The organism is Marinobacter salinus, from assembly GCF_001854125.1.
GTDB lineage: Bacteria > Pseudomonadota > Gammaproteobacteria > Pseudomonadales > Oleiphilaceae > Marinobacter > Marinobacter salinus.
The window spans coordinates 2,521,230-3,440,996 of sequence record NZ_CP017715.1 but is presented as its reverse complement, the minus strand read 5'-3'; the positions used below and the strand labels follow the sequence as shown (position 1 = coordinate 3,440,996).

The following is a 919,767-nucleotide window of genomic DNA, read 5'->3' as shown; positions in this document are numbered from 1 at the left end:
GGAAGCCACCGGCCACGACGCTATCGCCCACATCCCGGAGGCGCTTGAGCTGTATTATACCGGTCCGCGCATCGGCTCCATTGATGCCGCGCCCGCGGCCGGCGATTACTTCAACATGCGCAAGCTGTCGATCTTTGGCGGATCGAACGAGATCCAGCGCAACATCATCGCCCAACTCGTGCTTGGTTTGTAAGGAGGCGCTATGAATTTTGAACTGACTGAAGAACAGCAGATGCTGAACGACTCCCTGCGCCGCTTCGTGACCAACGAAGTCGGGTTCGAAAAACGTAGGGAAGTGATCAAGTCCGGCCGGGGCACCGACCCGGCAATCTGGGCCGCCCTGGCCGAGATGGGGCTGCTGGCGTTCACCTTCCCGGAGGACTACGACGGGCTCGGCGGCAACGCCGTCGACACCATGGTGGTGATGGAGAACTTTGGCCACAGCCTCGTGGTTGAACCATATCTGGCCACGGTGGTGCTGGCCGGCGGCCTGATCCGCGACCACGGCAGCGAGGCCCAGAAGGCCGAGAGCCTGCCGGCGATTGCCAGTGGCGAGCGGCTGATGGCCTTTGCCCACAGCGAGCCCGGTGCCCGTTACAACCTGAGCCACGTGCAGACCACCGCGCGCCAGGACGGCGACAGCTACCGGATCAGCGGCCATAAAACCGCTGTGCTCCATGGCGGCCAAGCGCACCAGCTGATCGTCTCCGCCCGCACCGGCGGTGCCAGTGGCGACGAACAGGGGCTGTCCCTGTTTCTGGTGGATGCCGACGCCGAGGGCATCAAGATCCACGATTTTGCCACCCACGACGGTCACCGTACCGCTGACATCCGGTTCAACAATGTAGCGGTCACCGCCGACAACCTGATCGGCAACCTCGATGAGGCCTTCCCGGCCATCGAAAAGGCCGTGGACCTCGGCATCGCCGCACTGTGCGCCGAAGCCGTGGGCGCCATGGAAGCCATGAACACCAACACCCTGGACTACATCAAGACCCGCAAACAGTTTGGTGTCGCCATCGGCAAGTTCCAGGTACTGCAGCATCGTATGGCGGATATGTTCATCCAGGCCGAGCAGGCAAAATCCATGGCCATTCTTGCCGCCACAGAAGCCGACTCGGATGATCGTGAGCGGCGTCGCGAAGCCTTGTCCATGGCCAAGACCCTGGTGGGCCAGGCGGCCCGCTACGTTGGCCAGGAAGGCGTGCAGCTGCACGGCGGTATGGGCGTGACGGACGAGATGTTCGCCGCGCACCTGTTCAAGCGCCTGACCCTGATCAACCTGTTGTTCGGCGATGCCGAGCACCATCTGGCCCAGGTCAGCGACGGCTTGCTGGCCGCCAGCGCCTGATTCCGGCAGCACCGAAAAAAGGAACCGATTATGAGCGTAAAACAGTTACTGGACCTGACCGGCAAGGTCGCCTTTATCACCGGCGGCTCCCGAGGCCTGGGCCTGCAAATGGCCGAAGCCCTGGGTGAACTGGGTGCCAGCGTCGCCATTAGTGCGCGCAAGCAGCATGAACTGGATGCCGCGAAAGAGCATCTGGAAAGTCTGGGCGTGAAGGTAGTCACCATCGCCGCCGACCTAGGCAATCTTGAGGGCATTCCGGGCGTGGTCGATCAGGTTGTCGAGCAGCTGGGTGACATCGACATTCTGGTCAATAATGCGGGCGCCACCTGGGGCGCACCGGCTGAGGACTACCCGGCCGAAGGCTGGATGAAGGTGATGAACCTGAACGTCAACGCCGGCTTTTTCCTGACCCAGGCCGTCGGCAAGCGCTGCATGATTCCCCGGAAAACCGGCAAGGTGATCAACATCGCCTCCATCGCCGGCCTGTCCGGCAACCCGGAAGGCATGCAGACCATCGCCTACAACACCAGCAAGGGCGCCATGGTGAACTTCACCCGTGCCCTGGCTGCGGAGTGGGGCCGATACAACATCAACGTGAATGCCCTGTGCCCCGGCTTCTTCCCCTCGAAGATGTCCCAGGGGCTGCTGGATGCCCAGGGCGACACCATGCTGCAACGCATTCCCCTGAATCGCTTTGGCGGCGAGGAAGACCTGAAGGGCGCAGCGGTGCTGATGGCCTCCGAGGCGGGGCGCCACATCACCGGGCAATGCCTGGCGGTGGATGGTGGAACACTAGTGAGCTAGGTTGCACGAGCCAGACCGTTACGGTGGTATTGGCCACCGTAACGGCGACACCCTGCGTCAAACCGGACTATGCTGAAAGGGTCAAGGAATGCCCGGAACAGGATGGTGATCCGCAGGGTAACAGCATGCCGCCAATACCAAACGACACAGCATTCCGTCTCGGCCCGATCCTGATGTTCATCGCCGTGTTAATCTTGTCATCGCGAGCCGAAGCGGAGTGCCATGAGCCCATCGCGCCAGACGATCAGATCCGCCGTACCCTGAGTGTGACAGCCACCGGTGTGGGCGTGATTACCGCCTGGGGAATCGCGAACTGGGATTACTTCACAAAACGGCCCAAGTCATCGTCAGAGGGCTGGTTCGGGCAGGATACTACGGAAGGTGGGGCCGACAAACTGGGGCATCTGTTCACCACCTACGCTACCGCCCAGGGCGTTTCCAGTCTGTTTGAGTACTGGTGCTTCTCTCCGGAAGACGCTGCCTTGTATGGCTCCCTGTCTTCCTTTGCCATCCTTGGCTATATGGAGCTCGGGGACGCCTTCAGCGACTATGGGGTTTCCTACGAGGACCTGGTCGCCAATGCCATCGGCGGTCTGGCGGGGTACTATCGGTACCGTTATCCGAGTCTGGCACGAAAAGTCGATCTGCGCTGGGAAGTAGGTTTTCAGCCAAATCAGGCGGATATCACCACCGACTATGAAAACTCAAAATACCTGGTGGCACTCAAACTGAACGGCTTCGATACCTTGAGCAACAGTTTTCTCCGACACGTCGAACTGCACGCCGGCTATTACGCCAGAGGCTACTCAGAGCCGGACGAGCGCAATGAGCGAACCTTGTACATGGGCATCGGCCTGAACCTGACGGATATGTTCCGGCGCCACGGTCATAGGAAAACCGCCACCTTCCTCAACTATTATCAGCCACCGGCCACTTATATCCCCGCAGAGAAAAGACTGGGGCACTGATAACCGCCCTACTGCGTTCTGCAATCCTCGAAAATATTGAGCGACGGCTTCACAGTCTCGCTCTCAACGTTCATCAGCCCCAGCATGGAAGAGAACAGGTTATCGTGGCTCAGCGGCTTCAGTCCGGCCTGAGCCAGACATTCAGCATCAATCCGATTGTCCACCCGGAAACCGTCTGACAGCCACATGACCATGGGCACATGAGTCTGGGCCTCTGGTGCCAGCATGTAGGGGATTCCGTGCAGGTAGATGCCACCCTCACCCAGTGACTCGCCATGGTCGGAGACATAAACAAGGGCGGTGTTATAGTCCGATTGCATGGATTTCAGCATACGCACGGTTTCAGCCAGCAAATGGTCCGTCACCAGAATGCTGTCATCGTAGGCGTTGATAATGGTCTCTTGGTCACAGGTCTGCAGTTCATTGCTTTCGCATTCCGGCAGGAACCTTTTCTGGTCGGGTTTACTGCGCTTGAAGTACTCGGGGCCATGACTGCCTAACTGGTGCAGCACCATGAAATGGTCGTTATTGTCTGCTGCATCAAGCTGTTCATGGGCTCCCTTCAACAAAACCAGATCATCGCAGTATTCCCCCTGGCACAGCTCAGTATCCTCCGGGCGAATCGTGGGGATGCGATCGCACATCCCCTTACAGCCGGAATTGTTGTCCAGCCACGTACTGACAATGCCCGCCCTGGTCATGACGTCAAGGAAGTTATCGCTGTTTTTTGCCAACCCTTCGTCGTAATCCGAACGCCCAAGCCACGAAAACATACAAGGCACTGACAAGGCCGTTGCGGTTCCACAGGACGACACCTGAGGGAAGTTTACGAGTTTTCCACCAGGTTCCCGTGCCAGCTGACTAAGCTCTGGCGTGGTATTTCGCTCATAGCCATTGAGCCCGAAATGATCTGCGCGCGCAGTCTCACCCAGGACAAAAACCACCAGATTGGGCTTGGTGCGCTCGGCCACCGGGAGAGAAACCGTTGCATCCAGCCCGACCTGCTGATACTCCCGGGGGAACTGCGCTGCAGCCACCCTGTTACCCACCGATGCCAGGGCAGCCACACTGTTCACAGGCACCACAAGATCCTTGATATCCCGGTGATTGCGAAACGTTGAGGCCATTTCCTGGTAGCTGGTCAACGCCAAAACCAGAATCAGCGCCATATCAATGGCGATCGGGGCCAGCCAGTGGGTGACCTTTCTCAAACCGACTGGCCACGTCACCCGAATGAGAGACAGCACAACTAAAGGAATCACGAAGAAAATCGCCATGTGAATGAGCAACCCGCTACTGAGCAGGCCCCGGACCTCATTCACATCGGTTTCCAGCGCATTCTGTAGCATATGCTTGTCGATCAGCACCCCGTAGGCATTCATGAAATAACCACTGAGCGCGGCACTGAAAAACAGGAATATCAGTATCGGTTTCAGGGCAAACCGAACCGAAAACAGGCTGATCAGGAGATGGTTGACCAGCAGCAACAAAAAGACGAGCTTGACCATAAGCATCGGCTGTTCAAAGCCAACGTATTGCTCAATGGCGGAATAGAAAGGAAAGTTATACAAACCGGTCAGGGCAATGGCGCTGATCAACGCCATCCAGTGGGGCTTGATTGCAGGCCATTGAAACCGACCGGTTGCCCCATGCGTTGCAGACAGTGAGTGGAACGAACGTTGTGAGGACAATGCCATGAGTTTACCCGGTAAAACCTGATTCAAGATGCAGGCAGTATCGGCCCTGCACCTTAATGCAAACTTAAACCCTCCACCCGGTTCACATCGTTGCACCCTGACAGCCGGGCTCAACTAGCATCGCCGAAATCGCCCGCAATCAGGCAGGTTCCGAAAGTTGCACTAGGATGTAGTTATCACACACCTGGTTCATCGGTTTAACCGGAGGACGCGTGCACTATGAAAATTGGCATCCCCACAGAGATTTTCCCCGACGAACGACGGGTTGCGGCGACACCGCCCTCCGTCCACAAGCTCATCGACCTGGGTTATGAGGTCATTGTCGAAGCTGGTGCCGGCGAGGCCGCGCACTACCATGATGAAGCCTATGAGGCGGTTGGCGCCGCCATCGCGGTGGATACCCGATCGCTCTGGGGTGAGGCGGATTTCATTCTGAAAGTGCGGGCACCCATGGAGAATCCCTCTCTCGGTGCCCACGAGGTTGATCTGATGAAGGAAGGTGCCTTCCTCGTCAGCTACATCTGGCCCGCCCAGAATCCCGAACTGCTTGAGAAACTGTCGGCAAAGAAAATAACCACCTTTGCCATCGACAGCCTGCCCCGGATCAGCCGTGCCCAGAAGATGGACGCCCTCAGCGCCATGGCCAATATTGCCGGCTATCGGGCGGTGGTCGAGGCGGCCAATCATTTCGGCCGTTTCTTTACCGGTCAGGTGACGGCGGCCGGCAAGGTGCCGCCGGCCAAAGTGATGGTGATCGGCGCCGGTGTGGCCGGCCTCGCAGCTGTCGGCGCGGCCAACAGCCTCGGTGCGATAGTCCGCGCCTTTGACACCCGCCTGGAAGTCAAGGAGCAGATCGAAAGCATGGGCGCCGAATTTCTCCAGCTGGACTTCGGCGAGGAGGAAGGCAGCGGTACCGGCGGCTATGCCAAGCAGATGAGCGATGAGTTTATCAAGGCGGAGATGGCGCTGTTCGCGGAACAGGCAAAAGAGGTGGATATCATCATCACCACGGCGCTGATTCCGGGCAAACCCGCACCCAAGCTGATTACCGCCGACATGGTAAAGTCCATGAAGCCCGGCAGTGTGATTGTCGATCTCGCCTCCGAACGGGGTGGTAACTGCGAACTGACCGAGCCGGGCAAGATTGCTCAGCAGCATGACGTTACCCTGATTGGCTATACCGATCTGCCAAGCCGGATGGCCAAGGTCGCCAGTGATCTGTACGCCACCAACCTGTTCCACTTGCTCACCGAGCTGACACCGGAAAAAGACGGCCAGCCACAGGTGAACATGGAGGATGATGTCATTCGCGGCCTGACCGTGGTGCTGGATCAGGATGTGACCTGGCCACCACCCCAACCGCAGTCACCCGTCAGCCCCAAACCTGCGCCAGGCACGGAAGAGCCCTCAGCGGAACAGAAGGAAGCGGCACGCAAGGAATCCGAGCGAAAGGTTCTGGTTGGCAAAGGGGCGCTGTTGCTGGTCACGGTTGCCGCCCTCTATGGCATCGGTGCCTATGCGCCGGAAAGCTTTCTGCGCCACTTCACGGTGTTTGTGCTGGCCTGCTTCATTGGCTGGCAAGTGATCTGGAACGTCACCGCATCACTGCATACCCCGCTGATGAGTGTGACCAACGCCATCAGCGGCATCATCGTGATAGGTGCCATGTTGCACCTTGCCCAGGCTGAGAATATTGCGGTCGGGATAATGGCGTTTGTCGCGGTGCTGATTGCCAGCATCAACGTGGGGGGCGGCTTCCGGGTCACCCACCGCATGCTCAAAATGTTCCGCAAATAGGAGGCTCCCACCATGAGCACAGGACTCGTCAGTGTGGCCTATGTGGTGGCCAGCGTATTGTTTATCCTCAGTCTCGGTGGCCTCAGCCATCAAGAGTCAGCCAGGCGCGGCAATCTTTACGGGGTTGCCGGTATCGTCCTCGCCCTGGCCGCCACTCTGGCAAGTGTCAGCAGCGATGGTGTCATTGCCATCGTGGTTGCCGTGTTACTGGGCGCCAGCGTCGGTATCGCCATCGCCAACAAGGTTGAAATGACACAAATGCCGCAGCTGGTGGCACTGTTGCACAGCTTTGTAGGCCTGGCGGCGGTCCTGGTGGGCTTTGCAGGCTATATCGAGCCGTTAACCGATACCACCGGCACCGAGCACACCATCAAACTGGTGGAAGTCTTTGTGGGAATCTTTATCGGTGCCATTACCTTCACTGGCTCACTGGTGGCCTGCGGCAAACTGGATGGCCGGATCGACAGCAAGGCACTGACCCTGCCCGGTCGGCATTTGATGAATCTCGCCGCCGTCATTGTCTCCGTGCTGCTGGGCGCCTGGTTTCTGGGCACCGACAGCCTGGCCCTGGGCCTGATTGCCCTGGTACTGATGACCGTGATTGCATCGGTTCTCGGCATCCATCTGATTATGGCCATTGGCGGTGCCGACATGCCGGTGGTGGTCTCCATGCTGAACAGTTACTCAGGATGGGCCGCCGCCTCGATCGGCTTCATGCTCGGTAACGACCTGTTGATTGTGACCGGGGCCCTGGTCGGCAGTAGCGGTGCCATTCTCAGCTACATCATGTGCAAAGCGATGAACCGGTCCTTCATCAGCGTGATCCTCGGCGGATTCGGCCAGACCAGCAGCAGCTCTGCCGTGGCCGATGCCGACCAGTCGGTTCATGAAACCAGTGTCGACGAAGTTTGCGAGGAGCTGCGTAATGCCCAGTCCGTGATAATTGTTCCGGGTTACGGTATGGCGGTGGCTCAGGCTCAGAGCGGCGTCAGCGACATGACCAAACTGCTCCGGGAACGGGGCGTGAATGTCCGCTTTGGCATTCACCCGGTGGCGGGTCGTCTTCCCGGCCATATGAATGTGCTGCTGGCAGAAGCCCATGTGCCCTACGACATCGTGCTGGAGATGGACGAAATTAATGAGGATTTCCCGGACACCGACGTGGTTCTGGTGATTGGAGCCAACGACACGGTCAATCCGGCGGCCGCAGAGGACCCGGGTAGCCCGATTGCCGGGATGCCGGTGCTGGAAGTCTGGAAGGCCCACCAGGTAGTGGTCCTGAAACGGGGCATGGCGACAGGCTATTCCGGGGTAGAAAATCCGCTGTTCTTCAAAGACAACGCCCGCATGCTGTTCGGGGATGCCAAGGACAGTATCGACAAACTGGTGAGCGGGTTACGCGCCTGAATCAGGGTCGGTGTGGCAGCGGGGATGCCCCGCCCACCACACCTTCTCGACGATTATTCAGTGGTATTGTAAACGTAGGATGAGACGGTACCGTCGTTGTTGAACCGCACAACCAGATCGGTGGTTTCCGCATCGCCAAACGCCGACCAACGGTACTTGCCATAGGTCCAGGTGCGCTTGCCATCCTCAATGCCGGTGCGCCAGGGCTCGCCAAACAGGGCCTGAATATCGGAGCGGGTGGTTTCGCCGATGGTGATTTCATCAACGTTGTGGGTCGCAAAATCACGGCCCACCGTGGCACACCCCGCCAGGGTCAGCAGGGCGACCAGGGCGGTGATTTTCAATATGGCTGAGTTGAACATGGCTAACTCCCATTCAGTGAACGATATGCCCCAGCATAGTGGATCTGCCGGCAAACGCGATTACCAATCAGAAAGATAGCTTCGACTGGACAAAAAAAGCCCCGGATAACCGGGGCCGAAGGGGTCAATCAACTCAGTAGAGTTTTGCGAGGGACTTTTTGGCGAAGGGCTCAACCTCTCCGATCCGCCCTTCCTTCACTTTCACAAGCCATTCCGGATCCTGCAACAAGGCACGGCCAACGGCGATCAGTTCAAACTCGTGATTGCTCATGCGTTCCACCAACTCGTCGATACCGGCCTGTTCAACCGCTTCTTTCTTGCTGGCGAAGGTGCCGCTGATGAAGTCCTCGGTCAGCCCGACACTGCCTACCGACATGGTCGGCTTGCCACTCAGTTTCTGGGTCCAGCCGGCCAGGTTCAGATTGGAACCCTCGAACTCGGGCTCCCAGAAACGACGGGTGGATGCGTGGAAAATGTCGACACCAGCCTCCACCAGCGGTGCCAGGAAGGCTTCCAGTTCTTCCGGGCTGTTCACCAGCTTCGCCTCATAATCCTGCTGCTTCCACTGGGAGAAACGCAACATGATCGGGTAATCAGGGCCCACGCGGTGACGCACGGCTTCAACAATCTCGACCACAAAGCGCAGGCGGTTCTCCATGCTTCCGCCATACTCATCTTCACGCTGATTGGTTCCTTCCCACAGGAACTGGTCCAGCAGGTAGCCATGGGCACCGTGGATCTCGACACCGTCGAATCCCAGCGCCTTGGCATCCTGTGCCGCGTCGGCGAATGCGGTGATCACGTCATCGATATCGTCCTTGCTCATGGCCTTGCCATTCGGCTTTCCTGGTGCAAACAGGCCGGACGGGCTGTATCCCGGCACCGAGGGATCCGGCTCTGTCCCTTCCTTGCGAACCGAGCCCACATGCCACAACTGCGGGAAAATGGCACCACCAGCCTCGTGCACGGCATCCACCACCTCTTTCCAGCCGGCAAGCGCGTCGTCACCATGGAACGCAGGCACATTGGGGTAGCCATTGGCACCCGGATGATTCACCGTGGTGCCCTCGGTGATCAGCAGACCAACACCATTTTCTGCGCGGCGGCGGTAGTAACTGACCACGTCCTCACCCGGCACATTGCCTGGCGAGAAGTTTCGAGTCATGGGTGCCATGGCAACGCGATTACGTAGCTTGAGGTTGTAGAGCTCGAATGGGTCGAAAAGGGGGCCAAGATTCATGGTCATGAGGTAACACTCCTCAGCGGAAAAGCAGACTGGGGATGAGCTTGCGGTTTCAACATAGCAACCTCATCAATTTGGTTTCGTAAAGCAACCCTATTCAATTTGGTTTTAAAATGCAACCCTATTCGGTACACTCCTGCCATGGCCAGAAAACGTTTTGATGACTCCAGCTGCTCCGTCGCCCGCGCCCTCAATGAAGTGGGGGATTGGTGGTCGCTTTTGATTGTGCTGCATGCGATGTACGGCACCCGCCGTTTTGTCGATTTCCAGCAACAACTCGGCATCGCCAAGAACATCCTGTGCGACCGTCTGGCACGGCTGGTGGCCAATGAAGTCCTGCAAAAAGTGGATGTGGGCGAACACGGTTCCCGGTTCGAATACCGCCTGACAGAAAAAGGTCGTGACCTCTTCCCGATAGTTACCGCCCTTCGCCAGTGGGGTGACAAGTGGAATCCTGCACCGGATCAGACACCGCTTGATCTCAGAGACCGCGCCACGGGCCGTCCCATACACAACGTTGAAGTCCAGGATGCTGACGGCAAGCCGTTGACTATCCGCGATGTGTTTGTCCCCGAAAATGCCCTGCCCGAAGGCAAGAAAAACAGCGCCTGACAATCGGGAAAACCCCTACATTGGCTTGTTTTCTTGAGTTGAATCAATCCCTCTGTAGAAGGAATCACTCTGGCTGGCGATTCTTGCGCCAAGTCAAGTTTCCAATCTCCACGGCCATTAACCTGAAGTCATCAAACTTTCAGGTTAAGGAGATGGATATGTCCCGTACATTCAAACTTGGTGTTCTTGCTGCAGCGGTTATGGTTGCGGCTCCGGCTGTTCAGGCTTATGAGGCCGGTGATTTCATCGGCCGCGTTGGTGCCGCAACTGTTGCACCGGATGCCTCAAGCGATCCAATTACCAACATTGGCGCTGACGCTCGAGTTGACGTAGACAACAACACGCAGCTTGGTCTGACTCTGAGCTACATGCTTACTGATCAAATTGGTCTGGGAGTTCTTGCCGCGACGCCATTCAGTCACGACATTAAAGGCGCAGGTGATCTGGCAAGCCTAGGCAAGTTGGCAGAAACCAAGCATCTGCCGCCTACGGTCACACTGCAGTATTTCCCAATGCCCAGCGGAAGCAAGCTCCAGCCTTATGTTGGCGCAGGTGTGAACTATACGGTTTTCTTTGATGAAGAGACTGCAGGCGCTCTGGCCGGCACCGACATCGAGCTGGATGACAGCTTCGGCTTGGCTGCTGAGGCGGGTATTGATTATATGATCACTGAAAATGTTGGCGTTAACGCAGCAATCTGGTGGATCGATATCGACACCGAGGCGAAAATTGAGGCGGCCAACCAGACAGTAGACGTAGAAATTGATCCCCTGGTCTACATGGTAGGCGTGTCCTACAAGTTCTGATCCCCGTGCCCCCGGCAGCCTCCATGATCTGTGGGTTGCCGGAAGGTACATTTTTCTGCGGGGCTTTGGCCCCGCTTTTTTGTGCCCCCTCCGATAACTACCGCTGGCCCGTCCGCTTATTCGACATACCCTGAACGTCTTATTGAACCTGAAAGGTGGCAGACGCCAGCACTTCCGCTGGTGGCGGATTCAGGGTCACTACACCGTGAAATTCGTCGATCCATGGGTGGTCCCCATGCAGCCCCTCAATGAAGGTCGGGCGGATGCTCTGATAATACAGAGTGGTTTCAACCGTCAGTGGCGGCACCGCCGCCTCCGGGACGGTCAGACGATAGGCAATGGTATCCTGACCACTGTTGTTCAGGTTGAAATCCGTATCATCATCCACCCCCGCCGGCTTGGCCGTTTCCGGCACTGTCGTACTGTCGAATCCACGGGGCGGAATCCGGTTATCCTTCAGTGACTCCGATGCGTAGAGCAAGATGTGGGTTATTGCGTCTGTGGTTGAACCCAGTACAAGCTCGTAGACTGGTATATCGCCAGGCGAATTGACCTGCGTGACATGGCTTTGGTAACAATCTGAAGAATCAAAACTTTCCGGTTTTTTGGGGGCCATACACTCGGCACTGGTGTATTGAGCATCAGACGCCAGATGGTAGTTCTCATCCGGGAAGCCACTACTGAAAATCACAACGCCATCACTGTCTGTCACTTGCGTGGCAACCCAGACCCGGCGCGAGGGAAAACTGGTGGGGAGCTTATGACCAGTATTGTTCTGAATGGTCAGATCAAACGCCAGCTCGTTCGCGGAAAGATTCTGGGCAGACGGAACCAGATCGGCAGCCGTTTTCAAGAAATCCCTGGTTAACTCTGCCGTATCGGCAAACTCCCCTTCCTTGTTTATTTCTGCCCGACCAAGCTCTTCGCGGAACAGCTCCAGAGTGTCCAGTAACCAAGTGTTCCCCCCCACCATCACATGGGGGAAATAGGGCTGACGCTCTGGCCAGTTCGGATTCACCGTACCATTGGAAGTCAGTGCAATCCGGGTCAGATAGTTTTCACTGATTTCCGGGCGCGCCATATGGCATTGCTGGCATGACGTCGTGGTACCGCCATCAGGCCCGAAATCACTATTAACCCATTCGGTATAGGGTGCCTGTTCCGGGAAGACTTCCCCATTGGGCTGATCCGTCTCCATATCGATAGTCGGCGTGAAAAGCTCATGGCAACTGGCGCAGTGTGTGGAGTCAGACATGTGCTGACCAAACCGAGGCTCGTAACCAACACGATCCTGCATCGCCCGCCCCACGGGGTTTTGGTAAGGCCCGAAGATCGTAAATGCATCCGGGTGGTCCGCATCGGCGATTTCATAGTTGCCGGAATTTATATCTCCAGACAGCACAGAATCCGTAATCTGGTGACAGGCCGTACAACTGATGCCCTCGCGGGCATGGGGGTCTGCCATTGCCTGCTCAGCTCGGTAACAGCCATCCTCCAACGGGCAGCTGTCGTCCTGCTCCAGACTAACGCCGGTTTGATGGGCATGGGTTCTCGCCATGGGGCTGTGACAAGTCAGACAGGTGTCCTCAATCAGTCCCTCCAGATGCGGAAAAGTTTCGGCTTCGTGCATCATGGTGGCCCGGAAATAGGGGTCCGTGAAAGCGTTTGCCATTACGCTGCTTTTCCAGTCATAAAAGGGACTGATATCCGCCCCCTGCGGTGACGGCTGGTTCTCCGAAATCAGGGGATCCGGCATACGCATGGCGGCCGGACTTTCCCCGGTCGCGCTGGCACTATGGCACTGACCGCAATCGGCCGCCGCCAGAAACACGCCGGTCTTACTCCAGTGCTCGATCTGGGTAGTCAGTGATGGCAGTACAGTCTCATCCCCCGGATCTGGATCAGTCCCATCGGTGACGCTCCCACCGGGATCATTACTGTCACTACAGGCGGCTAAGAAGAGCACCGTGAGTGCGACAAATGGCCGCAGCACTTCACCTTTGGAGAGAGGAATTTTCATTGCGACCTCTTGCAATAATTTGATTATTCAGCCTGATACAGAGCCAGAATGCGGTACTTGATCCTGATCAATAACTTGTCCGGATCAGTGTTTTACCTATCGCAAAATTCATATTTTTAATTATAAGCTAAGGCCTGAAAGCTTTCAGGAGCAAGCGGTACCTGATTTGAAGGTAAAGCGTCCAGGAGGGGCATCCAGTGAATCAAAAACTTCTTGCTATCGCCATTATCGCGGCTGTTGGCTCGTCCGGAGCAGCCTGGGGAGCGACCGGTCTGAGCTTTGGGGACACCGTTCAACTGAATTCTAACGGTGGCGCCAACAAGACCAAACTGGTGCGGCTGACCAGCGGCCGCCTGGTTACCGTTTATGGTGACTATCTCGACCCCAACGATAACACCGTGTATGACGTGAAGGCCCAGGCCGAACGGCCGGCGCGGGATATTTTCGCCCGCTATTGCGACGCCGAATGCGACGATATCGCCAGCTGGTCGACACCGGTCAATATCTCCGGCACTGCCAGCCAGTCCTCCATTGACACCGACTGGAATGGCGACGGAACCCGCACCGCTTTTGCCGGCGATTCCGACAAGCCCAACGTCTTTAACAGCGGCTCACGGATCGCTGTCACTTGGGTGGACAAATATTGCGAAGGACCAGATGGCACACCAGAGACCACACTACAGAGAACCGTCAGTTATCTGACCCTCGAAGATCGCGAGATTCCCTTCAGCTGCACACATGTCGTAACGGGTATCAGTGAATCGGAGGGCATTACGTGGAATGAACGTGTGCAGCTATCCAGTGGCGAGCGCGATGCCAAACAAGACGTTAACCGTGGCGTGGGAACTGGCCAGTGGGCCATCACCTGGCAGGAGGATCCCCGGGGTCTTCAGCGCGGTGAAGCTGGCGGTCCCGGTGATGGGGCATCAGGTGCCAAAGTGAGCCATGGCACGGACATCTGGTACAGCTATGCGGTGGCCGGCTGGGCTGATCAGGGTGCTGGTTACGGCCTTTGGGCTGCGCCGGTGAGGGTTACCGACAACTACGACAGCCAGACAGCGTCCGGCAACTTCGATGTTATCAAGGACAGCGGCGGGGCCGTTGTTGCGGATGATCAGATCGAGAGCGGCAGAGCAGGTGCGTCCCGCGCCAACCTTGCCCTGCAGTTCGGCTCACTGGACGCTGCACCCCAGGCGATCGTTGCTTACGAGGAAACCAAAGGTTCAGAAGGTGTGTACGAGGGCAAGTACGTTCGCTATCAAACCTTCGACTGGAATACTCCCGGTGAGCAGGCGGGCTGCATTATCAGCAATCCGGCCTTGAATGGCCGCCGTGTTCGTTTCGTTCCACAGAAAACCCCCGGTGCAGAAAGCGGGCTGAGACTGGCTATCTTCTGGAAAGAAGGTGAATTTACCCAGGGTGGCCCGTCCGACATCATGTTGCGCAAAGGTGTTGTGAACGAAGGGGGCAACGGTTTCTCTACGGCGGAAATGGTGCCGGCTGTGGATCATGCCGCCTGCGAAACCTCGGATTACCTGACGGCCATTGGTTTGAACAACGAGCCTGCACTCAACATGAGCAGCCGGACTTTGGAAGCGCAGGCAACTTCTGACGCGGATATCCCGACGTCAACCCTTTCCGATGACACTTATCAGAAGGTTGAAGAGAACGCCATTGCGCACCGTGCTCAGCTGCGTGGCGATGACCTCTATGTTGGCTACACCTACACCCCGGTGCTGGCAGAACTGCTCTATACCAACACCAAGAACTATAACTTCTATCTGCGTCACTATGATGCGGTGGCCGGTACCTGGTCTGCTCCTGAAAATCTGAGCAACATTGAAGACACAACGATCAATGTGAGGGAGCCTCGTCTGGTGGGTGCGCCCGGCAGTACACCGGCATGCACGGCCCCAACTCCGAACCCGGAAGAATGCCAGGACAAGAGCAAGTTCTACATTGCCTGGGGCACCCAGACCAACGTCTCAGACTGGAGCCTTGAGGAGCCCGAAGAACTGGATCTCTATGCGGCAAGGGCCGAAGACAAGGGTGCCTACGTGACTCCAGTGGTGACCTTTGCAGGGGAAGCTGAGGGTGTGGAAGCCTTCGAATCCCAGGTCCGGATGACGCCGGCCGGCAACCAGCTGTTTGCAGTCTGGAATGAAAACCGGGATGGAGGCACCCATGCCATGTTCCGTCAGTCTACAACCGTTGAAATCCCCGATGATGGCACTGATGACGGCATTGACGACGGCGACAGCACATCTTCATCCAGCAACGGCGGCGGCACGATCTTCGGCTGCAGCTACAACCCGGGCGCGCCCTTCGACCCGACCCTGTTCCTGCTGACCGCTCTGGCTATTGGTGGTCTGACCGTACGCAGATTCAAACTCCGGGCTTGAACCAGCCGGAAACAACAAACCCCGGCCGGGATTATCCGGCCGGTTTTTTTGCGCCTAATACAACAGATACCACCCAGGCAGCAGGAGCGACGCGTTGTAAGCGGCATGCAGGATTACGCACGGCAATAGTGAGCCATGTCGATCCCTGAAATAGCCAAACACGAGAGCGGGCACGAAGACCAGCCAGGCCATAACGTCGGTTCGGTAAAGAAGGTGCCAGCCAGTGAAAAGGCAGGCGGCGATGATATTTGCCAGTGACAATCCGGCCAACCTGCGCCTGCCACTCTCGGTTCCGGACAGCCAACCCTGCACCACACCCCGAAACGCCAGCTCTTCGACAATCGGCGCCCAGAAAACCAGTGACAGGATTGATAGCAAATCCGCATCCTGCCACCCGCTTCTACCTGCCAGCATTGTCAGCACAACACTGATCAGACAGCCTACAACCAGTGCCAGCAGAAACCGGCCATCCGCCATCAACCGTCTCGGGCGGGTGAAGCCCATCTGTACCCGAAGAGAGGTTAATTCACGCATACGCTGGAGATACCTGCAGGCTGGATTTCAGACCCAGAATACTAGTGCATCTCCGGGCAAAAAGTCAGGCGGTAGAAACAAAAAGGCGGAGCATCTGCTCCGCCTTTCTATATGGTCTCAGTCAGCCTCAAGCGCTTTGGCGCCGGCCCTGCTGGCCACTGCTCTGGCCGCGGCCAGCACTTCGACCGCCCGGCTTGGCGCCGAAACTGCGAGGTTTGCCAGCCGGCCTGCCGTTGCCGCTGCCGTTACTACTGCGACCACGAGCCTTGCTCGGGTCCGCTTTGGCTTTCGGCTTCAGCGGCAGGTTATTGGTAGGCTCAAAGCCTTCCATACTCTTGCGCGGCAGCTGCTTCTTGATCAGCCTTTCAATGCCCGCGAGCATTTTTCCTTCATCGGCACTCACCAGTGAAAGGGCGTGACCACTTTCGCCGGCGCGTCCGGTACGACCGATACGGTGCACGTAATCTTCCGGTACGTTCGGCAATTCAAAGTTTACTACCTGGGGCAGTTGCTTGATATCCAGACCACGGGCTGCAATGTCCGTCGCCACCAGCACACGCACTTCGCCGGCCTTGAAGTCAGCCAAGGCACGGGTGCGGGCACCCTGTGACTTGTTGCCGTGGATAGCGGCGGCCGTAATACCATCCTTCTCCAGCTTCTGGGTCAATCTGTTGGCACCATGCTTGGTGCGGGTAAAGACCAGTACCTGGTCCCAGCTGTTGTCACGAACCAGCTTGCTCAGCAGTGCCGTTTTCTGGCTCTGATCTACCGGGTAGACAGACTGCTTGATGTTTTCCGCAGCGGTGTTACGCGCAGCAACTTCAACCTGCACCGGGTTATTCAGCAGGCCTTCCGCCAAGGTGCGGATTTCGCTGGAGAAGGTGGCAGAGAACAGCAGGTTCTGGCGTTTGGCCGGCAACAGCGCAAGAATCTTGCGGATGTCGCGGATAAAGCCCATGTCCAGCATGCGGTCCGCTTCATCCAGCACCAGGATCTCCACTTCGTTGAAGCGCACCGCATTTTGCTGATAGAGATCCATCAGGCGGCCCGGCGTGGCGACCAGTACATCCACACCCTTGCGCAGCTTCATCATCTGCGGATTGATTTTCACACCACCAAAGACCACAGCAGCCTTGGTAGGAACGTATCTACTGTAAAGGTTCACGCTGTCGTGAACCTGTGCGGCCAGCTCCCGGGTAGGCGTCAAAATCAATGCACGGGGGCCTTTACCAGTGCGGGGATTCTCAGCCAGGCGCTGCAATAATGGCAGTGTAAAGCCGGCGGTTTTGCCTGTGCCCGTCTGGGCTGCAGCCATAACATCCTTGCCTGAAAGTACGGCAGGAATGGCCTGAAGCTGAATGGGAGACGGGGTATCGTAACCCTGGTCGGTGGTTGCACGGACCAGTTGCTCGGACAAACCGAGTGAAGAAAAACTCATATAAGATCAACTCTTGATTGTTCTGCCTCCACGAACACCGTTCTCGGCGAATGCGGGCAGATGCCATGAAGATTCATGGAGTAAAAGACGACTACGGTCACGCGCCGTTTAACGGGGTGACGTCCTCTGACAGGTCGTATGGATGGTTCGCATGAGGGTTTTAAGCCTGAAACTGCGGATCCCTAGAGGCAGGATGCAGGCACATTAACAGAGGCCCGGAGGATTAGCCATAGGTGATTATAATAAGCATCCGATGGAACCTGATCCTTATTTGGCCGTCCTACCCGTTTTTCATACCCTCCAATTCCCTAAGCCACCACCGGAGACAACATGCTGAGCTTCAGCCTGGGTCCATTAAGCTTATCCATCGGTCACCTTCTCCTTATCACTGCGTTTGCATTGGCGTTACTGGTCGGCGGCGTTCTGGGGCGTCGTTACCAGCTGCCGGTCGCCGGTTCTGTGGCCGATATTTTTTTGGCGACCATGATATGTGCCCGGCTGGGCTTTGTTATCGGTTATTTTGAACACTACCGGCATGACCTGTTTGGCATCCTCGATATCCGTGATGGCGGGTTTGATGTGATCTGGGGATTGGCGGGCGCGGTCGGATTTACCGCTTTTCTGCTCTGGCGGCGGAAATTGGTGCGACGTCCCCTGGCAATTGCCTCGATCACCGGATTGCTGTTTTGGGGCGGAACCGCCGGTACCATTGCGCTTATTGAACAACAGGCCAGAGGCATTCCGCCGGTTACGCTAACGGCACTGAATGGCGACACCATCGCCGTAAATCAGATAGCGCAAGGTCAGCCGATGGTTATCAACCTCTGGGCGACCTGGTGCCCACCCTGTATCCGTGAAATGCCGGTTCTGGATGTGGCCCAGAACCGCTATCCCGGCGTGACCTTCGTTTTTGCCAACCAGCGTGAGCAAGCCGAAACCATCCGCGCCTTTCTGGACAAACAGAATCTCAAGCTCAACAACCTTTACCGGGATAGCCAGGCCGATCTGGCCCGTGCAGTAGGCAGTCAGGGTCTACCAACCACACTGTTCTACAACGCCAAGGGCCAACTGATGGACACGCATATGGGGGAGTTATCAAACGCTACTCTCGCCAAAGGTCTTAAGAAAATCATACCAGGGCAGCCGTGAGCCCGGCGGCCATCAGGCTGGCCGCAGTCAGGCCGGACAGGGACAGCGCCAAACTCCAGCGAAACGAGGCATCTGCGGCCCGATAGCCGGTTAACCGCTCCATGATCAACGCATTCGCAGCAAACGGCGTGCCGAATGCCGTAATGCCCCAGCCGGTCACCATGCCGATGCCAAGACCAATGAGAGCACTCTCCGGCCAGATGGAACCGAGAATACCACCGGCAAGGGTGCCGATCACAATAGGATTCACGCCACCAAGCCCGGCCAGGAAGAAAACCCAGGGAATAGAAGCTGCCAGCAATGGCCAAAGCCAGACTGGCAGGGCGGCATCACCCTCTATCTGGCCGAGAACAACGCCACTGATCACGGCACCGATGAAAGCAGAGCCACCGACAATGGCGAGTTCATTGCTGACATTCGACATGTTGGTTAACGGAGGATTCTGTTTCCGGCTCCAGACCAGCAAACGCCAACCAACCACCACACCCAGACAGCTTAGTGTTACCGCATGGGCATAACTAAGCTGGAACTGGTGGCCGAGCAGAAACACGCCCGTACAAATAACAAGGATCAGGGCGCTGAATCGAAGCCAGGTCGCAAACCCTGCCTGATCCTCCGGCGCAACCGTTTCCTGTCCGGATTCCGGTTCCCGCCAGAACAGGCCGGCAAGCACCAGAACAATCGAGAACGGAACCGAGAGCGAGAGTAACTGAACACTGCTCAGGCCCGGCAGCAGGGTAAGAGTGAGCACCACGGAAATAGACAGCGGCGAAAAGGTCGGCGATACGCCGAAGCCTCGCAACACTGCACGGGTGGCATTTCGAGTGGCCTCCGAATCGCCACTGCGGCGAACTCGCTCACCAACCAGGCTACCCACGACGGCCACAGAGCCGAAATTCAGCGGAACCGAGACAAGCGACGTACCGAAGGACAGGCTCAGATATCTCGTAAGGGGCTTACCACCAAAAAGACTGGCCGAAATACGCTGGAGATCCCGTGACCGCCCGAGCACAGAAGACAAGAGCATGACCGCCAGAACCAGCCCTGCGAGACGGCTCATGTTACCGGCAGCGCCGACAATCAGGGCCGGATCACGCCCCAGCGCGAAAACCAGGGCCAGCACAGCGACCGAAAACACCGCCCGCGGCACCCGCCGCATCTCCCGCCAACCCAGGATAACCGTGAGACTGACCGCAACAGCACCCAGGTATGCCGCTCCCGGCAGAAACGCCAGCACGGCTGCCAGCAAAGCGGCATAAGCTAAAAAGTTGCGGATAATGGCGATCATGATACTTCCTGAACATGAGACAAGCACATTATAAGGAAGCTATATACCATCTGCTATCCACATTAGTGGAGATAGCACTCAATAAACGCTGGTAGCGCCTGCCGGGCGGCTTTTGAACCGCTTGTGCAGCCACAGGTACTGGTCCGGCTGTTCACGAATGGTGGTTTCGATAAAGCGGTTCCAGACTTCAGCATCCTTTTGCAGGTCGTCACCAAACTCTTCCCGGATCGGTGAAAAAACCACCCGGTAACTGCCATCCGGCATGCGCAGGTGACTGACGCAGATAACCGCGGCGCCGGACTCTCTGGCAATATAGCTGGGAGAGGTAATACAACCAGCCTGGACCCCGAAAAAGGGCACGAACACTTCGGATTTTTTGCCAAAATCCTGATCACAGGCAAACCAGACCTGCCCACCCTGCTTCAGGAACGACAGCATCGGTCTAAGCTCACGCTTGGTAAACGGCCGGATATTGAAATGACGACGACGACCACGCTCAATCATCCGGTCAATGACAGGATTGTTATTCGGGCGGTACATATAGCCCGGCTTCTCGAGCTTGCAGGCAATCAACGGCAATGCGAAATCAAAAATACTGTAATGGCCACCAATCAGCAGCACACCCTTGCCACGTGCCTTTGCTTTCTCAAGGTGTTCGATTCCCTGTATTGAGGCTCGCTCACAGTAGGGTGCCATATCCCGCCACCAGGCATGGGTGCTTTCCAGGAACCCGCGGGCCGAGGCAACAAAGGTGTCCTCAACCAGCTGCTTTCGCGCAGTTTCATCCAGCTCCGGCATGCAGGCCTTCAGATTGGCATCCGCCACTCTGGCGCGGGATTTCAATTTTCGGGCAAGGAGCCGGCCCAGTGAGCCACCCAGGCGCTGTTTGGCACCCATCGGCAGGTACGCCAGCAGCCAGAGAACAAACACCAGGGCCCAGGAACCCCAGAAAGCGGGGTGCCAAAGGGGACGTTTTGCAGTCTTGCGACGGGAAGCCATACAACAAACACCTGTGCAGTGATAATGACCGGACCGTCAAAACGGAAAGAACAACCGGTATAAGAACCCGACACCGTGACACACCCGCCTCCGGTTTGGTACCGGCATTTTTCCGCAACGCCCGCCAAAAAGGCAGGCGTTAACGCGGCGAATCAGCGGGTCGCCGCGGCAGCGAAGCTGGCCAACGCTCCACTCACCTTCGCCAGTACCTCATCGCATCCCTCAATGCCATGCCTGGCTTTCAGGTAGGCCGGATCATTGTAGCCCAGCCAGACCTGGCCATTTTCGTCCTGCCAGATCAGTGCTTTCTGGGGAAGATCAACAGCGACGCTTTGGGCACACTGCATCAGCGGCGTACCGACCTTCGGGTTTCCGAAAATCACCAGCTGCGTCGGGCGCAGGCTCATGCCCGCCGACTCTGCCCCGGCAGCGTGGTCAATCCGGTTCATGATTTTCATGCCCTTCTCGCTCAATACCGCTTCGAGCTTGTCTGCAGTGGCCGCCACACTGTGGCTGCTTTTCACCATGATCAGGCCATCTGCGGCTTGCACAACACCCGAGACCAACAGGAACATAAGGGGCAGGGCAATCATCCTGAAAACGTTCATAACGCGCGTCCTTCTTGTTGATGTTCAGACACCATACTAGACCAACAAGGCACCGCAGGCAGATCCAAATAACGGATAAGGGAGTAGGTTTTCATTCAACTACGTGGTAATACGTAGACACTGCACCGTGCCGGGGAGTCATTCTCATGTCCCGACCAGACTGGAAGTCCGCTTTGCTCATCCTGCCTTTATTGGTGGCAGGTAGAGTGGACCATGATGGATTCCACCAGCGCGGTGCTGAGCATGCTTGAATCTGGCAAGACACACGTCGCTGCGCCCGGGGCTATGAGCCGGTGCATTATGTGCAACGTATCCGGAATTACCGGGACGTGATTCGTTCAGCCTTCGAGTAACCTCACCCTATACCGCACGGAGCGCCTCCAATTTGAATCGGTGTCCATGGATTTCAGCAAGCTGCTCTCCGGCACCAGAGCCGCGCTCAGGCTCCGAACAGGGCTGAGCGCAACGGCCTCAGAAAACCGGATGGCGCCCGATCACTGGCATGGGATCGTATGCCGTCAAACTCCAGGTACCCGTCTTCGATTGGCTCGAACCGCAGAATTTTTACATCTTCCAGATAGTTCTGTGTCGACTTCCAAGGACCCTTCGTGCCCTGCCTCGGCAGCCGGTCATCGGCGCGCCGGATATAGCCGGCGTTGAGGGAGCCCAGAATGGTGTCGTCACCCCGACTGTTCTCGGTGTCCCTGGCCACCACCGTATGGATTCCTCGCTGATCCATCAGATTCATCAGCCGGCACAGGTACTCGGCGGCAATATCCACCTTCAGGGTCCAGGAGATATTGGTATAGCCGAAAATCATCCCGGCGTTGGGTACTCCCTCAACCATGACGCTCTTGTAGATAACCTTGTCTCTCATCGCCACTTCCTCACCATCGACCCGAGGCCTGATGCCACCCAGCATCTGGATGTCCAGGCCGATGGCGGGAACGATAATGTCGGCCGCCAGCTCCTCACCAGACGTCAGGCGGATGCCGGTTTCCGTGAATTGCTCAATGCGGTCGGTTGCGATGGAGGCCTTGTCCGCTTTGAGCGCCCTGAAAAGATCGCCATCTTTCACCACGCACAGGCGCTGATCCCAGGGGTTATAGTCGGGAGTGAAGTGACGCATATCGGCCTTGCCGTCCACCTGGCGCTTGATGATGCCAAGAAACAAACGGCGCATGGTATTCGGGCTTTTTCGGGAACGCTGAAACAGGAATCGGGAGATGGCGATATTGCGAGCCCGGGTAATACGGTAGGCGACCCTCGCGGGTAAAACCTTTTGCAGAAACAAACTGACTTTGTCCGTCGATGGCAACGGCATGAGGTAAGTCGGTGACCGTTGCAGCATGGTGACATGGGCCGCTTTCTCCGCCATGGTCGGCACCAGGGTGATTGCGGTGGCGCCGCTGCCAATCACCACTACCTTCTTACCAGCGTAATCCAGGTCTTCCGGCCAGTGCTGCGGATGCACGATCTGACCCTTGAAATCACTTTCACCCGGGAAATCCGGTTTATAGCCCTGGTCATAGTTGTAATAGCCGGTACAGCCGATCAGAAAATTCGCAGTGAAGGTAGCAACCTCTCCACTGACCTCCTTCTCCGCAGTCAGCGTCCAGCATTGATCGACACCGGACCAGTCCGCCGTTTTGACCGCCAGGCCATAACGGATATGGCGCGCCACATCGTTCTCTTGCGCCGTTTCCTGCACGTAGTTTTTGATGGAGGCACCGTCTGCCAATACCTTGCCACCCGTCCAGGGCCGGAAATTGTAGCCGAAAGTGAACATATCGGAATCGGACCGAATCCCCGGATACCGGAACAGATCCCAGGTGCCACCCAGTGACTGGCGACGCTCCAGAATGGCAAAGGTTTTCCCCGGGCATTCCCGTTTCAGATGGCAAGCCATACCGATACCGGACACACCGGCGCCAATAATCAGGACCTCAAAGTGGTGTTGGCTCATGATTTTTTCTCGCCTGGATGAACACTTCCCGGCCCGCCTGTTTTAGAGGGGTTCCGGCTCATTATGGTTCAACGTTAACGGGTTCCCAAGCTGTGGGAATTGGCCTGTCTCACATTTTCTGGCTGTTGGCACAGTCAATCCTGCGGCAACCTCAATGGACCAGGCTTTTCAAAAGGACTCGTAAACGCGTCGCTTCTCTTCTCAGTGATTCACGGTTCAGCATACCGATTCCCAAAATCAGTCCTCGGCGAGAGTCACCAGCTACGCACACGACGCTGAGTGGTTTGACGATGAAATGGTGTCGCAATAACTGTCTGGTGACAGACACGTCATCCACTGTGTCCGCAAACCGCGCACAAAGGCTGATAGCGTGACTGGGAGAGGACAAGTCCTCAATGGCCGGAACCTGGCTGAGCTGGTCGTGCATTACCTGCTGCCGGGCCAGATATTCTTTCTGGATGCGCTGATACCAAAGGTCCAGGTCACCATTGGCGATAAAGGCAGCAAGAACGGCCTGATCGAGCATGCGGCCCTCCCGGAAGACCTCACTGCGAAGCCGGCTGATGGTCGCCGCCAGATGATGCGGCACCACCAGATAGCCGAGCCGCAACCCCGGAAACAGGAGCTTGGAGAATGAGCCCGCAAGGATGTGCTTCTCAGATCGCGGGTCGAACACCAGCCGGGTGTCTCTCTGGCCGTTGAATTCGTAGTCGTCTTCGATGATGTAGTCGGGAGAAAGCCACCCACACAAAGCCTGCTTGTCGGCCTTTGAAGTAGGCACGCTTAGCGGGTAGTGCTGGGAACCGGTCAGATACAGCAATTTTGGTGACGGCGCTACGCGCCCCCTGTGCCCTTGCTCTGGATACCAGGGAAGCATCTCAATTGTCAGTCCACAGGCCGTGAAAACATTCCGCGCCCCCCAGTAACAGGGCGACTCCATTACCACCCGATCACCGTTGTCAGCCAGCGCCAGAGCACAGAGTTCCAGCCCATTATGGGTTCCTTCGGTAATAATGATTTGTTCGGGATCGCAGTCAAAATGTCGCCAGCGTCGGAGAAAATCCCGAATTGCTCTTTTTAGCGGTCCATAGCCGCCGGTGGAGTATGACAACAGCAGGGCGTTCCGGGGCACAGTGACACTGGTATAGAGCTGTCGCCACTTGCGCATGGGGAACTGGGCAATATCAGGAATGCCCGGCACGAAAGCGCCACTCTGGATCTCCGCCGCACCGGGCTGGCTAAGCAACTCACGGGCCCTCCTCGAGACTCCACTGAGGGCTGGGCGCACGGGTAGCTCAAGATTTTCCCCTGGCCGGTGGGTCCAGGTGCCCTGGCCATGACCAGTGATCAATACCCCCTCCTCCACCAGCATGCTGATAGCTCCGGCGAGTGTATTACGTGCCAGCCCAAGCGCATGGCACATTTGACGGTGGGAAGGCAACTTCATACCGGACGGCCAGTCTTGCTCGATTAAATGGCGCAGGGCCTGCTGTGCACGCACCTGCTTGCTGAGACTCTTTGGCTGCTGCTGGTAGCGACGCGCAAGGCTCGCAAGCGGATCGTTTGGTTTGAGGTCTTCGATCATGGGGGCTCTTTACCGGATGGACTCGCAAAACAAGTGGTCCAGTTGAACTCGAAAGTGGTTCATATTCAGCTCATAGCCTACCTGCTAGGGTGCAGAGCATTCCAGTTACTTTCGAGAGGAATTGCTCCATGTCCGCAACAAAAACCCCTTTACTGGCCAGCGTGCTCAACAACCAGGTTCCCGCCCTTATCAGCGGGCAGTGGTGTCAGCGAGATGCACGATTTGAGGTCACCAACCCCGCAACGGGCGAGATACTGGCCCAAGTGGCCGAGTGCACTGCTGACGACACCCGGGATGCCGTCGCCGCCGCGGAGCGAGCTGGCCGGTCCTGGAGGCAGGTACCAGCCAAGGAACGCTCTGCCGTGCTACGTCGCTGGTTTGAGCTGGTCAGCGGACACAGCGATGAGCTGGCACGTCTGATGACCCTGGAACAAGGCAAGCCACTTGCCGAAGCACGGGGTGAAGTCACCTATGGCGCATCCTTTATCGAATTCTTCGGCGAGGAAGCCAAGCGAATGGCGGGGGAAACCCTGCCGGGCCAGGGACCGGACAAGCGGATTCTGGTGATGCGCGAGCCTGTAGGCGTAGTGGCCGCCATCACTCCCTGGAATTTCCCCCTGGCCATGATTACCCGCAAATGTGCTCCCGCCATTGCTGCCGGCTGCACCGTAGTAATCAAGCCTGCAGAAGCCACTCCACTCACCGCTCTGGCTCTGGCCCGGCTGGCACTTGAGGCAGGCGTTCCTGCTGGCGTCATCAGCGTAGTAACGGCCTCTTCACCCGTGGCGGTCGGTGAGGTGTTGAGCACTGACCCCCTCGTGCGGAAATTGTCCTTCACCGGCTCCACCGCGGTGGGTAAGAAACTGCTTGCGCAGTGCGCGTCGACGGTCAAGAAAACTGCCATGGAACTGGGCGGCAATGCACCATTCATCGTGTTTGACGATGCCGATCTGGACGCCGCCGTGGAGGGTGCAATTGCCTCCAAGTTCCGCAACGCTGGCCAGACTTGTGTCTGCACCAACCGCTTTCTGGTACAGGACGGCGTCTATGAGGAGTTTGTCAGCAAACTGACGGCGAAGGTTGCCGGCCTGAAGGTTGGCAATGGCCTGGATGACGGCATCAGTATCGGACCGTTGATCAACCGGGGTGCCATCGACAAGGTACGGGGCCACGTGGAAGACGCCATCGGCAAAGGCGCTCGCGTAGCCAGTGGCGGCCAGCCACACGAACTCGGCCCGAACTTCTTCACCCCGACCGTGCTCGCCGATGTGACTCCGGACATGGCGGTGGCAGGAGAGGAAACCTTTGGCCCTCTGGCACCAGTGTTCCGTTTTCACACAGCAGAGGAGGCCGTTGCCATGGCCAATGATACGCCGTCAGGGCTGGCCGCCTACCTCTACGCCACCGACTATCGGCGTATCTGGCACACCCTTGAAGCTCTCGAGTACGGGATGGTGGGTGTCAACGAGGGTCTGATCTCCACCGAGCTGGCACCATTTGGCGGGGTGAAGGAATCCGGCCTCGGGCGGGAAGGCTCGCACCATGGACTGGATGAATTTACTGAACTCAAATACGTCTGCCTGGGCGGCTTGTAATGCTGCCGATACCATCGAGAGACCACACATGAACAATGCAGAATTTAACGCGCTAAAAGAAGAATACGTAGCCTTCGGGGCTGCCACGCCAACGACCCAGTATGCCGACAGGGCAGAAAATGCCGAAATCTGGGATGCCGACGGTCAGCGCTGGATTGATTTCGCGGGCGGTATCGGCGTGCTCAATCTTGGGCATCGTCATCCGAAAATCGTTACAGCCGTCCGGGAACAACTTGATAAGGTGATGCACACCAGTGCGGCGGTTATGTCATACGGACCTTATGTTCAGCTCTGTCAGAAACTGTGCCAGCTGACACCGGTGCGCGGCCCGAAGCGAAAGGCAATGCTGGTCAACACCGGCGCCGAAGCTCTGGAAAATGCCGTCAAAATTGCCCGCGCCGCTACCGGGCGCTCGGGGATCATCACCTTTGACGGAGCCTTCCATGGCCGCACCATGATGACCCTCGCCATGACAGGTAAAGTCCTGCCCTACAAGAACGACTTCGGCCCCATGCCCGGCGATGTATTCCGCGCGCCCTACCCCAATCCGCTCCATGGCATCAGTGACGAAGCTTCTCTGCAGGCCCTGCGCACCCTGTTCAAAACCGACATTGCACCACACCGGACCGCGGCCATCGTAATCGAGCCGGTTCAGGGCGAGGGTGGTTTCTACATTGCGTCTCCGACCTATCTGAAAGCATTGCGTGCACTGTGTGATGAACACGGAATCCTGCTGATTGTGGATGAAGTGCAATCCGGCTTCGCCCGTACCGGCAAGCTCTTCGCTCTGGAGCACAGCGGTGTGGAGGCGGACCTGCTGACCACCGCCAAGAGCCTGGCTAACGGCATGCCGTTGTCTGCCGTGGTTGGCAAAGCCGAAGTGATGGACGGCTCCGGCCCCAACTCACTGGGTGGCACTTACAGTGGCAACCCCCTGGCCTGCGCCGCAGCGCTGGCAGTGATCAAAGTCATTGACGAGGAGAACATTCTTGAGCGCAGCACCGCTCTTGGTGCACGGCTCGCCGAGCGCTTTTCGGTCTGGCAACAGCGTTTTGATCGGGTGGGCCACGCCCGCAACCTGGGTGCCATGGCAGCGTTTGAACTGCTGGATAACCATAACAACCCCGACCCGGATCTGACCCAGGCGGTATGCGCCAAAGCCAGGGAACACGGACTGATCCTGCTCTCTTGCGGCTTTTACGGTAATACCATTCGCATCCTGGTGCCAATTACGGTCGAAGACGACGTTCTTGAGGAAGGCCTGAACATGATCGAAGGCGCTCTCGAAGCATTGTGCTAACGGCATGGGCACGCACTCTCTGCTCACTGGTTGGCGTAGGTCTGACCGTTAATTTCAATTCCTCGGGGTCGTAATCCCGTGTTCGGTGATGTTCAGGCCGTCGACTCAATTCGCCGGACCGGCAATGAACTTCTGAAAACCTATCCGGACTGAGGACACTGACCGAAATAGACCCCATACTGAATGGCATTCAAATCTTTCAATCAGGACCTTGGCCCCATGAAGACCGTTTTTTCACCCCTTCACAGTCGCCGCAACGTCAAAACCGAACTGGACGGTGGACTGTTGATTGAGCCCCACGAAAAACCGTCCCGGGCAGAGACCATTCTGTCCCGGGTGAAAAGTCAGGCGCTCGGAGAGATTCTGGCACCCGAAGAGTTTGGCCTGGAACCCGTGAAACGGGTTCACACTGCCGACTACGTGACCTTTCTGGAAAACTGCTGGGAAGAATGGGTGGCGGCTGACAAGCGAGGTGAAGCCATTCCCACCTTTTGGGTGGGGCGCGGTATGCGCCATCGTGTTCCCAAGGACATCGATGGTCGCCTCGGTTTTTACAGCATGGGCGCGGACAGCTCTATTTCCGAGGGCACCTGGGAGGCAGCAAGAGCCTCGGCGAACGTTGCGCTTACCGCACAAAAACTGGTAGCGGGTGGTGAACGGGCTGCCTTTGCCCTGTGTCGTCCTCCCGGTCACCACGCCCATGCTGACGTGTTTGGAGGCTATTGTTTCTTCAATAACGCGGCCATTACCGCTCAGGCCTTCCGCGACCAGGGCTATGAACGCGTTGCCATCCTCGACGTGGACTTTCACCATGGCAACGGCACACAGGCCATCTTCTATGATCGCAGCGATGTACTGACCATCAGCCTGCACGGCGACCCGGATCTGGTCTTTCCCCACTTTCTCGGGTTTGAGGAAGAAACCGGTGAAGGCGAGGGCGAAGGGTATAATCTCAATATCGTTTATCCGCCCGGTACCCCTTACAGCAAATGGAGCATGGGCCTTGAAACCGCCTGCCAGCGCATTGAGACGTTCAGACCGGAAGCGCTGATTGTCGCACTGGGCGTTGATACCTTCGAGGAAGACCCGATTTCCTTCTTCAAACTGAGGTCGGCGGATTACCTGGCGCTCGGCAAACGCATTGAGCAGTTGGGACTGCCCACGGTGTTCACCATGGAGGGCGGTTACGACGTCGATGCCATCGGCGTCAACGCGGTGAATGTCATGCAGGGATTTGAAGGCGTCTGAGGCGCCTTCGGATCAATAGAGTCAGCCCTTGAACCCTTTGCCTACAATGTAGACTTCCCGGGAGCGGGCGCGGGAGGAATCCGGCTTGCGCACAACCACCTTGTCGAATACCGCCCTTACCGACTTCAGATACTCGTCGTAGCCCTCGCCCTGAAAGACCTTGGCCAGGAAACTGCCTTTTGGCTTGAGCACCTGGCAGGCCATGTCCAGAGCCAGTTCCACCAGATACATGGAGGCTGCCTGGTCGGCAACGGTGACACCGCTGATGTTTGGCGCCATGTCAGAAATCACTACGTCCACCGGGGTCCCCCCCAATGTCTCCATGATAGCGTCGAAGACGTCGTTCTCGGTGAAATCACCCTGAATAAACTCTACACCTGCAACCTGGTCCATTTGCAGGATGTCAGAAGCGATAACCCGGCCATTGTGTCCCACCAGATTTGCGGCCACCTGGGACCAGCCTCCGGGCGCTGAGCCCAGGTCCATAACCACCATGTTAGGATGAATCAGCCGGTCCTTCTTGCTGATCTCCAGGAGCTTGTAACTGGCACGGGAGCGGTACCCGTCCACCTGCGCCTGTTTCACGAAGGGGTCGTTCACATGCTCTTCAAGCCAGCGGTTACTGCTTTTGGATCGGGCCATAGGAACTCATCAATGGGGAAGATGTCGGACCGTTATTGTACGTGTCGCACCCTCGGGCGGCAAAGTCCTGACAACGGGCGCGGGCGCACGTACAATCACATCACTTTTATTCACCCGAATTTTTCACCCGGCAGCTTCAGCCAGCACTTTGCATGGTGGGCTTACGGGCAGGACAGACCATGATCCGCCTTACCGAACTCGCCCTGCCACTGGACCATTCTGACAGCGCACTGCGAACCGCCATTGTTGAACGGCTGCAGATAGCTGACGCAGACCTGATCGATTTCACTGTATTCAAGCGCAGCTACGATGCCCGCAAGAAGAACACCGAGATCAAGTTCGTTTATATCATCGACCTCAATGCACGCGATGAAGCGGATATTCTTGCCCGCTTTGAGCAAGACAACCACGTGCGACCGGCCCCGGACACGAGCTACCATCCTGTCGCGCAGGCACCGGCCAACCTCACCGAACGCCCTGTCGTTATCGGCTTCGGTCCCTGCGGCCTGTTTGCCGCCCTGCTGCTCGCGCAGATGGGATTCCGGCCCATCGTCCTGGAGCGGGGCAAGGACGTCCGCCGTCGCACCCGGGACACCTGGGCGTTGTGGCGCAAAAAAAAGCTGTCGCCCGAGTCCAACGTGCAGTTTGGTGAAGGCGGTGCCGGTCTGTTCTCCGATGGCAAGCTGTACAGCCAGATCAAGGATCCGAAGTTTTACGGTCGGAAGGTCATGCACGAGTTTGTCCGGGCCGGCGCGCCGGAGGAGATTCTGTATGTCAGCAAACCTCACATCGGTACCTTCCGTCTGACCGGCGTCGTTGCCACCATGCGTGAGGAAATCATCCGGCTCGGCGGGGAAATCCGCTTTGAAAGCAAAGTGACCGACCTGCACATCCGTGATGAGCGCATCGAAGGTGTGGAACTGGCCGGTGGTGAACGCATCGACAGCCGTTATGTGGTGCTGGCGCTTGGGCACAGCGCACGGGAAACCTTCCGCATGCTGCAACGGGACGGCGTTTTTATTGAGGCCAAGCCGTTCGCCATTGGTTTTCGCATCGAGCATCCCCAGTCGCTGGTCGACAAGGCCCGCCTCGGCAAATACGCCGGCCATCCCGCCCTGGGTGCGGCGGACTACAAACTGGTCTATCACGCCAGCAACGGCCGCGCGGTTTATAGCTTCTGTATGTGCCCGGGCGGTACTGTCGTAGCCGCAACCTCCGAACCGGAGCGAGTGGTCACCAACGGCATGAGCCAGTATTCCCGTAACGAGCGCAATGCCAACGCTGGCATCGTTGTGGCCATCCATCCGGAACAGGATTTCCCGGGCGGCCCGCTTGCCGGTGTGGAGCTTCAGGAAAAGCTGGAATCCGATGCCTATCGCCTCGGCGGCAGCGATTACTGCGCACCCGCCCAGCTGGTGGGAGATTTCATCAAAGGCAAGGCGTCCACCGAACTGGGCAAGGTTGAACCCTCATACAAACCGGGCATCAAACTGTGCGACCTGGCGCCCTCCCTTCCGGCCTATGCCATCGAAGCCATCCGCGAAGCCCTGCCCGCGTTTGGCAAGCAGATACGCGGCTATAACCGCGACGATGCAGTCCTGACAGGTATCGAAACCCGCACCTCCTCGCCGGTGCGCATCACCCGGGATCGCAACAGCCTGCAAAGCCTCAATACCAGAGGGCTATACCCGGCCGGCGAAGGTGCCGGTTATGCCGGCGGCATTCTTTCGGCCGGAGTGGATGGCATCAAGGTCGCCGAAGCACTGGCCCAGGCCATGCTGGATGATTGTGAAAACACCGGCGGGCAACCCTCGTGAAGCTGGACGACATCAAAAAACTGCACCAGAAAAAATACCGCCAGACGCTGGGGCATTACCTGGTGGAGGGTGAACATCTGATACTGGAGCTGCAAAAAGCGGCAACTCGTCAGCCGGCACTGAGGCAAGCTGAGATCTACGTTACCCCTGCCTATGAGCACTGGCAGAGCCCGTTCAGAGTCCACCTCATCAATGACCGTCAGATGGCACAACTGGCCGACACCCGAACCCCACAGGGCATTCTGGCGGTCGTGCCTATGCCAGTGCCGGCTAATAATGTTGAGGCTACTTCGGTTCCGGACGAAAAGGCCATTTACCTGCACGAAGTTCAGGACCCTGGCAATCTTGGTACCATTTTACGGACTCTGGCCTGGTTCGGCGGCTTCCGCTGTTTACTGAGCCCCGGCAGTGTCGACCCTTACAACCCGAAAGTAGTGCGTGCCAGTATGGGCGCGATTTTTCATGTACCCCTGGAAACCGATATAAGCCTGGATAACCTGGCCAGCCGCTACGCCCGCATTGCCTGCCTGGACCTCAACGGCGCACCACTGACCTCACCAGCGTTTCATCAACACGACTGCTACCTGTTCGGAAATGAGGCCCGTGGAGTGCCGGCAGAGGCCCTCAGTCATTTAGCGGCAACAGCCTATAGCATTCAGGGACGGGGTGAGATCGAGTCCCTGAACCTGGCCTCTGCAGTCAATATGTGCACCTATGAATTAATGCGGAGCCAATAAACAGGGCCTGGTTTGAGCAATTTCGACAGTGATTGTGGCGGATATCGTCATTGCCTGTAGCTTGCTAATTAGCGACGATCAAAGCCTCATGCCACGACTCTGAGCCATCACTATGGAACGCTATCTCCAGCCCACCGCATTCTTTGACTATGAGCAACCCGAGCTTAAAGCGTGGATTGCCAGGCAATTGACTGGCGTGCCCGACGATCCTGTTGAGCAGGCGAAAGTCCTTTATCTGGCTGTACGGGACAGCGTGAGCTACAACCCCTATGTGTTCCGGACCGACCCCAGGACCTTCAGCGCCAGTTATGCACTGACCAACGGTGAAACCTACTGCATCCCCAAGGCGGTACTGCTCGGTGCCGCGGCTCGATCCATCGGCATTCCGAGCCGGCTCGGTCTGGCCGACGTGCGCAATCATCTGTCCAGCCCGAAACTGATCGAATGGCTTCAGTCAGACATTTTCCGTATGCATGGCTTTATCGAGCTGTATCTGAACGGGGAATGGGTAAAAGCGACACCGGCCTTTAACAGGCAATTGTGCGAAATGATGAAGGTGGAACCACTGGAGTTCGACGGTGTCCACGATTCCGTGTTTCAGGAATACACCGAATCCGGGCAAGCACACATGGAATACGTCAATGACCATGGCCTGTTCGACGACGTACCCCATGATTTTATCGTCGCCGGCGTCCGTGCTGCATACAGCCACCTGTTTCCGGACCAAGAAAAAGAACAACATTTTGACGGCAGCCTTGAGGAGGACCTCAAGTAAAAGCCGACACCCGACTCATCCGGAAAAGCCCGGAAGCGGCGCCCTGACTGAATGCTTAGCGCTTGCCCATGACCGCATTGCTGTCGAAGTCCAAGTACAGCGGGCCGGCGATCTCCTGATAGTCGCCAGCCCCCTTGAGTCGTCTCAACTCCCCGGACAAAGCCTGCAAAAACGCACGGTTACGCTCCGTGTTATGGCAGGTAAGCCGGTCGAAACTCTCCAGCAATGGCTGTTCCGGGGCATAAGAAAGCTTATCCAGGTGTGGCCGGATATCTGGAATGGCCGCAATCATGTAATCAAAGCGCCCGTGCTCAAGCATGGCGACATTCAGGGCATCATTTCTTGACCAGTTGACGTCGATGTCATGCCCGTCAAGGACAGTATCCAGATAAGTCTCGTGTCCCATTACTGCCCCAACCTGTTGCCCCTCAAGTCCCGCAAGGGATAAGGGAAGTGCTTTTCCTTTGAGGGCGAAAAGGTAATAGCTGAACTTTCCCAGTGGAAAACTGGCAATGATCGCCTCTTCACCCAGTTGACCTTCGAGCACTTCCGTAAAAGAATAAACACAGTCTGCCTCACCATATTTGAAAGCCAGCATGGTCCGTTTGTAGGGATAGAAGGACTCCTGAATTTCAGTGTCCAGGGCCTGAAGGGCGCGCCTCATGATTCTCTGGTAAACGCCGTCCTGATTCTCGGTCAGCAGGCTGGAGATATCGGGGACAGCCACACGAATGGGCTCTACCGAATTGGCATAGCTAACGGGCGGGAGGGAACACAGCAAAGCGGTGATCAGACAGAGAGCTGCGCATTTCATGGGGAAGGCGTGGGTCCGTATCGAGCAAAAATGGCTATTTTTTATACACACCCCGATTATGGCAAGACCATGACAATGTAGCCAGAAAAACCTTATTAAACCTTTTGGTCATCGGACTCAGTCCCGACTGACCAGGCAGTCACCGGCTCTGGGATGTTGCACAAAAAAGGCACCGGATTGCTCCGGTGCCTTCGCTTGTCTAACCCCTCTCATCAGGGTCAGAATTCTCAACGACTCATGTCAGGCCGCCTGTTCTTCGTCCTCTTCCACAGAGTTCCGGATCAGGAAGTCGAAGGCACTCAGCGCGGCCTTTGAACCCTCGCCCATGGAGATCACGATCTGCTTGTAAGGCACCGTGGTTGCGTCGCCAGCAGCGAAAATTCCCGGAATGGATGTCTCGTTGCGCTCGTTAACGATGATCTCGCCGTGCTGGCTCAGCTCGATATCGCCTTTCAACCACTCTGTATTCGGAACCAGGCCAATCTGGACGAACACCCCTTCAAGGGCGACATGGTGCTCTTCACCGGTGGTGCGATCCTTATAGTTAAGACCGCTGACCTTACCATTTTCACCGGTAATCTCGGTCGTCTGGCCAGACGTAATGATCTCTACGTTCTTGAGGCTCCGGAGCTTCTTCTGAAGAACCTCGTCGGCACGCATCTCCGCACCGAATTCGATCAGTGTTACGTGACCAACAATGCCAGCCAGGTCGATCGCCGCTTCAACACCCGAGTTACCACCGCCGATCACGGATACCCGCTTCCCTTTGAACAACGGGCCGTCACAGTGGGGGCAGTAGGCCACACCCTTGTTCCGGTATTCTTCCTCGCCTGGAACGCCCATCTGGCGCCAGCGGGCACCGGTGGAAAGCACAAGCGTACGCGACTTCAACGACGCGCCATTCGCCAGACGCACTTCATGCAGGCCGCCGGTTTTGGCCGCCGGAATCAGTTTCTCGGCACGCTGCATGTTCATGATGTCCACGTCGTACTCTTTAACGTGCTGTTCCATCGCAGCCACCAGCTTCGGCCCTTCAGTGTAGGGCACGGAGATCAGGTTCTCTATACCCATGGTGTCGGCCACCTGGCCACCGAAGCGCTCAGCGGCTATACCGGTTGCAATGCCCTTGCGAGCGGCGTAGATAGCCGCTGCGGAACCCGCCGGACCACCACCGATTACCAGGACTTCAAAGTCATCCTTCTGGTTGATCTTCTCTGCCTCTTTCTCGTCGGATTTCGTGTCGAGCCTGGCCGCAATCTCTTCTATCGTCATTCGGCCCTGGCCCCAGGGCTCACCATTCAGGTAAACGCTGGGCACAGCCATCACTTCCCGTTTTTCCACTTCGTCCTGGAACAGCGCGCCGTCGATGGACGTGTGCTTGACGTTCGGGTTCAACACGCTCATCAGGTTCAGCGCCTGAACCACATCCGGACAGTTCTGGCAGGACAGGGAGAAGTAGGTTTCGAACTCGAAATCTCCCTCCAGTGACTGGATCTGTTCAATCACGTCCTGAGACGCCTTGGACGGGTGGCCGCCCACCTGCAACAGGGCCAGCACCAGAGACGTAAACTCATGGCCCATGGGAATGCCAGCGAAGCGGACACCGATATCGGAGCCAACACGATTGATAGCAAAAGACGGGCGACGAACGTCCTGAGCCTCTTCTGTGCGAAGGCTGATCTTGTCCGACATCGGCTCAAGCTCTTCAAGCAGCTGCTTCAGCTCCTGGGATTTATCACCGTCGTCGTAGGCTGCAACCAGCTCAATCGGCTGCTGCAGCTTTTCCATGTAGGCTTTCAACTGTTCCTTGATACTGGCATCCAACATACTGCGTTTCCCCTTGAGATGTCTTAATACGGAATGTCTGAGTTCAAAACGAACTATGATTCGAAGATGACTGAACGATACGGGGTGGTAATAAAATGCTCAAATTAATTGACCCAAAGTGTTTGATAGGCCTTTGCTATACGCCGACCCTTATCCCGGACAATCGCTGGACCAATAGCGCATATCCATTCGCGCTGCTGCCAAGTACCATGGTGTAAGGCGTCACAACCTAATCCGTTGCACTCAGAATAGGCAAAGCATGTTTCTAGATCGTTTCTACTCCATCCAGGACGGGTGTGTATATATTACTGCACACCAGGCCAGCCGGTTTGCCAAGGAAATCGCCGGGGACTTCAATCCCATCCACGATCCGGAGGCGCGACGCTTTTGCGTGCCGGGAGACCTGTTGTTCGCGGTTATCCTGTCCCGTTTCGGGCTGTCGGAGAACATGACTTTCAAGTTCCGCAGTCTGCTCGGTGACGGTGTTCCTCTGGAGTTCCAGGAAAGCGAAGACGGAACCATTGAGGTATGCGACCAGGCCGGAAAGGTCTACCTCGAAGTTAGCCGGAGTGGTGAAAAGACTCTGGACGAAAAAGCCATTGAGGACTTTACCCGCAGCTACGTAGCCGCCTCCGGCAAGAATTTTCCCCATACTCTCAAGCCACTCATGGAGTCCCGAGGCGTGATGTTCAATCCCGACCGCCCCATGGTGATGTACGAGAGCATGAGCCTGGCCCTGGACAGCCTGGACATCCCTTCCTCTGAGCTGGAGTTGCACAAAGCCGACCTGGAACCTGCTGGCAAGCGGGGAAACGTCACCCTTGAATACCGGCTGATGACTGACGGAAAGCCAGTGGGTGACGTCGCCAAACGCCTGATCCTTGGCAGCCTTCGGCCCTACTGCCCGGACGCCATGGCAGGTGTGATTGAGGAGTTTTACCGGCTCAAGGCCCGTGGTTTACAGGTTGGCAGCGATACCTCCGATTCCTGATACAGATCGCCTTTCCGGACATTACTTCTGTCTACAATGATCCTTGTGACCCTCTGTTTCACAAGGATCGACAAACATGGCCAGTAAACCAACACCCCAAGAGCAGATGGCGCCCTACCGGTTATCTCCGGGCGCCGTCGTCAACGCGTTGGGAAGCAACGAGCATCAAGGCCTTGGAGACAATGAAGCCAAAGCCCGCCTGGAACGTGACGGCCCTAATGAACTGACCACCGTCAAGCCGGTTCCCGGCTGGCGAAAACTGCTCGCCCAGTTCACAGACACCCTGGTCATCCTGCTGCTGGTCGCGGCCGGCGTATCGATGGCACTCTGGCTGTTTGAGCGGGATTCGGATTTGCCTTACGAAGCCATTGCGATCCTGGCCATTGTGCTGCTCAACGCCGGCATGGGCTATGTCCAGCAGGCACGGGCAGAGCAGGCCGTTGCAGCGCTACGTCGGATGGCTGCCGCCAAGGCTCTGGTGATCCGGGATGGCGAACAGCGCAGCATACCGGCCAGTAATGTCGTTGCAGGTGACATCATCCTGATGGAAGAAGGCGATACCATTCCTGCCGACGCCCGTCTGATCCATTCCGTTGCCCTGCAAACCTCCGAAGCCGCTCTCACTGGCGAAAGTCTGCCCGAAGCCAAGGAACCGGAAACCATCGTCGGCGAAGCGGCCATTGGCGACCGCCAGAACATGGTTTTCAGCGGCACTGCCGTCACCTACGGCCGCGGCACCGCCGTTGTGACCGCCACCGGCATGCGAACCCAGATGGGGCAGATTGCCGGCATGCTGGACCAGGCTCCACCCGAAACCACCCCGTTGCAGCAGGATCTTGCCCGGGTAGGTAAGCTGCTGGGACTGGTGGTGGTCGCCATCGCAGTGGTGATGATCGCAACTATTATTCTGCTGGAGCACATCAGCGGCTTCTCTGCCATATTCGATGTCCTGATCCTTGGCGTCGCACTGGCAGTCGCGGCCGTGCCAGAAGGGTTGCCAGCGGTGGTTACCGCAGTGCTTGCCCTCGGGGTTCAGCGCATGGCACGCCGCAACGCCATTGTCCGCCACCTGGCGGCCGTAGAGACCCTGGGTTCGGCCAACGTGATCGCCTCCGACAAGACCGGCACCCTCACCCGCAATGAGATGACGGTTCGGGCCGTGGTGACTGCCAGCGGCCGGGTCACCCTGGCTGGCACAGGCTATGAACCAGTTGGCGAGGTCACAGCCCATCGTGCCTCCAACGGCGATGGCGCAGACACAATTAACCAGGCCCTGCGGCTGGAACTCGAACGCGCCCTGACCGTCGGCGACCGCGCCAATAATGCGGAGTTACAGGAAGAGGGCGGCGAATGGACCGTCCAGGGCGATCCTACCGAGGGGGCGCTGATCGTCGCCGCTCGCAAGGTGGGACTGGCTGAAGAGATACTGGACGCCCGATACGAGCGGGTTGGTGAGGTGCCGTTCTCGTCGGAGCGGAAACTGATGTCGACGCTCAATACGGACAGGCAGCAGCGGGAACACATCCAGGTATTTACCAAAGGCGCTCCCGATGTCCTGCTGGGACGCTGCACCCGCGAGCGGGTCGGCGATTCCACCCGCCCACTCACCCCCGAGCGCCGGACCGAAATCCTCCAGACCAACGAGCAACTGGCCCGCGAAGCCCTGCGCACCCTGGGCGTCGCCGCCAAGCTGTTACCCGCTCACAGCTTCGAGCCTGACGATGTCGACGAGGCGCTGGAAGAGGATCTGGTGTTTGTCGGGCTGGTCGGCATGATTGACCCGCCACGTGAAGAAGCGAAGCAAGCGGTTACCCGCGCCAAGGCTGCCGGAATCCGGCCCGTGATGATCACCGGGGACCATCCGGTCACCGCGGCGGTTATTGCCGGGGAGCTGGGGATCTGCAGTGATGGCCGTGCAGTATCCGGTGCGGATATCGACAGAATGCCGGATGAAGAGCTCTATCAGACCGTCCGTGAAGTGTCAGTCTATGCCCGGGTAAATCCTGAGCACAAGCTTCGAATCGTCGGTGCGCTGCAGAGAGACAAGGCGATCGTAGCCATGACGGGAGATGGTGTGAACGATGCGCCGGCCCTGAAGGCTGCCGATATCGGGATTGCCATGGGCATCAGCGGAACAGACGTCTCGCGAGAAGCTTCGGATATCATTCTCGCAGACGACAACTTTGCCTCAATCGTGGCAGCAGTAGAGGAAGGCCGCACCATCTTCGCCAACATTCGCAAATTCCTCCGGTACCTGCTGTCATCCAACATTGGCGAGGTAATGACCATGTTTTTTGGCGTGGTTCTGGCAGGCACCATCGGGCTGACTGAAAGCGTCAGTGGCCTCGCTCTGCCGTTGCTGGCTACTCAGATCCTGTGGATCAACATGGTTACCGATGGAGCGCCCGCCCTCGCTCTTGGCCTTGATCCGGGAGGGGCAGACGCCATGACTCATCCGCCAAGACCCCGGGATGAGGGCGTGATTACGGGCAGGATGTGGGCCGGTATTATTTTTGTGGGCACCGTAACTGCAGCAGGCACCCTGTTTGTGCTGGATGCTTCCCTCCCCGGCGGCCTGGTGGCCGGCGATGGCAGTCTCGAGTATGCCCGGACCATGGCGTTCACAACCCTGGTGCTGTTTTCTCTGTTTACTGTGTTCTCTTCAAGGTCTGATGAAGAAAGCGCCTTCGAGGGACTGTTCTCCAATGCCTGGCTTTGGGGCGCGGCTGCGCTGTCCATAGCCCTGCAAGTGTCGGTGGTCTATCTGCCGTTTCTTCAGAAAGCGTTTTCCACCGTTAGCCTCAGTCTTCACGACTGGCTTTTTTGCACCGTTGTTGCCAGTTCCGTGTTGTGGTTACGGGAACTGAGCAAACTGATTACCCGGATCAAGAATCCGCCGCTTGGTCCGGCCGCAGAAAACAGCGTATAAAAAGGACCGCAGAATAATTAGCTAATAAACCCAGTGGAGATGACAACGATGGCGATCAAGATCGGCGACAAGTTACCAGATATCGAGCTGCAGGTGATGGGCGAGAAAGGCCCCGAAAAAGTGCGCACCGGGGACCTCTTCGCCGGGAAAAAGGTTGTGATATTTGCCGTACCGGGCGCCTTCACACCGACCTGTTCCAAGGCACATCTGCCCGGCTTTGTCGTCGATGCCGACAAGATCAAGGCCAAAGGTGTGGACAGCATCATCTGCACCTCCGTTAACGACACCTTCGTCATGGATGCCTGGGGCAAGGCCCACAACGCCGAAGATCTCATTATGCTGGCCGATGGCCTGGGGGAGTTTGCCAAAGCCCTGGACCTGACCCAGGACCGGACCGCCAGCCAGATGGGTATTCGCAGCCAGCGCTACGCCATGATTGTGAATGACGGTACCGTGGAACTTCTGAACATCGATGCCCAGGGCCTGGACCAGACCAGCGCCGAAACCATCCTCGACTCACTCTGAGCCACCTTTTCCCCAAACACAAAAAACCCCGGAAAGTCCGGGGTTTTTTGCTCTTGAACGTCTCTCGGGGAGGCGCTTAGATCTTGCCAACCAGGTCCAGAGACGGAGCCAATGTTGCTTCGCCTTCTTTCCACTTGGCGGGGCATACTTCGCCTGGGTGCTTACGCACGTACTGAGCAGCTTTGACCTTATCCATCAAATAGTCAGCGTTACGGCCAACACCTTCAGCACTGATTTCCACGGACTGGATAATGCCATCCGGATCGATCAGGAAAGTGGCACGATCGGCCAGGCCCTGACCTTCACGCATAACCCCGAAGTTGTTGGTGATGGTGCCGGTCTGGTCGCCAACCATGAAGTAGTTGATCTTGCCGATGGTCTCGGAGCTGTCGTGCCACGCCTTGTGGGTGAAGTGAGTGTCAGTAGACACGGAGAACACTTCTACGCCCAGCTTCTGAAGCTCTTCGTACTTGTCTGCAACATCGCCCAGCTCGGTCGGGCACACAAAAGTGAAGTCGGCCGGGTAGAAGAAAAATACAGCCCACTTACCTTTTACGTCCGCCTCGCTGATCTCGACGAACTCACCGCTCTTGAAAGCAGTAGCGTTAAACGGCTTAATTTCGCTGTTAATAATGCCCATTAAAGATAACTCCTTGTTGATGGATTCATAAGTTCATGAATTAACGCCACCCAAGATACGGGTATTGGGCGGCGGGATAAAATTAATAATTTCCAACCCAAAGATAGGTTCTGCCTATACGTTGGGGCTTAACCGGCAAATTCAATCTTATGGAAGTCGAGAATATTCTCTTCCGGTGACGCTTTGATGGCAGCGACTTCCGCTCGCCTCTTCGCCAGAATGTAGACAAAGCAGGCGAAATAAAGACCAATGACCAACGCCCCCACCCACTGAATCCGCAGGAAATCCAGCTGGAACAGCATGGTCAGACCACACATGGCCACCAGGTTACCCAGTACATAAGACACCTGACCAAACCGCTTCGCAGTCAGGTTGAGGTTGTCGGTGTAAAGCCGGATCAGGGAATCCAGCGAGTTCACAACCATCAGAACCCCCACCGTAATCATCGCAACATTAATGAAGCCGGCGATGTTCATGCCCTCTGCGTGATAGTGATAAAGAATGGTAAACCACGTACCTATAGCGATGGAGGGTACAACCAGCATGGCAATCAGCAACTGCCACGTCCGTACACCGCTGACAAAGCGCGCCGTAAACTGGCCAATCATGATGCTCCAGGAGAACCACCAGAACAGGTAAAACTCATGGTAGTCATTCAGCGGCAGCATGAACTGGTGCAGATTGGTGAAGTATTCACCGATCAGACCCACGGTGTTCAGGAAGTCTGACGGGCTGCCGTTTCCCATCAGAAACGCACGTCCCCACATGACCGCAATCAGGCTAATGAATAGCACGCTTGAGCCGATGCTGAGAATACGCACGTATTTGATCTTACTGCTCGAATACACTGCCAGGGCAATGGAGGCCAGCACAATCAGATAGAACGAGGGCACCACCGATTCACCGTCACCGATTTGTGGCAGGTACCAGGGCAGGTTGACCAGCAGCAAGTAGGCCGTAAAGGCACAGGTGCCGATGATCACCACGTTGTTGATTACCTTGACCAGCGGGATTTCGAAAAACTTCACTCTCGGTTCGATGATGCAGAAGTAAAAGCAGGTCAGGAAATAAAAGCCCCAGATCAGAAAGGCCCAATAACCGAACTCAATCGCCAGGGGATTGGCAAAACTGTATTCCGGGTTGTCCGTGAGATTACCATAGCCGCCGAATTCGGTGAGCGGGAACATGATCAGCCCCACGTCGAGCCCCGAGGTAAACAGAATGGCAATAAAGGTAAACGTGCGGACCGGCGTTACGCCGATGCACTGCACATCCCACCACTTGTACATAATCATCACAATAGTGGCGAAGGTAAAGATCAGGCCGGTGGATAACCAGAGGGTCATAAGGTTCTCCGGTTACTTTCTTTCATAGTAATGAACAGCATGGGTGTTCCTCCTCTACTTTGAAGCTGTTGCTCGTTCGAATCGGACACAAACCCAGGACTTGCCTATCGGGCGCCCGAAAACGGCAGAACACCGTCGCGCTGATAGGGAAATCCTGAGGGCTTGCAAAACCCCGGGCGCGTTGCACGCCCGGGTGGGATGACGACGCGCTAAACCAGCGCGCGCTTTGCCTGTCCCGGTCGCTGACGTGCCTGCCACTGGTCGTCCATCACCACAGGCGCGTCAGAAGGTTGCAGGGGCTCCCTGCCCCGGATCAGGTCGGCTGCCCGCTCGGCCACCATGATGGTGGGTGCATTCAGGTTGCCGTTGGGTATGGTCGGGAAAATGGACGAATCCACCACCCTGAGATTTCGGATGCCGTGCACCCGGGTGTCCGGGGTCACCACCGCCAGCTCGTCGGTGCCCATTTTGCAGGTGCAGGACGGGTGGTAGGCGCTTTCCACCGCCTGGCGGACGAAGGCATCGATTTCCTCGTCGGTCTGGACCTCGGCACCGGGCTGGATCTCCGCTCCGCGGTACTCATCCATGGCCGGCTGGTTGATAATTTCCCGGGTCAGACGCACACAGTCCCGGAAACCTTCCCGGTCTGCCTCATGTTCCAGATAGTTGAAGCGAATACACGGGGCCTGTTTTGGATCGGCCGACTGCACATGCACGAAACCACGGCTCTTGGGCTTGTTGTGGCCAATGTGCAGCTGGAAACCGTCACCATCGAAGGCCTCCTTGCCGTCGTAGCGCATGGCTGCCGGCAGGAAGTGATATTGCAGGTCGGGCCACTCAACCCCGGCCCTGGAGCGGATAAAGCCACAGGATTCGAAGTGATTGGTGGCGCCCAGACCGTCCTTGCGGAGAATCCACCGAACACCGATCTTCAGCTTGTTCCACCAGTCCAGCTTGCCGTTGAGCGAGACCGGCTGTTTGCAGCGATACTGGAAATAGAATTCCAGGTGGTCCTGCAGGTTCTCACCGACGCCGGGTAACTCGTGTTTGACCTCAATACCGGCTTTGTCCAGCACCTCACGCTTGCCGATCCCGGACAGCTGGAGCAGGTGTGGTGACCCGATCGAGCCGGCCGAGAGAATGACCTCCTCGGCGGCCTTCGCCTCGTGTACCTTGCCACCTTGTTCGTAACGGACACCGGTGGCGGTTTTGCCATCCAGCAACACCTTGTGGACCAGGGCATGGGTCACCACAGTCAGGTTCGGGCGCTCCATGGCCGGGCGCAGATAGGCGTTGGCGGTGGACCAGCGACGACCGTTCTTGACGGTCATGTGCATGGCGCCGAAGCCTTCCTGCTGGGTACCGTTGTAATCGTCAGTCTCTAGATATCCGGCATCGGAACCCGCCCTGATAAAAGCCTTGTAGAGCGGATTCTGCATGTTGTTGCCGTTATTCACGCCGAGCGGGCCTTTATCTCCGCGGTAGTCATCACCGCCAAACGCCCAGGTTTCGGCCTTCTTGAAATACGGCAGGACATTCCGGTAATGCCAGCCGGTGGCACCTTCGGAATCCCATTCGTCAAAATCCCGGGCGTGGCCACGGACATACACCATCCCGTTGATGGAGGAAGAACCGCCCAGAACCTTGCCCCGGGGGCAATGCATGCGGCGATTGTCCAGATACGGCTCCGGCTCGGTCTCGAACTGCCAGGCGTATTTTTTGGTATTCATGGGAATGGACAGGGCGGTGGGCATCTGAATGAAGATGCTCTTGTCGCTGCCGCCGGTTTCCAGCAGCAGCACCCGGTGGCGCGCGTCCTCGGTCAGGCGGTTGGCCAGCACGCAACCGGCGGAACCCGCACCCACAATGATGTAGTCGTAGCGGTTTTCTGTCATACGCGTTCTCCTGTGTGGCCTGCGGGATTAAAACGGGGCATCGAGGTCTTCCATCCCCACATACACCGACTTAATCTGGGTGTAGTGAGCAAGGGTCTCGCGCCCATTTTCGCGGCCGATTCCGGAGAGTTTGTAGCCGCCCACCGGCATTTCCGCCGGGGAGGCGCCGTAGCTGTTAATCCAGCAGATACCGGCCTGGATCTGGTGAATGACCCGGTGGGCCCGGCGGATATCGTTGGTGAACACGCCGGCGGCCAGGCCGGTGTCGGTATTGTTGGCCCGATCAATCACCTCGTTCTCATCTGAGAAAGTCAGCACCGACATCACCGGCCCGAAGATCTCTTCCTTCACGATGCTCATGTCATCGGTGCAGTCGGTAAAGATGGTGGGCTCGACAAAATAGCCACCTTTGGAATCCTCCGGCTCAAAAGCCCGGCCACCGTGGCTAAGGGTGGCGCCTTCGGAGAGCCCCTTGGCGATGTAATCCAGCACCAGATCACGGTGTTTTTCGGAAATCAGGGCGCCGAAGTTGGTGTTCGGATCCATCGGATCACCCGGCTTGATATTCTTGCGAATGCGCTCCAGCAGGCGTTCCATAAAGCGCGGATAAAGGTCTTCATGGACAAACACCCGAGTACCGTTGGTGCAGATCTCTCCCTGGGTGTAGAAGTTGCCCACCATGGCAGCGGAGATTGCATTTTCCAGGTCCGCATCATCAAAGATGATCAGCGGGGATTTACCACCCAGCTCCATGGTGACGTCTTTTAGCGTGGAAGCCGCAGCTGTCATCACTTTCTTGCCGGTAGCCACTTCGCCAGTGAAGGACACCTTGGCAATCTCCGGGTTGTGGGTCAGCCAGGATCCAACCTCGGCAGCACCCTGGACCACATTGAATACACCCGCCGGAACACCGGCCTCTACATAAATCTCCGCCAGCTTGATCGCGCCCATGGGCGTCTCTTCCGACGGCTTGAAAATCATGGCATTACCACACGCCAGCGCGGGACCCGATTTCCAGCAGGCAATCTGGATCGGATAGTTCCAGGCACCAATTCCGGCACAGATACCGAGCGGCTCACGACGGGTGTAGTAAAAGTCGCCGCCAAGATCCTGCTGGGTGCCCTCAATGGACGGAGCCAGGCCAGCGAAGTATTCAACAGTGTCCGCACCTGTCACCACATCCACGGCCTCCGCTTCCTGCCAGGGTTTTCCCGTATCCCGGACTTCAGTCGCAGCCAGTTCGTCGTTACGTTCACGAAGCAGTGCTACCGCCTTCAGCAAGATCCGGCTGCGCTCCACTGCGGGCATCGCAGACCACTCGGCAAAGCCGGCACGAGCACTTTCAATGGCAGCCTGCTGCACGGATTCATCCGCCACTTCCACTTCATAGATCACTTCACCCGTGGCAGGATTCACAACCGGGAACGCCTCACCGGTGCTGTTGGCAAGGAAACGACCGTGAACAAAGTTCTGGAAACGGGGTACTGAATTGGACATAAACCGTAAAACCTCGAAATAATGAATTCGTTATCTGTATCTGGTGCGTCGACGTCTACGCCAGGGCTTCCTGTACAAAGCGCTTACACAAGGTCTGTCCGGCCTCGAAACCCTCTTGCGGGTCAAGGCTGAGCGCACTCCGCAGCCAGAAGCCGTCGATCATCGCCGCCGTTTGCCGGGCAGCGTCCGTCGCTGCCCGGGGCTCGAGTACCTGTGCGAAGGAGTAACGCAAGTTGCTGTAAAGCCGGGCATTGTTAATCTGCTGCAGCCGCTTCAGCCCTGGCTCATGCATGGACCGGGCCCAGAAGCTCAACCAGGTTTTCGCCGCCAGCTCCGAACGCTGGAAGCCCGAGAAGTTGGACTCAATAATGCAGTTCAGGCGCTCTTGCGGCGAACCGTCCGTCTTCGCCATACCCTCGCGCAGCTCTTTGCCCAGTTGATCCAGCAAATACCGCAGCGCCGCTTCAATCAGCCCCTGCTTGCCACCGAAATAATGGCTGATGATGCCCGAGGACATCCCGGCCCGTTTGCTGATACTTATGATGGTGGTCTTCTGCATTCCCAGCTCGGCGATGGAGGCCATGGTGGCTTCGATCAACTGCTGCTTTCGCGTGTCTTTCATTCCGACTTTTGGCATCGCGACGTCTCTGATAAATCTTTTCGGTTTTTATTAATTGAACGTTCAATTAACAATCAGGCTACAGAAAAGATGACAGGGTTTCAACTTTGGTCAGAAAACGAACGGAATTTACTTTCTTCGATAGCCCGGATCGGTCCAGCATAACGGCAAGGGTTCGCCAGACGGGAAGCTCAGCTCGTCCTTCGGGTAAAACTCCGCATCCTGAGCTTCCTCGCCATAATGCAGGCTGCCTCGGACCCGGCTTTCATGGGGGTCGAACAGTGCCCGGGTATCCAGTACCTCAATCAGGTGCCCGGTGGATTTCTCTGCCACAAACATATCGCTCTCCTTATCTTATAGTTACATGCAGGTGAGTCACTCATCAGGGAGTTCGTCGGAAAACGCGCTCAGGTGGAAGGCAATGGCCTCCTCCACCTCTTCTATCCCACACACTTTGGGTTCCGGTACCGGTCCGCCGGCAAGAACATCCAGAACAGCGCGCACCCCATGGGCTAGCGACTCCGTGTTGTAGCCGCCCTCCAGGACAAAGGCCAGGCGCCCCTCACACAGTCGATCAGCCAATGACTGCACGATGCCCGTCATGGCAGCAAAGCCCTCAAAAGAAACATTCAGGGCAAGGTCATACCAGTGCGCATCGAAGCCTGCGGACACCAGAATCAGATCCGGTTTGAAGTACTCCGCTGCCGGCACCAGAATCTCGTTGAGAGCCTTGAGATAGGCGACATCGCCGGCGCCTCCGGGAATGGGTACATTCACCGTCGTGCCCTCTCCAAGCCCTGCTCCCACGTCCTGCAGATTGCCGCTACCCGGATAAAACGGTGAGGCCCGATGGATATCGAAAAACATGACATGGGGATCTGCCCAGAATATATCCTGGGTACCATTCCCATGGTGTGCGTCCCAATCGATGATCAGAATTCTTTTGCAACCAAGCTCGGCCTGGGCATGGGCGGCCGCGACAGCAACATTGTTCAACAGGCAGAACCCTCTGGCACGTACCGGTTCGGCATGGTGACCAGGGGGGCGTACCAGCGCAAAGGCGCTTTCGGTGCTGCCCGAGACCACGGCTTCAACGGCGGCAACAGCCGTGCCCGCAGCAACTTCGGCAGCCTCGATACTCCCCGGTGAAACAGCGGTGGTGTCCACGTCGAGCCAGGCGTTTTTGTCACGCAGTGAAAACACGTCATCCAGATAAGAGGTGGTGTGAACCCTGGCCAACTGCTCCCTCGTGGCGGCCTTGCCCGGTTCAAACCGGACACCCCTGATCGGCTCCTGCCTGAGCAGCTCCAGAATCGCCTCAATACGCCCCGGGTGTTCGGGGTATTTCCACTGCACATTCAGGCCAGCCAGGATCCCCCTGATACGCTTATCCAGCCGGCCGGGAAGAAAGGCCGCATTTACATCGGGGGCGTGATTAAGAACCCGTTCATCGTAAAACACGGTGACATCTTTATACTCTGCCACGGCAAGCTCCATGATTCCGTCCAGAGGCGATGGCGCCCCTTGAGTCGACGAGACCTCACTGTCAAAAGCATAGTCAAAGAACCCTACTCCCGACAGCACGCCGACACACGGCGGCCAAACAGGGCCCTTTGAGCTATTCTGTTTTTGACATCCATCCTCTGTATGGACACATCCAGATGGCCTATTTCAGCAAGCACTACCATAGCCCCGGTACGGCCCCGGGAACCCTCATCGTAAGGGGCGCGGCAGCTCAGCCATTATCCATCAACCTGATTGATTACACAGAGGCAGGCGTTGAGGAGCACCAACTGGATTCGCCGGAACAGTGCCGGAGCTTTCTGGAACATGATTCCCGGACCTGGGTTCAGGTTAATGGTGAGGTCAACCCGGACATGCTCCGCAACCTGGGTGCGGTCTTCAATCTTCACGATCTTGCCCTGGAAGACGTCATCAATACCGGGCAGCGCCCAAAAGTCGAGCTCTATGACAACCAGGTCTTCATCATCACGACAATGCCCGTATACGACGGAACTCGCCTGGAACTGGTTCAGGTCAGTCTGTTCATGGGCAAGAACTACCTGATTTGCCTGTGCCCGCTGGCAGAGGATCCATTCGAGCCTGTCCGAAAGCGTATGCGCCAGACCAGCAACGTACGTTTTGCCACCCGCGGAATCGACTACCTGCTGTATGCACTGCTGGACCTGATCGTCGACGCCGGTTTCCCGGTTCTTGAACAGTTCGGGGACCAGTTGGAAGATCTTGAGGCCGAATTACTGGAACGACCAAGCCAGCAAACGTTATCCAGTATTCACAGGCTTAAACGGGAACTACTGATTCTGAGGCGCGTGCTCTGGCCCCAGAGGGAAGTGATTACCACGCTGATGCGGGGCGAGGATGAATTTATCCACACCGAAACACTGGTGTATTTCCGCGATTGCCACGATCACAGCATACAAATCATGGAGCTTCTGGAAAGCTTTCGCGACATGGCCACCAGCATGCTGGATATCTACCTTTCCAGCATCAGTCAACGCACCAACGAAACCATGCGGGTATTAACGATTATCGCCACCATCTTCATTCCGCTGACCTTCATTGCCGGCGTATACGGTATGAATTTCCATAACCCTGCCAGCCCCTGGGCCATGCCGGAACTCGGCTGGTATTACGGCTACCCGATGGTATGGGCCATTATGATATCCGTCACGGTGACGCTGGTCTGGTTTTTCAAGCGGCGCAAATGGATGTAGCTGATCCACCCGCTACCGGGTTTTGCCGATTGAGGGTGTACCGGGACTTGCCTTTGCACCCGGCTTCCGGAACAAGACATAGTTGCCGAGCAGCGCAAGACAGGCTCCAGCCAGTGCGGTACCGCTCCAGACAAAACCTTCCAGCCAGGTTGATACACTCAGGGCCACCACCGGGAATAGCACGGTCGCGTAACCGGCCTTGTCTGCCCCAAGGGTGCGAATGACAGTGATGTAGCTAAAAAAGGCCACAATCGATCCCGGAACCGCGAGGAACAGAGTGGCGCCCCAGAACACCGAACCCTGTGGAACCACCCATTCAGTGCCATTCATCAGGCACCAGCTCCCCAAAGCCAGGGCACCGTAGAACATCGCCCAGGCATTGCCCGCCAGCAAGGGAATCTCTGCAGTCCGGACCTTCAGGCTGATCAGGTTGCCCAGCGAAAACCAGAAGGTCCCGGCCACCGCAAAAACCAGAGCCACCAGCGTGGCATTACCGATCTGCAGGTCGTGCCAGAACAGCAGGGCGACCCCGGAAATTCCGAGTGTCACCGCCGGATAAATTCTGGGGTTGGGCCGGATGCCCATAAACACCCTGCCATTGAAGGCATTGAACAACGCGGCCAGTGAAAACACCACGGCCAGGAGTCCGCTGGTCATGTGCTCCGCCGCACGATAGATCAGCAAAAAGTTAATGCTATAAAGCGTTAACCCCTGAAGTACCAGCCAGCCGTGTTGCCGGACCGTGAACCGTGGCAGGCGCCGCAGCAAGGAAAGCCCACCCAAAGCCACGGCAGAGGCGAATACGAACCGGTAGAATACGGAAATGTCCACCGCAGCCGATTCCACCTGCAAACGGATCGCAGTCCAGGTCAGGCCCCAGATCAAAACAGTCAGGGCGTAGTGGGCACCGATAGGCATGGCAAAATACTCCGAAATCCAGCAGGGATCCGGGAGCATAGCCTGCGTCACCAAAGACAGGCTTGTCACATCTTGCTAAAGGGTGGAAGATTCTTGCGACAGGGTCGGACGATCAGGAACGGAGCAGAATGACTGCAGGCCGGGGCGAACCAAGAGACATCGTACATGCGCTGACCGCAGCCGGCGCCGCGCCCCGCCGTGTTCTGGAGTTAAACGATGGCCGGGCACTGGCCCACTGGCATAACCATCATGGGGAAGCTTGCTACGAACGCCCTCGGCATCATGCTCTCAGCATCTACACCCAGGGAGGTGAGCGCACCACCCGACAGGTGAACCGCCAGGCAGTCAGCGGACAATTCTCCCGGGCCAAAAAGCGCGCACTGGCAAACCGAATTGAAGAGAACCTGGCGCAGCCACTGGACCTGGCAACCATGTCTGAATGGACGAGTCTCAGCCCCTACCATTTTGCCCGATTATTCCGCGCCAGCTTCGGACTCGCCCCCTATCAATACGTCCAGGAACAGCGTCTGTTGCAAGCGAAGCACCTGTTGCACCGGCGCTCAGCCAAAATTACTGCCGTGGCGCTTGAATGCGGTTTCACAGACCACAGCCAGTTTTCACGGGCATTCCGAAAGCGTTTTGGAATGTCACCCTCTCAATATCGCAACCCCGAATGCTGATTGCCTTTTCCGGCAAAGACTATTTTGACCCAGTCCAGCTGTCGGAAATAAGTTGCTTCTCGGTAGTCAGAGTACGTTTCATCATCGTAATTCCTACAGATTTCTGTTGTCTTCACCCGGATAACGAGTCAGATCCGTTTTTATTCCCAACAAAAGGTGCCGGCCCCGAAATCACCATGCGTTATCAAATTCATCGAAATGATGATACATTTTCACCTACCCCCGATTTACTTAGCTTCAGGAACTATTAATGCCGTTGCTTCCTGTTTGTGCTCTCCAGACATGGTATTCAGCGGCATACTTGCCACTGATGCTTCTCATCGTCCTGTCGATGGTCCCGGCCACTGCCCTGGCCGAAAAACCGGTTTGCACATCCCTCAACGTCAGCGGTAATGCCGAATACCCACCCCTGCTCTGGACAAACCCAAACGACTCTGGAGAACTCATTGGAGCTGTCCCTGCTCTGCTGCGTGAAATTCTCGAACCCCTGAAAATAGAGGCACACATCCACCACAGAGGGTCCTGGGCGCGGGTTCAGCACCTGGCGAAGGCGGGTGAAATCGACATGATTGCGGGTGCATTCATGACCCGGGAGCGATTTCAGTATATGGACTACATTTTGCCACCCATCATGCACCTGCCTACCGCTATTTGGGTGCCGAAAGGGCAGGAATTCCTCTATCGCCACTGGCCGGACCTGAAGGGCAAGGTCGGCAGCACCCTGATCGGGAACAGTTTTGGACAGAACTTCGACCGGTATGCGGATGAGCAACTGTCCATCGAGCCCGTACGCTCCATTGATCAATCGTTCCTCATGGCCGAAGCCGGGCGTGTGAATTACGTGCTCTACGAGTTACTGCAAGGACAGGTGAAACTGGCTCGTGAAGGGCGGTCCGAAAAGTTTGTGGCGCTGGGGAAACCGATCAGTACCGAAGGACTGTTTTTCACCTTTCCCAAAAAGTCCAGGTGCAATACCTTCGAGTTTCGCGAACAGGTGGCAGACCAGCTTTACACCCTGGTCACCAACGGCCGCGTGGATGAGCTGGTTGCGGAATATACCGCCCGCTACATTACCGGTGGGTAAGCCGGGCTGAAACTGATGCCTTCCTCCATGCCCTTCCACGCCTCGAACAACTCATCTCGTGGGCTTACTCGTACACATCGTGCAGTGTCAGCATTTTGAAATCCGGCACCACCCCAAGGCCCGGGCGGTCACTGAGGGTCATCCGGCCGGCAGAAACCTCCGGCGCCCCGGAGGCCAGTTGAACCGTATTGTAATTGTGAAGATCGGTGGTATTTAGCAAGGCTCTGGCCGGGGTACTGGCGGCAAGATGGGCGTAAGCGGCGGTTGCTATGCCACTGCCCCAGGCGTCTTCTATGGTCATGGCAACCCCCGCATCCACACACACGTCCCGAATAATGCGGGACGGCGTCAGGCCGCCGAACTTACTCACCTTCAGGGCAATCGCATCCATCGCATCGTCCCGAACGGCCCGTTGCACATCGGCCAGTGAATTCAGGCTCTCGTCGAGCTTGAACGGATGCCGGGACCGTCGCCGGACCGACAGGCACTCCTCATAGCTTCGGCAGGGCTGCTCAAGATACAGGTCCAGATCTTCCACTGCCCGAGAAAACCGCATGACCTGATCCCGCCGCCAGGCCGCGTTGATGTCGCCAATCCAGAGTTCATCCGGCTGTTTGAGCTTGCTTAGAGTACGGACGAGCTCGATATCTTCTTCAACGCTGTGTCCCAGCTTGATCTGAATGTGGCGAAAACCCTCCGACCGATAACGCCGCAACGACTCCTCCATCTCGGCGGGTTCCGCCAGGGGAACAATCCGGTGCAACGGCATGGATGGCGATAGCAGCCCACCCAGCAAAGTGTAGACCGGCAGCCCGGTGTCCTTGCCCAGTAGATCCCAACAGGCAATATCAATGGCAGCCTTGGCAACGGCATGTCCGGTGAGCGCCTGATCCATGCGCTCATGGATCAGACTGACCTGCCTCGGATCCGCACCAATCACACTGGGCGCCAGCATCGACAGGCAAGAGGGAAGCCCCTCGGAAAACGCCGCCATGTAGTTTGGCCCGCAAGGACAGACCTCACCGCACCCGGCGAGCCCCGTATCTGTGGTAAGGACTACCACCGTGCTGGTAAATACCTGATGTGATCGCCCGCCAGCAAAGGCGTATGCCTTACCCGTGTATGGCAAGTCGGCGGTGTACACCGCGATACTCTCGATACGCATGATGTGCCTCCCTTCCAGGGCCTTTCAGCTTTTCTCAGCATAGCCGCGGTATGGGAGTGGTGCCGGTATTTGTGAAAAAGCAGTGAACAACTTGTCAGTCACTCATGGGCGGGTTCACTATAAGAAAACTCTAGGAATCAGGGAGCGACCCACATGCCTCTTATCGGATGGATTTTTCTCATTGTTGCTGTCGTGCTTGTGCTGGGTAGCCTCATCATACTGCGCGACTCCGCTCACAGCATGAAGATCTCACCGGAAAAAATGGAGAAGATCAAAAAGCGCAAGGCGGAGCTGGAAGCCGAAGAAAAAGCGGAAGATGAGTGGAAGTGAGCCTGAGCCCATCACCTTGAAACACGGAGCCCCGACCATGACAAACCTGCCGCCATTAACCGACGCCCTGCTCACCCTGGAAGATCGGGTCGCGGTCCTCACCCTGAACCGCCACGATCTGCGCAATGCTCTTACAGGGTCCCACCTGATTGACGATATCGTTACCACCACCGAGTGGGTTAACCATTGCGACGAGGTGTCGGTACTGGTGATCACGGGCGCCGGTTCCTCATTCAGCGCAGGCGGAAACATACGCGACATGGCCAACCGCAGTGGAGATTTCGCGGGCGACGTGGCCGAGTGTGCCGATCGCTACCGCAAAGGCATCCAGCGCATTCCCCTTGCCATGCAGAATGTTGAGGTGCCCGTTATTGCCGCGGTGAACGGGCCCGCTATTGGTGCCGGCTTTGACCTGGCAAACATGGCGGACATTCGCATCGCTTCCGAAAAAGCCAGGTTCGGCGAGACGTTCCTCAATCTCGGGATCATCCCGGGCGACGGCGGTGCCTGGTTCATGCAGCGCCTGATCGGATACCAACGCGCCTTCGAACTGACCCTCACCGGTCGGATCGTGGATGCAAAGGAGGCTCAGGAGCTGGGCATCGTCCTGGAGGTGGTCAGCCCGGAAGAACTCCTGCCAACCGCGCTGGATATGGCAAAGCGAATGGCCAGCCAGCCCCCCAAAGCTACCCGTTTAACCAAACGCCTGATGAAAATCGCCCAACGTATGGAACTGAAAGACTTCCTCGACCTGTGCGCCTGCTTCCAGGGGATGAGTCACAATGAGCCGGAACACCTGGAGGCAGTGAACCGGATGCTGGAAACCATGGCCCGGAAGTAACCGGCGACTACAACGCGACAATCGTCCATGTCCCGGTCGTTGTTAAGATACCGTGCACATTTTTACACGAAGATTTCACCCTGACGCCCGATAAGCGATAGGATCAACACTGTAACCAGGACGAAAAACAATAAAGGGAAGACTCAATGGCAGAACTTCAGGGGTTAGCTGTTCGTGATTCTATCCCAAGCTTTACGCTTCATTCTGGCCATGATGCTACTGTGTGTCTGGCCGATGGCCCAGGCCCAGGCCAAAACCACACCCATTACCATCAAGCCGCCCGCGTCATCCATTCAGACCCGTTTTCAATACTGGGAGGACCCTGAAGCCCAGGCTGACATTGAACACGTTATTAATCTGCCGGAAAGTCAGTGGCAATCGACGCTCAGTGATAATGCAACCTTTGGCATAACCCCATCCGCTTACTGGCTGCGGTTTTCCGTTGACAACCAGACAGCGCAGCGCCTGAACCTGATTGCTGAACTCGCCTATGCCCAGCTGGACGACGTAATTTTCTTTGAATTTGCGGGCGGCACCAGAATTCACGAGTTCAAAACCGGCGATACGCGCCCCTTTTACCCGAGGGAAGTTGATCATCCGAACATGCTGCTGCGCTTCCAGTTGGCGCCCGATCAACTCAAAACTGTGTATATTCGGGTGCAAACCGCAGGGTCCATGATTCTGCCCCTTAAGGTTTGGCGCGAGCATCAATTCTTTGAAGCCGCAGCCAATGAGCAGAAACTGCATTTCTTTTACTACGGCAGTCTGACCGTCATCATCCTGATCAACCTCGCAGTTTTTCTGACCCTGCGGGAAAAGCTCTACCTGTATTACGCGCTGGCGATTGCCGGCTACCTGCTGTTCTTCACCTCCATCATGGGCTACAGCTTCCAGCACTTTTACCCTCAGTTCCCCGATCTCCACGCCCGGCTTTTATTGGCATCGATGCCGGTTCTGGCCTTGTTTTCCATTCTATTCTGCCGGGAATTCCTGAAGATCAGATCCCACAGCCCGCGACTAGACATCGCCATTCGAGGGATGATGTATTTTGAGATCTTCAACTTCATTGCCGCCCTGACGCTGAATTACAACGCCGCGGTTACACTCTCATCCATCTCCGCCCTGTTCTTTTTCTCCCTTCTGTTTATCGCCGGCCCCATTACCTGGGCCGCCGGCGTCCGGGCAGGCGCTTTCTTCACCTTTGCCTGGACACCGCTCACTATTGGCGTACTGGCCACGTCTGGCCGTGCCCTCGGCTTTTTCCCTGAAAACTTCATGACCGAATACGCCATGCAGATCGGCTCCGGCCTGGAAGCCTTTATTCTGACACTGGCCCTGGCGGATCGCCTTTATCGCGAACGGGAAGACAAGATCAAGGCGCAAGCCGACAGCTTGCAGAAAGAAAAAGCCCGGAACGAAGTGCACAACAAGCTGACTGAAGCGATGATGCACGATCCGGTGACGGGCCTGCCCAACCGAAACCGGTTTGAGTGGATGGTGGATCAACAGTTAAAGCGGGATCCGGACGGCCAGTACATGGTGGGTGTGGCTCGAATTACCCGCCTGGACGAAATCAACCGTACCCTCGGCCTGAACCGCAGCGAGCGCCTGCTTAAACGGATTGCCGAGCAAATGACCGAACTGGCTGCCCAGCTTCCGGTTGTCCACGGAATCCGAAGCGAGCAGGGGCACGATGAGTACGTTTATCAACTATCCGGTGACAGCTTCGGCCTGCTGGTCGACTCACGCCATGTGAATGACAATTTTGAGGGATTGAATAACGCCCTCAAGCTTCTGTCTGAACCAATCCTGCTGGACAACCTGGCAATTGAGCTCCACCCAAAATTCGGAGCGGCCAGCTATCCCCTGCACGGAGACAACGCAGCATTGCTGATCCGAAATGCTCACGTCGGCATGGAAATCGCGCCCAAAGGCCCGTTCGAAACGGGCTTTTACTCACCGGACTACGACATCTACAGCGAAAGTCGACTGACCCTGATGTCCGACCTCCGGGACGCGTTGCAACAGAACCAGACACAGCTCTACTACCAACCAAAGGTCTGCCTGGCCACTGGTAATATTATTGGCCTGGAAGCTCTCATTCGCTGGCATCATTCGGAGCGTGGATGGGTTCACCCGAGTGATTTCATACCTCTGGCGGAAGAAACCGGTGTGATCACACAGTTGACCCGATGGGCTTTTGAAAGGGGTATCGGGGACCTGGCCCAACTGCTGACGGACTATCCCGGGCTGGACATATCAATCAATATTTCCGCCCGTGACCTGACTTCCCGCCAACTCAAGAACCTGATCCAGGACAGGCTGGCGCATCATAAGGTCAGTGCCGAACGACTCACCATAGAATTAACAGAAACCGCTGCCATGGAAGATCCGGACAAAGGGCTTGAGGCTCTGAAAGCCCTGGCTGGTATCGGCCTGGGCATCTCCATTGATGATTTCGGCAGCGGCTACTCCTCACTGTCCTACCTCAAGCAATTGCCAGCTACCGAGATCAAGCTGGACCGATCATTAATCATAGATGTCGGCTCCAGTAAAACCTCAAAGGTTATAATCGAAACCGCGATTAATATGGCCCACGGCCTGGGTTATCCGGTTGTTGCGGAAGGTGTCGAGGATGAGGAAACAGCGCACCTGCTCCGGGACATGGGATGCGACCGGCTTCAGGGTTACTGGCTCTGTCATCCACTGCCGTTACCAGAGCTGAAACAGTGGCTTTCGGAGCCCCGTTCGGCAATCTAAAACCATCTTCGAGCCTCGGCAATCACCGTATTCACTCTGCCCGGCAGAGTTTTGTGACGATTGACACCGAGGTACAGGGTCTCACTGACCGGGTGGGGAAGCCGATGGATCCGGACGAGGTGTTTCTTTTCAAATGCCTCGACCGCATAGGCGGGTAAGACCGTAAACCCCAGGCCCATGCTGACGGGCTCAAGAATCAGACTGATCTGATTGGAAAAACCCTTCTTTTCAAACAAGTGGCTATTCTCAAACTCAGGGTAATTCGCGCCCAGCAGCAGACGGGTATGGTGAGCGCCATCAGGATGATCAATAAAACCGAGCTTAAGCAATTGCTCCCAGCCCGGATCAATGACATCGGCCGGGGTCACCAGAAGCAGTGATTCTTTGGCAACCGGACGACAGCTCACCTCATGAAGGGAGGACGGGCTGGTCATCAACCCAAAATCAACGCCAAACCCGGCAATTGCCGCCTCCACATCGGAGTTCGGTGCAAACCGGTAATCAATCACCAGCTTGGGATGCTGCTGCTGCAGCTCCAGAAGGTGGGGATAAAGCTTGAGCCCCACGCTGCCCGGCGACATGATCCGGACCAGCCCTTCGTACGCAGGATCTTCCCCAACCCGTTGCTCCAGGTTCGACAGGGACTCGACAATCACCCGCGCATCGTTGTAGAGGTGTTCGCCCGCATCTGTGAGCGTGAACTGCTTCCCATGCCGGACCAGTAACGCCCTACCCAGGTGGTCTTCGAGCTTGCGCACATGCTGACTCACACCCGACTGGGTCATGTGCAGGCGCTCGGCAGTGCGTGTGAAATGACCGACTTCTACAAGCGTACAAAAACTGCGCAACCAGACCGGATTAATCATAACAAAACATACTCATAAACATGATATATGATAATTTTACGTAATCTTTTGATCCTTGTAACCTGCTTTCAACGTCACAGCAGGAGAACAGGTAATGAACAACGTCTACCCAAGAAACTTTTCACACATTGGTATTTCAGTCCCGGATCTGGAAAAAGCCGTCGAATTCTATACCCAGGTCATGGGCTGGTATCTGATCATGAAGCCGACCGATATCGCAGAGGACGACAGCCCCATTGGTGAGATGTGCACTGACGTATTTGGAGCAGGCTGGGGAAGTTTCCGCATCGCCCATCTATCCACCGGTGACCGGATCGGCGTCGAGCTGTTTCAGTTCAAGGATCAGGTGAACCCGGAGAACAACTTTGAATACTGGAAAACGGGCGTTTTCCACTTCTGCGTGCAGGATCCCAACGTTGAGGAACTGACAGAGCGCATTGTCGCAGCCGGTGGTAAAAAGCGGATGGAGAAGCCCCGGTATTACTACCCTGGCGAGAAGCCCTATCGCATGATTTACATGGAAGATCCGTTTGGGAACATTCTGGAAATTTACAGCCACAGCTATGAATTGATTTACAGCGAGGGTGCCTACTAAGGCAGAAAGCCATCCAGGTGAATGAATAGGCCCCGGCAGAGAAAGCGACAACTGCCGGGCCAATCCCTTTTCAACGCTAAACGTCCCGGGATGCCACTCACCTCAGGCCGGCGTACCGCCTTTGCCGGGGGCGCAACGCCAGAAGAAGCGGGAACAACAAAATCAGCCAGCCCATGGCGCCGCTACCCCCGCTGCCAGCTTTTGCCTTGGTTGCTGTTTCCAGCACAGCCACACTCCGTTCGACCATACCCAGCAAAGCCTCAATCTCATCCAGACGTTCGTGCTGCTCCTGAAACAAACCACTGTCCATCTGCGATTTGATCAATACATCGGAATCCGCCAGGGCACTCGCCACATGCACCAGCCGCCGACGGAGTTCCGCACTGCCCAGGCTTACTTCGCCATCTGCGAGTGTTGCACCTGTTCCCAAAGCAACACCGTCGCCTGCAGCACCGCCAAGTACAATGCCATTGATCTGCAGGGTCTGTTTTGCTGTTAGTAGATCACACGTTACTTCACTCTCCAGAAACTCCCCTTCAGGTATCGTACCGACCACCGGTTTGGGAATAGCATTCAAGTCTGAGCAATCATAATCCGGCGCTGTCCCGTCACTCAGCACATCATAGGTCTCAAGGCTTTGCTGATTGATGTAAAAGGCATTAGCGCCCTCATTGTTGGACTGGTTGGCGTCCATGCGCCAGGACTCTCCAACGGTTCCCTCAATGTAGGCGTTGGGCAGCGCCTGGCGCACCAGGTCGCCCGGTACTGCTGAGGTGTCATGCCAGCGTAAGCGGGTATTGTTTTCTTTGAGTTTGAGCGTACCCAGAGAAAAATCTTCTCCATCGACACAGTCAAAACCCACGCACAGATTGCCCTGTACAATCAGATCATCGGGTTTCACCTGATCCGCGGAAGACGGCATAGCCATCACGGTACATAGTGCAAACAGGCCAAAATGAATCTTTTTCATGAGCTTGGATTCCTCGCTGAGACTACTGGACCTTGGCCGCGACGGCCTCAAGGCGGTCAACCAGGTCTGCTAACCGACCTTCCAGCTCCGCTACCCGACTATCCAGTGCATCCACTTCCGTCGAAACAGAACCCGTGGCACTTGCTTTGAATACATTGAACTGAGCCAACGTGACGGCATCCGTGTCATCAACTGCGTCAGCGACATGACTGACTCGACGCTCACTGCCGAGATCGCCAACCGACACCGAGTCCGCGACGATTTCTGCGCCCGCTCCCAATGCCACGTCACCGTCGGCCGAAATAACCAATGCGTCCAGGCCCTGGGTCAGGTTCCTGATAAAAAAGGACGTCTGTGTTGCGGAACCACCGTCGGTAATACCAACCATCCAGTCCTCGGTCGGAAAAGCCGAGGAGTTGCTGGTGTCCTGAAAGACAATCTGGGGTGTGGGGGATTTGAGGGCAAGCGTGTCAAAACCGAAGTCTGCGTCCGGAACGCAGTCGACACCGACGCAAAGACTTTCATTATTAACGATCAAATCGTCGGAAATTACTTCATCCGCGATTGCAGGTAGAGAGAGAAAGAGGGCTGGGACCAACAGATAATGGATGCGCATTGCGTACTTCCTTCCTTGTCATCAAACCGAGTTTCCCGGCAACAGCGAAAACCGTTAGCCCCTGCCGGATACCACTGCCAGTTCTCAATGGTGCTCGTTTAATGTTATGTCAATAGGCCAATTAATGCTTGCAGTTTCGCAGCGCCTAAACAGCGAATTGCAGAAGGTACTTGAACCGTCCAGGCAGTTGGTGCAGTTTAATCAATATCAGCGTCGCAGCCCTGCGGATCGCTCGTAGATCAGTCTGGATGCGCAGAGATGCCGGATCGCTTGAATAGATTCAAAACCTTTGGCCGATACTGGGGCCTCCCTCTGCTGCTCAGCGCCAGTCTCTTACTGGTTTGGGTGCTGGGGGAGCCGGCAGCCGAGCTGCTGATGTACCAACGCTTTGATATTCAGTCCGGGCAAATCTGGAGGCTGGCGACGGCTCACTGGGTTCACCTGAGCTTCCAGCACCTTTTGCTGAACCTGATGTCGCTCGCCCTGGCCTGGTGGCTATTCCATCAGGCATTGGCTGGATTCACGGGGTATCTCCTGACAGGCCTGATCTCACTGGGGGTGACGCTCTCGCTGTTCGTGCTTCATCCGGATATTGGCTGGTATGCCGGGTTTTCAGGTGTTCTCCATGGGTTTCTGGTCGCTGGCGCGCTTCTATCCCGACGCCAAAACCCAATGCTCTCACTGGCCACACTATTAATCGTGGCAATCAAGCTGGTCATAGAACTGGTTCGGGGCGCCGAACCGGGCCTCGCGGAATTTATCAACAGCCCGATTCTCATACATGCCCATGTCTATGGCGCCCTCTTTGGGGGCCTGTATGCCATTTGCATGAGGGGAGCGTCACCCCGATAACTGTCGCTCAACTCTCGGACGGTGGCGATAACAACCAAATTTGTGTCAATTATGACTGTCTGATTTTTCGCCCACTTATGCCACACTCGGAAGTCCAATAACGACAACACCACGACCGAGCCTTTTGATATGAGCGACACCAAGACCCACTACCGGACCTGCAACATCTGCGAAGCCATGTGCGGCCTCGAAATCAGGCACCAGGGCGGAGAGATCTTGTCGATCAAAGGGGATCAGGACGATCCGTTCAGTCGTGGTCATATCTGTCCCAAGGCGGTGGCCCTGCAGGATTTTTACAGCGATCCGGATCGCCTGAAGACACCGCTCAGGCGCACCGCCAATGGCTGGCAGGAAATGAGTTGGAGGCAGGCGTTCGAGGAAATTGCCTCCCGCTTTCGTGGCATCCAGCAGGAACACGGGCAGAATGCGGTCGGTGTTTATCTGGGCAACCCGAACGCCCACAACTTCGGCAATGCCATTATGCTGCCCCGGTTCTTCAAGGCCCTGGGCACCAACAACCGCTACAGCTCCGCGTCCGCCGATCAGTTGCCTCACCATGTGGCGTCCAATTACATGCTCGGCGCCGGCATGCTGATCCCCATCCCGGACATCGACCACACCGATTTCATGCTGATCATCGGAGCCAACCCGATTGTTTCCAACGGCAGCCTGATGACGGCCCCGGGCGTCGGCAAACGCCTGAAGGCGATTCAGCAAAGGGGTGGCAAGGTAGTGGTGGTCGACCCCCGCCGCACCGAAACTGCGAAAAAGGCCGACCAGCACCTGTTCATCCGCCCCGAGACCGACGCCCTGTTCATGCTCGCGCTGGTGCACGCCCTGTTTGACGAACAGTTGGTGACCCTTGGCCACCTGGAGTCCCGGATTGATGGCCTGGACCTGCTGGCCGACGCTGTTAAACCCTATGCGCCGGAAACCGTGGCTGAGGCCTGCGGCATGTCAGCTACTGCCATTCGGAAGCTGGCGCGTGAGATGGCCGCCGCCAAAAGCGCCGTTTGCTACAGCCGTATGGGAGCTTCCACCCAGTCTTTCGGGGGCCTCTGCCAGTGGCTGAACAACGTGCTGAACATCCTCACCGGCAACTTCGATCGCCGGGGTGGTGCCATGTTCCCGCAGCCAGCGTTCGATCTGGTGCGGGATAAAAAGGGCAAGCCCAGCTCCTATGGCCGTTATGAATCCCGGGTCAGAAAACTGCCCTACTTCAACAATGAGTTCCCGGTCGCCGCCCTGGCTGATGAAATCCTCACGCCGGGCGAAGGCCAGATCCGGGCGATGATTACTATCGCCGGTAATCCGGCGCTCTCCGCGCCTGGTGGGGTTCGCCTGGAGGAAGCGTTTGATTCACTGGAGTTCATGGTGGCGGTGGACATCTACCTGAACGAAACCACCCGCCATGCCGACATCATCCTGCCGGCCACCACCGGCCTGGAGGTGTCCCATTTCGATGTCTTCTTCAACTCTTTTGCCGTACGCAACACCGCCAAATTCTCGGAGCCAATGTTCGAGAAAACGCCTGACCAGAAACACGACTGGGAGATTCTGCGGGATCTGGCCCTGCACCTGACCGGGCTGGAAGACGACGGAGTAACACCCGAGGCGATGTTGGACCTTGGCCTCAGGCACGGCGCCTATGGCAAACACGGTATGAGCCTGGAGAAGCTGAAGGCTACTCCCCACGGCGTTGATCTTGGGCCGTTGCAGCCCTGCCTGGAGCAACGCATCCAGACCGAAGACGGCATGATCCGGATTGCACCCCAACTATACCTGGACGATCTGAAACGCCTGGATGACTCGGGCCTGCTGCAACTGAACCAGAACACCGACTACCCGTTCTCCATGATCAGCCGCCGGCTGCCGCGAAGCCACAACACCTGGACCCAGAATTCCCATCGCCTGGTCAAAGGCAAAAATCCGTGCACCATGCAGATGCATTCCGCCGATGCGGAAAAACTGGGCCTGGAGGACGGACAAACGGCCGTGGTTGCCTCACCGACCGGCCAAATCCAGCTGCCCGTAGAAATCAACGACGATATGTTCGAAGGGGTGATCAGCATCCCTCAGGGCTGGGGCCATAACCGTGCCGACACCGCCATGTCGGTCGCAGAGGGGCAACCGGGGGTGAGCATGAACGACGTAACCGATTCGCAGCGCATTGATGCACTGACCGGAAATGCGGCGTTCAACGGCACGCGGGTAGCGGTACAGGCGGCCTGACTTAGCCAAAAGTGGTGCGCCAGGCTTCAGCCCGGCGTTATCGCGGGCATGCTCCATAACAGTTGTGGAATTCAAGCGCCCCGGAAAGACCGGACGATCAGGCACCTATGGTTGGCGAGCCTCCCGATAGGACACCATTCGTTGTTTTTTTTCGTCCCAAAGAGCGCACCGGAAACAATCCATAATGTCTCTTGGGGCCAGCGTTGTCGTTAACGGTGCCTGCAGTTCAGGAACCGCAGCCATCACTTCGGGCAAGCGGTAGAAGGGGATCCGGACATTAAGATGGTGAATATGGTGGTAGCCGATATTCCCGGTGAACCACTGCATCACCGGGTTCATCCGCATGAAACTTGAAGACTCCATCGCCGCCCGATAATAGGTCCACGCTTCGGGCGAAGCGATCTGCATGCGCCGGAAACTATGCTGGGCGAAGAACAGATAACACCCCATCGCTGAAGCCAGGGTCATGGGCAGCAGAATGACAAAAAAGACCAGACTGAACCCGCCTGCCGCCCACAACAATGCAATTAACCCGAAATGGCTCAGGAGTGCGATCAGGGAGTCGATGTGTTTGCCGGGGTCCTTCAACAAAGGTATCAACGTAATGTTAATACCGAAAACAATAGGGTAGCTCAACAGCACCACCAGTGGATGCCGCTGGGCGCGGTAGGCAAAACGCTGCCATCGGGTCGATGACTGCCACATGCGAGCGGTTATGAGCGGGAAAGCGCCCACACTGGCGGCCGTAATCTGCCCCGTATGGCCGTGGTGATAATTGTGACTGGCAAGCCAGGAGCGGGTTGGCGTCAGGGCCACAGCGCCATAGGCATGAAAGAGCCAGTAAGCCATTCGGGAATCTTTAAGAATCGCGCCGTGCAAATAATCGTGGAAAGTGATGAAGGCCCGAACCATCAGCAGGGCACCCAGCACCGAAAATACCAGACGCAAGGGCCACCACGGCACCACCCCGGCGGCGGTCAGAGCGGCAATCATCAAACCAAAGGTAGATCCGACGTACCACCAGGATTTTGCGGAAGATTCTTCAACGTAGGGCTTGGTGGCCTCAAGCAATGCCCGACCTACCCGGATATCTACGCTGTGGTCCGGCAAACTGGTATCCGCTTCCTGAACATGGTTCTGACTCATCACCCGACCCTCCTTCCTGTAAAAATAGATCTTTTGACAGGAGACTTCCAAACTCTCGGACCACTATTCCTTGAGGAGAGACACACCCTCGATTTCAGCCACAGTTTTGGCATCCGCTCGTTCAATAATCTTCACCAGCGTCGACTGGATTGTCTCGTCCTCTCGAGCGTCGTTTTCACTCACAAACTTTTGTTGCTGTGGTTCTGCGTTCTCTTCCATAGTGAATGAAATAATGACTTCCGTTGCAAAATCTGGCGTCTTGCCAAAGTATTCCAGCGAAATCAGGGGATAGCCGTTAAAGCCTTTCCTGACCTGCTTTGCGATACGCTTTTTTGCTTTATCCACATTCATAATTGGAGCCTGGAGGTAGCTAAGTCCACCAGCTGACCAACTGAAGCAGAACGCTACAAGTTGGACTATATAAGCTGGGTCAAGATAAATGCCATTGACGCCAATCTTGATCTATATTTTTAATGATGCAAACCTGATAACGCATGCTACAGGCATTCAGGCCCGACAACCCGCTTAGCTTTGATGGTCAGACTTCCGTAAGGCTCTCGCAAGCAGGTGATTTTTGCTTGAAAATGAGGGGCAGCAGCGAATGACCAGAAATGACAACATTAAAAATATTTTCGTCGTCGGCTTCGATGAACGTCATGGAGCAGACCTGCTACAAATTCCGGATGCCTGCAGCTTTAATTTTCTCCCGCTACTCAGATCAGAAGAAATCGTTTACCAGCAGAAATACGACATTGAAGAAATGCTGGACAAGGCCCGTGGCATCCTGCGCAATTTTGATGGTTCCATCGACGGGATGGTCTGCCACTGGGATTTCCCCGCCACGTCAATAACGGCGATTCTGTGTCAGGAATTTAATCTGCCATGCCCTTCTCTTGAGGCCATTCTCAAGTGTTCACACAAATACTGGAGCCGTACCGAACAACGCCAGGCTGCTCCCGAAAACACGCCCGACTTCTGCGCTTTCGACCCCTTTGACGATGACGCCCTCAGCAAGGTGACGCTGGACTATCCCTTCTGGATCAAACCGGTCAAAGGCTACGGCTCACTACTGGGCTTTCGCATCAATGATGCAGGGGATTTTCACCGGGCCATAGGCATCGTACGTGAGCGCATTCACCGGCTGGGCGACCCGTTCAATGCGATTCTTGCCAAAGCCCGGCTGCCCAAGGCAATCGCCGGTATCAGTGGCAATTATCTGATCGCCGAGGAACTGATCCACGGCCTTGAAATTGCGCCGGAGGGAAGCATTCAGCATGGCCGTTATCGTGTTCACGGCATGATCGATATGGTGCGCGATCACAATCACAAGAGTTTCCTGCGCTACGAATACCCTTCAAAGGCCCCTAAGCGGGTACAGCAACGTGCCATCGATGTGGCCGAGCGCGTACTGCAACATATCGGGTTCGATAATGGCTGTTTCAACATGGAGTTTTTCTGGGACAGGGACACCGACAAACTTCAGATCATTGAGATCAATCCACGCATCTCCCAGTCCCACTCTTACCAGTTCGAAAAAGTTGACGGCATGTCGAATCACGAGATTGCCGTGCATGTGGCGGTCGGCGATGAGCCACACTTTGTTGAAGGCAAGGGGCCATATAAACATGCCGCCAAATTTTTGCTGCGGCATTATACCCAGGATGACGCAGTAGCAATCCGGGTGCCGACCAAAAAGGATCTGGACCTTTTACTGAAGGAACAGTCTGATACGGATGTCATCCTCAAACTGAAAAAAGGCCAGCGACTGTCATCGCTAATCGATCAGGATGCCTATAGCTATGTATTGGCAGAGGTGCATGTCGCCGCACAGACTACCCACGAGATGCTGGAAAAATATCATCGGGCCGTGGAATTGTTACCCTTCGAACTTGAACCTGTGGATGAGGAGGCGTCAGCATGAGCCTTACCACAGTGCATCCCGATTCCCTGCCCCACAGAATCGAAACGGTTGAAAACGTCTGGATTCCTCTGGCTGATGGCAGTCGGTTGGCAGCGCGCCTATGGCGGCCACTATCGGCCTGGCATCACCCGGTACCAGCCATCGTAGAATATATCCCCTATCGCAAACGGGACCTGACACGCGCCCGGGACGCCATTACCCACCCCTACCTGGCTGGGCACGGTTACGCCTGCGTGCGGGTCGACTTGCGGGGTAGTGGCGACTCGGATGGCGTTATGATTGACCAGTACCGGGAACAAGAGCTGGATGACGGACTACAGGCGATCCACTGGATTGCCGAACAACCCTGGTGCGACGGCAATGTCGGCATGATGGGCATTTCCTGGGGCGGCTTTAACGCACTGCAGATTGCGGCACGGCGATCGGAAGCCTTGAAAGCCATCGTCACTGCCTGCTCTACCGATGACCTGTACACGGACAATATGCACTACATGGGCGGTTGCTTGCTGACCGACAATCTTTCCGAGTCGACAACAATGTTCTCAGTGAACAGCTGCCCGCCTGACCCTGAAATTGTGGGCGAGCGCTGGCGCGACATGTGGCTGGAACGACTGGAGGGCAGCGGCCTTTGGCTGAATACCTGGTTACGGCACCAGCGTCGCGACCCATACTGGCACCATGGATCCGTCTGCGAGGATTACACTGCCATCCAGTGTCCGGTTATGGCCGTCGGCGGCTGGGCGGACGGCTATACCAATGCCATTTTCCGGTTGCTTGAGCACCTTGACGTTCCGCGCCAGGGGCTGATCGGCCCCTGGGGACACAAGTATCCACATCAGGGCATTCCGGGCCCGGCGATCGGCTTTCTACAGGAAACGTTACGCTGGTGGGACCATTGGCTGAAAGGCCACGACACCGGAATCATGGCCGAACCCATGCTGCGCGCCTGGATGCAGGACAGTGTACCGCCCACCACATCCTATAGTGAGCGGCCCGGCCGCTGGGTTGCGGAGCCAAACTGGCCCTCGCCACGCATCACCGCGCGCCAATTCAGGCTCGGTCCCTGGCAGCTGGTTGAGGAAAAAGGACAGAGTGAGAAAGGCGAGAAGGTGGACATGCCCATCCAGTCGCCACTCAGTGTGGGCCTGTTTGCCGGCAAATGGTGTTCGTACACTGCCGCCCCGGACCTGCCTCACGATCAGCGCGAGGAAGATGGTGGTGCGTTGGTTTTCGAGAGTGCTCCGCTCACAGAAGACCTGGAAATTCTGGGCGCGCCGGTAGTGGAGCTACAGGTGGCCAGCAACCAGCCGGTAGCCATGGTAGCCGTACGACTGTCTGACGCAGCCCCGGATGACAAGATTACACGGGTGACCTACGGCCTTATGAATCTCAATCACCGCCAGGGGAGTGACCGACCAGAAGCACTCGTGCCCGGCGAGTTCTTCCAGGTTCGGATACCAATGAATCATGTCGCCCAGGTATTCCCCCGGGGGCATCGGCTTCGCCTTAGTATCTCCACCTCCTATTGGGCGCTGGCATGGCCGCCCCCGGAAGCAGTGCGACTCACTGTTCGCTCCGGCAATTCCCTTCTGGAGCTACCGGTGCGACCTATAAGCGACACAGATACCGCCATAAGTTTTGAGCCGCCGGAGGGCACCCCGCCAATCGGTATCACACGACTTGAACCCTCCCATCACAACTGGCTGGTGCACCGGGACCTGGCCGAGGATTTGTCGATACTGGAAGTTATTCAGGACCTTGGAGAGTTCCGGATTGACGAAATTGATATGACAATCGCAGATTGTACACGCAACTGGTACACCTACCGGGACGACGACTTCACTTCGCCAAAGGGGGAGACCAAAACCGAACGCCATTTTGAACGGGGTGACTGGTCCGTTCACACGCGCACACACACCATACTGACGGCAGATACAGAGAATTTTTACGTATGGGCGGAACTGGATGCATGGGAAGGTGAGAAACGAATTTTTTCCCGCGAATGGGACCTGAAGATTCCTCGCGACTTCACATAGTTTCTCTACCTTAAAGCCACCGACGGACCTGAGACATATAGTGCAGGTAGGCCTCCCCGAACAATGCCCGCATGTGCCGTTCCTCAGGCAGGATCTGGAAGCGGTTCATGTAGATGATGAATAGCGGCAACAGCAGGGCGGCAAAAACACTGCCCAGGAAAAGTCCCCAGGCGACAAGCATCAGCAAGAAACCCAGGTACATCGGGTTTCGGGTGTAACGGTACACACCCTTTACCACCAGGCTGTCTGACTGATGCGGCGTGCGAGGGTCGACAGTCGTACCGGCAGTCCTGAACTCCAGAACACCCAGCAGAGCGATGCATGCCCCGACAGCCAGAACGGCAGCAGAGAGCCAGAGTCGGGTGGGAATGGCGAAATTACCCGCTGGCAGGAGACGAGACACTGCCCACATGGCTCCGCCGAACAATATGACCAGCAACAAGGGTGGGACCTTGAGTTCGAGTACGTTCATGATTAATCAGCGTCCGGATTGTCGTGTGCCTGTTTCAGACCGATATCGGGGCGAGGCTTCCAATATGCGGAGCGTCGTTTCATCGACGCCCAGTTCGGTCATCGCACCGGGGACGCCATTCTCTTCCAACCATTTCATCTGCATCCTGAGTGCCCTGGCCTCCATGGCGCCCTTGGAGTCCCGGCTGCGGCGGGGCACATTTTGCACCTGGAAATGATGCACCAGCTCATGCAAGAGATAACTGATATCCAGGAGGCTGTCGAAATCAAAGTCCGTGTTCAGATAAACGACCACGGATCGGGCATCATACGCACCCCGAATGCTGGGCAGGAGATCATGGGAAAATCCCGGAAAACACAGCTCTTCCAGCCCCTCCTGGGTTTTAAACTGGATGCCAGGCAGGTCAGTGTCCGAGTACTCGGTTTGCCCGAGGATCCAGTCGCTCAATGTGCCAGCCAAAGCTGACAGTTCAGCCTGGTGATCTTCCCGAATTTCCGCACTGGTAGGGGGTGCCGTCACCGGAACCACCAGCAACCACAGTAAAAGCACACGCAAGGTGATGGCCGCCCGCCAAGCCACAAAAGTCCGCTCTGATGTTTCAGCCACGCTCCATAACATGACAATTTCCTTCCACAAGAAGCATTCGTGGATGGTGGCCTGTCCCGTAAGGCTAGCACGAGATTGCCGTGTTGCCGTTCTGAAAACGCCGGAGTTGATCATGAAACGGTCCGTCCCCCATCAAATCAAGGCTACGGGCAATCCGTTGGCGATCCCCGTGTCGGGACAGATGCGCCAGTGCATCAAAAACACGCTCGACTTCCTCGTCGCTGATCCGACCGGTCAAGGGGTGCCCCAGGCCCATGATGAATTTGGCACGCTGAAGGTCGGCAAAATGTCCGGGATCGTCCTGCATTGCACGAAATATGACGTCGGTCGACTGCTGCGCCGCCGCAACTTCATCCCAGTCTCCGCGCGCGACAGCGTCCAGAATATGCAGGTACTGATGCACCGCCAGCGACATCAGGCCCGAGGTAATGCCGGCCCGTTGCCTGCCCTCAACATCGAAACGCGGACCATCACGCAGGGCACGACTCAGGTGGGGATCCCAGCCCTGAACGATTTTCAGGCGACTTAACGCCGGGTGAGCGAGGAACCGTGCTGTGCTCTTATCGTAATCGGTCTCGGTCACTTTGACGGCGACGATGTGCTCGCCACCCTCGCAACTGAGCACTTTCGCCGCGGATTCGGCACTGAGCGGCAGGCCACTGACATCGGAAATGGAATACAGCCCGATGGCCAGGCCCCGTTCAGCTGCCGCTGCAATGATCGGCGCCAGGTTGTCGCTCACCTGCTCATCGCTGGCCTGTCCGGGCAGGTCGGTCCCCGGGCGCAAAAAAACCACGGGATAATGAAGGTCCGCCAGCAGGTCCAGCAACCGTCGATTGGCATCGATGCCGTCTTCCGGCCTCAACAGCCCCATGAGCAGCATGTCGCGGGTGCTTGCCTCCGCGGCGCAACGAAACCACGCTGCCAGTTCATCCACAGTGCGCAGATGCCCCTGCCCGGTGGACGAAGCAATGAGCGCAGCGGGCGCCCCGGCAGCGGCCAGACATTCAAGAAATGTTCGGGTCCGGGTTTCATCCAGCTGTCGACGTGGCAGGTCGCCACGAGTTGGATCAAAACAGGCCACGGTCGCTTGTGGATAACAACCGATGGGATCTGCAATGAGTTCGGCACTACTCAATGGCATGGACACCTCCTTGTTACACCCTTTCTGGACTTGTGTGCTAATAGTGAAGGATAGCCCAAACAACTCAGAACAAGAGGCAGTGATGGACAATCTGGAACAGGCGCTCGAAGAACTCGGTCTCCCGGCCCATGACAACAATCAGCTGCCATCATCAGATCTACGCTTCCCCGATGGTGGCCACTACCGCATCGAAATATCCGGAGTCGAGAGGGTCTCCGCCCTCGAGGCGATGATCAAAGAGGCGGAGCGCCAGAAGGTACCGGTACATCGCATCATCGCGACCGTCGGTGGCGCCACGTATCTCACCCAGCCGGAGCTGCGGGATTTTGCACAGCTGGCCCGTGAACAGAAGATCGAAGTGGTGATGACACCCGGCCCACGCCGCAGCTGGGACGCCGGTCGCCAGATGTCCACACCGGAGGGCCTGGTCTCCGGCATGCGCCTGCGTGGCATGGATGCCGTTCGGTACTGGTTGAAAGATATCGAACGATGCATGAATGCCGGGTTTCGGGGTTTTCTGATCACCGATGAAGGCGTGCTGTGGCTGGCCAACCAGCTACGTCAAAAAGGCGTCATTCCCCAGGACGTCCTCTTCAAGCTCTCGGTCTTTGCCGGCCAGGCCAACCCGGCAGGCGCCCTGGTTGCCCAGCAATTGGGCGCCAACACGTTCAACCCCCTCGCCGATCTGAGCCTGCCGATGCTGTCGGCGATCCGCAGCAGTATCCAGATCCCGATGGACGTGTACCTTTGCCTGGTCCAGTCCATGGGAGGCTTCGTCCGCTTCTACGAGGCTGCAGAGATCGCCCGGATCGCGGCTCCCTGTTATTTCAAGATCGAGCCCGGCCCCTCGGAGGAAACCCTGTACGCGCCGTGGAACCCGGACAGCTACCACAAAGAGATGATGCGGGACCGGGTGCGCAATGCCGCCGTGGCACTGGAGCTGATCGACCGGGAAAACCCGGAACTGAAATGCTCACCGACCGGCGGTGCTGACCTGGCGATACCCACCTAACACCAGCCGCGCAGGTGCATCGCCTCTTCAATGCGTTTGAGCGCATTAATCCACGCACCCAACCGGACCGATTTTAATTGATGTTCAGCCGCCGTAGTCACGGCTTCCCGATAGCTCCTTGCCAGGCGCTTCTGCCGCAGGTGGTTAATGGTATCGATATCCCAGTAATTATCGGAGAGCCCCTGACTGCGTTCCATCTGACACAACTGCACGCTACCGGCATTAGCCAACACATCCGGAACGATGATTACACCTCTTTCCAGCAGCATCGCATCGGCTTTTATGGTCGTTGGAGCGTTGGCTGCTTCCACCACCATCCGGGCCTGGATCCGGTCCGCATTGTCTGCAGTAATCACCCCCTGGACCGACGCCGGCACCAGCACGTCGCAGTCGCATTCGAGCACCTTCTCGCTGACAATCGGCTCGCTGCCGGCAAAGTCCGAGACTTTCCCCGTGGATTTCTTGTGCGCCAACAAGGCCGGAATATCCAGCCCGTCGCTTGAATAAACGCCGCCACGACTATCGCAAACCGCCACAACATCACAGCCGGCTTCGTAGAACATGGTCGCCGCCACCGACCCGACCTGGCCAAATCCCTGTATAGCCACACGGGCGTTCTCGATGTCGAAGTCGGCCTGCTCCGCAGCCTCCCTGAACACATCAAAGACCCCACTCCCGGTGGCTTCATAGCCGCCGAGCGACCCGCCCAGGATGGGTGGCTTGTCATTGACGGCAGCCGGTTCATGGTAACCGGTGACCGACTCGTATTCGTCCAGCATCCAGCTCATGGTTTGCAGATCGGTGCCGATATCCGCGCCGGGGACATCGTACGCCCGCCCTCTCGGGCGCAGGTTGCGGATATAGGCGCGGCAAAGTGACTCGAATTCCCGATCACTTAATTCACGGGGGTCGGCCACGATTCCCCCCTTGCCACCACCGGCGGGGATTCGCCCGGCCGCGTGTTTGATCGACATGATCAGGGCGAGGGATTTCACCTCATCAAGGTCCAGATCCGTAGAAATGCGCGTCCCATCGCGGCTCGGCCCGAGCGCATCGTTGTAGCGGACGCGATGGGCATCAAACACCCGGAAGCTGCCATCGTCCATTTTCATCGGAATACGAAACGTCACCACTCGCCCTGGTGCCGCGAGAAACTCGATCACATTGGGATCAATTTTACCGAGACGGCCTGCCTCACGAAGAATCTGTCCGCTTTCATCCAGAAAGTCGTAATTCATGGCACTCCCCATACCTGGTGTGTACGAAATGGCTCCCTGTCTGGCAGGGCGCCCCAATTTGCCACCCCCGGTTCATCCTCGGCTGAATGGTAATCAAGCGGGGCGGGGAGGCTCCTTAGCCTAAAACGTAGCAGTTACCGGCATTAATGTGGAATGGAAGTGCCTGCTATATACAGAGGGCTTTTTACGCAGTAGGTTTTTGGGTACGGTGGCGAAGCCACCCCCAAAGTTCAATGAAGCGGAAGATGTCATTTCAAAAATTGTTAAGTGTTTCGGTACCAGACACCGAACTCATCAGCTACTTTTCAGGTTAATCTGCTTTGAACCTGCAGAGGCGATTTGTCCACTTTTACCCTTGCCCACATACTCAATAGCTCCGCCAGACTTTAAGAAAGCAGCCGTTTGCTCCTCAATGGTGGCAGTAGTAATGTTGTTGTCTTTTGTGGCTTTCTTACTCATTGTATTCTCCCGGTAAAGAGTTGGCTTATTCGCCAACGTCAACACTTTAGTATATCCGAAGTAAGAAAATATTGTTGCATTACCAACCTCCCTTGCAATAGACAGGATTTTCTCCTGTTCTTCTCGCAACATACGCGCCGCCGACTGCATGCGCCAGAGGGTCAGATACTGCATTGGAGGCACGCCAATCAGCGCATGGAAGTGCTCTGCAATGGTAGACCGGGAGCTCCCTGATTCAGCGGCCAGTTTTTCCAGTGTCCAATCTTCCGCGATACGGCCATGCAATAACGACAGGGTTTTGGCGACCAATGGATCAGCTAAGCCTTGTATCCAGGCATTGTGTTTATCTCTGCAATCCAATAGGTAGTGTCTGAGCACTTCAATGAACAGTAACTCCCCCAGGCGAATCATCATGCAACGGCTACCAACTGGTTATGCTCTGGCACTTTCACGACTATGTGGTATGAAATGATCTGTTCTGTAGACGGCAGGATCAAATCCCGAAAATACCGCCCTTCCGGCACGCCTTTGGCAAAGGCCACCTCGGTTGCCATGAAAAAAACACAGAGCCGCTGAAATTTACCACTCCCGGTTTGTGCCTGCGTTGTTTGGTCAGTGGGGGCCCAAGCTGACAAGGCAGGCGCAGGTTCAGCCCGGAATGAAAGTGGTCGGGTGGAGTTTTCCATGCCGGTGCTAACGGTCCTGGCCAGAAAAACCTAACCGGGCCAGTTCCGATTGGGCAGCGCCCCCAGAATGTCGTAAAAGACCTCTGGGAGTGGACCGAAAGAATCGATATAAAGCCACGTAACGGCATTTTTGAATTTAGGGCCGATCTCCGTGAAAACCGGCCCCAACAAATGTGTTTCGAAGGCATCCCTATCCCGGTAGACTTCAAACAGCTTACCGCTGGCCTTATCCTCAGCCACATACCAGTCATACGCCAACGTGCCCTCTTCATGACCGGAAACAAACTCGCAACAAACCATAGGCTTGAGATTTCGCAGTGATGGCTGAGCCGGAAAAATTGTTTTCCCGCTCAGGGGCCTGCATGACCTCGCCGCCTTGCCAGTGCTCCGGCCAACTGCCGGGCCTCTTTTACCCTTGCGTAGATATTGCCTTCCAACCTGGGGCGCATGCCGAAGAACCACAGGCCCGGATATCGCTCGTCAGCATCCGGCGCATCCACTTTGGGTCGACCACGCTCATCCAGGACAGGCGCGGAGTCCAGTAATGCTGGCAGCCCCGTGCGGTATCCAGTAGCGAAAATCACGGTATCGCAGACCAGATTTGAACCGTCGGTGAACTCGACCAAATGCGCCGGACAGCCGCACCGTAGCGGATTTCAATACCGTGTCTATTCACCAGCCAGTTGGCGTAACGCTTCACGTACTCTAAATAATCATCCCGGTGAACAAAGGTCCCGAGCCGTCTTGGCAGCGGCTGACCAGGGAGCGCGGATCGACGGCGATGGGTGTTCAACCGCAACTGCTTATGCCGGCGGCTCCATGAGCTTCCCGCCGTATCAGCAGCTTCCAGAATCACCGGCGAGATATTACGCCGCTTCAGGAAGTAAGCCAGTGAGAGCCCCGACGTGCCGGCACCGATAATGGTGACCTGTTGTCGCGATAAAACATTGCTTTGATTGCCTTGCATGGAATCCTCCCCAGACTGGCAGGTCGCTTCGACCGCCGGTCTTTAGCAACGGTGGCTTTACGTCATTCCGGACGGCGCGGCACCGGCAGGAAAGCCCTTACCCGCTTCCGGTAAGCCCGGTACGGCTCGCCCAGTTCCCGCAGAAGATCGGCCTCTTCTATGGGGGTCACGGCGGCGATATAGAGCGTGCAGATCAACGCCATGGTCAGGTGTCCGGCCGTCATCTGCGGTGTTGCATACAGGACAATCAGCCAACCCAGACTGATGGGATGTCGGGTCACGCCGTAGAGGTAACGCGCGGTGAACGCCGCAGGTCGGGGGGCCCGACGCAGCGCCCAGGTCCAGACCTGACGCACGCCAAAAAAGTCGAAATGGTCAATATTGAAAGTCGCCAACACCATCATGCTCCAACCCAGCGCATACAGCGCGTACAGGGCAACGGCGGCGTAGACGTTTTCAATGGTCCAGACCGATGTGGTCATGGGCTGCCAGGCCAGCAGGAACAACAACAGCGTACCGCCGGAAATCAGGATGTACGTGCTCCGCTCCAGTACAGGGGGGACAATGTGGGCCCACCAGCGCTTGAAACCTGGCCGGGCCATCACGGAATGAACCGTCAGATAGAGGATCAGCCCGGCCAGATTAACCTCGAGTCCGTAGTCGATGGAAAAAGCCGTCCCCACGTCGACCGTTTTGGGCACCCACAGGTTCTGCAGAAACAGCATGAAATAGAGCAGAGAACCCAGTCCGACGGCATAGCAGATCAGCGCATAGATAGAAAAGAACAGGCGTTTCATGGTGGTATTCCTCCCGGTCGGGGCTTTATAGCCCTGTATTTCGGTTCTCTTCAGGTGTCGGGCCGACGTCCTCCCGGCGGGCAACGAAGTAGACATTGAAGGGATCGTGTTCCAGCCGGTGGGCGCATATATCCTCAAAGCCGGCCCGCTTCAGCATGACAGTCGCCAATTCCTCACCCCACATGGTGCCCAGCCCCGGACCGCCCTGATAGAGTGAAACCGGCGTACAGTGGGCGCAGGAAATGCTGTAGAGCAACGGCCCCAGCGGATGATCCAGATTGTTTTGCAGAAAGCTGGAACCGGCGATGTCCTGCATCAGGTAAACACCGCCCGGTCGCAACGCCGTCGCGATCCCTGCCAACAGGGCCTGCGGATCGGCCTGGTCATGCACGGCATCGAAGGACGTGATCAGGTCATAGTGCCCGGGCTCATGGAAATCCCGCAGATCCCGCGCTTCGAATGTCAGGTTGGTCAGACCTCGCTCTGCCGCCTCCCGTGCGGTGTTCTCGAATGCAGCGGAACACAGGTCGTAGCCCGTGAAACGGCTGCTGGGAAAGCATTCGGCCAGAGTCAACAATGCCCGCCCGGCTCCGCAGCCCGCATCCAGCACATCAATGCCGTCGTCCAGGCGACGCAGCAGATCAGGCACCAGCGGCAGTATGTGATCATGCAGTGCCGCCACAACGGTTTGCCCGCTGTCTTCACTCATCACCTGGTGGAAACAGGGATAAACGTGATAAGGCAGGCCGCCGCCATGGCGGAAACAATCAATCAGGGCGTCCTCCATCCTGGCGATCAAAGGCACAAACTGGGCATTCACGGCCACATTGCCCGGGGTCGCCTTTCGGGTCAGGCAAGCGGCGTGCGCCTCCGGAAGCTGGTAATGGCCGGGGACGGCGTTGTAGATCACAATCCTCGCGGTGGTCATGACAGCCAGCCATTCCCGGACATAGCGCTCATCCAGCCCAGCCAGCTTTGCAATGTTCTCGCTGCTGGCCGGAGGCAGTTCCGCCAGAATATCGAAGAGTCCCAGCCGGTGGCCCAGCGAGATCATGGCCACGGTTGCCCCGTGGTTGAGCATGGTTACGAGCGTCTCGGCGAAAGTTTCCTGCTCGGAAGCAAGAGTGTGAGTGTTGGTTGGTTCAATAGCGTTCATGGGTCAATCCAGTTGTTGGGTGTTCACGATCCATGCTATGGCGGACCAGCCCGGTCGCCTTAAGTGAAAAACACCCAAAAACAGCCAAATCTGCCAAAAAGCATGTACCGAGGGAGGACGTTGGGACGGGTTTGCGGCTAATCTTTCTTTAGGGAGGGCTGTCCTGAAGCTGACAACTCAGAAACGTGGATTGGCCCGGATGCATGCATTGCGAGGGAAGAGCACGCCTATGGCTTCACCCCTGACCGACCGGCCAATGGAAATTGCCATTCTCACTGTGGCGGAAACCACGTCATCCACCGTCTATGGCATGAACGACCTGCTGTGTTCGGCAGGGCGTGACTGGGGATTGATCACTCAGGGGCAACCAGGCACTCCCCTCATCAGACCCACGATTGTTTCGACCAGCGGAGAACCGATGCAGGTGGCCAACAACGGCTGGATCATGCCGCACCGTTCTCTCGATGCCGATTTCCATCCCGATGCGGTCTGCGTACTGGAAATCGCGATTGCGCCACACAGCGATTTCGCGATTGGCATGTCGGAGGAGATAGACTGGCTGCAGCACTATTGGCGTAAGGGCGGGATAATCGCGGCGGCCTGCACCGGCGCATTGCTGCTGGCAGAAGCCGGTCTGCTGGATGATCAGGACGCGACCACCCACTGGGGTTTTTGCGATTTCGTGAGCCGCCGTTATCCGAAGGTCAGGCTGCATCCCAATCGCGCTCTGGTGACATCGGGAGAAGAGCAGCGTTTAATCATGGCAGGCGGTGGTACTTCCTGGATGGATCTGGGTCTGTACCTGATCGCCCGGTTCTGTGGTGTGGAAGAAGCAATTCATGTTGCAAAGGTGCATTTGATTGACTGGCATGAAGTTGGGCAACAACCCTATGCCGTTCTCTCGTGTGGGCGTAAGGCGGAAGATGCGATTATTGCCAAGTGCCAGGTCTGGGCGGCTGAACACTACGATCAACCCTCACCTGTTGCCAATATGATGGCATTAAGCGGCCTGAGCGAGCGCTCATTCAAGCGTCGTTTCAAACAGGCGACCGGCATGACGCCCATTGAATATGTACTGACGTTGCGATTGGAGGAATCAAAACAGATACTGGAAACCTCAGACATGCCTATTGAAGCCGTGGCCGAGGCCGTCGGCTACCAGGATGCCGGCTTTTTCGGCCGGAAGTTTTTACAGCGTGTGGGAACGACACCGACTCAGTACCGTCGGAAATTTCAGAACCTGCGACGGCATATGGGCGCAGGCAAGCGATGTCCGGCGTCCCTGTGTTCCCCGCACCCCGGCAAATACCAATAGCGAATATGACATGCTGTGGATTTGCCTATATTCTAGACAATTCGACGTTACTCGGTAGATTGCATCGTGCGACCGCATGGCCTCTTCATTTTCCTCCTGACCATTCTAAGTCTGACGACGCATGCTCTGGCTGAATCCGCTCCCAACGCTGGTTTCGTTCCGGTTATCGACGCCCAAACGGACCGTCAGGATTCCATCGTCGACCGAATGGCTTTTCTGGTTGAACAAGAGCAAGCGCTCTCCGTTGGGGATGTTCAGTCACTGATTCGCGCTAATCCCGATATCCTGCAACGCCCTGAAACCAGTGTATTAGCCAATGGCATCAACTCCGGTACGGTTTGGCTGATAGCCAACGTTATCAATCCGACCGACAGCCGTATCGTGCGGCGTGTGTCTGTCGGAACCGGCTGGCTGGAACAGGTCGATTTTTTCCTGGTGGCTGAAGACGGACTACTACAACACTTTGTTGCCGGCGATCGTATCGCGCTGAATGAACGCTCCCTGGCCAAACGCCTGCCCAGTGCCGATTACCCGTTTCCACCCGGCGAGACACGTCTGTTGCTGCGAGTTGAAACAGCGGACCCTTTGAAAGTGCCGTTCTATTTTTCCAGCATTGCCACCAGCCATAGCCGCGAGCAGTCACAAACGGCATTCTACAGTTTCGTCTACGGCATAATGTTCGCGCTGTCGGCCTATACCCTGATGTTGTTCGTCAGCCTCAGGCAGCGGCGTTATCTCTACTACTCGCTCTATACGGGCAGTTTTGTGGCCATGACTGCGTCCTACAATGGGATCGCAATGACCCTGCTCTGGCCCGAGGCGGTCGTTTGGCAGCAGTGGGCGCCCCCTCTACTGATGCTGTGTTTCACCAGCTCCGGCCTGGCATTTGCGACGAACTTTCTAAACACCCGACGCCACCGGCCATGGCTTCACAGAGCCACCCAAACCCTGTGCATAACCTATTTTGCCCTCTTTGGGATCTGTTTCATGCTCAACGAGCAGGGCCTGGCACTGCGCCTGGCATTCCTGGTGGTACCGGTATTCAGTGTGCTGATGCTTTACATGGGAGTGTCGAGCTGGACGAGGGGCAACAAGTCCGCGCGCTATTTCATGCTGGGCACCCTGGCTTCCGCAGTGGGTGCCACGATCACGGCTTTGACGGTAACCGGTACCGTTACCTATACCCAGGTTGGCTATTACGCTGTGGACCTCGGCATGGTGGTGGATGCCATGCTGTTGATGCTGGCCCTGGCCGATCTCGTTCGTAAAAATGTGGATGCCCGGGTGGAAGCCGAACGAACCGCCCAGATTGATCTGCTGACCGGCCTGAACAACCGGCGCGGTTTTCTGCCTGTCGCCGAATCACTCTGGAGCCTGGTCGCACGCAACCACCGGAACATCGGTGTGGCGATGATTGATATCGACCATTTCAAGAGTATCAACGACCGACATGGCCATGCCGTAGGCGACAGGATATTGAAGAAAATTGCCGATGAGCTGGATCGCTCCCGTCGCCACGGCGATCTCCTCGCGCGCTGGGGTGGTGAGGAGTTCATCCTGTTGCTGCCAGAAACCGACCCGGCGGAAGCTGTTATCGTAGCCGAACGTTTCCGCAACAACATTGAGCAACTGGCCGTTAGTGATCAAGGCAAAGTCATTCGATGCACCATCAGTGTTGGTGTAGCCAGCCGCCACTCGAAGAGCGTCACCTTGGACGAGGCGATTGCAGCGGCCGATGAAGAGCTCTACCAGGCCAAGATTCGGGGTCGCAATCAGGTTTCCTCCGGCCTCACATCAGACGAGCCCGAGAGCAACCGGGCAGCTTCCACAGAACGCTGTTAGCCTCTCGTCACCACTCATGCCGAGCCCCGGCAATCGCGTCAGACGACGCATATCGGCCCCGAGGCCCCGGGAAAGGGATGGGGACATCGCGGTAGTCGAGCCGTTCGTACCCGCCGTTACCAGTGGTCACCACCGCTTTCATCACCCGAAAACCGGGACAGAACTATTTCAGGCCATAAATAAATCTGTCCCGGTTTCTGTTTTCGGATTCAACTGATGGGCGTGCCGGGGATGTTTTTCAGAAGCTCGGCATTTGTGGGGTACTTCTCAAGCAGCTCAACCAGCTTTTTTGTGCCCTCTAGCGGTTTGAGACCGCCAAGCGCCCGGCGCAATGCTCTTATTTTGTCTAAATCTTTTGGATCTAACAGCAGCTCTTCACGGCGTGTACTGCTTTTCGAAATGTCCAGCGCGGGGAAGATTCGCTGATTCGCAACGTCTCTTGATAAAACCAGCTCCATGTTCCCCGTGCCCTTAAATTCCTCAAATATAACCTGGTCCATACGGCTGCCGGTATCAACCAAAACGGTTGCCAAAATGGTAAGCGAGCCGCCATTCTCAAGGTTTCGTGCAGCGCCAAACAACCTCCGCGGGATCTCCATCGCTCGAGCATCAATCCCGCCAGACATAGTACGACCGCTGCTCTTTCGCTCCGCATTATGCACACGCGAAAGCCTCGTGAGAGAATCAATCACAATCATGACGTTGTGACCCGCGCCAGCCTGTTGGCGGGCAATATCAAGAAGCTCATTGGCAACGCGAACGTGATGAGCATAGCTTTCATCCGAAGAAGAAGCGTGTACCTCAGCCGGGACGCTACGCTTGAAATCAGTGACCTCCTCGGGTCGCTCATCTATCAATAACGCGTAAAGTTTAATGTCGGGATACGCCTTTCCCACCGCCTGGCAAATATCTTTTAAAATCGTCGATTTTCCGGACCCCGGCGGTGCAACTATCAAACCTCGCTGCCCCATTCCAATCGGCGTGATCAAATCCATCGCACGCACCGTGAGTTTTTCTGAACCTAACTCCAAGCGAATCCCCGGCGTTGGATTGATAACCACACCGTTTAAAAAACGTTTTTGTGGATCAGCCTCACCTTCAACCTCAACCATAGCTTCGGCTTCCGTAGCCACCGGTTTAGGGTCTTTTTTTCGTCTTCCGGTTAAACCTAATGTCTTTCTCGTCATGGTTGTTTGATAGCTCTTTTTTAATAGATATTTTTCGAAATGGGCTGATAACGCCAAAAACCAGAAGCCCTAACAGATTGCTGAAGACCATGTTCGACAAAGCCAGCCCACGGCAAAAACCAGTATGCACAAAATAAGTCTGTCCCGGTTTTTGCGCGTGCCCGCTCGCCCCGGATGTACCACACCTCGTATCGGGTTCCTGTTCGTCGCCCCGCCGCTTTGGATTGGGCTTCCTCCGGACCCCACCTCGCGATGACGCCCTTGCCCTTCTCCTAGCCTTCGGCTCTGCGAACACCTGGCAGGAGGACTTTCACCTCCCTAGTTCTGTGCCATGCCCGGCACACACGCGAAGCTAAGCGGCGGCCCGTCAGGGGCGTCCGGTGGACGGCCGCCAGGCCGGGAACAAACTTGAATGACTGGTTAAATGCCATACTCGCGCTCCACCTTTGCCACCCGCACTCGAAACTCTGAGTACCATTTTTGATGGCCGAGCCGCTGGGCTTCGCAATGCTCGGCATTCTTCTTCCAGCTGGCGATGGACTCCAGGCTCTCCCAGTAAGACACCGTGATACCTAATCCTTCCCGCACGGATTCCATTCCCAGAAATCCGGGCTGGGAAGCTGCCAACTCCACCATGCGATCAGCCATTTCCCCGTAACCATTGTCCCCTTCGGTGCGGTGACTGCTGAAAATGACAGCGTAATATGGTGGCTCAGGGGTTTTGGCTATCTCTGACATAGCTCCCTCTAACATTTAACGTTTTGCTCACCGGTAAATTAGGAGCGTAGCGAATAATTTGTCCGCGTGTAGCACCTTGATACTGATTGAGCCTTCTCCCCAGCCTAGCGGCGGACCGCTAAGCTGGAAGGCGACCAAGCTTTACAAGGGAGAAGACTCATGAATTTCTACAATAGCACTCACCGTCACTACTGTGGAGTCGACCTCCACGCACGCAGCCTGTAGGTCTGCATCATCGATCAATCCGGCGAGGTACGACTTCACAAAGAAATCAAAGCCCAACGCTATCTAAAGAAACTCCAGAAACGCATGAACAAGGCCAAGGCCTTGTCTGCACTGGCCCACAAGCTGGGCCGGGCCGCCTACTTCATGCTCAAGCATCAGAGGGTGTTCGATGAACAACGTTTCCTGAAGGGTTAGTCACGCCACGGGGTGAGCATGACGTCTAACTGGATCAAACAGGAAGATGAATGAAAACGGGAAGTCCGCTGACTGGTACCCGATACCAAACCGGTTTTCTATCACCGAAGTTGAAACCAGCCGCCTTGATTAGCCACCCCGTGGGCGTGCCTTTAATACCATGAACCAGTGTACTTGCACCGGTGCTGAGCCTGACCCTAACTGGAGCCATGCAGCCCGTCGCTTGAATAGTGCCAGTGACCGGTTAACCGATGAATGTCTGGTGCCCCTGATCCACCGAGGGAACGACTGATCAGGCAGTGGCCAAAAGCCACGTAAGAGAGCCCCTATATGTGTTTGCTGTGAGTACCTGACAGCCCTGCGAGACTCGCGAAGATAGGTGCTCTGGTTCATGGATTTAAATTGGCCGCTGGCGCGGCCAAAAAAATGACTATTACCTATTGATCGGGAGAAGGCTCATATGTGTTATACGTTTCTATGAAACAGTAAACATGCTTAATTTTTGGATAAATATAGGCATTAGTCGTTCTCGTTCTACACTGTACTGCCACAATGATTGGCCGAAGGCTCTTATTCGGTCATTTTCATCCAGCTGTTCAAACTGCTCATCCGTTATAAGCGAGAACTTAAGCCACAGTGTTAAAAACTGCAGCCTTCTCAGATTTCGATCTTCTTGATCATGCTCAGATAGCCCAGTCTTTTGGCAAAGCTCTTCGTAGGTTATTTTTTGATGTAAAAGAGCTTCATACACGGATGGATCAACTACTTTTATAACGGCCAGAAAAGAAATTACTGGAACAAGCCTAAGCTGATTCTCTGATGAAGATGCGTAAAAAACAGCCAGATTTGTGTAGACCCGCTCAAGTTGGCGCAACGATAAATTAAAGTGTATTGCGAGCACGTCCAAAGAATCCACTAGGTTGCGGCCATCTCCCCACGTTTCTATTTCATGTAAAGCGAAAAGTCTTTTATTGTACTGTTTGATGTCGCTATCGTGACGGTCTCCAATTTTCTTGGGGATCGTAGTTTCTATGTTAATGAATTTTTGAAGATAGGTGTGCGCATCTATGTTTGCTCCATAAACACACTTAACGGCTTCTTCAAGCTGCTTTTTATGCATGACTAGCACAAATACCACATTCTTTACAGAAAATAGATGCTTAACTTTTTCGATTAGCTCTACGGCGTAAGTGGGTTTACATCGATCCAGTTCATCGATAATTATTACGAGAGGCTTATCGCCTTCTGGACTAAGAAGGCTTGGCATCTCCGATAGTAAGCTTTTAAATGATTGAAGCAGCTCTACATCTTGCTTGTGCGATGCTAGCCTTTCACCGACAAAGTCTCCTACGACTGTAGACAACCCTTTAGCAACATCAGATTGAATATCTCTCAATTCTTCTATGTCACTATCCTTTATTGCACCTAATGTGGCTGCTTTAATTCCGACTTTAGCAGTCCAGGATAACAATTGAACCCCAACGTGCTTTGCCTTTTCACTAAATTCCTTTGACTTTTCAGCATCCGGGTTTACAGAATTCTCTTCAATATATGTTGTAATTGCACTAGCAACAGCAATAAATGCATCGTCTATATAATCATTAGCAAATGCATCAATATAGATGCTAGGAATCTCCGCTTGGTTAAGCATGCCTTGCCACATTTTTACAAACGTAGTCTTTCCTTCACCCCACTTTCCATCCAGAGAGATAACAAGCTCATCGCTTGACTGAGAAACTAAATTTAATAGAGATTGACCAAAATTACTTCGGCCAAGAACATCTTGCTCGAATGCCTCATCTTCTCCGACGAGAATCGGTGGGGTAACGATATTCATTTGTACTCCTTTACGTATAACGAGGCTGTAGAAAAACCCGATTGCGAGTCGCTCCCAGCGCCTGGTTCCTAAAATTTTTGTCGCAGCCATCAGCTAGCCGATTATTGCCATTGCGATGTTCAGCCATCAGTTTCGGCCCGTTGACGGTCTTAGTGCCGGTATTACTAGCATTCAGCGGCCACATTTCTGGCCTTCCACCCTCGGCATTACGCCGCTAACCGCCCGTAATTCGCTAACTTCTCAATATTGTGCACCAGGCAGTACAGCTGCCACTGGCCCTGCACCTTCTTCTTGCCTCGCAAGCTGAAACGGTTCAGTCGCTTCGTGGTACCAATGTTGCCAAATACCGGCTCTACCACCGACATCCGGTGACTGTATATTTCCTTGCCCTGCGGACTGTCCACCCGGTGTTTCATCCAGTCGGTGTAGTTTGGCAGGCGCTTGTTTTCGATGGTAAACGAGACCTGTCTTCCGGAGCCTTTGCGATGGTTGGCGGACGCGGGGTTCTGCATACACTGATGCTTCTTCGGGCAGTGCCGGCATTGCAGCAAACGCCCTTCGAAATGCACCCGCATTTTGCCATTCTCGGCTTCGCGTGTGGCTTGGTAGCTGATGGAATTACCTGCCGGGCAGATGCACGTCATGGTTACCGGATCGAACTGGAACTCACTGGCCGGGATGGTCTGCTTCCAGCCTGTATCCGGCAGATTCTGATGACGCTTGCCGTATTTGTCTTTCTGGTTCTGGAACTTCGGATCCCGGCTGCGGAACCGATTGTCTGGCACGTAGCCGTTGATCTGTCGTTCGTGCAGGTACTTCATGTTGGCTTCGTTAGCGAAGCCGGTGTCGGCGGTGACGACCGTGCCTTGCTGGTAAATACTGTCAGCGATGCCCAGTTTCCGGAATCGGGATTCGACGGTTTCCAGTACCGGTTGCAGGGTGTGGTGTTCCTGGCCTTCGCCGAAGGCCTGGGCGTCGATGACGATCTGGTGTTTCTTATCCACCGTGGCTACGCCGTTATAGCCCTGGATCGTGCCTTTGCTGGTGGTCATCTTGGCACTTTCGTTGTCAGTCAGGTTGCTCTTCACTTCCTTGCTCCGCTTCCCACGGCCCATCCTTGGGCGGTTCGTCTTTAGGAAGCGGTCCACTTTGTTCATGGCTTCATCCAGCGAGAGGATGGTGTTTGCCCGACGGATATCCCGATCCAGTTCGGCTTCGGTCTCCGCCTCGTCCCGTTCGTAATGCTCCTTCAAGTGGTGGCGGATCAGTCGTCGCAGTTTCTCTCGCTTTTCGCCCAGTTCCTTAAAGGTGCCCGACCATTCTTTGGCGGCGTTGGAGGACATCTTGCAGCCGTCGATAGCGAAGAGTTCGTTGCCCAGCAATCCCTGTTCGTGGCACACCAGCAGTACCTGTTCGAACAGCTCTTCGATTTCCTCGGCATGGCTGCTGACGAACTTCGCCAGGGTGGTGAAGTGGGGAACCGTATCGCAGGACAAGGCTTTGAAGATGATGTTGGTCTCGCAGCACCACTGCATCTCACGGCTGGAGGTGATGCCCTTGGAATAGGCAAACAGAATGATCTTCAGCAGGATGGCCGGATCGTAGGCCAAACGGCCAGTGTCTTCGTTGCGGTATTTGGGATGGAAAACTGACAGGTCTAGCTTATGTTCGATCAGGTAGTGCACCGCGTATTCAAAGGTGCCGGGTTGAAGCTGTTCCTGGTAGTTGATCACGACCATGGCGTCCTGGTCGTAGTTGTAATGCTTGAAGCGGGGCATGCCAACAACTCCTTGTCCGTTTGCCTGATCCTACCAAACCGGGGTGGAGATTTCGGGGTTTTTCTACAGCCTCAACGCCAGCCAGCATGCGCGGCTACGGTATGAAGGCGAAGCCGCAATGTAGTAGACGTCGCCGTGCCTGGCCTTGTTAGCTACTTTTCTCTTCACAGGAGCTCATCTTCTACGACCTTGGCTCCCTTTGGGGACAAGTAGACGAGCTCAGATTCTCGATCATATTCAATCAGCCTTTTCTGATGAAGGTCATCTAGCACCCTTTTTGCAAACATACTCGGGGTATATTCAATCCAAGAGCATAGGTCTTCTGTAAGTACTGCCGATTCAGTTTCTGAGTAAAGCAATAAGAGGGCCTTTTGCTTCGCATTTAGGCCGTCCTTCAGAACCCGCTTTTTTCCTGCAACTTCCCAGACAATCGGGAGACTCTTTACCGATATACCGTCGATTAAATCCTGCGCTTCCTCTATTGGCATTTTGTGGAATACACGAATTAACTCACAAAGAATCCAGTCTGCGGTTCTCGCTATCGTCGCACCATCAATTCGATTTGCGTCAATATCTCCACCAATATGTCCTATACCACGCTTATTTCTCATGGTGTATAGGAATACTAAAGCGCGAGGGATTATGCTTTTCACAGATTCCGGAACGCTATTGTTCGAAGCGGTAATAATCTTTCTGCACTCATCCGCCATATTGGGCACTGGCTTCCCAAAAGGAGTATGCGAACCGGTTACTTCATGCTGCAACAGCCGTATCAACACCTCACAGAACTTACCTGCGGCCAACCCAGCAGCCTCAAAGTCAGATTCAACGCACGACCTCTTAATATCAAGGTAAGTATCAATAAGCTTTTGCCTGAATGTCTTCGATACATTCGCAAGAGATAGATCCAACAGCGAATTATTTACTTTGGTATTCATACTGGTTCTCTGAGTTTTTAGTCCGGGTCAATGTACCCTCTCGTACAAGCCTGCCCAGCTTCCCGGAAAACTCATTAGCTTTAAATTTTCTAGCTAAATTATGATCACAGTGCTCGACTATATTTCCAATAGACTTCGGCTCTTTAAAAAAACCATCGTCAACGAGCTTAGTCAGTGTTGCAACAGCTCCCTGGCCGTTTGCCTTTTTGCTGCTGGTCTTTTTGGGAGTATCTTCCTCGGGTTTCTTAGCTGCGCGTTTTCTGCGTGCAGTTTTTTTCCTGGGTTTTTCGGGTGTTTCATCCTGATCATCTTGCTCGTGCTCAGCCTCCATGCCAAAAACCAATTCAACTATTCTTAGCTGGACGGCTTCCGACTTAAAGCTATTTACGATATCGGAGAGCTCCATGAGCTGCAGTTTTATCTCTTCGAAGTTCTTAATCACTCTACTCTCCTCGTTTTATGTATATATCCTGATGGTCAGCTAACAGCTAATTCAGCGACAAATGACATATATCCCGCCCGCGCCTATTTCCGTAGCAGCTTTCGCCATCCTTTCGCTATAAGTTTTATAAATCAATGTGGTACAGCATAGACCAAGGAAACGCCCCGTGGAAATAGGCGTCATTTGTCTTCTATTTGCGAAGGTTCTCTGTCTTTTAATCACGAAGCCCTCGCTAATTTATGCAGTTAACTCAATGGGTTGCAGTTGTACCCCGGAGTTTTGCGTCATTTGTCGCTGATCTCCGGGGCAAAGCCTCTACCACTCCAGCTGCGCTCCGGTCTGGTACTCAATCACCCTCGTCTCAAAGAAGTTCTTCTCCTTGCGCATAGTGGCCTGCTCGTCCAGCCAGGGGGAGACGTTTTTCGCGCCGGGGAATGGCTCGTCCAGGCCCACGGTGCGGGCACGGCGGTTGGCCACGAAGCGGAACTGCTCGCTGTGATACTCCGCTGAATAACCCAGAATCGGATCCCGCAGGATGTAATTGGCATAGGCGGTTTCTGCAGCTTCGGATTCGTCCCACATTTCCCGCACGGCTTTCGGATCGAAGGCGATGTTTTCCTCCTCCACAATCTGGTTGACCACCTTCAGGCCGAAGGAGAAGTGCATGGCTTCGTCCCGCAGGATGTACTGCAGCTGTTCGCCAGTGCCGCGCATCAGGCCACGGCGCTGCAGAGCGAAGATGGGGCTGAAGCCGTTATAGAACCAGGTGCCTTCGAAGACGGCCGCGAAGAACAGGTAGGACATGATGAATTCCTGCAGGTCGTCCTTGTTCCGCAGGTTCATGTCCGGGCGCATGGCGGCGTCCAGCCGGCGATTGGCGATCTGGATCTTGCCATTGATGGCCGGCACCACGCGGTAGCGGTTGTAGATCTCGCTCTGGTCCAGGTTCAGGGTTTCGATGCAGTGCTGGTACGCCCAGGTGTGCATGGCCTCTTCGTACACCTGCCGGGCCTGGTAGATCTGCAGTTCCGGCGCGCTCATTTTTTCCATCACTGCAAGGCCGATGTTGCGCATCGCCAGGATGTCGGAGGTAGTGAGGTAGGCGAGTACGTTTTCATACACATGCTTTTCTGGTGCTGTCAGCCGGTGGTGGTAGTCGTGGACGTCCTGGGCCATGTTCACATCCAGCGGGGTCCAGTGGTTCTTGTTGGCGTTCATGAAGTACTCCCAGGCCCAGGGGTACTTGAAGGGTGCCAGTTGGTTGATGTCGGTGTTGCCATTAACCACCCGTTTGTCGTCCACGTTCACGGGGGCCGGGCCGCTGCTCGCGGCCGGTTTGCGTTCGGTTTTCAGTTCGTCGTCCCAGTCCAGCATGGTTGTGCCTCCTGAAGGTGAAGTAAGGGATTACTGACAGGCTTCGCAGTCCGGCTCATCAATGCTGCACACCTGCGGCTGCGGTGCAGCAACCGGGGCAGTTTTTTCAGCGCCGGTAGCACCGAGAGAGCGCAGGTAGTAGGTGGTTTTCAGACCACGCTCCCAAGCCAGCTGGTAAAGGGCATCCAGCTTCTTGCCACTGGGTTCCGCCATATACAGGTTCAGGCTCTGGGCCTGATCGAGCCATTTCTGCCGGCGGGCAGCGGCTTCCACCAGCCAGCGGGCGTCAATCTCGAACGCGGTGGCGTAGCGGGCTTTCAGTTGAGGTGAAATGCGGTCGATCTGCTGTACGGAGCCATCGAAGTATTTCAGGTCATTGACCATCACGTTGTCCCACAGGCCTTCGGCTTTCAGATCGCGGACCAGTGAGGGGTTCACCACAGTGAACTCACCGGAGAGGTTCGATTTCACAAACAGGTTCTGGTACGCCGGCTCGATGGACTGGGACACGCCCACGATGTTGGAGATGGTGGCGGTGGGGGCAATGGCCATCACGTTGCTGTTGCGCATGCCGTTTTTCTCCATCAGGTCCCGCACCGGGGTCCAGTCCAGCCGGGCGTTGGTGTTGACGGCGATGTCCCCTTCCCTGCGCGCTTTCTTGAGCAGGCTGATGGAATCGATGGGCAGGATTCCCTGCTGCCACAGGGAGCCTTCGTAGCTGTCGTAGGCACCCCGCTCTCCCGCCAGCGCTGCGGAGGCACGGATGGCGAAGTAGCTGAGCTGCTCCATGGCCACGTCCGCGAATTCCACCGCTTCCGGGCTGGTATAGGGCAGGCCCAGCTGATAAAGCGCATCCTGAAAACCCATCAGTCCCAGGCCCACCGGGCGGTGCCTGAGGTTGGAGTTGCGGGCCTGGGGCACCGCGTAGTAGTTGATGTCGATAACATTATCGAGCATGCGCACGGCGGTGGTCACGGTGCGCTCCAGGCGCTGCACGTCAAGCTCGCCATTGACGATGTGGGCAGCCAGGTTCACTGAGCCCAGATTGCACACGGCGATTTCATCGGCGCTGGTGTTCAGGGTAATTTCGGTACACAGATTCGAGCTGTGCACCACGCCCAGGTGCTGCTGGGGCGAACGTAGGTTGCAGGGGTCCTTGAAGGTGATCCACGGGTGGCCGGTTTCGAACAGCACCGTGAGCATTTTGCGCCAGAGCTGTTTGGCCGGAATTGTCTTGGAAAGGGCAATCTTGCCCTGCTCCGCCAGCGCCTCGTAATGCTCGTAGCGTTCGCGGAACTCATTGCCGTAGAGGTCGTGCAAATCCGGTACGTCGCTAGGGGAGAACAGAGTCCAGTTCCGGTCTTCGCGCATGCGTTCGATCAGCAGGTCCGGCACCCAGTTGGCGGTGTTCATGTCGTGGGTGCGGCGGCGTTCGTCACCGGTATTCTTTCGCAATTCCAGAAATTCTTCGATGTCCAGGTGCCAGCTTTCCAGGTAGGCGCACACCGCGCCCTTGCGTTTGCCCCCCTGGTTCACCGCCACAGCGGTGTCGTTCACCACCTTCAGGAACGGCACCACGCCCTGGCTCTGGCCGTTGGTGCCCTTGATGTGGGAGCCGAGCGCACGCACCGGCGTCCAGTCGTTGCCCAGGCCACCGGCCCATTTCGAGAGCATGGCGTTGTCGCGGATGGCGCCGTAGATGTCTTCCAGATCATCACCCACAGTGGTGAGGTAGCAGGACGACAGCTGGGAGTGGCGGGTGCCGCTGTTAAACAGCGTTGGGGTGGAGGCCATGTAGTCGAACGAAGAGAGCAGGTTGTAGAACTCGATGGCGCGGGCATTCGGGTCGTCTTCCCGCAGGGCCAGGCCCATAGCCACGCGCATGAAGAACACCTGGGGCAGTTCCAGGCGGGCTTTGTTCCAGTGCAGGAAGTAGCGGTCGTACAGGGTTTGCAGGCCAAGGAAGCCGAACTGCAGGTCACGCTCCGGTTTCAGGGCGGCGCCCAGGCGCTCCAGATCAAACTCGGCCAGCGCTTCGTCCAGTAATTCGTAGCGGATGCCGGCGGCAATGAAGGCCCTCAAAGCCTGTGGATAAATCTCCGCCAGCGGCAGGTCTGTGGATAAGCTCAACGCGCTGGCGTTCTCCAGCCGCAGTTGTTCCAGCAGCAGTCGGGCGGTGACGGCGCTGTAGTCCGGCTCCCGTTCAATGCGGCTTCGGGCGGTCATTACCAGGGCAGAGAGCACGTCTTCCTCGGCAATGCCGTCATACAGGTTGGTCAACGCGTCTTCGACCAGGGAATCACCGTCAATGCCTTCCAGGCCGGTAGCGGCCTGCTCCACCTGCAGTTTCATCAGGCCCAGGTCCAGCGGGGCGATCTCGCCACTGGCTTTTTTCACGGTCAGGTGCGGGTGGGCTTCCATCGGATCGTCGTGGGCGCGCTGCCGGGCGTGTTCTTCCCGGTACAGCACGTAGGCCCGGGCGACTTTCTGTTCTTCTGCGCGCATCAGCGCCAGTTCCACCTGGTCCTGGATGTCTTCGATATGGACCTTGCCGCCAGCCTTCAAACGCCGGCTGATGGCCTGGACTACTTGTTCGGTGACCCGGTGCACGGCGTCGTTGATGCGGGCGGAGCCGGCGGCCTTGTCCCCTTCCACGGCCAGAAACGCCTTGATGACGGCGACGGTGATCTTGGACGGGTTGAAGCCAACGAGAGTGCCGTTGCGCTTGATGACCTGCAGGGATTCGGTGTCGGTTGGGGCGGATGGCTGGGGTTCAGCCAGGGCAGAGTTGGACATGTCTGTACTCCTGAATACGCGTTAGGTTCCTTGCACCATCGCGTACGCAGGGGCAAACCTTGCCCAAGAGACGGGCAGGCACTACCGATCTGCTCACCTTAAGACGCGAAGGTGCAGTTATATCCCTGGCAGGTCTTCGGACTCAGGAGCGTGAATCGTTCGATTCGGCCTTGCGTGGCGACTTCCCGGTTCGGAGCCCCTGTAGGGGCTCCTTGCCAGTGTCTTGATGCCACGCTCGTTCTCCAATACCGCTGCGCGTCAGTTCCGGATTCTCACCGGATTCCCGATACCGAGATGCTCAAAAAAACAACATCTGGTAGTTGACCAAGGATGAAAGCACTATATACACGATTTAAAGGAGGGACAAGGCGGGGCAAAAAAAAAGGCCCCGGAAGGGGCCAAACACGTGACAGACGTTACTTCAGTTACTCAGTGGCTGATCATCCAGGGCCGCATGGAGGGGAACATTTTTTTCCCGTCGGCGGTGTAGAACAGCATCGACTTACCGGGTTTGGGGGAACCACAACCGCAACTGCGGCTGTGCTCTTTGTCGTTCGCCCGTCGGTCGGCGGTTGAGAACACCGGCTCGTGGCGGGAACGTTCGTTCCTGTCCTGGGCCTTGCGTTTTGCCGGGTCCATGGCCGCAATTTCCGGCGGCAACACAATCACTCTGGGCGACAGCACCTTGCAGGTGGGGCACTCCGCCGGCTTGGCGGCGTCATCCATGGTCGCCAGTGTGTTGAACAAGCCATGGTCACGACACTTGTAGTCATACACAGGCATGGCGGTTACTCCTTATCTTTCGACAGCGGTACGTCCATTCCTCCGCTGACCATCTTCTTCGGCCCGTCGGCAGAAGGGTTGATGTCGAAGTCAAAGATGCCCGTTGGCAGCCAGAGGGTGGCGCAGGCGTTCGGGATGTCCACCACGCCGCTGATATGTCCTTCCACCGGTGCACAGCCCAGAATGGCGTAGGCCTGGGCCTTGGTGTAGCCGAACTTGGTCATGTACTCGATGGCGTTCAAACAGGCCTGGCGATAGGCCACGTGCACGTCCAGGTAATGCTGGCCGCCGTCTTCGTCGACCGAGATGCCTTCGAAGATCACGTAGTCGTCGTAACGGGGCTTGATCGGGCTGGGCTTGAACACCGGGTTCTTGATGCCGTACTTCTTCACGCCGTCTTTGATCAGGTTCACCCGCAGGTGGATCCAGCCAGCCATCTCGATGGCGCCACAGAAGGTAATCTCGCCGTCGCCCTGGCTGAAGTGCAGGTCACCAACCGAGAGACCAGCACCGTCCACGTAAACCGGGAAGTAAACCTTGGAACCACGGGAAAGATCCTTGATGTCACAGTTACCGCCGTGCTCACGGGGCGGAACGGTGCGGGCCGCTTCGGCGCCTGCGGCTTTGGCGGCATCACCGGTCATCTTACCCATGTGGGCGGTATCGCCGTTGGGCAGGGCTGCCAGTTCCGGCACCCGCTCCGGGTCAGTGGCGACCAGTCCAGCCTCACGCTTGTTCCAGGTGTCCAGCAACTCTTTGGACGGCAGGCAGCCGATCAGGCCCGGGTGAATCAGGCCGGCGAATTCCACATTGGGAATGTGGCGGGATTTGGTGAACATGCCGTTGAAGTCCCAGATGCTCTTCTGGGCTTCCGGGAAGTGTTCGGTCAGGAAGCCACCACCATTCTGCTTGGAGAAGAAGCCGTTGAAACCCCACTGGCTCTCTTCGAAGGTGCCGATGTCGAGGATGTCTACTTCCAGCAGGTCGCCGGGCTCCGCGCCTTCCACACCAATGGGGCCAGACAGGAAGTGCACCTGGCTGAGATCCACATCGCGCACATCGTCCGCGCTGTCATCGTTCTTGATCTGGCCGCCGGTCCAGTCGTAGCACTCCACGATGAAGTCGTCGCCGGGCTTAACCGTCGCCACCAGCGGAATGTCCGGGTGCCAGCGGTTGTGAATTTTGTCGTTCTCGTAGGCCGACTTGTTCAGATCGATCTTGATAATGGTTTCAGCCATAGCGGAGGCTCCTAGGTATTGTTGGCTTACACGTTGAAGTAACAGCTTCACTATCCGAAATCCGGCCCCGGGGAGGTATTCGCGAAATGCCCCCGGTACCTACGTCATTCGACGTATTGGTTCACGGTGACCTCTCTGTTTTTCACGCTGGCTTCAAACCGGTGGCAATCCGGGTACGCCAGCAAAGCCCGGGCAATCGCCGGCTCCAGGCGCTGCCGGAACGCCCGCAGCATTTCCCGGGCGCCATAGCGGGCGTCGTAGCCACGGCACAGTTCCTCGCGCAGCTCCGGCGACAGCGACAACTCGGCATGCTTTTTGGCCAACCGGCGATTCAGGCCCGCCAGCTCGATGTCCAGTAGGGATTCCAGCCAGTTGTCGGTGAGGCGATTGAAGGTGAGGGTCTGGTCAATACGGTTGAGGAATTCCGGGTCGAAATGCCGGCGCAGGGCGGTATCCCGGATGTCCTCGCCCTTGCCGGGCGATAACCCGAGCCAGCGGCGCCAACCCCGTTGGTAACGCTGTTCGTGCGTCTCGGCTTCCAGGGCCCCGGCATTGCTGGTCATGAAGATCAGGGTATTGCGGAAGTCGATCTCCCGGTTGCCGGAGGGGAACACCAGCCGGCCGGTGTCCAGCACGTTCAGCAGCGTGCGCACCACTTCCTTGCTGGCTTTCTCGATTTCATCAAACAGCACAATGCCGGGTTTGCTGAACGAGCCCTGTACCTTGTCCAGATCGAACAGGCTGTGGCCTTCCTTACTGCCCACATAGCCCGGCGGCGCGCCGGTGAGTGCGGCGGCGTAGTGCTCCTGGGCGAGGGTGTTCATGTCGATGCGGCACAGTCCATCCCGGTTGCCATGAATGGCTTCAGCGATCAGGCGAACGGTTTCGGTTTTGCCGACGCCGGTAGGGCCCAGGAACAGGTGCACCGCCAGCGGCCGGTTGTCTTCGCCGATGTCGGCTTTCACCCGCACCAGCATGGCTTCCATGGCGGCCAGGGCGTCGTCCTGGCCAACAATGTTGTCCCGCAGGCGGGACATGACAGTCTCTGGCTCAAAGCGGAACCGGGAAGCACGAACCGGGCCTGAGGCGGCCCGGTCCTTTTCAATGGATTCCCGGTTGGCTTCCAGCCGTTCGTTGATAAACGGCACTGGCGCCTCCCGGCTTTAAGCCCCTGCGGATTTTTCCTTGCCGTCTGCGGGCAGGTCGCCCACCGGGCATTCGGCGGTACCCACGGTCTTGCGGGTCATGGCCTCGACGTTTTCCTGCGCCTTCTGGGCATCCATCACCCAGGTACGGTAGAACTCGAACGGGCAGTCCGCCACGCCCTTGTCGCCATCACCCGAGGCATGCACGCCGGTGTAGCCACGGTGCAACAGCTTGAACAGATGGTTCTGGGACTGGTCGTTCTTGCGGGCATCGCGGATCTGGCTGACGGAAAGCTGGGCGTACTGGATACCCATGTCCTCCTCGCCGCACTCCCCGAGGGTACGGCCATCGAAGCCGATAATGGCGGAGTGGCCGAAATAGGAGTAAACGCCATCGAAGCCGGAGGCGTTGGCCACTGCCACGTAGCAGTTGTTGGCCCAGGCCATGCTCTTGGACATCATCACCTGCTGTTCCTTGGCCGGGTACATGTAGCCCTGGCAACGAACAATCAGCTCGGCCCCCTTCATGGCGCAGTCGCGCCAGATTTCCGGGTAGTTGCCGTCGTCACAGATGATCAGGCTGATCTTCATGCCCTTGGGGCCTTCGCTCACGTAGGTGGTATCACCCGGGTACCAGCCTTCAATGGGGCACCAGGGCACACACTTGCGGTACTTCTGTACGATCTCACCCTCGTTGTTGATGAGGATCAGCGTGTTGTAAGGCGCCTTGTTCGGGTGATCTTCGTGGCGTTCACCCGTTAGCGAAAAGATGCCCCAGGTATTGGCTTCGCGGCAGGCGGCAGAGAAGATAGCGGTTTCGTCACCGGGAACGGTGGCCGCGGTTTCCATCATCTCCTCGTTGTCGTACATGATGCCCATGGTGCTGTATTCCGGGAACACCACCAGATCCATGCCCGGCAGGCCAACCTTCATACCCTTGATCATCTCCGCAATGTTGCGGGCGTTGTCCAACACCTCGGCCTTGGTATGCAGCCGGGGCATCTTGTAGTTCACCACCGCCACGCCGACGGTATCGTTACTGCTGGAAATATCACCGTGTCTCATTGTTCGTCTCCTATTACTCAATCAATCAAACCGCCAGATAACTGGCGATCTTGTCCTGGTCTGCTTCGGCCCGGCTCTCTTCGTGAACGATGGCCCCCTTCTCAATCACCAGAATCCGGTCCGCCGCATCCATCACGAAGCTGAGCACCTGCTCCGACACCACAATCGACAGGCCACGCTCATCCCGGATACGCCGAAGGGTCTGGGCAATCTCCTTGATGATGTTGGGCTGGATACCTTCGGTGGGTTCGTCGAGCAGCAGCACTTTAGGCCGAGTAGCCAGTGCCCGGGCGATGGCCAGCTGTTGCTGCTGGCCGCCGGACAGGTTGCCGCCGCGCCGGTTCTGCATTTCCTTGAGTACCGGGAACATCTCGTACAGATCTTCCGGCACCTTCTTCTCGCCCACGGCAGCCAGGGCGGTCTCAATGTTTTCCCGCACCGTCAGGGTGGGAAAAATCATCCGGCCCTGAGGCACAAAACCAATGCCGGCACGGACGCGCTGGAAGCTCTTGAGTCGCGAAAGGTCCGTGCCATCGAGGCTGACTTCACCGCCCTTGGTGGGGGTCATGCCCACCAGGGATTTCATCAGGGTGGTCTTGCCCATCCCGTTACGGCCAACCACCGCGACGATCTCGTTTTTTTCCACATCGAGGTTCAGGTCCTCGATGATGGTACTTTGGCCGTAGGCCACCGAATGATGTTTGATGCTCAGCATGATCAGTGCCCCAGGTAGACTTCGATGACTTTCGGGTCCGACTTCACGTGCTCGATGGACCCTTCCGATAGAACCTTGCCCTGATGCATGACCGTCACCCGGTCGGCAATGTCGCCAACAAACTGCATGTCATGCTCGATCACCAACACCGTATGGTCCTTGGTGATCACCCGAAGCAGTTCAGCGGTTTTCTTGCGCTCCGTGACCGACATACCCGCCACCGGCTCATCCAGCATCAGCAGGTCCGGCTTCTGGATCAGCAGCATGCCGATTTCCAGCCACTGCTTCTGGCCGTGGCTGAGCGACGCCGCCGATTCGTTCAGGACATCCATGAGAAAGATGGTTTCGGCCACTTCTTCCACCGCTTCAATGACCACCTTGTCCCGCTTGAACGCCAGGGCACCCATCACGCTGTGGCCCTGTGGGTAGGACACTTCGAGGTTTTCGAACACGGTCAGGTCCTCGAACACCGAGGGCGTCTGGAATTTCCGACCCACACCGGAATGAACAATCTGGTGTTCCTTCAGTTTGGTCAGTTCCTTGCCGGCAAACTTGATGGACCCCGTGGTGGCTTTGGTCTTGCCGCAAATCAGGTCCAGAACCGTGGTTTTGCCGGCGCCGTTGGGGCCGATGATGACCCGGATTTCCTTGGGATCGAGGTAGAACGACAGGTCATCCACGGCTTTGAAGCCATCGAAAGATACGGTCAGGCCTTCGACCGCCAGCAGGAAATCACCGCTTTTGCTTTTGGCTGCACTCATCACGATTTCTCCGGGCTATAGGAATCGATCATCGGATCGTAATCATCGGTCTTCTCAGCGGTCGGCTTTGGCTCAGCGGCTTTTTCAGCAGGCTTGGTGTCCAGCTTTTGACCCTTGTTGCGCTTAAAGAGGCGGTCTTCCAGGGGCATGACATAACTCTGGTAAAGACCGGCCATGCCATTCGGAAAGGCCAGTACCACACCGATGAACAGGGCACCCATGGCGAAGGGCCAGAGTTCCGGGAAGGATTCGGAGAAACCACTCTTGGCTGCATTCACCAGCAGCGCGCCATAAACCGCGCCAAGGATGGACAACCGGCCACCCAGGGCACAGAAGATGACCATCTCGATGGAGGCGACGATGCCAATGAACGACGGCGACATGAAGCCCACGATCAGGGTAAACATGGCGCCACCGACACCGGCAAAAGCCGCGGCCAGACAGAACACGAAAATCTTGAAGGCGGCCACGTCATAGCCGGAGAAACGCACCCGCGTTTCCTGGGCATTCATGGCCACCAGGATGCGGCCAAGCTTCCTGTTCTGAACAAAGCGCGCCACGAACAGGCACAGGAACAGCATGCCAACGCAGACGAAGTACAGGGTGGTTCTGGCCTCATCGGTCCGGATATCCCAGCCCTTCAGAGTCTGCAGATCGGTAATGCCGTTTACGCCACCGGTGAAGCCCTGTTGCCCGATAATCAGGATGGTCAGAACCGCGGCGATGGCCTGGGTGATGATCGCGAAGTACACACCACCCACTCGTCGGGTGAACATGGCAAGGCCGATGACGAAGGCCAGCAGAACCGGCACACCGATGACCGCAATCAGGGTGAAGGAGAAGCTGTGGAACGGTTCCCAGAACCAGGGCAGTGCGGTGAGCTGGTTCCAGTCCATGAAGTCCGGAATACCGGGGGTTGACTGGATGGCGGTCGCTTCCGGTGTGGACGCCTCCAGTTTCAGAAACATGGCCATGCAGTAGCCACCCAGGCCAAAGAACACACCCTGGCCCAGGCTGAGGATGCCGGCTTTACCCCAGCACATAACCAGACCAACCGCGACGAAGGCATAAGTGAGGTACTTGCCCACCATGTTCAGGCGGAACGGATCCAGTATCAGCGGCAATATGATGACCAGCAGCGCCGCCAGTCCCAGGTAATACAGTCCCTCGCGGGTGGCAAACCATTTCATTGGGGATGAAGTTTTCATCACAATCTCCTAACGACGGACCTTGAGGGCCATGAGTCCTTCGGGACGCAGCATCAGAATGCCGATGACGACCAGCAGGGTGAGTACCTTGGCCATGGAACCACTGAGGAAGAACTCCATGGTGGACTGGGCCTGGGAGATGCCGAAGGCCGAAACAATCGTGCCAATCAGGCTTTGCGCACCACCAAACACCACCACCAGGAAGGTATCAACGATGTAGGCCTGGCCGGAGGAGGGGCCTGTTGACCCGATCATGGTGAACGCAGCACCCGCCACACCGGCGATGCCACATCCAAGGGCAAAGGTTGCCCGGTCGATACCAGCGCTGTTGATACCCACTGCTTCGGCCATGGGGCGGTTCTGCACCACAGCGCGTACTTTCTTGCCATAACCGGAGCGGTACATGAGGAGGTAAAGCCCGACAGCAATAGAAAGCGCAATGATCATTACGAACAGGCCGTTAATCGGCAATTGAACCAGATCGGTGACATTGAATGCGCCCAGCATCCACTCCGGCAAATCGACACCCACTTCCCGGGCGCCAAAGATGGAGCGATAAGCCTGCTGCATGATCAGGCTGAGGCCCCAGGTCGCAAGCAAGGTATCGAGAGGTCGGTGATAGAGGTGCCGTATCATGAGCCACTCTACGAGTGCCCCTAATGCGGCACAGACAAAAAAGGCCAGGATCATAGCGACAAAGAAATAGCCGCCGAAAAGGCCTGGAAGGTAAGACTGGAAAAAGCCCGAAGTCAGATAGGTTGTATAGGCACCGAGGATCATAAACTCCCCGTGGGCCATATTGATTACTCCCATCTGACCAAAGATGATTGTCAGGCCCAGGGCCATCAGTACGAACACTGAAAACAGGGAGAGCCCGGCAAACCCCTGCATGGCAAATATCGACATCAATTCACTGCTGGTGTAGCCATCAAACATGACCCTATCTCCCGTTCAAACCAACGTGCTTTGCGTTGTAACGACAATGGATGCCGGCGCCCGAAGGCGCCGGCTATCCGGCCTTACTGGTAACCTTCCGGGAAAGGATCGGGTTCCATCAGTTCTTCGGTCTCGTAGACAACTTTGTACTGGCCATTTAGCTGAGCCTGGCCGATACGGGTCTTGGACCACAGGTGATGGTTCTCGTGGATGCGCACGTAGCCTTCTGGCGCCTTCTTGAACTCGATGCCTGCGAACTCTTCGCGGATCTTGTCGATATCGAAGGAGCCGGCTTTCTCAACCGCTGCTTTCCACAACCATGGGCCGAGGTAGGCCGCCTGGGTAACGTCGCCGATGACCATGTCATCGCCGTAAGCTTCTTTAAAGGCCGCAACAAATTCTTTGTTGTTGGCATTATCGAGGCTCTGGAAGTACTTCATTGAGGCGTAGATGCCGTCAACGTTCTCACCACCGATTCCGCGGATTTCGTCCTCGGTCACGGAGATGGTCAGCAGCAATGGCTTCTCATCGGTGAAATCGATACCGGCCGCTTTCATCTGCTTGTAGAAGGCGACGTTGGAGCCACCTACGACCGAGGCAAAGATCACGTCGGGCTTACGCAGCTTGATCTTGTTGATAACCGAGTTGAACTGGGTGTGGCCCAGCGGGTAGTACTCTTCACCGGAAACCTTCAGGCCCAGTTTGTCTTCGATGTGCTTACGGGCAATCTTGTTGGAGGTACGCGGCCAGATGTAGTCCGATCCGAGCAGGTAAAAGCTTTTCGCGCCTTTCGTTTCTGCGGCCCAGTTAAGACTGGCAAGGATCTGTTGAGTTGCTTCCTGGCCGGTATAAACTACGTTCGGAGACTGCTCAAGACCTTCATAAAAAGTCGGGTAGTAGAGCATGCCGTTGTACTGCTCCATGACCGGCAGTACCGCTTTACGTGATGCCGAGGTCCAAGCACCGAAAATGGCTGCAACGTTGTCCTGGCGCAGCAACTTACGGGACTTTTCAGCAAACGTGGGCCAGTCGCTGGCTCCGTCTTCCTGAACAAAGTCAATCTGCCGACCGAGCACGCCGCCCGCGGCGTTGATCTGATCAATGGCGAGTTTTTCCGCCTGAACAGAACCAATCTCACTGATGGCCATTGTGCCGGTAATGGAGTGCAGGATGCCCACCGTGACCGTGTCGTCAGTAACAGCCAGTCCGGTAGTGTTGACTTCAGCCGTGCTCGGCGTAGCCGCTTGCGCGGAAGTGGCCAGCATGACGGACGCCGCCAGTGTCATCAGGCTCTTTCGAAACCTCAGTCCTTTGCCAAACGACCGCTCGCTGGCGGTTGTATCTGTCGTACCCATGGTGATTCCTCGCAGTGTTTGAAAGCCGGTACCGCGCTTCCTTCCGAAAGCACAGCGCCCACGACAAACATTCTGCTCGGCCCCCTCATGACTGCCCATTCGGCATTCACCCCAGCGCACTACGTCATTTGACGCATTCCGGTCCCCGGCCACACAGGCTAAAACGCAGGTACACGAAATAAATGTGACTGTTTCTTCTGGCGCACCAGGCTATGGCACGGAACTTGATCATACTTTCAGGTCCGGTGCGCTGAACCAAAAAACCGCACTAAAACCGGGCACCTCCCCAGGTTACACAGGCAAGGCAGCAATGGCCGCAAGACAGAACATTTTCCGGGTTCGGCGCAGTTACAACCAATGGGTCGCCAACCAGACGCTGGAAGACTACGCCCTGCGCTTTACCGCCAAGAGTGCCCGGCGCTGGTCTGCGGCACGCGTAAGTAATACCGCTTTGGGAGCCATCTCGTTCCTTGCCATGGAAGCCATTGGCGGTGCCATCACCCTTCACTATGGCTTCGACAACGCCGTAGCGGCCATTCTGATGGTCAGTCTGGTGATCTTCCTCACCGCTATCCCGATCAGCTACTACGCCGCACGCTACGGGGTGGATATTGATTTGCTCACCCGAGGTGCGGGCTTTGGCTATATCGGCTCCACCATTACCTCGCTGATCTACGCGTCGTTCACCTTCATCTTCTTTGCCATTGAGGCGGCGATCATGGCTATGGCGCTGGAGATGCTGTTCGATATCCCCCTGGTGCTCGGTTACCTGATCTGCGCGGTGGTGATCATTCCCCTGGTCACCCATGGCATTACCACCATCAGCCGGTTCCAGGTCTGGACCCAGCCGGTGTGGATTCTCCTGCAGTTGGCTCCCTTTGTGTTCATTATCTACGCCGATGCCTCCTCCATCAGTGACTGGACTCAGTTTGACGGTCTGGGTGTGAACGCCGGTCAGGGCCTCAATGTGGTGATGTTCGGTGCCGCCGCCGCTGTGGTGTTCTCGCTGATTGCCCAAATTGGCGAGCAAGTCGATTTTCTGCGTTTTATTCCGGAACCCCAGAACCAGGCGGAGAAACGCCGGTGGTGGCTGGCGGTCATGTCCGGTGGTCCGGGCTGGATCGTCATTGGCATGCTGAAAATTCTGGCCGGCTCCTTTTTGGCTGTGCTGGCCCTGAACCAAGGCATCTCGGCCGCAGAGGCAGCGGATCCGACCCAGATGTATCTGGTGGCGTTCAGCTACATCACCCACTCCCCGGAGATATCCCTGGCGATGGCGGGCATCTTTGTCATTCTGTGCCAGCTCAAGATCAACGTCACCAACGCCTACGCTGGCTCCATCGCCTGGTCAAACTTCTTCTCCCGTCTGACCCACAGTCACCCCGGCCGGGTGGTCTGGCTATTCTTCAACGTGGGTATCGCTCTGCTGGTAATGGAGCTGGGGGTTTATCGCGCACTGGAGGAAACCCTCGGGTTTTACGGCATTATCGCTATCGCCTGGGTCGGTGCACTGGTGGCCGACCTGGTGATCAACAAGCCACTGGGGCTCAGCCCCAGGCACATCGAGTTCAAGCGGGCCCATCTTTACGACATCAACCCGGTGGGCGTGGGTGCGATGGTTATTGCTTCGGTGGTGGGCATTACCTGTCATTCCGGTGTACTTGGTGACGTGGCCCAGGCGTTATCCCACTTTATTGCTCTGGGTGCTGCTCTGGTGACGGCCCCACTGATTGCCTGGAAGACGGGAGGGCGGTTCTATACGGCTCGCCCCTTTGTTCCACTGGCGACGGACCATCAGCTGGTGCAATGCACCATTTGTGAGCACAAGTTCGAGCCGGAAGACGTCACTTCCTGCCCGGCCTACGATGGCACCATCTGTTCTCTGTGCTGTTCACTGGATGCCCGCTGTGGCGACGCCTGCAAGCCCGGTGCTGGTTATCAGGAGCAACTCCAGCAGTTTCTCGGCAAGCTGCTGCCCCAGTCGGTGCTCAGCCGCCTGCACTCCCGACTGGGCCACTTCCTGACGCTCCTGTTTCTGATCAACGGTTTGTCCGGGCTCCTGCTATGGCTGATCCACTCCAAGACACCGGTGGCTTCGGCACCTGAGGCCCTGCTGCTGTCGGTTACCCTCTGGAAAGTCTTTTTTATCCTTTTGATTGTCACCGGGGTGGTCTGCTGGCTGTTTGTCCTGGCCCATGAAAGCCGGGTGGTGGCCGAGGAAGAATCCGGACGGCAAACCCGGTTGTTGATGGAGGAGATCGTCGCGCACGAGCGCACGGACCAGGCCCTGCAACAGGCAAAGGAGCAGGCCGAGGCGGCCAACGGTGCGAAAAGCCGTTATCTGACCGGAATCAGTCACGAGCTCCGGTCACCACTCAACGCCATCCTGGGCTACGCCCAGCTAATGGAAAACGATGAAACGGTGCCTGCCCATCGCAAGGAGGCCCTGGGTGTGATCCGTCGCAGTGGCGAATACCTCGCCGACCTGATTGAAGGGCTGCTGGATATCTCCAAGATCGAAGCAGGGCGCCTGGACCTTCACCGGGATCAAGTGCGCATCGGGTTGCTGATGGAGCAGCTGGTGACCATGTTCCGGTTGCAGGCCGAAGAGAAAGGACTGGCCTTTGATTACCACTGCCCAAACCCGCTGCCCGAAATGGTGACCACGGACGAGAAACGCCTGCGCCAGATCCTGATCAATCTGCTTTCCAACGCCATCAAATACACCGACCGGGGCAGCGTTTCCCTGACTCTGCGTTACCGGAGCCAGGTGGCGGAATTTACCGTACGGGACTCGGGTGAGGGTATCGCCGAAGAAAACATCGAGCGGATTTTCCGCCCCTTCGAACGCATACGGCTGCCCGGAGAGAGCCGTGTCGGAACCGGCCTCGGCCTGACCATCACCCGCCTGCTGACAGAGATCATGGGCGGCGACATCAGCGTGGAAAGCGAGCCCGGCCAAGGCAGTACCTTCAAGGTCAGCCTGATGCTTTCCAGCCTGCACAGCGCCAGCCCCCGTTCCATCTCGGCACCGGCCCGCCGGATTTACGGCTACGAGGGCACCCGGCGCAAAGTCCTGCTAGTGGACGATGACATCTCACACCGTCAGGTCATGCGAGCCATGTTGTCCCCCCTTGGCTTCGAAATCTTCGACATCGGCAATGCTCTTCAGGTTCTGGAAACGGTTGAAGCCAAGCGCCCGGACCTCGTCCTTCTGGACGTCTCAATGCCCGGATACACTGGCTGGGAGGTTCTGCAGCAGTTACGGGCGGACACGCATACGATGCCGGTGGTGATGGTGTCCGCCGATGCCAATGAAGGCCACCACTCGGTCGACTCACCCCGGCTGCACGATGGCTACATCATCAAGCCGGTGCGGCTCAACCTGCTGCTGGACACCATCGCCCGGGTGCTTGAGCTCGAGTGGCGATTCGAGAAAAGCGCCGAGCCACTGGCAGCCATTCCGGTATCGGATACCGGCGACCTGCCTCTTCCGACCATGGCGCATCGTCAGGCGCTGGCGGCTCTCGCCCGCATCGGTCACCGCAAGGGATTGCTGGAAGCCCTGCACGACTTGAAGCACCAGGGCGAGGCGGTTGAGCGCTTTACCGACGAGCTGACCCAGCTCACCAATGATTTCCAGTTTGAAAAAATTCTTGAATTACTCGAGGTAGCCGAACATGAAGCTTCATGATGACCAGAAAACCGTTGTGATGGTCGTGGATGACGCAGTCGACTCCATTCGAATGATTAACGATGCCCTGGAAGAGGCTGGCATGACAGTATTGGTAGCGCTTGAAGGCAACCAGGCACTGACCATCAGCCGTAACATTACCCCGGATGTGGTGCTGATGGACGCCCTCATGCCTCACATGGACGGCTTCGAAACCTGCCGCAGACTGAAGGAAAATCCGGCCTTTGCCGACATTCCCATTATTTTCATGACCGGCCTGAGCGATACCGAGCATGTGGTGATGGGACTGAGCGCCGGTGGCGTGGATTACGTAAACAAACCCATCAACACCACAGAACTGCTCGCACGCATGGACGTGCACCTGACCAATGCCCGGATGACCAAGAGCGCCCGCTGCGCCCTGGATACCGCGGGCCAGAACCTGTTTGCCGTAGACCGTGAAGGCAATCTGCTCTGGGGCACCCCCCAGGTATGCCGGTGCCTGCCGGACAGCAATCACCCTGAATTCCACGAGGTAAAATCCCGGCTTGAAGAGTGGCTTGGCCATAGCCTGGAGCCGGGACACAGCATGCCGCTGAGGATCATGGATACACCCCGTTCGGTGGAATACCTGGCCCTGGTGGACGATCGCGAATACCTGCTTCGGCTGAAAACGCCCCAGAATCAGAACAGCGCAGCGGCCGCGCTCAGGGAACGCTTCCAACTGACCTTGCGGGAATCGGATGTACTATTGTGGATTGCCAACGGCAAAACCAACCGGGAAATCGGCCAGATTCTGGATATGAGCCCCCGCACTGTGAACAAACACCTGGAACAGGTGTTCCGCAAACTGGGAGTTGAGAACCGAACGGCAGCCGCCGCCAGCGCGATTCGGCTGTTGGCAACTCAATAGTCGCTTTTTGCCTCCTTATCCGGCACTTTTCAGCGTTCGGGCTGTCACCCCGGTAATACCAAACGACTTCTGGGAAGGGGACATTTTGTGCGCCCGATAGCGCTGAGATTACTGTTACCTGGTTTACTGCTTGCCTGTGGCTCGTGGCTGGTGCCCGTCGCGCTTGCAGACAGCACCGTGCTTCCGGCGTTTTCAGAGATTCAGTCGCTGGACCCGAGTTCCAGCTGGGAACCGCTGGAATTTCCCAAAATCGATCAGCATTCCCGCTATGAACTGGTCACCGAAAGCGGCGTGCAGGTGATTCGGGCGCAAACCGCAGGCGGTGCTTCCGGCCTGATTGCCCGGCTGGACCTGACGCCATCGGATTCGCTGATCCTGAGCTGGCGATGGAAAGTCTCCAACGTATTCGAGAAAGGGGATGCCCGGGAGAAATCCGGCGATGATTATCCGGCGCGTATCTATGTGGCCTTCGCGTTTGAGCCCGACAAAGCCGGCTTCTTCGAACGGGCCAAACGCAAGGCTGTGGAAGTGGTGTTCGGTGAGACCCTGCCCGGCAACGCCCTGAACTACATCTGGGCCAACGCCTTGCCGAAGGGCGATATCGTGCCGAACCCCTACACCGACAAGACCATGATGGTCGCGGTCAATTCCGGCACCGGACAGGTGGGCGAGTGGGTAACGGTGGAGCGGGATATTGTCGCCGATTACCGTAAGGCCTTCGGTGAGGCACCGCCCCCTCTGGTGGGCATTGCCATCATGTCGGATTCGGATAACACTGGCGAAACCGCTACCGCCTGGTACGGCGATATCAGTCTGTCTGCGGGAATACTCCCATCGGACGCTACCGGTATTTCTCGGGAAAACCCGGAATAACGAACCCTGGTGCCAGTGTCCGCACCTCGGGCACTTCCCGGGACTCTACCAGCCTCAGGTAGGCATCATCGAACTCATCCCGAAGTATCGCTGCGCGGGGGCTGGCCAGTGAAAACAGCCATGCCAGATTGCGGGTGCGCACTTCCGATTCCCGTATCATATGGTCCGAGGGTTCGTTCAGGACTTCATGCACCGGCTGGCGATAATCAAGCAGATAATCACCGCGTTTGCGCTTCAGCATGTCAATGGCGGAACGATGATTGGGCGCTTCGGTGACCCGGATGTTCCCGACCTGGTTCAGCCAGTTGATCAATCCGGCATAGGTATAGCCCCCGATCACAATCACGGTCTTGTCGTGGAGCTGGCTGAAGTGCTCCAGTGGCTCCCTTCCCTCAATGTACCAGGCACTCAGCTGAATCGGCATCGGGCTGACCCAGCTTTCCAGTACTTCGCCGCCAAGGCTCGGAATCTCCGTCAATCCGGGCCAGACATCGATCTGCCCTTTACTCAGGTACAGATAGACCCGGCTTACAGGCAGGTATATAAAATCCGGGGTGTAACCGGCTTCTTCGGCTACCTTGCGGGTGATTTCAATGAAGCTGCCCGCCGCCTCGCCATCGTTGGTTTGATAGGTAATCGGCGGAAATTCGACGTAGGCAATTCGAAGGGTTTTCGGCGAGGCGGCCCTTTCGGCCGGTTCCTCGCTGGCCACTGTCGTGCTGAAAAGAAAAACTACAAAAAACAGGGCTAACCAGTTCAGGTCCCTGAAGTGGCGGGAAAAGACCCTGTCGGCGACATTGATTGAGCGGCTGTGCATGGAGTCCAATTTTATTTTGTCTGTTTGATGGAAGATTAACAGACCAGAAAAATTGTGCACTGACAGCCACCGCAAAATGACGAACGGTTAGTCAGATATGGTTGACCACCATGTAAAGGCCTACCCCGCCCATTACCAGAGTATAGGGGAACGCCATGACCACCATCCGCCCATAGGACAGGCGTACCAGTGGGGCGATGGCCGAGGTCAGCAGGAACAGGAAGGCCGCCTGGCCATTCGGCGTGGCGACGCTTGGCAGATTGGTACCGGTATTGATCGCCACCGCCAGATTCTGAAAGTGTTGCTGGCTGATGCTGCCCGCATCCAGCGCCTGCTTTACCTCACTGATGTACACGGTGGCCACGAAAACATTGTCACTGATCATGGAGAGAATGCCGTTGGCGATGAAGAACATACCCGGTTGCTGACTCTCTGGCAGGGACAGCACGTAATCAATAATCGGCTTGAACAGGTGCTGTTCATGAATCACGGCAACGACGGCGAAAAACACCACCAATAGTGAGGTAAAAGGCAGGGATTCCTGGAACGCCTTGCCAATCTGGTGCTCATCGGTGATACCGGTGAACGAGGTGATCAGGATGATGACCAGCAAGCCAATCAGCCCCACTTCGGCCAGATGGAATGCCAGACCCACCACGAGAATGGCTGCGGCAACAGCCTGGACCCACAGGGCAGCCTGATCGGCCTTGGTGCGCTTGGAGCGCTCGTTCTCGGCGAATTCTTCCAACACCTGGCGAACCGGTTTCGGCAGCCGCGTTCCGTAACCGAACCAGCGCAGCTTCTCCAGCAACCAGCAGGTCACCAGCCCGGCGCCCAACACCGGCAGGCTGACTGGCGCCATGTGCACGAAGAAACTGGCAAAGTCCCATCCTACAACCTTGGCAATCAGCAGATTCTGGGGCTCACCCACCATGGTTGCCACCCCTCCCAGTGCTGTACCGATAGCACCGTGCATCAACAGGCTGCGCAGAAATCCACGAAATTTCTGCAGGTCCGACCGGTGCAGCTCGATGACGTGTTCATCACTGTTGGCGTTGTGATCACCGTGGTGGTAACCCTTGCCGGAGGCCACCTTGTGATAGACCGAGAAAAAGCCCACAGCCACACTGATGATGACCGCGGTTACCGTGAGGGCATCCAGAAACGCGGACAGGATCGCAGCAACGATACAGAACAGCAGGGACAGGGCGGATTTTGAACGCACGCCCACCAGAATCTGGGTGAAGGTAACCAGCAACAGCTCCTTCATGAAGTAGATTCCCGCCACCATAAACATCAACAACAGGATAACCGGGAAATTGGTCAGCACTTCCAGATAAACCGCATCCGGCGTCGTCAGACCGATCAGCAGGGATTCAACCGCCAGCAGTCCGCCAGGCAGCAGCGGGTAGCACTTCAGCGCCATGGCCAGGGTAAAGATGAATTCGGCGATCAACAGCCATCCCGCGACGCCCGGCCCCAGCAGATACATCACGATCGGGTTGGCAGCCAGAAACAACAGGATGACCTGTTTGTACCAGACCGGCGCCTTGCCTAGGAAGTTGTGGGTGAAACCGGAGATGACAGTATTGGGCATTGCGGAAATCTTCTGAGTTAACGTGCTAAAAAAGTATGCGGCAACGGGCCCCTATGTTCCTTGATATTTGTGCAGCAGGTAATGACACAAAAGTACCGGACGAGGCCCTATTTGGTCTCAATCACGGCAAGAAAGCATGAAAAGGGGCCAGCCGCCCCCAAGAACTGTTCGCAATCGAATTCAGGCATTACGAAGGGAGCGAGCGCATTCTACCCTAAACTGGCATAAATGCGGTCAACATCTACACAAAAGGTCTATTTCAGACAGCTACCTGCAGGTCCTTCTGGCCCACGTCTCTCCTCCGAACACTCTTGCAAGCAATTCCTCACAGTTAATGTTTTATAGCAATATGTTGACATAGTTTTCAATTAAGAACTATGTTTAAAAAAACAACAAAACAGGCACAACAGGAGAATCAAATGGAAACAGGCATCACACTCAACCCGGAACGCCGCGCCGCCATGGTTCAAACCGGCGCCTGGAGCGACAAGCTCATTACCGACTACCTTGAGCAGGCTGCGGCCAACACCCCGGACCGGGACGCCATCGTTGGCTACCAGGTCACCGAAGACTCCCGAACCGCGCTCACTTACCGTGAGCTCAATGACACAGTCACCCGTATGGCTGCAGGTCTGGCTCAAACAGGTATCAGAAAAGGTGATGTGGTGGCGTGCCAGCTTCCGAACTGGTGGCAAACCACCGCCCTCCACCTGGCTTGCATGCGCATTGGTGCCATCCTGAACCCACTCATGCCCATCTTCCGGGAGCGCGAGCTGCGCTTCATGCTCAAGCATGGGGAGGCGAAACTGTTGGTGATCCCCAAGGTATTCCGCGGCTTTGATTATCAGGCCATGATCGACGGAATTCTCCCGGAACTGCCGAGCCTGGAAACGCTGCTGGTCATTGGTGGCGACGGTGACCGCAGCTTTGAACAACGTCTCCTGACAACGGCCTGGGAAGATCGGCAAGACACGTCGGTGCTATTCAGCGAACGCAAACCCACTGCGGATGACATTATCCAGATCCTCTACACCTCGGGCACCACCGGCGAGCCCAAGGGGGTTATGCATACCTCCAACACCCTGTTTTCCAACGTGCGTCCTTATGCCGACCGGTTGCACCTGACACCGGAAGACAAAGTACTGATGGTCTCGCCCCTGGCCCACCAGACCGGCTTCCTCTACGGAATCATGATGCCCGTTTACCTGGGCACTACGGCCATCCTTCAGGACATCTGGGACGCCGAGTACGTATGCAAGGTAATTGCCGCCGAGAAACCTGCCTTTACCATGGCGGCCACACCCTTCCTGGCTGATCTGGTCAAGGCGGCACCGCACCACCAGGGCGAGCTGGACTCCCTGCGCATCTTTGTCTCAGCCGGTGCGCCCATACCCAGTGTCGTGGTGGAACAGGCCGGCAAGGTCCTGAACGCAAAGATCGTCTCTGCCTGGGGCATGACCGAAAACGGCGCTGTCACCATGACCTGCCCGGAGGACCCCGCGGAACGTGCCAGCCAATCGGATGGCAAAGTGCTGCCCTACATGGAAATCAAGGTCACTGACTTTAAGGGCAACAAGCTGCCGTCAGGACAGGAAGGCAATCTGATGGTGCGTGGTGCAAGTCAATTCGTTGGCTACCTGAAGCGCCCGGAACTCTATGGCACCGACGAAGACGGCTGGTTCAGCACGGGGGATTTGGCCCGAATGGATCCGGACGGCTATATCCGCATTACCGGCCGCACCAAAGACGTCGTTATCCGGGGAGGGGAAAACATTCCTGTGGTTGAAGTGGAGAACCTGCTTTACAAGTTCCCCGGCATTGCTGATGTGGCTCTGGTGGGCTGTCCCGACGAGCGGCTGGGCGAGCGGCTGTGTGCCTACGTCACTCTTGATGAGACCGCCACCGACCTGACCCTGGATCAGGTCAAGGCCTACCTGACCGAACAGCAACTCTCGAGAAACTATCTGCCGGAACACCTGGAAGTGATCGAGGCCATGCCCCGCACCGCCTCCGGCAAGATTCAGAAATTCAAGCTGCGCGAGCAGGCAAAAGAAGTACGCCTGGATCCGGCCAAACGCAGCTAACTCATTCATCGAACACCACAGGAGAAAATCATCATGAGAGGCCTGAACGGGAAAACAGTCATCGTCACCGGCGGCGGTGGCGGCATCGGCCGAGCTGTATGCCAGCGCTTTGCCGAGGAAGGGAGCCTGGTCGCCGTGCTGGACCGCGACGCAAGAACAGCCCAAGCCACGGTTGACTTGATTTCAGAAGCCGGGGGCACGGCCAAAGCCTATGCTGCCGACATCACCGATTACGCGGCAATTACCGAAACCGTAGCCGCCATCGAGAGCGACCTTGGCGTGCCTGCCGTGTTGGTAAACAACGCCGGTTTTGACCGCTTCATGCCCTTCCTGAAAACCGAGCCGAAACTGTGGGACCAGTTGATTGCGGTGAACCTCACGGGTGCCCTGAACATGCACCATGTGGTGCTGCCAAAGATGATTGCAGCAGGGGGTGGCAAGGTCATCAACGTCGCCTCCGATGCAGCCCGGGTCGGCTCCTCTGGAGAATCCGTCTATGCCGCCTGCAAGGCTGGCCTGGTGGGCTTTAGCAAGACTGTGGCCCGGGAACTTGCCACCAAGAACGTGTGCCTGAACGTGGTCTGCCCCGGCCCCACCGACACCGCACTGCTCAAAGGTGTTGCCGAGAGTGCGCCGAACCCGGAGAAACTTCTGGAAGCCTTCCGCAACGCCGTGCCCATGAAACGCCTGGCCCAGCCGGACGATTACCCCGGCATCATCGCGCTGCTGGCCAGTGACGACGCCAACTTCATTACCGGCCAGGTGATCAGTGTATCCGGCGGCCTGACCATGGCCGGCTGAACGGTCACTTTCACGAATACGGAGAATACACCATGAATTATGAAGACATCCTGTACGACGAAAACGACGGCGTGGCCACCATCACCATCAACCGCCCGGACCGTTACAACGCTTTCCGCGGCCAGACCTGCATGGAACTGATTGATGCCTTTCACCGCGCCGGCTGGAACAAGGACATTGGCGTGATTGTGTTTACCGGTGCCGGCGAAAAAGCCTTCTGTACCGGCGGTGACCAGGGCGCCCACGAGGGCCAGTACGACGGCCGCGGCCTGATCGGCCTGCCCGTGGAGGAACTCCAGCGTCTGATCCGGGAAGTGCCCAAGCCGGTGATTGCCCGGGTCAACGGTTTTGCCATCGGCGGCGGCCACGTGCTGCATGTGATCTGTGACCTGAGCATCGCCTCGGAAACGGCCATTTTCGGCCAGGTCGGCCCCAAGGTCGGCTCCGTCGATCCCGGTTTCGGAACCGCCTACCTGGCGCGGGTCGTGGGGGAGAAACGGGCCCGGGAGATCTGGTACCTGTGCCGCAAGTATTCCGCCCGGCAAGCACTGGAGTGGGGGCTGGTGAACGCCGTGGTGCCCCCGGAGCAGCTGGACGAGGAAGTGCGCAAATGGTGTGACGAGATCCTCGAGAAGAGCCCGACTGCCCTGACCATCGCCAAGCGCTCATTCAACGCCGACAGCGACAACATCGCCGGCATCGGCGCCCTCGGCATGCAAGCCCTGAGCCTGTACTACGACACCGACGAGTCCAAAGAGGGCGTCAACGCCTTCAGGGAAAAGCGCAAGCCGGAATTCCGCAAGTACTACAAGTAACGGCCCGATCGCCTGGAGAACACCATGAATTTCGGATTCAATGAAGAACAGAACGCGATTCGCGAGGTTGTGGCCCGCTTCAGCGCCGAGGTGCTGGCTCCGGGCTACCGCAAGCGGGATCAGGAAGGGATCATCGAGAAGGATGTCATTCGCCAGCTCGGCGAAATGGGTCTGCTTGGGGGCGAACTGCCTGAGGAATTCGGCGGCAGCGGCATGGACTGTGTCACCAGCGGCCTGATCATCGAGGAAATCTCAAAAGGGGATTTCAACGTCGGCTACATTCCGCTGCTCACGTCCCTGAACGGCCAGATCATTGCCAGCCATGCCGCACCGGACCTGGCGAAGGAATGGCTGCACGGCATGACCACCGGCCAGAAGGTGGCCTGTATTGCCCTGACCGAGCCCCACGGCGGTTCCGACGCCGCCAACCTGCGCCTGAAGGCGGAGAAGAAGGGCGACGTTTATGTGTTCAACGGCGAGAAGACCTCTATTTCCATGGCCGACCAGGCCGACGTGGCGGTGGTGTTTGCCCGCACGGGCAAGGTGGAGCAACGTGCCTCCGGCATCAGCGCGTTTCTCGTGCCCATGGATAGTCCAGGCATCACTACCACCCGGTTTGAGGACAATGGCCAGCGCGCTATCGGCCGCGGTTCGATCTTCTTCGACAACGTGGAAGTGCCCGCCAGCCACATGATGGGGGACGAAGGGAAAGGCTTCAAACAGGTCATGCAGGGTTTCGACTACAGCCGTGCGCTGATCGGTCTGCAGTGCCTGGCGGTGGCCCAGCAGTCCCTGGAGGAAACCTGGCAGTGGCTGACCGAGCGCACCGCCTTCGGCCAGAACCTGTCTGCCTTCCAGGGCCTGACCCATCCACTGGCGGAATACCAGACCTACGTTCATGCCGCGCGTATGCAGTGCTACCATGCGCTCTGGCTCAAGGATAATAACCTGCCCCACAATGCAGAAGCCGCCATGAATAAGTGGTGGGGCCCAAAACTGGCCTTCGATGTGGTCAAGCAGTGCCTGCTGGCTCATGGTCATACTGGTTGGGGCGAGGACCTGCCCTTTGCCCAGCGGTTACGGGATGTTCTGGGCCTCCAGATCGGCGATGGTACCGCGCAGATCATGAAGAACATCATTGCGCGGGAGTACCTGCCCAGTTGAAGCGCCCCATGGCCGTCGCGATTCGGGTTGGCGGACACAGCCTGGCCCAGCGTGAACGCCTGGCCGGCACTACAGGAGCAAAGATGATCGTTAATGAATCCGGAGGCGTACCTAACCGACTGTTTTTCCGCCTGTTTCAGACTGGAAATATCCTGCAGCGTCAGGTCCAGAATGAAATGGGCATCAGCGCCGTGCAATGGGCAGTGCTGGGTGCGTTGTCCCGGGAAGGGTTTGAGGGGGGCACTTCATTCAACCAGCTCAAGGAATACCTGTATGTCAGCCGTCAGAACCTGGACGGTGTCCTCAAGCGCATGGAAAGAGATGGCCACGTGATACGGATTCCCGCCCCCCAGGACCGCCGGGCCAGATTAGTGGTTCTCACCGATTCCGGGCGGGACTTCTGGGGCCGGCTGCAGGACACCATTACCGAATTCTACCGGCAAGCGTTGCATAGCATGAGCTTCGACGACAGTGTCAGCCTGCTGCACCTGCTCAAAAAACTACAGCATGATATGACAGAGATATCTCTGAATTCCGAAGAACCAGAGATATCTGAGACTAGATAAGCGGGCTAAGCCCGCTAGTTAACCAGCAGGGCTCAGACTCAGGCCCGACGTGACCGTCTCAACGGCATCGGCCAGCATCTCGGCGGTAATCGCCGAAAGGGTCCAGCCCAAGTGGCCATGGCCGGTGTTGTAGAACACCGTTGGCAGACTGCCCGGTCCCACCCGCGGCATCATGTTGGGCAGCATCGGGCGCAGTCCCGCCCAAGGTACGACACGTCGGGTACTGACCCCGGGGAAGCATTGCTCAACCCAGCGGGTGAGCGGCTTGATCCGGTCATCCCGGATATTGCGATTATACCCGTTGAATTCAGCCGTTCCGGCAACACGGAACCGGTCATCGCCAAGCCGGCTGGTCACGAGCTTGGTGGCGTCGTCCAGCAGACTGACGGTCGGCGCGGCCTGCTGAGAGGCTTCGTCGTCGAGCTCAACCGTGATGGAATAGCCTTTGACCGGGTAGATGTTGACCCGGTCTCCCAGCTTGGCAGCGAGTGCCCGACTGCCAACGCCCGCACAAATCACGACGCCATCAAAGGTGTCCCGGTTTTGCTGTTCGCCATCGTAGGCGGTCACCCAGGCGCTGTTCTGATCCGCGCTGAGTTCGGTCACGGTGTGTCCGTAGCAGGTTTTAACCCCTAAACGCTGGATCGCCTCAGCCAGACCATTGGTGAACTTGTGGATATCACCGGTAGAGTCGCTCTCGGTGAAAAAACCACCGTAATAGGTGCCGGCCAAGGTGGGTTCGATCGCCTTCATCTCTTCGGGGGTAACGGGCCGACGCTCCAGGCCTCCGGCGGCCAAAAGCTTCGAGACGTTCGCGGCATGGTCGAAGCCGGCCTTGTCACGATAGATATGCAGGATGCCCTGCTTCTTCAGGTCGAAATCGATGCCTTCTTCCTGCGCCCATGCAAACAGATGGTCGCGAGCAGCAATTGCCAGGCGGGCAGTTTCGGTGGTGTTGTTCTCATACTGGGGGATCGCGGCGACGAACTCCGCAAACCAGCTCAGCTTGTGCCAGGAAGGCTTGGGATTGACCAGCAGGGGCGCATCACTGTGGAGCATCCACTTCATGCCCTTGGCCACGGTCTGCCAGTTGTTCCAGACCTCGGCATTGGAGGCCGACAGCTGACCACCGTTGGCGAAGGATGTTTCCATCGCCGCATAACGGTGCTTTTCGTAAACGGTGACATCCAGGCCACGCTTGGCCAGAGTGTAAGCGGTCGTGATACCGGTGATACCACCGCCGATAACTGCAATTCTCTTCATACAAATCTCCAGGGAGCGTCCAGGGTCCCCTCTCTACACAACGCGGTAGAAAGCACCCCTTCCGTCATGGAACCTGAGAGATTCACACGCCGATTCAACAGAATCGGCGGTTTGCTCCTTCGGTGTACCGACTGACGCGGTCGTCGGCAGCTCTTCGGAAAGTAAGCATGTTAGCGGTCCGTTTGCCTGAGAGTTTCCGGGGCAGTTGCTCCTTCGGCGCCGTGTCACACAGTCTTTGTGGCACGGTCTCTCCCGCTAACACGTCTGATTTGCAGTTGCTGCAAAACTGACCTGCTTCGCAAAATAGCAAATATCAATCAGTTTCACAAAAGCTCTATTCCACGGTCACACTCTTGGCGAGGTTCCGTGGCTGGTCCACGTCCGTACCTTTCAGGACGGCAACGTGATAGGACAGCAACTGCAGCGGTACCGTGTAAACGATGGGAGCGGTAATCTCGTGGACAGACGGAAGCTGCATCACGTGGATGTTCTCTTCCGCTTTTACATCCGCTGCACTGTCGGCAAAAACAAACAGCTCCCCTCCACGGGCGCGGACCTCTTCCAGGTTGGATTTCAGCTTTTCCACCAGGTCATTATTCGGCGCCACAGTCACCACCGGCATTTCACTGTCCACCAGCGCCAGCGGTCCATGCTTAAGCTCACCGGCCGGATAGGCTTCGGCGTGGATGTAAGAGATTTCCTTCAGCTTGAGGGCGCCTTCAAGCGCCACCGGGAACTGGGACCCGCGGCCCAGGAACAGGCTGTGATTCTTGTCCATAAACGCCTTGGACATTTCGGCAATATCGCCGTCCAGAGCCAGCACCTGGTCGACCTGACCGGGTAACAGGTGAATTGCCTTCACGATGTCCGCTTCCCGTTCCTCGGACAGGCCATTATGGCGCGCCAGGGCGAGGGTGAAAATCAGCAGCGCGGTGAGCTGGGTGGTGAATGCCTTGGTGGATGCGACACCAATTTCCGGGCCAGCCTGGGTCATGATCACCAGATCGGATTCCCGGACCAGAGAGCTGCCCGGGACATTGCAGATGGCCATCGCGGCACGGAAGCCAGCTTTCTTGGCCTGCCGAAGCGCCGCCAGCGTATCGGCGGTTTCACCGGACTGGGAGATGCACAGGAACAGAGTGTCCTTCTGAATGACGTGCTTGCGGTAGCGAAACTCCGAAGCCACCTCAACCGAACAGGCCACACCGGCCAGTTCCTCAATCCAGTATCGGGCGACCATGCCGGCGTGGTAACTGGTGCCACAGGCAATGATCTGAACGTGATTGACGTTCTCAAGCAAGTTGGCTGCCTCGGTACCGAGCGCCTGCTCGAGCACGCGGGTATCGGTAATCCGGCCTTCCATGGTGGCTTTGATCACTTTTGGCTGCTCGTAGATTTCCTTGAGCATGAAGTGACGGTATTCGCCCTTGTCGGCCGAATCAGTGCCATGCTCGAAGCGGGTAATCTGGCGCTCGACCGGAGTCCCTTCACGGTCATGAATGACGATCTTGTCCTTGCGGATATCGGCAATATCGCCCTCTTCGAGAAACATGAACCGGTCGGTTACCGGCAGCAGCGCCAGCTGGTCCGAGGCGATAAAGTTTTCTCCGATACCGACACCAATAACCAGCGGGCTGCCCTCGCGGCAAACCACGAGCCGATCTGGCTCATCGGCATGGACGACGGCCAGCGCATAGGCACCGCGCAGACGCGCAATGGCGGCTTTAACCGAATCATAGAGGCTGCCGAGTTCGCGGTAGGTCTTCTCGATCAGATGGGCCACAACCTCGGTATCGGTCTGGGAAGTAAACTCGAAACCGTCCGCCTTCAGTTCTTCCCGGAGCTCCTGATAGTTCTCAATGATGCCGTTGTGAACGATGGCCAGACGATCCCCGGACATGTGCGGGTGAGCGTTAAGCTGCGAGGGCTCGCCATGGGTGGCCCAGCGGGTATGGGCAATACCCAGGTGGCCGGAAAGCGGGTTGGCGTCAATCGCTTCCGCCAGTGAGGCCACCTTGCCAACCTCACGGGCACGCTGGACAATGCTCCCGCCGTCAATGATGGCCATACCGGCAGAGTCATACCCACGGTATTCAAGACGGCGCAGACCCTCGAGAAGAATGCCCTGAACGTCCCTTTCCGAAACCGCACCTACTATCCCACACATGCTGTTTTCACCTGTCTGTTAACGTTTCAATCAGTTTTCTTCGGCCGTTCCCAGCCCGAGATATTGCGCTGACGACCCCGTGCAACCGCAAGCTCTGTGTCTGCGACGTCACGGGTAATGGTGGAGCCTGCACCAATGGTTGCGTCTGTGGCCACCGTCACCGGGGCAACCAGAGAGGTGTTCGAACCGACAAAGACGCCGTCACCAATAACGGTCCGGTATTTGTTCACACCATCATAATTGCAGGTGATGGTGCCCGCACCCACATTTACATTACGGCCCAGTGAGGCATCGCCGACATAACTGAGGTGATTGATCTTGCTGCCTTCACCCACCACGGCCTTTTTGGTTTCCACAAAGTTGCCAACTTTTGTATTTGCCGCCAGTTCCGTTCCCGGGCGCAAACGGGCAAACGGTCCGATCTCGGCGTTGGCACCAACACTGGCGCCCTCGATAACGCTGTGTGCCCGGATCCGGGCTCCATCGGCGATACGGGTATCCTTGATCACACACCCCGGTCCAATCGAAACCTGGTTGCCAATCTCAACCTTGCCCTCGAACACCACATTCACATCGATCAGGATGTCGTTGCCGATGGTGAGCTCTCCCCGGACATCAACACGGGCCGGATCAGCCAGGGTAGCGCCCTCGGTCATCAGCCGTTCCGCTTGCTGACGCTGATACCAGCGTTCGAGCTCAGAGAGCTGGAGCCGGTTGTTCACACCCTGAACTTCAAACGCGTCACCAGGCTGGGACACCGAGATCGACAGGCCGTTGTCCACAGCCATGGCAATGATATCGGTCAGGTAATACTCCCCCTGGGCGTTCGCGTTAGACAGGGCTGGAAGCCAGGACTTCAAATGTTTGGCAGAAACCGCAAGAATACCGGTATTGACCTCCCGGATCGCCAGTTGCTGGTCACTGGCGTCTTTCTGCTCGACAATCGAAATCACCTGGCCTGCGTCGTCCCGGATAATCCGGCCATAACCATTGGGATTGCCCAGGGTCACGGTCAAAAGCCCGAGAGTCTGATCGTCCAGTTCTCCAACCATGGCTTCCAGGGTTTCCGGACGGGTAAGGGGCACATCACCGTACAGAATCAGTACCCGCGCGTCATCGGGCAGATCCGGGAGCGCCTGGGCGACGGCGTGTCCGGTGCCCAGTTGTTCGCTCTGGACAACCCAGTTCACCGACGCCTCGGAGGTTATGGCACGGACTTGATCGGCGCCATGGCCAATCACAGTATGAATTTTCTGCGCGCCAAGCTGCTTAGCGGTATCAATGACATGGTGCAGCATGGGCTGACCTGCCACCGCATGCAGGACTTTGGGCAACGCGGATTTCATTCGCGAACCCTGACCCGCAGCCAGGATCACAACGTGTAACGGGCTCATGGACAATTCAGACTCCCGGTGTATCTGGATTCTTGTGTTAATAAACAAAAAAACCGCAACCCAGGGGGCCGGATTCCCAACGCAGTTCGTTGGTTTTCCAGCCGCTCAGGATGCGGCTTTGGTGTTCGGCAAACCCGAAACAGAAACGCTTAGCGCATTTTGTTGCGCAGCTGCTGGATGGTGCGAAGCTGAGCAACAGCTTCGGCCAACTCTGCAGCGGCACGGGAGTACTCGAATTCACCGGTCTTGTTGGCAAGTGCTTTCTCGGCTTCTTTCTGTGCCTCAAGCGCTGCGGCTTCGTCCACATCCTTGGCGCGAACCGCAGTATCAGCCAGCAAAGTCACCAGATTGGCCTGGACTTCCAGATATCCGCCGGACACGTAAAGAATTTCTTCTTCACCACCCTGCTTGATGATCCGAATGGGGCCCGGCTTCAGCTGGGTCAGCAGCGGAGCGTGACCCGGGGCAATACCCAGGTCACCTTCAGTACCCGCTGCGATCAGCATTTCAACCAATCCGGAATAGATCTTTGTTTCGGCACTTACCACATCACAATGCACGGTCATACCCATGTCAGTTGCCTCTCTGATCGATCCGGAAACAAGCGCAACGGCTCAGATTACTTCGCAGCCTTGCTCTTCATTTCCTTCGCTTTCTCGACCGCTTCCTCAATGGTACCAACCATGTAGAACGCCTGCTCAGGCATATCGTCATAGTCGCCATTCAGGATGCCCTTAAAGCTGCTGATGGTCTCCTTCAGGGACACATACTTACCGGGAGAACCGGTAAATACCTCAGCAACGTGGAACGGCTGGGACAGAAAACGCTCGATCTTACGGGCACGGGATACAACCAGCTTGTCATCTTCCGACAGCTCATCCATGCCCAGGATGGCGATGATGTCTTTCAGCTCCTTGTAGCGCTGCAAGTTGGTCTGCACGCCACGGGCCACTTCGTAATGCTCGTTACCAATCACCAGCGGATCCAGCTGACGCGAGGTGGAATCGAGGGGATCGATCGCCGGGTAAATACCCTTGGAGGCGATGTCACGGCTCAGTACCACGGTTGCGTCAAGGTGCGAGAAGGTGGTCGCGGGCGACGGATCCGTCAAGTCATCCGCAGGCACGTAAACGGCCTGGATAGACGTGATGGAACCGTTCTTGGTGGAAGTGATCCGCTCCTGGAGCTGACCCATCTCCTCAGCCAGTGTCGGCTGGTAACCTACCGCAGACGGCATACGACCCAGCAGTGCCGAAACCTCGGTACCCGCCAGGGTGTAACGGTAGATGTTGTCCACGAACAACAGTACGTCACGACCTTCGTCGCGGAACTTCTCGGCCATGGTCAGGCCGGTCAGCGCTACGCGCAGACGGTTTCCGGGAGGCTCGTTCATCTGGCCGTAGACCATCGCTACCTTATCAAGGACGTTGGAGTCCTTCATTTCGTAGTAGAAGTCGTTACCTTCACGAGTCCGCTCACCAACACCGGCGAATACGGAGAGACCGGAGTGCTCTTTCGCGATGTTGTTGATCAGTTCCATCATGTTGACGGTTTTACCAACACCGGCACCACCGAACAGACCAACTTTACCACCCTTGGCAAACGGGCAAATCAGGTCGATAACCTTGATGCCTGTTTCCAGCAGGTCGGCAGACGCAGACTGGTCTGCATAACCCGGTGCCTTACGGTGAATCGCCCAGCGCTCTTCTTCGCCGATTTCGCCCTGTTCGTCGATGGGACGACCCAGAACGTCCATGATACGGCCCAGGGTCTGGGTACCAACCGGTACCGAGATTGCCTTGCCAGTGTTTTCTGCTTTCAGGCCACGCTTCAGGCCTTCGGTGCTGCCCATGGCGATGGTACGAACAATGCCGTCACCCAGCTGCTGCTGGACTTCCAGAGTTGTTTCGCCACCTTCAAGCAGCAGTGCGTCATATACGTTGGGTACGGAGTCACGTGGAAATTCCACGTCGATAACCGCGCCAATGATCTGAACGATTTGTCCGCTACTCATGCTCGGTTCCTCGTTATCTTAGTAGTCAATAAAACCAGTTGGATTGCTTGCGGGATCAGACCGAAGCCGCGCCGCTCACAATCTCCGAAATCTCTTGGGTGATAGCTGCCTGACGCGCCTTGTTATAGGCCAACTGAAGCTCGTCCATAATGTCACCGGCGTTATCAGTTGCGCTCTTCATGGCGATCATCCGGGCAGCCTGTTCACATGCCAGATTTTCTACCACACCCTGGTACACCTGGGATTCAATGAAACGTGGCAGAAGGCCATCGAGGATCTGCCTGGCATCGGGCTCGTAGAGATAATCCCACTGGTTCTTGATCTCTTCTTCGTCATCGCTCTCGGGCAGGGGCAGTAACTGCTCCACCTTCGGGCTTTGAGTCATGGTGTTAACGAATTCGTTGCTCACCACATAAAGGCGATCAATCTTGCCTTCAGAGAACGAATCCAGCATGACCTTGACGTTGCCGATGAGTTTTTCAGAGCTCGGGCTGTCTCCCAAATGGGTCAATGCCGCAACGACATTGCCACCATAGCTCTGGAAAAAGGAGGCGCCTTTCTGCCCGATGGCGCACAGATCAGCCTCCACTCCTTTCTCTTTCCACGCTCGCATTTCACGGACAAGCGCTTTGAACAGATTGGCGTTCAGACCACCACAGAGGCCACGGTCAGTGGACACCACAATATAGCCAACGCGCTTAACCTCACGGTCGACCATAAAGGGATGCTTGTACTGAGCGTTCGCCTTGGCAATGTGCCCGATCACCTGACGCATCTTTTCGGCATACGGGCGTGTTGCCTGCATGCGTTCCTGAGCTTTACGCATCTTACTCGCCGCTACCATTTCCATGGCGCTGGTGATCTTCTGCGTGCTCTTGATGCTTGAAATCTGGTTACGTATTTCTTTGCCGACGGCCATAACTCACTGCCTTCTCAAGTTAGACACTCATTGCTACGAAAATCGGCCCGCGACCAAGGTCGCAGGCCCGTTTTCTTACCAGCTCTGAGTGGTCTTGAATTTCTCAAGTGCAGCTTTCAGGCCGGCAGCGATTTCATCGTTGAAATCGCCTTTCTCGTTGATTTTCGCGAGGAGGTCTTTCTGCTCGGCGCGCATCCAGTCCAGCAACTGCGCTTCGAACTTAACCACCTTGTCGACATCAACGTCGTCCAGGAAGCCTTCGTTGGCTGCAAACAGAACCGTACCCATTTCAGCCACAGACATCGGGCTGTACTGGTTCTGCTTCATGAGTTCCGTAACACGCTGACCGTGCTCAAGCTGCTTCCGGGTTGCTTCGTCAAGATCCGAAGCAAACTGGGCGAACGCAGCCAGTTCACGATACTGGGCCAGAGCCAGACGGATGTTACCGCCGAGCTTCTTCATGATCTTCGTTTGAGCGGAACCACCCACACGGGATACAGATACACCCGCGTTCATTGCCGGACGAATACCGGAGTTGAACAGGTTGGTTTCCAGGAAGATCTGCCCGTCGGTGATGGAGATCACGTTGGTCGGTACGAACGCAGAGACGTCGCCGGCCTGGGTTTCGATGATCGGCAGCGCGGTCAGGGAACCGGTCTTGCCTTTCACTTTACCGTCGGTGAACTTCTCAACGTAATCAGCGTTAACGCGGGACGCGCGCTCCAGCAGACGTGAGTGCAGGTAGAAAACGTCACCTGGGTAGGCTTCACGGCCCGGCGGACGACGCAGGAGCAGGGAGATCTGACGATAGGCGACAGCCTGCTTGGACAGATCATCGTAAATGATCAGTGCGTCTTCGCCACGGTCACGGAAGTATTCCCCCATGGAGGTACCGGCGTAAGGTGCCAGGAACTGGGTAGCGGCGGGATCCGCAGCACCGGCGGCAACCACAATGGTATGGTCCATGGCGCCGTGCTCTTCCAGCTTGCGCACAACGGCGGCAATGGAAGACTGCTTCTGACCTACGGCAACATAGATACACTTGATGCCGGAGTCTTTCTGGTTGATGATCGCGTCGATAGCAACCGCGGTCTTACCGATCTGACGGTCACCGATGATCAGCTCACGCTGGCCGCGACCGATTGGCACCATGGTGTCAATCGCTTTCAGACCAGTCTGAACCGGCTCATCAACGGATTGACGCTCGATAACGCCCGGCGCAACCTTCTCGATCGGGGAGGTCAGGCTAGTGCCCAGTTCGCCCTTGCCGTCGATCGGGTTACCGAGTGAGTCGACAACGCGGCCCATCAGTTCCGGACCAACCGGAACTTCCAGGATACGACCGGTACAACGTACCTTCTGGCCTTCTGCCAGACCTTCGTAGTCACCCAGCACAACCGCACCTACGGAATCGCGCTCAAGGTTCAGCGCCATACCGAAGATGCCGTTGGCAAATTCAATCATCTCGCCGTACATAACGTCGGCAAGACCGTGAATCAGCACGATACCGTCGGAAACGGACAGGATCGTACCTTCGTTTTTTGCTTCGGAAGAGATGTCGAGTTTCTCGATTCTCTTCTTGATGATGTCACTGATCTCGGATGGATTCAGTTGCTGCATGCCAATATCCTCAAACCTTGTGCTGAAATCAGGAGCCCAGAGCGTCGGCCAGTTTGGTCAGCTTTCCGCGTACAGATGCGTCTATGACCAGATCGCCGGTGCGAATGACTGCACCGCCAATCAGAGACTTGTCCAATGACGCTGCGAGTGACACTTTCCGCTCGAGTTTAGTCGAGAGTGCCTGGGCGAGCTTCTGTTGCTGTTCGTCCGTCAGCTCGAAAGCTGCGGTAACTTCGATATCAACAGTGCGCTCCAGATCAGCCCGGTACATGTTGAAGAGCGCTGAAATCTCGGGAAGAAGAGTCAGCCGACGATTTTCTGCCAGTACCATGAAGAAATTGCGAACCTGCTCGGTGACGCCCTCTTCGGCGACCTCAAGGACCAGCTCGGCTTTCTTCTGCTCTTCCAGACCCGGATTCGCGAGAAGCTGTCGAATGCTTTTGTTCGCGGTGACCTGTCCGGCAATCGTCAGCACTTGGGACCACTCAGCCAGTTGTTCGTGCTCCTGGGCGGCCTTGAATGCTGCTTTTGCGTATGGACGGGCCAGCGTTCTCAGTTCTGCCATGATGAACCTCGTCGTTTAAAGTTCTGCCGCCAGTTTTTCCAACATTTCGTTGTGCTTGGAGGCATCGACAGAGGTCTCCAGGATCTTCTCAGCGCCAGCAACAGCGATTGCGGCAACTTCTGCTCGCAAGGCGTCACGAGCCTGATTACGCTCCTGTTCAATTTCGGCCTTGGCCTGCTCAATCAGCTTTTCACCTTCCTTGCGGGCGTCATCTTTTGATGCTTCCACAATTTGGGCTGCACGCTTGTTGGCCTGTTCAATAAGGCCGGCGGCTTGCTGTTTGGCTTCACGCAGTTCCTGAGCTGACTTTTCCTGAGCCAGTTCCAGATCGCGCGAAGCGCGGTCTGAGGCAGCCAGTCCGTCAGCGATCTTCTTTTGACGTTCCTGCAGTGCGGCCATAATAGGTGGCCACACATATTTCATGCAGAAAACGACAAAGATAAAGAACGCGATGGCTTGACCAATCATCGTCAAATTAATGTTCACGTCTTCACCTCTCGCCTGTGTTGTTAAGAATCATCTGACCGGGTTATGCCCGGCTGGCGACTCGATTAACCGGCGATCTGGCCGACAAACGGGTTGGCGAAGGTGAAGAACAGAGCGATACCAACACCGATCATGGTTACGGCGTCCAGCAGACCAGCAACAATGAACATTTTAACCTGCAACATCGGGGTCATTTCCGGCTGACGCGCGGCGCCTTCCAGGAATTTACCACCGAGAATACCAAAGCCAATCGCAGTACCCAGGGCACCCAGACCAATCAGCAGTGCAACAGCAATCGCGGTCATTCCAACTACAGTTTCCATGATAACTCCCAGTTTTCAGTTTAGGTTTTCAGTTTAAGGGTTACGGTTTTCAAACTACGGCTTAATGGTGTCCGATCAGTGACTGTCTTCGTGAGCCATGCTCAGGTACACGATCGTCAACATCATAAAGATGAATGCCTGCAGGGTGATAACCAGAATGTGGAAGATCGCCCAGGGTACAGACAGCGTCCACTGCGCCCACAGGGGCAGCAGCGCAATCAGGATAAACAGCAGCTCACCGGCGTACAGGTTACCGAATAGACGCAAGGCCAGTGAGATTGGCTTGGCAATCAGGCTCACACCTTCGAGCAGGAAGTTCACCGGTACCAGCAGGATTTTCAGGATCAGGTTGTCTGATGAAAACGGGTGCATGGTCAGTTCGCCCATGAAGCCGCCGACACCCTTTACCTTGATGCTGTAGAAAATAATCAGGAAGAACACAGACAGGGACATGCCCAGCGTAACGTTCACATCAGTGGTCGGAACCACCTTCATATATTCCAGACCCATCAGATGGAAAAGCTGGGGCAGGAAGTCAACCGGCACCAGGTCCATCAGGTTCATCAGGAATATCCAGCAAAAAATGGTCAAGGCCAGCGGCGCAATCACTTTGTTTTTGCCGTGGAAGGTCTCTTTCACACTGTTATCGACAAACTCGACCATGACTTCTACGAAGTTCTGAAGACCGCCGGGCTGGCCTGACGTAGCTCTCTTGGCAGCCAAACGGAAGAAGAACAGGAACAACACACCAAGGCCGACGGACCAGCCCAGAGAGTCAACATGGAATGCCCAGAAGCCCATGTCTGACGCTTCTTGCGCTGTTCTCGCCATTGTCCAGGTTGCGTCCTGAATGGTGCTGACGGAACCGTCTGCCGCCACTCGCTCATATCCGGCCGGAAGTTGGCCGTAAGTCAGGTTCTGGAGGTGGTGCTGGATATATTCAGATGAGCTGCCTGCCATAACGTTCTCTCAGGTCCTGTTAGCTTCGCTGCGTATTGCTGCCCGCCAGAAGCGGCGTCAACCAGTTGGTGACCAGCATGATCGCAAATGTTAAAAAAAGTGCCGCGACATCGAGCGGCTGAATCCATTTGAAAGCCATCGTAAAGAAGATGGCACACAAGATGAGCTTACCGGCCTCACCCTGGTAAAAAGAGCTTATGATCTTCCTGGCAGACCGCGCGCCAGAGTAGCGGAATGCCTTGAGCGCAAAAAAACCGTGGGGCACTAGAAAAATAAGACCACCCACCAGCGCTGAGTACCCGGAAACCTGACCGCGTAGCAGCAGAAACACCACGCAAACGAAGACAAGTATCACACTTTCTATTACAAACCATCGTGCGATGGGCGGGCGGCCTATGCCACTCAGAGCTGCCTTCGTCATTTTTGTCCCGGGGAGTACGGTGCGTTTACCGATTCAGTTTAAAAAATATACAAATACACCGACACGAGCGCCGCAGATTATATGTGTTCAATCTGCACGAATCAACAAAACCCGGCACCACAGAATCCGTTCCAGCCTGCATAACAACGGGAACTTGAAGGAATTCGTCACAAATAGACAGGCAGCTGCATTAACAACACTACATGTTGTGTGAATGTGAGAATACAAACTTTCGTAGGGGAGACCAAGGAAGCAGAAAACCGGGCCGGATTACTTGATATGGCCCAGAATGCCGTCCAGCTCGTCGAGGGAGCTGTACTCAATAACCAGCTTACCTTTGCCACGCTGACCATGGGCAATCGAAACCCGGGCACCCAGGCGCTCAGCCAGATCGTCCTGAAGGGCACGGATGTTCGGGTCCGGAGCTGTTTTCTTTCCGGCCTTGCTCTCAGGGGTCTCCTGCTGGATACGTCGCACGAGCGCTTCGGTCTGACGAACCGACAGGGATTTGGCAACGACCTGTTTTGCCACCTGCATTTGCTGTTCCGGTGGCAGCGTCAGCATCGCACGTCCGTGGCCCATCTCCAGGTCTCCGTGTTCAAGCATCAGACGGACATCTTCGGTCAGCCCGATCAGGCGCAGGAGGTTGGTGATCGTGGTACGTGACTTACCCACAGCCTCGGCAACCTGGGCCTGGGTCAGGCCAAATTCGTCCTGAAGCCGCTGGAGGGCAAACGCTTCCTCAATGGGGTTGAGGTTTTCACGCTGGATGTTTTCGATGAGCGCCATGGCAATGGCGGCTTCATCAGGCACGTCACGAATGATGGCGGGGATGCTGTCCAGCTGGGCCATCTGGGTGGCGCGCCAGCGGCGCTCACCGGCAATCAGTTCGTATCGACCTTCGGCAATGGGGCGCACCACCACAGGCTGCATGACCCCCTGCTGACGAATCGAATCCGCCAACTCCTGCAGAGCCGCCGGATCCATGTCGCGCCGGGGCTGAAAACGGCCGCGCTGGATGAGATCGATGGGGACTTCGCGCAGTTCGCCGTCGTGGTCTTTCAGCTCCTGGTCCAGGTTGACCTTGGAGCCCGCCAGCAATGCGCCCAGTCCACGCTCGCCCAATCCTCGTTTCTTCGCCGCCATGGTGTCAGTCATTCTTCCCGTTGAAATTCGTTATGCATTATTGAGTGACAGGGCGGTATGTTACACCGCAACCGGCGCGGATGTCTTTTTCGAGCCATGACGACGAACCATCTCACCGGCCAGAGCCAGGTATGCCACGGCTCCCTTTGAGGCGCGATCGTATTTCAGGGCGGGCATGCCATAGCTCGGCGCCTCGGCCAGCCGGACGTTCCGCGGGATAACGGCCCGGTATACCTTGTCGCCAAAAAATTCGGTGAGCTGGGCCGACACGTCCAGAGTCAGGCTGTTGCGCGGGTCATACATGGTGCGCAGGATGCCTTCAACCTGGAGATTCGGGTTTACCGTCTCCTGAATCTGCTCGACGGTGTTCATCAGCGCCGCCAGACCTTCCAGTGCGTAATACTCGCACTGCATGGGAATCAGCACGGAATCCGCCGCAGACAATGCGTTAACGGTCAGCAGACTCAGGGACGGCGGACAATCAATCAGAATGTAATCGTAATTGTCACGAACGGTATTGAGGGCCAGGCGCAAGCGATGTTCCCGGCCAATCTCGTTCATCAGCTCTACCTCTGCTGCGGTCAGGTCCCCATTGGCAGGCAGAATATCGAAACCGGAGGCTTCCGCCAGAAAAATCACCTGCGCAGCGGTGGCGCGCTTGGTCAGCAAATCGTAACCGGAGAGTTCAAGTTCATTCTTGCTTACACCGCTGCCCATGGTGGCATTACCCTGGGGGTCCATATCCACAAGCAGTACCCGGCGCTTGGTAGCGGCCAATGAAGCTGCAAGGTTGACGCAGGTGGTGGTTTTACCCACACCGCCTTTCTGATTGGTCACTGCAATCACGCGCGCCATGTCTTGCCTCCTATTGGGGTTTCTGGGAATGATCTGCCCGGGCGACCACCAGCAGATGTCGCTCACCATCCGCTCCGGGAACTTCCAGGAAATGATGGGATTTTACCTGCCAGCCGGCCGGGAGTGCAGCCACTTCATCATCCGGAAACTGACCTTTCATGGCAAGGAACTCGCCCTCATTTGCCAGCAGATCCGAGCACCAGTGCACCAGATTTTCCAGCGCCGTAAAAGCCCGGCTGCTGATCTGCGTGAACGGTCGCTCGGGTTTGCAGTCTTCGGCACGACCATGAATCACGTCAACATTCTCAAGGCCGAGTTCCAGCACGCACTGATTGAGAAACCGGGTCTTCTTGCCGTTGCTGTCCAACAGCGTGAACTTGCGCTCGGGCAGAGCAATGGCCAGGGGAATGCCCGGCAGGCCGCCACCGGCGCCGACATCCAGAAGATGGCCGGTGGTTACCCAAGGCAGGATACTGAGGCTGTCGAGCAATTGCCGGGACACCATGTCACGCTCATCGCGAACAGCGGTCAAATTGTACGCCCGGTTCCATTTGTTAAGCAGGGCCAGAAAATCCAGCAGCTGACTTTGCTGAGCATCGGTGAGGGACACGTCCATTGCAGCCAGCCCGTCCCGGAGCTGGCGTTGCCAGAGTTCGTTGGTCATGGGGTCAGATCAGGCACTCTGTTTGCGCAGCAGGTCGCGCTTTTTCAGATGTACCAGAATCTGGCTCACCGCAGCGGGGGTGACCCCCTGAACCCGGGAGGCCTGCGCCACGGTTTCCGGACGCACCGTTTTCAGTTTTTGCTTGATCTCGTTGGACAGGCCACCGATGACGTCATAGTCCAGATCCACAGGCAGCGCCGTGTTCTCATTCCGGCGCAGGCGCTCAATCTCATCTGCCTGACGGGAAATGTAACCTTCGTATTTGATCTCGATTTCAACCTGATCAGCCACGTTCGGATCCTCTGCGTGTTCGGCACCGATCTCGGCAATGTGGCTGTAGCCCATCTCCGGTCGACGCAGCAGTTCAGCCAGGGTCTGGTCACGGTTCATCGGCTGCTTCAGGAACCCGTTGGCACGCTCCCCGGCGTCGGTGTCGGGGTGGATCCGTGTGGATTCCAGACGGCTGCGCTCCATGGCAATGGCTTCACGCTTATCGTTGAACTTCTGCCAACGATCGTCGTCCACCAGGCCCAGGTTGCGCCCGGTCTCGGTCAGGCGCAGGTCGGCGTTGTCTTCACGCAGGATCAAGCGATATTCCGCCCGGCTGGTGAACATACGGTAGGGCTCGCTGGTACCCATGGTGATCAGGTCATCCACCAGCACACCCAGATAGGCCTCATCACGACGAGGGTACCATTCCTCTTTCTCCTGGGCCCTCAGTGCGGCGTTAATTCCCGCAAGCAGGCCTTGGGCTCCGGCCTCTTCATAGCCGGTGGTGCCATTGATCTGTCCCGCAAAATACAGCCCCTGGATAAACTTGGTTTCCAGGGTATGACGCAGGTCCTGAGGATTCAGGAAATCATACTCAATGGCGTAACCGGGCCGGGTGATGTGGGCATTTTCGAAACCCGGGATAGAGCGAACCGCTTCCAGCTGGACATCGAACGGCAGGCTGGTGGAGATGCCATTCGGGTAGAGTTCATTGGTGGTCAGACCTTCCGGCTCCACAAAGATCTGATGCGAGTCCTTGTCCGCAAACCGATTCACCTTGTCCTCGATAGACGGACAGTACCGGGGGCCCACCCCCTCAATATTGCCGGCGAACATGGGCGATCGATCAAAACCGCTGCGAATAATGTCGTGGGTACGCTCGGTGGTCCGGGTCACATAGCAGCAGATCTGTTCCGGATGCTGATCGCGGCTGCCGGTAAAGGACATCACCGGTGCCGGATTATCTCCCCATTGTTGCTCCATAACCGAGAAATCCACGGTACGGGCGTCGATGCGGGGTGGCGTGCCGGTTTTCAGACGGCCTACATTGAACGGTAGCTCCCGCAGACGTTTGGCCAGCGCGTTGGCCGGTGCATCGCCGGCACGGCCGCCGGAATGGTGCTGCATACCGATGTGGATAACGCCACCGAGGAAGGTACCGGTCGTCAGCACCACCGTTTTGGCGTTGAAACGGATGCCGGTTTGGGTCACTACGCCGGTGACCTCGTCGTTTTCTACAATCAGGTCATCCGCCGCCTGCTGGAACAGGGTCAGGTTGGGCTGATTCTCCAGCTCGTGTCGGATCGCGGCCTTGTAGAGCACCCGGTCAGCCTGGGCGCGGGTCGCCCGAACCGCTGGCCCCTTCCGACTGTTAAGAACCCGAAACTGAATACCCGCCAGGTCAGTGGCATGAGCCATGGCACCGCCCAGGGCATCAATCTCTTTCACCAGGTGACTCTTGCCAATACCGCCGATGGCCGGGTTACAGGACATCTGGCCCAGAGTCTCAATGTTGTGGGTCAGCAGCAGGGTTTGCGAACCCATACGTGCCGCTGCCAGCGCGGCTTCAGTACCGGCATGGCCACCACCAATGACAATGACATCGAAACGGGTCGGAAAATCCACAGCTCACCTCGGAAATCGGGGGATAAAATCAGGGCGGCGAGTATAACGCCTCACCCGGGAAAATGCAGTCTGAATGCACAAATTTTAACCAGAGCGACGCACGGTTGAAACCCGCACAATCCGAACCCCGGGAAAATATTGCTGGAAACGCTCATTTTACCGGTAGTGGAAAACCGAAATTATCTGCTTTTCAGGGGCTTGGAACGGCCTTCTCAGAAAAGTTTTCAAGAAAGTTATCCACACCTCGGGAGGGTATTCAAGCACCTGAATATTTACCTTAACTATTTGTTTTTATTAGTATTTAATTTATTCATTCAGAGCTTATCCGTAGGTTGTTCAATCAATTATCCACAGACTTCCCCGCTTCCGAGCGCCTCAAACGCCACACCACCAGCAATACCAGGGCATTGAGCAGAGACAGCAACAGGAAAAAACCGGGAATGCTTACCTTGAGAACACCAAGAACCAGAATCCCGGCCAAGGCACTGACAACCATGAACAGCGCATTGATCACGTTAAGGGCGGCGATGATACGCGCGCGCTTATCCCGCGGCGTTTCATGCTGGATAAAGGCATAGAGCGGAACAATAAACAGGCCCCCACAGACACCAATACCCATCAGATCCAGCAGCACCCGCAGATACACCGGATCGGTCACGAGTGTCCACCAGGTAGAGGACACCGGTGTATCCGGAACGGCAAAGAACAGATCAATACCCAACAGGCTCAGGCCCAATGCCCCCCATGGCACCGGCACAAGGGACACACGATGTTTGGTCAGCCGTTCACACAACATGGAGCCGATGGAGATACCAATGGTGAACATCGCCAGCAGCAAAGTAACGACGGTTTCATCACCCAGAAGATTGGTACGGGCAAAGTTGGGAAACTGGGTCAGGTAGGCCGCGCCCAGGAACCAGAACCAGGAGATAGCCAGAACCGCAAGCAACACCGGACGACGCTCGGCGGCAACGGCCATCAGGTGCCAGGTTTCCTTGACGGGTCGGAAACGGACCACAATATCCGCGCCGTGATTGCGGGTGGGCGGCACTTCGCGCGCGGCCAGGTAACCGATCACCGCCATGACCAGAACGGCAACGGCGGTCAGTTTCGCCGCCGTTTCAAACCCCATGAGCAGGCCCGCAGCAATCGTTCCCAGAAGAATGGCGACAAACGTGCCCATGCCTACCAGGCCGTTACCGCCGACCAGCTCATCATCCGCCAGCACCTGCGGCAGGATGGCGTACTTCACCGGCCCGAAAAAGGTGGATTGAGCACCCATCAGGAACAGCAACACCAGCAACATTTCATACCAGCCAAACCAGAGACCGATGGCTGCCAAACCCATGATCACAATTTCCGCCAGCTTTACGTTGCGGATGATACGGGATTTCTCATAGCGGTCCGCCATCTGGCCTGCGATGCCGGAAAACAGAAAGAAAGGCAAAATGAACAGGAAAGCGGCGACATTGACCACAACGTTGACGGAAAGCCCCATCAGTCCGCCCGCACTGTAGGTAACCAGTAATAGCAGGGCATTCTTGAACAGGTTGTCGTTGAACGCTCCGGAAAACTGGGTGAGATAAAACGGCAGGAACCGTCGTTGCCCCAGCAAAAGGAACTGACTGTGTGTACTCATGAAGGGTCCTGTTTAGGTGCGTAAGACAGGCAGGCCATGCCGACTGTGCACTAAAATTGTGCCGACTACCCGCGAGCCCGGCTAAACCATAACTGATAAAACCAATGGTATCCGCTATCTAGGACGTTGTGGCATGAAATTCGCCTGAGGTCTCTGTTCGATCATTTTAATTTCTGGCCAGGACGGCTCCAACAGAAACAGCCATGTAAAGGTTCTGACCATGAGCAGCGTAGTCCGACTTTCCAGCCACGGCCATACCAGCACCGGCGGAAAAACCGAGCCAGGCATTATCCCCAGCCATGATTTCAGATCCGTTTACCAGCCGATCCTGAGCCCTACCCACCAGAAACTCGTTGGTTATGAGGCTCTGGTTCGCGTCAGCCGGAACAAACACCCGGTATCCCCGGTAAGCCTGTTCGAAGAAGCAGCGAGTCTTGGCCAAATCCCGGAGCTGGACAGCCATCTGCTGCATTTGCACCTGTCCGGCTTCTCCGCAGGGGACAACCCGGTCTGGCTGTTTCTCAACATCAATCCGCACACTTGTGTTCATCCTGACGCATCGTTGGAGCGGCTGGCCCTACAGTGCCAAAGCAATGGGCTGAATCCTGAGAGGATCGTGCTGGAGCTGGTGGAAACCGCCTCGGACAATCCCGAAGCACTGATGGAGTTTATCCACAAGGCCAAAGAACTTGGTTTCCAGATCGCCATTGACGACTTTGGCATGGGGGACTCCAATTTCGAGCGCCTGTGGCGTATCAATCCCCTGATCGTCAAACTGGATCGGAGTCTGCTGGTTAACGCGGAAAACAACAACCGCGCCCGGTTACTCCTGGAAAGCCTCGTGCGGATGATTCGCGAGAGCGGAAGTCTGGTGTTGCTCGAGGGTATTGAAAACGGCGCCCAGGCGAGAATTGCGCTCGATACCGAAGCCGATCTGCTGCAGGGCTTTCTGTTCGCCAGGCCAGGAGCCATCGCCCGGGACACTGTGGAGAAATCAGAAAGCCGTTTACGCACCGCCGTAGCCGATTGCGACGAGTGGTGGCTGCAGGACAGCAAGGACCAGGACAGTTACCTGCGACTGCTGCGTTTCGAAATCATGGATGCCTGCCACCAGGTCATGCGCAACAATCCGTTCAAGGAAACCTGCACTCGACTGCTGCAGATGGATGGCGTAAAACGCTGTTTCCTGCTCAATGGCAATGGCGTCCAGCAGGGCAATCTTGCCCACGCCCCCACCGACAGTCACCGGGGCGGGTTCAACCCGCTGCATCATTCTGCCGGCGCCCGCTGGGGCCATCGGGAATACTTCCGCAACGCCCTGGAACGACCCCAGCACATCAACAGCTCAAGGCCCTATGTCGCTCTGCCGGATGCCAGGCGCACCGTCACCCTGTCCACAACCTTGCCGACCGAATCCGGGCAGCAGGTTTTCTGTGTCGATGTCCATCCCGATGAGGTCTTCAACGGGCAACTGTGCTTTCCACCCACACTCTGACCATCACCGGACCGGTCAGAAGTCATCCGCCTGTTTGTTCGGTGCGGTCGCCAGACCTGAACCGCCGGCCGCACCGCTTGCCTGGTGCTCCAGTTCACGCTCCACGGCATTAGCAGACTTGGCAAAGCGAGCCAGCAGGTTGTACAGCACGGGAATAATAAACAGTGTCAGGGTCGTGGCGAAAATCAGCCCGCCCAGGATCACCATACCGATGGCCGCACGGCTTTCAGCGCCGGCACCAGTGGCGATCACCAGCGGCACGGCTCCGAAAATGGTGGAAATGGTGGTCATCAGAACCGGTCGGAAGCGCAGACAGGCACCCTCGAGAATAGCCTCCTTCACCTCGTAGCCCTTGTCCCGAAGCTGGTTGGCAAACTCGACGATCAATATGCCGTTTTTGGCCATCAGACCCAACAGCATGATGATGCCAATCTGACTATAGATATTCAGGCTGATGCCCGACCACCAAAGCGCCAGTAATGCACCAGTAACCGCCAGTGGCACCGACAGCATGATGATCAGGGGGTGAATCCAGCTTTCGAACTGGGCCGCCAGAACCAGGAAGACAATTACGAACGCCAGTCCAAACGTCAGATAGATGGCCGCCGAGGATTCCTCGAACTCCCTGGACAAACCCTTGTAGCTGACCCTGGCTTCCGGGGGCAGGTTATCGACCGCCAGATTATTCAGATAAGTCAGAGCCGAGCCGAGGTCGTAGCCATCCGCCAGTGAAGCGCTGATCACCACCGCCGGCAGCCGGTCAATCCGCCGAAGATCCGGATTGGCACCAATTTCCTCAACCGATACCAGAGCCTGGAGGGGGATCAGCGTACCGCCTTCCCGGGGCCGCAGAAAAATCTGGCCCAGATCGGCGGGCGTGGCCCGGTCAGCATCCGCGGCCTGAACAACAACGTCATACTCTCGGCCACGGTCCAGATAGGTCGTTACCTGCCGGGACGCCAGCATGGTTTGCAGGGTCAGGCCCACCTGCTCCACAGTAATGTCCAGGTCCGCAGCCCGTTCGCGGTCGATAGTGACCCGAAGTTCCGGCCGGGTCAGTTCAAAATCGGTTTCCAGATTCAGCAAATCCGGATTTTCCTTCGCTCGTTGAACGATTTCCTCGCTCCAGGCCTGAACCGATTCGTAATCCGGACCGGCAACAACAAACTCCACCGGCTGGCTGAAACCACGCTGGCCAAGGCCGGGCGGATTCACAGCCACGGTACGGATACCGGAAATCTGGCTCAGCTTGCCGCGAAGCTCGCTGGTGACCTGTTGCTGCTTGATATCCCGCTGCTCCCAGGGAACCAGCCCCATGATCATGAACGCGTTGTCTTCCTCATCCCGAAAACCGACGATGGAGAGCAGGCGGTTGGCAACCCCCGACTCAATGTAAGGCATCAACTGCTGTTCCGCCTTGCGCACATAGTGGTCGGTGAATTCCACGGTCGAGCCGCGGGGCGCGCTGGTAGGCATGATGATCACACCTCGATCTTCGGTTGGAGCCAGTTCCTGAGGCAGCTTCGGATAGATCACCACCGCGATGATCAGGCCGACCACCCCTAGACCCAGCAACAGCCCGGGCTGATTCAGTGAAAAGCGCAACAACCGCTCATAACCCCGGGTCAGGCCATTCAACACCTTCTCGCTGGCTGCCCACAGACGATGACCCTCAGCCGATTGCGGGCTATGCCTGAGCCATTTCGAGCACAACATGGGTGCCAGGGTCAGCGCAACCAGACTGGACACCACAACGGCAGCCGCCAGCGTGAAACCAAACTCAGCAAACAGACGGCCGATGTTGCCCCCCATAAAGGAGATCGGCACAAACACCGCCACCAGAGTCAGGGTGGTGGCAATAACGGCGAAGGCGACCTGCTTCGCACCACGGTATGAGGCCAGCAATGGCGGCTCGCCATTGTCAATCCGGCGCTGGATATTTTCCAGCATGACAATGGCATCATCCACCACCAGACCAATGGCCAGAATCACCGCAAGCAAGGTCAAAACGTTGATGGAAAAACCGAGGAACCCAAGCCCGATAAACGCCCCGATAACCGCCACCGGAATCGTCACCGCAGGAATCAGGGTTGCGCGCCAGGAACGAAGGAACAGGAAAATAACCAGAATCACCAGGGAGACGGCAATCGCCAGGGTGATCACCACTTCCTTGATCGACGCCCGGATAAAAATGGATTCGTCGTAGCTTTCGGCAATGGTTACCTCCGGAGGCAGGGTCTCCCGGATTTTCTCCAGTTCGGCCTGGACTGCATCGGAAACCGCGACCGTGTTGGCCTTGGACTGGCGGATAATGCCCATGCCAATGGCCGTCTGGCCGTTGGCCCTCAAACGGCTGACGTCCGATTCCACACCCATCTGGACATTGGCCACCTCACCCAGACGCAACAAATCATTGCCATTGCGACGGATCACCAGCTCCCGGAACTGCTCAACATTGGATAACCGGCCTTCGGCACGGACAGTAAAATTCCGGGTGGACGAATCCACCGAGCCGGCCGGCAACTCCACGTTGTTGGAACGCAGGGCACTCTCCACCTCAGCAACCGTGATGTTGCGGGCGGCAAGCCGTTCCCTGTCCAGCCATACCCGAATGGCGTAGCGACGTTCACCACCAATACGAACATCGGCCACTCCATCAAGCACCGACAATCTGTCTGCCAGAACGCGGTCAGCGAAGTCACTGAGTTCAGCACTGTCCCAGACATCACTTTTCAGGGTAACCCACATCATCGGGCGGGCGTCGGAATCCGCCTTGCGCACAACGGGCGGGTCCGCTTCGTCAGGTAGCTGATTGGCGACCCGGGAAACCGCATCACGCACATCATTGGCCGCAATATCCACATCCCGGGCTGTGGAAAACTCAATGCTGGTCCTGGATTCTCCCTGTTCTGTCGAAGATTCAATGGAGCGGATACCTTCAATGCCGCTGATCGCCCCTTCAATCACCTGGGTGATCTGGGTATCCACCACTTCCGCGGCCGCACCGGTGTAATCGGTGGAAATGGACACCACAGGTGGATCAATATCCGGATACTCACGCACCGGCAGACCCAGCAGGGCGGACAGACCAAACACCACAATCAGCAAGCTGAGAACCGTGGCAAAAACGGGCCGTTTAATCGAGACGTCAGACAGAATCACGGTCAGGACCCCGCAGACTGGGCGAAGCGGTTATCCGGTATGGCATTTTCTTCATCGACGACCCGGATACGGTCACCACTGCTGAGGCGGTCCTGTCCGGTGACAATCACCGCATCCTGCAGAGTCAGGCCCTCGGCCACTTCCACCCTGCCAGGCATTCTGGAGCCCAGAACTACTGACATACGTCGCGCAATTCCGTCTTCGGCAACAAACACATACTGTTCGTCGCCCCGGATCATGATGGCCTGCTCCGGAATGACCAGAGCTTCCCGCTCACGCAGAGTCAGCGTTGCCGACATGAATTGCCCGGGGCGGAGCTTGCCATCGGAATTGTCGATGAGCGCCCGCACGGGCAAGGTCCGGCTCAATTCATTAATGCGCGACCCCAGCTCCACCAGTTCACCGTCAAACGTAGCGTCCGGATAGGCTGGCGAGGTTCCCCGAACCTGCTGGCCCAGACTGACCTCCCCCAAAAACCGCTCCGGAATGGCAAAGCCGAGTTCCATGCGATCGGTGGTGTCGAGGGTGGTAATGCTGGTGCCAGCGGTCACATAGGCCCCAATGCTGATATCGCTCAGGCCGACAACACCGGCGAAGGGGGCTTCAATCCGGTGGTTTTCCAGGCGGACCCCAGCCGCCTGTCGTTGCGCTTCGGCCACATCGACATCGGTACGCAATTCATCCACCTGGGACTGGGAGATGCTGTTGTTGGACCGGAGACGGAGGGCACGCTCAAGCTGTCGGCGGGCATCCGCGAGCTGGGCCTCGATCACTTTGAGATCCGCCGCTGCCTGGCGGTCATCAAGTTTCAGCAAAACCTCGTCCTGCTCGACCCGCCGACCAGCTTCGAGGTTAAGTGCGACCACTCGGCCGCTGACCTCCGTGGTCAACTCCACCGCATTCAGGGCCCTGAGGTTACCAACCGCCTTCACCACATCGCGCACGGTCCCCAGCTCGGGCAAAAGCGTGTTGACGACACTGGCAGGCCGCTCCCGACCGCTTTGGGCCGTGTCCGCGCTCTCCAGGGACCGATAGGTCATCGCAGCCCCCGCAGCAAATGCAACCAGTACCACTCCAATCAGCCATTGCTTCCACATAGATCTTCCAGTGCCCATCAGGTTTGGTCAGATATTCTCTACTGTTTCTGAATCACCAGGACGATCTCTCCGACATCAATCCCCCATTTACTCATGGTGGTCTGATTAATCAGTGTGTCCGGTGTAATCAGGTACATCCAGTCGTCCATGCGTACATTCAGTGTGCCATCACCATAGGCCACCTGGAGGACATAGTTCATATGAATGGCGTTCCCCCGCCATTGCATCGTGCCCGGTTCCACAACATCTCCGGCAGTCGCCAGATAACCCTGTTCGGCCGGGGTGAGATTCCAGACGCGTGTCTGCACTTCGCCGTCATCGAATCGGAAAATCTCATCGAGGGTTCCGGTGCCATCGTCAGCCCAGGAGGCAGTGATGTCGGCATCAAAAGTACGGATGACTTCACCCGTGAAATCCTTGACCACACCGCGGGCCGAAAGTTCGCCGGTAAAGAACTGTTCCGGAATCAGAGCCGGGGCGCGATTCCGGTAATCCTCCAGTGACTGGCCGGCACATCCGGTAAGGAGCCAGACTCCCAACATTAACCACAGAAATCGGATTGGGCCAGCTGAGTGGACGCTGACAAAGGGAATTTGCATGACTTTTACACTCCCGTCGGAGGATTGGGGATTAAATTGCGCTCGATAACATACGCGCCACCCGGCAGCTTCGATCAAACCCATTGCCACGATGAAGATCCATGCGTCATTTCGGTCAATTGTCCTTTCTGACACTCTGGCCGGCGGTTTTCGTCAATGGCATCGGTGCGGGAATGCCGTAATACTGCTGGTCATGGAGGATCAGAATCTCCCCGCGAATAAACAACAGGTCTTGAGGATACGTTATGCCGGTTTATAAGGCGCCGCTGCGCGACATGAGATTTTTGCTTAATGAGGTGTTTGATTACCCCAGGCACTATGAGGGTCTCAAGAGCGGTGAAAATGCCACTCCAGACATCGTTGACGCCATTCTGATCGAGTGTGGGCGCTTCTGCGAAGAAGTGCTCAGTCCTCTTTATCAGTCAGGCGACGAGGAAGGCTGCAAGCTGAAAGATGGCGTTGTTACAACTCCCGCAGGCTACAGGCAAGCCTACGATCAGTATGCGATGGGTGGCTGGCAGGGACTGTCTGCGCCGGAAGCGTTCGGTGGCCAGGGCCTGCCTGCCTCCATGGGACTGCTCAAGCAGGAGATGATGGGTACCGCCAACTGGTCATTCTCCATGTACCCGGGCCTGTCAATGGGTGCCATGAATACCATTTTCCTGCACGGCAGTGAGGACCAGAAACAGACCTATCTCACACCGCTCACGGAAGGCCGGTGGGGCGGTACCATGTGCCTGACCGAGCCCCAATGCGGAACGGATCTCGGCCAGGTAAAAACCAAAGCAGAGCCCCAACCCGATGGTAGCTACCAACTGACCGGAACCAAGATCTTCATTTCTTCCGGTGACCACGACCTGACCGAAAACATTATCCACATTGTGCTCGCCCGGCTGCCGGATGCACCAAGGGGCACTCGCGGCATCAGCCTGTTCATAGTGCCCAAGTTCATGCCAGACGGTAACGACGGTATTGGCGAGCGCAACGCGGTGACCTGTGGCAGCCTGGAAAAGAAAATGGGCATCAAGGCCTCCGCCACCTGCGTGATGAATTTCGATGGTGCCACCGGATTCCTGATCGGACCGGAGAACGAAGGCCTGAACTGCATGTTCACATTCATGAACACCGCCCGGATCGGTACGGCCATTCAGGGTGTGGGGCCGGCCGAGCTGTCCTACCAGTGGGCGCTGGATTACGCCAAACAGCGCCGTTCCATGCGCGCGCTCTCCGGTAAAAAGGAGCCGGAGCAGGTTGCGGATGCCCTGATCTACCATGCCGATGTCCGCCGCATGCTGCTGACCCAGAAAGCAATCGCAGAAGGCGGTCGGGCCATGCTGTATTACGCAGCACGACTGGCGGATCACATGGTCGAGGGCCATTCTGAAGGCGATCAGAAGAAAGCCGACAAGTACGACGACAAGCTCGGTTTCCTAACGCCTATCCTGAAAGGGTTTCTGACCGAATTGGGCTATGAGGCGTCCAACCTCGGCATGCAGGTGTTTGGCGGCCATGGCTACATCCGCGAGCATGGCATGGAGCAGATTGTCCGTGACACCCGGATTGCCACACTTTATGAGGGCACCACCGGTATTCAGGCCCTGGATCTGCTGGGCCGAAAGGTACTGCTTATGACTCGGGGTGGCGCAGTAAGGGAATTTACCGCGAAGATCGCCAACTTTGCCCGCAAACATCTGACCGACAAGCGTCTGCGGCCCTATGCGATAGAGCTGTTGAAGCTGACCGCCCAATGGAATGTGCTCACAGTGCGGGTCATGCTGGCGGCGCGCAAAGACCGGGATGTGGTCAGTTCCGCGGCTCATGATTTCCTGATGTACAGCGGCTACGTCACCATGGCCTACATGTGGGCACGACAGGCTGCCGTAGCTGCAGAACGGATAGACAATGGCGGCTCGGAATCCGAGGCTTTTTACCAGGCCAAGCTGGCAACCGCCGAGTTCTACTACGAACGCCTGCTGCCACGGGCGCAGTCGCACGCCACCAGCATGCTCAGCCCAAGCAGGAATCTGATGCAGATGCCCACGGAAGCGTTTGCGTTCAACCACTGATAAGACTCAGCCAACGGGAATTTGCCTGCAGAGGCACCCATCATTCTCAGGGGGAAGGTCTGGCCATGCCAAAGTATTCGCCCTGGGAAAAATCGATGCCCAGTTCTTTTACACGGGCCTGAACCTGCTCGTTGTGGACAAACTCTGCAACCGTGCGGATATTCAGGCTGCGGGCAAACTGGACAATACCCCTGGTCACCAGAAATGCTGTCTCATCTTCATCCAGGTGGCGGATGAGACTGCCATCAATCTTGATGAAATCCACATGAAGGCTGAGCAGGTGGGCGAAATTGGAATAGCCTGTACCGAAATCGTCAATGGCGATCCGGCAACCGTATGGTTTGACCTGTTCAATGAATGAGCGAATTTCGTCATAGTTCGCAATACCATCGGATTCCAGGATCTCAAAAATCACCCGCTCACCGATCCCGGAACGGTCCAGGGCGTCAAGAATCCGTTTCACGGTGGGCTGGTGGGTGATGTCCCCATATGACAGGTTCAGCGAAAATTCTTCTTCACGTTCGCTGAACTCGCGAAAACACTGCTCCAGCATCACGGCCGTAAGGGTCCTGTTGAGGCGAAGCTTATTCGCAATATCAACAAAACGAGAAGCGCTGATCACATCGCCATTCCCCTCCACCATGCGCACCAGGCATTCAAATTTGGTTACCCGGTCAAGCTGGTTATCATGGATGGGCTGGAACCAGGCAATCAACCGCTCCTCATCAATCGCCTCTTTCAGTCGATTAGCCCAATTCAGGTTGTTTTCAAAGGTTTCTTCAATGCCCACGAACGGGTCATAGAGCAACTGATGGCGACCCTGTTGCCGGGCTCTGAGTATAGCGGTCGTAGCCTGACTGATCAGCTGGTCCGCCGGATCATTTGCCCGGCTTTCCTGTCGAATTGCTACGCCAACGCTCGCGTCGAGCGTCAGTGGCTGGTTTTCCCAGTAAACGCGCTGGTCGGTGACCAGGGTCCTCATGTCTGCCGCCAGCTCTTCAATCGCGCTCTGGGACTGGGGACTGGTCAATAAGGCAAATTCGTCGCCAGGCAAACGATAAATGGTTCGTGATTCCGAACCACGGCGCAGGCGGGCTAATCGCGCCGCAACAACCAGCAATACATGATCACCGCACGCTGTGCCCAAGAGACTGTTGATCTGGTTAAACCGGTCCAGATTGAGAATCAACAGGGCGGCTCCCTCACGGGTTTGCAAATCACGCTGCAACCGGACCCGATTCGGCAATGCTGTCAGTTCATCGGTGTAGGAGGCCTGCAATTCACGAATCAGCCGGACAATACGCCAGATCAGAAACACGCTGATAAGCAGGAGTATGCCCACTGTGCCCAATAGAATCTGCTTGTTTGTGGTCACCATGGTGCGCAGTACGGCATTAATTTCATCTTCAGGAACGCCAGCGCCATAAACCATACCTCCGGCGGTACCGGCAAAGTACAACTCGTAGTCCCGGCCATTCACCATCATCCGCTGAGTCGTCAGCGGCGGGCGCTCACCACTGGCTGCTTCGGGTAATCGCTCAGCCAGGTTCAGACCAAGAATGGCATCGATCAGCGCCTGTTCCTCACGGCTATCTTCACCCTGACTCAGACTCGACAGGTTGCGATTGTTCCGATCGTTGAGGAAGGCAAAGCTCTGGTCGGTGACGCTCACCTCACTGACCAGATCGATGATCTCATCCGCTGACCAGGCTGTGGTGGCGATGCCAAGCAATTGGCCATCACGGTTGTACATCGGGCTTGCCAGCGCGAGCAGCGCCCGCTGGGTATCGAGATCAAAAAAGACCGGTGACCAGTAGACGCTGCCTGCCTGCTGCGGATCCGGCTGCCAGTCCGGCCCGAGGGTGCGGGAGAACCAGGGTGAATTGCGGTACTTGCCAAACCGGGACTCGGTATCGAGACGTTTCGGAACCGCTGTCACTGATTGACCAGTGACTGATGGCGTGACCGATTCCAGGGTGTAATAGGGCATATAACTGCGGTTTCCATCAGCGAGGATGCCCGGCTCAAACCAGAGACCTGCACCCGAGGCCCCTTCAAAATCCTCGAGGTGCTGCTGGAGGGCATTTTCCAAATCGGATTTCAGGGTAGCTTCACTGCCTGTTGAGCCGGTGTCGCCAAGCCGATAGAAACTTTCGCCAATATTGGCAAGCATGACGGTATAACTGGCAAGAGCCGATTGCCGGGCATCAATTCGTGTCAAACCGCCAGACACCACTTCCTTGATCTGTTGCCGGCGAAGGTCCGAAATCGCGTCCTTGGAATAGTTGAGGTTGAGATGAGAAAGCAGAGTCATGCCGACCAGAAAGACCAGCAACAGGCTGGCAAGAAGCCAGAGAATGGAGTTTCTCAGCGTGGGCGCCCGCAGAAACTGAAATGGCATAGACTGACCCCGGAGCGCGAACTCCCATTATCCATTAGTGATGATTAACCGTCGTCTGGTTCGGCAACCGAGGAAAGCCTCTGGAGCGCCCCCTGTGCGTCCCTGTGCCCCCCATCAACAGCCTGCTGATACCAGTAGGCAGCTTTTTTTCGATCCACTTCAACAACCTTTCCACGCTCATAAAGTCTGCCCAGCAGATAGCTGGCATCGGCCGATTCCGGCGCCGCGTGACGGGCCCAGACAAGTGCCTCATCGAACTTCTCGAACGCGTAGGCAATCATCCCCATGCTGGCCTGGGCACGAGTATCACCGTTCTCTGCCGGTGTGGAACACACCTTACTGGCCGCGCTGAAGTTCTTTATGCTGGTGAGCAGATAGCAATCACTGAGCGCTTTCCTTTGCGCTTCGGCAGCCTCGGTTTGATCTTCCTCCGCTGCCTGCGCCAGTTCAGGTTTACTGGTGCGGGTGTTCACCCGCTCAGCAAATGCCGCGACGTCTTGCGGGCAAGAGTAGTCGTAACCCGCCCGATAGTTTTGAAGATTGTCTTCTGTGGCCGCCCTGGTTTGATAGTCCCGAGCAATGGCGTCACAACGGGCATCCCGTTCCCGCCGGACATCTGAAAGAATCGAGGGAGGCGTCGTGTCGTTCTGGTGTTTACGAAGGTAATTCGTCAAAGGGTCTATGTAGGGTTGGTCCAACAGGGCCTCGCGTTCCTGCTCCGACGTTTCCCTGATCTGGCTCAGGCCGTTTCCAGGTGCGTCCTGACCGACCTTATCAACCGGGCCGTAGGTCGGTGTGACTGCCCGCTCAATGAACGCACAGCCGCTCAGCAATGTGGCAAGCAGAAGCGCGACGCGCGCAAGGCGCTGCTCGGGGAAAGAGCGAATCGGCATTTTGACCATGACCCTGTACCAATACAGATACTGCTGAAAATCTTGAACGGCAGATCACCAGGTGTTATTGCGTCGGTAATCTGCCCCAGAGCATCCTGCACGGCTTTCAGGTCTTCGGCCAGCAAATACCCATCACCGTATTCCTGAAGTTAATCCTTTCGCTGGAACATAACAGCTTTTGCCCTTTAACGTGCGCCAGCCATAGATTTACCGATCAATAGCAGAGGGGTATCTGTAAGCACAGATCGCACTTACAGCATCCTATCACGTATCACGGCTGCCTGGGGTTGAAGCCGACGGCAGCCGTATGCTCAGTCCATAATTTACCGGTAGGGGTGAATGCACCACAACCCAGAGGTCACGGCGAACTGGCTTTCTCACACAAACCCGTGCTTTCACGACACGGAAACGGTGTCGTGAACTCTTGCCGTTTGGCGGGAGCCTGACAAGAGGCTTTTTGCTGGTCGGGGCCCAGGAGGTACCATGAGTCACGGTGGGCAACACCCAGTTTGGGAGCCCCCCCATAACCAAAGCAGGCAAGCTCCAGGCCATTCTCCACCAGCAAGTACCGTTCGGCACCCTCGTTCATCCATCGCCAGGCATTACGTTCCATATCCTGCTCGCTACTGAAATAACTGAACTGGGTTACATCAAGCCGTGAGAACAGGATGAACTGTTCACTGAAACGAAGCAGCCCCAGTTCCGCATCCGGTGGCAGTCTCTGCTCTGCGGCGGCGAGTATGTTCCGTGGCGTACGAAGGGGTTCCATGATGCTATAGCCCCAGGTAGAGAACAGCAGCCAGCCCAACATCAACGCCAGAAACCAGCGAAAGATGGCATGGCTGCGCCAGAAAATGACCAACGACGCCAGCCAGAGAATACCGAACGTCAGAAAGAAACTTCCAGCTTCGTGGAGGCGGGCAGGATCCCGGCTGTAATCACTGAATTTGTCCACAAGCCTGGGGTGATCGTTTAACGCCAGAGCTCCGACCGCAATCAACGCCACTGCCATTACGCCGTGTAGCGCTGTCATTAACGGCCCGAACCAGGCGGCCGTGCCTTCGCGGAGGCCGGGTAAGCTGTCCAGGATCACAGCAATGCCAAGTGCGAACATCGGCAACGCGGGTAACAGGTAAACGCCGCGCTTACCGGGGCTGAGACTGAAAAACACCACAACCAGAATGACCCAGACAAACAGCACAATGAGTTCCGGCTGCTGGCGCAAGCGCTGAATAAACGGGCGCCAGGCGGCCAGGATCAGCAAGGGAAGTGGGAACCAGAGCGACGGAATCACATTGACGATAAAATAGTACCAGGGCTGCAAATGCCCCCAGGAATTGGCGTATCGCTCACCCGTCTGTTTGAACAATATATTGTCCCGATAGGCGAGTGCGGCATCGGTACCAATACTGTCCACATACATCACCATGGGCACCAGCCAGGCAGCAGCAACAAGCAGCATCACCAGTGGGCCCAGGGCGCAGCGCCAGGTCAGTGCGCCACCAAACCGGGTACGTTCCCTGATTGCCAGCGCCAGTATTGGCAGAAACATGAAGATGGGGAGGAATCCCACGCCCTTGGTAATGATGCCCAGGCCCATAAAGCCCCAGGCCGTAAAATACCAGCCCCAGGCGGGTCGCTCGAAAAAGTGTCTGAGCAAGCCGTAACAGGCAACAGTTATCCAGCAGGCGACCATGCCGTCGATCTGGGCTCTCTTGGCCTGAATCAAGAACTGGGGGGCAAGGAACAGCAAAGCAACGGCGATCGCACCGGTACGGGGGTTCCAGAGCCGGCGGCCCAGATCAAAAACCAGTGCCGTGCTCAGCAAACCGCACAGGGCATTGGGCAGCAGGAAAGCAATTTTCAGATTGCCGGTGAGCCAGTAAAACAGGGCGATGGCCCACATGAACACTGGAGGCTTGTCGGGATAATACTCACTACCCCGCATCGGAATCAGCCATTGCCCCGAGTCCACCATTTCCCGGGCGACTTCCGCGAATCGGGGTTCATCTGCCGGCCACGGCGAACGCAGGCCTACCCCCATGAACACCATGAACGCGGCAAACGCCATGAGCAGCAGGAATAGCTGCCGTTCCGATAAGTGGCTTACCCGGTCAGCAAGATCATCAAGAAAACGGGACACAGACATAGGACGTATCAGAACTCTTCAGATAAAGGATCGGAGAGATTTCGTATTCGCCGGTTGCGGTAAAGCATGGCACCAATCGTTGCGACAATCAGAAAAAGGGCAGCACCCAACAACAATGGATATTCATTGGCGTTGCCGATACCGGCACCGGCCAGCGCGAAGATCATCATCTGGGGTAGATAGCCCAGGGTACTGCCGATAAGGAATGGCAACACCCGGATACCTGAGGCGCCCGCCAGAAGATTGGTGAGCAAATTGCTGCCAACAGGCAATAACCTGATCAGCATGATCTTTAACAATGGATCCAGAGCAATGGTTTGGTCAAAAGCTGTCATCCGGCGCTCAAACCGCCTGAGCAGCGTGGGCCTGAGCAGGAACCGGGCGGTATAGAAGCACCCTGCGGCGCCCAAGGTGGTTGCCAGGGTAGAAAAAACCGTGCCCATGGAAGCTCCCATGGCGAAACCAAACACAAACGCAAGCAGTTGCCTGGGTGCGCCAAGCCCGGTGTAGACTGCACCAGCGACCGCAATAAGCAGAACACCGGTCAGGCCATGGCTGTGGAGGTAAGCGGTAAGCTCCTTCTGGTCCGCCAGAAGGTCAAGCCAACCCTGATTGACCGCCAGGGCGCCGGCGACTGCCAGAAACACAAATAACAATGGCTTAAGCCAGTTTTTCATATCAGGACTGGCTCAAGTCATGGTGTTCACTGATACGAATCATCGGTGTGCGGCGAATCAGCCAGATCACACCCATCAAATCGACAATGCCTACCCAGGCCCGGTTCCAGGCAGAGTATTTTGAAACGCCCTGCTCACGATGCCGGTGATTCACTTCAACAATCTCGACGATCCCACCCACCGCTTTGACCAGAGCGGGGATAAAGCGGTGGCCATGATTGAACCAGGGCAGTTTCAGGAAAGTTTCCCGGGGGAGTAGTTTCAGCCCGCAACCGGTATCCGGAACACCGTCATGCAGCAAAGCATTCCTTACCCGGTTCGCGAGCCGTGACTGAAAACGTTTCCAGGAGGTATCCCTGCGGTTCTTACGGTAACCGGCAATGCAAAAATCTTCTTCATCGATTTTTTCTGCTTGTCGCACCATGGCGGGAATATCCGCCGGATCGTTCTGACCGTCACCATCAATGGTAACGATCAGCCGACCACGGGCATACCTGACGCCGGTTTTTATCGCGCAACTCTGACCGGCATTGCGTTCGTGGCGTACCGTCTGAATTGGGCACTCAAGATTGCCGGCAACGGACCGTGCCATGGCCAGTGTCTGGTCGCTACTCCCGTCGTCGACCACCACAATTTCAAAACCGGGATACTCCCGCAACACCGAGTGAATTTCGGTAATGAGCTTACCGATGCTGTCTTCCTCGTTCATTACGGGAATAACAACTGATAGAGATCTTTCTGAATCCATAGTCACGCAACCAACCTTGAGCCGGCACACCGTCAAAACCAGAGACGGTGACCTTATGATTGACGAGATTTTGGACTAAAGAGCTTAAGAAAGGCTTAAGACAGGATCAATAACACAATCAACAGCCGGAATCCTGAAAGAAAAATATCGCGACTATCTGAAAAACCGGAAAATAGTCGCAAAACCGGTTGATGAGGACCAATGGTGCAGAAACGGCGCCTCGCGCCTATTTTTTTCTGTCGACAGCGGCGGTCTGGCCAAATAACAATTTCTTTCCTTCATCCGTGACCGCCGAACGGCTGGACCAAGGCGTGCCTTTCTCGTAGGCAGCAATCATCAATCAGCTCCAGGGGCTGATTCCAGAGTCTCCTCCAACAACTCGATGCGATCCTGCCCCCAGAACTGCTCGCCGTTCAACACATAAGCGGGGGCACCAAGAACGCCATGATCGACGGCATCTTCGCTGTTGCGATCATATTGGTCTGCAACATCCGTTGACTGTGCTGCTTCAATCAAGCCATCCGTGTCCAAATTGAGGGCGTTCAGAATTTCACGAATCACCGCTTCATCCGCAATGTTTTTCTCCTCGGCCCAACAAGCTGCAAGCACGCGCTGCACAAATTCGCCAGGATCTTGGCCGGCCTGTTGGATTGCAATGACACAACGGTCTGCCAAGCCAGGATCTGTCGGAAAGTGCGCCGGTTTCAGGTTGACGGGCAAACCGCGTTTTTTCGCCCATCGTTCAATCTCAAGCAGACGGTAGGCCTGACGGCAAGCCGGGCGTTCAGGAACAGGTTTCGCACCGGAATTGGCAAACACTTTTGCCAGTTTTACCGGCCTGAAATTGACGTCAGCGCCGTGCTTTCGGGCTGTTTCAAGAAATCTCTGGTGTCCAAGATAGGTGAACGGGGAAATGCAGGTGAAGTAATAATCGACCTTCGGATTCATCGCTTTCGGCTCCTGGACAACTGCGGGGATTTTTACGTGTCCAGTACTTTAACTATTATTGAGTGATCACTCAATATAAAGTTCAGCACGTCTTTATGGTCATCGGAATCTCCGAAAGACGCCCTGGTTACTTCCCAATACAGAAACTGCTGAAAATCTTGCCAAGGAGCTCATCTGGGGTCAGATGCCCGGTGATTTCACCCAAGGCATCCTGAGCGGCTCGCAAATCTTCAGCCAGCAATTCACCGGCGCCGTAGCCTTCGAGCTGATTCTGACCCTGCAACAGAGATTCCCGGGCCCGCTCCAGGGCATCAAGATGCCGGCGCCGGGCCAGAAAACCACCTTCGGTGGTGCTGGCAAACCCCATGCATTGCTTGAGATGGTCTCGCAGGATTTCCAGCCCTTCGGCAGACTTTGCAGCCAGTCGGATGACCGGCGCACTCTGGTGGTCTTCGGCGCTGATACCCACCGTTTCACCGGAAAGGTCTACTTTGTTGCGGATAACCGTCACCGGGGCGTTCGCCGGTAACTGGTCAATGAAGTCCGGCCAGATTTCATGGGGCGAAGTCTTGTCGGTAGTGGTCGCATCCACCATTAACAGAATGCGGTCTGCCTGGCGTATCTCTTCCCAGGCCCGGGCGATCCCGATCTGTTCCACTTCATCCGGGCTGTCTCTCAACCCTGCGGTGTCAATGATGTGCAGGGGCATGCCATCAATGTGTATATGTTCCCGCAAGACATCCCGGGTTGTTCCTTCGATCGCGGTCACTATAGCCGCCTCGCGGCCGGCGAGGGCGTTCAGGAGACTGGATTTTCCGGCGTTCGGCCGACCGCCAATGACTACTTTCATGCCGTCGCGCAAAATGGTGCCCTGCTGAGCTTCGGCCAGGATTGTCTCAAGACGCTCAAGCAGCGCCTGCAGATCGCCAGCAACCTTGCCATCAGCCAGAAAATCGATCTCTTCCTCGGGAAAATCGATGGCAGCTTCGACGTAGATGCGCAGATGCGTCACGGCATCGACCAGATCGTCAATTCGACGGGAGAATGTCCCTTGCATCGAGCGCACCGCACAACGGGCGGCTTGTTCAGAGCTGCTTTCAATCAGATCGGCAATGGCCTCGGCCTGGGCGAGATCCAGTTTATCGTTAAGAAACGCTCGCTCGGAAAACTCCCCGGGGCGAGCCAGACGGGCACCAAGGCTGCAGACTGCTCGAAGCAGCAGGTCCAGAATAACCGTACCACCGTGGCCCTGAAGTTCGAACACATCCTCCCCGGTGAAAGAATTCGGATTGGGAAAAAACAAGCCGATACCTTCATCAATCAGCTCGCCTTTGTGGTCCAGAAAAGGACCGTAATGGGCGTATCGCGGTTTGGGTTTGAAACCCAGTACCTGCCGGGCAATGTCCGCCGCGCCGGGGCCGGATACCCGAATGATTCCCACGCCGGCCTGGCCGGGCGCCGTGGCAATGGCGGCAATGGTGTCAGAACTCTGGTTCATTTCAGTTCCTTCGGTCTGAAACAACAAAGGCTCCGTGAAGGAGCCTTTGTATCGGTCGTCAGGTGCACTGGTCAGTGCTTCTTGGCCGCCGTCTCTGCTTCAATCTTGCGGGTAATGTACCACTGCTGACTGATCGACAGAATGTTGTTTGTCAGCCAGTACAGTACCAGACCTGCCGGGAACCACAGGAAGAAAACAGTAAAGACCAGTGGCATCATCTTCATGATCTTCGCCTGCATCGGATCCGGGGGTGTCGGATTCAGGTGCATCTGAAGGAACATGCTTGCGCCCATCAGTATCGGCAGGATGAAGTAGGGATCCATTTGGGAAAGGTCATTTATCCACAACATGAACGGGGCATGTCTCAGCTGTACGCTTTCGAACAGAACCCAGTACAGGGAGATGAACACCGGCATCTGGACCAGGATCGGCAGACAGCCACCCAGCGGGTTTATCTTTTCCCGTTTGTACAGCGCCATCATTTCCTGGGACATGCGCTGACGATCATCGCCATACAGTTCCTTGAGCCGGGTTAGCTGCGGCGCCGCTGCGCGCATCTTGGCCATGGACTTGTAACTGGTGGCGGACAAGTGGAAAAACACCGCTTTCACCAGAACGGTCAGCAGGATGATAGCAACACCCCAGTTGGCCACGATACCGTGGAACCACTGGAGAATGTAGAACAAGGGCAGGGAGATGAAAAACAGCCAGCCAAAATCTACAGTCCGGTCCAGGTTGGGGGCCACGTTCTCCAGGCGGTCGATGATCTTCGGACCAACGTAGGCATTCGCACCAACTTCAACCGTTTCGCCCGGAGCTACTGTCGTGGCGGGATAAACGAAACCCATCACGTTCAAGGGCCCACGGCTTGTCGTCTGAAACTGAGCGGGTTGATCACGTTCAGGTACCCAGGCCGCCAGGAAATAGTGCTGCAGGAACGCCAGCCAGCCATTGGTTACAGATTGGTTGACCGGTGTTTCCTTGAGGTCGCCAAAATCGAATTTTTCATACGGATCTTCCGGAGAACTCATGACCATACCCAGGTAAGCCTTGATACCCATGCTGGTCTGCGCCGTTGGATCGGGCGCCTCGTCACGCACGATCTTGCCGGTGAAGTTGGCCTGAAAGTCCTGTTGTGACTGGTTTTCAATGAGGTAGCGGACACCGATTTCGTAACTGTTCCGTTCAAACTGGTAGCGCTTGGTGATTTTGACGCCAGTGTCGGTGGTGAAGGTCAGGTCAACCGTCAACTGGTCCTGCCCTTCAGTCAGTTCATAGCGATCAGAGCCAGTCTGATAAACCGGAGCAGTTCCGTTTTTGCGGCTGTCAGGACCATCCTGGCCAATCAAACCGCTTTCCATGACGTAGGTGCGGTTATCAGTGTTGGTCAGCAGCTTCAGAGGTTCTTTGCTGTTCAGGGATTTGTCGTAATTGAGCAGAGAACTTCTGACCAGGTTACCGCTTACCCGGTCGATGGTCAGGTCGAAAACATCAGTGCGAATCGTGACAAACTGGTTTTCAACGGCGTTGTTGTCGGTGGCAGAGTTTGATTGTGCGATCTGACCGCTTTCCGGCGTGGCAAATTCTTCACTGCCTGGCTGGGCCGGGTTGTCTTCCGGAAGCACCATACCGTCTGCAGAGCCGGATATCTGCGTTGAAGCAGCTTCCGTTACCTGTGCCGTTTGTTGGGGTTGTTGATGATAGTCCTCATTCCAGGCAAGCACCATCAGATAACTGACAATTGCCAGGCCGGCGAATAATACGATGCGTTGAATATCCATAGAGTTACTGTCTGGTCTGGGTTGTGATATGGGAATGATCTGCCTGAACGCAGTTGGTTTCGGACTCAGCGCATGCGGATTGTGCCGTGCCTGGTACGGGATCATAACCGCCTTCGGCCCAAGGATGACACCTTAACAGTCGTCGAATTGCGAGAGAAATTCCTTTTACTGCGCCATGGTGCTCTACGGCTTCAACGGCATATTGCGAACAGGTGGGGTAGTGGCGGCAGTGACTGGCCATCAGGGGGCTGATTGCGTACTGGTAAAAGCGGATTGGCAGGATTAAGAGTCTGCGCATTAATCCGTTCCCCTGCTGACAGTCTCTGGAGCAGTGTTTCCGGTTGGCTGAGTCTGGCGATGCTTTTTCAAAAGCCGACGCCAAAGATCATTCAGAGAATCGCGGACGAGCGGATTCTCCAGGTCTGCAAGACCCTGTCTACCGAGGACAATGATGTCCAGAGCGGGAAGATCGGTCTGATGCCTGAAGGTTTCTCTGACCTGTCGCTTTATCCGGTTTCTCTGAACAGCCAGCTTCAGATTCTTTTTGGAAAAAATCAGACCGACCCTGGCATGACCGAGTTTATTCGGCGTTGCCAGGATCAGAAAATTCCGGTGCGGAACTTTCAGCTGTACGTCATCAAAGACTTTGCCGTAATCAGCTGGCCGCAGAAGGCGGTGCGATTTCGGAAAATTCAAAGCCTTCATGAGGCGGACAACAGGTTACGCAGACAGACGTGCGCGGCCTTTGGCACGACGACGGGAAATAACCTTACGGCCGTTTGCTGTGGCCATACGGGCACGAAAACCGTGGACGCGCTTACGCTTCAGGACGCTTGGTTGAAACGTTCTTTTCATGGTGATGATCTCACAATTCGTCAGTTGGTAATTCAGTCATTGGCTGGAAAACGTACAGCCAAAACAGGAGCGGCATTCTATGCAAATACCGGGGGGAATTCAATGTTTATCGATAGGGGCTTATGCCGATGGGATGGGTACGAGTTGTTCACCGCTGAATAATTACATTAGTAGGTCTTTTTAGAATTCTTTTAAAGATTAATTATTACTGTTATTAGGGAAGGCGTTTTCTGTGGATAAGCGATTTTAAAGACTGATAGTCAAAGGGTTAGGCGGTTGACAATAGTTCTGAAAACACGGGGTGAGCCCTGTGGATGACTGGATAACGAAATGTGGGTAAGTGAGTTTTGGTAAGCAAGGGTGAGTTATCCACCGAGGGTTCTTGTGGTTTCACACAGGGTTGAAGGCAAGGTATACACACAGGGGTGTGGGTAACTCCCACGACAAGAAATTTCTGTACACAAGGTTGTAGGTAAGTCTGTAACTATTTGAAAAGAATGTTTTAAAATTTCCACAGGCTGTTTATGAAAGGCGCTGGACTCTTTCACTGAAGGGGCCGTCAGGTTAGAATCCGTCTTCATATCTTCAGACCGCAGTTTATTTGGGCCGGTCTTGGACATTTCTGGGTTATCGGGAGCAGACGGTCGTGCCGAACAGTATGTGGCATCAATGTCTTGAGGTACTTCGGGATGAATTTCCCGCGCAACAGTTCAATACCTGGCTCCGGCCCCTGCAGTCCGATCACCGGGAAGGCCAGCTGATGCTGTTTGCACCAAACCGGTTTGTGATGGACTGGGTCAACGAAAAGTACCTGAGACGTATAGAAGAAGTCTTAAAAGATCTGAATGGAGGCCAGGCGCCTCGGGTGAACATGAAGGTCGGTTCGGCGCCCCGTGAAAGCGAGCCGGTCAAGCGGTCCCAGGCTGAGTCTCAGGTAAACGGAACATTTCAGGAAGAAACCGGCAGACGGGTGACGGAGGAAGAAAGAGGTGTTGCTGTGTCCGCCGGGGGCGCCGCCGTTCGACCGAAAGCCGGGGGCTGGCGTCGAGAGGTGCAGGTTGAAGGTGATATCAAGCATCAGAGTTTTCTGAACGAGGGGTTCACCTTCGAGACGTTCGTGGAAGGCAAATCGAACCAACTGGCCAGGGCGGCATCGATGCAGGTGGCTGAAAACCCAGGTGGAGCCTATAACCCGCTTTTTTTATACGGTGGTGTGGGTCTGGGTAAAACGCATTTGATGCATGCGATCGGAAATGAAATCGTACGTCGCAATCCTCGGGCGAAAGTGGCGTATTTGCGATCTGAACGGTTTGTCGCCGATATGGTGAAGGCGTTGCAGCTGAATGCCATAAACGAATTCAAGCGCTACTACCGGTCAGTGGATGCCCTGCTGATTGACGATATCCAATTCTTTGCGCGAAAGGAACGTTCTCAGGAAGAGTTTTTCCACACCTTCAACGCGTTGCTGGAAGGCGGGCAACAGGTGATTGTCACCTGTGACCGGTTCCCTAAAGAAATAGTGGATATGGAAGAGCGACTCAAATCGAGATTTGGCTGGGGATTGACGGTGATGGTGGAACCGCCGGAGCTGGAAACCCGTGTCGCGATTCTTATGAAAAAGGCCGAGCAGGCAAACGTCAAACTCAGCAGCGAGGCGGCGTTTTTCATCGCACAAAAGATCCGGTCGAATGTGCGAGAGCTCGAAGGTGCGCTTCGTCTCGTGATAGCGAACGCTCACTTCACCGGTTCAGAAATTACTCCTCCGTTTATCCGGGAAAGCCTCAAGGACTTGTTGGCGTTGCATGAGAAACAGGTGAGTATCGATAACATCCAGCGTACCGTGGCGGAGTATTATAAAATCAAGGTGGCGGATTTATTGTCCAAGCGCCGCACCAGAACCGTTACCCGTCCGCGCCAGGTGGCCATGTCCCTGTCCAAGGAGCTGACCAACCATAGCCTGCCGGAGATCGGCGATGCATTCGGTGGCCGTGACCACACAACTGTGTTGCATGCCTGTAAGAAAATCGTGGAGCTGCAGGAGACCGATCCGGGTATCCGCGAGGATTATCAGAATTTTATGAGACTGCTTACCACCTGACGCCAGGTGCTAGCGAATAACATTCACCCTTCCAACATAAAGAAAGCTGAGTGCCATGAAACTGACGATCAGCCGTGAATCCTTGCTTACCCCACTGCAAAGTATTGCCGGTGTGGTGGAAAAAAAACAGACCATGCCGGTGCTCTCGAACGTATTGCTGGTGGCGGAAGAAAATACTCTGACCCTCACCGGGACCAATATGGAAGTGGAGTTGGTTGGCCGGGTTACACCGGTACATGTAGACCAGCCCGGACAAATTACGGTGCCCGCGAGAAAGCTCTCGGATATTTGCCGTGCCCTGGGGGATGAAGCGCCGATTGAGTTGTCGCTGGAAGGCGATCGCCTGCATCTGCGTTGCGGCGCCAGTCATTTCACGCTGTCGACTTTGCCGGCGGAACACTTCCCGAATGTGGAAGACGAGGCGGAGAGTTTCCGTCTGGAACTCCCGCAGAAGGAACTGGGCAGGATGCTCGACGCCACGGCGTTTGCGATGGCGCAGCAGGATGTCCGGTATTATCTGAACGGTTTGCTTTTGGAGGTGGATAAGGATCATGTCCGCACGGTAGCGACCGATGGGCACCGCCTTGCCATGGCACACCAGGAATTGTCCACAGGTTGCCCGGAACTGCGACAGGTGATCGTACCGCGCAAGGGTGTGCTGGAATTGGCGCGTTTGCTGGATGACGTGGAAACGCCCGTAACGTTGGTGATTGGCGATAATCACCTGCGGGCGACGGTTGGAGCTTATACCTTCACCTCGAAACTGATCGAAGGGAAATTCCCGGATTACAACCGGGTTGTTCCCCGTGGTGGAGACAAAGTGGTGCTTGCAGATCGGGCGACACTGAAGAATACGCTGCAGCGGGCCGGGATTCTTTCTCACGAAAATATCCGTGGTGTTCGTTTGAATCTGGCGCCCAATGAGCTTCAGGTGTTTGCCAACAACCCGGATCAGGAACAGGCCGAAGACGCGCTACCTGTGGATTACCAGGGCGAATCGTTGCAGATCGGTTTTAATGTAGGCTACCTGGTGGATGTCATGAATGCTCTGGATGAGGACCAGGTCAAGATCACCCTGTCTAATCCAAACAGCAGTGCGCTGATTGAGGCGCAGAATGATAATCGCTGTCTCTACGTTGTTATGCCGATGAGGTTATAGGAGGAGATACATGGGCACCGTTTCGAATGGAATCAAGGGCGCGTTCAGGATTGGGCAGACACTGTCTGTACTTGGGCGCACCGGTGTCAACTGGGTCAGGGGCGATCGCCCCCCGGCTCCAAAGCTTTTGCGGCAGACGTTTGAGTCACTGGGCGCGACCTATATAAAGCTGGGTCAGTTTATTGCCAGTTCCCCGACGTTTTTCCCGAAGGAATACGTAGAAGAGTTCCAGTATTGCCTGGACAGGACACCGAACCTTCCCTTCGGTGTCATTAAAAAAATTATTCGTGAGGAGCTGGATCGGCCCCTGGAAGATGTCTTTTCAGAGATTGATCCGGTCGCCCTGGCATCGGCGTCCATTGCTCAGGTTCATGCTGCGCGATTGGTGACAGGAGAAGATGTTGTCATCAAGGTGCAGAAGCCGGGAGTTGAAAACATCCTGCTGACCGACCTCAACTTTCTTTATCTGTCGGCAAAGATTATTGAGACGTTGGCACCCAAGCTGTCGTGGACGTCCATGTCTGGGATTGTGGAGGAAATTCAGCGGACGATGATGGAGGAATGCGACTTCATCAAAGAAGCCAATAATCTGAAAGTCTTCCGGAGTTTTCTTCAGGAGACGCATAACGAAGACGCGACGGTCCCGAAAGTGTATGAGCAGTGCAGCACCCGACGTATTCTTACCATGGAACGTTTTCACGGAGTACCGCTGACCGATCTGGAAAGTATTCGTGGCTACGCCCGCGATCCGGAAAGGACGCTGATCACGGCGATGAACACCTGGTTTGCAAGCCTCACCCAGTGTGAATTCTTTCATGCTGATGTGCATGCGGGAAACCTCATGGTCTTGAAGGATGGTCGCGTTGGTTTTATCGATTTTGGAATTGTGGGCCGGATCAGGCCTGATACCTGGCAGGCGGTGAGCGATTTCATCTCGGCCGTTATGGTGGGTAATTTCGAGGGCATGGCCGACGCCATGATTCGAATTGGTGTGACACGCCAGACGGTGATTGTCGAGGATCTGGCGGGGGATTTACGTCGCCTTTACCAGCAAATGGACAAGATGGTACCGGATGAAGTGGCCTACGAAGCAGAACAGGCCGAAGATGACGTGAATCACATATTGATGGACATGGTGAAGATCGGCGAAAGTCATGGTCTCCATTTCCCGCGGGAATTTGCCTTGTTGCTGAAACAGTTTCTTTATTTTGACCGGTACGTGCATATTCTTGCGCCGGAAATGGACGTGTTTATGGACGAGCGGCTGAACATGCTTCATTGAGGCTGTCGCCTTCGAGGTCCGGCTTTTGTACACTAAGGTAGCGTTACCGTAGAGTTAACGCTGCCTTTTTCATTGGCATACCGATTATCTCCTGCCGCTCTGAGTTTCCTTTCTATGGCGCTTGTTAAACTGCAAACCGAGCATTTCCGGAATCTTTCGTCGGCGCCTGTTCACTTCTCCCCTTCTTTTAATTTGCTGTACGGCGAAAACGGGAGTGGAAAGACCAGCGTCCTTGAAGCGATCGCCTACCTTGGGCTGGGGCGCTCGTTCAGGGTAAGTCGCCACCAGGCTGTGGTTAGTCACGGCGAAACCGGGCTCACGGTGTTTGGCGGGCTTGATCGTGGTGTTGATGGAGAACCCGGTGGCGGTGGAAACAGCGTCGTGCATCGGTTAGGTATTTCACGGGATGTGGTCCGAAAGGAGACAACTCTGCGCGTGGATGGCGAGAGTGTTCGAAGCCTTTCGGCGCTGGCGAAGTTTCTACCGGTGTCTGTGATCGATCCCGGCGTATTTGAGATCGTCGCGGGTGGACCCGGGAAACGACGGCAGTTTCTGGATTGGTCGGTGTTCCACGTGGAACCTTCGTTTGCTTCCGTGTGGCAGCAGTGTCAGAGAGTCACATCGCAGCGGAATCAAACGCTGAGAAATGGTAGACTAGACGACGCGCTTCTACGGGTCTGGGATACACAGTATGCAGCTCTCAGCGATCGTATCAGCGACGCCAGGAAAGCAACGTTCGAGCGCTTCAAGTCTGCCTTCGAGACCTTGGTCGAAGAAGTCGATTTGAACTGGACGAAAGGTCTCAAACTTGAATTTTATCCAGGCTGGGATACCGGTCGGTCGCTGGTGGAGATCCTGGCCAGTCATCGGGAACAGGAACGTAAGGTCGGGCATACCTTGTATGGACCCAATCGCGCGGATATCCGGTTGAAGTTTCAGGGGCGCCCGGTTGCTGAGACCTTTTCCCGGGGGCAGCAGAAAACCCTGGTTATTTTAATGAAGATTGCCCAAGGCATGGTTCTGAGTGAGTTGGGCAAGCAAGTGACCTTTTTGCTCGACGATATTAACGCCGAGCTGGATGTGAGCCACCGGGCCATGCTGGCGAAGAAATTACAGACATTGCGATGTCAGGTGTTTATTACCTCCATTGAGCATCCGGAACCCGGTGTGCTGTGGCCGGAGGATGATGCACCGCAGTACAGGATGTTCCACGTGGAACATGGAAAATTGACGGAAGAATAAAACCGGCCACGGCTGACCTGGACCTGCCACAATGGATCAGACCTGCCGGCCAGTCCGGTACACCTTTCAGGAGTCTCTAATGAGCGAATCGAGTTATAATTCCTCCAGTATCAAGGTCTTGAAGGGACTTGATGCGGTGCGGAAGCGGCCAGGTATGTACATCGGCGATACCGATGACGGTACCGGCCTGCACCACATGGTCTTTGAATTGGTGGATAATTCCATCGATGAAGCTCTTGCGGGCCACTGCTCCGAAATCGGGGTTATCATTCATCCAGACGAATCGGTGACCGTTAAGGACAATGGCCGCGGTATCCCGGTTGATCTGCATGAAGAGGAAGGTGTCTCTGCCGCAGAGGTCATAATGACCGTTCTACACGCAGGGGGTAAGTTTGATGATAACTCCTACAAGGTTTCTGGCGGTTTGCACGGTGTCGGTGTTTCCGTCGTCAACGCCCTGTCGTCTACCCTGACCCTGACTATTCGTCGTGATGGCAAAGTCTATGAGCAGGGTTACACCCATGGTGTGCCTAATGCTCCTTTATCTGCGGTAGGCGAAACCGAAGCGTCTGGTACCAAGGTGCACTTCATCCCTTCCCCGGAGACTTTCACCCACATCGAATTCCATTACGATATCCTCGCCAAGCGTTTACGGGAGCTTGCCTTCCTGAACAGTGGCGTGCGAATCCGACTGACCGACGAGCGCAGCGGCAAGGAAGAAGTGTTCGAATATGAGGGCGGTCTTCGGGCCTTTGTTGAACACCTCAACACGAACAAAACGCCCATCAACCGCGTCTTCCATTTTATTCATGAACGGGAAGATGGCATCGCAGTAGAGGTTGCGATGCAGTGGAATGATGCGTTTCAGGAAAATATCTACTGCTTTACCAATAACATTCCCCAGCGGGATGGCGGCACGCACCTTGCCGGTTTCCGCGCTGCCCTGACCCGCTCCCTGAATAACTACATTGAGCAGGAAGGAATTGGCAAGAAAACGAAAGTCAGTACTTCCGGTGACGATGCCCGAGAGGGCCTTACCGCTATTATCAGCGTCAAGGTGCCTGACCCGAAGTTCTCCTCTCAGACCAAGGACAAACTGGTGTCGTCAGAAGTGAAGACGGCTGTTGAGCAGGATCTTTACCAGAATTTTGCCGCGTACCTTCAGGAACAGCCCAATGAAGCCAAGCTCATCGTCAACAAGATGATCGAGGCGGCCCGTGCCCGTGAAGCAGCGCGCAAGGCGCGGGATATGACCCGTCGTAAGGGCGCCCTGGATATTGCAGGATTACCTGGAAAACTGGCTGACTGCCAGGAAAAAGACCCTGCCCTTTCAGAACTGTTCATTGTGGAGGGTGACTCGGCCGGCGGTAGCGCCAAACAGGGCCGGGACCGGAAAACCCAGGCTATCCTTCCGTTGAAGGGTAAGATCCTGAACGTCGAAAAAGCGCGGTTTGACAAAATGTTGTCGTCTGCGGAAGTTGGCACTCTCATTACCGCCCTGGGTTGCGGTATCGGCCGTGAGGAGTTCAACCCGGACAAACTCCGTTACCACTCGCTGATTATCATGACCGACGCAGATGTTGACGGCTCCCATATCCGAACCCTCCTGCTGACCTTTCTCTTCCGCCAGATGCGGGAAATCATTGAACGCGGTCACGTGTTCATCGCCATGCCGCCGCTTTACAAGGTCAAGCGTGGCAAACAAGAACAGTACCTGAAGGATGAGAAGGCGAAGGAAGCCTACCTTACCCAGACGGCTCTGGAAGGTGCCCAGCTCTTTGTGAATCCCGAAGCACCGGCGATCAAGGACTCCGCACTCGAGACCATGGTCAAGGACTACCAGTCGGTGATGGCAATGATTGAGCGCCTGTCCCGGGCATATCCCGCCAAGGTCCTTGAGCAGATGCTGCACAACGTGACCCTGAAATCGGCGGACCTGAAGGACGAATCTGCGGTTGCGCGCTGGGTTGGCCGTCTTGGCGACGACCTGAACCTGGACACCCGCACGGGCACCAAGTACACCTTCTCGGTTACCCGCGATACCGAACGGGGTCTTTATCTGCCGATGGTAACGATCTATGTGCACGGTATTCCCCACGAGCATGTGTTCGGGCACGAGTTCTTCGAATCCTCGTCTTACGCGGCTATTGCCCGGGTGGGTGAGACTCTGGAAGGACTGGTAGAGGACGGGGCTTACATCCAGCGAGGCGAGCGCAAGCAGGCGATACTCTCGTTTGAAGGGGCGTTGGACTGGTTGATGAAAGAAGCCCAGCGTGGTCTCAGTATTCAGCGCTATAAGGGTTTGGGTGAAATGAACCCGGATCAGCTTTGGGAAACCACCATGGACCCGGAAACCCGCCGGATGATGAAGGTGACCATTGAGGATGCGTTCGCTGCGGATCAGATTTTCACCACATTGATGGGAGACGATGTTGAGCCACGTCGGAACTTCATCCAGACCAACGCGCTGCAGGTGACGAACCTGGACGTGTAAACTGCCGGTTTCACGCGGGCAAAAAAAAGCGGCAGGGATTTATCTCCCTGCCGCTTTTTTTATGACTGACCCCTCTTGTTACTTCTCCGTGGCTGACCCGGACGATGATTTCTTTTTCTCCTTTTCCGCCAGATGCGGCGCCATAACCTCTTCCAGGCTATAGCCGGTTAATCTTCGGATTGTGCGCCACAGGTAGTAGAAAATCAGCATCATCATGATCATTGAGGGAATGGCAATCATTGGGTAGCTGACCAGCGTCATCCGGCCCAGCTCCTCATTGAATGCCTGTGTGCCCGAGGGACTAACGACAATCCAGCGGGCAATGACATAGTTCATGATGGACGAGAACAAAAAGGTAGCGGCGAAAAAGTAGCTCGCTTTCAGTAGCCGTTCTTCAAACTCATCCACACTACCGGATTCTTCCAAGGACTGGTGGATTTTGCTTACATCCAGAACCGACGGGTTGTAGAGAAGGGTTCTGACCAGTGGGTATCTGGTTCGTGTGGATATCAGTACCGCAAGGCCAATCACCGCGGGCACCGCAGCTTCCTTGATTGCCAGCCAGCCCGCATCTAGCTCCAGAAGACCAATGCCGCCGGTAAGCCCGACACTGATGAGGCCGAGCACCGCAATGAAATTCTTCTTGTGGTAGCGAATCAGCTCGAACAGTCCCCAGCTCAGAGGAAAGGCCAGGCCAATAATCAGGGCATTCACGTTACCCAGGTACTCCTCCCCGCTGAATTTCATCAGAATCACGGAAGGGATCACGATACTGACCAGCAGATCGACCCAGGGTCTTGGTTTGTGATCGGGGGTAGCGGAGTTGCTTGGTGAGGTCATAGATCAGCCTGATTGGAATAACGGAGGCAAGCCTGGAAGCACTGCCGGAAACGAAGTGTCCCGGCAGTATACGATAAATTCAGATGGTTCCGAAGATCCCAGGCTTTGTTGCGGCTCCGGGGTGAAGTCCGGAAGTCCAACCTTGGACCGCGTGAGTCGCGGTTGGTTCACGGTAGCCGGGAAGGCCCACGTTCGTCGGGGCTCAGACCAAAAAAAAGCCGGACCCAGAGGACCGGCTTTCCTTTCCTACCTGAATTTGACTCAGTGCTGAGCTTTACGCACCGGTCTCCTTCAGGCATTCCTCGACAATCGCAAGTCCCTCTTCGAGAACCTCATCTTCGATGGTGACAGGCATCAGGAACCGCAGGGTGTTGCCATACATCCCGCAACTCAGCAGGATCAGGCCTTTCTCTTTGGCCTTCTTGGTGATCGCCGCTGCCAGCTCGGGCTTCGGTTCATGGCTGTCCTTGCTGCCAACAAGCTCAAACGCTGCCATCGGCCCCAGGTTGCGCACGTTATCCACATGCTCAAACTTTTCCTGCCACTGACTGAAGCGCTGCTTGAGCTTCTCGCCCAGGCGCTGGGCTTTGCCAAGGATATCCTCTTCCTTGAACACATCAAATACCGCCAAGGCAGCGGCACAGGCCGTGGGACTACCGGTGTAGGTGCCACCCAGAGAGTTAGGCCCGGAAGCGTCCATGTGCTTATCGGTACCAACAATGGCGGAGATCGGCATACCGTCCGCCATACTCTTGGCCACGGTCATCATATCGGGCTCAACACCGCTGTGCTCAATGGCAAACATTTTACCAGTCCGGCCAAAACCACTCTGGACTTCGTCGACGATCATCAGGATGCCGTGCTCGTCACAGATCTTGCGAATCTCTTTGAGGAAGCTCGTGGGCGCGGCATAGAAACCGCCCTCGCCCAGCACCGGCTCAATCACAATAGCGGCGGTGTCTTTTTCCGGTGAGTCCGCTTTCATGGCCATCTTCAGGCCGCGCAGTGCTTCCTCTTCGCTCACCCCATGGTACGGTACCGGATAGGGCGCGCGATACACGGTTCCGGGCATAGGGCCGAAATCGGTCTGGTAGGGCGCGGCCTTGCCGTTCATGGCCATGGTATAGAAAGTACGACCGTGGTAGCCGCCGTCGAAACAGATGACATTGGTACGGCCGGTTGCCGCCCGGGCAATCTTGATTGCGTTTTCCAGTGCCTCGGCACCGGAGTTAGCGAGCATCACCTTGGCATGACCGCGAACCGGCGCCACGCCGCTCAGTTTTTCAGCCAGTTTCACATAGCCCTCGTAGGGCATTACCGTCTGGCAGGTGTGCATCAGCTTGTCCAGCTGGGCTTTGACGGCTTCAACCACCTTCGGGTGCCGGTGACCGATGTTCAGGACGCCGATACCACCGGCGAAGTCGATCATGCGCTTGCCGTCAGCGTCCCACAGTTCTGCGTTGGTTGCATGGTCGGCAAACTGTTCATTCGGGCTTGCCGCGCCTGCCGCAACATAACGTTCTTTCAGTGCCTGCAACTCTTTATTGCTCACTTTGCCATTCTCCATGGGTTCAGGTTGGAAACTGTTACCTATACAGTGTAGGGAGTACTGTCAAAGGACACAAACCGACTAACGTAGCCGGCTACCGGTTTCTCGTCCCGGTTCTTCTCGAAACTGCAGTTTGGCCAGCCGTCGGTACAATTCGTTTTCTTTCATCAACTCTCCATGGGTTCCCACGGCCAGCAGCCGTCCCTGGTCCAGAACCGCGATCCGGTCGGCATCTCTGACCGTTGCCAGCCGGTGGGCAATGACGAGTGTGGTCCGGCCAGCGGTAAGTGCCGGCATTGCCTGTTGGATCAGATGTTCACTTTCCGCGTCCAGGGCGCTTGTCGCTTCGTCGAGCAGCAGAATAGGCGAACCTGCCAGCAAAGCACGGGCTATGGCCAGTCGTTGCTTCTGGCCACCGGAAAGCCCCAGGCCGGCATCGCCGAGAGGTGTGTCGTACCCTTGAGGCAAGGACTGGATGAACTCATGGGCGTGGGCGATCCGTGCCGCCTGTTCAACGTCTTCCTGGCTGGCTTCAGGCCTGGCATACCGGATGTTATCCACAACGGAGCCATGGAACAGGGCGGGATTCTGGGGTACCAGGGCGAAACAACGCCGCAGGTCCTCCAGCGTCATCCTCGCGGTGTCCAGCTCGTCAATAAGAATCCGACCGCTGTCGGGTTGGTAGAAGTGAAGCAACAGATCAAACAGGGTGGATTTCCCCGCACCGGAAGGCCCGACCAGAGCAAGCGTCTCGCCCGCCCTGATGGTCAGTGACAAATCGGACACGGCTGGCGTTTGTGGTCGCCCGGGGTAATGGAAGGTCAGGTGATCAATGGTAATGGCACCCGTAATATTTTTCGGGAGCCTTTGAATTCCTGCCGAGTCCTCCCGGCGCACAAACGCCGGTTCCGTTTGCAGCAGTTCGAATAACCGGGCGGCAGACCCAGCAGCCCGCTGCAGTTCGCCAATGACCTCACTGATTGCACCTGCGGCGACGCCCACCAGCAGGCTGTAAAACACAAAGGCCGCCAGTTCGCCGGGTGTAATCCGGCCTTCGATGACATCCAGTCCGCCAATCCACAGCACAATGCCGACGGCTCCCATCACTAGTGAGATAGCCAGCGTCGTCAGCCAGGCACGCTGCCGAATCCGGTCCCGGGCAATATCGAAGGCTTTTTCGGATACGGCGGCGAAAAACCGCCGGTCATGGTGTTGATGATTAAACGCCTGTACCGTTTTTATCTGAGTGAGGTTCTCTCCCACATAGCTTCCAACGTCTGCCACACGGTCCTGGCTCAGGCGTGATAGTTGCCGGACCCGCCGACCAAAAAACAGGATGGGCGCGATGACCAATGGGAAGCCCAGCAGAATAATACTGGCCAGTTTGGCATTGGTAACGAACAGCAGGAGCAGGCCCCCGGCCAGCATCAGGGTATTGCGCAAGGCAATGGACACTGTAGAGCCGATCACTGATTGCAGCACCGTGGTGTCGGAGGTGAACCGGGACTGGATCTCAAGTGCCCGGTTTTGTTCAAAGAAACCGGGATGGAGGTCAATCAGGTGGTTAAACACTTTTTTGCGAATGTCTGCCACCACCCGTTCGCCGATCCACGAAACCAGATAGAAACGGGCAAAGGACCCGAATGCCAGACCGATCACCAGCACAAAAAACAGACCGATCGCGCTGGCGAGCATCTCGGGGGATTCTGTCGCCAGTCCCTGGTCCACTAGAATCCGCAAACCCTGCCCTAATCCAAGCGTAATGCCGGCGGTGAAGACCAGGGCCACCATCGCGCCGACCACGGTTTTGCGGTAGGGGCTGATGAATTCAATAACCAGTTTCAGGGCCTGACGATGACGGGTGTTAATGATCTGACTCCGTGGATGGGCGTAAACCTGCGTGACTTTTGAAATTCGCGAATGCTGTACACTTGAGGGCTCTTGATCATATTTTCCGGCCCGTTTTCATCATACGGCTCATGCTTATGATTTTCCCTGTCATCCAAGGATATTTCTGTGCGCGCATACGCCGACAACGATTACCCCAGCAACCACAAGACTGACTGGAAAGTGATTGCCGGCCTCTGGCCCTACCTTTCCGAGTTCCGTGGCCGGGTCGGGTTGGCCCTGGTTCTGCTGGTACTGGCCAAACTTGCCACGGTGGCAACGCCGGTGGCACTCAAATATATCGTTGATTATCTCGACCAGAATCGCGGCGGCGAGTTGTTACTGTGGATTCCTGTGGTGCTCGTTGTTGCCTACGGCCTCTTGCGTTTCGGCGCTACGCTGTTCAGCGAACTTCGGGATGCGGTATTTGCCAGAGTGGCGGAGCGCGCCATGCGACGGGTTTCCCTCCGGATCTTTCGGCATTTACACAACCGGGAGCTGGCCTTTCACCTGGATCGAAAGACCGGAGGCCTGGCCCGGGATATCGAACGGGGCACCAATGGCATCAGTTTCCTGCTTCGGTTCACACTGTTCAATATTGTCCCCACCCTTTTGGAAATCCTGATGGTGGCCGGCATCCTGCTGGTGGTGTTCAACATCGGTTATGTTCTGGCCATTCTGGTCGCAGTGGTGGTTTACGTCCTGTTTTCCATCAAGGTAACGGAATGGCGGACCCGGTTCGTGCGCGAGGCCAACGCCCGGGACAACCAGTCGAATTCCCGGGCGGTGGACAGCCTGCTTAACTACGAGACGGTGAAATACTTCAACAACGAAGCCTTCGAGGCTGATCTGTACGATCAGGACCTGCAGGACTGGGAGCAGGCGCGGTTGAAAAACCGGTTGTCACTGGCGGCATTAAACACCGGGCAGGCGCTGATCATCGGTGTGGCACTGATCGTGATCATGGCGATGGCGGTGCGAGAAGTTGCCAGTGGCGAGATCACCCTGGGTGATTTCACCATGATCAATGCCTATCTGATTCAGCTGTTCATCCCCCTGAATGCTCTGGGTTTTGTCTATCGGGAAATTCGTCAGGCGCTGGTAAATGTCGAGCGTTTGTTTGGCCTGCTTGGCGATAAACCCGCCATAGAGGACGCCCCGGATGCAGCCCCGCTGAGGGTCACCAGCGGAGAGGTGACGTTTGAGCATGTGCACTTCGCGTACCGGCCTGACCGTCCCATCCTTGAGGATGTGGATTTTCGTATTCCCGCGGGCCACACCGTGGCTGTCGTTGGGGCCAGCGGCGCTGGCAAGTCGACGCTGGCCAGACTGTTTTTCCGGTTCTTTGATGTCGACGCCGGTCGCATCACCATCGATGGCCAGGACATCCGGCAGGTCACGCAGGACAGTTTGCGCTCGGCGATCGGTGTGGTGCCCCAGGACACGGTGCTGTTCAACGACACCTTGTACCGTAATCTGGCCTATGGCCGGCCCGACGCCACCGAAGCAGAAGTTTATCAGGCGGCACGCATGGCTCACCTGGAAAGCTTTATCCACAGCCTGCCGGACGGCTACGAGACCCGTGTGGGAGAGCGCGGCTTGAAACTGTCCGGGGGTGAAAAACAGCGGGTCGCAATTGCCCGGGTGATCCTGAAAAACCCGCCACTGCTGATTCTCGATGAAGCGACATCGTCTCTTGACTCCCTGTCAGAGCAGGCGATTCTTGGCGCTTTGAAAGAAGTCAGCCAGCAACGTACCACCCTGGTCATTGCTCACCGGTTGTCCACGATCCGTGATGCCGACACCATTCTGGTGATGGAGGGGGGGCGCATAGTAGAGAGCGGCCATCATAATGACCTCCTCGCCCGGGCTGGCCATTACGCCAGGTTGTGGGAACAGCAGCACCACGGCGGTGAGGATGGTGGCACTGAAGCCGATGTTACGGTTGACTGAGCCGCTGCGCCAGACCGGAAGCACGCCTTACCTGCTGATGGACACTGTCCCGCAGCACGCTGGCGTCACCGGTAATCAGGCTGAACCAGTTCCTCGCCCGGGTGATGCCTGTGTAGATCAGTTCCCGGGTCATTATCGGGCTGAGCCGGTCCGGTAACACCAGGCAAGTGTGATTGAATTCCGAGCCCTGGGATTTGTGAACGGTCATGGCGTACACAGTTTCCAGTTGCTGCAGCCGGCTTGGCGAAATCCACCGAATGCCATCGCTGCCGTCTGTGGCCGGAAATGCGACCCGCAACGTGTCTTTGGGCTCACCCTGCTGGTTTCGATCCCAGGGCACACTAAAGGTAATGCCCACATCCCCGTTCATCAGTCCCAGATTGTAGTCGTTACCGGTCACCAGCACCGGGCGCCCCGGATACCAGCCTTCCGCGCGAGTAATGTGTTTTTCCGCCAACAGGTGTCGTGCCACCAGATCGTTGATGCCTTCCACGCCCCACGGCCCTTTGCGAAGGGCACACAGAATCTGGAAGTCCGAAAATGCTTCCAGCACCTGCAGGGCCAGGCTGTCCCAGTCTACTCTTGGACTCCTTTCATCCAGTTCGTGGTTGTTCAACAGGCTAAGGTACTGATGGTAGCCCACCGGTGGCGGCAGCGGCTGGTGGTTGGCGATGCGGCCCCGGCCCTGTTCACGGAAGGCCTCTGGTGTGCCGGAAACCGCGTGGGAACAGATCATGGCCAGTGCGTTGCTCGGTTCCGGCGTCGGATTCCGGCCATTCAGCCAGATAACATCGTCAAATTCACCGTCCCTGCAGGCCCGGAGGATTCCGGCGTCCAGCGTATCGGTATTGACGGCCTCCGCCAGGGTACGAATACCGCTGTCCTCACTGAAACGGTGACTTTTACGGAGCATGGCCACGGCCTGGTCGAGGGGCTGTCCGCTGGCATCGCTAAGGTTGTCCGGTATCGAATGGCCTGTAATCGCCTCAAGCCAGCACGACGTCTCGGGGGTGTAATGAGCGTCGGCCGCGCGCTGACACAGCTCGCCCAATACGGCGCCGGCATCCACTGAAGCAAGCTGATCCTTGTCCCCCAGAAGGATCAGCTGGGCGGTGGCCGGCAGCGCATCAAACACCGAGGCCATCAGGTCCATGTCGATCATGGATGCTTCATCGATCACCAGGATATCCACCAGCAGCAGGTTATCCCGGTTATGACGGAAACGGCGGGTATCGGGCCGGCTGCCGAGCAGTCGGTGCAGGGTGGTTACCCGGGTGGGGATATCGTCCGGGGTTACGTTGCCGGGCAACTGGCTGAGCGGCAGTCGGCTGACGGCACCCCCAATGGATTCATTCAGGCGGGCTGCGGCTTTGCCGGTTGGCGCCGCCAGACGGATCCGGTGCTTACGGCCGCCACGTTGTCCGGATTTTCCGGCAATCGCCTGGAGCGCGGCGAGCAGTTTGACGACGGTGGTTGTCTTGCCGGTGCCCGGCCCTCCGGTGATCACGGAAAACCGGCTGCGGGCTGCCAGGGCACAGGCGAGTCTCTGGAAATCGATATCGACAGGGGGGCCAAAGAGCGCGGTTAGAGCCAGGCCGAGGGTGGTAGCCATATCGGAATGAGCGTCTTGCAATGGAGAAGACATCGCCAATCGCGCCTGAATGCCCTCGGCAATGCGTTGTTCGTAACGCCAGAATCGACGCAGGTACAGCCTGGTTTCATTCAGTACCAGCGGTGTCGTCAGTGAGCCATCACTTACCGCCTGAGCTTTATCTAATAGGGCTAAGGAGTCCTCCAGGCTGACCCGCGCCAGGATGCTGTCCGGTTCGGGACAGACTGTCTCGCCGGTTCTGAGCCCGCCTGCGGCCTCAACCGAATCCTCCGGTGGCAGGGACAGAATGCTGCCGGCATCGGCAAACAGGTTGGCAAGATCGATACACACGTGGCCCCGGCCGACCTGATGCGAGACCAGGGCCGAGAGCAGCAATACCAACGGATGGAGCGCCTCACCCTGCTCTGCTGACAGGGTTCGGATAAGTCGGGCAAAGCCCACATCCAGCGGACGGATCCATTCCATCTGCTGCCACTGATCCAGCAGCGCATCCATCTTGTCCGGACTTGCCAGAAGCGCGTCTGTATCGTGGGCCCGAGTTGGAGCTGACGGGGCCGGTTTGTCATCGGGTTCATTGCTCAAATCCAGGGAGATCTGCTGGTCAGACTGTCGGGTTTTGCTCATGCGGCGGCCTCCCCTTGTCCGGGCTGGCCATCGAACATGGCATCCAGCACCTCGATCAGCTTCTTCGGCGGTTTGTCGGTAAAAGCCCCGGCGGTTGGAGCCCGGTAGCCACGGAGGAACAGGTACACGGCACCGCCAATATGGGTGTCGTAATCGTAGTCGGGTAATCTCGCCTTCAGCAGACGATGCAGTGCCAGCAGGTAAAGCACGTACTGCAGGTCATAGCGTTTTTCCAGGATGGCCTCCCCCATGGCCTGGTCCGTATAGGCTGTGTCCTTGTCACCCAGGGTATTGGACTTGTAGTCCAGCACGTAATACTGACCGTTGTGTTCGAACACCAGATCGATAAAACCTTTGACCATTCCGTTAAAGCGGCCGGGTTCGGCCTGGGGACGATCCGCCTGGTTGAGCGTGTGGATTTTTACCAGTTGATCCATGGCGCGGGTACTGACGTTACGACTTTCAAACCAGAATTCCAGTTCCGGCCGCAAGATGCCGATGTCGGCCAGGCATACTTGCTCGGTTGTGCCCCGCTGTAAAGGCAATGGTTGAACGAGCAACCCGAGCAGCCACTGCTCCAGTGGCTGGACCCAATCGCTCCAGCCGCGGGTGCTGCAACGGCGGGTAAGCATGTCCCGCAACAGCGGAGGGTTTTCGACGATGGTGCGGAAACCCTGTTGCGTACACCATTCCAGTATTTCGTGCAGGAAGGTTCCGGGCCCTGCTCCTTTCGGGAAATGATGGTGATCGAGTGCTGTGGTGAATTCCGGTTGCTCGCCCTCCGATGTCTGGGCGCTTTCCTCCAGCAGGTTCTGGGTCTGGGCGTCTTCCACCTCGCCACTGAAGACAATACCGGTGCCAGCCATGCCGGTATATTCGATGGAGGAGTAACTGGCAATCCACCAGTCTTCCCTGGCCTCCCGGGTCGAGACCAGGGCCGGACCCAGGGATTCCGGTGCAGGCTCAGCGTAGCTCGCACCGGAAGGCTCGGGTAAGACTGCCACTGCGATGGCCGGCTCGGCTTTGGCCATCGGCTCCAGGTGCCCGGCCAGCGACTGTTGAGGGCTGTCCTGGGCGCCCAGCATGTAACCAAGGCCACTCCGGTGCCACTGATCGATCGCGGCGACACCGACCCATGTGGCAAAGCGTGCCCGGGTCAGAGCCACGTAAAGCTTACGGATATCTTCCCCCAGCCGCTCTCGGTCTGCCTGGGCAATATCGCCCGGCGTTGGGTCAAACACCGTCACCAGGCGACCGGTGTCGTCGTGGTAACGTACCCACGCCTGCTTGTCACTCTCTGCCCGGAACGACGTACCAAAGGGCAGGAATACCAACGGGTATTCCAGACCCTTGGATTTATGCACCGTGATCACCTGAACCAGTCCGGCATCGCTTTCCAGCCGCAGGGTCCGGTGTTCGTCTTCTTCATCGGCAGCTCGCAGGATCTGGGTAAAGTGGTGAACCAGAGCGTGTTCACCGTCCAGTTGCAGGCTGTCCTGCTGCAGTAGCTCAGCGATGTGCAGAATATCCGTTAACCGCCGTTCGCCATCGGGGCGCTGCAGCAGTCGCCCGGGCACGTCAAAGTCCATCAGGAAACTGCGCAGCATGGGCAGTACACCCTGGGCTTGCCATTGTTGCTGGTAACCCATGAAACGTTCGATTTCCCGCTCCAGTGCGATTTCATCGGTCAGGAGCTGGTTCAGAGACTGCCAGGACTGGGCCAGTGTCGGCGTCGCCAGTGCCGCGCGTGCCAGACCAAGCTGGCGGGGCTCCGCGAAGGCTCTGAGCCAGCAAAGCACTTCCGCGGCTTCTGGAGACGTCAGTACCGAATCGCGGTCTGACAGGTAGACACTTTTGATGCGGCGCTGGCCCAAGGCATTACGGACGGCGCTGGCCTCGTTTCGGTTGTTCACCAGAACGGCAACATCACCGGGCGCCACGGCATTCATATCCGCGGGGTTATCGGTCAGGGCGAAGCCCGCCTTGCCCTGCTGGCCCAGCGTCAGCAGCCGGGCAATTTCACTGGCGCAGGCCTCGGCCAGATCGCTGGTGGCGGCTCCCTTGGCCAGCCCTCTGGGACTGCCGCTCTTGTCCTCCTCCTGGCGTTCCAGCATCCAGAACGTGAGGCTGGGCTGGAATTCGCCATTCACTGACCACAGCCGTTTGGTGCCGTTGGCGTTTACACCCTGGAACGGCAGCGGCGAGGTGTCGCCCCTGCCAAACAGAAAGGCGCCGCTGAGGGTGTTCTGATCCGCGAATTCGAACACACGGTTCACTCCTTTGACCATGGGTTCGGCCGAGCGGAAGTTGCGTCCCAGTGTCCAGGTCCGTTCCCGGGCGCCCTTACGAGCTTCCAGATAGGTGTAAATGTCCGCGCCCCGAAAGCCATAAATCGCCTGTTTCGGATCCCCGATCATCAGCATGCAAGTGTGGGAATCGTTATCCTTGACCCGATATATGCGGTTGAAGATGCGGTACTGAATCGGGTCGGTGTCCTGGAACTCGTCGATCAGTGCTACCGGGAACTGCCGACGAATGGTGGCAGCGAGTTGGTTGCCACGGGGGCCGTGCAGGGCTTCGTCCAGCCGGGTCAGCAGGTCATCAAAACCCATTTCCGAGCGCTTCTGCTTTTCGGATTCCAGCCTTCGGGCGATCCAGCCAGTGGCGTGTTTGAGAATGTCGGATTCTGCACTCGGCAGGTTCTGGCTGAAGGTGATCAGTTCGGCAATGGCGTCAAAGGCCGGATGCGATGGTGCCGGGTCTTCGCCTTTGAGTTTTGTGGGCAGGACCTCCGGCGTCTGGTTCTGGAAGCCGGCCTTGTCCATGCCCTCCGGATACAGCGCATCGTCGGTCTGCCATTCCAGTAATGTGTCCCAGGCTACGACCATGGTCTTTTTGCTGCCGCCGTGCAGACGCTTGCTCTTATGCAGACTGTCCAGAAGCTGCAGTACCTCGCTCTTCCAGTCGCCCCAGGGATAGCGCTTCAGTTTCAGAGCCTGGTTCAGACGCCGTTGCCGGACCGCTTCAATGGCGTCCTTCACATCACCGGACGGCGCGCCAAGACTGTCGGCTTCGGGAATCAGATTGCGAACGGATTTACGCAAATCAGCCGGGGTTTTCCAGTGGCCCAGAGCTTCGTCCATCAGAGCCTCAGGCAACGGATAGATGAACGTGCGCCAGTAGTCCCGGACCACGTCATCCAGCAAGTCCGTCTGATCTGTCTCCAGGGTCAGTTTGAACAGGCTGCCACTGTCGAAGGCATGCTCACTGAGCATGCGGTTGCACCAGGCATGGATAGTGGAAACCGCGGCTTCATCCATCCATTCTGCGGCCAGCAGCAGTTTTTTCCGGCAGTCGGGCCAGGTCGCCGGATCGGGATAACTCTCGTCTCGCAACTGGTAAATCAGTGCAGTTTCCGGCGATGCTGCGCTGCTGTCGGCGGCGTCCGAGAACGCCTCGGCGGCCTGGGTAAGGCGGGTGCGGATGCGATCACGCAATTCTTTGGTGGCGGCGTCAGTAAAGGTCACCACCAGCAGGTTCGGTGGCAGTATGCCCTGGGCCAGCGGACTGCTCTCCGGTTGCTGATGCCCCAGCACCAGGCGCACGTACAGGATGGCAATGGTAAACGTTTTGCCGGTACCGGCGCTGGCCTCAATCAGCGTGCTGCCATGCAGGGGCAGAGTTAACGGATCAAGGTTCGGGTTGCGGTTGCTCATCTCGGTGCTCATAGGTGTCCCTCGATCTGTCCGGCCGCCGATTTGCCCTGCTCCGCTTCCCATAAGGGGACATACAGTTCGTGCACCAGGGCCTCGAACTCGCCACTGGCCAGCAGAAGTTCGGCCGTTTCATAGGTGCCGCGCAGATAGCCGGTGTCCCGGTCCAGGGCGTGGCTGAAGGCCTGTTCAGAATCGCTGATTGCACGCTCATGATCCCCCAGAAATTTCTTACTCTGGTAGAAGCTGTAAATCCACGCAAAGCCCGCCTCGCAGTGCAGTGGCAGGGCGCGTGTGGTGGCGTCCATCCAGCGGGCGAGAATGGCATCCAGCTGGGCCTTGGCCAGATCCGGTGGTAGCGGCTCGAAACGGAACTTCCGGCCTTCCTCCTTGCCGAGGATAAGGGTTTCAAAAGGCCGTTCAGTGAGCTGGCCGGCCAGGTGAATCACCCAGTCCCGCATCAGGTTGGCGTAGCGGACTCTCTTGCTGGAGCCGGAGCCGGTCAGCAGGCTCGAGCCTGCCACCACCAGGCGGCACAGATGCCCGTCGGGATTGCCGCGAAGGTTATCGATCAGGTCCAGCACTTCCACAGACCCTGTCGCGCTTTTGAACCGGTAATCAAAGGCCAAGGGCTCGACGACAGCTTCCGGCCATTGATTTACCGAGTCGCGGTAGCGTTGAAACAGATCCGGCAACCGGCCAGCCAGTTCGGTCCGCAGTCGCTGTTCGGTCACACCCATACCCAGGTCGCCGCGGCGGGCCATCCGGTCGAGAGTGCTCTCAAGACGTTCTTGTAGGTCTTCTTCGGACCCCGCTTTCAACAGGCTGTCCTGGATCAGTTCGTTATCCAGACGCCAACGGTCCAGGCCATTCAGGTCGAAATTCTCGTTATCGGTATCGTCGTCTTCGACCGCCTCAAACCGAACCTGCAACCGGCGCTGGTAAAAAGTGTCGATGGGTTTTTTCAGAAATTGCGCCAGATCGTTGAGGGCGACCGGCTCTTCCGGTTCAAGATACGGCAGGGCCTCCTGTTCCCGCGCTACCGATTCGCGGTTGTGGGCGAGCCGCCACTCGCGTTCATAGGTAAACAGATTACGTGCCTGCAGTACCGAGCTCAGGGGTTTCGGCAGGGTGTCTTCACCCGCTTCCATGCCGTTGGCCCGGGGGAAGTAGTCCCGACTGAACGGCTGGAGGGGGTGTTGGGTGGTCAGGGCTTGGGTCACCGGTCTGTCGGGGTTTTCGGGCAACCGCCACAGGCTGTCGAGATGATCCTGAAGCTGAGCTACCAGGACCGACGGCGGTCGCTCGGAGTCGTCCCGGATACTGCGGCCGACCCAGCTGATATACAGCTGTTCCCGGGCCGACAACAGGGCCTCCAGAAACAGGTAACGGTCGTCTTCCCGGCGGGAGCGATCGCCGGGACGATAATCCTCTGCCATCAGATCAAAATCCACCGGCGGCCGTGAACGCGGGTAGTCGCCGTCGTTCATACCCAGCAGACAGACTTTGCGGAACGGAATGGCCCGCATTGGCATGAGGGTGGCGAAATTCACTTTACCGGCCAGGAAGCGCTGGTTCAGGCCGCCCTCGTCGAGGCCATCCAGCAACACGTCCTTGACGATATTCAGGGGTAAGAGCTGCGTGTCCAGGCCTGCGGCCAGAGCATCGTCCAGCCATTGCTCAAGCTGACGTCGGAAGCGATTCAGCAACAGCAGGTCCGTGCCCTCTACCCTGTCGAAAAACTGTTCCAGCATGTCGGAGAACAGGGCTTCCCACCCTGCCGGCGAACGCGGTGACTGCAGTGCCAGCCAGAGCTGTTCCAGTTTGTGGATGAAGTCGTTCAGCCGGCCAGCCAGGCTGGCTTGCAGGCCTCCGATTTCGCCATAGGGTTCGATTCCGGCCCAGGGTTCGTCGTCGCCCATACCGTACCCCAGTAACATGGCGCGCAGGCCCGCCTGCCAGGTATTTCGTTCAAGGCTCGCGGGCAATTCCAGGCTTTCCCGGTGCTGGCCGTGCAGGCCCCAGCGAATATTCGCCCCCTCAACCCAGCGTCGGGCCAGGGGAATCTCATCCTCGGTGATGCCGAAACGCTCCCGGATACCCGGAACCTCCAGCAGGCTGATGATCTCGCTCACCGCAAACCGGCTCCGCGGCAGAGACATCAGCGTTTCCAGCGCGATCAGAACAGGCTCGTGATGGCGCTGACCCTGATCCGAGATGGTGAACGGGATGTGGCGCCGGCGACCGGGCTGGTAGCGCCCGAACACGGCCTGAATGTGCGGTGCGTAGACGTTGATGTCTGGCATCATGACAATGACATCCCGTGGCCGGAGGGTCGGGTCCGCGTTAAAAGCGGCGAGCAGTTGATCATGCAGGATTTCCACTTCCCGCTGTGGGCTGTGGGCGTCATGAAAAACCAGGGAGTGATCCTGTTCGAGAGCAACCCGTCGCTGCTCGTCGCGAATATCCTGCAACGGCGTCAGGTTGTAGATGTCGTTCTGAAGCTGGTGCAACAGGCAGGGTGCTCCCGCATGGCCGTGTTCCGAGAAGATGTCGATTTTCTGATCCGGGGTCTGGAAATGGCCGCGGTACTCGTCCGGGTTATCAAATTCATCCAGCAGCCGGATATAGTCCCGGCCCTGCTTGCCCCAGGCGGCCAGCAGCGGATTGGCGTGTTGGTGCAGCTGGTCCGGATCGCCCATTTGCGACAGCGTCGGGTGGGCGACACCTCGCTTGCGCTCGGCCCTGAGCAGGTCCCTGTCACTGATAATGTCGGCCCAGTAAAACTGACAGGGGTTGTGGACGCACAGTACCACCTGACTGAACCGGCTCAGAACGTAGAGCGCTTCCAGAGCTTGTCGGGGCAGCGACGATACGCCGAACACCACAATGCGCCGGGGCAGCCGGGCGGGGTCGGTCGGCACTGTCAGTGTTTTGCCCACCGTCATGAACCGGGTGTGAATCCGTGAGCGACTGGTGTGGGCGTCGACGCCGATGTCTTCCACCAATCGCCGCCACAGGACCGGCTGCCAGCGTCGCTCTTCGTTCAGCGGCCGTTCCTCATTGCGGGCGCTAATCACCACATCGCGGCCCTGCTCCCAGGCGCTGAGCCAGTCGGCCCGGAACACCTGATACTGGTCAAACAGGTCTGCGACCTTTTCGGCCAGCTGGAAATCCCGAAGGTCAGGGTCGGTGCCGTCAAGGAATCGGGCAAGGGGGGTAAACACGTCATCCTGGCTGACCAGCTCCGGCAGTAGCCGGTAAAGCCGCCACACCAGCCGGCGCTTGTCGAAGGGGGATTGTTCCGGCACCTCTCCGGCCGGCAACACGGCCCGGTAGGCCTGCCAGATAAACCGCGCAGGGAACAGAAAATCCATACCGGCAGCAATGCCGAGGCCACCAGCGTTGCCGTCTTCGGACCGTTTCTCTGCCAGTGCCAGTTTCAGCCACTGGGCAATGCCGTTGCTCTGCACCAGAAAGGTTTCGTTCTCCAGCGGCGGCAGAGGCGTTTGCTGACAGATAAAAACCACGGCGCGGCGCAGGTCTTCCAGATGATTGGCATGAATGGCGTGAAAGCCCGGTTCAATGGCGGAATGGTCGGCCATGGAGATCCTTGTCGCGTGATAAGTTTATTCCCGATTCGTCAGGTTACCGTAACTGGTAACAAAATCGGACCTTTTACATCGGAAAGGGGCGTTAACAGAATCCAGCGGCCCGCCCGTGCCGTATTGTTTAAAATATGAACAGGAGGGTCGCGACATGGTTGCAACGGTTTTGAGAGCGTGGGTACTCCCCGCGTCTTTGGTCATCAGTCTCTCGGCGTCCTTGCTGCTGCTCTGGCCGACGCAGCCTCTGGCAGATGACACCGACCAGGAAATCCGGGAAACGATCCTGATGCAGATTGAAGCGTTCGCCAACAATGAGCCGGAGGCGGCCTGGGCGTTTGCTTCTGAAGGGATTAAGCGACGATTTGGTTCGTCAGACGTGTTCATTGATATGGTACGACAGGCCTACCCCGCGGTTCATCAGGCTACGGCCATTGAGTTCGATGAGCGGGTTCCGCATGGCACATTCGAAATCCAGGTTGTGAAGCTGCAGGGACCGGACGGTAAACGCTGGGATGCCTATTACCGAATGGTGTCGGTGGATGGTTCCTGGAAGGTTGCCGGCGTGCAACTGTATCCCTCAGAGGTTGGCATTTGACCCCCGTCACATCAGGTGACGGCCTCCGTCCAGTGACAGCGTTCGACCTGTGATATACGGATTGTCTAGCACGAACAGGAGTGTTTGCACCGCCACATCCACACCCGGTTCAATTCCCATCAGAGACTTTTTCAGTGTCTTTTCCCGATAGGCTACGTCGTCGTTCTTATTGAACATGATCAAAGAGGGGGCAACGCTGTTCACTTTGACCCGCGGTGCCAGCAATCGTGAAAAGGACAGCGTCAGGTTTGTCAAAGCCGCCTTGCTGGCAGCGTAAGCGATGTGCTTTGCGCTGCCTTTTTCGACCACATAGTCGGTCATGTGGATAATGTCTGTTGGTGTGTTGCCGTTCTCCAGTAAACCCCGACAGGCCAGGTTGATGCGGTAAGGAGCCATGACATGAACATGCAGCATGGCGTTCATGACATCGGTCGGATCCGTGTCATCACTTTCGGGCATCCAGTCCGACGCATTGTGAACAATGGCTCTGAGGCAATCGGTTTTTTTCGTGAGAGTGGCAATGAACGCATTGATGCCTGCGTCCGTGGCAAAATCGGCATAAATGCAGTCGGCGCCCGCTTTCTGCAGCGCATCGACTGCCGGACGGTAAGTGCGATAGGTGGCAATGACGGGCTGGCCTTTTGCAAGACAGGCTTGGGCAAAGGCCAGACCGATACGCTGGCCGGCGCCGGTAATCAGAATGGGTGCGGTCATGGGCTTCTCCTGTAATCGAACATGTCGATACGACAGCACCGCGCTCCCGGGTCAGTGCGACTGCTTCAAACCCGGAACCACTTACTGGAGAACTGAACCAGGTTATGGCATTACAGAGTCCGAAGGACACCAGGCCGGGTACGGCGGATCTCGACAATCCGCTGTATTACCTCGAAAACATGGAAACCGTGATTGGTTGGGTGCAGAGTCACCACGCTGATTTGCTGACCGGGGAGGAGCAGGATCGACTCAGTGCATTCCGGGAGCTTTCCGTGCCCGCCCGGGCGCTGCTGACCCGGATGGTAATGCGCACGGGTGAGCTGTTTCGTGCCGAGAAACTGCATTATCCGGAACTTGGCGTACCGGAGTCCGAGGCTCTTGAAGAACTGGTTGCCGGCAACTGGCTGGATACCAGCCCTGTACTCACCATCGATCAACTGTTTCGCCTCTACACGCTGGGTGAGTTGCGCCCGGTGTTTGCAGGGGCGCTGCATGATGCGGGATGGCCCAAAACGCTTCCGAAGGGGCGCATGCTGGAGGCGTTGCGGCCCTCCTTCCCGGATGTCTGCCCGCTGGCGGACTGGCTGGGCAAGCAGATGCCCCCTGTTGTCTGCATCAACCACATGGCGCTGTTTGACCGGGTCCGTTTGATGTTCTTTGGCAATCTCCGCCAAAGCTGGTCCGATTTCGTTCTGGTGGAGCTGGGGCACCAACGCTATGAACCAGTGACCTTCACCCCGGATTCCCGGGCTTTTCAGAGTCGCACGGAGGTGGACCTGTATCTCGCCATGCATCAATGCCGGGAATGGCTGGATGAGGGTGTACCCGCCCGTGAAGTCTGGCCGGAAGTGCCGGCGCCTTCGGACAACGCCTGGCTGACCAGTCGCCGCGACCGTTTGTTGCTGGAGCTGGGTCGTCAGGCTGAACGGCAGGGCGACCGGGAGCTGGCGTTGCAGGCGTTTGGTGCCAGTGGCCATCGGGAAGCACGACTGAAACAGCTCCGGCTGCTGGAGCGGATGAAACGTCACCGGGAAGCCTGGACCATCGCCGCCCGGTGGCAGGCGCAGCCACTGAGCGATGCCGAGGCCCAGGGCCTGGCTCGTATCCTGAAACGTCTGGCGAGCAGGCTCGGCAAGCCGATGCCGCCCACTTCCGCGCACCCCTCAATCCAGGAATTCACACTGACTCTGCCAAAACCAGCGCTGGGCTCGGTTGAATTCGCCGTACAACAGCACCTGTGGCAGGATGATGCCCCGGTCTTTTATGTAGAGAATACCCTCATCAATGGTCTGTTCGGGCTGCTCTGCTGGCAGACCATCTTTGAGTCTGTGCCGGGGGCCTTCTTCCATCCGTTTCATGTGGGGCCGGCTGATCTGACCCGGGAGGATTTCGTGGGCCGTCGCCAGGCATCTTTTGACCAGTGTATTACCCGCCTTCATGACGGCAGTTACCGGCACCGTATCCTGGCAAATTATCTGGCAAAGCAGGACACTACCAACCCCTTCGTGACCTGGCCGGTGATCAATGAAGAGCTGCTAAATCTGGCGTTGGACTGCATTCCCGCGGAGGATCTCGAGTGCCTGTTCCGGCGCCTGATGCTGAATATCCGGGAGCATCGCAGCGGCTTTCCTGATCTGATCCGGTTTTTTCCCGGCAATACTACCCCTGATAAACGTTACGAGATGATCGAAGTTAAGGGTCCGGGGGATCGGTTGCAGGATCACCAGATGCGCTGGCTTGAATTTTTCGCGGGTGAGGGAATTTCCGCGAGTGTGTGCTATGTCCGCTGGCTGGGCAATAGGGTGATGGAATGACGGTGAAGGTAGCCGTCCGCACCCTTTGTGAGTTTGCCGCCCGCGAAGGCGATCTGGATTTCCGTTATACGCCGGCACCCAGTGCCGAGGAGGGCATCACCGGCCATCAGGCAATCCAGTCCCGGCGCGGCTATGGCTATAAAAGCGAGTATTTACTTACTGGTGAATGTTTGGGGTTGGAGCTTTCAGGGCGAGCCGACGTCTATAATCCACATCGTGGCCGGCTGGAAGAAATCAAGACCCACCGAGGTGATCTGTCCCGCATTCGAGAGCATCAGCGGGCGCTCCACCGGGCCCAGTTGAGGGCCTACGGTGCCCTGCTGTGCCGGCAGGAAAGTCGGAAAAAGCTGGAACTGGCGCTGATTTATTACGACACCGGCAAGGACAAGGAAACGCCGGTGGTGGAAACCGCCAGCGCCGGGGAACTCTGGCAGGAACTGGAAAACCTGTGTGGCCTCTACAAGGCCTGGGCCGAACAGGAAGCGCACCACCGGGAGCAACGGGATGCCCTGCTTGCCGGCCTTACGTTTCCCTTCCCTGAATTCCGACCCAGACAGCGTCAACTGGCCGAGACCGTTTACAAGAATGCGATGAAATCGGGCACCCTGCTGCTCGAGGCTCCGACGGGTCTGGGCAAAACCCTGGGCACCCTGTTCCCGGCGTTAATGGCGATGCCGTCGGCCAGGCAGGACCGGCTTTTCTACCTTACCTGCCGAAACACGGCGCGCCAGCTGGCCATGGATGCGGTGACGCGGCTGCGATTGGCCCAGACTGTCCCGAACTGGCCCCTGAGAACCCTGGAACTGGTGTCGAAAAACGACGCCTGTGAACATCCGGACAAGGCCTGCCATGGTGACTCTTGCCCTCTGGCGAAAGGCTTCTTCGACCGGTTACCGGACGCCCGGGCCGAAGCAGCGCGGACCGAGGGTATCCTGAATCAGGACACCCTCGCGAAAATCGCTGCCGGTCACGACATCTGCCCCTATTTTCTGGCCCAGGAAATGGCTCGTTGGAGCGATGTGGTGATCGGTGATGTGAACCGGCTGTTCGACCAGTCTGCCCTGCTCCATGGTCTGACCCGCCAGAATAACTGGAAGGTCAGTGTATTGGTGGATGAAGCCCACAACCTGGTAGACCGGGGCCGGGGCATGTATTCCGTTCGGCTGGATCAGCAACGACTGCTGAGGACCAAGAAAACAGCACCCAAGCCGCTGAAGTCGTCGATCGACCGCGCAGCCCGGTCGTGGCAGAGCCTGATTCGGGATCACCAGGCCGATCACGAAAAACCTGTGTTTCTCGAGTCTCTGCCCGCCCAGCTGCTTGGCGCCCTGCAGGCGATGGTTTCCAGCCTGACCGATTACCTGGCCGACAATCCACCGGACCTGGCGCTTCAGGAACTGCTGTTCGAGAGCGTGGCCTTCATGAGGCTGGCGGAGTCCTTCGGGGATCACTCCCTGTGTGAGTTCCAGCGGGCCGGCCGGGGCCGGGCCAGCCTGACTATCCAGAACCTGATACCGGCGGACTTCTTGCGGGAACGGTTTGAGGTGGCGCACTCGGTGCTGCTGTTCTCAGCAACCCTGAGCCCCGGGATCTATTATCGGGATCTGCTGGGCCTGCCCGAAGACAGCCGCTTTATCTCTCTGCCCAGCCCGTTCACGGCAGATCAGCTACAGGTGCATTTCACGCCCGGGATCAGTACCCGCCAGGCACACCGGCAGGCGTCGGCTGAACCCATTGCCGAGCTGGTCGCACAGCAGTACCGGCAGCGGCCCGGCCACTATCTGGCGTTTTTCAGCAGTTTCAAATACCTGAATGATGTCAGTGAGGCGCTTGCCCGGGAAGCGCCGGATGTTCCGCAACGGTCCCAACAGCCGGGTATGAGCCCACAGCAACGCGCCACGTTTCTGGCGGAGTTCCGGGAAGGTCGCGGCAGCGTGGCGTTCGCGGTTCTGGGTGGGGTATTCAGTGAAGGCATCGACCTGCCTGGGGACCAGTTGATCGGAGCCTTTGTCGCCACCCTCGGCCTGCCACCGTTTGACCCTTGGCATGAGATTCTCAAGGAGCGACTGCAGCAACGATTTGGTGCGGGATATGACTACACCTACCTGATTCCGGGCCTGCAAAAAGTGGCCCAGGCGGCTGGCCGGGTGATTCGGACGCCGGAGGATCAAGGGGTGATCTGGCTGATTGACGACCGTTTTCTCAAGCCACCGGTTCGGAATCTGTTACCCGGCTGGTGGTTTTAGTCAAAGGCCCTCTTCCGAGGGCCTTCCGCGTTCTTTAACCGAAGTGGAAAAACGCCAGCTTGTTGCCGTCAGGATCTTTCACGTAGGCGCCGTAGAACTGATCAGGAATCCGTTGTCCGGGCTCGCCATCGCAGGTGGCGCCCAGTTCAATGGCCTTGCGGTAATGGGCATCCACCGCTTCTTTTGGACCGGGATGAATGGCCAGCATGTTGCCATTGCCCGGGTGATTGGGCTCGCCATTGAAGGGGGTGCAGACGGCGAGCATCGGGGAGCCCATGCTTTTGCCGATAAACGCGATGCGGCCCATATCCAGCAATACCTTGGCACCCAGATCGCTGAGCAGTTCCGAGTAAAAGGCCTTTGCTTTTTCCATATCACTTACGCCGATGGTGACGTATCCAATCATAATATTCTCCACTGATGGTTATTCTGGCTGAATAAATACGAGACGTTTCCGGTGAGGATCAGTTCGGGTTTGTCCCGCCCCTGACCGCCACACGGTTCCGGCCTGCCCTTTTGGCTTCATACAGGGACCGGTCACACACCGAAAGCAGGTCCCGTACCGAAGCCGTGTCATCCGACCAGCTTACCACCCCCGCACTGAGTGTGACGGTGAATCTTTCCCCTTCGTCGCTGACAAAGTCCTCCGCGGCCAGGGCCATCCGGAGGGCGTCTGCAACGTGTCGGGCATCGGCTAATGCTGTATTGGGCATCAGCACGATGAATTCCTCGCCGCCGGTTCGGGCGACAATATCGGACTTTCGGGTTCGTTGCTGGATCAGCTTTGCGATGGTCTGCAGCACGGAATCCCCCGTTGGATGTCCCCAGGAATCGTTGATCGCTTTGAAGAAATCGATATCCAGTGAAATGACCGAAAAAATGCCCCCGTAACGTTCATTCTCTGCGGCAGCTTCTTCGAGCTTGTGGAGCATGTACCGGCGATTGAAGAGCCCAGTGAGCTCATCGGTGATCGACAAATGTTCCAGTTCCAGCTCAAGACGTTTCTGATCGTTGATGTTGGTGATCACCCCATGCCAGGTCACCCTTCCGTCGGTATCCCGTTCGGGTCTGGAGACACCCCGGACCCAGGTGATTCGATCCTCGACCAGCACCCGATAATCACACACCCATTCACAAAGAGATTCTGCGGAAAGGCCAATGGAGTCCTGAACGCGTTGTAGATCATCCGGGTGAACCACATCGAACATTTTCTGGGGATCGGCGATGGCCTGGTCGGAGTGAATTCCGTAAAGGTCTTCGGTTTTCCGGCTGATATAGGAAAAGTGAAACTGCCCATCCGGCTCCATTACGAAGGTGTAAATAATGCCAGGAAGAGATTCGGCCAATTGCTCAAGTTGATGTTGGCTGGTTTTTTCCTCGGTTACATCAAGGTGGGTGCCCATCAGCCACCGGGTTCCATCATTCTTGCCGTTGTTGAGCAGCATTCCGCGCGAATGAATGTGCCGCCATTCGCCGTCTTTGTGCATCATCCGAAAGACGCACTCGAATTGGGGCCCCTGTCCATTCAGATAGCTGGCCAGAGCTTCGTTTGCAGGACCAAGGTCCTTGGGATGGCAGAGGCTTTCCCAGGTCTGGAAAGAGATTGGTGCGAGCTCTTCCAGGCTGTAACCCAGCATGCTTGCCCACCGGTCATTGAGTATGATGTCACCGGTGTCCAGATTGTATTCCCAGGTACCGGCACCAGTACCATCCAGGATGGCCTTGAGCCTGGTTTCCGCGGATAATGGCATGTATTCCCTCACTTTTTGGGCGCGCTTATCAGCTAATCAACGCTATAATGGCTACCCCATATAAAACCCTTCGCCCACTCCAATGCTTCGGAAAGGGGGAGTGGCCGACTGTATAAAAAGCCCTGGCCGGTTTCACAGCCCAGCTCAATCAGCCGGGCTTCCAGTTCAACGGTTTCAATCCCTTCGGCAACGGTTCTTCGCTTGAAGCTGTGAGACAGACTGAGAATAGCTTCTACAATCATGCTGTCATCGTCACACCTCAGCATATCCTGTACGAATGACTGGTCAATCTTGATTTCCTGAGCGGGCAGTTTTCGGGAATAACTCCGAGAGGAGTAACCCGTGCCAAAATCATCCAATGAGATATCAGCGCCAAGGTCGCGGCACACCTCAAGGTTCCCGATAACCGTATCGGCGTCCAGGATCGAGAAAAGGGCGGTTTTCACCTTGTAGTACTGGCGGGCAATTCGGGTCAGGCGCTCAAAGCGCTCTTCCGGGGGAGTATCAAGAATACCGAGACGTTCCAGGGCAGCCAGCCGTTGTCTTTCGATGGAAGTTCCGGTCATTCAGGCGCCCTGGATTCAAAAAGTCTGTGCCGTTTACTCTCCAATTAACAGTTTCACTGATAAAAACCGATCAGAAAGGAAGACTATCCTGACACAGATTACAGCCCATGACTCCAGGCCCGTCCAGTATGGGCTTGTATTCTACCTCCGGGCTGGTTTCGCCAGCCACTCATGCCCCTTCAGCATGCCATGCCAATACAGGGCGGGCAGTTGTTTTGCCTTCAGCCACCAGGCAGCTCTGGTTGCCTTGGTGCCATCGTTGATCCATTTCGGGAAGCTGGGCTGGAGTACACCGCCATAGCCGAATTCCGCCAGCACGATTTTGCCGTTTTCCACAGTCAGCGGGCAGGAACCATAGCCCAGGTAGGCGGCCTGGAGCGGCTGGTTTCTGAGCGTGGCGACCAGGTTCTCGGCCACCACTGGTGCCTGTTTGCGCACCGCCGCAGCGGTTTTGGCGTTGCCGGTTCCGCTCACGTCGCCAAGGCCAAAGATGTTGGCGTAGGTTTTATGGCGCAGGGTGTCGTCTTCAAGATTCAGCCAGCCGCCTTCATTGGCCAGGTCGGATTCCCGGATAAGCTTGGGCGCACGCTGGGGTGGTACGGCGTGCAGCATATCGAAGGTGACTTCGCGGTCCTGGCTGTTGCCCTCGCCATCCGCCGAGCGGAAAACCGCTGTTTTCGTGGGGCCATTCACTGCAACCAGAGTGCTTTGGAAATTCAGGTCAATGCCGTATTTCTGGATATAGGCTTCCAGTGCCGGGACGTAATCGGCTACACCGAAGAGAACTGCTCCGGCGTTGTGGAACTGGACATCCACATTGTTCAGGACGCCGTGCTTGAGCCAGTAATCGGCGGACAGATACATGGCTTTCTGGGGCGCACCGGCACACTTGATTGGCATTGGTGGCTGGCTGAACAGGGCCCGGCCTTTCTTGAGGCTCTGGACCATTTCCCAGGTGTAGCTGGCCATGCCTTCCCGGTAGTTGGAGGTGACGCCGTTGGAGCCCAGCGCCTCTTCCAGGCCTTCGATGCCGCCCCAGTTCAGCTCCAGACCGGGCGCCAGCACCAGTGCCTTGTACTCCAGTGCTGAGCCGTCTTTCAGAAGCACCTGATCATTATCCTGGTCTACTGAACTCACTGCCTGTTGGTACCAGGAAACAAAACGGGGCATCACGTCCGCCATCGGCCGGGAGGTCACCTCTGGCCGGAAAACACCACCTCCCACCATGGTCCAGCCGGGTTGGTAGTGGTGCGTATCCGCAGGCTCAATAATGGCAATGTCGATGCTGCTGTCCCGTTTGTGAATGCTGGACGCAACCGATATACCCGCGGCTCCGCCGCCCACGATTACGACGGTGTATGTTTTGACGTTACCTGTGACGGTGGCGTTGCTGGTCATGCCTTGAACCTCTTGTCTTTGTTTGTTGCGCGCCTGGCGCTTGAGATATACCAAAGCCTACCAAACAATAAGTTCTAACGTTAGACTATTTGGTAATATAACGGTTAAGTCCTCTGGCTCGCAGGTATAGGGTCGAAAGTGACTTTGTCACTGAAGCAAACCCTTGCTTTTCTTTTCGCCCTCTTTGGCGCCACTCCCTTGTGATGTAGGGAGGTTCAATATGAATTAAAACGATGCAGTTAAAGGTTTGACCGAAATCAAAGCGGAAAGGGTGCCTGCCAACCGGCAAGCTCCCCACTCTATCCGCAAGCCAGATTAAAGCTTGGTTGTTCGAAGGTAAGGACGGATTTCGTTCCAGCCGTTCGGAAACAGGCCTTTGGCCTCCTCATTGGAGATAGAGGGCGGAATGATCACATCGTCACCCTTGCGCCAGTCAGCTGGCAGAGCGCAGTTGTTCGCGTCACTGGTCTGAAGCGCATCAATCACACGCAGAATCTCATCAAAATTCCGGCCGACAGCCATCGGATAGGTCATGGTCAGGCGGATTTTCTTGTTCGGGTCGATAATAAACACGCTGCGCACGGCGGCGGTTTCGCTTTCACCGGCATGAATCATTTCATACAGCTCGGCCACTTTGTGGTCTGCATCGGCAACGATCGGGAACTGCAGGTCGCAGTTCTGGGTATCGTTGACGTCTTCAATCCACTTCACGTGCTCTTCCACAGTGTCTGTGGACAGACCCAGGGGCTTCACATCGCGAGCTTCGAACTCTTTTGCAAGCTGGGCAGTACGGCCCATCTCAGTGGTGCACACCGGGGTGAAGTCGGCCGGGTGGCTGAAGAAGAACACCCACGAGTCACCTGCCCAGTCGTGGAAGTTGATCTGGCCGGCGGTGCTGTCGATGGTGAAGTTTGGTGCGGTATCGCCAAGTCTTAAGCTCATGGTGGATCTCCTGTCGGGCTTTGCTGATAGAGGTTGGATTCCCCGTTATGTCCAGCTAACGATACCCCGCACATTCAATGATATGCAATAACGTTATATCTATAGAACAAATAGATTTAACAAATAAGAGGTGTGACGAGAGTCACGAGTTGTCATCGAAATGCCATACCCTCCTGATAGCTTGTCGACCCATTGGTGGATCATTGGGTCTACCCTCTCTCTGATCCAGGATCGCGAAAGTTGCCAACGGAAGGCTTGCCGAACTGCCCGTTAAACGCCATTCCGCCCGAGTAACGCCAATGCAGCAAAAGCCCGCCTCTTCTCTCAGTGCCGTCCAGGTTGCCATGTTGGCTCTGGGAGCGTTAACGGTGGTCTTTATCTGGGCTCTGTTCGTTTACCAGACCACCACGTCCCGGACAGAGGCGCTCGAGGCGCGGCAGTCAGAGCACCGCAACCTTGCTTTGGTCGTTTCAGAAAGTCTCAAGCAGATGACAGAACGTGCCAAAATCATGGGCAGCCTGGTGATCGACGATCCAAAACAGGAATTGGCAGGGTTCGAGAGATTGCTGGCGTTGCTGGCCGAGGACCCTGTGTTCAATCGGTTGAGTATATACGATGGCAACGGGACCCTGCTTTATGCCAGTCACCCTGACTCTGCCCGAACAAATCTGTCGAGCTGGCTCCTGCAACTGGAGCTTCATCTGGAAAATTACGGCTTTGTGCCCCAGTTGCCCCTACGGTCGGAAGATCCCGAGTCTGACAGGGATACCCCAGGCTGGCGTTTGCCATTCCTGGTGCCTGCGGGCGAGCGGGTCCCTGCCGGTTTGGCCAGGTTAATACTGATCGAACTGGATATCGGCTACCTGGCAGGCCTGCTCCAGCATGTGGAACTGGGGCCAAAGGGGTTCATCCAGGTATTGGATGCTCAGGGCGATGAATGGATGCGCGCCGATACCAGCGGTGTCATTGTTGGTGGTATCCCGGTGCCGCGCATTCAGCCTGCATTGAATGGCCGGGTAAACAGCGGGCAGTCAACGTTCCAACAGGGCGACGAGCGTTATCAGTATGTCTTCGTTACCCGGGCCATCCACGGCTTCACCGTAAGTGTGACTCAGCCCTACGGTGAGATCCTGGGACCGCTACGGAGTGATCAGCGTAAACAACTGGTGCTGAACATTGTGATGACCTTGCTGGTGGGCGCTATCGTGTTCTGGCTGGTTAGGGCCCTGAAACAGCAGCAGTCTGTATTGCATGCCCTGCAGTTATCGGAACAAAAGAATCAGCAGCTCATCGAGCGACTGGAAAGCGAGCATGCCCGCAGCAGCAGGGCGGCGTCCATTGATCATCTCAGTGGCCTCTATAACCGCCGGCAGTTTCTCGATATTGCCTCGGATACTCTTGGCGACCAGCGGCTGAATCGGCGGCTGGCTGCCTTGATGTTCATCGATCTGGACCGTTTCAAGTCGATCAACGACTCTCTCGGCCACCAGGTGGGCGATCTTTTGCTACAGGCGGTTGCCGGCAGGATTCAGCGATTATTAGGCCCCCAGGATGTGGCCGCCCGCTTTGGCGGTGATGAATTTGTGGTGTTGCTGGCGGATGATCGCACCGAGAGCGATATCGAACAGTGGGCGGCCGGCCTCACCAGCCATTTGTCTGCCACATATGAACTCAACGGGACCGAACTGAACAGCAGCCCCAGTATTGGTATCGCAATATGTCCACGGGACGGCCAGACCATTGAGAGTCTGGTGCGCTGCGCGGATGCGGCCATGTACTCGGCCAAGAAGGTGGGGCGAGGCCAGTATCGGTTCTTTGACCAGTCTCTCAATCTCAAGGATGTGGAGGAGTTTCACCTTGAACAATCCTTCTCCGAAGCCCTGCGTAACCGGGAGTTCGTTCTTCATTACCAACCCCAGGTTTGCCTGGACTCCATGGAAATCATCGGTTACGAAGCCCTGGTGCGCTGGCAGCATCCCGAGTTTGGTCTGCTCTTTCCGGACCGCTTCATTCCGGTGGCGGAAAACAGCGGGTTTGTCATACCCCTGGGGCTCGAGGTATTGCGCCTGGCCTGCGCCCAGATAGCCCAATGGCAAGTTGAAGGTATTTCCGCGCAACCCGTTGCCGTCAATGTCTCGCCGATCCAGCTGACCCAGGCTGAGTTCTGCCGGCAGGTACTTGAGATGATCAGCGAGTATGACCTGAAGACGGACCAGCTGGAGCTGGAAATCACTGAAACTGCGATGCTGGATGCCAATGCCGTGGAGAGTCTGCATTGCCTCAAGGCGGCCGGCGTGAAACTCAGTCTCGATGACTTTGGCACTGGCTATTCCGGATTTGCACACCTGGATGCCGTGCCCGTGGACAAGTTGAAGATTGACCGGAGCCTGATTGCCAAAATCTGCAATAGCCACGACGATAGTCCGATCGTCTCGTCCACCATTATTCTGGCCAAACGGATGCAACTGAAGGTGGTGGCCGAGGGGGTGGAAACCCGTGACCAGCTGGTACATCTCAAGGTTGCCGGGTGCGATATTGCTCAGGGTTACCACCTGAGCCGACCGATGCCGCCGGCTGATCTGCCGGATTTTCTCCGGGCGTTTACCGGGCAGCTGAAAGAGTACCAGCCTCTTATGGAGCTTTTCGGTGAGGGTCTGGGTGGTGCCGGTCGAGATAGTTCGGGCCAGCTCTTATGAGAGTGTCATCGACTCGGTAGTGTCCGGGGCTGTCGATGTGGCGGTATTAGGGCCGGCAGCCTACATGATCGCTCACCGCCGCTGCATTACGATCCTTTCGTTTTCCGCAGTGACTTGTGCCACTCTGTTCGTCAGACGGTTCTGGAAGTGATGACAACACCCTCTCCACGCCTGCGGACCTTTCTTGATAGTCAGCACGCGTCTGGAGTTACCAGGGTGACCCATGGTGATTATGAGGGGCTTGATCGTATGATGTAAGCCTCCGGTGCACCCTTGGCAAGGCAACCGATGAACGGGAAAGGTCTATTGCTGCAAATTATCAATCGGCGAACCAGTCTTACTTTCGCAATCGTCATCCTCCTGTTTGTCCAGACCGGTTGCGCCTTACCACCGCTGAAAGGCAGAACCCAAAGTGAAGCGTTCTCGCAAGAGCAGACTGCGGATACACGACTCGGCGAGGTGGTTAATTCTGAGGCGGGAAAGCATCCCGGCCTTAGTGGTATCACGACCCTCGAGAATCCGATTGACGCCTTCACCGCCAGAGTCCTGCTGGCCGAGGCCAGTGATCGATCCCTGGATGTTCAGTACTACATCTGGCAGTACGACATCACGGGCAAGCTGTTGCTGTATACGCTATACCGGGCCGCGGAGCGTGGCGTTCGGGTTCGGTTACTTCTGGACGACAATGGCATAGGCGGAATGGACAGGCCCCTGGCTGCTCTGAACAGCCACAGCAACATTGAAGTGCGATTGTTTAATCCGTTTGTGGTCCGACACCCCAAGTTGCTGGGTAACCTGTTGGCGTTTGATCGCCTGAACCATCGGATGCACAACAAGTCCTTCACTGCCGATAACCAGGCCACCATTATTGGCGGCCGCAATATCTCCGATGAATACTTCGGAGCGGGCACGGGAATTCTGTTTTCGGACCTTGATGTACTGGCGATCGGGCCGGTAGCCAACCGGGTGTCAAAAGATTTTGACCGCTACTGGTCCAGTGCCTCTGCTTATCCGGCAGAGCGGCTTTTGCCGGCGGTGCGTGAGGAAGCCCTGCCGGAATTCGTGTTGGAAGTGAAAGCCCTGGAGCGAAGCGCCGAAGCCAGAAGGTTTGTTGCGGCCGTTGAGGCCTCGGAAATGCTTCGGGATATATTGGCCCAAGACCTGACGTTTATCTGGGCACCGGTAGAAGTGATGAGTGACGATCCGGCCAAGGCGCTGGATGAGCACTCCGCCACTGGTCTCTTAAGCCAGCAATTGGCCCGGGCCATTGGCACGCCCGAAACCTCGCTCACGCTGGTTTCCTCGTATTTTGTGCCCGGGAACGCCGGTGTTGCATTGTTCCGGGATCTGGAGGAATCGGGTGTACAGGTCCGTATTCTGACCAATTCTCTGGCAGCCAACGATGTTGCCCTGGTGCACGCTGGTTATGCGAAATATCGGAAACCTCTGCTTCGAGCCGGTGTCGAGCTGTATGAGATGCGGAAATTGGCGCCTGAGCGTTCGACGGACCCGGGGCTTTTGGGCAGCTCGGCATCCAGCCTGCACGCGAAAACCTTCGCGGTCGATGGTGAGACCCTTTTCGTCGGTTCATTCAATTTCGACCCCCGATCAGCCCACATCAACACAGAACTGGGGTTCCTGATAAAAAGCCCGGAGCTGGCCGAAGCCCTGGAATCCGGGTTTGCCGAGCAGGTTCGGTTCACCGCCTATGAGGTGGTGCTTAATTCCGATGGAGATCTTCGCTGGCTGGAGTTTACTGGCACAGAAACCATCCGGCACCGGCACGAGCCAGACACTGGATTATTGAAACGGACGCTGGTTTTTCTGCTTTCGTTGTTGCCGGTTGAGCCTTTGCTTTGAAAGGTATTAATGGCAAATTTGCGCACTGGGGATATAAGGTAAAAGCGGGAAAGTGGTCGGCGTGGCAGGATTCGAACCTGCGACCCCTTCGTCCCGAACGAAGTGCGCTACCAAGCTGCGCCACACGCCGATCAACGGCCGGTATTATACGGATTCGCTTTGGTTTTACCAGCCCTCTGCCGCTAAAAGCGTGTCCGTGAATTTGCTGAGATTGTCGTAGATGGTGACCGCGGCACCAGGGATCGGTCGGGCTTCCAGATGACGTTCGGTGTCCTTCCCGTTCCCGGTTCGTACCAGCACCGGCAGACAGCATTCGGCAAAACCCGCTTCCAGGTCCTTGCGGCTGTCCCCGACCATAATGGCGCCCGCAAGTGACTCCAGGTGGAAGTGGTCGCGGATCTGCTCAAGCAGCCCCGTTAGGGGTTTGCGACAGTCGCACTGGTCGTCCGGATGGTGGGGGCAGTAAGCGATGAAATCGATGCACCCCCCCTGTGCTTCGACAAGCTGCTCCAGCTTTTCATGCATGGCATCGAGCTCGTCGGTGTCGTAGTAACCCCGGGCAATGCCTGACTGGTTGGTGGCGATGGCAATACGGTGGCCCGCATTGCTCAGCCGGGCCACTGCTTCGATGCTGCCGGGAATAGGGTGCCATTCATCGGCGGAGCAGATGTAGTTACCATCGTACTCATTGATGACCCCGTCCCGGTCAAGGATGATCAGCATCGCTCTCTGGCCGCTCCCGCCTTTTCGCTTTAGCCTGTTGTCGGCAACAGGGAAATATCCGCTACCCGCAGGAACAGGTTGCGCAACCTGTTCAGCAGTGCGAGACGGTTATTCCTTACGGCCTCATCATCGGCCATTACCATGACTTCGTCGAAGAAGTTATCCACGGGCTCCCGCAGGGCCGCGAGTGACCGAAGTGCACGGGCATAATCGCCGTTCTCGAACAGTGGCAGCACTTTGTCAGCCTGCTGATTCACCTGCTCAGCCAGGGCTTGCTCAGCGCTGTCCTGAAGCAGCTTGCTGTCTACCGTTTCACCGATACTGTCACCGCCCTGCTTGGTCAGGATGTTCGACACTCGCTTGTTGGCGCCAGCCAGGGCCTGTGCTTCCGGCAGTTGGCGGAAGGCTTCCACGGCTTTGACGCGGCGGTCAAAATCCAGCGGACGGGTCGGACGGCGGGCGTGCACGGCCAGATAGACTTCGGCGCCGATACCCAGCTCGTCATAGTGGGCGCGGAACCGCTCCAGCATGTAATCGACCACGGTTGAAGCGGTGTTGTCCTCGGTCAGTACTGTGAAGTTCTCTTCTGCCCATTCACAGCAGGCCTGAAGATCCAGCGGCAGTTCCCGCTCAATGATGATGCGCAGGACGCCCAGGGAGGCGCGGCGCAGGGCGAACGGGTCGCGGGTGCCGGACGGTGGCTGGTTAATGCCGAACAGGCCGACCAGGGAATCCAGACGATCGGCGATGGCAATGGCACAGCCGGTCAGAGTGGTGGGCAGATCATCACCGGCAAACCGTGGCATGTACTGCTCGTTCAGAGCTTTGGCAACATCTTCTGCCTCACCGTCGTTGGCGGCGTAGTACTGCCCCATGATCCCCTGCAGGTCGGTGAACTCCAGCACCATCTCGGTAACCAGGTCGGTCTTGGCGAGCATGGCTGCGCGCTCGGCCATCACCGGGTCGCTGCCAATAGCATCGGCAATTCTCTTTGCCAGAGCGGCGACGCGTACGGACTTGTCGTAGATGCTCCCAAGCTTTTCCTGGAATACGATGGGCTTGAGCTGGTCGACACGATCTTCCAGCCGGGTCTTCCGATCAGTTTCGTAGAAGAAGGCGGCGTCGGACAGGCGCGGCCGTATCACCTTTTCATTGCCCGAGATGACCTGGGAGGGATCCTTGCTCTCGATATTGGCAACGGTGATGAACAGCGGCAGCATCTCGCCATCCGCAGCGACCACGTGGAAGTATTTCTGGTGTTCCTTCATGGATGAAATCAGTGCTTCGGCCGGAACGTCCAGGAAGCGTTCTTCAAATCGTCCCATCAACGGCACCGGCCATTCGTTCAGGGCGGTAACCTCGTCAAGAAGGTCTTCGTCAATCACCGCCTTACCGCCAGCCTCCTTCTCGGCAAGCTCGGTTACGCCGGCACGAATCAGTTCACGGCGCTCGGCAAAGTCAGCAATGACATAACCTTCCTGTTTGAGCACGATTTCATAATCGCCGGGTGTGGGGACGATCAGCGCCTTCGGACAATGGAATCGGTGGCCACGGGTCTTGTTGCCCGGGGTCAGCCCCATGATCGGCGACTCAATCACCTTGTTGCCAAACAACAGGACTACCCAGTGCACAGGGCGAACGAACTCGGTCCGGTGTGCGCCCCAACGCATGCGTTTGGGGATCGGCAGTGCTGCCAGGGACTGTTCTACCAGATCCGGCATCAGTTCAACCGTCGGCTTGCCTTGCTCGACGGTGCGGTATACCACCCAGGCGCCTTTGTCAGTCTCCAGAGTATCAAGCTGATCAGGCGTGACACCGAGTGATGTGGCAAAGCCTGTCAGTGCCCGGGTCGGATTGCCCGCATCATCAAACGCGGCCTTCACTGCGGGACCGCGCTTCTCAACCGGTTTGTCCGGCTGCGCATCGGTCAGATCACGAACACGAACGGCCAATCGACGGGGTGCGGCAAAAGCTTCCACTTTGCCGAATTCGATACCTGCGTCTTCCAGACCTTTGGTGATGCCTTGCGTGAAGGCATCGGACAGTCGTTTGAGCGCTTTCGGGGGCAGCTCTTCAGTGCCCAGTTCGACCAGAAAATCCTGTGTTGCCATGATTATGCGTTCCCCTGTTCCTGCGGTGCCTTCTTCGCTTTTTTGCCTTTCTTGCCGTTAGCCTTGGCATCGGCGGCGTCCGCGTCCGCCGCGGCCAGTACTTCCTCTCTCAGGGCCTCGGGAGCCAGAGGGAAGCGGAGTTTGCGGCGGCTGTCGAAGTAAGCCTGAGCAACCGCCCGGGCCAGGGTACGCACGCGAAGGATAAAACGTTGGCGCTCGGTGACCGAGATGGCGTGTCGGGCGTCTAGCAGGTTGAAGGTATGGGAGGCCTTGAGCACCTGCTCATAGGCTGGCAGGGCCAGCCCGGCTTCGATCAGGCGGGCACTTTCGCGCTCGTGCACGTCAAAGCTGTGGAACAGGAACTCGGTGTCGGCATGTTCGAAGTTGTAGGTGGACATCTCCACTTCCTGCTGGTGGAACACGTCGCCGTAGGTCACCACACCATCCGGGCCTTCGGTCCAGACCAGGTCATACACGCTGTCCACACCCTGCAGGTACATGGCGATTCGCTCAAGCCCGTAGGTGAGCTCACCGGTAACCGGGAAACATTCGAGACCCCCAACCTGCTGGAAGTAGGTGAACTGGGTCACTTCCATGCCATTCAGCCAGATTTCCCAGCCCAGCCCCCAGGCACCGAGGGTGGGGGATTCCCAGTTATCTTCCACAAACCGGATGTCGTGAACCAGGGGGTCTAGCCCCAGAGCCTTCAGGGAATCCAGGTAGAGTTCCTGGATGTTGTCCGGTGAGGGCTTCAGTACCACCTGAAACTGGTAATAATGCTGCAGGCGATTGGGGTTCTCGCCGTAACGTCCGTCAGTGGGTCGGCGGCTCGGCTGAACATACGCGGCATTCCAGGTTTCTGGCCCAATGGCTCGCAGGAAGGTGGCCGGGTGGAAGGTACCGGCGCCCACTTCCATGTCCAGTGGCTGGAGTACCACGCAGCCGTGCTGCGCCCAGAAATTCTGCAGGGCCAGAATCAGGCCCTGGAAGGTCCTGATATCCGGTGTTGTGCTTTTCGTTGCCTTGTCTGTCACGACGTCTGCCTACTGATCGGTCTGTGTGTGGCGCTCCGATATTCCCTCGGGGCACTTTGAAAAAAGGCGCATTATACGCTTGCCAAAGCGGTATTTCTAAGTGGTCTTCATACCCTTGTTTTTGAACTAGAAGAAGGTGAGGCCCACCTGGAACAGCTTCTCAACATCCCGTATCCGGGTTTTGTCCACCAGGAACAGGATAACGTGGTCGTCGGGCTGGATACGGAGGTGATCGTGGGCGATCAGAACTTCGTTGCGCCGGACGATGGCACCGATCGTGGCGCCCTCTGGCAGGTTGATTTCATCCAGACGTTTGCCGACTACCTTGGAGGATCGGTGATCGCCATGGGCGATGGCCTCGATCGCCTCTGCCGCACCCCGGCGCAGCGAGTGAACGTTCACGACATCGCCTCTGCGAACATGGGTCAGCAGGCTGCCGATGGTGGTTTGCTGAGGGGAAATGGCGACATCAATGTCGCCACCCTGAATCAGATCCACGTAATCCGGGTTGTTGATCAGCGTGAGCACTTTACGGGCCCCGAGCCGCTTGGCGAGCAGTGAGGCCATGATGTTGGCCTCATCGTCGTTGGTCACCGCACAGAACACATCGGTATTCTCGATGTTTTCTTCCAGCAGAATGTCTTTGTTGGCAGCATTGCCTTCGAGAACCACGGTTTTTCGGAGGTTTTCCGACAGCATCACACAGCGGTCATGATTCCGCTCCAGAAGTTTTACCTGGTAACGGTTTTCCAGCGTGTGGGCGAGCCGCTGACCGATGTTGCCGCCACCGCAGATGAAGATGCGCTTGTACGGCTTTATCAGTGGCTGCAATTCGCTCATCACGGACCGGATATGATCGGACGCAGCGATGAAGAACACCTCGTCGCCATCCTCAATCACCGTGTTTCCCTGAGGCATGATCGCCCGGTCTTTCCGGAAGATGGCAGCTACCCGGGTATCAATGCGCGGCATGTGGGTGCGCAGGTGAGACAATTCATGACCGACCAGAGGGCCGCCCTTTCTGGCTCGAATAGCAACCAGGCGGGTCAGACCTTTGGAGAATTCAAGTACTTGCAGAGCGCCCGGGTTTTCAATCAGGCGGGTGATATGTTTGGTCACCAGGTGTTCCGGACTGATCAGAACGTCGATGGGAAAGCCGCGCAGGCTGTCCAGGTCTTTTGTCTGGTCTTTCTGATAGAACAGGTCTGATTTAGCCAGGTAGGCATTGGCACGCACCCGACAGATAGTCGTTGGCGTCTTGTAAAGAAGCTTGGCGACCTGGCATGCAACCATATTGGTTTCGTCGCTGTTGGTAACCGCAATCAGCATGTCGGCATCTTCTGCCCCGGCCTGCCGGAGTGACGTCGGATAAGACGCCTCGCCCTGGACAGTGCGAATGTCGAGACGATCCTGAAGCTCACGAAGCCGCGCACCGTTACTGTCAATGATCGTGATATCGTTGGCTTCATTTGCCAGGTTTTCTGCCAGTGTGCCACCGACCTGGCCGGCACCAAGGATCAGGATCTTCATGATTCGGGTTTCTCCAGTACGGCATAGAAAAAGCCGTCATGGCTGTTCGGATCGGGGAGCAGTTGCCGCCCCGCGCCCATATCCCTTCCCCACTGAACCTCTGGCTCAACGAGGATGGCACTGTCCTGCTGTTTACGGAAACGTTGGATTATACGGTGGTTTTCCTGGGGGAACACCGAGCAGGTCGCATACACCAGCCGCCCGCCGGGCTTGAGGATAGACCACATGGCGTTCAAAAGGCCAAGCTGAATCGCGGCCAGCGGAACAATGTCCGATTCCCGGCGCAGCAGCTTGATGTCCGGGTGGCGTCGGATGACGCCACTGGCACTGCAGGGGACATCCAGCAGTATCCGGTCAAACGCCTGGCCGTCCCACCATTGGTCAACAGCGGCCGCATCGGCCTGCTTGAGGATGGCCTGCAGATCCAGCCGATCCAGGTTTTCCTGGACCCTGGGCAGCCGGTCGGCAGACTCGTCAATGGCGACCACCTCGGCCAGTTCGCCACAGGCTTCCAGAATCGCGCACGTTTTTCCGCCCGGTGCAGCACAGGCATCGAGTACGCGCTGCCTCGGTGCCAGGTCCAGTATTGTCGTACACAGTTGCGCAGCTTCATCCTGAACGCTGACGGCACCGTCATCAAACCAGGGAAGCCGGTCTACCGGAACTGGACGGGCAAGCTGGATGCCGTGAGGCGCCAGGCGGGTTGGTGTGGCGTCGATGCCTGCTTCCTGCAAAAGGTTCAGATAGGCGTCGCGGCTGAAGCGGAGCGCGTTTACCCGAAGCGTCATCGGTGCCTGGGCATTATTGCCCTCAAGAATGTTCCGCCAGTCTTCAGGCCAATTGTGGCGAAGCTTTTCCACCATCCATGCGGGGTGGCTGTAACGGGCAGCATCGTCTTCGGGCTCCGGTGCCCCTTCACGTTCCGCGGCGCGAAGAACGCCGTTCACGAGACCGGTGAGATGGGGCTTGTCGAGGGCACGGCAGGCTTCGACGGATTCGTTCAATATGGCATAGGATGCGTGCTGGCTGAAGCGTAACTGAAACAGTGCCACCAGCATCAGGTGATGGACGATGCGGTCCGGCTTCCGCAGCGGTTTCTTCAGTCTGGTCTGGAGCTCACCATCGAGGCGATGAAACCAGCGGCACGTTCCGTAGCAGAGTGCCTGCAGAACTGGCCGGTCATTGGGAGGAAGGTCATTCAGCGCCGGGGGCAGGCACTGCGACAGGGACTGACCGTTTTCCACGGCCAGCATAACGTCGGCGGCAAGGGCACGGATGGGCTGGTGGTGGTCGCCCATGTCAGTTCAGCTCCTGCCCGGGCATCAACAGTTGTTTGCCCCCGTTGATGAGGTCATTCACGCTCTGGGCGCGGGCTCCCGGCAACTGCAGGCGCGTGATACGCAGGGTGCCGGTGCCACAGGCAACATCAATGCCTTCCCTTTCCCGTCGAACCACTGTGCCGGCCGGCTGGTGGCTATCGTCGCCCAGGGCCTGCGCTTCGTGAATCCGGATACGTAGACGATCCAGGTCCGTGTAGGTGCCGGGCCAGGGGTTAAATGCCCGAACCAGACGCTCAATGTCGAGGGCATCCCGGGTCCAGTCGATATGCCCCTCCTCCTTGGACAATTTATGGGCGTAGCAGGCCAGCTTGTCGTTCTGCGCCTCGCCGCTCAGTTCGCCTTTTTCCAGCAAATGGAGCGCATCAAGTATGGCCCGACCGCCCAGTTCGGCGAGGCGATCATGCAGACTGCCTCCGGTATCTGTCGGGCCGATCGCGGTGAGTGACTTCAGCAGCATGTCACCGGTATCGAGGCCTTCATCCATCTGCATAATGGTGATGCCGGTTTCGTCGTCACCTGCGGCAATGGCCCGCTGGATCGGCGCAGCGCCACGCCAGCGAGGCAGCAGCGAGGCGTGAATGTTAAGGCAGCCGTGAACTGGAATCCCCAGCACAGTTTTCGGCAGGATCAGACCATAGGCTGCAACGATCATGACATCGGGCTTGAGATTCGCCAGTTCCCGCTGGGCCTCATCCGTTTTCAGGTTCTCCGGCTGGAACACCGGAATGCCGGCCTCCAGAGCCACTTGCTTGACCGGACTGGGCATCAGTTTGCGTCCGCGACCTGCGGGCCGGTCTGGCTGGGAGTACACGCCAACCACTCTGTGATGGGTGCCGAGAAGGGCTTTCAGCGCAGTGGCGGCAAAATCGGGGGTTCCGGCAAAAACGAGTCGCACGGTTGTGATGTCTCTGTTCCGTTGAATACGAAAAGACCGGGTTATAACCCGGTCCGAAGTCTGGTCAGTTGTCCTGGCGCTTTGCCAGGCACTGTATCAGGCACTCTGCTTGTGCTGCTTTTCCAGCTTCTTGCGAATCCGGTTGCGTTTCAGGGCACTGAGGTAATCCACGAACAGTTTGCCGTTCAGGTGGTCCATTTCGTGCTGGATACACACGGCAAGCAGACCGCGAGCCTCAATTTCAAAGGCCTTGCCGTCCCGGCCCATTGCCCGAATCATGCAGTGTTCGATGCGGCTTACGTCTTCATAGAAACCGGGTACCGAGAGACAGCCTTCCTGCATGTCTTCCAGGTCGCCGTCGAGGACTTCGATCTGCGGATTAATGAACACGCGGGGTTCACTCTTGTCCTCGGACAGATCCATGACAATGATCTGCTTGTGCACGTTCACCTGAGTAGCCGCCAGGCCAATGCCGGGCGCATCGTACATGGTCTCGAACATGTCGTCGATCAGCTTGCGGATGTCATCCGTCACCTCATTCACCGGCTTGGCGATGGTGCGCAGACGCGGATCCGGGTATTCGAGAATTTCTAGTATCATGTGACTCGTACTTTTGACCTGTGTGGCTGAATTCCGGCGTTAACGTTTGCATCTCGTGTAACTTGTGTAAATTTCTGCAAGCAAGTGAAAGCGATCGCGAAAATGCGAAAGCGTACTGCGCAAAAAATCACCCTTTATCTGATAATCGGGTCGTATCCGCAGGTTTCAACGGCTGCTGGCAGTGTTAACGCCACATGACTATTATCCAACAATTCGTCGATTGAGTACAAACTGATCACTTAATAGTTAAAATCTTTCGCCGGCGGGATAGAATTTACTGGAAGAACAAAAGATAACATCACAAATTCCGGGACTTCTTCTATAGTAACAGGAATAACAACGTAATAAGCTGCAGGCAACAGGCTGCATCCCAACAGAATGCAAAGCATCAAGGCACGCGATCAAGGACTTACACAATGAGGAAACTGCTGTACGCTCTGGCAGCATTTACGCTGCTGTTCACCTCCTGGGCTCAGGCTGCACCGGAGCTGCGGGCCGATCATCCCGAGCGTTACACCGTCGTGAAGGGTGACACCCTCTGGGATATTTCGGGCCGCTTTCTGAACAACCCGTGGTATTGGCCGGAAATCTGGCATGTGAACCCGCAGGTGGCGAACCCTCACTTGATCTATCCTGGCGATCGCCTTGCCCTGGTCTACATCGACGGCAAACCCCGCATCACCAAGGTGGCGACCAGTGACGTGGTGAAGTTGTCCCCTCAGGTTCGCTCCGAACCGATTGATACGCCTATTCCGGCAATCCCCCTGGATGCCATCAGCAGCTTCCTGACGGATACCCGGATCGTGTCACCGGAGGAGCTGAACGGAGCACCTTATGTGCTCGAAGGTGAAGACGGCCGGATCATTACCGGTGCCGGTGATCGCGTCTATGCGCGCGGCGACAAGCCTGCCGACAAGGTAGGTATTTTCCGCCGCACCAAGGAATTCATTGATCCCGAAACCGGTGAGTTCCTGGGTCTCGAAGCCCGCAGCGTCGGTGCCGGCCAGATAACTGCGGAAAACGGTGATGTCCTGACGTTGAGGCTGACCAAGTCCAATCAGGAAATCCGTATCGGGGACCGTCTGCTGACCAACGTTAATCGCCCGATTTCCACCAGTTTTGTGCCGAGCTCGCCGGATGACCAGGTTGACGGTCAGATGATCGCGGTTGATGGCGGTGTTACCCAGATCGGCCAGTTTGATGTGGTTGCCGTCAATCGTGGCAGCCGTGATGGTCTGGAGCCTGGCAACGTTATGGCGGTGTTGAAGAGTGGCAATATGGTTCGTGATCCGGTCACCGGTGAGACGATTGAGCTGCCGTCTGAGCGTGCCGGCCTGATGATGATTTTCCAGGCCTATGAAAAAATGAGCTACGGGCTGGTGTTGCAGGCGACTCGCCCGCTTTCTGTTGGTGACAAGGTTACCAACCCGTGATTCGCTGAAGGTTAAGGTTCAGATCGTCGCCGGGCCAGGATGGCCCGGCTTTTTCGTTTTCAAGGATGACATCGTGACACAACCCATTCTCACTGGACCCTCTGGCCGGTCCGGATGCATTGATCTTTTTTCCTCCCCTGCTGCTGCCTGGTTGCTGCTTTCGTGCCTGCCAAAGTTTGGCGTCCGCCGACGGCGTGCCGTGCTTTCGGCAACTCCGGTGCTGACCGATTTTCTGGCCATGAACGTGGCCTCGCTTAAAGCACTCGGTCTTCCGATGGAGGTGATTGACCCGATCCGGTCCTGGCAACGGCGGGACCAGAGCGATCCGGTGGTAGCCGCTGTTTTTCGCATCTGGCACGATTGCGACCGGCTTGGTATCGGTATTGTTTCCCCGGAAGAGGAGCACTACCCCGAGGCGCTTCATCATATCCACGATGCACCGCTGGTCTTGTATACCCGAGGTGATCAGACCTTACTGAACCGGGACCAGATTGGTGTCGTTGGCAGCCGAAATGCGACGCGAGCCGGGCTGGACCATGCCCGGAAATTTGCGGCTGAACTCGGGCTGCGAAACCTCCTGGTGACGAGCGGTCTGGCTCTTGGAGTGGACGGCGCTGCGCATGCCGGCGCCCTGGACGCAGGGTTTCCGACGGTTGCCGTCATTGGTTGCGGCCTGGACCGGATCTACCCGAACCAACATCGCCGGCTTGGTGAGCGCGTGATTGAGCAGGGCCTGATGGTCTCTGAATACCCGCCAGGTACGCCGGCACGAGCCGCCCACTTCCCCCAGCGTAATCGTATTATCAGTGGTCTGAGTCGAGGCGTGCTGGTGGTTGAAGCCGGCTTGAAAAGCGGCTCACTGATCACCGCCAGGATGGCTCTTGAACAAGGACGTGAGGTGTTTGCGATTCCGGGATCTGTCCACAGCCCGGTTGCCAGGGGTTGCCACCACCTGATCAAGCAGGGCGCCCGGTTGGTGGAAACGGTGGACGATATTCTCGAGGAGCTGGGCACCTGGTGGTCCCTCCAGGGCGCCGTCGATGGCTCGGTTGAGGCATCTCCCACGGCTGTGCAACAAGAACAGGACAGGCCTGGGCTGGTTGGCCTGGACAGTCGGGAAATCGCGGTATTTGAGGCTTTAGGGTATGATCCTCTGTCAACAGACGCACTGAGCTCAGCAACAGGCCTGCCCGCCGATCAGCTCATGCAGTCCCTGCTGCTGCTTGAGTTGCAGGGGCTTGTGAGCTCGGCTCCGGGAGGTTTTCAGCGAATTGCCTGAGTCCGGTTTAATGATCAACCCCACTTCAACTCCGACAACATCAAACATGGCTGTCTCCCAACCGCTAAGCAAATGGCAGTTACACCTTGCCCGCCGCGCCCTGCTCCGGGGCGGTGTTATCGCCTACCCCACGGAAGCTGTATGGGGGCTGGGCTGCGATCCCTGGGATCCGGTTGCAGTCGAACGTATCCTTGAGCTGAAGCAGCGTCCGGTTGAGAAAGGTATGATCCTGGTAGCTTCTTCGCTGGATCAGGTCCGTTTCCTGCTGGATGCCCTGCCCGTCGAATTGCAGCGTGAGGCTGAGCGCCACTGGCCTGGCCCTGTCACCTGCCTGTTGCCGGACGTGAAACGGCAAATCCCGGATTGGGTGCGGGGGCGCCACAGTTCCATTGCTGTGCGGGTCAGCAGCCATCCGGTGGTGCGCGCCCTGTGTGAGGCCGCCGGCATGCCCCTGGTGTCGACCTCCTGTAATCCGGCGGGTCGGCAACCGGCCCACCATTCCTGGCAAGTCCGTCGTTATTTCGGGGGCCAGCTGGACCGGATTGTGCCTGGTGCGCTTGGTGGCAATCGCAGCCCCAGCCGTATTATTGATATTGTTACTGGTCAGCAGCTTCGTTAGGAGAATTCATGTCACAAGAGCCCGACAGCCGTGCCGTCAAAGAGTATTTGCTGCGCTTGCAGGAAGCGATCTGTTCGCGTCTGGAAGCGGTGGACGGCAACGCTTCGTTCATTCGCGATGTCTGGGACCGTCCGGAGGGCGGAGGGGGTGTCAGTCGTGTTATTACCGAAGGCCGGGTTTTTGAGAAAGGCGGGGTAAATTTTTCCCACGTCATGGGTGAGACCATGCCGGCCTCTGCCACGGCGCATCGCCCGCATCTGGCCGGCGCGCCCTGGCAGGCCATGGGTGTGTCGCTGGTGATGCACCCGAACAATCCCTATGTTCCCACGTCGCACGCCAACGTCCGTTTCTTTATCGCAACGCCAAAAGACGCCGAGCCGGTGTATTGGTTCGGTGGCGGTTATGACCTGACTCCCTACTACGGTTTCGAGGAGGATTGTGTGCACTGGCACAAGACGGCCAAGGCCGCATGCGATCCGTTTGGTGACGAACTCTATAACCGCTTCAAGCACTGGTGTGATGACTATTTCTACCTAAAACACAGGGATGAACCCCGCGGTGTCGGTGGCCTGTTCTTCGATGATTACAATACCGGTGATTTCGAGAAAGACTTCGATTTCATGCAGGCCATCGGGAACAGCTATATTGAAGCTTATGAGCCTGTCGTCAGACGCCGAATGGATCACGCCTATGGTGACCGGCAACGGAATTTCCAGCTGTATCGCCGCGGACGCTATGTGGAGTTCAATCTGGTCTACGACCGCGGGACCCTGTTCGGCCTCCAGTCTGGCGGGCGCACTGAGTCTATACTGATGTCTTTGCCGCCTCTGGTGCGCTGGGATTACAACCGGGTAGCGGAGCACGGAACGGAAGAAGCAAGATTGACGGACTATTTTCTGACCGGCCGTGACTGGCTTGGGGAATGAGGTGGAGAGTGCGAAATGAATAATGATCTGTATGCAGTTGTCGGCCACCCCGTCAGCCACAGCAAATCCCCCCGTATACACAGCCTGTTTGCCAGTCAGACCGGGGAGCCGGTGGAGTACACTGCTATTCAGGCGCCACTGGACGGGTTTGCGGCTACGGTACGGCAGTTTTTCGATCGCGGTGGCAAGGGCGTCAACGTGACGGTGCCGTTCAAAGAACAGGCGTGGCAGCTGGCTGATCGGCGAACCGGGCGCGCGGAAAAGGCCGGAGCTGCCAATACACTCTATTATGACAGTGAAGGTTTACTTACCGCGGACAATACGGATGGTTGTGGGCTGGTGCGGGACCTGGTTGGAAATCACGGCGTAACCCTCAGGGGTGCCAATATTCTGGTTCTTGGCGCCGGTGGCGCGGTTCGCGGTGTAATTGGTCCCATTCTGGCTGAGCAGCCAGCGGCGCTCACGATTGCCAACCGGACAGTAGCCCGGGCCGACGCCCTGGTAGATCTGTTCTCCGATGAAGCCGGTGATACGGTCCTGACCGCCTGCGGGTTCGAGCAGCCGGATCAGCCGTTTGATGTCATCATCAATGGCACCAGCGCCAGCCTGCAGGGGGACTTGCCCCCGCTCTCTGCAAATGTGATCGGCACCGATACGGTAGTTTACGACATGATGTACTCTTTGCAGACGACCACGTTTAACCAATGGGCTCTGGAACAGGGGGCAACCAACGTTTTCGATGGTCTGGGCATGCTGGTGGAGCAGGCAGCGGAATCCTTCCGGGTCTGGCGGGGTGTCACACCGGAAAGCGCAACGGTGATTGACACATTGCGTAACGACTGAGACCACGGCCAGGGTTTAGGCGATACTCAGAATCTTTCTGTAAGGGTTTTCCATGGATATTCTTACGCTTGTAGGGCTTATTGCTGGCGTCCTGATCGTCGGTCTGGCCATGCTTGCCAATGCGTCTCTGCTTACTTTCCTGAACCTCCCCGGCCTGGCCATCGTGCTTGGTGGAACCTTTGCCGTCACCCTCATCAAGTTTCGTATGGCATCGGTCATGAACGCATTCAGGCTGGCGTTCAGTGCCGGTTTTACCGACCGGATGCCCAAGCCTACAGAATTGATCCGTGAGGCCGGGGTATTGGCCATGGTGGTGCGCAAAGAAGGTGTTCTCGGGCTGGAGAATCACAACACCGAGAACAGTTTTTTGCAGAAGGCCATTAACCTCTGCGTCGACGGCCACCCACCGGAGCTTGTAGAAGAGGCTCTGGCCCAGGAAGCTCAGCAAACCGCGGAACGGTACGAGGTTGCTGAGCGGGTATTCCGGGGTATCGGGGATTCGGCTCCTGCCATTGGTATGCTTGGAACCCTTGTGGGACTGGTGCAGATGCTGAATACCCTTGATGATCCTGCCTCTATCGGTCCGGCCATGGCCATTGCCTTGCTAACGACACTGTACGGCGCCTTTATCGCCCAGCTGATTGCCCTGCCACTGGCCGACAAACTTCAGCTCAAAGCTGAGGATGAAGCCCGAAACCAGGTGCTTATTACCACTTCGATCAAGAACATCATGCGAGGCGAGAACCCGCGGGTCATGACCGAGCTTCTGTCGTCCTTTGTCCACCCGGACCAGCGCACTGGCCTGGCCCCGGAGCGGGAGGCCTGACGCTTTGGAGGTTATTCAGCAGAAAAACAAGAAACGGCTGCGGAACTCGACACCCGCCTGGATTGTCACCTTTGCTGACCTGGCCACCCTGCTGCTGACCTTCTTCATCCTGCTTTTGTCCTTCGCCGAGATGGACGTGGAAAAATACCGTGCCATGGCCAACTCAATGGCCGTCGCTTTCGGCTCCAGTAACGTTCTGGGTGACAATGTGGGCGGTTCGCCCATTACCATGATCGAATCCGATACCGTCTCTCTGCCGGAACCAACGCCATCTCAGCGAGAGGAGCCGGCATTTATTGATGAGCGGGCTGACGGGGCTGCCCCGACGAAAATTCCCGGCGGGGTGATTGACCTGGCCAGTCAACTGATACTTGAGCTGGAGTCCGAGGTCGCCTCTGATGCCCTGAGCGTCAATTACGACGAAAGACAGGTGGTGATCCGGTTCTCGGAAGAAGCCACTTTCCGGTCTGGCGACGCGGCCATCAAGCCTGAAATGGTCCCTATCATTGAGCGGGTGGTCAAGGTTCTGTCTGCCTGTGCCGGAGACGTCCTTGTGTCCGGGTACACCGACGATCGCCCCATATCCAGTAGTCGCTACCGCTCCAACTGGGATCTTTCAGCGGCCAGAGCGGTATCGGTTGTCCATGAACTGGTACTCAACCGGCAGGTCCCTGCCGAACGTGTTGTAGCTGCCGGGCGAGCAGAAACCAACCCGCTGGCTCCCAACGATTCACCGGAAAACCGCGCGCTTAACCGACGGGTGGAAATCGCCATCCGGGATCCGGAATGCAGTAATGCTGTTTCCACCGAAGAGCTGCCGGTGGAAATTCTGCCCTGAGCATGAGGAATTACTCCATCCGCCTTATGCTTGTGGTGAAGACTCTCATGCTGAATTCATATAACTGACGTTGTTTCAGGGCTTTATACTGTCTCGCCTGTGGCTGGTTCACGCAATGCGTGAGTCGATTGCCGAACGTATCCAGTTATGAGAGAGCGACAATGAGCGGACCAGACAAGCCTAAAGTCATTGGTGAGGAATGGAGCGATGAACGCGTTAAAAGCTTTCTCGCTATTGAGCCCTATGACAAAGGAGAAAACACAGATTTCAATGCCTTGTTGAAAGCCTATCAGGCCATGCGGGCAGAGGATTTTGAGCGTTTCATCGGTTTTTTTGTGGAAGCGGGCCGGAATCTCGATGCGGTGAATGAACAGGGTGAGACTATGCTGGACCGAATCACTGAACATCGTAAGAGCGCAGACTATGCCCGTGCGTTGGAAGCTGCGGGTGCACAACGACGTGCAGCGGCCGGGAGCTGAGTCCCGGCACAGCTGCGGTTCTGATGTTGGCGCGGACTACTGGATGTCTACTTCAATTGCCTTGGGCTCCTTGGGTTCGGCCTTCTGCAATGTCAGCTTTAGCAGCCCATCTTTGAAGTTCGCTTTCACGCTGTTCTCGTCGACATTGTCGGGCAGCGTGAAGCGACGGGTGAAGCTGCCGTAATACCGCTCAATGCGATGCAGCTTCTCGTCTTTTGTTTCCTCTTCGTGTTTGCGCTCACCTTCAATACTCAGCACACCGTCATGTACCGTGATTTTCACGTCTTTCTTGTCCATACCGGGTAGTTCGGCTTCGATGGTGAAAGTTTCCGGTGTTTCTTTGATATCAACAGCTGGTGCCCAATCGCTGCGGCTGAACAGGTCCTTGCCTTCACCTTCGGTGCGGGACAGGCCGAACATCCGGTTGTAGCGACTCATAAGATCTTCGAACTCATTGATTGGGTTCCAGCGGGTAAGATTGCTCATAAGGATCTCCTTCTTGTCGACGAAAACGAATCTGAATAGTGATGTTCAGCTTCGTTCGCGGAACAGATCCATCCCGGGAATCGCCCGGATGGTCATCCGTGAACTGTTGCTATTTCTCAATGTACGATCGCTGTTCGTATTTTCAAGATCTCGTTGAGCAATTTTTGACCTGCATCATCGATTGGATTCGGTGATATAAGACTCTTTCAGTTTCACGTAATTGGCTGCGGTGTATTTGAAAAAAGTGCGCTCCTTATCGCTCAGTGGCCGGGCCTGTTTTGCCGGCGAGCCAACGTAGAGGTACCCCGATTCCAGTGTCTTGCCTGGTGGCACCAGACAGCCCGCCGCGACAATTACTTCGTTCTCGACTACCGCGCCGTCCATAATGATACAGCCCATACCCACTAACACCCGACTGCCTACGGTGCACCCGTGGAGCAGGGCCTTGTGGCCAACGGTAACGTCATCGCCGATCGTTAGCGGGTAGCCGCCGGGGTTAAAGTCGCTGGCATGGGTGATATGAAGCACCGAGCCGTCCTGAATGCTGCACCGGTTGCCAATGCGTATCTGGTGCATGTCGCCACGCACCACGGTCATTGGCCAGATGGAGCAATCGTCGCCGGTCTGGACATCTCCGATCACCACGGCACTGGGGTCAACCCAGGCACGTTCACCAAATTGTGGCATCTTACCCTTGTGTGAGCGTACATTCGTCATTACATATACCTTTGCTGGACTTACCCGGAGGATCGGGGTGCCTGCGGGAACATTCTTCCAAAACTGTGCGGAGCCATGGATGGCGGAGCTCAAGCGTCACATGGACGTGCTTGAGCGGGTTTTGGAAGAATGTTCCCGCAGGTGCCTTGCCCCGAGGAATGATATAAAGACGCTACCTGACAAATTCCTGGCTGAGAAGGGGAACTATGAATAACCCGTTACTGACTGACGACCTGTTGCCGAAGTTTGACCATGTTCGTACTGAGCACATGGAGACGGCTATTGACCAGATTCTCAGCGAAAATCGCGTGAAAATTGCCAGTCTTGCCCAGAATGAAGATCCGACCTGGGACACCCTGGCCCAGCCCATGCAGGCACTGGAAGACAAGTTGAGCAATGCCTGGTCGGTGATTTCGCACCTGAATGGCGTCATGAACAACGACGACCTGCGCAAGGTGTACAAGAACTGTCTGGAAAAGCTGACCGAATACAGCACAGAAATCCGCCAGAACACGGCCCTTTGTGACGCCTACAAGCGACTGAAGGCCCGTGACGATTTCAAGGATCTGACCGAAGCCCAGCGCAAGTCAGTGGATAACACCCTTAGGGATTTTCACCTGGGTGGTGTTGATCTGCCCGACGAAACGAAGAAACAGTACGCAGCCTTGTCGCAGGAACTGTCAGAACTGTCTAACCGCTTCAGCGACAATGTACTGGATGCCACCCAGCACTGGTACAAGCACATCACCGATGTTAGCGAGCTGGCGGGGGTGCCGGAAACTGCCATTGAGGGCGCGAAACAGGCCGCCCGGCAGAAAGAGCTGGACGGCTATGTGATCACGCTGGACTTCCCGAGTTTCTACCCGGTCCTGACCTACTGCGACAACCGCGAGTTACGCCGGGAGGTCTATGAGGCCTTTGTAACCCGGGCCTCCGATCAGGGGCCGGATGCCGGTACCTGGGATAATACTCCGTTGATGGCGGAGATTCTCAAGCGCCGCCATGCTCTCGCCCAGCTACTGGGGTTCAACAACTACGCTGAGCGGTCCCTGGCCACCAAAATGGCACGTAATACGGACGAAGTGCTGGAATTCCTGAATCAGCTGGCGGCCAAGTCCAAGCCTATGGCCGAGAAGGAGTTTGCCGAACTCAAGGCGTTTGCCAAAGACGAGCATGGTGTTGATGACCTGCAAGCCTGGGATGTCGGCTATTACAGCGAGAAACTGAGTCAGCAGCGGTATGACATTTCACCGGAAACCCTGCGCCCGTGGTTCCCGGTCGACAAGGTGGTGCCCGGTCTGTTTCAGGTGGCCGAAAAGCTCTTCGACGTCCAGATCGAGGCCCACCCGGAGGTGGAGACATGGCATGAGGATGCTACCGCCTATTGTATCAGTCGTAACGGCGAACCCCTTGCCTGGTTCTATCTGGACCTGTTTGCCCGTCAGGGTAAGCGTGGTGGAGCCTGGATGGCCGATTGCCGGGTTCGCTGGCGCAATCAGCGTGGGCAGCTTCAGCTGCCGGTGGCGTTTCTGACCTGTAACTTCACCCCGCCGGTGAATGGCAAGCCGTCGCTTCTCACTCACGATGAGGTCACCACCCTGTTCCACGAATTTGGCCATGGCCTGCACCATATGCTGACCCAAGTGGATGTACTGGACGTGTCCGGCATCAACGGCGTGGCCTGGGATGCGGTCGAGCTGCCCAGCCAGTTCCTGGAAAACTGGTGCTGGAACCCGGAATCGCTGGCGTTGATTGCCTCCCATCACGAAACCGGCGAACCCCTGCCGGAGGATCTGCTGCAGAAACTGCTGGCGGCCAAGAATTTCCAGTCCGGAATGGGCATGGTGCGCCAGTTGGAGTTCTCTCTGTTCGACTTCCGCCTGCATGCGGAATTCAGTGGCGAGGCGCCCACCAACCCGCTTGATATGCATCGAAAGGTTCGGGAAGAGATTGCTGTGGTGGAAGCACCGGCGTTCAACCGATTCCCGAACTCCTTCTCGCACATCTTCGCGGGTGGTTACGCGGCCGGTTATTACAGCTACAAGTGGGCGGAAGTACTGGCGGCGGATGCCTTCTCGATGTTTGAGGAAAAAGGCATCTTCGACCCCGAGACTGGCAAGGCCTTCCTGCATAACATTCTGGAGAAGGGTGGCTCTCAGGAGCCGATGGAGTTGTTCAAGGCCTTCCGTGGTCGCGAACCGCAAGTAGACGCCCTGTTGAAACAATCCGGCATCACGGATGAAGCTGCCTGAGCCAATGTGTTCCGGCAGTCGTAATGACTGCCGGGTACTTACTTCCGGAGTTTAGTTATGGCGAGTCCGAAACGCTTTATCGCCGGCGCCGTCTGTCCCCGTTGTGTGGAGATGGACAAGATCATGATGTTTACCACCGATGACGGTGATCAGGTGCGTGAGTGCGTGGCCTGCGGATTTACCGATGCGGTGTCCGATGCTGAGAAGCCGGCCGATCCAGAGTTAGAAACGCGGGTGAACACGCGCAGTAACGAAGACGATCATACTGTTAAGCAGGTGGTGTTTTTTAAGGCCGGGTCTGAGGACTGAGTTTTGTTCGCCTAGCCTGTTGGTTGTGGAAGGGGCGAGGTCGCGGGGGTGCTTTTCTTCTGGGAAAAACAACTCGCTGCGCTCAGACATCTTTTTCCCGGCAGAAAAGCATCCCCACACCCTCTCCACTTAACTTCACGGATATATCTTTGTTGATCTGACGTGAGGGGGGTGGGGGATTTTTTCCCGCCAGAAATGGATGTCTGAGCGCAGCGAGTTCCATTTCCAAGGGGAAAACTCCCCCTGCCCCCTCGCAGCCCGCCAAACCCGCAGGCTACGACCTAGAGGTCAAACTCCGAAGCTTAAAGCACCATAGCCGCCAACCAACCAAAGCCTAGCAAAGGCAGGTTATAGTGCAGGAAGGTCGGAACAACGGTGTCCCAGATGTGGTTGTGCTGGCCGTCGACGTTCAGGCCGGCGGTGGGGCCGAGGGTGGAGTCCGAGGCTGGGGAACCGGCATCACCGAGGGCACCGGCGGTGCCCACCAGGGCAACGATGGCCAGCGGGCTGAAGCCCATCTGCAGGGCCAGGGGTACGTAAAGCGCGGCGATGATCGGGATGGTGGAGAAGGACGAGCCGATCCCCATAGTGATCATCAGGCCCACGACCAGCATCAGCAGGGCGGCCAGAGGCTTGTTTTCGCCGATGGTGGCAACGGAGCTCTGGACCAGAGTGGCGATCTCGCCGGTTTCCCGCATTACTTCCGCAAAGCCGGACGCCGCGATCATGATGAAACCGATCATCGCTAGCATTTTCATGCCCTCGGTGAACAGGTCATCTGCCTCTTTCCACTTTACCACGCCAGACAGATTGAACAGGACGAACCCCGCCAGTGCGCCCAGGATCATGGAGCCGAGCCAGAGCTGAACCACGAATGCCGTAACGATAGCAATCAGCGCCATGATCAGGGTGCGTGGGCTGTATTTTACGTCGACCCGTTCGGTGCGGGTGATGGCTTCCATGTTGTATTTGCGCTCGCCCCGATAGCTGAAAAACACCGCAACAAGCAGGCCGCAAAGCATCCCGAGTGCCGGCAAGGCCATGGCGGACATGACGTTGAGGCTGGATGCGTCAACCCCGTTTTCGGCGACGTTGGCCAGCAGAATCTCCTTCAGGTAAATACCACCGAAACCAACGGGCAGGAACATGTAAGGCGTGATCAGGCCGAAGGTGAGCACACAGGCGACCAGGCGGCGGTCCATGTTCAGCTTTGCCATTACGTATAACAGCGGCGGCACCACCAGCGGAATAAACGCTATGTGTATTGGCAGGATGTTCTGGGAGGAGATGGCGATGGCCAGGAGCAGGCCGATGATGAGGAAGCGAATTCCGGTAACAGCTGAACCGTCGCCCTGTCTGCCGACCAGGGCCAGGGCCCGGTCCGCCAGGGCATGGGCCAGGCCGGATTTGCCGATGGCGACGGCAAACGCACCGAGCGTGGCATAAGATAATGCGACGGTCGCACCGCCCCCGAGACCACTATTGAAGGCTTCGATCGTGGCTTCCAGGGACATACCCGAGATCAGTCCACCGGATACGGCACCGATTATCAGGGCAACAACAACGTGAATGCGGCACAAACTCAGGACGAGCATGATGGCAACCGCGGCAACAACGGCGTTCATGGCAGACTCCGGATAGGAATAACTGGGTTATCCGACCCCTTGTGAGGGCCGGGTTCACGAAAAGCGCGCTAATGTGCAGGAAATGACCGCGACAGTCAAAGCGGGATTGTGGCTATCAGTTGTCGCCGATGCGGTAAAATCGGGGTACCTGTTCACCTGCCAGTTCGACGGTTTCCCGGAACATGGACAGTGGGCGGACCCAGAGACTGTGATCGCCGTAAAGACAACGGTAAACTACCATCCATTCCTCGGTTTCGCTGTGGCGGGCCAGGTCAATTACCTGGTAATCCCTGCCCTTGTAATGGCGATAGCGCCCGGGACGGATATCCTGTTTTTTTTCGGTCATGTTGTGCCTCTCCGGAAGGACGCCGGGTTATCTCTTTTGCAACGGGACGTGACGGTCTCAACGGTCTAAACTTGGTAAGCTGAGCAGCGGGAATACCTAAGAAATCTGCTCAGGGCTTACGCAGTGTAGTCTATGTCACTGGGCCCGAAAACCGGAACCTGCTATGAAACAAACCGCTTACCTTGCGGTCCTGTCCCTGGTCATTCTGGTCGCCGCGCTTTTCAGTGGCCGGGTCTCGGCTGATCAAGCCGAATTTCTCTGGCTGGAGGATCCGGTCGGCGGGTTGAGTGTTGACGATGTCCGGGCTCTGGACCCCACGGACTGGACAGCCTTTAGTGCCGATCAGGTGCTCAATCTCGGCTTCAGTGATGGTGCCTTCTGGCTTCGTGTCACGGTACCGCCCAACTCCGCCAACCGTGTGCTGGAAATCGGTTACCCCCTGCTTGATGTGGTGGATGTGTTCTGGGCAAGGAACGGTGAGGTGATCCTCCAGTACGCAACGGGCGACACCCGGCCATTTCACAGTCGCCCTATTTATCATCGCAATTTTGTCTTTCTGGTTCCGTCCAATACCGAGACGGTTACAGCGTTCGTCCGGGTGAAGACCCAGGGTTCGGTACAGATTCCCGTATCTGTCGTCCCCTCCGCTGACTTTCTGGCCGGTGAGCAGTTGTCTTATGGCTGGCAGACCGTGTTCCTGGGCATCATCCTGGCGCTGGCGCTTTATAACCTGTTTCTTTTTCTTATTGTTCGCCAGCCAACCTATTTATGGTACGTACTGACCGTTGTTACTTCAGGGCTGGTTCAGCTGAATTTCCACGGGTTACTGTTCCAGTGGCTCTGGCCGGAGCTGCCGGGTATTAATCGTTACTTCACTGTCTCGATCATTGGTCTGGCGCTCATGGCCGCGATTATGTTCAGCATTCAGTTTCTGGCAGTACGACGGTACAGCGAGAGCGGTTACCGGATTTTGCTGGCGCTCCTGTTCTGCTCCGGGCTGAGTGTCCTCTATGGCTTCGTGGGCGGATACCAAACCGGGATTGCCATCGTCAGTATTCTGGCCGCGATTGCGACGCCCGTTACCTGGCTGGTGGGCATCTATGTCTGGTGTCGTGGGCAGAAGCTGGCAGGTTTTTATGTGCTGGCATGGACGCCGTTGTTGCTGGGCCATTTGATTCTTGCGGTCAGCAAACTCGGTTACATGCCCCGCACCTTCATTACGGAGTTTGGTCCCCAGATCGGTGTTGCTCTTGAGGTCATTCTGCTTTCCTTCGCCCTGGCCTATCGTATCAATCTCGAACGCCATCGCAGACTGAAAGCCCAGGAGCATGCTCTGGAAATCCAGCGCCGGGCCAATCTGACACTGGAAGAGCGGGTTCGCGAACGCACAGAAGAGCTGGAGCGGGCCAACGAACGGCTCAAGACCATCAGTCTTACTGACGGCCTGACACAGGTAGCCAATCGACGCCGGTTCGACGAACAGCTGCGGATGGAATGGAAACGGGCCTTAAGGCAGGGGGAGCCTCTTAGTCTGTTGATCCTGGATATCGATTACTTCAAGTCAGTGAATGACCGGTTCGGACATTTGGTGGGCGATGATTGCCTGATTACGGTGGCGGCGATTTGCGCCAATGAAATTCAGCGTTCGGGAGACCTTCTGGCACGTTACGGGGGTGAGGAGTTCAGCGTTGTGCTGCCTGCAACATCGGAAGATGGCGCGGGCCAGGTCGCGGAACGCTTGCGGAACGCAGTTGCCACTTCAGCTATGTACCCCGGGGCACAGGAAACGCCGGTCAGCCTGAGTATCAGTGTTGGGGTGGCGACCATGAGGCCAGGCCAGGATGACCGGCCCGGAGAGCTCGTCCGGCGTGCGGACGAGGCCCTCTACGGAGCCAAGGGGGCAGGCCGAAACAGGGTTATGTCATACCGGGATTTCCGGGCGGTTTCAGCGGGCAGTTCCTGACCAGCCTAATTTTTCAGCTTGTAACGGCCGGGGCCCAGGAATACCACTGCAATGGCGGTAAACAGGAAAAAGCCCTGAAGCTCCAGTGACCAGCCGCCGCTGCCTCCCAGTGACAGTAACTGCTGACTATGGACGAGTACGATGGCAACCACCATGTTGAACGCAATCAGCAACGCACCAATCCGTGTCTGGTAGCCGAGAATTACCATCAGTGGCGCGATCAGCTCGCCGATGAAAACGCCGTAGGCCAGAAATGTTGGCAGGCCATGGCTGGCCAGTTCACCCTCAATGAATCCCACGCCGTGTAGCAGTTTGGCAATACCGTGAAACAGCATGAGACCGCCCAGTGTCAGGCGGATAATCAGTTTTCCCAGATCAGCGTTCTCGAGCAAGTTGATGGTCTCCCGAATTCAATGATGAAAAAGCCGCAACAGCATACCCGCTTATGACAGGACCTCAAAGGTTACGAATGTCCGAATACAGTGGCACGATCCGTTTGAGAAGGCGGTTCTGGGCAGCGGTTGGGATGTTGTTTTCTTCCATGGCCAGAATCAGATTCTCGGCCAGTGCATTGAACTGGGTATCCGTGATCGCCATATCGGAATGAAGTTCGCGCATCGAGCGGCCGCTGTAATTGCAGGGCCCGCCGCTCAACTCGCACAACTGGTCGGTCAGATTGCGATGAAACTGGGCAACGTTCACGCCCTTGAACTGATGATTGATTCGCTCATCGTCGACGATCAGGTAGAGCAGGTCCTCGACCACGTTTGCGATGCCGGGTCTTTCTCCCAGTTGCTGATACAGGGTCGGTCCGGAGTCCGCCGGCATCGACTGGCAGCCTGTGAGTGCCATCAGGCTGCCGAGCAGAAGCAGCGCGAGAACCGCAGGCTTCACAGTGAAATTTATCATGTCAGAAGCTCCCCTGCAGGGAAAGATACACCCCCTGTTGATCTGTCAGCGTAGCGACGTCACCCAGATTGACCAGTGCTGCAGTGACCGCCAGTCTACGATCAGGTACCCAGGCCAGGAACAGATCCCACCAGTCGTCTTCTTTCGCAAAACCGAGGTTGTCCGGCTTCTGCCGGTACTCGGCACCCACCAGCCATTGCCGGTTCAGGAACAGGCCGATACTGCCCTCGGCCATGATGTCGTACCCGTTATTGCGATCTCCGCCAAAACCCAGCAAACCACCCTGATTGGCTTTGGTCGCCCGGGCAGTGGCATTCACCAGCAGGTTGCGTTCCAGCAGGGCGGCAAAGAACAGTTTGCTGCCACTCAGATAAAAATCGGTGCCACTGTCGTCCCGGGCTCCGATGGCCTCGGGCACCACGAAATCCCGTTGCCGCTTGTATTGCAGTCCCGCGGACCACTGCCCCCAGGGACTGTAGAGAACGTCTCCCGTGAGCCGGACTTTGGCGCCAAAAATATCCTGATTGAGCTCGTCCTGTTCCAGCCCAAAGCCGTTTTTGAGAGTGAAAACCAGAGCGTCGAGGTCAAGAGACTGCCGGACCACCGTGAGTTCGACGCGATTGTTCCAGTTTACCCCCGCACCGGTGACCGACAAGCTGTAATCGTCCACTTCCGCCCGGCTCAGCGCCAGAGTGCCGCCCCACTCTTCATCACTGGCGTAGCTGCCCAGTAAGGCCCAGGGCACCAGGCCACCACCGGCACTGCCTTCGATAGTAGTGACGCCTCCGGTTGCCCATATCCGGCTGCCAATGTCAGCCATGGCCCAGGAGGAAGTCAGGGCCAGCAGGGCCGCCGTCAGAGGCCAGTGTTTCATCGTGAATGCTCCGGAGCGATTTGGGTCAGTTCCTGACGGCGTGCCACCAGGGATTTTGCTGTTTCGGGAAGATCGACCGGTGCCACAGGCCGGCTCAGGTAGAATCCCTGGCCAAGATCGCAGCCCCATTGCTGCAGCAGGTGCCACGCGTTCAGGCTCTCAATGCCTTCGGCTACGACTTTCAGGCCCAGGCCATGAGCCATATCGATGGTGGACTTCACGATCAACTGATCCTGAGGTTCGGATTCCAGTTTCAGCACGAAAGATTTGTCGATCTTGAGCTCCTGCACCGGCATTTTGCGCAGCTGGGATAATGACGAGTAACCGGTGCCGAAATCATCCACCGAGAGTGTCACCCCAAGCTCCCTCAATTTGTTCAGGGTGGCCAGCGCCTCTTCCGGATCTTCCATCAAGGCACTCTCAGTAACTTCCAGGGTGATTCGCTCAAGCCCTTGATGCCAGTTTGCAAAGGCTTCGGCAACGTGGCCGGTCAGGGCGGGCCAGGTCAGGTCCATGGCAGACAGGTTGATGGCCACGCTCACATCCAGGCCCACAGCCGCCCACTGACGGGCATCGCCGGCCACCCTGTTCAGAATATGGGCGGTCAGGTCGTGGATCTGCCCCGACTGCTCAGCCAGGAAAATGAACTCTTCCGGAGATATAAAGCCCAGTTCCGGATGAATCCAGCGTACCAGAGCTTCCACCTGAACCAGCCGCCCTGACCCGATGTTCAGTTTGGGCTGGTAATTCATGTGCAGGTGATTTTCCGCAATGGCTGTGTGCAGGTCGGAAATCAGCTGCAATTCCCGCAAATGGCTTTCGTCCTGCCCCGGCTGGTAGCGTGTTACCGGTTCGGGGCGTTGCTGTGCCATTTCAAAGGTCAGGTTGAGCCTTCGACGCAGTTCATGGGTATTGGCCGCATCGGCCGGCAGCTCCATGGTAACCATGGTGACCCGCAGTGAAAACGGCGTCCTGTTGATGTGCAATGGCGATTCGATGACGTCATGAAGCTGTCTGGTCAGGCCGTTCAGGGTATCTGCACCGTGGGCGGGTATCAGAGCCAGGAACTCCGCACCGCCGGTGCGGGCAACAATCCGTGCATCGGGGAGTTCGGTCTGCAAGCGTTGCGAAACCCCGGACAGCACCTTGTCGCCGAACTCCAGACCCAGCGTATCGTTAATGTCCGATAGATCGTTCAGGCGCAGGCCTATCAGGGTGCAGTGGTCTTTCCCGGCAAACAGCTCCTGTGCGGACTGCATCAGGGCATTGCGGTTGCCTAGCCCGGTGACATCATCGTGGGTGGCCGCATATCGGATCTGGGCTTCCCGTTCACGAAGACGAACCAGCATGTCCCCCAGGGCATCCCTGAGTTGTCTGAGTTCGCCGCCCGCCCGGATCGCCGGTGGCTGAGGCGTCTCACCTTCTCCGACGGCTCTGGCATAGTCTGCAAGCTGCAGGACCGGTCGGCCCAGATTGCGGGCAATGATCAGTGCAAGCAAGATGGCGAAGACCAGAATTGCGCTGACAAGCAGGGCAAGTTCACCGGCCCGTTTATAATAATTGCGCAGGCTGGCTTCGCGGCTGATCAGCAAGGTAGCCTGCATGTCATCGGTACCCTGGTCGCCAAGATCGATGATCCGGGTGAAATAATGGACATTCTCAAGAAAATTCCGGTTTCCGGAAGACTCTGCCAGCGCCTGCTCCAGGTTGAGGTCGAGTCCTTCGGATGTGGCGAACAACTGGAAGCTGGCTTCAGAGGAGGTGCGTGCCCGGAATGTTACGTCGGTGCCAGAGAGGCGAGCGATACTATTTGCCAGCGCCTGGTCCAGGGCGAACCCGGACACCAGCCAGGCTCTTAACCCCGGACCTTCTACCGGGATTACCAATATTTCGTAGCCTTGCCCGTCCATAAAGGAGAGTGTCCGGGTAAATCCCCTGGACCTTGCTTCTTTGAATGATGATTCGGGCATCTCGGGAGGCCGGCGGCTGAGCGTCGAGGCGAGCAGGTCGCCGGAGTTGTTTATCAGCAGTGCGAAGTCGGCCCCGGCCCGGCGGCTGTGGTTCTCCAGGGCACTGTCAATGGTGGCGGGATCTCCGCTTGCAACGGCGGACCTGAAACCGAAATCTTTCACGACCACGTCCAGGCGGGAAAGAACCAGGTCCGTGCGGCGCGCCAGGACTTCTCTGGTCAGTCCTTCTCCAATACTGAGTTTTTCCAGGGCCCGGCTTTTTTCGTCCTCAAACAGGTACACCATCAACAGGGCGCCAATCACCAGGCCGACCAGCAAGACCAGCGCGATCATGGCAGCAATCAGGCGACCCCTGAAACCGGGGCGGAATCCGCTTGACATTAAAGCTCCCGGAAACGTTGTTGCAGGAGATTCATGGAGCCGTCCGCGGTGGGTTCGGGTTCCAGCTCAATAGTTATCGCGTCTGGATTGATCGATTCCAATGTCCGCCTGACCGGTTTGGTATTGTCGGTCAGGCGTGGATGCCAGATATTAAGAGTAAGGGGGCGCTCAGGCGAGGGGCTCTGCTCAAGCGACAATGTCACCCTTCCATTCCCATTGGTGCGCCCGATCTTGCTGGTAGCTGTGACCACGATGAACGCCTGCATATGGTCGTGGATGTTGCATCCCAGTTCCACGATACCCGGCTTGTCGAATAAAACCGGAGCTTCGGGTTTGCCGGCATAAAGTTCGATATTGAAAGTTTTGGCTGGAGAAAAGGAGTAGACGTGGTGCTGGGTATTGTCCCGGTTGGGAAACTCCACATGGGAGCCGACCGGAATAACCGTTACATGGGGGTGAAACCTGCGATCCTTCTGGTAAATTTCGGCGGAAACCGGAGTTGTTGTATCCGGTTTGTCCAGATAAACCAAAGCGTCCGCAACCGGCGTGTTCCCGCCAGTGAGGTTAATCATTACGTTGAGTTCTGCTGACAGAGCGGGAGACGATGCGAGCGCGGACGCCAGACACACAGCTAGGATTGATCTCATCTGAATTGTGAACCTTTCAGGCCAAACCGGAACCCAGAGAAAATCGGATATGGTTCCTAACCAACAGATTTTCCCAGTAATGACGCATCCAGTCCCAGGCGGCGTTGTTGACCTGATCAACAAATGGATCCAGGTTCAGCTCATAATAATCCGGTGTCCCGGCAATTTGTAGCACCGTAACGGTGATCGAATCATCCAGTTCATTAGCGAAGGGCTCGCCGATCAGCTGGTGCGTCAACAGGTTAGCACGGGTCGCCTCAAGATCCACCAGTTCACTGGCTCGAATCGAGCGATTGTTTTCATACATTTCTTCCATCAGGCGGTGGCATAAGTAGGCACGAATCAACAACCCGTCCAGGCCGTCGTATTTGACGAGAAGGGCCGACGGCTGGGTGAAATAACGGATGGCGGCACTGATAAAAGGGGCGAACAGGTCGGCCTTGTCGGCTTCCCGGGCGCAGGCTTCCACGCATTCGATCAGTCGTGGGGCCATTTCAATGTATTCAACGGCGAACTGGAACAGGCAGGTGGCAGGTTGGTAGCCTTCAATGGTCACAGCTGCAGGCAACCCGGCAGCTTTCTCCCGGAGCTGCCGGAGAAAAGTACCAGAACGGGCTTCCTTGCGCCGTGCCTGATCTATGATCTCGAGAACTACCTGTGGTGTCATTTCAGGAGATGCCAATGTCTGAACGAGTTGAGGTCGCAAGGCGCCTCCCGTTGTCCGGAGCCAGTAACGGGGCAGGAGAGCAGGGTTGAAGGACCACAACAGGCCTGCCGTTTCTGACAAGTGTAGTCGACATTTTTCGCCTTGCCGGCCTGCCAGGGTTAAAAACAGAAGATGAAATGTTACAGATCGCATCCCGCCTCAACGCCCGCTGAACCAGCGGTCCTGCCGTGTGTGAGACCAGCACAGCCAGCCCATGCTGACCGCCCGCGCCAGCATCAGACAGATCAGTGAAAACCAGAGCCCGTGATTTCCCCAGCCGGTGGTAAGCCACCAGACGGGCAGGAATACTCCCAGGGCGGAGAACAGCATTGTGTTCTGCATATCCCGGGTGCGAGTGGCGCCAATGAATACGCCGTCCAGTAAAAATCCCCAGACCGAGGCGAACGGCAGCAGCCAGAGCCATGGCAGGTATCGCCAGGCCATAGACCGGACTTCTTCAATGCCGGTCAGAAGGGTGATCAAAGCCTTTCCGCCAAGCACAAATATGATCGTTAGCAACAGTGCACCCCAGAGTGACCAACGTAATGCGCTCTGGAAAACCACTCTGAACCGGCGTCGGCTGTCTTTACCGATGGCTTCGCCAATCAGGGCTTCCGCCGCATTGGCAAAGCCATCCAGCGCGTTGGAAATAAGGAGCAGGAAGGTAATCAATACCGCATTGGCTGCCAGTATGGTGTCCCCCTGCCGTGCCCCCTGGGCGGTAAAGAAAGCGAGCACCAGCAGCAGGGCGATGGTGCGAACCATGATGTATCGGTTCACCTGCAGGATTTTAAGGTAGTCGGCCAGTTCACCAAAAAGTGCGCGGGTAAGCCTCTGGCCTTCGGGCATGCGGGAAAGCACGATGGCAAAGCCAATGCCGGCAGCACCATATTCGGCGATCACCGTTGCGATTGCGACCCCACGACTGTTCCAGCCCAGACCGGTTACGAACAGAACATCCAGAACGATGTTCAGCCCGTTGGCGACAATCAGCATAATCATAGGGCCCCGTGGAAACTGGGTGCCAATCAGCCATCCCACAAGGGTGTACTGACACAGCACCGCTGGCGCACTCCAGATCCGGATGGCTGCGTATTCAGCGGCCAGTTCGGTGACGTCCGGACTCGGGTTCATCAGGGTCAGTCCCAATTTGATCAGGGGCTGATGGAACAGAATAAGCAGCAGTCCGATGCCCGCGGCCAGCATCACCGAGCGCAACAGCAGGGCAACTTGCCCGAAACTGTCGCGCTTGCCCCACGCCTGAGCTGCCAGCCCGGTCGTGCCCATGCGCATAAAACCGAAAGTCCAATACAGGATGCTGAACAGGTTGGCGCCGACGGCCACGGCTCCCAGGTATTCGGGGCTTTCCAGGTGGCCAAGGACCGCCGTGTCCACCAGACCCAGAAGAGGGACGGTCAGGTTGGTCAGCATCAGTGGCCAGGCGAGGGTCCACAGTCGCCGGTCAGTGGCGGACAGGTTAGGTGCCATATTTCAATATCTTCTAAAAAATGAATAAATAGAGCTTTTGGATTTAAGCGATTTTTTAGTCTTTTCTTGATCCGTGTCTATACTCGAATCTGAAGTATCCGTAAGCAGGCTTTCACCCTGACGCGAGACGGTGTATGCGAGCGCCGTTATAAGGTTCAGGGGGATAACGCAAAATCCGACAAGAATAACACTCTGTGGAGACACAGTATGCGCGTGCACGCTCAGCGGGCAGGTGCCCTGTTAGGCGGTCTTATGTTCCCTGCCCTGTCCATGGCGGACTGGACGTTGAACATGACCCCCGGGGTAACCGGCACCAGTAATGAGATATTCAGCCTTCACATGATCATTCTCTGGATCTGCGTCGCCATTGGCATCGTGGTCTTCGGGGTAATGTTCTGGTCCATTTTTGCCCACCGAAAATCCCAGGGCCACAAGCCGGCGAATTTTCACGAAAACACGTTGGTGGAAATTCTTTGGACCATCATACCGTTTGTCATTCTGGTCGTTATGGCCATTCCGGCCACCGCCACTCTGGTAGACATGTACGACACCACCGAGTCGGATGTGGATATCAAGATAACCGGTTACCAGTGGAAATGGCAGTACGAGTACCTCGATGAAGACTTCGGCTACTTCTCGAACCTTGCCACGCCCGCTGACCAGATCAGCAACCGGCAGGCGAAAGGTGAGAACTATCTGCTGGAAGTCGACAACCCTCTCATTATCCCGGTTGGCAAGAAAGTACGTTTCCTGCTCACCGCCAACGATGTCATCCATTCCTGGTGGGTGCCGGACTTCGGCGTGAAAAAGGATGCTATTCCCGGTTTCATTAACGAGACCTGGACGCGGGTAGACGAGCCCGGAACCTATCGCGGCCAGTGCACCGAACTTTGTGGCAAGAATCACGGTTTCATGCCTGTGGTGGTGAAAGCCGTCCCGGAAGAAGAGTACAAAATCTGGGTCGCAGAGCAGAAAGCCGCCGCGGAAAAAGAGCGTGAACTGACCCAGAAAGACTGGAGCATGGCCGAGCTGATGGAGCGGGGCGAGAAGGCGTACCAGACTGCCTGTGCCGCATGCCACCAGGCTGATGGCAGTGGCGCGCCCCCGGCGTTCCCGGCCCTTAAGGGCAGTCCGATTGCCACCGAAGACATGGCTGCCCACATCGACATTGTGGTGAACGGCAAGTCCGGCACGGCAATGCAGGCTTTCGGCAACCAGTTGAGCGAGGTGGACCTGGCCGCGGTGATTACCTACGAGCGTAATGCCTGGGGTAACAACACCGGTGAAATGGTCACGCCCAAAGAAATTTTTGATTACAAGAGCCAACAGTAATCAACGCCAGCTAACAGATATCACCGCCCACTATTAATGGCGGTAACGGGGGTTTTCATGAGTGCGGTTGCAGATACCCACGCCCAGGATCATCATCACGGCCCGGCCAAAGGCTTTAGCCGCTGGCTGTTGACCACCAATCACAAAGACATAGGTACCATGTACCTGATCTTCAGCTTTGCCATGTTCCTTCTGGGCGGAACCATGGCCATGGTTATTCGTGCCGAGCTGTTCCAGCCGGGTCTGCAGATTGTGCAGCCGGAGTTTTTTAACCAGATGACCACCATGCACGGATTGATTATGGTGTTCGGTGCGGTCATGCCGGCCTTTGTGGGTCTTGCGAACTGGATGCTGCCGTTGATGATCGGTGCGCCCGACATGGCATTGCCACGGATGAACAACTGGAGTTTCTGGCTGCTACCCTGCGCCTTCCTGATCCTGGTTTCCACGCTGTTCATGGAAGGTGGCGCGCCGAACTTCGGCTGGACCTTCTACGCACCCCTGTCGACGACCTACGGACCACCGAGTACCACCTTCTTTATCTTTGCCGTGCACATCATGGGGATTTCCTCGATCATGGGCGCGATCAACGTCATTGCCACCATCCTGAACCTGCGGGCACCGGGCATGACCCTGATGAAAATGCCGCTGTTCGTCTGGACCTGGCTGATCACCGCGTTCCTGCTGATCGCCGTGATGCCGGTACTGGCCGGTGTGGTGACCATGATGCTGATGGATATCAACTTCGGCACCAGCTTCTTCGACGCCTCCGGCGGCGGTGATCCCGTCCTGTTCCAGCATGTATTCTGGTTCTTCGGGCATCCGGAGGTCTATATCATGATCCTGCCTGCATTCGGGGCGGTGTCACACATCATTCCGGCATTCTCCCGCAAGCCGCTGTTCGGTTACGCCTCCATGGTGTACGCGGTAGGTGCCATTGCGCTGCTTTCATTTGTTGTCTGGGCGCACCATATGTTCACCGTGGGTATTCCCATCGCCGGTCAGCTGTTCTTCATGTACGCCACCATGCTGATTGCGGTACCGACCGGGGTGAAAGTGTTTAACTGGGTTGCCACCATGTTCCGGGGTTCCCTCACATTTGAGGCGCCGATGCTGTTCGCAGTCGCGTTCGTGATCCTGTTTACCATTGGTGGTTTCTCCGGCTTGATGCTGGCCATCGCTCCGGCTGACTTCCAGTACCATGACACCTACTTTGTGGTGGCGCACTTCCACTATGTTCTGGTGCCCGGTGCGATCTTCGGTATCTTTGCCTCTGCTTATTTCTGGTTGCCCAAGTGGACCGGTCACATGTATGACGAAACCCTGGCCAAAACCCATTTCTGGTTGTCGTTTGTCGGTATGAACCTTGCCTTCTTCCCCATGCACTTCCTGGGGTTGGCCGGAATGCCGCGGAGGATACCGGACTATGCCCTTCAGTTTGCAGACTTCAATATGGTTTCCAGTATCGGGGCCTTTATGTTCGGGGCTACTCAGCTACTGTTCCTGTTCATCGTGGTGAAGTGTATCCGCGGTGGTAGGGAAGCGGCCGCCAAGCCTTGGGACGGAGCAGAAGGTCTGGAGTGGACAGTGCCGTCTCCGGCGCCCTATCACACCTTCGCTACACCGCCGGAGGTTAAATAGCGGCCCAGGGCTCGAACCGATTGGGTTTATGAACGCTCGGGCTGAAAAAACAACAAATGAAAACGGCTAAGCCATCGGAGAATGTCATGGCGGATAACCAGAGCTACTACGTTCCGGAACAGAGCAAATGGCCCATCATTGCCACTGTCGGCTTGGGTGTCACCCTGTACGGTGTGGCATCCATTATGGTGAACAGCAATCAGGGCGAGAGTACAACCGGTGCCTGGATTATGTTCATGGTTGGCGCCGTGATCATGGCGTACATGCTGTTTGGCTGGTTTGGTAATGTTATCCGAGAGGGCCGGGAGGGCCTCTATAGCCCGCAGATGGACCGCTCTTTCCGCTGGGGGATGAGCTGGTTCATTTTTTCGGAGGTGATGTTCTTTGCGGCGTTTTTCGGAGCGTTGTTTTATGTTCGGGTTTTTGCCGTTCCCTGGCTGGGTGGCGAGGGTGACAGGGGCAGTTCTGCAATGCTCTGGGATGGTTTTCGCTCCACTTGGCCGCTGATCAACAACCCGAGCCCGGAAGCTTACCCAGGACCAAAAGAGGTCATCAGTGCCTGGGGCCTGCCGTTGATGAACACCATCCTTCTGGTAACGTCCTCGCTTACCATTACCGTCGCTCACCACGCCTTGAAGGCGGGCAACCGGGCGAAAACCAAGCTCTGGCTAGGTGCTACTATCGCGCTGGCGGTTGTATTCGTTTTTGTTCAGGGCTACGAGTATATGCATGCCTACCAGGACCTGAGTCTGACTCTCCAGTCCGGTATCTATGGCAGCACGTTCTTCATGCTGACGGGGTTTCATGGTGCTCACGTTATTCTTGGCACCCTGATGCTTATTATCATGTTGATCCGCATTCAGAAGGGTCACTTTACCGCAGACAATCACTTCGGCTTTGAGGCAGCCTCCTGGTATTGGCACTTTGTGGATGTGGTCTGGCTGGGATTGTTTGTGTTCGTATATATCATTTAAGCGGGTGCCTCAGGGAGTCGGATTCATCGTCAGGCTCCCTTGCCAGAGTGCAATCAGAATAACTGCCAGGAGAAGTATGCTGAGCGTGACCCGTATCGCCAGGGAGTTTACGACCCGATTGGTTTTCCCCCCATCCTTGATGAGAAAAAACAGGCCACTGAAAAGGCTGACCACCACAGCAAGCATTAAGACAACGATGACGGCTTTTAGCATGGGATTTCCTGTTTTTATAAGAAGGGTCAATGAGGCTGGCCTGTTTTTACGACAGACCCCAAGGGTCACTATAGCAGAGCATGTCTGATCCACAGGACAAAGCTCGTCAGTGGCAGTTCGACTGGAGGTTGCTGTTGTTTGCCGGGGTGTTTCTGCCACTCCTGACTGGCCTCGGTCTGTGGCAGCTCGATCGGGCTGGTCAGAAGCAGCAGATGCTGGATCAGTGGCAGCAGGATGCGCTGGATATGACCTGGCCAGAGATGGTTAGGCAGGGCCTTGAGCCAGGACGACCGGTAACCGTAACGGGCATGTACGGAGAGCAAAGCTGGCTGCTGGACAATCGAACCCGGGATGGTGCACCGGGTTATGAAGTACTGACTGTGTTTCATCCACTGAAGGGGCCGCCGGTTCTGGTAAACCGGGGTTGGGTACAGGCCCCCAGAACCCGGGACCGGCTGCCGACTTTTGATACACCAGAAGGAATTTTCAGTCTGGCCGGGCGCCTGAGCCACTACCCGGAACCCCCGGTGTTGGCCGACCCGCCGGCAGCGGAAAGCGGGTGGCCCCGCCGAGTGCAGAGCCTGCCCCTGGAAGTTGCCCTGAAGGAGTTGCCGGCTTTGCCAAAAGCCCTGGTAAGACTGTCGGGCACTGACCAGCCCGGTGCCTTTCGCGCTAACTGGTCACTGGATCTGATGGGGCCGCAAACCCATTATGGCTACGCTGCCCAATGGTTTGCGCTTGCTGTAGCTCTAACTATATTGACGGTAGTGGCGAGCTACCGAAAGACAGGAGCCAATAATGACAATGACAATGGCTAACGGACTATCTGATGATCACGACGGCCCCACCCCCGAGCAGGTCAAGAGGGGGCACCGCACCGCGTTACTGCTCTTTGCGATTGGTTTCGGGCCAATGCTCTTTGCCACCATCATGTTCTATACCGGCTGGTTGAATCCGGCCGGCCATACCAATAACGGCACCCTGATCCAGCCGGTGGTTCCGGTTCAGACTCTCAATCTTGAAACCGCTTCGGGTAAACCTCTGGAACAGCGTTTTGGTCTGGACAAGGACGACCCCCAGTGGATGCTGATGGTTGTTGCCGCTGAATGCGACAGCAGGTGCGAGGAAATGCTGTACCTCGCCCGGCAGGTCAACATTGCGCTTGGCAAGAATGCCAGTCGGGTCTCACGCGCGGCCGCCCTTGCTGACATTCCTTCGGATCTTGCCAGTCGCTGGCCACAGGAATATAACCTGATGGAGAAGTTGTCACCGGCACCTGGTACAACACCGTCCTGGCCGGTTGGAGTCAACCCGCTCAAGGAGCCCAGAATCCTGTTGGTGGACCCGATGGGCAATATGATGATGCATTATGGCTTGGATAATACCGGTAAAGAGATGCTCGAAGACCTCAAGCATCTGCTCAAGATTTCCCAGTTGGGATGATGAATCGCTCGGAGGTTAGGGCCTTGAATCAGCATTCTTCCGAACCGTCAGCCCAGGCAAGCCGCATGGCCAAATGGGCGCTAATCGCCACGTTACTGGCGGTTGTTGTGATAATGCTCGGTGCCTGGACACGCCTGGTTCATGCCGGACTGGGTTGCCCGGACTGGCCCGGGTGTTATGGATTTCTGACAGTGCCTCAGAGTGATGCGCACATCGCGATCGCGAATGCCCGCTTCCCGGAAACCCCTGTGGATGTATCAAAAGGCTGGCCGGAAATGATTCATCGGTATGCTGCTGGCACCCTCGGCCTGATTGTATTCGGCCTTGCGGCCTATGGCCTTCGTTATCGCAAAACCGGTGTGCCGGTGAAGCTGCCGCTTTTTATTGCCGGTTTCATCATGCTGCAGGGGGCCTTCGGCATGTGGACGGTCACCCTCAAACTCTGGCCACAGGTAGTGGCTCTGCACCTGTTGGGTGGTTTTACCACCCTCAGCCTGCTGACCCTTCTGACCCTGCGTCTGAAAAGCCGGGCCAGGCAGCAGAAGGCAGAGTTGTCTGGCAATGCCTTGGCGGCATTCCGCCCGTGGCTTTATGGCGGCTTATTGCTGGTAGTGCTGCAAATAGCGCTGGGTGCCTGGACAGCGGCCAACTACGCAGCTGTGGCCTGTACCGACCTGCCCACCTGCCAGGGCCAGTGGTGGCCCCAAGATATGGATTTCCAGCACGGTTTTGATGTTACCCAGCACGTTGGACCGAATTATCTCGGCGGGCAGCTGAACGCTGACGGTCGGGTCGCGATTCATGTTACCCACAGGCTGGGTGCCATGATTGTGCTCGGCTATTTCGCCATCCTGTTAACCTTGATGTGGCTGCGACGGACAGTCTCTGGCCTTGCTCGTCCGATTGCAGTTGTGGCCATTGTTCTTTGCGCCCAGATTGCTCTGGGCCTCGCCAATGTCCTGCTTCATATCCCGATCAGTATTGCAGTCGCACACAACGCCATGGGTGCGGGGCTGCTGCTATCAGTGATTCATCTGATCTGGCAACATCACCGATTACCCCATGCGTATATCGCCAATGCAACACACACAACAACAATTAACCGGGAGGTTACGGCATGAGTGAGCAAGTGGAAGCACTGCCGGCCCAGATTTCTGCGAGCGAATCCAGCAAGTCCATTTCCTGGCGTGACTATCTGGAGCTGACCAAGCCCCGGGTGGTTGCGTTGATGATTCTGACTTCCGTAATCGGCATGCTGCTGGCGGCCCCCGGGGTGCCCGGCTGGGAGGTGTTGCTCTACGGCAATCTGGGTATTGCGTTGCTGGCAGGCGCCGCTGCAGTGGTCAACCATGTGGTGGACCATAAGATTGATACCGTGATGGCCCGCACCCGTAAACGGCCGGTCGCGACTGGCAAAATCTCCACGGTTGATGCCATCCTGTTCGCAACTATTCTTGCCTGCATCGGTATGGTCGTGCTGATGTGGCAGGTAAACCACCTGACGGCTTGGCTGACCCTGGCGTCGCTAGTGGGTTATGCGGGCGTGTACACGTTGTTTCTCAAGCGCGCGACGCCGCAGAACATCACCATTGGCGGTCTCGCCGGAGCCATGCCGCCACTGCTGGGCTGGACCGCCGTCACCGGACAGGTGGAAGGTCATGCCCTGCTGCTTGTGCTGATCATCTTCGCCTGGACCCCGCCGCATTTCTGGGCCCTGGCCATTCACCGCAAGGAAGAGTATGCGAAGGCCGGCATTCCGATGCTCCCCGTCACTCATGGCAACAAATACACTGAACTCCACATCCTCCTTTACACCTTCATGTTGCTCGCCGTCAGCCTGCTACCTTTTGTCACAGGGATGTCCGGTGGCATCTATCTGATTGGCGCCCTCGTCCTGGGCTTGCGTTTCCTCCAGTACGCGATTCGCCTGCTGAAGGGCGATGACCGACGGGTTGCGTTGAATACCTTCAAGTATTCCATTACTTACCTGATGGCATTGTTTGTGGTATTGCTAGTGGATCATTTTGTATTCTTCTGAAGCAGACACTGTGCATACGCACGCGGGAATGGCTTTCCAAAACACGCTGTGAATACCTCCGTGTACGCTCGGCTCCGCCATCCATGGCTCCGCACGGTTTCGGAAAGCCCATCCCGCCTGCTTTTCTTTCCACTGTACTGGAACCCTGATGAACAGCTCGATTCGCCTGACACTTTTCCTGTTATTGCTATTGGTGGTTCTGATTTTCGGACTGGTGATCGGGCGCCAGGTGTATATCGTCGGCGGGCAAGACCCTGAACCGGCGCCGGATCTGGCGGATCTGAATACCTACGTTTATGACCAGCCCCGTGAACTGGTGGAGTTCACCCTGACGAATGAGAACGGTGACACGGTTACGCGGGAGAGCTTGAGAGGCCGCTGGACCTTTGCGTTTGTCGGCTACACCAATTGTCCCGATATTTGCCCGGCCGCCATGGCCAATCTGCGGCGCACCGATCAGCTCATTTCCAACGAGCTGCCGCAACCCGATTATCTGCTGGTGAGTGCTGATCCGGAGCATGACACCCCTGAAAAGCTCAAGGCCTATACTGGCTTCTTTGGTGAAAACTTCCACGGCCTGACTGGCGATCTGGAAACCCTTCGCGCACTCGCCAAAAGCCTGAGTGCGGTGTTTGTTCATCGTGAGGTGGATGGCGAGTTGCTGGTCGATCATAGCGGCCACTTTGCCCTGCTCAACCCCGACGGAAAACTGGCGGCCCTTATCCAGCCGCCTCACGACCCGGAAGCGCTGGCTGAAGCCTTCAAGCGAATCTATGAATGGGCGCGGGATAATCGTTTGAAAGCCGAATCCTGATACTAGCGTTTGGGGACTTTGTAGGACTGCAGGTTGTGGGGATTGATCGGGGTGTTGGGGTATTTTTTCCTTGGAAATGGAACTCGCTGCGCTCAGACACCCATTTCTGGCGGAAAAAATACCCCAACACCCCGCTCTAGCTGACAACGCCGATATCTCGACGAAAAGATAAAAAGGATTAGTGGGGCAGCCGATGGCCTCAATAAAAGCTTTTCAATGAGAGTCAATTCTTCGGTAGAGTTCTTCGTATTGGATTAACCCAGGTATGACCGTGGTAACCTTTCGCGATAACTGGAGATTCATAAGGGTGTGGGGGTGTTTTATTTTTTTACCGGACAAAGGTGTCTGAGCGAAGCGAGTTCTTTTCCGATCAAAAAATAAAACACCCCCGCGGCCCTCCTCCATTGCTTGCCGTCTTACCCATAACACGAGTCAAAGCCAAACCATCGTGCTCCCAATCGATCAAATACTCCCAGAGCTAAAACAAACCCTGGAACAAACCACCACGGCACTGCTGCAGGCGCCCCCGGGTGCCGGTAAGACCACCCGGGTCCCGCTGGCTCTGCTGGATGCCTCCTGGCGGGGCGAACGGAAGATCCTGATGCTGGAGCCGCGGAGGCTGGCGGCCCGTTCTGCAGCGCGTTTTATGGCGAAACAGCTGGGGGAACGACCGGGCCAGACGGTGGGGTATCGGACACGGCTGGACACCAAAGTGTCCGGAGCCACCCGGATTGAAGTGGTGACCGAAGGCATTCTCACACGGCTGATCCAGAACGATCCCATGCTGGATGACTATGGGGCAGTGCTGTTCGATGAATTCCACGAGCGTTCCTTGCAGGCGGACCTCGGGTTGGCGCTGGTCCGGGAATCCCAGCAGGCATTGCGGGAGGATTTGCGACTGCTGGTGATGTCGGCGACGTTGGATACTGCGCCCATAGCTCGGGTCCTGGGTGATGTGCCGGTGATCAGCAGTGAAGGACGGGCGTTTCCGGTGGACGTCATTTACCGTCCTGCGCCTCCTCAGGCTCGAAGCACCCGGATTGTCGATCGCGTAGTAACAGTCGTTCATGAGGCTCTGGAGCAACAGACCGGTTCGGTGTTGGTGTTTTTGCCGGGTGCCGGAGAGATCCGCCGGGCAGAGCAGCAGCTGTTAGGACAGGTGCCAGGGAATGTGATGGTGACGCCTCTGTACGGCAATCTGAAATCGGACGATCAGGACCGGGCGATCTCACCTGCTCCGGAAGGCCAGCGCAAGGTGGTGCTGGCAACAGCCATTGCCGAGACCAGTCTGACCATCGAAGGAGTTCGGGTGGTGATCGACAGCGGCCAGCAGCGGCGGGCAGTATTTGATCCGAACAGTGGGATGACACGGCTGGTCACGGGGCGGGTGTCGAAGGCTTCGGCGGAACAGCGAAAAGGCCGGGCGGGCCGGATTGAACCGGGTGTATGTTACCGGTTGTGGAGTGAGGCCGAGCAGTTTGGGCTGGCGGAGTTTACGCCACCGGAGATCCAGGAGGCAGATCTGGCGCCGCTGGTGTTGGAGCTCGCTCAGTGGGGGGCGAGGGAGCCGGGGCAGGTGGACTGGATTGATGCACCACCGGATGCACACTGGCGCCAGGCCGTGGCGTTGTTGCAGTGGCTGGATATGCTCGACGACCAGGGCGCGATCACGGATCACGGCAAGGCCGCCCGGGAGCTCGGTGTGCATCCGCGACTCGCCCATATGGTGTTGCGGGGGCGAGAACTGGGCCTGGCTGGTTTAGCGGCGGAGCTGGCAGCCCTGCTGGGAGAACGTGATTTGCTCGGGCCAGGTGCCGGGGCAGACATGCATGAACGGGTGCGGGTTCTTCGGGGTGAACGCGGGCACCGGGGCATGGACCCGGGCCGGATGAACTCGGTGCGTCAGGCGGCAAAACGATTGGCTGCTGGTGAGTGGGCAGCTGCGCCGATGCCGACGGAAACCGAGGTTGGACGTTTGCTCGCACAGGCCTACCCGGACCGGATCGGACGCAGGCGTTCAGGCCAGGCGCCGCGGTATCAGCTCAGCAATGGCAAGGGTGCGACGCTGAGGGAAGACGATGCTCTGGTACGGTATGACTGGCTGGTTGCCGCGGACCTGGATGGCAAATCCAGGGAGGCGACCATTTATCTGGCCGCCCCGGTGGAGGTTCCAGACCTGGAGCAGGATCTGGTGGCTCACATTCACGAAAGTGAGGAAGCGGTCTGGGACGACAAGCGTGGAACCGTGATTGCTCGCCGTGTCCGGAAACTCGGTGAGTTGGTTCTGGAAGAAAAAGCGTTGCCACACCCCGATCCGGAGCTGATACAACAGGGGCTTCTGGGTGCCGTGCGGAAAAAGGGGCTCGTCAGTCTGCCGTGGTCCGCTGCGGCAAAGCAATGGTGTGCCCGTGTGAAGTTATTGGCCAGCATGTTTCCGGAAGAATGGCCGGACGCCAGCGATGCCGCCTTGTTGGGCACTCTTGAAACCTGGCTCGCGCCGTTCTTGCCCGGTATGCGGCGCTGGTCGGATCTGGGAAAACTGAATCTGCTTCCGGCTCTCAACAGCCTGCTGGATTACCCGCAACAACAGCAGCTCGATGTGCTTGCGCCCGTTACGCTTACGATCCCGACCGGTCAAAGAGTGAGTCTGGACTACACCGCCGATAATGGCCCTGTACTGGCTGCCAAACTGCAGGCGTTATTTGGCTGGACAGAAACGCCGAGGGTGGCGGGAGGCAAAGTGCCAGTGGTCCTTCACCTGCTCTCCCCGGCACAGCGACCTTTGGCGGTAACGGCGGACCTGGCAAGCTTCTGGCGCAACGCCTACCCCGACGTTCGCAAGGACATGCGTGGCCGATACCCGAAACACCCCTGGCCGGAAGACCCGTTCACCGCGGAGGCCCAGCAGGGCACAAAGAAACGCCCTGCTCGCTGATCCTGCCGGTGACCAGGTGTGCGGGAGTGGGTTCGAAATAGATATTGCGGGGCGTGATCCACGGTCCTGGCGGAGCCTGGAGCTCACTCACTGGCAACTCCTCGAGTTCTACCGAATGGCAGGTATCCAGACTGTCGCGGAAGGTGTCGGCCAATACCCAGAATGGCACGGCGTGTTCCCGCGCTGACAATGCCAGCAGGTGGGTGCCACTCTTGTTCACAAAGTGGTCATCCGCCAGCCAGGCATCACAACCGGTGATCACCAGGTCGGCCTGGGGAGCAAAGAGAGCAATCTGGGCGTCGGTGATCAGAGTTACCGGTACCTCCAGTTGATTCACAGTGGCGGCAAGCTGGTGGCCTTCCATCCCGGGACTGCTCTGGGTACAAATCACCGAAAACGGACGCTGTTCCCTGGCCAGCTGGCGGAAGAGCCGGGCCAGAAGGGAACTGGCACTGTGAGTCATGATCACCGCGCCTGCGGGCACCTGGTTCAGTGCGTGCTCCAGCAGCCGGTCACCGGCTTCCTCCAGTTCGCGGATCACTGCAAGAGCAGCCGCTTGAGCCGGGCCTCCGTTTTCTGTCCAGCGGGTTTCCACTTTCTCAACTGCGTTGCCAATGACGACCATACTTGGCCGGGCCTGTTTCAGTGCCTCTAACAGTCGGGAAATTTTCGCTGAATCCGGTTTGATGGCATCCAGGTAGTCCACCAGCTCCTTCAGGGTGCGCAACGCGAGCTCGGTGGCGCCGGATTGCCGGTCGTTCCGGAGCCGGGATAACAGAGAGTCGGTCTGTGGATCGGAGTTAGCCATGGGTTTTCCGGACTGGTTCTTTTCAGTGGTCTTATCAGCTTAGCAGCTGGTTTTTGGGGCAGGCCCCCTGATTCGTGGAAAGAAGCGTAAATACCGCTTGCCAGTAATCCCCCGCTGTATAAAATGCGCACAACTTTAACCAGTACGACAGCAACCATGCACCTTGTCTCCTTCGATGTTTTTCGTACCCTGGGATTCCCCGATACCACCGTGCTCAAACCGGAGCATTTCCTGAAACACAAAGAGTTGTTACGGGAAGCGGACTGGGTGTTGTTCCCGGAGTACTGGCAGCTCAATGCCCTGGTGCATGGCCTGAAATGCCGGGTGTTTCCGAGCATCGCCAGCTACCGTATTGGTCACGACAAGGTGGAGATGACCCGTGCCTTCCAGGCCATTGCGCCTGAACACACGCCCTGGACCTTGATTGAGGCAAACGGCGTTCAGGAACGGGAGATGGTCTGGGATGCCATGAGCTATCCGTTCGTGGCCAAGCTGCCCAAGGCCAGCATGGGTGAAGGCGTGTGGCTGATTGAAACCCGTGAGGACTGGCAGCGCTATTGTGACCGCACGGATGTGCTGTATACCCAGGAATACCTGCCGATCGACCGGGATGTCCGTGTCGTTGTCATCGGTGACCGGGTGTTGACCGCCTACTGGCGTACCCAGGCCGACCAGGGCTTTTACAATAACGTCGCCCAGGGTGGCCGCATCGACACGAGTCCGGTGCCTGAGGCCGCCACTGGCCTGGCCTTGCGGCTGGCGAGGGAGCTGGGGGTGGATCATGCCGGTTTCGACATTGTGATGGTGGAAGGTTACCCCTTCGTGCTGGAGTTCAATCGGCTGTTTGGCAACCAGGGACTGACTCAGGGTGGTGAGTTGCAGGCGGCAATTTTGGAGTACCTGATGCGCCAGACTGACCCCCGGAATCCCGAAGGCCCCACCGATCCTGGACCACTCTGGCCGATTGCCGTTTAACGCTGTTTTTCATGCCAGAAATGGATGCTCCTGCGCCCCTGACCCATGGGTAGATATCCTCATATCCGGGCCCCGGGAAAAGCCTGATGATCACGAAAATAACGGGGGTTGCAGCCATGCTGTAGCCCCCTTTTTATATCCATTTTCCCTGTGGAGGGACACACCATCCATGACCGAGCCAGCCAACGCCAATATTGCTGATTACTACGACGCCGAGACTTTTAGCCGGATCAAGGCCTTTGCCGATACCAGGGAAACGCCTTTTGTGGTGATTGATACCGCTACTGTCGACCGTCAATACAGCGAGCTGGTGGAAGGGTTTCCTTATGCCAAGGTCTTTTATGCAGTAAAGGCCAACCCTGCTCCGCAGATTCTGACCATGCTGCGTGACAAGGGCGCAAGTTTTGATATCGCGTCGGTGTACGAGTTGGACAAGGTGATGGCCCTGGGTGTGACCGGTGACCGTATCAGTTTCGGCAACACCATCAAGAAGGCGAGGGATGTTCGCACTTTTTACGAAAAAGGTGTTCGCATGTTTGCGACGGATTCCGAAGCCGACCTTCGCAATATTGCCAAGGCAGCGCCGGGGTCAAAGGTGTATGTGCGGATCCTGACCGAGGGCACTTTGACGGCTGACTGGCCGCTGTCCCGCAAGTTTGGCTGCCAGACCGATATGGCTATGGATCTGCTGATCCTGGCCCGTGACCTGGGGCTGGTGCCCTATGGTGTGTCATTTCACGTGGGTTCCCAGCAGCGTGAGATCGGCGCCTGGGATGCGGCACTGAGCAAGGTGAAGGTGATTTTCGAGCGTCTGAAGGAAGAAGACGGTATCGAGCTGAAGATGATCAATATGGGCGGTGGTTTTCCGGCCAACTACATCACCCGCACAAACGAGCTAAAGGTGTATGCCGAGGAAATTTCCCGTTTCCTGCACGAGGATTTCGGAGCGGATCTTCCGGAGATTATTATCGAGCCTGGCCGGTCTCTGATTTCCAATGCCGGTGTGCTGGTGAGTGAGGTGGTGCTGATTTCCCGGAAGTCGCGCACGGCGTTACACCGCTGGGTGTTCACCGATGTGGGCAAGTTTTCCGGTCTGATCGAGACTCTGGATGAGGCGATCAAGTTTCCGATCTGGACGGACAAGGTGGGTGAAGGTGAAGACTGTGTGATTGCGGGTCCGACCTGTGACAGTGCGGACATCATGTATGAGCATCACAAGCACCCGTTGCCGCTGAATCTGGCGATCGGGGATCGGATGTACTGGCTTTCGACCGGTGCTTATACCACGACTTACAGTGCTATTGAGTTTAACGGGTTTCCTCCGTTGAAGGACTACTACATCTAAGCTTGGTGGCGGCTGCGGGGTGAGGGTACATTTCCCTTGGAAATGGAACTCGCTTCGCTCAGACATCCATTTCTGGCGGGAAATGTACTCTCACCCCACGGCCTGTCAGCGTGGATGTGGGTTTCTTTTGAAAGGGTCAGCCTTCGGGCTGGCCCTTTTTTCGTTCCAGATCCAGGGTGAAGGCCAGGGGCAGGACCAGCAGGCTGTAGCTGATGATGACCAATAAGGCGTGGCGGGCGTCGCCGGTCCAGTCGGCGAGGACGCCGCCGAGCATGGGGACGGAGAAGGCCAGGGTGTAGCCGACGAGAAACGTGCCAGCTGAGAGGCGGCCGGTTTCGGCCGCTGAGACGACAAGTGGCGGTATGGCCACGAGGAGGATCAGGAGCATGCCGGCGACCAGGCTCATCAGTGTGGCGCTGATGATGGACCACCAGCCGGAGAGGATGACGGCGCCGATGGCTCCCAGGATGCTGATGCTGGCCAGGGCGGCGATGACGCTGCGGCGGCCCACCCAGTAGCGGGCCATTTTCAGCATGATCAGGGAGGCGAATACCTGGGCAAGGTTGTACCAGAACAGGGCATCCGGGAGTTTTTCGAATTGCCCCTGTCGTTCCAGCAGGTTTCCCATGTAGGCGTTGAGGCCAAAAAACATGGAGCCGGAGAGGCCCAGCAAGAGTCCGATTCTCAGGGTCAGAGGGTTGTTCCAGTCGGGCAGCCAGGCGACTTTCCGGACGGGTCTGGCCCGGTCCCGTTTGGGCAGGAACAGGGCTGCAGCGACCAGCAGTGCGGGTAAGGACCACGCCAGAAGGGTTGCTCGCCAGCTATTGTCCAGCAGTGGCATGAGCACCGGCAGGGTGATGCCGGCACCGATAAACTCGCCCATCAGCATACCGTTCATATAAATCGCTGAGCCGAGAGCCAGGTGGTGCGGTTCAAGCCATCTTGGTAGTAACGCAGGCAGGGCCGGCTGCATCATGGCAACACCGAAACCCATCACCCCACTGGCAATCATCAGGGTCAGGGTGTCGGGCACCAGGCCACGGCCGGCGGAACCTGCAACCATGATCACCATGGCCAGTGCCAGGGTGTTGCGTGGTCCGATTCGGGCGATGGACAGAGAGCCAGGCATGGAGCCGATGGCCAGCATCAGGATGGGGAGGGTGGTCAATGCGCCCGTCAGGGCCTGGGATAAACCCAATTCGTCACTGATGAAGGGCGCCAGGGGGGGAGCGACCAGAACAGGAATACGGAGGTAAACGCCTGCCAGCCATAGCAAAACCGCCACCGGCAGCAGTCGGGCTGGCGGTGGCGGTGTGTGTGCGGCTCCGGAATCAGCCACAGCGGACGGGATCAGTCTTCGCCGGTATCCGGGAGATAGGCACCATCTTCGTCGTGGACTTCGCGACCCGTAACTGGCGGGTTGAAGGCGCAGATCAGACGCATGTCTTCGGTACCACCGTACAAGGTGTGCTGATCGTGCTTGTCGAGTGCGTACAGGGTGCCGTCGGTGATCTCGTGGGTTTCACCGGTGGCCTTGTCCAGGATTTTGCCGTTACCGGCAACGCAGTACACGGCTTCCAGGTGATGCTTGTACCAGAGGTTCAGTTCGGCACCTGCCGGGATGATGGTCTCGTGAAACGAGAAACCCATGCCGTCTTTTTTCAGCAGCATCCGGCGGCTGGTCCAGCCCGGGCCGGTCACTTCGCGCTCGGTACCGATAATGTCTTGCACTCGTACGATTTTCATTAGCATTCCTCATTGCGTGATGGAATAGCCCGACAGTATAAACATCCCTTTCAGGTCTGATTCAAGCGCCATTCGTCGTAAGCGGCCATGCTTTGCCCGATAGCGGCGATGAACTTACGGCGCTGCCGGTCATCGAGCGGCCGGCCTTTCCGGCGCTTGTCGAAGGCCTGCTGGATATCCTGCCGACTTTTCTTGTCGAGGCTTTCGAGCCAGTGATGATCCGCCGGTTCCAGGTCCAGAAAACCGCGTCCGGCATGGTTCCGTTGGCTGATATGCCACCAGTGATCCACCGCCCTCCCCAATACAACATAGCCGAATTGACTGTCCTGTACAGGCCCGAACGTGGCGGTTTTCAATCCGTCTTTCAAAACTCCGATGTTCAGTGCCGGCAACATAAGCCGGTCGCCATAAAAATAACTGCCGGCGGCGCCGATCAGTCCGCCCACCAGGGCGCCGGTGCCCAGGGAGTGGCCCAGAGTGAGCGCATCAATCCCGGCACCGCTGACCGCGCCGGCGCCAAAGCCAGCTGTCGCGAGATAGCGCTTGCTGACAGCCCAGGTTCTGCGGCTGTCTTCAGAGAACAGGTCGTGCTTACTGTGCCATTCCAGCTCGGCTTCCTGGCGATGGATGCGCTGGTGCTGGTAGAGATGCTCAATAGCCACACGCAGGGCCTGCTCCCGTTGTCGCTGATGGCGGTACCAACTCTGGCGTAACTGCCTGGCAAGGGAGCCATCACTGACGTCAGCGGCCTGGCCACTGGTCAGGGTGCGCTTTTCCCGGAATGACATCATGTCTTCCAGAGCACCAGCGATCAGTGCGGCGGACTGCTGGCGTCGATATTGCCGTTGTTCGGACAGGAAATGGGTCGCCTGTTCCAGGGGGTGTTCCCAGTCCGGTTCCAGTTGGCCAAATGCCCGCAACAAGCCGAGATGTTGCTCGAAAGGGGCGCGAACAGCATCGAACTTGCGTACCACCTGAAAAAACTGGCCAAGGGCCGCCTGCCAGATGTCGCTGTAATCGTCGGCACCAATACTATTAATCAGCGCGAGGCTCGGGCGTCCGGTCCAGCGCAGTATCGTCATTTCTGCTTCATGCTCCGCGCTGTAGGGGACTGAACCGTCCACCACATAGATGATACCGGCACCTTCAACCAGAGGTTTGAGCAGTTCGCATTCGTCGGTAAACCGGCCGTCACCCTGATGCTGGGTAACAAAAGACCTGACGGTTTCGGCGTGGTCGGACGCTGAAATGCTGTGAGCCTCCAACCACTCCAGCACCCGTCGTGGGCGCTGAAAGCCAGGCGTGTCTACCAGGGTGTAAAGGATCCGGCCATCGACGGACAGGGGGTAGGCCTGTCGTTTCCGGGTGGTGCCCGGTTCCAGCGCAACGGCGATTCCATCATTCTGGGAAAGGGTGGCGACAACACTGGATTTGCCCTTGTTGGGGTGCCCTACAACCGCAAAGGTGGGTGCCGATGTCATGGTAACTCCTTGCTGGCTGCATCCTGGGTCTGCAAGTCCAGCTCAGGCAGTGAGACCATCACAAAATCGTGTCCCAGACGCTCGGCAAAACGCAACCATGGCTGGATCTGATGGAGTGGAGGCACCTGGTTGATGTCAGCAGCGAGTGGCACAAGCACCACCCGGATTCCCGCCGGCCAGAGCGTTTGGCCAGCTTCCAGAAAGTCCTGAAGCTCGCCGGTTGGTGGTTGCCAGCAGCGGGTTACTACAAGGACAGCTTTATCCGCTGTATGTGCTGCCTGCTCTGCAACCTGGTTCAGGACCCGCTGGTCGTCGGTGAGGCTGGCACGGCCTCCGGCCTTGAGGATCAGGTGTTTTCCGGAACGGAGGGGCTCGGGCAGTTCCGGTTCACAAGCCCCTGCCCAGCACACCAGCGTGTCACTATCCGGAAGAGGGCGCAGGTTGCTGCGAGTGTCGGTATCAGGGAGGTCGCGGGCATCGTTGCGTTCGATACCCGTGTCCAGGGCCGGCGTTTCCATGCGATAAAGCAGGGCGTGCATGGCCGGATGGCTGTTCAGCTGCTGGCGGGCTTTGTGCCGAATCAGCGCAGAGGCCAGAATGAACAGGAGCAGGCGGGGCAACAGGACCCAGGTCGCCCAGAGCATGGTGACAAAAGGCCACCACTGCCCCCAGACCTCGGGATTGAGTCCCCCGCTGCCGGGTTCGGCGCGGAAAAAGCGGGTGGCTTCCACCAATCCGGGATCCGGTACCGCAGCCGGCCATAACCAGGCCCAGGGGGCTGCCACGGCCGTTAGCAATCGGTGGTAGCTTCCAGAGCCCGTGTCCAGCGTCGTACTCCAGCCAAAGGCGAGGTCCTGAACCACCACCAGCACCAGCAAGGTGAACAGACCGGCGAGAGCAAAGCAAAACCCGCCCAGATGTGCAGCCCGGGCCATCAGAGCTGGGTGTAGCCTGTGGGCAACACCTTTTGTCGGGCTGCTGTTCAGGCGCCGGAGCAGCCAGTGCCACGGCTGCCATCCTGCCAACGACTGAATACTGGTGAACAGTGCCAGTACCAGCTGGAACAACACGAAGGCAAGAAACAGGGTAATATTTATGCGTTGGCCGCCGTCATAAAAGAGCAGACCCAGCATCGTAAAAATGCCAAATACGACCCCTGTGCCGGCAAAGCCGGCGTTTATGCGGCGCCATAATGTAAGCGTATGCTCGCCGGCTTGCGCTGATGCGCCGGGCCCGGCCAGACGCTTCATATGGTTCAGCCACCGGGCTGCGTCCGGGGCAAATCCCTGTTCCTTGCAAACCAGCGCAAACTTCCGGTCCCGGCGATGGAGAAACGCTGGTGGCTGTTCCTTGTCCCGTTGCGCTTGGGCGTCAAAGTCCAGCAGCAGGCGGAGGGGTCTTTCGGTCATGCGGTGGTCCGGTTGTGAATTCGGTCAGTCAATCATTGATGCTAGGATATAGGCATTCCCGCTCCCGATACCAGACAACGAGTTACCATGCCTCACCACTTGATGAACCTGCGCTTTGTGCCTGACGACGAGGCGGACGAAATCCGTGCCCTGCTTGAAGCTCATGAGGTGCCGTATTACGAGACTCCACCCAGTCGCTGGGGCATCAGTATGGGGGGCTTCTGGGTGCATGATGATGATCAGGCGGCACGGGCAAGAGCTCTGCTTGAGGACTATCAACGGCAACGTTTCGAGAATCAGCGGCGCACTTATGAGGAACGCCGGGCACGGGGTGAAACCGGTGGCTTCTGGTTTATGCTCAGTCGCAAACCCTTGCGAACCCTCGCCGCCTGTATCGCCATTCTGGTCATCGTCGGCCTGAGTCTCCTGCCTTTTATTCGTCTCGGTTAAACGGCTGAAACGGCCCGCAGAGGCGGTCCTCTGCGGGCGATTGTCCGATTATCCATACGGCGTCCGGAATACAGGACATTTTGTCCTGAGCGCCTGCTCGGGAAGACCTTTCTCTCTCAATGCGACCGTTGACTGTCCGGATTTCCGGATCAAGCCGTCCTTTATTTCAACGAGTTGTGAAAATATCTTATAAAAATCAATGTCGTAAGGTATTGGCATAGGATCCGCATGGCGTTTCTCCGGTCCTGGCCTGGTGCCTGGCCCGATTATTAAAAACAACAAACAGGGAACGACCATGAAACGTTTAATACTCTGCATTCTGATCGGTACTACAGGGTTCACCCTGAGTGCCTGTAAAGAAGACCTGACACCCTTTAACAAAGTACCTGACTTTGTCATGGGCGAGATTGAACAGACAGGGTACGATGGCATTACCGATGATTTGCTGACCGCCGGTCTGGGGGCTTCGGGGCTTGCTGGTGCCGCGCCGTCGTTCGATGATCCAGTCAATCCCACTTCTGCCGAGCTGCGGCGACTGGCCATTTACAATAACTACCGTGCGCTGGTGGACATCAGGGTACCGGGACCGGTTCGCACAACCTGGAAACCGATTCTGCCCAGAGACTGGATGGAACACTGACCAGCGCCGACGAAACAGTCCAGTTCCGTGCAGATCTGACTGATAGTGAAAGGGCCGATTTCAGTGCCAGCTGGCCTGATCGTTTCGCATGGAAACACGCTCACTCCAAAGCCAATCCCGAAGCGGACTGGGGGCTTCATGTCCTGCAGTCCATTGAGTTCGGCTTCTATGTGCTCAATGCAAAGTTTGGCCGTGAGCTGGGTAACGGGGAAACCCTGATCACAATCACACCGAAGAATACGCTGGTGATTGCATCCAGTGTCTCCAATGGTGGCGGCTCTTCGGTCCGGGCCGCGGAACAGGACAAGCATGACCTGATCGACGGTGTGGCGGTGTCGGAGCCAAATGTGAATCCGGAGGTTGATACCGGCTTCAGTATTCGTCAGGGCGACGGCCCGGTCATTTCCAATCACAGCCGTAGCCTGCTGGATTACACGACCGCACTGGCAGTGTGGCAGGGGTGCGCTAATCAGGCCCCGGCCATTCGTGATGATGCGCCCCTGAACGGTGTTTTCAATCCTCCCGCCATTGGCGAGAACATCTGTAACTCGCTCGCCAACAAGGGGCTGGTCAGCGGCGCGACTCTGGATGACCGGGCTACCGATGCACTCCGCATGCTGAACGAGGAGTTCGCTATCCAGCCGGAGCAGAACCTTCTCGCCCCGGTGCACTTCGGCCTGGCTGTTGCCCAGAGCATTTCCATGACCTACGCCAATGCCTATGGCCGGGCGGCCGTCGAGGCCCGGCTATGTGACCTGAGTCTGGCGGCGACCGATGGCGCCGGAGCGTTTCAGCCCCTGCCGGCTGGAGCGGAAGCAGCGCTTTTCTCGGCCAGCAACGGGATTCCACCGACGGCTGGTGTCAATATCGTATACGACGGGGCCGAGGGGCAGCCAACCCACCTGGCCGCCAGCGTCTCTCCCAGCTCCAGTCAGCCGGACTATGGTCTGGACGCCCTGTTGTGTCTGCGGAGCCTGGCCCAGGATAGCAACGCCGTAACCGGTGCGCCGCTTGAGGGTGAGGAGGCGGTCCGTGCCGATGCCATTGCCGGGGGAATGAACGGGTTCCCGGGCGTAGCCGATCGTTATGTGCCACTCCACCACTACTACTTCCAGGCACTGGACCTGGTATGGGCGACGTTAAAAAACAAACAGCCATTGCCGCCTAGTCAGGTCGTCAGAACCCTGCCTCGGGGTGACATTGGCACGCCTTTGTCTGAAGCCAATCTGCCGGACATTGATCCTGACCCGGAGTCCGGTGACCGGATCGTGTTTGTGAATAACCAGCTTCGCATTCCGGAATAACCGGGGCTGCCGGCCCGGACCGGATTCGGACCGGCTTCGTTTGCCCCCTCTTCCGGGGGGCCATATACTTCCGTGACTGCACCTGGCCCTGCCGGGTGCCGGGGCTTTTACCATGAACGAAATACAACCCGGTGGTGCGCGGTACATGACTGAGCTGTTTACCGAGAATAACAAGAGCGGCCTGACCAGGGATCTGATTGAAGCCCTGTTCCCCATGTTCGAGGAAGCCAGTGCCGGTGCTATCGCTGTAGACAGCAAAAGCCGGATTACCTGGATCAATAGCAGCTACTCACACTTGCTTGGCCTTGGTGATCCCGCCCTGGTTATTGGCAAGCCCGTCCGGCAGGTTATTCCGCAAACCCGCATGCCCGAAGTGGTGGAGAGCGGAAAACCGCTGCTGCTGGACATCATGGAGCATAACCAGCAACAGTTGGTCGTAACGCGCCTGCCGTACTATGACGAGGGAGGAGAGATTGTCGGTGCTGTGGCCTTTGTGCTTTACGACGACCTGCAACCGCTGACACCGCTGGTCTCCAAGTACCGACGATTGCATCAGGATCTGGCGGCCGCCCGCAAGGCCTTGGCCCGGTCTGCTCGGGGTACCCGTTACAGCCTGGGTGATTTTGTCGGCGCCAGCCCAGCTGCGCTAGAGGTCAAGCGCCGTGCACGTCTGGCCGCGGGGCGTGAAATGCCCGTTTTGCTGCTGGGTGAGACCGGAACCGGCAAGGAGGTTCTCGCTCAGGCAATCCATTCGGTCTCCGCCAGGGTCGAAAAACCGTTCGTCGGGGTTAACGTGGCTGCGATTCCCGACAATCTGCTCGAAGCAGAATTCTTTGGCGTGGCTCCAGGTGCCTATACCGGCGCGGATCGCCGCACCCGTGAAGGCAAGTTTCAGCTTGCCAATGGCGGGACCCTGTTTCTGGACGAGGTTGGTGATATGCCGCTGCCCCTGCAGGCAAAGCTCTTGCGGGCTCTGCAGGAGGGCGAAATTGAGCCATTGGGCTCGAACAAGGTTGCAAGGGTCGATGTGCGAGTGATTGCCGCCACCAGCCGGAATCTGGAGGCCATGATCGCCGACGGCAGCTTTCGTTCGGATCTCTATTACCGTCTCAACGTCCTGGAAATCCCCATTCCGCCTTTGCGGGACCGACTGGCAGATTTAGGAGTGCTTTGTGAGTCGCTGCTGGGTGAGATTTGTGAAGGGCTCGACTTGCGTGGCGAAATCACCGACGCAGGTGTTTCCGCTCTGGGCAGTTATGACTGGCCGGGAAACATCAGGGAATTGCGCAATGTTCTGGAGCGAGCCCTGACCATGGGTGAGGAGGGCGGATTGCTGGATGCAGATGCTATTTTCAAGGTACTCCCGCGCAGTGGTAACCGACCGAGTTCGTTGCTGGCTCCTCAACCGGTGCGCCCCCTGGCCCAGACCCTTGCAGAGGCCGAAGCCGAGGCAATCGAAGATGCACTGGTTGCCAGTCGTGGCAACCGTACCCGGGCCGCCAAATTACTGGGTATATCCCGTTCGGTACTTTACGAAAAACTCTCGAGAATGTCCTGAATTCAGGACACTTGTCCCGATATCCGTACAAGCACCTACGACTGATGTCTTAATGCGTCCGGGATTCCGGACGCATTGTGCCAGACTCTCTCTCGCAGGATTAATTAATATATTGAAAATAAAGGACTTTTATTGGTTGGCATGTTGTCTGCTTTTGTCGGGGTGCAGACGTCAGAACAACGCAGAAAATAAGGCTGGCGCTCAATGTTGGACCCCCTTTTTACTCATGTCCGTCTGTTTTCTGTGATGTCTGACTATACTCAGACCAGGCCTGTTTGAGGTTGCATCCACCAGGCCCGAAAAAACAACAATGTTAGGAGACTTGCCAATGAAACTCATCAAGGCCATCACCGGTATCGCCGGTGCGATTGCCCTTACGACGGGTTCCGCTTTTGCAGACGACCTTCGCTGGAAAATGCCTGTTGCCTTCGCCACAAACTTGCCTGGCCTCGGCTCCCCCGCTGCCTGGGTTGCCGACAATCTGACCACTGCCTCCGATGGCAGCATTCAGGTCCGTGTTTACGAGCCTGGCAAGTTGGTTCCGCCATTCGATATTCTGCAGTCTGTTTCCGATGGCAAGGTTGAAGCTGGTTACACCTGGATTGGTTACGACCAGGGCAAGGTGCCTGCTATTCCGCTGTTCGCAGCGGTGCCGTTCGGCATGAAGCCCTGGGCCTATACGGCTTGGTACTACTACGGTGGCGGCCATGAAATGCTGCAGGAAGTCTATGCCAACAAGGGCTTCGACGTGCACGCCCAGCTGTGCGGTATTATCGGGCCTGAAACAGCGGGCTGGTATTCGAAGCCAATCAAAACACTGGAAGACTACAAAGGCCTGAAGATTCGCTTCGCGGGTCTGGGTGGCAAGGTTCTGGAAAAACTGGGCGCCTCCGTCACCATGATGCCTGGTGGTGAGCTTTACCAGGCACTGGAAAAAGGCACCATCGATGCCACCGAATTCTCCATGCCCGCCATCGACCAGATCCTGGGCTTCAACCAGGTAGTCAAGTACAACCTGTTCCCGGGCTGGCACCAGCAGTTCACTGCCCAGTACATGCTGATCAACAAGGAGCAGTGGAACAAAACCACTGACGCACAGAAAGCGCTGGTTGAGGCCTCCTGTACTGCGGCAACAACTCTTGGCCTGGCCGAGGGCGAGTACAAGAATGGTAAGGTCCTTGCCGAGTTCCAGGACAAGGGCGTTCAGGCTGACCAGATCCCCCGTGACGTTCTGAAGCAGTTGCAAGCGGTCACCGAGGAAGTGCTGAAAGAAGAGGCCTCCAAGGATGCCGACTTCAAGCGCGTTTATGAAAGCCAGAACGAGTTCCTGGAAACCTACAAGGTGTGGGATACACGGGCCTACGTTCCGACGGACCTGTAAGGTCAGGGGCCGATCCTGAGACACCGGGACAAGTACCGGTGTTCTCCGACCAAGTCTGGATGGCCCTTCGGGGCCATCCTTGTTTCACAGTCGGCTTTTTGAGCGAGGAACTCTTTAATGACCGTGTCTGATCAAGGCTCGCCTGACAATAGGCGGGCAGGCGTGGCTAATGCACAAGACTTAATCCACCACCATACCGAGCTACCTACAACCCGGATTAGCCAATGGCTTGATGGCGGGATTGCCGCAATTGGCAAGAGTGCCTCCTGGCTCTGGTTTATTGTGACAGGGGTAATTATCTATGCGGTTATCGGCCGCTATGTCTTTGGCCAGGGCTCAGTCTTGCTGGAGGAAGTTCAGTGGCATCTGGCCGGCATCGGTTGGTTGTTGGGGCTGTCCTACACCCTTGTGGTGGATGATCACGTGAGAGTGGATGTGCTCCATGAGCGCCTGTCCCTGAGAGGCCAGGCCTGGGTTGAACTGTTTGGCCTGCTTGTTCTGTTGTTGCCCTTCCTCGGGCTGGCAGTCTACGAGATGTTTCCCTACGCCTATCACTCCTGGCAGCAAGGCGAAACCAGTCAGGCGCCGGCAGGGCTTCCGTATCGCTGGGTGCTCAAGGGTATTCTGGCATTGTCCTTTTCCTTGCTGATCGTGGCGGCGCTGTCCCGCTTGCTGAAAGTAACGGCACTGCTATTCGGCTTTCCGAAGCCAATCCGGGTCGAATCCGGCAATAATAAGAAAGAGGATGCGTCCTGATGGAGCTTGAAACCCTGTTTGTAATCGGAATGTTCCTGACCTTCGGGACGTTGTTGATGACCGGTTATCCGGTTGCCTGGGTGCTGGGTGGCACTGCGGTCATCTGGACCGTGGTCGGTGTAGTGGCCGTCGAAGATTTTGGAGCCAACCTCTGGTTTGATTACCCCTCATCCATGGGGCTCGTGCCCGAGCGAATCTGGGGTATCGTCAACAGCGAGACCCTCGTCGCCCTGCCCATGTTCATATTCATGGGCATCATGCTCGATCAGTCCGGCGTCGCCGAAAGACTGATGAACAGTATGGTAAAACTCTTCGGTGCAGTCCGCGGAGGGTATGCTGTAACGGTGGTTGTCATTGGCGTTTTGCTGGCGGCCACTACGGGTATCATCGGTGCGTCCGTGGTGCTTCTGGGCATGCTCTCCTTGCCAGTCATGATGGAAAACAAGTACGACAAAGGATTTGCCGTGGGTACTGCCTGCGCCACAGGTACCCTCGGCATCCTGATCCCTCCTTCTATCATGCTGGTACTGATGGCTGACCGGCTGGCGGTTCCAGAAGCATCCGTGGGTGATCTGTTCATGGGTGCGTTCCTGCCTGGTCTGCTTCTGGGCTCCATGTACGTTGCCTACGTGATGATCCGCCCGGTGTTTCAGCCACACATTGCGCCAGTTCCGGAGGGTACCCAGAAAGTATCCTGGAGCATTGTCTGGGAAGTAGCCAAGGCAGTGGTGCCTACGGCTGCGCTGATTCTGGGCGTGTTGGGTTCGATCTTTGCCGGCATAGCAACGCCGACGGAGGCGTCCGGTGTCGGTGCCCTTGGCGCCCTGCTGCTGGCTCTGATGGCGGGCCGTTTGAACCTGAAGGTTCTTAATTCCTCGATGCAGCAAACGACACGTACCGCGGCGTTCATCTTTGCCATTTTCCTGGGTGCAACGGCGTTCTCTGTGGTACTTCGGGGTCTGGGTGGCGATCAGGTGATCGAAGATGCACTGCTGGGGCTGCCCTTCGGGCCCTACGGCGTGATACTGACCATTTTGTTCGCGGTGTTCCTGCTTGGCTTTTTCCTGGACTGGGTCGAGATTACGCTGATCATCCTGCCGTTGGTCGCACCGGTAGTTCAGCATCTTGGCTTTGATCTGGTGTGGTTCACCATCCTGTTTGCCATGTGCCTGCAGACCTCGTTCCTGACGCCGCCGGTGGGCTTTGCCCTGTTTTACATCAAGGGCGTTGCGCCGCCGGAAATCAAGGTGACAGATATCTATAAGGGCGTCATACCCTTCATCATTATTCAACTTGTCGCGCTGGCTATCGTGTTCCTGGTTCCGGAAATTGCGACCTGGCTGCCGAGTGTGGCTTACGATTAAGGAGATAAACACAATGCGTCTGGAAAACCGGATTGCCCTGATTACCGGTGCGGGTCGAGGTATAGGCCGGGCCATCGCCGAGCACTATGGCCGTGAAGGTGCTCGGGTGGCGGTGGCCGACCTGACCGTTGAGGGTGCGCAGGAAACCGTCGATGCCATCGAAAAAGCGGGTGGTACTGCCATGGCTCTGGCCATGGACGTCACCGATGAAGCCGCCGTGGATAAGGGTGTCGATGCTATTGTTAAAAAGTGGGGCAGGCTCGACATCGCCCTTGCCAATGCCGGAGTCCAGCATATTGACCCGGTGCATAAACTGTCCTTCGCGGACTGGAGCAAGGTCATGAGCGTGCATTTGGACGGGGCCTTCCTGGTGACCCGGGCTGCCCTTAACCAGATGTACGCCAATGGTGGCGGAACCATGCTGTACATGGGGTCTGTCCATTCCCTTGAGGCTTCTCCATTGAAGGCCCCCTATGTGGCCGCCAAGCATGGCATGCTGGGGCTGTGCCGGGCGGTGGCGAAAGAGGGAGCCGAGCATGGTGTCCGTAGCAACATCATTTGCCCCGGGTTTGTCCGCACGCCACTGGTGGACAAGCAGATCCCCGAGCAGGCAAAAGAGCTGGGGATTTCCGAGGAAGAGGTCATCAGCAAGGTCATGCTGAAAAACACTGTGGATGGTGAATTCACAACCGTGGAAGACGTTTCCGAGCTGGCGGTCCATCTGGCGGCATTCCCGTCGGCCGCTCTGACAGGTCAATCGATTGTTGTCAGCCACGGCTGGCACATGCAGTAACACAGGAGAGACGGATGAGTAATACAGAACAATCACCAGTAGTCTGGTCTCCCTCGGAAGAAACCCTGAGTGACTCTCGTATGGGTCGTTTCAAGTCCTGGCTGGAAGACCAGGGGTTTGGCCCGTTTGCGGATTACCATGCCCTGCATGAGTGGTCGGTTGATGATCTTGAGACTTTCTGGGACAAGGTGTGGGACTACTGCGGTCTGGTGTGTGACACCCCCGCCAAGAAAGTACTGGGTAAGCGGGAAATGCCGGGTGCCGAGTGGTTTCCGGGTATGAGACTGAACTTCGCGGCCAACCTGTTGAGGCTGGCGGATGGCAGTCACGGGAGCCGTGAGGCAGTGGTCGCGTATTGTGAGACCCGCCCTGTCCTGCGCCGGACGTACGCCGAGCTGAAAGCCGACGTGGGTGCTCTTGAGGCGTTTCTGCGCAGCAAGGACATAGAACGGGGCGACCGGGTCGCGGGTGTCGTCACCAATGGCTATGAAGCCCTTGTTGGCATGCTCGCAACAACCAGTCTCGGCGCTATCTGGAGTTCCGCCTCCCCCGACTTCGGGGTTGGCGCTATCCTTGACCGGTTTGGCCAGATTGAACCGTCTGCGCTGATTGCGGTAAACGGTTATGGTTATGGCGGTAAGGTCTTTTCGCGTCAGGAGGAATTTGCCGAACTGATTGACGGTCTGCCCACCCTGAGGTGTGTGGTCAGCGTTCAGCAGTTGCCGAACCAGGCGCCGATTAGTGGCGCACTGGTCACTCCCTGGGAAGACGCCATGAACTTTGGTGCCGGTAAGTCACCCTCGTTTACACCGCTGGCTCCGGATCATCCTGTTTACATCCTGTATTCGTCTGGTACCACCGGAAAACCGAAGTGCATCGTTCACGGCAATGCCGGGTTGCTGGTAAATCACGCCAAGGAATTGATGCTGCATGGCGACGTCGGTCCGGATGACCGGTTCCTCTACTTCACCACCTGTGGCTGGATGATGTGGAACTGGCAGGCCTCTGCGCTGATGACGGGCGCGGCGGTTATCACCGTCGACGGCTCCCCAGGTTATCCGAGCCTGAGTTATCTTTGGGAGACGGTGGCAGAAGAAAAAGTGACGCACTTTGGCACCAGTGCCAGATTCATCGCCGGTTGCCGAAAGGCAGAACTCCAACCTGCGAAAAACCTGGATCAAAGTGATCTCCGGGTCGTGTTCTCAACGGGCTCCCCATTGCTTCCGGAAGATTACGACTGGGTCTACGATGAAGGTTCTCCTGGCGCCCTGCTTGGCTCCATCGCCGGTGGCACTGATATCTGCGGCTGCTTTGTTGGCTCGACTCCGCTGTTGCCGGTGCGCCGAGGCGAAATCCAGTGCCGCTTCCTGGGTGTGGACGCTGTGGCCTACGGCGACGACGGCCAGCCGGTCAGCGCAGGCCGCGGCGAGCTCGTCTGCCGTCAGCCCCTGCCCTCCATGCCGGTATACTTCTGGGACGACCCAAAAGGTGAGCGTTACCGCGCCGCCTACTTTGAAACCTTTCCCGGCGTCTGGGCTCACGGAGACTTCATTGAATTCACCGAACACGGCGGCGCCATCATCTACGGCCGCTCCGACGCTACCCTCAACCCGGGCGGGGTAAGAATCGGTACTGCGGAAATCTACCGCCAGGTAGAAACCGTCGCGGAAGTAAAAGACAGCCTCGTGGTCGGTCGCCAGATTGATGGCGATGTAGAAGTGGTTCTGTTGGTGGTGCCGGCCGACGGACAGGCCATCACCGATGATTTGAGAAAACAGCTCAAAACCCGCATCCGAGAAGGCGCCAGTCCACGCCACGTGCCCAAGCACATCGTGCAGGTGAACGACATCCCGTACACCCGCAGTGGCAAGAAAGTGGAGTTGGCTGTAGCACGGTTGATTAATGGCTCCAAGAAGGCTGATAACCGGGACGCATTGGGCAATCCCGAAGCGCTGGACCATATTCGGGAGCGATTGTCGGCAGTTGGATTGTTGCCGGAGTAATCTGGGAGCCAAGGATGGCGGAGCTCAAGTGCCACAGGGATGTGTCGCGAGGAGCGGGTTTTGGACAGGGTTCCCTCTGTTTCTCCTACTCCTTGGCAATGTTAGAAAGTTTCGTAAATTCCCGCCATTTCATCGTCTTGTAACGGAAGATAAGGCATTTTTAGTCCGTTCTTATACTAAGATCGTAACCAAAAATACCTGGAAAATGGTATCTTAGTAGGTCTATCAAAAGTTCCCTGATCAGTCATTGCCCGGGTTGGACGTTCACAAGACGCCTGACCTCGCCATGACCGTCCTGAACCCACCCATTAGCCTGAGGACGAAAATGACATCATCCAAAGCAAAGATTGTCTATACCCTGACCGACGAGGCACCTGCCCTCGCCACGCGGTCTCTTCTTCCGATTCTGGAAACCTTCGCCAAGCCGGCTGGTATTGAATTTGAAACCAGTGATATCTCCCTGGCGGCACGTATTCTGGCGAATTTTCCGGACTACCTCGAAGAAGATCAGCGGGTTCCGGATGCCCTGGCACAGCTTGGTGATTACACCAAGGATCCCGATGCCAACATCATCAAACTGCCCAATATCTCAGCCTCTATTCCGCAATTGCGCGCGGCCATCAAGGAGCTGAATGACCAGGGTTACAAGTTGCCGGAGTACAAGGAAAACCCGGAAACTGACGAAGAGAAAGAAATCCAGTCACGCTATGCCAAGGCTCTGGGCAGTGCCGTCAACCCGGTTCTGCGTGAGGGTAACTCCGACCGCCGGGCACCGGCCGCGGTCAAGGCGTTTGCCCGCAAATACCCGCATTCCATGGGTGAGTGGAGCCCGGCATCCCGCACCCACGTGGCGCACATGCGTGGTGGCGACTTCTACTCCAGCGAGCAGTCCGTCACCCTGGACAAGGCCACTACCGCCCGCATCGTTTTCGAGAACAAGCAGGGCAAACAGACCGTCCTGAAATCCGAGCTGCCGCTGCAGGAAGGCGAAGTGCTGGACGGCATGTTCATGAGCAAGAAAGCGCTGGTGAAGTTCTTCGAAGACGCTATCGAGGACTGTGAAAAAACCGGCGTTATGTTCTCGCTGCACGTGAAAGCGACGATGATGAAAATCTCCCACCCGATCGTGTTCGGTCACGCGGTGAAGGTTTTCTACAAGGACCTGTTCGACAAGTACGGTGACCTGTTTGACGAAATTGGTGTCAATCCGAACAACGGTCTGTCCAGCGTCGTCGAGAAGATCAAGCAGTTGCCGGAATCCAAGCAGGAGCAGATCCAGGAAGACCTGCACGCCTGTTACGAGCACCGTCCGGAAATTGCCATGGTGGATTCCGTTAAAGGCATCACCAACCTGCACGTACCGAGCGATGTGATCGTCGACGCGTCCATGCCTGCGATGATCCGTAACTCTGGCAAAATGTGGGCCCGGGACAACAAGCTGAAGGACACCAAGGCGGTTATGCCGGAGTCCACCTACGCGACCATCTACCAGGAAGTGATCAACTTCTGTAAGACCCATGGCGCCTTCGATCCGACCACTATGGGTACTGTGCCGAACGTCGGCCTTATGGCTCAGAAGGCCGAAGAGTACGGCTCCCACGACAAGACGTTTGAAATCAAGGAAGACGGTGTTGTGCGCGTGATTGCCGAGGATGGCACCGTGCTGACCGAGCATAATGTTGAGCAAGGTGATATCTGGCGCGCCTGCCAGACCAAGGACCTGCCGATTCGGGACTGGGTCAAGCTGGCAGTCAGCCGCGCCCGCGCTACCGGTATGCCGGCAGTCTTCTGGCTGGACGACGAGCGAGCCCATGATGCCCAACTGATCAAGAAAGTTGAGACCTACCTGAAGGACCACGACACTGACGGTCTGGACATTCGCATCATGTCTCCGGTCCGCGCGATCCGCTGGACCATGGAGCGCCTGATTCGTGGTCTGGATACCATTTCCGTGAGCGGCAACGTACTGCGTGACTACCTCACCGATCTGTTTCCGATCCTGGAGCTGGGTACCAGTGCCAAGATGCTGTCCATTGTGCCGCTGCTTAACGGTGGTGGTCTTTACGAGACAGGTGCTGGCGGTTCCGCACCGAAGCATGTACAGCAGCTGATTCAGGAGAACCACCTGCGCTGGGATTCGCTTGGCGAGTTCCTGGCGACGGCGGTATCCTTGGATGAACTGGGTGAGAAGCATGGCAACGACCGTGCCCGTCTGTTGGGCCAGACCCTGGACAAGGCCACCGAGCGCCTGCTGGAAAACAACCAGTCTCCCTCCCGTGTCACCGGCGAATTGGACAACCGCGGTTCCCACTTCCACTTGGCACGGTACTGGGCAGAAGAGCTGTCCAAGCAGGATTCTGACAAGGAATTGAAGGAGTTCTTTACCAAGCTGTCGAAGCAGCTCGAGGAGAACAAGGACAAGATTCTTGAGGAAATGACCGTTGTTCAGGGTCACCCGGCGGATATCGGTGGTTACTACCACCCACCGGCAGAAAAGGTCTGCAAGGTGATGCAGCCGAGCGAAACCTTGAACAAGATCCTGGCCGATGCCCGCGCATCAGTGAAGTAAGGCCGAGGATTCCTGGCCTGCCCCCTGGTCAGGTCAGGGGAATCAGAAACCCGGACGGTCATTAAAGGCCCTCCGGGTTTTTTTGTGCCCCTTTCTAATAGTCGTCCGGCTCTTCCTCGTAGCCCTTGCCCGCTTCTCCGGCCCGGCGGAGCTGATACATGGTAATTGGCGGGCCGATCAGCTCGAACAGCACCGTCGAACCGATAATAAGCGGCAGAATAAAGCCCACTTCCGGCAAACGGTGAGTGGCAACCAGAGCAAGCCCCATGGCCACCCCGGCCTGGGGTAACAGGCAGGCACCATTGCGAACGCGTACGGTGTGAACGGAGCCTGCAAGAACGCCGCCGGTATAGCCGCCAAGAACCCTTCCAGCAACGCGAGCTACGATGTAAGCCGCTCCCAGAGCGCCAAGTGTCGGCAGCGCTTCCCAGTCCAGACCGAAGCCCGCCAGGAAGAAAAACGTCGCCAGGAATGGTTCGATGATGCCTTCAATGGAGCGGAATGGGCGCACATGATGGTGAGCCCTGTTCGCCACCGTTATCCCGAGGCTCATGCAGGTAAGCAGGTAGGATATCTCCAGAGTCCCGGCAATACCGGCCGCCAGGAAGACAAACCCTGCGGACTCCAGAAGCATTGGCTCGCCCGGTTTCAGGCGGCCGGTCATCCAGGCCATCGGTATGCCCAGAAGAATGCCCAGAACCATTGCTCCCAGAACCTCGTAGACCCCATGCCCGATGGTTTCATACAGATGTACGCCATTGCCTGAGACCAGCTCGGCGAACACCAGCATAATGCTGAACAGGATGGCCCCCCAGGCATCGTCGATGGCCACGACCTGGGCCACGACTCGGGTCAGTGGCCCGCGGGATCCAGTCTCCCTCATTACATCCAGGGTGGCAGCAGGATCCGTCGCCGTGGCAATGGCGGCGAGCAGCAAAGACGCTGGCAGGTTTTTCGTCACCGTCCAGGTAACTGCAAAAATCAGCAAAGCCGTCACCAGGGTCACCGCGAGGCTAACCACGATGGCTTCGCGTCCCTGCCTGAGATCGCGAAATGACATGCGCTCGCCGAGCAGGAAACCCACCATTGCGAGGGTAAGCTCGGTGACCAGGCGAAAGCTGTCGCTGACCCTGGCCGGAATGAGATCAAACACTTCGGGACCGGCCAGTGCGCCCACCAGCAACAACAGGGTTACCCTGGGCACGTGCAGGCGCTGGCCCAGAGTGTGAGCACCCAGGGCCAATAACATGATCCCGCCAATTAACAGAAGATCGAGCGCGTGGAACACGCGTTACTCCTGCTGGAGCGGTGCGAGTCGCCCGCCGGTCAGCTTTCTCAGGTCCTGTGGGGAAAGCTCTATCTCGAGTCCCCTGCGCCCGGCGCTCACGTATATGGTGTCAAAGGCATCGGCTGAACTGTCGAGAAAGGTTTTCAGCCGCTTTTTCTGTCCGAGCGGGCTAACTCCGCCGAGCACGTAACCTGTGCTACGCTGAACATCCTCCGGATCTGCCATGGAGGCTTTCTTGCCCCCGGCGGCCCGGGCGATGAGTTTCATGCTCAACATACCGGTAACTGGCACAATACCCACCGCCAGCTCCTTGCCATCAATGGCGACCACCAGCGTCTTGAATACCCTTTGAGGGTCGGCACCGGTCTTGGTGGCGGCTTCGGTGCCGTAGCTTTCACTGGCCGGGTCATGATCGTATTCGTGAATGGTATGCGCGATCCTCGCTTTCCTGGCTGCGTTGATACCGGGGGTCATGTTGTCTCCTGCCCTGGGATGTAAACCGGAAAAACTTACCACAGTATCTGCATCGAATGGAGATACTGTTATCACACGGCTCTCGACTATTGCCGCTGAAATGACTATTTTCTGGTCATCACCCTCAAGAAGTTGAACAGGCTACAGCCATGCAGCCCTCGCCGGCACCCAGTCAGGAACTCGCCCAGCTCTCCGACAAGAAGGCCCCTCTCCGGCGCGCGCTTTGGGCGGCGTTTGTGTACCTCCTTGCGGGGCTAGCGTGGATCGCCTTTTCAGACTCCATTGCTGAATCCTGGTTTACCGACCCGGAAACCCTGTCGAGTGTACAAACGTGGAAAGGCTTCTTTTTCGTCGTGACCACCGGGCTGGTGTTGTTTATCGCCCTTTTGCGACAGCTTCGTAAAGACCGGGCGCTGCTGAGACTGCAGCACGACCAGAGTCAGGCGTTACGCAGACGGGAGCGACAGCTCAGGGTCTTAATGGATAATTTGCCGGGAATGGCCTATCGCTGTCGCTATGACGAACAGTGGACCATGCTGTTTGTTTCCGAGGGATGTACGGCGCTTACTGGCTATGAACCCTATGAGTTGACCAACAACCGGTGGGTCAGCTTTGCTGACCTGCTTGATGAGGACAATAACACCAGACTGAGCCGCGAAGTAAAAGCGGCACTGGACAAAGGAGAGTCTTACTCCGTTGAATACGCCCTGACTCGTAAAGATGGTAGTACGATATGGGTGTGGGAGCGAGGACGCTGTGTCGAGGAGGATCCGGGTGGCCTGGTGCTGGAAGGGATCATTCTGGACATCTCTGATCGCAAAAAGCTGGAGAAGGAGCTGGAGGAGTTAGCGATACGGGATTCGCTCACGGGACTTTTCAACCGTCGGGAAATGACGCGGATCCTGGAAGAAGAACTGGCGCGGGCCAAGCGCTACCAGCGGCCCATGGCGGTTCTCTGGATTGACTTTGACCATTTCAAGGATGTGAACGATACCTATGGCCATGCTGCGGGTGATTCGGTCCTGGTCTCGGTCAGCAGATTGCTGAAAGACAGTGTTCGCAGCGTGGATTCGGTGGGACGTTTCGGGGGGGAGGAGTTTGTTGCCGTGTTGCCCGAAATGGATGTGCCCGGAGCAACAGAGGCAGCCGAGCGCCTTCGCAGGCGCGTAGGAAAGGAGCCTCTGCCTCTTGGCAAAGGTACTAGTGTCCCCTTGACCGTCAGTGTGGGAGTGGCGGTATACCCAAATCATGGCCTGACCGCTTCCAAACTCTGCGCCGCTGCGGACCAGGCCATGTACCGGGCGAAAGAGCGCGGTCGGAACTGCGTTGCCCTGGCGCACCTGTCCGAGCAGGCTCACAATGAACTATAACGAGGCATCACTGTATCCGTTGTCACAGGGTGGAAGGATTGACACCAGTGTTTGTAGCTTTTGGCCAATGCATAAGCGTGCAACTATCTAGAAAATATATAAAAACAGAAAAAGGTCTACCCTCATGAATCGACTTGCCCGCCGCGCGCTGCACACCTGCCAGATTCCCCGCGATCTGACGTCTGTCACTTTCCGGGATGCGGCGGGAGAGAAACCGGCCAAGGTTGGTCTCAGTACGGAATCAGTGGAGGCTATCTGGCGCAGCGTGGAAGGGCTCTACCGTACCGGTGTTCATCCGGGCATCCAACTGTCTGTCCGCCATCGTGGCGAACAGGTGCTGCATCGAGCCATTGGCCATGCCAGTGGCAACGGTCCTGATGACCGGGCCGACGCGATCAAGGTTCCGATGACCACGGATACGCCAATCTGTTATTTCTCCGCGTCCAAAGCGGTGACTGCCTTGCTGATGCATATGTTGTCGGAGCAGGGACTGGTTAACCTGATGGATCCGGTTTCTTATTACTGCCCGGAATTTGCGCAAAACGGCAAACGCACGATCACTGTCCACCAGATCCTCGTCCACCGGGGCGGTATACCGGCCATTCCCCGGGAGACTCCGATTGATGTCTTGTGGAATCGGGACGAAGTCTGGCGCCTGTTATGTGAGGCCAGACCGGTCGAAGTCGACGGGGCCAAGGTGGCCTACCATGCCATTACCGGCGGCTTTGTTCTTCAGCGCGTGTTGGAAAAGGTCACAGGCACCTCCATTGAACACTACCTGGATACCCACCTGCGCCAACCCATGGGTATGAAGTGGTTTACCTACGGTATTGCACCGGAACATGTGCCCGACCTGGCCGCCAACTATGCCACGGGCCCGAGACCTCGTTTTCCGGTCTCGTGGGTGGTAAACCGCGCTCTCGGCGGAGACATCCGTACCGTTGAGCAGGTGACCAACGATCCTCGCTTTCAGGAAGCGGTGATTCCGGCAGGTAATCTGTGCGGGACAGCGGAGGAAATGGGGCGGTTCTTCCAGATGATGCTCAACGGTGGCATCTGGAAAGGCAAGCGTATCTGTAGTGAGATGACCATCCGGCGGGCGATCCAGCAGTTTGGCTCGCTCCAGATTGATCGCACCATGATGATTCCGATGCGCTTCAGCGCCGGCTTGATGCTTGGTGGCAATCCGGTTGGGTTATGGGGTCAACACAGTCGCTATGCTTTCGGACACGTCGGTCTGATCAACAAGCTGTGTTGGGCCGACGCTGCCCGGGATATCTCCGTCAGTTTGTTGAATACCGGCTTTCCAATCGTGGGGCACCATTTACCGGCGCTCGCGAAATTTGTTTACACCGTCTGTGACCGGTTTCCGCTCATTCCAGAGGGGCAGAGGCCCCTGGTAGCGGCCTGACATAAGGTGTCACAGGGTTCGCAGTTGCGCCTCCAGAATGCCGAGTACGGATGACAGTATGTCCCGAAAATCGGTCAGGGTCTGGGTTCGCTGAATCACCTCATCCCGTTTTTCATCAAGCCGTTCCAGCTTCGGGACGACCCGGCGAATACCCTCGGTAATTACCTCATAGGGGTAGTGGTGGTCCTGGACGCTGAGTTTGTTCATCTCCGCCACTTCCTGGCTGAAGATACTGATGATGTCGTAGAGCATATCCTTGTGTTGGATGCTGCTGGCTTCCCAGTAGGCGTCGTCCAGTAATTCAAGCAGCGAAAGGTACTCACGCAGGGTGTCGGCGACTGAGGTCTGATTCATGATCATGCTCGTTTGTTTGTAAGTGTCAGTGTCAGGTCAGGAAAACGGGTGCTAAAGGAAACTATAGCAGGGGATTGACCGTGTGAAGGATGGGCCATCGTCGAGGGCGGAAACAAAAATGAAACTCTATTCATTTTTGTTGCGCTTTGCCCGGCGGTTGTGCAGACTTCGAAATGGGAAAAGGACCTATCACGACTCAACGGACGAGGAGCCGAATGGACAAGCCCACACACTCTCCCCAGGAACAACATGAGCGAGCGGTAAAGCTTGATCACCACGACAGCGTTCGCAACCACGTGCACCAACAGGTCAGCTCGGAAGTGGAGCGTCTGGAACGCCGGGTTGAAACCCTTCGTCTGATAAAAGCTCCCCATGCGGAGATCATGATTTCCACCTATGAGCGGCTGATCTCCCGGAAGAAGGGTTTTTTGCAGAACTGGGACATGAAAGACGGTGGTTTTTACTGACGCCCCGGAATGGCAACCGTTGCCCAGCTGATACTTGCATCACCATCCACCTGATGGCTGCAGTAGTCGGGGTTGTTTTCAGTCTTGTCGGGATCGTCCGGCGTAGGTGCTGGAATCATTGAAGGTTCGCCATCGGAGCTGAAAATTCTTACTATCTGCATAGAGTAGTCGAGCTCTACCCTCAGGCAGTCGGGGCTTCCGTCTGCCGGTTCGTTCACGCCGTGCCGGCTCAGGTCAAGGACTTGTTTATCGGGGCTTTTGATAAACAGGGTGTCGGTTTTGTCAGTAACAAAATCCTGCCGTAGCTCAATGCTTCCGGCTGTTCGGCTGAGATAATCGGCCGTGGCGAACTCGGGCGCGTTGTAGCCAAGTGTAACAAAGTCATTTGCACCGAAGCGGCTACCGGCCAGAACGCTGACCAGTTCCGGCTGCGCGCTTTCATCTTCCGGATCAACACTTCGGCTGACGTACTGGATGGTCCGGTACACCTTCTCCTGGACATCACCGCCCTCGGCGCCATCGGGCAAATAACGCCAGTCCAGAGTCGGGTAGATCCAGATTTTGTCGTTCAATGCGGCATTCTCGAGCACCGCCGCCTGGTCTGTAAACCGGATGGCCGCACCGTTTCCGCGACTGTTATAGGTTCCCGCTAGGCCGCTGGCAATCCGATCAGCGATATACTTCCGGCCGTCCTGAAAGTTGAGGACCTCTCCGGAAGCAATCACCTGATTCATCAGATCCAGAGGGTTTCGTACCTTTGAAAAGCTTTTGCCATCTTCGGCAGGCGTTGCCCGGATGAATGCGTCAATGTGGCTACGAATGTCGGTTGTCGTTTCTCCAATGTCAGCGTTGTCCCCGTTGGCTGGCTCAATACCGCGATAGAAATCATCAAACCGGGTGTGCGCTATCGTGTCCGGGGCTCGCTCGGTATCCTCAAGATCGAAGCTTGAAAATGTCAGGTCTACGTCCGTAGCGGGATTGAAGGCAGTCGGACCGGTATCTTCCATGCCACAGCCACTTAAGCCTGTGATAGCGAGGGAAACTGCTGCGAAAATGCAGGAATGTCTCATTTCAGATGGCCCTGAGGTGCGCAAAAGTACGTAAACGGCTAAAGTAGAATTCTGCGGGTCCGTCCGCCCGGGCCCGAGTGCTGACAATAAACGATAAAACAGGCATCTACCCTTGCGGAGATCACATTTTGCGGCAACAGTTTAAGCGGGCATTGGCTGCGGTTATTTCTGGACTGATGGTCACACTGATATTCCTGGCGTCTGTGATGCCGGCAATGGCCAGTGTCCAGGAGCGCTGCCAGGATGGCGCCATTGTCCTTAATGCCGGTACCTCCAGCGTCCGCGATCTCGGTAGTTGTATCTGGTATCGGGAAGATCCGGGCCATGAACTGACAGTGGAGGATATCCAGGCTGATGGGCGGGCGACATTTACCCGCCATGAAGGTGGCGTGCTCAATTTTGGCTATACCGAGTCTGCTTACTGGATCCGTTTTGACTTGCGGACCCTCGACGATGGCGCGGATAACGACTGGATTTTCGAGCTAGCCCTGCCACTGGTGGACGAAGTCACGCTCTACCTGGTTCGTGATGACCAGCTGGTAGATCAGCGCAAGACCGGGTATTCGGACAGCTGGGCCCAACGCGATCTGGAAGTTCCCAATCCGACATTTCGCCTGAAGCTGGCACCGGATACCGTAAACACCGTCTACCTCCGTATTACCAACACCAATACGTTCCGTCTGCCCATCAGTCTCTGGCACCCGGACAGCTACATTGAAAAGGTCTCAGTAGACGAAGCTGTCCGGGGTATTCTGCTTGGCGCGATTCTGGCAATTCTGGCTTACAACCTGTTTGTCGCGGTGTCTGTGCGCGAACGCAGCAACATCTACTACGTGCTCTATCTGGTGTCAGCGACGATCTTTATCGGCACGGAGCAGGTTCATGGCATTCAGCTGCTTGACAGCAGGCCGATTATTTTCAACAAGGAATTCTTGCATTTCCAGATCCTGATGACCTGGTTCTGGGGCTTGTTAATGGCCCGCTCCCTGCTGGAAACCCGTGAGCGTTCAGCCGATCTGGATCAGGTTATCCTGCTGTGCCTCTATTCGGTTGGTGTCACTTTTTTACTGTCAATATTCCTGCCCTATCACATCGCCATGCAGTGGATTGTGGTGGGCTCGCTTTTACTCAGCGTGATTCTGATTATTGTCAGTTACCTGTCCTGGCGTTACTACAATCCGGCGGCACGGTCCTATTTCTTTGCCTGGACCCTCGCGCTTCTCGGCTTCGGAATTTATGCTCTCACCGTGATGGGAATCCTGCCGCTCAACACCTTCACGAACTACTCACCCCAGTTTGGTTTGACGGCACAGATCATCCTGTTCTCCTTTGCGATTGCGGACCGGATCAAACAGGTGCAGGGCGAAGCCCTCGGCTGGAGCCAGCGGGCGCTGTCGAACCTGCAGCGTTACCAGTCCCTATTTGATAACGCTATTGAAGGTGTTTTCCAGATGTCGCCGGACCGCCGGTTTGTAACCGCAAACCCGGCGATGGCAAAACTGATGGGGTATGGCAGCAGTCGTGAACTGCTCAAGCACAGCCCCGATGTCCTGGAAACCTGCATTGCCGATGAACGGCTACGTCGCCTGGTGGTGGAGCAACTGGAGGCAAAAGGCACCGTCAAGGGTATTGAGGCACGCTATTTCACACGAGACGGCGAGGAGCGCTGGGCCACCATCTCGCTGCACACTGTGTACGATCACGAGGGCGAGCCGACGCACCTGGAAGGTACCTGTATTGATGCAACTGAGAGCCATCAACGCCAACGTATTGAGCGGGAACGAGAGCAGGAACGGCTTGAAAAGGAGCTGGCCCGGAATTCTGCCGAAGCCAAGAGTCAGTTCCTTGCAAACATGAGTCACGAGATCCGGACACCGCTTGCAGCCATCATAGGCTATGGGGAGGCCCTCCTGGATCCGGACCTCAGTGAGCCGGAAAAGCAGAGCAGCGCGGAAACGGTGGTTCGCAGCGGGCGGCACCTGCTTGATCTGGTCAACGATATCCTGGACCACTCCAAGATTGACGCGAACAAGCTGGATGTGGACGTGGTATCGGTCAATCTCCCCGAACTGCTCGATGAGATCCGCGCGTTTTTTGCACCCCGGGCACGGGAGAAGGGTTTGGACTTCAGCATCATTTGCGAATTCCCTCTGCCGGAGAAAATCCTTACAGACCCCACCCGGCTCCGGCAAATCATCATTAACCTGTGTGGAAATGCGCTTAAATTCACTGAAAAGGGTTCGATTTCACTGGTCATTCGGTGTGATCGTGAACGCGAAATGCTGATTGCCCGGATCGTGGACACCGGTATCGGTATGAAGCCGGAGCAGCTGGGCCGGCTGTTTGATCCGTTTGCTCAGGGCAGTGCTGCGATTTCCCGCCAGTACGGCGGCACCGGTCTAGGGCTAAGCATCTCCCGACGGCTGGCGGAAATGCTTGGGGGAAACATTCACGTCAACAGCACCTACGGCGAGGGCAGTGAGTTTGAGCTGTCGATTCGAACTGGCGCCCTGGACCATGTGCATTTTTTGCGGGACGCTTCCGAATTGAGTCAGAGGCGCCGTGCCCTTCCCATGGTGGTGGCTCCGCAGCTAAGTGGCAGAATTCTTTGTGCGGAGGACAACGAGGTGAATCGCCGTCTGGTATCCCTGCTGGTTTCTCGGACCGGTGCCGAACTGGTTCATGTCGGCAATGGTGCCGAGGCTTTGGATGTTGCTCTTCACGAGCCGTTTGACCTGATACTGATGGATATCCAGATGCCGGTGATGAATGGCCGGGACGCCACTGCAGCACTCAGGGAAGCGGGAATAAATACCCCGGTCATTGCCCTGACGGCCAATGTCATGGTGGAAGATATTGCCGACTATCGTCTGGCGGGCTGTAATGAGCATCTGGCCAAACCCATAGACAAACAACGATTCTATGAAGTGCTTGCCCGCTACCTGGTTGTCCGTCCAGACACCCTGTTGGCTCCCGCCCACACTTTCAGTGGCCGGGTGCTGGTGGCGGAAGACAATGAGGATAACCGGCAACTGGTGGAACGGATGTTGCGCCGGCAAGGCCTGGAGGTGTCGCCGGTTAACAGCGGAGAGGACGCCGTGCGCAAGGCGCTGGCAGACTCCGTCCAGCTGGTGTTGATGGATCGTCATATGCCGGGAATGGATGGTGTGGCGGCGACGCAGTTGCTGCGTCAGGCCGGCTTCCGGCGTCCGATTATTGCTTTTACTGCCGGTGACCAGAAGGAAACCGATGCTCTGCTTGAGGCCGGTTGCGATGGTGTCCTTAACAAACCCATTGACCAGGTCCACTTGCAGTCCCTGCTGGATCGTTTTCTTCAACGGACGAGCGGAGAACCGGTGGGCGAGCAGGAAGATGAGGAAATCGGTGGTCTGGTAGCGCAGTTCCTTGAAGGGTTGAACGGACGCCAGCAAAGGATTCGTCAGGCATTATCGAATCAGGATGTGGAGATCCTGAAGACGGAAGTTCACCAGATCAAGGGCACGGCAGGTGCTATGGGGTATCCGAGTATGACGCGCCAGGCAGGGGTTGTTGAAGCCCTTCTGAGGGGTGACGATCCGGACTGGGACCGGGTTCGCAGCGAACTGGGTAGCCTGAATGAAATGATAGCCCGCGCGCTCTCAGCCGCAGCGACATCCACGTGACAGAAAACACTGAACAATGACAGGAACAGGCCAATGAGTGATAGCCAGAATCGCAGTGAACACCATTCTCTGAGTATGATGTATGGAACCTATGCCGATGTTCTGTTTGTGCTTTTCCCGTTCCTGGTGATTGGTATGCAGCGTCTGTGGGATGGTCGACTCTATGAAACCCTGATGCGCCCGGACCTGAGTATCGCTGCCGCCATTCTCGCCGGGTTGGCGATTGGTAAATTTGTGCTGGGGCTGGTCACCAACCGGGACCTTGGTCGCTACAAGGAACGGATCGTGTTCTTCATTGCCCTGACGCTGTTTGTGGTTCTGGGGCCGGCTATTATCCTGATGCTGAGTATACTGGGCAGTGCGGAGGTTCCCGGATTCGTCGCATTTATCCAGCCGATTCTGCTGATTATTGCCATTTCCCTGTATACGACGGCCGTAAGCATCAGCAATATTCTCACCCGTCATGGTACTGAAGAACCGGCCTCTGGCTCTGCGGAGCGCATGACGGACTCTCCGGGCGCACCGATACCCAGGCCGGCGCCGCTGGATCTGCCGCGGCGTTCTGGCAGTGACTCTGTGTAAATGGGGTGGGAAAATGAACGGGTACAAGAGAGTGACAGGAGAAAATCAATGAGTGACCTGAAGGTTCTGGTGGTGGAAGACGAGCCGGTCATGAGGGCCAGGCTGGTGGATATGCTCTACAAGGCTGGAGCAACCGAGGTGTCCGAATGTGCAGATGCTGCTTCCGCAAGAGCTGCCTTCGCAGCCGGGGAGTTTCAGATTATCCTGCTGGATCTCGGGTTGCCGGACGGTGATGGTCACGAGCTCATGCAGGAATTCAAGCGAGCACGGGAGGAGCAGCATATTGTTCTGGTTACCGCTGATGACTCCATCGACAGCATTCAGCGAGCCATCAGTGCCGGAGCCAACGGCTACGTGGTCAAGCCGTACTCCCAGGAGAAAATTCATGATGTGGTCAATAATTACGCCATGGTTCACGGTGGTGAGATGGCCATGATGCAGGGGCTGAACCGGCATCACTGACCGGGCCAGCCCTCTGTGGTAGATCAGCAGGCAAGGGCTCAGGCGACCTGGCGTGCAATCCAGGAATTATATCGGTTAGCCAGGGCCCGGACATAACGGGCCTCGCCGCTGTCGAGGTTGCCGAGCACCCCCTTGAAGATCCAGCCCCGCTCATAGAGGCCGAGCACCCGTTGCTCGTCATCCAGGTTGACGCGCTGATTCAGTTTTTTGCAAATAGCATCCAGCAGTGGCAGTTTTTCCGGGCGCTTCAGCGGCCCCTGACGACCATTTTGGGGCTGGTTGGCTGCACGTGAGATTGGATGTCTTTTCATAATGTTCCCCTTATCGTTTTGCGGCTGCCAAAACAAAACCCCGGAGCCGAGGGCAACCGGGGTTTGGCGGAGAAGCTGACCCGGTCGCTGCAAAGGCTCCCGGGACTGACCGAAAGCCGTTAGATGTCTTTTACCATTGCGCGTGCTGACGGCCCTGAAAGGCAATCGCTGGCGATTTCAAAAATGGAGTGTGGAATCATTCGGATCGTACCGGCTGTTTTGGTTCGGTTTGATGTCCAGTGTATAGGCTATCGGACGGTTTGCAAGAGCAGGACGACTTCGGCAAACCCTTACAGACGCTATGGTTCCCCGCGGCCATAATTTACTTCGTCACGTGTTTTACGTTGTGCAATCCAAAGAAACTGCCGCGCCAGTTTCTGTATGGATCTCTCCTTTCTACGCAGCCCTCAGGGCTGCGTTTTTTTTTGCGTAGTGGAAAATTCGTAGCCACTTTTCCGTACAGTTTTCCGAATGCATTTTGACGATAATTCGCACACTAACATGTCATTCATTTCATCAGACGATCAGAGGTTGAAACCTAAGTAAATGTCGGATAAATCCGGATCTGTGCGAAACAAATTCCGATCTCATTTTTTAATTGAAGTAGCGCTGGTTGCCGCATTGGCAATTTACCTGGCGGTGGCCGAGGGGCAGGCGGTAGGCGATAATCTCGCATTCACAGTCGCAGGCGCGGGCCTGATGTCCCTGGTTACCTACTGGACACTGAGCACCCTGAGGGGCGGGCTTGAGGTCATAGCGGTGCGGGTAAGCCGCCCGGGACACTGAGCTTCCTGCCCGCAGGGTCAAAGCTGATGGCTGTGGCCCTGGACCGCCGGGGACTGTTTGTCCTGTTGGAGGAGTTGTTTCCAGGTCTTGTGTAGTATCAGGGCGTCATTGGCAGCCCGGTGTACCGGCAAACCCAGATCGGCAATGACCTGTTGCCGAAGGGCGGACCATTTTCGGATCTGCTGCGGGTTCAGCAGCATGGAAATGGATTCGAGTTGGAATTCCGGTCGCACTCGGGCGGCCCGGAACAGACGGTGCAGCCAGAAGCTGTCGAAGGTCCAGGCATCGCAGAATACCTGCTCCGGTAGCAGCTCATTCAGGCTGTGCGCCACCTCACTGACGGCTTGCCCGTCTGTTTCCAAAGTCTGGCGTGAAATGCCATGAATGCGCTCGGCGCTTTCAGACCAGTCCTGCCAGAGTACATGCGGAGAGATTAGCCAGCTATGGAGCTCACCGTCCGGCATGCAAATGCCGACCTCAATCGGGTAGCTTGCAATCAGATCAAGGCTCGATGCTTCAAAATCAATGAATGCCGGGCGGATATCGGTGGTCATTGGCTCAGTGTAGTTGATGTGTTGTTTTTAGCTGAGTTTACCCGCCCCGAACCCGAGACGCGAACCCAACCTTTGCCTTCACTGTTACAATATGTCCATTCATTGTAAAAGTCCGATGACAGACAACTGTTTCGAATCGGTCAGCAGCCCAGCTCAATCTGCGTCACACCCTATCAGGAGCCCGAATGACTGACACCGTGGTTGTAATCTATTCCGGAGGCATGGACTCATACACCTTGCTGCACCTAGCCCGGGCCCGTGGCTATAAGGTCCATGCACTGTCATTCAACTACGGCCAGCGGCACGTCAGGGAGCTTGAGTGCGCAAGCGCAGTGTGTGAATCCCTGGCTATCCCGCACAAGGTGATTGATATCCGGGCCATGAGTGAGGTCATGGCTGGCTCCGCTCTTACCGGTGACGTGAACGTGCCCGAAGGTCACTACGAAGAGGACAGCATGAAGGCGACGGTTGTACCTAACCGAAACATGATTCTGTTGTCACTGGCGACCGGTTACGCCGTGACCACGGGCGCCGGTGCAGTCTGGTACGGAGCACACGGGGGTGACCATGCCATCTATCCCGATTGCCGTCCGGAATTTGTCGAAAAGATGGATGCGGTATGCCGCGTGGCCAACTATGAGCCGGTAGGCATCGAAGCGCCATTCATGGCTATGACCAAGGGTGAGATTCTGGCCGAAGGGCTGAAGCTGGGGCTGGATTACCTCCAGACCTGGACCTGCTATAACGGCCGGGAGAAAGCGTGTGGCCGGTGTGGTTCTTGTGTGGAGCGATTGGAAGCCTTCGCAGCCAACGGTATGACAGATCCCCTTGCCTATGAGGTGGAGCGCTGATGTACCGGGTAAAGGAAGCGTTTTACACCTTGCAGGGTGAGGGTGCCCAGGCGGGTCGCGCCGCGGTCTTTTGCCGGTTCAGCAAGTGCAATCTCTGGAGTGGCCGGGAAAAGGACCGGGCCAGTGCCGTCTGTAATTTCTGTGATACCAATTTTGTCGGTACGGATGGCCAGAATGGTGGCCGTTTTGAGACACCGACCGCACTGGCGGCCCATATTCGCCGTCTCTGGCCCGATGCACCGGGGCAACCCTATGTGGTGTGCACCGGTGGTGAGCCTTTGTTGCAGCTGGACGAGCCATTGATCGAGGCCTTTCACCGGGAAGGCTTTGAAATAGGGGTGGAAACCAATGGAACCCTACCTGCGCCGAAAGGCATCGATTGGCTGTGCGTCAGCCCTAAGGCGGATGCTGCCGTGGTCATCGAAACCTGTGATGAGCTCAAGCTGGTGTATCCCCAGCCTCAGGCTATGCCCGAGCGCTTTCTGGCTATTCGGGCCAGGCACTATTTCCTGTCTCCCATGGCATCGCCGGTTGCTGAGGAGAGTGGTGGCGACCCGGTCCAACTGAGCAATACCCGCAAGGCCACAGACTACTGCCTCGCCCACCCCCGGTGGCGTCTGACGCTGCAAATGCACAAGATCATCGGTATCGACTGATTCAGATGGTCAGCGCCAGAGGCTCCCTTCCCGGCCCCGTGGCTTGCCGTGCCTTTGTCCGATAGTGACTCGGGTTGATGCCTGTCCAGCGCTTAAAGGCGCGGGTGAAGTTCGCGGCATCTGCGTAACCAAGGGCATCGGCGATCTGGCTGAGATTCATGCCGGTATTGCTCAGCAACTCTCCGGCCCGTTCCAGCCGCACCTGGTCCACCAGATTCTGAAAGCTGGCACTTTCTTCCTGCAGCCGCCGCTTGAGAGTGCGCTCTGACATGAACAGTGTCCGAGCGACCCGCGCCAGTTTGGGGGGGAACGGATAACTGGTTTCTATCACCCGCCGAACCCGACAGGCGAAGCCGGCATCTTCGGTCAGTTGCCTCAGGGCTTCTTCACACTGTGCCCGTGAAGAGGCTGCCAACTGGTCGTCCGTGAAACGGACAGGCCGGTCCAGTTCGGTGACCGGAATTACCAGCGCGTCGTCTGTGGCATCATACTCAACTGGAACGGCTATCCGCTGGCGGAAACGGTGGAAGTAAGCGGGCTCCGGGCCCCGACGCATAATTCGCGACCCTTCGATAATTGCGCCAGTCAGTTGTGTGCCCATGGAAACGCAGCCGAACAACATGGCATCCAGAATGAAGCTTTGCAACGGCCCCAGGTCGATATCGCACGTGACTGTATACCAGGCGTTTCCGCCCAACAGTTGTCTGTTGACCTGCAGGTGCGGTGCCCGAAGAGTCAGGTAGCGGGCAATCAGTTCCAGCGCCTCTTCGAGGGTCCGGCTGCTCATGACGGCGGTCCCCAGGGCACCATGCAGGGACAGCTTCAGCTTTCCCGCAAGCATGATTCCGAGCGCCGGTTCGCCGCTCTCGACAATTGCCCGCGTCACAAATTCGCTGGCCTGGGTCTGGCTTACCCTGCGCTCCGTAGCGTTCAATCGCGCAGGATCAAGCCCGACCCGGAGCAGCAGGTCCCGTTCGTCAACACCGATGGTATGAAGAAGCTCTGCCAGCAAATGCAGATAGATGGCTGGCATACCCAGGTCCTGTGCAGCAGAGACTGAGGCGCGCATGGGGTTTCCTCGTTAGGTTGATTCTTGTTATGCAAGGGAGTCGGAAATCCATGTTGATTATGACGTGTCCGGGGTCCTTCCCCCATGACTGTGCTGACGGGTCAATGGGCCATAGGGGCCAATTGACCCGCCGGACCGGGGTGGGAGAAATATCTCTCAGAGGCCGATATCGGTGATGACCGGATTGTGGTCGGAGGAGCGCCAGGGAAGAGGCTCAACGGGATTCAGCAAACTTTGATAACCCATCGCGCGGGGTTCGTCGGCGTTGATCAGCCAGGTATGGGCGCTCAGAATGTGGGGCTTCAGGGAGTCGGACGCCAGGGCATAGTCGAGCGATCCTTTTTCACCCTTGTAGCGATAGGTGTAGTGAGGGCATGAGCCGGCATCGCATGGGTGGAACCGGTGTACCATGCTGGTGAATCCTGCGTTTCGGAACACCTCCAGGGTGTTTTCCCTCGTGTAGCTGTTGAAGTCTCCGGTAATAAGCGTGCCTGCCAGGGTCTTTGTTGCCGCAACTGTCTTCAGCCAGTCCGCAATGGCCAGCGCTGCCTCGGACCGTCGCTGCGCGTAGCAACCTTCACCGATGCCTTGGTCCAGGTTAGCGCCGGTTGCGCCGCGGCAGGATTTGGATTTCAGGTGCAGCGCCACTATCCGCACACTGGCTCTGCTCCCATGGCGCTGAAACGCCTGTACTACGGGTGGCCGGCCATGGATCCGGAAGGGGCCCGAGGTCAGCCTGGCGGGTTTGCCGATCGTCATGATCCGATCGTTTCGGTACAGCAGGACGGTGCGGATCTGGTCGCTGCCATCAAGTCCGGGCGTAGCAACAACTCGCCAGTCAGGCCCCAGTGCTTCGGCCAGCGAGCCGACGGCACTATTGGGTCCGTAACCGTCATTCTCAATTTCCGTGAGAGCAAGGATGTCCGGGTCCGGCGTCAGCAGTGCGTTCACAACGCGACGGTGCTGTTCCTTGAAATCTGCCTGAGTCGTTGCGCCTCGCGATGTTGGAAAACCTTTCCCATCGCCATTGCCGTTAAAATAGTTCTGCATGTTCATGCTCAGTACACGAATATGGTTGCCAGAGGGGAGCGGTGGCGGCGGCAGGCGCGGATTGGCGCTAGTGAAATCGGGGCTGGCTTCCGGCTGGACTCGCCAGTCGCCATAGCGAAAATCCAGGACACCGGCGAGGCCGGTGACAGTATCTCCGGCCCGGACTGTCCGTTCGGGAACGAGGCCGCCCGGCGGCCAGGGTACCGGCATCGGATTCTGCTCTCCCTTACCATCGTCCAGTAACACACGTTGCCGGCTTTGCTGTCTGCTGACCAGTTTGGTGGGCCGGGACGGAGATCGGTACTCGGTGGCGATGACCTGGTCGCCAGCGGCAAGGGTCAGCTCGCCATAACGGGCGAGGTCGTAGTTGTCGATAATGGTCAGTGGCTGGCGAAACTCCACCCGCATGTTTTCCCGCGTCTCGGGATTATCTTGCCAGGGCAGTGATAGCGGGATCGGTTGGGGCAGCGTTTCTCGACCGCAGACGATCAGTGTGCTGATTTTTGTCAGCTCGGTGAGGCCATGATATTCCTTCACCGTGCCGGTTAATCTCAATCGATCACCGGGTTTCCCGGGTTGTCGGTTCGTATAAATGAACAGTGCTTCAGACGTCAGCGGGCTGTCGTCAGCCTGGTGATCGGCCTGCTGTAGATAAAAACCGCGAAAACCGCCTTCTGCTCTGGAGTCCAGGGTAAGAATCCCTTCGACGCTGACGGTCTGGCCTGCCATTGGAGATTGATCGCCGGCGCCCTGGATCCGGGCAATGGGGGTTGCCGGTTTGCCACAATCAGCAGCTGCCGGCTCTACCCAGGGCAGGACCAGCAGGATGAGAGCATGGATAAGGAAGCGGGCACTGACGACTGTCACACCTGCATACTAGCAGACGCCCGCGACCGCTTTCAGGGCCCGCTCCCGTTTGCTGCCAAAGCCCAACTGGTCAGGGTTGGCCAGTTCAAGCTGTTGGACAAGAGGGTCGGGATGCTGGTTGTCCAGGGTGATCCCGAGGCGGGACAGAACATACGGTGCCAGTGCTGCGCGTGAGCTGACCTCAAGGCAGCCCTGTTTCATGCCGTAGTCCCGGGCAATGATTTCCTGCTGTGCTTCGGTCAGGCGTGGGTCGGGCGTGACTACCATGGTCACTTCCCGGTTCCAGTCGTCGTCGTGCTGGCGGGTATGCTTGGCACGCTGGCGCAATGCTTCTGGCGGTCTGTGGAAGCGGCTCAGGGCAAAGTCCCGGAATTCCCGGTTGGAGTCGCACCAGGCACGCAGGTGCCAGCTGTTTCCAGTACATACCAGAGTGTGTGGTTCCAGAATGCTTTCCACCGCTTCCGGCCGGCTCAGTGATACATAGCTTGCCTTCATCTGGCGACCGTAGCGTGTGGCGGAGACAACCGCCCGCATTGTCCACGGGGAAATTACCCGGTTTGGTCCCTGGACGACGGCACTGTCAGGTAAGCCGATATTGAGAGATTCAAAGGTGCTGCTCAGGTTCTGCTGTCGTGCCAGCAGATCCAGGTATTCGCCAACCTGACCGTGGGTGACCACCGGTCGGAATAGCTCTGCAGGAACATAACCTTTAAGGTGACGATCGTAGACGAGGTTACCTGGAGCCAGTTCGCGCAGGTAGGTGTTGATGTCCTTGGACGCTTGCTGACGACCGATGCCAAAGCTATGACAGATGTGGTTGGTGGTCAGTCGACCCTCCCACAAGGCAATGGTTTCAATCAGTCGATAGCGAAGTAGCAAATCCCAGCGGATGGGCCAGTCCGTTTTTTTCATAACCAGGCGCTCATGAGTCCAATGAATAGCTCGCGTCAATGTTACCTGCTCTGGCAACGACGGTCTGTTACGGCACATTAATGTAAAACCCTGTTAAACCGCGCCGCGAAAGCCTTGTAGCCGTTTTGAGACACCGTCCACAGATTTCGGGAAGTGCCTAGTGGTCCTTGTCAGTTCCTGCTGGTCTAATACGTGCCCGGCAGAATTCGGGTCTCAATGCTAACCTATTTCCTTCAATCATAGTTTCTCCCGAACCACCCGGAGCATCTGCAATGACCCGAATGGTCACCTCCCTGTCTGCCCTTATCCTGAGCATCGTTTTGCTCGTCAGTGGCAATGCCTTCCTGATGACGTTGCTGGGTATTCGGCTGAGTATTGAGTCTGTCTCGCCCGATATCATTGGCTGGATTCTGGTGTGCTATTCCATCGGTTTTGTTCTCGGCACTCTTTACGTTCACAGGATTATTGGCCGGGTAGGCCATATTCGCGCATTTGCGGTGTTTGCGGCCATCTCGGCGGTTGCTTCGCTACTGTATCCGATGGCTGTTTCCGAAATTTTCTGGGCAATTCTGAGGGTGATTTCGGGCTTTAGCATCGCTGGAGTTCTTGTGGTCATTGAGAGCTGGTTTTCCAGTCGGGCCACCAACGCCAACCGAGGCGCACTTTTTGCTGTCTATCAAATTGTCTTCTATCTCTCGGCTGCGGGCGGTCAGCTCATTATAAATATTGGCGATCCGTCCAGTTTCATGCCCTTTTCCATTGCCGCAATCCTTCTGACTCTGGCGCTGGTACCGCTGTCGATGACCAGGATGGAGGCCCCGGCCATTGAACAGGTTCAGCGGATTTCCTTTTTCACTCTTGCCCGAGAGTCTTTTTCCGGTATTGCTGGTGCTCTGACCTGCGGTGTCATGATTGGTGGGTTTTATGCGCTGGGCCCGGTATATGCCACGCTGGTCGGCTTGGAAGTGGCCAAGATTTCCACATTTATGGCCAGCGCGATCGTGGCTGCGATGCTGCTGGCATGGCCGCTGGGCCGGTTGTGTGACCATTTTGACCGCCGGCGGGTTATGTTCTGGGTGGCTGTGCTGGCCGCGGCTTCGGCGACCGCCGTGGCCGTTCTGGGTGCTGGCAATATCTGGTTGCTGACTCTGTTTGTCGGGCTTTTCACCGGTTTGTCCGCGACCCTGTACCCCGTTGCAGTTGCCATCACTAATGACCGTATGGAAAGCAACCGGATTGTAGCGGCCAGCGCCACCCTGCTGCTCAGTTACGGCGTGGGTAGTGTCATCGGCCCGGTCGCGATGGCGGAGCTGATCAATCTTCTGGGTCCTTCGGGACTGTTCTTCGGTAATGCCGGATTCCTGCTGGTTCTTGCCGTTATCACCAGTTATCGCATCAGCCATACCGAAGATATTGCGGTAGCCGACCAGGAGCACTTTGTTGCCGCCATGCCAGAGACGTCTGTTGTCCTGACAGAGATGGATCCGCGTAATGAGGATTTCCACGCTGCGCCGGACGATGGCGGAATTGAGACCGAGGAGCTGCGCCAGCACAGCTGAGGGCACTCTCGGTTTTCCCGGATTTTGATTTTGTATGCATATCTGTATTTATTTAAATGGTTAGCATACTATTGGTGACTTTCCGATAATGTAAGCATTGGCCGATCGCCGGAACTGAGAGTCGGCGTCACCCTGGCCCCTTTAAAACGGAGTGTTGGTACATGAGAGATCAGTTTCCCTTTGCTGTAGCCCGGGTTACCCGCCGCTGGAGGAAAATGCTGGATGAGCGCCTGAAGGATCTGGGCGTAACACAGGCCAGATGGAGCACTATGGTTTATCTGGAAAAGGGCGGTGAAGGCCTCACACAGAGAGAGCTGGCCAGCCTGATGGCGATCGAGAACCCGACACTGGTTCGTTTGCTGGACAGCCTGGAGCAGCAGGGGCTAATCGAGCGCCGACCCTGCCCCAATGACCGTCGTGCCCGCCGACTGCACCTGACGGATGCGGGCCGCAAGTTCATGGATGTTCTTTCCGACCGGGCTGAGAAGTTGCGGGAAGAAATGCTGGAAGGCATCAGCGACGAGGAAATCGAATGCACCGTGAAGGTGTTCCAGCGCATCATGGAAAACGCTGAAAAACAGCGGTAAAGGGAGTCAGCTGGTTTGTCCTGCCTGAGCAATAACTGGTGGCACGTAAGCGAGCACGGGAGTGGTCACTCTGACTGACAATACTGTTGAGGGGCTTAAGGCCCGCTATGGTGATCGCTGGCGTTGGCTGGCTGTGACTACAGTGATGCTTGGTACCATGGCCACGGTGCTGAGCGCCACTGTCGTGAATGTCGCGCTCCACGACATCATGCTGGAATTTGGCATTCGTCAGGGGCAGGTTCACTGGCTTGCAACCGGTTTTATAGCGGCCATGACCACCACCATGCTGGCGTCGACCTGGCTGCTTGACCATTTCGGTGTTCGCAAGACCCTCGCCGGTGCGATGTTCATGTTTACTGTTATCTCCATCGCGGGTGGTTTCGCCGTTTCTCCTGAACAGCTGATTGCGGCCCGCGTCGGCCAGGGCGCCATGGCGGGTTTGATGCAGCCGATGGGCATGTACCTGGTGTTCAGGATCTTTCCCCGTGACAAGCGTGGTCAGGCCATGGGCATTTATGGCATGGGAGTGATCCTGGCTCCCGCGCTGGGGCCGGTACTTGGAGGCTTTCTGGTTGACCAGTTAAACTGGCGCTACGTCATGTTTGCGCCGGCACCGGTGACCATAATCGGTGTTTTCATGGCCTGGCGTTTTCTGCCGCTGCCGCCCTCCCGCCCCAAACCCTATCGATTTGACCTGGCCGGCCTGCTTTTGCTCGGCGCCACGATTGGTCTCTCGCTTGATACCTTAAACCGTTTGCAGGATCTGTCCGGCCAACAGCTTCGTGTGGCCATCGGGGGCGGTCTCGCTGCTCTGTTCCTGTTGCTGTTTGTTATGCGCGAGCGGCGTACCCGCCACCCGCTGATTAATATCACCCTGCTTCGCAAGCCGACCTTTTTGTTTGCCAACATCGGTGCCATGGCGCTCGGGCTGGCGCTGTTTGGTTCAACCTATCTGGTGCCCCTGTTTGTCCAGACTGCCCTGGATTTTAGTGCCACCGAAGCCGGTTTGCTGATGTTGCCCGCCGGGATTGTGCTGGGGATGACCTTTCCCCTTGCGGGACGATTGGCGGACAAGCAGAGTGCCCGGAAACTGGTGATTTTTGGCATTGCCCTGTTTGCCTGTTCGGCGGTTCTGTTTGCCCTGTCCGATCTGTCTCTTGCATTCGGGTGGCTTGCGCTCTGGACCATTCTCGGGCGCATCGGCATCGGATTCATGCTGCCTGCTCTATCCACCGGGGCACTGAATCCTTTGGCGCAGGAAGAGTTGGGGGCTGGCTCCAGCACCATTAACTTCACGCGTCAGCTGGGAGGCGCCTTTGGTGTGAACATGGTCGCGCTGACTATTGAGTTCGGGGAGCACAGTGGCGGCATGCCCACCATCAATGCATTTCATTCGGCGTGGTGGCTGGTGGCGGCCTTTGTGGCGGTGGCTGCGATTCCGGTTTGGAAGATGCGGGCGTAATCCGAGACAGGTTCACCTCCATTGGGCGGAAGGTGGGCTTCCTCAAGTCTGACTATCCGCCCTGGAGTTTTTCATGGACGCTTTTCTTGCCTCAACCGTTGCTGTCGCCATTGCTGAAATCGGTGACAAGACCCAACTGCTATCGCTATTCCTTGTTGCCCGCTATGCGAAGCATCTGCCCATCATCCTCGGGATTTTTGTTGCGACAGTCCTCAATCACGCACTGTCTGCATGGCTTGGCGCCTGGATAGCCGGATTGATTCCGGAAGCCTGGCTGCCGTGGATACTGGCTGGCAGCTTCATTGCCATTGCGGCGTGGCTGCTGATCCCGGACAAAGATGATAGCGAAGATTCGAAATTCCTCGGTATGGGGGCCTTTATGGCCACTACCATCATGTTTTTCCTTGCGGAGATAGGCGACAAGACCCAGATTGCCACGGTTGTGCTCGCCGCACGTTTCCCGGAGACCTTCTGGGTGATAATGGGTACAACCGTGGGGATGTTGATTGCCAATATACCGGTTATCATGGCAGGACGCTGGCTGATGGAAAGACTTCCCCTGGCCACAGCGAGAATCAGCGCGAGTATTCTGTTTGTAGTGCTCGCAGTTGTGACGCTTGGGGCCACCTTCATGAACTCCTGACGCTGGTCGCTGTCACTGTACGCGGGAAGTTAAGACTTTTTGGAACGGTTTCTATGTGGCTCAGACTTATAACGGTATTCCTGGTGGCCTTCAGTATGCCCATTTCGCCCCTGCAGGCGGCCCCGGGTGGTCAGGAAACGAAGGCAAAGCCCGATGATCTGGCATCCGGTGATGCACCGGACCGCTCACCTCGTGTGCCTACCTTCAAACTGAAAGGGGATGTTGCCGGCGAGCTGGGTACATTTACCACGCGCTACGAAGATACCTTTGCCGGTATCGGCAACCGCATTGCCGTTGGGTATCTGGAACTGGTTAAAGCCAATCCCGGTGTTGACCCATGGCTGCCCGGAGAGGGCACAACTATTACTCTGCCACGCCACTACGTCATGCCTGAGGCACGTCGCGAGGGTATTGTTATCAACCTTGCGGAATACCGGCTGTACTACTTCACCGACGAAGGCGTGCAGGTGTACCCGGTCGGTGTGGGCACTGAGGAAAATCCGTCACCCCTGACCAGCGCGAAGGTCACCATGCCGCTGGAATCCCCCGCGTGGTATCCGCCGGCCAGCATTCGTGCCGAGTACGAAAGATCTGGTGATTTTTTGCCCAGGATGATTCCGCCGGGCCCTGGCAATCCACTGGGCACCCATGCGCTTCTGTTGAGCGAGAAAGGCTATCTGATTCACGGTACCAACAAGAAATTTGGTGTCGGTATGGCCGTCAGCCACGGTTGTTTCCGTATGTACAACGAGGACATTTCCCGGTTTGTGTACCAGGTCGAGAAGGGTACTCCGGTGCAGGTCGTGCGGGATGCGGTGAAAATTGGCTTGTCGGGTGGCGAGGTCTGGCTGGAGGTGCATCGTCCCGATGAGGATTATCCCCGGGAGGACCGGGAGCATCTCTGGCGCCAGGTTTTCGAAGAAGTTGAAGCGTTCCGCTTGAAGCATCCGGGGGTGGAGGTGCAACGCCGAGCTATTGAAATTGCGGTGGACCAGGCGGATGGTATTCCGACCATGATCGGCGAGCAGGTTACCCAAATGGCCGCCGACGAAACTGCGGAAGATAAGACGCCAGAAGCGGCGGGAGAGCCGGAGCAGACACTGTATTTCTGAGTGTTTTAAACCCGTATCGGGGGTCAGGGAGACATTATGCTGACAGGGCAATCGATGGTTTCAACCCGGGTCGCACGGCTCAAGGTCTGGGGGGCTGTTTTTCTGGCCGGAGCCCTGCTGGCACTTGGCTCCCTTGCGCATCAGGTTTCTGCTCAGCAAAAATCTTCTGGTCAGGCGTTGGTGCTTACTATTCAGGGTGCCATTGGTCCTGCGACTATGGATTATGTCACCCGGGGCATTCGTCGGGCGGAATCCGAGGGCGCCGGGCTGGTAGTACTGGAAATGGATACGCCCGGTGGCCTGATGGATTCGATGCGGGAAATCATCAAGACAATCCTCGCCTCCGAGGTGCCGGTGGCAACCTACGTTTCCCCGCAAGGGGCCCGAGCCGCAAGTGCAGGCACTTACATCCTCTATGGCAGTCATATTGCCGCCATGGCGCCGGCAACCAATTTGGGCTCCGCCACGCCTGTTCAGATGGGCGGCCTGCCTGGTGTTCCTGAGCCGGCGTCAGAACCTGAACAGAAGCAACCAGAGAACACCGACAGTCCCGGTGATGCGACAGACAAGGCAGCCAGCGGTAGTGACAAGACCAGTGACGACAGCAAGCGTCGCGGTAAAACCGCCATGGAACGCAAGGTCCTTGAAGACGCGGTCAGTTATATTCGGGGTCTGGCCGATCGCCATGGACGGAATGCCGACTGGGCAGAAGAGGCTGTGCGCGAAGCGGTAAATCTGGGGGCCAGCGAGGCCCTGGAAAAAAATGTCATTGATGTGGTTGCCCCGAATCTGCAAGACCTGCTTCGTCAGATCGACGGCCGTACCGTGCCGCTGGTCTCCGGTGAGATAACCCTGAAAACCGCCGACCTTGAGATTGTCCGGTCGCAACCGGACTGGCGTACCAGTCTGCTTTCCGTAATTACGGATCCCAACGTCGCTTATTTCCTGATGATCATCGGGTTTTACGGCATTATCTTTGAGCTCGCTAACCCGGGCGCTATCGTGCCGGGCGTGATCGGTGCCATCAGTCTCATCCTTGCCCTCTTTGCGTTTCAGGTCCTGTCGGTAAATTACGCTGGGCTTGCACTGATCATGCTTGGTTTGGCGTTTATTGTCGGAGAGGCGTTTGTGCCCAGCTTCGGCATGCTTGGAGTGGGCGGAATTGTTGCCTTCGTGTCCGGTTCCGTGATCCTCATGGATGGCAGCCATCGGGAGATTTCGCTGCCGACGATCGGCGGAACCGCCCTGGTGGCTGGCGGATTTATCTTGTGGACGGTCACCAAATTTATCGGTCTGCGACGCAAGCATCCGGTTAGCGGCAGTGAGCAGATTACCCATGAGGAAGGCCGGGCTCTGGATGATTTCACCCGTGAGCGGGAGCATTTCAGAGGCCACGTTCGGATCAGTGGGGAACGCTGGAATGCAGTCAGCGCCCAACCGGTCAGTAATGGTGACCGGGTAAAAGTAACGAATATGGATGGTTTAACAGTAACCGTCGAGGTCATTAACGAAATCGACTGACCTGGCGCGGATGAAGGCAACGGCAAACAAGGAGGCCGTATGATTGGCGAACTGATTCCCTATCTTGCACCTACCGTAGTGTTATTACTGATTCTTGGCTCGGCGATCAAGATACTGCCGGAATACCAGCGCGGTGTGGTGTTTTTCCTGGGCAGATTCCAGGGAGTGAAAGGTCCGGGCCTGATCATTGTGATCCCCGGTATCCAACAGATTGTTCGGGTCGACCTGCGGGTCATTGTCCTGGATGTCCCCAGCCAGGATGTGATTTCCAAGGACAACGTCACGGTGCGGGTGAATGCTGTGCTGTACTTCCGGGTGGTGGATCCGGAGCGGGCGATTATCCGGGTCGAGGATTTCAACTCGGCCACCAGCCAGCTGGCACAGACGACACTGCGTTCGGTGCTGGGCAAGCATGATCTGGATGAAATGCTTTCGGAGCGGGACAAGCTGAATTCTGACATTCAGGAAATCATTGATGCCCAGACCGAGGAGTGGGGCATCAAGGTCGCCAACGTGGAAATCAAACATGTGGACCTGAACGAATCCATGATTCGTGCCATTGCCCGTCAGGCAGAGGCCGAGCGTGAGCGGCGGGCCAAGGTGATTCACGCCGAAGGCGAATTGCAGGCGTCGAAGAAACTGGTCGAGGCGGCGGACGTGATGTCCGGGAATTCGGGGTCGATGCAGCTTCGGTATTTGCAGACGTTGGCGGACATGAGCAATACCAACAGTGCCACCATCGTTTTCCCGTTGCCGATGGAGTTGATGACAACGTTCCTGAAGGAAAGCAAGCCGGCATCACCGAAAAAGCCGGAGCCGGAGGCATAAAAAAAGGCCGGAAAATCCGGCCTTTTCAACGTCGGCGCAAGCCTTACTTCATGCTTGATTGCTGAAGCATGCGCTTGGCGCGCTCGTTTGCTTCGTCAGCAGCCTTCTGGGCTGCCTTGGCTGCGGCCAGCGCTTCTTCTGCAGTCTGCTGAGCAGTACGTGCAGAGCTTGCAGCGCTGTTGGCGGTGTTCAGTGCATTTTCAGCCGTTTGCTCAGCGGAGCTTGCGGTTGCATTTGCCTCGTCGAGAGCCGCTTGGTTGGTCGCACAGCCTGCGGTCAGGGCAGTAGCCAGTGCAATCCCGGCGATCGTCAGTTTACGCATTGTAAATCCCCTTATTGGTCGTGTTATTTCCTGTGATCCGAAAGTCAGTATAGACGACTTCCTGTCAACTATCCCGATAGGCGTTGACTACCGGAGTCGTTAAACAGTGTAAAACACTCAGGGACAAAATGTTAACTAAGGATACGTATATTTATTCGGCTTATGACAACAACTTAATCCGGCTGTCATAACTGTTTCAGGGGAGAATACGAATGGGTGTTCCGTCAGCCACCAACTGCCAGATTTCGTCCATTTCTTCATTGGTCAGGGCGATACATCCGTCGGTCCAGTCCAGGCCCCGGTAAGCAAAGGCCATATCGCCGACGTCATTGGGCAGGCCGTGAATCATGATGCTGCCGCCTGGGTTGAGCCCCCAGGCCCGGGCCAGCTCACGGTCTTTCTCGCTGGGATAGGAGATGTGGATCGATTTGTAGAAATCGCTGCCGGCATTGCGCCAGTCAAGGGTGTAATCACCTTCAGGGGTGCGCTCGTCGCCTTCATAAAGCTTGTGCCCTTCCGGGTTGTCCCCGAGGGAAACGCGGTAGCTTTTTACCACCTGGCTCCCATCCATCAGGTAGAGCCGTCGTTCACTCTTACGAACCACCACCTTGTTGATGTCCAGTGCGTCTTCCTGAGCTGGCCTGACAGCGGGCAGCCGCAAGTCGGCTCTGGCCAGCAGATCCCCCGCCGAGGCTGAGAGCGGGAGCAAGGCCGGACATGTGAACAGGCAGAAGGTAATCAAATAACGGGCGAACATGATTTTTACTTACCAATGGTTAATCTTCATACAAACCCGTTTATAACATAGCCCGCGGGCTTGCTGTTAAGAGGTTTTGTTACCTTTTTTAGCTATCTCTTTCCCTGATCACCTGTTTTGTGAGCTGTCCATCTTCAGCCCTACCTTGGTGACCTGATCCGCATTCGTTGCTCTCGCGACCAGAGTGACCGGGCCCAGCGTCACAATGTCTCCGACGACCGGGTGGCCCTTGGTGCGCCTGGCAAAGCATTCTGCCAGGGACAGCTCCGGGGGAAGGTCGTCGAATTCAATGCCATAGACCTGTTCGACGTCGCCCAGCAGCGCGTCTCCGTTTAGGACGAAGTCCCCGAAAAATGCCCGCTCGGCAAGATATTTCGGCGCATGCCGTCCACTGAGCGCCTTGCCGAGCTCGGGCAGCACACCTGGCGTCGCGAACATGGCGACCATGTCGCCACTGGAAACCTCCAGGTCCCCTTTGGGTTGAAGACACACACGGTTGCGGAATACACCGGCAACGGCAGTATTCTCCGGGAATCGCAGCTGGCTGAGGCGGCGAGGTGTTTCCCAGGACTCGCCCCGCAGCGGAAACAGCATCAGTTCGTGGTCGCCTGCGGCAGGCGCATCGAGGGGCAGACGACGGTAGGGGTCCTCGCCGGCCGGGACTTCCAGGCGCAGTTTCCGGGCCAGGGGTGCCATTGTGGTGCCCTGAACCAACAGTGAAACCAGCACAATAAAGAAGGCCGCATGGAAGACGAGTTGGGCTTCGGGAAGGTTGGCCATGATTGGAAAAAGTGCCAGCACGATAGGCACGGCGCCCCGTAAACCAACCCAGCTGATGAAGCTCAATTCCCGGCGATTGAAGGCAAAGGGCCAGAGTGTAAGCATGACGGTCAGCGGGCGGATGATGAAGATAAGCGACAATGCGAGAATCAGGCCGCTACCCAAAAGCGGCAACAGGTCTGATGGGGTGACCAGCAGGCCAAGCATCAGGAACAGGCAAAGCTGTGCGAGCCACGCCAGTCCATCGTGAACCTGCAGGATCATTGGCATCATCCGAACGTGGCGATTGCCAATCACCACACCGGTCAGATAAATCGCCAGAAAGCCGCTACCACCCAGTGCGTTAGTGGCTGAGAAAACAGAAATGCCTGCGGCTGCGACCAGAAGCGGATAGAGAGATGGGGTCAGTCGAATCCGGTTGGCCAGTTCCACCACGGTATAACCGCCCAGGATACCTGCCAGACCACCAATGCCGAATTGCTTGATCAGCATGATGAGGGCCGCCCACGTTGCGCTTTCGCCACTATTTCCGATTAAAGTCACCAGCATCAGGGTCAGGAAGATCGCCATGGGATCGTTGCTACCGGACTCGATCTCCAGTGTGGCGCTAACCCTTTCGTTGAGGTGCAGTCCCCGGCCCTGAAGCAATGAGAATACGGCGGCCGCGTCGGTGGACGAAATAATGGCGCCCACGAGCAGCGCCGTTAGCCATTGCAGATCAAACACCCAGCGGGCAACGACGGCCGCTCCGGCCGCGGTCATGAATACACCGATAGTGGCCAGAACCAGTGCAGGTCGTAAACCTACGCGGAAGGTCTCGGCCCGGGTGCGCATGCCACCGTCAAGAAGAATGACGCCAAGCGCCAGATTGGCAATCAGGAAGGCCAGCTCAAAGTTGTCGAACTGGATACCACCGGGTCCGTCTTCGCCCATGATCATCCCGACGCCGAGAAAAATCAGCAGCACCGGCATGCCAACCCGGCTTGATAACGGACTGAGCACAATACTGATGACCAGCATGAGGGCGCCAATCAGGGTAAGGATGGGATCCATTGTTGCTCCAGACAGAATGCTTGCCCCCAAGCGGGCAGACCGCTTATATTGCTCACGCGGCCATCGCCAATGCGGGTGTAGTTCAATGGTAGAACGGCAGCTTCCCAAGCTGCATACGAGGGTTCGATTCCCTTCACCCGCTCCATCTCAATAATAAAATCAAAAACAATAGGTTATGGCCTATTGGTAGTACACTTTTCCCTGGTCCGCTAGGGCAGAAGCTCCTATTGATAGAGTATGGGCTACTGAATCATTCGTGCTCAAGGAGTAATTGGCGCCAGTCTCTACCTCAACATCATCATCGCCGTGCTCTAGTCAGATGTCGTCTATCAGTGCGAAACCATGATATGCCGAAGTACAGAGTAATCATCCAAGGCAAACGCCGAGAGATCGTTACCGTATCCAGACGCCCTTAAGCCTCCGTGTGGCATTTCGCTGGCTAGCAGGAAATGGCTGTTAATCCAGGTCGCACCGTACTCTAACTCCGAAGCCACGCGCATCGCCCGACCGATATCGCCTGACCAGACTGAAGACGCGAGACCGTATTCGGAGGCATTCGCCCAGCTTACGGCTTGCTGCTCGTCGTCACAGCAGGTGACCGATACTACCGGCCCAAAAACCTCGGCCTGAACAATCTCATCGGACTGTTGAGCTCCGACAATCAGCGTTGGAGCATAAAAATAGCCTTCCAAGTCAGGAATATAACCACCCACTGTCACATCGATATGAGACTGTTCCCGCGCTCGTTCCACAAAACTGGCAATGCTATTGCGCTGGCGATCACTGATCAGCGGGCCAACATCATCCTGGTGCCGAGACACCCCGAACCGGAGTCCACCAACCCGCTCTGACAGCATGTCAACAAACTGGTCGTAAATCCCTTTCTGAACGAAAATGCGACACGCGGCCGTGCAATCCTGCCCCGCATTGTAATAGCCGTAGCGCGCAACGCCGGCCACGGTCTTTTCAACATCGGCATCGTCAAGGACCAGCACTGGCGCTTTGCCGCCAAGTTCAAGGTGGGTTCGTTTAACACTTTTATGAGCTGCCTGAAGGATCTTCTGGCCCGTTGGAATGCCGCCTGTGAGAGAAATCATACGGACCCGGGGGTTCGTGATGAGCTGGCGACCCACACTCTCACCCCGCCCGGTGACAATGTTCAAAACACCCGGAGGCACCACCGACGCAATCAACCGGGCGAGCGCAAGCGCAGTGTAGGGCGTCAGCTCGGACGGTTTGAAAACGACGGTATTGCCCGCCGCGAGAGCTGGAGCAATTTTCCAGGCCGCCATCATGATGGGATAGTTCCATGGCGCGATGGCGACAACGACGCCGACGGCTGATCGCCGCACAAAGCTGGTCTGCCCCGGGCAGTACTCGCCGGCCATAGGGGCCGCCTGGTTGCGAATCAGGCCCGCGTAGTAGCGAAAGGTGTCTGCAGCGGCCGGGAGCTCTTCATCCAGCGCCTGACCGGGATTTTTGCCACAGTTGATCGCCTCCAGGCCGGCAAGCCATGGCTTCGCCCGTTCTATCGTTTCAGCAATCGACAGTAGCAACCTGGAGCGTTGGTTAATGGCCATTCGCGACCACGCATGAAAAGCGTCGCTGGCCTGCGCTACGGCGTCATCGGCCTGATTGGCCGACGCTTCAGGCACTGCGCCGAGTGATTGGGCGGTCCGCGGGTCATAGATGGTTTCCGCTGCACCCAGGCCAGTACAAAGCTGGCCGCCGATCAGTAACTCTGTAGGCCAATCATCAATCATTGTGCACAACTCTCTATATAGGCAGGGCGGATCCTGAAGCCGAAGGCAGTTGCTCCCGTGCCACCGACACAAAATATTCAACCAGTGCATTGCGGCGACCACCTCGACGCCAGGCCAGTCCAATGTCCAGCGTGTCGGAGAGATCAATGATCTGCCGCGCTTCGACACGATCACCCTCCAGTGACCATGGGCGGTAGGTCATATCCGGCATCAGAGAGACTCCCATTCCGGCATAAACCAGACTTCGCACCGCCTCCACAGAGCCGCTCTGAATGGCGATCTCCGGTTCCTGCGAAAAGCCGCGCCACAGACTCCGGATCTGGTCGCTGAGATCATCAACCCTGAGCAAAATCTGGGGTTCCCGCAACAACTGGTCCATGCTGATGGACTCTTCCAGGAGCAGAGGGTGGTGCGGCGGTAGCCACGCCCGGTAACGGGAATAGGTCAGAACTTCGGTGTTGAGCGCTTTATGGTTCTCGATACTGGAGAGAAGAAGCACCCCTACGTCCAGTTCACCATTGACCAGCAAATGCTCGATATAGGAACGGTCATCCTCGAAAACACGCAGTTCCACGTTGCCATAGATTTTCTTGAAACCGGAGAGCAGGTCAGCGAGATAGTAGCCTGAAACCAGGCTTGTCACGCCAATGTTGAGGGCGCCAATGACTTCATCGGTCGCCTCGGTCAGGCTGCGTTTCGCGTTGTCGACGGCCGACATGATCTGGTAAGCCTGACGCAGAAACTGATGGCCGGAATGGGTCAGCTCCATGCCCTTGGAATGCCGGGAGAAAAGACTGACGCCGACATCGTCCTCAAGCTGTTTGATGGCGGTTGTGAGCGTCGACTGGGAAATATGGACGGCATTGGCCGCCGATGACACCGACCCAGTCTCTGCCACCGCAATGAAGTATTGAATCTGCCTGAACGAAAACATGTCGCCATGCTCCTGCAGGGTATCTGTTATGCCGGGCCCGCAATTCGATGATTCGTTATGGGAAGTTCATTATTCAACGAGATATCGATTTTTTCAATGGCAGGCTTCTTTATTTTGTATTGGCTATGCCCCGCGATTGCTGAATAAGCTTTAGGTAAGAACTCAGGAAAAAAGAATCTTCAATAACAAGTAAATATATTGTGCCAACAATGCGGCTCACTCAGACGACAGGTACCGGTCATGAAAATAAAGAATCTGAAACTAGCGGCGCTTTCGCTCACCCTTGTTTGCACCAGCGCTCATGCTGCCGAGGGCTTAGAGGACCAGGTCAACATTGTGGCTTGGCCGGGGTATATTGAACGTGGGGACACTGATCCCAATTACGACTGGGTTACCCAGTTTGAACAAAATACCGGCTGCTCGGTTAACGTAAAAACCGCAGCGACTTCTGACGAAATGGTCAGCCTGATGGCAAAGGGTGGTTATGACCTGGTCACCGCATCCGGTGATGCTTCGCTTCGCCTGATCTATGGCAAGCGCGTCCAGCCTATTGATATCAGCAGAATAACGGCCTGGGACTCGATAGACCCTCGCTTGCAGGATGGTGCCTGGTTCACCGTTAACGGTGAACACTACGGTGTGCCTTTCCAGTGGGGCCCCAACCTGCTGATGTATAACACCGATGTATTCACTACACCGCCAGATAGCTGGGATGTGGTCTTTAAGCCCATGACACTGCCGGACGGCAAGTCCAATGAGGGTAGGGTTCAGGCCTACGATGGACCGATCTATATCGCTGACGCTGCGCTTTACGTCAAAGACAAGAGGCCTGAGCTCGGCATCACCGACCCCTACGAGCTGAATGAAGAGCAATACCAGGCTGTTCTGGACGTGCTGCGTACACAGCATGATCTCCTGCATCGGTACTGGCACGACTACAACGTGCAAATGAGTGATTTCAAGAACGAAGGGGTGGTTGCTTCCAGCGCCTGGCCTTTCCAGGCCAATGCCCTGAAAGCAGACGGTCAGCCTATTGCAACAAGCTTCCCCAAGGAAGGTGTGACCGGATGGGCAGATACCACCATGCTGGCCACAAATGCTGAAAATCAGGAGTGCGCCTATGCCTGGCTGAACTGGTCAATCACGCCCAAGCTGCAGGGTGACCTGGCGTCCTGGTTTGGTTCCGTACCCGCCGTACCCGCCGCCTGTGACGACAACGACCTGCTGGGCAAAGACGGCTGCAAGGCCAATGGTGCAGACCATTTCGAACAGGTCTCGTTCTGGAAGACTCCGAGAGCTCAGTGTGACGGCGACAAGGAATGCGTGTCATACAGTCGCTGGACGCAGGATTACATCGCCATCATGGGTGGCCGCTAACGCTTCCCTCCCGGGAGCCTGTTCCCATGAGTAACGGGAACAGGCTCGATTGACGTCAACTCCAGAAATCCGGGTCATCTATGTCAGTGATCTTTGAGAATGTGAAACGTCACTTTGGCGATGTTAAGGCTGTCGATGACGTATCTCTCACCGTCAAAGAAGGTGAGTTCTTTTCCATGCTTGGGCCTTCGGGATCGGGCAAGACCACATGCCTTCGCCTGATGGCGGGGTTTGAGCAGCCAACGTCGGGCACCATTTATATCAATGGTGAAGACGCCACGTGGCTCCCTCCTTTCAAACGCAACGTGAATACTGTCTTCCAGGATTATGCGCTGTTTCCTCATATGACCATCGAAGACAACGTCGGTTACGGGTTGATGGTCAAAGGGGTACGACGCAAAGACCGGGCAATACGGGTAAAGGATGCGCTCAAACTGGTGGATCTGGAGCATCTGGCCAATCGCCGGCCTAATCAGTTGTCAGGTGGGCAGCAACAGCGTGTGGCACTGGCGCGGGCACTGGTGAATCAGCCAAAGGTGTTATTGCTGGATGAACCACTGGGCGCCCTGGATCTGAAGCTCCGCGAACAGATGCAGGGTGAACTCAAGGCCCTGCAGAAACAGCTGGGTATCACGTTTGTCTTCGTCACGCACGATCAGGGCGAAGCCCTTTCCATGTCAGACCGGATTGCGGTATTCAACCAGGGCAGGATTGAGCAGGTCAGCACTCCGGAAGCACTCTATGAGTCGCCGAAAACCCGCTTTGTTGCCGACTTTATGGGAACGGCCAATATCATTGACAGCAAGCTGTTTCCCGAGCTTGTCGACGGTCCCCAGGTTTTCGCATTGCGCCCGGAAAAAATCCGACTCAACAATGGCCACGGCGATATGACCTTGCAGGGCCAGGTATCCGAAATTTTCTACCAGGGCGCGGTAACCAAAGTTGAAATCCGACTGCCCAACCATCGTACGTTACTGGTCCAGCCACCCTATGCCTTTGATCGCAACTCGCTGGGCGAGCAGCCCGTCAGTATCAGCTGGGATCGCGCGGATATGGTGAGGCTGGAGGAGCCGGGGTCATGATGCCTGCTACCGCTGAAAACCGGGCCGCCGTGAGGAAATCGGGATCCCTGTTCAACCGGCCGCGCCTGAAGCTGATACTGCTGCTCGGACTGCCCGCCGTCTGGTTTCTGGTGATTTACATCTACCCACTGCTGCATTTGCTGAGCCAGTCCTTCTACACCTTCGATGATTTCACCATGACTGTGGTCAGGGATTTCAGCCTCGAGAACATCAGGAATCTGTTCTCGCCGGCCAACGCCGACATCATTATCAGAACTGCCACCATGGCACTGGCGGTGTCGGTATTCAGCGCGGTTGTCGCCTTTCCTGTGGCCTACTACATGACACGTCATGCCTCGGGGAAGATGCAGGCGTTTCTGTATATCTCCGTCATCCTGCCCATGTGGACCAGCTATATCGTCAAGGCGTATTCCTGGACCCTTATCCTCTCGCAGGAAGGTGTGGCTTACTGGATCATTGATGCACTGGGCCTGACCAGCGTACTGCATGCGATCCTTGATATACCGTCCATCGGTGGCAATACCCTGTCCACCTCCAATGTGGGACGTTTTCTGGTATTCACCTATATCTGGTTGCCGTTCATGATATTGCCGATACAGGCGGCTCTGCAGCGGCTGTCGACGAGTTTGCTGGATGCGTCAAATGACCTTGGCGCACGCCCTTTCCAGACGTTTCGCCATGTCATTCTGCCGCTCTGCATTCCCGGTGTTATTGCCGGCTCCATCTTTACCTTTTCACTGACGCTCGGTGACTACATCGTTCCACAACTCGTGGGCCCGCCAGGCTTGTTTATTGGCAACATGGTGTACGTCCAGCAGGGCTCAATCGGCAATATGCCAATGGCAGCGGCTTTCACCCTGGCCCCGATCCTGATTATCGCGGTCTATCTCTACTTTGCGAAAAGGGCGGGGGCGTTCGATGCACTCTGATAAATCGACCTGGCTGCTGAAAGGGCTTGCGCTGGCGGGTATCTGCTTTCTGTATTTCCCGATACTGATCATCCTGATCTACGCCTTCAATACCGAGGAATCGGCGTTCTCGTTCCCGCCCAAAGGGTTCACGGTCGAGTGGTTTTTCAAGGCCGCCGAGCGTGATGACATCTTTCAGGCGCTCGGATTTTCCCTGCAGATTGCGGCGATATCCACGCTGATCGCCCTGTTATTGGGATCATTGGCGGCGCTGGCGCTCTACCGGAACAATTTTCCGGGCAAAAACGCCTTCACACTGATCATGATCCTGCCTATCGCACTGCCGGGTATTGTCACCGGCCTCTCGCTGCTGAGCACCTTCAAGTCAGCTGGCATTACCCCGGGTATGGCGACCATTACCATCGGGCACGCAACCTTCTGTGTGGTGATCGTCTACAACAATGTTGTCGCCCGACTGCGCCGAATTTCATTCAACATCGTCGAAGCTTCCTATGACCTGGGTGCGACCGCCTGGCAGACGTTCTGGTACATCATCCTGCCCAACCTGGGCGCATCCCTGTTTGCCGGGGGGCTGTTGGCATTCGCGCTGTCTTTCGACGAGTTGATTGTGACGATCTTCACTGCGGGTCATGAGCCGACCCTTCCGCTGTGGTTGCTCAACCAGCTATCCCGGCCGCGTGATGTGCCCATCACCAATGTAGTGGCACTGCTGGTCATGATGATGACCATGCTTCCTGTACTGCTTTCCTACTGGCTCACCAAAGACCGATAAGGACCAAGCCATGAACCAAATGATCAAAGATATTGAACACCAGATGCTCATCAACGGGATGCTTGTGGCTGGACAGGGCGAGGCCGTTGATATTGTGTCCCCCCATAATGACGAACGGGTTCTGAGCATCAGTGAAGCAACCGAAGCGCAGGTGGATGAGGCGGTCAAGGCGGCACGGGCTGCCTTTGCCGGCTGGTCGGAACTGACCCCCAAGGACCGGTCGCTCCACATGCTGGGCATTGCCGACCTGATCGAAGACAATGCCGAGCTGTTTGCGAAGCTGGAATGCCTCGACACAGGGAAACCGTACCACCTGATGCTGGATGAAGAAATTCCTGCCGTCGTTGATATTTTCCGATTCTTTGCCGGTGCGGCCCGCTGCATGAACGGCTCTGCCGGTGGCGAATACCTGCCTGGTTTCACCTCCATGGTTCGCCGTGACGCGATTGGCGTTGTTGCCTCAATTGCCCCATGGAATTACCCGTTGATGATGGCCGCCTGGAAGCTGGGGCCAGCACTTGCAGCCGGGAATACCGTGGTTCTCAAGCCGTCTGAATTAACACCGCTGACAACCCTGCAGCTTGCCACCATGCTCAAGGACAAGTTGCCGGCCGGCGTTCTCAATGTCGTTTTTGGCCGTGGCCAGACAGTCGGCGCGCCGCTGACATCACATCCGGACGTCGACATGGTGTCACTGACCGGATCGATCCCTACCGGCCAGGCCATTGTCAGTAGCGGCGCGGCCACGATGAAACGGACGCACATGGAACTGGGTGGCAAAGCCCCGGTTATTGTCTTTGAGGACGCGGATATTGAGAAAGCGGTTGATGGCGTGAAGAATTTTGCGTTCGCCAATGCGGGACAGGACTGCACCGCAGCATCCAGGGTTTATGTCCAGGAATCCATTTACGACAAGTTCGTCGATGCACTGACCGACGCCGTTCGCACCCTCCGGGTGGGAATGCCGTTTGACGACGAGAGTGAGATTGGACCGGTAGTCAGCAAGGCTCATCTTGAACGGGTCGAAGGCTTCGTAAAACGCGCCGAAGCACTGGACCATACCAGAGTTACCATCGGTGGTGGCAGGCTGGATCAGCCCGGTAACTTCTTTGCGCCAACCGTGATTGCAGATGCCCGTCAGGCTGATGAAATTGTCCAGAAAGAAGTCTTCGGCCCTGTCGTTTCCGTCACATCATTCGAGACGGAATCCCAGGTGCTCAACTTTGCCAACGACTCCATTTACGGCCTGGCATCTTCAGTCTGGACGCGGGACACTGCCCGAGCCACCCGCCTGGCGGCAAAACTCCGCTACGGCTGCACCTGGATCAACACCCACATGCTGCTGGCCTCGGAAATGCCCCATGGGGGCGTGAAGATGTCGGGCTATGGTAAAGACATGTCCATGTACAGCCTGGAGGACTACACCGTCGTGCGTCACATCATGATCAGCCACGACTAGGGTCGAAGGCGACTGCTCCAGGTCGCCTTCCCCGACCTATGTATCGCTTTCTCCAGATCCTTTGTATACGGCTTCCCTCGCCCCGTCCGTCCGGGGCAGTCGTATCGACGGGGTGACTCACCCGGTAATGGCGGAAGCGATGCTGGTCCCCAGCATCTACCCGGCGCCGATGATTGACTGGGTTCGGTGCCGGCTGAGGCCAGCCTGTGCTAATGGAGCTTGAGACGCGGCTGCATCGCACGGCTGATTTTATCCATAAGCCAGATAATGCCAGTACGGACAAAGCCATGAAGGGCGACCTGATGCATGCGGTACAGCGAAACGTAGAATAATCTCGCCACTTTGCCTTCAATATACATGCTGCGCCCGGACAGATTGCCCATCAGGTTGCCGACCGTCGTGTAGCGGCTGAAATTGATCAATGAGCCGTGGTCGTTGTAGACGAAGGGCACGGCCTCGCCGCCGCCCAGGCGATTGCACAGGGTTTTGAACAGCGCCGCAGCTTGCTGGTGTGCTGCCTGGGCTCTGGGGGGAACCGGCCGGTCGGAATCGGGTTGGGGGCAGGCTGCACAGTCTCCGAAAGCATATATGTCCGCATCCTGGGTGGTTTGCAGGGTCTGCTCCACCACCAGTTGATTGCTTTTGTTGACTTCCAGGCCGTCGAGCTCTGCAAGGAACGCGGGCGCTTTGATGCCTGCGGCCCAGATAGTCATCTCAGATGGCAGTTCGGTGCCGTCTTTCATGATAATGCTGCTTTCCCGGACTTCACTCACCGGCTGGCCCGTCAATACCTTCACATGCTGGTGTTCCAGTTCCCGGGTGGCGGCTGCGGACAGACGCCCCGGAAGGGCGGGCAAAATGCGGTCCGCGGCTTCAATCACGGAGATGGATACATCCGAGGATTGCAGGTGGTTCATGCCATAGACCGGCAGTTCCCGCGAAGCCAACCGCAACTCCGCAGCCAGTTCAACACCGGTGGCGCCAGCCCCGATAATACTGATGTTCAGGATGTGGTCCTGTCCCTCAAGCGCTTCATGGTTCTTGCGCAGAAACGCATTCAGCATCAGGTTATGGAAACGTCGTGCCTGTCTCAGGCTGTCCAGGAAGAGGCAGTTGTCCTGGGCGCCAGGCGTGCCGAAATCGTTTGCAGTGCTGCCTACGGCGATAACCAGGGTGTCGTAGCTGACGTGTCGCTCCGGAACCACTTCCACGCCTTCTTCGTCATGAAACGACGCAATGACCAGTTTTTTGGCCTTGCGATCAAGACCCCTCATACGGCCGAGCTGGAACTCGTAGTGATGCTTCCGGGCGTGGGCGCGGTAATTGATCTCGTTGGCACTGGCGTCCAGGGAACCGGAGGCGACTTCGTGAAGCAGGGGTTTCCAGACGTGGGTCAGGCCAGCATCGACCAGGGTGATACGGGCCTTGCGTTTCTTGCCCAGTTTGTTGCCAAGACTGGTGACAAGCTCAAGACCGCCAGCGCCACCGCCAACCACTACGATATGATGAAGGTTGTCCATAACAATCAGACCTTTAAATGAAGAGAGCCAAACACTTTGGCACAAAGCGCTTGGCTGTCCTCACTGCGATGCACTGAAAGGTAGGGTGCTAATGCTGCAGCTTTAATATTAACGCGGTCAGGATGGTTGATACAATTCGACAGAAGTGCCTATTCCATTCTGCCCCAAGGCTTGTGCCTCACGACATTTCAATAGGCTGCGCCGCATCCGTCGCCAGAATGTGCGGCTTGCCTTTCCTTTTGCTTTGCAGTCGTTTGTCCACACACTGGTCTTCATCCCGAAGGATCACCACGCACTCAAGACACTGGATGCACTCATCGTAGTCAACCCGCCCGTCTTTGCGAATGGCATTGATGCCGCACTCATTTTTGCAGTGCTGGCAAGGGTTACCGCAGAGTTCCACACGGTCCAGCCAGCTGAACAGACGCAAGCGCCCCAACACGGCCAGGCCCGCACCAAGCGGGCACAGATAGCGGCAGTAGAACTTGTGGATGAACATGCCGATCACCAGCAGACCTATGGCATAGGCCACAAAGGGCCAGTAGCGAACAAACAGAAGTGTGATACTGGTCTTGAACGGCTCCACCTCCGCCAATTGCTCCGCCAAGGTCAGCGAGTAAAAGGCCGTGCCCACAAGCCCGATCAAAATCGGGTACTTGAGCAGGATCAGCCGCCGATGCAAGTGCTCAGGTACCCGAACCTGTTTGAATTTCAGCTTTTCCCCGAGCCAGGCTGCCATTTCCTGCAGGGCGCCAAAGGGACACAGCCAGCCGCAAAACAGGCCGCGCCCCCAGATGAACAGCGTGATGAAGGTATAGGTCCAAAGAATGAAAAGGACAGGATCAAGCAGAAAAACATTCAGTGAAAAGTCGTCCCACAAGGCCAACAACAGGGTGTAGATGTTGACCACGGAAAGCTGGCCCTGGGCATAAAAGCCGATGAAAAACAGAGTGAAGAACAGGAAGCCCCAGCGAAAGCGGTGAACCAGTTTCGGATGACGGCTTAGTGACTTCTGGCGGGCAAAGAAGACCGTTAGTACGGCAAGACCTGTGACCAGCAGGGAGATCTGCCACCAGCGCTCCTTCCACAGACCGACCCATACTGGCTGACGGGTATGCTCCGGCAGTGGAGCGACCTCGACTGTCTCAAACAGGTCGCTGGAAAAGCTCACAGGTACATCCAGGGTGGTCCGGTCCGTTATCAGGTGATTGCGTTCAAGCTCCACGTTCAGTCTGAGTTCCGCGTTGGCACCGGGGTTGAAGCCGGCGTTGCCACCAATCCGGAACAGGGTTTGTCGGGCAAAGTCCGGCATGCCCTCTGCCTGCAGCGCAATAGTGCCATCGAACATGTTGAGGTCCCGCATCTCCACCGCCAGATTATTCTGGACCATGCCCAGCCGGTCGGGCGCGCTGGCGGGCACAAAGTCGTCTGACAGGTGGGTAAACGGTCCGCGGGACATCACTGCCAGAATCTGGGCGCCGTCGCCGGCTTTTTGCAGCAGACGGTTGTAGCCGTCGTCTCCCAACAGGTTTCGGCCCACCATGGGGGAGTTGATGTAGCCAAAGAAGAGATCAGTGAACGGCTCTCCCGGCATGACGTCCGGCGCTTCCGGATAGTCCGACAGTGGTCGGCCAACGCTCTCCTCAATCTTGTCAGCCTGGACTTGCCAGTGGACGACGTAACCCCGGTTTACCAGCTCTTGCCACGTAAGTGGCTCAAAAAAGTCGGCCCGGGCGCGGGTTGGTGCTGCCTGGGTAAAGCCTGGCAGCCTGGTGCGGGCGACTTTCAGGGCGGATGAGAGGACCGTATCGTTGATGATCAGTACCGATACGGTGGCTTTACTGACGCCGTCAAAGTGCACAACGTTTCCTTGGGTGTCCTTGCCGCTTCGCCTGGAGTTTGAGGTGTTGACGATGATCTGTTCACGCAGTGAGCGGCCCTCATACTGGTCTACAAATCCGAATAGTGGTTCTTCTCCAAGCCCATGCAGAAAGACAGGCTCGTGATGGCTTAGTATCTTGACGCCGGTGAACCGGCCACGGGCATCCAGGCCAATGAGCATGCTGATTGGTTTGCCGGCAAAGCCCTGAAGCCGACTCAGGTCCACCGACTCATAGGCATAGCCGAGCAGCTCCTGGAGCTGGTACACCGGGTAAACGGGAAAGTCCGACAGCTTGTCTTCAATCACCGTGGCTTTCGGAAACAGTTCCTGAATCAGCGCCCGCTTGCTGTCCGTCAGCTCCGCATGGGCCGAGGGCAACAACATCAGGCAGGCAAAAAGGAGCATGACACGCCCTGCCATGGGGTACTCCTGCGATTTTTTGTTGTTTGAACCTACATGCTAGAGTTTTCAGGCACATGCTCAATGCGACCTCGGAGCCAGCTGTCTGCTACTTTATGAGGAGACTGCAAAATGGCGGGCCGGGTTAAACGTTGTATGAAACAAGAGATACCCAAATGAAAATAGCCGTTTACTGTGGTTCCCGGTCCGGAAACGATTCCCTTTATGCGGATAAAGCCCGTGAACTTGGGCGGTTCTTCGGCGCCAATGGTATTGATCTGGTGTTCGGTGGTGGTCACGTAGGACTGATGGGCATAGTTGCCGACTCAGTGCTGGCAAATGGCGGTAAAGTCTATGGCGTAATCCCTGAACACTTGCGGGACCGGGAGCTGGCCCACAGCGGCCTGACCGAGCTGTTTGTGGTGAAGGACATGCATGAGCGCAAGGCCAGGATGGCAGAGCTTGCCGACGGCTTTGTCGCCCTGCCCGGTGGCATAGGTACCCTTGAGGAGATCTTTGAGGCCTGGACTTGGGGGCAGTTGGGGTTTCATCACAAGCCCTGTGCCCTCTATAACATTGACGGGTTCTACGAGCCGTTGCTGACGATGGTGAGAACCATGGAAGCGGCCGGATTCGTGAAGCAGGAGTACATCGACATGCTGGTTCTCGCAGAGACGCCTGAGGACCTGGTCAATGGTTTCAGGACCTATGTCCCACCTCATGAAAAATGGACCTGACTGGCGCCATGATGGCGCCAGTCTTTGTCAGTACCACCACGTCAACCAGATGCAGGACCGCCGTTTTCGTCACGTGCTTTCTTCAGTTGTTCCAGTTTTTCGTGCAGCAGTGCCTCCAGTTTGATTAGTTGCTCACGGTTCTTTTCGTTGGGTTTGTTGGAATACAGATCAACATAGGTCTGTGTGACCTCGCTGAGGATCGGGTGCAGCTTTTTGTAGTCTTCATCGGCCATGAGTCTTCTCCTTGTCTTTATGGATATCGTTACTAGTACTATGGAGCATTCTGCCTATTGATCAAGGGCCTGGCTCAAAGGCGGGTGACTTTTGCCATCAATCGGCGCCAGTCGATAGGCAGGCGTTCCTCCAGTTTGGCCAGCCGGGGATCCCTGGAATGCATCGCCTCGAAAGGTCGTTTGCTGGCGTAAATGACAGTGTTGTTACTTTTACTCCTGAACATCAGGAGTACAGAAAAATGCTTCTTGAGCTGTCGGAAATAGGGCCCGTCCGGATCCGGCGTGCGATGATAGTTCAGCGCCAGCCAGCCGCCGGGGCCGAGTACACGACTACAGTGATCAATGAACATCCGCTGGGCCTGCGCCGGGCTCATTCGATCCGAGTTGTACAGGTCGGCCAGAATCAGGTCCGTGCTGGCTTCCGGCATTTGCTCAAGAGCGGCCCGGGCATCACCGATGGTGACGGTCAGCCGGTCACTTTCCGGCAGATCGAAGAACTCCCGGGAGACATCCAGCACCGCTTGCCGTAGTTCAACTGCATGAATGTGGCAGTCCGGGTAAAGGTGATGAAAGGCACTGGCCATGACACCTCCGCCAAGCCCAAGGATCGTGACGTGCCCGGGCTCGTTGAACGCCGCGGGTAAGATCATGGCCCGGTTGTATTCGTGGACAGGCAGGTGCGGCCAGCGCCGGTCAATCTTGCTCTGCTCAAAGACGGAGTTGAAGGTCAGAACCCGATGTTTGCGGTAGTCGATCACCAGAATGCTGCCGAGAGAATCCCGGGCATGGTGAATAATTTCTCCCTGGTTGAACATTCGGGATTACTGGCTCCAGTCGCTGATCAGGCTTCGGATGGTGTCTGACGTTGCGAGGCTCGAAGCGGATTCGCCCTGATCGTTGAGGGTCTCCGGGTCTGCGCCGCTTTCCAGTAGCAGCCGAACCGTCTCAAGGTGCCCATTGCGGCTGGCGAGCATCAGTAAGCTGTCACCCTCACTGGTACGCATGTCTACCGGTACACCAGCATTCAGCATAACGCTGAGCGGACCCGCGCCGCCATTTCGTGCCAGTTCGAAAATGCCGCGGGCAAAAGCAACGGCGTCTTCGTCCTTCTGACTGGTGGGCTGTTGCGGCTGGCCGGGTGTTTTTTCGCTCATTGGCGCTCCGTGGTCAGGTTAATCGATTTTGTGTTAAAACCGTATTATCACAGAACGCGACTGTCCCAGACACAGTCAATGAATCCAAGGCCAATAATCGATAGGAGGCAGCGGTATGAAACTGGATGTTCGAGGCATTGAAGAGGGCCAGCCAATACCGGAGAAATTCGCATTTGGCGTCTACAGCGAAGAGGACCACATGAGTTTCGGGCCTAACCGTAACCCCGAAATCATCTGGGATGATGCGCCGGAAGGCACCCAGAGCTTTGTGGTAATGATGTTTGATCCGGACGTGCCCAGTGTGGCGGATGATGTTAATCAGGAAGGCAAGACGGTGCCCGCGGACCTGCCCAGAGTGGATTTCTTTCACTGGTTGCTGGTGGATGTGCCCGCCAACACCGGCCGGATTCCCGAAGGCGAGGACAGTGATGGTGTTATTCCCAAGGGCAAGGATCCCGGGCCGGGCCCCATCGGCCTTCGCGGTGTAAACAACTATACCCAGTTTCTTGCCGGCAACCCGGATATGGCCGGTACCTATGCAGGTTATGACGGCCCCTGCCCGCCCTGGAATGACGAGATTGTTCACCACTACCATTTTGAAGTGCACGCCCTTGATGTGGGCAGTCTTGGCCTCGAAGGAGAGTTCGACGGCAACGATGTCCGGGAAGCCATGGCCGGGCATGTATTGGCGAGCGCGCGGGTGACGGGGACCTATACCCTTAATCCGGAGCTGCGTTAATCTTTTAAGGTGTAGCTTTCTCCTATTTACTCTATTGCCGGAACCACTGAACCTCGGTTCCGGCGATTTACTGCCGATTCACGGAATTGTCTCTAGGTTGTCACCTTGTCGTCATTCGGTTTTGTGATGCTTCGGTTATCCGGGCAGGCTGAGGGCAGGAGAAACGATGCAACACTACCGGAGCATTTTCATTTCTGATGTGCATTTGGGTACCGCGGATTGCCAGGCAGATTACCTGCTGGATTTTCTGAACCAGGTGCAATGTGAAACTCTGTATCTGGTAGGCGACATCATTGACCTTATCGCCATGCAGAGGCGGATACACCTTCCCTCTGAACATCACGCGATTGTGCGTCGCCTGATTGAAATCGCGGCGACGGATACAAGGGTGATCTACATCCCGGGTAATCACGATGACTTCTTCCGCGCGTTCTGTGGACAGACCATCGCGGGCATAGAGCTTAAGCATAAGGCGGTTCACACCACAGCGAATGGACGCCGGTTCATGGTCTGCCATGGCGACCAGTTTGATCAGGTAGTTCGCTGCAGTCCGCTAATGCTGCTGGTGGGTGATCGTGCCCACGGGTTGCTGTTACGGCTGAACCGCTGGTTTAACGCATGGCGGCGCGTGCAAGGGAAACCCTACTGGTCGCTGGCGGCCTGGGTAAAAAGCCGGATAGGCCGGGCCCGGACGTTTATCAGGCGGTTTGAAATTGCGGCGCTCACTGTCGCGGAAAAGGGCCATTACGATGGATTTATTTGTGGCCATATCCATTCGGCCGGGTTCCTGCGTAGCGAAGAGAGTCTTTACTGTAACGATGGCGACTGGGTCGAACACTGCACGGCGCTGGTTGAGCAGGCGAATGGTCGGCTGGAACTGCTACATTGGTCCGAATCGCCTGTAACCCTGGCGTCGGAGCCAGATGTCCCGCATCCAGATGTTTGCGGGGACGCTCGGCCGGCAATTGATAATGTTCCTGCAGGGTTTGTGGAGCAGGTAAACCGCTTGGCCAGCTGATCTTTGACTAAGCCTCAGCCCGCCCGATAAGCATCCAGTATGTGGGCCATGTCATCGCCCAGGGCATCGAGTTCTTCGCCAGAGAGGTTGCGCTCCGCAATGGAACGCAGACCCATGATCTGGCTTTGCAGCAGTCGGGCCAGGCGGCTGCAATCCGTAGCGTCTTTAAGTTCGCCCCGTCGTTTGGCTTCCTCGAGCAACTCAGAGAAAGATTGCTCAATGGCTCCAAGGATTTCCCGGGCCTGCTTTGAATGCCCTGTATGGGTATTGCTCGACTCCAGAAGGGTTTTGACGATGAGGCAAGCTCGCGAGGGCACTTCATCCTTATCGACACAGCTTGTTGCGATTTTGCGGAGATAGTCTTTCAGACCGTCCAGAATGGAATCATAGCCCGCCATATGCTTCGCCATCTCCGCACCGCCAGCCTCGGCATAGCGGGCCAGGGCCTCCGAATAGAGGCCATCCTTGCTGCCAAACGTTGCATAGATGCTTCCGGGGCGCATATCCAAGGCCTGCTCAATCTGCTTCATTGAGCTTCCGTGATAACCCTTTTGCCAGAAAAGGCCGATGGCCTGGCCAAGGGCGGCTTCTCGGTCAAAATTTGGACTTCTCGCCATGGTGTCACCGTTACCTGCAACTTTGAATGCGCGCTCAATTATATCTTGAGTGATCGCTCAGTAACAGTTACCGTGAACTCGTAATTGAATGATCACTCATTAATTTGGAGATGAACATGGCTGACTTTAAGAAGCACGATATAAACACGGCACCGGAAGGGGCGAAGCCTTTCCTGGAAAACTCCCGGAAAAGCTTCGGTATGATCCCGGGGCTTCATGGGGTTATGGCGGAATCACCTCAGGTGCTTGAAGCGTATCAGAAACTGCACCAGCTGGTTCTGGACAGCAGCTTCGATAACGATGAAAAAACCGTGGTCTGGCAGACCATCAACGTTGAGAATGCCTGCCATTATTGTGTGCCTGCGCATACCGGCATCGCGAAAATGATGGAAGTGTCCGATGACATTACTAACGCTTTGCGGAAAAAAACGCCGCTGCCCAGTGAAAAACTGGAAGCATTGCGTACCTTCACGCTGGCCGTCATGAACAAGCAGGGCAATGTCAGCGAGGATGACCTGGCCGCGTTCTCCCGGGCCGGATATGACAACCGCCAGGTGCTGGAAGTCATTCTGGTGTTGTCACAGAAAGTGATGAGCAATTACATCAACCATATCGCAGAAACGCCGGTAGACGAGCCGTTCAGGAAGTTTGCCTGGAGCAAGAACCAATAAGACGATCGCACAGACCGTGTGGCGGTCTCCGCGCGGTCTGCAAATTCTCACCAATGCTTCCCGCTTTTCATTTGACGGGTAGAATACCCCCATGAACCATTCAAAATGGGTTTTCCGTCTTTCCATTCTGGTCATTGTAGCGTTGGTGATGGCTGTAATCTGGCTGGTGCTTCGCCAGCTGGGCATGCCCGTCAGTCTGGCGCCCTCAGCGCTGTCTGACTGGCTGGGCCATCAGGGCGTGTCGGGGCCACTGCTGCTGATGCTGATGATGATCCTTGCTGTAGTGGTCGGACCCATTCCCACGCTGCCGATCAGTGCCGCCGCCGGGCTTGTTTATGGCATGTTCACAGGAACCGCAATCGCGGTGACGGGGGCTCTCGCGGGGTCCATCATTGCTTTTTACCTGGCGCGGATCCTCGGGCGTGAAGTGGTTCGGCGCAAACTGGGTGATCACCCGGTGTTCTCGGCCAATGGCTCCCAGCGCTTCTTGTTTATCGCGGTGACGTTGACGCGCCTGGTTCCTCTGTTTTCGTTTGCGCTGATCAGTTATGCCGCCGGTGTCACTGCAATCTCCCTCTGGCGTTATGCGCTCGCGACAACCATCGGCATGCTGCCGATGACCTTCGTGTTTGCCGGGCTGGGGCACAGCTTTGAGCTCAGTCCTGTGCTGACGGTCGTGGCCGCTGCCATAATTCTTATCGTCATGAGCACCTTGCCGCTGTATCTCAGCAGGCGTCCTCACTCCCGATTGTCGCGTTTTCTGCATCTGGGCACTGAGACCTGAGGTTTCAGGCCTGCGTCTGCTCGTTACGCTTCCATTCTTCGCCCACGAGGGACTCAATATCCTTGATAATAGCGTCGGCATTTTTCACCCGGGTAAGCCAGCTAAGGGGTATACCTTGCTCACCTCCAGCGCCGTGGACGGCCGCCATGGCCGGACCGATGATCCAGGCCCGCCCGCAGGAATCGCCTCCGCACTGAATATTGGCGCGAATGGCTTCGGCGTAGCTGCTGGCATGGCTAAGGATGTGAAAGATTACCGGCATGGCCTCATGCAGGTAGCAGGTGCGGCCATAGGTGTCGCCTGCAGTTACAGCGTCCATCGAGGAATCAGTTTGGGCGCTGCTTAGTTTTTCCCGGCTTGGTGCTTCATTACTGGCAGCCTCCAGTGCTGTCGACATCGGTGTGCCTTGGAAGAGGTGGTCGAGAAGTCGCGCTGCGCATTTTGCCCAGGCTACGGCTTCATCATTGTTATTGGTCACGCGGACAGCGGCTTCTGTAATCTCCATCAGGTTTTCTTTACCACAGTAGGAGGCCACCAAGGGCGGCAGTTTGGAAACCGCCGGCAGTTGCATGTCGTCGGCGCCGCTTTCCGGCAGCAGGTTACGGTCGATGGTTTCGGCGAGGTGAACGCCAGCCTCCTGAACCGCGGGTTCGTGATAGGTGAGATTGATGGCGTTGCGGACTGGTTCAGCCAGTTGACTGCCGCTCAGGTACCGGGTGTAAGGCAAGACCTTCTGAACCAGCACTCTCTTCTGTTTATCAGTCAGCTCAGTTGTGGTTGTTGATCTGGCCTGCTCAATGGATTCACGTTCGATGCTGTTGAGATTGTCGAGTGTGACCCGGGTCGGATTATCAATGTAACCCTGCCAGAGGCCGCCGGGGCCAAAGAAAGCACGAAAGCGTCGCTGGTAATCGCGGATATCCAGTCTACCTGCGCTCGCCAGCAGGCTGTCGGTCAATATCCCCGTTGCTGCTCCATAATGGCTGACATCACCAGGCTGTTTGCCTTCATGAGCAAAGTAGCCGAACCCGCCTTTGAAATAGTCGGCCTTTGGCGGCAAAAATTCCGGAGACTGGTCACCCACCTCAAGAATACGTTGGCTGTCATAAAGCCAGTGCAGGCCAAGGCTGGCCGCGTCACCAACCCAGCCCCCTGCCAAGGCGGCGATTATTGCAGCTTTTCTGTCATCGGCCAGGTTGCTGGTCATCGGGCATCCCCTTTGGTTAAGTTCAGTGTTAGTGGGTGTAATAGTTCAGGAACTCCTGTGTCTCTTATGAAGCCGCCCTTTCAGGCGGTGATGGGCTCTGACGGTCCAACCAATAACTCCATAATCAGGGAGAGAGACAATGTCCACAATACATCCTCTGAGGAAAGCCATTCGCAGTTCCTGTGAACATCGGTGCACTGCCTGGTGGTCTGCAGCTCTGATGACTGCCATGCTCGGCCACGGCGGGCTGGCGGTTGCGGCCTGCAGCCCGTGTTCCCTCTGTAAGAGCAAGTGCAAAGCCGGGCAACACTGTAAGGCCGGTTGCAATCCATGCGCGGCCAAAAACCCATGTGCGACCAAAAATCCCTGTGCCACGAAGAACCCGTGCGCCACCAAGGGCTGTAATCCCTGTGCAGTGAAGGGGTGCAACCCGTGTGCAGCAGCGGGTAAGTGCGGCGCCAAACCCAATCCCTGTGCGGCTAAAAAGGTGACCCGGCCTGTCAGCTATCAGCCGTATGAGGGCAATCCGTGCAAACTGATGGCAATGGGCGAGAAGCTGTTTAACGACCCCTCCCTCAGCGCTAATGGCCTGTCATGCTCGACCTGCCACAACAACGGAGCGGGCTACAACGCGACCTTCGCCAACGCCTACCCGCATTCTGTAGCAATGGCCCGTGATATCTTTGGTCTGGATACGGTGCATCTGGATGAAATGGTCCAGATTTGCATGGTGCAGCCGATGGCAGCCGAGCCTCTTGAATGGGACGGAGAGCAACTGGCGGCCCTGACAGCCTATATGGGTAAGGTCCACAAGCAGCTTGCAACTAATCCCTGTGCTCTTAAAAGAGGCAAATGCGGAGGCTGCAATCCGTGCGCTGGAAAAAATCCCTGTGCGACGAAAAACCCATGTGCTACAAAAAATCCCTGTGCGGTTAAGAACCCCTGTTCAGCACATGCAGGACAGGACCTGACAGGTTCAGCTGCATAGCTTGGCGAAAAAGGCGGACAAGCGCGGCCTGCGGTTATGCCGGGGCCGCATTACAAGGAGACGAGAGATGGTGACAGAGCTTGAGGTCCCCAAACTGGCGAGCCTTGGTCGGAGCCAGTTATTGAGTAGCCTGGCGGCGATTGACGATATTCGGGAATGCTACCGGGTACTACAAAAAGGGGGATTGAATATAGTCGGTGAAGTACTGAGGGGGCAGGGTCCATTTTATGAAATGGATCATTACCCGAAGGACGACGTCTATGATAGTGATACAGCGTCCCAGTATTACTATCATGCCCATCGGGACGATCATGATGAGCACGGGCATTTTCATCTTTTCCTTCGCAACCCGGCACTGCCCGAAGGTCTTGAGCCGGCTTTGGGCCCGACCGGAGAGGATCGTGTCGCTCACCTTGTTGCCGTTTCCATGGACGCCTGGGGCTACCCGACCGATTTGTTTGCGGTTAACCGCTGGGTGACGGATGAAAGCTGGCTGCCAGCGGGGGTGATCGTGACTGCACTCGACCAGTTTGCCATGGACCACGCCTATCCGAGCTGGCCGGTGAATCGTTGGCTGACGGCGATGGTGCGTTGTTTCAGACCACAGATCGAAGCCTTGCTTCATCACCGGGACGAGGTTGTCTCAAAATGGCAGGAAGAGGGTCTTGAGCAGGTGCTTGAGGACCGTTCACTGGAGATTACAGGGACAGTACCGATTGACGTTGAGAGCTGGGCAGAAAAACTGGAAGCAGAACTTCAAACAAGGACTCAATCGGGCGATATTCACCAGGGGTAGCTGTCAGGGGCTCACCGCAGGCAGTGATCAACCCTTCCCATGGAAACGGTTACCCATCGCCACTATCTTCTTTCCTGGCCTTAAGGGCTTCGGCGACCCGCTCATCAATCCGACGCATAAATTCCTCATCCGGACGAATGGAGGAGTGCGCCTTCATGAGTTCGGTGCTCGCCCGGAGGTTGCCAATAAAGGTTCGGCAGTCCCTGCACATCATCAGGTGCATCTTAACGGACAGGTTCTGCAGACCGGCCAATTCGCCATCGATGTAATCACTGGCAACCACAGCCAGATCCCTGCACATCAGCATTCGCCAGTCTCCTGGAAGGTTTCGACCATCAGAAAGATTTTCTGCCTCGCACGGTGTAAAAGTACACGAAGGTTAGAGGCGCTTACATCCAGAATGTTACAGACATCATCGGATTTGTGCTGGTGGGCTTCATACAGCATCAGGGCTGAGCGCTGGGTTTCTGGCAGGGCGGAAAGGTGTTTATCCAGGCAATCGCTGAGGGCGCCGTTTTCCATCAACTTGTCTGCGGAGTCGTGGAATTGCATCTTGGGCGGCAGATCCCATCGGCCTTTGGCGTTGAAACGTCCCGCCAGTTCCGGCTCGAGGCTCTCGGAAAAATCCGTGGGGACTTCCCGGTTGCTGGACCGAAGCCGGTTCTTGCAGCGGTTGGCGACGATGCGGTGCAACCAGGTTTTCAGACCGGAGCGGCCTTCGAACTTGTGGATGGCATCAATGACGGTGACCCAGCAGTCCTGGACGATTTCCTCGGCGCTTGAGTGGTCCAGGTAGAAACGGGCGACCGCCAACATACCGGGCGTAAAGGTGCGCACGGCCTCCTGATAGGAATGATCGTCTCCCGCTTTCATGCTCTGAATCAGTGCTTCCTCCCCGAGGGGGGCTGGAGCGGCCATGGCAGTTCCCTTTTGTGAGCAATTGTTCAAGAATGGCAGTAAGTTCTGAAAGCTGCCGAAAAGTTCCCTGGGGGGCACACCATCAGGGGACCGTGACCAAATTGTTAGATATTCATGAGCAATCGTTGACACAATGCCGGCAAGAACGACGTACAACACCATTAGACCGGTAAAGTAAGCAAAACCGACAGGGCTGGTGTAACACTTCCGAGACTGGCGTGTCTTTTCAGCATCACGTTCAGGTTAGCAGGGATTATTTCATGACATTGAAAAAATGGATTCTGGTCGCGTTGATTGCGGCTGTCGTCATCGGTTTTATCGCCAGCGGTGGTGGTGAGCTTCTAACGCTTGAGAATCTCAAGGAAAACCAACAGGTTCTGGATAACTGGATCAGTCAGAACCTGGTGGTTGCGGTGTTTGGTTTTGTCGCGGTCTATGTGGTGGTTACAGCACTGTCACTCCCCGGGGCTACCATTATGACCCTGGCCGGTGGTGCTTTCTTCGGTAACCTTTACGGTTTGGCCGCGGTTTCCATCGCCTCAACCGTGGGGGCATCCCTCGCATTTCTGGTGGCTCGCTTTCTGATGCGCGATACCTTGCGCAGGCGCTATGCCGAGACGGTGGCGAAAATGGATCGTGGCATCGAAAAGGACGGGGCTTTCTATCTTGCGACCCTGCGCCTGGTGCCGGTCTTTCCGTTTTTCCTGATCAACCTGGCCATGGGCCTGACTGGCATGAAGCTGCGCACCTACGCTCTCGTGAGCTGGGTTGCCATGCTGCCGGGCACCTTTGTGTATGTGAACGCCGGCACCCAGCTTGGCCAGATCCAGTCCACCGGTGATATTGTTTCTGCCGATCTGCTGCTGTCTTTTGCCCTGCTTGGGCTCTTCCCCCTGATTGCCAAGTTTGTGGTCGGTTTTATTCGCCGCCGCAAAGTGTATTCCGGCTGGCAGAAGCCTGAGCATTTTGACTACAACCTACTGGTTATTGGCGGCGGCTCTGCCGGGCTGGTTTCCGCCTACATCGCTGCAGCCGTTAAGGCCAAGGTGGCCCTGATCGAAAAGCACAAGATGGGTGGCGACTGCCTCAACACCGGTTGTGTTCCCTCCAAGGCTCTGATTCGAAGTGCCAAAGCAGCGGATACGCTTCGTCACGCCAACCGTTACGGTCTGGAGTCAGTGCCGGTGAAAGGCTCGTTCAAGAACATCATGAACCGCGTTCAGGACGTGATTGCCAAGGTCGAGCCCCACGATTCCCCTGAGCGCTACCGCAAACTGGGCGTGGATTGCATCTCTGGTGAGGCAAGCTTCGTATCCCCCTGGGAGCTGGAGGTCAGGCACACCGATGGTCACACTGAACGGTTGACGGCGCGGAGTATTGTTGTTGCGACAGGTGGCAAACCGGCCATGCCACCGATTCCAGGGCTTGCTGACATGGATCCTTTGAATTCTGACAACCTCTGGGCTCTGCAGGAGCAGCCGGAGCGTTTGCTGGTGCTGGGCGGTGGTCCCATCGGTTCCGAGCTGGCCCATGCCTTTGCCCGTCTGGGTAGCAAGGTGATTCAGGTGGAAATGGGCGACCGGTTGTTGGCGAAAGAAGACAGTGATGTATCCGAGCTGGTGAAATCCCGGTTCGAAAATGATGGAATTGACGTTCGCCTGGGACATGCGGCGAAAGAGTTCGCCATCGAAGAAGGCGAGAAAGTGGTCTACTGCGAGCATAAGGGCGAGCGGGTTCGTATTACCTTCGATAAGGTGCTGGTGGCGGTGGGGCGTGCAGCAAATACCAAAGGCCTCGGGCTCGACAAAATTGGTATCGAGCCCCTGCCTAACGGCACCGTGCCGGTGGAAGAGGACATGAGCCTGCGTTATCCGAACGTGTTTGCCTGTGGCGATGTGGCCGGCCCCTATCAGTTCACTCATGCGGCAGCGCATCAGGCCTGGTATGCCGCGGTGAACGGCCTGTTCGGTCAGTTCAAACGGTTCAGGGTGGACTACCGGGTGATGCCATGGGTGACTTTTACCTCGCCGGAAGTGGCCCGGGTGGGGCTGAGCGAAGCCGAAGCCACAGAGAAAGGCATTGCCTTTGAAGTTACCCGATACGGCCTGGACGATCTGGATCGGGCGATTGCGGAGAGCGAAGACTATGGATTCATCAAGGTGCTCACACCCCCAGGCAAGGACAAGATACTGGGTGCGGTGGTGGTTGGTGCCCATGCCGGTGAAATCCTGGCCGAGTTTACTTTGGCCATGAAGCACGGTCTGGGCCTGAACAAGATTCTGGGTACCATCCACCCCTACCCGACCTGGAACGAATCCGCAAAATTCGCCGCCGGCGAATGGAAGCGAGCCCACGCCCCTGCCGGCATTCTGAAATTGCTGGAAAAGCTGCACGGCTGGCGCCGTGGCAAAGACACGAAAACACCGAGGAGTCTCTATGTCCCAGATTGAAACCCCGACGGCCCGCAGAAAACGTATTCCGGCCGTGGAGGTCCTGGAACCCAGGGCATTCGACAGCTGGACTCATACCCGCAACGGCGACCCGCGTGGATACATTGATGCGAACAGGCTGAAAGAGCTGTGGATCCACACCGGCACGGCCTGCAACCTGGCCTGCCCATTCTGCCTTGAAGGCTCCCATCCCGGCGATGGCCGGATTCCGGGAATGAAGTTGAGTGATGTGAAGCCGTTCATCCATGAAGCCATCGACATGGGCGTGGAACAGTTTTCCTTCACCGGCGGTGAGCCATTTGTGATCCGGGATTTTGTCAATATTCTCGATTATGCCAGTCAGCACCGTCCCTGCTTCGTACTTACCAACGCCACCGAGCCGTTGCTCAAGCGCCGGGCGCAGGTGCTGCCCTTGCTGGAAAATCCCTACCCGATCCACTTCCGTGTCAGCCTGGATTTTCCGGATCGCGCCCGTCATGACAAGGATCGGGGGAAGGCAGTTTTGATCAGGCCCTGGAGGGTGTTCACTGGCTGATCGAACAGGGTTTCAAGGTTTCAATCGCCCGCCAGACGGATCCCGAGGAAAGCCCCGCGGACGTCGAGGCGGCATTCCGCGACATTTTCCGGGCCTGGAGCATTCCAGAGAATCTGGCGTTCACCGCGTTTCCGGACCTGGGCACACCGGGGTCGGAAGACGGTAGCCCGGAGATCACGGAAACGTGTATGGAGAAGTATCCTACGGAGGAGGCACGTTCCCACTTTATGTGCACCTATACACGGATGCTGGTCAAGAAGGGAGACCAGGTTCGGGTCTATGCCTGTACTTTGGTGGATGACGATCCGCAGTACGATTTGGGTGGGTCGCTGGCGGAAAGCATGGATGAGCGCATTATGTTGCGGCATCACCGGTGCTTTTCCTGTTACCGGTTTGGGGCCAGTTGTTCGGCGCCCGGTTGAGTTTGTTAGGCCTGCTGGCTGGGAGTTGGCGGCCTGCGGGGCGGGAATTAATTTCCACCCCACAGACCGCGCGGTTCACCGTGCTGTTCGTAAATAACAACGTGGATTTATGCGATGACGACGTTTGAGGGTGCCCTGTTCTGGGGGTTTCTGGTGGTTTACGGCATTGTGATGTATGTACTGTCGCCTCGGAGCAAGAACGCGAATTCCTTTTACAAAGGTGCCGATGATCAGGGTAATCCGGTGGGTCAGTGGTCGCTGACCGCGAGTATTTTTATCAGCTGGATTTTTGCCAAGTCGGTGACCAACGCGGCTAACCTGGGCGCCGCCTATGGCGTCACCGGGGGGCTGGCCTATGCCAGTTACTGGCTGTCAATTCCGGTGGCCGGTTACATCATCTATCTGATCCGGACCCAGACCGGGGCCCGGAGTCTGCAGGATTTCCTGACCTCGCGGTTTGGCCGGCTGGCGTCTCTGGCGTTCGCGGCGGCGATTCTGATCCGGCTTTATAATGAGGTGTGGAGTAACACTGCGGTGGTGGGCGGTTACTTTGGCCTGCCGGGCGAATGGGAGTACTACGCCGCCGCCATGCTATTCACCGTTTTTACGCTTGCCTACAGTCTCAAGGGCGGGTTGCGTTCGTCGATTTTCACCGATGTGATTCAGGCGTTTGTCTTCGTGTTCTTTGTCGGCGCGGTGCTTTTCCTCATTGTCCCGGCGAACGACACCAGCGTGTTGCTGAGCAACGGCGAATTCAGGCTGGATGCGGGTTTTGATCTGTTGCTGGTGGCGCTGCTGCAGATGTTCAGTTATCCGTTTCATGACCCGGTGCTAACCGATCGGGGCTTTGTAAATAAAGAAAAAACCATGCTCAAAAGCTTTGTGGTTGCGGGTTTGCTGGGTTTTGTGGCGGTGTTTATTTTCAGCCTGGTCGGCGTGCATGCCCGGATCAATGGTATTGATGCGATGGGCAATGCGCCAGCGGCGGTCGGGCAGTCCCTGGGGCTCGCAGCCTTGTTTTTCATGAGTGTGGTGATGATGACATCCGCAGGTTCAACGCTGGATTCCACCTTTACATCGCTGGCCAAGTCGCTGGCGGTGGACCTGCCGCGCCTGGCTCAGCGGGCAAAGGACACGCTGCCCAGTGTCCGTGTCGGAGCTGTGGTGATGATTATCTTCGCTTTCGCGGGCAATCTCCCGATGTTTGCCGGTACCGATATTCTCAAGGCCACCACAATTTCCGGCACGATGGTGATGGGGCTTGCGCCGGTGTTCCTGTTCTACGGTTTTACCAAATGGTCGCCCTGGAGTTTTCATCTCAGTTTCTGGACAGGACTGGGCCTTGGGGTGTTGCTGGCGGTGGGTCTGATTCCGGACGGCTGGGCGATCGGGGATGGCAAGTACGCCATGCTGCTCGGGGTGAACGCGTATGGTTTCCTGATCTGTACCGGCGGTTTTTTTCTGCCGCTGGCTTTCCGGCGTTTGGCCGGGCGTTCGCTGGCGGCTGGAGAAGTGTGAGGTGTCACCATGAGTGAAGGCCGTAGTTGTCCCCTGGCTTATCGATACGCGCCGGAGTCGCTGTGTCGGGAGCCGACCGAGGTGTCGGAAGATGTGCTTTATATTGTTGGCGGGCTCTACGGTAATCCCTTCGCTCTTGATGCTATTGAGCAGATGGCGCTTGCCGAGGAACGCCAGGGCCGTAGGGTAAGGCTTGTTTTCAATGGCGATTTCAACTGGTTTAACGCCGATGACACGCTGTTCCAGGATATCAATAAACGGGTGCTGGCCCACACCGCAAGTCTTGGCAATGTTGAATACGAACTGGCGAATGCCAGTGCCGGTGCCGGGTGTGGTTGCGCCTACCCTGAGTTTGTCGACCAGGGCGTGGTAGAGCGCTCCAATCGCATCATGGAGAAACTCCAGGGTGTGGCAGAACAGCACCCGGATATACAAGAGAAGCTGGCGCTTTTGCCACGGTATCAATGCTTGATGTTTGGAGGACTAAAGGTTCTTGTTCTCCATGGTGATCCGGAATCTCTTGCCGGTTGGGGGTTGGCCCATGAATCCTTTAGCGCCGCTAATGAATCAGCTCTGTGCGGGTGGCTGCGGGACACCGGGGCCGATGTAATTGCCTGCACCCACACCTGCCTTCCCGTGCTCTGGTCCGGTGAGGTTGAAAACTGCGCTCGTGTGGTGGCCAACAACGGCTCTGCCGGTATGGGTAACCTGCAGGCAGATCCTCGCGGCCTGATCACCCGCATAGGGTTGTCCGCTCCCGCCACTGAGCCGGTAGTCGCTTTCGAACAACGCGGCGTCCACATTTCCCTGCTGCCTGTCAGCTTTGATGTGGCAGCCTGGCTGGCCCGATTTGACGAGCTGTGGCCAGCGGGTTCGGACGCTGCTGTGTCCTATCGCAGCCGCATCCTGAACGGTACTTCCCTGAACCCGGAGCAGGTTGTTTTTCCTTCCGGTTCGTAACGAATTTGTCACTGGCGAAAGTGTGAATCCGGTCTATTCTGAAAAGAGGAGTGGAAGGGTTTTGGTGTGAGTCCTGTAGGCCTGACTTGAAATATATTTTGTGGTCTATATAATTCAGCACTAACTTTTTGAGGCAAATTGATCACGTTATGACATCGAAAGGATCGAATACCACCGCCATCACACTTCGCACACCCGTGAAAGATGATGGCTTCAGGCTCCACCAGCTGGTCGCAGAATGCCCCCCGCTGGACCCCAACTCTATTTACTGCAACCTGTTGCAGTGCAGCCACTTCGCCGAAACCGGCGTGGCCGCGGAGAAGGAAGGCGATCTGGTCGGCTTTATCTCCGGATACATCCCTCCCCAACAGCCCGAGACCGTGTTTGTATGGCAGGTGGCGGTTCACGAGAAAGGTCGTGGGCAAGGCCTCGCCAAGCGGATGCTGAAAGAGATCGTTAGCCGTGACGCGTGTAAAGATGTGATGCACATGGAAACGACGATTACAGCAGACAACGAGGCCTCATGGGCGCTGTTCCGTTCATTCGCGCGTGACATGGGAGCCGAGCTCACCTATCACGAGCACTTCGAGAAAGAGACCCACTTCGGCGGCCAGCACGATTCCGAATTTCTGCTGCGCATCGGTCCCTTCACGAAGCCTGTCTGAGAGCCCGGTCACCGCCGCCGAAAGTCGGCGCTGACTTAATAAGACTGTGTTTTGGGCTAGCCGGCGGACTACTGAGGTAGGTTCGCCATGGCGCTTAAACCAATGCACGGCGGGCTTGTTGTGACCGAATTCGAAATAACCCGGTAAGTCCCCGCGCATCTACCTCGAACCTGACATGCTAAGAGGCAAGACAATGGAAATTTTCAAGTCAACTGAATCCGAAGTACGTGTATACAGCCGTGCTTTTCCGGTGATTTTTAATCGTGCCAAGAATGCGCACCTGTACACCGAAGACGGCAAGGAATACCTGGACTTTCTGGCCGGTGCCGGTTCACTGAACTACGGCCATAACAACGATATTCTCAAGAAAGCCCTGCTGGAATACATTGAAGCAGACGGTGTAAGCCAGGGCCTGGACATGTTTACCACGGCCAAGCACGACTTCATTGAGTCGTATAAGAAATACATCCTCGACCCGCGGGGCCTGGACTATAAAATGCAGTTTACCGGCCCGACGGGCACCAACTGCGTGGAAGCGGCCCTGAAGCTGGCCCGTAAGGTGAAAGGCCGCAATGGCATCATTTCATTCACCAACGGGTTCCACGGTGTAACCATGGGCGCTGTAGCCGCCACCGGTAACAAGCATCACCGGGGTGGTGTCGGTACACCACTGGGCAATGTCGACTTCATGTTCTACGACGGCTACCTGGGTGACGACGTGGATAGCCTGGCGATTATGGACAAATTGCTGAACGACGGCTCTTCCGGCTTTGAGCTGCCGGCCGCTGTTATCGTAGAAGCGGTTCAGGGTGAGGGTGGCTTGAACGCCTGTCGTGCGGAGTGGCTGAAAGGTCTTTCCGAGCTCTGCAAGAAGCACGATATCCTGCTGATTCTGGATGACATCCAGGCAGGCAACGGGCGCACCGGGGAATTCTTCAGCTTTGAATTCGCTGGCATCAAACCTGACATCGTAACGGTGTCCAAGTCCCTTAGTGGCTACGGGCTGCCGATGGCTCTGGTGCTGTTCAAGCCAGAACTGGATGTTTGGGACCCGGGCGAGCATAACGGTACTTTCCGTGGTAATAATATGGCGTTCATCACGGCTCGGACGGCGGTTGAAACCTACTGGAAAGACGATGCCTTCGCCAACGAAGTGAAGGCCAAAACCAAAGTGCTTGGCGATGCCCTGCAATCAATTTGCGATAAGTATCCCGGCGAGTTCAAAATGAAAGGCCGTGGTCTGATGCGCGGTATTGAGGCGAAGAACGCCGATCTGACTGATCCGATTACCAAGCGTGCGTTTGAACGTGGTCTGATTATCGAGACCAGTGGTCCGAACGACGAGGTTATCAAGTGTCTGATGCCGCTTACCACCAGTGAGGATGATCTCAGGAAAGGTGCTGCCCTGCTGGCGGAAAGCGTTGATGAGATCATGCAGGAAGGGATCAGCGAGGCGTCGTGAGACGCTCCGCAACTCAGGAAATTTATTCCGCAGGATAGCGAAGGCAAAATTATGACTACCCAACAACATACCGTTGAGAAAATTGGCGGTACCTCCATGAGCAATTACGAGGCTGTCCGCGATAACATCATTATTGGTAATCGCACCAAGGCAGACCTCTACCAGCGCATATTCGTGGTTTCGGCCTATGCCGGTGTGACGAATGAACTGCTGGAACACAAGAAGACGGGCGAGCCGGGGGTTTATGCACTGTTTGCCGATGCCGAATCCGACTGGGCCTGGGGCGATGATCTCACCAAACTGGTGAAATTTCTCACCGACATTAACGGTGAACTGTTTGAAGATCCCATGCTCAAGCAGCAGGCGGATCAATTCATCACCGACCGCGTTGAAGGTGTGCGCGGCTGTCTGATTGACCTCCAGCGCTTGTGTTCTTATGGCCAGTTTCAGCTCGAGGAGCACTTACTGACCGTTCGGGAAATGCTGGCGGGTATCGGCGAAGCCCACAGCGCGTTTAATACCGCACTGAAGCTTCAGCAAGAAGGAATCAATGCCCGGTTTGTCGATCTGACTGGCTGGCGCGATTCCGAACTGTTGCCCCTCGATGAGAAACTCAAACAAGCCTTTGATGCCGTTGATCTCACCCGGGAGCTGCCGATCGTTACCGGCTATGCCCAGTGCAAGGAAGGTCTGATGCGGACCTTCGACCGGGGTTACAGCGAAATGACGTTTAGCCGTGTGGCGGTCATCACCCAGGCCCGTGAAGCCATCATTCACAAGGAATATCACCTGAGTTCCGCTGATCCCAATATCGTCGGTGCAGACAAAGTGGTGCCGCTGGGGCGTACCAACTACGACGTTGCTGACCAGCTGGCGAATCTTGGAATGGAGGCGATCCATCCCCGTGCGGGCAAGGGTATGCGCCAGAACGAGATTCCGTTGCGGGTGATGAACACGTTCGAGCCGGAGCACACGGGCACGCTGATCACAGGTGACTACGTCAGCGAAACGCCGCAGGTGGAAATCATTGCTGGCGCCAAGGGCGTTTTTGCTATTGAGGTGTTTGATCAGGACATGCAGGGCGAGCCGGGTTCTGACCGTCGTATCCTGGATGTGCTGAGTCGCTTCAAGGTGCGCTTCATGTCCAAGGACACCAATGCCAATACGATCACCCACTACGTTGGCAGCACCCTCAAGCACGTCAAGCGTGTGGTCAAGGAGCTCAAGGAAGCGTTCCCTAATGCTGAAATCAGCACCCGCAAGGTGGCCCTGGTCTCCGCCATCGGCAGTGATATGAAGGTGCCGGGCATCCTCGCCCGTTCGGTGAAGGCACTGTCGGATAACGAAATCAGCGTCCTTGCCATTCACCAGTGCATGCGGCAGGTGGATATTCAGTTTGTCGTGGATGAGGATCATTATGAAAAGGCTATTGCAACGCTCCATGGTGCGCTGATTGAGCCGCACAAGCATGAGTACGCAATCGTTGCCGCCTCGATAGAGTAAGCAATTACCCCATTACCCAAAGGCGGAACCGGTCGCTCCGCCCTTGGGTAATAACCAGTGTTTTGCTCCCCCCTCTTTCGCGCAAATCCATCACTGCCCCGAAAACGTATCCTCTGTAAATTTGCAACCGGTACCTTAGCCATGGGTAAAACTGAGAGGCTGGGGCCGTCTCCGACCACGTCCAATGATGGAGAAAGGGATTCCCTGGTTGGGCTGTACTTCAGGGATGCGTCCCGGTATGAACTGCTAAGTAACGAGGCTGAGAAGCGTCTCTCCCGCAAATTGACACTGTGTTACCGGATCATCAGCGCCGAACTGGCCCTGCCGGACGAAACGCCGCAGACCTTTCGGGAGATCATTGGCAGTCTGGGAGACGCGTGTGCCTTTTCGACTCGCTGTCGCCGCGCTTTCCACCTGGCCACTGCCTGCCGCCGTAAGCTGATCCAGAGCAATCTTCGCCTGGCGGTGCATATCGCGCGCCGGTACAGCCAGTATGGAATTCCGATGTCGGACCTGATTCAGGACGCCAATGTCGGCCTGATAAAGGCTGTGGAACGTTTCGATCCGGGCAAGGGCTTCCGGTTTTCCACCTATGCTTACTGGTGGATCAGTGAAGAGGTCAAGCGCTGCCTGCAGCGGGGAACGCGCCTGGTGCACACGCCGGAGAACGTTGTTGACGAGATCCGTCAACTGCACAAAGTCTCCCTGAAGATGCATCAGAGCCTTGGCCGTACCCCCTCGCAGACGGAGCTGGCCCGTGAAATGGAGGCCTCGCCATCGCGCATTGGCGAACTGCGAGCGCTGGCCGCCAGGGAAGTATCCACCGACGTCCCGCTGGTAGACGACGGCTCAGTGACTCTGGGTGACAGTCTGAAAGGAAGAGAACAGCTGACGCCTGATCACCCGATGTTCCATAGGGACCGGAGTCGTACGCTGAATGCCATGCTGGGCAAACTCACGGATCGGGAGCAGGAAATCCTGTCCCGTCGCTACGGTCTGGGCTTGCCAGAACCTGAGACCTTGCAGGTCATTTCCGACGATCTGGGCATTAGCAGAGAGCGGGTACGACAAATTGAGAAAATGGCTTTGAAGAAACTACAGGGGCAGTTCAGCAGTCCCGAGGACGCATTTCGCGCCTGATCTTGGATCAGGCGCCATGGATCAGGAAATACCAGCAGCCAATACTAATCTGACACGCCATCACGACGGATGTGAGCACCAGACGCATTTTCAGGTACCAGGCTGGCCAGTAAATCCGCATCCATTTTGCGTCCGTTATGTACAGTCCGATGTAGGCCACGGTGTAGAGAAAAATCTGAGCAGGCGTCGAGAGCAGCAGACCAATACCGGCTGTCACGAAGAAGGTCTGGCTGAGAAGCATGGTGACCAGCGGGGATTGGGGGTAGCAGCAATTATCCAGCTGCATGGCGATGGGCCAGTAAATGCCGGCCATAAACGCGAGTATGCCGGCGCTGTAGAGGTAAAACCAGCGCAGGATTGTCACGCTGTGCTCCGGCATCATGAACAGGCCCGCGACGCCCGCCAAAAACGGAATCAGGCCGGCGATACCTACCAGAATGGCAAGTCGCGCTACTGAAATCACGGTTTCTGCCTCTGGACCCTGATTCGCATGGGCTCGATGTCGGAAGGCTCCATTCCCACCATTTCATGATAGGCAGAAGGATGGACAATCTGGGTTTCCCGGATGGCGAAGGAGGCCAGTGTATCCTGAATCTGCCAGGCGCCGCGGAACAGACTTGTAATGCCCTGTTTGTCGGAGAGCAGGAGTATTTTGTCACCTATGTTAAGCCGCGCCATATAATGCTGGCCTTCCAGGGAAATAATCTCCAGCAAATCGATCACCGGGTCCGGCGCGTTCCTGAGTTCTTCGAGGGTAATTCTCACAATGGAGCTCCGGAATGGTTGTGTTGCCAGACTTACGACTCCAGAGCGCTTTGGGATCATTTACCGAGTGAATGACACTCCCGGTGCTGGGGGCAATTGACGAGGTGATCATTGACCATTCCGGTCGCTTGCATAAAGGCATAAACGATCGTCGGGCCAACAAAATTGAAGCCGGCTCGTTTCAGCTCACGGGACATGGCTTCAGATTCAGGGGTACTTACCGGTACCTGATCAAAGTTCTGCCACTGATTCTGTATCGGCTGGCCATCAACAAACGACCACAAAAACTCACTGAAACAGACGCCTTTTTCCCGGAGGTCGAGAAATCCTCGGGCATTCCTGATGATGGAGTTGACTTTCAGGCGGTTGCGGACAATAGCGGGGTTTGTCATCAGTTCTGCGATCTTGTCATCCTTGTATCGCACGATTTTTTCCGGGTCGAAATCATCGTAGGCCTCCCGGTACCCCTGTTGCTTGCGGAGGATGGTCAGCCAGCTCAGCCCCGCCTGCTGGCCGTCCAGGCACAGTTTTTCGAAAAGTGCCAGATCGTTATATTCTGGTCTTCCCCAAACCGTATCGTGATAGTGAACATATAACGGGTCAGTCCCGCACCATGGACAACGTTCCGGGTGTGTCATCGGCTCTGGTTTCTCCTTTCCTGCTTGGTGTGTATGGGAGCGTGCAAGACCGCGACGTCTGAACCGGCAAGGTTGTCGGGACGGACGAGAGAAAAGTCGTCGGGTGGTGCAGTCAGCAATACGAGTTTCGGGGGCTGCAAGTCCCTGCTTTGAACCGGCATCCGATACACCAGGGTCACCAGAAAGCCCTCGGCAATACAGCACCAGGCTTGCCAGCCTTGTTCCTGGCGATCGCCGAGCAGCTCGAATCCGGGTCCCACCTCCAGGGTTTGCAGGTTGTCGGCAATTCCCCGCTCAGTGGCCTTTAACCAGGCTTCCTTGAGGGTCCATACCTTCAGGAAGGTCTCCGGGTTGTCATCGCGGAGTAACCATTGCTGTTCTTGGGTGGTAAACCAGCGTCTGGTCACCTTCTGCCATTGGGGGTGTCGCTGGCACGGCTCTATGTCCAGGCCAATTGGGCTGTGCTGGCTGGTTGCGCAGGCTGAGAGGCCATGGCTATGGCTTAGTGACAGACGCCAGCCGGCAGGCGTCCCGGAGTGAACCGGTCGGCCGTCCACGGGGCTGCATGATGAGGCGCTTTGTCCGCTGGCACCGGCGATGGCCTGGCGAATCAGCCAGCGGCTAGCGAGATACTCCCGCTTCCGCGGGCCACTGAACTTCGCCACGGTCTCTCGTTCGTAGGCAGTCAGCCAGGCAGGTAACCGGGATGTTGCCTCGCCGCCTTCGTGGCAGAGCCAGATGGTCGGTGATTGCTCAGGGCTGCAGTCGTTGTATGAGCCAGCCATCCTCCTCCCTCACATATTCGAAACGGTCATGAAGCCGACTCGGGCGCCCTTGCCAGAACTCGATACGTTCGGGAACGATCCGATACCCGCCCCAGAAGCCCGGCAGTGGTATTTCGCCCTCACTGAACTTGCGTTTTATTTCGGCAACCTTTTGTTCAAGAAGACCCCGGGAGGTGATGGCCTTGCTCTGTTCGGACACCCAGGCGCCAATCTGGCTTCCGCGGGGACGCGACGCAAAATAGCGCAGGGATTCGGCCTTGCTGACTTTCTCTACCACGCCCTGGATTCTCACCTGACGGTTTAACCCGAGCCAGGGAAACAACAATGCGGCCCGGGGATTTTCGTCAATCTCCCGAGCCTTTCGGCTGCCGTAGTTGGTGTAGAACACGAAGCCCTGCTCGTCGAAATATTTGAGCAGGACCGTTCTCAGGTCGGGCATTCCACTGTCTCCGGTTGTCGCCAGAGACATGGCATTAGGCTCCAGTATTCCTGCCGCTCGGGCATCCTCAAACCAACTCTGAAATTGCCGCACCGGATTGTTATCAAGGGCATCGCGGTCAAGTCCCTCACTTTCAAAATCCCGACGCATATCGCCGATGTCCATAACTCCTTTCCTCACGATTAAAAGCCTGGAGCGGTTACGACTGCCGAGCATATCGGGTTCAGTCATGGCTGTCAGCGCCACATGTGCAGCTGCTGGTTACATAATTAATACAAAGGAATGAGAGCGGATTCACAAATTGCGCGTATTTCAATCCCAATTCATGGCGCTTCAACAAATGGCCGTGCCAGACATCTTAAATGAATAACGAGAGAGTTGAATACGATGATGGCTGAATATGACCCGTCACTGGTGGCTGCATCTTATGTGGTCGCCGTCCTAGCCGCTTACACCGCGCTGTATTTCGGGACCAGGCTGAACAGTGCAAAGGGAGCCGAACGCCGGCGCTGGTTGGTTACCGGAGCCCTGATTATGGGTTCGGGTGTCTGGACCATGCATTTCGTTGGTATGCGTGCCATGCCCATGGACGTTGCGATGTCTTTTGACTCCACCATGACGCTCATTTCCTGGCTGGCTGCCATCTCGGCCTCGGGCGTGGCCTTGCACATCATTGGACGTCAGGATATCAGCGGGGGCCTGTTCGCCGGGGCCACTCTGGCGATGTCAGGGGGTATTGTAATCATGCACTATCTCGGCATGTACGCTCTGCGGATGTCGGAAGATCCGGTCTTTAATATGGGGTTCTTTGCGCTCTCGATTGCTATCGCAGTGGGTGCCTCGGGGGCCGCACTGGCGATTTGCAGAAAACTCCAGAACATGACCGGCCGAACGGTCATTGTGACTCAGTTTGCTGCTGCGCTGGTCATGGCCGCTGCGATCTGCGGTATGCATTATACCGGCATGATGGCCATGATGTTCCCGGCAGGTGCTGTTCCAGCCGCAGATAACGGTTTGACGGGGGAGTGGATAGGTATTCCGTTGGCGGTTGCCTGTGTTGCTCTTCTGGCCGTAGCACTTGCGGTCACCATTATGGATGTTCGGGCACGTCGCCGGTTTGAAGAACGTAAGGCTGAACAGAATGAATGGGTTGAGAAAATGGCGTTCGTGGACTTGGCGACCGGCCTGCCGAATCGCTCCGGACTCGAACAGAAACTTCTGGATATACTCGCCCGCCAGAATGCCTGCGAGAACCCGTTCGCACTGATCTATCTGGATATCGCCAATTTCAGAGAGCTCTCCGACAAGCTGGATGCCGTCAAGATGAAAGGAGCGATTCGGGACGTCACCGATGCGCTCAAGGAGAACCTGACTGAAAACGTCTTTCTTGCCCGTTACTCTGCCAGTTCCTTTTTTGCAGTGGTGCCGGATCCTGACAACACTGACCACGCCTTCATGTACAAGCGCCTGCGGCAGCTTGATACAGCCATTCAGTCGGGTGAGACAGCCGTTACCTGGCGTGCGGGGCAGTCAGTGTACCCGGTGACTGGTAATTCCAGCCGCAAGCTGATCCGCGCAGCCATGATTCCCCGCGATCTGAACCAGATCGGGCATTTCTCCGGTATGAAGGCAGACCCGGAGCTGGTACTGCCCAGTCAGATCAACAGCTGACAAAACGGCTCGCGGGCGACTATCCTTGTAGGCAGGCTGGGGGCCGAGACGGCCTCCGGAACCCGCCGCCCACGAGGAGATAGTTGTGGCCGAGAGCCGTCAGCGCAGTCATTTGACGAGGAACCTGGTTATCGGGTTTCTCATTCTTGTTGTTCTCTACGCACTCGCCGGATTCCTGCTGCTTCCCTGGTGGATAGAGCGGGCCATACCGGAGCAACTCGCCCAGCGGATGGGCTGGCAGAGCCAGATTGAAAGCGTCAGAGTGAATCCGTTCGCACTCAGTGTCGAGACCGTGGGCCTGTCTGCCCAGGATGCCGAGGGCAAAGAGGTGGTCGGGTTTGATCGCCTGTTCCTTGATCTGGGTTTTTTCCAACTGCTCCGTGGCATCGTTGGTTTTCAGGCGATCCAGTTACAGGAACCCTTCATCCGGCTGGACCTGCTAGAGGATTACAGTGTCAATTTTGCCAGGGACTGGCAGAACCATAACTCACCGTCGGACCAGCCCCAAGAGACCGGTGCAGAACCGCCGAAGCTCTACTTTCAACAGATCGTTGTTGATGGCGGCGAACTGCTGTTCCGGGATTTCAGCCAGAAAACGCCGGCGGAATTTCAGATAACCCCCCTGGATCTGACTCTGAATGATCTTGCGACCTGGCGCCGGGACGGTCGCGACAGCGATTATTCCCTGCTGGCGGCGATCGGTAGCCAGACCATTGAGTGGGAAGGCGACCTGAGTGTTGCTCCGCTCTATTCCAAAGGTTCCCTGCGTATCGTCGGTGTCGGGTCCGATACCCTGAAGCACTTTCTGGCACCCTATTTACCCTACGATCTTCGCGGGGGCGCGTCACCCTGCGCTCTGATTACGAACTCCAGGCCGGCGAAGTGTTTTACCTGACAACCCGTAACGGCACCCTGTCACTGGATGACCTGGCCGTCGCGATTGATGAGCAGAGCGAGGAGCCCCGCCTGACGTCCAGCAACATTGCTGTGGACCAGATGGGGTTCGATCTCAATGCCATGCAAATCAGTGTGGGTCAGGTTAGCCTAGAGAATCTGGATGCCGCTCTGGCACGGGATGAATCGGGCATTATTGACTGGTTGGCGCCGTTGGGTGCGACGGATGGTGACTCCCAGGCGCCTGTCACCGAAGCGGCCTCGGAGACTGCGGGCGCGAGTCAGCCTGTTCGCTGGTCGGTTGAAGGCATTTCCGTATCCAATAGTCGGGTTCACTGGCAAGATCGGCAACCGGATACTGCCGTGGATCTGACCCTTGAGCAGTTGTCGCTGTCCAGTGGCCGAATGAGCGACCGGCTTGAAGAGCCCGTGACCTACCAGGCGAAGGCCACTCTCGCCAGCGGTGGCCGGTTGTCCCTGAGCGGTCAGGTCACACCGCAACCCTTTACCCTTGAGGCGGCCATTTCCGGGTCTGATGTTGCCCTGGCGGCGTTTGAACCCTACATGCAAGAAGGCGCCAATCTTGCCGTTGGTGGCGGCCGTTTGACGGTTGATGGCAACCTGGATCTGGACGGTCAGCAGACTCCCCTTACCGGCACGTTCAGTGGCACCGCGGAAGTCACCGGGTTTTCTTTGCGGCTGCCGGGAAGGGATGACCAAATGGTTTCCTGGACCTCCCTGCGTCTGGCGCCCATTGAATATAACGTTAACCCTGCCCGGCTTGAGATCGGGACCGTTACCCTGAGCCAACCGGTTATCAACGTAGTGCGTGACTCAGACAACATCCATAACCTGCAAAGAGTTGCCAGAACCGGCCAGCCATCGGGCACTGGCACGACCTCTGCCGCTCCCTCCGATAATAGTGGCGATGGAGAAGCTGACTTTATCTTCCGGATCGGCCAGTTGATGCTTGAGGATGGCTCGGTAGCCTATACCGACCGCACCCTCAATCCGGCCGTTACCACATCATTTGACGCGCTGACCGGCTCCGTCACCGGGCTGAGTAATATTCCGCCGCAGCAGGGCAAGGTGTCGATCAGTGGTCGTGTGGGCCAGGTTGCCACTGTGGATTTTCAGGGCACCATCGGGACACTGGGGACTGAGGACGTAAGTGACCTGAAACTGACAATGAACGATCTTTCGCTCCCTGTGCTATCGCCCTACTTCGGACGCTACGTGGGCTATGGTGTCGATAGTGGCAAGCTGAACCTGAAACTGGACTATAAGATCGCCGGTACCCGTATTGATGCCAGTAATCTGGTGGTCATGGATCGCCTGGAACTGGGGCAGCCAATTGCCAGTGAGGAAGCGGTGAACGCACCGGTAAAGCTCGGGCTGGCACTGCTCCGGGATCGGGACGGTATGATTGAAGTGGACCTGCCTATCAGTGGCGATCTTTCGGATCCGGACTTCAGCATCGGAAAAGTGGTTATGCGCGCCTTTGTAAACCTTCTCGCCAAGGCGGCGGCATCACCATTCAGTATGCTTGGCTCCATTGCGGAGCTGGCCGGATTGAGCGGCGATGAACTGGGGAAAGTCAGCTTTCAGCCTGGCAGCATTGCATTGGCGGAAGGTGAGCCCGCCAAACTTGCGGCTCTGGCGGACGCTCTGCTGGAGCGCCCGAATCTGCTGCTTAATATTCGAGGCGGTATTGCACCAGAGGCCGACGGTCTGGCGCTATTGCGCGATGAGCTGACCAGCGGTGGAGCGAAGACCCTTTCTGATGAGGCGTGGGCGGCTGCGCGGGAGGACTACCTTGCGGGTGAGCGTGACCTGGCACCCGAGGCTCTGAATAACCTGGCCAGTGCCCGGGGCATGGCCATCCGGAAGGTCTTGCAGGACACCCATGAGGTGCCCGCAAATCAGTTGTTCTTGTCGGATCCTTCTCGAAGTGCTGATGTTAACGAGAGCGGCGAGGTGACGGTCAGGCTGACCCTCGACGTACGTTAGAGGGACTGGAAACCATTGAGAAATTCGGGTGGGAGATGCAGGCCCCAGTCCTCCACCATCTTTTGGTAGGAGCCGTTGTGTATCAGGGGCGCCAGAAGCTCCATCATGTCCGTGGCGCTTACCGGGCCGTTCTTACGGGCGATGATCCTGAGTTCGTACTGCTGATCAGGCTTGTCGGAGATCAGCAACTTTGACCGGTCATCGGGGTGTTTTGACAGATGCATCTGAAGGTAGGAGTGGCTGATGACGGCAACTTCCGCCACAGAGGGACGATCCGCCATGATCAGTTGCAGATTACGGTTGTGACTGTCAGAGAACTCGACATTAAATTTCTGCTGAAGCTTCTGGCTATCGACCTCCAGATCCGCGAAACCGTAGTGGTAGCCGGACATAGCCACGATGGCGTGACTGGCAATGTCATCGAAGAAGGAAAGGTTCCGGCCCGGTTTTTTCAGGGCGACATAGAGTTCTTCGTCCGTCAGAATCGGACGACTGATGGTTACGTCCCGGCCTGACCAGCCCCAGTTGGCACTTTGAAAGAAAATAACGTCGTACAGGCCGGCCTCGTAATCAAGGTAACGGCGTTTGGGCGATGTGTAAAAAACCTGGAAGGACACATCGTTGTGAACTTTCCGGAGTTCCCTGAGAAGGTCACCCAGCAAGCCGGTCGGTTGGTTATCGGGGCCCACACCCGCGACTGGCGGAAAATGGTAGATGCCGATCCTGACTTTCGTTTCCGGATAGGCAGAGGGCATCCATGTGGTAAAAAGCACGATGGCGAGCAGAGCGAGTGTTCTTGTTGTTTTCTGCATGACTGACATGCTGGATCCAGAATGTGTAACAAGTGAATACATATTCAGATTACCATTGTAGTGCTGGTGGCTGAAAGCCAAAGCTTATAAAGTTATGCAAAATAGGAATTTTCCCTATGCCTCACTCTGTCAGCCATTTTTTTGCTTATGTTTCCCGACTTCGCTGGATCAAGCGTTGGGGGCTGATGCGAAATGCCATCGAAGAAAACGTGGCGACTCATTCATGGGAAGTGGCGACACTTGCGCATGCGCTGGCGCTGATCCGTAATCGGCATTTTGGCGGACAGGTCAATGCTGACCGCATTGCGGCAGCGGCGCTCTACCACGATGCAACGGAAGTGATTACCGGGGATATGCCTACACCTGTGAAATACCACTCCCGGGTTATGCGGGAGGCGTTCGGCGATATTGAGCACAAGGCGGAGGCAGAACTGCTGGCACTGTTACCAGAAGATCTCAGGGATGATTTTTCTCCGTATCTGAGGGAATCCCGACTACCTGCGGAGGATCGGGAGCTGATCAAGGCGGCCGACCGTTTGTCCGCATGGCTCAAATGTCGGGCTGAGATACGGGCCGGCAACAAGGAATTTGAGCCGGCCGAGAACCAGATCCGGGCGCGCCTGGAAGAGGACGGCTTGCGGGAAGTGGCGTATTTCATGGAAGTATTCGCGCCCAGCTATGAGCAGCCATTGGATAACCTGCTGGGGCGATAGCCCCGGCAGGTTGCTGCGCTGTGTCAGGCGTCGGCAGCAGAACCGACCAGGCCGCCTCTCAAACCATCCCGACGCAGTGACTGGCGGACAACGTCGTCCGGGCTGCCGGCCAGTTCCCGGAACATGCCCATGGAACCCAGAAGAGCAGAGGACTCATAGGGCACGAAGACCCGCTCACCGTCTTTCGCCATGTTCGGCAAGACTTTGATGTAGCTCTGGCCAAGCAGATAACCGATAACAGTCTGTTTGTTGTCTTCGGAGTCGCCCATGGCACTGAGTACCAGTCGAATGGATTCCTGCTCGCCCTGAGCCCGCAGAATCGCCGATTCCTTATCGCCCTGGGCATTGAGGATAGCGGATTCACGCTGGCCCTGAGCCATGGCGATGGCTGCGGATTTCTCCCCTTCGGCTTCTGTTACCGTGGCCCGCCGCTTACGCTCGGCGGCCATTTGCAGGCGCATGGCCTCCTCGACTTCCTCCGGCATGCTGATGTCCTGAACCTCGACCCGAGTGAGCTTCACACCCCACTTGGACGCCGGTTCTTCCATCTCGGCCTGGATGGCGTTATTCACTTCGCTGCGGGATTCAAACAGCTTGTCCAGTTCCATCTTGCCGACAACGGAGCGCAGGGTGGTCTTGGCGAGAACTTCCACGGCCTGGCTCATGTTGGCGACTTCATAAACCGCGCGTCGTGGATCGATGATCTGGTAGTACAGCGCACCGTTGATTTTCACCGTGACGTTATCGGTGGTAACTACCGGCTGGCCTGGAAAGTCCATGACCGTTTCTCTGCGGTCGATGCGGGTTTCATCACTGCTGACCGGATGGTATTCCTCACCCATACGAACGTAGCGGATCATGGTGATCGGACGAGGCCGTTCGATGAACGGAATGATGATGTTAACGCCGCTTTCCAGAACCCGGTTAAAGGAACCCAGGCGTTCGATCACCATGACCTCGGACTGGCGGACGATAACCAGGCCCTTGGCAATGATGAAAATGCCAATGACAACAAATACCAGACTAAGAACAAGCCCCGGCGAAATGAACGATTCCATGCTTACTGCTCCTTGTGTGTGATCGTTTCAACAACGGCAGTCGTGCCGTCGAATTCTCTGAAGATAACCTCGGTTCCTTCGGGGAGGTCCGTGGTTCCTGTGTTAAAGACGCGCAGGCGGTAAAAGTCGCCATTGACCTTGATGCCGCTGGCGCCATCAAAGTCCCGTTTCAGTGTGCGATAACGCTCGCCCTGTTCCACGCCGGTGCCGGTGGTTCCATAGGCAACGCCTTTGGGGGAAAACCGGGGACGGATCCAGCGGATGGCGACGGGAATCAGGATGCCAGAAAACACGCCCATGCCTACCAGTTGCCACTCAAAGGGCATGCCGAAGGAGGCAAGAACAGACGTGAGGGCGGCCGCCACGCCCAGGGCAAGCAGGAGCAGGACCCCGGAGGTAAGTTCGGCCAGGCTCAGGACAAGGGCCAGAATCAGCCAGAAATGCGTGAGACTCCATTCCATACGGTGTATCCATTGATCCAGGAAAGAAACGGACGGCGGGTTGCCGGTCAGCGGACATCGATTGTACCCAAATCCTGCCGCCGCGTCAGAGGGTGGCTGTAATGCCTGGGTGAAGTGTCTGTTTTAGCCATATCAAGGGGGCGGCAACTGTTAGAGTATCTGCTTTAATTAGCTGTGGCCGGAGTGCTTTGAGTCACCAATCCACTTGTCAGCGCAGGCTGTTTTCGGACGAAACGACAATAAGGGGTCTTTGACCATGAAGGATCTGAAGAACAAGGTTGCTGTTGTTACTGGCGCAGGCTCGGGCATTGGGCGTGCCCTCGCTTTGGCATTGGCGGCGCGGGGCTGTCGATTGGCACTTTCGGATGTGAATGAATCCGGGCTGGCCGAAACGATCGTTGAACTCAAGGGTTCCGACGTGAAAAGCTATCGACTGGATGTGTCAGACCGGGACGCTATCTATACCCACGCAGAGGAAGTGGCAAGCGACTTCGGGCAGGTGAACCTCGTCATTAACAATGCTGGGGTGGCGCTATCGGCCAGCGTTCGGGAAATGACCGATGATGACTTCAAGTGGATCATGGATATTGATTTCTGGGGTGTTGCGCACGGCACCCGTGCCTTCCTGCCACATCTGATTGCCTCGGGTGACGGCCATATTGTTAATATTTCCAGCGTCTTTGGATTGATTGGCGTACCCAAGCAGAGCGCTTACAACGCCGCCAAGTTTGCGGTCCGTGGTTTCACCGAATCCCTCCGTCAGGAAATGAAACTGGAGGGTCAGCCGGTGTCGGTCAGTTGTGTGCATCCCGGTGGAATACGCACCAATATCGCGAACTCCGCACGCATGGGTAAGTCTGAGAATGCAGCCGCCCAGCGGAAAGGGTTCGACAAGCTGGCGATGACCACGCCGGAAAAGGCGGCGCAGATCATTGTTAAGGGTATTCTGAAAGACGAGTCGCGGATTCTGGTGGGCCCGGATGCCTGGGGCATCGAAGCTATCAACCGGATACTGGGCTCTGCCTATCAGCCTCTCGTTGAGCGTTTCTCGAAAAAGAACCTGTATATTTGATGCAGTAAATGTGGCGGCAAGTTGCGGCTCAGTGGCCTGCTGTACATTTTACATACAGTCAAAACAGCCTATAATTGCTGCTTATCTAGGGAAAGAGCCAGCATGAATACGCCTGACCAATCGGACCTGGGGGCCACTCTGGAAGAGAGCCGCTCGGGTCTGCGAGACAGCCATCGCCGCTCGTTGATGCGGCTTCTCTTTTTCGTAACCGGTACCGCTCTGGTGGTATTCGCTTGCCTGCAGATCCTTAATGGATTCTGGTGGGTCGGCGCCGGCGAGTTGACGGCCAGTGTCATCCTCTATGTCGGGGTCTGGCGGCTGCGCAGTACCTCCTACCTGCAACAATGGGTCTATGGCTACCTTGTAACTCTGTTTTTCTTTTTTCTGGTCATCATGCTGTTGCCAGAGGCCTCAGTAGCGGCCTTTGTCTGGGTGCTGATGATGCCGGTGCTGGCCTACCTCCTGCTGGGCAAGCGCGAAGGCATGATTCTCAGTGTGCCGTTCATGCTCGTGGGCTGTGTTATCTACTATTACTATTTGGGCAGTGTTGGCAGTCCTCATGCCATGATTGATCTGCTCAATATGGTGCTTTGTGCCGCCTTGATGCTCGCATTTATCCACCTGTATCAGGTGCGCCGTGAAGAGGCGGAGCAGCGGCTGGTGGACATGGCCCAGACGGACGCGCTGACGGGACTGGCCAATCGCAATAATTTCCAGGGCACCCTGGCCCGGACTATTGCGGAATGTGAGCGAAGCGGGGCAGGTTTTGCGTTGGTGGTTATGGACATCGACCATTTCAAACTGGTCAATGACACCCTCGGACATGATGCCGGTGACTATGTTTTGCGACAGATTGGCCAGTGCCTGATCGAGCGTTTGCGTATTACGGATTTTGTCGGTCGTCTAGGCGGTGAGGAGTTCGGACTGATTCTCCGGGACGTAAAATCCGCCGATGCCTTTGAGCTGATGGATGAATTACGTCAGCGTATTTCTGAGCGTCAACTGTCTTATGGCGAGGCGAAGGTCCGGATTACAGCTTCTTTCGGTATTGCCCAGTGGCCGGAACACGGCCGTCAGGCCGAGACGCTGTTTTGTGTCGCGGATCGTTGTTTATACAGTGGTAAGCGGGCGGGTCGTAATCAGGTGGCCCGCGCTGGTGGCGGAATCAATCCCAACCAGGGTGATCTTCTGGCTGGCAGCACCGGCTGAATCCGGTACCCTTGGAACCTCACTTGCAACTCCCAGGAAGATGTCCGGTCCATGTGTGAATTACTGGCCATGAGTGCCAATACCCCCACCGATCTATGCTTCAGTTTCACCGGCCTGACCCGGCGCGGGGGCGATACCGGCCCGCACAAGGATGGATGGGGGGTCGCGTTTTACGAAGGCAAGGGTGTTCGTGCCTTCCATGATTCAGACGCCAGCGCCAACTCACGTATTGCAGAAGTAGTGCAAACCCACCCGATCAAAAGCGAGGTGGCGGTCTGCCACATACGCCAGGCCAATGTCGGAGAAATCTGTCTGGCGAATACCCACCCTTTCATGCGTGAACTATGGGGGCGTTATTGGGTATTTGCCCACAATGGCCAGATCTCGGGGTTCCGTCCCGGACAGGGGTTTTACGAACCGGTCGGAAGCACAGACAGTGAGTCACTCTTCTGCGATATCCTCAACCATCTGAGGGTCCACTGCAATCGAGATACCCCGACCGAAGAAATCATCGAACGCCTGGTAACCTTGTCACAAGCCTACGCCCGCGAAGGTGTGTTCAATCTGTTGCTCAGTAACGGCGACTGGCTGTTCACCTATTGCTCGACCAAAATGGCCAGTATTACCCGCCGGGCTCCCTTCGGGCCAGCGCGCCTGAAAGATGCCGATGTTATTGTCGACTTTGAATCGGAAACGACGCCGGACGATGTGGTCAGTGTGATTGTCACCGAACCCCTGACAACCGATGAAACCTGGGATGTTTACCGACCGGGAGAATGGCGGTTGTGGCGAAAAGGGGAAGTGATCATGAAGGGGCCGGCAGGCCCCGGATAGGTCTGGATGCCTGCCGGCTGGCAGGAAAAGACACCCGCTGCCGGATCAGAATTAGGAGCCAGAAGGAAACCATTATGGAAGCCAGATCAGACACCCACAGCAAACTCTTCGGTTACCTCCTCTGGATCTTCGGATTCCTGGGTTCCCACCGCTTCTACTACGGCAAGCCCATCACCGGCACCATCTGGTTCTTCACCCTGGGCCTGTTCTTCATCGGCTGGATCATCGACCTGTTCCTGATTCCGTCCATGGATAGGGAAGCGGATTTTCGTTTCCGCGAGGGTGAGGTCAGCTACAACATCGGTTGGCTGCTGCTGACCTTCACCGGCGTGTTCGGCCTGCATCGGATGTACATGGGTAAATGGATCAGCGGCATTATCTACCTGCTCACCGGTGGCCTGTTCCTGCTGGGTGTGCTCTATGATTTCTGGACCTTGAACGAACAGATCTCCATTCGAAATGAGGAACAGCGGTTCGGCTGATCACAGCGCTGCCGCCTGCTCAAGCTCCGCCAGGCCATCTTCGAGGTGATCGAGCATGCGCTGGAGGCTGGGCAGGGTCCGGCGGCAGCCGATAAGCCCGAACTCGACCTGATCGTTATAACTGGTCAGCGTCATATTCAGAGCCAGACGGTCCATAGCAATGGATACCGGGTACATGCCTTCAAGCTTGGCGCCGTTCCAGTAAGACGTTTCTTTTGGGCCGGGTACATTGGAGATAACCACGTTGAAAGTCTGCCATTTTGGCGCCATGCCGGTAAGAAAATTGAAAGCTGCTGGAGCCAGGGTGAGTGCGGTGTAGTTGATGATTTCATCGGATGACATTTTGGCATATCGATCTTTGGCTTCCTGTATGCCCTGATGAATCTTCCTGAGGCGTTCACTGGCGTCATTTTCATCGGTGTAGAGGTTTGCCAGGATGACGCCCACCTGATTTCCCTCGGAACTATCGTCCTTTCGCAACGACACCGGGACCATGGCGATCAAGGGCTTCTGCGGTAGGGTATCCTGATTCATCAGATAGGTGCGTAACGCGGTGGCGCACATCGTGGTGACGACATCGTTCACCGTGACACCGAAGGCCTGGCACACCTTTTTGATCCGCTCCATGCCATAGGACTGGGCGGCAAAGCGTCGAGAACCGGTAATCTTCTGGTTCAGGACGCTTGGTGGTGCATGGAAAATAGAATCATAGGTCGGATCCTTGCGAGCGCTATTGATCGTGCGTAACAGCTCCCGTGCAACCGCGGGTACCGTGCTCAGTTGTTTGCCCGACTCTCCCAGCAGGTGCGCGATATTGCGCCAGAGTGAGGAGCCGCTATCATCACAGTCATCAGGGTCGGAGCGCCTGGGCAGATCCCAGATTGGCGGCATATTGCGTTGTGCCGGATCCGTGGACAGCATGCGTTGGATCATCCGCATGGCGGAAATTCCATCCACCAAGGCATGGTGCACCTTGATGTAAACCGCAAATTGCCGCTCTCCCAGACCCTCAATCAGGTGAAACTCCCAAAGTGGCCGTTCCCGGTCCATGAGGTGCGAATGCTCGGCGGAAATAAAGGTCAGTAGCTCACGAATCCGGCCGGGGCTGGGCAGGGCCTCGAACCGGAAATGGTGTTCCAGATCCAGGTGCTCGTCGTGCACCCACACCGGTTGTGCCAGACGGGTGTCGAGGCGCCGGTCAAACGGCGGCGTCACATGAGTGTGCTGGCGGAGTTGCTCAGCCAGCCGGGCAACATAGTCATCCGGGGCATCGTGCGGAAACGAGAACAGCTGCAACCCGCCCACGTGCATGGGTTGCTGGCGCTTTTCCAGCCAAAGGAACAGCTGATCGGTGGGGCTGAGAGGCTTCACAGAGGCATCCTTGTTCTTGATGTTTTCTCTGATCTTAGACTAGTTACCGCTCTCACGTGATCGTCGAAAAATCAAAAAAAGCCGGAGCATCTCGTCCCGGAAGGGAGTTGATAGTCCGGCGCCAATGCCAACAACAATGATCTGATGGTCCAGCCAGGTCCTTGGCCGGTCGTTCATCCTTGATTAATGCTTTGCGATCTTCATGCCAGCTTTTAGTGTCTTTTAAAATCAATAACATGAGATTTTCTTGTAATGAGAGGAGATAAGGAAAGCCTGATTGGACGCCCTGTGCTGGGGCGGTTTGCACGACTTTGATGCCTTTTATTGACGGGAAAATTTCTGAGCGAATTGTCAGATAATGCGGTGGATGAAGCCTGACCGAAGCAGGTGACTGGCCCGTCCCGATCGCGCTGTCAGTTGACTCTTCGTAGCATCTGGATCGGAACCCGGTAACGCGCGCTTCGGGCATGCCCCGTTGCCCTGACGGTACAGGTCTTGCGGTTGACCCGGAGAATGTTGCCGCGGACCTCCCGGGGGCCCGAGCCAAAGGCGACGGCCTCGCCCACCTGCCAGTGGGATCGCTCCACCACCGGATCCGGTAATTCGAACGCGACATCGGACAAGGCCACTCCAGCCCCGGCGGCCCGGTCAGCCAGTGCCTGCCGGGTTGCATCGGCGCCACCGCTCTCGTACAACCCATCCAGAATGCCGTAGAAGTGCCGGTTATGCACCGAGCCCCGGAATCGTTGCCCGGCGCTCTGCTGCAGCAGATGGGCAAATTCATGGCAGCAGGTGTGTGCCAGCAGGTTGAGTGGGCTCAATTGCCCGCCGAAATACCCCCGACGCCGGATTTCCCGACTGGATAGCCAGCCACTGGCGGTGTCGGGCTGGTGCTTGGCCTCAATCATTCGCACACCGTAGGTGATGAGGTGTTGCTGTTGCTGCGGGTCAAAGCGATGGTAAGTGGCCTGGCCAGAACCCACCCGACAGATCAGGAAACTGCCCGGAGTCCGGTCCCGGACCCAGCCAGCGGCAGGTCGCCAGAGCACATCAACGGTGGTGTCGCACATCAGTTGGCCGACTTGCCGGGCCTGGGCACTTTTCATCAAGCGGGTACTTCATTCAATGGCATTGGACTCCATGATACCCGTTGCCTGTGTCGGGGTAAAAATCAAAGCGGCCAGCCCGGGGCGAGTTTCAGCCATAGGGCCTGAGCCGTGCTGAGCAAGCGCCTTATCGCAGTTGAAATCGGACTGGCAGGGCATATCTGAAGTGAAGGCCCGTCATCTCAGCCGGCACGGCCGGCAGCGGTGCTGCCTGTTGCAGCATGTCCAGGGCGGCTTCATCCAACAAGCGGTGCCCTGAGCTGGTCTCAAGGTGATGCTCGATCAGTGAGCCGTTGCGGCGAAAACTGAACACAACCACGGGTAAACCTTCCTGCCCCAGCCTTCTGGCCCGCCTGGGGTAGTCGTAAAAGCCGCTGAGGTGCCGGCTTAGGCGGGTCAGATAGTTGTCGACCATGTCGGAGTGTCCCGCGTTCAGCTCCACCCGTTGGCTGTGGGGTGGTAGGGCCGTGTCGGAAGCGGCTGTGTCCGGCGCCGGTTCTGGTGATGGCTCCGGTGCTTCCTTCATTGGTTCGGGTTTGGGTTCGGGGGCCTGAGCCGGGGCAATTTCTGGCTCTGGCTCTGGCGCAGCTGGGGGTTGGGGCGAAGGCGCCGGTTCCACCCCAGAGGTTGGAGCAGGTTGTGGGGCCAGCTTGATCCTGATCGCGGCCATGTTATCGGTAGTCGTGTCGCTTGAGGGTGCCAGCAACGTTAGCTGGTCCGGGCTCGCCAACAGGGCTGTCAGTAAGGTGAGTGAGATGGCGGTTAGCAACAGGCCGGCGCGTACGAGACCGGGTGAAGCTGTCATGATGATGGCTCTGTCAGCAGTATTATGTCGGTGTAGCCGCTGCTCGCCAGTACCCGAAACAGAGTTTCCAGTTGCGCCATGGATATAGCGCCTGCGGCGGCAACCTTCAGGGGCTGCCCGGATTGCGCCCCGGGTAGCCTGCCGGGCAGGGTTTCGCGCGTCAGTGTCTCGCCAGCTACCTGCCAGTCGCCGCTGGCCGTCACCAGCAGATCGGCATAGGGTTGTTGGGACTGGCTGGCACCGGTAGAAGGTAGCTCTGGTAGCGGTTCGTCGGCAAGCTGGCCGGCGACGATAAAGAACATGAGCAACAGGAACACCAGGTTGATCAGCGGAAGCAGAGCATCCTCCACGCGACTCATTAGAGTTTTGCCAGAGGTTGATGGTGGGGGAACCATATCGGTCATGGTGTCTCTTGGGTGGTTCGTTTCCAGTGGGTTTTAATACCGGCGTTGTTGAGCCGGCCGAGAGTCCGGGTGAAATGTTTAAGCCCGGTTTCTGGCCGGGTGCTCAGGCTAACCTCGGATATGCCGGCCGAAGTCAGTTCGATGACCAGCACCTGCAACGTCCGGGGCTGGCTCCGCCAGAGTACGTTGCCATCCGGGATGACAGTCAGTTCAGGGATCGGGTGGTCGGTGAGGAAGCTACGCCCCGGATGGGTGTTGCCGAGTTCCAGAAAGCTGACCGGCAGCAACCTGCTGGTGAGCATGAAGAACACCAGCAGGATAAACACCACGTCTATCAGTGGTGTAAGACGAATGGGGATCGGCCGGCCAGGGCGGGGCTCAACCAGTTGCATGCGCCAGCCCTTGCCTGTCATACCGGGCGGTTTCATTCGCAGTTCCAGGGTCTTCCTGAACACTATTCGTCTGGGGAGAGACGCTGGATGGAGGCTCCGATACAAACGCCTCCTCCGAGTCTGCTACGCTCAATACGGTGATCAGCGTATAGTTAACGGTTTGGTGAATACGTCGTAATCGGAACTCGATCCAGGCTGCAATCGCGGCAAAGGGGATGGCGATCACCAGGCCTGCGGCGGTCGTGGTCAGAGCTTCATAAATACCACCACTGAGCTGTGTGGCGTTGGCTCGGCCCTCAGCTGCGGCCATGGTGCTGAACGCCTCAATCATGCCCATTACGGTTCCCAGTAACCCCAGTAAAGGAGCAAGGGCTGCGATTACCTCAATAATTTTCAGTGGTGCCTCGAAGGGTTCCAGCGCTTGCTGAGCGTCAAGGGCAACCGTCTTGCGAATTTGCTCTCGGTCCCGCCTTTGCTGGCAGGCCAGCATGGTACTGGTAACAAGGCGAAGTAACGGGTTCAGGCGGCCATATGTACCCACCCGTAACTGCAGCTCCCGGGGGTTCACTCTGGCCGGCGTTTGTTGCCAGATCGTCATAATTTTTTTAAGTCTGCTGGTCAGGCGGGGTGCGTAAAAAATCCCAAGCAGCATCAGATAGACGAAGGTGATAACGCCGGTCATTGCGATCACGACGAGGGCCATCATTACCGGCCCGCCCATAGCGAACAAACGGGAAACCAGGTGACCGAGCGGCTCAGTTGTGTGGAGCAGGGCAATATCTGGCATGGATGTGCACTCGCTAATGAGAACTAGATCTAAATGATATACATTCGCAGTAAGTTTTCAAGGTGTAACCTGAAATTGCCGAAAGCTCTGGTAAAATTCAGTCAACGAGTTGTGATTAAAACATCGTGCTAACAGTGGCTGAACAGCGAACAACGGAGTATCTCTATCTGCCGTAACACCCCAGTACACGGAGCCGGAACGCGGTGATGATCAAACGCTGGTTTGGAAGCCTTGTTAATCGGGCAGTGGCTCTGGTTGTCGTTGCTATCGTGCTTTCGGCATTGATGGTCACCATTGCCGGTTCCCTGCTCAGTCAGGGCGAGCTTGAGCAGCAGGCGGAAATTCAGGTTGAAACCATTGCCCGGCTGGTGGCGGGGGAACTGGACGACAAACTGGCCCTGAGGCTGGAGGCGCTTAATCACGTTGCCGAAAGCTTCACCATGGACGAAACGGCGTTCAGTGCCCGGGCAAAGATCCTCATTCGCCAGCAAATTGCTCTCCAGCACCTCTTTGATGGTCTCTACCTGATCGGCGCGAGTGGTCAGGTTCTGGCCGAGTATCCTGAAGCCTTCCGACAGACCGGCCTCGATATCAGCCATCGAGGCTATTTCCGGGACGTTTCCCAGCGTTTGACGCCGGTGATCAGCGAGCCCTATGCCGCCAACTATGAGGAAAGCCCGACGATCATGATCGCAGCGCCGGTTTTCGATCATCGGCAAAAGTTCATCGGCATGATCGGCGGCGCCATTCTCCTCAAGGGCGAGAACTTCATGGAAGAGTTCGCCAGTATCCATGTCGGCAAGACTGGGTATCTGAGCGTTGCCACCCGGAGCGGGGTCGCGCTGGCCCATGGTCGAACGGGCGAAGTTATGGTGCCAGTGAGGGTGGAGAATCCTGTGCTGCGGGATGCCATGGAGGGTTTTGAGGGTACGCGGCCAACCCGCAATGACAGTGGCGATAAAACCATCATGTCGGTGCAGCAGATGGCCCAGGTGCCATGGTTTGTAGCAGCGGAGTGGCCAGCCCGGGAGGCCTTTGCCCCGATTACCCGCATGGCGGACGCGTTCGTCTGGACACTGCTCGGTGTCATTGCCCTGTTTGCACCCCTGGCGTTGTGGAGATTCCGCCGCCTGATGGCACCACTGCAGACACTGGGTGTGCAAATCAATGAGCGTCACCTGGGGATTCGAAACAATCCTGTCGATGTGTCCGGAGGCCGGGAAATCCGTCAGGTCGCGCAAATCTTCAACACGGTGATGGACGAACGGGACGAAGTGCTGGGATCACTGGCGGAACGAGAGGCCTTTTTCCGTTCACTGACCCAGAGTGCTCCAATCGGCATCGTTCAGACCGATGTTCTGGGGCGAATCGATTTTGTGAACCCGGCATTCGAAAACCTCATCGGGCGCCCGGCTTCAGAGCTTCAACATACTTACCTGATCGCCGGGGTTTACGAGCCGGATCGCGAGGTTGTTCTGGCTGGTTGGAAGCAGGCTCTGAAGAACAATGAAGTCTTCCGGGGGCGGTTCCGGATTCCGAGTCGTGGCGACCGTGAGTTGATCTGGGGGGATGTCATGACATCGGTGATCGAGACGCAGGACAAGGCGCTGGGAAGTATCACCGTGGTGCGTGATATTTCCCGCGAACTGGAAGTGGAAGAAGCGCTGAGGGAAGAGCAGTTGCGTGCGGAAAACATTCTGGGAGTGCTCCAGGAAGGGGTTCTGATGGTGGATGTGCAGGGCCGGATTCGTTACGCCAACCACGCGGCCTGTCAGTTCCTTGGCGCAGAGGGTGACTGTGCCAGGCAGAATTTCTTTGATCTGGTGGTGATTCTGGCCAACGAGAAGGTCCTGTCCCTCACCGAGTTTCTGGACGGTGAAAATGTTGACAGTCTTTACGCCACATTACGCAATCAGAATGGCCGGATATTTGATATCGATCTGACCATGCTGCATATCCGTCAGGGCAGACACAACGAGCGCATGGTGTTTGTGATCAGGGATGACAGCGAACGCCGGCGCGAGGAACAGCGACTGTCCTGGGAGGCAACCCATGACAGTCTTACCCAGTTGCTCAATCGCCGGGCGTTCAGCGCCTCCCTGGTCAAATGCATGGGTGAAGTGTCGCATCAGTCTGCTCGATCGGTGCTGATGTTGATTGATCTGGACTATTTCAAGCCAGTGAACGATGAAGGCGGTCACCTGCTCGGGGACGATTTGCTGAAACGCCTGGCGGACCTCTTCAAGGATGCGGTGCGGCAGTCCGACACCGTTGCACGGCTGGGTGGTGATGAATTCGGAATTATTCTTCCTGCCTGTGGTCTTGAACGAGCCGAGGCTCTGGCAGAGAGCATTCGAGCCCGCGTTGAGGGTTTGCGGATAGAGCGGGATGGTCGGAGTTTCGGCGTTACTGCCAGCATTGGCCTTACCGGGCTCACCTCCAGTGACAGTGGCCCAAGAGAGGTGATGTCCCGTGCTGACGAAGGCTCGTACATTGCCAAATCCCGTGGTCGCAATGCGGTTGTCGTGGTTCCTGCGCCGCCCGACGACCCGGAACCCGCCGTGTCCTGATTGTCAGGCTCACCCGCCAGCGGCGCTCCCAGCCTGCCAGAGCAATCGCAGCGCCAGGAGTGTCAGAACCAGGTTAAAGGCCTGATGAAACCATCGGTTGCTCAGTGAGTTGAGAACATGAAGCCCGAGCCAGGTGCCGGCAAAGCCGCTGACGATCATGGCCAGTATGAACGGCAGCCAGTCCGGAAAGACAAAACCCGCTACGCTGAAGACCAATGCCTTGGGGGCGTGCTGCAGGGTCATGGCGGTGGCAAAGGTGGCGACTGTGGTGAACCGGTCTGCGTGAATCTGCTTGATGAAGGCCGCCACCAGCGGGCCTGTGGCACCGACAAAAAGGCTGACGAAGCTGGTTAGTGTTGCGGCCAGAAAGATTCCAGCCTTGCCCAGGGATGCCTTTGGCAGCGGCGGTCCCCAACACAGACAAAGCACAAAAAGGGCGATGGTCAGTTGCCAGACCGGCGCGGGTAAATCAATCAGCAGCCAGGCGCCGAGAGTCGCGCCGGCGACCACGCCGGGTGCAAATACAGCAATCACTTTCCAGTCCACTTTTTTTCGGGTCAGGAAGGCGCGGCCGCTGTTAGAGCCCAGCTGGATCATGCCATGGACCGGAATAATGGCGGCTGGCGGCATCCAGTTGGCCATTAACACCAGCAAGAGCACACCGCCACCGGCGCCGAGGCTGGCGGTGATCATGGAGGTCAGGGTGGAGCAGGCCAGCAGAAAGAGAGCGACAGGCAGGCTAAGGCTCTCGGGTAACAGGGTTAATTCCATTTACAGAATTCCGTTGTACTTAACCGAGGTGACCGGCACAGAGCTTCTGTGGCCAGTTGAACATCGGCCACGTAGTAAAGCGATGCCAGCCCGAGGCGATCTCGCCCCAGATTATGGAAGACCATGCCAAAGGCAATGTCGCCTGCGGAAAAGCGTTCCTGGTGTTCCGCAAAGTACGCCGCCGGCCGGGACAGGTTCTCGTCATCCAGCAGGGCTTGTACGCGACCCGCTCCGCCATGGTAGGCCTGCACCAGCAAAAGCGTGAATAAGCGATCGCGCTTGGCCTGCGGGAGGTGGCCGAAACGTTGCTCGAAAGCCGGGCGCAGGTTGCGGGCATTCTGGTTCATAAGCTTGAATGCGCAGTCGATTTGGGCCAGTCGGTGCCAGTAATTGCGAGGTTTTATCTGGCAGTCGGACAGTGCCGATGGTGACAGCTGGAGAATACCCCGGGCGTTGGCCTCCGAGTGTGCCCTGGCCTGGCCGCCACTCTCAATCAGGATTTGCCCGGCGAGGTAGCGAGGCAAGGCCTCAGGAAGCTCCAGCCGGTTCTGGCTCATCCGTCGCTGGTAAACATACATGAGTGCTTCGTGCAGAGCTCCCGGCCGTTCAGTGCTGCCGAACGACAGATCATCCCAGTCTCCCCAGATCCGGTCTGCCGGTATGGTGCCCAGATAGCGAGCAACAGCTTCATCGAGGTTTACGTGGGGTTGGTCGCAGGCCAGGGCGAACGGGTAGCCCGTTTCTCCCTCTTGCCCCGGAACCCAGGTTTCGACGGTTTTCTTTTCGTGCAGGGATTGCCGGGTGGTGTTGAGCAGGGCCTGGGTGTCGTCGCGATCGGCCCCGTCGGAAATCCAGGCGAGAAATTGTCCCCGCATGTCGAACAGGATGTGGCGGTCCGTGTCATCGCAATAACCGCCTTCCCTGAGGACCCAGTCCCGGATGGTGAGGATGTTGCTGTAAACGCCCTGGCTGACCCAATAGGGCGAGGACCGGATGACTTGCATCCAGTCGTTTCCGGATGGCTGAGAACCGGTGTCCGCCCGGACATGATTCAGAACCGAACCGGTCAGGATGAAAAACAGGGCGAGCTGGCGTAAGCTCTTGAGTCTACAGTTCATACACGTTCAATCCGTGACCTTCCTGATAACACAATAACAAACGGAACCGATCATGAAACAATCCGAATACCTGCGATACGACGCCACGGCACTGGCCGACCTCATTCAGCGGGGAGATGTGACCTCCCGGGAAGTCTGCGAAGCCGCTGTGGAACGGGCAACTTCTGTCAACGGTACTCTGAATGCCATTTGTTATCCCCAGTTTTCCGAAGCGCTGGCCCAGGAGTTTCCGAAACAGTCAGAATTCGCAGGCGTGCCACTGTTGCTGAAGGATCTGGCCCAGGAACAGGCGGGCCACCCCTGTACCTATGGCAGCCGAGGGCTGACGAAGAACGTTGCGCCCCGGAATTCTGAGTTTGTCCGTCGCGCAAGTGAGGGTGGACTGGTATTTCTGGGGCGCACCGCGACGCCGGAATTCGGCCTCAAGGCTGTCACGGAGTCGGAACTGTGGGGACCGTCCCGCAACCCGTGGAATACCGAACTGACGCCGGGCGGATCAAGTGGCGGCTCCGGGGCTGCCGTGGCGGCGGGTATTGTACCGATGGCAGGTGCCAATGATGGCGGTGGCTCTATTCGTATCCCGGCGGCCTACTGTGGTCTCTTTGGCATCAAGCCTTCCCGGGGGCGCATTTCCAGCGGTCCGTTCATGGGTGAAGCCTGGACCGGCGCTTCGACCGACCACGTAGTCACCCGCACTGTCAGGGACAGCGCCAGGATGCTGGATGTCCTGAGCGGACCTGCGTGCGGAGATCCCTTTCAAATCGGGGCGCCGGGAGGCAAATACTCCGAGCTGATGCAGCAAGCGCCGGGCACGCTGAAAATTGGTGTATTCACCTCCTCACCCTATGACACCGACGTCGCGCCGGAGTGTGTGGCGGCCGTGGAATCCACGGCCCGGATACTTGAGAACCTGGGGCACAAGGTCGAATATGCCCGTCCGGAGTTTGATGGCATGGCTCTGGCTCGCTGCTACCTCGGGCTGTACTTTGGGGAGGTGTCCGCGCTCATGGCGAAGGCCAAAGAACAGTTTGGTGCCCGAGATGAGGATTTTGAACTCGATACCCGGCTGATTGGCATGCTGGGCAATACCATGCCGCTGCCCGATTATGTCCGGCGCCGGCAGCAGTGGAACGACTTTGCGCGGGCGCTGGGCGCGTTTTTTGAACGCTACGATCTGTACCTCTGTCCCACCACCGGCCAGTTGCCGGCCCGTATTGGTGAACTGGATACCCCCGCCCACCTCAAAATGATGGCCAAGATCATGCTGACCCTAAGGGCCGGAAAACTGGTGCACCGCACGGGCCAGGTGGATCAGATGGTCATAGAAAGCCTGGCCCGGACCCCGTTCACTCAGTTGGCCAATCTCACCGGTACCCCGGCCATGTCGGTGCCAATGCACTGGACGGCATCGGGCTTACCGGTGGGTGTGCAGTTCGGGGCCGGTCACGGGCGTGAAGAAAGGTTGCTTCAGCTGGCGGCCCAACTGGAGGAGGCAAACCCGTGGTTCGGCCAGTATGAGCACCTCGACAAGATAACTGACGCCGGGGGGTTGTGATCCGCTTGTCGAAACTCCACGTTTATCTTTGAGTGCCGAACAGGCTATGCTGTTACTCAGGGGGAGCAACTTCTCCCTGACAGACCCTGATGGCATCGAGGAGGCGAGCGTATTATGAACCAACCGATGGCAATCGATGAACTGGTATCAGTAGCACAGGCCGAGGCCATGGGGGAGCTTGATGCCCCGATGATGGCGATTGTCCTGTCCAGCGAGCAAAGCTACGACTTGCCCATCAATTCTCTTGAAACCGATGCCGACAAGGCCCGCTGGGGGTTGATCCTCCGCGCCGCCCGTGAGCATGTGGAGGCAGATGCCGTGGCGGTGTTGTACCCGGCCTGGACCACCATTCGCCACAAGAAGCCTGCAGCCGAGGCTGAAAGTGCCACAGTTGAGGTCCCTGAGGAACCCGAAGACGGCGATAACGGCCCCATAGACACCCTGTTTGTTCAGCTCCACACACGGGAGCACGTGTATTGGCGCGGTTTCGAGCAGATTCGTGATCCCAAACACCAGCGTATCATCGGCTTCCGACGCATCAAGGCGCTGTCTACGGATTATAAGCGGGACGAGGCGCCGTCTGTCGCCTCCTGGCTTAGCACCCTGTTTGAGCCGCTGCCGGATGAAGGTGAAGAAACCGCCATTGATCGGGAACTGGCAGACCTGCTGGAGGAACCGGAGGTGAGCGCCGCATTGTACCCCCGTCAGATGAGAGCACTGCACTGATCGGTTTTCGTCACGACGATGCGATCAGGTTGAGGCACAGCTGGGCGTTCTGGATAAAATGTCCGAACGCCGTCAGCTGCTGTTCCGATGGCACATAGTCGCCGGCAGCATTGTCGGCGTAAAACAGGCCAATCAGGCGACCGTTAGCCCTGAGAGGGCCGACCAGCGCAGGCACCCGGCCCAGCCAGCGGTCGTAGGGAACGGCTTCGGCATTGGGTTTTGGCTGGTACACGGAACAGCTGGCATGGGGCAGGAGACTGCCCAGAGGACCGGTGCCGTCCCGGCTGATCGCAAAGTTGTCCCGCCACTCATCCGTGCCGCGACCGCTGAGCTTGCGAGGAACCAGCTCCCGCCCGCTTCGATCATTCATTAACAGGGCAACCCGCTGCATGCCGATGGCCCGCTGAATGCCTTCGATCACCAACTGACAGATCTCGTTGATGTCCGGCTTTTCAGCAAGACTCTGGGTCAGGTCACGGAGAATCTGTAATTGAAGCTCCGGGTCCATATCCGGTGCCTTGCGGACCGCACTTCCGTTGTCTTGCTGATTGCCGGGCATCAATGCAGTAACTTGCGGAATCCCTAGGGAAACCGCCACCCGGGTTGCCTCGGTGGCATTGACTTTGACTTGGTCACGCACTGCCGCGGGCGTTTCACCAATATCCTTGCCAAGCCGTTCAAGTACCTTGTCCATGTCGTCGCCGCGCCATCCGTTTTCCGACAGCCGTGCCATTTCCACGGAGTTTCGGACCAGGCTGGCTGCGGGAGAATTGGCTTGCCCTGGCGAAACGACATCGCTGATAAACGGTCCCAATGACCAGGCATCCACAAGGCCCCGGGTGATTTCCGTGAAAGTCGTGTGCAGAACCGCTTTCTGGGCTTCCACTGGAGGCTCTTCCAGTCGGAGTCTCTGTTCCAGCTCGGTGGCCTGTTCGGTCTCGCAGGACCAGAACGCCAGCTCCCCGATATTCATCAGCAAGGCGCCGATAAACACTTCTTCGAGCGCCGTTTCATTGCGTTTTGGCATCAGGCAGCGGGCCTGAACGGCGGCGTGAATGGCACGGGCCAGGCAGCGCAGAAGATGTGGCCGATCGTTTCGTTGCAACAGGGAGTCGACGATCAGGGATGAAATGGCCATGGATTTCACCGCATCGAACCCGATCAGGGTAATGGCACGGCTCACGGTGCTGACCTGGGTTCGGGTCTGGTTATAGAACACGGTGTTGGACAGTCGCAGCACCTGAGACGTGAGCTGGGCATCATTGAGAATCACGTTGGCGAGTTCATTGACCGTACTATTGCGGCTGTCGGTCAGTTCACTGATGCGCCTGAGTGTGTTGGCCAGTACTGGCAGTTCCACTTTGCTCAGGTAGGCAACCCATGCCTGGGTTGAATTCATCCGTGAAGGCGTAGTGTCGGTTGGGGTGGTCAATTGAATAGCCTCAGGGTAGCCCGGCTCGGGAAATTTAAGATGCGTGTAACAAGCGAGTTTAGTGCACATCCGGAGACGGTGTCAGGTAACCATTTGTGTAAGGGCAACTACCAAGCCGGTCAGTTCGGGTTTGGACCCTGAATGAGCTATAATCGCCCGCTTTTAACGCTGCACCCACAAGGCGCTGACCGTGATTGTATTTGACCAGGTACAGAAGTCGTATCAGGTAGGTGGCCGGGCGATCCCCGCGCTGCATCCGACCGATATGACCATAGAAACCGGCGAGGTGTTCGGTATCGTCGGCCACTCCGGCGCGGGCAAATCCACGCTGGTACGTCTGATCAATCTGCTTGAACCGCCCACCGGTGGTCGCATACTGATCGACGACGAGAATATTACCGATTACAGCGCTGCGGAATTGCGCGCATTCCGCCGCAAAGTCGGGATGATTTTCCAGCATTTCAACCTGCTGTCATCCAAGACCGTTACCGATAATATTGCCTTCCCGATGAAACTCGCTGGCATCTATTCCAAAGCCGAGATCCGGGATCGGGTGCAGGAATTGTTGGCGCGGGTAAGCCTGAGTGATCATGCCGACAAATACCCGTCCCAGCTTTCCGGGGGCCAGAAACAGCGGGTCGGAATTGCCCGGGCGCTGGCCTGTCGTCCGACCATTCTGTTGTGCGATGAAGCCACCAGTGCACTTGATCCCCAAACAACCCAATCAGTGCTCAGACTGCTGGCGGACATTAACCGGGAACTGGGTCTGACGATTGTGTTGATCACCCATGAAATGGATGTGGTGCGACGTGTCTGCGACCGGGTCGCGGTTATGGATGCCGGCCGTGTGGTCGAAATGGGGCCGGTCAGTGATGTGTTCCTGCACCCCACGCATCCGACTACCCGGGACTTCGTGTTCGAGAGCGAGAGCATCGACGGTGAGGAACTGCAGGAAGACTTCCAGAAGGCTGATGGCCGTATCATGCGCCTGACCTTCAAGGGCGATGCGACGTATAAACCATTGCTTGGCAGTGTAGCCCGCCAGTCCGGCGTGGATTTCAGTATTCTCTCCGGCCGTATCGACCACATCAAAGATACGCCCTATGGCCAGCTGACACTCTCGCTGGTGGGTGGTGACCTGGCGGTTGCCATGCAGGCGCTGGAAGCGGCCGACGTTCATGTGGAGGTGCTGCGCTGATGGAAGCCCTTTTGAGCAATGTAGACTGGAGCGAGATTGGCTGGGCGAGCTGGGACACACTGATCATGGTAGGCATGTCCCTGCTGTTCAGTGTGCTGATCGGCTTGCCTGTCGGCGTGCTGCTGTTTCTGTTTGGCAAGCGTCAGCTGCTTGAGCAGCCGGTGGCGTATGCGGTGCTGTCGTTCGTGGTGAACGTGCTGCGGTCGGTGCCTTTTATCATCCTGTTGATTGTGATGATTCCGTTCACCGTCATGCTGATCGGTACTTCTCTTGGCGTTGCCGGTGCCATTCCTCCCCTGGTGGCGGGCGGGGCGCCCTTTTTCGCTCGGCTGGTGGAAACCTCTCTGAGGGAAGTGGATCGCGGCATCATCGAAGCGACGCAGGCCATGGGCGCGAGCGTGAAACAGATCATTTTCGGAGCCTTGTTGCCAGAGGCCCTGCCGGGCATCATCGCCGGTATTACCGTAACAGCCATCACCCTGGTGTCGTACGCGGCCATGTCCGGCGTTATCGGCGGCGGTGGCCTGGGTGACCTGGCGATCCGCTTCGGGTATCAACGATTCCAGACCGACGTCATGGTGATTACAGTCGCCTTACTGGTTATTTTCGTACAGGTATTGCAGATGGTCGGTGACCGTCTGGTTTTGTATTTCAGCCGCAAATAACCACAGCTTTATGTAGGCGCGCGGTTGGAAACACCTTCCGAAAACGTGGAGCGCCAGGGATGGCGCGACCGAGCCCTACAGGGATGTATTTATGGGCGTTTTTCGGAAGGTGTTTCCAACCGTGGGCCGTACTCCCCGACATTGAATTCACATCGTCCAAGATGTTTAACAGGAGAACTGATTTATGAATCTGAAGAAAACAGTCGTGGCACTGGCCGCCGCAGCAACCTTTTCTGGCACTGTCGCTGCAGAAGAGCTGTCCGTTGCAGCAACCCCGGTTCCCCATGCGGAGATTCTGGAATTCGTGAAGCCACAGCTGGCCGAACAGGGTGTGGAGCTGGATGTGAAGGTATTCACGGATTATATCCAGCCCAACATTCAGGTGGATCAGAAGCGGATGGACGCCAACTTCTTCCAGCACAAGCCGTATCTGGATGAGTTCAATGCAGGTCGCGGTACCAACCTGGTTACTGTCACCGGTGTTCACGTCGAGCCGTTTGGTGCTTATTCGAGCAAGATTGATTCTCTGGACGAACTTGAAGAGGGCGCTGTTGTTGCCATCCCGAATGATCCGACCAATGGTGGCCGTGCCCTTCTGTTGCTCCAGAAAGCAGGCCTGATCAAACTTGAGGATGCCAGCAAAATCACCGCGACTCCCCGCGATATCGCTGAGAACCCGAAAGATCTGGACTTCAAGGAGCTGGAAGCGGCAACCCTGCCCCGGATCCTGAACCAGGTGGATGTAGCATTGATCAATACCAACTATGCGCTGGAAGCGGGTCTGAACCCGACCGAAGACGCGCTGGTAATAGAAGGTTCTGACTCCCCGTACGTGAACATCCTGGTTGCCCGCCCGGACAACAAGGATAGCGAAGCCATGCAGAAGCTGGCAGCAGCACTGAATTCCGAGGCAGTGAAGGACTTTATCCTGAAGAACTATGAGGGTGCCGTTGTTCCGGCATACTGATGAAGTCCGGCCCCGGGGCCGGACCGCTGTGACAAAAAAAAGGCCGGGCAGCTTCGCTGCCCGGCCTTTTCAGTATTTGTGGCTAGTTAAAGCACTCAGTCACCGCTCCAGTTGGACTTCGGATCCGGCGTCATGCGCAGGTAAGACTTCACCGTCTTGTAACCCTGCGGGAACCGCTGCTTGATCTCTTCTTCGTCCTGTAGCGAGGGCACGATGACCACGTCGCCACCACGTTCCCAGTTGCCCGGCGTGGCGACTTTGTGCTCGTCCGTCAGCTGCAGGGAATCGATGACCCGAAGCACTTCGTTGAAGTTGCGGCCGGTGCTGGCCGGATAGGTGATGATCAGGCGCACCTTCTTGTTCGGATCAATCACGAACAGGGAGCGAACCGTCAGACTACTGTCAGCGTTGGGGTGGATCATGTCATAGAGTTCGGACACTTTCCGGTCCTGATCGGCAATGATTGGAAAATTGACCGAGCAGCCCTGGGTCTCCTCAATGTCCTTGATCCACTCCTTATGGGAATCGACCGGGTCCACGCTCAGGGCGATGGCTTTGACATTGCGCTTGGCGAACTGATCCTTGAGCTTGGCAGTCAGGCCCAGCTCTGTTGTGCATACCGGTGTGAAGTCTGCCGGATGCGAGAACAGTACGCCCCAGCTGTCACCCAGCCAGTCGTAAAACGATATCCTGCCTTCATTGGAGTCCTGTTCGAAATCCGGTGCGGTATCTCCCAGACGTAAACTCATAGTCGTTCTCCTTTTGATGCTACTCCAAAATTCCTGTCTGACCGGCATGATCAATGGCCGGAACGTTTTACTGAGTCTATACCACAAACGTGGGTCGTGTTCGCCCGGAATACAAGGGCCTGTTTCTCAGTCACTGACCTTCTGTTTTTCAAAGTGCTCTCTGGTCAGTTTGAAAACCACCGGGCCTAGCAACAGCAGAGCCACCAGGTTGGGCAGTGCCATCATGGCGTTCAGTGTGTCTGCCACCAGCCAGACGAAGCCGAGATTCAGAGTGGCGCCGACGGGGATGGCGATAATCCAGGCGATCCGATAGGGCAGGATGGCCTTCACGCCAAACAGAAACTCAATGCAACGTTCACCATAAAAGGACCAGCCCAGAATAGTTGTAAAAGCGAAAACCGCCAGCGCAATCGCGACAAGGTAATTACCGACGCCCGGCAGCGCTTCGGCAAAGGCCATGGAGGTCAGTTCCGCACCGGAGATCCCGGCGGTCCAGGTGCCCGAGGTGATGATCACCAAACCGGTGATGGTGCATAAGATGATAGTGTCAATGAAGGTGCCCAGCATGGCCACCATGCCCTGACTGATCGGGTTTCTGGTTTGTGCCGCTGCATGGGCAATGGGTGCGGACCCGAGGCCCGCCTCGTTGGAGAAGATTCCGCGGGCAACGCCGAAACGTATGGCGGCCCAGACTGCGGCACCGGCAAAGCCGCCTTCTGCGGCGATCGGGCTGAAAGCATGTTCAAATACCATGGCAAGGGCCTGGGGAATGGCGGCAGCATTGATGCTTAGAACCAGAAGCCCGGCCAGCAGGTACGATATCGCCATGATCGGCACCAGCGCACTGGCAACGTGACCAATCCGGCGGATACCGCCTATCAGAACCGCACCGACCAGTACCATCAGGATGAGCCCGGTAACCCAGTTTGGCAGGCCGAAGCTGGCTTCCATCACGTCAGCGACTGAATTGGCCTGTACGGTATTACCGATACCGAATCCGGCAATAGCCGCGAAAATGGCGAACAGCACGCCCAGCCACGCCCACTTGCGGCCAAGCCCATTGCGGATGTAATACATCGGTCCTCCCACATGGGCGCCGCGCTCATCCACTTCCCGGAACTGAACTGCGAGCACGGCTTCCGAGTATTTCGTGGCCATTCCCACCAGCGCCGTCAGCCACATCCAGAACAACGCGCCGGGCCCGCCAAGGAACACCGCCGTTGCAACCCCGGCAATGTTGCCGGTTCCGACCGTTGCGGACAGCGCCGTCATCAGAGCCTGGAACGGGGGAATCTCACCCTCGGATTCGGCGCCCTCGGCCTTGCGGCCCTGCCACATCAGCCGAAAGCCCGCTCCCAGTTTCAACACAGGCATCAGTTTCAGCCCCAGGCTTAGAAACAACCCCACGCCGAGGATGAGAACCAGCATGGGTGGGCCCCATACCAGTGAATTGATCTGGCTGACAAAGGATGAGATGGCGTCCATGGGGTCTCCCGGAGTTTTCGGTTGCGCCCTTGTGAGGCATAACTGACGGATTCTAATAAATATTGTTCACCTGTAAACCATTGGCTACCGGATCGATGCGCCGCAGGTGAGACATTCGGGCCTCGGGAAACGGGAAACTGATCCGGATCATAACCCGTGCAAAGAGCCGTTTTTAGGTTTTCATTTATCTTATGCATTGCCTATGTTTATAGGCAAAGGCCCCGTTTTCGGGGCAGTATGAAGATAACCAACGGGGAGAGGGCTGCCCATGCGTTCAGTGAAGGTTTCTGATGTTATGTGGAATCACATCGAGCCGGTTCGGTGTGGAACGCCACTGACCAGTGTTGTTAAAACACTCTTGCACAATCACGTGTCCGGCTTGCCGGTTGTCGATGATCACCGCCGTGTACTCGGTTTCGTGTCGGAGCAGGATTGCATCCATTCCTTGTTGGTCAGCAGTTATCACTGCGAGGGTGACCCTATCGTGGACGATGTCATGTTTCGGGAACCGGTCACTATCTCTCCGGAGATGTCGGTGGTGGATCTGGCCCAAAACCTCGGCGCCGGGAAGCCGAAAGTGTACCCTGTGGTGGATCATGGCAAACTGATTGGCATTGTTACACGCAGTGCCATTCTGTCCGAACTGGCGCGTGTCGGTTGCGGGGTTGAACTGCCCAGATACGCCGACGCCGAGGACTGACTTCACTTCTTGTGAACCGAGGATATTATGGAACTCTTATCCACGAACGTGAGTTTCGACGGCGAACACCGTCGATATCGTCACCATTCCGCGACCCTGGAATGTGACATGGAGTTTGCGGTCTACCTGCCACCGTCAGCTGTGGGCCGGAATCCGCGAAAAGTGCCGGCCCTTTACTGGTTGTCAGGGCTTACCTGTACCGACCAGAACTTTATGCAGAAGGCTGGTGCACAAAAACAGGCAGCGAAACTGGGTCTGGCCCTTATTTGTCCGGACACCAGTCCGCGCGGCCTTAATCTGCCGGGTGAAGACGACAGTTACGATTTTGGTTCCGGCGCAGGTTTTTATATCAATGCGACGCAACAGCCGTGGGCACCCCATTACCGGATGTACGATTATGTAGTAAAGGAGCTGCCTCAGCTGGTCGAGAGTGAATTGCCAGTGACAGAGAAGCGCTCTGTGAGCGGTCATTCCATGGGCGGTCACGGCGCACTGATCTGTGCGCTCAAGAATCCCGGCCTTTATGCTTCAGTGTCTGCGTTTGCGCCGATTGCCAATCCCACCGAATGCCCATGGGGGCAGAAAGCGTTCAAAGGCTACCTCGGAGACGACACCCGGGCCTGGGAAGAATGGGACGCCACCCTGTTGATTCCGACCGCGCGTGAGCGGCTGCCGATACTGATTGACCAGGGTACAGCGGATGAGTTTCTGGATAGCCAGCTCAATCCGGACGCGTTGGCTGATGCCTGTGAAAAGTTCCACCATCACATTAATCTTCGAATGCACCGGGGCTATGATCACAGCTATTTCTTTATCGCATCATTTATCGACGAACACCTGAATCATCATGCGGAGGCGCTGGAGCTGCGGTAATCCCGCTGGAATTTCACGGGTCAGGAGCGATAATTCCAGATCAGGCTGAAATCCATGGAGGGCATGACTTCGGGCTCTTCGAGAGCCTGTATGTTGAACTCTGGCACACTGCAGTCTCTCTCGAATGTTCCGCTGTAACGGTTGCCCCCGGGGCCCAAAATCGCTTTCGCGAACGGGCCGAAGGCACGGACTGGCCGCCTTGTTATCACTGCGACCTCGTTGTTGTCCAGTCGCACCAGAGTCCCCGGCGGGTATTCGCCAAGTACCTGTAACAAGGCCTTCGGAATTGCGGGTCGGAATTTGCCATCTGCCAGGGTGGCGATCATCTTCCTGGCGTCCGTCACATTCATGCGGTTTCGATAAGCCCGCTTGGTAATCATGGCGACATAGCGTTCAGACAGCGCCAGAATTTCCGCTTCTGGCCGGATGCCCGTCCCGCTCAGCCCCTCGGGGTAGCCGCTACCATCAGCCTGTTCGTGATGCTGGGCGATGATCGTGAGCATGAGCTTATTGTCGATGCCGGCAGCCCGCAGGGCCTGAATGCTGCGTTCAGGGTGCTTCCGGATGACGCCTCGCTGTTCCGGGGTTAGCACTTTGTTGGAAGCGTTCAACTGGTTGGCAACAGGAGCGAGGGCGAGATTGGCCGTGAGTGCGGCAGCGGTCAGTACGCTGATGCGTGATTCGTCCAGGCCGAACTGCCGGGCTATGAACTGGCAGAGGATTGCATAAAACAGAATCTGCTCATGAATGGTGGGTCCCAGGGAATACAGATGCACCAGGGCAAGGCTGGCATCCGGGGATTCCATGCAGGTTCGTTCTATTATTCGGGTCAGCCCCATTAGCTGCTTCTGGGCAGAGGGGTCGGCGTTGGTGATGGCGTTAAGAGTTGCCTCAAGTGCCTGGAGCAGGTCCGGGTAGTCGGCAAAGGGGTTTCGTTCCCGGTTGTCCTCGACGATTTCTTCCTGAGGCCGTTCAATCTTCCGGGGTTTGAAACGCCCCCGTTCAAACAGCTGCTCCAGCTGGGAATTGGTCTGAATCACATAGCCCTGACGTAGCAGCACATTGCCGTCAGCGTCGTAGACGTTCCACGGCAGGGGGCGGCCCAACTCAAGGGCACCGGGTGCGATTCGTACAAGGTTGTTCAAATGCGGACGTCCTGATGTCAGATTCATTCTTGGACAAGTGTAACCTTGAATGACCTGTTCTCTCTATATTCCCGTGGCAGGCGGTGAGTCTTTTACCTTATTTGACAGCGAGTCAGGCCGATTCTGATAAGGAGTGGGTGTCCTGACCGGGAGCATACCTGAACAGCCGCCAGCCAAGCAGAATGCTCGCTGAAATGAGCCCGCCGGTCAGGCCTGCCCAGAAGCCCGCCGCGCCCATTGTCGGTATCAGCCAGTCCGTGAAGGTCAGAGCATAGCCCAGGGGCAGGCCCACACCCCAGAATGAAAACAGCATGATGAACATCGGGATGCGGGTATCCTTGTAACCCCGCAGTGCACTGATGCAGGTTACCTGAATAACATCGGCAATCTGGAAAATTGCGGCGAACATCAGCAGCTTGATGGTGACCGCCTGAACCTCACTGTCGCTGGTGTATAGCGCTGCGATTTCCCAGGAGAACACAAACAGCAGCCCCGCGAACACCAGTGCCGTTGCCGCAGCCAGGATCAGCGAGCTGCGGGAAATCAGACGCGCGGTATCGGCGGCATGGGCGCCTATCAGAAAACTGACCCGCAATGTCAGCGCCATACCGATACTCAGTGGCAGCATGAACAGCAATGACACCACATTCAGGGCAATCTGGTGTCCCGCCACAATGACCGGCCCGAGCGGTGCAAGGAACAGGGCAATGACAGAGAACAGGCTGGCCTCGACAAAAATGGTAAAGCCAATCGGCACGCCGATTCCCAGAATGTAGCGGATACCTGCCAGGTCCGGTTTTACCCAGTCGGAGATCAGATGGAATTTTCGGTAAACACGGCTGCGATTGAGGTATACCAGCAACGCGATGGCCGCGACACCGTTGGAGATTGAGGTGGCCCAGCCACAGCCGATACCGCCCATGGCCGGCAGGCCGAGTTTGCCGTAAATGAAGATGTAGTTCAGCGGCAGGTTGATCAGCGTGCTGAGCACGGAGAACGCCATGATCACCCGGGTATGGCCCAGGCCATCGGTGAGCCCCCTAAGTGCTGTGATCATCAGAAGCGCGGGCACGCCCCAGGCGAAAGCGTCGAGATAGCCCTGGGTAATGCGTGCCGTATTGGCCTCAAGGTTAAGCAGAGTCAGGACCGGATGAACATGGGTGAGCAGAAGGATCATGATCAGCGAGCCAGCGGCAGCGATATAGAGCCCCTGCCAGGTGGCTGGCATGATTTTATGGTGACTCCGGGCACCGTTGTATCCGGAAATGATCGGCTGCAAAGCCCCCAGCATGCCCATAAAAAACAGAAACAGAGGCATCCAGAGACTGCTGCCAATGCCGACGGCCGCCAGGTCCCTGGCGCTGGCGTGGCCCGCCATCACCGTGTCGATAACACCATTGGCCATCTGCGCTAGCTGGGCAACCAGGATAGGGCCGCCGAGAAGCGCCAGGGTGCGCCACTCTGTCAGGGTTCGGGTTACCAGGGGCTGGCGTGCTTCCGGTAATGGCTGGTCGGCTTCGTCCATAAGAGGCTGTGGTTCGCTTCCGGGTGTCCTTGAATGATGGTTCGCTGTGGCTCTGCCTGGCAGGCCCGGAACGCATGGTACCCGATTGAATGAGGCCGTGGCATCGGTGTTTGTGCTCGCCCGTGGCGCTGCAAGTTTTTCTGAAAACCGGTAAAGTACGCGCCTTCATTCAAGCGGATGGCAGTTACAATGGCACTTCTGGTTTTCGTTACAATTCTCTGGGCTTTTTCATTCAGCCTGATCGGTGAGTTTCTGGCCGGCCAGGTGGACAGCGATTTTGCGGTGCTTACCCGTGTCTTGCTCGGTGCCCTGGTGTTTCTGCCATTTACCCGCTGGCGGGGGGTGCCGTCCGGTATGAAGCTGGGTATTCTGGCGACCGGGATGCTGCAGTTTGGCATCACCTATTTGTGCCTGTACCGCTCCTTCAGCTACCTGACGGTACCGGAAGTTCTGCTGTTTACCATCTTCACGCCGCTTTATGTCACCCTGATTGACGATGCCCTGTTCCGGCGCTTTTCTCCGTTTGCACTGGTGGCTGCGGGCATCGCCACGGTGGGCGCAGGCATTATCCGTTATGACGGGCTGAGCGAAGACTTCATTACCGGTTTCCTGTTACTTCAGGTGGCCAATTTCACCTTTGCGGCGGGACAGGTGGGCTATAAACACGTCATGCAGCATTATCCGGTCGGAATCCCCGCGTTTCGCACCTTCGGCTACTTCTTTTTCGGTGCATTGATTATCGCCCTGCCTTCGTTTCTGGTCTTTGGTAACGTCGACCGTTTGCCCACCACTTCTCTGCAGTGGGGTATTCTTGGGTGGCTGGGGTTGGCCGCTTCGGGCATGGGGTTGTTCCTCTGGAACCGGGGCGCGTGTCACGTGGATGCCGGTACGCTGGCGATCATGAACAATGCGCTGGTGCCCGCCGGATTGTTGGTGAATCTTCTGATCTGGAACCGGGATGCGGATCTGCTTCGCCTGGTTATCGGAGGTGGCGTCATCGCTTTTTCACTCTGGATCAATGCCCGCTTCCATCCTCGTGCCCGTCTGGTGGCGACGGCATAGGGATCAGCACCTCCTAAGGTTTCGGGCTCTGCTGCCGATACAATTCCGAACGCAGTTTCACGTTTGATTAATATCAATAGTATCCGCCAAACGGTATGTTTGCGGCCCAATAAATGATCCGTCCCAGGCCCGAATTGAAGAGTAGGTATGTCTATGCGCAAGAATCTCCCGGTAACCCAGCGTGAAGTGAAAATGCGCAAAGGAGGTCGGCTGATCACCACCACCGATCTCAAGGGAGTGATTACCTACTGCAACGAGGAGTTCGTGGAGATCAGTGGCTTCTCCCGAGAAGAGCTGATTGGCCAGGCGCACAATGTGATCCGCCATCCGGACATGCCCCGGGCCGTGTTCCAGGGCATGTGGGATTACCTCAAGGCCGGCAAGGCCTGGATGGGTGTGGTAAAGAACCGGGCCAAGAACGGTGATCATTACTGGGTCAGTGCCTATGTAACGCCGATCCGCGAGAATGGCCAGATGGTCGGCTATGAATCGGTACGGGTCGAGCCCACCCGGGAACAGGTTGCCCGTTCAGAACGGCTTTATGGCAAGATTTCTGCCGGCAAACTGTCATCCCCGTTCCGTAACCGGGCGTTGTCCATGTTCCGGTCCGGATGGCCTTTCATTCTCTCGCTCGGGTTCAGTCTGGTTGCGCTTCGGCTTGATCAGCCGTGGCTCGCGGTCTCGCTGGTGGTGGTTGGTCAGGTTCTTGGTTTCTCGCTGGTATTCGGCTCTCTCTCCAACCGGCTGAGAGCACTGCTGGATCTTCGACCGGATGCCTTCCACGATCCCGTTGTGGCCCGGACCTACAGCGATGAGCGTGGCCTGCTGTCTCAGGTATCGATGATGCTCGTCAGCGAGGAGGCGCGCGTGCGCACGGCCCTTGCCAGAATAGATGATCAGGCCGAACTCCTGTATGAGCAGGCCCGTGCATCCCATGGTTACATCAGAGACGGCGCTGCGGCGATCGCCCGCCAAAGGTCTGAAACGGATCAAACGGCGTCTGCGATAACGGAAATGACCGCGTCTATCCAGGAAGTTACTGAATCGGTAACGGGTAACGCCCGGGAAGCCGAGGAGGCAAATCGTCTTGCCGGTGTCGGCAGTGAGCGCAGTGCGGAAGCCCTGGTGGCGATTGAGCAGCTTGTGAATCGCGTAAACGGTATTGGCACCACCATCAGCAAACTGGGCGAGTCAACCAACAGCATTGGTGAAGCGGCGAGCCTGATATCGGAGATTGCCGAGCAGACCAATCTGCTGGCTCTGAATGCGGCCATCGAAGCCGCGCGCGCCGGTGAGCAGGGACGTGGTTTCGCCGTCGTCGCCGATGAAGTGCGTTCGCTTGCCAGCCGTACCCGTGAGTCCACCGTCCGTATCCAGGAGGTGATCAACGATTTCAAACAACAGGTTGAGGAGGCTGTCGAGGCAACCCGCGAAGGTGAGGCCGTGGCTGGTCAGGGCCTTGACAGGGTCCGTGACGCAGAGACTTCCCTGCGGGATATTGTCACGTCCATACAGACCATTTCCGACAGTTTCATCAGTATGTCGGCAGCGTTTGAGGAGCAGGGCCAGGTCTCGGAAGAAATCAATCGCCAGGTTATAAATATCGCCGAGCTGGCGGATCACAGTGATGACCAGGCCAACTCCGCCAAGCAAAGCAGCGATCAACTCAGCGCCATGTCGCGTGGTCTGAAAGACCTGGTTGCGCGCTTTATCAGTAAAACCGGCTAGTTAACTTTCCTCTCAACGGCAACGAATCGGGCACCACCCGGGGCCATTGTCTTTGTCTCCAACCTGATCTCCTGATCAGGCCCGCATAACCGGTTGTGTACAAAAAACCCGGCCTGGGAAGGGCCGGGTTTTTTATGGTTGCACCATATGTGCGACAGGGTAGTACTCCGTGGTCAGTGTCAGAAAAAGAGGTCGGGCAGCCAGGTTGCGATCTCCGGAAATACCATGATCAGGCCAATGCCGATTATCTCCACGATGACGAACGGGATAATCGACTTGTAGATGTCTTTCATGGTGATGCTCGGCGGCACAATACCTTTCAGGTAGAAAAGGTTGAAGCCGAATGGCGGGGTCATGTACCCGATTTCCATATTGATCACGAAGAGGATACCGAACCAGATTGGATCGAACCCCAGACTCTCCACAATCGGCATGAACACCGGCAGGGTGATCAGCATGATGCCTACGGGATCCAGTACCATCGCCAGCAGGAAAACGATCACCATCATTGCAATGATAATGCCCCATGGACCACCGGGAATCATGTTCATCAGGCCTTCAATAAGTTCCTGGGCGCCCATGCTTTGATAGGCGGCACTGAAGGCGTGGGCGGCGAACAGAATCCACATGATCATGCCGGTGAGTTTGAAGGTCCGGATTGCCGCTTCCTTGAGAATGTCCCATTTGAACTGGCGATAGACTGCCGCGGAAATCAGGGACCCAAGTACACCCATGGCAGCCGCCTCTGTCGGGGTGGTAATACCGCCGATGATCGAGCCGAGGACCATAACAACCACCCCAATGGGTAGGAGCACGGCCCGTAATGCGCGCAATTTTTCGGGCCAGGTACCACGTTCCTCTTTGGGAAGGGCCGGCGCGAGTTCCGGTTGGAGATGGCATCTAACCAGGATGTAAATGGCGGTAAGCACCATCAACAGAATGCCGGGCATGATACCTGCGGCAAACATTTTGCCGACGGACACACCGGTAATGAGGGCGTAGAGGATCATCAGGATGCTGGGCGGGATCAGGATGCCCCAGCCACCACCGGTGTTGATGACGCCCAGCGCCATGCTCTTGTCGTAGCCTCTTTCTAACATCGAGGGCAGAGCAATCGTGCCCATGGCGACCACGGCGGCGCCACTGATACCAACCATCGCGGCGAATACGGCGCAGATGCCTAGAGTCCCAAGGGCAAGTCCGCCCCGGAGACCGCCGCACCAGAGGTGCATCATCCGGTACAGATCCCTTGCCACACCGGTTCGTTCCAGGATCATGGCCATGAAGACGAACAGCGGAATGGCCACCAGGGTAAAGCTGCCCATGGTGCCCCAGATTTGCGAGGCGACCATATAAAAGGAGTCAAACCCCCAGGTGAAATAGAGAAAAACCACGGACACGCCGCCAAGAACAAACGCCAGTGGCAGCCCCAGCAGCAGGAAAAACAGCAGTGCGCCAAAGAACAGCAGGGTCAGGACTTCAATACTCACAGCTGTTCTCCTTCGGATTCGCTCTCTTCAGGGGTGTAATAGTCAAGGTCAAAGGCGATGGCGATGTCCTCAAGCAGTTTGACCAGTCCCTGCAGTACAAGAAGTCCTGTCCCCAGGGGTATGGCAAGCTTTACTGGCCAGACGGGAGGGTTCCAGGCCGAGTAGGAGCTTTCCCAGCTGGAGATGGACTCACTGGCCATATCGATACCGAACCAGAGCAAAGCCAGAGTGAAAATGAAAAACACCAGGGAGGTTGCGATATCCATGACCGCGCGTTTGCGCGGCGCAAGATGGGAGTGCAGAAGGTCAACGTTGACATGGCCCCGATGCGCCATGATGTAGCCACCTGACATAACAGCGTATACCCCGAACAGCATCTGGGTGAGCTCGTTGGTCCAGACTGTTGGTGAGTTAAGCAGGTAACGGAACCCAACCTCCAGTAGCAGGAACACGAACATGGCAAAAATGAGGAGGGCTATCCAGCGCCCGACAAAATCATTGAGACGGGTAACCCCTCTCATGAATGCGGTGATCACACCCATGGTATTCTCCAGGAGGACGTTGGTTCTATTCAGGGATAAAAAGGCCGGAGACGATTGGCTCCGGCCTTTTTTGCTTTCTTAAACGGCCAGGATCAGAGGTAGCCGAGCTCAGCCAGGTAGCCTTTCAGCATATCGAGTGCCTTCTGGGCGTTTTCGCTGCGCTTGCCTTCCTCGTCCCACATCTTCTGTGCGGTTTGCACCAGCTTTGACTGCACGTCATCAGGCAGAACATTGACCTCCACGCCCTCTTCGGCAATCGCCTTGGCCAGAGTGATTCGCTCCTTGTACTGGTACTCGTTGGTACGGATCCAGAACTGCTCGCTGAGGGCATCCTTGACGGTCTTCTGCATATCTTCCGGCAGTTTGTCGAGGGCCTTCTGGCTGACAATGATGGCGTCAGTACCGGCAATGTTCAGGGCCGGTTGTACGTGGTACTTGGCCACTTCATAGAGGCCCATGCTGTAGGCACCCTGGGCAGCACCCCAGTGGGCACCATCAACAATTCCGGAATCCAGCGCAGAGTACAGCTCGCTGCCCGGAATATAGGAAGCGGCGGCGCCGGCCTCGGTCAGGAACGTTTGCAGGGCACCGGAGGACCGGATTTTCAGGCTGGTGAAGTCTTCCCAACTCTTGATCGGCTTCTTGACCACCATCTCGGTGGGATAGACCTTGTCGGTTGCCCAGTAAACGCCGTGCTCGGCAGCTTCATCACGAAGCATCTGCTCAAAGCCCATGTTCTGATGGAAATAGGCTGCTTCCCAAACGTTGCGGAAGGCGAATGGCAGGCCAGAGGCGATGCCTGCAACAGAAACTTTGTCTTGGGCGTAAGCCGGAGAGATGGTTCCCATTTCCAGGATTCCGCGGCTCACGGCGTTAAAGATTTCCTTTGATTTGAACAGTGCGCCGGCTTCGTACAATTTCAGTTGCAGGCGGCCATCAGTGCGCTCGTCCAGAACCCGCTGCAGTCGAACCAGACTGTCCGTGTAAGAACTGCTGGAGCCCGGCCAGTGAGACTGGACTTTCCATGTATACGTTTCCTGGGCGGCTGCCGGCGCGGCGGAAAGTGCGGCGGAAATCCCGAGGGTAAGGGCTGACGCATAAAGGGTCAGGCTTTTGCGTGCGTTGGCGAAGAGATTCATGACTTGGCCTCGTTCGTTATTGTAGTGGCATTTCTTTGGTGTTTCACTGTGCAGAATAGGCGACTGCATGGTGAATCTTGTTATTTGAATCTATCACAAGATTGGCTTTTTGCAATAGGATGTTTTCAGACGACAACAACAGAATGTTTCCAGAAGGATAGTTCAATGATCGATGTTCAGCAGTGTGACGGTGTGCTGCACCTGATTATCAACCGCCCGGAAAAGAAAAACGCCCTGACCCGTGACATGTATGAACGCCTTGCTGAGGCGATCACAAGGGCGAATACCGACGATCAGGTGAGCGCCATCGTTATTTCCGGGAAGGGAAATGTGTTCACGGCAGGAAACGATCTTGACGACTTTCGGGCACGGGCCACGGACGATCGTCCGAAACCATCGGCGGGCCTGGCGTTTATCGAGACGCTGATGAACTGCGATACTCCGGTTATTGCCGGTGTCGAGGGGCTGGCTATTGGCATTGGAACGACTCTGCTATTGCATTGTGATTCGGTAGTGACAGGGCGGAATGCAAAGTTCAAGACCGCGTTTGTGGATCTGGGCCTGGTGCCAGAGGCTGCCTCAACGGTGACCATGCCGCTGCACCTTGGCATGCGCAGGGCGATGGATCTGTTGCTATTTGGTGAAGTGATTACCGGTGAGGAAGCCCGGGAGAGCGGGCTGGTCAGCACCGTGGTGGCAGATGGCGAGGCGGTGGCACAGGCGCTGACCCTTGCCCGTCGCCTGGCGGACAAACCCCGTGATGCCTTGAGGGCCAGCAAACGGCTGATTCGTGCGCCCTGGCGCGAGCAGATCAGGGAAGCTCTGGAGCGGGAGCGCTCGGTGTTTTCCGAGCGCCTCCGGTCCGAGGACTGTCGGGCTGCCCTTGAGCGACTGGCGCAGCGCTAACGGCACCTACTGCACTGTCTTGTTCCAGTAAGGGCTGCGCAGCTCCCGTTTCAGCACCTTGCCGATGGTAGAGCGTGGCAGTTCCTCTCGGAACTCGATGCCGGCGAGGCGCTGGCCTTTACCCAGCTGTGTGTTGGCCCAGGCCAGTATTTGCGCTTCGGATTCGTCGTGCCCGCCCGTTCGAACCACAAGCCCCAGAGGTGTTTCTCCCCACTGCTCGCTGGGAATCCCGATGACTGCGGCGTCAGCGACTGCTGGATGGGCCAGCAAGACCTTCTCCAGGTCAACGGCATAAATGTTGAAACCGCCGGAGATGATCATATCCTTGCGGCGATCAAGAATGTAGACAAAGCCATCCTCGTCGATTCGGCCCATGTCGCCGCTACGATAAAAAACCTCGCCGTCAGGGCTGGTCCAAAGCATTTCCCGGGTTTGCTCAGGCCGGTTGACGTAACCACGCATCATCGAGATAGCCCGACCGACCAGTTCGCCCGTTGCTCCCCTTGGTAATTCTTTTCCATCCTCGTCAATAACCCGTACGTCGGCGCCTTCCGTAGGTACGCCAACCGAGTCCCACTTGTCCGGATGTGCGGCACAGTCGAGGCTGGTGGAGATGCCGCCCTCGGTCAGACCGTACACCTCCCGGATGTTGCCGGGCCAGCGGGCCATGGCATTGGCGATGACGTCCGCGTGTAGTGGCGCGCTGGTGCACAGTTTAAGTTTGAAGGTGGAGAGGTCAAAGCGGTCAAAATCCGCTTCAGCCAGAATGCGCTGATATTGCACGGGCACGAGCATGGCATGGGTAACCCGGTGCTTTTCCGCCAGTTCCAGGAACCGGTGCGCGTCGAACTTTGCCATGATCACCAGGGTGCCGCCATGAAACAGCGTGGGTAATACGGAAACCAGCGTGGTGTTGGAATACAAGGGGGTAGAAACAAGATTGATGGCATCGCCATCCAGACCAAACCGGCTCATACGGACCATCTGCCGCTGGCGAAACCGGTAATCATGGAGGATGCCTTTCGGGGTTCCTGTGGTCCCTGAGCTGTAAATAATGTTGAAAGGATCATCCAGGGAAAGCTCTACCGGTTGCGGGTCGGCTGGTTCCTTGCCGAGCCATTCAGGCAAGTCCGGGCCTATGCCTTCTCCGTGCTCGCCGAGGGCAATGATCCGGTTGTCCGGGAGTGACGGGAGGCCCACCCGGAACGCAGACAGGAGATCCCGGTTTTTCGGAGAGACAAACAGGAACTGTGCCCTGCAGTCTTTCAGCATCAATCCGAGAGCCTCAGCACTGGCCATACCCGACAGGGGAACCATGCAGCCGCCTGCGGTGAGTGTGCCCAGATAGAGGGCCACATAGTCGGCGCTGTTTTCCGACAGCGCAGCCACGCAATCCCCTTTTCGCAGCCCCGCTGATCGCAGGCGGTTAGCAATCCGGTTGACCTGAGTTATCAACGTTCGCCAGCTGACGGTTCCCTGGTCGCTGATCAGTGCCGGCTGAGTGCCACGACTCAAGGCGTGGTCCTGAATTTTTCGCCCGATGGGCTCCATCACTTCGCCGGGGGCCACTGGGGCATAGACTGGCATCGCATTCACATCATTTTCCATTTTTTGCCCTTCCGGTGTTATCGTGTTTTATCTAGTGAAATTAACTTCCGAATATATTGACTCAAAACCGGAAGGCGTGACAAATTATTGAAGCAGTAAAAACCGCGAAGACAAGAACAAAACAGGAAACACAAGGAGTAGCGGCATGGGGCGTTTTGAGCATCGGGTAGCGATTGTGACCGGAGCGGGCAGTGGAATTGGCCGTGCAACGGCGTTGCGGTTGGCTCGGGAAGGTGCGCGTGTGGTGATAGCAGATACCTCCGAAGCGGGCCTGATTGAAACCGAGAACAGGCTGCCCGAAGGCGCTGAGTGCCTTCGCCGCGTGATTGATGTGGCGGACGAGGACCTGGTGAGGGAGTTGGTGGATGAAACCATGGCCGGTTTTGGAAAAATCGACGTTCTGTGCAACGTTGCCGGCATCGCCAGTACCGGCAATGGCCATCCTCCGGTGACCGCGAATGATCGCAATGAATGGGACAAGGTCCTGTCGGTTAATCTCATCGGAACCATGCTGTTCATAAAACATGTTGCCCCGCATATGCAGGCACGCAAGCTTGGCGCTATCGTCAATACGGCGTCGGTCGCGGGGATCCGGTCTGGCGCGGGAGGCAATGCTTACAGTGCTTCCAAGGCTGGCGTCATCAATCTGACCATGACCGCTGCCTGCGATCTGGGTAATGATAATGTCCGAGTGAATGCTGTTTGCCCCGGCCTGGTGGAGACCGGGATGACCCGAGCGGTATTCGATTACGCACGGACTCACGAAAAGGCCCACAAACTGGGCTCCCGCTGTGAGTTACGCCGTTATGGTGATGCTGAGGAGATTGCAGCCGCCATACTGTTTTTCGCCAGCGACGACGCCAGTTACATCACCGGCCAGGCGTTGCCAGTGGATGGCGGCAATACGGCTTCCCTGAACCTGCCAGGAATGAAGGTGTAATGAGTACCCAAGAGACTGATTTCATTGATGGAAAAGATTTGCCCGGGTTTCACAGCCTGCTGGGTTACCACCAGGCGTCCTGGGAAGAGAATGAAGCGGTGATCGCGCTTGAGCTCCAGCCCCGGCACCTGAATCTCGGTGGTGTCATTCACGGTGGCGTCCTCACTTCATTGCTCGATATTGCCATGGCCCAGGCGGGTACTTACTGCCCATACCCCGGGCGTATGCGCAAGGCTATTACCCTGTCGCTGACCACTACCTTCACCGGTCAGTGCTCCAGCGGCACCATCCGCGTAACCGGGCGCAAGCGTGCCGGTGGCACCCGGATTTTTAACAGCACAGGTGAAGTACATGATGATCAGGGCAACCTGCTTGCCATCGCAGAAGGTACCTTCCGGATACGATCTGGCAGTGACAAGCCGGAAGGCGTCCCGATCTGATGGTTGGAAAAGCATAACAACGGAGATGATCGCCCCTGAAGGCTGGTCACTGTATCAATGCCAATATAAATAAGAGGAAGCGGGCATGTTTGAGCTGTCTGATAAAGCGAAAAAACTGCAGGCGCAGTTGAATGAATTCATGGATGCGCACATCTATCCGAATGAGCACAAGCATCACGAACAGGTTGAACAGGCTGAAAATCGCTGGGCTCCGGTTCCCATTATTGAAGAGCTCAAGGTCAAGGCAAAAGCCGCCGGCCTGTGGAATCTGTTTTTGCCGGAGAGTGACTTCGGCGCCGGCCTGACCAACTTCGAATACGCCCATCTGTGCGAGATTATGGGCCGCTCCGAGATGGCACCGGAAGTATTCAACTGCTCCGCCCCGGATACCGGCAACATGGAAACCATTGCACGCTACGGTAATAAGGAGCAGCAGGAGCAGTGGCTTAAACCTTTGCTGGCGGGTGAAATCCGTTCCTGTTTCTCCATGACCGAGCCGGATGTGGCCTCATCGGATGCAACCAATATTGCCTGCGAGATCCGTCGCGAAGGCGACGAGTACGTGATCAACGGGAAGAAGTGGTGGTCGTCGGGTGCAATGACGACGACCTCGAAGATTGCCATCGTGATGGGCAAGACCGATCCGGATGCGCCGAAACACCAGCAACAGTCGATGATTCTGGTGCCGCTGGACTCTCCGGGCGTGAAGATGGTTCGTCCCCTGACGGTGTTTGGGTATGACCACGCCCCTCACGGCCATGCCGAGATCCATTACGAGAACGTGCGTGTGCCGGTCAGCAACATGCTGCTGGGTGAGGGCCGCGGTTTTGAAATTGCCCAGGGTCGTCTTGGGCCGGGCCGTATTCACCATTGCATGCGTACTATCGGTGTTGCCGAGCGGGCATTGGAATTGATGTGCAAGCGTGCCAATGAACGCGAGGCGTTCGGCAAGCCACTGTCCAGCTTTGACTCCATTCGCAAGGACATTGCCCGCAGTCGTATTGAAATCGAGCAGGCCCGCCTGATGACCCTGAAAGCGGCGCACATGATGGACACCGTAGGTAACAAGGTAGCTCGTCAGGAAATCGCCATGATCAAGGTGATTGCTCCGAGTATGGCGCTGAAAGTGATCGACCGTGCCATTCAGGTACATGGTGGCGCCGGCGTAAGTCAGGACACCTTCCTGGCATCGGCCTGGGCGAAAGTGCGCACGTTGAGGCTGGCGGATGGACCGGATGAGGTGCATCTGGATTCTGTGGCCAAGCTTGAGCTTCGCCAGTACCGCCAGTCTTGAGTAAGAGGATCGAATGATGAACAACCCGCTTTTTGATATGACCGGCAAGGTTGCCCTGATTACCGGCTCCACCAAAGGGATTGGCCGCTCGATCGCCGAGGAAATGGCCCGTCTGGGTGCAAAAGTCGTGATCTCCAGCCGCAAGCCTGACGCCTGTGAACAGGTGGCGAACGAACTGAAGGAGCAGGGTTATGAGGCCATCGCCATTCCCTGTCATGTGGGCAAGAAAGACGACCTGCAGAACTTGGTAAACAAAACCAACGAAGCCTGGGGATCCATCGACGTGCTGGTCTGCAATGCCGCTACCAATCCGGTCTATGGCCCGACCTCTGAAATGACCGATGAGGCCTGGGACAAGATCATGGACACCAACGTCAAAGGCACTTTCTGGCTCACCAACATGGTGCTGCCGCAGATGGCTGAGAGAGGCGAAGGTACGGTGGTGCTGCTGTCCAGCATCGCAGGCATTCGTGGCAACACCACTATCGGTACCTACGGCATCTCCAAGGCGGCGGAAGCGGCACTGGCACGTAATCTCGCGGTGGAATGGGGTCCGAAAGGCATCCGCGTGAACAGCATTGCCCCCGGCCTGATCAAGACCGACTTCGCCAAGGCCCTGTGGGAAGATCCGGTGCGGGTAAAGCGTGCGGAAGATAAGACGCCGCTCAGAAGAATCGGCGACCCGGTCGACATTGCCGGGCTGGCGGTTTTTCTGTCCACCAAGGCCAGTGCCTATATCACCGGGCAGGTGATCGTCGCGGATGGTGGCGAAACCATTTGTTGAGGTAGGGCCTTATGAGTGGCGGGGAGGCCGGTGGGTGGGGAGCCTTTCTTTCGGGAAAAAGAACTCGCTGTGCTCGGACATCTTTGTTCCCTGCAGAAAGGCTCCCCACCCGCCGTCCGCTGAACTCTTTGCGGGCTGTCACACATAAAGATTAAAGAAGGTTGAGACGAGCAATGAGTATGGAGCCGGAGTTGGTGGAGGTTTTACCAGCGCACAAATTTGATGAGTCCGGGCTTTTGGTTTGGCTGCGAAAAGAGTTGCCAGAGATTGGTGATCGCCTGGACGTCAAACAATTTCAGGGTGGTCAGTCCAACCCTACGTTCCTGCTGGACACCGACAGCGGCCGTTATGTTCTGCGCAAGAAACCACCTGGAAAGACGCTGCCATCCGCCCACATGGTGGAACGTGAATACAAGGTGATGCGCGCACTGTCGGAGCACACAGTTGTGCCTGTTCCGAAGGTTCGGGTGCTGTGTGAGGACAGTTCGATTATTGGCACGCCGTTTTACGTCATGGACTATATGGAAGGCCGGATCGTCAGCCATTCGGCCCTGCGGGCATTGGACCGTAGTGAGCGACTGCCTGCTCACCAGTCCGCTATCGATACCCTTGCCAAGCTGCACTCTGTGGACGTGAACGCCATTGGTCTCGGCGACTTTGGGCGCCCGGAGGGCTATGTGGCGCGTCAGGTTTCACGCTGGACCAAACAATATCTGGCGTCCAAGACCGATGATATGCCCGCCATGGACAAGCTTATGGCCTGGCTGCCGGAAAACCTTCCGTCCACGGACGAATGCGCCATCGCCCACGGCGACTACCGGTTCGGCAACCTGATGCTGGCGCCGGACAAGCCCGAGGTGATCGCGATTCTGGACTGGGAGCTTTCGACACTTGGGCATCCGCTGGCGGACCTTGCCTACTTCTGCCTTCCTTATTACCTGCCGTCAGATCTTGAGGGCATGCGGGGGCTTCAGGGTGAGGATCTGGAGGCTCTGGGTGTGCCGAACGAGCAGGAAACCATTGCCCGTTACTGTGCCAGAACCGGCAGAGACAGTATCGATGACTGGCACGTCTATCTGGCGTTTTCCCTGTTCAGGCTCGCGGCTATTCTGCAGGGCGTTTACAAACGGGCACTGGACGGCAATGCCGCCAATGCCAACGCCCTGGACGTTGGCAAGCGTGCCAGCCTGCTGGCCCAGGTGGGCTGGAAAATCGCCAGTGAAGGGAAGCAGCCATGAGTGATCTGTACGTCACGTCACAGCCAATCGTTCGGCGCATTCTGATCACCAACGATGATGGTATTAATGCACCGGGGTTGGCGGTTCTGGAAAAGATCGCCCGCAACCTGGCGGAGGAAGTCTGGATTGTCGCGCCGGAGCATGACCGCAGCGGTGCGGGCCAGAGCATCTCGATCCATGATCCCTTGCGGGTCTACGAGACGGGGCCAAAGCGCTATGCGGTTTCCGGTACACCGGCAGATTGCGTGCTGTATTCCCTCGCCCAGTGGTTCGGTGAAACGCCGCCGGACCTGGTGCTGTCGGGAGTAAATTGCGGCGCCAACATCAGTGACTCCGTGCAGTACTCCGGAACGGTCGGTGCGGTGCTCAGCGCCCTGCACATGAACATTCCGGCAATCGCCCTGAGCCAGGCTTTTCTTTCCCGCGAAGGTATCCATTGGTCGCCGGTTGAACGGTTCGGCGAATCGGTGATTCGAAAGCTTTGGCAGGCAGGGGAAGTACGCGCCTGGAATGTGAATTTCCCCGCCTGTGACGCAGATGAAATTACCTCCGCACGCTGGTGCCGGCAGTCTACCGGCTCCATTCAGCGCGCCCGTCTGCTGGCGGGTCGCGATGCCCGAAGCCTGCCTTACTGGTGGCTCGGTTTTGAGCGTAGCTCCCGCCATATTGTCGCGCCGGATGCCGACGTCACGGTGCTGCGAGACCGGGCGATTGCGATTACACCGTTGCGACACGAAGACCCCCTGCCAGGGGGCACCGATGAATTTGATTTAGCCGCATGGGCGGATAACTGAATACACCCCGGGGAGAATAACAACCATGTTCACACGCCATTACAACGTCTGGCCGAAGGAACTGCCCAAGACCATGACTCTGCCGAAGACCAGTGTTTTTACCAATCTGGAAATCTCGGCCCAACGCTATCCGGATCATACTGCGCTCATTTTTTATGATGCACCGATGACCTACCGTCGCCTGCTGGCGGAGGTCAAGGCCATGGCTGGCTACCTTCAGGCCCAGGGCGTCAAGAAGGGGGACCGGGTGCTGTTGTACATGCAGAACTCGGCACAGTATGTGATTTCCTACTACGCCATCCTGCGAGCAGATGCCGTGGTGATTCCGGTCAATCCGATGAACCGGGCTGCAGAACTTGAGCACTACATTGCCGACACCGGCGCTGCTATGTGCCTGGCAGGCCAGGAGCTTGCCGGCTTCATCGCGCCGATGCTGGCGGAGACAGATCTTGAGCAGGTAGTGGTGGCGTCGTACAGCACCTACATCAAAGCCGATACCGATCTGGACCTTCCGGCTGAAGTCGCCGAGCCCGCCTGGTCAAAACATATTCCGGGCGTGGTGACCTGGGAAGCGGCAATGGCAGAAAAGTGCGCACCTCTGCCCCACACGGCGACGCCGGAAGATCTGGCGGTGATTCCTTATAGTTCCGGCACCACGGGTGCGCCCAAGGGGTGCATGCACACTCACCGTTCTGTCATGGCAACCGCTGTACACCGGGTGTTCTGGAACCTGACCACGCCAGACAGCGTTCAACTGGCCACCTTGCCGTTCTTTCACGTAACCGGCATGACTGGTTCGATGAACGGCCCCATTTTCAGTGGCTCAACGTCGGTCATCATGACCCGCTGGGATCGTACTACGGCGGCCAGACTTATCGAACGCTACAAGGTCACGGGCTGGACCAACATCGTGACCATGGCAGTGGATTTTCTGTCCAATCCGGACCTCTCAAAGTACGACCTCAGCAGCCTTAATATGATCGGTGGCGGTGGCGCCGCCATGCCGGTTGCAGTCGCCGAGAAACTGAAAAAAATGACGGGACTGGATTACATCGAGGGCTACGGCCTTTCGGAAACCATGGCAGCCACGCACATCAACCCCAACGCACACCCCAAAGCGCAATGCCTCGGTATCCCGGTGTTTGATGTAGACAGCCGCATTATTGACGTGGAAACCCTGGAAGAAAAAGCGCCGGGAGAAACCGGCGAGATCGTGTCCTGTGGCCCCCAGGTCACTATTGGTTACTGGAACCGACCTGCGGAAACCGAAGCTGCCTTTGTAGAAATTGATGGCAAGCGGTTTTTCCGCACCGGCGATCTGGGTTACTACGATGAAGACGGCTATTTCTTCATGGTGGATCGTGTGAAACGGATGATCAACGCGTCCGGGTTCAAGGTATGGCCGTCCGAAGTCGAAGGGCTGATGTATCGTCATCCTGCGATCCACGAGGTATGCATCATTTCCTCTCCAGATCCCAAGCGGGGCGAGACAGTGAAAGCCTGTATCGTGCTCACTCCGGACGCACAGGACACTACCACTGCCGAAGATATTGCCACCTGGTGTAAGCAGCAGATGGCTGCCTACAAGGTGCCTACCATTGTTGAGTTTGTGGACTCCCTGCCCAAGTCCCCCACTGGAAAGCTGATGTGGCGTGCGCTTCAGGAAGAAGAATGGAAGGAGGGCGGGCAAAGATAGGTTAAATGCAACTATAAGTCCGCACAGCGAAACTGCATTTTAAATTATTGACACGCGAGACGAACAGTGTAATTGTTTCATTCGAATGTGCAGGGCAGGAATGCCCTGCGGATTTAAGCCTCAAAGATTCCCGATAAAAACAAGCAACGGAGGGGCATAATTGAACCTTTTCTTCCAGCAAATCATCAACGGATTAACTCTGGGGAGTATCTACGGTCTGGTAGCCCTGGGCCTTACTCTCGTCTATGGCATTCTCCATATTCCGAACTTCGCACATGGCGCGCTCTACATGGTCGGTGCGTTCATGTCGTACTTCTTCATGGTCGATGTCGGTGTTCACTACTGGGTTGCCATGGCCGGCTCCGCAGCCGTTATTGCGGTGCTGGGCATTATCTGTGAACGCCTGGTTTTCCACCCCCTCCGGCACTCGCCTCCAATCCACGACAAGATTGCCGCCATTGGCATTCTTCTGTTCCTGGAAGCGCTGGTGCAGATGTTCTGGGGCTCGGACTTCCGTCGCATGAGTTCACCATTTACCGGCATCATGAATTTTGATGGCCTGATCATCCCGGAACAGCGTCTGCTGATCATTGTAGGGGCCTTCGTCCTGGTGTTTGTTTTGCAGATGTTCCTGCGTAAGACCATGACCGGTGCCACGATTATTGCCATGGCCCAGAGCCGGGAAGGTGCTTTCCTGGTCGGCATCGATGCCAATCGCGTGGCGATGATGACCTTTGCGATTTCCGGTGCCCTGGCCGCCATTGCCGCCACCCTCTATGCCCCGATCAACCTGGTTTATCCAGCCATGGGGCATCTGGTCATCATGAAAGCGTTCGTCATTATTATTCTGGGAGGAATGGGGAGCATTCCCGGTGCCATCGTCGGCGGCATGATCATCGGGTTTGCCGAAGCGTTTGGCGGTTTCTACATCTCGACCGCTTACAAAGACATCATTGCCTTCGGCCTGTTGGTATTGATTCTCTCCATCCGCCCGCAGGGCCTGTTCGCGAAGGGGGCGCACTGATCATGTTGTTCAAGTTTGGAGCCTTGTTAATGAAGCCAGGCGCGAAACTGACGCTGCTGGCATTTGCGATTGTCTTCCCGTTTCTGGCCAGCAATGAGTATCAGGTGTACGTGATGGCATCGGCCTTCGTCTGGGCGATTGCTGTCTATGGTCTGAATATCATTACCGGTTTCTGTGGTCAGCTGAACCTGGCCCATGGTGGCTTCTTCGCCATTGGCGCCTACGCCCTCGGTCTGCTCACGGCGGATGCGGGCTGGAGCTTCTGGCCGGCGTTTCTGGCCGCACTGGTGGTAACTGCGGTTTTGGGCTTTTTCGTGGGTATAGTATCCCTGCGTCTGAAGGAGCATTACTTCGCCATTTTCACCCTGTGTGTCGGCTTCATCATTTACCTGCTGATCGATAAGTGGGAAGAACTCACCCACGGCCCTATCGGTGTCCGGGACATAGCCGAACCCTACGGGTTTGGCCTGGTCGATTTCACTGAAACCACCCCCTTTTATTATCTGGTGCTGGCGTTCCTGGTGTTCGCCATCTGGTTCATGGGCAGATTGTCCCGTTCCCTGCTGGGCCGCACCTTCATTGCCATCCGTAATGGCGATGAGCTGGCGCAGTCCCTGGGCATCAACCTGATGCGAAATAAGGTGCTGGCATTCGTGCTGTCCACCACCTATGCCGGTCTGGCGGGTGCGCTTTATGCGGGTATGGTGCGGTTTATTGGCCCGGAAGAGGCCAACATCGTTCATACCTTCGACATGATCACCTACCTGCTGGTGGGCGGCATAGGCACCATCACCGGTCCGCTACTGGGGACCGTGGGCATTATCTGGATCACCCAGTCCCTGCAGTTCCTGGAGGAATACCGGATGATCATCTTTGGTCCGCTGCTGGTCATCCTGGTGATCTTTTTCCCCAGGGGAATCACTGGCTCATTCCTTACCTGGATGCACCACAAGGCCCAGTCCCTCGCTCCGGGGAAAAAGCGCAAAGAGAGCAAAGTTGTGACCGCTCAGACCCGGGAGGCCGAAAACAATGCTTAAGGTAGAACATCTGACCAAAATGTTCGGCGGCCTGGCCGCAGTGAACGATGTGTCCGTGGAGTTCGAAACGGGCAAGATCAACGCCATTATCGGCCCGAACGGCGCTGGCAAGAGTACCTTCTTCAACCTGATTTCCGGTCTGCATCAGCCTACCTCGGGGCACATTCTGCTCGACGGTGTGGATGTCACCAACATGCCCTGCGACAAGGTCGCCCGGCTTGGTGTTGGCCGGACATTCCAGACCACCAACCTGTTTGAGCAGGCGTCGGTGCTGGACAACCTTATTGTGGGGCATCGCCTCCGTACCGAGTCAGGTCTGTGGGATGTGCTGATCAACAGCAAGCGTTTGCAGCGTGAGGAAAAAGCGGCCCGTGACAAGGCGATGGAAGCCCTGGATTTTGTCGGCCTGACCCATGTTGCCGGCCAGTTCATTGCCGACATTACCCAGGAAGAGCGCAAGCGTGTTGCCTTCGCCCTTGCCCTGACGACCGATCCGAAAATTGTGCTGCTGGACGAGCCGGCCGCCGGTGTGAATCCGGAGGAAACGGAAGGCTTTGCGGCGCTGATGCGCAAGATGGTGGATAACGGCCTGACCGTCTGCCTGATTGAGCACAAGATGGACATGATCATGAGCCTGGCGGACAAGATCATGGTGCTGGATCACGGCGAGAAGATTGCCGAGGGCACACCGGAGGAAGTTCGTAACAATCCGGTAGTGATTGAAGCCTATCTGGGAGGTGATGAAGATGCTGCAGCTTGAGAAGGTTGATGTCTGTTATGGCAGCTTCAAGGCCCTTACTGATATTTCCATGACCGTGGATACCGGCGAACTGGTGGTCCTGCTCGGAGCCAATGGCGCTGGTAAGACATCCCTGTTCAATGCCATCAGCGGGCTGATTAAACCCACCGCTGGCGAGATACGTTTTGAGGACAAGACTCTCAATGGCATGAAGGCCAGTGCTATCGTTTCCAGCGGAGTGGTGCAGTGTGCAGAAGGGCGCAAGCTATTTCCCCAGATGACGGTTCTGCAAAACCTGATGATGGGGGCCTTTGTTCATCGTGGCGACCGGCAGGGCAACAAGAAACGTCTTAACGAGGTTCTGGAGCTGTTCCCGATCCTTGAAGACAAGGCCCAACAACCCGCCGGATCCCTTTCCGGGGGGCAGCAGCAGATGGTTGCCATTGGCCGCGCCATGATGAGCCGCCCGCGACTGCTGATGCTGGACGAGCCGTCCCTCGGTCTCGCACCACTGGTGGTAAAGCAGATGTTCGAAACCATCAAACAGATCAACAGCCTTGGCACTACCGTGTTGCTGGCTGAACAGAATGCCTTTGCGGCCCTCAAAATCGCCCACCGCGCCTACGTCATGGAAAACGGCCACCTCGTTATGGAAGGTGACCGGGAAGCCATGCTGGGTAACGAGCAGGTTCGCAAAGCATATATCGGGGCCTGATGGTCCCCGGAAACTGATTAACGACGAGCGCAATAAACCAGGAGAAAACAATGAAAATAGCAAAAACACTGGGTCAGGCTGTCGCCGCAGCAACCTTGGGCATGAGCCTTGCCGCTGGCACCATGGCGGGTGAAGTGAACATCGGTTTTACCGGCCCGCTTAGCGGCGGTGCGGCACTGTATGGTGAAAATACCTTATCTGGCTTGCGGATGGCCGCTGAAGAAATCAACGCAGCGGGCGGCTTCGACCTGAATGGCGAAAAGACCACCATCAACCTTGTCTCCCTGGACGACCGTTATTCTCCGGCTCAGGCCGCCACCAACGCCAAGCGCCTGAAGCAGGAATCCAACGTTCCGGCCATTTTCATTCCGCACTCCGGTGGTGTCTTTGCTCTGCAAGACTTTAATGAAAAGGACAACTTCCTCATCATGGCGTACACCAGTGTGCCCACGGTTACTGAAAAGGGTAACTCCCTGACGGTACGAATTCCGCCAACCTTTGACGGTTATGTCCGTGCGTTCACGGACTATGCTCTGGAAAACCTCGGCACCACACTGGGTATGGCTGGCGCGACCCACGAATACGCCAAGATCTGGGGGTCCATGATCGAGAAAGAGTGGACGTCCAAGGGCGGTAAAGTGGTGGCCAATAATCCGATGGATTACAACAAGTCTGCCGACTTCTTCACTGGCGTGAGCCGCATCATTGCCGAGGATCCGGAGGTGATGTTTGTGGGCGGTGCATCCGAGCCAACCGGCCTCGTGGTTCAGCAGGCCCGTCAGATGGGCTTCCAGGGAGGCTTTATCGTCATGGACCAGGCCAAGATTGACGAAGTGGCCAGCGTTGCCGGCGGTCTGGACATGGTGGAAGGCGCCGTTGGCGTTGTGCCTCTGAGTGTTTATGAAACCGAGCCCGCCCAGGACTTCATCAAGCGTTATAAAGCCGAGTACGGCAAGACTCCGGGTTCGGAAGCGGCCTATAACTACCTGGCCCTGCATGGCCTTGTTGAAGCCATGGACGCCACCGAGTCCACGGACCCGAAGGTGATCCGTGCCGCCATTGGCAAAGCCCTGAAGAACATGCCGACCAGCAAGAACCCATACGAAGTGACCGACGTCACGGAAAAAGGCGGTTTTGTTACCGACACCACCCTGGCAGTGGTGAAAGACGGCAAGATTGTTCAGGTAGACATCGATTGACCGTCACAGTGTTGAAACGGGGGCAGGTCATTTATGGCTTGCCCCTTTTTTATCGGGCGTCGATCAGGCGTGTGCCGAGAAAATACTGTGACCTGTGAGAAACGAAAATTATGAGCGATAAACCACACATTCTGATTGTTGGCGCCGGCGCCATCGGCAGCTTTTACGGTGCCATCCTCAAACAGGCCGGATGCCCGGTCGACACAGTGCTGCGTTCCGAATACCAGGTGGTCAGAGACAACGGTATTCGTATCACCAGTCGATTGGGGGATTTGTCTTACCAGCCTGATCATGTATACCGTGACGGCGATACGCCGGAGGTCTGGCCGGACTACCTTATTCTGTGTGTGAAAGTGTTACCCGGCGCCAACCGGGCCGAAGTGATCAAGCCCTGGATGGGGCCGGACACCCGCCTGGTATTGATCGAAAACGGTCTGGACATCGAGCGGGAGCTGGCGGAGGCGTTTCCTGCCAACCCGATCATCAGCTGTCTGGCCTTCATTGCCGCCAGCCGGATGGAGCCGGGCGTGGTTGAGCACAAGGCCTATGGCAAGCTGATTATGGGGAGCTACCCGAAGGGGATTGACGAGCATTGCCGGACCCTGTCGGAGCTGTTCATTGAGGGCGGAATCAAGGTGGACCTGACAGAGGCGGTAGTAGGTGAGCGCTGGCGCAAATGCCTGTGGAACACGCCATTCAATCCGCTGTCGGTGATTGCTAACGGTGCAGACACGAAAACGATTCTGGAGACCGAAGGTGGAGAGGCGCTGATTCGGGAGATGATCGGCGAAGTGATGGCCGTGGCTGCGGCTGAGGGTTATCCCATGGACGAGTCCCTGATTGATCAAAACATTGAGGGGACCCGGAAAATGCCTGCCTACAAGAACAGTATGGCTCTCGACTATATCAATGGTCGCCCCATCGAAAGGGATGCGGTATTGGGCAATGTGGTAACCATCGCCCAGCGTCATGGAATCCCCGTCCCCCACCTGAATACGGTGCTCGTTACCCTTAAAATGCGGGCCAGGCTGGAGGGCTGTGAATAATTAGCCCACCGTCGGCCTGAGGGGTATCAAAGCCGTTCAGGCTACGTACATGGCCAGGTTTTCCGCCACGCAGGCGGGCTTGTCCTCGCCCTTGATCTCTATGGTGGTTCGGTAGGTCGCCAGCGTTCGGTGTTCGTCCACCTGGGCCACATCCAGCAACTCCACCTTGCTGCGGATATCGGATCCGGATTTAATCGCAGACGGAAATCGCAACTTGTTCAGGCCATAGTTTATGGTAGCCGTGGGCCCAGTCACCTTCAGGGCTTGGGGGTTCAGCCTCGATATTAATGACACGGTCAGATAGCCGTGGGCGATGGGGCTTTTCCAGGGTGATTCCCTTTTCGCCCGTTCGACATCAACATGAATCCACTGATGATCGCCGGTGGCATCGGCAAATGCTTCAATCATGTCCTGGGTGATGGTCAGCCACGGGCTGTGACTCACAAGAGTGCCCGTGTGCTCTGACAGCTCTTCAAGCTTCACTTCAATCATGGTATTCCGCTCCTTACACGCCATAGCCCGGGCTTTTGCTGTCCAGCAAGCGCATCAGCGCCGGCCAGGTCAGTTTTGCGGCTGCTCCCAGGGATTGGGACTGTTCTGCGGTTGTTTGGATGGCCTGCTCAGAAGGCATCCAGGTGGGGCCGCAACTTTGCGCCTTTACCTGTATCTCACAGGCCTTCATCAGGAAATAGAGATAAGTAAATGTTTCGGGAACGTCCTGCCCGGCGGTCAGAACACCGTGGTTGCGCAGCAGCATCATGGATTTGTCACCCAGGTCCCGGATCAATCGTTCACGCTCGTCCAGGTTCAGGGCCACGCCTTCGTAATCATGGTAGCTCAGGTGATCAAGGCAGAGCATGGCGGTCTGGCTGAGTGGCAGCAGGCCGTCCCGGTGAGCAGAAACAGCAACACCATCAGCAGCATGGAGATGCATCACCGCGCCGGCGTCCTCGCGCCCCATATGTACGGCGCTGTGAATGGTGAAACCGGCAGGATTGACGCGTGCAAGACCTCCGGATTCCACCACCTGGCCGTCGCGATCCACCTTCACCAGGGACGATGCCGTAATTTCATGGAAGAGCAGGCCATAGGGGTTGATCAGGAAATGATGTTCCGGGCCAGGTACCCGTGCGGACAGATGGGTAAACACAAGGTCGTCCCAGCCAAACAGGGCGACCAGGCGATAGGCCGCGGCCAGCTCTGTACGGACTTTCCATTCGGCCTTTCTCAGGGTTTCCGTCTCGGTCGTTGCGGTGCTTGTTGTCATCGTGTAGTCACCTTGTTGTTATCCGGCTATAAAAAAGGGGGTAGCCAAAAGGCCACCCCCGAACAAGGCCTCTGACTGGTATAGAGAGAGGCCTCAGGCTCACTGATGAAGGGTTTTAGCTGGCCTGTAAAAGGGTAGCGTAACGCTCCAGATGGAAGTCATCGTCGCCCAGCTGGTGGTTGATCATAATCAGGCGTTTGGCGTAGTGGGCAAAGTTGTATTCCCAGGTCATGCCAATACCGCCGTGGGACTGGATTCCGTTTTCGGAAATAAACTGTCCGCTGCGCCCAATAACGTTTTTGGCGGCAGCCAGAACCCGGCGACGCTCATCGCTCTGTTCTTCGTCCGCCACGCTGGCTGCCAGAATGGACATGGAGCGGGCCTGCTCCAGCTCCGACATCATGTCGACCATGCGGTGCTGCAGCACCTGGAATTTGCCGATGGGTACACCAAACTGCTTACGCTGTTTGAGGTAATCGAGTGTCAGATCGTTTGCTACTTCCATGACGCCCACCGCTTCGGCACAGAGTGCGGCGATGGCCCGGCCTGCCTGATACTCAATGACCCCGGCAGCCTTGCCTTCCTCCCCCAGCAGGGCGTCAGCATCGACCTGAACCTGGTTCAGGGTGATGTCACAGCCTTTTGAACCGTCTATGGTCGGATAGGTTCGGCGCTCAATGCCTGCAGTGTCCGGACTCAGGGCGAACAGGCTGATGCCTCTGGCATCACGAGCGTCCCCGGAGGTGCGGGCCGATACCAGAATCAGATCGGCGCAGTGACCGCCAATTACTACCGCTTTGCGACCGTTGAGCACATATCCGTCACCGGATTTTTCGGCCCGGGTCTCGACGTCGTTAAGGTCATAGAAACTTTGGGGTTCCTGAAGCGCTACAGCTGCTTTCAGCTCCCCGCTGGCGATACCGGTCAGCCAGCGTTCTTTTTGGCTGTCATTGCCAGCCTCGCTGACCAGGCCGCCGCCAAGAACAACGGATTGGAGGTAAGGCTCAAGGCAGAGGCCACGACCCAGTTCGGTCATGACGGACTGAACTTCAATACCACCGCCGCCGAAGCCACCCAGCTCTTCGGAGAAGGGAACCGCTGTCAGGCCCAGCTCGCTGAGCTGTTTCCAGAAGTCTTCGCTGAAGCCGGCGTCGGTCTCGCTGAACGCCAGGCGCTTTTCAAAACTGTACTCACCGCGCACCAGGCGGGCGATGGTGTCCTGCAGCATCTGCTGCTCTTCATTCAGTCGGAAATCCATGGTCGCCTCCTTAAAGCCCGAGAATCATTTTCGACACAATGTTCTTCTGGATCTCGTTGGATCCGCCGAAAATCGAGAGTTTGCGGTTGTTGAAGTACTGGGCAGATAGCGGCGCCGCATTTTCGTCCGACAGGAAGTCCCCGTCGTACTCGAGGTCCAGTTCTTCCTCGACGAACGGGATCGCGTAGGGGCCGATGGCGCGTCGGGCCAGGTCGTTGATCGACTGGCGGATTTCGGTGCCTTTGACCTTCAGCATGGAGCTTTCGGCACCCGGCATCCCGCCACCCTCAACGGATGCAACAATGCGCAGGTTACTGATGGCTGCCGCAGTCAGGTCGATCTCTACCTTGGCAATGCGCTGGCTGAAGGAGGTGTCCTCAATCAGCGGGCGCCCGTTCTTGATTCGCCGGGAGGCCAACTGTTTCAGGTGCGACAGTGCCGCCTTGGACAGGCCAATCCCTGCCAGGCCGGTACGCTCGTAGGTGAGGAGGTACTTGGCGTAGGTCCAGCCCTTGTCTTCTTCGCCCACCAGATTCTCAACCGGTACCTTCACGTCTTCAAAGAAGACTTCGTTTACTTCGTGCTCGCCGTCCAGTGTGATGATCGGTCGCACGGAGATACCTGGAGTGTCCATGTCAATCAGCAGGAACGAAATTCCCTCCTGTGCCTTGACCTCGGTATTGGTGCGAACCAGGCAGAAGATCATGTTGGCGTGTTGGCCAAGGGTGGTCCAGGTCTTCTGGCCATTGACGATATAGTGGTCGCCATCGCGCACGGCCCGGGTCTTTAGCGAGGCCAGGTCGGAACCGGCGCCGGGTTCTGAGTACCCCTGACACCACCAGTCTTCGCCGCTGAGGATGCGCGGTAGATACTGCTGCTTCTGCTCTTCGTTGCCGAACTTAATGATAACCGGCGCCACCATGTTGACCCCGAACGGGATGGAGCGGGGCACACCGTAACGGCAGGATTCTTCGTCCCAGATATGCTTCTGGACCGGCGTCCATTTCACACCGCCATACTCTTCCGGCCAGTGGGTGGCGTACCAGCCCTGTGCACTGAGTATTTTTTGCCACCGCTGATGGTCTTCTTTCGACAGGCGGCGGAACCCCTTCACTTTGGCGGCAATGTCCGCCGGCAGCTTCTCATCCAGGAACGCGCGCACTTCTTCCCGGAAGGCAAGTTCCTCGGCCGTATAGTTCATGTTCATGAGATAACCTCGTTTGGCATTACAGCGAAAATATATACCGCATAGCAGAATTACTCAATGATCCTTCAAGTATTCCGTCACTGTCAACGAAAATGAAACAAGAAAACGCTCAGTAATTACGTCTTTTAATAAAATTTGGTTTCAAACCCTTGTTGAACAAAAAACCTTTCGCTATATTCGAAAACACGGAAGCTGGTACTGCTAGGCGGAATAAAAAATCAACAAGATACCGCAGAGCGAAACTGGGCCGTCAGATTGGCGACAGCTGTGGCCAGCGCCGGAGATTTCAATAACAAAGACACCACCAACTCCGTCAAGAGGTTTGAAATGACAATAACAACAGGTTTCAACACACGCCCACTCGTTCGCGCCATAGCCCTGGCCGGACTCCCTATAATGGCACTCGGCTCAGCCAGCACGATGGCACAGAGCAACTCCGAACTGGACGACTTGCGTCAGCGTGTGCAGATGCTCGAGAGCAAGCTTGAGGGCGCAGTATCGACTGCTCCGGAGTTGCAGGAAGATAATCCCTATATCCTTCGGGAAGGTGATGGCCTGAAAATCGGCGATACCACGATTTCGTTCGGGGGCTTTGTAAAAGCAGATGCGATCTTCGGGTCCCATGGTAACGGGTCGCTCAACGGCTATGGCATTGGTTTGCCCCGTACGTTTGCGAAGGCAGCTGTCTCAGACGAGAGTGACTGGAAGACCGGCTTCAGCGCGCGTGAATCCCGGATCAGTATCGGTACCAAAACCGAGGATGTGGTTGGGCACACGCTGACCACCTATATCGAGATGGACTTTAATCAGGATCTCAATGACGGGTTCAGTGAGACCGGCAACGAGATTGTTTCCAACAGTTATGCACCGCGTCTTCGCCAGGCCTACGGTTCATGGAACAACTGGGATTTTGGCCAGACCTACACCACCTTCACCGATCTTGCGGCAATGCCGGAAATTCTGGACCAGGGAAAAATGGCTGCCTTTATATACACTACCCAGCCGCAGCTTCGCTACAACATGGCGGTTCCGGGCGGTAAGTTGATGATGTCTCTTGAGAACCCGGAAGATGGCTACTATGGCAACTCCTATGATGACCAGTCCTATCCGGATCTGGCTGTCAGATACCAGGTGCGCGGCAAGCATGGTTTCTACTCGGTTGCCGGTCTCCTGCGGAATTTCGAGGACAACGCATCCAATGACACCAAGACCGATGGTGCGGTGTCCCTGAGTGCGCGCATCCCGACCATTGGCAAGGACGACCTCCGCCTGCAGTACAGCTATGGTGCGCTGGGTCGCTACATGGGGCTGCTGACTTATCCGGATGTGGATCTGGTTGCCCAGGCTCAGGGTGATGTTGAGCCGCTGAGAACCTATGGCGCCACCGCGGCATATCGTCATTTCTGGGCTCCGACCTGGCGCTCAAGCCTGACCGTTTCTCATACAGAAATTGTCGATGACCTGAAGGCCTCTCCGAGCGGAACCCTGAGCTACTTCGATACTTCAACTTCGGTGCACGCCAACCTTCTGTGGTCTGCCCATCGTAACCTGACCCTGGGTCTGGAATACGCATACTGGGACTTCGGTGAGATCGCAACCAGTAGCAGCCAGCAGTATGAGCAGGTTATTGCTTCGGCCAAGTTGACGTTCTGATTCAGCGCAGGACCCTTTAAGAGTTAGATCACTTCTCAGGTGCTTTGCACATTGCCCTGGTGCGCTCCCCCTGTACCAGGGCTTTTTTTTGTGATTCGGCCCTTGGCACGCCATTGCTAACTGATAATTATTAAAGATTAGCTTTTAGGGATAACGGTGATTGTGATAGAACTATAGTCGTAGTGTTAAGTCATACGCCCCTGAAGGCATGGACATGTTTGAATCGCGAGCACCACAAAATACAAGTCGTCTTTGCCTGACGTTTCTGATGGCATTGGCGTTTCTTGCATGGGGTGCCTCGGGAGTTAGCGCGCCGGCCCTGGATCATCAGTTTGATGAACAGGGATCATTCAATGTGGTACTTCTGGATGCTTCCGGGGACTCACCGTCAGGTGAATTTGGTTTTCCTGGCCCGACTCTTCCTGTCTTCCCGCTGGTTTCCGGGCGGCCTGTTCTTTCCCCGAATCTTTTCTTTGTCGAGCCTCCCGCTCGCCTCTTGAGTTATCCCGCCCTACCGCAGGGGCCCCCCTTCCTCGCCTGATTTTGGTCGATTTTCAGCACACTTAAGCCTGCCTTTTGCAGGGCGCTGTGCTGCACCCAATATCCGGAATCAACGAGGTTTTCCCATGAGCAAACAATTCCACGCCCTGCCTGTACGTGATCTGGGGCGCACCTATTCTCTGGCAACGGTTCAGCCTGCCTATAACATCGGCAGTGGCGACTCTGCCGTGCATTTACTCACCGATTTTTGCCAGCGCCGACCGCCAGCGCTGAATTCGGATATGAACATTTCCGAGGCCCGGCTCTGGATGAAGATGGCGGATACCGCCTTCAAGCTGGTCGAAAACGGCGCCGGCGAATGCGTTGGCATGATCACCATTGCAGATATCAACGGGGAATTGCCGCTGAGCCTGGCCAATCGGCGTGGTGTCGCGCCCGGAGATATCCGGGTCAAGGACATCATGAGTCCGCTTAGCAGCCTCCCGGCTACCCATTACAAGGACTTGGCCCGCGCTACGATAGGTGACCTGGTAAGTACCTTCAGGGCCGTGCATGAGGAATATATCCTGGTGGTCGATAACGATCGGTACCACGAAGGTGAGCAATACCTGCGGGGCGTCATCTCTGCCGCACAGCTGGTCGAAAAGCTGCACATTCCGATTGACCTGGAGCATCGCGCATCTTCGTTTTCTGAAATCGTGAACGTCGTACAGGGCAACTTTTAGACGTCACTGGTTCGATCCGCTACGGCATCCCCTCGGAGCGTGAGCGAACCTGGCATACCCGACCATGGACGGTCCGGGTCGGCCAAACTCAACCAAAGCCAATACGGGAGGTAACATTCATGGCCATAAGGAAGCTGCTGATTGCCAATCGAGGTGAGATTGCAGTCAGAATTGCCCGGGCCTGTAGCGAACTGGGTATACGCTCGGTGGCGCAGTAGCGGCCGTGCCGGCGCAACCAAGGAAGGCCATGTAACAACAAGTATGCCGGGCAATATTGTCGATGTGCTCGTGAACGAGGGCTATCAGGTGGCGGGTGAGGTATTGGTGGATATCGAGCAGGTTCTTATATCCGTTAACCCATAAAAAAGCCCCTCATCGTGAGGGGCTCCTTTGGGGTCAGCCGAATCAGGCAGGCATCAGCTAAATGCAGCGATGCCGGTCTGGCCACGGCCCAGAATCAGGGCGTGGACATCGTGGGTGCCTTCGTAGGTGTTGACCGCCTCCAGGTTCATCACATGACGGATCACGTGGTATTCGTCGGCAATGCCGTTGCCACCGTGCATGTCGCGGGCCACCCGGGCAATGTCCAGTGACTTGCCGCAGTTATTGCGCTTGAGCAGCGAGATAGCATCCGGCGTGGCGCTGCCATCGTCCATCATGCGGCCCAGTTGCAGGGCAGCCTGCAGGCCAAGCGTGATTTCTGTCTGCATGTCGACGAGTTTTTTCTGGATCAACTGGTTGGCCGCCAGCGGCTTGCCGAACTGCTTGCGCTCGAGGGTGTAGTTCCGCGCTGCGTGCCAGCAGAATTCGGCGGCGCCCAGGGAGCCCCAACTGATGCCAAATCGGGCCTTGTTCAGACAACTGAACGGTCCCTTCAGGCCTTCGACATCCAGCTTGTTCTCGTCCGGGACAAAGACCTCGTCCATAAAGATGGAGCCGGTGTCGGAGGCACGCAGGGAGAACTTGCCCGGAATCTTGGGGGTGTCCAGACCTTTGGCACCCTCGCGCTCAATGACAAAGCCGTTCACCTTGCCTTCGTACTTCGCCCAGACCACGCAGATATCCGCAATCGGGGAGTTGGTAATCCAGGTCTTGGAACCGCTCAGGAGGTAGCCGCCATCCACTTTTTTGGCGCGGGTTTCCATGCCAGCCGGGTCAGAACCGTGGTTGGGTTCGGTCAGGCCAAAGCAGCCTACCATCTCGCCAGAGGCCAGTTTGGGGAGCAGGCGCTTTTTCAGGGCTTCCTGGCCGAAGGCGTGAATCGGGTGCATGACCAGCGACGACTGCACGCTCAGTGCCGAACGGTAGGCAGAGTCTACCCGCTCTACTTCACGGGCAATCAGGCCATAACATACGTGGTTCAGGCCAGGGCCACCGTATTCCTCTGGCAGGGTGGCACCCAGCATGCCCAGCTCGCCCATCTCGTTGAAGATATTACGGTCAAACTTTTCATGGCGGTTGGCCTCGACGATGCCAGGCATCAGTCGCTGATCACAGAAGCTGCGAATGCTGTCGCGGACCTGACGCTCGGTTTCATCCAGTTGTTTGTCCAGTTGCAGCAGGTCATCCCAGGGTGCAGAAGCCATGGTGTTTCTCCTCGGTAGAAAATCAGTTATTAACTCGTTCAATCACAGCAGCAATGCCCTGGCCCACGCCAATGCACATGCTGATCAGGGCGTATCGCCCGCCACTGCGTTCCAGCTGACGGGTGGCCGTGAGTGCAATCCGCGCTCCGGAAGCCCCGAGCGGGTGGCCGATAGCAATGGCGCCACCGTTCGGGTTCAGCCGGGAATCAGTAGGGTCTAGCCCCAGTTTAGTCGTGCAGCCGAGAACCTGGGCCGCAAACGCCTCGTTAATCTCGATAACATCCATATCCTTTAGGGTCAGGCCGGCCCGGGCGAGCGCTTTCTCGCTGGCAGGAACCGGGCCATAACCCATGACCCGGGGCGCTACGCCGGCAATGGCCGCAGAAACGATGCGGGCGCGAGGCTGGATGCCAGCCTGCTCCCCGGCCTCCCGGGAGCCAATAATCAGTGCCGCAGCGCCATCGTTGATTCCGGATGCATTGCCCGCGGTGACAACGCCATCCTCAAACAGGGGGCGCAACCCTGCCAGTGCGTCGGCAGTGGACTGTGGTCGTGGATGCTCATCCCGGTCGACCGTCACCGGTGGTTTCTTGCGCCCCTGAGGTACTTCAATGGGCAGAATCTCGTCCTGGAAAAAGCCGGTACGGCGGGCCTGCTCATACCGGGCCTGGCTCTGAGCTGCAAACCGGTCCACCAGTTCCCGGCTCAGATTCAGTTCCCGGGCAATGTTGTTGGCGGTTTCGGGCATGGTGTCCGCGCCAAACTCGGTTTCGATGCGCGGGTTCGGGAAGCGGGCGCCGATGGTACTGTCGAAAGCCCGGAAGTCCCGGCTAAAAGGAGACTCACTCTTGGCCATTACGAACGGCGCCCGGCTCATGCTTTCCGCACCACCGGCTACAAAGAGTTCCCCCTCACCGCAACGAACGGCGCGGGCCGCATCGATAATGGCTGCCAGCCCGGAGCCGCACAGGCGATTAACCGTCAGGCCACCGGTTTCGATCGGAAGGCCTCCCATAAGTCCGGCATGGCGGGCCAGATTGCGAGCATCCTCGCCAGCCTGATTGGTACACCCGGCAATGACGTCTTCATAGGCTTCCGGTGCGAACGCGTTGCGTTCCACCAGAGCCCGGATCACGCTGGCGAGCAGATTGTCCGGGCGAACCGTGGCGAGGGAACCCGCATGGCGGCCGAAAGCTGTTCTCAACCCATCGTAGATAAACGCGCTCATGGTTTCTTCCTCGACAGAAAGTGACAAGACTTCACCGTGGTCGACCGGGCCTCGCGAGAATCAGTGTCGGCCTTGCCTTGTCATTAATGTTAATATAGTTTCGTATAGCGGAATACAGTTTTGTATTTAATTCGCAAAAGACTAATCCGGGTGTGATGGAAATGCAAGCAGCGTTAACCTTCGTAAGGGCGGTATTGTTATGAGTGCAGCGGTTCGCTGGCTGCTGCCCCTTGCGGTTGTGCTCGAACTGGTGGCTATGTGCGCCTCGAACAAGCCGCTCAGTGCAGCTGCCGGGTTGCTCTTCCTTTGTTGCTTCCTGATGGCCGGCAGTCGGTTGCAGGCCTATTCCCGCGCTCTTCTTTTAGTCTCCCTGGTGGTAACAGGATGGCTGAGTATCCGTGGCCAACTGAGTATGTCCCAATTGATCAAAGCTTCGGCGGATGCCGCCTTCTATGCGGCCTTTCTCGGCAGTTTGGGCATGATGCAATGCCTGGTGAGACGCTTTGAGGTGCTGCGGCGGATTCATGATGTCCTGCTCGGTGGTCGCGCTGTCTGGCTTTACCCGAAATACGCGCTGGTCAGCTGTGGAATTGCTTCCGTGCTCAGCTTCGGCATGATGAACCTCCTGTGCGGCAGTTTGTCGGAAACGCTCCGGGATCGGGGAATAACCGGTCCGTCACGTCTGCAGTGGTTGCGGTGCGTACTTATCAGTGCCCTTCGGGGGTTCGCCCTGGTGCCCCTGGTTGCACCGACCAGTGTCGCCGTTGCTATTCTGACCCGGGAATTGCCAGAGTTGAGCTGGTCGATGCTGCTGCCTTTTGGCGCTGCGGCGGCCGTGTTGTTGATCGGGGTGGGCTGGTTGCTGGAGCAGCGCCGATTCCGTCAGGTCAGCAGTGAGCGGGTGACGTTGGATCAGTGGCCCGCGGGAACGCTGAAGTTGCTGCTGCTCGTGCTGGCCGTCTTTTCCGTCATGGCTGTGCTGGTTGCGCTAACCAGTTTGAAAGTATCGGCGGCCGCCATGCTGGCCGTACCAGTGATCACCCTTCTTTATATTACCTGGGAAGACCGTTCACTGGGCACTGTGCTTGAGGAGAGTGCTTCACAGGTCTCAGCCATGGTTAATGAAATGGCGATCTTTGCCGGGTCGGCGATTCTGGGGGTGGCGCTGTCCAGTATGATTCCCAGGGACGCCCTGAGCGGGCTGGCCGGTTCAACCGGTGGTGTGCTGATGCTGGCGACAATCGGCATGCTGATGCTTCCATTGCTTTCCGCGATTGGCATTATTCCTATTACGGTTCTCAGTATTCAGGCCGGGTTATTGCCTGAGCTGGTGGCAGGCGGTATGGACCCGTTGCTGATATCGGTAGCGTTGGTGATTGGCTTTTCCCTTGCCATGATGCTGTCGCCTTTCGGACCTTCTGTCATGCTGTTGTCCCGGTTTGGCCAGGTATCCCGTTGGGTGGTGGCGTTTCGCTGGAACGGGGTATTTGTGCTGATCGCGGTGCCGTTGTTACTGGCACTCCTGGCGATCGAGGCGGTGCTTCTGCCAGCATTCAGATGAGGGCCGGCAGAACGTTGGGGCTCAGTAGCCCCTGGAGGTATCGACAATTCCGGTAATTGGCTGACCTCTGGCGTGGTCCCGAATCTTGCCGGTAATCTGCTCAAGAGTGGCGTCCCGGAGGGTTCGGGCAGAAATGTGGGGGGTGATGGTGATTTCGCGGCGAGTCCAGAACGGGTGGTCTGATGGGAGTGGCTCGTTCCGGAAGACATCCAGTGATGCCCTGGCAACGAGACCGTCGTCAAGGGCCTTGAGTAAGTCGTCATCCACCAGGTGCTCGCCCCGACCGACGTTAATAACCACAGCGCCAGGCTGAAGATCTGCAAGCGCGTCGTAGTCGATGATGTTCCGGGTTTCATCAGTGAGGGGTAGGGTGTTCACCAATACGCGGGTCTGCTTCAGGAACTCTCTCAGGCTTTTGCGGCCGGCAAAGGTGGTGATGTGCTCCAGGGTGTGTTCGCTGCGCGCCCACCCGTATACCCGGTAATCCAGGTCTGCCAGTGTCCGGGCAACCTTTTTGCCTATCTGGCCAAGGCCCATGACGCCCACGGGCCAGTCTGCACGTTTGATAGGGCGGTGGATTTTCCAGATGCCGTTACGTTGTTGTTCCCGGTAAACCTCCATTTCCCGGCTCGCTTCCAGAAGCTGATGCAGCACGTACTCCGCCATCTGAACGGACATGCCGGCGTCCTCCAGGCGAACGATGGTCAGCCCGGCTGGAAGATTGGGAACCGCCAGAAGCCCGTCAATGCCTGCTCCAAGATTAAAGATCGCCTTCAATTTCCGCTCTCGTTCAAAGAGTTCCGCCGGGGGCTGCCAGACAATTGCGTAGTCCGCATCGATTACCGGGCCTTCCGGGTTCCAGACATACACTTCCGCTTCTGGTAGTAATGCTTTTATTGGCGCAGTCCAGCGTTCCGGTTTTGGGTCTCCAGCGACAAAAAGTACTTTCATTATGGCTCCGGGGTCGTAACGGGAAAGGTATTAATTTAGCATGTTTCGCTAAGCAGAATATCGGGCTGATTAAAGCCGGGGCTACCCTGGTTATATCGGGACACGCGAGTGCGCCAGTGAAACATAAAGGCCAATCGTTTCACATTAGGCACGATTTTTGAAAAGACTTTGTGGTACTTGATTTCACCAACGATTAAAATGCTTCATCTTTTCTATTCGCGGGACTTATATCCCTGATACCGGATTCGGCGACGCTGTTGGAGGACGCCATTATATGTCAAAAGCAATTACCACTTCACCGGAGTTGATGGCTGCGTCTGGTGACGGCGAACCGGTAAAGCCGGAAAAGGATCGCAAGTTTGTGGAAGCCCTTTCCCGGGGCCTCGACGTGCTGCGTGCTTTCAGTCAGGGTTCGGTGATTTTGGGTAACCAGGATATTGCGAGGATTACAGGTCTTCCAAAGCCGACTGTTTCACGGATGACCTATACCCTGACAAAGCTGGGTTACCTCAGCTACAACACCCAGCTGGAAAAATATCAGCTAAGCTCCGGTGTACTGGCGCTGGGTTATGCGTATGTTTCCAACCTCAAGGTGCGTCAGCTGGCCAAGCCCTACATGGATGAGTTTGCGCGCCAGACCAATATGTCAGTAGGGCTGACCTGCAGGGATCGTCTGCATATGATCTATGTGGAGAACCGGCTTCCGCCCGAAGCGTCTCTTTTGCGCATGGATATTGGCCTGAAGCTTCCAATGGCAACCACGTCGGCTGGTCGCGCTTATTATTGCTCCATCGCGGAGAAAGGTCGGAAAGTCATTGAAGACGCCATGGCGAGGAAGTACGGCCCGGAGGGCTGGCCGGAGAAAAAAGAGGGTCTTGAACGTGCCATGGAAGATTACCAGAAGCACGGGTTCTGTCTTTCCCTGGGTGAGTGGGACAGAAACATCAATTCCGCCGGTGTGCCCATTCACCTGCAGGATGGCACCATTATGGCGCTGACCTGTGCCGCGCCTTCCTACCTGGTGTCTGGTGAAAAGCTCCGCGAATCCATTGCCCACCAGCTGGCCATGCTGGCGAGTGATATTGAATCCCTGGGGGTTTGATGCGCTGACGGATTTTGCAGCTTGATGTAAGGGTAAAGGAAGCAAGAAAAGTTCTTCCGCAGTTTATCCAAAGCCGCATGCACGCCCAAAACCGCAGAGGGAACTCCGCGGTTTTTTTATGCGCGGTGTTTAATCGATGGTTGAAACCTGAGAAAAACTTGTATTAAATCGTTCCCATGTTTCGCTTGTTAAAACTACATTTCATATAAGGCGAGGAGAAATTATGTCTGAGGTCGTAACTTATAACCGGGAAGGCAACATTGGCGTGATCACTGTGGATTATCCGCCGGTCAATGCCCTCAGTCATTCGGTTCGCTCCGGTCTGGTAGCTGCGCTCGAACAGGGCCAGCTGGATTCGGAAGCGAAAGTTCTGCTGCTGGTTTGCGAAGGCCGTACCTTTATTGCCGGCGCTGATATCCGGGAATTTGGCAAGCCAATGCAGGAGCCCGGGCTCCCTGCTGTTGTTAGGCATTTTGAGGACAGCGAAAAGCCCGTTATTGCAGCGATTCACGGAACTGCTCTTGGTGGCGGCCTGGAAACAGCACTGGGTTGTCACTATCGGGTTGCCTTGAGCAGCGCTAAAGTTGGCCTGCCGGAAGTGAAGCTTGGCCTGTTGCCCGGTGCTGGCGGAACCCAGCGCCTGCCGCGTCTTACCGGAGCACAGAAAGCTCTGGAAATGATTACTTCGGGTGAGTTTGTTGGTGCCAAAGACGCGCTGGCGCTTGGCATCGTGGATGCGGTCGACGAGGGTGGTGACGCCCGCGCCGCTGGGCTGGTTTTCGCGCAGAAGATTGCGGATGAGGGCAAGCCCGTACGTCGGGTTCGTGACGTGACTGACAAGATTGAAGCGGAAAAGGGCAGTGATGTTTTCAGCCAGTTCCGGGCCGGCCTGGAGAAGAAGGCCCGAGGCCTGTTTTCACCGTTCAAGTGCGTAGACGCGGTCGAAGCTGCTTTCAATCTGCCGTTTGATGAAGGCATGAAACGGGAACGCGAGCTGTTTATGGAGTGTATGGAATCGCCGCAACGTGCAGGCCTTGTTCATGCTTTCTTTGCCGAGCGTGAAGTTTCCAAGGTCAAAGGGCTGTCCAAAGACACACCGGTGCGTGATGTGAAAAGTGTGGGCGTTATCGGTGCCGGCACCATGGGCGGCGGTATTGCCATGAACTTTGCCAATGCCGGTATCCCCGCCACCATCGTGGAAGTGAAACAGGAAGCTCTGGACAAGGGTCTGGGCATTATCCGCAAGAATTACGAGAACTCGGCGAAGAAAGGACGTATCACCCAGCAGCAGGTGGAAGAGCGGATGGCGCTGATCAATGGCAGCCTGACCTACGATGCTTTCCGGGATGTTGATCTGGTCATAGAAGCCGTGTTTGAGAACATGGCCATCAAGAAGGAGATCTTTGCCAAGCTTGACGGTGTCTGTAAGCCCGGTGCCATTCTCGCCTCCAACACTTCAACGCTGGATATCGACGAAATCGCGTCTGCCACCAAGCGCCCGGAAGACGTGGTGGGCATGCACTTCTTCAGCCCGGCGAATGTGATGAAGCTCCTGGAAAACGTTCGCGGGACCCACACTTCTGATGAAGTGAAAGCGACCGTCATGGCGGTGGCCAAGAAGATCCGCAAAGTGGGGGTCATGGTTGGTAACTGTCACGGCTTTGTGGGCAATCGTATGCTGCACAAGCGTGGTGCTGAAGCCATGTCACTGGTTAACGAAGGTGCGACTCCGCAGCAGGTGGACAAGGTACTGACCGATCTGGGCTACCCGATGGGGCAGTTTGCCATGTCGGATCTTGCGGGTATTGATGTGGGTTACCGCATTCGCGAAGAGCGCCGTAATGCCGGTGAAGATGTGGCGCCGAGCTGGATGGACAAGCTGGCAGAGCAGAATCGCCTGGGCCAGAAGACCATGGCGGGTGTCTATAAATATGAGGAAGGCAGCCGCAAGCCCATTCCGGACCCGGAAGTAGACCAACTGATTGCCGACTTCCGTGAGGAGCAGGGCATCACCCCGCGTGAGATTACCGATCAGGAAATCCTCGAGCGCTGCATGTATGTGATGATCAACGAAGGTGCCAAGATTCTGGAAGAAGGCATAGCCGATCGTGCGCTGGATATCGACATTGTCTGGATCTATGGCTACGGCTTCCCGGCATACCGTGGTGGCCCCATGTTCTGGGCAGACCAGATCGGTCTCGACACCATCCTGAATGCCGTGGAGAAATACCACGACGATATCGGTGGAGAGCAGTGGAAGCCTTCGGCTCTGCTGAAGAAGCTGGTTGCAGAAGGCAAGACCTTCGGAAAGCTCTAATTACTCATTATTTTCGAGGCAACTTTTATGTCAGATGCAGTTATTGTTTCCACCGCTCGTACAGGCCTTGGTAAATCTTACCGGGGCGCCCTGAATAACACCCACAGCGTGGATCTTGCCGGTCATGTGATCAGGCATGCGGTTGAGCGCGCCGGTATTGATCCGAATATCGTTGAGGACGTGATCCTCGGCGCTACCTTCCAGGAAGGTGCCCAGGGCAAGAACATGGCGCGCCTTGCGGCTATTCGTGCCGGCCTTCCGGTGACCACTGCGGGTTTGTCCATCAACCGGTTCTGCAGCTCTGGCCTGCAGTCCATTGCCATTGCGGCCCAGCGAGTAGTGTCCGAGAAGGTGCCCGCCATGGTGGCCGGGGGCGTGGAGTCCATTTCCCTGGTGCAGAACGACAAGCTCAACAGCTTTCATGCCACCAATGACTGGCTGATGAAGAACAAGCCGGAGCTGTATCTCTCGATGATCGAGACCGCCGATATTGTAGCCAGTCGCTACGGCGTCAGTCGTGAGTCCCAGGACGAGTATGCGTTGATTTCCCAGCAGCGTACGGCAGCGGCTCAGCAGGCGGGCAAGTTTGACGACGAGATCGTGCCGTTCGATGCGACTATGCTGGTCAAAGACAAGGAAACCGGTGAGGTCAGCCAGAAGGACGTGACCTTGAACCGCGACGAATGCAATCGCCCGAATACGACGCTCGAAGGTCTTCAGGGCTTGAATCCGGTGCGTGGAGAGGACCAGTTTGTGACCGCGGGTAACGCCAGTCAGCTGTCGGATGGCGCTTCCGTGTGTACTGTGATGAACAGCACCTACGCGGAAAAGCACAACATCGAGCCCATGGGTATCTTCCGTGGCTTTGCGGTTGCCGGTTGTGAACCCGACGAAATGGGCATCGGGCCGGTCTTCGCAATCCCGCGTCTGCTGGAGCGTACGGGCCTGAAAATGGACGACATTGACCTGTGGGAGCTGAATGAAGCCTTTGCATCCCAGGTAGTCTATTGCCGTGATCGCCTTGGTATTCCCATGGATAAACTGAATGTGAACGGCGGCTCCATTGCGGTCGGTCACCCCTATGGTGTCACAGGCTCACGCCTGACTGGCCACGCTCTGATCGAAGGCAAGCGCCGCGGTGCCAAGTACGTGGTCGTGACCATGTGCATTGGTGGTGGCCAGGGTGCTGCGGGTCTTTTTGAGGTGGTTTAAGCCTCGTTCACCAAACTCTTAAAACAGCAATAAAACCAGCGAGCGCCGCTATGCAGCAGAGAATCATTAATCCTGAGGATCTGGCTTTCCAGCTTTATGAACTCCATGACGTGGAGCAGACGCTGAGGTTTGGTCGCTATTCCGACCACAGCCGCGAAACCCTGCAGGCGGCGCTTGATCTGGCTCTGAAAGTGGCAGCGGAGGAGTTCGCGACCCACGCCAGGCTGGTGGATGAAGAAGAGCCCCGATTCGAGAATGGCCGGGTTACCATGCGCCCGGAAGTAAAACGAGCGCTTGATGTCCTGAAGGACACCGGGCTGATGGCCGCGAGCCAGGATTACGAGCGTGGCGGCATGCAGCTGCCAGCGGCCGTGGCGCAGATGTGTGTCGGTTTGCTCAAGGGTGCCAATGTGGGTACTCAGGGTTATGCCGGGCTCACCATCGCTGCGGCGAACCTGATTATGGTGCAGGGTTCGGAGGAGCAGCAAGAGCGCTACGCCGAACCCATGATGGCGGGCCGGTTCTTCGGCACCATGTGCCTGACCGAACCCCATGCAGGGTCCTCCCTGGGGGACTTGCGTACCCGTGCCCAACCCCGGGCCGACGGCAGCTATCGTCTGTTTGGTAACAAAATCTACATCTCCGGTGGCGATCACGAACTCAGCGACAACATCATTCATATGGTCCTCGGGCGCCTGCCCGATGCGCCTCCGGGGGTGAAAGGTATATCCCTGTTCCTCGTCCCCAAGATCCTCGTTAATGAGGATGGCAGTCTCGGTGAGCGGAACGATTTGGCGCTGGCGGGGCTGATCCACAAGATGGGTTACCGGGGCACAACGTCGACCATGCTCAATTTTGGTGAGAAGGACGGTGCCGTCGGCTATCTGGTCGGTGAGCCAAATAACGGCCTGGCCGCTATGTTCCACATGATGAACGAAGCTCGTATTGGCGTTGGGCTGGGCTCTGTCATGCTCGGCTATACCGGTTACCTCCATGCTCTGGACTATGCCCGTGAACGACGGCAAGGCCGCCCGATTGGGGAAAAGGATCCGAATACGCCTCAGGTGCCGCTGATCCGCCACGCTGATATCCGCAGGATGTTGCTGGCCCAGAAAGCCTACGTGGAGGGCGGTCTCGCCTTATGTCTTCAGGGTGCAATGCTGGTTGATGAAAAAAAACACGCCGCCAGTGAAGAGGCGCGAAAAATGGCGGCAGGTCTTCTGGATCTGTTGACTCCGATTATCAAGTCCTGGCCGTCCCGGTATTGCCTTGAAGCCAACAGCCTCGCGATTCAGGTTCATGGTGGCTATGGCTATACCCGGGAATACCCGGTTGAACAGTTCTACCGGGATAACCGGCTCAACCCGATTCATGAAGGCACCCACGGTATCCAGGGTCTCGATCTGCTGGGGCGCAAGGTGTCCATGGCAGATGGCCAGTTCTTTCAGGCGTTGATGCATCGAATCGACACCACCATTGGCGAGGCCCGCGAACACGACAGGCTCGCTGAATCCGCCGGCCGGCTGGAGCAGGCGATTCGGGCAATGGCGACAGTCACGGATACCCTTAATGCGGAGAAGGCCAGCGGCAACGCCGAAAAAGCCCTGGCCAATGCCAGCTTGTACCTGGATGCCCTCGGCCAAACGGTTGTTGGCTGGCTGTGGCTAAGACAGGGCCTGAAAGCTGTTGATGGCCTGAATGGAAAGGGCGGGCAGTCTGCACAATTCTATGAAGGCAAGCTGAAAGCCTGCGATTACTTTGCACGCTATGAATTGCCGGGTGTGATCAGTACCAGCGAACTGTTGAAGGCTGTCGACACTACGGCACTGGACATGGTCGACGAACAGTTCTGAAAAACACGGGAGTACAACAAGAATGGACAGAAAAGCCAAAGCCGTGATTTGCCGTGAATGGGGGCAGCCCGTTCAGGTTGAGACCATTACCGTAGAAGGCCCCAGGCGCGGTGAGATCACAATCAAGATTGCAGCGTGCGGGGTTTGCCACAGCGACCTTTCCGCAACCACTGGCAAGATTCAGTACCCGCCTCCCCTGGTCCTGGGTCACGAAGCGGCCGGTGTGGTGATTGAAGTCGGCGAAGGCGTTACCGGTTTCCAGGAGGGTGACCACGTCGTCAGCTCCTTTATCTCCATGTGCGGCAAGTGCCGCCAATGTGTTCGTGGCCGCCCGGTATTGTGTGAGAACGCTCGTAAGGCCATGTTTACCCTGCCGGATGGCTCCGTACGAACCCGGGATGCCAAGGGTGAGCCGCTGAACGTCTTTGGTGCCTGTGGCGTGATGGCGGAGTACGCCACCCTGCATGTGGACAACTGCGTGAAGGTTGATAAGACGGTGCCGATGCAAAACGCGGCCCTGGTGAGTTGCGCGGTGATGACCGGCGTTGGCGCGGTTTTCAATACAGCCAAACTGGAACCCGGATCTCGGGCGGCGGTCTTTGGCATTGGCGGGGTTGGTCTGAACGCTATTCAGGGCTGCGCCACGGCCGGGGCAGAAATGATCGTGGCGGTGGACAGCAACGAAAAGAAACTGGAGATGGCGAAAGAATTTGGCGCTACCCATACCGTAAACATCAATGATGTGGACGATGCGGCCAAGGCGGTGAAAAAGCTTACCGGTGGCGTGGATTACGCGTTCGAATGTGTGGGTGCCGGTCCGGTGGTGGAACAGGCCTATAAGTGCCTGGGCCGTGGCGGCACCGCAGTGGTTGTCGGGGTGGCGGATCCGAAGGACAAAACGTCTTTGACGACACTCACCCTCCCGGCGGATGAGCGGACTCTTAAGGGAAGCTGGCTGGGTTCTGCCCGCCCGCAGCACGATTTCCCCCGCATTCTCGGGCTCTACAAAGCCGGAAAACTCAAACTGGACGAACTCATCACTCGCACCTACCCGATTGAAGACGCCGCCCAGGCCTTCGATGATATGGTGGCAGGCAAGAACGCCCGAGGCGTGATTGTGTTTGATTGAGGCAGGAGAAACAGAATGAATATTCTCAGCAAGAACTACATTAACGGGCAATGGATCGACTGGCACGGCGACACCATTGACGTACACGAAGCCGGCACCGGTGAGGTGATCGCCAGGGTTCCTTCCGCTGGCCGGGAAGAAATGGAGCAAGCCATCGCGGCAGCGGACAGGGCTTTTGACACCTGGTCCGAGAGTTCACTGGAGCAGCGCATCAAAGTGCTTGAGCAGCTGCATGCCGGCCTGAAGGAGCGTGGCGGTGAAATTGCCGAGACCATCTGCCGGGAAGTGGGCATGCCCATCAAGCTTGCCACTGGTATCCAGGCCGGACTGCCGGCGACGATCACCAAAACCTACCTCAAAATGCTGCCGGACTTCCCGTTTACCGAGCAGTCCGGGAACTCGGAGGTGCAGTATGCGCCGGTGGGCGTGGTCGGCTGTATCACCCCCTGGAACTACCCCCTGCACCAGGTCATTTTGAAGATTGTTCCAGCCATTGCTGCCGGATGTACGGTCGTTCTGAAACCTTCGGAAATTGCGCCCCAGAGTGCCTACATACTGGCTGAAATTCTCGATGGCACCGATCTGCCGAAGGGTGTTTTCAACCTGGTGTGTGGCCCCGGCCATACCGCCGGTGACACCCTGATCAAGCACCCCGACGTGCGCATGGTGTCATTTACTGGCTCCACCCGTACCGGCCATCTCATCGCGCACGCTGCGGCGGATGATTTCAAGCGTATTGCGCTTGAAATGGGCGGCAAGTCCGCCTCGGTTATTCTGCCGGACGCCGACCTGGGTGCTGCGGTAAAGGGCACCATCAACAACTGCCTGTTGAATTCCGGACAGACCTGCACAGCACTGACCCGTATGCTGGTGCCAGCCGACAGGCACGATGAAGCCTGCGAGCTGGCGGCCGCGGCCGTTGCCAAAATGACACCGGGCAATCCGTTGGAAGAAACCACCCGCCTCGGTCCGCTGGCGTCGGCCCAGCAGCGCGACCGGGTTGTTGATTACATCAAACTGGGTATCGAAGAAGGTGCCACCCTGGTTGCGGGTGGGCCGGAAGCGCCCGAGGGCTGTGAAAAAGGCTACTTCGTCCGGGCGACTGTGTTTGGCAACGTCAAGCCGGACAGCCGCATTGCCCAGGAAGAAATCTTCGGTCCGGTGCTTAGCATCATTCCTTACAGCGACGAGAAAGAAGCCATCCGGATCGCCAACGGAACGCAGTATGGCCTTTCAGGTGCCGTCTGGTCTGCCGATCCGGACAAGGCGAAAAAGATCGCCAGCAAACTTCGCACCGGTCAGGTGTTCGTCAATGGTGGTGCATTCAACCCATTGGCGCCGTTTGGCGGCTTCGGTCATTCAGGCATTGGCCGGGAATTTGGCAAGTGGGGTCTGGAAGAGTTTCTCGAGGTTCGCTCGCTGCAGCTCTGAGGACTCAGGGTGAACCGGCCCCTGGGGTGGGGCACCTTTTCTTATGGGAAAAACAACTCGCTGCGCTCAGACATCTTTTTCCCGGCAGAAAAGGTGCCCCACCCCAGAGGCCTGCCCCGGGTTTCAGGCCTTGCCGCCAAGCAGGATTCGGACAGCCGTGCAGGCGTCTTCCAGTTCTTCGTCCCGGGGTTCGCGACCGCCGATAATGTCGCTGTAAAGGCAGGATTCTGCCAGCCGAACCATGAAGTAGGACAGGCTATCAATGTTCATGGGCGGGTTGATGTAGCCTGAGGCAGCCTGTTCCCTGAGGGTGCGGGTGTTGGCTTCGACTGTGCGACTGTGCAGGCTAGACTGGGATGACGTCAGGATTTTCAGGGCGTATTCCGGATCCTCATGAATGAACCGGCGCAAGGGCGCGAAATGCAGAATGGTGGAGTTGATCTGCCGATACACACCGACAATAAAGTCCACGCCGTGCCCCGGTACGGTCGACAGGGCCTCCAGTCGAACTGGCTCATAAAGTGACCAGAGCACTTCGCCCAGCAGGAGATCCTTGTTGCCAACCCAGCGAAACAGCGTCGCACGACCGATATTGAGTTCGTCAGAAAGGGACGCCAGATGAATACGCTCCCCCTTGAGCCACATGCGCCGGGCCCGCTTGAACGCATCGGCCGGCGTCGCTCTGGTTGTTGTTTTTTCTGCCACTGAAACCTCATGCCGGAGTTTGAATTCATTCTAACGACAAAAAAGGCAAGCCGCTATGAAGACCAGAATTACTGAATTGTTTGGCATCCGCTACCCGATCATTCAGGGTGGCATGCACCATGTGGGCTATGCCGAGCTGGCATCTGCTGTTTCCAATGCCGGTGGGCTTGGCATTATTACCGGTCTGACCCAGCCGACACCGGAAGATCTGGCCCGGGAAATTGCCCGCTGTCATGACATGACGGATCAGCCTTTCGGCGTCAATCTCACGTTCCTGCCCTCGTTCAAGGCACCGCCTTATCCGGAGTATATCGACGCGATTATAGAAGGCGGGGTGAAAGCGGTGGAAACCGCAGGCCGGAGTCCGGAGCAGTATATGCCCCAGCTCAAGGCTGCAGGCATCAAGGTGATCCACAAATGCACCTCGGTCCGTCATGCCCTGAAAGCTGAAAAGATTGGCTGTGATGCCGCCAGTGTGGATGGTTTTGAGTGCGGCGGCCATCCGGGGGAGGACGATATCCCCAATTTTATCCTGCTGCCCCGGGCGGCGGAAGAATTGACCATTCCGTTTGTTGCCTCCGGTGGCATGGCCGATGGCCGGAGCCTGGTGGCAGCCATGGCCCTCGGTGCCGAGGGTATGAATATGGGGACCCGCTTCCTGGCGACCAAAGACGCGCCGATTCACGACAATGTAAAACAGGCGATTCTGGAAGCCGATGAACTCCAGACCCGGTTGATCATGCGTAACCTGCGCAATACCGAGCGCGTTATGAACAACGCTGCGGTGGAGGAAATTGTCCGGATTGAACGGGAGAGGGGCGAGGCCGAGACCATTGATGATATCCGGCACCTGGTGACTGGCGTCAAAGGCCGGCTGGTGTTGCAGGAGGGCAAGATGGACGAGGCTGCCTGGAGTTGCGGCATGGTGGCTGGCCTGATTCACGATATCCCCAGTTGTGAGGAGCTGATCAGCCGGATCATGGCAGATGCCCGGGCCATCGTCCGGGAACGGCTCACCGGTTTTCTGGCCTAGTACCGGCCGGGCGCCAGCCCGGATGCGCCCGCTGCTCCCCGCGCGGGCGTGATGGTTTTGTGATATTTCCGCTATACACTCTTTACCGGGTCGTGATCCGTCCGTTAGCCCATGCTGCCATGCTGGCTGTGTTGTCGGCGTGCAGTGCCGGCGCAACCCTAACGAACAACACGGAGAGATCACAATGAAAAACCTGACCCGAATGCTTGCCATCGCCAGTCTGAGTCTGGCGCCGATGTTTGCCGCCGCAGCCGACATGAAGGACGAGGGTGGCATGATGAAGGACGACACTATGGAACCGGGAATGTCCGACCATGGCATGGAAAAGGATGACATGGCCGACGACATGGGGCACGGTATGAAAGACGAATCCATGGATGCCAAGGGCATGGACGAGATGAAGAAGGACACCATGAAGAAAGCCGACATGTCCATGGACGATGACACCATGGACGACAAGGACAGCATGCAGTAGACACCACAGAATCGTTGGTGCCAGACACGGGATCAGAGCCAGGAACCCATGACACGAACCGTACTGATCATTGAGGACAATCCCGGGATAGGCGAGCTGGTGCGTATGCAGGTCACCGACCTGGGAATGCAGGCGATTCTTATCGATCGCGGGGACAGCGGCCTTGAGCGTTTTCGCCAGGATGGCGTGGATCTTGTGATCCTGGATCTGATGCTTCCGGGCATGGACGGTCTTGCGGTCTGTCGCGAGATCCGGTCCAGCCCGGGCTATGTTCCGGTACTGATGCTGACCGCCAAGAGCACCGAGCTGGATCGGGTGCTGGGACTGGAAATGGGTGCCGACGACTACCTTACCAAGCCGTTCAGCGTGGCGGAACTGGCCGCCCGCATCAAGGCCCTGTTCCGCCGGGTGGATGCCTTGTCTGCCCGTGAGGAAACGGAGGCAGAGGCCGGCCTGCTGGAAGTGGACGGATTGCGGATAGACCCGGTTCGGCGCCGGGTGTTTGTTGATGAACGCGAAGTGGATCTGACCGCCCGGGAATTTGACCTGCTCTGGCACTTCGCCCGCCATCGCGGTCGCGTCTTCAGCCGGGCCCAGTTGCTGGATTCGGTCTGGGGCTACAACCACGAAGGCTACGAACACACCGTGAACACTCACATCAACCGGCTCCGCAACAAGATTGAGGCGGACCCGGCCGAGCCCCGCTATGTTCAGACTGTGTGGGGTGTGGGCTACCGGTTTATGGACTGACCCATGGCGCTGTCGTTGTTTCGAACCCTCTATGCCCGGCTGGCGCTGGGTCTGTTCCTGCTGCTGGTGATCGTGGGCGCGCTCTTCACCGTACTCAGCCTGTATTCGGTGCGGGAATACACCGCTGCCGTTAACCAGGAACTCAACCGGGACCTCGCCCGAAATCTGGTATCCGACCGTAACCTGGTGACCGATGGCCGGCTGAACCGGGATGCCCTGAAGCAGCTTTTCGAACTGTACATGACCATCAACCCCAGTATTGAGATCTACCTGCTGGATCGTGAGGGGCGCATCCTTTCCTACTCTGCGGATCCGGACAAGATCAAACGCAACCGGGTCTCACTTGAGCCCATCAGAACGTTGCTTGCGGATCCAGCTGCGTTCCCGCTACCGGGAGACGATCCCCGGAGCCATGACCGGCGTAAGGTGTTTTCGGTCACGCCTGTGCCCTCCGAGGCGAACCCCACCGGGTACCTGTATGTGGTGTTGCGGGGCGAGGAATACGATATGGCCGAGAGCATGGTCCACAGTGACCGGCTATTGCAGATGGGCGCGGGGGCCCTGGCTGTCAGCCTTTTTGTCGGCTTGTTGGCAGGACTGCTGTTCTTCCATCTGTTGACCCGCAGACTATCGCGGCTGACGGACAGGGTGGAACGTTTTGAAGCTGGTGACGCCCCGGCGGCAGTCGGTAATGAACGGACCTTGTCGCAAGGGGATGACATCGATTACCTGGGCGCCCGGTTTGATCAGATGGCCTGTCGTATTGAGGCCCAGTTGGAGCTACTCAAAGATAAAGACCACCAGCGGCGCCAACTGGTTGCCCAGGTGTCCCATGACCTGCGCACGCCTCTTGCCTCAATCCAGGGCTACCTGGAAGCCTTGAAAATCAAGCAGGAGTCTCTCAGTCTGACCGAGCGCAGGCGCTTCCTGGACGTGGCGCTGGCCGAGACTCACCGCCTTGGGCGACTGTTGGATGAACTGTTTGAGCTGGCCGCGCTGGAGGCTCGCGAGAAACAACCGTCACCCGAACCCTTCATGATTGCCGAGCTGGTGCATGACGTTGTTCAGAAACACCAGCCCGAGGCAGAGCGTGCCAGTGTCGGATTGCGCATTGCCGTCGCGGCGCCGGTAATGGTGCGTGCAGACATTGCCATGACCGAGCGCATTCTGGACAACCTGATCAGTAATGCCATTGCCCATTCCTCAGAGGACAGTGATGTCACGCTTGGTATTCACGACACTGGCAGTTCGGCCCGGGTTACGGTGGCTGACGCAGGGCCAGGCATTGCCCCAGAGGATATCGACCACCTGTTCGAGCCTTTCTACCAGGCTTCCGGTTCCTCGCGCACCGGGCACGCGGGTCTTGGCCTGGCCATTGCCCAGCGCATGGCCGAGCTGCAGCAAGGTCGGTTGGCAGCACAGAATGGAACGGCGAAGGGAGCGGAATTCCAGCTCTGGCTGCCAGTGGCGACGGTCAGCCATTAGTGGCTATCTGATGAACCTCGCACCGTTATAGATTCGTAAGAATTCCCAGACGTTTTCGTGAACCCATGACGATACCCTCATAGCATGGAATCATTCACAGGAGCTCTCTTATGAAACGCAAGATCATGGCTATAATCGCAGTATTGGCGCTGGCCGCCACTGCTGTATTTTATGCGGCCTATGCCACCGCGGATAAAGACCAGGGGAAAAACACACAGTTCGCACCGGACAATCCGGAACTGGCGGTCGCGACCTTTGCCGGAGGCTGCTTCTGGTGTGTTGAAGCCGGATACGAAAAAATCCCGGGCGTGGTGGAGGCAGTTTCCGGTTACGCCGGCGGTGACGAGGCCAGCCCAACCTATAAGCAGGTATCTTCCGGTCGTACCGGTCACACCGAGGCGGTACAGGTGTATTACGATCCGGAAAAAATAACCTATGAAGGCTTGTTACAGGGACTATGGCGGATCATGGACCCGACCGATGCCAATGGCCAGTTTGTTGACCGGGGCAAGCAGTACCGCCCGGCGATTTTCTATCACAACCCCGAGCAGCAGCGGCTCGCTGAAGCTGCGAAACAGAAACTGCAGGCCTCTGGTATTTATGATAAGCCAGTGGTGATCGAGATTGTGCCGCTGAAGACATTTTACCCGGCGGAGGAGTACCACCAGGACTACTACAAGAAGAATCCGCTTCGTTACAACTTCTATACCTTCAACTCAGGCCGCTATCAGTTTATCGAGAAGGTCTATGGTGAGGATTACGAGCTGGATTTCTCCCGTTTCAAGCCCGCAGCGATGACCAGCGGCGAGCCTGAGATGGGGGCGGGCCAAATGAAGGCAGGGTTCGACCCGGAAGGTTTTGTGAAACCCGATCCGCGGGTCCTGAAAGAACGGCTGACGGACATGCAGTATGAGGTAACCCAGGAAGACGGTACCGAGCCGGCATTCAACAATCGCTATTGGGACAACAAGGAGGCCGGACTGTATGTGGACATCGTGTCTGGCGAGCCGTTGTTCTCCTCACGGGATAAATACAAGTCAGGCACCGGCTGGCCCAGCTTTACCCGGCCAATTGAACCGGAAGCCGTGGTGGAGCGGGAGGATAATGGCTTCTTCATGAGTCGCACCGAGATTCGAAGCCGTTATGCCGACTCCCACCTTGGCCATGTATTCAATGATGGTCCGGCACCGACCGGCCTGCGGTATTGCATGAACTCCGCCGCACTGAAGTTCATCCCGCTTGAAGACATGGAAGCCCAAGGCTACGGCGACTACATCGACGCCGTGACCGGCAAGGGGCTTTAGAGCCAGAGGTCACCGATTGGCGTGTCTGGGCTGAAGTGATGGCGAATTTGGGCCTGGAGCAGTTCCGCAGTGGCAATGGCGTCGATCAGGGCATTGTGGGCGGCGTAGTGGGGCAGGTTATACCTGAGTCTGCTGTCCGCAAGCCTGATTGACACTGGCCGTCTCCCGATGAACCGTTGCCAGCGGGAGGGATTCCGGTCCGGGTGCAGGTGGGACTCGATGGCCATTGTATCCAGGACCGGAAACCGGATACCTTCTCCGAAGCGCCACTTCAGAGCGACATCAAAAAAGCCCCGTTCGATGTTCCGGTAGTGCACCACCGGAATGCGACCATTCAGAAGCTCAAACACCTCATCAAGAATGTCCTGGAGATCAGGTGCCTTGTCGATATCGGAATGTGTTATGCCGTGAATCTCGACCGAGGTTTGATGCAGTGTCAGCTTTGGCCGCACTACCCAATGTCTGGCGGCGCCCAGGTGGATCGCGTTCAGGGTAAAAGGCACCAGGCCGATACTGACAATGGAATGCTGGTTCGGATCCAGCCCGGTGGTTTCAAAGTCCATGGCGACCATCGGTACATCCGATAGCGGGGTATCCGGTGGCACGCACCCGGCTTGATAGAACGCCTTGAGAATCGGGTTTTTACTCTCTTGCGCCAGCGCCTGATACTGCTCCGGCCAGGGCCCCTGTTGCGGGGGAGTTTTGGTGGATGTCGTGTTACTGGACATTACGACCCACCCCGGCGTTGTAGCGGAATCTCAGGAACTTTTGTGCATTACTCACCACCTGGAAAGCGTCTTTGAGGTGGCTGCGCTCAAAGGGTGAGAGATGCTCCGGTCGAACATTGTTGTCCGGCTCCCGACCTTCCTCAATTGCCAATGCCTGGTGGCGGATACGAACAATGGCAATGAACTCCAGGGCGTCCCGGAGGTTGCCCAGATCGTCCTCGAGAATCAGTTTGGTTTTGCCGATGGCTCTCAAGCGCTCAAAGGAGTTCTGAGCCCGGGAGCCGCAGGCCAGGGCGTGGATCCGAATCAGGTCGGACAGCGGCGCGGTGCCCCGGCGCTTGAGATTGAAACTCTTGCGGTGCTGGCCATCTTCCTCGAGAACAAAGTTTCGGAAAAAGCCGATGGGAGGCGTGCGGTTAAGAGCGTTGCGCGCCAGCATGGTGAGGAAGCGCTGGCTGTTACTGGCCCTGTCGGCAATCAGGGTTTTGAGCTCTTCTGCAAAGCCGGTCTTTCCGTAGATGCCGTCCAGATCAAAGAAAATGTTGCTGTTAAGCAGCGCCTGAGCCTTCGGATTCTCGATCCAGTCGGTAAAGTAGGCTTTCCATACCTGCAACGGCTGCCGCCATTTCGGGTTGGTGGCCATGATGTCGCCGGTGCAGTAACTGTATCCGCATTCGGCCAGGCCATCACTGACAAACTGGGCGAGCGCCAGGAAGTAGGCGTCGTGTTCCTCAGGTACAAAGCTGTCATCCAGGATCATGGCGTTGTCCTGGTCGGTCACCACCAACTGTTCGTCTCTTGCCATGGAGCCCAGTGCCATAAAGCAGTAGGGAACGGGCGGAGGGCCTAGTTTTTCCTCGCCCAGCTCCAGAAGCCGCTGGGTAAAGCTTCGTCCGATTCCGGCCATGGCACTGCCAATCATGTGGGAGTTGGCGTCCTCGTTCACCATCCGCACGAAGCTGTCCCGAACATCCTTGCTGACCTTCTTCAGGCCCTTCACTGTCTTCTGGTGGTAAATGTTGCTCACCAGATACAAGCTGCTTTGGCTTTCATACTTGACGATGTCCGAAAGCGCGATCACGCCGCGGACTTCATCCCGGTCCATGACTGGCAGGTGGTGCACGTTATTGTGCAGCATGGTAAGCATGGCTTCGAAGATGAAGGCCGTGTCCCGTATGGTGATTGGCCCCTCGGACATGATTTCGCTGATGGGTGTCTCCGAGGGAAGCGCCTCTGTAACTGCGCGGGTGCGCAGATCCCGATCGGTAATAATCCCCTTGAGCAGAGGTCTGTCGCCATCGTTATCCATTAATAAGAGTGCGGATACGCCCTGTTCGGTCATGGTGCGGGCCGCTTCCTGCAGGCGCACGGTGCAGGGTGCAGAAACCGGTGCGCGGGCAATCAGACGGGATACCCGGGAAGTCATCAATTCATTGGATTTTTCTCTTCGCGAGACGGCCGAGCGAAGTCGTGTCCGGTCTTCGGTTTCGACAAAATCAGCGAAATTTTCGTCGTTTTCGAACAAAACCTGGAAGATTTCGTCCGGAATCCGGTAGATAAGCGTATCCTCCAGCGCTTTCGCGGGGAAGCGAACCTTTTTGTTCGTCAGCAGGCCAAACTGACCAAAAATCTCACCCTCGCTGACCCGACTATACAGTTCACCGGAGCGCCGGAAGATCTCTGCGGCGCCGCTGCGGATGTAATACAGCCAGTCGTTTTTCTCACCGAAAGAAAGGATCGGTGAGCCGGCACGGAAATACTCCACCTCAATGTTCCCGACTGCCCGTTCGAGCAGCTCTTCCGGCATCTCGTCAAATGGCGGGTACTGGGCCATGTGGTTGCGGATGTCGATAAGCTCGGCCTGCATAAATATCCTTCTTGCTGGCGGAAAGTAATTGTCAGTGAACGAATATAGCAGTGGGGGTTGGCAGGCACCATGCCACCAACTTGATAGATTTCATTGACCACTTTCCACTGTGTTGCTAGCCTTGCCCCACTTTTTTCAGGTGTCCGTCGCACAGCGCGACGGGTGAAACGGGAAATCGGTGAGTCTGGCTGCCCGCCAGCGCAATTCCGATGCTGCCCCCGCAACGGTAAGCAGGATAACGGCAATCTGACGCGCCACTGTGCTTATGGCATGGGAAGGTGATTGTCCGGGAACCATATGTTCCGCCTGCAAGCCCGGAGACCGGCCTGGAAAAACACCCGAAGTTGCGGTGGGCTTCTTGGGTGGGCGACATTCTGGTTCGCTTTCCCCGAAGCCCGTTTACCGCCTGCCCTTCCTGCCTGTACCGCAACCAAAACCATAATCCTCGTGCGGGTGCGCGCGGTGTGCGGAGCAGTGCAACATGACATCCAGATTATTCTTTCCTGCTGTATCGGCCGGTTTGGCCTTGGCTTCCCTGTCTCTGGCGGTTTCGGCCCAGCCCGGGACCGAAACCGATGGACTTGACCCGATTGTGGTGACCGCGACGCTTGGTCCCGAAACGGTGGGTGAGAGCCTTTCTTCGGTTACCGTGATTGACCGGGACGATATCCAGCGTCAGCAACCCTCGGAGTTCCGGGACCTGCTTCAGGCCCAGCCCGGTGTGAATGTTGTCTCCGATGGCAGCTACGGTAAAACCACCAGCGTTTTCCTCCGCGGTGCCGGAAGCTCTGGCACCGTACTCTTGCTTGATGGTATTCGCTTACGTTCGGCTACTGCAGGTATTCCTCCCTGGCAGTTTCTGCCACCTGAACTGATGGGCAAGGTTGAGTTGGTGCGGGGTGCCAAGAGCTCCCTGTACGGGGCGGACGCGGTAGGTGGTGTTATTCAGGCTTTTACCCTTGAACCTGAGCAAGGCCGCCAGGCCTGGGTCGAACTGTCCGGCGACTCCAACAACACACTTGAGACCTCGGCAGGAGTGGCAGGTAAAGAAGGTCGAACGGCATTGTTGGCTGGAGGTGTCTATTCCGACTCCGATGGCACCAGTCTTCGAGAGGGTGGTGAAGACAAGGGCTTCCGTAATACCGGAGGCCTTGCCAAGGTCAGCCATCGCTTCGATCAGGGCGGCGGTGTCGGTCTGACTCTGTTTCAGTCCGATGGCAACACCGAGTTTGAAGGGGGTGATACCGATTTCCTGATCCGCGCTGCGGGGTTTCACCTGGACGCGGTGGCCAGCGATTACTGGCGCACCCGTATTCAGTTCTCTGAGTCCCGTGACGAGCAGGACACGTTCGGTGCCTACCCAAGTGTTTACGATACGCTCTCACGATCTGCGCGGTGGGAGAATACCCTGACGGCGGGCGTTCACGAGTTTGTGATCGGCTCCGAGGTGATGCTGGATGAAGTGGACGGCAGCGACCAGTTTGCGGAAGACAGCCGGACCAACACTGCGGTTTTTGGCCAGGCGCGTTTCAACTTTAACGCTACCGATTTGATGCTGAGTCTGCGCCTGGACGACAACGAAGCTTATGGCAAGGAAGAAACCGGGGGCATCGCGCTCGGTCACCAGTTTGACCGGTCGCACCGTATGCGCCTGAGCTATGCAACTTCGTTCCGGGCGCCCACCTTCAATGACCTGTATCTGGTTGTTCCTTACTATTCAGGCAATCCGGATCTGGATCCGGAGGAAGGCCAGATGGTGGAGGCCGGTTTCTCCGGTCGCTACAACAGCTGGTTCTGGGATGTGGCCATTTATCAGAATGACATCAAGGATCTGATCACTTATGTGTCTGACCCGGTCACATACAATGGCACCATGGAGAATGTGGAAACGGCCCGCATCCGGGGTGTCGAGCTTGCCTCCGGTTTCGAGACGGTTGACTGGAATGTGACTGCTGCGGTGACCTACGCGGATACCGAAAACCGGGATACCGGAGCGCGGCTGCCTCGTCGTGCCGAGAAGAATGTTCGCCTGGATGTGGATCGACTGTTTGACCGTTGGTCCGTCGGCGCAAGCCTGATAGCGGAAAACGACCGCTATAACGATGCCGCCAACACCAGCCTCCTGGCAGGCTATGGCACTCTGGATGTCCGGGCGATGTGGCAGTTCTATCAGGGGTGGTCTGCCAGCCTGAAAGTGGATAATGTTCTTGATCGCCGCTACGCCACCAGCCTCGGTTATGACAGCGCGACGTACCAGCCATTTGACTACCTGGCGGCCGGGCGCACGTTTATGGCGTCGGTACGCTATGATTTCGCACAGTAGTCTTACTTGAGGGACAGGTTCTGTAACCCCATGAGCGTACGCGGACCAGCCAGCTATCTGATTGCACTGTGCCTGATGCTGCCAGGATTGGCCCTGGCGGATCAACGTTGTGCCCTGGATACGCTGGCCCGCAAGGTGTGTCTGTCGGAACCGGCCAAGCGCATAATCTCGCTTTCTCCCGGCGCCACGGAACTGCTGTTCTCCGCCGGTGCCGGCGACCGGTTGCTGGCGGTCAGCGCCTGGAGTGATTTCCCGGAAGACGCGAGGGAACTCCCCCAGGTGGGCGACAGTAACCGGCTGGACCTCGAGGCCATTGTGGCACTGGCACCGGATCTCGTGGTGGCCTGGGTGGATGGCAACTCCCGGTCTCAGCTTGAGACCTTGTCTGATCTTGGCATAAACGTGTTCTGGCTCTCTCCCCGGAGCTTCGGGGATATCGCCAGCGCGGTGGAAAACCTCGCCCTGCTGGCGGGCCAGCCAGCCCTCGGCACTCAACGTGCGAAAGCTTTTCTTCAGGGGATGACAGACCTGGGAGAACAGTTTGCCGGTGCACGCCGGGTAAAAGTGTTCTATCAGGTCTGGGACCAGCCGTTGATGACCGTCAACCGGGACGAGCTGATCAGCAAGGCGATTACGCTGTGTGGTGGCGTTAACGTATTCGCGGACTTGCCCCGGCTGGTGCCGAGAATCAGTGCCGAAGCCGTGATCGCTGCCAATCCTGAGGTGATTGTCACCGCCGGCCGTGGCCCCAGGGACCGGCAATGGCTTGAGCGCTGGCGGCAATTTCCGGACCTGACGGCCGTGGCCAGGAATAATCTGTTCCTGGAGCCCCCCTCGTTGCTTCAGCGGCCGACCTTTCGAATGCTTGAAGGTGCCCGCCACCTGTGCCAGACGCTGGAGCAGGCCCGTGATCAATTATAGTTTGCTGCGCCCCCTTTCCCTGCTGGCCGTGACCGGGCTGGTGGCGATGGTGGTTTCCGTCACCATCGGCACCAGCCCGGTTGCCCTGGAGGATATACTGGCGGTTCTGGTGGGTGGCGGCACCGAGTTGCAGCAAACACTGATTCTTGATTTACGCTTGCCGCGGACTCTCAGTGCCTTTGCCACCGGTGGCCTGCTGGCAGTGGCGGGGGCTCTCATGCAGGTGCTTCTGCGGAACCCCCTCGCAGACCCCTATGTGCTTGGTATCTCCGGCGGTGCCGCGGTAGGAGCCTTGCTTGCCATGCTTGCCGGCATGGCTGGTTTCCTCGTGTCGGGGTCCGCTTTTGCCGGCGCCATGCTGGCGACCTCGCTGGTCTTCGGCCTGGCCCACGGCAGTGGCAGCTGGACGCCGTCCCGCCTGTTGCTGACGGGCGTGGTGGTTGCCTCGGGCTGGGGCGCATTGATTACCCTGATTCTGGCGATGACCCCTGCCAGTCGCCTGCCCGGGATGCTGTATTGGCTGATGGGTGACCTGTCCCACGCCGGTTCGCCCTGGCCGGCCCTGGTGATACTCGTGTTCGCCTGCATCCTGGTCCTCCCACTGGGCCGGACGCTGAATGTGCTGGCTCGTGGCCCCATGCAGGCGGCGGCGCTGGGGGTATCCGTGCGACCTGTGGAGTGGCTGATTTACCTGCTGGCGAGTCTGCTGACAGCGACGGCAGTGACCATGGCTGGCAGTGTCGGCTTTGTCGGGCTGGTGGTGCCACATATGTTGAGGCTGGTGCTGGGCAATGATCAAAGGCTGATTCTGCCGGCGTGCGCCCTGGCTGGAGGCACACTCCTGGTGCTGGCGGATGCCCTGGCGCGGGTCGTGATTGCGCCGGAACAGTTGCCGGTTGGTGTGATCACGGCATTGATTGGCGTACCCACATTCCTTTACCTGTTGTACCGGAGCCGATGATGGCAGTACTGGCGACGGACAACCTCATTATCGACATCCCTGGCCGGGAATCCGGAGTGCCGCTGAATCTGAGCATTCAGCCTGGCCAGGTATGGGGTGTCCTGGGGCCTAACGGCGTTGGCAAGACGACGCTGGCGCATACCCTGGCCGGTCTTCGGGAACCTCGGGGTGGCAGACTGCTGCTGGATGGTGAACCGGTGGCCACGATGAGGCGAAGGATGGTTGCCCGCCATCTGGGGCTGGTGTTCCAGGATCGGCAGGATGGTTTTCCGGCGACCGTGCTGGAGACGGCCATGGTCGGCCGTCACCCCTGGTTATCACCCTGGCAGATGGAAAGCCGTGAAGATGTGGTCATTGCCGAGCAGGCTCTTGAAGCCCTCGATGTGATCCATTTGCGTGACCGGCTGGTACACACCCTGTCCGGGGGCGAGCGCCAGCGTGTGGCGATAGCTACTCTTATGACTCAGGCTCCGGATATCTGGCTGCTGGACGAGCCCAGCAACCATCTGGACCTCCACCACCAAGTGGCGATGATGCAGCTCCTTGCTGAACAGGCGCATGCAGGGCGTGCCATTTTCATGTGTCTGCACGACCTCAACCTTGCCGCCCGCTGGTGCGATCATCTGCTACTGATGTTCGGAGATGGCCAGGCGTGCTGGGGCAAAGCGGAGACCATGCTGGTTCCCGCAGCGCTCGAACAGCTGTATGGCCAGAAACTGGTGACGGTTGAAGCCGATGGCGCGCCGGTCTTTGTCCCTGCGAGGTAATGACGCACGCAGGTTGGCCTTTTCCAGAGAGGTGTTATGGCATTTTCCAAAATCTATGAGCGCGCTTTGACCCTCAAGGGTGGAGAGGCGGCCTTGCAGGCTTTGTTACCGCGAGTGACCAAAACCGGTGATCTGGAAGCTCTTGGCGATGACCGTTACCTCTCCGAGATGACCCGCTGTATCTTCAAGGCTGGCTTCGTATGGCGCGTAATCGAGAGAAAGTGGCCGGATTTTGAAGCGGCTTTTGACGGCTTTGTGCCGCTGTATTGGCAGCAAGTGCCACCCGAGGTGCTGGAAGATCTCGCCAGGGACGAGCGCATCGTGCGCAACATGCAAAAAATTCGTACCGTCCCCGAAAACGCCCGAATGATTGTGGATGTTGCCCGGGAGCATGGAAGCTTCGGTGCCTTCCTGGCGCATTGGCCGTCCGATGATGAGGCAGGCCTTTTACTGTGGCTCAAACGTCATGGCGCCCGCCTCGGTGGCGCCTCTGCCCAGTATTTCCTGCGCCGCGTTGGCTGGGACGGCTTTATTCTGTCTCAGGACGTTGTTGCTGCGCTGCGCCGGGAGGAGTTGCTCGATGCATCACCGGGCAGCAAAAAAGCACTGCTTCAGGCGCAGGAAGCGTTTAACAACTGGCACCGGGAGACTGGCATACCGTACAGCCACCTCTCGCGGATTCTCTCGTGCACTATTGAGAACTGAGGTATCCGGCCTGGCCCGGGAGTCCAGCCCCGGAATTGTCTGTCGGTAACCAGACTTCTACACACAGGCCGGATCGGCCATCTTCCCTGCCCGACAAAGTCAGGCTGCCCTTGTGCAGTTCTGCGATTCTGCGTGCAATTGCCAGCCCCAGACCGGCACCCGCACCCTGGCGTTGATCCAGGCGAGTGAAGCGGCTCAGGGCGCGCTCACGGTCATTGGTGGGGATACCGGGGCCCTGATCGCAAATCCGGATGCTGAAGCCGTTGTCAGTAGCACTGATTCTGGTCGTGATCTGGGTGCCGGAAGGGCTGTACTGGATGGCGTTGGCCAGCAAGGAGCGCATCAGGGTTGAAATCAGGGCACTGTGACAGCTTACAACAGCGTTACGGGTCTCATCCTCCAGTGCGGGCTCAATGTCTTTTCGGATTGCCAGCGGCGCAACGTCGGCAATGCATTGCTCGACCAGCGCCGACAGGTTCTGGGGCTCCGGTTTGAAGTCGGTGCCGGAGTCGACCCGGCTGAGCAACAGCATCTGCTCGACCAGATGTACCATTCGGTCGACGGATGCCGTCAGTCCCCGGAAGTCTTCAGGGTGCTTATCGCTGAGTTTTTCAAGGTTGAGGCGCAGCGCGGTCAGGGGCGTTCGCAGTTCGTGGGCTGCGTCGGCAGAGAAGCGGCGTTCCCGCTCCAGTGCCTGGTTCAGTCGTCGCAACAACCCGTTTACCGCATTCACCAGCCCCGCCACTTCTTTGGGCGCCTGTTTTTCATCGAGCGGGTGAATGCGCTCCGGAGCCATGTACCTCACGGGCCTTTCAAGCCGCCGTAGAGGCCGAAAACCCACCTGAACGGCAATGATCACGGCAATCACCAGCAATGGCAACGCCAGGAAAACGGGTAGCACATTGCCAAGGGCAAGCTCCTCGCTCAGTTCGTCACGGACATCCTCGCGCTGTGCCGTGCGGATCCAGAAACCTGTCGTTGGGTCCTTCAGTGTGAAGGTGCGCCAGCGAAACCCGGTAACCTCTGCCCAGGAATACCCCGGATAAAGTCCGAGTGTGTCATCGGCTCGAAGGGTATCCAGCAGCGGTTCACGATCCGGCGACCAGACCTCGAACGCGATCTTTTTCTCGTACTTGTGACCCGCGCCCCCGGGCAGGATTTCGTCGTTTTCGGTCTCGTGCATAGCACTGTCCGGGAGCTGGAGGGTTTTTTCCAGAATGGTGGCAAGCTGATCCTGTGACTGGGTATCGGATAGATGCTGAACCAGTCCCTGAACGATACGAGTACTCTGGGCCAGCTCGGCATCAAACAGTTCCTCCAGCTGGTGATTGCTGACGTAATAACCCCAGCTCGCGGTAATCAGCGTGATCAGCAGAACTGTCGTAGCCACCATCACGCTGAGCGTGCGGGTCAGGCTCATAGATCTTCTCCTTCCAAGGCGGCCTGGCTGTCCAGCATGTAACCGACACCTCTGACGGTTCGGATTGTGGCCTTGCCTACCCGGCGGCGAAGGTGATGGATGTGCACCTCAAGCGCGTTGCTCTCAACGCCCTGTTCCCAGCCATAAAGCTGTTCTTCCAGTCGGCGGCGTGTGGCGACCTGGTCCGGGTGGCGCATCAGATAGTGCAGAATCTGGTATTCGCTGCGGGGCAGCATGTAGTGTTCCCCGTCTACCTGCAACTGGCCGGAGTCCGAGCTCAGGCTGAGTCGACCTACGCTGATTGCCTTCTGTTGTGCTGCGGAACCCCGGCGAGTGACCACGCGAATCCTGGCTTTTAGTTCCGCCATGGCAAATGGCTTGGTGAGGTAGTCATCCGCTCCTTCATCCAGGCCCTGCAGCTTGTCTTCCAGGTCGGCCCTGGCGGAAAGAATGATCACCGGAGCAGAAACTCCCTGCTTGCGGATGCCCTTGAGTACATCCAGACCGTCCACCCGGGGCAGCGTGAGGTCGAGAATCACCAGATCAAAGTGTTCCTCGGACAGGGCGTTCAGCGCCTGTTGCCCGTCATCCAGCCAGTCGACGGTGTTCTGATCGTCTCGCAGCATGTCGAGCATGGTATTTGCCAGCAGGTGGTCGTCTTCTACAAGCAGAATTCGCATTGATTCTTTTCCGGTTAGTTACGAAAACCGGGCAGCCAGGCTGCCCGTCAGAACAATAGCACAGGTAATCGGAGTGCCCGATGCGATCAACAGGGCATCAGGCATCCGGACTGTTTTTGTCCAGTGGGATACTGTCAGCCTGGGCTGTTGTTCCCGGGATGTGGTAGAGCGTGTATCGCTGATCCTCGTCCACAGACACCGCGAGTTTATTGAGAACCTCAGTGGCGCTGTGGGTTTTCTTGTTGACCGCGATATACATCCCGGCCCCGGGCGCGCCCTCTGCCACCATGGGTTGTATATCATCCCAGCTCACCACTTCCACCCGGCCTTCGCTATAGAAGCGCGCCGAGAAAGGGGCGTGCTCCAGAAACCTGACCGGGAACAGGCCTGTACCGAATTGTGATTCATGCCGACCGATAAGGTACTTTTCTGTTTTCAGAGTCCCCGGATGAGTCTGAACCCACACGGTTGCGACGGTACCCAGAGCCGGAATCATCAGCGTCGAGGCCAGGGCGGCATTTCGTAATGCGCCTTTTTCCGGCAGCGGGCAATACCGGGCGACCAGCAGTGCCAGGAACGGAAGTCCCGGCAGCACATAGGTCCATAAAATGTTGCCCGAAAAGCTGAAGAAAACAGCCGGTGTCAGGGCACTTGCGATGAGCAGCACCCTGAGGGCCGAAGGCAGTCGGCCCTCAGGTCGTCCGGCCGGTTTGCGGAACCGTTTCTGAATCGCGGTGCCAATCAGGACAAAACCCCAGGGGAAGCTTGCCAGTAGCAGGTATAACCAAATGGTGCCCCGGGTGAACTCATGAGCATCGCCGTAGAGATCACCGTGCCAATTGCTGACGATAAAGCGCTTGATGTGCTCACCGACAATAAAATAGTCGAGGAATCCGGGGGTTTTCAGTTCGGCCAGCACATACCAGGGAAGCACCATCGCCAGCATGGCCGCTGTACCGGTGATCCAGGGCAGGCAATGCCAGAGGGTTCGCCATTGGCGGCTAGACACAACCCATACGAATACCGGAATGCCTGTGAGAACCATTGCCAGGGGACCTTTGGCGAGCAGGCCAATGGCAAGCCCGGCGAAGAAGCCCCAGCCCCAGGCCGAGGAATGCCCGCTCAGCCTCATAATCAGGCTGGCGAGCGTCAGCGTGGTTCCCAGGGTGAGAAAGGAGTCAGTCATGACCGTTCCGGCACTGAGAAACCCCAGTGCGGTGGTGGCATAAATCAACGCGGCCCAGAGTGCGTTCCGGTGTGCTTCGTTGCGCTCCCGATTTGATTGAATGGCCATGCCGGTCGCGTAAACGAGGCCGACAACGCCAAGGTTTGCCAGCCAGGACGGGAAGCGCCCGGCCAGTTCGTTGATGCCGAACAGTTTGAATGACAGTGCCTGTGCCCAGAAAGACAGAGGTGGCTTGCCCCAGAACGGCACACCGACATCAAACCAGGGCGTGATCCAGTCCCCGGTTTCGGCCATAACACGGGCAATCTCCGCGTAGCGCGGTTCGGTAGTATCCATGAATGGAATGAGTGCCGACAGCGCCAGCCGGGCGAGCAGGACGATGCCCAGGAGCCATATCAGGGTTTTAACGTGCCGTGTCATCACCGGCTACCTTGAGTTTCGGGAATTGGTTCCGGGATGATCCGGTTTCGAGTTCATCCGCGAGTATGAAGATCGGCCTCTGTTTGGTTTCCATGTAGATGCGCCCGACATACTCGCCCAACAGACCGATACCGAGAAGCTGAACACCGGCGAGAAAGGTGATCACCGCGATCATTGAGGCATAGCCCGGTGTGGACACGCCAAATATCAGAACCTTGAGCACTTCCCAAAGACCAAACATCCCGCCCGCACCGGCTGCCATCAGCCCCAGTAGCAAGGCAACTCTGAGCGGTTTGGTCGAAAACGAGGTAATCCCTTCCATGGCGAGCTGCACGAGCTTGAAGTAGTTCCACTTGGTGTTACCTGCGGCGCGGGAATCCCGGTCGAATTCCAGGGTCACCGTAGGCATGCCAACCCAGGCGAACATACCCTTGAGGTAACGATTGCGCTCTGGCAGCTTGTTCAGGGCGTCAATGGTCCGTCGGCTCATCAACCGGAAGTCACCCGTATCCACCGGAATAGGGGAGTCACTGATGTGATTGATCAGCCGGTAGAACAGGGAGGCTGTCAGTCGTTTGAGCCAGCTCTCCCCGGCTCGGCTCCGGCGTTTCATCAACACCACATCTGCGCCTTTTTGCCATTCCGTGACCATCCTCGGGATCAATTCCGGTGGGTCCTGGAGGTCGGCATCAATCAGAATGACGGCATCTCCCCTGGCTTCCCTGAGCCCAGCCGAGACGGCAGCTTCTTTGCCGAAGTTCCGGGACAACCGGAGAACCCGGATTCGGGCGAGGTGATCCTGGCCCGCCAGCAGCAGCGCTACGCTGTTGTCAGTGCTGCCGTCATCCACAAAAACCAGTTCCACCGGGCTTTCGAGTGTCGCAATCACGGTATCCAGTCGGTCCAATAGGATCGGGATGACCGCTGCCTCGTTATGCACGGGTATGACAATGCTCAGAAGTTGATTTTTGAACCTAGCGTAGCCGGCTTTCATGGAACACGAACCTCTCGGACAACAGGAAATTAACCAGAGTCACCAGGGCTGTCGCACAGACCTGCGCTATTGCAGTTGCAGCACCCAGAGACACCAGGACACTGAACAGGGCAAGGTTCAGGAGCCAGCCAAAAGCGGAACTGGTCAGGTAGCGGGGAAAGGCAACCTTGTGCAGGAGTCCGGAGCGGAAGGTCCAGGCATGTTGCATGAGGTAGTTGAAAATCAGCCCGGCACTGGCTCCCACAGCCGTTGCCAATGACGGCTGGATATCCTGACCGATCAACAGGGCCATCACCAGCCAGTGCAAAGCTGTTGCGGCACCACCTGACATCAGGAAGCGCGGCAATCGTGATTCTTTGGCTTTTGAAGAATGCCCGGGGCTGCCTGCCATTGTGTCTGGACCTTTCACATTTCAATACCGCCGCAGTTCGGCTAATGGTGGCTCACTGTATAGAGGCTTTCTTAACTGAGCCTTAAGCGCCAAAACTCAGAAATCTTAAGGTCGCCTTAAGGTTTTGAGCGGTTCTCCTTAAGCCTGCTTTAAGCCCACCTCTCTATTCTGGTATTCACGTTGAAAGGGCATTGGCCCCCGCGTCCTGTGTTGGCTTTTGGGAGAGTGTCTATGTCAGACCCGCTGATGATGTCCGCCTGCTGTCCTCTGGACTCAGAGGAGGTGGTTCCCGTCATTCGCTGTGCCGGTCGTTGGTTATGCGAGGTGGCGTCGCAAACCACAGTGGCTGAGCTTGTGGGGGATTTTATTCGCCGCCGTTTTTTTATGGCTTATGGCGCCGAGCCCGCCCTGAGAATTCCAGATCTGTTGGCATTGACCACGGCGCAGGGGTCACTGCTTGCGGCTGTTGGCATGCGTGACGCCTCCCGGGCGACGCTGTTCCTGGAGGATTATCTTGAAACGCCGGTTGAGCACCACAGACCTCTTTCCGGAGCAGGGCGTGAGCACATCGCCGAGATTGCGCATCTGGCGGGTGTTGAGGCGGGCGTCAGTCGCTACCTGTTTGCGAGCCTTGCCGTTTGGCTGAGCAACGCGGGCTATCAGTGGGTGGTCTGTACCGGCACCGATCAGTTACAGAATAGCTTTCGGCGCCTGGGTATCGAGACTTATACCCTGTCAGCTGCAGATCCGGCCCGTTTGCCAGATGGCGGCGCTGGCTGGGGGCGCTATTACGATCACCATCCGGTGGTGATGGCGATAAGTGTGGCTGCAAGTCTCGCCGCCTTGCAGGCGATCGGACTGTTGAGAGTCACCCACCCAGTCACGGCTGAAGCGGACAATATCTTGGTCAATGGAGGTCGTTATGGCCACACTGCCTGAATTGTTGGCAGCTCGCGTCGCGGTTCAGCCGGATGCGCCCGCCCTGAAGAGCCCGGGTGGCTCAATGAGCATCAAGGATCTTTACGAGGCCGCTGTTAGCGTTGCTGCCAGCCTCAAGCGCCACGGCGTCGTTCGCGCGGGGCTTTGCGGTGACAATACGGTTGCCTGGGTTATTGCAGACCTCGCCTGCATGATTGCCGATGTGGTTTGCGTTCCGGTCCCGGTCTTTTTCTCGAAGAGCCAGACCGAACACCTGATTGCCAGGGCCGGCCTCGACGGCTTGCTCTGGGCTGAACCGGATACCCACAGGGAAAATCTGGGGCACGGTGTCTGGCTGGCCACACTGCCCGTGACGGCAGAGACATCGCTGATGCCGGAAGGCACGGCGAAGATCACGTTTACCTCCGGAAGCACCGGTACACCCAAAGGGGTTTGCCTGTCTGCTTCACAGATGGCGGCAACCACCCAGGCCCTGCAACAACGCCTGGAGGGCGTCGAACTTCGGCACCATCTGTGCATTTTGCCGCTGGCTACCTTGCTGGAAAATATCGCCGGTGTGTACCTGCCCCTGCTCATGGGCGCAATGGTTGAGCTGGCTCCTCTGAAAGATTTTGGAATGTCCGGCAGCAGTGGGCTGGACGCGCCAAAGCTGATCGGCAGCCTGAACCGGTCAGCGCCGGACTCGGTCATTCTGGTGCCGGAGCTGGCCGCCTTGCTGGTCGCGTCAGCCGAGAACAGTAGCCTGGACCCGGCGCCTTTCCGCTTTCTTGCGGTCGGCGGTGGCAAGGTTTCCCCGGAGCTTCTCGCCCGTGGTCGTGCGGCGGGCCTGCCGTTGTTTGAGGGGTATGGTTTGTCCGAGTGTGGTTCTGTGGTGGCGCTCAATGTTCCGGGTGATGACCGCCCGGGAACCGTTGGCCGGCCGTTGGGCCATGTCCGGGTTGGGGTTGACGGTGGTCAGCAGATCCGTGTCTCGGGCAACACCCACCTGGGTTATCTCGGTGACGAACCACAGGGTGACGAGGCTCTCGGAACGGGCGATCTGGGCGAGCTGGACGCCGACGGTTTCTTGTCCGTGAATGGCCGGTCCAAGAATCTTCTGATTACCAGTTTCGGGCGCAATGTCAGTCCGGAATGGCTGGAAAGCGAGCTGATTCAGGCAGTAGGGGCCGCCCAGGCTGTTGTCTTTGGCGACGGTGAGCCTCGGCCCCGTGCACTGATCACAGTCACTGATGGCCGGTCGCCGGATGAACTGACCATTGATCTGATGCGGCTTAACGAGCGCTTGCCGGACTATGCACGGCTGGAGGCGGTCTACATCCGCCGACAGCCTCTGAACCAGGCAGAAGGCTATTTGACCGCCAATGGCCGGCCGGTTCGGTCACACATTCAATCGGACTTGCCATCGTTATTGGCAAAAGCCTTTCCCCTATTTACTACTCCACCACTCACGAGTAAGCCAGGAGCATCCCATATGGCGTTTTTTGACAGATTGCAGCAGGAAACCGCGGAGGCCCGCGAACATGTAACCAAGGCGCCGGTTATTCGCGCCATTCAGGAGGGCCGTTTTGATCTGGAGAGTTACACCTGGTTTCTGACCCAGGCCTACCACCACGTCAAGCATACTGTGCCACTGATGATGGCCTGTGGCGGTCGGCTCCCCGAGCGCATGGAATTTGTACGCAAAGCACTGGTTGAATACATCGATGAAGAATACGGCCATCACGAGTGGATCCTGAACGACATCGCAGCCTGTGGTTACGACAAGGAAGCGGTGCGGCACGGAAACCCGGACATCTCTATTGAACTGATGGTGTCCTATCTTTACGACCAGATTAACCGCTGCAATCCGATGGCATTCTTCGGCATGGTACAGGTGCTTGAAGGCACTTCAATCGAGCTGGCGACGCCACTGGGAGAACAGATCCAGAAACTGTTGCAGTTGCCCGATGAAGCCTTCAGTTACCTGTATTCCCACGGGGCGCTGGACCAGGAGCACTTTGAGTTTTTCCGAAACCTGATGGATGACATTACGGACGTGGAAGACCAGCAGGACATTATTGATTCAGCCCGGATGGTATACCGCCTATACGGCGATATGCTTCACAGCATTCCACTTCGGACGGGTCGTGAGGGGCAGCGACATGAAGCTGCATGATCGTGTTTTCCTGCTGTTGGGGGGCACCGGCGGTATTGGCAAAGCTCTGGTGGAACCACTGATCCTGGCCGGTGCCAAAGTCATTGTTGCCTCCCGTCATCCGGAAACCCTTGCCCATATAAGCGGCGCATCTGCGGTTCACCTGGACCTCGCGGGGCCGGATCTTGAGGGGCAGCTGGAACGCCTGACCGAGGCTTACCCGGAGATCGACGGTGTCATTCACTGCGCGGGGCAAAATCGGTTTGCCAGTCTCGACAAGTTATCGGTATCCGCCATTGATGCCCAGATTACCGTGAACCTGCGCAGCGCCATGCTGGTTGGTCGCCATTTTGCGCCGCGCTTTCAGAGGGCCGGTTATGGCGCCCTGGTGTTTGTCGGTTCCACGTTTGGCAGCATAGGTTTTCCCGGTTATACCGCATACTGCGCCACGAAATTCGGTTTACGGGGTTTTTCCGAAGCCCTGCGCCGGGAGCTGGCGGACACCCCGGTACAGATCATTTACGTCGCTCCACGGGCGACGGCCACTGCAATGAATCCGGAAGCCGTCAACGAACTTAACCGAGCACTGGGTAACAGCATGGATCCCCCGGAAAGGGTGGCAGGCGAGATTCTCAAGGCCATGGAGAACAACGACCGTCGTCGTTTCCTGGGATGGCCGGAGAAGCTGTTCGTGATCATCAACGGCATCCTGCCGCGGATTGTCGACAAGGCCATGTTGAAGCAACTGCCGGTCATACGGCGTTTTCTGAATTCGGGAGTATCGTCATGAAATGGATAGCACTGGCCTTTGCGGGTCTGATTGCCATGCCCCTTTGGGCGGGAGATCTCGATAAGGAGCTGGCCGCCATCCAGCAACGCTGGGCGGAAATCCAGTATCAGTTTCCGGATGATCAGAAAGAAAAGGGGTTCGAAGTGCTGGCCAAAAACGCCGAGGCGTTTGTTGCCCGCTACCCGGATCATGCCGAACCGCTGATCTGGCAGGGGATTGTGCTGAGCACATACGCCGGAGCCAAGGGTGGACTTGGCGCGCTCGGGTTGGTCAAGGATGCTCGAAAAGCTCTTGAGGCAGCGATGACAATCAATCCGGGTGCCCTTGAAGGGTCTGCCTATACCTCCCTGGGAAGTCTCTATTATCAGGTGCCGGGCTGGCCGCTAGGTTTTGGCGACGATGATAAGGCCCAGAAATACTTGCAGAAGGCGCTGGCTATTAATCCCGATGGTATGGATCCGAACTACTTCTTCGGGGATTTTCTGCGTGAACAGGATCAGCCACAGCGGGCCCGGGTGTATCTGGAGAAAGTCCTGAAGGCCCCCTCTCGCCCGGGACGGGAACTGGCGGATACGGGCCGGCGTGAGCAGGCGAAACGGCTGCTGGAAAAACTCTGATCCACCGTTGGGCGCGATCCGCCGCGTCCTGCGCTGTGAGCTACACTCACGTGTAACGAGGGTGTTCCTTCCATGCCGGTGACAGTCAGTGCCGGAATTGTGGATTCCCGGGATGTATCTTGCCAAACAGGCAGGGCGCGACTGTGCGGTTGGTGCATCAGGAATACTGCGCATATAAAAAAAGAACATTTCACCTCATATTCTAATTTAGTATATCCTTAGAATTAAATTTCAGGATCGAGCCCGAAAGAGGTGAATGCCATGAGCAAACCGATCGTTCAGCATTTTTTCGACGAGCCCACCAATACGTTCAGTTATGTGGTTCGGGATCCGGACAGCCAAGCCTGTGCCATTCTCGATTCCGTGCTGGACTTTGACTACGCGGCAGGCAAGACCGATGTGCGCTCAGCCGATGAGATCATCGAGTACATTCGCAGCCATGATCTGGAAGTCGAATGGATTTTGGAGACGCATGTTCACGCCGATCATCTGTCGGCCGCCCCGTACCTGCATGAAAAACTGGGTGGCAAGACCGGTATTGGCGCCCATATCCGGGATGTCCAGGAGATTTTTGGAAAAGCTTTCAACGCCGGTACCGAGTTCGCCCGCGATGGTAGCCAGTTTGACCAGTTGTTCCGGGAAGGTGACACCCTCCATATCGGTAGTCTGGAGGGGCGCGTCCTGCATACCCCCGGACACACGCCAGCTTGCCTGACCTATGTGATCGGAGACGCTGCCTTTGTTGGCGACACCCTGTTCATGCCTGATTTCGGGACCGCGCGCTGCGATTTTCCCGGAGGGGACGCCAGGATTCTCTATCAGTCCATTCAGAAAGTTCTGGCGCTGCCGTCCGAGACCCGGATTTTCCTGTGTCATGACTATAAGGCGCCGGGTCGTGATGAGTACGTTCACATGACGACGGTGGAGCAGCAGCGGAAGGCAAATATCCACGTTCACGATGGTGTTTCCGAAGATGAATTCGTCAAAATGCGTACCGAGCGAGACGCCACTCTCGATATGCCCCGGCTGATTCTTCCGTCCGTTCAGGTCAACATGCGGGCCGGGCATATGCCTCCCGCCGAAGACAATGGCCAGGTATACCTCAAAGTTCCGGTCAACCTGTTCTGAGTCGCCCATGAACCTGCAACGCTACCTGCCGATTCTGAACTGGCTGCCAGCCTATGGCCGTGGTCAGGCCACCAGTGACCTGGTGGCTGCGATCATCGTCACGGTGATGCTGATTCCCCAGTCCCTGGCCTATGCACTGCTTGCCGGGCTGCCGGCCCAGGTGGGACTGTACGCCAGTATCTTGCCGCTGGTGGTTTACGCCGTTTTCGGCACCAGTCGCACGCTCTCTGTTGGTCCGGTAGCTGTTGCGTCGTTGATGACGGCAGCGGCGCTGGCACCGCTGGCCGCTTCCGGGACGCCGGAATATGTCGCCGGCGCGATTCTGCTGGCGATCATGTCTGGGCTGATGCTCACAGCCATGGGGCTGCTTCGGCTTGGCTTTCTGGCGAACTTCCTCAGCCATCCGGTGATCTCCGGCTTTATTACCGCGTCGGGGATTGTCATCGCTGCCAGCCAGCTCAAGCACATATTTGGTGTCGAGGCCTCGGGCCATAACCTTTGGGAAATCATTGAGTCCCTGGTGTTGTCGATTGGCAATACCAATCTCCCTACTCTGGCTATCGGCATCGGTGCCCTGCTATTTCTCTTGTTTGCCCGAAAACGCCTGAGGCCGATTTTGTCCGGACTTGGTGTGCCTGGCCGTATGGCTGACATTCTGACCAAGACGGCACCGATCCTGGCTGTGTTGGTAACCACTCTGGTGGCCTGGCAGCTGCATCTTGGCGAGAGTGGGGTGAAACTGGTCGGCCAGGTGCCATCTGGTTTGCCCGAGTTGACGCTGCCAAGTATGGACTGGCAACTGTGGCAACAGCTGGCGGTAAGCGCTCTTTTGATCAGTGTGGTTGGCTTCGTGGAATCCGTGTCGGTGGGGCAGACGCTGGCGGCGAAACGGCGTCAACGTATCGACCCGGATCAGGAACTGATTGGACTGGGTACCGCTAATCTTGGCGCCGGCCTGTCCGGTGGCATGCCAGTCACCGGTGGTTTCTCGCGCTCTGTGGTCAACTTCGATGCTGGCGCGGAAACACCGGCAGCCGGTGCCTACACAGCGGTGGGCATTGCCCTTGCCACGCTGTTTCTGACACCGGCCATCGCCTATTTGCCCAAGGCGACGCTGGCGGCCACCATCATCGTGGCGGTCATCACCTTGATTGACCTGCCGGCATTGGCGCGCACCTGGCGATATTCCCGGACCGACTTCGGTGCCATGCTAGCGACCATTGTGCTGACTCTGGGCCATAGCGTAGAGGCGGGCATTATCTCTGGTGTGACTTTGTCCATTGGCCTGTTCCTGTTCCGAACCAGCCGTCCCCACTTCGCGGTGGTTGGTCGGGTGCCAGGCACCGAGCATTTCCGCAATGTACTTCGTCACGATGTGGAATTGTGCCCGAAAGTTACCTTCCTTCGGGTGGATGAAAGTCTGTATTTCGCCAATGCCCGGTTTCTGGAAGAAACGGTAATGGATCTGGTTACCGGAGAACCGGAGCTGAAGGATCTGGTGCTGGTGTGCCCGGCGGTTAACCTGGTGGATGCTTCAGCCCTGGAAAGCCTCGAAGCCATTAACGAACGTCTCAGGGATGCCGGCGTGAACCTGCACCTTTCTGAAGTAAAGGGACCTGTGATGGACCGTCTGAAGGGTACAGAGCTGCTTGCCCATCTGACCGGCAGGGTTTTTCTCAGTACTTTTGAGGCCTGGCAAATGCTGATTGGACAGGTACGATCACTGAAAGAAACGGCCTGATCAACGCCCCCGCTTGCTCCATGGGTGGGGTTGGCTCGTATCATGGTGATCTTTCCGGTTTCTGATTCGGCGGTGATTTCATCATGGGCATGACCGATAACCTGCTATCGACCAGTCAGTGGGTCATTACCCTCCTCCTGTTCGTGGTGATCCTGGCGTGGGCCCTGCGCTCGATTGACTGGCAGGCACTGCGCCAGGATAACGCGTTGCAGCATACGTTTTTCGGTGCGGCAGTGGTGCTGGGCTTTCTCTGGCAATTGCGGGCCGGGATTTCGCCCGGACTGTCCATTCATGTGTTCGGGATTACCGTCATAACCCTGATGCTGGGTTGGGCCCTCGCGGTTCTGTCCGGTTTTCTGGCCCTCCTCATTACCGTGATCACCGGCCGGGAACCGCTGCTGATGTTTGCTGCAAATGGGCTGGTCACGGTCATGGTGCCGGCCCTGGTCAGCCACGGCATCATGCTCTGGGAGCGGCGGCAGAACTTCCGGAACTTCTTCGCCTATATCTTTTTCTGCGGTTTCTTCGGAGCCGGCATTTCGGTGGCGGTGGCCGGCAGCGTCATGTGTCTGATGCTCTGGACAAGTGGCGTCTATGAATTTCAGACCTTGATCCACGAGTATTTCCGTTACCTCCCCCTGTTCATGATTCCGGAAGGTTTTGTGAACGGTACGTTCGTGACCGGCCTGATGGTGTTTCATCCCGACCGGCTGACCACCCTTGACCAGCGACGCTATCGCTGATGGTCGGCCCGGTCAGATGCCTTTGCTGCCAGCGATCAGTGGCTCGAGCAGGTCAGTGTTTGCACCCGCCAATCTTTTTTTCTGCCATTGCGAAGCCCACGCCAGTACCTGCGTTGCCGGCATCGGGCGGGCAATGCCGTAACCCTGGGCAAAATGGCACCCCATATCCCGAAGGGCTTTGGCATGTGCCATGGTTTCAACACCTTCGGCAAGCGCGGGTCGCTGGAAGCGCTGGGCAAGGAATATAACGCTCTCGACGATGGCTCTATCGTTAACGTCTTCAAGCATGTTCAGTATGAAGCTCTGATCGATCTTGATGGTGTCCACTGGCAGAGTGCGCAGGTAGGTCAGTGAGGAAAAGCCGGTGCCGAAGTCATCCAGCGCTACCTGTATGCCAAGTGCGCGGCAGCGGGCCAGTACGTTACTGGCTCGCTTGGTATCTTCCAGCGCCGTGGATTCCAGTACTTCCAGGGTAATGAGCGCCGGGTTCAGATCCGGGTGACTGGACAGATAGCTTTCCAGATAATCTGCAAACCTGCGATCCATTAATTGCTGGGCACTCACGTTGATGCTCACCGCCAGCGTTTCTCCGGCCTCTTTCCAGGCGTTCATCTGGTGGATGGCCTCCTTCAGCACCCACTGGCCGAGTGGTACTTCGAGATGGCTGTTTTCCACGGCGGGCAGGAATTGCCCAGGGGCCAGAATGCCCCTGGCCGGGTGATTCCAGCGGATCAAGGCCTCAAAGCCCACCAGTTGGCAATCGGAAATCTGAATCTGAGGCTGGAAGAAGAGCATAAACTCATCGTTCTCCAGAGCCCGGCTAATCTCCGCCAACTGGTCGCGACGTTTTCGGCGATCTTCATCGAGGCCCGGGTCGAAAAAGTGAAACTGATTGCGGCCCTTTTCCTTGGCGGAGTACATCGCCTGGTTGGCATGCCGGATCAGCCCCTCGGTATCCGCGTTGTCCTCCGGATAGTGGGTGATGCCAAGACTGGCCGTGAGGGTCAGGGTATCTTCGCCCATCATCAAAGGCTCGTTGATTGTCGCGAGAACGCGTTGGTAGACCTCTTCGTGATTGTCATTCTGGAGCAGGAGTATGAATTCATCGCCACCAATCCGGGCGACGGTATCGCCGCTGCGAAGTGCGCGGGACAATCTTTTCGCCAGTGTCTTAAGTGCCTGGTTGCCGAGGGCATGGCCGAAGCGATCGTTAAGATTCTTGAAGTTGTCCAGATCCAGGTAGCACACCGATAACGCCCGCTGGTGTCGGTCGGCATGGGAACGGGCCGTGTTCACGCGCTCTTCCAGCAACTGGCGGTTCGGAAGACCGGTGAGCTCATCATAGTTGGCAGCCCGGTCCAGCTCCTTTGCGTGGTTTTTCAGCGCGGTGATGTCGGAGAACGCTGCCACATGATAGAACTGCCCTGGCTCCTCCAGATGCACCCGGCTGATGGCCAGAAGTTCGATATACTCTTCGCCACTTTTGCGCCGGTTCCAGATTTCGCCTCGCCAGTGATCGGTTTTTTCTATGCTGTGCCACATGGATCGATAGTACTCGGGCGAATGGCGGCCCGAGCTCAGGATAGCGGGCGTCAGGCCCAGAACTTCATCGCGACTGTAGCCGGTAATCGTCGAAAACGCCGGATTGGCGTCCAGAATCTGATTGTTGCGGTCGGTGATGAGGATGGCTTCATGGCTTCGATCGAAGACGCTGGCGGCGATACGAAGGTTACGTTCACCGTGCTTTCGGTCAGATATGTTGTTCTGGATAACCACAAACCCGGTAACTACGTCCCCGTTTTCTGTAATGGGCGCGCAGTACGTCTGAACCCAATAGGGCTTGCCTGCCCGGGTGTAATTCAGAATATCTTCTTCAAAAGTCTGGCCCAGATGCAGCTGGCGACGGATGCGCGTAACGGTTTCGGGATCGGTTTCGGGCCCGTAGAGAATGTCCCGTGGTGATTGCCCGATCACCTCTTTCAGGCGGTAGCCGGTATGCTCCTCAAAACTCGGGTTCACCCATTCAATGATTCCGGCTTCATCCAGCAGGATCACCATGTTCCGGGTAATTGAGGCGACTCGGGCGAGCCGGTCGGTGAGGTTGTCAGAAAACACTGACGTTGAGTCCGGTGGTGAAGGCATTGGCGGCTGATGCTACTGGAACTTGAATGAAATGACATGCCTCTTTTTTCTGAGTGAATTGACGGATATCAATTTTTTTGGCTTTTGTGGAGCGCTGAGCTTAGTTCCGCCAACGGGAATGTTTCTGCAGCTTACGCTGCAGCGTTCGGCGATGCATGTTCAGGGCACGAGCGGTGGCCGACACATTGCCCTCCTGTTCGTTCAGGACACGCTGAATGTGTTCCCACTCCATCTCTTCGACCGAAGGCGGAGCGGCGCGCAGGTCCGGTGCTGACTCCAGTGGGTCAAAACCGGCGATCAGCTGGTTTACCGTGACGGGCTTGCAGAGATAATTGACGGCGCCGCGGCGCATGGCCTCGACGGCGGTGGCAATGCTGCCGTAACCGGTCAATACCAGAACGTCCAGGCCTGGTTGGCGGGCGAGTAATTCCGGCAGCAGCTGCAAACCACTTTCACCGGCAAGGTTCAGATCCAGCACGCAGCGCACGTAGTTTCTGGTTTCGAGGGCATTTTTTGCGTCGGCGTGGGATCTGGCGCACGTTGCCTCAATTCCGTGCCGGCCGAGAGAGCGCTGCAATATCTGCAGGAAGGCCTCATCGTCGTCAATCAGAAGCCAGGTAGAGTCTTCAGACACGCTCACCTCCCGTGTCGGCCTGTGGTAAATCGATGATCATGGTCGTGCCGGTCCGGCTCACCTGTGCCTTCAGAGTGCCGCCCAGGCGTTGAATGGTAGCATTGGAAAGAAACAGGCCGACACCCAGGCCGCGTTCAGAATCCACTACCTGTTCTCCCGGTGTGCCCTGGAGCGCAGTCTCCAGACCATCGCCCTCGTCTTCCACGACCACTTCGATACGTTCGTTTGCTGCCAGCCGCGCGCTCACGCCAACCCATTTGGGGCTGGCGGTCAGTGCATTTGCCAGCAGGTTCAGAACGGCCTGATCAAGTGTGGCATCGACTGCAACCGGTGATTCCGGGAGCGGAGTCTGCCACTCGATAGCGCCGGAGGGCCAGAGCAGGGTTGCGGACTCTCTAAGGCGCAAGAGCCAGTCTTTTGCGCTGATGGTTTCCAGTTGAGCTGTTCTGGCCTGAATGGCAGCGTTAGAAAGCTGCTGCAAATGGCCGCTGCACAAGTGAAGTTGCTGCTCCATCGTGTCCAGGTCCTCATTCAGATGCTGATCGCTCAGGCCAGACCGCATTTCCTCAACCAGCAGCGTCATGGTGTTGAGTGGCGTTCCCAGGCGGTGAGCAATAGCGGCGGAGGAAAGCCCCAAAGCAATAACCTGTTCATCGCGCAGGCGGGTTTCGCGGATTTCTGACAGTTGCGACTGTTGCTGGCGCAGGCGCCGGGCCAGAGTGCCCACAACGAGTAAGAGAATGGCGGAGGTGAGAGCGAAGGTTACCCACATACCGACCAGGTGCAGCTGGGCCAGGTTGGCATTGTGATGACCGCTGTTTACCGGCGTCGGCCAAAGCACCAGCGCGGTATAGACGGCAATGCCAATCACGGTTAGCACGATGCCCTGGCCCAGGGGAACAAGCACAATGGCGGTGGCGATGGGCAGCAGCAGTAGTGAGGTAAGCGGGTTGGTGTAGCCGCCGGTCATGAACAGCCAGGCGCCGATGAGCAGCAGGTCGAGGGCAAGGCCGGCACTGACCGTCACGGCAGCTCTGGGCGGGCGGCGGGTAAACCACAGCCATCCCAGCGTTGCCAGCACACCGTAAAGCAGGCATAGCAGGAGGGCTTCGGCCCGGTAGGCGAGGTTGACCACGGCTTCGGCAATAGCGAGGGCTGTCAGCTCAATCGCGACAATAGCCAGGCGCATAACCAGGAGGTAACGGGCCGCCTGTTGAAAACCGGTCTGGGATTGGGTGAGCCATTTCATGGGGAGGATTCTAGCTGGTTTTCGCAGCAGGTACCCGCGCATGTACTCCAAAGTGGATGCGGCATTCTGTCTCAGGCGCGGTAACGGTCCGCACATTATCATGGGCGCAAATTCAGATTGGTCAGGATGTTGTGTTATGGCTATGCATTTAGTGAACAGGCTGGCGTTGGTGTATGTCGCGGGAAATCTGTTCCTGCCCTTGTCTGTCTGGGCCCAGGAGGCGGATGAGGCATTGCCGCTGATCCGGGTGACCGAAGGGCAGGCGACCCGGGAGGTGTCCGAAATACTCGCCCCGGAGCCGGTGGAACGGTTGACGTCAGATCCGTCTGTCTCGCTTTCCCGGATGGGCGGGCGAGGTCTCGATCCGGTCATTCGCGGCCAGGGCCAGGAGCGGGTTGATGTCCTGCTTGATGGTATCCGCGTAGAAGGCGCCTGTCCTAATCGAATGGACCCGCCCACCAGCCGCCTCAGCTCAGCACTGGCCCCGGTACTGGACGTGCGCACCAGCAACCAGACTCTGCGCTGGGGGCCCATCGCCGGTGGCCAGGTGGTCGCGACAACGGCGGCCCCGGATTTTCAGGACGATGTAACAACTGGCCACGTCACACTGGGGGCCTCGGACAACGGCAATGGAAAACTGGCCAATGGCAGTATCGCCACAGGCAGTGATCGGGGCTGGATCCGACTGGCAGGCGGTTATGACGAGGCGGATGATTACGAAGACGGTGACGGCAATAAAGTGCGCAGTGCGTACAAAAATTCGGAGGGTCGTGTGGATGCGGCCTGGAAGGCGGATAACGGTTTCTATGTCAAGGGACTGGTCAGCCGTCAGGAAGAGCGCGATGTGAAATACGCCGGTTCGGGGATGGACGCACCCAAAACCGATACCGATATTCTAAGGTTGGAGTTGGGAGCGCCGGTTGCCAGCGGTGACTGGAACCTTCTGGCCTGGCAGGCGGACGTAGATCATGTCATGGACAATTTCAGCCTGAGACCCGCCACGATGAAAATGCTGACAGCGTCTGAAACCCGGACCCGAGGGCTTCGGCTGACGCTGGACCAGAGCCCGGACGCAAAGACCAACTGGGCCATTGGCACAGACTTCGAGACCAATAACTGGGAGGCGGAACGCTTTGGCGGCGCCACTCTGGACACGCTGACCTCGGTGCTTTGGCCGGATGTGGACCGGGACAGACTGGGCTTCTTTGCTGAGCGCTTCTATCGGATAATGCCGTCGCTGCAACTCGGTGCCGGTGTTCGTTATGACCGGGTGGAGATGGATGCAGGCTCGTCCGACAAGACATTCGGCAGCGGCATGATGGCCCAGTCTGCCGCCGATATTTACACCGCACTTTACGGCACCACCAATACCGAAGCCACGGACGATAATTTCAGTGGATTCGTCACCGGTGACTGGCGTTTCTCTTCCCGTCAGTCCATGGAGGTGACCGCGAGCCGGAGTGTTCGCAGCCCTGGGGTTACAGAGCGTTATATCGCCAGCTGGAGCATGATGCCGGCCATGCGCTGGGTCGGTAACCCGGCACTGGAGACGGAAAAGCACAACAAGCTGGAACTTGCCTTGCCGGGCCGGAGCGATGGCTGGCACTGGCGCCCTGCGGTCTGGATTGATCAGGTGGACGATTTCGTATTGCGGACCCGCAATGCGGACCAGGTCAGTGTTTACCGCAATATCGACGCTCGTCTGCTCGGCCTGGAAGGGGAACTCGGCTGGAGTAACGGAACCTGGAGCACCGCCAGCAAGCTGGCAGCGGTCCGTGGTGAAAACCGTGACGATGACAAAGCGCTGCCCCAGATTCCTCCGGTTCAGTTCATCCAGACTCTGGGTTGGCAGAAGATGGGGCACCAGCTTGAGCTGGAGTGGCAGGTTGCCCGGCGGCAGGACAGGGTGGACCTGGAGTCCGGCCTGGATGCGGGCACCTCGCCGGGTTATGGCGTGCTGAATCTCACGGGGAGTCACCCGCTTGTGGAGTACCTCACGCTGTCCTGGGCGGTGGATAACCTGTTTGATAACACCTGGGCGCCGCACGTCAGTCGTGCCAATACAGACCCTTTCAGTCCCGAGGCTGTCCGGGTAAATGAGCCTGGCCGCACCCTGCGGGCCGCACTGACGGCTCGATGGTGATGGTCGAAGTGGCGGTTGCCCGCTTCTCATAGCCGGCGGGTAACTCTTGCCCCGGGTGGACCCTGCTCTGTCACCCGGGGCTTTTTTGTGAATCTCCTCTCGTCAGTACAAAATTTGTCCTTGATCAACCTCATTCCCAGCCTGAGGATCTATGCTGAATTCAATCAGGTGCACGTTTTGCGCCAGATGATGGGTTGATAGGGTCTGGACTCTTTATCCGGACTGAACTGTGATGCCAAGGACAGGAGCTTAACTGTGACCGACGACCAAATTCCCCCTGAAGGCTCGGAACAAGATCTCGCTTCGCGATTCCCGACTGCCTACACCATTCTCTTTTTCCTGATCATTCTGGTCGCTGCGCTGACCTGGATCATTCCCGCCGGACAGTATGACCGGGCCATGAATGAAGAGGTCGGACGCGAAGTTGCCGTGCCCGGGACCTATCAAACCGTGGACCCGAACCCACAAGGCTTTGTCGACGTAATGCTGGCGCCAACGGCGGGTTTCTACGACCCTGACAGCTATGTAGCCAACGCCATTGACGTGGCATTGTTCGTGCTGTTTCTGGGCGGTTTCCTGGGTGTCATGAACGCGACGGGTGCCATTGATACCGGCATTCGCAGTGCCATGCGACATCTTGAAGGCCATGAAATATGGATGATCCCGATTCTGATGACGTTGTTTGCCATCGGCGGCACGACCTATGGCATGGCCGAGGAGACACTTGCGTTTTACGCGATTCTCATCCCGGTAATGATCGCCGCCGGCTACGATGCCGTTACCGGGGTTGCCATCATTCTGATTGGTGCCGGCATCGGCGTTCTTGGTTCGACCATAAACCCGTTTGCCACAGTGATTGCGGCCAACGCCGCGAATATTCCCTTTACGGACGGCATTGTATTGCGATTTGTGATTCTGGTTGGTGGATTGATTATTTGCGCAGCCTACGTTATGCGGTACGCCCAAAGGGTCAAACAGGATAATTCGCGGTCGGTTGTGGCAAAGCAGTGGGATGCGCACCGGAAGTTGTTCCTGCGGGGGCATGAAGAGGGGCTCGGAGACGCCACGCTCAATACCACCCAGATCATTGCACTGATTATTTTCGCTCTGACCTTCGCCGTCATGATCTGGGGCGTGTCCTCCCAGGGTTGGTGGATGGCGCGCATGGGGGCTCTGTTCTTTGGTGCCGCCATTGTTATCGGACTGATTGCCCGCCTGGGCGAAAAAAAGCTCACGGGCAGTTTCGTCGATGGCGCCAGAGACCTGTTGGGTGTTGCTCTGGTGGTCGGCCTGGCCCGTGGCATCGTGGTGATCATGGATCAGGGCATGATCGCCGACACGATTCTCCACAGCGCGGAAACCTCTCTCGGCGGTCTGCCCCAGCTGGCGTTTATCAACCTGATGTTCTGGATTGAAGTGGGGATGAGTTTCTTCGTGCCCTCGTCTTCCGGACTGGCGGTGCTTTCGATGCCCATCCTGGCGCCGCTGGCCGACTTTGCCAATGTCGGGCGGGACCTGGTGGTCACCGCCTATCAGTCCGCCAATGGCCTGGTTAACCTGATCAACCCGACCTTTGCAGTGGTCGTCGGTGGTCTGGCGATCGGACGGGTATCCTACGATCGGTGGATTGCCTTTATCTGGCCGTTGTTGCTGATTCTGACGGTGTTCATAAGTCTGGCCATCAGTATCGGTACCTTTCTCTGATGCCTTGGTAAAAAGGAGCTTGCCATGTCTGAACCGACACTCGGTGTTCATTCCGAAACCGGCACACTGCGGCAGGTCATTGTTTGTCGCCCTGGCCTCGCCCATCGACGACTGACGCCGTCCAACTGCGATGCGCTGCTGTTTGATGACGTGTTCTGGGTCAAGCAGGCACAGAAAGACCACGACGTGTTTTCCGGCCTCATGCGCGCCAGGGGCGTCGAAGTGCTGGACGTTAACGAGTTGCTTGCAGAGACGCTGGACATTGCCGAAGGCAGAGCCTGGATCCTGGATAACCGGATCAACTGGAACCAGATCGGCGTTGGTATGGTCTCTGATCTGCGCGCCTGGATGGACCAGCTGCCGGGTGCGAAGCTGGCAGAATTTCTGATCGGTGGCCTGGAAGTGGGCGATCTGCCGTTCGACCCGGTTGGGCTGTTTGGTAATCACCTGGGGCGGTATGGCTTCGTGTTGCCGCCGTTGCCCAACTTCCTGTTCACCCGGGACAACAGTGCCTGGATTTACGGAGGGGTCACCCTCAACCCCATGTACTGGCCGGCGCGCAAGCCGGAGACGCTGTTGATGGCCGGTATTTACAAGTTCCATCCCAAGTTTGCCGGCAAGGTCAACGTCCACTGGGGCGACCCACTGCAGGATCATGGCCTGGCCACGCTGGAAGGCGGGGATGTGATGCCGGTGGGTAATGGCGCCGTGCTGGTGGGCATGGGCGAGCGCTCGTCTCCCCAGGCCATTGGTCAGCTGGCGAAAGCCCTGTTTGACAGCGGTACGGCCGAGCGGGTGGTTGCCTGCCAGATTCCCAAGACCCGCTCCGCGATGCACCTGGACACGGTGTTCACTTTCTGTGGCGGTAATGTGGTCACAACCTTCAAAGAGGTGGCGGATGAAATGGTCTGCTACGACCTGCGCCCGGGAGAAGGCAAGAAAAACCTCGCCTTCCACCAGGACCCTCGCCCGTTGTTCGAGGTCGTGGCCGATGTGCTGGGCTATCAGAACCTGGAGATCGTGCCGACCGGGGGCGATAGCCCGGCCGAGCGTGAGCGGGAGCAGTGGAACGATGGCAACAATGTGCTGGCGCTGAGCCCCGGTGTGGTTATCGGCTATGACCGTAATGACGATACCAACGCCGCCCTGGAGGCCGCAGGTATCGAGGTGCTCTCGATACCGGGGGCAGAGCTTGGGCGTGGCCGCGGCGGTGGCCGCTGTATGAGCTGCCCGACGATGCGCGACCCTGTTTAACCGGAAAGGACAACCGTTATGGCTTTTAATCTGAAAAACCGGCATTTCCTGACGCTGCGTGATTACACTCCGCGCGAAATCGGTTTTTTGCTCAAACTGGCGGCAGACCTGAAAACGGCGAAATATGCCGGTACCGAGGTGCCGAAACTTCAGGGCAAGGATATCGCTCTGATCTTTGAGAAAAACTCCACTCGCACCCGGGTCGGTTTTGAGGTGGCTGCGTTCGACCAGGGTGCCCGGGTTACCTATCTTGGGCCGACCGGCACCCACATTGGCCACAAGGAATCGGTCAAGGATACCGCCAGGGTTCTGGGCCGGGTCTACGATGCCATCGAGTACCGCGGCTTCGGCCAGGCGGTGGTGGAAGAGTTGGCGCAATACGCCGGCGTGCCGGTCTATAACGGCCTTACCAATGAATTTCATCCTACCCAGATCCTCGCTGATTTCCTGACCATGCAGGAAAATGTCGAAAAGCCGCTCCATGACGTGTCCTATGTTTTTCTTGGCGATGCCGCCAATAACATGGGGGACAGTCTGCTGATCGGTGGCGTGAAAATGGGGATGGATGTTCGTTTGTGTGCCCCCAAAGCCTGCTGGCCGAAACAGGAGGTTCAGGACGAGGCGCATGGGATCGCTGCCGAGACCGGCGCCCGGATCACCATTACCGACGATATTGATTCGGCCGTAAAGGGTGTTGACTTCGTTTACACCGATGTCTGGGTTTCCATGGGGGAAGCCAAGGAAAAGTGGGCCGAGCGGATCAAGCTGCTGATGCCGTATCAGGTGAACGCGGTGCTTATGGAGAAAACCGGTAACCCGCGCGCGCGCTTCATGCACTGTCTGCCCGCATTCCATAACACCGAGACTACCGTTGGCAAGGAGATCCAGAGCGAGTTCGGTATTGATGCCATGGAAGTGACCGAAGAGGTGTTTGAAAGCCCGGCCTCGATCGTCTTCGATCAGGCGGAAAATCGCATGCATACCATTAAGGCGGTTCTCGTCGCCACACTGGGAGCCTGACATGTTAGTGGTGGCTGCTTTGGGCGGTAACGCCCTGTTGAAACGTGGTGAGCCGCTGACGGCCAGCGCGCAGCGCAGCAACGTGAAGGTTGCTGCAAAGTCGCTGGCCAAAATTGTGCGTGCGGGACATAAGCTGGTGGTCACCCACGGTAATGGTCCCCAGGTGGGGCTGCTGGCGCTTCAGGGCGCAGCCTACAAGCCGGACGAGGCGTATCCTCTGGACGTCCTCGGTGCCGAGACCGAAGGAATGATCGGTTACATGATTGAGCAGGAGCTTGAAAATGAACTCGGGCATGACCGGCCAGTGGCAACATTGCTGACACAGGTGGTGGTAGATCCAGCCGATCCGGCGTTCAGCCACCCGACCAAGTTTGTGGGCCCTGTTTATGATCAGGCCGAGGCCGAATCCCGGGCCGCGGCAGCAGGCTGGCGGATCGCCCAGGATGGTGACAAATGGCGACGGGTGGTTCCGTCACCAAAGCCACTGGATATCCCGGACCTCCGGGTCCTGCAGTTGCTGCTGGCTCAAAACGTTATTGTTGTCTGCACAGGGGGGGGTGGTATTCCCGTTCTGCGACGTGAGGACGGCGGCATGATTGGTGTTGAGGCGGTGATCGACAAGGATGCCGCCAGCGCGCTGCTTGCCAGCCAGCTGGGTGCCGATGCACTCCTCCTTCTGACCGATGTCGAGTCGGTTTTTCGGGGGTTTGGCACTGATAAACAAACCCCTGTCAGCACCCTCACAGTGGCGGAAGGCAGGGGGCTGGATATGCCGGCGGGCTCAATGGGCCCCAAGCTGTCGGCTGCCTGTGATTTTTCGGAATCCGGAGGGGTAAGCGGTATTGGTCGGCTATCCGATGCGCTTGCCATTCTTGATGGTACTGCGGGCACGCGGGTTATGCCTGGTACTTGAGTCGGACTTGCTGATAACCTTCATTTATTAGCAAATAACCAGAGTTGACTGTGCAATGGCAAGAATTTCTCTCGCTCGCTCTCTTTTTCCGGCGTTGCTCTGTTTTCTGTCCTCAATCGCCCAGGCCCAGCCTTCACCGGGGGAATTTCCGGCGTCCGTTCCCGTGGAGCGGGGGGCGTTCGCGGAGAGCCTGCATCTTGATGGTGTTATAGAGGCTGTCCAGCAGAGCACGGTGTCCGCTCAGACCAGTGGTACGGTCCAGAAACTGCCGTTTGATGTGGATGATTCCGTGGCCGCCGGTGACCTCATTGTGCAGCTGGAGGACAGCGAACAGCGTGCGCGGGTTAATCAGGCCAGGGCCGGGCGGGAAGAGGCGCAGGCAGCCCTGGCCGATGCCCAGCAGCGGTATGCCCGGATTGAGGCGGTTCACGAGCGCGGCCTGGTGTCGCGGCAGGAGTTTGATCAGGCCCGAAACAACCTGGCGGCGGCCAGGGCTCGGATGGAGCGAGCGGGAGCCGCCCTAGCCGAAGCGGAGGAGCAGCTGGGTTACACGCGGATCGTTGCACCCTATGGGGGGATACTGACTGAGCGCCATGTGGAGTTAGGTGAGGCGGTGAACCCCGGCCAGCCGTTGCTTAGTGGCTTGTCCCTGGAGCAGTTGCGGGTGGTGGTGGATTTGCCACAGAAATACGCCGATCTGGCCCGCTCCGAACGTCAGGCCAGGGTCACCCTGGCCGATGGCAGGGTTCTGGAAACCGGCTCAATGACCTTTTACCCCTACGCTGACCCTGAAACCCACACCTTCCGCCTGCGCATGCGGCTCAGTGAACCCAATGGGTCCCTGTATCCCGGTATGCTGGTCAAGGTTGCTGTTCCAGTCGGCAGCCGGGCAACACTTTGGGTACCGTTCAGCAGTTTGCTACACCGGAGTGAGGTGCGCGCGGTGTTTGTTCTCAATGATCAGAACCGGCCCCGATTGCGCCAGGTGCGTACCGGCGTCCGGGACAATGGCCGTATTGAAATTCTCGCCGGCCTCAGTGAAGGCGAGCGGGTCGTGATCGATCCGTCGTTGCTGGTTGGCAGTGAACGGCTAAACCTTTCAGGTGCTGCGGAGCCAGTCAAAGGGGAACAGGAGTGATGGGCAAGCTGCCTCCTGTTGGACCATCCGGAGCCATAGCACGCGTTTTCCAGGATAATCGGCTGACCCCTTTGCTGGCGGTACTTTCGATTCTGCTCGGGGTGCTCGTTGTCATCATTACACCGAAAGAAGAAGAGCCCCAGATTGATGTCACCATGGCGGATATCATGGTGGCCTTCCCGGGGGCCAGCACCCGGGAAGTGGAAAGCGTGATAGCCACCCCTGCGGAGCAGGTGATGAGCGAGATCACAGGCGTGGAGCATGTCTACTCCGTCTCTCGCCAGGGGCAGGCATTGATCACCGTCCAGTTCGAAGTTGGTGTACCCCGGCAGGAAGCCCTGGTAAGGCTATACAATCAGGTGTACTCCAATCAGGACTGGCTGCCGCCGGAACTGGGTGCTACACAACCGGTCATCAAGCCCAAAGGCATTGATGATGTACCGGTCATGACCCTGACCCTGTTTGATCCCGCCAGCGGCCATACCGGTGAGGAGCTTACCCGCCTCGCCCATATGCTGGAGGTGGCGCTGAAACGGGTGCCGGGCACCCGTGATGTTTATACGGTCGGCGGTATTCCCGACCGGGTGGATATCCACTTCGACCCCGCTCTGCTGTCCGGCTTCAACCTGACCGTCAACGACCTTGGCTACGCGTTGCAGGCGGCGAATGCCAGCACCCAGGAATCCAGGGTGACGCGGGACAATCTGTCGATCCCCGTGCAGGCCGGAACACTGCTGGAAACGGTGGAGGATGTCCGCGGTCTGGTGGTGGGTATGCACAATGGTGCTGCGGTCCATCTGGAAGATGTGGCGGATGTCACCCGCGGTGGAACCGTTGCGGACCAGAGCGTGATGACGGGTTTCGGCCCCGCCCACCCCGGAGGCATTGCAGGTGAACCGGGCGATGTTTATCCGGCGGTAACCCTCGCCATCGCCAAGAAGCCCGGCGAAAACGCCGTCGACATAACCACCGCCATTGAGGAGCGCCTGGCTAAACTGCGAAACCGCGCTTTGCCGGTGGGTATCGAGGTCCTTGTTACCCGGGACTATGGCGATACCGCGTCCCGGAAAGCCCAGAAGCTGATTAGCGACCTGGTTTCCGCGACTGTCTGCGTGGTGCTCCTGGTGCTGGCAGCCATGGGTTGGCGACAGGCCCTGATCGTTGGTGTTGCTGTACTCATTACCCTGTTGCTGACGCTGGTGTTTTCCTGGGCTTGGGGTTTCACTCTTAACCGGGTGTCGTTGTTCGCGTTGATCTTCTCCATCGGTATTCTGGTGGACGACGGCATTGTGATTACCGAGAATATCAATCGCCGTATCCAGAACTCCCGCGACCCGGTGAAGGACATCATTCCGGTAGCCGTGGACGAGGTGGGCACGCCGACCATCATGGCCAGCCTGACTATCATGGCGGCGCTTATCCCCATGGCGTTTGTCAGTGGCCTGATGGGGCCTTATATGAGCCCCATTCCCATCAATGCGTCGGCGGGGATGGTTTTATCCCAGATTGTTGCCTTTGTGGTGGCGCCCTGGCTGGCGTTCCGGTTGCTGAAGCACAGGAAGGGTGAGGCGGCGGCAGAAGCGGAGGGTGCCTCCAGTTCTGCTGATGGCGTCAGCCCTCTTTCCCTGAAGATCTTCCGGACATTACTCACGCCGTTTCTGGGTGAACACCCGTGGCGCCGGCGTTTGCTCGGCCTGGGCGTCGTCTCTTTGGCTGTTGCAGCCGCCTCATTGCCGGTGTTCCTGGCAGTGATTCTGAAGATGCTGCCGTTCGACAACAAATCGGAATTGCAGGTGGTGGTCGATCTGCCGGAGCGAACCCCGATGGAACAGACCCAGCGGGTGCTGATGGAAATGGGGGAGTATCTGGAGACCGTGGATGAGGTAGCCAACTGGCAGACCTACGCCGGCACCGCATCACCAATCAATTTTAATGGCCTGGTCCGGCAGTACTATCTGCGCAGCGCGCCCTACCAGGGCGATATCCAGATCAACCTTACCGGAGAGGAGCACCGGATCCGGCAATCCCACGCCATTGGCCAGGCACTGAGGGGCCCTCTCACTGCTATCGGGGATCGTTACGACGCCGAGGTGAAAATTGTCGAGGTGCCACCGGGGCCTCCGGTGTTGTCGCCGGTGGTGGCCGAGATCTACGCGGTAAACGAAGAGCGTCGTGCGGGCCTTGCCCGCCGTGTTGCGCAGGGCATGACGCAGGTGGAAGGCCTGGTGGATATCGACACCACGCTTGAGGCGCCCACGCGGCAATGGGAAGTCGTGGTGGACCGCGCTAGAGCGGCCCGCATGGGCGTGTCGCAGGGGCAGGTTGTGGCGGCATTGCAGACGGCTTTGGGGGGTAGCAACGTCAGCTTTTTGCACGATGAGCACGCCAAGTATCCCGTGCCTATCCGGGTTATCCTGGGTGAAGGTGATAAAGCTCAGCCCCCAGTGCTGATGTCCATTCCGGTTCGCAGCCGCAATGGAAACCTCGTGCCTCTTGCCAGTATTGCCGATGTACGTGAAGCTGACTGGATGGGTGCTGTCTACCACAAGGATTTGCTGCCGGTGACTTACGTGACAGCGGATATGGCTGGCGATATCGACTCTCCGCTTTATGGAATGTTCCGGATGGTGGATGACCTGGAGCAAATGGATGGCGGCCCTGAGCAGTTTTTTATCAACCAGCCGGTGCTGCCGGAAGCAGGCACCCTGAAGTGGGACGGTGAGTGGAAAATCACCTATGAAACCTTCCGGGACATGGGGGCTGCCTACAGTGTCGGCGTGTTTATGATCTTTGTGCTGCTGGTAGCCCAGTTCCGCTCATACCTGCTGCCGTTGGTGATCATGGCGCCAATTCCGCTGACACTGATTGGTATTATGCCCGGCCACGCCCTGCTAGGCAGGGAATTTACCGCGACCAGCATGATAGGCATGATCGCCCTGGCGGGAATTATCGTGCGTAACTCCATTCTGTTGGTGGTTTTTATACGGCAATTGCTGGACGAGGGTGTAGAGCTGGATGAGGCCGTAGTGCTTGCAGGGGCGGTACGTATCAAGCCTATTGCCCTGACTGCCATTTCGGCGATGGTGGGTGCTTACTTCATTCTGAACGACCCCATCTTCAACGGCCTTGCGATTTCGCTGATCTTCGGGCTTGCCATGTCTACTTTGCTGACGATTCTGGTGGTGCCGTTGCTTTATTACACCCTGGCCCGCTGCAAGTGGATCTGAGCTCGGAGAGGGCCAGTCACGCAGGGGCTGGTACCGTACCGGCAATGACGATCGTGTTCCGGCCGGTATCCTTGGCATGATAAAGACTCTGATCGGCCCGGCTGATCAGAGTGCGCAAGTCGCCACCATCCGGGCCAAACTGGGCGATACCGCCACTGACCGTCAGGTTGATTGGCTGCCCCTGATGGTGAAATGGGGATGTCTCTATGTTGCTCCGGATTTTGTCGGCGACCGTCAGCGCCTGTTCCGCTGACGTGTCTGAAAGCAGAAGGGCAAACTCTTCTCCGCCAAGCCGAGTCGCCAGGTCGGTGGCGCGAAGCGCATCCCGGAGAATGGAGGAGACGTGCTTTAGCGCCTGGTCGCCGGCCTCGTGGCCGTGTTGATCGTTAACCTGCTTGAAGTGGTCCAGGTCCAGCAGCAGCACCGACAGAGGCGTACCCTGGCGAAGACTGCGTTTGCGTTCGCTTGAGAAAACATCGCTGAGCCTGGCCCGGTTGGCCAACCCGGTGAGAGCATCGGTCTGGGCCATTTTGAGCAGCCGCGATTCGGACTGTTCCCGAGTGATCTCGTAGATGTGAGAGAAGGCAAGAATGGTCAGCGACATGATGCCCATGTTGGCAATGGGCAGGGGCTGCATCATCTCGGGCATATTCCTGTGCATGAAGAAAAAGATGACCGCCGCTGTGATCATGTAGAAAGCCGATATCAGAAGCCCGAGACGGCGGCCCATGAGCAAATGGGACAGGATAGGTATCAGCAGGACCCACGCATAGACCGTTGAGGTCGCACGTGGCGAGATAAGCGCAAACATCATGGTGGTGAAAAATGGCAGAGTGAAGGCCAGGATCCAGCGTTCCAGGTGAGCCGTGTCAGAGATGGCCCGGAAAATGAAAGCTGAATAGACGGCCATCCCAAGCTCTGCATAAGCCAGGGGGTAATTCTGGTTTTTAAGGTTGAGGAAGAAAAACAGAAGACCGGCCCCAAACGTAAAGGCCAGGAGGGACCGAAGAACCGCTTTGCGATAAGGCCGTGCCAGGTGTTTCTGGGCTTCGCTGTAGCTTTCCATGCTGAGGTTCTGCGCCATCTGAGGATGAGTGCGGACGTGTATTGAAGGTGTCCATATTTTTCATTAACTGGCATTAGATCAGATTTCAGGCGCCATTATGGCCGGCATTCGACCAAAGTCTATTATCGGGTTGGCCAGTAGCGCTGCATTTCCACAAAGAGGAAGGACGCACTCCAGGTGATGAGCACCAACCCTGTGAGGCCCTCGATGCCTGTCAGGAATCGTAGGCTGCCAAAGGCTTCGATGTCGCCGTAACCCAGGGTGGTAAAGGTGCTGAATGAGAAATAGGCGCAGTCCAGCAGGCTGCCATTGAAGTTCCCGGCCAGTTCCCCCCAGCCAGAGCCATGGTGCATGAAGTAGTAGGCGCCGGCGAAGATCCAGACTTCCAGGGTATGGGCAATGAGGACGCCGAATACGGCCAGGATCAGGCGGAAACGATGGCTTTGCCGCATTTTGGCGAGCAGGCTGCTGAGGCGAATCAGGGCTTCGTGATGGATAAGCACCACCACTGTCACAATCAGTGAATTAAGGATCACCGCATTGAGCAGGCCGACATGCTCTTCAACAGACAAATGTGCTTTACTCCGATAAGACTGACCGGGCTCGAAAGCCTGCGTGAAATTGACGCACCGGGTGTGGTTTTCCAATCCGAAACGACACCTTGATTGTATAGTAGTTCTGTCCCGTTAACCTACTGGGTTCCATTTACCTTAGCTGGCCATGAAGTAATGTCCAAACGACTCCTCCCCCTTATTATTCTTGCAGTTGGCGTTCTTGGTTTCCTGATTCTGAAGATGACCCGGCCCGAACCGGCTGAAGTCACAGCCACAGAGAGAAGCTGGCGTGTTGAAGTACAGACGATCGAACCTGGCAGCCACACTCCGGTGCTTCCTTTGTATGGCGAGGTGATGGCGCCGGATCAGGTCAATGTCACGGCGACATTGGCCGGCCGTATCGGAGCCCGCCCGGTCTCTGAAGGCGAGTCGGTAACGACAGGGGATCTGCTGGTGGCGCTGGAAGATGCGGATATTAATCCGGCGCTGGCCCAGGCCGAGGCCCAGGTCGATGATCTTCAGGCACAGATTCGGTCTGAGCAGGTGCGTTATCGAAATGACCTGGCAGCGCTGAAAACGGAGCAGGCAATCCGCGACAATGCCCGACGTCAGCTGGAGCGCACCGACTCGCTGGTGAAACGCAATCTGGCTTCCCGGGAGGATCTGGAAGCTGCCACGGATGCGCTGGCCCGGTCAGAGCTGACAGTGAGCACCCGCCAACGCGCCATTGATGAGCATCCTTCGCGGTTGCAGAGCCTGGAGGCGCGTCTGGCCCAGGCAGAAGCGGCTCTGGACACCACGCGCAGAGATGCGGAACGGGCCCGGGTCACCGCGCCCTTTGACGGTGTGATAACCGATGTGCAGGTCGCGCCGGGCGATCAGGTATCCCGCAATGAGCCGTTGCTTTCCCTATACCCCGTGAAGGGGCTTGAACTGAGGGCCCGGGTGCCGGAGATGTTCAGGGCGGAGCTGGTCGCGGCGCTGGATCGGGGCGAACGCCTTTACGCCTTCAGTGAAAATCGTCAGCACCGGTTTGAATTGGCCCGCTTTGCCGGTACCTCCGGCCCGGCTGGAACGGAAGCGATTCTGACTCTGACCGGCGAACCCGCCGGTATACGACCGGGCGGTTTGCTGCCGGTGAGCCTTGAGCGGCCCGAGCAATCTTCGGTGGTGGCCATTCCCTTCAGTGCCTTGTATGGCGCCAGCGTGGTTTACCTGATGAACAGCGAAAGCCGGATGGAACGGGTAACGGTTGAGCGCATTGGAGAGGCAAGAACGGCGAATGGCGAGCGCCAGCTGGTGGTTGCGGGGAAGGCGTTGATGCCCGGTGCCAGGCTGATTACCACCCATCTCCCGAATGCCATGAGCGGCCTGAAGGTGGAACTTGCAGCTGAGGCCGGGGAGCCCAGCCCATGAGGCGCAGAAAAGGCATCATCGGTTTCTTTGTCCACCACCGGGTCGCCGCCAACCTGGTGATGCTGGTGATGTTACTGGCTGGGACATTGGCCTTGAGTCGGATGAACATTCAGTTCTTTCCGACGTTTGCCCTCGATATTGTCAGTGTCCGGGTAGTGTGGAGCGGCGCTTCGGCCGAAGACGTGGAACAGGGTATAACCGACCCTCTTGAGCAGCGGCTGCGCAGTGTCGATGGCCTCAAGAAAATGACGTCCACTTCTGCCCAGGGCATTTCATCCATCACTCTGGAGTTTCAGGAAGGTACCAATCCGATCCAGGCACTGGACGATGTCCGGCAGCAAGTAGATGAATTTACCAATCTTCCGGCAGATGCCGAAGAGCCCCAGGTCACCCGCGTGGAACGCTACGAACCGGTTGCCAGGCTGCTGGTGTTTGGCGATGTGAATCGCGCCGAGCTCAGAGCTCTGGTCTACCGCTACGAAGACGAGTTGCTTGAGCGGGGGATCGACCGGGTTTCAATCCGTGGGTTGCCGGAGCAGCAGATCAGCATTGACGTGCCTGTGGAGCGGCTTGAGACCCTGGGTTTATCACTGGAGCAGATTGCCGACCGCGTTGCGTCCATTTCTCGCGATTTGCCGGCGGGTATGATGGCCCAGCAGGACGCGACCCGCGAATTGCGGGCAGTGGAACAGCGCCGGAGCCCCCAGGCGTTTGAAAACATTCCGGTACTCAGTGGGGGGCGGATCCAGTTGAGGCTGGGCGATATAGCGATCATCCGTCAGGAGGCCCGGGAGAGTCAGGTTACCCTGACCCGGGATGGTCTGCCGGCGGTTGAGTTGCAGTTACAGCGGGCTGAAAACGGCAATTCCCTGGCCGCAGCCAAGGTGCTTGAGACCTGGCTGAAGGACACGCGCCCCACCCTGCCGGCCTCATTAAAGCTGGAGGTCTACGATGAAACCTGGCAACTGCTGGATGATCGTATCTCACTGCTGCTAACCAACGGTCTGGGTGGTCTGGTACTGGTTGTGTGCCTGCTGTACCTGTTCTTGCCGGGGCGTGTGGCGCTCTGGGTTGCCATCGGCATTCCTACCGCCTTCCTCGCCGCATTGGCAGTGCTGTGGGGCATCGGTGGCTCCATCAATATGATCTCTCTGTTTGCACTGATCATGGCTCTGGGGGTGATCGTCGACGACGCTATTGTGGTGGGCGAAGACGCCGACGCCCACGCCCGGATGGGTGAGGAATCCATATACGCCTCGGAGGGTGCGGCCAAGCGCATGGTGTGGCCGGTACTGGCCTCTTCGCTGACTACGGTTGCCGCGTTCATGCCCCTGCTGGTCGTCGGCGGCATTATTGGAAATATCCTGGGCGATATTCCCACGGTGATGATCTGTGTGCTGATAGCCTCATTGCTGGAGTGTTTTATCGTTTTGCCCGCACACCTCCGCCATGCCTTCGTGCCCCGCCGTAAAAAAACGGGTAACCGGAAGGGTGTGGATACAAAAAAGGCGAATCCGGTAGAGCGTTTGCGCAAGGGGTTTGAACAGTGGTTCGACCGCTTCCGGGAAGGGTCTTTTCGTCGCTTTTCCATGCTGAGTCTCAGACACCGGGGTGTCACCGTGGCCGGAGCCATGGCTGTGGCGCTTCTGACCGTAGGGCTGCTGGCCGGTGGCCGACTTGGATTCAATTTTTTCCCGACGCCTGAGCCTTCGGTGTTCTATGCCAATGCGAGTTTTGTGGCAGGAACCGATCGCGGGACGGTCAATGGATTTCTGGGGAATATGCAGCAGGCGCTTAACGAAACGGAGGCCGATCTTGGAGGCGATCTGATCCTGCACGCAGTGACCACCCAGGGTGCGACGCTCGGGGCCGAAGGCAGCTCCCGGTCTGGCGACGAGCTGGGTTCAATGATGATTGAGCTGGTGCCCTCGGATCGACGATCTGTACGTAACCCTGAATTCATCAGCGAATGGCGCAGTCGGTTGGCACTCCCGGCGGGATTGGACAACCTGAATATTTCTGAGCGGCAGGCGGGACCACCGGGTCGGGATGTCAATGTGCGACTGACCGGAGATGACGCCGGGAAGCTCAAGAGCGCCGCCGACGAACTGAGCCAGGCGCTGGCGACGTTGCCCGGGGTGCTGGACGTGGAAGACGATATGCCCTGGGGCCGGGAGCAGTTGATTTATCAGGTCAGCGCTGCCGGTGAAGTACTCGGCCTGACCACCTCGGATCTGGGGCGGCAATTGCGGGCTGCCTTTGACGGTCGCATTGCCCAGATCTACCAGGACGGCCGGGATGAGGTTGAAGTAAGGGTGCAGTTGCCTCAGGCACAGCGGGAGCGTTTATCCACGATGTCTCAAATGACCGTGCGAGTGCCGGACGGTCGCTTTGTTCCGCTGAGCCAGGTTATGAATCTCGACCACCGGCAGGGGTTTCAGGCCCTGCGTCACGCCGATGGCAAGCTCTCGGTAGAGGTAACCTCGGGGCTGAACACCAGTGTCAGCACCACCGACCAGATCCTGGCCAGCTTGCAGGCAACGGCCCTGCCGGACATCGCCAGCCGGTTCAATGTGCGCTATAGCTTCGAAGGACGTGCGGCGGACCAGCGGGAAACCATGAACGACATGAAGACCGGCCTGATGATTGGTCTTGGCCTGATGTATGTGGTCTTGGTCTGGGTATTCGCGTCCTGGAGTCTGCCTTTGATCGTCATGGCCATTATTCCTTTTGCACTTGTTGGTGGCCTGCTGGGACACTGGCTGATGGGGCTTCAGCTGACCATTCTGTCGCTGTTCGGGTTGTTCGGTCTGTCGGGAATTGTGGTCAATAACGCCATTATTCTCGTAGCTTTCTACAATCAGCAACGGCAGAAAGGACTGGGCATTACCGATGCCCTCAACGAAGCGACAGTCCAGCGGGTCAGGGCGGTTTTGCTGACCTCCCTGACCACCATCGGAGGGCTGCTGCCGCTACTTTTCGAGACCTCGCTGCAGGCCCAGTTCCTGATTCCCATGGCGACATCGATTGCGTTTGGGCTGGGACTGTCGACATTGCTGGTGCTGCTGGTGATTCCGGCCCTGCTGTCCTGGCTTGAGGAGTTCCGGGAGTGGCGGGCTGAGCGCCACGGTACGACCGCACAACTTCTGGGTGCTGAGGACTGACCACGGGATAAAGCATGAACGAGGCGCTGTTAAGCGTTAGCAGACTGGCCAAGAGCTTTCAAAGCGGTGTAGAGCAGATTCCGGTGTTATCAGATATCTCGCTGGCACTGGCCGCCGGTGAATCGCTGGCATTGATGGGCCGTTCGGGGTCCGGGAAAAGCACGCTCCTGAACCTGTTGTGCGGGCTTGAGTTGCCGGATTCCGGAACAATATCGATTGCGGGGAACGTGTTTGACAGCGGTTTGACGAGCAATGGGCATTCCGGGGAACGGCGCTGGGCCGATTTGCGCCGGCAGCACCTCGGTGTGGTGTTCCAGGAGGCCAACCTGATGCCTGCCATGTCGTTGCTGGACAACGTTCGTCTCAGAGCAAAGCTGGCCGGGAAAGATGAGTCGGCTTGTGCCACCTGGCTGGATCGTCTCGCGATCGGCAGCCTTGCGGACCGTTACCCGGACCAGGTTTCAGGTGGCCAGCGCCAACGCGCCGCTCTGGCCATGGTGTTTGCCATGGAGCCTGCCCTGATACTTGCCGATGAACCCACCGGCAGTCTTGACCGGCTGACAGCGGATGAGGTCGCCGACGAATTGTTCCGGCTTCAGTCAGACTTTGGTTGCGGCCTGATCCTGGCTACTCACGATGCCGAACTGGCGGCCCGGTGCGATCAACGGCTGGACCTTGCCCACCGGGCATCGTCTTAGGCCCGCCATGACATTTCTCCCGGCCCTGTTCAGTCACTATCGCCGTCATCCTCTGCAATTGCTGGCGCTCGCTGTCATGATTGTGGTCGCGACCATGCTGTGGACTGGCGTCAGCCACCTTACCGATCAGGCGCGTGCAAGCCTCGGGCAGAGTGAGCGGGCCGTTGCGGAGCGCAGACAGATTGAGCGCACCGATGGCCAGAAGCTCACCGTGCAGGATTTTGTCAGGCTTCGGCGCGACGGGCTCTGTGTCATGCCCTGGCTTGAGGTGGTTCGGCCAGCGCCTGCCGGGCGTGTCATCGGCATTGATCCGCTGGCCGCAGCCTGTTTCGGCAATACCGGAGAAGGCGTCTCCCCCGGGCGTCAGCCTCTGGATGGCAAACCCTTTCTGGACATCAGTGAGGCCGCCGACCTGGCGGATTCCGGTCAGGATGCCCGGTCCGTTCTGTCGTTGCTGGTATCGGACAGGACCGATCCGTCGGCTTTGCCTACCGGGTATCGCGAAACCGCTTTCTCACTGGGGCCGGATACCGGCGAGCTGGGCGACAGTTTCCTGCTCAATCTGGATGCCCTTGGGGTTCTGGTATTACTGATCACTGCGTTGCTCTTGCGCAGTGTTCATCAACTGGGCATGGCGCAACGGCGTGACAGTTTTGCCCTGCTCCATCGGTATGGCGTGCCGCGCCCCTTGCTGAACCGGCTGCTGGTGTTTGAGATTGTCCTGCTTGCGTTGCTCTGCGTTGTCCCCGGCGTCTGGCTGGGCCGGCTTCTGGCCCGAGTCCTGGGCAGTAGCTTCGGCCAGGCGCTGGAAGGTCTGTTTGATATCCCCCTGTATACAGGGCAGGGGGAAAATTGGTTGATCCCGGTTCTGACCATGATGGCGGTGGTTGTCTTTGTCTGTCTTGCTGACATCCTCAAACTTCCGGCAAGGGCCTCTCTGATGCTCTCGGTGGGACGAGTTCGACTACTGGCCCTGGTGGCTCTCCTGGCGGGGTTGGCGCTTGCGCTGTTTGCTGATTCTCTGGTCCTGGTGTTCCTGGCCGTAGCGCTGGTTTTCATGGGTGCTGGAATCCTTTCACCGAGAGCGATCGCAGGTTTTGCGCGCTGGCAGGCCGGGCGTCAGCAGGACCCCCTGAAACGCTGGCGTTATTCGGAGCTGGGTGTTCTTGCCCGACGGCTCATGTTGCCTGTGGTGGCATTGCAGTTTGCGCTGGCAATGGTGCTGGCAGTGCAGGCCCTGGTGACGGTATTCGAGGAGACCTTCGATCAGTGGTTGTCCCAGCGCCTGGCGGCGGATTATTACATTGAAGTGCCGGCAGGTGCTGATGCCCAGCCGGCGGTAGAGTGGCTTCAGGCGCACACGGTGCTTTCAGAAACCGGTGAATGGCATCGGGTGCTTCGGGGTGACGCGCGGATCATTGAAAAAACCGGTGATTACGAGCAATCGGTGGATGTGCTTGCCATCGCTCCCGTGGGACCTCTGCTCACGGACTGGGCCCTGCAGAGTGCCGCCGACAACGCCTGGCAGGCACTCGCTGGCGGGATGGGCGTTATGGTTAACGAGCAACTGGCCCGCCGGCGCGCTCTCGCAGTCGGAGATACTGTCTTGCTCGTTGTTGCCGGCGAAGAACTCTCGTTGTCGGTTCTGGGTGTCTATCCCGATTACGGGCGTCCGGCGGGTGAGGTCTTGCTTAACGCGGCCCGATTGCCGGCGTCGTTTGAGCCATCCTTCGAAAGTTTTTCCATCAGCCCGGGACGGGCCAGCATTGATACGCTCAGAGTTGGCCTGAAGCAGGTCTGGAATACGGAGCAGGTTACTGTTCGGGATAACAAACGGGTGCGTGCACTGGCGGATGCCGTGTTTGACCAGACCTTCCTGTTGACCCGGGCGATCACGTTCCTGACGCTGGTCCTTGCCGCCGCCGCACTGCTTATTATGGGGTGGGTGTTCTTCTCTACTCGCGTCTGGTATTTCCGTTTGTTGGCCGTGTGGGGCCTGCGTAGAAGAGAGCTGGCCGGTCAGTTGGTGAAACTGGCGGTAGCCCTGACCGTGGGCACGGCTGCACTGGCGCTCCCTCTTGGAATCTGGCTGACCTGGGTGCTGGTCCATCGCATCAATCCACTGGCGTTTGGCTGGTCCCTGCCAATGGCGGTGTACCCTGAATTCTGGCTGGAGCTGGGAATGCTCAGCCTGGGAATCGGGTTGAGCATTGCTGCCTTGATGGGGCGTCAGCTAAGGCGGCCCACAACGATACCAACGTCCGCCAGTGGGCTGGCCGGAGGGGAACGATGAGGCCTTGGTGGCTTTTGCTCTGGGTTGCTCTGGCTGTTGCCGGATGTTCCGGTGAATCGGAGGATGCCGGCTTTGCCGGCCTTGCCAGCGGCAGCAAAGCCGGCCCACAGTCGTCATTCCTGCAGCCCGGACCGGGCGACCGGCTGCACTTCCCGGAGGACTTTGGACCCCATCCCCGGCACCGGATTGAATGGTGGTACCTGACCGCCAATCTTGAGACATCCGATGGGCGCCCCCTGGGAGTGCAGTGGACCCAGTTCCGACAGGCCATCCAGCCCAGACCTGCTGACCAGTTGCCGCCCTCTCCTTCCCGTTGGCCGCTCCAGGCAGCATGGATGGCCCACGCCGCCATCAGTCTCGATGGCCAGCACCTGTTTGCCGAGAAGCTTGCCCGGGGTGATATCGGTCATGCCGGCGCGGTGGCAGATCCCTTCAGGGTTTGGCTGGATGACTGGCAACTCGATCAGCAGCGGGAGCCCGGCAATTGGCGATTGCAAGCTGGAGCCCCCGACTGGTCCTATGATCTGCAATTACGTATCGAAGGTAATCCTGTGGCCCACGGTGACAATGGCTTCAGCGCTAAATCTGCCAGTGGTGAAGGTTCCATGTACTTCAGTCTGGTGGATATTGCCATTGAGGGAAATGTGACGGTGGAGGGGGAAACACTGGCGGTAACTGGCCGGGGCTGGTTTGATCGCGAGTGGAGCAGCCAGTTCCTGAAAGCCGGCCAGCAGGGTTGGGACTGGTTTGCGCTGCACCTGGATTCCGGCGACAAACTCATGGTGTTTCGTTTGCGGGATGACGGCGAGGCGTTTGAGTCCGGAACCTGGATTCCTGCAAATGGGAGCCCCAGGGCGTTGTCAGCCAGTGAAATAGTGCTGACGCCTCTGGCGTTCAGTGGGCAGACGCCGGTTCGCTGGCGACTTCAGTTACCTGACTATCAGGTCGATATTACCGTGGCGGCTCCGGCCGGAGACTACCGCAATACCGGGCTTTATTCCTACTGGGAAAGCCCGGTCAGCCTGTCGGGAAGCCATTCAGGCGAGGGCTATATGGAACTGACTGGCTATGATCAAGAATAGCCAGTCAACCGAGGCCCGGTGGCTCGAGGCTTGAAAACAGCTCCTGGATACCCTGGTGCCACTGCTGTCTGAGGGTATGGAAATAGTCGCACTGTTCTTCCACCCGGTCGGTAAAGCAGGGCTTGAGTCCATCCTTTCGATAGATTGCCACGTCCAGGGGCATGCCCACGGACAGATTGCTTTTCATGGTCGAGTCAAAGGAGATCAGTGCGCACTGGTAAGCCCGGTCCAGGGTTGTCTGGAAGTTCACGATCCGGTCGATAATCGGCTTGCCGTATTTTGATTCGCCGATCTGGAAATAGGGCGTTTCCTCGGTGGCCTCAATGAAATTACCTTCCGGGTAGATGTTGAACAGGCGGTGCGATTCGCCTTTGATCTGACCGCCAAGAATCAGCGAACAGCTGAAATCCACCTGGTGGAGCTTGCCATCCGGATTGTCCCGTTTGATAACTTCCCGCATGGTCTGGCCGACGATTTCTGCGGTTTCGAACATGGAGGCGGTATTCAAAACATTCGCTATGTCGGTGCCTGCCCGCCGCTCAAGCAGACTGATGACGCTCTGGCTGGTGGCCAGATTGCCCGCTGACAACAGCACCAGCTCGCGCTCCCCTGGCTGCTCGAACACGTGCATTTTGCGAAATGTGGAAATCTGGTCGAAACCGGCGTTCGTCCGGGAGTCGGATGCGAATACAAGCCCGTCGGCCAGTCGCATCGCTACGCAATAGGTCATGAAGCCCTCCTGATAAGGCTTTTTCAAACGAGCGTAGTCTAATCATAACCCCCGGTCGGGTGTGAGTGGTTTATTGTCGCATTTTCAGGTTTTTTGTTACTGACTGCCGGTCGCTTTCGTAACCCAGGCCCTGGTTTCCATGTGTTCCATGCCGCCACCGCTACGCACTCCCCGCACAGGGGCAGCATCCCGATAGTCGAGACCGACGGCGAGTTTGATGTGACTTTCTGCCACATTCAGGGTGTTGACCACATCAAAGGTATGCCAGTTGCTGCCAATCCAGGCTTCGGCCCAGGCGTGAGTGGCAACGTGATCATCGCTGGTCGAATGTATATAGCCGCTGACGTACCGGGCCGGAACGCCAATATGCCGGCAGCAGGCAATGAAAATATGGGTGTGGTCCTGACACACGCCGGCGCCCAGCTTGAAGGCTTCGCAGGCGGTATGGGTGACGGTCGTGGCACCGGGCATGAACGCAATGTGCTCGCGAAGGTGCTTCATCAGACGCACGAGGCTGCGCTTGTTGGAGGAGTATTGGCTGGCGAACTTCTTGAGGGCCTTGTCCGTTTCGGTCAGCACCGTGTGCCGCAAAAATACCTGGGGCGGGAAGGGGGAGTCGTCGCGGGTCAACGGCTTGCCGGTGAGGTCCACCACGCCCTCTGCTGTCAGGACGATTTCCGGGACGGCTTCATCGAAGGTCATTACGGTTACCGGGTTGCCGAACCCATCCGTCATCTGGCTGGTTTCGCCCGGCGTGTGGAGTTTCCAGTCGTGGATTCGCTGCTGTGGCGTGTTGCGCGGTGTCAGCCGGATATACTGAATGCTGTTCTGAACCGGGGTTTCGTAGGTATATCGCGTCTCGTGACGAATGTTGAGTCTCATTGTTACCACCCCATGTAATCTTTCTGGATTTGCCCGGCAATACCCTGAATGCGATCAAGAAAGTCCACCAGGTACTCATTGAGGCCGCGCTCCGCGATGTAGTCGCGGTCACCATAATGAATGTTGGCGTATAAACTGGAGGCCAGCCGTCGGGAGCGCTTTGCGTCTCCGCTTTCGACCTGCTCGAGCAGGCTGGCGATTTCCTTCAGGCAGCCATGCAGGGACCGGGGTACGTCGGGCTCCAGAATAAGCAGCTCAGCAACGTTCATGGGTTCCAGGTTATGGCCATAGGTGTTCTGATAAGCCTCGAAGGCCGCCAGGGAGTGCAGGACCGCGGTCCACTCAAAGAATGCCTGGGTGGCTTGCTGCTCCATAGCCCTCATGGCCATGACATGACGGATGTCGAGCACTCTTGCCGTTGTGTCAGCACGCTCAATAAACGTGCCGAGGCGCAGGAAGTGGAAGGCATCGTTTCGTAGCAGCGTGCCGTAGGCCGCCCCCCGGAACATGTGGGACCGTTCACGGACCCAGTCAAAAACGGTGCTGGCATTGGACTCCGTCACCCCCTTCTTGCGAAGTTCCTTGAGCTCGAGCCAGGCCTGGTTGATGCTCTCCCAGACATCGGCAGACAAATTTCCGCGGACATGCAGGGCATTGTCACGGGCACTGCCAATGATGTTGTAGACGCTTGCAGGGTGGCGGTCATCCAGCAGCAGGAAGTCAATCAGGTTCTGTGGCGTGATCTCTTTATAGTGTTCAAAGAAGACTTCCCGGGTTCCGGACACCAGCAAGGGTACCGAGAGCTGTTCCACCCGATCTTCCGGCACATCAATCAACGCCATGGTGAGACTGACGTCAAGCAGTCGTGCCTGGCTTTCTGCCCGCTCCAGATAACGGGCCATCCAGAACAGGCTGGAGGCAGCGCGGCTCAGCATAAGTCATCCTCCATTACCCAGGTGTCTTTGGTGCCGCCGCCTTGTGACGAGTTCACCACGAGAGAGCCTTTTTTCAGGGCGACGCGGGTGAGGCCGCCGGGCACCATCTGTATTTTCTTTCCTGACAGCACGAACGGACGCAGGTCCAGGTGCCGGGGCGCGACGCCCTCATCCACAAAGGTCGGGCAGGTGGACAGGCTGAGTGTGGGCTGGGCAATGTAATCCTGCGGCCGGGCCTTCAGCAGGCTGCGGAAAGTCGAGAGTTCTTTTTTGCTGGCCTTGGGGCCGATGAGCATGCCGTAGCCGCCTGCGCCCTGAGCCTCTTTTACCACCAGCTCAGGCAGGTGATCCAGCACGTATTGCAGATCTTTTTCCTTGCGACACTGCCAGGTGGGGACGTTTTTCAGGATCGGCTCCTCGTCCAGATAGAACCGGATCATGTCAGGAACATAGGGATAAATGGACTTGTCATCTGCCACACCGGTGCCCATGGCGTTGGTGAGTACAACATTGCCCGTGCGATAGGCTGCATAAAGTCCGGGCACGCCCAGCATTGAGTCCGGATTGCCAGCCAGCGGATCCAGGAAGTCATCATCGACACGGCGATAAATAACATCCACCTGCTGAGGGCCCACCGTGGTTTTCATGTAAACCTTGTTCTGGTGTACGAAGAGATCCGCGCCCTCCACCAGTTCCACACCCATTTGACGTGCCAGAAAGGCATGCTCGAAATAGGCACTGTTGAAGCGCCCGGGTGTAAGTACGACGACGGTAGGATCGGGTTTTAGTGACGCCGCCCGCAGGGTTTCCCCCAGCAGATTGGGGTAGTGGTCAATGGGCGCGACCGGAGAGTGGGCAAACAGTTCCGGGAACAGCCGCATCATCATGCGCCGGTTTTCCAGCATGTAGGACACACCACTGGGGCAGCGGAGGTTGTCCTCCAGCACATAAAAGTCGCCGTCGTTATGGCGGATCAGGTCGATACCGGCAATATGGGAGTACAGGTTGCGCGGCAGTTTCAGGTCCTGCATGCCGGGCTGGTACTGGGGGTTGGCAAACACCTGCTCGGCACTGATGACGCCGGCCCGGACAATGTCGTAGCCGTGGTAGATATCGAACAGGAAACGATTGAGTGCCTGCACCCTCTGGCGCAGCCCGGCCTGAAGTTTCTGCCAGTCGCTGGCGGATATGACCCTTGGAATGAGGTCAAACGGAATCAGGCGGTCTGCCCCCTGGTCCTCCCCATAGACGTTGAAGGTGATACCGAGTCGCTGGAACAGTACGTCGGCTTCCCGTCGCTTTTCCGCGATCAGGTCTTCATCCGCGTTGACCAGCCACTCTTCGAGCATCTTGTAATGAGATCGCACCCGGTTGTCTTGATCGAACAACTCGTCATACAGGCCTTCGTCTGGTGTCTGAATCAGCATGATTCTGCTCGTCTCCCTTGACCGTGCCAGTGGGTTTGGCACCTATGGGAACAATAGGCAGCAAAAGGCGGGCCAGTCGGTGTGGATTTGCTCTTATTATTGCCTTTTAATGAAAGGCGACCGCCGGACATCTGTCAATTGGGGGCATGTAAAATAAAACAGGCGGCCAGATGGCCGCCTGTTAAATGCATCAGCAAACCCGACGTTTATTCGACGGCTGTTGCGCCGATGCGGTGGATGCTCAAGTCCGCCCCATTGAATTCTTCTTCCTCGGTCAACCGCAGGCCGGAGACGGCCCTGACTGCGCCATAGACGATCAGGCCGCCAACAAAGGCAACAACGACACCTGCAACCGCGCCGATGAGCTGGGACATCAGGCTGACTCCGCCGAGGCCACCCAGAGCTTCCTGGCCAAAGATGCCGCAGGCAATGGCGCCCCAGACACCACAGACACCGTGCAGGGGCCAGACACCCAGAACATCGTCCAGGCGCTCGATCTTGTCCTGGGCCCATTCGAACAGGTAGACAAAAACGCCGCCAGCCACTGCGCCCGTGATGAGTGCACCAACAGGATGCATGAGATCGGAGCCAGCGCACACGGCGACCAAGCCAGCCAGCGGGCCGTTGTGAATGAAGCCAGGGTCTTTCTTGCCCAGCACCATGGCCACGAGAATGCCACCGACCATCGCCATCAGGCTGTTGACGGCGACCAGACCACTAATGCCATCAAGGGTCTGGGCAGACATGACGTTAAAGCCAAACCAGCCGACGGTCAGGATCCAGGCGCCAAGGGCCAGGAATGGAATGTTTGACGGTGCGAAGGCAACCACACGGCCATTCCGATAGCGGCCGTTTCGGGCGCCCAGCAGCAGGATAGCGGCGAGCGCGACCCAGCCACCCACAGCATGCACTACAACAGAGCCGGCAAAGTCATGGAAAGCTGCACCAAACTGGGTCTCCAGCCAGCTCTGAAAGCCAAAGTTACCGTTCCAGATCAGGCCTTCGAAGAAGGGATAAACCAGCCCGACAATCAAACCGGAGGCGATCAGCATCGGATAGAATTTGGCGCGCTCCGCGACACCGCCGGAGACGATGGCCGGAATGGCTGCAGCAAAGGTCATCAGGAAGAAAAACTTCACCAGTTCATAGCCATTGCCGGCGGTCAGCTCAGCGGCTCCGGTCATGAAGTGGCTGCCATAGGCAACATAGTAGCCGACGAAGAAATAGAGTACTGCAGAGACGCCGAAATCGGTCATGATTTTGACCAGGGCGTTGACCTGGTTCTTGTGGCGAACGGTGCCCACTTCCAGGAAGGCAAAGCCGGCGTGCATGGCCAGTACCATGATGGCACCGATAAGAATAAAGAGTGTGTTGGCGCTTTCGGTCAGGGTGTGTACTGCACTCGTGATGTCCACGGGTTTTTCGCTCCTGATGTTGTGTTTGTCAGCCTCTGTCGGGCTGTCTGTGCATTGGTAAGGTGCACAACAAGCAATTGGTGTTCCAAAATAATGCAAATCAATGACGGGCAGGAGCTTGGCCGAATGCCAGGACGCTAGTGGGAGACGTGACGGGGTATTTGTGCACTAATGAGGTGCAATTCTGGCAGGCATGCACTGAATTGGCTGCATGAAAGGCTCTGATGGTTACCAGCTGATTTCACCCGGAGGCGTACTTCCGGACTCGATACCGATGACGGCCTCCTGATCCCGGGATCCAGACTCAATCAGTTCTTTCAGCTCTATTTCCTGCTCCTGCAGTGGACCGGAAAGGTCAATAATAATTTCCACCCGGCGGTTCTTGGCGCGGTTTTCAGCGGATGAATTTGGAACACGGGGTTCGGTATCGGCAAGCCCCTTGACCGCCAGCCGGGTGGGCGCGACATCCCCGGTGGCCAACAGCACATTGGCGACAGCGGCGGAGCGTGCCGCAGACAGGTCCCAATTGCTGTAGAAACGCGCGGTGCGGATAGGGACATCGTCAGTGTGCCCTTCAACCGTCAGTTCGCCGGGAATATTGGCCAGCACTTTGGCCATCTCAAGCAGCAGCCCTTCAAACTCCCATGTCAGTTCCGCGGAGCCGGACGGAAACGAGCCTTTTTCCTCTACCCGGATCACAATGCGGCGCTGGTCCTGTGCGACATTGATCCGGCCATCACGGATTGCTTCTTCAAGCACTGTCATGATCTGCTCGGTGCTCTGATCCATGGTTTCCTGCATGGCCGACTCCACCGACTGCTCTGTCGGGCTTTTCAGTGTCTGGAGTTCGGGTTGCTGGTCTGTTGTGGTCTGCTTGACCTCATTAACCACGGTGGGCTCTGGTGGTGCGGGGGAGAACTTGTCAAAAATGGGGCTGGTGCCTTGCGGGATTTCGAGCGCCGGTACTTCGCGCTGAACACCGAACGCCTGGGAAAGCTCACCTGCGATCTGCTTGAACTTCTGGGCATCAATCTCCGAAAACGACAACAGGAGAACGAAGAAACACATCAGTAGCGACATCAGGTCCGCAAATGTCACCACCCAGGCTGGGATTCCCGGTTTTTCCTCTTCAGGTAATTCGTCCATGGATTATCCGCCCGCAGCTTCCGGCTCAGCGACCTTGTTGCGCTCTTTTGGTGGCAGGTAACTGGAAAGCAACTGCTCAATGACCCTCGGGTTGGTGCCTTCCTGGATCGCCACCAGCGCGTCGATATAAAGCGACTGCATGCGAGCCTCTTCGGTCATCCGCAGTGACAGTTTGTCTGCGATGGGCGAGGCAATCATTGTCGCCAGCATGGCGCCATAAAGCGTGGTCAGCAGTGCAACGGCCATGGCTGGCCCGATGGATTTGGGGTCTTCCATGTTGGACAACATCTGCACCAGGCCAATCAGTGTTCCGATCATCCCCATGGCTGGGCCGACATCCGCCAGGGCGGTAAAAACCTTGGCGCCGGAGCGGTTGTGGTCGAGCGTCATCAGCCGCTCTTTGCTGAGCAGTTGTTTGATGGTTTCGCCATTCTGGCCATCCACCAGCATCTGCACTCCCTGCCCGAGAAAGGGCGACTCTACATCCCGGCCTTCAAGGCCAAGTACCCCCTCTTTGCGGGCCACCTGGGCGACGTCCACCAGCTCGTCGATGGCGGAACGGGTTTCGGGGAGTTTGAACTTGAAGGCGCGGATGGCCGCTCCGAAGGCACCAAAGAACTGGGAGAAGCTGAACTTCGCCAGCACCACCAGCACGCTGCCCCCGAGAACAATCAGAAGAGACGGACCGTTGAGAAAAACATCGGGTGATACTCCGAGGATAACGGCTGATGCGATCAGAACGATGGCCCCAACGAGGCCGATCAGGGTGGCGAAATCCACGTTTTCTCCGGAGGCAGGTGTTTGGTTAATGGTCGGGGGTTGAGATTACCGGTAGTTCACTATTCAATCAATTGGATTGAGGCGATTGGCTCAGATCTTCCGTGTGTTCCTTCCACGCCGCATAGCGATGAAGGTCCGACTCAACCATCTTCAGGCACAGGGCTACTACCCCGGCATCGTCCAGGAAACCGAAACCGAGAATGATATCGGGAATAACATCCAGCGGGTTGAGAACGTACAGCAGGGCCCCGGCGACAGCCGCGATGGTTTTCCAGGGTACGCTGCGGTAGTTGCCGTTCCAGTAGTCACGGACCATCGAGAACATCAGTTTGATGTCGGCGCTGAAGCGTTTGAGCTTGCCGCTGTTCTTTACCTTCTCTTCAATAGCCCGCTGGCGCTCAAGCAGGCTTTCAAGGTCTTCGCGATGAACCTTTTCTGCCTCTGATTTCAATTGCTTCTCAGCATTTTTCTGGCTGAACAGGGCCATGAAACATTGTCCTTTACGCTGACGAATTGTGAGGGCGTATGATCGCCCAGGACTGATGGTTTTGCCAACGGTCGATCGCCAACTGACGTGTTGGCTACCCGACAAAAATACGTTTGGCCAGGCCCGCACCACGCCAACCCCGGATGGCGAGCGTTGTCACCAGGCCGCCGATCATTGCGCCCACCACGCCGCAGGTCAGAACATCCTGCCCGGTCAGATAGAGCCCCGGGATATCGGTCTTGGGCTTCAGCCAGTCCTGCTCAAACCGTTCCGGGGTGTGGTCAAGGCCGTAGAGTTCGCCCCGCCCGTATCGGCAGAACCAGGCTGTGGACAGTGGTGTGGAGGTTTCGACATAGTCGACCTTGCCGCGTAACTGGGGCAGTTTTGCGTACATGACCTCCAGCACCTGGTCAGTGATGCGCTCCTTCATCGCTTCATAATCTTCACCACGCTTGCCCCAGATGGTGTCAGCCCAGGGCTCGAACATCTCCCAGGTGGTGGGCGCGACAATTTCGATGGTTGAGGTGCCGGGCCACCGGTTCTGGTAATCCGGGTCTTTGGCCGCCGGGAACGATATGTAGACCACCGGGAACTCGCTGTGCTCGGGATTCTTGATGAATTTCTGGACATTACCGTCGTGGTCAGCACTGGGGTAAATCCAGAAATTGGTGCGGGGCAGGCCAAGCTGTTCCGGCGTGCCTTTAAGGCCGATATACAGCCCAATGTGCGGCATGGAAGGCGTTATGTGCTCGCGCTTGCTGTGGTAACCGGCGTTTTCCGCAACATCCTCCGGCAGCAGTTTTTCAAAGGTATTGATGATCCCGGCGTTGCTGATGACCAGTGGCGCCCGGATTTCCTCACCGTCGGCCATGCGAACGCCGGTGGCCTTGCCCTTTTCAATCAGGATGTCCGTGACATCGGCGTAGGTGAACACTTCTCCGTCGGGTTCCTGGATCACCGGAATGATGGTTTTGGCAATCTCGGAGGCACCGCCCACAGGGTAAAAGCCTCCGTAAAGGTAGTGCTTGGCAATCAGGGCATGGACCATGAAGCTGGACTGTTTCGGGGTGACACCGCAGTCGCCCCACTGGCCGGTGATGGCGCCAATCAGTTCCTCGTTGTCGGTCAATTCCCTCAACACCTCCCAGGTGGTCTTGTTGAAACAGTCCGGCAGAGCAATATCTAACCCCTTGTGCACTACCGGGCCGAGGATTCCGGGCGTGAGTTTGGATAACGTGTACCACTGCATGCCATCGGCAACTTTTCCAAGCAGCTCGACGTAGCGGTCGATGGCCTCCTGTTCATCCGGGAAGGCGCTGAGCAATGAAAGCCTTAAGCCCTCTTTGCCGGCCCGAAGATTAACGACCTTGTCGCCAAGGAAAAACCGGTCGTAGTTCTCGTCCATGGGGGCCCATTTCAGTTTGCCCTCGGTGATATAGTCGAACAGCCGACGACCGAGGGTGTTGGGCGAGCCCATATCGCCGATATAGTGGACACCCACGTCCCACTCATAGCCATTGCGGGCATAACTGTGGGTGTAGCCGCCGGCCGTATAATGCTGCTCCAGAACGAGGATCTTTTTGCCGGCCTTGGCGAGGCAGGCCGCGGTGGTCAGCCCACCTATGCCGGAGCCGATCACGATGGCGTCATAAGGTCCCGTGAGCCGGTTAGCCCGGTAACGGGTGCCGATGCGAATCGTGCTTGGCTTGAGCTTCACTTTTGCGTTTTCTTTTGATTCGCTGTTCACCACCATGCTTTTCCCCACATTTCCGGATTGGCCCAGTTTCTGGGATTGTTCCAGGCCCGTTTATGGTTGTATGTGTCCAGGTTGTATGTGTACAGCGTCAGCGGGCCCTTATCGCTGTCCAGTTCTGCGTGGCGCCGGAACCCCAGACCGATAAAATCGGTAAAGGCCCAGTCCGGCGCCTCACCAACCAGGACGGCAATCTGATGAGTGCCATAATTACGTATTTGCCCGAGCAATAACGCGCCCTCGTCATGGGGCAGGTGCTCAAGGGTGTCGGAGATCAACGCCAGGTCCTGAACGATGTCCAGCTTCAGCGTGGCATTAGGGTCAGAGGTGTCCAGCGTCCTGATGCGGGATCCTTCTTTATGTTGCTGCCACATCTCGGCGACCTCGCCGGCGATCGAGCCACAACAAAGCAGTGTTTCGGGCCGGGCAGTGTCGATGATCCGCGCGAGGGTTTCCCGGGGTGTGCTGGTGTCTCTGGATGCTGTCATGAAATGGGCCAGTCCGCTGCGTCCACTGTGTGTAATCCCACCGGCTGATCTGCGTGGCCACCCCATCGATCCACAAACGTGTCGAGGGGATCATACTGTTTGGCCTGTTTTTCCAGATTGAACTGCCTCAACCCGCGGGGGTCAGCACCTACGCCGGCCAGGTATTGCCAGTTGCCATAGTTGCTTGCTACATCATAGTCGATCAGTTGCTCTTCAAACCATGCCGCGCCATATCGCCAGTCCAGCTCCAGCTCGTTGACAAAACAGCTTGCCACCAGTTGCCTGGCCCGGTTGCTCATGTAGCCGGTTTCACGAAGCTGGTTCATGGCGGCGTTTACCAGAGGGTATTCGGTATTGCCCTGGCACCAGGCCTTGAACCGGTGTCCATAAAATGTGGCGGGGCGGCGTTTTCGCTGAACACCGTCACGGCGAAAAAGATTGACGCCGTGCTTCAGCGCGTACCAGTAAAAATATTCCCGCCAGAGCAGTTCGAACCAGAGCCAGTAGGTGGACTCGTTTTTGGTTTCGCTACGTTCATATTCTGTGATGGTGTCTGCCACTTCCCGGACCGACAGCGAGCCGTTGGCAAGCCATGGTGAAAATTTGGAGGAGGCGCCCCAGGTGTCGAGCGCATTGCGGGTTTCCTTGTAGGTGTCGACAGCATGGGTGACGAACAGGAAGTCCCGGAGTTGTTGCAGCCCCGCCTCTTCGCCCCCGGTAAACCGGAGCGGATGTTGTGGCTCGGCAATGGGTGGGCAGCTGCCCCGGTTGTCTTCAGGGAATCCTGGAGGTGGCGGCAGGGCTGTCAGGGTGCGTATGCGTAAACGCTCGGAACAGCGTTCGCCGGTTTTCTCGACCAGTTTTCGGAATTGGGAAAAGGTATCCGGCAGATCCCCCAACTCCATGGGCAGGGAGCCCTCGGTAAACAGACTCAGGGTTTCGAATTGCTGGAACAGGGTGTCCGGTTTCCGCTCCTTGATCATCTGCCATTGCCGGGCTTCGTCGGTGCCTGGCTGTCGGGAACGGATCACTCGCTGGATTCCGTGAGCCTGCACCAAGGCGGGAATCACGGACTCGGGCTCGCCAAAGGCGATATGCAGGCGCTGTCCCAGTGGTCTCAGAGTGCGCTCCAGTGCCATCAGGCTTTGCCAGAGGAAACGCCAGCGATGATCGCCCATGGCTTTGCTCTGCAGCGGACCGGGCTGGAACCAGCGCGGATCGACCACATAAACGCACAGCACCATGTCTGATTTCGAGGCGGCCAGCAGAGCTGCGTTATCATGCAGGCGAAGGTCCCGTGTAAACCAGTAAAGCGTATGCAACGTAAAAGCTCCTCAACCTCAAGACTGTGCCTTCTAAATACGTTTCAAGTTCAGAAAAGATTTTGAATAACATCGACAACGCCAAGTCGGCTAAAATGATTCAAACACGTAACGCCTGAAATGTCGCAGCCCCAAGGGTGCGATCCGATATTAAAGGAGCCTGACAGTGATCAAATCCCGCGCCGCGGTGGCCTTCGAAGCCAACAAACCGCTCGAAATCGTTGAAGTCGACGTTGCCCCGCCCCAGGAAGGCGAGGTTCTGGTGCGCATCGTTGCCACCGGTGTTTGCCATACTGACGCCTACACGCTCTCGGGCGCCGATCCCGAAGGCCTGTTTCCAACCATCCTCGGCCACGAGGGTGGCGGTATTGTTGAAGCGGTCGGCCCCGGCGTTACCGGACTGGAAGTGGGTGACCACGTTATTCCCCTGTATACCGCCGAATGCGGCAAGTGCAAGTTCTGCACCTCTGGCAAAACCAACCTCTGTGGCGCCGTGCGGGCGACCCAGGGCAAGGGCGTCATGCCGGACGGTACCTCCCGCTTCTCCTACAATGGCCAGCCGCTGTATCACTACATGGGCTGCTCCACCTTCTCCGAGTACACCGTGCTGCCGGAAATCTCCCTGGCCAAGATCCCCAAGGAAGCCCCCCTGGACAAGGTCTGTCTGCTGGGTTGTGGCGTCACCACCGGTATTGGCGCGGTGCTGAACACCGCCAAGGTTGAGGAGGGTGCAACCGTCGCTATCTTCGGTCTGGGTGGCATCGGCCTGGCCGCCATCATCGGTGCCAAGATGGCCAAAGCCGGCCGGATCATCGGCGTCGACATCAACCCGGGCAAATTCGACATTGCCAAACAGCTGGGTGCCACAGATGTGGTCAATCCCAACGACTACGACAAGCCGATTCAGGAAGTGATTGTCGAGATGACCGACGGCGGTGCCGACTACACCTTCGAGTGCGTGGGCAATGTGAAACTGATGCGTGCGGCGCTTGAGGCCTGTCACAAGGGCTGGGGCGAATCCACCATCATCGGTGTCGCCGGTTCCGGCGAGGAAATCAGCACCCGTCCGTTTCAGCTGGTCACCGGTCGGGTCTGGCGTGGTTCAGCGTTCGGCGGTGTGAAAGGCCGTACCGAACTGCCGGGCTATGTGGAAAAAGCCGAAAAGGGTGAGATTCCGCTGGATGTGTTTATTACCCATAACATGCCACTGGAGGATATCAACAAGGCCTTCGACCTGATGCATGAGGGTAAGAGTATTCGGACGGTTATTCATTTCTGATATCGTCGGGAGCAGGTCAGCTTAGTCTGGCTTGCTCCTTAATGATGGTATTTCGGTGCGAGGTACTCCGCTTAACGGTACTTTCTGTCCTTCAGCGGAAATAACCAGAATGCAAACCAGCGGGTCATCCTCGGCATGAGCACATAGCTCATCAACAACATCACCACTATGGTCACGAGCATTGTCCGCAAAAGAAGCGGCACCTGTGCCAGCAAGTCCCCAAACAGCACGAAAACGAGCGTGACCGACGGGTAAAGGGCAAGCCAGCTGACAATGGTCATCTTCCATTTTGGCGGCGGCTTCACCGGATTCTGGCCCGGCAATGTAAACCAGGTCACGATGCCCGAGGTAACTTCCCGCTCACTGGGCTGTACCAGCAGACTCTCTATCTGCTCCAGCAACTCTGCTCGCTCCTCGGAAGCTTCCCAGGCAGCCAGCGATTCCCGGTCACGGAACTTGAACACGATGCGGTATTCCGGATCGTCCGGTGAGGCAGGCCTGAACATGGCAGTACCGAGATACCCCGGAAAACGGGAGGCCCGTTCCGTCATTTTGCTGCTCAGAGCCTCAAATGCTTCCTGATTGCCCTTTTTGACCCGACGGGAGACGACAACCGTCAGGGGCTCCATTGAGTTTTGTTCGCTGGTGGGTGACTGGTTATCGGTCATGTTCGATATCCTCAATAATCCAAAAAAGGGGCCCGCATAAGCGGGCCCAATGGAGAAGCAACAAGGATCCCTGGATCAGCTTCCGGTTGCCCGGAGGTGTTGAACGTTGAACATTTGTGGCGGTGACAGCTCCGGATCAACCTGTCCCTTGAACTGGCCGGTGGTGCAGTGGCTGGCCTGAACATCGATCATGCTGAAGCTGTCATCGATGGAGACACCGCTGCCCTTGTTCTTCGGCAGGTGGTGGTCAGGGTGGGCCTGGCCAATGGTGAAGGTCTTCCACAGGCTGCCTTTACGGTCATAGGACACGGTACGGGGAATGGTGAAGGTCTGGGCATCGATGTAGTGAACCCGCTTGGACAGTGGGTGGCTTTCATCCACCGGTGCCGCTTCAACCTCGTACACCTTGCGTAACTGCCAGGTGATGTCCGGGAAGCAGCCACCCTGGCCACTGAACGCTACAACCTGATAACCGTCGCTGTCGCTGTGGGTTTCGGAATCCAGCGTCAGGTCGTTGTGGTTGTAGAAGGGCATCAGCATGTAACGGGTGCCTTTGTAGGTCCAGTCCATGTCCGAGATACGACCGTTGTAGCCTTCGAAATCCTCGATCATCAGATCAGACCCGAGGAAAGCGTCGGTGACCTGGCCGGTCGCGAGACGACGAACCCGGCGCTGGAAGCCCAGGTAGAGCCAGGAGTTGTCCCGCTTGAGGTCATCCGCAGCCCGGTGAATCAACAGCTGGGTATTGCGCACGTCGGCGGGGTCCAGAACCTGAACGTAGATGGCGCGGAACAGGTCAGACGGGTTCGGGGTGATTTCCGGCGTCGGCTCCTGGATCACCCGGCCCTTGTAGTTCAGGAAGTGGAAGTTGAACTTGATGGTGCGCTCCACTTTGGCGGAATCCATGTCCCGGTACTTCCAGTAGAACGGGTAAATGGCGGCGCTGTCACCCCAGTTGTAGCCATACTTGTAGTTCCAGGCGAGTTTTTCGCCGGCCCTTGGGTCGTTGGCATCCGGCTCCTGCGGGAACGGTCGGCCAGCCTGCCAGCCACTGATTTCACCGACCTGATCGCCCAGCGTTACGTTACCGAGCCCCGTACGGGTTGCTTCAACGTAATTCTCGTTCAGATCAAACGATGTCGTTGCGCCAACCTCAATGGAGGTCCAGCCATTTTCAATGAAGGTGTAGAACGCCGGGTCGATAACATCCTTGAATTCGGCCACGTTGGATTGGTCAATGGTCATGCCGGCGTTCAGCCCCTCCTCGGTCGGAACGCTGTTCGCATAGGGATAGAACGAGTTGTTCACGATTTCCTCGCTCGCCTGCACGTGAGCCGCGAGCATGCCAGTGGCAAGGCCGGCGGTCAGGCAGCGGACAAGGAGTGTTTGTTTTGTTTTCATCATTTTCGTCCTCTCGATTTAGAAGCTGTAACGTGCAGTCAGCTGGATTTCGTCTTCTTTCTGGGCCATGCCGATGGGGCCGGACTGGAAGCGTCCGAGCGGCTCGTAACCGGAAAGACCGGCAGTCTCGCCAGCGGGTTGGCCAGGATAGGCTGCGGTGAACGGGTCCCATGGGTTACAGGTGCGGCAGTCGTCAAACTTGCGGGCACCATCGCCAACTTTGACGTTGGCGCCGGCGGTGAGCCTGAAGTTGTCATTGACCAGCCATTCGATGCTCGGTGCGATGGCTGTGGCCTGAGCGCGGACATCATGGGCAGCGATGATCTGTGGGCTGAGCCGGCCGTTCATGTAGAAGCCTTTGATCAGCAGAGTCGCGATCCAGTTCTGCTCCCAGTCCGGAATACCGGCTTCGCCCAGAAGCCGCTGCTCGCGTTCATGATCGAGAATGTGCTGCCCGAAGATCTGACCGGAGAACAGGAACGCCTGGGATTCGTTCAGCATGGGAATGAAGATGCTCTTGTCCGCACCCACCACATAGCGAACCACGTCGGATTCGGAGTACAACTTCTCGCGAAGGGTGTTGGCGAACTCTTCACCGGAGGTATAGGCGGTCTCAACCCGGAACACGGTGTCGATACCCTGGGAGTAGTAGTCCAGCGAGCCGCCCACCAGGTTGACCCTGGGGAAGTGGATATCGAAGGCTATCAGGCCCGGCCAGACGGCAGTTTCTCCGGTGAAGGCATTTTCTGCCGGAATGCCACCGCGCAATGACGGTAGCTGTGACCGATAGGTGAGGGCGTTCAGAGAGAAGCCGAGGTCGCCATACACACCTTCGAGCTTGAGGCCGAGTTGGGTGTTGGACAGGCTCCAGCTTGGCAGGTGCGCTTCACGGATACCGATCTGGCCCGGGCCGAAATCGGTCGCGATGCTGCCGTTGGCGAAGTTGGCGACAGTGCCGCCATTCTCCCAGAGGTTGTTCATGCCGCGGAAGAAACAGCCTGCATCCAGGATCACGTTTGGCTGGCCACACTGGCCAATGTCATGAGGCCGGAACTGATCAAAGTTCCAGACTACCTGGAAGTTCAGGTCGTCGAAGGCTAAACCGTCGAAAACCTCTGTCGGGCCCATGCGATAGTCTGATTTCAGAATCCACATGGGAATGCGGATGTCTTCCAGTTCGTCGTAGATGTTGTTGCGGGAGAAGTCCACCGGGTTGATAACATCCAGTACCCGGAACAGGTCTGTCCGTCCCCAGATGACCTGCTGCTTACCCAGGCGGGTACTCAGTACATTGCCGCTGTCAAAGTTCAGATCGAAATCGACATAGAGCTCGCGGATGAAGTCTGCCCGGTCATTGAACTCCTGGAAACGGAGTTCGTTCAGATCTTTATCCAGGTAATCATCAATACAGCCACGGCTGTCGACATCACAGGGCCGCACCGGTACACCGAAACCGACACCGCCATCCTGCGGGTGCAGGTTTTCACCCAGTACGATCATGCCGTCGTTGGGGTTCTGGTTGATGTCAAAGCCAAAGTCCGGCGTTGGGACGATACCGCCGCCGTGAGGCACAAAGGGATCAGGGTTCGGCGCCGGAGCTGTGTCTTCCAGCAAAATGGCACCGCCGGCTGTGCGGCCATATTCGTCCTTGTTCAGGTCGTAGACGCCGTCATAAGTGCCGCGCAGCGTGCCATTGACGGACACGTTGCTGAAAATACCAACGTCCCCGAGTTTCTTCTCGCCTTCAAGTTGCAGTGTGTTGCGAAACTTCGACAGACCAACGCTGTCGCGTCCGTACGTCGCATTTTCGACGAAGCCGTTGACGCGGGTGTCTTCCGCAGCCACCGTCGTGGTTATTGGAAACAGCGCCAGGCTGGCACTACCCGCAAGGGTGCAGCACCAGAACCTCAGGCCTTTTATTGTTGTTTGCATGGCATGTCCTCGTTACAGGTTTTAGTGGGGCGCGGCACCAGGCTCAGGCCTGGTGTGGCGCTCCCGTCACAAACCCATCGTCCTGCTTTGAGGTCAAAACAGGGGATGGAGCTGATGTGGTTTCCTTGTGATCGGAGTGCAGGATTCCGTCCTCATCGGCGTACACGTCGGTGATGAACCGGGGCCTGAAGGCAAGCACCCAGGAGGGCACGAGCAACATGGCGGCCAGCCCGTTGATGACGATCATCACGCACAGCAGCAGGGCTGCATCGGACTGGAAGCGGAGGTTGGAGAAGATGACCCACATGATGATGCCGGCCATCAGGGTCAGCGCGGTGAAACTGATGGCCATACCTGTAGTGGAAATGGCCCTTCGGACGGATTCCCGAAGATCGCCGCACTTCGCCATCTCTTCGCGGATCCGGTCCATCATGTAGATGGAGTAATCGATGCCAACACCAATTCCGACGGCAATAACGGGCACCGTGTTGATGTCGATGCTCAGGCCGTTCAGGCCCATGTAGGCGTAGGTCAGGGTGGTTGCAAACAGCATGGCCATGAGCATCATCAGACCGGCGTTCCAGGAGGTGTAGAACAGCATTACGAAGGCGAAGATGAGCAGGAAAACCAGGGGCAGAACGATCACGTTGGTCTCGAACGCCGATTCGTTCATGGCTGCGGCCACGCCCAGCGTTCCACCGGCCAGCCGGATGGTCAGTCCCTCGACGCTGTCGCCGTTCTCGGCAATCCATTCTTTTGCCATGTGGATCGCGCGCCGGATGGTTTCGCCCTGGCGATCCTTGTAATAGAACACCAGGTTGGCGATCCGGTCATCGGTGTCGTTGAATTCATCCAGGGCTCCGGGAACCGGGCTCGAAGCCATGTAGGTAAACATCAAGCCACCGACATATCCGGCATCGTGGGGGATCTGATACCAGCGCGGATCGTCGTTGTGCATCAGGCGGTTAACCTGCTTGACCAAGTCCGGCAGGCCTTTGCTGCCGCCAACTTCCGGATCCAGCAGCATATGTGCCTGGAGGTCAGACAGGGCCTCGAGTACCTCGGGGCGCTTCAGTCCACCTTTTTCACTGGTCTCGGCAACAATGTAGAGCTCCTCCGAACCCGGGAAGCGATCGTTCACAACTCTGGAGGAAATGTTGTAGTCGTGGTCCGGATAGAGGATCGGGGAGCCCGGTTCCGAATCGCCGATCTGGACGTTCGAAGCCGCAAGCAGTCCGCCAAGCATGGAAACGGCCGCGATAGCGAGAATCACGCGTGCGGCGCCGGGTCTGGTGACGGTCCGGGAACAGCTGGCACCGATATGGCGCAAGGCGGTTTCCCTGATCTCCGGATTCTTGGGAGTGGGTAGAATGGAGAGCAGCAGTGGCACACCAACCAGTACGGTAAACACCACGGTGATTGCCCAGAGCGAGGCGTAGATGCCCAGATGAGTGTTCAGGGGGATGGATCCGATGGCGATCAACGACAGGCCAATGGCATCGGAAACAACGCCGAGTGAGCCGGGCCTGAACAGGCTGTCAAAGGTCGCTTTCGCCGCTTTCGGGCCACTGCCCAGAACCAGGGTTTCGGCATAATAGCGCTCGACCAGTTGGACGCCATGACTCATGGCCCGTGCTGCAATCAAAAAGGGGATTACCAGACCCAAAGGGTCCAGGTTGTAGCCAAGTACACTGATAATCCCAAGCCCCCACACGGTGGAGATGAGAACGCCTCCAAGGGGGATAAGTACACCGTACGCTTTACGGAAGTGAAAAATGAGCAGGGCCAGCATGGTCAGCACAGTGAAGATGAAGATCTGGAGAATCTGGTCCATGTAGGTATAGGCCCAGCCCACCAGGACTGGTTGCCCGGTGGCGTAGATCGTCACACCTTCACCGCCTTCGTTGGCGCGAAGTTCCTGAAGCTGGGCAAAGGTTTCCTCGTAATCCAGCTTGCCTTCGATCAGCTGTGCCTTGACCAGCGCCATTTTCAGGTCGGGGGAAACCAGGGGGCCGTAAACCCGGGGGTTGGCACCAACGTCGGCCCGCATTGCGTTCAGAGCTTGCTGCGAGTAGTCGCCACTGGTGGAGTCGTAATACGGCTCGGAGTTGATGCTGCCGACTTCGGTTAACCAGATTTTCCGGGAGTTCCTGTGAGTAACGCTGGAGACGAGGTTGTGGTTGACCCCGGGAAGACTGTCGACCGCCTGGGTGATGCGGTCAATCCGGGCGAGGTTTTCGTTGGTGAAAATATCACCCTCTTCAAACTCGACCCCCACCACGAGAACGTTAGCCCCCCCAAAACTGTCCTTGATGCTGTTGTGCAGCTCAATGTAGGGATGTTGCTGGGGCAGCAGGTCTGCAAAATCGGTATAGATCTTCAGGCCGGGTATACGCAGGGCAAACAGCAGGGTCAGTATCGCGATGACTGACAGTACCTTGCGGGGGTTGTTGAATATCCACATTTCCAGCAGATGCAGCAGATGTGTGAAACGGTGCAGTCCGGGCATGATTGATATCCTCAGTCTTTGCTGGCCGCAAGGGCCGCGGGGAGTTCAAGGTCGAAAAGAAGGCCACGGCCGCCGGCTACCAATAGTGTCCGTTCAGGCAGCAGGAGGCCGGTCCGCAGATAGAGAGGCTGACCGGATTCTGAAATCTTCTTCCAGGCGTTGTCCCGCAACTGAAGCACGGTGGCATTGTCGGCAACCGCATAGAGCGCGGAATCTCCGGGGACGAAACCGAACACCGGTGCATTAGTGTCGGCATGCATCTTTTCCCAGCTTTGGCCGCCATCGGTGGTGTGGTAAATGAAGCCGTTCAGACCACCGACCCAGCCTTCATCCATTGAGCGGAAGTAGCTGGTGTGGGCGTAGAACTCATCCGGAAGGTAGCCGGCGTAGTCCCAGCTCTGGCCGCCATCATCACTGCGAAGAACCATGCCGTATTCGCCCGTTGCGATGGCCTGATCCTGATTGATGAACTGAAGGTTATTGATGATGGCATCTTCGAAGAGAGAGGTTTCGTCCCAGGTCTGACCCTGGTCGGAGCTGTACTGGATAGTGGTAAAGCTGCCCGCGGTCCACCAGCTGCCATCGGGCGCACAGGCCGCGGTCATCATTTGCTCCTGGCTGGGCAGGGCGTGTGGTGTCCAGTGATTTGCCTGAGCGTTGCCATGCCAGATCTGGTTGTTGAAGGTCAGCGCGATGAAGGTGTTATCGGGGCAGACATCCAGGGCCAGAAAGCTTGCGTTTGATTTCAGTGCCTGGCGTTTCCAGGTGGTGCCGTTGTCTGAACTGGTCAGCAACACGCCATCATTGCCGGAAACAACGATGGTCTCCTGGTTCTGGGCCATGGCCTGGTAGAAGTCTGTGCGTTTGGACGATTGCTCGGATACCTGGCGCACGGCCTCAAGATTGAGAGGCGCTTCGCAACCGGACAGCAGCAAAGATGAGGTGCTGGCTATGGCGATGGCCTTACCGACAGTGCGCCGTTTGCGCAGAGGGGTGTTTTGCATTATCTGTCACCGTCTTTGTTTTTGTGAAAAAGCGACTGACGGGGAATGAGCAACCGGTATGCCATCTCCTGATTAATGATTTCAAGATACTGAAAAATAATGAAATAAAGGGTTTTTTGGCAGTCAGGGTCTGGCGGTGTCACGCCGATTGGAAGGCTTGATTTTAATCAAATGGTAAAACGTGGAATCTGTTTGCTTATTTCATGAGGCGGGAGGGAGAAAGCGCAACATCCCTGTTGCTGCAATGCCGTTTTGCTTCTCAGGTCTCAGAAAAAATGCCTGTTTTTTTCAGTCTGTAGGCGAGGGCCGGGCGTGTAAGCCCAAGAATGCGGGCTGCTCTGGATACGTTCTGGTCGGCCTGCTCCATGGCTCTGCGCATCAGCGTTTCTTCCACTTCATCGAGACTGATCGCACTTCCGAGGATTTGGTCCGCCCAGCTCCCGGTGCTGGCATGCTCCTGCACCAGGTGTCCCTCGACATCCACAAACTCATGGGCCTTTTCAGAGCAGGTGGCCGGAAAGACTGCGAACAGGGATTCCTGGCTGATGGATTCATTGTTGTCCGTAAGGATCACGCCTCGCTCAATCACGTTTTCAAGCTCGCGGATGTTGCCTGGCCACTGGTAATTCATGCATAGAGCGAGCGCCTTATCTGAAAGGCCGAGAGTCCGCTTGTTGTATTCCGAGTGGAACTTCTTGAGGAAATGTTCCGCCAATAATGGCAGGTCTTCCAGGCGCTCCCGCAGGGGTGGAATCTTGACCGGGAAAACATTCAGACGGTAGTAGAGATCCGCCCGGAACTTGCCACTATCAACCGCCTCGGCAAGGCTCTCATTGGTGGCAGCGATCACCCGCACGTTGATTGAGCGCGTGCGATTGTCGCCCACCCGCTCCAGTTCGCCTTCCTGCAGAACCCTGAGCAAGGTAGCCTGGGCTCGAGGCGTAAGCTCTACTACCTCGTCCAGGAATATGGTGCCGCCATGGGCGCGTTCAAACCGGCCGGGCCGGGACTGGTTTGCGCCGGTGTAGGCGCCCTTCTCGACGCCAAACAATTCCGCTTCAATGAGATCGGGTGGTATGGCCGCACAATTCACGGCGATAAAAGGTTGTTCTGCCCGCTCACTGCGTAAATGAACGCTTCTGGCAATAACCTCTTTGCCCACCCCGGTTTCACCCAGAAGAAGCACCGAGACCTTGCCCAGGGCGGCCTTGTCGATCATTTTGCAGACCTTGTTATACGACGCCGACTGGCCAATCCCGTAGTACTGGCCCTGCTGTTTCTCAAGACTGCTGCGCAGCGAGCTCACCTGCGACTGCAGGTCGTAGAGCTCTTCGATCATCGGGTCTGCTTTGAAGTACTGGGTAAATTCTTCGGCGTCGTCCCACTCTTCCGCCGGCTTGCCGACGATATGGCATTTTTCATCGCCGCAGCCGCGACAGGTGACTTCTCTAAAGATGATCTGACGGCCCATGAATGAGGAGGTGTAGGCGCAAGCATATCCTAGCAGGGACCAGCAGGCGGGTTCGTCCATCTGGCCAAGCTCGGTTTGGCAGATCTCCACCTCGAATGAATCAATCCAGTCCAACTCACCGTAAAAGCCCCCCGTTTCCTGATCAATATCGATCTCGATAGGGATCACTTTCACCATACCCTTCAGGGAGTGAAGCTGGGGCCCGGCCAGAAATATATCGAGTTCGCTGCAGTGTGGGCGCAGCTTGCGGGCAAGTTCAGCGTCCCGAAGGCCGGACTGATAACCGAGGCGCAGAAAGAACCCTTTTGCCCGCTCGATACCGATGGTGTTGACCATTTCCCGGCGAAATGCGGCCAGGGCGGAGAGCTGCATCAATAGCATGCGTTGCTCGCCGAACCAGATTTTTCCTTCCGTGCTTTGGAACTGGATCTGCTCCGTAAGATCCTGAAAATCCACGTATTGCAGCTGTGGCTTATAGCTGGATGCCATGTCAGGAGCCCCGTTTGTTGTTGTGTGGGGTAGGGTGCGCCCGGAATGAAAGCTCAGGGTGCCGGCAACAAATGTTGCCGCTCTATATAACACCCGATGGAAGTCAAAAATCAATCAAATGGTAAAAAATTGATCTTGGTCTGACGGCTCGGGGAACACCTGAGCATTTGCTGAGATGCCCTTCTGAAGTTGATCAAATAGTAAAAAATGCTCTGTGCTGCATTGGTTTTTTCCTTCGAATTCCCCTGTTCAATTCCCCCGGAAAACAAAATAAAACCTTTTAATGCCAGAAGGTTGCAGTTTTCTTTGGGATCCGTTTTGCGCTTTGGCACACCCGTTGCTCCTCCCCTCTCAGCCAACAATAAACACAATGGGGCAAACAGTGATGACCCAAACCGGAAACAAAACCTTTGACGAGCTGACCCGATACATCCGGGTCCGCAGTGAGCCGGGCGACAAGTTCGTGGAATTCGACTTCGCCATTGGCTATCCGGAGCTCTTCGTTGAGCTCGTGCTGCCTCGCGAAGCCTTCGCGATTTTCTGCAAACACAACAAAGTCGTCCACATGGACTCCGACATGATCCGCAAGATTGACGAAGACATGGTCAAGTGGCGGTTCGGGGAGCATGGCAAACGCTACTGAGCAAGACGCATCAACATCCAGTTTCACAACAACAAAACGGTAAGGTTGATATGAGTATCGAAATCAAGACCAACTCGGTGGAACCCATCCGCCATACCTATGGCCACATCGCCCGTCGTTTCGGTGACAAGCCGGCTACCCGTTACCAGGAGGCCAGCTACGACATTGAGGCAAAGACCAACTTCCATTACCGGCCCCAGTGGGATTCCGAACACACACTGAACGACCCCACGCGCACTGCCATCCGCATGGAAGACTGGTACGCCGTAACTGATCCCCGTCAGTTTTACTACGGCGCCTACGTTGGCAACCGGGCCAAGATGCAGGAAGCGGCCGAGACCAGCTTCGGCTTCTGCGAGAAGCGTAATCTGCTGACCCGCCTTCCAGAAGAAACCCAGAAGCAGTTGCTGCGATTGCTGGTTCCCCTGCGTCATGTCGAGCTTGGCGCCAACATGAATAACAGCAAAATCGCCGGTGATGCCACCGCCACGACTGTCTCCCAGATGCACATCTACACCGGGATGGATCGCCTGGGCATTGGCCAGTATCTGTCCCGTATTGCTCTGATGATTGACGGCAGTACCGGCGCCGGGCTCGACGAGTCCAAGGGCTACTGGATGGATGACGAGATGTGGCAACCCATGCGCAAGTTGGTGGAAGACACGCTTGTTGTTGATGACTGGTTTGAGCTGACTCTGATTCAGAACGTTCTCATGGACGGACTGATGTACCCGTTGGTCTACGACAAGATGGACCAGTGGTTCGAAAGCCAGGGTGCAGAAGATGTCTCCATGCTCACCGAGTTCATGCGCGACTGGTACAAGGAGTCGCTGCGCTGGATCAACGCCATGGTGAAAGTCGTGGCCCAAGAAAACGACGCCAACCGTGAACTGCTGCAGACCTGGATCGATCACTGGGAACCCCAGGCCTATAACGCACTGAAGCCACTGGCAGAAGCCTCCGCCGGTATTGAAGCACTGGATGAAGCCCGTGCCGAACTTGCCACCCGTCTCAAGAAATGTGGACTGCAAAGCCAGGGAGTATCCGCATGAGCCAGCTCGTATTTATTGCCTTTCAGGACAACGACAACGCCCGGTACCTGGCGGAAGCCATTATGGAAGACAACCCGGAAGCGGAGCTGCAGCACCAGCCCGCGATGATCCGGATCCAGGCGGAAAAACGCCTGGTGATCAACCGCGAAACCATGGAAGAAAAGCTGGGCCGCGACTGGGACGTCCAGGAAATGCTCATCGACGTGATCAGTATTGGCGGGAATGTCGACGAAGACGACGACCACTTCATTCTTCAGTGGAACTAATCGGGAGAAACATCATGGCTGTTAAAAACAAGAAATTGAATCTCAAAGACAAGTACCAGTACCTGACCCGGGATATGTCCTGGGAGCCAACCTATCAGAACAAAGAAGACATCTATCCGGACGAGCGTTTCGAGGGTATCAAGATTACCGACTGGTCCCAGTGGGAAGACCCGTTCCGACTGACCATGGACGCCTACTGGAAGTATCAGGCCGAGAAAGAGAAAAAGCTCTACGCCATTTTTGATGCCTTTGCCCAGAACAACGGCCACCAGAACATTTCAGATGCCCGCTACGTCAACGCGCTTAAACTGTTCCTGACGGGTGTTTCTCCTCTGGAGCACGCAGCCTTCCAGGGTTATGCCAAGGTCGGTCGTCAGTTCAGTGGTGCCGGTGCGCGGGTCGCATGCCAGATGCAGGCCATTGACGAGCTGCGTCATTCCCAGACCCAGCAACACGCCATGAGCCATTACAACAAGCACTTTAACGGCCTGCATGACGCAGCGCACATGCACGACCGCGTGTGGTTCCTGTCGGTGCCCAAGTCGTTCTTTGACGACGCCCGCTCTGCTGGTCCGTTCGAGTTCCTGACGGCCATCTCATTCTCGTTCGAATATGTGCTGACCAACCTGTTGTTCGTGCCGTTTATGTCCGGCGCCGCCTACAACGGCGATATGGCCACCGTCACTTTCGGTTTCTCGGCGCAGTCCGATGAAGCACGGCACATGACCCTGGGCCTTGAGGTGATCAAGTTCATCCTCGAGCAGCATGAAGACAACGTTCCCATTGTCCAGAAGTGGATCGACAAATGGTTCTGGCGCGGTTTCCGCCTGCTGAGCCTGGTCGGCATGATGATGGACTACATGCTGCCGAACAAGGTCATGTCCTGGGCCGAAGCCTGGGAGGTGTACTACGAGCAGAACGGTGGTGCCCTGTTCAAGGATCTGGAGCGTTATGGCATCCGCCCGCCGAAGTACCAGGATATCGCCAATGATGCCAAGCACCATGTCAGCCACCAGGCTTGGTCCACTTTCTACCAGTACGGCCACGCCACCAACTTCCACACCTGGATGCCAGAGAAGGAAGAGCTGGACTGGCTGTCCGAAAAGTACCCGGACACCTTCGATAAGTACTACCGCCCCCGCTTCGAGCACTGGGCGAAGGAGCACGCTGAAGGTCGCCGCTTCTACAACAACACACTGCCCCAGCTATGCCAGGTGTGTCAGATTCCGACCATTTTCACCGAGAAAGACGACCCGAGCATGCTGAGCCACCGCCAGATCGAGCATGAAGGCGAGCGCTATCACTTCTGCTCTGATGGTTGCTGCGACATCTTCAAGGACGAACCCGAGAAGTACGTGCAGGCATGGTTGCCGGTGCATCAGATCTATCAGGGCAATTGCGAAGGTGGCGATGTGGAGACGGTGGTCTCGAAGTATTACCACATCAACATCGGCGAGGACAATTTCGAGTACATAGGGTCCCCGGATCACAAACGCTGGCTGGCCATCAAGGGCAAGTCATCCGACGAGAAGGCAGGTGGCGCGGACAAAAACGCGGCTTGATTCGGGATGCGCCCGGTGTAACTGGCACCGGGCCCATCACCCACAAAAACAACAAGGTGACCATCATGAGTGTTAACGCTTTATACGATTACAAGTTTGAACCCCGGGACAAGGTAGAGAACTTCCATGGCATGCAGTTGCTGTATCTCTACTGGCCTCACCACTTGATGTACTGCTCGCCATTCGCCTTTCTGGTGCAGCCAGACATGACCTTCGGTGCTTTTATCGAGGAGGTTCTGAAGCCTGCGGTGGCAGCTCATCCAGATGCGGGCAATGCCAGTTTCCTGGATGCGAGATGGCAACTGAACGGTGAACCGTTCACGCCGGATGCATCGGCCACGCTCAAGGACAGCGGTATTGATCACAAGAGCATGCTGACGGTGATCACACCTGAGCTGAACGGCATCGCCGGCTCTGCATCCTGAGGTAAGCGCCATGAGTCATACCGTAACTATCGAGCCAATTGGCGAACAGATCGAAGTCGAGGATGGGCAGACTATCCTGCAGGCGGCGCTTCGCCAGGGCGTCTGGTTGCCTTTCGCCTGCGGTCACGGTACCTGTGCCACCTGCAAGGTTCAGGTGCTTGAAGGTGACGTCGAGATCGGAGACGCCTCGCCCTTTGCCCTGATGGATATCGAGCGTGACGAGGGTAAGGTTCTGGCGTGCTGTGCCACCGTCGAAAGCGATGTCACCATCGAGGCAGACATCGATGTGGACCCGGATTTCGAGGGTTACCCGGTTGAGGATTACGCCGTCACCGTAACCGACATCGTCGAACTGTCGCCGACCATCAAGGGCCTGCACCTGAAACTGGACCGGCCGATGACGTTCCAGGCCGGCCAGTACATCAATATTGAGTTGCCCGGTGTCGATGGCGCGCGGGCATTCTCCCTGGCTAACCCACCAGGCAAAGCGGACGAAGTGGAGTTGCATGTGCGTCTCGTTGAGGGCGGCGCTGCCACTACCTACATTCACGAACAACTGAAAGCGGGTGATGCGCTGAATCTTTCAGGTCCCTATGGCCAGTTCTTCGTGCGCAGCTCTCAGCCGGGCGATCTGATCTTCATCGCTGGCGGTTCAGGGCTGTCCAGCCCCCAATCGATGATTCTGGATCTTCTGGAGCAGAACGATAAGCGCAAGATCGTTCTGTTCCAGGGCGCTCGCAACCTGGCGGAACTCTACAACCGGGAGTTGTTCGAGGCGCTGGATCGCGATCACGACAACTTCTCGTACGTTCCGGCGCTTAGCCAGGCCGAGGAAGACGTGGACTGGCAGGGCTTCCGTGGTTATGTGCACGACGCGGCCAAGGCCCATTTTGATGGCCGATTTGCCGGCAATAAGGCTTACCTGTGCGGACCTCCTCCAATGATCGATGCGGCTATCACGGCATTGATGCAGGGGCGGCTGTTCGAGCGTGACATCTTCATGGAGAAATTCCTGACAGCGGCGGACGGGGCTGAAGACAGCCAGCGTTCGGCGCTGTTCAAGAAGATTTAACCGGAGGTGGGCCATGGGTATGGGTTTCCAGGTCACCAACCGGACAACCGGGGACAGCTTTACCTGCAGTGACGGGCAGAGCGTTCTCAAAGCCATGGAGCAGCGCGGCCTTAAGTGCGTGCCCGTGGGCTGCCGGGGCGGTGGCTGCGGCTACTGCAAGATCCGGGTGGTTGAGGGCGAGTTCGAGTGCGGAAAGATGAGCAAGGCACACGCACCGCCCGAAGCCGTGGAAAAGGGCGAAGTCCTGGCCTGCCGGATCTACCCGCTGACTGACCTGATCATTGAGTGTCTGCCGCAACCGGCGGCGGACCTTGCGAGCAAGCAAACAAAAACAAAAGCGTTGAGGTAACTGTCATGAAAAAAGGTGTAATGCGTCCCGGCCACGTTCAGATCCGTGTTCTCGATATGGATGAGGCCCTCAAACACTACACAGACCTTCTCGGTCTGATCGAAACCGACCGTGATGATCTGGGCCGGGTATACCTGAAGGCCTGGACCGAAGTGGACAAGTTCTCCGTGGTTTTGCGCGAGGCCGATGAGCCAGGCTGTGATTTCATGGGCTTCAAGGTCGTTAACGAGGAGGCACTGATTCAACTCGAGAAGGATCTGGTTGCCCATGGCGTGGTGGTCGAACAGGTGCCCGAGGGTGAGCTGAAGGACTGCGGTCGCCGCATTCGCTTTACGGTCGCATCAGGGCATGCGTTCGAACTCTATACCGACAAGCTGTACACCGGCAAATGGGGTGTGACTGAAGTGAACCCGGAAGCCTGGCCCCGTGGTCTCTCCGGGATGAAAGCCGTGCGCTTTGACCACTGCCTCTTCTACGGCCCTGAACTGGCGGCCGTCTACGATGTTTTCGTGAATGTTCTGGGCTTCCACCTGGCCGAACAGGTGCTGGATCCCGAGGGAACCCGCATTGCCCAGTTCCTGACCGTATCCATGAAAGAACATGATATCGCGTTCATTCACCACGAGGAGAGAGGCAAGTTCCACCATGCCTCCTTCTTCCTGGAGACCTGGGAAGACGTCCTGCGAGCCGCGGACCTGATCACCATGACCGATACCTCCATTGATATCGGACCGACCCGCCACGGCCTGACCCACGGCAAGACCATCTATTTCTTCGATCCCTCCGGCAACCGCAACGAAGTGTTCTGTGGCGGTGACTACACCTATCCGGACCACAAGCCTGTTACCTGGACTGCGGACGAGCTCGGCAAGGCAATTTTCTACCACGACCGGGTGCTGAACGAGCGGTTCCTGACGGTACTGACCTGATCCCGAACTGACTAAACAGGACTAAGCAGCAATGAAAGACATCAAACACTACATCAATGGGCAGTACGTTGGCTCGGCCAGTGGCAAGCTGTTCGACAACGTCAATCCGGCGAATGGCAAAGTGATCAGCAAGGTTCACGAAGCTGGCCGGGAAGAAGTTGATGCCGCTGTCCAGGCGGCCAGGGCCGCACTGCGCGGGCCGTGGGGAAAGATGACCCTGGAGCAGCGTACCGCCATCCTGCACAAGGTGGCGGACGGCATCAATGCCCGTTTTGATGAGTTCCTGGAGGCCGAATGCCTCGATACCGGCAAACCGAAATCCCTGGCCAGCCATATCGACATTCCCCGGGGCGCCGCCAACTTCAAAGTGTTCGCGGACATGATCAAGAACGTGCCGACGGAAGCCTTTGAAATGCCAACCCCCGATGGCGCCGGTGCGCTGAATTACGCGGTTCGTCGCCCCAAGGGCGTGATTGGTGTCATCAGTCCCTGGAACCTTCCGTTGCTGCTGATGACCTGGAAAGTCGGGCCGGCGCTGGCCTGTGGTAACACGGTGGTGGTCAAGCCTTCAGAAGAAACACCGACCACCACGGCCCTGTTGGGCGAAGTGATGAAAGAGGCTGGCGTGCCGGATGGCGTCTACAACGTGGTTCATGGTTTTGGAGGTGATTCCGCCGGCGCCTATCTGACCGAGCATCCGCAGGTTGACGGTTTTACCTTTACCGGCGAGACCGGTACTGGCGAGGTCATTATGAAAGCAGCCGCCAAGGGCATCCGGGATATTTCCCTGGAGCTGGGTGGCAAGAACGCCGGTCTGGTGTTCGCCGACTGCGACATGGACAAGGCCATCGAAGGCACCATGCGTTCCGCCTTCGCCAACTGTGGTCAGGTTTGCCTGGGTACCGAGCGGGTCTACGTTGAGCGCTCCATTTTTGACGAGTTTGTCGGTCGGCTGAAAGAAGCGGCAGAAGGCCTGAAAATCGGCCCGCCAGACGATGCGGAAGCGAACATGGGGCCGCTGGTCAGCCTCAAGCATCGTGAAAAAGTCCTTTCCTACTATCAGAAAGCCGTTGATGACGGGGCAACCGTGGTCACCGGTGGTGGTGTTCCGGATATGCCCGGAGAGCTGGCTGGTGGTGCCTGGGTTCAGCCCACGATCTGGACTGGCCTCGCGGACGATTCCGCAGTGGTGACCGACGAGATCTTCGGCCCCTGTTGCCACATCCGACCCTTCGACACCGAAGAAGAAGCCATTGAGCTGGCCAACAGCCTGCCCTATGGCCTGGCCTCCGCGATCTGGAGCGAGAACATCACCCGTGCACACCGGGTCGCGGGCCGGGTTGAGGCGGGCATCATCTGGGTGAACAGCTGGTTCCTGCGGGATCTTCGGACGCCCTTCGGCGGCAGCAAGCAATCCGGTGTCGGCCGTGAGGGTGGCGTTCATTCTCTGGAGTTCTATACCGAGATGAAGAACATCTGCGTGAAACTGTGAGGTAGCCATGAATGCACCTGTAGACAGCCCGGAAATAGGGCGAGAGATCACGGCCGCCGGCTACCGAACCAACCTGCATGACCAGGGTGAGGGCTTCCCGGTCATGATGATTCACGGCTCCGGCCCCGGCGTTACCGCCTGGGCCAACTGGCGCCTGGTGATACCGGAGCTGGCAAAAAACCGGCGTGTGATCGCCCCGGACATGTTGGGCTTCGGGTATAGCGAACGTCCGGAAGATCAGATCTATAACCGCGAGCGCTGGGTGAATCACGCCATCGGTGTTCTGGATGAGTTGGGTCTTGATCAGGTGGATCTGGTCGGGAACTCCTTCGGCGGTGGCCTGGCGCTGGCCCTGACCATCGAACATCCGCATCGGATCCGCCGGCTGGTACTGATGGGATCGGTCGGCGTGAGCTTCCCGATCACCAAAGGCCTGGACGAGGTTTGGGGTTACGAAGCCTCACGGGAAAATATGCGGCGGTTAATGGATGTATTCGCATACGACAAGGGCCTGCTCACCGACGAGCTGGCAGAGATGCGATACCAGGCCAGCGTTCGCCCGGGCTTCCAGGAGTCCTTCTCGGCCATGTTCCCGGCCCCGAGACAGCGTTGGGTCGACAACCTGGCCAGCGACGAGGAAGACATCCGCGCGCTGCCCCACGAAAGCCTGATTTTGCATGGCCGCGAAGACGAAGTGATTCCGCTGGCAGCCTCGCTAAAACTGGCGGAATTGATCGACCGTTCCCAGCTCCATGTCTTTGGTCGTTGTGGCCACTGGACCCAGATTGAACATGCTGACCGATTTGCCCGGTTGGTAAACGATTTTCTCAATGAGGCCGATCAAGCGGCTGCAGGAGACTCCTGATGGAACAAACACGAATCCAGGCGCTCGGTGACGAGCTCTACCACGCCATGATCAAGCGAGAGGCCGTGTCGCCCCTGACCAGCCGGGGCGAGGACATCACCATTGATGATGCTTACCACATTTCCTTGCGCATGCTGGAGCGTCGTCTGGCGGACGGGGCTTCGGTCATCGGTAAAAAGATCGGTGTCACCAGCAAGGCGGTGCAGAACATGCTGAACGTACACCAGCCGGATTTCGGTTACCTGACCGATGACATGGTGTTCAACAGTGGTGAAGTGATGCCGATCAGCGACCGGCTGATCGCCCCCCGAGCCGAGGGTGAAATCGCCTTCATCCTGAAGAAGGATCTGAACGGGCCGGGCATCACCAATGCCGATGTGCTGGCGGCTACCGAATGCGTCATGCCCTGTTTCGAGATTGTCGATTCCCGCATTCGCGACTGGAAAATCGCCATTCAGGATACGGTGGCCGACAACGCCTCCTGCGGCCTGTTTGTTCTGGGTGATCAGGCGGTGTCTCCCCGCAAGGTCGACCTGGTGACCTGCGGTATGGTCGTGGAAAAGAATGGCAGCGTGCTGAGCGCCGGTGCCGGCGCCGCTGCACTGGGCTCCCCGGTGAACTGTGTGACCTGGCTGGCCAATACCCTGGGCGAGTTCGGTATTCCCCTGAAAGCCGGTGAAGTCATCCTTTCCGGTTCCCTGGTTCCACTGGAGCCGGTCAAGGCCGGTGATTACATGCGTGTTGATATTGGCGGCATCGGAAGCGCTTCTGTGCGTTTTGCCTGACCGAAGAGAACAATGAGGAAACGGCTATGAGCAAGAAAATCAAAGCAGCCATTATCGGTTCGGGCAACATCGGCACCGACCTGATGATCAAGATCCTGCGCAACGGCAAGAATATTGAGATGGGCGCCATGGTGGGCATTGATCCGGAATCGGACGGACTTGCCCGTGCGGCTCGCATGGGCGTGGCCACTACCCACGAGGGTGTGGATGGGCTGGTGAAGATGCCGGAATTCGCCGACATCGATATCGTGTTTGATGCCACCTCCGCGAAGGCCCATATGCACAACGAGGTGTTTCTGCGCGGCCACAAAGAGAGCATCAAGATCATTGATATGACTCCGGCGGCGATTGGCCCCTACTGTGTGCCCGTAGTGAATCTGGAGCAACAGCTTCAGGAAGGTAACGTCAACATGGTTACCTGCGGTGGCCAGGCCACCATCCCGATGGTGGCGGCAGTCTCCCGCGTTGCCAAGGCCCACTACGCCGAGATTGTGGCGTCGATTTCCAGTAAGTCCGCCGGCCCCGGCACCCGTGCCAACATTGACGAGTTTACCGAAACCACCTCCAGGGCCATCGAAGTGGTGGGCGGGGCCCAGAAGGGCAAGGCCATCATCATCCTCAACCCGGCCGAGCCGCCCCTGCTGATGCGGGACACCGTCTACGTGCTGTCCGATGCCGCCGATCAGGCGGAAGTGGAAGCCTCGGTGGAAGAAATGGTCAAGGCCGTGAACAGCTACGTGCCGGGCTACCGCCTGAAGCAGAAAGTGCAGTTTGACGTGATTCCGGCCGACCAGCCCATGAACGTCCCGGGCCTCGGCCGCTTCAGCGGCCTGAAGACCTCCATCTTCCTGGAAGTGGAAGGCGCTGCCCATTACCTCCCGGCCTACGCCGGCAACCTGGACATCATGACGTCTGCTGCACTGGGCACCGCCGAGCGCATTGCTGAATCGCTGGTTAACTGAGGAGGAACGAACCATGACCTTTAACCCCGGCAAGAAACTCTATATCTCCGACGTGACCCTGCGCGATGGCAGCCACGCGGTTCGTCACCAGTATTCCATCAAGAACGTGCAGGACATCGCCCGGGCCCTGGACAAGGCTAAAGTCGACAGCATCGAAGTCGCCCACGGCGACGGCTTGCAGGGCTCCAGCTTCAACTACGGCTTCGGTGCCCACACCGACCTGGAGTGGATTGAAGCGGTGGCCGAAGTGATCGAACACGCGAAAATTGCCACCCTGCTGCTGCCCGGCATCGGCACCGTCCACGACCTGGACAACGCCTACAGCGCCGGTGCCAGAATCGTCAGAGTGGCCACCCACTGCACCGAGGCGGATGTGTCCCGGCAGCACATCGAGCACGCCCGCAAACTCGGTATGGACACCGTGGGCTTCCTGATGATGAGCCACATGCAGACCCCGAAGGGTCTGGCGGAGCAAGCCAAGCTGATGGAAGACTACGGCGCCACCTGCTTGTACGTGGTCGATTCCGGCGGGGCCATGAACATGAACGACATCCGGGACCGGTTCCGGGCCCTGAAAGACGTGCTGAAGCCGGACACCGAAACCGGTATGCACGCCCACCACAACCTGAGCCTGGGTGTGGCCAATTCCATCGTGGCGGTGGAAGAAGGCTGTGACCGCATTGACGCCAGCCTGGCCGGCATGGGTGCCGGCGCGGGTAATGCGCCGCTGGAAGTGTTTATCGCCGCAGCGGACAAGATGGGCTGGGAGCACGGCACGGATGTGTACGCGCTGATGGACGCCGCTGACGACATCGTGCGCCCACTTCAGGATCGCCCGGTCCGAGTGGACCGCGAAACCCTGGCCCTGGGTTATGCCGGTGTGTATTCCAGCTTCCTGCGCCACTCCGAAGTGGCGGCGCAGAAGTACGGCCTGAAGGCCGTGGATATTCTGGTGGAGCTGGGCAAGCGCCGCATGGTGGGTGGCCAGGAAGACATGATTGTGGACGTGGCGCTGGATCTGCTGGCGGCGCAAAAGGAGCAAAAAGCATGAGCAAGACACTGAGCCGCGAGCAGATGCTGGCCCTGGCCGAGCATGTGGAAAATGCCGAACTGCAGGCCCATGACATCACCAAGGTCACCAACGATTACCCGGACATGAACTTCGAAGACGCCTACGATGTCCAGTGGGAAATTCGCCGCCGCAAGGAAGAGCGGGGCAACAAGATCGTGGGCATGAAAATGGGCCTGACCTCCTGGGCCAAGATGGCCCAGATGGGCGTCGAGACACCGATCTACGGTTTCCTTGCCGACTATTTCAGCGTGCCGGACGGTGGGGTGGTCAACACCAAAGAACTGATCCACCCCAAGATTGAGGCTGAGATCGCTTTCGTTACCAAGGCACCTCTGAAAGGGCCGGGCTGTCACATCGGCCAGGTGCTGGCGGCAACGGATTTTGTGATCCCGGCGGTGGAGGTGATCGACTCCCGTTACGAAAACTTCAAGTTCGACCTGGTAAGTGTGGTGGCGGATAACGCCTCTTCCACCCGTTTCATTACCGGTGGCCAAATGGCCGACGTTGCTGATGTGGACCTGAAAACCCTGGGTGTTGTGGTAGAGAAAAACGGCGAGGTAGTGGACGTGGGCGCCGGTGCCGCCGTACTGGGCCACCCGGCCTCCAGTGTGGCCATGCTGGCCAACCTGCTGGCAGAGCGCGGCGAACATATCCCGGCAGGTACTTTCATTATGACCGGTGGTATAACCGCCGCCATTACGGTGGAGCCGGGCGATAACATCACGGTTCGTTACCAGGGCCTGGGAACTGTGTCCGCACGGTTCGAGTAAGGAGGTCTTATGCCTATTGCCCAGTTGTACATTATTGAAGGCCGCTCGGATGAGCAGAAGGAAACCCTGATCCGGGAAGTAACGGAAGCCATGTCCCGTTCGCTGGATGCGCCGATGGAGCGTATTCGGGTGATGATTACCGAAATGCCCGCGCAGCATTTTGGCATTGCCGGGCAGTCGGCGAAAAAACTGGGGCGTTAGTGCTCCGGCGGTCTCATCGATGTGAACCTCTGCCCAAGGGAGGCAACGTGACAAAATTGCCAGTGTTGTACATATCGTGCGATACGGAAGCGCTCAAGTCTCCCAGGGGGCAGTCCAGTCTCAGGCGACTGATCCGGGGCACGGAAGTCTGCAGTGTGGTTTTTATCACTTTGAGTGTCGGCCTGGATGCCCCGGAAATTCATGGTCCGACAGGGAGGAATCACGTAGGGGGCCAGCTCTGGTCATTGCTGTCAGCCGAGGATTTCAGTCCGGTGGAGCGAGCCGGCGGCACCGGAGACCTGGAAGTCCTTGCCACAACACTGGTTTCACCGGCTCCCGTCGAGGTTGCCGAGCTGCGCTTGAGCGTCGGAATGCCAGGCGATTATTACCGGCGTATCGGCCAGTGTCTGGAAGGGTTCAGGGACCAGGGTGTGCTGATCATCTGTTTTGATGAGATCACGGCCGCAGAAGTTAATGGTGCCTTGCATCCGCCGCACGACACCTATATTCGCGATCTGATCAAGCAGTGGGAGGATGAGTTGCGTTGGGCGCGGGCCTTATCGAAATCCGAGATGGGCAAGGAAGCGAGTGTGCGTAATGGAGAACCTTTGAGTAACCCGACCCTGTGCATGCTGAATACTGCCTTCAGTCTCGGGGGGCTCAAGGCCCCCCAGCGGGTTTTCGGCAGCGCTCTGAACGAGGGCAGGCAGTCCCTCGCCGGCTACGGCTGGATGCAGTAAACTGCTGAAAAACGTCGGGATATTGTAAATGCTAAAGTTACTGATGATTGGTGCCGGTGGCATCGGCGGCTATTACGCAGCGAGACTTTCCGAAGCTGGGCACCAGGTCGTGCTGACCGCGCGCGGAGAACACCTGCGAGCGCTGCAGCTTCATGGCCTCCGGGTGCGCTACGATAATGAGGATCTGAGATGCAGGGCGCCTGCCTTTGATCACGGCACTCTGGTTGCCCGATACGATCCCGATGAGTTTGATCTGGTGCTGATCGCTCTCAAGTCAAACGCAACGGTTCCGGTTCTGGAGGAGCTGGGTGCCTGGCTGAAGCAAGGTTCAGTGCCGGTGCTGTCACTGCAGAACGGCGTGGATAACGAACCGATAATTGCCGGCATCATCGGTGCTGGCCGGACGCTCGGTGGGCTGGCCGTTCGTATTGGAGGGCACATTGTTGAACCGGGTCTGGTGTCGGCTGAGGGCGTGGCCCAGATCGTCATGGGCGAGTGGCCCAGGGCTGGCGAACCAGCGGATGTGCGGCGGCCATTACTCAAGACTCTGGAAGCGGCGTTCAACGATGCCGGAATTCCCACAACGGTGACGGGTGATATCAGTTACGAGCTCTGGCGCAAGCTGGTGATCAACAACGGTGTTAACCCACTATCGGCACTGACTGGCCTGGATACCCGGAGCCTTACCCATCACCCGGAATTCCGAAAAATCGTCCACGGGATGATGGCAGAAACGGTTGAAGCCTCGAAAGCCGATGGCGTCAATCTCGGGCCTCAGGACCTGGAGGAAATGTTCGAGCTGATCAGCAGCTTCAACGCCATCAAGACGTCCATGTTGGTAGACAAGGAAAAAGGCCGGCCACTGGAGCTGGACAGCATTGCTGGCGCGGTGCTTCGGCGCTGCCGGCAGTTGGGTATCGACGCTCCCTACACCACCACCGTCAACGCCCTGTTGGCGCACGCCGAAGCTAGCGGTCTGTCAGCTTGAGTTCGATGCGCCGGTTCTTCTGCAGGGCATCCGGTGAGGTGCCGCTGGCAACCGGGAAAAACTCGCCGAAGCCGGCGGCAACCATGCGGCGCTCGGGGACACCCTGTTCCGCCAGGTAACGCACCACCGCCACAGCCCGGGCTGTTGAAAGCTCCCAGTTGGACGGGAATTGCGGTGTGTTAATCGGAATCAGGTCAGTGTGGCCATCAATCCGGAGAATCCAGTCGATATCGTCGGGAATGGAGTCCACTACATCCAGCAGCACCTGGGCCAGTTTGTCGAGTTCCCGCTTACCGTCCTGTCCCAACTGAGCAGATCCCGATGCGAACAACAGTTCCGAAGGCAGCAGAAAGCGGTCGCCAACGACCCGGATGTTCTCATTGGCTGCCAGAATATCGCGCAATCTGGAGAAGAATTCCGACTGATACTGTTCAAGCTGATTGACCCGCTCGGCCAGCAGGGTATTGAGGCGGCGGCTGACATTCTCAAGCTCGCCCTCTTTCTCTGCGGTCATCTCCTTTTGCAGCTTCAGAGCCGCTGTAATTTGGCTCAGCTGCGCCTGCAATGACGCGATCTGGTTGGATAAACGCATGATCATCGATTGCTGGCTGGCCGAGAGTTCGTCCTTCTCCGACACCTCGTCGCTCAGATTTGCCAGCCGTTCCGATTGGGCTTCGGCTGTGGCCGTCTGTTGCATCAATTGGTTACGGGTGACTTCCAGTCGTTGCTGCAACTCCTCGCTGCGATCCTGGGTCTCGGTCATTTGCTGTGCCAGAGCTTCGTTTTTGCTTTGTTCCAGCCCCAGCAGCTGAGAAATTTCGTTTAAACGCTCGTTCAGTCGGGCCAGTTCGAAATTCCGGTCCGACAATGTCTGGGAAAGGTAAAGCTGGCTGACGACATACACCAGCAGCATGAAGATCACCAGCATCAGCAATGCCGACAAGGCATCCACGTAGCCAGGCCAGACATTGGTGGTGCTGCGACTACGGCGTTTGGACCCGATCATGAGGCGTGTTTGTCTTCGTCAACGAAGTCCACAAGATTGGTGACACCTGTGAGCCACTCCTCCAGCCCGTCATAAAAACGATTCTGGGCATGGCCCGCCTGGATATCGAGAAAGCCGAGAATAAGAGAGCCGCCAAGCCCCAGCAGGGAAGAGCTGAAGGCCGTGCCCATGCCTTGCAGAGGTGTTAACAGGCCGGCCTGAAGGTCCGCAAACACCTTGCCGAAGTCGCCCTGACCCATGTCCAGGTTGGTAATAACTTCACCTACGGCATTGATCGTGCCGAGCAACCCCCAAAACGTACCCAGCAAGCCGAGAAAAACCAGCAGGCTGATGAAGTAACGGGTAATTTCACGTTGCTCGTCCATGCGTGAGTGAATGCCGTCCAGAACGGTGCGCAAGGACAGGGTGGATAGAGAGAACCGGTCCCGCTTGGAGTCTTCGCCGAGCTGACGAGCCAGGGGCTTGAGCAGCCGGGGCTCCTGTAAAACCGAGAGTCCGGAGTGCCCGGTCCGGAACTGCGCGATCCAGCGCAATTCCGGGAACAGAACATAAACCTGACGGTAGGTCAGCCCGATGCCGACAATCAGAACCCCGACGATCAGCAGGTTAAACACCCAGTTGGCCATGAATGCCGTTATCAGGGGCTTGTGAATAAGCACGCCCACGACAGCGACGACGGCCAGGAAGATTGTCATCCAGAAAAGTGTGTGCTTCGGATTGCTCATGGAGATGGTCAGCCTTTCGAAGTGTTCCTGAAAACGTTAGCACAGAATGTGAGATGCTGTGGCCCAGATGACTGTAGATTAATTAAGGAGTTTTATGACGCCCCCGATGCCTTTCCGTTTTCGTTTCCGCGTCCGCTATGGCGAATGCGACGCCCAGAGTGTGGTCTTCAACGCCCGCTACGCCGATTACGTAGACATTGCCGTCAACGAATATATCCGTACTTTGTTTGGTGATTATCAGCACCTGCTGGACCGGGACCTGGACATCCAGGTGGTCAGCCTGACGGTGAACTGGAAAGCACCGGCGAAGTTTGACGATGTGTTGGAGGCGCGTATTCGGGCAGGCCGGATCGGCAACACGTCATTCACGCTGCACCTGGAATTCTATCGGTACGGTGATGACAGATTGATAGCGGATGCTGACATTACCTACGTGATGATTCAGCCGTCTGGGATGGCCAAGATTGCGGTGCCGGAGAGAGTCAGGGGGTTGCTTGAGGCGGGAGCCCCCGGCGTGCTGATCAGCCACGCCGGGGAGCTGCTTCAGGAGAGCTGATCAGCCTTCCTGAAGGGCCTGGATGACGGCCTTGGCAGTGCCTTCCGAGGAGGGAGGGTTCTGACCGGTGATCAGCTTGCCATCCACCACGATGTGCGGAGTAAAGTCGTCACCGCGGGAGTAGCTTGCTGTCTTCTCTTTGAGCATGTCTTCCAGCAGAAATGGTACCACGTTGGTCAGGCCCACAATCTCTTCTTCGCTGTTGCTGAAGCCTGTGACATTGCGACCGCCGACCAGATTCTGGCCGGGCTTCACTTCTACGTCCCGGAACACAGCGGGTGCGTGGCATACTGCGCCGATGACCTTGTCCTGCTCATAGGCGGTTTTGATCAGCTCAGCAGATTTCTTGTCGTTGACCAGATCCCACAAGGGGCCGTGGCCGCCCGGGTAGAAGATGGCGTCGTAGTCGCTCATGTCCACATCGCCCAGCTTCCTGGTGCTGGCGAGGGACTCTTTTGCGTGAGCATCCTGCTGGAATCGGCGCGTGGTTTCCGTCAGAGCGTCTTCCGCCTCGCTGTTGGGATCGATTGGCGGTTGGCCACCTTTCGGAGATGCCAGGGTGATGTCTGCGCCAGCATCCTTGAATACATAATAGGGAGCTGTGAACTCTTCCAGCCAGAAACCGGTTTTGTGGCCGGTATCGCCCATCTGGTCGTGGGATGTCAGAACCATGAGAATTTTCATAGGGTGTCCGTCCTTTTGATTGACGAATGAATGGCACTTCTCAACTGTGTCTGCCAGAGAATCTTGTGCCGTGCATGCTCAAATTCAACCAGCGAATACGCAGATCGGGTAACGATAGATCTGATAGAGGCTATACTAGCTGGAGTCTGTCGTGATCGATCCGGGAATGAAAGTAATGATAATGCTTCTCTTGCTGTTGGTGGCATTGCCCGCCTGGGCGCAACAGGGTACGGAAACGGTTGAGCCGCTCACAGTGACAGTGGGCGCCAACGATGCGCCGCCATACCGGATCCTTGGTAAGGGTCAGCCTACGGGTCTTTACGTAGACATTTTTGAAGAAATCTCGGCCCGGCTGGGCTGGAAAGTACATTACCGGGAAGCACCCTTCCGGCGGATTCTTCGCATGGTGCAGATGGGTGAAATCGACATAATGCTCGGCCCGCTCCAGACGGAAGATCGGGAAAAAATGATGGAATTTGTGGCGCCGGCTTTCCCACCAGAGCGGCGACTGTTTTTCTTCACCGACGAGGCCAATCGTATCGAGCGATACTCCGACCTTTACGGAAAGACCATCGGAGTGTTGGACGGCGCGACCTATTTCTCCCGTTTTGATGACGACAAGGAACTCGTAAAGGAGTCTGCACCGCGGTATGAGAACCTGATGAAAATGTTGCAGCGAGGCCGTGTGGATGTGGTTATTGCGCCCGAACTTGTCGGTAAATACACGGTTGATGAGCTCAACATGGACGTATCCGTTTCGCCTTTCTTCATGCCAGGCACGCGCTCCTACATTGCGGTCGCGAAGAACTCTCCCGCAGCAGCCTATGCAGACGACATCCGGGCCGCATTGAAATTGATTGAAATGGAAGGCATCTACGAGAATCTGGTACTTAAATACCAAGAACAGTCCGTTCGATGACGCCAGATCATAACGACCTCTGGTTTTTGCCGCTTGGTGGCACCGGAGAAATCGGTATGAACCTCAACCTCTACGGCCACGATGGTCAGTGGCTGATGGTGGATTGTGGCGTCACCTTTCCGAAACCCGGGCGCCTTGCGGCAGACGGTACCGTGCATCATCAGGGTGAGCCGCCAGTCCAAATGGCGGACCCGGCGTTCATTGCCGACCGGCGCGAGCAACTGGCAGGCCTGATCATTACTCATGCCCATGAGGATCATGTCGGAGCGGTGCCCTACCTCTGGCCGCTGTTGCAGTGTCCGGTTTATGCCAGCCGGTTTACGGCGGAAATACTGCGCCGGAAGCTGGCAGAGTTCGATTTGCTGCATCGGGTGCAGATCATTGTGGTTGAGACCGGAGACTGTCGCCAGATTGGCCCCTTCAACGTGCAGTGGCTGGCACTGACCCACTCCATCCCCGACCCCAACGCCCTGATGATTCGCACCGACATCGGGAATATCTTCCACAGTGGCGACTGGAAGCTGGATGACCACCCCCTGGTGGGACACGGCTACTCCCGGAAAACGTTCACAGACCTGGCGGAAGAAGGTGTGACTGCCATGGTCTGTGATTCCACCAATGCGACGGTGGCCGGCCATTCGGTCTCAGAAGCGGCCCTGCACGAGGGTTTGTTGAGTGCGGTCAAGGCAGCCGAGGGTCGTGTGATTGTGGCCTGCTTTGGCAGTAACATTGCCCGTTTGCACACCCTTGCACGAATCGGGCGTGAAACTGGCCGTTATATGGGATTGCTGGGACGTTCGCTGATCAATATGAGTGGTGCCGCCCGCGCCGCGGGGTTGTGGGATGCAGCGGACGAGCTGATTAATCCCTCTCATCTGGGGTATCTGCCGAGAGAGGAAGTGCTCGCGGTGGCAACTGGCAGTCAGGGAGAGCCCCGGACCGCACTGAGACGACTGGCAGCCGGCAATCACCCGGATATTGAGCTGGAGGCGGGAGATACGGTGATCTTCAGCGCCCGGGCGATCCCCGGCAACGAGGAGGCCATTGAGATGCTGATCAGCAAACTCAGGGCGCTTGGTGTAGCGGTGGTCACCGCCGAGGATTCCATTGTTCCCATTCACGCTTCCGGACACCCTGCTCAGGAAGAACTCCAGGCCATGTACCAGTGGATTCAGCCGAACATAGCGATCCCGGTGCATGGCGAGGCCGAGCATATGGAGACCCATGCCGACATCGCCAAACGCTGGGGTGTCCCCCGAGCTCTGGTGGGCCGAAACGGAGACTTGTTCATGATCCGCCCGGTACCGGGCATGCGCAGGCAGGTTGCCGGGACCGGGCGGCTCGGGTGGAAATCCGGGGAGCTGGTTCCGGTGTTACCCGGTATCGATCATTACTGAACCAGAATTTCCAGTGCCACGTATGGCTGATAGTGGGAATTCGTAAACCTGAACAACAGGTCCGTTCATGGATGTACGATCAACGGTGGGTCTTGATGATAACTTGCTGATTGGCCTTGCACTGGATTTCGCGGAATCCTCCAGTGTCGGGATCGATCCGGCCATTGACGGATTTCTTCGAAAAGTCGGTCTGGCAATCGGTGGCCACAGGAGTTACCTCTTTCTCATCGACCGCAACACTCTGACTCTCAGTAATACCCACGAATGGTGCGCCACTGGTGTCACACCGCAAAAAGATGAAGCAGGCGTTCCAGTTGGTGCTGAAGCACTGATTCGCTGGGAATGCCCGAGCCGAGGCAGGGTTCCGCCCGTCAACTTCATACCTTTGGCCGAAGAGACGGGGTTGATCGAACACTTTGGGCGTCCGGTAGCGGCTGGGGATTTCGAGCGTGCCGTCGTGATGTCTGAATAGGGCGACACTCGTTCAATAGTAGCCCGGAAGAGCATTATGGTTGTTTGCTAGCTAACGTTATACACTTCTGCCATCAACTCCTGAGCCAACTGTTAGCAGAGGACAAAATATGTCGATCTGGACCCGTAAGCCTGATCTGGACCACCTGGTGGAATCGAGCAAGAATACCGCCGTTACCCATATGGGCATTGAGTATGTGGAAATCGGCGACGATTATGTGAAAGGCCGTATGCCGGTGGACGAGCGCACTGTACAACCGTTTGGTATTCTGCATGGCGGAGCCTCGGTGGTGCTGGCGGAGACTCTGGGAAGCATGGCAGCAAACTGTTGCCTGAAGGATCCTGAGACGGTTGCTGTTGGTCTGGACATTAACGCCAACCACATTCGCCCGGTCAGCAAAGGATGGGTCTATGGAACGGCAAAAGCCATCCACATTGGCAGTGCGACCCAGGTATGGGAAATCCGCCTGGAGAATGAGCAGGGCAAGACAACCTGTATCTCCCGGCTGACCATGGCGGTGACCAAACGGCCATAGCTGATCGAGCCGGAGTGCAGATCAGGGCTTGACGCGCACCCGGCTTCGGCCAAGGGCTTTCGACTCGTACATCGCCTCGTCTGCCCGGGGCCTCGCCATCAACTAACAAGTGGTTCGTGCAAAAGCTGCAAGGGGCGTCGTTATCCTGCAGTGCTTCCCAACATTTCTTTCCCTGAGTTGCCCCCCAGATTGTCGAGCACGGATACATCTACCCGGGTTTCGACAATCTCGTGGCGGCTCGTTTTCATGATCGGACCCTAATTCGAAACAGTTCCATTTTGACGGAATATGGTGCTTACAGGATGGGCTCAATTGCAAAATCTGGTCAAATAGTATTGGCTTGTTGAGCGGGCTCTAAGTTCGCCAAAATTTACGATAGTTCAGTTTGATCAATGGTTCGAGATATATCTGCCGTGGCCGATCATCGTTCATTTCACCTATGGTGGCTGGCGCTTGCCGCCGGGCTTCTACCTTTGCTGACCATCCATACCACCTTTGTGGTCTCGGTACTGGAGGGGCGCATTGAGCTGTGCATGCCCTATTGGGACAGCTGCACCAGCATCAGTCGTACCGGTCGCTACGGCACCTCCTATTTCATCTTCAAGGGCACCATGTTGCCTGCGGCTTTGCTGGGAGTTTTTTTCTGGTGGCTGAATGGCCGCTGGCTGCGCCAGTTGGGTATTCATTCGGCAGGAGTGGCCTGGATTCCCTGGCTCGGACTGGTGGCCAGCATATCCTTGGGCCTGTATACGCTTGCCTTGGGCCATGCAGGGGATGGTTTTAATCTGATTCGCCGGGTTGGTGTTGTTTTGTACTTCTCTCTCACGTTTATCTGCGAGCTGCTTGTCAGTGCCGGGTTGCGAGGCCATCCGTTCTGGAAACACTCCGGCATGAGGCTGCTGAACCTGTGCCAGTTGATTCTGGGCGTTGGCATTCTCTCTGTGATCCTCAACGGCATCGCGCCCGAGTTCTACAGCCGAAAGGATGATGCCTTTGAATGGATTCTCGCATTGCTGATCAATGCTCATGCTCTTTGGTTGGCGTTGCTGTGGCGAAAGAACCGATTTCGCGTTCGGCTCTGGGTTGGCTGACGATTACAGGGAAAGTAGTCCCCGGATCAGGGCAGCTCCTCCAGCCACTGCCGCGATGGCAAGAATCACTGGCCGCAAGCCTTCGAAGGGCATTCGGTTGACCAGGCGCCCGGACAACCAGAAACCCGCAAGAACACCCGGAAAGGTAAGGCCAGACAGTGTCAGTTCACGGACCCCAAGGTAACCGGAGAACAACAGCGCAGCCAAACTGAAAAAGCTGGCAACCAGGAAAAAGGCCGACATATTGGCCCGCACCAAAGGCCCCTTTTCATTCTGGTAGATGAGCGCAATCGGGGGCCCGCCCACGGCAGTGATGGTGCCCATATACGTTGAAGCTGCACCGGCGAGGATACTGTTACGGGCGTTCAGTGCAGGGCGAAGGCCGCCAATACTGAGTGCGACACCCGCTAGGATCAGAACCCCGAAAATCAGCTCAAAGCCCTTTGAGGACAGAACCAGCAAGGTCAGCCCGGCCAGGACGGTGCCGACCGCCCCGCCACCAATGGCAAAACGGACTTCGCGAATCTGAAGCGCACGCCGGTTTCGGGCCAGCATCAGAACAGTTAAAACGAGTGCGTTCAGGATTAGCGGTCCGGGCAACAAAACGGGACTGATCAGGAACAGCAGTGGCGCCGCCAGCGTACCGATCCCGTAACCCGCCACACCTTGCAGGCACGCGCCAGCAAGGAGCGCAGCATTGGCGAGCAGAATTTGCAGAAGGGTTATGTCATCCAAAATGGGCCACCGGTCTGAAAGATGCGTGCTTTGATAGCACAGCCTGTGAGTGGTTGAAATGATAGAATGCAGGCGCCCATAAGATCCCTGGAAAATGAGCGAAACCCCATGAGTGAGCCAGTCGCTGTGAAACTTTCGAGCTGTCCCTGTGGTTCAGGGCAAAGTTACGACACATGTTGCGGGCGCATACACCTTGGCGAACCTGCCGACAGCCCAGAAGTCCTGATGCGCTCCCGGTACAGTGCCTTCGTGCTTGGCTTGGTCGATTACCTGGTGGCTACCTGGCATTCCAGCACCCGGCCGGAGACTCTGAGCCTGGAAAATTCGCCGGACTGGACCTCGCTGCGCATCCTGGGCAGCGCAATGAGCGACCACTCAGGCACGGTGCATTTTCAGGCCATCTATAGGGCCGGCAAGGGCTGGGGTTACCTTGAAGAGCATTCCGATTTCGTGAAAGTAGACGGTCGCTGGTATTACCTTAAGGGCAATACCAGCGAAGGGCTGCTAAAACCCGGCCGAAACGAACCTTGCCCCTGCGGCAGCGGGAAGAAACACAAGGCCTGCTGCCTGTAGGATTATTCAAAAGAGGGCAAGTCCGGCTTTACGACATCTTTGCCAGCCGCCTCCCAGGCATCAAATCCTCCTTCAATAGACTGTACGTGCCGATACCCCATTTCTTTTAGCGCTTTGGCGCTCAGGGCCGCGCGACCGGAGGTCTTGCAGTAAACCACCATCTTCATGTCGCGGCTTTCCAGTGCCGGATCGTTGGTGAATTTGAACTCAAGCATGCCACGGGAAACGTTGGTGGCTCCCGGTATATGGCCGGAACGGTACTCATCCGGATCCCGCACATCTAACAACAAATCCGCCTGTTTAATGGCATCGTCAGCCTGGTTCAGTGAAACTTCCCGGATCTCTTTTTTGGCTTCTTCAACCAGGTCGTGAGCAGTTTTCATGGCAGTCTCCTGAATCGAGATAACGAAATAAGGTTATGCTCAGGATAAGGGATTGGGCGGGTTTGCGTCACCCGGAAACTGAGTATTATTCAATTCCATAAGCGCCCGAATTAAGGCTCAACATGGAGGCCTATGAAACAACCCATTACCGGTTACCACAAAGACGACGAAAATGAATGGGTCGCCCAACTGGCTTGTGGTCACAATCAACATGTGCGCCATACACCTCCCTGGGTTAATCGCCCTTGGGTAACGACTCTGGAAGGCCGGGCGTCCATGCTGGGTTTTGAGCTGGAGTGTAAGAAGTGTGAGGCAGGCGCGCCGCCGGATGAACGGCCCTGAGCTATAGTGTGATTATAGTCTGATCACCTCTTTGGCAAAGGAGTCTGCCATGGTTAAGCGCCTCGTTATCTGTGCCGATGGCACATGGAACCGTCCTGAAGAAGATTTGCAGAAAGACGTACCAACCAACGTCCTCCGTCTGGCCCGCGCCATCCGCCCGGTGGCCCTGGGTGACAGCCCCCAGCATGTGTTCTATGACTGGGGCATCGGCTCATACCACAATGCGGTCATTGGCGGAGTTACCGGCCAGGGTATCCACAAAAACATCATGGATGCCTACCGGTACATTGTTCAGAATTACGAGCCGGGTTCAGAGCTCTATTTCTTCGGTTTCAGCCGGGGCGCTTACACCGTGCGTTCGCTTTGCGGTCTGATCAATAATTGCGGCATCCTCCAGCGGCCGGACGCAAGGCTGATCCAGAAAGCATTTGATCACTACAAGAAAGCCGGAAAGGACTATGCGCCTTCAGGAGCGGAGTCTCTCAGATTCCGTGCGGAACACAGTCATGAATCCCGCGAGATCCGGTTTGTGGGCGCCTGGGATACGGTCGGAGCATTGGGTGTGCCATTCTCGCTCCTTGGGTTATTTGACCGGAAGGACGAGTTCTACGACACCAAGCTGGGCAGCAATGTGCGAATTGCCCGCCACGCTCTGGCTATTGATGAGCGGCGGGAGGATTTCGAGCCAACACTGTGGCTACCGAGAAAGGGGCTGAATTTGAAGCAAGTTTGGTTTGCCGGCTCCCACAGCGATATTGGTGGCGGTTATCCGGCTGATGACAACGGGCTCCTTGCGTCGGATATTGCCCTGGAGTGGATGGTGAGCGAGGCGGTTGCTGCGGGCCTGGACATCGAACCGCATTTGCCGGCAGCCATAAACCCCAGCCCAAAGGCCCGACTGCATAATTCCCGCAGGCACATTTTCCGGTTCTCCACCCCTTTGGTACGCCCCCTGAAGCCAAAGGATACTGAAACTTCTATTCACCCCTCCGTAGACGATCGATGGCGGCTTGATCCGGATTACCGGCCGCCTAACCTGGAGGCCATTGGTTTTCAGGGTTGATCACCCCGGCCGTTCTCACCGATCGCGCAGGCGTACTTCTGCTCATACCGGCGGTCTGCCCAGCCTTCATAAATCCTGGAGGCAGTCGGGAAAATTATGGGCCAAAGCAGTGGCTTGAAGAGGAATCCGAAGCGGGTATGGGACCAGGCGCGCACGTTGGCATGCAGACCGATGACCCATTCGCCGGTCCGGGTCATCAGGTGCAGGCGGCGCAGCAGCAGTTCGTGGCTTGGCAGGCCCTGGTTGTCGCCCTGCTGCTCATGAATGTCTGCGAATATCAAAGTTCCGTCCTGAAGTTTACGAAGGGTACGAATCTCGCGGGCACACAGGGGGCAGCTTCCATCGTAAAACAGGGTGTCATACCTGGGCTCCATCGAGTCCTCCAAGGGCAAGAATCTGTTTGCGCACGGCTGACTTTTTCCGCTCCAGCGTGTCTATCAGGCCATTGATCGCGGCCGGCAGTACGTTGGAAGCGTTGCTGCGGAACTCCTTCATCAGCTCAAGCTGCACATGAAGATCCTGGAAATTGCCGTAGAGTTGTTGCCGGCTTTTCAGGGTCTTCAGGGACTGTTTCCAGCCCGCTTTGTCCAGCTCCATCAGGTAGCGAATCCGCTTCAGCTGTTTGCGTAGTCTGTGTATGTCTTCGTCGGGCGAGGTATGCATCAACTCTGCAGTGCGTGTGTTGAACTGCTTGATACGTTGTTGTACGGCGTTCCGGATGTCTTTTGGCGCAAGTTTACCGGCGAGTTTGTGGAATTTGCGGGAATCGATCAGGTGGTGCCAGTCGTTCACGCTGTCGTGGTAGCGTTTGCCTTTCAGCTTCTTGACGAGCCGGGTGTGCTCCTCCTTGGCCTGTTTTCCAAAGTAAGTATGAAGAGTCGTCTGGAGCTCGCCGTTTTCCTGGCACAACCCCGGCAGGTCCTCGAGCAATACGTGTAAATCCCGCAGCCGTCCGGTGGCGTTGGCATGCCGTTTCAGTTCCTTTGTGGAGCTTGACAGCCGGCGGTCTCCGGTAACTTCCTGCAAGGATTCGGCGATGGCGCGGCTGCGGCGGATGGCAATGCGGTACTGGTGCAGAAATTCGTTATCCAGTCCGAGAATGACGCCAGGCTCAAGCTGATGGATAACCGTCAGCTGATGCCGTAGTGCTGCCGGAATGTCCTTGCCTGGATTCGTACCGTCGGTCTTTGCGCGCTTTTTCAGCGTACGGGCAAAGTGCTGGTAACTGAACTCTTTCGGGGTGAGAAACGTTTCCAGCTTGCTCTTGCCTTGTTTCAGGTTGTGCCAGTCGGTTACCGGAACGCAAATGTGAATGAAACTGGCGGTGGGGAGGTGGGCTGGAGGGTGTTTCAGCAGCCATGCCGCCAGCTCAATGAGCGCTGGGTTGTGGCCGATGATGGCTATCCGGTCAGTGTTTTCGAGGCTTTGCAGCCATTGGAGCAGGCGCTGATAGTCAAAGGTGTAAAGCTCCGGGACAGTCTGCACGTGTTGCACAGGAAAGGCTTCCGGCAGCACTCCTTCAAGGGTTTGTTTTGCGCGTATGGCGTCGCTGGCATACAGGCGGCCACCAAAAGCGCCAGCGTGGGTCAGAGCGTTACCCAGTGGTGCCAGCTGCGCCTCACCCCGTCCGTTGAGGGGGCGTTCGTGGTCGTTCAGGCCTTCGTCTGCCCAGCTGGATTTGGCGTGCCGGATAAGGAAGAGGTGCTTCATGCTGCTACCTTGGTGCCGAGACTTTCGTCTGAGAGATGCTCAAGGTCATCGTGCGTCGGTCGTTAGACAGAGTATACGAAAACGCGTGAGCGCTGACAGTGTAGTTGCCGATTGGGTGGCTCGCTGTGTGAGTGTTGGTAATCTGTTTTAACAAACTGGAACAGTGCTTCTTGCGCGTCTGTGGATAATCTACGGCTGTTTTTCTTTCTTTTCCGAGGATCCGGAGTAATGAACTTTTTGAACCACCTTCGCATACGAACCCGATTACTGTTGGCCGTACTGGTGCCGGTACTGATTACGGCGGCCACTATCGCGTGGATCACCGTGAGCCAGATACGTGCCGAGGGCAAGGCAGAGCTCGAGCGGATGGAGGAAAATCTTTTGGATGCCCGTAAAGCGGGGCTGAAGAATATGATTGATGCTGCCCAGGCGGTCGTGTTGCACGCGAAAAACGATCCGGAGCTCTCGGAAGAGGAAGCCAAGAAAGAAGCGGCGGAACGGTTGCGTTCCATTCGTTTTGATAAAACCAACTACGTGTTTGCCTATACGCGCGATGTCTACAACCTGGCGTACGCTCCGGATCCGTCAAAGGAAGGCCCAACCAGTAACCCTACCCTGAAAAAGCTGGTTGGAGCTCTGTTCGATGCGGCTGAATCCGGTGGCTTTTTCTCCTACAGCTGGGCTAACCCGGCATCGGGCAATGAGGAGCCGAAGGTTTCCTATTCCACTATTATTCCCGGCTGGGACTGGATGATCGGCGCCGGGGTCTACGTGACCGATATTGATAAGGTAGTGGCGGAGGCCAGGGCCGAAATTGAAGAGGACATGGCCTCTGCGCTCGGGTTTATTTTGCTGGTGACGTCGGTCATCGTGGTTATTTCGTTGATCATTGGCGTATTCGTGGGTCGTACGGTGACCAAGCCGCTCAAGAGCGTGAGCGATATGATGCAGGAAATCGCCAGTGGTGACGGTGACTTGCGTCAGCGTCTGCCGGAAGAGGGCACCGACGAACTAGCGGAGCTGGGTCGTCGTTTCAACGCCTTTGTTATCAAGATCCAGACCACGATCCGTGAGGTCGGTGCCACCACAGATCAGGTTGCGTCTGCGGCCGAAGAGCTGAGCCGTGTTGCCAACGAAACGCGGGCATCGGTTCAGGAACAGGGTTCCGAGACCGACCAGATTGCCTCTGCCATCAATGAAATGGCAGCGACCATCCAGCAGATTTCAGGCAATGCCAATGAAGTGGAAGGGGCTGCGTCGGATGCTGATCGTATGGCCCGTGATGGCGGTGAAACCATTATTAACGCCCAAGGCGCCGTGAATAAGCTCTCCGAAGAGATTCAGGAGAGCGCCCGAAGCATTGATGCTCTGGCTGAGAAGTCAGATGACATTCAACAGGTTCTGGATGTCATTCACGCCGTCACCGAGCAGACCAACCTGTTGGCACTGAACGCAGCGATTGAGGCCGCCCGGGCCGGTGAGCATGGCCGCGGCTTCTCGGTGGTTGCGGACGAAGTCCGTCAGCTGGCAAAACGCAGCGCTGAGTCAGCCGATCAGATTCGTGAAATGATAGATGGCTTCGTGACCGAGTCCCGTTCTGCGGTCGAGCGGATGAACCGGTCCCGGGACCGCTCATCCGAGACTGTTGAGCGCATCAATCACGCCACCAGCGCTCTGGGAACTATCGAGAAATCGGTGGGACAGATCCATGATCAGGTGACCCAGATTGCGACAGCCGCAGAACAGCAAAGCCAGGTGGCGGAAGAAATCAATCAGAATGTTGTGCGCATTGTGGATGCGGCTCAGCGCAGCGACACCGGCGTCACCCAAACCAACGAGGCGAGTCAGGAGCTGGCTCGCCTGGGTGAAAGCCTGAGAGAGCTGGTCAGCCAGTTCAAGGTCTGAGTCAGTTTTCCTGGCTCTGCCTTAACAGTTCGCGAAGCCGCCGGGAACGGCGGGCTCTCGCGAACACGGTTGCGATCAGATAATCCGGGTCAAATGGTTTGTTGATGAAATCGTCCCCCCCAAGGGCAGCGCCAATAACCTTTTGGTCCGGATGCGTGGCTGAGGTCAGAAACAGAATGGGTACCGGGTCATAGTGTCTGTCCTCCCTCAGGACAGCGGCAATCTCGCTGCCTGAGGCTTCGGGCATCAGCACATCCAGAATGATGACGTCAGGCTCGAACTCTCTGGCAGCGTCCAGTGTTTCCAGGGGGTTGCTTACGGAGCGAACCTTCAGTCCCGCCTGCTCCATTATCAATTGATTTACCTTCAGGACGGTTTCGTCGTCGTCCACCATCAGAACCCGAAAGGCGGGCGTGCCTTTGCGGTCGGCAAATTCGCGGGCAAGCTCCACAAGGTCTGTTCTGGAAACGGGTTTCGCGAGATAACGTGCGGCGCCGGAGCGGAATGCAGAAAGCCTGGCCCCAATGTCATCACGGACCGAGAGGAACGCCACTGGCGGAAGAAGTCCAAACTTTTGTTTGAGAAACTGGATGATCCGGGTGCCCGCGGACCGTTCGTTGCCAAAGACGATGTCCATAATAATCAAGTCTGGCCGTGGGAGAATTTCATAGGTATCTCCGTAAACCGAAGCCGACAGGAAAACCTGGGCATCGAAGCCGGCTTCCTCCAGCCACAAGCGCATTTCCTCGGCAACCAGTTCGTCGTCGTCGACAATGTGGATCGTGCTTGAGCTGTGTTGGGCTTGGGGGCTGTGCCCAGGCTTTTCGTCAGTATCCATGCTGCTCATGGCCCTAACCAGTCGCAGCATTTCCTGCTGTTTGAGCCGAGGGTCTTTGGGGGGAGGATCGAACCATTTATCGATCACGTCCTGCACCTGCGCGGCTGCCTGCGAAATGAGCCGGAGGCCAAACGCGCCTGCAGAACCCGCCAGTTTGTGTGCTTCCTGGTAGGCGAGATTCAGGCCTGCTCTCAAATTACCGCCGTCTTCCCGGTAATTGCTGTCCACCGGTATGTTGGCAATAAAGTATTCAAGCTTTTCCAGGCGCTCGGGCAGCGTCTCCAGGTAGCCTTCCCGCAGCTCATCCAGCCGAACACGGTGGCTGTCACTCTTGTCTTTGGTATCCATATCCATAGTCCCGCTTTCATCCAGAAAACCGAGGCCCGGGTCAGGCCCTGTTGTTGAACCTAGTCTATGGAATACGAATGAGCCAGAAGGTCAGACTGTCCTTGGCTTGAAAGGCCATCACGGGCTAATATTGGAGCGTTATTGGAATAACAATATTACATAATAACTCGATGTATGGTGCTAACAATGATGACTCGTCTATTCAGAATGGCGGCGGTAACGCTGCTTTTCTCTGTCAGTTCACTCAGCCTGGCTGAGGAAAACTTTACGCTGCGCCTTGCGCAGACCTGGGGACCAAACTCTCCGATTCTGGGAGAGACCGTGCAACACATGGCTGATATGGCAGAAACCATGTCTGCCGGGCGCCTCAAGATCCGTATTGACGCCTCCAACAAACATAAGGCGCCGTTTGGCATCTTCGATCTGGTTCGCAATGGCCAGTACGACATGGGGCACACAGCGTCCTATTACTACAAGGGCACTATTCCCAATGCCATGTACTTCACCACCGTGCCTTTCGGCATGATTGCGCCAGAGCAATACGCCTGGTTTTATCATGGTGAAGGAATGGAGTTGATGCAGAAAGTGTATGAGCCCTACGGCCTGTTGTCTTTCCCGGGTGGTAACACCGGCAATCAGATGGGCGGCTGGTTCCGTGAAGAGATCAAATCAGTGGACGACCTGAAGGGCCTGAAGATGCGGACTCCGGGTTTTGCCGGCGAGGTCATGTCCGAGCTCGGCGTTGCTGTCACCAACCTCCCACCAGGCGAACTCTATAGTGCACTGGAGCGTGGAACCATCGACGCACTGGAATGGGTTGGCCCTGCCCTCGATTTTCGGATGGGTTTCCACCAGATCGCCAAGTACTACTACTCGGGCTGGCAGGAGCCGGGTGCCGAAGTGCAGTTCCTGATTAACCAGAAAACCTGGGAAAGCCTGCCGAAAGACCTGCAGGAGATTTTGAGGGTTGCCATGCGCACGGCTGCCTATGACATGTACATCCAGAGCTATGACGAGAGTGGCGCTGCGTGGGCTCGCATGCAGGAAGATTATCCGGACGTGACTCACAAGACCTTCCCGCCGGAAGTGATCGAGGCGCTGCGTGGTGCCACCAACAAGCTTCTCAAGGAGGCTGCCGAGAAGGACGAGCTGGCGAAGGAGATTATCACCTCCCAGCGTGAGTACCTGAGTAAGGTGCGCCAATGGACCAATATTTCAGACAAGGCTTATCTGGACAGCGTGGCTACCGAATAAGCGACTGCTGATAAACCGGTCTGTCAAAAGCCGGTCTCATTAAGGGGCGCCAGGGTTCGTAATATCCTGGCGCCCCTTTTTGTTTGGGGCGCTTTCTGGAAAAATAGGCCGCTCATTCTTTGGGCACGGCTGATGAAAAAGACACTGCTTTCTCTGAACGACGTTTCCAAGCAATTTGACGGCAAAAGCGTCCTGGATTCGCTGGACCTTGATATCCTTGATGGTGAATTCATTACCCTCCTTGGCCCTTCCGGTTGTGGCAAGACTACATTACTGCGTCTGATGGCGGGCTTCGAGCACCCGGATGGTGGTGTCATTACGCTTGCGGGCGAGGACTTGACCCGGACAGCGCCCGAGCATCGCCCGTTGAACACGGTTTTCCAGCACTATGCGTTGTTTCCCCACATGTCGGTGTTCGACAACGTGGCTTACGGCCTCAAGATGGAGAAGCGGCCTAAAGAGGAGATCCGCGATCGTGTGGACAATGCCCTGGCGATGGTGCAGCTGCAGGATTTTTCCCGCCGAAAACCCCACCAGTTGTCTGGTGGCCAGCAACAGCGTGTGGCTATTGCCCGGGCTGTGGTAAAACGCCCGCGTCTGTTGCTGCTTGATGAGCCATTGTCTGCGCTCGATTTCAAGCTTCGTCGTACCATGCAGGTTGAACTGAAACGGTTGCAGCGGGAGCTGGGCATTACCTTCGTTTTCGTGACCCACGATCAGGAAGAAGCGCTTTCCATGTCGGACCGTGTGGTGGTCCTCAAGGACGGTGCCATTCAGCAGTTGGGAACACCGCGGGAAGTCTACGAACGGCCGGCGAACCTTTTCACCGCCCGGTTCGTTGGTGAGACCAATTTTCTGCCCGGCACGGTTGAGGCGATTGACGACGGATTGATCACCGTGGATGTCCTGGGGCTCAAGCGAACATTGCGCCGACCGGAGTTTGCCGTGCGAGAGGCGCAGCGACTGCACGTTCTTCTGCGACCGGAGGATATCCGCGTACTGGACCCGAACAGCGAGCAGGGTGTGGCAGGCAAGATTGTCGAGCGCAACTACAAGGGCAGCACTTTGGATTCAGTGATCCACCTGGACGATGGTACCGAAATACTCGCCAGCGAATTCTTCGATGAGGATGATCCGATGTTCGACTATCGCCTCGGTGAACCGGTGCGCGTGAGCTGGGTGGACGGTTGGGAGTGGCTGCTCCCGGAAGAAGGCGAGACGGCCGACCAGGAACCCCTGATTGATGCATAGTATCAGGCAGCAGCCGTTCAAAACCGCTGTTCTGGTTCTGGTGTGGGGCTGGCTGCTTTTTCTGGTACTGGCCCCGAACCTGCTGGTGGTGGGCGCCAGTGTGCTGACCCGCAATCCGTCAACGTTCATTTCACTGCCGCTCAATCTGGATGCCTATCGGCAGCTGTTTGATCCGCTGTATCTGGAGGTGTTTCTCCATTCCCTTTATATGGCCGCAATGACCACGTTGGTGTGCCTGCTTATCGGCTACCCCTTTGCGTGGGCGCTGTCAAAGGTTGGCAAGCAGCGCCAGGTTCTGCTGGTCTTTCTGCTGATTGTGCCGTTCTGGACCAATTCTCTGGTTCGCACTTATGCACTGAAACTGATTCTGGCGACCAATGGCTTACTGAACAGCGCACTGATGTCTCTGGGTGTCACCGATGAGCCGTTGCGACTGCTGTATACCGAAGGTGCCGTGATCATCGGTCTGGTCTATCTGTTGCTGCCGTTCATGATTTTGCCTCTGTATTCCGTGTTTGATGATCTGCGACAGGAGCTGTTGCTGGCTTCCCATGATCTGGGGGCTGGCCGATTTGCCACCTTTATTCACGTGATTGTGCCGCTGACACTCCCGGGTATTCTGGCCGGCGTGATGCTGGTGTTGTTACCTGCCATGGGGTTGTTCTTTGTGCCTGATATTCTTGGTGGCTCCCGCAACCTTCTGGTGGGCAATGTGATCAAAAACCAGTTTCTGGATGCCCGGAACTGGCCCTTCGGTGCGGCGGCCAGCATTATACTGACACTGACCATGGCGCTGCTGATGTTCGCCCACAGGCTGAGTAAGCGCCGTTTGGGCGACGAGGATGGTCCATGACCCGATGGCTTCCGCGGACGTATCTGGCGCTGGTGTATGTTCTTCTTTACGTACCTATCGTGGTGCTGGTGGTGTTCTCATTCAATGAGTCCCGAACCGGCTACGCATGGGGCGGGTTGAGTCTGCGATGGTACGAAGCTCTGTTTAACAACACTGCGATGGTCAGGGCCATGTGGAATTCGCTCTGGCTGGCACTTTCCGCCGCAACTGTGTCTACCATGATCGGCGCGCTGACGGCACTGGCCCTGCATCGCTACCGGTTTCGGGGAAAGCGGATCCTGAACGGTATGCTGTTTGTAGTCATGATGTCGCCAGAGATTGTGCTGGCGATTTCATTGCTGGCGCTGTTTCTGCTTGTGGGTTTGCAGCTGGGGTATGTTTCTCTGTTACTTGCCCACGTGACCTTTTGTCTTCCGTTTGTTGTAATTACTGTCATGGCCCGCTTGAGCGGGTTTGACGAGAGTCTGCCAGAAGCCGCCCGGGATCTCGGTGCCAGCGATTTTACCATGACTCGCACCGTGCTGATTCCGGTCATTATACCGGCTCTGCTGGCGGGTTGGCTGTTGGGTTTTACACTGTCTCTTGACGACGTGGTCGTGAGCACCTTCGTCAGCGGTCCCAGTTATGAAATTCTGCCATTGCGCATTTACTCCATGGTCCGTGTAGGCCTGAAGCCGGAGGTGAATGCCCTGGGCTCCCTGTTGTTGGTGTTTTCGCTGGTTATGCTGATGTTGTCTCAATGGATACTGATAAGGAGTAAACGATGAAGAAACTAGCGCTGGCCGGCATGCTTGTACTGGGCCTGACAGGCTGCAGTTCCGAGGAACCGCAGGTTCTTAACTTGTATAACTGGTCCGAGTACATGCCCCAGGAGGTGCTTGACCGCTTCCAGGAAGAAACCGGTATTCAGGTGGTTTACACCACCTACGACAGCAACGAGGCCATGTATGCCCGTCTCAAGCTGCTGGATGACAGCGCGGCTTATGATCTGGCGGTGCCCTCAACGTACTACGTGAGCAAGATGCGACAGGAAGGGCTGCTGATGCCTGTCGATCGCAGCAAGATTGAAGGCTTTGACCAGCTGGATCCCGATTTGACCAACCTGGATATTGATCCGGATAACCAGTACAGCATTCCGTACCTCTGGGGCACCACCGGCCTGGCGGTGGATGCCGCGGATGTGGACGGTGACCCTGTGACTGCCTGGGAAGATTTGTGGGATGAGCGTTTCAAGGGCCGCGTCATGCTGACTAACGATATGCGTGAGGTCTTTCATGTCGGTTTGCGGGTGCTGGGTTACTCAGGCAACAGTACCGATCCGGACGAGATTGAGGCGGCCTACGAAAAACTGTCCGAGCTGATGCCCTCGGTGCGAACATTTAACTCGGACGCGCCGCGGATGCCCTACCTGGAAGGCGAAACGGACGTGGGCATGATCTGGAACGGCGAAGCGGTAATGGGCAAGGACACGATGCCGTCACTGGAGTATGTGTACCCGAAGGAGGGCATCATAGCCTGGCTCGACAGCTTCGTGATTCCCAAAAACGCCAAAAATCCGGAGGCGGCCCACAAGTTCATCAGCTTTGTTCTGCAACCGGAAATATCCGCCATGATCAGCGAGGAGATCGGTTACGCTACCCCGAACCTGGCGGCCCGGGACATGCTGGATGAGTCGGTTGCCGGGGATCGCGCCAGCTACCCCACACCGGAAGATATGGTGAACGCGGAGTTTCAGACCGACATTGGTGACGAAGCCTTGCAGGTTTACGCCAAATACTGGGAAATGCTGAAGTCTGGCCAGTAACGGAGAGCGGCACCTTTCCCGATAAAAACGGAGGCCCCCTGGCCTCCGTTTTTTGTCTCCGGGGTTTCACAAAACTGCAACAGATGGTCTATACATTCGTGATAACAATTCGTTAGCAAACTCCCCCAAAACGGTTATCAAGGAAACGTTATGACCAGGTCCTATCGTTCGACACGGAAACACGCATTGCTGTTGTCTGCCACGCTGGCCGCTGGGAGCTTCTCGGGCGCGGCGCTGGCGGAAGAGTTACGTCTGATCACCTGGGGTGGTTATGCGCCGGATGATGTGGTGGCGCAGTTTGAGAAGGAAACCGGAATAGATGTGAAGGTTACCCTGTCCAACAATGAGGATATGATTTCCAAGCTCCGTGCCACTGGCGGTGCCGGCTTTGACCTGGCTCAACCAAGCCAGGACCGGATTGTCGGAGTCCAGCGCCAGTTCAATATATACAAGCCGGTAGATTTCAGCCGCATCAACACCGATAACCTTCAGTCTTCCATGGTCAAGGCAACCCAGAATTCCACCGAGCTGGATGGCAAATACTACGGTGTGCCGTCGGTATGGGGAACCAGTGGCCTTATAGTGCACAGTTCTGTCTCCGACACAGTAGAAGATTATACCGATCTCTGTGATCCGGCAGTGGCGAATGAGGTGAGCTACCGGCTCAAGCGGCCGACTCTGATTGGTTTTGCTTTTGCACTGGGCATGGACCCGTTCGAAGCATACAACGACCGGGATCAGTACCAGTCCATCATGGCGAAAGTGGAAGACAAGCTGATTGACTGCAAGAGCAACGTAAAGACCTACTGGACCGGTGGCGACCAGTTGCTGGCTCTTCTGCGTACCGGGGAAGTGAAGGCCGCCATGGCCTGGGATGCCGGTGGCTGGAAGCTCAATGCCGAAAACCCGGAGATTCGTTTCGTCGCGCCCGAGTCGGGAGCTCTGGGCTGGATTGACACCTTTGCGATTCCCCGTCGCAGTGACAATGAGGAAGCTGCGTACAAGTGGATCAACTTTGTGATGCAACCGGAAATCGCCGCAAAGATCACCAATGCCTCCGGTAACTTCACCGCATCCAGGGGTGCGGACGAGTTTGTCAAAGCAGAGCTGCGGGATGCGTATCGTGCCAGCTTCAACGATCAGGCCATCAATAACATCAAGTGGTATCCGCCGGTACCGCCGGGGCTGGAAACTATGGAGGGGCAGGTACTGGATCGAGTCCAGGCAGCGAACTGATCCGTATGGGAATGGACTCAGACCTTTTCTGTTCAGATCTGGTCCGCCGCTTCGGTTCGAATGCCGCGGTGGACCATATCTCCCTTGACGTGCCTGCAGGCACGTTTTTCTCCATTCTGGGGCCGTCGGGCTGTGGCAAGACCACCCTGTTACGTTTGTTGGCGGGCTTCGATAAGCCGGATGAGGGCGAGATTCACATCCGTGGCCAGCGAATGAACGACGTTCCGCCCAATCGCCGCCCCGTCAATATGGTGTTCCAGCATCTGGCGCTGTTTCCGACCATGTCGGTAGGCGAGAATATCGGCTATGGCCTGAAACGGCAGGGGGTGTCGGCGGCGGAACGCCGCAAGCGCATTGCCGGTGTGCTTGAGCAGGTAGGGCTTCCGGGTCTGGAAGACCGCAACCCCCAGCAGTTGTCGGGTGGTCAGCGCCAGCGTGTGGCCCTGGCCCGCTGCCTGGTACTGGAACCCACTCTGTTGCTACTGGATGAACCGCTCGGCGCGCTGGATCTGAAGCTGCGTGAACAGATGAAAGTGGAGCTCAAACACCTGCAGAAATCGTTTGGCACCACTTTTGTTTACATCACCCACGATCAGTCCGAGGCGATGGTCATGTCAGATCAGGTAGCCGTCATGCGTGACGGCCGGTTTGACCAGGTCGCGCCGCCGGAAGAATTGTACCGGGAACCGGCCACACCCTTTGTTGCCGGCTTTGTGGGTGACAATAATCTCCTGGGTGGCGAGCTGGTAGCGGTGCGTGACAACCTCGCCCGGCTGCGCCTTGATGACGGTACGATAGTCAACGGCCGAGTGGGCTCCGATGGGCTTGCGCCGGGTGGTCGTGCCGAGCTTTTCATTCGCCCGGAATCGCTGTTGCTGACCGGAGGGGCGCTTGAGGATGGTTTTTCCGCTATCCAGGCAACGGTGAAAACAACCCTGTTTGATGGCGCCAACAGCCGCGTGGAAGCCGAAGCCGGCGGGCAGGCGGTATACGCACGCCTGCCGCAGGACGGTTCGGCGCCGAATCTCAATGAAAGTGCGTCGCTGCGACTGGCCTGGGACCCGATGCTGGCACGGGTTTTTGAGGCAGAGTTGCCATGAGGTCTTCCGCCAGCCGATTATCGCTATGGCTGCTGCTCACGCCGTTTCTGCTCTGGATCGTGTTGTTGGTTCTGGTCCCGCACCTGCAAATGCTGAGGGTGTCGCTCCAGGTTCGCGAAAGCTGGGACACACTGGCCTGGGGGCTGGAGCAATATCGGAATTTCTTCACTGAATCCTATTATTGGCGAACGTTCGTGCGAACGGGAGTCATGTCGCTTTTTACTACTTTCCTGACTCTGGTCATCGCTTTCCCGATTGCCTGGTACATCGCCAAACTGGCTCGTGGACGGGCAAAGGGGTTTTTGTTTCTGGCTTGTCTGATCCCTTTCTGGGCCAGTGAGCTGGTGCGCACCTATGGCTGGATGATTCTGTTGAGGGAAAGCGGCCTGTTCAGTTCCTGGTTGCAGGCATTGGGCTGGGCGGATGGCCCGGTGGAGATGTTATACAACGATGTCGCGGTGATCATCGGCCTGGTGTACAACGGTTTGCTGTTCATGGTGGTGCCTTTGGTCACAACCCTTGATGGCATGGATGAAAACCTGGTGGAAGCGGGCTATGACCTTGGCGGCAACCATGCCACAGTGCTCCGGGAAGTGGTTGTGCCCTGGGCGATGCCGGGCATTGTGTCAGGTTGTATTGTGGTGTTTATGCTCACGCTTGGCAGCTATCTGACACCGGTGTTGATGGGAGGCAAGGACAGTGCCTGGTTTACTCAACAGATTTTCACCCAGTTTATAACCCGGTTTAACTGGGAGCAGGGAGCAGCCCTGGGCGTGTTACTGCTGGTGTTGTCGTCGGTGATTGTCTGGCTGGGCCTGAAGCTCACCGGCCAGTCGCTGCGCAAGGTGATGGGGTGAAGCCATGATTCGTTCGGTGCACCGTTCCCGCTGGTTTGACGGACTGTACCTGGCCTATCTGGTGGGCTTTTTCGTGTATCTGGCGATGCCATTGCTTGTAACGGCGGTATTTGCATTTAACGATGCGCCGTTCCCCTCCCTGCCCTGGAAGGGGTTTACTCTGGACTGGTACTTCGCGGATGGCTCCGCTGGCCGGACCGGCCTTTTTCATGATGATGGTCTGTTATCAGCACTTTGGGTCAGCGCCCAGATAGCCGTGTGGGTGACGCTGGTGAGCGTCGGGCTGGGGTGCGTGAATGCCGTTCTGTTTGAGCGGGTGCAGTTCCGTGGCAAGGAGTTCCTGTACGTTCTGATGCTCCTGCCATTGGTAATTCCGGGGGTTATCCTGGGGGTTTCCATTCTTGTGTTCTACAGCGGCATGGCCAATGATATCTCGAAGGCCTGGGGTATTGAGCTGGATTTGTTCCGGCCCGGCATGACCCTTGTGGTTATGGGGCAGGTAACGTTCATCGCCACCCTGAGCACGCTGGTTATTGCTGCCCGGTTGCGCAAGTTCGACCCGCAACTGGAAGAGGCAGCCCTGAATCTGGGTGCCACACCTGTCGTTGCCTGGTTCACGGTGACCTTGCCATGGTTGCTACCATCCATTTTCGGAGCCGCTGCCATGGCGTTTCTGATGTCTTTTGAGAACTTCAATACCACAGTGATGCTGACCGGAAGTGACACGCCACTGACGGTAGCCTTGTTCAACCGCTTGCGAGAAGGTTCCACGCCCGTACTGAACGCGGTGGCATTACTGTTGATGGTCGGGTCAGCGCTGTTGGCGCTTGTGGCCCTTGGCCGCCATTCCTCCGTCAGAGGATGATCTTTGTGTAAATAAAAGATCAAATATTGTTATCCGGTCAGATTGGGTAAACCAGCAGCGCGTCCTTCATCTATAATAGGTTTCGATTCTCATCTTTCAGGTTCGTTATCTTCATGCATGTGGTTCGCCCCTGGCACCTGATTATTGCGCTCATGCTGGTTCTCATTGTGCCCCAATTGGGCCATGCTGCTTCCCAGCCTGTTACCGAGGGCTGGGAGTACCGTTGGGGGGATTCGCCGTTTAATACCGACGGCGTGCCTGAATGGGCCTACAAGGACGAGCCGGGGCAATGGCACGATATCGGGTTTCCGTCCAATCCGCCCGACCGCAATGGTCATGAGCATGTCTGGTATCGGGTTACGCTACCCCCGGGTGAATGGCAGGATCCGGTCCTTTACATCTACAGCGTCGATATCATTGTCCAGGTGTACCTGGATAACAAAAAGATCTATCAGTATGGAACGTTTGACGAGGAGGGCCGGGGGCGATTTGAGGGCTGGCCCTGGCACGAAATTCGTCTACCCGAAGGGTATGAGAACAAGACGGTCTATTTTCGGGTGTTCTCGGATTACACCGATATCGGTTTGTGGGGTGAAGTCTCCATCATGGATCATCGGGATTTGGTTCTTTACGTTTTGGAGAACTCGCTGGAATCCCTCATTATTGCCGGCTTTTCCTCTCTCATAGCCATCCTCGCGCTGATTTTTGCCCTGCTGCAGACAGAGAAAAAAACCTTTGGCAGCATCGCCCTGTTTACCTTGTCCTCCTCTGTGATGCTGGTATCTGAGACTCAGGCCAGTCTACTGATTTCTTACCAGCCACTTTTATGGGATTACCTTGCTGCCGGTTCCTACTATATGTTGCCTGTAGCAATGGCATTGTTGCTGGCGCAATGGTTGGCAAGCCATCGTCCCTGGGTTATTAATCTGATCTGGAAACTGCATGCCGTATATCTGGTCGCTGCGATTGGTCTGTCTCTGGTAGGTGCAGTGGATCTTTCGTCCACGTTCCCGCCTTTTGATGGCCTGTTTCTCATTTCTCTGTTAACGATCAGTGCGGTGGTCATTCGGCGTTTCTGGTCCATGTCGAAGGAGCAGCAATTCCTTCTTCTGGCCTATGCTGTGTTCTGCGCGCTTCTCATTGGCGATATGGCTGTGGCTCACGGTATCTTGCCCTGGGGACGGGTGCCGGTGAGCTGGGGCATACTGATCTTTTCCCTGACCATCGTAATCATCTCCCTGTGGCATTATGTCAGCACGCAGAGAGCTCTCCGCGACCTCAATGTGTCTCTTGAGGAGCAGGTGGCTGAGCGGACGGCGAGCGCAGAGTCACTAGCCCGCCGGGAACAGGCGAGGGCCCGCATGCTCACCTTCGAAAATGAGAAAAGCCGGGTTCTGGGCGACATGATTACCGAACTTCAGGACTGTGTGGGTCTGAAACAGGCCCTTGGCCTTCTGGGCAGAACCATGCCGGATCTTTGCAGCCCCTTGCCCGGGGTGTTCTATGGTCGGTCAGGCGATGGTGTATACGAGCGTATTGCGGACTGGGGCTTTGGTAAGGAGCCCGGTATGCTTCCGTCCATACTTGAAGCTGGTAAAAACCTGCCAAAACCCACGATTTCGCCTCCCGGCCCTCATGGTCCCGCGAAGGAGGGCGCAAGTGATGCACTGGCCGGGCTCATGTGTTTCTGGATCAACCTGGAGTCCGCCAGTGACGGGACCGTGACTGAAGGGGTGCTTCTGCTTGAGGGCGATGGCGTGTTTGCTCCGGTCGAAAATGAATATGGTTCAGCAAGGCTTTTTGCCGCCCTGAACCAGGCGGCCCAGCGCATTGGTATTGCGCTTTCAAGTATCGTCCTCAGGGAAGAGCTCCAGAAGTTTTCTTATGAAGATGCGCTTACCGGTCTCAAGAACCGTCGATACTTTGATCAGCTGTTCGAGCATGAATGTGCGGTGGCGCATCGCAGGGAACTGCCTTTGTCTCTGCTGGTTATCGACATAGACCATTTCAAGAGCTTCAACGACACCCATGGCCACGAGGCCGGAGACAGGGCGCTGCAATCAGTGGCTATGGTGCTGCAACGGCAGTTCCGGGACAGCGATATTGTGTGCCGTTATGGCGGAGAGGAATTCGTTGTCATTATGCCGGGAGCTATAACGCCAGATGCGAAAGACCGCGCACAGCACCTCTGCAAAGCCGTCAGTGATGTGCCGGTAATCTTTCAGGGTGAAGACCTTGGACAGCTAACGGTGTCTGTTGGCGTGGCGTGCTGGCCCGACAGTGGCTCTGAGCCTGAAGAGCTCTTGGGGCTGGCAGACAAGGCGCTCTATCTGGCCAAAGAAGAAGGGCGCAACCGGGTCGAAATATACGGAAGCCGGGCGGCATAAAAAAAGGAGGGGGGCATAGCCCCCCTTTTTCTTTCAGGTTTTCGGTTTCACCAATCTGGTGATCTCAAACCACGAGGACCGGGCACTTTGCGTTCGATGCTACCCGGTGTGAAACACTCCCCAGAAACATGCCATCCTTGCCGCTGTGTGTGCCCTGTGTGCCGATCACAATCAGATCTACTCCTTTGTCTTTGGCAAATTCAACAATGACTCTTGAGGGTTTGCCCGCTTTTACGAAACCCCGGACGTCTTTGGCTCCACGTTCTGCAGCCTGTACCTTCGCATGCTCTACGATGTCTTTGGCGTACTCCGACAGCACCTTGTCCGGAATGTCCATTCCTTCAGGGCGTCCGATCGATAGGGACGCCTCAAACAGGCTGTGATGTTTGTAAACACAGAGCAGATAAATTTCGGCGTCCATGAGCTTTTGAAGTCCAATGGCCTTATCCAAGGCCTTAAAGGAAGACTCTGAGCCGTCAACGGCCACCAGTATTTTTTTGAACATATTCTTCTCCCTGAAATCGGTCTCTACAGCTTTCAGCGGAACGCCACGTCACGCAGGAACAGTGCAATCTGCGGGAAGGCGATGATCAACCCTGCGGCAGCCACGAGCATAAAGACGAACGGTGGCGTACCGCGGATAACTTCCCAGTATGGCCGCTTGAATATGGCTATGGCGGTAAATATGTCGCAACCAAACGGTGGCGTAGCCGAGCCTATCGCAACCTGAAGTGTAATCAAAACCCCGACAAGTACCGGGTCCAGGCCGGTCGCCTCAATCGCCGGTGCAAAGATCGGTGTCAGCACCAGGATCACCACGATCGGATCAACAAACATGCAGGCGATGAAGAAGGCGACACAGATTGCGATCAGCACGCCGACCGGACCAGCTTCATTAACACCGACAGATTCGAGTATGGCTTGAGGAATCTGTGCAAAGGAGATAATCCACGAAAAGCCGTTTCCAACCGCTACCAGTATAAAAACCACGGCGGTAATCAGTCCGGTGGACTTGGCAATCCGATAGATGTCCGGCAACTTCAGTGAGCGGAAGACCGCGAATTCGAGGAGGAACGCGTACAGCACGCAGACAGCCGCAGCCTCTGTGGGACTGAAGATGCCGCCATAGATACCGCCCACAATGATAACCGGGAAGAACAGTGGCCATAGCGCGTCACGGACAGCGACCCCCCGTTCTTTCCAGTTGGCCCTTTCCTCGGTAGGAACCTTGTTAACGTAAGCATAGATCAGGCAGTAGAGTGAAAACATGGCCAGAATCATGATGCCGGGGCCTATACCGGCAATGAAGAGCTCGGCAATGGATGTCCCGGATATAACCCCGTAAATGATGAAGCCGATACTGGGGGGGATCAAAAATGCGATATCACTGGAGTTGATAATCAGGGCCAGTGAAAACGAGTCGGAATAACCTGCTTTTAGCAGTTTTGGCCGCAGCGGAGAGCCAACGGCTACGACAGTCGCCTGGGTAGAGCCAGAAACCGCACCAAACAGAGTGCAGGAGGCTGCAGTACTGATGGCCAGGCCACCCTTCACATGCCCGATAAACGCCATAACCATATTGATCAGGCGGTCCGCAGACTGTCCACGGGTCATGATGTCAGCGGCAAGAATAAACATGGGTACGGCAATGAGGGAGGCGGGCCGGATTCCTCCCATCATTTGCTGGATAAAAGTACCCATCTGGCCAAAGCCATCAAACATCATTACAAAACCGACCACCGCACCCGTGATCAGCGGAACCATCATCGGGAAGCCCAGGAGTAGCAGCCCGATCATGATCACCATCATTATAGTTGCCATGATTTTCTATCCTTTGTTAAAGCAGCTGCAGGTTTCAGACTTCCGATTCACTATCCGCGTAGCCGTCAATCACACCGGTGGAGAGGTAAACATCCTTGCTGGTGAGGTTTTTGATGGCCGTGAGAAAATACTGAATACCAGTGATCGCAAAGCCCACCGGGGCCCAGACGTAAATCCACCAGATTTCAAAACCCAGCGCAGGGAGAATTCGCCCACGGCTGTAGAGGGTTTCGACGTATCCATAGGAGTGGTAACAGAGGAAGAACATCACCACTGATGTAAACAGGGCGATGAAAATCATCAGTGCTTTGCGCCCCTTGGTCGGGACCGCATCGTAAACTGCAGACATACGGATATGGCGACCATGGCGGGCTGCGTAGCCGATGCCTGCAAAGGTAATCAGGATAATGAGAATCCGGTTAATCTCACCTGAGAAAAACAGGCCTTCACCGAAGACAAAGCGTGCAATAACGTTAACGCATGTATTGATAGCCATGAGGATGACGCCAACCGCCAGCATGACGGCCTCTGTCTTGGCTATGACTTCATCAATGGTCCCCAGGAACCCGGGCAGGCCGGACTCGTAGGTTCCGGTATCATCTTCAAGATCCGGGGAATTCTCGGACATGGGGTCTGCTCCAGAGCATGTCGCTCCCGGCCGGTGGGAATCCCCGGCGGGGCGGGGTTAGCACAGCTTCCCGCCAGCATACGCTGGCGGGAATTGTTCCTTCAGGTTCAGTTGCTCTGAACTTGTTTCAGATCTTCTTTGAACTGGTTCAGCAGCTCCTTGCCGCTTTCACCAGTCATTTCGATGAACTTCTCTTCCACCTGAGGCGCACGGGCCTTGAAAGCATCAATCTGTTCATCGTTCAAGCGGGTAACGGTCACTTCGTCACTGGCTTTCTGGATCTTCGCCAGGGCTTCTTCGGCGAGGCCGTCGATGTGATCGATGATTTCTTCAAACGCATAATCCGATGCGTCCTGAACCAGCTTTTTGTCTGCATCAGACAGATCGCTGTAGAAATCCTGATTGGCCATCATCGCAGTGGTGAACCAGCCATGGCTGGTGAAAACCAGGTTCGGCGATACTTCGTAAAGTCCGCCAGACTCGATCCAGAAGATCGGGTTTTCCTGGCCCTGGATCATGTTGGTCTGCAGGGCGCCATAGACCTCACCCCATGGCAGCGGGGTCGGTGTCGCGCCAAAAGCAGCGTAGGTCTCGGACAGAAGCGGGTTGGTCATTACCCGGATCTTCTTGTTGTTGAAGTCTTCCGGCTTGGTGACCGGCTCGTCTACCGTGACAACCATTTCCCCTTCCGGGTACATCTTCAGAAGCTCCAGGCCTTTCTCGGAATAGAGCTCAGGGAAATCTTTGTTGATCGCTTCACTTTCCCGGAAAAACTTGATGACCGTGTCCATGTCAGTCGGCATCAGATACGGAATGAAAAAGATCTGTGCTTCGGGAATCAGAGACCCGGTGAAACCGGGAGACTGGTTAACAAAGTTCAGAATGCCGGCCTGGGTCTGCTCCATGATGTCGTCAGACTCACCCAGCTCGCCGAAGCGGTAGATCTGCAGGGTGTGGTCAGAATTTTCCTCGATATACTCTTTGAACTTATAGGCGAATACGTCTTGTACGTCGCCCTCATACTCCTCATGTGCGTAACGCCAGTTGTCGGCGTTCGCGGAATTAGCGGCGGTCATGGCCACAAATGCGAACGCTGAAATTCCGGCCAGTTTTCTGAACTTACTCATGCTGCTCATCAGGGCTTTCTCCGTTCGTTTATTTACTAAAAATTATTATTACGGTATTAAAGACTGGCAAAACAAAGCGGTTTTCGCAAGAAAATGACGAAAATCAGGAGAATCTGTTGTTGGGTTCTTACGTTATTGCAAGTTCCTGAAATCATTTCTTATTCAGAGTGAAGCGACATATTTCGAGGAAAAGGCGGAATTCGGTGACAACCCGGTCGACACTGTTTTCGAGACGGTGTCCGTCGGGTAATGCCAGTGCCGGCAGCCCCTGCTGCCTTGCCAGTTCAAGCACCGGCATCACGGGCACTACGTCGTCATCCCAGCCGTGAATGATCTGGGAATGCTGGGCCCTGATGCGCGGGCTGGACTGAGGGTATTTCTCCAGGGCCAGGGCTGGCGCCAGCAGGAAGCACCCCAGCACCGGCAGCATTGCGCTGGTTTGAGCGCACACCCAGCCGCCCATGCTGGAGCCCGCGAGCACGGTTCGTTCCGGATCGGCGTTCGAGCCTTTCAGGGCGGCGTCCATTTGCTTCAGTCGGGCGGCGGGGTCTTTGGTGCTCCTGTGGTCGATGGCAATGGCTGTTACTCCGGGAAAGGATTCCGCAGCGCGCTTCATGGCCTGGATTTTGGTGCTTCCGGGCCCACTCTCGAGGCCGTGGGAGAGAAAAACATGAAGGGTGGGCGTTGTCATGACGAGTGCTCTTTTGCGGGTGTGTGTTAACACCAAATTTTAAACCAATACCGGGGTACAGGCGTAAATCCCATTTAACGAAAGGAGTTGGAGCATGATCAGATTATTTTTTGGATGCCTGATTGCCTGGGTGGCTTTTCCGGTCTTTGCCGCAGAGGGAGCGTGCCCGGCGTTCCTTGATCATGAGATGAGGAAGCTTCATTCCAGCCAGAATATCAATCTGTGTGAGGTTTCCGCCGGCAAGCCGATGCTGGTTGTGAACACTGCGAGCCATTGTGGTTACACCGGTCAGTTTGAAGGCTTGGAAGCACTGCATGAGAAGTACCGGGACAAAGGGCTTGTGGTTGTTGGATTCGCCAGTGACGATTTTCGTCAGGAGGCCGCAACCGAAGAAGAAGCGGCGACGGTGTGTTTCAAGAATTTCGGAGTCACATTCACCATGATTGCGCCAGGGCCGGTAACCGGCGACCAGGCCAACCCGGTCTTCCGGCACATCAATGAGCAGAGCCAGTCGCCGCGCTGGAATTTTTCCAAGTACGTGCTGGACCGCAATGGCGAGGTAGTCCAGGCCTTTCCAAGCCGGGTGACACCGAACGACCCTGAGTTGATCAGAGCCGTCGAGTCCGTGCTTTAGTTGCTGCGGGTTTCCGCGAGAATGTCCAGGGCGTGCCGGCGCTTCTCGGGATCGTATATGTCGACCGTGAACATAAGCTCGTCGACATCGACAGTGGCGAGCAGGTCGTCTATTTGCCGTTTCAGAGAATGCGCGTCGCCCAGTAGCTGAAGCGCCAGGAAGTCCTGCACGCTGGCCTTCTCGCCAGCATTCCAGAGGCCGTTCATGGATTCCACGGGTGGCCGCATCCAAAGAGGCTGGCCTCTGAACAAGGCAAGAATGCGCTGGTAACTTGTGGTGGCGAGGAATTTTGCCTGATCCATTGACTCGGCGGGCACAGCAGGAACTGCGAGCATGGCGTAGGGCTTATCCAGCTGATCTGAAGGCTGGAAATTGTCCCGGTAAACACGCAGGGCTTCCCGGTATAGTCTCGGCGCAAAGTGGCCGGCGAAGGCGTAAGGCAGACCTCGCATGGCAGCCAGTTGGGCACTGTAAAGACTTGAACCCAGTAACCAGATCGGGACATTGGTGCCGGCACCGGGGATGGCCTTGACCGGCTGGCCTGGCCGCAAAGGGCCCAGCAACGCCTGGAGTGTTGCCACGTCCTCCGGGAACTGTTCCGCACCGAGGCCGTCCCGGCGGAGCGCGCGAGCCGTGACAGGATCTGTCCCGGGCGCCCGGCCGAGGCCCAGGTCAATGCGTCCGGGGTAGAGGCTTTCGAGGGTGCCAAATTGTTCCGCAATGACCAGTGGCGGGTGGTTGGGAAGCATGACGCCTCCGGAGCCGACCCGAATAACATTGGTCTGGCCAGCAATATGGCCGATCAGCACAGATGTGGCGGAGCTGCTGATGCCCTCCATGTTGTGGTGTTCGGCGAGCCAGAAGCGTTTAAAGCCCAGACCCTCCGCATGTCGGGCATAGGCCACACTGTTGGCGAGTGTGGCGCCTACGGAGTCCCCCTCACGTACAGAGGCAAGTTCAAGCAGGGAATAATCGGGTCGTCTGGACATGGGGCTCCGGGGCACTTGGGTGAATTCAGAGGTCGATAACAATCGGCGGGTTCAGGGGTTTGTAGCTGCCAGTGCATGTGCTGGCATTGACATACAGGCAGTTGCCGATTTGTTCCTGACCATGGTCTTCGTGGATGTGACCAAAAACATGGAGCCTGAGGGCGAGGGTTTCAACCTTTCGGGCGAGATCATCGCAGCCCGGCCGCACAGTGCCGGTCGGTGAAATAATTCTGTCGAGAATGCCTGCGGGCGGCCCATGAGTAATCAGAACATCGGTGTCGTCGGGAATCTGTGCCCAGCGTTCGGCAATCGCCTGCCCCCGTTCGCGGTTGAAGGCCCAGTTAAAAAAGACAGGTGTCCAGGGGCTGCCCCAGAACTTGAGGCCTTCCAGTTCGAGCGGACTGTCCTGCAGGTAATGCGCATGGCGCACCAGTTCTCTGGCTTCGGCGGGCTCATCCTGGAAACACCAGTCGTGATTGCCGGCAATGAGTATTTTGTGCCTGTGCGGCTGTTCCGCAAACCAGTTGTCCAGATCTTCCAGCTCCTCCAGTGTGCCCACGCCCAGGGAGTCCCCGGCGTGAATCAGAAGATCCCCCTCGGGCACCTCTATTTGTCGGTGCATGTTGTGGGTGTCGGAGATGCAGACAATTCTCATGGGCCGTTGTCCATGCAGATAAATGGTATTCGTAGTGAGCTATCGAATGCTCTCAAGAATAACATGCACTGCTTATTATACGCCTACGCTTTTCAAAGTGCTGGCGAGTATGATGAAGCATTGATACACGTCTTTGGAGGCCGAAAAAATGCAACCGAGCGGTTATTACGAAAACGATACGACGCTTGCCCAGTACTGCGAGTTCCATTTTGGAGAGCAGTGGCATGGGGAGCCGAATTTTCCGAAAGAACTGGCGCTGGCGTGTATTGATGCGATGAACGGTCGATCCATGGGTAAGGCCCTGGATATTGGCTGTGCCTGTGGGCGGTCCACGTTCGAACTGGCGAAAGATTTTGACCACGTGGACGGGATAGACTTTTCGGCCAGCTTTATCCAGAAATGTAAGGAGATGGCGGATCAGAAAGTGGTCCGTTATGCGCGCCCGGAGGAAGGCAGGCTGGTGAGCTATCATGAACGCACATTGGCGGGACTGGAGCTTGAGCAGACCGTGGATCAGGTGGCTTTTCATCAAGGGGATGCCTGCGATCTGAAGCCGCAGTTTAGTGGTTACGATCTGGTGCTCGCAGCTAACCTGATTGATCGCCTGTACAAGCCATCGACCTTCCTGACAACGATACATGAGCGCATCAATGATGGCGGGTTGCTGGTCATTGCGTCGCCTTATACTTGGCTTGAGGAATACACTCCGATCGAGGACTGGGTTGGCGGGTTTCAGAAAAACGGGGAAGATTACACCACGCTGGATGGCCTGAGAAACATGCTTGCGCCTCATTTCCGCATGTTGGGCCAACCGCGCAGTCTGCCGTTTGTGATCCGCGAGACCCGCAACAAGTTTCAGCACAGTTTTTCGGAACTGACTGTGTGGCAGAAGGTCACTATTTGAATGTCCGGTCAGAACGTCTGATGGCCGGGTCCGGTGCTTGTCATTAAACTGTCACCGTTATCGGACTAGGATGACCCCTCATCAGGACAGCATGCATTGTGTTGTGCATCGTGTGAATGCTTTAACCGGGGACATCCCCGGTTTTTTTATGCCTGCACGATAGGAGAGGGAAAGTGAGGACGATCGCGTTTTACAGTCTTAAGGGAGGCGTGGGCAAAACCGCCGCTGCAGTCAATATTGCGTACCTGGCCAGTCAGGCGGGCTACTCAACACTGCTTTGGGATCTGGACCCACAAGGGGCATCGAGCTGGTACCTTGCCGGGGCGGAAATGATCAAGGGCCAGAAACTGTCTGCGCTCCTGAAAGGAAAGACCCCGATCGCCGAATTTGTCCATGAGAGCGGTTATCCCAACCTGGATTTCATTCCTTCTCATACCAGCTTCCGAAATCTCGATGTGAAACTTGATCAGGATGAGAGCACGAACCTGATTAAGCAGTGGCTGGCGCCGCTTTCCGAAGAAACCAGCCTTGTCGTGCTGGATTGCCCGCCCTCGCTGTCTCGTTTGTCTGAACAGGTTCTGAAAGCCGCCGATGCCGTTTTTGTGCCGGTTATACCAACCTGGCTTTCCCTCAATAGCTGGGGACAGTTGCAGGCGTTTGCCAGGGAGAAAAAACTGAAACCTTCACGGCTGCACCCCTTTTACTCCATGGCGGACCGCCGGAAGAGTCTCCATCGGGACCTTATTGATGGCCAGGATGAGTATTTACCCAAGAGCCTGAAAACCATTATTCCCAATGCCAGTGTGGTCGAGAAAATGGGTGAAGAAGGCACGCCGGTCGAACTGATCGCGCCTGGTTCGGTGGCTGCGGATGCTTACCGGCGTTTGTGGCGTGAAATCGAGCGACTACTCTGAGCCGTTCACTGCATCTTGAAGCCCTTGCCCTGCAGGAAATCCTTCATGTGTGGGCGCAGTTTGCTGGTAAACAGGGGTTTGAGTTGCTCTGACCAGTTTGTATCCTTGTTGCCGCCGGTGCGCTCCAGATAGTACTTGTTCATGATTTTGTCGAACTCCGCGACCTGTGCTATATCCTGTTCATCCTGGTAATAGTCCTCCTTCAGGATGGTCTCGACCGGCAGGCGAGGCTTAACCTCTGGGTTCTGGTCCGGGTAGCCGATGCACATTCCGAATACCGGATACACATGCTCGGGTAGGCGGAGAATCTCGCTCACTTCGGCTGGGTTGTTCCGGATGCCGCCGATGTAACATAACCCCAGGCCTTCTGACTCGGCGGCAATGGCGACGTTCTGGGCCATCAGGGCAGCGTCGACACTGGCGACCACGAGTTGCTCTGTCATGCCGCGAACGACCTCAGCCCCCGCTCTTTCTGCCGCTTCCGTGGACCGTTTCATGTCCGCACAGAACACCAGAAAATCCGAGCATTCGGCAATGTAGGTCTGACCACCGGCGAGCTCTGCAATTTTCTGACGGTTTTCCGGGTTAACCACGTGAATGACCGAGTAGGCCTGAACGTGGTTGGATGTGGCGGCACTCTGGCCCGCCTGAATGAGTTCCAGCAGCAGCTCGCGGGGTATTTTGCGATCGGAGAACTTCCGGATGGAACGGTGGGATTTCAGGAGTTCGATGGTTGGGTTCATGGGGCCTCGCAATCGGTGAATTCCAGGTAGCATACGAACGTTTTTAAAAAATGGAGGATAGGGTGTTTGCAGACAGTGCGCAAAGCCATACACCGGATTTTCCCGCATTGCTGACCCTTTCAAGCCCCTTTTATTTGAACAAGAGCCGCCCGGATCCGGTCAGGAATTGCAGTGGGTTTGTTTGTTTTCTGATCAACAAAAACATGCACGACTTGCCCGAATGCTGATGCCTCGTCTTCGCTCTGTTTAAAAATGCCGACTTCATAGGTTACCGAAGTGTTGCCTGTTTTTGCGACTCTCAGGCCTGCTTCAATGGCGTCGGGGTAGGCAAGGGGTTTGCGAAACTGACAGTTTGAACTGACGACATACCCCACTACGGTTGCTGAATGAATATCGAGACCACCTTCCTCGATGAGGTAACGGTTGATGGCGGAATCGAAGTAGGAGTAGTAGGTGACATTGTTCACATGGCCATACACATCGTTGTCCATCCAGCGGGTACTGATGGGATAGAACACCTGAAAGTCGCTTCGTTCCATGGAGGCTCTCCTCTGGTAGGTTAAGGGACTCCCAGGCGGCTTTGTGCCGGGGAGTCTCAGGTTGTCGTCAGAGTGTTAACGCATCCCTCCCAGGCAAAGGTATTTCAGCTCCATATACTCATCCAGCCCGTAATGGGAGCCCTCGCGGCCAAGGCCACTTTCCTTTACGCCGCCAAACGGGGCGACCTCGGTAGAGATGATGCCCTCGTTAACCCCAATCATGCCGGACTCAAGGGCTTCGGCGACATGCCAGACCCTGTGAATATTGGTGCTGTAGAAGTATGCAGAGAGTCCAAACTCGGAATCATTGGCCATGGCAATGGCGTCCTCTTCGGTTTCAAACCGGAACAAGGGGGCAACCGGGCCAAAAGTTTCCTCACTGGCGATCAGCATGTCCTGGGTGGCACCGGTCAGGATCGTAGGCTCAAAAAAGGTACCGCCCAGAGCGTGAGCCTGGCCGCCCAGAGCCACTTTGGCGCCTTTGGCGGTGGCATCGGCGATGTGCCGCTTCACCTTATCCAGTGCAGCCTGGTTGATCAGCGGCCCCTGATGGGTTTCGCCCTCGAGACCGGCGCCCACCACCATCTTGCTGACCGCTGCCTTCAGTTTCTCGACGAAGGCATCGTAAACACCGGACTGCACATACACCCGGTTTGCGCATACACAGGTCTGGCCGGTGTTGCGGTATTTGGAAGCCATCAGGCCGGCAACAGCCGCATCAAGATCGGCGTCGTCAAAGACAATGAACGGTGCGTTGCCGCCCAGTTCCAGGCTGACTTTCTTGACAGTATCACTGGCCTGGCGCATCAGTAGCTTTCCGACCGGCGTGGAGCCGGTGAAGGAGACCTTGCGGACAATGGGGTTGCCGGTGAGTTCACCGCCAACAGCAACGGCGTTTGGTTTTGAGCAGGTAATAACATTGACCAGTCCGGCCGGCACCCCCGCCTGTTCTGCAAGTGCGGTGATTGCCAGAGCAGACAATGGCGTATCCTCTGCCGGCTTGATCACGACCGGGCAACCTGCCGCAAGCGCTGGCGCGACCTTTCTGGTGATCATGGCAATCGGGAAATTCCACGGTGTAATCGCGGCTACCACCCCCACCGGCTGTTTGATTACGACAATACGCTTGTCCTTGCCATGGCCGGGAATGACATCCCCGTATGCACGTTTGGCCTCTTCCGCGAACCATTCGATAAAGCTGGCGCCGTAGCCAACCTCACCACGGGATTCCGCCAGGGGTTTGCCCTGTTCTGCGGTCATCAGGCGGGCCAGATCTTCCTGGTTTTCCATCAGGAGGTTGAACCATTTCTTAAGAATGTTGGCTCGCTCCTTGGCGGGTGTGGAACGCCAGGCGGGCCATGCAGCCTCAGCAGCCTCAATGGCTATCCGGGTATCTGTATCATCCATATCCGGGACACTGACCAGGTGCTCGCCATTGGCTGGGTTGGTAACCTCAAAGGTCTTGCCGGAGCCTGCAGTTGTCCACTGACCGTTGATATAGGCGCGATCGCGGAGGAGTTCCGGATTCTTAAGCTCAAGAGACATAACTAACCTCAATAAAAAAAGGCGCTGCCGCAGCTAGGCGACTGCGCCTGAAGGGGATCGGTAGACGCCCGAGTGGCGGGCGGCTGTTTCAGAAAGCGGCTTTATAGATAGCCAATGCGTCAGCTTCCGAGACTTCCCTCGGGTTGTTCACCAACAGCCGGGTCTGTTTCATGGCGTCGGATGCCATAACTGACAGATCGGATTCGCCAATGCCAACCTCACGCAAGGTCTGCTCAAGTCCCAGGTCCGCACTCAGTGCTTCCATGCGGTCGATGAATGCGTCAACTCGCTGTTCCTCGGGTACCGAGGCCAGGTCCGGAAAGGCATCCGTCGCCAGTGTGGCGTAGGCTTCGCTGCAGGAACTGGCGTTAAAGCGCATGACATGGGGTAGCACCAGGGCATTGGACAGACCGTGAGGGACGTGAAAAATGCCACCGATGGGATAGGCCAGTGCATGCACTGCCGCCACCGGCGAGTTGGCAAAGGCCTGACCGGCCAGCATGGCGCCCAGCAACATGTCAGAGCGTGCCTGAACGTTGCTTCCCTCTTTTACTGCGGTTTCAATATTGGCACCGAGCAGTCGAAGCGCTTCACGGGCCAGTGAGCGCGACACGGGATTGTTGTTCACGGATGCGGAGGTGTAGCTCTCGATGGCGTGAACCATGGCGTCGATCCCTGTCGCGGCGGTGACAGGGGCCGGCAGCCCAAGGGTCAGCTCAGCGTCAAGAAGGGCAATGTCTGGAAGCAGCTGTGGCGCCACCACACCCTTTTTCTCAGTTTCACCAACAGTGATGATGGAAATTGGAGTGACTTCCGAGCCTGTGCCTGCGGTAGTAGGAATCTGGATCAGCGGCAGTCGCTGCCCCTTGGCCTGCCCAACGCCATACACGTCATCCAGTTTCTCACCACCTCCGATCAACAGTGCAATCAGTTTGGCGACGTCCATGGAGGAACCCCCGCCAAAGCCGATGACTCCGTCGATGTTTGCGGCCCGTGCCTCTGCCAGCGCGGCTTCAACGACGGCAACGGGCGGGTCAGCAACAACGCCGTCGAATATACGATAGTGTACGCCAGCCTGGTCCAGGGAATCCGTTGCGGCGCCCAGCAAGCCAGCCTTGATTAGCCCCGGATCAGTCACCAGCAGAACGCTTTTGCCAATCTGCTCACTTACAATGGTGCCCAGGCGTTTGATCGATCCGGGTTCGCAGATGACACTTTTGGTCGTGTTAAAGGTAAATGCTGTCATGATTCTCTCCTAGGTCAGGGATGCCAAAGGCTCAACGCTGCCTCGTTCGATCTGAAACGCCTTGTCGACCAGATCCGCAGAGTGTGACTGGTCCGACTCTGACAGTAACACGGTCAGCCCTTCATCTTTGAGTGTACTTAATACACTGACGAGGCGTCGCGACAGGGCGGGAGCTACCCCCTCAAAAGGTTCATCCAGCAGTAACAGGTGGGTTCCCGTCATCATGGCCCTGGCCAGCGCTACCAGTTTTTGCTGGCCGCCGGACAACTGTAGCGCCCGGCGATCCGAAAAGGCTTCGACTTCCGGCATCATTTCGTAGATCCAGGCCAGTCGGGCTTCAGCATTATTCAGCTTGCAGGCCCACGCCGGTGCCATGATGTTTTCTTCTACCGTCAGATCGGGTACCAGGCGACGATCTTCCGGCATGTAGCCAATCGACATGCCTGCGCGCTCGAATGAGCCCTGTTTGGTCATATCGGTGCCATTAATAATGACCTGCCCGGATTTTGGTTTGAGCAAACCCATAATCGAGCGCAATGAGGTTGTCTTGCCGGCACCGTTGCGACCGATCAGCCCGACCATGGAGCCTTTGGTGACCGAGAAGCTGACATCGCGGAGGATGGTGGTGCCGGCTATTTCAGTGGTTACGTTCTTGAGTTCAAGCATTGCCGGACTCCTTCTTGGTAACGGAATTTTCGTCACTCAAATCCAGGTGGTGGCCTACAACCAGTTCCTGCACCTTGGGATCCGACAGAACCTTTTGGGTTGGCCCATCAGCGAGAACGCGTCCATCGTAGAACGCCAATACCCGGTCGGCATAACGCAGAACCACTTCCATATCATGTTCCACAAACAGGGTGGCGGCGTCACTCTTGCGCACGGCGGCCATGACGGTGTCCATCAGGATGAATTTATCCTCAACGGCGACACCGGATGTGGGCTCGTCCAGCAGCATCAGGCCGGGGTCCGACAACATGGCCATGGCGATATCAAGGAGCTTGCGGACGCCCTGTGGCAGTGTTGACACAATTTCATCCACGTAGTCTTCGATCTCGTACTCGCGCAGCACCGCATGGGCTTTATCTATCTTGTCAGTGGATCGCAGGGGCTTCAGGAAACTCAGCTTCCGATCTACAGAAAAGCCAAAGGCAATCAGCATGTTATCCAGAACAGTCAGTTCCTGGAACAGCTGTGCTACCTGGAAGGAGCGGCCGACGCCGGCCAGCGACACCTCCCTGGGCGACTTACCTATAATCGATTTTCCCCGAAAGAGGATGTCGCCGCCTGACGGTTGAGTGTAGCCGGTCACCATATTGATAAAGGTGGTCTTGCCCGCGCCGTTTGAGCCGATAACCCCGACGATTTCACCACTGCTGAGCTCGACATTGATATCGGTGGCGGCCGTGACAGCACCGAAGGTTCTTTCCAGGTTGACCGTTTTCAGTAAAGCGCTCATGTGGTTTTCCTCGCTTTCTTGGTCTGGAAGCGTTCAACCAGCGACCAGAGGCCGGAAGGCATGAACAGGATGATGGCTAGCAGTGCGAAACCGAGGATCATTTGCCAGGTGTAAGGCGCAACGGCGAACGCATAGGTGCGCAGTGCTTCGAACAACACCGCCGCAATGATTGGTGCGGCGACGTGTGCCGTGCCACCCATTAAGGCAATAAAGACGAACTCGCCGGAGGTGGTCCAGTACGCCATTTCCGGATCAACGTGACCGCTGACCAGTGCGGTGACAGTGCCACCGATGGCGGCCAGCCCTGCGGCGATGATGTATTTGACGTAGACGATCTTGAACACCGAGCCACCGAGATACTCCAGGCGGATCTCGTTTTCCCGAACCGCTTCGCCAGCATAGCCGGACAGCGATTTGAGATAGCGCCAGGCGAGAATGCCGAGGCTAAAGACGAGGAACACGGCGACAGCCAGCACCAGGTCCGAGGCAGCTTCGGGCCCCGGAGCCCAGCCCAGCAAGCTCGGGTTGGCAACGTTGAAGCCATCGGTTGAGCCCAACACCTGGTTGCGCACCAGCAGACCATAGAGAATCATGGAAAAGGCCATCGAGAACATGGCAAAGAAGATTTCCCGATACCGGCATAGCAGCAAACCAATGATGGCGGCTATGGCAACGCTGACGCCTATTGAGGCCAGGAGTATCAGAAGCACATCAGTGACTTCTGCGAACTGGGTCAGCATGCCGGCAACGTATGCGCCTACACAGTAATAAAGGCCCTGACCAAAGGACACCAACCCTGCCCGCATCAGCAGTACCAGGCCCAGAACCACCAACCCTTTACCCATGGCAATGGTAAGCAGGTAGGACATCCAATTTGGTAAAACCAAACCAACCGCGAGGATGGCAAGCCCGAGAAAAAATAGCAGCGCTAAGGATTTTTTGCTCATCAGATTTTCCTCGCGTTGGCAACGGCAAACAGACCCTGCGGGCGAAATGCCAGCACCAGGCCCATCACTGCGTAGATAACAAACAGTTCAACTTCCGGGTAAAGATGCACGGCGGTAGCACGCGCCATTCCGACGATCAGGGCACCGACCAGAGCTCCGGAAATACTGCCCAGGCCACCAATGACCACCACGGCGAAAGCCAGTACGATTACTTCAATTCCCATGCCTGGCACGACGGACAGGCCCGGTGCGGTCAGAGCACCGGCAAGCGCGCCAATGCCGGCACCAATCAGGAAGGTAATGGTAAAGATCTTGGATACGTTGATCCCCAGTGCACCGGCAATTTCGCGATCATGGATAACCACCCTCAGCAGCTTTCCATTCTGGGTGCGATTGAGTCCGTACCAAAGCGCCAGCCCGATGAGGATGCTCACACCAATCAGCATGAAGTCGTAATTGGCGAATGACAGCCCCATGAACTTTGATCTTCCCAACATGGTGTAGGGCTGGTACGCAAAATAGGGCTCAACACCAAAGGCCAGTTTGATGGCGTCTTCCATAATTAACAGGACGGCGTAGGTCACCAGAATCATGACCACTTCGTCCCGGCCGTACATGAAACGTAATAAGCCGCGCTCCACCAATAGGCCCACGGTGATACCGGCCACGAGGGCCGCGCCGATCAAGGCGACGAAGCTGAACCAGGGCACGGAGCCGGTCGAGAAATACCAGCCGACCATGGCGGCGCCGGAATAGGCACCCAGGGCGTAGAAGCTGCCGTGGGACATGTTAAGGATCCGCATGACCCCATAAATCAAGGTGAGGCCTGCGGAAATGATGAATAGCCAGGACGCGTAGACCGAGCCATCCACCAGGATTGCTAGAAGTTGTTTCATCTCGATACTCCCGATTCTTTGCACGGCCCTTGTTGCCCAATCGTGCACTGAATAGGGGCGGAGCAGGGGTGAAAGATCATTGGGTAGACGCATCGGAGAGCCCCGGGCGGGGCCTCCGATGAGTGTGCTGCTAGGTCAGGACGATCAGTCGCACTCAGCGCCCGGCATGCCGGCCTGAATCCACTTGACGGTTTCTGTCCCTTCCGGCGGATTTACGCAGTCAGCCGGGTAACGGGTGATGTCGGTGAAAGTGATTTCGCCGTCAACCCGCTTGAGGCGGCCATAAACCATCTCGGTAGCGGCCTGGTGGCCCTTGCCACGGCTCATTTCAACTTTGCCGCCCGGGCCTTCGAACTCAAGGCCTTCAAAGGAGGAGATAACATCTTCGGTGGAAGCACCAACACCGGCTTTGTCCTGGGCAAGCTTGAGGCCGATCAGGGCGTGAGCCATGTGGTAAGCAGGGAAGGTAGGCGGTGTGCCAAAGCGCTCCGTGAACTCGGTCTGGAACCAGGTGTTCAGTTCACTTTCAGGTGCGAAAGGACCGAAGGGGCCACGGGCACCGATGATGGCGCCATCAGGCAGGTGTTCGCCCAGGCTGTTCAGTGCGGTCTCACCGGCTGTAAAAATAACCTGGTTGTCTGCCAGCAGGCCCCGGGCTGCTGCCTGCAATACAAAAGCGTCGGTGTCACCGCCCCAGAACGAGGTGTGAATGACATCGGCAGAGTTGACCTGCAGCGCAGAAATCTCAGCACCATACTGACCGGCGAACAGCTTCGGGAACTGCTCGGTGGTGATTTCGATGTCACCGTCACGCAACACTTTCAGCGTCTCGGTGAAATCGCGCCAGCTGTCGTGGCCCCAGGAGTAATTCTGGTTGATCCCGGCAACGGATTGCAGGTCCGGCACGTTGTCGTTGATGTATCGTGCTGCCGCGATGTTGTCCATGCTGGCGGTGGAGTGGGTACGGAAGACGTACTTGTAATCGGCCTCTTCGAACACACGGGGCGTCCCGCAGTCGAACAGCACAGTCAGCATTTTCAGTTCTTCGGCAACAGCAGGAATGGCGAGGCAGTCACCTGAAGAAATATAACCGACGACGGCGTCGACGCCATCCCGCTCTACCAGGTTACGGAATTCAGAGGTTTGCTTGGTGGCGCCACCCGCTTCATCCACGTAAACCGGGGTGATCATGCGACCGTCAATGCCCTTGCCTTGGATCGGGGCAGGCAGAGTTCCGTCGTTGATCGCATCGATGACGAGGTCGGCGGCGTTTTTGGCGGGAATTCCGAACGGGCCGGACGCGGCCCCGGAAAGGAAAGTAACGAGGCCCAGTTTGTAGTCGTCGGCGGCATGCGCGCTGAGGCTCAGTCCACCTGTTGTCATGGCACAGGCGACCGTCGCTGCGGTCAGCAGAGAGTGTTTCATTTTGGTTCTCCAGACTGTTGTTCTTGTGTCGTTTGGTCGGACGACCAGTATTGTTATTTTCTGGTGTCCTGCCCGACGTTCTATCAAGTCGGTACCTGGACTAAGCAGTCGCTGTGCCAGAATGGAGTAACTTTTATCTCTTTGATATTAAAGAAATAAGATTTCAGCCTCGAGGGCGGCCAGAGAGAATGAGCGGTTTTCGCTCGCATGTGATGAGCGCTTCGAGCGGAATTCGCTCATTTTGTCTCTGCCCGCCTGGGCTCAAGTTCGGCTGGATAGTATATGTGCCAGTTTCCCAGCATCACTTTTGCCGGAGGGTAGCGGTCATCGGGAACGGTTTCGCCGATGGCCATGACCTGTTGGATCTGGTGTGAGTCCGGATCCATGGAGGACTGGAACCCGGTAGGGTCTTCAGGCGTGGTCAGTGCCAGTTGTTCAAATGCCTGCTCAATAGCTAACGGGTCCTTGTAATTGGCTCCGGCATTTTTCACGGCTTCTGCGATAGCGACAATACCGGTGAATGCACCTTGTGCGCCGGAGGAGGGGTAATACCCGGCTTCACGGTGAAATTCCTCTACAAACCACTGATTAAACTCTGTTTCAGGCCAGTTATTGTGATGCCGCGATGCCAATAGAAGCCCCAAAGGCATGTTCTCCCCGAGTTGCGCAAAAATTTCATAATCTCCGCCTTTTTCAAAATTGGCAAAACGAGCAGTCTCGAACAGTCTGGTCTCGGTAGCCTGGGTGACGAACGCGACAAAATCTCCGCCCCAGAGGCTGTTTACCACCAGGTCCGGCTTCTCTGTGATTAGTTCATTGATGTAATGGCTGTAATCCGGCTCGCTCAGTCTTGGCCAAAGTGCCCCGGCAATTTCATAATTTACTCCGAAACGCTCCAGGGCCTCTCTGAAATCGGCCCAGACCTGATAGCCATATTCATAGTCGGGACCGAGGTAGGAGATCCGTAAAGGTTTTCGTGCAAGATGGTCTGAAAAGTAATCCTTGATAAACAGGGCTCCGGCAGTCATGGATTGCCGTGTATCGTTGGTCACCCTGAAATAGCGATCGTGGAAGAACTCGTCGGTGAGTCTTGAAGATGCATGGTCGGTACCGATAAAAAATGCGCCGGCGGACTCCGCAATCGACGTTACTTCAATGGCGACAGAGGAATTGACTACGCCACACAGAAAACTGGCACCTTCGTCTTCGATAAAACGCCGGGCCAGGGTGGTGGCCGTTGAAAGCTTGGATTTGGTATCACCAAGGAGAATGCGAAGGCGAGCTCTGTCAGGTGCCGCCTGTTCCTCAAGGTACTTGAGGGCAAGGCGAATGCCGACAACGGAGTCCCGTCCCAGGACACCCGCACGGCCCGACATCGGGTACAGGCAGCCGACGGTTACATCGGCCTGCTCTTTGGGTGCGCCTAATGCCTCTGCGGAAGCCTGTGGTGTTGCCATGGCCACCAGATAAACTGTGCTAAAGAGCATCAGCCTGCGAAAAAATTTTCCGGCTCGTTGCCTGCTCAACGGTCCTCTCCTGCCAGCCCCAGCTTCTGCATTCGGCGTTTCAGCGCATGACGCGAAATTCCCAGGGAGCTTGCGGCGTCGCCCTTGCGGCCCCGTGACTGCAGAAGCGCCTCACGAATGCACTCAGCCTCTCGCTTGGCCATTTCGCTTGCCAGCAGGCTATCCCCTCCTGTGCCGGCGTCTGCGGTATTTTCTGCGCCAGCGGGTTGTGTCCTGGCAGCATCGGTAATTTCGGGAGGTAACCGAGCGGGTACAATTGTCTCTCCGGCGTGAAGGATGGTTAGTCGCTCAATGGTATTGCGCAGTTCCCTTATGTTCCCGGGCCATTGGTAGTCGCATAACAGCGCCATGGTTTCCGGGGGAACAACAATAGGACTGCACCCTTCCTGAAGGGCAAGGTCTTCTGAGAAATGCGCCACAAGTTGAGGTATGTCGTCCCGACGTTCTGCCAAAGCAGGGATGCTCAGTGGCATGACATTCAGGCGGTAAAACAGGTCTTCCCGGAATGAACCTGACTGGGCTTCCGCCTGCAAGTCCCGATTACTCGCTGCGATGACCCGAATGTCCGCCTCAATTTCGGTGTGGCCTCCCACTGCCCGGAACCTGTGTGTTTCCAGGAATGTCAGGAGTTTGGCTTGAAGAGGGAGCGGCAACTCACCAATTTCGTCCAGGAAAAGGGTTCCGCCAATCGCCAGCTCAACCAGTCCCGTGCGTCGTTTATCCGCTCCGGTGTAGGCGCCCTTCTCGGCGCCGAACAATTCTGCCTCCAGTAGGTTTTCCGGCAGCGAGGCACAGTTCACGGAGACAAAAGGTGCCTGTTTGTCTTTCACCGAATGCAGTGCCTTGGCAATGATCGTCTTGCCACTCCCGGAGGGCCCCTGGAGCAGAATCGTCCGTGCAGAGCTTTTCCCAATCCGCTCCACTTGCCCAAGCAGTGTGCGCATCGCACTACTGTGGCCAATCAGACCCTGAGCGTTGGCTTCCCGTTCTCTTCGGTAAGCCACCTCCTCAGTGAGCTGTCGATGTTGGTGATTGCGAAGGATCAGCAGAATGAGTTCGTCCAGATCAAAGGGCTTGGTGATGTAGTCCTGAGCTCCCTTTTTCACGGCTTCCACCGCTGCACGGGTATCGCCATGTGCGGAAATCATGATGGTCGTTGGCGGCGCTGGCATTGTCTTGATGATATCCAGAATGTCGAAACCCGACTGGTCGGGAAGTTTGAGGTCTAGTAGCACAATGTCTGGTGTTGCTGCTTCGATAGCCGCCAGGCCGTCCTTGCCCGTGTAGGCTGCGTGCACCGTCATGCCTTCTTCCTCCAGGGAAAAAATCAGGCTGCTGACGAGGTTTCTCTCATCGTCGATAATCAGGACGTTTGGTTTGCGCATCAGGTCATTCCGGATTCGAGTTGTTCAGATAAAGTGGCAACCTCAGGGTTACTTTCAGCCCTTCGCCGGGGACGCTCTGAAACCTCAGAGTCCCCTGGTTTGCCTGTGCCAGTTGCTTGCAGATGGCGAGGCCCAGCCCCGTACCATTGGTCTTGGTTGTAAAAAAAGGTTCTGTCAGGTGACTTAAGTGGTCGGCGCTGACTCCCGGGCCGTTATCGCTGACGGAAATATAAACCGCAAGCCCTTGCTGTCTGACTCTGATGACTACCCGCCCACCAATGGCTTCGAGAGCCTGAATGGCATTCATCACCAGGTTCATGACGATCTGGCGGATCTGCGACGGATCTGCCCAGGCAAAAACCTGTGAATGCTCGACCTGAACCAGCTCGACACCATGACGATGGGCAACCGCATCCGCAAGGATCTTGACGGTTTCCACCACGTCCAGGACGTTCACCTTCTGGGCCTTCGCCTCCCTTGGCCGCGCGTAGTCCAGCAACAGTTGTACGACATCGTTTACGCGATCAATTTCGTGATCGACGGATTCCATGAGTTTCTGGCGCTTGGGATCAGATTCTTTTCTGGATAATGCCTGAATTGTGGTTTTTATTGTCGCCAGAGGGTTTCGTATTTCATGGGCGACACCCGCCGAAAACTGCCCGAGAACCGCTCGCCGCTCCACGTCGACCATGCTTTTTACCAGCCGTTTGAGGCGTAGACGCATGCGTTCAAGGGCGAATGAGAGATATCCGATTTCAGCGGTACCCTCGATGCCGAGCGGTGTGTCGAAGTCACCGCTGGCAACCCTGTCGGCGCCCTCAATCAGGGGAGTCACCTGCCTATCGAGCCGCTTCGATAAATGGCGGGACAGGAAAATAACGCCCAGTGCCACACCCATGGCCAGAAAAATCAGTCCGAATCGGGCGGACTCCAAGGGGCCAAGCAAGGGGTCACCCAACCATTGCAGACGAATATGCCACCCTTCAATAAAGGCTCGGGAATTGATGTCCTTTTTTGAGCCCGGGCCAGGCGGTTTAAGATTGCCCACGGAGGTTAGCAGCACCTTCTGGGGAGGCACGATTAAAGGCGCCTGTAACCCGGGCAGGGTGAGGTCCTGGATTTGCTCAGTGAGGCTGGCGAGCCGGATCACCAGGCCAATCCAGGCCTCTGGCGCCGGATCAAAGCCCGTTGGGCTGAGCCTGAGGATGATCCAGCCCGGTCTGTCGGGAGTTGGTAGAGCCGGGCCCAGCAGTTCTGCACCCGCAAAGCGGGTGACGGGCAAAGTTCGCCAGGAAACCCCCTCAAGCAAGGTCTGTGTCAAATACCACTGTGGCTGGTCGAACCGGGCCGGTTTTGTGACCACGCCATAAATGTGCGGACTGTCGAGTTGTTGCCTCAGTTGGGCGAGCATAACCCGATCAGGCGTATCGCCTGGTTGCGCGGTGGTAAGCCACTCAAAAACCTCCGGGATATCGGCAAGCCCTTCCAGTTCGTAAATACGTTCCTGAAGGAAGGTTCGCAGAAGGTTTTCGGCGCCGGATAACCTGGCATTGGTGCGACTCTCGGTCACTTTGTCCAAAGCCCGGACGTACTGGGTGTCGTAGACAATCGCCAACAGCCCAAGGGGTACAAGAGCGATAAGGAGGGCGCTGAAAAGGTACCGCCTCGCCAACCCATTGCGCTGCAGTGTGCGCAAGCGGGGCGGAGTGGATGAATCGTGTTTTATTATACTTTTCATCCGGAAAGCATATCGGGAGTCAGGGAGGGTTGGAATAACTGTTTGCTATGCTGGGCAAACGAGCGTTTGATGAATAAACCAGTGATTGGCGGAGAGGCGGGATGCAGCACAAGTATTCATACATGCTCGGTGAGCGGACCTGGCAGTTCCGGAATCTGGCAGACCTGATGGCGAAAGCGACGCCGGCCCGCTCCGGTGATCGGCTGGCGGGTGTGATCGCCGGATCCGCCGAAGAGCGCGTGGTTGCGCAAATGCGGCTGGCGGAATTGCCGCTGAACGCTTTCCTGTCGGAAGCGCTGATTCCCTATGAGCAGGACGAAGTGACACGGCTCATTGTGGACGAGCATGATGCCCGGGCTTTTCAGGCCGTCGCCCACCTGACGGTCGGTGATTTCAGGAACTGGCTGCTCAGCGATCACGCCACGCCTGAGGCGCTTGCGGCCCTGGGGCCGGGCCTGATGCCGGAAATGGTGGCGGCAGTGAGTAAGCTGATGCGGAATCAGGACCTCATTCTCGTGGCCCGAAAGTGCCGGATTCAGACCGCTTTCCGGAATACCATTGGCCTGCCCGGCCATCTGTCTACCCGGCTGCAACCCAATCATCCAACTGATGATATGGCCGGCATCGCCGCAAGCATTCTGGACGGGCTGCTGTATGGCAGTGGAGATGCGGTGATTGGCATCAACCCGGCCACCGATAACGTGGCTCAGGCCACCAAACTGATGCGGATGATGGATGAGGTTATCCGCAAATACGACATACCGACCCAGTCCTGTGTCTTGACCCACGTGACCAATACGATTGAGGCTATTGAACAGGGCGCACCGGTGGATCTGGTGTTCCAGTCGATCGGGGGCACGGAAGCCACCAACAGCAGTTTCGGGTTCAACCTGTCCACGCTCGAGGAGGCCCGGGATGCAGCGCTCTCCCTGAAGCGGGGAACGGTTGGCCAGAACGTCATGTATTTCGAAACCGGCCAGGGCAGCTCCCTGTCGGCCGACGCTCATCACGGGCTTGATCAGCAAACTTGTGAAGCCCGGGCATACGCCGTTGCCCGTCGGTTCAACCCGCTACTGGTGAACACCGTGGTCGGTTTCATCGGGCCTGAATACTTGTTCGACGGCAAGGAGATTATCCGCGCCGGCCTGGAGGATCATTTCTGCGGAAAGCTGCTGGGTGTCCCGATGGGGTGTGACATCTGCTACACCAACCATGCGGAAGCGGACCAGAACGACATGGACAATCTGCTGACTCTGCTCGGGGTAGCAGGCTGCACGTTCATCATGGGAATTCCCGGATCCGACGACATCATGCTCAATTACCAGACCACCTCTTTCCACGATGCGCTTTATGCGCGGCGGGTACTGGATCTGAAGCCGGCACCGGAGTTTGAAGCCTGGCTCGACCGGATGAACATCTTCGAGGACGCTTCGAGGCATGAGCCAAGTGCCACATTGCCGGCCATGTTCCAGAACAGCCTCGGGGGTCTGACCCATGACTGAACGTAACAGGGAACTGGTCACAGAGAATGTCTGGCGGACCTTGCGTCGTTACACCGATGCCCGGATTGGCCTGGGGCGGGCGGGTATCAGCCTGCCCACTTCGGAATTGCTGACGTTCCAGCTAGCCCACGCCCAGGCGCGGGACGCGGTGCATTTTCCACTGGATGTGAACCGGCTCGTTGAATCCCTCAAGACCCTGGACACGACGAACGCCCTCGGCCTGCCCGTGGTTGTGCACAGCCAGGCTGAGGACCGCTTCACCTACCTGCAACGGCCTGATCTGGGCAGGCGTTTGTCGGAGCAAGGGTATGAGCGGCTGCTGGCCGCCGGACAATCCGAGGCTCCGACCGCTGACCTCGCCATCGTTATTGTCGACGGGCTGTCTTCCTCTGCGGTACAGAACAATGTGGTTCCGTTTCTGGACAGCTTTCTCAGCGACCTGAAACGAGAGCGCCGGGACTGGCAACTGGCACCGCTGACGATTGTAGAGCAGGGCAGGGTTGCTATCGGCGATGAGGTTGGTGGACTACTGAAAGCGCGAATAGTCGTGGTGTTGATCGGCGAACGGCCCGGGCTGAGCTCGCCAGACAGCCTCGGGATTTACCTCACGTTTGGGCCGGAATCGGGCCTGTCCGACGCCCGCCGGAACTGTATTTCCAACGTCCGGCCCGCCGGGCTCGGTTTTAACGACGCCAGCCAACGGCTTCTCTATCTGATTCGCGAAGCCGATCGCCTCAAGCTTTCAGGAGTGGAGCTCAAGGACCGCACGGAAGAGGTGGTGATCGAACAGGACCGAACCGGCAGCACGTTTCTGACCAATTGAATAACCGCATGGCCAGGTGTGGGAGTTACCTGCCGGAAAAGGCAGCTGGCCGCTTGGTGAGAAACGCCGATACACCTTCTGCGAAGTCGGCTGTTTCGGTGGCCTTCAGAAACGCCTGTCGCTCAGCTTCCAGGTGGACGTCGAGGGGGCGGCCATGGGCATCGTCCACCAGTCGACGAAACGCACCAAAAGCCTGAGTTGGCCCATTGGCGACCCGGCTGACGGTGGCCGCCAGAACCTCATCAAACGTTTCTTCCGGTGACACCTCGGCCACCAGGCCCCATTGTTGCGCTTCAAATGCTGTCAGGGTGCGGCCAAGCATCATCATTTCCGTAGCCCGCGCCGATCCTATCTTGTGGGGCAAAAACCATGTGCCACCGCAGTCGGGCACAGTGCCTATACCATTGTAGGCAATCAGGAATCGGGCGTTTTCCTCGGCCACTATCAGATCTGCCATCAGCGCAAGACTAAGGCCGGCACCGGCGGCAGCGCCCTTAACTCCGGCGATCACCGGAGCATCGATTGCTCGCAGCTTGAGAATGGCCGGAATCAGTGCATCCAGCATTCCGTTCACAGCCTGCCGGGCCTGAACGGGAGAGCCGGACATGCTTGCGACATCACCTCCAGCCATGAATGCCCGCCCTGCACCCGTCAGAACCACGCATCGAAGCCCGGGTTTGCGAGCCAGGTCGTTGACCGCCTGGTGAAAGGCCTGGGCCATGGGCACGTCAATGGCATTAAGAACCTCGGGTCGATTGAAGGTCAGGGTGGCGACACCGGTTTGCTCATTGAACGCAGGGGTCACAGGTAGATTTGTCATTGTTGTTTGTCTCCCGTCTTTGCTTATTTGATGAAGCATAGGACAGACTGCCTTGGTTTTTATGGCCGGGTTGGACTATTTTAAATGTGGCTCGGGAAATTGACCTGACGTTTACGACAACAACAATAATCACAATCTCTTGTGTGCGAGGCAAAACAAGCGGAGCGTTCATGGCTCTGTTTCCCCGCGCCAGGAGTGCGGGGAGGAATATTGAGTATCCTCGAAATCAGTAACCTGTCGCTGTCCTTCGGCGGTGTCAAGGCATTGCAGGATGTCAGTTTCCGGGTGCCGGAAAACACGGTAACCACCATCATCGGGCCGAATGGCGCCGGGAAAACCTCCCTTTTCAACTGCATTTCCGGCTTCTACAAGCCCCAGCAGGGCACCATTCGCTATCAGGGTGAGGTGTTGGCGGGGGTAAAGCCTCCAGCCCGTGCCGCTATGGGGCTGGCACGGACCTTCCAGAACATTGCCCTGTTCCGGGGTATGACGGTGCTCGATAACATCAAACTTGGTGCCCACGTGCATATGAAGAGCGGCTTGCTGAGTTCGCTGGCTTATTTCGGGGCGGCCCGTCGGGAAGAAATGGCCGTGCGCCGTGAGGTAGAGCGCCACATTATTGATTTTCTGGAAATTGATCATATTCGCCGGCAGCCGGTGGCAAGTCTTTCCTATGGTCTGCAGAAGCGGGTAGAGCTGGCGCGTGCCCTCGCCATGCGCCCGAAAGTGCTGATGTTGGATGAGCCGGTAGCCGGGATGAACCGGGAAGAAAAGGAAGACATGGCTCGCTTTATTCTCGATATCCGGGAAGAGTGGGACGTGACGGTGCTGATGGTGGAGCACGATATGGGGATGGTGATGGACATCTCCGACCACATTGCCGTGCTCAATTTCGGCCAGGTTATTACCGAGGGCTTGCCGGCCGACGTCCAGCAGAACCCTGAGGTCATCAAGGCATACCTCGGCAACAGTGATATGGACAGCCTGCGCAAGAAGCTGAATCCCGAGCGGGAGGTGGCCTAATGGACTGGTTGTTTTTTGGCGAAATCAGTCTGGCCGGGCTGGCTATGGGCGGCCTCTATGCCTTGATCGCTCTGGGCTTTGTGATCATTTACAAGGCAACCCGTGTTATCAATTTTGCGATCGGCGAAATTATGATGTTCGCGGCCTACCTGTTCCTGGCCTTTGCCGGAGGGCTGGAGATGTCACCCTGGGTTGCGCTTCCGCTGGCAGTGTTGGGGGGCAGTATTCTCGGTGGCGTGATCGAGAAAGTGATGATCCGGCCCATGCTCGGGGAGTCGCCAATATCGGTGGTTATGGTCACCATTGGTATTGCCAGCATACTGGTGGGCCTGGTGGAGCTGCTCTGGGGCGCAGATCCTCAATTGCTTCCCCGCTTTCTGCCCCGTGAACCGGTGTTTATCGGGGAGATGTATCTGGCGCCAAAAATCGCCTATGGCTTCCTCATTGGTGCCGCTCTGCTGATCCTTTACCTGTTGTATTTCCGTTTCTCCAGGGGCGGCGTTGCCCTGCGTGCGACTGCCTCGGATCAGGCAGCCGCGTACTCCATGGGTATCAATGTACGCCGGGTGTTTAACCTGGCCTGGGTTTTTGGCTCACTTGCCGCTTCTCTGGCCGGGGTTCTGGTGGCTGCGACCGGCGGCCTCAGTCCGCAGTTCGGCGCTATCGGTCTCAGTGTGCTGGTCGTTGTTATCGTCGGCGGCCTCGATAGCATTCTGGGAGCATTGATTGCCGGGGTGTTTATCGGCTGGCTGGAAACCGTTGCCGGCGCCTATCTCGGCGGCGAATACCGGATGCCGGCCACCTTTGCCGTGCTGGCAGTGATTCTGGTAATTCGCCCCTATGGCCTTTTCGGCACCCACGAAATAGAGCGAGTGTAAGATGCGCATCGGTGACGCCAAACAAACCTATGAGGCTGATGAGGCCATCTGGACCAGCCAGACCCAGAAATTATGGTTCGCCCTTTTCCTGCTCGTGCTTCTGGTCTTTCCTTTCATGGCGAATGCCTACCTTTTGTACCTGGGCTGCCTGGTTGGCATCGCAGTAATCAGCACAACGGGCCTTAACATCCTGACCGGCTTTACTGGCCTTATTTCCCTGGGGCAGGCCGGATTTATGGGTGTCGGTGGTTACACCGTGGCCTGGTTTTCCCTGAATACCGGTTTGCCCTTCCCGATAACGCTTTTACTGGCTGGGCTACTGGCCGCCGCCGTGGGCATTCTGGTGGGGTTGCCGTCTTTACGGGTGAAAGGGCTGTATCTGGCCATTGCCACGCTGGCGGCCAGTGTATTCCTACACTTTATCTTTGCCGAATGGGAGTCCGTTACCGGAGGCATGGGCGGGCTGAGCCTGGAACCCGCCCATCTGTTCGGGGCCACCTTCCAGAGTGATTTCAGTATGTACTTTATCATCGTACCGCTGGCGGTACTGATGGTGTTCGCAGCGCGTAATGTCTTCCGGACCCGTATCGGGCGGGCATTCATCGCGATCCGGGATCGGGATATTTCGGCGGAGATCCTGGGGATCGACCTGTTGCGCTACAAGCTCATGTCATTCGCGCTCAGCTCGTTTTATGCGGGCGTGGCAGGCGGCCTTTTTGCCTATTTCTACCGGGTCGTAACGCCGGAGAGTTTCCCTCTGTCCATGTCCATTTTCTATCTTGCGGCGGTGATCGTCGGGGGGATGGGTAATCTGTTGGGCGGGATTCTCGGGGCCGCCTTCATGACGCTGATTCCGGAGATTCTGAAATTGCTAACGGCTGCCCTGACGCCTTTCTACCCCAACGCCCCGGTATTTATGTCGCCAATGCTGGAGATTATCTTTGGCGCATTGATCGTCGGCTTCCTGATTTTCGAACCGCACGGGCTGGCAGAGATCTGGCATCGAATTCGACGCTTTTTCAGTTTGTGGCCCTTCAGAAACTAAACGAGTTCGTTTTTCGGGTTTCAGACAGAACCTACGCAACAGCAACAACAAGAAGCAGCAAGGAGAAGAAACATCCTCAAAAGCGGCCGCCGGCTGGCAGGCCTGGGCAGTCTTGTCGCAGCATTGACGGTGACGGCGCCTGTATTGGCTCAGGACAAGGAGCCTATAGTATTTGGCGGGTCGATCCCGCTTTCCGGCGTCTTTGCCTTCGCCGGTGTGCATCTGCATGCCGGGCTGACGGATTACACCAGTTGGATAAACAGCCAGGGTGGGATCAACGGTCACCCGGTGAAGTACGTGATGGAAGACACTGGCTATGAGGTGGACCGTTCCGTGGCCGCCTTCAAGAAAATCACTGGCAGCAACACGGTTCCGGTTTATTACGGCGATAGTACCGGGTTCATGAAGACCATTGCCTCGGAACTGAACAGCAGAGGCACCACACTCATGAGTGGTGCCTCCTTTGCGACCGCATTGACGGACAATGAACAGTACCCGTATCAGTTCATTCCCGGCCCGAACTATAGCCAGATGTTCGGCATCATCCTGGAATACATTGCCTCCCAGGGTGAGGGTGGAGAAAAGCCAACGGTGGCGTTTGTATACAGTGATACCGAGTTCGGCAAAGATCCCATTGAAAATGGCAAGGAAAAAGCTGCGGAGCTGGGCATTGATGTGGTGGAGGAAATCGTCACCAAACCGGGCAGCGTGGACGTGTCTGCAGAGGTGCTGAAGTTGCGGCGCGTGCGTCCGGATTACGTGGTGTTCCATGGCTATGTGCTGTCACCCATCAACGAGTTCATGGTTCAGATGCGCCAGATGGGGCTGGATACCCAGTTCATGGGCACCTTCTGGTCATCTGACAAGCTGATCATCAACAAGATGGGTGAGGATGCCGATGGTTATATGGGCGTTATGCCCTACAACTACTACGACAGTCAGGAAAGCGGGCCCATGCTGGATGCGCTGCGTGCCCAGGCTGAAAAGAGCGACCCTGAAGCCGGCTATCGCCCGACGGGCTACATGCAGGGCTGGTTCAATGCCATGGTCTGGACCGAGGTAGTCAAGCGTACCCTCGATGCAGGCAAGGAATTGAATGCGAAGAACATGGCCGAATCGCTCTCCTCCATCAAGGACTGGGACACCGGCGGTATTATCGGTGTTCCCGTGACGGCGAAAAACATGTCTTTCCCGGTCGGCCGTATCTGGCGGGTCAATGCAAAGGAAGGCCGTTACGAGCCGGTATCAGACTGGATCCAACTGGACTGAGGCTGTTGTATGGAAGCCTTGCTGGAAATCGATAATATCGAAGTGGTTTACAACAAGGCGGTGCAGGTCCTTCGGGGCTTGTCACTGCGGGTACCCCGTGGCGCCATCGTGGCGCTGCTGGGATCCAACGGTGCTGGCAAGTCCACAACACTGAAAAGTGTGTCTGGTCTTTTAAGCCTGGAAGACGGTGAAGTGACCGCGGGTGAAGTCCGGTTTAACGGTGCCAATGTGAAGGAAATGGCACCGGAAAAGCTGGTGCGTAGCGGTCTGTTCCATGTGATGGAAGGGCGCCGCGTGTTTGAAGACCTGACAGTTGAGGAAAACCTGGTTGCGGCCACTTATGCCCTGAGTGGTCGCAAACAGTCTCTCGGTGACTCCTACGACCTGGTCTATAACTACTTTCCACGCCTCAAGGAACGCCGCAAGCAATTGGCGGGCTATCTGTCCGGGGGCGAGCAGCAAATGCTCGCGCTGGGTCGTGCCCTGATTGCCCAGCCGGATCTGATCATGCTGGATGAACCTTCCCTGGGACTGGCGCCACTGCTGGTGGAAGAAATATTTACGATCGTCTCTCGCATTAACCGCGAGCAGGGCACGGCTATCCTGCTGGTGGAGCAGAACGCGGCGGTATCGCTGGCGATCGCTTCTTATGGCTACATCATGGAAAACGGAAAAATTGTGATTGACGGGCCGGCAGAGAAACTTGCGGCCAATGAAGATGTGCAGGAGTTCTACCTGGGGGTTGGCGGCAAGGAGGGAGCGGCCCGCAGTTACCGCGATATAAAGCACTATAAACGCCGTAAACGGTGGCTGTCATGATAACACCCGAGGTTCGTGATCTGACCCTCACCCAGATGCTCCGGGCGCACGCAAGAGAGCGTCCGGAGATGCTGGCCCTTCGCCAAAAGGACTTTGGTATCTGGCAGGCCTATTCCTGGCAGGATTATTACGAGCGGGCCCGGCATTTCGGGTTGGGTCTTCGGGCACTGGGGCTGTCCGAGGGTGGGCATGTCGCTATCATTTCGGAGAACCGGGTGGAGTGGGTGATCGCCCAGATGGGGATAGGGCTGGTGAATGGCATCTGTGTGGGGGTATATCCCACCAGCCCCTGGAATGAAGTGGCCTATGTACTTGAGCACAGTGACGCCGAGATGGTGGTGTGTGAGGATCAGGAACAGACCGATAAAGTTCTGGAAGCCTGGCCCCGGCTGCCACAACTCAAACACAACATTGTCATTGATATGAAAGGGCTGAGGTCTTACCCGGCGCCGCCGTCATCGTTTCAGGACATTGAGGCCAGAGGCCGGGAATTCGAGAAAACCCATGCCGGGCTGATTGATGAGCTGCTGGATAGCCAGCAGATGGAAGACACAGCGCTGATGATCTATACCTCCGGCTCCACCGGTCGCCCGAAGGGCGCCATGATCAGCTGGGGAAACCTGCACGCGGCTGCGCCCGGGTTGTTTGAGCTGCTGCGCGTGGACGAAAACAGTTCCAGCTTGTCCTATCTGCCGCTGTGCCATGTGGCGGAACAGGCTCTGACCAATATCGCACCGGTCTATGCAGGGAGCACGGTCAGTTTCGGGGAGAGTCTGCGCACGGTGCAGGAAGACCTGAGGGAGATTGCTCCGACCTTTTTCCTGGGCGTGCCGCGAATCTGGGAAAAGCTACACTCTGCAATTTACATCAAGATGCAGGAAACCGGTCGGTTCCGGCAGGGGTTGTTCAGGCGCGCCATGAAAGCCTGTGAGCCCATGGCAACAAAGCCGGATAGCCAGTGGAGTCTGATGGAACGCCTGACCTATGGGGCGTACTACTGGCTCGTATTCAGGGCCCTGCAAAACTTTATCGGCCTGCGTCGGTGTACCATCGCGCTCACCGGGGCAGCACCGATTTCAACAGGTATCCTGCAGTTCTTCCGGACCATCGGTGTGCCGCTGGTGGAAGTTTATGGTCAGACCGAAAGTACCGGTGTTGCGACTGCGCAGCCTGTGGACGATATCCGTCTCGGAACGGTTGGGGTGGCGGTGTCCGGCGTGGAGGTGAAGCTGGGCGAGCACAACGAAATCATCATGCGTGGTGGCAGTATGTTCAAGGGCTACTACAAAAATGATGAGGCCACTGTATCGACCCTGAAAGATGGGTGGTTGCACACCGGAGATGTGGGCGAGTGGCAGGACGGACAGCTCAGAATCGTCGATCGCCTGAAGGACATCATGATCACCGCTGGGGGCAAGAACCTGTCACCCACCGAGATTGAAAACACTATCAAAGCGAGCCCCTACATCAAAGAGTGCATCGTGATTGGCGAGGCTCGCAAGTATGTGTCGGCGCTGCTCCAGATTGATTTCGAAACCGTCGCCAAGTGGGCGGAGCAGGAAAGGATAGCCTACACCACCTTCCGGAGCCTTACCGAAGATGAGCGGGTCCGGGCTCTGATTCAGGGCGAGGTGGACAGGGGTAACGACAAGTTGCCCCAGGTAGCCCAGATCAAACGCTTCCATTTGCTGACCAAGGAACTGGACCATGACGATGATGAGGTTACGGCAACCATGAAAGTGCGCCGCAGCAACATCTATGAGAAGTACACGGATGTGATTGAGTCTTTGTACGCCTGAGGCGCCGGGAGGCCTAGAAACGAACCCCTTCAATATCGTCGCGCTGCCGATAATGGGTGAGCACAACATTGACCACGGCCAGTACCAGAAACAGCAGAATACCCTTCGGGACCAGAGCGTGAATGTGCGGGTCCGGTGCGGTACTGGCGGTGACGAGAATCAGCCCGAGGGCATTGCGCGCCAGACGGATGGTCAGCATCGCGCCGAGATAGCCGGACTGGAATACGGTCTCCGCGTTTCGCAGGCATCGGCCGAAGGCCGGCATCAGGTGCACTGTGTTCAAAAGCAGCGTGATAAAGATAACGACTTGAAGAAACGATAAAAAGGTCATGATTAAGGGCTACCGAAATCTACATCTGACTAAAAACGGTCGAGATTATCGCTGATTGGTCGTTTTTAATCCAGTATGCCCGTGGGCCATGCCCCTGTGTCTAGTAACTGTGGCTCAGCAGGTAATGGTAGTCGGCCTTATATCTCTGCCACGTCAGGGGTTGATTGAGGTGGTCCACCAGCCCTGCGGCATTGAACGCTTCGACAAAGGCCCAGGTTTCCCCCGTGCCTGTGAATCCGTCAAAGCCTCCTTCCCAGTCCAGTAATTGAATCAGGTCCAGCAATATGGTCATGGCCAGCTTGCCGTTGGCTTCTTCCAGGTAACGGTACGCCAGCGCATAGTGACTGAAGCGGTAATCCTCTGGCCCGGCGTCGAGCAGGGTTGCGTCCTCAAGCGGGTCGTAATCATAGTGCTGATATGCGGATGCCTCATTCTCACCGGCCACGACAGAGGCCTGGCCCTCGGCAAACCAGTAAGGCAGGAGGCTGTATCTGGAGTGATAACGGCTAAGGTTTTCCTGAACGAAATGGGTGAGCTGATGGGTGATGATCCGGCCGGTGTCGTAGGGCCATTGACTGTAATGGGGAAGGATGCCGATGGCGGAGATGGACGCATCGGCAAATTCGGTTCGTGACACCGTCGGGCTAAGACAGCCCAGTATCTGCCTGGGATAGGGCGCCGCCGCTGACCGGTCGGCAACAAACTCCCACCAGCGCAGCTGGAAACGACTCAATACGCTATCAATGCTGTGTTCAAGTTCCGTGGCTGCCGCACGAAAATCGATATCACTGAAGGCCGGTGAGCCATAAATCCGCACCCGGCCACTGTCGGTTTCGAAATACAGTGTTTCATCAATACAGTCGTCCGAATGCTGGCTCAGGTTCCAGCTTGAGGCCGGGAAGTATTCGCCGGTGTCGCGGGCATCAAGGTACAGCCCCGGTGTGAACGTGTGCGGATCTGCCGAAACGTCGTAGCTTTCTGAGACAGTGACCTTACAGCCACCCAAAAGAACGGAAAACAACCCGATTAGTAACCCCGCCCGCATCTTCATAAGACCTCACTGCCCTGTTTTTGTTAGCTCCATCTTTGCAAATGGGAACGAAAAACACTGTCAATGGGGTGTAAAGGTTGGGTAAATTCAGGACGGGAGTGTGGTTAATCTCCTGGGAAGTCACCCACTATAGCCGGGCTTGCAGGCACCGGCTTCGGTGCACTACATGACCCGTGCAAACAGTTCGAAGGGCAGGGCCTTCAGCACATAACTCAGGGGCGTCCATGGCCACCAGGGTACGTAAGCCCGGCGCTTTTCCTTGTCTATAGCATTAACCAGAGCCCGCACACCTGTGTCCAGGTCCACCCGGAAAGGCGCGTTCTTGGTGTCCCGGTTAATGTCAGTGAGAATGTAGCCCGGCATTATGTTGCTTACCCGGATTGGTGTACCCCGGGTGTCCAGCTGCGAGCCCTCGGCGAGTGAAGCCACGGCGGCTTTGGTCGCAGCATATACGTTCAATGGTCCACGGAACCCGCGAACCCCGCTGACCGAGGACATCAGCACCAGGTGGCCGTTGTTCTGTTCCCGGAAAATCTCCATGGCTGCTTCGCTCTGGGCGATGGCGGCGACGAAATTGGTTTCGACAGTCTTGCGATTGGATGGAAACTGGCCCCGGCCGATTGCCGACGAGCTGCCGATACCCGCGTTGACAACTACTCGGTCGAGGCCGCCCAACTCCTGCCGGAACGCCTGGAAGACCTCAAATACCTGCTCGTAATCACACACATCGAGAGGGCGCACGAGTACGCGGATATTGGGGTAGCTGGCCTGTAATTCGCTCTGCAATGTTGAGAGCTTGTCGTAGCTGCGGGCACATAGCGCCAGGTTGCAGCCCTGCGCCGCCCATGCCCGGGCCATTCCCTCACCCAGGCCGGTGCTTGCTCCGGTAATCAGGATGTTTTTTCTCATGATTGCTTTCCTTAATGAGTATTTTGCAGTAGCACATTGGCGTTGCAGTGCCCCGGGCCTGTGTCAGGCAAACCCCATTAACCCTGGCAGCCAGAGCACAATCCCCGGCAACGAAATGAGCACGGCAATGGTCAGAACGTCGGCGACGAAGAATGGAATGCAGCCCCGGAATACATCCTGTACCGAGCATTCGGGCCGCACCCCGGCCACGACAAAACAGTTCAGGCCGATGGGTGGTGTGATCAGGCACAATTCAGCCATTTTCACCACGATAATGCCAAACCAGATGGCGCAGCCCACCCCGGAAACTCCGAATGCTGACTCGGCTGCCGTCACGCCCTCCCCCCCGTTCAGTGCGATTACCGCAGGGAAGACAATGGGTAGCGTCAGCAAGAGCATACCGATCGCATCCATGAACATCCCGAGCACGGCGTAAGCGCAAAGGATGAGCAAAAAAGTCAGCATCGGGCTCTGGTCCAGACTGACAATCCAATCAGAAAATGCGGAGGGCAGGTCGGCAAAACCAAGAAAGCGAACGTAAAGCAGAACGCCCCAGATGATGGCGAAGATCATGGCGGACAGTTTCGCGGTTTCCATTAGCGAGGACTTCAGCTCTGGCCAGCGGCTGCCATTGTACAAAGCCATGCAGAGGATAACGAAAGCACCCAGCGCGCCTGCCTCGGTGGGTGTTCCGACGCCACCATAAATGCAGACCATGATAATTGCGATAACAATGAAGATTGGCATAGCACCGGGGAGTGATTCGAATCGTTGCTTCCAGGTAAATCCTCTCACCGGAGGGCCAAAATTCTTGCGGGTCGTCGCCAGAAAAATCACCAAACCACCATAGATCAGTGCGGAGACCGCGCCGGGCAGAAACCCTGCCATCAGCAAAGCACCCACATCTTGCTCAACAATGATGGCGTAGATCACCAGGATCGCGGACGGCGGGATCAGGGAAGCCAGGGTTCCGCCTGCAGCGACCACGCCGGCGGCGAAGCGTTTGTCATAACCGAGCTTGAGCATCTCGGGGACGGCGATGCGGGCAAAGACTGCGGAGGTGGCCACCGAGGCGCCGGAAACCGCTGCGAAGCCGGCAGTAGAGAATACCGTCGCAACCCCCATGCCACCCGGCAGCCAGCCAACCCAACGCTTCGCAGCCTCGAACAGGTAATGGGTCAAGCCAGCGTGGTAGGCAAGAAATCCGATCAGCAGAAAGGTCGGAATGAGCGATAATGCCAGTGAAGAGACTTTCGAGTGGGGAATGGTCCCGGCCATCTTCACCGCAACCATAAATCCCTTTTCGAAACCAAGCTTGGCAGAAAAGATCCACACCAACCCCAAAAAACCGGCTAACGCAGCGGCAAACGCAACCCGGACACCGAGTACGACAAAAACCAGCATTGCGCCGGTAACCCAAAGCCCCATGTGAATGGGGTCCATCGTACCGAGAGACTGAAGCCATTCCATCATCGTGCCGCTCCCGGGTCATCGTGACCGCTGACGGCCTCTGCTTCCCTGGCTGCCACTTCCTCGGGTGACTCGACAAGAGGGACGGCAACGGGTTGGTCGCCACCTAGGCGGAGCGCTCGCATGTAACCCCAGATCTGTAGCATCAGTCGCAGTGCGAGTATGGTCAGGGCAACGGGCACCACCAGTTTGGCAGGCCAGGTTGGCAGATTGATATCCAGTGATGAATCGCCAATGGAGTAGGCGCGCCAGAAATGCAGAGTCGATCCATAAATGAGAACGAGGGTCAGCAGAAGCATGAGAGTGGTCGTCAGTAGCTCGCTGAACCACAGCCAGCGCCCGTGTAATTGGCTGACAAAGATATCCATTCGGATATGTCCGCCCAGTCGTTGGGTGTAGGCAATACCCAGAAACGCGATAAAGGCCATTGCCTGCTCAACCCAGTCGACATAGCCACTGATGGGTGACGCGAACAGCCAGCGCCCGAGAATATTGACGGTAGCCATCAACACCAGCAGAAATATGGCCAGACCGCCCGCCAGGTTGAGCACGGACTCGAGTCGGAAAAAGTATCGATCGGCCCGACTCAATACGGAGTCGTCCTCCAAAACCGTTGCAGCAGACATAGGGATCCTGTGTCTCGTTTACAAAATGCGGAGAGAAGCCGGGGCGACCGCCAAAGGCGGGGCCCCTTGGGTGTTCACATTGCTGTGAAAGGCTCCGGATAACTTACTGTCCGGCGAATTGCGCGGCCGTAAAGTCGAACAGAGACTGTGAGTCGAACTCGTCTGCGTGGCTCTCAATCCAGCTCTGACGAACGGACTCGGCGAGTTTGTTCAGTTCGGCGGTCTGAGCGGGGGTAAATGTTATCTTCGTCAGCCCTTCTTCCTGAACGGCGGCTTCGTACCTGGCCGTCGTTTTCTGTTCGTAGTTCTCAACGTAGAAATCGAGAGCCTCATCCACGGAACCCAGCAGGGCGTCCCGGTGTGCGGGCTCGAGGGAGTCGAGGGCGTCAGTGTTGACGACCACCGGGCAGTTTGCCGAGCCCAGGTTCAGGTTGGTGGTGTACCACTGGCCGACTTTGTAGGTGTTGGTTGCAAGGTGCGCGTGAGGGGCAAAAGAGGCTGCGTCAATAACGCCAGAGTCCATGGACTGTCGGACTTCTGAAAAGGGGACGCCGGTCTTGACCGCGCCAAGCTTGCCCAGCACACCCATGATGCCACCTGGGCCCCGGACCCGAAGGCCGTCGAAATCTTCCAGAGATGAGATGGCGTCACCCTTACTGACAATATTGTACTGAGGCATGGGGGTCGGCATCAGCAGCGTCGCATTCCAGCGAGCCAGATCCTTGGCTACCAGAGGATGCTTGAAGACCTCCTGGTAAATCTCGGTAACCCTTGCCAGGGAAACGTCCTGAGAAAATGGCAGCTCCGTGACCGTAATCGTCGGATTCTTGTCCGCATGGTAGAAGGAGCAGAACTGCGCCATCTCGAAGGCACCGAATGAGATGCCATCAAGATTTTCGCGGGATTTCGACAAACCGCCATAGGAAATGTTGAGCTTGAACTCCCCATTGGTCTTGGATTCGACCAGCTCGGCGAGCTTTTCGACGTTTTCGGTAAAGGCCCTGCGCTTGCCCCAGAGGGAAACATTCCACTCGGTTGCCGCTTGCACCCCCGTTGACATAAAGCCGGCGAGAACTGCGGAAGCAATCAGTTTGGTTTTTAAAGCAGCCATGTTTTGATCCTCAATGTTTTTTTGTTTTCGTTCGAGTCCCGATACAGGTTATCAGACTATAGCAAAGCCTGTACCGGCCGGCGGAAAACTCTAATCGGTGGTGCAACCGAAATAGAGAGGTATAGAGTTGAGTGAGCCCATTACTCAAAGTGATCCCAGTACGGAGGCTCGCCAAAATAGCCTTCAATGAAATTCAGGAAGCTGCGCACTTTACTCGCAAGCAGTTGCCGATGCGCATACACCGCGTAGAGCGCCATCGGTTCCGGTTCGCACTCGGGCAGGATAATCCGCAGTTTGCCTTCCCTGATCGCCGAGCCGGTAATGAAGGTGGGTTGCAGGGCAATCCCGGCTCCGGCGATGGCCGCTTCTACCAGCACATCGCCGTTATTGCTGACCATGTCGCTTCCGCGGTTCCGGGCAGCACTCTGCAGCCACCGGTGCACCGGTTCGCTGGCTTCCTGGTTCATATAGCTGTAACGCAGGTAGCGATGAGTCTGGAGGTCTTCCAGCCGCTCTGGTGTGCCGTGGCGTTCCAGGTAATCGGGCGAGGCGCACATCACCAGGCGGACGGGGGCGATCCGTTTGGCGATCAGTGACGAGCTTTTCAGGTGGCCGATCCGCAACGCGATATCGAAGCCTTCCTCGACGATCTCGACCTTGCGATCGTTCAGTTGCAGATCAATGCCTACGGCGGGATGGGCGTTCTGAAATTCACTCAGTAAAGGGGCCATGTGACGGATGGCAAAGGAAACCGGGGCACTGATTCGAAGCAGGCCACGCGCCTGTGTCTGCAGGTCGCCGAGCTGGTTTTCCATGTCGTCGATGTCGTTGAGTACCTGCTGGGCGCGCTGGTGGTAGTGGGTTCCTGCTTCGGTCAGGTGGATCTTGCGGGTGGTTCGGTTAAGCAGGCGCACGCCGAGGTGTTGCTCAAGCTGTGACACGTATTTGCTGACCAGCTGCGGCGACATTTCCAGCCGGTCAGCGGCGCGTGTGAAGGTGCCCTCATTCACTACCGTGACAAAGGCCCGCATGGCATCAATTCGGTCCATTAGCTTATTCCCTTTTTTGTGCTCCCATTATTGCCAATGAATTGTTGATAATAAAGCAACGTTGGCCATCTTAGTCTTTTGATTTGGTGATAGTACAGTGGGTCCATCACCTGAGGCGTGGCTTCGGGGCAAATCAACGACAGAAACATTCGAGGTGGACCATCATGAACAATCAATTCACACAGGCACTTTTCCAATCCAGCGGTGGCTTTGCCGCACTGGTTCTCCGGGTGCCGGTCGGCCTGATTCTCGCCGCCCATGGTGCGCAGAAACTCTTTGGCTGGTTTGGCGGCTACGGACTGGAAGGCACCGGGCAGTGGTTGGCGAGTATTGGCCTGGAGCCGGGTTACCTGATGGCGTTGCTGGCTGGTGGTGCCGAATTCTTTGGTGGCCTGGCACTGGTATTTGGCCTGCTGACACGACCTGCGGCCGTGGTCGCGGCCTTTACCATGCTGGTGGCCATATTCTCCGTTCATATCGGCAACGGTCTGTTCATGTCCAACAATGGTTACGAGTATGCCCTCACCCTGTTCGTAGTTACCCTGGCGCTGGCAATCCAGGGAGGGGGCCGGTTCGCTCTGGACAATGTATTCCAGAACAAGGGGTGAACCATGCTGGTAAATGGTATCTGGCAAGAGAACTGGCAGCCGGTACAGGCGAAAGATGAGGCGGGGCGGTTCATTCGCCAGACCTCGCCCTTTCGAAACTGGATTACGCCGGATGGCACGCCGGGACCCACCGGAGCGGGCGGCTTCAAGGCGGAAAAAGGACGTTACCACCTGTACGTGGCGTACATTTGCCCCTGGGCATCGCGAGCCTTGATGGCTCGCCAGCTTAAGGGGCTGAAGGATGTGCTTGATGTTACCGTCGTCAATCCCCGGCTGACAGACCAGGGTTGGCAGTTTGGCGGCTACCCGGGCGCGGATGAGGACAGGCTCAACGGTGCGCACTATATGCACGAGCTGTACACCCGTGCCGATCCAACGATCTCTGGTCGCGCCACCGTACCGGTGCTTTGGGACAAACATACCGGAACCATCGTCAATAATGAGTCCGCGGATATTCTGCGGATGCTGAACAGCGCGTTTGCAGACGTTGTTGATCAGGGGCCGGACTTGTATCCCGAAAGCCTGGCGGGTGAAATCAACAAGCTCAACGAGTATCTGTACACAGACCTTAACAACGGCGTGTACCAGGCAGGGTTTGCCTCCAGCCAGGCGGCTTACAGCGAAGCCTACACCAAGGTGTTTGCCGCCCTGGACGAAATGGATTCACGACTGGCGGACGGGCGAACCTATCTGTTTGGTGATCAACTGACAGAAACCGATATACGTCTGTTCGTGACCCTGGTTCGCTTTGACGCTGCCTACCACGGCCTGTTCAAGTGCAACCGCAATACGCTGCGGTCCATGCCGCGACTGCATGCCTACATGCACCGGATTCTGGCACTTGACGGGATTGCCGACACGGTAAATCTTGATCACATCAAGGCGGGGTATTATTCCATCAAGGCGCTGAATCCGGCTGGCATTGTGCCCGAAGGTCCAGGCGAACTCTGAACGGGAGCGCCGGCCCCGCGACTATTAATCAACTGTGGGTGAGCACCCGCAGTTGATTTACGACTACTACGGATTTCCGGAAGAAGCTTACGACATCAGATACCCGTGCCCGGGCGAACCGGCGCTGGCGCGCCAGGTATACCAGGCGTTGGATCAGGCTGGGATCCCGGCGCGGCTCGATGATCGGCGGGGCTTTGATCACGGTTTGTTCGTAGCGCTCAAGCTGATGTATCCGGAGGCGGATATTCCGTGTGTGCAGCTGTCACTGGTAAACAGCCTGGATGCCGGCGCCCATCTGGCGATTGGCCGGGCATTGCGGGCACTGGATTACGACAACCTGCTGGTGATCGGATCCGGTTTCTCATTCCATAACATGCGGGCGTTCTTCGCCGCGAATACGCCGGAGATCCGGGCCCGCAACCAGGCTTTCGAGGACTGGTTGGAGCAGACCTGTACCGATATCACAATGCATGAATCGGAACGGGCCGAACGTCTGGTTCAGTGGGACCGGGCGCCTCATGCCCGGTTCTTCCATCCCAGGGAAGAGCACCTTCTGCCTGATGCTCCTGAACCTTGTTCGCGGTATGGCCAGATCCATTATTGCCATGGCGTCGATGCTGGCGGAACAGGACTCTCAGCTGCACAAGGTTTATTCGAGATCGTCTGGTCCCCACAACAAGTGAGATACGAAGAATCAGGTCCGCCAAATCCAGTAGATTCGCGTGCAAGGTTTCGAACTCATCAACAATGTGCAGGCCTTCTATGATCCGAATTGCGAGGGGTGGACTGACGGTTTCAGGAACGTTATCAGGAAGTGCTTGCCCGCTGCCTCCAGGGTTGCGTCTGCATTGGCCGATGGAATTGATGTAACTGACATGCGTTTTCAGGTCGCAAAAATACAGTTGGTTACGAAAAGTGGGTTCGTTCTTACTGTCCACGCCCCCTTTGGACTTTCAAATAAAGGTATAGTTCTTATCCTCAAATAAAACACAAGGCAAAGAAGAGGACGGTATCAATGAAAAGGAGGGCAACCCTTCTGGCAGGGCTCATTTTATTCCTTTCCAGTTTTCCGCTATTGGCAGATTCCATCAAGCTTGGATTCAATTACCCGCAATCAGGTCGCTATAAAGATCTCGGACTACAGCAAAGGCTTGGGGCCTTTCTCGCGGTTGAGGAAATCAATAAGGCCGGCGGAATCCTTGGCAATAAGGTTGAGCTGATTATTCGCAATACAGCGGGCTCTCCTGAGCGCGGTGTTTCCAACACAGAAGAATTGATCCGTCAGGAAAACGTGGACATGGTCTTTGGCGGCGCCTCCAGCGCAGTGGCGATTGCTTCCGGCAAGGCTGCAAAAAAACTGGATCGCCTATATTTCGGAACGACCACCTCGGCCAATGCCACCACCGGCAGCGAAGGGCACGACCATATGTTTCGGGAGTACCCCAATGCCTGGATGACTGCGAACGCGCTGGGTCACTACCTGAGGGAAAACTACGATGGCCTCCGTTATTTTTATGTGACCGCCGACTATACATGGGGCCAGTCCTCGGAAGCATCGATCCGGAAGTTCACGAACACCACTGATGAGCAGGCACATCCTCATGCGCTCACCCCGTTCCCGGCGGCGCATATGAGGGATTTCTCAAAGGCACTGAGATCTGCAGAGGAAAGCGAAGCAGACGTGCTCATGCTGGTTTTATACGGCGATGACCTGGTTCGGGCGCTCAAAGTGGCGTATGACATGGACCTGAAAGACAAAGTGCAGATCGTGATTCCGAACATTTCTCTGGGAATCGCCCAGACCGTCGGCGCCACGATTATGGAAGGCGTAGTTTCCACAACACCCTGGGAGTGGATGATTCCCTACCAACTCGACTTCCCACGTGGCCAGGCTTTTGTTGAATCGTTCACCGAACATTATGGTGTCAGGCCAACCTCTACCGCTGCCACGTCATATGGCATTGTCTATCAATACAAAGAGGCTGTTGAACGTGCAGGCACCACCAATACTAAAGCGCTCATAGAGGCGCTGGAAGGGCACTCATACAGCCTTCTCAAGGACCGCCAGCAGTGGCGAGCGTTCGATCATCAGAACCTGCAGACGGTTTACGTGGTTCGCAGTAAGCCAAGAGATCAGGTTGTGGACGACGAACTGCGTAGTGACTTTTTTGAGGTGGTGGGGTCGCTTGAGGGAGAAGAAGCTGCGCAGACCCTGACCGAATGGCAAGCTGAACGGGCTGCAGCGAATAAACCTCCACATCTGTAGGGCTTTCGAAGATTTTTGCAGCGCTTGAAGCATCGGCGCTGCCGAACACCCAACTACGCTAAACAGATGCGGTAACGGAGGACGCCCGCGTCTTCTTCCCGGATCCACTCAATCCTGTGCCCGGTTATCTCGCACAGCGCCTGTAAATCCCGACGGCCGCTGGGGTCATCGGCCAGGAACTCGACTTGCGTCCCGCTCGGTAAACCCTGGGTGCGTTTTTTGAAGCGCAAAATGGGAAGTGGGCACACCAAACCGACGGCGTCGATTTGGTGTACCTCTGATTGATCAGTCAAGACGGACGCTCTCACTACTGGTTTGCTCGGCTGACGACCAGCCGAACTGGTCCAGAGCAACCGGGGCGACGAAGGCAATCACCAGCGCTACGACAAAAGCGGAAATCATGACCTTCATGATGAGCCTCCTTTGCCCTGTTTGGCCTGCACTTCTTCAACCCATAGATCGTGGTGCTGACGTGCCCACTCAATATCTACCTGACCATTACCCATGGCATCGAACGCCCCTTCCATACCGACCGAGCCGATGTAGATGTGGGCGATGATGGCTAGCATCATCACGAACGCCACGATGGAGTGCCAGATGTTGGCATATTGCATCTCTTCGTGTGGCGCCAGAACAGTTGGGAAGTCTGTTCCCAGGATGCTGTTCATGAAGGCAAAGGTGTCGGCAAACATCGGTATCTCATACGGGAAAAGCAGCGACAGTCCCGACAGGGATACCGAGAAACCCAGCACCATCACGGTCCAGAAAATGATCTTTTGACCGGCATTGAACTTCTTCGCTGAGGGATGGCCCTTGGTGAAGATGCCACCGCCTGCCTTTATCCATTGCCAGTCCAGTTTGTTGGGGATGTTGTGGGCAACCCACATCACGAACGTCATCACCAGCCCCAGCATGAAAGCCCAGGCAATGTTGTTGTGAATCCACTTGGAGCCGGCTGCCAGAGTCGCGAAGGCTTCGGGTCCCATGACAGGAATGAGGAAACTACGACCCATCAGGGTGATCAGCCCGGTAAGGCCCAGGGCAATGAAAGAGCCCGCCAACAACCAGTGGCCAAAGCGCTCGATAGCCTTGAACCGTTCAATCGTGGTGCCCGCTGGGCCACCGTCGATCATGATCCTGCCACGAACAAAGTAGAACAACACCAGCAGTGCAATGATGCCCAGAATAGCGCCACCGCCGTAGGTGATGACCGGTCCCTCCCGCAATTTGTACCAAGGCATGCCTCCATCCTGGATCAGGACGCCAGTAGCGGGCCCGCGGACCTGGGTGGAGGGTTCGGTTTCGTTATAGCGGATGGCGCGCCAGTTGTCGGAGTCGGAAACCCCGCCTCGGGTACCCAACTGATCGGTGATCGGCGCCGCGTTGGCGGGATTCCCCAGGTTTTCAGACCTGAAGCTCTCGTCAAGTTCCAACTGCTTCTGACGAGCCATGATGTCTTCCAGGGTCTGAGCGCCCCCGGTTGTTGCCCGATCAACCGCCGGGGCCTCTTCCGCCCAGACAGGGTTGATCAAAAGCGTCGCCAGTGCAAAGACGGCGGCACCCAATAGTTTAAAGTTCATGAGAGCACTCCAACGGAATCAACAAGAAGAGTTCATTGCTTCAGTGAATTCCGGGGCCCAAGGACCCCGGAATACTCAGGCCAGCTTATGCACCCTTCTTCTCGTAGGCTGTGCCCCATCCCCAAGCGCCTGAACCGAAGCCACGGTTCACCACACGCTGGCGATAGATGTCCGCCACCTCATTGCCGTCACCGGCCAACAGGGCTTTGGTTGAACACATTTCCGCACAGATTGGCAACTTGCCCTCCGCAATACGGTTGCGCCCGTACTTGGAGAACTCGGTGGTTGAATTGTCTTCTTCAGGACCGCCTGCACAGAACGTGCATTTGTCCATCTTGCCTCGGCTACCAAAGTTGCCCGCTTGCGGGAACTGAGGTGCGCCGAAGGGGCAAGCATAAAAACAATACCCGCAACCAATACATAGATCCTTGGAGTGCAACACAACGCCGTCTTCAGTCTGGTAGAAGCAATCCACTGGACAGACGGCCATACAAGGGGCGTCTGAACAGTGCATGCAAGCTACCGAGATCGAACGCTCGCCAGGTTTACCATCTTCGATGGTCACCACGCGGCGACGGTTGATGCCCCAGGGGACCTCGTGCTCGTTCTTACAGGCCGTTACGCACGCATTACATTCGATGCAGCGCTCGGCGTCGCAAAGGAATTTTGCTCTTGCTTGTCCTTCAAGTGCCATGGTCTACACCTCTTGTTATGCCGGCATAATCGCACATAGGGTGGCTTTGGTCTCTTGCATCTGAGTGACCGAGTCATACCCGTATGTTTGAACTGTGTTGGTGGATTCGCCCAGAACGATGGGGTCGGCGCCCTTGGGATACTTGTCCCGCAGGTCCTTGCCCTGATAGTGCCCGCCGAAGTGGAACGGCATGAACGCCACACCCTCTCCGACACGTTCTGTCACCATGGCCTTGACCTTGATCCGCGCGCCTTCCGGACCGGAAACCCAGACGTCATTGCCGTCACGGATATTCAGGTTGTTGGCATCACGCGGGTTCACCTCAATGAACATGTCCTGCTGCAATTCGGCCAGCCAGGGGTTTGAACGGGTTTCGTCACCGCCACCCTCGTACTCGACCAGACGGCCGGAGGTAAGAATGATCGGGAACTCCTTGCTGAAGTCGTTCTTCTGGATTGACTCGTACAAGGTCGGGACCCGCCAGAAGGTCTTGTCTTCATAAGTCGGGTAATCTGCCACGAGATCACGACGGTTCGTGTACAACGGTTCACGATGCAGCGGCACCGGATCCGGGAAGTTCCAGACAATGGCACGGGCCTTGGCGTTACCGAAGGGCGCACACTCGTGCTTGATTGCCACGCGCTGGATACCACCAGACAGGTCTGTCTTCCAGTTGGTTGACGCGCCGGCCACTGCTTCAATGCTGGCTCGCTCCTCAGCCGTCAGATCACCGTCCCAACCCAGGTCCATCAGCATCTGCATGGTGAACTCGGGATAGCCGTCCTTGATTTCCGAGTTCTTGGAGTAAACGCCATCAGCCAGGATATTCTGGCCGTTGTGTTCAACACCAAAACGGGCCCGGAACGTCAGTCCGCCCTCGGAAACCGGCAACGACATGTCGTACAGGTTGGCAGTGCCCGGATGGTTCATCTCCGGTGTGCCCCAGGAAGGCCACGGCAAGCCGTAGAAATCACCATCACAAGGTCCACCGACTGCACGCAGCGTGGTCTTGTCGAAGTGGTGCTGATACTTCATGTGCTTCTTGAGACGCTCAGGGGACTGGCCGGTGTAGCCGATGGTCCACATGCCGCGGTTGAATTCGCGGGTAATGTCCTCAATCGACGGCTCATCGCCATCAATGGCGATGTTGCGGAACATGCGATCGGTAAAGCCGAATTTGTCCGCAAACAGTTTCATGATTTCGTGATCGACCTTGGAGTCGAACAGCGGCTCTACCACTTTTTCACGCCACTGCAGAGAGCGGTTCGACGCTGTTACCGAACCGTAGGTCTCGAACTGGGTGGTCGTGGGCAGCAAGTAGGCGCCTTCCTTGCGATCGTGGAGTACGGCAGAAACGGTCGGGAAGGGATCCACTACAACCAGCAGGTCGAGCTTTTCCATGGCCTCCTTCATTTCCGGCATCCGGGTCTGGGAGTTGGGCGCGTGGCCCCACAGAACCATGGCCCGGGTGTTGTCCGGCTGCTCAAGGTTTTCCTTGGCTTCCAGAACACCGTCAATCCAGCGTGAAACCGGAATGCCCTTCTCGTTCATCATGGCCCGGGACTTGCCATCTTTATCCCAAACGGCAAAGCGGCCTTTCAGGTAGTCGAGGTCCTCTTCCCACACTCTTGCCCAGTGGGCCCAGGAACCAGCAGACAGACCATAGTAGCCGGGCAGGGTATCGGCGAGCACGCCGAGGTCGGTGGCCCCCTGAACGTTGTCGTGGCCGCGGAAAATGTTTGTACCACCGCCGGCGACGCCCATGTTGCCAAGGGCCAGCTGGAGCACGCAGTAGGCGCGGGTGTTGTTGTTACCATTGGTGTGCTGGGTACCACCCATACACCAGATAACGGTGCCGGGCCGATTGTTGGCCAGAGTACGAGCCACACGCTCAAGCTGTGCGCCCGGCGCGCCGGTTACACGCTCAACTTCTTCGGGATTCCAGCGCTTCACTTCCTCGCGAATGTCTTCCATGCCGTACACACGGGTACGGATGAATTCTTTGTCTTCCCAGCCGTTTTCGAAGATGTGCCAGAGAATACCCCACACCAGCGCAACGTCGGAGCCCGGGCGGAAACGCACGAACTCGTCGGCATGGGCCGCTGTTCGGGTGAAACGCGGGTCGCAGACGATCAGCGGCGCGTTATTTTCTTCCTTCGCCTTCAGTACGTGCAGCAGCGACACCGGGTGCGCTTCGGCGGGGTTGCCCCCGATGATGAAGATCGCCTTGGATTTGTGGATGTCGTTGTAGGAGTTGGTCATTGCGCCGTAGCCCCAGGTATTGGCTACGCCGGCCACGGTCGTGGAGTGGCAGATACGGGCCTGGTGGTCCACGTTGTTGGTGCCCCAGTAGGCCGCAAACTTACGGTACAGGTAGGCCTGCTCGTTGTTGAACTTTGCGCTGCCCAGCCAGTAGACCGAATCGGGACCGCTTTGCTCGCGGATTTCGAGCATCTTGTCGCCGATTTCGTTGATGGCGGTATCCCAGGAAATCTTCTGCCACTGGCCGTTGACCATTTTCATGGGCGACTTGAGACGACGCTCGCCATGGGCGTGTTCACGTACTGAAGCACCCTTGGCACAGTGAGCGCCCAAATTGAAAGGGCTGTCCCAGCCTGGTTCCTGGCCTGTCCATACGCCATTCTGAACTTCTGCTTCGACGGTGCACCCTACTGAGCAGTGCGTACAGACGGATTTCTTGACGACAACTTCCCCGCCACCGGTTGCTGGGGTTGCGGCTTCAACCCGCCCCGAAGTCAGCGATAATGCGGCCAAACCACCCACTGCCACACCAGACGTTGTCAGGAACTGACGACGGTCCAGAGTCTTGGCAGCGAGAGAAGAAAGCAAAGAGCCTGCACGGGAGCCTTTCGCTACCCCGTTGGTCTTCTTCCTTAACATGTCGTTTACCTCTCTCTTTATTATTCTCGTTTTTCCGGAAAGCAGAGTCTCTCAAGGGCCTTTCGCAACCTCGATCAACTCAAATCCCCGTTAAAAGCGAGCCGATTCGAAATACTTACGTGTGTGTTCGGTATCACGTAAACCGCGGCTTTTCGGCACGTCTTTTCTGACGGCTTCGGCAGCGGCGTTCGGTGCAACCGTCATGGCAACGGCAGCTGGAGCTGCGGCTGCGGCCATTTGCAAGAAACGGCGACGGCTGTTTTCACGCTTCGGGTTGTCCATTGGACACCTCCCCCTGGGTTTATGGGACCTTCAGATCCCGGTTACTGAATTGCAAAGGCGTCGGCTTCCACGGCCATGAAGGCTCGACCAAGCGAACCTACTGGCGCGTAGAAGATGGCGCTTTGCGCTTCTTCCAAATCAGTAAAAAACAAGGCTGCCCACTTCGCCAGATGGGCATCAAAAAACGCTTTTTGCGACGGCAGTCCGCTGTCGCAGGGAAATTCGCCGGTAATGATGCCCGCCATGATTTCGCAAAGGGTGCCGATGTGATCTTCCGGCTCCCTTACATCACTGCGGGATTTGATACCGCGGGACATGAGATCGGTTCGCAGCTCCGCCAGGGGCTTCTCATTCAGGAAGCCGGTGAGGTAGTAACTGGCGTAGGGAAGCAGTTCGCCACGACCGAGGCCAACAAACAGGTTGTTGAACTCTCGTTCTGCGTCGTACGGGTTGGTGCGTTCGGCGAGGGCTGCGAGGTTCTTGCAGGCTGAACCCAGGGGCGTCTCGTCACCCTGCAGTGACGCCAGCCCCTTCAATAAGTCACTGGAGGGCGGGTCTACAAGCAGGACGCCCAGCAGCTGATAGATCTGGGCCCTGGCACGATCTTCATCGGAGACCGAACGCGGGCACTGGATTTCCGCAGTATTGCTCAATTCATGTTCCTTCTAATTATTATTTGCGGTCTGTCACGCTATTCTAGTACATATCCGAGAATAGTGGCCTGACCGACCTTGAATTTGCTAATAGCTGGAATGTATTCTGCTAATAGTCAAAACGCATACGAGGACGGAATCGTACTTCCGGTTCCTCTTCCGACTGGCTGGTCTCTTCTTGGGCAAGCTGTTGCTCGGGATGTTCCGTCGGCGTTGCCATGTCCTCCAGCTCGGGGCTGTCCTCAGGTTCCGGTTCCTCGGCAGTTTTCGAATCAGGGGCTGCCATCGATGAGATTGCCTGCTTTTCCGACTGATCTTCCACGACGTCAGCGGCTTTTTTGGCTTTGTCGACGAGTCCTTCGCCAACCTTGTACAAGGTTGTCACTGTCTGGCCGGCCGTCGAGGCCAGTGTGTAGTCCTCATCGTAATCGTTGAGGCCGTCCAGAACTGCCAGTACCGGGTTGGATTTCCATAGCCCCCGGAGCGCCTTCCTCCGAAGGAACTCCGGAATTTCCTTGCGCATGAATCCGGTGATGTCCGTGCCCAGTTCGATATCTGCCGGATCGGGCAAGCCATATTTCTCTAGCAGCTCGTGTTCTGGCAATGCTTCATTATTGGCAAGTTCCTGCTCTTCCGGCGTCGGTTCGGTCTCGATAACCGGAGGAGCGGATGGCTCTGGGCGCTTACCGGCTTCAGCTTTTTTGCGCGCCCAGCGCTGGAGTCTTGATTCGGCCATTACTGGATTCTCGGCTTTTTGATGTTCGCAGGGGCACGGTAAACGTCGCTTTCCTGGCGAATGCGCGGGTCGCCCTTGGCATCCTCGGCGCCATCAACATGGACCTCGTCGCGACGGCGTTTCTTGAACGGCTCCTCGATGTAGTGCATGTCGATAAACTCTTTGATCCAGGCCGCCATCGATTCGGGAATGGGAACCGCCTCGACAATGCTTTCGCCACTGTCAAGGGCGTCCAGTGCCTCATGGGCGCTGGCGGTGATAGTGCTGACGACCCATCCGGAGGGCGACTGGCTAGTTACATCTCTGTCCATGATGATCCAGGCTGATGGAACGATCATATTCAGGGATACAAGATAACCCTCAACATCGGCGCGAAATAATTCCATTGTCGCGGTGCCTGCATGGTAATCAACCACGTCTCCATCCCGGACAAGCTCTTTCCAAAAGGCTTCCGGCGCCCCCGGTATAACCGCTACGGGCTTCCAGACATCCCGCACCCACCGGGTTACACCTGGTGACCGGCGAACCACGGCACCGACCTGCAATTCCCGTTTCCAATCCTCTGTGCGACTACTCATGGCATTTCTCTTTTTGTTATAGCTTAAAGCTAGCAGGACCCAAACAATTATCCAATTGTCCAAAAGTAGATGGCTGTGGCATGCTCGAAAAGTAAAACTGATACGTATACGTATAAAAACAACGAAAGAGTCAAACTTCTGATGACGGCACACAAGACCCTACTGTTATGTAGCTGCGATAAAACGCAGTCCTTTGATCCGGAGGCACTGCGGAAGGCAGCGGCAGCTGAGCAGGTGATCCCGGTGGATCAACTGTGTGGCAAAGACATGAGCATTGCCGCTGAGCACCTGGGTGCCAGTAACGAATTGCTCATCGCCTGTGGCCAGCAGGCCGCCTTATTCGAGCGTCTGGGTGAAGACGTATACGCTGAGATTCAGCACTCAGCGCCGTTCAGTTCCATCGACATTCGGGATCGCGCCGGCTGGAGTGCTTCCAGCGCAAAGCCCGAGCGTTTACATGCCAAGCAAGCGGCCTTGATCGCAGCTGCCCAGCTGCCGGCCCCCATGGCGCCCGCGAAAACCATTCAGTCCAGCGGTATCTGTTGTATTGTCGGCCCCACCGAGCAAGCTGTCAGGATGGCAGAACTGGTGCAGGATGAGCTGGGAGTCACCTGTATTGTTAATGATGCCGGCCCGATACAGCTACCGTCCGCGGCTTACGACGTGGCCAAAGGGCAATTGACGGGGGCCTACGGCGCGCTGGGTAACTTCAAGCTGGAATTTGCCCACTTGCAAACCCTGAATCCGGCCGGACGAGGCGAGCTGGGTTATGGCGAAGCAAAGGCCACTGCCCGCAGCGAATGCGACGTATTTATCGACCTGCGGGGCGGAGCTCCGGCATTTCCGAGTCATGAGAAGCGCAATGGCTACTTCTGGGCCGACCCGAAGAAAACAGGCGAGCTGGAACGTATTGCCCTGACTGCCCGGGAACGGGTCGGCGAGTTCGAGAAAACCGTGTATTTCAGGTTGGAAGAATCCCTCTGCGCGCACTCTCGGGCTAACAAACCCGGGTGTACCCGCTGCCTGGATGTCTGTCCCACCGAGGCTATTTTTTCCGCCGGAGACCACATACAGATCGATTCGGATATTTGCGCCGGCTGCGGATCCTGTGCGGCGGTTTGCCCGACGTCTGCGGTGACTATGAACGAAACCCCGTTCGAGGCGCTGACCAAGGCTGTGGATGTCATGGCCAGGGTTTATCGTGAGCATACCAACGAATCTCCGCGCCTGGTTTTCCACACGCTTGACGCAGGTACTGAAGCCATTGCCAACCTTGCCCGGTACGACGATGGCCTGGCGGACGATCTGATCCCGATGGGACTGGAGCATGTAGACCGGATCGGCCATGCCGAGATCATGGCGGCCTTCGGAGCCGGTTACGCCGAAGTCCTGATCCTTGCGGACAACGAGATAGACCGCCGGGCAGTGACTTCGGAAGTTGAGCTGGCCCAGGCCATGCTCAAAGGCACCCACAACTCGCCGAGCCGGGTCCGGGTTATTTCCGCCATAGAACTCTGCACTGCTGGCGACAACGCCGGACGGGTGAGTGAGCCGGTTTTGCTGGTCGGCGGCCGACGTGACATCACACGGGTGACTGTTGCCGCCATGTCCGAAAAGGTCGAAGAGCCGATTCCTCTCCCGGTGGGCGCACCGTATGGTGCGATAGAAATTGATTCTGACAAATGCACGCTCTGTCTGGCCTGCGTATCACTGTGCCCGACCGGTGCGCTTGGCGACCACCCAGACCGGCCGGAGGTCCAGTTCACGGAAAACGCCTGCGTTCAATGCGGCGTGTGCGAAAGCACCTGCCCCGAGACAGCTATCACTCTGAAACCCCAGCTGGATGTCTCCAAGGGTGCACTGAGTGCGCGGGCATTGCATGGCGAAGAACCTTTCGAATGTGTCAAATGTGGCACTCCGTTTGGTGTCGCGAGCACCATTAACCGGATCGTCGAGAAACTGGAAAACCAGCACTGGATGTACAAGAACTCTGATAACGTTCAGCTCATCAAGATGTGTGACGACTGTCGGGTCAAGGCCCAGTTCCATGGGGAGAGCGCACCCATGGCGGGCGGTGAACGCCCACGGGTTCGCACCAGTGATGATTATCTGGACAGCTAAAAAACAACAGGACACAACATGGTTGAGTACACCGAAGTAGGAAAACCGAACCTGATCGGTACCGACGCGCCCCGGCCGCAGGACAAAAATCCGAGGGGGATTGATCGGATCATTGCCATCGCCTCGGGCAAAGGCGGTGTTGGCAAATCCACCGTTGCCTCCAATCTGGCCGTTGCACTGGCCTCGAAAGGCCTCAAAGTGGGCCTATTGGATGCCGACGTCTACGGACCGAGCCAGCCGCGCATGCTGGGTGTTTCCGGTCGCCCGTCCAGCCCCGACGGCCACACCATCCTGCCTCTGCGCAATCATGGCGTGACGTTGATGTCTCTCGGCCTGATGGCTCCGGATGACGAAGCCATTGTCTGGCGCGGACCCATGCTCATGGGCGCCCTGGAACAGATGATGAACCAGGTGGACTGGGGGAGGCTGGACGTGCTGCTGGTGGATCTTCCCCCGGGCACGGGTGACGTACAAATGACCCTGAGCCAGAAATTCTTTGTTGCCGGTGCGGTTGTGGTCTCTACACCACAGGACATTGCTCTTATGGACGCTCGCAAAGGCATCGACATGTTCAACCGGATGGACGTGCCGTTGTTTGGCCTGATCGAAAACATGGCCTCTTTTGTCTGCGACGGCTGCGGTAAAGAGCACCACCCCTTTGGTTCCGGTGGCGCCCGGGCGGAGGCAGAAAAGATTGGAGCGCCCTTCCTGGGTGAGATCCCGCTTGATCTGGATATTCGTATCGGTTCGGACGGGGGGGTCCCGATTGTGGTGTCAAAACCGGATAGCCCGCAGTCCAAGGCTTTCCAGCGCATCGCCGATGAAATCGTTGCTTCTGACGTCTATGCCCGGGCCATCAAATGATTGAATCACCCCAATTCCCGCCGTTACTTACGGGAGAAGCGGTGCCCAGACACACGGACCCGTTTGATAAAGCCGTCAGCCGGGCCATCGCGGGTGTCGATTCCGGCACGGTGTTCTACTCCGAGCAAGGTGACACCCTGCGCGCGGCCCTGGTCCTGGCGCCGGAAACACCCCTTGAAGAGGCGATTCAGGCAGTCTACGTCGCCCAGATAGGCCTTGCCGAGAGTCTGGGTGCGTTGGCCCCGCCGGAAGTCCCCGTGCACTTTCAGTGGCCCGACCGCATCAAGGTAAACGGTGCGCTGTGCGGCAGTGTCCGTTTCGCGGCGGATGTTTCCGATCCCAAGGCCTATCCCAACTGGTTGGTCATTGGTATTGAGGTACCTTTTATTCCGATGACGGACCAGCCGGGAGAAAACCCGAACGAGACCTGTCTGTATGAAGAAGGCTGTATCGAAATCACGCCCATGGCCCTGCTGGAAAGCTGGTCCAAGCACACTTTGCTGTGGCTGACCTACTTTATGGACAGCGGCTTTGAGCGGGTACACAACGAGTGGCGGCCAAGATGCGACACCCTGGGCAAAATGATTGAACTGCCCAGGCCCGGCATCTTCGTTGGCCTGGATGAAAAAGGCCGGATGCTGTTACGCCAGGATGTCATGACCGAGACACTGAGTTTGATTGAATTCGCGGAGCACGTATGAAACTGGCCCGAACCCTGCAGCTGGATATTTCCGACGAAAACGTATTTGAAAAGCCTGCGCCCAGCGGCGAATGGGCAATCTCCGGTGGCTTCGAATTCTCCAACTGGACCGAAGCAGATTTGAAGGGGAAAGCCCGTCAGGCGTTCAGCAACGGCTGGTATAGCATTGAGTCAGGCGGCCGCGCCAGTTTCGTGGGTGTGTGCAACATTACAGAACCGGAACTGGAGCAGGTGCGCCGGACCCTCGCGCAGACGTTTGTTGACCATTACGGCGCGCCGGATATCGATGCGGCCTATCCGGTGGCCTGTGAAGAGATCGATCAGATGCGCAGTATGTGTGAAGACTTCGAGGACAACACCCTGCTGATGGTCAGCCGCACCCTGACCGAGCTGGGTGTTGAGGAAACCTACCGCTCCCGGGGGCCGCAGGATGCTTCACTGGAGGCCTTTGCGGTTCACGGCAGCGTTGACTGATTAAAGGCCGAAGCTGCCGTAAGGAATAAACCGCACGGGAGTGCCCGGCTCTATCTGTTGGGCGCTCTCATCCAGTTCCACCAGGCCTTCGGACCAGGCCAGGCCGGTCACCCGGCCCGAGCCTTCCGAGCCGAATACTTCAACCTTTCCATCACGGATCCGAGCGCGCAGCATCTCGCTGCGCCCCGGCTTCTTGTTCTTCGAGAAATTAGCGGGCATGACGTAGCCTTGGGGTTCGAACCACTCCCCCCCAGCCAGTAGTGCCATCGCCGGAGCGCCAAAGCGCAGAGTGCAGACCCAGGCCGCAACCGGATTTCCTGGTAAACCCACCACGGGTGTCCCCTGGAACATGGCCAGCGCCAGAGGGCGGCCCGGCTTGATCGCTATGCGCCAGTTGCTGATTTCGCCATGGGCTTTCAGGGTTTTCGAAACATGATCCTCGTCTCCTGCTGAAATACCGCCACTGGTGAGGATCAAGTCGCACTGTTTAGCGCCACGCTCCAGCGCCGCTTTGACTTCGTCGGCCTGGTCGAGCACATGGCCAAGGTCTACCAGTTCGTAGCCAAGTTGCGAGACCAGGGCGCTGAGCATCGGGCGGTTGGCGTCATAGATCTGCCAATCGGTGACCGCTGAACCGACCGGTTTCACCTCATCACCGGTAGACAGGACCCCGACCCGCAGACGCTGAAAAACATCGACTGACTCCACGCCCACGCTGGCAAGCACCGAGATGTGAGTCGGGCTCAGGCGGGTTCCGGCAGTGAGGATCCTGTCCTGTGCCTTGATGTCCTCGCCGGCTTTGCGGGCATTGGCGCCCGCTTTTAACGTGCCGTTCAAATGCAGCTGGCCATCCGTGACTTCGCAGTCTTCCTCCAGCACCACGGTATCCGTGCCGGCTGGAATGACCGCCCCGGTCAGAATCCGGATCGCGTGGCCTTCGGGCACCCGGCCCGTGTAAGGCTCACCGGCGGCACTGCGGCCATCCATCAGAGGCAGTGTGCAGGGAGCATCCGTCACCGGTCCCGCAAGGGCATAGCCGTCGACGGCGGAATTGTTGCTTGGGGGATGGGCGCGAGGTGCATAGACATCGCTTGCCAGGATCCGACCGTTCACCTGTGACAGTGGAACAGCGCGCTCCACTTCCACCACTGGGTGCAACCGTGAGCGCAAACGCTCGAGGGCCTCGTCAACCGGGGTCCAGTTGACGCCGGGGGGCAGGGCAAAGCAGTCGTTGCGAAGCGGTTTCATGGATCTTCGGCTCCTGGTTGTGCTGTTCAGGCTGGCTGACGGTTGAGAATAAAATCAGCGATGGCGGGGATGTCGTTGATGTCGAAAACGGGGCCCGAGAACTCGGCAGCGTAGTCCGACGCCACGGCAACAATGCTCTGATCCTCCGTGAACAGCGGTGACCGCGATCCCTCTCGCCGGTGCACCTCGATCTTGGCGTGGGAGTGGGTCTTGAAACCCTCCACCACCACCCAGTCGCAGGGGCCCAGCCGGGACAGCAATTCTTCCAGCGTTGGCTCTGCTGCCCCTCGGAGTTCGTGCATGATTGCGAAGCGCTGACCGCCGGCCAGTATGACCTCACGGGCGCCGGCGTCCCGGTGCTTGTAACTGTCTGTTCCGGGCTGATCCACATCCACCATGTGGTGGGCATGTTTGATCGAGTTGACCGTTAACCCTCTGCTGGAGAGCTCCCGAATCAGAGCCGCGGCCAGTGTGGTCTTTCCGGAGTTTTTCCAGCCTACGATGCCTATAACATTCACTTCAGGTGCTTCTCCGCCCAAGCCAGATCGTCCGGCGTATTAATGTTGAAAAAGTCGTTCTCACCGAAAATGACCAGTGTCTCACCCTGGGCCTGCGTCCACTGGCGAATCTTGCGGACACCGTCGTTCAGGGCGGCTCTCAAATCATTACGCAAAGAAACCTGCCAGCGGCCAAAAGTTGGCTGAGGCACTCGGCCGCGCTCTGGATCCGGCGTGGCCGCCAACACCACGGGGGTATCATGCTCGGCCAACCGTGCAACCAGGTCCCGAGGGAACGACGGGGTATCTGCGGCGACGCTGATCAGCCATTCATGCCCCTGTTCGGCGGCCCAATCCATGCCCGCCAACACCCCGGCCAGCGGGCCTGGAAAATCGGCAACCGAGTCGGCCACCACGGGCAGACCCAAATCATCAAATCGACTCAAATCCCCGTTGGCATTCAACACCACGGCATCAACCTGTGGCGTGATCCGATCGATGACTCGCTGGATTAATGACTGGTCGCCCAGCATCAATCGCCCTTTGTCACCGCCGCCCATCCGGTTTGCCTGGCCGCCCGCCAGAATGACTGCGCACTCAGTCATGCTCCGCCTCCGTCAATCATGCCGGGCGCCCTTGCGACGCAGCTTTTTGTCTTCATCGGGTATCTGCGACAAGTCCTGATCGAACACCAGACGATGCTGACCACTCAGGCAGGTGAATTTCTTGCCTCGCATCCGTCCGATCAGAGTCAGTCCGACCTGCCGGGCGATATCGACGCCCCAGGCGGTGAAACCTGAGCGGCTGATCAGTGTGGGAATGCCCATCAGGGAGGTCTTGATGACCATTTCAGAGGTCAGGCGCCCGGTGGTGTACAGGACTTTGTCGGCCGCGGAAATGTTGTTCAGGTGCATCCAGCCTGCGATCTTGTCGACGGCGTTGTGACGCCCGACATCCTCCATGTAGGCCAGGATTTCGCGGCCCTGACACAGGGCAGTGCCATGAATGGCGCCGGTCTCCATGTACAGGCTGGGCGTGTGGTTAATCTGATAGGAGAGATCGTAAAAGGTGCTGATGTGGACTGGTGTGTCCGGAAGCGACAGACCGTCCAGCCCCGCCATCATGTCACCAAAGACAGTGCCCACGGCACAGCCGGAAGTTCGGGTTTTCTTTTCCAGCTTGTCTTCGATATCAGTAACGCCTGCGGTGCGTACCACGGCGACCTCAAGCTCTTCGTCGAAATCGATGCCGGTGACCTGATCACTCTCTTTCAGCATGCCCTGGTTCAACAGGAAGCCAAGCGCCAGATACTCCGGGTGATCGCCGATGGTCATGGCCGTGACGATTTCCTGGCTGTTCAGATAGATGGTCAGTGGGCGTTCTTCGATTACGCTAATCGATTTACCCTGACCGTTTTCATCAACGCCCTCGACTGTGCGGGACAAGCGAGGGTCTTTAGGATCGGGGAGTAGGGGATTAATCGTCATTTTTTGTTATAGCCGTTTCATGAATGCCGCGGGATGGAATATCTACGGAGATTGTCAGAGATTAGCCTATTTGGCATTCGGGAAAAACAGCTGTTGTCCGCTCACCTTGAAGTCGGCAATCGCTTGTTGGCCCTCCTCGGAAAGCAGCCAATTGTGCCACTGCTTGGCCAGATGGTGCTTGAGGTGCGGATGCTTCTCTTCGGACAACAGCAAGCTGCCATACTGGTTGAACAACACTTTGTCGCCCTCGAAGAGCAATTCGAGATTCTGACGGTTTCCAAATGCCACCCAGGTGGCACGGTCCGACATCACGTAGGCATCCATGGCGGCGGCGGTGTTGAGTGTTGGCCCCATGCCGCTGCCAAGCTCGCGGTACCAGTCACCGTCGGGCTCGACGCCGGCGTTTTTCCAGAGCCGCAACTCGGCGCGATTGGTGCCACTGTCATCGCCGCGTGAAGTGAAGGGCGCCTCGGCATTGGCGATAGCCGCGAATGCTTCGGCGGCGCTTTGTGCTTCACTGATATTGGCAGGATCATCTGCCGGACCAATCAGCACGAAGTCGTTGTACATGACATCGGCTCGTTCGCTGGCGAAACCATTCGCGACAAAGCGCTGTTCGCCAACAGTATCATGGACCAGAAGGCTGTCGGCGTCGCCTCGGCGGGCGATTTCAAACGCTTGCCCGGTGCCCACAGCAACGACTCGAACTTCGATGCCGGTGGCCTCTTCGAACTGCGGCAAAATGGAGTCGAATAGCCCTGAGTTCTCGGTCGAGGTCGTCGACGCCAGGGTGATGTAGTCATCGGCGTAAGCGCTAAGTGCCAGGCCCATGGTGGTGATAGCTGCGAGTACTAGGGTTAACGTTTTTTTCATCTTGTTTGTCTCCTGTCGAGGGTTAAAACCGAGCTACTCAACGAGTTCTCCGGCAACAAACGCTTGCGCCTCTCGCGAGACGGGCGTGTTAAAGAAGGTTTCTGCGGGGCTGTGTTCACGTAATTTTCCGCCAGAGAGAAACAGTACATCTCCGGCGAGTCGCCTGGCCTGATGCAGATCGTGAGTGGTCATTACAATGCGCGTTCCCCGCTGATGAAACTCGCGCACTGCGGCCTCTACGGCTTTAATTGCAGCGGGGTCGAGCGCGGAAGTGGGTTCATCCAGAAACAGCACCTGAGGAGAAAGCACCCAGGCGCGCGCCAGTGCCAGGCGCTGCTGTTCGCCGCCGGAGAGCACGCGCGCGGGCGTGTCTGTGCAGGCGGTGAGGCCAAAACGCTCCAGCGCCTCAACAGCGAGCTTCGCACGTGCCTTGCGAGGCACGTCATTCACCGCCAACGCGTGAATGAGGTTGGCCACGGCCGAGCGGCGCAAAAGCACCGGTTGCTGGAATACCATCGCCTGGCGGGGGCGCGCCTTACTTGACCACGCCACCCGGCCCTGAGTGGGTGAGAGCAAACCGTGAGCCAGGCGCAGCAGAAGACTTTTGCCCGCCCCATTGGGGCCCAACACCAGGGTGGGACCTGCGCCCTCCAGTGTGAAGGAGCACGGTCCCAGCAGTAACTTGTCCTGGTGGCTGAAGGCGACACCATCGAAGCACAACGCCGGTGGTGGGAAAAGGGCGGACGAGGCGAGGAGCGGAGCGTTAAATGAGGTCATCCTACCCGCCTTTTGGTCAGTTCACCCATCAAATAGACGCCTGCGTTAATCAGCATGACCAGTGTCAGCAGCACAATTCCAAGCCCCAGCGCCAAGGGCAGGTTGCCCTTGCCGGTTTCCAGCACGATTGCGGTAGTCATTACCCGCGTAACACCGTCAATGTTGCCGCCCACCATCATCACTGCGCCCACCTCGGCGCTGGCGCGGCCAAACCCGGCCAGCAATATGGTCAATAGCGCAAAGCGGGCATCCCATAACAGTGTGGGCATCATGCGCAAGCGTGACATGCCCAATGAAATAAACTGCTCGCGGTACTCACCCAGAAGTTCCTCTACCTTCTGGCGCGAAAGCGCGGCCAGAATCGGCAATACCAGCACCACCTGCGCAATGACCATGGCGCCCGGTGTAAACAGAAACCCCCACTCACCCAGTGGCCCGGAGCGCGAGAGCAGTAAATACACCATGAGCCCGGCTACTACCGGAGGAAGCCCCATCAGGGCATTGAGCACGACAATCATCCCGCCGCGCCCGGGGAAGCGCCACAGCGCAACCGCCGCACCAAGGGGGAAGCCCAGCACAGCGGCGATCAGTACCGCGAGAAGCGAAACCTGCAGTGAGAGTGCCACGATCTGAACGAGCGAAGCATCCAGGTCTAACAGTAGCGACAGCGCCACATAAAACGCATTATTTTCCACAGCTGCGTCTCCTTGATATTGAGCATCGTGGCGTTTATGGCTACGCTTTGCACAGTCTGTTGAAAAATATGCAGCTAAAAACAGCCTTGTGCTTTTCACGCTCTGCAGGAGAGATCGATGCCCCTTCCCGCCTACCTCACAACGGCTGAGGCTGCCGAGTATCTGCGCCTGAAAGAGCGCAAAGTTTACGACCTGGTCAGTCAGGGGGTTATTCCCTGTGTGCGGGTGACTGGAAAGCTGTTGTTTCCGCGCCAACGTATTGATCTGTGGCTGATGAACCATCTGGAGGGTGACGACGCCGTCAGCTCGCCGATCCCCCCGGTCCTCGCCGGAAGCCAGGACCCGCTGTTGGAGTGGGCCTTGAAGGAGAGCGGCGCGGAGTTGGCTTTGCTGTGCAAGGGCAGCGGCGATGGCGTACAAAGATTAGTCGACGGGCGCGCGATGCTTGCAGGCATGCATATCTGGCATGCCGAAAATCAGCGCTACAATGACCCTGCTACGCTAGGGCTGAGCGGGATGCGCGACCTGGTGCTGATTCGGTGGGCAAAACGCCAGCAGGGGCTTCTTTTGGCCCCCGATAACCCTCATGGGCTTGTACGACTTGAGGATATCGCCCGCCCTGGCATACGGGTCGCTCATCGCCAGCCCGATGCCGGCGTCAGCCATTTACTGCAGAGCTTGCTGGCTCGTCACCGTATCGATGCCAGGCAACTCATGTGGACTGCTCACCCGTCACTCAGTGAGGATGATCTGGCTTTGGCCATCCGCCAGGGCGAAGCGGATATTGGCGTGGGAATCGAGGCTGCGGCACGGCGTCAAGGGCTGGATTTTATTCCGCTGCAGCAGGAGCACTTTGACTTGGCCATGCGTCGGCGTCACTATTTTGAGCCAGCGGTGCAGCGGCTGCTGGCGTTCGCCGGTAGCGAGCGCTTTGTTCAGCGCGCCGAAGCGCTCTGTGGATACGATATCAGTGAGCTGGGCAAGGTCGTCTATAACGCTTGAACAGGGCCAATAACAATAAACAGGCGAATCAATCAGGAGCCTGCATGCCTTCAGTACCGAAAGATTTAGTGAGGGATGCCAGTGGATCGCTGGGTGATATCGGTACCCTGGTGCCGCTCGGTCTTGGGGCTATTGGGTTCGCAGGATTAGCCCCGGTACCCGTACTCCTTGGTTTTGCCGTGTTCTACATCGCAACGGGGCTGTATTATCGTCTCCCCATACCAGTACAGCCTATGAAAGCTGTTGCTGCACTATTGCTTACTGTCCAAGTGAGCTCCCAGAGCCTGGTCGCGAGTGGCGTGCTGATAGGGGCGATATTGCTGTTACTAGGTTCAACCGGATGGATTAACCGAGCGGCAGGTCTGGTACCCCGATCAGTTTTAAGCGGTCTTCAGCTGGGGCTGGGGTTGATGTTGGCCAACATGAGTCTAGGTTTGATGGCCACTTCCTTGCCGCTGGGTTTGGTCACTTTGGCGATGCTGGTCATTACTCTGAAGATGTTGCCGAATTGGCCAGCGGCGTTGATAGGGCTTGTTGGGTCCGTAGCAATCGGTGCGGCTCTGGGGGCACCTGGACTCACGCTTCCCGTGATGGATTCGGTTGCGTTCGCACTGCCTGAGTTACCGAGCATGGACGATTGGCAACAGGCCATTTCCACGCTGGTGTTGCCCCAGTTGGCCCTGACGTTAACCAATGCCATCGTGCTTACTACGCTCGTGGTTGAGGATTACTTCGGCGAGCAATCGCATCGAGTTACGCCAGCCCGGCTGTCGGTGACCACTGGCTTGGCCAACCTCTTTTTGGTACCCCTCGGCGCCATGCCTATGTGTCACGGAGCCGGCGGTGTGGCGGCGCATTATCGCTTCGGTGCCCGGACCGGCATGGCTCCCGTTTTGCTGGGAATAAGTTTGCTCATGGTCGCTTTGTTACCGGGTGGCCTTTCAGTCATTGAAGCAATTCCAACGGCTGGTCTTGGGGCCTTGTTGTTTGTCGCAGCCGTTGAGCTTGCTTTGTCCAGGCGCCTCTGGAAAGCCAAACCATCTTGCTGGCCTGTCATCGTAATAACAGCACTGATTACCATTTGGGCGGATCCGTTTTTTGGGCTTCTGGCCGGGGTGGCTTCGGAAACCTTTCGCGCTGCCTGGGTGCGTCGACAAGAAATTGCCCAGAGCAACCAAGATTTAAGGCCGTAATGGCGGATAAACCCAAACAAAAGGCCTGCGTTTTCACGCAAGCCTTTGGAAATAATGGCCCGCCCTAATACGGGGTCAGGGTCAGTACCAAATTAACCGGATGAAGTGATATCCTCACGCACCGCTATTAAACACGCAAATCAAGCCTGAATGCCGAACACCCGGCAGGCCACCTTCAATTCGGAGTTTGAGCCTTACCTATGAGAGTTATTATTCGTTATTTTTTCCGCACTCTGCGCCTGGTCCTGACACCATTCATGCTGCTCAGCGAAAAGCTCAGCACGCCTAAAAGCGTGACCCGCACCCCTGAAAAACAGAAACTCGCCGACGAGGCCAGCAAACATCTCGCTCTTTACCAGTTCAGAGCCTGCCCGTTCTGCATCAAGGTACGCAAGGAAATCGCCCGACTTGGCCTGAACATTGAAACCCGCGATGCCCAGCATAACCCGCAGCATCGTGCCGCCCTGGAAGCCGGTGGCGGCCGCGTCAAAGTGCCCTGCCTGAAGATTCAACAGGATGATGGCAGTGAGCGTTGGCTGTACGAGTCTGCCGAGATCAAGGCATGGCTGCAGGAAAGGTTCGAGCCGGCCTGATTGCAGTCGCTGATATGCATAGGTGAGGTTTTTGATCCGCGGAAAATATCGCCATACAGGTTGGACACAGACAAACAAAAAAGGCCTGCGTTTTCACGCAAGCCTTTGAAATAATGGCCCGCCCGAGAGGATTCGAACCTCTGACCTCTGCCTCCGGAGGGCAGCGCTCTATCCAGCTGAGCTACGGGCGGAACGAAAATCAGCAGTGGTGTGCCGATTTCGAGTGCGCAATCTTACGTGCGAAGCGGGTCGCTGTCCAGCCCCTGAAGGCAAGTCCAGCCATCAGTTTTGGGGTAGTCGCTGATCGGGAGTTATCGCCACCAGATTGTTGTCGTTGCTGAAAGTCACTTCGCCATCCTGGATGGTCACCTGGAAGCTCATGGAGCGGTCGGCGAGCTCGGCCAGGGCCTCGGTGCTGTCGCCGGGCAGGTGGACGATCGTGAGGTTGTCGAAACGCTCCAGTTTGCCGTGGTGTTTGTCCCACCAGACGGGAAAGGCGCGGTCGCCATACGTATAAAGGATCACTTTGCCAGCGCGGTTGCAGGCTTTTCTTATTCGGTCTTCTTCGGGTAAGCCCAGTTCAATCCACAATTCAATCTCGCCGGTCAGGTCTTTCTGCCACAGCTCGGGCTCATCATCAGTGCTCAGTCCCTTGGTGAATTCCAGGGTGTCGCTGGCATTCAGAGCGAAGGCGAGCAGCCGGATCATCACGCGCAGGTCGGTTTCCGACGGGTGTTGGGCGATGGTCAAATGATGATCCGCGTAATAGTGGCGGTCCATGTCAGCGATGTTGAGCGTCACCTTGAGTATGGTTGCTTTGAGCGCCATGGGCTTCCTGCATTAGTATCGAGATAGTGGTTTGGGCTAGTGTAATGCAATTCTTTCCCGGGTGAGTGTAAACGCATGCCGATGTTGCGTGGTTTTCTGGTTCTGGTGTTGTTTTTTATTCTTGGCGAGTCTGTGCGTCTGCTTCTGGCGCTGCCAGTGAGTGGCGGCGTGCTGGGGATGGTGGTCATGACCTTCACGCTGATGGTCAAGGGCAGTGTCAGTGATGACCTGGCTTTGGCCAGCCAGGGCCTGATATCGGTGCTTGTGCTTTTGATCATGCCGGGAGTTGTCGGTGTGTTTTTTACCGCCGATCAGTTCTCGGGGCAGTGGCTGGCGGTTGCGGCGGCTTTGCTTCTGGGCACCTTTCTGAGTGTGCTGACCACTTTATTGTTGATGAAGTTGGTGACGGCCAGGGGAGTAAGCGATCGTGAGTGAACTCTTCGCCCGCTTCCAGACGTTGCCGGATACGCTTGCCGCCACTCCGATCTTGGCGATCGGTTTAACCCTGGGTGCCTTCTTCGCCGGCAACTGGCTGTTCTCACGCATTGGTCGGCCTTTGTGGCTGCCGCCAGTGGTCCTGTCGGCGTGTCTGTTATCCGGCGTCATTGCCGTTCTGGCGGTGGACTACCAGGATTACCAACAAGGTGCGCGCTGGCTGACGGTATTGTTGGGTCCTGCCACTGTTGCCCTCGGGATTCCCTTGTACCAGCAGATGCACCATATCCGTGCCATGTGGCGCCCGATTGTGGTCACCCTGCCGATTGCGGCCACCATGGCTGCGGTTTATGCCGTCGTGATTGGCTGGGCGCTGGGGGCGACACCGGAGGTGCTGGCCTCGCTGGCGCCCAAGTCGGTAACCGCTCCCATCGCCATCGGTATTACCGAGCAGTTGGGTGGCTCGGTGCCCCTGATGATGGGTGGGCTTCTGATCACCGGCGTGGTGGCAACCCTCTTCGTTGACCTGCTCGCACGGCTTTTGCCTGTTAAAGACGAGAGGATTCTAGGCTTTGCCCTGGGGCTGAACGGCCATGCTATCGGCACCGCGCGTGCGTTTGAGATAAGCCACACGGCCGGCGCATTCGCTTCTCTGGGAATGGGGCTGACCGGGGTGTTCACGGCGTTGATTCTGCCTCTGGTTTTTCATCTGTAACACCCGCCCCAATTAAGGTCATTCACTTCACGAATAACCCCATGTTGCAATTTCGATTGCTGTTACGGGATTCCCCGACTAGTTTTTAGCGCATACATCTGGAGCGAATTTGCGCCGATGTGCCGTAAAATTCTTAAAACAGCGACGGAAAACGCGATGAAGAAACTACTGACAGCTTTTGTTGGTTCCATGGCCCTGGCCGCCGCCCCGATGGCGATGTCTGCCGAGGCGAACAAGGAACTGAAGATGGCGTATGACGCCGACCCCGTGACACTGGATATCCATGAACAGCTTTCCGGTGGCATGTTGCAGTTAAGCCACATGACCTTTGATCCATTGTTGCGCTGGACCAAAGACCTTGGCTTCGAGCCCCGTTTGGCCGAGAGCTGGGCGCGCATTGATGAGAACACCATGCGCTTCAAGCTGCGCGAAGGTGTGAAGTTTCACTCCGGCAATGAGCTCACCACGAAGGATGTGAAATTCACCTTCGACCGCCTGAAGCAGAGCCAGGATTTCAAGGCGATTTTCAAGCCGTTCAGCGGTATCAATGTTGTTGACGATTACACGTTTGAGCTGGTGACCAGTGAGCCATACCCGCTGCTGCTCAACACCGCGACCTATATCTTCCCGATGGACAGCGAGTTCTACACCGGTAAAACCGAAGACGGCAAGGACAAGAGTGCGATCACCAAGCACGGCAATTCCTATGCGTCCGAGCATCTTTCTGGTACCGGCCCCTACGTTGTCACCGAACGCCAGCAAGGTGTCCGCGTTGAGTTTGAGCGGTTTGACGACTATTGGGATACGGCTTCTCCGGGCAATGTCGGCAAAATCGTTCTGACGCCGATCAAGGAGAATAATACCCGCGTATCTGCTCTGTTGTCTGGCGGCGTGGATTTCATCGCACCGGTACCTCCGACCGACCTGGACCGTATCCGTCGCGACAAAAACGCCGACCTGGTCACCATGAGCGGCACCCGCATCATTCTGTTTCATATGAACCAGGATCGCGTTGAAGCGTTCAAGAACCCTAAGGTTCGTCAGGCCGTTGCCTACGCGATCAACCAGGAAGGCATTGCCGCCAAGATCATGAAGGGCTTTGCCACTCCGGCTGCCCAGATGTCACCTGCGGGCTACCAGGGCCATAACGAGTCCCTCAAGCCCCGGTTTGATGTGGCCAAGGCTCAGCAGTTGATGAAAGAAGCCGGTTATGAAGACGGTTTCACCATCACCATGATGGCGCCGAACAATCGCTACGTGAATGACGACAAGATCGCTCAGGCAGTGGCAGCCATGCTGGCCCGCATTAACATCAAAGTGGATCTGAAAACACTGCCGAAGGCCCAGTACTGGCCTGAGTACGACGATCGTGCCGGGGACATGATGATGATTGGCTGGCACGCGGATACCGAAGACTCTGCCAACTTCTACGAGTTCCTGACCTTCTGTCCGGATGCAGACAGTGGTGCCGGTCAGTACAACGCGGGTAACTACTGCAATTCGGAAATCGATGCTCTGGTGAACAAGGCCAACGTTGAAACCGATCTGGACAAGCGGACCGCGATGCTGCAGGAAGTCGAGCAGCGACTCTATGACGACGCTGCGTTCGTGCCCCTGCACTGGCAGGACCTGGCCTGGGCCAGCAAGAAGAACGTGAAGATCGAGGAGATCCTCAACGTGATGAACTTCCCGTACCTGGGTGACCTGGTCGTGGAGTAACAGCCTCTATGGGCGGGCCGGCCTCGGGAATGCCTGTGGCCGGCCTTTTGTTTGCAGCTTTATCTGGAAATTTTCCATGTTAGCGTTTTTGGTTCAGCGGATATCCCAGGCCTTGCTGGTCATGTTTGTGATCAGTGTGATTGCTTTCGCCATTCAGGATGGTCTTGGTGACCCGCTTCAGCAGATGGTGGGCATGTCTGTCTCCCAGGATGAGCGCGAAGCGATCCGTGAGGAGATGGGCCTGAATGACCCATTGGTGGTGCAGTACCTGCGTTTCGCCACCGCTGCCGTCCAGGGTGACCTGGGCACGTCCTATTTCTATGGTAAACCCACCCTTGAAGTCATTCTCGAACACCTGCCGGCAACGCTGGAGCTGGTGATCGGTGCCAGCCTGATTATCATCGTGTTCTCGGTGCCTATTGGTGTCTATGCCGCGATCCGGCCCCAGGCGTGGCTATCCAAATTCTTTATGGGCGTCAGCACCGTCGGGATTTCCATCCCGGTGTTCCTGACGGCCATTGTGCTGATTCAGCTGTTCTCTATCGGCGTCACCGTGGACGCATTTCCGGCGGAGACCGGTTGGGGCAGTTGGCTGAATAGCGCGTTGTCCACGGAAGGTGGTCTGCCTTCATACGGCCGTGGTGATGACCTGACGCCCTTGTTCGGCACCTGGGAATCCGGCTTTTTCTCCCAGGGTGGCATCCTGCATCTGATTCTGCCCTCTGTTTCCCTGGCATCCATCATGCTGCCGCTGTTTATCCGTCTGATCCGTGCGGAAATGATGGAAGTGCTTCAGAGCGATTACATCCGTTATGCCCGTGCCAAGGGGCTGAGTTCGGCCCGTATCAACTTTCTTCATGCCCTCAAGAACACCATGTTGCCGGTGATTACGGTGGGCGGTGTGCAGATTGGCATCATGGTGGCTTACACCATCCTCACGGAAACCGTGTTCCAGTGGCCGGGTGTCGGGCTGATGTTCCTGGAGGCAATCACCCGCAGTGATATCCCCCTGATTGTGGCTTACCTGATGGTGGTGGGTCTGATTTTCGTAATTACCAACACGTTGGTGGACCTGGTCTACGGACTGGTGAACCCCACGGTAAAACTGACAGGTAAGAAAGCATGACGACGGCGACTCTTTCACGCTGGGATCGCTTTCGCGAGTCCTTCCTATGGTACAGCTTCAAACGCGACAAAGTGGCCATTGCCAGCTTTGTGGTCCTGTTGCTAATGGTGTTGGCGGCGATTTTCGCGCCTTTGCTGGCGCCTGCGAACCCTTATGATCTGGCCCAGATCAACATCATGAACTCGGAATTGCCGCCTGCGGGAATGGACGGGGCTGATCCGGCGTTTCCACTGGGGACAGACGCCCAGGGTCGTGACCTGCTTTCCACCATTCTCTATGGCACCCGCGTCTCCCTGCTGATCGGCTTTGGCGCTGTTGTACTCCAGGCCGCGCTGGGGATTCTGTTCGGGTTGCTGGCGGGTTACCTCGGGGGTCGGGTGGATGCCGTCCTGATGCGGATCGCCGATGTTCAGCTGTCCTTCTCTACCCTGATGGTTGCGATCATAGTAGGCGCAGTGTTCAAGGCCAGCTTTGGCAACCTGATGTTCGGTGAGATTGCCATCTACATGCTGATTTTCATCATCGGCGTGGCCGAGTGGCCCCAGATTGCCCGAACAGTCAGGGCGTCGGTGCTTGCCGAGAAGAAAAAGGAATACGTGGACGCAGCCAAGGTGATGGGCTTCCGGACCGGCCGGATCATGTTTCGGCACATTCTGCCCAACACCCTGTCACCGATCTTCGTTATCGGCACCGTCCAGATTGCCAACGCCATCATTTCCGAGGCGGCGCTGTCGTTCCTTGGCCTTGGTATGCCGGAGACCCAGCCGTCTCTGGGGTCATTGATCAAGTCCGGCTTCGATTACATCCAGAGTGGTTCCTGGTGGATTACCCTGATTCCCGGCCTTGTGCTGGTGGTGCTCGTGCTGGTCATTAACCTTTTGGGTGACTGGTTGCGGGATGTAATGAACCCACGGCTGTATAAGGGGTAACACCATGTCATTGCTGGAAGTAAAAGATCTTGATGTCCGGTTTGCGGTGCGCGGCGGTGACCTTACGGCTCTTCGCGGCATCAGCTTCAGTCTCGATAAGGGCGAACGCCTCGGCCTCGTTGGCGAATCCGGTGCGGGCAAGTCTGTGGCGGCCTTCTCCATCCTCAACCTGATTGCCCGGCCCGGATACATTGCCGGTGGCCAGATTCTGTTTGAAGGCAAAGACCTGGCCGCCATGAGCGAGCGGGAGTTGCGGAGAATTCGTGGCAACCGCATTGCTATGATTTTCCAGGACCCGATGATGACCCTGAACCCGGTGCTGACCATCGGTACGCAGATGGTGGAAGCCATCAAGGCCCATCGCAGGATCAGCACCAAAGACGCACGTAACATTGCCCTGGACAAGCTGCGAAAGGTTCAGATCCCGTCTCCGGAAAAGCGCCTGGACCAGTACCCCCACGAGCTGTCCGGCGGGATGCGACAGCGGGTGATTATTGCTATTGCGCTGCTGCTGGACCCGGAAATCATCGTTGCCGACGAACCCACCACGGCGCTGGATGTGACCATTCAGGCCGAAATCATGGCCTTGCTGCTGGAGTTGTGCGAGCAGGAAAACGTTGCGCTCATGCTGATTACCCACGACCTGGGCGTCGTCTCTCAGGTGACCCAGCGCATGCTGGTCATGTATTCGGGAAGAATTATCGAGCAGGGCCCGACTCGGGAAATTATCAACGATGCCCAGCATCCTTACACCCAAGGGCTGATCAACGCGCTGCCGCAAATGGGCGAGCCCGGCGAGCGGCTGTTCCAGATTCCCGGCGCCATGCCATCCCTGAAGAATGTACCCACGGGCTGTCCATTTCACCCCCGCTGTTCATTTGCGACGGACCAGTGTAAGCGCGCCATGCCGGACTATGTCCTCTCCGGGAATGTGAATGTGGCCTGTTATGAGGTCAGTAATCTGATAGAACAGGAGAAACGCATGCAGGAGGTGGAATCGTGACCTCCCCCCTGGTAGATATCCGCGGGCTTGAGAAGAAGTTTGATCTTTCCGGTAGCCTGCTTGAGCAGATCTCGTTTAAAGCTGGCCGGTTTCACCGAAAGCAGGAAGCCGTGCATGCCATCAATGGTGTGGATCTGCAGGTACAGAAGGGCGAGGCGCTGTGTGTGGTCGGGGAATCCGGCTGTGGTAAGTCGACTGTGGCGCGGACCGTCATGGGTTTGCTGTCCCCGACGGCTGGCGAGATCCATTACGGCGGCCAGCGCATCGACAACCTCGATGGCAAGAGCGTGCTGCCGTACCGTCGCAAGATGCAGATGATTTTCCAGAACCCCTACGCGTCCCTGAATCCGCGCATGACCATCCAGCAGACGCTGGAAGAACCCATCCGGTTTCATCAGCCGGAGGCGTCGCAAATACAGGTTCGCGACAAGGTTCATGAGGTTATGCACTCCGTGGGCATCGATCCCGACTGGGGCAGTCGCTTTGGTCACGAGTTCTCAGGGGGGCAGCGTCAGCGTATTGCCATCGCCCGGGCGCTGGCGGTCGATCCGGAATTCATTGTTGCAGATGAGCCGATTTCGGCGCTGGACGTCTCCATCCAGGCCCAGGTTCTGAATCTGCTGATGGATGCTCAGGAAAGTCGCAACCTGACCTACCTGTTCATCACCCATGACCTGGCCGTGGTAGAGCATTTCGGAACCCGGGTAGCGGTAATGTATCTTGGGCGCGTGTGCGAGCTGGCGGACACCAAAACCCTGTTCAGTACGCCAAGGCACCCATACACCCAAGCACTGTTGTCGGCCATTCCCAAGCTTGCTGACGATCGTCCCAGCCACATCCGCCTGCAAGGCGAGGTGCCGACCCCGGTTCAGCTACCGTCCGGTTGCGTGTTCCACGGTCGCTGCCCATACGCCAACGAGCGTTGCCGCCAGGAGATACCGGAATTGATAAACACCGACGGTACTCAGGTGGCTTGCCATGCCGTAGAAGAGGGGCGGTTGTAACGGGGTTGCTGCAATGAGCTATGATGCCTGCAGTTAACCGCTCAGCCTTGGGGAGTCCATGGAAATACGCTGGCTTGAAGACTTCATGGCGCTGGCACGAACGCGCCATTTCTCACGTGCGGCTGAACTGCAGCACGTGAGTCAGCCGACGTTCAGTCGGCGTATCAAGCTTCTCGAAGAAGCTATGGGCGCCACCCTGATCAATCGCCAGACCCTGCCGCTCTCGCTGACGCCTGCGGGCGAAGTTTTTGTGGACCTTTGTGAGCGGGTGACCCGTGATGTGCGTGAAACCAAGGACCGCATCCATGACATGGAAGCGGAGGCGTCGGCGCGAATCAGTGTCGGTTCTACCCAGGGATTGTTTTCCCACTTTTATCAGGGCTGGGCGCAGCGTGCCGGCGTGGCGGAGCGGCTGCAGCTGAATCTCAAGGCCACCAATTGGGTGGGTGAGCAGTTTCTGGATGCCCTCGATAACGGTGACTGCGATCTGGTGCTGTGTTACTGGCACCAGGATTTGCCCTGGGGAGAGCGGTTGACCCGGGAACGTTATGAATCGATCACGCTGGCCCGGGAATCACTGGTGCCCGTGAGTGTGGCGGACGAGGGTGGCCAGCCGCGGTTTGGCCTGCCAGGTAGTACCGAGCAACCAGTGCCGTTGATCGCCTATCATCCACGCGGGTTTCTGCAGTCAGCCATTGAGGCCCACCTGAGTCGCAAGAAGGTGTCAGCAAACCTGCTGCCACTGAACGAGAACACCCAGTCAGCGAGTATCAAGGCCCTGGTCAAACAGGGCTTCGGGATGGGCTGGCTGCCGCAGCGTATGACGGAAAAAAGCGAACAATTCGGAAGTCTGGCGCGGGCCGGTGGCGAACAGTGGGACGTGGCCCTGGAGATCCGTCTGATCCGTTTGCACGAGCCACGCTCCGACGATCTTTTAACACTCTGGAAAACATTGGAAAGCCAAGATGCCTGATACCGAGTTATTGTCGCTCCAGAGGGATCACATCCAGATACTCCAGCAACGCTACGAACAGGTGCTGGTGGCTCATGGATACGACAGCCTGTTAGTCAGCGCCGGGGCCGCTCCGATGCGTTACGGCGATGACCAGTCCTGGCATTTTCAGGGCTACGGACCGTTCCTGCACTGGACCGGCCTTGCCGGCCAGGAGCACAGCTGGCTGCTGATTCGGCCGGGTCAGGTGCCGATCCTGTGGTTGTATCAGCCAGTGGATTTCTGGCACGCGAACCTGGACTTGCCTGAAGAGCCCTGGCATCAGGCTGTTGAAATACATTTCAGGGAGCAGCAGTGCGCCCCTCCCATGGCGTTGACTGGCAAGCTGGCAGTTATTGGCGATCCTGCGCTCCTGGCCAAGGTGGGGGGCGAACACAATCCGGCGGATTTGCTGGCGGACCTCGACGAAACCCGGGTGCACAAGACGCCTTACGAGATCGCTTGCCTGGCCCGCGCCAATGAGATTGCCATGCTCGGGCATAAAGCCGCACGGGATGCCTTCCTGGCTGGCGGGAGTGAGTTTGAGGTCAGTCTGGCCTATCAGCGCGCTACCCGTCAGCGTGAGGCGGAGGCGCCCTACCACAGCATTATCGGTGTTAACGAGCACGCGGGAACCCTGCACTATCAGTATTACGACACCGAGGCGCCGGCCCGTTCCCGCAGTCTTCTGATTGACGCCGGCGTGCGTTTTCGGGGTTATTGTTCGGATATTACCCGAACCACACCCGCTGCCGGCGAGGGCCGTTTTTCAGCGCTGGTGCAGGGCCTTGAGCAACTGCAGCGCCGCCTGTGCAAGATGGTGGCACCGGGCGTGGACTACGTGGCCATACACCGCAAGACCCATGAAGGGATTGCGGCCCTGTTGAACGCGGCGGGTGTGGTGTCGGGCCTTGATGACGCCACTCTGATTGAGCGGGGGATCACCCGCGCGTTTTTCCCCCATGGAATAGGACATTTTCTGGGAATTCTGGTGCATGATGTCGCAGGTAAGCGCCAGCCGTCACCTGCGGATGCACCGTTTCTGCGCCTGACTCGCACCTTGGAGCCGGGTATGGTGGTCACCATCGAGCCGGGCTTTTACCTGATACCGTCCCTGCTTGATCCGTTGCTGAGTGGCCCTCTGGGCGACCACTTCAATCACGCTGTGATTGATGAATTGCGGGGCTGCGGCGGGATTCGTATAGAGGACAATGTGGTGGTCACCGGTGACGGCGCAACGAACCTGACCCGTGAGGCCGGTGGCTGAAACCCCCTTTGAACAAATTTAACGCAATGGGTTGCATTTCTGGACGCGAATAGCAATAATTATCACTAACATTGGTATCGTTAGTGAGAAAGCCTTATGTATGTCTGCCTTTGCCATGGAGTCACCGACCGGGAAATCCGCGAAGCGGCCGAAAATGGTGTAACGTCCATGCGCCAGCTCGGCAAAGAGATGGGGGTGGGCCGGCAGTGCGGCCGCTGCGCCAGCATGGCGCGGGAAATTCTCAAGGAGAGCAGGTCCCCGGATTACCTGGCGTTGGCCAATTTACTGGCTCAGCCCGCCTAGGCCGGTCCTCAGAAAACCTGTTGTTTGTAAGCCGGCGTTGATGCCGGCTTTGTTGTATTTGTTTCCTCCCTGCAATTTTTTATTGAACTATAACCGGCTATCCTTGGTGATAGTCTTCAAACCTCATCAAGGGAGCCCTGCCATGAAAGGCGACAAAAAGGTCATCCAGTACCTCAATAAAGTCCTCGCCAATGAGCTGACCGCCATCAACCAGTATTTTCTCCATTCCCGTATGTATAAGGATTGGGGTATCGCCAGGCTGGCGGCCAAGGAATATGAAGAATCCATTGATGAAATGAAGCACGCCGATCAGCTGATTGAGCGCATTCTGTTTCTGGAGGGCCTGCCCAACCTGCAGGACCTCAACAAGCTGTTGATCGGAGAGAATGTGGAAGAAATGATCTCCTGCGATCTCAAGCTGGAACAGATTGCCCATTCCGATCTGAAGGAGGCTGTGGCTTATTGCGAGGAAGTCCAGGACTACACCAGTCGTCAGTTATTCCGCAGTATCCTCGACAGCGAAGAAGAACACATCGACTGGCTGGAAACCCAGCTGGAAATGATCGCTCAGATGGGCATCCAGAACTACGTCCAGCTTCAATCAACTGCTTCGGAGTAAGCCCAGACAATGGACCTGTCCTGTTTCAAAGCCTATGACCTGCGTGGTCGTGTTCCCGACCAACTGAATCCGGCCCTGGCAGAGCGTATCGGCCGCGCCTATGTGGAAATTACCGGGGCGAAGAAAGTCATCGTTGGATATGACATCCGCCTGTCCAGCCCGGAAATTGCAGAAGCTCTGAGTTCCGGGCTGATGGCGGCGGGTGCGGACGTCTTCGATATCGGCCTGTGTGGCACCGAAATGGTGTACTTTGCCACCAGCCACTATGGCATGGACGGTGGCATCATGGTCACAGCCAGCCACAACCCGAAAGATCACAACGGCATGAAAATGGTGGGGCCCGAGTCTCGCCCCATCAGTTCAGACAACGGACTGAACGATATTCGTGACCGGGTGCCCGAGCCTTTCACTAACGCCTCCGAACAGGGCCGTTATGAACCACTCGAAACAATGAGTGCCTATATAGACCACTTGTTGGGCTATATAGATGCCAGTTCGCTGAATCCGCTGACCATCGTATGTAATGCTGGAAATGGCGGTGCCGGCCTGGTGATTGACGAACTTGAGCAACATCTGCCGTTCGAATTTGTGAAAGTGCATCATGAGCCGAATGGTTATTTTCCCAATGGAGTACCCAACCCGATCCTGCCGGAGAACCGGTCGGCGACTGCCGATGCCGTGGTCGAGCAGGGCGCGGCCATGGGTATCGCCTGGGACGGCGATTATGATCGTTGTTTTTTCTTCGATGAAAATGGCCGTTTTATCGAGGGTTACTACATCGTTGGCCTGCTGGCGGACCAGTTCCTGCGCAAAACCGGTGGCGGCAAAGTCATTCATGACCCGCGTCTGACCTGGAATACCCTGGACCTGGTAAAAGCCGCCGGTGGCGAAGCCATCGAAAGCAAAACCGGCCATGCCTTCATCAAACAGCGCATGCGCGATGAAGACGCGGTCTATGGCGGCGAAATGAGCGCACACCATTACTTCCGGGATTTCGCCTACTGCGACAGCGGCATGATTCCCTGGTTGCTGGTGGCTGAGCGCCTGTGCCAGTCCGGCCAGACCCTGTCCTCCCTGATCGACGCCCGAATCGAAGCCTACCCGGCCAGCGGTGAGATCAACCGCACCATTGCGGACCCCGCCAAGGTGATCGCAGCAATCGAAGCCAAGTACAGCGTGGGCGCGAAGAAAGTTAGCCACGTGGATGGCGTCAGCATTGAGTTCGACAACTGGCGCTTCAATCTCCGGATGTCCAACACCGAGCCGGTTGTGCGGTTAAACGTGGAATCCCGCGCGGATATCCCGCTGATGGAAGCCAAAACCGAAGAATTACTGACTGAAATGCAGAGGTTGGATGACGAGGGATAACAACAAGGTTTAACGCCACAAGCTTGGGGCGAGGGGGCAGGAAGGGCGTTCAGAAACTGTGCGGAGCCACGGATGGAGGAGCTCAAGCGCCACAGGGATGTGCCGCAAGGAGCGGGTTTCTGAACGCCCTTCCTGTTTCCTCAACCTTCACCCTAGCTACAAAGGTTTTCAGAGCCAGTCGTTCAGCATAATCCCGATACCAAACCGCTCGATCCGGTGGTTATAGTCGATCAGACTCTCTCCATACCCGTTGTAGTACTGGAAAAAGCCCTTCACCGTGTCTCCCATCGGAAAGCTGTACCCGAACTCCACCGACATCTTGTTGTCGTCTGAGCGCAAATTGTTCATCAGGTTCAGGGAAAATGTGCGGTCCTCACTCAGCTTGTAAACGGTCGTATAGTTCGCATAGCCAAGATAGCGCTCAATGTCAGCGTTGTCGTCTTCGCTGTTTTCCGGAATGCGATACCAGGGCTGGACGATGAATAGCCACCGGTCATAGCTGTAAGCCGCTGAGCCCATGATCCGGTTCCAGCTCCGTGACCGGGGTTCCGACTGGCCGTTGGATTGATGATTGAAACCGATAGTGACGCCATTGAGTGTACCTGGGCCGATCCTGAAGTCAGTCTGGTAGCGCAGAAAAATCTCCGGTTCATAATTGGTTTCCCGGAAAGGTGCCGAATCTTCCCGGTTATAGACCTGCCAGTATGACTGCTGGGTGTAACCGAACCAGAGTGTCGTGCGGTCGTCCAGAAAGCCTGTCAGCAGCGGAACCTTGAAACTGATCTGGTATTTGGCTTCCTCTCTCTCCAGTTCATAGTCGTAGACACTGCCGCCCAGTCGCGGACTGTTGGGCGTTGGGTTGGGGTTCTTAACCCAGCTGATTGGCAGGATGTACGTCGGGCGGTGGCCGACAAAACTGCCGGAAAAGGAAAAAACTGCTTTTTCTGCCGCGATATATTGCTCCACGAAGGAGTTCATGACGCCTACGTCACCGTTCTCTTCCTCCGCAAGCTCCTCCAATTGCTCTTCCCTGGGGGGTAAGGCCTCGCCGGCTTGCTCCTGAACGGTTTCGACTTTGTCCGGGCCGGCCTGTTGCTGGGCTTTCTCGGGCTTGAAAACCTTGTCGTAACACGCCAAACGCTGAACGCCATTCTCAACAAGAGCGCAGTTCTCTGCAGAAAGAGGACCGTTGTTATACTTCGCCTTCCGGATTTCCTCGGCACTCACTGAAACCGCGCCCAAAGATACGGTCAGCGACAGGGCCACCATCGGTAGGCAAAAACGGATGTGCATGAGAACTCCTCAGCTGGCGTTGAGGCTTAACCAGGTGTTGGCAATGCCATACATCCAGACGCCGATCAGGGTGATTGCCAATAAAGAAAAAACTACTTTGTGCCTGAAGCGGTTTGATGAATCCGCAGCAGAAACCCAGCGCAGGTACATCAGACCGATAAAACTCAGGAACACACACAGGCTCGCCACCGCCGGTATTATTAACCAGGCTGGGTCGAGTTTGCTGCCAGCGGAGGTGTGGCTGGAGAACCAGCTCATGGAGGCCAGAAGTACGGCAAGCGCCGAAAATTCGGTGATCAACAGCCGCTTGCGCAGCGGATGTGGAGACGGTTTGTCAGGCTGGGGCATGTCGTCGTTCCTGGAGGGCTGGAATGTGAGCGTGACTATGTTAACCGGATTGCTGGATAAACGCCTTTGGACTTACGAAATGGCAATTAAAATGGTTGAAATCAAATTATGATTTTGCCGTTTGGTTTTTTTGCCAGGGTTCAGTCGCTATAATGCGGCAACCGAATATTATAACGCTCTAATGCGAGGTGCATTGTGAAGATGAAGAGAGTCCTGGCTGTCGTGTTGCTTGGTTTCGGCCTTACCGCCGGTGCCGCCCTGGCAAGTGTTGAAGATGAAATTCGCGCGCGTATCGAGCCGGTAGGCAAAGTTTGTGTGCAAGGTGACGAATGCGGCGCCGCTGCGGCACCGACCGAGACTGCCAGCTCCGGCCCGCGTCCGGGCCCGGAAGTATATGACGCTGTGTGTATGGCCTGTCATACCACCGGCGCAGCCGGTGCACCCGTGATAGGCGATACCGCTGCCTGGGCTCCTCGTATCGATAAAGGCCTCGAAACCCTGGTCACCCACGCTCTTAATGGCTTCAATGCGATGCCGGCAAAAGGTGGCTGCGCCAGCTGTCCTGATGAGGAAATTCAGAACGCCGTCGAACACATGGTGTCCCAAAGCAAGTAAGTCCGGTCGTTTTACCTGATTGAAATCCCCCGCTTTACGGGGGGTTTTTCGTTCAGATCCCCAGATCTCCCAACAGTGCACTCAGTGTCGCTTTGCCTTTTTTCTGATTGGCTTCGACATCCAGATCGCCCTGGCCTTCCCATTTCAGGTCGTCTTCCGGCAGCTCGTCCAGAAACCGGCTGGGAATGGTCTCGATCTTTTCGCCGTACTGCCGGCGCGCGGCGGCGTAGGTCAGGGTGAGGGTTTCCCGGGCACGGGTGATACCCACGTACATCAGCCGCCGTTCTTCCTCGATGTTACCTTCCTCGATGCTGCTTCGGTGGGGCAGGATTTCCTCCTCAAGCCCCATAATGAACACGTGGGGGAACTCCAGGCCTTTGGAGGCATGTAAGGTCAGCAGCTGAACCTTGTCGCTGTCGTCTTCTTCCTCGCGCTGTTCCATCATGTCCCGGAGGATCAGTTTGGTGATGGCATCTTCGATGCCGAGCTCATCGGCCGTGCCCTTGCCATCGTCCAGCATGCGCTGGATGGATTCCACCAGGTACCAGATGTTTTCCATCCGTCGTTCAGCCTGTTTGGGCGTGCCCGAGTGCTGATGTAGCCACTCCTCGTATTCAATGTCCGTGAACAGCTGCTTGATCACCGGAATCGGGTCTTCACTGTGCAGACGCTCGCAGGTGGCATCTACCCAGTGCGCGAAGCGGCGCAGGCGGTCCAGGCCCTTTTCGGTGACATGGGTTTCTGCCCCCATGTCACCCAGCGACTTGAACAGGCTGACATTGCGGGCCCGGGCATAGTGGCTCAGCTGCTCCAGAGTGCGCGGGCCAATCTCCCGGCGTGGCACGTTGACCACCCGGAGAAACGCGGCGTCGTCGTCCGGGTTTATCAGCAGGCGCAGGTAGGACATGGCGTCCTTGATCTCGTTTTTGGAGAAAAACGACTGGCCGCCGGAGATCCGGTAGGGGATCTGGTAGGCCTGCAGCTTCATTTCCAGCAGTCGAGCCTGGTGGTTGCCGCGATAGAGTACAGCGAAATCCCGGAATTCCAGACCCTGCTTGAGTTTCTGATCAAGGATCTCGGTTGCCACCCGCTCGGTTTCCGCGTCTTCACTGCGACAGCGGATGATCCGGAGCTCCTCGCCAATGGTATGATCGCTCCAAAGAGCCTTCTCGAACACGTGGGGGTTGTTGGCGATGACCGTGTTGGCACTGCGCAGGATGCGGGCGGTGGAGCGGTAATTCTGCTCAAGTTTGACGATCTTGAGGCTGGGGAAATCTTCCTTGAGTTGCTCCAGATTTTCCGGCCGGGCACCACGCCAGGCGTAGATGGATTGATCGTCGTCACCCACTACGGTAAAAGCGGCGCGTTCGGCCACCAGAAGTTTGACCAGTTCGTACTGGCATACGTTGGTGTCCTGGTACTCATCCACCAGCATGTAGCGAATCTTGCGCCGCCACTTGGACAGAATGTCCGGATTGCTGCGGAACAGTTGCACCGGCAACAGGATGAGGTCGTCGAAATCGACCGCGTTGTAGGCCTTCAGGTACTCGTTGTACTTCTTGTAGATCAGCGCTATGCGCTGTTCCCGTTCGTCCGCAGCTCTGCTTAGAGCTTCTCCCGGACTTCGGAGTGCGTTCTTCCAGGAAGATATGGTCATCTGGACGTCGTTAAGCTCATCGCCGGCATCGGTGCTGCCCTCATGGAGCATCAGGTCCTGAAGCAGTGCCTTGGCATCCGCGGCGTCAAAGATCGAAAATCCGGGGTGGTAGCCGAGATGGGCGTGTTCTTCCCGGATCATGTTCAGGCCAAGGTTGTGAAACGTGGAAACAATCAGGCCACGGGTGAGCTTGCGGTCGACGATGCGGCCAACACGCTCTTTCATCTCGCGGGCCGCCTTGTTGGTAAAGGTCACGGCCGCAATGTGTCGGCCTGGAATGCCCAGGTGCTCAATCAGGTAGGCAATCTTGCGGGTGATGACACTGGTTTTGCCACTGCCCGCGCCGGCCAGTACGAGCAGAGGGCCATCAGCGTAGCGTACCGCTTCACTTTGTCTGGGGTTGAGCTTGTTCACAAATAAGATGCCAGAATGGAACTAAATGGGAGTATTGGACGTCTGGCCTATTCTACACCAGCGTGACTTTCTGTACCTTGAAGATCTATCAGCTATTCTTGATGGAACGGACTTGGTTGTTCACGCACAAATGGACTCTGCTTAATGACATTGCCACTGGAGACGATAAGGCCCAGCCAGTTGCGGCTTTTGGTCCTCGTTCCCGATTATTCGGATTTTCTCTGGCTTAATGCACTATTGGCTGACGACGGCGAATTTGATGCCGATGCCACTTGGTGTCCGGACCTCATCGACTGTGACGACCTCATTCGGAATGCAAGTTTTGATCTTGTCGTCTGGGACTGCGTGTTTCACGGAGGTTCCGAGTCTGCGTTTCTGCAATACCTGGCGGTTGCCAGTAATGAAAAGCCGGTATTGGCCCTGAGCGCCGAATCCTCCGATGAGCGCGCCCCCGAACTCCTGGCCTCTGGCGCGTCCGACTACCTTTCCCGTAACGGGCTGGATCACTGGAGCTTCCGGCGCGCCGTCAAAGGTCTCTGGTATCGCGGGCAACTGTCAGAGTCACCCCACAGTCGGCTCGGCCGTGATGTGGCAACCGGGTTCATTAACCGTGACCTGTTTTTTGATCGGCTGCAACAATCGCTTTTACGAGCAGAGCGGGGCGGTCATCGGCTGGCTTTGCTGCACCTCAATATCGACGATTTCCGAAGTATCAATGAATCCTTTGGTTACCAGAAAAGTGACCAGTTGATGATGAAACTGGCCGAGCGCCTGCGCCACAGTTTGCGACGGGTGGACTCGCTGATGCGCATCGGCGGTGATGAACTGGCCATTATCATCGAAAAGGTGGAAGACTCACTGGATATCACGCAGATCATCCGGAAAGTGGTCGCTGCCCTGGACGAGCCGGTCACCATTGACGGTCAGGCCATTGGGGTTAGTGCCAGTCTGGGAGTGGCCACTTACCCGGAGGCCGGAGACAGCGCCGAAAACCTGTTGCGCCGGGCTAATCGTGCCATGTTTGAGGCGAAGCGGGACCCGGGCACCAGTTATCGCTTTTATGATCGCCAGCTGCACATCTCTGCCGGCTATCAGCTGCGCCTCGAGGCGGACCTGCGTAGCGCGCTGCGGGGCAACGAACTTGAGCTCTATTATCAGCCCCGTATTGATCTGGCTACGGAAGAAGTTCGGGGAGTCGAATGTCTGTTGCGATGGAATCACCCGGAGCGTGGGCTGGTCGGACCTGATGAGTTTATCCCGGTGGCGGAACGCAGTGGCCTGATTGTACCTATCGGTTACTGGGTGATTGAACAGGCCTGTAAACGTTTGCAGGAATCCGCGGAGATGGGCTTTCCCGGCCTGGTTTTTGCGGTCAATCTGTCGTTTCGTCAGTTCCACGATCGCAAGATGACGGAAACGATCTTCCGGATCATCTTCAACGCCAATGTAGACACCAGTTTGCTGGAGCTGGAACTGACCGAAAGTGCCATGATGCACGATCCTGAATACGCCCAGCGGTGCCTTCGGGAGTTGAACCAGCTTGGCATCAGCTTTGCGCTGGATGACTTTGGCACCGGCTTTTCGTCCCTGAGTAACCTGCAGCATCTGCCCATTTCGCTGGTGAAGATTGACAAGAGCTTCGTACAGGATCTGGGCAAGTCTGCCGATGCCGAGCACATCATTCGGGCGATTATCAGTCTGGCCCATAGCCTGCAGATCAGTGTGGTGGCGGAAGGCGTTGAAACCGAGGGTCAGCTTGATTTCCTGCGCCAGCAGCACTGTGACGAGATCCAGGGGTATTACTACGCCCGCCCCATGCCCTGGGCCGACCTTGTGCAATTCCTGAACAACCGCGGACAGTCTGCTTGCCTGCAGCGGTGAGCCGCTGTACCTTTCCCCTTTTATTTGATCCTTATGTTATCAACAGAGGTTGCATGAACAGTATCTCCAGGCGCATCGCCGAAGAGCTCGGCGTACGCGAGCAACAGGTTAATGCCACCGTCGCCCTGCTTGACGAGGGTGCGACCGTCCCGTTTATTGCCCGCTACCGGAAAGAAATTACCGGCTCGCTGGATGACAGCCAGTTGCGAAACCTGGAAGACCGGTTGCGCTACCTGCGCGAACTGGAAGACCGCCGCTCAACCATCCTCAAAAGCATTGAGGAGCAGGGCAAGCTGACCGACGAGTTGCGCGCAAGCATAAACGAGGCCGACGCCAAGAACCGCCTGGAAGACCTTTACCTGCCCTACAAGCCCAAGCGCCGTACCAAGGCACAGATCGCCAGGGAAGCCGGCCTCGAGCCCCTGGCGGATGCATTGTATGACGACCCCACGCTGGATCCGGAAACGACTGCTGCAGCTTACCTCAACAAGGAAGCCGGTATCGAAGATGCCAAGGCCGCCCTGGATGGCGCCCGCTCCATTCTGATGGAGCGGTTTGCCGAGGATGCCGAATTGCTGGGCAGCCTGCGGGATCTCATCTGGCAGGAGGGCCAGCTGAAAGTTTCCGTGATTGAGGGTAAGGAAAGCGAGGGGGCCAAGTTCCGGGATTATTTTGACCATGTGGAGCCGCTGAAAAAAGTACCTTCCCACCGGGTGCTGGCGATTCTCCGTGGCCGTAACGAGGGGGTGCTGACATACGCCATTGTTGTCGGTGACGGCGAAGGCGACCGTCGACAGCCGCATCCGGCGGAGCATCGTATTGCCGCGCGCTGGAATATCCGCGATAACGATCGGCCGGCTGACAAATGGCTATCGGAGGTGGTGCGCTGGACCTGGCGGGTGAAGCTGTCTACCCAGATTGAGACAGATTTGATGGCTCAGGTGCGTGAATCTGCCGAGACTGAGGCCATCAATGTCTTCGCCGCCAACCTGAAGGACCTGTTATTGCTGGCCCCGGCCGGCCCGCGCCCGACCTTGGGGCTGGACCCCGGCTTGCGGACTGGCGTGAAGGTGGCCGTAATCGACGGTACCAGCCAGGTGGTTGGCCATGGCGCCATTTTCCCCCATGCGCCCCGGAATCAGTGGGATCAATCCATTGAACAGCTGGCAGCCTGGTGTCGTGAATACAAGATCGAACTGGTAGCCATTGGCAACGGTACAGCGTCCAGGGAGACGGAAAAGCTGGTAGGCGACCTGTGCAAGCGTTATCCGGAACTGAAACTCGCACGCATTGTGGTTAGTGAGTCCGGCGCTTCCATCTACTCTGCTTCCGAGTTTGCCTCCAGGGAATTGCCGGATCTGGATGTAACCATTCGTGGTGCAGTCTCCATTGCCCGCCGCCTGCAGGACCCGTTGGCGGAACTGGTGAAGATTGAACCGAAGTCTATCGGTGTCGGCCAGTATCAGCACGACGTCTCTCAGGTCCAGTTATCCCGTAGTCTGGATGCCGTGGTCGAGGACTGTGTAAATGGTGTGGGCGTCGACCTGAATACGGCTTCTGTGCCGCTGCTCGCACGGGTGTCCGGCCTCAACCAGAACATCGCCCAGAATATTGTTGATTTCCGCAACCAGAATGGCCTGTTCCATAACCGAAAACAGCTAATGAAGGTGTCGCGGCTGGGTGACCGTACCTTCGAGCAGGCAGCGGGCTTCCTGCGCATTGCCGGTGGCGAGAATCCCCTGGATCGATCCTCTGTGCACCCGGAAGCCTATGGTGTCGTGGAAGCCATCGCGGCAGGGAACCATCGAAATGTGGAAGACATCGTTGGTGATTCTTCGTTTCTGCGTGGTCTGAATCCCCAGGATTACGTAACAGAACAGTTCGGCTTGCCGACTATAAAGGACATTATCTCCGAACTGGAGAAGCCGGGGCGGGACCCTCGGCCGGAGTTTCGCTTTGCCAGCTTTGAGGAGGGGGTGGAAACCCTGAGTGACTTGAAGCCGGGGATGACTCTGGAGGGTTCTGTAACCAACGTTACCAATTTCGGGGCATTCGTGGATATCGGGGTTCACCAGGACGGGCTGGTGCATATTTCGGCGCTGTCCCATACTTTTGTGAAAGATCCCCGGGAAGTGGTGAAAGCAGGGGATATCGTAAAGGTGAAGGTGATGGATGTGGATATTCCCCGGAAGCGGATAGCCTTGTCCATGCGTCTGGACGACCAGCCTGGCGAGAAAGCTGACAACAAGTCAGCCGGTTCGGGGCGCAGCCGTTCCGAGCAAAAAGCGGGCGGCCGTAACGCGCGTCAGTCCGGAAGCGGACAAAAAACACAGCAAGGCGCCATGGCGGGCGCACTGGCCCAAGCCCTGGCCTCGGCCCGCAAGGATAGCCGCTAACCGGTTTTCTATCTTTCCATCAGCCGGCGCCGCTCACGAGGCAGCGCCGGCTGCAGCAGGAGTGCATCATGGCTGAATCCCGCCATTCTGTTTTTCGCCAGTTTGCCGCCAGTGACTGGAACGGCTTTCTGAAAGGGGTCGAGAAGGAAGGCCTGCGGGTTGACCGTAATGGCTTCATTGCCCAAACGCCACATCCCGAAGCCCTCGGTTCTGCGCTGACTCACCCGAGGATTACCACGGATTATTCCGAGTCCCTGCTGGAGCTGATTACCCCCGTTTTCAAAAGCACCTCTGAAATGATGGAGTCGCTGAGGAACACCCACCGCTTTGTCCAGCAGAACCTGGGTGACGAAGTGTTCTGGGCAGCGAGTATGCCCTGCGAACTGGATGGTGATCCCAGTATTCCAATTGCCGAATACGGTTCATCCAATATCGGGCACCTCAAGCACGTTTATCGTCAAGGGCTGGCGGTTCGCTATGGCCGCATGATGCAGAGCATCGCTGGTGCGCACTACAATCTCTCCCTGCCGGACGCTTTCTGGCGGAAATGGCAGGAAATGCTTGGAAACGGGCAAAGCCTGAAAGATTTTAAATCAGATCAGTATTTCTGGCTGATCCGAAACTTCCGCCGGCGCAGCTGGCTGCTGATGCTGTTGTTCGGTGCATCGCCTGCGCTGGATGCAAGTTTTGTGGCCAATGTCCGCCACGACCTCGATCGTTTTGACGACCACACCTTGTACGGAAAAGAAGCGACCTCCTTGCGTATGGGGGACTTGGGCTACCACAATAATGCCCAGGCTTCACTCAACATTTGTTTTAACGAACTGAGCACCTATACCCAGACTCTGGACCGGGCTATTCATACTACCTGGCCGGCCTACGAAGCGATCGGTGCCCGTCAGGGCGAAAAGTTTATCCAGATCAACACCAGTGTGCTTCAGATCGAAAACGAGTACTACAGTGCGGTTCGCCCCAAGCGAACAACCCAGCGCGAGGAGAAACCAATTCAGGCCCTCGAAGCCCGTGGCGTCGAATATATCGAAGTCCGGTGCCTGGATCTGGATCCGTTTTCACCGGTGGGCGTCAATGAGGCCCAGATTGATTTCCTGGATCTGTTTTTGCTTGACTGCCTGCTCACCGACAGCCCGCGCATCGGTGATGCCGAGTGCGAGCGGCTGGATGATAATTACAAAGATGTTGTTGCTCGTGGTCGCAACCGGGAGCTGACACTGTGCCGGAGCGGTCATCGCACCCCTGTCGGGGATGCTGCCAGGGAGCTGCTGGATCAGCTGGAACCGTTGGCCGAACTGCTGGACGGCTGGAACGGCGGTGAGACCTACCGTAACGCTCTGGCCGAGCAAGATAAAAAACTCTCTGGTACCGATGTATGGGCAGTTCCATCGGAGCAGGTTCTGGAGGCTATGCGGAGCTCAGGACTTGGGCATCGAGAGTGGGTGATGGACGTATCCCGTCGTCACCAGGAGACCCTCCGGCAGGAGACACTGGCCCCAGACGTACTGGCGGCGTTCCGCGCAATGACAGCAGAGTCGGTGGCCGAACAAAAACGCATTGAAGAAAACGAAACGCAGTCCTTCGGAGAGTTTCTCAAGGACTATCTGGCCTCCTGACCGGTGTGTCTCACATCCCTTCCGGACCTGACTCACAGAAACTGAATAAAAGTTTGTCAGCTCCCGAGGCGGCTGTTAGTTTTTGTAACAACAGGGACAGGGGGGAAGCCGGCATGGCCAGAGATATCAAACTTGGCTGGGACGTGGAAGCACTGAACAAGGCTTACCGCCAGGGGTACATGGCTTCGTCCATGGGTATGGGCAAAGCCCGGTGCCCATACCGGGGCGACGTGGTTATTGCTGCCTGGGAAGCAGGCTGGGATGACGCGGAACAGGTCACTCGGCAGCAGGAGCGTTTACCCGGTGACGACCTGTTTTCCAGGATCGCCTGAGCGCCGTTCGCGCGCGTTTACTTCTGCACGACAAATTCCGTAAAAAGCACACCGGTGATGGCCTCCCCGGTTTGCTGCTCTTCGAGTACCTGATTGATCCGCTTTTTTGCTTCTTCTCTGAGCGCCTGCTGCCCTTCCATACTTGTTAGTTGATCGGTGTCTGTTTGCTCACCGAACAGCATGACCATCTCATGGCGCAGTCTTGGCATATGGGCGTCAACCGCTGGCCGCGTGGTCGCGCTGGACGCTCGCAGGCTGATTGCCGCCTTCAGATAGGTCACCTTGTTGTCCGGTTTCCCGACATGGGTCACGAAGGCTGGATCCATGGCGATGTAGTCGGTCACGCCGGTTTCCTCAACGGCTTCCTCTTCTTCCAAGTCACCTTCTTGCGCGAACACTGGAAGTGAAAGCAGTGATAACAGAAGGATTGCCAGGGTCAGAACGGGTTTTGGCTGAAGTGTCATAGGCTTGAAGTTGATCATGGTTTAGGGTTTAGTGACGGATCAGCGGCAGGGCCACCGGATGTACGAAAACGAGAATAGCAGGCCCGGTGCGAGTATGCAGTGTCAATTCATGATTCCGAGGTGTTCTTTTGACGAGCAGATGGGTGTTTGGGCTTATTTTCGTGGTTTGTGCCGGCTTACTTGGTGTTGCCTTTTACATGGAGCATGTCATGGGGCTGGAGCCCTGTCCGTTGTGCTGGCTTCAGCGGTTCGGGTTCATGGGGGCGGGGGCGGTCAGCCTGCTGGCGTTTTTACATGGTCCCAAAGGTTTTGGCATACGGATCTACGGCGGATTGCTGGCGGTCACTGCCGGGGCCGGACTGGGAGTGGCTGGGCGCCAGCTCTGGCTCCAGAGTTTGCCTGCTGATCAGGTGCCAGCCTGTGGTCCTTCGGTAGAATATATGCTTGAAGTACTGCCGTTTTTTGAGGTGTTGTCGACTGCTCTGCGGGGCACCGGTGACTGTGCCGAGGTTGTCTGGCGATTCCTGGGGCTCAGCATTCCCGGCTGGACGGCGGTCTTCTTCGCGTTGCTGGTGATTGTTGGCCTGGCTCTGCTGTTTCGCCAGCCAAGGGCAAGAGACTGGATTGCCGGGTGAAACGGTTGCGGTCAACGGGTGGCATGGGGTAACTTGAATCCAATCTGAGAAGAATCAAAACCGAGACTGAAGTTCCGGGCTATCAAACGGAGAAAAGGCGTCATGTTGGAAAATTGCAGAAATGCCAGGGAGCGTTGGGGTGGCGTGAGCGATCTTATCGATCGTTGGCTCAAGGAACGCCAGGAGCTCCTGGTTCACTACTGCGACCTGTCCGGGGAAACTGACTTTTCACAGACTGAAGCCCTGAAGGGAAAGTTCGTGCGCCTGTGCGAGGTTCTGGTGGATTACGTGTCTACCGGGCATTTTGAGATCTACGAACAACTGGTCCGGGAAGCACGCGAGTTTAACGATGGCGGGCTGGAGCTGGCGGCCAAGGTATATCCTCGCATTGAGCAGACCACAGAGGTGGCTCTTAACTTCAATGATCGTCTGGATGGTCGTGAGTTGTCCGAAGAAGACGTCGACGGTTTGTTTCGTGAGTTGTCAAAACTGGGTGAGATGCTGGAAACCCGTTTCGAGATGGAAGATTTTCTGATTGAGCATCTCCACAATGTTCACGCCAGCAAGGTTGCCTCGGCCTGACTGTCTGACATCATTGCAGAAAAAAAGCCTCAGCACCGGTCATCCCGGGCTGAGGCTTTTTTGATGGTCCGTTGCTGCTACTTATTCTGAATCCGCGTTCGCGTCGCTCTGAGGGTTAACGCTCAGCAGCTCCACGTCGAATACCAGCGTTTCGTTGGGGCCGATAGCGCGGTTCCCGCCGGGGCCGTAGGCAAGCTCGGAGGGAATGTAGAACTTGTAGCGTGCGCCTTCGCTCATCAGCTGCAGACCTTCGGTCCAGCCGGGAATGACCTGGTTCAGGGCAAAGGTGACCGGCTCGCCCCGCTCGCGGGAACTGTCAAATACTTCACCGGAGAGTAATTCGCCGGTGTAGTGAACCTCGACGGTATCGGTCGCAGCGGGTTTTTCGCCATCGCCCGCTTCCAGAACTTCATACTGCAATCCGGATTCCGTGGTTTCGACGTCTTCGCGAGCGCCATTCTCGGCCAGGAAGGCAGCACCAGCTTCCTTGTTTTTCTGGGCCAGCTCTTCCACCTGCTTGGTTTGCTCTTCCTGCATCTGCTGCTGATAGGTCATCAGCGCCTTCTGGATTTCCTCGCGGCTCATGCGCTTGGTTTCGTCGTCACCCGCGTGACCATGCTGTATGCCTTGCAGGAACTGATCCATCTCCAGGCCCGGAAGGTCATTGCTCATGCGCTCACCGAGAACCAGGCCCATACCGTAACTGACTTTCTGGTCAGTGGACTCAAGTTTCGGCTGTTCCGGGGCTTCCGGTGGTGTGGAGCAGCCAGCAATCATGCCGGTCATTGCCAGTGCGAGCAGTGTTTTCTTCATTGCTTCATCCTTTAACGTCTTCGCAGGGGCTCTGCCCCCTGAATTTTGGTTTTGAGAACGCCGAAGGTAACGGGTTCTGGCGGCAGATGCCACTGAACATGTGTTAAGAATGTGGGCGGATCCGTCAGCTGCCGTTGCGGCCGGCAGATGGCCCCAGAGAGAAGGGCGCACTGTATGGGGATTGCCAGTCCGTTTCCGGGTCCGATGGCCGATCGGCGTTCAGCCCTTTCTCGGATCGCTCTATCGCCAACGTGTTCCAGGGGCCGTGTTCCGGAGGCTGGTCAGCGTAGTGCCAATTACCATCGGTATCCTGCCATTTGAAAACAATATCGGGCCCTTCCGTGGCGATCGGGGAGGGAACCAGCCCTTCAAAGGCCGGGATTGCGGGTTGTTGTTCATCAGCAACTGGCTTGGCGACCTGCTCCGGGTCGCTGAGGCCGAAAAAAATCAGTAACAACAGCAATCCGAGTGCCGGGAACGAGAGCCGGATAAGCCATTTCATTATCATGGCCGGGGTTCTCCCTTTGGGAAGTTGGCCAGCGTGCTGGCCAGTGCATTCAGTTGAGGTGCCGCATTCCGGATTGAACCCGGCAACGGGGCGGCGGCCTCGAGATTGTTTCGGATTAGCTTGTCGCATCCTTGCATATTGCTGTCTTCCGGAGGTTTATAGGTCAGCCAGTGCCAAGCCAGTGCCAGCTCGATTCGTTCGGCCTCCAGCTCCAGGCCTGCAATGCCTTCACGCAGTGCGCTGCAGTCGGCATTGGCCTTAGGCAGCCATTTTCGAGCGGCACGCAAAGCACCGGTTACACGGTCGCGCCACTCTGTTACCGTAGCGTCCTCAATGCCGGTATACGACTTGCCGTCCAGTGCAAGCCACCCGGCACATAGAATTCTTGTTACGCTCCAGCCCTGCTGTTGGAGTGCCAGACAGTTTTTTTGTGCTCCGGGATCTTGCCAAACCTTCAGGGCAAAACGCCAAAGAGGGTTATCCGGTTCCAGATTTTCCGGTAAATCCAGGGAATTTGTCGGTGACTCTGGGGTAATTCCTGGCGAGACCGACATGACAACAGAGCCTTCCCTGAAAACTTTACGTTGATAAAATACAGACATGCTAACGATAACCGATCTCAGTTTACAACGGGGTGGCGTCTGGTTGCTAGAATCCGTCAACCTGACTGTTCAACCTGGCCAGCGAGTGGCTATTGTCGGAGCCAATGGCGCAGGCAAATCCAGCCTGTTCCAGCTCTTGCTTGGGCGGCTTTCACCGGAGCAGGGTAGTATCTCGCTCCCCGGGGGCTGTCGCATTGCCCACATGGCCCAGGAGTTTGAGGCATCCGGGCAAAGTGCCAGGGACTTTGTGCTCGATGGCGATCTTGATCTTCGCCGTCTCGAGGCAGAACTTGCCCGCGCCGAGGCCCGGGGGGATGATCATGCCCTCGCCCGAATTCACGGCGAGCTTGATGTGCATGAGGCCTGGTCTGCACCGCGCAGGGCCGAGATGCTGCTGCGTGGACTTGGGTTTTCTGACGAAGATGCGGATCGTCCGGTGTCGGCTTTCTCCGGTGGTTGGCGCATACGCCTGAACCTGGCTCAGGCGCTGATGCGGCCGTCAGACCTGCTTTTGCTGGACGAGCCCACTAACCACCTGGATCTGGATGCGTGCCTGTGGCTGGAGAACTGGCTGCGCCGTTACGCCGGGACCCTCCTGTTTATCTCCCATGACCGGGACTTCATGGACCGGGTTGCGACGCATGTTGTGCACTTTGATCAGTGCAAACTGGAAATTTATACCGGTAACTATTCCGCCTTCGAGGGCCAGCGGAGTGAGCGGCTGGCCCAGCAGCAGGCGGGCTTTGAGCGTCAGCAGGCCCGTATCGCTGAAATCCAGCGCTTTATCGACCGGTTCAAGGCCAAGGCAACCAAGGCCCGGCAGGCCCAGAGCCGGGTCAAGTCACTGGAGCGGATGGAAAAAATCGCGCCAGCCCATGTGGATTCGCCGTTCAGCTTTGAGTTTCCGGTGGCAGAGAAGGTATCAAACCCCTTGCTGTCTATCCGAAACGGGAGCGCCGGGCACGGTGATGTCGCTATTCTGAACAGGATTAACATCACCCTGTTACCGGGTAGCCGGATCGGGCTGCTCGGCCCTAATGGCGCTGGTAAGTCCACGTTAATGGATGCGCTGCGGGGCGAAAGTACCCTGTTGTCGGGTGAGCGAACCTGTGGAGAACACCTGGCCATCGGCTACTTTGCCCAGCATCAGCTGGAATCGCTCGACCTGGACGCCAGCCCGTTCCTGCACCTGCAACGGCTCGCGCCAAAGGCATCGGAACAGAAGGTTCGTAATTTCCTGGGGGGTTTGATTTCCACGGTGATCAGGCACTGAGCCCGATACGGTCATTCTCTGGCGGAGAAAAGGCACGGGTCGCACTGGCGGTGATCGCCTGGCAGAAACCCAACCTGCTTTTGCTCGACGAGCCTACCAACCACCTCGATCTGGAAATGCGCCAGGCGCTGACCATGGCTCTGCAGAATTTTGACGGTGCCATTGTGGTTGTCTCTCACGATCGCCACTTGCTGCGGAATACTGTTGATGAATTCTGGCTGGTGAATGATGGCCGGGTTTCCGAGTACGAGGGCGATCTCGAAGATTACGAACGCTGGCTTGCCGACCGTCGCAAGGACGACACCGAGGCGCCCCGGCGCCAGGTTGCAGTTGGTCCGGAGGATGGGGACGCTGCGCAGGAGTCTTTGGCGGCGGTCGGCGAGAGTGCCGAGGACCGCAAGGCCCGTAAGCGCTCGGAAGCTGCGCTGCGCCAGAAGCTTAGCCCTTACCGAAAGAAGCAGACGGTGCTGGAGCAGAAAATGGATACCCTCCAGCAGTCCCTGAAGGCGATGGAGTCCGACCTTTCCGACCCGGCACTGTACGAAGCGAACGGCAAGGCCAGGTTACAGGAACTGTTGGGCAAACAGGCCGAGGCCAAAGGCCGTCTGGAAGACGTTGAAGCGGAATGGCTGGAAGTGAGCGAGACAGTGGAGTCCATGGAGGCGGAGCTGGCGGGGTAGCCGCCCGTCAAACTCCCACAATTTCCAGTTCAATATCCTGTTTGGCCAGGTACTCTCGCTCGTTTTCCAGGTCGGCAAGCGTCAACGGGCGGTCATCAAGCCAGCCTTCCGAGAACGCCACTGTCAGCTTCCGGTTTTGGGCCTGAAGATTGAAGTCCGGCGGCAGCTCCATGTTGCGTGGATGCTGGATGAGCACTGCCAGTCTCAGCAGGACGCAGAGGTAGCGAAGGCGCGTTTTGTCTTCCGGGTCCGCGCCATCAAAGATGGCCGCTGAGAACTTGCGTCGATGGCCCCTTACCAGGGTGGCCAGGTCCCGCTGAAACTGCTGGCTGAAGCCGGGCAGGTCAGAATAACGTAGCAGGTAGGCGCCGTGCTTGTGGTATTGGCTATGGGAAATGGTCAGGCCAATCTCGTGGAGGCGGCAGGCCCACCGCAGGACTTCTTCGTCACTGACGGTTCGAAGCCCCCAGGCGTCCGCGACCTGTTGCCACGCTGCAACTGCGGTGGCTTCCACCGCCGCCCCGTGCTCCTGATCCACGTGGTAGCGTTCCTGTAGGGCGAAAATGGTCCGCTCACGCACATCTTCGTGCCGGATTCTACCGGCGATGTCATAGAGCAGGCCCTCGCGCAGGGCGCCATCGGCAAAATCCATTTCCTGAATGCCCAGGGACTGGAAAGCCCCCATCAGGATGGCGAAACCGGCCGGGAAAATGCTCTGGCGGTCGGAACGCACACCCAGTTCCCCGAGTTTTTCGATTTTTCCCATATCAACCAGCCGCTTGCGCAGCTCTTGCATGCCTTGCAGTGTGATTGTGCCATCGGTAATTTTCAGACTGGCTAGAACACTGGCGATGGCCTTGATGGAGCCTGAAGAGCCGACGGCACTCTGCCAGCCCACGGACCGATAGTGCTGTCGGATGTTCAGAAGTTCCTGCTCGGCATGGGTGATCGCTTTGTCCATCTGCCGGCGGGTAATCTTGCCATCGGGGAAGTAGCAATTGCGGAACGACACGCAGCCCATGTGCAGGCTCTCCAGAACCTGAGGCTCGAAACGCTGGCCAATAATGAACTCGGTGCTGCCGCCACCGATATCAATGACAAGTCGGCGGCCGATATCGTCAGACAGCGTATGGGAAACGCCAAGGTAGATCAGGCGAGCTTCTTCCCGACCGGCGATGATCTCCACCGGATACCCCAGAACCTCCTCGGCCCGGGCCATGAACTCCGAGGCATTGCGAGCAACTCGGAGGGCATTGGTGCCAACAATCTGTACCGCTTCCAAAGGCATGCCGTTGAGGCGTTGGGCGAATCGGCTCAGGCAGGCCAGGGCACGTTCCTGTGCCTCGTCAGTCAGGCGGTTGAACTGATCCAGTCCGGCGCCGAGCTGAACTTTCTCCCCCATCTTTTCGAGGGTGCGGATTTCTCCATGGACCAGTCGGGCAACCACCATGTGGAAGCTGTTGGAACCCATGTCGATGGCTGCCAGAACGTCCGATGAAGGTATACCGTTCTCGGCGGTGGATGCGGCCGTCACGTTGGTCGAAATCCTTATGAGATGAACTTGCCGGCTACTATAAGCGAAATTCCTCGGGCCTGTCAGTAATGCACAACCAGCGACCCTGACAGGAATCAGCCTGTTAAGGATTAATACCGATGGATGTACTGCTTCACATCCGGCTGATCAATCGCGTAAAGTATTGCGTATCGTGATGAGGGTGAAGAGTTGCTTCTGAAACAATAGCGTCTCTTCAGCGACAGTCAACAGCGCTCCGGCAGTAGTACGACAAACATGCTGGCACGACGCGGGGCGCGTGAATCAGGAAAACGTAATGAGCGGAAATATCGTAAACGTAACCGACGCTTCTTTTGAGCAGGACGTGCTGCAGTCCGACGTACCGGTACTGGTAGATTACTGGGCGGAATGGTGCGGTCCCTGCAAGATGATTGCCCCGGTACTGGAAGAAATTGCCGACGAATACGATGGCAAACTGAAAATCTGCAAGCTGAACATCGACGAAAACGAACAGACTCCGCCGAAATTCAATATTCGTGGTATCCCGACGCTGATGCTGTTCAAGAACGGCAACGTCGACGCTACCAAGGTAGGCGCGTTGTCCAAATCCCAGTTGGCCGCCTTCCTGGACAGCAATCTCTGATTGCCGTCCGTTTATGAAAAAACCGCCCCTGAGCGAAGGCTCACGGGCGGTTTTTTGTGCTTATGGGCAATCAATCACTCCCATGTCTTGCTCCGGGCAACATCGGACTCCTTTTGCTCCACCCAATGTTCGCCCGATTCGGTAATCTCTTTCTTCCAGAACGGCGCCGATGTCTTCAGGGCATCCATAATGAACTGGCAGGCGGCGAACGCATCACTCCGATGGGCGCTGCACACCCCGACAAACACAATCTGATCCTGAAGCGCCAGCCGACCGACCCGGTGGATTACCCTCGCTTTCCGCACATCCCAGCGCTTGGAAGCGTCATCCACCAGTCCGCCGATCACCTCCTCAGTCATTCCCGGATAGTGCTCCAGGTAAAGCCCGGTAACCCCCTTCATGTCGCCACTGTCCCGCACCAGACCAGTAAAAGTGGCAATCGCGCCTGTGCCTGCACCACTGCTTCTCAACTGTGCGTATTCCACAGCAGAATCAAAATCGCCAGTCTGGATCGAAATCATGTCATCAGCCCCCGGTTACCGGTGGGAAAAAGGCCACTTCATCGCCGCCCTGGACAGGTGTGGAGGGCTTTGCCATCGCCTGATTTACCGCAATCATGAGCGGCTGATCGCCCTTTAGCTGTGCCCAGGCACCCCCGCGTCCGGCCAGTTCAGCCAAAATATCTCCGGTGGTGAGGCCCGGTTGCGCAGAGATTGTAAGCTCCTCTGTACCCAGTTCCTCCCTGAGACGGGCGAAAAAACGGATGGTGATGTTTTCTGTGGTCATGGTCAGGCCAGTAAATCTGTGAATGAATAGTAGGTTACCAGATCTCCGGGCTCTATGGTCGTGTGCTCGGGAACGACAGCCAGGCCATCGGCCCAGCATGCCGAACTCAAAACGCCGGAACTCTGATTGGGGAAAGCTGCAACGCACGCTTCACCGTTCCGGATCTCCTTGCGGGCACGGACAAACTCCCGGCGAATCGACGCAGAATCGACACGGAAATCCGCCGGAAGGGTTTCCCCGATGACCCGGCTGCGCGTCTGCCCCTGGCATTTGCGAATAAAAGGCAGGCCGACCACGAGCATTGTTACCAGGACTGCGGCCGGATTTCCCGGCAGTCCCAGGAGCGGCTTTTGTCCGATAGTGCCAAACGCCAGGGGTTTGCCGGGCTTGCTGGCCATCCGCCACAAGGAAAGCTCTCCGGATTCCTCGATAACCGCCCGGACATGGTCCTCCTCGCCTACAGAAACACCACCGCTGGTGATAATCAGATCCGCCTGGGAGGCTGCTCGCTGCAGCGTTGCTCGGGTTGCCTCGCGAGTGTCCTTCAGAGTCTCGCAGAGCACCACCTCGCAGCCAGCCCGCGAGAGTAGCCCCAGCAGCGTAAATTGATTGGCGTTATAGATCTGGCCGGGCGCCAGAGGCTTACCGGGATCGACGAGTTCATCGCCCGTGTTCAGGATGGCGACCTTGAGCCGGACCATTACCGGTACTCGCGGTATGCCCATCGACGCCAGCAAGCCCATTTCCTGCGGGCGGACGGGCGTGCCTTTGGCCAGTGCCAGATGGCCCTTATTCAGGTCCTGGCCCTGGCGCCGGATGTTCTGGCCTTCAGCGACCTCTGCCAGCACGGTAATTTGATCATTGGAGACATCGACACGCTCCTGCATTACCACGGAATCTGCGCCCTCGGGTATCTCGGAGCCGGTAAAGATGCGCGCAGCCGTTCCAGTTGCCAGTGGTTGGGGTGCCTGGCCGGCCGGGATTCGGGCCGATACCGGTAGCGGTTCACCCGGTTTGAGATCCTGTTTGCGCAGGGCATAACCATCTACAGCGCTGTTGTCAGCGGGCGGGACATCCGCCGGCACGTAATGGTTTTCTGCCAGCACCCGACCCAGTGCATCCTGCAGATTGACGGTTTCAACCGAGGTGATTGCTGGAGCTCTGGAGAGTATATGCGCCAGTGCATCGTCAACGGAGATCAGGTTTTGGCCAGACATCGGACTTATTGCTCCTTTGAGTTTCACGCTTTACCGCTGGGCGCGGTTGCCAATCACTTCATTTATCCGGTGATAAGGGCTCTCAGGTTTGCGGAGAACCAGCGCCGAGAAGTTGCACGGGCCGTGGCGACTGTCCAGCTGAGAGCTGAGAATGCCGTTCCAGCCGGTACGGCAGGCGCCGGTGGACCCGGGCAGGCAGAAAATGACTGTGTGGTTGGCGAGACCGCCAAAGGCGCGGGACTGAACCGTAGAGCTGCCGATCTCGGCAGCAGATAATCGGCGAAATTCCTCGCCGAAGCCCTCGATAGCCTTGTCGAACAAAGGGCCGACGGCTTCGGGGGTACTGTCCCGTTCGTTGAATCCGGTGCCACCGGTGATAATTACTGCATGCACCTGCGGATCAGCAATCCAGCCCGAGATCAGAGCCCGAACCAGATACACGTCATCCGGCAGCAGGCGTCTGGCTGTCAGGTTGTGACCGGCCTCAAGGATGCTGTCTTCAAGGAATTGGCCGGAGGTATCTTCATTTGGGCCCCGGCTATCAGACACGGTCAGAAGGGCAATGTTCAGTGGCTTCAGTTCGCCGGTGAGTTCGCTGCTCATGGATTAGGCTCCGCAAAGTTATCGTAGATCTTTATTCGTCAGTATCCTCAGGACGGATGATGATTGGAAGAGGAGTAACTCTTCAGAGGGAGGGCTCTGGCTCCTAAACACTGACATGTCATCAAATTGGCGTTAATTTGGTCGCCGCACTTGACATTCGCCAGTCAGGTGGTCGATGATCGCTCTTGCCCGGCGAACGATTGTTCCCACTCTCTGGCTTCAGTACCTTAATCCCGGACTCCATCTACACCGGTTGCTCCATCTGGCCAGCATCAAGTTCAACGATTATTTGATCAACTCGTTCAGGGGCACCCCTGTCATTCCAATACTTGCTTACTTCCATTCCTGAAAAATTCAATAAACTATGAACCTTACTGAACTCAAGCAGAACTCCATGCCCGAATTGCTCGAAATTGCGCAAGAAATGGGCCTCGATAACCTAGCTCGTTCGCGCAAACAGGATGTAATTTTTACCATCCTGAAAAAGCATGCCAAGAGCGGCGAAGACATTTATGGTGACGGCGTACTGGAAATTCTGCAGGACGGTTTCGGTTTCCTCCGTTCAGCTGATGCTTCCTATCTGGCCGGCCCTGATGATATTTACGTATCCCCGAGTCAGATCCGGCGTTTCAATCTGCGCACCGGCGATACCGTTGCCGGCAAAATCCGCCCTCCGAAAGACGGTGAGCGTTATTTTGCCCTGTTGAAGGTTAATGAAATTAACTTCGACAAGCCGGACAACGCCCGTAACAAGATTCTGTTTGAAAACCTGACCCCGCTGTTTCCGCAAGAGCGCCTGATGCTCGAAGCCGGTAATGGCAGCACTGAGGATTTGTCCTCGCGGGTGCTGGATTTGGTGGCACCAATTGGCAAGGGCCAGCGTGGCCTGATTGTCTCCCCGCCCAAGGCCGGTAAGACCCTGCTGATGCAGAGTATTGCCCAGTCTATTACCCGGAACAATCCGGAATGCCATGTTATGGTGCTGCTGATTGACGAGCGTCCCGAGGAAGTCACCGAAATGCAGCGCACCGTGCGCGGTGAGGTGATTGCATCCACCTTCGACGAGCCGCCTGCGCGTCATGTTCAGGTCGCGGAAATGGTCATCGAGAAGGCCAAGCGCCTTGTTGAGCACAAAAAAGACGTGGTGATACTGCTGGATTCCATTACTCGTCTGGCTCGTGCCTACAACACGGTGATTCCGTCATCGGGCAAAGTGCTTACCGGTGGTGTGGATGCTCATGCCCTGGAGAAGCCGAAGCGGTTCTTCGGCGCAGCACGGAACGTGGAAGAAGGCGGCAGCCTTACCATTCTGGCGACGGCTCTGGTAAACACTGGCTCCAAGATGGACGAAGTGATTTACGAAGAGTTCAAGGGCACCGGTAACATGGAGATCCACCTGGATCGTAAAATTGCCGAGAAGCGTACCTATCCTGCCATTAACATCCGCAGCTCCGGCACGCGCCGTGAGGATCTGCTGATGAGTGAGGCGGATATCCAGCGGGTCTGGATCCTGCGTAAGCTCCTGCACTCCATGGACGACGACACGGCGGCCATCGAGTTCCTGCTGGACAAGCTCAAGGACACCAAGACCAATGACGAATTCTTCCAGTCGATGAAGCGTCGGTAAGCCCAGGGTTCTGGCCCGGCGCATGCGACTCCGAGGTGGCAGTGCCGGGATATCCTTCCCCGGACACGCTGTGGATACGTCCTTGTAGGCTTGGTCTTGCCGTCCCTGGCAAGACACAGTCCGGGAAAGGATATCCCGGCACTGCTTTCCTGATGCCTGCGCGCACCTGCGTTCCCATCCTTACTTTGCGCCTGGGGTCATCATCCGATAAGCGTTGGCGCCCGTATAAAGCCCGAAACCTTCGGAGCATGCGATGAAATACAACGACCTGCGAGACTTCATTGACCAGCTGGAAAAGCTGGGTGAGCTGAAGCGTATCTCTGTTGAAGTTGATCCCCATCTGGAAATGACGGAAATCTGCGACCGCACTCTGCGGGCAGAGGGTCCGGCGTTGCTATTTGAGCATCCGAAGGGTTACGACATGCCGGTGCTGGCCAACCTGTTTGGCACGCCCAAGCGGGTGGCACTGGGCATGGGGCAGGACAGTGTTACGGCATTGAGGGATATCGGTAAGCTGCTGGCCTTCCTGAAGGAGCCTGATCCCCCCAAGGGTTTCAGGGATGCGATCGAGAAACTGCCGCTGTTTCGCCAGGTCATGCGGATGAGCCCGAAAGTGCTCCGCTCGGCGCCCTGTCAGGATGTGGTCATCGAGAAGGATCAGGTGGATCTCTATCAGGTTCCGGTGCAGCACTGCTGGCCGGGAGATGCCGGGCCATTGGTCACCTGGCCATTGGTGATTACCCGTGGGCCCCACAAAGAGCGGCAGAATCTGGGCATTTACCGGCAACAGGTGATTGGTCGCAACCGGTTGATCATGCGCTGGCTCAGTCATCGCGGTGGCGCCCTGGATTTTCAGGAGTTCCAGAAAGCCAATCCAGGCCAGCCCTATCCGGTCGCCGTGGCGCTGGGTGCGGACCCGGCCACCATTCTCGGGGCAGTGACACCGGTGCCCGATTCCCTGTCGGAATACGCCTTTGCGGGTTTGCTGCGCGGCAGCCGCACTGAGTTGGTGAAAGCGGGCCTCAGTGATCTGCAGGTGCCCGCAAGCGCTGAGATTGTCTTGGAAGGCTTTATCTACCCGGACGATATGGCGCCGGAAGGGCCGTTTGGTGATCACACCGGGTATTATAACGAGGTGGATCAGTTCCCGGTGTTTACCGTGGAGCGAATGACCCACCGCAAAGATCCGATCTACCACAGCACCTACACCGGTCGGCCTCCCGATGAGCCGGCGATTCTGGGTGTTGCGCTGAATGAGGTGTTCATTCCGATTCTGCAGAAGCAGTTTCCGGAAATTGTGGATTTTTACCTGCCACCGGAAGGTTGCTCCTACCGCCTGGCAGTGGTGACCATGAAAAAGCAGTACCCCGGCCATGCCAAGCGGGTGATGATGGGGGTATGGTCCTTCCTGCGCCAGTTCATGTATACCAAGTTTGTGATCGTCACCGATGACGATGTGAATGCGCGGGACTGGAAAGACGTAATCTGGGCTATGACGACTCGCATGGATCCGAGCCGGGACACCATGCTGGTAGATAATACGCCTATTGATTATCTGGATTTTGCGTCGCCGGTGTCCGGGCTGGGGTCGAAGATGGGTATGGATGCCACCAATAAATGGCCAGGTGAGACTGACCGGGAATGGGGCACCCCGATCACTATGACCGACGAGGTCAAACGCCGGGTAGATGGGCTGTGGGACAGCCTGGGGATTGAAACTGACCCGGATCGCCCCGAGTGATAGGGACGACAATGTGTATCGGGTTGCTCTGAATCCGTCCGGGCTCGCTTACTATGCCAGCCCGGCTGACAACCTTCTCAGTGCGGCTGCCCGTGGGGGCATTGATGTGCCAGCGGCCTGTCGCAACGGGGTGTGTGAAATATGCGAGGCACGGCTGCTGGCCGGATCCGCCCTGAACACCCGAAATCAACAGAAGATTCTGGTCGGTGAGCGTCTGATGCTTTGCAGAAGCCTGGCGCTCGGTGATCTTGAACTGGAGATAAGCGCCGTTATGGCAGCCGGAAAGATTCAGCCTGGCAAGTTTCAGGCAAAGGTCGTAGACGTTCGTTCCATCAATCACGACGTGTATCGCGTTGAACTTCAGCTTCCGAAACGTCGTGAGCTGTCCTTTCATGCCGGTCAGTATTTGTCCGTCAACCTTCCCGGTAATGAGCCCTGTTATTTTTCCATTGCCAGCAGTCCCTCAGAGCCGAACCTTGAGCTGCATATCCAGGCCTCGCCGGACTGGATTTCTGCGCAGAAGGTGATCGATGCCCTGACCTCTGGCGGTGAAGTTACTCTCGAACTGCCCCATGGTAAGGCCTGTCTGGCGGCCGTTCCGGAGAAGCCGCTGTTGCTGGTAGCCGCCGGTACCGGTTTTGCTCAGATGAAGAGCCTGGTGGATTACCTGCGAGGCACCGAATACCGTCAGCCGGTCCAGTTATTTTGGGGCGTTCGTCGCCATGAGGATATGTATTTGAGATCACTGGCCCAGCAATGGGCAAAGGACTGGCCGTCGTTCAGCTTCCGGCCGGTAGTGGGCGATGACGAGGATAATGACTGGAGTGGCCATCACGACCAGCTCGTGCGAGCGGTTCTGGCCTCAGGCATGGACTGGAAAAACGTGGAAGTTCACGCCAGTGGTTCACCGACCATGGTGTACACACTGATGGATGCATTGATGGAAGCCGGTTTGCCTGAACAGGCCTTTTTCTCCGATGTTCTTGAATACGCGCCCCGTCAGAAATAAATAAAGGGGCATAAGTGGAAAGGGGGAGCGTGCCGGAACTGACCTTCGGCGTCAGCCCGGCAATTCCGGGTCAGGCTTTGGGCATCGGGAGTTCCGGCAGGCCATTGTCTTTTGCCAGCCCCTGCATCATCAGTTTGATGCTGACCTCTTCCTCGCCCATGTGAGCGTTCAGGCGGCTCAGTTCCGCCAGGGTCTCCCGGCTTCGACGCAACCTCAGGCTGGTCTCAAAATATTCTCTCGCCTTCCCCCAGAGCTCATTACGCAGGCTCAGTCGGCCCAGTGCCAGCAATAATTCGGCATTATTTGGTCGGTCTTTCAGCCATTGCTCGGCTAGCAGCAATTGCTCGTCTGGCTTATGCCCCTTGATCCGCCCGTACAGATTGATCAGTTCGTCGCTCCAGTGATTGCGCAGCACCTTGCGCAGCAGCGTTTCAGTCTGGGCTTCATCGCCGAGGTCAGCCAGCAGGCGGGCGTAATCCCGGATGGTGAATTCATCACGGCGAAGGAAACCGGGTAATTCGTCCCACAGACGGGTGAGCGGTTCCAGTGATGCATTGGGGTCTTCTTTCCGGTTCCGGCGACAATCTTCGGCTGCCCGTTCGAGCAGGTTGTGCCAAACAAGGCGCTGCAACTCGTTGAATTCCTCTTCCGGCAGAACGTTGCGCTTTTGCAGTTCTGGCAGCAGCTTTGAAAGTTCACGCCAGTCTTCCAGGCGGAGGTAGGTGGTTTTCAGCAATTTGAGCACGAACGGGTGGTGAGGTGACTGCTTGCGCAGCCGGACCAGCGTGGCCAGTGCCTGTTCCAGACGGTTACCTGCCAACTGCAACTGGGCCTGGGTTATACCGACCGCCAGATCGGATCCCGGTGTACTTTCGAAGGCCTTACGAAGCAATTCGTCCACGGTTTCATAATCACCGGATTCAAACGAGGCCTGAGCGGCGGCCAGATAATTGATCAGTGGGGTATCAACATGGCTCGCGGCAGAGGTCAGGAGTTTGCTGGCCCGGGGCCAGTTACCTTCAGCAAGAGCGAGCAGGCCCTGGGTGGTGCGCCGACGGGCTCTGCGCTCATTGCCCCGGGCTATCCAGCCAGAGACCAGTCCGGTACTGTGTCGGACCCGACGAAACAGGCTGAGGGTGACCACCGTCAGCACAATCACCGCAAATACCAAGGCCAGACCAACCCAGAAGTTGGTTTCTATCATGTAGTGACCCAGGCTGATGCGGATGTAGCCCAAATCATACTGAAGTCCCAGAGACAATCCTGTCCCGATCAGCAGCGCTAGCAGAACAATCAGGAGCAAACGAATCATGAATCATCGCCCCCATCGGCACCGGATCCGGCATTTTCGCCATCGCTTGCATTGAGTCGTCCGGCGAGTCGTTCCTTGAGAAGATCCAGGGATTTGCTGATGTCCGGCAACTTGGGATCGATATTGCGGCTGGCCAGTTCGGCCAGGGTTTCAGACAGAGCCATCACCCGGGTGTTGCTGGCGTTGTACCAGGTATCAATTGTGTCACGCGCTTTTGCCAGTGAGCGTTCATACAATGACTGGTTGCCACGAAGTACAGCCATTTCGGCTTCTTCCAGCATCAGTTGGAGGTTGAGGCGGGCATAAGCGCTCTGGTCAGGTGATAGCAGTGGTTTGACAGGCTCGTCCAGACGGCGGACGACCACCACTTGCATCAGCGTCGATTTGAATTTGCTCCAGGCTTTCGTCAGGGCGTTTGGTTCGCCGTTCTGAGTGCTGCCGGACTGATCACCAGGCGAAGCAACAAAACCTGGGGCCTGTTCATTGATCAGTGCCTGGTCTGTGAGCTGGTGGATGCTGTCGATGGCTGCTTCAAGCTTTAAATACAGTCCTGTGCGATCGACTCCGCTGATGCCTTTCAGTGCCAGGACTTCCCGTGCCAGCTGCTGGCGTACAGGGAACACGCCGATGTCGTCGGATTCGGTCAACACCTCATCGGCCGCCTCCAGTGCCGACAGCGCGCCGCGAATGTCTTTTTCGATCATCAGGCGCTGATTGGCGATGCGCAGAAGGTATTCAGCCTCTGCGAGCAGCCAGTCGGTCCGGGTGCGATTGCCGGCTTCCAGCAGCTCCCGGGCGTTGTGATCAATGTGCCTTTGTTGTGTGGCGATCAGTTCCCGCTGAGCTGACAGCTTCTCTTCGAGCGACTGCAGTCGCTGACTTTGCTGGCTCCCGCGATTGCCATAGAGGTCTTCGAGCTGGGCCGTGTCCTGCTGCAGGTTCTGGAGGCTCTGCAGCATAGCCTGGTGGTTGTTCCACTGTTGCCAGCTCCAGGCGGCCAGGGTAACCGCAATCACCAGGGCAACGATGGTAACCAGCCAGACCGGCCAGAGCTTCTGGCGAGCCGGCGGTTCTTTGGGAATCGGGGCGGGCAGTTGATTTGTTGTCTCAGTCACGGGCGTCCTTACTTGGCTTTTCCGGAGCCACCGTCCCGGCCGGTGAGTTGCGCTGCAACGGTGGCCACGATGTCATTATCGGCAAGGCTTCCTGGTATACACGGATTTTTGAATCCTGCTGCCCGGGCCTGTTCGGCAACCCGTTCAGCTGGAACAATCAATAACCTATCGTATAGATTATGGCCGCTATTCGCACATAGTGCGACGAGATTGTTCAAGGTTTCTCCAGACAGGGCGACGATGGCCTCCGGTGCAAAGGCGCCGAGAATGTCGCTGAGCTCTTTCGGCGGGTAGTCTGGACTGAACCGTCGATAAAGTGGCAAGGGGGTGACCCTGGCCCCGCGAGCCTCAAGGGTTTGACGGATCAGCTCGCGTCCATTTGTGCCTCGGGCGAGCAGAACCTTTTGGCCTTTGACCTGCGTCAGGGATGGCAGCGTCAGTAACGCTTCACTGGTCCAGCCCTGAGCAGGCGCACGTGTGCTCAGGCCGTGCTTTGTGAGCACAGAGGCTGTTGCTGCACCCACCGCATACCACCGGATGCCGGCTGGAATCTGGGGCCACCAGGCATCCAGTTCGTCCAGCAGTAACCGGGCCGCATAGGGGCTGACCGTGATGATATGGGAGAATTGGTCAAGGTTCAGAATCAGGGTGCGCCGCTCCGGCGTTTCCGGCAGCGGTTCCCGTTCGATAAGGGGGAGTACGCGAACCATCGCGCCCGCATCGCGGAAGCGGTCGGCGAGCCTGGTGGCTTCGGGTTCCGGCCGGCAGATCAGGATCCGCCGGCCGCGGAGATCGGGCAATTCAGCGCGGGGTATGGCCATAGATTTCAGCCAGTACCTTGTCGGCTCCTAACGCGAGCAGATCTTCTGCCAGCTCCCGGCCAAGTCGTTCGCCTTCGGCGCGGGGCGCCCGGCCTTCGACCCGGAAAATCTGGGAGCCGTCGACGGCTCCTACCAAACCGCGTAACCAGATGGTGTTCTCATCTTCAAGCAGTGCGTAGGCGGCAATCGGGACCTGGCAGCCACCTTCGAGACGACGGTTCAGGGCTCGCTCTGCCGATACCCGGTCCCATGTGTCGATATGATTGAGTGGCGAGAGCATGGCCAGCAGTTCGTTGTCATCTACCCGGCATTCTATACCCAGAGCACCCTGGCCAACCGCGGGCAGGGAGATGGTATCTGGCATGCAATAGCGTATCCGCTCGTGGAAACCGAGGCGTTTGAGGCCGGAGCTTGCCAGTACAATTGCGTCGTAATCGCCGGCATCCAGTTTCGCCAGCCGAGTATTCACATTGCCACGCAATACACGGATTTCGAGGTCCGGACGGTAGGCGCGCAGCTGGGCTTCCCGGCGCAGGCTGGCGGTGCCTACCACAGCACCGTCCGGCAGCGTATCAACGTTGTCGTACTGGTTGCTGACGAACGCATCCGTCGGATCTTCCCGCTCGCAGATGGCGACGAGGCCAAGCCCTTCAGGGAACTCCATGGGGACGTCTTTCATGGAATGAACGGCTAGGTCCGCACGGCCATCCAGCATGGCTTCTTCCAGTTCCTTCACAAACAGACCCTTACCGCCGATCTTCGCCAGTGGAACGTCAAGAATCTTGTCGCCCTGGGTTTTGATCTTGACCAGCTCCACGTCGAGGTTATCGTTCAGACGTTCCAGCTCGGACTTGATGAATTCTGCCTGCCAGAGAGCAAGTGCGCTGCTGCGGGTTGCGATGCGAAGGGTACGTTTTGACATGACACTCACTGTCGGTTCGGAAAATGTCCGCCAAGGGTACCTTGTGACAGCAAAAAAGTCCCGCCGTGGATGCCGGGATGTCCCGAGAGCAAATTAACCCGGTTGATGTTCCTGAAGCCATTGCCGCACGCTGCTCGAATGACGCCTGCTGACGGGCAGCTTGCCTCGCCCATCCCTGAGCACAACCGTGTTCTGTCCATCCGGTGAACGATTAAGGGCCTGAATGAAGCGGACACCGACCAGCGTGTGACGGTGCGTGCGCAGAAGATGGTGGGGGTAGGTGCTTTCCAGTTCCTTGAGCGTGTAGTCGCAGACCGTTTCGCCCCGGGTATGGTGCAGGGTGACGTACTTCTGGTCGGCCTCACAGTACAGAATAGTGGTCAGGTCAATCAGCTCGGTGCCCCGGTGTGTGCGCACAGCCAGTTGTTCGTCGCTCTGGTCAGTCTGGTCGGTCAGAGTCTGCAATTGCACACGATTGACCCGCCCGACCCGGTCCAGGGCATCGGCCAGTGCTTCCTTGCGAACAGGCTTGAGCAGGTAGGCCCTGGCCTGAACGCCAAAGGCCTGAATTGCGTAGTGATCGTAGGCGGTGCAGAAAATCAGCGCAGGCGGGTTGGCCAGTTGATCCAGACGAGTCGCCGCTTCCATGCCATCCATGCCGGGCATGCGGATATCCAGCAGGAGAATGTCTGGCTCCAGGTCGGCGACCTGCTTGAGTGCAGCGTCGCCGTCTGCTGCTTCGCCACATACGCGATAGCCTGGCAAGGCCTCCACAAGACGCCGCAAGCGCTCTCTTGCCAGAGGTTCGTCGTCCGCGATAAGGATGCTGCGTGTTGGGGATGCCTCAGTGTTCATATCCGGGTGTCATGTCCTTTTCCGGGAAGCCGGCTGAGCATTGGCGCTTTGCTTTGGAAGCCTGAGGGTAACCGTATAAATGTCGTTTTGGTGGCTCTGTTTGAGCACCGCCGGTTCGCCAAAAAGAGCCTGGAGGCGAGAGCGGATATTGGCCAGGGCCATGCGGTTGCCTTCATGCTGGCGATTGTTATGATCCGGCTTGGGGTTCTGCACCATCAAGTATACAAAATTGCCACGGGTCTGCGCCTCAATGCGAACGATGCCGCCATCCGGCCGGGGCTGGATACCGTGATAGATGGCATTTTCCACGAGGGGCTGCAGGGTCAGGGGCGGAATGGCCTGTTGCTCAAGCCCTGGTTGAATTGCCCACTCCAGGGTCAGCCTGTCCCCGAGCCGCAGTGACTCAATGGCAAGATAACGCTTACAAAGGTCCAGTTCCCGTGAGAGGGGAATGAGCTGGTCACCCGTTCGCAGACTGGCGCGGAACAGCTCCGATAGATCCAGTACCGCTTCTTCCGCCTGATCCGGGTTGATTGCAATCAGGCTGGCGATGGTGTTCATGCTGTTGAACAGGAAGTGGGGTTGGATGCGCGCCTGAAGCGCGGTCAGATGAGCCTGCATTTCCGCTTCGCGCTGTTGTTGCCACTGGTGCTGCAGGTAGAAATAACGGAGCACCATCAGGACGATCATAAGCGCCAACAACTGCTTCTTCGCGATGCCCTGCCAGACCGCTACGCCGGGCTGGGGGTGAAGTACGCTGTCCGCGAACAGGCTGAAGGCAAGAACATCCAGCAGGACAATGGCCACGATGCCGAGCGTGGCCCGGGCGATTGACATTCGGGCGAGTCGGCTGCGAAGGAGGCAGATCAAGGCGGCGCTGGTAAGGGTCGTCCACTGCACGAACAGCGACAGCAGGCCAAAATAGTTCCAGTCGATCCATCCGGCTTCCGCCTGCACGATGGCCAGCACCAGAACCAGCAGTTCGCTGGTCACCAGCAGTAAAAACACCGCCCGTACCCGGCACAGGTCCGGAACGAAGAATTCGCTGGCTGTCACACCTTTGTCGGCGTTCAGGGGTGTCTCCTTTACACGGGTCAGAATGTTATACTCCCGTTACTTTCAATGTACCCAATTCCCGCCAGATGATGCCGGGCTGTCAGCAGGAAAGATAGACCATGACGGATCAGAAAAAGTCTGACCAGACCTCAACCTCCGAAAAACCCTGGGGCGGACGCTTCAGCGAACCTACCGATGCCTTTGTTGAGCGCTTTACCGCATCCGTCGGTTTCGATCAGCGTCTTTATCATCATGACATTACCGGTTCTATTGCTCACGCCACCATGCTGGCGGCTGTGGGTGTTCTGACCGAGGATGAGCGGGACACCATTATCGAAGGTCTGAAGGCCGTCAAGGCAGACATTGAAGCTGGCACCTTCCAGTGGTCTGTCAGTCTTGAAGACGTTCACATGAATGTGGAGGCCCGCCTGACCGACCGCATCGGTATCACGGGCAAAAAGCTGCATACCGGTCGTAGCCGGAATGATCAGGTGGCAACGGACATTCGCCTTTACCTGCGTGACGAGATTGACGTCATCGCCGAGGAACTGAAACGTCTGCAGGCGGGCCTGCTGGAGCTTGCGGAAAAAGAAGCGGATACCATCATGCCGGGTTTTACCCACCTTCAGACGGCCCAGCCAGTGACCTTTGGTCACCACCTGTTGGCTTGGTATGAAATGCTGGTGCGTGATGCGGACCGACTGCAGGACTGCCGCAAACGTGTCAACGTGATGCCCCTTGGTGCAGCCGCTCTGGCTGGAACCACATACCCCATAGACCGGCGCATGACGGCGAAACTACTTGGTTTCGACCGCCCAAGCGAGAACTCGCTGGATTCCGTGAGTGACCGGGATTTCGCCATTGAATTCTGCAGCTTCGCCGCTCTGCTGATGACGCACCTGTCCCGTTTTAGTGAGGAGTTGGTGCTGTGGACGTCTGCCCAGTTCGATTTCATTGATCTGCCGGATCGCTTCTGCACCGGTTCTTCCATCATGCCGCAGAAGAAGAACCCGGATGTGCCTGAGCTGGTCCGGGGTAAAACCGGCCGGGTGAATGGTCACCTGGTCAGCCTGCTGACTTTGATGAAGAGCCAGCCGCTGGCCTACAACAAGGACAACCAGGAAGACAAGGAACCCCTGTTTGATACTGTTGATACCGTCAAGGGGTGCCTGAAGGCATACGCTGACATGGTTCCTGCCATTCGCGCCAAGGCCGATAACATGCGTGTGGCGGCCAAGCGTGGCTTCTCAACGGCAACGGACCTGGCGGATTACCTGGTGAAGAAAGGCGTTCCGTTCAGGGATGCCCATGAAATCGTCGGCAAGTCCGTCGCCTTTGGTGTTGCAGAGGAGCGTGACCTGTCGGACATGACCCTGGAAGAGCTGCAGCGATTTTCCGATGTGATTGGTGATGATGTGTTCGATGTGCTGACGCTTGAGGGTTCAGTACAGGCTCGTGATCACCTTGGCGGCACTGCACCGGATCAAGTACGGGCTGCCGTTGGACGGGCCCGCCAGCAACTGGGTTAATCCAGCGTCCCGGGCGTAACGGCTAGCCGCCGATGCGCCCGGTGGTCAGGTCGACGGCTGCCGGAGTAAGGTCGGCCAAAGGTCTGGGCTTTGACAACCTGAAGCCCTGGCCATAGTGAATGCCCAGGGTTCTTACCTTGCTGAGCGTGTTATCGCTTTCGATAAACGTTGCCACGGTGGTTTTGCCCGCCGCTTCGGCAATGCGATGTAAAGCTTCAACCATGACCTGCTGTACTGGATCGTTCTCCAGGTGCTGCATGACTCTCCGGTCCAGCTTGATGATGTCTACCGGCAGTTTGGCCGCCAGGCTGTAACTCTCGACAGAGGCGCCGGCGCCATCCAATGCCACCCGGCAGCCGACTCGATGAAGTGTGTCGCACAGCACTGATACGTCGTCCGGATACTGGGAAGCATGGGACTCCCTGATTTCGAGGCAGAAACATTCGGGGGCAAACGGGCTCTCCCGCAAAACGCTTTCCATAAAGTCCGCAAGAGTGTCGTCCAGTACACTGGCGAGGGACAGGTTGAATCCACAGTACTTTATCCGTGGTTCCAGCAGGCGATGCTGGCCTAGCCAGTCCACTGTCTGACGAATAACCTGGCGGTCCAGCCGTTTGGCGAGATCGAAACGTTCTGCCACCGGCAGGAACTGATCAGGTAGCAGCAACTCCTCGCCGTGACTGTCTCCCGGTATCCGGCACAGGATTTCAATATAATCGCCCCAAGTGACACTCGCGACCGGACGCAATGATTGATACTCCAGGATCAGCCGGCCACCATCCAGCGCCTGGCGTATCTGTTCCAGGCGCTTGCCCGCCATGCTCTCGTCAGCGTGTCTGTTCAAGGCATGGCCGGCATGAATCCGGTTTCGTCCGGAGGTCTTTGCGGTATGGCAAAGATCCGATGCCTGGCTCAGAAGGTGTTCCGGGTCGCAGGGAGCATCTTTGTCCATCACCAGCAAACCACCGGAGGCCGTTGTCTGTAGCTTGTGGTTCTGCCACTCAAAAACAAACTCACCAATCAGTGCCAGAGTGTTATCGGCGATTTTTCGGGCCCTCGCTTCGGGGCAGTTCTCTATGAGCAGGGCAAAGGTATCGCCGGACAGCCGGGCCAGAGCATCGCGCTGGCGTACGCGAACACCCAGGTTGCCGGCCAGTTCACGAAGGTAGCGGTCACAAGTGCCGCTTCCGGCAAGCTCGTTGAAGCGTTCGAACTCGTCCAGATCCAGATAAAGAATGCTGTCACAGGATTCCCGGTGGGTTTTCTGCTCCAACGTTCGCAGGAGTCGGGCAATGAACTCACGGCGGTTCATCAGCCCGGTGACCGGGTCGTGACGAATACGGTATTCACTGCTGCCGGCATGGTTTGCCCGGCTGCTTATGTCTCGCGCCACATGTACGGCTCCGATCACGTCCCCCTGGTCGTTAATAAGTCGCTGGTAGTGGAATTCGTAGACGGGTAATTCACGGTTTTGCTGGGCCAGTGGCATTTCCACAACGAAGCTTTCCCGGTCAAACGCCCGTTGCCAAAGCCGTTCGACCAGCCTTCGTTCGTTAGGGTGATCTTGCAGTAGTTGCTTCAGATTATCTCCGTGGGCGGGTGTCGCTCCGAAGGTGCTGGCAAACTGCCGGACAAACGAATGGTTGCAGTGTGTGAGGTTCAGTTCCCGGTCTACCGCAACAACCAGATCAGGCGTTGCTTGTGTAGTGGCGGTTAAAACCTGCTCTGCCTGACGGCGAGCCGCGTTGCGGTGCATTTCGGCGGTGTGGTCAACAAGGGTGCCCCCAAGCAGTTGTTTCCGGCCCGCTGTTTTAAGCGCCTTGCCATAGAGGGTCACCCTCCGGGTGGTTTGTTTTGCTGTGAGAAGGTTCAGCTCCAGCGAGAAGGGAGCCCCGGCCCGGATGCAGCGTCGAAACAGGGCACGCACCCTGGCCTGGCCGCTTTGACAGTAAAACAGTGCCTGTTCCGGAGTGATTTCGCTGCCCGGGCGCAGTTCGAGTAGTCTGAAGATGCCTTCGGTCCAGGTCATCTTATTGCTGTGGGTGTCGAGTTCCCAGATTCCGAAACTGGCATTGTCTTCGGCGGACCGCAGAAGACTCGGGGCCATGGCGGAGTTGTCGCGGTGGGTAATACTGGCACTGGCAGCCTTGTCTGAATCCCTCATGTCCAGGCGCAGGCCAAGGCACGCGGTGTAGAAGAAACCCTCTTTGTGCCGGAAAGTAACCAGAACGCTCTGGCCGCTTTCAATCTGGTGCCGGTTGGCAGGAGCAAAGGGGTCGTCCTGTTGCGACGCGAGTATCCGGTGGACCGGCTGGCCCTCCAGTTCGCTGGCCCCGTATCCCAGCACCGTTTCGGCATGGTGATCGGCCAACAGAACCCGGCCCTCATCATCAATGCGCAGAAGCGTGCTACGCTCGGGATTCTGGGGCTGGTCAGAACGATAGCGGCGAATGACGAATTCTTTCACGACGGGTGAGCCTCGGTTTACTGCGGTATGATTGGACGAGTCGCCAGGCGCGCGCCGGCACCGCTTTTATTTTTTTGTCGGTTTTGCCACGATGCGATCATCATACTGATCCTGAGACTGAAAAGAACCTCTCCGCCGGAGCTGCCTTGACTGTTCATACTGTGCCGATTGTCCTCGATTTTGATGAGGGTATAGATCGAAAGACCCTGCGTCGCCTGAGGGACCGGTTTCTTGCGGTTAATCGGCAGCGATGGGAAAGGGCGCACTCGGCACTGACCTATCGCCAGCAGATCGTGCTGGAAATCCTGCCTCTTGTATTTCACATCAATCATCCTGCCTTGCCTGGCTACGTTGACGGTGATTGCCCCTACGGTTTGAGTCACTATCAGCCTTCCGAGCTCACCCTCAGCGCCGCGAGGCGACTGTCGCGTACCTTCAGTCTGCGGGATGAAGGCAAGCGCAAGCCGGACCTGGATGCCCTGTTTCTCATGGGCAGTCCCGGCACACTCGGACACTCGGTAGCCAGTGACCTGGACCTCTGGTTGTGCCATCGAAGCGACCTGCCGGACCGGGGTGTTCAGTGCCTGGAACGCAAGGCCGAACAGCTTTCGCGCTGGGCGGCGACTCTCGGGGTCGAGCTGCATGTGTTCGTGTTCTGCGCAGAGGACTGGCGGGCGGGTCGCCAGCGAGCGGAAGTGACTGGCGAGAACTGCGGCAGTGCCCAGCACTTCCTCTTGTTGGATGAGTTCTACCGCACCAGCATTCACCTGGCCGGGTGTCACCCGATATGGTGGCTGATTCCGGCGGATCGCGAAAGTCGCTACGACGAGTGCGTGCGACAATTGGTGGGTTGCCGCTTCATACCCGGTGAGGAGTACATCGATTTTGGCCCGGTACCTGCGATACCTGAAGAAGAGTTTCTGGGAGCCGGTGTCTGGCAGCTTTACAAGGGCATTGATGCGCCGTGGAAGTCCATTCTCAAGCTGTTGCTTATCGAGTGTTACGCCCAGACGGGGGGGCAGCCACTGTTGTCCAGTGTCTTCAAGCAGGCGGTGTTCCTGGGTACAACCGATGCGGATGAGCTGGATCCCTATGTGCTGTTGTATAACCGGCTTGAAAGCTGGCTGTCAGATCCGGACGCCAGACTTCGGTTGGACCTGGTGCGCAGGAGCCTGTACCTGAAAGCGGGGCTTCCACTGACCCGCACCGAGGTGACGCCCGAGCAATGGCGGGTGCGTTTGCTGACGCAGATGGTGGCCCGCTGGGGCTGGCCGGAAACAACGATGAGTGAGCTCGACAATCGGCAGCGGTGGCGGGCGGAAGAGGTCACCGTGCTGCGTCGTACTATCGTCGCGGAACTTACGCACAGCTACCGGTTGCTCTCGAGAATGGCCCGGGAACATGGCACCCGCGCGGCTATCAGCGCGGGTGACATCAACTTGCTCGGGCGTAAATTGTATGCCGCTTTTCAGCGCAAGGCCGGCAAGATCGAGCAGATCAATCCAGGGCTGGCGCCGTCACTGGCGGAAGAAAACCTGGCGTTCCATCATCAGTCGGAGCAGGGCGGTGACGGAGAGGGCTGGCTGTTGTACCGGGATCTTGAAGATCCGGCCGACGCCTTCTGGCAGCCGGTAATAAGGCGATCGGGCAACCTGACAGAATTGATGGTCTGGTGTTACTGCAATGGTCTGCTCACCCGCTCCACCCGGTTAAATTTAAAAGCCGGTCATAGCGTTGCTTCGGTGAGCGAATTAAAAGAAATGCTGGACGCGCTTTCCCGCTTCCTCTCCTTCCCTGTTGAGCCGGCCGATCGTGATGCGCTTTCCCGAGGAGTGCGGCCATTGCGGAACCTGCTGCTGATCAATGTCGGTGTCGACCCGCAGGCGCACCTCACCGAGAAGGGGTTGCATAAATTGAGTGCGAGGCACGATTCTCTCGGATTCAGCGGCGGCAGGGAAAATCTGGTTATCGCCATTGATCAGGTTACTTTTAACAGCTGGCATGAGGTGAGCCTCCAGCATTATGCCGCCGGGGATACACTGATTCAGTGTCTGAAAAATGTGCTGGCTTCAGTAGTCAGTAATCCTTCGGATATCCCGGACATTCAAGTACATAGCCACAATCGCGGCCACGGTACCGCCATTGCCCGCCGGGTTCACGAGTTGTTCAGCGATGTCCTGCGACAGTTCTTCGCGGGTGGTGTGGGCCCGCACCCGTTACGCTACGTAATAGAAATGGACCGCCGCTATTTTTTGCTTCAGTTCAACGGTGCCGAACCGGGGTTTATTGTTCTGGGAAGTTTCGGCGCGCTTCTGGAACATCTGTCCTTGCCTCAGGAACAGTACCTTCCGGTTGTGTTCGATCGTTATGCCATACCTGAAGCGCCGGCGCTCAGGGCGGTGTGCCAGGCCAGTGAGCCCGATAACATCCAGGTGTTCTACCGTATTCGTGGTGAGCGGGCCAGTATATGGGTTGTGGATGAATTGGGGTCGATTTCATTCTGGGAGCAACGCGTTGATAGCCGGCGTTATTTTCTGACGCCGCTGTTGCGGTTTCTCGAAAACCTGATTGAGCGACGCATGCTTCGGCGTAGCGATGTCCCGGCCGTGCTTGCGGGCGTTCAGTGTTATGAGGTTATAAGCCGCGACGGTCACTGGCGGGCCGACTATCGGCCCGGGGATGACTCAGGAACGCCTTTGCCGGGCCTGGAAGTTCAGGCCGTAGGCGTTCAGGAAGGAAGCAGCCGGGTACGCTTTGATATCTTTTGTGGCGAACAGGAATTTACCGTTCAGGAATACGGTGATCGTCTGATTCCGGCGGTTGCTCATTACATCCGGTCGCTGCGACAGAGCCACGAACATTATCCGGTATACCTTACCGATGTACATCTGCCTCATGATCTGGATCCCCAGATATACCAGCAGGATATTCAGACCAGCCAGTACCTTTATTATCGTTCAGTTCTTGAGGAATCACTGAACCGCGAGCTGCAAACCGGGCGATAGCCTTCTCGCCGGACGGGCGGCCTCTCAGGTATACTTCTTTCATAGTGAAACCAGGGGTAGCACGAATGCGCGCTGTGAAAGTTTTGGTCACCGGTTTGGTTCTGATGCTGGCGCTTGTCGGCTGCGGCCAGAAAGGCCCGCTGTACAGGGAGCATCAGGATGCGTCAGCCCTCGCTGCGCTGGATGCGGTTGATTCCGGGGCTGGCAGCGATGATGCGCGCAATGACCAGGGTGCCGGCGAGTAGCCTCCTGCAATCCTTCCCCGCTTAACGAATCAGGAAAACCATGGACCATTTCAATTATCGCAACGGTGAGCTCTTCGCCGAGGATGTGCCTGTCTCCGAAATTGCCGAGCGTTTCGGTACGCCGGCCTATGTTTATTCCCGCGCGACTCTTGAACGCCATTATCGTGCCTATGATGATGCCTTGAGCGGCCGCCCGCACCTGGTGTGCTACGCAGTCAAAGCGAACAGCAACCTGGCGGTTCTGAACGTGTTGGCAAGGCTCGGAGCGGGGTTCGACATAGTGTCAGCTGGTGAGCTGGAGCGGGTGCTGAGATCCGGTGGCGATGCCAGCAAGGTCGTGTTCTCGGGTGTTGGTAAACAGGAATGGGAAATGCAGCGGGCCCTGGAAGCGGGTGTTCGCTGCTTTAATGTCGAGTCTGATACCGAACTGGACCGTCTCAACAAGGTCGCTGGTGAACTGGGTGTCAAGGCGCCGGTTTCGCTGAGGGTCAATCCGGATGTGGATGCGGGGACCCACCCCTATATCTCCACCGGCCTGAAAGAGAACAAGTTCGGGATTGATATTGCCGAGGCTCCGGAGGTCTATGCCAGGGCGGCGACATTGCCGAACCTGGACATTCAGGGTGTCGATTGCCATATCGGGTCCCAGTTGACCTCGGTGTCACCTTTCCTGGATGCTCTGGATCGGGTATTAGCGCTGATTGACAATCTGGCAGCACAGGGTATCCGGATTCACCACCTTGATATCGGTGGTGGTCTCGGGGTTACCTATAATCAGGAGCAGCCACCGCAACCTTCGGATTACGTCAAGGCGCTGGCTGAAAGGCTGGGTGACCGCAAGCTTGAGCTCGTAATGGAGCCGGGTCGCTCCATTGCGGCTAATGCCGGTATTCTGGTGACCCGGGTGGAATTCCTGAAGTGCACGGCCCACCGCAATTTTGCCATCATTGATGCCGCCATGAACGACCTGATCCGGCCAGCCCTCTACAGTGCCTGGCAGTCGATCATTCCGGTCAGGCCGCGTTCGGATGGTGAGGAGAAGTCCTGGGATCTCGTCGGGCCTGTGTGCGAAACCGGCGACTTTCTTGGCAAAGATCGGCAGTTGCGACTTCAGGCCGGCGATCTGTTGGCCGTTCGTTCGGCAGGTGCCTACGGGTTTGTTATGAGTTCCAACTACAACAGCCGTAACCGTCCACCGGAGCTTATGGTGGATGGTGACCAGGTGCACATCGTTCGTCGCCGCGAAACCGTGGAAGATCAGATTGCGCCAGAGAGCTGTTTGCCGGAATGAGTGGGAATCAGGAAATGAGTCAGCAGCGACGTGGGCAGGGTCCTGTGCTCCGCTTTACCAAGATGCACGGTCTGGGCAACGATTTTATGGTTGTCGATGCCATCAGTCAGCCGTTTCGTTTGCGCCCTGAGATGATTCGGGAGTTGGCGGACAGGAACTTCGGAGTCGGCTTTGATCAGCTGCTGGTGGTAGAGCCTCCGGGGTTGCCCGATGTCGACTTTCGCTACCGTATCTTCAATGCGGACGGATCCGAAGTGGAGCAGTGTGGCAATGGCGCCCGGTGTTTTGCCCGCTTTGTGCGGGATCAGCGTCTTACCAACAAGAAGGTGATCAGGGTACAGACGGCCAAGGGTGTGATTGAGCTGCGGGTCGGTAAGGAGGGCATGGTGACGGTCAACATGGGCGTGCCCGAGTTCAATCCGCCTGCCATACCGTTTGCCGCCGATTGTCGAAAGAACGTTTACACGGTCGATGTAGACGGCCAGACCGTCGAGCTCAGCGCCGTTTCCATGGGTAATCCCCACGGGGTCCTGGTGGTGGATGATGTAGACCACGCACCGGTGGAAACTCTGGGGCCCCGCCTGGAAAAACACCCCCGTTTTCCGTCACGGGCCAATATCGGATTCCTGCAGATAGTCGATCGGGGGCATGCCCGCCTGCGGGTATTCGAGCGCGGATCCGGAGAAACCCTGGCCTGTGGCAGCGGCGCCTGTGCTGCTGTGGTGGCGGGCTGTTTGCGTGGTTTGCTGGACCCTCGGGTCGAGGTGGAATTGCGTGGAGGGCCGCTGGTCATTGAATGGCAGGGTGAAGGTACCCCTGTTATGATGGAAGGGCCTGCAACCAGCGTCTTTGAAGGCCAGTTGCGGCTGCCGGGTGATAATAACGGGCGTCGCCGCCGAGGTGGCCGGCCTTTCAAACAACGGTCCTGATACTCAGGAGAGCACGATGACAGAACAAGCGGCCCACCAGAAGGCCGGAGAACTGAGTCGGACGCAGGTGGCAGACTACCTGCGCGACAATCCGGACTTTTTTATCGATCAGGATGAGCTGCTGCGCAGTCTGACCCTGCCCCATGACAGTGGCCGGGCAATTTCCCTGGTGGAGCGCCAGGTGCATCTTTTCCGCGAGCAGCGTGACACGCTCCGCCGGGAGCTGGTTGAACTGGTCTCCATTGCTCGCCATAACGACCGTCTGTTCGAGAAAAGCAAGCGCCTGCTCATGCAGGTTATCGAAGCGCGAAGCCTTAATGACATGGCGTCGGCCATTGATGACAGTATTCGGGGCGATTTTGGTCTCGACGCAGCTTCGGTGCTGCTGTTCACCGATGCAGAATTACCTGAGGCCTCTCAGGGCGCGCTTCATGTGGTCAGCCCAGGCGTAGCACAGGAACGTCTGGGCAGCCTGTTGGAAGGAAGTCGGGCTGTCTGTGGCCAGTTCCGGGAAAGCGAGCGGCAATTTCTTTTTCCTGACCGTGAAGAGCCGATCGCATCGGTCGCTCTGGTGCCCCTGCGCAGCGATGATCTGGTGGGTGTCTTCGCCGTTGGTAGCTGTCAGTCGGGGTATTTTGACCAGAGCATGGGGTCTCTGTTTCTCAGTTATATCAGCGATACGCTGAGTCGGTTGTTGCCTCCCATGGTTCAGCGACATACCAGTGCCGCTCCGGTTGCCGATATTGCGACGGAGTCTCGCTAGAGTGCCAGAGACAAGGGTGCCTGTTACACCGCCCGAGGTGCTCACGGGCCCCATCTCCGATTTTATCCGCCATCTTGCTGCCGAAAAACGACATTCTCCCCGTACCTGCGACGCTTATCAGCGCGATCTGACTCGTCTGGCAACCTGGTTATGGCAGGAAGGGGGCGGCGAGTGGCGCGTGGTCTCCGGCCATGATGTGCGTCGTTATGTGGCGACGCTGAACCGGGAAGGGCTGAGTGGAAGAAGTATCGCGCGTCATTTGTCCTCTGCCCGCCGTTTCTATCAGTTCCTCTTGCGGGAACGCCTGGTGACGGATAACCCTGCCCTCGATATCCGGGCACCCAAAAGTGGCCGGCGGCTGCCCCGGGTGACGGATGTGGATCAGCTCAATCACCTGCTTGATGCCAGCCCTGACGATCCGCTGGAAATGCGGGATCTTTGCATGTTTGAACTGATGTACTCTTCGGGCCTGCGACTCTCTGAGCTGGCTGGACTGAATCTGGATGCAGTTGACCTGAAGGGGGGCGAAGTCCGGGTGCTGGGCAAGGGCAGCAAGGAGCGCGTTTTGCCGGTCGGCCGCAAAGCCCTGAAGGCAATCCGCTGCTGGTTGCCGGTGCGTTCAGGGCTGGCATCAGAGCAGGAACCGGCACTGTTCGTCAGTCGCCGCGGTGACCGATTGAGTCATCGAAGTATTCAGTCCCGTCTCAACCGCTGGGGGCTGAAAAAGGGCGCAGACCAGAAGCTGCATCCCCACATGCTGCGTCATTCCTTTGCCAGCCATATGCTCGAGTCCAGTGGCGACCTGCGCGCGGTTCAGGAACTCCTGGGTCATGCGGATATCGCTACCACTCAAGTCTATACGCACCTCGATTTTCAACATTTGGCTCGTGTTTATGACCAGAGTCACCCCAGAGCTCGTCGTCATCGGTATGATGGGTCGGAACGTAAGGAAATGAACACCGGTGAGTAGCCGGCAAAAAGGTATCAATTCGTCTTCATGTGGTTAACAAGAGCAATACGGGAGCGCTCAATGGCATCGGATCAGTCCTGGAAGGAAAAATATCTTCAGGAAATCGGGGCTGCTGATGACCGGGAAAAACAGTGGAAAGCCGAGCGTAACACACTGGAACGAATGCTGGTGCGCACGAGCCTCGCATCAGAAGGGCAGACACCGGAACTTGACCGGCTTCTGGTCCGTGTTCGAAAGGACCTTCGAAAGAAAAAAGTAGATGTGGAGGCCTGGCGTGAGTTGCAGGAGCAGATCGACCGGCAGGTCGCGCTGCTTGATGAACAGCCCTCTTCCGCGGGCCCCGCCCCTCAGCCGGTGATACAGCCTCAGGAGCCTGCCCCTGCCTCGGAGAGTGAACCTTCCCCGGGCGATGAGCAGGACCTGAAAGATAACACCCAGCGTCTTCGTATTGCCCGTCGCGTAGGTCAGCTTCTGGGGCAGTTGCTGAACCAGGTTTCTCTAGAACCAGCCGCCGAGGCCCGCGCCAGGAGTCTCCAGCAGGCGTTGTTGTCCAGTGATCATTGGGAAGAGCTCCGGGAAGGCCTGAATCATGTTGCCGAGCTTGTCATTGCCGCCGTTACCCGGAGTCAGCGAGAGTTTGAGGCATTTCTGAAGCGCCTTGATGAGCGACTGGAAGTGCTGAGGCAGCACTTTTCCGACCAATCCATAGCCCAGTCCGGCAGGCTCGATGCAACTGAGAATCTGGACCGTGAAATCCGCGAGGAGCTGGAACGGGTCGGTCTCGATATTGAGGCCAGCGATGACCTGCACCAGCTAAAGCAATCAGTCAGTGGCCATCTGGAATCGATCGGTCGGGCAGTTGGGCGTTTTCATGCCCAGGAAACCGAGCGGGAGCAGGTGCTGTCGGAACAGCTCAGTACCATGCGGGAAAAACTCGCAGCCATGGAGGCTCATTCTGAACAGATGCAGGAGCAGGTGCGCCGGGAGCGGCTGCGCGCGATGACCGACCTGCTGACGCAGTTACCAAACCGGGAAGCCTGGCAGGAGCGGCTTTCTTTCGAGTTTAACCGTTGGCAGCGGTATCAGCACCCGCTTACCATCGGTGTGCTCGATATCGACCTGTTCAAGCGGATCAACGACTCTTATGGGCACAAGGCTGGTGATCGTGTGCTGCAGTTGGTGGCAAAGGAATTGAGGGACCGGTTACGAAATACCGATTATATTGCCCGGTATGGCGGCGAAGAGTTTGTGCTTCTACTCCCGGAAACCTTGCCGGACGATGCTCAGGTTGTGATGGACAAACTCAGGCAGCATGTCAGCAACCTGCCGTTTCACTTCAGTGGTGAGCCGGTCACCGTAACCTTCTCTGCGGGGTTGGTGGGATTTGCCCCGGGTGACTCTGAAGATTCGGTGTTTGAGCGCGCCGACCGTGCCCTTTACCTGGCCAAAGGTGCCGGCCGGAACTGTGTCCGCGTCTTCGCCTGAGAGCCTGATCAGTGGCGCATGAGGGCGTCGAGTTCGTCAATCACTTCGGCCCAGTCGCTGTCCTCTTCCAGGCCTTCTTCAAGGAAGTGGGACTGGCTCTCTGACCAGAATGGCGCGTCCTGCAGTGCGATCTCACTTGGCAACGGTGAATATCTGGAAACAAAATCTTCAATGCTCTTTTCATCCGAAGCCAGGCCCATCTGTTCGAAAAGGGTCGAGAGCGAGTGCTTGCTGGTGTCCATGTATGCGGTTCTCCTGACTAATGACTGGTTGAATGAAATCACGCCCGTTTGCAGGTATTGTTCCCTGAAATGTAGCGGAACCCCTGAGGATATCCAGTGAAGGTCACCCTTCCGACATTACTATTCTGCCTGTTGGCACTTTTTCAAGCCCCACTGAGAGCTGATCCTCCCCAGTCGTCTCCCGCCCCGGTGCTTGGTAGTGAAGAATTGGCGTGGCTTGCCCAACAGGACCGCTTCCGTGTTGGTGTCCGGGTTGGCCAGGTACCGCTGATATTCGATACTGGCGACGGAACCCTGGCGGGCACCTACGTCGACTACCTTGCTCGCCTGTCCGATAAGCTGGGGGTTCCCGTTGAGCCGGTGGCGCTGGAAGGTGAGCCCGATCAGGGGGTGCCAGTACCCGAAACCATCCTGACTACCCGGATGCCCGGAGCACCGGTAACGCCGGGAAAGCGCTATACCGAACCCTTGATGTCGCTGACCTATGGCTTGTTTGTCAGCGCTGGCGATGCGGCAATCCGTACGCTGTCTGATCTGGAGGGCGGCCGAATTGCGGTTATCCGGGGCGACCCTAATCAGTTTCCCATGTTGGACCCGGTCGAGAGCTTTACTCCGGTGCCAGTGGACAGTATCGGCGAGGCAGTGAGTCGTGTGCTCTCGGGTCAGGCAGATGCGTTCCTGGGGCCGGTGCCGGTTGTGTCCGATTACCTGCAATCAGCGATGATAAACGGCATCGGGTTGTCGGTTTTGCTGGACAAGAACACTGTGGACGTTGTGCTGCAGATCAATATTGATGATGACCTTCTTTACCGCGTTATGGATAAGGCGGTGGCTGCGATCAGTCACAATGAGCACCGGGTTATCCGGCAGTCCTGGCTCCAGGCAGATTTGCCAGCCCTGGAACGCAGCGGGCTGGAGCTTTCCGCCACGGACATGGAATGGCTCAAGCGGCACCCGAATCTTCGTGTTGCCTTCCGTTCTGACTGGCCACCCTTCGAATACGCCCAGGATGACCGTCCCACCGGGTTGGCGCCCGACCTGGTGACCCGGCTGGAGTCGCAGCTCAAAGTCCGGTTTAACCGGGTTATTCTGCGAGACCGGATTGAGTCGGAAGAACAGTTGAAGGCCGGAGAGGTCGATATCCTGCCCGGGCTCTCACGGACGCCGAGGACCGAAAATGATTTTCTCTTCACTCGGGCCTACCTCACGGTGCCGATTGCTCTCGCTATTCGTGATGACGGCCGTTTTATCGGGGATCTCAGGGAGTTGCGCTCAGAGAAGGTTGGTGTCGTCAATCGCCACGCGGCTCACGATTACCTGCTGATCAATCATCCCGACCTTGACCTGTATCCCGTCGACACCGTTGAGGAGGGGCTGCTGGCCCTGTCCAACGGTGACCTCGACGTTATGGTTACGCATATTCCCGCGGTCAGTTACACCGTGGCGCGGCTGGGACTGTCGAACTTGAGAATCACCAGTATCACGCCCTATCAGTATGACCTGAGACTCGCGGTGCGGAAGGATAGCCCTGAGCTGCACAGAATTCTGAACAAGGCTCTTAGCAGCCTGGATGCAGCGGAAACAGAAACCATCTATAACCGCTGGATCCACCTCGATATCGAACAGGAAACCGACTACACCGTGGTGCGCCGGGTGGTATTGATCGCTGTCCTGGTGGTGCTGATCTTCCTTTACTGGAACCGCAAGCTGTCGCGGGAAGTGGATGAGCGGATCCGCTCCGAAAATGCATTACGCCGGAGCGAAGACGAACTGCGCGCGGCCAAACTGGAGGCCGAGCGTCTGGCCCGGGAGGCGGAAACCGCCAGTCTGGCCAAGAGTGAGTTCCTTGCCAATATGTCCCATGAAATACGGACACCGATGAATGCGGTGATTGGTTACAGCGATCTGCTCAGCAACAGCGTTACCGATCCGCAACAGCGCACGTATCTGGATGCCATTAGGGCCGGCAGCCGAAGTTTGCTGATGCTGATCAACGATATTCTGGACCTTTCGCGGATCGAGGCCGGGAAAATGCGGCTGGATTACTCGGCTGTTTCCATGCGCCGTCTGCTAGACGACGTGCGCCATATCTTCGATTTGAGAGCCAGGGAACAGGGCATATCCCTGGAGGTGAGTGTCGATTCGAAAATGCCGGCTGCGATGATGCTCGATGAGACCCGGTTGCGTCAGGTACTGTTCAACCTCGTCGGCAACGCAATCAAGTTTACCCATGAGGGCGGTGTGACCGTCAGGGCGGTCGCGATCCCACTGAAATCCGGAGAAGAGCTGAACAGAAACGTTGCGGATGGCTCTGACCGGCAACGCTACAAGTTGCGGGTCACTGTCAAGGATACCGGCATTGGTATTCCGCCTGATCAGCGCGAACGTATCTTTGACGCCTTTGAGCAACAGGAAGGCCAGAATACCCGTCGCTACGGGGGCACCGGCCTCGGTCTTGCGATCAGCCGTAAGCTGGCCCGGATGATGGGCGGAGAGCTGGAGGTGGAAAGCGAGCCCGGAACAGGTTCTGTGTTTACCGTGGTGCTGCCGAACGTGGAGGCAACCGGCGAGCAGGCCGGCGATGAAGGTGAACCGAAAGAAGCAGAACGGCTACTGGCACAAACTCTGAGCATGCAGGAAAGGGGCTGGCTGAGGGAGCAGCTGGCATCTGATTTTGGCGACGAATGGAAAACGATACGGGAGAGCGGTGACCCGGAGCAGATGAAGGATTTCGCCCGCCGCGTTCTGGCCTGGGGCTCGCGATACCGCTCCGGTTCTGTTTCCCGGTACGGAGAGAAGCTGCTGGCGGACGTTGAGGCGTTCAATCTGGATGCGGTCAACAGTTCACTGGAAGCCTTTCCCAAGTTGCTGGGACGCCAGAGCTAGGTCGGGGAATCAGAGGCAGTCGAACTGCGAGCGGCGATCGAAGGCCACGGACACCATGTCGTAGCCAGAGTCAGATAGGTGGCGCACCAGCTCTCGGTCTTTCAGGAGGGTCATGCAGACTTTGTGAACACTCGCCTGCAGCTGTTCTGTGGGCGGCTGTCGTGCATCGAAGCGGAAGTCAACAATCAGGTACTTGCGGTCTACCGCCGAAGTAACCGGAATGTCTTCACGCTCGACACTCTGGTAGCCAATGTAGGTTGCCTGCCCCTGAGGAAACACCTGGTTCATCAGGATGTCCAGGTTCTCAGCGTGGGCGCCGGAGACCGAAAACATGAGTGTTGCGGCGATGGTGCAGATAGAGGACTTGAGGTTCATGAAGACCACTCCCTGGCGACGCTCGGCGTGAGTGTAACAAAGTGTAAGTTTAGGTTACGGACGATTATTGCAGAGTCTGTCGCATTTTGCGTGATGTAGTGCCAATATTTTTCAATTGTTTGCAGTTTGCATGAGTTTACGGCCATGGCCCGGCGCTGCCGGAGCGCGCTTCCATCAGCTATCATGTGATTAAACGAATCAGTAAGAGGATGGTCCATGTTTCAGCTTGTCTTTAAGGGGGAGTGTACCCCCGGTACAGATCTGGAAACCGCACGGAATAATGCCCGGACCTTGTTCAAGGCCAGTGTCGCGCAGGTTGATCGCATGTTCAGCGGCCAACCTGTGGTTATTCGAAACAAGCTGGAAGAGGTTCAGGCGGAAAAATACCGGGCGGTGCTGAACAAGCATGGCATGCTGGCCTACGTTCAGCCAATGCCGGGTGCCCCGGAACCAGAACCGAAAGAACCCCTCCGTGAACAGCCGGCACGGCCCTCAGCATCATCAGCGGCGCCAAAGCCGGAGAAGGTCCCCGCGGCACCACCTCAGGGGCAGGTCCCCCGAACAGAGCCAGGCGATCGTTTGCCGGTGGCCGGTGAAAAGGTCGATGACATTCTCTCCGGATCCGATCTGACCCTCGATCCGGTGGGGGTGACTCTGGCGGAGCACAGTGAAGTCGAGGCGCCCATGTTCCAGCATCTTGATGACTGGACGCTGGCTCCGGCCGGTAGCGATCTGGGTGTTGAGCGGGATCTGCCGCCCCCGTTAGTGCCGGACGTCTCCCATCTTTCTCTTGCGGACGACGATTCATCTGACCGAACGTGATCGCGTTCAATCTGAAAGGATTCGGGCCTGTGAAATCTGTGCTCCTCTTTCTCGCCCTGGCCGGCTCGCTTGGGCTGGTGCCTGTTTTTGCAGCCGAGCGACCGAAAGTGGGGTTGGTCCTTAGTGGTGGTGGTGCCAAGGGCATGGCCCACGTTGGCGTTATCCGGGTTCTGGAGGAAATGAACATTCCGGTTGATGTGGTCGTAGGGACCAGCGCCGGCTCGGCAGTAGGGGCACTCTACGCATCGGGCATGCCAGTCAATGATATCGAGCGCCGGTTCATCGAGATGGACTGGCTTTCCAGCTTTCGGGATGATCCCGGCAGGATTTACAAGCCGGTCCGCCGCAAGCAGGAAGAATGGCGTTTTCCGGTAACCCCGGGCATTGGTCTCCGGTCGGATGGTCTACATGTGGGCGGAGGCATCATTGCCGGCCAGAATCTGGGCTTTATTCTCAACGAACTCACCCATAACGCTGCTCTGGTAGAGGACTTTGATCGCCTCGCCGTGCCGTTCCGCGCAGTGGCCACAGACCTCGAGACCGGTGAGCCTGTGGTCATGGGGAAGGGGAATCTCGCGGAAGCCATCCGTGCCAGTATGAGCATTCCGGGGGTCTATGCACCGGTTGAACGAGATGGCCATCTGCTGGTGGATGGCGGTGTCGCCAACAACCTGCCCGTGAGTGTGGCTCGCGAGATGGGTGCCGAGATTATTATTGCAGTCGACATTACCGATTCGTTGATGGAAACCGATGAATTGAGGGAGGCGTTCTCAGTTGTCGGGCAACTGACCACGATCATGACTCGCCGCAACACGGAGGAGCAGCTGGGCCTGCTCCGGGATGGAGATGTGCTGATCCGACCGGACCTTGAAGGTTTCAGCTCAGCGGATTTCTACAATGCCCCGGTATTGTTCGAGCTGGGTGCCAGCGCGGCGCGCAATCATGCCGTGGAGCTAAACCCGCTGAGGGTCTCCCGCTCGGAGTGGACGGGGTACAAAGCGGCAATGGGGTCTCGTGCCTACACAGCGGGTCCGATAGCACGCATTGAAATTGACCAGGGGAGTTCGCTGGCCCGTGAGTTCCTGCGGGAACGGATCCGACAGCAGCCTGGTATGCCTCTGGATGTGGCCGTACTGGAAGCCGACCTGAAACGGATATACGGTCTCGGCTATTACGAGACCGTCTCCTATTCGCTTTCGCCGTCCCGCGAGGGAACGGTACTGACCATTGGGGTTCAGGAGAAAAGCTGGGGGCCAAATTATCTGTCATTTGGTCTCAACTATGAAGATAACTTCAATGGCGAAACCCGGTTCAACATTGCTTCATCCATTCGAATGACTGAACTCAACGCGCTTGGTGGTGAATGGCAGACGGGCATTCAGCTGGGCACCGAGCCTTGGGTGCGGACCCAGTGGTATCAGCCAGTCGATTATGGCTATCAGCGGTTTATGGTGTTGGGTGGTCAGTACAGTCGCGAGACGTTCAGTATTTACGATAGCAACGATACTCGTATTGCGGAGGTGGATGTCACTTTCCGCAAGGCGGATCTCGCGTTGGGGATGGAGCTTGGTGGCATTGCCGAGGTCCGCCTCAAATACACCCGGGGCTATGCCACGGTAGACGAGCAGGTCGGGCAAGCGGTGGCTCCCGATGATTCGATCCACCAGGGTGGCCTTGCGCTTCAGGTGGTTCACGACTCCCTGGATGATGCCTTTTTCCCACGGCAGGGGGCCTTTGCGGGCATGCGGGGGCGCCTGGAGCGCGAAGATCTTGGTTCTGATCGGCATTTTGACTCGATCACCAGTATGGCGTTGGGAACCCGAACCTGGAAGGGCTTTAACATGACGGGCCTGCTCTATGCTGAAGCAGTGACCCGCGGGGAGCCAGGCATTGAAAATGCCGTCCGGCTGGGCGGATTCCGACGTTTGTCCGCCTTTGCTCCGGGGCAGATTACCGGCGACAACGCACTGATGGGCGCGCTGTACGCCAGCCAGGCTTTTGGCGGGCCACTGGTGCCGTGGTTTGCAGGGGTGGGGCTGGAGGTGGGGAATGCATGGGACTCTCTGGATGAGGCCAGCTGGAACAACTCGGTCCGCTCCTGGAGTGCATTTGCCGGAGTGGATACCTTCCTGGGGCCGGTGCAGGTGGCGACTGCGTATAATAACAAGGACAACTGGACGGCCTACCTGAACATCGGCTTTTCATTCACCCAGCTGTTTTACTGATGCCCGGGTCAGGCGCCCTTGGGGGCGCCGGCTTCGATGGCGTCCAGAACCTGTTGGCACTGCTGCAGGGCATACCGGTGCAGGATGTCAGCCAGACGCTCTTCGTCACGGTCCTTGATGGCCTGAATGGATTCCCGCATGTGCGCCAGATTGTCTTCGAGAACCTGGTTGCCCCCCCTCTGGAAAGTGGCAAAGGCACAGCGCCTGGCAGAAGGCCAGAGGTCGTCAATAGCTGCAGTGATGAAGTAGTTGTCTGCATAGGCGATGGATGCCTGTGTGTACTCAATGCCCAGTTCGAGAAAGGCCATCAGGTCGTTTTTCTGGAAGCAGGTGTTCATCCGGTCATACAGTGATTCCAGCCGCTCCATATCCGCTGGTTGCCATTGCCGCACCAGCTTGCGTCCGGTGTGGGTCAGGTAGAGTTCCAGGGTTTCATAAAGGCTACGGACGAAGTGCTCATCCAGTGGCGTCACGAATGCGCCCTTCCGGGGGACGTTACGAACCAGGTGTCGTTTTTCCAGAAGCAGCAACCCCTCCCGGATTGAACCATGACTGACGTCCATCTGTTTGGCCATGACGCTCTCATAGATTCGCTCTCCTGAGCGAAGCTGACCGAAGGCAATCATGTTCTCAATGTGGCGGGCAACCTGTTCTGTGAGGGTCTCTCGGGGTTTGAACGCGTTCATGTTTATGGGTCGCTAATGCATGCTGGCCGATTCGAGAAGGCATAGTCGCATATTCCTGCCCACTGAAACCAGTGTCTGCCCTGCCTGTCAGAGCAGAGGGGCGAGCAGGCGAACGGCCCGGCAACTCAGGCGGAACAGAATTGAGCGCTCCCGATAGTCGCTTTCTGTCATCAGCCGGGAACTGTCCAGATCCTCTTCCAGCATGGATTCAACGCTGTTGATAAAATGGGGTGCAGTGCTGATCGCGGTAATCTCGAAATTCAGGCGCATGGAACGGTTATCAAGATTGGCGGTACCAACGGCAGCGTAACGGTTGTCCACCAGGACCACCTTCTGGTGCATGAAGCCTGGCTGATACCGGTAGATCTGGATGCCCGTCTTGCAGGCCTGCACCAGATAAGAGTAGGCGGCGAGATTGATCAGTCGGCTGTCCGACTTTTCCGGGATGAGAATGCATACGTCCACGCCCCTGAGCGCGGCTAGTTGCAGGGCATTCATGATCTGTAAATCCGGCACGAAATACGGTGAGGAAATCCACACGCGTGTGCGGGCATTGTTGATGCAGTTCAAGAAAAACAGGGCGCAGGTCTCCCCGTCATCGGCCGGCCCTGTCGGAAGCATCAGGACCCTGTCATCGCCGGGCGCATTGTTCTCGGGCGCCCAGTCCAATTCCGGACCTTGATTGCTGGCCCAGTTCCAGTCTTCCAGCCAGGTCAGCTGTAGGCCGGTTACCGCGGGGCCTTCGATACGGCAATGGGTGTCCCGCCATGGTTCCTGATCCATTGCGGTTCCCAGGTATTCATCGCCCAGGTTGATGCCGCCGACAAACCCCACCTTGCCATCACAGACCAGCAGTTTCCGGTGGTTACGGAAATTGATCTGGAATCGCCGCCTCCGGATATTGCCGTTGCCAAAGGACGCCACACGGGCACCCGCTGCAGACAGTTGGTTAAGATAGCTGCGGGACAACCACACGCTGCCGATGTCATCGTAGAGAAACCACACCTCTACACCTTGGGCCAGTTTTCGCTCAAGAATGGATTTGATGCGCTGGCCGACCCGGTCCGAACGGACAATATAAAACTCCAGCAGGATGTAGCGGGTGGCGTCTTCCATTGCCTCGAACAGCGCTTCGAACGTCGCTTCGCCATCCCTGAGCAGGGTGCAGCGATTACCTTCGGTGAAGGGCTGTCGGCCCAGCTTGCAGAGCACCTGTAGCTCATCGGTAAAACGCTGTCTGTCACCCGGGGAAATAGACGTGGTTTGCTGCTCAAAGCGGTTAAGCAGGTCCGTCAGTGCCTCGTCCCCCATCCTCCGTGCTTTGACATAGCCCCCGAACCGGTGGCGGCCAAATAGCAGGAACAGAGGGACAGCCATGTAGGGCAGGCCCAGAAGACCGATAATCCATGCGATGGCACCCTGCGCGGTACGATAGGTCAGTAGAATGCGGTAAATGCACGCCAGTGCTCCCAGGTAAAACAGGCCCAAGGCCACCGCCACCATTGAAAGCTGGTCGTTAATCACGCTTTTCCCTCCGTGGAGTGAGCGGTTGGGGTGCTGAGTTCCCCGGCAAAGTGGCTGGCCCGATACTGGGCGGGCGCGGTGCCTGTCCACCGTTTAAAGGCTCTGCTGAACGCGCTGAGTTCGGAAAATCCCAGGAGGAAGGCGATCTCGCCCAGGGCATACTGGTCGGCGGCAACATAGCGTAGAGCTTTGTCTTTGCGTACCTGTTCCACGAGATCGTGGAAGCTGAGTCCCTCCTTCTTGAGCTTCCGGTAGAGTGTCTGTCGGCTCATATGGCACTGCTTCGCAAGACTGTCTGCGTCGATCCTGTCGGTCGACATCTGCATGGAAATAAGGCGGCGGATCTTGCGGCTGAATGAGCGACGGGGCTGCAATCGCGCAAGAACCGTGTTGACCTGTTTGAGCACCGCGGAATAGACATAGGGGTTACGTCTGGGAATGGGATGGCCAAGATGGCGGCTATGAAAGGCGAGGCGCGTTGCGGTGCATCCGAACCGGGTTGGGCCTCCCAGCAGCTTCTCGTACTCTCCGGCATAGGCTGGTCGCGGATGAGCAACGTCCACCCATTCAGCCCGTATGCCCGGGTGAATAAAGTGGCGAGTCCGGCTCAGTGCCGCTGCAAGGGTGCGGTCCATGTCCTGGCGACAGTAATGATCCGGAGTGTCCGGTTGCCAGGTCAGGATCGCCTGTTCGCCGATCTGTTCAAAGCTGAGGATCACGGATTCATTGATCAGTCGATGAAGGCGCACATATTGCGTGACGGCCTCTCCCAGTGTGTCGCAATTGAAGAAAACATGTCCCACCAGGCCCATCCGCTCGGGATCGACCACCTGACCCGCATGCAATCCAACACCGGGATCCCCGGTAACCTGCTCGGCATACGCCCATAAACGGTAATGGGCTTCCGCAGGTACCCTGAGATCCGGGGCGGTAAGGGCCTCCATACCCAGTCCGGTAATTGTCTCCACCCGGGCCGGATCCAATACGCCCTGACGCTCAAGATAATGTGCGAGAGCGAGAGTGCTGGAGGCCGCTACAAGCGGGTTTGCCATGTTGTCTGACTGATCCGGAGTCACAGTATCGATTCCGATGGTTAACAAGCTGTCATGGACGCTGATACAAAATGTCAAGCCGATGAAACACCCTGTCAACAGGGTGTCACGCCAACAACGATAGCATTAAGTCATCAGGTTGAAGCAATGGAAAGACCTTTAATCAGGAGGTGTCTCATGGAACAGGAAATTTTCGTACCCCATACCGAGCATGAACGTAAGAACGTTGTTGCGCTTGCAGAGTACCTGAACAGCATTTTCTACTGCTGATCGGTCAGGCGTAAGCTCTTTGATCTTGAAGCCGGGGAATCCCCCGGCTTTTTTTCGTCCCCGGAAAGTTTCCGGGCGTCCGGAGCTTGCTCGAGTGACTGGCAGTGGTAATGTATCGGGTCTGAAAAAAACGAGCCCAATCCGGAGAATGTCTACCCATGAGCGTAGAGCTGAACCACCGTATTACCGGCGACGGTCCGCCACTGATTCTGTTACATGGCCTGTTCGGGTCGCTGGACAACCTGGGTGGCATTGCCCGTCGATTACAGGATGAGTGGCAGATTCACGCGCTTGATCAGCGCAACCACGGAGCTTCACCCCATACGGACGCCATGGACTATCCGTCGATGGCCGAGGACGTGGTTGCCTACATGGATAAGCAGGGCATCAACAAGGCATGCATTCTGGGGCACTCCATGGGCGGAAAGGTGGCCATGCAGGTCGCTCTTCAGGCCCCTGAGAGGGTGGAAAAAATCGTTGTCGCCGATATTGCGCCCGTGAGTTACAAGGCGGGACACGATGCCATTCTTGAAGGCCTGAAGCACATGGACCTGAGTGGTGTCCGCTCCCGCCAGGATGCCGACAGGCTGATGGCAGAGTTCGTGGACATGCCGTCTACCAGACAGTTTTTATTGAAAAATCTTGAGCGGGTACCGCGGGAACAGCAAACCGAAACGAAGCAGCTTTTCCGTTGGCGCCTGAACCTGCCGGTGATTGATGCCTGCTATTCGAATCTTGCAAGCGCTCCCGAGGGCAATGGTCCATTTGGCGGCCCTGTATTGTTCCTCAAGGGTGCGGATTCGGCTTATATCCAGGAAAAACACCGAGAGGCAATTCAGCGACTGTTTCCGGCAGCGGAGCTGCGAATCATTCAGGATACCGGGCACTGGCTGCATGCGGAGAAAGCCGACACCTTTGCGGCTCTGTGCCGCCGTTTTCTAAAGGGAGAAAACTGACCGGTGCTGCCGGCCCCGTTTTCATGGCCGGTGCCGGGTCTGGTAAGGTTAAACCATCACTGACAAATGCAACGGACACAGAACAGGCGGGCATGGTCTATGAAATGGTTGATGGTGGGCGCGCTGGTCCTGTTTTTATTGCTGGGGAGTTTCCTGCTGACACCATCTCCCATTGACAGCAAGGCATGGCAACCACCTTCGCCCCCTCCGATGACCGGCGTGCTGGCGCCCAATGAGAGGTTGCGGCTGGCTGATCTTCTGGCCCGGGGACAAGTATTCGGGCCCGAGGATACGACGGTCAGCGCAGAAGGTGTGCTTTTTGCGGGAACTCAGGATGGTCGTATCGTCCGGCTGTTCCCCGATGGTCGGCTGGATACCTGGCTGAAAACGGGGGGGCGCCCCCTGGGTATGGTCTTTGATGATGCCGGCAACCTGATCGTGGCCGACGCCTGGAAGGGGCTGCTCTCTATTTCACCCGAAAAGAACGTGACCGTTCTGGCCCGGGAAGCCGAGGGCACTCCGTTTCGCTTTACGGACGACGTGGATATAGCGGCGGATGGCCGGATTTACTTCACCGACGCGAGTTCCCGTTTCCGTCAACCCGAATACCGCCTGGATCTTCTCGAGATGCGCCCCCATGGCCGGCTCCTCAGATACTCAGCGCAGACCGGCAAAGCCGAGGTCCTGCTTGGAAACCTCCACTTTGCCAACGGTGTTGCGGTATCGCCGGACGGCGATTTTGTACTGGTTAACGAAACCTGGAAGTATCGCACGCTCCGTTACTGGATCCATGGGCCCAAGGCAGGGCAAGCAGAAGTGTTTGCCGATAATCTGCCGGGCTTTCCGGACAACATTGCGGTGGATAGCAAAGGCCGTTACTGGATTGCGTTTCCAACCCTGAGGAACCCCCAGGTGGATGCTTTGCATCACACGCCGTGGCTGAAGGATCTGGTTGCGAAGTTGCCTGACAGCCTTAAACCCACACCAGAGGAATATGGTCTGGTGGTAGCCTTCAATCGCAACGGTGAAATGATTACCAGCCTGCAGGACAGCCGCGGTACCCATTTGAAAGAGATCACCTCGGTCAACCCCCACGACGGGTATCTATACTTTGGTTCACTTCACAACGATCGTATCGGGCGGTTACCGTTGCGGTCCATTCCGGGACTCGGGGACGACGACGCATGACAGACGGTTACGCCATACACTGGGATTTGCCGGATCCATTCACTATCGATATCACTGTCGGCGATGAGGACACGGACCGCCTGGGGCATGCCAATAATGTGGTTTATGTGCGCTGGCTAGAGGATGTCAGCTGGGCTCATATTGAAAGCCTGGGAATGACCTGGGAGTTGCACGAAGCTACCGGTAAGGCCATGGCGATCACCCGCACCGAAATCGATTACCTGGCCGCCGCAAACGCGGGCGACCACCTCATTCTTGGCACTTGGCTAACCGGCTATGATGGCCGCTTTCGCTCAGGCCGACAGTTTCAGTTGGTGCGTCCCTCTGATGGTAAAACCCTGGTCAGGGCGGTCTCGACACATGCCTGTGTGAATATGAGAACCCAGCGTCCCTCCAGGGCACCGAAAGAGTTTGCTGACATCCTCAGGGAGAACATGGTTGCTGGTGGCAAGAGCCTCAGCTTTGATTGAGTCACTAAAAACGCCAACTTCTGCTAGTCTGAACGAAAGTTCGTATCCCGTTATCACCGTTGTCCGGAGTCTGTCATGGAAAATGCCGTTGATCAGAGCACTCAGTCCTCTATGCGCCATGTAATTTATGATCATTTTGGCGAGCGCGATGTGTTGCAGGTGGTCAGTTCGGAGATTCCCGGGCTGGAAAATGGCCAGGTGCTTATCCGGGTCCATGGTGCTGGTCTGAACCCCATTGACTGGAAAACACGAAAAGGACTCGGGTTCGCGGCCCGGCAGATTGAAGATTCGCTGCCCTGGACCCCGGGCTACGATGTGGCGGGCGAGGTCGTTGCCGTGGCTGGCGATGTGACCACTCTGGTGCCAGGGGACCGGGTGATGGGTATGATTGGCTTCCCGGCCAGGGGAGGTGGCTATGCCCAGTTTGCAGTTGCCGGTGCCGACGAACTTGCCATAGTGCCCGAGGAACTTGACCTGGTAGCCGCGGGGGCTCTTCCACTGGCCGCGCTGACGGCATGGCAGGCCTTGTTTGAGGTGGCGAAGCTTGAATCCGGCCAGAAGATACTGATTCATGCCGGTGCCGGTGGAGTGGGGCACTTTGCGGTGCAGTTCGCGTTGGAGCGGGGTGCCCATGTGATTGCCACGGCCTCAGCCAGCAACCGGGATTTCCTCGCTGAACTGGGTGTTCATGAAGTGATTGATTATCGCTCCAGCGATGTCGCCGACGAGTGCTATGGGCTTGATGTAGTGCTTGATCTCGTGGGTGGAGAGACTGGCAAGCGGTCGCTGCACACGTTGGGTGAACACGGGGTGCTGGTGACCATTCCCACCGTGACTGCGGACGAGATCATCAGCGCCGCCGAGGGCCTCGGCCTGCGAGCTCATGGCATGACAGTGCGCCCGGACGTCTTCCACCTGGATGAAATTGCCGAGCTGGTTGAGGACGGCGACGTGAAGGTCCATATAGAAAGGGCATTCCCGCTGGATCAGGTTGCGGACGCCCACGAGCTCCTGGAAGCTGGCCACGTCCGTGGCAAGCTGGTGCTGGACTGCCGCTGAGGGGGATTACCCCTTCGGCGTTTTCTTCTTCCCGTTTTTTTCTTCGGGATCCTCGCTGGAACGGTCGCCTGCGGTCGTTCCCTGGTTCTCCTTCTCCTTCCGTTCTCTGGGGGCCTGAGGTGGCACCAGGCTAATCAACACCCAGTCCTTTTCGGGCTTTATGTCCTCCATCTCCAGCACCGGTGAGATGTACCCCTTGCTATCGAATACAAAGAGAACAAGGGCCTGATGCTGGTATTTCTCCAGGAATTGCTGGTAGCTGAACTCTTCGCTCAGTTGGGTGGTTTTTACGGTATAGCCCTGACTGGCCAGGCTGGCCAGCTTGGCGTAGCTGACGCCGTCAAAAAGCCCCCGGGTCATCTGGATCTTTTCGGCGGTCTGATGACGGGCCTTCTGATCCTGGTCACCTTCCGCGAGGCTGAACACGCAGTTGTTTCCGAACCAGTCCAGGAAGTGGTATGTGGCCAGTGAATTCATATGCTTGTAGGGAGAAATGACCAGCAGATTGCCGATGCCGGTCAGGTCCAGATGGGTGGACGCGTGCTCGGATACCGGATTGCCAAAGTAGGTCTGAAGGTTTTCCATGCGAGCCTGACGCACGTTCTCCCAGTTGGTGTCGGCCAGAGTGACCGGGACTTCATGTTTTTTCAGTGAGAGGGCAATCATTCGCGCCACCGGGTTGGCGCCGAGAATCAGAAAGCCGAATTCCGCGGGTTCTGCCACCTTGAGCAAGCGGGCAAGGGGGCGGGCGGTCAGGCTCTGGAGGGTGACCGTGGCAATAATTAGCATGAATACCAGAGGCACCAGCGTACCGGCGCTTTCATAGCCCAGCTTCTGCAGCTGGAAAGCAAAGAGGGCAGAGACAGCTGCTGCAACAATGCCCCTGGGGGCGATCCAGCTCAGGAAGAGTTTCTCCCGCCAGTTCAGGCTGGTGCCAATGGCTGAGAGGAAAATGCTCAGTGGGCGTGCGATCAGCATCAGGATGGCGAGGACGACGACCAGTCCCCAGCCCAGATCGGCAATGGCGCTGAACTCCACCCGCGCGGCGAGGATGATGAACAATGCGGAAATCAGCAGTACGCTGAGGGATTCCTTGAACTCCAGGATACTGTCGATGGGCACCTGCTTCATATTTGCCATCCAGAGCCCCATGATTGTGACGGTCAGCAGGCCGGACTCGTGTGCAATTTCATTGGAAATGGCGTAGACACCGAGCATGAACGTCAATGTCCCGGCATTGTGCAGATACTGCGGGATAAGATGTTTGCGCAGTGCCAGACCATTCAGGTAGCCGGCTACGGCACCGATCAAGAACCCCACCGCCAGGGTTTTGCCAAAAATGTAGAGGGAGTGGCCGAAGACATTGCCCTGGCCCCAGGAGACGATCCCCTCGAAGACCAGCACGGCCAGCAACGCGCCTACGGGATCGATAATGATGCCTTCCCAGCGCAGAATGTTGGCCAGTTTGGCATCCGGTCGGACCGAACGTAACAGGGGGGCGATAACGGTGGGTCCGGTCACGATGGATATTGCCCCGAAGAGCAATGCGACCGGCCAGGACACGTCCAGTACCCAGCGGGCCGTCAGTGTGCCAATGACACAGGTAACGATGGACCCTACCGGAATAAGGTTGCGCACCATTTTACCGTGGCCACGGATTTCATCGTAGCGGAGAGTCAGGCTGCCCTCAAACAGGATGATGGCAACCGCCAGGGAAATGACCGGGAACAGGAGTTCACCGAAGACCGCTTCCGGTGCCAGAAAACCGAGCATTGGGCCGGCAGCAAGGCCTCCGGCCAGAAGGAACAGAATGGCTGGCATCCTGACGCGCCAGGCAAGCCATTGACAGAACAGGGAGAGTACGCCAATGCTGGCTAAAAGCATGACTGTGCTGAATGGCATAGTGCGTTCAGTTCCTTTGATTCATTGGTTGGCGCGCCGTGCAATCCGGTTCAGCAGCCTGGAAGCGGCAAAAAAACCAAAGCTGGCGGTCACCGGGCTGGCGGCTCCGAACCCGGACGCGCAATCGAGTCGGGCTGGCCCGGTGCTGGCGGGTTTTTGCAGACAAACCTCGCCATCGCCGGCAGGATACGTCAGCTGCTCCAGTGAGTATACGGCTTCTACACCAAAGCGGCGTTTTGGGTTGCGGGAAAAACCGTATTCCCTGCGCAGCAAGTTGCGAACCTTGGCAAGCAAGGGGTCTTGGGTGGTTTTGCTCAGATCCGCGACCTGAATCTGGGTCGGGTCCATCTGTCCGCCGGCACCACCCGCGCATACAACGGGTATCTTGCTGCGCTGGCAGTGGGCGATAAGGGCTGCCTTGGGCTTGACGCTGTCGATGGCATCCACGACTCCGGTCATATCCGGGGTGATCAGCTCGGTGACATTTTTTGGGGTGAGAAAGCCAAAGACCACTGCTATTTCCGCATGGGGATTGATGGCTTTCAGTCGTTCGGCCATGGCATCGGTCTTGGTTCGGCCGTACTGAGTCTCCAGGGCATGAAGCTGCCGGTTGGTGTTGGAGATGCAGATGTCGTCCATGTCGATCAGTGTGATCTTACCGATGCCGCTTCTGGCCAGGGATTCCGCGGCCCAGGAACCAACGCCACCGAGACCCACAATGGCAATGTGGGTATTACGGAAAGACTCCAGGGCCCGGCGGCCGTACAGTCGTTCAATGCCGCCAAAGCGGAAAGCGAAATCGTCGGCGTTCATTCGGCCTCCGGTTATGTCCGGCTCAGAGCCGGACGGAATCAAAGAGCGCAATTGTACCCCAGGGCGGGGCCAGACAAAAAAAGCCGCGCATGGCGCGGCTTTCAAGGAAGTGCCCGGTTCAAAAAGACGTGGGCCGGACTATGCCAGAGACGCCAGGCAACGCAGTCGTTCTTTACGCAACCCAGTGGTCATTTTCAAACGCCATCAGGCTATCCTTGCCGCTCTTGATGTCGCCCAGCAACCAGTGGATTTCCGGCAGCAGTTTTTCAAAATAGAAGCGGGCGGATACCAGCTTGCTTTCCAGAAGTGGCTTGTTAGCCTCACCGGCTTCCAGTTGCTGCCCGGCAACGCCAGCCATGCGGGACCAGAGATAGCCAATTACGGTCAGGGCCATAAGGCGCAGATACGGCGTTGCCGCAGCACCTGCCTGTTCCGGGTCCCCGGACGCATTGCTCGCGAGCCACATGGTGGCCTCTTCGAGGGACTTCATGGCGTCTTTGAGTTCCGCCCGGTGGGGTGCCTCCGGGTTGTCCTTGAGGTAAGCGGTCAGAACCCCAAACAGGGTCCGGATGAGTTGACCACCCTTCAGGCTGAGTTTCCGGCCCACCAGATCCATCGCCTGGATGCCATTGGTCCCCTCATAAATACGGGCAATGCGGCCGTCCCGCACCAGTTGCTCCAGTGGCCAGTCAGTTGTGAATCCTGAGCCACCGAGGACTTGCAGGCCGGTATTGGCGTTGTTGAACCCTTCGTCTGTCAGGAAGGCCTTGACCACCGGTGTCAGCAGTTGCACCAGATCATCGGCGGATTCGCGAACTGCAGCGTCAGGGTGGGCGGTGGAAATGTCCAGGTGGTGGCCTGTGAACAGCGCCAGCGCACGCATACCCTCATTCAGGACCTTCTGGCGCATCAGCATGCGCCGGACATCCGGGTGCACGATGATCGGGTCGGCGGGACCGTCCGGGTTCTTTGGGCCGCTCAGGGAGCGGCTTTGCAGGCGCTCACGGGCGAACCCGAGGCTTTCCTGATACGCCATCTCGGCAAGCCCGAGCCCCTGCATGCCCACCATCAGGCGAGCCTCGTTCATCATGGTGAACATAGCTCGCATGCCGTCGTTGGGCTCGCCGACCAGCCAGCCTTTTGCACTTTCGAAATTCATCACGCAGGTCGCGGACCCCTTGATGCCCATTTTGTGCTCAAGGCCACCGCAGAAAGCCGGGTTGCGCTCACCAGTGCCGGGCAGGAACTTGGGAACAACGAACAGGGAGATACCCTTGGTGGTGTCGGGGGCGCCCGGTAGCTTGGCGAGTACCAGGTGCACGATGTTGTCGACCAGATCGTGTTCGCCGCCGGTGATCCAGATTTTTGTGCCTTCAATGGCGTAGCTGCCATCGTCGTTGGGCTTCGCCCGGGTGCGAATCAGCCCCAGATCCGTACCGCATTGGGGTTCGGTGAGACACATGGTGCCTGTCCATTCGCCCGAAATAAGTTTTTCCAGGTAGGCCTTTTTCAGTTCCTCGGAGCCATGGGTGAAAAGGGCACTGATGGCGCCGTGTGTCAGCCCGGGATACATGCCGAGGGAGAGGTTGGTTGAGCAGACCATCTCATCCACAATGAACTTCAAGGTGTGTGGCAGACCCTGTCCGCACCCAAAACATCGAACAAAATAAAGCGAATGTCATTCGCGGGAGCCTGGTATTTCATGGATTACTCTCCTGAGTGGACTGATTTTTCGGGATGTTGGCCCGGGGTTGCTGCCGATCCTCTCTTACGACTTGGTGTCACATTCATACGGCCGTTTTAATTTGCTGGTTCACTGGATTGTGCGGTCCGTGCGACAAAGTTTTCGTATTCCCTTTAGAGGCCGGTCAAATCTTCCTGGCGAAGGCCAGGCAGCACAAAATGTGCAGGTACAGGAGGTGTGGATGAAGCGAGTTGTCATTGCGGGGGCGTCCGGTGCAATTGGTGCGGCCCTGGCTGCCAGAATTATCGATCGTGATCCGGAAAGTCGGGTGGTCGGCCTTTGCCGGAATCCGGAACATGCTCCGGAGGCATTGCAGGCTCTGGACCGGGTGAGTCTGGTGCGCTGGGATGCGGAAGACAGCGAAACCCTGGAGCCCATGGCGGCGTCATTGGCATCGCTGTTTCCCATCAGGGGCGGTATTGATACGCTGATCTACACTGCCGTTCTATTGCATGCGGATAACATGTTTCCGGAGAAGCGACTGGAAGAACTTTCAGCCGATGCCATGGCCAGATCCTTTGCAGTGAACGCCACCGGTTTTGGTCTTCTGGTGCGAGCCCTGGTTCCCTGGCTGCGTCATCGAGAGTTAAAGCGCATTGGGGCTATATCTGCCAAAGTAGGCTCGATTACAGATAATCATCTGGGTGGGTGGTACGCCTATCGAAGTTCCAAGGCTGCGCTGAACATGCTGGTCCGGACCATGTCGGTCGAGCTACCGCGACGTTGCAGGCCCGTTGCCTGCGTAGCGTTACATCCGGGAACGACCGAGTCGGCTCTGAGTCAGCCGTTCAGCCAGTCTCTGGCGCAACTTGAGGTGCATAGCCCTGACGAAACTGCAGGCAATCTGCTGGCGGTTCTGGAAGGGGTGGATGCCGACAGTAACGGTCTTTTCCTGAACTGGGATGGTTCCGCGTTGCCCTGGTAACGGAGTTTTCACACAAAAAAGCCGGACGATCGTCCGGCTTTTATACGTTGGCTTCGGCGATGCCTACCGGATAAAGGGGTTGAGCATGCGGGTAAATGTGCCCGTCAGCTTCACGGGTGCGCTCAGTACCGACAGGGTGATGCAGTCTTCACAACCGACAGCCACCGGTTTGTGCTCGTCGTTTTCATCCAGCACAACAAAGTCCCACTGGTTGAAAACACCGTTCTGGTCGGCGAACGCACCCTGCAGAACAATAGTGGTTTCATTGCCCCGATGGGTGTGCGCAGGGGCTTTGCCGCCTGCAGCCAGCTTCTGGAGTACAACCTGTTCTTTCTGGTGCGGAAACTTGTCGCTGATGTCCAGCACGCTTACGTCGCCGAGCTGACGTTTCCAGGGGAGCTTGTTGATATCTTCTCCAAGCAGTTTCTGCAACGGTCCCACTCTAGGGGCCTTTACTGTTACTGGTTGACTAGAAGGTTCGTTCTCGATGCGTGAGAGAATGCTGTCAAACATGCTCTCGGAAACGCTCACTTTAGGCTGTCGCTCCATCATGACTGCGCCCAGGCTGTCCAGTGTATCCACACGGCTCCGGCAGTGGGAACACTCGTCCAGATGAAGCCGTATGCATAGCGCATGGGGCTCGCTCAGATTGCCAGCACTGTATTCCATGAGGCTGAGAGTGTCGGGATGGTGCCGTGTCATACGTTCTGGTCCTGCAGAATCACTTTAAGCTTGTTCAGTGCCAGACGAACCCGGCTTTTAACTGTGCCAAGGGGAATATCGAGCTCGTTCGCCACCATCTGATGCGATTTGTTCTCCATGTATACTTTCGCAATCACGGTAATCTGCTCTTCCGGCAAGTGGCTCAGTGATTCCCTTATGCGTCGCTCGGACATGAGTCGATGCAACGAGGTCACCGGCTCGTTTTCGTTTTCGCCCGGAATCTGCCACAGATCTTCCGTTTCTATGGGCATTTCGGCGCTGGTGCGCTGCATTTTACGGAGCATGTCGATGCGCTGGTTTCGGGCGATGGTAAAAATCCACGTGGATGCCGCCGCTTTGCGCCAGTCATATAAACAGGACCGCCTCCAGATGGAAACAAAGACTTCCTGGACCAGTTCCTCTGCGTGGCTGGCAAGGCCATTGGCCATGGCGTAGTACTTGATCTGGGGGCCAAAGTGCTCAAAGAGCGCGTGATAGGCTTCCCTATCTTGGCTTTTTCCTACTTTCTGCAGCAACTGGCTCCACGGATCCTTTCGGCCCTCGGAACTGGCTGGCTTTTGTTCCAGTGTGCTCACTGGACGCTCCTTGACAGTCGCATGATTTGAGCTTCTTCTGGTCATCATTGTATGCACTCGCCGCAGATTTGTCAGTTAGAAGGTTTACGGGTTCAAACGGGTTGCAGATCAATCGATGTGAAAAAAACAATCAAAAATGCGGTCGGGTGGGTCTGAAATGACTTCCCCGCTCCCGGTGTCCGGCGCCGGGAGCGGGGAAGGTAAATCTGTCAGCCTACTCTTCCAGGTAGGTATAGCCGTTCAGTCCTGCCGCCAGTTCCGCCAGCAAGGCAGTCTGTAGTTCCTGCGGCAGGTCGCTGGTGCTGAATTTTTGCTGGTAGGCGCTCAGCAAGTCGTCCGGCTCGAAATTGACATAGCGCAGGACCTTGGCGACCGTATCGCCGGTTATCGGATCGCTGATATTGAATCCCCCCTCCTGATTCAGCTGCACGTCCACGGAATGGGTATCACCAAACAGGTTGTGCATATCTCCGAGAATTTCCTGGTACGCACCGGTCATGAAAAAGCCCATCAGCAGCGGCTCGCCAGGCGCCTCCGCTGGCAGGGGAAGGGTGGTTTCCGTTCCCTGACCATCCACATACTGGTCAATTCGCCCGTCTGAGTCACAGGTGATGTCCTGGATAACCACACGGCGGTTGAACGGACGGTTCAGGCCATTGACCGGCATGACGGGGAAGATCTGATCAATGCCCCAGACATCAGGAAGTGACTGGAACAGTGAGAAGTTCACGAACAGCTTCTCTGCCAGCTTCTCGTTCAGCTCATCGATGATCTCCCGGTGGGCCCGGTTGGCGTTGTCGAGCTGGTCTCGCAACAGACGGCAACAACGGGTGTAAAGCGTTTCGGCCTCGGCACGCTCCCGAAGCGACAGCAATCCGTGCGCGAACTGTGCATGGACGTCGGCCATCGCATGCAGCACATCATGATAGATTTCCGCAAGAGAGCGTGGCGTTTCACTGTCCTCCAGGCTCAGCAGATCGCGCCAAAGGTCCTGCAGTGGCGACGGGGCCTCGGGCGCCGGTTGCTCTGGTGCGCGGTTGTCCGGCACTTCCCGGTCAATGACGTTGGTTACCAGAACCGAATGGTGTGCTGTCAATGCGCGGCCGGATTCACTGATCAGATCGGGATGGGGGATGCCATTACGGTCGCATTCCGACTGGAGTATATGCACCACATTATAAGCGTACTCATGCACGCTGTAGTTCATGGAGCAGCTGCTCCGGGAACGGGTGCCCTCGTAGTCCACACCAAGTCCGCCACCGATATCCACTGTACCAATGGGAGCGCCGATTTTCTGCAATTCGCTGTAGAAGCGAGCGCACTCCCTTAGCCCTGTCTGGATGTCCCGGATGTTGGCGATCTGTGAGCCAAGGTGGAAGTGTAGTAGTTGCAGCGTGTCCAGGGCGTCCGCCTCACGCAGGGTTTCCACCACATCCAGCACCTGGCTGGCAGAGAGTCCGAACTTGGACTTTTCCCCGCCGGTGTTTTGCCAGTTGCCTTTGCCTATGGTCGCCAGGCGTGCCCGAACGCCAATAAGCGGAGAAACCTCCAGCGCTTCAGCTTCTCTGAGGATCAAGGGAAGTTCAGATTTTTTCTCTACAACGATAAACACCCGATGGCCCAGTTTCTGTCCGATGAGGGCAAGACGGATATACTCCCGATCCTTGTAGCCATTGCAGACAATGACTGAACCTGGCTTCCTGGACATTGCCAGCACTGCCATCAGCTCCGGCTTACTGCCAGCCTCCAGACCGATCTGGCCCTTTGACGCCGCGGGTTCCGCAGATAGCAGCTCCTCGATTACCCGCCGCTGCTGGTTGACCTTGATCGGGTACACTGCCGTGTACTGGCCCTGATAGCCCTGCTCGGCACCGACTTTGTTGAATGCGCCACAGAGGGTGTTGACGCGATCGTGCAGTATGTCTGTAAACCGGATAAGTACGGGAAGCTGTACCCCGGCATTCGAGAGCGAACGTGCCAGCTCTGGCAGGTTGATCTGAGCCGGAGTGTGGCCACGATCCGGACGAATCATGACTTCGCCTTTGTGATTAACACCAATATAACCATCGCTCCAGTGGGCGATGTTATAGACCTTGTGGGCAGCGGTGCCGCTGGCTTCGCTCATGCTTGCTATCCTGTCAGGAAACCGGGCCGGCAGGGTAGGTGTTCAGTGGCCGGTGTCTGGCGCCATTGTATGGATTCCTGTTGCCGGCTAAAAGATCCGGCTTTGGAAAATACATGGGCCGGAGTATTGATTAATGCTTTAGCTGCCCTGAAGGCACCCCTACAATACGCCCTTTATAAGCGCTCATGGAGCACAGTGGGAGAGACAGTATGACGGTATTGAACGAAGGCTGGTTCACCGAGGTTTTTCAGGATCAGGGGACGGCATTTTCCCTGCAGGTGAAAAAGAAACTGCATGAGGAGCAGACTGCGTTTCAGAAACTGGAAATCTATGAAACTGAGACCTTTGGCAACCTCATGGTGCTGGATGGCTGTGTAATGCTGACCTCCCGGGACAACTTCCTGTATCACGAAATGATGACTCATCCGGCCTTGTTTACCCACAAAGATCCCCAAAAAGTCGTCATAGTCGGCGGCGGAGATTGCGGCACTCTGAAAGAAGTGCTGAAACACCCCGGCGTCAAGGAAGCCTGGCAGGTGGAGATTGACGAGCGGGTGACCCGGGTGTCGGAAAAATATTTCCCGGAGCTGTGCGAAGCAAACAATGATCCTCGCGCCAATTTCTTTTTCGGCGACGGCATCCAGTGGATGCGCGACATCGAACCCGACAGCGTGGATATCATTATCATTGACAGCACTGATCCGGTCGGCCCGGCCGAAGGCCTGTTTGCGCTGGACTTTTATCGTGACGCCATGCTGGCGTTGCGAGAGGGGGGGATCATCGTCCAGCAGAGTGAATCTCCGCTTCTACACACGAATACCATAATCAAGGATATTCACACTGACATGCATCGGGCCGGTTTTGCCCATGTCCAGACACTGCCCTTTCCACAGCCCGTGTATCCCACCGGCTGGTGGAGCTGCACCATGGCCAGCAAGGAAAATCCGGTGAGGTATTTTCGTGAGGAAGATGTGGAGAACCGCCCGTTTGTGACCCGCTATTACAATGCCGGCATTCACCGCGGTGCGCTGGCCATGCCACAGTTCATGGTCGATGCACTGGAGGACCGGGTGATTCCCGGCGAGGGCTGAGCAATCCGAATTCAAGGCATAAAAAAGGGGCGCTTCGAAGAGCGCCCCTTTTTCGTTTCCGGGTCAGGGCTTACTGCTTGCCGCTGACAAACTCCGGATAGGCTTCCATACCGCACTCGGACAGATCCACACCTTCGTACTCGTCTTCTTCGCTCACCCGCAGGCCCATAACAGCCTTCAGGATGCCCCAGACAATCAGGCTGGCAACGAATACCCAGACGAAAATGGTGATCGCACCGATGATCTGGCCGCTGAAGCTGACGCCACTGTTAGTGACAGGTACCAGCAACAGACCCAGCAGGCCACACACGCCGTGAACAGAGATGGCGCCGACCGGATCGTCGATGCGCAGCTTGTCCATGGTTACGATGCTCAGTACCACCAGGATGCCGCCGAAGGCGCCAAAGATGGTAGAGGTCAGAGCGCTCGGGGTGGAGGGCTCGGCAGTGATAACCACCAGGCCAGCCAGGGCACCGTTCAGCAGCATGGTCAGGTCCGCTTTACCGAACATGATGCGAGCCATGATCAGCGCAGCAATCGCACCGCCGGCCGCTGCCGTGTTGGTGTTGAGGAAGACCATAGCCACGGAGTTGGCGCTGGCGATATCGCCCAGCTTCAGAACCGAACCGCCGTTGAAGCCGAACCAGCCCATCCAGAGGATGAAGGTACCCAGAGTGGCCAGCGGCAGGTTGGCACCCGGGAAGGCGCGGATCTCGCCATTCGGGCCGTACTTGCCTTTACGGGCGCCCAGCAGGATTACACCAGCAAGAGCGGCAGATGCACCGGCCATGTGTACGATGCCGGAGCCGGCGAAGTCACTGAAGCCAAGATCACCCAGGGTGTACATACCAAAGACAGACGCGCCGCCCCAGGTCCATGCACCTTCCATCGGGTAGATAAAGCCAGTCATGACAACCGCGAAGACCAGGAAGGCCCAGAGCTTCATGCGCTCTGCCACGGCGCCAGAGACGATGGACATGGCGGTTGCAACAAAGACAACCTGGAAGAAGAAGTCGGAGGCGCCAGAGTAGATGGAACCGCCCTCGAACCCGCCTTCACGGCCAGCGAAGTCGCCCAGGACAGCGGCAGTATCGACGTCAGCGATACCGGCGAGGAAGATGTTGCCGCCATACATGATGGCGTAACCGCACACCAGGTACATGATGCAAGAGATGGCATAAAGAGCCACGTTCTTAGTCAGTATTTCCGTGGTGTTCTTGGCGCGCACCAGACCGGATTCCAGCATGGCAAAGCCAGCTGCCATCCACATTACTAATGCACCGCACACCAGAAAATAAAAGGTGTCTATTGCGTACTGCAGGTGAAAAAGATTGCTTTCCATTTGAAGCCCTCCGCACGAGGCTTTTCAGGTTATAAATTTTTTTGCGTTGGCTGTTCGAAAATCAGATCTGGATCAGACCGCTTCTTCGCCGGTTTCGCCAGTCCGGATTCGGATGGCCTGAGCCAGTTCAGTCACGAAGATCTTGCCGTCACCAATTTTACCGGTGTTGGCTGCCTTGGTGATGGATTCGATGACCTGGTCAAGCAGGTTGTCGCCGATGGCAACTTCCACTTTGACCTTGGGCAGAAAATCCACCACGTATTCTGCGCCACGGTAGAGTTCTGTGTGGCCTTTCTGCCGACCGAAGCCTTTGACTTCGGTGACGGTTACGCCTTGCACGCCAATCTCGGATAGTGCCTCGCGGACATCATCCAATTTGAAAGGCTTGATGATCGCTGTCACAAGTTTCATTGCTTTCTCCTTGGTAAAGCCGTCCCAACAGTGAGGGCCCGTCGGCCAGTTGTTGAGGTCGGGATGCTGCCACCTCGCACACCAATTGTGCGGATTGCGTACGAGGACTTTAGCATCGGGTGTGCCAACGCAAAAAAAAACATTTTAAAACAGTTGGTTAGGAGCTTGCTGTTCCAGATTGGAGCAAAAGTGTGCACCAAACATGGGCATTGCGCTCTTTCGTGAGCCAATTTGGCGCAGCTCATCAGCGGAGCTCGTCATCCATTATACTGTCGAACCGGTACAGTATGGCAGGGCCGGCGGTGTGATACACTCCCGCAAATCGGTTGCCGGGGCCGCCTTTGGTCGAAACCGGTCATTTTTTGAACCAGAGAGGTGATGTGTGAAAGGTCCTCAGGATATTTTCGCCCAGTTACAGGGCCAGTTTGGCCAGTTCGTTCCCGATATGGCACGCGCCGCCAGGGAAGATTTTGAGACCCAGGCCCGTGCCACGGTGATGGCCGTGTTGTCCCGACTTGAACTGGTGACCCGGGAAGAGTTTGATGCCCAGCAGGCGGTACTGATGAAAACCCGTGAAAAGGTGGAAGTGCTGGAGCAACGGGTCGCTGACCTGGAGCAGAGACTGCGGGACAAATAGGCCGGCAGTCTGATCTGAGAAGAGGGCGGCAGGAAGCCGCTCCCTGTTGAACTGAAAAATGTGTTTATAACCATGGAAGGTTGTCATGCTTGCCATCGTCCATTCCCGCGCCAGCATCGGCGTGTCTGCCCCGCCGGTAACGGTTGAAGTGCACCTCTCCGGCGGTTTGCCTGCTCTTTCCATCGTCGGCTTGCCGGAAACCGGCGTCCGTGAAAGTAAAGAGCGGGTTCGTAGCGCCCTGCTTAATGCCGGTTTCGAATTCCCGGCCCGCCGAATTACCATCAATCTTGCGCCTGCTGACCTCCCCAAGGAGGGCGGACGGTTTGATCTGCCCATTGCCCTTGGCATTCTGGCGGCCTCAGGTCAGATTCCTGTTGACCGGCTGGGCCAGTGGGAATTTGTTGGAGAGTTATCGCTCGACGGCGCGCTCAGGCCCTTGAAAGGTGTTTTGCCGGCCGTTTTGGCTGCACGCAGGGATGGTCGGGCCCTGCTGGTTCCCCAGGCCAATGCCGGCGAAGCCGCACTGGCCAGTCACGACGATGTGCTTGCCTCAGCGCACCTGCTTGCAGTGTGTGAGCATCTTTGTGAGCGCGCCAGACTGGTGCCCTTGGCCAGGACATTGCTGGCACAGGAGTCTGGCCAGGATGAAAAGGTGCCTGACCTGTCCGATGTGCGTGGTCAAAGCGTGCCGCGAAGGGCCCTGGAGGTTGCCGCCGCGGGCAACCACAACCTTCTGTTCTTCGGTCCGCCAGGGACGGGCAAGAGCATGTTGGCCAGCCGTTTGCCCGGCATTCTGCCAGGCCTGAGTGACGAGGACGCGATGGAAGTCGCCAGTGTCCATTCTGTTGCAGGAATGCCTGAGGGGCACTGTGCCTGGCGCAGGCCGCCATTCAGGGCGCCGCATCATACGGCCTCGGCAGTTGCTATGGTGGGCGGGGGCAGCAGCCCGCGGCCCGGTGAAATCTCTCTTGCGCATCGTGGTGTTCTGTTTCTTGATGAGCTGCCTGAGTTCGAGCGCCGGGTACTTGAAGTGCTTCGCGAACCCATGGAAACCGGGGAAATCGTCATAAGCCGCGCTGCACGCCAGGTCAGCTTCCCTGCCCGGTTTCAGGTGGTGGGCGCAATGAATCCCTGCCCTTGTGGCTACAGCGGGCATCCAGCCATCGAGTGCCAGTGCACGCCCCAGCAGGTGTTGCGTTACCGCTCAAAGATTTCCGGGCCATTACTGGACCGGTTCGATCTGCATGTGGAAGTTCCTGTCCAGAGTGGCGAGGTGCTGATGCAGCAGGGCGGTGATGGTGAGTCCAGCGTTGACGTTCGGGAGCGGGTGGCCCGGGCAAGGGCCCGGCAGGCTGCCCGTCATGGGTTGAATTCGTCTCTGTCTGGTCGCGAATTGCACCGGGTTTGTCCCCTGGATATCCACGGAGAACGTCTGTTAACCGGCGCCATGGAGAAGCTCGGGTTGTCAGCGAGGGCCTTGCACCGGATATTGCGAGTGGCCCGAACCCTGGCCGACCTTGATGGCAGTGAAATACCAGCGCAGAAACATCTGGTAGAGGCGTTGGGTTATCGACAGCTGGACCGTCAGCAGGGACGAAACACTCTGGTGTCCTCCTGATTCCGTCGACTCTGGTAAACTGTCGGGTAAATTCCTTTTATTCAGAACCCGCAGCCAGCGGTTGAGGATTTCAGATGACCGATCAGACAGAACCGCAAGATCCGAAAGACACCTCCGCGGACTCCCCGGTAACAACACGTCGGGGGGTGCGCAGTTTTGTCCTTCGCCAGGGTCGTATGACTGAAGGCCAGAAAAAGGCCTTCGAGCGTAGCTGGCCGAAATATGGTCTGACTCGTGAACATGGCATGATCGATCCTCGTGAAGTGTTTGGGCGTGATGCCATGCTTAATCTGGAGATTGGCTTCGGAATGGGTAAGTCCCTGGCAGACATGGCCGAGGCCGCCCCGGAACAGGATTTTATTGGCGTTGAAGTGCACCTTCCGGGTGTTGGAGCCCTGCTCAAGGAGGTTGAGGACCGCGGTCTGGAAAATGTGCGGGTGTATAACATTGATGCCAATGACGTGATTGATCTGTGCTTGCCGGATGCTTGCCTGGACCGGGTGATGGTGTTTTTCCCGGACCCCTGGCACAAGAAGAGGCATCACAAGCGTCGCCTTGTGCAGCCGGAATTCGTTCAGCGCATCCGCCACAAGTTACGGGTCGGTGGTGTATTGCACTTGGCCACGGACTGGGAAAACTACGCCGAACACATGATGGACGTGATGGCGCAATCCGAGGGTTTTGCCAACAGTCAGGGCCCGGGCGAGTTCTCCCCGCGACCGGATGACCGACCCATCACCAAGTTTGAAAAACGCGGAGAGCGTCTCGGGCATGGGGTGTGGGATCTGCTCTTCTATCGCACGAATTGATACGTTGGGGGCACTGTCAGCTGTGGATCAATGGGTGGCGGCGGGCTGCCCGGATAATAACAAGGCCGGCCACCCCAAGGGTCAGCCCGGTAAACTTTATCAGCGCGCAGATGGTGGCGGACAGGCTTACGAAGTCTGTGGGTGGGTTAAAGTTATTCAGAAGCAGTATGTTCTCGGAGGCATCGCTTAGCCCGGCTGCCAAAAACAGTGCCCGGATCCAGCGCGCGACCATGCGCTCCCGGACGCCCGGGCGATCTCGCATCAGGTGCCGCGTCAGGTGGATCAGTGCCACTAAATAGGCGGGAATAAAAAGAAAGTCGAGCCACAGCGAAACCTTCGCCCAGGCCACACCTTCTGTGCGCCAGCTGCGAAGAATGGCATGTGCCTGTTCCGCAGTGCCGGCCATCTGGAAGCTGACGATTCCCTGGGGAGCGGACCCTGTCTCCAATGGCTGGTTCACCATTAGCAGCACGAGGAGCAGCGCTGAGGCTATCAGAAGGCTGACCTTCAGGCCTTGAGGCAGGATTGCCGATCCGCTAGCTGTGTCCATTACAAAAAACGCTCCAACAGGCTGTTCAGGTATCGCTGACCGAGCTCGGTGGCCTGGATTCGCCCCCTTTCCAGCAGCTTTTCCTCACGCAACTGTTCAAGTTTTACCGCAACTGACGACATGGGTAAACCCGTATGTTCAAAAAATAACCTTTCGTCTACTCCTTCAGAAAGCCGCAAGGCGTTCATCATGAATTCCAGCGACAAGTCGCTTGACTCTATGGTTTCTGAGCCCGCGGTCCGGCTGCCTATGCGTTTCAGATAGGCGTCGGGTTGCCGGGTTTTCCAGTAACGCCTGATGCTGCCATCGGCGAGGCTTATCTTGCCGTGGGCTCCGGCACCCAACGCCAGGTAATCCCCGAACATCCAGTAGTTCATGTTGTGGAGTGAAGCCATGCCCGGCAGGCTCCAGGCCGACACCTCGTAATCCCGGTAACCGTGTCGTCGAAGAAGCTCGGAACCCTGGCGGTAAATTTCCCAGAGCCGGTCATCGTCCGGCAGGGTGGGCGGTCGACTGTAGAATTCGGTATTTGGTTCAAGTGTCAACTGATACCAGGACAGATGAGGTGGGTTATAGCTGAGTAGGGTCTCAAGATCTTCGATCGCATTTTCCGGGGTCTGATCGGGCAGTCCGTGCATCAGATCCACGTTGAAATTATCAAAACCGGCCTCGCGGGCCGCCTTGATGGCCCGGTGGGCCGCACCGCTATCGTGGATACGTCCCAGGGTTTTGAGATGCGCCGGATTGAAGCTCTGGACGCCGATCGATAGGCGGTTGATCCCGGCCAGCCGAAACGCCTCAAATCGCCCCTGTTCCAGCGTGCCCGGATTAGCTTCCAGTGTGATTTCTGCTTCCTTCGCCAGATTCAGCCGGCTGCGCAGTTCCCGGAAAAGATTCTGATAAAACCCACCGCTCATCAGTGAGGGAGTGCCGCCGCCTATAAAGACTGTCTGGATCTCACGGTCTCTGGCAAAGGTGAGATCCTGGTCCAGATCTTCGAGTATCGATTTCAGGTATTCGGCTTCGGGGATAGTTCGTTGGGCAACGTGGGAATTGAAGTCACAGTACGGGCACTTGCGCACGCACCAGGGTACATGGATGTAGAGGCTGAGGGGCGGTAGGACCGCCCCCATTGACGAGGCGGTCATGGAACTAGATCACCGCCCTGAGTTGCTCGACCAGTTTGGCCAGGGCACGACCGCGATGGCTGATGCGGCTCTTTTCGGGGCGAGAGAGCTCGGCGGCGCTGCAGCCGTGTTCGGGGACAAGAAAAATCGGGTCGTAGCCGAAACCGCTTTCGCCCTGTGGCACCCGCAAAATGGAACCGGGCCAGCGCCCGTGACAGACGATGGGTGTTGGGTCTTTCGCATGGAGAAGGTAAACCAGCACGCAGTGGAATTGAGCGTTGCGCTCATCGTCGGGGACATTTTGCATCGCCTCAAGCAACGCCGTCACATTGTCCTGGTCAGTCGCCTTGTCTCCGGCATAGCGGGCCGAGCGGACGCCAGGCAGGCCACCGAGGCAATCAACTGTGAGGCCACTGTCGTCAGCCAGTGCAGGCAAACCGGTTTCGCGAGCAGCGTGGCGGGCCTTCAGAATGGCATTTTCGACAAAGGTGATTGCCGGTTCGTCGGCTTCTCCCACGCCTAACTCGCCCTGGGCAAATGGTACCATGCCTAGTGGCGCGAGTAATTCGGTCAGTTCGGCAATCTTACCCGGATTGTTGCTGGCGATAACAAGCTTGTCGGTCATGAGGCTCAGTCGCTGAACAGGGTGTGAGCGAATCTGACCGGCAAATCCTGCTGGTAGCCGGCGGCTCGTGCGGTAATGTTGAATGTCATGAGTTCTCCTGAGGAATACTGGTACTGAGCAATAAAGTACACGGCATCACCTTCCTGGATGCGCCGGAATGCCAAAAACCTGACCTGTTGGATATCGTTGGTCACCTTCCCTTCAACCTGACCGCTGACAGGAGACAAACTCCCGTCTTCGTTCTCTTTCATGATTGAAATGTTGATGATGCCAATACCCTGGCTGCGCTGAAGGTCATTCTCTCTGGCAACTTCGGGTGCCAGGAACGTACTTGGGAGTATACTCCAATGCACTTGATAGTCCCCGAAGTCCTTGTTTCCGGCTGCTTGGGCCTGGGTCGCGTATGCCACAAACAACAGGGTTGCCAGGGCGATGTGGCTGAACATCTGGAACTTTCTGGTCATCATTGCTCGTTCTCCCGTGTAATGCGGTAAATGGCAATCTCCCCTAACAGGTTAGGCCACAAACGAGCCAGCCAGCTATTCTGATGCTGACCGTCCACGACCCGGCGGCTCTTGATGCGAATGCCTTTCTGTCGACACAGTGCTTCAAAATCCTTGAAGGTACAGAGCCGGATGTTAGGGGTGTTATACCACTTATACGGCAGTGCTTCGGATTCGGGCATACGCCCGCTTAAAGTCAGGCCCCAGCGCAGCCGCCAGTGGGCAAAGTTCGGGAAGGTGACAATCCCCTCCCGGCCTGCACGCAGCATTTCATCCAGAACCCTGTCCGGTCGGCGCACAGCCTGTAGGGCCTGGGTCATCAGCACTACGTCGAAGCTGCCATCATCAAAGTTACCGAGACCCTGGGTATCCAGGTTTTGTTCAATGACGGCCACGCCCCGTCCCATGCAAGTGGTGATATGTTCCGGGTTGATCTCAAGACCGAAGCCGCTGACGCCCCGTTCCCGTTGAAGGTAGTCGAGTAGCGTGCCGTCACCGCAACCCAGGTCAAGGATGTGATGCCCGGGCTTGATCCACTGTTGAATGATTTCGAGATCCGGTCTCATGCCCCCACCTCCCTTGCAACACGAGCCATATAGGCTTGGAAGATGTCCGTGTACCTGGGGGTCGGAATAAGGAACGCGTCATGGCCCCATGGCGCATCAATTTCGGCATAACTGACCTTTTTCCTGGCGGCAATCATGGCGTTTACCATTTCTTCCGACCGTGCGGGCGTAAAGCGCCAGTCGGTGCTGAAGGAGAGCACCAGGAAATTACAGCTGGCAGGCGCCAGGGCTCGTGAAAGGTCTCCATCGAATTCATAGGCAGGGTCAAAATAGTCCAGTGCCCGGGTCATCAACAGGTAGGTGTTGGCGTCGAAGGATTCGGAGAAGCGCTCGCCCTGATAGCGCAGGTAGCTCTCGACCTGGAACTCGGCACCGTATCCGAACTTGTAGGCCTGATCGCGTAATTCGCGACCAAACTTCTCGCCCATGGACGCGTCGGACAGATAGGTGATGTGTCCAACCATCCTCGCCAGCATCAGGCCCCTGCGGGGCAGGGTGTCGAAATCGTAGTAACGACCCTCGTGAAACTCCTGGTCTGAGGTGATCGCCTGCCGCGCCACTTCGTTGAAGGCAATGTTCTGGGCGGTGAGGCGGGGAGTGGATGCAATCGCTACGGCATGGCGAAGGCGCTCCGGATAGTCGAGGCTCCACTGCAGGGCCTGCATCCCTCCCAGGGAGCCGCCGACCACTGCGGCCCAGCAGTCAATGCCCAGCCGATCCGCGAGCAGGGCCTGGCTTTTGACCCAGTCACTGACGGTAATCACCGGGAAGTCAGGGCCGTAGGGTTTTCCGGTCGCGGGGTTGATGCTGCCAGGGCCGGTGCTGCCATGGCATCCGCCCAGGTTATTAAGGCTGACTACGAAAAACCGGTTGGTGTCTATCGGTTTGCCCGGACCAATACAACTGTCCCACCAGCCCGGTTTACGCTCATCGACAGAATGGAAGCCGGCTGCATGGTGGTGCCCGCTCAGCGCATGGCAGATGAGTACCGCATTGCTCGCATCTGCGTTCAGTTCGCCGTAAGTTTCGACCACCAGGTCGTAGCTTTCCAGCGTCTGGCCGCAGGCCAAGTCTATGGGGTTCTCGAAATGATAGGTCTGCGGGGAAACAATCCCGACAGAATCCGCGGGCAGGGAATCGGGCATTGGCGCGACAGGTTCCTGGTTCGATCCATAAGTGTCTGTAATAGCAACGACAGAGCCATTGCCAGCCAAGCAGTTTAAAGCCGGGCCGGCATGGCTGCAACTGCCTGTGCGCAGAGGATGCCCGCGGCTCAGAAAGCCCCGGAAATGTTGACCACTTTTTGCTGGATCAGGGTAGGTGCCGGCTTTCGGATCTGGCGCTGCATGGCGTCAGCCAGCTCCAACTGCCGCCGAAGGTCCGAAATGGTGTGGTTGAGCCGCTCCCGTTCGGCCTTGCTGTCACGATCGTTGCGAACCATATCCCGCAGACGGCGGATCTGATGTTCCAGCAGCTGCTTCTGTTCCATGGAGTACTGCATGATTGGCAGGAGTGCTTCCTGGGGCCAGCGGTCAACGTCTTTTCGAACACGCGCATGGAGAGTGCGGGCTTCCTCTACCATGACATTGAAAAACCGGCGTACCAGCAGGGACTGTTCGGTCAGAAGATTCTTCGGGCTGATGCGGAAGCGTTTGGCTTTCTTGCGCAGCTCACGGATCGCAATGACGTGCCGGCCGGCGCGAAGCGGGATGGGTTCCAGGTGCCGGGCGCGGGTATCGTCGTTGTAACGACGATAGATGGCCCCCACCATTTTTTCGGCCAGACGTCCCTCGCTGAGCAGATTCGTCAGATCGCTTTCCAGCAACTCGAAGAACTGGTCCATTGCCCGGTTCATGCCGGCGGTGGTCCAGCTTTTTGACATGGAGTTGCGAGTATTGTCCGCATGGGCCTCAAAGCGTTCCGCACTCACCAGTTTTCTCAGCATATCGCCCTGGGAATCCATCAGGCGGCGGCTGGAACGCAGTGTGATCAGTTTTTTGTAATAGAAATCGTAATCTTTCTGGGCGCGATCGGCGAGACGGGCAAGGGCGGCCTTGTCCATGGTAATGCCGGAGCAGGCTTGCAGTTCCTCTTCAAGGGAACCCAGCCGTGTCTGCATGGCCGCCTGGCTATTTTGCAGCATGCCCAGCAGGTCATTGATCAGGCTCTGGGTGATCAGCTGTTCCTTATGCGTCAGGATACGCTGAATAATCAGCTGCTCCAGTTGGCCGATGTTGGAGCGCTCAAAGAGCTCTGCATCGTGCCGAACACGGCTCACCAACCCCTGCTTGGCAGAGAGCGGAATGACATCATGCTGGCGGATGCCCAGGTGGTCCGCGGTGTAGCCGCGCACCCGCTCGATGGCGTCCCGGGTGTGTTTTTCACCCTGCAAGTCGTCCCAGAGAACGTCTATCTTGTTAAGCACGGCAAAACGACCGGCGCGGTGGTCGGCGTGCTCAGTATCAATGTGCTCCCTCCAGATCGTCATGTCGCTGGCGGTCACACCGGTATCCGCGCTCAGCACGAAGATGATCGCGTGGGCCCGAGGCAGCATACTGATTGTTAGTTCCGGCTCTGACCCAAGCGCATTAAGCCCTGGGGTATCGAGAATCCGAAGCCCGCGTTCGAACAGAGGATGGCGGATGCTGATCTGGGCGTTGCGCCAGGCAGGTACCAGCACATTGCCGGGATTGTTCCGGTCGTGCTCAAGCATATCTTCTTCAAAACCCAGCTTCCGGGCCTCTTCTGGCGGTACACTCTTGACCCTTGCCACCTCCGCCAGGACTTCTCGCATGATCTCCGGGTCACGCTCATCCAGTGGGTGTTTTACCCATCGTTCAGGCTGCTTGCGCAGTTGCTGGAGTGACATTTCGCCGGTACGGGTCTCGATCGGGAGGAGTAACAGGTAGTTTTCGTTGGCGCTTCGATCGAAGAAAAGCTCGGTAGGGCACATCGTCGTGCGCCCCGCCTGGGAGGGCAGCATGCGCTGGCCGTAGTCGGAAAAGAACAGGGCGTTGATCAGCTCGGTCTTGCCACGGGAATATTCACCGACGAACGCGATGGTCAACTCGTCTTCGATCAACAGCTCAAGGCCGTGACGAATCCGGTTACGGACGTCCTCTGAAAACAGGTTGTTATCCTGAAGCCATAACCGATATCGACCAATCTGCCGGATCAGCTCTTTTTTCCAGTCGTGATAAGCCTCAACCTGCTGCGACAGAGTTCCCTGTTGGCTCATTGGATTTTTCCTTCTGCGCGACTTCCGGGTATCCCGGGCAAACAACAGATAATGAGGTGCTCTCGGGCGTCGGATTAATTACCGGTAATAGTATCTTGTTCTTTGAATCTTTGGGGTGGGATAGAGCCGCTAGTGTCGTGGAAAATGTCAGAGAGTTCAATAAAAAAGCCGCAAAATCATAGAGATGACCTTGCGGCTCGGGTTTTTTGGTTTTCGTGGCAAACTGTTACAAAATGTATAGTTGGGACGCGGTTTACATTCCCAGGCCGATTGAGCCCAGTCCCGCTGCCAGTTTCATATGTTCAATCACGACGGAAATCACGTTCAGGATCAGGAACACGATGATCGGAGACAGGTCCAGGCCGCCCATGGATGGCATGATATTGCGTACGGGGCGCATCACCGGCTCGGTGATCTGCGCCACCAGCTGAATAGCCGGATGGCTGCTGCCCGGGGCGATCCAGCTCACCACAACCACGGCAATGACTGACCAGAAGTATATCTTGACGATCAGGTCCAGCACGTTGAGTACGGCCCAGACCAGCAGGGTGATGGGGTTAATGGCCGGAATGCCGCCGTTAAGGGCCACCAGTATCAGGAAAAAGGTTAGGGCCTGAATGATCACGGCCAAGACCAGCGCTGCTCCGTCAATCCCTCCCCAGCCGGGGATGAAGCGACGCAGCGGGCGCAGTAAAGGGTTGGTTGCCTTTACAGCAAACTGTGAAATCGGGTTGTAAAAATCCGCCCGGGCAAGCTGCAGTAAAAAGCGCAGCAATACAATGGTCAGGTAAAACGTGGATGCGATCAGCAGGATCGTTATCAGGATGTCTGCCAGCATGAAGCCCTGTCTCCGTTATCGGTTACTGTTTGCCTGCAAGTTCTTTGGCCATTTCTTCCGAGCGTTTAAACGCCGCGTTATAGGCTTTGTGCACCAGATCTCTCATGCCGCCTTCTTCAAAGGTGTTGATTGCCTGCTCGGTGGTGCCCCCGGGAGACATGACGTTGCGTTTCAGTTGGCCGGGATCCTGCTCGCTACGGGCGGCCATTTCCGCCGCCCCTGCCATGGTCTGGATGGCCAGCTCCCGCGCGGTGTGCGGGGCAACGCCCGCATCGGTAGCAGCCGCTTCCAGGGCTTCCAGCATCAGGAAAAAATAGGCCGGGCCGCTTCCGGACAGGGCAGTGACGCCGTGCAACAGGTTTTCATCGTCAACCCAGAGCGCAGAGCCAATGCTCTCGAAAACAGACTCGACCATGCCTTTCTGGTCGTCTTTGACCTCGGCGTTGGCGAACAGTCCGGCGGCTCCCTTGCCCACCAGAGACGGGGTGTTGGGCATGACGCGAACCAGTGGCAAGCCGCCTCCCAGCCACTCATCCAGAGTCTCCGCGGTCAGGCCAGCGGCGATGGACACCATGAGAGGACGCGTGTTCTGAACGACCGGAGCTATGTCGCGACAAACATCCGCCATAACCTGGGGTTTGACGGCCAGGATCACCATGTCAGCCTGCTGGGCGCAATAGCGGTTGTCGGTCGTAACGCTCACGCCAAACTTTTTTCGGATTGACTGGAGGTGGCCGTCGTCCGGGGCACTGACCCAGATATCATTGGCCTTGTAGCCGCTGTCCAGCATACCGCCAATGATGGCTGTGGCCATATTGCCGGCGCCAATAAATGAAATGGTTGGTGATTTGCTCAAGATTGACTCCAACGGTTGATCGGTTAAACGTCCGGCCCTGATCATAGCAGGAACCGGCGGTTTCAGCTCTTCGGTGGGCGAGCACCGAATACGGCTGACCCGACCCGGACCCAGGTTGCGCCCTCTGCAATGGCCAATTCCAGATCGCTGGACATCCCCATTGAAAGGGTGTCCAGGGGGCCTGCGCCCGGCCGACTGGCCTTCAGGTCTGTCAGCGCATCAGCCAGTTTGCGAAAGCTCAGTCGCAAACTGGCCTCCGGTTGGTCCGGATCAGGGATTGCCATCAGGCCCCGCAGCGAGAGATTCGGAAGTGGCCCTATATCCCCGACCAGCTGGGGAAGCTGATCGAGCAGGCAGCCGGATTTACTCTCTTCCCCATTGATGTTGACCTGCAGGCAGATATTCAATGGTGGAAGGGCGGGGTCGCGCTGCTCGCTGAGCCGGCGTGCAATCTTGAGCCGGTCCACGCTGTGTACCCAGGAAAAGGATGAGGCAATCTGGCGGGTCTTGTTGGACTGGATAGGGCCAATGAAGTGCCACTCGATTTCCGGTACATCACGGAGAGCATCAATTTTGTCGAGAGCCTCCTGCAGGTAGTTTTCGCCAAACGCGGACTGCCCCGCTGCAACCGCTTCGTGAAGTTCTTCGGCCGAGCGGGTTTTGCTGACAGCGAGCAGGTGCACGGAACCGGGCGCGCGCCCCGCCTGCAATGTTGCTTTTTGTATGCGTCGGGTTACGCTCCCGATGTTGTCTGCTATGCTGCTCATAGTGTGAAATCGCCATGTCCGGTCTGTCACATATACGGTGACACGGTACCCGCAGGTCACTGAAATGCCAAGTGAACCGCGTCGGAGTCCTACCGGACAGATGCTTCCGGGATAAAAAGAAAACGCCTTCCGAGGATTCCTATGGATATTACTGAACTGCTTGCCTTCTCGGCCAAACAGGGTGCGTCCGACTTGCACCTGTCCGCTGGCCTGCCCCCGATGATTCGTGTTGACGGCGATGTGCGCCGGATCAATCTGCCGCCGATGGAGCATAAAGAAGTCCACGGGCTGATTTACGACATCATGAACGACAAGCAGAGAAAGGACTACGAGGAATTCCTGGAAACCGACTTCTCCTTTGAAGTTCCGGGTGTGGCCCGTTTCCGTGTTAACGCCTTTAACCAGAACCGGGGCGCCGGTGCGGTGTTCCGGACCATCCCGTCGAAGGTCCTGACCATGGAAGACCTGGGCATGGGTCAGACGTTCAAGGATATTTCCTCGGTACCCCGTGGCCTGGTGCTTGTTACAGGGCCTACCGGTTCAGGTAAGTCCACCACGCTGGCGGCGATGATGGACTACATCAACGACACCCGTTACGAGCATGTCCTCACCATTGAGGACCCGATCGAATTCGTGCATGAGTCCAAGAAGTGTCTGGTGAACCAGCGGGAAGTACACCGGGACACTCTTGGCTTTAACGAAGCATTGCGCTCCGCTTTGCGGGAAGACCCGGACATTATCCTGGTGGGTGAGCTTCGTGACCTTGAAACCATTCGCCTGGCGCTGACGGCGGCTGAAACCGGCCACCTGGTGTTCGGTACCCTGCACACCACCTCTGCCGCCAAGACCATTGACCGGGTTGTCGATGTTTTCCCGGCGGAAGAGAAATCCATGGTGCGATCGATGCTGTCCGAGTCCCTGCAGGCGGTTGTCTCGCAGACCCTGATGAAGAAGATGGGCGGTGGCCGGATTGCCGCCCACGAAATCATGATCGGTACCTCAGCGATCCGCAACCTGATTCGCGAAGACAAGATTGCCCAGATGTATTCCTCGATCCAGACCGGCGGGTCCCTTGGAATGCAGACGCTGGACCAATGTCTGGAGCGCCTGTTGCAGAAGGGGCTTATCTCCCGCGAGGCAGCTCGGGCCAAAGCGAAGATGCCGGACAACTTCTGATTGGACGCTAACAGGAAACACGAGAACAGGTGCTTACATGGAATTTGAAAAACTGCTTCGTCTAATGGTTGAGAAAGGTGGGTCCGATCTGTTCATTACCGCCGGGGTTCCCCCCAGCATGAAAGTGAATGGCAAGGTGCTCCCGGTTACCAAAAATGCCCTGACTCCAGAGCAGACTCGCGAGTTTGTTTACGGCTCCATGAATGACAAACAGCGGGCCGAGTTTGAGGAAACCCACGAATGCAACTTTGCGATCAGTGCCCGCGGCATTGGTCGTTTCCGTGTGAGTGCCTTTTTCCAGCGCAACCTCTGTGGCATGGTTTTGCGCCGTATCGAAGTGAAGATTCCCCAGATAGACGACCTGTCGTTGCCAGAAGTCATCAAGGACCTGGCCATGACCAAGCGTGGACTTATCATGTTCGTCGGGGCGACCGGTACGGGCAAGTCTACCTCGCTGGCGGCAATGCTCGGGCACCGGAATCGCAACAGTCGCGGTCACATCATCTCCATCGAAGACCCCATCGAATTCGTGCATCAGCACCAGGGGTGTATTGTGACCCAGCGGGAAGTGGGTATTGATACCGAAAACTTCGAAGTTGCCCTCAAAAATACGCTGCGGCAGGCGCCGGACGTTATTCTGATCGGCGAGGTTCGGACCCGCCAGACCATGGAATATTCCGTGCAGTTTGCGGAAACGGGGCACCTGTGCCTGGCAACCCTGCACGCCAACAATGCGAACCAGGCGCTGGACCGGATCATCCAGTTTTTCCCGCCTGAGCAGCATAACCAGATCTGGATGGACCTCTCCCTCAACCTCAAGGCGATTGTTGCGCAACAGCTTGTGCCAACGCCTGATGGCAAGGGACGCAAGGCGGTCATTGAAGTCCTGATCAATACGCCCCTGGTGGCAGACATGATTCGTAAGGGCGAGGTGCACAAGCTCAAAGAGCTGATGTCCAAATCCAACGAATCCGGCATGCAGACCTTCGATCAGGCGCTCTACCGGCTGTATGCGGAAGGCTCTATCACCTATGAGGACGCACTCGCCCATGCCGATTCTGCCAATGACCTGCGCCTGATGATCAAGTTGGGTGCTGACGCCCAGGGCGCGGACAAACTGTCCTCGTCGGTCGACAGGTTATCGATACAGGAGGATTAGACTAAAGTCGTAAAATGTTAGGTTCGTGAACCAGTAGGATTGGCATTTGAGGCTATCCGCCTGACGGCACTGGCTGACATTGGGTGCGCGGTGGAATGACATGCGAAGCGGCTGGACCGTGGATGCCGCTATCGGCACCCTGATCTTTGCCGATGATGCCAGGGTCAATGAGCGTGAATACGCGCACGAAGATCCCACGCAGCCGGTGTCCGGTGCCAACTACCAGGGCACCTACGAGCTGAGTGCCTGGAGCGCTTCGGTCCAGGGAAGCAAATCGTTTTAAGCTGTCGGTAACTTGCTGGTCAACCGATCACCTGGCCACGATAGATGACTTTTTTCTTCCGTGGCGGGTCAATCTCTCCGCCGTCAGGGTCGTGTGCTGATGCCGTTGGCGCGTCGGCAATTACCTGGCCCCGGTAATTTCTCTTCATGCCATCGTCTTCTTCATCGGATTCGATGTTCAGTTGCGGAACCTGTTCTTTAAGGGTTTCCCAGGTACGAATCAGGTGGCTGGAGCGGGTCTTTCGGGCGTAATCAGCCAGCTGCTGTTCCAGATGCTCTTCCGTTAGGTGCAGTTTGACGCCGAATTCGGTGTGAATCAGGCGGCGGCACTGGTGAACCAGTTTCAGCACGCTGGGGTCCAGCAGCCAGCTACGTTCAGATGCCAGAGAAGTCATGGTTTGAGCCTCAGGAAAGTGTGTCAAAACGTGGCGTTGCCCGGGAGGAAGTGTCCGGTAATTGCAGGGCGCCGACACTTGGTAAAAAGCGAATATCGTGCCGTAAAGACGCAGTGTGCGGCAGGGGGCGTCTGCTGCGGCCTGGCTTGAAAAACAGGGCTGGAGCGGCAGGCTCAGCTCTTGAGTCGCTGCCGCATATCGGTGCAATTTGAGATCCCGTGCCCTGTTTTGGTTTGGATTAGTGCGCTTCGTCCCAGTTGTCTCCGGCCCCGGCCTCCACCAGCAGGGGGACATCCAGTTCGGCTGCTGCGGACATGCGGCTCTCCAGCCCGGACCGGATCTTCTCCAGAGCCGACTCCTTTACCTCCAGAATCAGTTCGTCGTGAACCTGCATAGTCATGCGGGCTTCGTCACCATGCTCTCTCAGGAGCCAGTCTTCCACCTCGATCATCGCCCGCTTGATGATATCCGCGGCAGTGCCTTGCATGGGAGCATTGATTGCGGTCCGTTCCGCGGCCTGCTGCATTTGCTTGTTGCGGGCATTTATCTCGGGCAGGTAGAGGCGACGTCCGAACAGGGTTTCTACAAAACCATCGTCATGCGCCTGCTTGCGGATGTTGTCCATATATTTCAGCACCCCGGGGTAGCGCTCGAAGTAGCGATCAATGTATTGCTGGGCCACTTTTCGCGACACGTCCAGCTGCCTGGACAGGCCAAAGGCAGACATGCCATAGATCAGGCCAAAGTTAATGGCCTTGGCACTGCGCCGCTGATCACCTGAGACTCCGTCTACGGACACCCCGAAGACTTCCGCAGCGGTTGCCTTGTGGATATCTTCGCCTTTCTCGAAGGCTGTCAGAAGGCCCTTGTCGCCGGACAGGTGCGCCATAATACGTAGCTCGATCTGCGAGTAGTCTGCGGCCACAAGCTTGTAGCCCTCCGGCGCGATAAAGGCCTGGCGGATGCGCCGACCCTCCTCACTGCGGATCGGGATATTCTGCAAGTTGGGCTCTGACGAAGAGAGCCTGCCTGTGGCGGTGACCGCCTGATGATAGGAAGTATGCACCCGGCCAGTGCGATGGTTGATCAGCTCCGGCAGAGTGTCGGTATAAGTGGACTTGAGTTTGCTCAGGCTCCGGTGTTCCAGGATCAGGCGAGGCAGTTCATGGTCGTGCGCCAGCTCCTGCAGTACTGGTTCGGCAGTGGACGGCGCGCCCTTTGGGGTCTTTTTGATCACCGGCAGGCCCATCTTGTCATAGAAGATAGCTTGCAGCTGTTTGGGGGAGCCCAGGTTGAAGGTTTCACCTGCAACTTCGTGGGCCTCCTGCTCCAGCTCGGCCATCCGCTCCGCGAGTTCCTGGCTGTGTTTTCTGAGAACGCTCGCGTTGATCAGGGTGCCCCTCTGTTCCATCCGCGAGAGAACCGGAACCAGTGGCAGATCAATCGTTTCATAGACGGAAGCCAGCTTGCCGGTGTCGGCAAGCATAGGCCGGAGGGCGTGGTGGAGCCTCAAGGTGATGTCGGCATCTTCGGCGGCATAGGGGCCTGCTTTTTCGAGCTCGATCTGGTTGAAGCTCAGTTGCTTGGCCCCTTTGCCGGCAATGGACTCGAAGGTGATGGTTTTCTCTCCCAGGTACTGCATCGCAAGACTGTCCATGTCATGACGGGTCGCCACTGAGTTCAGGACATAGGACTCCAGCATGGTGTCTTCAGCGATGCCTTCCAGGTTGATATCATGATTGGCCAGTACATTCTTGTCGTACTTCAGATTCTGGCCCAGCTTGGCCAGTTTCGGGTCTTCCAGCAGTGGTTTGAGCTGTTTCAGTACGGTGTCACGATCAAGTTGTTCGGGAGCCCCCATGTAGTCGTGTCCAAGAGGGACGTATGCTGCTTCGCCGGGCTCGATGGCAAAGGAGACGCCCACGACCTCGGCGTCCATATAGCGGAGGCTGGTGGTTTCTGTGTCGAAGGCGAAGAGATCGGCCGCTTTCAGGCGTTTGACCCATTGGTCCAGCTCACCCTGATCGGTAATGACTGAGTAGCGCTTTTCGATATCGGCCGTTTTCTGTTGGTCTGGCCCGTTATCCGAGTGGCTGGAGGCTGCATCGTTTTCCAGCTCTGCGATCCAGCTCCGGAGTTCGTATTCCCGGAACAGCTCAAGGAGCTTGTCATCGTCCTGCTGTCTGAGCTCCAGGTCTTCCAGGCCGAAGTCGAGATCTACATCGGTTCTGATCGTTGCCAGTTCTCGGCTAAGGGGCAGGGTTTCTGTTGCTTCCCGAAGGTATTCGCCGATTTTGCCTTTTATCTCCCCTGAATGCTCTATCAGGGTGTCCAGGTCCTTGTAGCTTTCCAGCCACTTCACGGCTGTTTTCGGCCCGCATTTATTAACGCCGGGGATGTTGTCCACCTTGTCTCCCACCAGCGCAAGATAATCAATAATCTGTTCGGGCGTGACGCCAAACTTCTCTACCACGCCGTCACGGTTCATGCGGGTTTCCGTCATGGTGTTGATCAGAGTGACATGGTCGCTGACCAGCTGCGCCATATCCTTGTCACCCGTGGAAACCACCACATCAATACCCTTACTGGTGGCTTCATTGGCCAAGGTACCGATGACGTCGTCTGCTTCTACGCCACTGACAGTCAGCAGCGGGAGCCCCATGGCCTTGACGATCTCGTGAATCGGCTGAATCTGGCAGGCGAGGTCATCCGGCATGGGCGGACGGTTGGCTTTGTACTCCTCATACATTTCATGACGGAAGGTTTTGCCCTTGGCATCGAAAACAACCACCATTTTCGAGCCGGGAAAATCCTGCTCCAGCCGACGGATCATGCTGATCACGCCCTTGATGGCACCCGTAGGGTGATCCTTGCTGGTGGTCAGCGGTGGCAGTGCGTGATAGGCGCGAAAAAGATAGGACGATCCGTCCACAAGAACCACAGGTGGAGTCTTTTGCTCAGTCATGTCAAAACAGGTCCGGATTCTGATTGAAGCGTGGGTTGGCTTATGCAACTCTGTACTGAATTCAATGGATAAAAGGGTATCACGAAAATGAAAGCAATCTCCTGTCCGGCACTGCTGCTTGCCTGTTTCTCGGGTGCCGTTTTTGCCCAGGAAGACGGGGCGCTGGATGAGACGCTTGTTGAAACACCTGATGAGCCAGTGGTGATCTCGGACTATCAGCCCAGTAATGAAGGCCCCCAGATTGTTATCCGACCCGGGAAAGAAGAAGTTTTCTACGAATACCGGGTGAATGGCCAGCTGATGGAGATCAAGGTAGTGCCGGAAGTCGGGCCTGAGTATTACCTGGTGCCCGCAGATGGCGGTGGCTGGATCCGGGAAACCGATTCGGACATGTTGGTTCCCAGCTGGGTCCTGTTCCGCTGGTAATCCGGGCCCTCAAGGGTCGCCTTGTATAAAACACCGGGAGTCAGTCGGGGTCATCGGTAAAAATCCTTATTAATCTGTTTGTCGCTTTTAGTATGAACATTCTAATTTTTCTCCGTAACTTGAGAGGTGAGATTCGGGTAAGGGCCTGCGAACAGGGTTAAACCAGCTGGCCCGAAGTACTTTCAGGAAGCTAAGGAGAATAGAGATGGGTAAACTTAAATCGTATCAGGAACAGATTCAGGAAATCGTTGAGAAGGGCATCAACACTGCGGAAGAGCAGCAGAAAAAGCTGGCATCAATGCCGTTTGATTACGCAGAAAAGCTCGAGTCCGAGGCGCGTGAGTACAGCGTCAAGACCCTCCGAAAGCGCTACTACGGTTACAGTGAGAGCCTGTTCGACCAGTTGCGCAACCTTAACAGCCGTTTTGGCAACTTTGCAGCCGAGCTTGTTGCCAAGCTCGAAAAGGAAGTAGCAGAAGGTGCTGACGCAGTCTCTGAAGCAGCCGAGGACGTTTCCGAGGCAGCTCAGGAGGCCAAGAAGCCGGTCGCTCGCAAGACCACTGCGCGCAAGAGCACTTCTACTGAAAAGAAAACGACTGCTTCTGCCTGAACAGTCTGATGGCCCTCCGTTAACCGTGGGCCAGCAATAAAAAAAAGGGGGTGGTGCCGTAATGGCATCGCCCCCTTTTTGTGGGCATTGCCCTATGTTCGCTCGCGATTACTGAGTTTCAGGCTCTTCAAGGGGAAGAGTTCGGGGCTCGTCTGTAATCTCTTCCAGCCGTTTGATTTCCGACTCAAAGTCATTCTGAAGCTCTTCGAGTTCTGCCGTCTGTGAGCTGATTTCGCGCTCGATATCACGGATCTGGGACTCCAGGCGACGGATTTTTTCCAGCGTTGTTTCTGGAATGTCGCGACCTGCCCGCTCCATGTCGGCAGCGCGGCTTTGTTCATTGTCGAGTTGGCTGGAAATAACGGAAATATTACCTCGCTTCAGCTGAATCAGGCCCTTCAGCTCGCGGGTTTTACGATGCATGGCGCGAACGGCCTGATCCGGGTGGCTGTATCTCTTCAGGAGCCGGCTGTCTTTTTCTCGTTGAACCTCCAGCTCCTTTTGCCGCTGCTTTTCCGCTTCCCGGGCCGCTATTTCTTCTTCGGTTGGGGCCGGAGGAATGGTTTCGACGACCCGACCGCTGTTGCCCAGGATGTCGTAACCTCTTTTGGTCGCTTCCTGAGGGATGGTGTTACTGATCACGACCCGGCCGTTTTCATCCGTGTAACGGTACATTCCGGCTTCCACTGTGCCGGCAAGGCCCAGTGCCAAGGCAACGGCAGAAGCTGTTTTGAATGCTGTCAGACGGTAGGCCATCAATCAGACTCCGTAACGATCTCTATAACTGGCTACCTTTTCGGCGTGACCGGCAAAGTCCGGGTTGGCCTTCAGGTAATCCAGAACCTGTTCCAGGCGGATAATGCTCACAACGGGAATACCGAACTCCTGTTCCACCTCCTGGATAGCGGAAAGTTCACCGTTGCCTTTTTCCTGCCGGTCCAGCGCGATCAGCACGCCAGCCGGTTCGGCACCGGCGCTGCGAATCAGGTCAATGGATTCCCGGATAGCGGTGCCGGCGGTAATAACATCATCGACAATAAGCACTTTACCTTGCAAAGGCGCACCAACGATATTGCCGCCTTCACCATGATCTTTCTTTTCTTTGCGGTTAAATGCAAAGGGCTTGCTGTTACCGTCTGTAGCAAGCGCCATGGCAGTCACGGTCGCCAACGGAATGCCCTTATAGGCAGGTCCGAAAATGATGTCATAATTCAACCCGCTGCGTTTTATCGCTGCCGCATAGGCTTTGCTTAATTGAAGCAGGTCGTCTCCGGTGTTGAACAGCCCTGCATTGAAAAAGTACGGACTGGTACGGCCGGATTTAAGCGTGAATTCACCAAAGCGAAGTACGTTCCGGCGGATGGCAAATTCAATAAATGTTTGCTGATAGTCGTGCATGACAAGGCTTCTGGCGGGTGTGGATCTTTAATTAGCGCGTAAAAACGGTATCATACACACAAACCGAATCAGGGAACACGTATGCGGGTAGTATCAATCAGCGTCAACGGCCTGGCCCAGGCAGTTGATAAGGGTTTTTTTGACTGGCTGGCCGAGCAGGACGCTGATGTGATTTGCGTTCAGGACCACCGCATGCGCGCCTATGAGATTGAAGACTTCAATCTCATTCCCGAAGGGTATGAGGCCTATTTCATCGATGGTGAAAAAAACGAAGATGGTGGCGTAGGGGTCTACACCCGTCATTTCCCGAAAGCCATTATGTACGGCTTCGCCAATGAGCAGGCAGACCGCGAGGGCCGTTTCATCCAGGCAGATTTCGACAAGGTGTCGGTAGCCTGTGTGCTTGCCCCGTGTGCTCTGGGGCGCGAGGATGAGCCTCTGGGCGAAGACGACCTTACGATGCTGGATCACAAGGATGAGTTCATGGAAGGGTTTGGTCTGCATATGCAGAAGACCCTGCGCAAGCGCAGGCAGTTTATTTTCTGCGCCAACCTCCAGACTGCGCACCATGTGACCGACGCGAGCCCGCTTTATCACAAGTTCGACTTTTCCGGCTTTCTGCCCCACGAGCGCGCGTGGCTGGATCGCCTGTTCGATGAAATGGGCTGTATTGATGCATTCCGTGAAATCAACAAGCAGAGCAGTCAGTTCACGTGGTGGCCTGAGCAGGCTGAGGGTGCCCGCAAGAATGCCGGAATTCGAGTGGACTACCAGTTGCTGACGCCGGGCATCCGCAAGACGATTCAGGATGGTTGGATCGATGATGCGACCCGGTTCTCTGATCACTCGCCGGTGATCATGGATTACGACATCGAGATCGGCTTTTAAGCATCTGGGGAAGCACTGGCAGCGATGCCGCTCCCCAGAATCGCTGCAAGTACATCCCTGTACGCTTGTTTCCGGCCGTCCCTGGCCTCCAACATTCTGGGCAGCAGCATCGCTGCCAGTGCCCGGGCTTTGGACAGGTTGGGCTTAACCTTCCAGTGCCGCCTTCTGAATTTCAAACAGCTGCTCAATGCCGTTTTTGGCCAGGTCCAGCATGCTGTCCAGTTCACCTTTCACGAACGGTGCACCTTCCGCGGTGCCCTGGATTTCGATGAAGCCGCCCTGGTCCGTCATAATTACGTTCATGTCGGTTTCGGCCTCGGAGTCTTCCGGATAGTCCAGGTCAACGACCGGAATGCCTTTGTACACACCAACCGAAAACGCGGCGATCATCTGTTTAAGGGGTGATTTTTTCAGGCGTTTCTCAGCCACCAGATGGTTTAGTGCATCTACTAGCGCAACACAGCCGCCGGTAATGGCTGCGGTGCGGGTGCCGCCGTCGGCCTGGATGACATCACAATCGATGGTGATGCTGTGCTCACCCAGAGCGTTCAGGTCAACGGCGGCGCGCAGGGAGCGGCCGATGAGGCGCTGAATTTCCACGGTGCGCCCGCCCTGTTTTCCGCGGGCGGCTTCGCGCCCCATACGGCTGCCGGTGGAGCGGGGGAGCATGCCGTATTCTGCGGTGATCCAGCCTTTTCCTTCACCGCGCAGAAACGGCGGAACCTTGTTTTCGACGGAGGCGGTGCAGATCACTTTGGTGTCGCCGAATTCCACCAGTACCGAGCCTTCGGCGTGGCGGGTATAGTTCCGGGTGATTCGAACGTCTCTGGGTTGCTCGGGCGTTCTGCCGCTTGGTCGCATAGTGTTTCCTGAAGTGTGTGATGAGTGTCCGGGAGCCTGCCCCGGCCGAATCTTGGTCGAAAGGGCGCTGAGTATAACACGTTGATCGCCAGGGACACGGCCGGCCCCCCGGTTCCGTTCGCCGTTGGTGTGAAGAGCCTGTTAAACTCGAAGTCCTGTTATCAACCATGACCGGAGCAGACATGATCCGAAGTATGACCGCGTTTTCACGGAAGGACACGCAGGGCGACTGGGGGACACTGACGTGTGAGATCCGCACGGTAAACCATCGGTACCTGGAGCCCTCGTTTCGATTGCCTGAGGCGTTTCGTGAGCTGGAAAACCAGTTCCGGGAAGAGCTGCGCGGACAACTGAAGCGAGGCAAGGTGGATGTGTCCATGCGGCTGCAGCCTGCCGACAAGGCTTCCCAAGGTTTCGAGATCAATGATGATATGGCGAAGGCGCTTAATGAGGCGGCCAATCACGTCAATCGTATTCTCGATAATCCAGCCCACATCAGTGCTCTGGATATTCTCCGCTGGCCCGGTGTGATGTCAGTTCCCGAACAGGATTACGGTCCTGCCCGTGATGCGGCGTCGGGGCTGTTCAAAGACACTGTCCGCGATCTTGTCACGGTGCGGGAGCGGGAAGGGGAGCGCTTGCGCCCGCTGTTTGAAGACCGGCTGATGACGATGACCCGACGGGTGACAGAGGTGCGGGGGTTGATGCCGGAACTTCTTGCCGCTCAGGAGCAGAGCCTGCGTGATCGCTTTGAGAAAGCCGGGGTGGAGATCGAGCCCGAACGCGTTGCTCAGGAAATGGTTATGCTGGCCCAGAAAAGCGACGTTGCGGAAGAGTTGGAGCGACTCGACGCTCACGTCAGCGAAGTGGCCGATACCCTGAAGAGTGAAGAAGCCATTGGTCGCCGCCTGGATTTCCTGATGCAGGAACTGAACCGGGAAGCCAATACCCTCAGCAGCAAGAGCATCGACGCCCGGGTCACCCGCGCGGCGGTGGACCTGAAAGTGCTGATAGAGCAGATGCGTGAGCAGGTGCAGAACCTGGAGTGACGTGCGGACACTGGGCGAAAACCGTATAATTCGGCGCTTTCCCGTCAGTGCGACCTGGTTGGGTAGCTTTCTGATGTATACGTAGGTGGGGTTTTCATGAAGCAGGCAGTTGAACAAGGTACGTTGTATGTGATCTCGGCCCCTTCGGGCGCGGGGAAAACCAGCCTTGTGGCGGCAATGCTGCGCAATGATGAGAAACTGGGTGTTTCGGTTTCGCACACCACCCGGCCGATGCGCGACGGTGAGGTAGACGGCGTGAATTATCACTTCGTCAGTCGTGACGCTTTTGAGCTGATGATTTCCCGGGGTGACTTTCTGGAGCATGCTGATGTTTTCGGAAATTACTATGGCACGTCTCACATCTGGGTTCGCGAAACCCTTGCCAGGGGGCAGGATGTCATCCTTGAAATCGACTGGCAGGGTGCGGAGCAGGTGCGGCGCCTGATGCCTGAATGCGTCAGCATTTTCATCGTTCCGCCATCGGCGGAAGCCCTTCGCGGGCGGCTCACCGGCCGCGGTACGGATGCTCCGGAGGTGGTGGAACGCCGCCTGAAAGAAGCCGCAGAGGAGTGTCGGCATGCACTGGCGTTCGACTATCTGGTGGTGAACGATCAGTTTGAGGTGGCGTTGGCGGATCTTCTGGCCATTGTCCGGAGTCAGCGCCTGCGGATGGCGGTCCAGCAGGACCGCCACAGGGCTCTGCTGACAGGGCTTTCACAATAGGTCCGATCGGAATCATAACTGTATACAAATTGAGCCGGCCGCAGTAAACTGTGCGGTCTGCTGAATCAGTCATTTTATTTTCGGGGAAGTTATGGCACGAGTTACCGTTGAAGATTGTCTGGAAAACGTTGATAACCGATTCCAGTTGGTGATGCTGGCTACCAAGCGTGCCCGTCAGCTCGCAACCAAGGGAGCGGAGCCCCTGGTGCCGGAAGAAAACGACAAGCCGACCGTTATCGCTCTGCGAGAAATTGCCGAAGGCAAGATTGGTCGGGAATTGCTCAAGGAAGATCTCGACGAATAAGAGGCTGGGGATACATATACGTATCTGCACCTGAGAAGCATTGAAATCTGTCCCCGCGCTTTTATAGTGTAACTATGAAACGTTGTTGGTAGGACCAGGGAAGGACCCGGATGCAAGCATTCGGGTTTTTTTGTCCCTGAATTTTATTGAGGTTTTTGGAGGCGCGGTGTCGTTAGAGGCTACGGTTGAAGGGCTGGCGAAAGAGCTGAGTGCCTATCTGGATACCACTCGCATCAATCAGGTGCGACGAGCCTACTATTACGCCGAGCAGGCCCATGAAGGGCAGATGCGAAAGAGCGGTGATCGCTACATTACCCACCCCCTTGCGGTTGCCCACATCCTTGCCGAGCTTCGCCTGGACCACCAGAGCCTGATGGCGGCCATGCTCCACGACGTTATTGAAGACACAGGTATCCCCAAGGATGCGCTCGCGGAGCAGTTTGGTGATGATGTGGCAGAGCTCGTTGATGGAGTCAGCAAGCTGACCCAGATCGAGTTTCGTACCCGCGCAGAGGCTCAGGCCGAGAATTTCCAGAAGATGACTCTGGCCATGGCCCGGGATATTCGGGTTATTCTGGTGAAGCTCGCGGACCGGCTGCACAATATGCGCACGCTGGGGCCCATGCCCTATGAGAAGCGGCAGCGGATCGCTACAGAAACCCTCGACATTTATGCCCCGATAGCGAATCGCCTTGGCATGCACTCCATCTGCACTGAGCTGGAAGATCTGGGGTTTTCCTCGCTGTATCCAATGCGTTCGAAGTACATCTCCAAGGCCGTTGACAAGCTGAGGGGAAGCCACCGCGAGATTATCGACGAAATTCGCGATAAGCTGCAGGAAAAGCTGGAAGAGCGCGGGTTGCCGGGGCGTATTCTGGGGCGTGAGAAACATCTGAACAGCATCTATAACAAGATGAAGTTCAAGCACAAATCCTTCCACGAAATCATGGACGTGTACGCTTTCCGAATCATTACCGACACTGAAGATGACTGCTACCGGATTCTTGGCGCTGTTCACAGCCTCTACAAGCCTCTGCCCGGCCGGTTCAAAGATTATATTGCCATGCCCAAGGCCAATGGCTATCAGTCCCTTCACACCACACTTTTTGGCATGCATGTGAACATCGAGATTCAGATCCGGACTGAAGAGATGGAACACATTGCCAATAATGGTATTGCCGCCCATTGGATGTACAAGAATGAGCCGAGTAGTGTAACCACCGCAAACCAGGCGAGGGTTGACCGGTGGGTCAAGGGACTGATGGAAATGCGTGAGCGTGCTGACGACTCACTTGAGTTTATCGAGCACGTAAAGGTGGATCTGTTCCCTGACGAGATCTATGTCTTTACGCCCAAGGGTAAGATAATGGAACTCCCCAGTGGCGCTACCCCGGTGGATTTTGCCTATGCGATCCACACGGATATCGGGAACGCAACCGTTGCCTGCCGAATCAATCGTAATCTGGGCTCCCTGAGCCAGCCTTTGCAGAGCGGTCAGACCGTCGAGGTCATCACTGCACCAGGTGCGCGCCCGAATCCCGCATGGCTCAGTTTCGTGGTCACGGGCAAGGCCCGCAGCAGTATCCGGCATGTTTTGAAGAATCAGAAGCGTGCGGAGTCTCTGGAACTGGGCAAATCACTCCTCAAGAAATCGCTCAAAGGCTTTGGTGCGCGGTTGTCGGAAATCAGCGACACTCAGATGCAGGCCGTGGTGAGCCATAACCAGGTCAACAGTCTGGACGACCTGATCAGCGACATTGGCCTTGGCAACCGTATGGCGTACCTGGTCGCACGTCAGCTGGTCAACGGTGCTGAAGGCGTGGAAAACGCCGGAGCTTCCAGGGATATTCGTGGTGGTGATCGGAGTCCGATGACCATCAGTGGAACGGAAGGTTTGCTGGTCCGCTTTGCCAGTTGCTGCAAGCCAATTCCGGGGGATCCGGTGATTGGCATGATGGATTCCGGTAATGGCATGGTTATTCATTCCGATACCTGCTCCCGGTTGCCGGAAGACGATGAAAGCCGGGCCCGTCTCACCCATCTCAAGTGGGCCAAGGATATCACCAATGAGTTCTCGGTTGAGCTGCGTGTGGAGTTGGAGCGTCAGCGTGGAGTGATTGCCGAGGTGGCAAACGCCGTCGCCATGGCCGATGGCAACATCGAACGGATCAACGTCGAAGATCAGAATGCCAAGTTCGGCATTGTCAGTCTTGTCGTACACGTTAACGGTCGTAGACATTTGGCGAGGGTAATGCGCCGTATCCGTAATATCCGGGCGGTCACTCATATCAACAGGGTCCGTCACTGAGGCAGACCAAAGCCCGGTTGACAGTAGCTGCGCCAAGAGGTGACGATTGGCGTTTTGAACAAGAGGAAGTCCAAGGGCATGACCAACAAATCCGTTATCCAGACCGAAAACGCGCCCCAGGCGATTGGTACCTATTCCCAGGCCGTAAAGGCCGGCGATACTGTGTACCTGTCTGGTCAGATTCCGCTGGTGCCGGAAACCATGGAAGTGGTTGCCGGGGATTTTTCCGCCAAGACACGTCAGGTTTTCGAAAATCTGAAAGCTGTCTGTGAAGCGGCGGGTGGTGAGTTGAAAGACATCGTGAAGCTCAACATTTACATGACCGATCTGGCAAACTTCGCCACGGTTAATGAGATCATGGCGACCTATTTCCAGGAGCCATACCCAGCTCGTGCTGCGGTGGGTGTAGCGGCTTTGCCCAAGGGTGTGCCCATCGAAATGGAAGCTGTGATGGTGCTCAGCTAACAGCTGGCCCAGATTAGTAAGAGGCGGCCGGGTGCCGCCTTTTTTGTTTCCGGGGTCTACTTTTCGTCAATCATGGGTCGGTAGCCGGCTCTGAAGTCCGGATACCGAAAATGAAAACCGGAGTCCAGTAGGCGCCTGTTGCTCAATCGCTTACTGCCCGCACGGCCGCCTTTCCTGGCATCATCGGCCGGGGGAGCGCAAGGTGTTTGCTGGCGTATCCACTCCACGACGTCATCCAGCCTGACTGGCTCACAATCGCTCGCAATATAGAGCTCCTCAAGAGACTGGTTCGACAGTGAACGATTCACCAGGTGCTGGACAACTGTAGCGGCGTCGTCCTCATGGATACGATTGCTGAACGGGGCAGGCGCCTGAGGATTCATTCGCCCCTCAATGACTTCCTCAAGGAAACGTTGTCTGGAGGGGCCATAGATTCCGCTAAAGCGAATGATTGTGGCTGAGTGCCCGCTGTTCAGGGCAGTCTGCTCGCCCGCCAGGATCTGTTCTCCGCTAAATCGCGCCGGCAGGGTCGGGCTGTTTTCGTCGAGCCAGCTGTCATCATCCTGTGAGTACACGCTGGTACTGCTGATATAGATGAGTTGTTTCAGTGATTGTCCGTTGAGGGCTTTGATGAGGTTGGCCAAGCCGTGGACATAGGCGTTCCGGTAGCCCTGTTCGTCATAGCTGGAGGGAGTAAGGCAGTAAATGACAATATCGAGGTCATCAGGCAATGTCTTTTCGAGGGTGTCCGGGCGTGTCAGGTCCGCACCTATAGCGCGGATTCCCTCCGGCACCCGGTCCGGATTTCGTCTCAGACCAAACACTTCGGCTGAGCCGGCCAAAAGCCTGGCAATGGCTCCACCCAGTTTGCCGCAACCAGCCACCAGAATTCGGGGTGGCTGGGTTGTATCAGTGATTGCCATAGACAATTTCAATCCTTATGCTTTACCTCATAAATAAGTGAACCGTCGCCCGCTTTCCTTTGACCGGAGCTCACCATGACTCTCACCGAGTTACGATACGTCGTTACGCTTGCCCGCGAAAGGCATTTTGGCCGCGCTGCCGAGCGCTGCCACGTCAGTCAGCCGACGCTGAGTGTCGCTGTTAAAAAGCTGGAGGATGAGCTGGGCATTCCGCTGTTCGAGCGTAGCAAGAGCAGTATCCGGGTCACGGAAACAGGACAGCGCATCATCGAGCAGGCCCAGCGCGTACTGGACCAGGTCGGAGTGATCAAGGACATGGCTCAGGACGGCAAGAATCAGCTGAACTCTCCGCTGAAAGTGGGCGCCATTTATACCATAGGGCCTTATCTGTTCCCTCATTTGCTCCCGGAGCTGAGGCGGGCGGCACCGGAAATGCCGCTGTACATAGAAGAAAATTACACAGCCACGTTGCGCCAGAAACTGCGCCACTCGGAGCTGGATGCGATCATTATTGCCCTGCCGTTTGAAGAGCCGGAAGTGGTGACCTTGCCACTCTATGATGAACCATTCGTGGTTTTGCTTCCGGCCAGCCATCCCCTGACGAAGAAGAATGAGCTGACGGCTGAGGAGCTGGCCAAAGAGCAGTTGCTGCTGCTCGGGCCGGGACACTGTTTCCGCGACCAGGTACTGGAATCCTGCCCACCGCTGGTGGACGCCGTGACGCGGCGGGTCGACACCGCATCACCTGCTCTGGTTACTGAAGGCAGCTCTCTGGAAACCATACGCCACATGGTTGCCTCGGGTCTGGGAATCACCGTGCTGCCACTCTCTGCGGCAACGGCTATGCAATACCATGAAAACATTCTTGCAGTCCGGCCGTTCGCGGCGCCCGTTCCGTTTCGGACGGTCGCTCTTGCCTGGCGGGTGACCTTCCCCCGTCCCAAGGCGATTGATGTACTCTCCCTGGCCGCCAGTCAGTGCCGGGTTATTGAGAAAGCGAAAACCGATACCCCCATCATGGCCGAAAATGCCTGAGAGTCTTTATGACGTCACTGGATGACATTCCGGTCACTCAGCTAAAAGGTGTAGGAAGCGCCCTGGCAGAAAAACTCGCCAGACTGGGGATCTCCTCGTTACAGGATTTGCTGTTCCACTTGCCCCACCGGTATGAGGACCGCACCCGTGTGGTCCCAATGGGCAGTTTGCGAATTGGCGATGTGGCCGTTGTTGAAGGCGAGGTCATGAAGGCCGACCTGGTCATGGGGCGTCGCCGGAGCCTCCAGGTTACGTTGAAGGACCATAGCGGGTTTCTGGCTATGCGGTTTTTCCATTTCAACGCTGCCCAGAAAAATCAGCTGACCGAGGGGGCGTGGGTTCGGTGTTTCGGTGAAGTACGCCCAGGGCGAGCCGGTTACGAGTTTTATCATCCCGAATATCAGGTCAACCCGCCACCGATGCCCGCTGAAGGGCAAGCCACCTTGACGCCCGTTTACCCTCTCACTGAAGGCATTCAGCAACCCCGCATCCGTGGCCTATGCCAGCAGGCACTGGGATACCTCCACCGATTTCCGATCCGGGATTTGCTGCCTCCGGAATTACTCGCTGACTATCAGCTCCCGGGCATTAATGAGGCGGTTGAACTGGTCCACTCGCCGCCTGCGCATGCGCCTGTTCATTTGCTGATGGAAGGGCGGCACCCGGCCCAGCAACGGCTGGTGATGGAAGAGTTATTGGCGCACCAACTCAGTCTCTTGCAGGTTCGTGAGCAAATTCAGGCAAGAGAAGCTCTGCCACTTTTACCCTCGGGTGACCTCGTTAATCGGTTTCTCGATTCACTACCTTTCAAACTCACGGGTGCCCAGAGCCATGTAATGTCTGACATCCGTCAGGACCTCAGCCAACGGGTGCCGATGCTGCGCCTGGTCCAGGGCGATGTGGGGTCAGGGAAAACTGTGGTGGCGGCTCTGGCCGCTTTGCAAACCATTGGAGCAGGTGCACAGGTTGCCCTTATGGCACCGACGGAAATTCTCGCGGAGCAGCACTTCCAGAACTTCCGTGGCTGGCTTGAACCCTTGGGTATAGAGTTGTCCTGGTTGTCTGGAAAAGTGAAGGGTAAGGCCCGGAATGAAGCCCTTGAAGCCGTTCAGTCCGGGTCCGCGAGTATTGTGATTGGCACCCATGCCCTGTTTCAGAATGACGTTGCTTTCAGTCGTCTGGCCCTGGTGATTGTTGATGAACAACACCGGTTTGGCGTTCATCAGCGCCTGGCACTCCGTGAAAAAGGGGTTGGTGGCACACTCGCACCACACCAACTGATTATGACGGCTACACCTATTCCCAGAACCCTTGCCATGAGCGCCTATGCCGATCTCGACACATCGGTCATTGACGAACTGCCTCCGGGGCGCAAACCGATTGAAACCATTGTGATTCCCGACAGCCGGCGGGACGATGTTATCGAGCGAGTGCGGAATGCCTGCACAGCAGGTCGCCAGGCCTATTGGGTATGCACCCTGATCGAGGAATCGGAAGCGCTTCAGTGCCAGGCAGCGGAAGTTACGGAACAGGCGCTGGCGGAAAGGTTGCCGGATCTGAAAGTGGGGCTTGTGCATGGTCGGCTCAAGGCCCGGGAAAAAGCCGCTGTTATGGAACAGTTCAAGAACGGGGAGCTGGATCTGCTGGTCGCCACAACTGTTATCGAAGTCGGGGTGGACGTGCCGAATGCTTCCCTGATCATCATCGAGAACCCTGAACGTCTTGGCCTGGCCCAACTGCACCAGCTCAGGGGCAGGGTGGGGCGTGGAGAGCAGGCCAGTTTCTGTGTGCTGATGTATCATCCGCCACTTTCCGCCAACGGCAAGGCTCGGTTGCAGGCTCTCCGGGACAGCCAGGATGGCTTTGTTATTGCCGAGAAAGATCTGGAGATTCGCGGGCCGGGCGAGGTTCTGGGCACCCGTCAGACCGGAATGATGCAGTTCCGGCTGGCGGATTTCGAGAGAGATAAAGGCTGGATTGAGCCAGTGCGCGAGATGGCCCCTGGCCTGATGCAACAGCCACCTGTGGTTAACGGACTGGTTCGCCGCTGGCTTGGTGAAAAAATTCGTTATGGTGACGTGTGAACAGGTCTGGTGAGGCGTGGTTTACGTATTGCCTTGGTCTTGAAATGTATTCCGATCAACATTCCGGGATGCACATTGCTCTATACTGGAAAAAGATTTACGGGAACAGGCGGTAACCCGTGACCAGCAACATTCGGGAGAAAATGATGGAACTACCTGTCGCGGTTCAGCAGGCCTTGGGAGATTCTGCCCCGGGGGTTTCACTGCGCGATGCAAACCAGGCAACCAAGCAGGAGCTGCTTCGCATGACGCTGCTCAGTGACGGGGAGGGCAATCTCCAGGCGATTTGCCGTAAGGAGGACCTGATCGATCTTGAGTTACTGAATAAACAGCTTGGCAGAGATCTTCGCCTGATGAAACGGCGTGAGCAAGTCCGGGTTCGCGAGCGCGCGGGGCTGAGTATGCTCCCGGCGTTGCCCTCCCTGACGGGATGGCCGACGGTCGTGGACAGCCGGGTTGACGAGTTGCCTGCGGTCGCTCTGGAACTGGAAGAGCAGAACCTGGCCATGGTCATGCCTGCAAATGAGTTTCGGACGCTAACGGACAAAGCCAGACGCGGCTCCTTTGCAGTGGACACGGAATCGGTGATGGTCAATCTTGATGACCATGGCAGAGATAGGGACCAGTTCCATACTGCCATCAAGAAATTTACCGGTCTGCGTATCCAGCAACGCCTCGAAGACACTCTCGAGTTACCTCCCTTGCCTGAGACGGCGCAGAGGATCATTCACCTGAGGGTGAACCCGAATGCCGTGATGGGCGATCTCGTTGATATTGTCGAGAGTGATCCCAGCCTTGCGGCTCAGGTAGTAAGTTGGGCCTCTTCATCATTTTACGCCGCCGCCGGACAGGTTCGCTCGGTACACGATGCGGTGTCCAGAGTGCTGGGATTCGATTTGGTGATGAACCTTGCCATGGGCCTATCGCTGGGCCGCGCGCTCAAACAGCCCCAGGATCACCCAGAGGGTTACGTGGACTACTGGCAGCAGGCTATCTGGCAAGCCCAGTCCGCCGGTATTCTTGCCAGCATGATGCCTCGTGGTGAGCGCCCGGTTTTTGGTCTGGCCTACCTTGCGGGTCTGTTGCATAACTTTGGTTATCTCGTCCTGGCCCAGGTGTTTCCACCGCACTTCAAACTGGTTTGTCGTTCCCTGGAGGTGAATCCTCAGACAGACTCGTCCGTGACTGAGCAATACCTTTTGGGCATAACTCGAGAGCAGATCGCAGCGCAGTTGATGGAAAACTGGGGCATGCCTGACGAGGTCACGCTCGCCATTCGCTACCAGAAAAATCCATATTATGATGGCCCATGCGCTGTTTACGCGAAGTTGCTGTGGCTTGGTCGGCAACTGTTAACGTCGCGAGGCGTTGCCCTGGGGGCGGGCCAGCCAGTGCCTCAGAGCGTATATGATGAGCTCGGGCTCAACCGGGAACAGGTTGAGGAGCAATTCGATGAACTGGTGAACAGCAAAGACAGTATTATGGCGATGGCGGGCATGATGAGCCAGTAGCCTGCATTCCAAAAGCTCGAACTTCTTCAGCATTTCCCTCCCAAAAAAGCCGGCCCGAAGGCCGGCAGGTTCACCCGCTTTTTTGCAGAGACGTCCAAACTTATCAGGAGAAAACAACGGAGGGCGGCAACTGTCGCAGAGATATTTGCCACTCTCTTCTTTAATTTAGACAATGGGGGGGAAAAGAAAAGCCCCCGGTCGGATGAGCCAAAGAGTGAGCTTGCTGTCAGTTTTTCATTTATCCGGAAGCTATTGATTTGCTTTTCTAATGATTTCGATCAGCCGCATTGCTGGTTACAAAATGTTACAAAAATGCACTGCTAGCGCCTTTCCCGACGTTGACCGATCAGGAGCCAAACTGATGATGCCTGATCGCGGTAGCGGCACGCCTTATTTCATCAGCATGGATTTCTTCAACTTCAAACCGCTCCTTATCCATTTTCTGTACAAAGCGGGTTTCTGTTGCCTGCCGGGCCCGATGTGTCGGCATATGCTGTAGTTTCTCGTGAACAACAAGAAAAACCCGGAACGGCGACCGTTCCAGAAGTTCAGGGGCCACGTGATCCAGCAGGCCTTTGATGCGCAAACAGGCCTCTGAATATTCCACCTGATCCGCTTCCACTGCCATCGCGATAACACGGATACTGTCGATCATGTCCTGCCGCCGTTGTTGCTGGAAGGCGTCCGCTTTTTCGCTTCGCCGCCGGCTGTCAGCAATAATCCTGGCCTGGCGGCGGATAAACACCAAAAGCGAAGCAATGGCCAATACGCCAATTGTGATCAGTGTCCACTGCAGCCATTGTGGCATTGTGTTCTCCTCGCTTTAGGTCAGGCCCGTTTACGTTGTCGCTCCGGGCGCCAGACTTTGACAGTAACGGACTGGCCATTCAATACGGACGTGCCCACCAACGGATCAATCTGCTCGTCGCTCAGGATATCATTGATACTGGCTCCGGCATGAGCTGCGGCAATCGACTGACCCGTTCCCGGGCGGTCATGCCCCCAGCCGTGAGGTATCGATACGACACCAGGCATCAGGTCTTCTGTTATCTCCACCGGCAGTATTATCTTTCTGTCCTGTGCACTTATCCGGGCAGAATCGCTCGCCTGCAAGCCCAGTCTGCTGGCATCCCGGGGATGGATCATCAGTGTGCATCGGCCCTTGCCTTTGACCAGGCGTTGGCTGTTATGCATCCAGGAATTGTTACTGCGAACATGCCGCCTCCCAATAAGAAGCAAGTCATCTTTAACCGGTTGTTCGAGCTGCTCATGCAGGCGGTCCAGGTCCCGCAGGTAGCATCGGGGTGCCAGATTGATCTTGCTGTCCCGGGTGAAAAGACGTTCAGGCAGCGACGGTTGCAGGGGGCCGAGGTCCACTCCATTTGGGTTGTCCCTGAGTGCGGGCAGGGACAACCCTTTCGGGAGCCCCTGCCAACGCCGGTTCAATGGGCTCAGTTTTGCCATACCCTTAAGCGGGTGACCATCGGGCAGAATGTCCATGACCAGGTCGATGGCCGGCTGAGTCAGCCCCCGAATCCGGCCAACATCGGCACCATAGGGGCCTGTCCTGAGGAGAATGTCCAGGATCGGGTCAGGGCCGACCTGTTTGAAGGCTTGCCAGCCAAGCTCGGATCGGATAGGCAATCGGCCGCCCTTACGTTGTTTTTCGAGTCTGTGGGCAAGCTCCAGCAGTATTTCCCAGTCGTGGCGGGTATCGGGTCCGGCGTCGAACAGCGCGTCACTGTACTTGGCAACGTTGCGTACGGCGAACATGCTGAAGATCAGGTCATAGTGACTGCGCTCAAGCGCTGCTGTTGGCGGCAGTATCACGTCTGCATGGCGGGTGGTTTCGTTGAGGTAATAGTCCACGGATACCATGAAATCGAGGCTGCTGAAGGCCTCGTCAAGGCGTCGTCCATTGGGGCTCGAAAGCACTGGGTTGCCTGCCACGGTCACAAAGGCGCGGATCTGGCCTTCTCCCGGTGTCAGGATTTCATCGGCCATGGTACTGGCAGGGTACTCGCCGGCGAACTCGGGCAACCCCCTGACCCGGCTGTGGCGCTTGCCAAAATGGCCGCTCTGGCCAGAGATGGCCCCCAGCGCCACCAGGTCAATAGCGGGCTGGGTAAACAGCAGTCCCCCGGGCATATCCAGTTTGCCGGTAAGAATGTTCAGGCAATAGGCTAACCAGGTTGCGATGCCACCAAAAGCCTGGGTGCTAGTGCCCATACGCGTGTAAAGGGCCGCCTTGCGGGTATTTGCCAGCTTTCGGGCCAGCGCGCGGACGTCTTCAGCCGCAATGCCGGTGTGCTGGCTGACGGCCTCCGGTGAAAATCTCAGAGAAGCCAGTCGCAGCAGATCTGCATCTTTGGCCAGACGTTCCGCTGGGCCGAGGTCAATCAGATCCTCTGCGAAGAGGGTATGTACCATGGCCATCAGCAATAGTGCATCGGTGCCGGGCCGGATAAAATGGAATTCTTCGGCGAGTTTTCCGGTTTCTGTGCGGCGCGGATCCACCACAACCAGTTGTCCACCGCGGCTTTTGAGGCCCTTGATGCGGCCGCGAAAGTCGGGAACGGTCATGAGGCTGCCGTTGGATGCCATCGGATTGGCACCGATACAGATAAAGAGGTCGGTGTTGTCGATGTCAGGAATCGGGAACAGGATCTGATGCCCGAACATCTCCAGGCTTGCCAGCATGTGCGGTAGTTGGTCATTGGAGGTGGCTGAGAACCGGTTTTGGCTGCCTAGGGCTCTTAGAAACGGCATGGTAGCGACCAGTGAACCGTGGTTATGGACATTGGGATTGCCCAGGTAGACGCCAATACTGTTGCGGCCGAAGTCCTCGCGAGTCTGATGCAGCCTCCGTGCAACCAGCTCAAAGGCATCGTTCCACTCCATTTCCTGCCATCCGTTGCGGGTTCGACGAACGGGCTTCCTGAGCCGTTCCGGGTCTTCGTGGAGGTCTTGCAGTGCCACCGCCTTGGGGCAGATATGCCCATGGCTTAACGGATCATCCGCGTCACCCTTGATGGACGCAATGTGTCCGTCTTTCATCTCTATGGCGACGCCGCACATGGCTTCGCAAAGATGACAGGTGCGGTAATGAATGCCGTTTTCCATGGCGGGTCTCTCTGGGGGGCTATTGCTTGGGTTCATCGGTTTCATTGTGCAACCAGATTAGCAGGAAAAAAACGGGATGGGAAAAATCACGGGTGCCGTCCCCGGTAAAATAGGGCCAGCCCGTTGGGACTGGCCTGAATTGGAGAAAGTCCTGGTTTATTGCTCTGAGGGAATCTCCTTTACAGGGTTAGAGATGAAGTTCAGGTAAGCGCCCTGCTGGGGAATAATCAGGGGAATATCGATGGCAAAGACGCCCAGGGCAACGGCCCTGACGTTGATTTCCGGGATGTTGAGGTTTCGCTGTTCGACCTGCATACGCCCGTCATCAAAGAATGTCACACGGCCTTCGAGGTCCAGAGTGAAAGGGTAACTGTAGAGGTTGTGGCTTGCACCAAGGGGCGCTTAAAGATTCGGTGCGTCAAGAAACAGGTCTACTTTGGTTTTAAACACGGGGTTACCGTTGTCGTGCTCAACAATAATTCCGGGAATCAGACTGCTTCTGGAGCAGTTGCTGGTGCAATCTGGATCATCCTTGGCATAGCGCATCCGGAGAATCTGCGGCTTCGTGATGGACTTCTGTTGTCCCAGCAGCGGGATCTGGAGGTAAACGTCTGCGGAGGTGGTTGCGAGCAGGGCCGGGTAGAGGAGCACGCCTACGCCTATTCTGCCCGTATCGTGATCCACCGCAGGCCCCGTCATGGCATCTGGAGAGCCGGGCATCCAGAGTTCGGCAGCATGCAGCACAGAGTCAGCGTCTGTTGCAGCTTCAATCCGGAAAGCAATGGTGGAGTGGGTGTATTCCTGGCCAAGAAGTTCCGGCTCAACAACGCCAATAGCATCAATGGTCAGCACGCCATTATCCACGATCGCGATACCGGTAAGCTCCACCCCCAACAGGTCTTGAGAGAGGCCCGCATTGGGCTGCGCCTCTTCGGTATTCATGGACACATCCATGAACAGAGTCACCTGCCGTGGGGCACTGGGGTCATCGGTATATGGGTTGGGGCTAAGGTAACCGGTGGCGTCTGACAGCATGCTGCCTCTGGGGATGCGCAAGGGCAGAGGTTCATCGGCGGCAAAGGAGGGCGCATAGGCCAGTTCGGCGAACAGGCTGCCGGTTTGCTGCGACGGACCGGCGACACCCTGAAGTACCGAGTTGAGGGTGACTCCATTGATGATCTGGCCATTGAGTAGGGATCTGCGGGCATCCTCGACAGCAGGGCCAGCGAGCAGGCCGGAATTGACCACTTCCTGGTACAGAACACCGGTTGGGCTGGTCTCGCGAGGAGTAAACTCACGGGAGAAATCAAGGGTGGTCCCCGGAGAGGTCAGGCTGGGTAATCCCTGAATCCGAAGCGTATAGGTTTCCCCGGGGTCAGGGTGTCATCTTTGGTGCCGCAAAGCTCCCTGGTTTCAACCGTACAGGGATCAATGGTGATTTTGCGACCATCCACCAGAGTGGATTTGGGTACCGGTTCCCCGGCGCTGTTTTCAAGTGAGATCTGGTCACCCATGGTTTGCCAGTCGGGATGAATGGGCTGGGATAGCTCGAGCCGGAAAGTTGAGAAATCCATCGGCTTGAACCGACCATCCGGTGACGGGGTCAGTCGTACGACGGAGAGTTCGCTGTCGAGGTTATCGAGGCCGGCAATACCAGTGACTCCCGCCCATACTGAGAACTGGATGCCGTCTGCGCCAGACGCATTGGGCGTGAAAATCTCTCGGGCGTCAACTCCAGACTGCGGCCTCCATCAATTCTGGTCACTGTAAAGGAAACGGGATTGCTGGCATCGGTGAACAGAATCTTGTTCTGGAGGTCTGTTTCCTCGTCTGTTACGACGTGGGAAAAACGGATGACCACGTCTGCGTGTGGACTTGAGGGGCGATTCCTCGGAGGCGAGACCGGTGCGGACTGCGAAGTTCCTGTTCAGTTCATATTCCGCACCAAGCCGCGGAACCAGAATGTCATCGAACTGGATACGACTACCGCTGGCGGTAGACTGCTGGTCCTTGATGGTATCGCTGGCGAACTCGTCTTCCAGTTCGGACCAGTTCTGCTGTTCGATGCTGCCCCCAACGCGCCAGCCTTGCCCCCTATACTGGGCAGCAACCACGAGGGTTTCGGGCTGGAAGGAGTCGATGGTGGAAACCGCCAAACTCAAACCGGGGTCTGGAATGGTCTGGGTGACGATAATGTTGGAATCAATAGTGGTAGAGGCCGATGATTTGGTTCGGTAAGTCACGGCCGTTTTCCCACCCGTTCAGGAAACAATCGTTTTCCGGACAGAGGTCAGGTACGCCGGGTTGTAGTAGGTCGCCGACACCTGATCATTAAACATCGAGAGTGATTGTGCAGTGGCTACGTCCACAGGCATGACCCCATAGGTAGTGCCAATATTGCCCATGCTGGCAGCGGCTGGCATGGAAAGACTGGCGGTCACTGCAGCAAATGCTAGGGACATCGCCCGTACCGCAAATCGGGAGGTGGAAGGCATTGATACACTCCATCATTTCATTGTTTTTATACTCGGACCGTGATTCGACCTGGAAAACACGACGGATACGGTTGTTCGGTACTGGGTGTATGTGGCTTGCTTCTCAGAGACTTTGGCTTTTTTGACAGGAATGGATGTCGGTACAACCATGTGTGCACCGATGGCAGCCTAAGAGATGCCCGGAGGACTTGATATTAAAGGGTAGATTTTGTGTAGGTTGTGTAAAACCTTTGGACACAACCGGGCTGTTTCGTTCTACCTGTGCTTTCTGGGGTTATTCACGGTGTGCGGTAGTCACGTGATGGTTACAGCTTGTCGGAAAACTTTACATCGCTCCAGATGAGCATTGCCGGGATCGCTCCTATCTTACTGAATTTACTGTGTTGAAAGTTGTTGGCGCGGCCTGTGCTTTAATTCGCACAGTAGGTGGGATTATTCGCCTCAATTGCGAACTTGGGCAAAACTTGAAGTAGTCGGATCTAATGGTCCCGATTAGGGAGATAAGGACATGAGTGGTTTTTTGAAAACGGTTGTTTTAGCAGCAACGATTTCCTGGGTTGGTTCGGCCTCGGCTTTGGTTATAGGTGGAGTTGAAGTAGGGGGAGTTGATACCCTACTGGGAGAAACCAGCGATTTGAACCAAAACCCGACGGGTTCCTGTGGGACTGGCGGCAATCCTACCGCCGAGCTGTGCTGGATTAATAACGTGTTGAGCAGCCTGGGTGAAAGCTCCACAACCTATGGCACCAAGACCGAAACTCAATCCTATGGTTTTGTTACTGGTGATACGACCAAGATCGGATTTGCGCTGTCGAGCCCTACCCAGTACTTCCTTATCAAGAATTCAACATGGTACGGGCTTTTTGAAAACAAAGATTCTTTGGACTGGGCTGTGATCGACACCATAGGGATCGCTCAGGGTTTTAACCTGCCTTCTGATGAATACACGATCAGCCATGTTGCACCGATCGGTGGCACGTTCGATGTGCCCGAACCTGCGACAATGGCGCTCTTGGGAACCGGTCTGTTTTTGATGGGATTGAGGCGTAGATTCTTGAAGTCTTAACACTGACTTACAGAAAAACAAAAAGCCCCGGAATTACCGGGGCTTTTTATTGGGCGGTTCAGTGTGGGCGAGCGTAAATCGTTTATACGCACCCTAGAGCGCTAGCTGCCAAGGACTTTCGTCAATAGAAATAGTGGATGGGCCCAACAGGAGTTCCTCAATTGCGACTGGTAGTACTCTGCAGATCCTAACCAAAGGTCTCTTCCGATAGCGAGACTACGCCACTCAAGTAATTGAAATATGGTGGGCCCAGCAGGACTCGAACCTGCGACCAAGGGATTATGAGTCCCCTGCTCTAACCAACTGAGCTATAGGCCCGTGCAGCATGTGCTGTTTTGAGAGGTGTTTCCGGATGGGGAAACGAAGCGGGCGCCATTATACCGGCGAGGTGTGGCGCCCGCTACTGTTTGGCGGAATTAACTCTGATTGCCCTGGTCGTCAATGAAGCCGCGCAGGTGATCGGAGCGGGATGGGTGGCGCAGCTTGCGCAGAGCCTTGGCTTCGATCTGGCGAATACGCTCCCGGGTGACGTCGAATTGCTTCCCGACTTCTTCCAGGGTGTGATCGGTATTCATTTCAATACCGAAACGCATGCGCAACACCTTGGACTCCCGGGCGGTCAGGCCCGCCAGCACGGTGCGGGTGGATTCGCGGAGGCCTTCGGCGGTTGCTGAGTCCACAGGGGACAGCGCCTGGATGTCTTCGATGAAATCACCCAAATGGCTGTCTTCGTCGTCACCGATCGGAGTTTCCATGGAAATCGGCTCTTTGGCGATCTTCAGGACTTTCCGGATTTTGTCCTCCGGCATTTCCATCCGCTCACCCAGCTCTTCCGGGGTAGGCTCGCGGCCCATCTCCTGCAGCATCTGTCGGGAGATCCGGTTGAGCTTGTTGATGGTTTCAATCATGTGTACCGGAATACGGATCGTTCTGGCCTGGTCCGCGATTGAGCGCGTAATGGCCTGACGAATCCACCAGGTGGCATAGGTTGAGAACTTATAGCCGCGACGGTATTCAAACTTGTCGACGGCCTTCATCAGACCGATGTTGCCTTCCTGGATAAGGTCCAGGAACTGGAGTCCGCGATTGGTGTATTTCTTGGCGATAGAAATAACCAGGCGCAGGTTGGCCTCGACCATTTCTTTCTTGGCGCGGCGGGCCTTGGCTTCGCCGATGGACACCCGGCGGTTGATTTCCTTGATGTCAGCGACGTCCAAATCCACTTCATTCTGAACGTTCTGAATCCGCTTCTGCAGGCGAACGATTTCATCCAGACGCTCGGAGATAGCTGCAGCATAAGGCTTTTTGCTTTTGGCAATCTTGTCGGACCAGTCCAGGTTCACTTCGTTGCCAGGGAAAGACTTGATGAATTCCTTGCGCGGCATTTTGCAGTCACGGATGCAGATGCGCATGATGGAGCGTTCATTCTCCCGCACTGCGTCGTTGGTGGATCGCACCACGTTGACCAGTTCATCGAAGGCTTTGTTGGCCAGTTTGAACGGAGCGAAGACCTGGCCCAGTTCGTTCAGTGCAACCTGGGTTCTCTTGTCAGAGCGGCCATACTTACTCAGCGCCTCATTGGCGGCATCCAGCTTTTCCCTCAGAAGCTCGAATCGGAGACGAGTCTCTTCGGGATCCGGGCCGCTCTCGGTTTCTTCCTCTTCGGAGTCGTCATCGTCGTCCGAGTCTGAGCTGCTGGAGCTCTCCTTAGGCGTTTCCTCGCCCATAAACGGCTCGGCATCGTCCGGGTCCAGGAAGCCGGTCACGATATCGCTGATGCGACCTTCGTTTTCGATGATCCGGTCGTAAGCCTGAGCTACGGTCCCAGCGGTTCCCGGGAAATGAGCGACAGCCGCCATGACATCGCGGATACCTTCCTCGATGCGTTTGGCAATCACGATTTCGCCTTCGCGGGTCAGCAGTTCCACGGTACCCATTTCGCGCATGTACATGCGCACGGGGTCGGTGGTGCGCCCTGCGTCAGACTCAACGGCTGCAAGCGCTGCGGCAGCCTCTGCGGCGGCGGCTTCATCTGCAGTGGAGTCACCATCCGTCATCAGGAGTGTGTCTGCATCCGGCGCAACTTCAGATACCTGGATGCCCATGTCGTTGATCATTCGAATGATGTCTTCGACCTGATCCGGGTCGGCGATGTCTTCCGGGAGGTGATCGTTTACCTCGGCGTAAGTCAGGTAACCTTGTTCTTTGCCTCGTGCAATGAGGTCTTTCAAACGGGATTTCTGCGAATTGCCTGACATAGACACCCTGTGAACTCGCTTCTAAAAAGGAAAAAAGTTAAACAGCCATTATAGCTGTCGCTCGGTTGCTCTGCCACCGAATGATTAGATGGTGATCAGTGCGTCAAGTTTCAAGTGCTGTTATTCCTGAGTGCCACTACTCAGTGCTTTCAGCTCTTCTCGTTCCTCGGTCGTGAGGTTCGAAAGATTTCGTAACAGTGCGGCCATCCGTTGTTGCCGTGAAGCCTCTTCGTTCGGGCTCAGCAATTCACGGGCGGCGGCTAGTGTGCTCTCCCTCGCGGGGATATGCTCGATTCCGTCGAACAAGTGGTAGAACTGCTCCCGGGCCTGGTTATCCAGTGCCAGGCAACGTACCAGCGTCTTCCTGTCTCGAGCTTCCCGTTCGAGAATCCAGCTGGCGAAGTTTCGCGCCTGGCTGAACTGACGTGATCCTTTCGCAAGCTCTGTCACTTCGGTTGCCAGGTCAGGGGCTTCCAGCAGGGCCAGGCATAAGATGCTGTCCTTGCTGAGCTTTACATCAATGCGCTCTTCATTGACCCGGTCGCGGCGCTCGCCGCTCCATTTGCCTCGCTTTTGCTGGTCGCGGTTCTGCCACTGGTTCCGCCCGCCGCACAAGCGCAGCATTTCATGCCACATTGCATCCCTGAGGGTGCACCTTGGCATTTTGTTGAGCAGTGGCTCGACCCGCGCCCTCAGCTCGCCCCGATTTTCCGGTAGTTGCAGGTCCAGACCCTCGCTCTGCCGGTCAAACAGATATCTCGACAGTGGTGTGGCGCCGTCAATCCGCTTCTGAAACGCATCCGGGCCTTCCTTGCGAACCAGTGTGTCCGGGTCTTCACCCTGTGGCAGCATCAGAAACTGCAGGTGCAGCCCGTCAGCCATCAGTTCCAGGGCATTGTCCATTGCTCTGTCTGCCGCTCTGAAGCCGGCCTGATCTCCGTCAAAACAGAACACGATGTGTCTGACCTGTTTCAGCAGTGCTGTCAGGCTGTCCTGATTTGTTGCTGTGCCCAGTGTTGCGACCGCGAAGTGAATGCCGTGTTGGGCAAGGGCAATCACGTCCATGTAACCTTCTACAACGAGCAGCTTGTCGAGCTGCTTCAGGGACTGCTTGGCCTCAAATAGGCCATAGATCTCTCGGCTCTTGTGAAATACATCAGACTCCGGCGAGTTGATGTATTTGGCTTTGTCGTCCCCGAGCGTGCGTCCGCCAAACGCAATCGTTTTTCCCCGGCTGTTGCGGATGGGGAACATGACCCGGTTCCGGAACAGGTCTCTCGGGCGGCCGTATTTGTCTGACACCGTTCCGGTTTCAAGCAGCGGGCCCTGCAAATCCTTGCTGGCGGCCTCGAACAGTGCTGTTCCGGTCGCTGGAGCGTAACCAATCTGGTACTGCTGGATAATTGTGTCATCCAGTCCCCTTTGCTCCAGATAATCCCGGGCGAAGGCGCCATGTTGGTTGCGCAGAGCTGACTGATAAAACCGGTTGGCGAAATCCAGCGCATCCGTCAGTGTTCTTGCCTGCTGCATTTCCTGTTTGGCTGCCCGGTCGTAGGGCACCTCCAGGCCGGCCCGCCTTGCCAGTTCCTCTACTGCTTCGGTGAAGCCCAGCCCTTCGAATTCCCGGATGAAGCTGATGGCATCGCCATGGGCGCCGCAGCCAAAACAGTGATAAAAGCCCTTGTCCGGTCTCACATTGAAAGATGGCGTCTTTTCGTCGTGAAACGGACAGCAAGCCTTGTAGTTGGCGCCGGCTTTCTTGAGTGTTATGCGTGAACCGATCAGCTCTGCCAGATCGACGCGATCAAGCAGGTCTTCAACGAAACGTTGAGGGATCAGTCCGCTCATGGAGACTCCAGATCAACCGGGGGTTTGTCAGAGTTCGGCCATAGCCAAAAATGCCGCCGAAGCCAGGCCTCGGCGGCATTTTTTGAGTCGCTCTGTGCAGCCTGCGGCTGGACAGGCGATCAGTGCTTTGCAGTCAAGCGGCGTCGGTCAAAAAACTTAGTACAGACGCTCGAACTTGCGCTGTTCCCGCTGAAGCTTCTTGAGATGACGCTTAACGGCAGCGGCTGCTTTGCGCTTACGGACAGCGGTCGGCTTCTCGTAGTGCTCACGACGACGTACTTCTGAAAGTACGCCTGCTTTTTCGCAGGAACGCTTGAAGCGACGCAGTGCTACGTCAAACGGTTCATTCTCTTTCACTTTAACAGCTGGCATTCGAAAATCACCTACCTGATAGATTCAGTTTGATTTTTGTCCGCCTGGCATGGCCAGAGCGGCTCGATCCCTGGTCAGATTGGCTAAAACTCGACCAGTGCATATTTTAGGGCGGCAATGATAGCGCTTGCCTTATGGCGAGGTCAATGTTTGTTCGATGAATCTGTCAGCCTGTTTCGGGTTTCTGCTAAAATGCCGGCTCCCATTCTAACTGAACCAATGTGGCCCGGATATTATGCTGATTCTCGGTATTGAAACCTCTTGCGACGAAACTGGCGTGGCGCTGTTCGACAGCGACCTCGGGCTGCTCGCCCACGCTTTGTTCAGCCAGGTTGATATGCATGCGGATTATGGTGGAGTTGTGCCAGAGCTGGCATCCCGGGACCATGTCCGGAAGCTCCTCCCTCTGTGTGACCAGGTTCTGGCAGAGGCCGGCAAGACCCGACAGGATATCGATGGTATTGCGTACACGGCCGGTCCGGGTCTTGTCGGGGCTCTGATGGTCGGGGGGGCAGTCGCCCATGCATTGGGGTTTGCGCTGGGGATACCGGTGCTGGGTGTTCATCACATGGAGGGGCACTTGCTGGCTCCTATGCTGGAGGACAATCCGCCGGGCTTTCCGTTTGTAGCGTTACTGGTTTCCGGTGGTCATACGCAGTTGGTACGGGTCGACGGCATCGGCGAGTATGAAATGCTTGGCGAGTCCGTGGATGATGCGGCGGGCGAGGCTTTCGACAAAGCCGCGAAGATGCTGGGGCTTGATTACCCGGGCGGGCCCAGGGTGGCCGCCCTTGCCGAAGCGGGCACGGCTGGACGCTACCGCTTCCCGCGACCAATGACGGACCGCCCGGGTCTTGATTTCAGCTTTAGCGGCCTGAAAACGTTCACCCTGAATACGGTGAATGCTGCCCGGAAGGCGGGTGAACTGAATGACCAGACTCGTGCCGATATCGCCCTGGCGTTTGAGTCTGCGGTTGTTGACACACTTGCGATCAAGTGCCGCCGTGCTCTTGAGCAGACGGGCTGCGAACGCCTTGTGATCGCGGGCGGAGTTAGCGCCAATAAGCGACTCCGCGAGGGACTGGAAAAAATGGCGGTAAAACTGAAGGCGGTTGTATTTTATGCCCGGCCTGAGTTCTGCACAGACAACGGCGCCATGATCGCTTATGCCGGCGCACAACGCCTTCTGGCCGGGCAGCAGGACGGCGAGCGGATTGCCGCGGTGCCCCGCTGGCCCATGAACACGCTACCTGCGGTCGGTGAGTCTCGGTTATCCGGACTGGCGGATTAGGGCAGGACCTTAGAGCCCCGTTTCCCGGCCCTGGGCCAGTCGTATCAGGTTGTTGCGATGTCGAACCACAATCAGCAGTGCCAGTAGCCCGAAAAGAGGCAAGGTTTCCGGTTCAATGAATGCGCTGATTATCGGGCCACTGATTACCGCTATGAGTGACGCCAGCGCTGAGATGCGCCACCGCCACATCACGGCTATCCATATTACCGCCAATAACAGAGTTGTTACGGGTGCCAGTGCCAGGCCTGCTCCGAGAGCCGTCGCCACGCCCTTGCCGCCCTTGAAACGGTAAAAGGCTGGGATCATGTGTCCGGTTACGGCAAACAGGGCCACGACGGCCTGGACCATTACCGAAAGCCCGGCTGCGTGGGCCAGCCAGACTGGCAGCCAGCCCTTGGCCGCATCCAGAGCCAGAGTTGCCAGGGCGGGTTTCCAGCCCCCTGTCCGGTAGACGTTGGTTGCCCCGGGGTTGCCCGAGCCCTGGGCACGTGGGTCGGGGAGCTTCCATAGGCGACACACCGGCATGGCAAACAACACTGAGCCGGCCAGGTAGGCGGCAGCGCAAAGCAGAACGGTAACGACCGGGTCGCTGGGCAAATTCATGATGTTGGCTCGGAGGCGGAGACGCCTTAGGGTGTTGTATGCGAAAATGCCGGTCCCGAATTCGCAGGCCAGCAACTGAACGGTATCCGTTGGCTGAATGTTATTCAATTACCAAAGAGTGGAATACTCCGGGAGTCACTTTGTCAGACAGTGTGCTCATTGAAGGACTGGCAGTGGAGACCGTTGTCGGTGTCTATGACTGGGAGCGTGAGGTTGACCAGCGCCTGATGGTAGATCTGGAAATGGCATGGGACAATCGTGTTCCCGGCGCCTCGGACGATGTGAGAGACGCTCTCGATTATGCGGCTGTCAGTGCCCGGGTCGTTGCTTGCCTGCAGGCACTCAAGCCACGGTTGCTGGAACACGGAGCGGAAGCTCTGGCGACAGACTTGCAGGATGCGTTTGGCATCGCCTGGCTGAGGCTGACGCTCAAAAAGCCCGGTGCTGTGCCGGAGGCGCAGTGGGTCGGTGTCCGAATCGAAAGAGGGGCACGTTGATGGCTGGCCGGGTTAAGGTCTACCTCAGTATCGGCAGCAACGTCGACCGGGAGCGTTATGTCTCGGCGGCGCTGGATGCGCTCGGTGAATGGTTCGGCGAACTTGAGATTTCACCGGTCTATGAGAGCGAGGCGGTCGGGTTTGACGGCTCGCCTTTTCTGAACCTGGTTGTGGGTGTAACCACTGATGCGTCGGTTGGTGAATTGTCCCGGCGGTTCAAGAGGCTGGAGGCGGAAAACGGGCGACGCAGGAACGTGCCGAAGTTCAGTGCCCGAACCTTGGATCTGGACATCCTCACGTACGGGGATGCGATCGGGCAGATCGACGGTGTAGAGTTGCCGCGGGGAGAAATTCTGAAGAATGCGTTCGTACTTCGCCCGCTTGCCGATATCGCGCCGGAGGTTCTCCATCCTGTGTGCGGACAGTCCTATGGTGAGCTCTGGCAGGAGTATAGTGCCGACCAGAGGCTCTGGCCGGTCAACTTTCGCTGGCAGGGACGACAGATCTCTCTATCGGCGGGCTGAAAGGAACAGGTCAATCAGATTGTCGGTGGAGCTGTCGCTGTCAGGACTACCTAAATCTTTATCCAGAAGCCGGGGCAGGATGCCCTTGCCAAGTTGCTTTCCAAGCTCAACGCCCCACTGATCAAACGAATCCAGGTCCCAGATCACACCCTGAACGAAGGTCCTGTGTTCGTAGAGCGCGATCAGGGCGCCCACCGTTTCCGGTGTTACCTTTCCCATCAGTAATGTGTTGCTGGGTTTATTCCCCGGGATGACCTTGTGAGGCGCCAGTCGCTCAATCTCGGCATCGGCCAACCCTTCGTCGGCCAGTTCCGCCCGAGCCTCTTCCAGTGATTTTCCCGCCATCATCGCACGGGCCTGGCTCAGGCAGTTGGCGAAGAGGTCAGCGTGGTGCGTTGCGACCGGATTGTGGGTCGTGAGGGGGATAATGAAGTCCGCAGGTATCAGTCGGGTGCCCTGATGAATCAACTGGTGGTAGGCATGCTGACCGTTCGACCCAACCCCGCCCCAAATTACCGGTCCGGTTTCATAGTCGAGTGCCCCCCCCGCCTCATTCACACTTTTGCCGTTGCTTTCCATGTCCAGCTGCTGAAGGTGGTCTGGCAGGCTACGAAGATAGTGGTCGTAGGGGAGAATTGCGTGGGTCTCTGCATCCCAGAAATTGTTGTACCAGACGCTGAGTAACGCCATTACCACCGGAAGGTTCTGTTCCAGGGGCGCATCTCTGAAATGGTTGTCCATCGAGTGCGCGCCTGCGAGCAGGCCGCGAAAGTTATTCATGCCAATGGTCAGTGCCACGGGTAGGCCAATGGCAGACCAGAGGGAGTAACGACCGCCAACCCAGTCCCACACCGGGAAGACATTGTCAGCCTCAATGCCAAAGGCTTCAGCTGCCGGAACGTTGGCTGTCACAGCCAGAAAGTGGCAGGCAATTGCTGACTCATCTTCGCAGTGTTCAAGAAACCATCTCCTCGCTACCTTGCTGTTTTCAAGCGTTTCCTGGGTGCGGAAGGACTTGGACTGAACCAGGAACAGAGTGGTCTCCGGATTTACCACCCTCAATGTTTCGCAGATATCGGTGCCGTCGATGTTCGCCACGTAATGGCAGCGTATGCCGCCATGCCAATAGGGCTGAAGTGCTTCGCCCACCAGCTTGGGTCCCAGGTACGAGCCACCAATGCCAATGCTGATAACATCGGTAAAGGGTTTGCCGCTGTAACCCATTCTGGACTGGTCCAGAACGCTGTCGACGAGTACCTCCATGCGTTTAAGGGTCGCCTGGACTTCTGCGATAACATCAACGCCGTCCACCACAATGGAATCATTGCCCGGGTGTCGGAGAGCTGTATGAAGGGCGGGGCGACTCTCGGTGACATTGACCTTGTCACCTCGAAACAGGGCGTCCCGACGACTTTCCACGTCGCAGCTTCTGGCCAGGGCCAGCAGCGCATTCAGGGTTTCATCAGTAATCCGGTTTTTCGAGAAGTCCAGGGACAGGCCCGCTCCTTGAATAAAATATCGTTTCGCACGACCTGGGTCCTCCGAGAATAGCTGCTTCATCGGCTTTGACTGTAATTTTTCCCGATGTTGCTTCAGTGCCTGCCACTCCGGTCGGGATGTCAGTGTTGCTGGGCTCCTGGGCATCTGAGAATCCTTTTCAGTCAGGTAGGTTGGTCACCGGCTGATAGAGAGGTTATCTATCAGGCGTGTGGTGCCAAGGAACGCTGCCACTAGCAGGGTAATGTCACTGTCTTCCGGTGTTGCCGGTTTCAGTGTCCGGCTGCTCACAATATTAAAGTAGTCAGGGCGAAGTCCGGCCGCAACGAGATTTTTCCTGGCATCCTGCTCCAGAGTCTGGAAATCGGTCCGTCCCTCCGCGAGTTTTTCGGCGGTTTGCTGGAGCGTAAGGTACACCACTGGCGCAAGTTTCCGCTCTTCTGCCGACAGATAGCCGTTCCTGGAGCTTTTCGCAAGGCCGTCGCTTTCACGGACGGTCGGCGCCCCCACAACTTCCACAGGGATCATCAGGTCTCTGACCATCTTGCGGATAACGGCCAACTGCTGGAAATCCTTTTCCCCGAATACGGCGAAATCCGGCTGGACCATGTTGAAAAGCATGGTTACAACAGTCGCGACACCCTCAAAATGACCGGGTCGGCTGGCGCCGCAGTGACCATCACTGACTTCGGGTACGACGACCTGTGTCTGCTGGGACAGACCTTCCGGGTAGACTTCGGAAGCCGCGGGTGCGAACACTAGTGTATTTCCGGCCGCCTCCAGCTGCTCCTGGTCCTCGGCAAGGGTGCGCGGATAGGTCTCCAAGTCCTCGCCGGCCCCGAACTGCATCGGGTTGACAAAGATGCTGGTGACCACGATATCCGCGGCTTCTGACGCTTTTCGAACCAGTGAGATATGGCCTTCATGCAGGTTGCCCATGGTCGGAACCAGACCGATGGTTTTTCCCTGCCGGCGGTAGCCACGGAGGATGGTACGAAGTTCTTTCAGGGAGTGTATGGTTCTCATGCCTTGAACGTATGCTCCTCAGCGGGGAAGGTGCGCTCTCGGACCGCTTTGACGTACGCAGATACAGCTTCCTGAACGGACTCGGTTTCTGCCAGAAAGTTTTTCACGAAGCGGGGCTTGCGGCCGGTGGTAACGCCCAGCATGTCGTGTAGCACAAGTACCTGGCCATCGGTGTCTGATCCCGCGCCAATGCCAATAACGGGCGCTTTTACGGCCTGGGAAATCCGGGCCGCGAGCGGGGCGGGCACGCACTCCAGAAGAATGATATCTGCGCCGGCGGCTTCCAGCTCGCAGGCGTGTTCAATCATGATTTCCGCCGCTTTTTCGTCCCGGCCCTGGACCTTGTAACCGCCGAGCTTGTTAACGAATTGCGGTGTCAGCCCCAGATGCGCACAAACGGGCACGCCCCGTTCGCTCAGTGCGCTGATGGTTTCTTTCATCCAGTCGGTGCCTTCAAGCTTGACCATGTGCGCACCCGCACGCATGAGGTCGGCCGCATTCTCAAGGGCGGCCTCTACGGTCCCATAGGTCATGAAAGGCATGTCGGCCATGATCAGAGAGCCACGATTGCCTTTGGCAACACAGCTTGTGTGATAGACCATCTGGTCCATGGTTACCGGCAGTGTGCTGTCGTGGCCCTGGAGAACCATTCCGAGAGAGTCTCCGATCAGGATGACATCGACACCGGCTTCACTGACTACCTGTGCGAAAGTGGCATCGTAAGAGGTTAGGGCAGAAAAGGCCTCGCCCTTCTGCTTGTATTCCCGAAGGGTATTGATGGTTACAGCCATAGAATCCTTGCCTTTTGGGTGGATGGGCCAAGACCGGGCCGGGGGTCTACCGGCATTCAGATGTTAAGGGTAATCCGGGGGTATGTCTGAGGCAATAGTAGCACGAACCATAATCCGCCCGGCTGACAGGGCCTGACGCCGGAAATGGCGTTACAAGGTCTAACCAGGCTTCCGTGTCACGGGCGGAAGTTTACGCAGGTGATTGTCCTGGCACCGCCTGCGCAATTCTGCCACAGAGGCACCGTCGGGCAGGGTGAGGTCCGGGCTTAGATCCAGTAGGGGCTGAAGGACAAAGTCGCGGTTTGAAAGCTCTGGGTGGGGAACGGTGAGGCGTTCGTCATTAATCGTCTGGGTGCCGAAGATCAGCAGATCCAGGTCCAGGGTTCTTGGTCCCCAGTGGCGAAGCCGTTCCCGGCCATGAAGCTGCTCCACCCTCTGCAAGTGATCCAGCAGCGAATGGGGGGGCAGTGTTGTGCTCAGCCAGACCGCACCATTAACGAAGTCGGGCTGATCCTGGGGGCCGACCGGGCGGCTGGCGTAAAAGGGAGATTGCGCCACCAGAACCGTACCGGGCAGTGCAGCCAGTTCGGCGACGGCTCTGGCCAGCTGGGCAGCGGGGTTCTCAAGGTTGCTGCCCAGACCGATGAAGGCGTCGGTTTTCACTATTGGGCAGGCCGTTTAACCGGTGGTTTCCGGCGGCGCCGGCGTTTTTTGGGGGCGTCGCTGCTCAATTCGGAGAGCATGCGTTCCTGTCCCCGCTCGTCCAGCTTCTGGAAGTCTGTCCACCACGTGCCGAGTCCGGGCTCGATCTCGCCGGATGCTTCCCGCACCAGGAGGAAATCATAGGCTGCCCGAAAGCGGGGGTGACTCAGAGTGACAAAGGCCCGTTTACCCTGGCGCCTTGGTAGTCGCATCTGTAGCTCCCAGATTTCCTTCATGGGGCCGGAGAATCGTTTTGGGATCGAGGTTGCCTGGACCTGTTGCCCAATCACCCTGCCTATAGCGGAATGAAGCGCTGGCTGCACCGGGTCGCCGTTATCCTGGCGGCGCCGCCATTCTGCCTGAAGGGCAGGCCACAGCATGGCAGCAAACAGGAAGTAAGGGGTTACTGACTTGCCCTGAGCGATACGGGCATCGGTGTTCCTGAGTGCCTGCCGGATAAGCTCATCGGGCTCGCCCGCCTCGATTGCTCTCACGGTTTCGGGAAACAGCGGGGCCAGAAGATTGTAACGGGTCAGCAAATCGTAAGTGGCTTCGCCATGGCCTGCAGAGAAAAGCTTCAGGACTTCATCAAATAGCCGGGCTGCAGGAATGTGCGTCAGCAGAGGAGCAAGTTCCTGAATGGGTGCTTCGGTTTCAGGCTCAATGTCAAAGCCCAGTTTGGCCGCAAATCGAATCGCCCGCAGCATGCGTACCGGATCCTCCCGATAACGCGTCTCAGGGTCACCAATGAGCCTGAGCTGGCGGTTGCGAAGGTCTTCAATACCATTGGCGAAATCAACAATGGTGAAGTCCCGGATGCAGTAATAAAGAGCGTTAACCGTAAAGTCCCTGCGCAGGGCATCTTCTTCCTGGTTGCCGTAGACATTGTCCCGTAACAGCAGGCCGTGCTCGCTGGTTTTGCGGTCGTCATCGTCCGAATCGTCTTCCACCTGGCTGGCGTTACCCCTGAAGGTCGTGACTTCGATAACTTCTCGACCAAACACCACATGCACGATGCGGAACCTCCGGCCGATCAGGCGAGAGTTCCGGAACAGGTCATGGACCTCTTCCGGGGTCGCATTGGTAGCGATGTCGAAGTCTTTGGGGTTGCCGTTAAGCAGGAGGTCCCGAACGCCTCCGCCGACGAGGTAGGCTTCGTAGCCGGACTTGTTCAGCCGGTGCAGAACCTTCTTCGCGGGCTCGCTGATCATTGAGCGAGAGACATTATGCTGGTCGCGGGGAATTTCCCTACGTTGATACACGAGGGGCTTTTTCTTGCCGCTGCCGGGAATGAATGAGCGGAGTTTATCGACGAGTCGTTTAGGCATTGAAATCCGTTGTTGCGATGAGCAAAAACCGAGAGTTTAACGGTTTGCGCAGGATTTGCACACGTTTGGCTTGGGATGTGATGCCAAAATGCCTGAATCAGATAATCAAAAGGCGGATCCGTTTGCACGAATCCGCCCTGAAAGCGTTGACGATCTGCATTGTTTTTGTTGTTGGTCGGGATTTTTTTCGTTTTTTTACCCCACTGTCTATCCCCAAAGTCGGGGCCTTTCAGTAGTGCAAACGGAAAGCTTTGAATACACGGAGCGGTCAGAGACACCGGGCAAGTCGATGGTAGCTGCAGTGCCGCCTGAAAGACGATTCTTCTCTACATCTACAACTCGCACGTGCCAAGGGACCACTAAAAAGCACAGTACCCAAAACACTCAGTTCGCTTACGTTCTGTTTTTGTTTTTGTTACCGAACGTCTTCTTGCAGCTTTTTGTTTTTGTTTTACCGCTGCGTTGTCACTCTTGTTCTTGTTGTTGTGCGCTTAATAGGTTGCAGGCCGTGTGCCAGTTTTCTGTTTTTCTTTATTAACAGTATGTTACGGATTTGTAGTTCATAAGTGTTACCCCGTATCCGACCTAAGTGTTACTGAGCACGCGTAACTTTCACGTGGAGTGTTACCGAGAGGAACATGGGGTAACAACTGAGTCGGAGTTCACACTATTGTCAGGATCGTTCGGCTCAGCCCAGTCTGTGGAGATTCAGTTGCCTGAGGATTTTTTGCGGGGGATCCCAAGGCGCTGACGGCGCTCCCAAAGTGACTTCCGACTGATTCCGAGCTTTTGCGCCAGTTCCGTTTCACTCATACGATCCTGGTTTTCGAGGACAAAATGCTGGAAGTAATCTTCCAGTGACAGGTCGTTGGCGGAATCCACATCGTTTGTCCGGGTCTGTTCATTATTACCGGCTACCAGGGTTTCTGGAATGTGTTCTTCTCCTCCCTCGCTGTCCAGGTCCAGCAGAGACGGAGTTATTACGTCGTTGTCACACAGGATGGTCGCGCGCTCAATGGCATTCTCAAGCTCCCGGACGTTGCCCGGCCAGCGATGACGTTCCAGGGCGCGCATGGCTTCCGGGCTCAGGTTCAGGTTGGGTTTGCCCATCTTTTCTCCCTGGCGCTTAAGGAACCGGCGCGCAAGGCCCATGATATCGCTCTGTCGTTCCCTTAAGGGCGGAATGCGAATCTGCATGACATTCAGGCGGTAATAGAGGTCTTCGCGGAATTCCCCGGTACGGGTCATGGCTTTCAGGTTACGGTGCGTCGCTGCAATCATCCTCACGCTGACCTTTCGGCTCTGAGTCGAACCTACTCTACGGATCTCGCTTTCCTGCAATACTCGGAGGAGGCGGGCCTGAGCTTCCGCTGGCAGTTCGCCAATCTCGTCGAGGAAGAGGCTGCCGCCGTCAGCGGCTTCAATCAAACCTGTGCGGGCGGAGACTGCACCGGTAAAGGCGCCCTTCTCGTGTCCGAAGAGTTCGGATTCGATCAGGCTCTCTGGAATCGCTGCGCAGTTTACCGAGATGAGTGGCTTTGACGCACGAGGGCTGAGAAGGTGCAAGGCTCTGGCCGCCAGTTCTTTGCCGGTACCGGACTCGCCCTGAATGAGGACGGTGGTTTCGGTGGGGGCGACTTTCCGAATCAGCGTGAATACGCGTTGCATGGGTTCGCAGTGGCCAAACATGATGTTGGCAGGGTCGCTGTTTTCAGGTGTGGAAGAGCTCGCTCCCGGCTCTTCAGAACTGTCTGGGGCCGTGGGTTTTCGGGCCAGGATGTTGCTCACCGCGGCGAGCATTTCATCGTGGTCGAAAGGCTTTGCTATATATTCCACCGCGCCCATTTTCATGGAGTCTACAGCCGATCGCAGGCTGGCATAACTGGTCATAATCAGAACCGGCGTATTGGGAGCCCGGTTGATCAGTTCGGTCCCGGCTGCGCCAGGCAGGCGCAGATCGGAGATGATCAGGTCATACTGGTCCGGCTCATAATTTTGTTCGGCTTCTTCCACCGAGCCGGCATCAGAAACTTCATAGCCGGCATGCTGCAGCAGTTTTCGGATGGCTGAGCGGATAATGTCTTCATCTTCTACGATCAGAATGCGAGGCATAACAGTTTCATGACCTTTCGTTCTGGCTGACAGTGGTGTTGCCGGTTTCCGGTTCGTAGGCAGGCAGCCTCAAGCGTACACAGGTGCCCTTGCCGGTCTCGGGGCTCGCCGGACTCTCCACCTGAATATTGCCGTAATGTTCTTCGACAATGCTGTACACAAGTGACAAGCCAAGGCCTGTGCCCTTGTTAGGTGCCTTGGTGGTGTAAAACGGCTCGAAAATATGATCGAGCTGATCCTGCGGAATACCAGAGCCTTCGTCAATGACTTCGATAATCGCGGAGTAGCCGTCACCGCTACCACTGACCCGAATAGTACCACCATCCGGAGAGGCATCCCTGGCGTTCGCCAGGAGGTTGACGAAAACCTGGACTAGCCGCTGCTCATCGCCCAGTACCTGGAGGTTGGTGGGGCAGTCATTTACGAAACGGATGCCCGGCCCCTGATTGCTGAGCGAAAGCAGGTTAATGGACTCGTCGACACAGCGGCGGATAGCCACTGGCTCATAGCGATTGGCCTGGGCATGATTGCCGGTCCGCGCAAAATTCATCAGCGACTGCAGGATCGCCGAGATTCGCCGGGTTTGTTGCTGGATCTGGTTGGCAGTATCAAGAATGTCCGGGTTGTCGGTTTCCAGCTTCAGGTTCTGCGCCAGCGACGAGATGCCCGTTACCGGGTTGCCGATTTCATGGGCCACCCCTGCCGCGAGTCGGCCAACGGAGGCGAGCCGTTCGCTGTGCATAAGTTCGTCTTCAAGAAGTCGTGTTTCAGTCTGGTCTTCTACCAGGATAATGCTGCCACCTTCGGTATGGTCCGGGCCGCTGAGTGTGGCCTTGTGCAAGTTTAGCCAGTGAGGCTTGCCTCGCAGGTCCAGGCGGTGTTTGTAGCGGTGAAGTTCTTCACCCCGGTTGAAATCATCCAGCAGCAGGTGCCAATGCTCCGGCAATGCCATAAGCCGCGCACCAACCACATCGTCGGCAGTGATGCCGGTCAAGGCTTCCATGGTGTGATTCCACATCAGGATCTCGCCGTCCTCACCAACGGAACAAGCGGGAATCGGGAGATTTTGCAGAGTCTGCCTGTAATGTCTTCGCAGGTTGTCCAGCTCTCCAGCCAGACCGGTCAGGCGGTTCTGATAATCCCCCAGTGCCCGTTCCACATAGCGGATGTCCTGTGCCGTTCCCCCTCGTGCCATGGGTTTGAAACCCAGGTAACGTTTAACCATGTCTCGGGCTACAGAAGGGCCTAACAGTCCGGAAAGGTTGGCCTCGACCTGATCCCGTAATCGGCGCAGCTGGTAAGGCCGGTATTCCACATTGGGCAGCTTCAGCTGTGCCAGGGCTCGCTCAACCTCGCGTTTGGCCACGCCATAGCCCAGTGGCACGGCCAGCTGTTTGGCAAAGTCCTGTGAAGAGGTTGCCAGCAGCTCCCTGCGTTGGGGGCGGGAAAGGGCACCCATGGAGCAGGCCTGGGCGGCACTGGTTTCCTCATTGGTGCTGGTGCTGAGGATGGAGACCAGTGCGAAGACGGTTACGTTGGCCGTCAGGCTCACAAATGTGAAGATATGCCAGTTGCTGTAGTCGGGAATGAGTGGAGCATCGAGCAGCGCCAGCAGGTTCGCGGTATGAGAAAACGGTAGCACCAGTGTCACTACCCAGATGGTCAGGCCAGCCAGCAAGCCGGCGATCAGTCCACGGCGATTGCCTTCTGGCCAATAGATCACCCCCAGCGCTCCCGGGAGCAGTTGCAGCGTCCCCGCAAGCGAGATTACGCCAAGAATCGAAAGGTCCAGATTCTTGCCGAGAGTTTCGTGAAACAGCAGCGCCAGAAAGATAATGACAGCAATCAGAAGGCGTTTGATCCACTGCAGCCACTGGTAGATATCTCCATGCTCCCGTGGCGTCTTAAGCGGCAGTACCACATGGTTCAGAACCATTCCGGCGAGGGCGAGAGTGCTGACAATCATGAGACCACTGGCAGCGGAGAGGCCTGCAATGTACATCATCAATGTCAGCGCCGGGCTGCCGAGTGCCTGGGCAACGCCAATGGTATAGAAGTTCGGCCCCGTGGTGATCGCCAGTTCCTGCCCTCCCCAGAGAATGAGCGGTACCGGCAAACCCAGAAGCAACAGGTACAGGGGCAGCCCCCAGCTGGCCTTCGCCAGAGCCTTCGGCGAGGGATTTTCGCTGAACGTCATATGGTACATATGGGGGAGCACGAGGGCAGCGGCAAAGGACATCAGCATGAGCGCCCTCCAACTGCCGTCGTCGATGTTGAACGTCATGGTGGTAGCCGGTCCGTTATTGCCGGCCAGCCAGACGTCGAGCCCTTCCATGCCGCCGAAAACTCCGAAAAGGATGACGCCGCCGAGTGCCAGCAGCGCTACCAGTTTGACCAGGGAGTCGAAGGCGATCGCCAGTACCAGTCCCTGATGATTCTCCGAGTTCTGGTTTCTGCGAGCGCCAAACAGCATGGCAAACAGGACCACAGTGAGGCTGAACAGCACACTGATGACGTTTGGCGAGGTGTCCGGCGCAAGAAGGCTGGCAGACGTTGTTACCGCCTGAATCTGCATGCTCAGCAGTGCAAGGATGGCGCCGCCTGAGCAGAGGGTAACGAGTGTACCGGCCCACTGGCTCCGATAACGGTAGGCGAACAGGTCCGCAAGTGAGGTGAGCTGGTAGGCCCGGCCAATGCGCATGACCGGATTTAACAGTACTGGAGCCAACAGGAATGCGCCGCTGATGCCCAGGTAGTAGGCAAGGAACCCGTACCCGGTTTCGGCGGCCACGCCGACCGCGGCATAGACGGCCCAGATGCCGGCATAGACGCCAAGACTCAGGGTATAGACCAGCGGGTGCCTGACCCAGTGGCGAGGCAAAATGCCGCGCTCTGTGATCCAGGCGATACCGAACAGGAGAACAAGGTAGAGAAGGCTGGCGAAAAGCAGCCCGGTTGCACTAAAACTCATTGGGGTCCCGCCGCCATTCCAGCCAGAAGCCGATGGCAATCAGTCCACCCCAGATGGCATAGGGGCTGTACCACGCGTTTTCGGGCGAGGTCCACCAGTGGAGTATGTTCGGGGAAAAAATATAGATGGCCAGAACCAACAGGAAGACCAGACGGTAGATATACATCGGGCATGCTATCCGCGCTGAGGTTTGTGAAACGCTTTATACCATGTCAGTCACCGGGATGTCAGGTGAATGGCCTCCCGTCGCCAGTGCCTGAGGGCCCAGCCCATGATATTTTCGACGGTCGCCTCAGTGAGTGACCTGGGTGGTTCCTGGCCCAGCGCCAAAAGGGCCAGAAACAGGTTTCTTGCCGCATTGTCATCGTCCAGTGCCGGTGCATGGGTCTGTTTGCTGAGTTTCTGACCCTGCTCATTAAGAATCACCGGAATGTGCAGCCAGCGGGGCGGGGTGGCACCAAGGGCCCGATAGATTTGTTGCTGCTGGGCTGTCATGTCCAGCAAGTCAGAGCCTCGGACCACATCTGTGATGTCTTGGTCGATGTCGTCTACCACAACGGCCAGTTGATAGGCATAGAAACCTTCCTTGCGAAGGATGACGGGGTCATCCAGTTCGGCTTTCACGGTCTGGTGCTGGGGCCCCAGAAGCTGGTCCTGCCAATGGCTTTCCTCGTCTTTCAGGGCAAAGCGAATAGCAAAGGGGCGGTCGCCGGGGCTGATATGTCCATCGCGACAATGACCGGGGTGGCGACCACGATTGTCCTGTAGCTGTTTTCTGGAACAGGTGCAGCGGTAGGCGTCGCCTTGCATGATCAGGCGATCAATGGCGGCCTGGTAAGCGTTATGGCGTCGGGACTGGAAACGGACTGCGTCATCCGCAAACAGATTGTGGGCCTCAAGGCTTCGAAGAATCTGGCCGGTAGCTTCCGGTGGTTCCCTGAGGGGATCGAGGTCTTCTATTCTGATAAACCACTGACCGCCATGGCTGTGCGCTTCAAGGTAGCTGGCCAGCCCGGCCACAAGAGAGCCGAAATGCAGGGGTCCGGTTGGGGAGGGCGCGAAACGCCCCCGATACGGTGCTGCGGTCATGAGCGATCAGCGAGCCGACAGCTCTGGTGAAGAGCTTTGCCGGCTATTGTACTGAATGGTAAGCAGCTCAGATTCCGGTCTGGCGCTCGCGGATTTCGGCGAGCGTTTTGCAATCAATGCACAGAGTCGCTGTCGGCCGTGCTTCGAGACGACGGATGCCGATTTCAACACCGCACTGATCGCAGAAGCCGTAGTCGTCCTTGTCGATGCGATCGATGGTCTGGTCAATTTTCTTGATCAGCTTGCGCTCACGGTCACGGGTACGCAGTTCCAGGCTGAACTCCTCTTCCTGGGTTGCGCGATCACTGGGATCCGCGTAATTTGCTGCGTCTTCCTGCATGTGGTGCATGGTGCGGTCGACTTCTTCCATCAGCTCCTGCTTCCATTGCAGCAGCAGATTCTTGAAGTGCTCCAGCATTTCAGCACTCATGTACTCTTCACCCTTTTTCATTTCATAAGGGGTGAAGTTGGTAAAACGTTCGCGTGGTTGTTCTGCAGTGTTTGCCATTGAACCCGGCCTCTTGTTTGTACTTCACAAGAACGCTTTGCTTCCCACCGCGTGAGCCCCCGTGGCTGCGCGGTTATACCCTGGATGAAGCATTCGTCCTGAAACGGGAATTTGCGGAAAATAGCAGATTAGTCACAGGGGTGCCAGCCTTGTGACACCTACTTTTGCACGGAGATCACATGAAGTTACCAGAACCGTTGGTGGAAGGGCATCTGATTCGCCGCTATAAACGCTTCCTTGCGGATGTTCGCCTGAGGGACGGCACGGAAGTGACTGCCCATTGTCCAAACACAGGATCCATGCTGGGGTGCCAGCCAGAAAATGCCCGGGTCTGGTTGAGCCGGAGCGATAACCCCAAGCGTAAGCTGCCATATACATGGGAGCTGGTGGAGACTGAGCCTGGCATGCTTGCCTGTATCAATACTGCCAGACCAAACGCCCAGGCCCGGGCCGCCATCGAACATGGCACGGTTCCGGAGCTGAGTGGGTATCGCGTCTGCCGTTCGGAGGTCAAATACGGAGAGGAAAAGAGCCGGATTGATCTGCTCTTATCCGGGCACCCCGGTCAGCCTGATGCCTGGGTGGAGGTGAAAAACGTAACGCTGGCGGATAATGGTCAGGGGTTTTTCCCGGACGCGGTTACCACTCGCGGACAGAAGCACCTTCGGGAGCTTATGGCTCAGGTGGCGAAAGGGGACCGTGGGGTTCTGTTCTTCGTGGTCAACCATACCGGCATCGAAACGGTCCGTCCCGCCGATCACATTGACTCGAAATACGGCCGGTTGTTGCGGGAAGCCTGTGATGCCGGGGTGGAGGTGGTGGCGTATCGTGCAACCCTGGCAGGGGAAAACGGCTCTCCCTCCGGAGCAATAACCCTGGTCGAGTCTGTGCCGGTTATTCTGGAAGTCTGACCTGAATGGCACTGCCCGTGATTCGAAGATCAAGGGCAGTCAGTGCGTCTCCCTGGCATGGCCCGGCAATACACTCTCCGGAATCGGTTTTGAACAGGGCGCCATGGGTTGAGCATTGAAGGAACAGGTTATCGGCGTCCATAAAACGCCCGGGCATCCAGTTCAGTTCAACACCCAGATGCGGGCATTGGTTGACGTACGCCCTGGGTTTCTGGTCGTCCAGAAACAGGAAGCCCATGAGTGGCATGGTGCCGGGCTTCGGGTTCTTCTGGCGAACCCGGAATTCTATAAATGTCTCCGGCGCCAGTTCATCGAACTGGCAGACCGTTTGCCACTCATCGCTTGCTGTGTTGTTCATAAAAACTCTTGGTTACCTGCGAGCCTGCCGTCCTTGTGTCATGCCGGGCTGAGGCCGAAGTGTTGGCGAATCCGGTCGGCGACCGCCTCCGCAACGTGCTCTTCGTCTGTGTGCAAATGGATCGTATGGCTTTTTTCGTCGGCGGTGAGCGGCTCAAACCAGCTTTGCTGGGCGTCCAGCAGCTCTTCTGTCGCCTCGGACGCGTCTCCGGAGCGGGCACGGATCCACTCCCGGCGCAACGCCTCCGGTGCTTCACAGTGGAGCAGGGCGAACGGCAAGCCTTGGGTTTCCGCGACGGCGGCAAACAGGGACCGTTCTTTTTCTTTCAGGCTGGCGGCATCAACGATCACCGGACAACCGGCCGCCAGCAGATCGCCCGCAAGATCGGCCAGGCGCTGGTAGGTTTTCTCCGTTGCCGCTTCGGTATAGAGATTACCGCCGGTTGGAGACTTGCTGCTGTCCAGGGGCGCGAGACCGTGAAGTCGCTTTCTTTCCACGTCAGAGCGCAACCGGATCAGCCCCAGTTCGCCGGCCATGGCTGCGCTGACACAGGTTTTTCCGCTGGCGGACAGCCCGGTTGTGGCTAATAAATAAGGGTTGGGGATGATGCTGTAGTCTTCGGCAAGTTGCGCGTAATCCCGGTACCGTTGCATCAGCGTGGCTTTTTCCCCTTCGCTCAGAGAAGGGTTCCCGAGAGTGAAGAGGGCAATCTTCGCGCGGACCAGAGCTCGGTAGGCCTTGTAGAGCGGGAGCAGGGGGATGGCTCCGAAGTCGTCACGGTATTCCAGGTACGTGTTGAGTACCAGGTTGGCGAGCTTATGCTCCTGTCGGGACTCAAGATCCATCAGCAGGAATGCCAGGTCGTTAATCACATCAATCCAGCGAAACGATTCGTTGAATTCAATGCAATCGAAAACCGTAACCTCGCCCTCAAACCGGGTTATGTTGGCCAGGTGAAGGTCGCCGTGACACTCGCGAACAAATCCGTTGGCATGCCGCTCGGCAATCAGGTCCCGGTGGCGCTCAAATGTACTCTCGGTCCAGGCTTGCAGGTTCTCCAGCTGAGTGAGTAGCCCTGCGTCATCAATCATTGGCCGGATCTGGTCGAAATTTTCCTGCATTCCGGCATATACGGCCTCGGGTGTGCCCAAAGGTTTGTCGGCAGCAACCGGTGGCAGTTGTTCGTGGAAATTCGCCACCTGTCTGGCGAGGCTGGTCAGCAATTCAGGCGTGAGAGTGTGCTGCTCCTGTTGGCGGTCGAATAGCTGGTCCTGCCCGAACTGGCGCATTTTAATGACATACTCAAACGCGTTGCCGTTCCCGCCGATAACCGGATGGTCTGGCGTGCCCGTGATTGGCAGGACCTCCAGGTAAAGGTTCGCCGCAAGACGACGGTTCAGTCGCAATTCCTCCTCGCAGAAGTGCTTTCGCTTTTCCAGAGTTGAAAAATCCAGGAAGCCGAAGTTCATTGGTTTCTTGATTTTATAGGCATAGTCACCGGTCAGGATGACCTGGGAAATGTGAGTCTCAATGACCTGAAAATCCCGGACCGGGTGTTCATACAGATCAGGATCTTGCAGTGCCAGAATCAGCTTTTCTGGGGGTGTTTCACTCACGTTGTTCTCCTCGCAGTCCCTGAACCTGTTGATTTTTAATGCCCCATCATAACGGGCAGATTACAGAAATAACACACAGTTGCCCTGCCTTTGCAGCGGATGCCTTAGTTATAATCCGGCTATGAAAAAAACGAGCCCACCTTCCCGGTCCAGCAAGAAGTCTCCCCGCAAGTCATCCAGGACGGGCCGTCGCCCCCGGTTCTGGCGGTTTTTTGTGCGCGCTTCAGTCATTGGCCTGGTGTTGCTGGCCGGCTGGGTGATCTATCTGGACGCAGTGGTGACCTCTCGTTTCGAAGGCAGGCGATTTGAGGTTCCCTCCCGGGTGTATGCGCGGCCTCTGGAACTATACGACGGTGCGGGTATCAGCTCTGGTGCGCTGGAAAGAGAGCTGAAGTTGGCGGGCTTCCGCAAGGGGGATGGCGCCAGGGCTGGCAGCTACCGTCGCAACGGTGGACATTTTGTTATCAGTACCCGTGGATTTCGTTTTCCGGACGGCGATGAGCCGAGGCGCAGGCTTTCCCTGAATATATACGCCGACCGGATCCAGGACTTTTCCGTCATTAGTGGCGATGCCTCGCCGGTTGTTCGACTGGAGCCCGCTCAGATTGGTGGTATCTATCCCTCCCACAAGGAAGACCGGGTCCTGGTTCAGCTTGAGGATGTGCCGGCACTGTTGCCTGCAACATTGATGGCGGTTGAGGACCGGAATTTCTACGACCACTTCGGTGTCGCGCCACTGTCGATAGCTCGCGCGATGCTGGCAAATATACGCGCCGGCCAGATAGTCCAGGGCGGTAGTACGCTGACCCAGCAATTGGTGAAGAACTTTTTCCTGACCCGGGACCAGACGCTGTTGCGCAAGGGGAATGAGGCGCTAATGTCGATCCTGCTTGAGCTTCATTACGAGAAAGGCGACATACTTGAGACTTACCTCAACGAGGTGTATCTGGGGCAGGCGGGCACCCGTAGTATTAACGGCTTTGGTCTCGCGAGCCAGTTTTACTTTGGTGAATCCCTGAAAGATCTTGATGTGCACCAGATCGCATTGCTGGTTGGAATGGTGAAGGGGCCAAGTTATTACAATCCGCGCCGCCACCCCCAGCGTGCCACGGAGCGCCGAAACCTGGTGATCTCCGAAATGGAAGATGCGGGCCTTATAGACTCGGTCCGCGCCGCGCGGGCCAGAGGGCTCGCACTGGGTGTCAGTGACAAGCCGTCCTACTCTGAAAACCGGTATCCGGCCTATATTGACCTGGTCCGCAGACACCTGGCGCGGGATTACCGGGATGAGGATTTGCGGAGTGAAGGGTTGAGGATTTTCACGACCCTGAATCCGGCCACACAGTATGCGGCCGAATTTGCGGTGACCGACACGCTGCCCAGGTTGAGCAGCGGCGAAACCCGAAAAGCTCTCGAAGCGGCGCTGGTTGTGACGTCCAAGGACAGTGGCGAGGTGCTGGCGCTGGTTGGAGGCCGCGACCCTCAATTTGCCGGTTTTAACCGGGCCCTGGATGCCCGCCGCCCGATCGGCTCCCTGATCAAGCCGTTTATCTATCTGTCCGCGCTTGAGCAGCCCGATCGTTATACCCTGATCACGCCAGTGCTGGATAAGTCCTTCGTCCTGGAGTTTGACGACGGGCGGCGGTGGGAGCCCAAAAACTATGACGGCAAAGAGCGTGGCGAGGTGCCGGTGCATGCGGCACTGTCTCACTCCTACAACCTCCCCGCGGTTCGGGTGGGCCTGGATGTTGGCGTCGATGTAGTCAAAGCGAACCTCCAGGCGTTTGGTGTAAGCTCTGAGATATCAGAATACCCGTCCATGTTGCTGGGGGCTGTCGCCATGAATCCTGTCACGGTGGCTCAGATGTACCAGGGGCTGGCGACTTCCGGATTTAATACGCCCTTGCGAACCATTCGGGAGGTGACCGATGCCAGCGGAGAAGCTTTGACTCGGTACAGTCTGGAAGTGGACCAGGTGGCGGATCCTGCGGCTGTCCACCTGGTTCAGTACGCAATGCAGGAAACCATGCAGGAAGGTACGGGGAAATCTGCGTATTACACAGTGCCAGAGGAGCTGGCACTGGCCGGCAAGACCGGAACAACGGACGACGGCCGGGACTCCTGGTTTGCCGGTTTCAGTGGAGACCTGCTGGCCGTCGCCTGGGTGGGGCGGGATGATAACGGCGGCACCTCGCTGACCGGTGCAAGCGGTGCCTTACCCGTTTGGTCCCGGTTCATGGCGCAAGTGCCCCAGCACAGTCTTTCGCCCGTGGTACCCGACGGCGTCAATTATCATTGGGTCAATGGCAAGAGGCAGGCATTAACCGGTGAGTACTGCGATAATGCGCGCTTTATGCCGTTCATTTCAGGCAGTGAGCCGACGCAGGAGGTATCCTGCTCGGGTACCCTGCAGCGGCGAATTAAAGGCTGGTTTGAAGGATTGTTCCAATGAAGACGTTTTTTCTGACTCGTGTGAGCGCGGTGGCCGTACTCTTGACCCTCGCAGGTTGTGCCTCCAGTACAGGGGGTTCCATTTATGTCCCGATCGGGGGCGAGGCGCCAAGAGCACCTGAGCTGCCGAGAGCAGCCAGTGAGCCTGAAAAACCGGAAGTATGGCGCAAGAGTGAACAGCCGGAAGTGTCCCAGCCGGCTGAAACGGCGCCCCGCACCACTGCTCCGAGTTACCGGGATTCAGGCGATAGCCTGTCCCCGGCAGCACTCAGTCTGGTTCGTGAAGCCGACAACCTTTTGCGTCAGGGGGATGCGCCTGCAGCGATTGCCCGGCTTGAGCGGGCTCAGCGTATTGCTCCCCGAGCCGCTGAAATCTATTTCAAGCTTTCCGAGGCCTATGTCGCCAGTGATCAGCTGGGATCGGCCGAGCAATTCACTCTGAAAGGGTTATCCCTGGCCGGCAATGATTCCAGCTTGCAGCGGGCGGGGTGGATGCTGCTGGCGGATATTCGAAGAGCAAGAGGTAATGTGGCAGGTGCGGATCAGGCAGAGGCGCGAGCTTCGGCACTCTGAAAACCCGGCGCTCTGAAAAAAAGCCCCTGGGTTGCAGGGGCACTTATCCGTGATAGCTTAGCCGATCACGGCAAAAGCGGAATGGGGTCCGCTTCAACGTTGGTGTTGGCAACCACAGTCACATTCTGCGTGCCTTCAAAGTCCAGGCCGTCGTCGGTCTCGTTGTCATCCAGCTGACAACTGTAGCTGATGGTGTATTCGCCGGCGGTCAGAAATGCTGCTGTGTAGGTATAGATGCCGTCATAGTCATCGTCAGCCACGGGAACAGCCATCAATGGCCCGGCTTCCTCGCTGTTCACATTGATGTCCGTTGGCGTGGCATTGATGCCCTCATAGATATAGACGGCACCTTCGTAGCCTGTCGCGCAGTCGGCAAGATCGGCATCATTCGCCCGGGTCTGGCTTAGCGTTACGTAGTCCACCTCACCAGAGATGGAGCCCACTTCCAGATTGTTCACCAGACGCAGGGACGGCTTGAGCAGATAGTCTGCCAGAGATGTGCCTTGCGGGTTCACGATGGACTTTTTCACGTCGAAATCGATGGTGAAGTCGGTGGTGGTGTCCGCCGCTACCAGGAACTCGCCCTTGAGCTTCAGTCCGCTCTGTTGGCCGGAAGGCACGGCCAGGGATTTTTCGATACCCGGTTCAGCTTCCAGTTCTACGTAAGAGCCGCCGGTATCAACCAGAAGTCGGAGTTCAGAGTATGGGCCGGCAGGTACTTCTTCATCGGTAATGAGAGGTTCGCTGACGCCCCCCTGAAGATCCAGAAGATCCCAGGTTTTGGGTTCATCAAAACTGAACTCGACCCATTCACCATCCTGAGGCTTCAGGGAAATTCCGGTAAATGTGACGGTTACACTGGAGAACTCCATGGCCGGTGCGTCGGTTACGTCGAAGGAAACTGTGCCGGTTGAGCCTGAGCCATCGCTACCCCCGCCGCAGGCAGCAATACCTGCTGCCAAAGCTGAGACGGTGAAAAAACGGATGGAACGCTTCATATAAACCCCCTTGGTCTATTGCTTGGTACATACCGAGTAAATCGTTAACTCACTCTGCAACCACGCTCGGGCTATGCTCAGCGTTCCGTGAATTTTGTTAACGCTTCCTAATGTGGCTGCCACAATTGCCAGCTGCCGGAATCAAGAGGCAAATGCAGTGGGTGCGCAACTGGTATAGACTTCCGGGCTGAAGATACTCAAGCAGGTAGTAACGGTTTGCCCCTGATCCCTTTCAGATCCTCAAAAAACAGGCGGTTCGAGTCACTGGTTCAACCCCACCTGGACGCCATGTACCGGTTTGCCTACCGGCTGGCCGGGCAGCAGCAGGATGCAGAGGATCTGGTTCAGGACGTAGTTGTGAAACTCTATCCCCGGCTTGACGAGCTGGAGGCCGTTGACCGTTTGCGTCCCTGGCTGAACCGGGTCCTGTATCGGCAATTTATCGATCAGGTCCGACGCAAGGGGCGACAGGGGGATCGCCCCCTGAGCGAACTCGTCGCACCGGACAGCCATGCGGACTGGCTCGACAGCCTTGAATCGGATAACGCGGGGCCGGAAATTCAGCTGGAACAGGCTCGGTTGCGCCCGGCGCTGGACCGTGTTCTGGCGACGCTTGCACCGGATCAACGCGCCTTGCTCCTGCTTCACGATGTTGATGGTTGGCGTCAGGAAGATATTGCAGCCGTGCTCGACATTCCCTTGGGCACGGTGAAGTCCCGCCTGCACCGGTGTCGGGCTGGTCTGCGAAAAAAATTACAGCGTGAGCTGGAACCAATTCCCCGGGGTGGACGTGTGGGAGAATGAGGTGATGACTATGTCCTGTCGGGAAATCCGGGTAAGCCTTGTCGCTTACATTCACAATGAGCTTGCAGAGCCGCAGCGCGAGCAGATCGCGCAGCATTTGCGTACCTGCCCTTCATGTATGGCGCGGTTCGAATCTGAGCAGACTCTGAACGGATGTTTGCATGAGAAGACAGAAATCCCGATGCCTTCAGCGGATTTTCAGTCACGCGTTCTGGCTGCGGCTACCGGTCGGGAAGCCCACGCGCGGAAGGGTTGGAGTCACACTGTAATGGGGGGGGCGGTAGCAGCTGCTCTGGCGTTCGGTATTTCTCTTGGCGCGATGTTCAAGGGAGAGGAGCTCGGGGGTAATGCAACAGTTGTCGCAGAATCGACAGAGACAGAAGGCCAGGCGACAGAGGGCTTGGTCGCTCCGGGCGGGCCGGTTGAACGATCCGTTCGTCTGGCGTTTCGTTCGGGGATGCCACTTGAGAATGTAACCTTGACCCTTCAGTTGCCTCCGAACGTCGAACTTGCCTCCTTGCCGGGGCGCCAGGAAGTAAGCTGGAAAGTGAGCCTGGAGGCCGGTGAAAATGTTCTCGCATTGCCTCTGAAGGTTTTGTTTCCCGGTTCAGGCGAGCTGACGGCCCGGCTTGACACCGGTGAGCGTCAAAAGACATTTCGGGTGATGATCCCGGATGATGAAAGTGTTGGCAGAGAGGGGCCGGCATCATGAAACCAGATTTTTCGGGACTTAGAGCCTGGCTCCAGTGCGGTATTTTAATCACGGGGCTTGCCCTGTCAGTGACCGCGTCGGGTAATGACGATCTGGACGTCACCATGCGTATGGTCCTAGACGACTCCGATATTACCGGTTCTGTTGTGCGCCAGATTAAGCTGCCCGAGGCGGCTTCACTTGAATCGCGGCCACCAGCCGACCGCCAGAAGGTTCAGGGGGTAGGCCGGTCGGGTGAGTCCGGTCCCGGTAATCGTGATTTTGGGCAATCGGTTGCTGAGGATGTTCGTCAATCCAGGGAGACCGTTGATTCGATGCGGGAAAAAGCGAAGCGGCCTTCTGAACTGATCGAGCAGGTCCAGGAGCTGCAGAAGGACGGTCCGCCCGGCCTTAATCGCTGAGCCGACTCGGACCTCTGCGACAATTTCCCTGTCATACCTTGCTATACTCCTCAGCGTTATCTGCTCGGTAACGCTGGCACTTTGCGTTCACCGGTTCCTACTTCTCATTTGACTCCGGAGCATGCTGTTTGCTGGTGTCTCGGCTAACCATTGTGTGCTGGCTGCTATTGGTGGCACCCTCCCTGTCGTCTGCGACCGAACGGGCCTCCCCGGCAGATGTTGTCGCGCTTGGGGTTGAACGGTTTCAATCCGGTGACCTTGAGGAAGCTCGTAAAGTCTTCGAAGCTGCCCGGGCCGGTGGCATCGAGACCGTCTCCCTGAACTACAACCTCGGCGTCGTGTACTACAGGCTGGGTCAATATTCCGCAGCGGAAGCCAGCTTTCGCAAGCTACTGTCGACCGACCATCGTATTCTGGCCAGCTACAATCTTGGTCTTGTTGCGCTCGCCACGGGGAACAGAGCTTCCGCGAGGGACTGGTTTCTTGAGGTCAGCGCCCCAGCCTCTCCGGAAAAGCTTCGCAGACTGGCCTTGATACAACTTGAAACATTGTCGGCGGAGCCAGGATCACGATGGCCCGCCGCCGGCATCGGCTATCTGGCCCTTTCCGCTGGTTATGACAGTAATATTGCCGGACTTCCGGAATCAGTGACCTCCAGTCAAGGGGGTGCTTTCGTCGATGCACTCGCAGCCGGTTCAATTGATCTGTCAGTACTGGAAGGGGGGCGCCTGGCTCTGGAAGGGGCTGCTTACGCCCGCCAATACCCTTCGAAAAATAGCTACAACACAGAGTTGATGGAAGGCAAGTTGGCCTGGAGCCGGAACCTGGATGCGTCTTCAATCGGCGGGGCATTAACGCTCAGTCAGTCGTGGTTTGATTCCGATGAGTTCGAGCGTCGTTTTGGCATAGAAGGGGGGCGGCGCTGGCAGACCTGTCCCGGGCAGTTCATGTTCACCGATTGCTCTTTGTCTCTGGCGTTTGCGCAGGTCACCGGCGGCAGCGAGTTCGAGTCGTATGATGGACAGTTTTACCGACTGGGTCTTTCTGCAGTGAGGCGATCCGGCGATTGGAGACTGAGGGGGCAATACTCCTGGGAAGTCAATGATCGACGCGACCTCCAGGCTGGTGATCAGTTTGTCAGTGTCTCTCCCGAACACCACAAAGTTGAACTGACGGGGAGCTATGACCTGCGTCCGGCAGTCACTGCCGGCTGGATTGGCTCCTTCAGATACAGTCGGTATCGTGATTCCCACGTCCTGCTGGTGGATGGCGCACTGGTCACTGAGCGTCGTACAGATAAACGGGTTGAGGCCGGCCTGTTTCTGGAAAGCCGGCTGGATGAGCGGTGGCTGTTGAGAGTCGAGTGGACAGTGCTGGATAACGTAAGTGGGATCAGTCGATACAGTTATCGCAGGCACATGCTCATGGGGACGTTGGAAGGGGTGTTCTAGCCCCGGCACGGATGCCGGGGCCAGTGAATCCGGCATCTCAGAGGCCGACGTTTTTCAGCCGGTTCGCATGCTGCTGGAAAACAGCCTTGGGGTCTGTTTCAAACAGGCTATGCAAGCCGAGCGCCTGGTTGACTTCGTCCAGGTGGTTCATGAAGTAATTGTCCCGGATGGTCTTGCCAAAGTGATTGCTGCACCGCCCTACAAGGCCATCGTTAGCACTGAAACCGAACGCCAGGCTTGTGGTCCCCAGCAGAGCGTCTGACGGGTCGAGGACATTCGTCAGCACACCGGTGCCACCCCAGGAATAGAATCGAACGCCATTGGCGGAGTAAGCCCCTTCGCCACAGGACGTGGTTGGAATACCTGCCGGTGCAAAAGAATTGAACTCTGCACTGCCTCGAGTTGTCAGGGAGCGCAGGCTTGAGCGGAGATCCTGGTTGTAACCGCCGCCGGAAAGCAGATCAATCAGGCCGCCTAGCGCATTGCCAAGCGAGGCCGCCAGACTTTCGGCGGGTGAGCCATAGATCAGGTCGGCCACCGGAGACCCTTTGTGGGGTGAACCTACGGAAGTAACCGAGGCCACCAGGTCTGGCCGCACCCGCGCGATATACCGGGCTGTGGGGCCACCGTGGCTATGGCCCACGAGGTTAACCTTGCCATACACTGCGGCAATGGCCTGCACTTGCGGTAACAGGGCTTCGCCCCGAGCGATCGTGCTATCCAGGGCGGGTACTTGTGTGGTGTAAACGTCGGCGCCGTATTTGCGAAGGTCCTCCGCGACACCGTACCAGTAGTCCACGCCAGCAATCGAATCGAATCCGAACATCCCGTGCACCAGCACAATCGGATAACGGGTATCAGTGTAATTAGACGGTGTAGAGTCCCACCACCAGGCGGCGGCCGGAGCCGACCACGCGACCACGCAGGCCAGAGCCATTGTTTTGATCCAGGTTTTCATTGTCGTTCCTACAGTTTGATGTTGTGTTTGTTATTCAAACTGCGGCTCAACCTAACGGGCTGCTCCAGAGACTGCTTCTCTTACTGCATCCACCCGACCGGGCAGAGTAAGGGCTTCCGTGCGCTGACTTCTGTGTTGTGATTGTTAGATTGTTGCCGTCAGAGCATCTCGACTGAGATCTGACCATAATTTGACCGGAGGGGCCCGTAAGTCAATGTCACAAGAGGCACAATGAAAGGATTCGCTCCCAAGCTGTGACAAGGATCACTACGATGGCCCCGCATGACATGTGTCATGCGGGGTCAGTGTTCGAGGGGGTGGGTCAGAGTGTCGCCATCACCTTGCGTGCCGCCTCAATGGTATGCTCTATGTCGGCATCGGTGAGGGCTGCACTCGTAAAGCCGGCCTCGAAAGCCGACGGGGCCAGATAAACGCCCTCCTTGAGCATGCCCTGGAAGAACTTCTTGAATCGCTCCACATCACAACCCATTACCTGATCGAAACGATTGACTGTTTCTTCCTCTGTAAAGAAAAACCCAAACATGGCGCCTGCGCTCTGAACGGCCAATGGGATGCCCGCGGCGTCGGCCGCTGCCTTGATGCCATCGCGGACCGCGATGGTTTTCTCCGTCAGTCGATCGTGAAAGCCCGGTTCGGAAATGGCATTCAGGGTAGTCAGACCCGCGCACATGGCAAGCGGATTACCGCTGAGGGTGCCGGCCTGATACACCGGGCCAAGAGGCGAAATATGCTCCATGATTTCTCGCTTGCCGCCGAAGGCACCAACCGGAAGGCCGCCGCCAATAACTTTACCCAGCGCGGTCAGGTCAGGCGTCACACCATAGAGGCCTTGGGCACCCCCAAGAGATACCCGGAATCCCGTCATAACTTCATCAAAAATCAGTACGGTTCCGTGTTCGTCGCAGACTTCCCGTAAGCCTTCCAGGAAGCCCGGTACAGGCGGGATGCAATTCATGTTGCCGGCCACCGGTTCAACAATGATGGCGGCGATCTCGTCTCCCATCGCCGCAAACGTTTCGCGCACGCTGTCGATGTCATTGAACGTAAGGGTCAGGGTGTGTTTGGCGAGACTCGCGGGGATGCCGGGTGAATTTGGCACGCCAAGGGTCAGAGCGCCGGAGCCGGCTTTTACCAACAGCGAATCCACATGGCCATGGTAGCAGCCCTCAAATTTGACGATCTTGTCCCGCCCTGTGTAGCCCCGTGCAAGACGAATCGCACTCATGGTTGCTTCGGTACCGGAATTCACCATGCGTACCAGCTCAATCGACGGGACCAGTTCACAGACCTTCTTGGCCATGTCGGTTTCGATGGAGGTCGGGGCGCCATAGCCGATGCCCAGGTCGACCTGGGCATGCAGGGCTTTTTTGATGCGCGGGTCCGAGTGACCAAGAATCATCGGACCCCAAGAGCCGATGTAATCGATATAGCGGCGATCATCTTCATCGTACAGGTAGGCACCTTCGGCGTGTTTGAAGAACACTGGCGTACCGCCCACGCCACGAAAAGCCCGGACCGGGGAATTCACACCGCCCGGAATGTACTTCTGAGCTTCTTCGAAGAGGGTTTCGGAGTGTGTCATGGGTCTGGGTTCCTGTTATCTGGAAAGTGAAAAAAGTGGATGATGTTGCTGGAACAGGCGCGTAAACGCTTTGGCGCGCCGCTCGATGTCCTCTGGGCTGCCACCGAACAAACCGCCTACCACAGCCAGCATGTCCGCTCCGGCCCGGATCAGAGGTTCACCATTATCAACGGTGATTCCTCCAATGGCTGTGAGCGGGCGGCGGAACTGTCTGGCGTTGGTCAGCACGGAAGGGCTGGCCGCAGGGGCCCCAGGTTTGGTGCCGGAACTATAAAATCGCCCAAACGCCAGGTACGTTGCGCCGGCTGCGTCCGCCGTCTCAGCCAGTTCAATACTTCCGTGACAGGTGATGCCAATGATCGCTTCTTCGCCGAGTATGTGTCGCGCCTCTGTCTGCGAACCGTCGGTCTGGCCGAGGTGAACACCAGCCGCACCCGAGCGTCTGGCCAAGTGTACATCGTCGTTGATCAGCAACGGCACGCCAGCATTCCGGCAAACCGCCTGCAAATCCAGAGCCTGTCGGAGCCGGTCAGCCATGGGCGCTGACTTTTCCCGGTATTGTACCAAAATCGCACCGCCTCGCAGAGCGGCTTCTACCGAGGCGAGGAGTAAGTCAGGAGGAGTCAGCCGGCTGTCGGTAACCGCATACAGGCCCGGACGTGCGGTTAAGCTCATCGTTCCCAAAGGATCCCCCGGTCTGGTACCGGCTGACCTTTGCCTACCTCCAGTGCATGGAGGATCGCCCGGTTCACATAATTCTGTGCCTGGGAGATGGCTGCCCGCTGGGACAGGCCGCTGGCCCTACCCGCAGCAATCGCCGCCGCCAAGGTGCATCCGGTACCATGGTACTCACCTCCGATACGCTCGATTTCCCAGGTCATGGGCTCTGGAGCGTGGTTGAACAGAGTGTTGGTAATATGCAGGCCCGTGCCATGGCCTCCAGTAGCAAAGACCGATGAGCAGCCGGTTTTCATAAGGTGCCGGGCGGCCTGTTCCGGATCGGCGCTGTCACCCAGCATGCTAAGTTCGATTCCATTCGGGGTGATCATCTCGGCAAGCGGGAAAAGGCGGTCCTTCATTGCTGAAATCAGAACTTCGTCGGCAAGGTCTCCACCGCCAGCTGCCTTGATGACCGGGTCGGTGATCAAGGGGATTCCCGGGTGCTTCCCGATGAAGTCCACCAGCACGTCCACTATGTCGGCATTGCCCAGTGCGCCGGTTTTGATGGCATGAATTGGTGCGTCTGCGGCGATACACTCCAACTGCTGGCGGATCAATTCAGCATTAAGGGCTTCCGCGGCATAGACGTTGACAGTGTCCTGCACTGTAAGGCATGTCACAACGGGCAGGGGATGGCAGCCCAGTGAGGTAATTGCTTGTATATCTGCCTGAATGCCCGCGCCACCGGACGGGTCCAGTCCGGAGAGAATCAAAACCTGGGGGCGTGTATAGCGTTTGATGTTTCGGCTCCTTAAAACGGTTTAACAACGGCAAGAATGACGACAGCCAGCAGGACAAAAACCGGAAGCTCATTGAGCCAGCGGTAAAACACATGGCTTCGGCTGTTAAGGTCATCCCGGAACACCTTCACCAGGTGCCCGCAGTAAAAGTGGTAAATGATCAGAAGGACGATCAGCGCCAGCTTGGCGTGAAACCAGCCCTGGCTAAAATAGCCGGACACATTATAACTGACAAGCCATACGCCAAAGACGATTGTGGCTACCATCGAGGGCGTGGTTATACCCCGGTAAAGCTTGCGTTCCATGATTTTGAAACGCTCCCGGCCGGGCTCATCCTCGCAGGCTGCATGATAAACAAACAGCCTTGGCAGATAGAAAATGCCGGCGAACCAGCACACCATAGAAATTATGTGGAAAGCTTTAACCCACAGCATCCGTTAGCTCCGTCGGTATTGGTAATAACTTTCGATATCGGATTTCAACACTACGCCGTAAACCCGTTGAATCATCGGTGCCACATGGCGTTGTACGTACAATGCCTCAGCATCGGTTGAGTCGAACTCGTTCAGAGCCTCTTCGAGAGTCGCCTGATACTGAACGGGCGCAATATCTCGCCGATTGGCGGGAATATCCATAAGGTCAATGGTGTCAGGTAATGCTGTTGGCTCTTCGGCGGCCCGCTCGTCGGTATCTTCTATGTGGCGCGCCAGGTCAACGGCTGGCATCAGCGCCGTGGGTCCGTTGCTGCCTTCCACAATGAGCCACTTGGGTTCCGATTTCAGGATCTTTCGGGCTTCATCCGCAGACAGGTGGCGTTCGGTTCGTAAAATGCTCCGATCCATAATGGCGCCGACAGAGACTCGCCTGAGTGCCTGGATAACCGGAGAGCTCTGATAACTCAGGCCCTGACTTTTCAAAATGGTCAAGAACAGTGACTTCTTGCCGAAAGCTTCGCTGGTCACGAGGCTTGAGGTGGTGATAATCAGCATGCCTGGCAAAATAATGTTGGGGTTCCGGGTAAGCTCCATTAGAGCCATCAACGCGGCCAAAGGTGCCTGGAGAACGGCGCCCATCATGGCGCCCATTCCCAGCATGGCATAGAAACCCACCGAAGACGCATGCTCCGGGATAATCTGGGCGCCAACCAGTCCCATGGCGCCGCCAAGGGTTGCGCCCATGAACAGTGTCGGGCCAATCACGCCGCTTGGCATACCGAGTCCGATGGACAGGGATGTGATTACCAGTTTTGAAACGCCAACGCCCAGCAACAGCCAGAAGCCCAACTGACCGTTGATTGTCTCGTTTACTGTGTCGTAGCCAATGCCCATGGTTTCGGGGATCAGAATCGCGAAGGGCACCATCAGAAGACCGGCGGTTCCGATTCGGAGCAGGACCGGCCGGTGCAACTGGCGTCCCATAATATCGACAAGCTGGATAAACAGGGCGGCAGCAATACCAATTATTACGGCGATGGCGAGAACCCAGGGGATTTCCAGCAGAGAATTCATCGTCAACGCAGGCACATTGAATGCTGGCTCCGAGCCGTAGACGGCCTGGGTCACAACGGCTGCGCTTACCGCCGCGAGAATGATCGGCGTGAATCCGGCAATGGTGTACTCCATCATCACGACTTCCATGGCAAAGATTACGCCGGAAATCGGGGTGTTGAATGAGGCAGATATTGCGGCCGCACAGCCGCACGCCACCAGCGTCCTGATGCTGTTGTTGGGCAGTCGCATCCATTGCCCCATCAGGCTTGAGAACGTAGCTCCAAGGTGGACCGCCGGACCCTCTCGTCCGGCGGACTGGCCAGTCACGACAGTCACAACACCGGAGACAAACTGAACGATGGCGCTGCGGAAGGTAATGTATCCCTGATGGTAGTTAAGTCGCTCCATGACATGGACGATGCCGACCTTGCGGTTATGAGTGCCCAGACGGTGAAGCATCAGCCCGAGTGTGAGTGCGCCCGCCAGAGGCAACAGTCCACGGGTTATCAGGCTCAGTTCCTCAAACGATTCCGAGCTCGACCCAGGCAGAAAATGCTCAAGAGGCCACTCGATGGCGAGGCGGAAAACAAGAATAACTCCGCCTGTGATAAGGCCGGAAAGGAGCCCAAGCACAGCAAGTTGTGGCAACGCATCCACGCCAGAGAGCCTGCCTCGGAATACAGGGATCAGGTTCTCGGTAATCTGGTGCCAGATTCTTCGCATGAACGCGGGGGTTCCGGTTTGATGTGGTGGAGTGTCAGGTAATTTCTGACAACATTGTAACCGTCGGCTTGCGGGCTGCAATAAGTCGTTGGTTTATCATGTTAGACTATGAGGCCAATCCCGAACCCCTGATACGACGTCGCTGGAGAAAATGGTGATTAAAGTAGGCATCGTTGGCGGCACTGGTTATACCGGTGTGGAACTGCTGAGAATTCTCGCAGTTCATCCTGAAGTTAAGGTTAGTTGCATTACCTCCCGTTCAGAAGCGGGTATGCCTGTAGCGGATATGTACCCGAATCTGCGCGGACATTATGACCTTGCATTCTCTGAGCCGGACGCGACTGTGCTAAAGGCCTGTGACCTTGTTTTCTTTGCCACGCCTCATGGTGTTGCCATGCGCATGGTGCCGGAACTGATGGCTGCCGGAGTACGAGTGGTGGATCTTTCTGCCGACTTCCGTCTGAAAGATCTGGATGTATGGGCCAGTTGGTATGGCATGCGCCATGAGAGCGCCGAGTGGGCCGCTAAAGCAGTTTATGGCCTGCCGGAAATCGCCCGGTCCGTGATTCGTGAATCCCAGCTCGTTGCCAATCCCGGCTGTTATCCGACAGCTGTTCAACTCGGTTTCCTGCCGCTTCTTGAGGGTGGGCTGGTTGATCCGACTCGCTTGATTGCCGATGCCAAATCCGGGGCCAGTGGCGCTGGTCGTCAGGGTAAGATCGGTATGCTCCACGGCGAAGTGGGAGAGAGCTTCAAGGCTTACGGTGCATCGGGTCACCGGCACCTTCCGGAAATACGCCAAGGGCTTGCGGGTGCTGCCGGACAGGACGTTGGCGTCACCTTCGTGCCTCATTTGGTTCCGATGATTCGCGGCATTGAGGCGACGCTTTATGCGGAACTGAACAACCCGACCGATTTTGACCGGCTTCAGAGCCTGTTTGAAGAACGCTTCCGGGAGGAGCCGTTTGTGGATGTGATGCCCTTTGGCAGTCATCCGGAAACCCGAAGTGTCCGAGGTGCCAACCAGTGTCGGATGGCACTGCATCGGCAGGAGCAGAGCAATGTTGTTATCGTATCTTCGGTGATCGATAACCTGGTGAAGGGTGCCGCAGGGCAAGCGGTCCAGAACATGAATATCATGTTTGGCCTGGCAGAAACGCTGGGGCTTGAAGCCCCGGCGCTTCTGCCCTGAGGAACGTCTGTGAACGAAGAACGCAAACCGGCGGAAGAGTATGTCGTTATCCGCCACCGACCGGGCTACCGGTTCCGGCGGACCGCCATTCTGCTGGTGTTCACTATTGTTGCGGCCGTTGCCGGCTATGCAACCGGACTCGCCCAAGGCGGCTTTCGGTTTTCTAGTGTTGAGGCATCAAATGAGGTTCTGGAGGACGAGCTGTCGGCGCTCCGCGACAATTACACCAAGGCTCGCCAACAAGTCATCAACCTGGAACGCGGCAGAGCCATTGACGAACAGGCGTTGAACCAGGCCCGGACGTCGATCGTTGAACTGGAAACCCGGATTGCATCACTGAAATCGGACCTGACTTTCTATAAAAATATCATGGCACCCTCGGAAACCAGTAAAGGCCTTCAGGTGGACAGCTTTACGCTGGCCCCTGACCGCCAGACTGGGGGGTTCGACTTCAAGCTGGTACTCACTCAGGTGGGTAATAACAAAAGTTATATTGCAGGTCTGGTGGCGGTGAATGTCATCGGCCGGCGCGACGAAGAAAAAGAAGTCATCGCACTGCGTGACCTGTCCGGGGAAATTGAAGACCTCGGCGTGAAGTTCCGGTTTCGCTACTTCCAGGACGTGGAGGGCACACTGGCATTGCCCGAGGGCTTCGAGCCACTTGAAGTTCAGGTTGTGGCTCAGGCCGAGGGGAAAAAATCCTCTCAGGCGGAACGAACATTTGACTGGGATGACTTAACGGAGAATTGAAATGCTTGGTAAGAAAAAGCAGAAACCCCGCCGCCCGACTGGCCATTTTGACACGCTGATTTCCTCGCGCACCACAGTAGAAGGTGACGTTCACTTCTCAGGTGGTCTGCATGTGGATGGCCGGGTGCGAGGTAAAGTCCTTGCCGAAGAGGGCAGCGATGCGGTTCTTCGTATTTCCGAGGTTGGCGAGGTCTCAGGTGACATCGTCGCCCCTCATGTCGTGATAAACGGGACAATTCATGGGGACGTCTATGCATCGGCCCACCTTGAGTTAGCCGAGAAGGCCTCTATAAACGGTAATGTCTATTACAACCTGATCGAAATGGCGATGGGTGCTTCGGTTAATGGCAACCTGGTGCATCAGAGGGAGCCTTTGGGCTTGCTCACCAAGGCCAGTCACGACACAAAGCCCGAGGCTCCGTCCGTGGATCAGGCTTCAGCAGAGCTGAGTGAAAGTTCTGAAGGTGGTGGAAAGTCCGAATAGTTGATTGTTTTACTCAGGAATACCATAATCGCTTAAGTTGTTTACAGGTAATCCGGAGGCGAACTTGAGTGTAGTTCAGCAACAGATGGGCGCGCCGCTGTTTTTTAGCGATAGTGCCGTTGCCAAGGTGCGTGAATTGATTGAGGAAGAGGGCAATCCCGATCTCAGGTTGCGTGTCTTTGTGACAGGGGGTGGCTGCTCCGGTTTTCAGTATGGGTTTTCATTTGATGAAACCCAGGATGAGGAGGATACCGTGGTTGAAAAGGATGGGGTTTGCCTGTTGGTGGATCCGATGAGCTATCAATATCTGGTAGGGGCGACCATTGATTATCAGGAGGGCCTTCAGGGCTCGCAGTTTGTTGTTCAGAACCCGAATGCCAGTTCAACCTGCGGCTGCGGCAGTTCGTTCTCGATCTGACCCAGGGTAGTCCAAAAAAAGGAGAGCCAACGGCTCTCCTTTTTTTATTTGTTCTCAGAATCAGGCGGGATAAATAGCGCCGAGTATTCGGTGGCCTCGGGCTCCGGTTACCTCCGGAAGATTTCCGGGGCTACCCCCAATGGTCTGCTGGGCCAGCCACGCAAAGGCTACCGGTTCAACCCACTGGGGGTCCAGGCCAAGCTCTGATGTGATGGAGAGCTTCCTCGGACCCAAGGCCTGTTCAAGCTCTTTCATCAGTGCGGGGTTTCTTGTGCCTCCCCCGCAGGCATAAACTTTCATCGCCGATGTCTGCGGTAGCTGGCAAACCACGCTGGTGACGGTCAACTGCAAAAGGGTGCGCTGTACGTCTTCCGAACTAAGGTCCGGATGACGTTGTACCTGGGTTCTCACCCAATCGAGATTGAACCTTTCCTTGCCAGTGCTTTTAGGAGCGGGTTTCTCAAAGTAGGCATCCGAGAGCATGTCGTTTAACAGTGACTGGTCGACGCTGCCCTCCTGGGCCCAGTGTCCGTCACTGTCGAAGGGCATACCGGTCTGGTCCAGGCACCAGGCATCCATCAGAGCATTGGCAGGCCCGGTATCGAACCCTGTTACAGGTTGATCCGGCGCTCTGGGAATCCAGGTTATGTTGGCAATGCCGCCTAGGTTCAGGATGCAGCGATCTTCCGTATTCGAGCCAAAGAAAGCCTTATGAAACGCGGGCACCAAGGGTGCACCCTGACCTCCCGCAGCCATGTCCCGCCGCCGGAAGTCAGCTACCGTTGCTACGCCGGTTCGCTCTGCGATAATCGCGGGGTTGCCTATCTGCATCGAAAACGGGGCAGAACCTGACGGTTGGTGTCGAATGGTCTGGCCGTGGCTGCCAATGGCACGGATTCGTGAAAGAGGAATGCCGGCTTCCTGGATAACCGCGGTGGCAGCCTCTGCGAACAGGTTGCCTGTCAGAGTGTCCAGTTCGCCAATTTCGTCAGGCGTGCCCTGATTTTGGCTTACCGCCAGGAGGCGAAGGCGCAATGAATCGGGGTAGCTTAGTGTTTTTGCGGCATGAACCTGGACCTTCCGGTCCTTGAAGGACGCCAGCACGGCATCAATGCCATCCATGCTGGTTCCTGACATCAGGCCGACCCAGGCTTCCATAAGAGTGTTACTCGCCGCGAGCGAGAACGAGCTGTTTCTGGCTGTCCCGGAACACGTCAAACTGTGCCAGGCGCTGTTCGGTGGCGCCTTTGAAACGGGCCATTTCCGATGCAGGCACCGGTTTGGCGTCTGGCAGTTTTACCTTACGTGAGTTGCGCGGAGAGCCGTTAACGCGGAATTCGTAATGCAGGTGGGGGCCGGTCACCATGCCGGAAGAGCCTACGTATCCAATGGTCTCTCCCTGCTTGACCCGAGTGCCATTTTTGATGCCCTTGCCCAGGCGGCTCATGTGAGCGTAGAGGGTGGATATATTGTCGCCGTGCTGCAGGACGACAGTGCGGCCATAGCCGCCTTTCCAGCCTGCGAATCGAACTCGTCCAGTGCCCGCAGCCTTGATCGGTGTGCCTGGGGGCGCACCATAGTCGGTGCCCTCATGGGGCCGGACAACATCCAATACCGGGTGGCGGCGCTGAAGGTTGAACGGCGACGACACGCGGGCATTGATTGGTGTGCGCAGGAATGCCTTGCGCATACTCTTACCATCCGGCGAATAGTAGTCACTGTCACCATGACTGTCGGTGTAAAGCAGGGCAACGTTTTCCTCGCCCTGGTTAAGGAAACGGGCAGACAGTATCCGGCCGGTATCAAATTTTTCACCGTCCAGATAAAGCTCTTCATACACGACTTCAAACCGGTCGCCTTTGCGTACATCGTAAACAAAGTCGACGGCCCAGCCGAAAATGCCCGCTAGCTTCATGGTCAGGCGGTCATTCAGTCCGGCCTCGCGGGCTGCGAGGTAAAGAGACCCGTCAATGACACCGGAAGCGAAGGCCGGGCGCGCTTCTGGTTCGCGCACAACGGTTTGGCCGGAAAAACCATCTTCGTTCTTTTCGATCTTCAGAGATTCAAGCAGGCTCCGCTGAAGCTCAATGGCCTCAAGACTGCCGCCGTCGGACGTTGCGAACCTGATGGTTTCACCTGCGTAAAGCCGCTGTAACTTGTCGGCCTCGCCTTCACCGTGAATAACCGTCAGCATGATGCCGTCATTAAACCCGGCTTCTTTGAACAGTGAAGAGAGCGTATCCCCGGATTTTATATCGAATGTTTGCCAATGGAGTTTGGGGGCCGAGGGAACGACAGGTTGTGCGGGTTCTTCGGTCTTTGCTTGCAGTGGAGCGCCATTCTCGGTTGGAGATTGCTCTTTCGTTGCTGCGCTGCCCGTTTCCTCAGAGGCTGACTGTCGTACTTTTCCCTGGCCAGATACCTTGCCTTCTTCGAGGTCCAGCGCATAGGACATGCGCTTGGCCTCAACGTCGGCGCTCGGGCTCATAAGAATAGCCGCAGTCACAACGACAGTAGCGGCGGCTGCAATAGTAATGTGTGTTTTCGGAAACATTTTTCGCACGTATCCTACCCGTTTTAATCGGCATTCCGGCAGGTTGAGCTGCCTAATTAAAGCTGTTGTTCAAGTATAGACCAACAGATTACCGTATAAAATGCACTCGGGACAGCGTGGAACATTACGGTTGCTGTTCCATCCTCCGGATTTCTGCTGGCGTCATTGTTATAATATGTCGCCCTGTGCGTCCAGTATTGCTTAAAAACTGAACGATAACACCTTAGCAGGAGTGCGGGTAACTCACAGATTTCTTTTGTAGAGGTCTGTAACTGAACGAACTTATCAAGACTACAATTGGGGACGTGTTGTTCATGGCATCTACTGATGAGGCGTTGGCCGTAATCAAGCGCGGCGTTGACGAACTGATTCCGGAAGACGGGCTGATCGAAAAATTAAAAGAAGGTCGGCCTCTGCGTATAAAAGCGGGGTTTGATCCCACAGCTCCGGATTTGCATCTCGGGCACACGGTCCTCATTAATAAGCTGAGACAGTTTCAGGATCTCGGTCATGAAGTGATGTTCCTGATTGGCGACTTTACCGGCATGATCGGTGATCCGACGGGGAAAAGCGCCACGCGCCCTCCTTTAACCGAAAAGCAGGTTGCCGAGAATGCGGTCAGCTATAAGGAGCAGGTTTTCAAGATTCTGGATCCTGAAAAAACCCGGGTCATGTTCAATTCCGAGTGGATGAGCAAAATGAGTGCGGCCGACATGATCAAGCTTGCAGGCCAATACACTGTGGCAAGGATGCTGGAGCGCGATGATTTCACCAAGCGCTATCGCGCTGAACAGCCCATTGCAATCCACGAGTTTCTCTATCCCCTCGTGCAAGGGTATGACTCGGTTGCCATGGAGGCCGACGTTGAGTTGGGGGGTACTGATCAGAAGTTCAACCTGCTGATGGGGCGCATTCTGCAAAAGCAGTATGGTCAGTCGCCACAGGTCATCCTGACCATGCCAATTCTCGAAGGTCTTGACGGTGTCCAGAAGATGTCGAAGTCTTTGGGCAACTATGTTGGCGTTAATGATGCACCGGGCGAAATGTACACCAAACTCCTGTCGATGCCGGATACTCTTCTGTGGAGATATTTTGAGTTGCTGAGCTTCCGCCCGCTGGCGGAGGTGGAAGAATTCCGTAAGGCTGTCGAGGCTGGCGCAAATCCGCAGGACTATAAGAAGTTGCTGGCGGAAGAAATTATCACCCGGTTCCATAGTGAGGAAGCGGCGAAGACCGCGCATAAGTCGGCGGGCAATCGTGTCGCTCTTGGTGAGATTCCAGATAATGTGCCGACGGTCGAAGTTTCCCTGGAAGGAAAGCCGGATATGCCGATGGCATCGGTTCTCCGTCTCGCTGACCTGGTAAAGAATGGTGCTGCTGCAAGGGACGTTCTCAAGCGGGGAGCTGTCTTCGTGAATGGTGAGCAGTTTGATGGTAGTCGTATGTTTGTTGAGGGGGATGATTGTGTTGTTCAGGCGGGCAAGAAGAAGATCGCCCGCGTTCTGATTACAGCGTGATCGAATTGCGGCGATTTTGGGTTTTTTTCAGGATCGTCGTTGACACCTACGGGCAGGTCTGTAGAATGCGCATCTCTTCTGAGGGACAAGCCACTGAGACAGCGGCTTCTTGAGGGAGTAACTGTTTGAAAGCGCTGAAGAAATTGAGTTTCAAAATTCTTCAGAAAGCGGTTGACAGGAAAGCGATTCGCTGTAGAATGCGCCCCTCGAAACAAGCAGTAAGCCGGTCAGTTTTTCGGCGATTTCCGGAGACGGGGACGACGGAAAATAAACGGTTGACAGGGCGGCGGTTCGATGTAGAATACGCCACCTTGATTGAGCAACAGCTCAAACGCTCTTTAAAAAATTGACCAAGTAATTCGTGTGGGCGCTGGCCGAGGTATTTCGGATATGAAATATCAGGACAGTGACTCGTCGAAATTGAGTTTTGTCTTGAGCAAGAATAGAGAATCTTCGGATTCTTGTATGATTTAAACTGAAGAGTTTGATCATGGCTCAGATTGAACGCTGGCGGCAGGCTTAACACATGCAAGTCGAGCGGTAACAGGGGGTGCTTGCACCCCGCTGACGAGCGGCGGACGGGTGAGTAATGCTTAGGAATCTGCCCAGTAGTGGGGGATAGCCCGGGGAAACCCGGATTAATACCGCATACGCCCTACGGGGGAAAGCAGGGGATCTTCGGACCTTGCGCTATTGGATGAGCCTAAGTCGGATTAGCTAGTTGGTGGGGTAAGAGCCTACCAAGGCGACGATCCGTAGCTGGTCTGAGAGGATGATCAGCCACATCGGGACTGAGACACGGCCCGAACTCCTACGGGAGGCAGCAGTGGGGAATATTGGACAATGGGGGCAACCCTGATCCAGCCATGCCGCGTGTGTGAAGAAGGCTTTCGGGTTGTAAAGCACTTTCAGTGAGGAGGAAAAGTTAGTCGTTAATATCGGCTAGCCTTGACGTTACTCACAGAAGAAGCACCGGCTAACTCCGTGCCAGCAGCCGCGGTAATACGGAGGGTGCAAGCGTTAATCGGAATTACTGGGCGTAAAGCGCGCGTAGGTGGTTTGATAAGCGAGATGTGAAAGCCCCGGGCTTAACCTGGGAACGGCATTTCGAACTGTCAGGCTAGAGTGTGGTAGAGGGTAGTGGAATTTCCTGTGTAGCGGTGAAATGCGTAGATATAGGAAGGAACACCAGTGGCGAAGGCGGCTACCTGGACCAACACTGACACTGAGGTGCGAAAGCGTGGGGAGCAAACAGGATTAGATACCCTGGTAGTCCACGCCGTAAACGATGTCAACTAGCCGTTGGGGATCTTGAATCCTTAGTGGCGCAGCTAACGCACTAAGTTGACCGCCTGGGGAGTACGGCCGCAAGGTTAAAACTCAAATGAATTGACGGGGGCCCGCACAAGCGGTGGAGCATGTGGTTTAATTCGACGCAACGCGAAGAACCTTACCTGGCCTTGACATGCAGAGAACTTTCCAGAGATGGATTGGTGCCTTCGGGAACTCTGACACAGGTGCTGCATGGCCGTCGTCAGCTCGTGTCGTGAGATGTTGGGTTAAGTCCCGTAACGAGCGCAACCCCTATCCCTAGTTGCTAGCAGTTCGGCTGAGAACTCTAGGGAGACTGCCGGTGACAAACCGGAGGAAGGTGGGGATGACGTCAGGTCATCATGGCCCTTACGGCCAGGGCTACACACGTGCTACAATGGCGCGCACAGAGGGCTGCAAACCCGCGAGGGGGAGCTAATCTCACAAAACGCGTCGTAGTCCGGATCGGAGTCTGCAACTCGACTCCGTGAAGTCGGAATCGCTAGTAATCGTGAATCAGAATGTCACGGTGAATACGTTCCCGGGCCTTGTACACACCGCCCGTCACACCATGGGAGTGGATTGCACCAGAAGTAGTTAGTCTAACCTTCGGGAGGACGATTACCACGGTGTGGTTCATGACTGGGGTGAAGTCGTAACAAGGTAGCCGTAGGGGAACCTGCGGCTGGATCACCTCCTTAAACGAAGCCGAAAGCTTCGGTCAGAGTCCACACGAATTACTTGGTTGATTAATAAAGAGAGCAGATGGGTCTATCAGGCCCGTACCATTGGGTCTGTAGCTCAGGTGGTTAGAGCGCACCCCTGATAAGGGTGAGGTCGGTGGTTCAAGTCCACCCAGACCCACCAGAATTGTCCAGCTCGTCGTTGTGTCCGGACTTGCATAGCAGGCTATGCGGCGCCCGAACACGCCTAGATCTGAACAATTCTTGTAATAGCTTGAATGGGGCTATAGCTCAGCTGGGAGAGCGCCTGCCTTGCACGCAGGAGGTCGGCAGTTCGATCCTGCCTAGCTCCACCAAAACTCTACTGACGAACCTTCGGGTTGCGATCAGTGTACAGAAACAAGCATTTCATCACGATGACAGCGGTTGTTGGGTGAAGTTCTTCTTTCTGATCACTGGGTCAGATTTGCTCTTTAACAAATTGGACGAGATAGAAACACGATTGATGGATTCCATTATCTCCGGAATTCATTGATCAGAGTGATAACGATTTCAAGCGTTATCCGGTGTTGTCGTTGAAGTGGTTGTATATGACTTCGAGCGACTGTCTCTGAACCTCATCCTGGATGGGAAAGCTGGTGTCACTTCGGTGGTGTCGGGGCTCTTGTTCATGTTGAAGTCCAGATCAGTTGTCTTGGGGTTATATAGTCAAGCAACTAAGCGCATACGGTGGATGCCTTGGCAGTCAGAGGCGATGAAAGACGTGGAAGCCTGCGATAAGGTTCGGGGAGCTGGCAAACGAGCTGTGATCCGGACATTTCTGAATGGGGAAACCCACCTGGTTTCGGCCAGGTACCTTGCACTGAATACATAGGTGTAAGGGGCGAACCGGGGGAACTGAAACATCTAAGTACCCCGAGGAAAAGAAATCAACCGAGATTCCCTAAGTAGCGGCGAGCGAACGGGGATTAGCCCTTAAGCTAAACAACTGGTAGGAGAAGGCTCTGGAAAGTGCCGCCATAGTGGGTGATAGCCCCGTATCCGAAACCTGAGTTTAGTGAAATCGAGTAGGACGGGACACGTGGTATCCTGTCTGAATATGGGGGGACCATCCTCCAAGGCTAAATACTCCTGACTGACCGATAGTGAACCAGTACCGTGAGGGAAAGGCGAAAAGAACCCCTGTGAGGGGAGTGAAATAGATCCTGAAACCGTATGCGTACAAGCAGTCGGAGCAGACTTGTTCTGTGACGGCGTACCTTTTGTATAATGGGTCAGCGACTTATGTTCAGTGGCGAGGTTAACCGTTTAGGGGAGCCGTAGGGAAACCGAGTCTGAATAGGGCGATTTAGTCGCTGGGCATAGACCCGAAACCGGGCGATCTATCCATGAGCAGGTTGAAGGTTGAGTAACATCAACTGGAGGACCGAACCCACTGTCGTTGAAAAGCCAGGGGATGACTTGTGGATCGGAGTGAAAGGCTAATCAAGCCCGGAGATAGCTGGTTCTCCCCGAAAGCTATTTAGGTAGCGCCTCGGACGAATACCACAGGGGGTAGAGCACTGTTTCGGCTAGGGGGTCATCCCGACTTACCAACCCGATGCAAACTCCGAATACCTGTGAGTACTATCCGGGAGACACACGGCGGGTGCTAACGTCCGTCGTGAAGAGGGAAACAACCCAGACCGCCAGCTAAGGTCCCCAAGTACCAGTTAAGTGGGAAACGATGTGGGAAGGCTCAGACAGCTAGGAGGTTGGCTTAGAAGCAGCCATCCTTTAAAGAAAGCGTAATAGCTCACTAGTCGAGTCGGCCTGCGCGGAAGATGTAACGGGGCTCAAACTGGTCACCGAAGCTGCGGCTGCATACTTTGTATGCGGGGTAGGGGAGCGTTCTGTAAGCCTGCGAAGGTGTGTTGAGAAGCATGCTGGAGGTATCAGAAGTGCGAATGCTGACATGAGTAACGACAATGCGGGTGAAAAACCCGCACGCCGGAAGACCAAGGGTTCCTGCGCAACGCTAATCGGCGCAGGGTGAGTCGGCCCCTAAGGCGAGACCGAAAGGTGTAGTCGATGGGAAACGGGTTAATATTCCCGTACCTTGGATAGCTGCGATGGAGAGACGGAGAAGGCTAGGTGAGCCGGGCGACGGTTGTCCCGGTTTAAGCGAGTAGGGAGTGGACTTAGGCAAATCCGGGTCCACAATCCTGAGACGCGACGACGACTGCCCTTTTAGGGCGGGAAGTCATTGATGCCCTGCTTCCAGGAAAATCTTCTAAGCTTCAGGCTATTCGAGACCGTACCCCAAACCGACACAGGTGGTCAGGTAGAGAATACCAAGGCGCTTGAGAGAACTCGGGTAAAGGAACTAGGCAAAATGGTGCCGTAACTTCGGGAGAAGGCACGCTGGTGGTATGTGAAGCCCCTGCGGGTGGAGCAGAAGCCAGTCGAAGATACCAGGCCCCTGCGACTGTTTATTAAAAACACAGCACTGTGCAAACACGAAAGTGGACGTATACGGTGTGACGCCTGCCCGGTGCCGGAAGGTTAATTGATGGGGTTAGCATTCGTGCGAAGCTCTTGATCGAAGCCCCGGTAAACGGCGGCCGTAACTATAACGGTCCTAAGGTAGCGAAATTCCTTGTCGGGTAAGTTCCGACCTGCACGAATGGCGTAACGATGGGGGCGCTGTCTCTACCCGAGACTCAGTGAAATTGAAATCGCCGTGAAGATGCGGTGTATCCGCGGCTAGACGGAAAGACCCCGTGAACCTTTACTATAGCTTCACAGTGAACTTTGAGCATGTTTGTGTAGGATAGCTGGGAGGCTTTGAAGCGGCGACGCCAGTCGTCGTGGAGCCAACCTTGAAATACCAGCCTGACATGTTTGAGGTTCTAACTTGGACCCCTTATCGGGGTTGAGGACACTGTGTGGTGGGTAGTTTGACTGGGGCGGTCTCCTCCCAAAGCGTAACGGAGGAGCACAAAGGTGGGCTAAGTACGGTCGGACATCGTACGGTTAGTGTAATGGCACAAGCCCGCTTGACTGCGAGACAGACACGTCGAGCAGGTACGAAAGTAGGTCATAGTGATCCGGTGGTTCTGTATGGAAGGGCCATCGCTCAACGGATAAAAGGTACTCCGGGGATAACAGGCTGATACCGCCCAAGAGTTCACATCGACGGCGGTGTTTGGCACCTCGATGTCGGCTCATCACATCCTGGGGCTGAAGCCGGTCCCAAGGGTATGGCTGTTCGCCATTTAAAGTGGTACGCGAGCTGGGTTTAGAACGTCGTGAGACAGTTCGGTCCCTATCTGCCGTGGACGTTGGAGATTTGAGGAAAGCTGCTCCTAGTACGAGAGGACCGGAGTGGACGAACCGCTGGTGTTCGGGTTGTGTCGCCAGACGCATTGCCCGGTAGCTATGTTCGGATAGGATAACCGCTGAAAGCATCTAAGCGGGAAGCCCCTTCCAAGATGAGATCTCCCTGGACCTTCGAGGTCCCTGAAGAGCCGTTCAAGACCAGGACGTTGATAGGTCGGGTGTGTAAGCGCTGCGAGGCGTTGAGCTAACCGATACTAATTGCTCGTGCGGCTTGACTATATAACACCCAAGACAATTGCGGATAGCGCAACGAAATCAACATCACCCGTTTCCATCTCGTCCCCCAGTGATCAACCGTTTTGTCTGACGACCATAGCGGCTTGGAACCACCTGATCCCATCCCGAACTCAGACGTGAAACAGGCCTGCGCCGATGGTAGTGTGGCATTGCCCATGTGAGAGTAGGTCATCGTCAGACTCTTAATACCAAAAACCCCCAGCGGAATACCGTTGGGGGTTTTTTTATGGCCCGAACAAAGTGAACCAGGGCATGCTTCATCCCACGGGTGACGCCCAGGCGGTTGTTTTGACAGTGAAAGGCGAAAATTTCGCAATCAAAGTGAACCTGACACCCACCCCTTTTCCAGGTCAGCTAGCCGGGCTTCCCAAGTCGGAAAACGGCACTGACTTTGTTTTTTCCGCTCGTGTGGTGTTTAATCCGGCGTTACTCACTCTCCTGCCCGGATTTACTCTAATGAAAACCAAAGCACTCATTACCCTGCTCAGTGATGGACAGGTTCATTCCGGTGAGGCCCTTGCGGGCCTCCTTGGTGTAAGTCGAACCGCTGTATGGAAGCAGGTTCGCCGCGCTATGGACGAAGGGTTCAAAATAGAGACCATACGGGGTCGAGGTTATCAGTTGGTTTCTCGCGTTGACCTGCTTGACCCTGATCTAATTCTGGGAGGGCTGGCGCCGGAGCTTAGGGCGAGGCTGGCCCTGAGGGTACTTGATGAGGTGGACTCGACCAATGCCGAAGTTCTCCGGCAGATCTCGAAAGACGGTGAGGGGCTCCCTGTTTCCGTTGCCGACTGCCAAACGGCGGGACGCGGACGGAGGGGCCGGAGCTGGATTAGTCCCCGCGGCGAAAATCTGTACCTGAGCATGGGTCTTACCTTCCACGGCGGATTCGCGGTTCTTGACGGGCTCAGTCTGGTTCTGGGGGTTGCCGTCGCCAATGCTCTTGAGCAACTGGGTGCCTCGGAGATTGGCTTGAAGTGGCCCAATGACGTCTTTCTTCCCCATGGAAAGCTGGGTGGCATTCTTGTGGAGCTGCAGGGAGAGTTGCAGGAAGGGGTTGTTCAGGTGGTCGCAGGTATTGGAATTAATGTTCATATGTCAGACCTGGAAGGAGCTGATCAGCCGTGGAGTAGCCTGGCAACGGCTTTTCCGGGCCTTGAGTGGTCCCGTAACCGCATTGCTGGTGCAATCATCACTGCGGTGGTCGATGCTGCACGCCTATTCTCCGACCAGGGGTTTCGTGATTTCCGTGAGCCTTGGCAAAAACGGGATATCTTTTTGGGTAAACAGGTCGAGGCAAGGGGGGGTGAGATAAAGGGCACAGGGTCGGGCATTGATGAGAATGGCAATTACCTGCTTCGTACCGAGCGGGAAGTGATTCCTGTTCGTGCTGGTGAAATCAGCCTTCGGGTGACCTCATGAGGCTGTTGGTTGATGCCGGGAATTCCCGGCTGAAATGGCGCGTGGAGCAAGTTGGGCAGGTTATCGAAGAGGGTGTCGGTGTCCTTGATTCCTCCGATCCGTTGCAGGGCATGTCAGCACCGGTTGGCGCAGTATCCCGCGTGTCCATATCGACGGTCGCATCTGAGGACAAGAGGCAGGCACTTTTGGGCCACCTGAAGAGCCGTTTCAATGCGCCGGTAACGTTTTACTGGGCGGAGGCCAGGCGTCAAGGGCTAGTCAATGCCTATAACGACTTTTCACGTATGGGGGCCGACCGTTGGCATGCCATGTACGGGGCGTGGCAGCTGTCCAGGTGTGGGTTTGTAGTGGTTGATGCCGGCAGCGCCGTAACTGTGGATTATGTCGACCCAAGTGGCCGACATCTTGGCGGCTTTATTCTGCCCGGTTTGCACATGATGCTCCGGAGTCTCAAAACCGACGCTGCGAGAATCCGCTTTGATCCGGCCCAGGTTTTGGATACCCGCCCGGGCGCCAGTACCGGCGAGTGTGTGAATCATGGTTTGGCGTGGCTGTTCGGGGCGATGGTTCGGCAAATAGATAGCGATGCAAAGGCCTGCGGACTCAAAGACGTTCTGGTGACGGGGGGCGATGCCGAACGCCTGATTGGTCTTGGCTTGGCTGGCGTTCACCATCCCTCTTTGGTGCTTGATGGGCTGGGTGCAATTGATGCGGAGGATCACGGGGCATGAAGTGGCTCGCAATCGTCGCACTGACCCTGAATGTTGGCGTTTGGTATTTCTCCGGCGCGTTCGAGCCGGCTCAACGGTCAGGCGTTGTTGCCAGTGGAAATCTGCCTAGAGTTGCGAGCCTCAAGGCCTCGAGCCCTAAATCTACAGGTGGTGTTGCCCCGCTGTCCACGGTCGAAGGACTTTCCTGCGTCAGAGTTGGCTGGATTGACTCACCCGATGCCGCCGAGGCGCTTATTGACCGCCAGCCCCTCGCCAAAGAATTGGGTTTTACAGTTCATGAGGTAGAGAGGGAATTGCCTGCTTTGCATTGGGTAATTATTCCCCCCCAGCCCCCGGAAGTGGCACGGAGGAAGTTCCGGGATATTCAGCGACAGGGAATCGATTCCTATCTCGTTACTGAAGGCGAGAATCGAAATGCGATATCCCTTGGGCTTTTTGAGTCCCGTGAAGCTGCAAAATCCGTGCTTGAAGAAAAAAAACGTCAGAAACTTAATGTGGTACTGGCCAACTTCCCCCGAAATCAGATAAGCTACGCGCTCTCTTTTGAGGCTGAACCAGAACTTGCAAAAGAAATGGTTCAGGCGGTAGAAATGGATTACGGCAGGAAATTCGATTTCGTCGAAATCAACGCTTGTGAAAGTGTTGCAACGCCCAAAAAAAATCCGTAGTATACCGCCCTCGCTGACGAGGCGAATGTGAGCTGGCGTAGCTCAGTTGGTAGAGCAGCTGACTTGTAATCAGCAGGTCGGGGGTTCGATTCCGTCCGCCAGCTCCACTTTTAGTTTTACCAAATTCGCGTAAGCGAATTTGACTCGGAGGGGTTCCCGAGTGGCCAAAGGGATCAGACTGTAAATCTGACGGCATCGCCTTCGCAGGTTCGAATCCTGCCCCCTCCACCACTTATTGCTCGCGGGCATCGTATAGTGGCTATTACCTCAGCCTTCCAAGCTGATGACGCGGGTTCGATTCCCGCTGCCCGCTCCATTTTGATTTGTAATGCTCATGTAGCTCAGTTGGTAGAGCACACCCTTGGTAAGGGTGAGGTCGGCGGTTCAAATCCGCCCATGAGCTCCATATTAATCCGGTCAACGTGACGATCCAGGTTGATTAGGGGGATTGGTCGAATGTCTAAGTCTAAGTTTGAACGTAATAAGCCGCACTTGAACGTGGGCACCATCGGCCACGTGGATCATGGTAAGACTACTCTGACCGCAGCTCTGACTCGTGTGTGTCACGAAGTTTGGGGTACGGGTTCTGCGAGCGCGTTCGACCAGATCGATAACGCTCCTGAAGAAAGGGCGCGTGGTATTACCATCGCAACTTCCCACGTGGAGTACGATTCTCCTTCTCGCCACTATGCGCACGTTGATTGCCCGGGCCACGCTGACTATGTGAAAAACATGATCACTGGTGCGGCGCAGATGGACGGTGCGATTCTGGTTTGTTCCGCAGCTGACGGCCCCATGCCGCAGACTCGTGAGCACATCCTGCTGTCCCGTCAGGTCGGCGTTCCTTACATTGTCGTGTTCCTGAATAAAGCGGACATGGTGGACGATGAAGAGCTGCTTGAGCTGGTTGAGATGGAGGTGCGTGAACTCCTGAGTCAGTACGACTTCCCGGGCGACGATACTCCGATCATTACTGGTTCAGCGCTAATGGCGCTGGAAGGTAAAGATGACAATGAGATGGGTACTACCGCTGTTAAGAAGCTGGTAGAAGCCCTGGATGATTACATCCCTGAGCCAGAGCGTGCGATTGATCAGCCGTTCCTGATGCCGATTGAGGACGTATTCTCCATTTCGGGTCGTGGTACCGTTGTTACCGGTCGTGTTGAGCGTGGTATCGTCAAGGTTGGTGACGAAGTGGAAATTGTCGGCATCAAGGATACCGTCAAGACCACTTGCACCGGTGTTGAGATGTTCCGCAAGCTGCTCGACGAAGGTCGTGCCGGTGAGAACGTGGGTGTTCTGCTGCGTGGTACCAAGCGTGACGACGTTGAGCGTGGTCAGGTTCTGTGTGTGCCAGGCTCTATCAAGCCACACACCAAGTTCGAGTGTGAAGTGTACGTGCTGTCCAAAGAAGAAGGTGGTCGTCATACTCCGTTCTTCAAGGGCTATCGTCCACAGTTCTACTTCCGTACCACTGACGTAACTGGTTCCTGTGAACTGCCGGAAGGCGTGGAAATGGTTATGCCGGGTGACAACGTGAAGATGAGTGTTACCCTGATCGCTCCGATCGCCATGGAAGATGGACTGCGCTTCGCGATTCGCGAAGGCGGCCGTACCGTTGGTGCCGGCGTGGTCTCTAAGATCATCGAGTAATATACTCGAGAGTAAGTGCGCTGAGTTGTTTCGGTGCAGGCCAGTAGCTCAATTGGCAGAGCAGCGGTCTCCAAAACCGCAGGTTGGGGGTTCGATTCCCTCCTGGCCTGCCATTTTTTAACTTCCGGATACATAAGTTGATTCCTATGGAGTCAAAAGCCGTTCAGTCACCCAGTCGTTTCGATTTTCTGAAATGGCTGGTTGTTTTCGCTCTGATTGCCATCGGTGTGGTGGGCAATCAGTATTTTAGTGCCGAGTCCCTTCTTTATCGGGTTCTGGCTCTTGTGGGTCTTGCTATCGTAGCTGCTTTCGTTGCGCTGCAGACTGATCGCGGGCGTCGTTTCGCGACGCTTCTGAAAGAGGCAAGGGTTGAGATCCGGAAGGTGGTTTGGCCCACTAGGCCCGAGCTTGTTCAGACAACACTGATTGTTGTGGTGTTTGTTCTGGTTGTGGCTCTTTTGTTGTGGGGCATGGACTCGCTGATCAGTTTGTTGGTCGCCGGATTTATCGGTTAACGGGAGTGGGCAATGGCTAAGCGCTGGTACGTCGTTCATGCGTATTCTGGCTTCGAAAAGCACGTAATGCGCACTCTTAGGGAGCGTGTTGCGCTGGAGGGTATGGAGGACAGGTTTGGTGAAATCCTGGTTCCTACCGAAGAAGTTGTCGAAATGCGCGACGGGAAAAAGCGCAAGAGTGAGCGGAAGTTCTATCCCGGGTACGTACTCGTGCAGATGGAAATGGATGATGCGACGTGGCACCTTGTTAAAAACACGCCGCGGGTTCTGGGATTCATTGGTGGTACCAAGGATAAACCTGCTCCGATTACTGAGCGCGAAGCTGAGGCTATTCTGCGCCGCGTAGAGAGTGGTGCTGAGAAGCCTAAGCCGAAGACTCTGTTCGAGCCGGGCGAGGTTGTTCGGGTTGTTGAAGGGCCGTTTGCTGACTTCAATGGCGTTGTTGAGGAAGTCGACTACGACAAGAGTCGAGTCAAGGTAGCTGTCTTGATCTTTGGTCGGTCAACTCCGGTTGAGCTGGAGTTTGGTCAGGTCGAGAAGGACTAGACGGCACCTTAAAAGCTGAAAGCTCGCGCGCATTGGCGACGCGGGCTTTTTGTGTCTGAACCGGGGAGCTGAAAAGCGTTTGAACCCAAAGGAGATTTATCATGGCTAAGAAGATTGAAGCCTACATCAAGCTTCAGGTTGCTGCCGGCAAGGCCAACCCAAGTCCGCCCGTTGGTCCTGCATTGGGTCAGCGCGGCGTGAATATCATGGAGTTCTGTAAGGCGTTCAACGCCCAGACTCAGGATATGGAACCTGGTCTGCCGATTCCAACTGTTATCACTGTTTACAGCGATCGCAGCTTTACCTTTATTACCAAGACTCCGCCGGCTCCGGTTTTGCTTAAGAAAGCAGCCGGTATCAAGAGTGGCTCTGGTCGCCCGAATACTGACAAGGTCGGTACTGTGACCCGCGAGCAGCTCGAAGAAATTGTTAAAACCAAGGAGCCGGATCTTACTGCAGCCGATATGGATGCAGCGGTTCGTACCATTGCAGGAACAGCCCGTAGCATGGGCCTGAACGTGGAGGGCCTGTAACATGGCAAAGCTGAGCAAGCGTCAGAAGCTGATTCGTGAAAAGGTCGACCCGGCCCGTGCCTACTCCGTAGACGAAGCGGTAGCTCTTCTCGTTGAACTGGGCCAGAACGTGAAGTTCAAAGAGTCCGTCGACGTCGCTGTAAACCTTGGTGTGGATGCGCGTAAATCGGATCAGGTTGTCCGTAGCAGCACTGTTCTTCCACATGGTACCGGCAAAACCGTACGTGTCGCCGTATTTACCCAGGGCGCGAATGCCGAGAAAGCTACGGCAGCTGGCGCTGACATAGTTGGTATGGATGACCTGGCAGCCGAAGTCAAGAAAGGCAACATGGACTTCGACGTGGTTATTGCCACGCCGGATGCCATGCGTGTTGTTGGTCAGCTGGGCCAGATTCTTGGGCCGCGTGGCCTGATGCCGAACCCGAAAGTGGGCACGGTTACACCTGATGTTGAGACTGCGGTGAAGAATGCCAAAGCCGGCCAGGTCCGTTACCGCACCGACAAGAACGGCATTATCCATGCTCCGCTGGGTAACGTTGAATTCTCTGCGCAGAACATCAAGGAAAACCTTGAGGCTCTGATTGCAGACCTGAAAAAGGCCAAGCCATCGTCGGCGAAAGGTGTGTATCTTAAAAAGATCACCGTTTCCTCGACTATGGGACCTGGCCTGACTATTGATCAGAGTGGTTTGACAGTCTGACCCTTTGATTGATAGTTGCTTTGTAGTCTGGGCGGAAGCCAAGGCTGTCAAAGACCGCAGGCCCCCGAAGTCCTTTCTTGAAGAGGGCTGAAAGGGTTAAAGCAACGCCTGCGCAGACGGTGTGAAGACGTTCTCTCTGAACCCAAACACCGTTAAGGCGCCCGAAAGGAAGCTGAATATGACCGAGGTTATCCGGTTGTATAAAGGCTTCCAGGGCAATGATGGGTTTGCCGGGAATACCCCTGGCGAAATCGAGGAGAAATCCAGTGGCAATTAGACTCGAAGACAAGAAAGCGATCGTCGCTGAAGTCAACGAGACTGCCGGTGGTGCTCTGTCTGTGGTTCTGGCTGATTATCGTGGTGTTACCTCTGGTGACATGACGGCGCTTCGTGCCAAAGCTCGTGCCGAGAATGTGCGTCTGAAGGTTGTTCGTAACAACCTGGCAAAGATTGCGATTCGTGGTACCGAGTTTGCGTGCATCGACGAAGTTCTGGTTGGCCCGACCATTCTGGCATTCTCTATGGAAGATCCGGGCGCGGCAGCGCGTCTGTTAAAGGATTTTGCCAAAGAGAAAGAGGCGTTTGAGATCAAGGCACTGGCCGTCGGCGGAGAGCTGATGGGTGCAGACCAGATTGATCGCCTTGCCAAGCTGCCAACACGTCACGAAGCGTTGACAATGCTGGCCGCAGTTACACAGGCACCGATCACCAAGCTGGCACGTACACTGAACGAAGTTCCTTCGAAAGTGACTCGTGCTGTAGCGGCAGTTCGCGACCAGAAGCAAGAAGCTGCTTGATTCTGTTGAACACCATTTTTTATATTTTTGGGAGAAAGTCATGGCTCTGTCTAACGAAGACATTTTGAACGCAATCGCAGAAATGAGCGTAATGGACGTAGTTGCGCTTGTTGAAGCAATGGAAGAGAAATTCGGCGTGTCTGCCGCTGCAGCCGTTGCTGCTGCGCCTGCTGCCGCTGGTGGCGATGCCGCCGCTGCTGAAGAGCAGACCGAATTTGACGTTATTCTTACCGGTCCTGGTGAGAAGAAGGTCAACGTAATCAAGGCCGTTCGTGAACTGACCGGCCTGGGTCTGAAAGAAGCTAAAGAAATGGTCGACAGCGCACCTTCCGCAATCAAGGAAGCTGCTAGCAAAGACGACGCTGAAGCTGCCAAGAAGAAGCTTGAGGAAGCAGGCGCTTCTGTTGAGCTTAAGTAAGAGTCGGCTGTTGATCGAAACCGTGCATTAAGCATGGATAGGCTGGTGGCATAGTGCCACCGGCCTTTTTCTGTTGTATATGCTATAGAGTCTGGTGAGTAATAAAGGATCGAATTCGGATCTAAAACCTACAGCCAGAGTCTTGTTCAAGACGGCGCGATAAGCCGAGCAATTCGGCCCCGAAGCAGAACAATGGTTGCTTCTTGATACCAGGTATCAGGTCTAAAGCTGGGGAATGCAGATGACTTACTCCTACACTGAGAAAAAGCGGATTCGCAAAGATTTTAGTAAATTGCCTTCCGTGATGGACGTCCCCTATTTGCTGTCTATTCAGCTGGATTCGTTCCGGGACTTCCTCCAAATGGAAGCCGCTCCTGAGGACCGTCGGGAAACCGGTCTTCACGCAGCATTCAAATCCGTATTCCCGATTGTCAGTTATTCTGGCAACGCCGCGCTCGAATACGTGAGTTACCGTATTGGCGAGCCGGTTTTCGATGTCAAGGAATGCCAGCTTAGGGGCGTAACCTACGCAGCGCCGCTGCGGGTGAAAGTCCGCCTTATCATTTACGATAAGGAATCGTCCAACAAGGCGATCAAGGACATTAAAGAGCAGGAAGTATACATGGGCGAAATGCCCTTGATGACCGAGAACGGTACCTTCGTTATCAACGGTACCGAGCGTGTTATTGTTTCCCAGCTCCACCGCTCACCGGGTGTGTTCTTCGATCACGACAAGGGTAAAACCCACTCGTCCGGCAAGCTGCTTTATTCAGCCCGGGTGATTCCTTACCGTGGGTCCTGGTTGGACTTCGAGTTCGATCCCAAGGACGCCGTGTTCGTTCGTATCGACCGTCGCCGGAAACTGCCTGCTTCGATCCTGTTGCGCTCGCTGGGCTACACCTCCGAGCAGATGCTCGAGATGTTTTTTGAGACCAGTAAGTTCAGCCTGGGCGCCGAGGTGTGCAAGCTGGAACTGGTGCCAAGCCGTCTGCGTGGCGACATTGCAACCTTCGATATTAAAGATAACGAAGGTAACGTCATCGCCGAAGAGGGCCGCCGGATTACGGCACGCCACATCAAGCAGCTGGAAAAAGCCGGTATTAACGAACTGGAAGTGCCGACCGAGTATCTCTATGGCCGTGTGCTGGCGAAAGATATGGTCGACACCAAAACTGGTGAAGTGCTGGTTGAGTGTAACTCCGAGCTGACTGAGGAGCTGATCACCAAGATCCTGGATGCGGGTGTTACTGAGATTGAGACTCTGTACACCAACGATCTGGACTGTGGTCCGTTCATGTCTGATACCCTGCGGATTGATCCGACCCGTACGCCGCTTGAGGCGCTGGTTGAAATCTACCGCATGATGCGTCCTGGCGAGCCGCCAACCAAAGAGTCGGCGGAAAATCTGTTCAACAACCTGTTCTTCTCCGAAGAGCGTTACGACCTGTCTTCAGTGGGTCGTATGAAGCTCAATCGCCGACTGCGTCGCGAGGAGAGTACCGGTGAAGGCACACTGACCCACGAAGACATCATCGATGTCCTCAAGACCCTGATCGATATCCGCAACGGCCAGGGCAATGTGGATGACATCGATAACCTGGGTAACCGTCGTGTTCGCTGCGTTGGCGAAATGGCTGAAAACCAGTTCCGCGTTGGTCTGGTGCGGGTTGAGCGTGCGGTTCGTGAGCGTCTGAGTCTTGCTGAAAGCGAAGGCCTGATGCCGCAGGATCTGATTAACGCCAAGCCGGTGGCTGCCGCGGTTAAAGAATTCTTCGGGTCCAGTCAGCTGTCCCAGTTTATGGACCAGAACAACCCCCTTTCCGAGGTGACTCACAAGCGCCGTATTTCGGCTCTTGGACCCGGCGGCCTGACCCGTGAGCGTGCCGGCTTCGAAGTTCGTGACGTTCACCCGACGCATTATGGTCGGGTGTGTCCAATCGAGACGCCCGAAGGCCCGAACATCGGTCTGATCAACTCGCTGGCCACCTATGCCCGTTCCAACTCCTACGGCTTCCTGGAGAGCCCGTATCGGAAAGTTGTTGAAGGCGTGGTGACCGACGAAGTGGTCTACCTGTCTGCGATCGAAGAGAGCAACTATGTCATCGCCCAGGCCAGCGCGGCCATGGACGAAGAAAGCAAGCGCCTCACCGATGAGCTGGTTACTGTACGTCACCAGAACGAATTTACGGTCACGCCACCGGAAAGCGTGAACTTCATGGATGTGTCGCCGCGCCAGGTAGTTTCTGTGGCCGCATCTCTGATTCCGTTCCTTGAGCACGATGACGCTAACCGGGCCCTGATGGGTGCGAACATGCAGCGTCAGGCGGTTCCAACTCTGCGTTCCCAGGTGCCCCTCGTTGGTACCGGGGTTGAGCGAACTGTGGCTCAGGATTCTGGTGTCTGTGTGACCGCTCGCCGTGGTGGTGTCATTGAGAGTGTTGACGCCGCCCGTATCGTGGTCCGCGTCGATAATGCAGAAACAGAGGCGGGCGACGCCGGTGTGGATATTTACAATCTCACCAAATACACCCGTTCTAACCAGAATACCTGCATTAACCAGCGCTCGATTGTTCGTCAGGGCGATGTGATTGCCCGTGGTGATGTTTTGGCCGACGGCCCGTCCGTGGATTTGGGTGAGCTGGCGCTCGGGCAGAACATGCGCATCGCGTTCATGCCGTGGAATGGTTATAACTTTGAGGACTCCATACTCATCTCCGAGAAAGTGGTTCAGGAAGATCGCCTGACCACCATCCACATTCAGGAACTGACCTGTGTGGCTCGGGATACCAAACTGGGTAGCGAAGAAATCACCGCGGATATTCCGAACGTTGGTGAAAGCGCGCTGTCCAAGCTGGATGAGTCCGGCATCGTGTACATCGGTGCAGAAGTCGGGCCTGGCGACATTCTGGTTGGCAAGGTGACACCGAAGGGTGAAACCCAGCTGACTCCGGAAGAGAAGCTGCTGAGGGCTATTTTTGGTGAGAAGGCGTCGGATGTGAAGGACACATCTTCACGTGTTCCGACCGGTACCCGCGGTACTGTTATCGATGTGCAGGTCTTTACCCGTGATGGCATCGAAAAGGATCAGCGGGCGCAGTCCATTGAGAAAGAGCAGCTTAATCAGTACCGGAAAGATCTGAAGGACGAATACCGGATTGTTGAAGGTGCTACCTTTGAGCGGCTGATCAATGCTCTGAAAGGGCAGGAAGTCATTAGTGGTCCGGGTCTGAAAAAGGGCGCGGCGCTGGAAGAGAGCTATCTTGCCGAGCTGCCACGCTCCGATTGGTTCAAGCTTCGTATGAAAGACGATGGTTTGAATGAACTGCTGGAGAAATCCGAGCAGGGCCTTGAGGACCGGAAGAAGGAACACGAAGCACGATTTGACGACAAGAAGGGCAAGCTGCAGCAGGGCGATGACCTTGCGCCTGGCGTGCTCAAGATCGTCAAGGTGTACCTCGCTATCAAGCGTCGTATCCAGCCGGGCGACAAAATGGCCGGTCGTCACGGTAACAAGGGTGTTATTTCGTCGGTAATGCCGATCGAAGACATGCCTTACGATGAGTACGGCAATACGGTTGATGTCGTTCTGAATCCGCTGGGTGTTCCGTCTCGGATGAACGTAGGTCAGGTGCTTGAGACCCATCTGGGCGCAGCGGCCAAAGGTCTGGGTGAGCGAATCAGCCAGATGCTGGACGAGCAGCGTAAAGTGGCAGAGTTACGCAAGCTGCTGGATGAGATCTACAATCATTCAGACGAAGTGTTCAAGGTGGATCTGGATTCCTTGTCTGACAAGGAAATTCTGGAAATGTGCCACAACCTCCGTGGCGGAGTTCCCATGGCAACGCCGGTCTTCGACGGTGCCAAGGAAGCCGAGGTGAAGCACATGCTTGAACTGGCAGGGCTGAGCACCACTGGTCAGACCATGCTGTACGATGGTCGCACCGGGGATATGTTCGACCGCCCGGTGACGGTTGGTTATATGTACATCCTGAAGTTGAACCACCTGATCGACGACAAGATGCACGCTCGTTCCACCGGATCCTACAGCCTGGTTACCCAGCAGCCGCTGGGTGGTAAGGCGCAGTTCGGTGGCCAGCGCTTCGGTGAGATGGAAGTGTGGGCCCTTGAGGCTTACGGTGCGGCGTATACGCTGCAGGAGATGCTCACCGTGAAGTCTGACGATGTGAATGGTCGGACCAAGATGTACAAGAACATTGTCGATGGCGATCATCGCATGGAGCCGGGTATGCCCGAGTCCTTCAACGTTCTTGTCAAGGAGATCCGCTCGTTGGGTATCGACATCGAGCTGGAATCCGAGTGAGCCGAATTGTTTTTGGCAGCGTGAGCGGGCACCTGGTGTGCCCGCCCGAGATTAACGCCATCCGGAGCTTTTACTGATGAAAGATTTGCTGAATCTTCTCAAGAGCCAGAACCAAAGCAAGGAATTTGATGCCATCCGAATAGGCCTGGCATCGCCTGACATGATTCGCTCGTGGTCTTTTGGTGAAGTGAAGAAGCCTGAGACTATCAATTACCGTACCTTCAAACCGGAGCGTGACGGTCTTTTCTGTGCCAAGATCTTCGGCCCGATCAAGGACTACGAGTGCCTGTGCGGCAAATACAAGCGCCTGAAGCATCGCGGTGTTATCTGCGAGAAGTGTGGCGTGGAAGTGGCACTGGCGAGCGTTCGCCGTGAGCGTATGGGTCATATTGAACTGGCCAGTCCGGTTGCCCATATCTGGTTCCTGAAATCACTGCCGTCTCGCATCGGTTTGATGCTGGACATGACGCTGCGCGATATCGAGCGTGTGCTGTACTTCGAGTCCTTCATTGTGATTGACCCGGGTATGACCACGCTGGAGCGCGGTCAGCTGCTGAACGACGAGCAGTATTACGAAGCGCTTGAAGAGTTTGGCGACGAGTTTGATGCCCGTATGGGCGCCGAGGCCGTAAAGCAACTGCTTGAAGATATTGATCTGCAGGCGGAAGTGGATGCGCTGCGTGAAGAAATTCCGCAGACCAATTCCGAAACCAAAATCAAGAAGTTCAGCAAGCGTCTGAAAATTCTTGAGGCCTTCCTGTATTCCGGTAACAAGCCGGGCGACATGGTGATGACCGTTCTGCCGGTTCTGCCGCCGGATTTGCGCCCGTTGGTTCCGCTGGACGGTGGTCGTTTTGCGACCTCGGATTTGAACGATCTTTACCGTCGGGTAATCAACCGGAACAACCGTCTCAAGCGCCTGCTGGAGCTGAATGCTCCAGACATTATCGTGCGCAACGAAAAACGGATGCTTCAGGAAGCGGTTGATGCGTTGTTGGACAACGGCCGTCGCGGCCGTGCCATCACCGGCACTAACAAGCGTCCGCTGAAGTCTCTGGCAGACATGATCAAAGGTAAGCAGGGTCGTTTCCGTCAGAACCTGCTGGGCAAGCGCGTAGACTACTCCGGTCGTTCCGTGATCGTGGTTGGTCCCTACCTGCGTCTGCACCAGTGTGGTCTGCCCAAAAAGATGGCTCTGGAGCTGTTTAAGCCGTTTATCTTCTCCAAGCTTGAGCACCGCGGTCTGGCGACCACGATCAAGGCGGCCAAGAAGATGGTTGAGCGCGAAGAAGGCGTGGTCTGGGACATCCTGGACGAGGTCATTCGTGAACACCCGATCATGCTGAACCGTGCGCCGACCCTGCACCGTCTGGGTATTCAGGCGTTCGAGCCGGTACTGATCGAAGGCAAGGCTATCCAGTTGCACCCACTGGTCTGCGCGGCCTACAACGCCGACTTTGACGGTGACCAGATGGCGGTTCACGTACCGCTGACCCTGGAAGCGCAGCTCGAAGCCCGTGCGTTGATGATGTCCACCAACAACGTACTGTCACCGGCCAACGGCGAACCGATCATTGTACCGTCCCAGGACGTGGTTCTGGGTCTGTACTACATGACCCGGGAGCGCAAGAACGCGCCCGGTGAAGGCATGACCTTCGCGGACGTCAAAGAGGCGCACCGGGCCTACGGTGCTGGCAAGGTTGATCTTCAGGCGCGAGTCAAAGTGCGCGTGAAGGAAGTTGCAATTGCCGAAGACGGCTCGCGTACTGAAGCCTATAACATTGTTGATACCACGGTCGGGCGCGCCCTGCTGTTTGATATCGTGCCGGATGGCCTCTCGTTTGAGCTGGTCAACAAGCCGATGGTCAAGAAGGCAATCTCGAACCTGATCAACACCTGTTATCGCGATGCCGGTTTGAAAGACACCGTAATCTTCGCAGACCAGCTCATGTACATGGGCTATCACTATGCGACGGTATCCGGTATCTCCATCGGCTTTAACGATTTCGAGATTCCCCCGGAGAAGTACGAACTGGTTGACGCCGCTTCCCAGGAAGTAAAAGACATCGAAACCCAGTACGCGTCCGGTCTGCTGACCCAAGGCGAGAAGTACAACAAGGTTATCGATATCTGGTCCCGCGCCAACGACAAGGTCTCCAAGGCGATGATGGAGCGGCTGGCCAAAGAGCAGGTCATTGGTCCGGATGGTCAGCCGGTGAAGGGTGAGGATGGCGAGTATGTCATGCAGGAATCCTTCAACTCGGTCTACATGATGGCGGATTCCGGTGCCCGAGGCTCCGCGGCCCAGATTCGTCAGCTCGCTGGTATGCGTGGTCTGATGGCCAAGCCGGATGGCTCCATCATCGAAACGCCGATCACTGCGAACTTCCGTGAGGGTCTGAACGTACTTCAGTACTTCATCTCGACTCACGGTGCTCGTAAGGGTCTGGCAGATACAGCGCTGAAGACTGCGAACTCCGGTTACCTGACTCGTCGTCTGGTTGACGTTTCCCAGGATCTGGTGGTTACCGAGGAAGATTGCGGTACCGACGAAGGCCTGCTGATGACCCCGCACATCGAAGGTGGCGACGTTGTTGTGCCGCTGGGCGACCGTGTTCTGGGTCGTGTAACGGCCCGTGATGCGTTCACTCCGACCGACAAGGACAACGCAGTTGTCACTGCTGGCACCCTGCTTGACGAGAAAACTGTTGAGACCCTGGAACGGGCCGGTGTGGATGAAGTGTGGGTACGTTCAGCGATTACCTGCGAAACCCGTCATGGTATCTGTTCCAAGTGTTATGGGCGTGATCTGGCGCGTGGGCACCGGGTTAACGTTGGTGAGGCAGTGGGCGTTATCGCTGCACAGTCCATCGGTGAGCCAGGTACACAGCTGACCATGCGGACTTTCCACATCGGTGGTGCTGCAAGCCGGGCCTCTGCTGTAGATAATATCCAGGTCAAGCATGGTGGTACGGTTCGTTTGCATAACCTGAAATCCATCGAGAAGAGCGACGGATCTCTTGTGGTTATCTCTCGCTCCTCTGCGCTGGCCATCGCTGATGACCAGGGTCGTGAGCGTGAATGGTATAAGCTGCCATACGGTGCCGTGCTCTCTGTGAAGCATGGTGATGCGGTTGAGGCAGGTGTTGCGGTGGCCAAGTGGGATCCGCACACGCATCCGATTATTGCGGAAGCGGGCGGAACCGCGAAGTTTGTCAACATGGACCAGGGCATCACCGTCCGTACCCAGACCGACGAGCTGACCGGCCTGTCGACCATGGAGGTTATTGACCCGAAAGAGCGCCCGGCAGCTGGCAAGGACATCCGTCCGGCTATCCAGTTGATCGATGAAAAGGGAGAAGAAGTCGAGCTGCCAGGTGGTGGTACAGCGATCTTCTTCCTTCCGGCAAATGCCCTGGTCACAATGGCCAACGGCGCCCGGATCGAACTGGGTGATGTTGTCGCCCGGATTCCGCAGGAAAGCTCCAAGACCCGGGACATTACCGGTGGTCTGCCAAGGGTTGCCGACCTGTTCGAGGCACGTCGCCCGAAAGAGTCTTCTATTCTTGCCGAAATCAGCGGCATGGTCTCCTTTGGTAAGGAAACCAAGGGCAAGAAGCGGCTGGTGATCACTCCGAAGGATAGTGACGCTTACGAAGTGCTGATTCCGAAGCACCGTCAGCTGAACGTCTTCGAAGGTGAAACGGTCGAGAAGGGTGAGGTGATTTCCGACGGTCCGTCCAACCCGCATGACATTCTACGTCTGCTGGGTGTGGTCGAGTTGGCCAAGTACATTACCAACGAGATTCAGGACGTTTATCGTCTGCAGGGTGTTGTCATCAACGATAAACACATTGAGGTTATCGTTCGTCAGATGTTGCGGAAGGTTGAAATAACGGACCCGGGCGACACAACCCTGCTCTCCGGCGACCAGGTGGAAATTACTCAGGTGCTCGAGGAAAACGAGAGCGCCAACGCGGGAGACAAGGAGCCGGCACGGTTCGATCGTCTGCTGCTGGGTATCACCAAGGCGTCACTGGCAACCGAGTCGTTCATTTCCGCGGCTTCGTTCCAGGAGACCACCCGTGTACTCACCGAAGGTGCAGTGACCGGGAAGCGGGATTACCTGCGCGGTCTGAAAGAAAACGTTGTGGTTGGTCGACTGATTCCGGCTGGAACCGGTCTGGCTTACCATGCCGAGCGTCGTCGCAAACGTGAACTGGAAGCCCAGGGCGTGACTGCGGCAGACGTGGAAGAGGCTCTGAGCGCCGAGCTCAACCGCGAAAGCTGAGTTGAGCCGGTGCACCACCTCCGGGTAGATACCTATCCGGTAGGTGGTTAAAAAGAGATCAGTCTTCTTGACTGTCCAGGGGCGCAGGCTTACACTTGCGTCCCTTAAATTTTACCCCCTTCATTGGGGGTAAGTTTCATTGATATGGTTTTTTGGAGTTTGCTTACATGGCAACGATTAATCAGTTGGTGCGTAAGCCTCGTAAGCGCAAGGTAGCCAAGAGCGATGTTCCTGCTCTTCAGGCCTGTCCTCAGCGCCGTGGTGTTTGCACTCGTGTGTACACCACAACGCCGAAGAAGCCGAACTCAGCACTGCGTAAAGTGTGCCGTGTTCGTCTGACAAACGGCTTCGAGGTTTCGTCATACATTGGTGGTGAAGGTCACAACCTTCAGGAGCACAGTGTTGTGCTAATCCGTGGCGGTCGAGTAAAAGACCTTCCGGGTGTGCGCTATCACACTGTTCGCGGAACACTGGACACCCAGGGTGTGCAGAACCGTAAGCAGGGCCGCTCCAAGTACGGTGCAAAACGACCCAAGTCCTGATGTCCCACGCGGGTGTCTTTTATCGTTGCTTGTCAGAACGGTAAGAGTAAGGCTGAGTAGCATTTGAGCTATCTCAGGGGTTCCTGAAGACCTTTAGATATATAAGGGCTTATCGATGCCTAGAAGAAGAGTTGCAGCAAAACGGGAAATTATCCCGGATCCCAAGTTCGGCAGTGCACGTCTTGCCAAGTTCATCAACCACGTGATGGAAAGCGGTAAGAAATCCGTTGCAGAGCGCATTGTTTATGGCGCGCTCGATATTGTTGCCGAGAAATCAAAGGAAGAGCCGATCGACATGTTCGAGAAGGCCCTGGAAAACATCCAGCCGATGGTCGAGGTCAAGTCCCGTCGTGTTGGTGGTGCTACCTACCAGGTGCCCGTAGAAGTACGGCCTTCCCGTCAGAATGCGCTGGCCATGCGCTGGCTCGTAGAATACTCACGGAAGCGCGGTGAGAAGTCCATGGCACAGCGTCTGGCTGGTGAAATCCTGGACGCCGCTGACAGCAAAGGCTCCGCTGTTAAGAAGCGTGAAGATGTTCACCGCATGGCAGAAGCCAACAAGGCGTTCTCTCACTTCCGTTTCTAATCAGCCGAGGTTTATACAGTGGCACGCAAGACTCCTATCAAGCGTTACAGAAACATTGGTATTTGTGCGCACGTTGATGCGGGCAAAACCACAACCACCGAGCGGGTACTGTTCTATACGGGCATTTCCCACAAGATCGGTGAAGTTCATGATGGTGCGGCTACCATGGACTGGATGGAGCAGGAGCAGGAGCGTGGTATTACCATTACCTCTGCTGCGACTACCTGCTTCTGGCAGGGCATGGACAAGCAGTATCCTGAGCATCGGATCAATATTATCGACACCCCGGGGCACGTCGACTTTACTATCGAAGTAGAGCGCTCGCTGCGTGTGCTCGATGGTGCTGTTGTCGTTTTCTGCGGTTCTTCCGGTGTTGAGCCACAGTCTGAAACCGTATGGCGTCAGGCCAACAAGTACGAAGTTCCGCGCATGGTGTTCGTCAACAAGATGGACCGTGCAGGCGCCAACTTCCTGCGTGTGGTTGACCAGATCAAGAACCGTCTGGGTGCGAACGCCGTTCCCATTCAGTTGCCGATCGGTGCAGAAGATAACTTTGCCGGTATCGTGGATCTGATTCGTAACAAGGCGATCTACTGGAACGAAGACGACGCGGGTGCTACCTATGACCAACGCGACGTCCCGGAAGAGATGGTTGATGAAGTCGCCATGTATCGCGAGCAGATGATGGAAGCCGCTGCAGAAGCGAACGAAGAGTTGATGGAGCGTTACCTGGACGAAGGTGAGCTGAACATCGACGACATCAAGAAAGGTCTTCGTTTGCGTACGCTGGCGAACGAAATCGTTGTTGCGACCTGTGGTTCTGCATTCAAGAACAAGGGTGTTCAGGCTGTGCTGGATTCGGTCATCGAATTCCTGCCTGCGCCTGACGAAGTCAAGGCGATTCGTGGCGAGATTGATGAAGACGGTACGGAAGCGACCCGTCAGGCAGATGATGACGCACCGTTTGCGGCCCTGGCTTTCAAGATCGCAACCGACCCGTTTGTTGGTACGCTGACCTTCTTCCGGGTTTACTCCGGTAAGCTTGAATCCGGTAATGCGGTTTATAACTCTGTTAAGCAGAAGAAAGAGCGTGTCGGCCGGATGGTGCAGATGCACTCGAAGGACCGCCAGGAAATCAAAGAAGTTCTGGCTGGTGATATCGCAGCCGCGATCGGTCTGAAGAGTGTAACCACCGGTGACACCTTGTGTGACGAGAACAACAAGATTGTTCTTGAGCGCATGGAGTTCCCTGAGCCGGTTATCTCTGTTGCAGTAGAGCCGAAGTCCAAGGCAGACCAGGAAAAAATGGGTGTTGCTCTGGGTAAGTTGGCTCAGGAAGATCCGTCGTTCCGTGTTCGGACCGATGAAGAGTCGGGCCAGACCATCATCTCCGGTATGGGCGAGTTGCACCTCGATATTATCGTTGACCGTATGCGTCGCGAGTTCAAGGTGGATGCCAATATCGGTAAGCCGCAGGTTGCGTATCGCGAATGCATTCGCAAGCCTGTCGATGTCGAGGGCAAGTTTGTTCGCCAGTCCGGTGGTCGTGGTCAGTACGGTCACGTCAAAATCAAGCTTGAGCCACTGCCGCTTGATGATGAGGATGGTGACAACTTTATCTTCGTGAATGAGATTGTTGGTGGTGTTGTTCCCAAGGAATACATCCCGGCAGTTCAGCAGGGTATTGAAGAGCAGATGCAGAACGGCTGTCTGGCTGGTTATCCGCTGCTGCGCATCAAGGCGACCCTGTACGACGGCTCCTATCACGACGTCGACTCCAACGAAATGGCCTTTAAGGTCGCGGGTTCCATGGCGATGAAGAAGGGTGCCCTCGAGGCGAACCCGGCATTGCTTGAGCCGATCATGCGAGTTGAGGTGGTGACGCCGGAAGACTATATGGGCGACGTTGTTGGCGACCTTAACCGTCGTCGCGGTGTCATTCAGGGCATGGACGAGGGTCCTGCTGGCAAGGTCATCCGTGCAGAGGTTCCGTTGTCGGAAATGTTCGGTTACGCCACCGATCTGCGTTCTGCAACGCAGGGTCGGGCGTCATACGCGATGGAGTTCTCTGGCTACTCAGAGGCGCCTTCGAACATTGCCGATGCGATCATTAAAAAGGGTTGATCCCCAGGACTTAAGAAACAGGAAGAGGTGTAACCGTGTCTAAAGAGAAATTTGACCGTAGTAAACCGCACTTGAACGTTGGCACCATTGGTCACGTCGACCATGGTAAGACCACGCTGACCGCTGCCCTGACTCGTGTGTGCCACGAAGTCTGGGGCACAGGCTCTGCAAGTGCATTTGATCAGATCGACAACGCTCCGGAAGAAAAAGCGCGTGGTATCACCATTGCCACTTCCCACGTTGAGTACGATTCCCCAACTCGTCACTACGCGCACGTAGATTGCCCGGGTCACGCTGACTATGTGAAAAACATGATCACCGGTGCGGCGCAGATGGACGGTGCGATTCTGGTTTGTTCCGCAGCTGACGGCCCCATGCCGCAGACTCGCGAGCACATCCTTCTGTCCCGTCAGGTTGGCGTTCCTTACATCGTTGTGTTCCTGAACAAAGCGGACATGGTAGACGATGAAGAGCTGCTAGAGCTGGTCGAGATGGAAGTTCGTGACCTGCTGAGCCAGTACGACTTCCCGGGCGACGATACTCCGATCATTACTGGTTCGGCACTGATGGCGCTGGAAGGTAAAGATGATAATGAGATGGGTACTACCGCTGTTAAGAAGCTGGTAGAAGCCCTGGATGATTACATCCCTGAGCCAGAGCGTGCGATTGATCAGCCGTTCCTGATGCCGATTGAGGACGTATTCTCCATTTCGGGTCGTGGTACCGTTGTTACCGGTCGTGTTGAGCGTGGCATCATCAAGGTTGGTGAGGAAGTGGAAATTGTTGGTATCAAGGATACCGTCAAGACCACTTGCACCGGTGTTGAGATGTTCCGCAAGCTGCTCGATGAAGGCCGTGCTGGTGAGAACGTGGGTGTTCTGCTGCGTGGTACCAAGCGTGACGACGTTGAGCGTGGTCAGGTTCTGTGCAAGCCGGGTACCATCAAGCCGCACACCAAGTTCGAGTGCGAAGTGTACGTGCTGTCCAAAGAAGAAGGTGGTCGTCATACTCCGTTCTTCAAGGGCTATCGTCCACAGTTCTACTTCCGTACCACTGACGTAACTGGTTCCTGTGAACTGCCGGAAGGCGTGGAAATGGTTATGCCGGGTGACAACGTGAAGATGAGTGTTACCCTGATTGCTCCGATCGCCATGGAAGATGGTCTGCGCTTCGCGATTCGCGAAGGTGGCCGTACCGTTGGCGCCGGCGTGGTCGCCAAGATCATCGAGTAATTCGCTCGGCTGGTCGGAAAAAGGGGCTGAATGTTCAGCCCCTTTTTCTATTTTAGTCGCAAGGCTCGTGCCCGATCCGGTCAAACAGCGTAGCTGTTGACAGGGTTGGGTATTATGCATACAATGCGGCTCCTTTTTTTGAAGGTCGGCTAACTAGTAGCTGCTACGAGTGGAGTTTGGTGCATCATGCAAAGCCAAAAAATTCGAATCCGGTTGAAGGCGTTTGATTATCGTCTGATCGACCAGTCTACGCAGGAGATCGTCGATACCGCAAAGCGGACCGGCGCTCAAGTGCGTGGACCAATCCCTCTGCCGACGCGGAAGGAAAAGTACACCATTCTGGTCTCCCCGCACGTCAACAAAGACGCGCGTGACCAGTATGAAATTCGTACGCATAAGCGTTTGCTTGACATTGTCGAGCCGACGGAAAAGACAGTAGATGCTTTGATGAAGCTGGACCTGGCAGCAGGTGTGGACGTTCAGATCAGCCTCGGTTAATACCCTGCGGTATTAGTCTGTGTAACTGTCATAAGGCCATAGAGGGTGAGAGCCCCGTACACTTAAGAGGTGAAACATGGCAATTGGTGTTGTCGGTCGTAAGGCCGGTATGACCCGTATTTTTACGGAAGACGGGCAGGCGCTGCCCGTAACGGTAATCGAGGTTGAGCCCAACCGGATTACCCAACTCAAGACTCTTGAAAACGATGGCTACCGTGCCGTTCAGGTCACTGTGGGCACTCGTCGTTCCTCCCGTGTAACCAAGAGTGAAGCTGGCCACTATGCAAAGGCAGGCGTTGAAGCCGGTCGTGGCATGTGGGAGTTCCGTCTGGCCGATGGCGAAGGTGAAGACCTGGCCGCCGGTGGCGAGATTACAGCTTCCGTCTTTGAAGACGGTCAGGTGGTTGATGCCATCGGGCAGTCCAAAGGTAAGGGTTTTCAGGGCGGCGTAAAGCGTTGGAACTTCTCCATGCAGGACGCTACCCACGGTAACTCCCTCTCTCACCGTGCTCCGGGCTCCATTGGTCAGAACCAGACTCCGGGTAAGGTATTCAAGGGCAAAAAGATGGCGGGCCAGATGGGTAATGCTCAGGTTACTGTGCAAAACCTGAAAATTGTCCGTGTCGACGCCGAGCGCAACCTGCTGCTGGTAAGTGGCGCCGTACCCGGCGCAACTGGCGGCGATGTTGTCATCAAGCCTGCAGTTAAAGCCTGAGGAGCGGTGCGATGGAATTGACTATTACAGGTAGCGGCAAGGAAATTACTGTTTCCGAAGCCGCATTCGCCAAAGATTTTAACGAGTCGCTGGTTCACCAGGTTGTTACTGCTTACATGGCAGCTGGCCGCCAGGGTACCAAGGCTCAGAAAACACGTTCCGAAGTCAGCGGTGGCGGTAAAAAGCCCTGGCGTCAGAAAGGTACTGGTCGTGCCCGTGCGGGTACTATCCGTAGCCCTATCTGGCGTGCCGGTGGTGTTACCTTTGCGGCCAAGCCTCGCAGCTTTGAGCAAAAGGTAAACCGCAAAATGTACCGCGCAGCGATGCGCTCCATTTTTTCCGAGCTGGTTCGCCAAGAGCGTCTGGTGGTGGTCGACGATATGAATGTTGACAGCCCGAAGACCAAGGCATTCAACGCCAAGCTGAAAGATATCGGTGTGAGCAACGCTCTGATTCTGTCTGATAATGTCGAGCAGAATCTTCACCTGGCCGCGCGTAACATTCCGCACGTTGATGTGCGTGATATAGCAGGTCTGGACCCGGTTAGCCTGGTTGCTTACGAAAATGTCGTGGTAACTGTTCCCGCTCTGAAGAAGATCGAGGAGATGCTGGGATGAATCAGGAACGTATCTATAAGGTCCTGCTTGGACCGCACGTATCCGAAAAAGCATCTCTGGTGGCCGAGCATGGCCAGGTCGTGTTCCGGGTCGCCCCGGATGCCACCAAGCCGGAGATCAAGAAAGCCGTTGAGCAGCTGTTCAACGTCACCGTAGAAGGTGTTCAGGTTCTGAACCGTAAGGGTAAGCTCAAGCGCACTATCCGCGGGTTCGGCAAGCGTAATGACATTCGTAAGGCTTACGTTAAGCTGGCAGAAGGTCAGGACATCGATTTTCTGGATGTGGAATAAGGTAAAGGGGTCGTAATATGCCGATCGTCAAAACCAAGCCAACATCTGCCGGACGCCGTCACGTTGTAAAGCTTTACAACCCGGATCTGCACACTGGGCGCCCATACGAGCCGTTGGTAGAAAGAAAGAACAAGACGGGTGGTCGTAATAATGCAGGCCGCATTACTACTCGTCACACTGGTGGTGGTCATAAACAACACTACCGGGTTATTGATTTTAAGCGGACTAAAGATGGTATTCCGGCGGTTATTGAGCGCCTTGAATATGATCCTAACCGCTCTGCGCACATCGCACTGCTGAAGTATGCCGATGGTGAGCGTCGCTATATTGTCGCTCCCAAAGGTATGCAGATTGGTGATCCTGTGCGCTCCGGTATCGACGCACCGATTAAAGTGGGTAGCACGCTGCCGCTCCGGAACATTCCGGTCGGTTCTGTAATCCACTGCGTTGAACTCAAGCCTGGCAAAGGTGCTCAGCTGGCTCGCTCTGCGGGCGCATCCGTACAGCTGGTAGCGCGTGAAGGTGCATATGCCACCATCCGCCTGCGTTCAGGTGAAATGCGTAAGGTGCTTGTAGATTGCCGCGCAACGTTGGGTGAAGTATCCAACAGCGAGCACAGTCTCAAGCAGCTTGGTAAAGCGGGTGCATCACGTTGGCGCGGCAAACGCCCAACAGTACGTGGTGTTGCTATGAACCCAGTTGACCACCCACATGGTGGTGGTGAAGGGCGTACCTCTGGCGGGCGTCACCCGGTAACTCCGTGGGGTGTTCCGACCAAAGGGCATAAGACTCGTAAGAACAAACGTACTGATAAAATGATAGTACGTCGTCGTTCGGCCAAGTAAACGACTACATAGAGGTAATTGCTGTGCCACGTTCTTTGAAGAAAGGTCCTTTTATAGACCTGCATCTGTTGAAGAAGGTCGAGGCAGCTCTGGAAGCTAACGACAAGCGGCCGATCAAAACCTGGTCCCGCCGGTCGACAGTCTTTCCAGAGATGGTAGGCCTGACCATTGCAGTCCACAACGGCAAGCAGCACGTGCCGGTTTATGTCACCGAAGATATGGTTGGACATAAGCTGGGTGAGTTCGCGGCAACGCGTACTTATCGTGGTCATGCGGCCGACAAGAAAGCTAAACGCTGATTGTGAGGGAATAGAAATGGAAGTAGCAGCCAAGTACAAGGGCGCTAACCTCTCAGCTCAGAAAGCACGTCTTGTCGCTGACCAAGTACGCGGCAAGGCGGTTGAGGACGCCCTGAACATTCTGACTTTCAGCCCGAAGAAGGCGGCGGTCGTGCTCAAGAAAGCTCTTGAGTCTGCCATTGCCAACGCTGAGCATAACGAAGGTCTGGACGTTGACGAATTGCGGGTCTCCACCGTTATGGTGGATGAGGGCCCGACGCTCAAGCGGATCAAAGCTCGAGCCAAGGGGCGCGCTGATCGGATTTTCAAGCGCACCTGCCATATCACCGTCAAGGTCGCCGACAAGTAGGAGATGCTCAGATGGGTCATAAAGTAAATCCAACCGGCATGCGCCTGGGTGTGATCAAAGAGCACAACTCAGTCTGGTATGCCGATAAAAAGGAATACTCACAAAACCTGTTGAACGACATTCGGGTTCGTGAATTCCTCGACAAGCGTCTGGTGAAGGCGTCTGTCAGCAAAATTGTGATCGAGCGCCCTGCTCAGAACGCCCGTATCACGATTCATACTGCCCGTCCCGGTATTGTTATCGGTAAGAAGGGTGAAGATGTTGACCGTCTGCGTCGCGAAGTCAGCGATATGATGGGTGTGCCTGTGCACATCAACATCGAAGAAGTCCGCAAACCGGATCTGGATGCCCGCCTGGTAGCGCAAAACGTTGCCGGCCAGCTGGAGCGTCGTGTGATGTTTCGTCGCGCTATGAAGCGTGCGGTACAGAACGCCATGCGACAAGGCGCCAAGGGTATCAAGATTCAGGTCGGCGGTCGTCTCGGGGGTGCTGAAATTGCGCGTTCCGAGTGGTATCGCGAAGGTCGTGTACCTCTGCACACTCTGCGTGCAGATATTGATTACGCAACCTACGAAGCGCATACCACTTACGGCGTAATCGGCGTCAAGGTATGGATCTTCAAAGGTGAGATTCTTGGTGGTATGGAGCAGGTCCGTGCTGACAAGAAAGCCTCTGGGAAGAAAGGTTCTAAGTAAAGGGGCACTCTTATGCTGCAACCAAAACGCACCAAATTTCGCAAGGTAATGAAGGGCCGTAACACCGGTCTTGCTCACCGCGCTAACAAGGTGAGCTTCGGTGAATACGGATTGAAGGCGACCAGCCGTGGGCGTATAACTGCGCGTCAGATTGAGGCAGCGCGTCGTACCATGACTCGTCGCATCAAGCGGGGCGGTAAGATCTGGATTCGGGTGTTCCCGGATAAGCCGATCACCGGTAAGCCGCTTGAAGTACGAATGGGTAAAGGTAAAGGTTCTGTCGAGTATTGGGTGGCTGAGATTCAGCCAGGCCGTATGCTCTACGAGATGGAAGGCGTAGCGGAAGAAATCGCTCGCGAAGCCTTCACGCTCGCAGCAGCCAAACTGCCGGTACAGACCACCTTTGTGACGAGGACGGTGATGTGATGAAAGCAACAGAGCTGCGTGAAAAGTCAGTCGAGGAGCTGAACAAAGAGCTGATCGACCTCCTGAAGGAGCAGTTCAACCTGCGCATGCGCAAGGCGACAGGTCAGCTGAATCAGTCTCACCTTCTCGGCGGGGTGAAACGCGACATTGCTCGCGTGAAAACAGTATTGAATGATAAGGCAGGACAGTGACATGACTGAAGCTACCCAAACTGCCAGAACTCTGAGCGGCAAGGTCGTGAGCAACAAGATGGAGAAATCCATCGTCGTTCTGGTCGAGCGTCAGGTGAAACACCCTCTGTACGGTAAGTACATGAAGCGTTCAACCAAGATCCACGCTCACGATGAGAGCAATCAGTGCAACGTTGGTGACACTGTGACCATTCAGGAAACCCGTCCGGTCTCCAAGACCAAGAGCTGGGCCCTGGTGGAAGTCACTGAACGTGCATCCAAGGTGTAATTCGCCCGGAGAACAACCATGATTCAGACTCAAACAATGCTTGAAGTCGCGGATAACAGCGGTGCGCGTCAGGTGATGTGCATCAAGGTCCTGGGCGGTTCACATCGGCGTTATGCCAGCGTAGGGGATGTCATCAAGGTGACCGTCAAGGAAGCCATCCCCCGCGGTAAAGTGAAGAAAGGCCAGGTCCTGAAAGCTGTCGTGGTACGCACTCGTAAGGGTGTTCGCCGTCCCGACGGTTCGCTGATCCGTTTCGACGGAAATGCGGCAGTACTTCTGAACAATCAGGACGCCCCTATCGGTACCCGTATCTTCGGACCGGTTACCCGTGAACTGCGTAATGAGAAGTTCATGAAAATTATCTCACTGGCACCCGAAGTACTTTAGAGGACCAGAGGCCGGTTATGAAAAAGATCAAACGAGATGACGAAGTAATCGTCACTACGGGGAAAGACAAAGGCAAACGTGGTAAAGTCCTGAAGGTTCAGGACGATGGCCGTATGGTTGTTTCTGGCATCAACATGATGAAGAAGCATACCAAGCCGAACCCGATGCTGGGCACCCCAGGTGGCATCGTCGAAAAAGAAGCACCTATCCAGGCTTCCAACGTGGCTATTTTTAATCCGCAGACCGGCAAAGCCGATCGCGTAGGCTTCCAGACCAAGGAAGACGGCGCGAAGATGCGGATCTTCAAGTCCACGAAAGAAGCTGTCGATAACCAGTAAGCGGTGGTGGTTACGATGCTTAACATGAAAGAGCAGTACAGTAAGGAAGTGGTACCCGCCCTGCAGAATGAGTTCGGCTACAAGAACATCATGCAGGTGCCGCGTATCGAAAAGATCACCCTTAACATGGGTGTCGGCGAAGCGGTTGGTGACAAAAAGCTGATTGAGAATGCTGTGGCGGATCTTGAGCGCCTGGCGGGTCAAAAAGTTGTTGTTACCAAGGCGCGTAAATCCGTAGCGGGCTTCAAAATCCGTGAAGGTTGGCCTATCGGTTGTAAAGTTACCCTGCGCGGCGAGCGTATGTGGGATTTCTTTGATCGCCTGGTTCACATTGCGGTTCCCCGCATTCGTGACTTCCGTGGTCTGAATCCCAAGTCGTTCGACGGCCGTGGTAATTACAGCATGGGTGTGCGTGAGCAGATCATTTTCCCTGAGATCGAGTATGACAAAGTCGACAAGATCCGTGGTCTGGACATCACCATTACCACCACTGCCGGTACCGACGATGAAGGTCGTGAACTGCTGAAAGCCTTTGGCTTTCCGTTCAAGAAATAAAGGAACGAGTGTAATGGCTAAGGTTTCCATGAAAAACCGTGAGCTCAAGCGCGAGCAAACAGTTGCGAAATTTGCAGCAAAGCGCGCTGAGCTCAAGGCGATTATCAAGAACCCGAATACCAGCGATGATGACCGTTGGGATGCACAGATGAAGCTTCAACAGCTTCCTCGCGATGCCTCTCCTTCGCGTCTTCGTAATCGTTGCCAGGTGACTGGTCGTCCCCATGGCGTTCTGCGCAAGTTCGAGCTGTCACGGATTAAACTCCGTGAGTACGGCATGCGTGGTGACGTTCCGGGCCTGACCAAGGCAAGCTGGTAAGATAGGCATCCTGACCTCGGTCGGGTGCCTGTTGGTAAGCGGTGCGGCACGCCGCTGCACAACTAAAAAGATCAGGAGCCTCATACCAATGAGTATGCAAGACACGCTTGCGGATATGTTTACTCGTATTCGTAATGCACAGATGGCGTCTAAGACAGATGTTACGATGCCGTCCTCAAAGATGAAGATCTCCGTAGCCCAGGTCCTGAAGGATGAAGGTTACGTCGACGATTTTTCCGTTTCAGCCGACGCGAAGCCCGAGCTGACGATTACTCTGAAATATTTCGGTGGTAAGCCGGTTATTGAAGAGATCAAGCGGGTCAGCCGTCCGAGTCTGCGCCAGTACAAGGGCGCTGGGGAACTGCCGAAAGTATCCGGTGGTCTGGGAGTCGCGATTGTCTCAACGTCCAAGGGCGTTATGACAGACCGCGCCGCACGAGCTGCTGGCGTGGGTGGCGAAGTCATCTGCACCGTATTCTAGGAGAACCACATGTCCAGGGTTGCCAATAATCCTGTCGTGCTGCCTTCCGGTGTTGAGGTTAAGCTGAACGGACAGGAAATTAGTGTAAAGGGCTCCAAGGGAGCGCTTGAATTAAACATTCACCAGGCGGTTGAAGTTACGCAGGAAGAAAATGTTCTGCGTTTTGTCGCCCGCGATGGTGCTAAACAGTCCCGCGCTCTTGCTGGTACTACTCGTGCATTGGTCAACAACATGGTGACCGGTGTATCCACAGGCTTTGAGCGTAAGCTCCAGCTGACGGGCGTAGGTTACCGCGCTCAGGCGCAAGGTAAGAAGCTCAATCTGACACTGGGTTTTTCGCACCCGGTTGAGTATGAGCTGCCCGAGGGGATTACCGCAGAAACTCCGTCCAATACGGAAGTTGTAATTCGCGGTATCGATAAGCAACAGGTTGGCCAGGTCGCTGCGGATGTCCGCGCGTTCCGTCCGCCCGAGCCTTATAAGGGTAAGGGTGTTCGTTATGCGGATGAGCAGGTCAGACGCAAAGAAGCCAAGAAGAAATAAGGCGGGACTATGAGCACGAATAACGAAAGATTGCGTCGCGCACGCAAGGTGCGCATGAAGATCCGTGAACTGGGTACTAATCGCCTGTGCGTTCACCGCACACCGCGTCATATGTATGCCCAGGTTACGACTGCAGACGGCAGCAAAGTGCTGGCATCTGCCTCCACGTTGGATAAGGACCTGCGCCAGGGTGCAACCGGTAACGTGGAAGCTGCCAAAAAGGTCGGTCAGCTAATCGCCGAGCGCGCCAAGGCAGCAGGAGTTGAGCAGGTTGCTTTTGACCGCTCCGGTTACCGTTATCACGGCCGTATTCAGGCTCTGGCCGACGCAGCCCGCGAAGCTGGCTTGCAATTCTAAGAGGTGGAGAAGATGAGCGTTAACGAACAGAAGGCGCCTGAGCTCCAGGAAAAGCTGGTTCAGGTCAATCGTGTCGCCAAGGTAGTTAAAGGTGGCCGTATTTTCGCCTTCACCGCACTGACTGTAGTGGGTGATGGCAAGGGTCGCGTTGGTTTCGGTCGTGGTAAGGCGCGTGAAGTGCCGGTTGCCATTCAGAAGGCCATGGAAGCTGCGCGCAAGAACATGGTTGACGTCCCACTGGACGGCACCACACTTCAGTACGCGGTAAAGGCTCAGCATGGCGGCTCCAAGGTCTACATGCAGCCGGCGTCCGAGGGTACGGGAATCATCGCCGGCGGCGCGATGCGTGCCGTCCTGGAGGTGGCAGGTGTTCAGAACGTACTGTCGAAATGTTACGGGTCGACTAACCCGGTGAACGTGGTACGTTCCACCATCAAGGGTCTCCAGGCAACGCAAGCGCCTGAAGATATTGCAGCCAAGCGCGGTAAATCCGTGGAAGAGATTCTGGGTTGAAGTCATGGCGAACGCAAAAACGATCAAAGTAACTCTGACCCGCAGCCCTATTGGCTGTCAGCCCAAGCACAAATTGTGCGTTAAGGGCCTGGGTCTTCGTAAAATCGGTCACACCGTGGAAGTTGAAGACACGCCTTCGATCCGCGGCATGATCAACCGGGTAGATTACCTGGTTCGGGTTGAGGAGAACTAAGATGCGTCTGAACGAACTTAGTCCGGAGCCCGGTTCACGCCAAGCCCCCAAGCGGGTCGGTCGTGGTATCGGTAGCGGTCTCGGTAAAACCGGTGGCCGCGGTCACAAGGGTCTGAAGGCCCGTTCTGGCGGCAGCGTAGCGCCCGGTTTCGAGGGTGGTCAGCAGCCGTTGGCCCGTCGTCTGCCGAAGTTTGGTTTCACCTCTCGTCAGCAGCGTTATGTAGCTGAGATTCGGTTGAACGAACTGGCGAAGGTTGATGGCGACGTGGTTGATCTTGCAGCCCTGAAGAAGGCAGATATCATTCGCGAAGAAATTCGTGAAGCCAAGGTTATCCTGTCCGGCGAACTTAGCCGTGCGGTAACCGTCAAGGGCCTTCGGGTAACCAAAGGCGCACGCGAGGCAATTGCCGCCGCGGGTGGAAAAGTCGAAGACTAAGGCGAGTCGAGGACTAAATGGCCAAGACAGCATCATTGCCTGCGGGCGCGGGTAAAGGACTGGCGGAGCTGCGATCGCGGCTCTGGTTTGTCTTCCTGGCATTGTTGGTGTACCGAATCGGTGCCCATATTCCGGTGCCGGGGATTAACCCCGACCGTCTGGCGGCACTGTTTGAGCAGAATCAGGGTACCATCCTGAGCATGTTCAACATGTTTTCCGGTGGTGCGCTTGAGCGCATGAGTATCTTCGCTCTCGGTATCATGCCGTACATTTCGGCTTCGATTATCATGCAGCTCATGACTGCGGTGAGTCCGCAGCTTGAGCAGCTGAAGAAAGAAGGTGAGGCGGGTCGTCGAAAGATCAGTCAGTACACTCGGTATGGTACGGTTATCCTCGCCCTGGTTCAGGGCGCTGGCATATCTGTTGGCCTCGCATCGCAGGGCGTTACGTTCAACGATAGCTTCAGCTTCCATTTTGTGGCAGTTGTGTCTTTCGTAAGCGGCGCGGTCTTCATGATGTGGCTGGGTGAGCAGATCACGGAGCGTGGAGTCGGTAACGGGATTTCCCTGTTGATTTTCGCGGGTATCGTGGCCGGCTTGCCGGGTGCCATCGGGCAGACGCTGGAGCAAGCCAGAAACGGAGAGATGAGCCTCCTGGTTGTGCTTGGGATTGGTGTTCTCGCTGTGGCAGTTATTGGCTTTGTTGTTTTCATGGAGCGTGGTCAGCGCCGGTTGACCATAAACTATGCCAAGCGACAGCAGGGCCGCCGTGTGTTCGCGCAGCAGTCGAGCCATCTACCGCTGAAAGTGAACATGGCCGGTGTTATTCCACCGATTTTTGCCTCATCCATCCTCCTGTTCCCGGCGTCGATCGGGCAGTGGTTTGGCCAGGGTGAAGGGATGGAATGGCTGAGCGATGTCTCCCAGGCGTTAGCACCTAGCCAGCCGTTGTACATCATTCTGTTTGCAGCAGCAGTCGTATTTTTCTGCTTCTTCTATACAGCGTTGATGTATAACCCGAAGGAAGTTGCGGATAACCTCAAGCGCTCTGGAGCGTTTATTCCGGGCATTCGTCCTGGTGATCAGACTGCCAAATACATAGACGGTGTTCTGACTCGTCTGACGTTGTTCGGTGCAATGTACATTGCAGCAGTGTCCCTGTTCCCTCAGTTTCTGATGGTGGCCGGGAATGTTCCGTTCTATCTGGGCGGCACCTCACTGCTGATTGTTGTAGTCGTGGTGATGGATTTCATGGCTCAGGTACAGTCGCACCTGATGTCCCATCAGTATGAATCGCTGATGAAGAAGTCCAATCTCAAGGGCTATGGTCGGAACGGTTAAGCCGTTCCCCTTGAAAACTGGAGTCGACAATGAAAGTACGCGCTTCGGTAAAGAAAATTTGCCGTAACTGCAAAGTAATTCGTCGCAATGGCTCGGTACGAGTCATTTGCTCGGAGCCTCGCCACAAGCAGCGTCAGGGCTAATCCCTCGGGACCAAGCCTGATAATGTAAAAGGGGTTCGGAATAGTGGCACTTGACTCCGATAGGAGACAGGCGCTATTATTTCGCGCCCTTTTTGTGGCGGAAAATTCACACAGCAAAGCTTTGAACGCGGAGTAATTTGGATGGCACGTATAGCCGGTGTCAATATACCCGATCACAAACATGCTGTTATCTCGCTCACCTATATCTTTGGTGTAGGCAAGACAACAGCCCAGAAGCTTTGCGATGCAACCGGCGTAAAGCCGGACGTCAAGGTCAAAGACCTGAGCGATGAGCAGCTTGAATCACTTCGTACCGAAGTGGGCAAGGTGTCTGTCGAAGGCGATCTGCGTCGCGAAGTACAGATGAACATCAAGCGTTTGAAGGATCTCGGATGTCACCGTGGTCTGCGTCACCGTCATGGCCTTCCGGTCCGTGGCCAGCGCACCAAGACCAACGCACGCACCCGTAAAGGTCCTCGCAAACCTATTCGTAAGTAACAGGTAGGCAAACATGGCAAAGCCAGGTACACGTACCCGTAAAAAGGTGAAAAAGACGGTTGTTGATGGCGTCGCGCACATTCACGCGTCCTTCAACAACACTATCGTGACCATTTCCGACCGTCAGGGCAACGTCCTGTCCTGGGCCACTTCCGGTGGTTCCGGTTTCCGTGGGTCACGTAAGAGTACACCTTTTGCTGCGCAGGTAGCAGCTGAAAGAGCCGGTAATGCGGCTGCTGAATACGGCCTTAAAAACCTGGACGTAGAGGTTAAGGGTCCTGGGCCCGGACGTGAATCCGCAGTTCGCGCGCTTAACGCGTGTGGCTACAAGATCACCAACATCACAGATGTGACGCCGATTCCCCATAACGGCTGTCGTCCGCCCAAAAAGCGCCGCGTCTAACACAGGAGACAGTGAAATATGGCTCGTTATATAGGCCCGAAGTGCAAGCTGTCTCGTCGTGAAGGGACAGATCTTTTTCTGAAGAGCGGTGTTCGCGCGCTCGATTCAAAGTGCAACATCGAGACTCCGCCGGGTATGCACGGCGCGCGTCGCGGTCGTCTGTCCGAGTACGGCGTTCAGCTTCGTGAAAAACAGAAAGTCCGTCGTATCTACGGCGTGCTTGAGAAGCAGTTCCGCAATTACTACAAAGAGGCAGCCCGAATCAAAGGTGCAACTGGTGAAAACCTGCTGCAGCTTCTGGAAGGTCGTCTGGACAACGTTGTATACCGCATGGGCTTTGGTTCTACCCGTGCAGAATCCCGTCAGCTCGTTTCTCACAAGGCGATTCTGGTGAATGACAAGGTAGTGAACATCGCTTCCTATCAAGTCAAGCCAGGTGATGTCGTGAGTGTGCGCGAAAAGGCCAAGAACCAGCTCCGCGTTAAAGGCGCGCTGGATCTGTCTGCAAGTCGGGCACCGGTGAGCTGGGTAGAGGTCGACGCCAACAAGATGTCCGGCGTTTACAAGTCAGTGCCTGAGCGTACTGAACTGCCGGCCGACATCAACGAGAACCTCATCGTCGAGCTTTACTCCAAGTAAAGCCCAGTTAGCAACGATAGCAGATAGGGGCGTCTATGCAGCGTTCAGTACATGAGTTATTGACACCTCGTACCATTGACGTGAAGGAATCAAGCGCCACGCGTGCCAAGGTTACGCTTGAGCCTCTGGAAAGGGGCTTTGGGCATACGCTTGGGAGCGCGTTGCGCCGCATTCTCTTGTCTTCGATGCCGGGCTGCGCTGTGACTGAAGCGCAGATCGACGGCGTCTTGCACGAGTACAGCGCCATTGAGGGTGTCCAGGAAGATGTCATTGAGATTCTTCTGAATCTCAAGGGTGTCGCCGTGACAATGAACGGTCGGGACGATGCAGAGCTTACGCTCAGCAAGAAAGGCCCGGGCGTTGTCACTGCCGGTGACATCAAGCTCGACCACGATGTTGAGATTGCCAACCCGGAGCACGTGATCTGTCACCTGAGTGAAAATGGTGAAGTGAACATGCGCCTCCGTGTTAATCGCGGTCGCGGCTATGAGCCGGCGGACCAGCGAGGTCTTGACGAGGACGAAACTCGCGCCATCGGACGCCTGCAGCTGGATGCAACTTTCAGCCCGGTTCGTCGCGTGGCTTACGCCGTGGAAAGTGCACGGGTTGAGCAGCGGACCGATCTGGACAAGCTGGTTATTGATCTGGAAACGAATGGCACCATCGATCCGGAAGAAGCAATTCGCCGGGCGGCTACCATTCTCCAGCAGCAACTGGCGGTGTTTGTTGATTTCGATCATGAGAAAGAGCCGGAGCGCGTTGAGGAAGAGGAAGAAATTGATCCGATTCTGCTGCGTCCGGTAGATGATCTGGAATTGACAGTGCGTTCAGCTAACTGCTTGAAGGCTGAGAACATTTACTACATCGGCGATCTGATCCAGCGCACAGAAGTTGAGCTGCTGAAGACGCCTAACCTTGGTAAAAAGTCGCTGACCGAGATCAAGGACGTTTTGGCGTCCCGTGGTCTGTCACTGGGGATGCGTCTTGATAACTGGCCGCCGGCTAGCCTTCGTGGCGATGACCGGGTTCTGGGCGGTTAATCGCCGATTGGTTTAAGGTAAGGAATAAGAGCAATGCGTCATCGTAAGAGTGGTCGTAAGTTCAGCAGGACCAGTGCGCATCGCAAGGCCATGTTCCGTAACATGACTGCGTCACTGGTTGAACACGAGCTGATCAAAACAACGCTGCCGAAAGCTAAAGAGCTTCGTCGTGTGGCTGAGCCTTTGATTACGCTTTCCAAGAATGATTCGGTCGCGAATCGTCGTCTGGCGTTTTCACGCCTGCGTGACGATGCGGCGGTTGCCAAGCTGTTTGATGAGCTTGGTCCCCGTTACAATGAGCGTCCGGGTGGTTACCTTCGTATTCTGAAGTGCGGGTTCCGTGCTGGCGACAATGCCCCTATGGCATTCGTAGAGCTAGTAGGTCGTCCGCTGGATATCGAAGCGGAAGAAGTGGACGACGACGAAGAGTAAAATCTTTCGGACTTGTTCAAAAAAACCGGCAATCTGAGGATTGCCGGTTTTTTTATGCCCGGAGGCTGCGCCCCCCCCCTCGGAGGGGGGCGCAATAGCTCGGGGGCTGACGTCAGGATTCAAGAATGGGTTTGAGGTAGTGCCCCGTGTGAGACTCGGGGTGGCGCGCCACATCTTCCGGTGTTCCTTCGGCGATGATTCGGCCGCCGCCTGATCCACCTTCCGGACCCAGGTCAATAATCCAGTCTGCGGTCTTGATGACATCAAGATTGTGCTCAATTACGACGACTGTATTACCGTGATCGCGAAGGCGCTGCAATACATTGAGTAGCTGCTGGATGTCGTAGAAATGCAGGCCGGTGGTTGGCTCATCGAGAATGTAGAGCGTCTTCCCTGTATCCCGCTTGGAAAGTTCCTTGGCGAGTTTTACCCGTTGGGCCTCACCACCTGAAAGAGTAACGGCACTCTGGCCAAGGCGAATGTAGGAAAGTCCCACATCAATGAGCGTCTGGAGTTTGCGCGCCAGAAAGGGGACGGCGTCAAAGAATTCACGCCCTTCCTCAACGGTCATGTCCAGTACTTCGTGAATGTTTTTGCCTTTATAGCGGACCTCCAGGGTTTCGCGATTGTATCGTTTACCCTTGCATACATCGCAGGGTACGTAGACGTCCGGCAAAAAGTGCATCTCGACCTTAATCACGCCATCGCCCTGGCACGCCTCGCAGCGACCACCTTTGACGTTAAACGAAAATCGTCCGGGTTTGTAACCCCGCGAACGGGCTTCCTGTGTGCCGGCAAAGAGTTCCCGGATAGGGGTGAACAGCCCTGTGTAGGTCGCGGGATTCGAGCGGGGTGTGCGTCCTATCGGGCTCTGGTCTATGTCGATCACCTTGTCGAGGTGTTCGAGGCCTTTGAGAGTGCTGTAGGGCGCATGGTTAAGACTGGTGGCCTTGTTCAGTTTGGCAGCAGCTACCGGATAAAGCGTGCTGTTAATCAGGGTAGACTTACCTGACCCGGAGACGCCTGTAATGCAGGTCATGATGCCAAGGGGGAGTTTCAGGGTGACTTCCTGAAGATTATTGCCGCTGGCGCCGGTCAACGTGAGCTGCTTGCCGGTGCCGGTATTTCGTTTTGCGGGAACCGCAATTTCCTTGGCCCCACTCAGATACTGACCGGTCAGGGAATTGGGATTGTCGATGATATCCTGAGGTGTGCCTTTGGCGATGATGTGGCCGCCATGAACGCCTGCGCCGGGGCCTATGTCAATGACATAATCTGCCGCCCGGATGGCGTCCTCATCATGTTCGACCACGATTACGGTGTTGCCGAGATCCCGCAGGTGCGTCAGGGTGGCGAGCAAGCGGTCGTTGTCGCGCTGGTGCAGGCCGATTGAGGGTTCGTCCAGAATGTACATTACACCGACCAGGCCCGCGCCTATCTGGCTGGCCAGGCGAATGCGCTGGGCCTCGCCGCCGGAAAGGGTATCGGCACTTCTTTCAAGCGTGAGGTATTCCAGGCCCACGTTAACGAGGAACTGCAGTCTCTGGCGGACTTCTTTGAGGATTTTTTCGGCGATCTCTCCCTTGCGCCCCGGCAAGGCCAGTTTTTCAAAGTAGTCGTGAGCGTCTCCAACCGGCAGCCGGGTCACCTCCGGAAGGTTCCGGTTTTCGATGAAGACATGGCGGGCGCTTCTGCGGAGCCGGGAGCCATGGCAGCTTTTGCAGGGCTGGGTGCTTAGATTGCGTGCCAGTTCCTCCCGCATGCTCTGTGAGTCCGTCTCGCGATAACGACGCTCAAGGTTCGGAAGAATGCCTTCAAAAGGGTGGGCCTTTTCCATGATATGGCCGCGAGAGTTCACGTACCGAAAAGGGATCTCCTCACTGCCGGAGCCGTTCAGAAGGATGTCCTGAAAGTGTTCAGGTAAATCCTGCCAGGGCGTTTCGAGGTCAATGTCGTAGTGTTCGGCAACGCTGCCCAGCAACTGGAAATAGTAGACGGCCCTACGGTCCCAACCCTTGATCGCACCGGCAGCAAGCGTCGCTTCCGGATGCTGGACGATCTTCTCTGGATCGAAAAACTGCTTTACCCCTAGGCCGTCGCATGTCGGACATGCTCCGGCCGGGTTGTTGAAGGAGAAGATTCTGGGCTCCAGTTCGCTGAGCGCATAGCCGCATTGGGTGCATGCATATCGGGCTGAGAACGTGTGCTCTTCGCCTTTGCCACTCATGGGCGCGACCAGTGCAATGCCATCAGAAAGCCCAAGTGCGGTTTCGAAACTTTCGGCCAGTCGTTGCTCCAGGCCTGGTTTTACCTTGAATCGGTCTACCACCACGTCAATCTGATGTTTGCGTTTTTTGTCCAGAGCGGGAATGTCATCAATGTCGTAAACGGTGCCATCTACTCTCAAGCGTATGAAACCCTGACTTTTCATGGTTTCAATGACTTGTTGGTGTTCTCCCTTGCGGTCGCGAATGACTGGCGCCAGGATCATAAGCTTGGCGCCTTCGGGCATGGCTAGCACCTGGTCGACCATCTGGCTAACCGTCTGAGCTTCCAGCGGCTGGTCATGATCCGGGCAGCGGGGCTCGCCGGCGCGGGCAAAGAGCAGCCGCAGGTAGTCATAGATCTCGGTAATCGTGCCGACGGTAGAGCGGGGGTTGTGCGACGTCGACTTCTGCTCAATGGAAATAGCAGGTGAGAGGCCTTCAATATGGTCAACGTCCGGCTTTTCCATCATCGACAGGAATTGTCGGGCGTAGGTGGACAGTGATTCCACGTAGCGTCGTTGGCCCTCTGCGTAGAGCGTGTCAAATGCCAGCGAGGATTTGCCTGAGCCGGACAGTCCGGTTATTACAATCAGCTTGTCCCGCGGTATATCCAGGTCGACGTTTTTCAGGTTGTGGGTTCGTGCCCCTTTGATCTGGATATGATCCATAACACCTCGCTCAAATAAAAACGAAAATTATACCGCGTTACTGCGTTCACGGCGAAAATGCCTGTTGCTCTGGGGTATTTCGAGCAGTCCCCGGAGGGTGTGCCTTCTGTTACAATGCGCCGCCTGAGGGGGTTACGTGCCTTCAAGTCATTCCGCTTTCAACCCCGGCTGAGGTAGTAGTGCCATGAACGCGCTGGAAAAACGATCCGTTGCAGCTCTCGCGTCCGTTTATGCGATGCGTATGTTGGGGCTGTTTATGGTTATGCCCGTGTTCATGCTCCTGGGTACCGACCTGAAAGGTGCAACTCCGGCATTGCTTGGTTTTGCGATCGGTGCCTATGGTCTCAGTCAGGCATTGCTCCAGATTCCCTTCGGCTTGTTGTCCGACCGGGTAGGTCGCAAACGGATGATCTACATTGGGCTCGTTCTGTTCGCCGCCGGTAGCCTGTTGGCTGGCGCCACCGACTCCATATACGTTGTGATTGCCGGTCGGATTCTTCAGGGGGCCGGTGCAATCGCCAGTGTATTGATGGCGCTGCTGAGTGATCTGACTCGGGAGGAAGAGCGCACCAAAGCGATGGCAACAGTAGGTATCTCTATTGGTCTGTCCTTTTCCGTTTCGCTGGTGCTCGGTCCGCTGGTCGGTTCTCTCTGGGGGCTTTCGGGAATCTTTTATGCAACGGGCGTTCTGGCGGTCATTGCCCTCATAGTTGTCAATCGTGTGGTGCCTACTCCCCATCATTACAGGATCAGCGCAGATACTCACCCGGCAAAGAAAATGCTCGGCAAAGTGCTTTCGGACGGACGTCTGTTACGCCTCGATTTCGGTATCTTCTCGCTGCACCTGGTGCTGACCTCACTCTTTCTTGTTTTTCCTTCCATGCTGCAGAATCAGCTAGGGTTGGCCAGCAGTTCGCACTGGTGGTTTTATCTAAGCGTTATGGTTGCCTCCTTTTTCGCCATGGTTCCGTTCATTATCCTTGCTGAAAAGAAGCGGAAGATGAAGCCGGTCCTGTGTGGTGCCATCACGCTGTTGACGCTTGCCACCGCCGGTTTGGCGAGTGTCTCGGATGCCTTGACTACTGCTTGGGCTGTACTCTTTTTCTTCTTCATGGCCTTTAACCTTCTGGAGGCCAGCCTGCCTTCTCTTATTAGCAAGGAGGCTCCAGCGGCGAGCAAGGGGACGGCAATGGGGGCTTACTCTACGTCTCAGTTTCTGGGGGCTTTTCTCGGTGGCGCTCTGGGGGGTGTGCTTCTGGAGCAGCTCGGAACCACTGGAGTATTATGGTTTATGGTTGCCGTTCTAACGCTTTGGTTGACGGTCGCCGTGACGATGCCTTCGCCAGGATACACTACGAGTTTCGTGGTACAGTTGCAGGAGGTCGTTGGCGGTCAGTATGACGATATCGATAGCAGCCTGCGCCGGGTGCCCGGCGTTCAGGATGTTGTGATTGTTGAGGATGCAGCCACAGCCTATCTCAAGGTAGATCGTCAGCAATTCGATGAAGCGTTACTTGCGGACTTTTCGTTTGTCCGGCAGGGTAGCAGTTCTTGAAATTTGGAAACCCGCAGGGAGCGCGGGTTATCCCTGAAAATAGAATCAGGAGCAGAAAATGGCACGAGGCGTAAACAAGGTCATTCTTATCGGGAACCTGGGCCAGGACCCGGATACCCGCTATACCCCCAACGGCAATGCTGTGGTGAATCTTAATCTTGCCACTGACGAGAGTTACAAGGACCGTCAGACTGGTCAGATGGTGCCTAAAACCGAATGGCACCGCATCGTGCTGTTTGGCAAGGTGGCTGAGGTTGCCGGGCAGTACCTGCGTAAAGGGTCCAAGGTTTATATTGAAGGTAAACTGCAAACCCGGAAGTGGCAGAACAAGGAAGGTCAGGACGTCTACACCACTGAGGTCGTGGTGGATATCAACGGCCAGATGCAGATGCTGGATAGCCGCGGTGGCGAAGGTGGTATGAATCAGGGCGCACCTGCTGGTCGTCCCCAGCAATCAGGTAGCAATGCCCCCGCTGGCCAGCAGGGCAATAACCCGCCGCCCCAGCAGCAGTCCGGTGGCTACAGCCAGCCTACTCAGGGCAGTATGCCTGAGCCGGTGGATGATTTTGATGACGATATTCCGTTCTAGAGCAAATCTTGAGCAATCATTATCATCGAAGCCTCCGTCTTGCGGAGGCTTTTTTGTAAGTGCCTTGCAATAGAACGTGAAATTTTACGAAAAACGTGGAGTTACATTCACTTTCTCATCTATCATGCCGCTATATGTAAAACTGCCTATTTTTTCGGCACTATAAGCCGGGCCTGAGGCTGGCGAGTGGTCTAGGTACTGCCTGAAAGAGCTACATGACAAAAAATGCCATTGTAAAAAAGATTACCGGCCTGTTTGCTGGCACTGGCAGCCGCCAGCGTGTATGCCTGGAAGTACGTCCGGACGGCATTGCCTGGGCGCTGTCTCCCGGTGCGTTCGCGCCCTCTGCCGGCTTCGTTGAATGCTTGCCCGCGAAGCGTCATAAGGTTTTGCAGTCCCTGGTGGACAAGTCAGGCTGGTCGGGTGCGGTCACCACACTGGTATTGCCCCTGGATCAATATCAGGTTTTTCAGATGGAGCAGCCGGAGGGTATTGAGGAATCCGAGTTGGGGGATGCCCTGAAATGGAAGCTCAAGGACCTCCTCGACTTCAGTCCTTCGGACGCGGTTTCGGATGTTTTTCCTTTTCCTGAAGATGCCTCCCGTGGTCGCGGCGTTCTGGTAAATGTGGTTGCTGCACGAAAGTCCCTGGTCAGTGAACTGGTGACGTTGGTGCAGGGTTCCGGCCTCAAGCTCGACCGAATCGATATTGCCGAACTGGCCTTGCGTAATCTCGTCAGCTGGCTGGATAAGAAAAAGCATGGGGCGGCACTTGTTCATCTAAGGGAGCGATACGGTCAGATGGTGGTTTGCCGCGAGGAGACTCTGTACATGTCGCGCCGCCTTGATGTGGCTCTTGAAGACCTCTGGGACGCCGGTCGCCAGGAAAGCGCCGTTCAGTCACTGGCACTGGAAATGCAGCGTTCGCTGGATTATTACGAGAGCCAGCTTGGCCAGGTTCCGCCCGCAATGATCCACATCGTTGCCCGGGACAACGTCATGCCGTTGGTATCCATGTTGTCCACTTATGTGGCTGCTGGGGTAGAGACCCTGGACTGGTCGACGATTGGCCTTGAGGAGGCTCTGGACAGTCGGTGTTTGCCGGCTTGGAGTGCCAGCCTCTCTATTGCTGGCGGGGACCGTCCATGATTCAGCAGGTCAACCTCTTCACCAGAGAGCTGCGCCCCAGGAAAGAAATATTCAAGGCAGGCGCTGCCATGGGTCTTGTTGGTCTTGCTTTTGCCGGGTTTGCTGCGGCCTATGGCGTTGTTCAGTATCAGAATAACCATCTGGAAGAGCATGTTACCCGGCTGGAACAAGAGACTCGCAGTCTTGATCAGGTTGTAACCCAGCTGTCAGAGGCCGTGAGTGCCAGGCAGCCGGCCCCGGAAGTGCAAGATGCCCTGAAGCGAATTACCGATACTCTCACACGCCGACAGCGTTTGCTGGAACGCGTAGAAAGCCTTGTCCTGGACGGGGGCCAGAGCTTTTCGCCCCGGATGGCCGCGCTTGCAAGGCAGATCCCCGAAGACGTTTGGTTAACAGCCTTACGCCTTGACGCGGAAAGGGGACAGGTCACCATCGAAGGTCGGGCACGATCCGGCGCTCTGGTGCCTGCGTATCTGGAAAATCTGGGTGATGAACCGGTGTTCACCGGAAAGACGTTTGGTGCATTCCGGCTTTCAAGGCCTGACGAAGGAGCATGGATTGACTTTCATGTGGCCACTGAGCGTTCCGGGGAGGGCGGCTGATGGCAGCGTCCTGGCGTGAATCCCTGGATCGGGGCGCGGCGTGGTTTAATGAGCGGCCAATTCGGGAGCGTGCGCTGATTACGGCCACTGTTCTGGTGCTGCTGGTGGTTTTGGGGTGGGATCTGGGTATTGCACCTGCGCTGAAAACGCAGCAACAGCTCGAGAACCGGCAACGCACATTGGTGGATAGCCGTGACAGCCTGCTGTCGCAGCAGCAGAGTCTGAATCACCAGTTAGCCAAAGATCCTTCGCAAGAACTTCGTAACCAGTTGAGGGCCCGGCAGGCACGCCTTGAGGGGCTCAACCGGCAGATTGCCGATACCACGGGACAATTGATTGCCCCTAAGGCCATGGTGTCGTTACTGAGAGAGATGCTTTCAGCCCAGCAAGTCCTGAAACTTCGGACCATGGAGTTGAAAACACCGACACCGGTTTTTGCCCCGGAGCCGGAAGCATCTGACGATGAATCGCCCGGTAAGAAAAGTGAAGCCCCTTTACTGTACGCGCATGATGTTGAGCTGACGATTGAAGGAAGTTATCTGGAGGTACTGGCTTACCTGGAGCACCTGGAGGCTCTGGATGAGCGCCTCGGGTGGGTGGTGCTGGAATACAATGCTAAAAACTGGCCTACGGGAGAAGCCGTTATCCGGGTGCGAACCCTGAGTCTCGAACCTGCCTGGTTGGGGGTGTGATGTGTGCAGACTGATGGGGGGGATCCCCAGTCTACTTGTCCCGGCAATGGCCGGGCTTTTGATGGTCTTTGCGTCCCAGGCCTCCGGGCTTCAGGATCCGACCCGGCCACCAGACAGCGGTGACACGCCGGCCAAAGTTGCGCCTATGACCTCTCTCGCCCTCGAGTCCATTCTGGTGGGAAGCAAACGGCGGGTGGCGGTTATCAATGGCCAGCCACGGGCTGAAGGGCAGATATTTGATGGTGTCCGGGTTCGTCGAATACACCGTAACCGGGTAGAGGTTTTGGATGACGGGCGTTTGCGGGTGTTGTATCTCGACAGGCTTCCGCAGGTGCGGGACAACTAATGACAAACAAACAGGCAACCATGATTACGATGAAACGACTGGGTGCACTGCTGATGGCAGCCATGCTGACAGCGTGCACCAACAATCCGCTCATGCGAACATCGGCGGCGACGTCCACCGATGCCGCTGATGCTATCGAAAGTGCCCTGGCGGAGGCGGAACAGCCGTCTTCACCGAACAACAGTCCCGCGTCAGGACCTTCCGCTGTGCCCGCAGATGTGAGTGCCGCGCTCTTGCCTCCTCTCACGGCCCGAGCGGATCTTGAGGAGCGCTTCGATGTTAACGCCAGTGGCATAGCGGCGGGCAGCTTCTTTGAAGCTCTCGTTGATGGCACCCGTTACAACGTGGTGGTTCATCCCGATGTGGCAGCGAATATTGATTTACGTCTGCGTGATGTCACCGTGCCTGAAGTTATGGATATTGCTGCAGATCTCTACAACCTTGATATCGAACGCAGCGGCCGACTGTTCCGGGTCAATGATGATGTTATCCAGACCCGTCTGTTCCCGATTGATTACTTGTATTTCAAGCGCAAGGGCGGGTCGGAGACCCGGGTAAGTTCTGGTCAGGTCACCAGTTCCCGAGGGAGTGGAAGCTCGGCAGACAATACTGGCAATTCTGGTGGCAATGATACAAGGAGCCTGGTTGGAACAACCATTTCCACAGAAACCGAATCGGACTTCTGGTCTGATATCCGTCAGGCTCTCACCATGATTATTGGTGGTGATGACGCTAACCAGGTCATTGTAAATCCGGGAGCCGGACTGGTTATGGTTCGGGCCGGCAGTGATGAGCTGCGTGTAGTGGAAGAGTATCTGCGCCGTACCGAACTGATCATGCAGCGACAGGTTATTCTGGAGGCAAAAATTCTCGAGATCGCTTTGAATGAAGGTTATCAGCAGGGAATCAACTGGTCGGACCTGCAGAGTGCCTCTGGCATTACCGCGTCCGACGGTCTGCCTGAAGATTTTACCGCCCAGGCCCTGGCTGGTCAGGCGATCCAGACCTCAGACATCGGCGGCCTGTTTTCAGCCAGTGTTCGTGCCGGCGATTTTACCGGGCTGATCCAGTTGCTGGGTGAGCAAGGCAATGTCCAGATTCTCTCCAGCCCCCGAATTTCCACTGTGAACAACCAGAAAGCGGTGATCAAGGTTGGCACGGATGAGTTCTTTGTGACGGACATTGACTTCAACGATGATAACTCCACGGTTACCGGCAGCGACAGCACATCCACATCGGTTGAGCTGACGCCTTTCTTTTCCGGAATTTCCCTGGATGTTACTCCGCAGATTTCCGAAAGCGGCAGTATCACACTTCACGTCCACCCCTCGGTGAGTGAAGTGAATGATCAGGAGAAAATTATCACGATTGGTGAACGGGATGTCACCCTGCCATTAGCGAGCAGCACCGTGCGTGAAACGGATAGCGTCATTCGCGCTGAAAGCGGTCAGATTGTAGTGATTGGTGGCCTGATCCAGAACACCAGTGAAGATAACAACTCCGCGGTGCCATTTTTCAGCGACATCCCCGTTGTCGGTGAGCTGTTCAAGCAGCGCCGCTTTGAATCCCGCAAGAGCGAACTGGTTATTCTTCTGCGTCCGGTGGTTGCGGCGCCTGCGAGAATGAACGCCGACATTGCCGCAAGTCGCGAACGGATGAATGTGCTCCGGGATTTGCTGAAATCCTCCGAATCCGTAACACCCGAGCCGGAGAAAGCCCGTCGCTAGCATGTACGAATCCCACTTCGGACTGCAGGAAGCACCGTTCGCATTGACGCCAAATACCCGCTATTTCCTCCGGGCGCCCAGCCATAGTGACGCGCTGGAGTTGCTGCTGGTGGCTTTGGGTGAGCGAGAGGGGTTCATCAAGATCACCGGCGAAGTGGGTACCGGTAAAACCCTCTTGTGCCGATTGCTGCTTAACGAACTTGAGCAGAAAGCACGCACCGCCTATATTCCCAATCCGCACCTGAGTCCAGATACCCTTTATGAAGCGGTAGCAGAGGAGCTTGGTGTGGATGTGTCCCTCTGTGCCAATACCCACCAGATCCTCAAAGCCCTGAATGAGCGACTGATTGAACTGGCCATGGACCAGCGGCAGGTTGTCCTGGTGATTGACGAAGCTCAGGCGATGCCGGAACAAACGATTGAGGCTTTGCGACTGCTCACTAACCTCGAAACAGAAAGCGTACGCTTGCTGCAGATCGTACTTTTTGGCCAGCCGGAGCTGGACTTGCTGCTACAGAAGGACAGTCTGCGACAGTTGCGCCAACGCATCACCTTTCACTACCGCCTGGCGCCCCTCGACAAGGCGTCTGTTGCCCAATACCTCCGGCATCGCCTGGCGCAGGCCGGGTATAACGGTGGTGATCTGTTTTCACCAGGTGCTTTGCGCCTGATCACCCGGTCTTCAGGTGGCATTCCCAGGCTCGTTAACATTCTCGCCCATAAAGCCATGCTTGCGGCCTGGGGCACTGGGGAGCGCCTGATAACCCGGCATCATGTGATCCAGGCTATTCGGGATACCGAAAGCGCCCGGCCCCCCGGACTGCTGGCGAGGTGGCTATGAGCCTGCTGAACGATGCCCTACGCGCGGCAGAACAGCGCCAGAATCGGCCAGACGTGGCATCAGTCTACACGGGGCAGGCTCAAGTGCCTCAGCGACGCCAGCGATGGTGGCTTCCAGTGTTGCTTTTGCTCATCGTCATGTGTGCGGCAGCGGCCTTCTATTATGGCTTCTTGATCCCTGGCAATGCCGAGGTACCCACTGTTTCGGATAATGAACACCGGGAGTACGTGGCAGAGGCTCCTGTTGTTACTGAATCCGTTGCCGGAGCAGCACCAGAGCAAACTGTTGAGCCGGCCAAAGAAGAATTGACTGTGGTTCCACCCGAGCCTTCCCCGGCCTCGGACGGGAACGCACAGGTGTTTTCTGAGTCGCCCGTGCCAGCGGATAAAAACAGTGCTGACCCGGTGAAGGCTGACGGCTCCGAGCAAGTGCGCGAAAACGTGCCGGCAAGCTCGATGGCTCCAGTTGCCAATCCGGTTGTCAAACAGGTTCGCGAAACACCGGAAACGGTGGATTTGAGAGTCAGCCGGCAGCTGATGACACTGCTGGACGCCGGCGACTCGGGTGCCGCCGAACAGCTACTGCTTCAAGTGGCCGAAGAGCAAACCGCACCGGTGAGCAGGGAGGTTTTTGCCCGGGCCATGCTGGTGCAGGAAATGCCGGACCGGGCATTGCGCTGGCTCTCCGGTGACGGGGTGCAGGGTTATCCGTCACTGAGATTGCTGAGGGCCCGGGCGTTGCTGTCAGCCGGGGATCTCGGCGGGGCTTTGGCCACACTGTTGAAGAGTGTTCCTCCGGTTAAAACGCACATCGAGTACCGGGTGACCCTGGCAACACTGCTGCAGCAGGATGGTCAGAGTATCGAGTCAGCCAGACATTGGTCCGCGTTGATCACCGTAGACGACAGCCGGGCTGCCTGGTGGGTGGGTCTTGCCATTGCGCTGGAATCCCGAGGTGAACTTGGCGGGGCCATTAGGGCATACGGCCAGGCGGCACAATTGCCCGGGTTGTCGCCTTCGCTCGCGGAGTATGTCCGCGAACGCTTGAACAAACTGCAGGCAGGGTAGTGATGACAGAGCCGAAGAAAAAAGTCCGTTTAGGCGACCTGCTGGTTCAGAACGATGTCATTACTGAACATCAGTTGATGACCGCGTTGCGGGAACAGAAAAATACCGGGCGTAAGCTGGGCAAGACTCTGATCGAATTGGGCTATGTGGATGAAGATAATCTCCTCAATATCCTCTCCCGTCAGCTTGACGTGCCCTTCGTTCAGCTCCGTCACTACCAGTTCAGGAACGAGCTTGTAAAGAAATTACCGGAAGCCATGGCGCGCCGGTTCCGCAGTATTGTGCTGGCGGAGCAGAGCGGTGAGTTGCTGGTGGGTATGGCGGATCCGCTGGATATTTTTGCCTACGATGAGCTGGTTCGGATTCTTAAACAACCGATCAAGCAGGCTGTAGTCCGGGAGAGCGAACTCCTCAGCACTCTGGACCTTGTGTATCGCCGGACCGATGAGATTGCGTCGCTCGCCGAGGAGCTGGAAGACGAACTGGGTGACGATGCTTTTGATCTTGCGGATCTCTCGGCTGAGTCTGAGAGTGCCGAGGCCCCGGTCGTCAAGCTTCTGCAAACCCTGTTTGAAGACGCTGTGCAGGCGCGCAGCTCGGATATTCACATCGAACCGGATGAGACTGTCGTGCGCATTCGTCAACGGGTGGACGGCGTTCTGCAGGAACAGGTGATGAAGGAGAAGCGGGTGAATGCCGCGCTGGTCCTGCGCCTGAAGCTCATGGCAGGGCTCAACATCTCCGAGAAGCGGCTGCCCCAGGACGGGCGCTTCAATGTGCGGGTGAAAGGCCGAAGCATTGATGTGCGGGTGTCTACCATGCCGGTTCAGTATGGCGAATCGGTGGTCATGCGTTTGCTGGATCAGAGCCAGGGCATGCTGAATCTCGACGGCACCGGCATGCCGACCCGACTGCTGGAGCGTTTCCGGCGGATGATTCGGAAACCCCATGGCATGATCCTGGTGACTGGCCCTACAGGTAGCGGTAAAACCACCACTCTGTATGGCGCATTGACCGAGCTGAACCGTCCGGAAGTAAAAATAATTACGGCTGAAGATCCGGTGGAATACCGGCTGTCCCGGATTACCCAGGTTCAGGTGAACCCGAAAATCGGACTGGAGTTTGCCGGCGTTTTACGATCCGCTTTGCGCCAGGATCCGGACGTAATTCTGGTGGGGGAAATGCGGGACCGGGAGACCGTGGAAATTGGCCTTCGGGCCGCCATGACCGGCCATCTTGTGCTCTCCACCCTGCATACCAACGACTCAATCAGCAGTGCCATGCGACTGATCGATATGGGAGCAGAACCTTTTCTGGTGGCCAGCTCCCTGCTCGGAGTCGTGGCTCAGCGGTTGGTCCGGCGAGTGTGTGGTAATTGTTCCGAGTCCTATCAGCCGACGGACCAGGAACACGTCTGGCTTCGTGGCTTTGATCTGGACCCTCTGGATATAGAAGCGGGTTTTGTACATGGCCGCGGTTGTTACCAGTGCAGCAATACCGGGTACAGGGGGCGGGTAGGTGTATACGAGCTGCTGGAAATGAATGAGGCCATGCTGGATGCCTTACGCCGCCAGGATGTTTCCGCCTTTACCCGGGCGGCCCGGCGGGGCGCGCTGTATCGTCCTCTGGGCCGGTGTGCCATGGACTATGCCTTGCAGGGCCTGACAACTCTCGAAGAAGTCGCGCGTGTCGCGGCTACCTCAGAGGGAGAATTTTCTCCTGAAGATGAGATTCCGGTTCCGGATGAGCCTGTGGGAGGCATTGCCTGATGCAGTTCAGCTACCGGGGCAAGGACAATCGCGGTACCGTGCAGCAGGGCTCCCTTGTGGCGGCCAGTGCTGATGCTGCCGCATCTGAACTGATGCGTCGGGGCATCACGCCGCTCACAATTCGCGAGCAGGAACAGCAGGCGTCAATTATCGACCGGTTGAACGGTCTGCCGTTGTTCCGCAAAAAAGTGACGCTGGACGAGCTGATTGTGTTTTGCCGCCAGATGTACGCGCTGACCAAAGCGGGTATTCCCCTGATCCGGACCATGCGGGGACTGGCAGAGACCTCTCGATCTCCGGTCCTGGCGGAGGTACTGGAAGATGTGACGTCAAGACTGGAAGGCGGCACCACCATGGCGACCGCCATGCAGGCCCATCCGGAAGTCTTCTCCGAACTGTTCATCGCCATGATCCATGTCGGGGAAAACACCGGGATGCTTGATAACGCGTTCAAGCGCCTGTCTGAGATTCTGGAGCTGGAACGGGATACCAAACGGCGCCTGAAACAGGCCCTGCGATACCCGACGTTTGTGATGGTGGCTCTGCTGGCGGCGCTGATGGTGGTGAACTTCCTGGTTATCCCCAAGTTTGCGGCCGTGTTTAACAAACTGGGGGCGGACTTGCCCTTTCTGACTCAAGTCCTGGTAGGCACGTCCAACTTCCTGCTGAACTACTGGTATGTGGTGCTGTTCGCCTTGGCGGCTGCCGCTCTGCTGATACGTCAGTGGAAACAGACGGAGCAGGGGGAGTTGACCTGGGACCGGTACAAGCTGCGAGTGCCGGTTATCGGGCCTCTTGTGGAGCTTATTACCTTAAGTCGCTTTGCGCGGAATTTTGCGACTATGCTGGCGGCCGGTATGCCGGTCACCCATGCATTGACGGTGGTGGCCGACGCTACGGATAATGCCTGGATTTCCCGACATATCAAGGAAATGCGGACAGGTATCGAGCGAGGGGAGAGCCTGCTGCGCACCGCCCGCCAAAGCAATATGTTCACCCCGTTGATCCTGCAGATGATTGCCGTTGGGGAAGAAACCGGTTCAGTGGATGACATGCTGAACAACGTTGCCGACTTTTACGACGAGGATGTGGATTACGGCCTGAAGCGGCTGGCGGAGTCCATCGAACCAATCCTGATCGTTGCCATGGGTGTGCTGGTACTGATTCTTGCGCTGGGCGTGTTCCTGCCGATCTGGGACCTGGGAGCCGCAGCCATGGGACGGGGCTGAGTGCCAACCCGGTTCGCCACGGATGATTCCGGGCTGGCCTACGCCCGAAGACTGCGCCTGTTAGCGACAGTGTCGATTATTGGTGCGATGACGTGGTTTCTTCTGGGTGTTCTGGAACGTGAAGCACGGCACGCCGAAGAACGGTCCGCCAACATGGTGCTGAGCCAGTTACGGGTAGCTCTGGTCATCCGCGGCGCGGAAGTGATGCTGAGCCGAGGGGGTGACCTGGAGTCGCAGGAGGGGACCAACCCTTTCAAGCTGGTTGAGCACCAATGGCCAAACTATCAGGGCGCCTGTACTGCACGGCAACCGGATCGAGGAAACTGGTGTTTCCGCTTGATGGAACAAAAACAAACAGTAAGCAGGCCCAAAGGCTGGTTAATTTATAGTCCGCGACAGCCGATCAATATAGACCGGCGCCCCGTGGAGCCAAACAAGCCTCTGGCCTGGCAAGTGACAACAGAATTTGCAGACCGCAACGGGAATGGATTGCGGGAGCAGGAAGAGCGACCAACGGGACTCAAATTGTCGCCGGTGTCGTTGACAGAAGAAGCAGCGCAAACGCAGGATGCCCAACGCTGACAGGATGGACGCATAATCCAGGAAAGAGGCTTTCTTACGATGCAGTATAGAAAAATTCAGAAACAGCAGGGCTTCACCCTGATTGAACTGGTGGTGGTGATTGCCATTCTGGCCATCCTCGCCGCTTTCGCACTGCCGAGATTTGCGCAGCTCTCGGAGCAGGCGCACCAGTCAAGTATCCGGGCCACAGCCGGGGCGCTAGCCGCTGGTGTGGCGTTGACCAAGACTCAGTGGGTATCCAATGGGTTTACGGCAGCAACCACCGATGTACAGGGATTCGGTAACGACGATGTCGATGTCAGTGCTGACGGCTGGCCTACCGCAACGAATAACGTTACCAATGCCAATATGACCGTAGCCCGCTGCCAGCAGGTATGGGCCGGTATTCTACAATCGAACGCACCCACTATCTCAGGTGCAAACCCGGACTATAGCGTCACTGTGCAGGCAGATGCTGACGGGGACCCGGGCGATGACTGCGTGTTTACTTACCAGCTTGATGGCCAGAACAGCACGATTGATTACGACGCTGACACCGGCGAAATCACAACAACGATTAACTGATAGAACGCATTAAAACGGAAAAACGGAGAAGTACCATGAATGCGATGACAGCGATTTCAGCAAGAAAAGAGAAAGGTTTTACCCTGATCGAACTGGTGATGGTGATTGTAATCTTGGGCATTCTGGCGGCGTTTGCTTTGCCGAGGTTTGCGGATTTGGGAGGTGATGCAAGGGCATCCGTTCTAAGTGGTGCGGCAGGTGCCATGAGATCAGCTTCAGCGATTACACATAGCACGCAGTTGGCAAAAGGGCTTGCACCTGCAGCTGATGTAACTGTTGAAGGGCAGGCGATTAAAATGGCGAATGGGTATCCCACTGCGGCGACAGACGGGATCATTGAAGCGGCGAATATGAGTGCCTCTGCCGCCACGGGTAGTGGTGCAGATTTTGTTTACACAATTGCTGCAACTGCTACGCCGCCTACTATTACTCTCGTTCCGGATGGCTTTAATGGGAGTGGCACCTGCAATTTGGTCTATACAGAATCCGATGGAACTGGTCCGGCAACAGTAGCCGTTGATGACAGTGGCTGTTAATTAATTGGGCTGGTGAATGAAGCCGGTGAGTGTTGGCAACCTAACAGGTTCATGAAGGGAATGACTTTTGCTGTGACAACTTAATATTTCGAGTTTGAGCTTTGTGGGGGGATGAAAATGCTAAGGGTACCCAATTCATTTGGGTTCACCATAGTGGAGCTGGTGATGATCATAATCCTGGTTGGCGTGTTGTCCGCTCTGGGGATAGGCCTGTTCGCCAGCCGTTCAGCCTTCTCCCCTTTGCTGGTGACCCAGCAACTTGCCTCCGCCACGCTGCTTGCCCAGCAGGCAGCGTTGGCGGGGAACTCCGCTGACAGGCTCACTGTCGAGCAAACGGCGAACTCCTTCGTGTTTACTGTGGGCGTGGGAACAACGAATGCTCGCACTTTTTCCGTCGAACGGTCCGGTACAAGCCTTAGCGGCGCTTCACTTCCACTCAATCTGGCATTTAACGCCACTGGCGAGGTAGTCGGGGGAATCAATACCAATCTCACTTTCAGTGGTGACAGCACCTATCAAACCTGCATCAGTTCTCTGGGTGCAGTCTATTCCGGGAGCTGTCAGCCGTGAGTCGCGCTGAGCAGGGTGCCACGCTGGTCGAACTGGTGATCACCATCGTTATCATTAGCGTTGCCATCGCGGGCGTAGTCGGTGCGTTTTCGCTCATCACCGGACGCAGTGCCGATCCGCTGAACCAGACCCGTGCCATTGAGCTCGCTCAGCTCTACATGGATGAAATCCTGACCAGGAAATACGATGACTCGACGTCCCAGGGAGGTGTCCCGAAATATTCGGGCGCTTGCAATATCCAGACGGAAGCGGGTGAGACTCGCGCGACGTTTGACGATGTGGATGACTATGATGGGCTGATTGATTCGCCGCCCCGAAGTGCCGAAGGGGCGCTGACCGGTTACAATGGGTTTTCGGTGAGCATCAGCGTCGTCTGTGCCGGAGCGGAAGTTGGTTTGCCGGCTTCTGAGGCAAAGCGCATTGACCTTGATATCACGGCTCCGGGTAACCAGTCTTTTGTGTTGTCCGCTTACAGGGCAAACTTCTGATGCGTCGGGCCGGCGGCTTTACCCTGGTTGAACTGGTCATGGTCATCGTTTTGCTGGCGATTGTTGCGACCATCTCGGTGCAGTTTGTCAGCCTCTCTACACGTGGTGCGCTGGATGTCAGCTCTCGACAGCAGCGGTCTCTCGCTGGCGTGGTTATCAGTGAAAAAATCAGCCGCGAAGTTCGGGAAGCACTGCCAACGTCTATTAGAACCAATGCCAGCGGCACTTGTCTGGAATGGATGCCGATACTGGCCGCGTCAAATTACCTGAGCCTGCCGGGAGGAGCGACGCCCGATTCCTTCGAGGCCGTGCCGCTTCCGGGAGGTGCTTCTGCGGCAGGCCGGGTCGTGGTCTACGGTTACGGCTCTGATGTCTATACCCCGGGGAGCCCCGGTCCTCTTTCGCCGACGGCAAGCCTGCCATCGGGAGCCTCTCCGGTTACCGTGACATTCGATGGCGGCGCGACGCACCGATTTTCCGCGCAATCGCCGGCACGCCGTTTCTATGTTGTTGGAGAGCCGGTATCCGTTTGTCAGTCAGGGCGCTTTCTTTACCGCTATCAGGATTACGGAATCAATGCCTCGCCGGCGTCCGGTTTGCCTGTCGGTTATCCCGGCCGGCAGGTGATGGCGGCGAGACTCGCAAATAACTCGCTGGCCTTTAAAGTGACGCCTCCGAGCCTGCAGCGTGGCGCGGTCGTGGGGTTCAGTTTTGTCCTGGAGGATACCGAGTCCGGGGAAACCACATCCATTAGTCAGGAGGTTCAGGTTCGCAATGTGCCCTAATGCTCCCGGACTCCAGAGGCAGAGTGGCGCTGGTCTCCCTATTGCGCTTTTTATCATTACGGTCCTCTCACTGCTCGTGGCGGGAATGGCTCAATTGCAGCAGGCGAGTGGTGAATCAGTGAGTTTGCAGATCCAGTCCCAAAGGGCATTTTTTGCTGCAGAAAGTGGGGCGCAGGTCGGGGTCAGAGATGTTCTGGAGGGCGGCAGCTGCAGTGCTTTGAATAGCCCGATTTCGTTCAGTGTGCCAGCCCTGAGCGGGTGCAATGCTTCGCTGGCTTGCGAGTCGGTTACCGCGAATATCAGTGGTCCCGGGGGCAATACGGTGTTTTCGATAGCCAGTACCGGGCAGTGTGGCAGTGGAATGGATCAGGCTGTCCGGGTGGTTGAGGTGAGAGTCAGATGAGGCAATTCAAACGGGCGCTTCAAGGTTTTCTAAAATGGTCAAAATCACTGGCCTGCTCATTGATCGTAATGATTCTGCCGCAATTCGTATATGCAGAGTGTTCTGACTTTGCGGGCCTTGCAACCATCAATGAGATATCGGAAAAAGACGGCTTTATAGAAATCAAGCTACTTTCCTCAAGCGTGTTGGTGTCCGACTATGAAACCTGGCAACTGGAATTCTGTGCATTGGCCGGTAACAAGAATAACCCGTCGACTGCCTGTAGCAGTTCCCGCTCTGTTTCTCTTGCAAACCAAAGCACGTCGCCGTGGCTGATCATGGATGGCAACGACCTGGGAAGCCCCGACATCAACCTTCTGGGTATGGATGTCAGGCTTTCCGATGCACAGGGAAAGACCATCGATTATGTCCGCGTTGGCAGCTCCGTCAGCAACTCGGAAGATGCGTCCTGTTCCTCCAGCCCGGATGAGCTGCCGTTTGATACCCGGCTCACTCTTGTGGGTGGAGAGAGTGGCAAGTATGCCCGCCGACGCCCGGACGGGACTGGCGAATGGACGATGAGCTCCGGTGCATCTGATGGCAAGGATACAGAGGGAAGTAGCAATGACGAAGGCGTGTCGGGGCCCCTCATCAACGTTGATAACGTGACCGTTTTCCAGGGCGATACGGCTGTGTTTACCGTTGAGCTTGGTGCGGCTGCTGCAACAGACATCCGGATCGACTATGCAACCCTGGATGGCAGCGCTACTCAAGGGGTTGACTACGAGGCACGTGTGGGCACGCTGACGATACCTTCGGGCCAGTCTCAGGGGACGGTGAGTATCTCCACTTTGCAGTCCGGCAGTCTTGATCAGAGGAAGTTCCTGCTGCGCCTGCGGGATGCTCGTGATGCCTCGGGAGCCCGATACGGCATCTTTGAGAGTGAAATCGGTGTCGGGACAATACTTCCGGCGGCGGTTGGCGACTGGCACCTGGACAACGGGCCTTGGAATGGCTCTGTTGGAGAGGTGCTGGATTCCTCGGGAAATGGTTTAAACGGTCGTGCTGTAACGTCTCCAGAGTTTTCTGTCAGCCTGCCCGCCCGGTCTGGAAGTCCTGGCACGTGTGGGTATGGAGATTTTGACGGAACGAGTAATCAGTTCATTGAAATCAGTGACCAGTCAGCGCTAGATCTTCCCGGGCCTTTGACCGTTAGTGCCTGGGTCAATGTCAGGCGGTTCCCCCGAAGCGGCCTGCACACAATTGCTTCAAAAGACGAGAACTTCGAATTTCATATCAATTCGAGTAATGAAATCTACTGGTGGTGGCGCACCCAGAATGGAGGAACTCACTCGTTCACAACGAGTGGCGCGAATCTCGTCGAGGATCAGTGGTATCACATTGCTGTCGTCTACGAGAGTGGTTTGCAGCGTATCTATGTGGATGGCATCGAGAAGGGGCGTGCCAATCGCTCGGGATCCCTGATGACAAATGGAGACCCACTTCATATCGGGCAAGACCAGTTTTTCTCCGGCCGCTATTTCGATGGCCGGATCGACGAAGTCACCGTTTTTAGTGCGGCGTTTGGTCCCGAGGGCATTGCTGCCCTTTATCGCAGGGTTCGTCCATGTGCTTTCAATCGCCTGGACGGTTTTGAGGTTAACGTTCCGGCAGTCGCAAGTGTCTGTGGGGCCGCGGAGGTGACCATTCGCGCATTCGATCAGAACGGAAACACCCTGTCAGGATACGCTGGCCTGGTTTCACTCCAGACGAGTTCTGGCAGTGGCAACTGGTCGCCAGGCTTCTTAAATATTCCCAGTGGCTCATTAACGCCGACTCCTGATAATAACAACGATGGCGCCGCGAGTTATCAGTTCGATGCTGGCGACAATGGTTCGGTCTCGTTGTTGCTGGAAAATGCCACGGCAGATGAGCTCACCATTCTTGCTTCTGACCTCGCCGACGGGCAGCAAGGGCGGTCCGGCCCGGTTCAGTTCCTCGAAAACGCCTTTGTAATCGAAAGTACAGACGCTGAGGGGCTGGATATTGTCGCGGAGCGTGATCATTCGTTTTTGGTCACAGCGATCCGGCGTGATTCTGCCACCGGTGAGTGTGGCCCGATTGCCGACTACGACCGTCAGGTTGCTGTTAAGGCCTGGTTGTCGCGGAGTGGCGATGATCCCGGTGGCGTGGCTCCTGAACTCGATAGTGGTGTTTCTGTTCTGTCGCCAGGCAGTGCTGTGCCGCTGTCGGACAACCTGACCCTTGATTTCAGCGGCGGATTTGCAGACTTCTCTCTGTTCGCAGGGGATGTCGGGCAGTACCGGCTAAACCTGCTTGATGAAACGTCCGGCATTGTCGTCGACGCCACTGGCAGTCCACTCCCGGTGGCCGGGACGAGTGCGCTGTGGACCGTTCGACCTGACCGTTTCACGCTGGCGGTGACGGACAACCCGGCTGCCACCGATGCCAATGGGCCGCTCTTTAAAGCAGCTGGCCAGCCCTTCGAACTGGTTGTCTCGGCGGTCGGTGCGAGTGGCAATCCGTTGCTAAGCTTTGGTCAGGAAGGCTCCCCCCAAGGCGCGAGTATCAGCCATTCCCTGATAAAACCGGTTGGGGGGCAGACTGGCATTCTTTCCGGTCCGGTCAGTTTGCCCGGCGCCCTGTTCAACGGCGGAAGAGCGACGGTGAGTAACCTGAGCTGGAACGAAGTGGGAATCCTTGAGCTTTCCGCCAAAAATTCGACTTATCTCGGTGTAGCCCCTGAAGTCAGCGGTGCATCCGGTGAGGTTGGTCGCTTTGTGCCTGATCGATTCGATGTCTCAGTGTCTGTCGGGGAGCTCGCGCCATTCTGCGACGCTGGTGCGGCTTTCGTATATTCCGGTCAACCGATGGAATGGGCTGTTGTACCGACGTTAACCATATCAGCGATGGGCCCTGGCACTTACGTAACGCGCAATTATACGGAGGGTGATTTTCTGAAGCTGACGGCTTTGGATGTCTCCCGTAGCGCTCCTTCCACTGACAATGCCCAGATGGATTTGTCCGGCGCTGGTTATCCGATCACTGCGAGCCTACAGACCGGGTTGTTTTCTGTTGCCAGCCCAGGGACTGGTGTTTATGCATTTTCGACCACCGATGAATTTGTCTATCAAAAATCGGTTGATGCCCGGATATCACCCTTCTCGCCGGACATGACTGTCACGGTCCACGGTATTGAGGATTCCGATGGCGTCCTGGCTCCGACTGCACCGATCTCCGTTACACCGTTGGCACCGCTTGACGTTCGATATGGCCGCTGGGTGATTGAAAATGTCTACGGGCCTGAGAACGTGAGTGAGCTCTACATGCGTTTCGGTGCGGAGTTTTGGGAGGGTGGCCGGTATGTATCGCACAACGCGGATGACTGTTCGCAGTGGGCTACGACACCAATTGCTGACCCAGAGGTGCACCATTCGCTGGTGTCTGGATCCGGAACCCTTGGGGGTGGTCTTGGCGGCCCGCTGACGCTTCAGCCAAACGGGACGCAAGGAACGGATACGCTGGTTTGGGATGTCCCGGTCTGGTTCGAGGATGACGAAGACGGCGATGGCTCTCTGGATGACCCCACGGGCCTGGCTACTTTCGGCGTCTACCGCGGCCACGATCGTGTTATCTACTGGCAGGAACGTTGATTCCCCCATATAAAAAAAGGGGCAAGCCTTGCAGCCTGCCCCTGAAAAAAGAGCCCGGTGGCTCAATCGTCATCACTTTCGGGGTGGTCCAGCCCCAGTTCATTAATCTTCCGCGTCAGGGTATTACGACCCCAGCCCAGTAGCACGGATGCATCCCGGCGACGGCCGCCGGTGTGTTTCAGGGCGGTCTCTATCATGATCTTTTCGAATTCTGGCACTGCTGTGTCCAGAATTCCTTTCTTGCCCCGTTTCAGTTCCTGCTCGGCCCAGTTGCGAAGGCCTTCCTGCCAGGTTGTGCCGGTGGTCGGCGTTTCGGCCTGGTGAAGCAGTTCCGGCGGCAAGTCATCGACATGAATTTCACGACCGCTGGCCATCACCGTCAGCCATCGGCAGGTATTCTCCAGCTGGCGGACGTTACCCGGCCAGGGCATGGTGGTGAGGTATTCCTCGGCGTCCGGGCGCAGGATTTTGGTCTCTACGGCAAGCTCTTTCGCGGCACGCTTGAGGAAGTACTGCATCAGGCGTGGAATGTCTTCTCGCCGTTCGGCAAGCTTGGGGAGGTGCACACGAATAACATTCAGGCGGTGGAACAGGTCTTCCCGGAATGTTCCGGCCTGAACCAGCTTTTCCAGGTCCTGATGTGTTGCGGCAATAATCCGTACGTCGACTTTTATCGGGGTGGTGCCGCCTACCCGGTAGAACTCACCGTCTGCAAGAACCCTCAATAGTCGGGTTTGAGTATCGGCAGGCATGTCACCGATTTCATCAAGAAAGAGTGTGCCGCCGTTGGCTTGCTCAAACCGTCCCTGGCGTGCCGCCCCTGCGCCGGTAAAGGAACCTTTCTCATGCCCGAACAGTTCGGACTCGATCAGGTCCTTGGGGATGGCGGCCATGTTCAGGGCGATAAAAGGGTGTTTGGCGCGCGGGCTGTGGTTGTGGAGGGCCTGAGCAACCAGTTCCTTACCAGTTCCGCTTTCACCGTTGATCAGTACGGTGATGTTGGAGTGTGAAAGCCTCCCTATGGCCCGAAACACCTCCTGCATCGCAGGGGCTTCCCCGATGATCTCCATATTCCGCTGGGCACTTTCGGCCTGGGGCTCGGCGCTTGCACGTTTCTCATGGCTATGAGCCACGGCGCGCTTGACCAGGGCGACAGCATCATCCACATCGAAAGGCTTGGGAAGGTATTCGAAGGCGCCTGTCTGGTAACTGGTTACCGCACTCTCAAGATCCGAGTGCGCGGTCATGATGATGACCGGGACATCCGGGTGTACCTCGGCGATCTGTGAAAGCAAGGTAATGCCGTCGACGCCGGGCATACGAATATCGCTGATGATGGCGTCCGGTTGTTCGTGCTCGAGGCGCATCATGATGCTCTCGCCACTTTCGAAAACGCGGGGCTGCATACCGGCCTGGTTAAGGGCGCGCTCCAGCACCCAGCGAATACTGCGATCGTCGTCTATGATCCAGACGTTTGCCGGTTGGCTCATGGGGTGTCCTCCAGAGGCAGGAAGATGATGAAGTCGGTTCGGCCGGGGGCGCTCTCGCACTCAACCAGCCCGTGGTGTTGTCCGATGATGCTCTGGGTAATGGAAAGCCCCAGACCGGTGCCACTGGCACGGCCACTGATCATCGGATAAAAAACGTTTTGTAGCAGTTCCGGCGGAATCCCGGGGCCGTTATCAATGACATCTACACGGCAGACCAGGCGATGGCGGCGGTGACCGATGGTGAACTGGCGCAGAGCCCGGGTCCGGAAGGTAATCGTGGGCGGCTCTTCACTACTGTGGCCGGTCTGGTTCTCGAAAGCCGCTTCCATGGCGTTACGGGCGATGTTCAGGAAAGCCTGTATCAGCTGCTCCTTGTCGCCGCGGAACTCGGGAATGCTGGGGTCGTAATCCCTGCGGAACACGAGACGGCCTTTGCTCTCCGCTTCCAGAAGTGTGCCGACGCGTTCCAGCACTTCGTGAATATTGGTCGGGGCCAGTTTCAGCGCCTTGTTCGGGCCCAGCATGCGGTCGACGAGGCTGCGAAGGCGATCTGCTTCATCAATGATGACCCGGGTGTATTCACGCTGGTCCTCGCTGTTCAGCTCCCTGTCAAGCAGTTGGGCTGCACCGCGAATTCCGCCCAGCGGGTTTTTGATTTCGTGGGCCATGCCTCGCACCAGGATTCGGGTCGTTTCCTGTTGGGAGATAATGTCCTCTTCCCGACTAATCCGGAGCAGTCGGTCCCTGGGCTGTATTTCAATCAGAAGCTCGGTGGGGTCCAGGCTGACCGGTGTGACGGAATAATCCACCGTCAGTCGCGCGCCACTGGTGAGCAAAAACTCTGCCTCGCGACGGGTATAAGACTGGCCGTTTTCGGCGGCGGCATAAAGGGTTTTCAGGGCATCCTTTGAATCCACCAGGATATCGCTGAAAGGTTGGCTGCAGCTGCGGGTCATGCTGGTTTCAAACAGGCTTTCAGCGGCCGGATTCAGGTAACGGATCTTCAGGTCATCTTCGAGCACCAGCACGGCGGTGGTCAGGCTGTCCAGAATGCTCTTGTATCCGTTTGCGTTGGCCGAAGGCAATGCCATGAGTAAATCCCGTTGGCTCGACATGGTAAATGTGATGACCTCTTGAAGTCTGCAAGAAGCGAACCACTTTGAACACTGGTTAAAAAAGAGTGGGCTAAGTACGGGCAGGGGCGCCATTGGGTGCCAAAACATGCCGTAAGCTGGTGCATATTTGGAGAGGTGAAGTGACCAGCCCGGATTTATCGCCCTGTTGCTGGTCAGAGTATGGCTGGTTTATGGTGCGTGCGCACCAAGGTAGTGCGCTCCTGGTCAGTTTGCGGTGGAGGGGCGGTGAACGGTAAAGCTGATTGCCGGCCCGGCTTTTACCTGGACACCGTTCTCGTCCACGATATACGCCCTCGCATTGTGAGTTCCGCGAAAGACGTTGCTTACGGTGACGGTGCCTGACGTGGTTTGCCCAACAGGCTGGCCGTCAAGGGTGACTTCGTACTTGTGTCCTTCCTTCAGCCCAGGAGTACTTCGGACCTCAAACTGGATGTTACCGCTGCCACTGTGGAATGCCTGGTTGTTTTCCGGATAGGCGAAGGTAAGGCTTTGATAAACCGAGCCCTCACGTTTTACCTCTTCGCGGAGCTTATCGGTTTCACGAACATTCTGAGGTTTGGGAAGTGTCACCGTGGTGACCGGTTTTACTTCGACGGTTTCGGCACCATCGGATGGCTCATCGGAAAAGGTTACATTCCCATAAGCATCGACATTCCGGTAGACCTCAGCACTCGCTGCGGGACCCGTCAGCAGGATCAGGGCTGCTGCGAACAATCCGGTCCTCGGTTTCATAAGCACACCTGTTTAACTGGTTTTTATTGATTATCGGCGGCGCCCGGAGTCATTTCAACGCCTATGAGACGGGTTGTTGGTTACATATCGTTAACGGCGGCAGGCACTTGTGAGCGTCCTCACAAAAAAGCCCCGCTTTCGGGCGGGGCTCTTTCACACAATTCCGAATAAACGGGCTGTGTTTAGCAGGAGTAGTACAGCTCGAACTCAACCGGATGTGTGGTCATGTTCAGGCGCTCTACTTCGCCGCGCTTCAGTTCAACGTAACCCCCGATCATGTCCTCGGTGAAGACGCCACCGCGGGTCAGGAACTCGTGGTCGGCTTCGAGGCAATCCAGAGCTTCGGCCAGGGTTTCTGCTACGACCGGAATGTTCAGCGCCTCTTCTTTAGGCAGGTCGTACAGGTCCTTGTCCATGGCATCGCCCGGGTGGATCTTATTCTGGATGCCGTCCAGGCCAGCCATCATCAGGGCTGCGAACGCCAGGTACGGGTTGGCAGACGCGTCCGGGAAGCGCACTTCAATGCGACGTGCCTTCGGGGTGTTCACGTACGGAATACGGATCGAGGCTGAACGGTTACGGGCGGAGTAGGCCAGCATAACCGGTGCTTCAAAGCCCGGAACCAGACGCTTGTAGGAGTTGGTAGAGCTGTTGGTGAAGGCATTGATGGCCTTGGCGTGCTTGATAACACCGCCGATGTAGTACAGCGCTGCTTCACTGAGGCCCGCGTAGCTGTCGCCTGCAAACAGGTTTTTGCCATCTTTGCTCAGTGACATGTGCACGTGCATGCCGGAACCGTTATCTCCAACAACCGGCTTCGGCATGAAGGTGGCGGTCTTGCCGTATGCGTGAGCCACGTTGTGTACGCAGTACTTCAGAATCTGAACTTCGTCAGCTTTCTTGGTCAGCGTGTTGGCGCCAACACCGATTTCACACTGGCCCGCTGTACCAACTTCGTGGTGGTGAACCTCAATGTCCAGTCCCATGGATTCCATGGCGGCACACATGGCGCCACGCAGGTCGTGCAGGCTGTCTACCGGTGGAACCGGGAAGTAGCCGCCTTTTACGCCCGGACGGTGGCCAATGTTGTTGCGATCGAAATCTTCACCGGAAACCCAGGCCGCTTCTTCGGAGTGGATAGAGTAGTTGGCGCCTTTCATGTCGACTTCCCATTTGACGGAGTCAAATACGAAGAATTCAGGCTCGGGGCCAAACAACGCGCCATCAGCGATGCCAGTGGATTTCAGATATTCTTCTGCACGACGGGCAACGGAGCGTGGGTCACGCTCATAACCCTGCATGGTGGAAGGCTCTACGATGTCGCAGGTAATGTTGACAGTGGTTTCTTCGGTGAACGGGTCCAGGACGGTGCTGGAATCATCCGGCATCAGAATCATGTCGGATTCGTTGATGCCTTTCCAGCCTGAGATTGAAGAGCCGTCGAACATCTTTCCGTCAGCAAAGAAGTCTTCGTCTACCTCGGAAGCCGGCAGAGTTACGTGCTGTTCCTTGCCGCGGCTGTCAGTGAATCGCAGGTCGACCCACTTAACTTCGTGTTCTTTGATCAAATCAACTGTCTTGGACATTTCACATGCTCCGTAAGTTATCCCGCGTCAGCGGACACATTCATGTTCATTAGGCCGGATCGTTCAGAGTTACTGATATCCGATCTATTATTCAGGAAATGGCAGCTTAACAAATGCCAGTGCCACTTACCTGCAAATTTCGGCTGATTTCGATAAAGCAAGGCGCTTGCCAATTTTTAGGGCACGCGCCAGAGGTCATGTGTCGCGGGGCTTTTCGCCATGTTCGCCTTGCTGGACATGATGTATTGGTGCGGCTAGCTTTCGAAACGAGCACCAAAATGGGGCGCATCGAATAAGGTGTGCATTAAAATGGTGCGTATTCACTCTGAAGGAATAAGCGTTTTTCTTCATATTAACGACACAGACTTTTCGATATACTGCGCGCCTCCTCATTTTAACCCTGACTCGCTCAGCCAGTCGGGGGCTGGTGCCGCCCGGCGCCGGACGATGGGTTCATTTTACGGATTTGAGATGGCATGTGAGAGGCTTTGCCTCCTTTTAGACCCTCTCAGGTCAAAGAAAGCATGCCGCAGGATTAAAGTTGTGATTGAGAAGCTTCGTAATATCGCCATTATCGCCCACGTCGACCATGGCAAGACCACGCTCGTAGACAAACTGTTGCGTCAGTCCGGCACGCTGGACCGCAAAGAGCTCGAGAACGAGCGCGTGATGGATTCCAACGACCAGGAAAAAGAGCGTGGCATCACCATTCTCGCCAAGAATACGGCCCTGAAGTGGAATGACTACGACATTAACATCGTGGACACGCCAGGGCACGCCGATTTCGGTGGTGAAGTCGAGCGGGTTATGAGTATGGTCGATTGCGTGTTGCTGGTGGTGGACTCTATTGATGGTCCCATGCCGCAAACCCGGTTTGTGACTCAGAAAGCCTTTGATGCGGGCCTTCACCCGATCGTGGTAGTCAACAAGATTGACCGCCCCGGTGCCCGGCCTGACTGGGTTGTTGATCAGGTCTTTGATCTGTTTGATAACCTTGGCGCCACTGACGAGCAGCTGGACTTCCCCATTGTCTATGCCAGTGCCCTGAATGGCATCGCCGGCATGGATCACGAGAACCTCGATGACAACATGGATGCGGTGTTTCAGGCGATTGTTGATCATGTGCCGGCACCGAATGTCGATCTGGACGGGCCGTTCCAGATGCAGATTTCCCAGCTGGATTACAGTAGCTTTCTGGGTGTAATTGGCATCGGCCGGATCGCTCGCGGCAAGATCAAGACCAATTCGCCGGTGACCGCTATTGGTGCCAACGGCAAAAAACGTAATGGCCGTATCCTCAAAATTATGGGGCACTCCGGTCTGCAACGGGTCGAGGTTGATGAAGCGCAGGCAGGCGATATTGTCTGTGTGAGCGGCCTGGATGAGCTGTTTATTTCCGACACGCTGTGTGATCAGAACAATGTCGAGGCGTTGCCGCCGCTGACAGTCGATGAACCGACGGTATCCATGACCTTCCAGGTCAACGATTCGCCGTTCTGCGGTAAAGAAGGCAAGTTCATAACCAGCCGAAACATTAAAGAGCGTCTGGAAAAGGAGCTTCTTCACAACGTTGCGTTGCGCGTTGAAGAAGGCGAGTCTGCCGACAAGTTCAAGGTTTCCGGCCGAGGCGAACTGCACCTGTCGGTGCTGATTGAAAACATGCGTCGCGAGAACTTCGAGTTGGCCGTTGGTCGTCCTGAAGTGGTCATCAAGGAAGTCGATGGTGTAAAGCAAGAGCCCTACGAGAACGTTATTATCGACATCGAAGAGCAGCACCAGGGTGCCTTGATGGAGCAGATGGGCCTGCGCAAGGGCGACCTGACCAATATGGTTCCGGATGGCAAGGGACGTATGCGTCTGGAATACACCATTCCAGCGCGCGGCCTTATCGGTTTCCGTAACTCGTTTCTGACCCTGACTTCGGGCTCCGGTATTCTGACTTCAACCTTCAGCCATTACGGCCCGATCAAGGGTGGCGATGTCACCAGTCGCCAGAACGGCGTATTGGTGTCCATGGCGACCGGTGCCGCGTTGACGTACTCGCTGGAAACTCTGCAGAGCCGCGGTAAACTGTTCCTGGATCCTGGGCAGGAGATCTATGAAGGTCAACTGTGCGGTATCCACAGTCGCGATAACGATCTGGTTGTGAACCCGACCAAGGGCAAGAAGCTCGATAACATGCGGGCTTCTGGTAAAGACGAGGTGATTGCTCTGGTACCACCGATCAAGTTCACCCTTGAGCAGGCGCTGGAGTTTATTGATGATGACGAGCTCGTTGAGGTGACGCCCAAGTCGATTCGTCTTCGTAAGAAGCTTCTGACCGAGAACGATCGTAAGCGCGCACACAAGAAGTGATCTGTCTTGTTTAAGACAAAGGGGTAGGCCGCATGCGGCCTGCCCCTTTTTTGTTTCCTTCAACTAGACTTCGTTGTACACACTTTTCCGGAGCGCCTCATGCTCACCCTGTATCCTGAAATCAAGCCCAATGCCCAGCATCGTATTGCGGTTGATCCGCCTCATGAACTCTATGTTGAAGAATCCGGAAACCCCGATGGCATCCCCGTTATCGTGATTCACGGTGGCCCGGGTGGTGGTTGTGAGGATTACCACCGGCAATTTTTCGATGCGGAGCGCTTTCGTATCATCCTTATGGATCAGCGGGGAGCTGGGAGGTCAACACCGTTGGCTGAGCTTGAGGGAAACAGCACGAACAAGCTGGTCGAAGACCTGGAAACCGTTCGCTCATTCCTTGGGGTTGACCAATGGTTGCTGTTCGGAGGAAGCTGGGGTTCAACTCTGAGCCTGGTATACGCTCAGGCGCACCCGGAAAGGGTGCTTGGCTTGGTGTTGCGGGGTATCTTCCTGTGCCGTCCCCGGGATATTCAGTGGTTTTATCAGGACGGAGCCAGTCGAGTCTTTCCGGATTACTGGGAGGCGTTTGAAAGCCAGATTCCGGCGGATGAGCGAAACGATATGGTTTCCGCCTATTACCGGAAGCTGACCAGCTCCAATGAGCTCGAGCAGATACAGGCAGCCAAGGCCTGGTCAATCTGGGAGGGTCGGTGTGCCACCCTGCATCCCAATCCGAGGGTTGTCGAACATTTTGGGCACCCACACGTGGCAATCGCTCTGGCCCGGATTGAGTGTCACTATTTTATGAATTCTGCGTTTCTTGAGCCGGACCAGATTGTCCGCGATGCAGGAAAGCTCTCCGAGATTCCGGGGATTATTGTGCATGGGCGTTACGATATGGTGTGTCCGCTTGAAAATGCTCTGGCGTTAAGCAAAGCGTGGCCTGAGGCTAAGCTGCATATCATTCGGGACGCCGGGCACTCTGCCTCGGAGCCGGCCATTGTCGATGCTCTCATCAGGGGAGTTGAAGAGGTTGTCGCAAAATCCGGGAAAAGTGTGAGCTAGTAGTGTTTTTTGGCAGTTGCGGTTACTGACGGGCACCGATAAACTTCTGGTCGTTTTGGATCACCTCCCGCTCACTTTTTGCTCAGGGAAACGAATGAAAGGGCTTGTCCAGAGAGTATCGGAAGCCAGTGTCGTGGTGGAGGGTGAGCAAATCGCCTCTATTGATGCCGGACTTTTGTTATTGCTTGGTGTAGAGCGAGGAGATGGAGAGCGACAGGCAAGGGAGTTATGCCGGAAAATTCTTACCTACCGTGTCTTTCCTGATGACCAGGGCCGAATGAACCGGAGTCTCATCGACATCGGCGGCTCACTCCTTATTGTTCCCCAGTTCACGCTTGCGGCGGACACGTCGTCCGGCACGCGTCCCGGGTTTTCGACTGCAGCCAAACCGGATGTTGCCAATGAACTCTATGGAGTGTTCCTGGACGAAGCCCGTTCCGCGATCATGGACGGCCATGTGTCTGAGGGCAGGTTTGGCGCCGACATGAAAGTGCAGCTGATAAATGATGGACCGGTAACATTTCTGCTGGAAGTGCGTGGCTAGGACGCGAGCAAAGGGCGCACCGCAACAGGGCGGCAAAGCTCAGAGTGTTTTGTGTTGGTGCGTAAAAGTGCGTACTCTCCGGAGGTTTCACGGGATTACGTGACCAAAAAAAATGTAACCTACTGTTTTAAAGGTATTAAAATAATTCTGGCCCCGGATTTGAAACACAAGCGTCACGGAGCTTCTGAGTGCCAGGAGGCATAAATGCTTGCGTTTCTGGTGCTAAACGAGCTAAAAATGCACCGCCAAATGTTTGCAAAAGCAGCGTCATTGTATTAAAACAATGTCATCATGCAGAGCTTTAAGAAGCTTCTGTAAGTGATTGAGCTGTAAAGATCTGCCTTATCGCAGGTTTTCATAACCAGAAGAAAAGTTATCTCTGATGTCACAAAACTGACACAGGGGTAATGCAGAATCGGGCACATCCAGCATGACTGGTGATGCCTTACAAAATCGGGATAAGAACCCGTCGCTAAAACCTGAGTTAACTCAAAAAGGAAGACGCAACATGAAAAAAACTCTCCTCGCATCCGCTATCGCTGCTGCTACCGCATTCTCTGGCGCGGCCGCTGCTGCTGAAATGCCGACCGTTTACGGTAACATCCAGTACGTGCTGAAGCACACCAACGTTGACGGCTCTGGCTCCACTGTTGAGCACGCTGACAACGGTTCCACTCTGGGTGTAAAGCACGACCACGAAATCGCTCCGGGCATCACCGGTTTCTTCAAGCTTGAACTCGAAGGCATCAACGCTGACGACAAGACCGAAAGCAGCGGCATCGATAAACTCGACGAAGCTTACATCGGTGTTAAAGGTGACTTCGGTCAGGTATGGGTTGGTTCTGATGATGGCGTTTACGAGCGTGCCGTCGTCAAGATCGGTAACTTCCACGAAGTGGGCTCTGACATCTTCTCAGCAGGTAAAACTTCTGAAGGCGACCAGATCCAGTACCAGTCCCCGTCTTTTGGTGGCCTGACTCTGGGTGGTGGCGTTCAGATCAATGGTGACGCTGAAGGCGATAAGTCATACCCTTACCAGCTGTCCGCCACTTATGCGGTTGACGCTCTGTCAGTTGCCGTTGCAATGGACAGCAACGAAGCCGCAGCGGGTTCCAACGAGAACTCTTACGGTCTGGCTGCTACCTACAGCATGGGCGACCTGAGCGTGATCGGTGAATACCAGACCCGCTCTGACGACAAAGACATCATGGGCGTGATGGGTGTTTACACTCTGGGCGCTAATCAGTTTGCATTGTCTTACCAGGTTCAGGATATTGATGCGACTGGCGACAAGAATGACACCATCATTCTGCAAGCCCTGCACAACCTGTCTGACAACATGTATGTCTACTTCGAAGGCTACCTGTCCAGTGCCGATGGCGCGACCTACTATGCCGATCCTGATGGCGTAGCCACTGGTGGCGACGAGCAGTCCATCGCTTCTGTTGGTGCTGTTTACTACTTCTGATCAGCCAACAGGCTAATCAGGTAGTGACAGAAAGCCGGTGACCTTCGGGTTGCCGGTTTTTTTGCATTTACACGTTCGGTAGTCTATTAAGGGTGGCGGCAGACCCCATCACCAAAACCTGCGTTAGGAAAAGGAAAATACAATATGAAAAAGACGCTTATTGCATCTGCGATCGCTGTAGCTGCATGTTCAAGTACGGCGCTGGCTGCCGAAGGCAACATGCCGACCGTTTATGGCAACATCCAGTACGTTGTGAAGCACGCCAACGTAGATGGTGCCGGTTCGGCGGTTGAACACGCGGACAACGGTTCCACTCTGGGCGTTCATCATGAGCACAGCATCGCATCGGGTGTTACAGGGTTCTTCAAGCTGGAGCTCGAGGGCATCAATGCCGATGACAAAGCCAACAGCAGCGGCATTGACGCCCTGGATGAGGCATACATTGGTATCAAGGGCGACAGCTTTGGTCAAATCTGGGTTGGTTCCGATGACTCCACATACGAGCGCGCTGTTGATGAGGTTGCCCAGTTCCATGAAGTGGGTTCGGACATCGGTTTTGATTATGAGACCGGGGAAGGCGATCTGATTCAATATGCATCTCCGTCTTTCGGTGGTTTGTCTGTGGGCGTTGCTGTTCAGATCAACGGTGATGGAGATAGCTCTCCTTCCAGCGATAAAATAGGCCGTAATTCCTTCCCCTTTCAAGTTGCCGCCCTGTATGAAACGGGTGCCATCGAACTGGCGTTTGCCGTTGATTCCAACGATTCGCCTGGTGGGGTTAACAACGAAAACTCCTACGGCCTGCGTGGCAGCTATAACCTGGATAATCTGCGTCTGACTGCCTCCTACGAGACTCGCAAGGACGTCGCCGACACCATGGGCCTGATGGGCGTGTACACTCTGGGTGCCAGCCAGTTCGCGCTGTCCTATCAGCTCCGTGAAGAAGACACGGCTGCAGGCGATCAGAACGACACCGTCATTCTGCAGGCTCTGCACAACTTGTCTGACAACATGTATGTGTACCTTGAGGGCTATCTTTCGGGTTCAGATGATGCCAGTGAGTACACTCTGGAGGGTGCTTCAGGAGACAAGCAGTCCATCGCCGCCGTCGGTGCTGTTTATTACTTCTGAGCCGTTAACCGCAGAATAAAATCGTCCAAAGCCGGTGACCTTCGGGTCGCCGGTTTTTTTATGTATGCTGGAAATCCAGAATCAACGGGAGTGCGCTGTGGCTGAAGAGCTGGAAATCAAACTGACTTTGACCCGAGAAGGGCTTGTGAGGGCGCATGAGTGGCTGGAGGCGCAGTCCGAGGCTGTGAGAGGGCCCCAAAAGTCATTGCTGAATCGTTATTACGATACCCCGGAGTCTGAGCTGAATAGCCAGCGGGCGGCTCTAAGAGTGCGTCAGGCGGGTGATCGGTGTGTTCAGACGCTCAAGACGCAAGGCGAATTTGTTGGCGGAGCGCACCGGCGTGAGGAATGGGAGTGGCCTGTGCCCGGAACTGACCTCAACCTCGGGTTACTGGCCGACACCCCTCTGGGTGATGGTATTAATCTGGCGCGTCTGCAGCCGGTATTTGAAACAAATTTCACCCGACAGATTATCATGTTGCGGCAAGGTGATACCGAAATCGAGGTGGCCCTTGATCAAGGCGCAATTGTTAGCGGTGATTCGAGTCGGCCACTCTCCGAGGTAGAGTTCGAGCTAAAGTCCGGGGACCCCTCGGCGCTTATAACCTGGGCCGGACGGTTGGCCGGGCAAGTTCCGGTTTTTCTGAACCTTGTCAGCAAGGCTGAACAGGGTTACTACCTTGCGGGACTCTACACACCGGACGCCCGGCATCCTGGCAGTCCCGGCCCTGTTTCAGCAACGGATTTCCTGTATGGCCTCAGTGTTTCCTGGCTGACCGGTCAGCCCTATGCTGTCAGTGACCTGGACTTGTCTGACGTGGCACGCCTGGCGGAGCAGGGGGGCTTCGGAGACCTTTATTCTGACATTATTGCCAGTCTGGGAGCGGGCGTTTCTGTTGCGACACTAATGGAACAGCAGGCTCTGGGGAAGTTGCAGATCCTGCTTGCGACCTCCTGAGTGAGGTCAGGAGGCTTTTGTGTTATCCGCTTTCGGTGCGTTTTTTTCGTGCCAGCTGGCAATGAAAGCCCGGTAACGATCCAGGGCCTCCTGAACCACTTCCACCCCCGGTGTTCCTGAGGACTTAACCAGAACGATCAATCCTTTACCCTCTATTTCTTCCGTGGTTGGCGGGTGGCAGATGACTTCATCATCCTTGTCAATGTACGCCAGTGCTGTGCCGATATCGTGACGGACAAGTGCGCTGACGATATCCGCCCAGTTCAGGTCGTCGAGCTTCAGGTCGTAACGGTGAGGATGGTCATGCTCATAGTTGAACATATCCTCCAGTACCTTTTCAGAGCCAGGTGCAACAACGGAGCGCACCATGATTTCCGGATACGTTCGCACGGGCCGGATAATCGTTCGTATACCCAGTGCCTTGAACCTTGATCGGTTTTGGTCGCTGACACATTCGACGGTGGTGTGATTGGCGAGATTAAGTTCGCTGAGACGATGGGCGATATCGAAAGTCAGACTGTCGGAGTATGGGTCGGACTCGTCTGCCGCAAGCACGACAATGTGCCGCGCACTGCCGGCGTGAACCGCTTTCAGCGCTTGGGGATCGAAGCCCGCACCGTGATAGTGCACAACACCCACGTCGGACAGTTCGGTTGGCAGGCCATTGGGGAACTCACGCGTCAGCAGCATTATGGGAATGGTTTCGTAACCGGGAACCGAGCGCACCTGGGATGCAAATCGCATGAAGTACTGCTCGCCGCCGTTGCGGGGTGTGTTGATGATCACGATGTGGTCGTTCATTTTGTAGATCCATCTTCCGCTGAGAATACGTTCCCGGCGATAGAACCGGTACTCTATAAAATCACTGACGATCAATGTCAGCAGCGTTATCGCGCCGACGAACATGATCATGATGGTGCTGATCCGCCCAATGTAGGTTTTAGGGGAGAAGTCCCCGTAGCCCACGGTGGATACTGTCGTCATGGTAATCCAGACTGATTCGAAAAAACTCAGGTCTTCGACACTCCAGATCACCAGGATTTGAAGACACAGTAAACCGGCTAGAATCAGGAACAGGCGTTTCATGCGATGCCGGATAAGCCCACCCATCGGGAGATGGGTCTGTTCGTGCTCCGGGTTCAGCGGGCGGCGGTTTCTCTGCATCCGTGTATCAGGCCTGTTCAGTCGCGTGAGAGTTCGTTATACAGTACCGGAAATATAACAGACAGACAGGGGTTTGCATTATGTCCGAGCCGTGGAGCTCGCTTCCAGCGCCATTAGACGATGACGTTTCCGCCTGCTGGGGTTCCGTGTTTCCGGACGGCGTGCCCGGCTGGCTGACGGCCCAGGCAGGCATGACCACCGAGGTGATCGCCGGGGCCATGGCCCGCAGCCTCTTTCTCAGGCAGTCCGTGGAGCGTCACTGTGATCAGATGCGCGCCATGCTGGATTCCCGCCCGTTGACCGAACCTACTACCCCCGAGTATCTGAGGCAGCGTTGGCGGGAGTATCTGGCAACGGTTGACGGTGAGCCCTCGTTGCATTCGGCCCTGCGCCAGTTCCGACGTGAGTCGCAATTCCGGATTATCTGGCGCGATGTGTTGCGCTGGGCGGATCTGGCCGAAACCATGGCGGCTACCAGCTCGTTTGCGGATACCTGTATCGAGGGTGCGTTGGAGTGGCTATACGATGACTCCTGTGAGCAGTCCGGCACTCCGTGGGGTTCCGATCCTGTGACGGGTGAGGACGTGCCTCAGCGAATGGTTGTGCTGGGTATGGGCAAGCTTGGCGGGCGTGAGCTGAACGTTTCGTCGGATATCGATCTGATTTTCGCCTTTCCAGGACAGGGGGAAACCCGGGGAGGCCGTCGAGCGCTGGATAATCAGACATTTTTTATCAGGCTGGGGCAGCGGCTGATTCAGGCGCTGGATCAGATAACGGCCGATGGATTTGTCTTCCGCGTGGATATGCGATTACGTCCATACGGCCAGAGCGGTGCACTCGCGCTGAGTTTTTCAGCGCTTGAAACCTACTACCAGGACCAGGGCCGGGACTGGGAACGGTACGCGATGGTGAAGGCCCGGGTGGTTGCTGGTGATCAGGAGGCAGGGCGCGTGTTGATGGAAAGTCTTCGCCCCTTTGTCTATCGCAAATACATTGACTTCAGCGCCTTCGAATCATTACGGAGCATGAAGGCGATGATCAGCCGGGAGGTGCGGCGAAAGGGGCTGGAGGACAACATAAAGCTCGGTAGCGGTGGCATCCGGGAAATTGAATTTGTGGTCCAGGCTTTTCAGCTGATCCGGGGTGGCCGAGACCGCGAACTTCAACAGCGGGAGCTGTTGCTGATTCTCGAAGAATTGGAAGCGCTTGAGTTGCTGCCTTCACAGGTCGTTGGCGAGTTGCGAGAAGCGTACGTGTTTCTCCGCAATCTTGAACACGCTTTGCAGGGACTGGAAGACAAGCAGACGCAGCTGCTGCCGGACAATGATCTGAATCGTGCCAGGGTTGCGCTGATCATGGGGTTTGATGGGTGGCCGGCCTGCGAGAAAGTTTTGGACGGGCACCGGCAGAGGGTTGCGACTCATTTCGCCAACATCATCGCCACCGAGGAGAGCGAAGAGGCGGGTGTCCCGGCGCTGGACGAGGCCTGGTATGAGCTCTGGCTGGCGGAAGTTGATGAGGCAGCGTCCGTTAAGTGGCTGGCCGGGAATGGTTATGAGGATGCTGCTGCCAGCTATCGGGCGTTGACGGACCTTCGGGAAAATCGCACGGTTCAGACCATGCAGACTCAGGGGCGTAAACGGCTGAACCAGTTTATGCCGATGCTGCTGGAGGCATTGGCGCAGGTAGACAACCCGTCTGAAACCTTGTCCCGGGTGCTGCAACTTGTTGAGGCGATTCTCCGGCGGACGGCCTATATGGTTCTGCTCCTGGAAAACCCGGGCGCCTGCACCCAATTGGTCAGGCTGTGCAGTGAGAGCCCCTGGATTGCCCGGCAGCTGGCGGAAACTCCGTTGTTGCTGGATGAATTGCTTAACGCGGAAAGCCTGTACCACCCGCCGGCAAAGGCTGAGCTGCAGGACGACTTGCGCCAGCAGATGCTCAGGATTCCCTTCGAGGATCTGGAAGAGCAGATGGAATCACTGCGCCATTTCAAAAAAGCCCACATTCTTCGGGTAGCGGCTTCCGAGCTCAAGGGAACTCTGCCGTTGATGAAGGTCAGCGATTACCTGACCTGGATCGCAGAGGTGGTGCTCGACCATGTGGTTGATGTGGCTTTCTCGAATCTCGTCAGCCGACACGGTTATCCGAAACGCGCGGACGGCTCGGCCTGTGAAACGGATTTTGCGATCATTGGTTACGGCAAACTTGGAGGCATCGAGCTGGGTTACACGTCTGACCTGGACCTGGTGTTTGTCCATAAAGCGGATCCAGAGCTGTCGACCGATGGCGATAAACCGATCGACAACGCCGTGTTCTACACCCGCCTGGGGCAGCGAATCGTTCATATACTCAACACGCAGACGCCGTCCGGTCAGCTTTATGAGGTGGATATGCGCTTGCGGCCATCGGGCAACTCCGGGTTGCTGGTTACCACGCTTCAAGCTTTCGAGAAGTATCAACATAACGATGCCTGGACCTGGGAGCATCAGGCACTTGCCCGGGCGCGGGGGGTTGCCGGTTGCCGGGAAACTCTGGAAGCATTTGAGTCGATTCGGCGCGATACACTTTGCCGGGTGCGGGACCGCGAGAGCCTGAGGCAGGACGTTGTGGACATGCGGGAAAAGATGCGCGCGAGTCTGGGGACGCCCGAGTCACGGCAGGACGAGGTGTTCCACATCAAGCATGATGCTGGTGGTATTGTTGATATCGAGTTTCTGGTGCAGTACCTGATGCTCGCCTGGTGCTCAGAGCATCCCGAGCTGACCCAATGGTCGGACAATATCCGCCAGATGGAAGCGTTGGGTCAGGTGGGCGTGATTCCGATGGAGGATGCGGAAACATTGAGAGAAGCGTTCATCGCTTTGCGTTCAACCATTCATCATCGGGCACTCCAGAATCTCAACAGCCAGGTTGCCGGTGATGCGTTCCCGCAAGAGCGGGCGTACATCCGGAGCATGTGGCAAAAAGTGATGATCGACTCTTAACCCAAATTCAATTCCGGGGAAATTTCCTGCTAGAATGCCTGTTCCCCGAAAACCGCTTTTTTAGGAGCAATGAAGAATGTCGATGGCTGATCGCGATGGCGTTATCTGGATGGATGGTGAAATGGTTCCATGGCGCGAAGCCAAGACCCACGTCCTGACCCACACACTGCATTATGGCCTCGGCTGTTTTGAGGGTGTGCGGGCCTATAGCACCGCGAACGGTCCAGCCATTTTTCGCCTGAAAGAACATACCGACCGTCTGTTCCGCTCCGCCCATATCCTCAATATGAAGATGCCATTCAGCAAGGATGAGATCAACGAGGCTCAGCGTGCTGCGGTTCGGGAAAACAACCTTGATGAAGCTTATTTGCGCCCAATGGTTTTCCTCGGATCTGAGGGAATGGGGCTGCGCGCCGATAACCTGAAAGTGCATGTGATGGTGGCAGCCTGGAGCTGGCCCTCATACATGTCGCCTGAAGCCAAGGAAGTTGGAATCAAGGTGCGTACCTCGTCCTATACCCGGCACCATGTCAACATCACGATGTGCAAGGCCAAGGCGAACGGTAACTACATCAACTCCATGCTGGCACTGAATGAAGCCATTGCCAGTGGTTGTGAAGAGGCGCTGTTGCTGGATAACGAAGGTTACGTGGCAGAAGGTTCCGGTGAGAATATCTTCATTCTTCGTGACGGCGTGCTGCATACCCCGGAACTGACATCCTGCCTGGAAGGCATTACCCGACAGACCATACTGGACTTTGCCCGGGAACTGGGTATTCCGGTGAAAGAGCGCCGCATCACGCGGGATGAAGTCTACATTGCCGATGAGGCCTTCTTTACCGGCACGGCTGCAGAAGTGTTGCCAATTCGCGAGCTGGATGGCCGGGTTATCGGCGAAGGCAAGCGTGGTCCGGTCACCGAAAAGTTGCAGGCCATGTACTTTGATGCCGTTAAAGGAAAGCTTCCCGAGCATGCTGGCTGGTTGACGCCGACTAACGGCTGATTGTCCGCGAGTTCAGGATAGCCGCCGTCTGTTTGGTACAGTCAGGCGGCTTTGTTTTGTTTAAATTCACTTGTTTTGCAGGAACAGCAAATGGCAGACGTCATCAAAGTGCCGGTCTCGTTCGGCGAAGTCCTCGATAAGATCACCATCCTCGAAATCAAATCCGAGCGCATCAAGGATGAGGCCAAACTCGCAAATGTCCGGCTGGAGCTGGACGAGTTGAGCGCCACCTGGAACGAAGCCGTTGAGGATCCGGGTGCCATTGCCGATCTGCGCAAGCAGTTGAAGGCAGTCAATGAAGAGCTCTGGGTCATTGAAGACGATATCCGCGACCAGGAAGCCGCTCAGGATTTCGGCCCAAGGTTTATTGAGCTTGCGCGGGCGGTTTATGTAACCAATGACAAGCGTGCCGCCATCAAGAAAGACGTCAACCTGGCGCTCGGGTCTCGGTTCGTGGAAGAGAAATCCTACCAGGACTACACTGCCAGGAAATAACGGGCGACCCCCCTGATGTGGTGCGAGCCTTCAGGTCCGACTCCACATCAGTTCTGACCCTGTGCAGCTGTCCAGCGGTCCAGCATGGCGGTTGCATCGTCAACCGTTATCAGTTCCATCGCTCCCTCAAACTCTGCCTTTGCACCCCAGCGCGCCTCGTCGACTGTCTTCCCGGTAAACTTCTCCAGTGCTTCCGGATATCGGTTCACACACCAATGTAGAGAGTTGTACGGGCCTGACCGGTTGGGGTTACTTGCAGCGAACAGCCCCAGAACATCGGTGCCCACCGCGCTTGCAATGTGCGCGGGGCCAGTGTCCGGCGCTACCACCAGGTCGGCATGGGCCATCAGGGCGGTCAGTTGCTTAAGGGTATCCTTGCCGCAGATGTTATGGACGTTTTCCGTCATGGCGGACTCAATAGCCCCGCAATATTCTGCTTCGGAAGGCGCAGGGCTACCGACGAGAATGGCCTTCATGCCGTGCTCACGAACCGCATGGTCTGCAAGCCGGGCGTAGCGCTCTGCTGGCCAGTTTCGCAGCGGGTGGCTGGCACAGGGGCTGATAACCAGATTCCTTCGGTCGGTTGCCAGGTGCGCCTTGGCGAAAGCGTGGTCATCGTCAGTCAGAGGGATGGTCCAGCGCGGTGGAGCCGTTTTCAACTCCAGTGGCGCCAGAAAGCTGGCCAGGCAATCGCGAACATGTTGCTGCCTTGCCGGAGCAATGCGACGATTGATAAACAGGCTGTGAAGGTCCTTGCTGCGGGCCTTGTCATAACCGACCCGGACCTTGGCTGGAATACAGGCAGACGCGAGGTTGGCCCGGAACGCCACCTGCATGTGAAGCAGGGCATCGAATGCGCGCCCGGCCATTTGTTTTCTCAGGTCGGAATAGCCTCGCCATCCCGCCTTTTTATCGAAAATGATGAATTCCACGCCGGGAAGGTCGCCAATCAGCTTGGCTTCAATCTTACCAATAACCCACGTGATCTTTATGCCGGGCACTTGCTCCTGAAGGCTGAGTACAACGGGGATCACGTGCGTAACATCTCCGATGGCGGAGAGGCGGAGAATGCAGATGGATTTCATCAAAAAATAATCCGTTTCAGGTTATGGCCGCCGGTTTGTGGAGCTTGGCGGCTAATCATTGATAAACTGGCGGTTATTCTATCTTACTCGCCGACAGACTTCCCGATGCCTGTGCTGGTGAGTGCTCTCTGCACGCGGTTCCCGGGGGATCATGGTCGAGTCTGAAATCTGTGAGCGTGAAAACGGCGTTGCGTTGCTTGTACACCCGGATTATCAGGGTAGGGTGACCGCAGCCTGGTTCGATCCTGGTTACTGGGGGGATAGCGCTGAGCCCGTGAGCAGTGGCGGCCGGGGCGGCGCCTGGTTTATTGATGCTGACGGTACCGGTCTTGTCTTGCGGGAGTATCGTAGGGGTGGGTTGGCTGCGCGTATTTCCCGGAGAACCTATGCTTTTGCGGCTGAAAGGGACGTGAGGTCCTTTGCCGAATTCAGGCTGCTAATGCGTCTGGTGGCAATGGGGATGCCAGTGCCGAAGCCCGTCGCAGCCAAGTACCGAAAAGTCTCGCCAGTGCAATATCAGGCGGCAATCATGATCGAACGGCTGGCGGATACCACGCCGCTGGCAGACCTGATCGACTGCCTGGACAACGACGGCTGGTATCGCCTCGGACAGGTTATACGGCGCTTTCACGATGCCGGCGTGCGGCATGCCGATTTGAACTGTTTCAACGTGCTGGTGCGGGATGGCGCCTTCTATCTGATTGATTTTGACAAGGGGTGTATCATGCCGGATCAGGCAAACCCACGCTGGAAACGTGCTAATCTCGATCGTTTTGCCCGATCCTTGAGAAAGGTCGCGGATGAGGCTGTCCAGCGGCGAGTCTGGGTTTCTTTTATGAATGGATATAATGGGAGTCATACCGATTGACCGAACAACAGCATACACCTTCATTGCCTGCGGTCCTCTGCCTGACCGATGCCTGTGACCGTCCAGAGACCGAGCTGTTCATCGGTTTGAAAAAAGCCGGGTTCGACGTCGATGTGATGTGTAATCCCAAGGGCCGTAATTATCAGCGTCTGGTTGATGAAGGCATGGTTGCTCAGCCGATCGCGTTGGAAAGCCGCTTTGATAAGCCGGGAACTGAGGCGATCAGGGGTCAACTGGCAAAGAAACGCTATGACGTTATCCACGCCTATAATCCCAGGGCCCTGGCCTGTGGCCTCCGGGCTTCGAAAGGAACCGATATCAAGATCGTTGCTTACCGCGGAGTGATCGGCAACATCAGCTTTCTTAATCCCGAGTCCTGGATCACGTTCCTGCATCCCCGGGTAAGCAAGATTGTGTGTGTTGCCGATGCGATCAAGGACTACCTGGCAAGCCTCCGTTTCTTGTGGATGCGTATTCCGGACAGGAAGCTGCAACGTATCTACAAAGGTCACGATCTTGACTGGTATCAGGCTGAACCGGCGGACCTTGACGAGTTTGGTGTGCCGGAAGGAGCATTTGTCGTGTGTTGTACCGGGCGAAATACACCTCGCAAAGGCTTTGATGTGCTGGTCGACGCCATAAGCGAGCTTCCGGATGATGTAGATGCGCACCTGTTGCTCGTTGGCGATGTGATTAACAACGAGGAGCTGAAGGCCCGGGTTGCCAGCTCCTCCCATCCTGAAAGAATCCATTTCACCGGCTACCGGAACGACGCTCCTTCCATTGCTGCCGCAAGTAATGTGTTCGTGTTACCGTCGACCGAGCGGGAAGGTTTACCCAGGGCCGTAATCGAGGCCATGGCGTACGGGGTGACTCCTGTGGTGACGGATGTCGGTGGAATGCCTGAGTTGGTCGAGGATGGCTTGAGCGGCCTGGTCGTGCCTCCGAAGAATGCGTCTGCGCTGTCTTCGGCGATTGAGCGGCTGTATCGCGACAGGGCATTGATGGCCAATATGGGACGGGCTGCACGAGAAAGGATTGCTCATCGATTTCACACCTCACAAACGGTTTCAGAGACCGGTGAGATGTACAAAGCGTTGACAGGCAGGAGCTGAATGCGCCGATATCTGTTTTTTGTCAATCAACCTTATTCCTATTCGATTCTCCGCCCGTTACAGGAGGAGATTCGCCGGCGTGGCGGGGAGGCGGCCTGGTTTGTAGCTGGCTGTACCACGGCGCCTCTGGGGCCGGATGAGCGTCGACTCAGAACGGTGAAAGAGGTAATGGCGTTCAACGCGGATGCGACCTTCGTGCCGGGTGACTGGGTGCCCTACTTTTTCCCGGGGATCAAGGTCGAGGTGTTTCATGGCATGGCGCGGAACAAGCGCGGCCATAGCAGTGAAGATGAGAGTGATCACTACCGTATCCGGGGATGGTTTGATCTGTACTGCACCCATGCCAGCAAGGACACCGCCAAGTTTCAGGAACTCGCAGAGCTGCACCAGAATTTCTCTGTCGCTCATACGGGCTGGCCGAAGCTGGATCCGCTCTTGACGCAAACCGTTCATGGCAAGCGACCTCGCGCTGAAGGCGAGCTGCCGGTTGTCTTCTATGCGTCAACGTTCAGTCGTTCGGTAACCTCTGCACCCGCTCTGGTCGACACAATAGCCGATCTGGCATCCAGTGGCCGCTGGAAGTTTATTGTCACGCTTCACCCGAAAATGGACCCCTCCACCGTCGACAAATACCGCAACCTCGCCGGTGAGCATCTTCGTTTCGTGGAGAGCGACGAGGATCTGCTGCCCATTCTGCCGGAGGCGGATGTCATGTTGTGCGATACATCGTCGATCATGTTTGAATTCATGTTTCTGGATCGACCGGTGGTGACATTCAGAACCAAAATGCCCGGGCCTTACCTGATCGATGTTGATGGGGTTGAGAATCTGGAGCCGGCACTGGAGAAAGCGCTCCGGTATCCGTCAGATCTGATGGATGCCACTCGGGCACTCTGTGACGACCTTCACAGCTTCCGTGATGGCCGCTCCAGTGGTCGGGTGCTTGATGCTGTGGAAGACTTCATCAACAACAAACAATCAACATTGCGGGAAAAGCCATTAAATCTGCTCCGTAAAATCAAGGTAAGGCGCCGGCTTCGCAAGGAGCTGAAAAAGATGCGGGAAGGGAGTGCCAAGTGAGCGGCGCGGCTTTCCAGAACGGGGGCCTTCGGGTTTGAGCAGGCACACCAGTCCTCTAAACGTTTTCGTCGCCAGCACGCCGTTACAGCTTATAAGTTGTACCGAAGCCCGTGAGTACTATGGCTGCTCCGCAGACACCTGTCTTTTGGTGATCGCAAGGCCCGACAATCGGGAAACAGAATCCCAGATGGAATTTCTCGCGGAAGCGCTGGGCTGGCATGGTGTCGAAACTATCTACCTGAAGAAAAGCACGTTTTATCTTCGGCTTGGGTATATTGCACGAAGTCTCTCTGGCAGGGTCATTCACCGGCTTTTTATCGGGAATAAATCGAGCTGGATTCACGAGACCTTTTACCGTGGACTGGACAGTGAGCAGCTGATCTTTGTGGACGATGGTCTGGCAACCGTAACCTATTACCATGCCATTCACGATGAAGGTATTGCGTCCAGGATTTCCCAGGGGAAAAGTCGCTTGCTGGCGGCTATGGGAATCCATCTGCACCGGGTTGTGCCGGATGTCATCGCGTTTTTTACCTGCTTCCCACTGCCCAGTTCAGAGCGCGTTCAGGTAAGGGTTCATGATTTTCCGGTATTCAGGGAAACGTTCAAGCTGAGCGCCCGTAACAAAGGCAGTGTTCCCCTGGTGGGCTTTCTCGGGCAGCCCATTGGTGGCGAAAATCGGCTGCAGCAGCTTCGTGGCCAGATGGAGCACGTGGTGGAACGTCATCCGGATACGCGTATCGTCTATTTTATGCATCGAAAGGAGAGTCGTGCAGATCTTGAGCGAATTCTGGCTGGCTTTCCGGTTGAGATCAGGCAGGCCGGACGCCCCATTGAGGTAGAAGTGGCGCTGTCGGGCGAGAGCTATATTGCCTTCTACAGCTTTGTGTCCACAGCCCTTTTTACGCTCAAGAAAATTTTCCCGGATATGCAGGTGTGCCAGATTGATGACCGGGTCCTGAGTGCGCGGTGGCCTTATTACGATGAGCTCTTGAGTATGTTCCGGGAAACCGGCGTTGAGACCACTGCACTTTGATTTCCCCGAGCTTTCTGCCCGTTCACATCAGCGCTTTTTGGAACGGTCAGCCCTGCCAAGGGTCCACAAACCGGCATACTTGTTAAACGTCACCTGCGCATAGGTCACGGCGGTCATATACCCTACGGCGCCATCAAGAAACCCGAAACGGATAAAATACACCTGTACAAATGTCATCCAGCCCCTGAGGGTCGGGTATATCATTGTCCGGGTTTTCTTGCCTTTCCGATGTTTTTCCAGAGAGCCAAGCCAGGCATATTTGGCGCTTTTCTCCAGTGAATGGCCAAAATCCCGGTGCGTGTAGTGAGTCAGCCGGCCACGCAGTGTTTTGGTTTTCCTGCCTTCGGGCAACAGGATGCGTTCATGGACCAACGCATCAGAAAAGCGCACGCCTTCCCTGAGGAAGAGGCGCAGTGGCGCCCGGCCACTGCGGCCGAAGTCGAGGCGCTTGCCATAGATGGTAACGGCCCACGGCAGCTTGTAGGCATCAGCATCCGGGTCTGCCAGATGATGATTGATTTCTCTCGCCAGCTCAGGCGTTATGCGTTCATCCGCGTCCAGCGACAACACCCAGTCCCCGGTCGCTTTTTCCAGAGCCCTCTGTTTCTGTATTCCAAATCCTGGCCAGTCGGTGACTTCGACAATATCCGCGTACTGCTTTGCGATCTCAACCGTCCTGTCCGAGCTGCCACTATCAAGCACAATAATTTCATCTGACACCAAGCGTGCGGACTGGAGACAGTCAGCAATATGGTCTTCTTCGTTCTTGGTGATGATGGTGGCAGAGACTTTTTGCCTCCGTTTCTTTGTGTAAGACGCGCTCAATTCATTAAACAGCGCCGAGCCGAGACCAGCGACCGCAAGCAGGTAAAAGGTCAGAAACAGAGTGCGGTTAAAGGTTGCCTCTGTCAGACCAAAGCAAAAGTAACCAGCAGTGACCATGGTGCCGGCTGCGGCAAGATGCGCTGCAGGCGCATGCTTGCTGAACAGGTGACGAGCAAACAGAGTTAACGGTATGAAAATAAGGAAAAGCCAGCTCAAAACACCGGGGATACCGCTGGTGGCGGCATTGTTGAGGAGGTCGTTGTGGGCGTGCCCTGTACAGCAGTCGAACAGGATGGCAGATGCGTCTCCGTTTTCCACCGCAGATTCTATGCTGTGGGTGTACCCGCCCAGGCCAATACCGGTCCACGGGTTGTCACGAAACATCGTCCACGCGAGTCCCCAAACCTCTAGGCGAACCTCCATGCCCGCATCCAGGTTGCCGTTCTGAAAGACGCCTTCAACGGATCGTGACATACGATCACTGCTTGCCACTGCCGCCAGCACCAGGACGGGAATCAGGATAAGCCCGGCGAGGCGGAGCTTCTTGCTGAATAACGGCACCAGTGCCAACAGGAGAAAAGGTAGGGCAACCAGATTGCTCCGGGTCTCGGAAAGCATGGAGATGGCCGCTGCTACCGTCCCTGTGAGCAGGAACAATGTGGCCAGAAGGTGGCGTTTTTCGCGAACGAAAAAAAGTCCGCCGGTTATCGTCAGCATGCCGCCAAGCAGAGCGATATTGCCAAAACTGATGGGGTTAATGCCGCCACCAAAGCGGGCGTTCAGCATCTGGTCCAGCCCCCCGTGGCGTGCTGCAAGGGCCGTAAAGAAACTCACGATGACGGACGCCGCAATGAGGCCGGTGGCTGCGAAAGCGGCATTGGCGCGGACCCGGGCGTAACTCAGGGCAATGATCAGTGGCCAGAACAGAATGAAGCGGGCATGGGTGCCGAGGGTTTTCCCTCCCTCGTAGTCAAACCCTTCAAGCGACCAGGAATAAAAACTCACCAGCACAAAAAACCAGAACGCAAAGTGCATCAGTCGCAGCTCTTTGGGTTTGTCCCAGCCGGTTTTGTCAAGTGATTTTCGAAAACCTGTAATCATGCCGGCGATTGCCAGTAGCAGCGTGGCTGCCGCCAGAATGGTCGATGACAAAAGAGCACCCCCAAGGCCAATCATCAGCAATAATGGAAGGAGCATCCGGGTAGAAGTGGTCATGTATGCGAAGTCCGTGTGTTATCTGGTGGGCATCGGGCTGCTTGAAGCATAAATGCTGCGGTGAGCAGTGGCGTCGCTGATTTCCGGGAGGCCTAGCATACCCGGTCCGGATTGTAGGGGTTTATTTCTCCGGGGGGGCGGTGTCTCATTCGTTTGTATTCCCACTGATACTGTTCCGGTATCTCTCTGACGCAGTGTTCAATTGACTGGTTCATCGCGGTTGTGGCCGCTACGGGATCCTTGTCTCCCAGCCCTGATTCCGTTTCGCGGACGACGATTCGAAAGCCCCTGGCATCGGGAAGCCGTTCGGCATAGGTGATCAGGACATTGGCCTGGGTGCGCTGGATCAGTTTTGAAACCAAGGTCATGGTTTTGACTTCCATGCCAAAAAAGGGTGCGAAGGCGTTGCCTTTGCCGCGGGGTGACTGATCCGGAAGAATGCCGGCAACACCGCCCTCACGGAGGATTGATACCAGTCGTGCCAGCCCCCGCCTGTCTCCCCGCACAAGCTCGGAACCCAGGCGTCCCCGGACCTTGATCATGTAGTTTTCAAACTCGGGCATATTGGGAGGGCTGTAAAGCGCAGCCATCTTGTAGCGGGAGGAAAAGAACAGGCCGGCCAGTTCCCAGTTTCCCAGATGGGGCGCGAGCAGTATCAGGCCCTTCCCGCCCGACATGGCTTTATCAATTAGCTCCAGGCCTTCGGTCTCCCTGATCAGTCCGAGGCACTTTTCCACAGGCCACTCCCACATGAGCGGGACTTCAAGCATGGTCATCCCGGTTTGCGCCATCGATTCCCGCGACAATCTACTACGTGCACTGGCAGAGAGCTCTGGCAGGCAGATCGAGAGGTTGATGTCGGTGACCTGGCGGGATTTGGTGGGCAGCCTCCAGAGTAGCAGTCCCAGCGACTTGCCGATTTTCTGGGCCCGACCCAGTGACAGCCAGCCTGCTACCCGAAGTAAGCCGGCGATAATGAAATACTTGAACTTGCTCATTTTCGGCCGTACCGGTCCTCGTATCTTACGATGTCGTCTTCGCCCAGATAAGAACCGGACTGCACCTCAATCAGCTCCAGGTCAATGACCCCGGGGTTTTCAAGGGAGTGAACCTGTCCCACGGGGATGAACGTAGACTGGTTTTCAGTGACCAGGTAGGTTTTTTCGCCATTGGTTACGCGAGCTGTACCGCTGACCACAATCCAGTGTTCGGCGCGATGGTGATGCATCTGTACCGACAGTTTGGCGCCGGGTTTCACCGTGATCCGTTTGACCTGGTACCGGGCCCCGTTATCGATAGAGTCATAGACACCCCAGGGCCGATAGACTTCCCGGTGGTTCATGTGCTCGTGGCGGCCATCGTTGCGGATCTGCTCGACAATGGTTTTTACATCCTGGACCTTATCCTTGTGAGCGACAAGAAGTGCGTCCTTGGTCTCAATAATGACCAGGTTGTCCACGCCAACGGTTGCGACCAGGCGGCTGTCTGCGCGAACCAGAGTGTTGGCGGTTTCGTGAACGATGACGTCTCCGGCCAGGCTATTGCCATTCTGGTCCTTTTCACTGACATCCCAGAGGGCTGACCATGAACCAATGTCGCTCCACCCGGCGTCAAGGGCAACCACCGCCGCCTTGTCTGTCTTTTCCATAACTGCGTAGTCGACGGATTCAGATGGGCATTCGGCAAACAGCTCCGAGTTAACACGGATAAAATGAAGGTCTTCGCTGGCGTCCGACATCGCGGCCTTGCAGGCTGTCACAATGTCAGGCCGGTGCGTTTCCAGTTCCGCCAGATAATCTCTGGCGCCAAACAGGAACATGCCGCTGTTCCAGAGATATTTTCCGGAGGCAAGATAACGATTTGCGGTTTCCAGGTCCGGCTTTTCGACAAACTCATCGACAGAGAAACAGTCAGCTGCCAGCTCTGTTCCCTGGTGGATGTAGCCATAGCCTGTTTCCGGCTGGTGAGGAACAATGCCAAAGGTGACGAGTTTGCCCTGCCGGGCCAGGGGCAAAGCTTTGGTGACACCCTGCTGGAAGGCGTTCACATTCTGGATAAGATGGTCCGCAGCCAGGACCAGCATTAAAGGGTTTTCGTCACCCGCGCTCTGACACAACTGCAGGGCAGCCAGGGCAATCGCCGGCGCGGTGTTGCGGCCGCAGGGTTCCAGTATGATCTGAACGTCTTCCTGGTTGGATTGCCGCATCTGTTCCGCAGCCAGGAACCGGTGTTCCTCGTTGCAGATCAGAAGTGGTGTGTCGGTGTCCATCCCCTCAAGCCGGGCGACGGTTGATTGCAGCATTGATAGCGGACTGTCTGTCAGCTTCAGGAACTGTTTGGGATTCAGTTGCCGAGACAGTGGCCATAACCGTGAGCCGGTGCCGCCAGCCATTATGACGGGATGAATCATGTGCATACTCCGAGCTTGAGAATACCGTGGAAAAACATTGCTCTGAATGTGCGCCATCTTACCACAGGGGGCTGATAATATTGCCCAGTGAACGACTGAAACCAACGACATTAAGATCAGGAACTGTGATGAAGCTACCGCTATCCGTTTATTACATCACTCAGGACGAAGAGTTACGGTTGCCTGAGTCTCTGGCCAAAGTCGCCGGCTGGGTGGATGAAGTCATAGTAGTGGATTCCGGAAGCGCTGACCGAACCAGAGAGATCGCTGAAAATGCCGGTGCACGTTTTGTGCACAACGACTGGCAGGGGTTTGCCTCTCAAAAGGCCCACGCCGCAAGTCTGTGTCGCAATGACTGGGTTCTGGATCTTGATGCCGATGAAGTGCTGTCTGATGAGCTTGTAAAAAATATCAAGGCTCTGTTTGCCAAGCCGGTTCCGGACGATGTTGCCGGTTTCAGGATGCGCTGGGTGTTGTCGCAACCTAACCCGGGACATCCTTTCAAGCATGATAAAACCAAGAAAATTCTTCGTCTTTACAACAGAAACAAGGCGGTAATCAAAGCGGAGACAGACAGCAATAACGACCGGCCCCAGGTTCGGGAAGGGCGGGTACTCGATCTGAAAGGGGATGTGTTGCACCGAACGCTCATCTCACTGGAGCAGATGGAGCGGAAATACTGCAAGTTATCCACAGAGCAGGCGCGATTCCTGGCAGCGAAAGGCCGGCATATCTCCAGTGGCCGGTTGTTTGCTGAATTTCCGCTCAAATTCCTGAAATACTACCTGGTCCACCGACAGATTCTGAATGGCTGGTTCGGTCTGAGTGTCGCGATCACGGCTGCAAACAGAAACTTTATGAGACTGGCCAAGGCAAAGGAATTGCAGATGCAGGCGGAACTGGAAAAGAACGCGGACTGACAGGCTTCTTTGGGGTAGCTCAGTTCCGGGTATTCTGGCGCACCGCCAATGCGTCGAAATACAGTTTTTCCGTTTCATCGGTCATGTTTTCAAGCGTCAGTTTGTCTCTTGCAAAGGCAATTGCCGGTTCCTCAGCCTTTTTCAGAGCGGTCAGGTTGCCAAGAGTTGCCGACAGAAGGTCGGCCAGGGAGCCTGGTTCATGGTCCTGGCTGAGTGCCTGGGCAGGGAGAAGGTTCTGTGGCCCGGAAACCGGGGTTGAAATCACCGGGCAGCCCGCCAGGAGTGATTCAATCAAGACATAGGGAAAGCCTTCCCGCTCGGAGCTTATCACTGTCAGTTGGGCGCGCTTATAGATCGAGTTCAGGTCGGTACGAAACCCGGCCAGGGTAACGTCGTCCAGGCCCAGCTCGGAGATGAGCTGTTCCAGCTTTTTTCGTTCTGAGCCGTCGCCAAAGAGTGTGAGGTGAGCCTGCGGCAACGAGTCCGTCCGCATGGCCCAGGCTTTAATAAGCGTTTGAAAGCCTTTCACGGGTTCAAGGCGGCCAATGGCAATAACGTTGAGGGTATTGCCCGGCACCGCGGCCATGTCGATTTGCTCTGGAGAGAGGTTGCCGGATAGCGCGATGCCGTTATAAATCAATTGCTTGCAAGGATGTTGGAGAACCTTGAAAATCTGGGGACTCACGGCGATAACCTTATCCATGCGGTTAAACGCTTTGTGGCTGGATTTGATGCCGTGAACGGTGCCTACCCTGAGTCTTACGATATCAGATCGAATACTCCCGACCAGCTGAGCGGCCTTGTTCCCCTGAGCATGGAGGACGTCCGGCAAGATTTTTGTTATCCGACGCCTGATCACGAAGTTCAGCCAAGGGTTGCGCCTGCCAAGCTGGAGTGGTGCCGGGTGAAAATGCACCGCACCCGGGAACCTGTCTCTGTAGGAAGGATGTGCTATGACATGCACGCAGTGACCCCGGCTGGCCAGTGCACCGGCCAGGTCGGCGGTGTGCTTCTCCATGCCGCCCCAGGTGGTGCCGGGAGTCCCTATAAGCAGTGCGATCGTCAGGTGTTGCTGGCTGGTCATCGCTGATTTTCGCGGCGTGCAAGTACGTCCTCATAAACTCGCAAGCTCGCCTCCGTCTGCGCCTCAAGCCGAAACCGGTATGGAATATCGATCAACGGCGTCTTTAAATCCAGAAGCCGCATTATCGTCTGGGCAAACTCGAAGGTATCATCTGCGGTTACCAGTCCTTCCCGGAAACAGGCCTGGAGTGTTTCTGCCGCTCCGCCGCGGTTGTAGGCAGCCACCGGTGTGCCTGAGGCAAGGGCTTCGGTGACGGTGCGGCCGAAGGGCTCGGGTTTGGTGCTCATGTGGCATACGACATCGGCCAGCAGATATAAATTGGTCATGTCGTTTCGCTGACCCAGGAAGCTGACTTTGTCGGTCAGGTTCAGGCGGGTGCGTTCTTTTTCAAGCTCTTCCAGAAAGTGCTCCTTGCCGGGTTCGGCGCCGCCCACGATGATGCCGTGGCAATCCGGACGGGTTCGGACCAGCTCCGCCATCATGGCGAGGAAATCCAGTTGGCCTTTCCAACGGGAAATACGGCCCGGCATCATGATGATCTTCTGGTTGGTCAGTTGTGGGTAATTCCGGAACCACCGGTCGAGCCACTGCGGGGTAAGCTCCCTTTGTCGGAAGGCCTCCACGTCCACGCCGCGCTGGATAACCGTCAGCTTTTCTTCCGGTACCGGATAGTTTTTCAGGATGTATTCCCGCACACACTGCGATACGGCAATAATGTGGTCCGCGCGGGTCATTATGGCGCTGTATGGGTTGACGGAATACATGCCATGAAACGTTGAAACGGCAGCCGGGCGCTGGCTTTCAGGAATGCTTCTGAGAGCGAGGTAAATGATCCACGCAGGCATTCGTGAGCGGACGTGAACGATGTCGGGTTTCAGCTCAAGCAGCAGTTTTCGCATGGGCAGGACCTGACCAAACGAGGCCAGGGACTTTCGGTGTATGGGCATGAAGATGTGTTTTGAGCCCTGTCCCCGGAGCTGCTCGGCCATGGGGCCGCCCTTGGAGACGACGAACGACTCATGGCCCCGCTTAACCAGATCGGAAGCGAACTCGACGGTGCCACGCTCCACTCCGCCGCTGTAGAGTGCCGGCAGTGCCTGGAGAATTCTCAAACGGATTTCCTCTTGTCTTTTTGATGGCTGGTGCTTGCTGTGGGCAACAGGCGCTGTTTGATTACCCAGCGCGCAGCTCGGTCAGCCTCCCACAAGGTATCACGATGGGGGGCTTCTCCGGCCATAACGGCAGCATGGTCACTCCAGCTGGCAACATAGCCGTGGCTGACCAGCCGATCGACACCCCCTGCCACACGACTGCCTGGCTTTTTGGGAAGCTCAAAAAGTCCGGTAGGGACCGCTGAGGTTGCCGCTTCACAGACCATGGACATACTGTCCGGGCTGACCCACGCAGCTCTTGAGGCGGAAAGACGGTGGTTGAGCCAGTCTTCATGGGTCTTCTCCGGATCGACAACGGTAATTTTCGGGCTGGCCAGTTCTTCCAGGCGCGCAAGAAGCTCGGCAGGTGTGCGCCGCGAGCCGCTGATGGTCCATCGCCATCCGGGGTAATGCCCAATGAGATGATTGATTTGTCCGAACACCACATCGTTATCCCATTCAAAGTGGGGGGAAGGGCCTCCCACGAGAATGAGCGCCTCAGGTTTGTCCGTGATCCGCGCCAGGGGCGTAACAGTGTTGATAACGCCTTCCGTTACCAGGATGTGGGGCCCCGGGGCCACTCCGTCATGAGCGGGGATGATGGCGCCACTGACCCACCCAAGGGGAAAGGGCGGTTTCATGATGACCAGAGATTCTGCTTTTTTGAACCGGCGCAGGGCGAGTAACAGCCTATGAGTGCCGGAACCCGCTCCAATCACAAGATCCGGAGGCGGAAGTGTTGTGTCGAGGGCCGGAGGTATGCCCATCAAGGCGCGCCAGAGTGGCACCTTCACTGCCGGCGCGTCCACCCAGTAAAGACTCACTCCGGCCAGCACCCGCAGCCGGTTTCCGAGGCCTTTCAGCTGGTTCCGGTGCCCTGGCTTGTTGTCGGTGAGCAGCCACACTACCGGTGCGGTCCCGTCAGGATTAGCCTGCTTTGCCATGGTGTCCGGGCATCGAATGCCGGCCTCCCTGTTTTAAAAGCCCTCGGGCTTACGTGCTGTGGTCATAGAACCCCGGGTCTTCCGGGTCCGGGCGGGTCTTGAAACGGCGGTGCATCCAGAGATACTGGTCGGGGGCCCGCCGGATCTCTCGCTCAATAATGCCATTGATCCGCGTCGCGTCCTGAAGATCGTCACCGCCGGGGAAGTTTTCCAGGGCAGGGTGGAAGTATATATCGTAACCAGGTCGACCTTGTCGCCGGAAATGACTGAATGGCACAACCATACAGCCGCTTCGCTCGGCGATGCGCGAGGTCGCCGTTATCGTTCCGGCGTCCACGCCGAAGAAGGGGGCGAAGACGATGTCCTTGCGCCCGTAATCCTGATCGGTTGCATACCAGACTGTGTGATTTTTTTTCAGGCTTCGGAAGAGTCCCCGCAGATCCCGGGCGCCGAGGACCGTGCCATAACGCCTTTCCCGGGCTCGTGTCATAACTGCGTTCATAAGCGGGTTATTATGATCCCGTTGCATGACATCTGCTTTAATATATTCCGTGACCAGGCTGCCTCCCAGATCAAGAGTGCTGTAGTGACCCCCGAGCAGGAGCACGCCTTTGCCATGGGAGAGCGCTTGCTCGAGATGTTCGAGGCCATGGACTCTGGTGATGCCGGTCAGTTTGGCTGGATCCCGGAACCAGGCAACGCCCAGCTCAAGCAGGCCGATGCCGTTGGCGATGAATGCCCGCCGGACCAGAGCATGCTGCTGGGCTTTGGTTAGTTCCGGAAAACAAAGCCGGATATTCACCTCGGCGATGTGCCGCCGGCTTCTCGCCAGCTTCCAGGCCAAAAGCCCGACGATGTTTCCGAGCCACCACTGGAGCCGGATGGGGAGTTGTGCAACGCACCACATCAGGGAAATGCCCATCCAGGTCGGCCACCATCGCGGATGGCGATAGGCCGAATAATCGGTATTTCTCGGAAGCTTGCGGTATTTCTTTTTCACTGGAAACGGGTCCTGCCTGTTCGTCTTACTGATCGTCACGAATAGAGTGACTTCGGTATCAATCTGAAGCAAATCAATGGGGTTTGCGCTATGATACCGCACTGTTTTGCCGGGAGTCCTGTGTGCTGCAATTTATCTATTCCCAGCTGATACGGCTGCTTTTGCCCTTTATCCTGTTACGACTGTGGTGGAATGGTCGCCGGGCTCCGGAGCTGCGCCGGAATTGGCGCCAGAGGCTCGGCCTCGTGCCACGGGCCGAAGGCGCGGTTGTATGGGTGCATGCGGTCTCCGTGGGAGAGACCATTGCCGCCGGCCCCATGGTTCGTCGATTGCTGGTCCGGAACCCCGGCGTTACCATCCTCATGACCGCCATGACGGATACCGGGCTGGCCCAGGCTCGCAAAATGTTTGGTGATCAGGTGCAGTATGCCTACGCACCCTATGACACTCCGGGTTCTATCCGTCGTTTTCTGAACCGCGTGAATCCCCGTATTCTCGTGATTATGGAAACGGAGATCTGGCCAAACATGATACGTCAGTGCCGGGCCCGCCGAGTGCCCGTTTTTCTCATCAATGCGCGTCTCTCCGAGCGTTCTGCCCGCGGGTATGAACGTATAAAGAGCCTTGCTGCGCCAATCATGCGCAGCATCAGCTGGGTGGCCGCACAGGCTGAAAAGGATGCCGAGCGCTTTCGGCGAATCGGCGTTGCTGCACCCAAAGTTGCCGTAACCGGCAGTGTGAAGTTTGACGTGGACATTCCAGATAATGTCCGTGAAGAGTCCAGTGCTCTCAGGTATGAGCTTTCCACGCGCCCGGTCTGGATCGCCGGTAGTACCCACGAAGGTGAGGATGTTCAGTTGCTGGCGGCCCATGAAAAAGTGCTGGAAATCCACCCTGAGGCCTTGCTGATTATTGTGCCGCGTCATCCGGATCGGTTTGAATCTGTGGCGGAAAAAGTTGGCAAGGCCGGGCTCTCGCTCGTTCGGCGGTCAACCCGGAAACCTCCCGGCGCGGCTCAGGTCTATCTGGGGGATACTATGGGCGAACTGATGATGCTTTACGGTGTGAGTGATATGGCCTTTGTGGGTGGCTCATTGATCAAGCGCGGTGGGCATAACCCCCTTGAGCCCGCCGCATGGGGCATCCCCGTGTTTTCAGGACCACACGTGTTCAATTTTGAAACCATCTATCAGCGCCTGCTGGATGATGTCGGAGTCAAGCTTGTTACAGACGTTGATGAGCTGGCAGCGCATATCATTCATCTTTTTAGTGATGAAGAAGAACGGAAGGCCATTGGGCGGAGGGCACTTTCTGTCGTCGACAAGAACCGCGGGGCTCTGGATAAAGTCGTAGACGGGATTATTGAGCGGATCTGAAGGCGGGCGAAACTGCTCGCCCGCCTCTGCCATTCACTGGGCCACATCTTCCAGCATTTTTTCTTCGTTCGCCAGCGCTTCGATTCCCGGCGCTGTCTCACTCAGCCAGTTATTCAGACTGATCAGGTCCTCAGGGCTGAGGGTTCCTGCCGCCTGCTTCAACTGAAGGGTGTTGATGACATAGTCGTACCGGGCATTGGCGTAGTCCCGAAGCGCAACGTAATAGGCGCGCTCTGCATCGAGTACTTCCACGATGTTGCGAGTGCCCACTTCGTACCCTGCACGGGTTGCATCCAGTGCACTGCGACGGGAGATAATCGTCTGCCCCAGCGCTGAAGCAGTTTCAACATTGTTGTTCACCGTCAAAAACAGGCTGCGTGTATTAACCCGGACGTCCCGTCGAACCGTATTCAACGACTGCTCTGCAACAGTAACCAGTGAACGCTGCTGACGAACCCCGGCCTGAGTGCCACCACCGGTATAGATCGGTACGTTAAGCGTCAACCCGATCACGCCTTGCGTGGTGGTGCCGTCCCGTTGGGTTTGCACAGCGCTTTCGATGCCATTGATGTCAGACTTTCCATACGAAGCTGTCAGATCAAGCGTCGGGTAATGCCCGGCCTTGGCAACCTTCAGGCTGGCTTCGCTGGCATTCAGGTCATACAGTGCCGACTGGATGGACCAGTTCTGTTCCAGAGCGGTTGCTTCCCAGGCGGAGGGGTCCATTGGCTCTGGGCGGCCCAGTGGGAAGTTCTGTCGAAGGTTCTCCAGATCTTCCGCGTATTCGCCGGTCAGGCGGGCGAGCTGTTCGCGAGCGATATTGACCTGGTTCTCAGCCGCAATACGCTGGCTCTTGCTGTCATCGTAGCTGGCGCGCGCTTCATAGACTTCGGTGATGGCTATCAGGCCAACGTCAAAGCGCTCCTGTGCCTGCTCATACTGGCGCTGGATCGCGGCCTCTGTTGCCAGGGCCGTGGTCACCGTGTCCTGGGCACGAAGCACGTTAAAGTAGGCTGTGGCCACGTCCAGTATCAGTTGCTGCTGGGCCAGATTGTACTGTGCCCTTGCCGAATCGGTCTGGAACTGGCTGGCGTCATAGCGAAACCAGGCGTCGGCCTGGAACAGGGGCTGGGTCAGCTGAACGCCATAATTCAGTTCGCGGTAACTGTTGTCCTGGTTCGGGCCGTCCACATCAATATGGTTCGCTTCGCCATATGCGCCAATCTGAGGCAGCAAAGCACTCTTGCTGACACCGCTTGCGGCCTGCTGGGCTTCAAAGCTGGCCTGTGCGGCAGCAATGCCGGAATCGTAGGAAAGTGCTTTCTCATAGGTCTGGACCAGGTCCATGGAAAGAGCCGGCTGTGCCGCCAGTAGGCCAACAAGTCCGGATAGCAGTCGTTTCTTCATTATTTCTCCTGAATAACTTTGCGCGTGCGCGTCCCGCTTTGAAACGCTGATTTGGCAGCCGAACCAGACAAATTGTGACGGAAGATCCCGTCAAGAGGCTTTGGATGGCCATTATGGACAATAATCGCCCGCAGCTCTACACTTGCAAATGACACCCATTGTGGGTGCCAATTAATACAGTTTCGCGTCTTGACGGGGTGCTGGCCCGCCTTCAATAACTGAGGGGCGGTCGGCTGAGATTGCATCGCAGAACCCGCGACCTGATCCGGATAATACCGGCGTAGGGATTGAGACCATATTGCTAATACGGCGCAAGGTTTTCTGACACCAAAGAAAACGCCGTGTGCAGCTCCGTCATACGCGACCCGACATCTACTACCATAAGTTCCGGGAGCGAATGATGACAGAATTGCCCTCTTACCTCAGTGATTCCGCCCAGGTGGACTCTGCAGCTGTTAAATCCCTGCCAAATTCACGAAAGATATACGTGCAGGGAAGCCGTCCCGACCTGCGAGTGCCCATGCGGGAAATAATCGTTGGTGATACGCCTACCGAAATGGGCGGAGAACACAACCCGGCTGTCAGGGTCTACGACACCTCTGGTCCTTACACTGACCCCGAAACCACTATTGATCTCCGCAAAGGGCTCTCGCCCATCCGCGCCTCATGGATCCTTGAGCGCGATGACGTGGGGCAATTGCCTGGCTATACCTCTGAATTTACCCGCCGCCGCATGAAAGATCCTCTGCTGGATCCGCTCAGATTCATGGATGAGCGCAAACCTCTGAAGGCGAAACCGGGTAAAAACGTCAGTCAGATGCATTACGCGCGCAAGGGCATTATCACACCGGAAATGGAGTACATTGCCATTCGCGAAAACCTGAAGCTGCAGGAAGCTCGTGAACAGGGCCTGCTCCGGGACCAACATCCCGGACAGTCATTCGGCGCCAGTATACCTGATGAAATTACGCCGGAGTTCGTGCGCGATGAAGTGGCCCGCGGTCGTGCCATCATCCCTGCCAACATCAATCACCCTGAATCCGAACCGATGATCATCGGCCGCAACTTTCTGGTGAAGATCAATGGCAACATCGGTAACTCCGCTGTCAGTTCGTCGATCGAGGAAGAAGTTGAAAAGCTTACCTGGGGTATTCGATGGGGTGCGGACACCATCATGGACCTATCAACGGGCAAGAACATCCATGAAACCCGCGAGTGGATTATTCGAAATTCTCCGGTTCCTATTGGCACGGTGCCCATCTATCAGGCTCTTGAGAAAGTTGGTGGTGCCGCTGAAGACCTGACCTGGGAAATCTTCCGCGATACTCTGGTCGAGCAGGCCGAACAGGGGGTGGACTACTTCACCATCCATGCCGGTGTGCGCCTTCACCACGTGCCGCTTACCGCAAAACGCACCACTGGTATCGTTTCCCGGGGCGGCTCGATCATGGCCAAGTGGTGCCTGGCACATCACAAGGAAAGTTTTCTATACGAGCATTTCGAAGACATCTGCGAAATCATGAAAGCTTACGATGTTGCATTCAGCCTTGGTGACGGCCTGCGCCCCGGCTCCATTGCCGATGCTAACGACGCGGCCCAGTTTGGCGAACTGGAAACCCTGGGCGAGCTCACCAAGATCGCCTGGAAACACGACGTCCAGTGCATGATCGAAGGTCCAGGCCACGTGCCCATGCATCTGGTAAAGGAGAACATGGACAAGCAGTTGGAATGCTGCGATGAAGCCCCGTTCTACACCCTCGGGCCGCTGATCACCGACATTGCCCCGGGCTATGATCACATCACCTCCGGTATCGGTGCGGCCATGATCGGCTGGTACGGTTGCGCCATGCTCTGCTATGTCACGCCGAAAGAGCACCTGGGTCTGCCCAACAAGGACGACGTGAAAACCGGCATCATCACCTACAAAATCGCTGCTCACGCGGCGGACCTGGCCAAGGGTCACCCCGGGGCCCAGATTCGTGATAACGCCCTCTCCAAGGCGCGCTTCGAGTTCCGATGGGAAGACCAGTTCAACCTCGGCCTCGATCCGGATACAGCCCGGGCCTATCACGATGAAACCCTGCCCAAGGAATCCGCGAAGGTGGCGCACTTCTGCTCCATGTGTGGGCCGAAGTTCTGCTCCATGCAGATTTCACAGGAAGTAAGAGAGTACGCCAAGGAGCACGGGCTTGATGACGTATCTGCGGTGGATGCCGGCATGAAGGAAAAATCTCGGGAGTTTGTCGAGTCTGGAAGTAAACTTTACGATAAGGTTTGATGCTTGGCGCTCTGGTTCTGTACGACTGCGAGTTTGGAGCAAACAAGCCAATAGCGGAGCTTGAAGTGATACCCAACTAAGGGCTATCGTTCAAAGTCGATTCAGAAACCGGATGAAAGATGATCAAGCCGTTCCAGTTTCAGGCCAATGATGTCAAAGTCGAAAAACGTGAAACCGTCTTCCAGGGCTTCTTCCGCATGGATAAGCTCTGGCTGACCCACCCGCGTTTTGACGGCCGTGAAATGCCTGTATTTACCCGAGAACTGTTTATCCGCGGGGACGCTACCTGCGTGCTACCTTACGATCCCGTGCGGGATGAAGTCGTGCTGCTTGAACAGTTTCGGTTAGGCGCATTGGGTCGCGACCAGTCGCCCTGGTTGCTGGAACTGGTCGCCGGTATGAACGAAGAAGGCGAAAGTCCGGAAGACGTTGCCCGGCGCGAAGGGCAGGAGGAGGCGGGTCTGACGTTCAGTGAGCTGGACAAGATCTGCGACTATCTTGTGTCGCCAGGCGGCAGTACGGAAATGATTCACTTGTTCTGTGGCCTGATCAGTACTGAGTCTGCGGGCGGCCTGTTCGGTGTCGAGCATGAGCATGAGGACATTCGCGCTCATGTAGTCCGTGTCGAGGACGCCATTGCCATGATCCACGATGGCCGGATTAACAACGCAGCCGCTATCATTGCGCTTCAATGGCTTGAACTGAATCGTTCAAGGCTTCGGAAAGAGGCGAAGTAATGACCGAGTGGAGCATGAAGCCAAAGCGTTATGTGCCGGATCTCAGGCAGCTGGGAGCTCTGTGCGATGGAAACTATCAGCGCCTGAACAAGCTGCGCCAGTTGGAGGTGGATGGAAAGCCGGTCTGCGAGTTTGAACTCCATCGCGAAAACCAGTATCTGGGCCGGGTTCGGATCAAAATTCTGCAGACGGCAAAGTTCACGGAAACCCTGCTGCTTGAGCAGGTCCATAATTCCGGCCGCTGGCTGAACAATCCGCAGATGACCGTCCGCGTATACCATGATGCGGCCATGGCAGAAGTGATCAGCTGTTATCGCGACCGGCAGATTGCACCAGTCAACGATTACCCCAATCGATTTATGCATCATCCCGATGAAAAAGTGCAGGTGAACGGGTTCCTGGCGGACTGGCTGGATTATTGTCTGCGTTTTGGTCACCTGCCTATGGAACATGCTGCCTGGTCTGCGGGCGAGGGTGTCGACTGAAAGTGTCGACTGACAAGCTCTGCTCAAAGCCGAGCGCAGGGCCAAAGTGGGCTGGCGGAGTCCGGTCGGTGTGTCATAGTTGTCAAAAATTGCAAGATATCGCCAGAGCCTGGTCATAATGTGACTCTTGTTCCATTGGAACGTGATAAATCCAGGAGCTGTCGTCGTACACTTGTACCCGATTCATGTGATGTGTACCGATGTGACCAAGAGCGCCATGACGATAAAGGATGAACCCCGGCCTTTCCGGGTATTGCAGCTGACTGATCCTCACCTGATGGCTCGCGCTGATGGCGAGTTATTGGGGGTAAATACCCGGGACAGCCTGAATGCTGTGATCGACGACGTGCTGCAGACGCGTGGTCAGCCAGATCTCATTCTGGCGACCGGGGATCTTGCGCAGGACGGCTCGGAAGAAGCTTACAGGGTCTTTGGTGATAGCTTGCAAGTGTTCACCTGCAGCTCGGCCTGGCTTGCGGGCAATCATGACGATGCGGGAAAGCTGCGGGCGATTGCCGACGAGTATCAGGCTTGGCGTCGACACATCGTTCAGGGCGGCTGGCAGTTTATTCTCCTGGACTCTTCAGTCTCGGGTAAAGTCTATGGAGAGCTTGCCTCGTCTGAACTGGATTTTCTGGAGGAAATGCTGGAGCGTTATCCTGATCTCCCAGCCCTGGTTACCCTGCACCATCACCCGGTTGATATCGGCTCGGACTGGATGCAACAAATCGGTCTCAGGAACCGGGATGCGTTCTGGAAGGTGATTGACCGGTTCCCCCAAGTGAAAATGGTACTTTGGGGGCACATTCATCAAGAGCATGATCTGGACAGGCATGGAGTTCGCCTGTTGGCGACCCCCTCTACCTGCATTCAGTTCACCTCGGGGTCCAGCCAGTTTTCGGTCGAAGCCCTGCCACCCGGCTATCGCTGGTTCGAACTGAAGGCTACCGGCGACTTCACGAGTGAGGTGCGCCGGGCCAGTGATTTTGACTTTGAACTGGATCAGAACAGCACGGGCTATTGAGCTTCACTTCGTAGTTCCCGGGCCGCTTCGACCATTCCCTTCAGTGCCGGGATCACTTCCTCCCACTTTCTCGTTTTCAATCCGCAATCCGGGTTGACCCACAACCGGCTGGCCGGGATTCTCTCTGCCGCTTTGTGCATCAACTCGGCAATCTGGAGTTTGTCGGGCACATTGGGCGAGTGAATATCGTATACGCCGGGACCTATGTCATTGGGGTATTCGAATCCCTTGAACGCATCCAGTAGCTCCATCGCTGAGCGCGATGTTTCAATGGTAATAACGTCTGCATCCATCCGCGCGATGGGCTCTATGATGTCATTGAACTCGGAATAGCACATGTGGGTGTGGATTTGGGTTTCGTCTCTCACGCCATTGGCCGCAACCCGAAAGGCTTCGATGGCCCAGTTCAGGTAGCTTGCCCAGTCCGATTTCCGGAGTGGCAGGCCTTCCCTTAGCGCCGCCTCATCAATCTGGATAATCTTTGTGCCAGCCTCTTCAAGGTCCAGAACTTCTTCCCGGATGGCCATAGCGAGCTGCAGGCAGGTTTCTTTGCGGGGCTGGTCATCCCGAACGAATGACCAGTTCAGAATGGTGACCGGTCCGGTGAGCATACCCTTTAGAGGTTTATCGGTAAGGGACTGTGCATGGCGGATCCAGTCTACCGTCATGGCCTGAGGACGTGAGATGTCGCCAAACAAAATGGGAGGTTTTACGCATCGGGAGCCGTAGGACTGAACCCAGCCAAACTGGCTGAAGGCATAGCCCTCCAATTGCTCGCCGAAGTATTCCACCATATCGTTGCGTTCTGCTTCACCATGCACCAGAACATCCAGGCCAAGTTGTTCCTGCGTCTTTACACAGTGGGCGATCTCTTCGCGAATTCTGGCAATGTAGGCCGATTCGGTCAGTTCGCCTTTGTGATGTTGCTGACGGGCTCGGCGGATTTCGGGCGTTTGTGGGAACGAGCCAATAGTTGTTGTCGGGTAGCGGGGTAATTTCAGGCGCTGCTGTTGAGCCTTGATTCGTTCTGAATAGGGGCTCTGTCGATAGCCCATTTGGCTGTCAATCCGGATCACTGATTGGGTGACAGCCGGATTATGCACTCTGGCCGATTCCCGTCGGCTACGGATCGCCTGCGCGTTTTCGGCAAGCGGCCCGGAGACGGAAGCGCGTCCATTGTTCAATGCCTGGGCAAGAAGGCGAAGCTCAGCCAGTTTTTGCACGCCAAAGGAGAGCCAGTGTTTGATTTCAGGCTCCAGTTTGTCTTCAGTACTAACGTCAACGGGGACGTGCAGAAGGGAGCATGAGGGGGCCAGCCATAGCCGGTCTCCAAGTTTTTCGTAAAGCGGTTCCAGCCAGTCGAGGGTCTGGCTGAGGTCTGCTTTCCAGATGTTGCGGCCGTTGATGACGCCCAGGGACAGGATTTTGTGCGCTGGCAGCCAGTCTGCGATCCGGGCAACTTCATCCGGCGCGTTGATGGCGTCCAGGTGCACGCCGGCAACGGGCAATTCGCAAGCCAGCTTCAGGTTCTCACGCAGCTCACCAAAGTAAGTGGTCACTAACAGCTTGGCGCTGGCGGACTTCAGGCGATGGTAGGCCAGGTTGAATGCGTGGCGCCAGTCACTGTTTAGCTCGGTTACCAGTGCCGGTTCATCGACCTGAACCCATTCAATGCCGTGGCTTGCCAGCACCTCCAGCAATTCGGCGTAAACTTCCAAAAGGCGATCCAGAAGGTCAAGTCGGTCCGAACAGTCTTTGGCTTTTCCCAGCCAGAGGTATGTGACCGGACCAATGATGACGGGCTTGGGGGTGAACCCCTGGCTGCGGGCTTCTTCAATCTGTGTCAGCAGGCGCTCCGGATTGAGGGTGAATTGTGTTGATGCCTCGAGCTCGGGGACTATGTAATGGTAGTTGGTGTCGAACCACTTGGTCATTGCGCCGGCATGGATGCTGCAACAGTCCGTGTCACTGGCTGAACGCCCACGGGCTACGCGGAAATAACGGTCCAGCTCAGTGCCCGGAGTGGATTGTGCACGCTCGGGCAGGTGACCGAGCGTAACGCTCATGTCCAGAACCTGATCGTAAAATGAAAAGTCCCCGACCGGGACCAGGTCAAGTCCATGTTGGTGCTGCCAATGTTTTCGGCGCAAGTCGGCGCCTCTGACGTTCAGTTCTTCTTCGGTGAGTTTGCCTTGCCAGAATGCCTCCTGTGCAAACTTTAGCTCCCGTCTTGGGCCGATGCGCGGGAATCCGAGATTGTGGGTTAAAACCATAGCTGGCTGCTCCGTTTGATTGGTATGGGTTATCCAGAAGCCAGCCAGCGTAGTTGGCATTAGTAATGAAAAATAATGGTATTATTTCACTAATACATGAATAAAATTCACTTCATGCTCTTGGAAAAGCGGAATGATTGAGCGCAATCACCTGGAAATTCTTCGTGCCGTTCATTTGAAGGGGTCGTTGACGGCTGCTGCCGAAGGTTTGCACCTGACGCAATCTGCATTGAGCCATTCGATTCGGAAGCTGGAGCATCAATTAGGTACTCCCGTCTGGATTCGGGAAGGAAGACAGCTTCGTTTAACTCAGTCAGGTGAGTGTTTACTCGCGCTGGCGAATCGTCTATTGCCGCAGTTTGAGCACGCAGAATTACTGGTTGGTCAGCTTGCCAGCGGTCAGCGGGGAACTCTGCGGATTGGCATGGAATGCCATCCCTGCTACCAATGGCTGCTCAAGGTTGTGGGCCCTTACCTTGAGCAATGGCCTGGGGTGGACGTGGATGTGAAGCAGAAATTCCAGTTCGGTGGAATCGGGGCTCTGTTTGGCTACGATATCGACTTGTTGGTGACCCCGGACCCTCTTCACCGGCCGGGCTTGGTGTTTGAACCGGTCTTTGACTACGAGCAGGTGCTGGTGGTCTCCGAAAACCATCCGCTGGCAGGTAAGCCCTGGGTGGAGCCCGCGGATCTGGAAAGCGAGACACTGATAACCTATCCGGTGGAAATTGAACGCCTGGATGTCTATACCCGGTTTTTGTTGCCAGCTCAGTCGACTCCGGCACGACACAAAATCATTGAAACCACGGATATCATGCTGCAAATGGTCGCTGCGAACCGGGGAGTTGCGGCTTTGCCTCGCTGGTTGGTGAATGAATATGGTGAAAAAATCAGGGTGAAACCGGTTCGGATGGGCAGGCAGGGAATAACCAAGCAGATCTTCTTGGGACTTCGTGAGCGGGATCAGGGTGTGGATTATCTGAATTCGTTCATGACTATGGCACGGGGTATTCGCTGGAGATAGGCTCTTGCGGTAAACTGCGCAAAAAATCCAACCAGGGAATCCGATCATGAGCGATATACCCGCAGATCTCAAATACATTGAAACTCACCAGTGGGTCCGTGTTTCCGATGACGGTACGGCGACCGTTGGTATAACCGATTTTGCCCAGGAACAGCTGGGTGATGTGGTTTACATCGGCGTACCCGATCTTGGTGTCACGGTGAACGGTGGCGAGGAGGCCGGAGTGGCAGAGTCGGTCAAGTCGGCTTCAGATGTGTTCAGCCCGGTCACCGGTGAGGTTATTGCAGTGAATGAGACCCTTGAAGATGAGCCGGAAAAGGTGAATGAAGATCCTTATGGGGATGGCTGGCTGTTTAAGGTGAAACTGGTTGATCAGGGTGAGCTTGACGGCCTGATGGATCCTGAAGCTTACTCGGAGCATGTGGCTGCCGAGGGCTAATCTCTGCGAGTAGGTGCAAGGCCTGCCCGGCGACTCCCGTTATTCCGTGTTGTTGTTTCTGGGTTATGTATAATCCTTGCCCCGTTTTTACTTCCTTCAGGTGCTCGTTATGAATTTTCCAGTTTTATATCTTCGCAAAGGTGCCGAGCGTAGGCTCCGGGCGGGTCATCTGTGGGTTTACAGTAATGAGGTGGATACCCGCCGGTCGCCACTCACGGATTTTGAGGCGGGTGCTCAGGCGGAGCTGAGGGCGTCCAATGACAAGTCGTTGGGGACGGTTTTTGTTAATCCGAACGCACTGATTTGTGGCCGTCTCATCAGTCGCGATGCCAGCCATGGTATGACGCCCAAGCGTTTGACGGAGCGCTTGGAGACAGCGCTGGTTCTGCGTGAAAAGCTCTTCAACAGGCCGTTTTACCGTTGGGTTTTCGGAGACAGTGATGGCCTTTCGGGGCTGGTGATTGACCGCTTTGGCGATACGGTGGTGGTGCAGATTTCAACAGCCGGCATGGAATTGCTGAAAGACACCATTGTGCGGGCTGTTCAGCGCCTGGTGCATCCCACGGCGATTGTTCTCAAGAACGATGGCAAGATGCGAAAGGTTGAGGGGCTGGAGAGCTATATCGAGCAGGCACACGGTCCTGAGACTTCTTTGCTCAGTGTTGAAGAAAACGGGGTTCGCTTTGAGGTGCCGATGGAAGGTGGCCAGAAGACTGGCTGGTTCTACGATCACCGAATGAACCGTCAACGGCTGCAGGCCTATGCACCTGGCAAACGGGTTCTTGATGTTTTCAGTTACGTCGGCGGCTGGGGTATTCAGGCCGCCTGTGCTGGTGCGACTCAAGTAACCTGCGTGGATAGTTCGTCTTCAGCAATCGACTCGGTGCATCATAATGCCCGGTTGAATGGCCTGGATAACGTGGAAACCCTGGAAGGCGACGCCTTTGAAGCTTTGAAGGCACTCTGCGACGAGAAAGAAAAATACGACATTGTTGTGCTGGACCCGCCGGCGCTGATTCCCCGTCGCCGGGACCAGAAAGCAGGGGAGCAGGCTTACGCCCGGCTCAACCAGTTAGGGTTGCGCTTGCTTGAGCGGGACGGGATTCTGGTTTCAGCGTCTTGCTCTATGCACCTGTCCCAGGAAAAGCTGATCGATATCATTCGCGGTAGTGGTCGCAAGATCGATCGCTTTGTGCAGCTACTGGAACAGGGGCATCAGGCTCCGGATCACCCGGTAATTCCGGGCATTCCAGAAACCGATTACATCAAATCCTGTTTTGTGCGGTCACTGACCAGCTTTTTCTGAAGAGGCTGGTCAGTCTCTTAATGACAGGATCTTCCAGCCATGTTCCCGCGCGAGCGCTTCCAGCGTGGGGTCCGGATCAACGGCAACGGGATTGCTGACTACTTTCAGCAAGGGAGCATCGTTGTGAGAGTCACTGTAAAACCAGGCGCCGTCCAGGTTTCTGTCGTGAGCTTCCAGCCAGTCGTTTAACCGGGTGACTTTGCCATCCTGAAAGCTGGGTATGCCGGCGACTTCCCCGGTATACCGGCCATTCACCAGCTCCGGCTCGGTTGCGATCAGGTGCTCGATACCCAAGGCTTCAGCAATCGGCTCGGTTACAAACCGATTGGTCGCGGTGATGATCATCAGTGTGTGGCCCTGCTCACGATGGCTGTCCAACAGTTGGGTAGCCTTGCTGAGCATCATCGGCCGGACCTTCTTTTCCATGAACGTATTTCGCCAGTCCAGTAGTTGGTCCATGTTGTGAATTGCCAGCGGCTGCAGTGCAAAGCCAAGGTAATGAACGATGTCCAGTTCGCCATTCAGGTATTCGTGGTAGAACCGGTCATTCGCCTTCTGATATTCCTCGGCGTCGACAATACCCTCTTCAACAAGAAATTCGCCCCAGGCATGGTCGCTGTCGCCGGCCAGAAGGGTGTTGTCGAGATCAAAAATAGCTAGGGTCAAGCTGTTACCTCCGGTGATTGCGGGGCTTGCGCCAAGGGCGACAGTCTATCACGACCTGTTCAATGCGGCTCTGTTTGCCGAACCCTTGGGTTTCTGTAAGAATGATAGCAACTTGGACAATTCTGGCCGGTGATTTTTTGTACCGGCCAACCGACTATTGAGAGGACTGTGCCGTGATCGATTCAGACGGTTTCAGACCCAACGTCGGAATCATTCTGGCCAACCACAGGGGCGAAGTCCTCTGGGCAAGGCGAATAGGGCAGGACTCCTGGCAGTTCCCTCAAGGTGGTATCAAACACAACGAATCACCGGAAGAGGCGCTGTACCGGGAGCTTGGAGAGGAAGTTGGTCTGGGGGGCAGTGATGTGGAAATCATCAGCTGTACCCGGGGCTGGCTCAGGTACCGCCTTCCCAGGAGGATGGTACGTCAAAACTCGCACCCCGTTTGTGTGGGCCAAAAGCAGAAATGGTTCCTTCTGAGGATGCTATCGCCGGACGCGCAGGTTTGCGTGGACGGTACCGATTCACCGGAGTTCGACGGCTGGCAGTGGGTAAGCTACTGGTATCCGTTGGGCCAGGTTGTCTCATTCAAGCGTGAAGTGTATCGACGTGCGCTGCGGGAGCTCGCTCCGCGACTGTTTTACAACATGGAACAGTGGTATCGGATTGAGCAGAACCGGCGTTTAAAGGAACTCCAGAAATGACGGATTGATCCCGGCCATGCTGAGCATACTGCGAAGTCTTGTACAAGAGGTAAACAGCGCCCGCGATTTGCAGGAGGCGTTGGATATCATCGTATCGCGGGTGCAGAAGGCCATGGGAACCGAGGTCTGTTCCGTCTATCTGCTTGACCCTGCCACGAACCGCTACATTCTGATGGCCACCGAGGGGCTCTATCGCAAGGCCGTCGGACAAGTGAGTCTCGGCTATTCGGAAGGCCTGATTGGCCTTGTGGGTTCGCGCGAAGAGCCAATTAACCTTGAAGATGCCCCCGCCCATCCCAGATATCGCTATTTTCCGGAAACCGGCGAAGAGCGCTTTCGGTCCTTTCTGGGTGTTCCCATCATCCACCACCGCAGGGTACTCGGTGTTCTTGTGGTTCAGCAGCGGGAGAGTTCCCGCTGTTTCGACGAGGGTGAAGAAGCATTTCTGGTAACTGTATCGGCCCAGCTGGCTGGTGTTATCGCTCACAGTGAGGCGACCGGTGCGATCAGTGGCCTGTCGCTGACCGGCGAGGAGGCCAGGGATGTCAGCTTCAGTGGTGTTCCTGGTGCTCCGGGCGTGGCAATCGGTGCCGGTGTTGTGGTCTATCCTTCCGCCGATCTGGACGTGGTGCCGGAAAAGCCGACGGAGGACATCGAGCAGGAATTGGCATTGTTCCGCTCCGCGGTTAAAGCGGTAAGAGAAGATATTGAGCGCGTCGCAAAACGGCTGGCTTCCCAGCTTCGGCCGGAAGAACAAGCGCTTTTTGACGTGTACTTGCGGATGCTAGGTGATGATGCCTTGCCTGGTGAGGTTGCCAATAAAGTCCGGGAAGGCATCTGGGCGCAGGGCGCGCTCAAGCAGGTCGTTCAGCAGTATATTCGCCATTTTGAAATGATGGACGATCACTACCTGCAGGAGCGGGCTGTAGATATTCGCGATCTTGGGCGGCGTTTGCTGTCTCATCTTCAGGAAGGTGAGCAGACGCATGTGGCATACCCGGAGCGCACGGTTCTGGTCAGTGAAGAGCTGACGCCTGCCATGCTCGGGGAGGTGCCCAAGGGGCAACTGGTCGGTCTGGTTTCCGTCAAAGGCTCCAGCAACTCGCATGTGGCCATCCTCGCTCGTGCCATGGGCGTGCCAACGGTTATGGGTCTCGTGGACATCCCGGTCAATCAGTTGGATGGTAAAGAACTCATTGTCGACGGCTTTGAGGGTCAGATTTTTGCCTCGCCTTCGGATGATCTGCGGACATTCTTTCAGGCTATCTGTGACGAGGAAGACGAGCTGGTTCGTGGCCTTGAGGTCCTGAAGGATAAACCCTGCGAAACCACAGACGGGCACCGGGTCTCGTTGCTGGTCAATACCGGGCTGATGACTGACGTGGTCCGCTCCCTGTCCCATGGTGCTGAAGGTATTGGTCTATACCGGACCGAAGTGCCGTTCATGATCAAGGACCGTTTTCCGTCCGAGCAGGAACAGCGTGAATATTACCGGGAGCAACTGGAGGCTTTTGCGCCCAATCCGGTGACCATGCGTACGCTCGACATTGGCGGCGACAAGTCACTGACCTACTTTCCTATTCAAGAGGAAAATCCTTTTCTGGGCTGGCGCGGTATTCGTGTGACCCTGGACCACCCGGAAATTTTTCTGGTTCAGGTGCGAGCCATGCTCAAGGCCAGTGAAGGCCTGAACAATCTTCAGATCATGTTGCCGATGATCAGTAACATCTCGGAGGTCGAAGAGTCCCTGCACTTGATCTATCGGGTTTACCATGAAGTTCGTGAGGAGGGATATGACATCCACATGCCCAAGGTGGGCGTGATGGTGGAAATTCCCGCCGCGGTATACCAGATTCGTGAGCTGGCAGACCGGGTCGACTTTCTTTCGGTAGGATCTAACGACCTTACCCAGTACTTACTGGCGGTTGATCGTAACAATCCGAGGGTGGCGCAGCTTTACCACTCCTACCATCCGGCCGTGCTGCAGGCGCTGGTCAGAGTTGCGCAGGATGCCCATGTGGTTGGAAAGCCTGTGGGAATCTGTGGCGAGCTGGCGGGAGACCCCGGCGGAGCTCTGCTTCTGATGGCAATGGGTTATGACTCCCTCTCCATGAACGCGGCAAGTTTGCCGAAAGTAAAATCGGTGATTCGCAGTGTTAGTCGCGAGTGGGCCGTGCAGCTGCTGGAGGACGTCCTGTTGCTGGATTCGCCCCATGTCATCAAGAGTTGTGTGGACCTTGCGCTTCGTAACGCCGGATTTGGCCGCTATCTGAGGCCGGGTAGATCCGGCGCGGTGGCCTATGCCGAGCAGGCCGCTTCCTGATTTTGTTGCGGCTTTCTGGAAATATAGGGTGTGAATTCTAAAACTGGCTGATAGCTTGGGTAACTTCCCGACAAACGAATAGGGTTTCCGGGAACCCTGGAGGAAAAGGACAGGCCATGACTGCTCCAACCGAACTTAAATCCACTCCCCGCATTGGGCTGGCCCTTGGTGGCGGTGGCCCGCTGGGTGGTATTTATGAAATCGGTGCCCTGCGGGCCCTTGATGAAGCTTTGGATGGCCTCGATTTTAACGACCTTGCCGTCTACGTTGGGGTGAATGCCGGCTCCTTTGCAGCGGCCAATCTGGCGAATCAGATGACCACGGCACAGCTTTGCCGGATATTCGTACGAAACGAAGCCGAGGTTCATCCCTTTCATCCGGAGGTTTTTTACCGGCCGGCGTTCCGGGAAATCGGAAGCCGGTTGTTGTCTGTGCCAGGACTCGTGTCCACGGCAGTTCAACGCTTCATAAACAACCCCTATGACCAGAGCTTGCTGGAAGCCTTGACGATTCTGGCGCAGGCAGCGCCTGCGGGCCTGTTTGATAATGAGGGGTTGCACGAATACCTGAAGCGGGCTTTCACCATGCTCGGCCGAACCAACGATTTTCGCCAGTTGAAACGTAGCCTTTACATTGTGGCGGCGGATGTCGAAAGCACTGAAGCTGTCTGTTTCGGCGCGCCGGGTTTTGATCATGTGCCCATTTCGAAAGCGATTCAGGCCAGCACGGCCTCGCCGGGGTTGTACGTGCCTGTGGAGATCGACGGTCGCTACTATGTCGACGGAACACTACGTAAAGGATTGCATGCATCTGTTGCATTCGAGGATGGTGCAGATCTTGTCTTTGCTGTGAATCCGCAGGTGCCCATTGATGCCAGCGCTGCCGTTCGGGCAGGCACAATGAAGCCGGGCGAGCTCACCCGCTCTGGCATGCCGAACCTCTTGTCCCAGACCTTCCGCACCATGGTTTATTCGCGAATGCAGTCGGGCATTGCCCAATATGCGCGGGATTACCCGGATAAGGATATCCTGTTGTTCGAGCCCACTCGCGATGATGCCAAGCTGTTCTTCTCCAATGTCTTCAGTTTCCAGTCTCGCCGCATGGTCTGTGAGCATGCCTATCAGATGACACGACGGGACTTGCTCACTCGTGCGGATGAGCTGGAACCGAAGCTTGCCAAATACGGCATCAAGCTTCGTCGTGATCGCCTGGAAGATGAGCAGAGAACAATCAGCACCAGTCTTTATGGCGAGATGTTGCCACTGTATGTGGCCAAGGGCCGTAAGAAGAGTGCCGAGAAAGGAAGGTTGGCTTCCGGCCTTGAGAACGTGACTCACCTGTTCAACAAAGCCCAGTAAGCCGGATTCGGGGCACCCGTGGGTGCCCCGTTCTCATGAGTTACAGAATATAGCGGCTCAGGTCTTCATCCTCGGAGAGGGCGCCGAGCTTCTCGTCCACAAACTCGGCGGTGACCTCAAAGCCATCCGTGACCTTGTCACCTGCGTCAAACGAGAGGCTTTCCAGCAGTCTTTCAAGAACCGTGTGCAGGCGCCGGGCTCCGATATTTTCGGTCGTCGCATTTACCTTCCAGGCCACTTCCGCAATGCGGGCGATTGCGTCATCGCCAAACGTCAGCTTGACGCCCTCGGTAGCCATCAGCGCTTCGTACTGTTGAACCAGAGAAGCATCCGGCTCAGTGAGAATGCGCTTGAAGTCGTCAGGTGTCAGGGCTTGCAGTTCGACCCGAATCGGAAGTCGGCCCTGAAGCTCCGGGATCAGATCCGATGGCTTCGACAGGTGAAAGGCACCGGAGGCGATAAAAAGGATGTGGTCTGTGCGAACCGAGCCATATTTGGTACTGACGGTGCTTCCTTCAATCAGCGGCAGCAGGTCTCGTTGAACGCCCTCACGGGAAACGTCGGATGAGGTGTTCTCGGAACGCTTGGCAACCTTGTCGATTTCATCGATAAAGACGATGCCATTCTGTTCTACAGCCTCAATGGCTTTCTGCTTTATTTCTTCTTCGTTGACCAGTTTCGCAGCTTCCTCTTCCTTGACCCGTTTCAGCGCATCTGAAACCTTCATTTTTCGGGTTTTGCGCTTATCGGAGGAGAGGTTGGAGAACATGCTCTGGAGCTGGTTGGTCATTTCCTCCATGCCCGGAGGGGCCATGATCTCGACACCGGCGCCGCTACTGCGGAGATCGATCTCGATTTCCTTATCATCCAGTTCGCCTTCGCGCAGCTTCTTCCTGAACATCTGGCGGGTAGACGAGTCTTCGGTGCGCTGACTGTCTTCATTAAAATCGCGAGGGGGTGGCAGGAGGGCGTCCAGAATTCGGTCCTCGGCCGCGTCCAGGGCTTGATGCTCATGACGCTTAATTTCCTGTTCGCGCAGCATTTTTATCGCCATGTCAGCGAGATCGCGGATGATAGACTCTACATCACGACCGACATACCCCACCTCGGTGAACTTGGTTGCCTCCACTTTCAGGAAGGGCGCATCCGCCAGTTTTGCCAGGCGCCGGGCAATTTCGGTCTTGCCGACACCGGTAGGGCCAATCATCAGGATATTCTTGGGGGTGATCTCATCGCGCAGACTGTTGTCTAGCTGCATACGGCGCCAGCGATTTCTCAGGGCGATCGCCACCGCCCGCTTGGCTTCTTCCTGGCCCACGATGTGTTTATTGAGCTCGTGGACGATCTCACGGGGAGTCATTGCAGACATGGTCGCTCCGGATCAGTCGTTGGTAGACAGCACCTCGATGGTGCGATTGTGGTTGGTGTAAATGCATATGTCGGCGGCAATATTGAGGCCTTTTTCCACAATCTCGTGCGCTGAGATGTCGGTATTCTCAAGCAGCGCCCGAGCGGAAGCCTGAGCGAACGGTCCGCCGGAACCAATGGCGATCAGGCCCTGTTCAGGCTCAATGACATCGCCGTTACCGGTAATTATTAGTGACGCTGTTTTGTCGGCTACTGCCAGCAGTGCCTCCAGTTTGCGCAGAGCCCGGTCCGTTCGCCAGTCTTTAGCCAGCTCAACCGCTGCTTTGGTCAGATTGCCCTGATGTTTTTCCAGCTGGGCTTCGAAGCGTTCAAACAGAGTGAAGGCGTCGGCGGTACCGCCAGCGAATCCTGCGATTACCTTACCGTTGTAGAGGCGCCGGACTTTGCGTGCATTCCCCTTCATTACGGTATTGCCGAGGGAAACCTGGCCGTCGCCACCCATGGCAACTTCGTCATCGCGCCTGACGGAAAGTATGGTAGTCATTTGGGCTCCAATTGCCTGATTGAAATCGGTATTGAGCAGTTATGGAGGCGAGAGGGAATAATTCAAGTGTGGGGGTGCCGGCAGCGTGCAGGGCCTTTCGAAACACGCTGCCTTCCGAATGTTTCAGATCAACCTTCTTTCGGGATTTTACGAATCAGAGGCTGAATATTGATCGAAACAAGTTTGTCGATGGCAGAATTCATCTGGCTGCGGGAGCTGAAAGGGCCCACATTGACACGATACCAGGTGGACCCGCTGTCCAGATCTATGCGCTGAACGCTCGCCCGTAGCCCCTGGAAGGCGATCTGCGCCCGCTGTCGCTCGGCGTCTTCCTTGCTTCGGAAAGAGCCGGACTGGACCACGTAGTCGAAATCCTTCTTGACCGGGCCAGGAGTGTATTCGTCAACCTTGGGCGGCACCACCTCGGATTCGGGCAGCATTTCGTAAAAACGAAACCCGGGCTTTTTCTCTTCTTGTTTCGCCGTGGTGGTCGATTTATTTTCCTGGTTCGTCGTCGGGCTTTCAGCCTGCTGGACTGGTTGCGCCGGGCTGCCGGGGGGCAATGAATTCAGATAGATGATGAATCCGATGAACCCGCCAACGGCCGCAAGTGACAATATCCATTTCACCGACAGTCCTCCCTGCTGGGAGCGCGCCGGAGCAGCAGTCTTTTGCCGCTTCTTCTGCGGACGCGCCCGTTTAGGCTGTTTGTTCTGCGTCGTCGCTGAGGCGGCGGTTGAGCGATTCTTGCGGGCATAGTCTCGGGACATTGTCGCTGTTTACATCTCTTCCGGTGCACTGACGCCCATCAGGTCGAGGCCGTTGGCAATCACCTGACGTATAGCAAGATACAGGCTGACACGGGCATCACGGATCGAGGTGTCCTCAATCAGCACCTTGTGGGCGTTGTAATAGGTGTGAAACTGGCCAGCCAGATCTCTCAGGTAATGCGCCAGATGATGAGGTTCGCGCAGCGCTGCCGAGTTTGCAATCAGCTCCGGGTACTTGGCGAGCTGGTTTGCCAGCTCTTTCTCTTCGTCCAGAGTCAGGAGTGACAGGTCTCCCACGCTCTCATTACGCCCTCTGGTTACGCCTTCCTCAGCCATTTTTCGCAGCACACTGCAGATGCGGGCGTGCGCATATTGTATGTAGTAAACCGGATTTTCATTGGTCTGGGAGCGGGCCAGATCGATATCGAAGGTCAATTGGGAGTCCACTCGGCGGGCTGCGAGGAAGAAGCGGGTTGCATCGCGCCCAACCTCATCGATCAGATCTCTGACGGTGACGTAGCTGCCAGCCCGCTTGGAAATTTTCACTTCCTGACCGGACCGGGTCACCATCACCATCTGATGCAGCACATAATCCGGCCAGCCTTCTGGAATTCCTGCATTCAGTGCCTGCAAGCCGGCACGGACACGGGTGACGGTAGAGTGATGGTCCGCCCCCTGTTCGTTGATGACGGTAGTGAAGCCTCTCTGCCACTTGTCCAGATGGTAGGCAACGTCAGGTAGAAAGTAGGTGTATCCACCGTCCTTTTTGCGCATGACCCGGTCCTTGTCATCGCCAAATTCTGTGGTTTTCAGCCACAGGGCGCCGTCATGTTCATAGGTGTAGCCATTTTCCTGGAGGCGTTTGACGGTGGCTTCGACCTTTCCCTCTTCATAGAGAGAAGACTCAAGGAAATAGACATCAAACTCGACACCGAACGCCTTCAGATCCAGATCTTGTTCGCGGCGCAAATAGGCCACGGCAAACTCCCGAATGGCGTCCCGGTCTTCCGGATCCGCCTTGGCTGCCACTTGCCGGTCATCGGCCGTGACTGTCTCGCCGGCGAGGTAGGCTTTGGCTACGTCGACGATGTAATCGCCCCGATAGCCATCGGCTGGCCAGTCCTTATCTTCCGGACTCAGGCCTTTAACCCGTGACTGGACTGAAAGCGCCAGATTGTTAATCTGGGCGCCCGCATCGTTGTAGTAGAACTCCCGGGTCACATCGTAACCGTTGGCTTCCAGCAAGCGGCTGAGGCAATCGCCAATCGCCGCTCCACGTCCGTGGCCAACATGCAGAGGCCCGGTAGGGTTGGCAGACACAAATTCCACTTGCACCTTCTCGCCTTTGCCTTGCGTGTTGCGACCGAACGACTCCGCTTCATCCAGGATGGAATTTACCACCTCAAAGGCACTGGCTGTGCTCATAAAGAAGTTGATAAACCCGGGCCCTGCAATCTCTACTTTCTCGACTGCTTTACTGTCGGGCAGTTTCTCAACCAGGGCTTCAGCCAATTTGCGAGGTGGACAACCGGCAGCCTTTGACGCCACCAGGGCAATATTGCAGGCGTAGTCACCGTGGGATTTATCCTTGGTGTTGCCCACTTGCGGAGTATAAGTCTGGTCTGCGGGCAGGGTACCTTCGGATTGAAGTGCGGCCAGTGCAGACTGGAGCAGATCGGAAACGGTCTCTTTCATGCTGTCAGATGACTCGGTTTGCTGGAGAATTGGCGTTAGGGCAGGGGGCCCGTCAGAAACAGAAGGCGGGTATTATCGCGGAAAGGTGGAGGAGACTCAAACAATGAAATAAGGGAGGGGCAGGGTGCCCCTCCCTTATTTTTGTTAATCCGGGTTCGCGCAGCTTGTCGCGACCCCATAAGGGCTGTTAGAGCCTCCCGGAGGAGCGGACGACTCCAGGTCTTCTGCCGTGCAGGATAGGGTGAATCTTTGGCGCGCCTGAGATTCGGTACCCTGAACGCTGGTTGTGGCAATCAGGTCAACTTCGATCCAAGAGCACTCACTCTTGAGATACGTCAGGTCGAAGGTTACCGTTCCATCGGTTCCAGTAGTGAGATTTCTTGGTACGGTGGCTGAGGGGTCGGGCTCCAGTGAGCCGTTGTTGTTCGCATCGATATCAGAGTCGTCCAGGATGCCGTTGTTGTTGACATCTTCAGACACGCAACCATCAGCCACTGTGTAGGTTGGTACCCATGGGTCTGAGTCAGTCAGCCTGGTGTAGAAGCCTTTAAAATAACGCACTGGAATAACGCTAACCTGTACAGAGCGGTTGGCAGATGCGTTGCCGTTGGCGTCGGTTACAATGGCTGTCCAGGGTTGTTTATAGAGAGTCAGGCCGGATTCGGTGATCTCGTTACCGGTGCCGATATTGATGCGTAGGGCTTGCCCACCTACCGTGAGAGACAAGTTTTGCGAGATAGTTGTGGTTGGCACGGTTGCCGTTATGGTGACCCCGTCCAGAGAGCTGGAAGTTGAGCTCGACGTATAGGTAACCTGGGTTTGCCCCTGACTGTCAGTTTCACCTGAACCTGCGGAAAGCGAGCCGCCGGTTATATCGTCAAGGGTGAAGTTAACGGTGGCATTTTTTACAAGATTGTTATTGCTGTCACGCACGGTGGCCAGAATTACAGCCGATTCGTTTTGCCCGATTTGTGTCTTGTCAGCCTGCAGATTTAGTTGCGCAGGGGTTGTCGAAACAAACTCAAATGTGCGTTGCGCCGAGGGACCGCCGGTTGCTTGACTCCGGGCTGTGACCGAGGCCGGACCCACGTTTGTTGAAGAAATGCGTACAGCCGCTGTGCCTCCGGAGGTTGTAACGGTCGCTGTGCTGGAGTTGCCTGGCGAAAAAATACCTCGTGTCGTCTCAAAGACGACGCTGGTTCCGTCTGCAACCGGGGTGCCGTTGGACAGCCATTCAACCTCAATCTGCTGAGCAGTGTTCAGTTCGATTTCGGTGTTGCTGTCTGGTAATGAGAAACTGAATGCATCTGGAGAAATGGAAATCGACTTCTCAGCTGTTACCAGGCCAGCCCCGCTGTATGCGTTAACAGTGATGACTTCGGAGCCGCCGGACTGTGCAACCAGATCAAACGTCACGGTACCGTCGGCCGCAGTTGAGAAAGACGCGGCATTTGTTATCTGGTTGCCAAGGGCTGTTGACACCGATACGTTTTCGCCTGTTATGGGGCGTCCGTCAGCGTCAAGCAATCTGGCGGTATAGGTTGCAGATGCGCCCGCCACAATGGAAGAGGGGCCGGTTACTGAGATGGACGTGCCAGTAACAGTCACGGTTGTGGTCTCAGAAACGCTCCCGGCAGATACAGTCACGGTAATCGTCCGGTTCTGAGCGTCGCCCTCTGCGGAGACCAGAGCGGAAGCTTCACCGTCTGCACCAGTTATGGCGTTTTCAACCAGAACGGTGCCATTGTTGTTCGCGGCAAAGGATACGTTGACGTTTTCGAGAACCCGGCCATTGCTGTCTTTGATAAACGCAGTGATGCGAGAGTTGTCGCTGCCGTTCGTGGAAATCTGAGGAGATTCATTAACCAGTTGTATTGAGCCTACGGACACGGTCTCAGATGGGGTGTCTGTCCCTCCGGTATTACTATCTCCTACGCCCGATAAAGAGCTTGACCCGCTATCCCCACCGCAAGCGGCAAGAGTCAGGGTCAGGATAAGTGCTGCGACACGCGCAAATATATTCCCGGACATTATCTTTTTCTCCAGTCTTCGTTTACAGCAAAAGCCTTTTAAATGCGCATTCCCTGCACGAGAAACGCAAGCTCAGGTATGTTTTCAGGTTTCGTTGTTAGTTTGCTGAAAATCATAGCATAGGATCTATCACAGCAACGCTGATTGGTATTCATTTCTGAAAAACTTTGTAACGGTTTGCAGATATGTGGGCGGGTCCACGTTTACCCTGTTTCCTGGGGATCAACATCAATCATCCACTTGACCCCCGAGCCCGGCTTTCTCTGGTCCAGTTCCTGGCAGATTCCGGTTAGAAGGCTGTTAAGTCGCTTCCTGTTCCGGGCGTTCAGGATCAGTTGTGCGCGATATTTGTCTGCGCGCCGTGCAATCAGTGCTGGCAGTGGGCCCCACGCCTCAATGCCCGGGAAGTTGGTGAGTGGTTTTATGGCGTCAAGCACCTGCAGGCTTTTTTCCATGGTGTCGGCTTCTGCGCGAAAGATGGCCATGGCGCGGAAAGGTGGGAGCTGGCCCTCCTCGCGTTCGCTGAGGAGCTGGCCGGCAATGTCGAGATAATGTCCATCGCAGAGGGTTTTTAACAACGGGTGATCGCTGTGGCAGGTTTGTATAAGCACCTTCCCCTGTTTTGTGCCGCGTCCGGCCCGTCCGCTGACCTGCAGCAGGGTCTGGATGAGTTGCTCGGGCGCCCGGAAGTCAACACTGAACAGGCCGCCGTCGGCGTTGACCACAACGACGAGGGTTACATTGGGGAAATCGTGTCCCTTGGCCAGCATCTGGGTGCCTACGAGTATGCATGGTTTACCACTGTTCACCTGGTTCAGGATGCTCTGGATGCTGCCCTTGCGTTGGGTGCTGTCACGATCAACCCGCACTACGGGGGTAGTGGGAAAGGCAGATGCGAGCACGTCTTCGGTTCTTTCGGTGCCCTGGCCAACGGGTTTGAACGCGTCGCTCTGGCATTTCGGGCAATGCTCCGTGGCTGCCGTCTGGTAGTCGCAGTGGTGACAGCGCATGGCGCGGTCCCGGCGATGATAGGTAAGCCGGGTGTCGCAGCGCGGGCACTCGATCATGTGGCCGCAGTCAAAACACATCATTACCGGGGCAAAGCCGCGCCGATTGACGAAAACCAATGCCTGCTCGCCCTTGGAAAGCGCTTGGTCAATGGCCTTAAGGGCGGGCCGGGAAAGGCCACCTTCAAGAGGGCGGCTGCGAATGTCCAGCAGACTGATGACCGGCGGAGTCGCGTTCCCCGCCCGCTCTTCGAGCTTCACCAGGCGATATTTCCCCTGTTCCACATTGTAGAAAGATTCAAGTGAGGGTGTGGCGGAGCCAAGAATAACCGGGCAGCGGTTCAGGTGCGCACGGTAAACTGCCACGTCACGGCCGGAATACCGGAATCCTTCGCCCTGTTTATAGGAGCTGTCGTGTTCTTCATCCACGATTATCGCGCGCAACCGGGTAAAGGGCAGCAGGACGGCAGATCGGGTGCCGATCAGGATGACCGGTTCGCCCTCACGAATCTTTAACCAGGTGGTCAGGCGCTCCCCATCGTTGAGCGCCGAATGCCACACCACTATGCGCGTGCCGAAATAGTGCCTGAAGCGGGCGACGGTCTGTGGTGTAAGGTTGATTTCGGGAACCAGCACAAGCGCCTGGTCGCTCGGGCCAAGGTGTTGCTTGAGGTAGTGCAGATAAATTTCCGTTTTGCCACTGCCCGTAATTCCGTATAGAAGGGAGGCGCTGAATCCTTTCCTGGGGCTGGTCAGCGCTTCGGCTGCGGCTTCCTGGGCCGTTGAAAGAGTTGGTCGCCGTTCCAGAAGCTCTGGGGCCTCGGGCTCTGAGTCGGAAACCGGTGCAGAGACCGCTTTGGCCAATTGTCGGTCGCTCAGGGCCTTGAGCTGGGCGCGGGTAAAGCCGGCCCTGATAATATCGCTTGCCGCTGCGCCCCCTCTTTGCTGATTCAGCCATTCAAGCAGTGCTTTCTGTCGATGGGCGTTGGCGGGAAGAGGCTCGTCGTGATCACAAGCCACCCACCATTCCACAGACTTCTCCTCCGCTTTGCGGCCCCGTCTCAGGGCGGGAGGAAGGGCGGTGAACAGGCACTCTCCCAGAGGATGCTGGTAGTAGTCGCTGGCCCAGCTGAGAAGGCTTACGGTTTCCTCTGGCAATGCCGGCCAGTCCTCCATGGCCGCATATACCGGTTTGAGGTTGATCCCGGGAAGAGGCTCCACTCCGGTTTGTACCACAAGGCCTGTTGCCTGCTGCCGGCCAAAAGGGATTTTTACCCTCTGGCCCGGCACAAGCTTGAGGTCTTCGGGAACGGTATAATCGAAGAGCCGGCGCAGGGGGCGATTCAGGGCAATGCGTGCGATCAACGGCACTGAGTGCTCCACTGGAAAACGAGTGTCACGGTTTTTCCCTATCCTGTTGTAATCGGCAGCCTGCCGCGAAATCTTTGGTGGGCGGGTCCGGAAATCAGGGCGGCGCTTGCCTGACGCGGTAATTGCAAGTAAGATTCGCGATCTGTTTCCGGCAGGGCCTGATTGTGCCCCGTCTTTTCAATTGATTCAAACATGCGGTGCCCGGCGCCCGAGCTGATTCCAGCTCCGCGATCTGGTAGCGGCATGACCTAAAGAGGTTCGCCATGAAAGAAGGTATTCATCCCAAGTACGAAGAGATTACCGCAACATGCTCCTGCGGTAACGTGATCAAGACCCGCTCTACGATCGGGCACGATCTGCAGCTGGACGTCTGCTCTCAGTGCCACCCGTTCTATACTGGTAAGCAGAAGGTTATGGACACTGGTGGTCGTATTGACCGCTTCCAGAAGCGTTTCGGTGGTCGCATCGGCGGCAAGAAAGACTGATTGCTCTGGTAGTGAAAAAAGCGCCTCTGGGCGCTTTTTTTGTGTCTGGATATTTCTATGTATTTTTTTGATACATACGCAATTCGCACTATTGACTGATTACAAAACCGCCGATTGCTACTTGTCGTTTGGGGTCGGTCGCGCCATAATGGCGCGCTCCGCTGAGCGAAGCTCCGCGGTTTATTACCCTTAAACGTGACAAACGGAACAGTGGCAATGTCTCAAGATCTGAAAGAAGCAGCCCTTGAATATCACGCCAAGCCGCGGCCTGGTAAGCTGAGTGTTGAAATCACAAAGCCAACCAAAACCTCCCGCGACCTCTCTCTGGCGTATAGCCCCGGGGTTGCCGAACCGGTCCGCGAGATCGCAAAGGACCCGGAGAACGCCTATAAATACACTGCCAAGGGCAACCTGGTGGCTGTAATCTCCGACGGTTCCGCGATTCTTGGTCTGGGTAACCTGGGTCCACTGGCAAGCAAGCCGGTTATGGAAGGCAAAGGCGTACTGTTCAAGCGCTTTGCCGGAATTGACGTCTTCGATATCGAAGTCAATTCCGAAAGCCCGCAGGCGTTTATTGAAACGGTTGAGCGTATTGCGGATACCTTCGGTGGTATCAACCTGGAAGACATCAAGGCGCCAGAGTGCTTCGAGGTTGAGCGTGCGCTGATTGAAAAGTGCAACGTGCCGGTCTTCCATGATGACCAGCATGGCACAGCTATTGTGACCGCAGCTGGCATGCTCAATGCGCTTGAGCTGCAGGGCAAAAAAATTGAAGAAGCGAAGGTGGTGTGTCTCGGTGCGGGCGCCGCTGCTATCGCGTGCATGAAGCTTTTGATCAGTTGCGGTATTCGCTCTGAGAACATCTTTATGCTCGACCGCAAGGGTGTGATCCACTCTGGTCGTGATGACCTTAATCAGTACAAGGCTATGTTTGCTAACGATACGGACAGGCGCACACTGGATGACGCGATTGATGGCGCCGATGTGTTCCTCGGGTTGTCCGGTCCTGATCTGCTGACCGCAGACCAGCTCAAAAAGATGGCCCCCAACCCGATCGTGTTTGCCTGTTCAAACCCGGATCCGGAGATTGCTCCGGAAGTCGCGCTGGCCGCCCGTGATGATCTCATTATGGCAACCGGTCGCTCAGACTATCCGAACCAGGTGAATAACGTGTTGGGCTTCCCGTTCATCTTCCGCGGTGCTCTCGACGTTCGCGCTACTGCGATCAATGAAGAGATGAAGGTGGCTGCGGTTAACGCCATTCGTGCGTTGGCCAAAGAGCCGGTGCCGCAGGAAATCTGTGAGGCTTACGGCGTGGAGAGCTTCGAATTCGGCAAGGAATATATTATTCCAAAGCCGATGGATGTTCGTCTGCTGGAAGTTGTGCCTGCGGCGGTTGCCCGTGCAGCGGTTGATTCCGGTGTTGCTCGCAACCCGTATCCTGCTCATTACCCGTTGAAGTCCATGGACGACATTATCTGAGTTTCGTTCAGGATTGCATAAAAAAACCGGCGGTGATCCCGCCGGTTTTTTTATGCTTGCCCGCCTGGCTCGGCAGGGTCAGAAGATCTGGCGGGAAAGATCGTCTCCGCTGGAGTTTCCATTTCCGTCGCTTTCACTCTCCGGGGGTAGTGGCGCGGGAGCGTCCTCTTCCTTGAAGACTTCGAAGACGCCGTCTTCTCCTGGTCTTGCGCGTTTTCCGGTTTCGGGATTGATGCGGATGTTCACGATGCCATTGGGCCTCGGCATCATGGCTGCAGGGGTGCCACTCAGTGCGACTTTCATGTAATCAATCCAGATGGGCAGTGCCGTGCTGGCGCCAAACTCACGCCGGCCAAGCGGGGCAGGTTGGTCGAAGCCAACCCAGGTGGTGGTCGCTATCTCGTGATTGAAGCCTGCAAACCAGGTGTCTTTTTGCTCATTGGTGGTGCCGGTCTTGCCTGCAATGTCTTCCCGTCCAAGCGCGCGCGCACGTCGGCCGGTGCCCAGGCGAATAACGTCTCGCATCATCGAGTGGAGTATATAGACAGAGCGCTCATCCGCCAGTCGTCTCATCACCCGCGTTTCTTGTTTGGCGTCATTCTCTTGCCGGTTTTCCGGCTCACTGGTGCCGGCCGTTATCTGGTCGCAGTCTTTGTCGCAAAGTACGGTCTTCGGTGCCTGATATAAGATCTCACCTTTGACGTCCTGGATTCGGTCAATGAGGTAGGGCTGTACGTCATAGCCGCCATTCGCGATGACAGCAAGACCCCGGGCCAGTTCCATGGGTGATAGCTGGCCGCTGCCAAGGGACAGTGAAAGGTTGTCTGGCATGTTTTCGACCGGGATCTTCAGTTGCTTCAGGTAGTCCAGTGTGGTTTGAATGCCAACATCCCTGAGCAGCCGGATCGAGACGATATTGCGTGAGCGATAAAGAGCTTCTCTCAGGCGAGTGGGGCCATAGAATTGCCCCGACGAGTTCTGTGGGCGCCAGGCAGTTTCTAGCTCAGAGTCATCAAAAACAATCGGCGCATCGTTGTAAATAGTCGCCGGAGTCATGCCATTTTCAAGTGCCGTCAGGTAAAGGAACGGTTTGAACGTGGAGCCAGGCTGCCTTTTGGCCTGTATCGCCCGGTTGTATTTGCTTTGTCCAAAGCTGTAGCCGCCCGCGAGGGCTTCAATAGCACCGGTGTCAGTGTCCAGCGAGATCAGGGCGCCCTCCGCGCGCGGTACCTGGGCAAGCGAAACGGCAGGCAGTGCTTCTTCGGTCCCGGTTTCTTCAGAGCCTGTCTCCGCGGCAGCATGCACGTATATGACGTCTCCGGCAGACACAACTTCCGAGGGTTTTTCCGGCTCCGGGCCTGTCAAATCCTCGGTCTTGTATCGTCGGGCCCATGTCATGGTCTCGAAAGCCATGGTCGCTTCGCCAATGCCGCGGGCATAAACACTGGTGACTAGGTTTTCGTCATCGACGGAGGTAACAAGAGCAGGGATTAGTGATTCGACCCGAGGGTAGTTGAGTACCAGGTCCGAAGGCTCTCTGTTGGCGAGAGTGTCCGGGTCGATCTGTCCAATCGGCCCTCGAAATCCATGGCGTCGATCGTAGGCTTCCAGTCCGTTTTGGAGCGCATCGGTCGCAGTTTGTTGCTTCACGCTATCAACGGTCAGCGTTACGCTGTAACCATCGGTGTAGGCCTCTTCGCCAAATCGGCGAACCATTTCCGACCGGGCCATTTCAGCCACGAAATCTGCGTCTACTTCGGTCTCGGTGGCGTTGTAGCTTGCGGTCAGAGGCGCAGATACGGCCAATTCATAGGCGTCATCTGTAATGAATCCGAGATCCCGCATGCGGCCGAGTATCCAGTCTCTGCGAATTCGTGCGCGGTCCGGGTTAGCGAGAGGGTTGTAGGCCGAGGGAGCTTTCGGGAGGCCTGCCAGCATGGCCATCTGTGCCAGGGACAGCTCGGCAACGGGCTTGTTGTAATAGACCTGGGCAGCGGCGGCAATACCGTACGCCCGATTGCCCAGGTATATCTTGTTGAGGTAGAGCTCCAGAATACGGTTTTTATTCAGTTCACGCTCGATCTGAAGAGCGAGAAGTATCTCATTGAACTTCCGGATAAAGGTCCTGTCGCGTGACAAAAAGTAATTTTTTGCAACCTGCATAGTGATGGTGCTGCCGCCAGACTGGATCGATCCGGTGGACACCAGTTCGATTGCAGCCCGCGCCAGGCCTTTGATGTCGACCCCAAAGTGTTCATAAAACCGGGAGTCTTCAGCGGCCATAAAGGCTTGTAACTGAATTGTTGGGATCTGTTCGATTGTGATCGGTGCCCTTCTCTTTTCACCGAATTCTGCTATTAATTTGCTGTCTTCGCTATAGACCCTGAGCGGCGTTTGCAGCTTTATGTCCAGGAGCTGTTCGACGGGAGGGAGTCCCGGGCGAAGATAAAGGTAGAAGCCTGAGGTGATGATAACGGCGGTACTCAGTCCGGTAAGAATCAACCAGGCAAAAAGACGAGATGTGCGCAACAAATGAGACATTTTTTTCTGACAACTGTTGGATATAGGTCTATCATTTGAGAAATTGCTTTAGGAAGGAAGAGTCGCTTCACCGCTGCAATGCTTCTCAATTAAAGAAGAAAAAGCATTGTAGACGGAATACTGAAGAAATTCTCTTAAATAAAAAACACATAAGTAACTTAACCCGGTGCATTTAACCAGGTATAGGGTGAGCGCGTGTTCGGATTGTTCGGAAAGAAATCCAGTGCAGTGCTGGGCGTGGATGTAAGCTCCAGCTCAGTGAAACTTCTGGAGCTGTCGAAGCAGGGCGACCGGTATAAGGTCGAGAGCTACGCAGTTGAGCCGTTGCCAGCAAATGCTGTCGTCGAGAAAAATATCACGGATGTCGAGGCCGTGGGTGAGGTGCTTAAGCGCGTTGCCGCCAAGTCCCGTGCCAGTGTGAAACAGGTGGCGGTAGCGGTCTCCGGGTCGGCGGTTATTACCAAGCTTATCCAGATGGATGGCGGGCTTAACGAATTTGAAATGGAAGACCAGATCACGCTTGAGGCTGATCAGTACATTCCATATCCCCTCGATGAAGTCGCCATCGACTTTGAGGTGCAAGGGCCTTCCGAAAACAATCCGGATCAGGTTGATGTTCTTTTGGCTGCCTGCCGAAAGGAGAACGTCGATATTCGAGAGGATGCTCTGGAAATTGCATCACTTTCGGCGAAGATCGTTGATGTGGAAGCTTACGCGCTTGAGCGCGCCTACAAGCTCATTGAACCTCAGCTCGATTCCCAGGGAGAGTCTCTCGTCGTCGCCATCGTTGATGTTGGTGCAACGATGACTACGCTCAGCGTCCTTGCCGAAGGGAAGACCGTTTACACGCGCGAACAGATTTTCGGCGGCAAGCAGTTGACCGAGGAAATTCAGCGACGCTACGGGCTCTCTCTTGAAGAGGCCGGCCTTGCCAAAAAACAGGGAGGCCTTCCGGATGATTATGAATCCGAGGTGCTCACGCCCTTCCGGGAGGCTGTGGTTCAACAGGTCGCCCGGGCTCTCCAGTTCTTTTTTGGTGCCAGTCAGTACAACGCTGTCGACTATGTGGTTTTGGCAGGTGGTACTGCCTCGATACAGGGTCTGACAGAAATGGTCGAAGAAAAAACCGGTACGCCCACTCTGGTTGCGAACCCGTTTGCCGATATGGCGGTGGGGTCAAGGGTCAACGCATCAGCTTTGAGTAACGATGCTCCCTCACTCATGATTGCATGTGGCCTGGCAATGAGGAGCTTCGACTGATGGCAAAGATTAACCTCAGGCCCTGGCGCGAAGAGCTCAGGGCGGAAAAGCAGAAGCAGTTTGTCGTGATGATTCTGGGGGCAGCGATTATCGCCGGGGGGTTGGTGTTCCTATGGAAGACCGATATGGACAACCGGATCGCTTACCAGCAGTCCCGTAATGCGTATGTCGAGACCGCGACGAAGAAGCTGGATCAGCAAATCAAGGAGATCGAGAGTCTGAAGCGGAAAAGGGATGAGCTTCTGGCTCGCATGAAAGTGATTCAGGATCTCCAGGGCAAGCGGCCAGTTATCGTTCGGGTCTTCGACGAGCTGGTACGGACCTTGCCCGACGGTTTGTTTTACACCGACCTGAAGAAGGCGGGCGACCGCATTGATATCGTCGGTATGGCGGAGTCCAACAGCAGAATCTCGACTCTGATGCGCCAGTTTGAAGAATCTGACTGGTTTGCCAGCCCTGATCTCTCAAATGTTTCGGCGGCGGATAACCGTCGTGCGGGATACAGCCAGTTTAACCTGTCGGTGCAGCAGAAAACGCCCGAGCCCGAAGGGGAGGATAAGTAATGAGCCTCGCGGACTCACTTAAAAGCCTGAATGAATTCGACGTCAATGATCTTGACGTCAATAACGCAGGAATCTGGCCTGCGCCCATCAAAGCCATTGTGGTTCTCATTATCGTTGGCTTGATCGTGGGTGGTGGATACTGGTTTTTCATAAAAGATCAATATATTCAACTGGATCGAGTTGAAAAAACCGAGCAGGACTTGCGCAAAAAGTACGAAGAGAAGGCTTACCAGGTTGCAAACCTTGAGGTTTTCAAAGCGCAGATGGCAGAGATGGAGGAAACCTTTGGGGCCCTCGTCCGTCAGTTGCCGAGTGAAACAGAGGTTCCCGGGCTTTTGGAAGATATTACCAATACTGCTTTGGGTAGTGGGTTGTCGCTCCAGGAAGTTGAGTTGCAGCCTGAGCAAAGACGCGATTTTTACGCTGAACTGCCAATAAATATTCGTGTCTCCGGGTCGTATCACGAGCTGGCATCTTTCGTAAGCAGCGTTGCAAGTCTTCCACGTATAGTGACGCTGCACGATTTAACCATTAAACCAACTGGCGGAGACGGAGATCAGCTTGATATGCAAGTTCTTGCCCGTACCTACCGCTACCGGGCTGGAGAATGAGCATGACAGTAAAGCATGCGGGAAAAGCCTGGTTGGGTATCTGTCTGGTATCTCTTCTGACAGCTTGTTCCCAGGGCAGCGGCTTCTCGGATCTGGACAAGTTTATGGCGGACACGCGGGCCAAGCCCCGCGGGTTTGTAGAGCCGCTGCCTGAATTCAAGGCTTATGAGGCATTCAGTTATTCGGCCGCCGACAGGCGTGCGCCCTTTGAACCACCGGTGGATGTTCAGTTGACGATGGTTGACCAGCAGCCGGTCAGTGATGTTGAGCCGGACCTGGACAGGCCAAGAGAGGTACTTGAGAATTTTGACCTTAAAGAACTGGGTATGGTCGGAACGCTACAGGGAACTTCGGGTAATCTCTTTGCCTTGATTGAAGATAACACTGGCGGTATTCACCGAGTGCGCACAGGCAACTATATGGGGCAAAACTACGGCCGCATTGTTGGTGTGAGCGAAACACGCATAGAACTAATTGAAATCGTTCCCAATGGCCGGGGTGGATGGGTCGAGCGTCCTCGTTCCCTGACACTGACTGGGGAAGAGGGCTAAGGAGCGGCACAATGATGATTGACAGAAACATGCACGAACAAAAAAGTTTGGGGTCGAGGCTAGCGATGTTCAGAAAACTCAATGTGTACGTCAGCGTAATTGCTTTTGGGTTGTTATCCGGCCTGGCCAATGCGGTCACGCTGGAAGACGTGACGTTTTCGTCGCTGCCGGGAGAACGCCTGGAAGTGACACTGAAATTTGATGGCCAGCCCCCGGAACCTACGGGCTACACTATTGAGCGTCCTGCGCGAATTGCAGTTGATTTGCGTGATACCGCGAGCGGGCTCGACAGTCGTAGTATTCCTCTGGGCTCGGGCAACGCCCAGAGCATGACGGTGGTTGAAACCAAGGACCGGACAAGGTTGATTTTCAACCTGGCGGAGCTGGTGCCTTATAACACAGTCCGGAATAACAACTCTCTGGTAATGACCATTGGCGGTGAGGCTGCAACACCTTCAGCGGCACCTGCATCGACCGGTGCGGCAGCCGGACCAGTGACGTCTTCGTCTGCTGGGAATGCCTTGGCTGGCGTTGACTTTCGGCGCGGCAAGGACGGTGAAGGCCGGGTTGTCGTTGATCTGGGCAGTGCAAGTACACCTGTGGACCTCTCTGAGCTGGGCGGAAAAATTCGTTTGACCATGCCCGAACTGTCCGTGCCGGAGAATCTGCGCCGCAGACTGGATGTCACCGACTTCGCGACACCGGTTAATCGAATCGATACTTACGTGGAGGATGGAAAAGCCATCGTCGAGATTCGTCCGGAAGGGAACTACGATTACATTGCTTACCAGTCTGGAAGCCAGTTCACGGTTAGCGTAGAAAAGCTGACGGAGCAAGAGGCTGAGGCTCGTCGGGAAGAAAAATTCCCATATACCGGCGAGAAGCTTTCGCTTAACTTCCAGGATATTGAAGTTCGCTCGGTGCTGCAGTTGATTGCCGACTTTACCGGTCTGAACCTGGTTGCCAGTGACACGGTTGGTGGAAGCATTACCCTTCGTCTGCAAAATGTACCTTGGGATCAGGCCCTTGATCTGATTCTTAAAACCAAAGGTCTGGACAAACGCCAGATTGGTAACGTGCTTCTGGTTGCGCCAGCCGACGAAATCGCCGCTCGTGAGAAGCTTGAACTGGAAACCACCAAGCAAATTGCCGAGCTGGCCCCGGTTCGCCTTGATATTATTCAGGTCAATTATGCGAAGGCGGGTGACATCGTTGCGCTCATTAAAGAGGACGAGGAGCTGATTTCGGACCGTGGCTTCATCTCCTCAGACGTTCGGACCAACACCATCAGTGTCAGGGAAACGGCTGAAAAACTGGAAGAGATCCGGCGCCTGGTCTCCACTTGGGATGTCGCTGTTCGTCAGGTATCCATTGAGGCCCGTATTGTTCGAGCGCAGACCAACGTCGCAGAGAACCTCGGTATCCGTTGGGGTGGCGCTGCGTACGATGTGAGTGGTGATAACGTGTTTGCGATTGGTGGCTCCCAGTCGGCAGTCGAGGAAGCGCGACAGGCGGCAGGTGGAACCAACAGCTCCATTACCTTCCCGGGTGCTTTGGCTGTGGATCTCGGGGTGACGGGGGAGGGCGCGTCGTCCTTTGCCATCGGTTGGGGTAGTGATGACTTCCTTGTTGATCTCGAGCTTTCCGCCCTGGAAAGTGATGGCCAGGCCGAAGTGGTTTCCCAGCCGCGAGTGGTAACCGCAGATCGTCAGACCGCGTCTATCAAGTCGGGTGAGGAGATTCCTTACCAGGAAGCGTCTTCAAGTGGCGCAACGTCCGTTTCGTTCAAGGAGGCCGTTTTGTCTCTGGAGGTGACGCCTCAGATTACTCCGGACGACAAAATCATTATGGACCTGGTGGTGAACCAGGACTCCCGCGGGGAAGTCACAGCTGGTATTCCTTCGATTAATACCAACGCAGTGACCACGCAGGTTTTGGTTGGGAATGGTGAAACGGTCGTGCTCGGCGGTATCTTCCAGTCCGAGGTTGCTACACAGGTTACCAAGACTCCATTCCTGGGTGACATCCCATACCTCGGTCGCCTGTTTAAGCGAACTGAGCACATCGATGAGCGCAGTGAGCTGCTGATCTTTATTACCCCGAAGATCATCAAGGGTGATCTGATCCAGTAACCATTGATGACTAAAAGCCGCCGCGTGAAACCGGCGGCTTTTTTGTGCCCGTTAATCCCTGAAGAAGGCTGGGGAACTTATGGAATGACAAACCCTGTGATATTCTCACCCGCCTGAACACAATTGAGCGGAAGTTATGTCTTTGCCCAAACGCGTTGTCCTGGTTGGCCCCATGGGAGCCGGAAAAAGTACTATTGGTCGTATGCTTGCCAAAGAGTTGGGCTATCGTTTTCTGGATTCCGATCGGATTATCGAAGACCGTTGTGGCGCAAATATTCCCTGGATATTCGATGTGGAGGGCGAGGAAGGTTTTCGCCAGCGAGAAACGGCCATGCTCAAGGAGCTGTCCAGCGAGCCGAATACTGTTCTGGCGACAGGGGGTGGAGCGGTCATGCGCCAGGAAAACCATCTGCTTCTAAAAAAAGATGCCGTGGTAGTGTATCTGAAGACCTCCCTGGAGCAGCAGGTAGAGCGAACACGCAAAGATCGAAATCGGCCGTTGCTCCAGAATGATGACCCCGAAGGGGTTCTCCGCAAACTCTTTTCTATCCGGGACCCTTTATACACCGGGTTGGCCGACATCATCATGCATACGGATCGCAAGAGTCCGCGGCTCGTCGTTCGCCAGCTTGTTAACCGAATGAACCCGAGAACACCGCGTCATAAGCGCCAAGTCCGAAAGGAAGGACGGAATCATGTCTAAGATTCTCCACCAGCTTATCGTTGATTTGGGTGAGCGTAGTTACCCGATTATCATCGGTCAGGGCCTTCTGGGCGAGGTCGACCTCACGCCATATGTGACCGGTTCTCAAGTTATGATCGTCACCAACGAGACGGTAGCGCCACTCTATCAGGACAAGGCCCGCGAATGCTTTCCAGGGAAGTGTGTGGACCTGGTTACGCTTCCCGACGGAGAAAAGTACAAAGACTGGCAAACACTGAACCTCATTTTCGACGGACTACTCGAAAAGCGTCACACCCGAAAAACCACTCTGGTGGCTCTGGGCGGGGGTGTGGTAGGGGACATGGGCGGGTTTGCGGCGGCATGTTACCAGCGGGGGGTGCCGTTTATTCAGATTCCGACGACGCTGCTCTCCCAGGTGGACTCCTCTGTAGGAGGAAAGACGGGAATCAACCACCCTCTGGGCAAGAACATGATTGGCGCCTTTCACCAGCCAGAGGCGGTGCTGATTGATACAAACAGTCTGAAAACCCTCCCGTCACGGGAGGTGTCTGCCGGACTTGCGGAAGTGATCAAGTATGGTTTGATCCGGGACCCCGGCTTTCTCGATTGGCTTGAGGTAAACATGGGCCGGCTGGTGGCCCTTGAGGATGAGGCGGTCGGTCAGGCGATTTTTCGCTCCTGCACCTGTAAGGCAGAGGTGGTTGCCAAAGATGAACGTGAAGGTGGGTTGAGGGCGATACTGAACCTTGGTCATACTTTCGGGCACGCCATTGAAACCTTTTCAGGTTACGGTAACTGGTTGCACGGTGAGGCAGTCGGTGTCGGTATGATCATGGCCGCTGATCTCTCCGCCCGTGAGGGTACGATAACTCGTGAAGAGCGCGCTAGAGTTGCGCGACTGGTTTCGCTGGCTGGTTTGCCCGAGAGGCCTCCTGAGGGGATGACGCCAGACGACTTCATGAATCTTATGGCGGTTGATAAGAAAAATGTCGACGGACAATTGCGGTTGGTGTTGCTCCGCGCCATGGGCGATGCTGTTGTAACGGCGGATGCTGCCGTCGAAAACCTCTCCGCAACGTTGGCTGGATTCTGCCGGCATTGATGGTAACTGGCCTGATTTTTTCGTTGGGCGACCGGGTAAATGGCAAGGACGATTTGTGACGGAAGAATACTTGAGCGCTCAGGATGGTGGCGGCCTGTTCCCCAGGCTGCAGCAGCGATACGGATTGCGCGCTAATCCGCTGGAAATGGAAACGCCATTCTTCCCTGATGCCATGCGACATCATGCGCTCGAAACACTTCGCCACCTTTGTGGTTTTGGTGACATGGCGCTGCTGTTGACCGGGGCAGCCGGCTCCGGGAAGACTCGATTGCTCGCGGAGCTCGTTCGCAGTGAATCGTCACGTCTGGATTTTCATCGCATTCCCGCATCTGCGCTTACAAGCGCTCAGGCTTTGTCCCGGGCTTTGAAGGCTTTGGGACTTTCCGGTCTGCGGGACGGAGAGAACCCCCGGGAAGTGGTGTACGGATTCTTTCGATGGTCAGAATCCCGGGTCCGTAAAGGTCAGCGGATGGTGCTATTGATTGATGACGCCGATCGTGTACCGCCAGAGCTCCTGAAACTTATCCTTGCTGGCTTTCTTGCTTCGGAGCGTACTTCTGCTGCAGTGCCTGTGATCGCCGGCCCCGATAACCTTGTGGACGTTCTGGGTCTTGACGCCTCCTCCACCAACGTTCATCAGGTACATCTGCGCCCGCTCACCAAGGAAGAGCTGTTTGCCTACCTGGAGCCGAGGATTCAGCAGGCCGGAGGGAAGCCTGGCGAGTTGCTGAGTCCGGCTAGGCTGGCCAGAATTCACGCCCTGAGTCAGGGCAGCTTCTCCCGGCTCAAGCGCATAACGCCGGGCGTGTGGCTCGATATTGTTTCTTCTGCAAAGAGCGCGGACGATCACCCGATTCTTGCCTACAAAAACCTTGGTTGGCCGATTCTGGCATTGGCACTGCTTGGCGGATCCTGGTGGTTTGTATCGGAGCAGTACAACAATTCTGTTTCCGAGAGTGTCGCGCATTCGCTACAACCGGAGCCCATTCGAAAGAGTGTCACGATTGGGCCGGAGTCACCAGCCGGCGACGAGCCCGGTGAGGTCTTGCCGGACGAAGAGCAAACACCCTTGACGGGTGATTTCCCTGACCAGGATCCTGTTTCTGAGCCTGAGCCTGAGCCTGAGCCTGAGCCTGAGCCTGAGCCTGAGCCTGAGCCTGAGCCTGAGCCTGAGCCTGAGCCCGGGTTCAGCCCTGCCAACATCGAGCAGTTTGTCCCGATTGACACACTTCGGGCACGGGGGGGGTGGACGATTCAGCTGGTTGCCGGGAACCTCGAGCAGACGGCTCTGAACGTCCTTGAGCAACACCCCGAGCTTGAGGGTATTCTCTATACCAAAGGCGAGAGGCAGCCATGGTTTATGGTATTCTATGGCAGCTATGCAACCAAAGCCGATGCTGAGGCAGCCGCAGCGAAACTGCCTCGGGCGCTCAGGAACCAGTCACCCTGGATACGCACAACTGAAAGTTTGTGACGGCGTTTTTCGATGAGATAACTCGTTGTTTCGCAAGCCACCGGGCTGGGAAGTCCGGTTTCTTTTCCCCAAAATAACATCACTCTTATTTGAGTACGTATTTCTACGCGTGTAAAATAGCCAGCCCCCATTTTCAGTGTCGAAGGGTGGTTACACGGCTGCGCGCCAATTAACTCTTTGATTGAAAAGCATTTCTACGCGAGAGAACGCTTATGATGACAGGTTTGTATCATCCCGACGAATTCAGGGACAACTGCGGCTTCGGCCTGATCGCCCATATGAAAGGCGATGCCAGCCACAAGTTGTTGCAAACTGCCATCGAGTCGCTGACCTGCATGACCCACCGAGGTGGTATCGCTGCAGACGGGAAGACAGGCGATGGTTGTGGCCTCCTTATTCAGAGCCCGGATGCTTTCCTGAAGAAGGCTGCTAAGAGTGCCTTTGGCAAGGAACCCGGAGATGTGTTCGCCGTCGGCCAGGTATTCCTGAACCCGGACGAGGCCAAGGCAGCAGCCGGCCGCGCAGCGCTCGAGAAGCGCCTGACAGAGCAGGGTCTGGAGATCATGGGCTGGCGCGAAGTGCCGGTTGACGATAGCTGTCTTGGCCCTATGGCGCTTGATTGCCTGCCTCGCATTGAGCAGGTGTTCGTTGTGCCGGCCGGCAAGACTGATAAAGAATTTGCCATCAGTCTGTTTGTGGGGCGCCGTCATGCTGAGCGTGACATGGCCGATGACCCCGAATTCTATATTTGCAGCCTTTCCGACAAAACGCTGGCGTACAAAGGGCTGATGATGCCCGCGGACCTGGCGAATTTCTACAAGGACCTGGGAGACCCGGATCTGGAAACGGCAATCTGCGTATTCCATCAGCGGTTCTCTACCAACACCATGCCGCGCTGGCCGCTGGCGCAGCCGTTCCGGTATCTCGCTCATAACGGTGAGATCAATACCATTGATGGTAACCGCAACTGGGCTATCGCACGTGCTGCCAAATTCAGCTCACCGGATCTTCCGGATCTTCAGACCTTGCAGCCGCTGGTCAACCTGACCGGCTCCGACTCCTCAAGCATGGACAATATGCTGGAAGTGCTTCTGGCGGGAGGCGTCGATCTGTTCCGGGCGGTCCGTATGATGATTCCGCCTGCGTGGCAGAACGTCGACAGCATGGATTCCGAGCTCCGGGCCTTTTATGAATATAATTCTATGCACATGGAGCCCTGGGATGGCCCGGCCGGGCTGGTAATGTCTGACGGTCGATATGCGGTCTGTATGCTCGACCGCAACGGTCTGCGTCCTGCGCGCTGGGTGATCACCAAGGATGACTTCATTACGCTGGCTTCGGAAATTGGAACATACGGCTACCAGCCCGACGACGTTGTCGCCAAAGGGCGTGTCGGGCCAGGCCAGATGCTGGCCATTGATACCGAATCTGGTGAAGTGTTGCACACGAAGGACATCGATCAGCGTCTCAAGTCTGCCCAGCCCTACAAGCGCTGGCTGCGGGAAAACGCACTGCGGGTCGAAACCACGTTGAATCAGGATACTCCTGAGTTCAAGTTGATGGATGCCGATGAACTGTTGGTTCATCAGAAAATGTTCATGGTTACGTTTGAAGAGCGGGATCAGGTGCTTCGCCCGCTGGCGGAGAACGGCCAGGAAGCCGTTGGCTCAATGGGAGACGATACGCCGATGGCCGTGCTGTCCAGCAAGGTGCGCCACATCGCTGACTATTTCCGCCAAAAATTCGCTCAAGTAACCAACCCGGCAATTGATCCTCTTCGTGAGGCGATTGTGATGTCGCTGGAAACGTGCCTCGGCGCTGAACGAAATGTGTTTGAGGAAACTGCGGACCACGCTGACAGGATCATCCTGACCACGCCGGTACTTTCTCCGGCAAAGTTCCTCAAGATTACCAACAACGAGCGTCCCGGCTTTGAAGTCGCCCGCATTTCCATGAGCTACCGGCCGGAGCAGGGCCTCGAACAGGCTGTTCGCCAGGTGTGTGACGAGGCCGAGCAGGCGGTTCGTGACGGCAAAGTCATCCTGGTTCTGACGGACAAGGATCTGGAAGAGGGAGAATTGCCGGTCAATGCGATGATGGCCACAGGTGCTGTCCATCATCACCTCGTTGGAAAAGGTCTGCGCTGTGACTCCAACATTGTAGTGGAAAGTGGTTGGGCGCGGGATCCGCACCAGTTCGCTGTACTTTTTGGTTTTGGTGCGACGGCGGTCTATCCGTACCTCGCGTATCAGCTCTTGAACGATCTGATCCGTACCGGTGAGCTGCTGATGGATCCGATCGAGGCGAAGAATAACTACCGAAAGGGAATCAACAAAGGACTGTTGAAGATCCTGTCGAAAATGGGTATTTCGACCATCACCTCCTATCGGGGCGCCCAGTTATTCGAGGCTATTGGCCTTGCTGATGACGTGGTTGACCTGTGCTTCAAGGGTGTACCGAGCCGGATACAGGGTGCGGGTTTCTTTGATTTCCAGGACGATCAGGCCCAACTGGCTGCCGTGGCCTGGAAACCCCGTAAGCCGATTTCCCAGGGCGGTTTGCTGAAGTACGTTCATGGCCAGGAGTACCATGCATTTAATCCGGATGTGGTCGGCAAGCTTCAGGAAGCGGTGGCCAGTGGCGATTATGGTCACTACAAGGAATACGCCGGCCTGGTCAATGAACGCCCCGTGGCGACTCTGCGTGACCTGCTGGGATTCCGTAAGGATATTACGGCGATCGATATTTCCGATGTTGAGCCCGTAGAAGAGATTTTCCCCCGCTTTGACTCCGCAGCCATGTCCCTCGGCGCGCTCTCTCCCGAGGCGCACGAAGCACTGGCTGTTGCCATGAACACACTTGGCGGCCGTTCCAACTCCGGGGAAGGTGGCGAAGATCCTGCGCGCTATGGCACTGAAAAACGTTCCAAGATCAAGCAGGTGGCGTCCGGTCGCTTTGGTGTAACGGCAGAATACCTTCGCAGCGCGGACGTCATGCAGATCAAGGTTGCCCAGGGAGCCAAGCCCGGTGAGGGTGGCCAGCTACCCGGTGGTAAGGTGAATGACCTCATTGCCCGGTTGCGTTACTCGGTACCCGGCGTGACGCTGATTTCGCCGCCGCCGCACCATGACATTTACTCCATTGAAGATCTGGCTCAACTGATCTTCGATCTGAAGCAGGTTAATCCGCAAGCCCTGGTGTCCGTGAAGCTGGTCTCTGAGCCGGGTGTAGGAACCATTGCTGCCGGTGTTGCCAAGGCCTACGCGGATCTCATTACTGTCTCCGGTTACGATGGCGGTACCGCAGCAAGCCCCCTGACCTCAATCCGCTATGCGGGTTCTCCCTGGGAGCTGGGCCTGACCGAGACTCAACAGGCATTGAGAGCTAACGATCTGCGAGGCAAGATCCGTCTGCAGACCGATGGTGGTATCAAAACCGGCCTTGATGTTGTCAAAGGCGCGATTCTTGGTGCCGAGAGTTTTGGCTTCGGTACCACGCCGATGGTGGCTCTGGGCTGTAAATATCTGCGTATCTGCCATCTGAACAACTGTGCCACAGGTGTAGCCACGCAGAACGAGCATCTTCGTGAAGAGCACTTCAAGGGCACCGTTGAGATGGCCATGAACTTCTTCCGTTTTGTGGCGGAAGAAACCCGGGAATGGCTTGCTAAACTGGGTGTTCGCAGCCTCGAAGAACTGGTCGGTCGTGTCGACCTTCTGGAGCGTCTGCCAGGCGATACTGAACGACAGAAGAAGCTGGACCTCACACGGCTGTTGTCCAATGACAACATTCCGGCTGACAAGCCTCAGACCTGTCAGGTGGAACGCAACCACCCGTTCGACCGTGGGATACTCGCCGAAAAAATGGTGAAAGACACCGCTACGGCCATCGAGAATAAATCAGGAGGAGCCTGGTCGTACCGGGTGACCAACTGTGACCGGTCCATTGGTGCCCGTTTGTCGGGTGAAATTGCAGCAACCCACGGCAACCAGGGTATGGTCGATGCGCCAATCACCCTCGACCTCACCGGTACGGCTGGTCAAAGCTTTGGTGTCTGGAACGTTGGCGGTCTGAATCTGATCCTGGAAGGGGACGCCAACGATTACGTGGGCAAGGGTATGACTGGCGGCAAGCTGGTCGTCAAGCCGCCCCGTGGCAGCGAGTTCAAGACCAACGAGACTTCTATTGTCGGTAACACCTGCCTGTATGGTGCAACCGGCGGCAAACTGTTTGCAGCAGGTACAGCTGGCGAGCGATTTGCTGTGCGGAATTCCGGGGCTCATGCCGTGGTAGAGGGTGCTGGCGACCATTGCTGTGAGTACATGACCGGTGGCTTGGTAACCGTGCTTGGTAATATCGGGCACAACTTTGGTGCCGGCATGACCGGTGGTTTTGCCTATGTGCTGGACCAGAACAATACTTTCGTGGATAAGTACAACCATGAGCTGGTGGAAATTCAGCGGATTTCCAGTGAAGACATGGAGTCCTACCGTAATCACCTGCGTGGCGTCATTCGGGAGCATATCTCGGAGACCGGGAGTGAGTGGGCAGAGCACATTCTTGAGAATTTCGACGACTACATCGGCCGTTTCTGGCTGGTTAAACCAAAGGCTGCCAATCTTCGCAGTCTGCTGGCCAGCACCCGGGCGCGTCCGGAATAAAAACCGGGTCGAAATGGGTTCGGAGCGAGTGGCCCCAGGTTACCGCTCCTGTCGAAATTGAGCTGATGAGAGCATCGTGATGAAAGAACGTCTGAATAACGACTTCCAGTTTGTTGAGGTCGGGCGCGTGGACCCGAAGAAGGTTCCGGCCAAAAAGCGTAAGAAAGAGTTTGGTGAGATTTACTATCCGTTTACAGCAGACAACGCGGCTTCGCAGTCGCATCGTTGTCTGGAGTGCGGTAACCCCTACTGTGAATGGAAGTGCCCCGTTCACAATTACATTCCGAACTGGCTGAAGCTGGTTTCGGAGGGCAACATCATGAAGGCGGTGGAGCTGTGTCACCAGACCAACTCGCTGCCTGAGGTGTGTGGCCGGGTCTGCCCGCAGGATCGTTTATGTGAAGGCGCCTGCACGCTCAACGATGGCTATGGTGCAGTGACCATTGGCTCGGTCGAGAAATACATTACTGACACGGCCTTTGCGCTGGGCTGGAAGCCAGACATGTCGTCCGTTAAGTGGACCGACAAAAAGGTAGCTGTTATCGGTGCCGGACCTGCGGGTTTAGGGTGTGCCGATGTTCTGGTGCGCAACGGCGTGAAACCGGTCGTGTTTGATATCTATCCGGAAATCGGTGGTTTGCTGACCTTCGGTATCCCGGAGTTCAAACTTGAAAAATCCGTGATGTCACGGCGCCGCCAGGTATTCGAGGAAATGGGCGTGGAGTTCCGCCTGTCCACAGAAGTGGGCAAAGACGTGATGCTCCAGGACATGATGGACGAGTACGACGCGGTGTTCATGGGCATGGGAACCTACACCTACATGAAGGGTGGCTTCCCGGGAGAGAACCTGCCGGGTGTTTACGATGCGCTTCCGTTTCTGGTCTCTAACGTCAACCGCCGTCTCGGGTTTGAGAAGGATGAGGCTGACTTCATCGATATGAAAGGCAAGCGTGTTGTTGTTCTGGGTGGCGGTGACACCGCCATGGACTGCAATCGTACTTCTATCCGTCAGCAGGCTGAGAGTGTGGCCTGTGCCTACCGCCGGGATGAAGCCAATATGCCGGGTTCCCGCCGGGAGGTGGCGAACGCGAAGGAAGAGGGCGTGAAATTCCTGTTCAACCGCCAGCCCATTGCTATCATCGGAGAAGACCAGGTTGAGGGTGTGAAAGTGGTTTCCACCCAGCTGGGAGAGCCGGATGAGAACGGTCGTCGCCGTCCGGAAGTGGTTCCCGGCAGCGAAGAGGTTATTCCGGCGGATGCGGTTCTGGTGGCGTTTGGTTTCCGTCCTAGCCCGGCAGACTGGTTCGATGAGTTGACGGTGAATACTGACGATTCAGGTCGTGTAGCTGCGCCGGAAGAGGCGGAGTTCGCCTTCCAGACCAGCAATCCGAAGATCTTCGCAGGCGGCGACATGGTCCGTGGCTCAGATCTGGTCGTAACGGCTATTTGGGAAGGCCGTCAGGCAGCAGAAGGCATTCTGGACTACCTGGATATCTGATTGCCCGCTTGACCTCGATCAGGAGGGCGGCTTGCTGCGGGTAAGCCGCCCTTTTTTATTGTGGCAAACGGGGTATCATTGCTTCCCATTCGTGTATGACCACTCACAGACTGAGAGCCGTGAATTTTTATGACCGAGCTGAAGAATGACCGCTTCCTGCGCGCCCTGATGCGCCAGCCCGTTGATCGTACCCCGGTATGGATGATGCGCCAGGCCGGCCGCTATCTGCCGGAATACCGCGCCACTCGTGCCAGGGCCGGTGATTTTCTCAGTCTGTGCAAAAACACCCCGCTGGCCTGCGAGGTCACACTGCAGCCGCTGGAGCGATTCCCGCTGGATGCCGCCATCCTTTTCTCCGACATCCTGACCATTCCGGATGCTCTGGGGCTTGGGCTCTACTTCGAGACCGGTGAAGGTCCGAAGTTCAGGAACACCATTCGCTCCGAGGCGGATGTCGCGGCGTTGCCCAAGATCAACTCCGAAGTGGACCTCGACTATGTAATGAATGCCGTCTCCACGATTCGCGGCGCCCTGAACGGGCGGGTGCCGCTGATCGGCTTTTCTGGCAGCCCATGGACCTTGGCGACCTATATGATCGAAGGTGGCTCCTCCAAGGATTTCCGCGAGGCCAAAAAGCTGATGTACGGCCAGCCCGAGGTCATGCACCGGTTGCTGGACCACCTGGCGGATACGGTCATTGACTACCTCAATGGTCAAATCAAGGCGGGTGCCCAGGCGGTTCAGATTTTCGATACCTGGGGCGGTGTCCTCAGCAGTTGGGCGTATGAAGAATTTTCCCTGCGCTATATGAAGAAAATCGTTGACGGTCTGATTCGTGAACGTGAAGGTCGCCACATCCCGGTGATTCTGTTTACCAAGAACGGTGGTCAGTGGTTGGAATCTATTGCGGATACTGGTGCTGATGCTGTTGGCCTCGACTGGACCACCGATATTGGTATTGCCCGCGCCCGGATTGGTGATCGCGTTACTCTACAAGGCAATATGGACCCGGCCATGCTGTATGCGCCGCCTGCAAGGATTCGCCAGGAAGTGGCAGATATCCTTCGGCGCTACGGTACAGGCACTGGTCATGTGTTCAATCTTGGCCACGGTATTACTCCGGATGTTGATCCCGAGCATGCCAGGGCGTTTATTGAAGCTGTTGTTGAGTTGAGCCCGGAATACCACCGCTAATCCTGGGGGGTATTCGGCTCGACAGGTCCGATGACCTGAGTGGATGTTGACTCCTGTCCAGTCTATAGTCAGGTAAAACAAGACAGGTAAACAGGAGTAACCACTTGCCAGCCAAGACCCCCGAGAAACGCCGATTCCACAGGATCGAATTTGATGCGCCGTCTGAGCTGCACTGCCTGGAGAGCGTGTGGGCGACGAAGGTGCTCGATATTTCGCTGAAAGGCGTTCTGGTCAAGCGGCCGGAGGGATGGGATGCGCCGCTAAAACAGCCTTGCGAGGTGATTATTCATTTGAATGATCATGAGGCCGCTATTGTTATGGCTGTGGAGTTGCGGCATGTGGAGCCGCACAGGCTCGGTTTCAAGTGCCAGTACATTGATCTTGATAGCGCCACTCACCTGAAGCGGCTCGTTGAGCTCAATCTTGGTGATCAGGCGCTGTTGGAGCGAGAGTTTGCCCATCTCATTGATTAGAGGAAATTTCTCGCTTTCGGCATCCGACTGAGGAGTAGGTAGGCTGGATTGGCTGTCGACTTTCCAAGAATGTTGGAGGCCAGGCATGGTCGTAAACGCCAAGCCCAGCCGACCGGTTTACAGGTCTTCCAAGGCAGATAGCGCATCGCTCAGCTTGGTCACTGGTATCACCTTCATTCCCTCAATATCTTTACGAGGCGCATTGGCCTTGGGCACCAGCGCCCGGGTAAAGCCATGCTTTGCCGCCTCATAAATGCGCTCCTGACCACTGGGCACCGGCCGAATTTCGCCGGAAAGGCCGACTTCCCCGAAGATAACCAGATCCTGGGGTAGGGCGCGATCCCGAAACGAGGAAACGATGGCCGCCAAAAGCGCAAGGTCGGCGCTCGTCTCCGCCACCTTTACGCCCCCGACCACGTTCACAAACACATCCTGATCGGACACATGCATGCCGCCGTGGCGGTGAAGTACCGCCAGAAGCATGGCTAACCGGTTTTGGTCGAGACCTACCGCAACTCGGCGCGGGTAGCCGCCTTGCGCCATATCGACCAGCGCCTGGATTTCCACCAGCATTGGCCGGGTTCCTTCCCAGACCACCATAACGACGCTGCCTGGCGCCGCCTCCTCACCACGGTTGAGGAATATGGCGCTGGGGTTTTTTACCTCCTTCAAGCCTTGTTCAAGCATCGCAAACACGCCCAGTTCGTTGACCGCACCGAAGCGGTTCTTGATACCCCGCAGGGTGCGATACCGACTGTCGCTGGAGCCTTCCAGCAAAATGGAGCAGTCAATCATGTGCTCAAGGACTTTCGGGCCAGCGAGGCTGCCATCCTTGGTAACGTGGCCAACAAGGAACAGGATGGTTCCGGTCTGCTTGGCAAAGCGGGTCAGGTAGGCGGCGCTCTCGCGAACCTGGGAAACGCTGCCGGGGGCAGACTCTGTATCCGCCACGTGCATGACCTGAATACTGTCCACCACCAGAATGCGTGGCTTCTCGGTTTCGGCCACCTGCATAACCCGCTCAACGCTGGTTTCAGACAGCATTTTCAGGTCTTTGGTGGGTAAGCCAAGGCGTTTGGCACGCATGGCGACTTGCTGCAGGGATTCTTCGCCGGTCACATAGAGGGCGGGAACGCTGGCGGCTAAGTGACAGACAGCCTGGAGCAACAGGGTGCTCTTGCCAGCGCCGGGATGGCCGCCCATAAGAACGGCTGAGCCGGCCACCAGGCCTCCCCCGAGAACCCGATCGAACTCCTGCATGCCTGAGCTGATTCGGGGCTGTTCGGCAAGGCTGACGTCGTCCAGGCTCTGAACTTCCGACAGGCTGCCGGCAAAACCCTCGAAGCGGGACCCGCGAGCGCCTTTAGCATTACTGCGGACGCCGCGGACTTCGCCGACCGTGTTCCAGGCCTGGCAGGCAGTGCATTGCCCCTGCCATTTTGAATAGTCTGCACCGCACTCGGTGCAGACGTAGGCGGTTTTTGCTTTGGCCATCAGGCCAGCTTCTTGTACTTCATGCGCTGGGGTACCATTGCCGAGTCCCCCTTGCGCTGCTTATGATCTTCATCGTATTCGCTGAAGTTGCCCTCGAAGTAAACAACTTCTCCGTCGTCCTCGAACGCAAGGATGTGAGTGGCCACACGGTCCAGGAACCAGCGGTCGTGCGAGATGACCAGAGCAGAGCCCGGGAAATTCAGCAGCGCTTCTTCCAGTGCGCGGAGTGTTTCCACGTCAAGGTCGTTGGTGGGTTCGTCCAGCAGCAGTACGTTGCCTCCCTCCTTCAGCAACTTGGCCAGGTGCAGGCGGTTGCGCTCGCCACCGGAAAGATCGCCAACGCGCTTCTGCTGATCGCTACCCTTGAAGTTAAAGCGACCAACGTAAGCGCGAGAAGGGGTCTCGTAATTCCCGACCTTGATAATGTCATTGCCGTCACTGAGTTCTTCCCAGACTGTTTTTTCGCCATTCAGGTCGCGCATCTGGTCAACGTACGCCAGTTCGACGGTCTCGCCGACAGTAATAGTGCCAGCATCCGGCTGATCTTTTCCGGCAATCATCCGGAACAGCGTGGATTTGCCTGCGCCGTTACCACCAATGATTCCCACTATGGCGCCGGGCGGTACGCGGAAGGACACATCTTCATACAGTAAGCGGTCGTCGAACGACTTGCTGATGCCGTCCACTTCAATCACCTTGTCACCAAGGCGTGGTCCGGGCGGAATATAGAGCTCGTTGGTTTCGTTGCGCTTCTGGAATTCCTGTGAGCTCATTTCCTCAAACCGGGCCAGGCGGGCCTTACTCTTGGACTGCCGGCCCTTGGCATTGGAGCGAACCCACTCCAGCTCGTGTTTAACCGCCTTCTGATGAGCCGCTTCCTGCTTGGATTCCATTTCCAGGCGTTTCTCTTTGTTCTCCAGCCACTGGCTGTAGTTGCCCTCGAATGGTATGCCGTGACCACGGTCCAGTTCGAGAATCCAGCCGGCGACGTTATCCAGGAAGTAGCGGTCGTGAGTAATGGCAACTACGGTGCCGCTGTAATCGTGGAGGAAGCGCTCGAGCCAGGCTACGGATTCGGCATCCAGATGGTTGGTTGGCTCGTCCAGTAGCAGCATGTCCGGGCCGGAGAGCAGCAGGCGGCAAAGTGCTACACGGCGGCGCTCACCGCCGGACAGGTTTTTGACCGGTTGGTCCCAGGCTGGCAGTCGGAGGGCATCCGCGGCCACTTCCATCTTGCGTTCAATGTCGTGGCCATCGGTGGCCTGAATATAGGCTTCCAGCTCGCCCTGTTTTTTGGCGAGGGCGTCGAAGTCCGCATCGGGTTCGGCATAGGCAGCGTAGACCTGATCCAGTTCAGCCAAGGCGTTATGCACGCCGGAAACCGACTCATCGACGATCTCCTTGACGGTTTTTTCGTCATCAAGCTCCGGTTCCTGGGGCAGGTAGCCAACGTTGATGCCCGGTTGGGGCCTGGCTTCGCCGGTGTAATCCTGATCCACGCCCGCCATAATACGAAGCAGAGTAGACTTGCCTGAGCCGTTGAGGCCGAGTACGCCAATCTTGGCGCCCGGGAAAAAGCTCAGGGAAATGTCCTTGAGGATTTCACGTTTGGGCGGGACAACCTTGCCCACCCGGTTCATTGAGTATACGTACTGGGCCATAACTGGCTGTGTCCTCTGTTGTAATCGGAGGTAAATAAAAGAAACGTGTAGATAAGGCCCGTAAGGTAGCGAAACCGGAAAGCTATGGCAATTGAAGGAAAACTGCCGATTGCGGTGTGACGGTTTCTGCGGAGGGCCTTCCGGCCTGATAAAAGATGATTTTTCACCCGTTTGTACGATAGAATAGCGGCCCAATTTTTCAGGGAGCCTGAGGAGATTTCCAAAGCTCTCCAGGCCAGCCATGCACACAGGGGCAGCGCATCCATGTTTAATCGTGATATGAAAATCGCCGGCTTTGACGACGAACTCTGGAACGCCATGCAGGCGGAAGAAAAACGCCAGGAAGCTCATATCGAGCTGATCGCGTCCGAAAACTATACCAGTCCGCGGGTAATGGAAGCCCAGGGCAGTGTCTTGACTAACAAGTACGCAGAAGGTTATCCCGGCAAACGCTACTACGGCGGTTGCGAATTCGTGGATATCGCTGAAGAGTTGGCGATCGATCGCGCCAAAGAACTGTTTGGTGCGGCTTACGCCAACGTGCAGCCGCATTCAGGCTCCCAGGCGAACTCGGCCGTATTCATGGCGCTGCTGAAGCCGGGTGATACTGTTCTGGGCATGAGCCTGGCTCATGGTGGTCACCTGACGCACGGCGCCAGCGTGAACTTCTCCGGCAAGATCTACCACGCGGTGCAGTACGGGCTGAACCCGGAAACCGGCCTGATTGATTACGATGAAATCGAAGCCTTGGCCGTTGAGCACAAGCCGAAGATGATTATCGCAGGTTTTTCCGCCTACTCTCAGGAGCTCGATTTCGCGCGGTTCCGGGAAATTGCAGACAAGATTGATGCGTACCTTTTTGTTGATATGGCCCATGTTGCCGGTCTCGTCGCCGCGGGTGTCTATCCGGATCCGGTGCCCCATGCTCATGTTGTTGCCACAACCACGCACAAGACTCTCCGCGGTCCCCGTGGCGGCTTAATCCTGGCGTGCGATGATGCCGACCTACAGAAAAAACTGAACTCTGCCGTGTTCCCCGGTGGTCAGGGTGGTCCTTTGATGCACGTGATTGCCGCCAAGGCGGTGTGCTTCAAGGAAGCCATGAGTGAGGAGTTCAAGACCTATCAGCAGCAGGTGGTGAAGAACGCTTCTGCCATGGCTCAGGTTTTTGTTGATCGCGGTTACGATGTTGTCTCTGGCGGCACAAAGAACCATCTGTTCCTGGTGAGTCTGATCAAGCAGGATATCACCGGCAAAGAGGCAGATGCTGCGTTGGGTCGCGCCCATATCACGGTCAATAAGAACGCCGTTCCGAATGACCCCCGTTCTCCGTTCGTAACGTCCGGTCTGCGTATCGGAACGCCGGCAATCACCACTCGCGGTTTCGGTGAGTCCGAGTGCCGCGATCTGGCTGGCTGGATCTGCGATATTCTCGATAACCTGGAAGACGATGCCGTTAACAGTCGTGTACGAGAGCAGGTAGCTGCTTTGTGCGGCCGCTTCCCGGTCTACGGTTAACTTTCAGGCAAGACCCGTCGGGGCAGACGCTCAGTCCGAGCGTTTACCCCGCAGCCTCTCCGGAGCCTCTGATTATGCACTGTCCTTTCTGTGGTGAAGCAGATACCAAGGTGATTGACTCGCGCCTCGTGGCCGAGGGCGATCAGGTGCGCCGCCGCAGGGAGTGCCTGTCCTGTCATGAGCGTTTCACAACGTTCGAGAGTGCGGAGCTGGTGATGCCAAGAGTGGTAAAACAGGACGGCACTCGCCAGCCCTTTGATGAAGAAAAATTGCGCTCCGGCCTGATGAAAGCGCTGGAGAAGCGCCCTGTAAGCATTGAAGAGATTGATGCAGCACTGAACAGGATCAAGTACCGGCTCAGGGCAACTGGTGAACGGGAGGTCAAGTCGATGCAGCTCGGCGAAGAGGTTATGACCGAGCTGCGCCAGTTGGATAAAGTCGCCTACGTCCGGTTTGCCTCGGTATATCGGAGCTTCCAGGATATCAATGAGTTCAAGGAAGAGATTGAGCGGCTGTCGGCGTCCAATGGCGAAAATGCGGTTGATGTTGCGAAGGCTTTGGCAGACAACCATTCCTCCAAAGGAAAAGCATGACGGAAGTCCGCGACAGAGCCATGATGGCGCGAGCCGTTCAGCTTGCCTGGCGCGGCCGGTATTCCACACACCCGAACCCGAGAGTCGGGTGTGTTATTGCGCGTGGCGATGAAATCCTGGGTGAGGGTTGGCACGAACGTGCCGGAGAGGCCCATGCCGAGATTCGGGCGTTGAGCCAGGCCGGACCGGCTGCTCGAGGCGCAACGGCCTATGTCACCCTGGAACCGTGCAGCCATTTCGGCCGGACACCTCCTTGCGCGCGGGCTCTGATTGATGCCGGTGTTGCCCATGTGTTTGCCGCAACAAAGGATCCCAATCCGTCGGTATCCGGTCGTGGGCTGGAATTGCTTCGTGATGCGGGGGTCAAGGTTACGGAAGGGTTGCTGGCTGATGAAGCATCCCGGTTGAACCCCGGTTTCATGAAACGAATGAATGTCGGGCGGCCCTGGGTCCGACTCAAGATGGCCGCGAGTCTGGATGGCCGCACGGCGATGGCGTCTGGTGAAAGTCAGTGGATTACCGGTGATGACGCGCGCCGTGATGTGCAGCGCCTCCGGGCCATGAGTGACGCCATCGTTACCGGTGTCGGCACCGTGCTGGCGGATGATCCTTCGTTAACTGTCCGCCGGGAGGAGCTCGGAAATATAGGCGACGCCACAGAGCCGTCGCGTCAGCCCCTTCGGGTGATTGCAGACCGGGATGCCCGGACGCCTCCATCTGCAAAGATACTGCAGGGCGGAAATGTTCAGGTTTTCTGTGCTTCATCAGCTCTGGCGACTGCGCCCGCGCAGGATCTCGCGGCACTGGGTATAAGTCTTACCGGGGTTGCATGGAAGGACAATGGCATCGATGTGGCCGAACTGCTGGATTCTCTGGGTGAGTTGGGAATCAACGAATTGCTGGTCGAGGCAGGCCCGACGCTCGCCGGAACATTCATCAGTGAGGGGCTTGTTGACGAGCTTTGGCTCTATCAGGCACCGGTCTTTCTGGGAAGCACGGGCCGACCGACAGCCCACCTGCCGCTGGAAACCATGGCAGATAAAGTACAATGGACGGTGCTGGACCGACGTCAGGTGGGCCAGGATCAGCGATTCATCCTGGCACGCCAGTAATTTTTAAATTCACGGTATTCCTGCAGTGATTGACTGTAGGCAGACCGCAAGGGTGCAAAACCGTATGGCACTGAACAGCATTGAAGACATTATTGAAGATATCCGTCTGGGCAAGATGGTTATTCTGATGGACGACGAAGATCGTGAAAATGAAGGCGATCTGGTCATGGCAGCTGAACATTGCTCCCCTGCAGCCATTAATTTCATGGCGCGCTTTGGTCGTGGATTGATTTGTATGCCAATGACCCGTGATCGTTGCGAACAGCTGGGCCTACCGCTGATGGTCCAGCAGAACGCATCCGGTTTTGGTACCAAGTTCACGCTGTCCATCGAAGCGAAAGAAGGCGTGACCACCGGCATTTCCGCGGCAGATCGCGCCCGAACGGTTCAGGCTGCAGTTGCGCGCGATGCCAAGGCGTCGGATCTTGTCCAGCCCGGCCATATCTTCCCGCTGATGGCGGATCCGGGCGGTGTGCTTAGCCGTGCCGGCCATACTGAAGCCTCCTGCGATCTCGCCGCACTTGCCGGCTCTGAACCCGCTGGCGTGATATGTGAAATCATGAACGATGACGGGTCCATGGCACGCCGTGAAGACCTTGAACGGTTTGCGGAGGAGCATGGTCTCAAGATCGGTACCATTGCCGATTTGATCCACTACCGGACCATGAATGAGCGCACGATTGAGTGTGTGGAAGAAAACAAGCTGGATACCGAGTATGGAGAGTTCAGTCTTCGCACTTACCGGGACAATATCCAGGGTGCAACACACCTGGCTATGGTCATGGGTGACATCAGCGCCGACGAGCCGGTTTATGTGCGTGTCCATATCACGGATACATTAAGAGACCTGCTCGGTGCCCGCCGCAAGGATTCTCGTAGCTGGCCGTTGCACCATGCCCTGGAAAAAGTGGCCACTGAAGGTAAGGGTGCCGTCGTGTTGCTCAACAGCGCCGAAGACAGCTACAACCTTGAAGACCGGATTCATGAGTTCTTCGATGAAGGCCAGGGCTCTGCCGGCAAGGGCAGCTCTGGTGTTTACTTTACCGTGGGCACCGGCTCGCAAATCTTGCGGGATATTGGCGTCGGCAAGATGCGCCTGTTGAGCCCGCCTATCAAGTTCTCTGCCATCTCCGGATTCGATCTGGAAGTCGTTGAGTACGTCCCTTATACCCCCGAATGATTAATCGGCTGCGGCGCTGGCGCCGTGGCCTGTGAAGGAGCCATGCATGGCAGATATCAAAGTAATTGAAGGTGACTTTACCCAGTGCGCCGGTCGGTATGCGCTTGTCGTAGGCCGTTTTAACGGCTTTGTTGTGGAAAGTCTGGTGGAAGGTGCTGTGGATACCCTGCGTCGCCACGGCATTTCCGACGACGACATTGTGATTGTCCGGGTTCCCGGCGCTTATGAGATGCCGTTGGCGGTCAAGCGTGTTGCAGAAACCAGTAACTACGATGCCATTATTGCGCTGGGTGCCGTGATTCGTGGTGGTACGCCGCATTTTGAATACGTGGCGGGTGAGGCCTCCAGCGGTCTCGGTGCGGTTAGTCTTGAGACCGACGTGCCAGTTTCCTTTGGAGTGCTGACGGTAGATTCGATCGAGCAGGCTATTGAGCGCTCCGGTACCAAAGCTGGCAACAAAGGCGCTGAAGCCGCAATCACGGCGCTGGAAATGGTTAGTCTGTTCAAGAAGCTGGGTGAATGATGAGCGAAACCGACGATAACGCTCCCCAGCCAGCGCAACCTGCAAAGCCGAAGGCGGGTGACCGTCGCCGGGCGCGTGCTCTGGCTATGCAGGGGCTGTATCAGCGCCATTTCAGTAAAAGTTCGATTTCGGATATCGAAGCCGAGTTCATGGTCGATAACGACATGAGCAAGGTGGACTTGCTGTACTTTCGGGACCTGTTACGTGGCGTTCACCGGGAGCAGGGGGACCTGGACAAGCTTCTTGAGCCTTTCCTGGATCGCCCGATTCACGAGGTGGACCCTATTGAGATGGCAATCGTGCGCTTGGGTGCCTACGAGCTGAAACACCGTCTTGACGTTCCCTACAAGGTGGTTATTAACGAAGGCATTGAAATGGCAAAACGGTTTGGCGGGACGGAAGGCCATAAGTTCGTAAACAGTATTCTGGACAAGCTCAGCCGTCGTCTACGCATGGCTGAGACTCGTCCTCGATAGAAAATGGGCGAATTTGAGCTGATCCGGCGCTATTTTCAGCCACTCGCCGAAAACCACGGCTCCGAAGCTGTCGTTCTGGGTGTGGGTGACGACTGTGCTGTTCAGCGGATTCCCGAAGGCCGGGACCTGGTGTTTTCCATCGATACCATGGTGGAAGGCATTCATTTTCCGCAAGAGTATTGTCCTGACTATCTTGGCTGGCGAGCGCTCGCTGCAGCCACCAGTGATCTCGCTGCCATGGGGGCTGCCCCGGTTTGTTTTACCCTTGCACTGACATTGCCTGAGGCCAATGAGCAGTGGCTCACCGGCTTCGCTCGCGGATTGTCCTCAGCCAGTGAGTCTTTCGGTCTTGTCCTGGCCGGGGGAGACACAACCCGCGGGCCGCTGGTTCTGAGTATGCAGGTTCACGGCACCGTAAGGCGTGGTGAAGCACTGAGGCGCTCCGGAGCCCGGGCCGGTGATCTGGTTCTGGTGTCAGGAACCCTTGGCGATGCTGGTGCTGCCCTTGATTTTCTGGAGGAGCCCCGGCCATCCGATGATATGGCGTTTGTGCTCGGCCGCTATCACCAGCCACGGCCCCGGCTCGACCTGGGTGCTTCAATGGTTGGCCTGGCCTCTTCCTGCATTGATATTTCAGATGGCCTGATAGCCGACCTCGGTCATGTTCTGAAAGCCTCAGGTGTAGGGGCAACGGTTGATGTTTCAAAGCTCCCGTTGTCCGCTGCGCTCTGCAGCATCAAAGGCATTGAAGCAGCCCGTTACGGACTGAGCTCGGGTGATGATTATGAGCTTTGTCTGACCATCCCTCCCGAACGTTGGAAAGTGGCTCCTGAAGCTCTGAAACAGCAGCTTACTATCATCGGCGCGGTCGAGCAGAATCCGGGCTTGCGTCTCCGGGGAGGTCCTGACGCCGTGGGGAATAACGCTGCCGGATTCGATCATTTTGGAGGCGGATCATGAGCCGGGAAGATCATATTGAGGAGCCTGAACTGCCACTTGCGCTTTTGCCCCCGGGGTTTCTGAAAAACCCCGTGCACCTTCTTGCTTTCGGCTTCGGCAGTGGTGCGGCTGCCCGAGCGCCTGGAACCTGGGGCAGTCTGGCTGCCATTCCTTTATGGTACGGATTTGCTTGGCTTCCGGCGGCGGCTTACTGGTCGTTGGTTTTCATCGCTTTTCTACTTGGTATCTGGTTGTGCGGAAAGACCGCGAGGGACTTAAAGGTTCATGATCACGGAGGAATCGTCTGGGATGAGTTCGTGGGAATGTGGATTGCGTTGGGCCTGTTCCCGGATGAGGTATACGGTGTACTGATGGCGTTTGCACTTTTTCGGCTCTTCGACATCGTCAAGCCATGGCCCATAGGGTGGTTGGACAAGCGCACTCCCGGCGGGCTTGGAATAATGATTGATGATGTTGTAGCGGGATTTATGGCATTGGTATGCCTGTTCGCCATTGACCGGTGGTTAATGCCGGCCATTGTTTGAACAGGCGTTTAGCCTCTGGACCTGGCTGTTAATGCAGTTGTTGCTCCTCTGGCAATAACCTTACGACGTGCAGAAAGCGCTTCAGGCCAGTCTCTGCCCGTTCGCGGGATGCGAACGGTCCGCTGTCAAATCCTTCCCGGGTGGTGAAGTACCATTTGCTCCCAACGCAGAAGAATCGACTGCTGCGAAAGGGAACGGGCCCTGCTTCTCCAGACCTGTGGTGGGTGTCCATGATTTCTCCTTTGCCCGGTTTTCTTTTTTTGGTTTCGGGCGCCGCATTTGTTTAGCCGATCTGTTTAAAATTAATCCAATTCGGAGCGAATTCAACATTTTTTTACATTTTTAGCGGACAGGTCTCATTCAGAGTGATCAAACACCCCTTTTGGCGGCTCCAAGTTACTGGGCCAGCTGGCTTGCCCTGGTCGGGCGCACTCGTCAGAATGCAATCAAGTTCACATTACGCTGTGCAGGCTTCCTTTCTCATACTCAAGGAGATCAAATGACTACCTTTCAGGTTCTAAGCTTTATCAAATCGCGTCCTGTCGCAGTGAAACAGGTTGCCCGATGGGCTCTTGCAGGCCTATTCCTGGCCACGCTCGCTGGGTGCTCCTCGAATGCAGCCAGGGTTGAAACGTGGCAGGGTAGCCCGGCCGCCGCAACGAACGCGGCTACTCTGGAAACGCCGGGCGCGATTAAGGTTTCTCAGGTTAACGGTCGTAATATGACGAATTTCCTTATGGATGACCTGGCCCTCGATTACGCTCTGCTGCCCGGGGAGAATGAGGTGGTGTTTATCAACAAGACAATCTGGGCGAAGTCCGGGGTTGTTGAAAACGGTGAATCCAAGGTGCATGTGATCAAGAGTGACCCCCAGGTTGTAAGGTTTACCGTAGAGCCGGGTACTGTTTATCGTTTCCGTTATGATCAGCCGAAAACACGGAGTGAGGCTGAGAGTATGCGTGAAGACTTCTCTGCAACCGTTATCACGGACGATGGTAAGGTTGTTGCTGAATCCAGTGTCTGGGAAGGGCGCCCGGCTGCGGATCGCACCCCGGTCCTGTCGAATGACGGGAACGCTGGTGCGGTCTCCGGAGGCGGTGCGCTCGATACGCTCAAAGCGGTCTGGGCAACCGCTTCGGAAGAAGAGAAAAAAGCGTTTCTCCGTTGGGCATTCGAGTAAAACAGTAGGGCCCGTGCTATCGGGCAATCCCCCTACCTCCTGAAGCGGTGAAAGACCGTTTTCAGGAGGCCTTCAAGTGCGGTCAAGGCATCATCGGTCAGTGTTTGGTGGGGCGTTTGAGGCGCTTGCTCGTGACCGTTCTCCGGCCCGAGACTGTAAGCAGCTTCTTCAATTACATCCAGGCTTTCGTCTACGTAACGTTCCAGTGAGCTTCCGTCAGCTACCACGTCCGGGCACAGTGTGAAATTAACTGTGAGCATACCCTGATAGCTGATTGCCACAATGACCAGTCCCATACTGTCGAACAGTGGGGCGGTATTGTATTGCTGAGCCAGGCGAGCCCCCTGCAAATACAGCGGCACCTGTGGTCCCGGAACATTGGTGATCGGCAAGTTGAAGACAGGCTGGTAGCGCTGAGCTATTTGCAGTTCGGAATACAGTCTGGCGGACAAGGCGAGCATGGTTGACGGGAGGAGTTCAGTCAGGCGATCCGCTGCGATTGCTTCGCGGTACGGTTCCGACGCTACCGCATTCCAGTGGATCCTCCGAATACGCAGCGCCGGATCCGGCTCGTTGGTGGACAGGTCCAGCAACATCGCAGACATCTGGTTGCCGGTTGCCCGGCGAAGGCTGTTCGAGCGCACTGATATAGGCGTCATGGCGACCAGCGATTTATCGGTATCCGTGCCGTGATCGTTCATGTATCTGCGCAGGGCCTCCGCGCATAAGCCCAGCACTACGTCGTTCAGGGTAACGTCTCCAATCGTCGCTTTTATCGCTTTCAGGCGGGATAAATCGACACTGGCCGCGACGATCTGACGGTTGGCCGTAATCTGTCGGTTGAACGGGCTGTGGGGTGCGGAAAACAGGGGGAATGGTAACGGCAGTTTCCGTAGCTGTTTATGGACCAGCCCCCTTGCGGTTGCCTCAGCAGCATTGATAGCGAGGGAGGTGAATTGTAGAGGCGTTCTCAGGATGTTGGCGCCGGCCTGAATGATGACGCGTTCCTCCGAGGGTTCCGGGCGCGGTTGCCAGGGCCTCGGTGCGTTGATGGCTCTGGGCTCGGGCGTATATTCCAGGAGTTTGCCAATGATCTCCTCGCCACTGAACGCGTCAATGGCTGCGTGATGAAGTCTGACGATCAGAGCAAAACCGTCACTACTTGCATCGTTATCATCCAGCTTAAAACCATCCACAAAGGTGATATGCCAAAGGGGGCGGTCCCGTTTGAGGGGCTCTTCCAGTATTTTGGAGGCCAGTGTCATCAGGCTAGCCTTCTGGCCATATTTCCCCAGGTTTACATAGGCAAGGTGTCTTTCGATGCTGAAATCCGGATCATCAATCCAGTAAGGTCGGCCAAGGCGCAAGGGAATTTCTTTCAATTTCTGTCTGAAGACCGGCACTACGTGCAGCCGGCTACGCAGATAGGCAACAAAGGTGCTGAACGCCAGAGGTTTCTCAAGCTCGCTGGCATCAAAGAGGTAGACGCCCCCAATATGCATGGGTGTGGTCTCGGATTCCAGGTAGAGGAATGAGGCGTCCAGTTCCGAAAGCTGCCGCATCAATGAACTCCCTTTGGCTAGTTGTTTCCCAGTATAAACGAACGGCGAAGGTTTCAAGTTGACTCATTTGCCGGCAAACAGCGAGCCCAGCGCCAGATTAAATGAGCATTATTTCAATTATTTAGCCAGTCAGTAATGGCGTTGTCTTCGGTCAGGCGTCTCCAGAACCACATAAGGGCTTTGCCCTGATCTTCAGCATGGCGGGCCACATGCAGTACGACTGGTTGCCTGGGGTCACTCACTTCCTTGATGACAAGGCTGCCAGACTCGACCTGTCGACGAATCCTGGCAAGGGGTAGCCAGCCGACACCAAGGCCCGATTCCTGTATGGCAATTTTCTGATCTATGTTGGCGACGGTTAACGTGCGCTGGCGTCGGAAAATGCCGGCATGACCGGGAGGCAGCGACCGCGACGTATCGGCTGCAACCGCCGCCGGATATTTCGATATGTCGTTTTCGGTTAATGGCCCACGGGCGCTGGCGAGGGGATGCTCGCCTCCAACAGCAAAAACGAAGGGCATGTCCCCTATTGTCTTGGTTTTGAAGTTTCCGGCAGGCTTGCTGAAGTGGTCGGCACCGACCACCAGGTCAACCCGTCGGCTTTGCAGCGCGTCCCAAGCTCCTGCAAAGACCTCTTCGACAACCTGAATATCAACCGGAACGCCCAGTTCATAGAATTCGCGAATCGCCGGGAACAGGCATTCGGCAGGGAGTAGGGAGTTGAAGCCAATGCGCAAACGGGTTTCCCAGCCCTGAGCGACCTGTTTCGTGGTGTGGGCGAGGTTTTCTGCAGCTTCAAGAAGCGTTCGCCCTTCCTCCAGAAGGTATCTCCCGGCAGGGGTCAGTGTTGCACGGTGCCCTGTCCTGTCGAAAATGGCGACATTCAGGTCTTCCTCCAGTTTTTGCACGGTGTAACTGATAGCGGAGGGGACCCGGAAAAGTTCGCCGGCGGCACCGGCGAAGCTCCCTTTTCGATTGATGGCGTCAAGAACTTTGAGGGCGTCTATGGTGATGGCTGTATGCATGTTCGAATTATCTGAGGTTGTTGGCCAGAAATGCTTGTTTGAGAGGGTAGCAGGGTCCCCGGTATTCTGCTTCTAAATTCCTGGCATGCGAACCCTGGCAAACACTTCAGGCCTTTCCCGTGCCTTCGGGGCAGTAACGCCCGGAAAATTCAGAATTCTTGATTGGAGGTTGAGGCGATGGGTCTTCTTATCGGTGGAAAGTGGCACGATCAGTGGTATGACACAGACAAGACAGGTGGCAAATTTGAGCGCGAGTCCGCGCGTTTCCGGAACTGGGTAACAGTTGATGGGGCGCCGGGACCGGAGGGAGAAGGCGGTTTCAAGGCTGAGTCTGGCCGTTACCATTTGTACGTCTCGATGGCTTGCCCGTGGGCCCACCGGACGTTGATTTTCCGGAGGCTGAAAGGGCTGGAGAAGCACATTTCAGTGTCTGTGGTTCACCCCGATATGGTAGAGAATGGGTGGGAGTTCCGGCCGGGGAGCGATCACCACCGGGACCACTTGTTCGATTTTCGGTTCATGCACCAGCTTTATACGAAGGCCGCTCCCGGCTATACCGGCCGGGTCACGGTGCCGGCGTTGTGGGACAGGGAAAAACAAACCATTGCCAGCAACGAGTCCGCCGAGATTATCCGGATGTTCAATTCGGCGTTTAACAGGCTTGATGGGGTTGAAGCTGGCGTCGATTTTTACCCGGAGTCGCTTCGGGCAGAGATTGATGAAGTAAACGAGCGTGTATACCACACAGTTAATAACGGCGTTTACAAGGCCGGATTTGCGACGGCCCAGGACAAGTACGAAGAGGCGTATGCCGAACTGTTCAGGTCACTGGACTGGCTTGAGCGCCGGTTATCAGGGCAAAGGTACCTGGTCGGTGGGCAACTGACAGAAGCGGACTGGCGCTTGTTTACCACGTTGATCCGTTTTGATGCCGCGTATTATGGGCATTTCAAATGCAACCGTCAGCGAATCGCCGATTTCCCAGCGCTTTCGGGGTATGTGCGGGACCTTTATCAGGTGGCGGGCGTCGCCGGGACTGTGGATATTGCCCAGATTAAACGGCACTACTATGTGAGCCAGCGCACCATAAATCCGTCACAGGTGGTCCCGGTCGGGCCTGAGCTGGATTTTGATGCGTCGCATGGGCGTGAAAGTCTCAGCTAACCCTTGCCACGGCAACCTCGGTCAGCAGTTCAAGGGCTTCTTTGTGAGGTGATGCGGCGAGACAGGACAATTGCTTCGCCGCCAGCGCAGCTTCGGCCCTGGCCCTTTGCATGGTGTATTCGAGTGCACCGGAGGTTTCTACAATCTCCAGAATCCGGGGCAGGTCATCCAGGCCACCCTTGCGAATAGCCTGACGGATGAGCTGTCGCTCCTCCTCTTCACCGTTTGCCATGGCGTGGATGAGGGGGAGGGTTGTCTTGCCTTCGGCCAGGTCGTCCCCCACATTCTTGCCCATGGCTTCGGCGTCTCCCCGATAATCCAGTACATCGTCCACAAGCTGAAAAGCCAGGCCAAGGTGCTTGCCATAATCCCGCAAGGCCCGTTCATGCTGGTCACTGGCATTGGCGAGAAGGGCGCCGGTGTGGGAAGCGGCCTCAAACAGCATGGCAGTCTTGTTATGGATGACCTTCATGTACTGCTCTTCGGTCAGATCCGGATTCTTGACGTTCATCAACTGCATGACTTCGCCTTCGGCAATAACCGCAGTTGCGTGAGAAAGAACATCCATTATCGGAAGGCTTTTCAGTTCTACCATCATCTCGAAAGCGCGGGCGTAGAGGAAATCACCTACCAGCACACTTGGCGCGTTGCCCCAGCGGGCATTGGCTGTGCTTCGGCCGCGGCGCATATCGGATGTGTCGACCACATCATCGTGGAGTAGTGTGGCTGTATGCAGGAATTCAATGACCGCAGCCAGCTTCAGGTGGTCACTCTGGTCATAGCCCGCAGCCTGGCTTGATAGCAGAACCAGTAGTGGTCTCAAGCGCTTACCACCACTTTCAATAATGTACTGGGCAATTTTTTCCACGAGAGGAACGTCTGAGGAAAGCCGCTTGATGATCAGATCATTAACGCGGCTGAAGTCGTCGGCCACGGTGTCGTATATGCGCTCGGCTGTCATGCGGCTTGTGGATCCCTTGCTGGTTCTGATGTTGATAATTCGGGCAGGTCGCGGCAATGCTAGGTATTGCGGTCTGCAGTGTCAACTTGGCTTGTATTGCGAGGCGCCTTTTCGTACAATCACGCGCCCAACTCATCCCAACCTGCGCTCCCTGCTATAGGGTTGCCAGAGCGCTTCCCTTAGAACCAGGTGGATAAGAGCAGGGATGGGTCAATCGCGGAGAAAATCAATGTACGCAGTTATTGTTAGCGGTGGCAAGCAGCACCGTGTAAAAGAAGGCGAAACGCTGAAGCTGGAAAAGCTTGAAGTTGAAACTGGTGGCAACGTGGAATTTGATCGCGTTCTGTTGGTTGCGGATGGCGATAAGGTTCAGGTTGGCGCGCCGGTAGTTGATGGTGCCAAGGTTACTGCGGAAGTGGTTAGCCACGGCCGTCACGACAAGATCAATATCATCAAGTTCCGTCGTCGGAAGCATTCCATGAAGCGTCAGGGCCACCGTCAGTGGTTTACTGAAGTAAAGATCACGGGTATCAAGGGCTGAGGCTCTCGAATTACCCCTTAGATAAGGAGGCTGGTAATGGCTCACAAAAAAGCAGCAGGTAGTACCCGTAACGGTCGCGATTCCGAGTCGAAACGACTTGGTGTGAAGCGCTACGGCGGAGAGACTGTATCTGCAGGCAGCATCATTATTCGTCAGCGCGGAACCCGTTTCCATGCTGGTAGCAACGTAGGCATTGGCAAAGACCACACCCTGTTTGCGAAAGCAGACGGCCAGGTGAAGTTCGAAGTCAAAGGCCCGCAGAGCCGCAAGTTCGTGAGCATCGTTCCGGCTGCGTAAGCAGCGGCGATCCGGTTCTGTCGAACCTTGGATGGCACTGATATCCTGATATAGTCAGAGGTCGGTGCTATTCGGAGCCCCGCAAAGCTTCCTTGAGGCTGCGGGGCTTTTTAGTTTATGCGCGAAGCGCAAAGGGTTGATCCATGAAATTCGTAGATGAAGCCACCATCATCGTTGAAGCCGGGAAGGGCGGCCACGGCTGCCTCAGTTTCCGGCGCGAGAAATATGTCCCGAAAGGTGGTCCTGACGGGGGTGACGGTGGAGATGGTGGTTCCGTGTTTCTGGAGGCGGACAGCTCGCTGAACACGCTTATCGATTACCGTTTTCAGCGCAAGCACAAAGCCCAGAATGGTGAGCCTGGTTCGGGCCGTAACTGTACCGGAACCAAAGGTGAAGATCTGGTGCTGCCGGTACCGGTTGGTACGACTGTCGTGGATATGGATACCCATGAAGTGTTGGGTGATCTTACTCATGCCGGTCAACGTCTGAAGGTCGCTCAGGCGGGTTTTCATGGGCTGGGTAATACCCGTTTCAAGTCGTCCGTGAACCGGGCGCCCCGGCAAACCACCAAGGGTTCTGAAGGTGAGCTTCGGAATCTCCGGCTTGAACTGAAAGTGCTCGCTGATGTGGGGCTGCTGGGGATGCCTAATGCAGGCAAGTCCACCTTCATTCGTTCCGTCTCCGCGGCACGCCCGAAGGTGGCCGACTACCCGTTCACCACCTTGGTGCCAAACCTCGGGGTGGTCAGTGTTCAGGAGCACCAGAGTTTCGTGATTGCGGATATCCCGGGGCTGATCGAGGGTGCTGCCGAAGGCGCCGGCCTGGGTATCCGCTTTCTGAAGCATCTGGTGAGGACGCGTTTGCTGCTGCACCTTGTGGACGTCGCGCCCTATGATGAGTCCTCACCGGTGGAGTCCGTGCGGGCGATTGAGCATGAGCTTGAGAAATTCAGCGAAACCCTGGCAAACCGGGAGCGTTGGCTGGTGCTCAATAAGGTCGATATGGTGGCGGAAGAGGATCGCGAAGCCCATTGCCAGGCCATCGTTGATGAGCTTGGCTGGAAAGGGCCGGTCTTTCGCATCTCTGCGCTCAGTGGTGAAGGCACCCGCCCGCTCGTTCAGGCTGTGATGCGCTGGATTGAGGAGCAGGCTCAGGAGGAGGCGGAAAATCCGGAGTTTGCTGAGCGCGAAGCTGCCCGACGTCGACAGATGGATGAAGAGGCGCGAGCCCGGATTGAGGCAGAGCGTCAGGCCAGAAGGGCGGCTCGTGAAGATGGCGACGACGATGACGACGACTTCGATGATGATGATTACGATGTTGAAGTGGTCTATGCCCCCGAGTAAATTGAGAGATTCGCAAGCATCATGAGTGAACGCATCCAGCTGCGCCAGGCTCGTCGCCTGGTCATTAAAATTGGAAGTGCCCTGCTGACGAATGACGGCAAAGGCCTGGATGTAGCGTCACTGGGGCTGTGGGTCGATCAGATTGCAGCGCTGATTGAAGATGGCGTGGAAGTGGTTATCGTTTCTTCCGGTTCAGTTGCCGTTGGCATGAGCCGGTTGGGCTGGTCGGCCCGTCCTGAGCAGCTTCATGAGTTGCAGGCGGCTGCCGCTGTCGGGCAGATGGGGTTGGTGCAAACCTGGGAAGCCCAGTTCAAGCGTCATGGTGTGCATACTGCGCAGATTCTTCTGACTCATGATGATCTTTCTGATCGAAAGCGGTACCTGAATGGCCGCAGTACCTTGCGTGCCTTACTGGGTTTTGGCGTGGTTCCCATTGTAAATGAAAACGATACAGTGGTTACCGACGAGATCCGCTTTGGTGACAACGATACGTTGGGTGCCCTTGTTGCAAACCTGATCGAGGCCGATGGCCTGATTATTCTGACTGACCAGCTTGGCCTGTTTGACAAGGATCCCCGTAAGCATGCAGGTGCGCAGCTGGTCACCGAGCGCAAGGCCGGAGACCGTGAGCTGGACGCAATGGCTGGCGGTGGAGCGGGAGTTCTTGGACGCGGCGGGATGCTGACCAAGTTGCGTGCGGCTCGCTTGGCTGCCCGCTCAGGTGCGTTCACCGTGATTGTGGGTGGGCGGATCGAAGGCGTTATCACCCGTTTGCGTCAGGGGGATGTGGTGGGCACCTTGTTGTTGCCGGAGCAGGGGCGGATTGCTGCCCGTAAGCAATGGCTCGCCAGCCACCTGCAGACTCGCGGTCAGCTGACTCTGGATGATGGTGCCGTCAAGGTGGTGTGTCTTGGAGGCCGGAGTCTGCTACCTGTGGGCGTGAAGGCTGTGACAGGCCAGTTCCGTCGTGGGGAGATGGTTTCCTGTGTTGACGAAAAAGGCAGAGAGATTGCCCGAGGCCTGGTTAATTACGGCGCTGACGAGGCCAGGGCCATTGCCGGGCGTTCAAGCGATCGTATTGCGGAGGTTCTTGGTTACGTTTCTGGAGAGGAAATGATTCACCGGGATAATCTGGTTATCGTTTAGCGGGTCATAAAAAAACCGGCCATTTGGCCGGTTTTTTTATATCTGAAGAAAAATCCGCTTACGCGCTCTTCAGGGACTTGATCTTGGCGCTCAGACGGCTCTTGCTACGAGCAATCTTGTTCTTGGCGAACACGCCTTTGTTGACCATGCTGTCCAGAATCGGCTGAGCCTGCTGGAAAGCAGCCTGGGCTTCTTCGTAGTTGCCGGCCTCAATTTTGGCCTGGATCTTTTTCATGTACGTACGTGCCATGGAACGCAGGCTGGCATTGTGCTTGCGGTTCTTCTCGTTCTGACGTGCGCGCTTCTTGGCTTGCGGGGAATTTGCCACCGTAAAACTCCTGAAAATCTTAAAGTCGTTGCTGAATGATTCGTTACATCGCGGGCGCGCCAAAACCAGCGCGTCGAAATAAATGACGCCGAACTATGCCGCTGGAGCCCCGAAATGTCAAGACCAAAACCCATTTCATCCCCCGACACCAGAGGCCTGTGCTAAACTCGCGGCTCACTGGGTGCGGGTGTCCGGAGCGAACAGGTAATTCCCGAGATGCCCCACTGTCTCGACGTTCAACGCAAGACCTGAGCCCGCATGTCATCGGAACCCGAAATCAGCCCTGAGAACAAACCTTTGCCACCAGCCCCGGGCCTGCTCCGCTCCTCCGGACTGGTGGGGGTCATGACCATGCTCTCCAGAGTTCTGGGTCTGGCCAGGGATATGGTGATTGCCCGTTATTTCGGCGCCGGCACCGGGGCTGATGCTTTTTTCGTCGCTTTCAAAATCCCCAATTTCCTTCGGAGGCTGTTTGCAGAGGGGGCATTCTCCCAAGCCTTTGTGCCGGTGCTGTCTTCTTATCGGGAGAATCAGTCGGTTTCTGATGTCCGGAGGCTGGTTGATGCGGTTTCCGGCTCTCTGGGTTTGATCCTGTTGGGTGTCACGCTGGTCGCCATGCTTGGGGCGCCGGTTCTGACGGCCGTTTTCGCGCCCGGTTTCCTGGATGATGACGTGAAGTTCGCCCTGACCAGTGACATGCTTCGGATCACCTTCCCCTATCTTTTGCTGATTTCGCTGACGGCCTTTGCCGGTGGCATTCTGAACAGTTATGACCGGTTCGCCGTGCCTGCCTTCACGCCCGTTCTGCTGAACCTGGCGATGATCGGCGCGGCCGTTTACCTCACTCCGTTGATGGATGAGCCTGTCATGGCATTGGCCTGGGGCGTGTTCATCGCCGGTGCTCTGCAACTGTTTTTCCAGTTGCCCTTCCTTATGCGTCTCGGGCTGTTGCCGCGCCCCCGGGTTGATTACCACCATGAGGGTGTAAGCCGGATTCTCAAATTGATGGCGCCCGCGCTTTTTGGCGTCTCGGTCAGCCAGATCAACCTGTTGCTGGATACCGTGCTGGCGTCATTTCTCCAGACCGGCAGCGTGTCCTGGCTCTACTACTCCGACCGGCTGTCTGAGCTACCTCTGGGGGTTTTTGGCATCGCGATTGCCACGGTTATTTTGCCCAGCCTCTCTCGTAAGCATGCGGCAGCGTCCGAAGACCAGTTTGCAGCTACCCTTGACTGGGCTGTCAGGGCGGTACTGCTCATTGGTCTTCCGGCAGCGCTGGCTCTGGCGCTGCTTGCTGAGCCTCTGATAGCTACTTTGTTCCATTATGGTGAAGTGACCGACCGGGACGTGATGATGTCGGCCCAGAGCTTGCGGGCCTATTCGGCCGGGCTTCTGGCCTTTATGTTGATCAAGGTTCTGGCGCCCGGATTTTTCGCCCGTGAGGATACCCGCACGCCAGTAAAAATCGGGGTTATCGCCATGGTTGCCAATATGGTGCTCAATCTCGCCCTCATTCTTCCGCTGGCCCACGCCGGCCTGGCTCTGGCCACGTCACTGTCAGCCTGGCTTAATGGCTTTTTGTTATGGCAAGGCCTGCGCAAGGAAGGCGCGTGGCGAAGCCAGCCGGGTTGGCCGAGATTCCTGATGCAGATGCTGTTCGCCAATGCTGCCCTGGCTGGAACCATACTCTGGCTGATGGCTCCGTCCGACTCCTGGCTGGCTGCTGGCGGATACCAGCGGGCAGCGGATATGGCCGTACTCGTAGCGGCTGGCGTGACAGTCTATTTTCTTGCGCTGGCCCTGGCCGGTGTCCGGGTAAGACATTTCCGACAGAGGTAAGGTATAATCGCGCGTTTTCTCACCAGCGTTCCCCTGACTCCGAGCGATAACGTGCTCCTGCCAGTCTTGGGAAGGGCGCTGAAAGCCAGTTGGCAATTGAAGGTTCGCATTGCATGCGTCTTATCCGTGGCCTGACCAACCTCAAGACTCTGTCCCGGCGGGAGGATTCGCCGCTGTCGGATGGCTGTGTCGCTACCATTGGCAATTTTGACGGTGTGCATATCGGGCACCGGACCATTCTGGAGCAGGTGAAAGAGAAGGCTGAGAGTCTTGGCCTGCCCTCTGTTGTTATGGTGTTTGAACCGCAGCCCAGGGAGTTTTTTCAGGGTGCCGAGGCGCCCCCGCGGTTGATGTCTTTCCGGCAGAAGTTCGAAGCTCTGACTGCAGCTGGTATTGATCATGTGCTATGCCTGCATTTCAACGGTCGGTTTCGTCGACTGACGAGCCAGGATTTCATTGACACGGTTCTTGTTGAGGGCCTGGGTGTTCGGCACCTGGTTGTCGGAGATGACTTCCGTTTTGGTTGCGACCGCACGGGGGATTTCATGCTCCTGCGTGAGGTGGGCGAAAAGCAGGGGTTTTCCGTTGAGAATACCCGCACAGTGACCTTGGGCGGCGAGCGCGTGAGCAGCACACGGATTCGGGAGCGGCTCAATGTAAACCGGCTTGAGCAAGCGGAAGTGCTTCTCGGTCATCCCTATCAGATTCGCGGGAAGGTTGTGTACGGCCGGCAGCTGGGGCGTCAGATCGGTGCTCCGACAGCCAATATACTGCTGCAGCGGATGGCACCCTTGCAGGGTGTGTATGTTGTGAGTACCCGGCTTGACGACGGCTCGGTCTACGACGGTGTTGCCAACATTGGTCTGCGCCCGACCGTGGACGGCAAACAGCCGGCCCTCGAAGTGCACCTGTTTGAGTTTACTGGCACACTTTACGGCCGTCATATTGAAGTCGTCTTTCGCCACGGATTGAGAGAGGAAATCAAGTTTGACTCGGTGGATGCGCTGAAAAAACAGATTGCCTGTGATTTTGACGATGCAAGGGCGTGGATTGCCAAGAACGGATCTTCCCGGGTCGCTCATTGAAAACCGATGATGGCGGCCTACACATAGTTTTGTTTACTGACCCATACTGACCAAAAGAGTACGCACACAGACCATGAGCGACTATAAGCATACCCTGAATCTGCCGGAAACCGCCTTTCCCATGCGCGGCAACCTGGCCAAGCGTGAGCCCGAGATGCTCAAGCGCTGGCAGGACCTCGACGTCTACGGCAACCTGCGCAAGCAGCGTGAGGGGCGGGACAAGTTCATTCTTCATGATGGCCCTCCCTATGCCAACGGCAGCATTCATATCGGTCATGCGGTCAACAAGATTCTGAAAGACATGATCGTCAAGTCCCGGAGCTTCATGGGCTACGACGCCCCGTACGTTCCGGGCTGGGATTGCCACGGCCTGCCGATTGAGCACAAGGTAGAGCAAGACATTGGCAAGGCGGGTGTGAAGGTGGACTACAAGACGTTCCGCCAGGCCTGTCGTGACTATGCGACCAAGCAGATCGCCGGTCAGAAGGAGGATTTCATTCGTCTGGGCGTCATGGGCGAGTGGGACAAGCCTTACCTGACTATGGATCCGAAAGTTGAGGCAGGCATCGTCCGCGCCCTTGGCAAGATTGTGGCCAAGGGGCATCTGGTTCGTGGTTACAGGCCCGTCTACTGGAGTGTGGTCGGTCAGTCCGCACTGGCGGAAGCCGAGGTTGAGTACCAGGACAAAACATCCACCCAGATCGATGTGCGCTTCACTGCAGTGGATCAGGCAAAAGCCTTGACCCTGTTCGGTGCCGACAAGGGTGAGGGCGACGTGTCCGTGGTTATCTGGACTACCACGCCCTGGACCATCCCGGCCAATCAGGCGGTATCCCTGAATGCCGATTTCCGGTATGCCCTGGTGCAAGCCGATGTAGGACAAGGCCCTGAACGCCTTATCCTGGCCGCAGACATGGTTGAGGGCATTATGGCGCGCTGGGAAGTGGAACAGTACGAAGTTCTGGCTACCTGTGAGGGCGCTGACCTCGAGCATCTGGCGCTGAAGCATCCGTTTTACGACAAGCAGGTGCCGGTCATCCTGGGCGATCATGTCTCCACCGATGCCGGTACCGGTGCTGTTCACACTGCGCCGGACCACGGTATGGAAGACTATGAAGTGGGCAAAGCCTACAACATTGGCACCATTAACCTGGTTCAGGCTGATGGAACCTACACCAGTGCGGCAGGCGAGCTGGCTGGCGTGCATGTATACAAAGCCGATGAGCCTGTCTGCGCCGCGCTTGAGCGTGAGGGAAAACTCGTTCGTTCAGAAAAATTCCGGCACAGTTACCCTCATTGCTGGCGGACCAAAACTCCGCTGATCTATCGGGCTACCCCCCAGTGGTTCATCAGCATGGACAAGGAAAACCTCCGCGCCGATGCCCTTGAAGCCATCAAGGGTGTGCGCTGGGTGCCATCCTGGGGCCAGAATCGGATTGAGGCCATGTTCAACCAGTCCCCGGACTGGTGCATTTCCCGTCAGCGCACCTGGGGTGTTCCCATCACCCTTTTTATCCATAAGGAAACCCAGGAACTGCATCCGGATACCCAGAGCCTGATTGCGAAGGTTGCTCAGGAGATCGAGGTGGGCGGCATCGACGTCTGGTATGACCTCGACGCCAAGACCTTACTGGGTGATGATGCTGAACAGTATGAAAAGGTAACGGATACCCTGGATGTCTGGTTTGATTCCGGTGTTACGCACGACTCGGTTTTGCGGGTTCGCCCTGAGCTCGGGCAGTTCCCGGCGGACATGTACCTTGAGGGTTCGGACCAGCATCGTGGCTGGTTCCAGTCTTCCCTGAAGACGTCCATCGCCATGAATGGCGTCGCGCCCTACAAGCAGGTTCTGACCCACGGTTTCACCGTGGATGGCAAGGGGCACAAGATGTCCAAGTCTCTGGGGAATGTTATCGCGCCTCAGGAGGTTATGAACGAGCTGGGTGCCGACATTCTTCGACTGTGGGTCGCGGCGACCGATTACAGCGGTGAAATGACCGTTTCCAAGGATATCCTCCGCCAGACCGCTGACGGTTACCGCCGTATCCGGAACACTTCACGTTTTCTGCTCAGCAACCTGACCGGGTTCGAGCCAGACCAGCACATGGTGGCGCCAGACGACATGATTGCCCTGGATCGCTGGATGGTGGATCGTACACTTCGGCTGCAAAAAGAGCTGGATGAGGATTACCAGAACTACGCGTTCCTGAAGATCTACCAGAAAGTGTACAACTTCTGTGAGGCCATTCTCGGTGGCTTCTACCTGGATATCATCAAGGACCGCCAGTACACCACCCAGGCGGACAGCCTGGCCCGTCGCTCCTGTCAGACGGCTTTGTATCACGTCGCCGAAGCCCTGGTTCGCTGGATTGCTCCGATCCTGAGCTTTACGGCTGACGAGATCTGGCAGCAGTTGCCCGGCAAGCGCAGTGACACTGTGTTCTATGAGACCTGGTATGAGGGCTTGTTCGAGTTGCCTGCAACAGTTGAACTGGGCCGGGATTACTGGCGCGAAATGTACAGTGTGAAGGAAGCCGTGAATAAGTGCCTGGAAGAAGCGCGTGCTCGGGGGGAGATCAAGGGCTCATTGAGTGCGGAAGTCACCTTGTTCTGTGAAGGCGACCTGGCGGCGGATCTAAAACACCTCGGAGAGGAGCTGCGCTTTGTACTGATTACCTCCGAAGCAACGGTTAAACCTGTATCCGAAGCGGGCGATGCCGAGTTAACCGCTCATGAGGGATTGCGCGTAGCCGTGAGACCTGCGACTCATGCCAAGTGTGAGCGCTGCTGGCACCACCGTGAGGACGTGGGACGCAATGCCAAATACGCAGATTTATGTGGTCGCTGTGTGAGCAACGTGGAAGGGCCCGGCGAAGCCCGTTCATTTGCCTGATGGGGGCTGCAATGACTGAGCCGGCAGGCGGAACCAAACTGAAGTGGCTTTGGCTGGCGGTTCTGGTGGTGGTTCTGGATCTCGGTACCAAGGCTCTGGCCACGGCTATGCTGAGCTATGGCGACCCGGTGCCGGTCATTCCCATGTTCAATCTGACGCTGCTTCATAATACGGGTGCAGCGTTCAGTTTCCTTGCTCAGGCCGACGGCTGGCAGCGCTGGTTCTTTGTGGTGCTGGCGTTGGCTGTTAGTGGGGTTTTGATTGGCTGGCTGAGAAAGCTTCAGCGCGATGAAACCTGGAACGCTATTGCCATCGTACTGATCCTGGGTGGTGCTCTGGGCAATGTTTATGATCGGGTTGTCCATGGTTACGTTGTCGATTTCCTGCACTTTTACTGGCAGGACTGGCACTTTCCCGCCTTCAACCTGGCGGATACCGCCATTACTATTGGCGCCGCCATGATGATTCTCGATATGTTCCGCAAACCCGCCGACTCTGGCGGGAATGCTGAAAGGAGTGAGTGACGCTCATGAAAGAACTTCCTGTAGACAAGGGTACCCGTGTCAAATTGCACTTTGCCCTGAAGTTTCCGGATGGCGAGGTGATTGATTCCACCTTTGAAAAAGAGCCGGCCACGCTGGAAATTGGTGATGACAATCTGCCAGAGAATTTTGAAGCCTACCTGATGGGTATGAAAGCCGGAGACCGTGAGAGCTATCAGGTGCCGCCTGAAAAGGCATTCGGCCAGCACAATCCGAACAATCTCCAGACCTTCAAGCGTCATGAGTTCAGTGCCGACATGGTACTGGAGCCCGGCGTGATGATTTCCTTTGCAGATGCCCGCCAAAGTGAGCTCCCGGGGGTGGTCAGTCGCGTGGAAGGGGATGAAGTGGAAGTGGACTTCAATCACCCGCTGGCGGGGCGTACACTGACCTTTGATGTACAGATTATTGACGTCGAACCGGCCAAACCGACGCACTGACACGGCCCATTCATTACCAGCGGGAAATTACCATGCAAATCCGACTCGCTAATCCTCGCGGCTTTTGTGCCGGCGTGGACCGAGCCATCGAAATCGTCAATCGCGCCCTGGATGTATTCGGGGCGCCGATCTACGTGCGGCACGAGGTAGTCCACAACAAGTTTGTGGTGGATAACCTGCGTAACCGCGGCGCAGTCTTTGTCGATGAGTTGCATGAAGTGCCTGACGACAAACTGGTGATTTTCAGCGCCCACGGCGTATCCCAGGCAGTCCAGAGCGAAGCCGCCCGCCGTGGTCTCAAGGTGTTCGACGCCACCTGCCCGCTGGTCACGAAGGTGCACCTGGAAGTCATGCGCTACAGCCGTGACGGTCGTGAGTGCATTCTGATCGGCCACCACGGTCACCCTGAAGTGGAGGGGACCATGGGACAATACGATCATGGCAATGGCGGTGACATTTACCTGGTCGAAAATGAGCAAGACGTTTCGAAGCTGGAAGTGAAAGACCCTTCCCGTCTCTCATACGTTACTCAAACCACACTCTCCATGGACGATACGGCGAGGGTCATTGACTCCCTGCGTGCGAAGTTTCCCGACATTCAGGGCCCGCGAAAAGACGACATTTGTTATGCCACCCAAAACCGGCAGGATGCGGTTAAACAGCTGGCCGGGGATTGCGATTTGATGTTGGTAGTGGGCTCACCCAACAGCTCCAACTCCAACCGTTTACGGGAGCTTGCAGAGCGGATGGGAACGCCGGCCTACCTGATCGATGAGGCCGCCCAGATCGAGCCTCAGTGGCTGGATGGCAAAACGTCAGTGGGAGTCACGGCTGGCGCCTCGGCTCCCGAGGTCCTGGTGAACGACGTCATTGCCCGCTTGCGCGAGCTGGGTGGCAGCGTTCCGGAGGAGATTGCCGGGCGGGAGGAGAATATTGTGTTTTCCATGCCAAAAGAGCTCAGGATTGATGCGGTGGAGGTTTCCTGACCCTTCCTCTCCTATGACAGTTTGGCTTTGCCGGATGGGGCTTTGCTTCATCCGGGAAGCGTCCCCGAGTATCCCTTTCTTGCCGGCTCCCCCGCCTCTTTTTTTGTGAACTGTTACACATCACTTTTTCAGTACTGACCGTTTATCATGAGAAGACTCCCGTTTATCGCATGTGGGTGGTTTCGTGCCCTGACTCTAAATAATCTGTAAGCAATCAGAAATAGGGAAGAATTATGTCCGGATTCCAGCGAAGCTCTGGCTTTACGTTGCTTGAACTGATTATAACGATCGTCATTCTGGCAATCGTTGCATCGTTTGCAGTTCCGTCTTTTCGCGAGACCGTACTTAATAATCGGCTGACGTCTCAAATAAATGAAGCGTCCAGCCTTATGAGCTATGCCCGCAGTGAAGCATCCAAAATGCAGGATGGCGTGATTACTGTCTGCGCCAGTGCTGACAGCGCTTCATGCAGTGGTGCAAACACGTGGGAGACCGGCTGGATTGTGATGCGCGACCTTGACGGTGATCGCGTGCTCGATGCCGGAGACGACCAGCTCCTCCGGATCAGCCAGGCCCTGGAAGGTGGCAACACCATGAGAATCGCGGGCCTTACCAGTGGTGGAGGCTCATTTGTGCAGTTTTCAGGCAATGGCTTCCCGATTCCTCCGGGAATTGGTCTATCGGCTGCAGGCACGATTACAGTATGTGATTCCCGTGGTGTGGGGACAGCGCGGGCAATTGTTGTCAGCGTGTCCGGTCAGACACGTCTGGCGCGAGATACCTCGGGTAACGGCGTACTGAACGATCACAACAACGCAAATATCACCTGTCCGTGAGAGTGGCGCAATGATGAAAACGTCGTTTATTCCCAAGCGCGGAGCCAACAGAAGCGAAATGAAAGGCTTGAAAAGTCAGGGCTTTACGCTGATTGAAATTCTGGTGACCGTGTTCATCCTGGCGATAGGGCTTCTGGGCCTCGCCGGTTTGCTGGTCGACGGAATGCGAAACAATCAGGGTGCGTATTTGCGGACCCAGGCGAGCATTCTGGCCTATGACATGGCTGACCGCATACGGGCCAATCGGGCCCAGGCTGTAGGCGGTGGAGCCTATGACGGCTTCACGACCGTTGGCGCATCCACAAACCTCCCGGTTTGTGCGACGCAGAACGGCGGATGTTCGCCGGCGCAACAGGTAACGGTGGATTTGGCTCAGTGGGCGCGCCAGATTCAGGGAGTCGGAAGCGACATGACGCTCTTGCCTGGCGGGCAAGGCTCGATTCAGTTCGATGCCGGCACCGAGATGTTTACGATCTCTGTCCAGTGGGATGAAGTTGTCAGAGAAGGCGATGCTAACGAACAAATCGCCGGTGATAATTCCTTTTTCCTGAATTTCTCATTATGAGGTGCTTGATGGGAGCCAAAAAAGTTCAGGGGTTCATTACCCATAGCCCAAAAGGGCAGGCCGGTTTATCGCTGGTTGAATTGATGGTCGCGCTTGCCCTGAGTGCAACGCTGATTCTTGGCATTTTCACGGTCTATGTGGATTCAAGCCAGACCGCTCGCCTCAGTACGTCTCTTGCGCGGATTCAGGAATCCGGTCGGATCGCGACAGATATTGTCGCACGAGACATGCGGATGATTGGTTTTCAGGGGTGTGCGGACCCTGCAGACGTGACCATGAGGATTATCGCGGATAACGCCCCTACGGCAGATTTCTTCTCCACCACCCTTAGAGGCTGGGAAGTCGCCGACGGTAACTGGGCCAATGGCACCGAGTTTGACGGGACCCCGATTGAGGCCAATGCCCTCGTTGGAAGCGATGTGATTTCGATACAGCGCGGCCAGACCATTGACGTCGAGGTGACCGGAAACATGAACGTGGTAAACGCCAACATTCAGGTGGCAGGGACTGCGATTAATTCGTTCACCCAGAATGACATTGTTCTGATTTCCGATTGCGAGAACGCGGATCTTTTTCGAATATCGAGCGACCCAACTAGCGGAACCTGGGCGCACGCCCAAAACGTGAACTCCAGCAACAACCTGGGGCAGGCGTACAACGAAAGCGCCCGGATTATGAGGTTCTCATCCAACGTTTATTTTGTCGCCGATACCGGGCGCGATGACATTCAGGGTAACGACATAATGGCCCTTTATAGGGGAGCAAATAACATGCTCGCTGCCGGCGGGCCCAGCTTCCAGGTTGACGAACTGGTGGAGGGGGTCGAGAGCATGCAAATCCAGTATGGCGAGATACTGCCCACCAACAATATCCGTTACGAAACCGCTGACAATGTGACTGATATGTCTCGTGTGGTTGCGCTGAGAATTGGCTTGCTGATCAGTGACGCCGACCAGGTTCGGGACACGGACGATACATCGAGCTATGCGCTGCCAGGCGAGGTGATTACTGAAGCAAGTGGTGCCGGCCCGGTGACGCATCCGGAAGACACCCGATTGAGGCGGACTTTCATCAGTACGGTAACGCTGAGAAACAGGGATTAAGCTAGATGCATAGAATGCCAGAGGATAGAAGCTATGACTGAATTGAAGGCAGGTCGCCAGGAGCGTGGCGCGGTTCTGATCGTAAGTCTTGTGGTTTTGTTGGTCTTGACGCTCATCGGTGTCGCGGGGATGAATACGTCAGTGATGCAGGAGCGTATGGCCGTGAATGCCCAGAACTCCAATCGGACATTTCAGGCTGCCGAGAGTTCCGCCAGTGCCTTGACGGAACGGTTAATCGGGAATGATTTGAGCTTGCTAAGAGAATCGATGCAGTCCGCGGACAATATGAGCAGTTCGGTTAACTTCACGGTTGATGCCGGGAACGGCGTTGCCGGTACCTACCAGGCCCGTTACCTCGGCGAAATCATAGCCGGTAGCGGCAGCTCGCTGGATGCTAACGAGAGCTCCACGGCACTGGATGGTTATCGATATGAGTTAAGTGGCACTGCAACCATGGCGGGGACAGGTGCGACTTCAACGGTCTTCAAGGGAATCGAATATTACTGATAGTTGGTTTTGGGACCAGCTCTGGAGGAAAAAATGATCAAGAAAATGCTTTGTTTGCCACTGGTGATGTTCGTTTTGGCGATCACTCCGGTCAGTGCGGCGAGTCTTGAGGATGCGCGGTTAATTGATAGCCCGATTGAGGCCTATGAGGCCGCTTCCGTCGAGTTGATGGTAGATTCATCGTCACGCGTATTCAGTGTGGTTACCGAAGGCTGCGAGCTCTGCCCTGAACCACGCCTGCTTCCAGCTCGTGGATTCAAGGTTCAGGTTGGCAAGCGTGAAGTAGGTGCAGATGGATACCGGCGCGTTTCTGGCCAGGCTGGTACCGTACTCGTGGATTCGGATAGTGGGATGGCGTTGATGGTCATTTATCCTGTCCAGCAAGAAGGAGAGCTGCAATGAAGGTCTTCATGAAACGATTCGCGTGGGGCCTGCTTTCCATGTCCCTGACGGTTGGCACCTCTACAGCGGTTGCTGACGATACCGAGATTTTCTTTACAGACGCTGACAAGATCGTCAAGCCCAACATTCTGTTTATTCTCGATAAGTCCGGAAGCATGAGCAATATCGCGGAAGGAACGTCCAATCGTCTGGAGGTTGTTCAGGCGGTAATGGGCAATCTTCTGGATGATATGGAAGACGTCAATGTCGGGGCCATGTATTTTGGTGGCAACGATGGTGGTTATTTCCTCTCGGCAATCAAACCGATTGCTGACGTCAGGTCACCATTGAAAACCGCAATCAATGGGCTCTCGCCGGGCGGAAATACGCCGCTTTCTGAGACAACTTTTGAGGCAATGAGGTATTTTCAGGGAGGTGATACGTTCATCCGTCATTCCAGCGTTGCCGATGTTATGGATGGAAACAAATACGACAGCCCGATCGAGTACCAGTGCCAGCCAAACAACATCATTCTGTTAACGGACGGCCAGCCCACTCAGGATACCAACTATCAAAGCACCATGGAGAGCACCGTCGGCTCGTGTTCCGGCAACTGCCTCGACGAAATTGCGGAGTACATGTTTGATAACGACATGAGCACGGAACAGGACGGTCCGCAGTCCATCCGCACATACACTGTGGGCTTCCAGAGCAATCAGACGCTGCTTTCTGACGCTGCTTCCAATGGCGGCGGACAGTACTTTCAGGCTAACGACGCCGCTTCATTGGCAACCGCGTTTGAGACTGCCTTTAACGACATCCTTGCGACGTCTGCAACCTATGTGGCTCCAGGCATTGCGGTAAACACCTTTGACCGCCTGAACCACCTTGATGCGCTCTACTTTGCTCTGTTCCAGCCGGCGAAAGGAGCCCGTTGGCCGGGCAATCTTAAGCGCTATAAACTCGCTATCCAGGAGAATTCCACTACCGGGCAAAGTGAGGCCGTCATTGTCGGCGAGGACGGGCAGCCAGCCGTCGATCCGAACAGCGGATTTTTCAAGGATAGTGCGCAGAGCTGGTGGGGCAATATCCAGGATGGCAAGGTTGTTACCGACGGCGGAGCCTCGTCCCAGCATGCAGACCCCAACTCCGATCGCAAGGTTTATTCGAATCTCGCCACAAACAGGGGGCTGACGAATAGCGCCAATGCGCTCGCAACAGGTAATAATAATCTGACCAAGGCTCTCTTCGGGGACACAAACATGTCCGACGCAGATTTCTCCGCCCTGGTTAACTGGACCCGGGGTCAGGATCTTGATGATTCGGACGGTGATGCATCAACAACCGACTCACGGAAGTTTATCGCGGACCCGCTCCACTCTGTACCGCACCTGATCGTCTATGGTGGCAGTGAGTCTTCACCGGATACCGCAGTGTTCTTTGGGGATAATCAGGGCTTTATCCACGGTATCGATGGTGAGACCGGGGAAACGCACTTCTCATTCATGCCCAAAGACCTTCTGAAAAATCAGGCAGGTTTAAAAGAAAACAGCGAGACCGCGAATAAAGTGTATGGCATGGACTCGTCTATCCTCAGCTGGGTTCATGATGACAACAATGACGGCAGTATCAGTGCTGGCGACGGCGATTTCGCTTATATCTACTCGGGTATGCGCCGTGGTGGTTCCAACTACTACGCACTGGATGTAACCAACCCTGATCAGCCAGACTTTCTCTGGTCGATTCAGGGTGGGCAAGCCAATACCGATTTTGCTGAGCTGGGCCAAACCTGGTCGAGACCTTCCAAGACCAAGGTGGAAATTGGCAACCAGATCCACGACGTGTTGATCTTCGGCGGCGGATACGATGCTGACCAGGACGATGCAACAACGCGCACCGTTGACGATATCGGCCGGGCTTTGTACATCGTGGATGCTGAAACCGGTGACCGTCTCTGGTGGGCTGGCCCCACAGGCAGTGGCGCGAACCTTGAGCTTGCTGATCTGAAATACAGTATCCCCTCTGCCCCTAAGGCTCTGGACCTGACCGGTGATGGTAAGATTAACCAGATATACGTGGGTGATATGGGCGGACAGATTTTCCGGTTTGATGTTACCAATTCCAACGCTGCCGATGACCTGGTTACCGGTGGTGTAATCGCCGATCTGGCGGAGGATAACAGTACCGCAAACAATCGGCGTTTCTACCATGCGCCGGACCTGTTCGGTTTAAAGTTTGGCGGAACGCGGTTCCTTGGTCTGGTCATCGGGTCGGGCTTTCAGGCTCACCCTCTGGACGAAAATATTGATGACCGCATTTACATGATGCGAATTCCTGAGATCAGCGCGCCGCCGGTCGACGACCAAGGCAACGTGCTGTACACGCCCATTACCGAGGCGGATCTCTATGATGCCACTGACAACCTGGTTCAACAGGGAACATCGCAAGAGCAGAACGACGCTGCTGCGGCTATTGGTTTGAAGGATGGCTGGTATATCCGCCTGACGAACAGTGGCGAAAAAGTGCTCTCGACAAGCCAGACCATCAATAATGAGGTGTTTGTCACCACTTACGAGCCAACTCCAAGTACAAACATCTGTATTCCGTCGGCCGGTACATCGCGCCTGTATCACCTGTCGGTGCTTGATGGACGTGCTGTCGTCAATTACGACGGAGTGGGCGCAGCCGACGAGCTGACCCGCCCCGACCGGGAAGTGGAACTCAATACGATTGGTCTGCCGGCTGACCCGCAGCGCATGCGTGTCGATGATACCGATGTGGTGTGTGTTGGTGCGGAATGTGTGACGGTAGACTCCCTTAAGGGTGTCGTTGAAACCTATTGGTACGAGGAGTAAGTCTTGGTTAAGGCAAGGAGTTCCCAGGCAGGTTTTACGCTTATCGAACTGATGATTGTGGTGGCGATTATCGGAATCATCGCTGCAATCGCTTATCCCAGTTACGTAGAGTACACGGATCGTACTCGCCGTTCTGATGCTCAAGGAGCGTTAACAGGGCTCTCGGGTGCTATGGAGCGATATTATGCTTCTAACAACACTTATGAGAGTGCAGCCGCCGGTGGTGCGGATACCGGTGCTCCGGCTATATACCCGGATGAGGCGCCGCTCGAAGGTGGGCAGAAGTATTACGATCTGACCATCGAGGCTGCGGATGCAAACTCCTACACCTTGCGGGCAACTCCGAAAGGCGTGCAAGCGGGAGATGGAAACCTGGAACTTGACTCCACCGGTGCGCGACGCTGGGATCGCGACAATGATGGCTTTGGCGCTGGTGATAATACCTGGGAAAACTGACTTGCAGTAAGAATGGAAAAGCCGGCCTTCAGGGTCGGCTTTTTCGTTTATTCCCGGCAATCAACCAGGGCAGAAAATCTTCGCGCCCCATGAAAGCTTAATCATGCCATCCGCGTCCTTGTCGTGCTCGGCCCGGAAACGACCAGCAATGTTGACTGCCATGTAGCTCATGTTGCCACTTGCCGGATTCGAAGGGCAAAGTATCAGGCTTCCCATCGCGCCATGAGTCATACCCCTGGGATTAAATTGAAAGTAGCCTCGGCCAGCTGTGCGAGAGCGGATCCGGAAGCCCCCGAAGTCTGGCGTGAATTCCCGGATAACGGTGTTGTCGTCAGGTTGTTTGTTATTGTCTGAATCAACAAATACCGAAACGGTGTTTTGCCAGTCGTCGATGCATTCATTCTGCAATGAGAGGGGACAAACGGTGATCAACTGACGCTGACTCGCCGCCGACCAGCGGGCGAATGCGAAGATTGAGTGATAGTGTTCAATAAGGGTTCTGTGCTTTGATCGTTCAACCCAAGGTCCGAAAGACTGGACGGCAAAACCGGTGGCGATGGCCAGCACGGCGATCGTAATGACAAGCTCTGGCAGCGTAAAACCTGCAGTTGATTTGGCGGTACTCATTGTTAACATCCATGTTATATCTTTACGGGAGGTGCCGGCTTCACATCCTGTGATATCCGGTATGACCATTTTAAGGGGATGGCACTCTTATTCCGTGAACCAGTCTCCCAAAACACCTGCTAACGTCACTCCATCCCCAATTTCTTCAATCGATACCGTAACGCCCGAAAACTGATCCCCAGTCTTTTGGCCGCGGCCGTTTTGTTCCATCGCGTTGCTTCCAGAGCTTTTTCAATAGCCTGACGCTCAATGCTTTCCAGGTAGCCTTCGAGGTCTATTTCCCCTTCCGGCACTGGAATGCTGTTTCCGTCAGCCCCTTGCCCCTGCGTAATAATTCCGGACGCCGTCGTGGGCGACTGCGCTCCGTTTCCCAGGTGCAGATCCTGGGGGCCAATCTGGTCCGAATCACAGAGGGTAAAGGCCCGCTCCAGAATGTTTTCGAGCTCCCGGACATTTCCCGGGAAATCATAGCCTTGCAAGCGATCAATGGCATCCGGGGTCAGCGTTGCCGGATCGCACTCATATTCCCGGGCGATCCTGCCGAGGATGTGATTGGCCAGCAAAGCAATGTCATCCGGCCTTTCCCGGAGCGGCGGAACCGCCAGCTCAATGACGTTGATGCGGTAAAACAGGTCTTGGCGGAAACTACCCTCCTGGACCAGTTCCGGCAGGTTCTTGTGGGTCGCACTGAGTAACCGGATGTCCACGGGAACTTCTTTGGTGTCTCCCACCGGGCGAACCGCTTTTTCCTGAATGGCACGGAGTAGCTTTACCTGCATGGCAAGCGGGAGGTCTGCCACTTCATCGAGAAACAGCGTGCCGCCGTTGGCCGAACGGAAAAGGCCGTCCTTGCTTTCTACCGCCCCGGTAAAACTGCCCTTCTTGTGACCAAAGAACTCACTCTCCATCAGCTCAGAGGGAATTGCCCCGCAGTTAACGGCAATGAAAGGACCGTCACGTCTCGGTCCCTGAAGGTGAATCATCCGGGCGACCAGTTCCTTGCCGCTGCCTGATTCGCCGCTGATAAAAACGGGTGCCTGACTGCGAGCCAGTTTCCGGGTCTGTTTTCGCAGTTTCTTTATCTGGAGAGAATTGCCCAGTAGCAGTCCCGGCTCGTCCTCGGGAGTCTCCTGTTCCGGCTTGGCGAGTGAAAGCTTGAGCGCGCTGCTCACGAGGTCTCGCAGTCGCGGTAGCTCGACTGGCTTGGAGACAAAATCAAAAGCGCCCGCCTTCAGGGATTCAATGGCAGTTTCCATGTTGCCATAGGCGGTAATGACGGCCACCGGCGTCGTAGGTGAGTGCTGCTGAATCCATTGCACCAGTTCGATGCCATTGCCATCCGGCAAGTTCATGTCCGTCAGGCAGAGGTGAAAGGTATGCTCACCCAAAAGCTTGCGAGCACTTCCCAGGTCCGCGGCCGTCAGGGCCTTGATTCCCATGCGGGTGAGGGTGATTTCCAGCAAGTCCCGGATATCCGGTTCATCATCAACAATCAGGGCTGTATGAGTGGTCATCGTTTTGTTTCGGTTCCATGTCTTTGTTCTGGCACTCGATATCCTCTCGGCGCCGGTTTAAATCATTCGCCCCGGATGGGCAAAGGTAATGCGGAAACAGCAGCCGGGTTGATCATTGTCCACCAGGGACAGATGGGCCTGGTTAGCCTCGCACAGTTCCCTGGCCAGATAAAGTCCGAGGCCCGTTCCCCGTTTATCCGTTGTGAAAAAAGGCTCAAACACCGAGCTGCGGTATTCCGACGAGATTCCGGGGCCAAAATCCCGGACATCAAGGTAAGCGCGCTCACCGTCAGCGGTCGCGCCGGCATGAAGTTCGACTTTTCGCTCTCCGGTTTGTTGCTCGCTGTAGCGTAAGGCATTGTCGCAGAGATTGACCATTACCTGTTCGATCTGACTTTTATCGAACCGGGCGGGCGGCACCGCCGGGTCAACCTGTAGGTCAATGTGTGGCGGGGTGGAGCCTTCCTCCTGAGTCTGTAGGAAGTCTGCTCTGAATTCTTCCAGCCATGGAGTCATTTCCACTAAATCTGCGCTGGCGGCCCGGCGCCGTGAAAGATCCAGCACATTCTCGATGATACCGTTCACCCGCCGTGAATGGCGGCGAATAATATCCAGCATCTGGTGGTCGCCCTGATCAAGGTTTGGTGACTCCTCCATTAGCTGCGCGGCGTGGCTGATGGCGCCGAGAGGGTTGCGGATTTCATGGGCGATGCCTGCCGTCAGTCGCCCCAGGGAGGCAAGTTTCATTTGCTGGGCTTGTTGGGTGACCTTGCTCATGTCTTCGATGAATACGAGGATATGGTCTCCGCGCTCCCGGTCCAGCTGGGTAAAGTTGGCCTGAAGGACAGGGGAGGTCGGAGACGGCTGGAACGGCTCGATTCGTCGTGTCGGGTCTTTTTGCCAGGACTCAAAGCCAAACTTAAGGGGCTTGGGCAGGGTGAAACTGCCTTCGCGGTTTCGTGTCCGGTCAGGTGCATTGCCAAACAGCAATTCTTCGGCGGCGGCATTGGCGAGTCGGATGTGAGCGTATCGATCCAGCACGAGAATGCCGGTGCGCATGCGCTGAATAATCTGCTGATTGATTTGCTCAAGCTCGGCGATGCTCCGGGCGCGACTACTGGCAAGGGCTTCGCTGCGCATCATCCGCCGGGAAATGTACTGCAGGCCAAAAGCCGCAGCGAAATAGAGAATGCCGAGGAAGCCGGCGCGAACAATGTCGTCTGCGGACTCACCAAGGGCCAAGGCGGCCCATCCGGAGATGCCCAGGGAACAGATAGCGGCTAGCGCTGCATAGAAAGTCCCCATTCGACTGGGTGTCAGGATGTTGCCGGCTGCGACAGAGATGATGACCAGGTTCGCGAGCCCGTTGGTAATGCCGGTGCTCACGAATAGAAGCGCGTGTATGACGAGAACATCGAGCAGAATCGAAAGGGTGATATGCCGTTGGCTTGGCTTAAAACCTGCCAGCATGATCAGCGCAATGAATGCATTGAGTCCGAAATAGCCGGCAACTCCTGCCTGATAGTAATTCAATAGGCGGAAACGGGTGTCAAAATTGACTGGGTCAACGAACAGCAACCCGAGCAGCATCAGGCTGACAACCAGGCGATAATGGTTATAAATGCGGAACAGCCTGACCTGTTGCCGCCGCGACGGAGAGACAGGTAAAGGGCTTGTTGCGTCCGTTTGGGGTTGGTCTACGGCCATGGTTCTCGGGAATCCGCTGTTGGTCGGAAGAAATCCTCACGCTTGCGGGGTTATAATAGCCTTTTCGTGGCAATGAGTTACAGGAGCCAATTTATGTCCGTTTCCGGGAATGTGTCCTCCCACCAGGTTTCATCTAAAAAATTGCGGGTAGTGATGGCCCAGCTGGACTTTCTCGTGGGCGATATTCCCGGCAATACCGATCTGGTGATTGATGCCACCCGTCGGGCGTCAGAGGAGCATCAGGCCGATATTGTTGTATTCCCGGAGCTGTGTATTACCGGCTATCCGCCAGAGGACCTGTTGCTGCGCCCCAGTCTGGAGCTGAGAGTTAACGAGGCGCTTGAGCGGATTCAGGCAGAGCAGTTGGAGCCGGCCATTGTCATTGGCGCACCCCTGCGCCACGGTGCGCTGTTGTATAACTCAGCAGTCGTCATTGAGGGCGGTACCATTACTGGCCGCTACTTCAAGCGCTTCCCGCCGAACTATCAGGTATTTGACGAAAAACGCTACTTTGCCGAGGGCCAGGATGTACTGACGATGGAAATTCGAGGCGTGCCGGTGGGGGTTACCGTCTGCGAGGATCTCTGGAAGGACGGACCTGTTGAGGATGCGGCCGCCGCAGGTGCCAGACTGATTGTGAACCTGAACGCCTCGCCCTACGATGTCGACAAGCAAGCTCGCCGAAAGTCTCTGCTTGAACGGAAATCGAGGGAAAACCGGGTCAGCATCGTCTACGTCAATCTCGTTGGCGGACAGGATGAGTTGGTCTTTGACGGTGGCTCCATGGTGTTTGACCACTCCGGTGTTCTCATGGCCGAGGCGCCCCAGTTTGATGAGGGATTGTTCCCGGTTGAGTTTATTTGCGAGCACCATTGCCAGCCGGTATCGCAATCGCTACCGGAAGAGCCGTCTCTGGAGGCCAATGTATACAAGGCCCTGGTGACCGGTGTCCGGGATTACGTGAACAAGAACGGGTTCAGGTCCGTGGTTCTTGGCTTGTCTGGCGGCATTGACTCGGCTGTTACCCTGGCAGTGGCCGTTGACGCACTGGGCAAGGACAGGGTGCGTGCGGTAATGATGCCGTTCCGCTATACGTCTGGCATGAGCCTTGAAGACGCGGAGGCCGAAGCGCTGGCTCTGGGTGTTCAATACGACGTTTTTTCCATTGAGCCTATGTACGACGCCTTTATGGCAACTCTGTCGGGGCCTTTTGAAGGTACGCAACCGGATACTACTGAAGAGAACCTTCAGGCCCGTCTTCGGGGCGTATTGCTGATGTCCCTCTCCAACAAGTTCGGCTCCCTGGTGCTGACGACCGGTAACAAGAGCGAGATGGCTGTGGGGTATTCCACGCTTTATGGCGATATGGCTGGCGGATTTGATGTGCTCAAGGATGTCCCCAAGACCCTGGTCTTCCGTCTCGCCAACTACCGGAATACCCTGTCGCAGGTCATACCGGAGCGCGTTATCACCCGTCCGCCGTCAGCGGAGCTGGCTCCGGACCAGAAGGATGAGGACAGCCTTCCGGGATATGACATTCTGGACCAGATTCTGAACTTTTATGTGGAGCGCGATTTCAGTGCCGATGCCATCGTTGCCGAAGGCTTTGACCGTGTTGACGTGGAGCGAGTGATCCGGCTTGTTGATATCAACGAGTACAAGCGTCGTCAGGCGCCGATTGGTGTGCGGATTACGGAGCGGGGCTTTGGCAAGGATCGCCGCTATCCCATCACCAATGGATGGAAAAGCGGCAAGTGAAACTGGCGTGATTGCCGGGTTTATTCGTCGCCCATGAGGCCGAACGTTACAACACTGGAGAGTGACCGACTCTCTCCCTTGAGTACGTCCGGCTCAAACTCGCCTGAGTCGTTGAACGCAGAGCTTTTCGGGAAGTTTTCCCGCAGCATGGCGATAGCGTCCTGAGATCCTTTTTTCAGATCCATGAACCGGAAAGTCTCTGCAAGAATGATCAGCGCCTCCTCGACAACCGGAGACGTAGGGAAGTTTTCCACAACATAGCGGGCCCGGTTGTTGGCAGCCACGTAGGCTTCTCGCTTGATGTAATAGCGAGCGGCAAAAACCTCAAGTTCAGCCATCCGGTTACGAACGGCAATCATGCGCTGTCGGGCATCCGAAGCGTATGGACTGTCCGGGTACCGGCTCAGCAGTTCGGAAAAGTCCCTGAACGACTGGGTTTGTTCGCCGGGGTTTCTGGCTGCCACATCAATCGGGAAATAGCGGCTGGCCAGGCCAATATCAAGGTTATAGGACGCCAACCCTCGCATATACAATGCATAATCCGCATGCTCGCTCTGGGGATTCAGCCGAAGGAACCGGTCGGCAGCGGCACGGGCACCCTCCAGATCCAGGTTCTGGTAACGGGCATAAATCAGGTCGAGTTGTGCCTGTTCCGCGTAGCGGCCGAATGGGTAATAGCTTTCCAGGGAGTCCAGGTTCTGCTCGGCTTCATTGAAATTGCCGGAGTTCATCGCCTGCCTGGCATTTTCGTAATACGTTTTTTCCGGCAGTACTTCTTCCTGTTGATTGGAGGCGCAGGCACTGACCAACACCACGAATGTGGCCAGTAGCAGTAAACGGACAACTGATCTCATGCCGGAATCCCGTATAATGTCGATAAATTCGAAAGAGGAGCTATTGTAGCGGGGAAGACGCTGCATGTGCAGAGTGTGGCTTCCCTGTTTGATAAATTCTCTCCGAAACGTAACACACACAGGCCCCGGGGGCTTAATGTCATCTGAAAATCGAATTACCGCCAGCTTTGTTGTACCGCCGGAACTGAGTGACCGGCGACTGGACCAGGCGGCGGCAGAGTTGATGCCCGAACACTCCCGTTCGCGACTGCAGTCCTGGATCAAGAGTGGCGCGCTGACGGTCAATGGCCAGACCCGCAAGCCCCGGGATAAAGTGATGCTGGATGACCGTCTGGAGATTGATGCCGAGCCCGAGGTCCAGGTCAGTTGGCAGGCGGAGGAAATCACCCTCGATGTTGTCTATGAAGACGAGCACCTGCTGGTGATCAACAAGCCGGCCGGGCTCGTCGTTCATCCGGCGGCAGGCCACGCCGACGGTACACTGGTGAATGCGCTGCTGAACTACGCTCCGGAGGTCGAGAACCTTCCGCGGGCAGGAATTGTTCACCGGTTGGACAAGGATACCTCCGGGGTAATGGTTGTGGCCCGGAGCCTTATTGCGCACACCTCGTTGGTTGGGCAGCTTCAGACCCGAACCATGGGGCGGGAATACGAAGCAGTGGTTGTGGGCACACTGACCGGCGGTGCAACGATCGATGCGCCAATCGGCCGGCACCCCCGTGAGCGCAAAAAAATGGCGGTTGTTCCCAGTGGCAAGCCGGCGGTCACCCATTACCGGCTGGTGGAACGTTTCGCGGCCCATACGCACGTTCGCTGCAAACTCGAGAGCGGTCGGACCCATCAGATCCGTGTGCATATGGCGTATGTGAAGCACCCGCTGATAGGGGATCCTCTCTATGGCGGGCGCCTGCGTCTACCCAAAGGCACCACAGATGAGTTGCGCGACGTACTGGCGGCGTTCAACCGCCAGGCACTTCATGCCCAAAAGCTGACCCTGGAGCATCCGGAGACTGGCGAGATCATGACTTGGGAAGTGCCGTTGCCGGACGACATGGAGCAGCTGCTGGTGGCTCTCCGGAAACACGTGAAAGATCTGGAACGTGATGAATTCTGATTTGTCCCTGATCGTACCGGAGTGGCCCGCACCCGCCAACGTGCGGGCGGTCAGTTCGACCCGAAGCGGGGGTGTGAGCATGTCTTCGTGGCACTCTCTTAATCTGGGTGATCACGTGGGTGACGCACCAGAGGCAGTCGTTCGCAATCGTCAGTTGTTGGCTCAGGGGATAAACCTGCCAGCGGAAGATTTTGTCTGGCTCCGGCAGGTGCACGGTATTGGTGTGCTTGAAGTGACCCGAGAGAATCTGGCCGGTGTACCTGAAGCCGATGCCAGCTTTACTCGGGAGCGGCGCGTCGCCTGTGCAATTCTGACTGCCGACTGCTTGCCTGTTGTCTTGTGTGACCGCGCTGGCTCCATTGTCGGTGCGGCGCATGCGGGCTGGCGTGGCCTTTGCGCCGGGGTTCTGGAAAATCTGGTTGCGAAAATGGGCGTGCCCGTT

The 919,767-nt window shown here is 56.7% G+C and carries 833 protein-coding genes, 11 tRNA genes, 3 rRNA genes, 5 pseudogenes and 4 riboswitches (2 of these 856 running past the window's edge); of the genes and pseudogenes, 471 read left to right on the top strand and 381 right to left on the bottom strand.

Annotated features, from left to right (window positions below; genetic code table 11):
* The 4 genes in view from BKP64_RS15905 to BKP64_RS15890 are tightly spaced (at most 30 nt apart) and all read left to right on the top strand, a layout consistent with a single transcriptional unit that may run on beyond the window.
* On the top strand, positions 1 to 193 hold the 3' end of the coding sequence (locus BKP64_RS15905) for an acyl-CoA dehydrogenase family protein (protein ID WP_070972337.1). Its footprint begins 995 nt before the window's first position; only the last 193 of its 1,188 coding nucleotides appear in the window; its start codon lies beyond the left edge, outside the window; its stop codon occupies positions 191 to 193.
* Positions 194 to 202: 9 nt separating this feature from the next.
* Positions 203 to 1,351 (top strand): acyl-CoA dehydrogenase family protein, encoded by a 1,149-nt coding sequence (locus BKP64_RS15900; protein WP_070972334.1) that lies wholly within the window; start codon positions 203 to 205, stop codon positions 1,349 to 1,351.
* 30 nt (positions 1,352 to 1,381) lie between these two features.
* A complete protein-coding gene (locus BKP64_RS15895; protein ID WP_070972330.1) occupies positions 1,382 to 2,155 on the top strand; it encodes an SDR family oxidoreductase in 774 nt (257 codons plus the stop codon).
* Positions 2,156 to 2,184: 29 nt separating this feature from the next.
* A complete protein-coding gene (locus tag BKP64_RS15890) occupies positions 2,185 to 3,123 on the top strand; it encodes a DUF2279 domain-containing protein (RefSeq protein WP_157755435.1) in 939 nt (312 codons plus the stop codon).
* Between the two features lie 8 nt (positions 3,124 to 3,131).
* On the opposite strand, the gene BKP64_RS15885 is transcribed toward BKP64_RS15890, so the two are convergent.
* Positions 3,132 to 4,820: a phosphoethanolamine transferase gene (locus BKP64_RS15885; protein ID WP_083329239.1), complete on the bottom strand. Its 1,689-nt coding sequence runs from the start codon at positions 4,818 to 4,820 to the stop codon at positions 3,132 to 3,134.
* Positions 4,821 to 5,039: 219 nt separating this feature from the next.
* Between BKP64_RS15885 and BKP64_RS15880 the strand changes: the two genes are divergently transcribed.
* On the top strand, positions 5,040 to 6,617 hold the full coding sequence (locus BKP64_RS15880) for a Re/Si-specific NAD(P)(+) transhydrogenase subunit alpha (RefSeq protein ID WP_070972321.1): 1,578 nt from the start codon (positions 5,040 to 5,042) through the stop codon (positions 6,615 to 6,617).
* Positions 6,618 to 6,629: 12 nt separating this feature from the next.
* Positions 6,630 to 8,024 (top strand): Re/Si-specific NAD(P)(+) transhydrogenase subunit beta, encoded by a 1,395-nt coding sequence (gene pntB / locus BKP64_RS15875; protein ID WP_070972318.1) that lies wholly within the window; start codon positions 6,630 to 6,632, stop codon positions 8,022 to 8,024.
* A gap of 53 nt (positions 8,025 to 8,077) precedes the next feature.
* Here pntB and bamE read toward each other — a convergent pair whose 3' ends face one another.
* A complete protein-coding gene (bamE, locus tag BKP64_RS15870; protein ID WP_070972315.1) occupies positions 8,078 to 8,386 on the bottom strand; it encodes an outer membrane protein assembly factor BamE domain-containing protein in 309 nt (102 codons plus the stop codon).
* Between the two features lie 133 nt (positions 8,387 to 8,519).
* Positions 8,520 to 9,632, bottom strand: coding sequence for an NADH:flavin oxidoreductase (locus tag BKP64_RS15865; RefSeq protein WP_070972312.1), 1,113 nt, complete (start codon positions 9,630 to 9,632; stop codon positions 8,520 to 8,522).
* Positions 9,633 to 9,770: 138 nt separating this feature from the next.
* Between BKP64_RS15865 and BKP64_RS15860 the strand changes: the two genes are divergently transcribed.
* Both BKP64_RS15860 and BKP64_RS15855 read left to right on the top strand, forming a co-directional pair.
* Positions 9,771 to 10,241: a winged helix-turn-helix transcriptional regulator gene (locus BKP64_RS15860; RefSeq protein ID WP_070972309.1), complete on the top strand. Its 471-nt coding sequence runs from the start codon at positions 9,771 to 9,773 to the stop codon at positions 10,239 to 10,241.
* Positions 10,242 to 10,399: 158 nt separating this feature from the next.
* A complete protein-coding gene (locus BKP64_RS15855; protein WP_070973725.1) occupies positions 10,400 to 11,047 on the top strand; it encodes an OmpW/AlkL family protein in 648 nt (215 codons plus the stop codon).
* Between the two features lie 139 nt (positions 11,048 to 11,186).
* Here BKP64_RS15855 and BKP64_RS15850 read toward each other — a convergent pair whose 3' ends face one another.
* A complete protein-coding gene (locus BKP64_RS15850) occupies positions 11,187 to 13,067 on the bottom strand; it encodes a hypothetical protein (protein WP_070972306.1) in 1,881 nt (626 codons plus the stop codon).
* A 197-nt stretch (positions 13,068 to 13,264) separates the two neighbouring features.
* On the opposite strand from BKP64_RS15850, the gene BKP64_RS15845 reads away from it, so the two are divergent.
* Positions 13,265 to 15,469 (top strand): choice-of-anchor O protein, encoded by a 2,205-nt coding sequence (locus tag BKP64_RS15845; protein ID WP_070972303.1) that lies wholly within the window; start codon positions 13,265 to 13,267, stop codon positions 15,467 to 15,469.
* A 54-nt stretch (positions 15,470 to 15,523) separates the two neighbouring features.
* Here the strand turns inward: BKP64_RS15845 and mrtJ are convergent, their stop codons facing one another.
* Both mrtJ and BKP64_RS15835 read right to left on the bottom strand, forming a co-directional pair.
* Entirely contained in the window at positions 15,524 to 16,003 is a 480-nt protein-coding gene (gene mrtJ / locus BKP64_RS15840) for a JDVT-CTERM system glutamic-type intramembrane protease MrtJ (protein ID WP_227515435.1), read from the bottom strand.
* A gap of 127 nt (positions 16,004 to 16,130) precedes the next feature.
* Entirely contained in the window at positions 16,131 to 17,441 is a 1,311-nt protein-coding gene (locus BKP64_RS15835) for a DEAD/DEAH box helicase (RefSeq protein WP_070972300.1), read from the bottom strand.
* A gap of 330 nt (positions 17,442 to 17,771) precedes the next feature.
* Here BKP64_RS15835 and BKP64_RS15830 point away from each other — a divergent pair, with 330 nt between their 5' ends.
* Positions 17,772 to 18,590: a TlpA disulfide reductase family protein gene (locus BKP64_RS15830; protein ID WP_070972297.1), complete on the top strand. Its 819-nt coding sequence runs from the start codon at positions 17,772 to 17,774 to the stop codon at positions 18,588 to 18,590.
* Here the strand turns inward: BKP64_RS15830 and BKP64_RS15825 are convergent.
* The 5 genes from BKP64_RS15825 to BKP64_RS15805 form a co-directional block, all read right to left on the bottom strand.
* Positions 18,571 to 19,878, bottom strand: coding sequence for a hypothetical protein (locus tag BKP64_RS15825; RefSeq protein ID WP_070972294.1), 1,308 nt, complete (start codon positions 19,876 to 19,878; stop codon positions 18,571 to 18,573). The genes BKP64_RS15830 and BKP64_RS15825 overlap by 20 nt on opposite strands.
* 78 nt (positions 19,879 to 19,956) lie before the next feature.
* Positions 19,957 to 20,877 carry a lysophospholipid acyltransferase family protein gene (locus BKP64_RS15820; RefSeq protein ID WP_070972291.1) on the bottom strand — a complete coding sequence of 307 codons (921 nt, stop codon included), beginning with the start codon at positions 20,875 to 20,877 and terminating at the stop codon, positions 19,957 to 19,959.
* 152 nt (positions 20,878 to 21,029) lie between these two features.
* On the bottom strand, positions 21,030 to 21,485 hold the full coding sequence (locus tag BKP64_RS15815) for a DUF302 domain-containing protein (protein WP_070972288.1): 456 nt from the start codon (positions 21,483 to 21,485) through the stop codon (positions 21,030 to 21,032).
* Positions 21,486 to 21,924: 439 nt separating this feature from the next.
* A complete protein-coding gene (locus BKP64_RS15810; RefSeq protein WP_070972285.1) occupies positions 21,925 to 23,451 on the bottom strand; it encodes a flavin-containing monooxygenase in 1,527 nt (508 codons plus the stop codon).
* 151 nt (positions 23,452 to 23,602) lie between these two features.
* Positions 23,603 to 25,036, bottom strand: coding sequence for an aminotransferase-like domain-containing protein (locus BKP64_RS15805; protein WP_070972282.1), 1,434 nt, complete (start codon positions 25,034 to 25,036; stop codon positions 23,603 to 23,605).
* 128 nt (positions 25,037 to 25,164) lie between these two features.
* On the opposite strand from BKP64_RS15805, the gene BKP64_RS15800 reads away from it, so the two are divergent.
* The 3 genes from BKP64_RS15800 to BKP64_RS15790 all read left to right on the top strand — a co-directional run bounded on the left by BKP64_RS15800 (position 25,165) and on the right by BKP64_RS15790 (position 29,179).
* Complete coding sequence (locus BKP64_RS15800) at positions 25,165 to 26,631, top strand: NAD-dependent succinate-semialdehyde dehydrogenase (protein WP_070972279.1); 1,467 nt, start codon at positions 25,165 to 25,167, stop codon at positions 26,629 to 26,631.
* 28 nt (positions 26,632 to 26,659) lie between these two features.
* On the top strand, positions 26,660 to 27,931 hold the full coding sequence (gene gabT, locus BKP64_RS15795) for a 4-aminobutyrate--2-oxoglutarate transaminase (protein ID WP_070972276.1): 1,272 nt from the start codon (positions 26,660 to 26,662) through the stop codon (positions 27,929 to 27,931).
* A gap of 219 nt (positions 27,932 to 28,150) precedes the next feature.
* Complete coding sequence (locus BKP64_RS15790; protein ID WP_070973723.1) at positions 28,151 to 29,179, top strand: histone deacetylase family protein; 1,029 nt, start codon at positions 28,151 to 28,153, stop codon at positions 29,177 to 29,179.
* A gap of 21 nt (positions 29,180 to 29,200) precedes the next feature.
* Here BKP64_RS15790 and rlmE read toward each other — a convergent pair whose 3' ends face one another.
* Positions 29,201 to 29,821, bottom strand: a complete 621-nt coding sequence (gene rlmE, locus BKP64_RS15785; RefSeq protein ID WP_070972273.1) for a 23S rRNA (uridine(2552)-2'-O)-methyltransferase RlmE — start codon at positions 29,819 to 29,821, stop codon at positions 29,201 to 29,203.
* A 179-nt stretch (positions 29,822 to 30,000) separates the two neighbouring features.
* Here rlmE and BKP64_RS15780 point away from each other — a divergent pair, with 179 nt between their 5' ends.
* The 3 genes from BKP64_RS15780 to BKP64_RS15770 all read left to right on the top strand — a co-directional run bounded on the left by BKP64_RS15780 (position 30,001) and on the right by BKP64_RS15770 (position 33,150).
* On the top strand, positions 30,001 to 31,638 hold the full coding sequence (locus BKP64_RS15780) for an NAD(P)/FAD-dependent oxidoreductase (RefSeq protein WP_070972270.1): 1,638 nt from the start codon (positions 30,001 to 30,003) through the stop codon (positions 31,636 to 31,638).
* Positions 31,635 to 32,375 carry a TrmH family RNA methyltransferase gene (locus tag BKP64_RS15775; protein ID WP_070972267.1) on the top strand — a complete coding sequence of 247 codons (741 nt, stop codon included), beginning with the start codon at positions 31,635 to 31,637 and terminating at the stop codon, positions 32,373 to 32,375. The genes BKP64_RS15780 and BKP64_RS15775 overlap by 4 nt, the downstream gene beginning before the upstream one ends.
* 112 nt (positions 32,376 to 32,487) lie before the next feature.
* The gene (locus BKP64_RS15770; RefSeq protein ID WP_070972264.1) at positions 32,488 to 33,150 is read left to right on the top strand and encodes a transglutaminase-like domain-containing protein; all 663 of its coding nucleotides are present in this window, start codon (positions 32,488 to 32,490) and stop codon (positions 33,148 to 33,150) included.
* Positions 33,151 to 33,205: 55 nt separating this feature from the next.
* On the opposite strand, the gene BKP64_RS15765 is transcribed toward BKP64_RS15770, so the two are convergent.
* Positions 33,206 to 33,964: a type 2 periplasmic-binding domain-containing protein gene (locus tag BKP64_RS15765; RefSeq protein ID WP_070972262.1), complete on the bottom strand. Its 759-nt coding sequence runs from the start codon at positions 33,962 to 33,964 to the stop codon at positions 33,206 to 33,208.
* 240 nt (positions 33,965 to 34,204) lie between these two features.
* Positions 34,205 to 35,791, bottom strand: coding sequence for an alkyl hydroperoxide reductase subunit F (gene ahpF / locus BKP64_RS15760; protein ID WP_070972259.1), 1,587 nt, complete (start codon positions 35,789 to 35,791; stop codon positions 34,205 to 34,207).
* Between the two features lie 259 nt (positions 35,792 to 36,050).
* Between ahpF and BKP64_RS15755 the strand changes: the two genes are divergently transcribed.
* From BKP64_RS15755 to BKP64_RS15745, 3 genes are all read left to right on the top strand, one after another.
* Entirely contained in the window at positions 36,051 to 36,782 is a 732-nt protein-coding gene (locus BKP64_RS15755) for a DUF3581 domain-containing protein (protein WP_070972256.1), read from the top strand.
* Between the two features lie 76 nt (positions 36,783 to 36,858).
* Positions 36,859 to 39,711: a cation-translocating P-type ATPase gene (locus BKP64_RS15750; protein WP_070972253.1), complete on the top strand. Its 2,853-nt coding sequence runs from the start codon at positions 36,859 to 36,861 to the stop codon at positions 39,709 to 39,711.
* A 48-nt stretch (positions 39,712 to 39,759) separates the two neighbouring features.
* The gene (locus BKP64_RS15745; RefSeq protein WP_070972250.1) at positions 39,760 to 40,236 is read left to right on the top strand and encodes a peroxiredoxin; all 477 of its coding nucleotides are present in this window, start codon (positions 39,760 to 39,762) and stop codon (positions 40,234 to 40,236) included.
* A gap of 76 nt (positions 40,237 to 40,312) precedes the next feature.
* Here BKP64_RS15745 and ahpC read toward each other — a convergent pair whose 3' ends face one another.
* From ahpC to BKP64_RS15710, 7 genes are all read right to left on the bottom strand, one after another.
* Complete coding sequence (gene ahpC, locus BKP64_RS15740) at positions 40,313 to 40,876, bottom strand: alkyl hydroperoxide reductase subunit C (RefSeq protein ID WP_070972247.1); 564 nt, start codon at positions 40,874 to 40,876, stop codon at positions 40,313 to 40,315.
* Between the two features lie 128 nt (positions 40,877 to 41,004).
* Complete coding sequence (locus tag BKP64_RS15735) at positions 41,005 to 42,222, bottom strand: BCCT family transporter (protein ID WP_070972243.1); 1,218 nt, start codon at positions 42,220 to 42,222, stop codon at positions 41,005 to 41,007.
* 209 nt (positions 42,223 to 42,431) lie between these two features.
* Positions 42,432 to 44,117: a choline dehydrogenase gene (gene betA / locus BKP64_RS15730; protein WP_070972240.1), complete on the bottom strand. Its 1,686-nt coding sequence runs from the start codon at positions 44,115 to 44,117 to the stop codon at positions 42,432 to 42,434.
* Between the two features lie 27 nt (positions 44,118 to 44,144).
* Positions 44,145 to 45,614, bottom strand: a complete 1,470-nt coding sequence (gene betB, locus BKP64_RS15725) for a betaine-aldehyde dehydrogenase (protein ID WP_070972236.1) — start codon at positions 45,612 to 45,614, stop codon at positions 44,145 to 44,147.
* A gap of 55 nt (positions 45,615 to 45,669) precedes the next feature.
* Complete coding sequence (gene betI / locus BKP64_RS15720; RefSeq protein ID WP_070972234.1) at positions 45,670 to 46,251, bottom strand: transcriptional regulator BetI; 582 nt, start codon at positions 46,249 to 46,251, stop codon at positions 45,670 to 45,672.
* Between the two features lie 111 nt (positions 46,252 to 46,362).
* Entirely contained in the window at positions 46,363 to 46,572 is a 210-nt protein-coding gene (locus tag BKP64_RS15715; protein WP_070972231.1) for an acetyltransferase, read from the bottom strand.
* A gap of 36 nt (positions 46,573 to 46,608) precedes the next feature.
* Positions 46,609 to 47,730, bottom strand: a complete 1,122-nt coding sequence (locus BKP64_RS15710) for a histone deacetylase family protein (protein WP_070972228.1) — start codon at positions 47,728 to 47,730, stop codon at positions 46,609 to 46,611.
* Positions 47,731 to 47,894: 164 nt separating this feature from the next.
* On the opposite strand from BKP64_RS15710, the gene corA reads away from it, so the two are divergent.
* The gene (gene corA, locus BKP64_RS15705) at positions 47,895 to 48,968 is read left to right on the top strand and encodes a magnesium/cobalt transporter CorA (RefSeq protein ID WP_070972226.1); all 1,074 of its coding nucleotides are present in this window, start codon (positions 47,895 to 47,897) and stop codon (positions 48,966 to 48,968) included.
* A 12-nt stretch (positions 48,969 to 48,980) separates the two neighbouring features.
* On the opposite strand, the gene BKP64_RS15700 is transcribed toward corA, so the two are convergent.
* Entirely contained in the window at positions 48,981 to 49,886 is a 906-nt protein-coding gene (locus BKP64_RS15700; RefSeq protein WP_070973722.1) for a DMT family transporter, read from the bottom strand.
* A gap of 128 nt (positions 49,887 to 50,014) precedes the next feature.
* Here BKP64_RS15700 and BKP64_RS15695 point away from each other — a divergent pair, with 128 nt between their 5' ends.
* Both BKP64_RS15695 and BKP64_RS15690 read left to right on the top strand, forming a co-directional pair.
* Positions 50,015 to 50,566 (top strand): helix-turn-helix domain-containing protein, encoded by a 552-nt coding sequence (locus tag BKP64_RS15695; RefSeq protein ID WP_070972223.1) that lies wholly within the window; start codon positions 50,015 to 50,017, stop codon positions 50,564 to 50,566.
* 250 nt (positions 50,567 to 50,816) lie between these two features.
* Positions 50,817 to 51,650, top strand: a complete 834-nt coding sequence (locus BKP64_RS15690; protein WP_227515434.1) for a substrate-binding periplasmic protein — start codon at positions 50,817 to 50,819, stop codon at positions 51,648 to 51,650.
* 64 nt (positions 51,651 to 51,714) lie between these two features.
* On the opposite strand, the gene BKP64_RS15685 is transcribed toward BKP64_RS15690, so the two are convergent.
* Complete coding sequence (locus BKP64_RS15685) at positions 51,715 to 52,815, bottom strand: mandelate racemase/muconate lactonizing enzyme family protein (RefSeq protein WP_070972220.1); 1,101 nt, start codon at positions 52,813 to 52,815, stop codon at positions 51,715 to 51,717.
* Between the two features lie 153 nt (positions 52,816 to 52,968).
* On the opposite strand from BKP64_RS15685, the gene BKP64_RS15680 reads away from it, so the two are divergent.
* The 3 genes from BKP64_RS15680 (at position 52,969) to BKP64_RS15670 (ending at position 56,746) form a co-directional block, all read left to right on the top strand.
* Positions 52,969 to 53,145 carry a DUF2897 family protein gene (locus BKP64_RS15680; RefSeq protein WP_070972216.1) on the top strand — a complete coding sequence of 59 codons (177 nt, stop codon included), beginning with the start codon at positions 52,969 to 52,971 and terminating at the stop codon, positions 53,143 to 53,145.
* A gap of 37 nt (positions 53,146 to 53,182) precedes the next feature.
* Entirely contained in the window at positions 53,183 to 53,986 is an 804-nt protein-coding gene (locus BKP64_RS15675) for an enoyl-CoA hydratase-related protein (protein WP_070972213.1), read from the top strand.
* Between the two features lie 174 nt (positions 53,987 to 54,160).
* On the top strand, positions 54,161 to 56,746 hold the full coding sequence (locus BKP64_RS15670) for an EAL domain-containing protein (RefSeq protein ID WP_070972210.1): 2,586 nt from the start codon (positions 54,161 to 54,163) through the stop codon (positions 56,744 to 56,746).
* Here BKP64_RS15670 and BKP64_RS15665 read toward each other — a convergent pair.
* Positions 56,743 to 57,612 carry a LysR family transcriptional regulator gene (locus BKP64_RS15665; protein ID WP_070972207.1) on the bottom strand — a complete coding sequence of 290 codons (870 nt, stop codon included), beginning with the start codon at positions 57,610 to 57,612 and terminating at the stop codon, positions 56,743 to 56,745. The genes BKP64_RS15670 and BKP64_RS15665 overlap by 4 nt on opposite strands.
* 94 nt (positions 57,613 to 57,706) lie before the next feature.
* Between BKP64_RS15665 and BKP64_RS15660 the strand changes: the two genes are divergently transcribed.
* Entirely contained in the window at positions 57,707 to 58,207 is a 501-nt protein-coding gene (locus BKP64_RS15660) for a lactoylglutathione lyase family protein (protein ID WP_070972204.1), read from the top strand.
* Positions 58,208 to 58,304: 97 nt separating this feature from the next.
* On the opposite strand, the gene BKP64_RS15655 is transcribed toward BKP64_RS15660, so the two are convergent.
* Positions 58,305 to 59,177, bottom strand: coding sequence for a hypothetical protein (locus tag BKP64_RS15655; protein ID WP_070972202.1), 873 nt, complete (start codon positions 59,175 to 59,177; stop codon positions 58,305 to 58,307).
* 22 nt (positions 59,178 to 59,199) lie between these two features.
* Positions 59,200 to 59,793 (bottom strand): hypothetical protein, encoded by a 594-nt coding sequence (locus BKP64_RS15650; RefSeq protein WP_070972198.1) that lies wholly within the window; start codon positions 59,791 to 59,793, stop codon positions 59,200 to 59,202.
* A gap of 270 nt (positions 59,794 to 60,063) precedes the next feature.
* Between BKP64_RS15650 and rrtA the strand changes: the two genes are divergently transcribed.
* Positions 60,064 to 60,645: a rhombosortase gene (gene rrtA, locus BKP64_RS15645; protein ID WP_157755434.1), complete on the top strand. Its 582-nt coding sequence runs from the start codon at positions 60,064 to 60,066 to the stop codon at positions 60,643 to 60,645.
* 129 nt (positions 60,646 to 60,774) lie between these two features.
* The gene (locus BKP64_RS15640) at positions 60,775 to 62,877 is read left to right on the top strand and encodes a molybdopterin-dependent oxidoreductase (protein WP_070972192.1); all 2,103 of its coding nucleotides are present in this window, start codon (positions 60,775 to 60,777) and stop codon (positions 62,875 to 62,877) included.
* A 105-nt stretch (positions 62,878 to 62,982) separates the two neighbouring features.
* Here the strand turns inward: BKP64_RS15640 and BKP64_RS15635 are convergent, their stop codons facing one another.
* Positions 62,983 to 64,023 (bottom strand): fatty acid desaturase family protein, encoded by a 1,041-nt coding sequence (locus tag BKP64_RS15635; RefSeq protein ID WP_083329238.1) that lies wholly within the window; start codon positions 64,021 to 64,023, stop codon positions 62,983 to 62,985.
* A 63-nt stretch (positions 64,024 to 64,086) separates the two neighbouring features.
* A complete protein-coding gene (locus BKP64_RS15630) occupies positions 64,087 to 64,374 on the bottom strand; it encodes a hypothetical protein (RefSeq protein ID WP_070972189.1) in 288 nt (95 codons plus the stop codon).
* A 250-nt stretch (positions 64,375 to 64,624) separates the two neighbouring features.
* Between BKP64_RS15630 and BKP64_RS15625 the strand changes: the two genes are divergently transcribed.
* Positions 64,625 to 65,944 (top strand): ATP-grasp domain-containing protein, encoded by a 1,320-nt coding sequence (locus tag BKP64_RS15625; RefSeq protein ID WP_070972186.1) that lies wholly within the window; start codon positions 64,625 to 64,627, stop codon positions 65,942 to 65,944.
* Positions 65,941 to 67,980 (top strand): CocE/NonD family hydrolase, encoded by a 2,040-nt coding sequence (locus BKP64_RS15620; RefSeq protein ID WP_070972184.1) that lies wholly within the window; start codon positions 65,941 to 65,943, stop codon positions 67,978 to 67,980. Before BKP64_RS15625 ends, BKP64_RS15620 begins: the two co-directional genes overlap by 4 nt.
* A gap of 10 nt (positions 67,981 to 67,990) precedes the next feature.
* Here BKP64_RS15620 and BKP64_RS15615 read toward each other — a convergent pair whose 3' ends face one another.
* From BKP64_RS15615 to BKP64_RS15605, 3 genes are read right to left on the bottom strand one after another with little or no spacing between them, the layout of a single operon-like run.
* Complete coding sequence (locus BKP64_RS15615; protein ID WP_070972182.1) at positions 67,991 to 68,452, bottom strand: methyltransferase family protein; 462 nt, start codon at positions 68,450 to 68,452, stop codon at positions 67,991 to 67,993.
* A 6-nt stretch (positions 68,453 to 68,458) separates the two neighbouring features.
* On the bottom strand, positions 68,459 to 69,070 hold the full coding sequence (locus BKP64_RS15610) for a DUF6647 family protein (protein WP_070972180.1): 612 nt from the start codon (positions 69,068 to 69,070) through the stop codon (positions 68,459 to 68,461).
* Between the two features lie 52 nt (positions 69,071 to 69,122).
* Positions 69,123 to 70,202, bottom strand: coding sequence for a beta/alpha barrel domain-containing protein (locus BKP64_RS15605; RefSeq protein ID WP_070972177.1), 1,080 nt, complete (start codon positions 70,200 to 70,202; stop codon positions 69,123 to 69,125).
* Here BKP64_RS15605 and BKP64_RS15600 point away from each other — a divergent pair.
* On the top strand, positions 70,177 to 71,214 hold the full coding sequence (locus BKP64_RS15600) for a hypothetical protein (protein WP_198402622.1): 1,038 nt from the start codon (positions 70,177 to 70,179) through the stop codon (positions 71,212 to 71,214). The genes BKP64_RS15605 and BKP64_RS15600 overlap by 26 nt on opposite strands.
* Here the strand turns inward: BKP64_RS15600 and BKP64_RS15595 are convergent.
* From BKP64_RS15595 to BKP64_RS15565, 8 genes are all read right to left on the bottom strand, one after another.
* Positions 71,211 to 72,452 (bottom strand): Glu/Leu/Phe/Val family dehydrogenase, encoded by a 1,242-nt coding sequence (locus BKP64_RS15595; protein ID WP_070972171.1) that lies wholly within the window; start codon positions 72,450 to 72,452, stop codon positions 71,211 to 71,213. The two genes, BKP64_RS15600 and BKP64_RS15595, sit on opposite strands and share 4 nt — an antisense overlap.
* Before the next feature lie 294 nt (positions 72,453 to 72,746).
* On the bottom strand, positions 72,747 to 73,325 hold the full coding sequence (locus BKP64_RS15590) for a helix-turn-helix transcriptional regulator (protein ID WP_070972168.1): 579 nt from the start codon (positions 73,323 to 73,325) through the stop codon (positions 72,747 to 72,749).
* The gene (locus BKP64_RS19345; RefSeq protein ID WP_157755433.1) at positions 73,322 to 73,465 is read right to left on the bottom strand and encodes a hypothetical protein; all 144 of its coding nucleotides are present in this window, start codon (positions 73,463 to 73,465) and stop codon (positions 73,322 to 73,324) included. Before BKP64_RS19345 ends, BKP64_RS15590 begins: the two co-directional genes overlap by 4 nt.
* A gap of 162 nt (positions 73,466 to 73,627) precedes the next feature.
* Positions 73,628 to 73,897, bottom strand: coding sequence for a putative quinol monooxygenase (locus BKP64_RS19775; protein WP_070972162.1), 270 nt, complete (start codon positions 73,895 to 73,897; stop codon positions 73,628 to 73,630).
* 50 nt (positions 73,898 to 73,947) lie between these two features.
* Complete coding sequence (locus BKP64_RS19340) at positions 73,948 to 74,181, bottom strand: hypothetical protein (protein WP_157755432.1); 234 nt, start codon at positions 74,179 to 74,181, stop codon at positions 73,948 to 73,950.
* A complete protein-coding gene (locus BKP64_RS19190) occupies positions 74,178 to 74,564 on the bottom strand; it encodes an FAD-dependent oxidoreductase (RefSeq protein ID WP_083329237.1) in 387 nt (128 codons plus the stop codon). The genes BKP64_RS19340 and BKP64_RS19190 overlap by 4 nt, the downstream gene beginning before the upstream one ends.
* A gap of 62 nt (positions 74,565 to 74,626) precedes the next feature.
* The gene (locus tag BKP64_RS15570; RefSeq protein WP_070972157.1) at positions 74,627 to 75,361 is read right to left on the bottom strand and encodes a methyltransferase family protein; all 735 of its coding nucleotides are present in this window, start codon (positions 75,359 to 75,361) and stop codon (positions 74,627 to 74,629) included.
* Between the two features lie 25 nt (positions 75,362 to 75,386).
* On the bottom strand, positions 75,387 to 76,517 hold the full coding sequence (locus BKP64_RS15565) for a class I SAM-dependent methyltransferase (RefSeq protein ID WP_070972154.1): 1,131 nt from the start codon (positions 76,515 to 76,517) through the stop codon (positions 75,387 to 75,389).
* A 229-nt stretch (positions 76,518 to 76,746) separates the two neighbouring features.
* On the opposite strand from BKP64_RS15565, the gene BKP64_RS15560 reads away from it, so the two are divergent.
* Entirely contained in the window at positions 76,747 to 77,832 is a 1,086-nt protein-coding gene (locus BKP64_RS15560; protein ID WP_070972151.1) for a GlxA family transcriptional regulator, read from the top strand.
* Positions 77,833 to 77,898: 66 nt separating this feature from the next.
* On the top strand, positions 77,899 to 79,674 hold the full coding sequence (locus tag BKP64_RS15555; RefSeq protein WP_070972148.1) for a diguanylate cyclase: 1,776 nt from the start codon (positions 77,899 to 77,901) through the stop codon (positions 79,672 to 79,674).
* 209 nt (positions 79,675 to 79,883) lie between these two features.
* Here the strand turns inward: BKP64_RS15555 and rho (BKP64_RS15550) are convergent, their stop codons facing one another.
* Positions 79,884 to 80,918, bottom strand: a complete 1,035-nt coding sequence (gene rho / locus BKP64_RS15550; RefSeq protein WP_227515433.1) for a transcription termination factor Rho — start codon at positions 80,916 to 80,918, stop codon at positions 79,884 to 79,886.
* A 363-nt stretch (positions 80,919 to 81,281) separates the two neighbouring features.
* Positions 81,282 to 81,599: an antibiotic biosynthesis monooxygenase family protein gene (locus tag BKP64_RS15545; protein WP_070972142.1), complete on the bottom strand. Its 318-nt coding sequence runs from the start codon at positions 81,597 to 81,599 to the stop codon at positions 81,282 to 81,284.
* A gap of 273 nt (positions 81,600 to 81,872) precedes the next feature.
* Between BKP64_RS15545 and BKP64_RS19245 the strand changes: the two are divergent.
* Positions 81,873 to 82,019: pseudogene (locus tag BKP64_RS19245) on the top strand (IS110 family transposase); the annotation flags it as partial.
* Between the two features lie 475 nt (positions 82,020 to 82,494).
* Here BKP64_RS19245 and BKP64_RS15540 read toward each other — a convergent pair.
* The 15 genes from BKP64_RS15540 to urtA all read right to left on the bottom strand — a co-directional run bounded on the left by BKP64_RS15540 (position 82,495) and on the right by urtA (position 100,300).
* The gene (locus BKP64_RS15540) at positions 82,495 to 83,856 is read right to left on the bottom strand and encodes a KAP family P-loop NTPase fold protein (RefSeq protein ID WP_070972139.1); all 1,362 of its coding nucleotides are present in this window, start codon (positions 83,854 to 83,856) and stop codon (positions 82,495 to 82,497) included.
* Positions 83,857 to 84,062: 206 nt separating this feature from the next.
* Positions 84,063 to 85,634: a transposase gene (locus BKP64_RS15535; protein ID WP_070968112.1), complete on the bottom strand. Its 1,572-nt coding sequence runs from the start codon at positions 85,632 to 85,634 to the stop codon at positions 84,063 to 84,065.
* A gap of 164 nt (positions 85,635 to 85,798) precedes the next feature.
* A complete protein-coding gene (locus tag BKP64_RS15530; protein WP_070972137.1) occupies positions 85,799 to 86,572 on the bottom strand; it encodes a hypothetical protein in 774 nt (257 codons plus the stop codon).
* Positions 86,553 to 87,014 (bottom strand): hypothetical protein, encoded by a 462-nt coding sequence (locus BKP64_RS15525; RefSeq protein ID WP_070972134.1) that lies wholly within the window; start codon positions 87,012 to 87,014, stop codon positions 86,553 to 86,555. The genes BKP64_RS15530 and BKP64_RS15525 overlap by 20 nt, the downstream gene beginning before the upstream one ends.
* Before the next feature lie 315 nt (positions 87,015 to 87,329).
* Positions 87,330 to 88,388 (bottom strand): ribonucleotide-diphosphate reductase subunit beta, encoded by a 1,059-nt coding sequence (locus tag BKP64_RS15520; RefSeq protein ID WP_070972132.1) that lies wholly within the window; start codon positions 88,386 to 88,388, stop codon positions 87,330 to 87,332.
* Positions 88,389 to 88,418: 30 nt separating this feature from the next.
* Complete coding sequence (locus BKP64_RS15515; RefSeq protein WP_070972129.1) at positions 88,419 to 91,184, bottom strand: ribonucleoside-diphosphate reductase subunit alpha; 2,766 nt, start codon at positions 91,182 to 91,184, stop codon at positions 88,419 to 88,421.
* A gap of 110 nt (positions 91,185 to 91,294) precedes the next feature.
* A riboswitch (cobalamin riboswitch) is annotated at positions 91,295 to 91,528 on the bottom strand.
* Between the two features lie 85 nt (positions 91,529 to 91,613).
* Complete coding sequence (locus BKP64_RS15510) at positions 91,614 to 91,967, bottom strand: zinc ribbon domain-containing protein (RefSeq protein ID WP_070972126.1); 354 nt, start codon at positions 91,965 to 91,967, stop codon at positions 91,614 to 91,616.
* Between the two features lie 5 nt (positions 91,968 to 91,972).
* Positions 91,973 to 93,205, bottom strand: a complete 1,233-nt coding sequence (gene fmdA / locus BKP64_RS15505) for a formamidase (protein WP_070972123.1) — start codon at positions 93,203 to 93,205, stop codon at positions 91,973 to 91,975.
* Between the two features lie 104 nt (positions 93,206 to 93,309).
* Positions 93,310 to 94,353, bottom strand: a complete 1,044-nt coding sequence (locus tag BKP64_RS15500) for an AAA family ATPase (RefSeq protein WP_070972120.1) — start codon at positions 94,351 to 94,353, stop codon at positions 93,310 to 93,312.
* Between the two features lie 15 nt (positions 94,354 to 94,368).
* Positions 94,369 to 95,415 carry an aliphatic amidase gene (locus BKP64_RS15495; protein WP_070972117.1) on the bottom strand — a complete coding sequence of 349 codons (1,047 nt, stop codon included), beginning with the start codon at positions 95,413 to 95,415 and terminating at the stop codon, positions 94,369 to 94,371.
* Positions 95,416 to 95,440: 25 nt separating this feature from the next.
* Positions 95,441 to 96,130 (bottom strand): urea ABC transporter ATP-binding subunit UrtE, encoded by a 690-nt coding sequence (urtE, locus tag BKP64_RS15490; RefSeq protein ID WP_070972114.1) that lies wholly within the window; start codon positions 96,128 to 96,130, stop codon positions 95,441 to 95,443.
* Positions 96,131 to 96,132: 2 nt separating this feature from the next.
* Complete coding sequence (urtD, locus tag BKP64_RS15485) at positions 96,133 to 96,891, bottom strand: urea ABC transporter ATP-binding protein UrtD (protein ID WP_070972110.1); 759 nt, start codon at positions 96,889 to 96,891, stop codon at positions 96,133 to 96,135.
* The gene (gene urtC / locus BKP64_RS15480) at positions 96,891 to 98,099 is read right to left on the bottom strand and encodes an urea ABC transporter permease subunit UrtC (protein WP_070972107.1); all 1,209 of its coding nucleotides are present in this window, start codon (positions 98,097 to 98,099) and stop codon (positions 96,891 to 96,893) included. Before urtC ends, urtD begins: the two co-directional genes overlap by 1 nt.
* Before the next feature lie 9 nt (positions 98,100 to 98,108).
* Entirely contained in the window at positions 98,109 to 99,035 is a 927-nt protein-coding gene (gene urtB, locus BKP64_RS15475) for an urea ABC transporter permease subunit UrtB (protein WP_070972104.1), read from the bottom strand.
* Between the two features lie 83 nt (positions 99,036 to 99,118).
* Entirely contained in the window at positions 99,119 to 100,300 is a 1,182-nt protein-coding gene (gene urtA / locus BKP64_RS15470) for an urea ABC transporter substrate-binding protein (RefSeq protein ID WP_227515598.1), read from the bottom strand.
* A 400-nt stretch (positions 100,301 to 100,700) separates the two neighbouring features.
* Between urtA and BKP64_RS15465 the strand changes: the two genes are divergently transcribed.
* The 3 genes from BKP64_RS15465 (at position 100,701) to BKP64_RS15455 (ending at position 105,849) form a co-directional block, all read left to right on the top strand.
* Positions 100,701 to 104,084 carry a hybrid sensor histidine kinase/response regulator gene (locus tag BKP64_RS15465; protein WP_070972098.1) on the top strand — a complete coding sequence of 1,128 codons (3,384 nt, stop codon included), beginning with the start codon at positions 100,701 to 100,703 and terminating at the stop codon, positions 104,082 to 104,084.
* Positions 104,071 to 104,976 (top strand): response regulator transcription factor, encoded by a 906-nt coding sequence (locus BKP64_RS15460; RefSeq protein WP_070972095.1) that lies wholly within the window; start codon positions 104,071 to 104,073, stop codon positions 104,974 to 104,976. The genes BKP64_RS15465 and BKP64_RS15460 overlap by 14 nt, the downstream gene beginning before the upstream one ends.
* A 126-nt stretch (positions 104,977 to 105,102) precedes the next feature.
* A complete protein-coding gene (locus tag BKP64_RS15455; RefSeq protein ID WP_070973719.1) occupies positions 105,103 to 105,849 on the top strand; it encodes a DUF3047 domain-containing protein in 747 nt (248 codons plus the stop codon).
* Here BKP64_RS15455 and BKP64_RS15450 read toward each other — a convergent pair.
* Positions 105,818 to 106,666 (bottom strand): substrate-binding periplasmic protein, encoded by an 849-nt coding sequence (locus BKP64_RS15450; protein ID WP_083329322.1) that lies wholly within the window; start codon positions 106,664 to 106,666, stop codon positions 105,818 to 105,820. The two genes, BKP64_RS15455 and BKP64_RS15450, sit on opposite strands and share 32 nt — an antisense overlap.
* Before the next feature lie 91 nt (positions 106,667 to 106,757).
* Positions 106,758 to 108,263 (bottom strand): sodium/proton antiporter NhaB, encoded by a 1,506-nt coding sequence (gene nhaB / locus BKP64_RS15445; RefSeq protein WP_070972092.1) that lies wholly within the window; start codon positions 108,261 to 108,263, stop codon positions 106,758 to 106,760.
* A gap of 419 nt (positions 108,264 to 108,682) precedes the next feature.
* Here nhaB and BKP64_RS15440 point away from each other — a divergent pair, with 419 nt between their 5' ends.
* From BKP64_RS15440 to BKP64_RS15420, 5 genes are read left to right on the top strand one after another with little or no spacing between them, the layout of a single operon-like run.
* Positions 108,683 to 110,347: an AMP-binding protein gene (locus BKP64_RS15440; protein WP_070972088.1), complete on the top strand. Its 1,665-nt coding sequence runs from the start codon at positions 108,683 to 108,685 to the stop codon at positions 110,345 to 110,347.
* A gap of 33 nt (positions 110,348 to 110,380) precedes the next feature.
* On the top strand, positions 110,381 to 111,148 hold the full coding sequence (locus BKP64_RS15435; RefSeq protein WP_070972085.1) for an SDR family NAD(P)-dependent oxidoreductase: 768 nt from the start codon (positions 110,381 to 110,383) through the stop codon (positions 111,146 to 111,148).
* A 32-nt stretch (positions 111,149 to 111,180) separates the two neighbouring features.
* Positions 111,181 to 111,963 carry an enoyl-CoA hydratase-related protein gene (locus BKP64_RS15430; RefSeq protein ID WP_070972081.1) on the top strand — a complete coding sequence of 261 codons (783 nt, stop codon included), beginning with the start codon at positions 111,181 to 111,183 and terminating at the stop codon, positions 111,961 to 111,963.
* A 24-nt stretch (positions 111,964 to 111,987) separates the two neighbouring features.
* Positions 111,988 to 113,127 (top strand): cyclohexanecarboxyl-CoA dehydrogenase, encoded by a 1,140-nt coding sequence (aliB, locus tag BKP64_RS15425; protein ID WP_070972078.1) that lies wholly within the window; start codon positions 111,988 to 111,990, stop codon positions 113,125 to 113,127.
* Complete coding sequence (locus BKP64_RS15420; RefSeq protein WP_236953989.1) at positions 113,124 to 113,693, top strand: MarR family winged helix-turn-helix transcriptional regulator; 570 nt, start codon at positions 113,124 to 113,126, stop codon at positions 113,691 to 113,693. The genes aliB and BKP64_RS15420 overlap by 4 nt, the downstream gene beginning before the upstream one ends.
* 18 nt (positions 113,694 to 113,711) lie before the next feature.
* On the opposite strand, the gene BKP64_RS15415 is transcribed toward BKP64_RS15420, so the two are convergent.
* From BKP64_RS15415 to BKP64_RS15335, 17 genes are all read right to left on the bottom strand, one after another.
* A complete protein-coding gene (locus BKP64_RS15415; protein ID WP_070972076.1) occupies positions 113,712 to 114,956 on the bottom strand; it encodes a D-amino acid dehydrogenase in 1,245 nt (414 codons plus the stop codon).
* A 164-nt stretch (positions 114,957 to 115,120) separates the two neighbouring features.
* Positions 115,121 to 115,221, bottom strand: a riboswitch (glycine riboswitch).
* Positions 115,222 to 115,290: 69 nt separating this feature from the next.
* Entirely contained in the window at positions 115,291 to 117,123 is a 1,833-nt protein-coding gene (gene glmS, locus BKP64_RS15410; protein WP_070972073.1) for a glutamine--fructose-6-phosphate transaminase (isomerizing), read from the bottom strand.
* A 26-nt stretch (positions 117,124 to 117,149) separates the two neighbouring features.
* Entirely contained in the window at positions 117,150 to 118,517 is a 1,368-nt protein-coding gene (gene glmU / locus BKP64_RS15405) for a bifunctional UDP-N-acetylglucosamine diphosphorylase/glucosamine-1-phosphate N-acetyltransferase GlmU (RefSeq protein ID WP_070972069.1), read from the bottom strand.
* 149 nt (positions 118,518 to 118,666) lie between these two features.
* Positions 118,667 to 119,089, bottom strand: a complete 423-nt coding sequence (locus BKP64_RS15400; RefSeq protein ID WP_070972066.1) for a F0F1 ATP synthase subunit epsilon — start codon at positions 119,087 to 119,089, stop codon at positions 118,667 to 118,669.
* Positions 119,090 to 119,136: 47 nt separating this feature from the next.
* Positions 119,137 to 120,531 carry a F0F1 ATP synthase subunit beta gene (atpD, locus tag BKP64_RS15395; RefSeq protein ID WP_070972063.1) on the bottom strand — a complete coding sequence of 465 codons (1,395 nt, stop codon included), beginning with the start codon at positions 120,529 to 120,531 and terminating at the stop codon, positions 119,137 to 119,139.
* A 55-nt stretch (positions 120,532 to 120,586) separates the two neighbouring features.
* Positions 120,587 to 121,450, bottom strand: a complete 864-nt coding sequence (atpG, locus tag BKP64_RS15390; RefSeq protein ID WP_070972060.1) for a F0F1 ATP synthase subunit gamma — start codon at positions 121,448 to 121,450, stop codon at positions 120,587 to 120,589.
* 75 nt (positions 121,451 to 121,525) lie between these two features.
* Complete coding sequence (atpA, locus tag BKP64_RS15385) at positions 121,526 to 123,070, bottom strand: F0F1 ATP synthase subunit alpha (RefSeq protein WP_070972057.1); 1,545 nt, start codon at positions 123,068 to 123,070, stop codon at positions 121,526 to 121,528.
* A 28-nt stretch (positions 123,071 to 123,098) separates the two neighbouring features.
* Positions 123,099 to 123,635: a F0F1 ATP synthase subunit delta gene (locus BKP64_RS15380; protein ID WP_070972054.1), complete on the bottom strand. Its 537-nt coding sequence runs from the start codon at positions 123,633 to 123,635 to the stop codon at positions 123,099 to 123,101.
* 15 nt (positions 123,636 to 123,650) lie between these two features.
* On the bottom strand, positions 123,651 to 124,121 hold the full coding sequence (locus tag BKP64_RS15375; protein ID WP_070972051.1) for a F0F1 ATP synthase subunit B: 471 nt from the start codon (positions 124,119 to 124,121) through the stop codon (positions 123,651 to 123,653).
* A 65-nt stretch (positions 124,122 to 124,186) separates the two neighbouring features.
* Complete coding sequence (gene atpE, locus BKP64_RS15370; protein ID WP_012138088.1) at positions 124,187 to 124,444, bottom strand: F0F1 ATP synthase subunit C; 258 nt, start codon at positions 124,442 to 124,444, stop codon at positions 124,187 to 124,189.
* Between the two features lie 75 nt (positions 124,445 to 124,519).
* A complete protein-coding gene (gene atpB, locus BKP64_RS15365) occupies positions 124,520 to 125,404 on the bottom strand; it encodes a F0F1 ATP synthase subunit A (protein WP_070972049.1) in 885 nt (294 codons plus the stop codon).
* Between the two features lie 19 nt (positions 125,405 to 125,423).
* Complete coding sequence (locus BKP64_RS15360) at positions 125,424 to 125,825, bottom strand: F0F1 ATP synthase subunit I (protein WP_070972046.1); 402 nt, start codon at positions 125,823 to 125,825, stop codon at positions 125,424 to 125,426.
* Positions 125,826 to 126,095: 270 nt separating this feature from the next.
* A complete protein-coding gene (locus tag BKP64_RS15355; RefSeq protein ID WP_070973716.1) occupies positions 126,096 to 126,971 on the bottom strand; it encodes a ParB/RepB/Spo0J family partition protein in 876 nt (291 codons plus the stop codon).
* Positions 126,972 to 127,031: 60 nt separating this feature from the next.
* Positions 127,032 to 127,826: a ParA family protein gene (locus tag BKP64_RS15350; RefSeq protein ID WP_070972043.1), complete on the bottom strand. Its 795-nt coding sequence runs from the start codon at positions 127,824 to 127,826 to the stop codon at positions 127,032 to 127,034.
* Positions 127,827 to 127,836: 10 nt separating this feature from the next.
* Positions 127,837 to 128,490, bottom strand: a complete 654-nt coding sequence (rsmG, locus tag BKP64_RS15345; protein ID WP_070972040.1) for a 16S rRNA (guanine(527)-N(7))-methyltransferase RsmG — start codon at positions 128,488 to 128,490, stop codon at positions 127,837 to 127,839.
* A 9-nt stretch (positions 128,491 to 128,499) separates the two neighbouring features.
* On the bottom strand, positions 128,500 to 130,386 hold the full coding sequence (gene mnmG / locus BKP64_RS15340) for a tRNA uridine-5-carboxymethylaminomethyl(34) synthesis enzyme MnmG (RefSeq protein ID WP_070972037.1): 1,887 nt from the start codon (positions 130,384 to 130,386) through the stop codon (positions 128,500 to 128,502).
* 340 nt (positions 130,387 to 130,726) lie between these two features.
* Entirely contained in the window at positions 130,727 to 132,025 is a 1,299-nt protein-coding gene (locus BKP64_RS15335; protein ID WP_070972035.1) for an MFS transporter, read from the bottom strand.
* 220 nt (positions 132,026 to 132,245) lie between these two features.
* Here BKP64_RS15335 and BKP64_RS15330 point away from each other — a divergent pair, with 220 nt between their 5' ends.
* A complete protein-coding gene (locus BKP64_RS15330; protein WP_070972032.1) occupies positions 132,246 to 133,520 on the top strand; it encodes an EAL domain-containing protein in 1,275 nt (424 codons plus the stop codon).
* A gap of 15 nt (positions 133,521 to 133,535) precedes the next feature.
* Here BKP64_RS15330 and BKP64_RS15325 read toward each other — a convergent pair whose 3' ends face one another.
* From BKP64_RS15325 to BKP64_RS15315, 3 genes are read right to left on the bottom strand one after another with little or no spacing between them, the layout of a single operon-like run.
* Positions 133,536 to 136,682 (bottom strand): efflux RND transporter permease subunit, encoded by a 3,147-nt coding sequence (locus BKP64_RS15325; RefSeq protein ID WP_070972029.1) that lies wholly within the window; start codon positions 136,680 to 136,682, stop codon positions 133,536 to 133,538.
* A gap of 2 nt (positions 136,683 to 136,684) precedes the next feature.
* Positions 136,685 to 137,779: an efflux RND transporter periplasmic adaptor subunit gene (locus BKP64_RS15320; protein WP_070972026.1), complete on the bottom strand. Its 1,095-nt coding sequence runs from the start codon at positions 137,777 to 137,779 to the stop codon at positions 136,685 to 136,687.
* Positions 137,780 to 137,817: 38 nt separating this feature from the next.
* Positions 137,818 to 138,321 (bottom strand): DUF3833 domain-containing protein, encoded by a 504-nt coding sequence (locus BKP64_RS15315; RefSeq protein WP_236954011.1) that lies wholly within the window; start codon positions 138,319 to 138,321, stop codon positions 137,818 to 137,820.
* Between the two features lie 302 nt (positions 138,322 to 138,623).
* Between BKP64_RS15315 and BKP64_RS15310 the strand changes: the two genes are divergently transcribed.
* The gene (locus BKP64_RS15310) at positions 138,624 to 140,444 is read left to right on the top strand and encodes an acyl-CoA dehydrogenase C-terminal domain-containing protein (protein WP_070972020.1); all 1,821 of its coding nucleotides are present in this window, start codon (positions 138,624 to 138,626) and stop codon (positions 140,442 to 140,444) included.
* Positions 140,445 to 140,490: 46 nt separating this feature from the next.
* Here BKP64_RS15310 and BKP64_RS15305 read toward each other — a convergent pair whose 3' ends face one another.
* The 11 genes from BKP64_RS15305 to rpmH form a co-directional block, all read right to left on the bottom strand.
* Entirely contained in the window at positions 140,491 to 142,845 is a 2,355-nt protein-coding gene (locus BKP64_RS15305) for a bifunctional diguanylate cyclase/phosphodiesterase (RefSeq protein WP_070972017.1), read from the bottom strand.
* Positions 142,846 to 142,889: 44 nt separating this feature from the next.
* The gene (locus BKP64_RS15300) at positions 142,890 to 143,738 is read right to left on the bottom strand and encodes a tetratricopeptide repeat protein (RefSeq protein WP_157755431.1); all 849 of its coding nucleotides are present in this window, start codon (positions 143,736 to 143,738) and stop codon (positions 142,890 to 142,892) included.
* Between the two features lie 358 nt (positions 143,739 to 144,096).
* Positions 144,097 to 145,887 carry an ArnT family glycosyltransferase gene (locus BKP64_RS15295; protein ID WP_070972011.1) on the bottom strand — a complete coding sequence of 597 codons (1,791 nt, stop codon included), beginning with the start codon at positions 145,885 to 145,887 and terminating at the stop codon, positions 144,097 to 144,099.
* 8 nt (positions 145,888 to 145,895) lie between these two features.
* Entirely contained in the window at positions 145,896 to 146,564 is a 669-nt protein-coding gene (locus tag BKP64_RS15290; RefSeq protein ID WP_070972008.1) for a TVP38/TMEM64 family protein, read from the bottom strand.
* 1 nt (position 146,565) lies between these two features.
* The gene (locus BKP64_RS15285; protein WP_070972006.1) at positions 146,566 to 147,312 is read right to left on the bottom strand and encodes a glycosyltransferase family 2 protein; all 747 of its coding nucleotides are present in this window, start codon (positions 147,310 to 147,312) and stop codon (positions 146,566 to 146,568) included.
* Positions 147,313 to 147,648: 336 nt separating this feature from the next.
* Positions 147,649 to 148,260 (bottom strand): 2-hydroxychromene-2-carboxylate isomerase, encoded by a 612-nt coding sequence (locus BKP64_RS15280; RefSeq protein ID WP_070971999.1) that lies wholly within the window; start codon positions 148,258 to 148,260, stop codon positions 147,649 to 147,651.
* Between the two features lie 127 nt (positions 148,261 to 148,387).
* Positions 148,388 to 149,758 (bottom strand): tRNA uridine-5-carboxymethylaminomethyl(34) synthesis GTPase MnmE, encoded by a 1,371-nt coding sequence (gene mnmE / locus BKP64_RS15275; protein ID WP_070973715.1) that lies wholly within the window; start codon positions 149,756 to 149,758, stop codon positions 148,388 to 148,390.
* A gap of 71 nt (positions 149,759 to 149,829) precedes the next feature.
* Positions 149,830 to 151,539, bottom strand: a complete 1,710-nt coding sequence (gene yidC, locus BKP64_RS15270) for a membrane protein insertase YidC (protein WP_070971996.1) — start codon at positions 151,537 to 151,539, stop codon at positions 149,830 to 149,832.
* A gap of 4 nt (positions 151,540 to 151,543) precedes the next feature.
* Positions 151,544 to 151,837, bottom strand: coding sequence for a membrane protein insertion efficiency factor YidD (yidD, locus tag BKP64_RS19180; protein ID WP_083329232.1), 294 nt, complete (start codon positions 151,835 to 151,837; stop codon positions 151,544 to 151,546).
* On the bottom strand, positions 151,837 to 152,244 hold the full coding sequence (gene rnpA, locus BKP64_RS19175; RefSeq protein WP_083329231.1) for a ribonuclease P protein component: 408 nt from the start codon (positions 152,242 to 152,244) through the stop codon (positions 151,837 to 151,839). The genes yidD and rnpA overlap by 1 nt, the downstream gene beginning before the upstream one ends.
* A 15-nt stretch (positions 152,245 to 152,259) precedes the next feature.
* Positions 152,260 to 152,394, bottom strand: coding sequence for a 50S ribosomal protein L34 (gene rpmH / locus BKP64_RS19170; protein ID WP_008172542.1), 135 nt, complete (start codon positions 152,392 to 152,394; stop codon positions 152,260 to 152,262).
* 658 nt (positions 152,395 to 153,052) lie between these two features.
* Here rpmH and dnaA point away from each other — a divergent pair.
* From dnaA to gyrB, 5 genes are all read left to right on the top strand, one after another.
* Positions 153,053 to 154,492, top strand: a complete 1,440-nt coding sequence (dnaA, locus tag BKP64_RS15260; protein ID WP_418287597.1) for a chromosomal replication initiator protein DnaA — start codon at positions 153,053 to 153,055, stop codon at positions 154,490 to 154,492.
* Between the two features lie 55 nt (positions 154,493 to 154,547).
* Entirely contained in the window at positions 154,548 to 155,651 is a 1,104-nt protein-coding gene (dnaN, locus tag BKP64_RS15255; protein WP_070971987.1) for a DNA polymerase III subunit beta, read from the top strand.
* A gap of 10 nt (positions 155,652 to 155,661) precedes the next feature.
* A complete protein-coding gene (locus BKP64_RS15250; RefSeq protein ID WP_070971984.1) occupies positions 155,662 to 156,933 on the top strand; it encodes an ABC1 kinase family protein in 1,272 nt (423 codons plus the stop codon).
* A 114-nt stretch (positions 156,934 to 157,047) separates the two neighbouring features.
* On the top strand, positions 157,048 to 158,175 hold the full coding sequence (recF, locus tag BKP64_RS15245; protein ID WP_070971981.1) for a DNA replication/repair protein RecF: 1,128 nt from the start codon (positions 157,048 to 157,050) through the stop codon (positions 158,173 to 158,175).
* Between the two features lie 79 nt (positions 158,176 to 158,254).
* Positions 158,255 to 160,669 carry a DNA topoisomerase (ATP-hydrolyzing) subunit B gene (gene gyrB, locus BKP64_RS15240; protein WP_070971977.1) on the top strand — a complete coding sequence of 805 codons (2,415 nt, stop codon included), beginning with the start codon at positions 158,255 to 158,257 and terminating at the stop codon, positions 160,667 to 160,669.
* Positions 160,670 to 160,747: 78 nt separating this feature from the next.
* On the opposite strand, the gene BKP64_RS15235 is transcribed toward gyrB, so the two are convergent.
* From BKP64_RS15235 to BKP64_RS15225, 3 genes are all read right to left on the bottom strand, one after another.
* Positions 160,748 to 161,509, bottom strand: a complete 762-nt coding sequence (locus tag BKP64_RS15235) for a VC0807 family protein (RefSeq protein ID WP_070971974.1) — start codon at positions 161,507 to 161,509, stop codon at positions 160,748 to 160,750.
* A gap of 274 nt (positions 161,510 to 161,783) precedes the next feature.
* Entirely contained in the window at positions 161,784 to 163,061 is a 1,278-nt protein-coding gene (gabT, locus tag BKP64_RS15230) for a 4-aminobutyrate--2-oxoglutarate transaminase (RefSeq protein WP_070973714.1), read from the bottom strand.
* Positions 163,062 to 163,139: 78 nt separating this feature from the next.
* Positions 163,140 to 164,903, bottom strand: coding sequence for an ABC transporter transmembrane domain-containing protein (locus tag BKP64_RS15225; protein ID WP_070971971.1), 1,764 nt, complete (start codon positions 164,901 to 164,903; stop codon positions 163,140 to 163,142).
* A 171-nt stretch (positions 164,904 to 165,074) separates the two neighbouring features.
* On the opposite strand from BKP64_RS15225, the gene BKP64_RS15220 reads away from it, so the two are divergent.
* Positions 165,075 to 166,898, top strand: a complete 1,824-nt coding sequence (locus BKP64_RS15220; protein WP_070971968.1) for an ABCB family ABC transporter ATP-binding protein/permease — start codon at positions 165,075 to 165,077, stop codon at positions 166,896 to 166,898.
* On the opposite strand, the gene recD is transcribed toward BKP64_RS15220, so the two are convergent.
* Genes recD through recC form a run of 3 tightly spaced genes read right to left on the bottom strand, consistent with a single transcriptional unit; the run spans position 166,885 to position 176,452 of the window.
* The gene (gene recD, locus BKP64_RS15215) at positions 166,885 to 169,134 is read right to left on the bottom strand and encodes an exodeoxyribonuclease V subunit alpha (protein WP_070971965.1); all 2,250 of its coding nucleotides are present in this window, start codon (positions 169,132 to 169,134) and stop codon (positions 166,885 to 166,887) included. The genes BKP64_RS15220 and recD overlap by 14 nt on opposite strands.
* Positions 169,131 to 172,862 (bottom strand): exodeoxyribonuclease V subunit beta, encoded by a 3,732-nt coding sequence (recB, locus tag BKP64_RS15210; RefSeq protein WP_070971963.1) that lies wholly within the window; start codon positions 172,860 to 172,862, stop codon positions 169,131 to 169,133. The genes recD and recB overlap by 4 nt, the downstream gene beginning before the upstream one ends.
* Positions 172,859 to 176,452, bottom strand: a complete 3,594-nt coding sequence (recC, locus tag BKP64_RS15205; protein WP_070971960.1) for an exodeoxyribonuclease V subunit gamma — start codon at positions 176,450 to 176,452, stop codon at positions 172,859 to 172,861. Before recC ends, recB begins: the two co-directional genes overlap by 4 nt.
* A gap of 154 nt (positions 176,453 to 176,606) precedes the next feature.
* Here recC and BKP64_RS15200 point away from each other — a divergent pair, with 154 nt between their 5' ends.
* Entirely contained in the window at positions 176,607 to 177,050 is a 444-nt protein-coding gene (locus BKP64_RS15200) for a DUF4864 domain-containing protein (protein WP_083329230.1), read from the top strand.
* 6 nt (positions 177,051 to 177,056) lie between these two features.
* On the opposite strand, the gene folM is transcribed toward BKP64_RS15200, so the two are convergent.
* A complete protein-coding gene (folM, locus tag BKP64_RS15195; RefSeq protein WP_070971957.1) occupies positions 177,057 to 177,764 on the bottom strand; it encodes a dihydromonapterin reductase in 708 nt (235 codons plus the stop codon).
* A gap of 104 nt (positions 177,765 to 177,868) precedes the next feature.
* Between folM and BKP64_RS15190 the strand changes: the two genes are divergently transcribed.
* Together BKP64_RS15190 and BKP64_RS15185 are read left to right on the top strand one after the other, a co-directional pair.
* Positions 177,869 to 179,578: a VRR-NUC domain-containing protein gene (locus BKP64_RS15190; RefSeq protein ID WP_070971953.1), complete on the top strand. Its 1,710-nt coding sequence runs from the start codon at positions 177,869 to 177,871 to the stop codon at positions 179,576 to 179,578.
* Positions 179,575 to 181,824 carry an ATP-dependent DNA helicase gene (locus BKP64_RS15185; protein WP_227515431.1) on the top strand — a complete coding sequence of 750 codons (2,250 nt, stop codon included), beginning with the start codon at positions 179,575 to 179,577 and terminating at the stop codon, positions 181,822 to 181,824. Before BKP64_RS15190 ends, BKP64_RS15185 begins: the two co-directional genes overlap by 4 nt.
* Positions 181,825 to 181,858: 34 nt before the next feature.
* Here BKP64_RS15185 and BKP64_RS15180 read toward each other — a convergent pair whose 3' ends face one another.
* The 5 genes from BKP64_RS15180 to BKP64_RS15160 all read right to left on the bottom strand — a co-directional run bounded on the left by BKP64_RS15180 (position 181,859) and on the right by BKP64_RS15160 (position 186,481).
* Positions 181,859 to 182,230: a VOC family protein gene (locus BKP64_RS15180; protein ID WP_070971947.1), complete on the bottom strand. Its 372-nt coding sequence runs from the start codon at positions 182,228 to 182,230 to the stop codon at positions 181,859 to 181,861.
* 58 nt (positions 182,231 to 182,288) lie between these two features.
* Positions 182,289 to 183,575, bottom strand: coding sequence for a sensor domain-containing diguanylate cyclase (locus tag BKP64_RS15175; protein ID WP_070971943.1), 1,287 nt, complete (start codon positions 183,573 to 183,575; stop codon positions 182,289 to 182,291).
* A 32-nt stretch (positions 183,576 to 183,607) separates the two neighbouring features.
* Positions 183,608 to 184,141, bottom strand: coding sequence for an EAL domain-containing protein (locus BKP64_RS15170; protein ID WP_070971939.1), 534 nt, complete (start codon positions 184,139 to 184,141; stop codon positions 183,608 to 183,610).
* 141 nt (positions 184,142 to 184,282) lie between these two features.
* On the bottom strand, positions 184,283 to 185,539 hold the full coding sequence (locus BKP64_RS15165) for an NAD(P)/FAD-dependent oxidoreductase (protein ID WP_070971936.1): 1,257 nt from the start codon (positions 185,537 to 185,539) through the stop codon (positions 184,283 to 184,285).
* A gap of 315 nt (positions 185,540 to 185,854) precedes the next feature.
* On the bottom strand, positions 185,855 to 186,481 hold the full coding sequence (locus BKP64_RS15160; protein WP_070971933.1) for a peroxiredoxin: 627 nt from the start codon (positions 186,479 to 186,481) through the stop codon (positions 185,855 to 185,857).
* A 299-nt stretch (positions 186,482 to 186,780) separates the two neighbouring features.
* Here BKP64_RS15160 and BKP64_RS15155 point away from each other — a divergent pair, with 299 nt between their 5' ends.
* From BKP64_RS15155 to BKP64_RS15150, 3 genes are all read left to right on the top strand, one after another.
* On the top strand, positions 186,781 to 189,177 hold the full coding sequence (locus BKP64_RS15155; RefSeq protein ID WP_070971931.1) for a putative bifunctional diguanylate cyclase/phosphodiesterase: 2,397 nt from the start codon (positions 186,781 to 186,783) through the stop codon (positions 189,175 to 189,177).
* Positions 189,128 to 189,328 (top strand): PhnD/SsuA/transferrin family substrate-binding protein, encoded by a 201-nt coding sequence (locus tag BKP64_RS19770; protein ID WP_418287579.1) that lies wholly within the window; start codon positions 189,128 to 189,130, stop codon positions 189,326 to 189,328. The genes BKP64_RS15155 and BKP64_RS19770 overlap by 50 nt, the downstream gene beginning before the upstream one ends.
* Before the next feature lie 164 nt (positions 189,329 to 189,492).
* Complete coding sequence (locus BKP64_RS15150) at positions 189,493 to 191,037, top strand: phospholipase D family protein (protein WP_070973712.1); 1,545 nt, start codon at positions 189,493 to 189,495, stop codon at positions 191,035 to 191,037.
* Positions 191,038 to 191,090: 53 nt separating this feature from the next.
* Here BKP64_RS15150 and BKP64_RS15145 read toward each other — a convergent pair.
* The 8 genes from BKP64_RS15145 to def all read right to left on the bottom strand — a co-directional run bounded on the left by BKP64_RS15145 (position 191,091) and on the right by def (position 199,270).
* Positions 191,091 to 191,167: transfer RNA gene (locus BKP64_RS15145), tRNA-Pro, on the bottom strand.
* A gap of 35 nt (positions 191,168 to 191,202) precedes the next feature.
* On the bottom strand, positions 191,203 to 191,760 hold the full coding sequence (gmhB, locus tag BKP64_RS15140) for a D-glycero-beta-D-manno-heptose 1,7-bisphosphate 7-phosphatase (RefSeq protein WP_070971928.1): 558 nt from the start codon (positions 191,758 to 191,760) through the stop codon (positions 191,203 to 191,205).
* A 29-nt stretch (positions 191,761 to 191,789) separates the two neighbouring features.
* A complete protein-coding gene (gene glyS / locus BKP64_RS15135) occupies positions 191,790 to 193,871 on the bottom strand; it encodes a glycine--tRNA ligase subunit beta (protein ID WP_070971925.1) in 2,082 nt (693 codons plus the stop codon).
* Between the two features lie 2 nt (positions 193,872 to 193,873).
* On the bottom strand, positions 193,874 to 194,905 hold the full coding sequence (gene glyQ / locus BKP64_RS15130) for a glycine--tRNA ligase subunit alpha (protein WP_070971922.1): 1,032 nt from the start codon (positions 194,903 to 194,905) through the stop codon (positions 193,874 to 193,876).
* Between the two features lie 126 nt (positions 194,906 to 195,031).
* The gene (gene trkA / locus BKP64_RS15125) at positions 195,032 to 196,435 is read right to left on the bottom strand and encodes a Trk system potassium transporter TrkA (protein ID WP_070971919.1); all 1,404 of its coding nucleotides are present in this window, start codon (positions 196,433 to 196,435) and stop codon (positions 195,032 to 195,034) included.
* Positions 196,432 to 197,733 carry a 16S rRNA (cytosine(967)-C(5))-methyltransferase RsmB gene (rsmB, locus tag BKP64_RS15120; RefSeq protein WP_070971916.1) on the bottom strand — a complete coding sequence of 434 codons (1,302 nt, stop codon included), beginning with the start codon at positions 197,731 to 197,733 and terminating at the stop codon, positions 196,432 to 196,434. The genes trkA and rsmB overlap by 4 nt, the downstream gene beginning before the upstream one ends.
* 1 nt (position 197,734) lies before the next feature.
* Positions 197,735 to 198,670 (bottom strand): methionyl-tRNA formyltransferase, encoded by a 936-nt coding sequence (gene fmt, locus BKP64_RS15115; protein WP_070971914.1) that lies wholly within the window; start codon positions 198,668 to 198,670, stop codon positions 197,735 to 197,737.
* Positions 198,671 to 198,766: 96 nt separating this feature from the next.
* Positions 198,767 to 199,270, bottom strand: coding sequence for a peptide deformylase (gene def / locus BKP64_RS15110; protein WP_070971910.1), 504 nt, complete (start codon positions 199,268 to 199,270; stop codon positions 198,767 to 198,769).
* Positions 199,271 to 199,686: 416 nt separating this feature from the next.
* Between def and BKP64_RS15105 the strand changes: the two genes are divergently transcribed.
* The 8 genes from BKP64_RS15105 to BKP64_RS15070 all read left to right on the top strand — a co-directional run bounded on the left by BKP64_RS15105 (position 199,687) and on the right by BKP64_RS15070 (position 206,513).
* Complete coding sequence (locus BKP64_RS15105; protein WP_070971907.1) at positions 199,687 to 200,703, top strand: LysM peptidoglycan-binding domain-containing protein; 1,017 nt, start codon at positions 199,687 to 199,689, stop codon at positions 200,701 to 200,703.
* A gap of 73 nt (positions 200,704 to 200,776) precedes the next feature.
* Positions 200,777 to 201,982 (top strand): DNA-processing protein DprA, encoded by a 1,206-nt coding sequence (dprA, locus tag BKP64_RS15100; protein ID WP_227515429.1) that lies wholly within the window; start codon positions 200,777 to 200,779, stop codon positions 201,980 to 201,982.
* 46 nt (positions 201,983 to 202,028) lie between these two features.
* Positions 202,029 to 202,601: an L-threonylcarbamoyladenylate synthase type 1 TsaC gene (tsaC, locus tag BKP64_RS15095; protein ID WP_070973710.1), complete on the top strand. Its 573-nt coding sequence runs from the start codon at positions 202,029 to 202,031 to the stop codon at positions 202,599 to 202,601.
* An 8-nt stretch (positions 202,602 to 202,609) separates the two neighbouring features.
* Positions 202,610 to 203,527, top strand: coding sequence for an oxygen-dependent coproporphyrinogen oxidase (gene hemF / locus BKP64_RS15090; RefSeq protein WP_070971902.1), 918 nt, complete (start codon positions 202,610 to 202,612; stop codon positions 203,525 to 203,527).
* Positions 203,528 to 203,542: 15 nt separating this feature from the next.
* A complete protein-coding gene (gene aroE, locus BKP64_RS15085; RefSeq protein ID WP_070971899.1) occupies positions 203,543 to 204,370 on the top strand; it encodes a shikimate dehydrogenase in 828 nt (275 codons plus the stop codon).
* A 52-nt stretch (positions 204,371 to 204,422) separates the two neighbouring features.
* The gene (locus BKP64_RS15080) at positions 204,423 to 205,196 is read left to right on the top strand and encodes a motility protein A (RefSeq protein WP_070971896.1); all 774 of its coding nucleotides are present in this window, start codon (positions 204,423 to 204,425) and stop codon (positions 205,194 to 205,196) included.
* Between the two features lie 4 nt (positions 205,197 to 205,200).
* Positions 205,201 to 206,034 carry a flagellar motor protein MotB gene (locus BKP64_RS15075; RefSeq protein ID WP_070971894.1) on the top strand — a complete coding sequence of 278 codons (834 nt, stop codon included), beginning with the start codon at positions 205,201 to 205,203 and terminating at the stop codon, positions 206,032 to 206,034.
* A 161-nt stretch (positions 206,035 to 206,195) separates the two neighbouring features.
* Complete coding sequence (locus BKP64_RS15070) at positions 206,196 to 206,513, top strand: PA4642 family protein (RefSeq protein WP_070971891.1); 318 nt, start codon at positions 206,196 to 206,198, stop codon at positions 206,511 to 206,513.
* A gap of 36 nt (positions 206,514 to 206,549) precedes the next feature.
* Here the strand turns inward: BKP64_RS15070 and BKP64_RS15065 are convergent, their stop codons facing one another.
* Together BKP64_RS15065 and BKP64_RS15060 are read right to left on the bottom strand one after the other, a co-directional pair.
* The gene (locus BKP64_RS15065) at positions 206,550 to 206,999 is read right to left on the bottom strand and encodes an Hsp20/alpha crystallin family protein (protein ID WP_070971886.1); all 450 of its coding nucleotides are present in this window, start codon (positions 206,997 to 206,999) and stop codon (positions 206,550 to 206,552) included.
* A gap of 174 nt (positions 207,000 to 207,173) precedes the next feature.
* Entirely contained in the window at positions 207,174 to 207,716 is a 543-nt protein-coding gene (locus BKP64_RS15060; protein ID WP_070971883.1) for a gamma carbonic anhydrase family protein, read from the bottom strand.
* 206 nt (positions 207,717 to 207,922) lie between these two features.
* Here BKP64_RS15060 and prlC point away from each other — a divergent pair, with 206 nt between their 5' ends.
* Both prlC and BKP64_RS15050 read left to right on the top strand, forming a co-directional pair.
* Positions 207,923 to 209,968, top strand: coding sequence for an oligopeptidase A (gene prlC / locus BKP64_RS15055; protein ID WP_070971880.1), 2,046 nt, complete (start codon positions 207,923 to 207,925; stop codon positions 209,966 to 209,968).
* A gap of 57 nt (positions 209,969 to 210,025) precedes the next feature.
* Positions 210,026 to 210,277 (top strand): YheV family putative zinc ribbon protein, encoded by a 252-nt coding sequence (locus BKP64_RS15050; RefSeq protein WP_070971877.1) that lies wholly within the window; start codon positions 210,026 to 210,028, stop codon positions 210,275 to 210,277.
* Positions 210,278 to 210,579: 302 nt separating this feature from the next.
* On the opposite strand, the gene BKP64_RS15045 is transcribed toward BKP64_RS15050, so the two are convergent.
* Together BKP64_RS15045 and BKP64_RS15040 are read right to left on the bottom strand one after the other, a co-directional pair.
* The gene (locus BKP64_RS15045; protein ID WP_070971874.1) at positions 210,580 to 211,902 is read right to left on the bottom strand and encodes a Na+/H+ antiporter family protein; all 1,323 of its coding nucleotides are present in this window, start codon (positions 211,900 to 211,902) and stop codon (positions 210,580 to 210,582) included.
* A 115-nt stretch (positions 211,903 to 212,017) separates the two neighbouring features.
* Entirely contained in the window at positions 212,018 to 212,248 is a 231-nt protein-coding gene (locus BKP64_RS15040; RefSeq protein ID WP_070971871.1) for a DUF1653 domain-containing protein, read from the bottom strand.
* A 163-nt stretch (positions 212,249 to 212,411) separates the two neighbouring features.
* Between BKP64_RS15040 and BKP64_RS15035 the strand changes: the two genes are divergently transcribed.
* Positions 212,412 to 214,211: a diguanylate cyclase gene (locus tag BKP64_RS15035; RefSeq protein WP_083329229.1), complete on the top strand. Its 1,800-nt coding sequence runs from the start codon at positions 212,412 to 212,414 to the stop codon at positions 214,209 to 214,211.
* Positions 214,212 to 214,216: 5 nt separating this feature from the next.
* Here the strand turns inward: BKP64_RS15035 and BKP64_RS15030 are convergent, their stop codons facing one another.
* The 7 genes from BKP64_RS15030 to BKP64_RS15000 form a co-directional block, all read right to left on the bottom strand.
* Positions 214,217 to 214,603: a DoxX family protein gene (locus BKP64_RS15030; protein ID WP_070971868.1), complete on the bottom strand. Its 387-nt coding sequence runs from the start codon at positions 214,601 to 214,603 to the stop codon at positions 214,217 to 214,219.
* A 64-nt stretch (positions 214,604 to 214,667) separates the two neighbouring features.
* Positions 214,668 to 215,120 (bottom strand): group I truncated hemoglobin, encoded by a 453-nt coding sequence (locus tag BKP64_RS15025; protein WP_083329228.1) that lies wholly within the window; start codon positions 215,118 to 215,120, stop codon positions 214,668 to 214,670.
* Between the two features lies 1 nt (position 215,121).
* Positions 215,122 to 215,994 (bottom strand): DUF3034 family protein, encoded by an 873-nt coding sequence (locus BKP64_RS15020; protein ID WP_070971865.1) that lies wholly within the window; start codon positions 215,992 to 215,994, stop codon positions 215,122 to 215,124.
* A complete protein-coding gene (locus BKP64_RS15015) occupies positions 215,991 to 218,345 on the bottom strand; it encodes a putative bifunctional diguanylate cyclase/phosphodiesterase (protein WP_070971862.1) in 2,355 nt (784 codons plus the stop codon). The genes BKP64_RS15020 and BKP64_RS15015 overlap by 4 nt, the downstream gene beginning before the upstream one ends.
* A complete protein-coding gene (locus tag BKP64_RS15010) occupies positions 218,345 to 218,917 on the bottom strand; it encodes a methylamine utilization protein (protein WP_227515428.1) in 573 nt (190 codons plus the stop codon). The genes BKP64_RS15015 and BKP64_RS15010 overlap by 1 nt, the downstream gene beginning before the upstream one ends.
* Positions 218,918 to 219,008: 91 nt before the next feature.
* Positions 219,009 to 219,659 (bottom strand): hypothetical protein, encoded by a 651-nt coding sequence (locus tag BKP64_RS15005; RefSeq protein ID WP_070971856.1) that lies wholly within the window; start codon positions 219,657 to 219,659, stop codon positions 219,009 to 219,011.
* Between the two features lie 198 nt (positions 219,660 to 219,857).
* Positions 219,858 to 221,186 carry an MATE family efflux transporter gene (locus tag BKP64_RS15000; RefSeq protein ID WP_070971853.1) on the bottom strand — a complete coding sequence of 443 codons (1,329 nt, stop codon included), beginning with the start codon at positions 221,184 to 221,186 and terminating at the stop codon, positions 219,858 to 219,860.
* Between the two features lie 207 nt (positions 221,187 to 221,393).
* Between BKP64_RS15000 and coxB the strand changes: the two genes are divergently transcribed.
* The 3 genes from coxB to BKP64_RS14985 all read left to right on the top strand — a co-directional run bounded on the left by coxB (position 221,394) and on the right by BKP64_RS14985 (position 225,133).
* On the top strand, positions 221,394 to 222,518 hold the full coding sequence (gene coxB, locus BKP64_RS14995) for a cytochrome c oxidase subunit II (protein ID WP_070971850.1): 1,125 nt from the start codon (positions 221,394 to 221,396) through the stop codon (positions 222,516 to 222,518).
* A gap of 57 nt (positions 222,519 to 222,575) precedes the next feature.
* Positions 222,576 to 224,159, top strand: coding sequence for a cytochrome c oxidase subunit I (gene ctaD / locus BKP64_RS14990; RefSeq protein WP_070971847.1), 1,584 nt, complete (start codon positions 222,576 to 222,578; stop codon positions 224,157 to 224,159).
* A gap of 86 nt (positions 224,160 to 224,245) precedes the next feature.
* Positions 224,246 to 225,133 carry a cytochrome c oxidase subunit 3 gene (locus BKP64_RS14985; protein WP_070971844.1) on the top strand — a complete coding sequence of 296 codons (888 nt, stop codon included), beginning with the start codon at positions 224,246 to 224,248 and terminating at the stop codon, positions 225,131 to 225,133.
* Between the two features lie 9 nt (positions 225,134 to 225,142).
* On the opposite strand, the gene BKP64_RS14980 is transcribed toward BKP64_RS14985, so the two are convergent.
* On the bottom strand, positions 225,143 to 225,346 hold the full coding sequence (locus tag BKP64_RS14980) for a twin transmembrane helix small protein (protein WP_070971841.1): 204 nt from the start codon (positions 225,344 to 225,346) through the stop codon (positions 225,143 to 225,145).
* Between the two features lie 80 nt (positions 225,347 to 225,426).
* Between BKP64_RS14980 and BKP64_RS14975 the strand changes: the two genes are divergently transcribed.
* The 6 genes from BKP64_RS14975 to hrpB all read left to right on the top strand — a co-directional run bounded on the left by BKP64_RS14975 (position 225,427) and on the right by hrpB (position 232,576).
* Complete coding sequence (locus BKP64_RS14975) at positions 225,427 to 226,164, top strand: SURF1 family protein (protein ID WP_070971838.1); 738 nt, start codon at positions 225,427 to 225,429, stop codon at positions 226,162 to 226,164.
* Positions 226,145 to 226,789: a hypothetical protein gene (locus BKP64_RS14970; RefSeq protein WP_227515426.1), complete on the top strand. Its 645-nt coding sequence runs from the start codon at positions 226,145 to 226,147 to the stop codon at positions 226,787 to 226,789. Before BKP64_RS14975 ends, BKP64_RS14970 begins: the two co-directional genes overlap by 20 nt.
* Before the next feature lie 65 nt (positions 226,790 to 226,854).
* A complete protein-coding gene (locus BKP64_RS14965; protein ID WP_070973707.1) occupies positions 226,855 to 227,910 on the top strand; it encodes a COX15/CtaA family protein in 1,056 nt (351 codons plus the stop codon).
* Complete coding sequence (cyoE, locus tag BKP64_RS14960) at positions 227,907 to 228,827, top strand: heme o synthase (RefSeq protein ID WP_070971832.1); 921 nt, start codon at positions 227,907 to 227,909, stop codon at positions 228,825 to 228,827. Before BKP64_RS14965 ends, cyoE begins: the two co-directional genes overlap by 4 nt.
* Before the next feature lie 148 nt (positions 228,828 to 228,975).
* Positions 228,976 to 229,641 carry an SCO family protein gene (locus BKP64_RS14955; RefSeq protein ID WP_070971829.1) on the top strand — a complete coding sequence of 222 codons (666 nt, stop codon included), beginning with the start codon at positions 228,976 to 228,978 and terminating at the stop codon, positions 229,639 to 229,641.
* A gap of 448 nt (positions 229,642 to 230,089) precedes the next feature.
* A complete protein-coding gene (gene hrpB / locus BKP64_RS14950; RefSeq protein WP_070971826.1) occupies positions 230,090 to 232,576 on the top strand; it encodes an ATP-dependent helicase HrpB in 2,487 nt (828 codons plus the stop codon).
* Here hrpB and BKP64_RS14945 read toward each other — a convergent pair.
* A complete protein-coding gene (locus BKP64_RS14945; protein WP_070971823.1) occupies positions 232,530 to 233,384 on the bottom strand; it encodes an eIF2B alpha/beta/delta subunit family protein in 855 nt (284 codons plus the stop codon). The genes hrpB and BKP64_RS14945 overlap by 47 nt on opposite strands.
* A gap of 156 nt (positions 233,385 to 233,540) precedes the next feature.
* On the opposite strand from BKP64_RS14945, the gene BKP64_RS14940 reads away from it, so the two are divergent.
* Together BKP64_RS14940 and BKP64_RS14935 are read left to right on the top strand one after the other, a co-directional pair.
* Positions 233,541 to 234,359 (top strand): ATP-grasp domain-containing protein, encoded by an 819-nt coding sequence (locus tag BKP64_RS14940; protein ID WP_070971820.1) that lies wholly within the window; start codon positions 233,541 to 233,543, stop codon positions 234,357 to 234,359.
* 169 nt (positions 234,360 to 234,528) lie between these two features.
* Positions 234,529 to 235,704: a type III PLP-dependent enzyme gene (locus BKP64_RS14935; RefSeq protein WP_070971817.1), complete on the top strand. Its 1,176-nt coding sequence runs from the start codon at positions 234,529 to 234,531 to the stop codon at positions 235,702 to 235,704.
* Between the two features lie 136 nt (positions 235,705 to 235,840).
* Here the strand turns inward: BKP64_RS14935 and BKP64_RS14930 are convergent, their stop codons facing one another.
* Genes BKP64_RS14930 through BKP64_RS14915 form a run of 4 tightly spaced genes read right to left on the bottom strand, consistent with a single transcriptional unit; the run spans position 235,841 to position 240,340 of the window.
* A complete protein-coding gene (locus BKP64_RS14930) occupies positions 235,841 to 237,043 on the bottom strand; it encodes an MFS transporter (RefSeq protein WP_070971814.1) in 1,203 nt (400 codons plus the stop codon).
* A gap of 11 nt (positions 237,044 to 237,054) precedes the next feature.
* Positions 237,055 to 237,450 carry an ectoine synthase gene (locus BKP64_RS14925; protein ID WP_058092911.1) on the bottom strand — a complete coding sequence of 132 codons (396 nt, stop codon included), beginning with the start codon at positions 237,448 to 237,450 and terminating at the stop codon, positions 237,055 to 237,057.
* 50 nt (positions 237,451 to 237,500) lie between these two features.
* On the bottom strand, positions 237,501 to 238,931 hold the full coding sequence (locus tag BKP64_RS14920; RefSeq protein WP_070971811.1) for a GTPase/DUF3482 domain-containing protein: 1,431 nt from the start codon (positions 238,929 to 238,931) through the stop codon (positions 237,501 to 237,503).
* Complete coding sequence (locus BKP64_RS14915; protein ID WP_070971808.1) at positions 238,928 to 240,340, bottom strand: DUF2868 domain-containing protein; 1,413 nt, start codon at positions 240,338 to 240,340, stop codon at positions 238,928 to 238,930. Before BKP64_RS14915 ends, BKP64_RS14920 begins: the two co-directional genes overlap by 4 nt.
* A gap of 87 nt (positions 240,341 to 240,427) precedes the next feature.
* On the opposite strand from BKP64_RS14915, the gene BKP64_RS14910 reads away from it, so the two are divergent.
* The 10 genes from BKP64_RS14910 to BKP64_RS14870 all read left to right on the top strand — a co-directional run bounded on the left by BKP64_RS14910 (position 240,428) and on the right by BKP64_RS14870 (position 253,158).
* Positions 240,428 to 240,790: a DUF6164 family protein gene (locus BKP64_RS14910; RefSeq protein WP_070971805.1), complete on the top strand. Its 363-nt coding sequence runs from the start codon at positions 240,428 to 240,430 to the stop codon at positions 240,788 to 240,790.
* 295 nt (positions 240,791 to 241,085) lie between these two features.
* Complete coding sequence (locus tag BKP64_RS19575; protein WP_227515425.1) at positions 241,086 to 241,430, top strand: D-(-)-3-hydroxybutyrate oligomer hydrolase; 345 nt, start codon at positions 241,086 to 241,088, stop codon at positions 241,428 to 241,430.
* Positions 241,391 to 242,734 carry a D-(-)-3-hydroxybutyrate oligomer hydrolase gene (locus BKP64_RS14905; RefSeq protein WP_227515595.1) on the top strand — a complete coding sequence of 448 codons (1,344 nt, stop codon included), beginning with the start codon at positions 241,391 to 241,393 and terminating at the stop codon, positions 242,732 to 242,734. Before BKP64_RS19575 ends, BKP64_RS14905 begins: the two co-directional genes overlap by 40 nt.
* 112 nt (positions 242,735 to 242,846) lie before the next feature.
* Entirely contained in the window at positions 242,847 to 244,292 is a 1,446-nt protein-coding gene (locus BKP64_RS14900; RefSeq protein ID WP_227515424.1) for a sigma-54 interaction domain-containing protein, read from the top strand.
* Positions 244,293 to 244,620: 328 nt separating this feature from the next.
* Positions 244,621 to 245,673, top strand: a complete 1,053-nt coding sequence (locus BKP64_RS14895; RefSeq protein ID WP_070971802.1) for a TRAP transporter substrate-binding protein — start codon at positions 244,621 to 244,623, stop codon at positions 245,671 to 245,673.
* 117 nt (positions 245,674 to 245,790) lie between these two features.
* The gene (locus BKP64_RS14890; RefSeq protein ID WP_070971798.1) at positions 245,791 to 246,429 is read left to right on the top strand and encodes a TRAP transporter small permease subunit; all 639 of its coding nucleotides are present in this window, start codon (positions 245,791 to 245,793) and stop codon (positions 246,427 to 246,429) included.
* A complete protein-coding gene (locus BKP64_RS14885) occupies positions 246,429 to 247,793 on the top strand; it encodes a TRAP transporter large permease (RefSeq protein WP_070971794.1) in 1,365 nt (454 codons plus the stop codon). The genes BKP64_RS14890 and BKP64_RS14885 overlap by 1 nt, the downstream gene beginning before the upstream one ends.
* 13 nt (positions 247,794 to 247,806) lie before the next feature.
* Positions 247,807 to 248,586 carry a 3-hydroxybutyrate dehydrogenase gene (locus tag BKP64_RS14880; protein WP_070971791.1) on the top strand — a complete coding sequence of 260 codons (780 nt, stop codon included), beginning with the start codon at positions 247,807 to 247,809 and terminating at the stop codon, positions 248,584 to 248,586.
* A gap of 14 nt (positions 248,587 to 248,600) precedes the next feature.
* A complete protein-coding gene (locus BKP64_RS14875; RefSeq protein WP_070971787.1) occupies positions 248,601 to 250,589 on the top strand; it encodes an acetoacetate--CoA ligase in 1,989 nt (662 codons plus the stop codon).
* Between the two features lie 325 nt (positions 250,590 to 250,914).
* The gene (locus BKP64_RS14870; protein WP_070971784.1) at positions 250,915 to 253,158 is read left to right on the top strand and encodes an NADP-dependent isocitrate dehydrogenase; all 2,244 of its coding nucleotides are present in this window, start codon (positions 250,915 to 250,917) and stop codon (positions 253,156 to 253,158) included.
* Between the two features lie 94 nt (positions 253,159 to 253,252).
* Here BKP64_RS14870 and BKP64_RS14865 read toward each other — a convergent pair whose 3' ends face one another.
* Both BKP64_RS14865 and ybaK read right to left on the bottom strand, forming a co-directional pair.
* On the bottom strand, positions 253,253 to 254,446 hold the full coding sequence (locus tag BKP64_RS14865; protein WP_070971782.1) for a cation:proton antiporter: 1,194 nt from the start codon (positions 254,444 to 254,446) through the stop codon (positions 253,253 to 253,255).
* Positions 254,447 to 254,449: 3 nt separating this feature from the next.
* On the bottom strand, positions 254,450 to 254,920 hold the full coding sequence (ybaK, locus tag BKP64_RS14860; RefSeq protein WP_070971779.1) for a Cys-tRNA(Pro) deacylase: 471 nt from the start codon (positions 254,918 to 254,920) through the stop codon (positions 254,450 to 254,452).
* A 149-nt stretch (positions 254,921 to 255,069) separates the two neighbouring features.
* On the opposite strand from ybaK, the gene BKP64_RS14855 reads away from it, so the two are divergent.
* Together BKP64_RS14855 and BKP64_RS14850 are read left to right on the top strand one after the other, a co-directional pair.
* The gene (locus tag BKP64_RS14855) at positions 255,070 to 256,290 is read left to right on the top strand and encodes a sensor domain-containing diguanylate cyclase (RefSeq protein WP_070971776.1); all 1,221 of its coding nucleotides are present in this window, start codon (positions 255,070 to 255,072) and stop codon (positions 256,288 to 256,290) included.
* Between the two features lie 124 nt (positions 256,291 to 256,414).
* Positions 256,415 to 257,701, top strand: a complete 1,287-nt coding sequence (locus tag BKP64_RS14850) for a serine hydrolase domain-containing protein (protein ID WP_070971773.1) — start codon at positions 256,415 to 256,417, stop codon at positions 257,699 to 257,701.
* 9 nt (positions 257,702 to 257,710) lie between these two features.
* Here the strand turns inward: BKP64_RS14850 and BKP64_RS14845 are convergent, their stop codons facing one another.
* The gene (locus BKP64_RS14845) at positions 257,711 to 258,055 is read right to left on the bottom strand and encodes a hypothetical protein (RefSeq protein ID WP_070971770.1); all 345 of its coding nucleotides are present in this window, start codon (positions 258,053 to 258,055) and stop codon (positions 257,711 to 257,713) included.
* Between the two features lie 215 nt (positions 258,056 to 258,270).
* Here BKP64_RS14845 and BKP64_RS14840 point away from each other — a divergent pair, with 215 nt between their 5' ends.
* Positions 258,271 to 258,522: a hypothetical protein gene (locus BKP64_RS14840; protein ID WP_070971767.1), complete on the top strand. Its 252-nt coding sequence runs from the start codon at positions 258,271 to 258,273 to the stop codon at positions 258,520 to 258,522.
* Here the strand turns inward: BKP64_RS14840 and BKP64_RS14835 are convergent.
* The gene (locus BKP64_RS14835) at positions 258,516 to 259,529 is read right to left on the bottom strand and encodes a hypothetical protein (RefSeq protein WP_227515422.1); all 1,014 of its coding nucleotides are present in this window, start codon (positions 259,527 to 259,529) and stop codon (positions 258,516 to 258,518) included. The genes BKP64_RS14840 and BKP64_RS14835 overlap by 7 nt on opposite strands.
* 239 nt (positions 259,530 to 259,768) lie before the next feature.
* Here BKP64_RS14835 and BKP64_RS14830 point away from each other — a divergent pair, with 239 nt between their 5' ends.
* From BKP64_RS14830 to BKP64_RS14820, 3 genes are read left to right on the top strand one after another with little or no spacing between them, the layout of a single operon-like run.
* Entirely contained in the window at positions 259,769 to 263,254 is a 3,486-nt protein-coding gene (locus BKP64_RS14830; RefSeq protein WP_070973705.1) for a response regulator, read from the top strand.
* 33 nt (positions 263,255 to 263,287) lie between these two features.
* Positions 263,288 to 263,836, top strand: a complete 549-nt coding sequence (locus tag BKP64_RS14825; RefSeq protein WP_070971760.1) for a hypothetical protein — start codon at positions 263,288 to 263,290, stop codon at positions 263,834 to 263,836.
* A 48-nt stretch (positions 263,837 to 263,884) separates the two neighbouring features.
* Complete coding sequence (locus tag BKP64_RS14820) at positions 263,885 to 264,298, top strand: response regulator (RefSeq protein WP_070971757.1); 414 nt, start codon at positions 263,885 to 263,887, stop codon at positions 264,296 to 264,298.
* A 38-nt stretch (positions 264,299 to 264,336) separates the two neighbouring features.
* Here BKP64_RS14820 and BKP64_RS14815 read toward each other — a convergent pair whose 3' ends face one another.
* Positions 264,337 to 264,609 carry a hypothetical protein gene (locus BKP64_RS14815; protein WP_070973704.1) on the bottom strand — a complete coding sequence of 91 codons (273 nt, stop codon included), beginning with the start codon at positions 264,607 to 264,609 and terminating at the stop codon, positions 264,337 to 264,339.
* A gap of 567 nt (positions 264,610 to 265,176) precedes the next feature.
* On the opposite strand from BKP64_RS14815, the gene BKP64_RS14810 reads away from it, so the two are divergent.
* Complete coding sequence (locus tag BKP64_RS14810) at positions 265,177 to 265,395, top strand: hypothetical protein (protein WP_227515420.1); 219 nt, start codon at positions 265,177 to 265,179, stop codon at positions 265,393 to 265,395.
* Positions 265,396 to 265,412: 17 nt separating this feature from the next.
* Here the strand turns inward: BKP64_RS14810 and BKP64_RS14805 are convergent, their stop codons facing one another.
* The gene (locus BKP64_RS14805) at positions 265,413 to 265,949 is read right to left on the bottom strand and encodes a 3'-5' exonuclease (RefSeq protein ID WP_070971751.1); all 537 of its coding nucleotides are present in this window, start codon (positions 265,947 to 265,949) and stop codon (positions 265,413 to 265,415) included.
* A gap of 185 nt (positions 265,950 to 266,134) precedes the next feature.
* Here BKP64_RS14805 and queC point away from each other — a divergent pair, with 185 nt between their 5' ends.
* Both queC and queE read left to right on the top strand, forming a co-directional pair.
* Positions 266,135 to 266,800, top strand: coding sequence for a 7-cyano-7-deazaguanine synthase QueC (gene queC, locus BKP64_RS14800; RefSeq protein WP_070971749.1), 666 nt, complete (start codon positions 266,135 to 266,137; stop codon positions 266,798 to 266,800).
* Entirely contained in the window at positions 266,800 to 267,456 is a 657-nt protein-coding gene (gene queE, locus BKP64_RS14795; protein WP_070971746.1) for a 7-carboxy-7-deazaguanine synthase, read from the top strand. Before queC ends, queE begins: the two co-directional genes overlap by 1 nt.
* 1 nt (position 267,457) lies before the next feature.
* Here queE and BKP64_RS14790 read toward each other — a convergent pair whose 3' ends face one another.
* From BKP64_RS14790 to BKP64_RS14780, 3 genes are all read right to left on the bottom strand, one after another.
* Complete coding sequence (locus tag BKP64_RS14790; RefSeq protein ID WP_070971743.1) at positions 267,458 to 268,525, bottom strand: AraC family transcriptional regulator; 1,068 nt, start codon at positions 268,523 to 268,525, stop codon at positions 267,458 to 267,460.
* Between the two features lie 156 nt (positions 268,526 to 268,681).
* Complete coding sequence (locus tag BKP64_RS14785) at positions 268,682 to 270,442, bottom strand: ExeM/NucH family extracellular endonuclease (protein ID WP_070971740.1); 1,761 nt, start codon at positions 270,440 to 270,442, stop codon at positions 268,682 to 268,684.
* A gap of 9 nt (positions 270,443 to 270,451) precedes the next feature.
* On the bottom strand, positions 270,452 to 271,354 hold the full coding sequence (locus tag BKP64_RS14780; protein ID WP_070971737.1) for a helix-turn-helix transcriptional regulator: 903 nt from the start codon (positions 271,352 to 271,354) through the stop codon (positions 270,452 to 270,454).
* A gap of 272 nt (positions 271,355 to 271,626) precedes the next feature.
* On the opposite strand from BKP64_RS14780, the gene BKP64_RS14775 reads away from it, so the two are divergent.
* From BKP64_RS14775 to BKP64_RS14745, 7 genes are all read left to right on the top strand, one after another.
* Positions 271,627 to 272,913, top strand: coding sequence for an MFS transporter (locus BKP64_RS14775; protein ID WP_070971734.1), 1,287 nt, complete (start codon positions 271,627 to 271,629; stop codon positions 272,911 to 272,913).
* Between the two features lie 161 nt (positions 272,914 to 273,074).
* A complete protein-coding gene (locus tag BKP64_RS14770; RefSeq protein WP_070971732.1) occupies positions 273,075 to 273,500 on the top strand; it encodes a MarR family transcriptional regulator in 426 nt (141 codons plus the stop codon).
* Between the two features lie 70 nt (positions 273,501 to 273,570).
* A complete protein-coding gene (locus BKP64_RS14765; RefSeq protein ID WP_070973703.1) occupies positions 273,571 to 274,962 on the top strand; it encodes a DHA2 family efflux MFS transporter permease subunit in 1,392 nt (463 codons plus the stop codon).
* A 73-nt stretch (positions 274,963 to 275,035) separates the two neighbouring features.
* Positions 275,036 to 275,605, top strand: a complete 570-nt coding sequence (locus BKP64_RS14760; RefSeq protein ID WP_070971729.1) for a TMEM165/GDT1 family protein — start codon at positions 275,036 to 275,038, stop codon at positions 275,603 to 275,605.
* Between the two features lie 53 nt (positions 275,606 to 275,658).
* Entirely contained in the window at positions 275,659 to 276,717 is a 1,059-nt protein-coding gene (locus BKP64_RS14755) for a L,D-transpeptidase family protein (RefSeq protein ID WP_070971726.1), read from the top strand.
* A 36-nt stretch (positions 276,718 to 276,753) separates the two neighbouring features.
* Positions 276,754 to 278,238 carry an NfeD family protein gene (locus tag BKP64_RS14750; RefSeq protein WP_070971723.1) on the top strand — a complete coding sequence of 495 codons (1,485 nt, stop codon included), beginning with the start codon at positions 276,754 to 276,756 and terminating at the stop codon, positions 278,236 to 278,238.
* Positions 278,239 to 278,277: 39 nt separating this feature from the next.
* A complete protein-coding gene (locus BKP64_RS14745; RefSeq protein ID WP_070971720.1) occupies positions 278,278 to 279,066 on the top strand; it encodes a slipin family protein in 789 nt (262 codons plus the stop codon).
* A 43-nt stretch (positions 279,067 to 279,109) separates the two neighbouring features.
* Here BKP64_RS14745 and BKP64_RS14740 read toward each other — a convergent pair whose 3' ends face one another.
* The 3 genes from BKP64_RS14740 to BKP64_RS14730 form a co-directional block, all read right to left on the bottom strand.
* Positions 279,110 to 279,388 (bottom strand): Lpp/OprI family alanine-zipper lipoprotein, encoded by a 279-nt coding sequence (locus tag BKP64_RS14740; RefSeq protein ID WP_070971717.1) that lies wholly within the window; start codon positions 279,386 to 279,388, stop codon positions 279,110 to 279,112.
* 196 nt (positions 279,389 to 279,584) lie between these two features.
* Complete coding sequence (locus BKP64_RS14735) at positions 279,585 to 280,145, bottom strand: L,D-transpeptidase family protein (RefSeq protein ID WP_070971714.1); 561 nt, start codon at positions 280,143 to 280,145, stop codon at positions 279,585 to 279,587.
* A 108-nt stretch (positions 280,146 to 280,253) separates the two neighbouring features.
* Complete coding sequence (locus tag BKP64_RS14730; RefSeq protein WP_070971711.1) at positions 280,254 to 281,978, bottom strand: potassium/proton antiporter; 1,725 nt, start codon at positions 281,976 to 281,978, stop codon at positions 280,254 to 280,256.
* 71 nt (positions 281,979 to 282,049) lie between these two features.
* On the opposite strand from BKP64_RS14730, the gene BKP64_RS14725 reads away from it, so the two are divergent.
* A tRNA-Gly gene (locus BKP64_RS14725) sits at positions 282,050 to 282,123 on the top strand.
* 184 nt (positions 282,124 to 282,307) lie between these two features.
* On the opposite strand, the gene BKP64_RS14720 is transcribed toward BKP64_RS14725, so the two are convergent.
* A complete protein-coding gene (locus BKP64_RS14720; protein ID WP_070971709.1) occupies positions 282,308 to 283,741 on the bottom strand; it encodes a gamma-aminobutyraldehyde dehydrogenase in 1,434 nt (477 codons plus the stop codon).
* Between the two features lie 13 nt (positions 283,742 to 283,754).
* Positions 283,755 to 284,675, bottom strand: a complete 921-nt coding sequence (locus BKP64_RS14715; RefSeq protein ID WP_070971707.1) for a LysR family transcriptional regulator — start codon at positions 284,673 to 284,675, stop codon at positions 283,755 to 283,757.
* Positions 284,676 to 284,915: 240 nt separating this feature from the next.
* On the opposite strand from BKP64_RS14715, the gene BKP64_RS14710 reads away from it, so the two are divergent.
* The 5 genes from BKP64_RS14710 (at position 284,916) to BKP64_RS14690 (ending at position 290,294) form a co-directional block, all read left to right on the top strand.
* A complete protein-coding gene (locus tag BKP64_RS14710) occupies positions 284,916 to 286,052 on the top strand; it encodes an ABC transporter substrate-binding protein (protein WP_070971705.1) in 1,137 nt (378 codons plus the stop codon).
* A gap of 80 nt (positions 286,053 to 286,132) precedes the next feature.
* Positions 286,133 to 287,134, top strand: coding sequence for an ABC transporter ATP-binding protein (locus BKP64_RS14705; protein ID WP_070971703.1), 1,002 nt, complete (start codon positions 286,133 to 286,135; stop codon positions 287,132 to 287,134).
* Positions 287,131 to 288,063: an ABC transporter permease gene (locus BKP64_RS14700; RefSeq protein ID WP_070971700.1), complete on the top strand. Its 933-nt coding sequence runs from the start codon at positions 287,131 to 287,133 to the stop codon at positions 288,061 to 288,063. The genes BKP64_RS14705 and BKP64_RS14700 overlap by 4 nt, the downstream gene beginning before the upstream one ends.
* Positions 288,053 to 288,835 (top strand): ABC transporter permease, encoded by a 783-nt coding sequence (locus BKP64_RS14695; protein ID WP_070971697.1) that lies wholly within the window; start codon positions 288,053 to 288,055, stop codon positions 288,833 to 288,835. The genes BKP64_RS14700 and BKP64_RS14695 overlap by 11 nt, the downstream gene beginning before the upstream one ends.
* Before the next feature lie 31 nt (positions 288,836 to 288,866).
* Positions 288,867 to 290,294 (top strand): gamma-aminobutyraldehyde dehydrogenase, encoded by a 1,428-nt coding sequence (locus BKP64_RS14690; RefSeq protein WP_070973702.1) that lies wholly within the window; start codon positions 288,867 to 288,869, stop codon positions 290,292 to 290,294.
* A gap of 209 nt (positions 290,295 to 290,503) precedes the next feature.
* Here the strand turns inward: BKP64_RS14690 and BKP64_RS14685 are convergent, their stop codons facing one another.
* Together BKP64_RS14685 and BKP64_RS14680 are read right to left on the bottom strand one after the other, a co-directional pair.
* Positions 290,504 to 291,814 (bottom strand): NAD(P)/FAD-dependent oxidoreductase, encoded by a 1,311-nt coding sequence (locus BKP64_RS14685; protein ID WP_070971694.1) that lies wholly within the window; start codon positions 291,812 to 291,814, stop codon positions 290,504 to 290,506.
* A 178-nt stretch (positions 291,815 to 291,992) separates the two neighbouring features.
* Positions 291,993 to 294,116 carry a NosR/NirI family protein gene (locus tag BKP64_RS14680; RefSeq protein WP_070971689.1) on the bottom strand — a complete coding sequence of 708 codons (2,124 nt, stop codon included), beginning with the start codon at positions 294,114 to 294,116 and terminating at the stop codon, positions 291,993 to 291,995.
* Positions 294,117 to 294,271: 155 nt separating this feature from the next.
* On the opposite strand from BKP64_RS14680, the gene BKP64_RS14675 reads away from it, so the two are divergent.
* On the top strand, positions 294,272 to 294,832 hold the full coding sequence (locus BKP64_RS14675; protein ID WP_070971686.1) for an LOG family protein: 561 nt from the start codon (positions 294,272 to 294,274) through the stop codon (positions 294,830 to 294,832).
* 41 nt (positions 294,833 to 294,873) lie between these two features.
* On the opposite strand, the gene BKP64_RS14670 is transcribed toward BKP64_RS14675, so the two are convergent.
* The 3 genes from BKP64_RS14670 to BKP64_RS14660 all read right to left on the bottom strand — a co-directional run bounded on the left by BKP64_RS14670 (position 294,874) and on the right by BKP64_RS14660 (position 296,219).
* Positions 294,874 to 295,065, bottom strand: a complete 192-nt coding sequence (locus tag BKP64_RS14670) for a hypothetical protein (protein WP_070971680.1) — start codon at positions 295,063 to 295,065, stop codon at positions 294,874 to 294,876.
* Positions 295,066 to 295,139: 74 nt separating this feature from the next.
* A complete protein-coding gene (locus BKP64_RS14665; RefSeq protein WP_070971677.1) occupies positions 295,140 to 295,880 on the bottom strand; it encodes a spermidine synthase in 741 nt (246 codons plus the stop codon).
* A 6-nt stretch (positions 295,881 to 295,886) separates the two neighbouring features.
* Positions 295,887 to 296,219, bottom strand: a complete 333-nt coding sequence (locus tag BKP64_RS14660) for an ankyrin repeat domain-containing protein (protein ID WP_070971675.1) — start codon at positions 296,217 to 296,219, stop codon at positions 295,887 to 295,889.
* Positions 296,220 to 296,334: 115 nt separating this feature from the next.
* Between BKP64_RS14660 and BKP64_RS14655 the strand changes: the two genes are divergently transcribed.
* Both BKP64_RS14655 and BKP64_RS14650 read left to right on the top strand, forming a co-directional pair.
* Entirely contained in the window at positions 296,335 to 296,958 is a 624-nt protein-coding gene (locus BKP64_RS14655) for a YbhB/YbcL family Raf kinase inhibitor-like protein (RefSeq protein WP_070971673.1), read from the top strand.
* Between the two features lie 166 nt (positions 296,959 to 297,124).
* On the top strand, positions 297,125 to 297,976 hold the full coding sequence (locus BKP64_RS14650) for a UDP-2,3-diacylglucosamine diphosphatase (RefSeq protein WP_070971671.1): 852 nt from the start codon (positions 297,125 to 297,127) through the stop codon (positions 297,974 to 297,976).
* A 14-nt stretch (positions 297,977 to 297,990) separates the two neighbouring features.
* On the opposite strand, the gene BKP64_RS14645 is transcribed toward BKP64_RS14650, so the two are convergent.
* A complete protein-coding gene (locus BKP64_RS14645; protein WP_070971669.1) occupies positions 297,991 to 298,593 on the bottom strand; it encodes a TetR/AcrR family transcriptional regulator in 603 nt (200 codons plus the stop codon).
* Between the two features lie 116 nt (positions 298,594 to 298,709).
* Here BKP64_RS14645 and BKP64_RS14640 point away from each other — a divergent pair, with 116 nt between their 5' ends.
* Complete coding sequence (locus BKP64_RS14640; RefSeq protein WP_070971665.1) at positions 298,710 to 299,264, top strand: carboxymuconolactone decarboxylase family protein; 555 nt, start codon at positions 298,710 to 298,712, stop codon at positions 299,262 to 299,264.
* Positions 299,265 to 299,355: 91 nt separating this feature from the next.
* Positions 299,356 to 300,048, top strand: a complete 693-nt coding sequence (locus BKP64_RS14635) for a TVP38/TMEM64 family protein (protein ID WP_070971662.1) — start codon at positions 299,356 to 299,358, stop codon at positions 300,046 to 300,048.
* Between the two features lie 4 nt (positions 300,049 to 300,052).
* Here the strand turns inward: BKP64_RS14635 and BKP64_RS14630 are convergent, their stop codons facing one another.
* Positions 300,053 to 301,255, bottom strand: coding sequence for an ADP-ribosylglycohydrolase family protein (locus BKP64_RS14630; RefSeq protein WP_070971659.1), 1,203 nt, complete (start codon positions 301,253 to 301,255; stop codon positions 300,053 to 300,055).
* A gap of 487 nt (positions 301,256 to 301,742) precedes the next feature.
* Between BKP64_RS14630 and BKP64_RS14625 the strand changes: the two genes are divergently transcribed.
* Both BKP64_RS14625 and BKP64_RS14620 read left to right on the top strand, forming a co-directional pair.
* Positions 301,743 to 302,243, top strand: a complete 501-nt coding sequence (locus BKP64_RS14625) for a cytochrome-c peroxidase (RefSeq protein ID WP_227515418.1) — start codon at positions 301,743 to 301,745, stop codon at positions 302,241 to 302,243.
* 67 nt (positions 302,244 to 302,310) lie between these two features.
* Positions 302,311 to 303,039, top strand: a complete 729-nt coding sequence (locus BKP64_RS14620; protein WP_070971656.1) for a DUF6969 family protein — start codon at positions 302,311 to 302,313, stop codon at positions 303,037 to 303,039.
* Between the two features lie 49 nt (positions 303,040 to 303,088).
* On the opposite strand, the gene BKP64_RS14615 is transcribed toward BKP64_RS14620, so the two are convergent.
* Both BKP64_RS14615 and BKP64_RS14610 read right to left on the bottom strand, forming a co-directional pair.
* Positions 303,089 to 303,346 carry a zf-HC2 domain-containing protein gene (locus BKP64_RS14615; RefSeq protein ID WP_070971653.1) on the bottom strand — a complete coding sequence of 86 codons (258 nt, stop codon included), beginning with the start codon at positions 303,344 to 303,346 and terminating at the stop codon, positions 303,089 to 303,091.
* Positions 303,340 to 303,957, bottom strand: a complete 618-nt coding sequence (locus BKP64_RS14610; protein WP_070971650.1) for an RNA polymerase sigma factor — start codon at positions 303,955 to 303,957, stop codon at positions 303,340 to 303,342. Before BKP64_RS14610 ends, BKP64_RS14615 begins: the two co-directional genes overlap by 7 nt.
* A 260-nt stretch (positions 303,958 to 304,217) precedes the next feature.
* Between BKP64_RS14610 and BKP64_RS14605 the strand changes: the two genes are divergently transcribed.
* The 8 genes and pseudogenes from BKP64_RS14605 to BKP64_RS14570 all read left to right on the top strand — a co-directional run bounded on the left by BKP64_RS14605 (position 304,218) and on the right by BKP64_RS14570 (position 314,612).
* Positions 304,218 to 306,407, top strand: a complete 2,190-nt coding sequence (locus BKP64_RS14605; protein WP_070971647.1) for an FAD-dependent oxidoreductase — start codon at positions 304,218 to 304,220, stop codon at positions 306,405 to 306,407.
* A pseudogene (locus BKP64_RS19650) lies at positions 306,394 to 307,364 on the top strand (radical SAM protein). The gene BKP64_RS14605 and the pseudogene BKP64_RS19650 overlap by 14 nt, the downstream one beginning before the upstream one ends.
* A 114-nt stretch (positions 307,365 to 307,478) precedes the next feature.
* Entirely contained in the window at positions 307,479 to 308,882 is a 1,404-nt protein-coding gene (locus tag BKP64_RS14595) for a sodium:solute symporter family transporter (RefSeq protein ID WP_070971644.1), read from the top strand.
* 9 nt (positions 308,883 to 308,891) lie between these two features.
* Positions 308,892 to 309,842, top strand: a complete 951-nt coding sequence (locus BKP64_RS14590; protein WP_070971641.1) for a hypothetical protein — start codon at positions 308,892 to 308,894, stop codon at positions 309,840 to 309,842.
* A 149-nt stretch (positions 309,843 to 309,991) separates the two neighbouring features.
* Positions 309,992 to 310,507, top strand: coding sequence for a diaminobutyrate acetyltransferase (gene ectA / locus BKP64_RS14585; protein ID WP_070971638.1), 516 nt, complete (start codon positions 309,992 to 309,994; stop codon positions 310,505 to 310,507).
* Between the two features lie 193 nt (positions 310,508 to 310,700).
* Complete coding sequence (ectB, locus tag BKP64_RS14580; protein ID WP_070971635.1) at positions 310,701 to 311,969, top strand: diaminobutyrate--2-oxoglutarate transaminase; 1,269 nt, start codon at positions 310,701 to 310,703, stop codon at positions 311,967 to 311,969.
* A 51-nt stretch (positions 311,970 to 312,020) separates the two neighbouring features.
* Positions 312,021 to 313,472, top strand: a complete 1,452-nt coding sequence (locus BKP64_RS14575) for an aspartate kinase (protein WP_070971632.1) — start codon at positions 312,021 to 312,023, stop codon at positions 313,470 to 313,472.
* Between the two features lie 141 nt (positions 313,473 to 313,613).
* Positions 313,614 to 314,612, top strand: a complete 999-nt coding sequence (locus tag BKP64_RS14570) for a sigma-70 family RNA polymerase sigma factor (protein WP_070971629.1) — start codon at positions 313,614 to 313,616, stop codon at positions 314,610 to 314,612.
* Between the two features lie 7 nt (positions 314,613 to 314,619).
* On the opposite strand, the gene BKP64_RS14565 is transcribed toward BKP64_RS14570, so the two are convergent.
* From BKP64_RS14565 to pdxH, 5 genes are read right to left on the bottom strand one after another with little or no spacing between them, the layout of a single operon-like run.
* Positions 314,620 to 315,075, bottom strand: coding sequence for a DUF3429 domain-containing protein (locus tag BKP64_RS14565; protein ID WP_070971627.1), 456 nt, complete (start codon positions 315,073 to 315,075; stop codon positions 314,620 to 314,622).
* Entirely contained in the window at positions 315,072 to 315,377 is a 306-nt protein-coding gene (locus BKP64_RS14560) for a DUF6482 family protein (protein ID WP_070971625.1), read from the bottom strand. Before BKP64_RS14560 ends, BKP64_RS14565 begins: the two co-directional genes overlap by 4 nt.
* 56 nt (positions 315,378 to 315,433) lie before the next feature.
* The gene (locus BKP64_RS19165; RefSeq protein ID WP_083329227.1) at positions 315,434 to 316,015 is read right to left on the bottom strand and encodes a DNA-3-methyladenine glycosylase I; all 582 of its coding nucleotides are present in this window, start codon (positions 316,013 to 316,015) and stop codon (positions 315,434 to 315,436) included.
* Positions 316,012 to 316,800 (bottom strand): 4'-phosphopantetheinyl transferase family protein, encoded by a 789-nt coding sequence (locus BKP64_RS14550; protein WP_070971619.1) that lies wholly within the window; start codon positions 316,798 to 316,800, stop codon positions 316,012 to 316,014. Before BKP64_RS14550 ends, BKP64_RS19165 begins: the two co-directional genes overlap by 4 nt.
* Positions 316,769 to 317,404 carry a pyridoxamine 5'-phosphate oxidase gene (pdxH, locus tag BKP64_RS14545; protein ID WP_070971616.1) on the bottom strand — a complete coding sequence of 212 codons (636 nt, stop codon included), beginning with the start codon at positions 317,402 to 317,404 and terminating at the stop codon, positions 316,769 to 316,771. Before pdxH ends, BKP64_RS14550 begins: the two co-directional genes overlap by 32 nt.
* Before the next feature lie 222 nt (positions 317,405 to 317,626).
* On the opposite strand from pdxH, the gene BKP64_RS14540 reads away from it, so the two are divergent.
* From BKP64_RS14540 to BKP64_RS14535, 3 genes are all read left to right on the top strand, one after another.
* Entirely contained in the window at positions 317,627 to 318,910 is a 1,284-nt protein-coding gene (locus BKP64_RS14540; protein ID WP_070971613.1) for an MHYT domain-containing protein, read from the top strand.
* An 85-nt stretch (positions 318,911 to 318,995) separates the two neighbouring features.
* Positions 318,996 to 319,805 (top strand): DUF748 domain-containing protein, encoded by an 810-nt coding sequence (locus BKP64_RS19560; RefSeq protein WP_227515414.1) that lies wholly within the window; start codon positions 318,996 to 318,998, stop codon positions 319,803 to 319,805.
* Entirely contained in the window at positions 319,793 to 321,814 is a 2,022-nt protein-coding gene (locus BKP64_RS14535; RefSeq protein ID WP_227515413.1) for a DUF748 domain-containing protein, read from the top strand. The genes BKP64_RS19560 and BKP64_RS14535 overlap by 13 nt, the downstream gene beginning before the upstream one ends.
* Here BKP64_RS14535 and BKP64_RS14530 read toward each other — a convergent pair.
* Positions 321,811 to 322,635 (bottom strand): substrate-binding periplasmic protein, encoded by an 825-nt coding sequence (locus BKP64_RS14530; protein ID WP_227515412.1) that lies wholly within the window; start codon positions 322,633 to 322,635, stop codon positions 321,811 to 321,813. The genes BKP64_RS14535 and BKP64_RS14530 overlap by 4 nt on opposite strands.
* Before the next feature lie 107 nt (positions 322,636 to 322,742).
* On the opposite strand from BKP64_RS14530, the gene yfbR reads away from it, so the two are divergent.
* Complete coding sequence (yfbR, locus tag BKP64_RS14525; RefSeq protein ID WP_070971610.1) at positions 322,743 to 323,339, top strand: 5'-deoxynucleotidase; 597 nt, start codon at positions 322,743 to 322,745, stop codon at positions 323,337 to 323,339.
* Between the two features lie 23 nt (positions 323,340 to 323,362).
* Here the strand turns inward: yfbR and BKP64_RS14520 are convergent, their stop codons facing one another.
* Both BKP64_RS14520 and BKP64_RS14515 read right to left on the bottom strand, forming a co-directional pair.
* Positions 323,363 to 324,397 (bottom strand): SPFH domain-containing protein, encoded by a 1,035-nt coding sequence (locus tag BKP64_RS14520; protein ID WP_070971606.1) that lies wholly within the window; start codon positions 324,395 to 324,397, stop codon positions 323,363 to 323,365.
* 2 nt (positions 324,398 to 324,399) lie between these two features.
* On the bottom strand, positions 324,400 to 324,858 hold the full coding sequence (locus tag BKP64_RS14515; protein WP_070971603.1) for an NfeD family protein: 459 nt from the start codon (positions 324,856 to 324,858) through the stop codon (positions 324,400 to 324,402).
* 256 nt (positions 324,859 to 325,114) lie between these two features.
* On the opposite strand from BKP64_RS14515, the gene BKP64_RS14510 reads away from it, so the two are divergent.
* The 4 genes from BKP64_RS14510 (at position 325,115) to BKP64_RS14495 (ending at position 328,455) form a co-directional block, all read left to right on the top strand.
* Positions 325,115 to 325,930: an SDR family NAD(P)-dependent oxidoreductase gene (locus BKP64_RS14510; RefSeq protein WP_070971600.1), complete on the top strand. Its 816-nt coding sequence runs from the start codon at positions 325,115 to 325,117 to the stop codon at positions 325,928 to 325,930.
* A gap of 102 nt (positions 325,931 to 326,032) precedes the next feature.
* A complete protein-coding gene (locus tag BKP64_RS14505) occupies positions 326,033 to 327,139 on the top strand; it encodes a GGDEF domain-containing protein (RefSeq protein WP_070971597.1) in 1,107 nt (368 codons plus the stop codon).
* 51 nt (positions 327,140 to 327,190) lie between these two features.
* Positions 327,191 to 327,973, top strand: a complete 783-nt coding sequence (locus BKP64_RS14500; RefSeq protein WP_070971594.1) for a class II glutamine amidotransferase — start codon at positions 327,191 to 327,193, stop codon at positions 327,971 to 327,973.
* Between the two features lie 74 nt (positions 327,974 to 328,047).
* Positions 328,048 to 328,455: an NINE protein gene (locus BKP64_RS14495; RefSeq protein ID WP_070971590.1), complete on the top strand. Its 408-nt coding sequence runs from the start codon at positions 328,048 to 328,050 to the stop codon at positions 328,453 to 328,455.
* Here BKP64_RS14495 and BKP64_RS14490 read toward each other — a convergent pair whose 3' ends face one another.
* The 6 genes from BKP64_RS14490 to BKP64_RS14465 form a co-directional block, all read right to left on the bottom strand.
* Positions 328,456 to 329,826: a WS/DGAT/MGAT family O-acyltransferase gene (locus BKP64_RS14490; protein ID WP_070971586.1), complete on the bottom strand. Its 1,371-nt coding sequence runs from the start codon at positions 329,824 to 329,826 to the stop codon at positions 328,456 to 328,458.
* Between the two features lie 413 nt (positions 329,827 to 330,239).
* On the bottom strand, positions 330,240 to 330,932 hold the full coding sequence (locus BKP64_RS14485; protein WP_070971584.1) for a hypothetical protein: 693 nt from the start codon (positions 330,930 to 330,932) through the stop codon (positions 330,240 to 330,242).
* 127 nt (positions 330,933 to 331,059) lie between these two features.
* Positions 331,060 to 331,737 carry an energy transducer TonB gene (locus tag BKP64_RS14480; RefSeq protein WP_070971581.1) on the bottom strand — a complete coding sequence of 226 codons (678 nt, stop codon included), beginning with the start codon at positions 331,735 to 331,737 and terminating at the stop codon, positions 331,060 to 331,062.
* Positions 331,734 to 332,141: an ExbD/TolR family protein gene (locus BKP64_RS14475; protein WP_083329226.1), complete on the bottom strand. Its 408-nt coding sequence runs from the start codon at positions 332,139 to 332,141 to the stop codon at positions 331,734 to 331,736. The genes BKP64_RS14480 and BKP64_RS14475 overlap by 4 nt, the downstream gene beginning before the upstream one ends.
* On the bottom strand, positions 332,138 to 332,569 hold the full coding sequence (locus BKP64_RS14470) for an ExbD/TolR family protein (protein ID WP_227515411.1): 432 nt from the start codon (positions 332,567 to 332,569) through the stop codon (positions 332,138 to 332,140). The genes BKP64_RS14475 and BKP64_RS14470 overlap by 4 nt, the downstream gene beginning before the upstream one ends.
* Positions 332,520 to 333,320, bottom strand: a complete 801-nt coding sequence (locus BKP64_RS14465; protein WP_070971579.1) for a MotA/TolQ/ExbB proton channel family protein — start codon at positions 333,318 to 333,320, stop codon at positions 332,520 to 332,522. Before BKP64_RS14465 ends, BKP64_RS14470 begins: the two co-directional genes overlap by 50 nt.
* Positions 333,321 to 333,526: 206 nt before the next feature.
* On the opposite strand from BKP64_RS14465, the gene BKP64_RS14460 reads away from it, so the two are divergent.
* Positions 333,527 to 335,890, top strand: a complete 2,364-nt coding sequence (locus tag BKP64_RS14460) for a sensor domain-containing diguanylate cyclase (RefSeq protein WP_070971576.1) — start codon at positions 333,527 to 333,529, stop codon at positions 335,888 to 335,890.
* Positions 335,891 to 335,899: 9 nt separating this feature from the next.
* Here BKP64_RS14460 and BKP64_RS14455 read toward each other — a convergent pair whose 3' ends face one another.
* Both BKP64_RS14455 and BKP64_RS14450 read right to left on the bottom strand, forming a co-directional pair.
* Positions 335,900 to 336,661 (bottom strand): sulfite exporter TauE/SafE family protein, encoded by a 762-nt coding sequence (locus tag BKP64_RS14455; RefSeq protein WP_070971574.1) that lies wholly within the window; start codon positions 336,659 to 336,661, stop codon positions 335,900 to 335,902.
* Positions 336,652 to 337,779: a transglycosylase SLT domain-containing protein gene (locus BKP64_RS14450; protein WP_070971572.1), complete on the bottom strand. Its 1,128-nt coding sequence runs from the start codon at positions 337,777 to 337,779 to the stop codon at positions 336,652 to 336,654. The genes BKP64_RS14455 and BKP64_RS14450 overlap by 10 nt, the downstream gene beginning before the upstream one ends.
* 52 nt (positions 337,780 to 337,831) lie before the next feature.
* Here BKP64_RS14450 and BKP64_RS14445 point away from each other — a divergent pair, with 52 nt between their 5' ends.
* Complete coding sequence (locus BKP64_RS14445; RefSeq protein WP_070971569.1) at positions 337,832 to 339,334, top strand: amidase; 1,503 nt, start codon at positions 337,832 to 337,834, stop codon at positions 339,332 to 339,334.
* 114 nt (positions 339,335 to 339,448) lie between these two features.
* On the top strand, positions 339,449 to 340,060 hold the full coding sequence (locus BKP64_RS14440; protein WP_070971567.1) for a hypothetical protein: 612 nt from the start codon (positions 339,449 to 339,451) through the stop codon (positions 340,058 to 340,060).
* Between the two features lie 10 nt (positions 340,061 to 340,070).
* On the opposite strand, the gene BKP64_RS14435 is transcribed toward BKP64_RS14440, so the two are convergent.
* A complete protein-coding gene (locus tag BKP64_RS14435; RefSeq protein WP_227515410.1) occupies positions 340,071 to 341,492 on the bottom strand; it encodes an HDOD domain-containing protein in 1,422 nt (473 codons plus the stop codon).
* Between the two features lie 190 nt (positions 341,493 to 341,682).
* Between BKP64_RS14435 and BKP64_RS14430 the strand changes: the two genes are divergently transcribed.
* The 3 genes from BKP64_RS14430 (at position 341,683) to BKP64_RS14420 (ending at position 344,322) form a co-directional block, all read left to right on the top strand.
* Positions 341,683 to 342,690, top strand: coding sequence for a methionine ABC transporter ATP-binding protein (locus tag BKP64_RS14430; RefSeq protein WP_070971561.1), 1,008 nt, complete (start codon positions 341,683 to 341,685; stop codon positions 342,688 to 342,690).
* Complete coding sequence (locus BKP64_RS14425) at positions 342,690 to 343,355, top strand: methionine ABC transporter permease (RefSeq protein WP_070971558.1); 666 nt, start codon at positions 342,690 to 342,692, stop codon at positions 343,353 to 343,355. The genes BKP64_RS14430 and BKP64_RS14425 overlap by 1 nt, the downstream gene beginning before the upstream one ends.
* Before the next feature lie 184 nt (positions 343,356 to 343,539).
* Positions 343,540 to 344,322 (top strand): MetQ/NlpA family ABC transporter substrate-binding protein, encoded by a 783-nt coding sequence (locus BKP64_RS14420; protein WP_070971555.1) that lies wholly within the window; start codon positions 343,540 to 343,542, stop codon positions 344,320 to 344,322.
* 95 nt (positions 344,323 to 344,417) lie between these two features.
* Here BKP64_RS14420 and BKP64_RS14415 read toward each other — a convergent pair whose 3' ends face one another.
* Entirely contained in the window at positions 344,418 to 345,071 is a 654-nt protein-coding gene (locus BKP64_RS14415) for a peroxiredoxin (protein ID WP_070971552.1), read from the bottom strand.
* A 126-nt stretch (positions 345,072 to 345,197) separates the two neighbouring features.
* A complete protein-coding gene (locus BKP64_RS14410; RefSeq protein ID WP_070971549.1) occupies positions 345,198 to 346,556 on the bottom strand; it encodes an alanine/glycine:cation symporter family protein in 1,359 nt (452 codons plus the stop codon).
* Positions 346,557 to 346,824: 268 nt separating this feature from the next.
* Here BKP64_RS14410 and BKP64_RS14405 point away from each other — a divergent pair, with 268 nt between their 5' ends.
* Together BKP64_RS14405 and fghA are read left to right on the top strand one after the other, a co-directional pair.
* Complete coding sequence (locus tag BKP64_RS14405) at positions 346,825 to 347,256, top strand: CBS domain-containing protein (protein ID WP_070971546.1); 432 nt, start codon at positions 346,825 to 346,827, stop codon at positions 347,254 to 347,256.
* A 27-nt stretch (positions 347,257 to 347,283) separates the two neighbouring features.
* Complete coding sequence (gene fghA / locus BKP64_RS14400; RefSeq protein ID WP_070971543.1) at positions 347,284 to 348,129, top strand: S-formylglutathione hydrolase; 846 nt, start codon at positions 347,284 to 347,286, stop codon at positions 348,127 to 348,129.
* 20 nt (positions 348,130 to 348,149) lie between these two features.
* Here the strand turns inward: fghA and BKP64_RS14395 are convergent, their stop codons facing one another.
* Complete coding sequence (locus BKP64_RS14395) at positions 348,150 to 349,274, bottom strand: HD-GYP domain-containing protein (protein WP_099092561.1); 1,125 nt, start codon at positions 349,272 to 349,274, stop codon at positions 348,150 to 348,152.
* Positions 349,275 to 349,386: 112 nt separating this feature from the next.
* A complete protein-coding gene (locus tag BKP64_RS14390) occupies positions 349,387 to 350,799 on the bottom strand; it encodes an MATE family efflux transporter (protein WP_070971538.1) in 1,413 nt (470 codons plus the stop codon).
* Between the two features lie 189 nt (positions 350,800 to 350,988).
* Here BKP64_RS14390 and BKP64_RS14385 point away from each other — a divergent pair, with 189 nt between their 5' ends.
* Entirely contained in the window at positions 350,989 to 351,861 is an 873-nt protein-coding gene (locus BKP64_RS14385) for a carboxylate/amino acid/amine transporter (RefSeq protein WP_070971535.1), read from the top strand.
* Positions 351,862 to 352,014: 153 nt separating this feature from the next.
* On the top strand, positions 352,015 to 353,589 hold the full coding sequence (locus BKP64_RS14380; RefSeq protein WP_070971532.1) for a methyl-accepting chemotaxis protein: 1,575 nt from the start codon (positions 352,015 to 352,017) through the stop codon (positions 353,587 to 353,589).
* 179 nt (positions 353,590 to 353,768) lie between these two features.
* On the opposite strand, the gene BKP64_RS14375 is transcribed toward BKP64_RS14380, so the two are convergent.
* From BKP64_RS14375 to dctP (BKP64_RS14365), 3 genes are all read right to left on the bottom strand, one after another.
* Positions 353,769 to 355,079: a TRAP transporter large permease gene (locus BKP64_RS14375; RefSeq protein WP_070971530.1), complete on the bottom strand. Its 1,311-nt coding sequence runs from the start codon at positions 355,077 to 355,079 to the stop codon at positions 353,769 to 353,771.
* Positions 355,076 to 355,621, bottom strand: a complete 546-nt coding sequence (locus BKP64_RS14370) for a TRAP transporter small permease subunit (RefSeq protein WP_070971528.1) — start codon at positions 355,619 to 355,621, stop codon at positions 355,076 to 355,078. Before BKP64_RS14370 ends, BKP64_RS14375 begins: the two co-directional genes overlap by 4 nt.
* Before the next feature lie 92 nt (positions 355,622 to 355,713).
* Entirely contained in the window at positions 355,714 to 356,760 is a 1,047-nt protein-coding gene (gene dctP / locus BKP64_RS14365) for a TRAP transporter substrate-binding protein DctP (protein WP_070973697.1), read from the bottom strand.
* Between the two features lie 165 nt (positions 356,761 to 356,925).
* Between dctP (BKP64_RS14365) and BKP64_RS14360 the strand changes: the two genes are divergently transcribed.
* Positions 356,926 to 357,666: an enoyl-CoA hydratase/isomerase family protein gene (locus tag BKP64_RS14360; protein WP_070971525.1), complete on the top strand. Its 741-nt coding sequence runs from the start codon at positions 356,926 to 356,928 to the stop codon at positions 357,664 to 357,666.
* A 6-nt stretch (positions 357,667 to 357,672) separates the two neighbouring features.
* On the opposite strand, the gene BKP64_RS14355 is transcribed toward BKP64_RS14360, so the two are convergent.
* Entirely contained in the window at positions 357,673 to 359,274 is a 1,602-nt protein-coding gene (locus tag BKP64_RS14355; RefSeq protein ID WP_070971522.1) for a class I adenylate-forming enzyme family protein, read from the bottom strand.
* A 145-nt stretch (positions 359,275 to 359,419) separates the two neighbouring features.
* Here BKP64_RS14355 and BKP64_RS14350 point away from each other — a divergent pair, with 145 nt between their 5' ends.
* The 13 genes from BKP64_RS14350 to BKP64_RS14290 all read left to right on the top strand — a co-directional run bounded on the left by BKP64_RS14350 (position 359,420) and on the right by BKP64_RS14290 (position 372,220).
* Positions 359,420 to 360,214 (top strand): SDR family NAD(P)-dependent oxidoreductase, encoded by a 795-nt coding sequence (locus tag BKP64_RS14350; protein WP_070971518.1) that lies wholly within the window; start codon positions 359,420 to 359,422, stop codon positions 360,212 to 360,214.
* Positions 360,214 to 360,654: a PaaI family thioesterase gene (locus BKP64_RS14345; RefSeq protein ID WP_070971516.1), complete on the top strand. Its 441-nt coding sequence runs from the start codon at positions 360,214 to 360,216 to the stop codon at positions 360,652 to 360,654. The genes BKP64_RS14350 and BKP64_RS14345 overlap by 1 nt, the downstream gene beginning before the upstream one ends.
* A gap of 85 nt (positions 360,655 to 360,739) precedes the next feature.
* On the top strand, positions 360,740 to 361,948 hold the full coding sequence (locus BKP64_RS14340) for an acyl-CoA dehydrogenase family protein (protein WP_070971513.1): 1,209 nt from the start codon (positions 360,740 to 360,742) through the stop codon (positions 361,946 to 361,948).
* Between the two features lie 16 nt (positions 361,949 to 361,964).
* On the top strand, positions 361,965 to 362,732 hold the full coding sequence (locus tag BKP64_RS14335; protein WP_070971510.1) for an SDR family NAD(P)-dependent oxidoreductase: 768 nt from the start codon (positions 361,965 to 361,967) through the stop codon (positions 362,730 to 362,732).
* A 173-nt stretch (positions 362,733 to 362,905) separates the two neighbouring features.
* A complete protein-coding gene (locus BKP64_RS14330) occupies positions 362,906 to 363,970 on the top strand; it encodes a phosphotransferase (RefSeq protein ID WP_070971507.1) in 1,065 nt (354 codons plus the stop codon).
* Entirely contained in the window at positions 363,967 to 364,764 is a 798-nt protein-coding gene (surE, locus tag BKP64_RS14325) for a 5'/3'-nucleotidase SurE (protein WP_070971504.1), read from the top strand. The genes BKP64_RS14330 and surE overlap by 4 nt, the downstream gene beginning before the upstream one ends.
* Before the next feature lie 25 nt (positions 364,765 to 364,789).
* On the top strand, positions 364,790 to 366,460 hold the full coding sequence (locus BKP64_RS14320) for a long-chain fatty acid--CoA ligase (RefSeq protein ID WP_070971502.1): 1,671 nt from the start codon (positions 364,790 to 364,792) through the stop codon (positions 366,458 to 366,460).
* A 160-nt stretch (positions 366,461 to 366,620) separates the two neighbouring features.
* Positions 366,621 to 367,484 (top strand): branched-chain amino acid ABC transporter permease, encoded by an 864-nt coding sequence (locus BKP64_RS14315; protein WP_070971498.1) that lies wholly within the window; start codon positions 366,621 to 366,623, stop codon positions 367,482 to 367,484.
* A gap of 29 nt (positions 367,485 to 367,513) precedes the next feature.
* Positions 367,514 to 368,521, top strand: coding sequence for a branched-chain amino acid ABC transporter permease (locus tag BKP64_RS14310; protein ID WP_227515408.1), 1,008 nt, complete (start codon positions 367,514 to 367,516; stop codon positions 368,519 to 368,521).
* The gene (locus BKP64_RS14305) at positions 368,514 to 369,281 is read left to right on the top strand and encodes an ABC transporter ATP-binding protein (protein WP_070971493.1); all 768 of its coding nucleotides are present in this window, start codon (positions 368,514 to 368,516) and stop codon (positions 369,279 to 369,281) included. The genes BKP64_RS14310 and BKP64_RS14305 overlap by 8 nt, the downstream gene beginning before the upstream one ends.
* Positions 369,262 to 369,975: an ABC transporter ATP-binding protein gene (locus BKP64_RS14300; RefSeq protein WP_227515407.1), complete on the top strand. Its 714-nt coding sequence runs from the start codon at positions 369,262 to 369,264 to the stop codon at positions 369,973 to 369,975. The genes BKP64_RS14305 and BKP64_RS14300 overlap by 20 nt, the downstream gene beginning before the upstream one ends.
* Before the next feature lie 50 nt (positions 369,976 to 370,025).
* Positions 370,026 to 371,174: an ABC transporter substrate-binding protein gene (locus tag BKP64_RS14295; protein ID WP_070971489.1), complete on the top strand. Its 1,149-nt coding sequence runs from the start codon at positions 370,026 to 370,028 to the stop codon at positions 371,172 to 371,174.
* 110 nt (positions 371,175 to 371,284) lie between these two features.
* The gene (locus tag BKP64_RS14290) at positions 371,285 to 372,220 is read left to right on the top strand and encodes a ketopantoate reductase family protein (protein WP_070971486.1); all 936 of its coding nucleotides are present in this window, start codon (positions 371,285 to 371,287) and stop codon (positions 372,218 to 372,220) included.
* Positions 372,221 to 372,256: 36 nt separating this feature from the next.
* Here the strand turns inward: BKP64_RS14290 and BKP64_RS14285 are convergent, their stop codons facing one another.
* From BKP64_RS14285 to BKP64_RS14270, 4 genes are all read right to left on the bottom strand, one after another.
* Positions 372,257 to 372,712, bottom strand: coding sequence for a MaoC family dehydratase (locus BKP64_RS14285; protein WP_070971482.1), 456 nt, complete (start codon positions 372,710 to 372,712; stop codon positions 372,257 to 372,259).
* A gap of 13 nt (positions 372,713 to 372,725) precedes the next feature.
* Positions 372,726 to 373,487 carry a class II aldolase/adducin family protein gene (locus BKP64_RS14280; protein WP_070971479.1) on the bottom strand — a complete coding sequence of 254 codons (762 nt, stop codon included), beginning with the start codon at positions 373,485 to 373,487 and terminating at the stop codon, positions 372,726 to 372,728.
* 115 nt (positions 373,488 to 373,602) lie between these two features.
* On the bottom strand, positions 373,603 to 374,745 hold the full coding sequence (locus BKP64_RS14275) for an acyl-CoA dehydrogenase family protein (protein WP_070971477.1): 1,143 nt from the start codon (positions 374,743 to 374,745) through the stop codon (positions 373,603 to 373,605).
* 10 nt (positions 374,746 to 374,755) lie between these two features.
* Positions 374,756 to 375,952, bottom strand: a complete 1,197-nt coding sequence (locus tag BKP64_RS14270) for an acyl-CoA dehydrogenase family protein (protein WP_070971474.1) — start codon at positions 375,950 to 375,952, stop codon at positions 374,756 to 374,758.
* A gap of 396 nt (positions 375,953 to 376,348) precedes the next feature.
* On the opposite strand from BKP64_RS14270, the gene BKP64_RS14265 reads away from it, so the two are divergent.
* The 3 genes and pseudogenes from BKP64_RS14265 to BKP64_RS19160 form a co-directional block, all read left to right on the top strand.
* Positions 376,349 to 377,605, top strand: a complete 1,257-nt coding sequence (locus BKP64_RS14265; protein ID WP_070971471.1) for a DcaP family trimeric outer membrane transporter — start codon at positions 376,349 to 376,351, stop codon at positions 377,603 to 377,605.
* A 626-nt stretch (positions 377,606 to 378,231) separates the two neighbouring features.
* Positions 378,232 to 378,831 (top strand): CBS domain-containing protein, encoded by a 600-nt coding sequence (locus BKP64_RS14260; RefSeq protein WP_070971468.1) that lies wholly within the window; start codon positions 378,232 to 378,234, stop codon positions 378,829 to 378,831.
* Between the two features lie 119 nt (positions 378,832 to 378,950).
* Positions 378,951 to 379,043: pseudogene (locus BKP64_RS19160) on the top strand (biotin carboxylase N-terminal domain-containing protein); the annotation flags it as partial.
* A gap of 204 nt (positions 379,044 to 379,247) precedes the next feature.
* Here BKP64_RS19160 and BKP64_RS14255 read toward each other — a convergent pair.
* Complete coding sequence (locus BKP64_RS14255; protein ID WP_070971465.1) at positions 379,248 to 380,417, bottom strand: acyl-CoA dehydrogenase; 1,170 nt, start codon at positions 380,415 to 380,417, stop codon at positions 379,248 to 379,250.
* 22 nt (positions 380,418 to 380,439) lie between these two features.
* Entirely contained in the window at positions 380,440 to 381,645 is a 1,206-nt protein-coding gene (locus BKP64_RS14250; RefSeq protein ID WP_070971463.1) for a 3-oxoadipyl-CoA thiolase, read from the bottom strand.
* A gap of 199 nt (positions 381,646 to 381,844) precedes the next feature.
* Here BKP64_RS14250 and BKP64_RS14245 point away from each other — a divergent pair, with 199 nt between their 5' ends.
* Positions 381,845 to 383,206, top strand: a complete 1,362-nt coding sequence (locus tag BKP64_RS14245) for a hypothetical protein (protein ID WP_070971461.1) — start codon at positions 381,845 to 381,847, stop codon at positions 383,204 to 383,206.
* Positions 383,207 to 383,227: 21 nt separating this feature from the next.
* Here BKP64_RS14245 and BKP64_RS14240 read toward each other — a convergent pair whose 3' ends face one another.
* Positions 383,228 to 384,157: a 2-hydroxyacid dehydrogenase gene (locus tag BKP64_RS14240; RefSeq protein WP_070971458.1), complete on the bottom strand. Its 930-nt coding sequence runs from the start codon at positions 384,155 to 384,157 to the stop codon at positions 383,228 to 383,230.
* 274 nt (positions 384,158 to 384,431) lie between these two features.
* Between BKP64_RS14240 and BKP64_RS14235 the strand changes: the two genes are divergently transcribed.
* The 6 genes from BKP64_RS14235 to BKP64_RS14210 all read left to right on the top strand — a co-directional run bounded on the left by BKP64_RS14235 (position 384,432) and on the right by BKP64_RS14210 (position 393,201).
* Positions 384,432 to 385,259 (top strand): IclR family transcriptional regulator, encoded by an 828-nt coding sequence (locus BKP64_RS14235; RefSeq protein WP_070971456.1) that lies wholly within the window; start codon positions 384,432 to 384,434, stop codon positions 385,257 to 385,259.
* A 223-nt stretch (positions 385,260 to 385,482) separates the two neighbouring features.
* A complete protein-coding gene (locus BKP64_RS14230) occupies positions 385,483 to 387,576 on the top strand; it encodes a 3-hydroxyacyl-CoA dehydrogenase NAD-binding domain-containing protein (protein WP_070971453.1) in 2,094 nt (697 codons plus the stop codon).
* A gap of 27 nt (positions 387,577 to 387,603) precedes the next feature.
* A complete protein-coding gene (locus tag BKP64_RS14225) occupies positions 387,604 to 388,788 on the top strand; it encodes an acetyl-CoA C-acyltransferase (RefSeq protein ID WP_070971449.1) in 1,185 nt (394 codons plus the stop codon).
* A 50-nt stretch (positions 388,789 to 388,838) separates the two neighbouring features.
* A complete protein-coding gene (locus BKP64_RS14220) occupies positions 388,839 to 390,641 on the top strand; it encodes an acyl-CoA dehydrogenase (protein WP_070971447.1) in 1,803 nt (600 codons plus the stop codon).
* A gap of 22 nt (positions 390,642 to 390,663) precedes the next feature.
* A complete protein-coding gene (locus BKP64_RS14215) occupies positions 390,664 to 391,770 on the top strand; it encodes a zinc-binding dehydrogenase (RefSeq protein WP_070971439.1) in 1,107 nt (368 codons plus the stop codon).
* 15 nt (positions 391,771 to 391,785) lie between these two features.
* Positions 391,786 to 393,201, top strand: coding sequence for an aldehyde dehydrogenase family protein (locus BKP64_RS14210; RefSeq protein WP_070971437.1), 1,416 nt, complete (start codon positions 391,786 to 391,788; stop codon positions 393,199 to 393,201).
* Between the two features lie 123 nt (positions 393,202 to 393,324).
* Here the strand turns inward: BKP64_RS14210 and BKP64_RS14205 are convergent, their stop codons facing one another.
* A complete protein-coding gene (locus tag BKP64_RS14205) occupies positions 393,325 to 393,906 on the bottom strand; it encodes a QsdR family transcriptional regulator (RefSeq protein ID WP_070971434.1) in 582 nt (193 codons plus the stop codon).
* Between the two features lie 55 nt (positions 393,907 to 393,961).
* Between BKP64_RS14205 and BKP64_RS14200 the strand changes: the two genes are divergently transcribed.
* The 5 genes from BKP64_RS14200 to msrB all read left to right on the top strand — a co-directional run bounded on the left by BKP64_RS14200 (position 393,962) and on the right by msrB (position 398,953).
* Positions 393,962 to 394,939 carry an NAD(P)H-dependent flavin oxidoreductase gene (locus BKP64_RS14200; protein ID WP_070971431.1) on the top strand — a complete coding sequence of 326 codons (978 nt, stop codon included), beginning with the start codon at positions 393,962 to 393,964 and terminating at the stop codon, positions 394,937 to 394,939.
* A gap of 184 nt (positions 394,940 to 395,123) precedes the next feature.
* On the top strand, positions 395,124 to 395,414 hold the full coding sequence (locus tag BKP64_RS14195) for a hypothetical protein (RefSeq protein ID WP_070971428.1): 291 nt from the start codon (positions 395,124 to 395,126) through the stop codon (positions 395,412 to 395,414).
* A gap of 48 nt (positions 395,415 to 395,462) precedes the next feature.
* Positions 395,463 to 396,164, top strand: coding sequence for a response regulator transcription factor (locus tag BKP64_RS14190; protein WP_070971425.1), 702 nt, complete (start codon positions 395,463 to 395,465; stop codon positions 396,162 to 396,164).
* Between the two features lie 3 nt (positions 396,165 to 396,167).
* Positions 396,168 to 397,649: a sensor histidine kinase gene (locus BKP64_RS14185; protein WP_070971421.1), complete on the top strand. Its 1,482-nt coding sequence runs from the start codon at positions 396,168 to 396,170 to the stop codon at positions 397,647 to 397,649.
* A 110-nt stretch (positions 397,650 to 397,759) separates the two neighbouring features.
* Positions 397,760 to 398,953 carry a peptide-methionine (R)-S-oxide reductase MsrB gene (gene msrB / locus BKP64_RS14180; protein ID WP_070971418.1) on the top strand — a complete coding sequence of 398 codons (1,194 nt, stop codon included), beginning with the start codon at positions 397,760 to 397,762 and terminating at the stop codon, positions 398,951 to 398,953.
* On the opposite strand, the gene BKP64_RS14175 is transcribed toward msrB, so the two are convergent.
* Complete coding sequence (locus BKP64_RS14175) at positions 398,950 to 399,681, bottom strand: 3'-5' exonuclease (RefSeq protein WP_070971415.1); 732 nt, start codon at positions 399,679 to 399,681, stop codon at positions 398,950 to 398,952. The genes msrB and BKP64_RS14175 overlap by 4 nt on opposite strands.
* Positions 399,671 to 401,548, bottom strand: coding sequence for a putative nucleotidyltransferase substrate binding domain-containing protein (locus BKP64_RS14170; RefSeq protein WP_070971412.1), 1,878 nt, complete (start codon positions 401,546 to 401,548; stop codon positions 399,671 to 399,673). Before BKP64_RS14170 ends, BKP64_RS14175 begins: the two co-directional genes overlap by 11 nt.
* 120 nt (positions 401,549 to 401,668) lie before the next feature.
* Positions 401,669 to 401,892: riboswitch (cobalamin riboswitch) on the top strand.
* A gap of 137 nt (positions 401,893 to 402,029) precedes the next feature.
* On the opposite strand from BKP64_RS14170, the gene BKP64_RS14165 reads away from it, so the two are divergent.
* The 5 genes from BKP64_RS14165 to BKP64_RS14145 are packed head-to-tail and all read left to right on the top strand — an operon-like array spanning position 402,030 to position 407,225.
* Positions 402,030 to 403,871, top strand: coding sequence for a TonB-dependent receptor plug domain-containing protein (locus BKP64_RS14165; protein WP_070971409.1), 1,842 nt, complete (start codon positions 402,030 to 402,032; stop codon positions 403,869 to 403,871).
* Between the two features lie 30 nt (positions 403,872 to 403,901).
* Positions 403,902 to 404,792, top strand: coding sequence for a cobalamin-binding protein (locus BKP64_RS14160; RefSeq protein ID WP_070971406.1), 891 nt, complete (start codon positions 403,902 to 403,904; stop codon positions 404,790 to 404,792).
* A gap of 46 nt (positions 404,793 to 404,838) precedes the next feature.
* Positions 404,839 to 405,753, top strand: coding sequence for a FecCD family ABC transporter permease (locus BKP64_RS14155; protein ID WP_335628342.1), 915 nt, complete (start codon positions 404,839 to 404,841; stop codon positions 405,751 to 405,753).
* Complete coding sequence (locus BKP64_RS14150) at positions 405,753 to 406,520, top strand: ABC transporter ATP-binding protein (protein WP_070971401.1); 768 nt, start codon at positions 405,753 to 405,755, stop codon at positions 406,518 to 406,520. Before BKP64_RS14155 ends, BKP64_RS14150 begins: the two co-directional genes overlap by 1 nt.
* A gap of 36 nt (positions 406,521 to 406,556) precedes the next feature.
* The gene (locus BKP64_RS14145; RefSeq protein WP_070971398.1) at positions 406,557 to 407,225 is read left to right on the top strand and encodes a DNA-3-methyladenine glycosylase I; all 669 of its coding nucleotides are present in this window, start codon (positions 406,557 to 406,559) and stop codon (positions 407,223 to 407,225) included.
* Here the strand turns inward: BKP64_RS14145 and BKP64_RS14140 are convergent.
* The 5 genes from BKP64_RS14140 to BKP64_RS14120 form a co-directional block, all read right to left on the bottom strand.
* A complete protein-coding gene (locus tag BKP64_RS14140; protein ID WP_070971395.1) occupies positions 407,212 to 408,645 on the bottom strand; it encodes an ATP-binding protein in 1,434 nt (477 codons plus the stop codon). The two genes, BKP64_RS14145 and BKP64_RS14140, sit on opposite strands and share 14 nt — an antisense overlap.
* Positions 408,642 to 409,325, bottom strand: a complete 684-nt coding sequence (locus tag BKP64_RS14135) for a response regulator (protein WP_070971392.1) — start codon at positions 409,323 to 409,325, stop codon at positions 408,642 to 408,644. Before BKP64_RS14135 ends, BKP64_RS14140 begins: the two co-directional genes overlap by 4 nt.
* A gap of 97 nt (positions 409,326 to 409,422) precedes the next feature.
* On the bottom strand, positions 409,423 to 410,931 hold the full coding sequence (locus tag BKP64_RS19240; RefSeq protein WP_070971389.1) for an ArnT family glycosyltransferase: 1,509 nt from the start codon (positions 410,929 to 410,931) through the stop codon (positions 409,423 to 409,425).
* Positions 410,915 to 411,925, bottom strand: a complete 1,011-nt coding sequence (locus tag BKP64_RS19235; RefSeq protein WP_070971386.1) for a glycosyltransferase family 2 protein — start codon at positions 411,923 to 411,925, stop codon at positions 410,915 to 410,917. The genes BKP64_RS19240 and BKP64_RS19235 overlap by 17 nt, the downstream gene beginning before the upstream one ends.
* Positions 411,906 to 412,316, bottom strand: coding sequence for a GtrA family protein (locus BKP64_RS14120; RefSeq protein ID WP_070971383.1), 411 nt, complete (start codon positions 412,314 to 412,316; stop codon positions 411,906 to 411,908). Before BKP64_RS14120 ends, BKP64_RS19235 begins: the two co-directional genes overlap by 20 nt.
* Before the next feature lie 231 nt (positions 412,317 to 412,547).
* On the opposite strand from BKP64_RS14120, the gene BKP64_RS14115 reads away from it, so the two are divergent.
* The 7 genes from BKP64_RS14115 (at position 412,548) to BKP64_RS14085 (ending at position 420,408) form a co-directional block, all read left to right on the top strand.
* A complete protein-coding gene (locus BKP64_RS14115) occupies positions 412,548 to 413,255 on the top strand; it encodes a thermostable hemolysin (RefSeq protein WP_070971379.1) in 708 nt (235 codons plus the stop codon).
* Positions 413,239 to 415,410 (top strand): AMP-binding protein, encoded by a 2,172-nt coding sequence (locus BKP64_RS14110; RefSeq protein ID WP_070971376.1) that lies wholly within the window; start codon positions 413,239 to 413,241, stop codon positions 415,408 to 415,410. Before BKP64_RS14115 ends, BKP64_RS14110 begins: the two co-directional genes overlap by 17 nt.
* A complete protein-coding gene (locus tag BKP64_RS14105) occupies positions 415,397 to 416,179 on the top strand; it encodes an SDR family oxidoreductase (protein WP_070971373.1) in 783 nt (260 codons plus the stop codon). Before BKP64_RS14110 ends, BKP64_RS14105 begins: the two co-directional genes overlap by 14 nt.
* Positions 416,176 to 416,796 carry a tetratricopeptide repeat protein gene (locus BKP64_RS14100; RefSeq protein ID WP_070971370.1) on the top strand — a complete coding sequence of 207 codons (621 nt, stop codon included), beginning with the start codon at positions 416,176 to 416,178 and terminating at the stop codon, positions 416,794 to 416,796. Before BKP64_RS14105 ends, BKP64_RS14100 begins: the two co-directional genes overlap by 4 nt.
* A gap of 261 nt (positions 416,797 to 417,057) precedes the next feature.
* Positions 417,058 to 417,924 carry an MBL fold metallo-hydrolase gene (locus BKP64_RS14095; protein ID WP_070971367.1) on the top strand — a complete coding sequence of 289 codons (867 nt, stop codon included), beginning with the start codon at positions 417,058 to 417,060 and terminating at the stop codon, positions 417,922 to 417,924.
* 7 nt (positions 417,925 to 417,931) lie between these two features.
* A complete protein-coding gene (locus BKP64_RS14090; RefSeq protein ID WP_070971364.1) occupies positions 417,932 to 419,665 on the top strand; it encodes a SulP family inorganic anion transporter in 1,734 nt (577 codons plus the stop codon).
* An 83-nt stretch (positions 419,666 to 419,748) separates the two neighbouring features.
* The gene (locus BKP64_RS14085) at positions 419,749 to 420,408 is read left to right on the top strand and encodes an energy-coupling factor ABC transporter permease (RefSeq protein ID WP_070971361.1); all 660 of its coding nucleotides are present in this window, start codon (positions 419,749 to 419,751) and stop codon (positions 420,406 to 420,408) included.
* Positions 420,409 to 420,420: 12 nt separating this feature from the next.
* Here BKP64_RS14085 and BKP64_RS14080 read toward each other — a convergent pair whose 3' ends face one another.
* The 3 genes from BKP64_RS14080 to BKP64_RS14070 all read right to left on the bottom strand — a co-directional run bounded on the left by BKP64_RS14080 (position 420,421) and on the right by BKP64_RS14070 (position 424,433).
* Positions 420,421 to 422,523, bottom strand: a complete 2,103-nt coding sequence (locus BKP64_RS14080; protein ID WP_227515405.1) for an EAL domain-containing protein — start codon at positions 422,521 to 422,523, stop codon at positions 420,421 to 420,423.
* A gap of 127 nt (positions 422,524 to 422,650) precedes the next feature.
* On the bottom strand, positions 422,651 to 423,184 hold the full coding sequence (locus BKP64_RS14075) for a response regulator transcription factor (protein ID WP_070971355.1): 534 nt from the start codon (positions 423,182 to 423,184) through the stop codon (positions 422,651 to 422,653).
* Positions 423,177 to 424,433 (bottom strand): sensor histidine kinase, encoded by a 1,257-nt coding sequence (locus BKP64_RS14070; protein WP_070971351.1) that lies wholly within the window; start codon positions 424,431 to 424,433, stop codon positions 423,177 to 423,179. Before BKP64_RS14070 ends, BKP64_RS14075 begins: the two co-directional genes overlap by 8 nt.
* Before the next feature lie 136 nt (positions 424,434 to 424,569).
* Here BKP64_RS14070 and BKP64_RS14065 point away from each other — a divergent pair, with 136 nt between their 5' ends.
* The 7 genes from BKP64_RS14065 to BKP64_RS14035 all read left to right on the top strand — a co-directional run bounded on the left by BKP64_RS14065 (position 424,570) and on the right by BKP64_RS14035 (position 435,832).
* Positions 424,570 to 426,576, top strand: coding sequence for a TonB-dependent receptor domain-containing protein (locus tag BKP64_RS14065; RefSeq protein ID WP_227515404.1), 2,007 nt, complete (start codon positions 424,570 to 424,572; stop codon positions 426,574 to 426,576).
* Positions 426,577 to 426,831: 255 nt separating this feature from the next.
* Positions 426,832 to 428,280: a YfcC family protein gene (locus tag BKP64_RS14060; protein WP_070971348.1), complete on the top strand. Its 1,449-nt coding sequence runs from the start codon at positions 426,832 to 426,834 to the stop codon at positions 428,278 to 428,280.
* Positions 428,281 to 428,304: 24 nt separating this feature from the next.
* The gene (locus tag BKP64_RS14055) at positions 428,305 to 429,534 is read left to right on the top strand and encodes an arginine deiminase (RefSeq protein WP_070971345.1); all 1,230 of its coding nucleotides are present in this window, start codon (positions 428,305 to 428,307) and stop codon (positions 429,532 to 429,534) included.
* Between the two features lie 18 nt (positions 429,535 to 429,552).
* Positions 429,553 to 430,554 carry an ornithine carbamoyltransferase gene (locus BKP64_RS14050; RefSeq protein ID WP_070971344.1) on the top strand — a complete coding sequence of 334 codons (1,002 nt, stop codon included), beginning with the start codon at positions 429,553 to 429,555 and terminating at the stop codon, positions 430,552 to 430,554.
* A gap of 1 nt (position 430,555) precedes the next feature.
* Positions 430,556 to 431,467, top strand: a complete 912-nt coding sequence (gene arcC / locus BKP64_RS14045) for a carbamate kinase (protein ID WP_070971341.1) — start codon at positions 430,556 to 430,558, stop codon at positions 431,465 to 431,467.
* A gap of 55 nt (positions 431,468 to 431,522) precedes the next feature.
* Positions 431,523 to 432,605 carry an efflux RND transporter periplasmic adaptor subunit gene (locus BKP64_RS14040; RefSeq protein WP_083329224.1) on the top strand — a complete coding sequence of 361 codons (1,083 nt, stop codon included), beginning with the start codon at positions 431,523 to 431,525 and terminating at the stop codon, positions 432,603 to 432,605.
* Positions 432,602 to 435,832, top strand: coding sequence for an efflux RND transporter permease subunit (locus tag BKP64_RS14035; protein WP_099092560.1), 3,231 nt, complete (start codon positions 432,602 to 432,604; stop codon positions 435,830 to 435,832). Before BKP64_RS14040 ends, BKP64_RS14035 begins: the two co-directional genes overlap by 4 nt.
* Before the next feature lie 16 nt (positions 435,833 to 435,848).
* Here the strand turns inward: BKP64_RS14035 and BKP64_RS14030 are convergent, their stop codons facing one another.
* Positions 435,849 to 436,898, bottom strand: a complete 1,050-nt coding sequence (locus BKP64_RS14030; RefSeq protein ID WP_070973693.1) for a GGDEF domain-containing protein — start codon at positions 436,896 to 436,898, stop codon at positions 435,849 to 435,851.
* Positions 436,899 to 437,020: 122 nt separating this feature from the next.
* Positions 437,021 to 437,470, bottom strand: coding sequence for a potassium channel family protein (locus tag BKP64_RS14025; RefSeq protein ID WP_083329318.1), 450 nt, complete (start codon positions 437,468 to 437,470; stop codon positions 437,021 to 437,023).
* A 156-nt stretch (positions 437,471 to 437,626) separates the two neighbouring features.
* Between BKP64_RS14025 and BKP64_RS14020 the strand changes: the two genes are divergently transcribed.
* From BKP64_RS14020 to BKP64_RS14000, 5 genes are read left to right on the top strand one after another with little or no spacing between them, the layout of a single operon-like run.
* On the top strand, positions 437,627 to 438,868 hold the full coding sequence (locus BKP64_RS14020; protein WP_070971336.1) for an efflux RND transporter periplasmic adaptor subunit: 1,242 nt from the start codon (positions 437,627 to 437,629) through the stop codon (positions 438,866 to 438,868).
* Positions 438,865 to 442,032, top strand: coding sequence for an efflux RND transporter permease subunit (locus BKP64_RS14015; RefSeq protein WP_070971333.1), 3,168 nt, complete (start codon positions 438,865 to 438,867; stop codon positions 442,030 to 442,032). The genes BKP64_RS14020 and BKP64_RS14015 overlap by 4 nt, the downstream gene beginning before the upstream one ends.
* Positions 442,033 to 442,046: 14 nt before the next feature.
* Positions 442,047 to 442,730 (top strand): ABC transporter ATP-binding protein, encoded by a 684-nt coding sequence (locus tag BKP64_RS14010; RefSeq protein ID WP_070971328.1) that lies wholly within the window; start codon positions 442,047 to 442,049, stop codon positions 442,728 to 442,730.
* Between the two features lie 7 nt (positions 442,731 to 442,737).
* Positions 442,738 to 445,023, top strand: coding sequence for an FtsX-like permease family protein (locus tag BKP64_RS14005; RefSeq protein ID WP_070971325.1), 2,286 nt, complete (start codon positions 442,738 to 442,740; stop codon positions 445,021 to 445,023).
* Complete coding sequence (locus tag BKP64_RS14000; RefSeq protein WP_070971322.1) at positions 445,020 to 446,105, top strand: lipocalin-like domain-containing protein; 1,086 nt, start codon at positions 445,020 to 445,022, stop codon at positions 446,103 to 446,105. Before BKP64_RS14005 ends, BKP64_RS14000 begins: the two co-directional genes overlap by 4 nt.
* Before the next feature lie 4 nt (positions 446,106 to 446,109).
* On the opposite strand, the gene BKP64_RS13995 is transcribed toward BKP64_RS14000, so the two are convergent.
* The 11 genes from BKP64_RS13995 to BKP64_RS13945 all read right to left on the bottom strand — a co-directional run bounded on the left by BKP64_RS13995 (position 446,110) and on the right by BKP64_RS13945 (position 457,470).
* Complete coding sequence (locus BKP64_RS13995; protein WP_070971320.1) at positions 446,110 to 446,835, bottom strand: proteasome-type protease; 726 nt, start codon at positions 446,833 to 446,835, stop codon at positions 446,110 to 446,112.
* Positions 446,836 to 446,931: 96 nt separating this feature from the next.
* On the bottom strand, positions 446,932 to 447,717 hold the full coding sequence (locus BKP64_RS13990) for a transglutaminase family protein (RefSeq protein WP_070971317.1): 786 nt from the start codon (positions 447,715 to 447,717) through the stop codon (positions 446,932 to 446,934).
* A gap of 2 nt (positions 447,718 to 447,719) precedes the next feature.
* Positions 447,720 to 448,652, bottom strand: coding sequence for an alpha-E domain-containing protein (locus tag BKP64_RS13985; RefSeq protein WP_070971314.1), 933 nt, complete (start codon positions 448,650 to 448,652; stop codon positions 447,720 to 447,722).
* Complete coding sequence (locus BKP64_RS13980; RefSeq protein ID WP_070971311.1) at positions 448,646 to 450,079, bottom strand: circularly permuted type 2 ATP-grasp protein; 1,434 nt, start codon at positions 450,077 to 450,079, stop codon at positions 448,646 to 448,648. Before BKP64_RS13980 ends, BKP64_RS13985 begins: the two co-directional genes overlap by 7 nt.
* Positions 450,080 to 450,285: 206 nt before the next feature.
* The gene (locus BKP64_RS13975; protein WP_070971308.1) at positions 450,286 to 451,494 is read right to left on the bottom strand and encodes an ammonium transporter; all 1,209 of its coding nucleotides are present in this window, start codon (positions 451,492 to 451,494) and stop codon (positions 450,286 to 450,288) included.
* 228 nt (positions 451,495 to 451,722) lie between these two features.
* Complete coding sequence (locus tag BKP64_RS13970) at positions 451,723 to 452,640, bottom strand: flagellar motor protein MotB (RefSeq protein WP_070971305.1); 918 nt, start codon at positions 452,638 to 452,640, stop codon at positions 451,723 to 451,725.
* A gap of 3 nt (positions 452,641 to 452,643) precedes the next feature.
* Positions 452,644 to 453,420: a MotA/TolQ/ExbB proton channel family protein gene (locus tag BKP64_RS13965; protein ID WP_070971303.1), complete on the bottom strand. Its 777-nt coding sequence runs from the start codon at positions 453,418 to 453,420 to the stop codon at positions 452,644 to 452,646.
* Positions 453,421 to 453,487: 67 nt separating this feature from the next.
* Positions 453,488 to 453,907, bottom strand: a complete 420-nt coding sequence (locus BKP64_RS13960) for a YkvA family protein (RefSeq protein ID WP_070971299.1) — start codon at positions 453,905 to 453,907, stop codon at positions 453,488 to 453,490.
* Between the two features lie 94 nt (positions 453,908 to 454,001).
* Positions 454,002 to 455,660 (bottom strand): phytoene desaturase family protein, encoded by a 1,659-nt coding sequence (locus tag BKP64_RS13955; protein WP_070971295.1) that lies wholly within the window; start codon positions 455,658 to 455,660, stop codon positions 454,002 to 454,004.
* A complete protein-coding gene (locus BKP64_RS13950; protein WP_227515403.1) occupies positions 455,651 to 456,148 on the bottom strand; it encodes a DUF6231 family protein in 498 nt (165 codons plus the stop codon). The genes BKP64_RS13955 and BKP64_RS13950 overlap by 10 nt, the downstream gene beginning before the upstream one ends.
* A complete protein-coding gene (locus tag BKP64_RS13945) occupies positions 456,145 to 457,470 on the bottom strand; it encodes a DASH family cryptochrome (protein ID WP_070971292.1) in 1,326 nt (441 codons plus the stop codon). The genes BKP64_RS13950 and BKP64_RS13945 overlap by 4 nt, the downstream gene beginning before the upstream one ends.
* A gap of 166 nt (positions 457,471 to 457,636) precedes the next feature.
* On the opposite strand from BKP64_RS13945, the gene BKP64_RS13940 reads away from it, so the two are divergent.
* On the top strand, positions 457,637 to 458,749 hold the full coding sequence (locus BKP64_RS13940) for an S-(hydroxymethyl)glutathione dehydrogenase/class III alcohol dehydrogenase (RefSeq protein WP_070971289.1): 1,113 nt from the start codon (positions 457,637 to 457,639) through the stop codon (positions 458,747 to 458,749).
* Between the two features lie 71 nt (positions 458,750 to 458,820).
* On the opposite strand, the gene BKP64_RS13935 is transcribed toward BKP64_RS13940, so the two are convergent.
* The 7 genes from BKP64_RS13935 to BKP64_RS13905 all read right to left on the bottom strand — a co-directional run bounded on the left by BKP64_RS13935 (position 458,821) and on the right by BKP64_RS13905 (position 468,555).
* A complete protein-coding gene (locus BKP64_RS13935) occupies positions 458,821 to 459,417 on the bottom strand; it encodes an antibiotic biosynthesis monooxygenase (protein WP_070971286.1) in 597 nt (198 codons plus the stop codon).
* A 75-nt stretch (positions 459,418 to 459,492) separates the two neighbouring features.
* A complete protein-coding gene (locus tag BKP64_RS13930) occupies positions 459,493 to 460,818 on the bottom strand; it encodes a DUF1329 domain-containing protein (RefSeq protein WP_099092592.1) in 1,326 nt (441 codons plus the stop codon).
* An 18-nt stretch (positions 460,819 to 460,836) separates the two neighbouring features.
* Positions 460,837 to 462,750, bottom strand: coding sequence for a DUF1302 family protein (locus BKP64_RS13925; protein ID WP_070971281.1), 1,914 nt, complete (start codon positions 462,748 to 462,750; stop codon positions 460,837 to 460,839).
* Positions 462,751 to 462,793: 43 nt separating this feature from the next.
* Entirely contained in the window at positions 462,794 to 465,259 is a 2,466-nt protein-coding gene (locus BKP64_RS13920; protein WP_070971279.1) for an efflux RND transporter permease subunit, read from the bottom strand.
* Between the two features lie 11 nt (positions 465,260 to 465,270).
* Positions 465,271 to 466,263: a WD40/YVTN/BNR-like repeat-containing protein gene (locus BKP64_RS13915; protein ID WP_070971276.1), complete on the bottom strand. Its 993-nt coding sequence runs from the start codon at positions 466,261 to 466,263 to the stop codon at positions 465,271 to 465,273.
* 259 nt (positions 466,264 to 466,522) lie between these two features.
* On the bottom strand, positions 466,523 to 468,223 hold the full coding sequence (locus BKP64_RS13910; RefSeq protein ID WP_070971273.1) for a sigma-54-dependent Fis family transcriptional regulator: 1,701 nt from the start codon (positions 468,221 to 468,223) through the stop codon (positions 466,523 to 466,525).
* Between the two features lie 110 nt (positions 468,224 to 468,333).
* Positions 468,334 to 468,555 (bottom strand): hypothetical protein, encoded by a 222-nt coding sequence (locus BKP64_RS13905; RefSeq protein WP_070971270.1) that lies wholly within the window; start codon positions 468,553 to 468,555, stop codon positions 468,334 to 468,336.
* 53 nt (positions 468,556 to 468,608) lie between these two features.
* On the opposite strand from BKP64_RS13905, the gene BKP64_RS13900 reads away from it, so the two are divergent.
* The 17 genes from BKP64_RS13900 (at position 468,609) to BKP64_RS13820 (ending at position 482,396) form a co-directional block, all read left to right on the top strand.
* Positions 468,609 to 468,866 carry a phenol hydroxylase subunit gene (locus BKP64_RS13900; protein ID WP_070971267.1) on the top strand — a complete coding sequence of 86 codons (258 nt, stop codon included), beginning with the start codon at positions 468,609 to 468,611 and terminating at the stop codon, positions 468,864 to 468,866.
* A 50-nt stretch (positions 468,867 to 468,916) separates the two neighbouring features.
* Positions 468,917 to 469,918, top strand: a complete 1,002-nt coding sequence (locus tag BKP64_RS13895; protein WP_070971264.1) for an aromatic/alkene monooxygenase hydroxylase subunit beta — start codon at positions 468,917 to 468,919, stop codon at positions 469,916 to 469,918.
* Complete coding sequence (locus BKP64_RS13890; RefSeq protein ID WP_014579141.1) at positions 469,915 to 470,184, top strand: MmoB/DmpM family protein; 270 nt, start codon at positions 469,915 to 469,917, stop codon at positions 470,182 to 470,184. Before BKP64_RS13895 ends, BKP64_RS13890 begins: the two co-directional genes overlap by 4 nt.
* Before the next feature lie 14 nt (positions 470,185 to 470,198).
* A complete protein-coding gene (locus tag BKP64_RS13885) occupies positions 470,199 to 471,746 on the top strand; it encodes an aromatic/alkene/methane monooxygenase hydroxylase/oxygenase subunit alpha (RefSeq protein ID WP_070971261.1) in 1,548 nt (515 codons plus the stop codon).
* 65 nt (positions 471,747 to 471,811) lie between these two features.
* Positions 471,812 to 472,171 carry a phenol hydroxylase subunit P4 gene (locus BKP64_RS13880; RefSeq protein ID WP_070973690.1) on the top strand — a complete coding sequence of 120 codons (360 nt, stop codon included), beginning with the start codon at positions 471,812 to 471,814 and terminating at the stop codon, positions 472,169 to 472,171.
* A gap of 10 nt (positions 472,172 to 472,181) precedes the next feature.
* Positions 472,182 to 473,243, top strand: a complete 1,062-nt coding sequence (locus BKP64_RS13875) for an NADH:ubiquinone reductase (Na(+)-transporting) subunit F (protein ID WP_070971258.1) — start codon at positions 472,182 to 472,184, stop codon at positions 473,241 to 473,243.
* A 13-nt stretch (positions 473,244 to 473,256) separates the two neighbouring features.
* A complete protein-coding gene (locus BKP64_RS13870; RefSeq protein ID WP_070971255.1) occupies positions 473,257 to 473,592 on the top strand; it encodes a 2Fe-2S iron-sulfur cluster-binding protein in 336 nt (111 codons plus the stop codon).
* A gap of 5 nt (positions 473,593 to 473,597) precedes the next feature.
* A complete protein-coding gene (locus BKP64_RS13865; RefSeq protein WP_070971252.1) occupies positions 473,598 to 474,521 on the top strand; it encodes a catechol 2,3-dioxygenase in 924 nt (307 codons plus the stop codon).
* 31 nt (positions 474,522 to 474,552) lie between these two features.
* Positions 474,553 to 476,013, top strand: a complete 1,461-nt coding sequence (locus tag BKP64_RS13860; protein ID WP_070971245.1) for a 2-hydroxymuconic semialdehyde dehydrogenase — start codon at positions 474,553 to 474,555, stop codon at positions 476,011 to 476,013.
* A 7-nt stretch (positions 476,014 to 476,020) separates the two neighbouring features.
* Positions 476,021 to 476,878 carry an alpha/beta fold hydrolase gene (locus tag BKP64_RS13855; RefSeq protein ID WP_070971242.1) on the top strand — a complete coding sequence of 286 codons (858 nt, stop codon included), beginning with the start codon at positions 476,021 to 476,023 and terminating at the stop codon, positions 476,876 to 476,878.
* On the top strand, positions 476,878 to 477,663 hold the full coding sequence (dmpE, locus tag BKP64_RS13850; RefSeq protein WP_070971241.1) for a 2-oxopent-4-enoate hydratase: 786 nt from the start codon (positions 476,878 to 476,880) through the stop codon (positions 477,661 to 477,663). Before BKP64_RS13855 ends, dmpE begins: the two co-directional genes overlap by 1 nt.
* 26 nt (positions 477,664 to 477,689) lie before the next feature.
* Positions 477,690 to 478,625, top strand: coding sequence for an acetaldehyde dehydrogenase (acetylating) (locus tag BKP64_RS13845; protein WP_070971238.1), 936 nt, complete (start codon positions 477,690 to 477,692; stop codon positions 478,623 to 478,625).
* Between the two features lie 13 nt (positions 478,626 to 478,638).
* On the top strand, positions 478,639 to 479,676 hold the full coding sequence (gene dmpG / locus BKP64_RS13840) for a 4-hydroxy-2-oxovalerate aldolase (RefSeq protein WP_070971235.1): 1,038 nt from the start codon (positions 478,639 to 478,641) through the stop codon (positions 479,674 to 479,676).
* The gene (gene dmpH, locus BKP64_RS13835) at positions 479,673 to 480,467 is read left to right on the top strand and encodes a 2-oxo-3-hexenedioate decarboxylase (protein ID WP_070971232.1); all 795 of its coding nucleotides are present in this window, start codon (positions 479,673 to 479,675) and stop codon (positions 480,465 to 480,467) included. The genes dmpG and dmpH overlap by 4 nt, the downstream gene beginning before the upstream one ends.
* Positions 480,468 to 480,476: 9 nt before the next feature.
* Positions 480,477 to 480,668: a 2-hydroxymuconate tautomerase gene (locus BKP64_RS13830; RefSeq protein WP_070971230.1), complete on the top strand. Its 192-nt coding sequence runs from the start codon at positions 480,477 to 480,479 to the stop codon at positions 480,666 to 480,668.
* A gap of 47 nt (positions 480,669 to 480,715) precedes the next feature.
* Positions 480,716 to 481,408: a hypothetical protein gene (locus BKP64_RS13825; protein ID WP_070971227.1), complete on the top strand. Its 693-nt coding sequence runs from the start codon at positions 480,716 to 480,718 to the stop codon at positions 481,406 to 481,408.
* Between the two features lie 28 nt (positions 481,409 to 481,436).
* Positions 481,437 to 482,396: a ketopantoate reductase family protein gene (locus BKP64_RS13820; RefSeq protein WP_070971224.1), complete on the top strand. Its 960-nt coding sequence runs from the start codon at positions 481,437 to 481,439 to the stop codon at positions 482,394 to 482,396.
* On the opposite strand, the gene BKP64_RS13815 is transcribed toward BKP64_RS13820, so the two are convergent.
* Together BKP64_RS13815 and BKP64_RS13810 are read right to left on the bottom strand one after the other, a co-directional pair.
* Entirely contained in the window at positions 482,377 to 483,402 is a 1,026-nt protein-coding gene (locus BKP64_RS13815; protein ID WP_070971221.1) for a peptidoglycan -binding protein, read from the bottom strand. The two genes, BKP64_RS13820 and BKP64_RS13815, sit on opposite strands and share 20 nt — an antisense overlap.
* Positions 483,399 to 484,127 carry a MotA/TolQ/ExbB proton channel family protein gene (locus BKP64_RS13810; protein WP_070971218.1) on the bottom strand — a complete coding sequence of 243 codons (729 nt, stop codon included), beginning with the start codon at positions 484,125 to 484,127 and terminating at the stop codon, positions 483,399 to 483,401. Before BKP64_RS13810 ends, BKP64_RS13815 begins: the two co-directional genes overlap by 4 nt.
* A gap of 94 nt (positions 484,128 to 484,221) precedes the next feature.
* On the opposite strand from BKP64_RS13810, the gene BKP64_RS13805 reads away from it, so the two are divergent.
* Entirely contained in the window at positions 484,222 to 484,683 is a 462-nt protein-coding gene (locus tag BKP64_RS13805; protein ID WP_070971215.1) for an acyl-CoA thioesterase, read from the top strand.
* Here BKP64_RS13805 and BKP64_RS13800 read toward each other — a convergent pair whose 3' ends face one another.
* Positions 484,684 to 485,367, bottom strand: coding sequence for a type 1 glutamine amidotransferase domain-containing protein (locus BKP64_RS13800; protein WP_070971212.1), 684 nt, complete (start codon positions 485,365 to 485,367; stop codon positions 484,684 to 484,686). It lies immediately after the preceding gene.
* Between the two features lie 175 nt (positions 485,368 to 485,542).
* On the opposite strand from BKP64_RS13800, the gene BKP64_RS13795 reads away from it, so the two are divergent.
* The 5 genes from BKP64_RS13795 to BKP64_RS13775 all read left to right on the top strand — a co-directional run bounded on the left by BKP64_RS13795 (position 485,543) and on the right by BKP64_RS13775 (position 489,781).
* Positions 485,543 to 486,286: a substrate-binding periplasmic protein gene (locus BKP64_RS13795; protein WP_227515402.1), complete on the top strand. Its 744-nt coding sequence runs from the start codon at positions 485,543 to 485,545 to the stop codon at positions 486,284 to 486,286.
* A gap of 56 nt (positions 486,287 to 486,342) precedes the next feature.
* Positions 486,343 to 487,683 carry a ribonuclease J gene (locus BKP64_RS13790; protein WP_227515401.1) on the top strand — a complete coding sequence of 447 codons (1,341 nt, stop codon included), beginning with the start codon at positions 486,343 to 486,345 and terminating at the stop codon, positions 487,681 to 487,683.
* A gap of 67 nt (positions 487,684 to 487,750) precedes the next feature.
* Entirely contained in the window at positions 487,751 to 488,155 is a 405-nt protein-coding gene (locus BKP64_RS19410; protein ID WP_070971206.1) for an EAL domain-containing protein, read from the top strand.
* Between the two features lie 109 nt (positions 488,156 to 488,264).
* Positions 488,265 to 488,690 (top strand): hotdog fold thioesterase, encoded by a 426-nt coding sequence (locus tag BKP64_RS13780; RefSeq protein WP_070971203.1) that lies wholly within the window; start codon positions 488,265 to 488,267, stop codon positions 488,688 to 488,690.
* Positions 488,691 to 489,103: 413 nt separating this feature from the next.
* Entirely contained in the window at positions 489,104 to 489,781 is a 678-nt protein-coding gene (locus BKP64_RS13775) for a hypothetical protein (RefSeq protein ID WP_070971200.1), read from the top strand.
* Between the two features lie 3 nt (positions 489,782 to 489,784).
* On the opposite strand, the gene BKP64_RS13770 is transcribed toward BKP64_RS13775, so the two are convergent.
* Positions 489,785 to 490,516, bottom strand: a complete 732-nt coding sequence (locus BKP64_RS13770) for a sulfite exporter TauE/SafE family protein (RefSeq protein WP_070971196.1) — start codon at positions 490,514 to 490,516, stop codon at positions 489,785 to 489,787.
* Between the two features lie 66 nt (positions 490,517 to 490,582).
* Between BKP64_RS13770 and BKP64_RS13765 the strand changes: the two genes are divergently transcribed.
* On the top strand, positions 490,583 to 491,089 hold the full coding sequence (locus BKP64_RS13765) for a YchJ family protein (protein WP_335627603.1): 507 nt from the start codon (positions 490,583 to 490,585) through the stop codon (positions 491,087 to 491,089).
* Between the two features lie 2 nt (positions 491,090 to 491,091).
* On the opposite strand, the gene BKP64_RS13760 is transcribed toward BKP64_RS13765, so the two are convergent.
* On the bottom strand, positions 491,092 to 491,472 hold the full coding sequence (locus tag BKP64_RS13760) for a rhodanese-like domain-containing protein (protein WP_070971190.1): 381 nt from the start codon (positions 491,470 to 491,472) through the stop codon (positions 491,092 to 491,094).
* 132 nt (positions 491,473 to 491,604) lie between these two features.
* On the opposite strand from BKP64_RS13760, the gene BKP64_RS13755 reads away from it, so the two are divergent.
* Both BKP64_RS13755 and BKP64_RS13750 read left to right on the top strand, forming a co-directional pair.
* Entirely contained in the window at positions 491,605 to 491,814 is a 210-nt protein-coding gene (locus tag BKP64_RS13755) for a DUF3565 domain-containing protein (protein ID WP_070971187.1), read from the top strand.
* 49 nt (positions 491,815 to 491,863) lie between these two features.
* On the top strand, positions 491,864 to 492,877 hold the full coding sequence (locus BKP64_RS13750) for a DUF2235 domain-containing protein (protein ID WP_070971184.1): 1,014 nt from the start codon (positions 491,864 to 491,866) through the stop codon (positions 492,875 to 492,877).
* Here BKP64_RS13750 and BKP64_RS13745 read toward each other — a convergent pair.
* Together BKP64_RS13745 and BKP64_RS13740 are read right to left on the bottom strand one after the other, a co-directional pair.
* Entirely contained in the window at positions 492,868 to 493,251 is a 384-nt protein-coding gene (locus tag BKP64_RS13745) for a thiol-disulfide oxidoreductase DCC family protein (protein WP_070971181.1), read from the bottom strand. The two genes, BKP64_RS13750 and BKP64_RS13745, sit on opposite strands and share 10 nt — an antisense overlap.
* Positions 493,235 to 494,587 (bottom strand): CHAD domain-containing protein, encoded by a 1,353-nt coding sequence (locus BKP64_RS13740; protein WP_070971178.1) that lies wholly within the window; start codon positions 494,585 to 494,587, stop codon positions 493,235 to 493,237. The genes BKP64_RS13745 and BKP64_RS13740 overlap by 17 nt, the downstream gene beginning before the upstream one ends.
* 228 nt (positions 494,588 to 494,815) lie before the next feature.
* On the opposite strand from BKP64_RS13740, the gene BKP64_RS13735 reads away from it, so the two are divergent.
* Complete coding sequence (locus BKP64_RS13735; protein WP_070971175.1) at positions 494,816 to 496,492, top strand: methyl-accepting chemotaxis protein; 1,677 nt, start codon at positions 494,816 to 494,818, stop codon at positions 496,490 to 496,492.
* 1 nt (position 496,493) lies between these two features.
* Here the strand turns inward: BKP64_RS13735 and BKP64_RS13730 are convergent, their stop codons facing one another.
* Positions 496,494 to 497,678 (bottom strand): response regulator, encoded by a 1,185-nt coding sequence (locus tag BKP64_RS13730; RefSeq protein ID WP_198402621.1) that lies wholly within the window; start codon positions 497,676 to 497,678, stop codon positions 496,494 to 496,496.
* Positions 497,679 to 497,864: 186 nt separating this feature from the next.
* Between BKP64_RS13730 and BKP64_RS13725 the strand changes: the two genes are divergently transcribed.
* From BKP64_RS13725 to BKP64_RS13680, 10 genes are all read left to right on the top strand, one after another.
* On the top strand, positions 497,865 to 498,932 hold the full coding sequence (locus tag BKP64_RS13725) for a TRAP transporter substrate-binding protein (protein WP_227515400.1): 1,068 nt from the start codon (positions 497,865 to 497,867) through the stop codon (positions 498,930 to 498,932).
* A gap of 132 nt (positions 498,933 to 499,064) precedes the next feature.
* Positions 499,065 to 500,183, top strand: coding sequence for a spermidine/putrescine ABC transporter ATP-binding protein PotA (potA, locus tag BKP64_RS13720; protein ID WP_070971170.1), 1,119 nt, complete (start codon positions 499,065 to 499,067; stop codon positions 500,181 to 500,183).
* Positions 500,176 to 501,036: a spermidine/putrescine ABC transporter permease PotB gene (gene potB / locus BKP64_RS13715; protein ID WP_198402620.1), complete on the top strand. Its 861-nt coding sequence runs from the start codon at positions 500,176 to 500,178 to the stop codon at positions 501,034 to 501,036. Before potA ends, potB begins: the two co-directional genes overlap by 8 nt.
* Positions 501,033 to 501,803 (top strand): spermidine/putrescine ABC transporter permease PotC, encoded by a 771-nt coding sequence (potC, locus tag BKP64_RS13710; RefSeq protein WP_070971164.1) that lies wholly within the window; start codon positions 501,033 to 501,035, stop codon positions 501,801 to 501,803. The genes potB and potC overlap by 4 nt, the downstream gene beginning before the upstream one ends.
* Positions 501,800 to 502,840 (top strand): extracellular solute-binding protein, encoded by a 1,041-nt coding sequence (locus BKP64_RS13705; protein WP_070971161.1) that lies wholly within the window; start codon positions 501,800 to 501,802, stop codon positions 502,838 to 502,840. Before potC ends, BKP64_RS13705 begins: the two co-directional genes overlap by 4 nt.
* Positions 502,841 to 502,990: 150 nt before the next feature.
* Positions 502,991 to 504,076, top strand: a complete 1,086-nt coding sequence (locus BKP64_RS13700; RefSeq protein ID WP_227515399.1) for an extracellular solute-binding protein — start codon at positions 502,991 to 502,993, stop codon at positions 504,074 to 504,076.
* A gap of 5 nt (positions 504,077 to 504,081) precedes the next feature.
* Positions 504,082 to 505,176, top strand: a complete 1,095-nt coding sequence (locus BKP64_RS13695) for an ABC transporter ATP-binding protein (protein WP_070971160.1) — start codon at positions 504,082 to 504,084, stop codon at positions 505,174 to 505,176.
* The gene (locus BKP64_RS13690) at positions 505,173 to 506,033 is read left to right on the top strand and encodes an ABC transporter permease (protein WP_070971157.1); all 861 of its coding nucleotides are present in this window, start codon (positions 505,173 to 505,175) and stop codon (positions 506,031 to 506,033) included. The genes BKP64_RS13695 and BKP64_RS13690 overlap by 4 nt, the downstream gene beginning before the upstream one ends.
* 4 nt (positions 506,034 to 506,037) lie before the next feature.
* Positions 506,038 to 506,898, top strand: coding sequence for an ABC transporter permease (locus tag BKP64_RS13685; RefSeq protein WP_070971153.1), 861 nt, complete (start codon positions 506,038 to 506,040; stop codon positions 506,896 to 506,898).
* 113 nt (positions 506,899 to 507,011) lie between these two features.
* A complete protein-coding gene (locus tag BKP64_RS13680; RefSeq protein WP_070971151.1) occupies positions 507,012 to 509,285 on the top strand; it encodes a sensor domain-containing diguanylate cyclase in 2,274 nt (757 codons plus the stop codon).
* A 64-nt stretch (positions 509,286 to 509,349) separates the two neighbouring features.
* On the opposite strand, the gene BKP64_RS13675 is transcribed toward BKP64_RS13680, so the two are convergent.
* The 5 genes from BKP64_RS13675 to BKP64_RS13655 all read right to left on the bottom strand — a co-directional run bounded on the left by BKP64_RS13675 (position 509,350) and on the right by BKP64_RS13655 (position 513,552).
* A complete protein-coding gene (locus BKP64_RS13675; protein ID WP_070971148.1) occupies positions 509,350 to 509,790 on the bottom strand; it encodes a universal stress protein in 441 nt (146 codons plus the stop codon).
* A 32-nt stretch (positions 509,791 to 509,822) separates the two neighbouring features.
* Positions 509,823 to 511,106 carry a TRAP transporter large permease gene (locus BKP64_RS13670; RefSeq protein WP_070971146.1) on the bottom strand — a complete coding sequence of 428 codons (1,284 nt, stop codon included), beginning with the start codon at positions 511,104 to 511,106 and terminating at the stop codon, positions 509,823 to 509,825.
* A gap of 34 nt (positions 511,107 to 511,140) precedes the next feature.
* Positions 511,141 to 511,734, bottom strand: coding sequence for a TRAP transporter small permease (locus BKP64_RS13665; protein ID WP_070971143.1), 594 nt, complete (start codon positions 511,732 to 511,734; stop codon positions 511,141 to 511,143).
* Positions 511,735 to 511,841: 107 nt separating this feature from the next.
* Complete coding sequence (locus tag BKP64_RS13660) at positions 511,842 to 512,870, bottom strand: TRAP transporter substrate-binding protein (RefSeq protein ID WP_070971140.1); 1,029 nt, start codon at positions 512,868 to 512,870, stop codon at positions 511,842 to 511,844.
* 142 nt (positions 512,871 to 513,012) lie between these two features.
* Positions 513,013 to 513,552, bottom strand: a complete 540-nt coding sequence (locus tag BKP64_RS13655; protein WP_070971137.1) for a YqiA/YcfP family alpha/beta fold hydrolase — start codon at positions 513,550 to 513,552, stop codon at positions 513,013 to 513,015.
* Between the two features lie 94 nt (positions 513,553 to 513,646).
* Between BKP64_RS13655 and BKP64_RS13650 the strand changes: the two genes are divergently transcribed.
* Positions 513,647 to 514,186, top strand: a complete 540-nt coding sequence (locus BKP64_RS13650; protein WP_070971134.1) for a glutathione peroxidase — start codon at positions 513,647 to 513,649, stop codon at positions 514,184 to 514,186.
* On the opposite strand, the gene BKP64_RS13645 is transcribed toward BKP64_RS13650, so the two are convergent.
* Both BKP64_RS13645 and BKP64_RS13640 read right to left on the bottom strand, forming a co-directional pair.
* Positions 514,183 to 515,175 (bottom strand): LLM class flavin-dependent oxidoreductase, encoded by a 993-nt coding sequence (locus tag BKP64_RS13645; RefSeq protein ID WP_070971131.1) that lies wholly within the window; start codon positions 515,173 to 515,175, stop codon positions 514,183 to 514,185. The genes BKP64_RS13650 and BKP64_RS13645 overlap by 4 nt on opposite strands.
* Positions 515,176 to 515,200: 25 nt before the next feature.
* A complete protein-coding gene (locus tag BKP64_RS13640; RefSeq protein WP_070971128.1) occupies positions 515,201 to 515,830 on the bottom strand; it encodes a metallophosphatase domain-containing protein in 630 nt (209 codons plus the stop codon).
* 148 nt (positions 515,831 to 515,978) lie between these two features.
* Between BKP64_RS13640 and BKP64_RS13635 the strand changes: the two genes are divergently transcribed.
* Positions 515,979 to 516,734, top strand: a complete 756-nt coding sequence (locus BKP64_RS13635) for a putative 4-mercaptohistidine N1-methyltransferase (RefSeq protein WP_070971125.1) — start codon at positions 515,979 to 515,981, stop codon at positions 516,732 to 516,734.
* 173 nt (positions 516,735 to 516,907) lie between these two features.
* A complete protein-coding gene (locus tag BKP64_RS13630; protein WP_070971122.1) occupies positions 516,908 to 517,648 on the top strand; it encodes a ParA family protein in 741 nt (246 codons plus the stop codon).
* A 5-nt stretch (positions 517,649 to 517,653) separates the two neighbouring features.
* On the opposite strand, the gene nfsA is transcribed toward BKP64_RS13630, so the two are convergent.
* The 12 genes from nfsA to BKP64_RS13570 form a co-directional block, all read right to left on the bottom strand.
* A complete protein-coding gene (gene nfsA / locus BKP64_RS13625) occupies positions 517,654 to 518,391 on the bottom strand; it encodes an oxygen-insensitive NADPH nitroreductase (RefSeq protein WP_070971119.1) in 738 nt (245 codons plus the stop codon).
* 119 nt (positions 518,392 to 518,510) lie between these two features.
* On the bottom strand, positions 518,511 to 518,930 hold the full coding sequence (locus tag BKP64_RS13620) for an acyl-CoA thioesterase (RefSeq protein WP_070971116.1): 420 nt from the start codon (positions 518,928 to 518,930) through the stop codon (positions 518,511 to 518,513).
* Positions 518,931 to 519,005: 75 nt separating this feature from the next.
* The gene (locus BKP64_RS13615; protein WP_070971113.1) at positions 519,006 to 520,475 is read right to left on the bottom strand and encodes an NAD-dependent succinate-semialdehyde dehydrogenase; all 1,470 of its coding nucleotides are present in this window, start codon (positions 520,473 to 520,475) and stop codon (positions 519,006 to 519,008) included.
* Positions 520,476 to 520,563: 88 nt separating this feature from the next.
* Positions 520,564 to 521,721 (bottom strand): iron-containing alcohol dehydrogenase, encoded by a 1,158-nt coding sequence (locus tag BKP64_RS13610; protein WP_070971109.1) that lies wholly within the window; start codon positions 521,719 to 521,721, stop codon positions 520,564 to 520,566.
* A gap of 9 nt (positions 521,722 to 521,730) precedes the next feature.
* Positions 521,731 to 522,387: an ATP-binding cassette domain-containing protein gene (locus BKP64_RS13605; RefSeq protein ID WP_070971106.1), complete on the bottom strand. Its 657-nt coding sequence runs from the start codon at positions 522,385 to 522,387 to the stop codon at positions 521,731 to 521,733.
* Positions 522,380 to 523,177: an ABC transporter ATP-binding protein gene (locus tag BKP64_RS13600; RefSeq protein WP_070971103.1), complete on the bottom strand. Its 798-nt coding sequence runs from the start codon at positions 523,175 to 523,177 to the stop codon at positions 522,380 to 522,382. Before BKP64_RS13600 ends, BKP64_RS13605 begins: the two co-directional genes overlap by 8 nt.
* Positions 523,174 to 524,124, bottom strand: coding sequence for a branched-chain amino acid ABC transporter permease (locus BKP64_RS13595; RefSeq protein WP_070971100.1), 951 nt, complete (start codon positions 524,122 to 524,124; stop codon positions 523,174 to 523,176). Before BKP64_RS13595 ends, BKP64_RS13600 begins: the two co-directional genes overlap by 4 nt.
* Positions 524,124 to 525,020 (bottom strand): branched-chain amino acid ABC transporter permease, encoded by an 897-nt coding sequence (locus BKP64_RS13590; RefSeq protein ID WP_070971097.1) that lies wholly within the window; start codon positions 525,018 to 525,020, stop codon positions 524,124 to 524,126. The genes BKP64_RS13595 and BKP64_RS13590 overlap by 1 nt, the downstream gene beginning before the upstream one ends.
* A 144-nt stretch (positions 525,021 to 525,164) precedes the next feature.
* Positions 525,165 to 526,445 (bottom strand): ABC transporter substrate-binding protein, encoded by a 1,281-nt coding sequence (locus tag BKP64_RS13585; RefSeq protein WP_070971094.1) that lies wholly within the window; start codon positions 526,443 to 526,445, stop codon positions 525,165 to 525,167.
* A gap of 236 nt (positions 526,446 to 526,681) precedes the next feature.
* Positions 526,682 to 527,971 (bottom strand): ABC transporter substrate-binding protein, encoded by a 1,290-nt coding sequence (locus BKP64_RS13580; RefSeq protein ID WP_070971092.1) that lies wholly within the window; start codon positions 527,969 to 527,971, stop codon positions 526,682 to 526,684.
* Entirely contained in the window at positions 527,968 to 529,356 is a 1,389-nt protein-coding gene (locus BKP64_RS13575; RefSeq protein WP_070971088.1) for a sigma-54-dependent transcriptional regulator, read from the bottom strand. Before BKP64_RS13575 ends, BKP64_RS13580 begins: the two co-directional genes overlap by 4 nt.
* Positions 529,357 to 529,360: 4 nt before the next feature.
* Positions 529,361 to 531,094: a sensor histidine kinase gene (locus BKP64_RS13570; protein ID WP_070971085.1), complete on the bottom strand. Its 1,734-nt coding sequence runs from the start codon at positions 531,092 to 531,094 to the stop codon at positions 529,361 to 529,363.
* A 101-nt stretch (positions 531,095 to 531,195) separates the two neighbouring features.
* Between BKP64_RS13570 and BKP64_RS13565 the strand changes: the two genes are divergently transcribed.
* Together BKP64_RS13565 and eutC are read left to right on the top strand one after the other, a co-directional pair.
* On the top strand, positions 531,196 to 532,596 hold the full coding sequence (locus BKP64_RS13565; RefSeq protein ID WP_070971082.1) for an ethanolamine ammonia-lyase subunit EutB: 1,401 nt from the start codon (positions 531,196 to 531,198) through the stop codon (positions 532,594 to 532,596).
* Positions 532,589 to 533,419 carry an ethanolamine ammonia-lyase subunit EutC gene (eutC, locus tag BKP64_RS13560; RefSeq protein ID WP_070971076.1) on the top strand — a complete coding sequence of 277 codons (831 nt, stop codon included), beginning with the start codon at positions 532,589 to 532,591 and terminating at the stop codon, positions 533,417 to 533,419. Before BKP64_RS13565 ends, eutC begins: the two co-directional genes overlap by 8 nt.
* A gap of 25 nt (positions 533,420 to 533,444) precedes the next feature.
* Here the strand turns inward: eutC and BKP64_RS13555 are convergent, their stop codons facing one another.
* Positions 533,445 to 534,239 (bottom strand): enoyl-CoA hydratase/isomerase family protein, encoded by a 795-nt coding sequence (locus tag BKP64_RS13555; RefSeq protein WP_070971073.1) that lies wholly within the window; start codon positions 534,237 to 534,239, stop codon positions 533,445 to 533,447.
* 210 nt (positions 534,240 to 534,449) lie between these two features.
* Here BKP64_RS13555 and BKP64_RS13550 point away from each other — a divergent pair, with 210 nt between their 5' ends.
* From BKP64_RS13550 to BKP64_RS13525, 6 genes are all read left to right on the top strand, one after another.
* Complete coding sequence (locus tag BKP64_RS13550; protein WP_070971070.1) at positions 534,450 to 535,262, top strand: ABC transporter ATP-binding protein; 813 nt, start codon at positions 534,450 to 534,452, stop codon at positions 535,260 to 535,262.
* Entirely contained in the window at positions 535,262 to 536,140 is an 879-nt protein-coding gene (locus BKP64_RS13545; protein ID WP_070971067.1) for a branched-chain amino acid ABC transporter permease, read from the top strand. The genes BKP64_RS13550 and BKP64_RS13545 overlap by 1 nt, the downstream gene beginning before the upstream one ends.
* A gap of 1 nt (position 536,141) precedes the next feature.
* The gene (locus tag BKP64_RS13540; RefSeq protein WP_070971063.1) at positions 536,142 to 537,185 is read left to right on the top strand and encodes a branched-chain amino acid ABC transporter permease; all 1,044 of its coding nucleotides are present in this window, start codon (positions 536,142 to 536,144) and stop codon (positions 537,183 to 537,185) included.
* Between the two features lie 144 nt (positions 537,186 to 537,329).
* On the top strand, positions 537,330 to 538,454 hold the full coding sequence (locus tag BKP64_RS13535; RefSeq protein WP_227515397.1) for an ABC transporter substrate-binding protein: 1,125 nt from the start codon (positions 537,330 to 537,332) through the stop codon (positions 538,452 to 538,454).
* A gap of 9 nt (positions 538,455 to 538,463) precedes the next feature.
* Positions 538,464 to 539,273, top strand: coding sequence for an ABC transporter ATP-binding protein (locus BKP64_RS13530; protein WP_070971057.1), 810 nt, complete (start codon positions 538,464 to 538,466; stop codon positions 539,271 to 539,273).
* On the top strand, positions 539,270 to 541,072 hold the full coding sequence (locus tag BKP64_RS13525; RefSeq protein WP_070971054.1) for an AMP-dependent synthetase/ligase: 1,803 nt from the start codon (positions 539,270 to 539,272) through the stop codon (positions 541,070 to 541,072). The genes BKP64_RS13530 and BKP64_RS13525 overlap by 4 nt, the downstream gene beginning before the upstream one ends.
* Positions 541,073 to 541,085: 13 nt before the next feature.
* On the opposite strand, the gene BKP64_RS13520 is transcribed toward BKP64_RS13525, so the two are convergent.
* The 7 genes from BKP64_RS13520 to BKP64_RS13490 all read right to left on the bottom strand — a co-directional run bounded on the left by BKP64_RS13520 (position 541,086) and on the right by BKP64_RS13490 (position 547,619).
* Positions 541,086 to 541,403: a hypothetical protein gene (locus BKP64_RS13520; protein ID WP_070971051.1), complete on the bottom strand. Its 318-nt coding sequence runs from the start codon at positions 541,401 to 541,403 to the stop codon at positions 541,086 to 541,088.
* A gap of 100 nt (positions 541,404 to 541,503) precedes the next feature.
* The gene (locus BKP64_RS13515; protein WP_070971049.1) at positions 541,504 to 542,454 is read right to left on the bottom strand and encodes a hypothetical protein; all 951 of its coding nucleotides are present in this window, start codon (positions 542,452 to 542,454) and stop codon (positions 541,504 to 541,506) included.
* 162 nt (positions 542,455 to 542,616) lie between these two features.
* Entirely contained in the window at positions 542,617 to 543,363 is a 747-nt protein-coding gene (locus BKP64_RS13510) for an SDR family oxidoreductase (protein WP_070971048.1), read from the bottom strand.
* A 63-nt stretch (positions 543,364 to 543,426) separates the two neighbouring features.
* Positions 543,427 to 544,836 carry a TRAP transporter large permease gene (locus BKP64_RS13505; protein ID WP_227515396.1) on the bottom strand — a complete coding sequence of 470 codons (1,410 nt, stop codon included), beginning with the start codon at positions 544,834 to 544,836 and terminating at the stop codon, positions 543,427 to 543,429.
* A complete protein-coding gene (locus BKP64_RS13500) occupies positions 544,833 to 545,459 on the bottom strand; it encodes a TRAP transporter small permease subunit (protein ID WP_070971046.1) in 627 nt (208 codons plus the stop codon). The genes BKP64_RS13505 and BKP64_RS13500 overlap by 4 nt, the downstream gene beginning before the upstream one ends.
* A 103-nt stretch (positions 545,460 to 545,562) precedes the next feature.
* A complete protein-coding gene (gene dctP, locus BKP64_RS13495; RefSeq protein WP_070971044.1) occupies positions 545,563 to 546,570 on the bottom strand; it encodes a TRAP transporter substrate-binding protein DctP in 1,008 nt (335 codons plus the stop codon).
* A 140-nt stretch (positions 546,571 to 546,710) separates the two neighbouring features.
* Positions 546,711 to 547,619 (bottom strand): LysR family transcriptional regulator, encoded by a 909-nt coding sequence (locus BKP64_RS13490; RefSeq protein ID WP_070971042.1) that lies wholly within the window; start codon positions 547,617 to 547,619, stop codon positions 546,711 to 546,713.
* Positions 547,620 to 547,783: 164 nt separating this feature from the next.
* Here BKP64_RS13490 and BKP64_RS13485 point away from each other — a divergent pair, with 164 nt between their 5' ends.
* The 4 genes from BKP64_RS13485 (at position 547,784) to BKP64_RS13470 (ending at position 551,444) form a co-directional block, all read left to right on the top strand.
* The gene (locus BKP64_RS13485; RefSeq protein ID WP_070971039.1) at positions 547,784 to 548,227 is read left to right on the top strand and encodes a DoxX family protein; all 444 of its coding nucleotides are present in this window, start codon (positions 547,784 to 547,786) and stop codon (positions 548,225 to 548,227) included.
* A gap of 3 nt (positions 548,228 to 548,230) precedes the next feature.
* On the top strand, positions 548,231 to 549,178 hold the full coding sequence (locus tag BKP64_RS13480; RefSeq protein WP_070971036.1) for a glutathione S-transferase family protein: 948 nt from the start codon (positions 548,231 to 548,233) through the stop codon (positions 549,176 to 549,178).
* Positions 549,179 to 549,212: 34 nt separating this feature from the next.
* A complete protein-coding gene (locus BKP64_RS13475; protein ID WP_198402619.1) occupies positions 549,213 to 549,944 on the top strand; it encodes a DODA-type extradiol aromatic ring-opening family dioxygenase in 732 nt (243 codons plus the stop codon).
* Positions 549,945 to 550,193: 249 nt separating this feature from the next.
* Positions 550,194 to 551,444 carry an ABC transporter substrate-binding protein gene (locus tag BKP64_RS13470; RefSeq protein ID WP_070971033.1) on the top strand — a complete coding sequence of 417 codons (1,251 nt, stop codon included), beginning with the start codon at positions 550,194 to 550,196 and terminating at the stop codon, positions 551,442 to 551,444.
* A gap of 53 nt (positions 551,445 to 551,497) precedes the next feature.
* On the opposite strand, the gene BKP64_RS19145 is transcribed toward BKP64_RS13470, so the two are convergent.
* From BKP64_RS19145 to BKP64_RS13435, 9 genes are all read right to left on the bottom strand, one after another.
* A complete protein-coding gene (locus BKP64_RS19145) occupies positions 551,498 to 551,752 on the bottom strand; it encodes a sulfurtransferase TusA family protein (RefSeq protein WP_227515395.1) in 255 nt (84 codons plus the stop codon).
* On the bottom strand, positions 551,730 to 551,855 hold the full coding sequence (locus BKP64_RS19680; RefSeq protein WP_257785939.1) for a hypothetical protein: 126 nt from the start codon (positions 551,853 to 551,855) through the stop codon (positions 551,730 to 551,732). Before BKP64_RS19680 ends, BKP64_RS19145 begins: the two co-directional genes overlap by 23 nt.
* Positions 551,852 to 553,024 (bottom strand): formate dehydrogenase subunit gamma, encoded by a 1,173-nt coding sequence (locus BKP64_RS13465; RefSeq protein ID WP_070971030.1) that lies wholly within the window; start codon positions 553,022 to 553,024, stop codon positions 551,852 to 551,854. Before BKP64_RS13465 ends, BKP64_RS19680 begins: the two co-directional genes overlap by 4 nt.
* An 85-nt stretch (positions 553,025 to 553,109) precedes the next feature.
* On the bottom strand, positions 553,110 to 553,718 hold the full coding sequence (fdh3B, locus tag BKP64_RS13460; RefSeq protein ID WP_070971027.1) for a formate dehydrogenase FDH3 subunit beta: 609 nt from the start codon (positions 553,716 to 553,718) through the stop codon (positions 553,110 to 553,112).
* Between the two features lie 15 nt (positions 553,719 to 553,733).
* Positions 553,734 to 556,619: a formate dehydrogenase subunit alpha gene (locus BKP64_RS13455; RefSeq protein WP_070971024.1), complete on the bottom strand. Its 2,886-nt coding sequence runs from the start codon at positions 556,617 to 556,619 to the stop codon at positions 553,734 to 553,736.
* 90 nt (positions 556,620 to 556,709) lie between these two features.
* Positions 556,710 to 556,901, bottom strand: a complete 192-nt coding sequence (locus BKP64_RS13450; protein WP_070971021.1) for a twin-arginine translocation signal domain-containing protein — start codon at positions 556,899 to 556,901, stop codon at positions 556,710 to 556,712.
* Positions 556,902 to 556,942: 41 nt separating this feature from the next.
* On the bottom strand, positions 556,943 to 557,554 hold the full coding sequence (locus BKP64_RS13445; protein WP_070971018.1) for a TorD/DmsD family molecular chaperone: 612 nt from the start codon (positions 557,552 to 557,554) through the stop codon (positions 556,943 to 556,945).
* Positions 557,555 to 557,663: 109 nt separating this feature from the next.
* The gene (locus tag BKP64_RS13440; RefSeq protein ID WP_070971015.1) at positions 557,664 to 558,290 is read right to left on the bottom strand and encodes a DUF3306 domain-containing protein; all 627 of its coding nucleotides are present in this window, start codon (positions 558,288 to 558,290) and stop codon (positions 557,664 to 557,666) included.
* On the bottom strand, positions 558,290 to 558,868 hold the full coding sequence (locus tag BKP64_RS13435; protein WP_070971012.1) for a DUF3305 domain-containing protein: 579 nt from the start codon (positions 558,866 to 558,868) through the stop codon (positions 558,290 to 558,292). The genes BKP64_RS13440 and BKP64_RS13435 overlap by 1 nt, the downstream gene beginning before the upstream one ends.
* A gap of 141 nt (positions 558,869 to 559,009) precedes the next feature.
* On the opposite strand from BKP64_RS13435, the gene BKP64_RS13430 reads away from it, so the two are divergent.
* The 4 genes from BKP64_RS13430 to BKP64_RS13415 are packed head-to-tail and all read left to right on the top strand — an operon-like array spanning position 559,010 to position 563,027.
* Positions 559,010 to 560,989 (top strand): 4Fe-4S binding protein, encoded by a 1,980-nt coding sequence (locus BKP64_RS13430; RefSeq protein WP_070971009.1) that lies wholly within the window; start codon positions 559,010 to 559,012, stop codon positions 560,987 to 560,989.
* Positions 560,990 to 561,007: 18 nt separating this feature from the next.
* Positions 561,008 to 561,853, top strand: coding sequence for an Mrp/NBP35 family ATP-binding protein (locus BKP64_RS13425; protein WP_083329222.1), 846 nt, complete (start codon positions 561,008 to 561,010; stop codon positions 561,851 to 561,853).
* Positions 561,850 to 562,554 carry a biotin/lipoate--protein ligase family protein gene (locus BKP64_RS13420; RefSeq protein WP_070971006.1) on the top strand — a complete coding sequence of 235 codons (705 nt, stop codon included), beginning with the start codon at positions 561,850 to 561,852 and terminating at the stop codon, positions 562,552 to 562,554. The genes BKP64_RS13425 and BKP64_RS13420 overlap by 4 nt, the downstream gene beginning before the upstream one ends.
* The gene (locus BKP64_RS13415; protein ID WP_070971003.1) at positions 562,551 to 563,027 is read left to right on the top strand and encodes a DUF6505 family protein; all 477 of its coding nucleotides are present in this window, start codon (positions 562,551 to 562,553) and stop codon (positions 563,025 to 563,027) included. Before BKP64_RS13420 ends, BKP64_RS13415 begins: the two co-directional genes overlap by 4 nt.
* On the opposite strand, the gene BKP64_RS13410 is transcribed toward BKP64_RS13415, so the two are convergent.
* The 7 genes from BKP64_RS13410 to BKP64_RS13380 all read right to left on the bottom strand — a co-directional run bounded on the left by BKP64_RS13410 (position 563,028) and on the right by BKP64_RS13380 (position 568,604).
* Positions 563,028 to 564,275: a molybdopterin-binding protein gene (locus BKP64_RS13410; RefSeq protein ID WP_070971000.1), complete on the bottom strand. Its 1,248-nt coding sequence runs from the start codon at positions 564,273 to 564,275 to the stop codon at positions 563,028 to 563,030.
* A gap of 26 nt (positions 564,276 to 564,301) precedes the next feature.
* Entirely contained in the window at positions 564,302 to 564,793 is a 492-nt protein-coding gene (mobB, locus tag BKP64_RS13405; RefSeq protein WP_070970996.1) for a molybdopterin-guanine dinucleotide biosynthesis protein B, read from the bottom strand.
* Positions 564,790 to 565,377: a molybdenum cofactor guanylyltransferase MobA gene (mobA, locus tag BKP64_RS13400; protein WP_070970995.1), complete on the bottom strand. Its 588-nt coding sequence runs from the start codon at positions 565,375 to 565,377 to the stop codon at positions 564,790 to 564,792. Before mobA ends, mobB begins: the two co-directional genes overlap by 4 nt.
* Before the next feature lie 12 nt (positions 565,378 to 565,389).
* The gene (locus BKP64_RS13395) at positions 565,390 to 566,259 is read right to left on the bottom strand and encodes a formate dehydrogenase accessory sulfurtransferase FdhD (RefSeq protein ID WP_070970993.1); all 870 of its coding nucleotides are present in this window, start codon (positions 566,257 to 566,259) and stop codon (positions 565,390 to 565,392) included.
* A gap of 66 nt (positions 566,260 to 566,325) precedes the next feature.
* A complete protein-coding gene (locus BKP64_RS13390) occupies positions 566,326 to 567,132 on the bottom strand; it encodes an ABC transporter substrate-binding protein (RefSeq protein WP_070970990.1) in 807 nt (268 codons plus the stop codon).
* Between the two features lie 33 nt (positions 567,133 to 567,165).
* The gene (locus BKP64_RS13385) at positions 567,166 to 567,909 is read right to left on the bottom strand and encodes an ATP-binding cassette domain-containing protein (RefSeq protein WP_070970983.1); all 744 of its coding nucleotides are present in this window, start codon (positions 567,907 to 567,909) and stop codon (positions 567,166 to 567,168) included.
* Positions 567,906 to 568,604 carry an ABC transporter permease gene (locus BKP64_RS13380; protein WP_070970980.1) on the bottom strand — a complete coding sequence of 233 codons (699 nt, stop codon included), beginning with the start codon at positions 568,602 to 568,604 and terminating at the stop codon, positions 567,906 to 567,908. The genes BKP64_RS13385 and BKP64_RS13380 overlap by 4 nt, the downstream gene beginning before the upstream one ends.
* A 117-nt stretch (positions 568,605 to 568,721) precedes the next feature.
* On the opposite strand from BKP64_RS13380, the gene BKP64_RS13375 reads away from it, so the two are divergent.
* The 3 genes from BKP64_RS13375 to BKP64_RS13365 all read left to right on the top strand — a co-directional run bounded on the left by BKP64_RS13375 (position 568,722) and on the right by BKP64_RS13365 (position 571,392).
* Entirely contained in the window at positions 568,722 to 569,606 is an 885-nt protein-coding gene (locus BKP64_RS13375) for a helix-turn-helix transcriptional regulator (RefSeq protein WP_070970977.1), read from the top strand.
* A gap of 44 nt (positions 569,607 to 569,650) precedes the next feature.
* The gene (locus BKP64_RS13370) at positions 569,651 to 570,799 is read left to right on the top strand and encodes a putative sulfate/molybdate transporter (RefSeq protein ID WP_070970974.1); all 1,149 of its coding nucleotides are present in this window, start codon (positions 569,651 to 569,653) and stop codon (positions 570,797 to 570,799) included.
* A 200-nt stretch (positions 570,800 to 570,999) separates the two neighbouring features.
* Complete coding sequence (locus tag BKP64_RS13365; RefSeq protein WP_070970971.1) at positions 571,000 to 571,392, top strand: glutaredoxin family protein; 393 nt, start codon at positions 571,000 to 571,002, stop codon at positions 571,390 to 571,392.
* A gap of 114 nt (positions 571,393 to 571,506) precedes the next feature.
* Here the strand turns inward: BKP64_RS13365 and BKP64_RS13360 are convergent.
* Positions 571,507 to 571,583 (bottom strand) — tRNA-Arg (locus BKP64_RS13360).
* A 91-nt stretch (positions 571,584 to 571,674) separates the two neighbouring features.
* Positions 571,675 to 572,220 (bottom strand): YaeQ family protein, encoded by a 546-nt coding sequence (locus BKP64_RS13355; protein ID WP_070970968.1) that lies wholly within the window; start codon positions 572,218 to 572,220, stop codon positions 571,675 to 571,677.
* Positions 572,221 to 572,295: 75 nt separating this feature from the next.
* Here BKP64_RS13355 and BKP64_RS13350 point away from each other — a divergent pair, with 75 nt between their 5' ends.
* From BKP64_RS13350 to BKP64_RS13295, 12 genes are all read left to right on the top strand, one after another.
* Entirely contained in the window at positions 572,296 to 572,655 is a 360-nt protein-coding gene (locus BKP64_RS13350; RefSeq protein ID WP_070970965.1) for a CidA/LrgA family protein, read from the top strand.
* The gene (locus BKP64_RS13345; protein ID WP_070970961.1) at positions 572,645 to 573,370 is read left to right on the top strand and encodes an LrgB family protein; all 726 of its coding nucleotides are present in this window, start codon (positions 572,645 to 572,647) and stop codon (positions 573,368 to 573,370) included. The genes BKP64_RS13350 and BKP64_RS13345 overlap by 11 nt, the downstream gene beginning before the upstream one ends.
* A 156-nt stretch (positions 573,371 to 573,526) precedes the next feature.
* Positions 573,527 to 575,089: an ABC transporter substrate-binding protein gene (locus BKP64_RS13340; RefSeq protein ID WP_070970958.1), complete on the top strand. Its 1,563-nt coding sequence runs from the start codon at positions 573,527 to 573,529 to the stop codon at positions 575,087 to 575,089.
* 76 nt (positions 575,090 to 575,165) lie between these two features.
* The gene (locus tag BKP64_RS13335; protein WP_070970950.1) at positions 575,166 to 576,215 is read left to right on the top strand and encodes an ABC transporter permease; all 1,050 of its coding nucleotides are present in this window, start codon (positions 575,166 to 575,168) and stop codon (positions 576,213 to 576,215) included.
* Entirely contained in the window at positions 576,212 to 577,144 is a 933-nt protein-coding gene (locus BKP64_RS13330) for an ABC transporter permease (RefSeq protein ID WP_070970947.1), read from the top strand. Before BKP64_RS13335 ends, BKP64_RS13330 begins: the two co-directional genes overlap by 4 nt.
* A 4-nt stretch (positions 577,145 to 577,148) precedes the next feature.
* Entirely contained in the window at positions 577,149 to 578,147 is a 999-nt protein-coding gene (locus tag BKP64_RS13325; protein ID WP_070970944.1) for an ABC transporter ATP-binding protein, read from the top strand.
* Complete coding sequence (locus tag BKP64_RS13320) at positions 578,144 to 579,151, top strand: ABC transporter ATP-binding protein (RefSeq protein ID WP_070970941.1); 1,008 nt, start codon at positions 578,144 to 578,146, stop codon at positions 579,149 to 579,151. Before BKP64_RS13325 ends, BKP64_RS13320 begins: the two co-directional genes overlap by 4 nt.
* 58 nt (positions 579,152 to 579,209) lie before the next feature.
* The gene (locus BKP64_RS13315; RefSeq protein ID WP_070970938.1) at positions 579,210 to 580,124 is read left to right on the top strand and encodes a LysR family transcriptional regulator; all 915 of its coding nucleotides are present in this window, start codon (positions 579,210 to 579,212) and stop codon (positions 580,122 to 580,124) included.
* Positions 580,117 to 581,409 (top strand): Xaa-Pro dipeptidase, encoded by a 1,293-nt coding sequence (gene pepQ, locus BKP64_RS13310; protein ID WP_070970935.1) that lies wholly within the window; start codon positions 580,117 to 580,119, stop codon positions 581,407 to 581,409. Before BKP64_RS13315 ends, pepQ begins: the two co-directional genes overlap by 8 nt.
* A gap of 96 nt (positions 581,410 to 581,505) precedes the next feature.
* Complete coding sequence (locus BKP64_RS13305) at positions 581,506 to 581,712, top strand: bacterioferritin-associated ferredoxin (RefSeq protein ID WP_070970932.1); 207 nt, start codon at positions 581,506 to 581,508, stop codon at positions 581,710 to 581,712.
* Positions 581,713 to 581,854: 142 nt separating this feature from the next.
* Positions 581,855 to 582,331, top strand: coding sequence for a bacterioferritin (gene bfr, locus BKP64_RS13300; protein ID WP_070970929.1), 477 nt, complete (start codon positions 581,855 to 581,857; stop codon positions 582,329 to 582,331).
* A gap of 9 nt (positions 582,332 to 582,340) precedes the next feature.
* Entirely contained in the window at positions 582,341 to 583,699 is a 1,359-nt protein-coding gene (locus BKP64_RS13295) for a phosphohexomutase domain-containing protein (RefSeq protein ID WP_070970926.1), read from the top strand.
* Between the two features lie 168 nt (positions 583,700 to 583,867).
* Here the strand turns inward: BKP64_RS13295 and BKP64_RS13290 are convergent, their stop codons facing one another.
* A complete protein-coding gene (locus tag BKP64_RS13290) occupies positions 583,868 to 584,992 on the bottom strand; it encodes a phospholipase A (protein WP_070970923.1) in 1,125 nt (374 codons plus the stop codon).
* Positions 584,993 to 585,001: 9 nt separating this feature from the next.
* Complete coding sequence (locus tag BKP64_RS13285) at positions 585,002 to 585,340, bottom strand: hypothetical protein (protein WP_070970920.1); 339 nt, start codon at positions 585,338 to 585,340, stop codon at positions 585,002 to 585,004.
* 201 nt (positions 585,341 to 585,541) lie between these two features.
* On the opposite strand from BKP64_RS13285, the gene BKP64_RS13280 reads away from it, so the two are divergent.
* Positions 585,542 to 585,955, top strand: a complete 414-nt coding sequence (locus BKP64_RS13280) for a c-type cytochrome (protein WP_070970917.1) — start codon at positions 585,542 to 585,544, stop codon at positions 585,953 to 585,955.
* 52 nt (positions 585,956 to 586,007) lie between these two features.
* Here BKP64_RS13280 and rep read toward each other — a convergent pair whose 3' ends face one another.
* A complete protein-coding gene (rep, locus tag BKP64_RS13275) occupies positions 586,008 to 588,026 on the bottom strand; it encodes a DNA helicase Rep (protein WP_070970914.1) in 2,019 nt (672 codons plus the stop codon).
* Positions 588,027 to 588,170: 144 nt separating this feature from the next.
* Between rep and BKP64_RS13270 the strand changes: the two genes are divergently transcribed.
* From BKP64_RS13270 to rmf, 4 genes are all read left to right on the top strand, one after another.
* Complete coding sequence (locus tag BKP64_RS13270; RefSeq protein WP_070970912.1) at positions 588,171 to 589,907, top strand: EAL domain-containing protein; 1,737 nt, start codon at positions 588,171 to 588,173, stop codon at positions 589,905 to 589,907.
* Between the two features lie 53 nt (positions 589,908 to 589,960).
* On the top strand, positions 589,961 to 592,303 hold the full coding sequence (locus BKP64_RS13265; RefSeq protein ID WP_070970909.1) for a Tex family protein: 2,343 nt from the start codon (positions 589,961 to 589,963) through the stop codon (positions 592,301 to 592,303).
* 68 nt (positions 592,304 to 592,371) lie between these two features.
* Positions 592,372 to 593,931: a glutamate--cysteine ligase gene (gshA, locus tag BKP64_RS13260; protein WP_070970906.1), complete on the top strand. Its 1,560-nt coding sequence runs from the start codon at positions 592,372 to 592,374 to the stop codon at positions 593,929 to 593,931.
* 113 nt (positions 593,932 to 594,044) lie between these two features.
* Positions 594,045 to 594,263: a ribosome modulation factor gene (gene rmf / locus BKP64_RS13255; RefSeq protein ID WP_070970903.1), complete on the top strand. Its 219-nt coding sequence runs from the start codon at positions 594,045 to 594,047 to the stop codon at positions 594,261 to 594,263.
* A 17-nt stretch (positions 594,264 to 594,280) separates the two neighbouring features.
* Here rmf and BKP64_RS13250 read toward each other — a convergent pair whose 3' ends face one another.
* On the bottom strand, positions 594,281 to 594,727 hold the full coding sequence (locus BKP64_RS13250) for a flagellar basal body-associated FliL family protein (protein WP_070973685.1): 447 nt from the start codon (positions 594,725 to 594,727) through the stop codon (positions 594,281 to 594,283).
* Between the two features lie 128 nt (positions 594,728 to 594,855).
* On the opposite strand from BKP64_RS13250, the gene BKP64_RS13245 reads away from it, so the two are divergent.
* Together BKP64_RS13245 and BKP64_RS13240 are read left to right on the top strand one after the other, a co-directional pair.
* Complete coding sequence (locus BKP64_RS13245) at positions 594,856 to 595,362, top strand: disulfide bond formation protein B (RefSeq protein ID WP_070970900.1); 507 nt, start codon at positions 594,856 to 594,858, stop codon at positions 595,360 to 595,362.
* Positions 595,363 to 595,464: 102 nt separating this feature from the next.
* The gene (locus tag BKP64_RS13240) at positions 595,465 to 595,944 is read left to right on the top strand and encodes an Rsd/AlgQ family anti-sigma factor (protein WP_070970897.1); all 480 of its coding nucleotides are present in this window, start codon (positions 595,465 to 595,467) and stop codon (positions 595,942 to 595,944) included.
* 81 nt (positions 595,945 to 596,025) lie between these two features.
* Here the strand turns inward: BKP64_RS13240 and BKP64_RS13235 are convergent, their stop codons facing one another.
* The 3 genes from BKP64_RS13235 to BKP64_RS13225 all read right to left on the bottom strand — a co-directional run bounded on the left by BKP64_RS13235 (position 596,026) and on the right by BKP64_RS13225 (position 597,867).
* Positions 596,026 to 596,757 (bottom strand): FKBP-type peptidyl-prolyl cis-trans isomerase, encoded by a 732-nt coding sequence (locus BKP64_RS13235; RefSeq protein WP_070970894.1) that lies wholly within the window; start codon positions 596,755 to 596,757, stop codon positions 596,026 to 596,028.
* Positions 596,758 to 596,881: 124 nt separating this feature from the next.
* Positions 596,882 to 597,265 (bottom strand): hypothetical protein, encoded by a 384-nt coding sequence (locus BKP64_RS13230; RefSeq protein ID WP_070970891.1) that lies wholly within the window; start codon positions 597,263 to 597,265, stop codon positions 596,882 to 596,884.
* Positions 597,262 to 597,867 carry a TIGR02444 family protein gene (locus BKP64_RS13225; RefSeq protein ID WP_227515393.1) on the bottom strand — a complete coding sequence of 202 codons (606 nt, stop codon included), beginning with the start codon at positions 597,865 to 597,867 and terminating at the stop codon, positions 597,262 to 597,264. Before BKP64_RS13225 ends, BKP64_RS13230 begins: the two co-directional genes overlap by 4 nt.
* On the opposite strand from BKP64_RS13225, the pseudogene BKP64_RS13220 reads away from it, so the two are divergent.
* Positions 597,866 to 599,820 (top strand): annotated as a pseudogene (locus BKP64_RS13220) (ATP-binding cassette domain-containing protein). The gene BKP64_RS13225 and the pseudogene BKP64_RS13220 overlap by 2 nt on opposite strands.
* 7 nt (positions 599,821 to 599,827) lie before the next feature.
* Here the strand turns inward: BKP64_RS13220 and ppx are convergent.
* Positions 599,828 to 601,354, bottom strand: a complete 1,527-nt coding sequence (ppx, locus tag BKP64_RS13215) for an exopolyphosphatase (protein ID WP_070970888.1) — start codon at positions 601,352 to 601,354, stop codon at positions 599,828 to 599,830.
* A 295-nt stretch (positions 601,355 to 601,649) separates the two neighbouring features.
* On the opposite strand from ppx, the gene trxA reads away from it, so the two are divergent.
* A complete protein-coding gene (trxA, locus tag BKP64_RS13210) occupies positions 601,650 to 601,976 on the top strand; it encodes a thioredoxin TrxA (protein WP_012139190.1) in 327 nt (108 codons plus the stop codon).
* A gap of 74 nt (positions 601,977 to 602,050) precedes the next feature.
* Here the strand turns inward: trxA and BKP64_RS13205 are convergent, their stop codons facing one another.
* From BKP64_RS13205 to moaB, 4 genes are read right to left on the bottom strand one after another with little or no spacing between them, the layout of a single operon-like run.
* Positions 602,051 to 602,497 (bottom strand): molybdenum cofactor biosynthesis protein MoaE, encoded by a 447-nt coding sequence (locus tag BKP64_RS13205; protein WP_070970886.1) that lies wholly within the window; start codon positions 602,495 to 602,497, stop codon positions 602,051 to 602,053.
* A 4-nt stretch (positions 602,498 to 602,501) separates the two neighbouring features.
* A complete protein-coding gene (gene moaD, locus BKP64_RS13200; RefSeq protein WP_070970884.1) occupies positions 602,502 to 602,762 on the bottom strand; it encodes a molybdopterin converting factor subunit 1 in 261 nt (86 codons plus the stop codon).
* Positions 602,763 to 602,764: 2 nt separating this feature from the next.
* A complete protein-coding gene (locus BKP64_RS13195) occupies positions 602,765 to 603,979 on the bottom strand; it encodes a molybdopterin molybdotransferase MoeA (RefSeq protein ID WP_070970881.1) in 1,215 nt (404 codons plus the stop codon).
* A gap of 30 nt (positions 603,980 to 604,009) precedes the next feature.
* Positions 604,010 to 604,582, bottom strand: a complete 573-nt coding sequence (gene moaB / locus BKP64_RS13190) for a molybdenum cofactor biosynthesis protein B (RefSeq protein ID WP_070970878.1) — start codon at positions 604,580 to 604,582, stop codon at positions 604,010 to 604,012.
* 364 nt (positions 604,583 to 604,946) lie between these two features.
* Between moaB and rho (BKP64_RS13185) the strand changes: the two genes are divergently transcribed.
* From rho (BKP64_RS13185) to BKP64_RS13175, 3 genes are all read left to right on the top strand, one after another.
* Entirely contained in the window at positions 604,947 to 606,209 is a 1,263-nt protein-coding gene (gene rho / locus BKP64_RS13185) for a transcription termination factor Rho (protein WP_070970875.1), read from the top strand.
* Positions 606,210 to 606,462: 253 nt separating this feature from the next.
* Positions 606,463 to 607,950, top strand: a complete 1,488-nt coding sequence (ubiD, locus tag BKP64_RS13180; protein WP_070970872.1) for a 4-hydroxy-3-polyprenylbenzoate decarboxylase — start codon at positions 606,463 to 606,465, stop codon at positions 607,948 to 607,950.
* Positions 607,922 to 608,959, top strand: a complete 1,038-nt coding sequence (locus BKP64_RS13175) for a 2Fe-2S iron-sulfur cluster-binding protein (protein WP_227515392.1) — start codon at positions 607,922 to 607,924, stop codon at positions 608,957 to 608,959. Before ubiD ends, BKP64_RS13175 begins: the two co-directional genes overlap by 29 nt.
* Before the next feature lie 70 nt (positions 608,960 to 609,029).
* Here BKP64_RS13175 and BKP64_RS13170 read toward each other — a convergent pair whose 3' ends face one another.
* From BKP64_RS13170 to BKP64_RS13145, 6 genes are all read right to left on the bottom strand, one after another.
* The gene (locus tag BKP64_RS13170) at positions 609,030 to 610,271 is read right to left on the bottom strand and encodes a heme biosynthesis HemY N-terminal domain-containing protein (protein WP_070970866.1); all 1,242 of its coding nucleotides are present in this window, start codon (positions 610,269 to 610,271) and stop codon (positions 609,030 to 609,032) included.
* Positions 610,268 to 611,386 carry a uroporphyrinogen-III C-methyltransferase gene (locus tag BKP64_RS13165; RefSeq protein ID WP_070970863.1) on the bottom strand — a complete coding sequence of 373 codons (1,119 nt, stop codon included), beginning with the start codon at positions 611,384 to 611,386 and terminating at the stop codon, positions 610,268 to 610,270. The genes BKP64_RS13170 and BKP64_RS13165 overlap by 4 nt, the downstream gene beginning before the upstream one ends.
* An 8-nt stretch (positions 611,387 to 611,394) precedes the next feature.
* A complete protein-coding gene (locus tag BKP64_RS13160) occupies positions 611,395 to 612,207 on the bottom strand; it encodes a uroporphyrinogen-III synthase (protein ID WP_070970860.1) in 813 nt (270 codons plus the stop codon).
* Positions 612,188 to 613,129, bottom strand: a complete 942-nt coding sequence (gene hemC, locus BKP64_RS13155; protein WP_070970857.1) for a hydroxymethylbilane synthase — start codon at positions 613,127 to 613,129, stop codon at positions 612,188 to 612,190. The genes BKP64_RS13160 and hemC overlap by 20 nt, the downstream gene beginning before the upstream one ends.
* A gap of 93 nt (positions 613,130 to 613,222) precedes the next feature.
* Positions 613,223 to 613,984 (bottom strand): LytR/AlgR family response regulator transcription factor, encoded by a 762-nt coding sequence (locus BKP64_RS13150; RefSeq protein ID WP_070970855.1) that lies wholly within the window; start codon positions 613,982 to 613,984, stop codon positions 613,223 to 613,225.
* Positions 613,985 to 613,993: 9 nt separating this feature from the next.
* Positions 613,994 to 615,040: a sensor histidine kinase gene (locus tag BKP64_RS13145; protein ID WP_070970852.1), complete on the bottom strand. Its 1,047-nt coding sequence runs from the start codon at positions 615,038 to 615,040 to the stop codon at positions 613,994 to 613,996.
* A gap of 119 nt (positions 615,041 to 615,159) precedes the next feature.
* On the opposite strand from BKP64_RS13145, the gene argH reads away from it, so the two are divergent.
* Positions 615,160 to 616,569, top strand: a complete 1,410-nt coding sequence (gene argH, locus BKP64_RS13140; protein WP_070970849.1) for an argininosuccinate lyase — start codon at positions 615,160 to 615,162, stop codon at positions 616,567 to 616,569.
* A gap of 22 nt (positions 616,570 to 616,591) precedes the next feature.
* On the opposite strand, the gene BKP64_RS13135 is transcribed toward argH, so the two are convergent.
* Positions 616,592 to 619,036, bottom strand: a complete 2,445-nt coding sequence (locus BKP64_RS13135) for an EAL domain-containing protein (protein WP_070970846.1) — start codon at positions 619,034 to 619,036, stop codon at positions 616,592 to 616,594.
* Between the two features lie 146 nt (positions 619,037 to 619,182).
* On the opposite strand from BKP64_RS13135, the gene BKP64_RS13130 reads away from it, so the two are divergent.
* The 7 genes from BKP64_RS13130 (at position 619,183) to BKP64_RS13100 (ending at position 627,724) form a co-directional block, all read left to right on the top strand.
* Positions 619,183 to 622,041, top strand: coding sequence for a class I adenylate cyclase (locus BKP64_RS13130; RefSeq protein WP_070970843.1), 2,859 nt, complete (start codon positions 619,183 to 619,185; stop codon positions 622,039 to 622,041).
* 65 nt (positions 622,042 to 622,106) lie between these two features.
* On the top strand, positions 622,107 to 622,286 hold the full coding sequence (lptM, locus tag BKP64_RS13125) for an LPS translocon maturation chaperone LptM (RefSeq protein ID WP_070970840.1): 180 nt from the start codon (positions 622,107 to 622,109) through the stop codon (positions 622,284 to 622,286).
* Positions 622,287 to 622,326: 40 nt separating this feature from the next.
* Complete coding sequence (gene lysA / locus BKP64_RS13120; RefSeq protein ID WP_070970837.1) at positions 622,327 to 623,577, top strand: diaminopimelate decarboxylase; 1,251 nt, start codon at positions 622,327 to 622,329, stop codon at positions 623,575 to 623,577.
* Between the two features lie 14 nt (positions 623,578 to 623,591).
* Positions 623,592 to 624,506, top strand: a complete 915-nt coding sequence (gene dapF, locus BKP64_RS13115) for a diaminopimelate epimerase (protein ID WP_070973683.1) — start codon at positions 623,592 to 623,594, stop codon at positions 624,504 to 624,506.
* 16 nt (positions 624,507 to 624,522) lie between these two features.
* Positions 624,523 to 625,269 (top strand): DUF484 family protein, encoded by a 747-nt coding sequence (locus tag BKP64_RS13110; protein WP_070970834.1) that lies wholly within the window; start codon positions 624,523 to 624,525, stop codon positions 625,267 to 625,269.
* A gap of 1 nt (position 625,270) precedes the next feature.
* The gene (gene xerC / locus BKP64_RS13105; RefSeq protein WP_227515391.1) at positions 625,271 to 626,239 is read left to right on the top strand and encodes a tyrosine recombinase XerC; all 969 of its coding nucleotides are present in this window, start codon (positions 625,271 to 625,273) and stop codon (positions 626,237 to 626,239) included.
* A 60-nt stretch (positions 626,240 to 626,299) separates the two neighbouring features.
* On the top strand, positions 626,300 to 627,724 hold the full coding sequence (locus BKP64_RS13100) for a GGDEF domain-containing protein (RefSeq protein WP_070970831.1): 1,425 nt from the start codon (positions 626,300 to 626,302) through the stop codon (positions 627,722 to 627,724).
* 8 nt (positions 627,725 to 627,732) lie between these two features.
* Here BKP64_RS13100 and BKP64_RS13095 read toward each other — a convergent pair whose 3' ends face one another.
* The gene (locus BKP64_RS13095; protein ID WP_070970828.1) at positions 627,733 to 627,966 is read right to left on the bottom strand and encodes a DUF2789 domain-containing protein; all 234 of its coding nucleotides are present in this window, start codon (positions 627,964 to 627,966) and stop codon (positions 627,733 to 627,735) included.
* A gap of 96 nt (positions 627,967 to 628,062) precedes the next feature.
* On the opposite strand from BKP64_RS13095, the gene BKP64_RS13090 reads away from it, so the two are divergent.
* On the top strand, positions 628,063 to 630,852 hold the full coding sequence (locus BKP64_RS13090) for an ATP-binding protein (RefSeq protein ID WP_070970826.1): 2,790 nt from the start codon (positions 628,063 to 628,065) through the stop codon (positions 630,850 to 630,852).
* A gap of 9 nt (positions 630,853 to 630,861) precedes the next feature.
* Here the strand turns inward: BKP64_RS13090 and BKP64_RS13085 are convergent, their stop codons facing one another.
* The gene (locus BKP64_RS13085) at positions 630,862 to 631,227 is read right to left on the bottom strand and encodes a hypothetical protein (protein ID WP_070970823.1); all 366 of its coding nucleotides are present in this window, start codon (positions 631,225 to 631,227) and stop codon (positions 630,862 to 630,864) included.
* A 216-nt stretch (positions 631,228 to 631,443) separates the two neighbouring features.
* On the opposite strand from BKP64_RS13085, the gene BKP64_RS13080 reads away from it, so the two are divergent.
* Both BKP64_RS13080 and BKP64_RS13075 read left to right on the top strand, forming a co-directional pair.
* On the top strand, positions 631,444 to 632,049 hold the full coding sequence (locus BKP64_RS13080; protein ID WP_070970820.1) for a hypothetical protein: 606 nt from the start codon (positions 631,444 to 631,446) through the stop codon (positions 632,047 to 632,049).
* 38 nt (positions 632,050 to 632,087) lie between these two features.
* Positions 632,088 to 634,274: a patatin-like phospholipase family protein gene (locus BKP64_RS13075; protein WP_257785940.1), complete on the top strand. Its 2,187-nt coding sequence runs from the start codon at positions 632,088 to 632,090 to the stop codon at positions 634,272 to 634,274.
* An 8-nt stretch (positions 634,275 to 634,282) separates the two neighbouring features.
* Here BKP64_RS13075 and BKP64_RS13070 read toward each other — a convergent pair whose 3' ends face one another.
* The 3 genes from BKP64_RS13070 to BKP64_RS13060 all read right to left on the bottom strand — a co-directional run bounded on the left by BKP64_RS13070 (position 634,283) and on the right by BKP64_RS13060 (position 637,536).
* Positions 634,283 to 634,960, bottom strand: a complete 678-nt coding sequence (locus BKP64_RS13070) for a GntR family transcriptional regulator (RefSeq protein ID WP_070970814.1) — start codon at positions 634,958 to 634,960, stop codon at positions 634,283 to 634,285.
* Between the two features lie 87 nt (positions 634,961 to 635,047).
* Entirely contained in the window at positions 635,048 to 636,463 is a 1,416-nt protein-coding gene (gene cls, locus BKP64_RS13065) for a cardiolipin synthase (RefSeq protein ID WP_070973681.1), read from the bottom strand.
* Positions 636,464 to 636,480: 17 nt separating this feature from the next.
* On the bottom strand, positions 636,481 to 637,536 hold the full coding sequence (locus tag BKP64_RS13060) for an AraC family transcriptional regulator (protein ID WP_070970811.1): 1,056 nt from the start codon (positions 637,534 to 637,536) through the stop codon (positions 636,481 to 636,483).
* A gap of 428 nt (positions 637,537 to 637,964) precedes the next feature.
* Here BKP64_RS13060 and BKP64_RS13055 point away from each other — a divergent pair, with 428 nt between their 5' ends.
* The 4 genes from BKP64_RS13055 to BKP64_RS13040 all read left to right on the top strand — a co-directional run bounded on the left by BKP64_RS13055 (position 637,965) and on the right by BKP64_RS13040 (position 641,479).
* Positions 637,965 to 638,762 carry an alpha/beta fold hydrolase gene (locus tag BKP64_RS13055; protein WP_070970807.1) on the top strand — a complete coding sequence of 266 codons (798 nt, stop codon included), beginning with the start codon at positions 637,965 to 637,967 and terminating at the stop codon, positions 638,760 to 638,762.
* Positions 638,763 to 638,861: 99 nt separating this feature from the next.
* Entirely contained in the window at positions 638,862 to 639,950 is a 1,089-nt protein-coding gene (locus tag BKP64_RS13050) for an SMP-30/gluconolactonase/LRE family protein (RefSeq protein ID WP_070970804.1), read from the top strand.
* The gene (locus tag BKP64_RS13045) at positions 639,947 to 640,420 is read left to right on the top strand and encodes an acyl-CoA thioesterase (RefSeq protein ID WP_070970800.1); all 474 of its coding nucleotides are present in this window, start codon (positions 639,947 to 639,949) and stop codon (positions 640,418 to 640,420) included. Before BKP64_RS13050 ends, BKP64_RS13045 begins: the two co-directional genes overlap by 4 nt.
* A 75-nt stretch (positions 640,421 to 640,495) precedes the next feature.
* On the top strand, positions 640,496 to 641,479 hold the full coding sequence (locus BKP64_RS13040; RefSeq protein WP_070970797.1) for an NADP-dependent oxidoreductase: 984 nt from the start codon (positions 640,496 to 640,498) through the stop codon (positions 641,477 to 641,479).
* Positions 641,480 to 641,485: 6 nt separating this feature from the next.
* Here the strand turns inward: BKP64_RS13040 and BKP64_RS13035 are convergent, their stop codons facing one another.
* The 3 genes and pseudogenes from BKP64_RS13035 to BKP64_RS13025 form a co-directional block, all read right to left on the bottom strand.
* Positions 641,486 to 643,381: a cation:proton antiporter gene (locus BKP64_RS13035; protein WP_070970794.1), complete on the bottom strand. Its 1,896-nt coding sequence runs from the start codon at positions 643,379 to 643,381 to the stop codon at positions 641,486 to 641,488.
* Between the two features lie 21 nt (positions 643,382 to 643,402).
* Positions 643,403 to 644,194, bottom strand: coding sequence for a tRNA cyclic N6-threonylcarbamoyladenosine(37) synthase TcdA (gene tcdA / locus BKP64_RS13030; protein ID WP_099092558.1), 792 nt, complete (start codon positions 644,192 to 644,194; stop codon positions 643,403 to 643,405).
* A 172-nt stretch (positions 644,195 to 644,366) separates the two neighbouring features.
* Positions 644,367 to 645,839: pseudogene (locus BKP64_RS13025) on the bottom strand (acyl-CoA dehydrogenase C-terminal domain-containing protein); the annotation flags it as partial.
* A 280-nt stretch (positions 645,840 to 646,119) separates the two neighbouring features.
* Between BKP64_RS13025 and BKP64_RS13020 the strand changes: the two are divergent.
* Complete coding sequence (locus BKP64_RS13020) at positions 646,120 to 646,863, top strand: SDR family NAD(P)-dependent oxidoreductase (protein ID WP_070970792.1); 744 nt, start codon at positions 646,120 to 646,122, stop codon at positions 646,861 to 646,863.
* Positions 646,864 to 646,926: 63 nt separating this feature from the next.
* Here the strand turns inward: BKP64_RS13020 and BKP64_RS13015 are convergent, their stop codons facing one another.
* From BKP64_RS13015 to speA, 3 genes are all read right to left on the bottom strand, one after another.
* The gene (locus tag BKP64_RS13015; RefSeq protein WP_070970789.1) at positions 646,927 to 647,565 is read right to left on the bottom strand and encodes a ChrR family anti-sigma-E factor; all 639 of its coding nucleotides are present in this window, start codon (positions 647,563 to 647,565) and stop codon (positions 646,927 to 646,929) included.
* Positions 647,562 to 648,161: a sigma-70 family RNA polymerase sigma factor gene (locus BKP64_RS13010; protein ID WP_070970786.1), complete on the bottom strand. Its 600-nt coding sequence runs from the start codon at positions 648,159 to 648,161 to the stop codon at positions 647,562 to 647,564. Before BKP64_RS13010 ends, BKP64_RS13015 begins: the two co-directional genes overlap by 4 nt.
* 214 nt (positions 648,162 to 648,375) lie before the next feature.
* Positions 648,376 to 650,286, bottom strand: coding sequence for a biosynthetic arginine decarboxylase (gene speA, locus BKP64_RS13005; RefSeq protein ID WP_070970783.1), 1,911 nt, complete (start codon positions 650,284 to 650,286; stop codon positions 648,376 to 648,378).
* Positions 650,287 to 650,495: 209 nt separating this feature from the next.
* Between speA and speE the strand changes: the two genes are divergently transcribed.
* On the top strand, positions 650,496 to 651,377 hold the full coding sequence (gene speE / locus BKP64_RS13000; RefSeq protein ID WP_070970781.1) for a polyamine aminopropyltransferase: 882 nt from the start codon (positions 650,496 to 650,498) through the stop codon (positions 651,375 to 651,377).
* 70 nt (positions 651,378 to 651,447) lie between these two features.
* On the opposite strand, the gene BKP64_RS12995 is transcribed toward speE, so the two are convergent.
* Positions 651,448 to 652,719, bottom strand: a complete 1,272-nt coding sequence (locus BKP64_RS12995; RefSeq protein WP_070970778.1) for an ammonium transporter — start codon at positions 652,717 to 652,719, stop codon at positions 651,448 to 651,450.
* Between the two features lie 72 nt (positions 652,720 to 652,791).
* On the bottom strand, positions 652,792 to 653,130 hold the full coding sequence (gene glnK / locus BKP64_RS12990; protein WP_008173268.1) for a P-II family nitrogen regulator: 339 nt from the start codon (positions 653,128 to 653,130) through the stop codon (positions 652,792 to 652,794).
* A gap of 382 nt (positions 653,131 to 653,512) precedes the next feature.
* Between glnK and BKP64_RS12985 the strand changes: the two genes are divergently transcribed.
* The 3 genes from BKP64_RS12985 (at position 653,513) to trmB (ending at position 656,194) form a co-directional block, all read left to right on the top strand.
* Positions 653,513 to 653,767 carry an accessory factor UbiK family protein gene (locus BKP64_RS12985; protein WP_070970775.1) on the top strand — a complete coding sequence of 85 codons (255 nt, stop codon included), beginning with the start codon at positions 653,513 to 653,515 and terminating at the stop codon, positions 653,765 to 653,767.
* 85 nt (positions 653,768 to 653,852) lie between these two features.
* Positions 653,853 to 655,385 (top strand): YifB family Mg chelatase-like AAA ATPase, encoded by a 1,533-nt coding sequence (locus tag BKP64_RS12980; protein ID WP_070970772.1) that lies wholly within the window; start codon positions 653,853 to 653,855, stop codon positions 655,383 to 655,385.
* 74 nt (positions 655,386 to 655,459) lie between these two features.
* On the top strand, positions 655,460 to 656,194 hold the full coding sequence (gene trmB, locus BKP64_RS12975; protein WP_070970770.1) for a tRNA (guanosine(46)-N7)-methyltransferase TrmB: 735 nt from the start codon (positions 655,460 to 655,462) through the stop codon (positions 656,192 to 656,194).
* 16 nt (positions 656,195 to 656,210) lie between these two features.
* On the opposite strand, the gene BKP64_RS12970 is transcribed toward trmB, so the two are convergent.
* The 10 genes from BKP64_RS12970 to BKP64_RS12925 form a co-directional block, all read right to left on the bottom strand.
* Positions 656,211 to 656,744, bottom strand: a complete 534-nt coding sequence (locus tag BKP64_RS12970) for a hypothetical protein (RefSeq protein ID WP_070970766.1) — start codon at positions 656,742 to 656,744, stop codon at positions 656,211 to 656,213.
* On the bottom strand, positions 656,744 to 657,892 hold the full coding sequence (gene hemW / locus BKP64_RS12965; RefSeq protein WP_070970764.1) for a radical SAM family heme chaperone HemW: 1,149 nt from the start codon (positions 657,890 to 657,892) through the stop codon (positions 656,744 to 656,746). The genes BKP64_RS12970 and hemW overlap by 1 nt, the downstream gene beginning before the upstream one ends.
* A gap of 4 nt (positions 657,893 to 657,896) precedes the next feature.
* Complete coding sequence (gene rdgB / locus BKP64_RS12960) at positions 657,897 to 658,496, bottom strand: RdgB/HAM1 family non-canonical purine NTP pyrophosphatase (protein ID WP_070970760.1); 600 nt, start codon at positions 658,494 to 658,496, stop codon at positions 657,897 to 657,899.
* Positions 658,497 to 658,501: 5 nt separating this feature from the next.
* Positions 658,502 to 658,963, bottom strand: coding sequence for a DUF4426 domain-containing protein (locus tag BKP64_RS12955; protein ID WP_070970757.1), 462 nt, complete (start codon positions 658,961 to 658,963; stop codon positions 658,502 to 658,504).
* Complete coding sequence (gene metW / locus BKP64_RS12950; protein ID WP_070970754.1) at positions 658,960 to 659,565, bottom strand: methionine biosynthesis protein MetW; 606 nt, start codon at positions 659,563 to 659,565, stop codon at positions 658,960 to 658,962. The genes BKP64_RS12955 and metW overlap by 4 nt, the downstream gene beginning before the upstream one ends.
* Positions 659,562 to 660,710: a homoserine O-succinyltransferase MetX gene (gene metX / locus BKP64_RS12945; protein ID WP_070970751.1), complete on the bottom strand. Its 1,149-nt coding sequence runs from the start codon at positions 660,708 to 660,710 to the stop codon at positions 659,562 to 659,564. The genes metW and metX overlap by 4 nt, the downstream gene beginning before the upstream one ends.
* 128 nt (positions 660,711 to 660,838) lie before the next feature.
* Positions 660,839 to 662,803 carry a dynamin family protein gene (locus tag BKP64_RS12940; RefSeq protein ID WP_070970748.1) on the bottom strand — a complete coding sequence of 655 codons (1,965 nt, stop codon included), beginning with the start codon at positions 662,801 to 662,803 and terminating at the stop codon, positions 660,839 to 660,841.
* Positions 662,804 to 663,056: 253 nt separating this feature from the next.
* Entirely contained in the window at positions 663,057 to 663,641 is a 585-nt protein-coding gene (locus BKP64_RS12935) for a YggT family protein (RefSeq protein ID WP_070970745.1), read from the bottom strand.
* A gap of 22 nt (positions 663,642 to 663,663) precedes the next feature.
* Entirely contained in the window at positions 663,664 to 664,497 is an 834-nt protein-coding gene (gene proC, locus BKP64_RS12930; RefSeq protein ID WP_070973679.1) for a pyrroline-5-carboxylate reductase, read from the bottom strand.
* 62 nt (positions 664,498 to 664,559) lie between these two features.
* On the bottom strand, positions 664,560 to 665,264 hold the full coding sequence (locus BKP64_RS12925) for a YggS family pyridoxal phosphate-dependent enzyme (RefSeq protein WP_070970742.1): 705 nt from the start codon (positions 665,262 to 665,264) through the stop codon (positions 664,560 to 664,562).
* 141 nt (positions 665,265 to 665,405) lie between these two features.
* On the opposite strand from BKP64_RS12925, the gene BKP64_RS12920 reads away from it, so the two are divergent.
* The 3 genes from BKP64_RS12920 (at position 665,406) to BKP64_RS12910 (ending at position 667,882) form a co-directional block, all read left to right on the top strand.
* Positions 665,406 to 666,440: a type IV pilus twitching motility protein PilT gene (locus BKP64_RS12920; protein ID WP_070970739.1), complete on the top strand. Its 1,035-nt coding sequence runs from the start codon at positions 665,406 to 665,408 to the stop codon at positions 666,438 to 666,440.
* Positions 666,441 to 666,477: 37 nt separating this feature from the next.
* Positions 666,478 to 667,599: a PilT/PilU family type 4a pilus ATPase gene (locus BKP64_RS12915; protein WP_070970735.1), complete on the top strand. Its 1,122-nt coding sequence runs from the start codon at positions 666,478 to 666,480 to the stop codon at positions 667,597 to 667,599.
* Between the two features lie 100 nt (positions 667,600 to 667,699).
* On the top strand, positions 667,700 to 667,882 hold the full coding sequence (locus tag BKP64_RS12910; protein ID WP_070970733.1) for a hypothetical protein: 183 nt from the start codon (positions 667,700 to 667,702) through the stop codon (positions 667,880 to 667,882).
* A 19-nt stretch (positions 667,883 to 667,901) separates the two neighbouring features.
* On the opposite strand, the gene BKP64_RS12905 is transcribed toward BKP64_RS12910, so the two are convergent.
* Positions 667,902 to 668,276, bottom strand: a complete 375-nt coding sequence (locus tag BKP64_RS12905) for a hypothetical protein (protein WP_070970730.1) — start codon at positions 668,274 to 668,276, stop codon at positions 667,902 to 667,904.
* 238 nt (positions 668,277 to 668,514) lie between these two features.
* Positions 668,515 to 671,241 carry a DNA polymerase I gene (gene polA / locus BKP64_RS12900; protein WP_070970727.1) on the bottom strand — a complete coding sequence of 909 codons (2,727 nt, stop codon included), beginning with the start codon at positions 671,239 to 671,241 and terminating at the stop codon, positions 668,515 to 668,517.
* An 87-nt stretch (positions 671,242 to 671,328) separates the two neighbouring features.
* Between polA and BKP64_RS12895 the strand changes: the two genes are divergently transcribed.
* Both BKP64_RS12895 and BKP64_RS12890 read left to right on the top strand, forming a co-directional pair.
* Entirely contained in the window at positions 671,329 to 671,667 is a 339-nt protein-coding gene (locus tag BKP64_RS12895; RefSeq protein ID WP_070970724.1) for a DUF2782 domain-containing protein, read from the top strand.
* 205 nt (positions 671,668 to 671,872) lie between these two features.
* Positions 671,873 to 672,277: a hypothetical protein gene (locus BKP64_RS12890; protein ID WP_070970721.1), complete on the top strand. Its 405-nt coding sequence runs from the start codon at positions 671,873 to 671,875 to the stop codon at positions 672,275 to 672,277.
* Between the two features lie 108 nt (positions 672,278 to 672,385).
* On the opposite strand, the gene BKP64_RS12885 is transcribed toward BKP64_RS12890, so the two are convergent.
* Together BKP64_RS12885 and pyrE are read right to left on the bottom strand one after the other, a co-directional pair.
* On the bottom strand, positions 672,386 to 673,033 hold the full coding sequence (locus BKP64_RS12885; RefSeq protein ID WP_070970718.1) for a DUF4124 domain-containing protein: 648 nt from the start codon (positions 673,031 to 673,033) through the stop codon (positions 672,386 to 672,388).
* 3 nt (positions 673,034 to 673,036) lie between these two features.
* A complete protein-coding gene (gene pyrE, locus BKP64_RS12880) occupies positions 673,037 to 673,675 on the bottom strand; it encodes an orotate phosphoribosyltransferase (RefSeq protein WP_070970715.1) in 639 nt (212 codons plus the stop codon).
* Between the two features lie 81 nt (positions 673,676 to 673,756).
* Between pyrE and BKP64_RS12875 the strand changes: the two genes are divergently transcribed.
* Complete coding sequence (locus tag BKP64_RS12875) at positions 673,757 to 674,563, top strand: exodeoxyribonuclease III (RefSeq protein WP_070970712.1); 807 nt, start codon at positions 673,757 to 673,759, stop codon at positions 674,561 to 674,563.
* A 144-nt stretch (positions 674,564 to 674,707) separates the two neighbouring features.
* Here the strand turns inward: BKP64_RS12875 and rph are convergent, their stop codons facing one another.
* Entirely contained in the window at positions 674,708 to 675,424 is a 717-nt protein-coding gene (gene rph, locus BKP64_RS12870; protein ID WP_070970709.1) for a ribonuclease PH, read from the bottom strand.
* A gap of 182 nt (positions 675,425 to 675,606) precedes the next feature.
* Between rph and BKP64_RS12865 the strand changes: the two genes are divergently transcribed.
* The 5 genes from BKP64_RS12865 (at position 675,607) to BKP64_RS12845 (ending at position 680,273) form a co-directional block, all read left to right on the top strand.
* On the top strand, positions 675,607 to 676,473 hold the full coding sequence (locus BKP64_RS12865; protein ID WP_070970706.1) for a YicC/YloC family endoribonuclease: 867 nt from the start codon (positions 675,607 to 675,609) through the stop codon (positions 676,471 to 676,473).
* Between the two features lie 96 nt (positions 676,474 to 676,569).
* Positions 676,570 to 677,196: a guanylate kinase gene (gene gmk / locus BKP64_RS12860; RefSeq protein ID WP_070970703.1), complete on the top strand. Its 627-nt coding sequence runs from the start codon at positions 676,570 to 676,572 to the stop codon at positions 677,194 to 677,196.
* Positions 677,197 to 677,287: 91 nt separating this feature from the next.
* The gene (gene rpoZ, locus BKP64_RS12855) at positions 677,288 to 677,500 is read left to right on the top strand and encodes a DNA-directed RNA polymerase subunit omega (RefSeq protein ID WP_070970701.1); all 213 of its coding nucleotides are present in this window, start codon (positions 677,288 to 677,290) and stop codon (positions 677,498 to 677,500) included.
* Between the two features lie 166 nt (positions 677,501 to 677,666).
* Positions 677,667 to 679,808, top strand: coding sequence for a RelA/SpoT family protein (locus tag BKP64_RS12850; protein ID WP_070973678.1), 2,142 nt, complete (start codon positions 677,667 to 677,669; stop codon positions 679,806 to 679,808).
* 78 nt (positions 679,809 to 679,886) lie between these two features.
* On the top strand, positions 679,887 to 680,273 hold the full coding sequence (locus tag BKP64_RS12845) for a RidA family protein (RefSeq protein ID WP_036134303.1): 387 nt from the start codon (positions 679,887 to 679,889) through the stop codon (positions 680,271 to 680,273).
* Positions 680,274 to 680,329: 56 nt separating this feature from the next.
* Here BKP64_RS12845 and BKP64_RS12840 read toward each other — a convergent pair whose 3' ends face one another.
* Positions 680,330 to 681,196: an NAD-dependent epimerase/dehydratase family protein gene (locus BKP64_RS12840; RefSeq protein ID WP_070970698.1), complete on the bottom strand. Its 867-nt coding sequence runs from the start codon at positions 681,194 to 681,196 to the stop codon at positions 680,330 to 680,332.
* Between the two features lie 75 nt (positions 681,197 to 681,271).
* On the opposite strand from BKP64_RS12840, the gene BKP64_RS12835 reads away from it, so the two are divergent.
* The 3 genes from BKP64_RS12835 to BKP64_RS12825 all read left to right on the top strand — a co-directional run bounded on the left by BKP64_RS12835 (position 681,272) and on the right by BKP64_RS12825 (position 685,826).
* Positions 681,272 to 682,231 carry a hydrogen peroxide-inducible genes activator gene (locus BKP64_RS12835; protein ID WP_070970696.1) on the top strand — a complete coding sequence of 320 codons (960 nt, stop codon included), beginning with the start codon at positions 681,272 to 681,274 and terminating at the stop codon, positions 682,229 to 682,231.
* An 8-nt stretch (positions 682,232 to 682,239) separates the two neighbouring features.
* Positions 682,240 to 684,315, top strand: a complete 2,076-nt coding sequence (gene recG, locus BKP64_RS12830; RefSeq protein WP_070970694.1) for an ATP-dependent DNA helicase RecG — start codon at positions 682,240 to 682,242, stop codon at positions 684,313 to 684,315.
* A gap of 146 nt (positions 684,316 to 684,461) precedes the next feature.
* Positions 684,462 to 685,826 carry an HDOD domain-containing protein gene (locus tag BKP64_RS12825; protein ID WP_070973677.1) on the top strand — a complete coding sequence of 455 codons (1,365 nt, stop codon included), beginning with the start codon at positions 684,462 to 684,464 and terminating at the stop codon, positions 685,824 to 685,826.
* 346 nt (positions 685,827 to 686,172) lie between these two features.
* Here the strand turns inward: BKP64_RS12825 and BKP64_RS12820 are convergent, their stop codons facing one another.
* The 7 genes from BKP64_RS12820 to BKP64_RS19545 form a co-directional block, all read right to left on the bottom strand.
* On the bottom strand, positions 686,173 to 686,634 hold the full coding sequence (locus BKP64_RS12820) for a DUF2489 domain-containing protein (RefSeq protein WP_070970691.1): 462 nt from the start codon (positions 686,632 to 686,634) through the stop codon (positions 686,173 to 686,175).
* A gap of 20 nt (positions 686,635 to 686,654) precedes the next feature.
* A complete protein-coding gene (locus BKP64_RS12815; RefSeq protein ID WP_070970687.1) occupies positions 686,655 to 688,949 on the bottom strand; it encodes a molybdopterin-dependent oxidoreductase in 2,295 nt (764 codons plus the stop codon).
* 156 nt (positions 688,950 to 689,105) lie between these two features.
* Positions 689,106 to 689,264, bottom strand: coding sequence for a hypothetical protein (locus BKP64_RS19405; protein WP_198402616.1), 159 nt, complete (start codon positions 689,262 to 689,264; stop codon positions 689,106 to 689,108).
* Between the two features lie 87 nt (positions 689,265 to 689,351).
* On the bottom strand, positions 689,352 to 690,197 hold the full coding sequence (locus BKP64_RS12805) for a hypothetical protein (protein WP_070970681.1): 846 nt from the start codon (positions 690,195 to 690,197) through the stop codon (positions 689,352 to 689,354).
* 80 nt (positions 690,198 to 690,277) lie between these two features.
* The gene (locus tag BKP64_RS12800) at positions 690,278 to 690,523 is read right to left on the bottom strand and encodes a hypothetical protein (protein WP_070970678.1); all 246 of its coding nucleotides are present in this window, start codon (positions 690,521 to 690,523) and stop codon (positions 690,278 to 690,280) included.
* 177 nt (positions 690,524 to 690,700) lie between these two features.
* On the bottom strand, positions 690,701 to 691,192 hold the full coding sequence (locus BKP64_RS19140) for an outer membrane protein transport protein (RefSeq protein WP_070970675.1): 492 nt from the start codon (positions 691,190 to 691,192) through the stop codon (positions 690,701 to 690,703).
* Between the two features lie 18 nt (positions 691,193 to 691,210).
* The gene (locus BKP64_RS19545; protein WP_070970672.1) at positions 691,211 to 691,444 is read right to left on the bottom strand and encodes a hypothetical protein; all 234 of its coding nucleotides are present in this window, start codon (positions 691,442 to 691,444) and stop codon (positions 691,211 to 691,213) included.
* A gap of 508 nt (positions 691,445 to 691,952) precedes the next feature.
* Between BKP64_RS19545 and BKP64_RS12785 the strand changes: the two genes are divergently transcribed.
* The gene (locus tag BKP64_RS12785) at positions 691,953 to 692,510 is read left to right on the top strand and encodes a PEP-CTERM sorting domain-containing protein (RefSeq protein WP_070970669.1); all 558 of its coding nucleotides are present in this window, start codon (positions 691,953 to 691,955) and stop codon (positions 692,508 to 692,510) included.
* Between the two features lie 241 nt (positions 692,511 to 692,751).
* Here BKP64_RS12785 and BKP64_RS12780 read toward each other — a convergent pair.
* The 4 genes from BKP64_RS12780 to rpsU all read right to left on the bottom strand — a co-directional run bounded on the left by BKP64_RS12780 (position 692,752) and on the right by rpsU (position 696,988).
* Positions 692,752 to 692,828 (bottom strand) — tRNA-Ile (locus BKP64_RS12780).
* A 98-nt stretch (positions 692,829 to 692,926) separates the two neighbouring features.
* Entirely contained in the window at positions 692,927 to 694,768 is a 1,842-nt protein-coding gene (gene rpoD / locus BKP64_RS12775) for an RNA polymerase sigma factor RpoD (protein WP_070970666.1), read from the bottom strand.
* 120 nt (positions 694,769 to 694,888) lie between these two features.
* The gene (gene dnaG, locus BKP64_RS12770; protein WP_070970663.1) at positions 694,889 to 696,616 is read right to left on the bottom strand and encodes a DNA primase; all 1,728 of its coding nucleotides are present in this window, start codon (positions 696,614 to 696,616) and stop codon (positions 694,889 to 694,891) included.
* Positions 696,617 to 696,772: 156 nt separating this feature from the next.
* Positions 696,773 to 696,988 carry a 30S ribosomal protein S21 gene (gene rpsU, locus BKP64_RS12765; protein WP_007153483.1) on the bottom strand — a complete coding sequence of 72 codons (216 nt, stop codon included), beginning with the start codon at positions 696,986 to 696,988 and terminating at the stop codon, positions 696,773 to 696,775.
* 235 nt (positions 696,989 to 697,223) lie between these two features.
* Here rpsU and tsaD point away from each other — a divergent pair, with 235 nt between their 5' ends.
* Positions 697,224 to 698,279, top strand: a complete 1,056-nt coding sequence (tsaD, locus tag BKP64_RS12760; RefSeq protein ID WP_070970660.1) for a tRNA (adenosine(37)-N6)-threonylcarbamoyltransferase complex transferase subunit TsaD — start codon at positions 697,224 to 697,226, stop codon at positions 698,277 to 698,279.
* 9 nt (positions 698,280 to 698,288) lie between these two features.
* Here tsaD and plsY read toward each other — a convergent pair whose 3' ends face one another.
* Positions 698,289 to 698,882, bottom strand: coding sequence for a glycerol-3-phosphate 1-O-acyltransferase PlsY (gene plsY, locus BKP64_RS12755; protein WP_070973676.1), 594 nt, complete (start codon positions 698,880 to 698,882; stop codon positions 698,289 to 698,291).
* A gap of 140 nt (positions 698,883 to 699,022) precedes the next feature.
* On the opposite strand from plsY, the gene BKP64_RS12750 reads away from it, so the two are divergent.
* Both BKP64_RS12750 and folK (BKP64_RS12745) read left to right on the top strand, forming a co-directional pair.
* Complete coding sequence (locus BKP64_RS12750) at positions 699,023 to 699,379, top strand: dihydroneopterin aldolase (protein ID WP_070970657.1); 357 nt, start codon at positions 699,023 to 699,025, stop codon at positions 699,377 to 699,379.
* A complete protein-coding gene (folK, locus tag BKP64_RS12745; protein WP_070970654.1) occupies positions 699,379 to 699,903 on the top strand; it encodes a 2-amino-4-hydroxy-6-hydroxymethyldihydropteridine diphosphokinase in 525 nt (174 codons plus the stop codon). The genes BKP64_RS12750 and folK (BKP64_RS12745) overlap by 1 nt, the downstream gene beginning before the upstream one ends.
* On the opposite strand, the gene pgi is transcribed toward folK (BKP64_RS12745), so the two are convergent.
* The 10 genes from pgi to dksA form a co-directional block, all read right to left on the bottom strand.
* A complete protein-coding gene (pgi, locus tag BKP64_RS12740; RefSeq protein ID WP_070970651.1) occupies positions 699,889 to 701,547 on the bottom strand; it encodes a glucose-6-phosphate isomerase in 1,659 nt (552 codons plus the stop codon). The two genes, folK (BKP64_RS12745) and pgi, sit on opposite strands and share 15 nt — an antisense overlap.
* Before the next feature lie 30 nt (positions 701,548 to 701,577).
* Entirely contained in the window at positions 701,578 to 702,426 is an 849-nt protein-coding gene (gene panC / locus BKP64_RS12735; protein WP_070970648.1) for a pantoate--beta-alanine ligase, read from the bottom strand.
* Entirely contained in the window at positions 702,423 to 703,217 is a 795-nt protein-coding gene (gene panB / locus BKP64_RS12730; RefSeq protein WP_070970645.1) for a 3-methyl-2-oxobutanoate hydroxymethyltransferase, read from the bottom strand. Before panB ends, panC begins: the two co-directional genes overlap by 4 nt.
* 159 nt (positions 703,218 to 703,376) lie before the next feature.
* The gene (gene folK, locus BKP64_RS12725) at positions 703,377 to 703,880 is read right to left on the bottom strand and encodes a 2-amino-4-hydroxy-6-hydroxymethyldihydropteridine diphosphokinase (RefSeq protein WP_070970642.1); all 504 of its coding nucleotides are present in this window, start codon (positions 703,878 to 703,880) and stop codon (positions 703,377 to 703,379) included.
* Positions 703,880 to 705,247, bottom strand: a complete 1,368-nt coding sequence (gene pcnB, locus BKP64_RS12720) for a polynucleotide adenylyltransferase PcnB (protein ID WP_070970638.1) — start codon at positions 705,245 to 705,247, stop codon at positions 703,880 to 703,882. Before pcnB ends, folK (BKP64_RS12725) begins: the two co-directional genes overlap by 1 nt.
* A 708-nt stretch (positions 705,248 to 705,955) precedes the next feature.
* Positions 705,956 to 707,359, bottom strand: a complete 1,404-nt coding sequence (locus tag BKP64_RS12715) for a sigma-54-dependent transcriptional regulator (protein WP_070970634.1) — start codon at positions 707,357 to 707,359, stop codon at positions 705,956 to 705,958.
* A gap of 7 nt (positions 707,360 to 707,366) precedes the next feature.
* Positions 707,367 to 710,330 (bottom strand): ATP-binding protein, encoded by a 2,964-nt coding sequence (locus tag BKP64_RS12710; RefSeq protein ID WP_070970631.1) that lies wholly within the window; start codon positions 710,328 to 710,330, stop codon positions 707,367 to 707,369.
* On the bottom strand, positions 710,320 to 710,496 hold the full coding sequence (locus BKP64_RS19400) for a hypothetical protein (protein WP_198402615.1): 177 nt from the start codon (positions 710,494 to 710,496) through the stop codon (positions 710,320 to 710,322). The genes BKP64_RS12710 and BKP64_RS19400 overlap by 11 nt, the downstream gene beginning before the upstream one ends.
* A gap of 50 nt (positions 710,497 to 710,546) precedes the next feature.
* Positions 710,547 to 711,419 (bottom strand): tRNA glutamyl-Q(34) synthetase GluQRS, encoded by an 873-nt coding sequence (gluQRS, locus tag BKP64_RS12705; protein WP_070970629.1) that lies wholly within the window; start codon positions 711,417 to 711,419, stop codon positions 710,547 to 710,549.
* 67 nt (positions 711,420 to 711,486) lie between these two features.
* Positions 711,487 to 711,927: an RNA polymerase-binding protein DksA gene (gene dksA / locus BKP64_RS12700; protein WP_012139308.1), complete on the bottom strand. Its 441-nt coding sequence runs from the start codon at positions 711,925 to 711,927 to the stop codon at positions 711,487 to 711,489.
* 179 nt (positions 711,928 to 712,106) lie between these two features.
* On the opposite strand from dksA, the gene sfsA reads away from it, so the two are divergent.
* The gene (gene sfsA, locus BKP64_RS12695) at positions 712,107 to 712,838 is read left to right on the top strand and encodes a DNA/RNA nuclease SfsA (protein ID WP_070970626.1); all 732 of its coding nucleotides are present in this window, start codon (positions 712,107 to 712,109) and stop codon (positions 712,836 to 712,838) included.
* Here the strand turns inward: sfsA and BKP64_RS12690 are convergent.
* The gene (locus BKP64_RS12690; RefSeq protein WP_083329220.1) at positions 712,822 to 713,196 is read right to left on the bottom strand and encodes a Rieske (2Fe-2S) protein; all 375 of its coding nucleotides are present in this window, start codon (positions 713,194 to 713,196) and stop codon (positions 712,822 to 712,824) included. The two genes, sfsA and BKP64_RS12690, sit on opposite strands and share 17 nt — an antisense overlap.
* A gap of 38 nt (positions 713,197 to 713,234) precedes the next feature.
* Positions 713,235 to 714,812 carry a bifunctional aminoglycoside phosphotransferase/ATP-binding protein gene (locus BKP64_RS12685; RefSeq protein WP_070970623.1) on the bottom strand — a complete coding sequence of 526 codons (1,578 nt, stop codon included), beginning with the start codon at positions 714,810 to 714,812 and terminating at the stop codon, positions 713,235 to 713,237.
* A gap of 121 nt (positions 714,813 to 714,933) precedes the next feature.
* On the opposite strand from BKP64_RS12685, the gene mrcB reads away from it, so the two are divergent.
* Entirely contained in the window at positions 714,934 to 717,264 is a 2,331-nt protein-coding gene (gene mrcB, locus BKP64_RS12680; protein WP_070970620.1) for a penicillin-binding protein 1B, read from the top strand.
* Positions 717,261 to 717,836 carry a tetratricopeptide repeat protein gene (locus BKP64_RS12675; RefSeq protein WP_070970618.1) on the top strand — a complete coding sequence of 192 codons (576 nt, stop codon included), beginning with the start codon at positions 717,261 to 717,263 and terminating at the stop codon, positions 717,834 to 717,836. Before mrcB ends, BKP64_RS12675 begins: the two co-directional genes overlap by 4 nt.
* Before the next feature lie 65 nt (positions 717,837 to 717,901).
* Here the strand turns inward: BKP64_RS12675 and BKP64_RS12670 are convergent, their stop codons facing one another.
* Positions 717,902 to 718,834, bottom strand: a complete 933-nt coding sequence (locus tag BKP64_RS12670) for a DUF4382 domain-containing protein (protein ID WP_070970614.1) — start codon at positions 718,832 to 718,834, stop codon at positions 717,902 to 717,904.
* A gap of 216 nt (positions 718,835 to 719,050) precedes the next feature.
* Between BKP64_RS12670 and BKP64_RS12665 the strand changes: the two genes are divergently transcribed.
* The 4 genes from BKP64_RS12665 (at position 719,051) to BKP64_RS12650 (ending at position 722,202) form a co-directional block, all read left to right on the top strand.
* Positions 719,051 to 719,638: an RNA polymerase sigma factor gene (locus tag BKP64_RS12665; protein ID WP_083329219.1), complete on the top strand. Its 588-nt coding sequence runs from the start codon at positions 719,051 to 719,053 to the stop codon at positions 719,636 to 719,638.
* 4 nt (positions 719,639 to 719,642) lie between these two features.
* Positions 719,643 to 720,350 (top strand): anti-sigma factor family protein, encoded by a 708-nt coding sequence (locus BKP64_RS12660; protein ID WP_227515387.1) that lies wholly within the window; start codon positions 719,643 to 719,645, stop codon positions 720,348 to 720,350.
* Positions 720,347 to 720,751, top strand: a complete 405-nt coding sequence (locus BKP64_RS12655) for a hypothetical protein (RefSeq protein WP_070970608.1) — start codon at positions 720,347 to 720,349, stop codon at positions 720,749 to 720,751. The genes BKP64_RS12660 and BKP64_RS12655 overlap by 4 nt, the downstream gene beginning before the upstream one ends.
* Positions 720,752 to 720,885: 134 nt before the next feature.
* Positions 720,886 to 722,202: a tetratricopeptide repeat protein gene (locus tag BKP64_RS12650; RefSeq protein ID WP_227515589.1), complete on the top strand. Its 1,317-nt coding sequence runs from the start codon at positions 720,886 to 720,888 to the stop codon at positions 722,200 to 722,202.
* Positions 722,203 to 722,239: 37 nt separating this feature from the next.
* On the opposite strand, the gene BKP64_RS12645 is transcribed toward BKP64_RS12650, so the two are convergent.
* The 6 genes from BKP64_RS12645 to BKP64_RS12620 all read right to left on the bottom strand — a co-directional run bounded on the left by BKP64_RS12645 (position 722,240) and on the right by BKP64_RS12620 (position 728,436).
* A complete protein-coding gene (locus BKP64_RS12645; protein WP_070970605.1) occupies positions 722,240 to 723,160 on the bottom strand; it encodes a lipase family alpha/beta hydrolase in 921 nt (306 codons plus the stop codon).
* A 322-nt stretch (positions 723,161 to 723,482) separates the two neighbouring features.
* Positions 723,483 to 724,763 carry a glutamate-1-semialdehyde 2,1-aminomutase gene (hemL, locus tag BKP64_RS12640; protein ID WP_070970602.1) on the bottom strand — a complete coding sequence of 427 codons (1,281 nt, stop codon included), beginning with the start codon at positions 724,761 to 724,763 and terminating at the stop codon, positions 723,483 to 723,485.
* Between the two features lie 15 nt (positions 724,764 to 724,778).
* Positions 724,779 to 725,438 (bottom strand): thiamine phosphate synthase, encoded by a 660-nt coding sequence (gene thiE, locus BKP64_RS12635; RefSeq protein ID WP_070970599.1) that lies wholly within the window; start codon positions 725,436 to 725,438, stop codon positions 724,779 to 724,781.
* Entirely contained in the window at positions 725,435 to 726,193 is a 759-nt protein-coding gene (gene thiD / locus BKP64_RS12630; RefSeq protein ID WP_083329314.1) for a bifunctional hydroxymethylpyrimidine kinase/phosphomethylpyrimidine kinase, read from the bottom strand. Before thiD ends, thiE begins: the two co-directional genes overlap by 4 nt.
* 41 nt (positions 726,194 to 726,234) lie before the next feature.
* Complete coding sequence (hemJ, locus tag BKP64_RS12625) at positions 726,235 to 726,657, bottom strand: protoporphyrinogen oxidase HemJ (protein ID WP_070970594.1); 423 nt, start codon at positions 726,655 to 726,657, stop codon at positions 726,235 to 726,237.
* A 3-nt stretch (positions 726,658 to 726,660) separates the two neighbouring features.
* Positions 726,661 to 728,436, bottom strand: coding sequence for a chloride channel protein (locus tag BKP64_RS12620; protein WP_070970591.1), 1,776 nt, complete (start codon positions 728,434 to 728,436; stop codon positions 726,661 to 726,663).
* A gap of 154 nt (positions 728,437 to 728,590) precedes the next feature.
* On the opposite strand from BKP64_RS12620, the gene argC reads away from it, so the two are divergent.
* The 4 genes from argC to erpA all read left to right on the top strand — a co-directional run bounded on the left by argC (position 728,591) and on the right by erpA (position 731,280).
* On the top strand, positions 728,591 to 729,628 hold the full coding sequence (argC, locus tag BKP64_RS12615; RefSeq protein WP_070973672.1) for an N-acetyl-gamma-glutamyl-phosphate reductase: 1,038 nt from the start codon (positions 728,591 to 728,593) through the stop codon (positions 729,626 to 729,628).
* Between the two features lie 9 nt (positions 729,629 to 729,637).
* Positions 729,638 to 730,378 carry a DUF6776 family protein gene (locus tag BKP64_RS12610; protein ID WP_070970588.1) on the top strand — a complete coding sequence of 247 codons (741 nt, stop codon included), beginning with the start codon at positions 729,638 to 729,640 and terminating at the stop codon, positions 730,376 to 730,378.
* A 1-nt stretch (position 730,379) separates the two neighbouring features.
* The gene (locus BKP64_RS12605) at positions 730,380 to 730,862 is read left to right on the top strand and encodes a bactofilin family protein (protein ID WP_070970585.1); all 483 of its coding nucleotides are present in this window, start codon (positions 730,380 to 730,382) and stop codon (positions 730,860 to 730,862) included.
* 85 nt (positions 730,863 to 730,947) lie between these two features.
* Entirely contained in the window at positions 730,948 to 731,280 is a 333-nt protein-coding gene (erpA, locus tag BKP64_RS12600) for an iron-sulfur cluster insertion protein ErpA (protein WP_198402686.1), read from the top strand.
* Positions 731,281 to 731,340: 60 nt separating this feature from the next.
* On the opposite strand, the gene BKP64_RS12595 is transcribed toward erpA, so the two are convergent.
* Both BKP64_RS12595 and BKP64_RS12590 read right to left on the bottom strand, forming a co-directional pair.
* Positions 731,341 to 732,438, bottom strand: coding sequence for an anhydro-N-acetylmuramic acid kinase (locus BKP64_RS12595; protein WP_070970579.1), 1,098 nt, complete (start codon positions 732,436 to 732,438; stop codon positions 731,341 to 731,343).
* A 7-nt stretch (positions 732,439 to 732,445) separates the two neighbouring features.
* On the bottom strand, positions 732,446 to 733,843 hold the full coding sequence (locus BKP64_RS12590; protein ID WP_070970576.1) for an OapA family protein: 1,398 nt from the start codon (positions 733,841 to 733,843) through the stop codon (positions 732,446 to 732,448).
* Positions 733,844 to 734,148: 305 nt separating this feature from the next.
* Between BKP64_RS12590 and tyrS the strand changes: the two genes are divergently transcribed.
* The 55 genes from tyrS (at position 734,149) to rplQ (ending at position 775,852) form a co-directional block, all read left to right on the top strand.
* Positions 734,149 to 735,351, top strand: a complete 1,203-nt coding sequence (gene tyrS, locus BKP64_RS12585) for a tyrosine--tRNA ligase (RefSeq protein ID WP_070970572.1) — start codon at positions 734,149 to 734,151, stop codon at positions 735,349 to 735,351.
* 472 nt (positions 735,352 to 735,823) lie between these two features.
* Positions 735,824 to 737,363 (top strand): 16S ribosomal RNA (locus BKP64_RS12580).
* 89 nt (positions 737,364 to 737,452) lie between these two features.
* Positions 737,453 to 737,529 (top strand) — tRNA-Ile (locus tag BKP64_RS12575).
* Positions 737,530 to 737,625: 96 nt separating this feature from the next.
* Positions 737,626 to 737,701, top strand: a tRNA-Ala gene (locus tag BKP64_RS12570).
* Positions 737,702 to 738,051: 350 nt separating this feature from the next.
* Positions 738,052 to 740,945, top strand: a 23S ribosomal RNA gene (locus BKP64_RS12565).
* 83 nt (positions 740,946 to 741,028) lie between these two features.
* Positions 741,029 to 741,143: ribosomal RNA gene (rrf, locus tag BKP64_RS12560) — 5S ribosomal RNA — on the top strand.
* The 16S, 23S and 5S rRNA genes sit together here with 2 tRNA genes alongside, the layout of an rRNA operon.
* A gap of 276 nt (positions 741,144 to 741,419) precedes the next feature.
* On the top strand, positions 741,420 to 742,385 hold the full coding sequence (locus BKP64_RS12555) for a biotin--[acetyl-CoA-carboxylase] ligase (RefSeq protein WP_070973671.1): 966 nt from the start codon (positions 741,420 to 741,422) through the stop codon (positions 742,383 to 742,385).
* A complete protein-coding gene (locus BKP64_RS12550) occupies positions 742,382 to 743,116 on the top strand; it encodes a type III pantothenate kinase (RefSeq protein WP_070970569.1) in 735 nt (244 codons plus the stop codon). Before BKP64_RS12555 ends, BKP64_RS12550 begins: the two co-directional genes overlap by 4 nt.
* The gene (locus BKP64_RS12545; protein ID WP_070970566.1) at positions 743,113 to 743,784 is read left to right on the top strand and encodes a hypothetical protein; all 672 of its coding nucleotides are present in this window, start codon (positions 743,113 to 743,115) and stop codon (positions 743,782 to 743,784) included. Before BKP64_RS12550 ends, BKP64_RS12545 begins: the two co-directional genes overlap by 4 nt.
* A gap of 31 nt (positions 743,785 to 743,815) precedes the next feature.
* Positions 743,816 to 743,891, top strand: a tRNA-Thr gene (locus tag BKP64_RS12540).
* Positions 743,892 to 743,930: 39 nt separating this feature from the next.
* A tRNA-Tyr gene (locus BKP64_RS12535) sits at positions 743,931 to 744,015 on the top strand.
* Between the two features lie 10 nt (positions 744,016 to 744,025).
* Positions 744,026 to 744,100, top strand: a tRNA-Gly gene (locus BKP64_RS12530).
* Positions 744,101 to 744,114: 14 nt separating this feature from the next.
* Positions 744,115 to 744,190 (top strand) — tRNA-Thr (locus BKP64_RS12525).
* Between the two features lie 50 nt (positions 744,191 to 744,240).
* Entirely contained in the window at positions 744,241 to 745,437 is a 1,197-nt protein-coding gene (gene tuf / locus BKP64_RS12520) for an elongation factor Tu (RefSeq protein ID WP_070970562.1), read from the top strand.
* Positions 745,438 to 745,474: 37 nt separating this feature from the next.
* A tRNA-Trp gene (locus tag BKP64_RS12515) sits at positions 745,475 to 745,550 on the top strand.
* 33 nt (positions 745,551 to 745,583) lie between these two features.
* A complete protein-coding gene (gene secE, locus BKP64_RS12510; RefSeq protein ID WP_070970559.1) occupies positions 745,584 to 745,952 on the top strand; it encodes a preprotein translocase subunit SecE in 369 nt (122 codons plus the stop codon).
* Between the two features lie 12 nt (positions 745,953 to 745,964).
* Positions 745,965 to 746,498, top strand: a complete 534-nt coding sequence (nusG, locus tag BKP64_RS12505; RefSeq protein ID WP_070970556.1) for a transcription termination/antitermination protein NusG — start codon at positions 745,965 to 745,967, stop codon at positions 746,496 to 746,498.
* 101 nt (positions 746,499 to 746,599) lie between these two features.
* Positions 746,600 to 747,031, top strand: a complete 432-nt coding sequence (gene rplK / locus BKP64_RS12500) for a 50S ribosomal protein L11 (protein WP_070970553.1) — start codon at positions 746,600 to 746,602, stop codon at positions 747,029 to 747,031.
* Position 747,032: 1 nt separating this feature from the next.
* Positions 747,033 to 747,731, top strand: coding sequence for a 50S ribosomal protein L1 (gene rplA, locus BKP64_RS12495; RefSeq protein ID WP_070970550.1), 699 nt, complete (start codon positions 747,033 to 747,035; stop codon positions 747,729 to 747,731).
* Positions 747,732 to 747,997: 266 nt separating this feature from the next.
* A complete protein-coding gene (gene rplJ / locus BKP64_RS12490) occupies positions 747,998 to 748,528 on the top strand; it encodes a 50S ribosomal protein L10 (RefSeq protein WP_070970547.1) in 531 nt (176 codons plus the stop codon).
* Positions 748,529 to 748,568: 40 nt separating this feature from the next.
* Positions 748,569 to 748,946 carry a 50S ribosomal protein L7/L12 gene (rplL, locus tag BKP64_RS12485; RefSeq protein ID WP_070970543.1) on the top strand — a complete coding sequence of 126 codons (378 nt, stop codon included), beginning with the start codon at positions 748,569 to 748,571 and terminating at the stop codon, positions 748,944 to 748,946.
* A gap of 241 nt (positions 748,947 to 749,187) precedes the next feature.
* Positions 749,188 to 753,267, top strand: coding sequence for a DNA-directed RNA polymerase subunit beta (rpoB, locus tag BKP64_RS12480; RefSeq protein WP_070970540.1), 4,080 nt, complete (start codon positions 749,188 to 749,190; stop codon positions 753,265 to 753,267).
* A 76-nt stretch (positions 753,268 to 753,343) separates the two neighbouring features.
* Positions 753,344 to 757,558 carry a DNA-directed RNA polymerase subunit beta' gene (gene rpoC / locus BKP64_RS12475; protein WP_070970538.1) on the top strand — a complete coding sequence of 1,405 codons (4,215 nt, stop codon included), beginning with the start codon at positions 753,344 to 753,346 and terminating at the stop codon, positions 757,556 to 757,558.
* 167 nt (positions 757,559 to 757,725) lie between these two features.
* Complete coding sequence (gene rpsL / locus BKP64_RS12470; RefSeq protein ID WP_012139854.1) at positions 757,726 to 758,100, top strand: 30S ribosomal protein S12; 375 nt, start codon at positions 757,726 to 757,728, stop codon at positions 758,098 to 758,100.
* A gap of 115 nt (positions 758,101 to 758,215) precedes the next feature.
* Complete coding sequence (rpsG, locus tag BKP64_RS12465) at positions 758,216 to 758,686, top strand: 30S ribosomal protein S7 (RefSeq protein WP_048497735.1); 471 nt, start codon at positions 758,216 to 758,218, stop codon at positions 758,684 to 758,686.
* An 18-nt stretch (positions 758,687 to 758,704) separates the two neighbouring features.
* Complete coding sequence (gene fusA / locus BKP64_RS12460; RefSeq protein WP_070970535.1) at positions 758,705 to 760,810, top strand: elongation factor G; 2,106 nt, start codon at positions 758,705 to 758,707, stop codon at positions 760,808 to 760,810.
* A 35-nt stretch (positions 760,811 to 760,845) separates the two neighbouring features.
* Positions 760,846 to 762,042 (top strand): elongation factor Tu, encoded by a 1,197-nt coding sequence (tuf, locus tag BKP64_RS12455; RefSeq protein ID WP_070970532.1) that lies wholly within the window; start codon positions 760,846 to 760,848, stop codon positions 762,040 to 762,042.
* Between the two features lie 186 nt (positions 762,043 to 762,228).
* Positions 762,229 to 762,540 (top strand): 30S ribosomal protein S10, encoded by a 312-nt coding sequence (rpsJ, locus tag BKP64_RS12450; RefSeq protein ID WP_041341420.1) that lies wholly within the window; start codon positions 762,229 to 762,231, stop codon positions 762,538 to 762,540.
* 76 nt (positions 762,541 to 762,616) lie between these two features.
* Positions 762,617 to 763,255, top strand: coding sequence for a 50S ribosomal protein L3 (rplC, locus tag BKP64_RS12445; RefSeq protein ID WP_070970529.1), 639 nt, complete (start codon positions 762,617 to 762,619; stop codon positions 763,253 to 763,255).
* Positions 763,256 to 763,266: 11 nt separating this feature from the next.
* Positions 763,267 to 763,872, top strand: coding sequence for a 50S ribosomal protein L4 (rplD, locus tag BKP64_RS12440; RefSeq protein WP_070970527.1), 606 nt, complete (start codon positions 763,267 to 763,269; stop codon positions 763,870 to 763,872).
* A complete protein-coding gene (gene rplW / locus BKP64_RS12435; RefSeq protein WP_041341428.1) occupies positions 763,869 to 764,162 on the top strand; it encodes a 50S ribosomal protein L23 in 294 nt (97 codons plus the stop codon). Before rplD ends, rplW begins: the two co-directional genes overlap by 4 nt.
* Positions 764,163 to 764,179: 17 nt before the next feature.
* Positions 764,180 to 765,007: a 50S ribosomal protein L2 gene (gene rplB / locus BKP64_RS12430; RefSeq protein ID WP_070970524.1), complete on the top strand. Its 828-nt coding sequence runs from the start codon at positions 764,180 to 764,182 to the stop codon at positions 765,005 to 765,007.
* A 23-nt stretch (positions 765,008 to 765,030) separates the two neighbouring features.
* Positions 765,031 to 765,306, top strand: coding sequence for a 30S ribosomal protein S19 (gene rpsS / locus BKP64_RS12425; protein ID WP_007154011.1), 276 nt, complete (start codon positions 765,031 to 765,033; stop codon positions 765,304 to 765,306).
* Positions 765,307 to 765,322: 16 nt separating this feature from the next.
* Entirely contained in the window at positions 765,323 to 765,655 is a 333-nt protein-coding gene (rplV, locus tag BKP64_RS12420; protein ID WP_041341430.1) for a 50S ribosomal protein L22, read from the top strand.
* Positions 765,656 to 765,666: 11 nt separating this feature from the next.
* Positions 765,667 to 766,350: a 30S ribosomal protein S3 gene (rpsC, locus tag BKP64_RS12415; protein ID WP_070970521.1), complete on the top strand. Its 684-nt coding sequence runs from the start codon at positions 765,667 to 765,669 to the stop codon at positions 766,348 to 766,350.
* A gap of 12 nt (positions 766,351 to 766,362) precedes the next feature.
* Entirely contained in the window at positions 766,363 to 766,776 is a 414-nt protein-coding gene (rplP, locus tag BKP64_RS12410) for a 50S ribosomal protein L16 (RefSeq protein WP_070970517.1), read from the top strand.
* Positions 766,776 to 766,967, top strand: coding sequence for a 50S ribosomal protein L29 (gene rpmC, locus BKP64_RS12405; RefSeq protein WP_070970514.1), 192 nt, complete (start codon positions 766,776 to 766,778; stop codon positions 766,965 to 766,967). Before rplP ends, rpmC begins: the two co-directional genes overlap by 1 nt.
* A 1-nt stretch (position 766,968) precedes the next feature.
* Positions 766,969 to 767,235, top strand: coding sequence for a 30S ribosomal protein S17 (gene rpsQ / locus BKP64_RS12400; protein WP_012139774.1), 267 nt, complete (start codon positions 766,969 to 766,971; stop codon positions 767,233 to 767,235).
* Between the two features lie 18 nt (positions 767,236 to 767,253).
* Positions 767,254 to 767,622: a 50S ribosomal protein L14 gene (gene rplN, locus BKP64_RS12395; RefSeq protein ID WP_012139776.1), complete on the top strand. Its 369-nt coding sequence runs from the start codon at positions 767,254 to 767,256 to the stop codon at positions 767,620 to 767,622.
* Between the two features lie 17 nt (positions 767,623 to 767,639).
* Positions 767,640 to 767,960 (top strand): 50S ribosomal protein L24, encoded by a 321-nt coding sequence (rplX, locus tag BKP64_RS12390; protein ID WP_070970511.1) that lies wholly within the window; start codon positions 767,640 to 767,642, stop codon positions 767,958 to 767,960.
* A 15-nt stretch (positions 767,961 to 767,975) separates the two neighbouring features.
* Positions 767,976 to 768,515 (top strand): 50S ribosomal protein L5, encoded by a 540-nt coding sequence (gene rplE / locus BKP64_RS12385; protein WP_070970508.1) that lies wholly within the window; start codon positions 767,976 to 767,978, stop codon positions 768,513 to 768,515.
* Positions 768,516 to 768,528: 13 nt separating this feature from the next.
* Positions 768,529 to 768,834: a 30S ribosomal protein S14 gene (gene rpsN, locus BKP64_RS12380; protein ID WP_041341451.1), complete on the top strand. Its 306-nt coding sequence runs from the start codon at positions 768,529 to 768,531 to the stop codon at positions 768,832 to 768,834.
* 88 nt (positions 768,835 to 768,922) lie between these two features.
* Positions 768,923 to 769,315 carry a 30S ribosomal protein S8 gene (rpsH, locus tag BKP64_RS12375; RefSeq protein WP_070970505.1) on the top strand — a complete coding sequence of 131 codons (393 nt, stop codon included), beginning with the start codon at positions 768,923 to 768,925 and terminating at the stop codon, positions 769,313 to 769,315.
* Between the two features lie 9 nt (positions 769,316 to 769,324).
* On the top strand, positions 769,325 to 769,858 hold the full coding sequence (gene rplF / locus BKP64_RS12370; RefSeq protein ID WP_070970503.1) for a 50S ribosomal protein L6: 534 nt from the start codon (positions 769,325 to 769,327) through the stop codon (positions 769,856 to 769,858).
* A gap of 9 nt (positions 769,859 to 769,867) precedes the next feature.
* Positions 769,868 to 770,215, top strand: a complete 348-nt coding sequence (rplR, locus tag BKP64_RS12365) for a 50S ribosomal protein L18 (protein ID WP_070970501.1) — start codon at positions 769,868 to 769,870, stop codon at positions 770,213 to 770,215.
* Positions 770,216 to 770,227: 12 nt separating this feature from the next.
* Complete coding sequence (gene rpsE / locus BKP64_RS12360) at positions 770,228 to 770,728, top strand: 30S ribosomal protein S5 (protein WP_070970498.1); 501 nt, start codon at positions 770,228 to 770,230, stop codon at positions 770,726 to 770,728.
* A 4-nt stretch (positions 770,729 to 770,732) separates the two neighbouring features.
* Entirely contained in the window at positions 770,733 to 770,921 is a 189-nt protein-coding gene (gene rpmD / locus BKP64_RS12355) for a 50S ribosomal protein L30 (protein ID WP_012139786.1), read from the top strand.
* A 1-nt stretch (position 770,922) separates the two neighbouring features.
* Positions 770,923 to 771,357, top strand: a complete 435-nt coding sequence (rplO, locus tag BKP64_RS12350; protein WP_070970494.1) for a 50S ribosomal protein L15 — start codon at positions 770,923 to 770,925, stop codon at positions 771,355 to 771,357.
* A 17-nt stretch (positions 771,358 to 771,374) separates the two neighbouring features.
* Positions 771,375 to 772,697: a preprotein translocase subunit SecY gene (secY, locus tag BKP64_RS12345; RefSeq protein ID WP_041341470.1), complete on the top strand. Its 1,323-nt coding sequence runs from the start codon at positions 771,375 to 771,377 to the stop codon at positions 772,695 to 772,697.
* A 29-nt stretch (positions 772,698 to 772,726) separates the two neighbouring features.
* Positions 772,727 to 772,840 (top strand): 50S ribosomal protein L36, encoded by a 114-nt coding sequence (rpmJ, locus tag BKP64_RS19125; RefSeq protein WP_008174902.1) that lies wholly within the window; start codon positions 772,727 to 772,729, stop codon positions 772,838 to 772,840.
* A gap of 141 nt (positions 772,841 to 772,981) precedes the next feature.
* Complete coding sequence (rpsM, locus tag BKP64_RS12340; RefSeq protein ID WP_070970491.1) at positions 772,982 to 773,338, top strand: 30S ribosomal protein S13; 357 nt, start codon at positions 772,982 to 772,984, stop codon at positions 773,336 to 773,338.
* Between the two features lie 13 nt (positions 773,339 to 773,351).
* Positions 773,352 to 773,741: a 30S ribosomal protein S11 gene (gene rpsK / locus BKP64_RS12335; protein WP_007153992.1), complete on the top strand. Its 390-nt coding sequence runs from the start codon at positions 773,352 to 773,354 to the stop codon at positions 773,739 to 773,741.
* An 18-nt stretch (positions 773,742 to 773,759) separates the two neighbouring features.
* Entirely contained in the window at positions 773,760 to 774,380 is a 621-nt protein-coding gene (gene rpsD / locus BKP64_RS12330; RefSeq protein WP_070970489.1) for a 30S ribosomal protein S4, read from the top strand.
* 35 nt (positions 774,381 to 774,415) lie between these two features.
* Positions 774,416 to 775,420: a DNA-directed RNA polymerase subunit alpha gene (locus BKP64_RS12325; protein WP_070970485.1), complete on the top strand. Its 1,005-nt coding sequence runs from the start codon at positions 774,416 to 774,418 to the stop codon at positions 775,418 to 775,420.
* A gap of 33 nt (positions 775,421 to 775,453) precedes the next feature.
* On the top strand, positions 775,454 to 775,852 hold the full coding sequence (rplQ, locus tag BKP64_RS12320; protein ID WP_070970482.1) for a 50S ribosomal protein L17: 399 nt from the start codon (positions 775,454 to 775,456) through the stop codon (positions 775,850 to 775,852).
* 112 nt (positions 775,853 to 775,964) lie between these two features.
* Here the strand turns inward: rplQ and uvrA are convergent, their stop codons facing one another.
* The gene (gene uvrA / locus BKP64_RS12315) at positions 775,965 to 778,787 is read right to left on the bottom strand and encodes an excinuclease ABC subunit UvrA (RefSeq protein ID WP_070970479.1); all 2,823 of its coding nucleotides are present in this window, start codon (positions 778,785 to 778,787) and stop codon (positions 775,965 to 775,967) included.
* Between the two features lie 184 nt (positions 778,788 to 778,971).
* On the opposite strand from uvrA, the gene BKP64_RS12310 reads away from it, so the two are divergent.
* The 18 genes from BKP64_RS12310 to BKP64_RS12220 all read left to right on the top strand — a co-directional run bounded on the left by BKP64_RS12310 (position 778,972) and on the right by BKP64_RS12220 (position 797,933).
* On the top strand, positions 778,972 to 780,342 hold the full coding sequence (locus BKP64_RS12310; protein ID WP_070970476.1) for an MFS transporter: 1,371 nt from the start codon (positions 778,972 to 778,974) through the stop codon (positions 780,340 to 780,342).
* Positions 780,343 to 780,400: 58 nt separating this feature from the next.
* Complete coding sequence (gene ssb, locus BKP64_RS12305; protein WP_070970473.1) at positions 780,401 to 780,931, top strand: single-stranded DNA-binding protein; 531 nt, start codon at positions 780,401 to 780,403, stop codon at positions 780,929 to 780,931.
* Positions 780,932 to 781,146: 215 nt separating this feature from the next.
* A complete protein-coding gene (locus BKP64_RS12300) occupies positions 781,147 to 782,079 on the top strand; it encodes a type IV pilus biogenesis protein PilM (RefSeq protein WP_070970471.1) in 933 nt (310 codons plus the stop codon).
* Positions 782,076 to 782,681, top strand: coding sequence for a PilN domain-containing protein (locus tag BKP64_RS12295; protein ID WP_070970468.1), 606 nt, complete (start codon positions 782,076 to 782,078; stop codon positions 782,679 to 782,681). Before BKP64_RS12300 ends, BKP64_RS12295 begins: the two co-directional genes overlap by 4 nt.
* The gene (gspM, locus tag BKP64_RS12290; protein ID WP_070970465.1) at positions 782,681 to 783,373 is read left to right on the top strand and encodes a type II secretion system protein GspM; all 693 of its coding nucleotides are present in this window, start codon (positions 782,681 to 782,683) and stop codon (positions 783,371 to 783,373) included. Before BKP64_RS12295 ends, gspM begins: the two co-directional genes overlap by 1 nt.
* A 61-nt stretch (positions 783,374 to 783,434) precedes the next feature.
* A complete protein-coding gene (locus tag BKP64_RS12285) occupies positions 783,435 to 783,719 on the top strand; it encodes a hypothetical protein (RefSeq protein ID WP_227515385.1) in 285 nt (94 codons plus the stop codon).
* The gene (gene mshL, locus BKP64_RS12280) at positions 783,719 to 785,446 is read left to right on the top strand and encodes a pilus (MSHA type) biogenesis protein MshL (protein WP_070970459.1); all 1,728 of its coding nucleotides are present in this window, start codon (positions 783,719 to 783,721) and stop codon (positions 785,444 to 785,446) included. Before BKP64_RS12285 ends, mshL begins: the two co-directional genes overlap by 1 nt.
* Before the next feature lies 1 nt (position 785,447).
* Positions 785,448 to 786,287: an ExeA family protein gene (locus BKP64_RS12275; protein WP_070970456.1), complete on the top strand. Its 840-nt coding sequence runs from the start codon at positions 785,448 to 785,450 to the stop codon at positions 786,285 to 786,287.
* Entirely contained in the window at positions 786,284 to 787,354 is a 1,071-nt protein-coding gene (locus tag BKP64_RS12270) for a hypothetical protein (protein WP_070970452.1), read from the top strand. The genes BKP64_RS12275 and BKP64_RS12270 overlap by 4 nt, the downstream gene beginning before the upstream one ends.
* A gap of 2 nt (positions 787,355 to 787,356) precedes the next feature.
* Positions 787,357 to 789,123 carry a GspE/PulE family protein gene (locus BKP64_RS12265; protein ID WP_070970449.1) on the top strand — a complete coding sequence of 589 codons (1,767 nt, stop codon included), beginning with the start codon at positions 787,357 to 787,359 and terminating at the stop codon, positions 789,121 to 789,123.
* Positions 789,123 to 790,352, top strand: a complete 1,230-nt coding sequence (locus BKP64_RS12260) for a type II secretion system F family protein (RefSeq protein ID WP_070970446.1) — start codon at positions 789,123 to 789,125, stop codon at positions 790,350 to 790,352. The genes BKP64_RS12265 and BKP64_RS12260 overlap by 1 nt, the downstream gene beginning before the upstream one ends.
* Complete coding sequence (locus tag BKP64_RS12255) at positions 790,353 to 790,934, top strand: hypothetical protein (protein WP_070970444.1); 582 nt, start codon at positions 790,353 to 790,355, stop codon at positions 790,932 to 790,934. It abuts the gene before it with no gap.
* A gap of 39 nt (positions 790,935 to 790,973) precedes the next feature.
* A complete protein-coding gene (locus BKP64_RS19640) occupies positions 790,974 to 791,498 on the top strand; it encodes a prepilin-type N-terminal cleavage/methylation domain-containing protein (RefSeq protein WP_070970441.1) in 525 nt (174 codons plus the stop codon).
* Positions 791,499 to 791,533: 35 nt separating this feature from the next.
* On the top strand, positions 791,534 to 792,034 hold the full coding sequence (locus tag BKP64_RS19695) for a prepilin-type N-terminal cleavage/methylation domain-containing protein (RefSeq protein ID WP_070970438.1): 501 nt from the start codon (positions 791,534 to 791,536) through the stop codon (positions 792,032 to 792,034).
* A gap of 165 nt (positions 792,035 to 792,199) precedes the next feature.
* Positions 792,200 to 792,604 (top strand): hypothetical protein, encoded by a 405-nt coding sequence (locus BKP64_RS12240; RefSeq protein WP_227515384.1) that lies wholly within the window; start codon positions 792,200 to 792,202, stop codon positions 792,602 to 792,604.
* On the top strand, positions 792,601 to 793,092 hold the full coding sequence (locus BKP64_RS12235) for a type IV pilus modification PilV family protein (RefSeq protein ID WP_070970433.1): 492 nt from the start codon (positions 792,601 to 792,603) through the stop codon (positions 793,090 to 793,092). Before BKP64_RS12240 ends, BKP64_RS12235 begins: the two co-directional genes overlap by 4 nt.
* Complete coding sequence (locus tag BKP64_RS12230; protein WP_070970430.1) at positions 793,092 to 793,877, top strand: PulJ/GspJ family protein; 786 nt, start codon at positions 793,092 to 793,094, stop codon at positions 793,875 to 793,877. Before BKP64_RS12235 ends, BKP64_RS12230 begins: the two co-directional genes overlap by 1 nt.
* A 399-nt stretch (positions 793,878 to 794,276) precedes the next feature.
* Positions 794,277 to 797,933, top strand: coding sequence for a DUF6701 domain-containing protein (locus BKP64_RS12220; RefSeq protein ID WP_070970426.1), 3,657 nt, complete (start codon positions 794,277 to 794,279; stop codon positions 797,931 to 797,933).
* 62 nt (positions 797,934 to 797,995) lie between these two features.
* On the opposite strand, the gene ntrC is transcribed toward BKP64_RS12220, so the two are convergent.
* The 4 genes from ntrC to glnA form a co-directional block, all read right to left on the bottom strand.
* Positions 797,996 to 799,423 carry a nitrogen regulation protein NR(I) gene (gene ntrC / locus BKP64_RS12215; protein ID WP_070970423.1) on the bottom strand — a complete coding sequence of 476 codons (1,428 nt, stop codon included), beginning with the start codon at positions 799,421 to 799,423 and terminating at the stop codon, positions 797,996 to 797,998.
* Positions 799,420 to 800,514 (bottom strand): nitrogen regulation protein NR(II), encoded by a 1,095-nt coding sequence (glnL, locus tag BKP64_RS12210; RefSeq protein WP_070970420.1) that lies wholly within the window; start codon positions 800,512 to 800,514, stop codon positions 799,420 to 799,422. Before glnL ends, ntrC begins: the two co-directional genes overlap by 4 nt.
* Before the next feature lie 249 nt (positions 800,515 to 800,763).
* Positions 800,764 to 801,291, bottom strand: a complete 528-nt coding sequence (locus BKP64_RS12205) for a DUF4124 domain-containing protein (protein WP_070970417.1) — start codon at positions 801,289 to 801,291, stop codon at positions 800,764 to 800,766.
* A gap of 182 nt (positions 801,292 to 801,473) precedes the next feature.
* Complete coding sequence (gene glnA / locus BKP64_RS12200) at positions 801,474 to 802,877, bottom strand: glutamate--ammonia ligase (protein ID WP_070970413.1); 1,404 nt, start codon at positions 802,875 to 802,877, stop codon at positions 801,474 to 801,476.
* Between the two features lie 543 nt (positions 802,878 to 803,420).
* Between glnA and typA the strand changes: the two genes are divergently transcribed.
* From typA to BKP64_RS12170, 6 genes are all read left to right on the top strand, one after another.
* Positions 803,421 to 805,232 carry a translational GTPase TypA gene (typA, locus tag BKP64_RS12195; protein ID WP_070970410.1) on the top strand — a complete coding sequence of 604 codons (1,812 nt, stop codon included), beginning with the start codon at positions 803,421 to 803,423 and terminating at the stop codon, positions 805,230 to 805,232.
* A gap of 99 nt (positions 805,233 to 805,331) precedes the next feature.
* Positions 805,332 to 806,294, top strand: coding sequence for a prolyl aminopeptidase (pip, locus tag BKP64_RS12190; RefSeq protein WP_070970407.1), 963 nt, complete (start codon positions 805,332 to 805,334; stop codon positions 806,292 to 806,294).
* Between the two features lie 94 nt (positions 806,295 to 806,388).
* The gene (dtd, locus tag BKP64_RS12185; protein ID WP_070970405.1) at positions 806,389 to 806,838 is read left to right on the top strand and encodes a D-aminoacyl-tRNA deacylase; all 450 of its coding nucleotides are present in this window, start codon (positions 806,389 to 806,391) and stop codon (positions 806,836 to 806,838) included.
* Between the two features lie 508 nt (positions 806,839 to 807,346).
* Positions 807,347 to 808,306 (top strand): porin, encoded by a 960-nt coding sequence (locus BKP64_RS12180; protein WP_070970402.1) that lies wholly within the window; start codon positions 807,347 to 807,349, stop codon positions 808,304 to 808,306.
* Between the two features lie 144 nt (positions 808,307 to 808,450).
* Complete coding sequence (locus BKP64_RS12175) at positions 808,451 to 809,437, top strand: porin (protein ID WP_070970400.1); 987 nt, start codon at positions 808,451 to 808,453, stop codon at positions 809,435 to 809,437.
* 97 nt (positions 809,438 to 809,534) lie between these two features.
* On the top strand, positions 809,535 to 810,395 hold the full coding sequence (locus BKP64_RS12170) for a CYTH domain-containing protein (RefSeq protein WP_070973670.1): 861 nt from the start codon (positions 809,535 to 809,537) through the stop codon (positions 810,393 to 810,395).
* Between the two features lie 6 nt (positions 810,396 to 810,401).
* Here the strand turns inward: BKP64_RS12170 and BKP64_RS12165 are convergent, their stop codons facing one another.
* The gene (locus BKP64_RS12165; RefSeq protein ID WP_070970397.1) at positions 810,402 to 811,559 is read right to left on the bottom strand and encodes a potassium channel family protein; all 1,158 of its coding nucleotides are present in this window, start codon (positions 811,557 to 811,559) and stop codon (positions 810,402 to 810,404) included.
* Positions 811,560 to 811,639: 80 nt separating this feature from the next.
* Here BKP64_RS12165 and glnE point away from each other — a divergent pair, with 80 nt between their 5' ends.
* The 3 genes from glnE (at position 811,640) to BKP64_RS12150 (ending at position 816,044) form a co-directional block, all read left to right on the top strand.
* On the top strand, positions 811,640 to 814,546 hold the full coding sequence (glnE, locus tag BKP64_RS12160) for a bifunctional [glutamate--ammonia ligase]-adenylyl-L-tyrosine phosphorylase/[glutamate--ammonia-ligase] adenylyltransferase (RefSeq protein ID WP_070970395.1): 2,907 nt from the start codon (positions 811,640 to 811,642) through the stop codon (positions 814,544 to 814,546).
* A 76-nt stretch (positions 814,547 to 814,622) separates the two neighbouring features.
* Positions 814,623 to 815,549 carry a branched-chain amino acid transaminase gene (locus BKP64_RS12155; protein ID WP_070970393.1) on the top strand — a complete coding sequence of 309 codons (927 nt, stop codon included), beginning with the start codon at positions 814,623 to 814,625 and terminating at the stop codon, positions 815,547 to 815,549.
* Positions 815,550 to 815,639: 90 nt separating this feature from the next.
* A complete protein-coding gene (locus BKP64_RS12150; RefSeq protein WP_070970390.1) occupies positions 815,640 to 816,044 on the top strand; it encodes a DUF6165 family protein in 405 nt (134 codons plus the stop codon).
* 47 nt (positions 816,045 to 816,091) lie between these two features.
* On the opposite strand, the gene BKP64_RS12145 is transcribed toward BKP64_RS12150, so the two are convergent.
* Complete coding sequence (locus BKP64_RS12145) at positions 816,092 to 817,129, bottom strand: glycosyltransferase family 9 protein (protein WP_070970388.1); 1,038 nt, start codon at positions 817,127 to 817,129, stop codon at positions 816,092 to 816,094.
* 151 nt (positions 817,130 to 817,280) lie between these two features.
* Here BKP64_RS12145 and BKP64_RS12140 point away from each other — a divergent pair, with 151 nt between their 5' ends.
* The 4 genes from BKP64_RS12140 (at position 817,281) to BKP64_RS12125 (ending at position 821,228) form a co-directional block, all read left to right on the top strand.
* On the top strand, positions 817,281 to 817,997 hold the full coding sequence (locus BKP64_RS12140; protein ID WP_070970386.1) for a 3-deoxy-D-manno-octulosonic acid kinase: 717 nt from the start codon (positions 817,281 to 817,283) through the stop codon (positions 817,995 to 817,997).
* Positions 817,994 to 819,112, top strand: a complete 1,119-nt coding sequence (locus BKP64_RS12135) for a glycosyltransferase family 4 protein (protein WP_083329217.1) — start codon at positions 817,994 to 817,996, stop codon at positions 819,110 to 819,112. Before BKP64_RS12140 ends, BKP64_RS12135 begins: the two co-directional genes overlap by 4 nt.
* Positions 819,113 to 820,192, top strand: a complete 1,080-nt coding sequence (locus tag BKP64_RS12130; protein ID WP_070970384.1) for a CDP-glycerol glycerophosphotransferase family protein — start codon at positions 819,113 to 819,115, stop codon at positions 820,190 to 820,192.
* 187 nt (positions 820,193 to 820,379) lie between these two features.
* The gene (locus tag BKP64_RS12125; protein WP_070970381.1) at positions 820,380 to 821,228 is read left to right on the top strand and encodes a polysialyltransferase family glycosyltransferase; all 849 of its coding nucleotides are present in this window, start codon (positions 820,380 to 820,382) and stop codon (positions 821,226 to 821,228) included.
* A gap of 27 nt (positions 821,229 to 821,255) precedes the next feature.
* On the opposite strand, the gene BKP64_RS12120 is transcribed toward BKP64_RS12125, so the two are convergent.
* From BKP64_RS12120 to BKP64_RS12110, 3 genes are all read right to left on the bottom strand, one after another.
* Positions 821,256 to 823,268: a glycosyltransferase gene (locus tag BKP64_RS12120; protein ID WP_083329216.1), complete on the bottom strand. Its 2,013-nt coding sequence runs from the start codon at positions 823,266 to 823,268 to the stop codon at positions 821,256 to 821,258.
* Between the two features lie 92 nt (positions 823,269 to 823,360).
* Positions 823,361 to 824,266 (bottom strand): lysophospholipid acyltransferase family protein, encoded by a 906-nt coding sequence (locus tag BKP64_RS12115; RefSeq protein ID WP_070970377.1) that lies wholly within the window; start codon positions 824,264 to 824,266, stop codon positions 823,361 to 823,363.
* Entirely contained in the window at positions 824,263 to 825,678 is a 1,416-nt protein-coding gene (locus BKP64_RS12110) for a mannose-1-phosphate guanylyltransferase/mannose-6-phosphate isomerase (RefSeq protein ID WP_070970375.1), read from the bottom strand. The genes BKP64_RS12115 and BKP64_RS12110 overlap by 4 nt, the downstream gene beginning before the upstream one ends.
* Positions 825,679 to 825,806: 128 nt before the next feature.
* On the opposite strand from BKP64_RS12110, the gene BKP64_RS12105 reads away from it, so the two are divergent.
* Positions 825,807 to 826,598, top strand: coding sequence for a glycosyltransferase family 2 protein (locus BKP64_RS12105; protein WP_070970372.1), 792 nt, complete (start codon positions 825,807 to 825,809; stop codon positions 826,596 to 826,598).
* 19 nt (positions 826,599 to 826,617) lie between these two features.
* Here the strand turns inward: BKP64_RS12105 and BKP64_RS12100 are convergent, their stop codons facing one another.
* From BKP64_RS12100 to lpxL, 4 genes are read right to left on the bottom strand one after another with little or no spacing between them, the layout of a single operon-like run.
* On the bottom strand, positions 826,618 to 827,682 hold the full coding sequence (locus BKP64_RS12100; protein WP_070970370.1) for a glycosyltransferase: 1,065 nt from the start codon (positions 827,680 to 827,682) through the stop codon (positions 826,618 to 826,620).
* Positions 827,679 to 828,794 carry a glycosyltransferase family 4 protein gene (locus BKP64_RS12095; protein ID WP_070970367.1) on the bottom strand — a complete coding sequence of 372 codons (1,116 nt, stop codon included), beginning with the start codon at positions 828,792 to 828,794 and terminating at the stop codon, positions 827,679 to 827,681. Before BKP64_RS12095 ends, BKP64_RS12100 begins: the two co-directional genes overlap by 4 nt.
* Positions 828,791 to 829,777, bottom strand: coding sequence for a mitochondrial fission ELM1 family protein (locus BKP64_RS12090; protein WP_070970364.1), 987 nt, complete (start codon positions 829,775 to 829,777; stop codon positions 828,791 to 828,793). The genes BKP64_RS12095 and BKP64_RS12090 overlap by 4 nt, the downstream gene beginning before the upstream one ends.
* 49 nt (positions 829,778 to 829,826) lie before the next feature.
* Positions 829,827 to 830,777 carry an LpxL/LpxP family Kdo(2)-lipid IV(A) lauroyl/palmitoleoyl acyltransferase gene (gene lpxL / locus BKP64_RS12085; protein ID WP_083329311.1) on the bottom strand — a complete coding sequence of 317 codons (951 nt, stop codon included), beginning with the start codon at positions 830,775 to 830,777 and terminating at the stop codon, positions 829,827 to 829,829.
* A gap of 122 nt (positions 830,778 to 830,899) precedes the next feature.
* Between lpxL and waaA the strand changes: the two genes are divergently transcribed.
* Positions 830,900 to 832,153 (top strand): lipid IV(A) 3-deoxy-D-manno-octulosonic acid transferase, encoded by a 1,254-nt coding sequence (waaA, locus tag BKP64_RS12080; RefSeq protein ID WP_070970361.1) that lies wholly within the window; start codon positions 830,900 to 830,902, stop codon positions 832,151 to 832,153.
* Between the two features lie 33 nt (positions 832,154 to 832,186).
* Here the strand turns inward: waaA and BKP64_RS12075 are convergent, their stop codons facing one another.
* Complete coding sequence (locus tag BKP64_RS12075; RefSeq protein WP_070970358.1) at positions 832,187 to 833,560, bottom strand: TolC family outer membrane protein; 1,374 nt, start codon at positions 833,558 to 833,560, stop codon at positions 832,187 to 832,189.
* Positions 833,561 to 833,743: 183 nt separating this feature from the next.
* Positions 833,744 to 833,864, top strand: a riboswitch (TPP riboswitch).
* 96 nt (positions 833,865 to 833,960) lie between these two features.
* On the opposite strand from BKP64_RS12075, the gene thiC reads away from it, so the two are divergent.
* From thiC to cpdA, 4 genes are all read left to right on the top strand, one after another.
* Positions 833,961 to 835,838, top strand: coding sequence for a phosphomethylpyrimidine synthase ThiC (gene thiC, locus BKP64_RS12070; RefSeq protein WP_099092556.1), 1,878 nt, complete (start codon positions 833,961 to 833,963; stop codon positions 835,836 to 835,838).
* 119 nt (positions 835,839 to 835,957) lie between these two features.
* Positions 835,958 to 836,575, top strand: coding sequence for an NUDIX domain-containing protein (locus BKP64_RS12065; RefSeq protein WP_070970351.1), 618 nt, complete (start codon positions 835,958 to 835,960; stop codon positions 836,573 to 836,575).
* Positions 836,575 to 837,060: a DUF1249 domain-containing protein gene (locus tag BKP64_RS12060; protein ID WP_070970348.1), complete on the top strand. Its 486-nt coding sequence runs from the start codon at positions 836,575 to 836,577 to the stop codon at positions 837,058 to 837,060. Before BKP64_RS12065 ends, BKP64_RS12060 begins: the two co-directional genes overlap by 1 nt.
* A gap of 217 nt (positions 837,061 to 837,277) precedes the next feature.
* A complete protein-coding gene (gene cpdA / locus BKP64_RS12055) occupies positions 837,278 to 838,084 on the top strand; it encodes a 3',5'-cyclic-AMP phosphodiesterase (RefSeq protein WP_070973666.1) in 807 nt (268 codons plus the stop codon).
* Here cpdA and metE read toward each other — a convergent pair.
* Positions 838,078 to 840,357 carry a 5-methyltetrahydropteroyltriglutamate--homocysteine S-methyltransferase gene (gene metE, locus BKP64_RS12050; RefSeq protein ID WP_070970345.1) on the bottom strand — a complete coding sequence of 760 codons (2,280 nt, stop codon included), beginning with the start codon at positions 840,355 to 840,357 and terminating at the stop codon, positions 838,078 to 838,080. The two genes, cpdA and metE, sit on opposite strands and share 7 nt — an antisense overlap.
* A gap of 133 nt (positions 840,358 to 840,490) precedes the next feature.
* Here metE and BKP64_RS12045 point away from each other — a divergent pair, with 133 nt between their 5' ends.
* From BKP64_RS12045 to BKP64_RS12035, 3 genes are all read left to right on the top strand, one after another.
* Positions 840,491 to 841,381, top strand: a complete 891-nt coding sequence (locus tag BKP64_RS12045) for a LysR family transcriptional regulator (protein ID WP_070970342.1) — start codon at positions 840,491 to 840,493, stop codon at positions 841,379 to 841,381.
* A gap of 46 nt (positions 841,382 to 841,427) precedes the next feature.
* Positions 841,428 to 841,820: a glycine cleavage system protein GcvH gene (gcvH, locus tag BKP64_RS12040; protein WP_070970340.1), complete on the top strand. Its 393-nt coding sequence runs from the start codon at positions 841,428 to 841,430 to the stop codon at positions 841,818 to 841,820.
* Between the two features lie 109 nt (positions 841,821 to 841,929).
* The gene (locus BKP64_RS12035) at positions 841,930 to 843,126 is read left to right on the top strand and encodes a class I SAM-dependent rRNA methyltransferase (protein ID WP_070970337.1); all 1,197 of its coding nucleotides are present in this window, start codon (positions 841,930 to 841,932) and stop codon (positions 843,124 to 843,126) included.
* A 9-nt stretch (positions 843,127 to 843,135) separates the two neighbouring features.
* On the opposite strand, the gene BKP64_RS12030 is transcribed toward BKP64_RS12035, so the two are convergent.
* Complete coding sequence (locus tag BKP64_RS12030; RefSeq protein WP_070970334.1) at positions 843,136 to 843,792, bottom strand: histidinol-phosphatase; 657 nt, start codon at positions 843,790 to 843,792, stop codon at positions 843,136 to 843,138.
* 173 nt (positions 843,793 to 843,965) lie between these two features.
* Here BKP64_RS12030 and BKP64_RS12025 point away from each other — a divergent pair, with 173 nt between their 5' ends.
* From BKP64_RS12025 to BKP64_RS12015, 3 genes are all read left to right on the top strand, one after another.
* Complete coding sequence (locus tag BKP64_RS12025; protein WP_070970331.1) at positions 843,966 to 844,496, top strand: RNA pyrophosphohydrolase; 531 nt, start codon at positions 843,966 to 843,968, stop codon at positions 844,494 to 844,496.
* Positions 844,497 to 844,512: 16 nt separating this feature from the next.
* The gene (ptsP, locus tag BKP64_RS12020; RefSeq protein ID WP_070970328.1) at positions 844,513 to 846,819 is read left to right on the top strand and encodes a phosphoenolpyruvate--protein phosphotransferase; all 2,307 of its coding nucleotides are present in this window, start codon (positions 844,513 to 844,515) and stop codon (positions 846,817 to 846,819) included.
* A gap of 116 nt (positions 846,820 to 846,935) precedes the next feature.
* Complete coding sequence (locus tag BKP64_RS12015) at positions 846,936 to 848,177, top strand: patatin-like phospholipase family protein (RefSeq protein WP_070970326.1); 1,242 nt, start codon at positions 846,936 to 846,938, stop codon at positions 848,175 to 848,177.
* A gap of 40 nt (positions 848,178 to 848,217) precedes the next feature.
* Here the strand turns inward: BKP64_RS12015 and hslU are convergent, their stop codons facing one another.
* From hslU to BKP64_RS11985, 6 genes are all read right to left on the bottom strand, one after another.
* The gene (gene hslU, locus BKP64_RS12010; protein ID WP_070970323.1) at positions 848,218 to 849,546 is read right to left on the bottom strand and encodes an HslU--HslV peptidase ATPase subunit; all 1,329 of its coding nucleotides are present in this window, start codon (positions 849,544 to 849,546) and stop codon (positions 848,218 to 848,220) included.
* Between the two features lie 12 nt (positions 849,547 to 849,558).
* Complete coding sequence (gene hslV, locus BKP64_RS12005) at positions 849,559 to 850,089, bottom strand: ATP-dependent protease subunit HslV (protein ID WP_070970320.1); 531 nt, start codon at positions 850,087 to 850,089, stop codon at positions 849,559 to 849,561.
* Positions 850,090 to 850,217: 128 nt separating this feature from the next.
* Positions 850,218 to 850,859, bottom strand: coding sequence for an SPOR domain-containing protein (locus BKP64_RS12000; protein WP_070970317.1), 642 nt, complete (start codon positions 850,857 to 850,859; stop codon positions 850,218 to 850,220).
* Between the two features lie 9 nt (positions 850,860 to 850,868).
* Complete coding sequence (gene argS, locus BKP64_RS11995; RefSeq protein WP_070970314.1) at positions 850,869 to 852,554, bottom strand: arginine--tRNA ligase; 1,686 nt, start codon at positions 852,552 to 852,554, stop codon at positions 850,869 to 850,871.
* Between the two features lie 144 nt (positions 852,555 to 852,698).
* Positions 852,699 to 854,444, bottom strand: coding sequence for an Ig-like domain-containing protein (locus BKP64_RS11990; protein ID WP_157755429.1), 1,746 nt, complete (start codon positions 854,442 to 854,444; stop codon positions 852,699 to 852,701).
* Between the two features lie 344 nt (positions 854,445 to 854,788).
* Positions 854,789 to 856,963, bottom strand: a complete 2,175-nt coding sequence (locus BKP64_RS11985; protein ID WP_083329310.1) for a primosomal protein N' — start codon at positions 856,961 to 856,963, stop codon at positions 854,789 to 854,791.
* A 263-nt stretch (positions 856,964 to 857,226) separates the two neighbouring features.
* Between BKP64_RS11985 and rpmE the strand changes: the two genes are divergently transcribed.
* On the top strand, positions 857,227 to 857,448 hold the full coding sequence (gene rpmE, locus BKP64_RS11980) for a 50S ribosomal protein L31 (protein WP_070970304.1): 222 nt from the start codon (positions 857,227 to 857,229) through the stop codon (positions 857,446 to 857,448).
* A gap of 216 nt (positions 857,449 to 857,664) precedes the next feature.
* Entirely contained in the window at positions 857,665 to 858,930 is a 1,266-nt protein-coding gene (locus tag BKP64_RS11975; protein WP_070970301.1) for a malic enzyme-like NAD(P)-binding protein, read from the top strand.
* Between the two features lie 78 nt (positions 858,931 to 859,008).
* Here the strand turns inward: BKP64_RS11975 and BKP64_RS11970 are convergent, their stop codons facing one another.
* Positions 859,009 to 861,471, bottom strand: a complete 2,463-nt coding sequence (locus BKP64_RS11970; RefSeq protein ID WP_070970298.1) for a penicillin-binding protein 1A — start codon at positions 861,469 to 861,471, stop codon at positions 859,009 to 859,011.
* 195 nt (positions 861,472 to 861,666) lie between these two features.
* Here BKP64_RS11970 and BKP64_RS11965 point away from each other — a divergent pair, with 195 nt between their 5' ends.
* The 12 genes from BKP64_RS11965 to BKP64_RS11910 all read left to right on the top strand — a co-directional run bounded on the left by BKP64_RS11965 (position 861,667) and on the right by BKP64_RS11910 (position 877,675).
* Positions 861,667 to 862,731 carry a pilus assembly protein PilM gene (locus BKP64_RS11965; protein ID WP_070970294.1) on the top strand — a complete coding sequence of 355 codons (1,065 nt, stop codon included), beginning with the start codon at positions 861,667 to 861,669 and terminating at the stop codon, positions 862,729 to 862,731.
* Complete coding sequence (locus BKP64_RS11960) at positions 862,731 to 863,294, top strand: PilN domain-containing protein (protein WP_070970292.1); 564 nt, start codon at positions 862,731 to 862,733, stop codon at positions 863,292 to 863,294. Before BKP64_RS11965 ends, BKP64_RS11960 begins: the two co-directional genes overlap by 1 nt.
* On the top strand, positions 863,294 to 863,905 hold the full coding sequence (locus tag BKP64_RS11955; protein WP_070970289.1) for a type IV pilus inner membrane component PilO: 612 nt from the start codon (positions 863,294 to 863,296) through the stop codon (positions 863,903 to 863,905). The genes BKP64_RS11960 and BKP64_RS11955 overlap by 1 nt, the downstream gene beginning before the upstream one ends.
* 2 nt (positions 863,906 to 863,907) lie before the next feature.
* On the top strand, positions 863,908 to 864,456 hold the full coding sequence (locus BKP64_RS11950; RefSeq protein ID WP_070970286.1) for a pilus assembly protein PilP: 549 nt from the start codon (positions 863,908 to 863,910) through the stop codon (positions 864,454 to 864,456).
* A gap of 65 nt (positions 864,457 to 864,521) precedes the next feature.
* Complete coding sequence (gene pilQ, locus BKP64_RS11945) at positions 864,522 to 866,588, top strand: type IV pilus secretin PilQ (RefSeq protein WP_227515381.1); 2,067 nt, start codon at positions 864,522 to 864,524, stop codon at positions 866,586 to 866,588.
* A 136-nt stretch (positions 866,589 to 866,724) separates the two neighbouring features.
* Positions 866,725 to 867,291 carry a shikimate kinase AroK gene (aroK, locus tag BKP64_RS11940; protein ID WP_070970282.1) on the top strand — a complete coding sequence of 189 codons (567 nt, stop codon included), beginning with the start codon at positions 866,725 to 866,727 and terminating at the stop codon, positions 867,289 to 867,291.
* Entirely contained in the window at positions 867,284 to 868,375 is a 1,092-nt protein-coding gene (gene aroB, locus BKP64_RS11935) for a 3-dehydroquinate synthase (protein ID WP_070970279.1), read from the top strand. The genes aroK and aroB overlap by 8 nt, the downstream gene beginning before the upstream one ends.
* Positions 868,376 to 868,445: 70 nt before the next feature.
* Positions 868,446 to 869,849 (top strand): AAA family ATPase, encoded by a 1,404-nt coding sequence (locus BKP64_RS11930; protein WP_227515380.1) that lies wholly within the window; start codon positions 868,446 to 868,448, stop codon positions 869,847 to 869,849.
* 212 nt (positions 869,850 to 870,061) lie between these two features.
* Positions 870,062 to 874,510: a glutamate synthase large subunit gene (gltB, locus tag BKP64_RS11925; protein ID WP_070970273.1), complete on the top strand. Its 4,449-nt coding sequence runs from the start codon at positions 870,062 to 870,064 to the stop codon at positions 874,508 to 874,510.
* A gap of 79 nt (positions 874,511 to 874,589) precedes the next feature.
* The gene (locus tag BKP64_RS11920; protein ID WP_070970270.1) at positions 874,590 to 876,008 is read left to right on the top strand and encodes an FAD-dependent oxidoreductase; all 1,419 of its coding nucleotides are present in this window, start codon (positions 874,590 to 874,592) and stop codon (positions 876,006 to 876,008) included.
* A 129-nt stretch (positions 876,009 to 876,137) separates the two neighbouring features.
* Entirely contained in the window at positions 876,138 to 877,202 is a 1,065-nt protein-coding gene (gene hemE / locus BKP64_RS11915; protein ID WP_070970267.1) for a uroporphyrinogen decarboxylase, read from the top strand.
* Positions 877,203 to 877,306: 104 nt separating this feature from the next.
* Positions 877,307 to 877,675 carry a PilZ domain-containing protein gene (locus tag BKP64_RS11910; protein ID WP_070970264.1) on the top strand — a complete coding sequence of 123 codons (369 nt, stop codon included), beginning with the start codon at positions 877,307 to 877,309 and terminating at the stop codon, positions 877,673 to 877,675.
* A gap of 117 nt (positions 877,676 to 877,792) precedes the next feature.
* Here BKP64_RS11910 and radA read toward each other — a convergent pair whose 3' ends face one another.
* Positions 877,793 to 879,169 carry a DNA repair protein RadA gene (radA, locus tag BKP64_RS11905; RefSeq protein ID WP_070970261.1) on the bottom strand — a complete coding sequence of 459 codons (1,377 nt, stop codon included), beginning with the start codon at positions 879,167 to 879,169 and terminating at the stop codon, positions 877,793 to 877,795.
* Positions 879,169 to 880,830, bottom strand: a complete 1,662-nt coding sequence (gene ettA, locus BKP64_RS11900; RefSeq protein ID WP_070970259.1) for an energy-dependent translational throttle protein EttA — start codon at positions 880,828 to 880,830, stop codon at positions 879,169 to 879,171. Before ettA ends, radA begins: the two co-directional genes overlap by 1 nt.
* 264 nt (positions 880,831 to 881,094) lie before the next feature.
* Here ettA and glyA point away from each other — a divergent pair, with 264 nt between their 5' ends.
* From glyA to BKP64_RS11860, 8 genes are all read left to right on the top strand, one after another.
* Positions 881,095 to 882,348: a serine hydroxymethyltransferase gene (glyA, locus tag BKP64_RS11895; protein WP_070970255.1), complete on the top strand. Its 1,254-nt coding sequence runs from the start codon at positions 881,095 to 881,097 to the stop codon at positions 882,346 to 882,348.
* A gap of 74 nt (positions 882,349 to 882,422) precedes the next feature.
* The gene (gene nrdR, locus BKP64_RS11890) at positions 882,423 to 882,941 is read left to right on the top strand and encodes a transcriptional regulator NrdR (protein ID WP_070970252.1); all 519 of its coding nucleotides are present in this window, start codon (positions 882,423 to 882,425) and stop codon (positions 882,939 to 882,941) included.
* Positions 882,938 to 884,053 (top strand): bifunctional diaminohydroxyphosphoribosylaminopyrimidine deaminase/5-amino-6-(5-phosphoribosylamino)uracil reductase RibD, encoded by a 1,116-nt coding sequence (gene ribD / locus BKP64_RS11885; RefSeq protein WP_070970250.1) that lies wholly within the window; start codon positions 882,938 to 882,940, stop codon positions 884,051 to 884,053. The genes nrdR and ribD overlap by 4 nt, the downstream gene beginning before the upstream one ends.
* A gap of 64 nt (positions 884,054 to 884,117) precedes the next feature.
* Positions 884,118 to 885,233, top strand: a complete 1,116-nt coding sequence (ribBA, locus tag BKP64_RS11880; protein WP_070970247.1) for a bifunctional 3,4-dihydroxy-2-butanone-4-phosphate synthase/GTP cyclohydrolase II — start codon at positions 884,118 to 884,120, stop codon at positions 885,231 to 885,233.
* A gap of 46 nt (positions 885,234 to 885,279) precedes the next feature.
* Positions 885,280 to 885,756, top strand: a complete 477-nt coding sequence (gene ribH / locus BKP64_RS11875) for a 6,7-dimethyl-8-ribityllumazine synthase (RefSeq protein ID WP_070970244.1) — start codon at positions 885,280 to 885,282, stop codon at positions 885,754 to 885,756.
* Positions 885,756 to 886,232 (top strand): transcription antitermination factor NusB, encoded by a 477-nt coding sequence (nusB, locus tag BKP64_RS11870; RefSeq protein ID WP_070973664.1) that lies wholly within the window; start codon positions 885,756 to 885,758, stop codon positions 886,230 to 886,232. Before ribH ends, nusB begins: the two co-directional genes overlap by 1 nt.
* A gap of 3 nt (positions 886,233 to 886,235) precedes the next feature.
* On the top strand, positions 886,236 to 887,192 hold the full coding sequence (gene thiL, locus BKP64_RS11865; protein ID WP_070970241.1) for a thiamine-phosphate kinase: 957 nt from the start codon (positions 886,236 to 886,238) through the stop codon (positions 887,190 to 887,192).
* Positions 887,189 to 887,716, top strand: a complete 528-nt coding sequence (locus BKP64_RS11860; protein ID WP_070970238.1) for a phosphatidylglycerophosphatase A family protein — start codon at positions 887,189 to 887,191, stop codon at positions 887,714 to 887,716. Before thiL ends, BKP64_RS11860 begins: the two co-directional genes overlap by 4 nt.
* Positions 887,717 to 887,744: 28 nt before the next feature.
* On the opposite strand, the gene BKP64_RS19120 is transcribed toward BKP64_RS11860, so the two are convergent.
* Entirely contained in the window at positions 887,745 to 887,948 is a 204-nt protein-coding gene (locus BKP64_RS19120; RefSeq protein WP_083329215.1) for a DUF6316 family protein, read from the bottom strand.
* A 267-nt stretch (positions 887,949 to 888,215) separates the two neighbouring features.
* Here BKP64_RS19120 and BKP64_RS11855 point away from each other — a divergent pair, with 267 nt between their 5' ends.
* A complete protein-coding gene (locus BKP64_RS11855) occupies positions 888,216 to 888,896 on the top strand; it encodes a DUF2057 family protein (RefSeq protein WP_083329214.1) in 681 nt (226 codons plus the stop codon).
* 32 nt (positions 888,897 to 888,928) lie between these two features.
* On the opposite strand, the gene BKP64_RS11850 is transcribed toward BKP64_RS11855, so the two are convergent.
* Positions 888,929 to 890,458, bottom strand: a complete 1,530-nt coding sequence (locus BKP64_RS11850) for a WS/DGAT/MGAT family O-acyltransferase (RefSeq protein ID WP_070970236.1) — start codon at positions 890,456 to 890,458, stop codon at positions 888,929 to 888,931.
* Between the two features lie 113 nt (positions 890,459 to 890,571).
* A complete protein-coding gene (locus BKP64_RS11845; RefSeq protein ID WP_070970233.1) occupies positions 890,572 to 891,483 on the bottom strand; it encodes a LysR substrate-binding domain-containing protein in 912 nt (303 codons plus the stop codon).
* Between the two features lie 177 nt (positions 891,484 to 891,660).
* Between BKP64_RS11845 and BKP64_RS11840 the strand changes: the two genes are divergently transcribed.
* Positions 891,661 to 892,647, top strand: coding sequence for a glutathione S-transferase family protein (locus tag BKP64_RS11840; RefSeq protein WP_070970229.1), 987 nt, complete (start codon positions 891,661 to 891,663; stop codon positions 892,645 to 892,647).
* On the opposite strand, the gene ispB is transcribed toward BKP64_RS11840, so the two are convergent.
* A complete protein-coding gene (gene ispB / locus BKP64_RS11835) occupies positions 892,640 to 893,608 on the bottom strand; it encodes an octaprenyl diphosphate synthase (RefSeq protein WP_070970226.1) in 969 nt (322 codons plus the stop codon). The two genes, BKP64_RS11840 and ispB, sit on opposite strands and share 8 nt — an antisense overlap.
* A 229-nt stretch (positions 893,609 to 893,837) precedes the next feature.
* Here ispB and rplU point away from each other — a divergent pair, with 229 nt between their 5' ends.
* From rplU to proB, 4 genes are all read left to right on the top strand, one after another.
* Complete coding sequence (gene rplU / locus BKP64_RS11830; RefSeq protein WP_070970223.1) at positions 893,838 to 894,149, top strand: 50S ribosomal protein L21; 312 nt, start codon at positions 893,838 to 893,840, stop codon at positions 894,147 to 894,149.
* Positions 894,150 to 894,185: 36 nt separating this feature from the next.
* The gene (gene rpmA, locus BKP64_RS11825) at positions 894,186 to 894,446 is read left to right on the top strand and encodes a 50S ribosomal protein L27 (protein WP_070970220.1); all 261 of its coding nucleotides are present in this window, start codon (positions 894,186 to 894,188) and stop codon (positions 894,444 to 894,446) included.
* Between the two features lie 143 nt (positions 894,447 to 894,589).
* The gene (gene cgtA / locus BKP64_RS11820; protein WP_070970217.1) at positions 894,590 to 895,789 is read left to right on the top strand and encodes an Obg family GTPase CgtA; all 1,200 of its coding nucleotides are present in this window, start codon (positions 894,590 to 894,592) and stop codon (positions 895,787 to 895,789) included.
* A gap of 21 nt (positions 895,790 to 895,810) precedes the next feature.
* Positions 895,811 to 896,935: a glutamate 5-kinase gene (proB, locus tag BKP64_RS11815; RefSeq protein WP_070970214.1), complete on the top strand. Its 1,125-nt coding sequence runs from the start codon at positions 895,811 to 895,813 to the stop codon at positions 896,933 to 896,935.
* Positions 896,936 to 896,993: 58 nt separating this feature from the next.
* On the opposite strand, the gene rpsT is transcribed toward proB, so the two are convergent.
* On the bottom strand, positions 896,994 to 897,263 hold the full coding sequence (rpsT, locus tag BKP64_RS11810; protein WP_070970212.1) for a 30S ribosomal protein S20: 270 nt from the start codon (positions 897,261 to 897,263) through the stop codon (positions 896,994 to 896,996).
* A gap of 258 nt (positions 897,264 to 897,521) precedes the next feature.
* On the opposite strand from rpsT, the gene murJ reads away from it, so the two are divergent.
* From murJ to BKP64_RS11745, 13 genes are all read left to right on the top strand, one after another.
* The gene (gene murJ, locus BKP64_RS11805; protein ID WP_083329213.1) at positions 897,522 to 899,102 is read left to right on the top strand and encodes a murein biosynthesis integral membrane protein MurJ; all 1,581 of its coding nucleotides are present in this window, start codon (positions 897,522 to 897,524) and stop codon (positions 899,100 to 899,102) included.
* Between the two features lie 113 nt (positions 899,103 to 899,215).
* Positions 899,216 to 900,187 carry a bifunctional riboflavin kinase/FAD synthetase gene (gene ribF / locus BKP64_RS11800; RefSeq protein ID WP_070970209.1) on the top strand — a complete coding sequence of 324 codons (972 nt, stop codon included), beginning with the start codon at positions 899,216 to 899,218 and terminating at the stop codon, positions 900,185 to 900,187.
* 73 nt (positions 900,188 to 900,260) lie between these two features.
* The gene (gene ileS / locus BKP64_RS11795) at positions 900,261 to 903,080 is read left to right on the top strand and encodes an isoleucine--tRNA ligase (protein ID WP_070970206.1); all 2,820 of its coding nucleotides are present in this window, start codon (positions 900,261 to 900,263) and stop codon (positions 903,078 to 903,080) included.
* Positions 903,080 to 903,604 carry a signal peptidase II gene (gene lspA, locus BKP64_RS11790; RefSeq protein WP_070970203.1) on the top strand — a complete coding sequence of 175 codons (525 nt, stop codon included), beginning with the start codon at positions 903,080 to 903,082 and terminating at the stop codon, positions 903,602 to 903,604. Before ileS ends, lspA begins: the two co-directional genes overlap by 1 nt.
* A gap of 5 nt (positions 903,605 to 903,609) precedes the next feature.
* Positions 903,610 to 904,062 carry an FKBP-type peptidyl-prolyl cis-trans isomerase gene (gene fkpB / locus BKP64_RS11785; protein WP_070970200.1) on the top strand — a complete coding sequence of 151 codons (453 nt, stop codon included), beginning with the start codon at positions 903,610 to 903,612 and terminating at the stop codon, positions 904,060 to 904,062.
* Between the two features lie 32 nt (positions 904,063 to 904,094).
* Positions 904,095 to 905,048, top strand: coding sequence for a 4-hydroxy-3-methylbut-2-enyl diphosphate reductase (gene ispH / locus BKP64_RS11780; protein WP_070970196.1), 954 nt, complete (start codon positions 904,095 to 904,097; stop codon positions 905,046 to 905,048).
* A 233-nt stretch (positions 905,049 to 905,281) separates the two neighbouring features.
* Positions 905,282 to 905,884, top strand: a complete 603-nt coding sequence (locus tag BKP64_RS11775; protein WP_070970194.1) for a GspH/FimT family pseudopilin — start codon at positions 905,282 to 905,284, stop codon at positions 905,882 to 905,884.
* Positions 905,885 to 905,942: 58 nt separating this feature from the next.
* Complete coding sequence (pilV, locus tag BKP64_RS11770; protein ID WP_227515377.1) at positions 905,943 to 906,449, top strand: type IV pilus modification protein PilV; 507 nt, start codon at positions 905,943 to 905,945, stop codon at positions 906,447 to 906,449.
* Positions 906,450 to 906,457: 8 nt separating this feature from the next.
* Positions 906,458 to 907,552, top strand: a complete 1,095-nt coding sequence (locus BKP64_RS11765) for a PilW family protein (RefSeq protein ID WP_070970191.1) — start codon at positions 906,458 to 906,460, stop codon at positions 907,550 to 907,552.
* A gap of 33 nt (positions 907,553 to 907,585) precedes the next feature.
* Positions 907,586 to 908,059: a PilX N-terminal domain-containing pilus assembly protein gene (locus tag BKP64_RS11760; protein ID WP_070970189.1), complete on the top strand. Its 474-nt coding sequence runs from the start codon at positions 907,586 to 907,588 to the stop codon at positions 908,057 to 908,059.
* A gap of 33 nt (positions 908,060 to 908,092) precedes the next feature.
* The gene (locus BKP64_RS11755) at positions 908,093 to 908,461 is read left to right on the top strand and encodes a hypothetical protein (protein ID WP_070970186.1); all 369 of its coding nucleotides are present in this window, start codon (positions 908,093 to 908,095) and stop codon (positions 908,459 to 908,461) included.
* Positions 908,458 to 911,295, top strand: coding sequence for a pilus assembly protein (locus tag BKP64_RS11750; protein WP_070970183.1), 2,838 nt, complete (start codon positions 908,458 to 908,460; stop codon positions 911,293 to 911,295). The genes BKP64_RS11755 and BKP64_RS11750 overlap by 4 nt, the downstream gene beginning before the upstream one ends.
* Before the next feature lie 3 nt (positions 911,296 to 911,298).
* Positions 911,299 to 911,751, top strand: coding sequence for a type IV pilin protein (locus BKP64_RS11745; RefSeq protein ID WP_083329212.1), 453 nt, complete (start codon positions 911,299 to 911,301; stop codon positions 911,749 to 911,751).
* Positions 911,752 to 911,811: 60 nt separating this feature from the next.
* Here the strand turns inward: BKP64_RS11745 and BKP64_RS11740 are convergent, their stop codons facing one another.
* The 3 genes from BKP64_RS11740 to BKP64_RS11730 all read right to left on the bottom strand — a co-directional run bounded on the left by BKP64_RS11740 (position 911,812) and on the right by BKP64_RS11730 (position 915,599).
* On the bottom strand, positions 911,812 to 912,378 hold the full coding sequence (locus BKP64_RS11740) for a GspH/FimT family pseudopilin (protein WP_070970178.1): 567 nt from the start codon (positions 912,376 to 912,378) through the stop codon (positions 911,812 to 911,814).
* A 125-nt stretch (positions 912,379 to 912,503) separates the two neighbouring features.
* Positions 912,504 to 913,892, bottom strand: coding sequence for a sigma-54-dependent transcriptional regulator (locus BKP64_RS11735; RefSeq protein WP_070970176.1), 1,389 nt, complete (start codon positions 913,890 to 913,892; stop codon positions 912,504 to 912,506).
* 57 nt (positions 913,893 to 913,949) lie between these two features.
* Complete coding sequence (locus BKP64_RS11730; protein WP_070970173.1) at positions 913,950 to 915,599, bottom strand: sensor histidine kinase; 1,650 nt, start codon at positions 915,597 to 915,599, stop codon at positions 913,950 to 913,952.
* 93 nt (positions 915,600 to 915,692) lie between these two features.
* On the opposite strand from BKP64_RS11730, the gene BKP64_RS11725 reads away from it, so the two are divergent.
* Positions 915,693 to 917,357, top strand: a complete 1,665-nt coding sequence (locus tag BKP64_RS11725) for an NAD+ synthase (RefSeq protein WP_070970170.1) — start codon at positions 915,693 to 915,695, stop codon at positions 917,355 to 917,357.
* Positions 917,358 to 917,377: 20 nt separating this feature from the next.
* Here the strand turns inward: BKP64_RS11725 and BKP64_RS11720 are convergent, their stop codons facing one another.
* Positions 917,378 to 918,211, bottom strand: a complete 834-nt coding sequence (locus tag BKP64_RS11720; RefSeq protein WP_070973660.1) for an outer membrane protein assembly factor BamD — start codon at positions 918,209 to 918,211, stop codon at positions 917,378 to 917,380.
* Between the two features lie 136 nt (positions 918,212 to 918,347).
* Between BKP64_RS11720 and rluD the strand changes: the two genes are divergently transcribed.
* A complete protein-coding gene (gene rluD / locus BKP64_RS11715; protein ID WP_070970167.1) occupies positions 918,348 to 919,325 on the top strand; it encodes a 23S rRNA pseudouridine(1911/1915/1917) synthase RluD in 978 nt (325 codons plus the stop codon).
* Positions 919,315 to 919,767: the 5' portion of a peptidoglycan editing factor PgeF gene (gene pgeF / locus BKP64_RS11710; RefSeq protein WP_070970165.1), read on the top strand. Its footprint extends 303 nt past the window's final position; 453 of the gene's 756 nt are visible here — the first part of the coding sequence; it begins with the start codon at positions 919,315 to 919,317; its stop codon lies off the right edge, out of view. The genes rluD and pgeF overlap by 11 nt, the downstream gene beginning before the upstream one ends.

Excerpts from the sequence above, each read along its gene's own strand:
- BKP64_RS15900 (WP_070972334.1), top strand. The coding sequence starts at position 203 with ATGAATTTTGAACTGACTGAAGAACAGCAGATGCTGAACGACTCCCTG.
- BKP64_RS15895 (WP_070972330.1), top strand. The coding sequence starts at position 1,382 with ATGAGCGTAAAACAGTTACTGGACCTGACCGGCAAGGTCGCCTTTATC.
- BKP64_RS15885 (WP_083329239.1), bottom strand. The coding sequence starts at position 4,820 with ATGGCATTGTCCTCACAACGTTCGTTCCACTCACTGTCTGCAACGCAT.
- BKP64_RS15880 (WP_070972321.1), top strand. The coding sequence starts at position 5,040 with ATGAAAATTGGCATCCCCACAGAGATTTTCCCCGACGAACGACGGGTT.
- pntB (WP_070972318.1), top strand. The coding sequence starts at position 6,630 with ATGAGCACAGGACTCGTCAGTGTGGCCTATGTGGTGGCCAGCGTATTG.
- bamE (WP_070972315.1), bottom strand. The coding sequence starts at position 8,386 with ATGTTCAACTCAGCCATATTGAAAATCACCGCCCTGGTCGCCCTGCTG.
- BKP64_RS15865 (WP_070972312.1), bottom strand. The coding sequence starts at position 9,632 with ATGACCATGAATCTTGGCCCCCTTTTCGACCCATTCGAGCTCTACAAC.
- BKP64_RS15860 (WP_070972309.1), top strand. The coding sequence starts at position 9,771 with ATGGCCAGAAAACGTTTTGATGACTCCAGCTGCTCCGTCGCCCGCGCC.
- BKP64_RS15855 (WP_070973725.1), top strand. The coding sequence starts at position 10,400 with ATGTCCCGTACATTCAAACTTGGTGTTCTTGCTGCAGCGGTTATGGTT.
- BKP64_RS15850 (WP_070972306.1), bottom strand. The coding sequence starts at position 13,067 with ATGAAAATTCCTCTCTCCAAAGGTGAAGTGCTGCGGCCATTTGTCGCA.
- mrtJ (WP_227515435.1), bottom strand. The coding sequence starts at position 16,003 with ATGCGTGAATTAACCTCTCTTCGGGTACAGATGGGCTTCACCCGCCCG.
- BKP64_RS15835 (WP_070972300.1), bottom strand. The coding sequence starts at position 17,441 with ATGAGTTTTTCTTCACTCGGTTTGTCCGAGCAACTGGTCCGTGCAACC.
- BKP64_RS15830 (WP_070972297.1), top strand. The coding sequence starts at position 17,772 with ATGCTGAGCTTCAGCCTGGGTCCATTAAGCTTATCCATCGGTCACCTT.
- BKP64_RS15825 (WP_070972294.1), bottom strand. The coding sequence starts at position 19,878 with ATGATCGCCATTATCCGCAACTTTTTAGCTTATGCCGCTTTGCTGGCA.
- BKP64_RS15820 (WP_070972291.1), bottom strand. The coding sequence starts at position 20,877 with ATGGCTTCCCGTCGCAAGACTGCAAAACGTCCCCTTTGGCACCCCGCT.
- BKP64_RS15815 (WP_070972288.1), bottom strand. The coding sequence starts at position 21,485 with ATGAACGTTTTCAGGATGATTGCCCTGCCCCTTATGTTCCTGTTGGTC.
- BKP64_RS15810 (WP_070972285.1), bottom strand. The coding sequence starts at position 23,451 with ATGAGCCAACACCACTTTGAGGTCCTGATTATTGGCGCCGGTGTGTCC.
- BKP64_RS15805 (WP_070972282.1), bottom strand. The coding sequence starts at position 25,036 with ATGATCGAAGACCTCAAACCAAACGATCCGCTTGCGAGCCTTGCGCGT.
- BKP64_RS15800 (WP_070972279.1), top strand. The coding sequence starts at position 25,165 with ATGTCCGCAACAAAAACCCCTTTACTGGCCAGCGTGCTCAACAACCAG.
- gabT (WP_070972276.1), top strand. The coding sequence starts at position 26,660 with ATGAACAATGCAGAATTTAACGCGCTAAAAGAAGAATACGTAGCCTTC.
- BKP64_RS15790 (WP_070973723.1), top strand. The coding sequence starts at position 28,151 with ATGAAGACCGTTTTTTCACCCCTTCACAGTCGCCGCAACGTCAAAACC.
- rlmE (WP_070972273.1), bottom strand. The coding sequence starts at position 29,821 with ATGGCCCGATCCAAAAGCAGTAACCGCTGGCTTGAAGAGCATGTGAAC.
- BKP64_RS15780 (WP_070972270.1), top strand. The coding sequence starts at position 30,001 with ATGATCCGCCTTACCGAACTCGCCCTGCCACTGGACCATTCTGACAGC.
- BKP64_RS15770 (WP_070972264.1), top strand. The coding sequence starts at position 32,488 with ATGGAACGCTATCTCCAGCCCACCGCATTCTTTGACTATGAGCAACCC.
- BKP64_RS15765 (WP_070972262.1), bottom strand. The coding sequence starts at position 33,964 with ATGAAATGCGCAGCTCTCTGTCTGATCACCGCTTTGCTGTGTTCCCTC.
- ahpF (WP_070972259.1), bottom strand. The coding sequence starts at position 35,791 with ATGTTGGATGCCAGTATCAAGGAACAGTTGAAAGCCTACATGGAAAAG.
- BKP64_RS15755 (WP_070972256.1), top strand. The coding sequence starts at position 36,051 with ATGTTTCTAGATCGTTTCTACTCCATCCAGGACGGGTGTGTATATATT.
- BKP64_RS15750 (WP_070972253.1), top strand. The coding sequence starts at position 36,859 with ATGGCCAGTAAACCAACACCCCAAGAGCAGATGGCGCCCTACCGGTTA.
- BKP64_RS15745 (WP_070972250.1), top strand. The coding sequence starts at position 39,760 with ATGGCGATCAAGATCGGCGACAAGTTACCAGATATCGAGCTGCAGGTG.
- ahpC (WP_070972247.1), bottom strand. The coding sequence starts at position 40,876 with ATGGGCATTATTAACAGCGAAATTAAGCCGTTTAACGCTACTGCTTTC.
- BKP64_RS15735 (WP_070972243.1), bottom strand. The coding sequence starts at position 42,222 with ATGACCCTCTGGTTATCCACCGGCCTGATCTTTACCTTCGCCACTATT.
- betA (WP_070972240.1), bottom strand. The coding sequence starts at position 44,117 with ATGACAGAAAACCGCTACGACTACATCATTGTGGGTGCGGGTTCCGCC.
- betB (WP_070972236.1), bottom strand. The coding sequence starts at position 45,614 with ATGTCCAATTCAGTACCCCGTTTCCAGAACTTTGTTCACGGTCGTTTC.
- betI (WP_070972234.1), bottom strand. The coding sequence starts at position 46,251 with ATGCCAAAAGTCGGAATGAAAGACACGCGAAAGCAGCAGTTGATCGAA.
- BKP64_RS15715 (WP_070972231.1), bottom strand. The coding sequence starts at position 46,572 with ATGTTTGTGGCAGAGAAATCCACCGGGCACCTGATTGAGGTACTGGAT.
- BKP64_RS15710 (WP_070972228.1), bottom strand. The coding sequence starts at position 47,730 with ATGGAGCTTGCCGTGGCAGAGTATAAAGATGTCACCGTGTTTTACGAT.
- corA (WP_070972226.1), top strand. The coding sequence starts at position 47,895 with ATGGCCTATTTCAGCAAGCACTACCATAGCCCCGGTACGGCCCCGGGA.
- BKP64_RS15700 (WP_070973722.1), bottom strand. The coding sequence starts at position 49,886 with ATGCCTATCGGTGCCCACTACGCCCTGACTGTTTTGATCTGGGGCCTG.
- BKP64_RS15695 (WP_070972223.1), top strand. The coding sequence starts at position 50,015 with ATGACTGCAGGCCGGGGCGAACCAAGAGACATCGTACATGCGCTGACC.
- BKP64_RS15690 (WP_227515434.1), top strand. The coding sequence starts at position 50,817 with ATGCCGTTGCTTCCTGTTTGTGCTCTCCAGACATGGTATTCAGCGGCA.
- BKP64_RS15685 (WP_070972220.1), bottom strand. The coding sequence starts at position 52,815 with ATGCGTATCGAGAGTATCGCGGTGTACACCGCCGACTTGCCATACACG.
- BKP64_RS15680 (WP_070972216.1), top strand. The coding sequence starts at position 52,969 with ATGCCTCTTATCGGATGGATTTTTCTCATTGTTGCTGTCGTGCTTGTG.
- BKP64_RS15675 (WP_070972213.1), top strand. The coding sequence starts at position 53,183 with ATGACAAACCTGCCGCCATTAACCGACGCCCTGCTCACCCTGGAAGAT.
- BKP64_RS15665 (WP_070972207.1), bottom strand. The coding sequence starts at position 57,612 with ATGATTAATCCGGTCTGGTTGCGCAGTTTTTGTACGCTTGTAGAAGTC.
- BKP64_RS15660 (WP_070972204.1), top strand. The coding sequence starts at position 57,707 with ATGAACAACGTCTACCCAAGAAACTTTTCACACATTGGTATTTCAGTC.
- BKP64_RS15655 (WP_070972202.1), bottom strand. The coding sequence starts at position 59,177 with ATGAAAAAGATTCATTTTGGCCTGTTTGCACTATGTACCGTGATGGCT.
- BKP64_RS15650 (WP_070972198.1), bottom strand. The coding sequence starts at position 59,793 with ATGCGCATCCATTATCTGTTGGTCCCAGCCCTCTTTCTCTCTCTACCT.
- BKP64_RS15640 (WP_070972192.1), top strand. The coding sequence starts at position 60,775 with ATGAGCGACACCAAGACCCACTACCGGACCTGCAACATCTGCGAAGCC.
- BKP64_RS15635 (WP_083329238.1), bottom strand. The coding sequence starts at position 64,023 with ATGAGTCAGAACCATGTTCAGGAAGCGGATACCAGTTTGCCGGACCAC.
- BKP64_RS15630 (WP_070972189.1), bottom strand. The coding sequence starts at position 64,374 with ATGAATGTGGATAAAGCAAAAAAGCGTATCGCAAAGCAGGTCAGGAAA.
- BKP64_RS15625 (WP_070972186.1), top strand. The coding sequence starts at position 64,625 with ATGACCAGAAATGACAACATTAAAAATATTTTCGTCGTCGGCTTCGAT.
- BKP64_RS15620 (WP_070972184.1), top strand. The coding sequence starts at position 65,941 with ATGAGCCTTACCACAGTGCATCCCGATTCCCTGCCCCACAGAATCGAA.
- BKP64_RS15615 (WP_070972182.1), bottom strand. The coding sequence starts at position 68,452 with ATGAACGTACTCGAACTCAAGGTCCCACCCTTGTTGCTGGTCATATTG.
- BKP64_RS15610 (WP_070972180.1), bottom strand. The coding sequence starts at position 69,070 with ATGTTATGGAGCGTGGCTGAAACATCAGAGCGGACTTTTGTGGCTTGG.
- BKP64_RS15600 (WP_198402622.1), top strand. The coding sequence starts at position 70,177 with ATGAGTTCGGCACTACTCAATGGCATGGACACCTCCTTGTTACACCCT.
- BKP64_RS15605 (WP_070972177.1), bottom strand. The coding sequence starts at position 70,202 with ATGCCATTGAGTAGTGCCGAACTCATTGCAGATCCCATCGGTTGTTAT.
- BKP64_RS15595 (WP_070972171.1), bottom strand. The coding sequence starts at position 72,452 with ATGAATTACGACTTTCTGGATGAAAGCGGACAGATTCTTCGTGAGGCA.
- BKP64_RS15590 (WP_070972168.1), bottom strand. The coding sequence starts at position 73,325 with ATGATGATTCGCCTGGGGGAGTTACTGTTCATTGAAGTGCTCAGACAC.
- BKP64_RS19345 (WP_157755433.1), bottom strand. The coding sequence starts at position 73,465 with ATGGCAACCGAGGTGGCCTTTGCCAAAGGCGTGCCGGAAGGGCGGTAT.
- BKP64_RS19775 (WP_070972162.1), bottom strand. The coding sequence starts at position 73,897 with ATGGTTTGTTGCGAGTTTGTTTCCGGTCATGAAGAGGGCACGTTGGCG.
- BKP64_RS19190 (WP_083329237.1), bottom strand. The coding sequence starts at position 74,564 with ATGCAAGGCAATCAAAGCAATGTTTTATCGCGACAACAGGTCACCATT.
- BKP64_RS15570 (WP_070972157.1), bottom strand. The coding sequence starts at position 75,361 with ATGAAACGCCTGTTCTTTTCTATCTATGCGCTGATCTGCTATGCCGTC.
- BKP64_RS15565 (WP_070972154.1), bottom strand. The coding sequence starts at position 76,517 with ATGAACGCTATTGAACCAACCAACACTCACACTCTTGCTTCCGAGCAG.
- BKP64_RS15560 (WP_070972151.1), top strand. The coding sequence starts at position 76,747 with ATGGCTTCACCCCTGACCGACCGGCCAATGGAAATTGCCATTCTCACT.
- BKP64_RS15545 (WP_070972142.1), bottom strand. The coding sequence starts at position 81,599 with ATGTCAGAGATAGCCAAAACCCCTGAGCCACCATATTACGCTGTCATT.
- BKP64_RS15540 (WP_070972139.1), bottom strand. The coding sequence starts at position 83,856 with ATGAATATCGTTACCCCACCGATTCTCGTCGGAGAAGATGAGGCATTC.
- BKP64_RS15535 (WP_070968112.1), bottom strand. The coding sequence starts at position 85,634 with ATGCCCCGCTTCAAGCATTACAACTACGACCAGGACGCCATGGTCGTG.
- BKP64_RS15530 (WP_070972137.1), bottom strand. The coding sequence starts at position 86,572 with ATGAATACCAAAGTAAATAATTCGCTGTTGGATCTATCTCTTGCGAAT.
- BKP64_RS15520 (WP_070972132.1), bottom strand. The coding sequence starts at position 88,388 with ATGCTGGACTGGGACGACGAACTGAAAACCGAACGCAAACCGGCCGCG.
- BKP64_RS15515 (WP_070972129.1), bottom strand. The coding sequence starts at position 91,184 with ATGTCCAACTCTGCCCTGGCTGAACCCCAGCCATCCGCCCCAACCGAC.
- BKP64_RS15510 (WP_070972126.1), bottom strand. The coding sequence starts at position 91,967 with ATGCCTGTGTATGACTACAAGTGTCGTGACCATGGCTTGTTCAACACA.
- fmdA (WP_070972123.1), bottom strand. The coding sequence starts at position 93,205 with ATGGCTGAAACCATTATCAAGATCGATCTGAACAAGTCGGCCTACGAG.
- BKP64_RS15495 (WP_070972117.1), bottom strand. The coding sequence starts at position 95,415 with ATGAGACACGGTGATATTTCCAGCAGTAACGATACCGTCGGCGTGGCG.
- urtE (WP_070972114.1), bottom strand. The coding sequence starts at position 96,130 with ATGCTGAGCATCAAACATCATTCGGTGGCCTACGGCCAAAGTACCATC.
- urtD (WP_070972110.1), bottom strand. The coding sequence starts at position 96,891 with ATGAGTGCAGCCAAAAGCAAAAGCGGTGATTTCCTGCTGGCGGTCGAA.
- urtC (WP_070972107.1), bottom strand. The coding sequence starts at position 98,099 with ATGAAAACTTCATCCCCAATGAAATGGTTTGCCACCCGCGAGGGACTG.
- urtB (WP_070972104.1), bottom strand. The coding sequence starts at position 99,035 with ATGTTTGATGGCTACACCAGCAGTGAATTGATGTCGATATTTGCCATG.
- urtA (WP_227515598.1), bottom strand. The coding sequence starts at position 100,300 with ATGCTGGCCACTTCCGCGCAAGCGGCTACGCCGAGCACGGCTGAAGTC.
- BKP64_RS15465 (WP_070972098.1), top strand. The coding sequence starts at position 100,701 with ATGGCCGCAAGACAGAACATTTTCCGGGTTCGGCGCAGTTACAACCAA.
- BKP64_RS15460 (WP_070972095.1), top strand. The coding sequence starts at position 104,071 with ATGAAGCTTCATGATGACCAGAAAACCGTTGTGATGGTCGTGGATGAC.
- BKP64_RS15450 (WP_083329322.1), bottom strand. The coding sequence starts at position 106,666 with ATGCACAGCCGCTCAATCAATGTCGCCGACAGGGTCTTTTCCCGCCAC.
- nhaB (WP_070972092.1), bottom strand. The coding sequence starts at position 108,263 with ATGCCCAATACTGTCATCTCCGGTTTCACCCACAACTTCCTAGGCAAG.
- BKP64_RS15440 (WP_070972088.1), top strand. The coding sequence starts at position 108,683 with ATGGAAACAGGCATCACACTCAACCCGGAACGCCGCGCCGCCATGGTT.
- BKP64_RS15435 (WP_070972085.1), top strand. The coding sequence starts at position 110,381 with ATGAGAGGCCTGAACGGGAAAACAGTCATCGTCACCGGCGGCGGTGGC.
- BKP64_RS15430 (WP_070972081.1), top strand. The coding sequence starts at position 111,181 with ATGAATTATGAAGACATCCTGTACGACGAAAACGACGGCGTGGCCACC.
- aliB (WP_070972078.1), top strand. The coding sequence starts at position 111,988 with ATGAATTTCGGATTCAATGAAGAACAGAACGCGATTCGCGAGGTTGTG.
- BKP64_RS15415 (WP_070972076.1), bottom strand. The coding sequence starts at position 114,956 with ATGAAGAGAATTGCAGTTATCGGCGGTGGTATCACCGGTATCACGACC.
- glmS (WP_070972073.1), bottom strand. The coding sequence starts at position 117,123 with ATGTGTGGGATAGTAGGTGCGGTTTCGGAAAGGGACGTTCAGGGCATT.
- glmU (WP_070972069.1), bottom strand. The coding sequence starts at position 118,517 with ATGAGCCCGTTACACGTTGTGATCCTGGCTGCGGGTCAGGGTTCGCGA.
- BKP64_RS15400 (WP_070972066.1), bottom strand. The coding sequence starts at position 119,089 with ATGGGTATGACCGTGCATTGTGATGTGGTAAGTGCCGAAACAAAGATC.
- atpD (WP_070972063.1), bottom strand. The coding sequence starts at position 120,531 with ATGAGTAGCGGACAAATCGTTCAGATCATTGGCGCGGTTATCGACGTG.
- atpG (WP_070972060.1), bottom strand. The coding sequence starts at position 121,450 with ATGGCCGTCGGCAAAGAAATACGTAACCAGATTTCAAGCATCAAGAGC.
- atpA (WP_070972057.1), bottom strand. The coding sequence starts at position 123,070 with ATGCAGCAACTGAATCCATCCGAGATCAGTGACATCATCAAGAAGAGA.
- BKP64_RS15380 (WP_070972054.1), bottom strand. The coding sequence starts at position 123,635 with ATGGCAGAACTGAGAACGCTGGCCCGTCCATACGCAAAAGCAGCATTC.
- atpE (WP_012138088.1), bottom strand. The coding sequence starts at position 124,444 with ATGGAAACTGTAGTTGGAATGACCGCGATTGCTGTTGCACTGCTGATT.
- atpB (WP_070972049.1), bottom strand. The coding sequence starts at position 125,404 with ATGGCAGGCAGCTCATCTGAATATATCCAGCACCACCTCCAGAACCTG.
- BKP64_RS15360 (WP_070972046.1), bottom strand. The coding sequence starts at position 125,825 with ATGACGAAGGCAGCTCTGAGTGGCATAGGCCGCCCGCCCATCGCACGA.
- BKP64_RS15355 (WP_070973716.1), bottom strand. The coding sequence starts at position 126,971 with ATGGCGGCGAAGAAACGAGGATTGGGCGAGCGTGGACTGGGCGCATTG.
- BKP64_RS15350 (WP_070972043.1), bottom strand. The coding sequence starts at position 127,826 with ATGGCGCGCGTGATTGCAGTGACCAATCAGAAAGGCGGTGTGGGTAAA.
- rsmG (WP_070972040.1), bottom strand. The coding sequence starts at position 128,490 with ATGACCAACGAACTCTGGCAACGCCAGCTCCGGGACGGGCTGGCTGCA.
- BKP64_RS15335 (WP_070972035.1), bottom strand. The coding sequence starts at position 132,025 with ATGAGTACACACAGTCAGTTCCTTTTGCTGGGGCAACGACGGTTCCTG.
- BKP64_RS15330 (WP_070972032.1), top strand. The coding sequence starts at position 132,246 with ATGAGCAGCGTAGTCCGACTTTCCAGCCACGGCCATACCAGCACCGGC.
- BKP64_RS15320 (WP_070972026.1), bottom strand. The coding sequence starts at position 137,779 with ATGTGGAAGCAATGGCTGATTGGAGTGGTACTGGTTGCATTTGCTGCG.
- BKP64_RS15315 (WP_236954011.1), bottom strand. The coding sequence starts at position 138,321 with ATGTTGGGAGTCTGGCTCCTTACCGGATGTGCCGGCCAGTCACTGGAG.
- BKP64_RS15310 (WP_070972020.1), top strand. The coding sequence starts at position 138,624 with ATGCCGGTTTATAAGGCGCCGCTGCGCGACATGAGATTTTTGCTTAAT.
- BKP64_RS15305 (WP_070972017.1), bottom strand. The coding sequence starts at position 142,845 with ATGCCATTTCAGTTTCTGCGGGCGCCCACGCTGAGAAACTCCATTCTC.
- BKP64_RS15300 (WP_157755431.1), bottom strand. The coding sequence starts at position 143,738 with ATGCCGATTCGCTCTTTCCCCGAGCAGCGCCTTGCGCGCGTCGCGCTT.
- BKP64_RS15295 (WP_070972011.1), bottom strand. The coding sequence starts at position 145,887 with ATGTCTGTGTCCCGTTTTCTTGATGATCTTGCTGACCGGGTAAGCCAC.
- BKP64_RS15290 (WP_070972008.1), bottom strand. The coding sequence starts at position 146,564 with ATGAAAAACTGGCTTAAGCCATTGTTATTTGTGTTTCTGGCAGTCGCC.
- BKP64_RS15285 (WP_070972006.1), bottom strand. The coding sequence starts at position 147,312 with ATGGATTCAGAAAGATCTCTATCAGTTGTTATTCCCGTAATGAACGAG.
- BKP64_RS15280 (WP_070971999.1), bottom strand. The coding sequence starts at position 148,260 with ATGAATCCGAAGGTCGATTATTACTTCACCTGCATTTCCCCGTTCACC.
- mnmE (WP_070973715.1), bottom strand. The coding sequence starts at position 149,758 with ATGAACCAGAGTTCTGACACCATTGCCGCCATTGCCACGGCGCCCGGC.
- yidC (WP_070971996.1), bottom strand. The coding sequence starts at position 151,539 with ATGGATATTCAACGCATCGTATTATTCGCCGGCCTGGCAATTGTCAGT.
- yidD (WP_083329232.1), bottom strand. The coding sequence starts at position 151,837 with ATGCGCAGACTCTTAATCCTGCCAATCCGCTTTTACCAGTACGCAATC.
- rnpA (WP_083329231.1), bottom strand. The coding sequence starts at position 152,244 with ATGAAGGCTTTGAATTTTCCGAAATCGCACCGCCTTCTGCGGCCAGCT.
- rpmH (WP_008172542.1), bottom strand. The coding sequence starts at position 152,394 with ATGAAAAGAACGTTTCAACCAAGCGTCCTGAAGCGTAAGCGCGTCCAC.
- dnaA (WP_418287597.1), top strand. The coding sequence starts at position 153,053 with ATGTGGCATCAATGTCTTGAGGTACTTCGGGATGAATTTCCCGCGCAA.
- dnaN (WP_070971987.1), top strand. The coding sequence starts at position 154,548 with ATGAAACTGACGATCAGCCGTGAATCCTTGCTTACCCCACTGCAAAGT.
- BKP64_RS15250 (WP_070971984.1), top strand. The coding sequence starts at position 155,662 with ATGGGCACCGTTTCGAATGGAATCAAGGGCGCGTTCAGGATTGGGCAG.
- recF (WP_070971981.1), top strand. The coding sequence starts at position 157,048 with ATGGCGCTTGTTAAACTGCAAACCGAGCATTTCCGGAATCTTTCGTCG.
- gyrB (WP_070971977.1), top strand. The coding sequence starts at position 158,255 with ATGAGCGAATCGAGTTATAATTCCTCCAGTATCAAGGTCTTGAAGGGA.
- BKP64_RS15235 (WP_070971974.1), bottom strand. The coding sequence starts at position 161,509 with ATGACCTCACCAAGCAACTCCGCTACCCCCGATCACAAACCAAGACCC.
- recD (WP_070971965.1), bottom strand. The coding sequence starts at position 169,134 with ATGAGCAAAACCCGACAGTCTGACCAGCAGATCTCCCTGGATTTGAGC.
- recB (WP_070971963.1), bottom strand. The coding sequence starts at position 172,862 with ATGAGCACCGAGATGAGCAACCGCAACCCGAACCTTGATCCGTTAACT.
- recC (WP_070971960.1), bottom strand. The coding sequence starts at position 176,452 with ATGGCCGACCATTCCGCCATTGAACCGGGCTTTCACGCCATTCATGCC.
- BKP64_RS15200 (WP_083329230.1), top strand. The coding sequence starts at position 176,607 with ATGGTTGCAACGGTTTTGAGAGCGTGGGTACTCCCCGCGTCTTTGGTC.
- folM (WP_070971957.1), bottom strand. The coding sequence starts at position 177,764 with ATGACCGCACCCATTCTGATTACCGGCGCCGGCCAGCGTATCGGTCTG.
- BKP64_RS15190 (WP_070971953.1), top strand. The coding sequence starts at position 177,869 with ATGGCATTACAGAGTCCGAAGGACACCAGGCCGGGTACGGCGGATCTC.
- BKP64_RS15185 (WP_227515431.1), top strand. The coding sequence starts at position 179,575 with ATGACGGTGAAGGTAGCCGTCCGCACCCTTTGTGAGTTTGCCGCCCGC.
- BKP64_RS15180 (WP_070971947.1), bottom strand. The coding sequence starts at position 182,230 with ATGATTGGATACGTCACCATCGGCGTAAGTGATATGGAAAAAGCAAAG.
- BKP64_RS15175 (WP_070971943.1), bottom strand. The coding sequence starts at position 183,575 with ATGCCATTATCCGCGGAAACCAGGCTCAAGGCCATCCTGGATGGTACT.
- BKP64_RS15170 (WP_070971939.1), bottom strand. The coding sequence starts at position 184,141 with ATGACCGGAACTTCCATCGAAAGACAACGGCTGGCTGCCCTGGAACGT.
- BKP64_RS15165 (WP_070971936.1), bottom strand. The coding sequence starts at position 185,539 with ATGACCAGCAACGCCACCGTCACAGGTAACGTCAAAACATACACCGTC.
- BKP64_RS15160 (WP_070971933.1), bottom strand. The coding sequence starts at position 186,481 with ATGAGCTTAAGACTTGGCGATACCGCACCAAACTTCACCATCGACAGC.
- BKP64_RS15155 (WP_070971931.1), top strand. The coding sequence starts at position 186,781 with ATGCAGCAAAAGCCCGCCTCTTCTCTCAGTGCCGTCCAGGTTGCCATG.
- gmhB (WP_070971928.1), bottom strand. The coding sequence starts at position 191,760 with ATGCTGATCATCCTTGACCGGGACGGGGTCATCAATGAGTACGATGGT.
- glyS (WP_070971925.1), bottom strand. The coding sequence starts at position 193,871 with ATGGCAACACAGGATTTTCTGGTCGAACTGGGCACTGAAGAGCTGCCC.
- trkA (WP_070971919.1), bottom strand. The coding sequence starts at position 196,435 with ATGAAGATCCTGATCCTTGGTGCCGGCCAGGTCGGTGGCACACTGGCA.
- rsmB (WP_070971916.1), bottom strand. The coding sequence starts at position 197,733 with ATGGGCGACCACCACCAGCCCATCCGTGCCCTTGCCGCCGACGTTATG.
- def (WP_070971910.1), bottom strand. The coding sequence starts at position 199,270 with ATGATACTAGAAATTCTCGAATACCCGGATCCGCGTCTGCGCACCATC.
- BKP64_RS15105 (WP_070971907.1), top strand. The coding sequence starts at position 199,687 with ATGAGGAAACTGCTGTACGCTCTGGCAGCATTTACGCTGCTGTTCACC.
- tsaC (WP_070973710.1), top strand. The coding sequence starts at position 202,029 with ATGGCTGTCTCCCAACCGCTAAGCAAATGGCAGTTACACCTTGCCCGC.
- hemF (WP_070971902.1), top strand. The coding sequence starts at position 202,610 with ATGTCACAAGAGCCCGACAGCCGTGCCGTCAAAGAGTATTTGCTGCGC.
- aroE (WP_070971899.1), top strand. The coding sequence starts at position 203,543 with ATGAATAATGATCTGTATGCAGTTGTCGGCCACCCCGTCAGCCACAGC.
- BKP64_RS15080 (WP_070971896.1), top strand. The coding sequence starts at position 204,423 with ATGGATATTCTTACGCTTGTAGGGCTTATTGCTGGCGTCCTGATCGTC.
- BKP64_RS15070 (WP_070971891.1), top strand. The coding sequence starts at position 206,196 with ATGAGCGGACCAGACAAGCCTAAAGTCATTGGTGAGGAATGGAGCGAT.
- BKP64_RS15065 (WP_070971886.1), bottom strand. The coding sequence starts at position 206,999 with ATGAGCAATCTTACCCGCTGGAACCCAATCAATGAGTTCGAAGATCTT.
- BKP64_RS15060 (WP_070971883.1), bottom strand. The coding sequence starts at position 207,716 with ATGACGAATGTACGCTCACACAAGGGTAAGATGCCACAATTTGGTGAA.
- prlC (WP_070971880.1), top strand. The coding sequence starts at position 207,923 with ATGAATAACCCGTTACTGACTGACGACCTGTTGCCGAAGTTTGACCAT.
- BKP64_RS15050 (WP_070971877.1), top strand. The coding sequence starts at position 210,026 with ATGGCGAGTCCGAAACGCTTTATCGCCGGCGCCGTCTGTCCCCGTTGT.
- BKP64_RS15045 (WP_070971874.1), bottom strand. The coding sequence starts at position 211,902 with ATGAACGCCGTTGTTGCCGCGGTTGCCATCATGCTCGTCCTGAGTTTG.
- BKP64_RS15040 (WP_070971871.1), bottom strand. The coding sequence starts at position 212,248 with ATGACCGAAAAAAAACAGGATATCCGTCCCGGGCGCTATCGCCATTAC.
- BKP64_RS15035 (WP_083329229.1), top strand. The coding sequence starts at position 212,412 with ATGAAACAAACCGCTTACCTTGCGGTCCTGTCCCTGGTCATTCTGGTC.
- BKP64_RS15025 (WP_083329228.1), bottom strand. The coding sequence starts at position 215,120 with ATGATAAATTTCACTGTGAAGCCTGCGGTTCTCGCGCTGCTTCTGCTC.
- BKP64_RS15020 (WP_070971865.1), bottom strand. The coding sequence starts at position 215,994 with ATGAAACACTGGCCTCTGACGGCGGCCCTGCTGGCCCTGACTTCCTCC.
- BKP64_RS15015 (WP_070971862.1), bottom strand. The coding sequence starts at position 218,345 with ATGTCAAGCGGATTCCGCCCCGGTTTCAGGGGTCGCCTGATTGCTGCC.
- BKP64_RS15010 (WP_227515428.1), bottom strand. The coding sequence starts at position 218,917 with ATGATTAACCTCACTGGCGGGAACACGCCGGTTGCGGACGCTTTGGTT.
- BKP64_RS15005 (WP_070971856.1), bottom strand. The coding sequence starts at position 219,659 with ATGACACCACAGGTAGTTCTCGAGATCATAGATCAGGCACGGCGCAAG.
- BKP64_RS15000 (WP_070971853.1), bottom strand. The coding sequence starts at position 221,186 with ATGGCACCTAACCTGTCCGCCACTGACCGGCGACTGTGGACCCTCGCC.
- coxB (WP_070971850.1), top strand. The coding sequence starts at position 221,394 with ATGCGCGTGCACGCTCAGCGGGCAGGTGCCCTGTTAGGCGGTCTTATG.
- ctaD (WP_070971847.1), top strand. The coding sequence starts at position 222,576 with ATGAGTGCGGTTGCAGATACCCACGCCCAGGATCATCATCACGGCCCG.
- BKP64_RS14985 (WP_070971844.1), top strand. The coding sequence starts at position 224,246 with ATGGCGGATAACCAGAGCTACTACGTTCCGGAACAGAGCAAATGGCCC.
- BKP64_RS14980 (WP_070971841.1), bottom strand. The coding sequence starts at position 225,346 with ATGCTAAAAGCCGTCATCGTTGTCTTAATGCTTGCTGTGGTGGTCAGC.
- BKP64_RS14975 (WP_070971838.1), top strand. The coding sequence starts at position 225,427 with ATGTCTGATCCACAGGACAAAGCTCGTCAGTGGCAGTTCGACTGGAGG.
- BKP64_RS14970 (WP_227515426.1), top strand. The coding sequence starts at position 226,145 with ATGACAATGACAATGGCTAACGGACTATCTGATGATCACGACGGCCCC.
- BKP64_RS14965 (WP_070973707.1), top strand. The coding sequence starts at position 226,855 with ATGGCCAAATGGGCGCTAATCGCCACGTTACTGGCGGTTGTTGTGATA.
- cyoE (WP_070971832.1), top strand. The coding sequence starts at position 227,907 with ATGAGTGAGCAAGTGGAAGCACTGCCGGCCCAGATTTCTGCGAGCGAA.
- BKP64_RS14955 (WP_070971829.1), top strand. The coding sequence starts at position 228,976 with ATGAACAGCTCGATTCGCCTGACACTTTTCCTGTTATTGCTATTGGTG.
- BKP64_RS14945 (WP_070971823.1), bottom strand. The coding sequence starts at position 233,384 with ATGGCTAACTCCGATCCACAGACCGACTCTCTGTTATCCCGGCTCCGG.
- BKP64_RS14940 (WP_070971820.1), top strand. The coding sequence starts at position 233,541 with ATGCACCTTGTCTCCTTCGATGTTTTTCGTACCCTGGGATTCCCCGAT.
- BKP64_RS14935 (WP_070971817.1), top strand. The coding sequence starts at position 234,529 with ATGACCGAGCCAGCCAACGCCAATATTGCTGATTACTACGACGCCGAG.
- BKP64_RS14925 (WP_058092911.1), bottom strand. The coding sequence starts at position 237,450 with ATGAAAATCGTACGAGTGCAAGACATTATCGGTACCGAGCGCGAAGTG.
- BKP64_RS14920 (WP_070971811.1), bottom strand. The coding sequence starts at position 238,931 with ATGACATCGGCACCCACCTTTGCGGTTGTAGGGCACCCCAACAAGGGC.
- BKP64_RS14915 (WP_070971808.1), bottom strand. The coding sequence starts at position 240,340 with ATGACCGAAAGACCCCTCCGCCTGCTGCTGGACTTTGACGCCCAAGCG.
- BKP64_RS14910 (WP_070971805.1), top strand. The coding sequence starts at position 240,428 with ATGCCTCACCACTTGATGAACCTGCGCTTTGTGCCTGACGACGAGGCG.
- BKP64_RS19575 (WP_227515425.1), top strand. The coding sequence starts at position 241,086 with ATGAAACGTTTAATACTCTGCATTCTGATCGGTACTACAGGGTTCACC.
- BKP64_RS14900 (WP_227515424.1), top strand. The coding sequence starts at position 242,847 with ATGAACGAAATACAACCCGGTGGTGCGCGGTACATGACTGAGCTGTTT.
- BKP64_RS14895 (WP_070971802.1), top strand. The coding sequence starts at position 244,621 with ATGAAACTCATCAAGGCCATCACCGGTATCGCCGGTGCGATTGCCCTT.
- BKP64_RS14890 (WP_070971798.1), top strand. The coding sequence starts at position 245,791 with ATGACCGTGTCTGATCAAGGCTCGCCTGACAATAGGCGGGCAGGCGTG.
- BKP64_RS14885 (WP_070971794.1), top strand. The coding sequence starts at position 246,429 with ATGGAGCTTGAAACCCTGTTTGTAATCGGAATGTTCCTGACCTTCGGG.
- BKP64_RS14880 (WP_070971791.1), top strand. The coding sequence starts at position 247,807 with ATGCGTCTGGAAAACCGGATTGCCCTGATTACCGGTGCGGGTCGAGGT.
- BKP64_RS14875 (WP_070971787.1), top strand. The coding sequence starts at position 248,601 with ATGAGTAATACAGAACAATCACCAGTAGTCTGGTCTCCCTCGGAAGAA.
- BKP64_RS14870 (WP_070971784.1), top strand. The coding sequence starts at position 250,915 with ATGACATCATCCAAAGCAAAGATTGTCTATACCCTGACCGACGAGGCA.
- ybaK (WP_070971779.1), bottom strand. The coding sequence starts at position 254,920 with ATGACCCCCGGTATCAACGCAGCCAGGAAAGCGAGGATCGCGCATACC.
- BKP64_RS14855 (WP_070971776.1), top strand. The coding sequence starts at position 255,070 with ATGCAGCCCTCGCCGGCACCCAGTCAGGAACTCGCCCAGCTCTCCGAC.
- BKP64_RS14850 (WP_070971773.1), top strand. The coding sequence starts at position 256,415 with ATGAATCGACTTGCCCGCCGCGCGCTGCACACCTGCCAGATTCCCCGC.
- BKP64_RS14845 (WP_070971770.1), bottom strand. The coding sequence starts at position 258,055 with ATGAATCAGACCTCAGTCGCCGACACCCTGCGTGAGTACCTTTCGCTG.
- BKP64_RS14840 (WP_070971767.1), top strand. The coding sequence starts at position 258,271 with ATGGACAAGCCCACACACTCTCCCCAGGAACAACATGAGCGAGCGGTA.
- BKP64_RS14835 (WP_227515422.1), bottom strand. The coding sequence starts at position 259,529 with ATGGAAGATACCGGTCCGACTGCCTTCAATCCCGCTACGGACGTAGAC.
- BKP64_RS14830 (WP_070973705.1), top strand. The coding sequence starts at position 259,769 with ATGGTCACACTGATATTCCTGGCGTCTGTGATGCCGGCAATGGCCAGT.
- BKP64_RS14825 (WP_070971760.1), top strand. The coding sequence starts at position 263,288 with ATGAGTGATAGCCAGAATCGCAGTGAACACCATTCTCTGAGTATGATG.
- BKP64_RS14820 (WP_070971757.1), top strand. The coding sequence starts at position 263,885 with ATGAGTGACCTGAAGGTTCTGGTGGTGGAAGACGAGCCGGTCATGAGG.
- BKP64_RS14815 (WP_070973704.1), bottom strand. The coding sequence starts at position 264,609 with ATGAAAAGACATCCAATCTCACGTGCAGCCAACCAGCCCCAAAATGGT.
- BKP64_RS14805 (WP_070971751.1), bottom strand. The coding sequence starts at position 265,949 with ATGACCACCGATATCCGCCCGGCATTCATTGATTTTGAAGCATCGAGC.
- queC (WP_070971749.1), top strand. The coding sequence starts at position 266,135 with ATGACTGACACCGTGGTTGTAATCTATTCCGGAGGCATGGACTCATAC.
- queE (WP_070971746.1), top strand. The coding sequence starts at position 266,800 with ATGTACCGGGTAAAGGAAGCGTTTTACACCTTGCAGGGTGAGGGTGCC.
- BKP64_RS14790 (WP_070971743.1), bottom strand. The coding sequence starts at position 268,525 with ATGCGCGCCTCAGTCTCTGCTGCACAGGACCTGGGTATGCCAGCCATC.
- BKP64_RS14780 (WP_070971737.1), bottom strand. The coding sequence starts at position 271,354 with ATGAAAAAAACGGACTGGCCCATCCGCTGGGATTTGCTACTTCGCTAT.
- BKP64_RS14775 (WP_070971734.1), top strand. The coding sequence starts at position 271,627 with ATGACCCGAATGGTCACCTCCCTGTCTGCCCTTATCCTGAGCATCGTT.
- BKP64_RS14770 (WP_070971732.1), top strand. The coding sequence starts at position 273,075 with ATGAGAGATCAGTTTCCCTTTGCTGTAGCCCGGGTTACCCGCCGCTGG.
- BKP64_RS14760 (WP_070971729.1), top strand. The coding sequence starts at position 275,036 with ATGGACGCTTTTCTTGCCTCAACCGTTGCTGTCGCCATTGCTGAAATC.
- BKP64_RS14755 (WP_070971726.1), top strand. The coding sequence starts at position 275,659 with ATGTGGCTCAGACTTATAACGGTATTCCTGGTGGCCTTCAGTATGCCC.
- BKP64_RS14750 (WP_070971723.1), top strand. The coding sequence starts at position 276,754 with ATGCTGACAGGGCAATCGATGGTTTCAACCCGGGTCGCACGGCTCAAG.
- BKP64_RS14745 (WP_070971720.1), top strand. The coding sequence starts at position 278,278 with ATGATTGGCGAACTGATTCCCTATCTTGCACCTACCGTAGTGTTATTA.
- BKP64_RS14740 (WP_070971717.1), bottom strand. The coding sequence starts at position 279,388 with ATGCGTAAACTGACGATCGCCGGGATTGCACTGGCTACTGCCCTGACC.
- BKP64_RS14735 (WP_070971714.1), bottom strand. The coding sequence starts at position 280,145 with ATGTTCGCCCGTTATTTGATTACCTTCTGCCTGTTCACATGTCCGGCC.
- BKP64_RS14730 (WP_070971711.1), bottom strand. The coding sequence starts at position 281,978 with ATGGATCCCATCCTTACCCTGATTGGCGCCCTCATGCTGGTCATCAGT.
- BKP64_RS14720 (WP_070971709.1), bottom strand. The coding sequence starts at position 283,741 with ATGATTGATGATTGGCCTACAGAGTTACTGATCGGCGGCCAGCTTTGT.
- BKP64_RS14715 (WP_070971707.1), bottom strand. The coding sequence starts at position 284,675 with ATGTTTTCGTTCAGGCAGATTCAATACTTCATTGCGGTGGCAGAGACT.
- BKP64_RS14710 (WP_070971705.1), top strand. The coding sequence starts at position 284,916 with ATGAAAATAAAGAATCTGAAACTAGCGGCGCTTTCGCTCACCCTTGTT.
- BKP64_RS14705 (WP_070971703.1), top strand. The coding sequence starts at position 286,133 with ATGTCAGTGATCTTTGAGAATGTGAAACGTCACTTTGGCGATGTTAAG.
- BKP64_RS14700 (WP_070971700.1), top strand. The coding sequence starts at position 287,131 with ATGATGCCTGCTACCGCTGAAAACCGGGCCGCCGTGAGGAAATCGGGA.
- BKP64_RS14695 (WP_070971697.1), top strand. The coding sequence starts at position 288,053 with ATGCACTCTGATAAATCGACCTGGCTGCTGAAAGGGCTTGCGCTGGCG.
- BKP64_RS14685 (WP_070971694.1), bottom strand. The coding sequence starts at position 291,814 with ATGGACAACCTTCATCATATCGTAGTGGTTGGCGGTGGCGCTGGCGGT.
- BKP64_RS14680 (WP_070971689.1), bottom strand. The coding sequence starts at position 294,116 with ATGGCAGGGCGTGTCATGCTCCTTTTTGCCTGCCTGATGTTGTTGCCC.
- BKP64_RS14675 (WP_070971686.1), top strand. The coding sequence starts at position 294,272 with ATGAAAATAGCCGTTTACTGTGGTTCCCGGTCCGGAAACGATTCCCTT.
- BKP64_RS14670 (WP_070971680.1), bottom strand. The coding sequence starts at position 295,065 with ATGGCCGATGAAGACTACAAAAAGCTGCACCCGATCCTCAGCGAGGTC.
- BKP64_RS14665 (WP_070971677.1), bottom strand. The coding sequence starts at position 295,880 with ATGTTCAACCAGGGAGAAATTATTCACCATGCCCGGGATTCTCTCGGC.
- BKP64_RS14660 (WP_070971675.1), bottom strand. The coding sequence starts at position 296,219 with ATGAGCGAAAAAACACCCGGCCAGCCGCAACAGCCCACCAGTCAGAAG.
- BKP64_RS14655 (WP_070971673.1), top strand. The coding sequence starts at position 296,335 with ATGAAACTGGATGTTCGAGGCATTGAAGAGGGCCAGCCAATACCGGAG.
- BKP64_RS14650 (WP_070971671.1), top strand. The coding sequence starts at position 297,125 with ATGCAACACTACCGGAGCATTTTCATTTCTGATGTGCATTTGGGTACC.
- BKP64_RS14645 (WP_070971669.1), bottom strand. The coding sequence starts at position 298,593 with ATGGCGAGAAGTCCAAATTTTGACCGAGAAGCCGCCCTTGGCCAGGCC.
- BKP64_RS14640 (WP_070971665.1), top strand. The coding sequence starts at position 298,710 with ATGGCTGACTTTAAGAAGCACGATATAAACACGGCACCGGAAGGGGCG.
- BKP64_RS14635 (WP_070971662.1), top strand. The coding sequence starts at position 299,356 with ATGAACCATTCAAAATGGGTTTTCCGTCTTTCCATTCTGGTCATTGTA.
- BKP64_RS14630 (WP_070971659.1), bottom strand. The coding sequence starts at position 301,255 with ATGACCAGCAACCTGGCCGATGACAGAAAAGCTGCAATAATCGCCGCC.
- BKP64_RS14620 (WP_070971656.1), top strand. The coding sequence starts at position 302,311 with ATGGTGACAGAGCTTGAGGTCCCCAAACTGGCGAGCCTTGGTCGGAGC.
- BKP64_RS14615 (WP_070971653.1), bottom strand. The coding sequence starts at position 303,346 with ATGCTGATGTGCAGGGATCTGGCTGTGGTTGCCAGTGATTACATCGAT.
- BKP64_RS14610 (WP_070971650.1), bottom strand. The coding sequence starts at position 303,957 with ATGGCCGCTCCAGCCCCCCTCGGGGAGGAAGCACTGATTCAGAGCATG.
- BKP64_RS14605 (WP_070971647.1), top strand. The coding sequence starts at position 304,218 with ATGACATTGAAAAAATGGATTCTGGTCGCGTTGATTGCGGCTGTCGTC.
- BKP64_RS14595 (WP_070971644.1), top strand. The coding sequence starts at position 307,479 with ATGACGACGTTTGAGGGTGCCCTGTTCTGGGGGTTTCTGGTGGTTTAC.
- BKP64_RS14590 (WP_070971641.1), top strand. The coding sequence starts at position 308,892 with ATGAGTGAAGGCCGTAGTTGTCCCCTGGCTTATCGATACGCGCCGGAG.
- ectA (WP_070971638.1), top strand. The coding sequence starts at position 309,992 with ATGACATCGAAAGGATCGAATACCACCGCCATCACACTTCGCACACCC.
- ectB (WP_070971635.1), top strand. The coding sequence starts at position 310,701 with ATGGAAATTTTCAAGTCAACTGAATCCGAAGTACGTGTATACAGCCGT.
- BKP64_RS14575 (WP_070971632.1), top strand. The coding sequence starts at position 312,021 with ATGACTACCCAACAACATACCGTTGAGAAAATTGGCGGTACCTCCATG.
- BKP64_RS14570 (WP_070971629.1), top strand. The coding sequence starts at position 313,614 with ATGGGTAAAACTGAGAGGCTGGGGCCGTCTCCGACCACGTCCAATGAT.
- BKP64_RS19165 (WP_083329227.1), bottom strand. The coding sequence starts at position 316,015 with ATGACACACCCGGAACGTTGTCCATGGTGCGGGACTGACCCGTTATAT.
- BKP64_RS14550 (WP_070971619.1), bottom strand. The coding sequence starts at position 316,800 with ATGGCTGGCTCATACAACGACTGCAGCCCTGAGCAATCACCGACCATC.
- pdxH (WP_070971616.1), bottom strand. The coding sequence starts at position 317,404 with ATGGACATCGGCGATATGCGTCGGGATTTTGAAAGTGAGGGACTTGAC.
- BKP64_RS14540 (WP_070971613.1), top strand. The coding sequence starts at position 317,627 with ATGATGGCTGAATATGACCCGTCACTGGTGGCTGCATCTTATGTGGTC.
- BKP64_RS14530 (WP_227515412.1), bottom strand. The coding sequence starts at position 322,635 with ATGTCAGTCATGCAGAAAACAACAAGAACACTCGCTCTGCTCGCCATC.
- yfbR (WP_070971610.1), top strand. The coding sequence starts at position 322,743 with ATGCCTCACTCTGTCAGCCATTTTTTTGCTTATGTTTCCCGACTTCGC.
- BKP64_RS14520 (WP_070971606.1), bottom strand. The coding sequence starts at position 324,397 with ATGGAATCGTTCATTTCGCCGGGGCTTGTTCTTAGTCTGGTATTTGTT.
- BKP64_RS14515 (WP_070971603.1), bottom strand. The coding sequence starts at position 324,858 with ATGGAATGGAGTCTCACGCATTTCTGGCTGATTCTGGCCCTTGTCCTG.
- BKP64_RS14510 (WP_070971600.1), top strand. The coding sequence starts at position 325,115 with ATGAAGGATCTGAAGAACAAGGTTGCTGTTGTTACTGGCGCAGGCTCG.
- BKP64_RS14505 (WP_070971597.1), top strand. The coding sequence starts at position 326,033 with ATGAATACGCCTGACCAATCGGACCTGGGGGCCACTCTGGAAGAGAGC.
- BKP64_RS14500 (WP_070971594.1), top strand. The coding sequence starts at position 327,191 with ATGTGTGAATTACTGGCCATGAGTGCCAATACCCCCACCGATCTATGC.
- BKP64_RS14495 (WP_070971590.1), top strand. The coding sequence starts at position 328,048 with ATGGAAGCCAGATCAGACACCCACAGCAAACTCTTCGGTTACCTCCTC.
- BKP64_RS14485 (WP_070971584.1), bottom strand. The coding sequence starts at position 330,932 with ATGAAAAGTGCCCAGGCCCGGCAAGTCGGCCAACTGATGTGCGACACC.
- BKP64_RS14480 (WP_070971581.1), bottom strand. The coding sequence starts at position 331,737 with ATGACAGCTTCACCCGGTCTCGTACGCGCCGGCCTGTTGCTAACCGCC.
- BKP64_RS14475 (WP_083329226.1), bottom strand. The coding sequence starts at position 332,141 with ATGACCGATATGGTTCCCCCACCATCAACCTCTGGCAAAACTCTAATG.
- BKP64_RS14470 (WP_227515411.1), bottom strand. The coding sequence starts at position 332,569 with ATGAAACCGCCCGGTATGACAGGCAAGGGCTGGCGCATGCAACTGGTT.
- BKP64_RS14465 (WP_070971579.1), bottom strand. The coding sequence starts at position 333,320 with ATGCCAGATATTGCCCTGCTCCACACAACTGAGCCGCTCGGTCACCTG.
- BKP64_RS14460 (WP_070971576.1), top strand. The coding sequence starts at position 333,527 with ATGATCAAACGCTGGTTTGGAAGCCTTGTTAATCGGGCAGTGGCTCTG.
- BKP64_RS14455 (WP_070971574.1), bottom strand. The coding sequence starts at position 336,661 with ATGGAATTAACCCTGTTACCCGAGAGCCTTAGCCTGCCTGTCGCTCTC.
- BKP64_RS14450 (WP_070971572.1), bottom strand. The coding sequence starts at position 337,779 with ATGAACTGTAGACTCAAGAGCTTACGCCAGCTCGCCCTGTTTTTCATC.
- BKP64_RS14445 (WP_070971569.1), top strand. The coding sequence starts at position 337,832 with ATGAAACAATCCGAATACCTGCGATACGACGCCACGGCACTGGCCGAC.
- BKP64_RS14440 (WP_070971567.1), top strand. The coding sequence starts at position 339,449 with ATGAACCAACCGATGGCAATCGATGAACTGGTATCAGTAGCACAGGCC.
- BKP64_RS14425 (WP_070971558.1), top strand. The coding sequence starts at position 342,690 with ATGGAAGCCCTTTTGAGCAATGTAGACTGGAGCGAGATTGGCTGGGCG.
- BKP64_RS14420 (WP_070971555.1), top strand. The coding sequence starts at position 343,540 with ATGAATCTGAAGAAAACAGTCGTGGCACTGGCCGCCGCAGCAACCTTT.
- BKP64_RS14415 (WP_070971552.1), bottom strand. The coding sequence starts at position 345,071 with ATGAGTTTACGTCTGGGAGATACCGCACCGGATTTCGAACAGGACTCC.
- BKP64_RS14410 (WP_070971549.1), bottom strand. The coding sequence starts at position 346,556 with ATGGACGCCATCTCATCCTTTGTCAGCCAGATCAATTCACTGGTATGG.
- BKP64_RS14405 (WP_070971546.1), top strand. The coding sequence starts at position 346,825 with ATGCGTTCAGTGAAGGTTTCTGATGTTATGTGGAATCACATCGAGCCG.
- fghA (WP_070971543.1), top strand. The coding sequence starts at position 347,284 with ATGGAACTCTTATCCACGAACGTGAGTTTCGACGGCGAACACCGTCGA.
- BKP64_RS14390 (WP_070971538.1), bottom strand. The coding sequence starts at position 350,799 with ATGGACGAAGCCGACCAGCCATTACCGGAAGCACGCCAGCCCCTGGTA.
- BKP64_RS14385 (WP_070971535.1), top strand. The coding sequence starts at position 350,989 with ATGGCACTTCTGGTTTTCGTTACAATTCTCTGGGCTTTTTCATTCAGC.
- BKP64_RS14380 (WP_070971532.1), top strand. The coding sequence starts at position 352,015 with ATGCGCAAGAATCTCCCGGTAACCCAGCGTGAAGTGAAAATGCGCAAA.
- BKP64_RS14370 (WP_070971528.1), bottom strand. The coding sequence starts at position 355,621 with ATGGGTGTGATCACCGCATTCATGAGAGGGGTTACCCGTCTCAATGAT.
- dctP (WP_070973697.1), bottom strand. The coding sequence starts at position 356,760 with ATGAATCTCTTCGCCAACGCACGCAAAAGCCTGACCCTTTATGCGTCA.
- BKP64_RS14360 (WP_070971525.1), top strand. The coding sequence starts at position 356,926 with ATGATCGATGTTCAGCAGTGTGACGGTGTGCTGCACCTGATTATCAAC.
- BKP64_RS14355 (WP_070971522.1), bottom strand. The coding sequence starts at position 359,274 with ATGGAAAATGATGTGAATGCGATGCCAGTCTATGCCCCAGTGGCCCCC.
- BKP64_RS14350 (WP_070971518.1), top strand. The coding sequence starts at position 359,420 with ATGGGGCGTTTTGAGCATCGGGTAGCGATTGTGACCGGAGCGGGCAGT.
- BKP64_RS14345 (WP_070971516.1), top strand. The coding sequence starts at position 360,214 with ATGAGTACCCAAGAGACTGATTTCATTGATGGAAAAGATTTGCCCGGG.
- BKP64_RS14340 (WP_070971513.1), top strand. The coding sequence starts at position 360,740 with ATGTTTGAGCTGTCTGATAAAGCGAAAAAACTGCAGGCGCAGTTGAAT.
- BKP64_RS14335 (WP_070971510.1), top strand. The coding sequence starts at position 361,965 with ATGAACAACCCGCTTTTTGATATGACCGGCAAGGTTGCCCTGATTACC.
- BKP64_RS14330 (WP_070971507.1), top strand. The coding sequence starts at position 362,906 with ATGAGTATGGAGCCGGAGTTGGTGGAGGTTTTACCAGCGCACAAATTT.
- surE (WP_070971504.1), top strand. The coding sequence starts at position 363,967 with ATGAGTGATCTGTACGTCACGTCACAGCCAATCGTTCGGCGCATTCTG.
- BKP64_RS14320 (WP_070971502.1), top strand. The coding sequence starts at position 364,790 with ATGTTCACACGCCATTACAACGTCTGGCCGAAGGAACTGCCCAAGACC.
- BKP64_RS14310 (WP_227515408.1), top strand. The coding sequence starts at position 367,514 with ATGAAGCCAGGCGCGAAACTGACGCTGCTGGCATTTGCGATTGTCTTC.
- BKP64_RS14305 (WP_070971493.1), top strand. The coding sequence starts at position 368,514 with ATGCTTAAGGTAGAACATCTGACCAAAATGTTCGGCGGCCTGGCCGCA.
- BKP64_RS14300 (WP_227515407.1), top strand. The coding sequence starts at position 369,262 with ATGAAGATGCTGCAGCTTGAGAAGGTTGATGTCTGTTATGGCAGCTTC.
- BKP64_RS14295 (WP_070971489.1), top strand. The coding sequence starts at position 370,026 with ATGAAAATAGCAAAAACACTGGGTCAGGCTGTCGCCGCAGCAACCTTG.
- BKP64_RS14290 (WP_070971486.1), top strand. The coding sequence starts at position 371,285 with ATGAGCGATAAACCACACATTCTGATTGTTGGCGCCGGCGCCATCGGC.
- BKP64_RS14285 (WP_070971482.1), bottom strand. The coding sequence starts at position 372,712 with ATGATTGAAGTGAAGCTTGAAGAGCTGTCAGAGCACACGGGCACTCTT.
- BKP64_RS14280 (WP_070971479.1), bottom strand. The coding sequence starts at position 373,487 with ATGACAACAAGCACCGCAACGACCGAGACGGAAACCCTGAGAAAGGCC.
- BKP64_RS14275 (WP_070971477.1), bottom strand. The coding sequence starts at position 374,745 with ATGGATTTCCGACTGAATGAAGAGCAGCAGATGCTGCAGGACACCATC.
- BKP64_RS14270 (WP_070971474.1), bottom strand. The coding sequence starts at position 375,952 with ATGAACATGAACTATACGGCCGAGGAACTTGCCTTCCGGGAAGAAGTG.
- BKP64_RS14265 (WP_070971471.1), top strand. The coding sequence starts at position 376,349 with ATGGCACTCGGCTCAGCCAGCACGATGGCACAGAGCAACTCCGAACTG.
- BKP64_RS14260 (WP_070971468.1), top strand. The coding sequence starts at position 378,232 with ATGAGCAAACAATTCCACGCCCTGCCTGTACGTGATCTGGGGCGCACC.
- BKP64_RS14255 (WP_070971465.1), bottom strand. The coding sequence starts at position 380,417 with ATGGCTTCTGCACCCTGGGATGACCTGCTGCAACTGGACAAACAACTG.
- BKP64_RS14250 (WP_070971463.1), bottom strand. The coding sequence starts at position 381,645 with ATGAGCGCGTTTATCTACGATGGGTTGAGAACAGCTTTCGGCCGCCAT.
- BKP64_RS14245 (WP_070971461.1), top strand. The coding sequence starts at position 381,845 with ATGAGTGCAGCGGTTCGCTGGCTGCTGCCCCTTGCGGTTGTGCTCGAA.
- BKP64_RS14240 (WP_070971458.1), bottom strand. The coding sequence starts at position 384,157 with ATGAAAGTACTTTTTGTCGCTGGAGACCCAAAACCGGAACGCTGGACT.
- BKP64_RS14235 (WP_070971456.1), top strand. The coding sequence starts at position 384,432 with ATGTCAAAAGCAATTACCACTTCACCGGAGTTGATGGCTGCGTCTGGT.
- BKP64_RS14230 (WP_070971453.1), top strand. The coding sequence starts at position 385,483 with ATGTCTGAGGTCGTAACTTATAACCGGGAAGGCAACATTGGCGTGATC.
- BKP64_RS14225 (WP_070971449.1), top strand. The coding sequence starts at position 387,604 with ATGTCAGATGCAGTTATTGTTTCCACCGCTCGTACAGGCCTTGGTAAA.
- BKP64_RS14220 (WP_070971447.1), top strand. The coding sequence starts at position 388,839 with ATGCAGCAGAGAATCATTAATCCTGAGGATCTGGCTTTCCAGCTTTAT.
- BKP64_RS14215 (WP_070971439.1), top strand. The coding sequence starts at position 390,664 with ATGGACAGAAAAGCCAAAGCCGTGATTTGCCGTGAATGGGGGCAGCCC.
- BKP64_RS14210 (WP_070971437.1), top strand. The coding sequence starts at position 391,786 with ATGAATATTCTCAGCAAGAACTACATTAACGGGCAATGGATCGACTGG.
- BKP64_RS14200 (WP_070971431.1), top strand. The coding sequence starts at position 393,962 with ATGAAGACCAGAATTACTGAATTGTTTGGCATCCGCTACCCGATCATT.
- BKP64_RS14195 (WP_070971428.1), top strand. The coding sequence starts at position 395,124 with ATGAAAAACCTGACCCGAATGCTTGCCATCGCCAGTCTGAGTCTGGCG.
- BKP64_RS14190 (WP_070971425.1), top strand. The coding sequence starts at position 395,463 with ATGACACGAACCGTACTGATCATTGAGGACAATCCCGGGATAGGCGAG.
- BKP64_RS14185 (WP_070971421.1), top strand. The coding sequence starts at position 396,168 with ATGGCGCTGTCGTTGTTTCGAACCCTCTATGCCCGGCTGGCGCTGGGT.
- msrB (WP_070971418.1), top strand. The coding sequence starts at position 397,760 with ATGAAACGCAAGATCATGGCTATAATCGCAGTATTGGCGCTGGCCGCC.
- BKP64_RS14175 (WP_070971415.1), bottom strand. The coding sequence starts at position 399,681 with ATGTCCAGTAACACGACATCCACCAAAACTCCCCCGCAACAGGGGCCC.
- BKP64_RS14170 (WP_070971412.1), bottom strand. The coding sequence starts at position 401,548 with ATGCAGGCCGAGCTTATCGACATCCGCAACCACATGGCCCAGTACCCG.
- BKP64_RS14165 (WP_070971409.1), top strand. The coding sequence starts at position 402,030 with ATGACATCCAGATTATTCTTTCCTGCTGTATCGGCCGGTTTGGCCTTG.
- BKP64_RS14160 (WP_070971406.1), top strand. The coding sequence starts at position 403,902 with ATGAGCGTACGCGGACCAGCCAGCTATCTGATTGCACTGTGCCTGATG.
- BKP64_RS14155 (WP_335628342.1), top strand. The coding sequence starts at position 404,839 with ATGGTGGTTTCCGTCACCATCGGCACCAGCCCGGTTGCCCTGGAGGAT.
- BKP64_RS14150 (WP_070971401.1), top strand. The coding sequence starts at position 405,753 with ATGGCAGTACTGGCGACGGACAACCTCATTATCGACATCCCTGGCCGG.
- BKP64_RS14145 (WP_070971398.1), top strand. The coding sequence starts at position 406,557 with ATGGCATTTTCCAAAATCTATGAGCGCGCTTTGACCCTCAAGGGTGGA.
- BKP64_RS14140 (WP_070971395.1), bottom strand. The coding sequence starts at position 408,645 with ATGAGCCTGACCCGCACGCTCAGCGTGATGGTGGCTACGACAGTTCTG.
- BKP64_RS14135 (WP_070971392.1), bottom strand. The coding sequence starts at position 409,325 with ATGCGAATTCTGCTTGTAGAAGACGACCACCTGCTGGCAAATACCATG.
- BKP64_RS19240 (WP_070971389.1), bottom strand. The coding sequence starts at position 410,931 with ATGACACGGCACGTTAAAACCCTGATATGGCTCCTGGGCATCGTCCTG.
- BKP64_RS19235 (WP_070971386.1), bottom strand. The coding sequence starts at position 411,925 with ATGAAAGCCGGCTACGCTAGGTTCAAAAATCAACTTCTGAGCATTGTC.
- BKP64_RS14120 (WP_070971383.1), bottom strand. The coding sequence starts at position 412,316 with ATGGCAGGCAGCCCCGGGCATTCTTCAAAAGCCAAAGAATCACGATTG.
- BKP64_RS14115 (WP_070971379.1), top strand. The coding sequence starts at position 412,548 with ATGTCAGACCCGCTGATGATGTCCGCCTGCTGTCCTCTGGACTCAGAG.
- BKP64_RS14110 (WP_070971376.1), top strand. The coding sequence starts at position 413,239 with ATGGCCACACTGCCTGAATTGTTGGCAGCTCGCGTCGCGGTTCAGCCG.
- BKP64_RS14105 (WP_070971373.1), top strand. The coding sequence starts at position 415,397 with ATGAAGCTGCATGATCGTGTTTTCCTGCTGTTGGGGGGCACCGGCGGT.
- BKP64_RS14100 (WP_070971370.1), top strand. The coding sequence starts at position 416,176 with ATGAAATGGATAGCACTGGCCTTTGCGGGTCTGATTGCCATGCCCCTT.
- BKP64_RS14095 (WP_070971367.1), top strand. The coding sequence starts at position 417,058 with ATGAGCAAACCGATCGTTCAGCATTTTTTCGACGAGCCCACCAATACG.
- BKP64_RS14090 (WP_070971364.1), top strand. The coding sequence starts at position 417,932 with ATGAACCTGCAACGCTACCTGCCGATTCTGAACTGGCTGCCAGCCTAT.
- BKP64_RS14085 (WP_070971361.1), top strand. The coding sequence starts at position 419,749 with ATGGGCATGACCGATAACCTGCTATCGACCAGTCAGTGGGTCATTACC.
- BKP64_RS14070 (WP_070971351.1), bottom strand. The coding sequence starts at position 424,433 with ATGAAATGGCTCACCCAATCCCAGACCGGTTTTCAACAGGCGGCCCGT.
- BKP64_RS14065 (WP_227515404.1), top strand. The coding sequence starts at position 424,570 with ATGGCTATGCATTTAGTGAACAGGCTGGCGTTGGTGTATGTCGCGGGA.
- BKP64_RS14055 (WP_070971345.1), top strand. The coding sequence starts at position 428,305 with ATGTCTGAACCGACACTCGGTGTTCATTCCGAAACCGGCACACTGCGG.
- BKP64_RS14050 (WP_070971344.1), top strand. The coding sequence starts at position 429,553 with ATGGCTTTTAATCTGAAAAACCGGCATTTCCTGACGCTGCGTGATTAC.
- arcC (WP_070971341.1), top strand. The coding sequence starts at position 430,556 with ATGTTAGTGGTGGCTGCTTTGGGCGGTAACGCCCTGTTGAAACGTGGT.
- BKP64_RS14040 (WP_083329224.1), top strand. The coding sequence starts at position 431,523 with ATGGCAAGAATTTCTCTCGCTCGCTCTCTTTTTCCGGCGTTGCTCTGT.
- BKP64_RS14030 (WP_070973693.1), bottom strand. The coding sequence starts at position 436,898 with ATGGAAAGCTACAGCGAAGCCCAGAAACACCTGGCACGGCCTTATCGC.
- BKP64_RS14020 (WP_070971336.1), top strand. The coding sequence starts at position 437,627 with ATGTCCAAACGACTCCTCCCCCTTATTATTCTTGCAGTTGGCGTTCTT.
- BKP64_RS14015 (WP_070971333.1), top strand. The coding sequence starts at position 438,865 with ATGAGGCGCAGAAAAGGCATCATCGGTTTCTTTGTCCACCACCGGGTC.
- BKP64_RS14010 (WP_070971328.1), top strand. The coding sequence starts at position 442,047 with ATGAACGAGGCGCTGTTAAGCGTTAGCAGACTGGCCAAGAGCTTTCAA.
- BKP64_RS14005 (WP_070971325.1), top strand. The coding sequence starts at position 442,738 with ATGACATTTCTCCCGGCCCTGTTCAGTCACTATCGCCGTCATCCTCTG.
- BKP64_RS14000 (WP_070971322.1), top strand. The coding sequence starts at position 445,020 with ATGAGGCCTTGGTGGCTTTTGCTCTGGGTTGCTCTGGCTGTTGCCGGA.
- BKP64_RS13995 (WP_070971320.1), bottom strand. The coding sequence starts at position 446,835 with ATGACCTATTGCGTAGCGATGCGACTGGCCGACGGGCTTGTATTCGCA.
- BKP64_RS13990 (WP_070971317.1), bottom strand. The coding sequence starts at position 447,717 with ATGAGACTCAACATTCGTCACGAGACGCGATATACCTACGAAACCCCG.
- BKP64_RS13985 (WP_070971314.1), bottom strand. The coding sequence starts at position 448,652 with ATGCTGAGCCGCGCTGCCTCCAGCCTGTTCTGGATGGCCCGTTATCTG.
- BKP64_RS13980 (WP_070971311.1), bottom strand. The coding sequence starts at position 450,079 with ATGCTGATTCAGACACCAGACGAAGGCCTGTATGACGAGTTGTTCGAT.
- BKP64_RS13970 (WP_070971305.1), bottom strand. The coding sequence starts at position 452,640 with ATGGACGAATTACCTGAAGAGGAAAAACCGGGAATCCCAGCCTGGGTG.
- BKP64_RS13960 (WP_070971299.1), bottom strand. The coding sequence starts at position 453,907 with ATGGCCCTGTTCAGCCAGAAAAATGCTGAGAAGCAATTGAAATCAGAG.
- BKP64_RS13955 (WP_070971295.1), bottom strand. The coding sequence starts at position 455,660 with ATGGTGGTGAACAGCGAATCAAAAGAAAACGCAAAAGTGAAGCTCAAG.
- BKP64_RS13950 (WP_227515403.1), bottom strand. The coding sequence starts at position 456,148 with ATGACAGCATCCAGAGACACCAGCACACCCCGGGAAACCCTCGCGCGG.
- BKP64_RS13935 (WP_070971286.1), bottom strand. The coding sequence starts at position 459,417 with ATGACCGATAACCAGTCACCCACCAGCGAACAAAACTCAATGGAGCCC.
- BKP64_RS13930 (WP_099092592.1), bottom strand. The coding sequence starts at position 460,818 with ATGAAAACAAAACAAACACTCCTTGTCCGCTGCCTGACCGCCGGCCTT.
- BKP64_RS13925 (WP_070971281.1), bottom strand. The coding sequence starts at position 462,750 with ATGCAAACAACAATAAAAGGCCTGAGGTTCTGGTGCTGCACCCTTGCG.
- BKP64_RS13920 (WP_070971279.1), bottom strand. The coding sequence starts at position 465,259 with ATGCCCGGACTGCACCGTTTCACACATCTGCTGCATCTGCTGGAAATG.
- BKP64_RS13915 (WP_070971276.1), bottom strand. The coding sequence starts at position 466,263 with ATGCAAAACACCCCTCTGCGCAAACGGCGCACTGTCGGTAAGGCCATC.
- BKP64_RS13910 (WP_070971273.1), bottom strand. The coding sequence starts at position 468,223 with ATGGCATCCAGCTATAAGCCACAGCTGCAATACGTGGATTTTCAGGAT.
- BKP64_RS13900 (WP_070971267.1), top strand. The coding sequence starts at position 468,609 with ATGACCCAAACCGGAAACAAAACCTTTGACGAGCTGACCCGATACATC.
- BKP64_RS13895 (WP_070971264.1), top strand. The coding sequence starts at position 468,917 with ATGAGTATCGAAATCAAGACCAACTCGGTGGAACCCATCCGCCATACC.
- BKP64_RS13890 (WP_014579141.1), top strand. The coding sequence starts at position 469,915 with ATGAGCCAGCTCGTATTTATTGCCTTTCAGGACAACGACAACGCCCGG.
- BKP64_RS13885 (WP_070971261.1), top strand. The coding sequence starts at position 470,199 with ATGGCTGTTAAAAACAAGAAATTGAATCTCAAAGACAAGTACCAGTAC.
- BKP64_RS13880 (WP_070973690.1), top strand. The coding sequence starts at position 471,812 with ATGAGTGTTAACGCTTTATACGATTACAAGTTTGAACCCCGGGACAAG.
- BKP64_RS13875 (WP_070971258.1), top strand. The coding sequence starts at position 472,182 with ATGAGTCATACCGTAACTATCGAGCCAATTGGCGAACAGATCGAAGTC.
- BKP64_RS13870 (WP_070971255.1), top strand. The coding sequence starts at position 473,257 with ATGGGTATGGGTTTCCAGGTCACCAACCGGACAACCGGGGACAGCTTT.
- BKP64_RS13865 (WP_070971252.1), top strand. The coding sequence starts at position 473,598 with ATGAAAAAAGGTGTAATGCGTCCCGGCCACGTTCAGATCCGTGTTCTC.
- BKP64_RS13860 (WP_070971245.1), top strand. The coding sequence starts at position 474,553 with ATGAAAGACATCAAACACTACATCAATGGGCAGTACGTTGGCTCGGCC.
- BKP64_RS13855 (WP_070971242.1), top strand. The coding sequence starts at position 476,021 with ATGAATGCACCTGTAGACAGCCCGGAAATAGGGCGAGAGATCACGGCC.
- dmpE (WP_070971241.1), top strand. The coding sequence starts at position 476,878 with ATGGAACAAACACGAATCCAGGCGCTCGGTGACGAGCTCTACCACGCC.
- BKP64_RS13845 (WP_070971238.1), top strand. The coding sequence starts at position 477,690 with ATGAGCAAGAAAATCAAAGCAGCCATTATCGGTTCGGGCAACATCGGC.
- dmpG (WP_070971235.1), top strand. The coding sequence starts at position 478,639 with ATGACCTTTAACCCCGGCAAGAAACTCTATATCTCCGACGTGACCCTG.
- dmpH (WP_070971232.1), top strand. The coding sequence starts at position 479,673 with ATGAGCAAGACACTGAGCCGCGAGCAGATGCTGGCCCTGGCCGAGCAT.
- BKP64_RS13830 (WP_070971230.1), top strand. The coding sequence starts at position 480,477 with ATGCCTATTGCCCAGTTGTACATTATTGAAGGCCGCTCGGATGAGCAG.
- BKP64_RS13820 (WP_070971224.1), top strand. The coding sequence starts at position 481,437 with ATGCTAAAGTTACTGATGATTGGTGCCGGTGGCATCGGCGGCTATTAC.
- BKP64_RS13815 (WP_070971221.1), bottom strand. The coding sequence starts at position 483,402 with ATGATCGGGTCCAAACGCCGTAGTCGCAGCACCACCAATGTCTGGCCT.
- BKP64_RS13810 (WP_070971218.1), bottom strand. The coding sequence starts at position 484,127 with ATGAGCAATCCGAAGCACACACTTTTCTGGATGACAATCTTCCTGGCC.
- BKP64_RS13805 (WP_070971215.1), top strand. The coding sequence starts at position 484,222 with ATGACGCCCCCGATGCCTTTCCGTTTTCGTTTCCGCGTCCGCTATGGC.
- BKP64_RS13800 (WP_070971212.1), bottom strand. The coding sequence starts at position 485,367 with ATGAAAATTCTCATGGTTCTGACATCCCACGACCAGATGGGCGATACC.
- BKP64_RS13795 (WP_227515402.1), top strand. The coding sequence starts at position 485,543 with ATGATAATGCTTCTCTTGCTGTTGGTGGCATTGCCCGCCTGGGCGCAA.
- BKP64_RS13790 (WP_227515401.1), top strand. The coding sequence starts at position 486,343 with ATGAACCTCAACCTCTACGGCCACGATGGTCAGTGGCTGATGGTGGAT.
- BKP64_RS19410 (WP_070971206.1), top strand. The coding sequence starts at position 487,751 with ATGGATGTACGATCAACGGTGGGTCTTGATGATAACTTGCTGATTGGC.
- BKP64_RS13780 (WP_070971203.1), top strand. The coding sequence starts at position 488,265 with ATGTCGATCTGGACCCGTAAGCCTGATCTGGACCACCTGGTGGAATCG.
- BKP64_RS13765 (WP_335627603.1), top strand. The coding sequence starts at position 490,583 with ATGCAGGCGCCCATAAGATCCCTGGAAAATGAGCGAAACCCCATGAGT.
- BKP64_RS13760 (WP_070971190.1), bottom strand. The coding sequence starts at position 491,472 with ATGAAAACTGCTCACGACCTGGTTGAAGAAGCCAAAAAAGAGATCCGG.
- BKP64_RS13755 (WP_070971187.1), top strand. The coding sequence starts at position 491,605 with ATGAAACAACCCATTACCGGTTACCACAAAGACGACGAAAATGAATGG.
- BKP64_RS13750 (WP_070971184.1), top strand. The coding sequence starts at position 491,864 with ATGGTTAAGCGCCTCGTTATCTGTGCCGATGGCACATGGAACCGTCCT.
- BKP64_RS13745 (WP_070971181.1), bottom strand. The coding sequence starts at position 493,251 with ATGGAGCCCAGGTATGACACCCTGTTTTACGATGGAAGCTGCCCCCTG.
- BKP64_RS13740 (WP_070971178.1), bottom strand. The coding sequence starts at position 494,587 with ATGAAGCACCTCTTCCTTATCCGGCACGCCAAATCCAGCTGGGCAGAC.
- BKP64_RS13735 (WP_070971175.1), top strand. The coding sequence starts at position 494,816 with ATGAACTTTTTGAACCACCTTCGCATACGAACCCGATTACTGTTGGCC.
- BKP64_RS13730 (WP_198402621.1), bottom strand. The coding sequence starts at position 497,678 with ATGGATACCAAAGACAAGAGTGACAGCCACCGTGTTCGGCTGGATGAG.
- BKP64_RS13725 (WP_227515400.1), top strand. The coding sequence starts at position 497,865 with ATGATGACTCGTCTATTCAGAATGGCGGCGGTAACGCTGCTTTTCTCT.
- potA (WP_070971170.1), top strand. The coding sequence starts at position 499,065 with ATGAAAAAGACACTGCTTTCTCTGAACGACGTTTCCAAGCAATTTGAC.
- potB (WP_198402620.1), top strand. The coding sequence starts at position 500,176 with ATGCATAGTATCAGGCAGCAGCCGTTCAAAACCGCTGTTCTGGTTCTG.
- potC (WP_070971164.1), top strand. The coding sequence starts at position 501,033 with ATGACCCGATGGCTTCCGCGGACGTATCTGGCGCTGGTGTATGTTCTT.
- BKP64_RS13705 (WP_070971161.1), top strand. The coding sequence starts at position 501,800 with ATGAAGAAACTAGCGCTGGCCGGCATGCTTGTACTGGGCCTGACAGGC.
- BKP64_RS13700 (WP_227515399.1), top strand. The coding sequence starts at position 502,991 with ATGACCAGGTCCTATCGTTCGACACGGAAACACGCATTGCTGTTGTCT.
- BKP64_RS13695 (WP_070971160.1), top strand. The coding sequence starts at position 504,082 with ATGGGAATGGACTCAGACCTTTTCTGTTCAGATCTGGTCCGCCGCTTC.
- BKP64_RS13690 (WP_070971157.1), top strand. The coding sequence starts at position 505,173 with ATGAGGTCTTCCGCCAGCCGATTATCGCTATGGCTGCTGCTCACGCCG.
- BKP64_RS13685 (WP_070971153.1), top strand. The coding sequence starts at position 506,038 with ATGATTCGTTCGGTGCACCGTTCCCGCTGGTTTGACGGACTGTACCTG.
- BKP64_RS13680 (WP_070971151.1), top strand. The coding sequence starts at position 507,012 with ATGCATGTGGTTCGCCCCTGGCACCTGATTATTGCGCTCATGCTGGTT.
- BKP64_RS13675 (WP_070971148.1), bottom strand. The coding sequence starts at position 509,790 with ATGTTCAAAAAAATACTGGTGGCCGTTGACGGCTCAGAGTCTTCCTTT.
- BKP64_RS13670 (WP_070971146.1), bottom strand. The coding sequence starts at position 511,106 with ATGGCAACTATAATGATGGTGATCATGATCGGGCTGCTACTCCTGGGC.
- BKP64_RS13665 (WP_070971143.1), bottom strand. The coding sequence starts at position 511,734 with ATGTCCGAGAATTCCCCGGATCTTGAAGATGATACCGGAACCTACGAG.
- BKP64_RS13660 (WP_070971140.1), bottom strand. The coding sequence starts at position 512,870 with ATGAGCAGCATGAGTAAGTTCAGAAAACTGGCCGGAATTTCAGCGTTC.
- BKP64_RS13655 (WP_070971137.1), bottom strand. The coding sequence starts at position 513,552 with ATGACAACGCCCACCCTTCATGTTTTTCTCTCCCACGGCCTCGAGAGT.
- BKP64_RS13650 (WP_070971134.1), top strand. The coding sequence starts at position 513,647 with ATGATCAGATTATTTTTTGGATGCCTGATTGCCTGGGTGGCTTTTCCG.
- BKP64_RS13645 (WP_070971131.1), bottom strand. The coding sequence starts at position 515,175 with ATGTCCAGACGACCCGATTATTCCCTGCTTGAACTTGCCTCTGTACGT.
- BKP64_RS13640 (WP_070971128.1), bottom strand. The coding sequence starts at position 515,830 with ATGAGAATTGTCTGCATCTCCGACACCCACAACATGCACCGACAAATA.
- BKP64_RS13635 (WP_070971125.1), top strand. The coding sequence starts at position 515,979 with ATGCAACCGAGCGGTTATTACGAAAACGATACGACGCTTGCCCAGTAC.
- nfsA (WP_070971119.1), bottom strand. The coding sequence starts at position 518,391 with ATGAACCCAACCATCGAACTCCTGAAATCCCACCGTTCCATCCGGAAG.
- BKP64_RS13620 (WP_070971116.1), bottom strand. The coding sequence starts at position 518,930 with ATGGAACGAAGCGACTTTCAGGTGTTCTATCCCATCAGTACCCGCTGG.
- BKP64_RS13615 (WP_070971113.1), bottom strand. The coding sequence starts at position 520,475 with ATGTCTCTTGAGCTTAAGAATCCGGAACTCCTCCGCGATCGCGCCTAT.
- BKP64_RS13610 (WP_070971109.1), bottom strand. The coding sequence starts at position 521,721 with ATGACAGCATTTACCTTTAACACGACCAAAAGTGTCATCTGCGAACCC.
- BKP64_RS13605 (WP_070971106.1), bottom strand. The coding sequence starts at position 522,387 with ATGCTTGAACTCAAGAACGTAACCACTGAAATAGCCGGCACCACCATC.
- BKP64_RS13600 (WP_070971103.1), bottom strand. The coding sequence starts at position 523,177 with ATGAGCGCTTTACTGAAAACGGTCAACCTGGAAAGAACCTTCGGTGCT.
- BKP64_RS13595 (WP_070971100.1), bottom strand. The coding sequence starts at position 524,124 with ATGAGCAAAAAATCCTTAGCGCTGCTATTTTTTCTCGGGCTTGCCATC.
- BKP64_RS13590 (WP_070971097.1), bottom strand. The coding sequence starts at position 525,020 with ATGAAACAACTTCTAGCAATCCTGGTGGATGGCTCGGTCTACGCGTCC.
- BKP64_RS13585 (WP_070971094.1), bottom strand. The coding sequence starts at position 526,445 with ATGAAACACTCTCTGCTGACCGCAGCGACGGTCGCCTGTGCCATGACA.
- BKP64_RS13575 (WP_070971088.1), bottom strand. The coding sequence starts at position 529,356 with ATGCGCAAACCAAACGTCCTGATTATCGACGATGAGAGAAACCTCGTC.
- BKP64_RS13570 (WP_070971085.1), bottom strand. The coding sequence starts at position 531,094 with ATGAAAAGTATAATAAAACACGATTCATCCACTCCGCCCCGCTTGCGC.
- BKP64_RS13565 (WP_070971082.1), top strand. The coding sequence starts at position 531,196 with ATGCAGCACAAGTATTCATACATGCTCGGTGAGCGGACCTGGCAGTTC.
- eutC (WP_070971076.1), top strand. The coding sequence starts at position 532,589 with ATGACTGAACGTAACAGGGAACTGGTCACAGAGAATGTCTGGCGGACC.
- BKP64_RS13555 (WP_070971073.1), bottom strand. The coding sequence starts at position 534,239 with ATGACAAATCTACCTGTGACCCCTGCGTTCAATGAGCAAACCGGTGTC.
- BKP64_RS13545 (WP_070971067.1), top strand. The coding sequence starts at position 535,262 with ATGGACTGGTTGTTTTTTGGCGAAATCAGTCTGGCCGGGCTGGCTATG.
- BKP64_RS13540 (WP_070971063.1), top strand. The coding sequence starts at position 536,142 with ATGCGCATCGGTGACGCCAAACAAACCTATGAGGCTGATGAGGCCATC.
- BKP64_RS13530 (WP_070971057.1), top strand. The coding sequence starts at position 538,464 with ATGGAAGCCTTGCTGGAAATCGATAATATCGAAGTGGTTTACAACAAG.
- BKP64_RS13525 (WP_070971054.1), top strand. The coding sequence starts at position 539,270 with ATGATAACACCCGAGGTTCGTGATCTGACCCTCACCCAGATGCTCCGG.
- BKP64_RS13520 (WP_070971051.1), bottom strand. The coding sequence starts at position 541,403 with ATGACCTTTTTATCGTTTCTTCAAGTCGTTATCTTTATCACGCTGCTT.
- BKP64_RS13515 (WP_070971049.1), bottom strand. The coding sequence starts at position 542,454 with ATGAAGATGCGGGCGGGGTTACTAATCGGGTTGTTTTCCGTTCTTTTG.
- BKP64_RS13510 (WP_070971048.1), bottom strand. The coding sequence starts at position 543,363 with ATGAGAAAAAACATCCTGATTACCGGAGCAAGCACCGGCCTGGGTGAG.
- BKP64_RS13505 (WP_227515396.1), bottom strand. The coding sequence starts at position 544,836 with ATGATGGAATGGCTTCAGTCTCTCGGTACGATGGACCCCATTCACATG.
- BKP64_RS13500 (WP_070971046.1), bottom strand. The coding sequence starts at position 545,459 with ATGTCTGCTGCAACGGTTTTGGAGGACGACTCCGTATTGAGTCGGGCC.
- dctP (WP_070971044.1), bottom strand. The coding sequence starts at position 546,570 with ATGGCTGCTTTAAAAACCAAACTGATTGCTTCCGCAGTTCTCGCCGGC.
- BKP64_RS13490 (WP_070971042.1), bottom strand. The coding sequence starts at position 547,619 with ATGGACCGAATTGATGCCATGCGGGCCTTTGTCACGGTAGTGAATGAG.
- BKP64_RS13485 (WP_070971039.1), top strand. The coding sequence starts at position 547,784 with ATGAACAATCAATTCACACAGGCACTTTTCCAATCCAGCGGTGGCTTT.
- BKP64_RS13480 (WP_070971036.1), top strand. The coding sequence starts at position 548,231 with ATGCTGGTAAATGGTATCTGGCAAGAGAACTGGCAGCCGGTACAGGCG.
- BKP64_RS13470 (WP_070971033.1), top strand. The coding sequence starts at position 550,194 with ATGAAAAGGAGGGCAACCCTTCTGGCAGGGCTCATTTTATTCCTTTCC.
- BKP64_RS19680 (WP_257785939.1), bottom strand. The coding sequence starts at position 551,855 with ATGAAGGTCATGATTTCCGCTTTTGTCGTAGCGCTGGTGATTGCCTTC.
- BKP64_RS13465 (WP_070971030.1), bottom strand. The coding sequence starts at position 553,024 with ATGAACTTTAAACTATTGGGTGCCGCCGTCTTTGCACTGGCGACGCTT.
- fdh3B (WP_070971027.1), bottom strand. The coding sequence starts at position 553,718 with ATGGCACTTGAAGGACAAGCAAGAGCAAAATTCCTTTGCGACGCCGAG.
- BKP64_RS13455 (WP_070971024.1), bottom strand. The coding sequence starts at position 556,619 with ATGTTAAGGAAGAAGACCAACGGGGTAGCGAAAGGCTCCCGTGCAGGC.
- BKP64_RS13450 (WP_070971021.1), bottom strand. The coding sequence starts at position 556,901 with ATGGACAACCCGAAGCGTGAAAACAGCCGTCGCCGTTTCTTGCAAATG.
- BKP64_RS13440 (WP_070971015.1), bottom strand. The coding sequence starts at position 558,290 with ATGGCCGAATCAAGACTCCAGCGCTGGGCGCGCAAAAAAGCTGAAGCC.
- BKP64_RS13435 (WP_070971012.1), bottom strand. The coding sequence starts at position 558,868 with ATGAGTAGTCGCACAGAGGATTGGAAACGGGAATTGCAGGTCGGTGCC.
- BKP64_RS13430 (WP_070971009.1), top strand. The coding sequence starts at position 559,010 with ATGACGGCACACAAGACCCTACTGTTATGTAGCTGCGATAAAACGCAG.
- BKP64_RS13425 (WP_083329222.1), top strand. The coding sequence starts at position 561,008 with ATGGTTGAGTACACCGAAGTAGGAAAACCGAACCTGATCGGTACCGAC.
- BKP64_RS13420 (WP_070971006.1), top strand. The coding sequence starts at position 561,850 with ATGATTGAATCACCCCAATTCCCGCCGTTACTTACGGGAGAAGCGGTG.
- BKP64_RS13415 (WP_070971003.1), top strand. The coding sequence starts at position 562,551 with ATGAAACTGGCCCGAACCCTGCAGCTGGATATTTCCGACGAAAACGTA.
- BKP64_RS13410 (WP_070971000.1), bottom strand. The coding sequence starts at position 564,275 with ATGAAACCGCTTCGCAACGACTGCTTTGCCCTGCCCCCCGGCGTCAAC.
- mobA (WP_070970995.1), bottom strand. The coding sequence starts at position 565,377 with ATGACTGAGTGCGCAGTCATTCTGGCGGGCGGCCAGGCAAACCGGATG.
- BKP64_RS13395 (WP_070970993.1), bottom strand. The coding sequence starts at position 566,259 with ATGACGATTAATCCCCTACTCCCCGATCCTAAAGACCCTCGCTTGTCC.
- BKP64_RS13390 (WP_070970990.1), bottom strand. The coding sequence starts at position 567,132 with ATGAAAAAAACGTTAACCCTAGTACTCGCAGCTATCACCACCATGGGC.
- BKP64_RS13385 (WP_070970983.1), bottom strand. The coding sequence starts at position 567,909 with ATGACCTCATTTAACGCTCCGCTCCTCGCCTCGTCCGCCCTTTTCCCA.
- BKP64_RS13375 (WP_070970977.1), top strand. The coding sequence starts at position 568,722 with ATGCCCCTTCCCGCCTACCTCACAACGGCTGAGGCTGCCGAGTATCTG.
- BKP64_RS13370 (WP_070970974.1), top strand. The coding sequence starts at position 569,651 with ATGCCTTCAGTACCGAAAGATTTAGTGAGGGATGCCAGTGGATCGCTG.
- BKP64_RS13365 (WP_070970971.1), top strand. The coding sequence starts at position 571,000 with ATGAGAGTTATTATTCGTTATTTTTTCCGCACTCTGCGCCTGGTCCTG.
- BKP64_RS13355 (WP_070970968.1), bottom strand. The coding sequence starts at position 572,220 with ATGGCGCTCAAAGCAACCATACTCAAGGTGACGCTCAACATCGCTGAC.
- BKP64_RS13350 (WP_070970965.1), top strand. The coding sequence starts at position 572,296 with ATGCCGATGTTGCGTGGTTTTCTGGTTCTGGTGTTGTTTTTTATTCTT.
- BKP64_RS13340 (WP_070970958.1), top strand. The coding sequence starts at position 573,527 with ATGAAGAAACTACTGACAGCTTTTGTTGGTTCCATGGCCCTGGCCGCC.
- BKP64_RS13335 (WP_070970950.1), top strand. The coding sequence starts at position 575,166 with ATGTTAGCGTTTTTGGTTCAGCGGATATCCCAGGCCTTGCTGGTCATG.
- BKP64_RS13330 (WP_070970947.1), top strand. The coding sequence starts at position 576,212 with ATGACGACGGCGACTCTTTCACGCTGGGATCGCTTTCGCGAGTCCTTC.
- BKP64_RS13325 (WP_070970944.1), top strand. The coding sequence starts at position 577,149 with ATGTCATTGCTGGAAGTAAAAGATCTTGATGTCCGGTTTGCGGTGCGC.
- BKP64_RS13315 (WP_070970938.1), top strand. The coding sequence starts at position 579,210 with ATGGAAATACGCTGGCTTGAAGACTTCATGGCGCTGGCACGAACGCGC.
- pepQ (WP_070970935.1), top strand. The coding sequence starts at position 580,117 with ATGCCTGATACCGAGTTATTGTCGCTCCAGAGGGATCACATCCAGATA.
- BKP64_RS13305 (WP_070970932.1), top strand. The coding sequence starts at position 581,506 with ATGTATGTCTGCCTTTGCCATGGAGTCACCGACCGGGAAATCCGCGAA.
- bfr (WP_070970929.1), top strand. The coding sequence starts at position 581,855 with ATGAAAGGCGACAAAAAGGTCATCCAGTACCTCAATAAAGTCCTCGCC.
- BKP64_RS13295 (WP_070970926.1), top strand. The coding sequence starts at position 582,341 with ATGGACCTGTCCTGTTTCAAAGCCTATGACCTGCGTGGTCGTGTTCCC.
- BKP64_RS13290 (WP_070970923.1), bottom strand. The coding sequence starts at position 584,992 with ATGCACATCCGTTTTTGCCTACCGATGGTGGCCCTGTCGCTGACCGTA.
- BKP64_RS13285 (WP_070970920.1), bottom strand. The coding sequence starts at position 585,340 with ATGCCCCAGCCTGACAAACCGTCTCCACATCCGCTGCGCAAGCGGCTG.
- BKP64_RS13280 (WP_070970917.1), top strand. The coding sequence starts at position 585,542 with ATGAAGAGAGTCCTGGCTGTCGTGTTGCTTGGTTTCGGCCTTACCGCC.
- BKP64_RS13270 (WP_070970912.1), top strand. The coding sequence starts at position 588,171 with ATGACATTGCCACTGGAGACGATAAGGCCCAGCCAGTTGCGGCTTTTG.
- BKP64_RS13265 (WP_070970909.1), top strand. The coding sequence starts at position 589,961 with ATGAACAGTATCTCCAGGCGCATCGCCGAAGAGCTCGGCGTACGCGAG.
- gshA (WP_070970906.1), top strand. The coding sequence starts at position 592,372 with ATGGCTGAATCCCGCCATTCTGTTTTTCGCCAGTTTGCCGCCAGTGAC.
- rmf (WP_070970903.1), top strand. The coding sequence starts at position 594,045 with ATGGCCAGAGATATCAAACTTGGCTGGGACGTGGAAGCACTGAACAAG.
- BKP64_RS13250 (WP_070973685.1), bottom strand. The coding sequence starts at position 594,727 with ATGACACTTCAGCCAAAACCCGTTCTGACCCTGGCAATCCTTCTGTTA.
- BKP64_RS13240 (WP_070970897.1), top strand. The coding sequence starts at position 595,465 with ATGTTGGAAAATTGCAGAAATGCCAGGGAGCGTTGGGGTGGCGTGAGC.
- BKP64_RS13235 (WP_070970894.1), bottom strand. The coding sequence starts at position 596,757 with ATGAAGAAAACACTGCTCGCACTGGCAATGACCGGCATGATTGCTGGC.
- BKP64_RS13230 (WP_070970891.1), bottom strand. The coding sequence starts at position 597,265 with ATGATAATGAAATGGCTTATCCGGCTCTCGTTCCCGGCACTCGGATTG.
- BKP64_RS13225 (WP_227515393.1), bottom strand. The coding sequence starts at position 597,867 with ATGTCTGTATTTTATCAACGTAAAGTTTTCAGGGAAGGCTCTGTTGTC.
- trxA (WP_012139190.1), top strand. The coding sequence starts at position 601,650 with ATGAGCGGAAATATCGTAAACGTAACCGACGCTTCTTTTGAGCAGGAC.
- BKP64_RS13205 (WP_070970886.1), bottom strand. The coding sequence starts at position 602,497 with ATGATTTCGATCCAGACTGGCGATTTTGATTCTGCTGTGGAATACGCA.
- moaD (WP_070970884.1), bottom strand. The coding sequence starts at position 602,762 with ATGACCACAGAAAACATCACCATCCGTTTTTTCGCCCGTCTCAGGGAG.
- BKP64_RS13195 (WP_070970881.1), bottom strand. The coding sequence starts at position 603,979 with ATGTCTGGCCAAAACCTGATCTCCGTTGACGATGCACTGGCGCATATA.
- moaB (WP_070970878.1), bottom strand. The coding sequence starts at position 604,582 with ATGAGCAGCGAACTCACCGGCGAACTGAAGCCACTGAACATTGCCCTT.
- rho (WP_070970875.1), top strand. The coding sequence starts at position 604,947 with ATGAACCTTACTGAACTCAAGCAGAACTCCATGCCCGAATTGCTCGAA.
- ubiD (WP_070970872.1), top strand. The coding sequence starts at position 606,463 with ATGAAATACAACGACCTGCGAGACTTCATTGACCAGCTGGAAAAGCTG.
- BKP64_RS13170 (WP_070970866.1), bottom strand. The coding sequence starts at position 610,271 with ATGATTCGTTTGCTCCTGATTGTTCTGCTAGCGCTGCTGATCGGGACA.
- BKP64_RS13160 (WP_070970860.1), bottom strand. The coding sequence starts at position 612,207 with ATGGCCATACCCCGCGCTGAATTGCCCGATCTCCGCGGCCGGCGGATC.
- hemC (WP_070970857.1), bottom strand. The coding sequence starts at position 613,129 with ATGTCAAAACGTACCCTTCGCATCGCAACCCGCAGCAGCGCACTTGCT.
- BKP64_RS13150 (WP_070970855.1), bottom strand. The coding sequence starts at position 613,984 with ATGAACACTGAGGCATCCCCAACACGCAGCATCCTTATCGCGGACGAC.
- argH (WP_070970849.1), top strand. The coding sequence starts at position 615,160 with ATGACGGATCAGAAAAAGTCTGACCAGACCTCAACCTCCGAAAAACCC.
- lptM (WP_070970840.1), top strand. The coding sequence starts at position 622,107 with ATGCGCGCTGTGAAAGTTTTGGTCACCGGTTTGGTTCTGATGCTGGCG.
- lysA (WP_070970837.1), top strand. The coding sequence starts at position 622,327 with ATGGACCATTTCAATTATCGCAACGGTGAGCTCTTCGCCGAGGATGTG.
- dapF (WP_070973683.1), top strand. The coding sequence starts at position 623,592 with ATGAGTCAGCAGCGACGTGGGCAGGGTCCTGTGCTCCGCTTTACCAAG.
- BKP64_RS13110 (WP_070970834.1), top strand. The coding sequence starts at position 624,523 with ATGACAGAACAAGCGGCCCACCAGAAGGCCGGAGAACTGAGTCGGACG.
- BKP64_RS13100 (WP_070970831.1), top strand. The coding sequence starts at position 626,300 with ATGGCATCGGATCAGTCCTGGAAGGAAAAATATCTTCAGGAAATCGGG.
- BKP64_RS13095 (WP_070970828.1), bottom strand. The coding sequence starts at position 627,966 with ATGGACACCAGCAAGCACTCGCTCTCGACCCTTTTCGAACAGATGGGC.
- BKP64_RS13085 (WP_070970823.1), bottom strand. The coding sequence starts at position 631,227 with ATGAACCTCAAGTCCTCTATCTGCACCATCGCCGCAACACTCATGTTT.
- BKP64_RS13080 (WP_070970820.1), top strand. The coding sequence starts at position 631,444 with ATGTTTCAGCTTGTCTTTAAGGGGGAGTGTACCCCCGGTACAGATCTG.
- BKP64_RS13070 (WP_070970814.1), bottom strand. The coding sequence starts at position 634,960 with ATGAACGCGTTCAAACCCCGAGAGACCCTCACAGAACAGGTTGCCCGC.
- cls (WP_070973681.1), bottom strand. The coding sequence starts at position 636,463 with ATGGTGGCGGTGGCCTTGGGCCTGTTTTACCTGGGAGCACTGGCGTGC.
- BKP64_RS13060 (WP_070970811.1), bottom strand. The coding sequence starts at position 637,536 with ATGGCAAACCCGCTTGTAGCGGCCTCCAGCACTCTCGCTCTCGCACAT.
- BKP64_RS13055 (WP_070970807.1), top strand. The coding sequence starts at position 637,965 with ATGAGCGTAGAGCTGAACCACCGTATTACCGGCGACGGTCCGCCACTG.
- BKP64_RS13050 (WP_070970804.1), top strand. The coding sequence starts at position 638,862 with ATGAAATGGTTGATGGTGGGCGCGCTGGTCCTGTTTTTATTGCTGGGG.
- BKP64_RS13045 (WP_070970800.1), top strand. The coding sequence starts at position 639,947 with ATGACAGACGGTTACGCCATACACTGGGATTTGCCGGATCCATTCACT.
- BKP64_RS13040 (WP_070970797.1), top strand. The coding sequence starts at position 640,496 with ATGGAAAATGCCGTTGATCAGAGCACTCAGTCCTCTATGCGCCATGTA.
- BKP64_RS13035 (WP_070970794.1), bottom strand. The coding sequence starts at position 643,381 with ATGCCATTCAGCACAGTCATGCTTTTAGCCAGCATTGGCGTACTCTCC.
- tcdA (WP_099092558.1), bottom strand. The coding sequence starts at position 644,194 with ATGAACGCCGACGATTTCGCTTTCCGCTTTGGCGGCATTGAACGACTG.
- BKP64_RS13020 (WP_070970792.1), top strand. The coding sequence starts at position 646,120 with ATGAAGCGAGTTGTCATTGCGGGGGCGTCCGGTGCAATTGGTGCGGCC.
- BKP64_RS13015 (WP_070970789.1), bottom strand. The coding sequence starts at position 647,565 with ATGACACGGCACCATCCCGACACTCTCAGCCTCATGGAATACAGTGCT.
- speA (WP_070970783.1), bottom strand. The coding sequence starts at position 650,286 with ATGAGCGAAGCCAGCGGCACCGCTGCCCACAAGGTCTATAACATCGCC.
- speE (WP_070970781.1), top strand. The coding sequence starts at position 650,496 with ATGACGGTATTGAACGAAGGCTGGTTCACCGAGGTTTTTCAGGATCAG.
- BKP64_RS12995 (WP_070970778.1), bottom strand. The coding sequence starts at position 652,719 with ATGGAAAGCAATCTTTTTCACCTGCAGTACGCAATAGACACCTTTTAT.
- glnK (WP_008173268.1), bottom strand. The coding sequence starts at position 653,130 with ATGAAACTTGTGACAGCGATCATCAAGCCTTTCAAATTGGATGATGTC.
- BKP64_RS12980 (WP_070970772.1), top strand. The coding sequence starts at position 653,853 with ATGCTTGCCATCGTCCATTCCCGCGCCAGCATCGGCGTGTCTGCCCCG.
- trmB (WP_070970770.1), top strand. The coding sequence starts at position 655,460 with ATGACCGATCAGACAGAACCGCAAGATCCGAAAGACACCTCCGCGGAC.
- BKP64_RS12970 (WP_070970766.1), bottom strand. The coding sequence starts at position 656,744 with ATGGACACAGCTAGCGGATCGGCAATCCTGCCTCAAGGCCTGAAGGTC.
- hemW (WP_070970764.1), bottom strand. The coding sequence starts at position 657,892 with ATGACCGCCTCGTCAATGGGGGCGGTCCTACCGCCCCTCAGCCTCTAC.
- rdgB (WP_070970760.1), bottom strand. The coding sequence starts at position 658,496 with ATGACCGACAAGCTTGTTATCGCCAGCAACAATCCGGGTAAGATTGCC.
- BKP64_RS12955 (WP_070970757.1), bottom strand. The coding sequence starts at position 658,963 with ATGATGACCAGAAAGTTCCAGATGTTCAGCCACATCGCCCTGGCAACC.
- metW (WP_070970754.1), bottom strand. The coding sequence starts at position 659,565 with ATGAGACCGGATCTCGAAATCATTCAACAGTGGATCAAGCCCGGGCAT.
- metX (WP_070970751.1), bottom strand. The coding sequence starts at position 660,710 with ATGCCCGATTCCCTGCCCGCGGATTCTGTCGGGATTGTTTCCCCGCAG.
- BKP64_RS12940 (WP_070970748.1), bottom strand. The coding sequence starts at position 662,803 with ATGAGCCAACAGGGAACTCTGTCGCAGCAGGTTGAGGCTTATCACGAC.
- BKP64_RS12935 (WP_070970745.1), bottom strand. The coding sequence starts at position 663,641 with ATGCTGGCAGACATCCTGATAACGATCCTGCTGATCGCATCCACGTTT.
- BKP64_RS12925 (WP_070970742.1), bottom strand. The coding sequence starts at position 665,264 with ATGAGCAGCATAGCAGACAACATCGGGAGCGTAACCCGACGCATACAA.
- BKP64_RS12920 (WP_070970739.1), top strand. The coding sequence starts at position 665,406 with ATGGATATTACTGAACTGCTTGCCTTCTCGGCCAAACAGGGTGCGTCC.
- BKP64_RS12915 (WP_070970735.1), top strand. The coding sequence starts at position 666,478 with ATGGAATTTGAAAAACTGCTTCGTCTAATGGTTGAGAAAGGTGGGTCC.
- BKP64_RS12910 (WP_070970733.1), top strand. The coding sequence starts at position 667,700 with ATGCGAAGCGGCTGGACCGTGGATGCCGCTATCGGCACCCTGATCTTT.
- BKP64_RS12905 (WP_070970730.1), bottom strand. The coding sequence starts at position 668,276 with ATGACTTCTCTGGCATCTGAACGTAGCTGGCTGCTGGACCCCAGCGTG.
- polA (WP_070970727.1), bottom strand. The coding sequence starts at position 671,241 with ATGACTGAGCAAAAGACTCCACCTGTGGTTCTTGTGGACGGATCGTCC.
- BKP64_RS12895 (WP_070970724.1), top strand. The coding sequence starts at position 671,329 with ATGAAAGCAATCTCCTGTCCGGCACTGCTGCTTGCCTGTTTCTCGGGT.
- BKP64_RS12890 (WP_070970721.1), top strand. The coding sequence starts at position 671,873 with ATGGGTAAACTTAAATCGTATCAGGAACAGATTCAGGAAATCGTTGAG.
- BKP64_RS12885 (WP_070970718.1), bottom strand. The coding sequence starts at position 673,033 with ATGGCCTACCGTCTGACAGCATTCAAAACAGCTTCTGCCGTTGCCTTG.
- pyrE (WP_070970715.1), bottom strand. The coding sequence starts at position 673,675 with ATGCACGACTATCAGCAAACATTTATTGAATTTGCCATCCGCCGGAAC.
- BKP64_RS12875 (WP_070970712.1), top strand. The coding sequence starts at position 673,757 with ATGCGGGTAGTATCAATCAGCGTCAACGGCCTGGCCCAGGCAGTTGAT.
- rph (WP_070970709.1), bottom strand. The coding sequence starts at position 675,424 with ATGCGACCAAGCGGCAGAACGCCCGAGCAACCCAGAGACGTTCGAATC.
- BKP64_RS12865 (WP_070970706.1), top strand. The coding sequence starts at position 675,607 with ATGATCCGAAGTATGACCGCGTTTTCACGGAAGGACACGCAGGGCGAC.
- gmk (WP_070970703.1), top strand. The coding sequence starts at position 676,570 with ATGAAGCAGGCAGTTGAACAAGGTACGTTGTATGTGATCTCGGCCCCT.
- rpoZ (WP_070970701.1), top strand. The coding sequence starts at position 677,288 with ATGGCACGAGTTACCGTTGAAGATTGTCTGGAAAACGTTGATAACCGA.
- BKP64_RS12845 (WP_036134303.1), top strand. The coding sequence starts at position 679,887 with ATGACCAACAAATCCGTTATCCAGACCGAAAACGCGCCCCAGGCGATT.
- BKP64_RS12840 (WP_070970698.1), bottom strand. The coding sequence starts at position 681,196 with ATGGCAATCACTGATACAACCCAGCCACCCCGAATTCTGGTGGCTGGT.
- BKP64_RS12835 (WP_070970696.1), top strand. The coding sequence starts at position 681,272 with ATGACTCTCACCGAGTTACGATACGTCGTTACGCTTGCCCGCGAAAGG.
- recG (WP_070970694.1), top strand. The coding sequence starts at position 682,240 with ATGACGTCACTGGATGACATTCCGGTCACTCAGCTAAAAGGTGTAGGA.
- BKP64_RS12825 (WP_070973677.1), top strand. The coding sequence starts at position 684,462 with ATGGAACTACCTGTCGCGGTTCAGCAGGCCTTGGGAGATTCTGCCCCG.
- BKP64_RS12820 (WP_070970691.1), bottom strand. The coding sequence starts at position 686,634 with ATGCCACAATGGCTGCAGTGGACACTGATCACAATTGGCGTATTGGCC.
- BKP64_RS12815 (WP_070970687.1), bottom strand. The coding sequence starts at position 688,949 with ATGGAAAACGGCATTCATTACCGCACCTGTCATCTTTGCGAAGCCATG.
- BKP64_RS19405 (WP_198402616.1), bottom strand. The coding sequence starts at position 689,264 with ATGCAGGTCGAACAGCGAAACCTCAACATCCCGGAAATCAACGTCAGG.
- BKP64_RS12800 (WP_070970678.1), bottom strand. The coding sequence starts at position 690,523 with ATGGATTTCTCAACTTTCCGGCTCGAGCTATCCCAGCCCATTCATCCC.
- BKP64_RS19545 (WP_070970672.1), bottom strand. The coding sequence starts at position 691,444 with ATGCCTTCCACCTCCCGATTTGCGGTACGGGCGATGTCCCTAGCATTT.
- BKP64_RS12785 (WP_070970669.1), top strand. The coding sequence starts at position 691,953 with ATGAGTGGTTTTTTGAAAACGGTTGTTTTAGCAGCAACGATTTCCTGG.
- rpoD (WP_070970666.1), bottom strand. The coding sequence starts at position 694,768 with ATGTCAGGCAATTCGCAGAAATCCCGTTTGAAAGACCTCATTGCACGA.
- dnaG (WP_070970663.1), bottom strand. The coding sequence starts at position 696,616 with ATGAGCGGACTGATCCCTCAACGTTTCGTTGAAGACCTGCTTGATCGC.
- rpsU (WP_007153483.1), bottom strand. The coding sequence starts at position 696,988 with ATGCCAGCTGTTAAAGTGAAAGAGAATGAACCGTTTGACGTAGCACTG.
- tsaD (WP_070970660.1), top strand. The coding sequence starts at position 697,224 with ATGCTGATTCTCGGTATTGAAACCTCTTGCGACGAAACTGGCGTGGCG.
- plsY (WP_070973676.1), bottom strand. The coding sequence starts at position 698,882 with ATGAATTTGCCCAGCGACCCGGTCGTTACCGTTCTGCTTTGCGCTGCC.
- folK (WP_070970654.1), top strand. The coding sequence starts at position 699,379 with ATGGCTGGCCGGGTTAAGGTCTACCTCAGTATCGGCAGCAACGTCGAC.
- pgi (WP_070970651.1), bottom strand. The coding sequence starts at position 701,547 with ATGCCCAGGAGCCCAGCAACACTGACATCCCGACCGGAGTGGCAGGCA.
- panC (WP_070970648.1), bottom strand. The coding sequence starts at position 702,426 with ATGAGAACCATACACTCCCTGAAAGAACTTCGTACCATCCTCCGTGGC.
- panB (WP_070970645.1), bottom strand. The coding sequence starts at position 703,217 with ATGGCTGTAACCATCAATACCCTTCGGGAATACAAGCAGAAGGGCGAG.
- pcnB (WP_070970638.1), bottom strand. The coding sequence starts at position 705,247 with ATGCCTAAACGACTCGTCGATAAACTCCGCTCATTCATTCCCGGCAGC.
- BKP64_RS12715 (WP_070970634.1), bottom strand. The coding sequence starts at position 707,359 with ATGCCTCGCATTCTGATCGTAGAAGATGAAGACATTATCCGCTCAGCC.
- BKP64_RS12710 (WP_070970631.1), bottom strand. The coding sequence starts at position 710,330 with ATGAGTTTTAGTGCAACCGGGCTGCTTTTCGCCAGCCTTCTCTACCTT.
- BKP64_RS19400 (WP_198402615.1), bottom strand. The coding sequence starts at position 710,496 with ATGTATATCTACCGTCTGGTCTTCCTGTTGGTTCTGGCCATCTATATT.
- gluQRS (WP_070970629.1), bottom strand. The coding sequence starts at position 711,419 with ATGACCGCAGCACCGTATCGGGGGCGTTTCGCGCCCTCCCCAACCGGA.
- dksA (WP_012139308.1), bottom strand. The coding sequence starts at position 711,927 with ATGGCAAACACTGCAGAACAACCACGCGAACGTTTTACCAACTTCACC.
- sfsA (WP_070970626.1), top strand. The coding sequence starts at position 712,107 with ATGAAGTTACCAGAACCGTTGGTGGAAGGGCATCTGATTCGCCGCTAT.
- BKP64_RS12690 (WP_083329220.1), bottom strand. The coding sequence starts at position 713,196 with ATGAACAACACAGCAAGCGATGAGTGGCAAACGGTCTGCCAGTTCGAT.
- mrcB (WP_070970620.1), top strand. The coding sequence starts at position 714,934 with ATGAAAAAAACGAGCCCACCTTCCCGGTCCAGCAAGAAGTCTCCCCGC.
- BKP64_RS12675 (WP_070970618.1), top strand. The coding sequence starts at position 717,261 with ATGAAGACGTTTTTTCTGACTCGTGTGAGCGCGGTGGCCGTACTCTTG.
- BKP64_RS12670 (WP_070970614.1), bottom strand. The coding sequence starts at position 718,834 with ATGAAGCGTTCCATCCGTTTTTTCACCGTCTCAGCTTTGGCAGCAGGT.
- BKP64_RS12660 (WP_227515387.1), top strand. The coding sequence starts at position 719,643 with ATGACTATGTCCTGTCGGGAAATCCGGGTAAGCCTTGTCGCTTACATT.
- BKP64_RS12655 (WP_070970608.1), top strand. The coding sequence starts at position 720,347 with ATGAAACCAGATTTTTCGGGACTTAGAGCCTGGCTCCAGTGCGGTATT.
- BKP64_RS12645 (WP_070970605.1), bottom strand. The coding sequence starts at position 723,160 with ATGAAAACCTGGATCAAAACAATGGCTCTGGCCTGCGTGGTCGCGTGG.
- hemL (WP_070970602.1), bottom strand. The coding sequence starts at position 724,763 with ATGACACACTCCGAAACCCTCTTCGAAGAAGCTCAGAAGTACATTCCG.
- thiE (WP_070970599.1), bottom strand. The coding sequence starts at position 725,438 with ATGAGCTTAACCGCACGTCCGGGCCTGTATGCGGTTACCGACAGCCGG.
- hemJ (WP_070970594.1), bottom strand. The coding sequence starts at position 726,657 with ATGCTGTGGGTTAAAGCTTTCCACATAATTTCTATGGTGTGCTGGTTC.
- BKP64_RS12620 (WP_070970591.1), bottom strand. The coding sequence starts at position 728,436 with ATGCGAAGAATCTGGCACCAGATTACCGAGAACCTGATCCCTGTATTC.
- BKP64_RS12605 (WP_070970585.1), top strand. The coding sequence starts at position 730,380 with ATGCTTGGTAAGAAAAAGCAGAAACCCCGCCGCCCGACTGGCCATTTT.
- erpA (WP_198402686.1), top strand. The coding sequence starts at position 730,948 with ATGGGCGCGCCGCTGTTTTTTAGCGATAGTGCCGTTGCCAAGGTGCGT.
- BKP64_RS12595 (WP_070970579.1), bottom strand. The coding sequence starts at position 732,438 with ATGGAAGCCTGGGTCGGCCTGATGTCAGGAACCAGCATGGATGGCATT.
- tyrS (WP_070970572.1), top strand. The coding sequence starts at position 734,149 with ATGGCATCTACTGATGAGGCGTTGGCCGTAATCAAGCGCGGCGTTGAC.
- BKP64_RS12555 (WP_070973671.1), top strand. The coding sequence starts at position 741,420 with ATGAAAACCAAAGCACTCATTACCCTGCTCAGTGATGGACAGGTTCAT.
- BKP64_RS12550 (WP_070970569.1), top strand. The coding sequence starts at position 742,382 with ATGAGGCTGTTGGTTGATGCCGGGAATTCCCGGCTGAAATGGCGCGTG.
- BKP64_RS12545 (WP_070970566.1), top strand. The coding sequence starts at position 743,113 with ATGAAGTGGCTCGCAATCGTCGCACTGACCCTGAATGTTGGCGTTTGG.
- tuf (WP_070970562.1), top strand. The coding sequence starts at position 744,241 with ATGTCTAAGTCTAAGTTTGAACGTAATAAGCCGCACTTGAACGTGGGC.
- secE (WP_070970559.1), top strand. The coding sequence starts at position 745,584 with ATGGAGTCAAAAGCCGTTCAGTCACCCAGTCGTTTCGATTTTCTGAAA.
- nusG (WP_070970556.1), top strand. The coding sequence starts at position 745,965 with ATGGCTAAGCGCTGGTACGTCGTTCATGCGTATTCTGGCTTCGAAAAG.
- rplK (WP_070970553.1), top strand. The coding sequence starts at position 746,600 with ATGGCTAAGAAGATTGAAGCCTACATCAAGCTTCAGGTTGCTGCCGGC.
- rplA (WP_070970550.1), top strand. The coding sequence starts at position 747,033 with ATGGCAAAGCTGAGCAAGCGTCAGAAGCTGATTCGTGAAAAGGTCGAC.
- rplL (WP_070970543.1), top strand. The coding sequence starts at position 748,569 with ATGGCTCTGTCTAACGAAGACATTTTGAACGCAATCGCAGAAATGAGC.
- rpoB (WP_070970540.1), top strand. The coding sequence starts at position 749,188 with ATGACTTACTCCTACACTGAGAAAAAGCGGATTCGCAAAGATTTTAGT.
- rpoC (WP_070970538.1), top strand. The coding sequence starts at position 753,344 with ATGAAAGATTTGCTGAATCTTCTCAAGAGCCAGAACCAAAGCAAGGAA.
- rpsL (WP_012139854.1), top strand. The coding sequence starts at position 757,726 with ATGGCAACGATTAATCAGTTGGTGCGTAAGCCTCGTAAGCGCAAGGTA.
- rpsG (WP_048497735.1), top strand. The coding sequence starts at position 758,216 with ATGCCTAGAAGAAGAGTTGCAGCAAAACGGGAAATTATCCCGGATCCC.
- rpsJ (WP_041341420.1), top strand. The coding sequence starts at position 762,229 with ATGCAAAGCCAAAAAATTCGAATCCGGTTGAAGGCGTTTGATTATCGT.
- rplC (WP_070970529.1), top strand. The coding sequence starts at position 762,617 with ATGGCAATTGGTGTTGTCGGTCGTAAGGCCGGTATGACCCGTATTTTT.
- rplD (WP_070970527.1), top strand. The coding sequence starts at position 763,267 with ATGGAATTGACTATTACAGGTAGCGGCAAGGAAATTACTGTTTCCGAA.
- rplW (WP_041341428.1), top strand. The coding sequence starts at position 763,869 with ATGAATCAGGAACGTATCTATAAGGTCCTGCTTGGACCGCACGTATCC.
- rplB (WP_070970524.1), top strand. The coding sequence starts at position 764,180 with ATGCCGATCGTCAAAACCAAGCCAACATCTGCCGGACGCCGTCACGTT.
- rplV (WP_041341430.1), top strand. The coding sequence starts at position 765,323 with ATGGAAGTAGCAGCCAAGTACAAGGGCGCTAACCTCTCAGCTCAGAAA.
- rpsC (WP_070970521.1), top strand. The coding sequence starts at position 765,667 with ATGGGTCATAAAGTAAATCCAACCGGCATGCGCCTGGGTGTGATCAAA.
- rplP (WP_070970517.1), top strand. The coding sequence starts at position 766,363 with ATGCTGCAACCAAAACGCACCAAATTTCGCAAGGTAATGAAGGGCCGT.
- rpmC (WP_070970514.1), top strand. The coding sequence starts at position 766,776 with ATGAAAGCAACAGAGCTGCGTGAAAAGTCAGTCGAGGAGCTGAACAAA.
- rpsQ (WP_012139774.1), top strand. The coding sequence starts at position 766,969 with ATGACTGAAGCTACCCAAACTGCCAGAACTCTGAGCGGCAAGGTCGTG.
- rplN (WP_012139776.1), top strand. The coding sequence starts at position 767,254 with ATGATTCAGACTCAAACAATGCTTGAAGTCGCGGATAACAGCGGTGCG.
- rplX (WP_070970511.1), top strand. The coding sequence starts at position 767,640 with ATGAAAAAGATCAAACGAGATGACGAAGTAATCGTCACTACGGGGAAA.
- rplE (WP_070970508.1), top strand. The coding sequence starts at position 767,976 with ATGCTTAACATGAAAGAGCAGTACAGTAAGGAAGTGGTACCCGCCCTG.
- rpsN (WP_041341451.1), top strand. The coding sequence starts at position 768,529 with ATGGCTAAGGTTTCCATGAAAAACCGTGAGCTCAAGCGCGAGCAAACA.
- rpsH (WP_070970505.1), top strand. The coding sequence starts at position 768,923 with ATGAGTATGCAAGACACGCTTGCGGATATGTTTACTCGTATTCGTAAT.
- rplF (WP_070970503.1), top strand. The coding sequence starts at position 769,325 with ATGTCCAGGGTTGCCAATAATCCTGTCGTGCTGCCTTCCGGTGTTGAG.
- rplR (WP_070970501.1), top strand. The coding sequence starts at position 769,868 with ATGAGCACGAATAACGAAAGATTGCGTCGCGCACGCAAGGTGCGCATG.
- rpsE (WP_070970498.1), top strand. The coding sequence starts at position 770,228 with ATGAGCGTTAACGAACAGAAGGCGCCTGAGCTCCAGGAAAAGCTGGTT.
- rpmD (WP_012139786.1), top strand. The coding sequence starts at position 770,733 with ATGGCGAACGCAAAAACGATCAAAGTAACTCTGACCCGCAGCCCTATT.
- rplO (WP_070970494.1), top strand. The coding sequence starts at position 770,923 with ATGCGTCTGAACGAACTTAGTCCGGAGCCCGGTTCACGCCAAGCCCCC.
- secY (WP_041341470.1), top strand. The coding sequence starts at position 771,375 with ATGGCCAAGACAGCATCATTGCCTGCGGGCGCGGGTAAAGGACTGGCG.
- rpmJ (WP_008174902.1), top strand. The coding sequence starts at position 772,727 with ATGAAAGTACGCGCTTCGGTAAAGAAAATTTGCCGTAACTGCAAAGTA.
- rpsM (WP_070970491.1), top strand. The coding sequence starts at position 772,982 with ATGGCACGTATAGCCGGTGTCAATATACCCGATCACAAACATGCTGTT.
- rpsK (WP_007153992.1), top strand. The coding sequence starts at position 773,352 with ATGGCAAAGCCAGGTACACGTACCCGTAAAAAGGTGAAAAAGACGGTT.
- rpsD (WP_070970489.1), top strand. The coding sequence starts at position 773,760 with ATGGCTCGTTATATAGGCCCGAAGTGCAAGCTGTCTCGTCGTGAAGGG.
- BKP64_RS12325 (WP_070970485.1), top strand. The coding sequence starts at position 774,416 with ATGCAGCGTTCAGTACATGAGTTATTGACACCTCGTACCATTGACGTG.
- rplQ (WP_070970482.1), top strand. The coding sequence starts at position 775,454 with ATGCGTCATCGTAAGAGTGGTCGTAAGTTCAGCAGGACCAGTGCGCAT.
- uvrA (WP_070970479.1), bottom strand. The coding sequence starts at position 778,787 with ATGGATCATATCCAGATCAAAGGGGCACGAACCCACAACCTGAAAAAC.
- BKP64_RS12310 (WP_070970476.1), top strand. The coding sequence starts at position 778,972 with ATGAACGCGCTGGAAAAACGATCCGTTGCAGCTCTCGCGTCCGTTTAT.
- ssb (WP_070970473.1), top strand. The coding sequence starts at position 780,401 with ATGGCACGAGGCGTAAACAAGGTCATTCTTATCGGGAACCTGGGCCAG.
- BKP64_RS12300 (WP_070970471.1), top strand. The coding sequence starts at position 781,147 with ATGACAAAAAATGCCATTGTAAAAAAGATTACCGGCCTGTTTGCTGGC.
- BKP64_RS12295 (WP_070970468.1), top strand. The coding sequence starts at position 782,076 with ATGATTCAGCAGGTCAACCTCTTCACCAGAGAGCTGCGCCCCAGGAAA.
- gspM (WP_070970465.1), top strand. The coding sequence starts at position 782,681 with ATGGCAGCGTCCTGGCGTGAATCCCTGGATCGGGGCGCGGCGTGGTTT.
- BKP64_RS12285 (WP_227515385.1), top strand. The coding sequence starts at position 783,435 with ATGGTCTTTGCGTCCCAGGCCTCCGGGCTTCAGGATCCGACCCGGCCA.
- mshL (WP_070970459.1), top strand. The coding sequence starts at position 783,719 with ATGACAAACAAACAGGCAACCATGATTACGATGAAACGACTGGGTGCA.
- BKP64_RS12275 (WP_070970456.1), top strand. The coding sequence starts at position 785,448 with ATGTACGAATCCCACTTCGGACTGCAGGAAGCACCGTTCGCATTGACG.
- BKP64_RS12270 (WP_070970452.1), top strand. The coding sequence starts at position 786,284 with ATGAGCCTGCTGAACGATGCCCTACGCGCGGCAGAACAGCGCCAGAAT.
- BKP64_RS12265 (WP_070970449.1), top strand. The coding sequence starts at position 787,357 with ATGACAGAGCCGAAGAAAAAAGTCCGTTTAGGCGACCTGCTGGTTCAG.
- BKP64_RS12260 (WP_070970446.1), top strand. The coding sequence starts at position 789,123 with ATGCAGTTCAGCTACCGGGGCAAGGACAATCGCGGTACCGTGCAGCAG.
- BKP64_RS19640 (WP_070970441.1), top strand. The coding sequence starts at position 790,974 with ATGCAGTATAGAAAAATTCAGAAACAGCAGGGCTTCACCCTGATTGAA.
- BKP64_RS19695 (WP_070970438.1), top strand. The coding sequence starts at position 791,534 with ATGAATGCGATGACAGCGATTTCAGCAAGAAAAGAGAAAGGTTTTACC.
- BKP64_RS12240 (WP_227515384.1), top strand. The coding sequence starts at position 792,200 with ATGATCATAATCCTGGTTGGCGTGTTGTCCGCTCTGGGGATAGGCCTG.
- BKP64_RS12230 (WP_070970430.1), top strand. The coding sequence starts at position 793,092 with ATGCGTCGGGCCGGCGGCTTTACCCTGGTTGAACTGGTCATGGTCATC.
- BKP64_RS12220 (WP_070970426.1), top strand. The coding sequence starts at position 794,277 with ATGAGGCAATTCAAACGGGCGCTTCAAGGTTTTCTAAAATGGTCAAAA.
- ntrC (WP_070970423.1), bottom strand. The coding sequence starts at position 799,423 with ATGAGCCAACCGGCAAACGTCTGGATCATAGACGACGATCGCAGTATT.
- glnL (WP_070970420.1), bottom strand. The coding sequence starts at position 800,514 with ATGGCATTGCCTTCGGCCAACGCAAACGGATACAAGAGCATTCTGGAC.
- BKP64_RS12205 (WP_070970417.1), bottom strand. The coding sequence starts at position 801,291 with ATGAAACCGAGGACCGGATTGTTCGCAGCAGCCCTGATCCTGCTGACG.
- glnA (WP_070970413.1), bottom strand. The coding sequence starts at position 802,877 with ATGTCCAAGACAGTTGATTTGATCAAAGAACACGAAGTTAAGTGGGTC.
- pip (WP_070970407.1), top strand. The coding sequence starts at position 805,332 with ATGCTCACCCTGTATCCTGAAATCAAGCCCAATGCCCAGCATCGTATT.
- dtd (WP_070970405.1), top strand. The coding sequence starts at position 806,389 with ATGAAAGGGCTTGTCCAGAGAGTATCGGAAGCCAGTGTCGTGGTGGAG.
- BKP64_RS12180 (WP_070970402.1), top strand. The coding sequence starts at position 807,347 with ATGAAAAAAACTCTCCTCGCATCCGCTATCGCTGCTGCTACCGCATTC.
- BKP64_RS12175 (WP_070970400.1), top strand. The coding sequence starts at position 808,451 with ATGAAAAAGACGCTTATTGCATCTGCGATCGCTGTAGCTGCATGTTCA.
- BKP64_RS12165 (WP_070970397.1), bottom strand. The coding sequence starts at position 811,559 with ATGCAGAGAAACCGCCGCCCGCTGAACCCGGAGCACGAACAGACCCAT.
- glnE (WP_070970395.1), top strand. The coding sequence starts at position 811,640 with ATGTCCGAGCCGTGGAGCTCGCTTCCAGCGCCATTAGACGATGACGTT.
- BKP64_RS12155 (WP_070970393.1), top strand. The coding sequence starts at position 814,623 with ATGTCGATGGCTGATCGCGATGGCGTTATCTGGATGGATGGTGAAATG.
- BKP64_RS12150 (WP_070970390.1), top strand. The coding sequence starts at position 815,640 with ATGGCAGACGTCATCAAAGTGCCGGTCTCGTTCGGCGAAGTCCTCGAT.
- BKP64_RS12145 (WP_070970388.1), bottom strand. The coding sequence starts at position 817,129 with ATGAAATCCATCTGCATTCTCCGCCTCTCCGCCATCGGAGATGTTACG.
- BKP64_RS12140 (WP_070970386.1), top strand. The coding sequence starts at position 817,281 with ATGGTCGAGTCTGAAATCTGTGAGCGTGAAAACGGCGTTGCGTTGCTT.
- BKP64_RS12130 (WP_070970384.1), top strand. The coding sequence starts at position 819,113 with ATGCGCCGATATCTGTTTTTTGTCAATCAACCTTATTCCTATTCGATT.
- BKP64_RS12125 (WP_070970381.1), top strand. The coding sequence starts at position 820,380 with ATGGAATTTCTCGCGGAAGCGCTGGGCTGGCATGGTGTCGAAACTATC.
- BKP64_RS12120 (WP_083329216.1), bottom strand. The coding sequence starts at position 823,268 with ATGACCACTTCTACCCGGATGCTCCTTCCATTATTGCTGATGATTGGC.
- BKP64_RS12115 (WP_070970377.1), bottom strand. The coding sequence starts at position 824,266 with ATGAGCAAGTTCAAGTATTTCATTATCGCCGGCTTACTTCGGGTAGCA.
- BKP64_RS12110 (WP_070970375.1), bottom strand. The coding sequence starts at position 825,678 with ATGATTCATCCCGTCATAATGGCTGGCGGCACCGGCTCACGGTTATGG.
- BKP64_RS12105 (WP_070970372.1), top strand. The coding sequence starts at position 825,807 with ATGAAGCTACCGCTATCCGTTTATTACATCACTCAGGACGAAGAGTTA.
- BKP64_RS12100 (WP_070970370.1), bottom strand. The coding sequence starts at position 827,682 with ATGACCAGCCAGCAACACCTGACGATCGCACTGCTTATAGGGACTCCC.
- BKP64_RS12090 (WP_070970364.1), bottom strand. The coding sequence starts at position 829,777 with ATGGCAAAGCAGGCTAATCCTGACGGGACCGCACCGGTAGTGTGGCTG.
- BKP64_RS12075 (WP_070970358.1), bottom strand. The coding sequence starts at position 833,560 with ATGAAGAAACGACTGCTATCCGGACTTGTTGGCCTACTGGCGGCACAG.
- thiC (WP_099092556.1), top strand. The coding sequence starts at position 833,961 with ATGACAGAATTGCCCTCTTACCTCAGTGATTCCGCCCAGGTGGACTCT.
- BKP64_RS12065 (WP_070970351.1), top strand. The coding sequence starts at position 835,958 with ATGATCAAGCCGTTCCAGTTTCAGGCCAATGATGTCAAAGTCGAAAAA.
- BKP64_RS12060 (WP_070970348.1), top strand. The coding sequence starts at position 836,575 with ATGACCGAGTGGAGCATGAAGCCAAAGCGTTATGTGCCGGATCTCAGG.
- cpdA (WP_070973666.1), top strand. The coding sequence starts at position 837,278 with ATGACGATAAAGGATGAACCCCGGCCTTTCCGGGTATTGCAGCTGACT.
- metE (WP_070970345.1), bottom strand. The coding sequence starts at position 840,357 with ATGGTTTTAACCCACAATCTCGGATTCCCGCGCATCGGCCCAAGACGG.
- BKP64_RS12045 (WP_070970342.1), top strand. The coding sequence starts at position 840,491 with ATGATTGAGCGCAATCACCTGGAAATTCTTCGTGCCGTTCATTTGAAG.
- gcvH (WP_070970340.1), top strand. The coding sequence starts at position 841,428 with ATGAGCGATATACCCGCAGATCTCAAATACATTGAAACTCACCAGTGG.
- BKP64_RS12035 (WP_070970337.1), top strand. The coding sequence starts at position 841,930 with ATGAATTTTCCAGTTTTATATCTTCGCAAAGGTGCCGAGCGTAGGCTC.
- ptsP (WP_070970328.1), top strand. The coding sequence starts at position 844,513 with ATGCTGAGCATACTGCGAAGTCTTGTACAAGAGGTAAACAGCGCCCGC.
- BKP64_RS12015 (WP_070970326.1), top strand. The coding sequence starts at position 846,936 with ATGACTGCTCCAACCGAACTTAAATCCACTCCCCGCATTGGGCTGGCC.
- hslU (WP_070970323.1), bottom strand. The coding sequence starts at position 849,546 with ATGTCTGCAATGACTCCCCGTGAGATCGTCCACGAGCTCAATAAACAC.
- hslV (WP_070970320.1), bottom strand. The coding sequence starts at position 850,089 with ATGACTACCATACTTTCCGTCAGGCGCGATGACGAAGTTGCCATGGGT.
- BKP64_RS12000 (WP_070970317.1), bottom strand. The coding sequence starts at position 850,859 with ATGTCCCGAGACTATGCCCGCAAGAATCGCTCAACCGCCGCCTCAGCG.
- argS (WP_070970314.1), bottom strand. The coding sequence starts at position 852,554 with ATGAAAGAGACCGTTTCCGATCTGCTCCAGTCTGCACTGGCCGCACTT.
- rpmE (WP_070970304.1), top strand. The coding sequence starts at position 857,227 with ATGAAAGAAGGTATTCATCCCAAGTACGAAGAGATTACCGCAACATGC.
- BKP64_RS11975 (WP_070970301.1), top strand. The coding sequence starts at position 857,665 with ATGTCTCAAGATCTGAAAGAAGCAGCCCTTGAATATCACGCCAAGCCG.
- BKP64_RS11970 (WP_070970298.1), bottom strand. The coding sequence starts at position 861,471 with ATGTCTCATTTGTTGCGCACATCTCGTCTTTTTGCCTGGTTGATTCTT.
- BKP64_RS11960 (WP_070970292.1), top strand. The coding sequence starts at position 862,731 with ATGGCAAAGATTAACCTCAGGCCCTGGCGCGAAGAGCTCAGGGCGGAA.
- BKP64_RS11955 (WP_070970289.1), top strand. The coding sequence starts at position 863,294 with ATGAGCCTCGCGGACTCACTTAAAAGCCTGAATGAATTCGACGTCAAT.
- BKP64_RS11950 (WP_070970286.1), top strand. The coding sequence starts at position 863,908 with ATGACAGTAAAGCATGCGGGAAAAGCCTGGTTGGGTATCTGTCTGGTA.
- pilQ (WP_227515381.1), top strand. The coding sequence starts at position 864,522 with ATGTTCAGAAAACTCAATGTGTACGTCAGCGTAATTGCTTTTGGGTTG.
- aroK (WP_070970282.1), top strand. The coding sequence starts at position 866,725 with ATGTCTTTGCCCAAACGCGTTGTCCTGGTTGGCCCCATGGGAGCCGGA.
- aroB (WP_070970279.1), top strand. The coding sequence starts at position 867,284 with ATGTCTAAGATTCTCCACCAGCTTATCGTTGATTTGGGTGAGCGTAGT.
- gltB (WP_070970273.1), top strand. The coding sequence starts at position 870,062 with ATGATGACAGGTTTGTATCATCCCGACGAATTCAGGGACAACTGCGGC.
- BKP64_RS11920 (WP_070970270.1), top strand. The coding sequence starts at position 874,590 with ATGAAAGAACGTCTGAATAACGACTTCCAGTTTGTTGAGGTCGGGCGC.
- hemE (WP_070970267.1), top strand. The coding sequence starts at position 876,138 with ATGACCGAGCTGAAGAATGACCGCTTCCTGCGCGCCCTGATGCGCCAG.
- radA (WP_070970261.1), bottom strand. The coding sequence starts at position 879,169 with ATGGCCAAAGCAAAAACCGCCTACGTCTGCACCGAGTGCGGTGCAGAC.
- ettA (WP_070970259.1), bottom strand. The coding sequence starts at position 880,830 with ATGGCCCAGTACGTATACTCAATGAACCGGGTGGGCAAGGTTGTCCCG.
- glyA (WP_070970255.1), top strand. The coding sequence starts at position 881,095 with ATGTTTAATCGTGATATGAAAATCGCCGGCTTTGACGACGAACTCTGG.
- nrdR (WP_070970252.1), top strand. The coding sequence starts at position 882,423 with ATGCACTGTCCTTTCTGTGGTGAAGCAGATACCAAGGTGATTGACTCG.
- ribD (WP_070970250.1), top strand. The coding sequence starts at position 882,938 with ATGACGGAAGTCCGCGACAGAGCCATGATGGCGCGAGCCGTTCAGCTT.
- ribBA (WP_070970247.1), top strand. The coding sequence starts at position 884,118 with ATGGCACTGAACAGCATTGAAGACATTATTGAAGATATCCGTCTGGGC.
- ribH (WP_070970244.1), top strand. The coding sequence starts at position 885,280 with ATGGCAGATATCAAAGTAATTGAAGGTGACTTTACCCAGTGCGCCGGT.
- nusB (WP_070973664.1), top strand. The coding sequence starts at position 885,756 with ATGAGCGAAACCGACGATAACGCTCCCCAGCCAGCGCAACCTGCAAAG.
- thiL (WP_070970241.1), top strand. The coding sequence starts at position 886,236 with ATGGGCGAATTTGAGCTGATCCGGCGCTATTTTCAGCCACTCGCCGAA.
- BKP64_RS11860 (WP_070970238.1), top strand. The coding sequence starts at position 887,189 with ATGAGCCGGGAAGATCATATTGAGGAGCCTGAACTGCCACTTGCGCTT.
- BKP64_RS19120 (WP_083329215.1), bottom strand. The coding sequence starts at position 887,948 with ATGGACACCCACCACAGGTCTGGAGAAGCAGGGCCCGTTCCCTTTCGC.
- BKP64_RS11855 (WP_083329214.1), top strand. The coding sequence starts at position 888,216 with ATGACTACCTTTCAGGTTCTAAGCTTTATCAAATCGCGTCCTGTCGCA.
- BKP64_RS11850 (WP_070970236.1), bottom strand. The coding sequence starts at position 890,458 with ATGCGGCAGCTTTCGGAACTGGACGCCTCATTCCTCTACCTGGAATCC.
- BKP64_RS11845 (WP_070970233.1), bottom strand. The coding sequence starts at position 891,483 with ATGCATACAGCCATCACCATAGACGCCCTCAAAGTTCTTGACGCCATC.
- BKP64_RS11840 (WP_070970229.1), top strand. The coding sequence starts at position 891,661 with ATGGGTCTTCTTATCGGTGGAAAGTGGCACGATCAGTGGTATGACACA.
- ispB (WP_070970226.1), bottom strand. The coding sequence starts at position 893,608 with ATGACAGCCGAGCGCATATACGACACCGTGGCCGACGACTTCAGCCGC.
- rplU (WP_070970223.1), top strand. The coding sequence starts at position 893,838 with ATGTACGCAGTTATTGTTAGCGGTGGCAAGCAGCACCGTGTAAAAGAA.
- rpmA (WP_070970220.1), top strand. The coding sequence starts at position 894,186 with ATGGCTCACAAAAAAGCAGCAGGTAGTACCCGTAACGGTCGCGATTCC.
- cgtA (WP_070970217.1), top strand. The coding sequence starts at position 894,590 with ATGAAATTCGTAGATGAAGCCACCATCATCGTTGAAGCCGGGAAGGGC.
- proB (WP_070970214.1), top strand. The coding sequence starts at position 895,811 with ATGAGTGAACGCATCCAGCTGCGCCAGGCTCGTCGCCTGGTCATTAAA.
- murJ (WP_083329213.1), top strand. The coding sequence starts at position 897,522 with ATGTCATCGGAACCCGAAATCAGCCCTGAGAACAAACCTTTGCCACCA.
- ribF (WP_070970209.1), top strand. The coding sequence starts at position 899,216 with ATGCGTCTTATCCGTGGCCTGACCAACCTCAAGACTCTGTCCCGGCGG.
- ileS (WP_070970206.1), top strand. The coding sequence starts at position 900,261 with ATGAGCGACTATAAGCATACCCTGAATCTGCCGGAAACCGCCTTTCCC.
- lspA (WP_070970203.1), top strand. The coding sequence starts at position 903,080 with ATGGGGGCTGCAATGACTGAGCCGGCAGGCGGAACCAAACTGAAGTGG.
- fkpB (WP_070970200.1), top strand. The coding sequence starts at position 903,610 with ATGAAAGAACTTCCTGTAGACAAGGGTACCCGTGTCAAATTGCACTTT.
- ispH (WP_070970196.1), top strand. The coding sequence starts at position 904,095 with ATGCAAATCCGACTCGCTAATCCTCGCGGCTTTTGTGCCGGCGTGGAC.
- BKP64_RS11775 (WP_070970194.1), top strand. The coding sequence starts at position 905,282 with ATGTCCGGATTCCAGCGAAGCTCTGGCTTTACGTTGCTTGAACTGATT.
- pilV (WP_227515377.1), top strand. The coding sequence starts at position 905,943 with ATGAAAGGCTTGAAAAGTCAGGGCTTTACGCTGATTGAAATTCTGGTG.
- BKP64_RS11765 (WP_070970191.1), top strand. The coding sequence starts at position 906,458 with ATGGGAGCCAAAAAAGTTCAGGGGTTCATTACCCATAGCCCAAAAGGG.
- BKP64_RS11760 (WP_070970189.1), top strand. The coding sequence starts at position 907,586 with ATGACTGAATTGAAGGCAGGTCGCCAGGAGCGTGGCGCGGTTCTGATC.
- BKP64_RS11755 (WP_070970186.1), top strand. The coding sequence starts at position 908,093 with ATGATCAAGAAAATGCTTTGTTTGCCACTGGTGATGTTCGTTTTGGCG.
- BKP64_RS11750 (WP_070970183.1), top strand. The coding sequence starts at position 908,458 with ATGAAGGTCTTCATGAAACGATTCGCGTGGGGCCTGCTTTCCATGTCC.
- BKP64_RS11740 (WP_070970178.1), bottom strand. The coding sequence starts at position 912,378 with ATGAGTACCGCCAAATCAACTGCAGGTTTTACGCTGCCAGAGCTTGTC.
- BKP64_RS11735 (WP_070970176.1), bottom strand. The coding sequence starts at position 913,892 with ATGACCACTCATACAGCCCTGATTGTTGATGATGAACCGGATATCCGG.
- BKP64_RS11730 (WP_070970173.1), bottom strand. The coding sequence starts at position 915,599 with ATGGCCGTAGACCAACCCCAAACGGACGCAACAAGCCCTTTACCTGTC.
- BKP64_RS11725 (WP_070970170.1), top strand. The coding sequence starts at position 915,693 with ATGTCCGTTTCCGGGAATGTGTCCTCCCACCAGGTTTCATCTAAAAAA.
- BKP64_RS11720 (WP_070973660.1), bottom strand. The coding sequence starts at position 918,211 with ATGAGATCAGTTGTCCGTTTACTGCTACTGGCCACATTCGTGGTGTTG.
- rluD (WP_070970167.1), top strand. The coding sequence starts at position 918,348 with ATGTCATCTGAAAATCGAATTACCGCCAGCTTTGTTGTACCGCCGGAA.